The sequence below is a fragment of the Treponema denticola genome (genome assembly GCF_024181605.1).
In the GTDB taxonomy this organism is placed as follows: Bacteria; Spirochaetota; Spirochaetia; order Treponematales; family Treponemataceae; genus Treponema_B; species Treponema_B denticola_B.
In genome coordinates, this window is record NZ_CP054477.1 from 1,614,798 (window position 1) to 2,537,543 (window position 922,746).

A 922,746-nucleotide genomic window follows, 5' to 3' on the forward strand; every position below is an offset into this window, starting at 1 on the left:
CGTGCTTTGCAGAAACATTATCAACTGCATAATCCCAGTTTTTGCTTTGAGCTTCTTCTTCGGCCAAGGGCTTCATAACAAGGGCCTTATTCTTTGCAGGACAAATATTTGCACAGTTTGAACAGCCCGTACAATCCATAACCGAAACCTGCATCCTGTACTCAAGCCCCTCAAGGCCTTTTCCGTTGGCCTTTATAGTTTCAAAGCCTTCAGGTTTAGCAGCCCTTTCTTTTTCATTAAGAAGGAAGGGGCGGATTGTAGCATGAGGACATACAAAAGAACACTGGTTACACTGAATACAATTTTCCTTTATCCAATGCGGAACTTCAACTGCAACACCACGCTTTTCGTATCGGCTGGTACAGTTAGGCATTCGGCCGTCTTCAACACCTTTAAAGGTGCTCACCTTTAGAGCATCGCCTTCCTGTCTGTTAATAGGGATAAGTACATTGCGTACGTATGGCGGAAGATGAGAATTGCAAACCTGTGAATCCTCCGCATTTGCCCAAGCGGCAGGAACGGCAACCTTGTGAAGAGAACTTACGCCTTTTTCAACTGCGGCATAGTTCATATTTACTATGTCTTCACCTTTTTTACCGTAATCCCTGACTATGGATTTTTTTAAACTTTCAACGGCTTCTTCAATGGGAATAATTTCTGCAAGCTTAAAGAAGGCAGACTGCATAATCATATTGATTCTTCCGCCGAGACCGATTTCCTGAGCAATGCCTGTAGCATTGATTGTATAAAATTTTATCTCATTTTTTGCAATAAAACGCTTCATTTCTCCCGGAAGGTTGGCTTCCAATTCTTCGTCAGACCATAGACAGTTAAGCAGGAATGTTCCGCCTTTTTTTAAGCCCTTCAATAAATCATATTGATGAACATAGGACTGCTTTGAACAGGAAATAAAGTCGGCATCGCTTATAAGGTATGTGGATTTTATCGGCTGCTTTCCGAAGCGGAGGTGAGAAATGGTTACGCCTCCCGATTTTTTACTGTCATAAGCAAAATAGGCTTGGGCATACATACCCGTACTGTCGCCGATAATCTTGATAGCACTCTTATTTGCTCCGACGGTTCCGTCAGAGCCGAAGCCCCAGAATTTACATCTGATTGTTCCTGCGGGTTCGGTCTTAATTTCCTCCACAACGGGGAGACTCAAATTGGTTATATCGTCTTCGATTCCTACGGTAAAATTGTTTTTGGGAGCATCGGCTTTAAGATTGTCGAATACTGATTTTACCATTGAGGGAGTCGTATCCTTTGAAGCAAGCCCGTATCTTCCGCCCACTATCAGAGGTTTATTGGGCACATCAATGTATGCACCCAGTATGTCCAAATGGAGAGGTTCGTAAAGGGCGCCCTTCTCTTTTGTCCGGTCAAGAACGGCAATCTTTTTAACCGTCTTGGGCATTACATCAAAGAGGTATTTGGGCGAGAAAGGACGGTAAAGCCTTACCTTTATAAGGCCAACCTTTTCTCCCTTGGAAACAAGATAGTCAACGGTTTCTTCGGCCGTCTCGGTTATAGAACCCATGGCTATAATTACGCGTTCGGCATCGGGTGCTCCATGATAGTCAAAGGGGCGGTAAATTCTTCCCGTCAAGGCCGAAATCCGCTTCATATAATCGGCAACTATTTCTACAACATCGGTATAGAATTTATTGGAGGCTTCTGCCGCCTGAAAATAAACATCCGGGTTTTGGGCTGTTCCTTTGGTAAATGGATGCTCCGGATTCATTGCCGTGGTACGCCAATCGTTTAAGGCCTTCCAATCAAGCATCTTTGCAAAATCTTCATACTCGATAAGCTCGACATTTTGAAGTTCATGGCTGGTTCTAAAGCCGTCAAAGAAGTGGAGGAAGGGGACTCGCCCCTTTATCGCTGCAAGGTGGGCAATACCGCCGAGGTCTATAATTTCCTGTACCGAACCGGAAGCGAGCATACCGAAACCCGTTTGGCAGCAAGCCATAACGTCCTGATGATCGCCGAAAATAGAAAGGGCATGAGCCGAAAGAGCTCTCGCCGATACATGTAAAACACCCGGTAAAAGCTCACCGGACATCTTGTACATGTTGGGTATCATAAGTAAAAGTCCCTGACTGGCCGTAAAGCTTGAAGCTAGGGCACCGGCAGAAAGGGCTCCGTGCATTGATCCGGCAGCCCCCGCCTCGGACTCCAGTTCCGAAACAAGAACGGTTTGACCGAAAATGTTTTTTCTTCCGTTGGCTGCCCATGAGTCAACAAGCTCGGCCATATCTGAAGATGGTGTAATCGGATAAATGGCGGCTACATCGGTAAAGGCATAGGCCACATAAGAAGCCGCATTATTACCGGTCATTGTTTGAGTTTTCTTTTGCATACTCTTTTTTCTCCTTGGTATGTAATATTGTTTCCAGCATTTTTTCTGCCGGGTCTATAATTCTAATTGAAGTATGTTTTTGAAGTTCATTTTTTATATATGGAAAATGGGTGCAGCCTAATATCAGGCTGTCTATTTTATAATCGCTTATCTCAATATTTTCAAGATAGGACAAAAAGCCTTTAAGGTTTAAAAGTCTTACTATTTCAGCAGGATGAAGGTCTTTTTCGATGAGCTGTACTATACTCATATTTCCTATGGGAATGGTATTTTTTTCTCGGTTATATTTTTGAATAATTTTGTCGATTGTATATGCGGCTAATCCGTTTGCAGCCAGGATAGCAATGTTTTTACAATCGTCAGCTAATTTTTTATATGTATCAAGCGGGCTAAAAATTTGAATGTTTAAAAGCTTTTGTATTTTTTCGTAATCTATGGCAGAACTTAAAGAATTGCAATATATAACAATAATATCCGATCCCTTTTTTATAGCCTCATCCGATTTTGCGATAAAAAGGTTTTCAAGGGCTTCTTGCGAAAAATATTGCAATTGTGACTGTTCCTCACAGGTACTCGACATAGGAATTGCAAGAGCTTCTATGCCTCTTCTTTCCAAAAGTTCAACTCCCATTCGGGTGTCCACTGCAGTTCCGGCAAATACGGCTGCTTTCAAAAACAAGATCCTCCATAGTCTTTAAAGAATGAACACCTCCAAAAAGTTTTTAGAGGTGTTCTTAAGATTTATTTAACAAGTTTATCCAAGGCTTGTTTTAAATCGGCAATAATGTCTTCCGCATCTTCAAGACCGACAGAAAGACGAACCAAACCTTCGGCAATATCCGAAGCAGCTCTTTCTTCAGGGGTATATGGAGAGTGGGTCATACTTGCAGGATGCTGAATAAGGGTTTCGGCATCGCCTAAGCTTACTGCAATGGTTGCAAATTTAACCGAGTTTATAAGAGTTTTACCGGCTTCCAATCCGCCCTTAACGGTAAAGGCAATCATAGCTCCGCAAAGCTTCATCTGTTTTTTTGCAAGCTCATATTGCGGGAAAGATTTAAGACCGGGGAAAGCGATGGATTCTACCGCCGGATGTTTTTCCAAGAACTCCGCAACTTTTTGAGCATTGGCGCAGTGCTTTTCCATTCTGATATCGAGGGTCTTCATGCCTCGGCCTATTAGGTAGGCTTCAAAGGGCCCCAATGTAGAACCTGTCATATCCTTAACACCTACAAAGCGTACCTGATCGATGAATTCTTTTTTACCGACAACAAAACCTGCAATAACGTCTCCGTGCCCGTTTAGGTATTTTGTTGCAGAATGAAGAACAACGTCTGCACCTAAATCAAGAGGGCGCTGAAGATAGGGAGTCATATAAGTATTATCTACTATAACCTTACATTCGGGATTATGAGCATGAGCAATCTTACTTATTGCTGCAATGTCGCAAAGATACATGTTCGGGTTGGCCGGTGTTTCCAAATAAACGATTTTTGTATTCGGCTTTAAAGCTTTTTTAACGTTTTCGGGATCTCGCGTATCAACGAAGGTTACATCAACACCGAAGCGTGATAGACCGTGATTTAAAAATGCAAAAGTACAGCCGTAAAGTGTTTTTCCGGCAACGATATGGTCTCCTGCATTTACAATTGACCAAATACATGAGGTAACGGCACCTATACCGGAGCTTGCAGACATACATGCTTCCCCGTTTTCAAGGCAGGCAAGTTTTTCTTCGACAACCGTAGTCGTAGGATTGCCTAAGCGGGTGTAGATATAGCCCTCTTCCTCTAAGGCAAATCTGCGGCCGCCTTGTTCTGCCGAATCAAATACAAATGTTGAAGTTTGATAAATAGGTGTAGCTAAAGCACCATACTTATTCTTAATGCTTCCTGCGTGAATCTGTTTTGAAGCAAATCCCAACTTTTCCAAATCTTTTCTATTCATATCTTCCTCCAAATGAAATATTCACTACTAAGAATATTATAAGGCATTTATTTTATTAACGCAAGCGTAAAAATTGAAAAATTATAAATAAAGTTTAACTATAACACTCATACTTGATTTCATTATTATTTTATTATATCATAGCTTTAGAAAAAAATCCATATTAAAAATTAGGAAGAAATTATGTCCAATAAAATAAAATCATATTTATCGGCTTTTACCGCCATTATTTTTTTTGCTTCTTCTTTTCCGTTTTCACGCTTTGCTTTAACGCATTTCGGCCCGGAAGCCTTAGGTTTTTTAAGATGTTCTTTAGCAAGTATTATTCTTTTAATTATAGGAAAATTTAATAACCTTAGAGCTCCTTTTAAGCTTAAACACATAGGACTATTCTTTTTGTCGGGAGCACTAGGCTTTGCCCTATATCTTATCGTTTTTAACATTGGACTTAGAACCATCACAGCTGCAACCTCAAGCATCATAATCGCTACAACCCCCATAATGACCGCTGCAACAGCTTCAATTCTTTATGGCGAAAAAATAAGTAAGATAGGTATCCTGTCAATTATTTCTGCTTTTTGCGGAGTTTTAATTATCATTTTATGGAAGGGAATTTTTTCGGTCAACATAGGCATTTTGTGGACTATGTCGGCAGCAGTTTTCTTTTGCGGATATAATATTTTAAGCCGAAAACTTGCAAAAATGGGCTATACTTCAATAGAAATCGTAACCTATAGTATGATTTGTTCAGCTATTATTTTATCGCCTTTTTGCATTAAAGGTTATAAAGAGCTTGTTTCTGCCGATTTTAAATATATATGGAGCCTTTTATACTTAGGAATTTTTACAAGCGCATTAGGCTATTTTTTCTTTAATAAGGGAATAGAAATTGCCGAAAAAACAAGCGATGTTACAAATTTTATTTTTGTTAACCCCTTGATTGCAAGTCTTTTAAGTTATCTAGCCCTAGGCGAAACCTTAAATGCAGGAACGGCGATAGGAGGAATCATTATCGTTGTAAGTATTATTTTATTTGCATTGAAAGGCAGTAAATAAAATGAGCTTGACAATATAATATAATATAATATAATATAACAGGAGCTTGCCTATGTTGTATAAAAAATCTTATTTTAAATTACATGCTAAAATTGTCTTACTTTCAATTATTCCGATTGCGTTTTCTGCTGCGATTCCATTGCTTTTAGGGAAAATAATAGATGACTTAAACAAGGGGTTTTCACCCGAAGTATTTAGAATCATAATAATTTGTTTTATCATTATCTTCGTTCAAAAAATTTTTAATTTTGTTTCTAACTATAATTTTAATACGGCAGAAAATATTGTTGCTGCTGCAGAAACCGAAATTCTTCTTGACGAGTTTTTAAGTGCAAAGTCTAATTTAGCCGGTACATTTAATAATGAAAAACTTTTAAACCGTATAGCCAATGAACCTTATAAATTGGGTTCTCTTTATGGGATAAGCCCTGTAATGCTTGTCGATAATATTATGATGTTTGTAGCGGCTGTTTGTGTTCTTTTATATTTAAATTGGCAGCTCTTACTTTTAACTTCTCTTTTTATTCCGCTGATATATCTTATAGGCTGCTTTGTAAGAAAAAACATTATGAAGTATTCGAAAGAAAGTTCTTTAGCCTCCGAAAAATTTCTTTTGCATTTAGGTGAAGCCTTAAAAGGTTTTTCGGATATAAAAATTTTTTCTGCCGAAAAGAAAATAAAAACATCCTTAACAAAGGTAAGAAGAGATATGTTAAAGGTGGAAAAATCGGAAGAATTTTATCAGCGGCTTTATCGGGATATAAACGGATTTTTGTACACCTCTTTACCTCTTGTAAATTTAGTCGCCGGTTTTATACTAATGAAATACGGAAAAACTACATTGGGTGCTATAATTTCATTTTATATGTATGTAGGACATTTTATTGAACCGGTACAAAATCTTGCCGACCTGCGTATGGCAATTTTAAATTCTAACGAAAAAAAGAAACTGGTTGATGAGATAAAAAAAGAATTTGCCGCCGATTTGGCAGGGCATAATAAAGCCGAAAACTTTAATTCCATTTTATTAAAGGATATAAAGCATTCTTTTGAAAGTAAGGACATAAACATTAAAACCGATGTAGATATTTCATCGGCGGGACTTTACGGTATTTCCGCCCCATCAGGTTTAGGTAAAAGTACTGCCTTAAAAATTCTTTCAGGGCTTTTATATTCCGAAACGGCTGCCGCTTATATCGGAGGTAAGGATGTCAAAACCTTAAACCCCGATTCTCTTAACGGAAATATTTTTTACATAAACGATAAGTCTATAATTTTTCAAGGTACGGTTAAAGAAAATGCCGAACTTACCGAAGATGCTCATATTACAAAAGAAGTCTTTGATTCTATTTTTGATGAAAGCGATAATCTTTCGCTTGAAACTAATTTGGAAACTGAAGGAACAAATATTTCATTGGGACAAAAACAAAGGGTGGTGTTGTTAAGGTTTTTTGCCCTTAAAGAAGAACCTAAAATTATAATATTAGATGAAGCTCTTTCGGGACTTGATGAAGTAAGGGAAACACAGTCTATCGAAGCATTGCGTAAGGCTTTCCCTCATTCAATTATCCTTTTTATAACTCACCGCAAAAAATCTTTTGCTCTTTGCGATAAGGTTTTTGAATTTAAAGAAGGATAGTGTTACGATAGCTTCGGATACAAAATTCCGAAGCTATCGCGATATTTTTATTTTGCTTTAACAGCCTTCCATTCTTCAAAATTCCAAGGATGTTTTTTAATATATCCGTCGGCAAAGGGGAAGAATATCGAAAGAATTAAGAACACGGCCAGTAAAAGCTGGTACCACAATAAGGGAATAAGGCCTACAGGATTTACAAGCCCATTTGTAAAGGAACAGGCTATTAAAAGCTGGGCACCGTAAGGAATTAATCCCTGCATTACACAAGAGAAGGCATCAAGAAGAGAGGCAGATCTTCGGGGGTCAACCTTAAATTCTTCACACATTTCTTTTGCGATAGGACCGTCGATAATAATTGCAACGGTATTATTTGCCGTTGCCGCATCGGTAAGAAGGGTTAAAGCACCGATACCAAGCTCTGCGGATTTTTTACCCTTTACCATGCCCTTTATCTTTTGTAAAAGCCATTCCATACCGCCGGCCTGACTTACCATGTAGGCAAGTCCTCCCGTCAACATTGAAAGCAAGAATATTTCGAACATTCCGTTAAAGCCGTCATACATATGATTTGTCCACTGTAGAGCGTCAAAAGCACCGTAAGCCATTCCTATAATACCGGAGAAAAGGATTCCTCCTAAAAGAACTGCAAATACGTTAAGACCTGCGATAGCTGCAACCAATACAAATACATAGGGCAACACTTTTATAATATTAAATTCCAAGGATTCAATTTGAGGCGGAACAGACGGCCTGCCGAAGATTAATAGAAGAATGAGAGTTAAAATTGCAGCAGGTAGGGCTAATGCAATATTAACTCTGAATTTATCCCTCATATCAACATTTTGTGTTCTTGTAGCCGCAATTGTAGTATCCGAAATAATCGAAAGGTTATCGCCGAACATGGCTCCGCCTACCATTGAGGCTATCATAAGCGGCATTGAAATACCTGCTTTTTCCGCAAAACCTACGGCAATAGGACCTACAGCGGCAATAGTACCGACACTTGTTCCTGTTGCAATAGATAAAAAACAGCAGATAATAAATAGACCAGCTGTAACAAAATTCGACGGTATTAGGGTTAAACCTAAATTTACTGTAGAATCAACACCGCCCATCTGCTTTGAAACGACCGAAAAGGCTCCGGCTAAAATATAAATGATACACATAGTAATGATGTTTGCATCTCCGCAGCCTTTGACCAGAGCATCGAATTTTTCGTCGATTGAACCTTTGTGCATCAAAAAGGCTGCTATAATACCTACAATTACGGCAATAGGACCCTTAAAACCGTAAAATCCCATAGGATCGCCTTTTGCTACAAGGATTACACCCATTCCCAGATAAACTACAACAAAGATAAAAAAGGGCAACAGAGCAACACCATTCGGTTTAAACTTAGATTTTTCCATAAAATCTCCTCCATAAAAGTTTTACTTAAAATATATAAGCAGCTTAATAGCCTACATACTTTGTGTTACTAAATTATCGCATAGGTTTTTTGACTTGTCAATAAACATTCGGTTTATATTTATTTTTTTTCAAAAAAGTTGACATATAAAATATTTCATGCTAATATTTTTAAGTTATACTGCAATTTTTATAAATTTAAATTGCATAAAAAACGGAGGTTTATATGTTCAATCCTGTTGTTATTGCCGTCATTGTTATGATGGTATTGTGCTTGCTTAAGATTAACATCTTAATCGCAATTATGATTTCCGGTATTGTAGGAGGGCTTATTGGAGGTTTAGGACTTCAAGACACAATAAGCATTCTTATTTCGGGAATGGGCGGCAATGCCGAAACGGCGTTATCTTATATCTTGCTGGGAACTTTAGCCGCGGCAATTACTTCAACTTCTATAGTTGAACTTTTAGCGGTCAAATTACAAAAATGGCTTAAAAATAAAAAAGCCCTATTCGTGCTTATCATTGCATTTATCGGCTGTTTTTCGCAAAACGCAATTCCTGTTCATATAGCCTACATTCCGATTTTAATTCCGCCTCTTTTGGTTGTAATGAACAAAATGAAACTCGACAGACGTGCCATGGCTTGCGGCTTAACATTCTCGGTTAAGTGGCCCTATGTCGCGTTTCCTGCAGGTTTTGGTCTTATTTTTCACGGAATTATTTCGGATTCTATGACACAAAACGGACTTCAATTCAATAAAATGGATGTATGGAAAGCTATGGCTCTTCCCGGTGCCGGAATGATTTTAGGTCTTTTGATTGCGGTTTTCTTTTCCTACAGAAAAGCCCGTGAATACAAAACGGTAGAAGCAGACATAAAGGCTGAAAATGAAGTTAAAGACATAAAATTTACTTCACGTGAATGGTTTACTCTTTTAGCAATTGCAGCCGCCTTTGTAACACAGGTTTTCTCCGGTTCTATGCCATTAGGCGGGCTTGTCGGTATTTTGATATTGCTTGTTACCCGTGTTATAAAGGTAAAAGATGCGGATCAAACTATGGCGGAAGGTATTAAACTGATGGGATTTATCGCCTTTGTCATGCTCGTTGCCGCAGGCTTCGCAGAAGTAATTAAGGCGACAAAAGCGGTAGACGCTCTTGTTGTTTCCAGCGCCAATCTTATAGGAGGAAGCAAACTCCTCGGGGCTATTATAATGCTCTTAATCGGACTTGGTATTACAATGGGTATAGGAACTTCCTTCGGTACCATTCCTGTAATTGCAACGATATATGTTCCTCTTGGTATGAGACTCGGCTTCAGCCCCATGGCCATAGCCTGTCTTCTCGGCACGGCAGGTGCTTTAGGCGATGCAGGTTCTCCCGCTTCCGATTCTACTTTGGGACCGACAGCCGGCTTGAATGCCGACGGGCAGCATGACCACATTTGGGATACATGTGTTCCGACATTCCTGCATTATAATATTCCTCTTATGATATTAGCTACGATTGCAGCAATGTTCTTGTAAAATTACCCCCCCCGTCTAAACCGACGGGGGCTTTTTTATCAATCTTTTACCCGCCTTGAATACAAAAAGAATCTAAAGTATAATCTTTAAAAAGTTTTTTGCGGGGGGATTATAATGAAACTAAAAGAGCTTGATCTTTATTTTACCGAGCTGTTAAACATAGATGCTTTTGCGGTTCAAGATTTATCGCAAAACGGTGTTCAGGTGCAAAACAGCGGAAAAGAAATAAAAAAGGTTGCTTTCGCGGTGGATGCCTGTCTTCAATCCATAAAAGAAGCCGCCGAGCGGAAAGCCGACATGCTTTTTGTACACCACGGCCTTTTTTGGAGCCGCTCCTTACGGATTATGGGAAATCATTATCATAGAATAAAGGCTCTTTTAGACAATGACATAGTTCTCTATGCCGTTCACCTTCCCCTCGATGCCCATCCCCTTTACGGGAACAACATCGGTCTTGCCCGCCGCCTTGAGCTTGAAAACTTAAAAGAATTCGGCATGTACAGGGGGCTGAACATAGGTTTTTACGGCAGTCTTCCTTTAAAAGAAGGTTCCGAAGAAGGCTTGGAAATAGATGAAATTATAAATAAACTTTTTCCTCAAGGAGAAAAACCTGCAAACATCCTTCCTTTCGGGCCTAAAAAAATTAAAACAATCGGAATCATTTCGGGCGGGGCCGCTTCGGAAATAGATGATGCAATAGCCTTAGGACTTGACCTATACATAACGGGAGAGATTGAACACATTACCTATCACAATGCCCTCGAAAACAGAATAAATGTAATTGCCGGAGGCCATTATCAAACGGAAACTGTAGGCGTTCAGTTGGTTGCAAAAAAGCTTGAACTTGATACAAACCTTGAAACCTGCTTTATAGATATTCCGACAGGCTTTTAAATTTTTAGATTAAGATGAGTTTAACCGGAATATGAAAGAAAATAAAAAGCGTATTTTAATTTTAGGAGCAGGACTCATGCAGGGTCCTGCAATAAGGGCTGCAAAAGAGCTGGGCTGTGAGGTCATTGCCGTAGACGGAAACCCGAATGCGGTTTGTGCAAAAGAAGCCGATAAGTTTTTTCCGATAGATTTAAAGGATATTCCCGCCCTCATAGACCTTGCAAAAAGCTTAAAAGAAAAGGGCCTACACGGAGTCTTTACCGCAGCTACGGACTTTTCCGTATCGGTTGCAGCCATTGCAGAAAGCTGTTCTCTTCCCGGACACAGTTTGGAAGCCGCCCGCCGTGCAAGCGACAAGGTTTTAATGAGGGAGAGCTTTGAAAAGCACGGCGTTCCTTCTCCTAAGTTTACCCATATTTTTAAAAACGAAATAGATAAGGCTCTTCAAATTTTAAAACAAAAAGCCATTCCATTCCCTCTTACGGTAAAGCCTGCCGACAATATGGGAGCGCGGGGCTGCCGCTTGGTCTATTCCCAAGATGAATTAAGACCGTCCCTAGAAGATGCGGTAAACTTTTCGCGGAGCGGAAAAGCTATAGCCGAAGAGTTCATCGATGGTGAAGAGTTTTCGCTTGAAGCCCTAGTTATAAACGGAGAGATTTTTTTAAACGCTCTCGCAGACAGGCACATTTTTTTTCCGCCCTACTTTGTCGAGATGGGACACACGATTCCGTCGATTAAGAGCAAGGAAGAATGTGATGAGCTTATAAGAGTTTTTTTTCTCGGGATAAAGGCCTTGGGGCTTACAAACGGGGCGGCCAAGGGAGACATTTTTTTACGAAAAGCCGATCCCAAAAAAAACGGCAAACGGACTGCCTGTGTGGGAGAAATCGCCGCCCGCCTTTCAGGGGGCTACATGTCGGGCTGGACGGTTCCCTATTCTTCGGGCTTTGATGTAACTAAGGCCGCCGTCAAAATAGCCTTAGGCGAACCCGTAGATGAACTTCCTAATAGCGAGGCCGCTCGTTTTAGCGCCGAAAGAGCCGCTAGCTTTAGTGCTGAAAGAGCCGCTCTTTTTAGTGCCGAACGAGCTTGGATTTCGGTGCCGGGCATCATAAAAAAAATATACGGGCTTGAAGAAGCAAGGAGCACAAAAAACATAAAGGATGTTTTACCCCGCCTTTTTGAAAAAGATGAAGCCGTCTTCCCTAAAAACAATGTAGAGAAATGCGGCAATGTCCTAAGCTCTGCGGAAAGCTATGATGAGGCAGTTAAGGCGAGCATGGAAGCCGTACAAAAAATATTTTTGCGGCTTGAAAGAGCAAACAACAAAACGAATCTTTTTTTTGAAAAGACAAATCCTTCGATAGCCGTGCAAGGCAATTATCCTCCGAACTTTTTTAAATTCCCTGAAGACGACAGCACAAAAGAAATTAAAAACAAAACTTTTGATGAGCTATTAAAAAATTCCATTTTAAAGGAAGAAGATGAAATTCTTTATCCTTCGTTCTTTAAGGATTTTTTGGATAAAGCCTTTGATGTGCACGGCCTTTCCATTCGGGAAGCAATAAAACAAGCCTTCTTCCTTGAACCGAACTTAAAAGAAAAGATGCTCATCCTCCAAACTATAGGAGAACCTTTAAACCAGTCTCTTGTTTTGTGGTGGAAGTATTTTATACGCGGCAGCCGCCAAGGACTCATCTATTATCTTGATACCGAATTAAATGATTAATCGGAAAAAGTTCAAAGAATGGTAGATTTTTAATTACTGCGAAGGGCACGGCGGATTTGCCGGCCGAGAGGCGGCAAATCCTGTAAAGATACCGTTGTACAGAACGTACAACGGTAAACCGAATTACTTAATCGCTTGCGCTCCGAAGCCTTTTACTGCACCGAATAGTTTTACGGCATCATCTTGGGGATATTTGTTTGCAAACATAGACACGTTGGTCTGAACCGTCATCGTTTGGTTCATTCCCATAGCACGCCTGAATTCATTGGCGGGAGAATTCGGATCATAGTCCGTTTTTTCTTTATATGTAGCATTCAAAAAACCTGCCAAATATGCCTTATTTAACACATTTTTAAGAGAAGCAATGTCTTTTAACTCTTCATTGCCTTCTGCACTGTTAAAGCGGTCAAGATCGTCAAAGTCTTTTACCCATACGTACTCGAAGGTTCCTAATCCCGGCAGGGTTACATCCGCCTGTTTATTCATAAAAAAGCGGTTGTTGTCCATAAGCACCTTTCGCCCATTTTCCATTGAAGCGGGACTATCAATACGGCAGCGGTCTACTGCAGAAAGACAAGACAGCCCAATAATATTGTGGTGTATATTTACCTCAACCTTTGTCATAACGCGGAAACCGTAGCCCATGTCTTCAAAGGCATGAGTACGAGGCCAAGTAAACAGTACCGTATTATATGCGAACTCCACCGTTACGGCATTCGGTTTATTTTCTTTTCCCCATATTTCACAAGCGGACATAGCATTTGCAGTAAAGACGTTATTCAAAATTTTAACATTGCCTGTTCCTCCAAACTGAATAGCAAAATTGGAAGCATTGTTGAATACGCAGTTTTGAATAAGTACATCGCACTTCATGATACTTCCGCCGAATATAGCCTTTTCCGTTGTAATGGACTTTTCACCTCCATTCACACCTTGACCCGGCGGTAAAACAAGCATACCGGTTTCCACACCCTGAGGCTTACCCTTTGTAGGATGATACCCGTTTGAAAGACCTTTATCGAAGATGATACCGTCAATTACGAGTTTTTTACCCTCACCGTTTTTAATGTCGAACTCCATAGCTTTGTTTGCTCTGCCTGTTCCGTTTGAGGAAGCCGGCGGCATAACAAGAGTGCGGTATTTTAAAACATCCCGTTTGGAAAAGTCTTTGGAATATCCGCCGTAAATTTCGACTGCTTTTTGTATCATGATAAAACCCTTGTCGCGAACGCCGTAGTAATTGCCTTCGGCAACGTAGATTTTATCTCCAGGCTGAACCTTTTCGGCAGCCTTTTCTATGTTCTTAAACGGGGCATCTTTTGTACCCGCATTTCCGTTCTTACCGGTTTCTTTTGAAACGTAGTATTCCGCAGCTGTTAGGTTTGCTAAAACGAGAGCAGCCAGTAAACAACTTGCAATTCTTTTTTTCATTTTGTAATTTCCTTATTACGGCTCTGTTACATTTCCTTGTGCATCAAGATAGTACACAGGGATAGCAACAACCGGTTCGCGATCGTTTCGCCATTTTGATTGAAGCCCTTTCTGAAGAGGGCTGTAATAATAAGCCTTTGCGCTTGCCTCACACTGGGACGTCCAAAAGTCTTTGCTTGTGAATTGAGCTATTTTTTCGGCCTCATCCCGTGATGGAAGCCATCCTCCTCGCGAAATGCAGTACATAACAGCACTATTTTTTACCGTATGTGTTTTGGAACCGTTCGATTCGAATTCTGTTTTTAAGAAAATACTGTTCTCTTTTCCGTCCCCCATACCTGAGGATAGTTTTTTTACACTTATATGCCGTGAGCTATCAAGATCCCAAGGCATCGGCTCGGACGGAGTTCCCATTGCAAGGAACTTCCATGAACCTGCACCTGTATTTTCCCATACGATAGTCTTGTCCCCCACTCTATCACCTACGGAAAGTGATCTTGACGGTTTATCCGGCGAAACGGTCATCCCCTCCAAAAAAGCACAGCTTGAAAAAAGCAGTACAACCAATACAGCAGTGATGAGCACCGCAACTCTCGTTTTCTTGTTTGTTTTCATTACAATCTCCTTATCAATGTTTTTTTTCATGTGTAACTGAATTATCAATTTACACATCCGTTACTTATATAGTATAGCCCGTTTCCATGCAAATTTCAATCTTTCGAGGGAGTCTTTTCATTTTTTTTTAGTTTTTGGAGTATTTATTTTAAGCGGCGTAAATAGTACCGTTTAAACCGAAATAACGGACACTCCGTCTGAGGCTTGGCAGGCAAAAAATGAAGCGGTAAAGCCGGTGTTTTCCGTGTAGGCCAGCCCTACTCTTTCGGCAAATTCTTCAAAACCGTCCTTGTGTACAATGGCGATCGCACAGCCCGAAAAGCCCGCACCTGTCATTCTGGCACCGATACAGCTTTTTTCTTTTATAGCTGCAAAGAAAAGAGCATCCAGTTCTTTTCCGGTAACTTCATAATCGTCTTTTAGCGAAAGATGGGATTGGTTTAAGTATCCGCCTAAAAGTTTTAAGTCCTTATTTTTTAAGGCCTCGGCACTCAGCCTTACCCTATCCATCTCGGTAACGCAATGCCTCACTCTGCGGAAAATTTTTTCTCCCAAATTGGAAGTTAAATCTTGTTCCTGCTTTTCAAAATCGGAAACGCTTAGATCGCATAAAAAATTTATGTCCGTTTTTTTTTGTAAAAAGGCAAGAGCTTTTTCACATTCTTCCTTTCTTTCATTATATTTTGATTCCGTCAATTTACGGGGTTTATTGGAATTCATGATTACAATTCGGTAGGGCTCGGTTTCGAGAGGAATGTACTCATAGTCCAAGGAAGAAGTGTCCAAAAGAAGGGCTTGATTTTTTTTACCCATAGCTATCGAAAACTGATCCATAATTCCGGATTTAAGACCTAAGAATTCGTTTTCGACCCGCCGGCCTGTCTTTGCAAGCTCAATGCCGTCAAGCTCAAAACCGAAGGCATGAGAAATAATTTTACCGAAACAAAGTTCCAAGGCCGCCGAAGAAGAAATGCCGCTCCCTTGCGGAATGTCGCTTGTAATTAAAAGCTCAAATCCCGTATCAGCCTTTAAACCTTTTTCCTTTAAAAACAAAAACATGCCGTTTAAATAGTTTGCAAAATCATTTTCTTTATCAAAATTCAGATTTCCGTCAAGTTCAAATTCAAAAACTTTTTCCGCCTTCATCGAGCGGTAAAATATTTTTTTATCCTTTCTTTTTCGCAGAGCAATTCTCAGATATAAATTAACGGCGGCGGGCAGCACAAGGCCTCCGTTATAATCTATGTGTTCACCTATTATATTTATCCGTGCAGGAGAGGCTGCAAAAATAATTTTCTCCTCGGAATTTCCGTAAAAGGAAATAAAGTCATCTTTTAAGTCCTCTAAGGCCGTATCTTGTTTTAAGTTCAAAGTCTCCCTCCTCAGGCCCAAAGCCTTTCCAAATAATTAATAATTCTATATTAAAAAAAACGCTTTGTCGATAGGTTTAGATTTTTACTCCTGCATAAATAAGGCTGCTTTGGATGTAGTTTTTTATTTCCAAACCATGGCCCCATTTTTTTGCGTATTCGTCGGAGACTTCTTTAGAACTTATGCTGATATTGATAAAGCCGATTTTTTCAAAGGCTGCTTTTATCTGCTCCGCAGACCAAGCACCTCCCACTCAGGTTTTTACCATATTGGGATCGGAAACCCATTCTTCAGGCAGAGCCTTTTTTAGAGTAATGTCCGAAATAGCAACTCGCCCCCCTTTGCGGAGACAACGATATATTTCGGAGTAAACTCTGTATTTATCTGTCGATAAATTTATCACACAATTACTCATGATAAGATCTATGAACTTATCGGGAAGCGGGATATTTTCAATTTCACCAAGAATAAATTCACAATTTGTAAAGCCGTTTTTTAAAGCTATTTCCGAAGCTCGGCGGATCATAGTTTCAGAGCCGTCAAGACCGAAAACCTTTCCATTGTTACCCACTGCCTTTGATGCTATAAAACAGTCAAGACCTCGTCCGCAGCCTAAATCAAGAACCGTTTCATTTAAGCGTGGTTTGGCAGCTTCTTGCGGATTGCCGCAGCCAAGCCCCATGTCAGCCTCTTTAGGTATTCCGGTTAAATCTTCTGCGGCATAGCCTATTGAGGCAGTTATCTTTTCAGCCTCTCCGTTTACCGAAAGGTTTTCCTTGGCCAAATTTTCATAGTGTTCTTTTACAGCATACTTAATTGCATTTTTATTGTAATTATTTTTATCGTCACTCATTCAAATTACTATAAGCCCTATTTCTTCTTTAGATATTTTACGCTGTCCAAGGCAACGGCGGCAATGATGATAAAGCCCTTAAATACAAATTGCAAGTTGGTGTCTATGCCTAAAAAGGTCAGGCAGTAGGTAAGGCTTGTAAAGATAATAACACCTATTACTGCACCGCTTATTTTTCCTATCCCTCCGTTAAAGGAGATGCCTCCGACTACGCAGGCGGCAATGGCATCAAGTTCATAGCCTTGTCCAGTTCCTGCACTTGCATTAGCCCTAAAGGCTTCGAGGAAGGAACCCACTCCGTAAAATACTCCGGCCATAATAAAAACGCCCATCGTAACCTTAAAAACGCTGATACCGCTGACGGCGGCAGCTTCAGAGTTTCCTCCTACGGCATACATATTTTTTCCGAATACGGTCTTATTCCAAATAAACCATGCTATTACAATCGCAATTAAGGCGGGAATTATGAGCTTAGGAAGAGTAATCATTTCGTTATTCACAATTCCTAAAATCCACCGCCCGCCGAGCAAGTCCTTTACCTCATTATCGATTGAACCAACGGGAGTTCCGCTCGTACCGAAAAATAAAAGACCGTAGATAATTAACTGGGTCGCAAGGGTTGAAATAAAGGGATGAATCTTAAGCCGGGCCGAAAAAACGCCGGCAAAGGCACTAAATAAAACGCAAAGCAATATTGAAAGCCCAAGCGAAAGCATCAAGCGCCAAACCATGGGCATGGCCGTAAAATCCCAAGGGCCGAGGCCGAAAAAGGTTACTATGTTAAGCCCCGGATGTAAAATCAAACCTGTAATAACCGAACCGAGAACAACCATTCTTCCTATACTCAAGTCCGTACCTGCCAAAAGAATGAGCCCTGCAACGCCGAGAGCATAAAACATTCTGGTTGAAGCCTGCTCCAAAATCGTAAAGATATTGGGAAGAGATAGAAGATTTCCGTTTCCCGATAGTGGGGCTACAATTATACAGATAATGAAGAAAACCAAAATTGCAAGGTAAAGACCGTTACTCAATAAGAAACTTGAAAGCTTAAACTTGTAAATATAATCCTTAAAATTTAGCACCATATTTTCTTTAAGATTTGTTCTTCCGTTTCTTAAAGAAATATTTTTTTGAACATGGTCTATGTAGGCTTGATTTTTTGCTTCTTTAGAGGCTGCAACGGCATCTCTGTATTTGTTCTTTGCCTCAGCAAAAGAAGAATTAAGCTGAAACTTTAAAACATTGAGCTTGCGGTTAAGCTCGGCAGAATCCTTTGTTTCGGCAAAATCGTCATAGGCCTCTTTTTTTGCAGCTTTATTTTCCTGCAGAATAGAAATTTTTTGATTTTCATAATCAATCTTGTACTGTTTTTGCTTTTGATTTTCCGATTTTATAAAATCTTTTATATTATCGTTAAAGAGCTTATTGGAATAAGCAACAGCCTCGGCTGCAAATTTCTTTTCAGCATCCTTGTTTTCAAGAGCCGTCTTTTTTGCTTCTTCAATTTCTTTTTTGTATTCTTCAATATAAGAGGCCTTTACTGAATCGTCTATTAAGCGGTTCTTTTTAAGAGCATAAATATGATTTTTTAAAGAAGCTATCTTATCGACCCCGTCCTTACGGAGATCATGAAGGGTTTTACCGTACTCGGCAAGTCTTGCATCTTCGTTAAAAAAACTAAAGTCTACCAAATCTATCTTTTCATTATTTTTATTTTCCATACAACATACTCCTTAAAATAATTCCTACAAATACTTAGCCGAAAGCCTGAGCAGGGTTTCTTGATCGGTTTCCTTGGTGTTTACGATACCTGCGAGGCGGCGGTTGGACATAACGGCTATGCGGTTGGTAATACCTAAGATTTCGGGCATCTCGCTCGAAACAACTATTATGGTTTTTCCCTCTTTAGCCATTTTAATAATAAGCTGATATATTTCGTATTTTGCCCCTACATCGATACCGCGGGTAGGCTCGTCCATCAAAAACACATCGGGTGAACGCTCCAGCCATTTTCCGATTATAACCTTTTGCTGGTTTCCTCCGCTCAAAGCCGAAATACCCTGATCAGCCGAAAGACACCTCGTCTTCATAGTTTCAATTTCTCTGTTTGCGGCCTCCCGTATTTTACGCTTTGACAAAATGCCGAGGGTTTTATAACTATGCAAATTGGTAATCACCGTATTAAATTCGATTGTATCCTTGCCGAACATTCCGTTTAATTTACGCTCTTCGGTCAACAAGGCAAAGCCATGAGCCATAGCTTCTTTACTGCTCTTAAATTTAAGATATTTATCGTTTATACTTATGCTCCCCGATTCTACAGTACGGATACCGAAGAGGGCTTCCAAAAGCTCGCTCCTCCCTGCCCCTACAAGCCCGTAAAGGCCTAAGATTTCTCCCTTCTTTACGGTAAAAGAAATATCTTCGAGCACGGGTGCATACTTTGTTTTTAAGTTTTCTATTTTTAAAAAGTCCTCTCCGGGGACATTATCCACATCGGGGAAACGTTTATCCAGAGAGCGGCCGACCATGGCCGAAATAATTTCGTTCATATCCGTTTCGGCTATGGGCTTTGAAAGAATCATCTTACCGTCCCGTAAAACGGCAACCTCATCGCAAACCTCAAAAACCTCATCCATCTTATGCGAAATATAAATAAATGAAACGCCTTTTTTTTGTAAAGCTCTTACTATCGAAAAAAGTTTTTTTACTTCCCTTTCGGTTAAAGAAGAAGTAGGCTCATCCAATACGATGAGCTTTGCATCGTAAGAAACAGCTTTCGCTATTTCAACCATCTGCCTCTGCGAAACGGACATGGTACGCATTATTGTTTTGGGATTTACATTCATATTGAGTGAAGAAAAAAGAGAGCTTGCAGATTCAAACATTTTTATTTCGTCAACAATTCCAAAGTTGGTCGGATAGCGTCCTAAAAATAAATTATCTGTAACGGTTCTGTCAAGACAAAGATTAAGTTCTTGATGAACCATAGCGACTCCGCTTTCAAGAGCTTCTTTAGGATTTTTAAATTCGATTGATTTGTTTAATAAAGAAATGGAGCCCTCATCCCGGGTATATATACCGAAAAGGCACTTCATCATAGTGGATTTTCCTGCTCCGTTTTCGCCCATGAGTCCCATTACGGAGCCTTGTCTTACAGTCAGATTTATACCGTCCAAAACCTTATTCTTTCCGAAAGATTTTGAAAGGTTCTTTATTTCAAGAACTACATCACTCATCCCAAAGATCACACTCCTTTAAAAGTGCTTTTTAAAAGCCGCTTATTTTAATTCTAAGGCAGGAGAAAAGTTCCCCCGCCTTAAAAACCATTAAAGATTAATGAAGATCTAAAAATTTAAGACTCATTAATACTTTAACTTGTCGGTGTAGTTTGAACCTGAGTTCGTTTTAACCATGTTTACGGCAAAGGCATCAAAGTTGTTTAGGTTTGTAAATTTATCCAAACAGCTTGATTCGTTTTGTCCGTCTCCCTGAACGATTGTCAATTCAATGTTCAATAAAGGAGCATAGTATTTTAATGCAGGCAGATATGAAGAAGAAAGGAAGTTGTCGCCTGAATTATAAATTGTTAAAAGAACCTTCTTTTTGGGAGCATTTGTCTGCTTAACTCCGGCATCCCTTGTTCCGCCGAGGTAGTTCTCGTAGTTGGCCTTTGTAACACCTGAGTTGGCAGCCATAACAGCCTTTACATCAGCCCAGTACTGAACAGGAGCTGAAATTTTATTGCCGTAAGAGTCTTCGGCTGTGATACCCTTGGTGTATACATCTGTTCCGGTTAAACCGTCGAGCAAGTTGCGCAAAACCTGTAAGGTTGCTGTTGCCTGAGCATCAACGTTTTGAGAAACCGTACCGGTAAGAAGACCCTTGCCTACAGCTTCGATAGCATCTGCGTTTGCATCATATCCGAAAATTGGAACACCTGCAGGATAGTTTGAAGCCTGTAAACAGCCCATTGCCATGCCGTCATTGTTTGAAACAACCATGTCGATCTGATCGGCAAACTTTGTTGCCCATCCGCCCATAGCCTCTGTTGCGGCATTGGCATTCCATGTAGAACCGTCGGTTCCTGTCATAGCCTTTCCTTCAAGCTCTATAACATCGAAGGTTTTTCCTGCGATGGTAATTGAGCCCTGCTTTGTTTTACCGGGGTCGGTAGAACCTGCCCAAGTTCCCAAAGCCTTTCGGATACCCTCAGTTCTGGCTTTTGAATCGTTGTGGCCTACGTCACCGATGCAAAGAACATAACCGATAATACCGTCACCGTTTCTGTCAAGAGAAGTTTCTGCCGATGCAAGAAAATCTGTAATAAGTTTTCCCTGAACTGCGCCGCCGCCTGCAGCGTCAAAACCTACATAATAGGTCTTATCGTTCCAGTTCATAGAGGTCATATCGATTTCTCCTGTTGTCGGATCTGAAGGCTGTCTATTAAAGAAGACGAGAGGTTTATCCTTGTTAAGAACTGCATTTCCGCTTCCGCCGCAGCTTACAACAAAAACAGCCGATACAATAAGAAGCCCCAAAAAAAGTATTTGTGCAAATTTAGAAAAAGATCTCATAAATACGCACCTCCTAAAATATAATTGCCGTTGAGTATATTATATTTTATAAAATATGTCTACATAGCCTTAAATCCTTTACCTAGAAACAATTTATAAAAACTGCTATAATCAGCCTATGATTATCGACAATAAATACACTATACGCCATAAGGTGCTTACAGGCAACATAGATGGAAAATGCCGGGCTACACCCATGGAGTTTGCTGTTTTGATGCAGGAATTGGCAGCAGGGCATTACAGCAGTGCAGGGCTTTCCATCCCGCATTTGAAAAAAATGGGCTTAACATGGGTTATCACAAAGCAGCATTTTGAAATTACCGAATACCCTCTTTGGATGGATGAGTTAATAGTCCAAACATGGGCTCAAACACCGAAAGGATTTTTTTGCTTGAGGGACTTTGCGTTCTTTTATGCAAAAAACGGCAAAAAAAATTCAATAGATGAGGCCTTCGCCGAAAACCTCCGCATCGAAGAAGGAAAAGAAAATCTATATTCAATAAGAGAAGAATATAAAGAGCTTAAAAAGCCGATCTTCAGAGCAAGCTCTTGCTGGGTAATATTAAATGCAGAAACAGGCCAGCCTGTAAAGCCGGACACAAAAGTTTTCGGTAACTTAGCCTTTAATGAGGAACACATGGAAGGCAAGGTTTTTGCAAAAATCCCATTGCCTGAAACTTGGGACATAGAAGAGTCTTTCCGGCCGACCCTTTTGGATATCGATATAAACTCTCATGTAAACAATCTAACCTATTTGAGGTGGATTTTGTCCTATATGAGTGCCGATTTTTGTAAAGGAAAACTTCTAAAAACCTTGGATACCAATTTTGTTTCTTCAGCTATGTACGGCGAAGACCTTATATGCAGATCGAGCCGGTCGGAAAATGTTTGCATACACTCCATAATAAGAGCAAAAGACGGAAGCGAGGTCTTTAAAGCCCGCTCGGAATGGGCCGATGAAAGCGGCCTATCCCGAACTCTTAAAGTAAACAGTATCTGAAACCTATTTTACCAACCCGAATCGGGCTCTGGGAAAAAGAATTAGATTTACCGTTCCGAGCATTCTTGAAGAATGAATATAGCGGGGTGCTACATTTGTTACAAACATCATCGACATGGCATCATCCTTGTTAAGGGCTTCCAAGTGGTATTGATATTCATGCCTCATATCCGTGGAATTAAAACGGTTATCGCCCATCATAAAGTAGCAGTTTTCGGGGATGTACTCTTCTTCACCCTTAGGAAATTCGTCCATGTTTCTTTGAGATGATAGGGCTAAATAGTAGAGGTATTCACCTAGCTCGTTTATAATAGCTTGCCGTTCCGTATCCGAAGAAAAAACCGCATCGCTCACATTAGCTTTATAAAGTTCTGCATTCCGTACAAGGAGCTTTCCAAAGCCGAGTTTAATAAGAACATTGAGTTGAGCATTTCTCATCTCATATAAGTTGTAGGAATTTTTTTCGGCAGATTTTTTCCATGAAGTTAAAAAGTTTTCAAACCACATAAGCCCGCCGTCCGTCGTCAAAATCTTCGAGGCTATGGCTTCGTTATCTCTGGCCATCTGTGTAACAAGGTACTGAGCCTTGCTTAAAAAGTCCTTGGCCGAAAAGACCTTATCGGGCTTAGACTTTATTTCTTTCATCTTTTTAATAAGGGCAAGAGCTTCCTTCTCGGCCTCATCAAAATCGACCTTTGCCCGCCAAGCCTCTACCGATTGAAGGCGGTTTAAATCTTCGGTATTCATTTTTATGTCTTTTACATATTTTAAGCTTGACTGGGGCAGCTTGGATAAATCCCAAACGGCATAGGCACTTTCATCGAAGGTCTTAAAATCCTTTTCTCCGGCTTTTTTTATGTAGAGCACTCCGTCTACAAGCATTAACTTTTCTCCGCTTAGGCCCACAATCCTTTTTACCAAGGGGTCTGCCTTGATTCTTCCGTTTTCATCCTTATTGATATTTACCGTAGTGAGAGTCAGGTACTGCACCAGCTGGGAAGTAAAGAATTTAAGCTCGTTATTCGGGTCATCTTCATAATGAGGATTGCGGATTATAACCACATCCCCCCTCTTATAATTATAAATTTGAGGAAACCGGAATGAAGAAAGAGGAAAGGTCGGCCCTGCAGCAACTTTAAAGCCTGCGACTCTGTCCCCTATCATAAACTGCTGAACCATGGATTCCGAAGGAATAACATAGAGCTGTAAAACAAAAACGGTAAAAAGGAGAACTACACAGGCAGCTTGTAAGATAGAATCAGCCCAATCCAAAATTTCCGAAATAACGGAACGTTTTTTCTTAGGTATCGCAGGCAAGTCCGGAAAGTATTTAGGAAGTCTCTTGTCCTTTAATCTAAACAAAATCACTCTATTATAAATAACCAAGACAAACCAATAGACAGCTAAAATTGCATCAAGCGTAGACCTATCCTGCCCGGTTTGAACAGCCCTGGATATAATAAAGCAGGCCATAAAAATATAAGGAATATACTCCATAGTTTTACGCATTACGAGCATGGCCATCACAGTCTTTTTTTTAAAAAAAGAAAATATACAAAAAGCCGTCCAAAGAGAATAAGCCGCCCCTAAGACCAAAGCTATTACGGCAAGACTTGAAGTATTTTTTATAATTAATAAGATAGAAAACAAAAGACTTAAAACCGGTTCTGCATAAAAAAGGATAGACATGAAAACTCCTAATAATTTATAAATAGCCTATAAAAACATCAGTTTTTATAAGAGCCCTATTACTATCTAAACAAGATAAAGGCCCATAAGAAACAGAGTATATCACTTTTTTGTATTTTATGCTAGAGTTTGCAAAACATGCTTTTATAAAGCATCTATTTCTTCTACGCTTAAACCTGTGATTTTGCAGATTTCTGTAAAAGGATATTCAAGCGTTTTCATTAGTTTAGCCATCTCAACTATTTTTTGATATGCGCCGTCAGCAAAACCTTCTTTTTTACCTTGCTGCACGCCTTGCCGCATACCCTGTTCAATACCTTGCTCAAAACCTTCAGCTAAACCTTCCCTTCTAGCATCAGCTCTTTCTGCTTCTAAGAGCATTTGATATTTCTCTCGAGACAGTTCTCTAGCGATTTGTCTTTCCTCTTCAGTTACCCTCAGGAGTGTTTCTTCTGCCATTCTTATACCCTCCTCTAAATTACATAATTTTTCCAACATTCCGCTTTTTTTGTCGTTCTCATAATTAGCCAAAAACCTTATCCAGAAATCTTTTAATGTATATTCTTCTAATCTCTTTTGTATAGTATAACCTATTAGGTCATTTAATTCAATGTAAATATATTGAATAACGGAATTTTCAGACATTTTTGTCAGTTTTGCATTTTTAGGAACATTACATCCAAAAACCGAAATACTTAAAGCATACAAAGGGTCATCTTTTTTAGATTCCAGTTTCAAAAAACGAGAAGCCAGACGTAAAAGATACATTTGGTTACGCCTCGGATAGTTGGTTTTCCAAAACTGCTGCATCTCAAGGTTGATAATGAGATTTGTGTCGGTTTTAATTAAAAAATCAAGATGATAGGATTCTCCATTTGGAGCTTCCCGAATAAGCTCAGTATTTAAAATATCCGCTTTTTTGATTTTACCGTAAGAATCTTCCAAAAAAGCATTTAAAAAACTTATAAGAGCCTTATTGCCCAGTTCTCCTTTTGAGAACATCAACTTAAATACCCAATCCGTTTTTGGATTCAAAATTTCCTGTTTCATATTCATTTATGCCTCCACTATTATTGTATGTTTTTTATACATTAATACGTAAAATTTTAAAAAAATCCGGCCTATAGATTTTTTTAAGCAAAATGGGTAGAATAACTTTCTTAAAAGTTTTTATTGGAGTTTCGATAAACAGCTCGGCACAAATTCTGCCTCACTGTTTATCTTCGAGTTTGCCTTTCAGGCAAACATCGTATTATTGTATGCGGTTTATAAATAAACCGCTTGAAAAAACTTTTTTCGGGATTTAATAATCCCTGCAAAAAGTTTTTATTGGAGAAATAATTATGAAGATGACGCAGATGTATATGCCCACTTTGAGAGAAATCCCGAATGAGGCTGTTGTTGAAAGTCACAAGCTGCTTTTGCGGGCAGGAATGATAAGAAATTTGGCTAACGGGCTGTTTGCCTATTTGCCCCTCGGCTTAAAAGCCTTTAGAAAGGTAGAAAAAATTATCAGGGAAGAAATGGATGCGATAGGCTGTCTGGAATTTAAGCCCCCCGTAATTGTTCCTGGTGAAATTTGGCAGGAATCGGGAAGATGGGACTCGATGGGGCCTGAACTTTTGCGTATTAAAAACCGCTTAAACCAAGAATTGGTTGTAAGCCCCACGGCTGAAGAAGCCTTTACAGCTCTTTTAAAAAACGAATTATCCTCCTATAAAAACTACCCGCTTTTAACCTATCAGATTAACACAAAATACCGGGATGAAATCAGGCCGCGATACGGGCTTATGAGAACCCGCGAATTTACGATGAAGGATGCTTACTCTTTCCATACAAACGATAAAAGTTTAGACGAAGCCTATCTCAGTTTTGAAAAGGCCTATATAAAGATTTTTAAGCGCTGCGGTCTTACGGTAATAGGAGTAAAGGCCGACTCAGGTGCTATGGGAGGAAGCGGTTCTCAGGAGTTTATGGTAGAATCTTCGGTTGGAGACGACACCCTCCTCCTCTGCCCTTCTTGCGGTTATGCAGCAAACGAAGAAAAGGCAGCCTGCGCACCCGATAAGGAACAAGGAAACGGCAATATGGCCCAAGGTTCAGCCTTATCTATAGAAGAGATCGATACACCAGATGTAAAAACAATTGAAGACCTTACAGCCTTTTTAAAGACGGAAAGTTCTTCATTTATAAAAACCTTGATTTACCGGGTAGAAAATTCCGAGGTACTCGGCAATGCTGAAAAGGGTAAAAAAAATGCAAAAAACGGCGATGAAGGCACTCTTTTAATTGCAGTCTGCATAAGGGGAGATTTGGAAGTAAACGAAGCCAAGTTAAAATCCTCCCTTAAAGCCTCGGATGCAATCCTTGCAAGCGATGCCGAAGTCGAAGAAGCTACAGGAACGGTAGTCGGTTTTGCCGGCCCTGTAGGCTTAAAAAATATTCCGGTCATTGCCGATGAAAGCGTTATGCTCATGCACGATGCGGTAACCGGAGGCTTAAAAAAGGACAAACACCTCCTCCATGTGGAGCCTTCAAGGGATTTTACCCCCGCCCACGTTTTTGACCTCCGCACGGTAAGGGCCGGAGATAAGTGTGCAGTTTGCGGTACCGCCCTTTACACCAAAAAAGGAAATGAACTCGGGCACATATTTAAGCTGGGATATAAATATACGAAGGCTATGAATATGACCTATCTCGACGAAAACGGAAAACAACAGCACCCTTCCATGGGCTGCTACGGCATAGGTCTTGACCGGCTCACAGCCTCCATTGTCGAAGAACACCATGATGAGGACGGAATAATCTGGCCAATGAGTATCGCCCCCTTCCAAGTTGCGATAGTTCCCATAAAATACGAGGGAGAAATGCAAAAGGAAGCCGACCGCCTCTACGAAGAATGTAAAAAAAGAGGAATTGAAGTCCTCCTAGATGACCGAAAAGAAAGGACAGGCGTTAAGTTTAAGGATATGGACCTTATAGGCATTCCGATAAGGCTTGTAGTCGGCGAAAAAAATCTTCCCAATATCGAATTTAAGCTTAGAAAGGCGGGAGAAAGCAGCTTAATCGATAAAAACAAGGTTGTAGACTTAGTTGAAAAAACCGTAAAAGAAGAACTTGCAAAATTAAACTAGAGGATTTTTAAATGAAAAAGATTTTAAGTTTTGGTTTTCTACTTTTTTTTCTCTTCACGGCAGAGAGTTTTAAGCTCATAGCCGAAGAAAAGTCGGCATGGGATGGAACGGAATCGGGAGATTACCTTATCTATCAAGACCTTTCGTGGAAGGAACCTACATGGGCCGGCTTTTTATATTACAACGATAATACAATAGGCTGTTTTGTATATACTTCAAACGGAAAAGTCTTTGCAAAAGTTCTATTTAGCGGAGAAATTCTAAACGGAGAATTCGTAATTACAGGCCAAAACAATATTTCGGGTATTAACACCGATCCGGCCTACACCTATGCGGTAAACTATCTTATGGAAATGCTTCCGAAACTCTATGCGTGGAAGTCTCAAAAATTAACTGAAAGCCTTGTAATAAAAACCGGTTCTAAAATAGTAGATGAAGAACAATTCGGAGGGGAAAGCGAGGTAAAATTCCAATCCTACATTCCCCTCTTTCATATAAAAGAAATTTTAGATTCCAATAAGGAAAAAGCTTTTGAGTTGATAGAAATGGGAAGAATAAAAGACGAAAAAACTTTTTTTGATTTTAAACCTCTCGAAGATGTTAAACCTATTGAGTCTAAATTCGTTTTAAACTCCAAGTCGAAAAAAGAAACAAGAACAGTTGACGGGGTTAAACTTTCTTTAGACAGCCAATGGAAACAGATAGCAGACAATACCTTTCTTATGGGAAATGAAGCTTTTTTAAATGTAAATACCCTCGACTTAAAAACGATACCCGATGTCAAAGGCAGGGAAGCGGATTTTTTAATAAAATATTTTTCGTCTTCGGGCAAGGCATCCAAAATTCTTGCAAAAAATACGGATATAAAAGGAACAAAACAAAAATTTAAAATCATAAACAGCGTCTATGATATTGAAACAAAGACCATCAAACACGATATTAAATTGATAATAAAAAAAGAAAAGTCAAAATATACTGTAGTAAGTTTAACAGTCGATAAATCTTCGTATCAAAAATACAAAGACTATTTTGACGGCTTATTTTAAAAATTTATGGAGGTTTAAAATGCAGCAAACTTTAATGGAATATGTAAAAGACATTTTACCTGAAATTGCAAAACACACAATGAAAAATCCGGCTGTTACGCCCGAAAATGTATTACAAAAGGGAAATCCCGCCCTGTCTAAAATTCTTGATGAGATGGTAGACGATCTCGCCCTTGAAAATTCGGAATTCAGGCATCCTGAACACTTGGAAGAATTTTTAGATGAGGTGAAAAAAGGGAAAAAAGGCATAATCCTTGCGGAGCACTACAGCAATATGGATTATCCGGCTTTTATAAATTTAATGAAAAAAACCGGTACTAAAGGAACGGAGCTTGCCGAAAAGTGCATAGCAATGGCCGGACTAAAACTGGGAGAAGACAATCCCTACGTTGCAGCCTTCGCAAGCGCCTATGACCGTATTTATATCTATCCCAGCCGTTCCATCAAATCGATTAAAGACCCTGAAGTTTTGGCAGAAGAATTAAAACGAAGCAAGATGATAAACCTTGCTTCAATGCGGGCACTTGAAAAAGCAAAAGAAGAAGGCCGGGTAATTCTTGTATATCCTGCAGGAACCCGATACCGCCCCGGAAAACCCGAAACAAAAAAAGGTGTAAAAGAAATAGATTCCTATATTAAAATGTCCGATATAATGCTCTTGGTTTCAAGCAATGGAAACTGCCTGCGTATTTCGGATTCAGGAGATATGACTGAGGATACTGTCTGGAAGGATAGGCTCATCTTTGATGCAAGCCCCGTTATAAACTGTGAAGAATATAGAGAAAAAGTAAAGGCAGAGCATGGAGACCTTACAGGCATAGATAAAAAGCAGGCCGTAGTCGATCAGGTAATGGCAGACCTTGAAAAAATGCACGAAGCAAACGAAATCGGAAGGCTATAATAGGAGAAGATTGTGACGCATACGTTTTATGTTGAAGTTCGAAGCTACGAGCTTGACGCTTATAATCATGTAAACAACTCGGTTTACCTAAACTATCTGGAACATGCCAGAATGCAGTTTTTAAAAAAGATAGGTTTTGATTATGTAGGGATGATTGAAGAAGGCTACATGCTTTATGTATCCCACATAGATATTAAATACAAGCACTCTGCCAAACTTTACGATAAACTGGCCATTGAGGTTACTCACATCGATTTGGGTAAAGTTTCCGGAACCTTTTTGCAGGTTATAAAAAATGAAGAAGGTAAAGTCTGTGCTGAAGCAAAAGTAACCTGGGCCTGTGTGGACAGTATGGGACGGCCCGTTAAAATACCCGAAAAATACTTGGTTCCGGGGCTGGAGCCCGAGCTTCAGCCATAAAAAGTTAATTTTAGCTTATTTTTTATTGACTTAATTTCGCCACGGTATTATATTCTATTCCGTCTTAAAAAAATATGGAGTTTATATGAAATCTATTTTAAAAACATGTTTATTTATTGCTCTTCTTTCATCGGTAAATCTCTTTGCGATGGGAGCAAGAGAGATGCCGGATAACGGCAAAAAAAATGTTGCTGTTACTTTCGATGCAATGAAAGAGTTAACTCAGGCAGTTGCAGGGGACAATGTCAATATTTCGGTTATCATTCCGCCGGGAATGGAAGCTCACGACTTTGAGCCCAAGGCCAAAGATCTGGCTTTTTTATCGAAGGCCGATATTTTAATCTATAACGGGTTGGGTATGGAGTTTTGGCTTGATGAAGCCGTAAAAGCGGTCAACAACAAAAAGCTGATTATGGTCGAGGCTAGCAGCGGAATTGAAGCAATTAAAGCGGGACATCACAATCATGATGAACATGGAGAAGACTGTGACTGCGAAGTTTGTGCCGGGCAGCACAAACACGGCAAGGGACATGAACATTGCCATCACGGAGAATTCGATCCTCATACATGGCTCAGTCTCTCTTCTGCAAAAATTATGGTTAAAAATATTGAAAATGCTCTGACTATGGCCGACCCTGCAAATGCAAAGAGCTATAAAGAAAATGCAAATAAATATATTGCCGAACTTGACGGGCTTTTAAAAGAATATATCGAGAAATTTTCTAAGGTAAAAAACAAGCACTTTGTAACGGGACACGCAGCCTTCGGATATCTTTGCAGAGATTTTTCTTTAGAGCAAAATTCCGTAACCGATATCTTTAATGACAACGAACCGAATCCGAAAGAACTTGCAAAACTTGTCGAATATTGCAGGGAGCATAAAGTAAAAGTTATCTTTACAGAAGAAGCGGCAAGCCCCCTTGTTTCAAAAACCCTAGCAACAGAGCTTGGAGCCAAGGTTGAAAAAATTTATACAATCGAAAGTCCTGAAGATAACAAAAGCTATCTTGAACGCATGAAGACAAATTTAATGCGCATATATGAAAATTTAAAATAAAAGAAACGGGCGGTCTTTTGATTTTTTAAAGACAGCCCGGCTCTTTTTTTATGGAGCTGGCTCTTTTTTTTATGGGAGCCTGACTCTTTTTGTTGGAGAATAAATGAGCCATTACTTTAAAAATATATTCCGAATTAAAAGTACCTTTGCCTTGATGTTCTTGTCTTTTTTCTGTATTTTTTTATCGGTATGCAGAATTTTTATAGCAGAAAACTATTTTTTACTTTTTTTGGTCTGGAACTTATTTTTAGCCTTTGTACCATGGCTTATTTCTTCAACGCTATACCTATCAAAAAACAATAACAAAATAATTTTTATTGTTTTTACGGCTATCTGGCTTCTGTTTTTTCCCAATGCCCTTTACATTGTAACCGATTTTATCCATCTAAAAACAGCAGCTTCATCTATGAGGTGGTATGATTTAATACTATTGTTTTCTTACAGCTTTGCAGGTCTTTTTTACGGGTTTGTAAGTTTGGATTTTATCGAAGCCAAGCTTCAAAAGCTTTTTACTATAAAATATCCGCAAATTGTTTCAGGTTTTGTGATATATCTTTCAGCTTTCGGCATCTATTTGGGAAGATTTTTAAGGTGGAATTCATGGGATCTTGTAACGAATTTAAATTCGGTCCTGTCAGACCTTTTTTTGCCGATAAAAAATCCCTTTATACATGCAAGAACGTGGGCCTTTATTCTTTTAGTGGGTACCCTTTTTAACCTGCTTTATATATCGTACAAGAGCTTCGGCGAGAAAAAAAATTAAATTTTTAGTATTATTTTACTTGACAATTACAATAATTATGCTAAAATAAAAGCTAGAGGGAGATGTGAGTATCCGTCTTAGGCGGTTCAAAGCACAACTCCCATAAGGGGCATGACTTCATGCCCCTTTTTAGTTTTTTAATAAGCCCGTCACGGCTTAGCCCCAATTTTTACACCTTGTTTTTAATTCTTTAATTCGGCCAAATAAGCCAGCAAGAACTTCCATACGCGTTCTACAGAGGCAATTTCCATGTGTTCATTCGGTGTATGTACGTCATACAGGTTGGGACCGAAACTTATAGCATCGACTTTAGGAAGAGTCTTCTTTAAAAGGCCGCATTCAAGCCCTGCATGTATCGCTGTGATAAGGGGCTCCTTTTTGTTAAGCTTTTTGTAAACATTGACGGCAGCATCGCGTACAGGAGAATCGGGACTGTACTCCCAAGCGGGATACTCCGAATTTTTTTTGAATTCGGCTCCGCAGCGTTCGGCTTGGATTCTAAGGATATCCACAATTTCATCCAAGGCACTCTTTACGCTGCTTCGTACAGAGGTTGTAAATTTGATTCTTCCATCGATTTCTTCCAAAACCCCGTTATTTAAACTTGTTTGAACAAGGCCGTGAATCTCCATGCTCATATATTGCACACCATTGGGAATACTTGCCATAAAATCAATTAGATTTAAGGTAAGCTCTTTTGTAAACATTTGGCCCGACGGATTTTGAGTTTCATTTGCCGTAACAGTTAAAAGTTTGTCAACGGCTCTGTATTCATTTTTAAAATCGGCAGTCATTTTTTCGACAATCTTCAAAACGGCTTCCGTATTTTCTGCAGCGATTACTGCATGGGCATCCTTTGCAATAGCATTGTGTTTTGAACCGCCTGAAATTTCTACTATATTGATTTTTTCGTTTTGCTTGATGTTATAAAGAATTCTTCCCAAAAGTTTAATTGAGTTGGCTCTCTGCTTATTGATCTCGATACCTGAATGTCCACCAAGGAGACCCCCAACTGTGATTTTTAAGAATTTTCCTTTGGCTGCTTCTTTCTTTATATCGAAAAAGACATGGATATTAGCCCCGCCTGCACAGCTTACCAAAAATACGCCTTCTTCTTCCGAATCTATATTTAAAAGGCGTGTTCCTTGCAGGTGTTCATCGGTAAGAGCCATAGCTCCGCCCATCCCTGTTTCCTCTTCTGTCGTAATTAAAACTTCGAGCGGCGGATGGGGAATATCCTTTGAATCAAGGACGGTAAGAGCGTATGCGACTGCTATACCGTCATCTCCTCCGAGGGTTGTCTTATCGGCATAGAGCATTTCGCCTTTTACAACGAATTTGATAGGATCCTTTAAAAAATCATGGTTTGAGGAAGCATCCTTTTCACAAACCATATCCATGTGGCCCTGAATAATAACTGTAGGAGATTTTTCATAACCGGCAGTTCCGGGCTTCTTTATTATAACATTCATAGCCTTATCTTGATGTACTTCAAGATTTCTATCTTTTGCAAATTTTACAAGAAAATCGCTGATAGCTCTTTCGTTTCCCGAACCTCTCGGTACCTGAGAGATTTCGTAAAACCATTTAAAAACTTCTTTAGGTTCAGTGTTCTGCAACGGATTCATTATTGCCTCCAAATTATTTATTTTATAGGCTGTCAGTATATTATAAAATATAAAAAAAAACAATCAGGATAACCGGCATGACTATGAGTTTAATCGCATTTATATGGGATAGGCTGTGTATATTTCTTGAGGATTTTTTATCATATCATGCAAACGCTTTTCAATATGTTCCCAATTAAATTTTCCGACTATTAAGTTTACCGGCTCATGTATGAAGTCTATATCATTTTGAGTAAATAAGTCCAAATCAATACTTTTCCTGTGCCCAAGCCGTAATGCAATAGAAGTGCCGCCAACTAAAAAGAATTGATCCATTTGACTGTCTTGCATGAGCTTTCTTAACAATTCAAATGCAGTTTTCTCGACAGTGTTCTTTTGCAGCATAAAAAATCTTCCTTTTTTAAATCAAAAAGCAAACAAGACCAATTCAATTCTTTTGGGGAAAGATAAGGAATTTGTACAACAATATTTTTTACCCTTTCAAAGCCGCCGTAAAGTTGAAACATTGCATAATAATCTTCCGGTCTACCGTATTCCAAAACGCGGGCGACAACAATTTTTGACATTATATTCCAATCCCAATCGGGAGCTTTTGTATCATATTCCCAGAGAATTGACTGAGAAATTTGTTCTTTTTTGTGAGTTTCATAATCTGCAAAAAACATATCATACCTCCCAAGCTCTATTATAGCATATTTTTGTACATTTTTCCACACGGTAACGGAGCAACAGAACAGATAACCGCAAAGAAATAAGCTGATAAAAAACAGTTGACAGAAAGATTCCTCTAAGCTAAAAAACTCTAAGCCATAAATTAAAAGAATCTTTCATCCATTCGGCTACATCCATTCCGTAAACGGATTGTAAAATTTCTCCGGTTAAAACCTCTTCTTTTTTTCCTGAGGCTTGTATGGTGCCGTCTTTTAAAAAAATAAGTTTATCTGCAAATTGAAGGGCTAGGTTTATATCGTGGAAGACTCCGATGACGGCTTTAGCTTCTTTTTTGCAAATCTCTTTTAAAAAAAGAATAAGCTCGGTTTGGGCTTTTAAGTCCAGATGATTTGTAGGTTCATCGAGCAGGATAAGTTCGGGTTCTTGGGCAAGAGTGCGGGCCAGATAAACGCGCTGAAGCTGACCGCCTGAAAGTTCATCTATTTTCTTTTCACGCAAATTCCAAATATCTACAGCCCTTAAGCATTTTTCTACATAGACCCTGTTTTTTTTTGAGACTGAAAGAAAAGAGCTGGCTTCTCTGTGGACATATCTTCCCATCATAACGGTATCATAAACGGAATATGAAAAATATATAGAAGAAACTTGACTTAAAACAGCTATTTTTTTTGCTATATCCTTGCGTTTGATATTTTTTAAGTTTTGACCGTTTAAAAGAATTTCACCCGAGTAGCCGATAAGACCGGCAAGAGTTTTTAAAAGAGTCGTTTTTCCACAGCCGTTAGGGCCCAAAACACAAAGACTGTCTCCTTTTAAAACCGAAAAGGAAATATCTTTTAAAACAGGAGTCTTTGAATATCCTGCATAAACCGATTTTACATTTATTAAAGGATAGTCCATAAAAGTTAAGCCCTCCTCCGTCCCTTAAAATAGACATAGCAAAAAAACGGAGCACCTGCGAGGGCTGTGATTGCTCCCACCGGAAGCTCTTGGGGAGACAGAATAGTTCTTGCCGTCATATCGCATAGAACCATCGCAGTGCCTCCTATACAAAAGGACACAGGAATCACTATCTTATGCCTTGCACCGACGAGCTTGCGTACAATGTGCGGAGAAATCAAATCGATAAACCCGATTATGCCTACAAATGAAATTACGGTTCCGGTAAGGGCTGATGCCAAAAACAAAAGAAGCCATTTAATCTTTTTTGTATTTAGGCCCATAGTCTTAGCCTGCTCCTCGCCGAAGGTAAGCAAATCCATTTCATTTGAAAGCCCTGTAAGAATCAAGGTTCCGGCAGCACAGACAGGCAATAATACGTTAAAGTTTTTTATATTTTGGCTTGCAAAGCTCCCCATCTGCCAAAATATCAGTCGGGCCATTCCGTCCCGATTAAGGGCGATTATTATGGTTATAATTCCGTTTATAAAAAGAGAAAAAACTATTCCTGTTAAAATAATCGTCGAGTTTTCAAAATTCCTATCAACCAAGGCCGCAACTTTAACCGAGGCGTAGACTGTAAGAAGACCTGCAATAGTGCCTGCAAGAGGAAGGGTAAAAGCCGGTATTAAAGGAAGAGTGAATCCTGTCAAAATTACCAGAGCAGCTCCCAAGGCGGCGCCGGATGAAACGCCCATGGTGTAAGAAGAAGCCAATGGGTTCTTTAAGATACTTTGCATTACGGCCCCGCTTACGGCAAGGGAACCGCCTGCCAAAAAAGCGACCAGCACCCTAGGCAGCCTCACGTTCCAAACTATTGCAACAAATGTCGATTCAATACCGTAAATTTCTTTTTGGGCTACTTTTGAAAATATGATTTTGATAATATCTTGGGGCGGAACAAAGACCGAACCTATTCCTACCCCCAAGATGAGAACAAGGATGCAGGCTGCAATCGAGCCTGCAAGCTTGAATTGAAGTTTCATTATTTATAGATTTCGGGATAGACGGCTTTAGCCATTTCTTTTAAGGCCTTTATAATGTTATGGTTAGGTCTTGAAGAAGAATTTGTATCAATACCGAAAACCTTTTTGCCCTTTACGGCTTTAAGAGAAGCCCAGCCTGCTCTGGCCATTATTTCATCAATCGGGTTAGGAATATAGCTTACATTGGTCAAAATTACATCGGGATCCTTAGCTAAAACCATTTCATCCGAAACGGCTATCCAACTTTTTTGATCGGCAAGAATATTTTGAGCTCCGATAATTTCGATCATCTCATTTATAAATGTTCCTGTTCCCAAACTGTACATATAAGGAGCGGCCCCTATTTCAAAGTAAACGGTTTTCTTTTTATCTTGAGCAATAGCGGCTCCTTTTTTTCGGACAGCTTCGATTTCTTTTTTCATGTTTGCAATAATTTTTGCGCCCTTTTCTTCATGTTTTACGACGGCAGCTATGTATGCAATATCAAGATAAATGGCCTCGATACTTGAAGATGAGGGGATATTTATAACGCAGATACCTGCATCAATTAAGGGAGAAAAAGGTGTGTTCCCTTTTGCATTCGACATCCCCGAGATAAAAACTACATCCGGTTTTAGGGCGATAAGTTTTTCTGCATCGGGTTTCATCATATTGAAATATGGGATATCCTGTTTTAAAAGCCCATCCTTTTGAGTATTGGTATCGGCGGCAATAATCTTGTCGGCAAGACCCAAATCGATAAGGATTTCCGTGGTAGACGGAGCCATTGAAACAATTTTTTCTACCTTTGCAGGTAAGGTAATCGGGGCTCCTGCCCTGTCCATAGTTAAATCAAGTGAGGGAAGGCTTGCTTCTTTTGCGCCTCCTGCAAAAATCATTGTGCCAGCTGCCAAAAGCAGTGTCAGCACAAAGAAGATTTTCTTAAAATTTTTCATAACTTCCTCCTTAAAAAAGTTTTTGAAGGATTATCAAATCCTGAAAAAAGTTTTTTCGAGTAGTTTTGCAGAATGCAAAACTACATACAATAGCTGAGATTATACACCGATACAAAAAAAATTACAAGTTTACCGGAATGTAAATTAGCTAATCGATTCCACTTCTTCTTGGGTGAGACCGGTAGCTCTTACGATAGCTTCTATGGCAAACCCCATTTCAAGTAAATTTTTTGCCGTTTCAAGAGCTTTTTTGTATGAGCCGTCGGAAAAACCTTGCTCAATTCCTTGCCGAATACCTTGTTGTATGCCTTGTTGTATGCCTTGTTGTATGCCGTCCCTTCGTGCATCCATTTCAAATGATTGTATTAACATGTATTCTTTCCTCCTCTCTTCATTTTCTTTTAGTTCTTTGATATACCGGTCTATCTTGCGGATAAAGGGGCTGTCACTTGTTATGCCGTTCATGTATTCCAAAAAAGCCTTTAGTTCAGGGTCAGGCATCTTATCTGCTGCAGTGCTGTTGATAATGACCTTGGTTATGCCGTCTTGTAATACGATTGTGTTATTTTCACTGCATATCGTTTTGAAGGTGTATACCGGTAAGCCTTTGCTTGGATAGTCGAACGGGCAAAAAAAGATGATGAATGAATTGGGTAAGTCGGTATAATGCCCACCCTTTTCAAGGCTGCTCACGTCGATAACCGATTGATAGTAGCGTAAGCGTTTAGCAAGGTCTTGTTTATTTGTAGTTTGCATCTCAACGTCATACATGCTGCCATCACTGCCGGTAACCCACACATCAAGACGTATGCTTTTTGCATAGCCTACTTGGTCGAATGTTTTTTGATAGCTTATATCGCTAATCGGCCCGATCGAGTCTGCAAGTATCATATTCAAAACCGTTGTACAGATAGACTTATCCTGCATCACCGCACAAAACATATAATCGTCGGTAATCGTTAAATCGTCAAAGCGCTTTTGCATAGGCCTCCTCATTGATTGTATTATACCACAACTTCCTCAATTTTGTAAGAGCGTTTTTTTTAATTTAACCGCAAAGATGCTAAGAGCGCAAAGAAATTTTGATGGTGTTTTGATAGCATATTCTTTCATTTATCCTTGGCGTTCCTTGCGGGCTTCGCGGTTTCATTTTACATCTGCACCGCCTATTTGCAAAAAGGCTATTCAAAAATTTACACAGATGGCAATAAGAAATGCACAAGGATGCACATTTTTTTATTGGCATCTTAGCGGACTTTGAAAGATAGGCATTTGGAAAATTCTTTTAAGATTCGGGCAACTACAGGATATTCAATTATTAAAGGCAAATTAGAATATAAGCAAGGAAGTTTGTATTTCAAAGTTCCTTGCTTATAATTTATCTAAAAAACTTATTTCCTATTGGCTAGGGCAACGATTCTGTTCATCTCGTTATTGATGATCATGTAGCCTTCGTCAACGCCCATACCGGGCTTTGCAAGCTGTTGGGCGGCTCCGGCTGCAACGGAACAGTTTACGATAACCTCAGCCGAGCGGTTGGTTTCGTTACATGTTCCTCCGCAATAGGCACCTACTCCCTTTTCCTTACAGTAAAGGATAGCTTCAATCGTGTTGTTAATTCCGCCAAGGTCGGGGGTCTTAATCTGAATCATGTGGCCTGCACGGTTATCGGCAAAGTACTGAATGTCTTCGAGGGTATTGCACCATTCATCGGCAACAAGCTCTACCTTTACGCCGTTATCGTCAAGGCTCTTTGTGAGAGCTGCAAGTACCTGCATTTGCTTTTCTCTGTCGCCCATATCCATGGGGCCTTCGATTCTAAGTTTAAAGGGAGCGGCAGCAGCTTCCAATGTTTTAAGATAGGCCGTCATCTTGGGAACATCGTTATTTGTAAAGTCTCCGATTGTGCCGTATACGTCAATGTGGAAAATAGGATTATAGTTCTTGCAAGTTCTCATGGTTTCGACCCTGTTTTTAAGCCATTTAACATATTCCAAGAGCTTTTCGCCGTTTTTACCGGTTTTTTCTTCAACATTGTTAAAAAGACCATGGGGAAGAACTTCAGCCTGTTTGATAATCATCTTATCGGCATTTAAGTAGCGGTCATCGCCTGACTGGGTAAAGATCGGGATTCTCTTTATTTGGCATCCTGTCTTGTATTCTTTTACAACAACTTCGGCCATCGTTATGTGCTGGGACTTTGCAACAGCATCAAGAATAGCTTGAGATATGCCGTAGCGTAAAGCCGTGTGCATTCTCTTTCCGTTTACCTTATGCTCCTCAAAGGTTTTAGCCATCTCTCTGAAGTTTGTAATTTCTTTTCCTACAAAGAGGGGCTTTATATCCTTTTCAATTACGGGAATAAAGTCCTTTGCCAAAAAGAGGGGATCGCGTCCGCCTGCTCCGGAATACTGTACGGCAGCACAGTCTCCGTATGCAACCTGTCCGTCTTCGAGAATAAACATAACGGAAATAGCTTCGCCTGCCTGTCTGATTGAGGTAAAGCCCTCGGTTACGGGTTTTCCCGTATAAAAAAATCCGTCATGACCTGCACCCATCTTGATAGCCTTTTGGTCATCAAAATAAAAACCTGTTTTGCCTTCTGCGCAAACAACATCAATAATTTTCATATTTAATACTCCTTAGATAAACATGGAGGCTTGTATTTCAAGCCGGAATGTTTATCGAATCTCCTAGTTCCTAAGATAATTTTAGTGTTTAGCCGGTCTTCCAACGAGAACACCGGAACTTACGGCATAAACATCATCAACCGACATTTGGAAGTCAACTTCCCTCTTATCGGCCTTGGCCCTCTCTTCAAGTTTTCCCCTGTTAAAGTCGAGAATGTCCTTTGTAAATGGCAGATTTCCCGGCATTAGATAGCGGATACATCCGTCATTGTCTCTGGCAGGCATTACTTTTCCGGCATTGTACTGGGAAGGGGCAAATGGAATGTCTATTACGCCGGCTTCAAAGGCCTTGATAGTGCCTTCAACCAAGTCTCCGCCTCCTATCTCATAGACTCTGTCCATAATACATTTTGTTTCTGCCTTGATAAGCTCAATCTCTTGGGCGAGTATTCTTGAATCGGGATAACGCTGTCCCTTCAAAAGGTTTAGAACCATCTTGGTAGCCTTGATACCTCCTGCATTTGCTTCTTTGGTAGGAATACCGAAAGCTTCATGCGGGGTTTTAACGATTACCTTTGTAGCTCCGGAAAGAGCGGCAGTGGTACTTCCCAAGGAGATAAGACCATAAGCTCTGGATTCATCGGCAGGGAAGCCTCCCATCCATTGATGGAAAACCGTGGTGATGCACATATCCTTGTAGCCGAATTTTTTCATATAGTCCTTTGTAATTTCTCTTAAAGAAATAACGGCTGCAACGTCTTGCGTCATGTTTCCGCACATGCCGTAACCTACGGTAATGCTCTTTACACCCTGCTCTGCGGCCAATAGGGCTTCGATAACGCCTACTGCAATAGCAACCGAAGGAGGAACGAGGGTTCCCGTAAGAGGGCCGAAGGGTTCTCTATTAAGGTGAACTCCGTTTTCTTCATAAAATCCTACGAGGCGGTCGGCATATTGCCAACACATTATGCTGTGTTCAATTGAAACAGCCTTTGCATAGGGAACGTTGTAGCTTATTCCTCCGCCTTCATTGGAGGTATAACCTCCGGCATGAATAATCTCTGAAAGAAGACGGGCATCGGGGGTTCCGTGTCTTGCCTGTAAGGGAAGATTTACGGCTTCCAAAACCTGACGGCAGGGGCCCACACCCCAGTTTACGGCAGGGAAACCGTTCATAAGAGAGCGGCCGGCCTTCTTTGAAGCTTCAATACCGGCCTCGCCTTCTTCATATCGGTTTTGACGCGTATAAGCGTCAATGGTGCTGGGCAAAAAGTCGGCACCGCCTTCATCCTGTAAAAACTGCAATAGGTTGATGTGTTCATCCAAAAGGGGAACACCGGCTCGCGGCTGAGCCGTAGTGATACCTTCTTTGTCCGCTTGTTCAAGTTTGATTGCAAAGTTTTTTTCAGGCGGGATCTTCTTTAAATAATCGATAGACTCTTTTAAGTCAACATCCTTTCCCGTGGGCCATGTTTGGAGAATTTCTTCCCGCATCTCCATAAACTCCCCCTCGGGTATTTTTTTATTTTTCCATCTCATACTCTTGCTCCTAAAGTATAATTTAGGATTGTATCACAATGATGATATAGCTTCAAGGGGAGGGAATACGGTTTTTATGGATTACCAATTAATTAATCGCTTCGATTGTTTACACATTACAAGCTTTTTAGAACCTTTGTCATCTCGTCAAGACCGGCAACCTCGATACTGTCCTCAGGCGGATAGAGGGCTCCTCCATAGTAGATTGAAGGATTTGCCTTGGTAGACGGCTCTTCCCTGCGTTTTAGAGCCGCAAAGTGAATCTGATCAACACCTGTGAGCTTGATTATTTTTGAAGCGTTTTTTTCGGTAATGCCGCCGCCGGGTAAAATTTCGATTCGGCCTCTTGCATGCTTTACCATTTTGGCAATTAAGTCGGCACCCTCATAGGCTGTAGGCTCTTGCCCGCTCGTTAAAACTCTGGTGAAGCCTAAAGAAATAAGCTCGTCCAGGGCCTTTAAGGGATCAGGCACCACATCAATGGCTCGATGAAAAACTTTATCCGCTCCCCCTGCAATTTTTATCAAAGCTTCACACCGTTTTGAATCGATGGTTCCGTCTTTTTTTAAAAAACCGAAAACAAGACCGTCAGCTCCGTTATCTATCAAAAGCTTTGCATCTTCAAGCATAGTCTTATACTCATAAGAAGAATAAAAGAAACCGGCAGCTCTGGGCCTTACCATGGTCATAACCTCAAGATGAGTTTCCTTTTTAACCAGCTTTAAGGTTCCAAGAGAAGGAGTCAGGCCTCCCAAAAAAAGAGAAGAATTAAGCTCAATCCTTGAGGCTCCTGCCTTTTCCGCCAAGACGGCATCCTCAAAGGATCCCGCACAAATTTCTATTTTAATATTTTTCATTTAGTACCTCATATTGTAATAAATTACCTCCGGCATTTTAAAAAATGAAGACGAAAATGTCAACATCAGAGGCCAGCTATTGTCAAGAAACAAATAAAAGGTTACAATAGAAAAATGAATAAGAGTAATAAAACAATTCCTGTTCTTTTAAAAGAATTAAAAGACCTTGAATCAAAACTGACGGAAGCCTATAAACAGCTTGGGAACAAACTTATTAAAGATACGGCAGATCCGGCCGCAGAAGCAAATGGGGTTTCTCAAGAAAATTTTCTTCAATGGCAAAAACTGCATGATGAAAGAAAATTTTGTACTGAAAGCGTTTTGGACATAAAAAACAACAGCACCCGCCTTTCGGAACTGGACAGCTTTAAAAAACAGATAAAAGACAGGCTCTCGGATACAAAAAAAGAGATAGAAAAGTTAAAGGGAGATTTTTTACTCAAAATTTACAAAGATTTTTTGCCACAGTGCGGAAGCCTTTTTGATTCTCCATCTGCCGAAATACGCACGGAAGAAGCAAAAATACATGATGCTCAAGAAAAAATAGAAACCTTAAAGACAGAAAAAAAGGAAGCGAACTTTTTTGCTAAGCTCGGCCTCTCAGGCAAGATTTCTTCCCAGGAATTAAAGGTAAAAAATTCCGAAAAAAAGATTAAAAATATTTTAACAAAATCGGATATAGATATTTACAATTCTCAAGAGGTAAAAGCTCTTTATGATGAAAATAAGCTTTCATCCGAACTAAAAAAAACTTACGAAGAAATTTTAAAACTCGGTACCGATTTAAGCGATTCGGAAAGCCGTCTCAAAATGATAGATGAGGAAACAGGCTTTGTTACTCAAAAATTAGCCGATGCCGGTGCAGACAAAAATTCTAAAAAACGGATCGATAACTTTACAAGCAGAATAAAAGAAATAGATGAAAAAATAGACCTTATTTTGGAATCTGCCGGAATAAAATATACAGACAAGTTTTATTCGGCCGAAGGAGATTCAGCTCTTGGGGAAACTCCTTCGGATGACGAACTGGGAAAATATGCATCCTATCTAAAAAAATCGGGTAAATACCGAAAAGAAATAAGCAAAACAAAATACAATATAGAATTCTGCGAAACAATGCAAAAAATTAAGGCGGAAGAAAATCAAATTCAAAATCTTAACCGCACAATCAAAAATTGCGAAAACGCAATTAAGGAAGCCGAAAGGAAAATCAGCAACTCTGAAACTGCCATCAAAAACTCGGAAGCTAAAATAGCCGATTTAAAAGACCTCGCAGTCGAACTTGAAGAGAAATTTGCGGATAAAACCTATGAGCAGGTTACGGAGGAAGAATAATGGCAACAAAAAAAGCAGTTTATGATGAGTCCAAAATAAAAACTTTGAGCTCCCTTGAACATATCCGGTTGAGGACGGGTATGTACATAGGCCGCTTAGGCGACGGCTCAAATCCCGATGACGGTATCTATATCCTCGTAAAAGAGGTCATAGACAATTCAATAGACGAATTTATAATGGGAAACGGTTCCCGCATAGATATTCAACAAGACGGAAACAAGGTAATAGTCCGCGACTTCGGGCGGGGAATTCCTTTAGGAAAATTGGTAGAATGTGTTTCGGTTATAAACACCGGTGCAAAATATAACGATGATGTCTTTCAGTTTTCGGTCGGCTTAAACGGGGTCGGAACAAAGGCTGTAAATGCCCTTTCGGAACATTTTAGGGTTGTAGCCGTGCGGGACGGCAAATATGCCGAAGCAATCTTTGAAAGAGGAAAGCTCGTAAGCGAAAAAAGCGGAAACACAAAACCTGGGATCAAAAACGGAACCCTTGTCGAATTCATTCCCGATACAAAAATTTTTGGGGACTATAAATTCAATTTGGACTTTATCGAAAAACGGATTTGGAACTATGCCTATTTAAACTCCGGCCTTACCTTGAGTTTTAACGGAAAACTTTTTAAATCCGAAAACGGCCTTTTGGACTTGCTTGAATCCAATGTAGGAACTTCAACAATTTATGAAGTCTGCCGATTCAAGGAAAAACAGCTTGAGTTTGCTTTTTCGCACACAAACAATTACGGCGAAACCTACTACTCCTTTGTAAACGGACAATACACTTCCGACGGCGGAACCCACCTTTCAGCCTTTAAGGAAGGCTTATTAAAAGGCATTAACGAGTATTTTAGAAAGAACTATAAGAGCGAAGATGTAAGAGAGGGAACCTGTGCCGCCGTTTCCGTAAAGATTCAAGCTCCGGTATTCGAAAGCCAGACAAAAAACAAGCTTGGCAACACCGAGGTGCGCTCTTGGATAGTCAACGATACAAAGTCGGCAGTTGTAGAATGGCTGCAAAAAAATGCGGACTCTGCCGCAAAACTTGAAAGCAAGATAATTGCCAACGAAAAACTCCGCACCGAGCTTAACACGGTAAAAAAAGAAGCAAAGGCGGCAGCAAAAAAAATTGCCATAAAGATTCCGAAATTAAAGGACTGCAAATTCCATTTAGGAGACGGAAAATTCGGTGAAGACACCATGATCTTTATTACCGAAGGAGACTCTGCTACAGGGGCAATGGTTTCAAGCAGGGATGTTTTAACGCAGGCAATTTTTTCTCTTCGAGGAAAGCCCGAAAACATGTACGGCAAAAAACGGGCTCAGATATACAAAAACGCCGAGCTTTATAATATGATGATGGCCCTGGGCATCGAAAACGATATTGAGGGCTTGCGCTACTCAAAGATTGTAATCGCAACTGATGCGGATAACGACGGCTTTCATATCCGTAACCTGCTTTTAACCTTCTTTTTAAGCTATTTTGAAGAGCTGGTTACCTCAGGACGGGTTCATATCTTGGAAACGCCCCTATTCAGGGTACGCACCAAAAAAGAGACAAACTATTGCTATTCCGAAAAAGAAAGAGATGAGGCCGTAAGCCGCCTTGGGGCTTCTTCCGAAATTACCCGCTTTAAGGGCTTGGGAGAAATAAGCCCAAAGGAATTCGGGCAATTTATCGGGCAGGATATAAAACTCCTCCCCGTAACGGTTCAAACCCTAAAAAAAGTTCCTTCAATTTTGGAATTCTACATGGGCAAGAACACCCCGGAGCGCCGCAAATTTATCATGAAAAATCTTCTGGCCGAGATAGACGCTTAATTACTTCTCCGGCGGGTAAAAAAAGCTTGACTCTTTATTGTGATTACAATATAATTACATAAAGGAGACAAGGAGGCCTTTTATGATTGTATCGCTTGTACCTGTGGGAAATTCACGCGGAATAAGATTACCGAAACTCGTGCTTGATAAGGTTTCAAGTGCAGATAAGTTTGAAGTGGAGGTTTCGGAAAAAGGAATTTTATTAAAACCTATAAAATACGAACCTCGAAAAGGGTGGGAAGAAACCTTTCGTAAGATGCACCAAAATAATGAAGACTTAGCGGAGGATATCCCCGAGCCAAGGGATTTTCAATGGGAATGGTAATTAAGCAATACGAGGTCTATCTTATAAACCTAGATCCCACAATAGGCCATGAAATACAAAAAACAAGGCCTTGCTTGGTAATATCTCCCGATGTTATGAATAACAATATTTCCACCGTTATTATTGCCCCTATGACTACAAAGTCTCATGCTTACCCGACAAGAGTCAGTATAAAATTTGAAGGCAAAAATGGATGGATAGTATTGGATCAAATCAGAACCGTAGACAGGGTAAGATTGGTAAAGCATTTGGGAAAGATAAAACCGGCAGAAGTCCTTGCCGTAAAAAAAATCATTAAAGAAATGCTTGTCGATTAAAATACGAATCGGGCTTACAATGTTTCTTTAAAAGAAGCCGTCTGATACAGGCTTTTAATTACCTCTCCGGCGATTAAAAGGCCGGCGATGGAGGGTACCCAAGCAGCCGAGGCCGGAGGGTTTTGTTTTACGGTACATTCGGTTTTAGAATAAAGTACCTTCAAGTGCTTAACATTCCTTTTTTTAAGCTCGGTACGCATTACCTTACAAAGGGGACAGACACTTGTTTTGTAAATATCTGCAAATTCAAAATCGGCATTTAGGCGGTTTCCGCAGCCCATCGCCGAGATAATGGGGACATCATTTTTTTCGGCCTCGGCTGCAAGAAAAAGTTTTAGGGCTATTGTATCGACGGCATCAACTATAAAATCTACCCTTTTAAAAAAATTTTCACCTAAGATTTTATAAAAACTATCGGGCAAGATAAAGGAATTTACAGTTTTTATTTTACATGCCGGATTTATATCGGCAATACGCTCCATTGCAATTTCTGTCTTAGCTTTTCCGATGGTAGAATAAAGGGCATAAAGCTGTCGGTTGATATTGCTTTCTTCTATCTTGTCGCCGTCAATCAAAATAAGCTGCCCTGCCCCGTTTTGGGCAATCCCGCTTCGGGCAAGAGCCTCGGCAGTATAGCTTCCTACGCCTCCCAAACCGAAAACCGCAATCCGAGCGTTTTCAATTTTCTTTAAATTTTCAGAACCTAAAAGAGGCTCAAACCTCGATAAAAAACTCATTGTCCTAAAAATTATAAGCCTATCTAATCTTAAATAGAATTCCTAAAATCACAATCGTAATTAAAATTTGGAGAATCACAAAGCGGATTAAAACCTGAGTCGGCGACCACTGCAAATTCTTTTTCATGTGGTCATGAAGGGGAAACCTGATATTTTTAAAAATACGGATTTTAAAAAAGCGGAGCATAACCACTTTTAAAATACCCGTTCCTCCGTTTATGAGGATAACGCCGCTCGTCATCAAAAGGATAAAAGGATTCCGCGAAATAATTACAAGAACGCCGATAAAAAATCCCAAAGCACGCGAGCCGGCATCTCCCATAAGAACCTTACTCGGATAGGCATTATGCCAAAGATAACCTGTAAGAACTCCGCAGAGGGTAAAAATCATAACTGCCCATTTTGCTCCCGTATTGATATTGGGAATCAGAAGATAGGCCGCAACTTTTACATGTCCCAAAATAAAATAAAAAACTACACCGAGGGAAACAAGGGCTAGGAGAATAAGAGTCCCCGAAAGGCCGTCAACTCCGTCAGTACAGTTTGTTGTATTAATTGAAATCCACAAAATAATTATGGAAACGGCAAAGAAGACAATAGGATGCACCTCAATAAGGTTCGATGTAAAAGGAAGCCAAAAGGACACCTTTCCTTCAAAATAGATATAAAAAATAACAAGGGCAGTCGCGGCCGATAAAATAAAATCCAAGCCGCCCTTTAAATATTCTCCCCATGACTTTTCAGATCTGTCATCTAAAAATCCCGTCAACATAACGGCAAAGGTTATAATCAAAACAAGGCTCTGCGTAATGGTAGGTGTAATCAATAAAAAAACACAGAGCACGAATATGGAGATAAAAACCACTCCGCCTCCCGTAGGCTTTCCTACGGCAGCTTCGGGATTTACGGTAAACTCCCGTCCTCTGTCTTTCGGCAATTTGGAATAAAATTTAGGCAAGAGTAAAACCGTGATTAAAAAGCCCAAAAACAAGCCTAAAGAAATTAAAACGGCATAGGATTGTAAAAGTCTCATCGGCCCGAAATAGGGACCAAGCAGTTCTGCAATATGGTATAACATTTCCGTATTATACCAAATTTTTATAGATTGTGTCTATTGTATTGTTTATATTGTAAAATTTATGTATATTTAAGAAATGTTAAACTATATAAAGAAGATAATAGCAGGCATCGCCGTAGGTATAGCAAATGTTATACCAGGGGTTTCAGGCGGAACCATAGCCGTCGTTTTCGGAGCTTATTCCGACCTTATAGGGACTGCAAGCCTTGACATCAAGACTATCAAAGCCAATTTTAAAATTTACCTTTGCCTTTTCGGAGGCATTGGCTTAGGAGTCCTCCTATTTGCACGCCTTTTCAAACTTGTTTATGAAAGATTTCCCATACAGACCAATTTCTTTTTTGTAGGCCTCATTGTGGGAAGTATCTTTATAATCTTTGACCTTGTACGTGAAAAAGAAAAAGAGAGCTCTTTTACAAAGGTCTCCAAAATTGTTTGGTTTTTTATAGGTTTAAGCATAATGCTTGCCCTATACTTTTCTAAAGGTGCGGCAGCCTCATCAGCCACTGCCATAGAAACATTGAGCTTCGGCAATTTTATCCTTTTATTCCTTATAGGTTTTGCAGGAGCTGCCGCAATGGTAATTCCGGGTATATCCGGTTCCTTCCTCCTTTTGATACTGGGAGCTTATTATACCGTAATCAAAGCCATTACCGACTTTAATATTCCGGTACTGATTCCTATAGGTTTAGGAGTTCTAGCCGGCTTCATTCTTTCTGCCCGTTTAATAGGTTTTTTAATGGAGAAATTTCCCAAGATAACCTACGCCTTTATTTTAGGGCTGGTTGCCGGTTCAATCCGTCACATGCTCCCCGATGGCTGACTGCTGCCTTCGATGAGGCTGGCTGCAGTCCTCTGTATGCTTGCAGGCTGGGGCCTGATAACGGTATTTGAAAAGATAAAAAAAGATTAAATTGAAATAAGGAAATTAACATGTCACATAAAAGAATTTATCAAGTTGACGAAAAAGTTCCGGCGGGGCTTTTCTTACCTTTAAGTATTCAACATACATTTGCAATGTTCGGAGCTTCGGTTTTAGTTCCGATTATATTCGGAATTGATGCAGGCATCGTATTATTTATGAACGGTGTGGGAACCCTTTTATTTATAGCCATAACAAAGGGAAAATCTCCCGCCTACTTGGGTTCAAGCTTTGCTTTTTTAGGACCTGCCGGCCTGATTATTTCTTCCATAGGATTTCAGTATGCCCAAGGGGCCTTTATAGTAACAGGACTTTTAGGCTGCCTCATAGCCTTTATAATTTATAAGTTCGGAACCTCATGGATAAATGTCATTCTTCCGCCTGCTGCTATGGGAGCCGTCGTTTCCCTGATCGGTTTTGAACTTACGGGACTCACTGTTCGAGGCGGAACTATCGGGGCAAACATCATGACGGAATCGGCCTCACATGGCGACATAATAGTTTTTTTTATTACGATAGGAGCTGCCGTTTTGGGTTCGGTTCTTTTTAAGGGCTTTTTATCTACCATTTCTATTTTAATTGCAAGCATTGCAGGCTACATAGCCGCAGTCTTTTTCGGTATGGTAGATTTTTCGATAATAAGAGAAGCAGGGCTTTTTACCCTTCCCCATTTTCAGCTTCCTAAATTCGATCTCATGGCAATTATCACAATGCTTCCCGTTCTTTTGGTTATCACAAGCGAACATATAAGTCATCAGGTAGTAACTTCCAACATCATCGGAAAAGACCTATTAAAAAATCCGGGACTTCACAGGAGTATCTTTGCCGATAATTTTTCGACAGCTCTTTCAGGCCTTGTCGGAGGAGTGCCCACTACAACCTACGGCGAAAACATAGGAGTTATGGCTGTTACAGGTATTTACAGTGTTTATGTAATTGCAGGAGCTGCAATCATTTCAATTTGTATGGCCTTTATAAGCCCACTAGCTGCCCTAATCCGTACCGTGCCCGGAAACGTCATAGGCGGCATAACATTCTTGCTCTATGGAATGATAGGAGCTTCGGGAATACGCCTTTTAGTAGATTCAAAGGTCGATTATTCAAAATCAAAAAACTTAATCCTAACCTCGATAGTATTCACCACAGGATTGAGCGGCCTCAGCATAAAATTCGGAGAAATCGAATTTAAGGGAATGGTTTTAGCCTCCCTCGTTGCAGTAGCTTTAAGCCTTATCTTTTTTATTTTTGAAAAATTTGGAGTGCTGGAAGAATAGGGAGCTCGTATGAATATGAAAATATCAAAATGGGACGCAGCAGATTATCTTAAAACAAGAAAGGATATTGCAATATATTTAGATGAAATACTAAAAATTGCAAGAGAAGATAATATGCCGGAACTATTTATAGAAGCCCTTGGAGATGTAACCAGAGCTCAAGGAATGGCAGATCTAGCAAAAACAATAGATGTCAGTAGAGAAAGCCTTTATAAATCGCTATCAAAAAAAGGGAATCCCTCTTTTTCAACAATCTTTAAAGTTCTTGAATTTCTTAATTTAGAAATGAGCATCGCTGCCCCAAAAACTTTAAAACAAGTAAGCATATAAAAAAGTAGGCATTCTCAAAAAAAATATTGGATAAGTATTTGACAATGGAAATTTTGATGCGGATACAAAAAAGATTTTTGTTTTTCTTTTTAGTACTCATTCAGCTTGCCGTTTTAATCGCAAGTCTAGGCAGAGTTTTTCCGTCCGTCGGATTAAACACAAAAGAAAACCATAGACAAAAAAATATCTTAGCCATGAGCGATATTTATTACCATCAAACTTTTAATAACTGTGCACCCTATTCTGCAATGGCTGCGATAAATGTAATAACAAAAAAAGAAATAGATCCGGAACTTTTAGCAAGAGAAACAGGATGGCGGATAAAAAATAACTTAACCATGCCGCGAGGCCTTATTCAAGTATTGCACAAACATGGAATAAAAACAAAAGAAAAAGTTTTATCCTGCTACTCCGATGCCGAAAAAATTAATTGGATAAAAAATACAGTCGACGAAGGAAAGCCGATTATTCTTTTAATAAAAATAAAGAAAGTTTTACATTATATAACGGTAATAGGTTACGACGAAAAAGGTTTTATTCTTTACGACTCTCTGCAAGAAAAGACAAAATCAAATCCGCGAAAAACAATAAAAGACAAACCTCAATATTATGGAAACCGTTATTACGAATATTCCGGCCTTATAAAACTTTGGGATAAGGGAGGCTATAAAATATTTTTTAAAAATTGGGCATTGGTTTGCGGATAAAATTATTTCCTTTGCAAATAAAGAATCCCGGGATTCGATTTAGGAAAACCATCAAAACCTTTTTAGTTTTTTCTAAAAATATTTACTAAGTTTACGGTTATGGGAATCGTACAGATTAAACCTATACTTCCTGAGACGGCACGCAATATCTCGGCCGATAAAATTTCCAAATTTATGATTTCGGTAAACCCGTGCGAAAAAATGATAAAGAGTAAAAGTACGGGAATTGACGTACTAACATAGGCTAAAATAAGCGTATTGGACATTGAACCTATAATATCCCGCCCTATATTCATCCCAGATTTGATCAGCTGCTTATTCGGTATCTTAGGACTTACAGATACAATCTCCCACATTGAAGAAGAAATAGACATAGCTACATCCATAACGGCTCCGAGGGAGCCTATCATAATGCCTGCAAATAAAAGTCCCTGATAATCTATTTTACGGTACTGCGGAACAAAGGCTAACATTTGAGCATCCTCATTTCCCAAACCTGAAAGTCTTAGAATTTTTCCTGCAACAAAGGCAAAAAGGCCTGCTATAATAACCCCGCCTATAGTTCCCAAAATAGCCGTATAGGTTTTGTTATTCATTCCCGAAATAATAAAAAGAGTAATAACGGAGGCAAGACTGCAAATTATAATAGCCCAAAAGATAGGATTATAACCTTGAAGGATAAGGGGAAGAAAAATGCCGAATATCAGGCCTATGGTAAGCCCTAGGGAGATAAGAGCCTTTAGACCGTTTTTTTTGCCGACAAAAATTAAAACCGCTGCAAAAATAAAAATAAGAGCATAGACCTTATAGTCCCTTGCCCTCTCATAAATGCGCAAGTTGTTTACCTTCCCTGTTTCATCTTCATCCAGCTGTAAGATGAGCTTTTCGTTTACCTTAAAAATAAGTTTATAAGGAATGGCGAGCTCTATAGTATTCCGGATTGTATAAACCTCACCCCTATGCTTTCCGGTTAAAATTTTTATCTTTAAATGCTGATAACGGAAGTCCGACTCTATCGGAATATCGGGGCGTTTTTCCTTTGTATCGTCATAAACGATTTCGATAACTTTAGCCTTAACGACCTGACTTTCGGGAGCATTTATATATGTACTATAATAACTGCTTAAGCCATCATACTTCTTCTCCATATCTTGAGATAAATTTTCAGAGGAAATTCGCCCTGTGTCTTCTGCATATAAATTAAAAAATAAGAGGCTTACAATAAAAAGGAAAATACGTTTCATGTCCGGTTCCGTTCATCTTTACTTAGAAGCCTCTAAAAACATCAGTTTTTAGAGGCTTCCTTTAATAAAAAGCGGCGAGAAAGTTTTCTACACCGCTTTTATAATCGAATCCTGTTATTTGCTTATATCTTTAATATAATCGACAGGTATGGGTTTAATTGTTTTAGCCTTTTTAATGGCGTCAATGAGAGCATCTCTTATAGATACGCTTTCGGCAGAATTTGTTGCCTTGCTAAAATCATAGGAATCTCCTCCCGTAAACATAAAGCTGTTTACCACAACCTTATATTTTTTATTCATATCAAGGGGTGTTCCGTCCATAAGAGTAATCTTTGTGATTCTGTTTTCAAAAGGCTTTCTACCGTCATATTCTACCCTTAAACCTGCAAATTGACCGTCGGTAATATTAGGATTCATTATACCGTGATCGATTGCCTTTTTAATCTCAGAACCTGGAAGATCGAAAACGACAAGATAATTATCAAAGGGCATAATCTCATAAAGGTCGCCTACGGTGATATTGCCTGCTGCAAGGGTTCGGCGTAAGCCTCCTCCGTTTTGAATGGCTATATCGGCCTTTCCCAATTGGCGCTGAACTTCAGCTGCCCATGCACCCAAAAGGGTATTGCTTCCCTTTTCGCTTCTTTCATGGGTAAACTCGCCCTCAGCAACACCGATTACTTCACCCATAATAGGTTTCAGCTCCGTGTCATATTTTGCAAAGAGAGCCTTGCCTTTTTCATCCTCGATAAGAGAATCTTTGTGCTTGTAGATTTCATCGACTGCGGATTCAATCTTTGCAATCTTGTTCTCGCTTCCGAAGGTGATGCTGAGTTTACCTACAGCCCTGCCGTAACAATAGGCTTGAAGTATGGGAATACCGTTTACATTTCCTGAAACTGTTCGATGGCTGTGAGCCGAAAGAACAGCATCCAAACCCTTAATTTCGGTAAGTTTAACGGCATTGCCGCTGATTTTTCCATCTTCTTGGAATGAATCGATGTGGGTTAAGGCAATAATTGCATCGGGCTTGCCTTCTTTAGCCTTTCCGGCTAATAGATAGTTTACCCATTCTTGGCCTGTTTTTACCGGATCGGTAAATTCCAAACCGCTTACATGTTCAGCACTTGTCAATACGGCCGTATCGGGGTGAGCCAAACCGATAAAGGCAATCTTGTAATTTCCTTTTTTGATGATTGAATAGGGCTTTGCCCATGATACGGGCTTTCCCGTCTTCTTTTCGACAATGTTTGCAGCCAAGAAGGTAAAGTTTCCGTCCTTTTGCCACTTTGTCATGCGGTTTGAACCCCAGTCAAATTCATGGTTACCTACGGCACAGACCTTTACATCCATAGCCCTCATCATAGCCGAAACGGGAGCTCCGTAGGTAAGATTGGATATGGCTGTTCCTTGATAGTTATCGCCTCCTGCAACCACAATGGTGTTAGGATTTTCCATTCCGGCAGTGCGGACATAGCCTATCATCTTAGCCATACCGGCATTCTTTCCCTTTCCGGGACGGGTATCTTCTGCAACGTTTCCGTGAAAGTCGTTAAAAAGAAGAATATCGACCTGGTTTGCAGGGGCATTTGCCTCAATTCCCGCATACTGACCGCTTACATCATGGGATTCGGTTTCACATCCTGTAAAAGCGGCACTCAGGATGAGAACGATCACAACAAAGCCTGCGGCTTTAAAAAATTTGCTGTTCTTCATAAGCATACTCCTATAAAAGCTTCTAATAATTTGATAATAAAATTATACACCAGTATAAGAAAAATTACAAGTTTTCTTTACACCTTACCAAGAATTTTTCGGCTATGGGTTTATCGGTTTTGATGATACAGGGATGACCGTGGCAAACCCAATCCATTTTTTCTTTTGTGTCGGGTTTAAGAAGGGTATAGTCCCTGTCCTCTATAGAACAAATATCGGGGCCGACATATTCGAGCGGAATACAGGAATCTATCTTATTCATCGAAATAAATTCATATTCATTTTCCGAAAGTCTTTTACCGATTTTGCCCGCAAGCATGTAGGGAGACTTTGACTCGCCTGCGGTTGTCTTATTTGCTTCCGCACTCGAAAAATAAAAGCCTGTAGAAAACTCCCGGTGGGCCGTATTGTACAATTCTTCTACAAAGGGAGCCGCTTCATCGGCGCTTATTTTTCCGTTTAAAAAATCTATTTTTTTGCGGTAGGCCCTTGCGGTTAAGGCCGTATAGTAAATGCTTTTCATGCGGCCTTCGATTTTTAAAGAATCGACCCCTGCTTCTTTCATCTTGTCGAGGTAGTCTATCATACACAAATCTTTTGAAGAAAAAAGGGCCGTATAGTTTTCGCCCTCTTCTACGGGAAAAAGCTCGCCCTTCCGCTCTGATTCTTCGACAAAGAAGTGTCCGTCTTTTTCGGAATACATCTTATAATTCCAGCGGCAAGAATGGGTACAGGCACCTGCGTTTGCGCTTCGGTCGGTAAGATAGGCGCTTATCAGGCAGCGTCCAGAATAAGAAATACACATTGCCCCATGCACAAAACATTCAAGCTCTATTTCGGGAACCCTTTGTTTTATTTCGCGCACATCCTCAAGGCTTGCTTCCCTTCCCAAAACCACGCGGGAAAAACCTAAGTCCTTGTACACCCTTACAGCCTCATAGTTTATGCAGTTTGCCTGCGTACTTAAATGAAGCGGAATATCGGGAAAGTTTTCTTTTAAAATTCGGGCGGCTCCCAAATCTTGAACTATAAAGGCATCGAAGGGATATTGCTTAAAATATTTTACCTCTTCTAAAAGTTTTTTTAAGTCCTCATTATGAAAAGAAATATTTATTGCGCAATAAAGTTTTTTTGTTAAGCCGCGTTTTTTGTATTCTTCTTTTAAAAGGGAAATATTTTTATATTCTTCTCCCGAAAAATTATCGGCCTTGGCTCTAAGCGAAAAGTTTTTTAATCCTATATAGGCTGCATCGGCTCCGTACTCCCATGCATAATCCAATTTTTCAAAATTACCCGCAGGCGAAAGAAGCTCCATTATTATTCCCCTATCAAATCGGCCTTATTTTCTATCACCGAGCCCTTATCAAAAAAGCCGGTTATTTTTTTTCCGACAGCTTCAACTTCAAGATGAGCATTGGCAAAGTAATCGGGAACAGCCTGAAACAAATGCGGCATGTTATCCTTTTTATCGAGTATAGCCCTTCCTCCGGCCTTTTCTATTTTTTCGCAAAGCCTGATTGAGTCATCTAAAAGAATCTCATTACTGCCGCATTGAATAAAAACAGGCGGGAAATTTTCAAAGTTTCCAAAAATAGGAGAAACAAGCTCGTTGGTAAGATTTTTTTCTTCCGTGTATAATTGGGCGGCTCCCAATAAAGCTTCTTGAGAAAAAACAAAATCTTTTTTGCGGTTTACGCTTAAGCCCTCGCTTGAACAGCTTAAATCCACCCAAGGCGAAAATAAAATCAGTAAGGCAGGCAGAGGAAGACGCTTATTTTTTAAATAATGGATTAGCGAAAGAATCAAGCCGCCCCCTGCCCCGTCTCCTGCAAGAATCAAATTTGCAGATTCAACCTTATGCGATTCTATAAGCCTTGCATAGACCTTGTAAACATCTTCAAGGGCGGCAGGAAAGAGATGTTCGGGAGCCGTCTTGTACTCCGGTAAGTAAAGATCGGCAGAAGCTTCATGAGCAAGCCCCGCACAAAAGGAGCGGTAAGTTTTTTTTGTTCCGCTGATAAAAGAGCCTCCATGAGCATATAGAATTACCCTGCCGGAAACAGCCATCTCAGGCTTTAAGACATCCGTATCGACTCCCCGCAATTTGATTTCGGATAAGTCTACATTGTTCGGCACATAGGGAGAATAAAGAATATCGTCATAGGCAAGTCTTAACTCATCTATTGTATGTTTTCGAGAAAGAACAGCCTTTTTAAATTTCTTTTTTAATTCGCGTAAATCCTTCAATTCGTTTTGCACCTAAATGTCTCCCATTTAATTGGTTTTTGATTAACTAGTTTTGTGGCATCGATTAAAACTCATCAAGCTTGCGTAAATTTGCATAGATGCCGTTTAAACTTAAAAGCTCCTCGTGAGTGCCGCTTTCCATAATGCCTTCATCGGTAACCACCAAAATCCTATCGGCATTTCTTATTGTAGAAAGACGATGGGCTATAACTATTGTAGTCCTCTCCTCAGAAAGCTCCTCAATCGCCCTTTGAATTAAAATTTCGTTTTCGGTATCGAGAGCTGAAGTCGCTTCGTCCAAAATCAAAATCGGAGGATTTTTTAAAAAGACTCTGGCAATGGAAATCCTTTGCTTTTGACCGCCTGAAAGCATAACGCCACGCTCTCCCACGTAAGAATCATAACCTGCTTCCAAGCTCATAATAAAATCATGGATATGGGCATTTTTAGCGGCTTCAATAATTTCCTCATCGGAAGCCTTAGGTTTTCCGTAGGCTATATTTTCTTTTATGGTTCCGCCGAAAAGATAAACGTCCTGCTGTACAATTCCGATATTTTCTCTCAATGACTTTAAGGTTAAGTCCCGAATATCCTTACCGTCTATGCTTATCTTTCCGTTTATTACATCATAAAAACGGGGAAGAAGGGAGCATATAGTCGTCTTTCCGCCGCCTGAAGGGCCTACGAGAGCAAGGGTTTTTCCTGCAGGAATATCGATGGAAATATTTTTTAAGATTGTTGTAGTTTCATTATAGCTGAAATCTACATTTTCGTATTTTATATTTCCTTTTACATCCTTTAGCTCGACGGCATCTTCTTTTTCGGTAATCTCCGGTGCAGTTTCTACAACCTGTAAAAAGCGTTTAAAACCGGCAGCTCCTTTTTGGAACATCTCGGTAAAATTGATTAGGAGATTTATAGGAGCAATATAGATATTTATGTACAAAACATAGATGGTCAAATCGGGAATTGTCAGCTCATTTCTTGCAACAAAAAAGCTTCCGGCTAAAACCGTTACGATAAAAAACAAGCCCTGCAAAAGACCGTTTACACCGACAAACTGCCCCATCTGCATGTAGTTTAAATATTTTGAATGAACAAAGGCCTCGTTTGCCGCATAGAATTTTTTGCTTTCCAGTTCTTCGTTTGCAAAGGACTGCACCACCCTTATCCCCGAAAGCGTATCCTGCACTTGGGAATTTATTCCGGCTATGGTTTTACGGTTGAGCATAAAGATTTTACGCATCTTTTTGTTTTGAAAAAAAGTAAAGATGAACATAAGGGAGGTAACCGAAGCCAAAATTAGGGTAAGCCTTACATTGATAAAACAAAGGAGTGCAAAAGAACCTATTATTTTTAAAAAGGAAATAAAAAGGTTCTCGGGGCCGTGATGTGCCAGTTCCGATATATCGAAAAGGTCTGAAACAATCCGCGAAATCATGTCTCCCGTTTTATTTTTATCGTAATATGAAAAGGAAAGACGCTGCATGTGGTTAAAAAGGTCATTTCTCATATCCCTTTCCATTCTGGCACCCATAATATGGCCCCATGAGGTTATAAAATACTGGGCAAAATACCTTATTATATAAAGCCCCAAAAGAATTGCTGCAATTATAAGTCCAAGGTATATAATCGCCGAGGCTTGCACATCAAAGCCAAAAATAGTCTTATCCGAAAAGAGCAAAAGCTCACCGCTTCTTATTTTTGGAATTACCCTTGTTAAGTATCTTATCACTTGGGGAAAAACCAAGTCCACCGCAGATACCAAAAGGGCACAAAAAAGATCAAAGAAAAACAAGAATTTATAAGGCTTGTAATAAGCCGCAAATTTTAAAAATGTGCTTTTTTTATGCATATTTTGATAATATATGATAATCAAAAAAAAGTAAATAGGCATTTTAAAAGGCCGTGTTTAATTTAACCGCAGCGAGTGCCAAGTGTTGAGCTCACGCCCAACTTCGCAAAGGAATTTTTTTTCTAATTTACTATTTTTTTTAATTGTAATAAAGCGGGGTTTCCAAAGAGGTATCCCCTTTGGCGGCGCGAAAACTTATGAAAAACAGGTTCCTTTGATTTAACCGCGGATTTCAATGTTTTGGGAAAGATTTTTTAATTTGTAATCGGTAATTATAAATTACTCATTGAACCGGCTGCAGATCCAATTACCGGCACGGCCGTATATCCAGTTACCGGCAAGGCCGTATATCCAGTTACCGGCAAGGCCGTATATCCAATTACCGGCCCTAGAGTTTTTTTTCCTGCCAAGAGCATGATGAGTCGGTCAAAGCCCATGGCAACACCGGAGCATGGCGGCATCTTAGAGCAAATTTTCCCGAAATCTTTTACAGGGGGATGCGGAACTAGAGCATTTTTTTGCTTTAATTCGTTTTCGTTTTTAAAATAAGAATTTATTTTGTTTTCATTTCTTTCTTCGGTATAGCAGTTTGCAAGCTCAACCCCGTTTAAATAAACTTCCCAACGCTCGACGGTCTTCCATTCAATAACTTCATTTTTTTTATTGAAAACCTTTTCGGAATTTTCTGCGGCAAGGCAGGGCACAAAGGCGGGATAATCCAAAAGAGCTATGAGTTTGTTTTTAGGAAGATTGGGCTCGACGGCGTGGACTAAAATAAGCTCGTATAAATCATCCTCTTTCCAATCCGAGTAGTTTTCAGCCTCTCCGAGCCCTAAGTTTTCGGCGTAGTAAGCGAATTCCTCCGGCGAATGTTCCGTACTTAAAGGAACTCCTGCGTATTTTCTAAAGGCCTCGTCCATAGTCAGACACTCAAATCCCTTTGACAAGATTTTTAAGACCTCCCCGTCAACAAGAGGATTTTCTTTTACCCTATCGGAAACATGGCTTAAAAATTCTTCGCTTATCTTTACGGAATCTTTATAGTTTGCGTTTACCGTGTAATATTCCAGCATGGTAAATTCGGGGCTATGTATATTGCCTATCGATTCTGCATTGCGGTAGCATTTTGAAATTTGAAAAACCGAGCGGGAAGTTTGGGCTATTATCGGCTTAATATAAACTTCGGGCGAGGGAACCAAAAAAAGAGCTTTCCCCTGATGGGTATCTTTTGATAAGGACGGACTTAGATATTCCGTTTTGAAAACTTCCAAACAGGTTTCGGGGATTAGCTCTCCCGAAAGAGCCGGCGTATCCAATTCCAAATAATTCTTTTTAATAAAAAATTCTCTTGCGGCCTGAATACTCAGGGCACGCAATTCTAAAGCTTCAATATCCATAAGAAAACCTCATTTATTCTGCAAGGGCTAGGACGGGATCAAGCCTTGCAGCCTTGATTGCGGGATGAAGGCCGAAAAATATTCCCGTACATACGCTGACCGAAAAGGCTATCAGCGAGCCCGAAAAGTTGGGTAAAAAGATTATTTCGGGAGGGAAGAAAACATTTACAATCAGCTTACTGATTAAAAGCCCTAAAACTATACCTATGAGCCCCCCTGTAAGAGTAAGAGAAGCCGACTCTATTAAAAACTGCATTCTTATGGCTCCGCCCGTGGCCCCTAGAGCCTTTCTTATGCCTATCTCCCTTCGGCGTTCGGTAACGGTAACAAGCATTATATTCATAATGCCGATGCCCCCGACAAGGAGGGATATTCCCGCTATGGCCGAAAGCACAAGGCTTACCATTCCGGTAATCTTAGTCATTTGCTCAAATTGCTGGCGGGCAGAGTACACCCAGATTGCAAACCGATTACCGCCCGACAGTTCTTCAGAAAAATCTTGAATCTTTACTTCAACATTGGAGGAGTCCTTAGGGTCCGAAATAGCAACTTCGGCTGACCAAACGGTTTCAGCTATTTTTCCCGGAAGCCTACTCAAAGCAAATTTTCTTGGAACAAAGACGGCATCAGAGGTGCGGAGCACCCAAGTGTTTTTAGGTTTTACAACGCCTATGACCTGAAGACGCATAATAAGGGGAGGAGATTTTTCACTGCTTGACGGAATCTGCAAAGTAATAAATTTACCTACAGCCCTACCCTCGGGAAAAAGCTGAAAAGCTATTCTTTCGCCTATAACAGCTTTTTCCGCTCCCATAGAATAATCGGAAGAAGAAAAAAAACTGCCGTAATCCATAACCACACGGTGAGATTCAAGCATTTCAGCTTCAATTCCTTCTATATCGCTAATTTCAATCCGTAAATCATTCCTTATAATCGAGGCTTGAAAAGTGTTGGAATAAAAAACATGCTTTATTTCCGGTATTCTTTGCATCAGCTTTTTACGGAAAGCTTCATCAAATTTTATGATTTTACCTTCACCTGTGAATTCGGGATTATCCATCTGAGTGCCTATGTTGATTATATCCATACTGAACTCTTCAAACTCTTTTATCATACTGTTTGAAAGAGAACTTGCAAGGCTTGTAACAATTATAACCGAGGTAACGCCTATCACTATACCCAATAAGGAAAGAAGGGTGCGCATCTTGTTTGTTCTAAAATTATGAAGGGCGTTTATAAAATCTTCAAACATTTTTCTCTTACCACTTAGGAGGTTTCACCCTCAAGGTATCGCCTTCCTTTAAGCCGGATAAAACTTTTACCGTTCCTTGAGTATAGGCTTCAACTTCGACATTAACCCTTTCAATCTTGCCGTTTTCAAGAACTCTTTCAACGTATGGTTCGCCCTTATCGTAGGAAAGAGCCATTTGGTCCAAAAGCAAAACTTCTTCATCTTCACCGGCAATAATGTTTCCGCTAAAAGAATAACCGGGTAAAACATTTTCGGGAAGCTTATCGACAACTATCTTTGTTTCTATCACAGTTGCACCCCTTTGGGAGCCGGACTTAGCGATTGAAGAATGATAGGTAACACGGCCTTCCACTTTTTCATCACCGAGAGCTTGAAAGCTGAGTAAAACTTTTTGCCCTACCTTTAACCGCGGAACATCTCCTTCGGAAACATCGACAGTAGACTTAAAAAAGGAGCGGTCTATAATCACCCCGAAATTATCCTTGGGCATAACGTATGAACCTTCGGTAAGATCAAAAGAAACGACTATGCCGTCAAACTTTGCATAAACGCTTCTATCCCGTAAGGCTCTCTTTAAAGATTCAAGCTCCAGTTTCATAAGTTCAAGGTTTTTAGAATAGCCTTGCAATTTTTCTTTTTCAATAGCAAATTCCTGCTTTGCAACTTGAAAAGCCTGATAGGTATTGTCAAGGGCAAAAATAAGGTCTCCTTTTTTTACGGTGTCGCCTTCTTTAACCGCAACCTTTTTTATAAGACCTTCGCCCGGTGAGTGAAGGTTTTGCTGTTGAGCAGGCTGAATATAACCTGAAACTTGAATGACATCCTGTATTACTTCTTTAGTTACCGTAACCGTTTGAGAAATCTCCTCAGTTCCTTTCTTGGGTAAAAAAAGAATCCAAACTATCAAAAGTATAATTATTGCGGCAGCAATAATTAAAATAATCTTTTTATTTTTTTGCTTTGTATCCTGCATTTATTTTTCCTCTATATCAAAAGCTTCTTTTAATTCGGCATTGAAAATATGTACGGCGATATTCGAATCGGCTGAACCTAAAAGAGCGGTAATATATTGCAAAGAAGCCTGCTTATTTTCCAAAGCGTTTATAAGTCCCCTTTGGAACCATTTAGCATGTTCTTCGGCATTTTCTTTATAAATATCCAGTTCTTCGGCATAGCGGATTTGCTGCCATTCAAGCTGCTCCCATTTAAGCTTAAAAGTATTAAACTCTTTAGCAAAATTATTCCTCGTGTTTCCCAGCTTTATCTTTTCGCCCGCTTCTTTTAAGGCAACATTTTTTTTATTAAGATAATAATCATAAATTGCAAGCGGGTTTATCGAAAAAGACACCTGCATGGACGGAACGGAAGCTGAGTCCAGACTTAAGCTAAGGCCCGTATCAAGCCTTACCCCGGGAAACATCAGCTGCAGCCCCGAACTTATATTCTCAAGTTTATTCATGTATGAACCCGTGTAAGAATATCCCAAACTTGCAGAAGCCGAAAAGGGGCTTAAATCCATTTTATTTTTTTCGAGAAGTTTTTTATAATCATTTTCCGCTTTTAAAAGAGGTTTATAGTTTTCGGCCCTTAGGTTTTCCATAGAAATCAGCCTTTGTTTCGGGAGGCTTTTTGCAAGCATTATAAAAAATTCATCTTCGTCTTTTTTTGGAATATCAAGACCGCAGGACTCAAAAAAAAGACGGGCAGAAACCTCAAAAGAAAATTCCGTTTCTTTTTCTGTCCTTTCGGAGCTTATCAAATTAAGCCTTGCCGTTCTTAACTTTGAAGATGTTTCGGAATAGCCTTCTGCAAGAATCTGTTTGTAGTTAATATCGGCCTGAATGCCTGAAAGCCTCTTTGAAAGAAGAGCCGAATATTCGTTTAATATTTTTTGAATATCGGTTAAAAGTTTTTTTTCGGCAAGCTCTTTAACTCTCCGCACTTTTTTTTCGGCCTCTTTAAGAGCCTCCAAAGAGTTTTCAATTTCCTGCTTTTTTCTTTTGCGGGCTTGACTGTAAATATCTCCCGAAAGCCCCAGCGAAAAATCTTGAGAACTTTTTCCCATCTTATAGGAATAAGGAGCGGACAGCTTGAGCCCCAGATTATTATAAAGAGGCATACCTGCCGAAACCGAAGGCTGTACGGAAAATCCCGATTTATCCTTTTCTGAACTAAGATTAAAATTTAAGGTAGAACTAAAATCAAAGGCAAAGAGGGAATTGAGCCTTACGGATTTATAATTATTTAGAGCTATCGCCGCCTCGTTTTCTATCAAGACAATATCGGTATCGTTTTTGCAACGGTACTCCAAAATTCTGTCATAAATATTTTCTTGAGCAAAAAGGACATTTAACGAAATGAAGAGATAAATAAAAAAAGAATTATGTTTAAGCATTTTTAACACTTGTAAGATTACAAAAAAAGAATAAAAAAGTCAAGGAATTATCGACTCTTGAACTAGCTAAGATCTTTTTGCTATAATATAACATATGGAAAATTCACAACTGATTGAGAGCTTTGAAGCTCTTTTTAATGTAATCAAAAGATTAAGGGGGCCGGGAGGCTGTCCATGGGATATAGCCCAAACCCCTATGAGTATGCGCAAGTCCCTTTTGGAAGAAGCCTATGAGGCAGCTGACGCAATAGAAGAACACCATAGTACCGGACAAAAGGCCGAGCATGTAAAAGAAGAACTCGGCGATATTCTTTTAAATGTACTGATGATTTCGTATATGTACGAACAAGAAGGTCTTTTTTCTACTGCCGATATTATGAAAAATCTTACCGAAAAGCTGATAAGAAGGCATCCCCATGTTTTCGGGGAAACGGAAGGCTATGAAGGGCCTGAAAGCGATAAAAAAGCATCGACTCCCGAATCCGTTTTAAACCAATGGGAAAACATAAAAGAAAAAATAGAAAGACCCAAGACCGAATCAATTTTGGATTCCATCCCTAAAAATTTTCCGCCGATGCTAAAGGCCTTAAAGATTTCAAAAAAGGCAGCAAAAGCCGGTTTTGAATGGACTGAAATCGGCGGCCTTATCAAAAAGATGGAAGAAGAAACGGCCGAATTTGCCGAAGCCGTTAAATCCGGCTCGGAAGCAGAGATTGAAGACGAAATAGGAGATATCTTCTTTGTTGCCGTCAATGCCGCCCGTTTTTTAAAAATAGATCCCGAAATGGCTTTGATGCACGCAAATAAAAAATTTGAAAGGCGATTCCGGTTTGTCGAGGCTGAAATGAAAAAAAACGGCCTTGAGCTTTTACCTGAAAATGGTAAAAAGATGGAAGAATTTTGGAATAAGGCAAAGCTTGAAGAAAGGGCTAAAAATTAGCAAGGCATAAAAAAAAGAGTTTTGCATTTAAGCAAAACTCTTTTTTTTCTTTTACCGGGTACTACTTTTTAGGTAAAATATTTACCAGCTCAATATCAAAGATTAAGACAGCATTTCCGGGAATTATAACTGCACTGCCTTGAACAATCCCCTGCTCTCCGTAAGCCAATGCCGGCGGAACATAGAGTCTGTATTTTGCACCGGCACTCATCAACTGTAAGCCTTCTTTCCAACCGGGAATAACCCTTGATAATTGGATCTTTACGCTTGAACCGCTTTTATATGAATCGTCAAAAACAGTTTCGTCTATAAGTTTTCCGATATAATTTACTTCAACCTCATCGTCTTCATTAGGGTGAATATCATCTTTCCCATTTGAAAGAACTTCATATTGCAAACCCGATTCGGTAACCATCACACCCTCTTTAGCCTTGTTTTTTTCTAAAAAGGCATTAGCTTCTTCAAGCGATTTTGCGGCCTTTTCCATCTGAGCCATTTGGAAGGCCTTATTTAAAACCATCTGAGCATCAGAAAGACCGGTTTCCTTAAAGTCTTTGGCCATTGCTTCATTATAGCCCTTTAAAATATGCTTGGGGTTGAGTTTTATACCGTCTTGCTTTACACTTTGTGCGATGATAACGCCGAAGGCATAACCGACCTCTTCCTCGGTTACCGAAATTTTTTCTTTTTCATCGGCAGCACCATTTTCGGAAGAAACTTCAGTTTCCGCTTTTTTGTCCTTACAGGCTGTAAACGCAAAAAACAAGCAAGCACAACATAAAATGAGAGTAAAATTTTTAATAAATTTCATAGAATAAATCCTTATAAATATAAAATATATAGAAGACGTAAGAATATCAGTCTTTTAAAAAACAGTCAATAGCTGGACTTTTATAAAAAATATGGTATAATAAAAGCTGTAATTTAATTTCGAGGAGAGTCTTATGGCTTCATTTAAAATAACTTTTCCTGACGGAACTCAAAAAGAATTTGTTCATCCGGTGTCGGCACGCGAGCTGGTACAATATTTTCCTGCTTGCCCTGCTCCTATTGTAGGTATAAAAGTAAACAATTTGGTAGTACCCTTGAACAAAACCATCGATGTACAATCCAATATAGAGCCGGTAACATTAGCCGACCGTGAAGGCTCTAATTTTTACCGAAGGACTCTCTGTCTGATTTTAGCTGCTGCAGCAAAAGAACTATACCCCGAGTTAAGGCTTTTAATGGGACATAGCTTGGATTACGGCTATTATTACACCCTTGAAGGAAAAAATTCAGGTAAGGTGGACTTTAAGGCTATAAAGGCAAAAATGGATGAAATGGTAGCGCAAGACATGCCTATCGATACCCGTTGGCTTTCCTACGAAGAAGCCTTGGAAAAATTCGAACACTCAAATCAGCCTGAGACCCATAGACTTTTAAACTACACAAGTAAACCCCGAATTTTAATAAACCGTTTAGGCAGCTATGAAGACCTATATTTTCAGCCCCTCATGGATAGAATAGGTGAAGTCAAAGTCTTTGATGTAATGCCCTATGAAGACGGCTTTTTACTCCGTTTTCCAAGGACATCATCTCCTACAAAGCTTTCGGAATTTAAAGACATCCCCCATCTTTTTGAAATTTATAAAGAATATAAACAATGGGGAAAACTGGTCGGTGTTTCTTCTGTCGGACAGTTAAACGACTTAATTACCTCAAGAAAAATAAAAGACTATGTAGAAATTACCGAGATACTTCAAAACAATAAACTTGCCGAAATCGCAAAAAAAATAACGGCTAAAAAAACCGCAAGGGTAATCCTCATAGCAGGCCCTTCAAGTTCAGGAAAGACAACCTCGGCTAAAAAACTTTCAATGCAGCTTAAAGTTCTTGGGTACATACCTAAGGTTATAAGCCTTGACGATTTTTACCTCGGCATAGCCAAAACACCGAAAAAAGAAGACGGAAGGCCCGACTTTGAATGTGTTGAGGCTCTGGACATTGAGCTTTTAAACGATGTCCTTCTCAGGCTATTTAAAGGTGAAACGGTTGAAATGCCTTCCTACGATTTTAAGGTCAGCGGCCGCCGCCCTGAAGGCAAGATGTTCACTCCGGAAAAAAACACAATCTTTATACTTGAAGGAATCCATGCTCTAAACGATAAGCTTACGGCAAAAATAGACGAGTCATTAAAATTTAAGGTCTACCTTTCGGCTCTAACCCAGCTTAATTTGGATGACCATAACCGCATTCCGACCTCGGATAACAGACTTATAAGACGTATAGTCCGAGATGCCCAGTTTAGAGGAAGCCCTGCTTCAAGAACAATTGGAATGTGGGGCGATGTAAGAAGCGGAGAATCAAAATATATTTTCCCCTTCCAAGGAAATGCCGATGCGGTCTTTAACACAGCCCTGGACTATGAGCTTTCAGTCTTAAAGGTTTATGCAGAACCTCTTTTAAAAGCGGTAAAGCCGAACCAAAAAGAATACAACGAAGCGTCGAGGCTATTAACCTTTTTAGGAAACTTTTTACCTCTTCCGGCCAGCTTTGTACACGGACAATCCATATTGCGCGAATTTATCGGAGACAGCGACTTTTCGTACAGCTAAACTCAGCTAAATTCGCCTCGTAGACTAAAAAAGATATTTATGCTATAATGCCCGAACATATGAGTAAGAAATTTGTTTTTTCAGCAAAAGAAGTTGTCGTTTACCCGGGTCAGGGTGTCGGTACTATTACGGATATCACCAAAAAAGAGATAGCCGGAGAAGTTATAGACTATTATGTTATTTATCTAGCCGATTCGGATATGACGGTCTTAGTTCCCATTACAGGAATCGATAATCTGGGAATAAGGCGTATAGTAACAAAGGCAGAAGCTGAAGCCGCCCTCAAATTCCTATCCGAAGATTTTGAACCTATCCCGATAGATTGGAAGGCCCGCTATCAAATGAATATGGATTTATTTAAAAGCGGAAAAATCTTGGACACAGCCTCGGTTGTACGTTCCCTCTACCAGCGCAGCAAAACAAAAGAGCTTCCCATTCAGGAAAGAAAGCTTTACGACTCAGCCTATAGAATTTTTCAAGACGAAATAGCAGCAGCATTAAAGATGACAAAAACCGAAGTAGAGGCAGCTATACACTTGCACCTTGAACCGCTCGGCGGCCCAATCGAAAAATTCAAAGATGAATATGATGATGACGATTTAATCGCAAATGATGATGAAAGACTTGACGATGACGATATGGATGATGATGACATAGAAGATTCGGACTATGAGGACGATTAAAAGTTTAGGATTTGCCGCCGTAGTAACTGCAGCAGGCAAATCCCAACGGATGAATTTAAATACAAAAAAAGAATATTTAAGATTACCTGAATATGGAGAGGGCGTTACGGTTCTCTCCGAATGCCTTTTAAAGTTTTTACAAACCAAATTATTTAATGTATTGGTAATTACCGTACCTGAAAAAGATATTTCTACTGTAAATAATTTAATTTTTAATGATAAAAGAATTGAAGAAGAATTGGCAGGAAGACAAACAAAAATAATCCTCACTTCCGGTGCCGATACAAGACAAGCTTCAGTCTTCAACGCACTTATAAAACTGGAAGAGATTAAAGAAAAATATCAAGAAGATTTTAAATATGTTTTAATCCATGACGGAGCCCGCCCATGGATCAGCCCTGAACTTATAAAAGGCATTTGTTCTTCAGTAAAAAAACATGAAGCGGTAATTCCAGGTTATCAAGCCGTTGATACGCAAAAAATCGCCGACAAATCCGGAAAAATAACCCAACATCTTAAAAGAAGCTCCGTATATTCGGTACAAACCCCTCAAGGCTTTAACTTTGAAAAAATCCTGTCTGCCCACAAAAATGCCGCCGATAACGAAAAAGACTATACCGACGATAGTGAGATTTATGCAGAATTTGCCGGAGATGTTTTTATCTGCACGGGAGAAGTATCCAACAAAAAAATAACCTTTAAGGAAGATATAAAATGAGGACAGGTCTAGGCTACGACTTACACCGCTTAGTTAGGGGAAAAAAACTTATGATAGGAGGCGTTCATATTCCCTTTAAAAAAGGGGAAAAAGCCCACTCCGATGGAGATGTACTCCTTCATGCTATTACAGATGCCCTCCTTGGAGCCTGCGGTATGGGAGACATAGGAGAGTTTTTTCCGCCAAGCGATAAAAAGTGGAAGGATGCAAATTCTGCAGAACTCTTATCAACAGTCTGGAAAAAAATAAGCGAAGCAGGATGGAAAATCCAAAACATTGACTGCGTAATAATAATCGAAGAACCAAAAATCCTCCCCTTCAGAGAAGAAATAAGAAAATCAATTGCAAATATTTTAAAAATAGAAAAAGAGCAAATTTTTATAAAAGCAAAAACCGGAGAAGGCATAGGAATAATAGGAAAAGGCAAGGCCGTTGCCGCCCTTGCCTCATGCCTTATCTTTTGTCGGCATACTCAAGAATAAGATCTACTTCCCCGAGAGATAAATTTAAAGCCTTTGCAATCTCGTTGTTTTTCCAGCCTTGGCGGGACAATTTTAGTACGTTTTCTTGCACATTTAATGACGGACTTCCACTTTCGTTCCTTTCGGGTTTTTCGCCCTTAAAAAGGTCCGCCATCAGCTTTAGCTGAGCTTCCGACTCGTCGGAAATTTCTTTTAATCTGGTTTCGGTAGCGGCAAGCCAGCTTCTGGCCTGTTTTAGGTTATCCATCTTGGAATTCAACTCTTCCAATGTAGAATCTACGCTTTCAATCTTTTCGCAAACGGCTTCTGCCCTGCCCTGATTTGATAAAAGAGTTTCAAGCGTTACCTTTATCTTTTCCATCTCAGGAGGGATTACACTTACCTCAGTCTTAAATTGTTTAATATCCGACTCAAGAGTTTTTAAATTTTCAAAAGCGGAATCAATGCTTTCAAGAGTTTGATTTAATACGGCTTCTTTTTTCTCAAGCCTTTCATAGCGGGTGTTTACATCACCGATACCTTCTTCAAGTTTTCTGATTTGAACTTGGTATTGCTGTAAGTCATCATTTACGGCAGTAAGCTCGATAATTTTTTTGTCCATAGAGTCGGAAAGAGTATTAAGCTTTATAAACTCGCCTTCAAGAAGCTCAATATTTTTGCGCTCATTCATAAAGCGGCTGACTTTTTGTTTTGCTTCCTCTTCCAAATGAGTAACCTTATCATATTGAAGAGACAGATCCTCCATTGCGTTTCTGTAAACTTCAAATTTAGTAACCTCATTTTTAAGAGAAGCAATGTCTTTTTCCAAACCTTCTTTTAATTCATCAGCCCTTTCAAAGACCTTGGTTTGTGTAATAAAGTCATTTTGTTTTTTATCTATTTCTTCTATAAGCGAATTCAGGCGGTCTGCATCGGCTTGAATCTTTTCGCGAACCTTTTCTTGAGTTTCATCAAGGCGGCTTCTTACTTCAAGAATCATATCATTGATACCCTGCACCGACTGCTCTGCCTCAGAAGCGGCATCCTGAATTCTTTTGTTGATAACTTCATTAAGTTTTTCTGCTTCAGCATTAAAGCGGGTTGTAACTTCGGAAGCATGTTCATCAATGGCCTTATTTGCAGATGCAACCTTAGCATCAACCGCATTAAGCTTAGCCTGAATACCGTTAAAGGCATCCCCGCTCTTTGCAATAAAATCCTTGTACTGAGCATTGTACTTGGCATCAAGATTTTTAATGCCATTTTCCGTTAAACCGGCAAAGTTTGTAATCTTCTCATCAAAGAATGAGCGGGCATCCGTAAACTGCTGATCCGTGCGGCTTTTCCAAGTTTCAAAATCCTTTTTAATTGTTTCAAACTTGGCTTCCGATTCTTCTCTGATAGAAAGGAGTCTTTCTTGCAGGCCCTTTGAAGTGTTTTCAAGCTCTGCATTTTGATTGGATACAGCCTCTCGAACCTGCTCCTTATATGAAGCAAGTTCGTTTTCAAGCTGCTGAGAAGCCTTTGCTTTTATCTGATCTACATCTGCACGGAAAGATTCTATATATTGTTCTACAGTGCCGTCCATTGCAGAAACCCGTGAATTTAAACCGGCTTCAACATCTTTGACCTTTTCATCCAGTTTTGCAAAAAGAGCCTTATATTCTTCGGCTGCCTGACCGAGCCTTACACGCAGCTCTGCCTTATATTTTTCTTCCAAATCTTTCCTTGCCGATTCGTTTTCAGAAGCAAGAAGAGTCATGTTGGCAGAAACATCATCTTTCCACTGGTCGAAGCTGAGATTAATAGCCTCGCTCCTCTTTGCAAGATCCGCAAAGAAGTCGTCCTCAAACATTTTTAGTTTTTCCGAAACATTTGCATAGGCCTTTGCTTTTAAATCATCGATACCGGCATCTATAGTCTTTATCCGCTCGCGTATTTTTTCGGAATTAGCAGCAAAGTCGTTAAAAAAGTTTTGCTGATTTTGCTTGGCTGCGTTTACGTAAGAGGAGAATTCTGCCGTCATTTCATTTTTAATAAGGGCTTGAGATTTTTCGATTTCTTCTTTTAAGCTGTCGACGTTTTCAATAGCCTTTTCAAATTTGCTAAACCTTTCTTCAGTTTGAATCTTAAATTCATTCAATTTTTTATCCGTAAATTTAGAAAGAGAATTTACGTTATCTTGAAAATTGGCAGCAAGAGAATTAAATTGAGAACGCATCGTAGCTTCCGTTTGACTTAAATCGGAAGAAAGAGCATCCGAGCGTACCGAAACTGAATCCTCAGCTTCCTTCAATCTTTCGGATATGGAATTTATTCGTAAAGAAATATTTTCTTCGGTCTGTGAAAAATCCGACTGCATTTGAGCAAGATAGTCCTTTGCCTGAGTTTCCCACTCCGTTTTAAATTCGGAGGCCATCTGCCTTGTCCGGTTTAAATTGTCATCCATCTGAGCTTCAATCTCTGCAGCGGTCTCTTCAAATTCTTTGCGGTAGCTTTGAACCCTTTCTGCAGTTTCTTCCTTTAACTTAGCAAAGGCAGCTTCCTGAAGGGCACCTGCCTTGTCTGCTGCAGAATTATAGGCTTCTTTATATAAATCTTGGAGCTTAATTGATGTTACTTCCAAGAGTTCGCCCGTATCCCTTTGAGCCGAGGCAAGGCGGTTCTCAACATCATTGATTACAAGGCCCATTTCATCCAATATTTTGCTTTTATATTCGCTTAATTTAGCATCGGCTTCGGCCGCAAAATTTTGTTTTAATTCCGGAATACTTTCAGTAAGATTATTCAGCTGAGCCCTTGCAGCGTTAATCGATTTTGCAAGAGAATCGACAAAATCCGCTTCCCTTGTAATTTCCATTAGATTTTTTTCTGCCAAGGCCGTCATATCCATAAGTTTTTGAATTGTTTGTCCTGATTCAGTAATATATCTGTCAATATCCTGAATGGCGGAAGCACGCGCTTCTACCGTTTCGGTTTGTTCTAAAAACATGGCACGGAGGTCATCAAGTCGCTTTACTGTAGCAATAGCCTTACTTTGCTGCACTCCCAATTCCGTGGAAAGATCGCTTAAAGTAGAATTTTTTTCATTTACAAAAGCTTCGAGATCTTCCTTTATTTTATCTCCGTATTTTTTTGCTTTTTCGATGGATCGGTTATTTTTATCGCTTTGTCTAAAAGCAATAATAACACCTATACAAATTACCAATGTTATAAGATTGAATAAAATATCATTCATTATAAATTCCCACCCTTTTTTTACGCTTATATACGCTTATATATAATATCAAATTATATCACAAATTTCAATAATTGGCGATAGTTTGAAAAATAAATATCCGGTTTTTCATTATCTTTTTGAGCAAAAACCTTTTTAAGTAAGATAAATAACCTGCTCTTTATGCAGGCAGTATGCATTCCTGCTGCCTTGGCCCCTGCAACATCGTATCTGAGGTTATTTCCTACATAGAGAATCTTATCGCAAGGCAGATCAAGGGCTTCCGCCAACCTTTTAAAGGGGAGAGGAGAAGGTTTTAATGCCCCTATAGCCTCTGTCCCGAAAGCAGCATCACAAAGGGGTAAAATCCCCCATACATCATTTTTTTGTTCCGGTAAAAAGTCCGAAAGAAGGGCTATTTTGAGCCCGCATCTTTTAAATTCCTCTATAGATTCCCTTACAAAAAAGTAAGGTTTTATCCTTGCAAAACGTCTTTTCCAGCCCTCATAAACTTCCGTTTCCAAAAAATTTTTAACATCTTCCTTATTTCTTCCTGCGTGTTTTGCCAAGATTCCGGCTTGAAAATCAAAAAAGTTGCTTAAAACTTTATCGGGATTCTTTTTCTGCCAAAGCCTTATATCTTTTCGGGTCTTGTTAAAAGCAGACATAAAATTAAAGTGCTTTAAAAGAAAAGGAATTATACGTAAATTAAAGCGCCATGAAGGATAAAGCGTACCGTCAATGTCAAATGCTATAGCAGAAATACCGTACTTCATATGATTTTATACTATAAATGTAAGGCTTTGTCTACCTCTTGGAAGTTTACACAAAATTTGATAGATTAAAAAAATGAACATAAGCTTAGAACAAATACAAACTTTTGTTAAAGAAAACTTTACCCTGCCCTCTTTTATATCCATATTGTCCTTTTTGGGGATAATTTTAATAACATACATCTTTTTTAAAATTATAATTAAATCGCTTAAAAAATTTACGGAGAACAAGGTAAGTCCTGCAATTCAAAACCTGATAACAAAAATTCTTCAATACACCTGTCTGGCCGTTATCTTGATGACGATATTCAAAAAGCTCGGTATAAATATAAATGCCTTTGTAGGCGCCGCAGGTATTGCCGGTGTTGCCATAGGTTTTGCAGCCCAAACCTCGGTGTCTAATATAATTTCAGGCTTCTTTGTCCTTGCCGAAAAAGCCTTTAAGGTAGGCGACCGTATCCAGCTTGGAGACATAACGGGAAATGTAGAATCGATTGACTTTATGGCTATCAGGGTAAAAACCCTTGACGGAAACATAGTGCGTATTCCGAATGAGGTAGTCATCAAGGGAAACCTGATAAACTACTCAAGCCTCCCGATAAGGAGAATTGAAACAAAGATAAGCGTTGCATACGGCAGCGATATGGAAAAAGTGGAATCCGTTTTAATGGAAATCCCAAACCGAGTGCCTCAAATTCTAAAAAGCCCGGAACCATTTATTTTCTGGTCGGCTTATGCAGATTCCGGTATTGAAGTTGCTTTTTATGCTTGGGGAAAAAATGAAGATTTTCTTGTTATAAAAAATTCTATTTTTAAACTTATAGCCGAACTCTTTGAAGAAGCCGAAATAAATATTCCCTTCCCGCAGATGGACGTTTATATCAATCCGGAAAGAACAAAGAAACAGCCCTATTGATTTCTACTCCAAGGGAGCAAAGTATCCTATTTCATCTCGTCCTGATCTTTCCAAAAGCTGTACTTCTACTTCTACGGGTAAAAATGACCTACCGAAGTCTGTTGACATAGTAGAAGTATATTTCAGCTGGTACATTCCCAAGGGCTTTTCGATAATATCATCAATAAGAGGTTTTAAGCCTCTTTCGGCATAGATGTATGAGGTTTTGCCGCCCGTCTTTTTTGCAAGATAACTCATTTCGGAAGCAGGAGCTCCCTTTTTTAAACTAATCGGATAAAAACGTATATTGTTATTTTTCATGTATGAAGCAAGGTCATTTAAATTATACTGCTTAAAATTATCCGAATTAGGATCGCTGAAATTCAAAAAAAGAACGGCTCTTTTTTGTTCGGCATTTATCAGATCCCCTACGGCAAGCCTCAAGGCTAAATCGAATTTCCAGTCGGGCGAGGCCGGAGCCTTTATGCGGTTAGGCAGGGTTATCAAATCGGCAGGCGAAAATTTTCCCTCAAGAGAGGGAATAGATGAGGCGGAAATAAGACTTATCTTTCCCCTGCCCTGCATTGCTTCCGCAATTTCCTTTAAGGAAGCCTCTATTAAGGCCTTTTCTTTTATAGAATCGGGAGATCTTTCAACAATGACGGCTATGTCGCAAGTTTTATTAAGATAGGAAGATCCGGTCAGAGAATAATCGGCAACAGGCCTGTTTCCCTCCGTGATTATAAAGTTATCTTGAGTCAAACCTACAATCTGTTTGCCATCGCGGTTTTGTACGCTTACTTCAACCAAAACTTCGGGGAATTTATCTGAATAAACTTTTTTTATCAATACAAAAAGGCCGCCGGCCAATTCATTTATTCTTGAAGTTATTTCTACCGTTTGATTTTTATGGTCTATTAAAAGAAGACTTCCGTTTACATCGGGAACCGCTGCCGTAATCTTTGTAGGGGCATTTCCCAAACTCGTCAACTCGCTTACAGTCGAAAAAGCAATATCTATAAGGTAAGCCTTATTCCCTGCAGAAGCAACCAAATTGCCGTTCCATTCCCTAAGGGATTCTATTTGCTTTAAGCTTTTTTCAGGCAAGAGAGATTGAACAAAGTTACCCGCCGTATCAAAGGTATAGACGGCTCCCTTTACCGCATCGGCAACATAGACAAGCCCGTCAACTACAGCTATCCCCGAAGGAGCGGTAAAGCCCCCGAAAAGACCGCTTTTTTCTCCAAAGGTAAAAAGAGGCTCTCCGGCAGAAGAGAAAACAACGATTCTTGCATTCCCAAAATCGCAAACATAGATATTGCCGTACTCGTCTTCACTTAAAAACTGAGGGCCTATTAACTCTCCGTTTCCGCGGCCCCTCGTTCCGAAAGATTTTATAAAAGAACCGTTTTTATCGAGGAGAGAAAGTCTGTCGGCGGCAAATTCCGAAACCAAGAGATTTCCGTCCGATAGGGCTATAACATCGAAAGGCCTGTCAAAGCCTTGAATAGGCCCCTTTGTTCTATCCAAGATAATACCGTTTACATTAAAATGCAAAAGCTCGTTTGATCCGTAAGCCGTCATCCAAAATGAACCGTCGGAAACAGCCGCTATCGAAAGAGGCTGGCGGAAAAGCTCTACAGTGCCGTTCTTTGAGTTAAAAGAAGAGTTTTCCACATACTTTATATTATCTGAAGAATAGGGAGTAAGGCTCCTCGATTCTTTTAGAATTTCTATCTTGTTTTTTAAAAGCATTCCGCCGTAACCTGCTGCCTCGGCCGATTCCCACTGAGTCAGGGCTGCGCCTTCAACACCGGAGCTGTAATAGGCCTTTCCAAGCCAATCTAAAATTAAGGACTCATCAGGCAGATAAGAAAGAGCTTTTTCGAATAAAAGGATGGCCTCATTAAAGGTTCCTCGGTAATAGGCTTGAACACCCCGTCTAAATTCTTCGGAAGCAACTCTCTTATCCGACGAGGACGGCTTATCGGTAAAATTCCTATCCTGTGAAAAAATAGGAAGAGTAAATAAGATTAAGCTTATAAAAACAAATATGCGACATTTTATACCGAACTTCATCTTAAGCCTCCCGTGCATCAGAACTTATCATTTCAAAGTGTTTGAGTATAATCTTATTATCGGGTAATTTTTCTTTAGCTCGAGTAATACAGGATTCAGCTTCCGAAGGGAGATCCATTTTGTGGTAAATTAGAGCCATCGAATCCAAATAAGCCGGATTTTCAGGCTGTTTTTCTACGGCTTTTTTGCAGAGGAGCAATGAGCGTGTCAAATCCCTATCCGTTTCGGCTAAAATATAGGCCAGGCCGTTTAGGGCCGTGCTGTTTTCGGGAGCGGCTTTTAAGGCTTTTTCGTAATAGTCGATGGCCTTTTCGATTTCCTGATGCTCATAATAAACATAAGCCAATGAAGAAAAGACCTGTACCGACTCATAACCGGCTTCGATAAGTTTTGAAAGCTCAAACTCCGCAAGTCTGGTTCGTCCCGTATTTGCATAGATAAAGGCTAAAATCAATCTGCATTGATAAACCTTTGCAATATCCTTGCTCGCAGTTACTACCTGCTCAAGATATTCAAGAGCCTGTTCATACTCCGACAAGCGGGAATATATTAGACCTATATAATAGTTTATTTCGATTTTTATAAGAGCATCTTCAGTGCTTACACTTAAAAAGAAAACTAAAGCTTCTTGATAGTCTTTTTTGTTATATAGGTTTACACCCTCTTTTAATTCGGAATACATGAAACCCTCCCCTTTTTTCAAATTATACAGAAAAAAAACTTTTTACACAATAGCAGAGAAAGATACTTAAAAATTCACTAATTTTAAAACCCTTATTAAAAGGTTCTTGCAGAACCTGTAGGCTTAGCCCTGTATATCAAAGGTTTAAATCCGAAAATTCTTTCGTAATCTCCAACTTTTTCTATATAAGCCTTTGCATCTGCATCTTTAAGAATAGTATAAGTACAGCCGCCGAAACCCTTTCCCGTCATTCTCGAGCACACGAGATTAGTTACCGAAGGTTCCATAAATTCAAGGGAGCGCTTTACCAGCCAGTCCAATTCTGGACAGGAAATTTCAAAGCGGTCTCTAAGCCCATCATGCGAGCGGTTTAAGATACGTGAAAGCATAATATTATCTTTACGCTTTAAGGCGTCCACAGCTTCATCAACACTTAAAGATTCTCTGATAATATAGGTAACCCGTCTCCTCACCGATTCTGGGATATCGATTTCTTCAAGCATTTTTTCGGTCAAATGCATCATATTTTTCGGCATATCCGGCTGTTTTTTTACCAGCTCATAGGCTTCTACACATTCGTCCAATCTGGCCGTCAACTCTTCGCGGGCAATTATGCGCGGTACACGGGAATCCGTCAATACGATAGAATGCCCTTCGATTGGAAAAGGATAAATATCGGCAGTTTTTTTTCGATGGTCGGTACGCACACAGTGATTCGACTTTGCAAAAAGAGCACATAGAATATCCGCTCTATGAGCATAGGTATTTAAATGTTGAACATTTGCATGTTCAAGAATATCTACCAAATCGCTTTTTGTAAGTTTCGGCGCAAACATCTTTCGCAATATAAGTGCGGTAGCGGTCTTAAGGGCGTTGGGAGTTCCCAAGCCCGCATCCGCAGGTATTTCCGACAAAATAGTAAAATTTAAGCCGGAAATATGATGTCCGAAGTCATTAAATGCCGAAATAACGGCCTTAACCGCATTAGCCCATCGATCTTCTCGCTTATACCTTAGACCGGAATAAGATATTTTTTTCCGCTCATTAAGCGAAATCGAAAACAGCCTAAAGTTATTATCGCTGCGCCTTGATGCACAGACATACAAATAGTGATTAATGCTCATGGAAAGAGTATTTCCTTGTGCAAACCATGTATGTTCACCTAGAAGATGAAACCGCCCCGGAGCGGCAGCACATACTTCAGGTTCATCTCCATATTCGTCAATATGAAATGTAACTATTTTTTGCATAAATATATAATACTCGTTATATTGAAATTTTTCAATAAAAATGATTAAATAGATGTGTAAATATGCGATTTTTTTTATCTTTTTTAACTATTTTTATGTCCTCTGCTCTATTTTCTCTAGGAATCCCCAACGAAATTTTAAATTTCGGCTCCGCTCTTGCAGGTTTTTCAGGATTAGTTTTAGTATACTATGCACTTCTTAACTGCGGCTCACATAAAAGAGCGGCATTTTTGTACGGTTTTTTTGTTTCTTTTGTTCATTTGATGTCAAGTTTTTGGCTTGCATTTTTTGAAGATTTTGCAATATTTACGCTTGGAGCCAGTACCCTTGCATATTTTTTTATGGCTATGCCATTCGGCTTTTTGATGTATCATGGTCTTCAAAAAAAGAAAAATTTACGCCCGTTTTTCTTTGCCTCGGTTTGGATGCTTTGGGAAATTTCCAAATCTACAGGCTTTTTGGCCTATCCTTGGGGAACAGCCCCGATGATCTGCTTTAACCTAAAAGCATTTATTCAGTTTGTAGATATAACGGGAGTTTGGGGCCTTTCTTTTATCGTCCCCCTTATTGCAGCCTGCTTAGGCGAAGCCTTGCAACTATATGCGTACTCGGCAAATTCAAAGGCCTTTTTTAAAGGCTTAACCGAAATTAAAAGCCCCCTGATTTTTACAGCCTTTTTGGTTTTAATTATAAACATTTACGGAATCAAAATGCTGTCGGCAGAAATGAAGCCGGAAGCTTTTTTAAACACCGTAATTGTTCAGCAAAATACCGACCCATGGGATAACACCCAATTTGAAGAAAACATAAAAACTTCCCAACTTTTAAGCCGCAAAGCAATCTTCTCCGCAAACAAAAAGCCTGATCTTATCGTTTGGAGCGAATCTTCAATGCCGGTTCCTTACAAAGACAACGAGGATTTTTACGGATTTATCCCGTACGATGACCCTTTTAGCCGGTTTTTAGCCGATACGGATACTCCCATCATAGTAGGTTCTCCTTACGTAGACGGAAAAAAGCAATATAATGCAGCCTATCTTTTATCTTCTGATGGAAATATCGTAGATATTTATTCAAAAACTCAACTCGTACCCTTTGCCGAGTACATTCCCTTTATAGACAACCCCCTTGTTGTCCGTTTTTTTGATAAACTGGTCGGCTTTTCTTCAGGCTGGAATCCGGGAACCGAATATAAGGTATTCAGTATCAAAAATTCGGAAGGAAAGACGGTCAATTTTACGGTTCCCATATGCTTTGAAGATGCCTTTCCTGCAGTCTGCCTTAATTTACACAATGCGGGAAGCGAAGTGCTTATAAACATAACAAATGACTCTTGGTCTAAAACAAAGAGTGCCGAATATCAGCATTTTGTAGTAGCCCATTTTAGAGCCATAGAGCTTAGAACGACCTTGGTACGCTCAACCAATTCAGGCTACTCTGTAGTTGTAGACCCTAAAGGAAATGTTATTGCAAGCCTACCCCTCTTCAAAGCAGAATCCCTTTATACGGAAGTTCCTGTTTATGAACACAAAAAAACATTTTATGCCTCATATAAGGATTGGTTCCCTATTATGATGTTTTTAATATTGATTTTTAATATCTTTTTGGAAAAAAGGAGGGCTAAAACAGCACGGTTTTAAGTATGCCGCCTTAGCCCAAAAAGGAGGTAAAATTATTTAAAGATTTTATCTTTTAATCTTTGGGGTAACCAAATTGTGACCTTCTCTTATAAAGTCAAACCAAATCTCGCCCTTTGCGTTTGAAAGCTCATCATAAAAGCTCAAAACATCTTTTACGTCTTTTCCGTTGACCTTTACTATAAGGTCGCCGGGTTGTAAGCTCATAACGGCAGCAGGGCTCTTAGCCTGTAAACTTGTTACCAAAACACCGTTTTGACCTTTTTTAAGCTCTAACTGTTTTATAGCTTCATCAGTTAAAGGTGACGGAACAAAGCCGGGCCAAAGTTTTGAAGAATCGGCTACGTTTTTTTCATCTCGTTCTTCGATTTTTACGGTTGCAGAGACTTCTTTTCCTCTTCGTAAAACCTTAAAAAACGAAGATTCTCCGGGCTTTAAGTCGGCAATAATACGCAATATGTCGTCAACATTTTTAACCTTTACCGAATTTACCTCGGTAATATAATCACCGGGTCTTATACCGCCCTTATCCGCAGGCGAGCCTAAAAATACCTGTCCTGCAAAGGCTCCTTCAATATCCTTTAGGTTTAAGTTTTCTCTAAATTTATCGTTTATTTCAACTAACTGCACACCGAGCCAGCCGTATTTGATTTCACCGGAAGTGATAAAATCATCGATAGCCTTTTTGAGGTTGTTTATAGGAATCGAAAAGGCAAGACCTTGAGATCCGCCGCTTGATGAAACAATCCAGTTGTTTATGCCTATAACCTCACCATAGATATTGACCAAGGGGCCGCCTGAGTTGCCTTGATTTATAGCTGCATCGGTTTGGATAAAATCGTTTATATTATTTCTATTAGGTCCGCCAGATCGGCCTACCGCACTTACAATACCACTTGTAACGGTAGATACATAGCCCAAAGGAGCTCCTATTGCGTAGGTAAGGTCTCCTACCTGCACGGTGTTTGAGTCTCCCAAAACGGCAACCCTCAAATCTTTATCATAATCGAAAGAAACAAGGGCAACGTCCTTCCTCTGATCCGAACCGACCAATTTACCTTGAACCTTGTCCCCGTTATAAAGCATAACTGAAATTGTCTTAGCATTGCCCGTAACATGCTGATTTGTTAAAGCATAATAGGTTTTTCCGGTTTTTCTTACGATAACGCCTGAACCCATGCCTTCGGCTTCATATTCTCTTTCCCCCTGCCCGTCTTTTTGATTTTGAGGGCGGTTAAAGAAAAACCAAGGGAAACCGTCTATATTATTCTGAACCTTTCTTGTTTCAATAACATCAAGGGTAACTACCGAAGGTAAAATCATCGAGGTAAGCTCTCGATTTGCTTTTTGAAGAGCTTCAAGAGCCGAAACAGACTCTTTACTCAGCTCAGTCTTTAATCCCGGATCGGCATACACTGTAGAAGCATTTTCGGGATTACTTGAACATCGGGCTGAAAGAAAAACAACCGAAACAAGCATAATCAATAAAATTCCGGCCGTTGCTGAAAGCGGATTTTTTAATTTACGCATATATCTAACCTCACTACATAATTATGATACTAAAACAATAACTTTTAAGTCAAGTTACATAGAAAAAAAACTGAAAATTTATTTATTTGCTTGTTTTTTTTTATATTTGTGATATAATGGAGTTATGACAAAAACAGATAAAAAGAAAGTTGATTGTGCAGTCGCCCTTAGCTATGCTTTAGAAGCAAAAGTGCCGATAATTACAGCATCAGGTAAGGGCCTGACGGCAAAAAAAATCAAAGAGGCGGCAGAACGTAACGGAATTAAAATTGTAAAAAATGACACCTTAGCAAACATTCTTATCCACCATGAAATAGGTTCATGTATTCCGGAATATACATATAAGGCAGTAGCCGCTATCTTTGCCTTTTTGCTGAAAAAGGATTAACTTAAAAGGGGATTTAGAATGTTAAAAAAAATTAAAACTGCTGAGTTAAAGATTGGAGCACGTTTTTCGGCTCCCGTATTTTTTGATGACGGGAAAAATATGTTTCTTTTAAGAGGTATGGCATTAAGCGAAAATGAGTTAGATACCTTAAAAAGGTGGAAAGTTCAATACGTTGTTACTGCCGGAGATCCTGTACCTGAAGGCGAGATCTTAGAAGATGAAATAGCAGAGCTTGATGAACTTGATGAGGTTGAAGATCTTGAGGAACCGGAAGAAATAGAGGAAGCTCAAGAAGACTATCCCATAAACGGAACTAAAATTAAAAGATCCGAAATTGAAGAAATTTCTGCCGACTGCATTCTAAAGCTTACACAAGACCCCCGCTCAATGCAGCTCCATACCGAATATCTGGAAATTATAAAAAACCTTGAAAAAATATTTGAAAATTTCAAAGCCAGAAAACCGGTGGATAATATGCCCGTAAACTATCACGCATCGCAGTTGATAGAACTTGTCAGAAAAAATCCTCCTCTTTGTGTAGGCTTTATATTGGGAACCGAGCTTGAAGAAGATAATCTGGCCCGCTCCTCCGTAAATACGGCTATTCTGGCCATCATTTTAAGCGAAGCTCTTGAACTTCCCAAAAATAGAATTAACGAAATAACTATTGCAGCCCTCTTGCACGATGTCGGTATGATGAAAATACCTCAAAAAATTCTCAATAAAACCGAAAGCCTGACTGATAGTGAAAAGCAGGCTGTTGCCGCTCATACAGCCTATGGCTACAAGACAGCTATGAGTGAACTCATGTACACACGGGAAATAGCCTTAAGCATTATGCAGCACCACGAAAGATGGGACGGCAAGGGCTATCCTAACGGTCTTTCAGGAAAGGACATAGATATAGGAGCCAGAATTATAACCGTAGCCGATGCCTTTGTCGCAATGATAACGCCTAAGTCATACCGAGATTTGATGTTGGGATATCAAGCCATGAAAAATCTTCTCTCTGATAATGCCCGCATTTTCGATCCCGAAATAATAAAGGCCATGATTAGAAGCATAGGTATTTATCCTATCGGCTCCATCGTTTTAATGAATGATGCTTCTCTTGCCAGAGTAGTAAAAAGCTCGCCTGAAGCCCCCATGCGGCCATTCATCCGTATATTAATCGACTCTACGGGAGAGGTTTTGGATGAGAGTTCAGAAATTGTAGATTTAAAGAAAAATAAGAATCTTTTTATAGTTCGGGCTATAGATCCGAGGGCTTATAGAAACAAATAATGGATTCTCTTGGCTCAAAGGGAGAAAACCGTATATCCGAATGGCTTACCGAAAAAGGGTATCTTATCTTAGAAAAAAATTGGAGAACCCGCACAGGTGAGGTAGATATAATTGCTTTAGATAAAACGGAGCAAACCTCATCCGGCGGGGTTTTGGTTTTTGTGGAAGTAAAGACCTTATTAAAAACGGAACTATCCGATTTAGATCTTATTATCAGCAAAAAAAAACAAGATAGGATTATAAAAACCGCTAAACATTTTCTCGCAAACAATCGAAAATATAATAAGATGTATATAAGATTTGATGTGGTCGTATTACGATCAAACCCTTTTTTGGAACAGCCGCTTGAGATATTACATTTAAAAGACGCCTTTGGAGATTGCTATGACTAGTGTGAATTTATTTCCACATAAAAAAAATGCTTCTACCCATAATACCGTACTAACGGATGAGGAAATTCATGCAATGGAATTAAAACTTGAAGACCCCGAGTACATAAATGCCGCTATTTATAGACTGGCTTCAATTATAACGGAAAGAGTCCTGAACGGCGGACTCGATTACGAAAATATGAATTGCAAAAAGAGGATAAGAATATGAGTAAAAGAAGGTTTAAACCTACGAGAAGCCAAAGGACGGAAAAACGGGACGATGATAACCCGCAAAAACGCCCCCTTGACGGACAAATAAAAAAAACTAAAACTTTTCACGGTCAAAACAAAGAACCGGCTTTTAAAAAAATAGAATATCCCGAATACAAATGCACAAAATGCGGCGAAATTATACAGGACTTAAGCTCAGCCATTGCCGATAAGGAAAGCGGCCAGCCTGCACACTTTGATTGCGTTATCGAGTTTTTAAAGAAAGCAGAAGAATTAAAAGAAGGCGAAGAAATCATTTACATAGGAAACGGAAATTTTGCCATTGCCTATTTTGAAAATCCTAAAATTCGTAAAAACTTTAAAATCATAAAACTAATTGAATGGGAAGATAAAAATCAGCTCTACCAATGGAAAAAAGATATTTCGGAGCTTACATCAACAACATAAAAAAAAGCCGGACAATGCGCCGGCCTTTTTTTATATAAACCTAATATCTAAAAACTATCAAAAAGTTTATAAATCGATTTACCCGATCTTATCAAACCCGCAATAGGGAACAAGCACTTCCGGTATCTTAATAGAACCGTCAGCTTGTTGATAATTTTCCAAGACGGCTATCATAGCCCTTGACATTGCCAACGCAGTTCCGTTTAGGGTATGAAGGAATTTGTTTTTACCGTCATCGTCCTTGTAGCGTATATTTAAGCGGCGGGCTTGATAATCGGTACAGTTTGAAGTAGAGGTAACCTCGCCCCATTCGCCTCCGTTTCTTCCGGGCATCCATGCTTCCAAGTCCCATTTTCGGTAGGCAGGAGCTCCAAGGTCACCGGTGCAGGTATCGACAACTCTGAATGGAATTCCCAAACCATCGAAGATTTCTTCTTCAATTAAGCGGAGCTCTTCATGAAGGGCATCCGATTCTTCCGGTGTACAATAAACAAACATTTCAAGTTTTGAAAACTGATGAACCCTGTAAAGGCCCTTTGAAAACTGTCCGGCGGCTCCCGCTTCACGCCTAAAGCAATGAGAAATACCGCAGTATTTTAACGGCAAGCTTTCTTTTTTGATAATCTCATCCGAGTGATAGCCGCCCAGAGTAATCTCGGCAGTTGCAACCAAACAAGTTCCCTCGCCTTCAAGAGAATATACATTCGATTCTTCGCCTCTTGGATTAAAACCGATACCGTATAAAATTTCTTCTTTTGCTACGTCCGGTGTTATAAAGGGCTTAAACCCGTGTTTCCTCAATATGTTAAGGCCGTACATCGTCAGAGCCTGCTCCAAAAATACGGCTTCGTTTTTTAAAAAATAGAATTTAACACCCGAAACCTTTGTGCCGGCTTCAAAGTCGATTAGATCCAAATCTTGACCCAACTGAACATGATCCTTGGGTTCAAAGTCAAACTTAGGCACGGTTCCAGAGCGCTTAACTTCCAAATTGTCCGAATCTTCTTTGCCGATAGGGGCTTCGGGATGGGCCATATTCGGAATTTTGCTTACGGCCTCATGCAGGGCTTTTTCGGCTTCAGCCAGTTCGGCTTCTACTTGGGCGATTTTTTCTTTTATAGCCTTTCCTTGATCGACTAATTTTTGTCTTTCTTCGGGACTTAATTTTTGCTTCATTGACTGGGAATTATCGTTTCGATCTTTTTGCAGGTTCTGCAAAGAAGTAACAAGGGCTGTACGCTTATCATATAGTTCTACGGCCTTATCGGCATCTGCATTCATATGCCGATTTTTTATATTTTGTTTTACGGCTTCAACATTTTCTTTAATAAATTTATAGTCTAACATAGCAAAATTGTACTTTTTATTTTAAATTCTGTCAAGGACTAAAATTTAACGATACATTTAACGGACAGCTTGACAATTTTTGAGAATTATCGGATACTCGAATACAATATAAGTATTTATAATACAATTTTACTCATTTGGAGGAATTTTATGAACAGAAAGCTACTTTTTGTTTGTCTTGTTTTTGCGTTGGTTTTTACAGGTATGCTGACAGCAAAATCGACCGGTATAAATTTGGAAGTCGGAGGGGCTTATAACAACCACCAGCTGCACACTATTGGAAAAGATTATGATGACGACTATTTTAAATACCATAACATAAGCTCACAAAATTTAGGAGGCTTCAATATAGGTATATCCTACCCGCTTCCCAAAAACTGGGCTGTCTTTGCAAACACGACCTTTACCTTTAACAATACATTTGTAAACGATACAATGCTCGGGGTAGGCTATATATTTAAACCCGGAAAAGGTTTTGAGCTTTTATTAGGCGGAGCTTTTGCATTCGGCGGTTTCGCTTTTAACAAAACCAAAAGTAAACCTAAAGTAACATATAGTTACTTTAATATAGGCGGAGGAATAAATTTTACAGCTTCTTTTATGTTCACAGGAAAATTCGGAATGTATGCAGGAGCCTCGGCAATATATTATAAACCGGTAGCAGGAAATATATCAACAAAAATCGGTAACTCCACCAGTTCAGCAGGTATCAAATCCAGCTCACTACCGGATATGGCAAAATCGATAAATATAAAACTTGGATTAAAAATCAAATTATAAAAACCTTTGCCCCAAGGTCTTGACATTCATTCCTGTTTTGCGTATTATGTTCACTCGCATCGGGATGTAGCCTAGGGGCTAAGGCGTCTGGTTTGGGACCAGAAGATCGGGGGTTCAAATCCCTCCATCCCGATCCTTAAAACCTTGGGATCGTAGCTCATCAGGATAGAGCAACTGCCTTCTAAGCAGTAGGTAGGGGGTTCGAGTCCCTCCGGTCCCGCTAAAAGCCGATTAAGTAGTCTTGTACATTAACAAGATAACTTAATCGGCTTTTTTATAATACGAGCCTCTAAAAACATCAGTTTTTAGAGGGTTTCCTTAATCTTACTTGCGATGTTTTTCATAAGTCATTGAATATATAAAGACTTATGAAAAACTCGTCGGGTATCTATAAAAATCCAACAAGGTTTTTATAGATACCCTAATATTTAATTCCCAGTTTTTTCATCTTGCTTTGAAGGGTTCCCGGTTTTAGGTTTAAAAGAGCAGCCGCTCCGTCTTTGCCGTAAATTTTTCCGTTTGAGGCTGAAAGAGCTTTTTGAATAATCTCGGTTTGAGCTTCATCAAAAGGTTTAATATCTTCAGGCAAAATCTTATCTTTTTCGGCCTCCTTATTTACGGCAGGCTTTAGGGGCTTTTTTTTCGCAGCGTTTGAAATGTAGAATTCTCTTGTTCCCGGCACCAAGTGTTCGGCAGGGATTTCTCCGCCCTGCGAAAGAATTGCAGCCCGCTCTACAACGTTTTTAAGCTCGCGGACATTTCCATGCCAAGGCATAGATATAAGTTTTTCGATTGCAGCCATAGAAAGGCTTGTGTTTTCAAAACCCTTCCTTTTGCGTATATCCGAAATAAAATGCTCGGCTAAAAGAGCCGTATCGTCATCGCGTTCTCTCAAGGGCGGGAGCCTTAGCGGGAAAACATCCAGCCTGTAAAGCAGGTCTTCACGGAAGCGCCCCATCGAAACAGCCTCGGCCAAATCGACATTGGTTGCAGCTATTATTCTCACATCCACAGAAACGGGTTTTTCCCCGCCGACTCGCTCGAATTTTCCGTCTTGAAGAACACGCAAAAGTTTTGGCTGTAAATCAAAGGGCAAGTCCCCCACCTCGTCCAAAAAGAGGGTGCCGCCGTCGGCAAGTTCAAACCGCCCCTTCCGCAAGGCCGCAGCCCCCGAAAAGGCACCTTTCTCATGCCCGAAAATTTCACTTTCAGCAAGGCTCTGCACAAGGGCAGAACAGTTTACGGGCACAAAGGGTTTTTCGGCCCTGTTGGAAAGTCTGTGAATGGTGCGGGCTGCCTGTTCTTTTCCCGTTCCCGTTTCTCCCGAAATTAAAACCGGCACATCAGAGGCCGCAACAAGCTTTATCGAATCTAAAACCGTAGTCCAAGCCCGGGAAGAACCGACCATATCCTTAAAAACATTTGTCGAAGCGGTGAGCAAAACATTTCTTTCGAGAAGGAGGCTTTCGGTTCTTTGAATAAGGGATTGGGATGCATCCGTTTGGACCATAGCAATCGAAATAAGTTTTGAAATTGTAGATATAAAACGGACGATTTCAGGCGTAAAGCGGGAACACATACTGTGATCCAAGGTCATCATTCCGATAGCCTTATCCCCTATGTAAAGGGGGGCAACCAAACAAGAATGATTGTCGGGCAGCTTCATTATTTCGTCATAGGTATCGACATGGGGAATGTTTTCATCAAACAAAAAAGCCTTTCTTTCATCTAAAATTCGGGCGATATCTTTGCGCATATTTAAGTTAATTGTAAAATCGTCCAGTAATTTTGAAGAAAGCGGGCCTATGGCCTTTCTTACCTTTAAAACATTTTTATCCTCAAAGCCCATCACAACGGCAAGCTCATAATCGACCAGTTCTCTTAAAGCCTCAAGAATAAGCTCCAATGCCTGCTCGGCAGAGATGGGATTGGTTTTATTTAAAACGGATATAGCCTTGTTCATACCCTGCGATTATACCCGCATTATAAATCTTTGTCAAAAGGAGTTAGGGGGAATATTTTGATTTCAAGCAGGTTTCTTAATTCTGTTATACCACACTTACTGCAATTTTGTAAGGGCAGTTTTTTTATTTAACCGCAGCGAGCGCAAAGCGTTGAGCTCACGCTCAACTTCGCAAATGAATTTTTTTTCTAATTTACTATTTTTTTCAAATAATTCCTACAAATATAATGGGGAGGGAAAATATGAAAAAATTAGGAGAAAATAAATGGTAAAAAGATTTGAAGATTTAACATTTACAAAACTCCCGAAGTAGGAACCACCGCCATCCATGGCGAACTTTTAACATCTTATCCTATAACTTATCTTTGCGTAGACAACCTTTAAATTTCGCTCAGAACTTTTGTTTCCTAACTCAACCAACGGATTGCCAGAAACTTTGTAACAATTCGGGATTCCAAAGGACTGCAAGTCCTTTGGCAGTGCGAGGAAAAGAGATGGGGTCAAAGGGGAAGGGAAAAACCACCGCTCTGAACGGGGGGTGTCCTTTCCCCTTTCAAAGGTTATAATAAACGCAGAGGCCTTTGATAACACTGAAGACAAAGATTTAAAAGAATTTTTAGAATACCTTAAAACAGGTAAAACAAAGAGCGAATTTACAAGGAGGATAGAAGAAGTGATACAAACAATAAAAGAAAACGAACAAGCAAGACAAGAATATAGATTAATGTCAACTTTTGAGATGGATGCTAGGTATAAAGGTTTTACGGAAGGTTTAAAGCAAAAATCAATAGAGACAGCACAACTTATGAAAATGGAAAAATGTGATAATAATTTTATTATGAGAATTACAGGCCTTCCCGAAGAAGAGATTGAGAAACTGTAGATTAGGGGAGGAAAGAAACTTTTTCGGATAAAAGTTTCTTTCCTCCCCTATGACCCCTCCTATCTTCAAAAGAACCGCTTAGGGGCTCCGCCCCTAAGAACCCCTCGTCTTTACAAAGGCGAGGATAATTTAACCGCAAGGGGCAAATGTAAAATCGGCAGTTTCGAGCCTGTAATTCATAAGGACAAAATTGCTCTGATAAACCTATATGATTAAAACAGTACTGTATCTCTATAACTTATTTAATTCATTTAACGGAGCCAGTAAATAATCATTTCTTATTATCATCACATCTTCATTATGAGTATTATTACATTCTTTACGAAGTGGAACTATGTATATGGTTTTACTTTTCAATTTACCATCTTTATCACATTTGTACACATGTGATCCGCATTTATTATCATCATCAAGCTTATTATCGCAATTAGCATTTGAACAATATGCAGGACAGTTTTTTCCTGTATATTGTTCCCATTTTTCAATCATAGATTCTTTCTGTGCTTTACGATTCCAATTTTTAACATAAGTCATTTTAATTTTTCTCCTTTAATCATTTTCTTCTAAACCGCCCTATGGACGGTTTAAAAAGTTAAATAGTTAATGCAGCACCGCCACGGACGGCGGTGGTTCTATTCTTGCGAGTTTTTTGCGAAGCAAAAATACTCGAAGCTTAAAAATGTACACGGATGTACATTTTTAAGCGGCTCAAGGGCCGACAAGCCAAGCGGAAGCCAAGATTGTTGTTCCTGTTGTCAGGACTGTTGTTGTTCCGTTTGCCTACAGTGCAGTTGTTCGCGTTGTTGTTCCAGCTGCCGCCGCGTTTAACACGGTTAGAGCCTGACGCGGCACCTTATAAGGTCCATACCGTTTTTTAGCCAAAAAATTTTCGAGCCGCTAAAGCGGCTGACATAGTGCAGGTTAATCATTATTTTCAAAAATTTACTGCACCACACCACACATTTTGCCTGTTCGGTTTCACCGCTTCGGGCGGCTTACGCTGCGCCCTCAGCTGCTCAACCTCTCCGGCAAAATGTGTGAACTCAAGGCCGACAAGCCAAGCGGAAGCCAAGATAGTTGCCCCTGCCGACAGGACTGCCGATGTTCCGTGAGCCCACAGTGCAGCTGTACGCGCTGCTGCGCCAGCTACCGCCGCGAGTAACACGGATAGAGCCTGACGCGGGCCCTGCATAGTCCGCTCCCGGCGAAGCCGGCAAAGCGTCATACCAATCCCACAACCATTCCCACACATTTCCCGACATGTCATATAAACCGTAACCGTTAGGATCCTTCTTCTTTACCTCATGGGTTTTAGATCCGCTGTTTGAACCGTACCAAGCATAGTTTTTAAGTTCAGCCTCGGTATTTGTTCCTGCCCATTTATCATCAGTCCCTCCCTTGGCTGCCCATTCCCATTCCGCCTCCGTTGGAAGTCTAAAGCCCTTTTTATTTATATCTAGCTCTGCCTTATCCCAATCTGCATTATTACTGTCAGGAATTTGATCAAAGCTAAGAGCAGCAAAATCAACGGGGTTTCCTCCAACATTTACCGTATAGCAGGGTTCAAGATTTAGTTTTATACTGAGTTTATTACAAAAAGCTATTGCTTGATACCAGTTTACATTTTCTACAGGACGCTTTCCCTGTGTTTCGCCTACAGCAGGTTCTCTGCCGGAGCTTCCATCAAAATGGCTGGGATTATTGCCCATCACTGCCTGCCACAGCTCCTGCGTTACTTCTGTCTCCCCTATAAGATAGGCACTTAAACTTACGGTATGCGGCTGGTTAATAGAGTAATCATTATGTCCCAACTGGGCATTCACGGCAGCTATTCCTTTCATGGTAAATTCGACTGAACCTACAGTATATGTCTTATCAACAGGAGTATTAGGAGTTACTTCAGAAGATTCACCTCCGCCGGATTTTCCCTGACCTGTAGGACAACCGGTCAATAAGAGCCCCGCCAACAACAACAATGCAGTAATAGATACTGCCCGATTTAAGACCTTAGTCTTCAGTTTGGAATTAGTGTTTTTCATAGCTAATCCCTCCTTACAAAATAATTTAATTTATACAAAAAACTGCAAAGCCGAATAAATTCAGCCCTGCGGTCTTTAAATTGAGAAAAATAAATATTAGAAGCTTTGATTAGAGATATTTTACTTAATAGAGAAAATGGGGGAAGGTAAACATGGGCTAACATTTTTCAACTCATTCCTATTTTGTAAATATCGGGAAAGAGAAAATTGTAAATCGTTACAAAGTTTCGTTCTCATGGTTTAATTATAGCACAAAATATTGAAAAACTCAAGGTATCGTAATATCAATTTTATTCAATTTACAATATAAAACCTCTAAAAACTTCAGTTTTTAGAGGTTTCATTTGATTTTAATGTGAAATGCTTTTTCTTAAATCTTAAACTTTTTAACCTCATCTGCCAGGTTTTCAATGCTTATCTTATTTTTTTGAGTAATCTCGTTTACTTCCTGTACAGCATTGTTTATCTCGATAACGCCCGCAGCCATTTCGTTCATTCCGTCGGTAATAACCCGTGTAAGGCCGTCCAGCTTTTGCATTTCTTCGGCTGTTTGCTCTCCGCCTTTTAACATTTCGGCAGAACCTTCTTTTACTTCTACCGTTACGGCATTGATGTCGCGGATAGCGGTAAGCACTTCTTTACTGCCGTTTTCCTGTTCCCTCATCGCTTCGGTTAAACTATTACTCATCGTCTTTACTTCTTCGGAAAGCGAGAAGATGATATTAAACTTTTCTTCAACGGTTTTGGAAGAAGACGATAAAACTTCAATTTCGTTGCTAAAAGTTTTTAATACGGCGGTAATGGTCTTACCTTGAGCAGCGGAGTCTTCCGCAAGTTTTCTTATTTCATCGGCGACGACTGCAAAACCTTTTCCGGCTTCACCTGCATGGGCGGCTTCGATTGCGGCATTCATCGCTAGGAGGTTTGTCTGGCTTGCAATGTGCTGAATAACACTTGAAGCTTCCAAAAGGCTGCCCGATTCTTCGGCTATTTTTTGCGTAATCGTATTCGAGTTTAACACTGTATCTTTTCCGTCTGCGGTTGCAGTTGCGAGATTTTTGATGGCATCGTCGCTTTTTTCAAGAGTTTGAGTAATTGAGCCGATGTTTGCAACCATCTCTTCCACCGAAGCAGAAGAACGGGCGACACTTGCTGCCTGAAGTTCTATTCTATCATCAAGTTTTTTTATCGTATTGATAATTTCTTCGACGGTTGCCGATGTCTGACCGACGCTCGCTGCCTGCGTAATAGCTTGCTGCTTAATACCTTCAACATTTGCACTTATTTGGTTTACTGCACTTGCAGTCTCCGTCATGTTGCCTGCAAGCTCTTCACCTATGCTCTGCATTGTTCCGGCATTTAAATCAACGGATTTGATAGACAGACGTATTTTTTCGATTGTTTCGTTAAAATATTCCGAAAGCTGCGTAACCTCATCGTTTCCAATAAGAGGAAGCTGAACGGTTAGGTCTCCTTCGCCTTGAGCAATATCCCTAAGAACATTCACGGCAGTCTTCACAGGACCTACCATTTTTGTAGCAATAATAAACGCAATAATTATTGTTACAAGCAGTATTAAGATAACGGACATTATGATTGCATTGGTCAGCGTATTCAGTGAAATTAAGAATTCGTTTACCGGAGCCCGTATAACAACAGTCCATCCGCTTCTTGCCATTTTTGCATAAGCAGCAATATTTTTTTCTCCGTCAAGCGTATAATAACCGGCTCCCGGATCTTTTTCTTCCAAAGCCTTCTTTTGAAATTCCGCTACGGATCGCAATTCGGCATCATTTTCCGCAAGTTTTTGATAATTGATAAAACCGGAAACAAGCTCGTTATCTCTATGAGCAATAATGGTACCGTCTTTACTCAGCATATAACAGTAACCTGTTTTACCGATAAGAATATCTTTAATATCTTCCGACAAAATAAGTCCTTGAAGCCCCGCACATATAACCCCGGAAATCTCATCGTCTTTGTTATAAAGCGGTAAAGAAAAAACTACGTGAATCTTACCGGTGTCAGGAGAAAGATATGGTTCCGAAATAAAATAGTTTCCTTCAAGAGCCGTCTTATACCAATGTCTGTCTGCAACCGAAACTACTCTGCCGTCCATATAATACGTATTGCCGTTTAAATCGCATATATTTAAAAAAGCACCGTCGCTGTCTGCAGCGAATTCTTCTTGCAGACGTGCGGATTTTTGAGGGTATGACAAACTGTCGTCATTTAAATCGGTAATACGAGCGACGCCTCTTAAATACTCAAAATCTACATCTATTACGCTTTCGACAAGAGCTGCAATATCGGCAGCCTTGTCCGTTAACCTCTCTTCGGCATCTCTAATCATTGCCTTTCTAAAAGTATACCATGATATGGAGCCCTGTATAACTCCGCCCAACATAATCAATAACCCGAAAACAATCAATAATTTTTTCCGTATTGAGAAATGTTTTTTATTTTTCATATTACCTCTATATCTAATCCAATATTTTATATGATTTAAATATATACAAAAATATAAAATATATCAATATGTCCAAAATTTCTTATTAAAAAAATAGTTGTTAAAAACTTTCTATAAATTTTGAAATTGAAAAAAGAGCCCTGCCCCTATGAGAAATGGAATTTTTTTGTTCAGAAGTCAGTTCGGCAAATGTTTTGCCAAACTTTTCTACAAAGAATATGGGATCGTAGCCGAAGCCGCCCGAGCCTGAGGGAGATTCGGTTATATACCCCTCACATGTTTCCTGCACCGAATAAAAACGGTTTTCATCCAAAAGAAAAACCATACAACAAGCAAAACGGGCACTGCGGTCTTTTACCCCTTTTAATTCTGCAAGCACCTTGTTAATACCGGCCTCAGCCGAAACATGTTCTCCGTCAGGGGAACCGTAGCGGGCGGAATGAATACCGGGAGCTCCATTTAAAAAGTCGACACAGAGACCGGAATCATCTGCAAGAACCGGAGCTTCTACAATATCGTAAAGAGCCTTTGCCTTTATCATAGCATTTTCAAAAAAAGTACTTCCCGTTTCTTCAGGATCAAATTCTATGCTCTCATCTTTAGGCAGTACAATTTTATGAGACGGAAGAAGCTCCTGCACTTCCCTTTTTTTGTTTACATTTCCCGATGCCAGATATATTTTCATGCTGCTGAGTATACCAAATTTTTAAACTCTTGGCAATATTTTTGTCGATTGTGCCTTTATATACATTTATATATCTTCCTATATCGGTACTGCTTGGAGCCTTTAGCTGCCTTCTATTTAATCTTTTTGTTTTATCCCACAAATGACGGTTATGTTTTAGTGAAAAACAAATCTTCTTAAACTGACTTCGTGTATTATAAGTATGAAGTAAAAGGTATTTAAAAAGTTGAGCCTTTACATAATACCTGTTTCTATTACCGACACAATAATTTATTTTTTCATAACGGTTAAAACAATTAGACTTTAAATCATGAAGAATAGAACATAGAAACCATGCATCCATTTTAATTTCGGCTGCTATTTTATCGATTAAATCATCATCAAGAAAAAAGCAAGCCTTGCACGCAAGCAAAAAAATTCTTCTATGATTACAAGGCATACTAAAATAAAGCTCTCTCATATGCATCGATTCTTTTGCCGGATTTTTTTTATCCTTTAAACCTAAATCCTCTGTTTTTACATCGCAGTATGCCGGTTCAGACTCAGCTACATAAAAATTAAAATTTTCATCTAAATCATACTCTCCCATAAGATACTCCCATCTTGCTCCTTCTTGATCGGCAAGAACGGTATCATTTATCTCATGTCTTACGGTTTTGCATTTAAAAGTTAAATAATAAAAACGAATATGATTTGTTAAATAAGTATAAAAACTTGACAGTGAAGAATTATAATTTTCCAAAATTCTAGGAAGTTTATAATAAAACTTGAGTAAAAAATCACTGCGTAAATCTTCATCCGCAAAATACACACCAAAGCTTTCCAAATTTACATAAATCATCTCAAAGATAGACATTAAAACTTCTTGTCTGCTTGCCGAATTTGTCTTATTGATATTAAAGACCTTGACAAATTCCTCTCCTTTTTCTAAACTGAAATTCACTTTTTTATCTCCTTTAACTTTAATTATATGTTTAATGGAAGCAAAAAGAGTGCAAAACAACAGTTTTAAAAAGCTTATTAATTTGGATGTTTTTTAGTTTTTATAACCTCCTAAAAATGAGTTTTTCATTTTTTTTATAAGAACTCAAAAAATTATCAATAAAAAAATGAGATTTTCCATAAAAAGACTGATTTTATCGGTCTTCAAAATGCAAAAAATGCCGATAATCAAAAGCGGAGAAGAAAATTATGATAAGAAAACAAGCAGAAAAGGAATCCCGTACAGGAAGTATAACTTTTTACTCAAAAGAACAAATACAGTGCCCCGTGTGTAGTACAAAATTTAAACGAGAAGAATTACATTCCGGCGGCGGGCGTCTGATAGCAGGAGACCTTACCGATGAGTTACGCAGGCTTTATGAACCGTCAGCAAAATACGGAGAAATATTCCCTACAGTATACAATTTAACGGTATGTCACAAATGTCTTTATACGGCCTTTCCGCAAGATTTTTCAATTCCCTCCCGTCCTGTTATCGAAAAGCTTTTTGAAAATACCGAAACAAGATATGAAGCAGTAAAAGGTCTTTTCCATAATGTTGATTTTACAAAATCCCGCGGTTTAAATGAAGGAGCAGCCTCTTATTACCTTGCCATGTTATGTTACGAGCTTTTTGAAGAAAAATTTTCTCCCACAATAAAGCAGGCCATATGTGCCATAAGAGCGGCATGGCTCTTTGACGAGCTGGGGAAAAAATATCCTGAAGAAAACTATAAATATGTTTCAGACCTATTTTATAAAAAGACAACCTTTCTTTACCGCCGAGCCCTTGAGTTGGAATCGACCGGAAAAGAAATAATAGCAGGCTTAAAATCGTTCGGTCCTGATGTAGATAAAAACTACGGCTATGACGGTATAATCTATCTTTCAGCCCTCCTTGAATATAAGTACGGCCAAAAGCTCGATATGGAAATGCGCTTAAAACGCTTGGATTATCACAAATTTGCCCTTGCAAAAATGTTCGGTTTAGGAAAATCAAGTAAAAATAAGCCGGGACCGATTTTGGAAGCGGCAAGAAGCCTTTACGACACTCTCAAGGTAGAACTGAAGGATGTAGAAGATTAATGGAAATCTTCCAGAATCAAAAAAATATCCTCCTTACCCTCTCCTATGACGGTACGAATTTTTGCGGATGGCAAAAACAAACCAAGGAAGGAACTGAAACCTTCCGGACGGTTCAAGGTGAATTGGAAAAAGCCCTAGCCAAAATTCATAAACATCCTATAGAAACAAACGGCTCAGGACGTACGGATTCAGGAGTTCATGCAGCCCGCCAAGCCGTAAACTTTTTTAGCGATATAAAAAGCATGAAGGCCTCAAATTTTTTACCTGCCCTTAACTCAATCCTGCCTAAGGATATAAGGGTTATTGATGCAGCCGAAGTGTCCCCCCTCCTGCATGCGCGCTTTAATGCTCTTTCAAGAACCTACCGCTATAAGATCAAATGCGGCAAAATAATATTTGCACACGAGCAGCCCTATACTTGGCACATAAGAAGATACCCCGACATAGCCGCCTTAAACGAAATGGCCTCCTGCCTTTCAGGAGAATTGGATTGTACCGCTTTTTCTGCAGCCGGAGATCAAAGTATAAGTAAATCACGCTATATCAAAAAGGCAGTCTTTTTTATCGAAAACGATTATCTTATTTTTGAAATTTGTGCAAATGCCTTTTTGTGGAAGATGGTACGCTCAATAGTAGGAACTCTTTTGCATTTAGACGAAATCGGAGCTTCCAAAAAAGATTTTAAAGATATCTTAGAATCAAAGATGAGGGAAAAGGCAGGCCCCACAGCTCCGCCCCAAGGCCTTTTTTTATGGTCTATAGAATATCCTAAAGACCTGCTTAAAACACCGCCGGACAGTTTTTAATAGAAAGCAAAGCTAATTACTCTTAAAGCGGTCATATCTGCTTACCGCATTAGAAATAACAAAAAACACAATAACTATTCCGAAGATTACAAAATAAGAACCTATGGAGAAAAACATATTATAAAGGCCATGTATACCCCAAGTAAAAAGAAAAGGCTTTATAATCTTCCCCGTCTTTTTAACCATACTTATTTCAAGATAATATACACCCAAACATGCATGTAAGATATTTGAAGTAAATGTCCTAAGCCAAATTGCTTCAGGATAGCGTATTGCATAAGCAAGATTTTCAAAAGAGGCAAAAATTAAGCCGTAAAAAACCGATAAAAGCATCAGAATCCTTATGTTCGCCCTTGTTTGGGCCGGAGTAATCTCATCCATATTTTTCATCTTATCCGCCCAAAGCAATTTTACAAAAATAGAAAAAAGCAGGGCCTTAACGGTTTCTTCCGGCAGAGAAGAATGAATAAAACAGTCAAAAAGAATACCGTAAGCATATCCTGTAGTTTTTAAAAAATTCTGAGACAAAAAATATACGATAGTCTGCATTAAAATTGAAATAAGGACTGCAAAAAATGAAAACAAAAAAATATATAATAATGGTTTAAGCGATAAATTTTCTTTTCTTATAATAATAAAAGCCCAAATAATTGAAAGTGCAAAAGAAAGAAACATGAGTGCTGCAATCTGCATATTTGTAAGCATACATTGAAAAAGAATTAAATTCAAGGGGTTTATCGGCAAGGTCTTTATTTTGAGAGAAAAATGCCTTATAATATTTATATGGGGTTAAAACTATGGATAAAGAAAAAAATGATTATGACAAACTTTTTTTGGAAATTACAAAAGCAAAACACCTCGTCGCCTTTACGGGGGCCGGAATAAGCACCTTGGCCGGAATCAAGGACTTTAGGGGAAAGGACGGCCTTTATAAACAGCCGAATACCGAAAAAATGTTCGATATAGACGTCTTTTATAGGGATCCTTCGGTTTATTACGGAATGGCAAAAGAATTTATCTACGGATTGGAAGAAAAGCAGCCGGCAATCGTGCATACCGTTCTTGCCGCCCTTGAAAAAAGAGGCATCTTAAAAGCCGTAATAACCCAAAACATTGATTTACTCCACCAAAAGGCGGGAAGCAAAAATGTAATTGAGGTACACGGTTCCCCATCGGTTCACTATTGTATAAGCTGCTCCTACACCGAAACCTTTGAGGAAACCGCAAAAACAGCTAAAACCGGAGCCGTGCCGCTATGCCCTAAGTGCGGAAGCCCGATAAAACCGGCAATAACTTTTTTTGGAGAAGCCCTTCCTCAAAAAGCCCTGATGCAGGCAGAAACGGAAGCTTCTAAGTCGGATTTTATGCTGGTTCTAGGTACAAGCCTTTTGGTCTATCCTGCAGCGGCTCTTCCGGCCTATACTTTAAGAAACGGAGGTAAAATAGCGATAGTAAACAATCAGCCTACTCAATTTGACTCCTATACGGACCTTTTATTTGAAGATTTGGAAGAAACTTTTGAAAAAATAGAAAAAAAATTACAAAATTTATAATTTTTTTCTAAATTCACTTGACAAAAAAGTAAGAATATGGTAACTTATGTTTAGGCACAAACAGCGAGTAATTATCCTAAATTACCCGCGTAAAGCGTTCATAAAAGTATTTATATGTGAATGGTTTATACTCTATTTTAATCGCCCCGGTCCGCATACTCCCGGGGCGATTTTTTTTATATCTATATTATAAAACAAACATTTAAGATTTAAGGCCTTAATGCCGATAAACAAATCGAGAAAGATTTACAATAAATTGCTAAAGGGGTATTTATTTTTTTTTATTTATGTGTTAGGATGTGTCTCATGGAAAAAGATAAAAGAATAATCGTTGATTCAGAAAAAATTGAAACGGCCATACGTTTGGGTGTTCCTATCGCTATAACTTCGTATACTTTACCCAAGGAAACTGAAGTTTATATCACGGATGTTATTTCAGAATTTTTAAAGCAGCTGCATTGTAGCGATATTACAGACTATATCGTATATTACACAAATGAACTCACAACAAACGCGAAAAAAGCCAATACAAAAAGAGTCTATTTTAAAGAAAGAGGCTTAGATATCTCGAACGCCGAAGACTATGACCAGGGAATGAAGGATTTTAAAGAAGATACAATCTCAAACATGGATCATTATCTGGAACTTCAAAAAAAAGCCGGTCTTTATATCAAAATGGCCCTTCAACTTAAAAATGACAATATAGTCCTTGAAGTAAGCAATAACTCAGCCCTAACCCGCCAAGAATTTAAGAGAATTTTTGACAAAATAGTCAGAGCAAGACAATTTTCATCATTGGATGAGGCCTTTACTCAAGTCTTGGATAATACCGAAGGAGCCGGTTTGGGCCTTGTAATCATGGTTCTAATGCTCAAAAAAATGGGTCTGGATGAAAAGGCCTATACAATCGATGTCTTAGACGGAGTAACGGTAAACCGTGTTGTTATTCCACTTAAATTGGAACTAAAAAAAGAGGCTGTACCTCTTACAAAGGCCATTGTAGAATATATCAACGAAATACCGCAATTCCCCGAAAATATTATGCAGATACAAAGGGCTATTAACGATCCGGAATCAAAGATGCAAAAAATTGCCCAACTTATAAGCAGCGATATAGGATTGGCAACAGACCTTCTAAAACACGTAAACTCCGTGGCTTTCGGTCTTTCAAAACCCTGTATGAACATTGTTGAAGCCGTTAAGTTCGTTGGCTTGAGAGGTATACAAAACCTGCTTTACTCCATGGGAACTATCAAAATATTGGAAACAACGGAAAAAGAGCAAAAGGAAATTTGGGAAAATGCTTACAGGCTGGCCTTTTTCTCCTTAAATGTTGCAAAACTTACCGGCAAACGCACTATAGTTGATGATGCATATATTTGCGGTCTTCTCCATGACCTTGGAAAGATTATCCTTGGTTCAATGTACCCTGAGCTGCTTGTAAAACTGGCAGAAATTCAAGCTGAAAGGAACATACCGCCTCAGGTTATGGACATGATTATGAGCGGAATGGCTCAAGCAGAAATAGGAGCCACCCTTGCAGAAAAGTGGAACTTCCCCGAACCCATAGTAGTAACAATAAGATATCAGGATAATTTTGAAAATGCACCCGAAGAACATCGAGAATTGGTTGAAAGCGTTTGCTTTGCAGACTTTATGCTTAATTTTTCACAAGGGAAAATAGATTACTACCAGGTTCCCGAAGCCTTGCTAAAAAGATTCAAAATAAAGTCGGAAGAACAACTTAAAAAACTCTGTGAACGCTTTGAATTTGCTTTTTCAAAGTAAGAATTGCAAGAATCCCAGTGTTAAATATCCGGAAAAAGCTCTTTTATAATTTCGCGGTAGGTTTTATTGTAATATAAATGCCCGTAGATAATTGCGGCGGCAAGCACATTTCTGCCGTAGCCCCTTGTTTCCGCATAAGCAAGACTTTCTAAAAACAAGTCAGTCGGTAAATCACCGGCCTGCCTTACCCAGCGTTTGACTGCATTGGGACCTGCATTATAAGAAAAAAGAGCATGCATAATTTTTCCGCCATTACGGCGTATCATATCCGAAAGATAGAATGCCCCGAAACGGATATTCGTATCGGGATTGTTAAGGTCATAAGATTCCAGCTTTAGGCGGCGGGCAATGTCGGCAGCAGTAGGCTTCATAAGCTGGGCAAGCCCTATCGCCCCCGCATGGGAAACAACCTCAGGCTTAAAATAACTTTCGCTTCTAAGCAGGGCGTATAAAAGATACTCCGGTAAATTGTATTCTGCCGCATATCTTTTAACCGGCTCAAGCCAAGGCCGAGGATAAATCAACTTTAAGTGTTCATCTCCAAATTCGGCTCCTTCGGAGTTGACCGCAAAGGTCATAATCCTCATGGAGTCGGCATAATAGCCGTTTTCCGATAAAGCTCGCGAAAAAACAGCGGCTTCTTCCGTACTGATCTGAGGATATAAAACGGTAATTTTATTGTACAGTTGGGAATAAAGTTTATATTTTACAAAACCTTTTAGAATCCGAACAGTCTCTTCATCCGAAAAGCCGCTGCCGCTTTTTCTTTTATAATTTTTACCGTATGGGGAAGAGGAAATAGGAAGCCCAAGCTGATAAGCAGCCATGAGCCTGTAATAAAAGGAATTATGATCTTTTTCATAGGCTTCACGGTAAAGCTTTTGAGACTCTGCATCCGATGATTTTTTAGAACGCGCAAGAATATAAGCAAGACGGGCTCGTGCCGTCAGAAGATTTGTTTTTTGAACGGCTTTTTGAAGTTTTTCAAGACTTTTCCAATCTTGAGAAAAAACCAGCTTCATACAAGCATGAGCTGTCAGTTCTTCATAAACCGCAGGATTCTTCCATGAAGGAGCAGATGAGCAAAGCTCATCAAAAAATACCTTAAATGACCTATTTTTTTCTATATCGAGGATGTACCAGAGGGCAACGTCATAATCGTAAGGTTGGGGCGGATAGGTTTTAGCCTTTTTAAAAAGTAAAAGAGCCTTTTCGGTATTTTCCTTTCCGCCCATCTTTAGCCGCAGGCGGGCAGCATAAAAAGCATACATGTATTTTTGTACGGCATAGTCGGAATGGTTTACGGATTTTTTTTCATAAAAGTCAAGCCGATTTTCAAAAAGCAGCACATCGGAAGCGTAATCCATTGAACCTGATAAGGCAGCTCTTCCTGCATCAGAGAGAACCATCCTATATTCAAAGCACGGGTTACCTTCTGCTTCCATTAAACTTTTAAAAATAATCCACGCATCTTTAAACCGAGATTCAAAGTTTAACTTTCTTGCTTTTAGAATATTAAAAAAATCGTCTCCGCAGCCTTTTAATTCATTTTTGTTTTTTTCGATATTTTTTAGACCTTCAATAATTTCCGCATCAAATTTTTGTGCGTTAAGATACTCAGGCAAGGGCTGCTCCATTTTTTTAAAATTCCCCGATAGGAATAGGAGTCTTTGAATTTCTTCTCTTATTGTTTGATTGTCTAATTTATTGTCTAATTGGATAGCTTCGGGTAAAGCAAGTTTTTTTTCAAGACGCGTAAGTTTTTCTTCATTGAATAAAAGAGAATAAAGAGCATCATCGGCCAGTTTTTTATATGGCATTGGAGCATTTTTTATTGCGTACTCAAAATAAGCCCTAGCCGATGTATCATAGATTTTTTTATCCGAAGCCCTTACCTTCGCATTTTGGAGGGCAAAACCTATATAGTACAAGGACGAAGGGTCTGTATTATACAGCTTCTTTAATTCCAAAGGTTGAGGTTTTAAAAAGCGGTAAAAATTTTCCGAATAAAGGTCCTCAATCAGGCGGGCTTCTTCCGTTTTATCATAAGAGCCCGCACAGGAAACACTGCAAAGACAAACGCACAAAAAGAACCATATTAAAGCGATACGGATAAATTTGGAAGTTATAAAGCTATCCTCTTAAAAATTATTTAGGCGGAATATCTATATAAGTTCCTGCTATAATCAGGTTCGGATTTTTGATTTTATTGTAATCCGCTATTTTTTTATAGAGCCAAGGTGTTTTATAATAGGTCTCGGATAGATCCCAAAGGGTATCTCCCCATTTGACTTTGTACCGTACAGCTCCATTGGAATTTACATTCGATTTTTTTTGAGCTTCAGCTTTTTTCTTTGCATCAGCTTTTTGTTTAGCCTCTTCTTCAGCTTTCTTTTTAGCCTCAGCTTCAGCCTTTTGCTTGGCTTCTTCTTCAGCTTTCTTTTGAGCTTCAGCAGCAGCCTTTTGCCTTTCTTCCTCTTCAGCTTTTCTCTTGGCTTCGGCAGCGGCCTTTTCTTCTGCATTTTCTTGAGGAGCATTAGAGGTTGTCGCATTTACATCTTTTTTAGACTCTTGCACCTGTTCAACCTTTTCAGGAGCTGAAGCTATCTTATCCTTATCGGCAAAGGGCATTTTTTTTGTCAAAAGAAGGATTGCAAATACCAAAGCCGTTATACAAAGAATTATTATAAGAATTATCAGCCAAAGAGGCATCTTTTTCTTTTTTTCGGATTTTTCTTCATCATTACCGTAAAGTTGGGAATCGGCCCCAGATTCAAGCGGCTCATCAAAAGAAAGGTCATCGCTTTCTTTTATAAAATAATCATCATCACCGCTTTTAAAATCGGATGAGGAATCAAACGAGGCGAAATCGAAATCCAGACCTTCAAGGCTTGCCTCATCAAGATTTTTTAAGGAAACTTTTAGAGATTGATGCGAGCCTGAGCCCTCATCTACTGCTTCTGCAGAAAGATTTTTTTCTTCATCAAGCTTTATTTTTAAATTTATAGTGGGATCACCTGCAGAGCCTGTTGAAACATCTTCTACGATAAGGGAGCCTATATATTCCGGCTCTGTTCCGTCAACTTGTTTAAATAAATTTATTTGAACACTTTCTTGATCATCCCTAACCGTAGTCAATTCCAAAGACTGCTCGGAAAGAGCATCTTCATCTAAAATCGGGAAAAATGTCCCGTCTGCAAGTTTTATTCCTATTTTTGAAGCCATACCATCCTCCTGCAAAATTTCCAAGTTTAATAATTGCTCATAGCATAATATCTATTTTAACCGCAAAAGAGGTTCTTGTCAATAAATTTAACAAGTTTTAAAAGGGAATTTTAGGGGAGCTTTGTTAAGATATTTAATTTTCCTCTTTGCGAAGTTGAGCGAAGTTCAACGCTTTGCGGCCTTGGCGGTTTCCTTAATGTAACTGCCCCCTGTTCCGCCCGATACGAGAGGCTCGCATAGGGCGGTACGAGCCATTCGTATAACGGCATACGAGAGGCTCGCATAGAGCGGTGCGAAACGCTCGAGTGCGGCGTTAAAGCTCAACCATATTCCAGCCTGCATTATACTTATACATCTTCCACTTCTTTACCGTTTTTACATTATTAAAGGAGTCTGCTAAGTCCGACGGAGCGGTAAAGTCTGTGTGATTGCCTTCGGTAACGCCGTTTTTTTCGGTGTAAAGAATACACTTCGCATCATCACTATCCTGCCGTTGCGGTAAATCGTCAAAGAGCTTTTTAAATGCGTCTGCATTAAGCTGATTGACGCAGCAGGACAGATATCGCAAAGCGGTACAGCCCTGCACGTTAAGAGCTGTGAGCTGATTGTCACCGCAGCTCAGCCCTTGCAAAGCGGGCAAGTCCTGCACGTTAAGGGCGGTAAGCCGATTGCTGTCGCAGACCAGACTTCGCAAAGCGGTTAAGCCCTGCACGTTAAGATCGGTGAGCTGATTGTTCCAGCAGGACAGATATCGCAAAGCGGTACAGCCCTGCACGTTAAGAGCGATTAGTTTATTGTGACGGCTCTCCAGCCCTTGCAAAGCGGTACAGCCCTGCACATTAAGTTCGGTAAGCTGATTGTCCTGGCAGGACAACCCTTGCAAAGCGGTTAAGCCTTGTACATTAAGGGCGGTTAGCTGATTGACGTAGCAGGACAGATATCGCAAAGCGGTACAGCCCTGCACGTTAAGAGCGGTTAGCCGGTTGAGGTAGCGGCAATCAAGATCGGTGATCTTACCTTTGAGGATAACCCTCGTGCCTTTTGCATGCAGTGTTGTAGTTTGGGTACCGCTTTGAAGCTCCGTTTCGGTACAGCCTTCTACCGTTACGGGGGTATCGTCTGAGGTTCTTACCCTAACTTCGATGTCAAGTTTGTCGGGGCTTAAGATGAGAGATGCTCCGCCTTCTATAAAGGGGGCCTGAAATTTCACCTTTATGTCCGCATTTGCCGTTACGGTGTAATTATAGCTTGTATTCGTACTCGCTTCGCCGATGACTGTGCCGGCGTTTGTCCACTGTCCCAGTACATAATCCTGAGCGGGTTCTGCGGTAAAGACAAGGGTTTCACCTTTTTCCACTTGATCGCCTGAATTGAGTTCCTTGCCGTCAACTTGGGCTTTAAGCGTGCCGAGTCCGCTTCCGACACCGAAGGTAATGGTGTACTTAGGCGTCGAAGCGCCGGCGGAATCGCCCGTACCGGGTTGCGCCGCATTCGAGCACGCGGCCATACCGAACAGCGCAATGAGCACCAAAACTGCGGCTGTGATGATTGCCGCGGCTCCCTTCTTTTTGTGAGTTTTAGATTTTGTCATATATTCCTCCTCATCAAAGTTTTTTATTTAGGAAAGGAAGACGCTCCAGGGCACAGGTGGGAACCCGTCCCGCAAAAAGGCTTAGAGTACCGCCAACAATTACCCCGTTCCCCGGTATCTACGGTTTTTTCAGCTTACCGTTGCTGTCTACTATCCACATCTGACCGATCTCCGGCGTTACGGTAAATCTTTCATAATTCTGCGGTGTACCTTCTGTTATATCGCCCGTAAGCACCTGCGCGAAAACGCCGGGAGCAGGCTCGTAGTTTTCAGGCGTAATGCGTGTAACGGGAGCCGTACCGGCCAAGGGGCCGGCAAGGGTTATCATTTTGCCGGCTTTTAAATACACGTCGTTTTCATTGGGATCACTTGTATCAACTTTTGCGCTGCCGCTCATCGTAAATGTACCGCCGGCGGCAAGGTAGACACCTCCGCCTTTACCGCCTGCTTGCACTGCGTTACCAGACAATGAGCCGCCTTTCATGGTAAACGAGGCATTCCTGTCGATATATATACCGCCGCCTTCTTGGGCTTGATTGATTTTAATTTCGCCGCCTGTCATAACTGCCGTTACGGGTTTTCCTGAGCGGCCTTTCATATAAATACCGCCGCCTAAGGAATCACCGGGACTAAGATTTACACTGTTGCTCTCGAATTTAGTGGTCCCTTTTATAGTGAGGGTTACATCGGCATAAGCTGCCTGAACATACAGGCCCCCGCCTTTTTTTTCTACCATGTTGTTTTTAATTACGGTATCTTCTATCGTTAGGTTACTGTCCTCAGCATAGATGCCGCCGCCTTCGTTGGCGGTTATGGTACCTGTAATACCCTCAATAGTACAACCTTCAATAGTTGCCTTTGGCACCTTTCGAAGATAAATGCCGCCGCCCTGCTTTTGGCCGAACTCGTTGCCAGAGCTTTCACCGATGAACCCGCATTGGTTTAGTGTTACGTTTGATAAAGACACCTTTCCGTTTCCGTAAACGGAGATGCCCGCTCCGTGTCCGGTCTTGTCGGCGGCGGGGTGGGAGTCATACTTGATATTGCAGTTTTTGATTTTTGCGTTGTGTATTTTAAGCTCGCCGGGTTTGTCCGGATCCCAATGGCAGTTTATACCGCCGCCTAAGTTGCCTCCTCCGCCCGACGCTATAACCTTATTATCTTCTATTTGTGTTGTAGTACTCATAGTGTCGGGGGCACCGTTTTCATCCGTGTTGATATACAGACTTCCTCGGGTAATATCGATAGCACCGCCTGTGATGTGCCCGGTGTTATCTTTGATGATCCCGCTTTTAATGCGGACAACCGGCTGCTTGTCGTCACTATTGCCGGCATAGATTGCCCCTCCGGCAGCGCCGGTTGCCGTGCAGCCCATAATGGTACAACTTTCAAGTACGGCCTCTACCCTGCCGTTCAAAAATATACCGCCTCCGCTGTACGCTGTACAGTCTTTGATAGTGCAGTATTTAAGCGTCAAGGTTTTTATTCCGGCAGCGTCAATGGCACCGCCAGTCTCATAGGAAGAGGATTTGTTTGCATAACCGTTTTTGAGTGTCAGGTTTTCGAGCGTGAGCTCCGTCTTATCTCCCGTTACGGTAAAGATGCGGTGAGCGTTTAGACCTAACGCATTTTGATTTGCATCGAGTGTTGTTCCGATTTTGCCCTTTATGGTAAGGCTTGTCGTTACATTGATTTCTCCATTATTGCCGGTACCGTTTGTTGCTTTAACATTACCCATGACGGTTATAATGCCGCCAGCCTCTGCACTTTCGACGGCTTGTTTTAACTTTTTCCATGCCTTCGTATTGTCGCTTAAATCAGGGATATAACCTAAAGTCTTCGCTTCTTTTGGTGCCGAAGAAAGGCCTTTCCTGTCAATCAGCCGGACTGTGTATTTTTGGGGGAGCGTGCTTTCCGTAAGGCCCGTATCGGTTTTAACGTATAGCTCCCAATTTCCGGACGTAATCGTATCAATGAGCGGGTCAACACCCGTTGATGGCAAGAGAAAAGGACCCCCATTCGATGTGTCGAATTGGGAAGCCTGTGCGCTAATCGGTATTTTTATGCCCGTGCCGTCTTCTTTTTGTACATTAAGGTATGCGATGTCTTTATGCAAAAGAGTGGTGGAATCGAACGGAACGGCCATACCGCCGGCTTTAAAATGCAGTACGTACATACCGCCGGTTTTTGTTTTTGCTATCGTTATATCACCGATTTCAGGCGGCGGAGTATTCACTTCAATATTCAAACTGAACTTTTTACCGAATTTTCTGCCGTCCGTGGAAATCAGGGTAATTTCGGGGCCTATGCCGCCGTTACTCCACTCATGTTTTTTTAAAAAGGCTGAATTGTACGTGAGTTCGAGCATATCGCCTGTCTGTTTAAAGGTGTAGTCAATGTTGTATCTAGGCTGCTGATCTGAAGGAAACCCGGGGAAATTGATAACTTTCCCCGCATCTAAGACGGATGTCGGCATAATGAGGGTAAATTTTCTCGGATTACGCAGTTTTATCGTAAGCTTTACATCGTCTGCAGAGGGTATGCACAGTGCTCCGTCATTACTCATTTGATAGGGCTTATTGATGCTGAAGTCAATAGGAACAACTTCGCTGGACCAGTAGCTTAAAAAATCTTCAGGGTCATCCCTAAATTGTTTACAAGTTGTAAATACAACGGCGGCTGTCAGCACTGCCGCAATCGTTGTTAAAATCTTTAAAAGTTTTTTCATCACTTATTACTCCTTCTTAGGGGATTTTGTTTTTTGGATTGAATTGTTCCAATCTGAAAACATATTTTTTGTAACTGCTATCGGTGCGTTTGTATGTCATTATGGTACAGTATAGCACTTTTCGCCGTAAATTACAACTTTTTGGGATTTTTTTGTTTAACCGCAGCGAGCGCAAAGCGTTGAGCTTACGCTCAACTTAGCAAAGATGTTTTGATTCTGTCTTAATAATGCATTCTTAAATTTACCCTTTGCGGTCCCTCTCGGCCTTGGCGGTTTTATTTTATATCTTCAAAAATTACCGTACTTTCACTTGGAAAAGGCTGCACAATGTGTTATAATCAGCTATTGTCTATGGAGGAAACTATGTTTGATATGAAAAAATCGTATCTATATATTTTGAACCTGATTATACCATAGACAAATGTGAGGTAATTTATGAAGGACGATATTAAAATAAATTTGGAAGAAGTGCATAGACGGATGGAAGAGGCTTGTAAGGCCTGCGGAAGGGATCCTAAAGAGGTAAGGCTTCTTATGGCGACAAAGACCGTTACACCGGAGAGAATCTTAAAGGCCTTTGAATATGGTGAACTTTTAATAGGCGAAAACAAGGTTCAAGAGCTATGCGAAAAGTATGAGTCTCTTTCATCGGTAAAACACGAGACTCATTTTATAGGGCACCTGCAAACCAATAAGATTAAGGACGTAATAAAATATGCAGACTGCATTGAGTCTGTCGATAGGCTTGACCTAGCTGAAAAGCTTAGCAAAAGACTTGAATCCGAGGGGAAGACCATGGATATTTTAATTCAGGTAAACACCTCTCAAGAAGAAAGCAAATTCGGATGTAAGCCTGAAGAAGCCCTTGCTCTAACCGAAAAAATTGCAAAACTTCCCTGCTTAAAAATAAAAGGCCTTATGACAATAGGACTTTTTTCCGATGATATGGATAAGGTGAGACTTTGTTTTAAGCTCCTGCAAAAAATTCGAAAAGAAATAACCGAAAAAAACATTCCCAATGTTTCGATGGAGGTTGTTTCTATGGGAATGACGGGAGATCTTGAAGTTGCTATCGAAGAAGGCTCAACCCTAATAAGAGTAGGTACGGCAATTTTCGGCAAAAGAAATTATCCCGATTCCTATTATTGGAACGAAAATGCAAAAATTGAAGGTTAGAATTTTTGGTTTATGTTTTTTTTCTCTTTTTCTATTTTACTCCTTTGCCCAAGATTTTGACGCTTTGACAAGGGTTCAAAAGAGGGTTGTAAATATAGAAGCCGCCGTGTCGAAAGTCGATATTTTTATAAGTACCTATGACGGGGACACAATAGCTTATAAAGCGGAGCTCAATGCGGGTACAAAACTTTCGATAGTTGAACATAAAAAGAAATTAAGGTTTACCGAGATAAAACCGGCAAGCGGAAAACTTTTTATCTATGTTCCGAAAGATTTTTTACTTGAATCATGCAGAATTCTTGCAAGTCATTCTTCAATAAAAATTGAAGGCATAAAGGCCGTCCATTTTTCGGTTTCGGGGAATTTTAATCGGGCTGAAATTACAGGCTCACGTTTAAAAAACAGCCTGATTGCACTTTCAAACGGCAGCCTTACCTTTAATAACGGGATTGTAACTGCGGCCGATTTTTGCTTAAACACCTCAACGGCAAAGATTCAAATAGCCGAAGAAAAGGCAGATTGCAACCTTTTTGTAACAAAACAAAAATGTGAAAAATTCTTATACGATGGGGAAGCATATACCGATAAAATTTTAGCCCTTTCGCCGTCCAAACCTAAAAAATTCATCTCTATGAGTGCTTCTTTTTCTGACATAGATTTGGGCTTTTCGGCACCTTTAAAAGAACCGGCAGAAAAATTCGATAAATACGGAGTCAGCGAATTCGGCCCCAAACCCTCTCCCAATTTAGTGAACAACGAAGCAAATTTTTTACCGAAAACCGGCACAAGTTTACCATAAAAAATATACAAGGATGTATATTCATTAACCGCCACGGACGGCGGTGGTTATGTCAAATTCGTACATCCTTGTACTCATTTGACACCGAGTTTTTCAAAGACAAGCTTTGAAAAACATCGCAATAGTTGACAGTAATCGACATCCTGTCGATGTTTTGCCGTTAGGCAAAACTCTAAGATGAAAAATATACACGGACGTATATTTTTCATTGACCGATTGACAAGTTTTAAAGTTTTTGATATACTCAAAACTCTTTTTAAGGGCCCATAGCTCAGTTGGTTAGAGCAGCGGACTCATAATCCGCGGGTCGCCGGTTCAAGTCCAGCTGGGCCCACTTTTCTTTTTACAAACTATAATAAAGCGAAAAAAAGTGCATTATACTCCCGCCGATAACAAAGAGGTGCCAGATACTGTGTGCCCATTTTACCTTCTTCATTGCATAAAAGATACAGCCGGCAGTATAAATAATTCCGCCTATCAGCAAAAACCTAAAGCTTAAAAGCGGGAGCTGTTCTTTTAAAGGTTTTGCTGCAAAGATGATGAGCCAACCCATGGGGATATAGGTAATAACCGATAAAATTCTTACCCGGCTTCCGAATATCGAGTATAAAACTATACCTAGAACAGCCATTCCCCAGATAATGCCGAAGATTGTCCAGCCGACAGCTCCGTGAAGGGCAGAAAGGCAGTAGGCAGTGTAGGTTCCTGCTATCAGTACATAGATTGAACAGTGATCGAAAATACCGAATACTTTTTTTGCCTTTAACGGAAGAGCGTGGTATAGGGTCGAAAAAAGATAGAGAATTATTAAGGAAGCTCCGAAAATGGTAAAGCCTACTACGTAAGCAGCCTTTAAATCCGGCGGAGCATAACGGGCAGCCCTTATAACTAAAAGCACGAGGGCTGCAACCGAAAGACCTGCCCCTATTCCGTGAGTTACGGCATTTGCAATTTCTTCACCTATAGAATATCTGCGTTTAATTTTTTCTTCTTTCATAATTATTTAGACAATTTAAATGATTTAAAGTTGCCTATTACCTTGCATTTTTTTTTGTTTTTTATTATAATTCATCCGAAAAGGGTGAATAAATTCCACTCTTTTGCCGATAATTATATGGAAAAAGTTTTGCAGGTTCAAATGAAAAAAACTAACTATTTGTTTGCAGGTATAATCGTTTTTCTCTTGGTGCTGGGTACAGCCTATTTTGCATTGGATATGTCTACTCCCGTCGGTATTTCCGAAACCGCATTGGATAGCGGAATGGGCGGAGGAGATACAAGATTACCGACTTTTAGGCCTGATAAGGAAATTTCGGAAATAACGCTTCCTCCTCTCGACTACATAGTATATTCGGTAAAAAAAGGCGATATGGTAGGAGAAATTGCCTCCCGCTATGGTGTAAGTCAGGATGCGATTATAAGTTTAAACAAACTTAGAAACACAAGAACCCTACAAATAGGACAGCTGTTAAAAATTCCTTCTATGGACGGAATTGTTTATACCCCGAAAAAAGGCGATACTCCTGAAAAATTGGCCGACACCTATAAAATCTCACTTGAAAAATTAGCCATGGTCAATAACATTTCGGATAACAATGTGCTAAAAGCAGGAGCCGCAATCTTCCTGCCCGATGCAAAACTGGACTGGGTAACCCTTCAAGAAATAAATGGCGACCTTTTTAAGTCTCCCATACACGGAAGATATAGGATAACTTCCCGATACGGCTGGAGGAGGGATCCTTTTACAAAAAAGAGGAGCTTTCATAACGGAATAGATCTTGCGACATACCTCGGTGCCCCCATCTATGCAGCCCTTCCGGGAACCGTGGCCGCAACAGGTTACAGCAATGTATACGGTAACTATGTAATAATAAGGCATCACTCAGGCTATCAAACCCTTTACGGACACATGCATACTATTTTAACTTCCAGAGGAAAATATGTTACCGCTCAAAGTAAGATAGGAACCGTCGGCACAACAGGAAGAAGTACCGGCCCCCATGTTCATTTTACGGTTTACAAAAACGGAGCAACAATAAATCCTACGGCAGTCTGGCACTAAGCCTTCTCTTTTTTTAAATCGAATTTCTTCACAAAAAAATCAAGATTACGGTAAACGAAAATTGCAGAGTAAACACTCACAAATACTGCAAATACAAGGACAAAAGGAATAACAAAACTAAGCTTAAAATTCTCTGCAGCCCATTTACCTATCGCTGTAAAAGGTATGCAGGCAAGACCGACAATCATCAATATTCCTACGACAGCCCAAGGCAAAATACTTACGTTGGTCAGCCGGTATTTTTCTGCCTGAAGACTTAAAAGATCGGGAATTGCAGACTGAATTTTTACCATTGTTTTCTCCGTAAGCGCATCATCTGCCTTGGTCTGAAAAGAAGAAGTATATAGATTAGAAGCCTGTGTAAGAGCACGGACAAGGCTTCGGCATTTTTTACACCGCAAAAGATGAAAGGTAACTGCAAAGGGAACCGCCTCATGCTTATCAAGAATCATATAGCGGTTAATAGCTTCATTACATGTCATAGGCCAAATTCAATTTAAATAAAACGGGATATTCAGGGCTTTCCTCTTGTCCGTAAATTCCTTGATGTTCGAGCTCGGTTTTTAATATTTTTTTTGAGCGGAAAATATGGGACTTAATCGTATTTACGGGTATGCCCGTAACGGATTCTATATCGGCATAGGGCATATCATAAAAAAAATAAAGGTCGATGCATATTCTGTATTTTTCGGGGAGGCCGCTTACTGCCCGCCTGATTGCATTTTTTACACAGTTTTGAATTTGCCTTTCTTCGGGAGTTAAATCATTTGTTTTTATTTCAAAATCGTCAAAGGCGGAAACGAATTCTCTTTTACGCTTAACCGAGTTTATTGCCGAATTATAGGCAATCCTCATAAGCCACGTAGAAAAAGAAGACTCTCCGCGGAATTTAGGCAGGGCCGAAAAAGTTTTAAGCATTATGTCCTGCACAAAATCTTCCGAGTCATCATGGTTTTTAAAAAAGCTCATTCCCAAAGAATAGACACGCTTTTGATACTTTGAAGCAATGAGGCTGAAGGCTTCGGTATTTCCCGCAAGGACGGCCTTACATAAGAGGCGGTCTTGCACGGCTTCAGGAGATTCTTTTCTGAGTAAATTGGGAAATTTAATCATCTTTCAGTTTCTCCTTTCCGGCCTTAGATGAAATAAAATAGTAGAGCAAAAGACCGATACCGCAGCTTAAGGGTACAAGACCGCCCAAAAGTACATAGCTTAGTCCGTCTATGATCGAAAACAAAACGGTCAAAACACCGCCTATCATCAATAAAAGGATACCCGAAATAAGGCAAAATCCCGATAAATTAAATTTTATCGGAGTATATGTTTTAGTTTGAATTTGACAGATTATCTGCTTGTTACGCCAAAACAAGTAGAAAAAAATTAAAACGCCGGCCATAACAATACCGACTATGGGAACAACAGCTATAATAATTTGTGCAGCTGCAACGGGTTGTCCGCTCATTTTAATCCTCCAAAATATGATTCTAGGAACCTCATTCCAAAATAACAAAGTCCTTAAAATATATGCGTTTTATACGGGATAAATTTAGAATAGAATTTATCTCGGCCAATACTTCTTTTTTAACCTCGTTTTCAGGCATGGTATAAAGCTCATATACGGTTTTTTGCGAAAACCAGTCAATAAGGCTGTTTCGGATATCTTCTTTTTTTTGGACAAGTTCTTCCTCAAAGGCCTTATCCTCAGAATTATACTCCAAAACGGGAAAAACGACAAGGGTTCCGGGCGCGGTATCGGCTGTAGGAATCCTAAGCCGCCCCAAGTCGGAATAAAGGGCCTTTTTTCCGCGTATCTCCGAAGGAGTTTCAGACCTTAAACCCTCATCTGTGTTTTTTTTCTTAAAAAGAGAGAAAACGGAACCTGCAATTATAATAAGGATTATTGCAAGAAGTACATATTTAAGGAATTTATATAATTTTAAGCCCTTCCGGTTATTTTTACACATATAAACCTTCTATTTTAAAAACCTAATTTTTTGCCAAAAAACCGCCTACAGGATATTGGAAAATTCTAAGGTCGAATTCGTGGACGGCCGCAAAAAGATGGTCGAAAATATCGGCTTGAATCTTTTCGTATTCTCCCCAGTTGGTTGTTGCGGTAAAAACATAAATCTCCAAGGGGATGCCTGTAGCTCCCGGTTCAAGCTGGCGCACCAAAAAGGTCAAATCCTTTCTTAAAGTATCAAGGCTTTGAAGATAGCGCGTAACATACATTCTAAAGGTGCCGATATTGGTAAGTCTTCTATCGTTTAAGGGATGCTCCGTATCGCTTCCGTATTGGGCACTTATGTCCGAGCTTTCAACTTCGGCAAAGTAGGATTTTAAAAGATCTATCTTCCCTACCCTGCGTCTCAGTTCTTCATCCATAAATTTTACGGAAGAAACATCCAAAAAGATTGAACGCTTGATACGCCTTCCTCCCGTTTCCTGCATACCCCGCCAGTTTTTAAAGCCGCTTTGCATCAGGTCGCTTGTCGGTAAAACGGAAATGGTTTTATCCCAGTTTTGAATTTTTATCGTATGTAAGGCGACCTCGGTAACATCTCCGTCGGCATCATATTTTGGAACCGAAATCCAATCGCCTCTTCTAACCAAATCATAGGAAGAAATCTGGAGGCTTGCCACAAAAGAAAGAATCGTCTCGCGGAAGACCAAAAGAAGAACAGCCGTCATAGCTCCTATTCCGCTTAAAAGAGACCATGGAGACTTTCCGCTGATTGTTCCTGCAGCGATGATAAAGCCTGCAATATAAACAATTAAGATAAAAACCTGAACATAACTGCGGTAAGGCTTTCCCGCAAATCGGGGTTCGTTTTCAGTATAGGCTGTAAGCCCGTCCAAGAGGCCGTGCAAAAGTCTTATTATTATCCATATCGAAATAAGGCTTGCAAGTTTTTGCATAAGCCCCGCTCCGAAACTTAATTTTAGAGACAAAAAATTAAAGGCAAAAATATATATAATCAGCGAAACACGTTCTACATGAATTTTATCAAAAATATAATCATCCAGTTTGCTCTTTGTTTTGGCTGTAATGCGGGACAGTATTTTTTTTACCGTTCCCGACAGTATTTTCTTTAACACTTTATGAAGAATAAAAGAAACAGCCAAAACGGCAATCAGCCAAAAAATATCGCCTCTCACTGAATATTCCGAAAGCCATTTTTGAACATTATCCAATAAATTTTGCATAAAATACGATACCTCTTAAAATATTCTTTAATTCTAATTAAAATGGAACAGTCTGTAAAGAGGATTTGAAAATCCCTGTTCTTGATTCACCAGTAAAACTGTGCTATATTAAACCTATGAGAATAGCTATTATCGACGATGAAAAGCTCATCTGTGAAGGGCTAAAAATTATTTTTCAATCCTATCCCGATATCGAGGTTATTGCAACAGGCAGCAACGGAAACGATGCCCTAAAAATATGCGAAGAAAAAAATCCTGAGCTCCTCCTCATGGATATAAGGATGCCGGAATGTAACGGTGTAGAAGCAACAAAAAAAATAAAAAAAAGTTTCCCCGATATAAAAATATTGATTCTCACAACCTTTAATGATACCGAATATATTCAAAAAGCCCTTCAATACGGAGCATCGGGCTATCTTTTAAAGGACAGTTCTCCGGACGTAATCTATGACGGAATCAAGGCCGCTATTTCAGGGAACATCGTTATAAATCCTGAAGTTGCAAAAAACATGCTTTTTGAAAATCATGAAGAGGAAGAAAGAGTTATAAGGCCCTTGACTGAAATTCAAGACGAGTTCGGCTTGAGCCAAAAGGAAATAGAAATTATAAGACTTGTTTCGGAAGGGCTTTCAAATAAACAGATTGCCTACAAGCAAGGACTTTCGGAAGGCACAATAAAAAACAATATTTCCGTAATATTCGATAAGACCTTTGTCTCCGATAGAACACAGCTGGCCGCCTTTGCCTTTAAAAACGGGATTGTATAAATTCCTAATCTTCAATTTATAATCGTTAATTTATCCCCTGCTTGAAAAAAAACTATAGTTTGAATATAATCCAAAAATAACTTACAAGTTACTTTGGAGTGCTTAAAGGTATGGAAACTAAATCTTTTTTTAAGAAAGAAATTGGGGCAGAAAACTTTATATTTTTAGCTTTGTTTTCTGCTTTCTTTTTTGGGGTCGGCTCGGTTATGGGCGGCGTAAATATGATTAAAACCATGATGGAAACAGGCTTTGATTTGCTTATCAATATCTGTTTGTATTTAATGGCTGTAGCGGTATTGGCCGGAGCTATTTCGGGACTTTTTTCGGAATTCGGCACCATCGCTTTGATTAACAAAATCCTGTCCAAACTGATGAAACCCTTGTACGACTTACCGGGAGCTTCCTCCCTCGGTATCTTAAACTGCTTTTTATCGGATAACCCCGCAATTTTAACACTTGCCGATGACGATAATTTTAGACGCTATTTTAAACAGTACCAGCTTCCTGCTCTTACAAACCTTGGCACAGCCTTCGGTATGGGCTTAATTACCACAACGGCAATGATGGGCTTAAACGTAAAATCGGCAGTTCCTGCAGCTTTGATAGGAAACGTCGGGGCAATAGCCGGAAGTATAGTTTCAGTACGCTTGATGATCTACTTTTCAAAAAAACGCTACGGAACGGAAGCCTTTGTTTCTACAAAAAGAGTTGATCCCATCCCCGAAAAAATGCGCCCAGTCAGAGAAGGCGGAGCCGGAGGAAGGTTTATTCAGGCTATGCTTGACGGAGGCAAATCGGGTGTCAGCATGGGTTTAGCCATTATTCCGGGCGTAGTAATTATCTGCACAATAGTTATAATGCTTACAAACGGCCCTAGTGCCGACGGTACATATACCGGAGGAGCCCGCGAAGGAATCGCCGTTCTTCCATGGATTGGTCAAAAACTAAGTTTTATATTGAACCCTATTTACGGCTTCAGCAGCCCTGAAGCTATCTCCGTTCCGATTACGGCACTCGGTTCTACAGGAGCTGCCCTCGGCATTATAAAAGAAATGTCTTTAGCCGGAAAAATAAATGCAAACGATATAGCAGTCTTTACAGCCATCTGCATGTGCTGGAGCGGTTATATTTCTACCCATATCGCAATGATGGATGCTCTCGACACAAAGGAGATGACGGGCAAGGCTATTTTAAGCCACACTATCGGCGGCCTCTTTGCAGGCTTTGTCGCCCACATTATAGCCTTTGTGCTCTAAACCGATGGCAAGCATAATGATTCAAGGGACTACCTCCTCTGCGGGCAAGTCCCTTTTTTGTACAGGCCTTTGCAGAATCTTTAAAAAGAAGGGCTTAAAAGTTGTTCCCTTTAAATCTCAAAATATGTCCTCGGTTTTTTTTACCACGGCTGACGGAAAAAAGATAAGCAGTGCTCAAGCCCTTCAAGCGCGAGCAGCCGGTATTGAGCCCCGTCCCGAAATGAACCCGATTCTCCTCATACCCAAAACGGATGTAGGCTCTAAGGTTATAATCTTAGGGGAAGAAAAAAAAGAGATGAAGGCGAGGGAATATTTTGAGTATAAAAAGACCTGTAAACCTATGATTTTGGAAACTTTTCAAAAACTTGAAAAGGAAAACGATATTGTTGTCATAGAGGGAGCAGGAAGTCCTGCCGAAATAAACCTAAACCAAAACGACATTGTCAACATGGGCATGGCCGAGATGGCCGATGCTCCCGTTCTCTTGATTGCCGACATCGACAGGGGCGGTGTCTTTGCCCAGCTCTACGGAACCGTAATGCTCCTCCCCGAAAAAGACAGGAAGAGAATTAAGGGCATGATTATAAATAAATTCCGCGGAGATAAGAGCCTTTTAGATCCCGGCATCAAGATGATTGAAGACCTTGTAAATATTCCTGTGATAGCAACTATCCCCTACATGCACTTGGAACTTGCCGATGAGGACAGCCTCATAGACGATGATAAAAAATGCAACACCCAAGCACAAAGCGATGCCGAGCTCGAAAAAGAACTGGATAAACTCGCTGCCCTCATCGAAGAGAACAGCGATATGGATTTTATCTTTAAGACAGCCTTTACAAAAATGTAGCAGTCTGTTTTTAAGCCTAATCTTCTAAAAGACAAGGACTGTGTACCCTCTTACCCCTTCTTAAAGATAAGGCTGTCCTCTCCCTTGTCCACAACTATTGTGCTGCCTTCGGGGAATTTGCCTTCAAGGACTTCGCGGGCGAGTTTATTTTCAAGCTCGGCCTGTATGGCCCTCTTTAGGGGGCGGGCCCCGAACATGGGGTCGTAGCCTATGTCTGCAAGAAAATCCTTAGCCTTATCCGAAACTTTTAAGCCTAGCCTGCGGGCCTGCAAACGTTCTGCAACTGACCTTAGCTGAATATCGACAATCTTTCGGATATGGTCTTTTTCGAGCCTGTTAAATGTTAGGATTTCGTCGATACGGTTTAAAAATTCGGGTCTAAAATTATCGCGGAGGATTTGGTTAATTTCTTCTTTTATGCTTCCCATGTCCTTTGCGGTCAATATATACTCGGAACCTATGTTGCTGGTCATAATTATAATTGTGTTCTTAAAATCGACTACACGGCCTTGTCCGTCGGTAAGACGCCCGTCATCCAAAATCTGCAAAAAGACATTAAAAACATCCTGATGGGCCTTTTCGATTTCGTCAAAGAGGATTACGCTGTAGGGCCTCCGTCTTACGGCCTCGGTAAGCTGGCCTCCCTCATCATAACCCACATATCCGGGGGGTGCTCCTATCAGGCGGCTCACGGAATGTTTTTCCATGTACTCGCTCATATCAATTCGGGTAAGCGCCTTTTCGTCATTGAACAAAAAGTCGGCTAGGGTTCTAGCCAATTCGGTCTTGCCGACACCGGTGGGGCCTATACATAAAAAACTTCCCAAGGGCCGGTTCATATCGGAAAGGCCTGCCTTGTTTCTTCTTATAGCATCCGAAACCACCCTTACGGCTTCATCTTGTCCGACGACGCGGGTTTGTAAAACTTTTTCAAGCTGCAAAAATTTTTGCATTTCGCTTGCAAGCATTTTTGCGACGGGAATACCTGTCCACATTGAAACGATTCGGGCTATATCTTCTTCGCAAACTTCTTCGCGTAAAAGCTGTCCCTGTTGGCCGGCCTTTTTTTCAAGCTCGGCAGTAACGGCTGCTATCTTCTTTTCAAGTTCGGGAATTTTTCCGTATTTTAGCTCGGCGGCCTTGTTTAAGTTTCCTTCACGGCTGTACTTGGTTTCTTCGATACGGAGCTGTTCCAATTCTTCCTTGTATTTGCGGGATTCGTTAATGCGGGACTTTTCGTTTTGCCATTGAGCCTGCATTGCATTCCGTTTTGAAGAAAGCTCCGCCAATTCTTCTTCAAGTTTTAAAAGCCTTTCCTTTGAGGCCGTATCGTTTTCTTTTCCTATAGAAACCTTTTCGATATTCAATTGAAGAATTTTGCGCTCAACCTGATCAAGCTCAACAGGCTGGCTTTCTATTTCCATTTTAAGGCGGCTTGCAGCCTCATCTACAAGGTCGATTGCCTTATCGGGCAAAAAGCGGTTTGTGATATAACGGTTGGAAAGTACGGCTGCCGCTATCAGGGCTTCATCCCTTATGCGTACCCCGTGATGAACTTCATATTTTTCCTGTAAGCCGCGCAGGATTGCTATTGTGTCTTCAACCGTAGGTTCGGGACAGTAAACCTGCTGGAAGCGGCGTTCAAGGGCTGCATCTTTTTCGATGTATTTTCGGTATTCGTTTAAGGTAGTGGCTCCTATCGCCCTGAGCTCTCCGCGGGCAAGGGCAGGCTTTAATAAGTTTGAAGCATCCATCGAGCCTTCGCTTGCTCCGGCACCGACAAGGGTGTGAAGTTCGTCGATAAAGAGAATGACGCTGCCTTCTGACTTTTGCACTTCGGAAATTACGGCCTTTAATCTTTCTTCAAATTCGCCGCGGAATTTTGCTCCTGCAACCAAGGCTCCGAGGTCGAGGGATAAAAGTCTTTTTCCCTTTAAGCTGTCGGGCACGTCGCCTGAAACGATACGCCTTGCAAGACCTTCGACTATGGCTGTTTTTCCGACTCCCGGTTCTCCGATTAAAACGGGATTGTTTTTTGTTCTGCGGGAAAGCACCTGCATTACCCGCCTTATTTCTTCATCCCGCCCGATTACGGGATCTATCTTTTCATTTTTTGCAAGCTGTGTAAGGTCACGGCAAAATTTTTCCAAACTTCTGAATGTAGATTCGGGATTTTCGCTCGTTACCCTGTTGTTTCCGCGTACCTCTTTTAAGGCAGAAAGGAGATTTTTTAGATTGATACCGCGTGAACGCAAGAGTTCTCCCGTTTCGTCCTTAGATTCGCTTAGAGCGAGTAAAAGATGTTCGGTAGAAACATATTCGTCTTTTAATTTATCTGCATAGCCTTCAGCATTTGCAAAAACCTTTGCAAGTAAGGGCGAAATATAAGTTTGAGCGGACTGTCCCGTAACACGTGGCTTTCTGTCAAGCATTTTGTCGAGTTCATCCAAAAGGCTTTCGGGACTTACTCCGATTTTTTCTACTAAAGGCGGAACAATTCCGTCCTCTTGTTCTAAAAGAACATATAAAAGATGTTCACTTTCAACCTGACTGTGGTCGTCTCTTTGGGCAAGCGAAGAAGCCTCTTGAACGGCTTCCGATGCTTTAACTGTATACTTATCTATATTCATGTATAAAAAATAATAAAAATTCGGAAAAAAATCAATATTCTGCAAAAATAATGCTAAAATATTTACTGAATTTAGAAAGGCTAACTTGTCATATTTTACATCATCATATATAATGCTGAAACTGCCTTTTTTACATAGGCAAATACATTTTCTAGGAGTTCTTCATGGATAAAAAAAAGAACAAGGAAGTTTCAGGCTTCCTCAAAGGAGTTGAAAGGATCGGAAACAAGCTGCCGCATCCTGCTATAATTTTCTTAATTTTAAGTATCATTGTAATCATCGTTTCTGCACTCGCAGAAGCCTACGGTACCCCCGTTACCTACTTTGATGCAAAAAAGGGAAAAGAAGTTACTATCGGAGCTGTTTCGCTTTTAAACCTTGACGGTCTTAGGTACATTCTAAACACTGCTACAAAGAATTTTACAGGCTTTGCACCTTTGGGAACAGTTTTGGTTGCCATGCTCGGTGTAGGCGTTGCAGAATGGACAGGTCTTATCAATACCTCTCTTAAAAAGCTTCTTTCAGGTGTTCACCCCAGACTTTTGACTGTTGTTGTTGTTTTTGCAGGTATTATGAGCAATGTAGCTTCGGACGCAGGTTATGTTGTTGTTATCCCCCTCGGAGCCATCGTATTTGCTAATGCAGGCCGCCACCCGATGGCCGGTCTTGCAGCCGCTTTCGCAGGCGTTTCGGGAGGTTTCTCTGCCAACCTCATGCTCGGTACAATCGACCCTCTTTTGACAGGTATTACGGTTGAAGCCTTGCACAATGCCGGAATGGATATAGCTATCGACCCGACTTGTAACTGGTTCTTTATGATTGTTTCGACATTTATACTTACCGTTGTAGGTACATTTGTTACGGAAAAAATTGTTGAAAAAAACTTAGGAACATATAACGGCTCATATAAGCCGGATAATATGCCTATTTCCGATGTTGAAAACAAGGGACTCAAACTTGCAGGTATTTCCGTTTTAATTATGGCTGTTATTTTAATCATCGGACTTTTCGGTCTTCCCAAGCTCCCCGGTCTTGCAGTTTTAAGAGAAATCGATCCTAAAACAGGGGAAAGCTCAATTTCAAACTTTATGCACGGCGGCCTTTTACCGGTCATTCTTTTAATCTTCTTGATTCCCGGTCTTATCTATGGAAAGAAAACAGGAAAGATTAATTCTTCACACGATCTTGTTAAGGGTATGTCGCAGGCTATGAGCTCGATGGGCGGTTATCTCGTATTGAGCTTTTTCGCTGCACAGTTTGTAAACTACTTCGGAAAAACAAACCTCGGAACAATTATTTCGGTAAACGGTGCAAACTTCTTAAAGAGCATCGGCTTTACAGGCTTGCCGCTTATAATCTCCTTTGTTATTATTTCGGCCTTCCTTAACCTCTTCATGGGTTCGGCTTCTGCAAAGTGGGCTATTATGGCTCCTATCTTTGTTCCCATGATGGTAAACCTCGGCCTTTCACCTGCCTTAACACAGGTTGCATACCGAATCGGAGATTCAAGTACAAACCTCATCACGCCCTTGATGAGCTATTTTGCAATGATTGTTGTATTTATGAAAAAATACGATGAAGATTCCGGTCTTGGAACATTGATTTCAACCATGTTGCCATATTCAATCGCATTCTTGCTTTCATGGATAGGCCTCATGATTATTTGGTACATCTTCGGTCTGCCCCTCGGCCCCGGAGCATTTATCCACATCTAATCGATTTTCCGATTATCTGAAAATAACCCCGCCATGCCGTCCTTTGGCCGGCCGTGCGGGGTTATTTTTAAAAATCCCATGAGTCTTTTGCATTTCCAGTTATCGGTATTTTCTTGCCGAGGAATGTAGGCTTCACATTGAACATTACCAAAAAGCATGTAGATGTTTATGCCTGCAATTCCTATTAAAATTAAAGCAAAAAGAAAAATAATGCATAAGGTTATTTTTTTTATGGGTCCAGTCTATAACGGGAGCTGTACAAGGCGAACCATTGCAGCAAGCACAAGCACCGAATGGATCGAAATTGGCCATCCCCTTTGGGCAAATGAGTGAAACGGAGAAATTTCTTTACAAAAACAGTTGGAGTATGTAACATAATAAAATACTCCTTAGCTATTTATATTTCAATCCTGAATTAGTTAAAGCCCCTTGGAAAATAGAAATACTTTGCCCAGAGAATTCCAAGAGTTCTACAGGTAATCCAGAGGAGTTATTTAAGTTGGAAATAAGTTCAGTTTAAGAAAGACTCCTTCCAGGAAAAGCATGTATCTTCCTGGTTGATATTCACCCATTGAAAAGATAATCAACAAATCATCTTCATTTAAGTAATAAACCTGTAATCGCTGCTCTTTTGTCACAATATTGGATATGCCATCTGATTCCAGATGCAATTTATTTATTACATCTTGTTTGACCGGACAGTCTATTAATTTATGTGGAGTAATGTCATCCACAATAAATAACACAGATTTCCCCTCTATATTTAATTGAAAATCTTTATCGAATAGTCCATCCTCAATGCCATCGAACAATTTTGTTCTTTTGAATTCTAAAAGTCTCATCTTCGCTCAATTTTTCCACTATTTAATAATCCGTCGATTCCACCCTCAGAAGCAGGAATCTCATATTGTATACCTCCGCAAACCACATGAATAATTGTAACAGTTAAAGTATCTTCATCAACTGCGTAAAAGATTGAATAATTACCTACACTAAAGAATCTTATCCCACGAGATAACCATGGTTCTTTTGGATATAGATGATACCTATACGGCATAAAATTTAAGTCTTGCATTGCTTCATAAAGACGCTTAAAAACGGCATCGGCATTAATTTTTGATTTTAAATTATTTAATATGTAAGAATAAATACTGCTCAAATCTTCTTTTGCTTGATCTGAAATAACAACTTGGTATTTCATTAAATAAACCTTGACTTTATTTCTTCAAAAGCATCTTTTAAAGGAGTTACATTTCCATTAATCATATCGGTAAAACCTTTATTCATATTGGCTTCAAATTCTTCATCCGATTCTTTTAAAAGAGACATCTTTTCGTGTCCATATTGATACATTAAAAACTGCACATATTTTGAAATATCTTCCAAGTAAACATCCGGTAAGGTTTTTATCTGTTCAACAAGAGTTTCATAAGACATAGATTCCTCCGTCAATATAAATTAATTATGATTATTTTATCGTAAATATCCGTTTTTTTCAAGTTCATTTTTTAGCTTTATTTTTACGCTTTATTTTTAAAAATCCCATGAGTCTTTTGCATTTCCCGTTATAGGTATTTTCTTACCGAGGAATGTAGGCTTCACATTGAACATTACTAAAAAGAAGGTTTTTACCCTTGCTAGAGCTTCTCTTATTTCCCAGCTGATACGGGTTTCCCTGCTGTACCTTAAAACCTCAGGAGCTTCATAGGCTATAACATCGAGGCCTAGTTTTCTTCCTATGTAGACGGCTCTTGCGGTATGGAAGGCCTGTGTTACCACAACGGCATCTTCAATACAAAAGATTTCCCGGGCACGGTACATTGTTTCATAGGTAGAAAAACCTGCATGATCCATAAATATTAGATTTTCGTCAGTGCCGTAAATATCCTGCATAAAAATACGCATTCTGTTTACCTCATCATAGCCCTTTCTTCCGTGGTCGCCTGAAATCAAAACTCTTTCAGCTTTTTTGTTTTTTAAACAATTTACGGCAGCTTCGATCCTATCCCTCACAACGTGTGAAACCGTGTTTTTATATACCTTAGCTCCGGGGACAATCACAACATATTTTTCCGGCAAGGCGGAAATGTTTTTATAAATATAAGGTTTTGAATAGCTAAGCATGTAGATGTTTATGCCTGCAATTCCTATTAAAATTAAAGCAAAGAGAAAAATAAGGCATAAGAATATTTTTTTTATGGATTTGGATTTCATGTAAATGGGAGCTCCTTTTAATTATAAAATTGTACTTCTGAGCTATTAGGCATCAGGCGCTCTCCAGTGCATCAAGATTGCGGAATGCCGTTATAGATTGATAAATCTGTTTAAGATAATTTTTAAAATATTCATTCTTTTCTACATCAAAATTAGAATGGATTGTTTCCCCTTTATTTGTAAGCAAGATAGCTTCGGCTGTTTGAGAATCTTCAAAACATACATCGTTATCAGTATATGTAATTAAAATTCCATCTTTTTCACAAAAAATTTTACGATTCATAATAACCTCCTACGGTTTATATTATACCATAAAGAAGCGAATATGTGTATGGATGCAGGTTTAAAACACCATTGTTTTATTTACGCTAAAATATTAACCTTAACATAATTTATTTCGCTGCTACATTGTACAATCCGTAAAAACGTGGTACAATGCAAAACCTTAACTTAACTGAAAGGTCTTTAATTTTTTTGGAGGATTGTTTTGGCTCAACCGGATTATTTGAATATTCTTAATGAAGAGCAGCTTGCGGCTGTTAAGCATCAGGGTTCTCCTCTTTTGATTCTTGCAGGGGCGGGCTCAGGAAAGACCCGGGTTATTACCACCAAAATTGCATACCTTATTGCCGAGCATAATGTCGAACCTGAACGTATCCTAGCCGTAACTTTTACAAACAAAGCTGCCAAAGAAATGTCCGAAAGAGCATCTTATCTGGATAAAAGAGCAGAGCGGGCAATGATCCGAACCTTTCATTCTTTTGGAGCATGGATTTTACGCATGTATGCGGAATGGGCAGGGCTTTCACATAATTTTACAATCTATGACGACGACGACGCTCTTTCCCTTTTGACGCAAGCCTCCCCTGCCCTTACAAAAAATGCAGCCCGCGGTATCATAAAAAAAATTTCGCGAGCAAAGGATTATTGCCTTCTCCCCGATGATCCGCTTTTGCAGGAAGTTGATCCTAATCCCGAATTTGCAAAAATCTATTCCGACTATCAAAAGAGATTAAAAGAAACCGGAAACGTAGACTTCGGGGATCTTATCATGATTCCTGTTATGCTCTTAAAAGAAAATCCGCAAATCAGAGCCTCTCTTCAAAACCGGTTTTCCGTAATAATGGTTGATGAATATCAGGACTCGAACATAGCCCAATTTGAATTCTTAAAAGTTCTCACAGGAGAAAATACCTATATCTGCGTTGTAGGAGATGATGACCAATCGATCTACCGTTTCCGCGGAGCCGAAGTTCAAAACATACTGACCTTTTCCGATACTTTTAAAAACACGAAGATAATAAGGCTCGAAAAAAATTACCGTTCATACTCTGAAATTCTTGCGGTCGCAGATTCCGTCGTAAAAAAGAATACGGGACGTCTCGGTAAAACTCTTGTTGCCGAAAGAGGAAAGGGACAAAAACCTCATATTTATTTTTTGCCTAATCAGGAAACCGAGGCGGAACTTTGTGCCCGTCTTATATCGCAAGAAGTCGAAAATGGAGGAGCATATTCCGACTGGGCTGTCTTGTACAGAACTAACGCCCAATCCTTAAATTTTGAAACGGATTTTTTACACAAAAAAATTCCCTATCAGGTTATAGGTACTTTAAAATTTTATGAGCGGGAAGAAATAAAAGATGCGCTTGCCGTTCTTGCCCTTATCTCAAACGGAAGGGACGAAGTGGCTCTAAGGCGTATCATAAATAAACCTGCACGAGGTGTAGGAGAAATTACTCAAAAAAAATTAATCGATCTTTCCCGAGAACTTATGTTTTCTCAAAAAAGCGATGAGCTCAGCTTAGATTCTAAGGACGATTATATATCGGCCATGTCTGCCCTCATGAATTCGGTCTCTCTCACAAAAAAAGCAAAAGAAGGCCTAAAGAATTTTTTAAACACCATAAAGGAATTACGCAGTATAATAGAAGCCGGAGACATCTTTTTTAAAAAAGAAGAACCAAAGGGCGAAGGCTTGGCTCCTTTTATATATGAGGTTTTAAAACAATCGGGCTTTGCCGAATATTACGAATCAGTAGACGCAGCTTCCGGTACTCAAAAAACGGCAAACTTAAACGAGCTTGCTAACACTGCCTCGCTTTACGATTTTTCGGTAAAGGGCTTGAGCGAATTTTTAGAACACATAGAATTGGATCGAAGCCTTGCCGGCTCCGAAGAAAAAAAAGATTCCGTAAACCTCATCACCATTCATAACACAAAGGGTTTGGAATTTAAAAACGTAATTATCACGGGACTTGAAACGGGAGTATTCCCACGCGATAACGGAAACTTCGATGAGCTTGAAGAAGAAAGAAGACTTATGTATGTAGCCTGCACCCGCGCAAAGGATGCTCTCTACATGACAAGCTGTGCTTCCCGCCGCCTTTACGGCAGCCTAAGCTTTACCCAGCCAAGCCGCTTTATCTTCGAAATAGATCAAGACCTCGTAAACATCTCGGAGGCCTCATCTTCTTATTCTACTTTTTCAGGCAGCTTCGGGAAACAAATTCCTGCCGATTTTGGAACAAAAAAAGAAACACATCCCCTTCTTTCCAAATGGAAGAAGGGAGAAAAAATTTATCACGACGATTACGGCTATGGGGCAATAATTAAGGCCGATGCTTCAAGCGGAGAACTTGTAGTAAACATCCAATTTGAAACCGGCCTTATAAAACGCTTTATGCCCGAATATCAGGCAAACGATATGACAATAATAAAAGATTAATTCTACACAAAATCGGCACAACTAAAAATCTTTTTTCCGGAAGGAAAGGATGTACTTCAATCCCTACGAGATTCCGATGAAAGCAAGAAAAAAAATAGGAATGAATAATTCGATCATTTATATCGACTTTATGGTAGGCGGCCCCGAACTCTCCGTTATCGGTACTGTCATCGGCACTTGCATTTTTCTCCTCTTTTCTATAGAATGCTTCCCGTCAATTTTGATAGATTCATCAATTTTCTTGGAGTAAAATATGGCTTATCCTTTTAGCACGATAGAACCCAAATGGCAAAAATATTGGGAAGAAAACAAAACCTTTAAAACAGTTGAAGACAAAAATTATCCTAAGGATAAGAGACTCTATATTTTGGATATGTTTCCCTATCCTTCGGGAGACGGCCTCCATGTAGGGCATCCTGAAGGCTATACTGCAACGGATATTTACAGCCGTTTTTTACGCATGAGCGGATACAATGTACTCCACCCGATGGGCTTTGATTCCTTCGGACTGCCTGCAGAAAACTATGCCATAAAGACGGGAGTTCATCCTCTTATAACCACCCGAAAAAATATGGAAACATTTAGAAAGCAGATAAAGTCGATAGGTTTAAGTTATGACTGGGATAGGGAAATCTCTACAAGCGAAGAATCCTATTATAAATGGACCCAGTGGATATTCCTTCAATTATTTAAAAAAGGATTAGCCTACGAAAAAGAAGCCCCCATCAACTGGTGCCCTTCCTGCTTAACAGGCCTTGCCAATGAAGAAGTAAAGGACGGAAAATGCGAAAGATGCGGAGCTCAAATTCAACGCAAAAACTTGAGGCAGTGGATTTTAAAGATAACCGAATATGCCGAACGCCTCTTAGAAGATTTGGATGAACTTGACTGGCCCGAATCCATTAAAATCATGCAAAAAAATTGGATAGGCAAGAGTACGGGGGCCGAGGTAGACTTTTCCCTCGTCGATAAGGACGGAAAAGAAACGGGGCAAAAAATCAAGGTTTATACAACCCGCCCCGACACGATTTTCGGAGCGACCTACATGGTCTTAGCCCCGGAACACGAGCTCGTAAAAAGCATAACTACAAGCAGCCAAGAAAAAGCCGTTGCCGCTTATATCGAAGAGGCCGCAAAAAAAAGCGACCTCGAAAGAACAGACCTCGCAAAAAACAAGACCGGAGTTTTTACGGGAGCCTATGCAATCAATCCATTGACGGAACAAAAAATCCCCGTCTGGATTTCGGACTATATTTTAATCTCCTACGGCACGGGAGCAATTATGGCAGTACCCGCCCATGATGAAAGAGACTTTGAGTTTGCTGCCCAATTCAATCTGCCTAAAATCAAGGTTGTAGCCGGTGCGGAAGAATGGGAAAGCGGAAAAAGAGACTTTTCTGAGGAGCCTGAGGCTTGTACAACCGAGGACGGCTATTCGGTAAACTCAAAACAGTTTGACGGTCTAAAAACGGAAGAAGCAAAAACAAAAATCACGGAACATCTTGAAAACTTAGGCCTTGCAAAAAGAGCCGTAAACTACAAGCTCCGTGACTGGATTTTCAGCCGGCAGCGCTATTGGGGTGAGCCCATACCCTTGGTACACTGCCCCTCTTGCGGCATAGTTCCCCTAGACGAACATGATCTCCCATTAACCCTGCCCCAAGTAGAAAGCTATACTCCCGCAGGTACGGGCGAAAGCCCCTTGGCGGCTATCGGCTCTTGGGTAAATACAAAATGCCCCAAATGCGGAAAGGAAGCAAAACGGGAAACCAATACAATGCCTCAGTGGGCAGGTTCTTGCTGGTACTATCTCCGCTTTATAGACCCTCATAACAACGAAGCCTTTGCCGACAAAGAAAAATGCGATTACTGGATGCCCGTGGACCTCTATGTCGGAGGAACAGAACATGCTGTTCTCCATTTATTGTATGCAAGGTTTTGGCACAAGGTCTTGTATGACCTTGGGCTGGTCTCTACAAAAGAACCCTTTACACGGCTTGTAAATCAGGGAATGATAACCTCCTTTGCCTACATGAGAAAAAACAAGAGCCTTGTTCCGGTCGATAAGGTTAAAAAAATATCTGAAACCGAATTTGAAGATATTGAAACCGGAGAAAAACTTGAGCAGGTAATAGCCAAGATGTCCAAGAGCTTAAAGAATGTTATCAATCCCGACGACATCATAAAAGAATACGGGGCAGACACCCTTCGCCTCTACGAAATGTTCTTAGGCCCCTTAGAGGTTTCAAAACCTTGGAACACAAGCGGCATCATGGGCGTATTTAGGTTTTTGGAAAAAATCTGGAATCTGTCCGACAGGGAAATATATAAAACTCCCGTCAACGATACCTCAACCCCTGAAACCAAGACCTTGACTGTCCTCTTAAATAAGACCATAAAAAAGGTAACCGAGGACACAGCCTCTCTTAACTTTAACACTGCCATAAGCCAGATGATGATTTTTATAAACGAGGTTTCAAAGCACAAAAAAATACCCCACTATGTTTGGTACAATTTTGTAAAACTTTTAAACCCCTATGCTCCTCACTTGGCTGAAGAACTTTGGCAAAAGATGGGTAGTGATGAATCGATAGCCTATTCTCACTGGCCGATGTTTGTCGAAAAATTCTGCGTCGACCAAACCTGCACGGTGGTGGTACAGGTAAACGGAAAACTCCGCGGTAAGTTTGAGGCAGAAGCAGGAACCTCTAAAGAGGAGCTGGAACGCCTTGCTTTATCGAATGAAGGCGCTGTCCGCAACATTGAAGGCAAGGAGATTAAAAAGATAATTACAGTGCCCGATAAGCTCGTAAATATTGTAGTACAATAAAGAAAACCCTACTTAACAAGGCTTATTCTTTTTCGGCATAGCTCTAGCGGCCGGCTTTTTTTAAGGCGTCATTTACCGCCTCTAAAAAAGCCTTACTCGTTAAGGTAGCACCGGCCACAATATCCACATCTGTAGAATCCTTCTCGATAACCCTCTTAGGCAGGTATTCAAAAACGGTATCGCTGTAGCCGGGCGTATCGGCATACTCTAAGATATCTATATTTTTAATTTCGTTTTTTTCTATCACAACCCTTACGCTTATATTTCCCATTAAGCCTTCGGCCTTTCCTTCAAAAACACCCGAAACAATCTTTTCATCATTTTTTACATTACAAGAAAATAAAAAAATACTCAAAGCAAAAACTATAATGGTAAAACAAATCTTTTTCATATTTAAAAACTTACCTTCCTAAAAAATATCCTATATCTCCCCAGAGGGCAAAGAGAAAAACTACGCCGATAAAGGCTATGCCGATAAACTGAACATAGTACAACACCTTCGGATGAATTTGCCTTCTAAAAATAAATTCTATAAAGGCAAAAAGAATTAAACCTCCGTCCAAAATCGGAATCGGCAATAAATTCATTATAAAAAGAGAAATAGAAATTATGCTTACAAAGTTTAAGATATCCGAAAGCCCGATTAAAAAGCCGGCCTTAAAACCTTGGGCGGCAACATCGCCCAACATATGGGTAATGCGTACAGGGCCCGAAACGGCTTGCCTAAAGTCAACACCCTTAAACAAAAGGCCTAAACTTTTAAATGTTAACACAAAACTCTTGTGAGTTAAAACAAAGCCGTTCACTATGCTTTTAAAAAAGCCTGTTCCTGGAATCTCTACCTTGATGTTTTTAATCTTTAGCCCAAGGTCTATTCCGTTTTCGGTTCTGATAAGGTTTACGGTTTTTGTAATCTTGTTTCCGTCCCTTAAAATGCCTAATTCGGCAGTCTTTTCGCTTATACCGCCTAGGGCACGGTTTAAGTCTATCGTATTGGCAACTTCAATTCCGTTCACTTCCGTAATAAGGTCGCCTTTTTTAAGCCCTGCAAGTTCGGCAGATGAAGAAGGCTTTACACTGTCAATTTCAAGGGGAATAAAAGAATAAAAGCCTATTATGCCTGCACCGGTTTTTGGATCGAGTTTTGGCCTAAGTTTTTTTGTGAGGATCTGCCCATCTCTTTCTATTTCCAGCGTCACCTCTTCCTTTGCTTCAGGCACAATGAGGCGCACTATGTCGGCAAATGTTTCAGTCTTTTCGCCGTTAATGCTTAAAATTACATCCCCCATCCTTAAATCAGCCTCGCGGGCAGGAGAATCATCGGCTTCGTTATAATAGTAAACGGGAGCTATCTTATTCGAGCTTGTATAATAGCTTGAACCGATAGCACTTACAATAGCCAGAGCCAGAACCGCACTTATATAGTTTGCAAATGGACCGGCAAAGGCAATTATAATCCGCTTAAAAGGATGCACTCCATAAAGCTCCCCTTCTTTTTTCGGAATTGCAGGGAGCTTTTCTTCGATTGCCTGCTGAAAGGCCTTTTCTCCCTTCATGCCGCAATAACCGCCCATAGGAATTGCAGAAATTCTATATTCCGTGTCTCCCTTCTTTTTTTTAAAAAGAACAGGACCCCAGCCTATCGAAAAACTTTCGACCACAACACCGCAGAGTTTCGCGGCAATAAAATGTCCAAGCTCATGGATAAAGACCATGATACTCAATATAATCAAACCTATTAAAATCTTAACCATAAATTATTCCGTTTTACTTTTATTGCAAGCCGTTTACTCTGTCAAGTATCCTTGCCAAAGCGATCGCTCTTGCTCTGTTTTCATAGTCATAAACTTCTTCATAAGAAGAAGGTTTCATAGTCCAATCCGAATTTAAAACTTCTTGCGTAATACCGGCTAAATCCGTAAAGCCTATTTTCCCTTTGATAAAGGCATCAACGGCTTCTTCATTTGCAACATTAAAGGCTATAGGATAGGCGCCTCCTTTTCCAGCCGCTTCAAAACCCAAAGCCAGCATGGGAAAATCATCGGTTCTGGGAGGCCTAAATTCCAACTTTATAATTTGAGAAAAATCCAAGGGCCTTAAAAAGCTTTCAGGCATCTCAGGAAAACTTAAAGCATTTAAAATAGGATTTTTCATATCGGGAGGAGAAGCTTGAGCAAATATCTCTCCGTTTTTACACTGCACCATCGAATGGATTATACTTTGAGGATGAACCGTAACTTCAATTTTTTCCGGCGGAAAAGAAAAGAGCTTTACAGCCTCAATCACTTCCAAAGCCTTGTTTGCAAGAGAAGCCGAATCTATCGTAATCTTTCCACCCATCTTCCATGTCGGATGCTTTAAGGCATCTTCAAGCTTCATTGTGCTAAGCTTTTCTCTCGGCGTATTTAAAAAGGGGCCGCCTGAGGCGGTAATTATAATCTTTTCTATGTTTTCTTTTTTGTGTGCATTTATAAGCTGAAAAATTGCAGCGTGCTCCGAATCGACGGGAATTATTGTGCTGCCCGACTTTTCGGCATCTTGAAAAATCAGCTCCCCCGCCTCTACTATGGTTTCTTTATTTGCAAGGGCCAAATCCAAGCCGCTTTTTATAACTTCTACCGAAGCCTTTAAGCCTGCCGAACCCGCTATACCGTTTATAACAATGTCGGCCTTTGATTTTTCGAGCAGACGTCTGACAGCTTCCGCATCTATTTCGTGTTTTAAATCGGAATCCTTTTTTTTTGTAGAAACAAATTGTGCACCGGTAAATTCTGTTAGAAGAGTTTTTGCAAAATCCGAATTCGAATGAACCGAAAAACCTGCAAGAACAAACCTATCGGAAAATCTCCTTATTATTTCCAGACTGTTTTTTCCGATTGAGCCTCCGGCACCGAGAACGATAACTCTTTTTTTCGCCATTAAAAGCCGCCTAATAAAAATAGACAAAGGGTGTAGAATACGGGAGCAGCTATAAGCAGAGAATCAATACTGTCAAGAATACCTCCCCGCCCTAAAATTACCTTACCTGAATCTTTTACGTCTGCAGAACGCTTCAAGATAGATTCTATTATGTCGCCGATAATGGCAAAGAGGGCCGTAAAAAGAGCTATGATTATAAGCTCTTTTAATTTTCCGTTAAATTGTTTATTAAAAAAATAAAAGGAACCTACAGCAGCTGTTACAGAACCTATGAAGCCGCCTATAAAACCTGCAATACTTTTTTTGGGGCTGGCCTTAATAAAGCCTCTATTGTTTTTTCCGAAAAGCATCCCGAAAAACCACGCAAAGGAATCGCAACCGAAGGTCATAAGACAAAACATTATGATAAGAGCCCCTGCATTTGGAAGGCTTGCAATTGCAGATAAATAAACGGCCAAACCCCAAGGATAAATCAGCATAAACATTCCTGTTGTTAGGCGTGCAATGCTATTTATAAAATTCCCCGACAATGAAAATATAATTTCCATAAACATCATTCCGGCGGTTACGCATCCGAATACAATAAAGATATATTGAAACGGTACGGCATGTAAGCCCATCAGGTATGATGACAGAACTAAAATTGTACCGAAAAAAGCAAGTATCTTTTTAGGATAAGCCGGAGACCTTTGCGATAAAATATTATAAATCTCATAATTTGCAATAAGGGCTGCAATAAACAATTCGATATGATAAACCAAAAAATTATAATGAGGTAAAAAATAAATTGAAGCTAAAACTAAAGGTGCACCTACAAAAAATATAATCAGCCTTTCAATAATTTTTTTAATCTTCATTTTATTTCTCCCTTTATTAAATTAGGCATTTCCGTAACGCCTGTTTCGTTTTTTATAATCTTCTATTGCTTCATATAAATTTTCTACTGTCCAATCGGGCCACAAGGTATCCGTAAAATAAAGTTCCGCATAAGCACTTTGCCAAAGCAAAAAATTGCTTAAACGCTTTTCTCCTCCGGTTCTGATAAGCAGGTCTACAGGCGGAATTTTTCCCGTGTCCAATTTTAAAGAAAACGACTCTTCATTTATCGAGGCAATTTCTTCGGAATTCAGTTTCTTTATGGCCCTTAAAATTTCATCATGTGCTCCGTAATTTATGCCGAGCACAATTGCAGTTCCCGTATAAGCGGAAGTTTTCTCCCTTACAGAATTAATTTCATCTTGAATGTCTTGAGGTAATCCGCTTAAATTGCCTATGTGCTCAATACGTATATTATTATCGGCATAAAATTTAAGCTCGGCTTTTAAATGCTGTTTAATAAGCCCCATTAAAAAGCCCACCTCCGTTTCGGTTCTTTTCCAGTTTTCGGTAGAAAATATATAAAGCGTTATATAAGGAATTCCTAAATCGGACACGGCCTTTGTTATCCTTTTGACCGTATTAAGCCCTTCCTTATGTCCCATAGAACGGGGCAGTCCTCTTTTTTTTGCCCATCTGCCATTGCCGTCCATGACAATGGCGATATGTTTTAGCTCATCGGACATTTAGTTTTCCATTATTTCCTTTTCTTTTGCTTCAAGTACCTTGTTTATTTCGGCGATGTAGGCATCCGTGGATTTTTGGAAAGCATCTTCAGCTGTTTTTAACTGATCTTCGCTTATTTTTCCGTCCTTTTGTAATTTCTTTGCCTCATCAATTCCGTCACGTCTGATATTGCGTACTGAAACCCGCGAATTTTCGGCAATGGTCTTTGCCTTTTTTGCAAGGTCTTTTCTGCGGTCTTCCGTCAACGGCGGAATTGCAATACGGATAACCTTTCCGTCATTTGTGGGATTAACCGAAAGGTCAGCCTGTAAAACAGCCTTTTCGATTTCGACCAATAAACCCTTATCCCAGGGCTGAATTACTACAAGCCTTGCTTCAGGAATAGAGATATTTGCAAGCTGGTTAAGAGGAGTAGACTCGCCATAGCAACTTACTCTTATCTTATCAAAAAGAGCGGAAGATGCCCGTCCGGTTCTTAGCATGTTGAATTCTTCTTTTAATGCGGCAACCGTTTTTTTCATTTTTTCTTCACAATTTTTTTTAACTTCCTCTATCATAATTTGCCTCCGATTATATTTTATTTTAACACATAAGAATTAATGCTGCAAGGACAACCCCCGCAGCATTAAAAGATTTTAATTTACATTCCAAGTCCTAATTGAAAAATAACCAATTTTGACAAGCTCAAAGAGCCGCCGGCTTCTTTTCCGACCTCGGCCATTTTCTTTGAAACGGAAAGTTTGTCATCTTTGACAAAGGCTTGTTCAAGGAAGCAGATTTCTGATAAGTGTTTTGAAATTTTCCCCTTAACAATTCCTTCTTTTACGTTATCCGGCTTATTCAACTCGGCAACCTGACCTTTAAAGATTTCTTCTTGCTCTTTGATATAAGATGCATCTACATCTTCTTTTTTAACATAGAGGGGCATAAAGGCGGCTGCATGTAAACAGCAGTCATAAGCAAATTCCTGCACCTCAGTCTTTTCAAAGATTTCAGGCTTATCCGACTTTAAAACTACAATAACACCCGTTTTTTTGTCGGAGTGAATGTAGCGTGAAAGGTACTCATCTGCACCGGCCCTTACGCTGATTAAGCGTGTAAGGTTCATGTTTTCACGTACGCGGGTAGCCAAATCCAAGAGCTTATCATTGAGTTCGGGGGTAACTTCAGAAATGTCCTTATCAAAGGCCGTTTTTGCAATGTCTTCTCCGACAGCGATAAAGTCCGCATTTTTTGCAACAAAGTCCGTTTCGCAAGTCATTTCGAGCATAACGGCTTTTTTATTATCATTTTTGATAACGATGATACCTTCGCTGGTTACTCTGTCAGCACGCTTTTCGACAGCGGCCAAACCTTTTTCTTTTAAGTATTTTTCAGCCTCTTTAGCGTCTCCGTTGCAGTGCTGTAAGGCTTTTTTGCACTCCATCATACCCGCACCGGTTTTATCGCGCAATTGTTTTACATCAGATGCTTTAATATCCATAAATTTCTCCTTATTTGTCGTCGTATAAATCCTCATCATTTACGAGAGAATTTTCTTCTTCATCCTCATCATCTCCGGCAGCTTCATCTTTGGGAGTGTAGTTTGAATAATCGGTAATTTCTTCTTCTCTGTCCTGATAGGGATCAACGCCTGAATCACCGGACTCTTCATCTTCTTGAAGGTTTTCGATGATTTTAAGACCGTGCTCGTTATCGGCTTCGATAACGGCATTGGCTATCACGCCCGTAAAAAGCGAAATAGCTCTGATAGCATCATCGTTTCCGGGAATCGGATAGTCGATACCCTCGGGGTTGCAGTTGGTATCTACAACAGCGATGATGGGAATACCTAAGGAGCGGGCCTCTCTGATAGCAATTTCCTCTTTTCGGGTATCGATAATAAAGAGGATTCCGGGCAGGTCCTTCATCTCCTTGATACCGCCTAAGTTTTTTTCGAGCTTTGATTTTTCTTTTTGTAAGGAAGCGATTTCTTTTTTTGTCAGGTTATCGAATGTTCCGTCAACTTCCATTTTTTCGATTTTCTTAAGACGGGCCAAGCTCTTTTTGATTGTTGAAAAGTTTGTGAGCATTCCGCCGAGCCAGCGGTTGTTGATATAGAACATTCCGCATCTTTCAGCTTCTTTTTGAATTGTCTGCTGGGCTTGTTTTTTTGTTCCTACAAACAAAACCGACTTCCCTTCCGAAGTTGTTTTGCGGACAGCTTCATAGGCCTCACGGATTGCAACGATTGTTTTTTGCAAATCGATGATATGAATTCCGTTTCTTTCCGAAAAAATGTATTTTTTCATTCTCGGATCCCAGCGTTTTACTTGATGGCCGAAATGTACGCCTGATTCAAGTAAGTTTTTCATGGTTACTACTGCCATGTGTTTCTCCTTTGGAGCTAAAAAGCTCCTACCTTCTCTATTTCTCGGAACAGACTACAGCCCATAAAGCAGCCTCAATAGCTTAACCTTAGAACCGTGAATCCTTCCGGATATTTACCGTAAAAAACGGCATGGGGCTATTATATAGTTTTTTGAATATTTTGTATAGTACTTGACGGCAAAACATCTACAAGAGGTCAATTACTGCAAGCTATTGCGAAGTCCTGAGGCGGGTTTTGTAAGGGGAACACAAAAAAACCGCCTGCTCGCCGGAGGTTTTCCGGCTTGAGGCGGTTACTCAAGAATGTGCACCGTACAAGATGTACGGAAACTTTACACTTGAGGACAGTTACTCGTCTTTTGCAAACTTATCTGCATCTGTTCCCATCGTGCCGGCATTCGTTTTATATGTTTCAAGCTGAGTCGGCGGAACCTTTATGCCGCCTTTTTCTAAGGCGTAGCAGCTGGCAAAGGCGTTCCAGAACGTATTTTTGTAATCACACTTAAGCACAGCACCTTTGAGATTTAGGCAGTCTTGAAAACAACTACCCATGCTTGTAACAGTTTTGGGTATGGTAGGTGCCATTTCAAGACTTCCACAGCCCCAAAAACATCGATCCATCGTCTTAACACCTTCCGGTATTGCAGGTACTTCCTTAAGGTTTTGACAGAATTGAAAGCACTGAGTCATATTCTTAACGCTTGCAGGTATTGCAGGCGCCTTTTCAAATACGCAGTTTACAAAGCAGGAGGTTATATTTTCAACGCCTTCCGTTAGTACGGGTACCTTCTTAAGACCTGAACAGCCCGTAAAGCAGCCTTCCATATTCTTAACGCTTGCAGGTATTGCAGGTGCCTCTTCAAGGACGTAGCAAGCATCAAAGCAGTGGCTCATATTCGTAACGCCTGCAGGTATTGCAGGTGCCTTTGTAATGCCGCTGGCATTAAAGCAGTTACTCATATTCGTAACGTTTGCAGGTATTTCAGGTGCCTTAACAAGGTTTTGGCAAGTGTAAAAGCAGTAGCTCATATCTGTAAGATCCCTTACCTTTTTGAACTTGAGGGCAACCTTTTTAGTCGGGTTCTCAGACAAGACTTTCCCGAGCGGACTTGGATCGTTATGAGCTATATCTCCTTTTAAGTCAGCCGCTCTTAGACCGGTTACTTCTATGTAGTTTACCTCTGTAGCTGAGGCTTCAGAACTTTTGAGATAGTTATCCAACTCTGTATCAAAGTCAAGACTTTTATAGTCGGTAAAGATCACTTTTACCGTTGTACCGGCAGTAATTTTTACCGTTGCAGTTGTGCCGTCTTCTGTACCGCCCGATACAAACGAACCGCCTGAAATAGTCCACTTTTTTACCACCCAATTTTCATTGGGCACTGCGGTAAAGGTCACGGTTTTACCCTGTTCGACCGTGATGGGACTCATATCCGTTTCCGTTATGCCGTCCGCCTTTGCTTTCAGCGTACCGCCCGAACCTTCCACGCTGAAACTTACGGCGTGCTTAGGTGCAGGAGCCTCCGGTTTTGCCGCATTCGGACAGCCTGTAAACACTGCCAGTGTTATAATTGCGGCTGTGATGAGTGCCGCAACTCTCGTTTTTCCCAAGGTTCTTGTGTTGTTTGTCATAACCAAACTCCTTATTTAAGTATTTTTTGGATTGAATCAGTCCCAATCCGTAAAACCCGGCTTTTTGCAAAAAATAAAAAACGCACAAGGGCGGTACTCCTGTCCTTGTGCGTGTGATTGCTTTGAGTAAATTTGTGTGTGTCCGGCTATTATTTGGGCATGACGAGGCTGCGAGGCTGCGAGGCTGCGAGGCTGCGAGGCTGCGAGGCTGCGAATTTTGCCCTGATGGAGCACTTTATGTCAAGTGCTTTTGCTAAATTTTGAGGAAATATACTGTTTTTACCAGTGTTATTCTCTGTCATTACTATACAATATAACACGGTTTTTTAAATATGTCAACATTTTAAGATTTTTTTGAGATTTTTTATATTTTTAAAAATTCGGTTTTATTTAAGATTTCATACAATTCCCTGACCGGAAGACCGACTATGCCGGTATAGGAGCCTTCAATTTTTTCGATAAAAAAGGAAGCTTTACCTTGAATTTTATAAGCCCCTGCAGCATCCTTCCATTCTTCGGTTTTTAGATAAGCGGAAATTTCTTTATCGGAAAGCTTTTTAAAAAAAACTTTAGAAACACTGTGCTTTTCACTTATTTGACCTGTTTTACAATCGAGCAGGCAGATTGCACTAACCACAAAATGAACCGAGTCGGAATGATTTTTAAGCATCATCTCGGCTTCTTTTTCGTTTTTAGGTTTACCGAAGATTATTTTTTCGTTTGAAAAGGCTGTATTTTCGGCAAAAACGAGGGTATCTGCCGCCAATATCAGTTTTTGCGAGCCCTCATTTTGCGGCAAGGTTTTAAAAAGGCTTTCAGCCTTTCCGCGTGCTGTTAATATACACTTTTTTACAGGGTCTTTTTCGGTTATTAAAGATTCATCAAAATTTGAAATTTTAACGGAAAATAAAACACCCAGCGAATCGAGAATCTCTTTTCGTCTGGGTGATGCAGAGGCTAAAATCAGCTCTTTCATTATTTTTAGTTAAATTTTAGTTCTTATTTTGTCCGATCATTACTGATTTTAAAACTTCCAGAGCTCTGTTTCTGACAGGAGTTACGTAGTTAAAGTTATTGGCAATTCTCATGATATTTTCAGTCATCCCTCTCCTATTCTTTACAGTGGGAGCTAATTTTTCATAAGCATTAAGAACTTCAAGGGCCAAGGAGCTTGTAGGATTGATAATGTCGAATTTGCGGTTGATAAAATTTATCATATCTACAACTTCGTCGTTATTGTTAAAACCCAAATCACCTAAAGATTTAACGGCTTCCATGATTACTACCGGCTCATTCTCGGTGTACATAACCGTCAAAAGAGACTTCTTTGCCTGTTCGTTCTTAACTTTTCCTAAAAGGCGGCAAGCTTCTCTTCTAACATCCGGATAGTTGTTTGCAAGCCTACCGTTTTCACGTACAAGCGTGGTAAGACCTACAGTCGCAAGAGAATCAAGAGCTTCCTGTAATTCCGGCGTTATCCTTCCGCCGTCAATAGCTTCTTCAATTACTTGTAAAGCTACAAACTTAGCATCTCTTCCTTCAGAAAGAACCATCTCTCTAATAATTAGTCCTTCCATCGAATTAAGATAGGCCTCTTCGACAGTCATCATAGAATCGGAGCTCTGGTCCTGTGCAAAGACTAGGGCTGATCCTAAAAACAATATCATCATTATAAAAACTAAAGACTTTCGTCGCATTTCCAATTACCCCCTTAGTTTGGTACATATACCTCTATTTTCAATCATTTTCATTGTAAAGTCAAGTAGTAAAATAGACTTTTTTCACTTTTAGTTCTATTTTTAGATCTTATTAAGGCACTAAAAGCCATCTATCACCTATTTTTTCAAGATTATAAAATATTAAACTTTGTGTAGCCGTTATCTTTAGAACCCTAACCTTTGTCGGGGTCAGATAAACAATGTCATCTACCCTTCCGTTTTGCCTTGATGGTACAAAGACATAATAAAAATAATCTTCGATGCTTTTTAACTGCTTTCCCTTTAAATTTGAAGGAAGGCCCTCACTGGTTTTTTTTAATACTTCAGGCTTTGAAAACTCTTTTTTATATTCCGTTGAAAGCCAGTATCTCCAGCGTCCATAGTCCTTTTTTGCCGTTATCTCGTTTAATTTTTTTACAACCTCTTCAATTTCGGACTTAGCTATTTCTTTGTCCTTTTTGGTAATTGAAACGCCTTCAAATTGGGCTACAACCTCTTCATCTGCCGACTTGGCTGCTTCAGCCTTAGGTTTTGTCTCTTCTACAGGTTTTTCAACAACCGCGGGTTTTTGAGCCTGCTGAGGCTTTTCTTCATTTACCTGAGTTTCTGCAACAGAAACAGGCTTTGTTTCAGGTGCGGATGCACATGAACTTATTAAAATTACAACAAGGCATAAGCCTAAAAAATAAAAATTCTTTTTCATATCATTTATAATACATTTATTTTCGGCTTACGTCAACTGAAAATTTACCCCTTTCATAAATTAAAAAATATCTAATGCTTTTTCTTTATATGCCGATACTGGTTCTGAGGAGTAGATTGCTATGGAAAAACATTCGGTTGCAGCAGACATAAAAAGCATTTTACATGAACAAATCGATTTAATTGATAATATCTATAATTTGCAAAAGGCTATGTACCAAGGCGTTTTGGATAGAGACTGGCAGGAAAGTGAAAAAAATTTGAGTTCCTTAAATGAGGCTTCCGTAAAATTTTCGGATTTGGATAAGAGATTATACGGACTTTTGCAGGCTGATGAGGAAGATTATCAAGAATTCGACTTTTACATGCATACAAAGCAATTTACTTCATCGGATAAAAAAAAGATCGATTCTTTATATGAAAAACTAAAAGAAAAAGTTTTTTATTCAAAGATTGAAAATGATGTCTTCTCAAATTATGTTTCACACGCTCAAGCCTTGGTTAAGGGCGTGGTAGATATTATTTCGGAAGAAAGAAACGGAAAGTGTTATACGGCAGCAGGAAAGCGGGTTAATACGGAAATAACAAGCCTCGTTTTAAATGAGGTCTTATAGAAGGTAGTAAATGGAGGTACGATAAACAGTTCGGCAGAAATTCAGCCTCACTGTTTATCTACCGAGTTTGCCTTTCAGGCAAACATCGTAATTTATTATATGCGGTTTGTAAACAAACCGCTTGAAAAAACTTTTTTCGCAAATTGATATTTGCTGCAAAAAGTTTTTATGGAGGTATAGATGGCGACATTTGATGCAATAGAATTAGGAAAAAGGAGTTTGTTTGCTCACCAGCAGTCGATTCAAACGGCAGGTCACAATATTTCGAATTCTTCGACGAAGGGATATACGAGGCAGAGGGTAAACCTCGAGGCTTTTGAGCCTATTTACAGACCAGATTTAACCAGAGCTGAAACACCCGGGCAAATAGGACAGGGTGTTACCATAAGTTCGATTACCCGATTAAGGGATGAACTTTTAGATCAAAGAATTATAGGGGCTACCGATGACCTTGGTTATTGGGAAACAAGAAACTCTTATATTGCCCTTTTGGAACAGGTTCACAATGAACCCGAAGACATTTCCGTCCGAACCCGAATGGACCAATTTTGGGAGGCTTGGCAGGAATTGTCGCTCTACCCTGAGTCGGATGCTGCCCGTCAGGTTGTCCGCACCCGAACCGAAACCTTAACGGATGCCATTCATCATCAATTCCGAGGTTTACAGGGCATAAGGGACATGGTACACGGCGACATAGAAGCAACCGTAAAGCAGGTTAACGACTTAACAGGCCGGATAGCCAAACTAAACGAAGAAATAGTTAAAGTTAAGGCTATGGGGGACAATCCCAATGACTTGATGGATAAAAGAGACCTTTTAACCGAAAAACTTTCTTCTCTTATTGATATTTCCGTAGATAAAAGAGATGAAGACGAAACTTATGTTATTCATACGGCCGGTTTGGAAATAGTACAGGGAAGAACACACCGAACATTCGATTTTAAGGCCTCAATGGAAAACGATAAATATGCGGATGTTATCTGGGAAGATTCCGGTAATTTAGCTCATTTTGAATCGGGAAAACTAGCCGCTTTGATTGAGCTTAGGGATACGGATATTCGGGACGAAATCAGAAAACTGGATACAATGACAATGAACTTTGTCGATTTGGTAAACGATGTACACAGAAATGCTATGAGTCCCAACGGAAAAACAGGCATCGATTTTTTTAAGGAACAATATTTTATAAACAATACCCTCGGTAATTTTGACAGAAACGGCGATGGAGAATATGATTCTTCCTATATCTTCAGAATTACAGGCACCAACACCCTTGATCCGCGTGAACAAATAGGACTTGAAGGAACTTTAACCCTTTCTTCGGGGAACGGTATTGTGCAGGTACCCTATTATTCGACGGATATGGTTTCAGATCTTGTAGAAAGGATTAACAGATCAGGCTCCGAAGTGGCTGCTTACCTTGACCAAAACAATAAACTTGTTTTAAAAGGTATGACAAGCCTTGATAAAGAAAATCCTGACTTTGTTATCCGTCATATCGAGGATTCGGGAAGATTTTTAGCAGGCTATTCGGGTGTGCTTTCTCAGGCCGGGCCGGAAGGTGCCTATGATTGGGGAAGAGCAAATGCGGTTGATGTATTGGCAGGAGCCCAATATGCGGTTTCTCCTATAGCCCATCCTTCAGGCTGGATGGAAATAAATCCCGTAATCAAAAGCGATATACAAAACATAGCTTCGGGCTATAAGGGTCCCGAAGGTGTCGCCTATCCGGGAGACAACAGAGCCGCTCTTGCAATAGCCGCAATCAGAAATACTCCCGTAATGGTAGGGCACTCAGCCACATTTGACGACTTTTTTGCCGATACGGTAACCGAAATCGGTCTAAAAGGCGAGCAGGCAGAAATGACCTTAAACACACAAATAGCCATTGTGAAGGAATTACACGATATGAGAGATTCCGTATCGGGCGTAAACATAGACGAAGAACTATCGGATATTATCAAATTTCAGCACGGATACAACGCTTCTGCAAGATTTGTTTCGGTAATCAACGAAATGATAGACACGGTTATCAACAGAATGGGTGTCTAGCTTTTAAGTTTTGGAGTAAAATATGATGAAAAGAATTAGTACGAATATTCAGCACACGGACAGCAATTTTTCGATGAGGAATCAGGAGTCGAGGCTTCATAATCTAAATAATCAGATTCAGTCCCAACGAAGGATAAACCAGCTTAGAGACGACCCCGTTTCCGCAGGACACTCGGTAAGATATAAGTCCTACCTTGCCCGCCTCGAAAGGTTTGAAAAGAACACAAAAACCTTGAGAGATCAATATATGTCGGCCGAAACTTATATGAATAATTCGCTCCAAGTTGTTCAGCGTTTAAGAGAGCTTTCAGTACAGGGAGCAAACGGAACCTATACGCCGGACGACTTAAAAGATATGGCAGCCGAGGCCGATGAACTTTTAAAAGAACTTGTTCAAAACGGAAATGCCGTAAACTCGGACGGTGTCAGAGTTTTTTCGGGAACAAAAAGTTTTACCGAGCCCTTTGAAACCGTAATGGGAGATGTGGACGGAGCAGGTTCCGCCCTTATAACTCAGGTAAGATACAACGGCACGGTCGATTCAAAGGAAGTTGAAACCGATGAGCTTTCTTTTATGAGGGCAGATCAGGCCGGTAACAGGGTATTTTGGGCCGAGAGGCAAATTCTTATCTCGGAAACCGATGCCCGAAACTTTGTCATAAAAGAAGACACAAGCATCGAGGTTGACGGGGTTGAGATTCCCTTAATTGCAGGCGACAATGTTTATGCAATTATGTCAAAGATAAACGATTCGGGAGCCGCAGTAAAAGCAAGCCTTGACCCGATAACAAGCGGCTTAAACCTTACAACTACCGATGCCCGCCAGCTTTGGCTAAGAGATGCTGAAGGAAGCACCGTTTTATCCGAATTGGGTTTGATAAAGGCCGAACAAAGACCGCCCTACAATTTAGCAAATTCGGTACGCGTTTCTGGAGGCTCTCTTTTTGATGCAGCCATTGCAGTCCGCGATGCCTTCCTTTCGGGAGATCAAGAAGCCTTGGGCGGAAAGGTTTTGGGTATCATCGATGAGGGCATACATAATCTTACTACAAGAATGGCAGAAACAGGTTCCAAGTATTCAAGAGCCGAAGTTATCTTGGCACGAATTGATACGCAAACATTAAATGTAACGGCAGCAGAGTCGCGCGAAGCCGACTTAGACATTACAAAGGCGATAACCGACCTAAAAATGTTTGAACATACGCATCAAGCTTCTTTAAGCGTATTGGGAAGACTTTACAGGGATTCGCTTTTAAACTACTTAAGATAACAAGTCAGCTCTGAAAAACTTAAGATAAGTCTTTCAGAGCTGACTGACGAGTTTTTCATAAGTCTTTTAATAAATAATGACTTATGAAAAACATCGCATTAAATTTAAGGACAACTTCCAAAAACAATGTTTTTAGAAGTTTCCGATATTTTTAGGATGGAATTTACGATGGAAATTAAGACAAAAGCTATGGGGCTTGTTGAGATTCAGGATAAACAGATAATAGAATTGGTTGACGGATTTTACGGATTTGAAGAATTTCATAAATACGCCTTGTTGGATTCGGGAAAAGAGCCCTTCTTTTGGGTTCAATCCCTTGACGATGAAAATTTAGCCTTTATTGTTATAGATCCCTTTTTGTTCAGACCCGATTATGAACTTGATATAGACGACGAATTATTAAAACCGATAGAGGCAGAATCTCCTAAAGACCTTTTGGTTTTTGCCCTTGTTACCATTCCGCCTGCAGGAAGCCCGATTACCGCAAATTTGCAGGGACCTCTTATCATAAACAAAAAGAATAAGAAGGCTTTTCAGGCTGTCTTAAATGACGGAAAATGGAATACCAAACACGACATTCTTGCCGAATTAAATGCGGCGGGGAGGAACTGATGCTCATACTTTCCCGTAAAACAAACCAAAAAATTCTAATAGGCGATAACATAGAGCTTACTATAATCGATATTCGGGGAGATCAGGTAAAAATAGGTGTAGATGCACCGCCTTCGGTCAAGGTTTTCCGTGAAGAAATCTATCAAGAAATCCAAAATGAAAACAGGGCAGCCTTAGTCCGCGATACCGAACTTAATCTACCCGAACTGCATATTAAAAAGAAATAGGTATAACAAGAATATTCTGCTATGAAAACAAATAAACTTCTTATATACTTCGTATTAGTTGTTTCCTTAACTTTATTCGCCGCAAGCTGTTCAAAAATTAATGATTTTTTTAAACAAGATAAAAAAGACTTGCCTGACCGCACAACACCAGAGGCAGGGCCTCGCGTTATTGCAGGAACCATGTCCATAGTCGAAATCTTAGATGACCTCGGCTATAAAAATGTTTCAGGCGTGCCTTCAAGCCGTCACGCTATGCCTGAGCTTTATGCAAAGACCGAAAAAATAGGAATGCCCATGCAGCCGGATATCGAAACTGTAAAACGGCTGAATGCGGATATCTATTTGGCTTCTTTAGGTTCAAAACCTACATTGGATAAGATATTCCAAAACCAAAACATAAAAACGGAATATGTCGATTTAAATTCCTATGAGGCATGTTTAAATACTATCAGATATCTGGGAGAAATGACTTCAAAACAAAAGGAGGCGGAACATGTCATTCAAACCATTGAAGCTAAAACCCTTGAAGTACGCCGCGCCATTTACGGCAAAAAAAGCCCCAAGGTCTTGATGCTTTTAGGTTCTCCAAAAAAATTGATGATGGGAACAAAAAACTGTTACACAGGAAGCTTGATGGAAGTTTTAAAAATTCACAATATCGCAAACGATATAGGAAACTTCGACAAATCATACGTTCCCATAAATATAGAAGAAATCGTAAAACATCAGCCCGATGTCATCATACGCCTTACCCACACAAATTCCGAAGACACTGCCGAGAGCCTCAGGGCCGAGTTCGCAAAGAATGAAATTTGGCAGAAGGTAAAGGCCGTAAAAGAAGATAAAATCTACGACCTTGACAGTAATTTATACACTGTTTCACGGAATATTAAAATAATGCAGGCCGTCGAGAATTTAAAAGAAATAATCTACGGAGAAACCGAAGACTAAATTCTAAAGGGTAAAAAATGCCGGATAAACGCCGAAGAAAAATGCTCATCTTTCTCTTTATTTCTTGTATTCTTCTAGCCTTATCCGTTTTGGCTGCAATCTATTTCGGAAGCACAAGGATTCCCATCAGTGAGATTATAAAAATTATATTATACCGTGAGAATTCAGATTTTTCCATAATTATTTGGGACATAAGAATTCCCAGAATTATTTTAGCCCTCATGGTCGGAGCAAACCTTGCCGCTTCAGGAGCCCTTCTCCAAGCGGTTGTTCAAAATCCCTTGGCAGAACCAGGAATAATAGGCATTTCGAGCGGAGCAAAGCTGGGACTCTTACTGGCCCTCTTGATTTTTCCGCAATTTGTTACGGCAGCCCCCTTATTCGCATTTATAGGAGCTATGGGGGCGGCAGTCTTGGTTTACCTTTTGGCTTGGAAGGGTGGAGTAAAAACCGTCCGCCTTATTTTGGCAGGTGTTGCAGTAAACGCTTTTTTTGCAGGCGTAAGCTATCTTATCACAATCTTAAACAACGACAAGATTCAAAACATCATGCTTTGGCTAAGCGGAAACCTTTCGGGACGCAGCATGTACGATGTTAAGCTTATCTTGCCCTACTCCCTCATAGGCCTTGCAGCCGCCCTTGCTGCCATACGTCCGAGCAATCTCCTTTTATTCGGAGACGAAAAGGCCGGCAGTTTAGGCTTAAACATTACAAGGAGCCGAATTCTAATTTCGCTCACGGCCTCCTTTTTAGCGGCTATTTCCACCTCCCTCGTCGGAGTCATAAGTTTTGTAGGCCTTGTAATTCCCCACATCGTAAGACTTATTACCGGTCCCAACTATAAATATCTTTTACCCCTTTCGATATTAAACGGAGGGATATTTTTACTGATAGCCGACACCTTTGCACGCACAATAGCAGCCCCCATAGAATTACCCGTCGGTACCCTGATGGCCCTGGTCGGCGGCCCTTTTTTCGTTTACCTTTTAAGGAGGAAGTAAAAAGAGAACAGCGGGCAGCAATACCACTCGCTGTTCAATTAAAATAGGAGGAGGTTTATTTACTATACTTTTCAGCATAGTTCCTTACTTGTTCAAGTCTTTTATATCCGATCTCAGGAGCAATTGTACAATCTGCACCTATAATAACACCCGTAGTTCCCGCTTCTTTTATCAAACTATCAACATAATTTTCAATCTCAATATCGGTACCTACATCGATAAGAGTTCCCCTATTATTATCAAACCCGCCAAGGACACAAGCATTGCCGAAGAATTTTTTTCCTTCTGCTAAAGAAACTTTTTCAGTATTTACAGCCCAGTTATATACCTTAGCTTTATAATCTTTATAAAAGGATAAATCATTAGTATAATCGGCATACCCGCAGATATGAAGAATATTATTGTCCCAAAGAGAATTTATTTTATCAAGAACTTTTTTATCCGAAGGCAAAACATATTTTTGATGGAAATTTAAATCGGCATCTTGTGACTGAACACTTTGAACACTGTAATATATTCCGTCAAGTTTTGTTTTGTTTTTGAGTTTATCCGCAAGTACAAGCAAGTCATTAGCAATTTCTAAAGAAGCCTCCAACATAGCATTCGGGTCTTCAAAAAAAAGTTTAACAAACAAATCAGGCTGTTTTTTATAACACTCCGTATACAACCTTATATAGTTGAGCGGAGCAAAAATATTATAAAATGCAGCAACCTCTCCGTCAAAGTAATCTAAAATACTATTGACCATATCGATTTGCTTATCATACCATGGCGACGAATTTCCTATCGACCTTATTTTTTTAATATCGTCAATGTTATTAATGTCATTTTTCATAATTGACGGATGGCCGAAAAAACCGTCAGACATTATTTTTACCATATCAGGTTTTAAATCGCCATACATTTTTTTTGTGCCGTCAATCGTCGCTTGAATAATTCCGTCATCCAGTAAACCACGGAACTGTCTGTACTCATCGGCAAAATGCCACCAAAAACCTACAGGAACTCTTTGGATCTGCTTATTGCTAAAAGCATCCAAAACCAATTTTCTTTTTTCTCTCATTTTTTTCCTCCATATGTTGTAAAATTATTTAGTGCTTTGAATATCAAATATCCTGCATAGGAACCTCCATCAAGAACGCCGATACTTTTTTCTGCATAATAAGCGGCTCTGCCATGAACAGATTTCATGTTCCGTGTTGAATCAGAACCTTCTTTTGCAATTTTTTCAGACTCTTTTATCAATTCATTATCAGGAATTTTACCCAAATTTTCCCTAACGAATTTTTCAACAGGAATGAATGTATCGACAATGGTCTTTTCTCCGGGCTTTGCACCTCCCTTGTTCATAATCTCTTCATTAAATTTTGAAAAGCCCAATGCAAGTTCTTCCCGAGTCAACTCTTGCTTTCCTTTAAAAGTTTTTCCCATAGCCATTAATCCGAATGATAATATGGTACCTAAACTTGAAGGAGCTTTTTCATTAAAAGCCATTGCAGCTTTGAGAAGACCAAGACCGATGTCTTTTCCACTGTCATCTTTAAATGCATTAACGGCAGCATTGAATCCGGTACTCATAGAAATACCTAAATCGCCGTCCCCGTTTTGTTGGTCAAGCTCAACAAGATAATCTTTTTCGTCTTCCATAGTCTTTGCTATTTCAATTAATACATCTAAAATTATATCCTTCGTAATCATACCGTCATCCTATTTTTTATTTGCATTTGTATAGAAGGGCGTATTTGCATCATGGAGAAGCAAGGTTTTTAATTCATCATCCAATTTCATAATTGTGATAGAAAGCCCTGCCATCTCCATTGATGTTGCGAATTCCCCTACATGAGGGCTTATTACTTTTACACCCAGACCATTTAAAATATTGAATAGATCCCGATAGATAATAAATAACTCTTCCAGAGGAGTGGCGCCAAGACCGTTAATCATTACGGCAACTTCATCGTTTTTCGAAAAAGAAATTTCGGTTGCGATTTTATCAAAAATCATTTTTGCAACCTCGGCTGAAGTTTTCAGTTTTGAAACCTCTATACCTACCTCTCCGTGAATACCCATTCCTATTTCCATTTCATCATCCTTGATTGAAAAAGTCGGTTTGCCGACTTCAGGAACTATACATGGCGATAAAGCTATACCCATCGTGCGTATGTTATCAAGAGCCTTTTCCGTAACAGAAACAAGTTTTTCAAGATCATAACCTCTTTGAGCTGCAGCCCCTGCAACTTTGTAAGCAAAAACCATTCCTGCTACTCCTCGCCGCTTATCCTTCGCCTCAATCGGTGATGAAGCAATATCATCCATCACTCTTATTTCTTTGACCTGTATACCGTCCATTTCAGCCATCGACATTGCCATTTCAAAATTGAGTTTATCTCCTCCGTAATTTCCATACAGACATAATACCCCCTTTCCGAAATTACAGGCTTTAATCATCTCATACATTTTATTGGCAGATGGAGAAGCAAAAACATTACCTACAGCACATCCGTCAAGCATTCCATCACCTACATAACCGAGAAAAACAGGCAGATGACCGCTGCCGCCGGCAGTAACAATACCGACCTTATTGTCTTTTTTTGTTTTATTAAGAATAACCCGCTTATCCCCATTTAACGACATTATTTTATCTGGATAGGCGTATAAAATTCCTTCTACCATTTCATCTACAAAGTTTTCAGGTTTATTTAATATTTTTTTCATAAGAGCTCCTTAATCATCGATCCTAGTAAATTTACCGTTTTTAATAAACATAGGAACAAGAGATCTTACAGCGTCGCCTAATTCATTCATGTTATAAGGTCCGGATAAGGCATTATATCCCTTCATATTAGCTAAAGTTTCTCTTACAACAACAGGGTCGTCACTGCCGGCCATATCTACTGCTGTTGCTAGCTGCTTAACGACATCATAAGTTTGCATTACAAAAGCATCTCCCTGTTTTCCTGTTCTCTTTGTATACTCTCCAATTACACGGATAAATTCAGGCGTATTTATATCGGGAGAATATGCATTCATTATAAAAGCTCCTTCAACTATATCTCCGGCTAAGTCTATCAATTCTTGTTTTAGTGTAGAACTTGAAAGAATCATTTGAACATTAAAGTCCAAATTTTTTGCCTGTCTTACTATATTTGCAGAATCTTGATAATAGGCAACCGGAAAGAAAGCTTCAGGGTTTGTTGTTTTTGCTTTAGATATCATCGGAGTAAAATCTGATGTCTGGTTCGGTATATAAGTTTGAAGATCGGTTATTTTTCCGCCAAGCTTTACAAATTGGTTGGTGAATATTTTTGCAATATTATTTCCCCAGTCGTCATTTACATTAAGAATAGCTACAGTTTTAATTCCAAGTTTTGTGTAAACATAGTCAGCATACTGCTTGGTTTCAATTTCTTGCGTAGGAGTATTTCTAAACATAAATTTACCCAATGATGAAAAATCCGCATGTGATGAAGTGGGTGAATAATTGATAATTTTTGCTTTCTCGTATATGGGAGCGGCAGCCATTGAAGGTGTAGAACCAAAACCTCCTACTACAGCAAGATATTTTTTTTCTGCAACAATCTTATTTGCAATATTAACCGCTTCTTTTGCATCATTTTTATCATCATAAAAATCTACAATGATTTTTCTTCCGCCGAGCACACCATTTCCCACATCATTGATATCCTTTAAAGCAAGCTCTACAGCAATCTTTTCAGTATCACCGTATTGCTTTGCATCTCCGGTCAAAGGACCGTACCAAGCAAAATAGATAGGCTTATTTGCCTTGTCTTCAGTTGCTTTTGCTTCATCCTTTCCTGTACAAGAATTTAATATCAATATAACACTTAATAAACTTAAAATATAGATCCTTATTTTTTTCATTTTTCCGTCTCCTTTATTTTTTCAAATAATAATTCACATACACAGTGACCTTGTGCTATTGTTTTTCCTAGTGTAAATCTCAAATTAGGAAAACAATCTCCTATAGCCTTGTCACCTTCCATTGTTATGTCGCATAACTCAGAAAGTTCATCATCACAGTAACCTTGTTTTGTCCATTCTTCAACATAAGGACAATAGTGAAAATGAATCAAGAACATATCTTCGGTTTTTTTTACGACTTCCATTTCATAAATATCAAAGTGAGGCTGTGAGGCAAACGCTTCAAGAAATTCATCAATACTAAAATCTTTTTTTAAAGACTTTTTCATATTTGCTGCAATGTCTTGCCCGTACTTATAGATTGCATCTCTTGCAAATTGTTTATCAAGCCCGCGTTCAGCTGCACACTTTATCATATTACTGATAGTAGCAGCGCGTCTCTGACATATATTACGTTGTCCATCCAAAGCTGGACTGCTTTTTTGCTTTACATTTGTTATGACCACTATATGCCTCCTAAATATAATTTATGCACTTCTTCGTTGTTTAATAATTCTTCACTCTTACCCTCCAATCTTATTTTTCCAGTTTCAAGTACATAGCCCCTATCGGAAATCGACAAAGCCATTTTTGCATTTTGCTCAACTAATAAAACCGTAATCCCTTCATCTCGAATTTTCCTAATCAGTTTAAATATTTCTTTAACTATTATAGGAGCAAGTCCCAATGAAGGTTCATCAAGAATCAATATCTTAGGCGATGCCATCAAAGCTCTCCCAATTGCAAGCATTTGCTGTTCACCCCCGGACAAAGTTCCGCCAGACTGCCAACTGCGTTCCTTTAAAATAGGAAACAATTCAAAAACATTGTTTTTCCCTTGTTCTAATTCAGCCCTAGTTCTAAAGTAACCTCCTAACTCAAGATTTTCTATTACCGACATTCTAGGAAATATTTGTCTCCCCTCTGGTGACAAAGAAATTCCTTTCTTTACAAGTTCATAAGACTCTAATTTTGTAACATCCTCACCATTGAATAAAACCGTACCGGATGCCGGTTTTATCAACCCTGCTAAACTGTTTAAAGTTGTACTTTTACCGGCCCCATTTGAGCCTATGATAGTTACAATTTCACCTTGATTAATATTAAAATTAATTCCACGGATTGCCTTTATTTCTCCGTAACTGACATGTAAATCTTTAACTTCTAAAAGCACTAAACATCCTCCTCTCCAAGGTATGCATTAATAACGGCTTTATCCTTAACTATTTCTTCAGGAGAATCTTCCGCTATTTTTAGTCCATGGTTTATAACATAAACACTGTCACTGAGGCTCATAACTAATTTCATATCATGTTCAATCAGCATTATAGCCATATCTTTTGATTTTAAACTTTGTATAAATTCAGTCAGCTCTATTGTTTCTTGTTCATTCATACCTGCTGCAGGTTCATCAAGCATAAGTAGTTTAGGATTTGATGCCAGAGCTCGCGCAATCTCTAATTTACGCCGTAGACCATAGGGCAAAGAATCAGGCATTTCATACCTAAGATGAATCAAGCCTACTCTATCTAAAAGACTCAAAGCTTTATTTTTATTCTTTTGTTCTTCAACTTTATGTCTTTTAGTTTTAAATAAAGCATCTAATATATTTTCATTTTCTTCGTTATGACAACCTACCATTACATTATCCAATATTGTCATATTCTTAAATAAGCGTATATTTTGGAATGTACGCACAATCCCTTTTTCGTTTATTCTATGAGGTTTCAAATTCGTTATATCTTCACCGCAAAAATGAATAGACCCCAATGTAGGTTTATATATACCTGATATTAAATTGAAAAGAGTGGTTTTTCCGGCTCCATTAGGACCTATAATTCCTTGAATCTTTCCAAGATATACAGACATGTTTATATTATCAACAGCCGTAATACCGCCAAAACGCTTGGTTACATCCGTTATTTTAAGAATTGGATTCGACATTTAAGTCCTCCTTTTCCATATTTGCTATAGATCGTATCCGTTCAAAATTTATCTTCCCCATAACACCTGAGGGTTTAAATATAACTATCAAAACCAATATAAGACCATATATAATTTGCCGATAATCGGATAAAAATCTGAGGGCCTCAGGTAAAATCGTCAATGCCAAGGCTCCTAAAATACTTCCGGGCAAACTTCCCAATCCTCCAAATATGGCCATCGATAAAATTAAAATTGATTGTTCAAAATTAAAAGCATTAGGATCAATAAAACTCATATAATGAGCGTAATAGGCTCCAGCCATTCCTGCAATACCCGCCGAAATAGAAAAAATAACAACGGTATATTTATAAACATTTACTCCAATGGCTCCGGCAGCTAAATCGTCATCTTTTATTGCGCGTACGGCACGCCCATGTTTTGAATTTAAAATTGAATTAATTATATATAAGGCAAATATTAAAAGAACCAGCCCAACATAGTATTTAAATCTGTATGAGTCAAACTCTTTCCCAAAAATTACTATACCCGGTATCCTTGAAATTCCCTGAGGGCCTCGCGTCATCTCCATCCAGTTAAGCTCTATCATTCGCATGATTTCAGAAAAACCTAGAGTTACAATTGCAAAATATCGACCGCGTATGCGCAAAGTCGGGAGAGCCAGCATTGCTCCAAAAATAGCAGCAAATAAAGAAGCAGCTATACATCCGATAATAAAATCAACTTGAAAACGCGTTCCAAGTATTGCAGCAACATAAGCCCCCAAACCGAAGAAAGCCGCTTGTCCCAAAAGTGTAAATCCAACATAACCCGTAACTAAATTAAGAGATAAGGTCAATATTGAATATATAAAGAACATTATTGCTATGCCAAGATAGTAATTATTGTCAACAAAAATCGGGAAAGATATTGCCAGAACAGCAAGTATAATTAAAACAAATATCTGATTTTTAGCGATTTTTTTAATAATTTTATCTAAGATAATCGACTTTTTTCTCATACAGGCCTCCTATACCTTATCTACGCTTTTTTTACCCATTAAGCCTGAGGGCCGAATAAGAAGAACCAATATCAATATCACAAAGGCAACAATATCCCTATATCCTGAACTTATATAAGCGGCAAAAAGAGTTTCAAGTAAGCCTATCAATAATCCTCCTATAGCCGCTCCGGGGAGAGAGCCCATTCCGCCAAGAACTGCTGCAGCAAATGACTTTAATCCTACAGATGCCCCCATTAAGGTGTCTACTCTCTGATAATACATTGCAACCATCAAACCTGAAATACCGGCAACTGTAGTTCCTATAAAGAATGTAATGGTTATAACTCTATTTATATTTATTCCCATAAGTCTTGCAGCAATTTGATTTTGAGAAATTGCCCGCATTGACTTTCCTAAGCGTGTACGCGTAACAATAAAAGTTAATACAAGCATTATAATTAAAGTCATAATCAATATGAGAATCTGAATCCATTGAACCACAGTTCCGCCATAAATAGTAAATTTACCAAGCTTTAATAAATCAGGAAAGTATAAAGGAACTGTGCCGAAAATTAGAAGAACGGAGTTATTGATTATAGTCTGAACACCGACAGTACTTATTAAAGATGAAATAGGAGCACCTTTTTTTATTCTTATAGGCTCCAAAGCAATTTTATCCATAAGAGCACCTAAAGAGGCTGTTATAATTATGGAGGTTAAAAATGTTATAATTAGAGCAATAGGAACCGATATATTCATAAAAAATTTTAACAAAATGAATTGACCTATATATGCGGCTAACATATAAAAAGAGCTATGAGCGAAATTAGTCAACTCCAACACACCGTACACCATATTAAAGCCTATTGTAACCAGTGCGTAAGTGCTTCCTATAACCAAACCATTAATTAGTTGCTGCAATAACATCAGTACCTCCATTCAAATCATTTTTAATTACTGATATATCACTGATATATTTATATTGTAAATCAGAATTTTCCGGTTGTCAACAAAAAATACAAAAAAAATGTTTTTATTTATTTTTTTTGTTTATACCTCTTACAATTTATAAGCTAAAATAATATAATGAAAAATAATTGTTCTAATACCCTAAATTATGTTATACTGTAGTATACATATTTTAAATTTATAAAACTTTAAGGAAAAAAAACTTGTATAATAAAATTTACTATGACAACCGATAAATTGACAACGAAAAAAAAATCCTTAAAGCAGGATGCTTATATAAAGATATACGACCTCGTAACTGACAATACAATCAAACCCGGAGATATAATAAACCTCTCGGATCTGGAAAAATATTTAAAAATAAGCAGAGCTCCAATAAGAGATGCTTTAATAGAACTTTGCAATGAAAACGTTTTTAAGAGTATCCCCCGCTATGGATATGAACTAATAACGCTCAGACAAGAAGATTTGACAGAAATGCTGAATTACCGATTAGTACTGGAATGCGGTTTTTTGGAGAAAAACTGGAAAGAAGTCGCTAATAGCGATCACGCCATACTAAATGACCTACTGGAGCATACAAGGGAATTTAGCAATACTAATGCGGTAAGTGAATGGCAAAACAATTCCGTATTTCATATAGGCTTATTCAAATTGCATAATAATTCTCATGCTTTACTCAGTTTGGAGCATACAATGAAAAAAATGACCCGTTTTTTTATCCAGAATTATTGGGAAAAATGGGAAGAAATTACAAAAAAAACTTTCAGCTCAGACCATGAAAACATAATTTATGCCATAAAAGAGAATGATAAAGTAAGAGCCTTAAAACACTTGAGTTCCGATATAGGGGGATTTAAAAGGTAAACTTATGGGATTAAAAGAAGCTCGCGACCATTTAAGCTTTTTTTCACTGGAAGACAGGATTATAGAATTCGATACCTCAAGCGCAACCGTAGATCTTGCGGCAGAGGCGGTAGGCTGTAGGCCCGAATTCATCGTAAAAACCCTAGCTTTTATGGTAAAAGAAGAACCTATACTAATCCTTCTTGCAGGCTCGGCCCGCATAGACAATGCAAAATTCAGAAAGACCTTTCACTGCAAAACAAAGATGATGAATGAAGAACAGCTTTTCAATTTTATCGGCCATCCTGCAGGCGGGGTCTGTCCTTTCGGCCTAAAAACTCAAGTTCCTGTTTATATAGACGAATCCATAAGGTCATTGGATTGGGTCTATCCTGCAGCTGGAACCGAAAACACGGCTGTCCGCATGAATGTTCAAGAACTTGAAAAAGCCTCACAAGCCGTAACATGGGTAAGCGTGAGCAAATAAGTTTTTTGCTTGCAAAAACAAAACAAAAAAACATTTCACTTGACGAATTATAACTAAACCTATATACTTAAAAGAGCATTTCAATTATTAGGAGGATTTGCATGAAGAAATTTTACAAAATCTTTATAGCAGCCGTTGTATTTTTGCTTGTTACATCGGCAGCTTTCGCAGGCGGTTCCAAAGAGGCCGGAATTAAGGAACTGACAAAGAAAGAAAAAGAAGCCGGATGGCGTTACTTTAAAGCCATCGGATTTAAGCTGCACCGTCCCGCATTCTTTGATACCTACAAGGACAATGTCAATGCAGACAGCAGTGTCGGGGAAGAAGACAAGAAAACCGATGAGGTCGTATACAAAGTTTATTTGTATGAATTTTCTTCCGATGAATTAAATGAAAAATATGATGCAATTGTAAGCAACAAGCAGTTAAGCAGAGACCAAAAAATTGAAAAGATACGCAAAGAAGTGGATCCCTATCTTAAACCGATTTATAAACTCGTTGTTTTACGTACACCCCTGATAGGTACAAAAACACTTGCCGAACTTACAGGCCTTCCAAATAATGAAGTCATCAGAACGACAAAAGAGTTCACACAAGTTTTAGCTATCGCCGATTTTAATGCCGAAGGCCTAAGTGAAAAGGCTGCTGAAATTTATAAAGATATGATTTCGCAAGTCAAGCCCATCATCCCGACAATTCAGTGTACCGATCCTATTTCTGCTGAAGCTGCAATGATGAAAAACGTAAAAGGCCTAACCTTTGACACTATTGACCTTGAAGGCAACAAAATAACAAGTGATATCCTCGCAAAATACGATGTTACGATGATAAATATCTGGGCAACATGGTGTCCCCCATGCAGAGCCGAATTACCTGAAATTGGCAAACTCTATGAAGCCTTTAAGGACAAGGGTTGTAACATAATAGGTATTACCGGTGATGTAAGCCCTGATGCACAAGATGCCCTTCCCACAGCCAAAGAATTAATTTCCAAAGCCGGCTGTAAGTACACTGTAGTTCAATACAATGACACATTAAAGCCTATATTGGATAATCTTGCGGCTTGGCCTACAACTATATTTGTAGACAAAAAAGGAAATATTATAGCATCTTCCGTTAATGATATCATCATTGGAAGCCGCGATCTTGCAGAATTTACCGAAGCTATGGAAAAAGCTTTAAAAGCTGTAGGAAAATAAATGAAAAAGAAAATAGCGGCAATACTTGTTATTATTTTAGCATTAAGCTTTACCCTTATAGGAATATACCGCGGGGAAACCGCTGTAGTCCTCAAAAAAGCTGTAAATATATGTATGGAGTGTATAGGAATTGGCTAAACAAAATAAACAAAAAACACTGAATAAAAAACGCCATGCAATTCAAGCATTAGGAATGTTGGCAGTAAACGGAAATCTTATAGGCTTTTTAAAGGGGCAAATTTATAAGGGCCCTATGAAAAAAGTCTGTATGCCCGTTTTAAACTGTTATTCATGCCCGGGTGCTTTGTTCGGATGCCCTATCGGTTCAATACAGGCAACCATTGGAAGCAGAAAATTTGACTTTGCTTTTTATGTGGTAGGCCTATTGTCGCTATTTGCAATAGCCGCAGGAAGACTTTTTTGCGGCTATATTTGCCCTTTCGGATTTTTCCAAGACCTATTGGATAAGATTCCCTTAAAAAAAATTAAGGTTCCGCAAAAAGTAAACAAAGTTTTAAAGTATCTAAAATACTTTATCCTTGTCTTTTTTGTCTTTGTTCTTCCCTTTGCCTTGCAGGATAAATACGGACTGAGCGATCCTTATTTTTGTAAATATATTTGCCCGTCAGGCATCCTATTCGGAGCAATTCCGCTTATCTCGATGAATCAAGCTCTCACCAACTCTTTAGGAGCCTTATTCGGCCTAAAATTTACGGTTTTAGCAATCATTTCAATGCTTTCAATGATTTTTTACAGACCCTTTTGCCGCTATTTATGCCCCCTCGGAGCATTTTTAGGAATGTTCAACCCTATAAGTCTATACCGCTTAAAAATAAACGGCAAGTGCATAAAATGCCGAAAATGCGAAAGAACCTGTAAGCTGGATATTCCGACATATAAGACCCCCAACAGCCCTGAATGTATAAGATGCGGAGAATGTATCAAGGCCTGTCCCGTAAAAGCTATTGAGCACAGCTTTCTTTTTACGGAAAACAATCAAACCCAAGCTAAAGCCGAAAAATAATAATAAATTTTCTCAAAACCCTTGATTATTCTGTAAGTAGTAAGTATATTGACTAGGAAATTTTAGAATTATTTTAAACTATAGGAGTTTACAAATGAAGAAGTTACATTTTTATGTACTAACCGCAATCTTTGCGGGTATTTTATTTGCTTCATGCACAAAAACCGAAACACAGGGTAATGCAGAAGCAGAAAAACCTTTAACTGCAAAAGAAGTTGCAGCAGCACCAGAATCAAAAATTTTAAGCGCTAGTGAAAATCGTCTTACATTTTCAACAAAGGATCTTGACGGAAATATGGTTACCAGCGAAATTTTTGAAAACTACGATGCTACATTGGTAAATATTTGGGGAACATTTTGCGGCCCTTGCAAAACCGAATTACCTCATTTGGAAGCCGCTTATAAAGCTTATGCCGATAAAAAAGTAAACGTTATTGGCCTTACAGCCGACCTTCCTGAAGGCGATGCCGAAACTCTGGCATTAGCCAAAGAAATATGGAAAGATGCGGGATGCACCTTTAAAGCACTTGTAACGGTTGACAGCTTTCTGCCCATATACGAACAGGTTGCAGGTTTTCCTACAAGCTTTATGGTAGACAAAAAGGGTCAACTTATCCCCGGAACCATTCACCTTGGAGGTTTAGATAAGGCAGGTTTTGAAAAACTTTTTGATAAAGCCCTAAAAGCCGTAGCCTCAAAGTAAATTATGCCTTTAACGGTCGCCGGGGCAGGGCCCGGAAATATAGAACTTTTAACCCAAGAGGCTATATGTGCAATCAAAGATGCGGATATGGTTGCAGGCTTTGAGCGTATAGCTTCCGATGTCAAACCGATAAGGAATGACGTAAAAACTCTAAAGGGAATCTCCGAAATTCTTGATCTCCCTATAGAGACAAAAAAAGTTTTAGTCCTTGCTTCAGGCGACCCCTGTTTTTTTGGAATTACGGAATTCATCAAAAATAAAAATATAAAAATAAAAAAAGTAATAACCGGCATATCTTCAATGCAGTATTTTATGAGTAAACTTCAAAAACAGTGGCAAGCCCTGCCCTTCTTTTCCTTTCACGGAAGAGAAACAGACTTTACGGAAATGCACAGTAAGGATAGCTTTTTTATTCTTACCGATAAAACAAACAATCCCGACACAATTTCGGCAAGATTAAAAGAAGAAGGTTTTAAAGGAAGACTCTTTGTAGGCTATAACCTTTCATATCCCGATGAATCGATTGAAGAATATACCATAGGCGATAAAATTATAGTAAAATCTTTTTTAAATACGGTATTGGTTCAAAATGAAAAATATTAAAGATTCCGAATTTATCAGAGGCGAAGTGCCGATGACCAAGTTCAACATACGAAGCCTGTCTATCGCTTATCTTCAAATAGAAAAAGGAGATAAGTTTTTAGATATCGGCGGAGGCACGGGTTCCGTTTCGATTGAGGCAGCCTTACAGGGAGCAGAAGTTTCAACAGTTGAATTTGATAAAACGGCTTATGCACTCATAAAAGAAAACGCAAAAAAAATCGGAGTTAAAATAAATCTGATTTTAGGGAAAGCCCCCGAAGCTCTTTTATCGGCCGAATATAAAGACTTACAATTCGATAAGTGTTTTATAGGCGGAAGCGGCGGTGAGTTAAAAAATATTTTTAACTATCTGGAAGGCCATTTAAAAAAAGGCGGAATAATTTGTGCTAATTTTATTCTTATAAAAAATTTAAACGAATTTTTAGAACTCCTCCCAAAATACGGATACACCGAGATTGAGGCCGATCTTGTTCAAACCGCCTCAATGGGAAGGGCAGGCCTTTTTAAGGGAGAAAATCCTGTCTATATTGTAAGGGCTTGCAAAAGCTAAACTTTCAAAAACAAAATCGGAATTAAAAAATCCTTTCCCGCAAAAAAACACAAAAACTCGCAATAAAAAGAGCTATTGGTGCACTTTCAAAAATGAGAGAAAGAAGAGGAAGCCGCCCGATAGTAAAAAATTTGGTATTTACAAAACCGAAATATGTAAGCGTATCGGTTAAAATCGAAATATACATCAAAAACATGCCAAGCACAAAAAGAATCATCGAGGGTCTCTTGGTTTTGCTCCATACTATAATTCCAAAAAAAACGGCAATCGCTCCTAAAAACAATTTCGTAAATAATAAAATAGGATAACCTTCCGATAAAAATTTAACTAAATCATTCATTATTTAATCCTTACATTTTGTGTTTGAGCCTTAAGAAAATTCTCAAGCTCGGTGTACACTCTTATTTTCGGCAATATCGACGGAATAGTAAAATAAGGAGACAAAAGAATATGGAAATCTAAGGCAGCCTTAAAAAAGTCCTCATATTTTTCCTCATCCAATTTTGGGAAAAGATAGGGACCTTCCATATTCCAAAAATGGGAGCATAGTTCCGCTGCCCTTCTATAAGATTTTATGTTTTTTCCAAGCTGCTGCTTTTTCTTTTGTCCTCGGGCCGAATTTATCAATTCTTCATCCGAAAGCCTATCCTCATGTTCCCGCAGTTTAATGATTCTTATCAAGTCAAAAAAAGCCCTAGCTAAAACTTCTTTTTCAGCAGCAGAAACTTCAGAAGACAAAATAGGAAGAGCCTCTTTAGAAACCGCAATTTTTATTGAACTGCAAAACGGAGGATTTACAAAAAAAACTTTTTTTTTCTTTAAATTTTCAGATGAGGGCAAAAAAGGCTTCCAAACATTTTCCATAATGCAAGAGTCAAGACAGGTTTTATTATCTTCCGTTTCTAAAAACGAAGAAACCTTGCTCCATTCCGAAAGAAGATAAAAATGAGGATGTTCCGGAAAAAGGGAATTCAAGGCTTTTTTAAGCCGGTGATCTCCGGAAGAAGGAAGGAAGGCATTTAAGCCCCTATCTATACTTTGCTTAAAAACCAATGGAGCTTGATTTTCTTTTCTACCCAAAATTGACATTCCCCCGTCAAGGTACATATCCAAAAGTCTTACATTTTTTTCGGTATAAAGATAAAAACCCCGTGCCCTTTTTACATTCCCGTATCGGCTTCTTATTTCATCATAAAAATTCATCATGTTCATTTTCGCAGAAAAAAGCCCTTTATACAAGAGCCTATGCCAGAAAAAAATCATTACTATTTTCCCTATAAAAAATGACTTTCGGCACTTTTATTTTAAGCAAAATCGATTAAAATTGAGGCATATCAATCAAAAAACTCTTTTGGAGGTGTTTTATGAAAATATTGGAAGTTAAGGATGTATCAAAAAAATACGGAAAAAAACAGGTCCTTTCCGGTGTTTCTTTTGATATTGAAGAAGGCGATATCTTCGGTTTAATCGGACCTAACGGAGCCGGAAAATCCACCCTGATAAATATAATAACCGGAATATTGGATCCGTTAAACGGAGAGGTACTTATAGGCGGACACAGTATCAAAAAAAAGCCTATAGAAGCAAAGAAACTCATAGGCCTCGTCCCTCAAGAACTAGCCCTATCGGAGGATATATCGGCAATCGACAACCTCAATTTTTTTGCAAGCCTATACGGCCTTTCAGGAAAAAAATTAAAAGAAGCTGTAAACGAGGCCTTGGAAGTGGCCGGCTTAACCGAAAAGAAAAAAGAAAAGGTGAAAAAATTTTCAGGCGGTATGAAAAGAAGACTCAACCTTGCTGCAGCCATTATGCACAAGCCCCGTCTTTTAATTTTAGATGAGCCCACGGTAGGTATTGACCCTCAGTCAAGGAACAATATCTTTGAATATCTGCGCAAGGTAAATTCACAAGATAAAACTACAATTCTTTATACCTCCCACTACATGGAAGAGGTCGAAGAACTTTGTAAAAATATCTTTGTAATCGATGAAGGGAGAGAGATTGCCTACGGCACGCTTAATTCCGTAAAGGAAAAGACCAACGGAACCGTAACCATCGAAATAAAGGCCGACAACATAAATGAAGATATAATAGAAAAAATTAGCCTTTTGGACGGAGCCTTAAATGTAGAAAAAGAAGCAGGCACCTTGAATATCCTTTATGAGCGAGATAAGGTCAACCTTGATGGGCTTATTAAAATTTTGCAAACATCAGGGGCCGTAATAAAGGCCATACAAATAAATGAGCTGAATTTAGGCGAGGTGTTTTTACAGCTCACAGGGAAAAAATTGCGTGAGTAGGGAGAATGATATAGATGAAAGCATTTTTAAAAATTACGCTTATAGCGGTAAAAGATAACTTTATTACCTTTATTTTACTCTACCTCTGTCTTCCGATTTTCTTTGTAGGCTATAACGGTTTTTTACGAAAATCGGATTTTAAAGCTGAAACAAATGAACAGGCTATTTCAGTTTTTTTAGATGATGAAGATAAGACTTTTTTATCGGAACAGCTGGCCGATACTTTAAATTCAAATATCTTAAAAGATTTTATACAAATTGAAGATGAAACAAATGCCAAATATAAAATCAAAATTCCCAAAGGCTATCAAACCGCAGTTGAGGAAAACAAAGAATTTGATATTTTTATTATCGGTAAAGAAAAGTCTTCTGCATCAATTAGTTTTTTATCGAATATAATTAAAAACATAAGCAGTTCCATTAACGGGAATTATAAAATGACTAAGGCGATTACAGCTTCCAATCAATCTACGGAGCTTATGAATCAGTATCTTAATATTCAAAAAGAAGCGGCTAAACCTATAGGCAAAATTCTTATGCACCCGGCTCTTCACAGTATGTCAAGTTATGAAGTCTATGCAATATCCATAAGTATCATTTTATTCTTTATGTTTGTTATGGAAATCCTTACTCCCTCATATAAGAAAAAGACAGCCGGTCTTACCCTGCGCATTAACTCAATACCTAAAAGCTCGACCTATATCTTTAATGCTCAAATAATAAGTATAGCCTTAAAAGTATTTATTGCTATCACAATTTATCTTTTAATCTTTAGATTATTAAGAATTTCTTTTATGGGTAACCCAATTCTTCTTCTTATATATGCTGCAAGTTTTTCCCTTGTAACCGGAACCCTTGCTTGTTCACTGGTAAGCATTAATAAACAAGAAATTGTATATGCAATAACCATGATCATATTTTTTGTTTTCGGTGTTTTGGGATCTGTCCTTTTTTCAATTCCAAATGAAAACAGAATTACGAAACTATTTTTTAAATATAACATTTCCCAAATTATAACAAATCCTCTTAAGAACATTGTTGTGGAAAATTCTTTTGAAGGAATGATAGGCAGTTTGCTTATAATGCTCGCCTTTGGTGCAGTATTTTATATTCTGGGTTTACTAATGGTAAATTTTAGAAAGACAGAAATTTAAGGAGTATGATATGAAGGAATTCGTATGTTTATTTTTAGCACAGCTAAAAAGAATATTAAAAAATATAACAAATGCAAGTATGTTGATTATTTTCCCTTTTGCAATGATAATTCTTATTTTTGTAATAAGATTTGTTCTTGATCCGAAAGATACTGATGATTTGGAAACTAAAAAGACCGATTATACCGTTCAAATGGGTGAGGTAGGGTATTTTGTCGATGATACGGGAGATCTATGGAAAAACTTTTTTGCCGGTTCCGAGTCTACAGTCCGTCCTGAAAATAGAGAAGAAGAATTAGCAAAGGTTAAGGAAAAACTTGCAACCGGAAAAATACCCGGCCTTATAATTATACCTAAAGATTTTTCCGAAAAAATTTCAAAAAATAAAAAGCCTAAACTTGAAATTTTCAAAACGGAAGAAAGCATTATTCTTGACAATAGGCTCCAAGCACTCAATTTAAGTATCAATGCTTGTCTTTTAAATAATTTTATTAAAAATTCGAGCCTAGTCGAAAATGAAGAAAATCTTTTAAACAACAATATAAATATTGTATTTAAAACACCGGATAATAAAAACATTATAAGTCTAGGTTTAAAAATAATGACCTTGCTTGTATTGTATATAATTATTTTCGGCTCTACAGCGATTGTAACCGACTTAATAAAATTTAGAGAAACAAAGATGTTGGCACGCGCAATAATAAGCCCAAACTCAGAATTTAAAATCGTGGGAAGCTTTTTATTAGCCTTTGTATTTATTCAAGTGGTAGTAAATATGATAGTCTTTATTTCTGCGACAATAATATTTAAATTAAAAATTACGGGACTTCCATTGATATTCTTAGCCGTGGTTTCAACAAGTTTTTTTGCTCTATCCATAGCTATTTTAATAGCAAGAATTTTTAAAAAAGAATCTCAACTGGCTCTTGCTTCGAATATAACAAGCCTTCTTACAATAGTTTTATTTTTCCTTGCTATTATTTCTGTAATGCCCTTTGTTTCAATTCCGCCTGTGTTTAAAAATATTTCCATGTTTTCGCCTCTATATTGGCTGATGGAAATGCTGGATAAAGAAAAACTTTTTCCAAACATATTGATAGTTTGGGCGATGACTGCCGCTATTTTTACAGCCGGAAGCTGGAAAATAAAAGAATTTAACAACGAGATAAATTAAAATCAATTTAAAGGAGGCGGCTTCTGCCTCCTTTTTTTAAGTAGCAAGCTTGTAAAAACTTAATTATTATAATATAATCGGCTTTATGAAAAATAAGTTCTTTATTTTTATTCATTATTTTTTAATAGCATCAAGCCTCATTCAAATAAGTGTAACCGGAGATAGGATTACAGGAATTCAGTTTTTATTATATCTTTGTTTTATTATATTATTTAATCTTAGGCTCTTTTATATAAATAATAAAACTCTTTTTTTTATTCTTTGTTTAGCCGATTGGGCTCTTTGTTTTTTTCTACATATTACAGGCCTAGTAATTCCTTTCTTTCTATTTTTAATTCCATTGATAGACGGTTTTTATTATAATTCAAAGCCGTATACCTATATATTGGGAATAATAGGACTTGCAGTCTGTATATTTTCACTAAGAAATTTTGATATGGGAATAATCATAAACTATACGGCTCTTTTTATTTTAAGCGGAGGGGTTTTAGAATATTTTAAACTAAATCAAAATAAAATTATTTTTTCCCAAAATAAAATAGAAGAATTAAGCATTCAAAGAGAAGAGCTTTTAAATTCCATTCATGATTTGGAAATCTACAATGAGTCGATAGAAGATCTTATGACCTTAAAAGAAAGAAACCGCATCTCCAGAGAAATACATGACAGCGTAGGACACGGACTTTCTACAATGATTATTCAGCTAAATGCACTCTATGCCGCTGCAAAGAACAACAACAATGATTTACCTCAAAAAATTTTAGATTTAAATGCCTTTGCTAAAAAGAACTTAGAAGAAGTCAGGTTTGCTCTGAGAGAATTAAAACCGGTAGATTATAATAAATATGAAATAATAATCCTAGTCCACAATCTTATAGGGGAATTTAAAAAAATGACAAATATCAATGTACAGTTTACTTTTTCAAAAGATATTTGGAGTTTAAACGAAAAACAAAGTCATGCAGTATATAAGGCGGCTCAGGAATTTCTATCCAATTCTGCAAAGTACAGCAATGCTTCAAAAATTACGATTCACTTTTCCTATACCGAAACCTCTCTCATAGTTACTATGAAGGACAATGGGATCGGCTGTACCGACATCAAAAAAGGGATAGGCTTAAAAGCTATCGAAGAAAGAGTAAAAGAAACGGACGGAACGGTTTATTATGAAAGTCTTCCTGCCGTAAAAGGCTTTTTTATGCGTTTGGCATTTTTTAAAAATAAGGCTCTTTAAAACCCCTTACGCAGTTTCTTTACCCTCTTACCATTTTCCTTTTTTTTGATATAATTATCTTATGATAACACTTATAACCGGCGGATCGAGGAGCGGAAAATCGGCCTATGCCGAAAAACTTTTAGACGGAATAAATGATGTTGTCTATATAGCAACCGCCGAAATCTATGATGATGAAATGCAGGAAAGAGTAAAAAAGCATATTAAAAGACGCAACCCAAAGTGGCGTACCTATGAGGGCTTTTTAAACTTAGAAAAAGCCGTCAACGGAGAAAAACACTATTTGCTTGACTGCATAACAAATTTAATTTCTCAAATTCTTTTTCAAATAACAGGAGAAAAAGAAAAGCCCTGCGAAGAAGATATTCAAAAGACAATAGAAACTTCATTAACTCAAATTAAGAATCTTATTTTAGAAATAAAAAAAATAAACGGCTCTTTAATTCTTGTAACCAACGAGGTTGGGTCTTCTATTGTACCGATGCATCCCGTGTCAAGAGCTTTTTCGGATATTCAAGGAATAGTAAATGCAAAAATCGCCGAGCTTGCAGATGAGGTTGTTCTCTGCGTTTGCGGTCTACCTATAAAAATAAAAGACGGAGCATCAATATGAAAGGTTTTATTTTAGCCTTGCAGTTTTTTACCCGCATCCCCATCAACATAAACATAGACTTTAACGAAAAAAATATTAAAAGAGCTTTTTATTTTTTACCTCTTATAGGAGGGCTGATTGCGGGAATTGTTCTTCTTCCAATATATTTTCTCCCGCAAAAATATATTGCAATGTCGGGATTTATAAGTTTGCTCCTCTATTTATTTTTAACAGGCAGCATTCACCTTGACGGAGTCGGAGACACTATAGACGGTTTTTTTTCTGCAAGAAAAAAAGAAAAAATATTGGAAATTATGCAGGATCCGAGAATAGGAACATACGGAACAATAGGGCTTAATGTATTTTTGCTTCTTAGGTACATAAACTATTCTAGCATAATGCCTGATGCAGGACTGCTCATATTAGCCGGAATAATTTCGAGGCTTTCAGGTTTGACAGTTGTAGTTTTTTCAAAACCTGCAAAGGATACGGGACTTGGCCTGATCTTCCATAAGTCGGCATCAAAGTTTAGTTTTTTCTTTTGGCTGATCCTCGTATGTTTCCTTTCTCTTTTTACGCCTGAGATAGCAGCTTTTTCAAAAATACAAGGAACTTTTATTTTAGCAGAACGATTAAAATATTTACTCCTTCCTTTAACCGCATTTATTCTAACATTTATCATAATAAGAATTTCATATAAAAAAATAGGCGGCACCACAGGAGATGTAAACGGCCTCATTGTCGAATTAACGGAACTGGCAGTTTTAAGCACAAGTTTTTTTATAAACGTCCATTTATAAAATCCAAGGATAGAATATGAAAATAGTTTTGATAAGACACGGAATCACTGTAACAAACAAAAAAAGAATTTTTAGTTTTGACGACAGTCCCTTGGCGGAAGAAGCCTATCCCATGCTTGACGGTTTAAAGCCCAAACTAAAGGATTTTTCTTCTTTTAAAGTTTATTCAAGCCCATTCAAAAGAGCCTTACAAACAGCCGAGTACTTAGGTCTTAAAAACATTCAAACAGATAAGAGACTCCAAGAATATAACTTCGGTATTTTTAAGGGCTTGACCTTTGAAGAAGCTCAAACAAAATATCCTATTGAAGCAAAAAAGTGGATCGAAAACAATGACAGCTCAGCCCCGCCTGAAGGCGAAACCTCCTTTGAACATTTTAAGAGAACTTCCGACTTTTTAGAAGAAGCAGCCTTAAAAGATGAAAACATAATCATCGTAACTCACTACGGCACAATAACAATGGCTCTCGCATGGGCCTTGGATAATTTTTCTTTAAGAAATAAATTTGCCCCTAAAAATTCTACAATCAGCATCTTAGAAGTTTTTTTATCGGATAATAAAAATGAAATTACTCATAAAAGCATTGAAGTTTTTAATTGCTTTTAACAACCACATCTGATTGAAAATTTTATAAAATAATGGTAGAATGAATTTAAGTTAGTTTATAGAGGTAAGTATGAATATAGCAATCATTTACGGCGGAAAGTCAAGCGAGCATGAGGTTTCCCTAAAGTCGGCATCATCGATTATAAGGACAATAGATAAAAAATACAAACTTCACCTAATCGGTATTTCTAAAAGCGGAGCATGGTATTTACATGGAGATGAAGAAAGAGAGCGAATTATAAAAAACGAAAAGGCCGTTTTAAAAATAAAAAAAGATGAGGCTAAGCGAGTAACAGTCATTCCCGGAGGCGGCACAAAAAAAGGTTTAAAAGCAGGAGACGACTTTTTACCGACTGATGCGGTCTTTGCCGTTTTACACGGAAGATTCGGAGAAGACGGCACAATTCAAGGTCTTTTTGAAATGGCAGACCTTCCCTATGTAGGGGGCGATGTAATGTCCACAAGCATCTCGATGGATAAGGAAAAAACCAAGATGATTTGGGATTATTCGGGCCTTCCCATTGTACCCTATATAGCAATCAAAAAACAGGACTGGGATGATCCTGAAAAGAAAAAAACACTCTTAGCAAGGGCCGAAAAGGATTTGGAATATCCCCTCTTTATAAAACCGTGCAGGGCTGGAAGCTCTGTAGGCGCCGGAATGGTAAAAAACAGAAACGAACTTTTGGAGCAGGCAGAAGAATCTTTTTTATGGGATAATAAAATTTTAGTCGAAGCATGTATTGAAGCCAGAGAGGTAGAATGTTCGGTTACCGGAAACACAAAAACGGTAGCCTACATTCCGGGAGAAATAATTCCCACCCATAAATTTTATGACTATGAAGCAAAATACACCGATCCGAATGGAGCCGAATTAAAGATTCCGGCCGATTTAAATGAAACTCAAAGAAAGACAATCAGAGAAACCGCTATCAAGGCCTACGAGGCATTGGATCTTTCAGGCCTTTCCCGCGTGGATTTTTTTATCGACAAAAGAACCGGCAAGATATACTTAAACGAAGTAAACACGATTCCGGGATTTACCTCGATTTCGATGTTCCCTAAAATGTGCGGAGCTTCAGGTCTTCCATATAACGAGCTTATAATGCACTTAATAGAACTTGCAATAGATAGATTTAAGGCAGACAGAAAGCTCAAAACCTGCCGTCAATCTTAACCAGCATGATGATAAAAAAGAAAAAAGAAATATTTTTTTTAAACATAATCTTTATTTTTCTATTCATTCTATTTATTTTTATGCCGGTAATTTTACCTAAAACTTATTTTACAGCTATTGGCTTCAATATATGTTTTTATATAATCTTTCAGGCAATAAGTTTTGCCTCATATTCTTTTTATTATAAAGAGGATGAGGCAAATATAAAAAGCCTTATAGCCGGTGTAAAAGAAAATTTTATAGAAGCTTTAATTATATCTGCAATAAAATTATCATTTTTATCGGCACTTATTTTTTTATTAAGATATTTTTTAAAGCTAAAAACTATTACGGGATATTTTCTTTCAGTATTCATTCTCTTTATTTTTTTTATTTTTGAGCTTTCTATTTTTTGGTATCCGGCCATAATCACTTTTCAAAAGAAAAATGAAGGAATAATCGGCAACTTAAAAAAATCCTTTTATCTTTTTTTTGAAAATTCTTTTTTTACATATAAGATAGTATTTTTAAGTGCCTTAAAATTATTTATTTCATTCCCTGCCCTATTTATATTTCCGGGAATTACGGGAATTATATTTTACATAGCCGAAAATTATAAACTGATAAATTATAAGCTGCTAAAGGAGGAAAACCCATGAAAAGAAGTTCAGGTATTATTTTACATCCTACCTCATTGCCAAATGATGAAGGCATAGGGACAATCGGTAAAGAGGCTTTTACCTTTATCGATTGGTTAAAAAAAACAAGAACGGGAGTTTGGCAGATGCTTCCGATTGGCCCCACAGGTTATGGAGACTCACCCTACGCTTCTTTTTCGGCCTTTGCAGGAAACCCTTATCTTATAAATCTTCAAGATCTTTGTGAAAAAGGCTTTTTAGAAAAAAAAGATTTTGACGAATACAAAAAAATCGTACAAGAAAACACTGATCCTGAAAGAGCGGATTTCGGTTTAATCCATTACCATAAAACAAAAATATTAAAAAAAGCGGCAGCATTTTTATTGCACAAAACGGAAATAGACTCATCTTTAAAAAAAGAACTTGAAAATTTCTATCAAGAAGAAGATTTTTGGCTGGACGGGTATGCAGCCTTTATGACAATTAAAGAAGACTATGAAGAAAGAGCAAATAAAGAAAATTTAGTGCAAGGAATCTGGAATGAAGTTTGGCCCAAGGAACTTGCCTTAAATAAAGAAAACGCAGTAAAAGCTTTTTTAAGCAAACACTCAGAAGAATATAAAGCTCAAAAGGTTATACAGTTTTTCTTTTTTTCGCAATGGAAAAAATTAAAAGAATACACTGAAAAAAACGGCATACAACTTATAGGAGATATTCCGATATTTGCGGCAATGGATTCAGCCGATGTTTGGCAAAACCAAAGCTTATTTTTACTGGACGAAGAAGCTAAGCCTAAAGCCGTCGCCGGTGTGCCTCCCGATTTTTTTAGTCCTACGGGGCAGCTTTGGGGCAACCCTCTTTATGACTGGGCTAAGATGAAAAAAGACGGCTGCCTCTGGTGGAAGGCACGCATAAGACATACCCTAAAACTATTTGACATAATACGCCTCGACCATTTTAGAGGCTTTGAAGCCTTTTGGTCTATCCCCCAAGGTGCACAAACGGCTCAAGAAGGAAAATGGGTGAAAGGGCCTGACCACCATTTTTTTGAAGAAATACAAAAGGATCTGATTTCATTGGATGAAAAATACAGGGGCGAGCTTCCTATACTAACTGAAGACTTGGGAGTTATAACCCCTGAAGTTGCCCGCTTACGAGATGATTTTAATTTTCCAACGATGAAGATATTGCAATTTGCCTTTGACTTAAACGAATTAAAATCGGAAAGTATGACTAATCCTTACCTGCCTCATAACCACAAAAAAAACTGTGCCGTATATACCGGCTCACACGATAACGACACAATCATGGGATGGCTTGAAAATTCTTCCGATGAGATGCTAAAATTTATTTACACCTATCTTTACGGAAAAAAAGAAAATGAAAGGATTTGTTCCATTTTAAACACTTATAAATTTAAAAAAGAATTAGCCTCCGAAATAATCCGAAAAGCTTTTTCTTCCGTGGCGGATTTTGCAGCCGTGCAGATGCAGGATCTTTTATTTTTAAATTCGGAAGCAAGAATGAATGCACCTTCAACAGTCGGAAGAAACTGGCAATGGAGGACAACCGGCTCTTACGAAAACTGCGAGATGACCGAAAAATTACAACTTTGGAATGTCTTGTACAATAGGGTTTAAAAATTACCCTCTATACAATAGTTTAATTTTTTTGTATATTAGTCTTTGTGAACGAAAAAATTTTAGGAGCTTACATGAACTTTATAAATGAAACTAACGAAGAGAAAAAAAATAAAACAAATGATGACGATGCTTTGATGCAAAAATTTCTTAATACACGCCAAATTATTTTGGCCGGAGAAATCAACAAGGAGCTTTCCGAAAAAATAGTACGCCAGCTTTTACTCATGGAATCCTTGTCGGCAACAAAGCCTATTTATATTTATATAGATTCCCCTGGGGGCGATGCCGATGCAGGTTTTGCAATCTTCGATATGATAAGATTTATCAAGGCACCCGTCTACACAATAGGCATGGGCCTCGTTGCCAGTGCAGCATCCATCATTCTTCTTGCCGCAAGCAAGGAACGCCGTTTCGGTATGCCTAACAGCCACTACCTTATCCATCAGCCATTGTCCGGCATAAAGGGAGTTGCAACCGAAATAGAAATACACGCCAAAGAGCTTGAAAAGATGAGAGTAAAAATAAATAAGCTCATTGCGGAAGAAACAGGCACGGATGAAAAAAAGGTTGCAAAGGATACGGACAGGGATTGCTGGCTCAATGCAGAAGAATCCGTAGAATACGGTCTTATTTCAAAAATAGCTAAAAACCGAAAAGATATTCCCGAAAAATAAAAAAAGCATAAAGCCCAAACATAAAAATCTCGGATGCATACATCAGCTGTATGCATCTTTTTATATCTTCATCTTCAATTTCAAAAATATCATCCCCTATAAAGGGTTTTTCGACAAGCACTCCGCCGTAATAGTTCGGGCCTCCCAGCTTTAAACCTAAAAGACCGGCAGCAGCGCTTTCAGGATGAGCGGAATTGGGGCTTGAATGTTTTCTGCAATCCCGCCGCCAAATCTTAAAACCTCTTTTTATTGCCGCTAGTTTCAGAATTATTTTGTTTGAAATTCTTTTTTGCAAACCTCTTTGTGCCGGTCTTATAAGTTTACAAAAAAAAGAACCTGCAAGAATGAGCAAGGCAGAAAGGCGAGCCGGAACATAGTTTACAATATCATCAATCTTTGCCGGAAAAAATCCCAAGTCGGCATATTTTTCATTTTTATAGCCGAGCATAGAATCCATGGTATTTACAGCCTTATAAGCTATACCGCCTGCAGGGCCTAAAAGCATCATAAAAAACAGTGGTGCTATAACCCCGTCGCTTGTATTTTCGGCTATGGTTTCAACACAGGCACGGCTCACTCCCTTTTTATCTAAAGATTCGGTATCCCTGCCTACAATATTTGCAACCTGCTTTCTTCCCTCTTCAATACTTATCTGTAAGGCCTTAAAAACTTTTATAGATTCTTTTTGAAGACAGCGGGCTGCAAGGCAGGTATAGCTGATCCATACTGAAAAAACAAAGTATAAAACCTTATAAGGATATAATAATTTTAAAAAGAAAAAAACAAGACAAAAGCTGAAAATAATATTGAAAACAACAATTAAAAAACCGGCAAACTTTAAACCTCGCGGAGAACTAAAACAAAACCTAGCAAGGACTTCTTCTTTTTTTATAAGGCTACCGATAAATTTTACGGGATGAGGAAAAGAATAAGGGTCCCCTAAAATAAAATCAAGAATGATTGCAGCCAATAAAATAAAAAAATTAATGTGCAAAAAAACAAAATCGGAAAGACTTAAAAAATTAAAATTCATTTTGACGATAGATATTAGTCTAATATAGAACTAATCTAAAACAAAACCGTCCGGCCTTTTAAAGCCAAGACGGTTTTTGCTAAACAAAAAAACTTATTTTTCTTCAAGATATGAAGCTTGAACCCAACCTTTCTTTTGTTTGTTTTGTACATAATACCATTCGGTTTGAGAACCATCGCCATCAACAATTACAACTTTTTTTGAAGCATGAAGAATGGTATCGGCTTTTACGGATGCCAATACTCTTAGCTCTCCGTCTAAAAACGGAATACTCAAAAGTTCTATATCTTTTTTTGCCGTAAATTTCTTTTCTACTTTTTCGGCTTCAAGTTTCTTTAAAAAAGCAGCCTCAGCATCCATCACATGAGCAAGATTTTGTAAAATTGCTATATCATCACTATATCTCGAATTCATTTCAATAGCGTTTTGAAACAGTTCGGCTCTGCTTGTTTCACTTTGAGTTTCCATTGCAATTTGAGCAAGAACCATTGCTGCTACATTTTCTTTTTGAAATTCTACAGTATCTCTTTTGGCATACTTTTCTTTTATAATCCACGAAGTTACCAGTTCAGGGCAATAAGCTGCAATCTTTACAAATTTCTGATTAGAGCTGTTTAAACTGTCTTTATAAACGGCAACAATAAAATACTGAGGTATGATTTCATCCGTAACTGCCGTTAAAGAATCCGATTTGTATAAAACTGTGTCTGCTGCAGAAATAAATCCTGCAACCGTGTTAGGCTCATAACAATAGTCTTGAATCCAATATTCCTTATCTTTTAAAGAAATATGGAAGAATTTCCGCTTTTGACCGTCAGTTCTCTGTGCTTCTTTTTCTTCGCCAAGGTACATAGCGACGTCTCCCAATGAAGCTTCTGCCGCCCATTTCATTTTACCATCATCAGTTTCGGTATAGAGTCCTGCACGATGTACATAAATAACTCCGTCTGCATTTACTTCTCCCATTGATTCTTTAGGAGTATCTTTCTCCATTGAATCCATAGCCTCAGGCATTGCAGGTTCAGATTTTGAAGTTACGTCTTCCTTTGTACAAGAAGCAAAGGCGAATAACGAAACACACAATAGTAAAACAAATTTTCTAACAAAATTTACTTTCATAAACAACTCCTTATTTTTTATGTTATTTTATATTTAACAATTCAAGTTCAAAAACCAGATAAGCATTCGGAGGAATGACACCGCCTGCACCTGTTTCGCCGTAAGCAAGATGAGGAGGAATAATGATAATTCGTTTTTCACCCAAAGTCATTTTTGCCGATTGAGAGTCAAAACCCGGAATAACCCGGCCTACACCCACAGGGAATTCTAAAGGCTTGTGCATATCGGAGTCATCAAAGACCTTTCCGTTTTCCAAAAGGGAGCCTTTGTATTTCATAGTTAAGGTTTGACCTTGTTTAGGAGTGTCTCCCTTTCCTTGTTTTATAACAAAGAAATATACACCGTCATCATCAAGTTTTGCAGGAGAATATTTCGTTTTAATCAAGCCTTCCATTTTTTTTGCAACAGCCTCTGCTCTGCGCTTTTCACTTTCTTTTGAATCTGAAAGGTATTTATAAAAGGCCTCTTGATCGGTTTTAAAAGCCTTTGCTTCATCTCCGGTTCTGATAATTTTAATACTATTCATTTTATCGCTCTGCTGAATTGCATCTACAACATTTTGACCTTCAACAACCCGCCCGAAAACCGTGTGCTTACCGTCAAGCCAAGGAGTTTCAACATGGGTAATAAAAAATTGAGAACCGTTAGTACCGGGACCTGCATTAGCCATCGACAAAACACCGGGACCGTCATGCTTTAAATTCTCTACAATCTCATCGGGAAATTTATAACCGGGTCCGCCCGAACCTGTGCCGGTAGGATCTCCGCCCTGAATCATAAAATCAGCTATTACCCTGTGAAAGGTGAGTCCGTCATAAAAAGGTTTTCCCTTTGCGGCATCAAGAGTTCCTTCAGCTAATCCTACAAAATTACATACCGTTAAGGGCGTATCTTTGTAAAAAAGCTTTAGAACAATCAATCCTCTATCCGTATCTATAGCAGCATAGAGTCCATTTTCTTTTAACGCTTCTATTTTTGTTAAATCGACTTTGCTCATTTTTTTATCTCCTTTTTCCAAGCCGGAATTTGTTATTATAATAGCAGCAGCCGTTCCTGCAACTAAAATCATAAACGCAATAGCAATAACCATGATCCATAATTTTTTCATTTTATCTTTCCTTAATTATCAGAATTGTTCTTTTTTTTGGCACTATATTCGATACCTTGCTCGGCACATTTATATTCATCCTTAAACCAATTATACACAGCCGTCAAACGTGAAGAAAAAGCTCTTTTTATCCTGCCGCCTATAAACGGTATTGTAGGAAATTTTGCACTACTTAAACAATGGATTAAAATATAATCATCAAGATCATATATAGCCAAAGATAAAGTCATCGCATCAGGCGGAAGAGAAATAAGGCTCATATCAGGATGTGTAATCTTCTGTGTATTTACACATATCATACCAATACCATTATCTTCTTTTAAATATCGGTATTTATAAATAAAATCTCCGAAGGTTGGATCGATTTGGCGGGCAAAAATTTCCAAGCCGTCAAATTCCTCATTTAAAGGGTCGTCTATAGGCTCATAAACAACACCGCCCGGCCTTTTTACTTCTTTTACTGCATGGGATGTTAAATAAAGAGTCCTCATTTCCTGATAAGAGTTTGAAAAGTATTCAATACCTTCAAGACCGGAAATATGACGCAATATTTTAGACACGTCAGGATTATTGGGACCTTCTTTTTTGTACAAAGATATGAACTCACCTAAAAAAGCAGGCTTTTTTTTCGACAATAAAGACAACATTTTTTCTGAAAATGCGGAAACAGGCAGCATTTCGGGTTTCATGTTCGAAGCCCCGTATTTTAACTTAATTATTTCTTTTTTTTGAACAAGCTCGGCAGCTATCTTTGGATCAAGAATATCCGAGAGTCTCTGTTCAATATTGCGTGTATCTACGCCTTTATCTGAAAAAAGCGGAAACAGGCAGACTGCAAAAAATATGAATAGCGTTTTAATTTTTTTCATAAAAATCTCCTAAAATTCATTGTTGCTCTCTGTGAGAGATTGAGTCCGCCTGCTATACTTATATACCTTTATAAAACACACGAACCTGCTTATATAAACCATTTCCCTCACTTTTGGTTTCAATATCGCTTACGTCATTTAAGGTTGTGTGTATAATTCGGCGTTCATAAGGATTAAGAGGCTCTAAAAGCTGAGATTTCTTTGTCATTCTGACCTTATCGGCAACATCATAAGCCATTCGGATAAGCAGCTCCTCTCTTCTCATTCTATAGCTTTCACAATCTACCGATACTCTGGCATAGGCATGACCTATGGCACCGGCATATACATTTGCCAAAAGCTGTATAGAGTCAAGATTTTTACCCTTCTTACCTATAAGCATGGCAGCATCTTTAGAGTTGATTCTATAAGAAAAATGTTTTTTATCGCAAGCGATTAATGCAACAGCACAGTCATAACCTATTTTTTCAACGAGGGTTTGAATAAAGAGCCTTGTTTTTTCCGCTCCATCCGAAATATCTTCAGAGGTTCTTAAATCCTTATCTTCTTCAAGATTTTGATCTTCTTCAGACTGTTCGGAATTATTTCTCATGTTAGACCTTAAAGACTCATCAACATGTACCCGTATCTTTGCATGACCTTTTTTAAACAAAGAATTTTTTTGAATTTCTAAAATTTCAACATCAAACTGATCTTTTTCAAGACCGAGCTTAGCTACCGCAATATCAATAGCCTCCCGCTCCGTCTTTCCTTCAAATTCATATATCATATCTATTCTCCCATAAAAACTTTTTGCAGCAAATATCAGAGCCTTTCGGCTCTGTTTTGTAAGGAAATTTTTCATCGTATCCGCTAAAGCGGATAGCAAATCAACTTCCGAAAAAAGTTTTTTCACGCGGTTTGTAAACAAACCGCATACAATCAAATGATGTTTGCCTGAAAGGCAAACTCGAAGATAAACAGTGAGGCAGAATTCCTGCCGAGCTGTTTATCTCATCTCCTAGTATTAAAATAATTATCCTTCATTCTTCATGGACTTATTGATTATAAGCTGCTGTAAAAGCATCAAAATATTGGAAAAGGTCCAGAACAATAATAGCCCCGAAGGTGCATTATAAAAAAGAAAGAAGAAGAACAAAGGCATAAAATAAATCATCATCTTCATAGAAGGATTTTGCTGAGACTGCCCCGGAGTTTGTGTCAGCTTACCGTGCAAAAGCTGAGATGCCGTATAAATGATGGGAAGCAATCTTAAATCCGTCCAATTTAAAAACGGAATAGTAAAACCGAATTTTAAAATACTGTCACCCACCGAGAGGTCAGGAATCCAGCCGGGAATAAAACTAGCCCCTCGGAATTCAAAATAATTATTGAATAGTCCGAACATCGCAAACAAGAATGGAAGCTGAATAAGAAGAGGCAGACAGCCGGATGCAGGATTATAACCTGCTTCTTTATAGAATTTAACCATCTCAGCATTGAGCTTTTGAGGATTATTTTTGTACTTTTGCTGCAGCTCATTAATCTGAGGCTGAAGCTCCTGCATACGCTTTGTAGCTTTCGAGCTCTTTTGGGTCAGCGGGAAAAAGATGATACGCATTAAAAGAGTAAGTAATAGAAGGGCTACACCCCAGTTAGGAATAATTTTGTAAAAAATTTCCATAACGAATTTTAAGACTCTTTCCAAGGGAGCTAAAAAGCCACTTGAGGCAGCAAGGCTGTCTATTCTTAAATTTTCATAACCGTAATTATTGGCTGCAACGGAATTATAAGAGTTTAATATCTTTTCGGAACTAGGACCTATGTAAACTCTGTATTGGTCATAGGCTGCATTTCCCACAATCGGCTGCCGTGAAATAAAAAACTGGGAATTGTGCAACTTTGCACCTTCTTGTTTTATACCTGAAAAAAACATTTTTTGGATTGGATCTTTGGGTATAATGATAAAGGAAAAATACTTACCTGAAACGCTTACCCATGAAGCTAAATCGTTTACAGCTTTTGTTTTTCCGTCTGTAATACCTCGGTCTTCTTTTTTCTTTTCATTTGCAAAATAAGAAAGGGCTCTGTATTCGTATTTATCGTTTACCTTATCCCATTCAGGGCCGATCTGAGGAGCACTTCGTAAAGTATAAGCGCTGTCCCCGAAAGAAAGCCCCTTCATTCCGTCTTTTCCGTCAATAGTAACCTCAAGGGTAAACATATAATCGCCGGGAATAAATGTATAGCGTTTTGCAAGAGTAAAAACGGTTTCCGAACCGTCCGTATTTTTTAGCTTTATGTCCCGATAAAAGCCTATCTGCTTTCGCCCGTCGGAAAGACTTTCTTCTTTTACATTAAAAAGTAAATCGACAGCCTGAGCTTCAGAGCCGCCGAAGGCCAAAGAAAGAGCTCTGTTCGTTTCGGTAACATTCTCTATCATTTCAACACGCTCATCACTTCCTGCTGAAGCATGTTCCTTTAATTTATAAGAAATAATATCTCCACCCTTGTTTGTAAAAACAGCACGGATAATATCGGTCTCAATAACGTAGGTTTGTTCTCTTGATGGAAAGTCCGAATCTGTAACAGCCTCAATCATCAAATTTGAAATTTGATTTGAAGAAGTTTGAACGGCATTTTCAGATGGAGCCGGATTTTGCCCCTGAACCTTAGCAACAGGTTTTTGGGGAACATTATATTCGGTAGGGAAGTATTTTTGCTGAATATACAGCCACCCTCCGAAAACAAGCATTGACAGCACAACGGCCAAAACAGTATTTTTTTTCAATTGTAACTCCAATAAAAACTTTTTGCAGCAAATATCAATTTGCGAAAAAAGTTTTTTCAAGTAGTTTTGCTTTTGCAAAACTACATACAATAATGCGATGTTTTGTGCTTTGCACAAAACTCGAAGATAAACAGTGAGGTAGTATTTCTGCCGAGCTGTTTATCATAACTCTTATAGGTTAATCATTTTAAGGAACAGGATCGTATCCTCCCTTACAAAAAGGATTACACCTCAAAATCCTAAGTAAAGCCATACCGGTACCTTTAAACGGGCCGTATTTTTTTATGCTTTCGATAGCATATTGCGAGCAAGTAGGTTCATACCTGCAGCTAGGCGGAAAATGAGGAGAAACAGCCTTTTGATAAAAGATTATACAAGCACACAAAAAACTTACTAAAAGTTTTCTCATAAAGCCTCATCATTATACATTTTCGCTTTTAAAAAGAGGGTGGTAAGCTGTTCTAAACGAAGAGAATAAGAATCCTTTTCTGAAAAAACCAGCAGGATAATGTCGTTTCCCGTTTTTAACCTATGTTTTATATGTCTATAGGCTTCTTTCGATATTCTCCGAGACCTGTTCCGCATCACTGCGGAACCGAAACCTCGTCGAAAAGTACATAAGAATCGATTGTACTCCAATCCATTAGGCAGGAGAAACAAACTAACTCCGTTTAAGCTAAGTTTAAGACCTTTTTTAAATACGGCCTTAATACATGACCTATCCCTTAACCGTTCTTCTACGGAAAATGTAAAATTACTCACTCAAGAGAAACTTAGAACGGTTTTTTTTCGTCGGAAGCTGAAAGCTTGCGTCTGCCCTTTGCTCTGCGGCGGCTTAAAATAGCCCTTCCGCCCTTTGTTTTCATAAGTGCACGGAATCCGAAGCGTCGAACCCGTTTTGTTTTACTTGGTTGATATGTCCGTTTCATAAACTAGACTCCTTATATTGTAGAATGGGGTCTCCATTCAAAGATTTCAATATAATCCCGTTAAGGATAATACACATTAAAGATTGAGGATTATATCAATTAAAAGGATAAAAGTCAAGAGTGCTGAATATTCTTAAAACAGTAAAATTCAAGTACGATCTTTATTTTTCTAAATATCAACAGTGTATCTAAAGCCGAAACTTACATTAATCAGTTGAAGGCCTCCCGGGATAATGGACATGGAAAAATCCGTATTTTTGAATATTGGAAAATTAAGCTCAATTTCACCCCCATACCATATAAAGGAATATTCCCAATTTTCGTTTTTTGTTCCGTTAAAAAAATTAGGATACGCCTTATAACCGGACAGTTTATACCAGCTCTGTCTATAGATAAATGTAGGACCGATCCCAAGATTCATAGAGGCATACTTCGTTTGAAACAGTGTTAATCTAAATCCTAAATGAGAATAGCCTAAAAACTGAAGAGCACAATCGGCATAAAAACCTTGTACCAGTTTTAAAGACAGAAAATCGTTTTTTATAAAAAAATCAAAATTTAAAGTCCCGCCCGGATTAAAAACAATCACACCCTTAGGATCAAATTTTAACGGCATCAAATGAGCATTTGGGTCACCTTTAGGATGAGTACTAAAGCTAATAAATTTTATCCCGATTGAAACCTTATCTGCAAACACATAAATATTTGTGCACATAATGAGTAATATGATAAAAAAATATTTTAGTAGTTTCATGATTAATAATACCGTGTTGCTCGATAATTGAGAAAATTATTATATATCATATTTTATGCAATATCAATACTTTTACAGATTAATTTTTAAAATATTGTAAGTATTGACTTTTTCGGGGGGGGGGTATAATAGAAGAAAGTTTTCATATTTTGCAATAAGGCTGTTTTAGACGGATTTATATAAAAAATGAAAGCTCATAAAATCATAATCCTGCAGAATGCAGAACAAGGAGTTTTTATGAAACATAAGAATTTTGTTTCAATGGCCGCACTTTTAATCTTAGCTTTAAGTGCCGTATTTTTAGTTACAGCTTGTCCTACTGGAACAGGACCCTCAAGCGGCAGCAATTCGGGAGGAACGCTAACCCCGCCAGCCGTCAGTGCAGAGGAAACAGAGTTGACAGCTCTTTTAGGAAAAATAAGCTTAAATAAAGCTATTATTACCACAGCCCCTGAAACTATTACAATTTCCGATTTACCCTCAATACCGGAGGCAACGGTTGGAATAGCTTCAAATAACATCGAACTTATCGAATATAAAGCACCTAATCAGTTGAAGGTCAAAGCATTACCTACGGAAACCGCAGATGTAAAAATTACTATTACCCTAACAAAAAACGGTATTTCAAAATCAAGGGATTTTACCGTAAAAGTATTTAAAAGCGGAGATACCCCCACAGAAGATGACTATTTCAATACCTTAACTATTCCCACAACGGTAAGCGACGATTTTGATCTACCTAAAGAATTAAAAAATACAGAGAGCACAGCAATTACTTGGTCAACTGAAAATGAAAATATCATAAAAATTGAAAACTCAGGAACAAATCCAAAGGCCCTAATTGCGTTTGATATTGTAGAACGTAAAGTTAAACTTAAAGCAACAGTAAACAGAAAATCAAAAAAATTTGAAGTTACAGTTTTACCTGTTGTAAAGATTGAAATTAACAATGGTCCGAACGATAAAAAAGTTTATGAGTTTACACAAAACGGTATAACTATAAAAGGATTTCAGGATGATAAGCTTTTACGAGGTACCCTGTACTCATACACATTAGATGATGCAAACAAAAAAATTACCGTAAGGCTGACATCAGTTTTTTCACCGGAATACAATAAATGGACTACCATTGAAGAATACTATAGTCTTATCATAGACATGCAGCTTACTCGTGAAAAGGATTACTTGGAAAGTATTGATGCTCTTTTAAGTAAACCCACTATAAGTATCTCGGATCTAAAAAAAGGTTTAAAAAATTATTCTCCTGCCGATATATCAAAATTAACTGATAAACAAGTTTTTGAAAGAATTCTAAAAAGGCGCCTTGGTATGGAATATAACGACTTTATACTTCTTAACTCTCAAGAACAAACAGAGAAAATAAAAACCGTACTTACAAGATTAAAAAAAGAAATGGCTATACAATATGGTTTACCTGAAGCTTCCTCAATAGAAGATATATTGGCTGAAGTTAAAAAATTATACCAACAAAATTACGCTCAAGAGATAAAAGAAGCCAAAGAACCTTGTACCTATACTTACTCTATAGTAAAAAACTCGGAAGGAAATTTGAGCTTTGAAACAAAGGTAGTTTACAATCCTTCAAAACCTTGGTATGAAAATAGAGGGGATTGGAATTACCATCCGGCATCTCCTGAAACATCTTGGATTTCCAGTATAAATGCAAGGAAATCACCTAATGGAACAATCGAAGGAGGTTTATCAATACAAGAAAATCATAATCACAAAAGCTACCACGGTACAATCACTGGAAACGGTTCAAGCTATACATTTAACGGTTCCACCCATAATACCGGCGAACAAATAACTGCAACAATTACCGATAACAAAGATGGTACTATAAAAGTAAAAGTTACCTCAGGAGGAACAGCCGAGTCAACATTAACTTTTAGAGGGAATCCCTTATAATATTGTATAGTTAAATATTATAAATTAAAGCGCCTGCTTTTAAGTTTTTCTTAAAAGCAGGCTTTTTAACATCTAGCACATAAAATAAAAATATGGTAAAATTAAAAATAGATTTTTTAGCAGGAATACATACTGCAAAAAAAAGGAGATAGTATGACTAAAAGAAAAATTTTGGTTACCGGTTCACTCGGACAGATCGGAAGTGAATTGGTTATGTTTTTAAGAAAAGAGTACGGAAACGACAATGTTATAGCTTCCGATATCGAAAAAAAAGATGTACCCAAGGTTATTGGAAGCGGTCCCTTTGAAAAGCTCGATGTCCTTGACGGCAAAAAAACTCTTGAGGTTTGCAAAAAATATAAGGTCAACACGATCATCCACCTTGCAGCCCTTCTTTCAGCCGTTGCCGAAAAAAATCCTCAATTAGCATATCAGATTAACCTTACAGGTTTACACAATATGTTGGAACTTTCACGAGAACAAAAATATTCTCTTTTTGTACCCAGCTCGATCGCAGCCTTCGGCCCCTCGACCCCTGCCGATAAGACTCCGCAGGATACAATCCAGAGGCCTACCTCAATGTACGGTGTTACAAAGGTTGCCGGAGAACTTTTGTGCGATTACTATCACCAAAAATTCGGCGTAGACACAAGAGGTGTACGCTTCCCCGGCCTTATCTCCTATGAGGCCCTCCCCGGCGGCGGAACAACCGACTACGCTGTTCATATCTACTATGAAGCCTTAAAGCAAGGCGCCTATACTTCCTTTATCAAAAAAGGAACTCTTATGGACATGATGTACATGCCCGATGCCTTAAACGCTATCTTTAAACTTCTTGAAGCAGACCCTGCAAAATTAAAACACAGGAATGCCTTTAATATCACGGCTATGAGCTTTGCTCCCGAAACGATAGCTGAAGAAATCAAAAAACACATTCCCAAATTTAAGATGAGCTATGATGTCGATCCCGTTCGTCAGGCTATAGCAAATTCTTGGCCCAACTCCCTCGATGATTCTTGTGCCAAAAAAGAATGGGGTTGGAAACCCAAGTACAACCTTGAAAGCATGACAAAGGATATGCTCGAAAAATTGAGCGAAAAACTCGGAATCGAGCTTCCGAATGCAAAACCTGCCGCAGTAAAGGTAGGCACAGCTAAGGCTCCTGCCGCTAAAAAACCGGCGAAGCCTGCAAAAAAGGCTCCCAAGGCAGCTGCAAAGAAACCGGCAGCCAAACCTTCAAAGGGAACTGCAAAAAAGAAGTAAACCTTGACTTTTAAAAAAATAGTTTTTTAAAAGAACTTTAGGAGGGCTATGAAAGAAGCGGAATTTTGGAAAAACGAATCTTCTTTTTTAGAAAATGAAGACGATAAAATACGCTGCCTTTTATGCCCTCACAGATGCCTTATAAAAGAAGGACAAAGCTCCCGATGCCTTAGCCGCAAAAACATAGGCGGAAAACTTTACAGCTTAAACTACGGCAAGGTTTTGGGAGCAGCTCTCGACCCAATCGAAAAAAAGCCCCTATACAGGTTTTACCCTTCATCCTATATCTTCTCGGTAGGAACATTCGGCTGTAACTTTGACTGCCTATTTTGTCAAAACCATTCCCTCGTTCATTCCGTTCCAATAGAGGAAAAAACAGAAAAGAAACCTAACAATTATCGGGATGAGGTCAGTCCTGAGGAGCTGATTGGGGCTGTTTTAAAAACGCCCTCTATCGGCATAGCTTTTACTTATAACGAGCCTACGGTTTGGTATGAGTATATAAAGGATGTTCTCCCGCTTGCAAAAGAAAAAGATTTAAAAACAGTGCTTGTAACAAACGGCTTTATCGAAGAAGAACCCTTACATAAAATTCTTCCTATGGTTGACGCTATGAATATCGATCTAAAGTCATTTTCCCCGCAGTTTTATACCAAGGTCTGTAAAGGAAAAATAGAACCTGTAATAAACACTATAAAAAAAGCAGCTTCAGAAATTCATCTTGAAGTTACCTGCTTGGTTATAGAAGGATATAACAGCGGCGATGATGAAATGGAAGCCCTCTCCCAAATGCTTTCAAAAATAAGACCCGACATACCCCTTCATATCTCGGCCTTCTATCCTGCCTACAAAATGAGGGATAAGACTCCCACAAGACCTGAAACAATCAGGCGCCTATGTAAGACGGCTCAAAGAAATTTAAAATATGTTTATCCGGGGAATATTTAAGATTCATCTAAATCTTTTCTATCCAGACCCTTTCAGCACCTATCGAGGTATTGGAACCGTGTCCGGGATAAACGGTAGTTTCATCAGGCAAATTTAAAAGAGATTTTAGTGAAGCCTTCATCTTCTGATCGTCTCCGCCCAAAAGGTCTGTTCTTCCATGAGAGCGGTAAAAAAGGGTATCTCCCGAAAAGAGGACTTTTGCTTCCTCATTCCAAAAGCAAACCGAGCCTTCTGTATGCCCGGGAGTATATAAAACCTTAAAACCGTTTACAATATCTCCGTCTTTTAACAAGGCAGTAGGCTCCGGAAAATCGTATTTCAAAGCTTTTATATATCTTTCTGCACGGATTTGACTAAAACACGCAATATGCTTTTCTTTTCCGTTTTTGCCCAAATAGTCTGCATCTGCATGATGAATCCATAAAGAAGAATCGGGATATTTTAGCATAAGCTCGGGCACGCCGCCCACATGGTCAAAATGTCCGTGGGTAAGCATAATTTCGAGTCTTTCTGCATTCTTGTTTTTTAGGTATTCCATCAATTCCTCATCCGTGCCGCCCGGATCAACGAGGAGAACCGTTTTTTTATCCAAGGGAAGAGCCCAAGTTTTTACAAAAAGCGGGCCGGTATAAATCTCCGTAATTTCCATATCTTTTTTATACGGCAATTTTGTAAAAATGTCAATTGCGATGATAAGAAGAAGGAAGGCCTATTTCTTTGCGGTACTTATTTACAGTTCGCACGGCGATATCGATTCCGCGTTCTTTTAAGATTTGAGAAATACGGGCATCGGTTTTTTTTTCGGTATCCGATTCGATGATTTCTTGTATGGCTTTTTCTACAAAGTCTTTTGAAAGGCCGCCGTTTACTTCCGGCGAAAATAGGTCTTTAATTTCAAAAAGCCCCCACTCACATCTTATATACTTTTGGTTTGAAACTCTCGAAACGGTAGAAGGGCTTAAGCCCACAATTTCTGCAATATCGATTTGTTTTAAGGGCCTTAAATACCCTGCCTGCATTTTTTCACTTTCCCCTTCAGAGGACGGTTTGCAGGGGCGGCCTAAAAAAAAGGCCTCTTGAAAATTTACAAGGGCAGTTAAGACTTTTAGTATAGTCTGATTGCGGTAGGCAAGCACATTCATAAAAAGAGCAGCCTTGTTTAAAAACTCCGAAGCCTCTTTTTTTTCTTCTTTTGAACCCGAATCTTTTATTCTTTCATATTCGGGTGAAATCTCCAAGGCAGGAACTTCTTCATCATTTATTATAATCTTAAGCTCATTTCCTTCCCGTTTTATCTCGGCAATCGGTGTAATAAATTTTTCGCCGTCTCCTTTGCGTGAATAGGCAAGCCCCGGCTTAGGGTTTAAGGCTCTTATCAATTCTGCAAGTTCTTCTGCTGTTTCCAAATCTATAAGGATTTTTTTTTGAGCAAGTTTTTTTATAAAAAGTTTTAAATCGGAAACAAAAACAAGAATTTCATAGTGTTCTTTTATTATTTTTACACAAAGAGAATGTATGATTTTATAAATATCAAGGATTTCATACGTTTTGGGCGACTCGCAAAGGATTCCGGCCTGCACAATAAGCGATTCTTTAAAACCGGAACAGGCGCAGCCTATCGGTTCAAAACGCCTGACAATGTTAAGGGCTTTTTTTATTTCCGCATGGTTTATTTTTTTTTCGGCAAGCAGATCTGCAAAGAGTTCTTCAAGAGGGACCCAATAAAAACCGTTTTGATCCAAATTTTGAATTATGAGCATTGCCGCATCTAAGACATACTCGTCCGCAATCGATTCTCCGGCTTGTTCAATAAGATGAGCTTGAAGGGTTTTGCGGGAATCATCTTCGATGCTCTCCAAAAAGCTTTGATGCTTATCCCCTTCTTCAGCGGAAGCAGCACTCACTCGGGAAGAGGTTTTAAAAATAAGGGCAGGATTCCGCTTTACTTCTTTTATTACCTCTTCCTGAAGTTCTTCGCTCGATAAATTAAGCAGGGCAACAGCATTCAGCATCTGCTGGTTCATCACCATTTTTTGAGATAGAATCTGCTGCTGCCTTTGCTTTAATAACATTTATTTTTACCTTAGAGCGTGCAGTTAAAATCCTTTACCAAGATGCCGGGAAGCGAAGCTCCTCCTGTGCTTCTTCTGCCGTAAGTGCCGGTGTTTGCAAAGATGCGGCTTTCCTTTGTTACGGCCAAAAGGTTTTCCCCGAACATATTGTACAAGGATTCGTCCCAACGCATATCGGCAATGGGGGCAACGATTTTTCCGTCTTCTACCCAAAGGCAGGCAAAGCGGGTCATTCCCGTAACGCGGGCCGATGAGGTATCGCTCCAGTTTAGGTAGTTAAAGTTTGAAATATAAATACCCGTACCCAGCTCTTTTACGGCATCAGCTTCGTTTAAGTTTCCCGTTCCGATAACTATTGAACGCATACTCTCGCTTAAAGGAGCGCCGTTGGATTTTACCCCGTACTGGGTTTCGGTTCTTAAACTGACCAAGGTATTTTTAAGTTTACCTTTTTCGATTATGCTTAATTTTTCGGGAGCCAACTCTCCGTTTGAGTTAAAGGCAGGCTCAAGCCCAAGCGAAAAGTCCTGAGTCAAATTAAACTTATCGGAAAAATGCTCTCTTCCCTCTTTTAAGGCAAGGTAAGCACTTGAGCCTTGCTGCATGCTCCTTTCGCTAAAGCCGTTCCACGAAAAAAAGTCAGTCACATCAAGAAGAGCATCGGCACTTATAAATGCCTTGTATTTTCCCGGAGCTAATTTTTTTTGAGGCGTGTGTAAAACCTCCAAGCCCTTTCGAGCTTGCTCTATCTTTAGCTTATATTGAGCATCACTCCATTCCGTTCCCGAATAAAGAGATTTTATACCGCGGCCGTTTTCGAGCCAAACCGAATAATCCAAAACAAAGGTTTCGGTCTGAAACCAATGGCTTGCCCCTGCGGAAGTTATAACACCCTTACAAATAACGCCCTGAGAATAAAGGCCTGCAAAGTCAAGATCTTTAACGGGAGATAAAATAGTTTCGGGTATCTTATCTTCGGGCAAAAGTTTTCCCGTATATATTGCCGAAGAGGTTTGCGAGGCTTCGGGAATTGACTGGTATTTGTCTTCGGGCAGAAGCATTATAGAGTCTCTAGCTTCTTGAAGAGCATCAGCCGCCATCCTCTTATCCTTTTCCATACTCATCTGAATACCGAAACGGAAATTGTGAGTGCGGTTCTTTTTCCAAAAAGTACAAGAAAAATAACCTTGATCAACCATTCCGTTTTGGCGTACCTTAGCCTTGCTAAAGCGCATAAAATAGCTCTTTTCGCCCGAAAAAGAAATTGAAATCTTTTCTCCCTCAAACAGTTCCGAAAGCATAAAATCGGCAATCGATTCAAAATATTCTTTAAAACTCATTTTCATTTTCCGCCTCCAAAAACTTCTACATCAGAAAATGCACAAACAGGACTTGCGTGTCCTACACTGATAACCTGATTCGGCTCTCCCTTACCGCAGTTAGGCGTTCCGTAAACATGGAATGTGGATTTGTCGCCTACGGCACAGAGATTTCGCCAAAAGTTTTGAGATACACCTCGGTAGTTCGGGTCGCGTACGGTTTTGGTAATTTTTCCGTTTTCGATTAATTGGCCGTATTCGCATCCGAATTGAAATTTATTGCGGTAATCGTCTATCGACCATGAGCGGTTAGATGTCATAATAATTCCTTTTTCAATTGAAGAAATTATTTGATCAAAGCTGCTGGTTCCCGGTTCAAGGTTTAGGTTTGCCATTCTGTCTATCGGCGGCCGGTTCCACGAGGTTGCCCTTTGGTTTGCGACCATCTTGTCCGGCGGAACGGGTTTACCTGCATAGAGGCGGCCTGCACTTTCGAGACTTCCCAAGGCACAGACTAAAATTCCGTCCTTGATTATAAAGGTTTTCTTTGCCTGAGCTCCCGTCTGGTCGGCGGCAAAGGTGGCAAGCTGATATGGAATTGTAGGATCGTAGCAGATATTCATAAGGCGTGAGCCGTATTGGAAGCTTCCTATATCTTCAGGCTTTATAAAACTGCCGCCTGCAAAGTTTCTTTCATCACCTAAAATGCGGTCAATTTCCAAGGGGTGGCCGACGCTTTCGTGAATTTGTAAAAGCATTTGGTCGGGCATAAGAACAAGAGTACGCCTGTCGGAAGGACAGGGCTCGGCTCCCAAGAGCTCTATTACTTCATTCCCAACTCTTTTGGCCTCTACCTTGGATTTGGCAAAGTTTAAAAACTCATAGCCTCCCTGAAAGGTACGGGCACCTGAACCGTTATAAGTCCGTCTTTGAATTATGTCTCCTCGGCGGGCAGCAGCACCGAAACTTGAACCTATTGTGTAAAAATCTTGCAAGATTTTTGCCCCGCCTGAACTTAAAAGCTCTATTACTTCTTCGCCTAAATTTACATAAGCATGAGTGTCAATAACCTCATCAGAGACTTTTAAAATATTGCATATCTCAAAAAGATAATCGAAAATTTCCGTTTTGGAAGGGCGGGTCTTTTTACCCCTGAGAGTTTCGTATTTTAATTCCGTATCCGGCCTGACATTTTTGTCAAAATCGGCAATCTTAAAGGCTGAAGCGGTTTGAGCGGCATTAAAAGCTTGGCAGGCAGCTTCGGCGACCCCTTGAGGCGTCATGTTTTGACTTGCCCCATAAGCAATATGCCCCTTATACAAGACTTCAACCATAAAACCCTGATCAAGCCCATAACCGGAAGATTCAAAAGCTCCATCCTGAGCCGCAAAGAAAGTATCCCTTGTGCGGTGAATGCGTAAAGTTACAAGCTCCGCCTTAGGAACGGCGTTTTTTGCAGCTTCAAGCAGACTTTCCGATGTATAAATCATATTTCCCCCTAAATAATTACTAGGGATATTATATCAAAAAGAGGCAAATTTTGCAATTGAAAAAAAAGAAAAACATATAGCAGGAATCTTTAGCCTTATTATGGAGTTACAATAGGACCTAGAAATACTCTCTACTCAAAGCTGTTCTTATCGGCGGCGCCGCTGACATCGACGGGGTACTTACCGTCAAAGCAGGCACAGCAAAAGCGGGTGTTTGCTCCGGCATCCTTCATCGCTTTGAGCATACTTTCTTGGGATAGATAGACTAAGGAGTCTGCACCGATGTGTTCCCTGATTTCTTCAACCGATTTTTTGTGGGCGATAAGGTTTTCGGGGTCTCCCATATCTACACCCATAAAGCAGGAGTATCGTACCGGAGGAGAAGATATTCTGATGTGTACTTCTTTTGCACCCGCACCCCTAAGCATTTTGATTAAGGGGCCCATGGTACTTCCGCGGACAATACTGTCATCGACCACTACGATGCGTTTTCCTTCGATAGCTTCGGAAAGAACATTGAACTTCATTGCAACGCCTTGGTCACGCAATTTTTGTGTAGGCTGAATAAATGTGCGTCCTATGTAGCGGTTTTTTGAAAAGCCCTCATCATATGGAATACCCGATTCTTGGGAGTAGCCTATGGCTGCCGAACGGGACGAGTCGGGAATGGCTATAACTATATCGGCCTCAACGGGGGAGTTTTTTGCAAGCTCCTTGCCGAAATTTACACGGGATACATGAACCGAGGCATTGTTCCAAACCGAGTCGGGGCGCGCAAAATAGACATACTCAAAAATACATGGGGAAAGAGGCTCCTTAGGCGGAATACACATACAAAGCTCGGCTCCGTTATCGACAAGCTTTAGAATCTCACCGGCTTTTACCTCAGTAACATCTTTACAGCCCAGCGTTAAAAGAGCACAAGATTCGCTTGCCGCAACCGATACCCCTTCCTGAAAACTTCCGGCACAAAGAGGTCTGAAACCCCAAGGGTCTCTGGCTATGTAAATTCCTTCAACCGTTAAAACGGCAATCGAAAAAGCTCCTTCCCATTCTCGCATACATGAAGCTATACGCTCCGCCCAAGAATTGCCCTTGGCAGCGGCAAGCATCATAATCATAACTTCGGTATCCGAGGTAGAAGAAAGACCTACCCCTCTTTCCAAAAGTTTTTGCCTTAAATGCGGGGCGTTTACAAGGTTTCCGTTATGAGCAAGGGCTATAGGCCCGTGCATTGTTTCTATATAAAAGGGCTGGATATTTCCAAAAGAAGAAGAACCTGTAGTCGAGTAGCGGGTGTGGCCTATGGCAGCATAACCTTGAAGGTTCGATATATCGTGTTCGGTAAAAATGTTGGAAACAAGTCCCGGCTTTTTAAAGACTCGGATATGTTTTCCGTTTGAAACAGCCATTCCGGCAGCTTCTTGTCCCCTGTGCTGAAGAGAAAAAAGAGCATAAAAAACCGAGCGGGCAACGTCATCAAGCCTTTCAGGATTTTCTGCCTTATAGGAGTTCGAATCCCAGACAGCTGCAATTCCGCATTCTTCCCCTAAACTCGATTTAAAAATATCATCCTTGTTCATTTTCTCAAATTCTCCTCAAATCTAATCAAAAAAACAACAAAGGGAGACCTTTCATCTTACAGAAAGAGCCTCCCTTTTTCGGCATTTTAAGAACTTTTAAACCTGATCGATTAATGAAAGTCTTTAGGTCGTCGTTCAACTCTTTTACACTTTGAACATTCTGCAATATTTTTAATCTTACCGTTATCGACCATTGTTTTTAATACGATATCTCCGCCGCAGGGACAATTAAATTTTTGAGTAGCAGCAGCAGTTCGTGAGTTTTTACTTGCACCAGCCATACTTGCCTCCTAGTAAAATATTTATAGATTATAGTTATATCAACCGAATAAGTATAAAAAAAAACGGATTTTATGTCAATATGGAACAAGATTAAAACCATGTTATTTTTTAAAATTCAACATCCGACCTTGTTTTTTTTCTTTTTTTACTATATTATTACATTGTGATTTTTACCTAAAATCGGCGGCTTTTTATGGAAATAACGGAACTTGAAAAACAAGTCTTAAAACAAGAGTATCCTCAAGTGAGTTTTTCGGAAGATCTTGATATCGAAAGATATTTTGAACTTAGAAAAACCGGACATCTGAATGAAGCTCTCTTATTATACAATGGAAAGTTAAAGCGGAAGTACCCCGATGACTCTATGCGGTATGAACTGATGTCATCATATAGGCTGAAATCACACAGGTTTCAGGAATTACTGACTGAGAATTTAATCAACCTTGCTCAAAAAACTATCATGCAGATTAAGCAGGTAATAGGTTTTATTACCGAAAAAACAGCCAATCTTGATACAAATGATGTTTATAATGTTATTCAAGAATGTGAAAAAATAGTGTCGTCTATTTCTTCCGATAGGTTTGCTTCTATCTCGTTTACCGAAAAATATGCGCGCTATGCCAATATCATAGGGTTTAAACAGTCTGCTATGAAAAAATCGGCAGAGCTTATACGGCTCTATGTTACCGATACTCTTTCTTCCGTTAAGGCTTATAGGGATGAACAAGATGAAATATTATCCCGTCAAAAAAGAGAACGGGCATCCTATAAACCTCCCACTACCTTTGACTTTTCTAAGATTGTTTTTACAAAAGAACAAGTAGATGCAATAATTATTTCTCCGGATATTAAACGGATTGAAGATCAAGTTATTGCTTACACCTTAAAGTATTGGCCGGTTTATGCTGACGGCGGATTTGAAAATATCGTTTTATTGTACAGCCGAAAATACAGAACCAATAACTTCAATATTTTTCAAGCCGTAAAAATCGGAAGGTTTAGAAGTTGGAGGGATGAAGAAATTCTACAAGCCGTCCTATTGAATTTGGTAAACGGTTATTACTACAGCATAAGCGGAGATCTCTATCTTCAAAGAGAATGGGCTAAGGTAAAAGCTTCGGTAGAACCTGTAAAAAAGAAAGAAGAACTTATTGATAAAGCTTCCGATACAGAGGACGTTTTAGAAAAAAAAGTAAAACCGAAAAAAGAAAAAAAGGCTCCCGGTAAAAAAGCTGAAAAGGTAAGGATAAAAAAATCAACAGATACTAAAACGGAACATGTTCAAAAAGAGATAATTCTTAAAACAAAGAAAGTTAAAAAAGAAGAAGCAAATTTAGAAAACGCATTGCAAAATAAAAAATCTTTACCCGAGAAAAAAAATGATGAACATAAAAGGCATGAACTTGAGATGCGTCCTTCCGGTTCAATCTCGGAAATGATTAAGACCATGAGGGGCGATAAATATCAAATTCATAAAGGACTCTTTTTTGAAGGAATAAGGCCTTCAATCAGAAAAGTACTCGAAAAGTCCGCCGTTCAAAAAATTTCCATGTTCGGCAATGAACAAAACGATGCCGAAAACTATATCTACGATTTTTTTGATCAAAACTATGATAACCCTTACCAAAATTGGGGTATCTCAGAACAGAGAGTTCAAGTATTAAAATTAGGCTTCGATATAAAAACCTTGGAACCTATTATCGCAGATTGGATTAAAGGGCTTAAGTTTTAAAAATCAACTATAAATTATGTACTTCTCCCTCATTTAGGAATCAGAGCAACAGGAATAATTCTTTATGTCAAAATAATCTAAAATCTTATATTCAAAGCAAGCCCTGCTCCCTCAGGACTAATGACAGGAACAGGAGTAAATGAAACCTTAGGTATCTTTTTTATTAACACATCATTTAAGGTTTGGTTGTACCTTTTTACATATAAGCTCGCTGTAATTAATGAAGCAATACGGTTAACAAGCATAATACTTCCGGCTGAATAGGCCACATAACTGAATATCTTCATTCTCCTATCAAAAGCGGCTAGACCTGTATGAAAGTCCGAACTAGTGGTGGAAAATAGATCTACCAAATTAATAAATTGCATAGTAAGCATAGATAATACCGATAAACCGTCGATAGCGGCATGAATGCCTCCGCCCAGCATATCTCCGCAAGCAAAATTACCGCTGCCGAACCCGACAAATCCATTTAACAAAAGAGGCACAGCCAAGTCTTTTTGGTATTTTTTTTGAATCAATAAAATTTGCTCATTATTTAATCTTTGAGAATATTCAGAGATTAAATCTTTGTTTTTAAAAAGGTTTTTACTTATAAGTTGATTCACAGTTAAATAATAAGAAAAACTTTCATCATCTTCCTTAGTTTGTTTTACAGTCTCTTCGGAATACAAATATAAACCTATAAGCAAAAGCACTGTAAACATAAACATCTTTTTCATAACTTTACCTCCGGTTATAGTATAATTCTAAGCCAGCCCTAAGATTTTGTCAAGCCTACGAAAATAAATCTGACAAAAATACGATCAAAAAAGTTATCTCTAGAATAATTTTATATTGACTTTTAATACGTAATAACATATACTTAATACGTATGGAGGTAAATATGTCAAAAAAACTTACTTTAAGTATCGATAATGAACTGATAGATTTTGCCCATCTTTACTCCCTAAAAAGTGGAATATCTATTTCAAGGTTATTTGAACAATATCTTATGAATTTACGGAACACCGATAACCAACACAAGCTTAACCCCAAAACAGCCGCCTTGTATGGAATCTTTGAAAAACGCCCTATACCGGATAAAAAAGAATTGCGGAAAGAATTTTATGAAAAAGGTTCTAATTGATTTAAATATAATTTTAGATTTTCTTAACAAACGTAATTTTCACGAGGAAGCGGCAAACATTATAAATATGTGTGTCGAAAAAAAGCTATACGGTTTCATTGCTGCTCACGAAATAACAACCCTATCTTATTTTTTATTAAAAGAAAAAAAAGATAAAAACAAGGCAGCTGATATTATTTCTGCTCTTCTTGATATGTTTAATATAATCCCTATTGATGAAAAAATTTTAAGAGAAGCTTTATTTTCTCCGGTTAAGGATTACGAAGATGCTGTAATTGAAGTAAGTTCCGTAAAAAATAGTATTGACTACATAATTTCAAGAAATTTAGGCGATTTTAAATCGGCAAGAGTTCACGTCTGTACGCCGGAACAATTCTTTATAAAAGTATCAAACTCTTACATCGACTGAAAGAGGAGGTTCGTATTTTGACGGCTCTCCATAGCGGACAAAAACTGAGGCAGTATCCGAATCGAAAAATCCAGCTTCCGTTAGGCAGGAAGTAAAAAGCTTTTCCAAATCAGTTTTTTCTTTTTGTGAAAGCTCGGAGTCTTCACGCATAAATGTAAACTCTTTATCCTTCAAAGAAAAAATCCAAGATTCGTCTTCGCCGGAATTTTTAAAATTGCAGCGAAGTACCAGAGACTTAAGTTCTTTTAAACTTATATCCAATAGAAGAGCCAACGAGCCTGAGGCCTTGGAAGAATCAAATTCTCTGTCAAAGGGAAGGATTATCCAATGAAGCCCCTCACCTTTTAAGTGATTTATCATCTCCAAAACCTCATCATCATTTTTTTCACTGCCACCGCCGAAAATGGCTTCATAGATTTGCGAAAAAAGCTCATCAGAAAGCTCAATGCCCCTGCTTTCGATAAGAGAGGCGGCAAAGGCGCTTTTTTTCTTTTCGTTTAAAGAAGCTCGGCCTGATGCCTTACCTGCCGTTTTTTTGTGCAAAAAGTTAAAAATGCGGTTTATCGATTTTTCATCAAGGCGGCTTTCTATCGCCGTAAAAAAGGCAAGAATACTTGAAGTCAATTCATTTTGCGGAAGTCCAAGTTTAGAAAAGATGTCCTTTGCAGAAGAGGCATCATCTCCTTTTTCGGGAATGAGAAGAACTCTGTCAGAGTCGATGACAACTCTCATTTTCAGACTGTCGCCTTCCTTTAGGCTTCCTGAAACATTCCCCTCAAAAATATTTCCGTTAAAAAAAATACGGGCTGCCCCATCCGTCTTTAAGCTTAAAATTTTAGCGTTTACAATATCGCCGTTTTTTAAGCTCATCGAACCTGAGGCAGCCCGTCTTGAGGCGGTAAAAAAAACTTTTGTACCGTCCGTATAAATCACAAATTTTTTGCCGATTTAAAAGTTTAAACTCGAAATTTATGAGTTCTTTTTGGTGATAAGGGTCTTAATCTTAGCGGCCTTACCTACCTTATCCCTAATATAGTAAAGTTTAGCTCGGCGTACCTTTCCGGGGCGTACAACTTCAACCTTAGCAATTCGAGGTGAATGAAGGGGGAAAACTCGTTCAACCCCTACACCGTAAGAATTTTTCCGTACGGTAAATGTTCTTCCGATTCCGGAATTTTTAAAACAGATTACCAAGCCCTCATAAACCTGAATTCGCTCGGTCTTTCCTTCAACGATTTTAAAGTGAACTTTAACCGTATCTCCTACACGGAAAACGGGAGGGTTTTCAGCCTTTTGCTGAGCTTCAATTTTCATAATCAGATCACTCATTTTCAAACTCCTTAAGTATTTTTTCTGCTTCCTTTGTCCACATCCCGCAATTTCTTGCCTTTTCGATAAGGTCGGGCCTCGTTTTAAGCGTTTTTTCGATACGCTTTTTTAGCCTCCACTTATGGATATTTAGATGGTGTCCTGAAAGGAGCACTTCGGGAACCTCTCTTCCCTTAAAATTTCTTGGTCTTGTATATTGCGGGTACTCAAGCAAAAAGCCTGAAAAACTTTCTTCTTCAAGCGACTCGCCGGAAATAACTCCGTCTATCAGGCGGTAAACCGCATCGATTATCACTAGGGCTGCAAGCTCGCCTGAGGACATAACATAGTCGCCGACCGAGATTTCATCATCAACATACTCGTCGATTATTCTCTGATCGATTCCTTCATATCTTCCGCAGACAAAGACGAGAGCCTCTTCTGAGGAAAGCTCTTTTGCCAGCTCTTGGTTAAAAGGCTTCCCTGACGGAGTAACATAGATTACTCGTTTTGAAGAAGCATTAACCGAGTCCAATGCGAGGCTCAAAGGTTCCGGCAAAAGTAACATTCCGGCCCCTCCGCCGTAAACGATGTCATCGCATGAGCGGTGCTTGTCGAAAGCAAAGTCTCTGATGTTTACCAAGTTGCAGCTAATAATTCCCTTTTCTACAGCCTTGGCCATAATCGAAGTTTTAAAAAAAGCTTCGGGTATTTCGGGGAATAAGGTCAGCACATCGAATCTCATTCAAGAATCCAGCGGTGCATGAGCTCCACGGTTTTGGCTTTTAAGTCGATTTTTCCGATAAATTCCTTATTAAATGGAACATAAAAGCTCGATTCCGCAGCAGCCTCGGAGGTTTTGCCGGCTATTTCTAAGAGGTAACCGCCTCCGCCTTCTGCTACACTTGTTATTTTTCCAACAAGAGTTCCTTCGCATACAAGATTACAATTACAAAGATCATGGACATAAACTTCGCCCTCATCAAGGGGAGCTGCCTTGTCCCTAGGAATAAACAATTCCGAACCCGTCAAACACTTGGCGGCTTCGGGGTTGTCTATCCCCTTAAATTTTACAAGAGCATCGGCCTTTCTTAAATTAACTTCTTCAATTTCAAACCAGCCGTCTTTATATTTTTGCTCTCTTAATTTTTCCTTAAGAATACTTAAAAAAACTCTGTCAAAACTTAAAAAATGCTCGTATTCCCCGGAAAAACTTTCAACTTTTACAAATCCTTCGACCCCGAAGGTGCCGCGGATTCGTCCTGTTGCAAGCAAATCCATTATTAGTCTACAATTTCAAGCGAATAACGCTTTCCCGACTTTCCTGCACTTGCGCTCAGCAAGGTTCTGATCGACTTTGCGATTCTTCCCTGCTTTCCGATTACTTTGCCGATGTCGCCTGAGGCTACTTTAAGCTCAATGACCGTTCCCTTTTCGTTTTCACTTTCCGATACCGTTACGGCGGAAGGATCGTCAACAAGGGATTTGGCAATGTATTCTATTAAATCTTTTTGCATTTTGTTTTCCTTTTCACCTGTCAAGTGATTTTACACTTATAGCGTGAATTCTTTTTTGTTAAGTAAACGTCTAACCGTGTCGGTGGGCTGTGCGCCTTTTCCCAACCAGTTTCTAACCTTATCGGCATCAAAAGAAATCTGTTTTTCTGCCGTTTCGATCGGATGATAAATGCCGACTTCATCGATGGTTTTGCCGTTTCGGGGTTCTCTTACATCCTGAACAACAATTCGATAATAAGGGCGTTTTTTAGTTCCGAGTCTTTTTAGTCTGATTTTTACCACGTAAACCTCCCGGGATTAACCCAAAATTTCAATATAAAAACCCGTGTTTTAATGAAAATACGAGTAAGAAAGCATAATACTATAAAGAAAAGAATTAGTCAATAGGGAATTTTAAGGATTTGTCTGCTTTCTGATATCCACTAAATCGGCTCCGTCTATCATGGTTTCGGTAAATTTTCCCATATTTTGCATGGTGAAGACCGCCCCTTCAAGCATCTTAAACAATAGAGGGCAGCCGCTTCCCTCGCCTAAACGCATTTTCATATTTAAGACGGGCTCGATTTCAAGCTCAGCGGTGCATATCTTAGCTCCTCTTTCTTCCGACTTATGAGAAGCAAAAAGGTAATCCCTTACAAGAGGATTTAAGTTTACGGCACAGAGGGCTGCAAGACTCGAAATATAGCCGTCGATTACGGCAGGAATTCCACGGGCGGCAAGGCCTATGTAACAGCCGCACATTGCCGCAATATCAAAGCCCCCGACTTTCGAAATACAATCGATTGAATCGCCTTTTTTGGGGGCGTTTATTTCGATAGTTTTTTTTACGCTCTTAATCTTGAGCTCATACATAGCCTCTGTCGTAGAAGCTCCGCGCCCTACGGTCAGCTCAGGCTCTACCCCGCAAAGCCCCGAAAGTACAGCCGCTGTTGTGGTAGTATTACAAATCCCCAGCTCCCCTATTCCTGCAATATCGAAGCCCTCATCGGCGATTTCAAAGGCCGCCTCTATTCCGGTTTCAATCATGCGGATACAGTCTTCCCTGCTCATCGCAGGGCCTTGGGCTATGTTTTCCGTACCGAATTTTATTTTTTTATTGATGACATCTTTCCGAGCACTTGTTTTTATCATCCCGACATCATAAACTCTAACACCGCTTTCTGCCCATTTTGAAATTGTTCCTAGACCTGTTTTTCCCGTGTGCATAATCTCTGCAAGCAAGAAGGTGGTTATCTGGGGCTGGGAGGTAATTTTTTCTGCATAAACTCCGTTATCCGCACAAAAAACAGCCGTTATTTTTTTATCGATTTTTAAATTGTCAAAGCCCTTGATTTTTGCAAGCCTTACCGTCATATCTTCAAGAGCTCCTAAAGAGCCCGGCGGATGAGCAAGGCTGTCCCAAAAAAGCTTGGCCTTTTTTCCTTCTTCTTCCGAAACGGGTTTAATCGAATTCAATGTGTTTTCTAAAATATTCATAAAGGTCTCCCTCGCATAAAAAGTTTTTTAGGCTGTTTTAATTTTTATTGGTAAAAGCCGTTAAAAGAAATCCCCCTTACCCCAACAGCCCTTTAATCTCTTCAGAAGTTAAGGGGCGGTGTTTGCCGGAGGGGAGGTCTGATAAATAAACACAGCCTATTCTGACCCGTGTCAGTTTTTTTATTTTGATATTAAAGAATTTTAAGACTCGGCGGATTTCGCGGTTTTTGCCTTCAATTAAAACTATACGCATTTTGTTTTTAGATATGCGTTCTGCCGAAAGAGCCTTATAAAAAACACCTTCGATACGCACTCCTCTTAAAAATTTTTGGAGAACCTCATCGGGGTATTCAAAAACGGTTATTACCTCATATTCTTTTTCGATTTCGGAAGAAGGATGCTCAACCTTTGCAGAAAAATCTCCGTCATTTGTAAAAAGAATGGCTCCTCCCGAAAGCATATCCAAGCGGCCTATATTGTAAAGCCTTTCGGTATAGGTATCTTTTAAAAGGGATGCGGCGATGGGTCTGTCTTTTTCATCGGCCAATGAACAAACATAGCCTTCGGGTTTATTCAATAGAATATACCGTTTTTCGGCCTCGGGGAAAATTTGTTTTCCGTCAAGACATATTTTTTCTTTACCCGAAACTTTTGTACCGAGTTCGGTTACTATTTTGCCGTCAACGCTTACCCTTCCGTTTAAGATGAGATTTTCAGAGGCTCTCCTTGAAGCAACTCCGCAACGGGCTAAATAAACTTGAAGTCTTATTTCGTCTATCATAAAAATTAAAAGATTCTCTTAATCGAAGGTTCTCTTATCGAGCAAGCTCAAACCTTTCTCTTTCGGTTTCATCGAGTTTAGGCAAGTCGGCAATACTGTTAAGTCTGAAGATTTTTAAAAATTCCTTTGTGGTGCCGAACATTGCAGGCTTCCCGGGGACATCTTTTTTGCCGACTTCTTTTATAAGGTCCTTTTCAATAAGGAGGCGAATCATATTGTCGGCGGAAACGCCGCGGATAGCTTCAATCTCGGCCCTTGTTACCGGCTGGGAATAAGCGATTATAGAAAGGGTTTCCATCGCGGCACGGGAAAGCCGGCCTTCATTTTTTTTGCCGTAGCGGTCTTTTAAATGTTCCCACAAATCTTTTTTCGGCATTATCACCCAGCCGCCCATCATTTTGGCAAGTTCGATTCCGCTTTGGGGAGAAGCATAGGATTCCTGCAAGGCCTTGATGGCATCGCTCACTATTTCGGGCGAAAGCCCTGAAATTTTACAAAGAGCTTCATCGGTTAAAGGGTCGCCTTCCAAATAGAGGATAGCTTCAACCAAGGAGATTTCTTTTTCCAAATTATAATTCTGAACCATTATCCTGCTCCCATGGGCGTATTTTTATATCGCCGAACATTCTGTTTTGCCAGATGCTTGCCATCTTAAATTTAACGGCTTCTAAAATTGCCATAAAGGCACAGACCACATCCATTAAATTCCCTTTGCGCACAATCAAATCGGTAAACATACACTCACCCTTCTTTTCCAAAAACTCGTTCATAAGGGTGATCTTCTCGTTTACCGAAACTTCTTCATAAAGGTCTAAGATGTGTTCGGCCTTATAATTGGACATAAGCTGAGAAAAGGTTTTTAAAAGATCCCAAGTATCGACCCGCTCCCAAAGTTCTTCTTCTCCAAAAGGCAGGGCATGCTGAATCTTTTTTCTTTCAAAAAACCATTCCGCTTCGCTTTCTTTTTCTTCCATCAATTCGGAAAGTTTTTTATACTTTTGATATTCGATGAGCTTATCGACCAGCTCGGAACGCGGGTCTTCGATGTCTTCATCATCAACCGAAACCTCAACCGGCAAAAGCATTCTGCTTTTTATATAAATTAAATTAGCGGCCATCGAATAAAAATCGACAAGGTTATCCAAATCGGGTTCAATTGCATAATCAAGGTATTCCAGATATTGCTCGGTTATTTCTGCAATCGGAATATCGTAGATATTTACCTCGTTTTTATTTATCAAAAAAAGAAGAAGGTCTAAGGGTCCTTCAAAATTATGCACCTTAAATTCCGTATTGGAATAACTTACTTCCTGCGTATCAATCTGACTTAAAGCTTGTGTACTCATTATGCCGCTCCTCTTTTATTGTTCGGCATTTTTTTAAAAAACTTAAAAAAGACTGTCGTCAGCCGGAAGGCCTACAGTTTCAGCTTTTTTAGGCTTTGAAGCATCCGAATTTTCTTGAACGGAATCATCAGCATCTTCTTTTGAGACTTCTTCTTTTTTAAGAGCTTCTACGGCCTTTTCTTGGGCTTCTTTTTGTTCTTTTGTTTTTTCTACAAAACTCGAAACAAATGGCCTGCCCGGGAAGAGCTTTTCTCTCAGTTCTTTTTCAATCTTCTGAGCTATGTCGATGTTTTCTTCTAAGAATTTTACGGCATTGGGCCTGCCTTGCCCGATTTTATCGTCCCCGTAAGAATACCATGATCCGCTCTTGCCTATTATCTCTTGTTTTACGGCAGAATCCAAGAGGCTTCCATAAGGACAAACGCCTTTCCCAAAAAGGATTTCCATTTCAACCTTTCTAAAAGGAGGAGCGACCTTGTTTTTTACAACCTTTACACGAATCTTATTTCCCCATGCTTCATCATCGTCCTTGCCGAGAGTTTCAATTTTCCGTACATCCAGCCGGACGGAGGCGTAAAATTTAAGGGCATTTCCTCCCGTAGTTGTTTCAGGACTTCCGAACATAACGCCTATCTTCATTCGGATTTGGTTGATAAAGATTATCATACAGTTGGACTTGCCTATAATGGCAGTGAGTTTTCTCAAGGCTTGGCTCATCAAGCGGGCCTGTAAGCCCATGTGAGAGTCTCCCATTTCTCCGGCAATTTCTGCCTGAGGCGTTAGGGCTGCAACCGAGTCAATTACTATTATGTCCACTGCTCCGGAGCGTACAAGGCTTTCTGCTATTTCAAGGGCCTGTTCTCCGGTATCGGGTTGTGAAACCCAAAGCTCATCAATGTTTACTCCCAAGGCTTTTGCGTATTGGGGATCCAAGGCATGCTCGGCATCGATAAATGCGGCTATGCCTCCCTGCTTTTGTGCCTCGGCGACGGCATGAAGAGCTATCGTAGTCTTACCCGAAGATTCGGGACCGAATATTTCGATAATTCTGCCGCGAGGATAACCGCCGATTCCCAGAGCTTCATCCAAAAGAATGCTTCCCGAAGGAATAATTTCTATGTTTCCGATAGCGGAATTATTCCCGAGCTTCATCAAAGAGCCTTGCCCGAATTGTTTTTCGATTTGAAGGCGGGCAGCCTCCAGAGCCTTTAACTTATCATCCGGATTTCCAACTGCCGGTACTTCATTTTTTGTTTTTGCCACAATATTCTCCTATAAAAAATTTTCTTGTTCTACTAATATTGTATAAATAAAAAAGATTTTTTCTCCTTTTTTAAAAAAAAATTATTTTTTTTATTATACCCATTCCAGCTTTTTAAATCTAATCTCTGTTTTATAAGCCGAAACAAACATTATGATGGTACAAAATATTAAAATGCCGCCGTTAATTCCCAAATCTTTTAATAAACTTGCTTTTAAGTCGGGTTCTTCAAAAATTAAAGAGCCGAGCTCTTTAAAAGCTTCAGAAAAAGTTACATCAAATTTGACCCGCACCATATCATAAAGACGCCAAGCATATTCCAAATATGTTCCGGCAATCAAACCTGCAGCTAAAATTATAAACATAAAGAAGAGGGCCTTTATTGTTAATTTTCCGGCTAACTTTTTGTATAAATTTGATGCACCAATGGATAATAAAGCCGGAACCAGCCAAACATAATAACCGGCTCGCCCTACCAAAGCATATAAAACTATGCCTACAATGGCAACTCCAATAATACCTAAAATTCCTAATAAGAAATTTTCGCTTTTTTCCTTGTCGGCTTCTTTTTTAAATTTTAAATCCATACTAAGGTCTTGGAATTCGTTTTCGGTTAAAAATAAATATTCGCTTCCGAACTTTGCAAGTTTTACAGAACCGTCATCTTTACCGCTGACAAAACCGCCGCTTTGATAATTATTTTCTTTTAAGATAGGAATAAGAATACCTGTAATCCGGTCAAAGAACTCTTTATTCTTTTCGTTCTCTTTTGATGCCGTCAGGGCACTGAGCATCTTATAATTGATAATAATCCTAGCCTTTTCAACATTGAATTTTACATTCTTTAAAGCGTTAAGAGGTTCCAATAACTGAGCCAAAGCAGCTTCATCACCGTCTTTATAAGCCCCAAAAGAAAGTTTACATTCTCTTGCAGATAAATCTACATCACAGACGCAATAAAATCCTTGGTATCGTCCGGAATATCCTTTTTTATGGCTTTTAAATCCATACACTTCTTCTAAAAAGGAAAAAATTTTCATCTCTATATCTCCAAATCTTTTTAATTTTAGCCTTCCAATTTTTGTTTTGCCTTTTTAGGCCAGCCGGAATCATTTAGAAGAGCCCGTCCTACACCGATTAGATCGGTTTTTCCTTCCTGCAGAATTTTTTCGGCAGCTTCGGGGCTTACAATTCCTCCGGTGAGAATTACAGGTACACCTACTTTTTCTTTTACGGCCTGAGTTATACGGCTGAACCATCCTTCTTCTTCAAGTTCGGGATTGGTATATCCGCAAAAACCTCCCGAAATATCAAGTAAGTCAACTCCGGCTTCTTTAAAAAGAAGGCAAGCTTTTACGGAGTCTTCGAGAGAACTTCCTCCGGAAATATAATCGCAGGCACCCAAACGGACTGCAATTAAAAAACCGGGGCCGGTTATCTTACGAATGGCCTCTATAATTTCTATATGAAGTCTTGTTCTGCCTTCGATAGAAGAGCCGTTGTATTTGTCTGTTCGTTTATTCATAATAGGTGAAAAAAACTGGTTCAATAAATAGCCGTGGGCAGAATGTATTTCCACGCCGTCAAGGCCGGCTTCTTTTGCACGCCTTGCAGCCTGAACAAAATCGTTTATAACCTTATTTATATCATCCTGCGTCATAGCACGGGGCAGCTCATAATCAGGGGCTTTACGCGGAATCATAACTGAACTTGAACTTAACACATCATATCCGGTTATTTTATGTTTTGCAGCAGCTCCTGCATGGGAAATCTGAGCTATTACCTTCGCTCCGTTTTTATGCAAAACGGAAGCCAGTCTTTTAAAACCTTCTATTGTAGAATCATCAGAGATAGATAGCTGTCCTGTACTGGCCTTTCCCTCGGGGCTGACATAAGAGTGTTCTATTATTACAAGCCCCACATAAAAGCCTTTAGTTTTTTCATCATAATAATCGCAAAGGGCTTGGCTCACAATTCCGCCGGCATCGGCCTTTTCGGAAGCCATAGGAGGCATTACCAATTTTGTGTTAAGCTCTATATTTTTAATTTTAAAACTGGAAAATAATAACAACATTTTAAAGCCTCCCTAAAATTATATTTGGTATTCTATCATAGTTTTCAAAGAATTGTAAGGTCTTTTATTCCGAACGCTGATAAAGAAGCATAATAATCAGAAAAATAAGGGCTATGATAGGCACGCTAAAAACTATAAGAGATACATACCGCGGCGTCAAACAAACAAAAAACGCAATTTGCAGTTTAAATACATATCTAAGGGTTTCCATTAAAATATAAGACAAAAACGGACAAAGAGGCGAAAATAAAAATAAGCGTTTATTTAACCGCCTGCCCGGAGAAACTCTAAAGCGCCAAGTCAATATAAGAGCAAGTAAAGAAACTATCAACAATAAAAGAGGTTCAGTCAAGCGGTATAGTACCTCGCTCAAATAGGCTTCCTTTTTTAAACCGTACTTTTCGGCTATCAAACTAAAATAGTACAAATCGGATATCTTCATAGCCGAAGGGCCGCTTATAGACTTTTCAATTAAAAGAAAATCGGTCATGGTCATGGGAAGTAAAATATTATGAGCATTTTCCCTTGGAAGTTCTCCGGACAAAACCTTGGGATAAACGGTATTTTCTTCAGAATATCTATCAACCGAACAAATCTGAAGCATTAACCTGTTTTTTCCTTCATCGTCTACAACTTCTATAAGTTTTGCATAAGGAATAATTATAGACCATTTTTCGGCATTGGATATTCCTAAACGTGTATATGAAACATTCATAAGATATATTTCATTACGTAAAGTGGAACTTCCATGAGAGATTCCATGTATTTTTATTACGGCAGATTCATGGCTATGCTCTCCCACGGTAAAAATTATATCCCCCCTCATTATAAAGTTGGGAATATTTTTAAGCTCATCGGTAAAAAATATATTTTTTTCAAGCTCAACCCTAGATAGCATTAAAAACCGTTCAACCTCAGGATCTTTTTGATCAGGATTTGAAGTCCGCATAGACGAATCAATTTGTAAGAAGGAATAATAAGCCCTTATATAATCGCCTCTCTGTAAAGCTTCATAGGCTGCCTTTTTACTTTTATATAAGGCAATAGAGGGAGCATCTTTATATGAAGCCAAGCCTTTTTCAACTTCGGCCCAAGCCCGCACCGCAAGATTTTCTGCATCAATTTTTAAAGGATTACCATCCTGAAAAGTTTGCATAGCAAGTTTTGCATAATAATGAGCCGTATAAAAATCGAATGCTAAAGCTGCTCTTTCCGCTCTTTTTAAGGCAGCTTCGGCAGTCAGATTGCTAGCATTATCTTCCACCGAAAGGGTTTTCTTTAAAACAGAATCGGTGCTATCAATGGAAAGTTTTTCTTTGGCAATCTTAATCTTTTCATTCAATTTAATCGCCTCTTCCGACTGAGGCCATATGCTTAAAGCCCTTCCGATATGATCTCCGGCTTGACTATAGTCATTCCTGTCATAGGCTTCTTTTGCAAGTTTAGTATATTCTTTATGTGTAAGGGTTTGATAAACGGCTCGCGATTGGTTCTCCATTAAAATAGGTTTAACAACCTCGGCCAAAACCACATAGAAAGATAAAATAACAAGAGAAAAAATAAAAAAATGCTGAATAAAGCGAATCATAGCAGATGACCGCCTCTGCATTTTTGCCGGTCCGAATTTCCCGAAAATAACAGGATAGGCAAAGATTAATGCAGACGTATAGATAAAGGGAAAATAAAAAATAAACAACAATATCGATTCACGAATTTTCCATGAAAATAAAGACACCGGCAGAACGGTTTCTTTTATGGGCATAAAAAAAACATAAACAAAGGAAGCAACCAGACCAAGTAAAAAGTGAACAAAAAGGTAAGGAAAAAATCTTGAAATTTTATGCATCAATATCCGCCTCTCTAAAGTCCCCTAGGGTATCGGGAATGAAGGTATCAAATTCTTCTTTTATTTTCTTGCCTTTTTTAGGCTTAACGGGTTTCGGCATTTTAATTTTGGGAGGCTTAGGTTTCTTCACTTTAGGGACCTTTATTTTTTGTTTTTTAATCTTTTGTTTTTTCGGCATTTTTTTTGCACGCCTTACAAGCAGCAATATCGATGTATAAATAAAAAACACTAAGGCTGAAAGACAAAACAAAATAGGCCTTATCCAAAACCTCGGAATTGTAAAAGGAAGTATATCCTCTATACTCAGCATAAAATCATCGGTTCGTATATAACTATAAGCATAAAGTATTAAGATTAATAAAAGCGGTAAAAGAGTATAATTAACTATTTTCCATTCCGTTACTGTTGTAAATACCCAAAGAGAAAATATCAGCAAAAAAATCGAACCCGAAAAAATAAGATAGGATGTGTAAGAAATTTTATACTGTTCATATATATCATGCACAAATGGGCATACTATGCCGCTTGCGGCCTGCACAAAGCCAGGCTGTTCTATAAAAGTTTCCAGATGCTTATCATCAATTAACACCTTCTCTTTTGAGTTAAAGGCCTGATTTATTTTTTCTCCCTGAGAATATACAAGCGGAATAATTAAAGCAAAAAATACCGCAAATGATATAAACAAGGCTAAAAAAGACAGTCTCCGCTTTTCGTAATGTCTCATCATAAAAACATAGACTGCGAATATCGAAATAATACAGGCTATGGGAAGTATCAGATACAGGCAATATAAAAAGGCAGAGAAAAACATGCCCGATGCATCTCCATACATCAGAGACTGCCAAATTCCCACCGATACGGAAAATGCTAAAACAGTTAAGGCAAAATTCGAGATAAACACTAAAGGTACAAGCAGCCAATTTTTCATACAAAACTCATTTTATCATAAAACAGGCGATATAACAAGGTGCAAGTAACTTAAACATAAAATTACAGAAAAACTTTCCGTTATCTTAGCAGCCTCAGCGGGTCTTCTTTTTTATTACTTTTTTTACCCTTGATTTTTCCCCATCCTTCTTTTCAGTACTTTGTCCCTTGGAAGCACGAGGCTTTACAGGCTTATCGCTTTTTTCGGCAGCCTTTTTTGCATCACTGACCTTCTTCGCCTTAGCCTTCGCTTTTTCTTTTCTGTTTTTTTCGATAAATTCTATGCATTTATCCAGCCCCTGCAAAAAAGGCCTCATTTCATCTTCAAAAACAACAACGGCATGGCGGTCAAAGCCAAGCCCCTCGGAAACCTTGCTTTCGACAACCTGTAAAAAAACATCGCCCTTTGTATTTTCTTTAACATTAAAAAAATAAGTCCGGTTTTCCGCCGAAACCTGAGTCGTAAAAAGTTCACCTCTAATTCCCATAATTTTCTCCAATAAAAACTTTTTGCAGCAAATATTAATTTGCGAAAAAAGTTTTTTCAGGTAGTTTTGCTATGCAAAACTACATACAATAACACGATGTTTTGTGCGCCCAGCACAAAACTCGAAGATAAACATGGAGGCTTGTATTTCAAGCCGTAATGTTTATCGAATCTCCAATAATAATTCTTTCTAAACTATGCGCCTAAATCGGCACGCCTTACCATTTCACCCTGCCATTCAACCAAGTATTTTTCATCTTCAAGCGATAAGCCCTTTATATCGGCCATTATTCTGAATATCGGCTCCGTTCCAGAACCCCTCATCCAGATAAAACCTACAGGTTCATCTTTTGAATTATAAAACTGAATTTTAAGGCCGCCCTTACCCGAAACCGAAAAATCTTTAAGGTCTTCAGTATGTCTTGTTCCGTTATTTGAAAAACTGCGGTACCTTACAATACCGAATCTGCTTTTAAGTTCATCTTTCTTTTTAGCCCATTCTTCTTCAAATATTTTTTGATACTTGCCCTTTAGAATAGCATGATCCTCAGTACGTATTTTTAAAATAGCTCTTTGTTCTCCGGTGGGAGTTGTTGTATATTGAGGTAAGGTTTTTAAAATATCGGTCAAGGTAAAATCGGGTTTATATTTATCCATTTGCTTTGACTTTTCGCACCAAATATGGAATAGCCCTTTTTTTATAAATTCCGTTTTTATTAAAAGGAGCTTTAAAATTGCAAAAATAGTATTTATAGGATCCCTTACCTTGGCAGGGTGGGTAATGTTTCCTCCGTTCGACCCCTCTCCTAAAATTCTAACATTATAATTTTTTTTCCGCAATTCGGCAGCTAAATTAACCACATTAGCCTCACCTACTTCAGCCCTAAAAACTTCGGCACCAAAACAGGCTGCCGTTTCCTCAATCCGCAAAGAAGTAGGACCGTTTACGGCAATAGCGGGCTTTTTATTTTCTCTCTTACAATAGAAAGAATAAGCCGTTTCTGCAATCACCGAAAGAGCAAATACTTCTTGGGCTTCAAGAGGAACAGCCTTATTAAGCTCCTCATTCCAATAGATAATATTTCCGCGGTCGCCATCACAATCGGGCATATAACCTAAAAAGCAATTTTTATCCAACAGGCTTGCATCCGGATCCAAGTGAAGATGTTCTATCTTTTTTGCACAAAAATCCAGATTAGCTCCTTCAGGCAATATCCCGTGTACGATATTTCCGGGTACTTCGTTTATACCGATTAACGCTATTTCATTGTCCGTAAAAAACTGTCTGTCAATGGATGCAGCTCTTGCACTTCCGTTAAAATCGGCAACTATAGAAATAGGATGACCTTCTTTTTTTGCAGCAGTAACCGCCTTTTTTAACTTATCAAAAAATTTGTTTTGTGTTTTGGGATCAGCCGAATTTGTAATTACAGCCTTAGAATAATTATAATAAGCATCCAAGGCTTCTTTTTTTATGTAGACAGTCTGCATTTGTATTTCTTGTAATTTTTTTAGATTAAAATCATGTAAGATTTTTAAAGCAGTATCTTCGGCATCATCTGCTTTAAGCCTTTCTTTAAACATGTTGATTAAAATTTTAGCTTGATCTCCGTCAAGAACGCCCCCGGAGTCCAAACCGAATTTAAGGCCGTTATGTCCTATCGGGTTATGACTGGCGGAAATATAAGCAAAGGCCGCACCTATAGATTTTGAATAAGCCATAATTTCGGGAGCAGCCGTACAGCCTACAACCTTTAAATCATAAGAAGTTGAAATAAGAGTTTTTATAAAAACTTCTTCGATAGCAGAACCTGTAGGGCGGCTGTCCCTGCCGATTACTATGGTTTCGATATTTGGAAAATTTGTCTGTAAAAATTCTGAAAAGGCTAAGGCCGCATGGCATAATAGTATGGAATCTTCATATTTTATATCAGGACTTCCGTCTTCTTCTTTTCCTGAGTCGGCAAAAACCTTCCTCCAGCCTGAGGCGGATAATATCATTTTGGATAATTCGTTATTTATATCGACGTTGTTTGTGTCTTTCAATTAACAATACCTCTTGTTTTACCTTAAGAATTTTTTAAGTTATTTTTTCTCGCAGTACTATTGTATCTATTTCTTCGATTTTTTGAAAGTCTTCGGTCATCTTGGAAATATCCAGCTTTTTAGGAACATTTATAAAAAGAACGACCTTAGAATGTTCCTTGGACGATTTTGATGAGCGGACATTTGTGGACACAATAGATGCAGAGTAATCCGATAAAACATTTATTATCTCCGTCATTGGAGGTTTATTTCCGTGAAAATATATTTCTAAGAATTTATTTTGCCTTACAGGAAAAATTTTAAGTTCAAGTCTGTTTACAAGGGAAAGGGTTAGCAGGGAAATAACCGTCATCACTATTCCGGCAGTATACAGCCCGCTTCCTATAGCCAAGCCTATTCCTGCAATTACCCATATTGAAGCCGCTGTTGTGAGTCCTTTTACATTGGCTCCTATCTTTAAAATAGCTCCGGCACCTAAAAAACCCATACCTGAAACAACCTGAGCAGCTATTCTGGCCGTATCTCCATTACCGCTCATTTTGGGAAGCCAGATGGATATTATCATCATCCCGCAGGCACCTACGCAAATTAAGATATGAGTGCGTAAGCCCGCTACCTGCCTTTTACCGGAACGCTCCATACCTATACAACAACCGGCTAAAAAACTTAAAAGTAAACGAATAATAATTATTTTGTCTGTTAAAGCTCCGGCATCCATAAAAAATCCTTATGACGGTCATTGTAGGTTTTAAAGTTTTGCCCTGAGGGGGACTTGAACCCCCATGCCGTTAAGCACTAGTACCTGAAACTAGCGTGTCTACCAATTCCACCATCGGGGCAAACGAAAGTTCATTATAGCAAAAAAAGAGGAGAGTGTCAATTATATTGAATTTAATTTGAATTTAATAATTTTAAGGTCTAATTTTTTTCTTTTGTTTTAGTTTTCGGACATACTCTTTTTCTCCCTCATTTAAAGCTTCAAATGAATCATAAGCTCGCCCGTCTTTTGCGTATGGAGTTACTGCAACTACATAATTACCGGCAAGGGGTTTATGTTTTATAAGGGGGCCTGAAAGTTTTATCATACGCAAAGGAAGAGTTCTATTCCATACAGCGACAGATTCATCATAATTCAGTTTTACCGTTTCACTATCTTCAAAATCAAGCTCAAAACATACATCAACTATTGCATTATTAGCAAGTTCACCCATATACCTTGTATACAATTTATAGTTATTGTCAGATACTTTTATAATTTTCAATACTTTATATCTATCCCACATTTCCTGTACATATAAAGATTCATCATCATAAACATCAATTTGAATAAGAGTTCTAAATGTATCCGTAATACCCGGACCCCAAGAAAATTCGGTCTCGACCCAAAATAGAAATCCTTTTCGGTCTTTTTCCATATATGTACCAAGAATATTTTCAATATCATGCTCTGAAACATTATAATTATTTGCATATTTTATATATGTCAATTTTTCGCAATATACTTCAAAAACAATAAGACATATAAATACAAAATATAAAATATTTTTTTTCATTTTATCACACCAATAATTATTCTTTTTTGCTCAAACTTCCGTCCGAGAAAGGTAATTAAACCCGGCGAATAAAGGTTAAGTTTTGGTTTTAATCTTTTTCTAATACATCATTAAGCGGTGGAAAGACAATCCGACAGAACAGCTTTGCCTTGAAGCTGCATTGGTTGTAGTCCATTCCCAAAATTTATTATAGTTTCTCTATCTCTTCTTTGCTAAGACCGGTCATTTGTATGATAAAGTCAACTTCACAATTTGCTTTTTTCATAAGATTTGCCGTTTCGAGAGCTTTTTGGTGCGCACCTTTATCAATACCTTGGCGATAACCTTCACTTATACATGATGCTCTATCGTGTTCATATTTCATACGGGAATCATATAGCCATTTATCTCTAGGACTCATTTCCATTACATAAATAGCGGTATTTGCTTTTTTCATTATCTCTGAATTTTCTGCTAACACTTCTCTCACCTCCGGATTATCAGTTTCGATAAATTTCAGCCAGTTTAATAAGCGTTTTGTTTTATTATTTTTATATTGACCTTCCTTTAAGAGCCTTGCCTTTTCAAGGTTCAATATATGAATCTCAAGTTTTGAAACTAAAGGCTCTTTTGTGTCTTGTTCTAAAACAAGATACTTGTTGTGCAAACGCTTATTTTTATCAAAGCCTTTTCCTATCAAGTTTATTGTAATACACTTTGGCAGTTTTGTATAGTCTTGACCTTGTTTTATGGCTTCATTGTACATTTTAGACCAATAATATAAGGTTCTTTCAGGAAAATCAAAATGCCAACTGTTTTGAATTTCAATGTCGACAAAGGTTCCATCTTTTAGCCTTAACTTGATGTCCAAGATACCTAGCTTTTCACTTAAAAGCTCTTTATGAAACTCCTTATCCAAAAGTTCCAAGCCCGCGATTGTTTCAGGCGGAATGTCTAGGATACATTCCAGTAAGTCCTGTAGAACATCTTTGTTTTCCTCTACTCCGAAGACTCGTTTAAAAGCGTAGTCGTTGCGGAGGGTGATTTTAAATAGTTTTTCCATAATTAAGCCTCGTTGATAATTATTTAAAAGAAGAAAAACTTTTCCCCTTTCATAATTATTATAGAAATTGTTTGCAATAAATAGTAAAATTTTAATCCTAATAAATCTGTTGACCTAAGCTAAAAATTATTGTATAGTCAAAACATGAACAAAGCATTAAAAATATTACAGGAGAGGGGCTTTATCCAGCAATGTACCGATTTGCAAGCCCTTTCCGATAGAATGGACAAGGGGCAAATCGCCTTTTACACAGGTATCGACCCGACAGGGCTCAGCTTACACATAGGGCACATGGTTCCGATTTTTGCCTTAAAGCATCTATGCCGTGAGGGACACAAGGGAGTCGTTTTAGTCGGCGGGGGCACTTCGCGAATAGGAGACCCGTCGGGAAAAACAGAAATGCGTAAGATGCTTTCTTATGATGAACTCGATAAAAATGCGGCCTCAATTCAAAACCAGATTGAAAAATTTTTAGCGGAAGATATTAAGAATGTACGCTTTGTCAACAACAAGGATTGGCTTGCCGATTTAAACTACATCGATTTTTTACGAGATATAGGTTCTCATTTTTCGGTCAACAAAATGCTCAGCTTTGAAGCCTACAAAAAAAGAATGGAAACAGGGCTTTCCTTTTTGGAATTCAATTATCAGCTTTTGCAAAGCTATGACTTTTTAATGCTCAATCAAAACTACAATGTCGAACTCCAAATAGGCGGTGATGACCAGTGGGGAAACATGGTTGCAGGAAGCGACCTTATCCGCAGAAAAGGAGGCGGCGAGGTTTTTGCCCTCACCTTCTCGCTGGTTACAAGAGCCGACGGCCAAAAAATGGGAAAGAGCGAAAAGGGAGCTCTCTTCTTGGATCCGTCCCTTGTTTCTCCCTACGATTTTTTCCAATATTGGAGAAACACAGCCGATGCCGATGTCGAAAAGTTTATGCTGCTTTTTACATTCCTTCCTATAGAAGAAATAAAATCGGTTTGTGCAGGGGACATAAACAAGGCTAAGGAAAGGTTAGCCTTTGAAGTTACAGCCCTTATTCACGGAAAAGAAGAAGCGGAAAAAGCCTTGGAAGGAGCAAGGGCGGCTTTTTCAGGCGGAGGAAATAAGGAAGCCATGCCCACGGCAAATTTGAGTCTTTCAAAATTAAATGAGGGCATCGGTGTTCTAGATCTCTTTGCCGAAGCCGGACTAGCCTCCACCAAAAGCGATGCCCGCCGCCTTGTCGAGCAGGGAGGAGCTTTTATAAACGAAGAAAAAATTTCTGAAATCAAGGCTATAATCGGAAAAGAAAAACTCGACAAGGACAAGGAGATGATTTTGCGTGCCGGTAAAAAACGATTTATGAGGATAATTTTCAGCTAAAAGGATTAATCTCTAAAATCTGATGTTTTTAGAGGTTCTATAAAATTCGATGCTTTTAGCGAGACCCTCAATAATCTCTGAGCGAATCTATCTCTTCGGCAGAAAGCTCGCGGTATTCTCCGGTCTTCAAGTTCTCATCTAAAACAATTGAACCGACTGCAATACGGCGCAGGTAACAAAGTTCGTTCCCTGCGCTTAAGCACATTTTTTTTACTTGATGGAATTTTCCCTCGGTTATGTGCATTAAAAATCCGCTTCTAAAAGAACCGGTTTTGTTTTCGCATTTTTCGAATTTTGCAGGAAGGCACTTATAACCGTTTTTTAACACAATTCCTTTTTCAAACTCTTCGCAGTAAGTTCTAAACTCTTCATCGGAGGGCTCTCGGCTTAACTCCAGATAATAAGTCTTTACCGTTCCCGACTTAGGCGAGGTAATCTTGTGGGTAATCTCGCCGTCATCGGTAATAATCAAAAGGCCTTCGGTGTCTATATCCAGCCGGCCGATAGGAAATAGCTTCATCCTGTCAAAGGGAGCTTTTATATAATCCATTACGGTTTTATGCTCGGGATCGCTTGTCGAAGTTACACAGCCTTGAGGCTTATTAAACATAAGATAAACATTTGTCCTCAACACAAGAGGCTCCCCGTCTATAGTTATTTTATTTAGGTCAGTGTCTAAAATAAAGGAAGGGGAAACAATACGCACCCCGTCTACGCAGCAGTTTTTTTTACGTATCATTTTTTTTACATCACTTCGAGAGCCTAAACCGCTGAGGGCCAATATTCTATCCAAACGGGTTTTCAATGTTTTTCAAAGCTCCTTAAAGGGCTGCTCCCTAAGGAGCCGCAAGCTTCTTTATTTAAATCTTTACCTAAAATAGAATCGATACAATTTTTTATTCCATTCTCCTTGTCTCTAAGGAGGGCGGTAATACAGGGGCGGCCTATTAAAATTTCTTCAACTCCCAAGGAAGAAGCTGCCATAAAATCTCCTCTTTTCCGTAAGCCGCCGTCAGCCCAAACTTCGCCTGAATATTTTTTTATCTCTTTTAAATGAGAGTGAGCAAATGCGGCAACGCTCCCCCTATCGGTTTCGATACGGCCGCCGTGATTTGAAATTATGGCAATGTCGGGTTTTAGCTCCTTCACAACTTCAATATCATAGGAGGAAAAAATACCCTTAACGGCAAAGGGGAGCTTTGCATATTTTTTTAAAGCAGCCAAATCTTTTGCAGTCTTTTTTTCAAGGTGAACAAGATTCCGCATAGTTACAATATTATAAGCATCCGTATCTACCCCGATAATTTCCGCCGCCTCCATTGAGGTCTCAATTCTTTCAAAAAGCTTCATCTGAGGATATGGTTTTAAAAAGACTGCACCTTTTTTTTTAACATCCTTTAAGGCTTCTATCCCTGAAAAAAGTTTTAAGTCGGGATAGCCGTCCCCAATGCTTAAAGCTAGGCCGGCCTTAACCGATGCCCTTATAAGGTCAAAATAAAATTGCCTTTCGTCCTCATAGCCGATATTTTCTATGGCCCCCGTCATAGGAGCAAGACGGAGCCTCGGCATAGGATAGGAATCAGATGTATAATAATTTTTCCACTCGGCACAGTTTAAAATAAAATTAGCACTTTCAAAGACTCCGCCCATTCCGGGAAGCTCTCCTATGCAGGCTTTTCCGTTACATACCTTGCATAATCGGCACTTATATTTTTTGTTCACACTCATTTTATTTTCTCATTTTATTTTTGACGATAAAACCAAAAGTTTTTCTTTAATATAAATTTCGGCTTGAACTTTTTTTGCATTTCCGGATTCATTTTGAGAAGAAAACCTAAGCTCTCCTCCCGTATAAATACCGGTCTGCAACGAAGACGATAATTTGTTTCCGTTATCATCCAAAAAAATAAAGTTTACTCTTACCAAAGCTCCGTCTTTTTCTTCACTCTCTTTTAAGCTTTCTAAAAATTTAAGGTTTTCACTCAAACGCAAATTTGCCAAGGCCCTATCTTGATAAATAAAGGACTTTAGCTCAGTTTTTATTCCATAAATACGACCGCTATTTCTGTCGGAACGGGTAATAAAAAAGGCTATGTTAATACTTACAAGAACAACTATAACAAAAAATACAGACCTTAAGCCTCGATTTTCGGTTACACTTTTTATAAAACTTCTTTTTCTTACAAAATCAGGATCGTGTAACTGCCTGACCTTTTCTGAGGCATTTTTAATTCTATCTTCCCTATTATAGCGGGTAAAAACTTCACAGGAAGAAGAATCCCTTGTTTCAAATAAATCATCACTCATTATTTATCCCCGATAATTTTATCGGCACGCCACCATACAATTAAGGCCTTGTCTTCTCGGGCAAGAATGGCCGAAATAATTCCCTTAGAGGAAACATGGAAAGTATTATAAAATGTTTCATCGTTTGAAACAATCAAATCTTTTTTATATTTTTTTTGAGATTTTAAATTCATCATTTCAAGAGCATATCCTTTAGTAGTAGGAGTCAACAAGTAACACCAATTACTTTCCGTAATACCCATCATCTCATAAACCTTTTTAAAGGTAAAAGTTTCGGTTCCAGATGTTTCAATTTCCTCATAAGCATCTATATCCATTTTTTTATCATACTTACCCGTTTTGATATTTAAAAAATATAAACAGCTTTTATCGTAACTTACTCCAAGGTTTGCCCTCGTTGCAGCATCCTTTTCTTCAAGATAGTAATCAATTTTAATATATAAATAAAGCTCATCAAAATCGGGAATTATCTTATCTATCGAAGAAAATATTTTATTAGAACTTTCATATGGATTAGGCACTGCATTAAAAAAGATAGGTATCTTATATAACAAGTCGCCCTTGTTATTATACCAATAAATTTTTAAACTTGTCTGTGTTCGGCAAACGACTATTATATCGTTGGAAGAATTCGTATGAATCCCCTCAATAGACGGAAAAGGCGTTCCGCCAAAACCTTCCTGCCCCAGATAATCTATAAAAGTTCCGTTTTCATCGAAATGCAGGATTATATCCCTTAGGGCCAAATTTTCCTCATGATCGTACTCGATTCTTTCATCCAAAACGGAATCTACAACAAAAAGATGCTTGGAAGAGTTTACGGTTAAAAGAGCAGGATGATTAAAGGGATATTTTACAGCGCCCCTTGTAGTCGCCTTAACATCCTGAGAATCGTTTTGCATAAAAGAAGGCTCCATGTTCGAGTCGGGGTTATAAAAAAAGGTAAGCAAGTCTCCGAATGACGAAAGCTTTAATATTTTTTGTCCGCCCGAATTAACTATGTAGAATATACCTTCTTTCATCAAAATCTGTGTGTCAGGACGTGAATAGGTACTGTTCAAATTAAAAAGATTGAGCTCGTTTTCAAAAAGCCCGTAATTAAGGCTGAACTTTTCTTCTCTCTCAAGCTCTAAAGGAGTTTCGCGTCCGCAGCCGAATAAAAGGCCGATAAAAACTACAAGCAATATTTTTTTTAGATTTTTCATCTTAATTTTAACCTCTAAATTTGTAAACTCATTTTAGAATATTCTCCGATATAACCGCTTCTCATTTTTTTTGCACTCCTGCGGCTGATCGGAAAATAATTTTTAAATTTCCATGAAAGAACAAGGGCCAAAAGATCTTTTTCCAAGATTTCTTTTAAGGCGCTGATATCATTCTTATCGGAAACACAACAAAGAGCACCGCTTTCATTTATCAAAACAGAAGAGCGGTTTTTTAAAGCATCTACAATTTCCGTGCTCATCTCTTCAGCTCGGCTTTCAAAAAAAGGAAACAAAAAAACGTTTTCGCCGGCAATCTGAGCAAAATCATCCAAAAAAGCCGGTATGCAGTTATCTATGTTCATTTTTTTTGAAACAAAAAGAGCCGCAGGAAGAGAACTTTGTTCTATAAAATTAACATCCGGGTAGGTATCGTATATGCACCGATGTAAGTCGGCTTGAAAATCAAAAAGGCCTTCAATTATATTTCCGGATTTTATATCCATCTTGCAAACGGTAATATCGGTACTTTTATCGTAAACAGTGCATGAATCGCCCTCTCGGCAGCTTGCGTAAAAATTAATCAAAGGCTGCAAGGCTTTTCTTTCATATCGCCGGTAAGCAAGGGCCAGACCCGGAACTTCAGCAAAAATCAAATTACGGCAAAGCTCTTCCAGAGCCTCGGCTTGGGCAAAAGCTTCCGCCGCATCAGCACCGAAACAGACGGTCCCATGTTGAGCCATAATTATTGCCCCGGCAGGTTTTTTTAAGCATTTTACAATATGGCGGGCTATTCTTTTTGTTCCGGCAGAAGCATACCTTGCCACAGGAACCGATTCCCCTAAGATGGAACTAAGATCCTCATTTTCAACAGGTATGGAAGAAAAACAGCCCGAAACGGCAGAGGCAAATTTTTGATGTGTATGGATTATAAACTTTATATTTTGATCGGCTTTGTAAAGACTTGCATGAACAAACCTCTCTGAAGAAGGCTTGACAGGCCCGGAAGTTTCAGGCCTATTGATTTTAAGAACAACTATATGCTCAGGTTTTAAATTCTCATAACCATAGCCTGAAGGAGTGATAGCAAAAGTATCGGCATCTATACGCACGCTGACATTTCCCCATGTACGTACCGTCAGACCGGACGTTAAAAGCTTCTTTCCCGTCTCTATTATAATACTTTTTGCTTCATCAAGGGTCATCAGCTCTAGCTCACAACCTCGTTGATCTCTCTTAATATAGCATTAAAATCTATGGGCTTCCTAAAGAAGGAATCAGCACCCAAATCTTTCATCTGCTTTTCTAAAGATTCGTCATCCAGTCCTGTAATAACAATTATATAAGGCTGTCCGAAAAAAGGATCGGTTTTTATTTTTTTGCATATTTCCTTGCCGTTGACTCCGGGAAGGTCTATATCCAAAATCACAAAGCCCGGTTTATGCTTTACAAGTTGAGTTCCTGCATCAAAACCGTCAAGGGATTTGAATACAGTCAAGTTAGGAAGATTTTTGTTTAAAAATGAAGCAATAGCCTCATTTAAAACCGCGTCATCATCTATAACTATGATAGAATTCCAATGAGCATCTTCCACTGAATCCTGTAATTCGGGAGGAACCTTCATTCCTCTTTCTTTTATAAAGAGGAGCAAGTCTTCATAATATACCCTATATTGTCCGCCCGGCGTATTAAACGCTTTTAAATAGCCGTTTCTAATCCAGTTAATGGCTGTCTGATTTACAACTCCGCAGATATTTGCAACTTCAAGAGCGGAGTACATTTTAACTCGTCTTCTACTTTCGCTTTTACCCATAGTATACGAATGAAACAAACCTTAAAAAGAGTCGGTTATGTTTTCAAGTTCCTCCAAACATATATTCACAGTACTAACGGAAAAACCCAGTCTATACATTTTACGCATCAACCGAGGTTTATCCACCCCATTTATCAGCTGTTTTTTCAAAGCTTTTCGGCAAATATCTTCTTCCGAATGCTCCAAAAAAAACTCATCAAGCACATCTTTCACAATTTTAAAGCTTACTCCTCTTATCGTAAGCTCGGAGGCCAATCTATTACGGCCTTCTTTTTTACTTATAGCTCTGGTATTAAGCCAAGCTCTGGCAAACCGTTCATCATCAAGCAATCCTATCCTCACAAGATAGTCGAGTGCCGGATTAATTTCAAAAGCTAAAAAGCCTTTTTTTTTGAGCTTCAATTCCAACTGAAATCTGGAATGTTCAGCTCTGTATAAATAGGCCGCAGCGGTACACTCAGCCTCATAAATTCTTACCGCATTAAGCAGTGCCTCGAGCGATTCATCGCTTATAGGGCAGCCGCATTCAGCAACAAGGCCGTCAAAGTCATCTTCATCAAAATAATCAGGCCGTGTTACAAAAGACACTCCTTCAGAATTGATGATTTTCACCAAATCTGAAGAAGTGCTGCATATATCCGCAATAGAAAAAGGATTAACGCTTGCTGAACTGGAATCTTCGTCTTGCACCGCGCTGACCGAATTTTTTTCGTTCAACCATTCGTGAATCACGTGTAAGCAATCCGTTAGCCTTTAAGGATGCATGATTTGATGCATCTACTTGGGCCAAAGCTCTTGCAATTCCGTGAGAGCACGCACCGGCTTGGCCTGTAAGACCTCCGCCTCGTACAGTGATTATAATATCATACTTAGATTCACCTGCAGTAACCATTAATGGTTCTTTTGCTTTTTGGACTTGTTCCGGAGTGGCAAAATATTCGTTAATGTCTCTATCATTGACCGTTAACTGACCTTTTCCATCCCGAATGTATACTCGCGCCACTGAAGTTTTTCGTCGGCCTGTTCCCATTCCAATATTTTTCACTTTACGCTCCTTATACTTCAACCGCTATGGGGTTTTGTGCTTGGTGAGGATGTTCGGGGCCTGCATAGACCTTAACATTCGTTAAAAGTTTTCTTCCAAGGGGTCCCTTAGGAAGCATACCTTTAATTGCAATCATCAAGGGTTCAGCCGGTTTTTTAGCGATTAAGCCGTTAAAGTTGATAGACTTTAAACCGCCTACATAACCGGAGTGAGTATAGTACATCTTATCTTTAGCCTTATTTCCTGTTACGGCTACTTTTTCGGCATTAATAATAACGACATAATCACCGATTTCCTGATGAGGTGCAAAACTTACCTTGTGTTTTCCTCTCAGCATAGCTGCAGTTTTAGCAGCAACGCGACCAAGCGGCTTCCCGGCGGCATCAATAACGTACCAAGAGCGCGGCGCTTCATGTTCTTTAAAAAAAATAGTTTTCATTTAATGTATACCTTCTACAAACAATATATGCAGATAATGTGGGTTCTGATATTATAACTAAATATAGAATAAGTGTCAATAACTTAAGGCTATAACAATTATTCGGCTTTATTTTCGGCAGCCTTCATAGCTGCTTCTTCTTTTCTTGCATCTTGCTTATCTTTAATATCGGCAATTCCGATAAATACGGAAATAAGGCCGACAAAGGCTGCAAAAATAGGTAAACCGCCTCTTAAGAATAAGAGAATATCCTGTCCCCAAGCCAAGCCCATGGGGAGGGCTGCAATAACCGTAAAAGCGATTAAAACAATACCAATAATAAGTGCTAGCATTTAAAGCCTCCTATTTAAGTGTTCATTATTACATATTTAAACATTTTCGTCAACTGGAGTGTCCGTACTCAATGTGCTCATACTCCAAAAAATAGGCAAAATATTGAAATATCGGCAAAATAGGCCGGATATCTCTATTCCTCAGGGAGCGAAGTAAAATTCGGCAATATTTTTAGAGATTCTCTATAAATCTTTAAAAATTTAAATATAAAATCTTGCATTATTTACAATACTGGTGTAAACTATTTATAGGACATAATATAAAGTGTATTTTTTAGGAGGAAAAAAATGAAAGATAAAGAAATAGTTGTTGCAAAACCTGCTGCAAAAAAAGAATTGGCTACACGAAATAGTGTATCGGAAGATAAGATTTTTTCAATGGGGAAGAAGCTTCTTATTCTTTTTGCGGCAATAGTTATTATTTCCGTATCAACGCAGGGAATAATAGGAGCAGTTATGTCAAAAAGGGCTATTCTTGAAAAGGTAGAAATACATTTAAAGGACAAGGCCTCAGACACTGCCGATCTGATCGATTCAATGGTTAACTCTTTTTTGAATTTTGTTTCGAGTGCTTCCAGAGCATCCGAGTTAAGAGATATAAACGCACCCTACTCAGACAAGATAGCCTATTTAAAAAAAGAAGCGGCTTTTAATCCCAGAATAATAGAGTTTTCAATAACGGATATAAATGGGAAATGTCACGCACTTGACGGACGGATATTTGATGTAAATGATAGAGAATGGTTTAGAAGAGCTTTAGCAGGAGAGCAATTCGTAAGCGAGCCCTACGGTTCAAAAGCCGAAGGAACACTGGTAAATACCATCGCGGTTCCCGTATATGACTATGAAAATAACATAATCGGTGTACTCGCAGCAGATACACCGGGAACAAAGCTTTCAGAAGACATAGACCATATCACTGTCGGAAGAAGCGGATATTGTTTTATTTTGGGAAAAACAGGAAATGCCGTAGCTCACCGCAACAGAGAGCTAGTTCTGAATCAAGATAATTTTCAAGAAAGTGCTAAAACAAATCCTGCATTAATATCAATTGCAAATTTTGCAAAACAGGCAATGCAGTCAAACAAACCATCCATAGGTTATTACACTTTTAATGGAGAAAAAAATATCGGCTCCTATGCTATTATGAAATCTACAGGCTGGATGGTTGTAATAAGGGCTCCTGTCAACGATTTTTTGGACACAGTAGCAAGTTTGCAATACATGATGGTTGTAACAGGGTTTAGTCTTTTGGGTATCGCTCTAATATCGACATTCTTTGTGACACGCAAAATGATCTTGCCTCTGCAAAAAGTTGTTCTGGCTTTAAAAGATATTTCCCAAGGTGAAGGCGATCTAACGGTAAGATTGCCTGTAACAAGCAATGATGAAGTTACTCTACTGTCAAAATATTTTAACCAGACTATTGAGAAAATAGGCAATTCCATTAAATCGGTCGGAACAAATACAAACAGCATGCAGTTTATAGGAGATGAACTAGCAAGTAATATGACTGAAACGGCAAGCGCCGTAGAAGAGATCAACTCAAACATCGACAACATAAAAGATCAGGCCTTAACTCAAGCCGCAAGCGTAACCGAAACGGCAGCAACAGTTGAGGAAATCATACGCACAATAAAACAGCTTAACAATAGCATAGAAACACAGGCAGCAAGCGTCGCCGAATCATCTTCGTCTATTGAACAAATGGTTGCAAATATTGCGTCGATTACACAAACCCTGGGTAAAAGCGATAATATTATAAGGGAATTGGCCGATGCTACAGCGGAGGGAAAAGATAATGTTTCTACGGCAAACAATGTAACCCAAAAAATAGCCGAAGAATCGGGAAGTTTGATGGAAGCTTCCAATGTTATACAGCATATTGCAAGCCAAACAAACCTCTTGGCGATGAATGCGGCAATTGAGGCGGCACATGCAGGGGAAGCCGGAAAAGGCTTTGCAGTAGTAGCTGACGAAATAAGAAAGCTTGCAGAAGAATCAAGTGCCCAAGGAAAAAGCATTACCTCTACCCTTAAAAACCTTTCGGGAGAGATAGAGGTCTTGGCTGAATCGGCTAGAACCGTTGAAGGAAAATTCAACTCAATCTTCACCCTTGCAGAAAATGTAAAAGAGATGAGTAACAGCATCATGGAAGCAATGAGTGAACAGGAAAACGGCAGTAAAGAAGTCTTAAGTGCAATCCGAAACATTAACACTGTAACGCAGGAAGTCAAACAAGGTTCATCAGAGATGTTAAAAGGAGGAGAAGGTATTGCCAAAGAAATGAATAAACTTGACGAATTAACGCGTACAATTACCAACCGCATGAACGAAATGGCATCAGGAGCATTACAAATAAATAATGCAGTTCAAGAAGTTCAAGGTATAACCCAAAAGAATAAAGAAAGTATAGAAGGATTGGCAGATGAGGTAATGAAATTTAAGGTTTAGCATAAAATTAAAAATCATCAAGTAATAAAGTTATGAGTTTTACCCATCTTTAAAAATTAAGGATGGGTATTTTTTTAACCTATTTTCCCGGAAAGGGATTATAACTTACATTGTAGTCATAAACATCTATCTGTTCATGTTTTTTTACAAAGGCAACTATCTTGTAAGTGAAAGGCGTAAATATAACTTCGATAAATGTTTTAAAAAGATAGTTTGAAAAAGCCATTATAATAAGAACATCTATACTGTAAAGGCCTAGAAAAGAAACGGCTACAAAAACGGCACTGTCCAAAAATTCTCCAACCAATGTCGAGCTTATAGTTCTAAGCCATAAGTACTTGCCCTTTGTTATTACTTTTAACTTAGACAAAACGACCGAGTTGGAATACTCTCCAATAAAATAACCGAAAAGGCTGCCGGCGCAAATGCGGGGCATCTGTAAAAGAATATTATCAAAGTCTTTTTGAAATATCCACTCAGCTTCGGCAGGAAGAACACTTATAAGCCAGATATTCAGGCTCATAATAAGAAGCATAAAAAAACCGGCCCAAATAACCTTTCTTGAAGCCCTATAACCATAGACTTCAGCTAAAACATCTCCAAAAATATAAGAAAAAGGAAAAAGAAGAGTGCCTCCGTCAAAAACGAAGGGTCCAAGCTGTACCATCTTTGCCGCAAGAATATTCGACAAAACCAAAACGCCTACAAAGAGTCCGGAAATTACCGGCAAGAAATTCGTTTTCTTAATGGAGTCCGTTTCAAGGACTCCTTGATTTAATTGTGAATTTTCCATGGCAGCGATACTAACACAAAGAGAAAAAAAAGGGAATAAGGTTTCAGCTAATTTATTTTAAGAAGCAAGAGGCGGAGTTTCAGGATCCGTATCAGGTTCAAATTCCGGATTGTTAGAATATCTTTCAAGCATGAGAATTTTAGAAATTGCAGCAGGTAAAGCATTCCTAAGCGGAAGGGTATGAGACGCCTGTTCAGTCATAAAACACAATATCCGCGAAGAAAAATCGCTCATAACCGGAGGCAGTGTACCAAAAGTATTGAGCAAATCTTCTTGTGAGTATTGTTTAATCGTTGAAGAAGAAAGATTCTTATCCATAGAAACTAAATATTTACACGGGCGCCAGCGTACGGATCTGTCTTTGCCGTGATCTCCGGAATAACCGAAAAGGCGGCATATTAAACAACGGCCTTCATATACGGTACAATGATAAGGATTATCGATATCGAATAGGAGGCATCCGTTTTTTTTATCTAAAACATTTTCATTAAAACGGCCTTCCAGTATTTGCAAAGCCCGTTCTCTTTGATGAAAGAGAAGCCAGGAGGCAAGATAAAGAGCCTCAACCTCATAAACATCCGGTTCAAAATGAACACAGCAGGCTCCGCACCCGTCTATACACTTAATAGGACATTTTAACATCCACTCTTTCTCAGCTTCTTCAATTTCTTTATAGACCTTATCCAAAAGCAAAATCATTTCGGCTGTTTTTGTTCCTTTAAAACTTTCGACTTCTTTTTCCATTTTTATCTAAGCCCTGCACTTTTCAAAAAGTTTAAGATAATATTCAGTATCTTTTTTTGATTCAATAATCAGGGCATTATCTTCTACGCTGCCCAAAACAGCATTCCTTTCTTGAGGATTTAGGTAAGTTATATCCCTAAAATGATTATTATAATCCTTATTTTTTGTATAGAATATTTGTTCTTCAATATATTTTCTTATTGCGGCTGCCTTGTCTAAAAGTTTATTCCAAAGGGCCGTATCTATCTTTTTAACATTCATAAGCCTGCAAAGAACAGCATAAGCATTTTCAGCCTTATCAACAACATAAGAACAATTCGCTTTGTCATAGGCAGCATGAATTTTCTCCCATGTGTTAAGTTTTCCTGATTTTATGTCTTCTTTAATTGAATTTAGTTTTTTTTCGGGGATTAACTGACCGCCCATATTTACCCAGTTAAAATCAAACTCCTTTGAAGGTTTAAACTCTTCAATACTCATTCCAATATTATCTACACCCTTATCAAAATACTCGGCTAAAGTTGTAACTCCATACCATATCAGCATATCTTGATAAGCCTCATAAGATTCTACAGCCTTGATTATTTTTACCGTGCGGTTAGACCTTTCAATATTATCACCTTTTACAAAAAGATTCTTTGCCTCATCTTTTTTATCCTTGAGAATTTCATCTATGCTTAAAGGTTTATTCCCGGCCTCAATCCAAGCTGCACATATCCATTTTTCGAGAAGATTACGGGCATTTAAAATTTCGGCAGCTGTATCGGGAGCAAGATAGGCGGTTTCAATGTGCTGGGTCTTTGTTATTCTTTTATCCCGTTTTAAGAATTTTTTATTGTTGCGTTCAAGAGCATACATATTGTACATCCAATAATAGGCCGGCATAATTTCAAGTCTATCCTTGTGGGGATCATTTAAAACCAAACTAAAAGGAAATGGAATATCAAGCTCTGCAGGATAGTTTGCCTTTGCCAAAATAACAAATGAAGCAAAACGGCAATTATGTTTTAGAGTTGAAGAAAGCCCCGGCCAAAATCCGCGTCCTGCGATAATTTCGCCATCGTTTCCTCTTGTGTTGTGATTGGAACCTACAGTAGCCCCTGCAGCCATATTGGACTGCCCTTGAATCATAGCTGCAACCAAAAAAGAGTTATTGTGATGCTGTTCATGGTACGGGAAGATAAGAGCATTGAGAACTTCGCAGCAGGAAATGGTAGAGTTATCGCCGACTATGGAATGAATGAGCCGAGTACCGTATTTTAATTCGCAGTTATTGCCGAGAACAAAACGGACAGCCTTTACTCCATAAAACACTCTGGAACCCAAGCCTATTATACCGTTTACAAGCTCTACTCCCTCCCCTATCTGCGAGGGCTCTTCAGCAGTTGATTTTATAGTCAAGTTTTTAAGTTTATTTGCTCCCTTCACATATACCGAAGAACCGAAATTAACGTCCTTTATGATACGGCAGCTCTTTATTGCGGAATCGGAACCAACCTCACCGTAATAACCTCTTTTTGAGTCTTTAGAATTTTGAGTTATTTCTTCAAACTTTTTTATAAGAGCGGCGTCATCCCTATACCTTGCCCATAAGAAGGCATCCGCCGTAATCATATCATAAAAGGGGTAAACTTCCCTTCCGCCGGCCTCATTGAGTGTATCTATCGTTACCCGAACCTTTTCATCTTCTCCGTCTTTTACAAGACCTTCTCCGAATTTTGAATGGTCGGTCGTACACATTTCATCAATACGGCTCAAAATAACCCTGTCGCCTATGATATAATGTGAAAGATAGGCACAATAATGGATTGCACAATTTTCGCCTATATCGCAGGAAATAATTTTACTGTTTGTAATACCTACAGGAACCGTAAAATCATGATATTTTAAGTAAAAATTTTGAGTTGAAGCAATGCGGACCAAACCGGCAAAAAGACTGTTTGTTATCAAATCGGTATCAAAGGGGTCTTCAACCAAAACCATCGACCAATCCGTACTGGAATTTCCGTTTTTTATCAGACGCTCAATTTCTTCCGAATCCAATTGACGGTACTTATGTTTTTGGTGATTAGTTTGATTAAATCTTATATAATACTCGTCTTTACCGGCCGGTAAATATCTACCATCAATAAAATCATAACCGAAATCTTCGGATTTTATTATCTGCATTTTAGCCATAGGATTCTCCAGATTAAGCGTTTGTAAAAACACAAAGAAAAGTTAACGTTACAAAATAACTATAAGGACATCTATCGGCAAAGCCGGTAAGCATCTCTCACCGGCTCATAAAAATAGGCTTTAAAACCGATTATTTTCCATGTGGTAAAAACGGAATCAAAGATTGAGCAACCGCATGAATAGGCATTGTCTGTACAATTATTTTTCCGGGACCGGTAACTTTCGTGTTAAATAATCCCTCTCCGCCGAAAAGGATATTTTTTACACCTTTTATCATCTCTACTTCCATCTTACAGGTTTCTTCCATTGCTGCAAGATATCCCGTATCTAAAAGCATTGTTTCTCCGGCACCCAAAGTATACTCTACTGCAGAACCGTCAATTTCAAGAAAAACCGTTCCGTTGCCTGAAAGTTTTTGCATTATAAAACCTTCACCGCCGAAAAATCCTGCACCCAGCTTTTTCTGAAAATGAATCGAAAGGTCAACGCCCTCAGTTGAAGCTAAAAAAGCGGTTTTTTGTGCAATCAGAGAAGAACCCGAAGTGATTTCAAATGCTTTTATAGCACCGGGGAACCTTGAAGCAAAAGAGATTTCTCCATCGGTAGTTGCCGTGTATTTATTTAAAAATAAACTTTCTCCCGAAAACATCCTTCCGAGGGCTTTACCGACTCCGCCGGCAGAGGTTTCCATAGAAATCCCTGAACTCATCCATGCCATTCCGCCGGATTGAGTTATCATTTTCTCCCCCGCTCTAAGTTTACAAACAACGGCAGGAAAAGCATCTCCAATAATTTTGTATTCCATAAAAAAACTCCTTAAAAAAAGATTAAGATAAGAATACCTGCAAAAAACTTATCTTTTTTGCAGGCTTTCATAAATCTAAAGCAGCTCCAAGCGGAGCCGCATAAAATTACTTAGATTTTTTTGCAGTCTTCTTCTTGGCAGAAGAAGCCTTTTTAGCAGGCGCAGACTTTGCCTTTACAGGCTTTTTTCCGGTTGCCTTCTTTACAGCAGCTTTAGGCTTTGCTTTTGTAGTCTTTGCAGCTCCTTTTTTTTCGACAGCTTTAGGTGCTGGCGAAGAAGACTTTCGCGAAACAAGAGCTTTAGGTGTTAGCTTTATTCCGGCTTTTTCCGCATTCTCCAGCTCAACTTGTGCAATCGAAAGAAGGGCAATAGGAACGGAATAAGACGAACATGAAACATAGTTCAATCCGGCTTCCATACAGAAGCGTACGTTTTCGGGACGGGCACCGTGTTCACCGCAAAGACCTAAGTGCAAATCGGGGCGGGTAAGTTTTCCGCGCTGAATTGCTATTTCGATTAAGTCCCTTACGCGGCTGTCAAGCACTGCAAAGGGGTTTCCGTCGATAAGGTCATACATGGTGTAGTCAGGCATAAAGCTGTTAAAGTCATCGCGTGAAAGACCTAAGGTAGTCTGTGTCAGGTCATTTGTACCGAAAGAGAAGAACTCTGCATATTTTGCAATTTCATCGGCACTTAAGGCTGAAGCCGGAAGCTCTATCATGGTTCCAACCTTGTAATCAAGGTCTCCGCCTTTTACTGCAGCTTTTACTTCTTCGGCAATAGCATCGATGCCTAAGTAAGCATGGCCTTCAATCTTCTTTCCGTAAATAATTTGCTTTAATTCTCTAAAGTTCATTATAAGAGGAATCATAATTTCAGGTTTTACATCCACTTTTTCTTTTTTTAGCTTATATGCGGCTTCAAAAATAGCTCTTATCTGCATAGCATAAATTTCAGGATAGCTTATGGCAATTCGGCATCCCCTGTGACCAAGCATAGGATTGATTTCCGAAAGTTTTTCTATTTCCGCAGTTAAGTCCTTTTTACTTATTTTCTTCTTTTGAGCCGTCAAGTATTTTACAAAACCGTCAAGTTCAACATCATTATGAGGCAAGAACTCGTGGAGAGGCGCATCCAACAAGCGGATAGTAACCTCTTTGCCGTTCATAGCCTTAAAGATTCCGTAGAAATCTTCCGTTTGTACTTTTTGAAGTTTATCAAGCACCTTTTTTCTTTCGGCTTCGCTTGGAGCTAAAATCATTTCGCGGAAGGTGTTTATTCTCTTTTCATTAAAGAACATGTGCTCGGTTCGGCAGAGGCCTATACCTTCGGCACCGAAATCTAAAGCAAGCTGAGCATCACGGGGACTGTCAGCATTGGCTCTTACATGGAAGCCGGATAAGAAACTCTTTGCAAGGCTTATAAAGTCTAAAAGACCTGATGTTTCGGGATCGGGTTCAATCAGCTTTGCTTCACCGAAATAAACGGTAGAATCACCGTAATAAGGAACATTGAGCGTAATATAATCGCCTTCGTTTATAGTAACGCCCTCAATAACGGCCTTTTTTCCGCTTATCTTCATATCGGGGCGTACAAGAGATATTTTACCGTACTGCCGGGCAACAACGGAAGCATGGGCCGAATAGCCGCCTTCATTCGATATAACACCTGTAGAAACCTCTATGCCCTTTACGTCTCCTGCATAGGTTGCAGGCATACATAGAATACATCTTGTGTCCAGTCCCTGAAGTTTCGCCGCTCTTTGAGCTTCGATAAGGGAGTCGGCAGTAAAATAGACTCTACCCACTGCGGCACCAGGAGCACCGGCTATACCGCCCTTTGATGACTTCATACCTTTTGTACTCATGATATCTATAACAGGATGTAAAATCTCGTTTAACTGACCGGGCTTAACGGCACGCACAACATATTCGGCATCTACTATTTTTCGATTATATAAATCGAGCAAAATCTGAACCATTGAGATGGTGCTCTTAGCTTCAACCGATTTTTGTTCGATAAGCCAAAGTCTTCCTGCTTCAATGGTAAACCGAATATTGCGGATATCCTTTGTATAATCTTCAAGCTGCCATGCAATTTGCTGGAGGTGCTTCAGGTATTCAGGCTTGATGGAGTTTATATCCTTACCGCCTGCATTTAACTCATTGAACTTTTCTGCAAAGAACTGCCCCTGCAATTTTTTCTCGCCGTTTACAATATTGCGGCTAAAGAAAGAACCTGAATATGAATCTTTACCGTAGTTACCGTAAACCATGGGCTGAATCAAAAGAGCCACATCATGGTCCGTATCCTCTTCAAGGGTTAAAAGCTGTCCTATAAGGCGGATTGACTCTTCAAGCTGGACTTTGCAATCATCAAAAAAGTGTTTAGGTAAGAACTTGGAATATTTATCCATGATGGCACCGGGTTTTAAACCGATTTTACCCATCTTCATTGATTCTTTTATATCATGCAAAACTTTTTCCAAATCTTTAACTTTCTGTTCATTTTTCTCTAATTCTGCGATTTTTAGAACAACGGTTAAAATTCCATTAAGCAAAAACAGAACTTCATTTGCAGCAAAGTCCTCGCCTACATTTTCTTGAAATCCTATTACAGTATCCTTGGTAAGACCGAAGTTATGCAGTGTGGGATAGCTTGTAATAAGCATATTGGGCGAAATAACTAATTTTAAAAGTAATGGAGACTCATCATCCCCGTATTTCTTTTTAACATCTGCACCGAATTTTGTTAAATAAGGAGATATTTCCGTATATATATTTGCATCCCCTATATCCTGCATTACGGAAGCATCTATGATGATACCCGGCAAGATGGGAAGTTTTAATTCTGCAAATTCGTTTGCCTGCCTTCCTCGGATACCCAATAAATTCTTGTCAACTTTTTTGCCGACGGTTTCTTTGCTGTTAAAAAAATGGATATTGTTTGAAATTTTCATTTTTTACTCCTTAAAATAGATTTAAAACGGTATCAGGCGAGCCGCGCAAAAAAGCTTCAAACATAGGGCTGGCACCCTGCCTAAAATATTTTGATAACTTTGAAAGGTCGTTAATTTCTGCTGCAGAAATGGCAAATTGAATTGTGCTTCCGTGTTTAACCTTTCCCCATTTAAATAAGGTATTTATATCTACAATACGCTCTCCGTCATAGTAAACCATAACTTCGGCGTCTTGATATTTAGCTGTATAACTTCGTATAATTCTCTTCCATGCTTCAACATTTCCGTTATGGAATAATTCGTTCGAAACAGGAACAGAAACAAGCTGCGACATCTTTTTAGGCCCTGTGGACACGGCAGACGGGCGCTCCAAATGTGATGGGACGGCCGAGCTAGTCTGCACTTTAGCTGCAACAGCAACAGGAGCAGCAGCCTTAACTTTTTTACCCGCTTTTTTTGTAACAGTCTTTTTAACTTTTACGGGAGCAGCTTTTTTAGGTTCAACATATATAAATGGACCTGCTTTTACAGATGCAGGCACCGAACAAGCTTTCTTTTCAAATAATTTATGAATAGCGGAAACAACGGAACCGGCAAGATCGGAATCAACAGAGCCCCTGTCTTGTTTTCCCACAAATATTAAGAGAAGCTCATTTTTTCTAAATCCCTGAATAACTTGGGCAGCTGCAGGATTTTTCGGGTTTATAACGATAAAACCCAAATCCGGATGATCATAGCCGAAAACCAAATCAATACCGGTCCACTTGGCAACCTCTGCAACAAAAGAGGAAGCATCATCCAAAATAAATTTCAAATTTTCAGATACAACTTTATAATTCCATTTATCAAGCAGAGAAACCGAAAGAATAGCCCTAACCTGCTCCGGCTTAATCATCTGTTCTCTTATCATAAGATTTATCTTGTCCGCAATGTTTTCTTTTGGATTACAGTCCTCTAAAATTTCTATAACAGACTGAATATGTTTAACGGAAACATTAAAATCAGCCTTTTTAGCAAGAGGAACAAAAAAATTAGTCATATTAACCATAATTACTCCTTTTTAAGCAAAAGCCCCCGAAACGGGGTTGTTCCAGGGGCTTAAATTTGAATCAGTTAAGCTCTAAAATTCCAAATTAAATTTCTCTAATTCCTGACTTAGCCTTTCGTCGGCCTCGTCCTGAATCAACAGAGCCAGTCTTTCTTGCCTTAGCGGCACCCTTTTTGGGTCCTCGGCGTTTAGCCGGAGAACTTACAGCCTCAGCTGCAGGAGCCGCAATGGCAGGAGTGCTGTTCAGCATATCGATAAACTGAGAGCGACCTGCAGCTCCACTGGCTTTGGGATCATCATCTTCGACGGCAGCAAAGCTCTGTGCAATATCGGCACGAACTGTGGATCGTCGGCGGCTGAACGAAGCAAATGCTGCGTCGGCAAAGCCCTTTGATACACCGTGCAAGAATTCATTGAGCACGTTGGCCATTCCATCCAATGTAGCCTTCTTTCGCTTGATTGATGTAATATCGAGGTCAAGCAAGAGACCGGGCTGAATGTGGAAGGGGTTGATCAAATAATCGAATTTGTTGAATTCGGCTTCTATGAATGAAAGTCTGTCTTCGATAACGCGCCTTTCGATAGGATATTGATAATCGTATAAATCCTTCATTCTTTTGCGCATGATAATGAGCTTCTTGCGGAGCTTATCCTTTTCGTAGACATAGGTTCTGTTCATCTTTTCAACTTCAGTTTCGGGAGGCTTAACGAAGGAGATTTCATCCCAAACCTTAGCGGTATCTTCGTATACGGGTTCACCGGACTGATCCTTGTACTTTCGTTTGATGAATTTCCTGTAGTTGGCAGCCAAATCGCTAAAGTCTGTGATTTTGGTCATAAACTTGGATTTGTCGTATGTAGCGCGTACTACATCCCACAAGTGCTGAATTTCAGTCTCAAAAGAACTCATCATTACTTCATAAGCCTGTCGTTCTGCAAGTAACTGAGCGTTGTCATAGTACTTGAGACGGATTTGATACCTTTCATCAGGAAGATTGGCGATATCCGTATCATCATATTCGCGCAAGATAAGCTCACGGGCATTCTTTAAGTTTTCGATGTACTGATATCCCATCTTTGAGGTGTCAAGGATTGAGGTAATCGAGTTAATAGCCGTGTTAAATCCGCGGTTTCTGATGTTTTCGAGGTCGATAATCTTTTTGATGTTTTCTCTGATGTTGAGCTGATCAAAGGTCTCAGGATCGATTTCAGCTCTTAAGTTGTTGATTCTTTCCATGAGCTTCTTTGATACTACATCATATCTCTTGCTCTTGGGATTTTCAACATCATCATCGGTAATACCATCTACCTTATCGATTTTTGCAAAAAGGATTTCGCCGTCAGACAATTCATCCAATCCCTGATCAATTCTCTTGTCCTTTATCTTCTCAATTTCTTTGTCAATTACATCCATATAATGATTTGACAATAGGTCTTTGATAAGATATTCGACTGTTGATTGATACTGGAAGATCGGGCTGATAAGTTCCGTATCAAGAATGTTTACGGAAAGCTTAACATCGGTTACAGTCTTTGGTTTGTAGAGGTTGTCTTTAAATGCACACTTTACAATTGAGTATGCGTTTTCACCTCGAACGAAGGCACCTACGTCCGTCTTCTGCCTTAACAATGAGTTTGTTAAGGTTTCCAAATCATTAACACCGCGCTGTACGTGGCCCTGTAAGTGTCCGTACATGTTTACAATCGATTTTTCGATTTCGCCTGTGTTAAACTTGTCAGCACCGCCAACTGCATCAAGAAGGTTTGCGATTTCTTTCGGAGTATAGCGGTCTAAAACCTTCATTTCTTCCCGATCGATAAATCCTCGTACCTTTTTGAGCATTTCATCTTCAGCCGTTACCATGTAGCGGTTGAACATGTTCTGGTAGTTCTGGTTAAAGTAGTTATACAGCTTTTCCTTAACACCGCCCATTACGTCCAATCTTTCAAGGACTTCTTTGGGAAGTTTTGTGGTCAAGTGGTGTAACACTTTGTTTGTTTCTTCTTCAATCAGCTGATTAACTTCTTTCTGCTGATCTCGATAGTCTTGAGCCAATGAGTTTCTCGAACCGACAGCACTGGGCTTCTCGGGATGGAATACATTCGGGCTCTGTGGTAGATCTAAATTTGCCATTCCTAACTCTCCTTACTTTTAGCAATTTTGTTTAATTACAATATATATCACTATTATATAATTATAAACATATTTTGCATAATGTAAAGAGTTTTTATTTAAAGTTGATGATTTTTTTTCAAATATGTTGTATAATACTGTATATAAAGCATAAAAAAGGAGTATTTATGAAAATTAAAAAGGTTTTTTTTATATTTTTGCTTTTGGCAGTGGTTTTATTTAATTTAAATGCAGGTGAAAGAACAATGCCTGTCGACATGATTATAATGATTGACAAGTCATTATCCATGCAGGATCCGGGAAAATTTGACAGTATGCAGCAGTGGGTTCTTGACGAATTGATAGGCCAAATTATCATCACCGGCGATTGGATAAGCATTTATCAGTTTTATGAAAGTCCCGAACATTTGCTTTCAATTGAAATAAAAGGCAAAGAAGACACCGACAAAATAATTAAAACGGTAAATAAAATCAGCCCGAACGGAAGATTTACCGATGTAGGAAAGGCACTGGATAAAATACGGGAAGCCGTAAACCAAAGAGGCGAAAACGGAAGGTATAAGGTTCTTTTTATGTTGACGGATCTGGAACAAGATGCTCCTATAACATCCAAATACAGCGGTAAACAAAAAAAGTTTTCAAGTCCTTATTTAGTTGAGTCAAGAATTATAAAACACGATAATTGGTATGAAATTACGGTTGATATGGGGCTTGAAGACAGGGTTATAAAAACAAGCAAGGCTCTTTTTTCGGATTTAACACAAAACGAAGGCAAAGACAGGGTTCAATCCGACGAAAACACAGCCTTAATCAAAAAAGATAATCCGTAACCATAATTACGAATAAGGATTTAAACAAAGAATGTTCAAACGCATAATGTATGTTACCTCGGCTCTTGTTGTTTTGGCTTTGTTAAGCTTTTTAATTTATTTAAAGTTTATACGGTCAAATACAAAAGGTGAAGAAAAAATTGTTACACAAACAATAATTCCCATAGTTTCCTCACAAATAGATAATGAAAATAAAAAAAACGAAAATTATACCCCGAATTCCGAAGCAAAAATATTTTTGGAATTATTCAATGATGAATCATTTGTGGATGCTATTTCGGATGATTTAAATGAAGACGGCGTAGAAGACCAAATTATCGCAGTAAAAAAACTATTGGATCCTTTTTTATACCTGATTATTTCAATTCAAAACCCAATAACGCAAAAATGGGATAGGGTTGAAGAAATAAGAACAACAATCACACAGCCTAAATCTCTTACATTCTACATTATGAATTTGACGCGGGATCCCAAGTCCCTTATTTATTCGGGAATGACATCGGATAACAGGCAGGTCTTATCCATACATACCGTCAAAAAAGAAAGTAATGATAGTGTTCAGCTTGATCAAATAGCCGACCTACATGCGGATATGCAAATCAGGATTAAGGAGATTGAAACTCAGAACGAAAGCGAATTAAGCCTATCTTCATATCGTATATACACTTATGACTCCGACCCATCGGCTCCAAACACTCTAAACCAAATTGAGACCGAATACACATGGAATGCAAAAACAAAAAAATATGAAGAAGGTTTAAAAAAGACAATTCCGGGTGAAAAAATAGAGATTCAGCTTTTAAGAAAACTTCAAAGCGGAAATATGGAATCCTTTATAGACTTTTTATCCGGATTATGGTTTCAAGAAGATGGAAATAAAGAAACAGGCAGGAGTGTTTATTTTGATAAAAACGACAGTCATATTATTTTTAATTTAGACAATGTTGAAGAAATCTATGAAATAAAAACAACCCTGCCTCGAAGATACGGTTTATTTTTTACAACAAACAATAAATCGATTCCAAATATAATAAGAAGGGTCGAAATTGAAATTAAGGGACTTGATGAAATACAGGTGCGTGTAATAGAAGACGTTTTAAGAATTAAATTCGGAACGGCATCTCTTTGGAACGGAAACTATAAAAAAAACACCAATTTACTTTTAAATAACACAAATGAAAAAGAAAATAATGCGGAAAAAGCAAAAAAAATTTTATCAAAATCTTCGAATCAGTGGAAATCGGTAAATAACACTTTTTTAGACCTTTTAGGAAATTCTTATACTCTTCAACAATCTGAAGATATTGAAAAAGGTTATTTTAATATATTTGAAATAAATGAAAAGATAATAATGCAAATGAAATCGGAAAAAGATACAACTAAATTTTATCTGCTTGAAATAAGTGAAAAGAAAAATGTACAGCGGATGGTTTGGAAAAAAATTAAGTTGAGTATAAATGATGTAACACCTACAGGCGATGAGCCCATTGTCTTTGAAAGAGAAATATAAACCTTTTGACAATAAAAATAAAAGTCATTATAATAAATTCAGAGTATTTAAGTTTTTTGGAGATTAAATTATGAAAATAAAGTTTTTGCTCTTTATCGTTTTAATTGTGAATATATCGTTAATTTCATGCGGTATAGAGGTAGAAGTTGAAGATGTTAAAGGCTCAAGACTTGAACACTTAAATTCCGAGTCAAATAAAGATTCTATATTGATAATTGATGTCAGACCCTATGACCAATATAAAAAAGGACATATTATACATGCTATAAACATTCCGGTAAATGAAATCAAATACCGTCTGCAAGAAATAACAGATTGGAAAAACAAGCCGATTTACATATATTCAATAACTAATGATGAAAGCTTTAAAGCAGCCCAAATACTGGTTGAAAATAGGTTTACACAAATTTATAATGCAGACGGAGTTAATCAATATGATTATAACACCATTAATTATACCTCAGTAAGAGGGATTGTTTTTGAAACAATGTTAAAAGAGCCCGATGTTTTAATACTTGATTGCAGAAATAAATCTTCTTATGACAACGGCCACATAGAAGGGGCTATATCCTTTCCTATGGATGAAGTAAAAAATAATCTTAACAAAATACCTGACAAGAATAAAAAGCTGCTTTTATATTGTAATGTAGGTACAGCCTCTTCAAGAACGGCCCAAGAGTTGATAAATCTGGGCTACACGGAAATTTATAACTCTATTGACGGAGTTGCCGAATATTCTTTTAAACTTGAAAAATAAGGAAACGATAAGAATTAATTTTACATAAGGTGCAAAATGTATTGTCCCAAAATGATTTATCCTCTTGAAAGTTTCATTATTTATGTATAAAATAGCCGGTATGGGTATAAAATCATTTAAAGGCGGAGTGCATCCGCCCGAGCGAAAGGCGGTCTTATCAAGCGACAGCGTCGTTAAGGTATTACCGTCAAATAAATCAGTTTGGATTCCCGTTACGCAGGGAGGCATGCCTAATACACCTCTTGTAAGCGTAGGGGATTTGGTTGCCAGAGGGCAAAAGATAGCCGAAACCGATAAATTTATGTCGGCTCCCGTCCATTCTTCCGTTTCAGGAAAGGTAAAAAAGATTGAGCCTCATCTTGTAACCGGAAATACGGAAAATCTTTGTTTTTTAATCGAAATCGATGAAGAAAATAGGGAAGAGTTTATGCCTCCCCTCGATCCTTTTACATGCACCAAGGAAGAAGCTCTTAAAAGAGTAAGAGATGCAGGCATTACGGGCATGGGAGGAGCATCATTCCCTACTCATGTAAAATTAAGCCCTCCTCCCGATGCAAAAATCGACTATGTAATTGCAAACGGAGCGGAATGTGAACCCTATCTTTGCACGGATGCTGCCACAATTTTTAACGATTCGGATAGCATTGTTGACGGTCTTGCCATCACTATGCGTATAGTAGGCGCAAAGCAAGGAATTATAGCCCTTGAAGACAATAAAAAAGATTTGGTTCCGGTTTTGGAAAAGGCTATTTCAAAAATCAAAGCAAATCCGATTGCTGCAGGTGCTTACGATATAAGCATTCAACTTTGTAAAACAAAATATCCGCAGGGCGGAGAAAAAACTCTTACGGATGCAGTCGTAAATAGGGAAATCCCTTCAGGAGGCCTTCCCTTCCAAATAGGCTGCGTTATTCAAAACGTAGGAACCTTAAAAGCTATTTCAGAAGCCTTCCGTTTGGGTAAACCTCTTATCGACAGAGCCTTAACCATAGGCGGAGGTGCCTGCGAAAAGCCCTTAAATGTAATAGCTCCTATAGGAACCTGTGTCGGCGACCTTATTCCAAGCGTAGTTTCCCTTAAACCCGGAGTTGTAAAAATAGTTTCAGGCGGACCGATGATGGGCTTTGCTATGAAAAACGCCGACTTTCCTATTCAAAAAAACACATCAGGAGTGCTTTTTTTAACAAAGGAAGAAGTTTCTTTAGAAGAAGAAAGCCCCTGTATAGGCTGCGGTAAGTGTATTGACGTATGCAGCTGCCGGCTTTCTCCCGTTTTAATCGTTAGAGCCTTAAAAGCAGGAAATACCGAAGAAGCAATCCGCTGCGGTCTTTTGGACTGCGTAGAATGTGGAACCTGTGCTTATACCTGCCCTGCCCGTATCAAACTTGTTCAAAGGTTTAAGGTAGGTAAGCAAATAGCAAGGGAAGAAAAGCAAAAAAGAGAGGCCAAAGCTGCCGCAAAGGCCGCAGCCGCAGAAAAACAAGCAGCTGAAGCTCAAAAACAAGAGTCTGAGGCTAAAAAAACCGAAGAAGGAGGCAAATAATGGCAGAATCAGATAAAAACGAAATATTTATGTCTCCGGCACCCCATGTTGTAACACCGGTTAAGACTCAAACATTAATGCTGGATGTAATTATAGCTCTGCTCCCCCTGACAGCCTATGGAATCTATCTTTTTTCGATACCGGCCTTGGTTAGAATCATAGTTTCGGTTCTTTGCTGTGTAGGTTTTGAAAGCCTATTTAGGCTTATATGTAATCTGGATATAAGAGTAAAAGACCTTTCAGCAGTGATTACAGGTCTTTTGATAGCCCTTGTAATTCCGCCTAATCTTCCGATATGGATGCTTATTTTAGGCTGTCTTTTTGCAATAGTTGTAGGCAAGGAATTTTTCGGAGGGCTTGGAGCAAACGTATTTAACCCAGCCTTGGTAGGAAGAGCCTTTATGTTTGTAAGCTTTTCGGGAGCAATGACAAGCTGGATACAGCCGGGGAATTCTTTTTTTGATGCAATGAGCACTGCGACACCTTTAAAGCTTATAAATGCAAAAGAAGGCATTGCACTGAGTGCATCCGAAATAGCCAAAACTTTAAATTTGGGCTCAAGCACAGACCTTTATACTCAGCTTATTTTGGGAAACCATGCAGGCTGTATAGGCGAAACAAGCATACTCCTGATTCTTTTAGGTTTTGCATATCTCCTCTTTAAAAAGGTTATCGACTGGAGAACGCCCGTTACTATGATGGTAACAGCCGTTGCAATTACCGCAATTGGAGGTATCAATCCTATTTTAACCTTGACTTCGGGAGGTTTAGCCTTCGGAGCCGTCTTTATGGCAACCGATTATGTAACAAGCCCCGTAACGCCAAAAGGCAAACTCCTTTTCGGAGCAGGCTGCGGCCTTATAACCGGCCTTATCCGCTTATTTTCAGGTATGCCCGAAGGCGTTATGTACAGTATTCTTATAATGAATGCCGTAGTTCCGTTTTTAAACAAAATTATACCCGTAAAATACGGCTATGTAAAACCGCCCAAAAAGAACAAGGAGGCTGCAAAATGAAACAGATGATAAAGTTAGCCCTTACCCTTTCAGCCTATGCGGTCATAGCATGTTTAGCCCTTGCGGCAGTTTACAGCTTTACAGCCCCACAAATTGCTGAAGTAAAGGCGGAAAAAACAAACAGAGCATTAAAGGCCGTTTTTCCTGAAGCTGAAGACTTTAAAGAAATAAGTGCGGAAATCCCCGAAGGCTTAAATAAAACCAAGTTTTTAAATGCTTATACGGCAGTAAACGGCGGAAAAACCGTAGGTCTTACCATAACCGCTAAGGGTCCCACCTATGCAAGTGCAACCATATTGATAGCTATGGACCTAAACAAAACAATACGCAAGATAGAATTCTTAGAGCTTACCGATACGCCCAGCTTAGGAAGCAAGGCTGCAGAAGAACCCTTTGCTGGACAGTTTAACGGAAAGGCTCTTGATTCGGCCTTTGAAGTAAATGCCGATATAAACGCAATCGGAGGAGCTACGATAACCTCGAGGGGTGTTGCAGCCATCGTAAAAGATGCTTCCGTTACGGCAATAGAATATATGACCAAAAATAACTTGGAGGAGGGAAAATAAATGAAAAACTTAAACATTTTCACAAACGGGATTATAAAAAGCAACCCTCTTTTGGTACTGATGATAGGTCTTTGTTCGGCCCTTGCCGTTACAACCAATGTATTAAACGGCCTTGGAATGGGTCTTGCAATGACCTTTGTTATCGTTATGAGCGAGTTGATTATAAGTATTTTTAGAAAATTAATTCCTCAGGATATAAGGATTCCGGTTTTTATCATAGTAATAGCTTCTTTTACGACTATTGTAGACCTCTTGATGCAGGCCTATACCCCTGCCCTCTCGGATGCGATGGGGCTTTTTATTAAGCTGATTGTTGTAAACTGTATTATTATGGGAAGAGTCGAGTCCTTTGCTTCAAAAGAAAGCCCCGGAAAATCCGTTTTGGACGCTCTGGGAATGGGAGTCGGTTACACGATAGTGCTTGTGCTTATTTCGGCCATAAGAGAAATTTTAGGCTCGGGAGCCTTGGCAGGAAATGTCTTTATACCCGAAGCCTATCACATACGCTTTTTTGCAAATGCACCCGGCGGTTTTTTTGTATTCGGGATTATGATTTCGATAAACCTATTTGCAAAAATGCTTTTAGAAAGACCTAAAAAGAAGATTCAAAGCCAGCCTGCTCCGCAAGCCGAGCCGGAAGCTAAAAAAGAGGAGGAGTAAAAAAATGCCCGAAACACTTAGTATTTTTCTTTCTGCAATTCTTGTAAAGAATGTAGTTTTAATGCGCTTTTTAGCCCTTTGCCCCTTTATAGGAATGTCCTCCGACGTAAAAAAATCGGTAGGCATGGGCTGGGCCGTACTCTTTGTTACCCTTTTGGCCACAGCCGTAACCTATCCCATATACAATTATGTATTGATAGGAAACCTCGAATTCCTTCAGACCCTTATCTTTATTTTGGTAATTGCAAGTTTGGTTCAGCTGGTAGAATTCTATCTAAAAAAAGCGGCTCCTGCCCTTTACAGCTCGATGGGTGTTTACTTGGCCCTGATTACGACAAACTGTGCAATCCTTGCCGTTACAATCGATGCCATTGATGAAGGCTATACCTTTGTACAAGCCCTTGTTCATGCGGCAGGTTCTGCCTTAGGCTTTATGATTTCGCTCCTGCTTTTGGCAGGCTTAAGGCAAAGAATAGATAATGCCCCTGTTCCGAAATTCTTAAAAGGTACGCCCATTCTTTTTATAGCGGCAGCCCTTCTTTCCATGGCCTTCGGAGGCTTTGCAGGACTGATTTAAACCACCGGCATCCGTGCCGGTTGGAGAATGTACATCCAGAGTACATCAGCAATGTACTCTGGATTCAACTGCCGCGGCACCCTTGATTATTCAGTATTAATGTTAAAAAACTGTACAAGAGCGCGGATGGGAACCCGACCCGTGCCTCTGACTGTTTATCACCCCAAATAAATCCTTTTATCAGTACCGACATGGAAGTCGGTAAAGCTGTAAGTATGCGATGTTTTAGGCATTAGCCTAAAACTCGAGTTGAAAAGCGTACACGGACGTGCACTTTTCAAACCATCTTCCAAATGACGATTTTCACGGACGGCAGACCACACGAAAGGTATCGTCTTCTCCTCTGTGCTTGATGTCGTTGCCCCGATAGGCACAAGCGGTGTATCTCGCAGAAGATCTCCAGCTGCCGCCGCGTATAACGCGGAAAGAGCCTGAAACTGGGCCCGTCGGATTAGTTTGTCCGCCCGCAGGTGTACTCTCACTGTACCAATCCCAGCACCATTCATATACGTTCCCGCTCATGTCGTAGAGCCCGAAAGCGTTCGGCTGCTTTATTTTTACTTGATGTGTCTTGTTACCGCTGTTTGCACTGTACCACGCATAGTTTACAAGTTCGCTTTCTTCATTCGTTCCTGCCCATTTTTGCCGCGCAGTGCCGCCTTGGGCTGCCCATTCCCATTCAGCCTCCGTCGGCAATCGGAAGCCGTTCTTACTCCAGTCGCATACGGCGTTATTCCAGGTTGTATTATCAGATGTCGGTATAGCGCTAAAGCTCAGTGTGTTGAAGTTGACGCCGCTTACCGTGTAACACGGATCAAGGTTACAAGCGATACTCAGCTTATTGCAAAATGCTATTGCATGATACCAGCTTACATTCTCTACAGGGCGTTTTTCCTGCTCTTCACCGCTTGCAGGACTTGTATCATAGGTGTTATGACCGTCCATTTTGTTTCCCGTATTATCAAAAAAACTCGGATTATTGCCCATCACCGCTTGCCACAGCTCCTGCGTTACTTGGGTCTCTCCTATCCGGTAGGCGGAAAGGCTTACCGTGTGCTCTGGATTCTTACCGCCGTAAGGAGGATTACTGTAATCGGAGTGCCCGATGGTGCCGTTTGTTACCGCCGCAATGTCTTTCATTCTAAAGCGTACGCCTCCTACTATGTAGGTTTCCCCGTGCCGGAATGTTACCTTTACGGTGGTGTTTGCTTCGACTTTTACGGTTGCAGTGGTACTTCCTGCGGTGCCGCCTGCTTTCAGTGCATCGCTCGGCATAACCGTCCATGTGCCTACCTCATAGTCCGTGTGCGGCTGTGCCGTAAAGGTAATTTCGGTATCTTCGGGCAGTCGGTTATCGGATGGGATGTCGGGATCGCTCGTTACCGTGCCGTATGCCGGCGGGGTGAGTGTTACGTTGTACTTGGTAATAGCACCCGCATTCTCTACTGCAAAAACGGCTTTTATCTTTACCGCCCCTTGTACCTTGTGCTTGTATTCAGGCTCGGTAACGGTTTTTGCGCCGTCATCAATTACCCACTTTGTAAACTTGTAACCTGCAAGCGGCTGTGCCTTAAAGGTCAGCTCGGTGTTTCCGGCTACCATGCTGTCTTCGGGCAGTGCAGGCTCTACTTTTACATTGCCGCCGACGTTTTTTTTAAGCGTTACCTTAACCTTAGGTCCGAGTGCACTCGCGCCTCCGCTCCCGCCCGCACTGTTGGGGCAGGCGGTAAACATAAGTGCCAGTGTTAAAGTTGCGGCTGTGATGAGCGCCGTTGCCCCCGTCTTTCCTAAGGCAAATGCCTTAGTCTTTGAATTACTTGTTTTCATAAAATAACTCCTTATTTAGTTGATATTTTTTTTGCTCCTTCTTTGTCCGTCTACCAAAGGGTTCCACCCTTTGGAATCCCGGTAGGTTTAAGGTTTTTTTGGATTGACCTATCCCAATCTGTATGACATTCCGATTATTCCTTTGCGAAGTTGAGCGGAGCTCAAGACTCTGCGTTCTTTGCGGTTTTCTTAAACGGTGTAATATAAAAAACGCACGAAGACAGTGCTCCTGTCCTGTGCGTGTTATTAGTTGAGGAAATTTGTGTGTGTTCTGGGTGCATTGTGCAGATTGCGCACTTATGCCGCTTTGTTTCTTGTTGCTTGTTGCTTGTTGCTTGTTGCTTGTTGCTTGTTGCTAAAAATTGTGTCAGGCACTGTTCGGCGCGTCAAGTGCTTTACTTCTCTTTTCGCATTTTTTTCGTGAGAATATTTGTAATTTCTATCGAATCGTTTATCTATCATTACAGTATAGTGTAGTACGTTTTTACAAAGATTTCAACTTTTTTGGAAATTTTTTTAATTTTTTTATTTAACTGCAGGGAGCGCAAAGGGCACAGAGGAATTTTTTAATTTTCGTTAAAATATACTATTTTTTTCAAATAATTCTTATAAATATAATGGGAAGGGGAAAATAAAAATCAAGGAGAAAACAAATGGTAAAAAGATTTGAAGATTTGACATTAAAGGATGACTTTATGTTCTGTAAAGTTATGCAAAATGAAGGCTTATGTAAAGCACTTATTGAAATGATATTATTTGATACAATAGGTAAAATTGCTTATATCTCGGTACAGCATAGTATTAACACATATGAACAAGCAAAGTCTGTAAGATTTGATGTGTTGGTGCAGACAGAAAACGGTAAATTTTATGATGTTGAAATGCAGGTAAGCAATGAGAGGAATATACCTAAAAGGATGAGATTTTACCAGGCGGCATTAGATATTTCTTTTTTGGACAAGGGTAATTTATATAATAACTTAAACGACAGCTTTATAATTTTTATTCGTGCGGAGGTTTTAATACCCCGACGCTCTGCGTCGTAACAAAAGGTATTAAAACCGACTGCAACCACCTTAAGAGAACAACATACCCCGATGCTCTGCATCGGGGTTGTTGATCTGTACCTTTGATGCTATAGGTAAAAAAAGGCCTGTTTATATTTTTGAAAATATCTGTCTTCAAGATAAAAACATATCTTTACAAGATGGAACAAAAAAGGTTATAATAAACGCAGAGGCCTTTAAGGACACTGAAAACAAAGAATTAAAGAAATTTTTAGAATATCTTAAAACAGGTAAGGCAAATAGTGAATTTACAAGGAGGATAGAAGCTATGATACAAACAGTAAAAAATAATGAGCAAGCAAGACAAGAATATAGATTAATGTCTACTTTTGAGATGGATGCTATGGATAGAGGGGCTTATAAAACTAAGAGAGAAACAGCTAAACTTATGAAAATGGAAAAGCTGGATATGTCTTTAATTAAAAAGATAACAGGCCTACCTGAATCTGAAATAGAGAAACTGTAGTTTTTTATCAACCAATACGGCAAATTGATTAACAGTAAGCCTTCAAATCTTTATGCAATAACCGTTTTTATCTCTTTTAAGGTGCCAGCATAATTTTCTTTAAACTTTGTAAGAAAGCCGTCAAGCAATTCAACGTTTGCAGGGCTTTTAATATTTGAAGGTTCAACCAAAAACTTTTCGATATTTTTTGCAGAGTCTCCCAAGATGTTTGCACCGACCGTATAGGAACTTCCCTTTATCTTATGAGCCGTTTTCCGTATATTTTCACGCAAAACATCATCACTTAAAACAGCTTCTGCACTTGCACCTAAGAGAAGGTTCAAACGATCTATCTCTGCATGATCTTTTTCATAGGCTTCGATAAATGTTTCAAGTAAACTTATGTATATTTCCATGTCTCCGTCTACAAGCTCCATCGCCGCCGCTTTATCTAAATACATATCTCCTCCTATAACATAAAGATAAACAGCTCGGCAGAATCCATGCCGAGCCGTCTACTACTTTATCAATAAAATCTATTTTAAGTTTGTCATCAGCCTGTTAAGCCTTTTTACAAAGTCGACCGGGGCCTTTAGCTCTCCGCTTTCGACCAAGAGGGCTTGTTCCAAAAGGAGGTTGGACATATCTTCTACAAATTCTTTATCCTTCGAATCCTTTAATTTTTGAACCAAGGGATGATCGGCGTTTACTTCCAAAATCGGTTTTACGGCACTTGTATTAAACTGCCCCATAGCCCTCATCATTCTTTCCATCTGCAAGCTGGGATCGGTTTCGTCCACAACTATACATGAAGGAGAATCGGAAAGGCGTTTTGAAAAGCGTACCTCTTTTACCTTATCGCCGAGAACCTCTTTAATCTTTTCGAGTACGGGCTTAAAGTCCTTTTCTTTTTTTTCGGCTGCTTTAGTTTCTTCTTCGGTATTAAGTTCCTTGTCGGAGCCGGCTCTGTTTGCCGCCTTTAATTCCCATTCCTTGTATTTTCCCAATGAAGGAATAATTATATCGTCAACCTCATCGGGCATAATTAAAACTTCAAAGCCCTTTTGTTTGTAAACTTCAAGATGAGGAGATTGACGCAAGGTCTTTTCATCTTCACCTGTAATGTAATAGATAGCCTTTTGATCGCTTTTCATTCTTGAAACATAATCGGCAAAACTGGTCCACTCATCTTCTTTTACTTCGGGCGAAGTTGTCTTAAAGCGTACCAAGTCGGCGAGTTCTTCCCTGTGTTCATAGTCGCCGTACAAGCCTTCTTTTAAGGGGCGGTTAAATTCGGCGATGAATTTATTGTATTTTTCTTTATCGTTTTCTGCGAGCTTTTTAAACTCTCCTAAAAGCTTTTTAACCGAAGCGTTTTTAATGCTTGAAAGAATTCTATTTTGCTGTAAAATTTCGCGGCTTACGTTTAGGGGCAAATCTTCACTATCTATTACACCGCGTACAAAGCGGAGGTATGTGGGCAAAAGTTCTTTTTCATCATCGGTAATAAAGACCCTCTTTACAAAGAGCTTAACTCCCGGCTTATAATCTGCATGGAACATATCGAAGGGTGCTTTCGACGGAACATAAAAGAGAGTTGTGTATTCTTGAGTTCCTTCCGCCTTTGTGTGCACATAGAGTAGAGGCTCTTGGGAATCGTGCGAAATGGATTTATAAAAGTTAAAATAATCTTCTTCTTTTAATTCCGATTTAGGTTTTTGCCAAAGAGCTCCGGCATCGTTTATCTGTTCGGTTTTAAAGGCTTCCGATTTTACCTTTCCCTTATCGTCATATTGCTTTTCGGTAAAATGAAGATAGATTGGGAATGCAATGTGATCGGAATATGTTTTAATTATTTCTTCGATACGCCATCGGGTAGCATACTCCGAGTCCTCATTATTTAAGTGAAGAATAACACAGGTTCCGTTTGCTCCTTCGGGAACATCATCTATTATGGGGAAGGCCGTATCGTCAACCTTTTCCAAGTCATAGGCACCCTTTCCGTCCGAAGTCCACTTCCAAACATCGCTCTCTCCGGCTTTTTTGGAAATAACATCGATGGTAGAGGCTGCCATAAAGGCCGAATAAAAACCTACACCGAACTGACCGATAAGGTTGGAATCTTTTTTATCGGCTGCGGCAAGCTGATCTAAAAAAGCCTTTGTTCCGGATCTTGCTATCGTTCCCAAATTATTTTTTAGATCTTCCTCGTTCATACCCAAGCCGGTATCCCGCACGGTAAGTGTATTGGCCGTATCGTCAAAACAGATGTCGATTCTGGGCTCGAATTTAATCTGCTTATAGGCCTCATCGGAAAGGGTTAAATACTTTAACTTGTCTAATGCATCCGAAGCATTGGAGACAAGCTCCCTCAAAAAGATTTCCTTGTTTGAATAAAGCGAATGAATAATGAGCGACAAAAGCTGGTTCACTTCAGTTTCAAACTTGTACTGTGCCATATCAACCTCCAAAAAAAATAAGCTTGAGGGATTTTCAAATCCCGAGCATTGTTTTTTTACGCACTTTCGTAATAAAATGAGAAAGTGCATATTATATCAAAAGTTTTGCCTCGTGCAAAACTTTAAAGTCAACCCAAGCGACGCCAATCTTAGGAGCTTGGGTTGAACAAACCTCCAAAATAAACCGCAAAGACGCAAAGAGCGCAAAGGGATATTTAAAAATGTAATATTAAATCAATATATTTAAGAATAATAAATTATCGGTAAAAAAGCAAGGGGAGGCTTTTAAATTAAAAATCTATCTTCCATATATTTACAGCTTTTTTAGCCATAGTCCCTTGTCGTTTAACGATGTTATCAATTGTCCAATCAGAATAAATATCCGCAATATCCTTTGTAGTTTTAAAGGAAGATGAAGCAAAAACTTCTCTCTTTTTAAAATAAGGAAGATTTTGAATATCCTTATTTTTGTTTTTTTCTAAAAGGGCTAGATTTCCCAATCGGTATATATACCTTTCAGTCAAACCACCCTCTAGCCCCCATGACTCATCAGGATTTTCAGGTAAAATATGTTCGATAGTATTTTGTTCATCTGTAATATCATATTTAGTATTGGTTTCAAAATTTTCTATATTAGTTAAAATATACTTAATTATTTTTCGATTCCTTGATGTATTTTTTAGTTCTATATTAGAAAAGTCAGGCTTAAAAAGCTCATCAGGATGATAAATTTCTTTGAGAACTTGTCTATCGAATTTTTTAGAATCATTTATTTTTATAGCAAGATTATTAAAAACATTTTCTTCATCATTTGGGTTTAACCCGCCTATGATATTATATCGGAAATAAATAACAGCTATACATTCAACAAGTTTTATAAATTCTTTTATAGATAAATTAGAATACCCTGAAATTAAAAGGGACAGAGGCTGCTTGGCTCCAAAAAGAGTTAATTCCGTCAGTGCTTTTACAATTTTATTTTTATATTCTACTCCATCTTTATCCCGAACTACAAGCCAAAATTCGTCATAAGGATTTAAAAGGGCAACATAGACATCCGCTTTTTTAAGAACATCTCTCAAAAAAGAAAAAACTTCTTTTTTTGTTTTTATATTATTTTTCATTGCCTTAAAAAGCTCATTTTTTCTGACTGTCTTATTTTTACTGTTCCAGTAATATCTCAAAAAATCTTGTATTTTTTCAACTCCTAACTTAGATACAATATTGGTCCATAGAGTTTCGAGTTCATTTAATTCCTGATCTTTTTTATTATTTGTATTGGGATCAACAACAGAAAATAAATAGTTTTTAAGTAAATCGGCAGAAGAAAGTTGAACGCCCCTAGCATTAAGAGTTTCAAAAACTTTATAAGCATTTAGCTCATCATTTACGGTAATCACCGTAAAAAAAAGTTTATCGGCTATAGTATCGACAAATTTCGCAATTTCGGATCCATCATTAAAGTTCAATATTTTTTGATAATACCAATCAAAACAGGATTTCATCAATTTTTCGGATGAATTTAAACCGCGTTTAGGAAATTCTTCTAAAGGAATCATATATCTTTTATAGAAGTCATTATTATTGTGATTAAGTGTCAATTTATTTGAAGCTATCAAGGTTACAGGATCAAGATAGCCTATATACATATTTTGAAGCTGTTCCCTTCTCTTTTTATTATTTTCAGGTTCTATATTTTCTTCTTCCAAATCTTTTAAGCGTTTCAGAGCTGTCATAATTAGAATTGAAATAGTGGTTATCCGCTGCTGACCGTCTATTATTGCATAAGCCTTATTGTCGAATGTTTGAAAAACGAGATACCCCATATAATGAGCTTTTTCAATATTTTTATATAAATTTTCAATATCTTGCCAAAAATCATCCCAATTTTCAGTATACCACGAATAATCTCTTTGAAACTTAGGAACTGCATATGTTACACCATTACCCAATATTTTACGCAATGTCAATGTTGCCGTATCGCTGATACCTATCATTTTCTTCTCCCTTGATTTTAGTTTCAAAAATTATATGTTTATTCTAACATATAAGATTTAATTCTGCAAGTAACTGATTATTTTTCAAACATTTTCAAAAAAACTAAAAAAATATTTATTTATGCCGATATTATTAACAGTAAGTGTATTTAGTTTGTACAATAGAGCCTTTCTATCCAAATAATTATGCAAAATCTCCAAGCTTATTAATGTACATAATAAAAAAAGTTGAAGGTCAAGCATGTATAATAAATTTCAATCTAACCAAAGGTCTAGTGTGGATGAAAATATGTATGAAGATAAAACTCCGGAACAAATTTTCATTGAGAAACGGGCAGAATTATTTTTAAACGCAGCAAAGAAAAATCCAAAAACGTTTATATATAGACTAAAAAGGTCTAACCTTAAGTTTAAATATATCAAAACTAATTTTTATAAAAATAAATAAGACTTTCGGTTTACCGCCATGGACGGCGGAGATCGCAGCCGAAAGCGCTTATTAGCTTATTAAAAGAGCATTTTTTTTTCATAATTTTCTTCACAAAAACAGTAACTTTAGTATAAATCGTACATTTTATAGCATAATAACTACCAACCTTTGAGCTTTACACTGAATTTTATTATAAATAAAAACCTTGGATCGGGTTTTTATATGAGGGAGAATAAAATGAAAAATAATGATTCAAGGGCTATAAACAAAAATAGGCCTTATTCGGAAAAACGTAAATTTTCAATCAAAATAAAATTATTGATAAGTGTTTTTGCCTTACTTTTATTACAGTACACGGCTTTAACCTACAAGGATTGGCTTAGTTTAGAAAGATTTTCAAAAACACAAATAGAATCCATAGCCGATATGAAATACTTGGCGTTTATGGATGCAATAAACAGTTATTCATTAACGGGAAATGCAGTCCTCGATAGTTTATCAACGAATGAAGCTGTAATTAAAGCCTTTGAAGAAAGAGACCGCCAAACTCTTTTAAAAGTCATGGATCCAATTTATAAAAATCTAAAAGAAAAATATAATGCAAAACAAGTTCACTTCCATACTCCTGAAAGTATTTCATTCCTAAGACTTCAAAATCCAAAAAAATTCGGAGACGACCTTTCCTCTTTTAGAAAAACGGTTGTAAAGGCAAATACCGAAAAGAAAGTAATATCCGGTCTCGAAACAGGTGTAAGCGATTTGGGATTCCGTGTAATTTTTCCTTTAAAAAATGAAGCCGGGAAACACTTGGGTACGGTAGAATATGGAGGAGCTATAAATAGTGAATTCATCAAAAAATTTATGGAAACTTGTTCTGCTAAGGTTGCAAACTACGGACTCGATATAAGCGTTTATGCCAAAACATTAGACGGCAATTATAAAATAATGGGTTCAAATTTTGAAAAGGACATAACCGAAAATCCGGAAGAAATCTTAAGTAAACTAAATAATGAATTTCTTATAAAAAAATTAAACAACAAAGCAATAGCTTATTATGGGCTTAAAGACTTTTCGGATAATCTCATAGGTTATGTCAAATTCAGTTACAGTATTGAACAACTTATAACCGAGACAAAGATATTTTTTATAAGGACCTTGCTTATCTCAATAAGCATACTCATAATATTTATTATAATGCTTATTATATTTATAAATAAATTTATAAATCATCCCATAAAAAACACGGCACTTATACTTAAAAACATTTCTGAAGGAGATGGAGATTTAACTGCAAGTCTCCCGATAAGGGGGAATGACAAAATTACATCCCTATCGCATTACTTTAATTTAACGATAGAAAAAATTGCAAATTCCGTAAAATCCGTTAGTCAGGATACCGAAACTATGCAGGAAGTCGGAAACGATTTAGCCGTCAATATGAACGAAACAGCAAGTGCGATATACCAAATAAATGAACACATCTCAAGCATAAAAAAACAAATGATGACGCATGCAGGAAGTGTTATCGAAATAGGTTCTTCACTCCAAGCAATGATGCGAACTATTGAAAATCTTGATAACTCAATAGATATTCAAACTTCTACGGTAGATATTTCAAGCGAATCAATCAAACAAATGGTTGAAAATATAAAAGAGATTTTCGGAATTATTGAAGAGAATATTAAAACTCTTGAAGAACTTAAAAATGCAACAGTAAGCGGAAAAACATTGATCACAGAAACGGTTGAATTAAGTAAGGCTGTAGATTCCAGTTCCGATATTCTTTTGGAAACAAGCGCAATCATTCAAAATATTTCGGCTCAAACGAATCTTCTGTCAATGAATGCAGGAATTGAAGCCGCTCATGCAGGAGAAGCGGGAAAGGGTTTTGCAGTGGTTGCAGGCGAAATCAGAAAACTTGCCGAACAATCCAGCAGCCAAGGGAAAAAGATAAACATCATGCTCAAGGACTTAAAAGAAAAGATAGATAAGGTAAATAATTCCGCTCATAGTATAGAAAAACACTTTGATAATATCTTTGATCTTGTAGAAAAAACAAAGCAGCAAGAACATATTATTATGAATGCAATCGATGCACAAAATGAAGGAAATAAAAGTATCTTAAATACAATGAGCACTATTGACGATATAACTCATAAAATAAGAGATGTATCACATGAGATGCTCAAAGGCAGCACATTGGTTTCCAATGAAATGGATACTCTTTCTGCAATGTCGGATCAAATAGCTAATAGTATGAATGAAATGTCGGAAGGAACAACAGAAATAAATAAGGCCGTATATGAGGTAAATGAAATCACTCAAAAAAATAAACAGAGTATTGAAAACCTCTCATCGGAGATAAAAAAATTCAAGGTAGAATAGTCCGCAAAAAAGGAGAAAAACAATGGTCAGACTTGCAGAATTAAAGGACTTATCAAGAGTTGCAGAAATAAATGTTTACGGTTGGAGAAATACTTATAGGGGTATCGTCGACGATAATTTTTTGTTTTGCGAGCTGTCTGTTGAAAAATCTATCGAGCGTTTAAAGGAAAAAGTTAATACTCAAAACAGTACATCAAAATTATATGTTTATGAAGATGACAAATACGGAATAATAAAAGGGATGATGCTTACGGGAATGTGCCGGGACAACGATAAACCCGATAGTTTTGAACTTATGGCTATTTATGTAGAAAAAGCTTTTGAAAGGTCGGGCGTAGGTTCAAAATTAATTACTCATTTTCAAAAAGAAGCAAAAGAAGCCGGCATACATGAATTATGCATCTGGGTGTTTCAAGAAAACCGGATCGCAAGAAGTTTTTATGAGCATCACGGCTTTAAGCCTGATGGCAAAACACAAGTCCAGGAAGCTTTGAAGGCACTCGAAATGAGATATGTAAAAACAGTTTAAGAGCAGACAGTTGACAAATTGTTTGGGTTATATTTCTACGTGAATGAATACGGCATACATAATAAATTTCAATCAAACAAAGGCATATTGCGGACAAAACTAATTTTTATGAAAATAAATAAATATTTTTTTATCTAATCCTCTTGCATATTTTTATATTTTTATATATAATAATATATCGTTATATTATAGGAGGAAAACTATGAAAGGTTTTGCGATGCTTAAATTAGGTGAAACGGGATGGATTGAAAAGGAACGACCCGTTTGCGGCCCGCTCGATGCGATTTGTAAACCGTTAGCCCTTGCTCCATGTACATCCGACGTACACACGGTTTGGGAAGGAGCAATCGGCGACAGGCATAATATGATTTTAGGACACGAAGGATGCGGTGAAGTTGTCGAAGTCGGATCGTTGGTAAAAGATTTTAAACCGGGCGACAAGGTATTGGTTCCCGCGATTACTCCCGATTGGAATTCTTTGGAAGCCCAAGCAGGGTATTCAATGCATTCCGGCGGTATGCTTGCCGGTTGGAAATTTTCAAACTTTAAGGACGGAGTGTTCGGCGAATATTTCCATGTTAACGATGCGGACGGAAACCTTGCCCTCATTCCCGACGGCGTGAAGATTGAACACGCCCCGATGCTGTCCGACATGGTACCTACCGGCTTCCACGGAGCCGAGCTTGCCGACGTTCAGTATGGGGATTCCGTATTGGTAATCGGTATAGGTCCGGTCGGTTTAATGTCCGTTGCCGGATCGGAATTACGCGGTGCTTCAAAGATCTATGCAGTAGGAACACGCCCAGCCTGTATTGCAGCTGCAAAGTTCTACGGTGCAACCGACATTATCAGCTACAAGAACGGTCCTATCGACAAGCAAATACTCGACCTGACACACGGCAAAGGTGTCGATAAGGTCATTATCGCTGGCGGTACCGTCGATACCTTTGATGAAGCAGTCAAGGCATTAAAAGCTGGCGGTAAAATCGGAAACGTCAACTATCTCGGTTCGGGAGTTTCCATTAAAATTCCAAGAGTAGAATGGGGTGTAGGAATGGGACACAAGCAAATCAACGGCGGCTTAATGCCAGGCGGAAGGCTCCGTATGGAAAAATTGAGCAGTCTTGTTTCAGTTGGTAAACTGGATCTATCAAAACTCATCACCCATACTTTTAAAGGGTTTGAGAATGTCGAAAAAGCACTCTATTTGATGAAAGATAAGCCGGCCGACTTAATTAAACCGGTTGTTATCATCTAAACACGGTTCCATCCCTTGCAGGGTACTCATTATAAAAACACCGCTGCTAAATCCTGATTATGGATTAAGCGGCGTTACATACTTTATTCTATGAATATTTTTGTGATTTCCGGCTTTTTAGGAGCAGGTAAAACAACCTTTATCAAAACGCTTTCCGAAAAAACAGGGAAAGAATTTGCTGTTATGGAAAACGAATATGGCGAAACGGGAATTGATGGAGCACTATTAAAACAAGATCGATTAAAGGTGTGGGAGCTTACCGAAGGGTGTATCTGCTGTTCACTCAAATCCGATTTTGCTTCTTCCATATTGACGATAGCCAATACACTAAATCCCGAATATTTGATAGTGGAACCAACCGGCGTTGGTTTACTCAGTGCAGTGTTGCACAATATCGGTAAAATCGAATATAACCGCATACGCCTCCTTGAGCCGGTTACCGTTGTAGATGTACACTGCGTAGACCATTATCTGAAAGAGTTCATGGACATATATACCGACCAGCTTAAAAATACGCAGCGCATTCTTCTTTCTAAAATCGAAAATATTTCTGCTGAAGATTTAAGCCGTGTTAGTGCGCTTATTCGCACGGTGAATCCTGATGCGGAAATCCTAAATACCCCATATCAAAATCAGCCTATGGAATGGTGGGAAAAGCTGCTGCAAACTCCGCTGAATAAACAACAAGCTATCGCTTTACTGCCGCAAGACCTCGCACCCGATTTGGAAAATATCGGAATTACAGACATTACCGTTGATACCGTTAACGATCTGCTGGAATTGCTGGTTTCCCTTTTGCGAGGATACTTCGGCAGAGTCTACCGTGCAAAAGGATTTGTACCTATCGATGGGCAATGGACAAAATTCGATATAGTCGATAGACAGTATACAGTTTCTGTTTGTGATCCTATGCCCGAATCGAAAGCCGTAATAATCGGACAAAAACTGGACAGAGAGAGGCTTCGGACAGCATTTACTGTAGATTCACATTAATCATACCGCCGGAACAAGACAGGAAATCTGCTCATGTCAAAAAAAACAATTTCTTTAAAAGCTGAACTTTGTGCACTCTATGACTCGGTCGTTTCCTGCAAGGTCTTTATGAATTTGAACTTGAGAAAAACCTGCGTTTCTAAAAATCTCGGCAGCTTGGGCGGCGTGGTATTCGCCTACTTCGACAAAAAGTTTTCCGCCGTGGTTTAAGCTTAAATAAGAGTTTTCTGCCAAGGGCGGAATTAAGTCCAGCCCTTCAATACCGCCGTCAAGGGCAAGGCGGGGTTCAGAGCGGCCGTCTTCTAAAAGGCTTTCCGTAAGCCTTGACGGAACGTATGGCGGATTTGCAGTTATCAAATCGTAGTTTTGTTTCGGCTCCGGCACGCAGGGAAAAGAAAAACGCAGATCGGCTCTTACTGCAAGAGCCCTCTTATAAAGAGATTGAGGCAAAAGCGAATCCATATTCTTTTTACAAACTGTTAAAGCCTCCTCCGAAATATCCGCAAGAATCAAAAAAAAACTTTTATCAAAATAACTTTGCGTTCTTTGCGCCCTCTGCAGTTTATCAAATGCGTCAGATGTTTGGCTTAAACTCTCGTAAAGTTCCGCCGCAAGAGATAGACCTATACAGCCCGACCCTGTGCAAATATCCAAAACAAACAGAGGCTCATTTTTTTTTAACTTCTCCATTGCAAAATTTAAGGCGTGCTCTACCAAGGTTTCGGTGTCGGGCTTGGGGATAAGCACATTTTCATTTACATAAAAAGTTCTTCCGAAAAAATCCTTTGTTCCGGTTAAATAGGCAATGGGGATACCTGAACTTCTTTTTTGAACAAAAGCTTCAAACTCATTCTTGTATGGTAAAAAATCAAAATCGGAATGAGACAATAACCATGAGCGCTCTTTTTTTAAGATATGGGCTATCAAAATATCGGCATCAAAGAGAGCCTCATTCCTTCCGTATCCGTTCCTTGTTAAAAGGTGCGAAGAAAGAAAGGAATGAGCAGCAAAAAGACGGGCATCCTTTACGGTAAAAAAAAGCATTGAGCTTTATTTATGCTCCAAGTGATGATCTGCGGCCTTCATCATTTCTTCGCGGGCGGCGATACAGAGGGCATCGATTAACTCGTCGAGAGAACCCTGCATAACCGAATCCAATTTATAAAGGGTTAAGTTAATGCGGTGATCGGTTACGCGGTTTTGCGGAAAGTTATAGGTGCGGATACGCTCGGAGCGGTCGCCGGAACCGACCTGACTTTTTCTGTTTTGAGCCCGTTCTGCCTGCTTTTTACTTTCTTCCAAATCATAAAGGCGGCTTCGCAAAACACGCATAGCCTTTGCCTTATTTTTAATCTGGCTTTTTTCGTCCTGACAAATAACAACAAGGCCGGTAGGTATGTGGGTAATGCGGACTGCCGAGTCCGTGGTATTAACGCACTGACCTCCCGGGCCTCCTGCACGCATAACATCGATACGCAAATCCTCTTGATTGATTTCGATTTCGGTTTCTTCGGCTTCGGGCAAAACCGCAACGGTTACCGCACTTGTGTGAATGCGGCCTGAGCCCTCCGTTTCAGGAACACGCTGAACGCGGTGAACGCCCGATTCGTATCGAAGACTTCCGTAAACATATTTTCCCGAAATGGAAAAGGTAATTTCTTTGTAGCCGCCGAGCTCGGTTTCGTTTAGGGACAAAACCTCGTACTTCCAGTTTTTCATTTCGGCGTAGTGGGTATACATTCTAAAAAGATCGGCCGCAAAGAGGGCAGCTTCATCGCCTCCTGTACCGCCGCGTATTTCCATAATAATATTTTTTTCTTCCAGAGGATCGGGTGGAATTAAAAGCATCTTGAGATCGGCCTCGCTTTTTTCAAAGGCGGCTTCAAGAGAGTGAAGCTCTTCCCTCGCCATCTCTTTAAGTTCGGCATCGCTTTCTTCCTGAATGAGAAGCTTGGAATCTTCTATCTGTTTTTCGATAGAAAGATAGTTATCGTATTCTTCCATCAATTTTGAAAGATAGGAGTGTTCCCTCATGGTTTCTTTATATTTTGCAACATCTTTAATAAGGTTAGGGTTTTCAACTTCTTTTTCGACTTCGACAAGTCTGTTTCTTAAATTATCCAATCGTTCTTTCATAAAAATTCCTTGTATTGAGGAATGAGTATAACAGTTTTTAAGAAAAATGTATACAGGGATTACAAAATCGCTTGTTAATGACACTGTCTTTAATTAAAAAAATAACAGGGCTTCCCGAATCGGAAATTGAAAAGCTGTAATTTTCCATATTTAATATAGTAGATGTTAATTGTATTATATCACACTTACAACATTTTTATAAGGGAACGCATTGCCTTGAATTCCTTATTCTGATATAATCTTCAGTACATCAGAATAAGGAGCTTAGAATATGAAAAAAGCGGAAGCATTGATGAAGTTCATCGACAAGAGCCCATCGGTTTACCATGCAATAAAAAATGCAGGCGAATTTTTAGAAGCAAAGGGTTTTGTTCATTTAAACAGAGAAGACACATTTGAGTTAAAGCCTCAAGGAAGATATTTTGTAACAAATAACGGGAGTGCTTTAATAGCATGGCAAATGCCCAAGTCCGGCAATGCCGAAAACGGTTTTAGGATTGTAGGAAGCCACAGCGATTCTCCTACTTTTCGCATAAAACCCAATCCCGAAATTAAGGTAAACAATCACTATCTAAAACTAAACACCGAAGGTTACGGAGGGGTAATCCTTTCAACATGGTTTGACAGGCCCCTTTCGGCTGCAGGAAGGGTTATCATAAAAACCGGCGATCTTTTAAAACCTGAAGTAAAACTTATCAACTTTGATAAAAACCTTTTGACAATTCCAAGCCTTGCCATTCACATGAATAGGGAGATAAATGACGGCTATAAATTCAACAAGCAAAAAGACACCCTCCCCCTAATCGCTTTAATAAACGAAAAACTTGAAGAAAAGGGCTTTTTGATGAACCTTATCGCAGAAGAAGCCGGAGTAACGGTTGACAAGATTTTGGACTTTGACCTATACCTCTATGACAGACAGCCCGGCTGCTTTATCGGAGCGAACAACGAGTTTTTCTCCGTAGGAAGAATAGACAACCTTGGAATGGCCTGTGCCTCCATTGATGCTCTAGGCGATGCCCTTCCTTCAAATTTTGTGCAGGTTGCAGCTATCTTTGACAATGAAGAAGTCGGCTCAAGGACAGCCCAAGGCGCGGGCAGCCCATTTCTTCACGATACATTGCAAAGAATAATCGTAAGCACCGCAAAGGAAAACGCCTTTGAAGAATTGCAAAAAGCCTTGGCTAAATCCTTTTTAATCTCTGCGGATCAGGCACATGCCCTTCATCCCAACTATACGGAAAAAAACGATATTACAAACTTCCCGCTTATGAACAAGGGGCCCGCAATTAAGGTTGCCGCTTCCATGAGCTATACTACAGACGGTATATCGGCTGCAATCTTTAGGGATATCTGTGCAAGGGCGAAGGTTCCCTGTCAAAACTTCGTAAACCGCTCCGATATGGCCGGCGGCTCGACGATAGGCCCGATTTCCGTTTCTAACCTTAACATAAAGAGCGTCGATATCGGAAACCCCATCTTGGGTATGCATTCGGTGCGGGAATTGGGAGGCACCGAAGATCAGGAATATATTACAAAGGCCTTTGCAGAATTTTACAAATAAGAGTTTTACAAAAAAATGTATAGATTTTCCGATTATGATGTAATCGTCGTAGGTGCAGGACATGCAGGCATTGAAGCCGCCCTAGCTTCCGCCAGAATGGGGGAAACTGTCCTGCTGATTACCCAGACTCTCGACAGCGCGGGCCGCCTTTCGTGTAATCCTTCGATAGGCGGTATCTCCAAGGGAAACATAGTCCGCGAGATAGACGCCCTCGGCGGCGAAATGGGGAAACTCGCAGATGCCTCGATGATTCAGTACAGGCTTTTAAACAAGAGCCGAGGGCCGGCTGTTCAGGCACCGAGGGTTCAAGCCGACAAATTTCTTTATTCTCAACTGGCAAAGCACGCAATAGAGCTTGAAAAGAACCTCCATGTTTTTCAGGACACCGTTATCGATATAGTTTCCTCAAACACAAATGAATCGGGTTATGTAGAAAAGGGATGCGTTCAGTATGTAAAGACGGAAAGAGGTAGGGAATTTTCGGCTAAGGCGGTAGTCCTTGCAACCGGCACCTTTATGGAAGGCAAGATTTACATAGGCGAATACGAATCTCCCGACGGAAGGCTTGGCGAAAGAGCAGCCATAGGCCTCGGCCCCGCCCTTGCAAAGAAGGGCTTTACCGTAGGCAGGCTTAAAACGGGAACGCCCATGCGTATCCTCCGCCGCTCCTTTGATTCTTCCCTTACCGAAGAGCAGGAAGCCGATGAGATTATGCGTCCCTTTTCTTTTTCAAATGCGGAAATACATAGGCCCTATGCAAAATGCTATATAACTCATACCAATCAGGAAACCCATGATATAATAAGGGAAAACCTTCACAGGGCAGCCCTTTTTTCGGGCAAAATCACAGGAACTGGAGCCCGCTACTGCCCCTCCATCGAAGATAAAATTAAAAAATTCCCCGAACGGGATCGCCACCATGTCTACATAGAACCGGAAGGTTTAAACACGGAAGAGCTTTATATAAACGGGCTTTCTTCCTCCCTTCCCGAAGATGTGCAGGACAGAATGATAAGAACCATTCCCTGCTTTAAGGAGGTAATAATTACCCGCCCGGCCTATGCCGTAGACTATGCCTATGTTTCGCCGATCCAGCTTTCATCGGATCTTCAGACACGGCGGATTGAAGGCCTCTTTTTGGCAGGGCAGATAAACGGAACTTCAGGCTATGAAGAAGCCGGAGGTCAGGGCATAATCGCCGGTATAAACGCAGCTCTTTTTTCACGCTCTCTAAAATTTAAGGACGAAAAATATGTTCCCTTTGTACTAAAGAGGGATGAGGCCTACATAGGCGTTATGATAGATGACCTTGTAACTCAGGGAGTGGATGAGCCTTACCGAATGTTTACGGCCCGTGCAGAGTACAGACTGAACCTCAGGCATGACACAGCCGATGAAAGACTTACGGAAAGGGCTTATCAAATAGGGCTTCAAACCAAGGAGGCTTCTGACCGCCTAAAGGAAAAGCTTTTAACCAGAGAAAGAATAATATCGCTATGGAAGGATATAAAGATTACGAGGGAGCTCATTGCAAAAAATCCCGAACTTAAAAACCATATCGGGAAGAGCCTTGCCGATACCCTCCATGACCCTCAAGTTTCCCTTGAATGTATATGCTCAATAGATGAAAATTCCAAGGATTACAGCGCAGAACTTTTAGAATCGGCCGAGCTTGAAATAAGGTATGAACACTATATAGCCGTTCAAAACAGAAAGATAGCCAAAGTGAAACGTATGGAAAACACTAAAATTCCTGCTGACTTTGACTATGATGCAGTTTCCGGCCTTTCTACCGAGTCACGAGCCCGCCTAAAAGAAGTACGCCCCGAAACCATAGGGCAAGCAAGCCGGATTAGGGGGATTAGGCCTTCGGATATTATGTTACTATCTATTCTCTTATAAATCTCTTGTAAATATGCGGACATCTACTGCGTTACTTCACAAAAAACAGTCCTCGACGTGCAAAAAGCACGCCTGCGGGTGTTTTTTGTTCGTGCCTTGTATCTGCCTCGCCTATTTACAAGAGGCTGATTCAAAAACGGACACGGACATCCAATTTTAGGCACCCCTAAAACCCCATACCTTTTTACCTTGAAGCTCTGCCGGTTGTACTCGCGCTGCTTAGGGCTCCGCCCTAAGAACCCAGACTATTGTGCAATGTTTTTAACAATTTTCTTGCCGTGGTTTCTTCATCGTAGGGCATGGTTCTATCTTTAAAGATGATGGAGTTTTCGTGACCTTTTCCTAAAAGGAGGACTGCATCGTTTTTACCTGCAAGACTGAAGGCTTTTTTGATTGCAGAGGGACGGTCTGGTATTATAAAGAGTTCTTCTCCGCGTTTTTTTTCGGGACAGCCTGCGGCTATCATTTCCAAAAGCTCAACGGAATCCTCGCCTCGAGGGTCTTCGTCTGCAAGAATTACAATATCGGAATATAGGGCTGCAATCCTTCCCTGTTCCGGCCTTTTTTTTACGTCTCTTTCTCCGCCTGAACCGAAAAGACTTATAACCTTCCCTCCCGATTTTTTTATGCGCTCTTTTATTGAAGGAAATATTGTCATAAAGGAAGAAGGCGTGTGGGCATAATCAATAAGCACTTCAAAATCCTGTCCCTCATCTATCAGCATCATTCTTCCCTTTACAGGTTTTACAAGAGGAAGTTTTTCGATTATGCACGCGATATCAAGGCCCGTAATTCTTTGTACTGCCAAGACCGAGGCGAGAATATTTTTTACATTAAAGATTCCTGCAAGTTTTAATTCGCATCCGTATTCTTTTTTTGAGGAAAAATCGCAAAGCGTAAATTTAATTCCGGTTGAAGACTCTTCAATATCCTTTGCAAAAAGACCTTTATATTCTTCAATCTTTTTTAGGTCTTTAGGCTCGGTACTAAAAGGGTAGACATTTTTTTGAGTTGTTTCCATAAAATAAGGAGCGGACGGGTCTTCATAGTTTACTATTCCGAATATGGGAAATCCCTTCCCCGGATTTTTATCCAGAGCCCTAAAAAGATTAGCCTTGTCATATCGGTACTGCTCGATAGTTCCGTGAAATTCCAAGTGCTCCTGAGTTACGTTCATAAAAACACCTACATCAAAGATCACATCCTCAAGACGGGCCGTTTTCGGAGAAAGGCCGTGAGAAGAGGATTCCACTACGGCATAGCCGCAGCCTGAATCCCTCATTTGAGCCAGACGCAGCTGAACGATGTTAGATTCGGGAGTGGTCTGATGTTCCGGATTCGGAATTACATTTCCGTCTATGGAGTATTCGACGGTAGAAAAAAAACCGGCCTTTTTTCCGCAAAGGTTTAAAAGCTGAAAGATAAAAGAAACTGTGCTGCTTTTCCCTTCGGTTCCGGTAACGCCTATTAGGCCTAGTGCTCTTGAGGGCTCATCATAAAGAAGGGCAGAAACCTTGGACATAGTTTTGCGTACATCATTCACCTGAACAAAACAAATTTCATCACAAGAATGATTATTTAAATCTCCCTCATAAAAAACACAAACGGCTCCGTTTTCGATTGCAGAATTTATAAATTTTTTTCCGTCGGTATGAATTCCGGGAAGAGCAAAAAAGGCGGCTCCTTTTTTTAAGCCCGTCTTATCATCATAACTGCAAGGCCGAACCTTACGCGAATCATACTCCGTAGAATTTATAAGAGATTTATCGTTTCCAAAACAATTTACAACCTCAATATCTCTGATACATTCCGCAATCGATTTTGTGTATTCCATGTCAAAAAGTATAATTGATAAAATAAAAATTATCAAGTAATATTGATATTAAGCTTCCTTGCCGACAAGGCACATCCATTCGGCTTCGGCGGCAAGGGTTTCTCCTACATAGGCCTTTCCTGCCTGCTTAATCATTCGGGGAGATACACGCAAGTTCGTAACCTCCATTCTAACCTTGTCGCCGGGCTTAACTTGAGAGCGGAATTTAACCTTATCTACTGTAGCCAAGAAAAATAAAGAGCCTTCTTCAAAAATCTTTTGAAAACTCAAAGCAGCTCCTCCGGCCTGTGCCATTGTTTCTACAAGGATAACCCCCGGCACAACAGGGTATTCGGGGAAGTGCCCCTTAAAAAAGAATTCGTCTTGGGTAAAGACGTGTTCACTCACACTCCCGTTTTCGTCGGCACTGATAATCTCGTCCACAAACAAAAAAGGTTTTCTGTGAGGGATTAAGCTTTCAATATCTTTTGTAATACTCATAGATTTCTCCTTATCTTCCATAAAAGTAATATCTTAATATGGCAATCAATATTTGTAATCCCTCAATTTTACACAAAATAATAAGATTAAACAAGGACTACAAAATCACTTGTTAATAACACTATAAAAAAAATGGCCGGACAGCTTACCGTTTATAATCGGCATAATCCCCGAAAAAAAGTTACCGACAGTTGACTAAATTTCTATTTTTTTGTATAATGCTAGCTGTTGATGACGGTGCCGTCACTTTAACCGGCGGCTGTATTTTTCGGTAATAAGAAAATAAGGAGGTTGTTTATGAACAACAAGTTGGCTTTAAAGGATTTAATCAATATCGGCATTTTTTCCGTTATTTATTTTGTAGGACTTTTTGTAATCGGAGCGCCCTTAGGTTTTTTGGTTATAACCTATTTGGCATTCCCCTTTACCGTAAGTTTAATTTTAGGAATTGCGGTAATGTTTTTGCTTGCAAAGGTGCAAAAGCCCTTAGGCCTTTTTATCTTTGCAGCAATTCCCGGATGTCTTATGACCCTCATGGGACACACACCTGTAGTTGCAATCCACAGTCTAATCGTTGCAGCCCTTGCAGAAATCGTACGAAAAGTACTCGGCTATAATACCGCAAAGGGCAGTATCGTAGGATATTCAATAATGTCTCTATGGCTTTGCGGAGCATTTTGGCAAATCTTCCTTTTAAAAGATCAATATTTTGCTCTAACCGAAAAAATGTTTGGAGCCGACTATGCAAGAGAATTAACAAATCTTCCATGGTGGATTATGCCTATACTTTATGTTACAGCATTTTTAGGCGGACTCCTCGGCGGGCTTTTGGGTAAAAAAGTTTTAAAGAAACACTTTGAAAAAGCAGGTCTTCTGTAAAAGAATTGAATGGAAAAACGAGCAATATTGGTCCTTGATCCGCGGACAAAAATATTTTTAGTTCTGGCAATGGGAGCATCTATCACAATTCTTGTTCCCATATATGTAGAGATTTTAAGTGCCGCTCTTTTAGCCTTTTTATTTGTGATGAATAGGCAAGTTAAATCGGCAATAAAATTGATGACGGTCTTTTTATTTCTTGCAGGACTTACCTATCTGCCTCAAGATATTCCCGGCGTTACAAGTATTGTAATGCCTGTAGGTTTTATGATCCGCAGATTTATGATGCCCATTGTTGCCGGAAACTATTTAATTTCTTCAACACCTGTAGGTCTTTTGATGAACGCTCTTGAAAAATTAAAACTGCCGTTTTCAGTTGTGATCACCATTGCGGTTATGTTCAGATTTTTTCCGACACTTAAAGAAGAATACGGGCATATTAAAAATGCAATGAAGATGAGGGGTATCGGTCTTAATGCGGTAAATGTAATCAGTAAACCTATTTTGACACTTGAATATATGATGGTTCCCCTCCTTTCATCCGCTTCAAGAATCGGAGATGAACTTGCTGCGGCGGGACATACCAAGGGCGTAGACGCTCCGGCAAAAAAAGTACGCTATAAAACTTCCCGCTTTACGGCGGCCGATGCTTTTATTTTTCTTTACATAATAGCGGTCTTTATCGCTGCAGGAATAACGAGGATACATGCATAATGGAAACGGCAGTCAATCTTCAAAACCTCTGTTTTAATTATCAAGCTTATGAAAATACGGATCAATCAAACACAAAAAACTTATCCGCACTAAACGATATTTCCATTTCGATAAAAAAAGGAGAATGTATTTTACTTACCGGAATTTCAGGCTGCGGAAAAACAAGTGTGCTGCGCACAATAAACGGTCTGATTCCAAACTATTATGAAGGAAAACTTTTAGGTTCAATTGAAGTTCTAGGAGAATCGATAAAAGAAAAACCTATTTACGATATTTCAAAAAAAGTTTCTACGGTTTTCCAAAACCCCAAATCCCAATTTTTTAATTTGGATACCACTTCGGAAATTCTTTTCTTTCTTGAAAACATGGGAACGCCTTTTGAAAAGATGCATCAAAGGCTCAACTTTATTTCGGAATTTTTGAATATTAAACATCTGCTTGACCGGAATATTTTTAATCTCTCAGGCGGAGAAAAACAGATGATTGCTATAGCCTCAGCTCTTGCTGCCGATACGGATATTATTGTTATGGATGAACCCACATCCAATTTGGACTTATATTATATAGAAAAAATAGCTGAGGTTATTAGTCTTTTAAAAAAGTCGGGTAAAACTTTAATCATAAGTGAACACCGCCTGTATTTTTTAAATGAACTTATAGATCGGGCTTTTTTAATAAAAGAAGGCAAGCTTGAAAAAGAATTTTCTCAACAAGAATTCCTTGCTCTTTCGGAACAAAATAGAAAAGAACTATTGCTTCGTCCCATAACAATGAACAAAAATGTTTTTAACCGTTTGAAAGATTCGGATTATATGCAGGTGCAAAGCTCGGAAACTATCCGTAAAAATAAAGAAGATAAAAATACGGAAGACACAAAATCGGCACATCTGACTGTAGAAAATTTATTCTATCGTTTTAAAAAAGAAAAAGATGATTTTCTCCGTGTGCAAAATTTAAAAATGGAATTCGGCAAGGTTATCGCTCTTACCGGAAAAAACGGTCAAGGCAAAAGCACATTTGCTCAATGTCTTACCGGCTTACTCAAAGCAAAAAAAGATTCCGTTCTATTAAACGGAAAAAAGATTAATACCAAACAACGGCTTGAGCTTTCGTACATGGTATTGCAGGATGTAGGCTATCAGCTTTTTACCGAAAGCGTTGAAGATGAAATAGCTCTCGGAAAAAATAAAAAGATTAAACCTGAACAAAACACTAAAGCTGAAAATAAGGAAGAAAGAGCTCCCGATGTTGAAGCTATTTTAAAGGCGATGAATTTAACAGAGCTAAAAGATAAGCACCCACTAAGTTTGTCGGGAGGGCAAAAACAGCGTGTTTCGATAGGAGCGGCTATCAGTTCAGGTGCGCGTATCATCATCATGGATGAGCCGACCTCAGGAATGGATTACTTTCACATGAAAGAAACAGCCAAGTTAATTAATTCCATACGCTCGAATCAAACTCTTATTTTAATTATCAGTCACGACTTTGAATTTTTAAGTCTGGTTACCGACGAAATAATTTTAATGGAAAAAGGAGCTGTGATTTCTCATTCGGAATTTACAAAAGAAAAAGCCGAAGAGGTCTTTAATTATTTGAAAGATGGAGTACTTAATTAGGAGTTAATTCAATTCCTAATTATGAATTAAAAATTATGAATTAGTTATAGGAGATTCGTTGAAGCTTCAGGAACAAATGGTTCCTTCCGCTTCAACTTCGAGTTTTGCGCACAAGCGCAAAACTCGAATTATAGTATGCCGTTTCTCATTAACATTGCGAAACGGCGGTGTTTAACGCCCTCAAAAATTGATATTTTTTCGGTTGTCAAACAAAGGAGAAATTATGTTAAAGAATTATTTTGCGCTGTCAGACAAGGGAGCGCGGGATCTAAACAAGGCGGTAGCTGTTACTACCTTCGGGAATTTGTTTTTGATTGTTCCGTTGGGACTTTCATTTTATGCACTGCAGGAACTTTTAAAGCCCATTCAAGGCGGTTCCCTTGCAGCTTTTAATCCGTGGATTTATCTAGGGATTTGTCTGCTGATCATTATTGTGCTTTTTTTAATTGAAAAACTCAAGTACCGCAAAACCTATGCAAGCTGTTATGATGAGTCGGCTAATGTGCGTATTTCCCTTGCAGAAAGTATCAGGAAGCTGCCCCTCTCGTATTTCGGAAAAAAAGACTTATCGGATTTGACGGCAACGCTTTTAAACGATGTTGCTACAATGGAACACGCACTAAGCCACACGGCATCCGAGTTATTCGGGGCGGCAATTTCAATTATTGTATCGGCGGCAATGCTTGCTCTTTTTGATTGGCGCATGACGATTGCCCTTTTCAGCTGTTCCGTTTTCGGATTTTTGCTTGTATACTCATCACGCAAACAAGCCCGCCGTTATGCAATTAGAATTAACACAGTACTGCTCGGCGTTTATAATTCCATTCAGCAAATGCTCGACAATATCAAGGTGCTTAAATCCTCCGACAAAAAAGAAAGCTATGTACAAAAGGTAAAAGACAATATTGCACACAGCACAAAGGAAGCGGTTAAAGCCGAATTATTTGTCGGCTCGACTATGATAGGTTCCATCATAATTATCCGCTTCGGATTTCCGTTGGTTATTGCAGTCGGAGCGGTTTTATATGCACAAGGAAGTCTCCCGCTTTTTACTTACCTCGTTTTTTTACTGATTGCCGGAAGAATTTTTGAACCCCTTACCGCCGTTTTTATGCTGCTCGGCGAGTTTTTCCACGCACGCACGGCAGTCGAACGCCAAATGGAAATCATAAACTACCCCAAGCAGAAAGGAAGCGAAACTTTTAACCCCAAGGGCTACGATATTCAATATGACAATGTTTCGTTTTCATACAATGATAATGCAAGCCGCGATACGGTAAGCAATATCAGCTTTACTGCCAAGCAGGGAGAAATCACTGCCCTCGTCGGACATTCAGGCTGCGGCAAGTCAACAATTGCCCGTCTTGCAGCCCGCTTTTGGGATGCATCTTCCGGCACGGTGAGCTTGGGCGGAACGGATGTTTCTACCGTAGACCCTGAAACCCTTTTGACCGCTTTTTCTATCGTCTTTCAAGATGTAGTGCTTTTTAATGACACAGTCTACAACAATATCCTTGTCGGGAATAAAGACGCAGCAAGGGAGCAGGTTCTTGCCGCCGCAAAGGCTGCAAGGTGCACCGACTTTATCGAAAAACTGCCGCAAGGTTATGACACGGTAATCGGCGAGAACGGTTATACCCTTTCAGGCGGAGAAAGACAGAGACTTTCTATTGCCCGTGCTCTTTTAAAAGATGCACCTATAATTCTCCTCGATGAAGCTACGGCAGCCCTCGACCCCGAAAATGAAACCTTAATTCAAGAAGCATTGAGCAAGCTCGTTAAAAACAAGACAGTTATAGTCATTGCTCACCGTTTAAGAACAATCGAGAATGCCGATAAAATCGTTGTTCTCAAAGACGGAGCGATAGAAGAAATAGGTACACATGAAGAGTTGATGAAAGGAAAGTCATCGTATCCGGTGATGTATAAGCTGCAAAAGGAAAGTGAATCATGGTCGGCCTAAATATCGGGGCATCTACGGCGTTGCTTAGCAAAAAACAGTCCTCGACGTATTACAATACGCCTGCGGGTGTTTTTTGCACGCGCCTTGTATCTGCTCCCGCTATTTATGCCGAGCTAAACACTGAGGTAATTTTTATTGGCTCCTAGCATCTGCTCCACCTATTTGCGAGTTAGGAGAAGCCTCTTGTCAGAACCGCCATGGAGGGCGGCGGATAATTCCAATTACGAATTATCCGTTACAAGTTACAAATTATTTTAAAGGAGTAATACTATGAAAAAAAATGAAGAAAAAAAGAAGGCTAAAAAGGAAAAACAGGCTGGGGTTGTAAGCCGCATTCTCTCTTATGCGGGGAAGCATAAGCCCTTTATCTATGTGTCGCTTTTTTTATCGAGCTTGAGTACGGTTGCACTGCTTATTCCGTATGCAGTTGTATTTTATGTTATGCGCGATATTATTTCAGCTTATATGTCGGGTGTGCCGATCGATATAAACCGGATGATTTTTTACGGAGCGGCGGCTCTTATTTCCGCTGCAGCAGGCTTCCTTTTGTACTTCGGTGCTCTTATATGTTCGCATATTACCGCATTCAATTTAATGGGGAATATGAATATGCGCTTGGCGGAAACATTTGCCCGCCTTCCGGTCGGCTGGCACACATCACATGCAAGCGGTTCTGTGCGAAAGGTATTTGAAAAAAATGTCCATTCGCTTGAAGGTCTTATTGCACACATGCTGCCCGATGTCGTACAAAATATAGTTAGTCCGATTGCCGTTTTGTTTTTACTTTTCTTTTTTGATTGGCGGTTCGGCCTTATTTCATTTTTGACACTTGTTATCGCCTTTGTTCTTCAAGGTGTGATGATGGCAAAGGGCAAAAAAATGGGATTTATGGAAAGCTACGAAAACTCACTTGAAAAAATGAACAGTGCCGGTACGGAATATATCCGCGGTATTTCGGTTATTAAAACTTTTAATCAATCGGTACACCGCTTTAAGGATTTTTACAGTTCGATTATAAACTACCGCGATAATGTTTTAAAGTATACCGTTGCTTGGGAAAACGGCTTTGCAGTTTTTCTTGCTCTATTAAAAGCGGGCTTTATCTTTTTGGTTCCCGCCGCATTTATCTTTGCCGGAACGGCAGGAGATGGCGAGCCTTATGCAAAGTTTTTGTACGGTTTTATTTTTTATCTTTCTCTTTCGCCTGTTTTATTTAATATGATGATAAAAATCGTGTACGGTTCAACTTTAAATCTTCAAGGAGGAGATGCCCTAAACCGCATCGAAGCTATCTTAAATGAAAAGCCCGCCCCCGAACCGGAACATTCGGTTATGCCGAAAAAATTCGATATTGAGTTTAAGGATGTTGTATTTTCTTATAAAGAAGGAACACAAGAGACTCAAACCGCCGAACAGTCTTTTAAAAAGGCTATCAGCGGCATATCGCTTAAACTTCCCGAACATTCGTTGACCGCCCTTGTCGGACCTTCGGGCGGCGGAAAAACCACCCTCGTCAATTTACTCGGACGCTTTTGGGAAGCCGATTCCGGAGAAATTACCATCGGCGGCGTAAATATCAAAGATATCAAAACAGATGACCTCATGCACCTTATCAGCTTTGTGTTTCAGGAAAATAAACTTTTTAACGAAAGCATTTTTGAAAATATCCGCTACGGTAAAAAAAATGCAACACGCGAAGAAGTCCTTGCAGTACTGCAAAAAGCAGAGTGCATGGATATTATCGAAAAGCTGCCTGACGGAATAGACACGGTATACGGTACTAAGGGAATATACCTTTCCGGAGGAGAAGCACAGAGGCTTGCAATTGCCCGCTCCCTTTTGCATGATGCTCCGATTATTGTTCTCGATGAGGCCACCAGCTTTGCCGATGCAGAAAACGAACATAAAATCAAAAAAACATTAAGTCAATTACTTAAAGACAAAACGGTAATAATGATTGCTCATCGTCTTTCTTCAATTGTCAATGCAGATCAAATCTGCGTTATCAATGAAGGCAAAATTGAAGAGACCGGAACTCATGCAGAGCTTTTAGCAAAGACCGGCATGTACAACAGCATGTGGAACAACTTCCAATCGGGCATAAGCTGGAAACTGGCTGCGGGAGAATAATTACTAAGCTGAACTGCTGCAGCAATGAGCTTGTCTCGCTTGATGTCCGCGGTTTAACTGATTTGCAGGAACTATACTACCGGGAGAATCGGCTCACTTCATTGAACCGGCAAGGCTTATCCCATTTATGGTTCCTGCACTGCGATGATAATAGTAACCCCCGCTTGACATTTTTAGTTCTTTTTAGTAACATTGTTATTAATTAGTAGAAGAGTTATTATAAATATGGACAAGGATAAGGGAAAAATATTAGCCGATAAGGATGAGCTAAACACACGGGCAAAGATTTTACGCGCTGCAAAACAGGAGTTTTTTACCAACGGCTTTGCAGATACTAACGTGCGTGCCATTGCAGAAAAGGCGGGGGTTACGACAGGGGCACTGTATAACCTTTTTGATAATAAGGACGGTATATTCGAAGCTCTTGTACGCGGCGTGTTCGATGAATTCTTAAACATAATGGCACATCGTGATGTATTTGACGCTGAAAATTTCGGTATGAAAACGAGCGACCTTTCCGCAATTACTGAACTATCGCAACGCCGGTTTTTAAGAATGATAGATTTTTTTTACGGTAATTGGGATGCAATGAAACTGATTGTCTGCTGTTCAAAGGGAAGTTCCTATGAGCGTATTTTCGATAAGGCAATCGATATAACTGAAAAAGATACCTTTCAATTATTAAAACTCGACGGCGTTAAAATGTCGCGCCGTATACGGTTTTTTATTCATGTCATGGTAACGTCCCATTTTGAAAATTTAAAAGAGATCTTTTATCATAATTTGAAAAAATCGGAAGCGGTGAAATATGTGCTCGACTTTAATGTATACCATTGTGCCGGCTGGAAACAATATTGGATGGAACAAGTGAAAGGATGATAAACATAAAAGATTTTTGGAACGCAGTATTAAAAAAGATGCCATACAAAACGATGAATATCAGCGAGTTGTGCAGTTTATACAAGATCGAAAAAGCAGCAGGAGTTCAGTATACGGATAATGGCATTTTCAGAATCGGCATAGAGATCGGTAATAAATGGAATAAACATTTTTGAAAATAGGTGGAGCAGATGCAAGACGCGAGCAAAAATTAACCGGAGCCGTACTTTGTGTACGGTGAGGATTAATTTTTGTAAAGCAACGCAGCAGATGCCCGCATATTTTCAAAAAATATAGGAGGTCTTGAATGGACACATATAAAAGATTGTTGAAATATACTCCTGAAAAAAAACATTGCGTGTATATTTCCATTATTTGCTCCGCTTTAGGCGTTGCTTGCCAAATGGGAGCATTTTGGTATTTATGGAAGTTTTTGTATGCCTTTTTGGTTACAAAAAGCGTTATGGACGGCTCGTTTTATGCAACGGTGATTGTCGCTCTTATGCTCGGTTACTCGTTCGTGTATTTCGCGTCTCTCTGGGCTTCGCATGTCTTGGGTTTCCGTCTTGAATCGAATTTACGAAAAGAGGCGATCAAACATTTGATGAATGCGTCCTTTGCTTTTTTCGATGTAAACAATTCGGGAAAGATTCGCAAAATCATCGATGACAATGCACAGGAAACGCACATGATTGTCGCTCACCTTATTCCCGACAATGTAGCAGCCCTTCTTACTCCGATTTTAATGTTCGTCATTGTTTTTATGGTAGACATAAAACTCGGTATCTTACTCAGCATTATCGCGATAATCGGCGGTGTGCAGATGATGTTTATGATGGGCAATAAGAACTTTATGCAGAAATACATGGCCGCCTTGGAAAGGATGAACAGCGAAGCGGTGGAGTATGTGCGCGGGATGCAGGTAGTAAAAATCTTTAAAAGCACGGTGGAATCATTTAAGGCATTTTATACGGCAATTACCGACTATTCCGATTTGGCATACAAGTACACGCTCAGCTGCCGAAGTCCCTATGTTATGTTTCAAGTGCTGTTCAATTTGTTTGCCGCCTTTACAATCCCTGCAGCAATTTATTTTATGAATAAGGGTGCGGACGGAAATCTCATCATTGCAAAAATCGTATTTTATGTATGCTTTGCAGGAGTTCTCTTTGCTTCTTTTATGCGTGTTATGTATGTCGGCATGTATAACTTTCAGGCAAAGAGCGTCGTAGACAAACTGGAAAATCTTTTTACCGAAATGAGCAAGGATAACATAACCCACGGAACGGAAGAAAAATTTGACAACTTCGGTATTGAATTTAAAAATGTTTCGTTCGGCTATAATGAAGAAAAGATTTTAAAGAATGTAAGCTTTAAACTTGAACCGAATAAAACATACGCCCTTGTCGGCTCATCGGGCGGAGGAAAGAGTACAATAGCAAAACTTATTTCAGGTTTTTATAGAATAAATGAAGGCGAGATTTTAATCGGCGGAAAAAATATTGCTTTATATTCAAGAAATGCTTTGATGAAAAACATCGCCTTTGTGTTTCAAACCTCGAAACTTTTTAAGATGAGCATTTTTGAAAACGTTAAAATGGGAAATAAGGATGCAAGCGATGAAGATGTCATGAATGCCCTTCGGCTTGCCCGCTGCGAAGACATTTTGGCAAAATTCCCCGAACGCGAAAAAACGCTTATCGGCTCTAAAGGCGTGCATTTATCGGGCGGAGAAATCCAGCGTGTTGCAATTGCCCGCGCTATTTTGAAAAATGCCGACATCATCATCTTGGACGAAGCCTCAGCTGCCGCCGACCCCGAAAACGAATACGAAATTCAGCAGGCGTTTTCCAATTTGATGAAAAACAAAACGGTAATCATGATTGCTCATAGATTAAGCTCGATTAAAAATGTCGACGAGGTTCTGGTTGTCGAAGACGGAAACATAATAGAACGAGGCAGCGACAAAGAGCTTATGGAAAAGGGCGGAAAATACAGCAAGCTGCAAAAACTGTATTCTAAGGCAAACGAGTGGCGCTTTTGAAAATATGCGGGCAATTACTGCGTCGCACGTCAAAAATAAATGCTCAACGTATAAAAATACGTTTCCGCTTTATTTTTGCCTAACTCCTTGTACTTACCTCGCCTATTTTCAAAAGGAGAGGCAGTAAAGGAAATCGGAGGATTGAAGTTATGAGTGAACAAAAAAATCATTTGCCGGTTGTCGGTGTGGGGCCTATCTATGTTGTACCGATAATAGCCGTTACGGTTGCAAGTATTATTCTGACTAAGCTCAAAATTATTCCGCCTACAGTAAGCGGATTTGACTTGGTATTCCGTATTGCAGGCATTATGTTAATTGCAACAGGTATATACCTTTGGTGTTCGGCAGTATTTATGTCGCGAATTGACAGTAAAATAAAAACGAACACACTAGTTACTGATGGAATATATGCCCATGTCCGCAATCCCATTTATTCCGCATTTTTGTTTGCTTGTTCAGGTGCGCTTTTACTGGTCTGCAACTTATATCTGCTTATTCTGCCGCCAGTATACTGGCTTTACCTGACCATCTTTATAAAACTTACGGAAGAAAAATGGCTTTTAAACCTATACGGAAAAGAATTCGAAGACTATTGCAAACGAGTAAACCGTTGTATTCCGTCAATATGGAAAAGAAAAAATTAATGTGAAACGGGTAATTAAGTCAAATGATAGGATGCAAAATTCAAATGAACCTTTGCAATTAGTAAATCGGATGTTGAAGTCTGCGGCTAAATAGCACTAAGTACTTCAACCTAAAAACACCCCCAATCCTAGCAATAAAAGACGGGGTTCTTAGGGGCAGAGCCCCTAAGCGGTTCTTTTGAAGATAGGAGGGGTCATAGGGGAGGGAAGAAAACTTTTATCCGAAAAAGTGTCTTCCCTCCCCTAACAATGGAGATCTATATGACACGAAAATTACAAAAATTATTTGCAGTTACCGAGCATGGTGCTCGGGATTTGGTTACAGCATCGGTATGGTCGGTGTTTTCTAACATCGCCTATATCCTGCCGATGTTTTTGATTATGTTTTTTTTGCAGGGCTACTTTGAAGGCTCGCTTAAAACGGCTTACTTTTATACCGGTGTTATTGCGGTTCTTGCTGTGGTAATGTATATTCTTTTACACATAAATTACAACACGCTGTACACGGTAACTTTTAAAGAATGTAAGGAACTGCGTATCGAAATTGCAAACCGCTTAAAAGCATTACCGCTTGCATATTTTTCCAAGCACGATATTTCAGATTTGTCGCAAGCCGTTATGGCGGATGTTGCAACTCTTGAACACGCATTGAGCCACGCCATTCCGCAAACAATAGGACTGGTAATTTATCTTGCAATTATCGGCACAATGATGATTATAGCCCATCCTGCCTTGGGGCTTTGTGTCTTTGCACCGATAGTAGTAAGTTTTATCCTGCTTATTTTATCAAAGAAAATTCAAGTGCGGGAAACCACAAGAGACTTCCACAAACAAAGACAGCGTTCCGAATTTTTTCAGGAAACGATTGAGCTTCAACAGGAAATTAAAAGCTACGGCCGCACAGATACGGTTGCAGAAAAATTAAACCGCAATGTCGATGAGGCTGAAAAACTTCACCTATCGGTTGAAGCCCATCAAGCGATTCCGCTCAATATCGCAATGGCGGCACTCAAGTTTTCGGTCGGGATAACGGTCTTTTTCGGTTTAAAAATGTACTTAGCCGGAACCGCCTCTCTTCTGTATTTTATCGGCTATGTCATTGCAGCCTCGCGCATTATCGACGCAGTTGCAGCTGTCGAAGCAAACCTTGCAGAGATTATGTACATCGATTCACGCGTTAAGCGTATCAATGAGCTGCGCGAAACCGAGGTACAGGAAGGCTCTCCTGCAAACCTACAAAAATACGGCATCGAATTTAAGGATGTTGAGTTTTCGTATAATGATGGGCAAAAAATTATCGACGGCATTTCTTTTACCGCCGAACAAAATCAGGTTACGGCTCTTGTCGGTCCTTCGGGCTGCGGAAAAACTACCGTACTCCGTTTGGCCTCTCGCCTCTATGATTACAACAAGGGACAGATTCTCATCGATGGAAAGGACATTGCAAAAATCGACACCGACAGTCTTTTTGAAAAGATTTCGATTGTATTCCAAGATGTAGGTTTATTCAATACATCGATTATGGAAAATATCCGCGTCGGAAATAAAAATGCTACTGATGAAGAAGTAAAGGAAGCCGCCCGTCTTGCAAACTGTACCGAGTTTATTGAAGCCCTGCCCGAAAGCTGGAATACCTTTGTCGGAGAAAACGGCAGCCGTCTTTCAGGAGGAGAACGTCAGCGTCTTTCGATAGCCCGCGCCTTCTTAAAAAATGCACCCATCATTATCTTGGACGAAATCAGTGCATCCCTCGATGTAGAAAACGAAATGAAGATTCAAGAAAGCTTAAATAAACTTATCAAAGATAAAACAGTTATCATCATTTCGCATAGATTAAAGTCCGTCGAAAATGCAGATAAAATTATCGTCATGAACGAAGGCAAAATAGAAGCTGAAGGCAAACACTCGGACCTTTTGCAAAAATCCGAATTGTACAAAAACATGATTGATAAGTCTACAGCCACAGAAAAATGGGTGTATTAGTTTAATCGGTTAATTTTTAATTCGTAATGGATAATTACAATAAGGCTGTAATTATCCATTACTTCAACCGTCAAGCTCCTATCTTCCAGAGGGAAGCAGCTTTTTCTTTGATCCTCTCGTTAAGCTGATGGGTTACTATAAAAACTTTTTTATCATCTAGACTTAAAATAAGGTCTTCGACTCTTTCTATATTTTGAGCGTCTATATTTGCAAAGGGTTCGTCGAAAATTACTACAGGCGTATCCCTCAAGAGGGTGCGCACAAAGCTTAAACGCTTTAACTCACCGCCTGAAAATTTGTTTTCGATGTGGGTAAAATCCATATTTAAGGCTTCATTATTCGCGAATTTTTCCAAGCCTAATTTTTCCATTAAGCCGAATATTTTTTCTTCTGCAATATCTTCGCCTAATGTTAAATTGTTTTTTAAAGTATCATCAAAGAAAACGGCTTCTTGGGCTAAAAACGAAATAAGGTCTGACCTGTTTTTTATGGAATGAATATTTTTTCCATCCAATACTATGTTTCCGCCTTTAGGCTTTAATAGACCTAAAAGAATTTTCATCGCCGTAGATTTTCCGCTTCCGCTTTCTCCGTAAATGATATGTATTCCCTTATCGGTAAATTTTTTATTTACATTTTGAAGAACAGGCAGCTCGCTATAAGAATAACTTACATCATTAAACGATATATCGCCCGAAGAAATTTCAGCTTCAATCTTTTCTTCTTCCGGTTCCTTAACTATCAAGGTCTTATAACCTTCAAGGGTAACCTTACTCATAATAAAGCGGTTCACATACATAGAGATATAATAAACTTGAGACCTTAGCTGTACAACCAAGCCGTTAGCCATCATAAACTCCGCTATGCTTAATTCATTTTTATTAATCATATAAACGCCGTAAAAAGCAACTGCAATTATACTTAATTGAGATGCAAAAAATGAAAGACTCTGTGATGCATCATTTGCTGCTGAAACCGAAAATTGTTTTTTTGCCAGCTTTTCTACCGATTTATTTAAGAGGTTTTGAAAACGGCCTTCGCTTCCGTAATTTTTTATTACCTCAAAGCCTTTTAACCAATCGGAAAATTCTCCCATGTGCTCATTTACGCTTTCTATGGATTCGGATTGAGTTTTATCCAAGAGCTTTTTAAAAACTTGAGGAATAATCGAAGTAATAAAAATAAAAAAGAGCCCCGCAATAGCTAATTTTATATTAACATATAAAAATAAGGCAGAAGCAAAAACCGTTTCCATAAGAATCTGTCCCATTCCATAGAAGGATTGATAGTATATCCCTTCGAGAGAAGGAAGCTGCTGTTGATAATAAGAAATTTTCTTTCCTTCTTCAATATTATAGAATTCTTCATAGTCGGCTTTTACCCAAGAATGGAAAAGACCTTGCCGTAAAAGTTTCAAACGGTTTGTTTTAAATCTTCCGAAAAAATAAGAGTAAAGCCCGTGAGCTCCTCCCCTCACCAGTATTGCAACAAAATATGCAGATACAAAGATAATTATTTTTTCAATATCCTTGCTTACGGCAGCATCGGCTATTTTTCCGCTTAGCCATGAAAAAGCCGTAACGGCCGCTGCCGAAAAAATTAAAAATAGAAGAGCAAAAAATATAAACGATTTTTCAAGATTAGACAGCTTCTTCATATAATCTCCTTTCGGTTGTATCAAATTTATAAATTCGATCAAACATTTTTTTTGTTTCTGCATCTGCAATGTGCGAAATAATTATTACGGTAGAATCCTTTATACCGAAAATTATTTTTTTTACCCGTTCAATATTTTCATTATCTATATTGGCAAGAGGTTCATCGAATATCATTATCGGGCGTTTATGCAAAACAGCTCTTGCAATACTTATGCGCTTTTTTTCTCCGCCTGAAAAACCGTAAGTTTCCCCTATGACGGTTTCTTTTAAATATTTATCTTGCGTGTACTTATTTAAACCTAAGGAATCAAGAACATCTTTTACTCTTTCTTCGCTTATGTCTTTATCTAAAAATAAATTATCCAAGAGATTCATTTTAAAGATATAGGCTTCTTGCTGCTGAATCGAAATTATATCGGCAATATTTTTTATTTTTTTCGGAGCAGCTCCGCCTATTGTAAGCGAACCGGAATCCGGAGCATACATTCCCAAAAGGAGCCGCATTATCGTAGACTTTCCTGAACCCGATTCTCCTAGGATCAAAATTTTTTCGTTTTGCTTAAATGTAAAATCGGTATTATTTAAAACCTTCTTTTCATTATATGAAAACGATAAGTCTACAGCATCAATGTTAAATCCGTTTAAGTTTCCTATTTCGCCTGTTTCCGTTTTAGCATCTATAAATTCAATCATTGCATCACGGACAGGACGGGAAGAAAAGAAAGTCTTTAATAAATTCGCAGTCCAATACATGGGCCTGGACAGAATCCCGATTAGGCTCATTATGGTATAAAACTCTCCGATAGAAAAAACACCTTTATAAACATAATATGCACAATAAGCCGTCATAAGCAAATTAACGATAGCCGATACAAAAAAACTTACCCCTATCTCAAGACAACTTACATTTATAGCATCCATTTGTTTTTTTCTCAAAAATTCGTTTATCTTATCGTATCTGAAAATTATATACTGCTCACAAGAAAAGACTTTTATAATATCAATTCCTTTTAACCAGGTTCTCACGGCTGAAAAATGTTTTTCGACTGCTTCCATCTTTTCCTTTGAAACCTTAGCCAAAATCTTTTTTAAAACAGTCGGAACAATAAGAGGAATCATTAATAAGAGAACAGTAACAATTGCCGCCTGTATATTTATTGTCAAAAGGGTTATTACCGTTACCGAGAATATCAAGGCATTGTCGGTCAAAGCCGTCCAAACATAAAAATACTGACCGCTTATAACATCTATCTTATCCGTATAATCGGCACTTATTTTTCCTTCAGGGATATTGATATATTCTCCCATCGTTTTTTTAAGAAGAGCATCAAAATAAGTTTTCCGTAAATCTGCCTCGGCAGTTACCACAAGTTTCGATTTTACAAGACTGTAAAGATAAGAAAATAAAGAAGCAAAGACCATCGCTCCTAAACACAAGAGCATCAAGGTATAAAGAGAATAAGCGGTTTTCCCTAAGGCCGTATCAAGAAGCTGCCCCTTCCATAGTTGAAGCTTCATCGTAAAAAACAAATCGATTCCGCTTAAAACAAAAAAAAGCACAAAATATACTTTTCGTTTTATGATAAACCTAAACAATTAAGGCCTCCTTTCGTAAGCATAAGCTAACATTCAGAATTATAACAGCTTACATGATTCTTGTCAAGAATTGATTTGAGAATAGAAAAACTATTGACAAAGACAGCTAAATTCCGCATTATATGATTTAGGAATTTTTACACTATGGAAAATGAAAAACAAAAAGAATTTATTTTAAACGGAAACTTGTGGAAAGTTATTTTTGATCTTTCATGGCCTGCCGTTATTGCAATGATTTTACTGGGAGCAAACAATGTGTTGGACGGAATCTTTGTCGGACATTTTGCCGAAGAAGGTGCCTTTGCGGGTATCTCGGTAGCCCTGCCTCCACTCATAACGATAATAGGTTTAGGCATTCTCATCGGCTCGGGAGCCGGAACTCTTTCAAGTATTGCAATCGGTGCGGAAGATAAAAATATTCAAAAAAAGATTTTAGGCAATGTCAATTTTTTGACACTTATAATAAGTGTAATCGTGATGACTTTAGGCTTTCTTTTTTCGGAGCAAACTCTTTTTTTAATGGGCGGCAGAGGCGATGCCCTAATACATGGAGGCAAATACTACCGCACCATTTTATGGGGCACTCCGATTTGGATATATGCCATTGCTCTTAACAACCTCATCCGTTCCGAAGGAAAAATGAAAACCGCAGCGGCAATTATGGGGATAAGCCTGCTTGTAAATGGATGTGCAAATTATACACTTATGGTAATTTTTAATTTCGGCATAAAAGGTGCTGCCATAGGAACAAATATCGGTATGGCAGTACAGGCTGTCATCGATACAGTTTATTTTGCAAAAAAGAAAATCGATTCTCCTGTTTCCATATTTACAATCAGAATGGACGGCGAAATTATATCTAAGATTATTTCGATGGGATTAGCAGGTTTTATAATGCAGTTTATGGGAACGATCCAAATGCTTTTAGTTTTAAATGTATTAAACCACTACGGCTCACAGGACGACATTGCCTTTTACGGAATCATTACCCGCATTTTTTCATTTATACTACAGCCGATAGGAGGTTTCATGTTTGCCCTCTCCCCCATAATAGGAATAAATTTCGGAGCAGATAAGACGGAACGCCTTATTTCAGCCTTTAAGAGATTTGTATTTGCAGCCATTGTTTTGATAGCTCCATTATGGATTTTAATGCTTATCTTTCCTCAAACAGCGGTTTCCTTGATGATGAAAAATCCTCACTTAAATATTCACAATATTTCCTATTTTAGAATTTACATGGCTCTCCTTCCGGTTATGCCCCTAGTATTTTTTGCCCTAGCTTTTTTTCCTGCCGTCAACAAAGGAAAAATCAGTTCAATATTGGGAATTTTACAGCAAATCGTTTTTTACATTCCGGTAATGTTAATCCTTCCTGTATTTACCGGTATTGCAGGGATCTATTATGGTACATTTCTAATTGAAATGTTAAGTGCAATACCCATATCTATTTTGATAATACGGGAATTCAAGCTTTTGAGATCGGGCATCACCAAATGGCAAAAAAATTAAAAATTTATCTATTTTCAAGTAACTTACTTATTGAAAATTTATTTATATGGTAGCCTAACAAAACTACTGAATCATGCTCTTTTTTCCCAATAAAATTCCGCAATACGCATTTTACAGTAAAATTAAACATCTCAAAAATATAGAAGGAGTATGCTATGCGCAAAAAAAATGTGGACATTTATAGTCCTCCTAGAAAAATATTGATATTTGATTTATTAACCAATTTGGCATGGATTTTATCGACCATTTTAACCAACCGCATCGTAGGAAGCTCAGGAAACATTATGAATATCCTCAGCACTAAGGCTTTCGTAGTTATAATGGTTACTTCAATTTTTAATCCTATCCTAAAGTGGAAGTTTTTAATTCCTGCAATAATCAAGCAGCAGAACAACCCGATAAAAGCTCAAAAATATATTTCTTTATATGTAAAAATTACATTTGCCATACCGGGAATGATTGCTTTTTTCGGGCCGTTTTTTACTTCGCTGGAATCCGGTCTAATTTCTCAAACAAGAACATTCATCTCATATATGAGTATAACTATGGGAAATATGTTCTTAATGGGAACATTTTTCGGTTCTTTTATGATAAGGGCATTGGAAAAATGGGCAGCTTTTTTACCTTTTGAAGAAAAGCATTTAGACCTTTCGATGACACGAAGAACTGCAATCATAAGTATTTTAAGTATTCTATCAACTTCTTTTTTTGCAATAGCGCCTTTAGTTAGGACACAAAGCGATGATATTTATATGCAGCTTTTGACAAAGGTCCTTCCGCTTTTTATCTATGGAATAAGTCTTTCAATAATAAATATAGTTCTTATAACCAAGTCGACCAAAAAGAAAATATCAAACCTACAAGCTGCAATAAAAAATCTATCTTTAGGAAATTATCATCAAGATTTTCTTATGGCAGATTCACGGGACGAAACAGCTCTTTTAATAAAAGATTTTAATATACTTTTAGACTTTAATAAGAATTTTTTTAATGATGTAAAAGCTTCAAGTCAAACCTCACAAGATATTGCCCATAACCTTTTATCGAATATGACAACAGCTTCAAATGTAGTGGATCAAATTACTGGAAATATTTCTTCAATAAACAACAGTATTCAAAACCAATCATCGGGAGTTTTGCAAACTCAATCCACTCTGGAGCAAATTGCAAGAAATCTTGAACAACTTGATAAAAATATTATAAACCAATCTTCGGCTGTAACAGAATCTGTTTCCGCTATTGAAGAGATGACGGCAAATATAAAGTCAATTACCTCAGTTCTAAAAAACAACTTAGGTTCTATGGAAGAATTAAATATCGCAGCCGAAAAGGGAAGAAAATCCATTTCGGAAACAAACGAATTTGTTAAGTCCTTAAGCGAAAAATCCGAAGGCCTTTTAGAAACTACTTCGGTCATACAAAACATAGCCAGTCAAACAAACCTTCTGGCTATGAATGCAGCCATTGAAGCCGCTCACGCAGGAGAAGCGGGAAAGGGTTTTGCCGTTGTTGCCGATGAAATACGAAAACTCGCTGAAGAGTCCGGCACTCAGGGCAAGGTAATTACCACCGTTTTAACGGAATTAAAAAATCAGATAGAAGAAGTAACCAAATCTTCTCTTATGGGCGAAACACAGTTTACGGAAGTAATGCATATTCTTAGCCTTGTCAACAACAGAAACAGTGAAATAATGAATGCTATGAATGAACAAGACACCGGCAGTTCTCAAATTCTTGCAGCAATAAAAAATATTATGCAGATAACCTCTGAAGTCAGAAGCGGTTCGGAAGAAATGCTTATAGGAAACACCGAAGCCGGAAAAGAAATGACAAGGCTTGTAGACATTTCTAAGAGCATAAGCAATAACATGAATGAGATCAATCAAAAATCGGAGCTTATTGCAAGCGAGATAGACAGAGCTATGAACATGACCGAAGAAAACAAGCAGGCCGTTTCTAAAATATTTTCATATCTGGAAAAGCTCGTTATATAAAGTTTTGCCGGTTTGAGGATTAAAAGTATGAATAAACAATTTATTTTAACCAACGAACAAAGAAAATATCTGGGCTTAAATCCGATTGAAGATCACTGGGAAGTAATGAATATAAAAGGCACCCTCTATTACTTTGACGGCGATGTTATCAAAAAAGAAATATCGGCATCGGATTCTGAAGGCGAGGCTTTTTATTATAAAGAAAACGAGCTTAATATTGAAACTGCCGAAAACAGAACTATTGTACTGCCTAAAACGGCAAAAGGAAAACCGAAAAAATTAAACTTTACGGCAACTCAATCATTTAGAGGAATAGGCTTATATTTTTCATTTGGAAGCAGACATGTTTGCATAGGAAACTACACCACACAAAAAACATATTATTCCGAAAGGTTGGAAGAAAGCAAGGCTTCCGCTCTCAATTCTTGGATTGAAAAATGGATAAAGGAAACATCGAAAGAAGATTTAGCCGATTTGGAAAATTTTAAAAATGAAAAAAGAGAGCATCAAAAATATAAGGAAGGGGATATCTTTGCTTTTAAAATAGGAAGACGGCAATACGGCTTCGGTAAAATTTTAATCGATATTGTTAAGTTAAGAAAAACACCCGAATTTAAAAAGAATAAAAACTACGGTCTTAACAATTTGATGGGAACAGCTTTAATTGTAAAGGTCTATCATAAAATAAGCGACAGCATCAACATTGATCTTGATGAATTGGAAAAAAACTTATCCCTCCCTGCACAGCCCCTTATGGATAACAATATCTATTACGGCGAATATAAAATTATCGGAAACAGAAAAGTTACGTATCAAGACTTAAATGATGCTCCGATATCGACAAGCGAGAGTATAAATTATCAGGACAGAGATATTGCCTATCTTCAATACGGCTTGATATATAAAGAAATGTCTTTAAAAGAATATGCTCTATACGAGGATGAAGATTGGTATCATAAAAATTACAGAGCGGAATTAATAGGTTGTTTCTTGGAGATAGACAAATTGGAAGAATGTATAAAAGCAAAATCCAATGCTCCATTTTATCCCGCAGCCGGCGGCAGCTTAAATAATCCGGCAAACAAAAAAGATAAAAATGCAATTTTCAAAGCCTTCGGTTTGGACGGCGATCTGGATTATGAAGGGAATTTAAAGCTGTCACATGAAAACTAATCACCCTACTCCCGACAATATTGAATTTAAAGAGATTACTCCCGATAATTGGAGAATAATCAATTCTCTTTCCGTAAAAAAAGAACAAAAAAATTTTGCAGCCTCAAATGTTACAATCCTTGCAAGAGCCTTTGTTTACAGAAAAGAAAATGCAAAATGATATTGAGAAAGATTTATAAATCAACAACTCTGATGCTCTGCATCGAGGTTGTTGATTTGAAAAATTTGATACTATTTAAAGCCATTGACATTCGGCCGATAGCATTACCGGCATAAAATCCTATTACAATACTTCCTGCACCGACTGATTGCAACGTGCACCACACCACACATTTTGCCTGTTCGGTTTCACCGCTTTACCGCCATGGACGGCGGTGGTTCCATTCTTGCGATGTTTTGCCGTTAGGCAAAACTCGAAACTCAAAATCGGACACGGATGTCCGATTTTGAGTACCTCTCCGCCAAAATGTGTGAACTTAAGGCAGACAAGCCAGCCGAAAGCCAAGAAAGACAAAGCTGTAGTCGGGGTAGCCGTTGTTCCGATTACCGACGACGCAGCTCCCCGCGTAATCGCCCCAGCTACCGCCGCGTATGACGCGGTTATCACCGGATGCAGCACCCTGCGGGTCAACTACAAATCCGCCGGATGTATAAGCAGCATCATTTGCTCTAGGATCATTATCATACCCATCAAAACACCATTCCAATACATTCCCGCTCATATCGTGTAAGCCTAGTGCATTCTTCCGTTTTTCCCCTGCAGGATGGGTCTTACTGTCTGAATTATCACCACACCACGCAACCGCTTTTGTCTCATCCGCATTATTCCAGTCAGCTTTTGCTCCGCTCGCGCTGTTCAGTTTGGTAAGCCATACTTCTCCGTATTTGTCAGCATTGGTGTTGTCGCTTCCCTGCCACCGAGCTGCATACTCCCATTCCGCTTCCGTCGGAAGGCGATACCCTTTCTTCCTCATATCGGCAGATGCATTATCGCAGGCATCTCCGTCCGTTGCGTCTTTTAATACGACGGTATGATCGTCCTTTTTGCGGTAGACGCATTCCCCCTCCCCTTTGATTTTCTGGGTATACGCATTGCACCATACAATACAGTCTCGCCAGCTTACACTCGTTACTGGCTCTTCTTCAGTCCCGCTTCCATCTTTACCTTTTACTCCTGCATTGGCAAACTTGTATCCATTCGCAGGCTGTGTCGCCCAATCGTATACCTCTTTCCACAGTTTATACGGCACTTCCGTTTTGCCAAGCTTATAAGGGCTCAATTTTACCTTCCGCCCTGCGCGGAATACCCCTTTCCAATACTCCTCTCCCATTCCCGGCAATGTATATGTCGGATCTTTACCGGTAATCCCCGCTGCAGGCGGACTTATTTTTATAAAGCCGTCGCCTGTATCTTCAAAACTACCGACATCGCCGGAAGGTGGTGTAGATGGTGTTCCGCCCACCGGCTTAAACGTTACATTCACCGTTGTATCTGCGCTTATCTTTACCACTGCGACGTTGCTACCAGCCTTGCTACCGGACTGTAGTGCACTATGCGGCGTTACCGTCCACGTGTCTACCTTATAACCTGTATTTGCCGTTGCTGTAATCGTCAATTCCTGACCCTTTGCCACCTTCTTATCCGTCGGAACTTCAGGCGCTACCGTTACCTTCCCGTTACTGCCTGCACTAACCGTTACCTCATACTTTTCCTCCCTGCTGCTATTCCCCTGCACCTATTTACAGCCTCCTATCATCATCGCAGCAAGCAGCAGCACTGCTACACCTAAACCTAAGAGCTTTCCGCTCTTTTCCTTCATTTTCATACAAAAACCTCCTCTGTATGTGTAATTATAGGGTATATAATAACAAAAAGCAAGAGCATTGTTTTAAAAACAAAATTCCGGCTAATCCTTTTACAGATTAGCCGGAAAGTTTTAGCAATTAAAAGATTAAGGCAGAACGGCAAACAGCTTTTCCGCCTTAGCCAACCTATACCGCTTTTAGATAAAAATCCGTTTCCGTAGTGCGGAGATCCTTGACGGTTATCTGTCCTTCTTAATTTGATCAAGCCATTTGAGCGTCATCTTTTTGCCGAGTCCCGCTTAAAACCGAGCAGCCCACTCGGCAAGCTCAGTCTTATTCAGCGGCCCATTCAGCAACTTACCTTCGATAATAGTTGCTTTCGGAGCACTCGGCTGTAAGTTGGCTACAGCTTTGCCAAAACCGCTTCCGCCCGATATGGCAAAAAAACGATCTTCTTACCGGCAAAATCATAACGTTCAAGAAAGGTATTGATGATTGTCGGATAAAAAATTACACCACTTGAAAAAAAATACATTATGATTTACATTTTAAGTGAAGTAATCGATAATCAGATAATAAAGAGGTGACATTATGAGTAATAAAAACTCTAGTACATCAGTTAAAAATCTAGAAGATTTAATTGAAAATAATAATAAAACGGGTATATTTAAAGAGATCATAGAACAACATGAAATGTTTTTAAAAGAATTCCCCTTACAACGGCTTGAAAAGCTAGAACTAATAGAATATACGAATTTAAATAAATCAGATTCTTTTTGTTATTGGGTTGAATATAAACTAAATAAGCTTGGAGCAATAGGAGGTTACAATGCCTATAAATTCGGGATATTCAGATCTAATGAATCCAATACACTATCCAGTGATAATCGTTTCAGCCATAATGATAAATATTCATGGAGATCAAAATACGGAGAAACAGTTGATGAAGTATTTAAGAATATAAGAAATAATATAGTTTTAATTGCCAAAGCTGCCCAAAGTGGTGAATATGAAAAAATAGACAACATTGACATAGATAATATGTTCAAATGGAAAGTAGCATTTTTATATTCAAATATGAAGTTATTACATATTTATAAGATAGACACTCTTCGATACCTTGCTGAGAAATATAAAATGGAAAATGCGAAAAGTGCTAAGATATCTGAAATTCAAAGATTCCTTATTAGTAGTTATAATGGTAAAAATTTATATGAATATGGTGAAAAACTTTGGAAAGAATGGGTAAACTTTGACGAAAACAACAAAACTGAAATAGAATTGCATGAACAGAACTCTTATGCACATACTAATATAAAAAAATATGTACAATTACTTAAAACAAAAAAGAACATCATCCTACAAGGTGCACCGGGTACAGGAAAAACATACGCTACAGCTAAAATTGCTCTCTCACTAATAGGAGAAAAAATAGATTATTCCAATCATTATAAAATAATGGAAACATATCAAAAATATGTTGATGAAGGACAAATTGCCTTTGTCACATTCCATCAATCAATGGATTATGAAGATTTTATTGAAGGATTAAAACCTCAAATTTTAAAAGATGAACAAGATAATCTGACTGGTATTAATTATATTGTTGAAGACGGTATATTTAAAAAGATATGTAAGGCAGCAATTGGAAACTATTCTAATAGTAAAAAAACGCTAGAACAGTTAAACAATGATATAATGATTAAAAATATCCACACATATCTTAATGAATTGGATATATTTGAAAGACTTTATGATTCCATAATTAGAGATATCAAAAATGGTAGTATTACAAATTATCAATTTGCCAATAGTAAAAATATCCCCATTAGTTGGGATGAAGATCGAAAAAGAATTGTCTTTAGAGAACAAGCAGCTAGAACAGAAAAAAAAGAAAATATTAAACTTTTGTTTGAATATTTTATTAGTAATAATATTAGCGATGTATCATCATACAATAAAGATCAATGGTTTAAATTAATTTCAAACTTAACTGCTGGAAATACAAAAACCATTGATTATATAGAATACGGATGGATAATAACTGAACTAATTACTCGTTTTAATAAAAACGAATATAAAGATGATTTACAAAATAACCATAATAGAGCAACTGATACAGTCATGAAACAAAATTATATTCTCATCATCGATGAAATTAACCGAGGCAATATCTCAAAAATATTCGGAGAATTGATTAGCTTACTGGAAGCAGATAAAAGATTAGATGCATCACATCCGATAACATTACAGCTTCCATATTCAAAAGAAAAATTTGCCGTCCCTCCTAATGTGTATATTATAGGCACAATGAATACTACTGACCGCAGCACAGGATCAATCGATTATGCTCTCCGTAGACGTTTTGCCTTTATTACCCTCAAATCGGATAAATACGCTATCAAAGATTTTTATGACAATAATATAAGTAATAAAAATAATCTTCTAAAAAATAAAGCACTCGAAATGTTTAATAAAATAGAAACTTTTATTAAAGAGTATAAATCCGAATTGGATTTTGATGATTTAATGCCAGGTCATAGTTATTTTATGGCAAACACGGAAGAAGAATTACAGCAAAAAATAGAATATGAAGTAGAACCGCTATTGCAAGAATACTATAAAGACGGCTTACTTTTAAAATCATTCAGTTCAAATGAAACAAACTAAAGTTTTATATTTTAAAGAACATCAAGCTCCTCATCAAGAATCGGAAGATGAAAAAATATTATTTCAGGAGGTACGAGAGCTTGCTCAAAAAGAAAATTCTGAGATTAAATTTTTAGGAAATCCCAAAATTGATGAAGAACCTGCCTATCTAGGCATTAATTGGAACATAACGGCAAGCTACTATATCGGAACCTGCTGGTTAATAGAGAATAAAATAGCAGTTGCAGTCAGCCCGAAAATTCAGGAGCTTGATTATTTGGCCATGCTTGATGCAGCCTTTTCAATTGAAAGCAGCAATGAAATAGCATATTTTTCAACCTGTTACGGTATTGATTTTAATAAATCTTTAATCAAACTTAATCAAGAAATGTCAAACTATCTTACACCGCTTCTAATTACACAGTTTGTTGCATTAGTTGAAAAAATAGTACACAAGGGCTTAAAAAAAGGATATGTGTACAAAGAAGAAAATCTTACCGGTAAAATAAAAGGGCGAATATCAATTTCAAAAAATATTAAGGGAAATATTTGTAAAAAACGGCTTTATAAGAATATCTGTATCTTCCAGGAATTTACTCATGATATTCCGGAAAATCGGTTATTAAAAAAAGCTATTCTCTTTTGCAAGAAAATACTTGCACATAATAAAAGCCTTCAAGCTCATTCTATAGGAAAGAAATTACAAGAAAGGCTTACACGTATATTAACTAGCTTTGAATCTGTTTCCGATTATATTAACGTTACCGAAATAAAATATTTCCGTACAAACACCTTATTTTTTCATTACAATTCTGCCTTAAAATTAGCCAAAATCATTTTACGCCGTTATGATTATGCTATCAGTAATACAGTAAAATCAGAACAGGAAACACTGCCCTATTGGATTGATATGTCCCGCCTATATGAATTGTATGTATATAAAACGCTTGTTGATAGATATGGATTAGACACTATCTGTTTTCAGGTAAAAGGACACGGAAAAACCGCAGTAGATTTTATCAAAAAAGATGAACAGCTGATTATTGATGCAAAATATAAACCCCGCTATCGTGATTCAAATGCAAACATGCTTGAAGATATACGTCAAATAAGCGGTTATGCCAGAGATAAAAAAATACTTAAAGCACTTGGAGTTAATTTAGACGAAAACACCGAAATAAAATGTCTTATCATCTATCCGGAACCTCAAAAACTTAATTCAGAGATTACTGAAGATAATGAAGAGAATGATGAAGACTGTACAACATTTGAATCTAAAAATAATCAAAGTATAATTGAGCAAGCGGCTAACATTACATGGTTTAGAAATTTTTATAAGATAAGAATTCCATTACCTACCATAAACTCAATTTAACTTTTTACTTTACTTACACTAAAAAAGACCATTTTTTAAACTTGTAATACACAAAGTTTACCTCCGCTCTATATATTGCAGGTTTCTAATTTCATTACACAATTCTTTTCCATATGAGCTGAGAGAGCCGTAGTTAGTAATCAAATTCATAGAACTATTTTCATTCATCAATTCCGGAAAGAATTTTTTATATTGACCTGATTCATATAAAAATCCGGGATTAAAATCTGCAGGTTTTGCTTCAGGCGCACCGCTATAATATCTTGCCGTAAAATTTTTAGACAATTTATTTGTTTCATTGCTAAAATAACGCAGCTCTGTTTTTCGCCATGTTCTAATATCATATAAGAAAAAATCATTTTGAGCATAAACGGTAACAAGCTGATTTTGCTCAGTTATTATACCGTTATATACAACTCCGTTTATAGTCTTTGATACATTTTTGTTTACAGGATATACAGGCCCATATATCTCTTTCACCTTACCATAATTATCGGAAGGAATAAGAACTAAATCGGCATCCCGAATATCGATAAGATTAAATATAGAATTCATACCGCCTCTGATAAAAGTTATTTCTATAATTTCAGGCCCATACTTTGAAGCGCTAAGTTCATACCTTATTGCACTCCTTATTCGATCCTCATCATTGTAATTATTATCCGGTTTCACAATAGCGAGTCTAATTGTAAGCTTACGGTTTACTTCCGCAATTTCTCTTGAAGCTATTCCCGGAATTATTTTTTCCGCTTTTTTAAAAGAGGTTTTTGCCTGGCGGAAAGCGGTATAATCTTTTAGCTTTAAGTTATAAGTACCTTCTTCGATGTAAAGATATGCTGCCTTTTCTTTTGCAAGCCGGCTTTTTTCCAAAGAGCCCTTATATCCCGGAATCCATGAATTTGAAAGCATATAGTATTCGGATGCTTGAAGAAGATTATCCGGCTTATTTGTATAAGCAAGAGCTTCGGCCGCATTATAAGCCGTCTCTGCACCCAGCGAATTTATCTCATTATCCAGATGGCGGGAATATTTTTTTGCACGTTTTAAATTCTCCAATGCCTTAGAAATATTTTTAGGATCGTTCCCCGGCATCTTCACAATGCGTAAAGCTTCATTGTAAAGAGCTTCCGTTGCTCTAGTATAAGCCGTATCTTTTAGGCTGCTATAATCTTTAGCTTCAAAGACCGCAAATTCTTTTTTTCCCTGTAGACCTTCGGGATACATTCTTTGAAGAGTAGAAATACGGCTATAAAGCAGCATCCAATCGGAAATATTATCTGCAATATCGGCATAGTATATATCGTATCTTTCGGCCTTGCTAATCATATCCATAATCGACCGCTCAGCCTTAGAGACCTCAGTGTTATAAACCCTTATGTAATCATCAGATACATTGCCGCCAATAAGGAGGTCGGCAGCGGATATAGCCCTTTGAACAGGAGTCGAACCGTGAATATACATACTAGCGCAGCCTGTCAACAAAGCAAACAGACTCACCAAAATTAAAAATAAAGAAAACAGTTTAATAGATTTCATATATACATTATATTAAAAAAATAATGATTAGTATACTACCGTTGAAAATCGGACATCCGTGTCCGATTTTCAACTTCGAGTTTGCGGCAAGCACAAACTCGCCAAGCATAGAAACACCGGCATCCATGCCGGATTATGAAACGTGCATACTTAGTCTTTTTTTCAATTTTAGGTTTCAAACTAGTTATCAGGGTATTCTAATTACATAAAAAATATGCTATTATATAAAGATAAAGGGGGTAGAATATGAGTTATAGCACATTAGAAAAAGAATTGAAAACGCTGCCGGAAGAATATCTTGAATCTGTGGCGGAATATATTGAACTATTAAAGTATAAGATTTCCTTTTTAAATCAAAATCGCCTTTCAAAAAAAGCTCCTATTATAGGACTTGCAGAGGGAAAATTTCCAATACCTGATGACATAAACGCATATGATGACGAAATAAGTGATATGTTTGGAGGAACATTTGGATAAGCTAAGCCTTAAAGCGAATTTATCTTGCCTGTATATAAAACCAAGTCATGTGATTGCTCTTGGAACACTTACTTATTCTAAAAATGCACCAAAATTGCACAATGATCCTTTTGATCGCATGTTAATTTGCCAAGCAAAAGTAGAAAATATGTTTCTCATGACTCATGATTCATTAATCCCATATTATAATGAAGATTTTATATTAACAGTTTAATAAATTAATGATTGGAAATCAAAAAATATAATAAAACTTGATTACATAATTAAGGAGAAGCAAGATGTTGGACAGTAAAGGCTTTGACCTATGGTCAGATAATTACGACTCACAAGTAGAAATATCAGATGAAGAAAATGTTTATCCCTTTGCCGGCTATAAAAAAGTTCTAAGTACGGTATACGAAAAGGTTCGCAAGCAAAATCCTAAAAATATTTTGGACATAGGATTCGGCACAGGTATTTTAGCAAAAAAACTTTATGACGACGGATATAATATTTACGGAATAGACTTTTCAAATGAGATGCTAAAAAAGGCAAAACAAAAAATGCCTAATGCAGAACTTTTGCAATTTGATTTTACCGATGGTCTCCCTAAGGAATTTGAGCAAAAACAATTCGATGTTATACTCAGTACCTATGCAATTCATCACATAGATGACGAAGCAAAAAAATTATATATTCTGAAGCTGTTAAAATCCTTAAACCCAAAGGGTATTCTTATCTTCGGCGATGTTGCATTTGAAACGGAAAAAGATATGGAAGCTGCAAGAAAAAAAGACTATGAAGAATGGGATGATGAAGAATATTATTTAATTGCCGAAAGATTTAATTTATGGTTTCCGTATCTAAAAACGGATTTTATAAAAATATCTTATTGTTCCGGTGTATGTACAATTTATAAGGAATAGCAATGCAAGACTGGATTAAATATCGAATACCTAAAACACTTTTGGATAATAAAAATAAAAACATTAAAATCGAAGAATTTAATGAATCTGAACACAAAGATATTATTCCTCAAATATATGCCGATGCCTTTTGCGATAAGGCATGGGAAAGTGATTGGTATAAAATAGATCTTTTTAATCCCGCCTCTTGTTTTCTTGCAAAATATAATGAAGAGTACACAGGTTTTATTATTTCTTTTATAAAAGAAAATTCGGCTTACATCAGTGTTATTGCGGTTCTAAAAAAATATCAAAAATGCGGAATCGGAATATCTCTTATAAATAGAGTTATAAATTATTTTAAAAATCAAAATTTGGAAATTTATTTTGATGTCGAATCAAAAAATAAAACGGCAATAAATTGGTACAACAAGCGCGGATTTGTTCAAATTATTTAGGAAAAAAATATGGAGGTATGATAGACAGTTCGGCAGAAATTCAACCTCACTGTTTATCTACCGAGTTTTGTACTCAAAGTACAAAACATCGTACTATTATATATGTGTGCTTTTATAGCACACACTTGAAAAAACTTTTTTCATGATTTGATAATCCTTGCAAAAAGTTTTTATGGAGTAAAAAATGAAAACAAAAGATATTGAAACGGAAAGGCTAATTTTACGCAGTATGACACTTGACGATGCGGATTTTGCAGCAAAGCTTTGGGGTGATCCGGAAAACGGGAAGTATCTTGCAGATGAACCGTATAAAAACGGTGATGAACTTAGAAAGGTAATTTATGATATTGACGAATGGGAAGATGAATATCCTTTTATTGCTGTTTGTAAAAATACGGGAGAACCCGTTGCAACCTGCTGCTTAGGGACGGAAGGGCCAAAAGATCATTGGGGCTTCGGCTATACGGTAAAAAAAGGCTTGTGGGGTCAAGGGCTTGCGACCGAGATGGTAAAAGCTTTGATAAATTTTGCATACTCGTTAGGCGTGCGTAATTTTTATTGCACAGTTGCAAAAGAAAATAAAGCCTCGTGCCGAGTAATGGAAAAATGCGGATTAAAAATAAAAGAGACAAAAGCATTTAAAAAACGCGGTACGGATATGGAGTTTGAATCCAATATTTATACAATGACCATGGAGTAACCTATAAAAATGGAAGTCTTAATCTTGGTTTAAATCCTGAGGGCGATTGGATATAATCCCCGTTACTCCTTTTTTGATAAGGACCTCGGCTTTTTCTTTATCGTCAACAGTCCAACACCAAGATTCTTTATCTTTCTTTTTCGTAAAGCATTTATAAGAAGGCTTTAAAATATCCGGCCTACAAAATAGAAGACCCCTGCCCTTTTTTAAAAAAAAGAGATTATCGGGATGATTATCATAGATTAAGGCCGTAGGAATATCCGAACATATCTTTGAAAAATATCTTATAGCAAAGGGATTAAAAGAAGAAACCAAAAACCTGTGAGGATTTTCAGGCAGAACTTTTAAAATATCCTTTAAAACCTGATAAGTTTTTTCTACAACGCCCTTATATTTTAGGTTATCTATTTTTATTTCTATATCGACATAGATATCGGAGCCTAGAAGTTTTAGGACATCATAAAGTAAAGGAATTTTTTCGCCTTCATATTCTTTTGAAAACCAAATACCGAAGTCATATTTTTGTAATTCTTCCCAAGATAAATCTTCAACTTTTAGATCAGGAGCTTCAATAATCTTTCCGTTTTCATAAATTCTTCCTGTACGCTTAATTGAGGAATCATGAATAACCGCAAGTTCTCCGGTTTTGGTTAAATGCACATCCAGCTCCACTCCGGGGATTCCCAGCTCTACAGCCTTTTTAAATGAGGCAATCGTATTTTCAGGAGCTAAACTTGAAACTCCTCGATGACCAAAAAGAAGAGGCCTTTTTGCATTAGGCAAAATTTTTTTATGCATATTCCTTTTCCTCATAAATTAAACAATTTTTACTATAGCTATTATAGCAAATATAGTTTATACTGTTAAGGTATTAAATAAATATTGGAGAAGCTATGAAACAAAAAGAAGGATTTAGAAAATACCTTCCGATAACTTTTTTAATCGGAGCAGGATTTTTTACAATGGGGCTCATGGATCCATTGTATGACAGTTATGTAACTATTTTTTTAAGCCGTTATATTCCTTTTAAATGGCTTGTCGGAATATTGATGTCGCTCGATAATGTTCTGGCAATATTATTAATTCCCATAGTTTCGGCATGGTCGGATAGAACCCGAACAAAAATAGGAAGACGAATGCCGTGGATTATAATTTTGCTCCCATTGTCGGCAATTACTTTTAGCTTTATTCCATATGCAGCAAAAAATTCTTTGGCGGCATTGATAATTATTCTTGCCCTGCTGAATTTATTTAAGCAATCGGTGCGAGGCCCCGTCATAGCTTTAATGCCGGACATTGTTCCTGCCGAGTTCCGCTCTCAAGGGAACGGAGTTATCAACACTATGGGAAACATTGCCGCAATAGTAGGCACCTTATTTTTAGCCCGTCTAATGGATGTAGATACTGTCCTTCCCATTATAGGGCGTACAAAGGATGTTCTTTCATTTCCGGCAGCGGGTCTTTTGGTTATCCTTGCAACCCTAATGCTATTTTTCTTTGTAAAAGAAAAAAATGTTCCGCCGTCCAATTCTTCTGAAAATGAAGAAGAAAAAAAAGTGCCGTTTATACAGGCAATGAAAACCGTATTGGCAGGCAGAAAAATCGAAGACGAGGAAAAACCCGATAAGAGTGCCCTATTTGTTCTTGTTTCGCTTTTCTTATGGTTCCTAGGCTATCAGGGAATGCTGCCATACATCGCCGAGTACAGTATAAAACATTTCGGTGTATCGACAGGACAGGGAGCCTTTGCTGCAGGAATGGTAGGAATCGCCTCAGCCCTATCAGCCATTCCAATGGGATATGCTGCAAGTAAGTGGGGACGAAAAAGAATGATAAGAATCGCTTTGGTAGTTGTTGCGAGTTTGTGTTTGGCTCAATTTTTCTTAACCGAAATTGCAGGTATTCTAGGCCTTGCCGGAGGACAATTAAAATACCTATTTTGGGGTTTAATGTTTGTGTTCGGTATTTTTTGGATCTGTATAATAGCAAACTCCTTCCCCATGCTTTGGCAGATGGCTGGCTTTTCGCACATAGGACTTTACACAGGCTTATACTATACATTTTCTCAAGGAGCGGCAATAATAGCCCCCTTCCTTGCAGGTCTTATAATCGACTTTGCAGGACACAGAGCTGTCTTTGTATACTGTGCATGTTTTTTTCTACTCGCATGGCTTATGATGGGAAAGGTTACCAGAGGGGAAAAACACGATAAGGTAGAATAATTTTTTAAACTTTATAGGGCAGGTTTAGTTTTGTTATACTTCAATCCGAAAATCTGCATAGCCTCTAAGCCTTACCTCTTCGGAATTAAGGCTTTCAACACGGGCATAAGGATGCTCGTGCTTGAGAGAATAAAGGAATTCTCCCAAAGTATCGGTATCGGCTTCGGCAATAATTTCGACAGAGTAATCGGCAAGGTTGCGGACTCTGCCCTTTACATTGAGGCTCTTTGCAAGAGAACGGGTCCAATACCTGAATCCCACACCTTGAACCCTTCCTTTAACTATAATATGAAGAGCTCTCAAAGCCTCCTTATCCATTGATACTCCGGAAACCTAGGGCTTCGGCAGTATCTATAGGCTTAATCCCCATACTCTCCGCAAAAGCTATTGCATTCCTACAGCCCAAAATAGTATGCTCGGGGAAATGAGCGTCAGAATTACAGATAATCCTTGCCCCCATATCTGAAGCAAGTTCCCAAAATTGCCTAACCGGATAAATAAACTCATCGCGTCCGGCACGCACAATTTTTCTTTTAAAGGTACCGTATCCGTTTATTTCTATCGGCATATCAAGATCAATGGCCGCCTGAATCAATGCCTTTGAGCAAGCCAGATGGTCTGAATCTATATTTGAAACATCAGCTAAAAAAAGATCGGGATGGGCTAAAAAATTATAAAGGCCTGATGCCATTCCTTCAATCGTAAAATCAATATAACCGAAGAGCTCTTTTTTTGTAAGGGTCGGCGCATATTCCAAGCGGCCGTCTACATCATACCAGTGAGAACCCAAAACCAAAAAATCCGACTTCAGTTCCTCCCTCAAAAAATCCTTGTACCAGATCTTATAGCGGGGATGCCACTCGCATTCAAAGCCAAAATATACGGGAAAAGGAGCATCAATGACAGCTTCCTCTACCATGCTCTTATAGAGATTTACCTCATATTCTCCCATACGGCAATAATCCCACGAAGAATCGGGATAGGGACAATGATCCGAAAAACCTAGAGCCGAACAGCCGGCCTTAATCGCTTCTTTTACATAATCGATCGGCTTCCCTTCAGCATGTTTACACAAATAAGTATGGGTGTGAAAATTGCTTATCAAATTATTTTTTTTCATCGGCCTTAATTTTATTTATTATGGAAGCCTTTGTCAATCGGAGAAACTATATACAAAAATATGGAATTTTGTGAAAAAATGCTTGAAAAAAAATGAATCCCATGCTATGGTCAAGATTTAAAGATAAGATTAATGAATGATAATAAAAAAATCAGCCAAAAGCTCTGGGCGCAAAACAAGTATTTGGTTTTAAGCAAGTCTCAAAAAATTTATAAGGATATAAGAGAGCTTTTAAAAAAAGAAGACATAGCCCCTGATGAAGTGCAGCTCCTAATTGATCAAGCCATTAAACTTGAAGAAAACCCAAAAGAAGTAATCAATTCCCTTCAGCACATATGGGGCTATTTTAAAAATTGCGCAGAAAAAAACGCAAAAGAAAATTTTTTAAATATGATTGAGCTATATAAATATGGAAAAATAAATAAAAAAGAAATTTTAATCTATCTTTTAACCTTGCTAAAAAAATATCCTAATAAATATTTAGAAAATTCAAATATTTTTAAGGAAGAGGAAAATTAACATGAGACTATGGCATCAAAACCTGATAAACAGATTACCCGCACAACAGCTATTAGGGCAACATAGGGAATGCTGTGCATTGCGAGGAAACGGCTGGGGCAAAAAGCATTCTGTTGTGGACTATGTATTTTTATACTCACCCTACAAACTTTTTCAATATCACGAACTGGTAATGGAAGAGATGAACAAAAGAGGGTATAAGGTTTCGGAAGAATGGTTAGATAAAAACTATCGAGGCAAAAAATGTCCTCCATACGGCGACCTAAAGAAAATCAAAAAGACAAGTCCTATTTACAAGGAGCATGATGAAAAATATATGCAGGAATGTATTACTAATCTCCGTGAAAAAAATATAGAGATATAAAAAAACGCCCGCATCCAAGGCGGGCGTTGTGCAAAAAAGGCTTAAAAATCTATTCGGCTGAAGCTTCTTCAGCGGGTTTTTCTGCAGGGGCTTCCGCAGCCTTTTTATTCTTAATGTTTGCTCTGCATATTTTGCAGATCTTTGTTTTTGCACCGTTAATCTCTTGTTCGTACAAAACTTTGATTCCGGTTTTGTTACATACGGGGCATACCCCGCGTCCGCGGTTTTGCTCTGCGCGGATTCCTTTACCTCTATGAGCCTTTGACACGGTTGTACCTCCGATTTGATGAACTATCTACTACCTGATCGGTATTCTTTTTGTGTTCGGATTCACTCTTTGACGATTTAAATCCTGCTTCTTTTTTAGAAGTCTTTTTGTCATCGGATTTTTTTGAATCATCTTTTTTCTTTGTATCCTTTTCCTTTTTTTCAAAGTCATAGTCTACAAGTTCCAAGATAGCAACATCAGCTGCATCGCCTTCACGGAAACCGATTTTTAAGATACGGGTGTAACCGCCGTTTCTGTCTTTCATTCTAGGGCCGATATCGCTGAATAGTTTTTTTACAATATCATCATCCCAGATATACTTTGCAGCATGACGCCTGTTGTTGAATGTATCAACCTTTGAGCGTGTAATCAATTTTTCCGCAGTTCGGCGTACTTCCATCGCTTTTTGTTTTGTTGTCGTAATCCGCTCGTACTTAAATAGCGATGTAACCATATTTCGGTGCAAAGCACGGCGATGTGCAGTTGTACGCGAAAGCGGATTAAAGCCGTTCTTATGCTTCATCTGTTTCTTCCTTCTGTCTTGATACTTTTATCGTATTTTTTAGATGACTGTAATCAGTCATACCCAAGCGCAAATTGTATTCCGCCAATTTAGCATGAATTTCATTTAAAGTCATTCTGCCGACATTGCGCATACTTTCGATCTCATCTTCCGACTTCTGAGCCAGTTCGCCGAGAGTTTTAATACCGGCCGAGTCCAAGCAATTTTTAGCCCGAACGGAAAAATCGAGAGTAGTAATTGAAGTTGCTAAAAGCTGTTTAATTACCGTTTCTTCATTATCATCTTCATCTTCACCGAGATAATCATTTTCGTTAAAATTAATAAAGATGGAAAAATGATCTTTTGCAATTTTTGCAGCTTCGCCCAAAACATCTTCAGGTCTGACCGTACTGTCAGTCCAAATTTCAAGAATGAGCTTATCGTAATCGTTTCTTTGTCCTACTCTGCAAGGTTCAATAGCATAGCTTACCTTTAAAACAGGACCGTAGATTGCGTCCATCGGAATAGTTCCGACAATTTCAATGTATTTTTCATTAACTTCTGCCGGTACATAACCTCGGCCGAAATCTACTTGAACATCAAACGAAATATTAGCACCCTTCATCAATTCCATAACATGGAAAGGTTCGCCTAAAATTTCAAGCTGTCCTTCAACGGCAAAATCTTTGCTGGTTATCGACGCAGGCCCCTTAAATTCAAAATGAAAGTCACCTTGTTCCGATTCATCCGATAAACGGAGGCGGATCTGCTTTAGCTTATTCAAAATTTCCAGCGTATCTTCAGAGACGTTCGGAATATTTTCAAACTCACTTGAAATTGTGTGGGGTACGCCGTCGGCATCATGCGATGTTATAAGCACTGCCGATATAGCATAACCTTGAATTGATGATAATAAAATTCTCCTCAAACAATTTCCGATGGTTGTTCCAAAACCGGTCTCAAAAGGGGATGCCGTAAACTTACCATAGCTTTCGGTTGATTCTTGCTGAGCAAATTCCAAGCCTTTCGGCTTCTTAAATCCTTTTAAAAGATTTTTACGGGCCATTCACGTCTCCTTATATTCGGCGCGTCTTCTTGGGACGGCAGCCGTTGTGCGGAATGGGAGTTACATCGCTGATTGAGCGAACCTTTAATCCCATTGTTCCAAGCGTTCTGATAGCCGATTCACGGCCGACTCCGGGACCTTTTACAAAAACATGAACTTCATGCAAGCCGTAGGGCTGGCACTTTTGTACAGCTGTTTCTGCAACGGTCTGAGCCGCAAAGGGTGTCGATTTTTTGGCACCGGCAAAGCCTAAGCCGCCTGAAGATGCCCATGAAAGAACATTTCCCTTTAAGTCGGTTATCGTAATAATTGTGTTATTAAAGGTTGCTTGAATATAAACATTGCCTTCATATATGCTTTTCTTTTCTTTTCTTTTCTTTACAGTAGCCATGTTTTAATTACCTCCAACCACGATTATTTCTTCTTACCGGCAACGGTCTTCTTCTTACCCTTGCGTGTTCTGGCATTTGTCCTAGTTCTCTGTCCGCGTACCGGAAGACCCTTTCTGTGTCTTTGACCGCGGTAGCAGCCGATATCCTGAAGACGCTTGATATTTAAAGCCACTTCGGTTCGAAGGCGGCCTTCTACCTTGTACTCTCTGTCAATCACTTCACGGATTGCAGCTAACTCGGCTTCATCCAAATCATTCATTTTTTTCATCGGATCAACCTTTGTAGCTTCACAAATTTTGTTTGCCGATGAAGTCGAAATTCCATAAATGTACGTTAATGAAACATTAACATGTTTGTTAGGGAGGTCAACTCCCGCAATACGAGCCATTATCCAGTGTCCTCCGTTAACCTTGTCTTTGTTTATGCTTAGGATTTGTACAGATTATCCGTACTATTCCGTTGCGCTTAATAACCTTACATTTATCACAAATAGGTTTTACACTTGTTCTAACCTTCATATTCACTCCTTCAAAGAATGTATTCTATATCATTCTTAAAAAAAATTCTATAGGTTCCTTGATCTAATCTTGCCTTTTTTAAGCAAGCCGTCATGATGGTGCATTTTAAGCAAAGCTTCAACTTGGCTCATTGTATCCAAGTCAACACCAACCAAAATCAGCAATGAAGTTCCGCCCATCAGCATAGAAATATTTCTGGGGAAACTAAATGCCCACTGAATTATAGTAGGAAGTACTGCAATCGCAGCCAAATAAAGCGAACCGGGCAATATCAATCTGTTTAAAATTTTCTGTAAATATTCTTCAGTCTTGTCGGTTCTAATTCCCGGAATCGAGCCGCCGTTTTCCCTTATTTGTTTTGCTATTTCCGTTGGGTTAAGTGCAACCTGTGTGTAAAAGTAAGCAAAGAAAATAATCAAAACAACATACATAATGTTATAACCCCAGCCGTCTGAGCGCAAAAATCTTGCAACTGAAGCCAACCAAGAAACATTCGAGCCCCACATCTGCGAAAGCATGAGGGGAAAGGTTAAAAACGATGAAGCAAAAATGATGGGAATAACACCCGAGGGGTTAATCTTAAACGGAATATAAGTATTCTGTCCGCCATACATTTTTCGGCCGATAACGCGCTTTGCATAATGAACCGGTATTTTGCGCTGGCCCTGTTGTTCGTAAACAACCAAGGCTATAATTCCTACAAACATCGCAAAAGCAATAATTACAAAAACAAGGTTTAATTCGTTATTGCTTACAAGCTTGATCAATTCCCAAACAGCCTGAGGAAGACGGGCAACGATACCTGCAAAAATCAACATCGAAATACCGTTTCCGATACCTCTTGCAGTTATCTGTTCACCCATCCAAACGGTAATCATAGTACCCGTCGTTACCGTAACCATCGTAATAAACAAGTGTAAAACAGGACTTGAAATTACAACAGCACCGGGTATTGCTCTGGCCCATGTACCTACAGCGGAAGATTGAAGAAGAGCAACAAAGACGGTAACGATTCTTGTCCAAACCTGAATCTTTTTGCGTCCTCCGTCTTCTTCCGCTATTTTTTTAAGGCGCGGGAAAATAATCATGGCAAGCTGCATCAATATCTGAGTCGAAATATAGGGCATTACACCGAGCATAAATACCGAAAAGTTCGAAAACGCTCCTCCGACAAAGAAGTCCATGTGATCTGCAAAAGCATTTCCCTGACCTTGTCGAAAGTATGCTGTAAGAGCACTAGGGTCGATACCGGGGATGGTGAGTACCGAACCTAAGCGGAAAACTGCTAAAACTATGATCGTAAAGAAAATACGGCTTCGTAAATCCTTTATTTTGAACATATTTGCAACTACATTATTAGCCATTTTTACCGCCTTTTATGCTTCAGACTGAACTATTGTTCCGCCTGCCTTTTCTATTTTTTCCTTAGCCGATGCAGAAATTTTATCTACATCAACCGTCAATTTTTTTGTTATATCTCCCGTTCCCAAAACTTTAACGTAAAGAGAACCTTTTCGGAGAAGACCTTTTTGCATTAAGGACTCTTTGTTTACAGTCTCGCCGTCGCTGTACTTTGTTTCGAGCATGGCAAGGTTTACAACATAGAATTCCTTTTTAAAAGGATAGTTTGAAAATCCTTTTTTTGCAACACGTCGGTACAAGGGCATCTGTCCGCCTTCAAAGCCGGCATAAACCTTGCCGCCTGAACGGGCTTGCTGACCCTTATGTCCCTTTCCGGAAGTTTTTCCCCAGCCGGAAGAAGAACCGCGTCCTACAATCTTCTTTTTATGAGTTGCTCCTGCAGGAACAGTTAAATTAAATTCGGACATTAGTTTAACTCCTTAACTTCAACTACATGAGCAACGGATTTTACCATACCTAAGATAGCAGGATTTTCCTCATGCTCAACTACAGAGTTGATCTTTTTTAATCCCAAAGAGCGTACCGTCGCGCGGACATGGTGTCTTTGCCCGATTGTGCTTTTTATCAATTTAATACTAATTCTCTTTGCCATTTACTTACCCCCATACATCCAAAAGGGTTTTTCCGCGGCTCTTAGCAATTTTTTTGCCGTCCATCAAAAGACTTGCAGCATCAAAGGTTGCTTTAACTACATTTACTGCGGAGCTTGATCCCAATGACTTTGAAAGCAAGTCGGTTGCACCGGCAGCTTCCATAATAGCACGGATTGTACCGCCTGCGATAATTCCCGTACCGGAACAAGCAGGGCGCAAAAGAACTGACGAGCCCTTGAACTTGCCTTGAACCTCATGAGGAATTGTGCCGTTTTTAAGCGGAAAGGTTACCATATTGGCTTTTGCCTTTTCGATACTCTTTCGAATAGCATCGCTTACGTCATTTGCCTTACCGAAACCGTATCCTACTCGTCCTTTTTGATCGCCGACAACAGTTAGAGCAGAAAAGGAGAACCTGCGTCCGCCCTTTACAACCTTAGCCGTTCGGTTCAATTTAACAAGCTTTTCAACATATTCTTTATCGGTATGCTGGTTATCATGTTTTGATTCTTTTTGATGACTCATAACCTCTCCTAAAACTTAATTCCTGTTTTTCTTGCACCATCGGCAACGGCCTTTACAACACCGTGGTAAAGATATCCGTTCCTGTCAAAAACAACAGTGTCAATATTTTTTTCCTTGAGGCGCTTGCCGATTTCTTCACCGACTTTTGCCCCAGATTCAACATTAACCTTAAGCGATCGAAGAGCTTCTTCCATTGTAGAAACGGCAGCCAATGTCTTGCCCTCTACATCGTCAATAACCTGAACCGAAATGCGTTTGTTGCTTCGGAACACGGTCATGCGCGGGCGTTCTGCAGTACCGAAAATAGACTTTCGAATGTGCATCTTTCGCTTAAATCTTTTTCTATCTTTATCATTACGTTTTTTGTCCATAATACTACCCTTACTTTACACCGGACTTTCCGACTTTTCGTTTGATGATTTCGTCTTCGTAACGAATTCCCTTGCCCTTATAGGGTTCCGGGCCTCTCAACTTTCGTACCTGTGAAGCAAATTGTCCGACAGCTTCTTTTGAAGCTCCTGAAATAATAACCTTCAGCTGGTCAACCTTTACTTCGATTCCTTCGGGAATAAGAACGGAAAAGTCGTTTGAATAACCCAAAGCCATTACAAGGAGTTTGCCTTGAACTTCGGCTCTGTAACCTACACCATTGATTACCAAGGTCTTTGTAAAGCCGGTGCTTACGCCGGTTACCATGTTGTTAAGAAGACTTCGATATAAACCGTGATAAGCCCTTGTTTGAAGCTCATCATTCTTTCTTGTTACAAGAACATGATCGCTTTCAACCTTAAAATCAACAGCCTCTGTGTGATAATCTTGTGAAAGTTTCCCCTTGGGACCTTCAACGGTAAAGATACCGTTTGCAACATTCACTTTTACACCTGCAGGAATAGCAACAGGCAGTTTTCCAACTCTTGACATATTGCTCCTCCTACCAAACCTTGCAAATAAGCTCGCCGCCTACTTGGCTTTCGCCGGCAGCTTTTCCGGTAATGATACCCTTTGAAGTCGATACAATAAGAGTACCGTAGCCGTTAAAAACTCTCGGTAAGCTCTTATAACCTAAATATACTCGGCGGCCGGGTGTGGAAACCCTTTCGATTCCGTGAATAACCGAAGATTCTTTATCATCGTATTTTAAGAACACACGGATATTGCCGGCTCCTTCCTGGGTCATTTTTTTAAAGTTTTTAATATACCCTTCCGATTTAAGAATACTGATAATTTCCCACTTCATCTTTGAAGAAGGAACATCAACCGATTCGTGACCGGCTGAAGCAGCATTTCTAATTTTAGTAAGCATATCTGCTATCGGATCTGAAACACTCATTATCGTTCCTCCTACCAACTCGACTTTGTAACGCCGGGGATTTGCCCTTCGCTTGCCAATTTTCTAAAACAAACACGGCACATTTTGAATTTTCGCAGATAACCTCTAGGGCGTCCGCAAACCTTGCATCTGTTATACTGCCGTGTCGGATACTTTGCTTTTCTGTTAGCTTGATTAATTTTTGCAACTGTAGCCATGAAATCCTCTCTTACTTCCTAAAGGGCATACCAAACTTTGCAAGAAGCGATCTTGCCTCTTGATCAGTCTCGGCAGAAGTTACTACGTTCACATTCAATCCTGAAATGCGTTCGATTTTATCGAAGTCGATTTCGGGGAAGATGATCTGCTCGGTAATACCCACTGAATAGTTTCCGCGACCGTCAAAACCGTTCGGGTTAACTCCGCGGAAATCCTTAACACGCGGCAAAGCAACATTGATAAAGCGGTCTAAGAATTCATACATTCTAGCACCGCGCAAAGTTACCATTGCCCCAATCTCATTTCCCTCACGAAGTTTAAAGTTTGCTATACTCTTTCTTGCCTTTGTTTTCACAGCTTTTTGACCGGTGATTGTTTCAAGGTCAGTTACTGCAGCATCAAGTAGTTTCCTATTCGTGAGAGCTACACCAACGCCCATGCTTACTACGACTTTTTTAAGCCGAGGAATTTGCATAACGGAACTGTAGTTAAATTCCTTTTTAAGCTCGGGCATGATTTGTTCTGTATAGACTTTCTTAAGCCGAGGTACGTAATTACTCATTATAACGCTTCTCCACACTTACGGCAAATTCTTGTTTTTTTGCCGTCCTTTATTTCGTATGCAATACGGGTTTTTCCGCATTTTTTGCATATAATCATAACATTGGATGCAGATATCGGAGCTTCAATTTCTACAATTCCGCCCTGATCCTGCTGGCTTCTTTTGCGCATGGCTTTCTTTATCATATTAAGTCCGCCGACGATAACCTTGTTATCTTCCTGCAAGACCTTTACGACTTCGCCCCGCTTGCCCCTTTCCTTACCTGCAATAATTTCAACATTATCATTGCGGTGAATTTTCATCTTTCCTGCCATAAACTCTCCTTAAAGAACTTCCGGAGCAAGAGAAACTATCTTCATGAAATCATGATCACGAAGCTCTCTGGCTACAGGGCCGAAAATACGTTTTCCCTTAGGGTTTTTATTATCGTCAACGATTACGCAAGCGTTATCGTCAAAACGAATATAAGTTCCATCGGGACGGCGGTATTCTTTTGAAACACGCACAATAACGGCTTTTTCTACCGTACCTTTTTTAATAACCGATGTCGGCAAGGCTTCTTTTACCGCCACAACGATTATATCCCCAATACCTGCGTATCTGCGTTTTGATCCGCCGATAACCTTAATACATTCGACGAGTTTAGCGCCTGAGTTATCGGCAACGTTTAATCTTGTTTCAACCTGTATCATTTACCTTAACTCCTTGCCTTACTTAGCCCGCTCAATAACTTCAGTAAGCATCCAAGCCTTATCCTTACTGATGGGCTTATGCTCTACAATTCTTACGGTATCGCCGATGTGAGCCGTATTCTCTTCATCGTGAGCCTTATATTTTTTACTGCTCGATACGTATTTTTTGTAAAGCTTATGAAGCTTTTTAGTTCGGACTTCAACGACGATGGTTTTATTCATCTTGTCGCTTGTTACGATTCCGACAAACTCGCGCTTCCCGATTTTTTTTGTATTTTCTGTTGTTTCCACGGGTTAAGCTCCTAATTTGCACCTTCGCCGGCCAATTCTTTTTGGCGGATAAAGGTATTTAACATCGCTATTTCACGACGCATACTTCTCTTTTCAAGAGGGTTGTCCAAATGGCCTACCACAGCTTGAAATCTCAAATCCATGTATTTTTGCTTTAGATCATTGCGTTTTGAAACAAGTTCTTTATACGACATTTCTCTGTATTTTGACTTCTTTTTCATTTTAAACGCTCCTTAGTCGGCCTGAATCTGCTCGGCAAACCTTGTCTTAAAGGGAAGTTTGCTTCCTGCCAAGGTCATAGCTTGTTCGGCCAAATTCTTATCAACACCGGCTAATTCAAAAATAATAGTTCCGGGTTTTACAACCGCTACCCAGTATTCGGGGGCGCCTTTTCCGCCGCCCATTCGAACTTCAGCGGGTTTCTTTGAATAGGGTTTATCCGGAAAAACTCGAATCCACAATTTTCCGCCTCGCTTAATCTTACGATTTAAAGCAACACGGGCAGCTTCAATCTGTCTGTTTGTAAGCAAAAAAGGCTCAAGAGAAACTAAGGCGTAATCACCGAAATCGATGTTATTGCATCGAGTAGCTTCGCCCTTGATTCTACCGCGCTGAACCTTTCTATGTTTTACACGTTTGGGACTAAACATAATTATTGCCTCCCTTCTTGAGCGGGCTTTTCAGAGCGAGGCCGTCTTTGTTTTTTGAGCAAGGCACCTGCATCTTCTTTTTGTTCTCCGCCAAACATCATTCCGCTGTAAAGCCATACCTTAACACCTATCTTTCCATAGGTTGTATCCGCTTCAGCAAAACCGTAGTCTATATCTGCCCGAAGTGTGTGAAGAGGAACTCGGCCTTCCTTCATTTCTTCGGTTCGCGACATTTCAGCACCGCCTAAGCGTCCTGAAATTCTAATCTTTATACCTTGAGCACCTGACCTCATCGTATTAAAACAAGCTTGTTTTAATACCTTTCGGAAAGAAGCTCTTCCTGCAAGCTGGCGTGCAACGTTTTGGGCAACTAAAGAAGCTCTCAATTCGGCTCTCTTTACTTCCTTAATCTTGATCTGCACTTTTTTGCCGAGCTTTTTCTGTATAATGGCTCCGATATTTTCGATATTGGCACCTTTTACACCGATTATAACGCCGGGACGAGCCGTGTGAATCATAATCGTAATCCTTTGGGGATGACGGATGATTTCAACTTCGGCAATGTCGGCATTTTTACATTCAGGAATTTCCTGAATCATAGCTCGAATCTTTAAATCCTCAAGCAACAAGTCGGCATAATTTCGGGGGCCTGCATACCAGCGAGACGACCAAGTTTTGTTTATACCAAGTCTTAATCCTGTAGGGTTTACTTTCTGTCCCATATCTACTCTCCTGCTCTCTCGTCAACGACAACTGTGATATGACACATTCGCTTTAAGAGAATGTCTGCACGGCCCTTGCCGCGACACCAAATTCTTTTTAGCCTGGGCCCTTCGTCAATCATAATTTCCTTAACAAAGAGCATATCTTCATCAAGCTGCTTATTTTTGTAAAGAGCATTTGAGGCAGCCGATTTCATAGTCTGAGAAATTAAGACGGCTCCCTTTTGAGGCATATTTTCCAAAATAGCCATTGCTTCCGGATAAGGCTTGTTCTTTACGACGTTTGCCACCGGTCTTACCTTGGTAGGTGATGCAATAAGAAATTTCGTTGTTGCTCGATATCCTGTTCTTTCAGTCATCTTCATTCACCTATTTTCCAACCTTCTTGTCAGAGTTTGCATGTTTGCGGAATGTACGCGTAGGAGCAAACTCTCCAAGTTTATGTCCAACAAGATTCTCGGTTATATAAACCGGAATCCACGTCTTGCCGTTATGTACCGAAATAGTGTTACCGACCATTTCAGGTATAATTGTAGAACAGCGGGAATAAGTCTTAATCGGTTTCTTCTTACCCGATCTGTTCATCTCATTTACATTCTTAAAAAGACTCTTTGCAATAAAAGGTCCTTTTTTAACTGATCTTGACACTTGTGCAGCCCCCTAATTCTTCTTCTTTCGTCTTGAGACAATGAAGCTATCCGAAGGATTGCGCTTCTTGCGGGTCTTATAACCCTTACAAGGCTGACCCCAAGGAGTAACGGGATGTCTTCCCTTTCCTCGTCCTTCACCACCGCCGAGGGGGTGATCAATCGGGTTCATAGCCATACCGCGAACGGTGGGTCTGATTCCAAGCCATCTTGATCGACCGGCTTTGCCAAGACTTGTATTCATGTGATCTTCATTGCCGACTTCGCCTATTGTTGCATAACATTTCTTGTTTACCAAGCGAGTTTCTCCGGAAGGCAATCTTATGGTAACATATTCGCCTTCTTTTGCAGCAACCAATGCGCCGGCACCTGCCGAACGCGCCATTTGTCCGCCTCTTCCGATCGTAAGCTCAATATTATGCACGGTAAAGCCGACGGGAATCGCTTCCAAAGGAAGAGCATTTGCAACATCCAATGTAGCCATTTCGCCGCTCATAATCTTTTGACCGATTTTTAAGCCCTTGGGAGCGATGATGTATCGTTTTTCTCCGTCAGCGTAAAAAATCAATGCAATATTTGCACTGCGGTTAGGATCATACTCGATTGTCCTTACAGTGCCCGGAATACCATATTTGTTTCGCTTAAAATCGATTTGTCGGTATTTCTGTTTATGTCCGCCGCCTTGGCCTCGAACTGAAATGCGTCCTCTTGAATCGCGTCCTGCTCTGTTCTTTTTGCCTGTAGTCAAAGACTTTTCAGGCTTTTGAGCTGTAATTTCATCTTTTCGCAAATCAATTCGTCCGCGCAATCCGGGCGTCATCGGCTTATATTCTTTTAGAGCCATTTTGCTATCCCCTTAGCATAAGCACATTAAGGCTTACGCACCTTCAAAAATCTTAATTGTCTCGCCCTTAGCAAGCTTTACGGTTGCCTTTTTCCAAGATGAAGTTTTACCTTCCTTGTAGCGGAGACGCTTAGTCTTTCCTCGAACATTAACAACAGTACAATCGGTAACTTTTACATTGAACAATCTTCGTACTGCTTCCTTTATCTGAATCTTGGTAGCCTTAGGCGCTACTTTGAAAACATATTTACCCTGCTCGCGAAGTTCTGTGCTTTTTTCCGTAAGAACAGGCGCGATAAGTATATCATTGTATTCCATTATTATTCGGCCTCCTTACATCCGTAAAATTCAGAAAGATTTTTTGCGGCAGATTCAAGCATGATAACTTTTCGGCCGTAGAATAAATCGTGAGCTCGAAGGCGGTTATATGCCAAGAATGAAAGATGCGGAATATTGCGTCCTGCTCTTTTTACCAAAGAATCATCATCCTTTAGAATAATAACAGCGCGCTCGCCCTTTGCAAAGTTATTTAAAATCTTTACAAGGTCGCGGGTTTTTCCGCTTTCTACCGTAAAATCTTCTACAACCACTAACCTGTCGTTTTGAGCTTTAAGGCTCAAAATTGACTTCATAGCCAATCTTTTTGCTTTTTTAGGCATAGAATAGCTGAAATCTCTAGGTTTAGGTCCAAAAATAGTTCCTCCTCCGACTAAAAGAGGGGATTTTTTATCACCGCGTCTTGCACGTCCTGTACCTTTTTGGCTGTAAGGCTTGGAATTTGAACCGTGAACCTCAGCTCTGCCCTTTGTACAAGCCGTTCCGACTCGTTTATTGGCTAGTTCATTATTGATGGCGTAGTAAATAACATCATCATTTACGGGAAGACCGAACACCTTGTCATCAAGATTAATTGTCCTCAATTCTTTACCATCGACTGAATAGACTTTCTTTTCCATGTCTTCTACCGTCCTTATTTAGCCCGCTTTACTGCGGATTTTAAGAATACAGTTGCATCCTTTTTACCCGGAACAGAACCGCGAACCATTATAACACCCAATTCAGGATCAATCTTTACGATTTGCAAATTTTGAACGGTAACCTTGTCAAAACCCATTCTTCCGGGCATTGTCGTATTTTTAAAAGAACGACCCGGAGTTGTACAGTGTCCCGTCGAACCTGCTTCACGGTGGAACTTAGAACCATGGCTTGCTCTACCGCCCCCATAGCCCCATCGCTTCATAACACCCTGAAAACCTTTACCTTTTGAAATTGCCGTAATGTCTAAATACGAAACTTTTTCAAAAGCCTCTACACCGAGCTTATCACCTACTGCGACTTCTTTGTCAAAATCACGGAATTCCTTTAAAAGTTTTAAAGGCTTGATGTCTCCGCTGAACTGTCCTGCATAGGGTTTGCTGGTGTGCTTTTCTTTGAGCTCACCCAAACCGAGCACTACTGAAGAGTATCCGAACTTTTCCTTGTCTTTTAGTGCAACAACGGTATTGGGTTCTACCTGAATAACCGTAACCGGCATAAGGTGACCGACTTCATTGAAGATTTGGGTCATGCCGATTTTTTTTCCAATCAGTCCAATCATTTAAATTCTCCTAAGGTACGCACCCCTGATTAAAGGCCGTCTACCATTGATTTGATTAAATCTTATTGTTTAATTTCTACATCAACACCGGCTGAAAGCTCCAATGCCAATAAAGCATTCATAACTTCTGCCGAAGGTTCGATAATATCGATTAACCTTTTGTGCGTTCGCATTTCAAACTGCTCACGTGACTTTTTATTTACGTGAGGCGAGCGAAGCACTGTAAACTTGTTAATCCGAGTGGGAAGCGGAATAGGACCGCAAACCTTTGCGCCTGCTTTTTGAACAGCCTGTACAATGGCCTTTGAACTCTGATCAACCAACTCTACATCGAATCCGCGAAGCTTTACGCGAATCTTTTCCTTTGTCATCATTTCCTCCGAAGAGATGCAAACGGCACTTACAAAAAGAGCAAGCGCCGTTTTTTGCATCATTTATTCGATAATGTTAGTTACCTGACCCGAAGCAATAGTTCGTCCGCCTTCGCGAATAGCGAGTTTAAGACCTTGATCCATAGCTATGGGGTGAATAAGTTCACCGAGAATCTTTGTATTATCGCCGGGCTTAACCATGTCTGTTCCTTCAGGAAGGTTTACAGTTCCGGTAATGTCGGTAGTTCTGAAATAGAACTGAGGTCTGTAACCTGAGAAGAAAGGACTGTGTCGTCCGCCTTCTTCTTTTGAAAGAACATAAATCTGAGCTTCAAATTTGGTATGAGGATGAATTGAACCGGGTTTGGCAAGAACCTGTCCGCGTTCAACTTCTTTCTTTTCAATACCTCTCAAGAGAAGACCTACGTTGTCTCCCGCTTCACCTTCATCAAGAAGCTTGTTGAACATTTCGATACCGGTAACAACGGTTTTCTTTGTGGGCTTAATACCTACAATTTCAACTTCTTCGTTCATCTTGATAACACCGCGTTCGATTCTTCCCGTAACAACGGTACCGCGTCCCTGAATTGTGAAGATATCTTCAATAGGAAGAAGGAAGGGCTTATCCGAATCGCGGACGGGATCCTTGAAGTAACTGTCCATTGTCTGGAGCAATTCTTCGATGCAAGCCGTATCTTCAGCAGTTGCACCCTCCTGAAGAGCTTTAAAAGCAGAACCTTTGATAATGGGAGTCTCCTCAGGGAAACCGTAAGATGCCAAAGTTTCTCTAACTTCTTCTTCTACCAATTCTATAAGGTCGGGATCATCAACAAGGTCAACCTTATTAAGGAAGACGATGATTGAAGGTACACCTACCTGACGGGCAAGAAGCAAGTGCTCTTTTGTTTGAGGCATAACCGAGTCCGGAGCGGAAACAACGAGAATACCGCCGTCCATCTGGGCAGCACCTGTGATCATGTTTTTAACATAGTCAGCGTGGCCGGGGCAGTCGATGTGTGCATAGTGTCTCTTATCGGACTGATATTCCAAGTGTCGGGTATTGATAGTAATACCGCGCTCTTTTTCTTCCGGAGCATTGTCGATCTCGTCATATTTTAGAAGCTTATCACCATACTTCTTTGCACAATACGTAGTGATCGCTGCCGAAAGAGTGGTCTTACCATGGTCAACGTGACCGATGGTACCAACATTCATGTGAACTTTCGTTCTGTTAAATTTTTCCTTTGCCATGAGATCCTCCTAAAAGACGTAGGCAAGTCTAATATTTCCCGCATTAAAAATGACGAGATTAAAAAGTTAACCGGTCTTTCGTAACCGAAAAACAAGCTTAACAAAGAAATAAACCGGAGAAACATAAGACAGTAATTAAAATCAGATAAGATTTAAGCATTTTCTTTATTTTTTAAAGAAAAACGCTTTTTATCCACCGCCCATAGGTTTTCGGACAGCATTTGGACCCACCTGATCACCTGTAAACCGTAACTCCGATGACTGGTTTGGCATCCTGCGAAGTTTTAAAGATTTCTTTCCTCATTTGCTTAAATAAGGACGGCATCCGCCTGCCAAAAAGGCTTTACGGCAATGCAAAACTTCTAAAGAATACCGATCTAAAGCCCTTTTAGGCCTTAAATCATAATTTCAACACGAGCGTACTTTATACCATAAAGAATAAAAAATGTCAATAGGAAAATTTGTTTTTGTCAAAAAAAGAGCGGCGAACCTAAAAAGTGCGCCGCCCTAATTACCCGTATTAACGTTTAATAAGGATATTCTACATAGAACCAATCCAAGTCAACATTAGCGGGAGGGGTACCGATAGGGTGAGCGACGAGATTGCAGCCCTTTGTCTGCCCCCATGCATTGCCTTTTGACTTTGCATCGGCGGGAGTGTCGTCGTCCTCATGGCTGTCGTTCGTTGCAGCATCGTTGGGACTTCTTGCCGCATCGTCGATATCTACACCGTTAGGACTGAGGGGTGTCCTGCCGATTTTTAAGGCATAGTTGCCGCCTTTGAATACGCCCCCGTCCATAAATCCGGTAATCAGCACATAGTATTTTGCGCCTGTCTCAGCCTCAAAATAGGTGGTATCAAGCTCATATTGGTCATAATTCACAATGGGCGTAGGATTGGAGCCAAGATCCAAATCACCGCTCGCATCCGCTTTAAAAACCATAATTTTAGTATCGGTTTTATCGTTACCGCCGTTATAGTGCTTATTCGGCACGGTCGAAACCCATACGATTTTTTTGTTAAACTGCAAGGTAATAGTTTTATTGGCGTCTATCGCCGTAAAGGTTTCTGTTTTTAAATCACCTAAAAAGGCACCGTAAACGGAATAGCTTCTGCCTTTTATTAGGCCCTTAAAGGTGATAGGAGTATTTCCAAGCCCCGCAACATAGGCTAAGGGAGCGTGTGTTACCTCATCAACGAGAGTAATCTTACAGGGGATATCTTCAGCCCCTCCTCCGTCATCGTTTGTAACCTTAACCTGCACTTCCTTTTCAGTGTAAAGACCGTTTTCGGGAGGAATATTACCGTCCTTTATAGCCTTTGCAGCCTTATATACGTTTACTCGGCCGTGCCCCAATCTGTCGGTAAAGCCTGTTGCCCCATCAACTTTATCCGCAGTTTTTTCAAGCAGAGCCTTAATTTGATATGGAGTCAAATCATGGGCTCCAGTGAAGGAAAGAAGATAGGCGATTGTACCTGTTACAAAGGGGGTTGCCATTGAAGTCCCGCTCATCGTTTCGTAGTCGTCCTCGCCGTATATGCCGCAGGATTTAATACCGTCGCCGGGAGCCGAAACGCTTATCCATGCACCGGAATTGCTGAAATGCACTTTTTTGTCTTTACCGTTGGTAGCTCCAACCGCCAATACGCCCGGGAAAGCTGCAGGATAAGCTGCCGTATAACGGCCTTCGTTACCCATCGCAATTACCGGGAGTATATTGTGTTTTACTGCATTGGTTAAAACCGCAAATGCAAATTCGGTTCCGTAAGAACCGCCCAAGCTCATGTTTACGGGAACCGTTTTTTGTGTAATTTGAAAATCGTCATTCTGCAAGTAAGAGGGCAACTCATTAATCTCTGCCGGAGTTCTGCTTGCCTTAGGCTTGCGCAAAATCGTAACTATTTTCGTAAGGTCAAGCATTGCGCCGTAAACAGACCAATTCCTACCGCTGCCTTCAACTCCCAGCGATTGATATGAAATGAGTTTTGTGTTTTTCCATGCAACGCCTGCAATGCCGGTGTCGTTATTGCCGCGTGCGGCGATAGTGCCCGAACAGTGGGTACCGTGCGCTCCCTTATCCCAGTTTTGTCCGATAGGAATTTCGGTAAAGGAGCTTCCATCACCGATATATGTATTCCCTGTACTATCCGTAGCACAGGACTTTGCATACAGCACTATCGACTTATCGTGTTCATCTTTAAAATCTTTGTGGGCCATATTGATGCCGGTATCGATGATGCCTGCAACAACCGTCTTATCGCCGTAGCCTATTTCCTTGTAGGCGCGCAAAGCATCGGTTATCGAAAGCCCGTAATCGGCATTATTTGCCTCAGGGTCATCCAAATAATTTCCGTCTGTCAGACCGTAAGTTCCTGCATCGAAAGGGTCTACAGGGGCATCGCTTTGATTCGGAGCCTTACTTCCGTCCGGTTCTACAACCTTATAATCGTGTTCGGCTGAAAGAACGCCCTCTATTGAAGCGGCACGCAATAGATTCTTTTTATTATTTCCTTCCTTATTAAGATACCAGTAAGTAAAACCCGTATCTGTAAGGGAAATCTTTCCTTTGACAATAAAACCTTTTTCTTCAAAAAGAGTCTTGTCAAAGCCGTCTTTTGTCTTAACGATAAAATAGCCGTCAACTATATCCTTATCATCGGGCTTATAATTTGCACCATCCGGTAATTCAACCGAAGATGAATTTCCTAATCCTCCCGTATAGCCGTCTAAAACCGTTCCATTATCCTTATTACCGATAACGGCAGTATTCATGCCGAAATTACAGGAAGAAACAATCAAAGCTATTGTAATTAAAAAGAATAATATTTTTTTCTTCATATTAAAGGCCTCCTTATTCAATTACAAAGGTAAATCTGCCGTTTATAGCGTTAGAGCCGCTAGGGCTGTTATTTCCCATTGTGCGAGATTGATTTGAATCATACATTTTAACAATCCTAAGAGCCCGGTCATCGTTCAAACCGTACGCATTATCTCCCCAGTCCTGAATATCCCACTGATAGCTTACGCCCGCTTGATATTTCATCGGGGTACCCGCAACTACGTTAAATTGTGCTATCTTTAGAAATTTATTGGTAATTGTGATAAGACCTGTGGAAGAGTTAACGGTTATAAGGTAGTTAAGGCTGTTAATACCGTAGTCGATTTGCAATGGTGTTGCGAGATGCTGTTTATATGAAAAGCGCCTAGGCTTGTTGCCCGGAGCAAACCCTATAGTATCAATCAGTAAATCGGGGCCGGTAGTAGTATTACCGCCGCCTATATCGACAGTAACACCATCAAAAACATAGCGGAATTTTGAACCGAAAAGAGCCAGACCCTGTCCGTCGAGGATCAATAGGCCTAAGTCGCACCAATCGGCTTCTTCCTTGGTCAGCAGCTTTTTATTGCTTATTGTGCACGAATATGACATGTTTGCAGCAGTAGCAACCGAAATCTTTTTACGGTTTTCGGGAGCTTTGAGGGAATAGGTAAAGGCTTCCATAACTTTGCCCGTCAATACGGGAGACTCAAGTATATCCGTTGCGGTAAACGCTTCAATTTTGTACTCGTACTCTTTACCTTCTTCAAGTTCTGAAGATGTATCAAAGCCTTGATGTCCACCCCAGCCGGGTCTTGTTTCGGTTTTAGGCCTATCGTAGTGAGTTCTGCTTACAGGTTTAAACTCGCCGCTGCCCTTTTCCCTACGTAATAAATTGAAGCCCATAATAGGAACTGGAGCGTTCGGAGGAGCATTGTCTACAACGCTGAAGACGAAGGCTGCCATATATGAAGAATTATGCCCTTCAATGGGGTTTAAAGCCTGCGGCATCACTTCGTGTCCGCTGTCTAACTGCACAAGTCCCTGTCCGGGTTCGGTTGAGAATGTATTGTTTGTAAAGGGAACCCTTTCCATTATCACAAAAGCCCTTCCAAATATAGCATTCGAAAGGGGAGCTGCAGCAGGGGTTTTATTGAAACTTACGGGAATGTGTTTTTCGACTCTGTTGTTTGCAACGTCGTAGCCTACTATTATAAACTCGGTATTGCCGTCAGGCATTGCCGCATGTTCTATATCAAAAACGTATTCCGATGTAAAAACACCGTCACCGGGAGTATTATCGGGACTGTACACCCCGTAAATACCTGCGTAACTCGTCGGCATCATACCGATACCGAGTTTTGCACCGAAACCGTTCCAAGCAACATCTTCCACCGCACCCACTTTGGAAGAAAATTCGACATATATTTTTTTTACCGCGTTATTAATGACATGAGCATCGTTTATAACCGCGCCGGATGCATTTTCAATTGTTACCTTGTCGATATGGGGGGGGGGTAACATCTCTTGTTATTTGCCCGTGTTCAAATTGGAGCATCATAAGGCTCTTATCCCCATTAAGTCCGCCTTCAGGTACATAATAATCCTGCAGCATCGAGCCGGCCCATTTTCCTTTTTCACCTAAAAGAACAAAGTTATACTTCTTTTTGGGGCTCACCATTGCAGTAACTTTCCCATTCCTTACGGAAAGTTGATGAGTAACCTGTTTGCCGCTAGCAGAATCAAAAACTACCAGCTTTGTTCCATCCACTATAGTGCCGCTTACCGAATCCGAAACGGTGATTTCAACACTCACGGCATCAGCCGGAATGGGATACGGATCCTTTTCGGATTCACTTGCCGACTTTTGCTGTGGACAAGAACCGAATAAAAACACCAATAAAAGGATACACCATAACGCCGCAGCGTTCCATCTTTTTTTTGACATATTCGTCCTCCTATATATTTATTTAATTATAGATTTTAAAAATCTAATTTACCGTTTTTAACATCTCCATTGATTTCAACAAAAATTACTGTATCCGGTTCGGCATCTACCGAAACTACCACATAAGGATAGGTAAAAGCCTGCGTAACCATATCCTTAGGCCCGGGACTTTTTACCTCAAAAACTATGTTAATAACCTTCCCTGTCTTTATTGCAGAAACGGGCACAATGGAATATCCGCCCGTATTAAAAGGTCCTGCGGCACCAATAACAACCGCTTTTTTTGAAAAATCTATCACCGGTGCTTTTAAAGAATTTCCATACAGAACGGAATAAAGAGTCTGCAAATCTTCTTGGCTTTTGACAATAGATGGTAAACCGGTTTTAAAATTATTCCCTTGAATCAAAATTTCATAAACATACTGCATAGACTCCGGCAGCGGACTACTCAAAATTTCAGGATTTTTAAAAGAAGAACCGAGATTCCCGCCCGCCTCTTTATCAGGCACAGAAGGAACTTCATCATCAGGTTGTTTATTAAGTGTTTTACACCCTAAAAAATTTACACAACAGATAAATAATAAAATCACACAGCATCTCATACTATTTAAGTATATCATATTAATTGGATTTAGCAAGACTTATTTTTATAAATTTTGTAAATTTTCGAAAAAAAACACTACCTTGACATTAATTTACAAAAGTTTTAGAATTATTTCACAAATTTCAAACCATACAAGCGTCGAAATTCGGCTTAAAGCCGTAAAATCAACACAATATTTTTGGGGGAAGTATGAAAAAGATTTTTTTTCGCTCAATGCTGCTATTATTGGCAGTTTCGGTTTTTTTAGGATGCAGTCCTAAGGAAGATCAATCACAAAATTCGGGCAAAGCAATGTCCAAAATGGAAGGAGACCATTATCCTGTAACAATTACTACATATAACTATGCGGGAGAACCTGTAGACCTTACATTTGAAAAAGCTCCGGAAAAGGTTGCAGCCTTTTACCAAAGCCCTATCGAAACAATGCTCGCTCTCGGTCTTTCCGATAAGCTTATTCTTGCAGTCGGGCTTGATGATCCGGTTAAAGACGAATTTAAAGAAGCTTTCAGCAAGGTGGATTACCGCGACAAGCGTCCTGAGAAAGAAGAAATTATCGACATGGAACCGGATTTTATTTTTGCATGGACATCATTATTCGGTGAAAAGCGTTATGGAGATGTAAAATTCTGGCATGATAGAGGTACAAAAACCTACATTTGGCAAAACTCAGGCTTAAAAAAAGAAGATGCTCTCGAAAACGAATATCAGGATATTCTAAATATAGGTAAAATTTTCAATGTAGAAGACAAGGCTCAAGAAATTGTCGATAAGATGAAAACTGAAATTGCCGCAGCAAAAAAACACGTCGAAGGCAAAACAAAGGTAAAGGCCATAATAATTGAAGTAGAAAAAGAAGGCCAGTACCGTGTTTATGGGGAAAGGACTATCGGCGGGCAAATTGCAATGCAGGTCGGTGCCGATCTTGTAGGTAAGGATAAAAAAGGAATAGGCAAGGAAGAACTAATCGAGCTTAATCCCGATGTTATCTTTACGGTTTACTTCGGCGACTATATTGAAAAAGACCAATCTATAGAAATGCTCACAAAAGATAATGCTTTACAAAGCATAGCAGCACTTCAAAACAAAAAAGTTTTTCCGATTAATTTAAGTGAAGTTTATGCCAGCGGCATAAGAACCTATGACGGAATAAAGACAATTATCTCAGGTTTATATCCTGACCTATAATATGCAAAACAATAAAAACAAGGTGCTGAAAATAGTTTTTCTATCTTCAGCACTTCTTTTTCTTTTGGCGGGACTTTTAATTTCCATAGTTCTATCGGTAGGATTCGGAGCAGTACGCATAGCTCCCGCCGAAATCTTAAAAATCGCTCAATTTAAAATCTTAGGTGCCGGAAGCCTTGAAGGAATTAAAAAGTCGGCTATCGACATAGTTTGGATTGTCCGTATGCCTAGGATACTTTTAGCCTGTCTTACCGGAATGGGCTTAGCCGTAACCGGAGTTGTCATGCAGGCAATAGTACAAAACTCATTGGCAGACCCTTACATATTGGGCATTTCATCGGGAGCTTCTCTCGGGGCAACCCTTGCAATCGCTTTGGGCGTGGGTGCAAAACTGGGGCCTAATTATGTAGGCTTGTGTGCCTGCTTTTCCGCCTTTGGAACAGCCTTAATCGTAATAAATGCCGCCAACATAAAAGGCAGAGCCAATTCCGCAAAATTACTGATGGCAGGTATTGCCATAAGCACGATTTTTTCAGCCTTTTCTTCATTTATAGTTTTTACTACAAAAAACAGGGAAGCTATAAGAAGCATTACCTTTTGGCTTATGGGAGGCTTCGGCGGAGCAAAATGGGAAAACCTCGGACTCCTTGCCGGAGTTATATTTTTAGGAATCTTCTTTTTTATGACGCAATACCGCACCCTTAACCTGATGCTCCTCGGCGACAGCGTATCAATTACATTAGGAAAGGACTTGCATATTTACCGCCAAGTCTATCTTTTGATATGTTCCGCCATTGTAGGTTTTTTAGTATACAACGCAGGCATAATCGGCTTTATAGGCTTAATAATTCCGCATATTTCAAGGATATTTTGGGGAACAAATCATAAAAACATAATTCCGTCATCCGTATTAATAGGAGCCATAATTCTTATATGGGCAGACGTACTGGCACGCTCCGTTTCCAGCCTAGGTGAAATACCCGTAGGGGTTGTAATCTCGCTTATAGGTTCTCCGGTATTTTTATATTTATTGATAAATAAAGAATACGGGTTTGGAGGTAAAGCATAATGGTTCTCGACATCAGCTCTCTTTCATTTAACTTCGGAAGCAAAAATATTTTAGCCGATATAGACCTTTCAATTAAAGATAACGGAATTGTAGGCATAATCGGTCCCAACGGTTCGGGAAAAAGCACCCTGCTTAAATGTATATACCGAGTCCTTAAGCCCAAAACCGGTACCATATTTATTGACGGCAAAAACATAAATGACTACCAGTTTAAAGAAACGGCAAAAAAGATGGCTGTAGTTGCCCAGCATAATGACACTCATTTTGACTTTAACGTACTTGAGATGGTTTTAATCGGCCGCTCGCCTCATAAAAAATTTATGGAGAGGGATTCTGCCGAGGATATTGAACTGGCGTACAAGGCTCTTGAACAAGTGAATATGAAAGATTTTTCCGATCGCAATTTTTCAAGCCTGTCAGGTGGAGAAAAGCAAAGAATTATTTTAGCCCGTGCCTTAGTGCAAAACACGGATTGTTTAATCCTCGACGAGCCTACAAACCATCTGGACATAAAACATCAGCTGCACTTTATGAGCCTTGCAAAAGATTTAAAAATAACCGTTATATCGGCAATCCATGATTTAAATATAGCTGCAATGTATTGCAATAAAATATATGCTTTAAAAGAAGGACAAATTATCGCCGCAGGCAGTGTAAATGAGGTTATCACAGAAGAAGTAATTAAAACCTTATATGATGTGGAGGCTAAAATCATTTATGACGAAGAAAAAAAGCCCCATGTAATATTTAAAAACATTTAACCGGCTTTTATCTTTTAGCCAATCCTATACACTTTTTTTTATGAATATGATAAACTGGCATCCTTATTTCACATAAAAGGAGACTTTATGCGCGCTTTTTTTAAGCTCTCTCCGGTTTTATTGCTTGCAGGCTTGATGATGATTTCAAACATAGAATCATTTTCAACTGCCTTGGGATTTAAGCTGGACATTTTAATCATAGCCCCCATAGCCGTAATCTATGCTTCCATTGTCGCTATGATAACCGAAAAATTCAAATTCAACGATATTTTAAACTCTGCCGTAGACAATGTTAAGGAAATGCAGTTGGTATTTTTTATACTTATGTTTGCCTATGCGATGGCCGATGCCTTTATGTCTACAGGAGTCGGAGCCTCGATTATAACTTTAAGCCTAAACATAGGCATTTCCGCCAGAACAGTAGCCCTTGTTGCCTTTTTGGTTTCCTCAGTATTGTCGGTTGCTACGGGAACCTCCTGGGGAACCTTTGCAGCCTGTGCTCCTATCTTTTTGTGGATGACCCATATTTTAAGCGGAAACATGGTTTTAAGCATTGCGGCTATTGCAGGCGGCTCATGTTTCGGCGATAACCTCGGTCTTATTTCGGACACAACGGTCGTAAGCTCAGGTATTCACAGGGTTGAAGTTACCCACCGTATGAGAAATCAGGGACTTTGGTCTCTAATGTGTTTGGTGCTGGCCGGAGCCTTATTTTTAATTGCAGGCTTGAGCCTCCCGGGAGATGCCGTAAGTCCGCAAAAAGCCATCGAGGCTATTCCCCAAGATGTTTGGGCAAAATTGGCTGAAGAAAAGCCGGTCGCAGTAGACCTCCTCCATCAAGTACAAAACGGAGTTCCGGTTTACATGGTAATTCCGCTCATTCTGGTTATAGGGATTGCCTTAAAAGGCTACTCTACCCTCCTTTGCCTTGGAGCAGGTATAGTTTCATGTTTTATCTTAGGCCGCTTTGCAGGAACGGTTTCAGGCCTTCTTGCCTTTTTTGACATAGTGTATAACGGCTTTGTCGGTGCCGGTTCATGGGTTATCATAATGATGATGTGGGTCGCAGCCTTCGGCGGAATCATGTCGAAAATGGATGCCTTTAGACCTCTATCAAACCTTGCCGTAAAACTTTCCCGAAACGTAAGACAGCTGATGTTCTGGAACGGTATAATCTCACTATTAGGAAATGCAGCCCTCGCCGACGAGATGGCTCAAATAGTTACCGTCGGCCCGATTATAAGAGACATCACGGAAGAAAACGTAGAAGGCGATGAAAAGGATCTTTATTCTTTAAAATTGAGGAACGCAACCTTCTCCTCAGCCCTCGGCATCTTCGGTTCCCAGCTGATTCCTTGGCATGTTTATTTAAGCTTTTTTATAGGCATTGCAGGCACAGTTTATCCTCTTTATCAATTCAGTCAGACACAGATAATAAAGTACAACTTTATGGCCCATATCTCGGTTATAACCATTCTGTTATTTACCCTGTTCGGTATCGACAGAATCTTCCCCAAATTCGGCATCGCAAGCGAACCGAAAGTAAGGTTGAAGAAAAAATAAAAGCAAACAAAAAGCTGCACTGAGGGTAAACAGAGTGCAGCTTTTTAAATTTTAAAAAACTATTTTTTATCAATAGAGGTCATGGCAGCTCGAACGAGTTCCGCATTTTCACCATACCGTTTTTTTATTATGGGTACTACTACATCATAGTTATCATGTTTTTTTACATCAACAATTTCATACTCCATACCGCCCTTCCTCTTATACTCCAAGTGCCCCAAATAATAATACTTAAAATCGGGCTGCACTTTTATCTTTACAGCAAAAGGTAAAAAGAACCTAAAAGCAGTCCCTTTAAAAAAGTTATATGTGCAAAAATTTAAAACTATCTCACCGGACCTGGGAACGGGAACTTTTATTGAAATAATTTCCTCAACATCTGCTACAACAGTAGGTTTATCAAGTTTATCGTCTCCTTCACAATATAAGGATATTGAATCACCGGGATCATTGCTGACAGGTCTGCCGGTCTCATTGATTATTAAATCAGACATGGGCATTGAGGGAATACTCAGATACTCCTTAAAAAACTCTCTGTTAACCGAAGGTCTAATCTCCACCGAAAAAACCAAAACGACCTCATTTCTTCCTGGTTTGGAATAATTTTGTGCAAAAGCAGCACAACTCAACAAAAAAATAAATATTATACTAATTGCTTTTTTCATTTTGAAGCTCCTCAATTCTTTTCTCTATAACGGTTTCCCAAGAAGTACCTTTGTAATATGCTTTAATACCCTCTAAAGCAGAAAGTTCATTTTTAGCAGAATCCTTTTCCATATCTTTTTTATATCCCGATTTTGTGCGGATATAAGAACCTATGTATTGCAGCCCCGGCTTTTTACATGAAAACCACAGAGTACTTGATTCGGGCCAGCCTAAAAACGGCCAAAACTGATAGACTGTTGTGTGGGTATAATTTCCATAAAACCTCATTATAGAATATCTTGAAAACATAAGTCTCAAATTTACTCCGGGCTCCATCGGATAAAAGGACATAACCGAACCTTGAAAATAAATAGGTAAAAAGATTAACGGCTCTTTTTCAGGATTCATCTGAATATACTCCTGATAATCTTTAGCGGTATTATTAACCGGTAAATGCAATGGAGCATCTTCAACATCCATATGACCGAACATCAATGTATGAGTTTCAGGCGGTCCGAATTCTTTTTTGTTCAACGTCTTTCCATTAACATAGCCGCCGATACTGGAGCATGAAGAAAAGAGAACCAAGGATAAAGTTAGCAACAAAAAAATATATTTTTTGTTTAGTTTAAATTTTATCATAAATACCTCCGTAAAATTTAAAATGAATATCCAATACTTACACCAAATCCGTGTAAAAACATCCTATCTTTGTTAAATTTTGCATATCTTCCGACATAAGCAGTCCCAAACATTAGCTTCTTACCACTGATATCGAAAACAAATTTTACACCCGGAGAAATTTTTGCGTGAAAACTAATAAAATTCGAGTTAAAAATCGGAGTTCCTGCTCCCACACCTACTTGTAAATAAGGCATTATAGTAACCTTGCTATTTATAGACATAGGAATGTTAGGTTCAACAAATGCTAAAAATGAACTTGAAACTGAATCAAACAAAAAAAAGCCTGAACCAGTACCGGATCTTTTAGCGAGTTTAGGACGCTGATTTACATTGAACATCATACCGAAACCAAAAAACTTATAATTCAATATCATTCCAATCGTTCCTCCGGAAGAAAAACCATAAGGAGTGAAAAGGCCGTTATATTCAGCAAAATACATATGGTTATACGGCGATGCAAAAAGGATTGCTGAAGAGTATCCCGACTTTTTTTCTCTATTTTTCTTCTTTTCTTGTTTATTTTTGGAAGACTCAACAAGTTTTTCATCGGTAAGCTCATTATTTAGTGAAAAATCGGCTATTTTCCAGTTTTTATTTTCAACTATCCAAAGTGAATATAACTTATCTTCGTTATTATTTTTAAATACTATGTATTTTCCTCCGGCATTTTGTGAATCGGACCTGTTTTCTACCGAAGAAAATGTTTTATAATCGTTTATATCTTTTTCAAGGTTATATGCAACCGCAAATTTTAACGAGTCGATGGGAAAAGAAAATATTATTCTTTCTATAAGAGCATCCCGTACATAGGAAGGACCCCTGAGAAGAGCATCCTTTAGTTTATCCAGTCCATTTTTTTTGGCATAGTCAGTACTTATAAAAGAAGCAATAGTATAGATACGCCTTAGTCTATCTTCAACTTCTTTTTCATCGGAAAGATTTTCCTTGGGATACGAAGCCTGCTCCAAAAAGACAGCTTCAACTTTTTTTAACATTTTTTCGGTTTCAGCAGCATTTAAATTAGAGAAGCCCAATTTAAAAAAAGAATTTACCGTAGAAAAAGGTATTGCAAAGTTTGTAGTTTCCCGTTTGCGGGCTTTTGCTTTATTCACACCGATTACTTCATATCCTTCTACAGCATTTTTGGATGTTACCAAAAGGGGCCCGCCTGAATTTCCTGCATCTATCGGAGCCGAATGCTGTAAAAAAAAGCTGTCTTTCGGATAGAAAGGATCATCAAATTTGATTTTTTTATTGGTTAATGTTCCTTTCCCCAATTGCCATGAGGGCTTACCGCCTAATCCGGGATAGCCTGCAGACCATACATCTATACCTTCACGCAAATTACCTTGATAAAGACCTAAGCCTTTTTTTATATCTGCATCTGCAGGAATTTCGGCAATAGCAAGGTCATCCTCAGCACTGTTTGCAATAATCTTGCAGTTTTCAACTTTTTTTATGGTTTTACCATCCGCATCCATCATTTCTATAGAAACAGAATCGGCATATGCACAAACATGATTGTTTGTAACAACATAACTTTTTCCATTAAAGATATAAATAAAACCGGATCCGAATGAGTTATCTTTTTCAACTCTTAGCTTAAATATTTCTGCGAAATCTGCATAGCCCATATCTTCTAAAATATTTGCAGCTTCGTTTACACAATCAACAACATCTTCTTTGTAGTTAGGCCTTACAATACAAACATAGTCTCGCAAGTCAGCAAAACACAAAAAATTCAAAACAGAAAAACAAAGAAATATAAATATCTTTTTCACACTTAACCTCCTATTTGAACAAAAAAAGCGGTGCAGCGGCAAAAATGCTCCATTTTAAAGAATGGGGTACCATATCGGCCTCTACATGCTTTTTCTGCCTACTATAGTTTTTTTAAGGTTCATAAACATAATTTGTTCTGTATATAAAACCTTAGAGATTTAAGATTATAACCTTTTATCGATAAATTGCCAAGTCAGATGAAGCCGTATTTAAGATAAATTATTTTCCATATCCTATTAACCACCTCCATTTCAAAGAAGAAATTTCCCCTCTCCTTGACTTTCACCTATCGTAATGTTAGTATTCCCTCAGATTTTATTTACATACCAGAGTAAACATCACGGAGATTTTATGACTGAAAAACAGATTTTTCCATTTGTGCAAATTGAAGGACAGGAAGATATAAAGCTTGCAATAATTTTAAATTTAATATGTCCTGCAATTTCGGGTGTTCTAATCCGTGGAGAAAAAGGAACAGGAAAGTCTACAATTGTGAGAGGAATAGGGGAGCTGATGCAAAGACAGGGAGAAAACCTTAAAGTTATAGAGCTTCCTATAAATGCTACTGAAGACAGAGTCGCCGGCTCAATCGATATTGAAAGAGTTTTAAAAACAGGCGAAAAAGTTCTTCAAAAAGGAATCTTAGCAGAAGCTGACGGTAATATTTTGTATGCGGATGAGATAAATCTCTTGGAAGATTATATAGTCGACCTCTTATTGGATGCGGCCGCCATGGGAGTAAACACAATAGAAAGAGACGGAATATCATACAGCCACTCATCCAAATTTATCCTGATAGGAACAATGAATCCTGAAGAAGGGGAACTAAGGCCTCAGCTTTTAGATCGATTCGGTTTATTGGTAGATGTAAAAAGTGAAAAGGATGGACACTTAAGGAAAGAAATTATAAAAAAAAGACTTGCTTTTGAAAATGATCCTGTGGAATTTATAAACTCCTCGCATAAAGAAGAAAAAGATTTAATATCAAAAATAAAAGAAGCTCAAAAAATCTTTCCCGATATTAAAGTAGGAGATGATATTTTAGACTTGGTTGTAGGTCTTTCGGTAGGCTTAAATGTGGACGGCCACAGGGGAGACCTAACCTTAGTTAGAGCTGCCAAGGCCTATGCAGCCTTTCAAGGAAGGAATGAGGTTACAAAAGGAGATATTATCCGTTTAGCACAAATGGTATATTCTCATAGGCTTAGGAAAAAGCCCTTTGAAGAAATAAATCCATTAAACCAAGCAGATATTGAGAACATCTTAAATGAAAGGCTTTGATTATCCTTTTAGCCTCCTTGTTGGTCAAAAAAAATTAATAAGGGCACTCCTTGTTCTTGCCGTCAGCGATAAAATAAACAGCCTGCTTATAGCCGGAGGGAAAGGAACAGGAAAGACCATTGCAGCACGGAGTATGAAAAATATTTCCGATATGTCCATAGTCAATATCCCGCTCAATATTACGGAAGATAATTTATTTGGCGGACTGGATATTAAAGCAAGCCTTGAATCAGGTAAAAGCAAATTTCAGCAAGGAATTCTAGGTAAAGCCGAAAATAAAATTTTATATATTGATGAGATCAACCTCTTTCCTAACGAATATATCAACACAATATTGAATGTAATAGAAACAGGTTTTCTCCAGACAGAGCGTGATGGACATTCCAATAAAAAAATAATAGAGTCTAAGCTCATAGGCACAATGAATCCTGAAGAAGGATTTTTAAATAACTCGATTACCGCCAAATTTTCAATCTATGTAGAAACGGATTCAAATCTAAATAAAGAAGAAAGACTAAAAATATTAAAAAGGAATTTAAGCCTTGATAAAGAAGACAAAATTACAATTGAAGCTCTAAAAAAAGAAGATAAAATTTTATCGAATAAAATTCATGATGCAAAGAAAAGATTAAACGGAATAAAAATATCGGAGTCTATAATTACAAGAGCTGAGGTTCTCATTAAGGAAGCAAACTGCTTCGGCTACAGGGCCGGCATCTGTCTTATACACACGGCAAGGGCTCTAGCAGCTATAGACAATCATCAATATATCACAGACGAAAACTTTCAAGAAGCTGCAGAACTTGTTCTTAAACATAGAAAAAACATCTTATCCGAAACCCAAAATAAAAATCAAATAAAATCGGACAAAGATAACAATGATAAAACAAAATCAGATAAAAATAAAACGGCAGAAAAACCTAATGAAAAAGACAATCAAAAAATAGAATCAAAATCCCGAATTTCGAATAATGAAAACGACGCTACGGAACATAACGGCAATAATACCAATAATCAAAATGGAATAAGCTATAAGAATTTGGATACGGAGCTTGCAGATAAAATTTTTAAGATAAAAAATCTTTTAAGCATTAATGAAGATAATTCTTTTAGAAAGGGTATGGGGAAACGAAATAAAACACGCACCAACGAATTAAAGGGAAAATCCTTCGGCTATACAAGGTCAAGTCAAAATCTTCATAACCTTGCTATTATACCCACAATAAAATCGGCAGCCTTGCATCAAATAAAACCGAAAAAAGGCATTATTAAAATAAACAAGGATGATTATAAATTCAAAAGAAGAAAAACCCGTATAGGAGCCTCTATTATTTTTTTGGTAGATGCAAGCGGTTCTATGGGCGCTATGAAGAGGATGAAAGAAACAAAAAACGCTATTCTATCTTTATTGATGGATTCTTACCAAAAGCATGATGAGGTTTCTATGATCACTTTTGCAGGAACAAGGGCTGAAATAATATTACCCTTTACAAGAAGCGTTTTACTTGCAAAAAGAGAATTGCAGCTTATCCCTACAATCGGGAAAACGCCTCTAGCTCTAGGCTTAAACAAGGCTTTGGAATATTTTAAAATACATAGACTAAAAAATAAGGATATGATTCCCCTGCTCTTTTTAATTACGGACGGAAGGACTAATCACGGTTCCGTTTTTTTTGATGAGCCTATTAAGGATGCTCTTTTTATTTCAAAAAAAATAAAAAATGCAAATATTTACTCTGTTGTTATAGATACCGAATCAGGCTTTGTAAAACTAGCTCTTGCCGAAGAGATTGCAAAAAACTTAAATGCAAGATATTACCAAATAGAAGATATAAAACCTGAGGTCTTAACCGAGATTGTACATCAAAACACAGAATACTCTCTATCCAGAATTGATGTTATGGAGGACAAGCGATGAATTTAACAGGAATATTTTACGGAGACTCCAAAATCTTTGAATTTAAATCAGCTGTAAAACAGTTGAAAGACTCTGAGAAAATAAATTTAAATATTTTTTGCTTTGATGTCATAAAAGTAAACTCCGATAAAAACATCTTTCAAGAAATGTGCAGCAGGTTAAAAGATTCAGATGCGGTAATTATGCATTTTCACGGTTCATCCGCTCATTTACAAAACCTCGAAACGGTAATCCGAATTATAAAAGGTAAAAAGATTTTCTTTGATTGTTCAATCCCTGAAGAAATCAGATCAATTATGTCTTACAGTTCTATTAAACCGGAAGAATATATAAGGCTGCATTGTTATTTTAAGGCAGGCGGAACGGATCAAATTACAGAGTTTATAAAGTTATTTTCAAACATTACAATAGGAACAAATTATATCTTAACTCCTCCAAAAGAAAGAAATGCCATAGGAATATATAAGGACGGACATTTACTTAATGTAGATGAAGAACAAAAAGTATTATCCGATATTGCCAATTCAAACAGAAATATCATAGGCCTTGTTGCACACTATCCTTTTTTGCTCAATCAAAACATGAGACATGTTGATGCTATTATTAAAGAATTAGAAAATCAAGGCGCAGACTACCTTTGTATTATCGGAAGACTAGGCCCGCAAGATAATGATGGTGTGCTGCAAGCAATGGAAAAATATTTTTATTTTAACGGTAAATTAATTATAGACGCAATAATTTTAACAACGGGATATACCATATCTTCATACTATCAAAATGAATTTAAAAATTTTATTCATTCTTGTTTTGAAAATTTTAATCTTCCGGTATTTCAAGCTATTACAAGCTACCTTTCAAAGGAAGAATTTGAAAACTCACCTTCGGGTTTGGATATAGCCTCTGTATCATTAAACATATATCAACCTGAAATTGACGGACAAATTATTACTATTCCGATAGCTACTTCCGAAGAAATAGAAAAAGATGGGATTGTAGGGAGAGTCTTCGTACCAATAACAGAACGGGTCAAGGCCCTATGTGAACTTGTAAACAGGTTTGCCCAACTAAAAAATAAAAAGCCTCAAGAAAGAAAAGTCGCCATTATTTTGCACAACTATCCTCCAAGAAACGACCTAATAGGTTCAGCCCATGGATTGGATACGCCGAACTCTTTATGGAATATACTTCAATTTTTAAAAGAAGAAAACTATAACTTGGATTTTAACTTTTTAAACGGGCAGGAAATTATAGATGAATTAATACGCAGGGGAACAAATGAATGGAAATGGACATCACCTGAAACAATTTGGAAATTTAAAGCCGATAAAGTGAGTTCTAAAACATATGGGGGCTGGTATAAGAATCTTCCGGAATTCAACCGCAGTGACTTAAAACAAAAATGGGGTAATCCTCCCGGCCTTTCAATGATTATGAATGACCATATTGTAATTCCGGGAATTATAAACGGAAATATTTATATCGGGCTTCAACCGGCACGAAGCCCCGAAGATGCAGTTGTAGAAACCTATCACGACACTCACAATCCGCCGCCTCATTCATACTTAGCCTTTTACAAATGGATTGACAAAATTTTTAAGGCAGATGTTATTATCCATGTTGGAACACACGGTACATTAGAATGGCTTCCGGGAAAGGAGATAGCCTTATCAAAAGAAAGCTATCCTGACATAAATATCTATTCTATTCCGCATCTTTATATTTATAATTTAGGTATCTTGGGAGAAGGAATGCAGGCAAGAAGGCGCTCACATGCTGCAATTTTAAGTCATTTGATTCCAAGCTTTACCGATTCGGATACCTATGACTACCTCCATGAAATAGAAGAGGCCTTAGAAAAATATGAGCATGCCAAACAGTCTGCCCCCTCGCAACAAGATACTATAATACAAGATATTTTCAAACTTGCAGATGAACATTCTATTTTAAAGGATCTAAAAATAGAATATGATGATGCCATTAAAAATCCGGAGCAAAATCTTATTTTAATTCATAATTGGATTCACAAAATAAAAAACTCCGTAGTAAGAGATGGGCTTCACATATATGGAAAAGTGCCTGAAAAAAAGCGTCTCTTGCAATTAGTAAGAGGGTTATCCGTAATCGGACAAGAAGATACGGAGGGCTTAGAAGATTCAATTATAATTTCTTTGGGGCATAATCCTAAGGATATCAGAAAAAATTTAAGCGATACCGAAAAAAATAATTTTAATGAATATAAAATTTTAGAAGAAGCAAATAGGATTGCAGAACAATTAATCAATGAAATAAACGAAATAGAATTTAACGAATCATTTATTGATAGGCTGCTTTTTTTTCAAAACAATAAATCTAATAATTCAGAATTAAAGAAAACCCTTAAATTTATTTGCAGAGAAGTATATCCTCGTCTTATACAAACTGATGATGAAAAGCGCTTCCTTATCAAAGGTTTAAACGGAGAATTTATTTTGCCGAGCCTTGGCGGAAATCCAAGCCGAGGTAATATCAAACTTCTTCCCACAGGAAGAAATTTTTATTCGATTAATCCTGAAGAAATTCCAAGCAAGGCTGCATATGAAACAGGAAAAAAATTAGCAGACATTCAATTAAAGACATATTATAAAGAACATAAGGCTTACCCCAAAAATATAGCTATAATTGTATATTCCACAAATACAATGAAAACCTATGGAGAGGATATAGGAGAAATATTTTTTCTTATGGGTATCCGACCCGTATATATTAAAAACACACAAACCGTATGTGGAGTGGAGGTAATTCCTCTTGAAGAGCTAGGGCGGCCCCGAATTGATGTTACAATGCGCATTTCAGGTCTTTTTAGAGACTCCTTCCCAAATTTGATTTTTTTAATGGATGAGGCTGTTAATGCGGTTGCATTTCTTGATGAGGATGATGAGATGAATCCGATTAAAAAAAATATTCAGGAAACAATTAAAAAATTTGTAGATGAAGGGATACATCCGGACAAGGCAAGAGATAGGGCATCGGTAAGAGTTTTTAGTGCTCCTTCAGGAACTTATGGAGCAGGAGTTGCAAATTTAATTGAGTCAAAAAAATGGCAAAACTTTGAAGATCTTGCCGAAGCATATATAACATGGAGCAGCCACGCTTATTCCAAAAAATTTCACGGAGAGAAAGATACAAGAGCCTTTGAAAATCTTTTAAGCAAAACCGATATGACTATCAAAAACGAGGTAAGCTGCGAAATAGATCTTTTGGATTGTGATGATTTTTATAATTATCACGGAGGCCTTATAGCTGCCGTAACAGCAAAGTCTGGAAAAAAGCCCTATGTTTCGGTAGGAAACACTGCCGATATCAATATTCCTGAAACCATGACCTTAGATCAAGAAACCGCCCGTATTATGCGCTCCAGAATTCTTAATCCGAAATGGCTTGAAGGTTTAAAAGAGCACAGCTATAAAGGCGCTCAGGAAATATCCAAGGTTATGGACAACATCTTCGGTTGGGATGCTACAGCAGACAATGTAGAGAACTGGATGTATGAAGATTTTGCAAACACTTTTCTATTTGATGAAGACACATTAAATTGGATAAGATCCGTTAATAAAAATGCAGCCTATCAAATAAGCGAGCGTTTACTTGAAGCAAATCAGCGTAAGATGTGGGCTGCCAAACCTGAAAGTCTTGAAAAATTAAAACGCATATTCCTTGACATGGAAGCAGACTTGGAATCTTACGGAGAATAAAATTATAACCAAACCATATCTATAGACAAATTATTTGATTTTGAGTATCATAAAAAAAATCTTGACAAAAAACAGAGTCCATTTAATTTATTTCAATACAGATTGAAATACCTTATTCAGCCGCAAAGCGTAGTACTCCGACGCTTAAAACGGAGTAAAATAAAATTTCATAAGGAGATTATGATGAAAAAGCGAATTATTGTTTGGTTTGCCGCAATACTGATGCTGTTTTTTACATCGGCATGGGCAAAGGGAAGTCAAGAAACAACAAGTGAAATGGGCCTTAAAAAAATAGGTCAACTGGAATTAAAGTATGCTAAATCTTTTTCTGTGGACTATTATGAACAGGGAATAAAAAAGTATAAGGATGTTGAAGGCCGTGAAGTTTGGTTCGTTCCAAGAGGTAAAACAATAGAGGGAGGAGAAAATCTTAATGTCATTGAAACACCTGTCAAGTCTTTAGTTATCTTATCTACAGTACATGCAACCCTTCTTCGTCCTATCGGAGAGTTGGATAAAGTTACAGGAACATCCGTACAATCCGATACATGGAAAATTCCTGAAATAAAAAAAGGAATGGATGACGGTAAAATAAAATTTGTCGGTAGTAAAAATGCTTTAGACTATGAAATGCTTCATGCATTAAATGCAGACGCCATTTTATTGACTTATGAAAATATGGCAAGAACGCCCGGTATAATTTCCAAGTTTAATGAACTGGGACTTAAATGGATAGGAGTTTCAAATCATCAAGAAGCCGACCCACGAGCCCGTCTTGAATGGATAAAATTTGCCGGAGAAATAACAGGAAAAGAGAAAGAAGCAAATAAGTATTATGAAAGAGAATTGGCAAAAATAAATGCGGTAGAAGAAATGAACAAAAAATCTGCAAATAAGACTACCTTTGCTTCGGCTTTTATGTCTAAGGATATCTTTTATGTTCGAAATGCAGGAGATTACAATGTAAAAATGTTTGAGATACTTGGAATCAAATATATTTTCAAAGACTTAAATCCCGATAAAAACGGAAACACAAAAATGAATGCTGAAGAATTTTATAAAGTAGCTGAGAAAGCAGACTTCTTCTTTTACGACAGCGTAAACGGAAGTGCCATTAAAAGCACCTCAGATTTAATTGCTTTTGCCGAATATTTAAAAGATCTCAAAGCAGTAAAAGAAAATATGGTTTGGGGAGTTAAGCCTAATTACTATCAAAGTGCAGATCATGTTGCAGATATGATTGAAGAATTAAATAAGATAATTCATTCAAAACCGGGCGAGTTAACCGAAACAGAATATTTTTATTTATTCAGTAAACCGCTTCCTATAGAAAAAAAATAACACATGAATACCGAAAAGAAGAGGCGGATTACCATAGTTTTTATAATCCTAATAATTTTATTTATAGTTGCGGTATTTATAAATATTGTTTCAGGTTCCGTATCTTTTAATTTAAAAGATATTTGGGATATCTGTATAGGAGAAAGAACTCCAAGTACCTTAGAATATAATGTTTTATTTAAAATACGTTTTCCGAGGATTCTTGCTGCTATTCTTTTCGGTATTGCCTTATCAATATCGGGATTTTTATTACAAACTTTTTTTAGGAACCCTATAGCAGGGCCTTATGTATTAGGGATTTCCTCAGGTGCACGCCTTTTTGTAGGATTTATAATTTTAACTAATTTTACATTTAACATTGCCCTTAATTTCCTCTTCTTAGTATTTTTAGCCTCTGCCATAGGAAGTCTTTTATCAATGCTTTTGGTATTAGTCTTTGCAAAACGGGTAAGAAATATTTCAATATTAATTGTTGTAGGTATTATGATAGGTTACATAGCCTCTGCAGGAACTAATTTTATGATAGCTTTTGCTTCCGATTATAAAATTGCGGGCCTTACTATGTGGTCGATGGGCAGTTTTTCAGGTATCACATGGAAGATGATTCGGATTTCAAGTATAATTATTATTCCTTCCGTAATCGGAGTATTCTGTTTGTCAAAGCCATTACAAGCTTACCTCCTCGGAGAAAACTATGCAAAAAGCATGGGAGTTAATATTAAAAATTTCAGACTGGTCCTTATTTTTCTATCGAGCATTCTTTCTGCCTGCGTTACAGGCTTTGCAGGACCAATATCCTTTGTAGGTATAGCGGTCCCGCATTTAACACGCCTTACAGTTTCAACATCACAGCCTAAAATACTGATACCGGCAGTTACATTGATGGGTGCAAGTTTTTGTCTTTTAAGCGATTATTTTGCCAGAACCTTATTTGCACCAACAGAGCTGAGCCTAAGTACAATTACATCCATGATAGGAGCTCCCATTGTAATTTGGCTAATGGTAGGAAAAAATAAAAAATATGGATCTATTTAAATTAAAACAGCTTGATGTCGGATACGGTAATTCCGTTATCGTCGGGAATGTTGAGATAGAATTACAGCACGGACAAATACTTTGCCTTATGGGACCTAACGGCTCAGGTAAGTCAACAATAATCAAAACAATTACACAACATATAAAAAAATTAGGCGGAAAAGTTTTTATAGGTGAAGAGGATATTGAAAAACTCAGTAATATAGAACAAGCAAAAAAAATGAGTGTAGTCTTGACCGACAGGATAAATCCTCATCTTATGACTGCCGAAGAAATCGTTGCAACAGGCAGATACCCTCACACAAATAAATTCGGAAAAATGACGGAAGCAGATTACATAGCTGTTGATGATGCAATAAAAATCGTAGACGGAGAGGCATTAAAACACAAAGAATTTCTTTCGTTAAGCGATGGTGAAAAACAGCGAATCATGATTGCAAGAGCGATTTGCCAAGAAGCCGACTTAATAATTCTTGACGAACCGACTTCTTTTTTAGATATCAGATATAAAATTGACCTTTTGGGAATCTTACGAACCTTGGCCCGTAAAAAAAACAAGATTATCATTCTTTCCTTACATGAACTTGATTTGATACCTAAGATTGCAGATAAAATCATTTTAATTTTGGACAAGGATAATTACCTATACGGCACACCGGAAGAAATTATAAGCGATACATCAATTCGTAAGGCCTTTGATATCAAAAACGGTTCATATAATACCCTCTTAGGAAATATAGAACTGGCACGCCGAGATACCTCCTCTAAAATTTTTGTTGTCGGAGGTGAAGGCAAAGGAATTCCTGTATATCGGCTGCTCAATAAGTATGAAATCAATTTTAACTCAGGTATACTCTTTGAAAATGATTTGGATACGCCAATAGCAAAAGCACTAAGTACAAACCATCTGACTCAAAATTCTTTTGAAGCTATAAACGATAAAATATTTGATGAAGCAAAACTCGTGATCGAAAAATCGGAAATCATTATAGATTGCGGTGCATCTTTTAACGGTATAAATAGTAGAAATTTAGATTTAATAAAATATGCAGAAAAACTAAACAAAAAAATTCTCTCCTTAAAAGAAAGACAAGAGTATGCCGATTATACTTATTGTAAGACCTTTTCACAATTATTAAAGACCATTAAATGTTTAAGCAAATAAAAAAAGCGGTACAGCGGCAAAAATGCTCCATTTTAAAGAATGGGGTCATTCTTGTACTACTGCACCGCCGACTAACACGAAAGAAGCTTAGGGTGTAAAACGCATAAGCTCCGAAAGGCATTACAGGAATTTGCAGCCTTTATTTCGGTATTCCGAAATTTCCGCGATAATAGCATTGACGTCCATAACCATTTCCATCATGCTTACCTGCTCTTCATAGACCGCAGGGTCTATTTGGCTCTTAATTTCCGGTTCTGCCACGTGATAGCACAAGAGTCCCAACGAGACTCCAGCCAACGGACCTGCAAAAGTCGGGTCGCCTACTGTAACAGTTTCGCAGGCTAAACCTGAAGATTCGGCTTCTGCACCGCCCAAAAGAACGATTACGTTCTCAGGACCGTATTTTTCAGCTAAATCTTTGACTCGCTTTTGGTTTTCCAAGTCCATTGCTCCTGCGCTTGTTCAGACAAAGCATTCGGTTGCAGCATATACAACCTCAGCACCTGCCGATTCTGCACAGAGCTTAATAGCCTCCCCGGGAACGCCGTCTCGGTCACCGATGATGATGACTTTTTTGGTTTTCAAATCAACCATAGCATCCTCCTAGGATAAATTTTTTAAGGCAGGATAACCTGCCCCACGGTCTATTAAACCGTATCTTTAAAAAGCCGTTAAAAAACTTATCGTCTTTTTCCGGCTTAAAAGATTAAAACTTAAGATTAGATGTATTTTTTTACCATCTCTTCGATTTGATTAATGGTCAAATCGCTTCCGGTAACGCTGTCTTTTCTCTCACCGTCAATATAGATGAGCATTGTGGGAAGACCTAAAACCTGCTCTTTCATAGCAACGCGTCTTGCACCGTCAATATTGAATGAGCAAAACTTTGCCTTTCCGGCATGGCGTTCTGCCATTGCGTGAACATCCGGCATTAATTGTTTACAGGGAACGCATCCGTCCGACCAAAAATCTACAAAGGTTACACCCTTTGACTGATGAACTTCTTGTTCAAAATTTTCTTTTGTCAATTCAATCATTTTCTTCTCCTTATTTTTTCATAGCCATTTTGGCTTTGATATCGTCGATATAGTGGCCTGCCCAAATACCGGCAAGCGCACCGTCGGCAGCTGCCGTAACAACCTGCCGTGATTCTTTTTGAATAACATCGCCTACGCCGTAAATACCGGGTACGTTTGTTTCCATTTTTCCGTTTGTGAGGATGTAGCCGTTTTCATCAAGGTCTACCAAGCCCTGAATAAAGGCGGTTTGAGGATTGTGTCCGATAAATACGAATACGCCTTCGGTATCGAATTTGGAGGTTTCGCCTGTTTTTGTATCTTTTAAGATAACGCTGTCTACAAGGCCGTCTCCGCAAACTTCTTCAACAACTGCATTCCATTTAAAGGCCATTTTGGGGTTGGCAAAAGCCTTTTCCTGAATGGATTTTGCAGCTCTAAGTTCGTCTCTTCGGTGAATAATAGTTACCTTGTCGGCAAATTTTGTAAGATACATAGCTTCTTCAACAGCAGAGTCTCCGCCGCCGATAACTACGATTTCGCACTCTTCAAAGAAGGCACCGTCGCATGTTGCGCAGTATGAAACACCCTTGCCCCAGTGCTCTTTTTCGCCCTTACAGCCGAGCTCTCTGGCACTTGCACCTGTTGCAACAACAACAGCCAAGCATTCATACTTTACGCCGTCACTTCCGTGAACAATGCGTGTAGGTGAATTGGGAACAAGTTCGATTTTTTCGGCTCTTGCTCTTTTGAATTCAACACCGAACTTTTCGGCATGTTTTTTAAAGGCTTCGGTCAGAGCAGGACCTGAAGATTCGGGGAAACCGGGGTAGTTTTCGATTTCTTCAGTGATATAGCACTGTCCGCCTTGATTGGGCTTTTCTTCAAGAATAACCGTCTTTAATTTTGAACGGGCTGCATAAATTCCTGCGGCCATACCGCCGGGACCGCCTCCAATTATAACCAAATCATATTTTTCTGACATAAAGTCCTCCTAAATATCTCCTTAAATATATCAGTTTTTAGCATTTTAATCAAGATGTATATCTAAACCGAGATATTTTCTAAAAAAATCTTAAAAACCTTGAAATAGGTCTAGAAACGGTCTATACTGTATATGATGATAGAAAAATACGCCGAGTGCAGTTACAAAAGTTCTCAGCAAAAAAATGCAAAAAGTTGTGAAAACTACTTGACACAACTGTGTGTATCGGGCAAAATTCGCAGCCTCGCAGCCTCGCAGCCTCGCAGCCTCGCAGCCTCGCAGCCTCGCAGCTTCACAGCTTCACAGCTGAGGCCTTCCCATGCCTAAATAAATTTACAATCAAACACAAACAAATTTACTCACATAAAAAACCGCAACGCCTGCCAAGCCTTGAGCTTCGCTCAACTTTGCAAAGGAATAATCGGAATGTTCTTATGGATTGGGACTTGTCAATCCAAATTAGGGGAGGAACGGCACTTTTTCGGATAAAAGTTCCTTTCCTCCCCTATAACCCCACCTTTCTTCAAAAGAACCGCTTAGGGGCTTGGATTGCTACGCTAGCTTGCAATCGCCTAAGAACCCCGCCTATAAACGGGGATTTCAAAGGGTTCCACCCTTTGGCAGCGCGGCAAACAGGATGTTTGCCCAGGATAGTCGTACGAGTTTGCACCGCAAACTCGAAGCTCAAGAATGTACACGGATGTACATTCTTGAGCGGGGGTCTAAGGGGAACCTTCCCCTTAAAACAAACAATTTTTTGGAGGATTTTATGACAAAGTTTAGAACACACAACAAGAAGAAAAGAGGAGCGGCGCTCATCATAGCCGCAGTTTTAACGCTGGCACTGCTTTTTACAGCCTGCCCGAACAACGCGGGCGGGAGCAAGCCTGAGCCCACACCGCCGCCGGTACCGAAGTACAAGGTAGAGCTTGACCACACTATAGGCGGTAATGTAAAAGTAACGCCTGCACTGCCTGAAGACGGCATGGCAGCCGAAAACACCGAGTTTACCTTTACGGCAACGCCGCTCGGAGGCTACAGGCTTGAAAAGTGGGAACTTAACGGCACAGAAGTAAACGGCACGGAGCTTACCTACACGCTCAAAGTTACGGCAAATGCGCAGGTTAAGGTATTCTTTAAACGGAAGGCCGGGATGTATCCTGTCCTGCACACGGTTACGCTTACCCCGCCGGTACACGGCAGAGTAACGACCGTTCCCGAGCTTCCAAACCCGCCCAATGTGCCCTATGGCAGCGAAATTACCTTTAAGGCAGTACCTGATGCAGGCTATGCGGTAGATAAGTGGACGGTTTCGGCGGGCTCATTTTTACTAGGCGGTACCGACGGAAGCACGAGCGCGACGCTTAAAATCACCGAAGACGTTACCGTAACGGTTACCTTTAAGCAGGTACTATGTAAAATCGATTTCGGCGTAGACGGCGGAAACGGCACGCTCAAGGCGGAAGTTGACGGCAGCGAAATCAATTCGGGCGATACGGTCGAACACGGCAAAACCGTCGTCTTTACGGCAGAGCCTGCCGGTTCAAGCTGTGAAGTGGAACAATGGACGAACAACGGAACGCCCATCGCGGGAGCGGGAACAAACGCAACCTACAACCACACCGTAACGGCAGCGGCAAACATCAAGGTAAAGTTTAAAAGTACCTATACCGGACCTGCGCTCACGGTGGACACAACGGCATTTACCAAAACGGCAGGAGATGAGTTTACACATCGGTTCGTAACGGGAGGTTCGGGTAACTTCATGGCAGAACCTGAAACGGCGGGCATCATCGCGCTGGATACGGCTAACTTGAACAGTCACGGCAATATTACGGTAACGTGCAGCAATGCCGGCTCAACGCGCATAAAGGTAACCGACACGGTAAACGGACAAACCGCCCTTTCAGGTACCATTACCGTAAAACCTGCCGTCGTCATACCCGACTACTTTGAAGAAGGCGGCATACGCTACCACGTAACGGACAAAGATGAGCGAGAGGTGGGCGTAACCGCAAAGACAGATTCTTCAAACTATGCGGCGTACACGGGAACATCGCTTACCATACCCAAAGAAGTTACCCACGGCGGCGTAACCTACACGGTAACGGGCATAGAGCACCCTCAACTTTGGGGAACTACACTGCAAAACGTAACGGTCGCATCCGATAATGCCTACCTTTCTTCCCAAAACGGCGTTATCTTTAATAAAGATAAAACCGTACTCCTCTGGTATCCGAAAGGCAAACCGGGCGCTTCTTACACCGTTCCTTCAGGCGTAACAAAATTGGAAGAGAACTCTTTTAGAAACATTGACGCACTGACTTCCGTTACACTGCCGGACGGCTTAAAGGATATCGCGAGTTATGTGTTTAGATTCTGTCCCAACCTTGCAACGCTTAACCTGCCGTCTTCGCTGGAATTTATCGGCGACTTTTCAATACAGGACTTAAAAGTGAGTTCGATGGTTGTGCCGGAAAACATAAAAATTCTTGACAGCTACTTTCTTGCCGGATGCCCCGAACTGACGTCGGTCGTGCTCCCTTCAACGCTTACCCAAATAAAGTGGTATTCATTTTCGGGCGATCATAAACTGAAGACGGTAACGTGCAAAGCGGCAACTCCGCCGACCATTAAGGCAAGCGACCACGTGTTTAAAAACGTACCCCTCGCATCCGCAACGCTCCGCGTCCCCGCCGGCTCCAAAGCTCTCTACCAAGCCGCAGAAGGCTGGAAAGACTTCGGCACGATTGTGGAGTATTGATGAATTAGGGGAGGAACGGAACTTTTTCGGATAAAAGTTCCGTTCCTCCCCTATGACCCCTCCTTTCTTCAAAAGAACCGCTTAGGGGCTCTGCCCCTAAGAACCCCGCCTCAGAATGGCGGTGGTACAAACTTGAAAGTTTTAGACGAAGACTAAAACTTTAAGCTGAAAAATGTACTCTGGATGTACATTTTTCAGCAGTTTTTTTTGTGCGGGGGTAAGCGCTTTCTACTCTTAAATATTCACATCGCTCCCTTTTAAAGTCATTTAATCTGTGATATAATAAAAACAGGAGGACGGTTGAAGCTCACAGCTCAAATAGTGCCGCTCGCTTCAACTTCGAGTTTCATCAGGCTGTCACCTGATGAAATATCGTTTATTTTAGGAGGAAACTATGCCTACAATGACCATGACAAATAAACTGTATCAAGAATTGGAACAAGCAGCCCGAATGACCGGAGCGGCAAAAGATACCATCTTGGAAAACGCTTTAAGCCGCTACCTTGCCGAATTGAAGGAAGATGCCGAAGACGCAGTGTGTGCCGAAAAAGCGTGGAATGACTTTGAAAAAAGCGGGAAAAAAACATACACCATCGCCGAAATGCGGCACGAGTTGGGTCTATGAAAGTCGTCTTGACGGAAACATTTAAAAAGCAACTAAAAAAGTTGGACGCGGCAATCTCAAAGCGTGTTTTGGATTACCTTGAACAAATTGAGCTTCTTGATAATCCGCGTTCCCGCGGGAAAGCACTCACTTCAAATCTTTCAGGGCTATGGCGGTACCGCGTCGGCGATTACCGCATTTTATGCCGCATCTGTGACGATAAGCTAATTATCACCGTCATCGAAATCGGGCACCGCTCAACGGTGTACCGATGAACAGAGGATAACTATCCCTTTTAAAATCCTGTAAACTTTGGTATAATACAACAAGTGAGGGGTTGGATATGAAAAAAAGCTTTGACGAACTTACCATTGCCGATGATTTTATGTTTTGCAAAGTCATGCAGGACGAAGGTATTTGTAAAGAGTTTCTCGAAATGGTCTTGGCAGATAAAATCGGGAAAATCACCTACCTTTCATCGCAAGATGCCGTCTTTACCGGTTCGGAATCCAAATCGGTGCGCCTCGATCTGCTTGTAAAAGACGAAACCGGTAAATCTTACGATATCGAAATGCAGGTTGTGAACGAACACAATATCCCCAAGCGTATGCGTTATTATCAGGCAGCAATTGACATCGCATTCTTAGACAAAGGAACCCACTACAAAGCCTTGAACGACAGCTATATTATTTTCGTTTGTCTTTTCGACGCTATCGGGAAAGGCAAGCCGCTCTACACATTTGAAAATATGTGCCTTGAAGACCGGCAAACACCCTTACAGGACGGAACAAAAAAGGTTATAATCAATGCGGAAGCATTCGGCAAAGCCAAAGATGCGGAACTCAAAGGCTTTTTGGAATACTTAAAAACAGGTGCGGCGCACACTGACTTTACAGGGAGGATAGAAACGATGATACAGGCAGTAAAACACAACGAACAGGCACGCAAGGAATACCGCTTTATGTCGGGCTTTGAAATGGACGCACGGGAAGAAGGCATACAACAAGGTAAATCCATCGGTCTTGCTGAAGGTTCCCGTCAAGCAAAGCTCGAAACGGCTCGGATTTTAAAACAGCTTGGGGATTCCGTAAAAAAGATAATGCAAGCTACCGGCCTCACCCAAGAAGAAGTCGAATCGATTAGCTAATTGGTAGTCTGGTTTATCCCCTTAAAAGAAATGAATAAAAAACTTTTTTTTGTCATTTTAATCGTATTTTTTTTCTCAAGGCCTTTTTATGCTCAAAAAGTCAGCGAAAAAAAGGATATTGCCGTCTTTGCAACATCCTATTACGGCCGGCATATTTCAAACGATTTCATTGAGATGATTGATGAAGCTATTATGAATGTTTTTTTTAACCTTGAACGTTTTAATATAATAGGCTTGGAATACAGACTTGCCTCAACAGATGTAGACATATTTATTGAGCTTATAAACCGCTCGCGAGAAGAAAACACGGAACTGCCCGAATCCGTTTTAATGGGCTTAGAAGCCTTTACAAAAGAAGACTGGGAAAAAACGGTCAATTCTTATTATGTGGTGATGCCTATAATTAAAGATTATTCAATTTCGATGGAACGATATGATGATTTGTTTTTGGGAGAAACGGACGGATATAGGGTAGAAATTGCTTTGGAATTCTACATATATTCTTCAAAAGAAGATTTAAGAGAAAAAATTGATATAAAAATAAGCTCTATTGACAAAACCTATGAGAAAGCATACAACACGGCACTTAAAAGTCTATCGAAAAAATTGGATCTTGAGCTGCGTAAGATAGAAGCGTTTACCATAAAAACAGGAATAATCAAGGCAGAAAAAGGAACCGTTCACTTTGAACTCGGAAAAAAAATGGGTGTCAAACTTGGAGACGAATATGTTGTTTTGAGCGAGGACGGCAAAAAAGAGCTTGGCTTAATTGTTGTTACAAAAACCGAAAATGACTTTTCTAAAGGCTTAATCCTTTTTTCAAAAAAGCCCTTAAATTTAGGGGATGCGATTAAAGAAGTTCCTCACGGACCCTTTGAATACAGGGTTTACGCTCTGGGAGAATTCGGCTTGTTCTTTACCGAAAGAGGTTTATATGACGGAGGAGGAACCTTCGGCATTAATCTTTCGGGAACGAGAGGCTTTTACCGCTTTAGACCCAGCTTCGGAGCCGAGATGACATTTGACTCTCAAAGTCCTAAAATTCTTTCTATAGGAGCGCCTATAACCATATTCGGGGGTGCTGAAATAGGAAATACATATCTTAGGCGTTTACAAATCTTGCCTACAATTCAATTTTATTATACAATGATTGTAACGGATTCCAAAAAAACTATTCCGATTCCTGCAGGAGTCGGACTTAAAGCCTTTGTACATACAAGTTTTCTTGTAACAAAGAATTTTAAAATAGGAGGCGACGTAGGCGTAAAAACGGGAGCAACCTTTTATAACGGGATAGGAGGAATCTTAAGATTTACCGCCGGAATCGGCTTTACAATTAAATTATAACTTTAGGAGATTTATGATGAAAAAGATTTTACTTTTTTTGTTTTTAACCGCACCTATTTTCTTTTTTTCATGTGCAAGTATTGAAGATGCCTTAGACGTAAAGAAGCCTGCTTATAAGGAAACAAAAGAGTATACTTCAATGGGAGAGGATTCTTCCCTTTTACGGGCTATAAATAATGCAAAAGTGGGAGCGATAAGGCAAGGAGTTATCGACATTATAGGCCTTCAAACTGAGCAGTCTAATTACCAAAAAATTAAAAGTATCATATACGATACCGAATATCCGAATAAATATGTAGTAAACGAAAAAATGGACGTACTGCAAAAATCCAAAAACGGAGAAGTATACATAATTAAAATTAAAATCCCCGTAAAAATGAATGAGGTTTCAGCAGCTCTTTCATCGGCAGGTATAAGCTCCGGTAGTCCCTCAAGCGGAGCTTCAATGGATGATATAGTTTTCGGAAACGGCAAGACTCAAGAAAGTTTTAATGCCGCACAAAAACCTAAGGATGCAGATCTTATTTTAAAAGAAGCCCAAGCTTCTGCCGAAGGCAAAAAAAATCTTCAATTTTTAAATAATTATATCGAAAACATGACCTACATGGTTTTTGATGCCGAAGAATCGGATGCCGATAGATTTTTACTTAAAGCCGCAGTAGAAACAGGAAATGCCTTTCTTTTAAAACAGGGATATAGAGCAATAGACTCAAAAGAGGTCGAAAAGCTAAAAAAAGATAATGCCCTCATTTACCAAGAAAGCACCGATGAAGGAATGTCGGCTATTCAGTTGATAGCCCAAAAGTTAAATGCCGATGTATATATGGAAATTGATGCGGTAACCGAAGGCGGTTATGAAACAAGCGGCTATTACGGTTCGGCAAAGATAACCTTAAAGATATTCAATCCGTCTACAGGAGAGTTACTCGGTTCTGTTCCGTACACAAGCCAAAAAACTTTTAGCCGAGTAAGCAGCTATGATGCTCAATCAAATGCAATTCAATCCGCAGTAAACAAGGCTCTGCCCATGGCTGTAGATCAGGCAAAGATTCTTTTAGCTAAAGCCTATTCCCGCGGAATACGTTATGAAATTATCATAAACGAAACACCTGACAGCAAGAGCATGGCACGTTTTAGAAAAGCTTTAAACGGAAATGTAAACGATATAAAAACCTTATATCAATCCTCGGCACAAACAAAATATGCAGTTTCATTTTTCGGAACTATTGATGACCTTGAAGCTGTCATCTATGATACTGCAGATTCCGTTCCGGGTTTTGAAAACATAAAATTGGTAATGCTAAGAGGCAAGACCTTAACATTTAAATCGGGCTTTTAAATTGGACGTAGATTACGCCTAATTTTAAAAATATATTTGCATTATTTTAGGAGGCAAGATATGAAAAAAGCAATTAAGATTATGTTCCTTGCAGGATTTGCAGTTATAGCCTTAGCAGGCTGTGCAAACAAATTAAAACCGCTTGGAACCGTATCGAGCAAGATTAAAAAACCGGAAATGCTCGATCACAAAAACCTTAAATGGGATAAGCCTGTTCCCGGCTGGGTCGCAGAAGAACCCAATGTCATCGAAAAAACGGCTGACTATAAGGGTAAGGATGTTTATCTTTTTAAATTTGAATCGCCCAGATCAAAGAGCCTGGAAGGAGCCGAACTATGGACAAGAGATTTTTCGGTCCCTTCCGAAATGGCCAGAATGGTTAAGGTAAGAGTAGAAAGCAAGGCAGCTGCTGCCGCTGCAGGCGATAAGGATAAGATTGAAGGCTATCTTGAAGATATAGTCAAAACAATTACCTCCACAAAACTTTCCGGCTTTAAAAAAGAAACCGATTATTGGGTTCAGATGAGATACTTTGATGCCGATGGAAATCCTGATGGAGATGACTATACATATATAGTCTTATACAGCATCTCCAAAAAAACATTGGATAAGCTCATTCAGAATGCAATCAGCGGAGCAGATGAAGATAAACCCAAGAGCGAAGAAGAAAAGGCTGTCCGTCAAAGAGTAAAGGAAGCTCTTTCAGAAGGTCTGTAAATCTTTTTAACCTACGGAAGAAAGAAAGGTCTTTAGTAAAAGCTATAAAATTTTCTTTCTTCCGTTTATCGCTTAAAAATCATCTATAATAAAAAACAAAGACTATGCTGAAAAAAGAACTATTAAAAAAAATACTTTTACTGATTTTAACTTTAACCTTATTCTCATGTGCAAGTTATAAAAATAAACCTGAGGAAGAGCTGCCTGCTTGGATAGAAAAGGTGCCGGCCGGCGATGCAGATTACGAATACTTTACGGCCTCAGGAACAAATAAAAATTTTACTCTTGCAGAGGCGGACGCAAAAAATAATCTTATAAACGAAATCATACGGTATTTAGGAGTTTCAATAAAAACCGAAACGACAACAACCGCTTTAGGCTCCGTAGAAAACCTTGAAAAAATATTAAAATCGGAAATTTCTCAGTCTTCGGCTGCTAATATAAAAAAATTAAAAATCAAAAACCGCTATACCAAAAAAAACAAAGACAGCCTTACCGTCTATCTTTTGGCTGAATACGATAAAAATGAGCTCCGTAAAGAAAGAAACCGCTTATTAAAAATTGCAGAAGAAAAAATTTTATCGGTAAGTGAGCCCCAAAAAAAGGCAGATGAATTTGTTGCAAGTAAAAAATATTATTCTGCTGCCCTTTATTACACTAAGGCCGCCTCTGCCGCATTAAGCTCCGGCATAGAAAACGGGGATATAAAATTTAGGCAAAATATTTCAAATGCAAAAGAAAGTTTAAAAAAGATTAAGCTTAATTTGCAAAAAGACAACCTTGAAAATACATCAAACGATTTTTTAATTCCTATCAATATAGGAACCTTTGAGGAGAGAGTTCCCTTATTAGTCAGCTACAAAACAAAGGTAAAGAATAGTACCACCATCATAATTGAAGGCATTGAAACGGATCAAAACGGAACCGCAAATTTTATTTTACATGATGAAAAAATTGAACCCAAAGCCCGCATAAGAATAGAGTTGGATATTTCCGAAATCAAGCAAATACTCGGCTCTAAAGATTTTGATGAATATCAAGAAGCCGTTAAGGAGCTTCAGCAAATAGTTTTTAAGCAAATAATAAATTTTGAATTTAAAAAGCCGGAAAATAAAATAAAAAAAGAACAAAAAGGGACAGTTTCACTTTTTATTGAACAGGCTGACAGTAAAAACTCAATCATTGAAGAAAAAATTTTGGATATTTTAAAAGATATGAATTTTAAAACCATATCCGCAAAAAACGAAAATCCGGCTGCAGATTTTTTTATTTATGCAAGGATAGAAACAGATGAAGTCTCAAAAGCTGCCGACGGATTTTTAGTGCGGCTTAATGCAGATATAGAAATAAAAAATCCGAACACACAAGAAATTCTTTATAAAAAAAATATAAGCAAAAGAGGAGCCGGTTTTACCGAAAAAGAAGCCCATAGATCGGCCTCAGTTGCTATAGCAAAAGTAATAGCCTTAGTTTTTAACGGAATCATCGACGAATAATAGAGCAGCTGACAAAGTTCCATATTTATTGTATACTGATATTTATAAACATGTTTTTTAAGGAGAAATAATTGGCAAATCCTGTTTGGCTTTTTATGGGGCCTGAAATCGGAGAAAGAAATGCAGCTGTTGATACGGTATTAAAAACTCTTTCAAAACAATACGGTGATATTGAAACGCATACTGTCTATGCAGGAGATACCGGCATGGGAGATATAATTTCTCTCCTGCAAAATGCATCTCTTTTTTCTTCTGCAAAACTCATTATATTAAAATCTGCAGAGCTTATAAAAAAGAAAGAGGACATCGATTTACTTACAGACTGGATTCAATCGGTTTCAAAAAAAGAAAACACAAGCGATTCTTTTTTAATTTTAATTTCAGATGAAACGTCAATTGCAAAAAAAATAAGCGATACCGTTCCTAAAACTCAGCAAAAAATATTTTGGGAGCTTTTTGAAAATAAAAAACAAGAATGGGTGCGTTCATTTCTTTTTAGAGAAGGCATTGAAATTGAAGATGAAGCCGTTGATGAGCTTTTGGAATTAGTTGAAAGCAATACCGATGCTTTAAAAACGGCCTGCTCTCATTTGGTGCTCTATTTTCAAAAAGGTTCACATATCGATCAAGAGAATATCGAAAAACTTTTTGCACACAATAAAGAAGAAACTCCTTTCAGCCTTTTTAATGCCTTAACAATGGGAAACCTTGAAACAGCCTTGTCCATAAGCCAAAAGATAATACTTTCAAAAAATTCTTCGCCGGTTCAAATTATTGCAGGATTAAGCTATTGTTTTAGACGCTTACAAGACTGGCACAAAATACATAGAGATAATGAATACTTGGATGATTTTGCTTTGAAGCGTTTCGGGTTTTCGGGAAAAACCGCATTAGCACAATACAAAAGAGCTGCAAAACTTTGGAATGAGGTTCAGTGCGTAAAAATAATCGCTCTTTTATCGGAAACGGATTTAGAGTTACGGTCTTTAGGCACAAGTCTTCAAAACATAGTTATGGATATGTGCTTATATGAAATAGCTTGCAAATCCGGAAATAAAATAGAGAAATATACCGCAGATAATATTTAAAACGCTTTAAGTCAGATTGTATAAATTATCCTCAAGTAAATTATAAAAACAAGAATTGTGAAACTCCGAAGAAAATTGTTCAGGAGTAAAAATCTGTTTTGCTTTTTGCATAATCACAGGAACTTCAGATTGAGAAAGAGGCAAAGATCTTCCTAAAAGCAAGTTATCGAATTCCTTATTTCTTATAAGTTTATCAGATGCAAAAAACAACCTCATATCGGATAATATATTTTTTTGAATGAGAATTAAAAATAAAAATGAAGCCGTATCACTACCTATATATCCCGAAGTACCAATTCTTGTATAAAAACTCTTTGTCCATGTTTCATTGGGAATTCTAATTCGGCTGATAATATATTTTTCTTCTCTCTTTTCGGCATAGCTTTTATCAATGTATCTTGCAAACGGCACCCATTCAATATTTTCGGCTGTTCTAATTTCCAACTTTGCATCAAGAGCGAGCATCGGCAAAAAAGTTCCTGAAAGCGGATTCGCCGTTGCTATGTTGCCGCCTATCGTTGCAAGAGAACGTATGGCATTGTTCGCTATTTTTTCTACAGCATAATATAAGGAAGGCGGAATATTTTTTTTACCCAAATCCAATATCTCATTTAATGTAACGGCAGCACCGAATTCGAAATAGCGCTCGGTTTTTGAAATAACTTTTAATTCAGGTAAAAAATTTAAATCCAAAATGTGTTCCGGTAAATAGATCATCTCATCGGTCTGATGGTTTAAAAAACCTGTTGCACCGGCAATAGGTTTTATATTTGAAATATTTTTTAAGATGGTCTGCATTTCCTGCATATGACGGACTCTATAAACAATGCTATTTTTAGTTAATTCAGTCATAAGTTCTATTTTCTCCGTTGATTTTTATTTATTTTTTCAATAGCCGAAAATAAATCTTCAAAGCTTGTACACCGGCACATTGTACTCGAATAATATTTTCTTATACTGTCTTCGGCATCAGGAGCATCAATATCTATATTGGAATTTAAAATTGCGTATGTAAAAAATATTTTTCCTGCATCGCAAAAGCCGCACATTTCAACACCGGCTTGATCAAAGCCTGTCGCAATTATTTTATATTCTTCTGTTGTTTTAAAATATTCCAAGGTTATTATGTTTTTTCCTTCAACATTAAAAATGGGAATAAAACATGCTGGTACGGGTTTATCGTCCATTAAAACGGTACAGGCTCCGCACTGACCGCTTAAGCATGAACTTTTTAAGCTTAAAAGATTAAACTCTCGTCTTAGAACCGATAAAAGTCTTTCATTTGCAGGAGCATCAATCTGAACTGCGGTTTTATTTAAATTAAAATTAATCTTCATCTACAGCCTCACTTTTTGTAACGGCATTAAAAATATCTTCGGTAAAAACAGGTAAAAAATCGATTCGCTTGTGGTTAATCATAATTTGATTCAGTGCAGAAATATACGCTGCAGGGACAAGGCTCTCGGCTAACTCTCCCAAACCTCGAGTTTTTAATTCGCTGTCTAAAATAAAATCTCTTATAGGAGGAATCGCTCCTGTTGCAATTATTTTATAATTGGAAGGAAGTAAATTATTTTCTCTAATGTCTTCTACGGAAATATTTGAAACTGCATTTGCAATTGTTTTATGAATATTTCTATGTACCATTTTTTTTGAATATATTTTTCCGGGATCACATGCAAACCAAATACCTCTTACAATAATTTGATAGGTACTAGGATCAAGTTCAAGCTCAATAACACAAGCCCCCGGAGTTTCCGAAATAAAAGGATTACCAGTTAAAGTTTCGTTATCCCAATCTTTAGAGCGGGGCAGCTTGTAGGTTTTGCTTACGGTAATTGGAAGAGGTTTTCTAAACCTTTGGTTTTTTATTCCTGTACAACATTTTTCAATAAGGTCGGACAAGATACTGATACCGCAAGAGGCAGTTGCAGCTCCTGTAGGAATCATTTCATCGGTTGAAGCTCCTAAAAAAACAATTTGGCTGTCTTCAACTTCCAATTCTTTTGCAATCTGTTTTTTTAAAATACGCTTTAAGCCCTCCGAGGTGGGGTCTGCCTTGACCAACACCTTATCGTCTTTTGTTAAAGTTATTTCTGCACTATAATTCATTCCCGATTTTACAAGAATATGTAAACCGTTATATTGGCAGCCTACGGCAACTCCTATGCCCCTCCAATTTCCATCATAACGGTCTTTACGGCCCTTATTCATCAATCTATAAGCATAAAATTTTCTATAAAAATCACTGGTGTTACAAACAGCCTTTAAAATATTTTCAAAAACAAAATCTTCTTCTTTTTTTATTCCCGTAATTGTTTTTTGACCTACTTTCAAATTATTTTGAAGTCTAAATTGAATCGGACATAAATCCAGCTGCTCTACTATCTCACTGATATGTTTTTCTAATGCAGAGCTTACATAAGAATCACCCCAGCCTGAAAATAACCCAGTCAAACCTTTTTCAGTCTTTATTGCAACAGCACTAATCATATAAACAGGCACATGATAAATACCGGCAGCAGTTACGGCCATTTGCTTAAGCATTTGAGTTATAAAAGGATTAAATGAACCTGAATCCACAATTATCGAAACATCCATAGCTGTAATTTTTCCCAATTCGGAAACGGAAGTTTTATGCTGAATCATAACAATGGGAGTCTTTACAGTATATAAAAAATCTTCTTGCCGTGAAAATTCAATTACTATATTTTTTTTTGTTAAAAAAGATGCTATAGAAACTTGTGCAGCAAGTAAAGCAGGAAACCAAATTCTTCCGTCAAGAGACTCGGCTTCTGCATGTGAAACTACATTTATCTTTTCTTTAGGTACATCTAAAACATTACAAACGGAAGTTAAAACCTGATAAGGCCATTGAGTTGCAAGATGAATTTCAAGCCTGTCATCAACCCAGTTTGTTTTAACGCAGGCTGTTTCCGCATGATAATGATATCTTTGCTTAAAAGAAAAAGTAGAATAAACTACTTGTGAACTTTTTTCAAAAACCTCTTCAGCATTTCCCGAACTTAGACTTTCCCTAGAAACTATAGGATAGTCAAAATAATTTTTTTCTTCTTCTTCAAAAGTAAATTGAGCCTTAGGGCGTGAAAGATATTGTGTTTTGATCTGAAAAAGATTTGAAAGCTCTAAAAGCTTTTTTTTATCGGGGCCTGTCAAAATTCCTACAGCTTGACCGGCATATTCTATTTTTTCATCGGCAAAAACAGGGATTTCTGTTTTTAAAAAGCTGATTGAATTTTTCCCCACAATATCCTTTGCAGAAAAAAAAGAAAAACCTTCAGGCAAATCAGGAATTTCTATGTCTATAATATTGGCACCTGCATCATTACAACGAATGAGGCGTGCCCATTCCTGATTTTCAAATTCCAAATCTGAAACAAAAGTTTTATCCATAAATTAACGCCTATTCAATTTTGCAAGTTTAATTACCGTTTCAATAACATAATCTGCATCGCCTTCGCTCATTGAAGGATAGAAGGGCAAACTTAAACTTTGCAAATATTTTTTATTCGATTCCGGAAAATCGGAACTATTTAAACCGTATCTTTCTTTTATATAAGACATTTCAAAATGAGGTATAAAGTGCATCGAAATACCCAAGCCTCTTTCTTGTAAGGCTTGACCAAACTCATCTCTTCCTATTTTTAAAGCTTCAAGATTCAACCGTAAAATATAAAGATGCCAAGCATTCCCTTCTCCATCGGGAGGAAGAATAAAAGAATCATCACCTGCAAATGCGGTATTATATTTTTCTGCAATTTTTTTACGCTGCTCAAAAAAAGTTTGAGCCTTTTTAAGCTGCACCCTTCCTATTGCAGAAAGAATATCGGGCAGGTTACACTTCCAGCCCTCAGCCGTAACGTCGTACTTCCATGAAGCCTTTGTGTCGGTGTACCTGTCCCAGATTGTGCGGTTTATACCGTGAGAACGCATAAGTTTTATACGCTCTGCAATTTTCTCATCGTTGGTACAAATCATTCCGCCCTCGCCTGTCGTAATCGTCTTTGTCGCATAAAAGGAAAAAACACCGCAGGTACCGAGAGTTCCGGCATAACCTTCTTCCGTTTTTGAAGGAAAGGCATGAGCCGCATCTTCTATCACGGCAACGGAATATTTTTTTGCAAGGTCATTTATCGCCTTCATATTACAAACATTTCCCGCAATATGAATCGGAACAATAGCCCGTACACCCTTATCTTTTTTTAATATAGTTTCGATTTTTTCAAGGTCTATACTGTAAGAATCTTTTTCGATATCGGCATAAACCACATCGCCGCCTAAGTGCAGGGCAGAGGTTGCCGTAGAAATAAAGGTATAGGGACTTGTCAAGATTTTAGTTCCGCTCTTTATACCGCAAGCATCCATTGCAAGCATGAGCCCGCTTGAAGCCGAGTTGACGGCAAGGGCTGTCTTACTTCCCGTAAAGGAAGCAAATTCTTTTTCAAACTCAAGGGTTTCCTTCCCCGTAGTAAGCCACCCTGAGCGGAGCACCCTCATCAAGGCTTTTTCTTCTTCTTCAGAAAAGGAAGGAGTAAAAAAAGGAATTGTTTTTTTAGCCTGAACATCTTGCATACATCTTAGTCCTTTGCCGCATAAAATCAACAGCAAAGTATACTAAAATTTTAAGAATTATGCAATAAGACGGATTTTCGTAGTTAAATTAAACGGTACAAACTTTTGCTCCATCAAAAGTTTGTCCTCTCCCCTAATTTTCGTATCTCTTCCAAACATGTCTCTAAGGCATCTTTTCCGGGGAGATTATAAATATCGGGAGCGGTGCCTACTTCATCTTGGCAATAACCTTCAGTGTTTAGTCCGTAAACATAATCAAAAAAGAATATTAATCCGCTATTGGGTAAAACGAAGTGCATGGGGTAAAGCCCATTCATTCCTGCCCCACCTGTATTCTCTCCTACCAACACAGCAAAACCTATTCTTTTACAAGCACTTGCTAATTTATCACTTGCAGAATAACATCCGTTATTTATAAGAAGCCAGAACTTTTTATCTTTACGAAGTTTATATCCCATAATCGGTCTTAAAGCAGCATATTCGGTTATTGCGTAAGCTTTATCATTTTTAATAGTTCCGCAATTTTGAATATTAGGTATATTTGATTTTTCTATAGACTCAATACTCTGATGGCGTGAACACATAAAATCCAAGTAAGGTTTTGTGTATTTGTTTTCATTATATAACACATAACGCTTATAATAAGTATTTTCTTTTAAATGTGGTTCTATAAGAAGTAGAGCATCTTCATAAGCTCCACCGCCATTATCCCTTATATCTATTATTATATGTTTATAACCGGATGTTTCGAGAAAAAATTTATCTATGTCTTTTATATATTGTAATTTTTGTCCAATACCTTTAATTAGAAAAGAGTTTATCTTTATATAAGCTATTTTTTTATCTTCAAGTATTTTTTGTGAAACATAAATTTCAGTCGGAGAATCTTTTGCAGGATACACAGAATGTCTAAGATTTAATCCGGATTGTTTTGCAAAATTAGAATAAAAATTATGTACCAAAGAACGGTACTCATCAAAAAGTTTTGATGAAAAATTGCCGTCAAAATATGTAGAATAAGATACATTATTAGGGTATAAATGTCCAAAATATTTATCTGATGTAATAGCTCTGCAAAGCAGGTTATAAAACTCGTAATAATCTTTTTCGGTATAAACCTTTTCTAAATTAGAAAAGGAAGTTTCTTTTAAGTATTTTAAATCGACACCCTGTCTTTCACACACTTCAGTAAAAGGATAACCTATATAAATAAAATCCCAAAAATATTCATAATCAGTCTTCATTTTTTCAAAAGAAATAAACCGTTTCGGTTCTTCTTTTTTCTTCGATAATATTATAGCCGAAATAAAAAAAGCTGCTAAACAAGAATATAGTAAAAACTTAATAATGAATTTTTTATTAAAAGTTATTTTCATATTCACATCCTTAATGCTTGAGGTAAGAATATATAACCCCAAGCATAAAAATTTTAATTAGCAGTTACCGGCATTTCCATTATTAGTATCACGACCTCCGCCGCCTTTCTTAGGATGGCCGGGACGCTTCGGATATCCCATTATAGGATATTGTCCTGCATCGTCAGGAGCAGGACCGGGTTCAACTCCCGGAGGTGTAGGACTCCCGCCCTCAATCATTACTATTTCTGTTTCAGTTACAGGCTGAAACCCATTGTTCAATCAACAACCCCGACGCAGAGCATCGGGGCATGTTGCTCTCATAAGGTAATTGCAGTCGGCTTTAATACCCTTTGTTATGACGCAAAGCGTCGGGGTATTAAACCCTCCGCACGAATAAATCTTTAATAAAAACGACTCTTTTGTTTAGGACGCTAAACCTAAACTCAAATATTTTTAGTCTTTTAAAAAGACCTTACTTTAAGTGTACCATAGTTTTGCAATATGTCAAGTATTTTTTAAAATATTTCAAAAATCAGGTCTTTAAATTTTTTCAATTTTAAAAGTCTTTGTCGAGAAGGGGTTACAGTGTATTCCAATAAACTAAGATTTGTTATAACTCCATCTTTATTTAGTATTAACATTTCAAAAAAGATGCAAATAACTATGATATATTTTTCATTTTAATTTTCTCCTATATTAGTATTAGTAATTTTTATTAGCTCTTTGACTTAATCCATAAAAGGGGAGTGAAAGTGTTATTCCTGCACTACAAAAAAAAGAGGGTTTAGCCGGATAGTCTAATCTGAAACCTGTCTTAGCTGAAAAAGCCTTAAAAATAAGTGGAAATTTCCAATCGCAAAATGGAGACATTTCCGCCATTATTGAAAATTCAAGACCGGACATAAATCTATATTTATAAGTATTAGATTCTGTAAGCCAATTTATTCTAGCAAATACTGCTAAGCGAAATATTTTATATAGATTATTAAATGTGTTATATGAAAATTCAGCATTTATAAAAAACAGATCGGTTTTCCCTAATTGCTGATTTGATTCTATTTCTAAAGGCGAGAAAGAAAATGCTACCCCTGTATCAGCATCTGATAGGTTTATATCAAATAAAGTTCCAGAACCATATAGGATTTGTGAATCTTTTGAAAAACTTCCTGCAATGTTGATGTGTCCAAAATCCCACGAGGGAGCAAAATCGAAAGCAAAAAGCAAATCAGCAAAGCAAAAAATATGAATCAATACACTCATAGCAAATATTTTTTTTGTGATAATTTTTTTAGATTGAACAACTTTCATTTTCTTTCCTTAATTTAATAGTTTAGTAACTAAAACCTATAGAAAATCTAATAGAATGAACTGAAAAAGAACCTCCTCCGCCTGAAACTTTAACAAATGAGCCGTTTCCAAATTCTAAATCCCAACCATTTCCTTTTCCACTAGAAAAAATTATGCCTGAAGATAAAGTTGTATTTCCAGTTTTATAATTGATATCTGCAGACGTTCCACTTGCAGAAAAACTAAAACCGTCTTTCTCTTGCAGCTACATACAACGGACCGCCGAGTAGTATAAATATGGGAATTGCAAGAGCAAACCACTTCCAGTCATACCAAGAATTTACAAATAAATAATGTATGAACGGAATTAGAACAAGCGTTGGTATCGACCATTTTAAGCCTTTTTTTAGATATAAAAAATATTTTTTCATGATCTCTCCTCAAAATACGTTATAACACTATTTGTATATTATGTTAAGCAAAAAATATTTATTTGTCAAGTATTTTTTATAAATGTGTCAATAATTCTTTTTTATTAATTTTTATAAAAAGAAAAAATTATCCCAGATTTGTTATCAGGAGTAATTTTATAATATTTTCCGCTACACATTATTTCAGCAGGCTGCTCCTCTGCAAAAACTTTAGCTATAATAGAGTCATAAAATACCAATGATTGATCAAACATCTCACCCGCCGTAAAAAACATTATTTTTTTGAATACTAAATCATTATTTACACCTTGCCTATGAATTTTAATTATAGAATCATTTTGATGATGATATACAGAATGTTGACATATAAGTTCTATTCGCACTTTTCCTGATAATATATAAATCGGTAGTTTATTTTTAGCTGCATGCTTACTATTCATTGTTGAGCAAGAAAATACAAATACACACAACAACATTATTAGAAATTTATTTTTCATTTAAACTCCCATTGTCGAATTAAATCAAAATATTTAAAGCGGTATTGTAACTTTTATTCCGGCTCGACCACCTCCAATTCCACCAATATCTAAATCAAAGTTTGAAAAATCAAAATGAACCCCCTTCCCAATCTATTGTTACATTATCCCTTTTAATCTTAAAATTCTTTAACCGTTCAAGTAATTAATTATCATTCGAACTGTCTGTACCAGCGGCTGTACAATCAGTAAAACAAAAAGGATCGGGACAACCTCCCTCAACCATTACCATCTCCGTTTCAGACACAGGCTGAAACCCTCCGAACGAATAAATCTTTAATAAAACAACTCCTTTGTTTAGGTTCCTACACCTAAACTCAAATATTTTTAGTCTTTTAAAAAGGCTCTACTTTGAGTGTACCATACTTTTGCAATATGTCAAGTGCTTTTTACATAAACTTATAATTTTTATTTTTTAATAACCGCAGCGAACACCAAGGGAAAAGATTATTAAGAAAAACCGTAGGTTTGTCTTAATGACAATCCATATCTCTAAATCAGGGGAGATTTTTAAGAGGGGAGCTAAAAAATGTCCCCCTCTTAAATGGCGTTTTGAAAAGATGAGGGGTTATAGGGGAGAAGAAAAACTTTTGCTCCATCAAAAGTTTGTCCTCTCCCCTAAATTTCGTATCTCTTCCAAACATGTTTCTAAAGCATCTTTACCGGGAAGATTATAAATATCAGGAGCGGTACCTACTTCGTCATGACAAGAGCCGTCAGGATTTAACCCATAGGTCATATCGCTTTGTATCAGCATATTACTTTCGGGAAGCTTCAAATATAAGCGGCTTGACAATAGGTTAAGGCCTATGCCGCCGGTATTTTCTCCTACTAAGGTTGCAAAGGGTTCAGCATTTCCTTTTTTTCCTTTTGCAAAATAAGCAAACCGATCTGCTGCCGACTGAGTTTTTTCATTTATTAAAAGCCAAATCCGGCCGGTAAAATTAATTGTGAAATTAGTATCATTATCTCCCGGGTGAATACCGAAACCATAATTTATTATAGAATCAAAGAGGACTTTATCTTCTTTATTTTGTTCGGCAAATTGAAAACTTTCAATATTTCCCGATTGTCCCATTTTGCGTTGCAGAAAATTTGATTCATATTTTTTAAAATATTCATTCTCACTGTCATAAACTATTTTAGCATAAAGCTCACCGCTTTCTTTAATTATAGGAGAAACAAGATATTTAGACCAAATATACTTATCTCCGCCTATATTTTCACGTACATCAATAATTAAATGTTCATATCCTTCAAAAGATTTTAACATATTACAAAGACGATTTATGTACTCGGCCTTGTTATATGGAGAAAAACTTTTTATACCGATATAGGCTATTTTTTTCTCTTTAATAATTTTAGATATGAGCATACTCTCATCAATTTTTTCTCTATCACTATCTTTAATAGGTAAATTAACATTATATTTTTTAAGCAAGGCTTCCAATTTATTTATGTGAATTCCGCTTACATCATTCAAACACATAAAGGCTTTTTCATAAAACTGCCTGACCTCGGCATCATTATCATAAAACCGTGTATTTTGCACATTTTTTGTAACAGGATGTACAGAACTCATATCATATATATTTAAATGCCCCACCTGTTTTTCTTTTGTAATTTTATTAAAAAGCCCAAGATAAAATAAATAATATTCAAATTCATTTTTCGGTTCATGCAAACGATTGGTATACTCTTCCTTAATGTTTTTCAAATCGGCTCCGGCTCTGATACATACATTTTTAAAAGGATAACCGTTTTCCACAAAGTCCCAAACATAATCAAAATCATCTTGCATCTTTTGTTTAGGCATAAAAGTATCTTTATATAAAGCATATTCCTTTTGATATGGAATATAATAAATAAAGATAACGCAAGCTGCAATTCCGGCAAGAACTAAAACTGTGATGAATGTAAACAATGTTCTTTTATTCATATAAGACCCTTTTTTATAGACCGCTAGACCTATAAGCAAATAAATTCAATATTATTTTCTATAAAAAAGTATAGCATACTTTATTTATTTGTCAACTAATGTTTATAAATATGTTTTTATTTATTTTTTTAATAACCGCGGCGAACGCAAAGGAAAAAGATTACTAAGAAAAACAGTAGGTTTGTCTTAATGATAATCCATACCTCTAAATCAGGGGAGAAGAAAAACTTTTGCTCCATCAAAAGTTTGTCCTCTCCCCTAACTTTTTTATTTATCAATTCCTTTTTAGCTGACTTTCAATTAAATGTATTTCAGCTAAGCAAGTCTCTAAAGCATCTTTATCGGGGAGATTTTTTATATGCGGAGATGTTCCCGTCTCACTGTTACATGAACCGTCAGGATTAAATCCGTAGCCCATATCGCTTTGAATTAGCATGTGACTCTGGGGAAGTTTTAAATAAAGGCGATTTGGTAAAAGATTGAGACCCTCTCCTCCAGTGTTGGCACCGACTACTGTAGCAAAATTTATATAGGCATCATTTTTACATTTTGCAAAATATGCAAACTGGTCTCCAGCAGAAATAGTGTCAGGGCCTATCAATATCCATACTCTGCCTTGGAAATTTATTCTTTCTTCAGAAGGCCTTATAGTACGGACATAATCAATACATGAATCAAATTCTTTTCTATCTTCCTTATTTAAATTAGCAAAATCACTATCATCTATATTGTCCTTTGTTCCGAAAGGCTTATCAAAAAAATTATCTTCAAGTATTTTATAAAATTTATTTTTGCTGTTATAAGCAATTCGAATAAAATATTCAATAGGCTCTTTAATAAGAGGCGCAACTATATACTTACGCCATAGATAGGAATGACCGCCTGAATTTTCACGCAAATCTATAATAAGATGTTTATATCCTTCAAAGGCTTTTAATATACCGGTTAAATTTTGGATATAAGCATCATGAGCTCCATAGGGTGAAAAACTTTTTACATTGAGATAAGCTATTGCTTTATCTTCAATTATTCGGCTTTCAAGCATTGCGGCATTTGCCTCGTCAAAGCTGCGTTTATCTACAGGTATCTCGACTTCATATTTTTTTTCTAAGTCTCCGAGCTTATCTTGTTTTAGAGATTGGACCATATTCATTACAGCTTTTTCATAAAAACGGTTTACTTCATCATCCGTATCGTAAATACGTGTGTTTTGAACCTTTCTTGTTTTAGTATCTGTTTGATTAGGATCATAAATGCTTAGATGCCCTATCTGTCTATTGCCTGTTATTCTATTAAACATACCGAGATAAAATAAACAATACTCATATTCATTTCTAGGTTCGTTAAGACGATTCAAATACTCTTCCTTAATGGTTTGTAAATCGGTCCCGGCTCTGATACATACATTTTTAAAAGGATAACCGTTTTCAACGAAGTCCCAAACATAATCAAAATCATCTTGCATCTTTTGTTTAGGCATAAAAGTATCTTTATATAAAGCATATTCCTTTTGATATGGAATATAATAAATAAAGATAACGCAAGCTGCAATTCCGGCAAGAACTAAAATTGTGATGAGTGTAAATAATGTTCTTTTATTCATATAAAACCCTTTTTTATAGACCGCTAGACCTATAAGCAAATAAATTCAATATTATTTTCTATAAAAAAGTATAGCATACTTTATTTATTTGTCAAGTGTTTATTTTAGACAATGTTTATTTTAGAAGTTTGCAATTTTATTTATTTGTTTTTAATAACCGTAGCGAACACAAAGAGAAAAGATTATTAAGAAAAACCGTAGGTTTGTCTTAATGATAATCCATACCTCTAAATCAGGGGAGAAGAAAAACTTTTGCTCCATCAAAAGTTTGTCTTTTCCCCTAATTCGTCTTTTCCCCTAATTTTCTTATTTCTTCCAAGCAGGTTCCAAGGGCACTTTTGCCGGGAAGATTATAAATATCAGGAGCAGTACCTGTTTCATCAGTACAGTATCCGTCTTCGGTTAAGCCGTACATAAAATCAAACTTTATCAGTAAGCCGCTGTTGGGAAGAACGATGTACATAGGCGATTTACCGTTTGTTCCGGAACCTCCCGTATTAGTTCCGACAACTGTTGCAAAGCCGATTTTTTTACAGACATAAGCAAACCGGTCTGCTTCCGAATATACGCCGCTATCTACAAGAAGCCAAAATTTTTTATCTTCACAAGGCTTGTATCCGTTAATAGGACGAGCTTGAATTATCTCTTCCAATCTATAGGCCTTATCGTTTTTTACAGTACTGCAATTTTCTATATAAGGAACTTCATGGTGATTTATTTTTTCTGATTTATAATTTTTAAAAAACATATCCAAATAAGTATTCGTATATTTATTTTCGTTATAAAGTCCGTAAGAAATTATATTCATATCTTGTTTTATATTGGGAGATATTATTGCTTCGTAATTTTCAGAATGTCCGCCTCCGTTATTTTGTATATCTATTATTATGTGTTTATAATTTGCAGTCTCAATAAAAAAATCTTCCAAGGCTTTTAGATACTCTTGTTTTTCTTCTGCTTTCGTTGTAAGAAAAGATTTGATTTCTATATATGCAATATGACCGGCCTCAATAATCTGTATAAACGGCTTTGAATATTTACGAGTTCCTATTAATAAAGAATTTCTATTATTACCGGCATACACCATATAGTTTTTATCACTAATGACCTCTGTTTGATATATATGAAAATAAAAGTTATCTATCAAAGCCCGCTTCTTAATTAATGAAGTCTGAGGGGCACCATTTTTAAATATCTTTTCATAATTAAAATAATAATCAAAATAATCGGAAGGATAAAGATGACCTATATATCTATTTCCCGTAATTTTTCTACATAAATCTTTATAAAAAAAATAATACCCGTATTGCATCATGGGATCCGTTAAATATCTATATCCGGACTGTTTTATTTGTTCTAAATCCGCTCCCTTGCGTTCACATACTTCGGTAAAAGGATAACCGTTATAAATAAAATCCCAAAAATATTCATAGTCGGCCTTCATTTTTTCAGCAGAAATAAAACCTGATATTATATCATTTTTTTTCGATACACTAAGAGCTATTGCAACAAACACGGAAACAAAAACAAATATTATAAGACTGATTATTAATTTTTTCATATTAATTTTTTTAATCGTTTGACGAAATTTTATTTTTATTATCTCATATATGAACAATAAATTATGCACCCTTTATTACTCCTTTCTATAAATTAATAATTTATTTTCTTCCAAAAATTTACGCATTTTTTCTTTATTGCGGAAATCGTCTTTGTATTCTTCACTATAAAAACAAAACGAATAAAGGGTATTTAAAATTTCATTTAAGTTTTTAGAATCGAATTCTTTTTTATCGCACAGGCGCATGATTTTTTCATAATCCGTTTTTTCAAGATATTCGGTTGATGACCAAAGAGGCTCTTCCAAACGCTCCCCCTCCCTAACGCCGATTATTTCTATCTTAATATCCTTCTCAGGTTCAAAACCCATGTAAGTTATCAACTGCTTAGCCGTTTCATAAATATTTACAGGTTCTCCCATGTCGAGAAGATAGGACTCCCCCGATTTTCCGACACCGCCTGTCTGCAATACCAATGAACAAGCCTCGGGAATCGTCATAAAAAAACGAATCATATTTTTATCGGTTACGGTTACGGGGCCTCCGTTTTTTATCTGCTCTACAAATAACGGAAAGATAGACCCTCTCGACCCCAAAACATTTCCGAAACGGACAAACATGTAGGCTGAATCTTTTTTTTCTTTTACGGTTTCGGCAGCCTGCAATACCAATTTCTCGCTTAATAGTTTTGAAGCGCCGTAAACCGAAACAGGCTCAACAGCCTTATCCGTCGAAATTAAAACAAAGCGTTTTACTCCGAATTCGATACAGGCATCTAAAAGATTTTTTGTTCCGAAAACATTGTTTTCGATAACCGCAACAGGATTTTCTTCCATCAAAGGAACATGTTTATATGCCGCCGTATGAAAAACCGCATCGCATTTTAATTGCTTAATGATGTAGCGCATGTACTCGCTGTCTTTTAATTCACCTATAACCGGAACAATTGTCGCCTTGTCGCCGACACCGCCTGCCTGCAATATCTTAAGCTCTTTATAAATTTGATAAATGGAATTCTCTCCGTGTCCGAAAAGATAGAGGCGCTCAGCACCGCCTGATAAAAGCTGCCGGCAAAGCTCGCTTCCGATAGAACCTCCGGCGCCCGTAATTAAAACACGCTTTCCTCGAAGATATGCCAAACTCTTTTTTAAAGAAATTGTAACGGGAGTGCGGGTAAGCAAATCCTGAGGATCTATTTCGCGGGCTTGTACCAAATGGGCTGAACCGTCAATGATTTGCGAAATTGCAGGCAGAAGTTTTATCTTTGAAAAACCTGCCGATTTTAAAAGCTCATATATTTCACGCAAGCGTTCGGAACGTATACTTGGAATTGCAATCAGAGCCTCATCACCTGCATCTATCCTTATCAGATGAACGGTTTCGCTTATAGGCCCGAATACCGGAATTCCGTCAATCTTAGTTCCGATTTTTTTAGGATCATCGTCTAAAAAAGCGGCAACCTTACCGAATATTTTTTTTGCCGAAATTTCATGTGCAATCATAGTTCCGGCAAGACCTGCACCTACTATATATATAGAAGCCTTTTGTTTAATAGGACGGTTCATTTTTTTTCTTCCTTATTTAGTATTTCAAATCCTAAGTCGATAGAAAAAGCCGTTTGACACATATCCAGACAAACGGTAGCTCTTCCCTTCCTTTTGTTTACTCTTACAATATAACCTTCAAGACCGCTTAAAGGTCCTTCGATAACTTTTATTCTATCATTTTCATCAAATACAACCTGCGAAATTTTTGCAAGACCGCCGAAGGAAATAAATTGATTAAGAATTTCCAAATCTCTTCCTTCTAAAAATCTCGGTTCTTGATTATTGGGTAAAAATCTATAAAAACCCTTACATCTTCTAAGATGTTGATACAATTCCTTAGAGATTTCGTCAGTGCCTACAAACAAATATCCTGCAAAAACAGGCAGCTGCTTTTCCGTTACCTTACCGGCCTTTCTTATCTTTAAAATCCTTTGAGGAAAAACTATAGAATAAGAAAGCTCATCAAATTTATTTTTAAATTCCGCATCTTCAATAAAATTCTTTTCTTTGCCTGTACTTACCTGAACTACATAATAATCCATATCTGAACAATTATATCATAAAACCTTCATTGAATCAACTTACCCAGACGCAAGCGTCGGGGTACAGTGCTCAATGTTTCGCACTGTATGTTCTCATAAGGTGGTTGCAGTTGGCTTTAATACCCTTTGTTACGACGCAGAGCGTCGGGGTATTAAACCCTCCGCACGAATAAAGTACTCGCCTTTAATTTATTTTGCCCTAAAATAAAACCATTAAAAGGATTACTTGTTTTTTTAAATCTCCTGTGCTATATTCTTTTTTAGAATTTAAAATCATCCTTAAATGAGGAAAACAATGGAAGAAGAAAAGAACGAAGCAGTAATTTTTAGAATAGCCCTAACGGCTGGAGAGCTTTTAATAAAAAACGGAGCAGAGATGCATAGAACGGAAGAAACTATTTTAAGAATATGCTCTTCACACGGTATTACCGGTCTTGCCGTTTTTATAACACCGACAGTAATATTAATCGGAAACGACAAGAAGGAAGGCTCGACTTATATTAAAAACATAAGAGTCAGAGGCAGCAATATACACAAAATTTCCTTGGTCAACGAATTTTCAAGAAACTTTACTCAAGGTAAAATTTCTGAAAATGAAGCCCTTGAGATTTTAAAAAATATTGATGCAGAAAAAGGTTATCCGTATTGGCTTGTACTAACCACCTCTGGAATAGGCTGCGGACTTTTTTCTGTTTTGCTCGGCGGAACACTAAATGATTTTATAGTTACTTTTATTGCCACCTTTGCAGCCGTTTTTTTAAATGATAGAATCACGCAGTTTTCCAAAACGGTATTTTTAGGAAATTTTATAGCAGGCTTTTTTGTCGGTATAATAACAATTCTTTTTTATCATATAAGCTTTGTAAAAAATCTTGACATGATAATAGTCGGAGCCGTTTTATCGCTTGTACCGGGAGTAGCCTTTACATCAGGTATACGGGATTTTATTTTGGGAGATTTAGTTTCCGGAATTGCCCGGACCAGTGAGGCCGTACTCATAGCCGTTGCAATAGCCTTCGGTATAGGTTCTGTTCTTTTCGGTTATTCTCTTTTGGGAGGAATATAATGCCGCTTTACATACATACAATCGCATCATTTATCGCAAGTTTTTGTTTTTGTTTTTTGTTTTCGGTTCCGAAAAGAAATATCTATTTAAGTGCTCTATGCGGAAGTGTCTCTTGGACAATCCTCATATTTTTTCAGAGCATCGGCATAAATTATATATTTGCAACATTGGCAGGAGCATTGGCCGTAGGCCTCCTGGCAGATTTATTTGCGGTACTCCAAAAAACACCGGTTACATGTTTTATCGTTATAGGCACGATTCCTTTAGTTCCCGGATTTAAGGTTTATAAGACCATGCTTTTTTTTGTTACCGACAAATTGGAAAAAGGGGTGAGCGAGGGTGTTCAAGCCGCTTTTATCGCAATAGCGATATCCGTAGGCTTAATTATTTCTGCATCGGTAACCCGCCTTATCAGAGCCGTCAAGAAAAAAGCAGCAGAGAAAAAAAATAAATAAATTTTATCAAATCCCTTGTTTTTTATAAAAAAAAGAAGTACATTTTTTTGAGAGGAATTAGATATGAAAAATAAAAACATTTTAGTACACTTGAGTTTTTTACTGATGGTAGTTTTATTTCTATCATGTACAAAGGCTCAGGCAGAACAAAAATTACCCATTGGAGGAAACGGAATGATTAAAGAAATATATCTTGCAGGCGGCTGCTTTTGGGGCGTTGAGGGATATTTTCGCCAAATTCCCGGTGTTAAAGAAACGGATACGGGTTATGCAAACGGAAAAAGCGATTCTGCAAACTACAAAGGCTTGCATCATAGCGACCATGCCGAAACTGTGAAAATAGTTTATGACGCTTCCAAAGTAAGTTTACAAGAATTATTGGCCCATTATTTTAGAATAATCGATCCTACATCTTTAAACAAACAGGGAAACGATGCAGGCCGCCAATACAGAACAGGTATTTATTATGTAGACGATTCTATGATTAAAGAAATACAAAGTTTTGTAAAGTTTATGCAAAAAAAATATTCGCGGCCCATTGTTGTTGAGGTTGAAAAACTTAAGCATTTTATTCTTGCAGAAGACTATCATCAAGACTATCTTCAAAAAAATCCGGGAGGATATTGCCACATAGACCTAACCCTTGCTTTAAAACCTCTTTATGATGAAAGTAAATTTAAAGTACCGTCAAAAGAAGAATTAAAAAAATCCTTAAAACCGATACAGTTTTCGGTTACACAAGAAAAGGCAACGGAAAGGCCCTTTACAAGCGAATATGATAAATTCGATGCTGAAGGAATTTATGTTGATATCACCACAGGAAAGCCTCTTTTTTCTTCATTAAATAAATATGATGCAGGCTGCGGATGGCCATCATTTACAAAGGCCATTACAACACAGGCCCTTCAATATTTGGAAGACAAAAGCCACGGCATGACAAGAACTGAAGTCATATCAAAAACAGGCGGAGCCCATCTAGGCCACGTCTTTGATGACGGCCCTGCAGATGCAGGCGGTCTACGCTATTGCATTAACGGAGCATCCTTACGGTTTATCCCCTATGATAAAATGGAAAAAGAAGGTTACGGCGATTATCTCCCCTATGTAAAACCTACGGGAAATTTTTAACATCGCCTATAAAACTTAATTTATAAACTCCACAGGTTCGGTACGGGTTTTAGGTTCTGGGTGTTCTGCAGGATAACCGATAGCCGATATTCCGCAGACCACATGATTTTTAGGAATATTAAAAGAATCTAAAACCCGTCTTATCTCAGGCGAATTGCATTTTTCCCTCAACTGATTTATCCAAACAGAACCCAAACCCAAAGCATGGGCTGCAAGATAGATGTTTTGAATTGCAACAGAAGAATCACAGTAACCGAAACGGTCATCTTCTTCAAAGCTGATGAGTATCAAAGCATCACAATCATAAATTCTATAATTCGGAATGTCGAGTACGGAAGAAACAGCTCTTGCAAGTTCCTGTATCTTTTCCCGATTATGCACAACAGTAAATTTCCTCATCTGTCTGTTTTTTCCTGTCGGAGAAGCCTTAGCACATTCTACAATTGTTTTAAGCTTTTCGTCTTCAACCCTCTCAGCCGTAAACTTACGGACACTCACACGCGTGAGCATGTTCTTAATAATCTCATTCATATCCTGCCTCCTAAGATATATCTCATAAAAATATCTTTTAAATTTCAGCCAACTTAGGTTCCATAAAAATAGATACAGCCCAATAGCATAAGAAAAATCTAAAGGACTTGTTTGTAACCATATCGACATCCATTATAACACTTAAAAGCAAAGCAGAGTTTACTCCTAAAAATTTTTCTGCCAAATCCAAAAACCATTTTATAAATTCGGTATCATTTGAAGCCTCGCTTATAAATGTTAAAATTATCTTTTTAAATTCAAGATCCGATTTTTTTCTTTTTGCAAAAGCTTCATCAAGCATGTCGGTAAAAATCGGCCCCGTATCTCGCGCCTCATTTTTAAATCTATCATAAGCAAAATAAAAACCGCCTTCAACCTTCATCATTGAAGCCAAACTTAAATAGGCCTCATCTTCTACCAAGGAAGGAAGACCTTCCCTGCGAAGTAAATCGATTATAAACGGAATGGAATTTACCGACCTGTAAGTTTCCATCGCTTTAATTCCGGAAAGCAATATTTTAGGATTTTTAGTTTCGGATAAGATTTGCGAAATCTTAAATTGTGAAGCTTCATCTTTAAGATGAGCAAGAGCAATCATCGCCTCCCCCGACAAAAGATAATCTTTACTTTCAAGAGCTTTCCGCAAAGGTTCAACAGCTTGATGCACATTAAAATGAGCAAGAGTTTTTGCAGCAAGAGCGGCCGTAGTAAATTCTCCCTTATTCAATTCTTCTAAAAGAGTTTCTCTATTTTTTGCAGAAAGTTTTTCTAAAGAATTCAAAGCCTCCATTGCAGAGTACCTGATAGAAAAACGCGGAGACCTCATATACTGATTTAACTTATCGGCCGATTCTTGAGAAGCCGTTGCCGTAAGCTCGTGCAAAATTTTTTCTTCGGTCTGGAGACTCTCACTTGAATCGAGTTTATATAAAAGGTTTAAGGCTTTCATATCACGCGGAGAAAAGATAACAGCAAGAGCATCTTTTACAAGCCTGCCTCCAAGATTCAAAAGCCTAATCTGAAAAATCATTCCGAAGAGAATACAGATTATAACGCCCGAAAAAAACAAACGATACATACTTAAGTTGGAAAGCCCTGAATTTTGAAGCATATCCAAAATACTGCCTCCCAAGATTGAACCCAAAGCTCCCGTAATACCCATCACAAAAAAATTGAGCATACTTAAATCCATCAAGGATTTTGACGGCACTATCCCGAAGAAATAAGCTTGCGATGCATCCATTTGCGCGGAAAAGCCCATATTTGTTATCATCGAAAATAAAATCAAAAAAATAAAGGCAATCAAGTACATTTCTCTGGCAGGTGCTATAATTGCAGGGATCAAGGCTGCCGCACTAAGAGCCGTAAAAATAACATACATCGGCTTTGCTCCCATCCGGTCTATCAAGAGGCGCATTAAAAGTCCAACCAAAAGGGAGCCCATAGTTGAAGCAAGAGAAAAGATAATCACCAAATTATCAGGAATAGAATAAACAGCCTTACCGTAAACAATTATAAAGGGGCGGGCTAAACTTATTCCGAATTGAATTATAAAAAACGAAAAAATATAGAGCTTAAAATTTTTATCGCCAAAAGCTTCTTTTGAAGCCGAAAAAAAAGAGCCCTTTTGAATATTTTGATTTCCGCTTTTTAGCTTTCTTATTTCCTTCCGGCTTTTTCCTTCTGCCCTAGCCTCTTTCACTGCTTCCATTCTTCTTTCAAAATCGGGATCCGGAAGTTTAAGCAAAAGAGCAGACGCTGCAAATCCCGTAATAATTCCTATGATTGCAGTTATGTTGTATGTAGAAACTATATCAATTCCAAGCCTTGGAGAAAACCATAAAAAGACGGTTAAAAATATTATGGCTGCAAGTGCGGCCGTATTGTTTGTCAATGATATTTTAACTATATAAGAATTCCGATCCTTGCCTGGAGCCAAAAGACTTATAACAGGATTGTTTGCAACAATACCGGCCCCTCTAAAAAAATTAAAAAGAGCTACAGCAAGTAAAAGCATAAAGATAGCAGCCTCATTTTCGCCCCTAAAATAAAAGAATGGAATAAACAAGATAGGCAAAAGAGAAGCGTTGCGTAAAAACCAAGTATAGGCAAAGGTTTTTACAATAGTAAAACGCCGTGCCATAAGTTTTCCTAACGGGATGGTAAAATAACACATGTACATAAAGGCTGTAAGCAACCCTATGACGGTGCTGTTGGCTTTTAAGGCAAGAGCATAAAGAGTAATTGTGTTTCCGGTAACGAGTGCAAACGAAAACGAATTTATTCCATTGTATGCATTAAAAACACTGCGGCCCTGTTTAATTCTAAAGTTTGATAATTGTTCTTCCATCAATGATATTTTAATCTATTTTTTTAAAACAAACAAGTATTCAGAAACATGAATATTCCTCTTGTTAAGATTTCGACTGCCACGAAAAGTATTATATTTTATTTCGACGGTTTTTAATTCTCCGTATTTTTGTAACATATTTGTCATCTCTTCAAAAGAAATAAAACCTTCCGAGTTATAGGAGATGACGGCATAGCTTGCATCAAGAGAAGAGATAATTTCTTCCATCGATTTTAGAGCAAGATAGGGTTTATTAAAAACAGAGCGTTTCCATCCTTGGGTAATTCCGCTGACATGGCTTATAGGAACATCAAGCCTATTTTTAAGAATTAAATTAAGCATAAAATAATTTGAACCGTAGGGGTGCTGATTATAAGGAGGGTCGATATAAACCATATCAACATTCTTTATTTCTTTTGAAAGAAGAACTGCATCTTTTGTAAAAATCTCAAGCTCGGAATTAAAATTACTAAAGATAGGCTCTTTTAATTCTACCTTGCCTAATATTCTTGTTAAGGCATTTTTTCCGCTGGCACCGAAACAGCCTATCCCCGTATTCTTATCCTTATAAAAGCCCTTAAATACACCGCTCGTATTTACGTGAATTGAAGCTTCGATAATTAATGGAGCTAGAAAAAACTTTTTTAAATTTTCCTCTCTAACAATTTTATCGATAAGATTTCTGTATGTGTCGATTAAAAGAGCATTCTTATGTGTATAAAAAACTCTTTCTCCTTTTTCGATTTTATTGTCATCCTTGGGAGCATAGTTTTCAGTAATTATACCGGGGATTTTTTTATTTAAAGAAGAGGATATAATTTCATCTCTTAATTCATTACAAAGTTTTTTAGGATATTCTTCTTTGTTTGTAAGATAGCAGGAGTTTATCATATAAGAATAATTTTCCAAATCATTAACAATTATTTTTGATGAATATTTTTTTAACATACGGGCCACTATACCGGAACCCGAAAAAAGATCTGCACAAATAAGTTTTTCCTTGTGTAAATATTTTGAAATAAATTTCACCTCTTCTTCTATTTTATCTATCAAAGTCCTTTTATTGCCGAGGTATGTAATTATCTGTGTGGTAAGAAAGTCCTTATTTTCTTCTTGCTCTTGTTTCATAGATTTAATGTTTCCTTAAACTAAAGAAGGCTTATACTACTATAAAGATGAGAAATTTACAAGAAGATAAAAAGCTCAATATAAGCAAATTCATCATGCTAAAACTATAGACAAATCTTACAAAACAAGTTACAATCAATTATCGATTATTAAAATATCAATTTTAATAATCCAAAAATCAAATTAGGAGGTCGCTCTGATGATAGCTTTATATGTTGCTCTAGCTGTAGCGGTTATTATTTTATTTTCGATAGCCGTTGTAGTTCCGGAACAGGAAAGTTATGTTATTGAAAGGCTTGGAAAATATTCGCGGACTCTTACTGCGGGTTTCCATATCTTAACCCCATTTATAGACAGGATTGCTTATAAGCAAAATCTAAAGGAAGAAGCCTTGGACGTAGATCCTCAAGTTTGTATCACAGCTGATAATGTTCAGGTACAGGTTGACGGAATTCTTTATCTAAAGATCTTCGATCCGGTTAAGGCAAGTTACGGAATCGATAATTACCGCTATGCAGTCGCCCAGCTTGCAAAGACAACTATGCGAAGCGAAATAGGAAAGCTGGAACTTGATAGAACCTTTTGCGGAAGAGAAGGCTTAAACGATAATATAGTAAAGGCTCTCGATGAAGCTTCCGACAACTGGGGCATAAAGGTTACCCGCTACGAAATACGGGATATTACACCTACCCGCACAATCCTTGAAGCCATGGAAAGACAGATGAGGGCCGAACGCGAAAAGCGGGCTAATATTCTTTCAAGTGAAGGAAAACAGCAGTCCCGAATAAATATTTCTTTGGGTAAAAAGAAAGAAGCTATAAACAAGGCCATGGGCGAAAAGCAGCGAAGGATAAATCTTGCCGAAGGCCGCTCAAAGGCTATCGAGATAACGAGTAATGCGACAGCCGAAGGTTTGCGTTTGATTGCCGACGCGCTTTCTCAGCCGGGAGGAAGAACGGCTATGGGCATCCGTCTTGCTGAAAACTATATTCAAAGATTCGAGCATATTATTAAAAAATCAAATGTTTCGGTTTACCCCGAAAACATTGCAGGCCTTGCAGCCTTTACCGACATTATTAAAAATGCAGGAAAAGAAGTGAAGATCATACAGGGAGGTCAAAATGCTTAGTTTTATAATCCCGATTGTTATTGCGGCAATCATTGCCATAGTTTTTATTGTTGCTCTTTTTAGAAGCATACGAATTGTTCCGCATAAGGTTGCTCTGATTGTAGAACGCTTAGGCAAGTATCACACAACCTTGGATGCCGGTTTTCATATTCTATTTCCGTTTTTGGATAGAGTAAAGTATAAGCAGAATCTAAAGGAACAGGCCATAGATGTTCCCGCCCAAGACTGTTTTACCAAGGACAACGTTCAGGTACGCATTGACGGAATCCTCTATCTTCAAGTCTTTGATCCGATTAAGGCAAGCTACGGTATACGCGATTACCGCTATGCAACTATTTTGCTTGCACAGACGACCATGCGCTCTGTAGTGGGACAGCTGGATTTGGACGATACCTTTGAAGCACGAGAACAGATAAATGCTCAGGTTGTAAAAGCCGTAGATGAAGCTTCGGATCCTTGGGGCGTAAAAGTTACCCGTTACGAAATTCAAAACATAAGAGTTTCCGATTCTATTATGGATGCCATGGAAAACCAGATGAAGGCCGAAAGAGAAAAGCGTGCAGAAATAGCCCGATCGGTCGGAGAGATGGAAACGGTTATCAACCTTTCAAGAGCTGCTTATGAAGAAGCCGTAAACATAAGCGAAGGTGAAAAAGAAAGAATGATAAACGAGGCGGAAGGTCAGGCCCGCGAAATTGTTGCTGTCGCCGAAGCCACTGCCGACGGTATTAAAAAAATTGCCGCTTCTACCCAAATTCAAGGCGGTATGGAAGCTGCAAAACTCACCGTTTCGCAAGAATGGATAAGCGCTTTAAGCTCTATAGATGAAAATACAAAAATAATTATGTCCGCAGATTTTACAGACATAAAGAAAATGACCATCGACATGGCCGAAGAAATAATCCAATAATTTTTATGCACTGCAAAAGTTTTGCAGTGCATTTTTTTCTTATTCCAGCTTAGCTCCCTTGCCTTTCAAATTCTCGACACACTCAAGATAATAGTTATCATCGTGTTTGGCATAGATGGACTTCCCTACTTTAACAGCCTTCAAATTATCATAGCCGATAGCTTATTGACATGAAAAGTAAATTATCTTATATTATAAATCATACAAATTGTAATTTAAAGATGGATTATCCAAAAGGAAAATATGTTTAACCTAAGAAAAGTTTATTTTATTCTTTTTACATTAATTTTTATATCTTCTTGTTCAAAACAAAATCCCGAATTTACAGGGAAATATTTAACCTACACAAATATGGAAGCAGGTTATGAAATCGATTACCCTTCAGAAATTTTAAAACCTATGGACGGCTCTCCTGCAGAACAAGTATTTACTAGCAATGACGGAGAGGTAAACTTATCCGTTTCAGTTTCGGACTTAAAAGATTTAAGCCCTGAATTTATTTTTAAAACCGCTGACCTTTACGAAAAAAAAGAAGCGGAAAAATTTACGATAAGCGATAAAAATATGGGCCGTGACGGTTTTATTTTAAAAGGCTATTCAAAGGACAAGATGTTTTTTTGCCAGGCTCTTGCTATAAATGAAAAGTTCTATACAATCAGATTTGAATATAACAAAAAAGAGTATGATACATATAGAGATATTTTAACTCATATAGTAGATTCTTTTGAGCTGACTTCGGCGTCAGTTTCTCAAGAAGGAAGTGAAGATGAAAAATCTTATGATGAAGGAAAGCTCATCTCCTTTGCTTTTAGTTTTTTATCGAATGTGTATTGGGAAAATAACTTTAATATCATTTTAAAAAATTCAAGCCCAAAATTAGCCGATTTTGTACACCCTGATTACGGCATAAGGCGTTTCTATAATCCCGGTGCGGCTCCCCTTCTTTTTTCGGCAGAGGATGGCTTCGGCTTTGATGAAAGCGCCGATTTTTCTACCAAACCCTCGGCCAATAAATTCGGAGGCTCAATCCCCTTTTATAATCGAATGCCTGACGGCGGCTTTTGTGAAGAATCTAAAGATAAAGACGGAGTATATTGTGCCATTGTCAAAGAAATCCCCGAGGCCGTTGATCCTTCAAGTCTTGAAAGCGATGAAATAAAGAACTTGAAAATAGATTTACCAAAAAACTATAGGGCAATCTTAAAAATAGTTGTCTTAGACGGCGGCTTTATCAAAAAGACCTTTTACTTTTTCGATATTGCCGATAATTGGTTTTTGCTCTTTGTAGATGACTGTGAGTGTTCGGCTTAAGGGTAGAAAGATTTAAAAAAAGGCTGTAAATTTTTCTTTAAAAATGATATAATGATCATGATATGGAGGGGTAAGTATATGCTGGAAACAGTAAAAGGTTATTACAATGGAACTCAAATAGTTTTAGATTCTCCTGTAAAGCTCCGGCAAGGTCAGGAGGTGGTTATAACTTATAGAGTTTTTAAGTCTAATTTAAGACAAACTTCTAAAATAAATCTTATAAAATCCATAGTTGGTGCAATTCCCGATACAGGGAAATCCCTTGATGATTACAGAAAAGAGAGATTACAAAAATATGAAAGTCCTAATTGATACAAATGTCATACTGGATGTATTATTAAATAGAGCTTCATTTGTACAAGATGCTATTGCTGTATTAGAACTTACATGTGAGAATATTCAGGCATATGTTTCTGCATCAGCGATTACAGATATCTACTATATAGCTTATAAAGAATTGAGGGACAAAATCAGAGTTAAAAACCTTATAAAAACTATTCTACAGATTATAACAGTGGCAGGTATTTCCGATAAGGAAATTATGTCAGCAATCGACTCAGATTGGGCTGATTTTGAAGATTCTCTACAAAATGCAGTAGCTGAATCTCATGATTGTAGTATGATTATTACCAGAAATATATCTGATTTTAATGGTTCTAATTTACAAATAATTTCTCCAAAAAACTTTATACTCCAATTTACTCATTAATCATATCAAAAAACTTTCTTAAACTTCTTGACTTTCACTCAAAAAATTTTTATCTTAGGTTTGTAAGAGCCTTAAAACAATTCATAAAGATATTGGTAAAGGCAGATTACAATTATTTTTTGGAGGCCAAAAATGAATATCATAGTTGAAGATTCTGCTAGAGACAAAATTAGAGCAAAAAACGCGGATACGGTTCACTGTATGCTTAATATGTGTGCTTCGTGAGGAGGGACAACTTTAGATCCGGCCGTGTATGTCGGAACGCCCCGAAACATCGATCACTTCAATAAGCTCGAAAATAATGGAATTACCGTTTACGTTAAAAAGGGAACCCCCTCCGTTAACGGAACCTTAACGATTACAGTCGGAAAATTTTTATGGTTTGAAAAGCTGATGGTTGAAGGAATGATTTAAACAAGAAAGCCGATAAGATAAAAGGAAATTTTTTTTAGATATACCTAAAAATCTTACCGGCTTTTTTTATTGCTGAGCAAATTCTATCTTGCTTTGCGACCTGCCCAATTTTGAAAAGTAGGTACCTACCGTAAAATAGAGGAATAGGAATAAAAATAGCATTCCGATATTTTTCCAATCAATCGATAAATTAACTTGAGTAAATTCGTTTGCCATTATGTAATAATAGGTTGGGAAAAGGCGGGAGATATTTACAATAAAATCCGGAAGTAATTCTTGTTCAACAAAGATACCCGAAATAAAGGCTAATGAAAGAGGGAGAACAGTGCCGACTATACCCATAACAGAGCCTTTTTTTAAAAAAGAATTAAGCATAAAAGTTAAGCTTAAAATAACGGCCGTGTACATTAAGGCATTAAACGTATAGAATAAAAGAGGAATGTTTTCCAATCTCGTTATATTTGTAATAATAGCAAAGCCTATCAATATTGAAAGGATAAGCACTACTATCGTTAATTGAGCCAAAAAGTTTTCACAAACAAAGCGAAAAGTCGATACCGGAGAAACATTATTCCGCATTTTTAAGCGTTCATTATTTACCTCGAACATAGCCCAACCTACAGAATTAAGCACAACAGAAAAAACTATCCAACCTAAAAAGTTAAAAAATATTTTAAACCAAATATTTACCGAAGTATTCTTCTGAAAACTAATCTTATTAACCTTTGTATTTACTTGAAGAGCTTTTTCTATTCTCTGAAAATCGAAATATCCTTGAGCCTTTTTTATGTTTGCAGCAAATGTTAAATACATATTAAGCTGTAAATCCATATAAAAGCCCGACTTTTTTCTGTCATCTTTAAAAGTTATAAGGGCCTTTTTACCGTTCATTACATTTTCTTCCATGTTTTTATTTATAATAATCCCAGCATGTATTCTTTGCAGAGAAATATCCTTTTTTAGCTTGCGTAAAATTTCTTCATCGGCCTTATCTTTTTCGTCTATAATAATAACATCATGTTTTGACCTCAAATAAGAAATTAAATGTTTCGATAGTTCGGAATTGTCCCTATCGATTATATTTACGGTTAATGGTGTTTCTGCAAATTTGCTTACCTGAGAATTCCCAGACTTTAATGTCATAAAACTTATAAACAAAAAAATAATAACATAGATAATAGTGCTTATTACCTTTGTCCAAATTAATCTTAAAAAGTTTTTATAAACTATCATATTGCACCTTCCTTGAGTTAATAAATGAAAGAGATAAAAGAATTACGATGCCTATTGTGTAGACAATAAAAAATACGGGTACTGCGTTATATTCTCCCAAAATATTTATATTGTAAAGATTGGTAGTAAAAAGAGCTATAGGATTTATTGTTCCTAAAATCGGTATTGTTTTTTCAATGGACATTTTTACCTCAGGCCCCATCATACCGGATAAAAAGGCTAAAAAAAGACTTGTAAAAATACATATCATAGTTTTTGCCCGAATATCTCCAATAGGCGTTGAGCCTATAAATAAGCCGAGAGCTGCTCCAAAAAAATTCGCATAGATCAAAAGCAAAAGAGTAATTTTAAAATCGGTAATAAATGGTATCTTTAAAACAAAGAGCACAAAGGAAATATATATGAGATTGGCTGTAAGGTTAAAGATAATGTAAAATATAATTCCTGCAAGATAAGAATAAAAGCGTTTAATAGGAGTTGTACAAATTCTTGCTCCGATTTTTGAAATATTACCCTGTATTTTTACAGCTATATCTATCGAGCCGAACATTGTATAAATCGAAACCATTGCCAAAAGAGAATAGAACAATATAATGCTTAAACTCATTTTTTCGTTTTTACTTTCGACATAATTTTTACCGTATTCAAAAGACTTCATTGGAATATTAAGGGCTTCGATTTGTTTTATTTGATCCAGCACGGTTTTTGTTATTGTCTGAGATAATCCGTCTTCGCTCAACCTCAAAGATTGATCGGCTTCAACAAAGGCTTTTATTTTTTTTGTACGGAGCATCTCATTTGCCGATGTCTCATCTATTATTTTTGTATTGAACATCCCTGTAAATTTAAGCGGATAATAAACAGGATTGTCTTTTTCAATTCCGATTTCTATTTTACCGGTATCGGAATTACCTACGGCCGAAAATATTGTAAAGAACAGCCCAGCCATAAGAATGGGATATAAAAGCGTCCAAAACATTCCGTCTAAAGAATAAAACATGCCGATACTATAATATTTTATTTCGCGTAAAAAGAATTTCATCAGTCTCTTAACTCCTTTCCCGTAAGCTCCAAGAAAATGTCGTTTAAGCTGGGTAATTCCGAATATAATTTGGTATAAGCCAAACTATTATTATTGATAAATAAAATAAGTTCGTTTAAGTTGTTAATCGAATTTTCAAAACTGATTAAAAACTCGTTTCCGTTTTTGGTAACTTCCAGGACATGAGGATTTTTTTTCAGTTCTTCTTGCAGGTCATCCTTAGTTTCGACAAATTCAACAACCATTTTTTCGCTTGTGCGGATCAGCTTGTGCAATTCTTCTAAGGTGCCGTTTGCTATATCTCTTCCCTCATCCATGATAATGATTCTATCGCAAAGCTCTTCCACTTCTTCAAGATAGTGGGTAGTATACACGATGGTACTTCCTCTTTTTGCCAGTTCCTTTATCCCTGAAAGAATGAAGTTTCGGCTTTGGGCATCGACGGCAACTGTGGGCTCATCCAAAAAAATCAGTTCAGGTTTATGTGCTATGCCGCATGCAATATTGAGCCGGCGGAGAAGGCCTCCTGAAAGTTTTTTTGCACGGAATGAAGCATAATTGTTTAAGCCTACAAAATCGATTGCTTCATCTACCAGCTTTTTCCTCTCTTGAGTATTGTTTACATAGAGACCGCAAAAATAATCTATATTTTGTTTTACGGTAAAATCATAGAAAACAGAGACCTCTTGAGGAACAAGGCCTATTCTTTTTTTTATGTGCAGGGCGTTAGGCTTCATTTCTTCACCGAAAATGATGATTTCACCTTTACCGTGTTTTAAAAGGGAAAGCATACAGTTTATGGCTGTAGTTTTTCCGCATCCGTTAGGCCCCAAAAGGCCGAGAATCTCTCCTTCTTTAACTTCCATATTAAAGTGATCAAGTGCCGTTTTTTCATTGTACCGTTTTACAAGATTTTTTACCGTTAAAATCATAAATTCCTCCATAAGCGAATCTTTTATAGATAATTATACATTTTTTTTGAAATTTTAAAACTGAAAAATGTCATATTTTTGCGAGTTTAAATATGACATTTGTCATAGGAAAAAGGTTTAAACTTTTTATAATTTTAAAAAAGGGTTGAAATTTAAAATGGGTAATCAACAACCCCGACGCAAGCGTCGGGGTATTAAACCCTCCTCACGAACAAGCGGTTTATACACTCATTACCCATCAGGAATTACAAATTAATTAAAGCTCTTCCGCCATGCGGCAGGGTTACCGGGGCCGACCCATTTATTAAGTTGGAATCCGTTTTGAAGGCTTAAAGTGATAAACTTTTTTGTTCTTCTTACGGCTTCATAAGGTTCAAGGCCTATGCCTAAACCTGCGGCTATAGCTGCGGCCGTTGTGCAGCCTGCTCCATGTGTCCATCTTGTATCGATAAGCCCGCCTTCCACTTTTAAAAATTGTTCGCCGTCATAAAAAATATCTATAGCCGATTGTTCCCCATTCAACTTGGGCCCGCCCTTTATAAAGACATAGGGAACACCCATTCCGTGAATAATCTTACAGGCTTCTTTTATTTCTTCGATTGTAGAAGGTGTCGGCATTTTTGCAATCTGTCCCGCTTCAAAAAGGTTCGGCGTAATAAGCTTTGCTAAAGGCAAAAGTTTTTTTATAATGAGATTGTTGAGCTCGGGGTTTAAGGCAAGGTCTCCGCCCTTACATACCATTACAGGATCCAATACATAATTTTCTACATTATATTTTTTTAAGTATTCGGCAGAAAGTTCAACTGCATAATTTGTTGCAAGCATTCCCGTTTTTGCAGCGTTAACGCCGATGCCCTTAAAAATTGTTTCAAGCTGAGCTCTTATGGTTTGCTCATCAAGCGGGAAAACTTCATGCCCCCACTCTTTATCGGGATTCATCGTTGCAATTACCGTAACGGCAGCCATTCCGTATACACCGTACTCCTGAAATGTTTTTAAGTCGGCTTCCAAACCGGCCCCTCCGGATGCATCCGATCCGGCAATTGTTGCAAGTTTTATCATAATTAAATCTCCTATAAAAACTTTTTGCAGCAAATATCAGACCCTTGCGGTTCTGTTCTGCAAGGAAATTTTTTATCGTATCCGCTAAAGCGGATAGCGAATCAATTTGCGAAAAAAGTTTTTTCAAGCGGTTTGTTTACAAACCGCATACAATAATACGATGTTTTGTGCAATGCACAAAACTCGATAGATAAACAGTGAGGCTGAATTTCTGCCGAGCTGTTTATCATATCTCCTATCTCCTAGTGATTGGAATTATAACATTTTTTTTGAAGTTTGTCTTGTAGGTTAAGTGAAAATTCCTATGAAATGGGTAATAAAATATTTAGTTGGGAATTTCTACTTTTATAGGTAGTGTCTCTTGGAATTTATAACAGACTGTTGCATACCTTATATCATGCATACCTTATATCTGTTTACACGCTATCTAATTTATGTTAAAATGCCAAGTATGAGGCAATATTATAAAAAAATCGTATTTATAATTTGTATTATTGTAATATTTTCAGGCTGTTCCGATACTGATGCAGCTCTTGAAGGCTTAAAATCGGACCAAAATAAAAAACATATTATAAGTTTAGCCGAATTATATTCATATATTAAAGAATATTCTCCTTTTTTAAATGATGCTATTTTAAATAATCTTAATGAAAAATATTTTGAGTTTTCAAATAAAATTATGTATGAAAGCGATAAATATAAAATTTACACTTATTTTGAAGAGTTGCTAGCTGTAACCAATGACGGACATGCAGCCGTGTTCTATGAACAAGGCTCAAACACTCCTTTTTATTTTTTACCTATCGGCTTGGACTATGCTGACGGCAAATACTATCTTTTATATAAAGAGGACAATATAAAAATACCCTTAGGTTCCGAACTTATAAAAATTAATGATGAAGATGTAAAAAAATATTTATTAAATAATATTGCAAAATATATTCCTGTAAAAACACCTCATGCCTTTGAAAATTCAATGATAAAACGGCTTTTATATTCTTCACAAAATAAAAAAATAAAATTTACATTTGAGATTAATAAAAATGAAGTTAATTTGGAATTGAAATATTCAATTCCGAGTGAAAAAATCGGCAATATAAAATTTAATAAAATCCCCGATTATTATGATAAATTGAATAAGATATATTCAAGCCGTAATTTTTCGATTTATAAGATTAAAGAAAAATATAGCTTGATACAAATACATAATTTTTCAAATTATCATATGATAGATGAATTTATTGAAAAAATTATTCCTTTGATAGAAGATCCCGATCATCTTATTTTAGATATTCGAAAAAATAGCGGCGGTAATTCAAGTATAGGATTTACAATTTTAAAAATACTGACAGGAAAAATCGATATTGAAATATCTTCAATCAATATTAAAGATTTTCAACGCCGATTAAGTCCCGTTCTGATTACTTTAACTGCAATAAAAGATACAAATTTAAAGGTGATAAACCATGATACGCTTACAAAACTAAATTCTTTTATTAACGACGGTAAATTAATGAAAGCTCATGAATTGTTAATGCCGGCAGAAGAAGATAAAATATTACAACAAATAGACAACTTTCTTATGCAAAGTAATGAAATGGAAGAATTAGAAAAAAAAAGTTATCTCTGCAGCAAATAAGTGTAAAATCGAGAATAAAGATATAACCGTTTTTACATCTTACAAAAGCGGTTCCGCTTGCGATGATTTTGCATGTTTTTGTAAAGAACTAAATATAAGACTAATCGGAACAAATACTAAAGGTGCTACAGGAAACATCGGAATATTTAAACTTACAAATAATTTTTCATTTGCCATATCATTGCAAAAAACAATGTACAAGGGTATGGAAATTAACAATAAGGGCATATCGCCTGATGTTTTTATTATGGATACGATTGAAGATATTAAAAATCAAAATGATCCCTGCTTAAATTTCGCTTTGGAGAACCTATGAAGTCTTTGATATTAATGATATAACATTTGCAAGATGTCAAATTTAAGGGCATTTCTGCAATTCATCATACAAGCCTCTCAACCGATTCTATTATGCCGCCGCCGATGATATAATCGCCGGAATAAAAAACTGCGGCTTGTCCTTCGGCGACGGCTTTTTCAGGCTCTATAAATTCTACCTTAAATTTTCCTGTAGGTTTAAACTCCTCATTTTTAAGCGGAATCAATTTTGCCTTTTTCTTTTGTTGGCGATATCGTGTTTTTACCTCAATATCGATTTCTTTGTCTATTGTTTTTTTTGAGATTATATTTACATCTGAGGCGATGAGGCTTTCGGCAAAGAGTTCTTCGTCCCTGCCTACAGTAACCGTGTTCGCCTTTGCATCTTTTTTTACAACATAGACGGGATAACCCATTGCGATTGCAAGGCCTCGTCTTTGACCTATGGTATAATATTGAAGCCCTTTGTGGCGGCCTATTTCATTTCCCCTTGTATCAATAAATTTTCCCTCTTTAAAAGAATCCGCAGCAAGGGCGTTTATTACCCTTGTATAATCGTCACCGGGAACAAAACAGATGTCTTGGCTGTCGGGGCGGTGAGCATTTATAAGGCCTGCATCTTCGGCTATGCATCTCACTTTTTCTTTGGTAAAATCACCTAAAGGAAAAATAGAACGGGAAAGCTGTTCTTGACTAAGAAGGGCTAAAAAATAGCTTTGGTCTTTTTGAGCATCCTCAGCCTGTCTTAATAAAAATCTTTCCCCGCCTTCAATTTCGGTTTTTTCTATTTTTGCATAATGGCCTGTTGCAATTTTATCGAAGCCGTCCTTTAAGGCTTGTTCTAAAAAAAGGCCGAATTTTATTTTGCTGTTACATATAAAGCAGGGATTCGGCGTTCTTCCTTGTTTGTACTCTTCTACAAAATAGTCGATGATTTCAGCCTTAAAAGTTTCCCTCATATCGTATACGATGTGCTTTATACCGAGCTTAGCTGCAACTTTTTTTGCATCTTCAATATCATCGGTCTGGTCCTTATAAATGCCTGACAGTTTCGGTAAAAGCCGCATCGTAACGCCTGTAACATCATAGCCTTGATCTATCAATAGTTTTGCCGCAACAGCGGAATCTACGCCTCCGCTCAAACCCACAAGCACCTTCATCAAGTTTAAAATCCTCTTAAAATTTCTTCGGGGTTTAAAATCATGGCACATCCCAGTTCGGCTAAATCCCTTTCAAGGACAATACGGTTTTCGATTTTTTTTATGCTTGTAATTTCGGCTGTTTTTGCAGAACCGATTATCCTTCTGTTTAACTCGGTACCGCAAAAAGAAACGGCATCAATTTTTATTTTTTCGATGTAGTTGTCAATAAAAATTTCGTTTTGATAAATCGGATTTTTTATATTCTTAACAAGAAAATCTTTTGCAAACACATGGAAGAATTTAAATAGATTGTTTTTTACGTTTTCAAGCCAAGATAAAAAATCAGTTCTTTGCTTTTCCTTATCAACAAAAAGAGTCGAATATTTTGCATAGCCTTGAGCAAAAATAAAATGAGCAAGGACATTCCCAAGGTCATAGGCTATTGGACCGTAAAAGGCGAATTCGGGATCGATTATTTTTATCTTCGTTTCTTCATTTTCATTTTTTACAAAGATAGAACCTGAATGAAGATCCCCGTGAATAAGCCCTTGAGGATAGTTATTGAACTTTTCTTTTAAGACTGCAACCCTTGCAATGAGGTTTGAATCTTCATAAAACTTTTTTTTAAGCCAGTCGGCATTTTCGGGGAGCAAAATATTTCTTTGCCTTACATCCTTATAAGGATGAGTAAAAACCAAGTCTTCTGTAATCTTACAAAGATCGGGATTATAAAATTTGGCTGCTGCTTGAAATTTTTTTTGATAAGCTAAAACCAAATCTGTGGAAGGCAGGCTTGTGTCTACGATAAACCGAGTAATCAGTTCTTCGATTCCGTAAAATATTTTTCCGGCCATTAATTCCATTCTTAAATTAGAATAAGAACCGATGTCTTCCATTATGATTGCAGCCATAACCGGATCGGCATAAATTATTTTCGGAGAAAAACCGGGAGCACATTCGTTATACAGTTTTAAAACTTCGGCTTCACGGGTGCTCCTATCCGGGTTTAGATATCCATCGGGGCGCACTCTTGTTTGAACATCAGCTTGTTTTAAAATAAGGGATTTTTTTGTGCTCTTGTCAAAAATGCGGTAGACATAGTTTATATTTCCGTCACCTATTTCTTTGTAAACTAAATTCTCATTCGAATCAAAAAAATTACTGTGCTCAAAGACATAATCGATTATATCATCGCCTTCCATCTTGTAATGGGAACTAAACCGCATCCTGCCTCCGTTTTAATAATGTAAACCTATTCCGATAAAAATTTCGGAAACAGGTTTACCGTCACGTTTTGCATGATCATCTTTATTGTTTATTTCTCTTAAATCATGTCCGTAACTTATTCGAGCATAAATACTTCTCATTTTGATCGGATACATTATTATTTCTAAACCGCCCGAATACCATCCGTGTTTTGGATTGTAATAGGTATCGGTGTTTTTATCATGGACCAAGGCCATATCGAAAAACGGCGTTATGTGCAGCTCAAAGCCGAAGAAACGAGTCCATTCAACTCCGGTAATTTCTTCCCATTTAAAAACGCCTATTTTTATAGGTACATCAAAATTAAAACTAAAGGCCGTATCCGTTTCAATTCGTTTATTTAAAATACCGCGCAAAATTTTTCCGGTATGTTCGCTTGATGTTTTTCCGAATAGATTATAAAAAAAATCGAACCTGCCGTATAAACCTATTCGGTCTAAAAAAGAATAGAAGCCCTTTGTTTCCAAATTAAAAGAAATATCTACATTACCTTTTCTATAAGTGTTATATTTATAGCTATTATCAAGATTTACCGTAAAGCCTTGTCTAAAATTATTTATCCAATTTACTTTACCCATTCCAAAACTATGTGACCAATTAATGTTTAAGCCTTTTTTATTTTCCTTGGTAATTTTTGTGAATTTCCAATTACCGTCTATACCAAAATAAGGAGTCCATGTGATTGTGCCTAATGTTTGATTTTTATATATATCAAATGCAAGCGATGTATAAAATCCGTTTGTCAGATAATAATCTTTTTCAGACGGAGAAGCAGAGACATCTATACTTTGTGTGATACCTGCAGTTAAGGTAATCCAATCAACACCTAATTTATATGAAGCACTTAGACCTGTGCCGAAATCAAAGCCGAATTTTTTATCTTGATCTATGCTAATTCCCGCATTAGTATTCCAAAGAAGTTTAACCTGATTAATATGGAAAGGTAATGCAAATCCGGCACCTAGCTCGAAAGAAGATTTGCCGGCATTATTCCTATTATATATTAAATCCATTGTAAGCGGTTCAAGCGAACCTAAAAAATTAAAATCTTTTAATTTAAGCTTAAACTGAAGACCTCTGTTTGAATCAAAACTCGGGTAGAGGAGGGCTATAATATTCCATGTATCTTTAACATATATTTTAAGCTTTACCGGAATAATATTGTTTTTCGGTTCTAAAAATTCAAAACTAATTTCATGGCTTTCAATTGTTCTCGTGTTATGGAATTCCGCATTAAGCTCTGAAATATATGCTTCGAATTCTTCAAGTGAAGAAAATATCCGTTTTTTGTCTATAGGTATTTTTGATGATAATAGCCGTTCTTTGGTAAAGCCTTTTATGGTGTATTCAACACTTTCAATCTTATAAGCCGTATTATTAGCCAATAGAAAATCATCAGATTGCTCTTCAGTGTTTTGTGCGTAAAGACCAAGTACAAAAAAACAACATAATAAGACCGTTAAAAAAAATCGTTTGTGCATTTTATTCCGCCATAAATTTTATTTTTTTAATTTGGAATCGTCTTCAATTATTTTTTGAGCATTTGATTCCATATAAGATTTAACTGAAGCCGCTATTTCCTTATCATAAAGAGAAAAGACTCTTGCAGCAAGGAGGGCTGCATTTTTAGGCTCCAACACCAAGGCCGGAGAAATTCCCGAGGGCATTCTAAGAGAAGAATAAATGTCCGCTCCTGCAAAACTATCGGATGGAGGAGGACAAGCTATTGTAGCCCCCTTTACAAAACCGTCCACAAAACCGGAAAGAGCATTGCTTCTTCCTGCAATAGTAATATAAAGTTTCGGCCTATCAAGAGCTTCATATTCTTTTAGCATAGAAATAACATGCTCCGCCGTTTTATGAGCCGAGCCTATTCTTATAGCGTACTCGATTCCAAAGGCCTTTAACTCCAAAGCTATTTTTTCTGCATGGCCCATATCTGAAGATGAACCCATAAGTATTATTACAAGAGGTTTCACATTAAGCCTGCCTTTTTTAAGTTTTTCACTATGCGCTCTTCAGCCGGATATTCTCCCGGAACAAATTTAGATTTTGTCAATTTTTCATAGGCCGTGATATAAAGCTGAATAGCCTCATTCCAGATATTTTCATCGAGTTCGGGGATTTCTCCGTCGCCTCGATAGCCTTTTGCTGCATAGGCCATTCTTACAAATTCTTTATCGAAGTTTTCGGGCTCCTTCCCTTCCTTTAATCTTTGTTCGTAAGTATCGAGTTTCCAATAGCGTGAAGAATCGGGGGTATGAACCTCATCTATTAAAAGAATATCATTATTTTTGTCCACACCGAATTCGTATTTTGTATCTACTAAAATCAAGCCCGCTTCTTTTGCACTTTTTTGGCCGCGTGCAAAAAGGGCAAGGGCCGCTTTTTGTACAAAGTCCCATTGTTCTTTTGACAGATAACCTTGCGAAACAACCTCATCGCAGGTAAGTCTTTCATCATGGCCTGTAGGGCCGCCCTTTGTGGTAGGGGTTATAATCGGCTTGGGTAAGGCCTGATTTTTTTTCAAGCCTTCAGGAAAATCATATCCGTATATATTTCTTTCACCTAAAGAATACCTGTACCAAAGGGCTGTGGACGTTACGCCTGTAATATAGCCCCGTACTATGACCTCTATCGGGAGAGGTTTTACTTCAGTTACGATAATGCAGTTAGGATCCGGACAAGATATTATGTGATTTTTGATTATATCTTTGGTATTTTCAAACCACCAAAGAGAAAGCTGGTTTAAAACCTGTCCCTTGTATGGAAGGGCTGTAAGAACCCTGTCAAAGGCAGAAATCCTGTCTGTAGTTACAATCAAGCGTTTCCCTTCTTCCGGCGAGTACCAATCCCTTACCTTTCCGGTTTGTTTTGAAGGGAGAGGCAAATTAGATTCTCTAAAAGCTGCATTTCGTGAAATCATTTTAAACTCCTCAGGTTAATTTATACCGGTCAAGTATATATGAAGATTTATAAATTTTCAAGTATACTAATATTTAACTTACGCTTGAATTCCCTTAAAAGCTATTGTATAATGACTTTATGTTAAACAAGCAAAAAAAGATGACTTGGCGGACTTACCTCGCCTATGGGGCTGCCGATTTATACGGCGGAGGCTGTTTTTTTATCGTTACTACATTTGCAATGTATTATCTGGTAAATGTAATAGGACTTCATCCTGTTTTAGCAGGGCTTATCCCTGCTATCGGAAAGTTTTGGGATGCCGTATCGGATCCGATGATGGGTTATATAGCCGATAATACTCCGCAAAACCGTTTCGGAAAAAGAAGAGTTTGGTTTTTGGTATCAATTGTTCCAATCGCTCTTTCTTTTATCATAATTTGGTTTCCGACCGGAATAGAAAGTCAGGCCGGAAAATTCATATTTTATACGATCGCCTATATTATATTTTTTACCGTTGCGACCGTTTCCTACATACCCTATGCGGCCCTATCAGCCGAAATAACTAAGGACTTTTCGGAAAGAAATAAACTTAACGGTTCCCGCCTTATGTTTTCTTTTATAGCTACCCTTTTGGGCGGGCTCTTGGCTCAGCCGATTATCGATGCTTTTCACGGCAGCATGATGGGCTACTTTGTGATGAGTATAGTTTTTGCCCTTATCTTTGCCCTTCCATGGATTCCTCTTTATTTTGAAACATGGGAATTGCCGGAAGAAAAGAGCCAAAAAAAATCGGATGCTAAATTTATAAAAAACTTTTTATCCCTTTTTAAAAGTAAATCTTGTAGAATTCATATTGCTATGTATGTCTGCTCCTATGGAGCTTTGGATATAGTTATGTCTTTGGTCTTGTTCTATATTGTGGATTATTTAAACCGCGGAAGTGTTTTTGTAATAGCCCAAGGTGCGCTCTTACTGACCATGATGGCGACCCTTCCAATTCATAACCGCATAATAAACAAGAGAGGGCACAAGCCAGTCTATGTTACAGCCCTAATCATCTTTGCCGTTTCCATAGTTCTTATGTCTTTCCATACGCCTCAAACAAATCCGGTCTTTTTGATATTAAACATGGTGCTTATGGGTGTCGGAATTTCGGCAAACAATTTGATTCCCCATCAGCTTCTTCCTTTTTTGTCTGACATAGACAAACTTATGAGCGGAGAAAATCGAGCCGGAACCTATTCTGCAGCTATGACTCTTACCCGAAAACTTTTTTTAGGTTTGGTGATAATGACTACACTCGGGTTTGTTTTAAGCGGTATAGGTTATAAAAATCCCGTACCCTCGATTTTGACCCAAAAGCAATTTAAAGAAGCTCAAAACTTGGCTGTAAAAAATAATGAAAACTTTGAGAATATAAACAAGTATTATTCTCTGCGGGAAGACGGGAATTTCCACCTAAAATATATGAGCCGAAGCACTGATGAGATTATTACCTCTATGTATAAAACAGTAAAAAAGAACGGAAATGCCAATCCTCTTTTTTCATTCTTTGAAGGACGGAAGAACTTTGACGAAATTCCTCAAGATATTTTTGAAAATTTACTTTCTTCTTTTAATAAAAAAGAGTTTAATGAAATTGATAAGAAATTCTTGGTAGAATCTTCTTATACAAAATCGGGAGAAGTTTATAAAAAAATTGCCCCTCAAGATTTTTATACAAAAGATGACCTTTATGATTTGAAGGAACTTTTGGATAAGATTGATTTTAAATATTCCGGTATAGGGCAGGTTCAAAAGCCGCAGCAAAAGGAGATGACCTTAAAGGGTGTAAAGATTTCTTTTATAATAATGCCTCTTTTTATGATTCTTTTCGGCATCTTCTTCGGTCTTAAATTCAATGTAAGTCCTGAAAATCATACAATAATTCTTGATGAACTGAATAGATTAGAAGCAGGCGGTAAAAAAGAAGATGCGGACGAAAAAACCAAACAGATTTGCGAGCTTTTGATAGGAGAACCTTACGGCAGAACATAAGAGCCGCTAGAAAAAACCTCCGAGTCCTAAGGATTCGGAGGTTTTATTTTAGATTTATAAAAAGCTTAACTCTTGTTAGCCGCCGAAAAACAGCGGAACTAAGAACGAGGCAAGCAGGATTATAAAGGCTCCTCCCAAGCGGGATGAGATTTGAGCAAAGGGCATGAGCTCCATGCGCTTTGAGGCTGTAAGAACGGCAACGTCTCCCGTTCCTCCCATATTAGCCATACAAAGGCCTGCAGTTATAGCAGCTTCAATTGGATAGAATCCTACAAGTTTTCCTATAAGTCCGGCACCTATTACCGCACCGATTACGACCAAGAGTACAAGTACAACATAAGAAATGCTGAATGCTCCGATGATGTCGCCAAGGTTTGTATATGCAATACCTATACCGACCAAGAGGGCTGCGGTAAAGTTTTTTGCGACAAATTTATACCAAAGAGCACAAGCATTTTCAAAGTTCTTGGGCAAAATATTTGCAGCTTTTACAACAGCAACGCTTATAATCATCCAAGCATAAGTGTGAATATTTACACCGATAAGCTTAAATAGATTGGAAACTATATTTCCCCAGGCAAAAAAGGCTGTTGCGATAACGATAGCAATTCCGAAATCCTGCAACGAAAAATGCTTTTGCATTTCCTCATCATTAGGAACTTCAAACGTTCCGCTTGCAAGAAGTTGACCGTTTCCTGTCCAAGAAGGTTTAATTTTGCCGAGTTTATCAAGCAGACCGCCCGCCACTATAGCAAGAGCATTACCAAGGGCTACGGCCGGTACAAGTTTGGAAAGAATTTGCTCTGCAGGGATTTTTAATGCTGAAGCGAAGACTTGAGCAATCGGAACAGCTCCGGCTCCCATTCCTCCGCCCATGATCGGAATCCCGATGTGGGCAATAGCTTCAGTTGCCTTTATTCCAAAAATAGGAGCGCCTAGTGCAACCAAAACCAATGCTGCCGCAACCGAGCCTATAATGCACGGGAAGTAACGTATAGCAGCCTTTATCAAAAGTTTTCTATCCATTCCTAGGATAGACCCCGTAATAAGAGCCGCAATGTAAAAGTCTAAGAAACCTCCGCTTTTCATAAAGGTCGAAATATTTTTTAAAATTCCTTCGGGCAAAACATTATAATAAGCAAGGGCACTGGATGCAAAGATAATTACGATCGGCCCTCCGCCAAAGAATGTTTTTACTATAGGAGTGTTGTCTCCGATAATATTTAGTACTTCACCGAGTACCATCATCAAGAGAAGGGCTCCTATCATTCCGCCCGGCAGCTTATTCCAGCATGTTGCAGCAATTACAACTGCCGAAATAATGCCGAAAAGTGTAAGCGGCATGCCCAAAATCTCATACTTTTTCTTTCCGTTTATCATAAAAATAAACTCCTTATTGTGAGTCTGCTTCAGTGACAACTATGTTGGTTAAATCGGTTAATTTTAATAGCCGAATACTGTTTTTGTTGTCCTGAACCAATAAGCCCTTATCGCCTATCGTTATAGGTGTATAGGGTAGTACATCGACAGCCGACTTAGCTTGAAGTTCAAGCTTATCATTATAGCGTCCGATGAAGTATTTTCCGTTATTATCAATTACTGCATAATAATCGTTTCCGTTTTTGACCAAAACGCTTTCACCTGCAATATTTTCTTGACTTTGTTTAACAATTTCGAGGGATTTTGCATCGATAAGAACTAAAGCTATAACTGCATTACCGGACTTAGTGCCTGCGATTGCCATAAGATTTTTTCCTACAATGTGCAGGTTTCTGCCTCTGATTGTATTAATTCCGGAAGTCCTAAGCTCTTCTTCCGTTTTAAGGTCTAAAAGAACAAGTTCCGACAGCATTTTTGAATCGTCTACAACTTTCAACCCATAGCCGGGAATTGATGAGGCTATTGCTGCATCTCCCTCAGCTTTTTTCTCAGCTTTCTTTTCTTCTATGATTTTCTGTGTATCGGAAGCAATGTCTTTTCTGTCCGTTTGAGCTTCTTCAGTCTTTTTTTCAGCCATCTTTTCTTCTTCTTTTACTTCTTTTTTGGCCTCGTCTGCCTTTTTTTGCTCTTCTTCGGCAACTTCCTTAGCTTTTTTAGCCTCTTCGGTCTTCTTTTCAGACTCTTTTTGAGACTTTTCAGCTTCCTTCTTCTTCTCTTCAGCTGCTTTTTTATCTTCAGGTTTTCCTGTTTTTGCGGCCTTCTCTTCAGCTTTTTTAGCCTCTTTTTGCTTTTGCTCTGTTTCTTTCTTTTGCTTTTCAGCAGCTTTTTGCTTTGTATCGGCTTCCTTCTTTTGCTTGTCAGCTTCTTTTTGTTTTACATTAGCTTCTTTTTTTGCAACCTCTGCACGTTTAGCAGCTTCCTCGCTTTCTCTTTCTTTTAGGTCAACCATTTCCTTGCGTTTTTCAAGGTCCTTACCCTTATCTTCACGCATTTTTTCGACAACCTTTTTATCGGAAATAGAAGTTGTATCTACCGAGCTTATAGTACCTGCATATTTTTGGTCTGTCAGCGGAATAACTATTTGGGTTTGTCCCGGCCATTCATCATAACGCAAAGCTATACCGGCTTTCTCTTTTGTCAAATTCTTTGTAACAACCTGCTTGTACTTTTGATTAAAAAAGTCCATGTTTTTGCGGTAAACGGCATTGTAGATTGTAACAAAGTGTGCAAGAGTTGCCGCATCCTTATCGGAATATCCGTAAGCAGCCTTCAAATATCCTGCAATTATCAACCTGACGTTGTTAATATGATCAACACCGGCATTTTTTCCGATAATGAAAATATCCGCGTCAAGGCCTTCTTTTACTGCAGGGTCGACACAGTGAATAACTGAGTACCTATTCATATCGCCTGCACGGCCTGCTTTTACGGCACCTGCAAGACTTGAACCTATGCCCCGAATTGTGTCAGCACTATCTACTGCATCATGAGGTCCCGTGTAGTTTATAAATTCTATAGTCTTATTTTTTACAGAATCAATTTCAGGCTTATCAACTTCAATTGCAAATCCTGAAAAAACTACCATAATTAAAAAAAACGAAAAAACTAATAGCCTTCTCATAAGTAAATCCTCCGTTCTTCCTATTTTACTATATTTTTGATTTTTTGTCTTGCATAATTTTGAATAATATTGGAATAAGGGCCTTTAATAATATAAAAAATACTTGAAATTGCAGCAGATGCCGTTTCATTTGAGCCGAATCGCATCAAGGCGGTCAAACAATCGCAGGCTGCAGCCATAAGGTTTATATCATCGTATTTTGCCTTTCCCATTACAAGGCGGATGCCTTCCATTGTGCGGTCATCGGGATCGTAGGCAAGATGTTCCAAGCCCCGCAAAATTCCGGCAAGTACATCAGGGTTATCTATTTTGTAGATTCCGCTCAATAAAATGTCCCGATATTCATAGGAGCCTAATCTTCCTAAAAGCTCTGCGGCCCTTGATCTATCAAAGGAATTAAAATCTTGTGAAAAATACGAGGCTTTGCGCTTATTTTCCAAGATAGTTTTTAATTGGAAGGCATAGCGGGGCTCCTTTTCGCCTACGGTTCCGTTTTCTATTTCTTTTTGTATAACATCTAAAAGTTCTGCCGTAGTAGCATATTCAACAAAAAACGGAAAGTCATCCTTGCCCTTGTCATCTTTTTGTACTATAGAATAAAAATTTTCAGGAGCGGTTCGTTTTGTTCCTTTTCGTAAAAGCTTTGTTTCTACTCTGTAGGCATTTAAAATTTCGTTTGTTATTCCGACCAAAAGTCCGTTTTCGGTTATTATAGGGAAGAAATTGGTTTCAGGTATCTTTTTTTCCCATTTTATGCGCCCTGCGTCTGTAATAAGACAGCCGAATCCTTTTGCTGTAATATTGAATTCGTTGCCGATTGCATAGCAATGCACTCCGCTCGAAAAATTGCCCGAAGTCTTTTCTTCCCATATGAGTTCATTTGTTTTTAGATTTTTGAAAACAAGTTTACCGCTTTCAAACATATAAAGGACTTTTCCGCCCTTATAAAAAACATTTTTACAGATTTCGGGTTCGGTAGTTTGCCAAAGAGCTTCCGAACCTCCGCCTGTTTTATAGTATGAAATTGAGCCATCCGTACAAGCGAGTATGTAACCGTCTGGAGCCTCTCCGACAGCAGAAACGGTCTTTTTAAGTCTGTACTGCTCTACAATCGAACCGAAGATAGAAACACGCAAGAAATCTCCCGATTTTAAAATCAAAACTATATCTTTGGAACCGGTTTCTGCAGGTTGAAATACTGGGGCGGAAACAAGGGGCAATTCCCACTTTAGTTTTCCTCCCGAGGTGAGACAAATTATGTTATTATCTTGGATTATAAAAATTCGGCCGTCCCGTGCGGTGTGCACGGGAAAAATCGGCTTTTTCTTTAGAGGATAGGTCCAGAGGGGCATTCCTTGAGAAGAAAATGCCTCGATATTTCCCTTTGCGGTAACCATAAAAACTATTCCGGCTTGAGAAACCGATAAAAACTTGCTTGGGAATTCACTTGTATTTCTTCGCCATAAAAACGTCCCTTGAGAGGTAATGCAGTTTAAGGCCTTATCGTCTCCTGCCGTATAAATGTTTCCATTCCAAAAAACGGGAACCGTTATATTCTTACCGGCAAAAACCAAGGTCCAATGGGCGTCAAGGGTTTGAGCCGATGCTTTAAAAGAAAAAAAGGAAAAAATAATTACAAGAAAACCTAAGCCTTTTTTTTTCATAACTTCGTCCGCATTCCGTTAAAATATAAAAGGAAATACCCTCTTAGGTTTTAACGCTGCAAATTCTTCAGGAAATTCTTCTCTGTATCTTTTATTTATAGTATAGGCCCTAGGAACAAGGTTTGCACAGGTCCAAAATGCAAACAAGAGACCGACAAAGCTCCATGATAGGAGAGCAAAGCCGAACCATTCCAATATTTCACCGAAATAATTGGCGCTGGATACATACCTGTACATTCTTTTATGCGGAAAATAGTGCGCACTATCTCCCGGCTTTCGTAAGGAGCGTATATACTTGTCCGAATCTATGTTTATGGCCATTCCGAGTAAAAAAATAAGAACTCCGATTATAAAACGGGGATTGTAAAGCCATGAGATGGGGTACATTTCCTTGGGGGAAAGGTAAAAAAGCCATGCACCTATTAAAAAGGTGTTTATCGTATTAAATGTGATTCCCATCAAAACTATGAGAATAGGCATATTACTTTTTCCCTTAAGTAAAAAAGGAAATATAAGAACTCTCTGAGCATAGTGCAGTACAAAAAAAAGGCCTATTATAATTCTCACAAAATTTTCAGGTTTAGCCCATACACACATCAGGACAATCATAGTGATAAGTGTAGGAACTTCCATTAAAAACCAGCCGAGTTTATTGTTAAAAGAAAAACCCCATTTTTTATTTATCATTTTACCGTATCCGGCCGGAACAAAAAACAATACTACAAAACAAATCAAGCCTACTCCGAATAAGACGATCTGCGTAATATTAAATATAAATATCAATTTTCCCATAAATATAAGTATAGATTATCTATGTATCAGCGTCAAGAGAGGAAGTATTAAGGCCGGGAAAATTTGGTAATTCTCGATAGTTGCGGATTTTGTCCATAAGGCACAACCGGACTTCAAAATTTTTATCCGCCTTTCTTATTGAATATTACACCTCAAATTGTTATATTATATGGACGATTACAGGAGTTATTGTATGCGGTTTGTAAACAAACCGCTTGAAAAAACTTTTTTCGCAAATTGATATTTGCTGCAAAAAGTTTTTATAGGAGTTATGATGAAACTATTAGATATACAAGGACTTCAAATGTCGGTTGATGAGAAGCAAATTCTTAAAAACCTTAATTTGAGTATAAACAAGGGAGAGGTTCATGTGGTTATGGGTCCGAACGGGGCCGGAAAATCCACATTGGCGGCTGCCATAACGGGAAATCCAAGATATACCATTGACGAAGGTAAAATCTTTTTTGAAGGTGAGCTTATAAATGATGTTCCCGTCTACGAAAGGGCTCGAAAAGGTATATTTCTTTCTTTTCAAATACCTGAAGAGGTGCCGGGCTTAAAAATAGAAGAGTTTTTGCGTGCTTCAAAAGAAGCCGTAACGGGTGAAAAAACACCTGCGATAAAATTTCATAAACTTTTATCTGACACAATGAAGCAGCTTAAAATCAATCCTGCATACGCGAACCGCAGCTTAAATGTCGGTTTTTCGGGCGGAGAAAAAAAGAAAAACGAAATCTTACAGCTTGCTATTTTAAACCCGAAACTTGCGATCCTCGATGAGACGGATTCGGGGCTGGATATTGATGCTACAAAGATAGTCTTTGAAGGCGTTTCCAAAATACGCACCCCCGATATGGGAATTTTAATCATTACCCATCATAATAAAGTTTTAGATTATATAAAGCCCGATTTTGTACACATTCTTGTTGACGGCACTATTGTCAAAACAGGCCGTCTGGAACTGGTAGAATATATTGAAAAGAACGGGTACGAAAACATAAAAGAAAGCCTATGAGTAAAGCCATAAACCAAAACACAGATAAAGCACCGGAGGATGCAGCCCTCTTTCAAGAAAGAAAGCGTACATTTGTTTCGGACATAGAACGCGGAGTCTATGACATAAAGGACAGCATCGATTATAAGTATTCGACGGGGCTCGGTTTAAACGAAGAAGTCGTAAAAAAAATATCCGCACGAAAAAAAGAACCCGATTGGATGCTGGACTTGCGCCTAAAATCCCTCGCATACTTTAATGCCAGACCCATGCCGGACTGGGGAGCCGATATTTCCGATTTGGATATTCAAGAGATAATCCACTACATTGTTTCCGACACAAAACCCTTAGCCGAAACTTGGGATGACGTTCCGGAAGAAATAAAAAAGACCTTTGACAGGCTGGGCATTCCCGAAGCCGAACGAAACTCCCTCGCAGGAGTGGGTGCCCAGTACGATTCGGAAGTCGTTTATCACAGTCTAAAAGAAGACTTGGAAAAACAGGGCGTAGTCTACTTGGATATGGAAACGGCCGTTCACAAGTACGAAGATATAGTAAAAAAGCATTTTATGCAGCTTATAAAGCCGAATGACCATAAATTTGCAGCCCTCCACGGTGCCGTTTGGTCGGGAGGTTCCTTTGTGTATGTTCCCAAGGGCGTAAGGGTCGAGCTTCCGCTTCAATCCTATTTTAGACTGAATGCCCAGCAGTCGGGGCAGTTTGAGCACACCCTTATAATTGTAGAAGAAGGAGCCTACCTCCATTTTATCGAAGGATGCAGTGCTCCCAAATACTATAAAAACGCCCTCCATGCAGGAGCCGTCGAGCTATATGTAGGAAAAAAAGCAACCCTGCGTTATTCGACAATCGAAAACTGGTCGCGCAACCTATATAACTTAAACACCAAAAGGGCTATAGTTGAAGAAGACGGAGCTATTGAATGGGTTTCGGGTTCATTCGGTTCAAGGGTTACCATGCTTTACCCTATGAGCATCTTAAAAGGCGACCGCTCCCGTTCCGAATTTACAGGGGTTACATTCGCTTCGGAAGGGCAGTGCCTTGATACGGGAACAAAGACTGTTCACATCGGAAAAAACACCGTTTCAGAAATGCGCTCCCGCTCCATCGCAAAAAACGGCGGGGAAGCAAACTACCGAGGCCTTTTGTCCATAGGAGCAAATGCAACCGGAGCTAAGGCTGTGGCCGAATGTGAATCCCTAATGCTTGACGATAAATCCCGCTCCGATACGATTCCGATTATAGAATCCCATATCGATGATGTAGACATAGGCCATGAGGCTAAAATCGGAAGGATAAGCGAATCAATGGTGTTCTACCTTATGCAAAGAGGCTTGGATGAGGCTGCCGCAAAATCCCTTATCATCAAGGGCTTTGTCGAACCTATCTCCAAGGAACTGCCTTTGGAATATGCCGTTGAATTGAACAATCTTATTACAATCGAATTGGAAGGAACTATAGGATAGATATGAGTGACAGAACTTATTTTAAACGGCTTGACTACACAAAAACGGATATCCCTTCAAAGCCTTTTTGCAATTTAAACTGTAAGGCTAATGGCCGGCCCTATGGCCGAGACGATGGCTGTACTGAAGCTGAAAATATAGAGCAAATGCCGATAGAGCAATTTTTAAAAACAGCCTCTTCGGAAAATATAGAAAAATTCTTTGATTTTACGAAAACAAAACGCGAAAAAAATTGCGGCCTCGGAGATAATTATATCCAAGAAGTAAAGGATAAAAGGAATTCCGGTATTTATATAAGGGTAAAAAAATGCGAAGATAAGGAAAAGATCGCCAATGTTCTAATCCATTTTACAATGGATCAAGCCAATAATGTTCTTTATGACCAAAATCTTATTGTAATTGAAGAAGGGGCAAGGGCTAAAATCTTTTTTTATCATGATGTAAAAGAATACGATTGCTCGAAGGCAGATATTTTTAGAAACGGACTTTTAAGCATAGTTGCCGAAAAAAACTCTCAAGTAGAATTTATAAAGGTACAAAACTTAAGTCACTGCGGCATCAACTTTGAAACCGTAAAAATTTCTGCAATGGAGAAGGCTCAAGTTACCCTTTATGATATTCAGCTTGGAGCAAAGATAAACGGAGCTTCAACTTCTACCTATATGCCGGAAGAATGGGCTGATGTTCAAATATATCCCCTCTATTTTGCAGATAAGACCAGACGCATCGACTTGGAGCAAAATTTTATCATCAACGGAAAAAATTCTCTAGGTGCAATTACGGCAAAGGGAGCTTTAAAGAACATAGCTCATAAAATGTTCCGGGGCAATATCTTTTTAAACAGGGGCTGCTCAAAGTCTATTGCAAGGTTTTCGGATAACACGATTATGCTCGATAAGACCACTGTGGGTGCGACAATCCCGACAATCTTTTGCGATGAAGATGACGTTATAGGAGAGCACGCAGCGAGCTTTGAGGCGGTAAACAAGGCTAAGCTTTACTACCTCATGACCCGCGGTTTTGACGAGCTGAGTGCCAAAAAGCTTTTAATCGAGGCTGCCTTTAAACCCGTTTTTAACCGCATTGATGATGAAACGATAAGAGAAAAGCTCTTAGAGGAATTCAGGATAAGCTTAGATGAGATAAGGGATTAATTGCCGAATCAACTCATAATAAAAACAAAAACCTCCCCAAAAAATTATATTAATAAATAATTTGTAGAAATTTGATTTTTTTACATATTTGTGCTATATTAGTTATACATAAAACTTTATATTTTGTGAGACATAAGATTAAATACATTCCGGATTTGGAAGGAGAAGACGTTTATGAAAAAGAAAAATAACGTATTAGTTTTTACATTGGTTATATTTACCATTATGATGTTTTTTACCTGTAAACAAAATGTAGGTTTGGGCGGCACTATCGATATTGAACGCCCAAACGGAGAAATTACTTATCCTGATGCAGGAGAAACTCCTATTAGGGGTAGTTTTGTAATGAAAGGTTATGCTCGTGATGATGACGGAATAAAATCAATAACTATATCATTCAAAAATATTGAGACCAAAGAAACTGTCGGCCCTTATAGTGTTGGAGGCTTTACTGAAGGAGATGGAAGTGTTTCATGGTCAATCAATATTGATAACGAATCTAAAGGTGTTGAAGCTCCTTCTCATGAGTTGGTAAAAAAATACCCCATCCCCGATGGTGAGTATACCGCCATTCTTACTGTTACCGATAAGGGCGGCAGAACTTATGAAACAACTAAAAACTATAAAATAGACAATACGCCTCCGGTATTTATCGTACAACGTCCGTCGGCGATTATAAACGAAAATGCCGTACCTTCGCCATCGGATCAGGCCGACGGTTATGGAGCTGTCTTTTCGGTCGTAGGACAAGCCGGCGAAAAAAATACCGTTGAAAAACTGAATGTGCATGTTCCGGGAGCAACGCCGCCGATCGATATGACCAATATGTTTGTTGGCAACAATATAAACGCGCAGGTTGCCGTTTATACTCCCACGGATGCTTTATACAGTTTTCAGGCGCAGGATGCAACGAAGCCTATCAAAGGAGCATTGTATCTGTACGACAATGCCCGCGAATATAAGGGCGGCAACGCTTCCGGCGAAGGCAATAAAGCCGATTGGTACTATCAGTGGGATGCCATTTACACCGACGTCATAGCAAAAGGCTACACCCCCGAAGTCATCAGCGATTATTTTGCCGGCAAGCAAGGTTCCGATAGAAACGATCACGATAAAAAAATAAAGGCTTTGCGCACCGATATAACCGCTTTGACTAAACTTAAAGAAAAAATGGTAAAAATGAGCGAAAAACGCAGCTCCTTTAAACTTGACCCGAGTAAATCTCCGGGATTTAAAGTTATCGGTGTAAAGAATCTCCCTAATACTAGTTCTACACCCTTAGATATTTCTCAAGCAACTTCAATGTTGTTTAAATCCGGAACAGAAACGGCATTTTCGGTAGAGCTTATCCGTAATAAAGACAACACTCCGCTGGTAGGAGGTTCCGATCTTGCAGACTATAACGCAAGCAATATCGAAATTGTTTTGCTCAAATGGGATGGTACCGGTGATGCAGCTAACTGTTTTAAAACCGGCTCAAATCTTGAGGAAAAATCGCTTGTAAAGTTTTCAACCTTGTCGAATACAAGCAATATTACAGTACCAGGCGGAAATTTACGCGTAAAATGTACATTTGATCCTTCTTGGGGTGAAGGCTATTATGCTGTAAAGGTTAAAGGAACGGATACTATCAACGAAGAGTCTCATAAATTTCAAGCATATGACAATTCCAACACGGCAAGCGGCGGATTTTATATTATAAATTTCCTTACTACCGGCTCAGGTCCGAGAATACGGCCTATCCGACCTAAAGGTGTTAAAAATACAACTTTAGATATAGAGGCCGATGTTAAAGGCATAGATTCAACCGGAGTGGTGTATTACAGTATAGACGCACCGGTACCTACCAGTCCTTATCCGACAACAGTGCTTACAAAGGTTAACCCTTCCGACCCGGACGATCTTCGATACAAAGCAGCGAATGTCAATATAAGTGGGCTTGATGACAAAACCCATACAATTTACTTTTTAGTCAAAGCAGGGTCCGGCTCGACCGATTCGGATACGACCGATTTTACTGTCGATAAGACGGCTCCTACAGTTACAATAAGATATCCTACAGCCGATGATCCTCAGGCAGGAGATATTACAATTTCGGGAGCAATTTCTGATGATCCACCGTCAGGATTGACACCTGAGCCTCCGACTGCCGGCGTAAAGGCAACAAGTACCAAATACATACTGGGTAAAAAAACTCCCGCACCGACTGTAAGTACTCCCGATTATGATGCCACAACCGCACCAAATGGCTGGAAAGCAATGGACTCTTCGACAAAGGGGTCGTGGAATGTCCGCGTCAACTTGGATCAAGTTCCCCCAGCCGAATACGGTACCGCCGTAGGTGCATATAACGAAATCCCTTTGTATATTTTTACGGAAGACGAAATAGGGAATAAAGACGTAAAAGAATTAAAAATTCTCTTTAACCCCGACGGCACGAAACCAGTTGTAAAAGTGCTTTCACCGCAGCAGACAACTCCAACCACAACCTTAGGCGGAACCATACAGATTTTCGGCACGGCAAGTGCCGTCATAGGTGGTCCGGGTGCTGTAGGCGAAGTGTATATCCAGTTTTCGCGTGACGGTCATTTTAATAATGCAGCCGACGGAACATTCGGTTCAACCAATTGGTATAATAGCCAGAATGGACAGCCTGTTCCGGGTACGGTTACAGGAGGTGCAGACTGGAGAATCAGCATCAACTCTGACAACTCCTTTAACCATACAACCGCGCAAAATCAGGATATCTATTTTAGAGTTCGTGCAAAAAATAAAACCACTGGCAGATTGGGGGAGTGGACAACACCGATAAAAATAATTGTTGATAAGTCGGCTCCCACTATCGGAAGCCCCAACGCTGTCAAAGTAGACGACGTTTCAAGTCATTCCCCCCAAGGCAGCGCAAATGCAAGGGACTACACACCCAATATGTGGATAGGACGCGGCAAAAAACTGATTGGTTCTCTGCATGATGACTCAGGTATCAAAGCCGTTCAAATTACATCAAGCGGATTGGCGGGCGGCGTGAACCATGACCTTGCTGCAGCTCAAAGTGCAGGCTGGATTACTCCCGCCGCGGGCAGTAACTATGAATTGAATATTCCTCTTGATTTAGATACACTTAGTCAGTCGGCTAAAGATGCGGGAGAATTCAGCATAACTATTTCCATTACTGAAAATACGGTAACGCCCGCTTTGAGTACTCAGCAAACGTTTACGTTCCGCTTTGATACGACTGATCCTATAGGGGACTATGGCACTGATAAATATATGAATATCGGGAACTTTACGTCTTCTTCGATAACGGAGGCACAACTTGCACAAAAAGTTCGCGACTTGGGAGGTACGACTTCTTCAGGCGGCGGCTGCAAAATGGTTGCAGGAAATTCAGTGCTTACGGTAACGAAGGTAACGGGCAATACTGTCGAGTTTACCGCTTCGCCTGCACTTACCGACGGAAATTACAGCTATATCTTATATAAACCGGACCTGCTTATATATGAGGGAAGCGGCGGTGACTGGATTATAAACGGTGTCGCGAATGACAGCGGTTCGGGCGTAAAAGAAGTGAAGGCAAAGGTAGTTGTAAACGGAACCTCTTCGCCCGAAATAACGATGACCGAAACCGATCCGCAAAACAGGATAACCAAACAACTTGGTGGAACGGTTACATGGCAAGGAAAAATCGATTTAGCTCCTACCCCTCCTGTCACTGATGGAAAGGGTAAACTGTACTACACTATAATCGATAACAGCGGTAATACATATAGCCGTAGTGTAGACGTGCATGTAAAAAATAAGCCTATCATGGTAAGTGCGATAACACTTTCTACCGATATAGGCGGTACACCGAGCTCCTTCACCGGAGGTTTGTCCGGAGCGTTAAATGCAAACCGCGATTTTATTGGAAGCGTTACAAGTACGAAATTTGCCTTTAAAAACAAAGATAACTCAAAGATAAAGGTTGAGTTTACCGGCGGTCAGGGTACCGTAAAATATCGGCTTAAAAAAGGCGACGATACGACTGAACTGCAACCCCTTACTACCATTACAAGCGGCAGTGAAATTGATTTAAAAAATCATTTGACTGCAATCGGTAATTCAAATGGTACGCCTACCAAGATAATTCTTGAGCTGTGGGATCAGGCGCATGACTTTATTCAAGGTAATGATACCACTTTTGCAAAAATAACGATTAAAACGCTCTTTGAAGCTATCGATACTAAACCACCGACGGTGGTCATTCTTCCGTTCCACTGGAATAAGGAGGACGACAACTCACTGTATCAAAACAGCCGTGCTAACGGACATGTGGAAATTGATACCTCTTCCGTTTCGGGTAAGGTTACAATCCGCGGGTTTGCGTATGATAATGTTAAACTGGATAAAATTGAAGCAACATTCCAGGATGCAGCGTCGCTGAATGTTACTGCGACAAGAACCGGTAATACATGGGCTTCCAATAAAACTATGGCTGCAAATGATGTGGAATTAAAAGTTACCCGTTTGGGTGCCGATTATTTGGGCTATTATGTTAAGTGGGAGCTCAGCTTTGACAGTTCAAAAATCCCGATGGGAACAGCTAAAGATATTAAAGTAATAGCGAACGATGGCGGAAGAAACTCCGTAGAAAGTGGTGCTCCTATTTCCATGACATTCGAAACGGTTACTAGAGCTGCTGAAAATTCAGCTTCACACGCTAGTTTCGCTTCGGCAAATATCGGGCAGTTTGTTTTATTTGAGACGGAGCAAAAACGATATCTTACCCGTATAAGCAGCAAAAACGGCAATACAATAACATTGGACAATTCTGTACCGACTGATATGAACCAAGCCGCTGTGTATGACTATTCGGCAAATAAAACAAAAACATCGGTAAAGAGTGTACCGTATATTACTTCGCTTGCTCGTGAGTCAAGGTATAATACCAATCGCTCTACTAGCGGTGCGTACAACCTATTAAGAGGTGATAAGTTTACCGTTACCGGATTTAATCTCGGTGGAACAGGCGCAACCGTAAAAGCCATAATTCCTGATGGAACCACAAATGGTTCAGCGATTACTATTTCCAGTGGCGCCTTTACACTTCCTGCAACGGCAAAATCGGGTAAGATTAAAATTACCGTAAAGCCTTCCGGCTCCGCTACTGCGGTAGAAGCTATTAACAATGATAGTAACAACAGCAAGCCCTATAACCGGCAGGATATTGAAAACCGTCCGGAAACTCAATATTGGACTGATGATTTGATAATCGATGTATGGAAAGACGATGAACAGTTTACAGGCAGCAATAATCCGAAGTATCCGAGTATGGCGATGGGTTCAAACGGAGATTTATATGCAGCGTACAGCAATTACTCCGAATCCAAAGTATACTACTCAAAGTTAGGTGGAACCGCTCAAGACGTTTATTTCGGCTATGACCCGCCGGAGGAAGCAGCGATAAGCGTAAAGGATTCAGGTACGGTAAATATTTTATATTCTGCTAACTATCATACAGGTTTTCCAATAAGCTGGAAGGCAAGTATCTACGGAGCCGGAGGTTTATATTGCTATGATACAAATGCGCCGGATTTGAAGTTTTATAATGATAATGGCGGAAAAATATACCGGTTTGAACTTTTTTATCACCAAAAGCAGTTACAGCAGTTTAAGAACTTCCGTATCGCAAGGAAAGATAATAATATACACATAGCGTATTATGATACTTTGGCGGCATCCGTTAAGTATTCAACGGTTCAGTCGGGAACAACGGATGCGGATATTAATTTCCCCAGTATACCATATGATCCGCTAGATACTAACAATAATCGCAGCGAAATAGCGTGGGTCGATTTGGACGGCAGTACCCTCCCAGATGTACTAAACGATTCTAATTTAAAGAGAGTCGGTACTGTTGCGGTACTTTCCAATAGTCAATTCGAAAACGGGCTTCAACGTACCGGCGGTACTACCGAATACTGTGCTCTTGCCTTGGACGGTTCAAATAGACCGGTCGTTGTCTATGCCGACGTCGACAAAGGTACCCTGCGGCTTGCACGGGCTTCTTCAGCAACTCCTACTGCTGCAAGTGATTGGAAAGTACAAAAGGTACTTCCCGCAGGCGATGCCAATACAGGGCGTGCAGCGGATTATTTTGCCGCACAATTCGACTCTACCGGTTATTTGCACATTGTGTTCCGCAATACAAAAGGACAGATTTGCTATGTAAAATCCACAAATGCCAATGCGGGAGCTTCCGCTTATACTTTCGAAAAAAGCGTTGTTATTGCGGAAAACGGTTCACGGGTAGAGCTTACGATAGACGGTACGACCCCCTACGTTGCGTATTTGAGTAAAACAAATGCGTATGACGGCATTCAAATTGCGTATTACGATGTAGGCTTGGTAAAAACATGGAAGCCTGACGGTTCTGCGGATCAAACAGGCGCATGGAATATTATGACTGCCGCAATGAAACATCGTGCCGGCGATGCACGTGCTTGTATTGCCGTTGCCCCGTCTTCTGTAACTGACTGGAAGGCGGCGGTAGGTTATACGCCGGGCAGCGTATACCGTGTCGTAAAATATATAGGTAGGTAGTTGTTTTTGTAAGGTGAAATTTTTAATCCCCCATCAGATTATCCGATGGGGGATTTTTTATTTGCCGTTGGAAACTTCAAAGAGCGTAGAGGCCTTTAATATTTTTACATGAACTCTAAGTTAATCTAGGCGCGTTTAGAGGTTTTAGGTAGATAAGCTCTGCACTTCTTCAATACTTAATCCTGTAGCTTTTGCGATAACTTCCACGGCAAAACCCATTTCAGTTAAGTTTTTAGCTGTTTCAAGTTTGTTTTGGTAAGCCCCATCGGCAAAACCTTGTCGGATACCTTATTGAAAACGATTGACACTTAAATAATCATCTTTTCCGATTGACTTTTTTTTAAATTATTGAGATATTTAAAGAATGAGTGATAAAAAAGAAATTGTTCCGATAGAAAGCTTGTTGCCTCAAAAGTTGAATATTGTTCCTTTGAGCGGCAGGCCGATTTTTCCCGGCATTTTTACGCCGCTTTTAATTAATGCTCCCGAAGACATAAAGTCAATCGAAGATGCCTATGCTGGCGACGGTTTTATAGGGCTTACCCTTCTTAAAAACAATATAGAAAACCCTCAAGCCAAGGACTTGTACAAGGTAGGCTGTGCCGCAAAAATCGTGCGTAAGATAAATCTGCCCGACGGCGGGCTCAATGTTTTTATAGCCACTCAAAAACGCTTTAAAATTCGCAAAACCGTCAACGATACAAATCCGATAGTCGTAGCCGTTCAATATCTGGATGATGAAGAAGAAAAAAACCATGAGGTGGAAGCCCTTACTAGAGCCCTCATAAGCGAAATGAAGCAGCTTTCTGAAAACAATCCCTTATTTTCCGAAGAGATGAGGCTCAATATGATCAATATTGACCATCCCGGAAAAATAGCCGACTTTATCGCAAGTATCTTAAACATTCAAAAAGAAGATCAGCAAAAGATTCTTGAAACTCTAAACGTAAAAAAGAGAATGGAAGAGGTCTTTGTTCATATCAAAAAAGAGCAAGAACTTTTACAGGTTCAGCGGAAGATACAGGATGACCTCAACATGCGTGTCGAAAAAAATCAACGCGACTATTTTTTAAGGGAAGAACTTAAATCCATCAAAGAAGAATTGGGACTGACCACAGATCCTAAGACCAATGAAGAAGAAAATTTTGCAAAGAGGATAGAAGAGTTTCAGTTTACCGGAGAGGTAAAAGAGGTTGTGGACTCAGAGTTTGAAAAATTTAAGATGCTCGACCCCTATTCTTCCGAATACATAGTTACCCGCAATTATTTGGAAACCATTCTTTCCCTTCCGTGGAAAAATTCGGAGCCGGAAGAATACGATATTGCAAAAGCTCAAAAGATTTTAAACAAGGATCACTACGGGCTTGAAGACGTAAAGACCCGAATAATAGAATACCTTTCAGTGCGTAAATTAAAGAAGGACACCAAGGGTTCGATTATTCTTTTGTTGGGCCCGCCCGGTGTAGGTAAAACGAGCGTCGGAATGTCCATAGCCCGTGCTATGTCTAAGCCTTTCTTTAGGTTTTCAGTCGGAGGTATGAGGGATGAGGCCGAAATAAAGGGGCACCGAAGAACCTACATAGGAGCCATGCCCGGCAAAATCCTCCAGGGCTTAAAGATAGTAAAAACCAATTCTCCCGTTTTTATGATAGACGAGGTCGATAAGATGGGGCAAAGCTATCAGGGTGACCCTTCAAGTGCTCTCCTCGAAGTTTTGGATCCGGAGCAAAATATAAACTTTAGGGACCACTATTTGGATTTACCCTTTGACCTTTCCAACATAGTTTTTATTCTCACGGCAAACACCCTCGATTCCATTCCCCGCCCTCTTTTGGACAGGGCCGAGGTAATAAAGCTTTCCGGCTACATCGATTCCGAAAAGGTGCAGATAGCAAAAAAACACCTTATTCCGAAAAGCCTTGAAAAGCACGGCCTTAAAAAGAATCAGGTAGTTTACAGTCAGGATATGCTCCTTTACATTGCCAACTCTTATGCAAGGGAAGCCGGAGTACGCAACTTTGAAAAGAAGCTGGATAAGATTCACCGCAAGGTTGCAACCGAAATTGTAAACGGCAAAAGAAAAGAAGACGAAAAGCTGATCGTAACAAAGGCCGACATTGAAAAGATGCTGGGCAAGGTTATCTTCCGCGATGACGATATTAAAAAGGCCGATGTCCCCGGTACCTCGATAGGTCTTGCATGGACATCTATGGGCGGAGACACTCTTTTGATAGAAACTGCATCGATGGCCGGAAAGGGCGGCTTTAAGCTCACAGGTCAAGCCGGAAACGTTATGAAAGAATCCGCAGGCATAGCCCTTTCATGGACTCGAATGTTTGCCGTAGACCAAAAAATAAAAAAACCGGACTGGTTCGAAAAAAATATAATACACCTTCACTTACCTGAAGGGGCGACTCCCAAGGACGGCCCGTCCGCCGGTATCACTATGGCCACAGCTCTTTTATCTCTATTTTCAGGGAAAACCATCAAGCCTAAACTTGCTATGACCGGAGAGCTTTCGCTAACAGGACAGGTTCTTGCTATAGGCGGCCTAAAAGAAAAAACAATCGCCGCCCGCCGCAACGGGATAAAGGAAGTTATTATTCCTCAGGCTAACACAAGAGACTTGGACGAAATCCCCGAATACATTAAAAAGGGCATCAAGTTCTACCCCGTAAGCCATGTTGAAGAAGTTTTGGATATAGCCTTTAGGGGTGCATTGACTAAGAAAAAAAGATAGACGAGCGGATTTTAAGTATACTCAATCAATTATAGAAAAACTTGACAATTTGTGATATACTAAAAATGTTAAGGGGGCTATGTATGCTGTTAACTACTGTTCAGGAAAAATTGGAATCAATTCCGGATGAATACATGGTTGAAGTGTATAATTATTTAGAACTTTTACAATACAAAATACTCTATAAAAAGCAACATGAAAAATCTGTAAAAAGATTTCCTAATCGTCGGCCGGACATTTTAAAGCAACCGAATTTCTATATGTCGCCGGCTTTTGACGAACCATTGGAAGATTTTAAGGAGTATATGTGAAATATTTTTTAGATACTCATGCACTTCTTTGGTATTTGTTTGATAGTGAAAATCTATCTAAAACGGCTAAAGAAATAATCAATAATGAATTTTGCTACTACAGTAAAGTTTCATTATGGGAAATTGCGATAAAACAGACCCGTAATCTTCTTCAGTATAAAAATTCAATCCAAGATATTATAGATACAAAAATTCCGTTGTATGATGTAAAAACTGTTTGGTAAAACAAAATAAGCCTAGCTCCCTAACTGAGGCGTGTGGAGAAAGTAAAAAATGGGACAATTAGACAAAGGAATAGCTATTTTAACAATAGGCGGAGCAGATGGCCTAACTTCAATCTATGTTTCTAAAATGTATTTATTTCCAGTAATACTAATAGCCGTGATTATTACGGTCTTATTCCTTTTGGCTATATACAGGTTCATAAAAAATATAAAAAGAAAAAATAAAATAAGGTCCATTTTATATGGTATAGTAATTCTATTTTTGTTCATTTTTATTCCAACAGTATCAATTTTAAGTATTAAAGAATATAAATGGCACAAACCTTTATTAAATGCTGTGTTACGATCATCTGATAGGTTAAGCCTGCCAGATGATAATATAAATCTAGGAATATATACCGAAGCAGAAAATTTTGATTATTTCAGAATAAATAATAAAATCATTAATGTACAGATTGGATTTGCAGGTACGGGATTCTTAATAGGCAAGAAAATTGATTCCGAAAGTTATAAGGCTATTGAAGAAATATACAGTAGCGGTGTGTATGCAGTATCTGCTGAAGATTCATATATTGGAACAGTAAAAGGAAATATCTTAAAAATAAATGAAAATGAATATTTTACTTTAGAAAATAATACTCTAAGATATTTTAATAAAAACAAAGAATATCCAATTTATGGAATAGAAGATAATTGGATAAATGATGTAAAATAATCGTATAACAAAGTTTCAAAGCCGACAAACCAGTCAGGCTGATTTGAGGTTTAAACAGTTGTTATGTGGACTGCCCTTCGGGCAGCTTGAGGTAAAAATGAAGAAATATATTCCCAGTTAATAAGTCTATTTATCCTATGTAGTTGCCAAAGTACAGGATTTCTAATCGCTAAAGCAAAGGTTACAGTGATAAATGGAGTATATCCCTTCTGAACAATATATTGAATTGACTTAGATTACTTGTGATAATACAGAAGATAATTGGTGCTGATGGAATAATAATCTTATGAAAATCTGCATTCGGAGAGGAGGGATAATTGGTTATATGTATTATATAGCAGCTGAAGAATATGGCATGAAAATCATAGTTTTCAAATATGAACGATTTAGGCAGTGGAGCAAGCCCGCTTTTTTGAAAAAAATCCTTGACAAAAAACTATACAATGTATATACTAAAAATAATGGAGGTTTATTATGCAGGTTGTAGTTCAGAAATGGGGTAATAGTCTCGGATTTAGAATACCCTCTCTTTGGGCAAAAGATAATAATGTAAAGCATGGAAGCAAAATAGAAGTAATCGCAGAAAAAGGAAAAATCGTAATTCTTCCTCAGGAAAAAAATCTTGATGATATGCTGGCAATGGTTACTTCTGAAAATGTTCATTCGGAAATTTCGACAGGTTATTCAGTAGGTAACGAAGAATGGTGAATTCAAATTATGTTCCCGATAGAGGCGATTTAGTTTGGCTTGATTTTAATCCGCAAGCAGGACATGAGCAGAAAGGTCGTCGTCCTGCAATTTGCATTTCTCAAAAACGATACAATCAAAAAGTCGGACTTGCTTTATTTTGTCCTATTACAAGCCATATAAAAGGCTATCCTTTTGAAATTGTATTGGATAATCATTCGATAAATGGCTGTATTCTTAGCGACCAAGTAAAGAACCTTGATTATAAAAAAAGAAGTTGTGATTTTATAGAAAAAACAACAGAAGAAGAGATAAATGCTGTTGTAGATAATATAAAGTTGTTGATTGAGTAATCACCTAACATCCGCTTCAAGCCGACATTGCGGACAAGCCGCAAATGCAACTTAAGCGTTAGTTATGTGGACTCCCTCACTGGTGTGCTTGGGTGGAAAAAAATGTTAGAAAAAAAAGTAATTACAATAAATAAAAATAAAATAAATATTGATTTCTCTGAATTAGAAAAAGAAATTAATAATTTAAAAATATCACCAAAAGAATTAGTTGAAGTTGTTAATGTGAAAACAACAATGGAACCGGTAAGTAATGAATTAATAATTTTTAAAGATAATAAATGTATAGCAAATTATATAATTGAATCCGGAAATAAAAGTAATTTTTCAAGTCTGAAATTTCTTCATTTATGCATCCGGATCTTAAATAATTTTGGTCTGATGATCGATGGCGAAATTGATGATAGTCCATTTAAAACAGAAAAGAAAATTAATCAGATAGACGGAATAAGATTTCAGCCGGTTTTATTAAATGCATATAATAATGATAATCCGGAAAATAAGGGAATGGGATTATTCAGCAGAGGCTTACATTTTTCGGGATTTATAACTCCTTCAAATTTCAGATTATGCTGCATTTGCGATGAATGTAAAAAAAGTTTTAATATTCATAGTTACCATGCAGGAAATGGTTATTTCCAGTATTTTTATTCAGATGATGGCAGCGAAACTTTAATGGTTCCTTATGATGCAATTAAAGATATGCCTGGTCAGTTATGTAAAAATATTTCAGAAGAATCAGTAAAAAGAATTGATTCTCAATTAGAAAAAAAAGGATATGGAAGATTTAAATTTTACAATCCTTTTAGATGTCCTTATTGTAAAGCTCCATATATTGATTTTCAAAAACATCCGGAAATAAGGGAATATGAATATTATGCAAATGTATTTTTGAATAAAGAAATGATAGAATATAAGTATAAAAAATGAAATCAACTGAAGTATATAAAACTATAAATGTAGTAATTAAGGAAGATTTTAAAGCATTAGGATATAAAAAGACTAAAGGCGGAATGCTTGGTTTTTATAAGCAAATAAACGAATTATACGTAATATTTTGGTTTCAATGTGCTCAAAGTGCTTTTAATTTTTATACAGGATCAAAATTTGTTATCGAATTTCAGCTAAGTGAAACAGATGGAATAGGTGCTAAGGCTATTGAGAGAAATAGAATAAGCCATTATTTAACACAAGAAGAATTAAAATACATTACAAAAAAAGAAAATGAAATAAGAAAAAAAATGAAAAAACCGCCTTCAAATTATCCATTGCTAAATATGTCTGATGATATTAAAAAATGGTTTTTGAAAAATTACGAACTCGTAAAAGATGTATATAATAACGATACGGACATTTGGCTTAGATATATTGAAGAAAAAGATATAAAAGAATGGGCTGAATATTTTAAAAATATAATCAAAAGAATAGTAGGAATTTTGGAGCAAAAAGCAATGAATCAGGAACATTCCACAACCGGTTTAAACTGATATTGCTATACAATATAGGTTAAGCGAATCTTAGGGAGTTTTTAATTGAAAATGAATAAAAATATAATCGCGATTATTTATGCAGTTGCTGCTGCAGCTTTTTATGCATTGAATGTTCCTTGTTCTAAAATACTCCTTCAAAATATTTCACCTGTATTTTTGGCCGGGCTTCTTTATATTGGAGCAGGACTTGGTGTAGGAATTTTGTATTTATTCAATTTTAAAAAAGAGCAAAAATCTGAACGCCTTGGTAAAACTGATTTACCGTATACTTTGGGGATGATTGGTCTTGATATTGTCGCTCCAATTTTGTTAATGCTTGGGGTGAAATACGGAACTTCATCAAATGCATCTTTGCTTGGAAATTTTGAAATAGTAGCTACAGCATTAATTGCATTGATTATATTTAAGGAAAAAGTGACATGGAGGTTATGGCTTGCAATTCTTTTTATTACCGCTTCAAGTATAATTCTTTCGTTTGAAAGTATTGAAGGATTAAATTTTTCCATAGGCTCTTTGTTTGTTCTTGGAGCAACAATTTGCTGGGGATTGGAAAATAATTGTACCCGCAGAATATCAAATAAAAGTACATATCAGATTGTAACAATAAAAGGACTTTGTTCAGGATTTGGTTCGATAATTGTAGCTCTTGTTTCCGGTAAAATCGGTTTTGCTCTTAAATATATTCCTTTCGCATTATTGTTAGGATTTGTAGCCTACGGATTAAGTATTTTTACATACATTCGTGCTCAAAAATATTTGGGTGCAGCTAAAACAAGTGCATATTATTCGCTTGCACCATTCATAGGAACATTTTTGGCATTTATATTATTAAAAGAGAGCATATCAATTAAATATATATCGGCGTTAGTTGTAATGATTATAGGCACTGTTTTTATAGTGTATGATACATTAATTAAAGAACATTTACACGGACATAGGCATACATTTACACATACACATAACGGCATAACGCACACACATACAATATCCCATTCTCATTTACATAATCATTTTATTTCTGATTCAAAACATGGTCATCATCATAGCATTGAGGAATTAGAAAATGAATTAAAAAATGAGGCAGGAAAATAAAAAAAATCAGAAGTTCTATTGACGTTACAAGCGATTTGTTGTATATTATAGCTGTAAGTTAATTAGAACAACAGTTCGAATAACTTACACAGACACCGGGCAAGAGATGCCCGAAAGAAGGTGAATTATGACACAGACAGAGCGGAGGCGTTTTTTGATTGAATATCTTCTCGCAGAAAATTCACAATATAGAGGAGTGCAGATTCCTGAAAGTGAAACAGAGCAAAAATATCTTCTTCGCTCACTTGTGAATGTGCGTCATGCAGTTCCTGCGAGTGAAGAGTTTTTGCATATTGAAGATGAGTATTTGCAGGAAGAAATTAAATTGAGCGGAATTACCGACATCGCGGATTTAGTTCCGGCTTGTGATGATCTTTACATTTGGCGAGGCGACATCACTACACTTAAAGTTGACGCAATCGTAAATGCAGCGAACAGCGGAATGACAGGCTGCTGGCAGCCGTGCCACTCCTGTATCGACAACTGCATACACACATTTGCAGGAATAAGGCTCCGTGCCGCCTGCGATTCGATTATAAAAAAGCAAGGGCATGAAGAGCCGACAGGACAAACAAAAATCACTCCTGCGTTTAATCTGCCGTGTAAGTTTGTGCTTCATACTGTTGGCCCAATTGTGGAAGGGCAGCTTACCCAAACTGATTGCGATTTGCTTTCTTCATGCTATAAATCTTGTCTTGATTTGGCGCATGATAAGGGCCTTAGGTCGATAGCCTTTTGCTGTATTTCAACAGGCGTTTTCGGTTTTCCGCAGGAAGAGGCGGCACGAATCGCGGCCGCTGCCGTCAAAGAATGGAAAGAAAAAAACGAGAAATCCGGTTCAAGCCCCAACATGGCAGGCCATACCGGCGGAATGAAGGTTGTGTTTAATGTGTTCACTGAAAAAGATGAGGAGATTTACAGGGGGCTTATTTTCAGCCGTTAAAAATGGGAGGATTTTGTATGGCAGAGAAGATTGAGAAATTAAAACAGGTTCTTTACGAAGCGGAAACAATTGTCATCGGTGCCGGAAGCGGGCTTTCCACTTCGGCAGGATTTACTTATTCCGGAGAACGGTTTGAAAAATATTTTTCAGATTTCGCGGTAAAATACGGTTTTCATGATATGTATTCCGGAGGGTTCACTCCTTTTGAATCGCTCGAAGAGCATTGGGCATATTGGAGCCGTTATATTATGATAAACCGCTATATGGATCCGCCGAAACCGGTTTATAAAGATTTGTTTTCGCTTGTGAAGGACAAGGATTATTTTGTGATCACGACAAATGTAGACCATTGCTTTCAAAAAGCCGGCTTTGACAAGAACCGGCTATTTTACACGCAGGGCGACTACGGATTGTTTCAATGCAGCGAGCCGTGTCATGAGGAAACTTATGACAATGAAAAACAAATCCGAGCAATGTGGGAATTTCGTGATGAAATGAAAGTTCCGACAGAACTTGTTCCCCGTTGTCCTGTTTGCGGAAAGCCGATGAGCATGAACCTACGGGCAGACCACACTTTTGTAACGGACAAAGGCTGGCACAAGGCATCAAAACAATATGAAAAGTTTTTGCAAACTCGGAATATAATCGGTCCGCAGGGTCAACAAGAGCATCAAGCAAACAGCGGGAAAATACTGTTTCTTGAACTGGGCGTTGGAGGAAATACTCCCGGAATAATAAAGTATCCGTTTTGGCAAATGACTGAAAAAAATCCGAATGCGGGTTATGCCTGCATCAATTTTGGAGAAGCCGTTGTGCCGCTCAAAATAGAAAAGCAATCTATCTGTATCAATGACGATATTGGCGAAGTCTTAAAGAAAATGGTATAATTGGAAATATGAAAATAAGTGTTCGTTTTACGGCAGCAGTACATACTCTTTTGTGTATCCGGTATTTTGAAAAAGATATGCGTGTTACTTCGGATTTTATTTCTGCAAGCACAGGTGTAAATGCCGTTATCATAAGAAAAATTTTGCTTCAGTTACAAAAAGCGGGACTTGTAAAAACTGCCGCAGGGGTCGGCGGGTCGCACTTGGCTCAAGCCTCAGATAAAATAACGCTTCTCGATGTTTACAACGCAATCAATGAGGGAGAGGAAGAGAGGGATATTTTTAATTTTCATCCTAATCCGAATCCTAAATGTCCTGTGGGAAGAAAAATTCATCTTGTGCTTGATGCTAAATTGGATGATGCCCAAAAAGCAATGAAGGATTCGCTTAGCAAAACAACTATTGCCGATTTAAGTAAAGATATCTAATATTCACAAAATAATGTTAATAATTCTCATCATTGACTAATTATAAGCATTTATGATAATATATCTAAAAATTTAATATATTGCGAGGTCTTTATGATAGAAGTAAATGCTATGGGACAGGCTTGTCCTATTCCCGTTATTATGGCAAAAAAGGCTGTCAGGGAAAATACGGGTAAAGAAAATATCTCGGTCAAGGTGGATAATGAGGTGGCAACTCAAAACCTTTCAAAGATGGCGGCTCAGCTCGGCATAGGGGTTGAGGTAAACAAGATTTCGGAAAAGGAGTTTACAGTTCTTTTAAAGGCAAAAGACGGCGTAAATTTAAATCCTGTTGCCGTTCCTCAAACTTCAAGCGGAGAATATGCTGTTGTGATAAACTCGGATCAGATGGGGTCAGGAGATGAAGGCTTCGGCAAAAAGCTTTTAGAAGGTTTTATCTATGCACTCACGGAACAGGATGTGCTTCCCAAGTTTGTTGTCTGCTATAATTCGGGTGTAAAACTTACAACCGAAAACGAAAAAACCGTAAATGACTTAAAGGCTCTTGCCTCTCAAGGCTGCGAAGTTCTGTCTTGCGGCTTGTGTCTTGACTTTTACGGACTTAAAGAAAAGCTCAAGGTAGGAACTCCTACAAATATGTACCGCATTACCGAAATTATGCGCACCCACTTTGTAGTGCGTCCATAGTTTACCAAAGTATAGCAAAAAAGAATAACGGAATAGAAATTTGAAAACCTACGGAGTTTTTTCGTTTTCGTCTTCTCATCATGCGATAGCCGCTGAAGCCATAACTTCTGGCGAAGTTATGGCTTCAGCTGAAGTTTCCGATGCTGAAGCATTGGAAACTTCGGGAGATTTTTCTTCTGCTGCAAGTGCAATTGAGGGCCTGACTGAGGCGAGGCTTATTCCTCTTCCGCCTGAAATTTCTGCGGGCTGCGGTTTGGTTTTACGGGTAAATGAAGAAGGTATAAAAATGACTTCACGCCTTTTAACCGAGGCCGAAATTCCTTATACGGGAACGTATCTTTTAAAAATAGAAACAAATAAAAGGTTTGTGGAAAAATATGATCTATCTTGACAATAGTGCAACCACCCTTCAAAAGCCGGAAACTGTAGCCCAAGAGGTATTTAAGGGGATTGCTTCACATCAATTCGGGAATCCGGGGAGAGGAGCTCATAGTACGGCCCATGCAGCCCTGACAGAGCTTTTTAAAACAAGGCAAACTTTAGCAAAGCTTTTTAATATAAAAAATCCCTTAAATGTTGCTCTTTGTCAAAATGCTACATCTGCTTTAAACCTCGTAATAAAAAGCCTTTTTTCAGGCAAAGAAAATACTCACATCATAACCACCGTTCTTGAACATAACTCGGTTTTACGCCCCCTTTATCAGCTCGAAAAAGATGGAGCTGAGCTTTCAATTATCCCTATTCAAGACGGCTTTTTGTGCTATGATTTTATCGAAAAAGAGGTCAGAGCAAATACCAAAGCAATTATCGTAAACCACTGCTCAAACGTGGTAGGCTCAATCTGTGACTTGGGCTATGTTCATTCTATCTGCAAAAAACACGGTCTAATCTTAATTGTAGATGCTTCGCAAAGTGCGGGTACAATTCCTATAGACGTATCAAAATATGGGCAAAGTATTTTTTGTTTTACCGGCCACAAGGGGCTCTACGGGCCTCAGGGGACGGGCGGTATTATCGTAAACGGAAATTTCGAGTTTGTCCCTGTTTTTTCGGGAGGAAGCGGAGTTCACTCTTTCGATAAAACTCACCCATCCGAGATGCCCGACATCTTTGAAGCGGGCACCATGAATGTTCCGTCCTTTATGGGTTTAAATGCAGGAGCTTCCTACGTTTTAAAAACAGGAATTACTTCCATTCAAAAGAAATTGGCCGATTTAAAATTGCTTTTTATCGAGGAAATAAAAACTATTCCCAATCTTAAAATATACGGAAATCCTTGGAGCGAAAAAACAGGAGCTGTTGTAGGTATAAATATAGGAGATATTCCCTCGGGAGAAGTAAGCCGCCGCCTCGATGAGGAGTTCGGCATCGCAAGCCGGCCGGGAGCTCACTGTGCTCCATTGGTACACAAGGCTCTCGGAACCGAAGAGCAGGGCATAGTCCGTTTTAGTTTTTCTTCTTTTAATACATTTGAAGAAGTCAAACAGGCTGCCGAGGCCTTAAAAAAAATAGCTCAAAACGCATAAAAAAAGCAGCCGATTTTTAAAACCGGCCGCTTGACTTAAAATTCTCTACTGAGATTTATCCTATTTTGTTAGATAACCGCTCCTGAAAGTTCACCCGGGGCTTTTTTGCCTCTGGTAATCATCTCTCCGGCTTTTTTACCCTTGGAGGTAAGAGCGATAAAATAAGACGCAATATAGATTGACGAATAGGTTCCGCTTATAAGACCTACAATTAAGGCTAAGGCAAAATCCTTCATCGAATCGGTGGTAAACAAATAAAGTGCTACAACTGCAACCATCGTTGTAAGGGTTGTAATAATTGTTCGGGTAAACACTTCGCTTAAGGCCTTATCCAAAACCTCGTTACATTCAAGTCTCGGTTCAAGATTAATCTTTTCACGGATACGGTCAAAGATAACGATTGTGTCGTTTATGGAATAACCTATAATCGTAAGAATGGCCGCTATCGTCGTAGAATTAAATTCCATCTGTGTCCATGAGATAAACATAATCATTACGATTGTATCGTGGAGCAGAGCAATAATTGCCGCAAGCGAAAAATTCCATTGAAAGCGGAACATTGCATAAACAAAGATTAAAACCAAGGCACCGCCTACCAGCAATATTGCCTGTTGTGCCAATGAAGAAGAAAAACGGGAACCTACAAAGTCCGTACTTATAACTGCAATGTTTTCAGAGCCGTAGGCTGCATTTAAGGCAGAGTTTATAATCGAACGTAATTCTTTGTTTGCATCTTCATATTTTCCGTCATCGGCAAGTCTTATCTGAAAATACCTGTCTTCCGGTGTTCCCAGTTGCTGAACCAAAACCGAGGGTATTGAAGAAAGCGCATGACGAACTTCATCGGTATTTATCGGTTGAAGCCCTTTTTCCAAATGATGAAGTCGGAACACAGCGGCCGAAAGACGGGAAGAAGATTCCGAGTCGGAAAACAGGTTTTTAAGAAGCACATTTTCCGACGCGGTAACTTTTACCTTTAAACCATCAATAGAGGCAAGGCCGTCAGCAAAGTCTTTAAGAGTCGGATTATCGGTAAAATTGAAGACATAGGACTTACTTTCACCATCTAAAGATGTTGTAGTAATCGAAACATCGGATATACCTTGAGAAAAGGACACCGTTAAAGGCCCCTCATAAGAAAGCTCTATCGCCGTAGGGGCTATTTTTACCTTTTCGATAAAACCGGCTTGAAAGTCAATACCGAAATTTATTCCTTTGGTAAAATAGCCTATAATTCCAAAGGCCATAAGTCCTATACTGAAAATAATGCCCGGAACAAAAAATTTAGAAAAACTTATTATTTTTTTCATTTTATAACTTCCTCCAGCTGATATGAATCTTCTCCAATTTTAATGCTTGAGTTCCGAAATCAAATATTAATCGTGAAACAAACAAAGCGGTAAATACTGAAGAAACAACACCTATGGCTAAGCTGTATGCAAAGCCCTTTATCGGTCCGGTTCCGAGAATTGATAAAAAGAAGGCCGCAATGAAGGTTGTAATGTTTGAGTCCATAATTGCAGAAAAAGCATGTTCAAAGCCTGCGTTTATGGAAGCTTCCCTTGTTTTACCAAGCCTTAGTTCTTCTTTTATTCTTTCAAAAACAACAACGTTAGCATCTACAGCCATACCTATAGTTAAAATCATACCTGCAATACTGGGCAAGGTAAGAGTTAAATTGAAGGCTGAAAGAATACTGAACATTATATAAAGGTTTAAAATTTGAGCAATACAGGCATTGATTCCCGCTTCCTTATAGAATACAAGCATAAAAATCAAGACGGCAATTAAGCCCCACTGCAATGCCTTAATACCTTCGTTAATCTTTTCGTCGCCTAAGCTGGCTCCTACAACCTGCTGAGTTTCAAGCTGGAGCGGAACATTTAGCCATGCAGTCCGTAAAACGGTTTTAAGATTGTTTGCTTCCGTTGCAGACATTCCACTTATGCTTCCCGAACCTCCGGTAATAGGCTCCTTGAGGTTTGGGGCTGATTTTATCTTATTGTCAGAAACTATGGCAAGCCTTTTTCCGACATTGCTTGTAGTTAATTCTGCAAATATCTTTGCTCCTTCAGCATCGAGAGAAAAGTTTACAAGCGGGTTATTGGATCTTTGATCTGTTGAAGTGTCGACACTTACGAGGTGTTTTCCTTCAAGACCTGCTTGTTTTTTTACGACAAGGAAGGGTTCTCTATCGTCTCTTTCATCTATACCGTAGGCATCTTTGTGATATACACCCAGTACCATACAGTCTTCGGGAATAATTTCGGGATTTAAAAGATTATATTCGGCATCAAAGGTTTTTCCCGGATTGTTTCGATAATATTCTCTAAATGCCTGAGTAGCCTCATCATCCACTATATGGAAGGCTAAAATACCTCGGCCCATGATAATGGAGTTTATCTTATCTGCATCGGCTGCTCCCGGCATTTCAATATAAATTCTATCATCCCCTTGGCGTCTAATTACAGGGTCTGTAAGACCGAACTTATCTATTCGGCTTCGGAGGGTATCCATGGCCAAAGTCATTGCAGCCTTCTTCGAGTCGGCTATTGTATCGCTGCTTGCCCCGTCTGCAGAAATGGCAGCATCCAAGTCGGCCTTGATAATAACCAACATACCGCCCGATAAGTCAAGTCCCAGTTTAACGGCATTTGTTTGATAGTTTTTTATACCTAAAATGGAATCCCTATACGCAGTTTCTAAGATAGACTGGGCTATGGGTATAAACTTTTCTTTTGAGGAAAGTTTAAAACTTGCAGCAACATCTTGAGCCGTCCACTGTGAGGGTATCTCCATACCCAAGGCCTTTCGACGAGCTTTAGCTTCTTTAATAATAGGAGCATATTTTTCCGAAAGAGGTTCTGTTGAGTTTGAAGCTGCCATTTCTATGAGCTTATCAATATCAGCTCTTGCCATATTTTCGGAATAATCTTTAATCTTTTCTCTTGATGCCAAAGCTAACGCTTTATCTTCTTGGTTTGTCCAAAAATACCATTTAAGGGTAGGATGTAAGAAAACAAAGCACAAGGCAATGACAAGAAGAACAACGATAAATCTAAATCTTTTTCTCATTATTTATCTCCCTTTGCGGTTTTAAACTTAAAACCGCAAATTGTTTTATTTTGATTAGTTTTCTGAAACTGTGCCGCCGTTTTCGGAATCGGTGGATTTTTTTCCGAATAATGGTTTCTTCTTTTCGCCTTCACCGCCGAAATCGGGCTTAGGAGGCTCATCTTTTAAAACGGCACCTACTGCAGAACGGTTAATTTCAATTTTGCAGTTGTCATCAACTTTTATGATAATGGTTTTTTCTTTTGTGGAGCTTACAACACCGTGAATACCGCCGATGGTGATGATCTTATCTCCCTTTTGAAGCTGAGAAATCATTCTTTCGGTTTTTTGCTGTTCCTTTTTTTGCGGACGAATAAGCAAAAAATAAAAAATAACAAATACCAAGAGCATTGGTACTAAAAAACCGAAGGAGGCAATGCCGCCCTGAGCGGTTCCTTGCAATAAAGGCATAAAATTCATAAAACCCATCCTTTTTAAAGTAATTTAAAATACAAATATAGGGAAATACAATATCATATTTTTATATATTCAGTCAATAAGAGATCAGCTTTTAAAAAAAACTTTTTTTTTTAAAATTTTATAAACTTTTTTTTAAAAATTTTACTAAAAATTGCGTTTATAAGCCTATAATTAGATGAAGGCAAGGGAGCGGCGCCGCCCAATCTTTCGAAATATTATTGAACAAGTGTTCAAATTGACGTTATTTTTGTGATTTTTGGAGGTATAAAATGAAATCATTAAATTCGCTCATTATTGAAGGAAACATGGTTAGGGAACCTGTTTTAAAAACTACGGCAAACGGAACAGACATCTGTACTTTTTCTATTGCTTCAAATAGAAACTACAAAAAAGACGATGCTTTTGTGCAGGAAACTTCTTATTTTGATGTAGAATCATGGGCAAGTCTTGCAAAATTGTGTGAACAAAACGGAGCTAAAGGCAGGGGAGTCCGCGTTGTAGGCAGAATTAAGCAGGATAGGTGGGTCGGTACCGATGGGAAAAATTACAGCAAAGTAAAAGTTGTTGCAGAACATGTAGAGTTTAAGCCCATCTTTAAAAATGCAGGCGAAAAAACACAAGCAAAGGAGGAGGTCCTTATTGAAGAAAAAGTAATGGCATTTTAAATAATTATGCTGTCAAGGCCTAAGACGATTGCTTTAGCTAAAAGCTCCTTTACAAATTATTCACTCATCGGGCCTTGATAGCATCTTTATTCGGCATATAGTTTTTTTACGATAAAAAGAGCGAGGCTGCGGGGTAAAATTCTGTATAAAAGCAGCAAGAAGGAGTAAGTCCGATTATAGGGATAAAGAAATCCGACTTTCCGCTTTTCGGCAAGGGAGGCAACGAATTTTCCTAAGCTTTCAGGTCTCATCCCCTTTTGCTCGTCTTTTTCCATTTTGGAAACACTTTTTGAAATTCTCCCATTATAAACATCATCCCCAAGATTTGACTTATTTCTTGCGGCCGTGAAGGGGGTGGCAACATCTCCGGGCATGATTAGGGTACAGTCCACACCAAAGGGATGAAGTTCCGCTCTAAAAGCTTCTAAGAGTTTGCCAATGGCTGCCTTTGATGCCGAATAAAAGCCCTGAAACGGAATGGCGATTTCTCCGGCTATAGAGCTGATCACAAATATCTTTCCGAAAGACTGGGGTCTCATATACGAGGCGGTAGTCTTTATAAATAAAAAAGCTCCGAAAAAGTTTACATCCATTTGTTTTTTTGCTTCTTCAAGGCTTGTAAATTCCACAGCGCCGGAAATACCGAATCCCGCTGCACAGACGGCTAAATCAATCCGCCCTTCTTTTTCCCAAATATCGGAAAAGGATTTTGTAAGATTTTCTTCATCCGTAATATCAAGGCTAATGTGCTTACTCTTTTCTTGAGGCAAACTTAAAAATTCTCTGCGGCTCATGGTGTAAACAAAATAATCTTTTAGAATCAAGGCCTTTGTAATCTCAAGACCTATACCGCTTGAGCCTCCTGCCACTATCGCTATTTTTTTCATATTTTTCTTCATAGCATAAAAATCCCCCGCCGGATAATCCGACGGGGGATAACTCACTAATGGGTGTGCTTATTTTTTAAGCACTGCCATCTCATAATTCGCATTTGTAAAATATGCGGCGATAACTTTATCCTGATAAATACCGCCCGTAGGTACACCTTGACAAATTGTATACTGCTGAATACCGTTACTTGCCGGCACAGTCATAACCACCCAATTACCGGTAAACTTACCGTTCTCAACGCCATTTTTAACGTCGGCGGCAGAAGCAATACCGTCTTTAAGCCAGGCAATACGAGCTGCATTTGCTGATCCAAAAAAGCCGTTATGATAGTAACTTACATATGGCACTTGCTTGTTGTTTTCTTTGCGCACGCCTATTTTAAGGTAAGAGCCCGGGTTCATATACGTATCAACCGTTGCAATTTTAAAATCGCCGGTGTTCGGCTTACTTGACCCTTTTACCTTTGCGGGTGCAAGGTATGCATAACGAACGCCGTTATTGCTGCCTGAATAGTACCCGATGTGAACACCATCTTGATCATCGACAATGAGATCTACATAAAGCGGAGCTCCACTGTCAATAACAACTGCATGATTCTGCCATTGACTTGTAAACCTATCAGAATCCGTCGGCTCTGTATAACTGCCAATACCCATATCGCGATAGCTATATATCAATTGTGAATGCGACGCGTCGTACCATACAACGACAGCACGGTTTGTAGAAGTAAGTCCTACAGCTGCATATCCGCCGCCCTTATAGTTTGAACCTTTATTTGCAACGACTTCATAACCTTTTGCCGAACCCGAATTATTCGGCTGTGCACCACTGCCATTTGGTTCAATATTATAGCTCAATCCTCCTGTAACATCGGATGGCGATTTTACCGTACCATAACGGAATTTCACAGGAGCATCATTTGCAACATTTTTATCAAAATACACGAGCGCCAACCTTGCAGGATCAGAGGAGGTACCGCGGCCTCTAACCGCCATTTTCGGAATTTGTACACGGTTTACATCATATACTCCCCTAATTGCATTATTAGAATTCTCAAGACGACGTTTTTGCCCATTAGTGGAATAAGCGTATGCTCCTACTTGCGCTTCTTGGAAAAAGAGTGTAAAAGCCGTGCTGTTAGTAGCTCTATCCGTATTTGTTGCACCGAGATAGGGTTTTCCGTTTTCGTCATAAGCAATGACAGTGTTATGGTATTTACTGTAACACTTTTCCCAGTCATTATTTTCCGCTCCATTAATCTTAGTTGACAATCTCATAGCATCGCCATTAGTACCAAAACTTTTTAAATTACCGTACGTCAAATAGTATTTTGAATCTTTATCCATCACAAACTGCGGACTTTCCAATGCGGCATTGTTGATAAGAGTTTTTGTTTCCCATATAAACAACTTACGCTTTACAGTTAATATATTATTGTTTACACCATTTGCTTCAATATTATATGGCTTACTTACATCAATCATATTGTTTATGGATTTTCTGCTGCCAACTTGTACAGAAATTTCATCGCTGGTATGAGATGATGCTATGGCTACGCCATTCAAATTCGTACCAAGCGATGTTGAGCCTAGCATAACCGTACCTGTGTTAAGGTTAAATCCTTTTATTTTAAGGCTTTCACCTGCACGCACAGGATATTCGCCCGTCGAAGCACGAGAGAAAGAACCTTTAAAACCACTATCCGCACTCATTAAGCCGGTTTCTACTTCCGTTATAAAAGGCATAATGTTTACATTTGTTTTTGCTTCGTTTGCATTATAACCATACACAAAAACCTGATTTGCTTCTACAGGAACCATTTCATCCAATGTTACTTTATCGCCGTCGATCTCTTTAATGCGAGTAAGGTATTGAGTCTCGCCGTTTGTAAACACAACAAACTGCCCTGCATTTTTACCTGTAAACACTGTACCTTGTGCAGAATTCTGCCGGTTTCTGATAACAGTTGTTGCAGATGCAGGCATGTGTTCTTTAGTCCCTAAAGAATCGTTTGTTCCGTCGTTTACGGTTATTTTAATTTCCTTTGCAAGATCTACACTTGTTCTTTCCGTATCCCAATCCAAAGTCCACTGTATATAATATCCGAGGTAATCTGCTCCCAGTTTTTCAATGGTTAATACGGCGCCATCGGCTGTCATTGAACCGTTCGTCCAAGCTCCCGAAGTGGGACGTGTAGCCGTCAATGTTGTATGAGGTAACGTTGCCTTAACCGTATTTATCTTAATATTATCGTAGGCAAAACCTCGTAGGGTAACTTTACCCGAAACGGAAGAGTGATCGTTGCCTAAGCTGTTAATCTTTGCAATTTCCACGTGCCCATTTGCACGGCTGTTTTGGTACAGAGAGTTATCTGCTTTGCCGTTCCAATGGAATGGCAGCACAACTACGGTAGGTTTTTGAGTGTCAAGGGCATCGAATATGGCTTTGATCGTTACCTCGGCAAAAGAGCTTTTGGTAAGAGGAGCACTTCCTGTTTTCGTACAGCCTTCTGCACTGTCCCACAGTTCAAGCACTAAATCTTTAGTGTTGCCTCCGGTACTATTGCCTATCGTGTTCAAATCACTTGAAGTCAAAGCTATAGTATCGCCGGAACTGATATTGTTCATATTGTGACCGGTTAATGTGTTGCCATTATATTTGAGTGTATATTTAATTTGCCCTTGCCCACCGGTAAAATCTACTTTGATCTTGGAATCAGTCAAAGATTTAAAGGCAAAGCGTTTACTGGTAAGAGTTAAGAAAGCATCCGAATTCGCATCGATTGTTTCCACCAGCGCGTTGTTTGCATTTGTATTTTCAAAGGTGCTTTGCGTGCCGCCGATATCCGTACTGAGCTTTACCGTGGTTACACGTAAAGCTTTGTTTTTTACCCGCACATCTTCCTGAGCAGTAAAAACGTTGCCGCTGTTGTCGGTTATGGTATAGGTAAGTTTACCTTTACCATCAGGTATGCTTGATAAATCGATCTTCCCTTCCCATTTACACAAACCGTCCAGCTGTCGGTATATTTTATTTGAAGGATCAAGCTCGGTCATAGTTACGCTTTGTGAAGCACTACCTACTTCAAGTTTGGCGGTAACTTCCTTAACACCTGAACCGTTGTCGTTTGCAACACCGCGCACAACCCAATCGTTGCCGCTGACAGCTTTTACCAAAATTTCGGGTCTATATACGGCATAATTGTATCTTCCCGCAGAAGCAAGAGCGGGTATAAAGTTTACCGTATTATGCATAATACCCGAAATGCCGGTTATGTTTACGATTTTATCCCCCACAAGAATCTTTAAACCTGAAGGATTTGCCCGTATAGTGTTTGCAAGAGCTGAATTGGTAATTGATGTTGTACCAAAAGTACCGTTTGCAACGTAAAGCATATTGCCAAAACCGCCTGAAGGATTATCTGTATCAAACCGGAATGTAAATTCTCTTTCAGAATTCAGGTTATTAGCCGTGTCTTCGGTAATAGATATTTTTACGCTGAATTCTCCCTTTGCTTTGGCTTGAGGTTTTAAATCATTTAAAGAAAGAGGTATTTTAAGTTTATAATTTTTTGCATTACCGGATTCACTGGATGTAGGAGTATGAGCAGTATCTATCGTAATCCATCCTGCCGTCTGCGCCTGATTAAGATCGTATTCCGCTCCATTTTTTAGGTCTCCGGAAATAGTAAGTTTTTTTATTCCTGATTCATCGTGTAAAGAACCGGTAAGGTCCATGCCGGAACCAACCCACATGCGCGGAACATAGTCTAGCGAAACAGGAGGAAGCGCTGTAGAATTGACAATTTTAATAGCATCAGGACTTCCGATAGTCGGTGCCGACTTGTCGATTTCGATTTTAACTTTTTCCGACCACTCCCCCAGCCTGTTTACTAAAGGATTCTTATTTTTGGCACGTACCCTAAAGTATACAGTCCATTTTCTCTGACCGGGTGATGGAGGATTAAACGATCCGGTTTGATTGATTATTTGCGTCCATTGAACAGCACCATTTGTATCAGTATTGTCTACAACCCTACCGTCTCCATTGTTATACCAGTTAACACCGCCGAACGTTCCATCGGCTTGGCTTGCAAAATTACCGTCTTTGGAGAATTGAATATACGCTTCACCTATATCCGACGGAGAACCGATAGCGACACTCGCGGTGCCGAAAATCTGTACAGTACCGCCCAATACAGCGTTGTTCACAGGCGATAATATACGTACAACCGGCTTGTTCCCGTCCGGATTTAAGATCATGGTAAGTTTATGTACTTTTTTGTTACCAATATTGTCTTCCGCAAGAATATATATGGGAATATCAAAATAGTTGGGGTTGGATGTACTCGTATCACCATACTCGGAAGGGTTAGCCATAGTACCAAAATCATATTTAAAGTTCCAGCTGCCCGCCGAAGAATTAACCATATTTTGCCAACCGGCAGTGTTTTCATCTACTGTTCCTATGGATTTTTTTGCAATTAAAAACTTTGTTGCAGAAGCTTTAACTCCTGCACCTGCGTCCGAAATCGTTCCCGTAAAGCTTACTTCGCCTGCTTGCGCAACATTAGACTCCGGATAAGTTAATGCAACCGTCGGAGGTGTTTTATCGACTGTAAAAGTTATTTTATCTTTGTCTTGGCTTCCGTTATTTGCTTTGGCCAAAAAGTGGAGTTCGTATTCTCCATCGGTTAAACCGCTTATATCAAGGGTAGCATTGTACCGCGCAGGAGCACCGACAGGATCAGGTCGTTCGAGTTTTCTATTGGAATCTTCCGTCGCATCTGAGCCGATCTTATAGTAAGCTGTGCCCGGTTCCAAATCGGTAATGTCTGCAAGAATATCGAAATTTTGATTTTTAAAGCCTTCGATACGCACAGGTCTTATTCTCGGGCCGCTTCCGCTTGAAATAAAATTACAAATGTATAAACCGTTGTTTACCGAATTCGAATCGTCATATGCTTCAAAGGTATTAGAAGTTTGCTTTGAGCTATCCATACCGATAACTTTTATTGCACGTTTTCCTTCGGTAAAAGAAGTAGGTAAATTGAATTTTACCCGTAAATTGCTTCCTTCTTTTATTATCGCATTATCCAAGTCTGCTTGAGAATTTAAACCGGCAAAATCGAACAGTACCGCTTCTTGTACAAGGTTGTTACCGGTTTTAAAACTGTCGGTTTCGTTAGTCCCTGAAGCCCCGTCCCATTTCATAAGCACTATTTTTATGCCGCTATTTTTATAATCGTCAACCGTAGCAGGACTTACCAAAGGAGTACCATCTTTATTGGGAATAAGTTCTGCTAAAAGCGTGGAGGCATTTCCGCTTTTAAAAACAATCGTGCTGGCTGCGGCAAGATCCAAACCGTCTTTTGCAAGATTTTTTACACCGATAATTTTATAACCGGGCGACTTATTAGGATCCAATTTAAAGGTACTGCGTTTTTCATCGGTACCGTCCATCATTTTACGGTTATTTTTTAATGCAGTTAATGCATCGTTGTCTGCACGCAGCTCTTTTATTTTTTTATCGTGTTTGTTTTTATCGGAACCTTTCTTACCTGCAAAATAATCGCTTATAACTTCTTCGGTATAACCTTTTGCTAAAACGGTATTTTGTATGTCATCTTTTAAATAAAAGAAATCGCTTTTGTTTCCTTCCGTGCCGGGAGCACCGCCGGTAAACTCCTGCGCGTTGTCATACAAAAATAATTGGGCTTTTATGGCTTGATTGTGCAGCTCATTTTTTTGATAGTTGTACCATGCAGCTGCCTCAGCTTCGCCGTGTACAAAAAGCTGTGCATTGATGTTTTTTCCTACAAACATTTCGCTTGCAGCAAGATTTTTTTCCGGTACTTCAACACTCAGTTTGGAAACCGTATTCCGCTCCCCCGCTTGACCGAGTACGGAAAAAACAGCACCGTATTTATCGGCGCTTGTCGGGTTTTCCGACAGAGCGGCAAACGTCGACGGACGTGACACAATAAACACCGGAGCCGTATTATCGATTTTATAGTTTTTTGTAAATGTGGACGTCTTTCCGCCATTATCTATAACGCTAACGATTGCAGTGTATTCACCGTCAGGGATGGGATATACTTTTACCAGCTCATGACCCGGTTCTTCTCCGGTAGATTCATTAGTTACGTTTATTGTCCATAAAACAGAAGAGCTTCCTTTTGTGAAATCTACCGCCTCATATACAATACTACGCTGTTTGGTTTCAATATTTTCAAAAACGACCTGTACCGACTGAACACCGTCATCGTCTTTTGCCGTTCCTTTTAAAACAAAAGACCCTTTGATAGGCGTATCTCCTGCATCAGGGTACAGGATTTGACCACTGGGCGGTAAGACATCTATCGTAGCTCCCAAGGATACAAGAGGTTTACATGTTACCAACATTATAACCGTAAACAAAATTAAAATCAAAAAACTAAAAAAAATTCTGTTCTTCTTCATAAAAGCCCTCTAAAAAGTTTTCTTAAAATATATCAACTCTTATACCTACAGATATATGCGGAACAACCGATTTTATTGCAGATTTTTTACTCTTTGAATCTACATCGGTAGGTATAAACCATAACTGTCCTTCCGTAAATATTGAGAAAGAACTAAAATACTTTTGCTTATGGAATTTCACACGAGGAAATTCAATTTGTGTAAGCAAAGCCGACAAGATTTGAGGACGGCCGCTTTGGGTATGCGTAAAAAGCGAAAACTGTGCACCCAAGGCCACATTTAGATACAACCATTTCCAATCAGGTCCAAAATAGTAACCGAAAGGCAGTTCATATACGTTAGCTAAAAGTTTCAGAGAAACAATATGCCCACCATATCTAATTTGGTGATTGCCGTATAATGCTTTAAACTGACTTTGTAAAAACTGTCCATAATGAAGCTGCAGTTTTACGTTATCATCAAAAAAGCTCAATCCTATACCTAAATTCCACAAAGAAGCGCCCCAAAAGGCCGTTTCAAAATGCAAACCTTGTATAAACTTAGGTAATCCATAGCTCGCCTTATCTCCCTTCCTTAAAAGAGCTTCTACACTTGACAGCTCTACATCATCAGAAGACAAACCGCTAAACTCTATCGCACCATTGTACTTTCCTCCTTCTCCGGGCGATATTAATGTTACTTTTGGAGCAGTCTTATCTATCTTTACTATTGTCCTACAAACCGCTGTTTCTCTATTTTCCATAACAGCCCTTAACAATAAAAAGTGATTTCCTTCTGCCATATCATCTGTCTCAATTCTATACTTCCAATTAGCAGCAGACTTAACGGGAGTAAAGGTTTTTCCGTTATCAAAACTGACTTCTACATATTTAACACGTTTTGCTTTAAAAGCTCTTTTATCTTCAGATGTAGCATCCTTTGAAGATACCAGAGCCTTTTCTTCTTCAGATACCGTATAACCGGCTCTTCCTCTAAGATAAGGTCTTTCTATCGCAAAGTCGCCCATAGCAAAGTTATCAATAGTGATCCAAGGACCTTCTATTTCATAATTTATCTTATGTACTTCAGAATTAAGAGACCCGAAACCTGAACGATTTGCCCTTAACTCAATACTATGCTCTCCATTTAAAAGCTTTTCACTGTTTATCTTAAAACAAACATAGCCGGTTTTAGATACAGAGACCCTTTCAAGTTCTTTTCCGTCTATATATAAAGCGGCTTCTTCTACAGCATTATCTACTATCAGTCTTCCATATATATTGAATTCGCCTCTTACCGTCTCACCGTTTAAAGGATATAACAGCTCTAACCTGTTTCTATCCTTCTTTCTGTAAACATCAAAATTAACAGCAGCCTCATTAGTATTATTTGCCTTATCTACTCCGCTTATCTCAAGATTATACCTTCCTTCAGGCAATGAACTTATATCTATATCTTTTGAAAGAATTATATCTTTTTCGAGTTTCATCTCGGCTAATTTTTGAGGTACAGACTTTCCATCAAGGCTCTTTATTTTTAGCATTACTCCTTCAAGAGAAATGTTATCATATACATGCCCCGACACAAAAAGATTGTTATCTAATTGAGACCCTGCCAGCGGATATTCCAGTTTTAGCACAGGAACCGTATTATCTATGTTAATTGACGTAGAATATAAACATACTTGCTCATAATTATCCGTTGCCTTTACAAAAACTATATGGGTTCCATCATTTATTATATGGGTATTTATACGATACTGCCATTTTTCTCCGCCTTCTGCAAGATTATATGTCAAACCGTTATCAAACGATACTTCAACCTTTTTGATTCCGTTTTTATCCAAGGCACTACCAGATATTACGCTTACCCCTTGTACTGTGTCTGTTATCAAAGGATAAGATACTCCAACCTGAGGTACTTCTAAAGACACTCTTATCTTTCTAGTTACAGGTTGGCTTGTTACTCCGTAAATATCTTCAGCATACATGGTTATTTCATGCTCATTATCAGTAAGCTCGCTTAACAATATGGGTATAGAAAAGCTGTTTTTTATATCCATCGACTTATAAGAGCCCTTATCTATTTTGTAGTAGATTTTAGCAGCTTCATCGTCATCATATACCATACCGGATATTTCAAAATCGCTCGTTATAATCTCATTCTCGTTCGGTAAATGTAAGTCTACCTTTGGAGCATCTTCACTATTGTCTATGTCAAAACTATAACTATTGAAATTTCTCGTATTCCCTGCAAGGTCGGTAAACCTAAACTGCATGTTCTTACTTAAAGGTTCTTTTGCACTGCCTATTATAAGATTCGGTAAGGAGCTATATTCAAAAATTTGCCATTCAGCACCTTTACTTGCACCCTTATATTCTGCTTTTACGCCGGGAAATCTATCAGTTATCCTAAAAGCCGCGTATATTGAACCGTTTACCTTTCCTTCGGTCTCAGGTAATACCATAACGGCCTCAGGAGCTTCGCTGTCCTTATAAAATACTCTATTTTCAAAGCTCTCTTTTCCGGCTAAATCGACGGCTTTTATGGTAAGCAGTATCGGGCCGTCAGGTTGCCCGCTTATATTTATAGTTTCATTAAAAGCAGCAGACAACTTTACATAAGAAGAATCGCTGCCTAGACTGTATTCTACGGTTTTAATGCCGGCTCCATCTGAGGCCTTGCCCTTTAAATTTATAGACTTATTTACAAAAGCTGCACCTTCGCTCATATCAAGGTTTATTGCAGGCGGAGCCATATCTGAAATAATGTCAACAAGAGGGCTTGTATATACAGAGCCTTCACTGTCGGTAATTTTTACACCTACGCCCTTATATAAACCGTCTCCGTTTACGGTTAATTTTATTGAGTTGCCTTCATATTCAGCCTCAATGTTTTTACCGCCTATAACTCCCAAAGATTCTATAACCATTCCTTCTCTGGGCTGGTAAACGCCGAATAAGGATTTTCCTTCAGTTAAAACAACCTGATTATTCTCATTCAAATTGGTTTTAGCCCAGGCAAGATTTTCTTCCGCACCTGCCCCGGACATATTTACAACTCGGATAACTAAGGTTTGTTTGGTAATTCTGTCATTTATGTCGGTGGCCGTAACGGAAACGGTATACAAGCCCGGTTCGGATTTGGTATTTACATTTGTTTTTATTACATATTCCGTCTGTCCGGCCTTTACGGGCAATGAGGCTTCTTCTTCTCCATTAAAACCTGCACTTATATATTTTAAACCTGAAGGAGCCTTTACATGTACCGATGTAGAAGCCTTAGATTGAGCGTTATATACAGGTATTATGGTCTCACCGTTACCAAATGATATAACCGGTTCCTTACCTTCTGCTTTGAAATTTATACTTACCGGAATACCGGATATTCCTTTTTTGTTTACTGCATATATTGTTAATGTATGGTTTCCTGCATTTATTCCTTTTTCTACGGCTCCAAAACCGGCAGTATATGCAGGTATAATTTTTTCTTCACCCTTATCTATTTTGTATCGTACTTCACTAGCTCCATATAGGTCATGCACTACACCTGCTATATAAAGATCTTCAAAAACCTCCGTATCCATAACAGGTCTCAGCATTTCTATTACAGGCTTTCCTTTATTTTGATCTATTGCGATGGTTTTTTTTATCTTTACTACGTTTCCGGCAATATCAGTTGCAGTTATTTCAATAACTGCACTCTTAGCACCGCTTTTGCTTACATCGAATTCTTTTATCCAATAATTATTTCCGGGAGTAAGTTCAAACTCGCCGCTCTCATTGTTGCACTTCCAAGATAAGCTTGATAAACCTACCGAATCCATAGCCTTTCCTGCTACAGAAAATACAGGTTCAGTCGGGCTATCGCCTTCGGGATAGATAAACTCTACTAAAGGAGACGTATTATCTACAAACAATAAAAATGTGTGTATACCGATCTTTCCTTGTTTATCTATTGCCTTAAACCAAATTACTTTAGGCCCATCTTCTATTGTTTTTGTGTTTAGTCTTAATGAAAACTTTGACTGCTTTGTTCTTTTATTATAGGATAGTTTTAGTTCTTCAAAGTTTTCTCCATTATTTAATGAATATAACAGTCTTTCTACACCATTTCCGTCTTCTACTGTTCCGTCAATTGTTATCTTGCCTGAAACAAGCTCTCCTAAACTCTTGTTGCCTATCTGAGTTATTGGAGATAACCGGTTTATGTAAAAGCTGTTTTTGACGGATTTTCCCTTTACGCCGTTAACGTCTACACCCCAAGCCTCTATTGTATGCGTTCCTTCTTCAAAATTTTCAGTGTTGATATAATACGACCAAAATTCTTTACCCTTAGCTCGGTATATATTTTCTCCGTCGTCTATGCGTAACTCTACATAGTCTACTGCATCATCGTCTATACAGGTTCCTATTACGTTTAAGTTGCCCGATACTACGGCCTCGGTTTTAGGATTACTTATGTTTACTATCGGTAAGTCGGAATTAGGATCTATGTACATATTAAAAGGCCCTACATAACCCTCATTACCGGCTATATCTACAGCCTTTATCAATACATTATATTTTCCTTTTTTCTTTCCGGATATATCTATAGATTGATGCCAGCTTTCTTTATTGGTCATCTGTACACTATCTATATCTTTTGACCCTCCTGCATATAGCAGACTAAAGGCACTAAACATAATCAACAAATAAATTGTTATTTTTTTCATAAAATACTCCTAAACTCATTCGGCAATTTAACCGATATATTATCGGTTAAAATAGCTTAAATCTTTAATATATCTAAATCAAAATAAAAAAAATGATAGAAAATGGATATATCTACAATATAATATACATACAAAATGTCAATAATATCAAGTAATTTTTACTATTTTTTATAATTATACATCTTCCCTATTTTTTAATAATAGGATAGAATATCAAGATTATGAAGCTTAAATTTATAGGACAAACCACAGCACAAAGGCGCGAGCTTATTTTGACCGCTTCACCTCTCAAAACCCTAATCATTCTTTCTTTACCGGCTCTAATGATGGCTATGCTTCAGGCTATGATGCCCTTTACTGACGGCCTTTTTATAAACAGGCTTACTGACCATGTAACAGCCAGTGCAGTCAGCTTTTCTCAACCTATTATATTCATTGTCTTAGCCCTTGGACAGGGCTTGAGTGTCGGAGCTACGGCAATTATCGGACAGCTTAACGGACGAGGCAATATTGATGAAAGTAAAAAGGTAGCAACCCAAATTTTTGTATTTTCTTTTTTATTGGGAATAGCCTCAATTCCTCTTTTATTTATAATAGGAACAATAATAAGCTATACCCTAAAAAGCGAAATAGCCCCCTTGGTTTTTAGATACATTTCGCTTTATTGTTTTGTAATGCCTCTCAGCTTCATGGAAGCTATCTACAATGGTATAAAAAATGCAAACGGCAAGCCTGAAGCTCCTTTTTTTAGAATGATTATAATGCTTATAATCAAAATAATAGGCAATTTTATCTTTTTATATATTTTTAGAATGAAAATAGACGGCTGTGTACTAGCTTCCCTTTTAGCCAATATGGTAGTAGCAGCATGGATGTTCTATGATCTTTTTTTAAAAAAGAACCCCGATAAACTTAGTTTAAAAAATTTTAAGTTTTCTTCTCCTACTCTCAAAGAGCTCTTACATGTAGGTTTCCCTGCAATGATAAATTATGCCTTTGTTTATCTCGGCTTTTTCCTTATAAACAGAGAAATGGAACCTTACGGAGCTGTTATTTTAAACGGACAAAGTATTGCAAGCAATATTTCTACAATTTGTTTTAATATCCCCGGCTGTTTTAGCGCTGCCGTTACAACTATGGTCAGCATGAACATAGGTTCCGAAAATCCGAAAAAGGCAAAAAGAGCCTGTCTCTTAGGTTGTATTACAAGTGCTATAAGCGGAGCAGTGCTGATTGCCGTTATTGTGCCTTCCTCCGCCTATCTTGTATCGATGTTTAAGCCGGAAATGCCCGAAATCGGCGATATTGCCGTTAAAGCACTGCATATTTATACCTACTCAGTCATAGGCTTCGGCGTCTGTATGACAATTCAAGGAGCCTTTATAGGCCTCGGTAAAACAAAGATTCCCCTAATGCTCGGCATTTTGCGAATCTGGCTTTTACGCTATATCTTCATTCTCGCAACCGAAAGATATCTCTCCTATTATTCAATATATTGGGGAAACCTTTTCTCAAACCTCACTGCCGGCCTTGTTGCGGTTATCTTGATCTTAAACACCAAGTGGGTTTCGGGAATAAAAAAATAATTTTTTCAAAATTTTACTCTTAAATGAAATAAAATCCTACAATAATAATGATAAGGCATAAAAGAATTTTTTGCTTTATCCTAACCATTGATTTGGTATGCAAATTATTATTAAGGAGAAAAGTTATGTCAAATGAACAAACTATTTTAAACCCCAAAACAGATTGGGTTTTTAAGTTGATGTTTTCAAAAGGCGAAGAAGGAAATAAGGCTCTTATAAGCTTTTTAAACGCTTTTTTGGAAGATTCTTACGGTAAAATCAATAAGGCAGAAATAATAAACACCGAGCTTATCAGGGATAGGCCTTCGGGAGAAACTTACCGCCTCGATTTTTTGATTAGAACCGACAACGGCCTTCTTGTAGACCTTGAAATGCAGCAGTTTTGGAAAACAAACTATCATCGCAGAAGTCAAATGTACCTCATGCGTCTCGCTTCCCGCTTTTTAAAAACGGAGCCCAAAGAGGACGACTTTTTGTACGCCATAAGTCTTTCCGTTTTCGGCTGCGATGTTCCTAAAAATGCAGAGCTTGTAAAGATGCCTGAGAGCTCAATAATTCAATATATGTATGTTGAATTAAACGAGCTAATAGTTTATACTATGAAAAAGAGTTTGGAAGAGTATAGCTTAAAAGATTTTTGGATAAGGTTTTTGGCCAACTATGAAGAAGACAAAAAAAGCGGAATGTTGGAAAAATTGTGTAAATTAGAGGAGGGTATAAAAATGGCAGAAGCAACACTCTTTAGGGTAACTGATGAAGAGAGGCGAATGGCAATAGAACTCTCTGACGAAAAATATCGGATGTATGTGGAAGATGAACGCAGTGCAGCTAGAAGAGAGGGCTTAGCCGAAGGGCGGACTGCTGGCTTAGCCGAAGGCCGTTCTGAAGGAAGAAGTATAGGATTAGCTGAAGGCTTGGCCGAAGGTAAAATAGCCGGTTCACATCAAAAAGCCATTGAAACGGCAAAAATCATGAAAAACATGAATTATCCGCTTGAAGATATTTATACAATCACAGGGCTTTCTAAAGAAGAAGTCGGAAAATTATAGGTCATAACTTTTGTACCAGCTTTTAACTGTTACTCATTGAAAAAAAACAACAATAGGTGTAAACTCTAAGCGGTTAAAAAATATGGAGGTTTCTTTATGAAAAATATAAAGATTGATTTTGACGTTTTGGAAATGATGATTTTCTTTTGGGAAAGCGTAGCCTCAAAGGATAAGATGGGTGACGATTACTTTATGAGTATTGCCGAAAAGCCTCAGATGGAAGTCGTTTACAATGAAGACTTTTCTAAGGATTCCGTCCGCAGGGTTATGTCTGCAATTTCCAATAGAGAAAAACTGAACAACCGCACCTTGAGCGAAAGCCGCTTTTGGAATAACAATATGTGGATTTTGGAAGACTTACAGACTATGCACAATATGATGGCTCCAATTAAAACCTTAAACCTTGCAGAGCTTACGGAAAAGTACAAGGCTTCGACAAAATTCGATGAGATTGAGCTCATCTTTATTCCTGCCCATGCAGAAGAATTTTATATTAAAGGAAATAAAATTTATATTAACTTTTTTAAACTTATTCCGAATTATGAAGACCCGAAAGACATTAAGATTGCGGGTCTCCCCTTAAAAGAATACGTAATTAAAAAGATTGAGGGTTTGTTGCACTAAGACTATGGCAAAAAAGGGTTGCGGCTTGGGCGACATTTAAGCTTTCCACATTGCCGCTTCCCTTTATTTTTACAAGGTGGGCACAAAGCTTTTTAGCCTCCTCGCTGATTCCCCTCTCTTCATTTCCTAAGACAATCACACAAGCCTCATCTTTTTCAATCAATCTTCCAAGGTCGGCTATTTCGTGGTGAGCTCTTAAGTCCGTGCCTATACAGGTAAGCCTTCCTCGGCACTGGCGCAAAAACCAAGCCGTCGATGAAACCTTAAATATTTTTACAAATTCCATTCCGCCCTGCGCGACCCTATAAGCCGAGGTGGTAATCGAAGCCTGTTTATCTTCCTTTGTTAAAACTATATTTTCTATACCGAAAAAAGCGGCACTTCTTATTATTGCTCCCAAGTTGTTTGCATTTCCTATTTCATCGAGCATTAAAACATGCTCTTTATTTTGAGCCCAAAGGTTTATTTCTTCATGCTCTAAAACAGGAATTTCAGGCTCAAAGATCATCGCCGTTACGCCCTGATGATGCACCGATTCCGAGAGCTTTTCCAATTCATCATCGGAAACTATTCTATATAACCTTTTATTGGAAGCCAAATACTTACAAACCTCGCCGAACTGCTTTGCTCTTTTTTCCGAAAAAAACAGACGGGAGATTTTTTCGGGATGATGTTTTGCCAAAGCAAGACAGCTTTCAAAGCCGCAAACCGGCAATTCTTTTTCAAATTTTTTACCCATGGGCTTATCATACACAAAAAGCAGGGTCTATGGAAGTAGCGGTTATTAATTAGTAATGAATCCAATAATCCATTACTCCACGGTAAACCTATCCTTAGCGGAGTCCTGTCACGGACAGCAAAAAAAACGTCATAAGTCTTGCGAGTTTGGCGAAGACAAACTCGGTATGAAAATTGCACACGGAGGTGCAATTCCCATACCGACACGCGATGTTTGCCGTAAGGCAGACATCCTGTCCGCTTTTGGCTTAACCGCACAGGATGTGCGGTGGTTCCACGCGTGCGATGTTTTAGGCGGAAAGCTTAAAACTCATACCTGCACACTATGCGAAAGCCGGTAGTATCCTTGTTCTTGTCGGGTTCTTCAAGGCCGCGATACGCACAACAACACGCAGAGTCGAAGAAAGAATAACCGCCGCCGCAGGTGGTGCGATTAGTGCCCGAAAGCGGCCCGACAGGATCGGTACCGCCCTCAGGCGTAGTCTGGATCCACCAATCCCAGCACCATTCGCTTACGTTGCCCGACATGTCAAAAAGACCGAACGGGTTTGCCTTTTTACGTCCCGCTTGGTGCGTTCTGCCGTATTCGTTCGCATCGTACCACGCGTAGTATGAAAGTTTGTCTTCGTCGTTAGTGCCCGCCCATTTCTGCCATGCAGTGCCGCTTTGGGCAGCCCACTCCCATTCGGCTTGGGTCGGCAAGCGGAAGCCTTTTTTGCTCATATCCATGACGGGCACATTGTGTGCCTGTGCATCTTCTACCGTGTAGGTATGCCCGTTATAGGTATACACGCATTGCGCTTCTCCCAAAGAGTAACAACAGCGCGTAAGCTCGTTGCAAAAAGCTATCGCATCAAACCAGCTTACCTGTTCTACCGGGCGCTTTTCTTGGCTCTCGCCTGATGCAGTCGGATGTGAGCTGCCCTGAAAGTAACTCGGATTGTGTGCCATTACCAGCTCATACAACTCTTGCGTAACTTCCGTTGTGCCTATCCGATAGGCGGTTAAACTGACCTTATGCGGATCGTTGTAGACGTAGTGGTAGGCATCGCCTCCGACATAGCCGTCCGTTACCGCGTCTATCTTCTGCATATTGTAATCTTCATACGAACCGCCAGAGCCTATCGGTGCAAGATACCTCAGTCCGCCGTAATACGTAATTATTCGAGGTCTGACAAACGCATACACCGTGTCCGACGGCACGTTGCCGGCGTCAAACTCATAGGTATCGCTTATAAGCTCTCCGTTTTTATCATTCCAATGCCATTCCACCTCCGTATTTTTGAGAAGAGGATACTTATACTTAAGCCGGTCTTGTACGCCGTACCACAACCCGCGGTGCTTTGCGGTTACGGTGCCGAGCGTTACCGTTGCCCCCGTAATCCTGCCGTATGTAACGGTAAGCTCTATGGGCGGCGACACTCTGGCATACACCGTACGTGCATTCCCGTCGCTCGCTTTAAACGTATAGAAAAAGTCTATAAACTCCCCGCCTGCATTATCCCAATACCAGTGTATGGAATGGTCTTCGGGAACGGTTACCAGTTTTTCAACCTGCTTTTGTACGTTGTGCCACTCATCGCCGTCGTATATGGTGATAATGCCGGCGGTCTCCGGTGTACCCGAGCCTGAACCGTACGTAACGGTAAGCTTAATGCGCCGGTCGCCCGTTTTGGCAAAGACAGTGCGGTTTTGTCCGTCGTCTTTTTTAAACTCGTACTCGTCGGTCAACACGGGATCGCTTTCTCCCCGGTGCCATGCGGTTACGGCAATGTTACTAGGATCGCTGACCTGTACCCTGTTTGCGGCCTGCTCTTTTATGTCCTTCCACTTTCTTCCGCTCAGCACAACAAGCGGCGTGCTGTCCGGTACGCTCACGTTGCCGTCGCCCTTTACGGTGATGTTAATGCGCAGGTCTTCCAGCTCTGCAAAGATGGTTGTGTCGTCGTCGAAGGTATAGGTATCGTTCACCGTATTGCCGTTCTTTTTCCATCCGTTACACTGAAAGCCGTAGTGCACTTTGAGCGCAGCTTTGGCATAGGTTTTAAGAACCGAATTCCAACGGGTTCCCTTGTTGACGCTGATCGACTTCGGCCCCAGTATGGAACCTCCTTCTTCAGGCGTTACCTCGAAAGTTATTTTAACCTGAGGGCCCGAGCCCTGTATACTTGAAAGGTCGGGTAAGTCCGGCCGCGATTTAACAAACACGGTTGCGTTCGTGTAAAAAGTATCCGTGTCTTTCAGTTCCGGTGCGCTTTCGTCAGCACCCAAGTGCCACGAGTCGATCAAAAAGTTCGGCTTGGCGCTGACCCTGCTTTTAACCGTTGACTGCGCTTCCGCCCACTTGGCACCTGCCCGTACTGCAACCGGCTTCGACGGCAGGTTTATGTGCTCATCGCCTGTTACGGTGATGCTGACGGTAGAACCGCCCCCGCCTCCGCCGCCCGCATTGTTGGGGCAGCCGGTAAAGACCAGTGCTGTGGTAAGTACGATGAATGCGGCTGTGATGAGCGCCGCGGCTCTTTTTTTGTTACTGTGTTTCATAAATAACTCCTGTTTTCCAACCTATTACGGTTTCTTTGCCGCTTTAATTTCGGCTACGGTGGGCAAGCTTACCCGCTCAAGCATTGTTACAATGGTCTTACTACCTTCGGTTGTGGTCAGTGCTGCCGTGTTTCCGGTTAAGACAAACGGCAGAGATTCTCCGACTAACTTAAGCATATTGTTTTCAAAGGTATATTCTTCTTCCCACGGATCGCCTTTAAAAAGACCGTTTCCTCCGGGATTTGAATTTCCCTCTATTTTGAATGCGAGATATGCTTTACCTTCCGAAAAACAGTAATACAGCTGTCCAGTACCGCCGCCCGGATTAGGATTGGATATCGGATATGGTACCGGTGTTCCGCCGTTTACTGTTGAGGAAAGAGCTTTCCATACGCCGTCGATGTTGCCGCCTCCCGAACTGCTTCCGCCCGCACTGTTCGGGCAGCCGGTAAAGACCAGTGCTGCGGTAAGTACGATGAATGCGGCTGTGATGAACGCCGCGGCTCCCTTGTTTTTGTTTGTTCTAAACTTCATAGACTCCTCCTGTTAAAGTTGTTTTAATCGGCTTAAGGATTTGCGGACTGACTAAGATGTCTGATATAGTTATTATAACCCGCTTTCCGACGGATTTCAACGTTTTGGGGGAGATTTTTAATGGGTAATTTCTTAAATTATCAATTAATTCAGCGCTTCCACTTCTTCTTTGGAAAGGCCGGTCATTGTACAAATTTCTGCAATCGGGTAATTATGCATACGCATCAGCTTTGCCGTTTCAAGCTTTGTTTGGTATGAACCTTCGGAAAAGCCTTGTTCAATACCTTTTTATCATAAAATTAATTTTTATGCATAACATCTTTTAGCTTGAATAGATTTTTGATTTTTGTTAGAATAGAGGCCTTATGAAAAAAGCATGTATTTTTGATTTGGACGGGACCTTAACCAACTCCCTTTATTCGATAGCTCATTTTTTAAATGCTGAAACGGCTAAATACGGTATACCGCCTGTAGATGCGGAAGAATTTAAAATCTTAACAGGCAACGGTGCGAGAAAACTTGTACAAAGAGTTCTTGAACGTGCAGGAAAAAACGATAAAGATTTGGAAGAAAAAATTCTTACGGAATATAATGCCGCCTATGATGCAGATCCAGTTTATCTATGCGAGGCCTATCCGGGAATTAAAAAGCTTTTAGCGGATTTAATCAAAAACGGGATTTCCGTAAATGTGCTTTCAAACAAGCCTCATCCCACAACAGAAAAGGTTGTTAAAACAATCTTCGGCGAAAACACTTTTTCATGTATCTTAGGAGCCCGGGATTCTGTCGCTTTAAAGCCTGACCCTGCAGGTGTCTATGAAATTTTAAAAATTCTCAAACTTGAAAAAAAAGATTTTCTTTATATAGGAGACACGGCAACGGATGTTCAAACCGGAAAAAATGCAGGGCTTTTTACAATCGGCGTTTTATGGGGTTTTAGAAAACGCCCTGAATTGGAACAAGCCGGAGCTGATGCAATAATCTCAAGCCCTGAAGAAATCCTAAAGATAGCCTTAGGCTAACATTTATATAGCCTCTACCTTAAACAGCCAATATTAAGGCAGCCCCTGCACAGACAAGCGGTATCAGTATATTATCAAAGTCTTTTAAGGGCAGAGCTTCAGTTCCCGTTGCAATAGCTGCTATAAAAAAGCTTTTTATAAAACTCCTGCTTATTGCAATGGTAGAAATAAAAACCGCCGTAAAACAGGCTATACTTCCCGCTATGGTTTTATCCTTGGAAATATTCAGATGCTGTCTTCCCCAAAATTTTCCGACAAGGCTTGCAAGGCCGTCTCCGAGAGCCAAAGCCATAATCCCTATACTTGCTTCCTTAAACGGAAAGATAAGGAGGGTGCTTATAACGCCTATCGAAAGAGTTACAGGCCCCAGCACAAATTTCCCCTTATCCCTCTCTCGTGCAGCAAAACCGGTGATGTTTGAAATCATAAAAATTCGGTAGCCCTTTAATCTTAAAATTTCAAAGATAACATAAAAAAAGGTTATGGCGGACAGGGCTATAACTGTGGGATAGAAAAAGTATCTTGCAAAGAGAGGAACAAGGGCTGCACAAAGATGAATTGTTTTGCGGAAGGTTTCCTTTATCAAATCTTCGACTCTTGCATTTTGAGAAAGTTTTTTATACCGCAGATTTCTTAAAAAACTCATAGGCTTAAAACATTCCTGCACACAAAACTGAAGCTATCTTAAAATAGATAATCAAACTTACGGTATCTACAATAGTTGTAATCAGGGGGCCGGCCATAATCGCAGGATCGAGTTTTAATTTTTTTGCCATAATGGGGAGAAGCCCGCCGGTAATCTTTGCTACAGTTACGGTTGCAACGAGGGTTGCACCCACAGTAAGGGCTATCATAGGATTTCTCCCCCCAAGGAAGACCGATTTTAAAAAACTGAAAAGGCCTAAGGTAAAGCCCACCAACACGGCAATGCCCAGTTCCTTAAAAAAAACCTTTTTCCAATCCTTTAAGTCGATTTCTCCCGTAGCCAAGCCTCGGATAATCAAGGTTGAAGATTGACTGCCGGAATTACCGCCCGTGTCCATCAACATGGGAATAAAGGCGGTCAAAATAGTCATTGAGGCAAGCAAATGGGTGTAGCGTTCGATTATAGTTCCGGTAAATGTTTCGGATACCATTAGTAAAAGAAGCCAGCCTATTCGGTGTTTTGCAAGTTTAAAGATTCCCGTTTCAAGGTAGGTTTCTTCGTTAGGCTGCATAGCGGCCATCCTCTGAAAGTCTTCGGTAGCCTCCTGCTCCATAACATCCATTATGTCGTCGACGGTAATAATACCGATGAGGCGGTTTTCGTTATCGACAACGGGGAGAGCCAAAAAACCGTATTTCTTAAAAGTGAAGGCAACCTTTTCCTGATCATCATGGGTGTTTACACATATATACTCTCTATTAAAAATCTGTTCTATCTTTTTATCCTCATCGGCAAGCACCAATTCTTTAAGAGAAATAAAACCTTCAAGGACTCTATTCTTATCGGTAACATAACACGTGTAAATGGTTTCACTTTCCAAACCTATCTTGCGGATATAGTCAAGGGCCTGCTTTACGGTCATAGTTTTTTTTAAGTCTACGTACTCGATAGTCATAAGACTTCCGGCCGAGTCTTTAGGATACTTTAGGAACTGATTGATGAGCATACGCTCTTCACTGCCGGTATTTTTTAGGATTTTTTTAACAACATTTGCAGGCATTTCTTCAACAATGTCTACCATATCGTCCAAAAAGATTTCGTCCAATATGGAAACCAGTTCCTTATCGGTCGCTGCGGCTATAAAACGGCTTTGCTGTTCCGTGGGTAAAAGAGTAAAAACTTCGGCCGCCATGCTTTTAGGCAGCATTCGGAACATAAGAATGGCATTTTGTGCGGATTCGGTTTCAAGGAATTCGGCTATATCGACTTCGTTTAGCTCGGCCAATGTCCGCTGTACTTCAATATACCGTTTTTCGGATAATAAATATTTTATTTGTTCAAACTTGTTTTCTTTCAATTCCATATGATACCCTCCGAACGATATTTTAGGGAGTATATCATATTTTTAGGAAAAAATATAGGGGCGGAAGATGGCCTTAAGTGAAGTTGAATCTACTAAATTTTACTATCTATTGCAAACAATCTCTATAATAATTATGAAAGGAGAAAAGTTTTTCTCTTTTAAAAAATTATGGGAGTTGAAAAATGAAGCAACTATTTAAAATAACCCTCCGCAACGACTATGCCTTTAAGCGAGTATTCGGAGTTGAAGAAAACAAAGATGTTCTACAGGACTTGCTGGAGTGTGTCTTAGACATTCCGCCTGAAACCATCGCAGGTTTGGAACTTCTGGATAAGGAGTTTCATAAGGAACTTTTAAGTGAAAAACTCGGTGTTTTGGACATCAAGTTAAGGCTAAGAGATGGAACTTTTATAGATATAGAAATTCAAAACAACTGGCATTTTGATTTTCCTGAAAGAACCCTGTATTATTGGTCTAAAATGTACAACGAAAACATAAAACAAGGTCAAGACTATTGTAAAATCTTTAGCCGAATGTTATTATAACAATGGTAATATATTTTAATATAGCGAAAATTAAGAAGGGGTTTCCAAAGGGAACTCCCTTTGGCAGACGGAAAAGATAGGAGGGGTTATAGGGGAGGAAAGAAAACCTGTTCTGTCGGGTTGTCTTTCCTCCCCTAACATTGGGAGGTGCGGGAAATGTTAGAACAAGAATCGCCGATGATGAGAAAGGCAAATACAACGATAGAATTAATGGAAATGAGTCCTAGAGATAAATGGCTTTATGACTCTCGAATGAAATATGAACATGACAGGGCATCATGTATAAGTGAAGGTTATCGACAGGGCATTGAAGAGGGAATACAACAAGGCCTTGAGCGTGGTATTGATAAAGGGGTTTACCAAAAAGCACTCGAAACGGCAAAAAACCTGCTTGCAATGAATTTCCCTATAGAAAATATCGCAAAAGTCACAGGTTTAAGCATTAAAGAAGTAGAAGCTCTATAAAAACAACCCTTTTTGAAAATAGACTTACCATGGGTTATCCCAGCTTATCTATTCCCAAAAGCCGTTGTTTGCAAGAAGAACGGACAGGGCGGAAGTAAGGGCGGTTTCGGTTCGTAAAATGCGTTTTCCCATAGAATAAGGAATAAAGCCTTCGGAAAAAAAAGCTTCCCTTTCGTTTTGAGTCCAACCCCTTTCGCTTCCTATTGCTATAGTCAGTTCTTCTCCTTTTTTCATCTTAAATGTTGAAAGGGAGGGAAAATGTCCTATGTCGAGGAGCACCTTGCTGCCCTTGAACGAGGCGGTCTTTAAATTTTTTAAGGCTTCTTTTACCGAATTGCAAAAAGAAAATTCTGGTAGCATGGTCTGGCCGGCTTGCGAGATACCGTCTAAAAGATATTTTTTTATTTCTTCGGGGCTTGAAAGGTTCGATTTTAAATAGGAACGCTCTCCCAAGTCGGTACCGCATAGTACGATTTCGGCAAAGCCCAAACTTGCCGCATCCCGAAGGATACGCCTCAACTGAATGGGGCGGGGAAAGCCCAGAATTATTTTTATGGGCGGAAGGTGCAGAGGTATCGTCTCAGCTTTATCCGGTGTATTCGGGCAAAAAGAAAAAACGATTTTTTCTTCGGAAAAGTAAGAGATAAGAGCTTCGCCTATTTTTCCGTTTATGATTCCGGCCTTAAAAACATCGCCTTCTTTTAAGTGCAGAATCTTTTTTATGTGAAGATAGCGTTCATCATTTTTGTAAAAGACAAAGCAGTTGTTTATGCTTTTATCGTGTTTATGAAAAACACAGCCATCGTTTATACAATCGGGAGCTGCACAATCATCATCTGAAAACAAAACAATATTCATTTATTTATCCAATTCGGCTTCGGTAAGAATCGAGTAGTCATAGCCCTGCTCGGCTAAAAACTTTTGACGCTTTTCGGCAAAGCCTTCTTCTATAGTTTGGCGGGTTACAATGCTGTAAAAATGGGAATCACATTCTTTAGGCCTCAAGATTCGGCCCAAACGCTGAGCCTCTTCTTGCCGGCTCCCGAAAACGCCCGAAACCTGAATAGCTACCGAAGCATCAGGCAGATCAATCGCAAAATTTGCAACCTTAGAAACTACCAAAACATTTATCTCTCCCTTTCTAAATGAATCATACAAAAGCTCCCGCTCGGCATTTGTATTTTTTCCCGTGATCAGGGGGGCATTTATTTCTTTTGCAATCGTTTCGAGCTGGGACAAGTACTGCCCGATTATAAGGATTTGATTTTCCTTGTGCTTGGTCAAAAGTTTTTTTACTATTTCGAGCTTTGCAGGGTTTTCGCTTGCAATGCGGTGCTTTTCGCGAGTAGTACCTACAGCATACTCTATCTCTTTTGAAGGTGCAATGTTTACCCTGATTTCGGTACAATAAGCTTTTGCTATCCAGCCCTTTTGTTCAAGGTCCTTCCAGGGCACATCGAAGCGCTTAGGCCCGACAAGGCTGAACACATCGCCTTCACAGCCGTCCTCTCTCACAAGGGTCGCAGTAAGTCCGAGCCTTCTTATAACTTGAAGCTCTGCCGTAATTCTAAAAACCGGAGCCGGTAATAGGTGAACCTCATCATAGATGATAAGCCCCCATGCTCTTTCCCTAAAAATCTTAAAATGAGGGAAGGCCGCCTCGGTATTGGGCCTCCAAGTGAGCACCTGATAGGTCGCTATCGTAACAGACCTTATTTCCTTTACCTCGCCCGTATATAAGCCTATATCTTCATCTTTTATGTTTGTCTTATCCAAAAGCTCCCGTCTCCACTGATAAACGGCAGCTACATTGGGGGTTAGAATAAGAGTGCTTGTTTTAAGAAGGCTCATCGTAAGCATTCCGACTATGGTTTTTCCCGATCCGCAGGGCAGAACAATTGTGCCGAAACCTGTTCCTGCCGACTTATCGCCGACAAAGGAAGATGCCGCATCTCGCTGATAATCCCTGATTTCAAATTCGGTACCGCTTGAAGTTTTTTCTTTTAAGGAAATATCCAAGGGCTCTCCGTCGCGGAGGGGCACCTCATCCTGCACGGGCCAGCCCTGCTTTAAAAGAGCCTGCTTTACAGTTCCCCTGTTTAAAAGGGAAATCAAAAAAGAATTTTCCTCATCGGGGTCTTCTATTAAATATTTTAAAAGAATCTTGCTGCTTTTTAATTCTTTAAAGATAAGAGCATTTTCAGGTTTAAGGCGCAAAAATTCCGCTTTTTCTTCAATGGTTTCGGAAGCCCCCTCTTCTTGAGGCTTTTCAAGGGGGAGGAGCTTTATTTTACCGTAACGGCCCATCGTTTCTTTCATCCAAACCAAGATAGAGTCGGGAACCTTAAAGCGGGAAAAACCCGTGAGAGTTTTCATAATAGAATCGGCTGAAAGCCCGACACCTGCCGCATTCCAAAGCGAGAGGGGGGTCAACCTGTAAGTGTGAAGATGTTCAGGCGACTTTTCAAGCTCCGCAAAAGGAATAAGGGCAAAGCGGGCATCGTTAGCTTCCGGGTCATGAATATCCAAAAGAATGGAGCGGTCTCCTTGAATTATAAGCGGTTTAGATTCTTGCATAGCCTGCCATTATACACGTTTAGAGGGGGCAGTTCAAGTTAGGGGAAAGCGAGTTTCCAATTACCAAACAATTACAGAGGCCGCCTCGCTTATCGAGCTATAGGTTTTACGAGAAGTAAAAGTTATCGCGGCATTGCCCAAAAGCTCGGCATCGGCTATCTGAAGTACTTTAAATTCTCTGCCGGTGATTTCGGCTTTTAAGTCCCGCCAAAGTTTATTATTGGCCTGCCCTCCGGAGATTGTATATATGGGACGGAAGCCTGCGGCCTTTTCAAGTAAATCCATACCCGCTTTTACCTTAAAAGCAAGAGCTTCCATTATAGCTCTTCCTTCCGCTTCATTTTGTTTATTTGCGGTTTTAGTATTTATATTATGCACAAAAGCATCAAAGTCCATAAAATTGCCTCCGTGCTTTTTTATATACTCATAAAAAACATTCCCCGAATTTTCTATTAGGTAAGATATGTTCCAAAGGTTCGGAATCGGAGACGGAAGAAGGCGTAAGCCCTTCAACTTGGAGCTTGCCGGAGGAGCTTCAAGACAGATATTTATTCCCTCGCTTGAGCCGGCCCTATCGCAGGCAGTTCCCGGCTTCAATGTGTTTGTGCCGATGAGGGCAGCTATAAAATCGGGAGGCCCTGCAAAAACGGGAATGTCCCGGTATAGGCCGCAATCTTCTCCCAGAGGAACAAAGGGGGCAAGTTTGTTTTTAGGTATGGATAAGGCTTTTAATTCTTCATCAGTCCAATAAGCGGACACATAGCGTTTTTCGGGCAAAACCGTTACCCTCTTTTTTGTAAGTTTATAAATTAAATACTCGGGGCCCGATAAAATATATTTTGCAGATTGAAATATTTCGGGGTAAGAATTTCGGAAAAAATCCAAACGGGGCAAAAAGATGGATTTACCGTAAAGAGGATTTTTTTTCACGGAGTTTTCATTCGAGTTCTCGTTAGAGTTTTTATTCAAGGTGTCGGAAGAAGCCTTGTTCCATAAAAGCAAAAAATCTCTTTCTGCAGAATCTTCGGATACGGCAACCAAGCTGGGTCCGTTTCCCGAAATACAGATTCCGCAAATCTTAATGTTTTTTTGTTTTGCAAAGTCGGAAAACTGCTTAAAAAGATTTTCAAAAGAAACAAGCCATGTTTCGGCTTCAAGGTTTTGAGGAAAAAACAATCGGCCTTGCGTATAAACCTTTCCGTCTTCGGCTATAAGAGCACCCTTTAGGGAAGACGTACCTATGTCGAAGACGGCAGCACAAAAAATCATTTTTTAGGTATTGCAGCGTTTTTTAGCAATTTTTCGATAATATCCCTGTTATCGAGGAGACTCGAAAGGGAGAGGTTTTCGTGAAGGCGCGTGATAACTTGAGCAAAGAGTCCCGATACATCGGTTTCAATATACCACTCTTTTTGCTTTAGCTCGGTATGATAAACGGCATTCGTTCCTATAATGCGGTAAAAAAGCCCCTTGGAATAAGCCTCATCAAATTGCTGAATGGCGTCGCCTGTAAAGAAAGGAAGGCTTACGGCGGCTATAACCTTTTTTGCTCCCTTGCTCTTCAAGAATTCCATAGCCTTTAAAAGAGTTCCGCCCGTCCCCAGCATATCGTCTGCGAGGAAGGCATTTTTTCCTTCAACATCTCCCAAAAGTTTAATGCTTATGATATTCGACTGCTTTGCATTTTGGGTAACAACGGAATAATCTCTTTCTTTATAAATCATGGCGAGGGGTTTTTGCAAGCCCGACGAATAGAATTTATTTCGGTCTACGGCCCCGGAGTCGGGAGAAACAACTACAAATTGTTCTTCCGAATCGGCACTTAAATCGAGTATTCTTGTAAGCTCCCTAATAATCTGATAACTTGCATGAAGATTTTGTAAGCGTGCAGAATGGAAGGAATTTTCAATTTCGCGGGAGTGAATATCGAGGGTTATAATTTGCTCCACATCAAGGTCTTCGTAAATATGCCCAAGCAAGCTAGCAGTCAAGCCTTCTCTTCCCTTTTTTTTGTGCTGGCGGCTGTAAGGATAAACCGGAAGAACTAAGGATATTCTCCCTGCTCCTGCATGACGGACAGCATCTATGGTTACGATGAGGGACATAAGATGATCGTTTACTGAAAAGACCTCCTTGTTTTTTCCCTCATTGATGGTAATTTCCTGCTTGTTTTCAACATCCTGAAAAATATAGACATCTTTTCCGCGGACGGTTTCGAGAAGCTCGGTCTTAAACTCCCCGTTCATAAAATATGTAAAACGGGCATCTACTTTAAATTTGGGTACATGGATTTTATTTGTATCTTTGTTTACCGACATTCTGCCGGCAAACAAATCGCTATAAAAGTTAAACTTTTGAATCATATCCTCAGAGGAGGTATTGTACCTTTTTGCTAACTTTTCGCTTTGCTGGTACAGCTTACGGGCATAAATATGCTTCAAATTCCTAATCGTTAAATTTGCAAACTCTTCTCCTCCCGGACAAGCAATGATTGCGAGGTTATTCGATTCAAGATAATTCATTTTGCCTCCAAAAAGAATATAAAAATCTTACTTGGCTTACTTTATCACTTGTTGAGGAAAATTACAATAGGGGAAGATTCGGCTATTTTAACAATAATCTTAAACCGTGCCTATTTTTGATAAACGGATACCCTGTTTCTGCCGCCCTCTTTGGCAGAATAAAGAGCCGTATCTGAAAATTTTAAAAGTTCAGGTGTCGTCATCTTTTCATCATATAAGGCAAGACCGATTGAGCATGAAACCCGTAATTCAGGATGCTCTTGAAAAGTCAGAGCATTAACTTCGGTACACACTCTTTTGCACTGATGTGCGGCTCTTTCCAACATTCCTCTGATAATAAACGAAAACTCATCGCCGCCGTAACGGATTAAAATATCGTCCGTATCAAAATTACGTTTAAAAACTTCGACAATGGCTAATAGAACCTTATCGCAAAAGACGGCTCCGTAATCTCTGTTAAGCTGACCAAAGTGGTCTATATCCACCATTGCAAAGCTTACCCCGATGTGCTGACGGACACAGCGTTTAAGTAGGCTTTCAAATGATTCATCTAAATACCTTCTATTGTAAAGTCCCGTAAACTCGTCGGTAATCGCTCTTTTTTTTGCATCATCACCCCATTGGATTATCTGCGATAAAAGACCGTCCGTCTTACTTAAACGTCCGCCGGTGATTTTAAGCATATTGTATAAAACCGTTGAAGCGATTTTCGGCTGGTCTATGATAAGAGAAGAAAAATCTTGAGATTTTAAAACAAGGCAAGAGGTGGATTCTACAGCCTTACAGGTTGCCGAGCGGTGCTCTTGTTCGAGCATAGCCATTTCACCGAAAAAATCTCCCGCTCCAAGACGGACAAGTTCAATTTCTTTTCCTTCGGATTTTACCGAAACGGAAATAGTACCTTTTACAATGATAAAAAGTTCATTACCCGATTCACCTTCATAAACGAGAGTCTGCCCCGCTTCAAATTCGGAATAAAACATAGCTTCAGCCAAGACTTCTATTTCTTTTATCGAAAGATGAGCAAAAAGCCGCGCTTTCTGTAAAATCTCAAGCCATCTTTGTTTTGAGCTATTCATTTATATCCTCCTCAAAGAGAATCATTGAGCCTCCGCGGGCCCGTCCGATAAGAGGCATCTCGGCGCATTGTTTTATAAATTCCGTTTTCGCAATCTTCGTATCGGGATGGAGTAAAATACCTAAACTCATACTCAACTTAAAAGAATTGTTTAAGACCGGGGATATATCCAAATTTTCAAGTTCTACCTTTATCTTTTCCGCTAAACTTGCAGCCCCATTCCTGCCCTGATCAGGCGTTAAAACGGCAAATTCGTTTCCCTGATAACGCATTAAAACCGAATCCGTATCTAAAAAATGACTCAGATGATTACCTATAAAGGTAAGACAGGCATCCCCTTTCTCGTGCCCATAGGTGTCGTTTATAGCCTTAAAATTATCGGGCTTCATCATAATAAGAGAAAAAGAACTTTTCATAAAGTCCGCAATATTTTCTTCAAGATAGGCCTTGTTTAAAAGCCCTGTAAGCTTATCTCCATAAACCTGCTTCTGTAATTCCTTCATAATGGGAGAATTTTCTTTTATTAAAGAATTGGCTTTTCGAGTTCTTCTTGAAACCATTACCAAGTAGGACTTTAAAAGTTGAGCGTAAGTTACAGGATTGTTTTTAAAGACCTCTTCCATAGGAACTCCGTCTTTAGGAAACGAAAGAATAATAGAATTTTCATTGGCAGAAGCTATGGCCTTTTGCTCATCCTGGGTAAGCATAGCCGTTTCACCGAACATTTCACCGCTTACAAATTCGGCTAGAACGGAATTATCTTCAGGAGATAAAATGATTACATTTCCTTCTACAAGAATGTAAAAGCGGTCACCTTTTGTGTCCTGCTGAAAGATAATATCTCCTTTTTGATAGCTGTCTATCCCAGCCTTATCGGCTATGTCTTTTAAGTAAACTTCATCCCATCCTGCAAAAAGAGGGGTGTTTCCTAAAGCCTCTATTTTCTGCTTATCAGTAATCATGCATACCACCTAAGAGCATTATAGCACATTTCCAGCAAAAGAAAAGTGCATAGTAAAAAAAACAGGGGAAGAAATCAAAAAACTTATTCATAAAGAAGTTCATCCAAATCTTTTTTAAAGGTTTGTTTTATGTTTTTCTTTTCTTTAAAGCGCCTTTTTGCCGACTTGGATTTTTCTTCCTTCTTTATCAAGAATTTTTCCTGCCGTTTTTCCCGTCTTATTTTTCTTCTATCCTCCTTTAATAATTGCAGGTAAAGTTCATACCTGTTTTTATCCAGTAAGCCCGTTTTAAGAGCCTCTAAAACGGCACAGCCTTTTTCGCATGTATGCGTACAGTCGCTAAAAAGACACTTGGATTTTAGCTCGGTAATATCGGCAAAAGAATTTTCCCCGCTGTCCGAATCCCAAATACCCAGAACCTTCATTCCGGGAGTGTCCATTATAACACCTGCATCTTTTCCTAAAGAAATTATCTGCCTGTTCGTTGTAGTATGAACGCCCTTATCTATTTTTTTATTAATGTCGCTTGTACGTAAAATTTCTTTCCCCGTCAGGCTGTTTATGAGGCTTGACTTTCCGACACCGGAAGAACCGAGCAGTACCGAAGTCTTTCCTTTTTTAAAGTAATGCTTTATATTTTTTAAACTTTCAGGTTCAAAAATACTTATGCAATAGACTTTTAAATGAGGATAAATCTTTTTTATCAAATTTTCGGCATCATCCCTTGTCTCGGATAAGTCCGCCTTAGTTAAAAGTAAAACGCTTTCAACATTTTGCAGAGCAAAAACATATCTAGCCAAACGGTTTAAATTAAAATCCTTATTTAAGGACATACATATAAAAGCCGTATCAATATTGGCCGCAATAATTTGTTCAAGCTCAATGCCTGACCTAGGATCCGTTCGGGAAATCTTATTTTTGCGCTCATATAAAAAATCTATAAGTGCAATCGAAGAATTTTCTTGAGACTCAAAACCTATCCAATCTCCTACAGCGGGATATGTACCTGATATCTCGCATTCTTTTTTAAAAGAGCCTTTTAAGCGGGCTTCTTTTTCGCCATCTTTACATATTATTTTATAGGAAGTCCCGCCAAAAAAAATAATACGCCCAACCTCTTTTTCAATTTTTTTATCTTTAAAAAAATCTTCAAAGCCGAAATTTAAAATTGTTTCCATAATATTTCCTTTAAATTCATCAACCGTAGACTTTATCAAAAGTCGAGGATTGATGAATTTCCGCACTTTTGCAATGAAATGAAAAAGTGCATACGATAAAGCGATGTTTGCCGTAAGGCAAACTCGCAACGTTTTTAGACAATGCCACCTGCATTGTCTAAAATAAGTCTTCCTTTCAATAGAGAATTATTTTCTCCCGGGATATACATCACAAAAAATTCGGATTTAAAAATCTTCAAACTTGAGTACAAATAAAAATCAAGCAAGTGAATTTAAGGTGAGAATCTTATAAATAAAATTGATTTGATAAAATGCGGTCTATAAAGAACTTCCGGGAGTAAGGTCTTTGCCGCTTGTTAAAAATAATAATGTAATCATAGAGCACCTCCCATAAGTTTTAAAATTCAGTAAAAGGACATTAAGCTAAAATAAAAATTTTGTCAAGCAGGCGGCAGGGATTTCTTACAAATAGCAATACCGATTTGCTCAAAAAAGGTCCTACTGTTGTAACTGCAAAAAATAAGCGGCAGCAGATAAATACCCGCCGCCGCTTCTCATGCTGAGAGTTTTAAACTCTTAAGCTCCTATAATTCCTATAGCTCCTAATACGATTAAAAGTTGGGCAAGAATATAGGTTTTCATAATAAGAAATCGCATTCCGGCCTTGCCGCCCAAAAAGTATTTGGTTGCAACCATGGTATCCGATATGAGAAAGAAAATACTTCCTATAGCAGCCAATATAAACCCTAAAGATTGGTTTGCAAAGGCAAAAACTATAAAAAGCCAGCTCATCGATGAGATTATAAGGGCGTAAACTATTATAATAGGTTTAAACCCTTTTAAGTATTTTTTTGTTCTCAGTACGGCATAAACAATTGAAATTAAAAAAATCGCCGCTGTTACAATTCCGGGGATAAGGGGAATATATTCAACATTAGCACCGAGTATTGCAAAAACTATATAAGATATTTGTGTAATTGCAAAAAATAAGATTCCAAGAGCAAAGTTCTGTTTTTCCCAATCAAAAAGAAGAGCTGCATCTCCCAAAAAGCTGAAAATCAAAGCAATTATTATTAAAACATTTAATACCGAAAATGTTTTAATACTTACAAAGCTGAAAGCCAAAAAGAATAAAAGAAAAACCGGCATCAGCATAAATTTTGTCATATCCGCCCATTTTTGTCTTTGTTGAAAGCACTTGATTAAATGAATAATCGAAATAACTAAAAACAAAGCAAGAGCTGCGATACACCAAGGATCTAAACATTCATTATACATATATACCTCCAAAAATATACTTATACAATAATCATATACCGAAATCATCAAAAAAGCAAGATATTTTTAAAATTTAAGTTGACGATTAAGCATTTCTATGCTATTCTGTACAAGACAGTAATGTTACCCTTAATTAATGGGTAAGAATTTATTATATCAATTTTACATGGAAGAATAATATGCAGATTTTTGATACTCATGCTCATGTCGGCTTGATCTATTCCGATCCGATTGAGCAATTACGCGTTGTACAGGAAGCCCGCCAAGGCTCTGTAACAAGAATAGTAAGTATATGTAACAGTCTCCACGACTTTTCCAAGGTGTATGAAACTCTTAGGTTTTCACCGGCGGTGTACCATGCCGTAGGTGTATCTCCGTCTGAAGTTACATCTCCCGGAAAAGACTGGCAAAAAACAATAGAAGAAAGCTTAAAATTACCCAATGTAGTGGCCGTAGGAGAAATAGGCCTTGATTACTGCAAAAAATACGGAGATAAACGCTCCCAGATTGAGCTTTTTATCGCTCAGCTTGACATTGCCTCAAAGGCAGGTTTTCCGGTAATTATTCACAATAGAGAGGCAGGAAAGGATCTTCTTGATATCTTAAAGGAAAGGATTCCCAAAGAAGGAGGCGTTTTACACTGCTACTCCGAAGACGATATTTATGCAAAAGAAGCTTTAAACCTTCCTTTATACTTCTCTTTTGCGGGAAATCTAACTTACCGCAATGCAAGAAATTTGCATGATACTGTATTGGCCCTTCCTCTTGACCGCATCGTTGTCGAATCCGAAAGCCCCTTTATGCCGCCTTCGGTATACCGAGGCCAAAGGAATATGCCGGCCAACACCATCGAAACCGTAAAGTTTATGGCTGAGATGCTTTCGATGGATATTGAAGAACTTGCCGATCAACTTTGGAAAAACAGCTGTAAGCTCTTCCGACTGCCAGAATAAAACATGGAAGAATTACTTTACAAGCCCGTCTCAATAGGCGGGCTTCTTTTATCGGGGAACATCTTTTTAGCCCCTGTTGCAGGCTATTCCGACAAGGCCTTCCGCTCCATCTGCGTGGACTGCGGTGCGGATTTTACATACACCGAAATGGTATCCTCGGAAGCCCTCGTGAGGGATTCCGATAAAACCGAAAGTCTCATCGGAAGAGCTCCTAACGAAAAGGCCTATGCCGTACAGATTTTCGGCTCAAACCCCGAATATATGGCAAAAACAGCCGTCATAATCGCCGAAAAATATTCTCCCGAATGTATCGACATAAATTCCGGCTGCCCTATGGCAAAGATTACCAAAAACGGAGCCGGATCAGCCTTGATGACGGACATTCCTCTTTTGTACAGGATTGTAAAGGCCGTAAACGATGCTATGGCCCCTTATAAGATACCCGTAACCCTTAAAATACGCTCAGGCTTTACCGCCGACAAACTTAACTGGAAAGAAGCAGCCACCGCTGCCATAGATGCGGGAGTCAAAATGCTCACCCTCCATCCCCGTACCCGCTCACAGGTGTATTCGGGCAAGGCCGATTGGAACATCCTTGCTGAGCTGGTTCAATTTGCAAAGCCTTATCAAATTCCGATTTTCGGATCGGGAGATTTGTTTTCACCTGAGGATGCCAAAAAAATGCTTGAAGAAACAGGCTGTGCCGGCATAATGTTTGCCCGCGGCGCTATGGGAAACCCCTTTATTTTTACTCAAACAAGGGAACTGTTGACCAATGGAACATACGGCGAAATAAGCACGAAACAAAAAATATGCACCGGCTTTAAAGAGCTCGTCTTTTTATGCGATGAAAAGGGAGAAGAAAAAGGCTGCCGCGAAATGCGTAAACGCTTTGCCGCCTACACCAAAGGCATACCCGACGGCTCTCGCCTCCGCCAAGAATTGGTACAAGCCTCAACAATAGCGGAGTATAAAGCTATAATTCAAAATGCTTTTAATATTTCTTGCTTTTAAATAAAAATAAACTCAGGAGTCGTTAAGAACACTAACGACAAAGAATTAAAGGAATTTAAACAGGTAAGGCAAAAAGTGAATTTACAAGGAGGATAGAAGAAATGATACAAACCAAGTCCGAAATTGAAAAGCTGTAACCTAGATAGACTCACAAATTTTACCTGCTAAATTGCAGTTCGTATAATTAAATTCAAACCGCCCACTTGCGGATAAGTCAAAAATAAGCTATACTAAAGCACGGTTGGAAGCCTAAAAACGGCTCAGCCGTTTTTTTTTGGTCGGGGGGAAATTATGAAATCTAAGTTTATCTTTATAACAGGCGGAGTTGTTTCATCTTTAGGCAAGGGCCTAACGGCAGCTTCTATAGGAATGCTTTTAAAAAGCCGCGGATATTCCGTAGTCAATCAAAAATTTGATCCTTACTTAAACGTAGATCCGGGTACTATGAACCCCTACCAGCACGGTGAAGTCTTTGTTACGGAAGACGGGGGCGAAACCGACCTCGACCTAGGCCACTACGAAAGATTTACCGATGTTCCCCTGCATAAATTTAACAGCACCTCAGCCGGAAAAGTCTATCTAGCCATCTTGGACAGAGAAAGAGCCGGAGGCTATAACGGCGGCACCGTTCAGGTTGTTCCCCATGTTACCGACGAAATCCAGTCCAGAATTATAGGAACGGCTGAACAAACAAAAGCCGACTTTGTTATTTCCGAAATAGGCGGCACCGTGGGAGATATAGAAGCCCTCCCCTTTATCGAAGCTATCCGCCAAATCCGCTACACTGTCGGAAAAGAAAACTGCATGTTCGTTCACTTAGGTCTTTTACCCTATCTAAAAGAATGCGGCGAAATCAAAACAAAACCGATGCAGCACAGCGTAAAAGAGCTTTTAAGTTTCGGTATACAGCCTGACATTCTAATTTGCCGAAGCGAAAAACGCCTTTCAAAACCGACTCGAGAAAAGCTAAGCCTTTTTTCAAACATTCCTCAAGATGCAATAATCGAAAACTTAACTGCAAAATCTATTTACGAAGTTCCGCTGATGCTGGAAGAAGCAGGTCTTGGAAAGGTTTTGTGTAAGCTTTTCAATATTGAAAATAAAGAGCCTAATCTTGAAGAATGGAAAAAAATGGTTCAAACCTACTACAATCCCGAAAAAGAAATAACCATCGCTCTTGTAGGAAAATATGTAGAGCTTCCCGATGCCTATCTCAGCGTTGCCGAAGCCCTAACGGCAGCCGGTATTTATCATAAAACCTCAATCAAACTTCTTTGGATCGATTCAAAAAAAATAGAAACTAAGGAAGATGCTGCTGCCTTTTTAAAGGATGCAGACGGAATTATCGTGCCGGGAGGTTTCGGCGACAGGGGCATTAACGGAATGCTTTTAACGGCCCAATTTGCCCGCGAAAATAAAATTCCTTATTTCGGCATCTGCTTAGGTATGCAGATTGCGGCCATCGAATATGCCTTAAACGCCCTGCACATCGAAGAAGCCAATTCTTCCGAATTCGATAAAAATGCTAAAAATCCGGTTATCGACCTGATGCCCGACCAAAAAGACGTAAAAATCGGCGGCACCCTCCGTCTAGGTCTATACCGATGTATGATAGCCGAAGGCTCCCTTGCAGAAAAAGCCTATAAATCCCACGAAATCCAAGAAAGGCACCGCCACAGATACGAGTTCAACAACCTGTACAGGGAAAAATTCGATAATTCGGATATGATTTTTTCAGGCCTTAATCCTGAACGCAATTTAGTGGAAATCGTTGAGCTAAAAAGCCATCCTTGGTTTGCCGCCGTTCAATTCCATCCCGAATTTGCCTCAAGGCCCAACAAGCCCCATCCCCTGTTTAGGGATTTTATTGAAGCTGCAATTAAAAATAAATAAAACCGGATACCTTTAACCTCCTTTCTAAAAGATTCCCTTCTAAAGGGGAATTTGATTAAAGCCGATATTAAGGCAGGGAGGCTATACGCTTATGCAAAATATTATTCTCACAACAAAAAAAATATTTATACTCGCATTTATTTTAATTTTAATTACGGCAAATTTTATGTCGTGCAAAACAGCTCCTGCCAAAGAAGAAACTCTAATTGATCTTATAAAGGCAGGAAAATCGGAAGAGCTGCAAGAAAGACTTAACAGCTCTGCCATAAATATGAAGGATGAAGAAGGAAACAGTCTTTTACATATTGCCGCTGTTAAAAACAATCCTATAATCGTACGTCTTTTGATAAACATGGATGCCGATATAGAAGCACAAAATAATGTTGGAGAAACACCTCTCGCAGCAGCTTTAAACAATTCGTCCTATGCTGCCGTTCAGGTTTTAGCTGAATACAATGCAAATATATTTGCTAAAGATAACGAGGGTGTAAAGCCTTTCGATACGGCTTGTAAAAACAATGTCCCGAATTTAATTCTAACTTCTCAAACCATAAAGCAAAAAGATGAAAACCACGACACAGCCCTGCACCTTGCAGTAAAAGCGATTGATAAGCAGCTGACAGAGCAAATTCTGGCTATTGCCCCCCCTGAAACCATGTACAATAAAGAAAACTTAAGCCCGCTTGGTATAGCATACAACCACAATGATGTCGAAGATTCAGCCGAAATTGCATCCATTCTTTTACTTGCAGGCATAGAGCCAATGGGAAAGGATTTTGCTGAATTTGAAACGGCAAGCCTTGCCCGCAACTACTCAATGCGTTTTAGCGATGGAGAAACCTTGCTTCATATTTTTGCAAGAAAGGGTTATACCGGATTTTTAAAATTCTTAATTAAAAACAAGGTTCCAATTGATGTAAAGGATATTTCGAGCTCAACGGCAATGCAGGAAGCCGTTTATAACGGAAATACGGAAGCCGCTATATTGCTATTACAGGCAGGAGCCGATCCAAACAGCCGTAACTCATCAGGCAACACAGCCCTCCATTTGGTTATGCCGGAGGCCTCCCGCTCAAAATTATTTAATGAGCTTATTACTGCAGGAGCTAATCCTAACCTTAAAGATAACTACGGGGAAACCCCTCTTCATATTGCTGCACGAATTGGAATGAATGACGACATTCTTGACCAACTGTTAAAAGCCGGCGCCGATATAAATGAAAGAAATAAAAAGGGACAAACCCCTCTTATTTTGGCTATTGACAGAAATCAGACACAGCAAGTGGATTTTTTGATAAATCACGGAGCCGACATACATGCCGAGGATAAGTCGGGTGAATCAGCTTTTATTCATTCATTAAGTATGGGGCTTCCGATGGTCGAACATGTTGTTACCGAAAAAAACAGCACAGAAAGGGATTCCAACGGATCTACCCCGCTTCATTTAGCAGTCAGCCGCAGGGCAAGTTCCGATATTATTTATTATCTAATCGAAAAAAAGAGTTTAATAAATACGCGTAATAAACTTGGAAACACACCTCTCCACATAGCTGCCGAAAAGAACTACCGCGAAGCAGGAGAAATATTGATAGCAAATAATGCAGATATATTCTATGCTAATCTAAACGGCGACAGTCCGCTAAAATTTGCAATGACCTTACGCGAGGGCAGAGAAGATTGGATGATAAACTCCCACACAATAGGTGCCGGAGACGGAGCAGGAAATACGCCCCTTCATCTTGCTGCCGAATGGCAAATTTTACCGATGATACCTTATTTAATCGATAAGGGAGCGGACATAAATGCAAGAAATGCAAATAATGAAACACCTCTTTTTAACGCAGTCAAAACCGACAGCCCTGAGGCCGTAAAAGCCTTATTAGGTGGAGGCTTATCAAAAAAAGCCGATTTGGATGCAAGGGACTTTTTAGGAAATACGATTTTACATGCAGCCGTAAGATGGTCAGCTTATAAATCCGCCGATTTTATTTTAAGCAAGGACGCGGAAGAATATGTAAGGCTTATAAATGCAAAAAATCTTGCAGGAAAAACGGTTTTACATGAAGCGGCTAAACAAGGCGAAATAAAATTCATCAATATCTTTTTAAAAGCCAAGGTTGATGTAAATTCAGCAGATGAAACAGGGCGATCCCCCTTATCCGAAGCCGTACTTGCAAATCAAACCCAAGCCATCGATCTTTTATTAAAAAATGGAGCATCTCCCGTTCAGCAGGATATGTACGGAAGAACAGCCCTGCATGAAGCTGTAGAAATTTCAGAAGAAAGCCTCATTCTTGTACGCAATGCAGGAGGTAACCCTTTAGCCAAAGATGCCTACGGAAAAACTCCCTTCAGTCTTGCCTTGAATAAAAATATAAGAACTGTAGATCTTGTACTCGGCAATGACAGTCTTTTAACCGACACTGATGGAGACACTCCTCTTCACATAGCAGTAAAGGAAAGAGTGAGCCTTGATTATTTCCAAAGAATTATGAAAAAGAAATATCCCGTAAATAAGCGAAATAAAAACGGAGAAACGGTTCTTTTACTTTCAATTCAAAACAGTCAAAAAGAAATAACACGGGCTCTCTTAGCAGGAGGAGCGGATCCTTTTATAGTCAATAATAAAGGAGTTTCTGCTATGACGGAGATTTTTACACATCATCCTGACTTTACTCCTATAGCAGCAGAGTTCTCATTAAAGCAGACCGATACACTTGGAGACGGAATGCTGCATTATGCCGCCAAATTTGCAGATGTACAAACTTTAAAAGACCTCTTGGCTCTTCCCGGTATAAAGCTTGATGTAAAAAATACTGCAGGAGAAACACCTTATCAAGTCGCCCTAAGATGGAATAGAAGTGAAATAGCAGAGCTTTTAAAAACGGAATAAAGAGCTTTTTAAAACTTAAAAAACTTATAGAAAGTAACTTAAACAAAAAGCCGCAATCTTATCTTAAGATCGCGGCTTTTTTATAATTAGCACAATTTACTTATCATACTTTATCGATGTTAAGATACTGTTTAATTTTTCTGTTGGGTTTTCATACTCCCTAAAGGTAAAATAAACATGATATCCCTTATCCGATACAATGGTAACGGTTTTACCGATACAGTTATTTACAACATTCGACTTCTCATATGGGAAGTACTTAGGCTTAAGAATAGCCAGATGATAATCCTGACCGTCATATCTAACTTGAGCCAGATGGGCAGGAAATGGCACTAAGAAGATTAAAAAGTTATCGGTTTTACCGCCTCCCAATGTCAAACTCGTACCCGGTTTCATAACATGAATATTACGCCTTCCTATATTTCTATTTTGATTTAGAACATAGATTTCGGTCATGCCGGATTTATTACGCTTTATTTCTATTGTTTCAAAGAAATTGGCGGGAGACATATAAGTTCCTCTCGGTTCCTTTGCGGCAAAAGAAGCAGCTAAAACGCGGCGGCGTAAAATTTCATCATCTTGTTTTTGCGCAGCAACTCGATCTAAATTATCTGCAGAATACATAGAACTTCCGTCACCCGCAGTGTATTTGGTTTCAGAATAGATTGACGTATTTGATGAAGCATTAAAGTCATTTAAACGGCTCGCATGGTCATCTTCATCCGAAAGTTTATGGGGATACCTCTTATCTTCTTCCTGATAATTGATCTGACCGCCTGCAGCTGCATAACGGACTTGATTGGAGGACGAGCTTGAACCTCTTCTCCTTGTAAAGAATACAATCAAGAATATAAGGAGAAGAAGCAATATAACGCCAAGAAGGATAAACCAAAGAGCATTGGAATCTTTGAGTCTTTGGAAGCTTGTCGGGAAAACAGCTAAGGAAGTTTCCATAACCTGAGGTAAAACCCTCTTTCCTTCTGCAAATTCAAGCCTCATAATAATATTATAATTACCTTCCTTATATTCATCAGGAAGAATAGCCGAAACCTGAATCAGCACATCCTTTTCGGCTGCTTTTATCTTTGTATTTTGTGAATCAACAGGTATTTTGCTGATATTAACACCGTTATCAATTACAATATGAGTTAAATGAAGCTCAACATCTTCATCGGAGTTATTTGTTACTTCAAATGAAAAAGCAAGTTTATTACCATGGGCTTCAAGTCCTCCATCGGGGAATCGTACCAAGGGTAGGTTTTCTGCATTGTCCGTAATTGTAAACTTGTCATTTTTATCCTTGGAAAGTTCGCTGCCTGCAGCCCCGGAGGCCTCTTTAAAGTCCTTTGAAACATCGGTAAGACCACCCTGTCCTGTTCCGGTATTACCCGAACCGCCCTGAGCAGTACCGGAAGCACCAGCGCTTCCTGCGCCGGCAGTTCCTGAGGTTGAGCTTCCGCCGGCATAACCGCCTCCGCTTGAAGTAGAACCGGAAGTTCCCGAACTTGAACCTCCGCCGGTTGAGCTGCCTGACCCCTGAGAGCCCGAACCGCCGCTTCCCGTTCCTGCATATCCGCTTCCGGGATTATAAAATTCTTGGCCGTCCAGTCCTCGTATTACGGCATCGGCAGGATAAGGCAGTTTAACATAATAGACCTTCCAGCCCTTTTTTCTGATACTTCCTGCAAGAAGCCCTATTTCATTTTTTATCTGATCATCGGTATAATTTTTATAAGGACTCGATTCAGGCGGGTTAAAGATGCCGTCCGAAATTATAATCAGTATTTTTTCTTTTGTTTCGGGTAAATTTGAACCATATTGGCGGGCATATTGAAGTCCCGTTAAAAAGTCCGAACTTTTTCCCAACTGGTATAGAAGCAAAAATCTTGAAACAACCCTGGACATATCCTTTTCGCTGTTAATTTTTTGCGACATTTCATAGCGTGCATCTGCATTAAAGGATAAAACATGAACGGTATCACCCTTTCTTACAAATTTATCGTTGATTTCAGACAAAACACGATTATTAATGTCTTCATAGTAGGGAAGGATAGTTCCTGACGTATCCATTAAGATGACAATTTCAGCATTTGTCTTAGCAGTATTTTGAGCAAAAACAGGCATAAAAATAACAAACAAAAACAAACACAAAGAAACTCTTTTAAACATTTTTTTCCTCCTTTCGGGGTGCAGTTAGAAGACTTGCATGTCTAAATCAAGACCTGCAAGTCTCAATCAAATTATTTCAAATCCGCAATAGAAATATCTATAATCTTATAGCTCCTCTTTTCGTCATTCACTTCAAATTCAACCTCTTCTCCTTTTTTATGGTTAAATAATCCGTTTCCCAAGGGAGACATATAAGAAATTATTCCGTTTGCAGGATCAGATTCCCACGGTCCTAAAATTGTATACTCTTCTTCATTATTTGTCAAATTGTTTAAGATTTTTACTCGGCTTCCAAAGTAAACTTTCTTTGCCGTTGCAGTGGTGGGGTCAAAAATTTGAGCCCTGTCAAGTTCATCCTGTAATCTGGTCAAGGCATTTCCTAGGCGGGTTTGTTCTTCTTTTGCAGCCTTATATTCGGCATTTTCCCGCAAGTCTCCTAGCGAAAGAGCAAAGCCGATGTCCTTTGCATTTTGCGGAATTTTAACATCCCTGATTTCGATAAGCTCTTTGTTTTTAAGATCGAGCATCTTTGCCGTAACAATCAAGCCGTGAACCGTAACACTCTTTTCTTCAATATCAAAGAATTTAAAGTCCTTATGTTTTTCAACAATTTTAGCTCTAATATTCATCTTAATCACAGGATCAAGATCTTTTATATCATCAATAAGAGTATAAAGTCTGGTTATCGTATCTACATCGCTTTCCATTATAAAGTTTTGTAAAAGCTCATCCTTACCGAATAGGATCGTATGTACTTGATGATTGATTTTTCGGTTTTCGGTTGTATTTCTTCTTGATGCAATTTCTCGGTATGTAATATCAAGAATGTGAATAAGCACTATAAGCTGCTGCTCTACGCTGATACCAAGTTCCTTAAACCATTCTTCTTCCTGAATATTTTTAAAGAACCAAATAACGGCACTTCTGTATATGCGGTAGTTTTCAAAGCAATCCTTTACCAAATTCTTTACATCATCGGTAGAGCCGGCCTCTATCAGAGCGTCCAATATTTCGGAAGATAAAACCGTGGGGAAGAGTCTTATATATTCTTTTTCCCAATTGGGAATAAGATTTTTTATGTATTTTAAGAATTTCTGTCGGAGGGTCTGCCCCTTTATTGAAACCTTATCCTTTATTTGAGAATATACCTCCATCGGATCATCAATACGGCTATAAAGCTCTGCAAAATTATATTGCTTTACGGCTGAAATCTGTTGCTTATCTGCAATAAATTCTTTAACGAGGATATAGGCACAAATAACCTGCTCATTTACTTGACTAAAGGCTTTTAGGAAGCCTTCAAAGTAATCAAGCATTTCGCGGAAGGTATCGGATTCATCATCGCAAGCCTCCGAGGTATCATAGGCATTAAGAAGTTCAATTCTGGCAAAAAAGTTCTTTTGAGCTTTAAATTCGTTTGAGAGCTTTTCTTCAGCGGCAATGGGGCGCTCTCTTACGCTGTAAAAGTCTATGTTATCAGGATTGATACCGAACATTGGATTTTCTTTTAAGACCTTTCTAGCCTTTGTATTCCAGCTGGTCCATTCACCTGCCGTCAAAAGAGACGGAACAAGTTCCTGTTTAATCCTTTTCATGTCGCAGTTATTGTCAAAACTCTTTATTATAATCTTCAATGCCCACTCGGGATCACTCTTTATTTTTTTTGTAAGAATTTCCTTGCTGACCGTAGATTTTAATACCCAGATATGTTCTCTGTCCAAGGTTTGGAGGGCAGTAATCCCCATTTTGAGGCTCATGCTGTGACCGCGTTTTTTTGCAAAGTCTATAACCAGATCATCATCTTTAATTGAAGCAATGCGTCCTACACCCCATGTGCGGTGGAAGACAAAGGAGCCTGTATCAAAGGAAATATGTTTTTCAAAGTCGGCAATAGCATCAAATACGGGGCGCCAAGGCTGGCTCAAGTCCGAAACCTTAATACATTCTGCAAGCTGGCTGTGATCTTTATACTTGTTTTTAAAACATTCGGTAATTTCTTCACGAGCCCAGTTGTCTTTTTCATCATAAGAAAGAATAAGCTTTAAAATATCGATACAAATATTCCAGTTTTCATTTTCCCTGTAATATTGGTAAACATCCTGCATCAATATGGAACTGCGGCTATTATCCATAGCACCGGTAATCTTAGCCTGTATACGGAAGAAGAAGTCAATCTCATCGGGGATTAAGGTAACAAGTTTTGACCATATTTCTTTTACACCGTTTATTTGCTTGCGGTTTATAAAGCGGTACAAGGCTTTTTTATAATATTCTATAGATTTTTCCGTATTTCCGTCTTTTTCATATTTTTCGGCTAAAAGTTTGGCAACCTCGGCCTCATCATAATCAACCTTAACCAAGCGCTCCCAAATATCATAAAGGTCTTCACTTCCTGCAGCCTTATAACATTCTGCCAATGTCCGAAGAGCAAATTTAGATTCTCCGTATTCGAGAACCTTTTTACAAAGATATTCAACTATTTGTGTTCTGTGGTTGTCGGTAAATATTCCGATTAGACTTACAACATTTGAATCATCCAAAAGCTGATTTGAAAGAGAAATTATACTTGAAATATAAAGAGCTATTATACTGTTTTTTGTATGTGTTAAATGTTCATCACATATTTGTTTGATTTCGTCCACAACATTTTCTTTCTTTGCTGTAGATACTAATTTATATAGATCTTCAAAATTCTTTGTTGTGTAGTTGCCTATAGCTGCTCTAGTCCATTTTTCTTCATTGAGCATCTCTATCAGTTGTTTTTGTATATCAGCCATAAATCCTCCGAAAATCTGCTATCTCATATAGCAATTATATATATTTTGATCTAATACTTTTATCCGCAAAAGCAGGTCATCTATTTTTGACTTGCTTTCATTTACGCTCACATAATGGTCGATCAGCCAAAAATAATGGTTTATTAAACGCGGAACAAGCTTATGTTTTTGTTCTTGAGAAGCATTTTGAACCTCTCCTTCCATCAAAAAGATATTTTGCTTTAATTGCCCTACTTCAAAGGCCCTGAGCTCACGCTTTACATTGAAAACGCCGTCAATAACGCCGTAAATAGGCACCCAATCAGCAATATCTTCAACCCTGTAACCAAGATTATAAACCCTATTAATAAGCCTGCAAATAATTTCAGACTCAAGAAATTGGAGCTCAATCCCTTCAGGGTCTATAAAAAAAGCTTCCCTAAAAAAAGCTTTTGCAAATTTTATTTCCCCATATAGGGCATAACAATCGGCCAAATCCGCTAAAACCGATCCCGAATTCTTGTCTATCTCGGCGGCATACCTTAAAAAATCAAGAGCTCTTTCATAGTTTCCGAGAACCTTATAACAAAGACCTATTTTACGGTAAGGCTCTGCATCAGGCAGCTCTGACTCTTCATTAAATAGATCTGCGTAGAATTCCAAAGCAATCGTAAAAACAGCACATTTTAAGGAGTATATGATAGATTCTTTTTCTTCTCCCTGACGGTGAATATAAGCTAAAAAGGACTTCCATTGAGAAATCATCATCTCTGCCCTTTCTAGAGGAGTAGAAGCTTTTTTTGCTTTTTCAAGCTTATCTTCCCAAAACCGCACACCCTTTAGAGTATAGTCAATATCCGCATTTTCAAGGTCATTCTTCAATAACCTTTCAAGCTCGGCATAGGAACCTCTTAAGTCTCCCTGCTTGAGGATGTCTAATGCATTATTCAATTTACTCTGTATGGGTCTTTCACTCATAATATCCTCAATTTACTATTGTACACAAAAAAACGATTTTAGTCAATTGAGCGAGGCTTATGTTTTCCGTACTATGGCTCTTGTAGCAAACATAAAAAAAGGATATACTTATTCCCATTGGAAAATAGTTTCCTTAAAATTAAATAACCGAAATCACATTAAGGTTCGGCGTAATTGCCGATTAAAAAGGAAATAGGTGAAAATCCTATGCAGTCCCGCTGCCGTAATTAAAGAGTTCTTTTCAATATGCCACTGATTTTTTTGGGAAGGCGGAAAGAATGACGACTTTTAAGCCGGAAGACTTGCCCTAATGATTTTAGCTTTTGCTCCTTGCGAGAGACGGGGAGGATTGCAGATACTTATCGGCATTGTACGGTGCTTCCTTGTATTTACAAATCCTCTTGCGGGCTTTTCCCGTAAGAGGATTTTTTGCATTAAAGCGGATATCGGTAACATTTTGGAGGAGTTATGAAAAACTCATTTTTTAAAATCTTGTCGGCTGCATTTGCAGCTCTTGTTCTGTTCGCCGCTTGTTCCAAAACCGATTTAGCTCGGCAAGCCCAAAAAGGCGGGCATGTTGAAAATCTTATTATCGGTACCAATTCCGCTCAGCAAAACGATTTCAGTTCGCAAAAGCAAAGAGACGGCTTACAGTACAACGCTTTAACGCAGGCACATTTTGTATACGCCGATAAGAACGGAAAACTACACCCGTATTTTTTTAAATCCTTTAGCATTTCCAAAGATGCAAAACAATTTGTCTTTACTTTTCCTTCGACGGCAGTTTGGCATGACGGAAAGCCTGTTACAAAAGACGATATTCTTTTTACGTTCGATTTTATGAAGAATGTACGAAAGGCAGGCTCTTTGAAAAATTTGGAAAAATGGGAAATTACCGGAGAAAACGAATGTACTCTTACCTTTTCGGAGCCCGATGCTTATTATTGGATTAATAATGCGGTTTTAGGTGGTTTTGTTTTACCTAAACATGTTTGGGAAGGTGTTGAAGATTATCGCCAATATAACGGAAAAGATGCCGCATTAGGCTGCGGTCCTTATCGTCTTGTTTCTCACGATAAAGACTCTCAAACATCCGTTTATGAAGCGGTTCCTCAAAATGCCTTTTTGGGCGAGATTACCGTTGACAAAGTTACCGTACAAACTTATTCGGGTGAAGATACGCTTATGTTTGCAATGGCAAACGGAGAAATCGATGCAATGTTCAATTATGCAAATTCCGTTGATGTTACCGTAATCGATTCTTTTAAAGAAACCGACGGAATAGATTTCGGTAAAAGCGATTATGCCGGAAACTATCAGGTTACATACGGCATGGAAAGAAAACCGTGCACAGATATTGCTTTCCGAAAGGCTTGCAGGCTTGCATTCGATTACGGTAAACTTGCCGCCGTTATTAACGGCTCATACGGTACGGCTCCGGGTGCCGGCATTATACCGCCTTCCTGTAAAGGCTTTGATCCGTCGCTGCCCATTCTTAAGACCGACATAAAAGAAGCGGCACGGCTTTTGGACGAAGCCGGCTACAAAGATATTGACGGGGACGGATTTAGAGAATACCCTGACGGTTCCGAATTAAAAGTTATGGTAACACAGCAATTTTCAACTAGAAATAAGGAACTGTTTAACCGTATGTCCGATGTAATTATGGCCTCGTTAAAAAACATAGGCGTTAAGACTTATGTCGATGAAGAAAGCTTAAGGAACGATGAAGTTTGGGAACAAAATATAATTGACGGAAATTATGATATTTCAATCGGCTACACCACTTCAGGAATGGCCCAATACACAAGTGCCTTTAGGTATTTTTTAGCCGATCCCAGATTTGAAGGCGAAAATACATGGATTTGGGGAACCTTTCATAATGACGAATTTAAAGACACCTTTTTTGCCATGCAGCGCGCCTCCGATGAAGAGACCTACATCAAAAATGTAAGAAAACTTCAAGCTATGGCAAACGATGTAGCTTTTGCTCAGGCCCTTTGTTGGGAAAAATGTTTTTTCCCATATAGAACGGATAAGTATGAGGGCTGGGATAACTATCCTTCTTGGGGTGTCATCCATCCTACAACATGGTTTGAGCTTAGAACAATAAAAAAATAAAGCTTTAAAGAAAAAATGAGATCGACGGGGAAAAAATTTCTGTACGCAATATGTACGGTTTATATGATAATATCGCTCAGCTTTTTGCTCATTCATATTATGCCGGGGAAACCCATTATGTATTTGGTCGGGCAAGAAGAATACTATTATCTTTTGGATCAATACCCCGCCGAACTTGAAGCATTAAAACTGAAATTCGGACTTGATGATTCGTTATGGGTGCAATATAAAAAATATTTAAAATGTATTGCGACGCTCGATTTCGGGCGGGCATATTCGAATCATCAACCCGTTTCACAAAATGTTTTGCGGGCGGCAAAAAGCACTTTACTGCTTTCTATCCCCACGTGGATTTTAGGCGGAATTTTAGGGGCGGTTTTAGGAACCCTTGCAGGGTGGCGGACAAAAGGAATTTTCGACCGCATTACGACTCCGTTTTTTTTGTTTGTAAACACAATTCCATCAAACTGCATAGGCTTGATTTTTCTCATTATATTTTCGTACAAACTTAAAATATTTCCTATAAACGGAATGGTAGGCCCCGGTCTTTCGGGGATGGAACGGTTTTGGAGTTTATTAAACCATATGGCATTACCGCTTATCATTTTAGTTCTTTCGCGTACGGCAGGAAATTTTATGCTTATGAAAAGCTCCGTCTCTCAAATCTGTAACGAAGATTATTTAATAACTGCGGAATCAAAAGGATTGGAAGATAAAAAAGTTTTATTCCGCCACGTTTTATGCAACGCACTGCTTCCATATTCAACATCTCTTTCAATTCAGCTGGGTTGGCTCTTATCGGGAGCGATGATAGTTGAAGTTATTTTCGGCTGGAAAGGAATGGGTTCCCTTATGTTTGACGCGGTAAGCAGGCGCGATTTTCCGACAGCTCAACTGTGTTTTTTAATTTCGGCGGTAAGCGTTGTCGCTGCAAACTGGATCAGCGATATTGTCAATATCATAATAGACCCGCGTGTAAGGGATGAGCAATGACACAATTTTTAAATATAAAAAAAATGCCGTATTCTTTTAAGGCAGGGCTTATGATTGTTTTGACGGCAGCTATTATTGCAATTTTCGCACCCTTTATCGCTCCGTATGATCCGTATGAAATGGGAAATATTTATGAAAAGCCTTGTCTTGATCACCTTTTAGGGACGAATGATGTCGGACAGGATATTTTAAGCGAGCTGGTGTACGGTGCTCGGGTTTCCCTTTTTGTAGGTTTTTTTGCGGCAATTACTATTACCGGTATCGGTGTTGTTTTTGCCCTGCTTTCAGGATATTACGGCGGTATTATCGATAGACTTATAACAGTGCTTACCAATATTGCAATGTCTGTTCCTGGGCTGCCTTTGACGGTCTTGTTGGTGGCGTTTATGAAACCCGGAAAATGGAACTTGATTATCGCTATGAGCATTACTTCTTGGACGGGAACCGCACGAATCCTGCGTGCAAAAACAAAAGAAATTGCGGAACAGCCTTTTATAAAAATAGAAAAAGCCTTGGGAGTCCCCGATTTTGTCATTATGTTTAAACACATCTTGCCGAACCTTAAAGATATAATACTTATACGCGGCGTACTTTCCGTTTCGGCAGCGATGGTAACGGAATCGGGTTTAAGTTTTTTAGGGCTAGGAACCTACGGCGAAAAATCATGGGGAGCAATTTTGCGGTACGCTTTTTTTAGACACAGTATTTTGCGCGGACAAATATGGTGGTACCTGCCTCCTATTATCTGTATCTCGGTTACCGTTTTAGGTTTTATGCTTATAGGATATTACGGCACAAAAAATGAATAATACTGAAATAAACTTAGCTGAGCTTCCTCTTCTCAAAATAGAAAACTTAAGCGTTTCATTCGGTGCAAAGAATGCTCCTCAAGTTCTTCAAGATTTTAATTTAGATATTTTTGAAGGAGACAAAATTGCAGTTATAGGTGAAACAGGGAGCGGAAAAAGCGTTATGCTTTTAGCGGTATTAAAACTTTTACCTAAAAATGCAACGGTACAGGGTTCAGCTTTTTTTAAGAATCGGAATCTGTTAAACCTTGACCGCAGAACTTTAAACTCCATCAGAGGTAAAGAAATATCCTACATTCCTCAAGGCAGCGGAAACTCTTTAAATCCGCTTCTTAAAGTGGGCTATCAAGTCGGAGAGCCTCTTATAATTCACTACGGTTATTCCAAAAAAAATGCGGAAGCAGAAGCCGTAAACCTTTTACATAAATTCAATTTAGGTAATGAAAAAGAACGGGCCGTTCAATATCCTCACACTTACAGCGGCGGAATGAAGCAACGGGCTATGATTGCAATGGGCATTTCCGCAGGAGCTCATTTAATATTTGCCGATGAGCCTACAAAGGGCTTAGACTCAAGGCGGCTTAAAATGGTTGAACAAGCATTTAAACTCTTAAAAGAAGAAACCTATGTTTGCGTTACTCATGACCTTAATTTTGCAAAAAACATAAGCAAAAAACTATGCGTTATGCATTCTTCATATAGTGTAGAAATAGGATTGACCGAAGAAGTATTTGCAAAACCTTATCACCCGTATACCGAAGATATAATAAGGGCGATGCCCGAAAACGGTCTACAATATAAGGCAAAGAGTATGTATCGCCCCGTTTATGAAACAGGATGCAGATATGCACCCAACTGTGAATATGCCTTTGAAAAATGCAAACAAACCCCTCCCATGATAGATATAGAAAAAAACAGGAAAGTAAGGTGCTGGAAATATGCTTGAACTTAAAAACATTTCTAAAACATATAAAAATGCCCGCAAAAAAGATTTTGAAGCAATCAAAAATATCAGTTTTTACATAAATAAAAAAGAAACCGTCGGCTTGATCGGGGACAGCGGAAGCGGTAAAACAACTATCGGACAAATTATAACCGGTTTAATAAAGCCGTCAAAAGGAGAAATGTTTTTTGAAAACCTTCCGCTCAAATATCCCGTTAAACGGGAAACAAGACGCAAAATTCAAATCCTTTTTCAGCATCCAGAAATATCTTTTAACCCCAAACTGCACATCATAGAGAGCCTAAAAGAACCGTACCGTATTTATTTAAAAGAAAAAGGAACGGAGAAAATTATTCGGGATATAAAAGAATTGGGCTTAAGGGAAGAACATCTTTACCGCTACCCGAGGGAATTGAGCGGCGGAGAATTACAGCGTTTGGCTTTAGCAAGGATTCTTTCCATTACACCTCAACTGATTGTCTTAGATGAGCCGACGGGAATGTTGGACAGCGTAAGCCAAGCACAAATTATCCATTTGTTAAAAGAATATCAAAATACACATCAATCAAGCTATCTTTTTATCAGTCACGATAAAATTTTAGCGGAACAATTTTGTGACAGGCTCCTTTATATAAATGAAGGCCGGCTGGACTGTGAATAACCGGCAACGGAGCAGCCGGTAAGTTATTACAATGCGGACACCTTGAAAAAATATTCGTTTTATGATACTCTTTCTTTAAGGACTGTTCATTTCCATTATACGCAGTATGCTTTTTAATCATATTTTCTCTTTGTAATAGACTTGAATAATCCCTAATACTTTTATAAGGACGGTTTTTATGAGCCAAGAAAAAAAACTTGTAATGATCGACGGTAATACTGCTGCCGGTCACGTTGCCCACGCTTTAAGCGAGGTAATTGCCATTTACCCGATCACACCGTCAAGTCCGATGGGTGAGGTCGCTGATGAATATTCAGCCCGCGGAAGAGAAAATATTTGGGGTACTGTCCCCGATGTTGTTGAGCTTCAATCCGAAGGAGGTGCTGCAGGCGCAGTACACGGAGCCTTGACCACAGGAGCTCTCTCTTCAACTTTTACCGCATCTCAGGGCTTGCTCTTAATGATTCCGAATATGTACAAAATAGCCGGCGAGTTGACCAGCACTGTTTTCCACATTGCTGCCCGAGCCGTAGCTTGCAGTGCTCTTTCAATCTTCGGAGATCATCAGGACGTAATGGCCTGCCGCCAGACAGGTTGGGCTATGTTGGCATCCAACTCGGTACAGGAAGTTATGGACCTTGCCATTATTTCTCATGCAGCCACATTGGAAGCAAGAGTTCCCTTCCTCCACTTCTTTGACGGATTTAGAACTTCTCACGAAATTCAAAAAATTGAAGAAGTTTCTTATGACATTATGCGCCAAATGGTAAGCGACGAGCTTGTTCGAGCTCACCGAAAGCGCGGTTTAAGCCCTGAAAATCCCGAACTTCGCGGAACAGCTCAAAACCCCGATATTTACTTCCAAGGCCGAGAAGCCGTAAATAAATACTATCTTGCTACTCCCGAAATTGTTCAAAAACAAATGGATAAGTATGCAAAGCTTACAGGAAGACAATATCACCTTTATGACTACTACGGAGCAAAAGATGCCGAGCAAATTATAATCCTCATGGGTTCAGGTGCTGATACTGTTGAAGAAACGGTAGATGAACTTAATTCTAAGGGCGGAAAATACGGTGTTCTTAAAGTAAGGCTTTACAGGCCATTCAGCGCCGAACATTTTGTAAAGGCTATTCCTACCACAGTAAAAGGAATTGCAGTTCTCGACAGATGTAAGGAAGCCGGCTCTTTAGGTGAACCCCTCTACGAAGATGTAAGAACAGCTATCGGCGAAATGCAGGCTGCAAAAAAATGCCCCTTTACTCATTATCCCGTTATCATCGGCGGACGCTACGGTCTCGGTTCAAAAGAATTTACACCGGCCATGGTTAAGGGTGTATTCGACAACCTTGAAGGCGAAAAGAAGACCAACTTCTCCGTAGGTATCGAAGATGATATTACACACACCAGCATCAAATATGACCCCAACTTTAAACTTGAAGATAAGGACATGCATCAGGCTATGTTCTTCGGTTTGGGTTCAGACGGTACTGTAGGTGCCAATAAAAACTCTATTAAGATTATCGGTGAAGCTACAGACAATAAGGCGCAAGCCTACTTCTCCTATGACAGTAAAAAGTCGGGAGGTTTTACGATTTCTCACTTGAGATTCGGAAAACACGCAATCCGAAAGCCCTACTTAATTACAAATGCGGACTTCGTTGCATGCCATAAGTTCAGCTATCTTGAAACATACGATATGCTCCACAGCCTTAAAAAAGGCGGAACCTTCCTTTTGAACGCTCCTTACGGAAAGAACGAAATATGGGATAATATGCCAGTTGAGGTTCAAAAGCAGATTATCGAAAAAGAAGCTAAATTCTATGTAATCGATGCTATCAAGATTGCAGAAAAAGCCGGAATGGGCAACCGAATTAACGTTGTTATGCAGACCGCCTTTTTCAAAATCTTCGGAATCTTGCCTGAAGCCGAAGCCGTAGACCTAATCAAAAAATTCATTGAAAAGTCCTACGGAAAAAAAGGTCCGGAAATCGTTCAAAAGAATATTACGACAATAGATATGGCTCTTGAGGGAGTTGAAAAGGTTGATTATCCCAAAACAGCAACAAGCAAGCTCAAGATGCACCCTGCAATCACAGGCGATGCTCCCGAATTCGTAAAGAATGTTTTGGGCAAGGTTGCAATCCAAAAAGGTGATGATATAAGAGTTAGCGAAATGCCCGAAGACGGAACCTTCCCGACAGCTACCACTCAATACGAAAAGAGAGCTATCGCAGAACATGTTCCGATTTGGAAGAGCGATATCTGTATTCAGTGCGGTCAGTGTACAATGGTTTGTCCCCATGCCTGTATCCGAATGAAGGCTTATGACGGCTCGCTCTTGGCAAAGGCGCCTCAGGGCTTTAAATCCTGCGATTATAAGGGTAAGGAATTTGAAGGAGCCAAGTTCACAATTCAAGTTTCTTCAGAAGATTGTACAGGCTGCGGTCTTTGCGTTCAGCAGTGTCCTGCAAAGTCCAAGGAAAATCCTGAAATTAAAGCCATCAATATGGAAAGCTTTGTTGAACACAGAAAGCAGGAAGTTGCAAGTTGGAACTTCTTCTTTAACGATATTCCTGATCCTGATGTAAAGAAGCTTAATTTAAGCGTTCCCAAGGGTATCGGTATGAAGAGACCTCTCTTCGAGTTCTCAGGTGCATGTGCAGGCTGCGGTGAAACACCTTATGTAAAGCTTCTTTCACAGCTCTTCGGAGACAGAGCCGTTATTGCAAACGCAACAGGCTGTTCTTCAATCTATGGAGGAAACCTGCCCACAACACCCTATACAAAACGATGTGACGGAAGAGGCCCGGCTTGGTCTAACTCCTTGTTTGAGGACGCAGCGGAATTCGGTTACGGTATGAGGTTGACAAGCGATAAACTCGCAGTTTATGCCCGCGAAGTTGCCGCTAAGGTAAAAGAAAAGGGTATTGCAGCAGGCGTAATCGACAAGATTCTCAATAACGCTCAAGAAGATGATGCAGCTATTGAAGATCAGAGAGCCTTTGTTGCAGAGCTTAAAAAAGAGTTAGCAGGTTCAAAAGATGAATTGGCTAAAGAGCTGGATTCTTTAACCGACCACTTTATCAAGCGCTCCGTTTGGATCCTCGGAGGAGACGGATGGGCCTACGATATCGGATACGGCGGTTTGGACCATGTTCTTGCTTCCGGTAAAAACATCAATGTTCTTGTAATGGATACTGAAGTTTACTCGAATACCGGCGGACAGATGTCAAAAGCTACACCTATCGGTGCAGTTGCAAAATTTGCCGCTTCAGGTAAGGAAGTAAGCAAAAAAGACTTAGGTATGATGGCGATAAGTTACGGCTATGTCTATGTCGCTCATATTTCTATGGGTGCAAACATGAGTCAGGTAATCAAAGCCTTCCGCGAAGCCGAAAGCTATGACGGACCTTCGATTATCATCGCTTACAGTCATTGTATCAACCACGGTATCAACATGACAAAGGGTATGACAAACCAAAAAGAAGCTGTTTCTTGCGGTTTATGGCCCTTGTACAGATACGATCCGAGACTTGTCGAGCAGGGTAAAAACCCCTTCCAGCTTGACAGCAAGGAACCGGACTTTAATCTTGCCGACTTTATGTACAAAGAAGTCCGCTTCAAGACCTTAAAGAACGCCGATCCTGCAAGAGCTCAAATGCTCTTGGATAAGGCTGTTGCTAAGGCTAAGAGGCAGTGGCAGGAATACAAGTATTTGGCTGATAGGCCCTTCTAAAACTTAGGGGGAAAGGAAAACTTTTTCGGATAAAAGTTTTCCTTTCCCCCAAGCCCTCGCTTATCTCCTGATAGATTTACTTCATTTCAAAAATTTTTACTTATCTAAAATAGTTATTTCGACTCTTCTGTTTTTAGCCATATTCTCAGGTGAATTATTGGCGGCAACGGGACGTCGGGCACCAAAACCGCGGGTGTAGACGTGTTCTCTTTTTTGAACGCCCAAGTCAATAAGATAATTGGCTACGGCTGCGGCCCTTTCCTCAGAAAGAGCTTGTCTTTCTTCTTCGGTACCGGCTAAGGCTGTATGCCCTGAAATCAAAAATTCCCTATCGGGAAATTTTGAAAGAATTTCGCCTATTTGTTTTAACTTTTCTTTTTCGCTTTCTCTTAAAATTGCAGAATCGGGCAAAAACTGGATATTTTCTATACTGATTGTCAAGCCCTCATCGGTTTTTTCAATAGTAGTATTTTCAAGATTTAGATCTTCAACACTCTTTTTTATTTCTTCTTCAGTTGCGGTATCAATCTTTTTTATTTCGATAACTTCAGCCTTTGCGTTTCCTATAAAAGAGTATGTATAACCTGAATAAAGGAGCATTTTAATGCTAAATTCTTCATTATAACAAAAGAGGTTTCCTCTTTCTTCATCCCAATATAGATTTTGTCTCGATTTTCCCAAAATTTTGACAGGCACATCTATTTCGCCTTTATAATTTTTAAGAACTTCTTGAGGTACAACATGGTTTAAGTTATAACTTGCGGTTATGTGGCGGTAGATTTGACCGTCTATTTCTGCAATGCCTATGTATTGATACTCAACCTTAAACGGAAAGGTAAAAGGTTTTTCAATCCCGAAGGCATCCCGAAAATCATGGGCCTCGAAGCCTTCTCCTGTCCAAATATCACCGGGTTTAACAGGATGTTTTGGAAATGTCGGCACATTCCGTACCACAGGCATAAAATATTCATCGCCTATAGAGTAAAAGCCGGCTTCATCCCGCCTAAAAACACTCGGGTAATTTCGGGACCAGTCAAATGTTTTGTTGGAATTTTGCTCACTGGTCATAAACATACACGAAAAAAGGGCTGAAGAGGTTTTATCGCCGTCTCCGGTTTCTATATCCGAGACTTCTACCTCAATTCTATTGATAATTTGGGCTTTATGATGAAATTTTCCGTTTACATAGACATTTTCATCTACAACGGAGTGAACTTTATAGGCATCATTGTCAATAAATTTGAATTTAAAGAGAAATTCAGCGTTTTTCTCATTCTCTTGAGCAAAAAGAAGAGAAAAAAGCAAAACAAACACGAACAAAACAAGTTTTTTTAAAATATTATTCTTAAAAATACGGTATTCCACATTTTCTTATCGGTATTTTTAGAATAAACCTTTAGAAACACTTTTTTGCAAAGAAATCCTCTTTTTACATAAAAATTTAAAGATTTTTCTTAAATTTTTAAATTTTAGTGTAACTAAAACCCTCTAAATAGTTTTGTTTAATGTATGTTGAACGACAACAAATAATTCAATATACCTCCTTTGCAGTTTCCCGACAGGTTTTTTCTCCTCCTTTTGCCTGTCGGGTTTTTTATTTTATAAATAGCTGTCATAATCTAAATGCATATATAATGAATTTTGCTTGATTTTTCATGCAATATCTTATATAATATACTTGGAGACATAGTATGGCAATTTTACAAGTCCGTGATATGGATGATCGTTTATATGATAGATTAAAATTCGCAGCAAAACGAGATAACCGCTCAATCAGTCAGCAAGTTATTACAATTTTACAAGATTATTTTACTTCTGCTCCCGTAAAAACAAAAAATGCTACAGAGGAATTTTTAAAACTTGCAGGCTCATGGGAAGATTTGAGAAGCACAGAAGAAATTATCGACGATATAAGAGATTCCCGTATTGTTCTATAAAATTAGATGATTCTCTATTTATATGTAACCGCATTTCGATTAATCCTCGTAATGTCCGCTGCAGGAAAGAATTTCTAAAGTATTTTTGCTCGCTCGGTATACAAGCCTGTTCACTTCATCAAACCATATTTTTTTTCATTCGTCCGTTTCGATCTTTTGTACAGGTTAGCTTGAAACCTAGTGTTTTTTGTGATATGATTAAAGCAAGGAGATATGATAAACAGTTCGGCAGGAATTCAACCTCACTGTTTATCTACCGAGTTTTGTACTTTGAGTACAAAACATCGTATTATTATATGTGTGTGTGCTTTTATAGCACACACTTGAAAAAACTTTTTTCATGATTTGATAATCCTTGCAAAAAGTTTTTATGGGGGATTAATTATGTCTTATGATATATTAATTGAGCAGATACGAACTCTACCGGAACAACTTTTGATGTCTGTTTCTGTATTTATTAAGTTTCTCCAATCGGAGCAAAATAGTGTTTTAACTAGGCATACAGAAGTCAAAAGCAAGCAAGCCTTTTTTGACTTGGCAGGGAAAATTCATTTAGATTGTAATGCCGTTACTGAACTACGGGAAAAAAGTCTTGTATGATTTTGGTAGATACAAATATGGGCCAAGGACAGACATTTTAAGCTTATGCAGGCTGCTATTCCCAAACTAAAATTATATGAAGAAATTCAGGAAGAATGTTAGGCAGGAGGTCATATCTGTAGTGGTTGTTTTCCTGAATTTTTAAGAGTTTACTATGCGCTCGGAAAGACTTTTTGAAATCGTATTTATCCTTCTCAATCGGAAGCAGACAACTGCACAAGAACTTGCAAAAAAATTCGGCGTATCGGTTCGTACTATTTACCGCGACATGGATATTTTAAGCAGTGCAGGAATCCCCGTGTATACGATGCAGGGTACCGGCGGAGGTATTTTTATCGATGAAAGCTACACAATCAATAAATCAATTTTGACAAAAGGAGAGCAGGAGAAAATACTGCTTGCTTTGCAATGCCTTTCACCAATCGATGAGATACACACCGAATCTATCTTAAACCGCTTATCTGCAATCTTTCAAAAAAATGCCGATTGGATCAGGATTGATTATTCCCGCTGGGACAACAAAAACGATCATCACCTTTTTAAAACGCTTAAAGATGCAATTTTAGAAAGAAGAGCCGTCAAGCTGGAATATCTCAGCTCATACGGAGAAAAAACGGAACGAACCGTCTACCCCTTACGTCTTTTGTATAAATCGAAGGCTTGGTATGCCGAATGCTATTGTACAGAAAAAAACGCATGCAGACTTTTTAGATTAACCCGTATACTTTCTATTATAAAGACTTTAAAAACATTTAACCGTGCAGACCTGCTCGGCAAAATACCTGACGATAAAAAAGCGGCACCGCCTCCCCTTACAAACATTAAATTAAAATGCACTGCTAAAACCGCCTACAGACTCTACGATGAATTTCCTCCTGAACTTATCGCAAAAAATTCCGACGGCTCATATACCCTGAATGCAGCTCTCCCCTTTGATTCGTGGGTCTGCGGTTTTATCTTGTCGCTCGGCACCGAAGTAGAAATCCTTGAACCGGAAAACTTAAAAACCGAAATCGCCCAACTTGCAGAAGAAATTATGAAAAAGCATAGAAAAGTTTAAATTCTTTTTAAAACCTGACACATTCTGACAGGTTGATGTGCTATAATGAGTTTACATATTTTTATGGGAGAAACCTATGCCGAGACCTACAACAAAAGAAGATTTGATTTTTGCTTCAAATGAACAGTTTGAAAAACTGTGGAACTTAATTGACGGTATGACCGAAAAAGAAAGAACTGCCGATATAAATCCGAACGAGCGCGATAAAAATGTACGCGATGTGTTGGTTCATCTTTATGAATGGCACTGTCTTTTATTGAATTGGATAAAATCCAACACAAAAGGAAAACCGGCAGCCTTTTTGCCTGAACCTTACAACTGGAAAACTTATCCTGAAATGAATGTTGAGTTTTGGAAAAAACATCAAGGCACCCCTTATGCCGACGCCGAAAAAATGCTTAAAAAAACTCATAAAGAAGTTATGAAACTAATCAAAACTTTTTCCAATGATGAACTTTTTTCAAAAAAATATTTTGACTGGACCGGTACAACCACTCTCGGAAGTTACTGTGTGTCTGCAACTTCCAGTCATTATGACTGGGCAATCAAGGATATAAAAAAAGCATTGAAAAAATATAGAGCACGATAACACAAATGCTGCCGGAGTTTTAGGAATAATACATGCACTTTGTTCAAGCGAAAGGAATTTTATCAGCTAAAAACGGAATGAACTTGTACCGCGGCTGTACGCACGGGTGTATTTACTGCGATTCAAGAAGTGAATGTTACCAAATAAAACATATGTTTGAAGATATTGAAATAAAAGAAAATGCAATAGAATTGCTTGAAAGCACCTTGCGTCGAAAACGAAACAAATGTATGATCGGTACCGGTTCTATGACCGACCCGTACATGCCGCTTGAAGAAAAAATCGGCATGACGCGGAAAGCGATAGAAACAGTTTACCGATACGGCTTCGGGTTTACGGTAATAACGAAATCGTCGTTGATATTGCGCGACCTCGAACTTTTACGGGCGGTAAACAAAAAGGCAAAATGTGTTGTGCAGATGACGCTGACCACATATAACGATAGTCTGTGCAAAATACTTGAACCGAATGTTGCCGTTACGAGCGAAAGGTTTGCCGTACTAAAAAAACTGCGTGATGCGGGTATTCCTACGGTTGTCTGGCTCACGCCGATTCTCCCGTTTATAAATGATACGATAGAAAACATAGAAGGCATTTTACAGTATTGCATCGAGGCAAAAGTGTTCGGTATCATCTGTTTCGGCATGGGCTTAACGCTCAGGGACGGCAGCCGCGAATATTTTTATAAAAATCTCGACGCGGCTTTTCCGGGGCTAAAAGAAAAATATATACAACGCTATGGAAACAATTATTCCGTTATAAGTCCGCACAATGCACGCTTGATGAATTTGTTCCACACACGGTGCAAGGAAAACGGAATAGAATACACCCCCGATACAATATTTTCTTATTTAACCGCTTTTGAGGGGCAGAGAAAAGACGCACAGCCTAAATTGTTTTGATGGATAAACAGAGAACCTATTGTACCTTATTCGTGCGGAGGGTCTAATACCCCGACGCTTGCGTCGTAACGAAGGGTATTAAAGCCGACTGCAACCACCTTATGAGAACAACATACCCCGACGATTGCGTCGGGGTTGTTGATTTTTTAATTGATAATTTTATTATACTTATTTAAAGTAATCTTATAAAAAAGCAAATATAAAATCAGGGTAAAGCCTCCGGTTAAAAGCAGGGCGGCAAAAAAGACTGCCGTGTTAAAAAGGCCGAAGACCAATAGGAGGCGACTGAACAAGGGAGAAGCAAAAAAGCAGTGGACTATAGAAACCAAAACAGGCAGCACAAAGAGCCAGACAAGCTGGGCGTGTGAAGCTTTTTTGATTAAAGAAGAGTCCATTCCTATTTTTAGCATTATTTGATAGCGTTTTCTATCTTCTACACCTTCAGCAATCTGTTTGAAGTACATAATTAGGATGAGCCATATTAAAAACATAAGACTTAAAAAGCCTCCTAAAAATAAAAAGCTTCCGTCAAATTCTCTTCTGTCTTTATAAGACTGAAATTTATTATCATAAAAAAAACCTGCGTCCGAAGACTTTGCCAATTTTTTTATGTCTTGAATGTAGTTTGGAGGGATAGTTTTAAGATTATCGGCGGAAGTATTCCAAAACAATGATTCTTCAAGTGCAAGCAGTTTTTTGTTTTTAAACCGAGCCCTTGCATTTTCTTTTAATGCGTTTAATTCATTTTTAATAAGCTCAAGATTTTCAGAATTTTTAGCTATCAGATTTATATAAGGAAAGGGAGAATACGGAATATAAGGCGAGTTATTCATTATAGAAATAAATTCGCTTTCAAGTTTTTTTAGTTTAAATTCTTTTTGCCCTATTTGTAATGGCTTTTTATAGTCAATCTTCTTATTAGAAAAAATAAAAAACTCATCATCACTCATACTTGCAGCATCCGTCAATAATTTTTTATAGAGTTCATTAGGGAAAATATTTTTAAAATCTTCAAAACTGCACAACATAATCTGAACATTGTTGCGGGAAAAATATGAATCATCATTTTCATAAAGAGCATTATCGTTTATATTTGAAATTCCATAAAAATATCTTACATATAAAAAATCATTTGTTTCCATATTATACTTTAAGCCTATCTCTTTTATGTCTGCAAGTAAGTTCTCTTTATTTTGTAATTCTATATTGTCTTTTTTAAAGAGCCTATTCAATTGATGATTTCGTATAAAAGCCTTTGATATGATTTTCTCGCTTACCATATAAATACTTGTTACTGAAGCTAGAGTAAGTAAGATCATCGTAAGCAAAATACAAATACTTGCCAAACCCTTTGCATGCTGTCCCATCCTATAAATCATTCCAGAAACGGAAATAAATTTTGCAGGCCTGTAATAGGATTTGCGTTTTTTCATTTTATTTAAAATAAAAATAGTAATACTTTCAAAAAAGAAAAAGGTGCCGGCAATCACAAGCAGAACGGCAGGTAAAAATGTTTTTAAGGCAGCTATGGGATTAAGACTTAAAACTGAAAGAGTATAACCGCTTCCGATAAAAAGAATAGCAAGAAATGTCTTTAAGCGTAAATATTTCGATCTTTTTTCCCCGCTCTTTGATTCGGTTAAAAGCTGAATAGAATTTAAAAGGCTTATCTTCTTTAAATTATAAAGATAATTTATTGTAAAAAAACACAAGAATACGATACTCGCAGGTTTTAAAAAGCTAAAAGAAAGACTGTAATTTATTTTTGAAGGAATACCGCTTACCTTAAACAATATTAAAAAGCATAATTTTCCGAAAAGAGCAGAGCCGATTGCTCCGAAGAATAAACTCAAAAAATAACAGGCTAGGAATTCAAAAAATAAAACACCTGCAATATGCTTTTTTTCGAGCCCTAAAACGGTATAAAGTCCTATTTCTTTTACTCTGTTTTTAATCAAAAATTTATTTCCGTAAAAGATAAAAATCATTGAAAAGAAACCTACTATTATCACACCGAAATTCATCAAGGTAATTAAACCGGCTGAATTTTGACTAAAGGCTTCTTTTGAAAGCGTATACATAATCGAGAACATCATTATCGAAAGTGAGCAGGCAAAAATGTAGGGGATATAGGTTTTTGCTCCCGTCAAAATATTTTTTTTGGCAAGCTGAAAATAAAAATTAAGTTTCATAAAGTTTCCTCTCTGTACCTTATTCCTTTTACGAATCCATTCTGTTCATCATAAAAAGGCCTTCGTTGATTCTTTCTCTGAATAGAGCCTGTCCCATATCGCCTTTGTATATTTCGTAATAAATATTTCCGTCACGTAAAAACAAAACACGCTTTGCATAACTAGCCGCCCGTGCACTATGGGTTACCATTATGATAGTCTGCCCGGCCTCATTCATTTGAGAAAAAGTTTCTAAAAGCATATCCGAGGATTTTGAATCAAGGGCGCCTGTAGGTTCATCGGCCAAGATGAGTTGCGGTTTTGTAATAAAGGCCCTTGCAGCAGCGGCCCTTTGACATTGCCCGCCTGAAATCTCATAAGGATATTTTTCGAGAAGGCTTGAAATCCTCAAGACTTCAGCAAGAGGAAGAAGTCTTTTATTCATCTCATCAATGGGATAATTTGAGAGCACGAGAGGAAGCAATATATTATCCTTTACGGAAAACTGATCCAAGAGATTATAATCTTGAAACACAAAGCCTAATTTATTACGCCTAAAAGCCGAAATATCCTTACCCTTTATTTTTGATATGGGTTCTCCTTTTAAAAATATCTCACCGGAAGAAGGTTTATCCAAGGTTGCAAGTAAATTAAGCAAGGTCGTTTTACCCGAACCGGATTCTCCCATAATAGCCGTAAATTCATTTTTCTTTACCGAAAAACTTACATCGCGCAAGGCAACCGTTCCCTGTTTTGAAAATCGGGATCTGTAAATTTTTTGAACATTTTTAACATCAAGCAATGTTTCCATAAAACGCCTCCAACTTAAACAATTTTATCAAAAAATTAAAAGTCCTGCATTGACGGAACCTTACATTTTGATTTTTTGACTTACATTTTTGTAAGGATTGAGGTTTCCGTTCCGAGTTTAACCTCTGCCCTAGTCCATTCACCTTGACGAGAGTTTATTGTAAGAGTGCAGCCGAGTCTTTCGGATATTTCCCGAGCAAGGTAGAGGCCGAGGCCTGTAGCTTTTTCGCTGAGACGGCCGTTTAAACCGGAATATCCCTTATCGAAGATTTTAGGTAGGTCTGAAGGGCTTATTCCGATTCCATTGTCTTCAATTATAAGGACTGAAGGATTTTGATTTTCAATAGAGATGCTTAAAATTCCTCTTTTGCCGTCTATGCCGCAATATTTTAGGCTGTTGGAAATTATCTGTTCAATCATCAATTCAAAAAGAACTTGATCGCTTATAATGTTTAGATCACAAGGTTTATAATTAAGCTCTATATTTTTATAAATAAAAATACTTCTGTATTTACGGAAGATATTTTGCAAAACTTCATTTAAATTAAACTTAATAAAGTCCAAATCCCTATCCGGTCTTTGGAGCTTTAAATAATGTAATGCCATTTGGGTATAATTATCTATACTTAAAAGAGCTCTTTTTATTTCAAATATTTCATCTTTTGAGGAATTCATATTTTGCAATAAAATATTTATAGAAGTAATAGGAGTTTTTATTTGATGAATCCAAAGAGAAAAATAATCGTTTTGATCGGTAAGCATTTTTCGGTTATTATAAATAGAGGCTTCTCTTTCCAAGATTATTTTTTTTATCTTTTTTAATGAAATAATTTGCGATAAAGAAAGGTCAAGCCTGTTTTCAAACTCTTCATTATCAAAAAATGAACTTTCCGAATTTACTTCATATTGTTCTACAAGGTCAAAATAGTTTTTTATTTTACGATAGTAAAAAATAAATTTTAATATAAAGAAGATAATCAAAATGGAAACACTTAATAAGCTTATATAAGATACGAGCCCCATTTCGGCATTGCTTAAATATAAGATAAGCACTTGTAAGAGGATTAAAAGAAACGGAACAAATATAAATAAAAAATTATCTTTAAAAAAACTTTTTATAATTATGCTTAATTTTAACTTACCTGTTTCCGTGATGTTCATTTAGTTTATACCCCAAACCTTTTTTGTTTTCGATAAAATTAAAAAGACCGGCATTTTCCAGCTTTTTGCGTAAGCGGGTTATATTTACCGAAAGAGTATTATCGTCCACAAACTGATTATTTTGCCACAGCACATCCATAATTTTTTCTCTCGAAACAAATTCGCCTTGAGCCAGATAAAGGCATTTTAAAATTTTAATTTCATTTGCAGTCAATAAGGTCGTCTTATTATTATACACAAGAGTGAGCGTGCTCAAATTTAAAACGGTCCCCGCAAAACCGACTTCATTCATTGAAGCGGTAAATTGGTATGTCCGCCTGATAACGGCCTGTATCTTTGCAATGGCTATATCCATATCAAAGGGTTTTTCGATATAATCATCGCCTCCCATTTGCATAGCCATTACAATATCCATCTTATCGTTACGGGAAGATAAAAAGATAATAGGGACTTGAGACTTATTCCTGATTTCGGAACACCAATGATAACCGTTAAATGCCGGAAGCCCTATATCCATTAAGACCAGAGAGGGTTTATAGTCTTCAAACTCCTCTAAGATATTGGTGAAATTTTTTGCACAGCGTACATTAAAGTCCCATTGCTCCAAATTCTTTTTTAAGACCGAGGCTATTGTTTTATCATCTTCTACAATCAAAATTTTTATAAGCTGTTTCATTTTTTTATTCCGAATTATAAAAACCAGTATAACATATTAGGATATTTAATGCAAATATAAAAAGCCGCCCTAAACATCAAAGTTTAAGACCGGCTTTAGGAATTTGATTTTTAATAAATTTATAAACCTTAAGTCGGTCTAAAATTATTTACCAAGTTCCTTCATTACATAAGCTGCAAAGAGCGCTGCTCCTCTGTAAAATTGCGATTCATCTAAGGCAAATTTGGGATTGTGGTGAGGCCAAACTTTTCCTTCAATAGGTGAAGGTGTTGCCAAGAAGATAAATGAACCCGGAACTTTTTCTAAGTACCATGCAAAATCTTCTCCTCCCATAACAGGACGCTGCATAAGCTTAACATCATTCGGGAAAAGTTCTTTGGCAACTTCCATAACCTTATCCGTAACCTTCGAATCGTTTATAAGAGGCGGCGGCTGTCTAAAGAATTGATATTCAATTGAACCCCTAAAAGCCTTTGCAATATTGGAGGCAACTTCTTCAATTCGTTTTGCGATCAATTCCCTCGTTTCATTTGTTACGGCCCGTACTGTTCCCTCAAGATAGGCTTCAGGCGGAATTATATTGAATGCCGAACCTGAATGGAATTGCCCAACCGTTATTACAGCCGGTTCCGTTGGATGTACCTCGCGGCCTAAGATTTCCTGTATGGCGACAACTATATGAGAGCCGATTACAACGGGGTCTACTGAAAGAGAAGGATAAGCTCCGTGAGCTCCTACACCCTTAACCTTAATTGAAAATTTATCCATACAGGCCATCATCGAGCCCTTTGAAAAAAGGAATTCTCCGGACTTTACTTCATCGCTTATACAGCCTACATGGAGTCCCAGGATTTCTTTTACATCATCAAGGATTCCTTTTTCACAAATGTCTACAGAGCCTGTTCCCAGTTCTTCCGCAGGCTGGAAGATAAGCTTAACGGTTCCTTTAAAATTGTCTTTTAAATCGTTTAATACCTTTGCAGTCCCAAGCAATATTGAAGTATGAGCATCATGACCGCAAGCATGCATAAAGGAATTCTTAGAAGCAAACTCAAGCCCCGTAGCTTCACAAACAGGAAGGGCATCCATGTCTGCACGCAGAGCGATAACATCTCCTTTTTCTGCACCGTGAATATAACCTATAACGGCACTTTTTGCCGCATTTCTATCATACTCAATTCCAAACTCATCCAATTTTTTACATACAAAATCTATTGTATTAGGAAGCTCAAAGCCAACCTCAGGATTTTGATGCAAATGGCGGCGCCAAGAAATTATGTCTTTTTCTATCTCTTTTACTTTTTTTAATATATCCACTTTTTCCTCCCTTAAGTTTCTTCTTTAGGCTTAGGTTTTCTATAAGTTAAAAAACCGAAAGCTACCGTTCCGAATACACAGGCCGGAATCATTATATATACCGGTATTTTGATAATGTTTAATAAAGACATGGCCAAGATAAAAGCAAATATGCCGTATTTTATGTTTTTAACGGCAAACATTCCGAACATAGCACCGAAGATTGTAGGTGAAACATAGGCAAAGGCTTCCAACACTTTTTTGGGGAAGATGTTCATTAAGGCAGCTCCTCCTACAGCGGCAATAGTTACAATTATAAGATTGGTAACTATCGAGCCTGCAATTCCTAGAGTAGAAACTATTTCAGCTTTCTTTGTGCCGGGTTCTACACCGACAGCTTCTTGCGTAACGGCCGAAGTAGGCAAGCGTACATTTCCGATATTACCGGAAAGAAAAGACATATAAGTTCCGGGCAAGCCAAGTATGGGGAAATAGCTGACAGGTTCAACAATAGAATAGATTGCATATACGGATGCTGCCAAGCCCCAGCCTGTCAATATATCCTGTGTTGACGGCTTTACTCCATAAACTGTCCAAACAACAATGGAAGGCAGAAAGCAAAGAACCAAGGATAATAGGTTTGTCAATCTCCCATACCTTATAATCGGTTTTGTAAAAGTTTTTTCATATAATTCGTCACTCATTTAGCTTCTCCTTATTTTAAAATTAAGTCTTTAAATACCATTGCAATTACCATTGCAAGAATCATAACTATTCCTAAACTGTATTCTTTTAATTTAGGATATTTGTTACCGAGTTTTTCAAATACAACCATTAGAAGAGCTGCAGATACGGCAGCAGCAACAGCCGGATAATTTTTTCCTTTTACCGATCGAAGTGCTTTTGTTATTTCATTACTGCATAAAAAGCCGAAGGCTCCGCTCATTGCCGTAACCATTAAAATAGCAAGTTTTGCAGGATCACCGCGTGATATTTTATTTGATAAAATATTCATTTTATCGGAGAATAGACCCGTCACAAAAAGCCATGCACTTCCGTTTAGTGCCATGACCCATGTTGCATTTGCAAAATTTATTAAGCCGTAATCCGGACTTGATAAATCAATGCCTTGGGCTTGAGCTGCCATCTGTGCCGCCGCAAGCTCCGTTGATGCCGCGCCTATGATAGAAAGGCGCATCCATGCAAGGGGGCCGCCTATTACCGACATTAAGCCCAGCATTACGATAAAAACGCCCAAAACTGGACCGATAGACGAGGTCATACCGATACGGAAAGACTTCCGCACATCGGCATCACTTAAGCCTACGATTTTAGCCGCATCCTTTGCTTTTTTGCTAAAAATTACAGCTTGAAACAACACCGCAATCAATAACGGAAAAGCTGCAAGCCATAAAACCCAAGAGTTCGCAACATTCAAATAATTGTCCATAGATTCCTCCTAAATTTTGTTTTGTAATAAACCTATAATAAATAGTCTAACATGCTTTCTTAAATTTGTCCAAGCAAAAATGTAAAAAAATAAAATAATTTTAAAATAACCTTGCGCAGCATAAAAACCCATTTTATTAAATAAATTCCACCACTTGAAAAACTCCCAAAAATATGCTAAGTTTAAAGACATTATGACGGAAAAACCGTATAATCTATTTCAAGTTGTACAACACAACAGGAGGAAAAAATGAGTATTTCACTCGCATTGTATGCTGTGCTCGGAGGCGGGATTGTTGCCCTAGCTTATGCACTTGTAAGAACCTTGTGGATCTATAAACAAAAGGTTTCAGATCAGGCTTTAAAAGAAATCGGAGGCCATATAGCCGATGGGGCTATGGCTTTTTTAAGAAGGGAATATATAACTCTTCTTCCTTTCATTGCCATAGTTGCAGTTTTTCTAGCGATAGGAAATAAAGGAGCTTTGAAGTTCCAATCTCTTTCATTCTTGCTTGGTGCTCTTGCTTCAATGTCAGCCGGTTATATAGGTATGCGTGTTGCAACACAGGCCAACTCACGCACAACACAGGCTGCTAAGGATCATGGCCTAAACGGAGCTTTGAAAGTCGCTTTTTCAGGCGGAAGCGTTATGGGAATGAGCGTTGTAGGACTTGCCTTTATAGGTCTTTTTATCGTTCTTATTCTCTCTACTTCAATATTGGGAACTACGGAAAACGTACTCAAAGATATTATTTTACCTCTGGCTACAGCTTTTTCACTGGGAGCATCCTCTATTGCACTATTCTCACGTGTAGGCGGCGGTATTTACACAAAGGCTGCCGACGTAGGAGCCGACCTTGTAGGAAAGGTTGAAGCAGGTATCCCCGAAGATGACCCCCGAAACCCTGCTACTATCGCAGACAACGTAGGAGATAACGTAGGTGACGTTGCAGGAATGGGAGCCGACCTCTTTGAGTCCTTTGTAGGCTCATTGGTAGGAGCCATGATTTTAGGTCTAATCGTAAACACTCCGGATTCTTCTTTAAAATTGAGGATGATGCTTTTACCTCTGCTCATTTCGGTTGTAGGTCTTGCAGCTTCCTTAATCGGAACATTCTTTGTAAAAGCAAAACCGGGTTCAAACCCTCAAAAGGCCCTCAATACTGGAACCTTCGGCGCAGCTATCATTGCAACAATTTTCGTTTTCTTTACCGTAAAATTTGTTATGGGAACCGAAACATTTAACGGAACTCAAGGTTATTTACACGTCTTCGCTTCTACGGTAATAGGTCTTGCCGCAGGCGTTTTAATCGGTATCATTACCGAATTCTACACAGGTACAGGAAAAAAGCCTGTTAAGGGAATCGTAGATGCTTGCGAAACAGGAGCTGCAACCACGATTATTTCAGGTTTAGCCGTAGGTATGAGAAGTGCTTTCCCCGTTATGATTTTAATCGGAGCTTCAATCTTTTCAAGCTTTATGCTTGCAGGCCTTTACGGCGTAGGTATAGCTGCTGTAGGTATGTTGGTAACCTTAGGAATTCAGCTTGCAGTTGACGCTTACGGCCCAATAGCCGACAATGCAGGAGGTCTTGCAGAGATGGCAAACTTCCCCAAAGATGTCCGCAATATTACAGACAGCCTCGATGCTGTAGGAAATACAACAGCCGCTATCGGTAAGGGTTTTGCTATCGGATCAGCTGCCTTAACAGCCATTATCCTCTTTACTTCATTCAAAGAGCAGGCCGGTGTAGCAAGCGTAGATATTACAAATATCAATGTTCTTGTAGGCGTTCTCTTGGGAGGCGTTTTTCCCTTCTTGTTCTCGGCCCTAACAATGTCGGCAGTAGGAAAGGCTGCCCACAAGATGATCGAAGAGGTCCGCAGCCAGTTTAGGCAGCACCCAGGCATCTTGGAAAATACCGAAAAGCCCGATTATAAGAGATGTGTAGACATCAGTACTCAGGCCGCTTTAAAAGAAATGGTCATACCCGGTATTGCTGCAATAGTAACACCTATATTAGTAGGCTTTGCAGGAGGCCCTGCAATGTTAATCGGCCTTTTGACAGGTGTAACTGTATCCGGCGTTGTATTGGCAGTCTTTATGTCCAATGCAGGCGGTGCATGGGATAATGCAAAGAAGATGATTGAAGGCGGAATCGCAGGCGGAAAAGGCTCACTTTCTCACAAGGCCGCTGTTGTAGGCGATACTGTAGGCGACCCCTTCAAAGACACTTCCGGCCCCTCCATCAATATATTGATTAAGCTTATGTCAATGGTTTCATTGGTTATAGCCCCGATGTTAAAAATATACTGGGGATAAGTTATTGAATTTCCGGTAAACGGAAATCCGATAAGTACAAAAAAGACGGCCTTATTTTTTAAGACCGTCTTTTTTTTATCAGTGTTGTTGATTTCTCCCGTAAAATTTATTCTACAAACACGCTTTTAAAGATCCAGCTTTAAATCTCCATCCTTAATCCAATTTATTTTTCTTAAAATAAAGGTAAAAAATAATGCTAAAATAGCCGGCAGGATAAAGTGTAAAAGAAGAATAGCAAAATATGTGTTCACACCTCCCCTCCCTATAGAGTCCATGGCCGTAATAGTTCCTATTTGACCGACAAGGCCGCAGGTTCCCATTCCTGAACCGAGGGGTATGTTTTCCATTTTAAAAATGATAGTAGCCAAGGGGCCTAAAACAGCAGCCGTCAAGGTCGGCGGTATCCATATCTTAGGATTTTTGATAATATTTGGCATGTGGAGCATACTTGTTCCTATGCCTACGGCAAAACTTCCTCCAAGGCCGTTATCCCGATAACTCATAACCGCGAAGCCTATCATTTGAGCGGCACAGCCTACAGTTGCAGCCCCTCCTGCAAGCCCTGCAAGAGAAAGCATCATACAGATGGCGGCACTGCTTATAGGCAGGGTAAGAATGACACCGACCAACACCGAAACCGTAACTCCCATCCAAAACGGCTGGAGGGCAGTAGCTTCCATAATGATTTTTCCGAGCCATGTCATAAATGAGGACATTCCCGGCCCTACCAAGGCCGCAATTATAGTACCGGAAATAATAGTTACCATAGGAGTAACGATAAGATCAATCTTTGTTTCGCGGGAGACGGCCTTTCCCAGCTCGGTACTGATTATCGTTGCGATAAATGCACCTACAGGCCCGCCAAGCTTGTTTCCTGCAAAGCCTACTATCGTTGCCGAAAAAAGCACAAAGGTGTGGGCTTTTAAAGAATGGGCTATGGCTATGCCTATTGCGGCCCCCGTCATATCTCGGCAAATCGGCCAGACTGTTTCGGTCAAAAAAGGAATATTAAGTTTAAGGCCGATACTGTTTAAAATCGTACCTACCAAAAGCGAAGAAAAAAGCCCCATGGCCATCGCACTCATAGCATCAATAAAATAACGCTTAGCTGATATTTCGATATTCTTTTTAGCCAAAAAGTTTTTAAAAGAGTTGTTCATTTAAAATGCTCCCGGAAAATATTTAACGAAAAAAAATAGTGGAGAATATGGGGATCGAACCCACGACCTATTGATTGCGAACCAATCGCTCTACCAACTGAGCTAATTCCCCAAGGCTGTAAATAAGATTCTCACAAACAACGTCCCATGATGTTACATCAAATGAAAAAAAAAAGCAATCAGGTATCTTGCTTTTTTCAAATTTTTTACGTAGAATAATAGTTATGAAAAAAAATCTATATTTTTTATTCCTTATTACGATTTTTCTTATCTTTACCTTATCATGTGAAACATTTAATGCAGCTAATAGCAAAAAAACATTAAAAGAACAAGACAGTATTTCGGTTCCTTTCGATGAATACCTTACAGAAAGAGTTTGGCGCTTGGCAGGCTGCTATTTTGAAAACGGACTTTATGTACAGCTTGATGCAAATTTGACAAGCTCCCGTATTAATTTTTTTTATAACGGAAAGTTTCAAGCCACAACAGGTATAACAAACTATGAAGGAACATGGAAATATAAAAAAGACAGTTCTTTTAAATTTCAAATAACCGGAAAAAAACTTATAGACCCTTCAAATAAAATAGGAAAATCCTTTGATTCCTCTTTTGAAAGAAATTTAATAAATACCGGCAGGATTGAAATAAGTAAAAATGAAATAAAATTTTATTCTAAAGAGGGCGAACTTTTGCTTCGGTTTATAAGACTGTAAGATAGCTTTTAGCTCTGACAAAAAAAACCGTCCTTCCGGACGGTTTTTTTATTAATTTTTAAGCAAATTCCTTTCCGTAACGGTTTATGGCAACAGCCATATTATCAAGGCCTACCTGTTCCATAACTCCGCCCATTTCCCATGCAACCCGAGGCATACCGTATACAACTGAAGAAGCTTCATCTTGTCCTATGGTACGGGAACCTTCGGTGTAAAGCTTTGTGATATTCTCGGCACCATCCTTTCCCATACCGGTCATGATTATTCCGAGGGCATGGTTTTGGTATTCCTTTGCAACAGATCCAAACAGAACATCGACACTGGGCTTATGGCCGCTTTGAGGCTCCGTATCTATAACCTTTGCAACTGCGGCAAGAGATCGTTTTTCTACAACCAGATGTTTTCCGCCGGGAGCGATAAGAATACGGCCGGGCTTTATAAGATCGCCGTCTTCCGCTTCTTTTACTTCAAGAGGACAGATTTTGTCCAAACTGGAAGCAAATTCCTTTGTAAACCCGGGAGGCATGTGCTGAACCACAACTATCGGCTGCGGAAGCTCTTTATCGATGGACGCAAAAACTTGGCGTAAAGCATTCGGTCCTCCGGTCGAAATACCTATAGCAATAATCTGAATATTTCCATGTTCTCTTTGAGGTTTAGGTTTTTCTTCTTTTTGAGGCTCAGCAGCTGTCATAGGGTTGAGGATAGAACTCTTAAATGGCTCAGAGAAAGGTTTCGCCGTATCTGTACTTCTTGTACCTGTCTCAATTTGATGACGGCGTCCGTAAGCAAGCAACATTTTGGAAAGAGTTTCTGAAACCGTATTAAGATTGGCAGATTCCGAACCGGAAGGCTTTGTAATAAAATCGCAAGCTCCAAGTTCTAAACAATCCATAGTAATTTTTGCACCTTCTTTTGCAATACTGGACAAAATTACTACAGGAATCTTTATATTTTGCTTTTTTAACTCTCTTAAAAATTCGATACCGTTCATTTCAGGCATTTCCAAGTCTAAAACGATAACATCCGGAGCCACACGGTCAAGTTTTTGAAGAGCAAAACGGCCGTTCATAGCCTTATCGGCTATTTTTAGACCCGGAGTAGCATCAACAATCTTCCCTATAAGGTTCCTCATCAATGCAGAATCATCCACTATTAAAACACGAATATCTTCCATAAACAACTCCTTTAGAAGAATTATATAAAACCTTTAAAATCAAAAACCCTTTTGATAAAAACAAGCCCAATCCGTTTTTAAAAACTTAAATTGAGTTTCCATACCAAAAAGAGATTCGGAATGACCTATAAATAAAAAAGATTTAGGCGACATAGCACGCCAAAACCTATCAATAACATCTTTTTGAGCAGGTTCATCAAAATATATCAAAACATTTCGGCAAAACACAAGATCAAAATCGGTATGCTTTGAATCATGTTTTAAGTTATGATAGTCAAAGTTTACCATTTGCATTATATCTTTTTTTACCTGATAACCGTCATTCAACTTATCAAAATACAATTTCAAATAATCATCCGGAATTCCGGCAACTCTGGATTCCTGATAAAAGCCGGTTTTTCCTACAAGAAGACATTTTAGTGATAAGTCGGAAGCTGTAATTTCAGCTGAAAATCCTGCGGGAAGGTGTTTTTTCATAACCATAGCTATTGTATAAGGTTCCTCTCCGGTTGAGCAGCCGGCGCTCCATATTTTAATTTTATTTTTACCTGCTGCCCTTTTCACCTTTACAAGCTCAGGAATAACGTAATTTTCCAATGCATCAAAGTGAGGCTGGTTTCTAAAAAACCTTGTAAGGTTTGTTGTAACGGAGTCTAAAAGGCTCTTTTGCTCTTCCGAATCCTTCATAAGCATTGCATAATAATCCGACACTTTTTCAAGTTTCTTGTCTCTAAGTTTTTCTTTTAATCTGCTTTCCAAAATAGATCTATTAGTATCGGAAAAAGTAATACCGCTAGCGGTATATATTAAATCGCTGAACATATGGAATTCTTGATCAGTTAAAAAATCTGCCATACTCTAGGCTCCTGTAATACTTAAATTTATTTTTTAAATCTTTCACATAGTCTATGTCTTATACGATATTATGTCAATCGGCAGTCAAAGGCTTTTGACTAAGATTAAAAAAGATAGTATAATAAACTATGAATTTTAAGGAAGCTCAAACTTTTATTATAGCCTCCATTCTTGCTATTATATCATTTTCTTGCAGTTTAAACTATAGTAAAGAGGCACAAAATTTTGAAAAAAAACCGAATTTTGTATTTAAAAATGCAAATTTGGATCAATATGAGGAAAATTCCTTAAATTTACGTATAAATTTTATGGAATTAGAGATTTACGATTCGGATAGAATATGGGCCGGTAAAAATCTGCGTTTCTTTAAAATCGATAAAAAATCGCTTGAAAACGACAAACCGGAAGCGGAACTCAAAGGAAGAGCCGGAATTATCAAAATAGACGAAAAAACCAATCAGTACTTTTTGGGTCAAAAGGTTTTTTTTGAAGATTTAAAAGAAGGACTTATGATTTCCGGAGATGCATTTTTTTGGAACAAAAATGAAAATCTCCTATATGGAGTAGAGGGCGGTTCGGTAAAGGTAAAAAGGGGCGATGAGCTTTTTATAAACGGCTCAGGTTTTATAGCAAACACTCTTTCTAAAGAATTCGAATTTTTAAATTCCATAGAAGGTAAAATTCAGACTAAAAATAAGGAGAATGAAAATGAAGAAAATTCAAACCGAAATTCGGAATCACAAGAGCCTTAAACTTTTTGCCGTATATTTTCTCATATTCCTTTTTTTAATGAATATTAGTGCTCAAACATCAACAATAAGTTTTAAAGCCGATAAGGTAACAGCCTCGGTATCTGAAAATAAGAAATCGACCAATTTAATAGGAAACGCCGAAGTCAAGGTAGACAGCTTAAGCATATCTGCAGACCGTATCGAAATTTTTGGAAAAGATTATAGATATGTAAATGCAACCGGTTCGGTCAAGGGTGAGGACGACGGAAAGGGGTACAGTTTTAAGGCCGATTTAATCAACTTTGACAGAAAAACGGATACGGTTACAATGTTCGGAAAATTGGAGCTTAAAGATACCAAGAATGATGTAAGTATCAGTTCCGAAAATATTGAATATAAAAAGAAACAAGAAATAATTATCATGCGTTTTAATGTAAAGATAATAAACAAAGATATAAATTGTAATTCAATGTTTGCTTTATACAATAGAAAAGAATCAAAGGTAGAATTAACAGGCAGTCCCGTCGTAAAAAAAGGAAAGGATGAATTTAGGGCCGGAAAGATTTCCGTTAATTTGGATACGGAAGATATAACCCTTGATGGCCGAGTCAGAGGTTCCGTCGAGCAGGGAAAAGACGAAAAAGAACCTGAAGATAATAAAAACTCTCAAGATGAGAAAAAAGACAATACTAATCTTCAAGAAAACGGAGACAAACCGGACCAAAATCAAGAGGAACAACCCAATGTTTGACGAAAAAAGTATTTTAAAGGTTGAAGGATTAAACAAATTTTTTAGGAAAAAACATGCCGTAAAGGATGTCGGTTTTTCGATGAATCAGGGGGAAATTGTAGGTCTGCTGGGCCCTAATGGAGCCGGAAAAACTACAACATTCTATATGATTGTAGGTTTTTATAAACCGAATTCCGGCAACATATATTTGGATGGCAATAGAATAACAAACCTGCCAATGTACAAAAGAGCCCACGCAGGAATTTCATATTTACCGCAAGAAGCTTCCGTTTTTAGAAAGCTCACCGTAGAACAAAATATCTATGCGATTTTAGAAACACGCAAAGACCTCTCCAAAGAGCAAAAAATGGAAAGGCTTGAATTCCTTCTTGAAGAATTTGGAATTAAGGCAAACAGAAAACAACAAGCCTATACCCTTTCGGGAGGAGAAAGAAGGCGAACCGAAATAGCCAGAGCCTTAGCCATTGAACCTAAGTTTTTGCTTTTAGATGAACCCTTCGCCGGAATCGACCCGATTGCAGTACATGACATTAAAAGCATAGTCCGTATTTTAGCCGATCAGGGCATCGGAATTTTGATAACCGACCACAATGTCAGGGACACCTTGGAGATAACCGACAGGGCATACATAATCGGCAGCGGAGAAATTGTAGAACAAGGCTCACGCGATGAAATTCTAAATTCGGAAATTGCCCGAAAAATATATCTTGGCGAAGAATTTAGAATGTAATTGGAGATGAGATGATAGACTTAATCGTTTTTTTAGGCAACTACGGAAAAAAATACGAAAATACAAGGCATAATGCAGCTTGGGTTTTATGCGATTCAATAGAGATAGGCACAAATGCCGTGTGGCAGGGTAAATTTAAGGGGCAATATGCAAAGCTGCCTTCTTCTATGACGCCCGGCAGGACTGTACATCTATTAAAACCCGAAACCTATATGAACCTATCGGGAGAAAGCGTAATAGCTGCAGCCTCCTTTTTTAGATTAAAGCCTGAAAATATTTTAATAGTGCATGATGAGCTGGAATTAAAACCCGGTATTCTCAGCTTCAAGTGGTCGGGAGGTCTCGGCGGACATAACGGATTACGCTCCATAAAATCGGTTTTAAATACGGCAGATTTTTTCCGCCTAAGGATAGGCATAGGCCGGCCTGATTTTTCATCTCAAGGAGGAGATGCTTCCCCCGATATTTCAGGTTATGTGCTTTCCCGCTTTGCACAATCCGAATTGGATGTCCTAAAAAGCCAAGTATCTCAAGCCGACTCTTTTTTTAAAGAATTATTGGAAGCTGATGAGCCTCAATCTCTTATAAAAAAATGGGCTAAGGTACTGCCTCTTCAAAGTTAAAGTCCCGCTTAAGATTTTTTTTATTTTTCCGAAACTAAAATGAGGAACGATAATGAAAAAAATACCGGTTTTATTAATTTTTATTAGTCTTTTTTTGATGACTGCTTTTTCGGAACAGTCTGCTTCTTTAGAAGATTACCAAAAACTCGTAGAGTCTATTGTCCGCGTTGAAGCTCCTAAAATTAAGGATGGGCATATAATTTTTACTTCAACCGCAAGGCGGCATGTAGGTATAGCCTTTTCTCATGAAGATTACAAACATATCCATTCCTTTAAAAAGCTCCCCCAAAATGAACTATATGAAGGCAAGGAGCCCATCTTGTTCTATATTTTTCCGATTCCTGATGAGCTAATGGAAATAAAATACAGACTTGTAATAGACGGGCTTTGGTCATCGGATCCGATAAATAGTAACACAGCCTTTGATAACATACACAGTATGAGCATTTCACGTATTGAAGTCCCTTACAAAAAAGAGTATAAAACAGAGGTAAGCGGTAAAAGTTTGGTAAAATTTACCTACTTAGGTGAGCCTAAAAAAAACATAAGGCTTGCCGGCTCTTTTAATAATTGGGATCCCTTTATGTACGATCTTATCGAGGTTTCTCCGGGACGATATGAGTTGAATTTAAATTTGCCGTCCGGAACTTGGTTATATGCTTACTTTTCAGGCGGAAGCCAGCTGCCGGATAATACAAATAAAAATTATGTATATACGGCCGATGGACGGGTTGCTTCAGTTATAACCGTTCAGTAACCCGATAAACATCGTATTATTTTTATAGGAGATTAAGTATGCACGAATATATTATACAAGGCGGATTTCCCGTAAAGGGAACAATAAAAGCAAGCGGAAATAAAAATGCAGCCCTGCCCTGCATTGCTGCCGCCATCCTTTCGGAAGAACCCATTATCCTTAAAAACATTCCCGAAATTGAGGACGTTTTTGTAATGCTTCAAGTTTTTGAAGCTCTGGGTGGGCACTACGAAAAAATAGAAAAAAACGTATTTAAGCTCCAAATAGAAAAGGTAAAAACAAGCAAGATACCTGAGGATCTTGCGACAAAGATAAGGGCTTCTATTTTATTTGCAGGCCCGCTTTTGGCAAGAACAGGTAAGGCTGTTTTGCCCCCTCCGGGAGGAGACGTTATCGGAAGACGCCGCCTCGATACCCATTTTTTAGCCTTGACGGAATTGGGCGCCAGAGTCGAAACCGACCAAAATTTTTCTTTTATTGCACATAAACTGATGGGAGAAGATATCTTTTTAGATGAAGCCTCCGTTACGGCAACGGAAAATGCTATCATGGCAGCCAGCCTCGCAGAAGGAACTACCATCATATCAAACGCAGCAAGCGAGCCCCATGTTCAAGAGCTTTGTAAGATGTTAAATAAGATGGGAGCAAAAATCAGCGGAGTAGGCTCCAATATACTGACTATCGAAGGTGTCAAAAAATTAAACGGTACGGAACACCGCATCGGCCCTGACTATATGGAAATAGGCTCTTTTATCGGTCTCGCTGCCGTTACCCGCGGCCAGCTTAAAATTACCGATGTAGAACCGAGAGATATGAGACCGCTGCGTGTAGCCTTCGGCAAGTTGGGTATAGGCTGGTCTTTAGAAGGAACAACCCTTACCGTTCCCGATAAGCAAAAGATGCAGGTAAACTGTGACCTCGGAGGAATGATACCCAAGATTGACGATGCCCCATGGCCGGGTTTTCCGCCTGATCTTACGAGTATAATGACTGTAATAGCAACGCAGGTAGAAGGCACGGTTTTAATTCATGAAAAGATGTTTGAATCCAGAATGTTCTTTGTAGATAAGCTAATCGGAATGGGTGCCCGTATTACCTTGTGCGATCCTCACCGAGCAGTCATTTCGGGCCCAAGCTCCCTCCACGGAAGCGAATTGGTTTCTCCCGATGTAAGAGCCGGCATGGCCATGGTAATTGCCGCCTGCTGTGCTCGAGGAGAAAGCATTATCCGGAATGTCTACCAGATAGAAAGAGGTTATGAGCATCTGGTCGAAAGGCTCAAATCCATAGGCGTAAAAATAGAGCTTAAAGAAAAATAGAAAATAGTTTAAAAAAAAATTAAAAAAACTATTGACTAACCTTCATTTTTTTTGTAAACTCCCAATTACTTTCAATATAAATGTGTGCTGATATTGTTTGAATAGTATGTTATTCTTTAAGCATAACAAATCATTCTAATAGAATAAAATACTGACTCTTTAAGGCTCGCAAAGCACATCCCATTATTTAATTCGTTTTTTATATTATATTTTTAAGGATGAGTCTATGAATGACACCAAGGAGAAAATATATCTCAAAGATAGTGGAATAGGCGGATCGTCAATTTTAACAATAAAAAGAAAAATCATGATTGCCTTAATTTCGGTTCTATCTGTTTTTTTGATTCTTACAAGTATAGTTCTTGTAAAAAAACTAAGTGGAACTTCAAAACGAAACGCTGTTGTAAAATTATATGATTCCAGTAAAAACCTCGGCTTCTTTATCGAGACGATTATCAAGAATGTATACGATACAAATAAAACCTTAGCAAAAACATTTGAATCCTTCCAAGATATTCCGCCGGAAAACAGAAGATCTTATTTCAATAGTTTACAAAAAGAAATTTTAAGAGATTCGGAAAAATTTATAGATGTATGGACTGTTTGGGAACCTAATGCTCTCGATAAGCTTGATTACAAATTTAAAAACACTGAAGGTCATGATAATAGCGGGAGATTTATTCCATACTGGACAAAGGTCAACGGTAAAATTTCAATGGTGCCCTTAACCGAATATGTAAGCAGTTTTTGGTATGAAAAACCTAAGACCTCGCAGCATGGTATCTTGATTGAGCCCAATAAATATGAACTCCAAGGAAACATGATTTATGTTGCAGGTACTGCAATCCCAATACGTGACAAAACAGGAAAATCCTTAGGAGTTGTAGGAATTGACTACTCCCTTGATTATATGCAGGAAAAACTTTCACAAGAAGTTTTTTTTAAATCAGGCTATGCAATTCTCATTTCAGCTAAAGGCACCGTTCTTGCACATAAAAATAAAAACCTAATATCAAAAACCCTTCCCGAATTTGAAAACAAAGAAATAGCAGATTACTTTTTTGATGCAAAGAGGTCTCTTACTCCATTTTTAATTGAAACCCAAATAAACGGAAATAAGCATCTTGAAGTATTTACACCTGTAAAGATAGGCCGAACGAATGAAATATGGTTTGTAGGCACTTCAATACCGGAAAAAGAAATCTATGAAGAAAGTACAAACTTAATTAAACTTGTTTCCATAATTTTATTGGCAGGCTTTATTGCATCAATAATCATTCTGACATTTATAATAAACGGAATCACAAAGAGAATTTCAAACGTAGTTAAAGCTCTCAGAAATATTGCTCAAGGAGATGGAGACTTGACAGCCCGCTTAATAGGAAAGGGTAAGGATGAAATTGCAGACCTATCTAATTCCTTTAATCAAACAATAGAAAAAATAGGTTTTACGGTAAGGAATGTTGCAAACAGTACTTTGGATATGCAAAAAACAGGAGAAACTCTTGCAGTAAACGTTTTTGAAACCGCAAGTTCAATAAGCCAAATAAGTAAAAATATTTTAAAGGTAAAAGACCAAGCAGAGTCTCAGTCGGCAAGTGTGAGTGAAGCTACTGCAAATGTCGAACAAATTCTTCAAACAATAAAACAGTTAGACGGCCGTATTGAAAGTCAGGCTGCAAATGTTGTGCAATCTTCTTCAGCGATTGAAGAAATGGTTACTAATATTTCTTCAGTAACAAAAATATTGGACCAAAGCGATTCGGCAATTAAAGAGTTGGCAGATGCAACAGTCTACGGTAAGGACGCCCTCCACCTTTCAAATTCGGTTACACAAAAAATTGCAGAAGAGTCAGGCAGCTTGATTGAAGCTTCAAATGTAATTCAGCATATTGCAAGTCAAACAAACCTTTTAGCAATGAACGCTGCAATTGAAGCTGCCCATGCAGGGGAAGCCGGAAGAGGCTTTGCAGTAGTTGCGGATGAAATCAGAAAATTAGCCGAAGAATCAAGTCTTCAAGGAAAATCAATTTCTTCTGCTCTTAAGAAATTCTCAGAAGAAATTGAAACATTAGCAAAATCTTCAAAAACCGTAGAAGAAAAATTTAATGCAATTTTTAGCCTTGCTGAAAATGTAAAATCAATGAGCAGCAGCGTTATGACTGCAATGAACGAACAAGAAAACGGAAGTAACGAGGTGCTGTCGGCTATACATGATATAAATAATATCACACTGGAAGTTCAATCAGGCTCTGCCGAAATGCTAAAGGCCGGTGAAGATGCCGTAAAAGAAATGAATCGGCTTGAAGGATTAACACAGATTATAAATGACAGCATCCAAGAAATGTCGGCAGGTACAGACCAAATACAAACTTCCTGTTCCGAAGTAAAGGGTATTTCACAAAAAAATAAAATGAATATTGAAGCCCTTGCAGAAGAGGTCGGCAAATTCAAAATATAACGGGACACTTAACCTCTTCCTATTATATAAAATTTATGATATTCTGAGCCTTAAGTTTAACAAAAGGCTCGGTTTACAATATGCTTAACTTTATTTTAAAGAGGATTTTATACGGTATTCTTACAATGTTCATCGTTGCAAGTATTACCTTTTTTTTAGTGCATATTATTCCGGGCAATCCCATTGAAACCATAGCTGAAAATTTACCTGGAGAAAGACGAACCGAGCTTTATTCTCAATACGGATATGACAAATCTCTTTTTACTCAATACATAGTTTTTTGGAAAAATCTTTTAGTTAAGGGCGATTTAGGAACCTCGCTTTATTACCGAGGAAGACTTGTTACCGATGTAATAAAAACCCACGCACCTATTTCGGCAAGACTGGGACTGCAAGCATTATTTTTCGGCGTTTCAGTTGGTTTAAGTTTAGGTATATTATCAGCAGCTAAACGCGGAAAAAAATTCGATTATGCCGTTATCCTAATCGCAGTTATAGGAATATCTGTCCCAAGTTTTGTTATGGGACAAATGCTGCAATATTTTTTCGGCATTAAACATAATCTTCTTCCGATTACAGGTTGGGGAAGTTTTAAATATACAGTCCTGCCTTCTTTAGCCTTGGCCATAGGCCCCATCGCAAAATATTCCCGCTATATGCGATCCAATTATTTGGATATTATAAACCAAGATTATATTTTAACTGCAAGAGCAAAGGGAGCTTCAAAGGTAAGAATTATAAAAAGCCATATTCTAAGGAACGCTTTTTTACCGATCATAACTATGCTCGGCCCTCAAATAGCCTTTACATTCACAGGCACTTTTATAATCGAAAATATTTTTTCGGTTCCAGGACTAGGCTCCTATTTTGTGCGTTCAATTTCAGAAAGAGATTATACGATGGTAATGGGTCAAACTATTTTTATTTCTTTTTTATATGTAGCATCTCTTATTATAGTAGATATAGCTTATAATTTGCTAGACCCGAGAATTAAGGTGCAAGCAAAAAATGAGGTTCTTTAAAAATGGATGAAAAAAAAATTGCAAACTATGATGATCCGAGTAAAGAATTAAATTTAAGTCCATCTGATTTTGAACCCGTTATAAGAACAAAAAAGACGCTTCAAACAACAAGGGTCAGTATAGGCTTTTGGGAAGATGTAAGACGGAGGTTTAAAAAAAGCAAAAGAGCTCTTTTTTCTTGTGCAGTCTTGGGATTAATTATTTTGATATGTTCATTCGGCCCGATTTTAAGCGGACGGTCGGCTGATGACGGAAACTTAAAAGAAAAAAATTTAAGTCCCTCGTTTTCTCATTTTTTTGGGACGGATGAATTGGGGCGTGATATATTTACAAGGGTCTGTAAGGGCGGCAGGGTTTCTCTTATAATTGCAATTATAGGAGCTGCAATCGATATGAGCATAGGTTTAATTTATGGAGGCATTTCAGCATACTCAGGCGGAAGAACCGATACTATAATGATGCGTATAGTCGAAATACTTTCAAGTATTCCTTATTTAATTACCGCTATTTTAATTTCTCTTATTTTCGGCAAGGGAATTTTTTCGATTATCATCGCAATGACAATTACAGGCTGGTGTTTTACTGCACGGCTTGTGCGCGGTCAAGTCTTGCAGATAAAAAATCAGGATTTTATTTTGGCGGCACAGGCTTTGGGCACGGGCTCATTTAAAATCATAATAGAACATTTACTTCCCAACACTGTGAGCATTATGATAATCGCCTTAACATTTGATATTCCTTCATTTATTTTTGGAGAAGCTTTTTTATCTTATATCGGCTTAGGAATTCAGCCGCCATATACCAGCTGGGGAGTGTTGGCATCAGAGGCACAAAAGACAATGCTTTTTTATCCTTACCAATTATTTTTTCCTGCCCTTTTTATAAGTCTGACAATTTTATCCTTGCAGATTATCGGCGATGCTTTACGGGATGCAATGGATCCGCATTTAAGGAAGTACAAATGAGACCTATTTTACAAGTTAAAGATTTGGCTGTTACTTTCAAAAATTACGGCGGGACAATCCATGCCGTAAACGGTATCTCTTTTAATCTATACGAGGATGAAACTCTTGTACTTGTCGGAGAGTCCGGCTGCGGAAAAAGCGTTACGGCTCATTCAATTTTAAAACTCCTCCCCGGAAAAAAAACACGCATACACGAAAAATCTCAAATTATTTTTGAAGATAAAAATATCTTGGAATATTCCGAAGAAGAAATGCAGCACATAAGAGGAAATGAAATATCCATGATTTTTCAAGACCCTCTGACATATTTAAACCCTACAATGCCCATAGGCAAGCAGGTTATGGAAAGTATTTTAATTCATCAAAGGTTGAGCAAAAAAGAAGCCTTAGAGCGAACTATAAAAATTTTAGAGCTGGCTCAAATTCCTGACCCCGAAAAAAGACTCAAGCAATATCCTCACGAATTTTCGGGCGGTATGAGGCAGAGGGTTTTAATCTCGATAGCCCTAGCAAGCAATCCTAAAATTTTAATTGCCGACGAACCTACAACGGCACTGGATGTTACAATTCAAGCCGAGATATTGGAACTTATACAAAAAATTCAAAAAGAAACAAAGACAGCCGTAATGCTCATCACGCATGACCTCGGAATTGCAGCCGAAATTGCAGACCGCATTCAGGTTATGTATGCCGGAAAAATCATTGAGCGCGGAAAGGCCGAAGATATTTTTAAAAATGCACAACACCCGTATACAAGGGCATTGCTTGCAGCCGTTCCCTCAATAGACCAATTAAAAGAAAATAAACTTTATTCACCCGAAGGTAATCATCCCGATATGCTTTCTATTTCAGACGGCTGTGCTTTTGCCGACAGATGCGAAAAGTGTATGAAGGTTTGCCTTAGGCATAAACCTTCCGAAATGCGGGTAAGAGATGAACACTTTACTTCCTGCTGGCTTCAACATGAATTTGCAAAAGGAAAAAACAATGGCTGATACCCTTTTAGAAGTTTGCAATTTAAAAAAATATTTTACTCTGGGCCGTAAAGAAATTTTACATGCAGTGGATGATGTAAGCTTCACGGTAAACCGCGGAGAAACGGTAGGCATTGTAGGTGAATCGGGCTGCGGCAAAACCACTTTAGGTAGAACCGTCCTCGGCCTTTACCGCCCTACTGCCGGAAAAATAATTTTTGATGGAACCGAAATCGACTCGGCTTCAAAAAAAGAACTGCATACTTTTAAAAAGAGGGCGCAAATAATTTTGCAAGATCCTTTTGCTTCTTTTAATCCCCGTATGACAATTTCGCAAATTATTTCGGAAGGAATGGAAGCTCACAATTTATATAAAACAAAAAAAGAAATGGAGAATAGCGTATACTCTCTTCTTGAAACCGTAGGCCTTGTTCCCGAACATGCCAATAGATTTCCGCATGAATTTTCGGGAGGGCAAAGACAAAGAATAGGAATTGCAAGGGCTTTGGCAGTGGAGCCCGACTTTATAGTTTGTGATGAGCCTATTTCTTCCCTCGATGTTTCAATTCAAGCTCAAATAATAAATTTATTGATAAGGCTTCAAAAAGAATTTAAAATGACCTATCTATTTATTGCCCATGATTTATCTATAGTAAAATATATTTCCGATAAGGTCGGCGTTATGTATTCGGGGAAACTTGTAGAATTTGCAAAAAGTGCCGACCTATATAAAAAACCGCTTCATCCTTATTCTCAAGCCTTAATTTCTGCAATCCCAAGTACCGATATAGATTCCCCTATGTCGGCACGGCGTATTCATATCCATGGAGAAATAAGCAGTGCAATCAATCCCCCTCAAGGCTGCCGTTTTTATAAACGCTGCCCAAAGGCTTTTGAAAAGTGCAAATCAATTCCGCCCGAATTAATAGAAACGGAAGAAGGGCACTTTACTGCCTGCCATTTAATCAATCCTCTATTATAAAACCTAAATTTGTTACAACCCTACGCAAACCGAAATTTGAAATTGAAGGGACTTCAACAAAAAATTTATTTTCTTTTTTTATTATTAAAGAGCTGGAACCTCCTCCATCTAAATGTATAGCGTCTTGCGCTCCAAGCTTTTTCATAAAAAAATGCGCTTGGTCATAAGTGATACCTCTGCTCCTTTTTTTATTTTCACCTTCTGCAAAAAAAAGATATAAAGTTTTTCCTCCATCTGCAAGACCTACACAGGTTCTTGAATCTTCTTTTTTACTGATATTTGTTATTATAGGCTTTCCGTCTTTTAAGATTATTCTATTACCGCTTACGGCATATTCAATATCAGCTTTAATGTCTTCCGTATTTTGGGACTCTATTATAAAGGCAGAATTATCGTCTAAAAAGCATAGTGCCCCATATTTAGGGAAAGGCTTAGATAAATTTATTTTTTTATCGATATGAATTCCAAGAGGCTCACCCCTTAAAGAAAACGAAAAAGATATTACATTAAAAAATGCGGCATTCAAGGCTATCACAGTATTATGCCTTCTAGCAAAACTTAAAGTTGTTTCTCTTTTTACCATACCTTTGCCGTTAAAAAGTGCAGGTTCAGTTACAACTATTTTTAATTTAGGATTAGTCAGATCTATTTTTACAGCATGTACAATGAGAGGATATTCTTCATATTTAATATGTGAAAGAAAAATCCCTTCTGTCAATTTTTCCCAAACAAAATTTTTTTCCGAATTTTCTATAAAAGAAAATTCAGGACTGTTTTTTGGGTAAAAAGTTTGGCAAGAACAAAATAAAAAAATAACAAAAATAAAATACATTAAAAATTTATTGCATTTAGAATTTGAATACATAAATACCTCCAGTAAACCCTATTCTACAATTAAAATTTATAATATTCAACTCCTTTTTAAGATTGATTTTATTATTTTATTTTGATATAATAAAAAAATGAATAGCGGTAATATAATAAAACTTGTAAGAATTGCCTCTCTAATTTCTCTTATCGGAAACATAATAATATGCATCGCAAAACTTGTAATAGGAATTTATGCAAACAGTCTTTCAGTAATCGGCGATGGAATTGACTCTGCTACGGATGTCGGCATTTCTATTATGACCCTTGCAGTAAGTTTTATAATAGGAAGACCTTCGGATAAGAAACACCCATGGGGTCATCAAAGAGCTGAAACTATGGCCTCACTCATCTTAGCCTTTATAATTATGATAGCCGGATTTCAATTATTTATCACAGCAACAGGGAAACTCATAAATGTTTATAAAGGAACCGTAACTATTCTGATGCCTCACATATTTGCCGTTATTGTTACGGTATCTTCAATTGCGGTAAAATTACTTTTAGCCCTAAACCAGTATATTATAGGCAAAAAAACCGGCAGCATGATGATTCAAGCCAATGCAAAAAATATGACAAATGACGTAATTCTTTCCGCTTCGGTTTTAGCAGGTCTTGCAATTTCACATTTTTTTAAAGCTCCTATTTTCGATGCAGTTACAGCCCTCCTCGTAAGCCTTTGGATTATGAAATCGGGTATAGAACTTTTTATGGAACTAAATATCGAATTAATGGACGGGAATACAAACGATATTTTATATAAACAATTATTTGAAGCCGTTAATTCCGTTGAAGGAGCTCATAATCCTCACCGTGCAAGAATCAGACGTATGGCCAATCTTCTGGATATAGATTTGGATATTGAGGTCGATGCCGCAATCAGTATTTATGAAGGTCATTGTATAGCGGAAAAAGTAACTTCAGCAATTAAAGAAAAAATAGAAAATGTTTATGATATAATGGTACACATTGAACCGTACGGAATTCATAACAATGAAGAGGAAGGCTTCGGTTTATCCGAAAAAGATATAAACAACTAATTAAGTTTTGCTTTTTCTTTTTTCCAAAGGTCGATAAATTCCAGCATATATTGTTGAATATCGCCGAACCATTCTTTTTGAAATTTACAAGCCTCAACGCCCAAATACCTATAATGCCAGCACTCCCATTTATAGCCTGTAATATGCTCCATACCTTTCGGGTAAGATAAAGACCAGCCATACTTCCACGCATTTTTAAGCATCCATTTCCCTTCAGCAGTATCGGCGTAGGCATCCGTAATTGTACCAAAGTCAATGGCAGTACCAAGTTGATGCTGACTGGCCCCCGGATGAGCAGAAAAAGACTGAGTATTTTTTTTACCATGCACATTTACATATTTTGAAAAAAGTTTTGACTGATAGCTATAAGAACGATAACCTGAACTTACCCTTATTTCTATTCCATTTTTTTTTGCGTCTTCTGCCATTTTTTGCAATGGACGTTCTGCAATTTTTGCAAGATATATATTGGTACGATCCAGAACATACTTTCTATCTTTTATGTCATAGAGTAATATAATATTTTTAGTTTTATAATTTTTATCAAGAAGATTAAGCTTATCTACCAAAATCAAAGCATCTTCTTTTTCATTATTTAATACGTTATTTAAATTCTTAAAAAAAATATTTCGATTGTTATTTATTTTATTAAAAATATCCTTAGGAAACCGTTTTGAAATATACGTATATACTTTTTTATATACATCTTCATCGGAAATTTTATTGTTCGGATAAATAGAAAATATAAAGACAAAAAAGAAAAATAGAAAGAAAATTTTCTTTAGAGTAAAATACATATTTTAAATCTAATAAAAATTATTTATATCTCACCGACGGAATGGATAATATTAAACACATCTGAAAATCCTGTTGAATCCAGAGCCATTTTGACATCCTTGGCCGGATTCAACACATACATCTTGTGTCCGTTATCCTCACTATCATTATGGGCAGACATAAGCACGCCAATTCCCGACGATGATAGTGATGTTACCTTTGATAGATCCAAAATTGTATCGTGATCTTTAATTGCCGAATATACTCTTTTTTCAAAATCGCCGGATGTATATAAATTAACAGAACCTTCTATAGATAATAATAAGCATCCGGATACCTCTGATTCATTAATAATTAAATTTTCCATAAAACTTCCTTATATATGTTTAAATGTCATAATAGTAATATCATCTTCAATTTCATGAGCAATATAATCCAAGAACGTTTTATATATTGCATTAGAAATTTCTTTAGCAGACTTAGTCTTATTCGCTGCAATTAAACGGCTTACCCTCTCATTTCCGAATTTGTCGCCTTTTAAATTCTTGGAATCCAACAAACCGTCAGTCGTAAATACTATAATATCATTACGGTTCATTGTAATTTTTCTGACCTTCAAAAAGGGACGTATATTTTTTACAAAACCTAATACTCTTCCCTCTCCCTGTATTTCGATAACATTTTTATAAGAATCAATATACATAGACATGAGAGGAATACCACAGTTAAGATAGTATATTGTTGAGGTCTTAAAATCCATAATACCGAAAAGCCCCGCAAGGAAAGTTCCTTTAGGAAGATTATTCTTAATAAAAGAATTTATTTTTACTACAAGTTCTTTAAAATCGGGAGTTTCCGAAAGATAAGTATGCATAACAGACTTCAAAATAACCATTGACATGCTTGCACTTAATCCTTTACCGGAAACGTCTCCTATCAAAAATAAATATCTATCTTCAGACAATCGAATAAAGTCGGTAAAATCGCCTCCCAATTGGTGAGCCGAAAAAGCAACAGAATCCACATCAATAACTTTCTTTTCAACAATATCTATATTCTTTTGGATTGAACCGATAATTTGATCGGACATTTCTATTTCTCTATCGAGAATAAGAACTATATCCTGCTTTGCTATATTCCGCAAATAATATACAACTAAAAAGAAGTAAGAATAAAGACTATTTAAGACATCAAAGTCATATGTGGTATAAGCCTCTTTTCTTTTTTTAGAAGAAATGGAAATAACACCTATCAATTTTTGGCCTTCACGTACACAAATTAATATTTCGGCATACGTACTGTTCATAAAACTTATTAATTCACTTCTTACATCGGAAAAAAGAGGGTTTGTCAAAACTTGAGATCGCATTACAACCTGAATATTTTCATTCAATAAAAATTTAAAAATAGGTTGAGCAGCATCAAAGGTAGAAGTTATATCTATGGTCGAATAAACAGGTTCCAATATTTCATTTTCACTTGTAATCAAAATATTGATAGAACCGGCATTTAGTTGTTCCAATAGAATATTAGAAAAATTGTTCATGACTTTTTCACGGCCTTCCGTATAGTCAACCCGTTGCAATTTTTCTTCTATAACTTTTGCGTATTCTGAAGTATCACCCAAAAGCCATTTAAATTTTTGAGAAACAAAATTCCTAATAACAAGAAAAATTAGAGCTCCTACAATCAGCAAAACAATCTGAAGATAAAAATTACGGACATAGGTAAGAACCCACGAAGCCCAATATCCTGTTACGGCAGCAAATACTAAAATAAAAATCAAAAATCTGAATAAGGCAAGGGACAGCTGTTTTCTATCATATACCATTGAGGTTGAAAATCCGAATGAGGTAAAAAATACTAAAAGCAGATATCCAAGAGGTGTTATAGCTATTGCCCATGAAAAAATAGTAGAAAGATAATATACAAAGCTCCAAATAATTACGCTAAAAAAAAGAGCCAGAAAATAAATTATCATCTGCTGTCTGTAAATTCTACGTCCTTCCCTAAAAACTTTATATATAGAAATCAACATTGCCAAAACAGGTACAACCAAAAGGAGTATCCTTTCAAAAATGCCTGAGGCAGGATTTCCAGCTATCATAACTGATGTGAATTTAAAACCTGATAGAGGATTCCAAAAGAAGCCTTTTATAAAGAAAATTGCCAATGCAGCAATACCTAAATGCAAAATACCATTAAGCACTGTAAAAGGAGTATTTTTTTTACGCTCAAAATAAGGCATTTTAACGGTAAACTGCAAGGTAAAAAAGGAAATCAAAACCATCCCTATCATAAAAATTTTAGATATAATAAAAACCACGCCGGAAAAATTGAAATATAATGCTAATATTAAGGTCAAAAAAAGCAAGGTCGTTATTACTGTCATCCCGGCAACCATAAAAAGATCCCGCGCATAAGGCTCTTCTTTGACAATGAGGCTTGCAGCCAATATCGTTAAGACAATAAGAAAAAAGAATTCAAAAACAATCAGCCCCATATGTTACCCCTTAACCTTAGCACACATTATAGTAATATCATCTCGCATGGGCTGACTACCTGTATGAGCATAAGCCATACCGGCAACTTTTTGCACTATATCATCTGCGCTGGATTGAACAAAAGATTTTATAGATTCCATGTACATATCGGTCTCAGCTAATTCAACGCCTTCGCCATTCATGGCCTCAGGAACACCATCAGTCATCATCAAAATTACATCACCTCGATAAAGAGGTCTTTCACGCACTTCTATTTTATCGAAGTCAATGATACCTACAATACTGCAGGTAGATTCAAGAACCTTTACCTTGTAGCCATACGGGGATTCCGTAAGAATCATCGGATCTTCCATTGAGGCATTAACATATTTTATAGACATTTTTTCGGTGTCAACTAAACCTAAAAATAAAACCGTATACTTATCCAAAAGGCCCATTCTTTTTATGGCGCTGTCTACCGCCAACACAAGAGCAGGAAGGTCTTCTTTATTTTTTGCTATTTTAATTGTATTTACAACAATACCCATAACCAATGCAGCTGAAAGGCCCTTACCGGAGACGTCCCCTACAACTAGGAGGGTCTTATGCTCATCAATCTTTATAGCATCATAATAGTCTCCTGATACGTTTACAAGGGGTTTAAAATAAGCCGCCAACTCAAGCATAGGCATCTCAGGGAGCTTTTGAGGTAAGAAAGCCTTTTGTGTGTTGGCAACCATGTTCCATTCTTGGCTTAATTCTGAAAAGTATAAAAGCTTCTCAAGAGTAGTAACCCTGTTTTGATAAGTCAAAAATTCCGAAAACATTGTATTAAAAATCTCAGGTTCAACCTCATTAAAATATCCGCAAATAATAAAAAATTGCATTTTTTCTAAAATTACCGCAGCAATACGGGCATCTTTAAGTTTACAGCCCTGCATATCGGCATTAAAAAAATAAACTCCTGGTTTGTATCCCACTGTGATTTCATGCAAAGAAGCATAAGTTTCCGGAGAAGAAATAAATCTTGAAGCGCTGTTATATAAAACGATATTTTCTATAGAATCTACAAGCATTACCGAACAGTCACCTGAATATTCAAGCTCATTATTTATGGCATCTATTAAATTTTCTATAGTGTAACAAAATCGAGTTTTTTTCAAAAATTCCGCAAAAACCTTAGTTTTAGGCTTATCATATTCTCTACTTTCTATTTTCTTATAAGAGGTACGTATAAGATAGTCTGCAAAGATTGCAACAATGACAAAGACCAAAGCTCCTATGATAAAACGATGAACCTGAGTAATCTCAGGAATTCTAGCCAACCTGCTCAAAGCCAGAGTCATATCATTAGCCGAATAAAATTTACCTAAAAACAAAAATCTCGGGCTGACAAATATCAAGAAGAGAGCAAAAACACTCCCCATCCCAATACTTATCAGAATATTCGAAAGTAATTTACGTAATTTTATCATTATGATCTTCTCCAGCTTTGGAGGTATTATATCATAAAATAAAATAAAAATAAAGTGTAAAGTAAAAATTTTTAAGGTAAATCCTTTAGGGCTATGAGGCTCGGATTTTCGTTTTCTCCTTCAAGTTCTGAAATTTCCTGCAAAAGTTTTCTTGATTTTGATGACAATTTTGAAGGAATTTGCACTTGAATTTGAATATAAAGATCGCCCTTTCGGCCTATTCCTGAAGGAACACCTTCACCTCTGATTCTTAAAAGTTTCCCGTTTTGTGTTCCGGCCGGAATTTTAAGTTTTAAGGTTTTTTCGTCAAGGGATTTGATGTTTATTTCTCCGCCCAAGGCAGCCTGAGTCATTGAGATGGGAACTGCACAGTAAAGATCTATTCCGTTCCGCTCAAAATGAGGATGAGCTTGAACAAAGATAAATACAAAGAGGTCGCCATAATCCCCGCCTGCCTGACCTGCATTTCCTTGACTGGGAATAGTAATCCGTTTTCCGTTTTCGACACCGGCAGGAATGGTAACGATTATACGCTGTTTTTTGCGCTTCAAGCCGTTTCCACCGCACTTTTTACACGGTTTTTCGATTATGGAGCCTTCGCCGCCGCAGGTAGGGCATGGCCTAGATATAGAAAAGAAACCGGTACTCTGACGCACCTGCCCGGTACCCTTACAATCGGGGCACATCCTTTTTGAGCTTCCGCTTTCGCTGCCTGTTCCATGACATTCGGAGCATTTTTCATTGCGGGTATAACTGAGTTCGGCTTTTTTTCCGTAAACGGCATCAACAAAAGAAATTTGAAGATCATAGCGCAAATTGGAACCGCGTATAGGGCCTGCATGACGGCCTCCAAAGCCCGATGAGCGGGCAAAGCCTCCGCCGAATAAATTTTCAAAAATATCCGAAAAGCTTCCGCCGAAAATGTCTTCAAAACCTTGGAAGGCAGAAGGATCATAGCCTCCGCCGCCCGCCATTCCGTCTACACCGGCATGACCGAATTGGTCATACATGCTGCGCTTTTTTTCGTCGATAAGAATTTCATAAGCTTCGGTTGCTTCTTTAAATTTTTCTTCAGCAGCCTTATCCCCTTGGTTTTTATCGGGATGATACTTGATTGCTAATTTTCGATATGCTTTTTTGATGTCATCATTTGAGGCTTTTTTATCTACGCCCAAAACCTCATAATAGTCTCTTTTAGATGCCGGCACTAAAAACTCCCAGTGTAAAAATTTGGGAACCTCTAAAAACATCAGTTTTTAGAGGTTCCTGTTTATTAAGGCTTAAAATTTATTTATCATTATCATCATTTACGACTTCATAGTCAACATCATCGGCAGTGCCGGTTTTGGGACCTGAAGTACCGTAATCGGTTCCCGCTTGGGCACCCTGAGAACTGCCGGCATTAGGATCGGCTCCTGCTTGAGCTCCCTGCTGCTTGTACATTTCTTCTGCAATTTTATAGGCTGCCTGCTGGAGGCTTTCGGTCTTTGCCTTAATGTCAGCCGTATTATCGGAATTAAGAGCCTGTCTTAAATCGGCTATTGCAGCTTCAATTTTTTGCTTATCGGCAGCACCGATCTTATCTCCCATTTCTTTGAGAGTTTTTTCGGTTTGATAAATAAGAGAATCGGCATTATTTTTTGCTTCAACCTTTTCTTTTTCGAGCTTATCGTTTTCGGCATTGGCTTCAGCTTCTTTTACCATTCTATCGATTTCGCTCTCGCTTAAACCGCTTGAGCTTTCGATTCTGATATGCTGTTCTTTTCCGGTTCCGAGGTCTTTTGCCGAAACATGAACAATACCGTTTGCGTCGATATCGAAGGTAACTTCAATCTGAGGAACTCCGCGCGGTGCGGGAGGAATACCTACGAGGTCAAAATTGCCGAGTGTTCTGTTTTGGCTGGCCATACCGCGTTCTCCCTGCAATACATGGATAGAAACGGCAGTCTGTCCGTCAGCAGCCGTCGAGAAAACCTGGCTCTTCCTTGTCGGAATCGTAGTATTTCGGTTGATAAGGGGCGTAAATACGCCTCCCATCGTTTCGATACCCAAAGAAAGAGGAGTAACATCCAAGAGAAGAACATCTTTAACATCTCCGCCCAAGATACCGCCCTGAATAGCGGCACCCATTGCTACGGCTTCATCGGGGTTTACGCTCTTAGAACCTTCTTTGCCGAAAATTTCCTTTATAATCTGTAAAATTTTAGGCATTCGGGTTGAACCGCCAACCAAAAGAATATCATCGATTTTATCGGGAGTTATACCCGCATCTTTTAAGGCTTTTCGGCAAGGCTCCTTTGTTCTTTCAAAGAGGTCTTCCGTCATCTGCTCAAACTTAGCCCTGGACAAGCTCTTTTGTAAGTGCTTAGGTCCGTTTGCATCGGCTGTAATAAAGGGTAAGTTTACCTCCGTATTTGCAACCGAAGAAAGCTCAATCTTTGCCTTTTCAGCGGCTTCGCGCAAACGCTGTAAGGCCATTCTGTCTTTGGACAGGTCAATTCCGGTATCTTTTTTAAACTCGTCAACAAGCCAGTTTACTATTCTGTTATCAAAATCATCACCGCCGAGGTGGGTATCTCCGTTTGTGGATTTTACCTCAAAAACGCCGTCGCCCAATTCAAGAATGGAAATATCGAAGGTTCCTCCTCCAAGGTCATATACGGCGATTGTTTTTTCTTTTTTAGAATCCTTGTTAAAACCGAAGGCCAAGGAAGCGGCTGTCGGCTCGTTTATGATTCGCTTTACTTCCAAACCGGCAATCTTTCCGGCATCCTTTGTTGCCTGCCTTTGAGCATCATTAAAATAAGCAGGAACCGTTATAACGGCCTCGGTTACGCTTTCGCCCAGATAGTCCTCGGCGGTTTTTTTCATTTTTTGCAGAATAAAGGCGGAAATTTCCTGTGTGGAATAAAGTTTTCCGTCAATGTCGATTCGTACATCATCTCCCTGAGGTACGATTTTGTAAGGAACGCGTTTTAATTCGTCTGTGAGTTCATTGTAGCGGTGACCTATAAAGCGCTTTACCGAATAAACGGTTCTTTCAGGGTTGGTAATCATTTGGTTTTTTGCAGGCTGGCCTACAACCCTTTCATCTTTTGAGGTAAAGCCTACAATGGACGGAGTAGTTCTTCCGCCTTCAGAGTTCGGTATAACGACGGGCTCGCCGCCTTCCATTACCGATACGCAAGAGTTTGTTGTTCCCAAGTCAATTCCAATAATCTTTCCCATTTTCAATATCTCCTATAACCTAATTTTCGTTTTTTTTATCGGCGGCTTCGCTTTCTTCCGCCTTTTTTTCATCCTGCTTTTCGGCAGGCATTAGTACCATTACCTTGGAGTGACGAATCACTCTTTCTTTTAGTTTGTAGCCTTTTTGAAGCTCTTCCCCTACAACAGCCTCTTTTACATCGGGAGACTGAATCATTGAAACGGCTTCGTGAAGGTTGGGGTCGAAGGCTTCTCCCTTTGCAGGATAATAGCTAAGTCCGTACTTTGAGCTCAACATAGAAACCATCTGGTTCTTTATCATCACAACACCTTCTACAAAGGCATTGTTTGCAGCCTCTCCGCCTTGAGTTTTGCCGGCATCAATAGCCCTGTCAAAATCATCGAGCACCTGTACGAGATCCAAAAGCAGATTGCTGTTTGCGTAGTCTATAGCTTCCTGCTTTTCCCTAATCATACGCTTGCGGTAGTTTTCAAAATCCGCAGCCTTACGCAAGTACTGATCCTGCCAGTCCCTGCAAATAGCTTCAAGCTCTTCTATCCGCTTTTCAGGACTTAACACATCATCATTTTTTTCACACTTGCCGCCGGTAGAACTGTTTTGCTCTGCTTTGTCTTCTTGAGGTTTTTCTTTTGAAGTTTCGCAACCGCATCCTTGTTCATCTTTCACCGCAGACTCATCTTTCGGCTGAAGGTCTTTTTCAAGTTCCTCCTTAGCAGCCTCTTTTTTGTCGGCATGTTTTTCATGATTCTTCTTCATTTGAACTCCAACTATAACTTTATCTTATAAGAAGATACTAATAGAAAAAAAAAGGGTCAAGGGTTTTTATAAAATCATAGTGGAAAATTTGCAAAATATTGCGGTATTGGAGGCTTCCATATATAAAAAACGCCGATTATTCCCGCATAAGAATAACCGGCATTAAAAAGTTCACTTGTTAGCCTCCCCTACGACCCCCTCGTTTTACAAAGGATGAGATAACTTAACCGCAGGAGGCAAATGTAAAATCGGCAGTTTCGAGCTTGTAATTCATAAGGGCAAAAATTTTAATTTAAAAAATTATATTCTTTCCTTTAGGCGTAAGGCTAATACCACCATATGAAAGGCCTGTATTTTCAGGAAAAAATATAAGTCCCTCCTGGCACATTTTGTCAAGTTCATCTCCAATTTCCTGCCTTGTATACTGACCCAAATATTCATTTATTTTTGAATCAAAACTAGCCATAGGAATAAAACCATTATTACCTATATTATTCTTAAAGTGTTTTATTATTGAAAATATTCCATCGCGTATCTTATTATTTGTCATAAATTTTTCTCCTTAAATTTTCAAAAAGTTAAATTTTTACAACAGACAGCAGAAACTATCTGTTGTGTACCACCTATGGTCGACATGCCAAGCGGAAGCCAATATAGTTAACCATGTAGTCAGGACTGTAGTAGTACCGAGCGCATACAGCGCAGTTCCACGCGTCGCTGACCCAGCCACCGCCGCGAAGAACACGGTAAGACCCTGATGCAGGCCCTGCATAGTCTGCTCCCGGCGAAGCCGGTATAGTGCCATACCTATCCCACAACCATTCCAACACATTTCCTGACATATCATATAAACCGTAGCCGTTAGGAGACTTCTTCTTTACCTCATGAGTTTTATCTCCGCTGTTTGAATAGTACCAAGCATAGTTTGTAAGTGCAGCCTCGGTATTTGTTCCTGCCCATTTATAATCCTTTCCTCCCTTAGCTGCCCATTCCCATTCAGCCTCCGTTGGAAGTCTAAAACCCTTTTTATTCATATCAAGCTCAGCATTATTCCAATCTGCATTATTACCTGTAGGAATTTGATCAAAGCTAAGAGCAGCAAAATCGACCGGAGATCCTCCAACATTTACCGTATAGCAGGGTTCAAGATTTAGTTTTATACTGAGTTTATTACAAAAAGCTATTGCATGATACCAGTTTACACTTTCTACAGGACGCTTTCCCTGTGTTTCGCCTGCAGCAGGTTCTTTGCCGGAGCTTCCATCGAAAAAGCTGGGATTATTGCCCATTACCGCCTGCCATAGCTCCTGCGTTACCTCAGTCTCTCCTATAAGATAGTCACTTAAACTTACTGTATGCGGCTTGTTATCATCGTAATCAACATGTCCCAACTGGGCATTTGTTACGGCGGCTATATCTTTCATGGTAAATTTGACTGAGCCTACAGTATATGTCTTATCAATGGAAGATTCACCTCCGCCGGATTTTCCCTGACCTGTAGGACAACCGGTCAATAAGAGCCCCGCCAACAACAACAATGCAGTAATAGATACTACCCGATTTAAGACCTTAGTCTTCAGTTTGGAATTAGTGTTTTTCATAGCTAATCTCTCCTTTAAAATAATTTAATTTATACAAAAAACCGCAAAGCCGAATAAATTCAACCCTGCGGTTTTTAGATTGAGAAAAATAAATATTAACAGCTTTAATTAGAGATATTTTACTTAATAGAGAAAATGGGGGGGGGTAAACTTAGGCTAACATTTTTCGGCACAGTACCGACACACAAAAAACTAAAATGAGAAAAATTGAATTTTAAGCCTAAGTAAGATTTTAGTTTCATACCTAGTATTATACTACAAAATATATAAAAAACCAAATCGTTTTGGACTTTGTTTAACCGTAAATATACAAAGTGTGCAAAGGTAAGAATCTTAATAATGCCGGAACTCACTACAATCTCCTTTCAGGTATAACAACCGGATAGCCCACAGCGTTAAAGATTTTAGCTTCAATGTTGTAAATGCTCAAAATATTTTGAGGATTCAGTACCTCTTCAGGACTGCCTTGTGCAAAAATTTTACCTTCTTTCATTGCAAAAAGGTAGTTACCGTAACGGGCTGCTTGATTTAAGTCGTGAAGAACCAAAACTACCGTAACCCCCGTTTCCTTGTTTAGACGGTTTACAAGCTCCAAGAATTCTATTTGATGAGCCAGATCCAAATAGGTGGTAGGCTCATCAAACAAAAGGATATCAGGCTCTTGGGCAAGAGCCATAGCGATCCAAGCTCTTTGTCTTTCGCCGCCGGACAGGGTTTCCAAAGTTTTGTCCCGCAAAGCAAATGTATTTGTAAGCTTCATAGCTTCTTCTATTATCTTTTGGTCGGAAGCTTCAAAACCCTCAAACCATTTTTTATGGGGATAACGGCCGAAATAGACCAATTCTTCGATGCTCATATCGTCCGGGTTTTTATTTTGCTGTAATAGGATAGAAACTTTTTGGGCGAGTTTTTTAGAGTCCATTTTTGAGATATCTTTTTCTTCGATAAAGATTTTGCCGGAAACGGGTTTTATAATTCCTGCGATGCTTTTTAAAATAGTGGACTTTCCTGAAGCATTGGGCCCGATTATCGAAACCACCTGCCCTTTTTTTACCCTTAGGTTTAAATTTTGAACAACAGGTTTATCTCCGTAGGAAAGGCTTAAATCCTCTATCCTAAGCATGTCCATATTTTAAAACCTCTTTTTTAAATTCTTCAAATTCGTTAATACCCTCTTCGTTTCCGCGTCCGAGAATTAAGGCTCTTATATTTAGAGCTTCACAGGCGGCGAGCTTTTCCCTTGTGCCTCCGACATCGCCGCTGTCCTTCATCACAATATAGGAGGCTCCGTATTCTTTAAACATAGCTTCATTTAAATTTTGAGAAAAAGGGCCTGTCATGGCAATTATGTCCTGAGTCGCAACTCCTGCATTTTTGCATTTTTCGATACTGTCTGCCGTAGGTAAAATTCTATATACAAAGCGGTTTGAGGAACGGAAGGCTTCAAAGTCCGAAACGGTTTTGGAACCTGTCGTAAAAAAAACCGTAGAAGATTTTAATTCTTTTAAAAATGAGCAAAGGTCTTCCATATCCTCAAAGGTATAAAAGCTATTTTTCTCCAAGTCCGTTGAAGATTGTGAAGTTCCGCGGGTAAAGCGTAAATATTTTATGTTCAAGTTTTGTGCGGTTTTTTTTGCATTTTGAGAAACGATGAGGGCATAAGGATGGCTTAAATCGGCAATTAGGCTTATTTTTTCTTCAATACAAAATTGTTCCATTTGGGACTCATCCATTCTGCCGATTTTAAGTTTATGATTTTTAAAAAAGTCCTTGCTTTCTTCCGTTGCAACGCTCATTATATAGGGCACATTTTTTGCTTTTAAAAAATCTGCAAGGCTTCCGGCTTCGGTGGTTCCGCCTATAATCCAGATCATTTAATCTTATATCCTCGCGGGGTAATTATTTTTCCGTTTTGAATGTAGGTGTTGCTGTTGCCTATTATTATAAGACTGAACATATCGATTTCATCGTAATTTATTTTTTGAAGCTCGGTAACGATAATTTTTTCGTTATTACGGCAAGCATTTTTTACTATGCCTACAGGTGTTTGGGGAGCCCTGAATTTTAAGATTATATTTACGGCTTCTTCGATATAATCGGAACGGGTTTTAGATTTTGGATTGTAGAGGGCAATTACAAAGTCGCCCTCCGCCGCTAAGCCGACTCTTTTTTTTATAACCTCATAATCGGTAAGCCTGTCGGAAAGGCTGATAAGAGCCGTATCGTGCATTAAGGGAGCGCCCAGCCTTGAAGCCGCAGCAAAGGCGGCGGAAATGCCCGGAATTATTTCGACATTTAAATCGGGAGCAAGCTCCAAGATGGGGCCTGCCATTCCGTAAAGGCCGGCATCTCCGGTGCTTATAATGCTTACGGTTTTTCCTTCTTTTACCTTTGAAACTGCATACTTACATCTTTCAATTTCGCCGGTCATTCCCGTTTGAAAAACTTCCTTGCCTTCGATAAAGGGTTTTATATATTCAATGTAGCCTGAATAGCCTACAATTATTTCGGATTGCTTTAAGGCCTCGGCCGCCTGAGCCGACATATATTCCGCCCCGCCGGGGCCTATACCTACAACAAATAGTTTACTCAATTTTATTTCCTCGCTTGTAACTCATTTTTATAAAAGAGTTTCGGTTTTCCAGTCTTTTATGGTACGTTCTTTTTCATCAAAGGATGAACCTATTAGAACAATCTTTTTACCGCTTGATTTAAAAGGAGCTGTATAGCCTTTTTCTTTTATCTGTGCTACCGCATCTTCCGAGCTTCCGTTTCCGTCAAGTTTAAATTCAAAGATATAAATCGTATCTGCCGTGTGAACAATACAATCCGCTCTTCCGGCTGCACAGTGTATTTCAGTTTCGACAAACTGTCCCATCAGCTTAAAAATCAAATAAACTGCCGTCTGATAATTTTGCTCCCTAAGCTTTAACTTTTCTTTGGGAAGATTATCATAAGGAATTCCGGCAATTATGGACTTCATTCTTTCCATAAATCCGTCCACATTTCCTGCCTTTACATCTTCAACAAAACGCCAAACGGAAGAAGCCGTTTGATCGGTACGCAAAGAAGTGTAATCCGGCAAAAGGTTTTTAAGAAAACCGTAACGGACTTCATCATTAGGAAAACCTAACCTATAAAGGGCTGCTTCTCTTATATATTCTTTAATTGTTAAATATCCTGCTTGAAATAAAATTGGAAGAGGGTTTTTTGTGTCGGCCCGGTAATCGGCTAGACCGGCTTCATCAAGCTCAACATTTCCGTCTAAGTCGGGAATATTATAGTAAGCATCTTTTAGGTAGTTTACCAAAAAGGTCGGAGTTCCCGTAGCAAACCAATAACTGCCGGCATTGTTTGCCGAAAAAACATTTAAAACACTGAATGGGTTATAGACACTTTCTCCTACGCCGGCAAACAAGTAGCCGTCATATCGTTTCTTTAAAAGTTCTACACAAGATTCATAGCTTATCTTTTCTTTTTCTGCTAAGACCTCAATTTCAGGCTTAAAAGTAAGGTGCAATTCTTTTTCGGTAATACCGCAAATTGAAGAGAAAGCCTCGTGTAGACTTATATCCTGTAAATTATTTAAATCGCTAAAAATACTTATCTTACTGAATTTTGTTACGCCCGTTAAAAACGAAAAGCGGATATATTGGTCGCAAGTTTTTAAAACAGAATAAAAAGATTTAAGCGTGCTGCGGAATTCTTCGTTTAAGGCTTCATTTACATACATTGTCTGTAAAAGAGGTTTGTCATACTCGTCTACGAGGATAACAACTTTTTTTCCGGTTTTTTCATAAGCCCTATTGATGATACCGGCAAAACGGGCAGTCAAGCCGTTATCCGTTTTATTGCTTCCATATATTTTTTCAAAATCGGTAAGATGATAATCTAGAACCTGCTTTACACCTTCTTTTTCGTTATACTGCCCCATATTAAAATCCAAGTAGAGGACAGGGTATTCAGTCCAAGGCTCCGAGCCTTCCGACCTAGCCCTTTCTTCTTCAGCCTTTTCAATATATAGGCCTTTAAAAAGGTCTTTCTTTCCCAAAAAATAGGCAGCAAGCGTGGAAAGGAAAAGGCTTTTTCCAAACCGGCGCGGGCGGCTTAAAAAATAGGGGGACGAGGTTAAAATAAGCCTAAAAAGATGCTCTGTTTTATCAACATAAAGATATTTATCTGTTCTAAGTTTTTCAAAACTTTGAATGCCGACAGGCAGCTTTCTGTAAAGATTCATTATGAGCCTCCTTAGCCTTTCTTTTTTATCATTATATAACAAAAAGCTCTTATGCACAAGCCGAGATAAAGCTGTGAAGATAAGGGTGATGAAAATATCAAGAAAAAATTCTTATGTTATTACACTGGAGCTTAGATAACAAAATAAAAAATCATAGCTTTTCAATCTCGGATTCGGGAAGACCGGTCATTAACAAAATTTCAGAAATAGGGTAACCTCTGTTTTTCATAAGTCTAGCTGTTTCTATTGATTTTTGCTTTAGGCCTTCAGAAAAACCCTTATATCTAGCGTCCATCTCAAAAGTAGACATTAATCTATATTCTCCCCTATTTTGTAAGTCCAAGTTCTTCTCCAGCCCTTAACCTTGTTCTCATATTTTGAATTTTTGCATCCATAATTTCAAGCTCGGCAAGGATTTCTTTTTCTTTTTTTGAAGTTTCTATAACGGATGCTATTCCTCCGTTTTTGATAACTATCCGCTTATCCGCATAGAGGGCCAGAGCAGGATCATGTGTGGCCATTAAAACAATTTTTTCCTTTGAAACCAAGAGTTCCAAGGCTTTTTTGCGGTCAATGCCTGCGTTTTCTATTTCGTCTATGAGGACGATGGGAGAGGAGCTTAAAATAGCTGTATCCGCAATCATAAGAGCCCTCGACTGTCCTCCGCTCAAGGCCGTTATCGGCGTATCCAAATTAAATTTTTCGCCCGCAAGATTGTTTGCGGCCTCTATGATATTTTTTACCACACCTTCTTTGTCTTGGACAAGCCGGCTTTCCGCATGGAGCTCGATAAATTCTTTGACGGATAAATCCATTACAAAGTTCATATTTTGCGAGAGCTGGGCTACAAGTTTATTGTTTACTGAAAAACGGATTGTCTTATCGGGTGTTTTGCCGTTAATTAAAATGCTGCGGTTTGTAGGAGTATCCTTTTGGGCAGTCCATTCGATGTCGGCAAGGAGCCTTGATTTTCCGGAACCTGTCGGGCCTACAATCGAAATAATTTGAGAGGTATAAAGGGTAAGCTCATCAAAGTTTTCGGTTTCGCCTGACTTGTTTGTTCCGGGAAGAATTGTGAGGCTGTGAACCTCGTTTGCATTTTCCAAATTCAAAAAGGCCTTCATTTGAATTATGTATTCAAAAAATGCAGAGTAGAGTTCTTCTCTGTTTACTGCTTCTTCTTCACAAACTTCATCGGAAAGCGATTGTAAAAAATCTTTTAGAGTCTGCTCCTTGTTTTTTAAAATACCTATTTCAATCAAACGGTTTTCATTTATAAAATCTTCGATAAAAGGGTATTCGCTTAAAAGATTTTGAATCGATTTTTCAGAAAGTTTTTTAACCTCTGTATTTTCATCACTTAAATAAAATTCATTGTTCATTTTTTCTCCCCTGTTCTTCGGCAATTTTCATCTTGCGGATATTTCCCATCTGGAAATTTTCTCCTATTCTTGTTTCACCCAAACAATAAGAACAAAGGGCGGCAGGCATGGGAAAGCGGAGCTCCATTCCTTGTACCGTAGAAATATCCTCGGCCTTATCCGTTAAAAGGGTGCTGAGCTCAAAGGCGCCTTGGCCCGTAAGACCGTTTACATGCATTATGACCGCCCTAGGATTTACGGCATTTACCCTTGCCGCAAAAACTTCGCGTTCAGCCTGAGAAACGATGTCTCCCTTTGTGATAACTACAATGTCGGCAGACTTTAAAAGAGGGCCTATTTTTTTTGGCGTATTTATCCCCGACAGGTTATCGATTACGCAGATACCTAAAATATTTTTTATATAGGGGGAACAGCGGTTACAAAGCCCTGCGGACTCGCTTACCAAAAGGTCAAGCCCTTCCTTGATTCCCCATTGCACGGCCTCCTCTATGTTTGACACAAAGAAGTGGTCGGGACATAGGGAGCCGGAGATTCCTTTTTGAACGGGAACTCCGGCCTTTTGATATAGAAGGTCATCATCAGTATAAAGGCAGTCGAATTTTACTGCCCCCGTTTTTATATTTTGTTTTTTTAAGGCATCTATTGTTTTTAAGATTACGCTTGTTTTACCCGACGACGGCGGGCCTGAAAATATTATTAAGTTCATAAATATAATATAACAAATCTATGTGACGAAGTCTGTAACGGATGTTACACAGACCTTAAATTTTTCCGGCAGCTGTTTCAAAATCGGTTTTGATTTTTTCCAAAAGAGAACCTATATCGTTTTGATAAATAAAGTCCCAACCTACCCAAGAAAATTTTTTATCCTCGCCTAAACGGTTATCGACATCGGGATTCGTTGACGGGAAAAAACCGCTTTCGGAAAACACCCTCCCGGTTTTTTCTGAAAGGAAGAAATCCGCAAAGGCCTTTGTCAAAGCCTCATTTTCTTTTTTTACGAGCATAAAAATCGGAGCCGCTATAGCCCCGTCTTTGGGCCAAACCGTTTTTAATGCCGAATCTTCTTTTATCATCTTTGAAAAAAAGTAGGGGCTTATGTTTACGGCAGGAGGTTCATTGACAACGGATTTAGGATTTTTTAAAACCATAGATGCTTTCCCCTTTACCATTTGTGCCGGATGAAGAGAGGTGCGACAAGCCCTGCCCAATTTTTTTATACCTTCATCTCCGAAACGGCTGTAAATATTTAGGATTACCGAATTAAATAAATCCAAATCGCTGAATGGAATAGCCGCCGAATTTTCAAATTCGGGTAATAGGAGGTCTGCCCAAGTTTCGGGCATTTTTCTTCCTCTTAACAGCTCGGTGTTTACAATCATTACTGCGGGAACTACTCCGATAATTGCATAGTTTTTTTTGCCGTCTCTAAGGTCTATATAATCATTGCAAAAGTCCTTATTCATTTTTTCTATTGAACAATGAAAATCTTTGTTTTCGATAAAGGAGCCCATTAGTTTTTTGTCGAAAAAAAGCTCAAACCCTGCAGAGAGGAGAATATCGGGAAGGTTTTCTTTTTTTCCTGTTTGAGCTTCTTTTATTATCCAGTCGATTCCGAGGTTTGCGGAACGAAGATCATAGCTGATTTTATAGTTTTGTTTTTCAAGCTCATTTTTATTTTCTTCAATATACTCGGAATGAAATTCTTTAAAGGCTTCAAGCAATGGGATTCTTATAGGACATGGAAGCACTCCCTCAATTCTTATATTTTTTTTGCCGTCATCATAACCGGTGTTTTGTGCATCTTTCTTTTCTAAGCTTAAATCTATTTCGGCAAAACCGATATTTTTATTTTGTTCGATAACTTCAATAAGCTCTTTTTCGCACAAACCGATATCGAGGTTTTTCGACAAAAGGGCTTTTTCAAGACTAATCTTTTTCCCCATTATTTTGCGCATAAGGGGATTGGTAAGAGGGGTAAAACCTTTTTCTGCCAAGTATCTTATCGTTTCAGGAAAGCGTTCGGTAATATCAAAAACACTTTCATCCATATTAAAATATTTATTCATTATAATCCTCCGATCTATAATCAAGTTAAAATCAAAATAACCCGAAATTAAAAGTATGAATCCTATTTTTAAAAATATATCCGCTCAAGAAACGGAAAAATATTTAAAAAATACCAAGGCCAAAACCCTCAACTATAAAAAAGATGCCTTTATCTTTTTTGAGGGCGATACTCCCGCTTTTATTTTTGTTTTAAAATCGGGTATCGTTCAAATCGAAAAAAACACTGCCGATGGAAAGCGGCTTATTGTAAACCGCTTTGAAAACCCCGGTACTGTTTTTGCCGAAGTCTATGCTCTTTTGGATTCGGCTATCTACGATTACTCATGCCGTGTAATTAGCGATGCCGAAATTCTCCGTCTCCCCATAGAAGGTGTCTTTGGTGCCGGAGCGTACTCCGAAACTCATTTTAAGGTTCTAAAAAACCTATTAAATATTTTGGCTCATAAGGCTTATTTTTTAAACCAAAAGCTTCTTATCTTTTCTTCATTCAGTCTTCGCCAAAAAATAGCCCTCTATTTATTGCAGCAGGCTGAAGGGAGTTCAAGGGTTGAGCTAAACCTAAACAGGGAGGCTATGGCTGAATACTTAGCCGTTCCTCGCCCATCTCTTTCCCGCGAGCTTATGAGCATGCAAAAAGATGGGCTTTTAAAAATCGAAAAAGATACCATCATTGTCAACCTTGATAAACTCGAAGACTTTAGCTAATGGCCTATGAATAAGAGCCCTTGGCCTGTCATTCCGATTATGTTTCTAACCGAAAAAATGTTTTATATCATCTTCTATTGAAGAGATTCCAGATAATCCGAATTTGCTTATTAAGACCTCCTTTACATTGGGCGAAAGGAAACCCGGAATAGTAGGCCCAAGGTGTATGTTCTTTACGCCTAAGAACAATAGAGCCAAGAGTACTATAACGGCTTTTTGTTCGTACCATGCTATATTAAAAATTATAGGTAAATCATTAATATCGCTTAGGTTAAATATTTCCTTCAATTTAAGAGCTATAAGGGCAAGGGAATAAGAATCATTGCACTGTCCTGCATCCAATACCCTTGGAATGCCGTTTATATCTCCAAGATTTAGTTTATTATACCTGTATTTTGCACAGCCTGCCGTCAGAATGACGGTATTTTTTGGAAGAGCCTCCGCAAAACCCGTATAATAAGATCTTGTTGTGTGTCTGCCGTCGCAGCCGCCCATTACTATGAATTTTCTAATATCCCCGTTTTTGACGCTTTCGACAATTTTGTCGGCAAGAGCAAAAACTTGGGCGTGAGCGAAGCCGCCTATAATCTTTCCGCTTTCAATTTCTTTGGGGGGCGGACAGGATTTTGCCTTTTTTATAATTTCGGAAAAGTCCTTATGACCGTATTCATCGGCTTCGATATGAACACAGCCGGGATGTCCTGCTGCATTTGTCGTGTACATTCTTGATACATAGGAAGCCTTCGTAGGAATTATACAGTTGGTTGTCATAAGGATTGGGCCGTTAAAACTTTCAAATTCGGAAGCCTGTTTTGCCCACGAATTACCGTAATTACCTGCAAGATGCTTATATTTTTTTAGTTTCGGATAATAATTTGCAGGGAGCATTTCGGAGTGAGTATAAACATCAACTCCTGTACCCTCAGTTTGCTCAAGAAGCATTTCGATATCTTTTAGATCATGCCCCGATACAAGGATGCCCGGATTATTTCTTACACCTATCGAAACTTCGGTTATTTCGGGATTACCGTAGCTGCCTGTGTTGGCGCTATCCAGCAGGGCCATTCCCTTAACTCCTGCTTCTCCTGTCTTTAAGGTAAGAGAAATAAGTTCATCAACACTCAAATTTTCATCTATGAGTATTGAAAGCGTTTTTTGAATAAAGGCATCAACATCTTCGTCTTCATAACCTAAGGCGTTAGCATGTTTTACATAGGCACATAGACCCTTTAGACCATAGATAATAAGCTCTTTTAGAGATCTCTTATCGGGGGCTTTTGTCTGCAAAACACCTATTGTCATGGCCTTGCCCAACCTTTTCGGTATATCCGAATCAAGATGAGCTTGTATCTCCGGATCAAGAGGTCTGTTTAAAGAACTATGCAAATCATGGATTGCTTTAAGAGTAATATTTATTCTGTTGTTAATTGCTTTTTCATCAAAATTTGCATTGGTTATTGTAACAAAAAGGTTTGTGCTTACGATGTGGTTAATTTCTTTTTCAACCTTAAGCCCGTTTTCCCTCATATAACTTGTCACCTCGGAAAGCTTTTTTGTTCCCCAGATAAGAAAGTCCTGTAATCCTGCAACTAAGGGGTTTTTCCCGCATACTCCGACCCTTACGCAGCCTGAATTTTTAAATGTCTCCTGACATTGAAAACAAAACATAGTGTCCATAGTATTCTCCTATAAAAACTTTTTGCAGCAAATATCAATTTGCAAAAAAAGTTTTTTCTAGTGTGTGCCGAAAAGCACACACATATAATAATGCGATGTTTTGTGCAAAGCACAAAACTCGGTAGATAAACAGTGAAACAGTATTTCTGTTGAACTGTTTATCATACCTCCTATTTTTCAAAGGTTTGAGTAAATTATAAGCATTTTATGAATAGAAGTCGGTAACGGATGTTACGAGGATGTTAAATTTTTTCGGTTTTCCAGTCTTTTATGGTACGTTTTTTTTCATCAAAGGAGGAACCGATTAAGACAATTTTTTTACCGCTTGATTTAAATGGAACTGCATAGCCTTTTTCTTTTATCTGTGCTATCGCATCTTCCGAGCTTCCGTTTCCGTCAAGTTTAAATTCAAAGATATAAACCGTATCTTTTGTATGAACAAGACAATCGGCTCTTCCGGCTGCACAGTGTATTTCGGTTTCGACAAATTGCCCCATCAGCTTAAAAATCAAATAAACGGCAGTCTGATAATTTTGCTCTCTAAGTTTTAACTTTTCTTTGGGAAGATTATCGTAAGGAATGCCGGCAATTATGGACTGCATTCTTTCCATAAAGTTATCTACATTTCCTGCTCTTACATCTTCAACAAAACGCCAAACGGAAGAAGCAGTTTGATCGGTACGCAAAGAAGTGTAATCCGGCAAAAGGTTTTTAAGAAAACCGTAACGGACTTCATCGTTAGGAAAGCCTAATCTGTAAATGGCCGCTTCTCTTATATATTCTTTAATTGTTAAATATCCTGCCTGGAACAAAATCGGCAGAGGATTTTTTGTGTCGGCTCGGTAATCGGCTAAGCCGGCCTCATCAAGCTCAACATTTCCGTCTAAGTCGGGAATATTATACTCAGCTTCTTTGAGGTAGTTTACCAAAAAGGTCGGAGTTCCCGTAGCAAACCAATAACTTCCCACATCCTTTGCCGAAAAAGCATTTAGAAGGCTGAAAGGATTATAAACGCTTTTTCCTTCTTTTGCAAAAAGATATCCGTCATAGCGTTTTTTAAGAAGGCTTAAACATTCTTCATAGCTTATCTTTTCTTTGTCTGCCAAGACCTGAATTTCGGGAGAAAATACGGCAGTTAATTCTTCTTGGGTTATACCGCAGAGAGCAGAGCAATCTTCGTGAAGGCTTATGTCTTGTAAGTTATTTAGGTCACTGAAAATACTTACCTTACTGAATTTTGTTACTCCCGTTAAAAATGCAAAGCGGATATATTTGTCGCAAGTTTTTATAACGGAATAAAAAGCTTTGAGTGTGCTGCGGAATTCTTCGTTTAGGGTTTCATTTACATACATTGTTTGTAAGAGGGGCTTGTCATACTCGTCTACGAGGATAACTACTTGTTTGCCGGTTTTTTCATAAGCTGTTTGTATTAAAAAAGCAAAGCGTTTACCAAAAGATAAATCGTTCCCCTGTATACCGAAACGCTCCTCCTCGGCTCTTAAAAAGAAGTCAAGGCTTTCATTTAAAGACTCGGGTAAGTCATAGCGTCCCGTATTAAAATCCAAGTAAAGAACGGGATATTGAGTCCATGCTTCAGTTCCTTCGTTTTTAGCCCTGTTTTCTTCGGCTTCTTCAATGTACAGCCCCTTAAACAATTCTTTTTTTCCTAAAAAGTAGGCTTCGAGGGTAGAAAGAAAAAGGCTTTTTCCGAAACGGCGGGGGCGGCTTAAAAAATAAACCTTACCGAAATTAGCAAGCCGGAAAACATATTCCGTTTTATCTGCATATAAAAAATTCTTTTTGCGTAAATCTTCAAAACTTTGTACTCCTATAGGTATCTTCCGTGAAAAATCCATCATTTTTTGCCTCCCCAATTAATCGTTAAGTGCTTATTCTTCATCCCTTTTATTTATTATATATTATAATTTACAGGGATTCAAGTATTGATGAATTTTATGGGCTTGCCTATTTTTGCTCACTTGAAATCTCTTATCCTATCCTATATACTCAATCTTATGAAACCGGATAAAATTACACAGTGGCAAAAATTAGGTTTTGGAATGTTTATTCATTACGGGCTTTATTCTTTATGCGGAGGCGTTTGGAAGGGTGAGCCGGTAAAGCGCGGTTATAGTGAGCAGATTTTAAGTCACGGTAAAATTCCTAAAGAAGAATATAAGGCCTTACAAAATAAATTTACCTGTAAGAATTTTGATGCAGAAAAGATATGTGCTCTTGCAAAAGCTGCGGGAATGAAATATATCATTATCACGGCAAAGCACCATGACGGCTTTTGTCTTTTTGACACAAAGACTACCGATTATAATTCGGTGAAGGCTCCTGCAAAAAGAGACCTTATTGCAGAGCTTTCTCACGCTTGTAAAAGAAACGGTTTAAAGTTCGGGCTTTATTTTTCTTGGATAGATTGGAACTGCGAATATGCTCTTCCTATAAGCGATCATAACAGCGATAAAATTCCGCCCAAGCATCAGAAATTTAATATTGAACAGCTGAAAGAATTGTTTTCAAATTACGGCCCTCTTTATGAGCTTTGGATGGATATGGGTTTCCCGACAAAAAAGCAAAGTGAAGAAGTGAAGACTCTTGCTCAAAGGCTTCAGCCCGATATGATGATAAACGGCCGCATATGGAATGACTGCGGAGATTTTTGTACAATGGGGGATAACAAATTTCCTGATAAAAGTTTAAATGTTCCTTGGCAAACCCCTGCTTCAATTTACCATGAAACATGGGGCTACCGTTCATGGCAAAGACGGGGAGATAAAAATAAAAAGGCCCAAGAGCTTATAGAAAGCCTTATAAGGGTAAGGGCTATGGGAGGTAATTATCTTTTGAATATCGGCCCAAAGGGCGACGGCTACGTGGTAGCTTTTGAAGCTGAAGTCTTAAAGAAAATAGGCAGCTTTTTTAAATCAAAAGCGCCTTCTCAAGGGTGCGCAAAAAAACTTTGTAAAGAATTAAATTTAGATATTCCTCAAGATAGTATTTTAGAACTAAGCGGAGAAAAAAATGAAATCCCTTTTACAAAAAAACTTTACCGCTTTACAGGAAAAGATTATTATTCTTCTCATTTTATTTGCACAGAGCTTGAACTTAATCTAAAAATTTCAAAAGGCTTATACAAAACAAATTTGTGGACAATAAGCCTCGTCAGAAAAAAGCCCCTATCCCAAGATGAGGTTTTGGAAATAAACGGAAAAGAATTTTGCTTCCCTGCAAACAAAAACGAATTGGAAATTTTTAAAAACATAAAAATAGAAAAGCCTCTCACAATTTCAGTATCTACAAGCGGAACACCTTCATTGCGTAAGGCCTTAAAACAGGATAACTTAATTTTAAGAGTAGAAGGAAAATGATGCCGGCCATTCCCTTAAATTTTAAGAAAGTCTATACAGAACGTATTGGTTTAAGGAAACGCCTTCATGTTCTGCATTTAAAGCTAATTCTTTGTGTAAAGATTTAGGAAGTCTTAAAAGAAACTTCCCGCTATAATTATTTTCGTCTTGAGGCATAGGTATTGTGAAACCGTTTTCAAGCTTTGATTCTATCCAACCCTCCATTGCTTCATATATATTTTTATACACTTCTTCTAATGTTTCGCCTGAACTTTGACAACCATCAAGCTCTTTAACTTGTGCATAATAATATACACCGCTCTCATCATGTATTTTTTTTGTAATAATTGAATATGGTAAATTTAAATAATCTTTTATTTGCATAAGCAACTCTGAAGCGACTAGCCATGTTTATATGATACTATATATAATATCATTTGTCAACATATTTTTAAATTTTAATAGTTATTTTTTTTTATTTATAGTAAAATACTAATATGCCATTTGATTATTTAATTTTATATTTCACTATTTACAGTTTTATCGGATGGTTTTGTGAAGTAGTCTATTGCTCGCTTTTACAGAGGAAGTTTGTATTAAACCGAGGAATGCTTTACGGACCTGTATGTCCCATATACGGTTTTGGGGCATTGATTTTAATTTTTTCGCTAAAAAATTTAATCCCTCATCCTATAGTCTTGTTTTTTGCCGCCGTGCTTTTAACAAGTTCTCTTGAATATGCTGCAAGTTTTATTTTGGAATATTTATTCGATACCCTGTGGTGGGATTATTCAAAACACAAACTGAATATTAACAGAAGGGTTTGTGCCCTTAATTCGACGCTTTTTGGAATATTGGGGCTTGCTTTAATGTATATAGTAAATCCTTTTATTTCAAAATATGTAAATCAAATACCCGATCTATTTATCTTGATTATTTCAAAAGCCTTACTTTTTATTTTTATTGCCGATTTTATTTTTACGCTTAAGGCTCTGATCGGTCTCCATGATGCGCTCTTACATATTAAGACTTTGACGGAGAATTTTTATACACACCTTGAATCGCTTGATATACATGAAAAAATAAGCGAAAGCAATATTGCAGAAAGTTTTAATCTTCTGCGTGAAAAGCTAAAACAAGACGGATATTCCGCTTATGAAAAAGTACAGGAACAACTTAAACTTATTGCCGAAAAAAACAAGGGGCATATTTTATCGGCCTTTCCGAATATGAGGCAAAGAAGAAATAATTTACACTTAAAACTTTTAAAATATTTTAAGGAGAAGAGGGGAGAATAAAAAAAGAGGAATAAAATTCAAAATGAGAATTTTATTCGTGCGGAGGGTTTAATACCCCGGCGCAGAGCGTCGGGGTATTAAAAATGTTTAGACTTTAAATCTTTCAACCTCGTTTACGAGATTGCCGATATTTTCTTTATTTTTTTGTGAAATGATATTGACTTCCTGAGTTGCTTCGTTTATTTGGAGTGCACCTGTCCCATTTCATAATTCTCCTTAAAATACTAAAATTTATGTCATTCATTTTGTTAATTCTTTTTTGCTTAAAAATTATCATTGATGATATATCTTAAATAGCTTATAATTTTTTTTGTTATAAAATTGTAAATAATAGATAATTTTCGAAAGTCTTAAACTTGTATATGCCAACTCTGCTTCTTGTAATTCTAGCTTCTGCAAACTACAGTCTACTTCGCTAATATGTACCCAGATGAGTACATAGTTTCTGCTTCTAAATTGCGCAATTTAAGAGCTTCAATTTTACTATTTGCATTTTTTATTTGTTCATCAAGCATTTAAGGTTGTTACGGATTTGTATTGCTTGCAAATTTAATGTTTTATTTAGCTCTTCTTCATTGATTCGTTGAATTTCTTTTAAATTTTTGAACTGTTTATTCAAACTATACTCCTTTGCAAAAGGATCAAGATTTATGGTCATACCTAAATTTACATTCCATGTAACTTGATTTTTTTCTTTAAACGTCCCGCTCATACTTTCAGAAGTTGATTTCGAGCAAGCATTAAAAGTGATTGAAAAATTATGACTACTAAAAAAACAATGCAAAATACGTTAAAGTTTTTTCTAGTCCTCCGGCAAGGACTTCATCAATTAAGAATCGGAAATAAAAAGCTGAAGCAATGCCTAGAACTGCTAACATTAAACTTGCAAAAAAAACTTTAATCCATACATTTTTATATGGTGCCGATAGTTTAAAGAAACGTAGGATATACGAATCGGAATCTCCTATTTCTATAAACTTAGCTTGAACCGATTCAACAGTAACATAATGGTTGCCAACTGACGTAACAACATGTGCAATAAAAGGCAACTTTACATCATTTGGAATTTGTTTTTCTTTAGAGATAACGCCTCTACAGTCAGAACCAAAAGCCTTAGCGGCTTTTGTTATCCCAAGACCAGAAGTACCTTCTTGATCTGTGTGTGCAAACTTTCTTATCCGCTTTACCGCAATGCGCTTTCCATAACGTCTTGCAATTGTGGCAATATAGGCTGCAGCACAATCGGTTTCATCTTTTTGCAATACAACATCTTTCTTCATCAAATACCTTATATTTTTATCTAATTGAGCTTCTTATTGACTAGCACCAATAATCGATTGAATACGTTAGTTATTCTGAAATAAACTAATAATTACTCCACTGTTATTATTTCAATAGTTTTCATAAAATCTTCACTTATTTTATACAATTCCCGTGCAGTTTCACTTTCGATTGTACCGTCAATTATCTTTTTTGCAAATTCATTATGCCCAGTTTCGCCTGAAGGCATTTCTTCTTTCCAGTTTCCATTTTCTTCAAAGTACTGAGGGGCTTCTTGTTTGAATTCATCAGCGCCCCTTGAAAAGGTACATTGTAGCGTATACAAGGGCGTTGTTGTATAATAACTCATTTGAAACATAGAAATATCAGGTGCAAATTGCGAAACCCGAATGTTTCGTGCAAATTTGTGACCATTCACTTCAACAGCCCCTCTAGCAGTTCTCAAATCTTGCGGTAAAGTTGAAACAGACAAAACAGCTTTTGCATATTCTTGAAATGTTTCTGGCAGTTCGAATTTAATGGAATCATCTATATAGTTTTTTTGAATGAGCTGTACATAAAAATTCACCCCATTTTTTAATTCAGCGTTAATATAATAATAACCTTCTTTGTCATTTGGCATTAACCTGTATTCTCCATTGTTAAAAGAAATTTTTGTAATCTCTTTTTCGATAAGAGCAATCCACGTCTCGTCTGTTTTAGTTTCAACACCTGTTGAATTTTGTACAACAGTGCTTGCTTCGTTTTGCACTTCTGTTGCAGTTTCTGTTTCCCTTGTAATGCTTTGGTTTCTGCTTACATTAGTGTTTTTGCTACATCCAATGAGCATTCCTAACAATGCCAATACATAAATCAGCTTTTTCATAAAAATCTCCCAGTACAAATTTATTCCTCTCAATTTTTAGACTTTAAATCTTTCAACTTCGCTTACGAGATTGCCGATATTTTCTTTATTTTTTTGCGAAATGATATTGACTTCTTGAGTCGCTTCATTTATTTGGAATGCTCCAGCCGCCATTTCATTCATGCTTGCAGTGATAACTCTTGTAAGGTCATCAAGTTTTTGCATTTCAACGGCAATGTTTTTTCCTCCCTCAAGCATTTCGGCTGAACCGTCATTTACCTGTGAAGTGATTAAATTGATATTATGAATTGCCGTCAAAACTTCACGGCCGCCGTTTTCTTGCTCTTTCATTGCAAGCATAAGAGTTTCACTCATCTTTTTTACCTGCTCAGATAAAGCGAAGATGCTGTCAAATTTTTCTTCGGCCAATTTTGAAGAAGACGAAAGGTTTTCAATTTCTTTGCTTAAAATCTTTAATGTTGAAGTTATTGTTTTTCCCTGTGAACTTGATTCTTCTGCGAGTTTTCGAATTTCGTCGGCAACAACGGCAAAGCCTTTTCCGGCATGAGCTGCTTCAATCGCTGCGTTCATAGCAAGCAAGTTTGTTTGACTTGCAATATGCTGGATAACGCTTGAAGCTTCTAAAAGACCGCCCGATTCCTCCGAAATTTTTTGAGTTACGGTATTTGATAATGAAAGAGTTTCTTTTCCTTCGGCTGTAGCTCCGGCAAGATTTTTAATTGCGTCATCCGTTCTTGTAAGAGTCTGAGTTATGGAGCTTATGTTACCTACCATTTGCTCTATTGCCGATGATGATTGGGCTACACTGGCAGCTTGAGATTCTATCATACCGTTTAATTGTGCGATGGTTTTAATAATCTGTTCGATGGTAGCTGAGGTCTCGGTAACACTCGCCGCCTGTGTAAGAGCTTGTTGTTTTACTCCTTCTATGTTTGTGCTTATTTGATGGATGGCGCTTGCCGTTTCCGTCATATTACTCGCAAGTTCATTTCCTATCTGTTCCATTTCCTGAGTGCCTGAACCTACCGTTTTGATTGAGTTACCGATTTTTTCAATTGTTTTGTTAAAATATTTTGATAAATCGGCTATTTCATCATTTCGTTTAATAGGTAAGCGTACTCTTAAATCTCCATCGCCATCTGCAATATTTTTAAGAGCTTGAACTGTTGATGTAATTGGTCTTACTATTGAAAGGGCTATAATGGCCGTAAGTATAATAGATATAATCAATATGCTGATACCTATAATTCTGATTGTGATTTTTAAGGGCCGGAGGCTGCCGGTAAGTTCATTAACAGGAGCACTGATTATTACTTTCCAGTTTTTAGTTTTCATAGGAGAATAAGCGCCAATTTCTTTTAGCCCATTATATACAAATCCGGCTAAACCCGGTTCAGAAGATTCTAAAACTTTTTGTTCAAAATCGGCAATGCTTTTAAGTTCAGGGTCGGATATAGCACTTTTAATGCTGTTCTCTTGTTTTTTAACCAGCTCTATGTCCTTATCGGCAATTGTTGTCCCTGAAGCATCAATAATATAGCAGCCGCCTGTTTCTCCTATTACAATGTCGTCAATTATATCATTAAGAGATAAGCCGCTAACGGTGGCACTAAACACGCCTAAAATATTGTGTTCGTCATCATAAATAGGTACCGAAAATATAATTTGTAGTTCACCTGTAGTCCGGCTTATAAGCGGCTCAGAAATAAAATTCTTGCCTTTAATAGCCTCTTTATACCAGTCTCTATCACCGACAAAAATGGAAGTTTCATCGGCATAATGTATCATCCCGTTTTTGTCGGAAATTCCAAAGTACTCTATTGTTTTATTTCGCTCTGCATCTTTTTGTAATGCCATTACTTTTTCATAAAAAGTGAGTTTGGAATCGCGCAGTGCCGGAATACGCGCAAGGCCTTCCAAAAAATATAATAAGGCATTGGCCCTGCCGTCGACAATTTCGGCCGTATCCTTTGCTTTCATTATTAACGCCTCTTCAATTTCTCCAAGTAAAGCATTTCTTGCCACAAATAAAGCAGAGGCTCCCATCGTAAATCCTCCTATCAGGATTAACGTACCAAAAAAGAAAAGCAATTTTCCTAAAATAGAAAACCGTCTTCCCTCCTTCTGATAATTTTTTTCACCTACCATATTTAGAGTTCCTTCCAAGTATTATTTTAAAAACTATTTGTAATTGATTTTTATTGAATGTACATTAAGAATTGCTAAGTGTAATTTTAAACTATTTTTTTTATTTTTACTAGATGTTTATGCAATAAATAGATGGAAAATATTGTAATGGAGAAAATTTATAAAATAGAAATTTAACGTCGATGGTTTTTTTACGAGCCTGTAGATTTGTATTTTGAAACTCCGATAAAATAATACGCTCGGTAATTGCTTCGATATCCTGCATATCGTGGGTTGTTAAAATAATAGTCGTTTTATTTTTTTTGTTCAGTTCCGAAATAAATTTTCTAACCGTCAATTTTGAAAGAGCATCAAGCCCGATTGTCGGTTCATCCAAAAAAAGAATTTTGGGACTATGTAAAAGAGAGGCTGCAATTTCGCAAGTTCCCGAATCGGGAGTAAGGATTCCGCAGAGAACCTTTATGGTAGAACTCTTTCCGGCTCCGTTCGGGCCGATGTAACCTACGGTTTCTCCTTCGTTAATCGTAAAAGAAATTTGGTCAAGAGAAAATTCAAGTACGATGTATTTTCTCCGAAACTATAGCTATGAGAAAGCAGATTTTTTATATCTTTATTTTCGGTTTATCGTTTTTGTTTTTTTCTTGTTTGAGTTTTTTTGTACGGCCTCCTCATTTAATAGAAAGCCGAGGCAGATGCTCGGCTGAGGATTTAACCGTTTTTTTTATGAGCCAAAACCCCAAGGCCGATAGGGAGAAGGTAAAACGGCTGGCTCAATTTTATATAGAAGAAGCTGATGCAGAAGAAATAAATTCGGATATTGCTTTTTCGCAAATGTGTTTGGAAACGGGTTTTTTGCGTTTCGGAGGTCTTGTAAGCGAGGCGATGAATAATTTTTGCGGACTGGGCTCACTCGGGGACGGAAAAAAAGGAGAAAGTTTTCCAAGTGAGAAGACGGGAGTTTTGGCCCATGTTCAGCATTTAAAAGCCTATGCTACGGCTAAGCCCCTTGTCCGTCCGCCGGCTGATCCGCGATACAAATATGTTAATCCTAAGGGGAAGGCTCCTACAATTTACGGGCTTGCCGGAACTTGGGCGGCAGACCCGAATTACGGCAAAAAACTTGAAAACATATTGACAAGATTGTACAAATCGGTTTATTAAGCGAAGCGGTTTTATTCAATGTAGAGACTCTTTTAAACTTATCAAATTCTTTCTATAGAGATGTCTGAAAGTTCGGTTGCCTTTGTAAACATATCCTTGATTATTCTATAAGAACCTAAGCCGGCAAACAAAAAGCCGAGACCTAAGCCGGGAAGAATGGATTTTATAAAGACCGGATCGGCAAAAAATACCGGAGAGCATTTTACAAAGGATACAAAATCTAAGCTGACTTCTTTTTTGACTGCTAAAAATAAGCCTATGTATTCGGCAAAAAGCAGAGCAAAAACTATCGCAATGATATTTATTATAGCACCTGTTTTGGTTGCCTTTCCTTTTCCAAAATTATAACCGTAAAATGCAGAGTAGGCTATAAAATATCCTGCAATGGATGCATAAAAACCGAAATAACCTATTAAGATCCAAGCTAAAGAACCGACTAAGGCCCCTATAATACAGCACAAGGCTCCGATTAAATAATTATTCGGTTCATTGTTTACTTTTTCCATCTTAGTTTTAAAATTATCTACACATTCGGAGCATAAAAATGTTGGAACGTTCTTAATTTTATAAGCATTTGTTTCCCGTATTTTATTACATGAAAAGCAAACATCTTGTGATTCTAACCTTGTTAAAAGATCGGAAAGATCTTTTAAGAAAAATTCAAACTCTGAATCGTTGTTATTGCAAGTATAGGTCAAGGATAACAAATCTTCGTCCATATTAAAGGTTTTTATCTTTCCCATCTTTTTTTGCTCATCTAAAAAATCGAATAGGTCTCCTTTTGCTCCGCTTACGGCACAAGAAGTTTTAAGAACAAGCTCTTGATTGGTTGATTTATCTTGCCGAATAAGAAATTTATTATTGTCTATATTTCCTGTCCAAATACCGTTTACATTTTTAAAAAAGAAACGGTTAAGTATTTTTTCCACATTGTCTGTCATTTAAATAGCTCCAAATATTTTACCGCCCTTATTCTATCAAAAAATAAAATAAAAAACAAGATAAAGTTTTTTTAAGTGCTGGATAGTAAATGTTTCTTTTTTCATTTTAAGCTCTTTAATCAACAACCCTGACGCAGATCGTTGCCGAAAAACGGCGGGTATTAAACTCTCCGTACGAATAAACTAAGCTATCTAACAAAAAGAAAATAATGTTTTTGATTTATAAGGTTCTTCACGTATCGGAAGTGTCAATGAAACCGGATGGTTACTTGCCTTGATATAGGTTTCAGCATAAGAAAAAGAATATCCTTCATCAGTCTCGCTCAGTTTTCCGGCAAAGTTATTATATACATAGACATCCGCAGTTCTGAATATGTTTTTCATTTATATTCCTTAAAATGAAACAGTTGAGAGAATATCAATTCTCGAAAACTGTTGCATTGGTGCGCGTAACGCGCACATTGTAATATGCGATGTTTGCGATCAGCAAACTCGACGGTTAACGAGGCAATCTTATTTGGTTGCCGAAGTTACACCTTCCTTTTTTCCCGGGACTGCCTCCATATCGAACATCGCCAGTGCAACATTCACTTTATCCATGCGTACGGTTTCTTTTCCTTGCTCCAATTTTCACTTTTTTGTAAGCTGACAGTTCCTCTATTGCAATATCCAAAGAAAGCAGCCTTCTTCTCTTTTCTTTTGTTTCTTTTACGGAGCCGACCAAAACTATTCTGTGTCTCGGTATTTTTAATATGTAAGTTTTATACCAATAAGGCTGCGGTTTGGGAATTTTAATATTTAATGCTCCCTTTTTGATGTGTAATTCTTTATTTTTCCAATATAAAACGGCATGATCTTCATATAGTTCAAGCTGTGCTTCTTCCTCCTTGCTGCTCCAACATTTTGCGGCAATCCATGCCGGCAGCGACATAGCAATAGGAATTAAGCCGAATATCAAATAAACAGCATGCATGGGATGTTCTCTGAAATATACCGGTCCATGTTCCGGTCCTTTTTCAATACCGGAAAACACAAGAAATGCATAAAAAGTCAAAAGTCCAAGAGTTACTCCGAATAACACCATAATATACAATACACCGGGTGAATATTTATTGCATTGAAATGTTATTCTTCTCATAATTTACAACTCCTTTTTCAACGCTTTCTTCATATACATTATCTGCTTTTCAGTGATAAAATTCTCTATATATTCAAGCAGCTCTATTGTCTCTTTCTTAGTATTATTCAAGTAATTTCTGCAAAATACTCTTCTAAATGGTAATATATTTTCATGTCTTCATCATCTACATCACGCAGCACTAAAAACTTATTATGTTTTTCTTTATCAGCAAATACGAAGTTATGTTCACCATAATAAAATTGATAGCCTTTATCTTTCAGTGTCCAAAGCTCTCCTGCCTTAAAACTAAAAATATCTTTTTTAACAAGGTAGGTCTTTCCTATTTCCATTTTTAAAACCTCTCTTTCACCTCATCCATCGGCTCCATCATATAAAATCTCAATCAATTTTGTTACTGCTCATACATCTCTTTAAGCGATACTAATATCACTTTTTCATCCTGTAAAGTATCAAACCATTTTGTATAACCTGACAGTGAAAACAAAATATACGTTATTATGTCGAATGTCGGTGATATTACATTTGCCCGTCGTATTAAAGTTTCATATATTCCTTTATCTATTTTCTCATGCTTAAATTTACATTCGCCTATGACGGCCTTTTTTTCCGTTTCCGATAATGCAACCACATCAATATCAGCAGATTGAAATATCTTTTCCTCATTACTATTCAAGATGGTTTCAGTTCCCCACCATGTACCAACAGCTGTAATAAAACAATTAAATTTTCCAAGAATTCCTTGTTTCAAGGTATAATATCTGCACATATCCTCAAATACTGTTCCCATAAAAGAATGTAAAATCGGTTTTACTGCTTTTTTATAATACAGTTCACCCTGTCCCATTTCTATTACGCTGGTTGCCTTTGGAATAAATTCATACCAAAACTTAAACATATGGTCTTTTAAAACGTACTGTGTTTTTTTCTTATTCTTTTCCTCTGTGATACATTTTTTCTTTTCCACCAATCCTACACTTATTAATTTTTCAATAGAATAGAGAATGGTCGGCTCTTTTTCATTTATTTTGTTAGCTATAACATTGACGGTATTTTTACCTGTAGATATGATAATTCTTTTTCTCTTCCAATGAACATATGTATACCCTCATTAATTGTTTTATTCAAATTAATTTTATTCAAATTGATTTGAATAAAATTATATCATATTCCATTCTATTTATCAAGTCAGATCAAACGTCAGAGAGTAGCTCCCGCTCTTATTTTCTTTACATTGCAGTTCATCAAATGCCTTCCTAAATGTTTGAATGTTCGGATTTGAAAAATCCAGCATTGTAGTTTCTTGCAAGTATTGATTCATATCCATATATTTTATCGGCATTATCTTTTCTCCTTTGGGGAGCATTTATCATGATTATTATACTATTATGCTCCCCAAAATTCAATATAGAAAGAGCAACTTATTGTCATTATCTATTTATCACTCTATTTGAAATGTGATGTTGCATTTTGAGTTCTTTAAATTTGGAAAGCCATATTCCTCTAATCGATTTAGAGTTTTTTGAATAGATTCGGTTATATTGTTTTTGCTAATAGGTAAATTGCTTATGATATATATAATACCGCTAAGTTTTGCCGGATAAATAATCCCGCACTTAGCTTCATTATTTATAATACGGAGCAGGTAAACATCATATTTTGTTTTGACATAGAAATCAAACTCTTGATTATCATAAATCTCCTCCGGAATCAGATGGACCGGAGCTATGATACAGTCTTTCATTTGAAAGCTATCACTCCCAAAATGTGCTTTACAATTGTGTTTTCGCTTTATTCTTTCTATCCATTCAGTAATCATTATCATACCCATCATCACTGTCTATAATTTTTACACCGTCTATTGCCATTTATCATCTCTCCGTTCACAATTCTAATACATTCTTTAACAAGTGCTGCTTATTTAATTTTGTTTACTTATAGAAAGGTTAATGTAACCCTTTTAACTTCTTTGTAATATTGATTCATTTCAAATAAAATCTTAATATTTTTATATTGCACACCTTCCATATTCTCTTTTTCTGTTTTTGGAGGAGCAACTCCTAGTATTTCATAAGGTTCTTTCCATTCTCTCCGTTTATCAAAAACAAGATCAATCCATACCGGTTCAATATATATTTCTTTTGCATCATCTATAATTGCTTTGATAATCGTTGCCTCAAGCAAAGAACATGGTGAATCCGATAAGTTTTTAGCTTGTAAAGTTATATTTGTAAACTCATATTGATTATCACTTTTAAAAACATAAGAGTTACTTATTTCCTCCGGTTGCAAAATGATGTTTTTTAATTCTTCAATCGTTCCTTGTTTTACAATAAGATTTTTAAAGAAACAATCTTCAAATGTATCACTGCCTAAAATAAAAGACCTTCCAATATCTGCATGAAATGTAAATCCATTCGGATTATCCGAATGCGTTTTTAATTGCGGTTTCAATTCTTTACAAATATCTTCATAGGATTTTATGTTAAGCCCATCTTTTTTTACTTCAGAAATATCTTGATATATCATGCTATCATCATCAGCTGCACCTTTCAGTTTGATGCCGTCAATATCCATTCGTATGTTTAGTAATCTCTCATCAATAAGCATCGGATGTTTTTTAGAAACGAATGCAATAAATTCCATCGCTCTATCATAAGGAACTTTCAATTCTTCAAGTGAATGTATTTTCGTATAGTATATAAAATTTATAGGGATTTCCCAAAAAATCTCATCATTACCAAGTTCATAATTTTTTTTGTATTCCTCAATGATATACTCGCCGAAAATCTCATCAAAATTCGTTTTTATAGATGGTGATGTCATGGAAAGAGGATCACGGGAAACAGTATAAAAAATGATGAGATCTGGATATTCATTTAATGTCACAAGCCAGCGGCGATAATATTTATCTTTCTTAATGGTATATGCATCCTTACCAAATCTATTATCCAAATATTTGATTATCATTTCACTATCTTCTTTAATATGAGAACAGGCATTTAAAAAAATCACACTGCACACAATACATAATAAAATGACTATTGGTTTAAAAATATTCATATACATTCTCCTTTTATGTTCGCATCAAAGTTATTTTCTTTCTCTTGTTTTTCAATAAGATCTTTTACTTCTCTTCCCAAAGTCAATAATTGGTCCATGTCTGATATATCGCTTATCCCGAAAGGATTGAAGGATGTAGTGCCTGTAATCGTTTTGTATTCTTTTGGTCTTGATATAAATGATATTTTCCGATTATCGATTCCTATATCAACTTTTACCAATTTATCATGATTTGATTTGATTTTACAAAATGAGATTTTCCCGAGCATAATTTCTTTTTCATTTTCTAAAACTCTTATATTAAGTTTATCTATATAAACAATAAATTTCTTTGATACAGTTTTACGAATTTTTTTTATAATAAGATATGCTATAATAAATGCAGGCAAAAACACTAAAAATTTAAATAGCGGATGAACTTTGTAAATAATCATTCCAGAATAAAATAATAGCAGATAGGTTATTAATATAGGAAACATAAAGCCTATCGGAAAGCATAATCCCATAATCATGTCGCTTTTTGGTGTTCCTACCGCAAATTCAAATTTTTTCATCATGTATCCACTTTACCGCAGTGTGAGTAATTCTGTTTTTTCATAACTAATTTTTTTTTCATAAATACTTGTATGAGGTTTTCTCTCTCATTTTGCCGACTCAAAGAACTATTTTTTATAAGTTTATATTCTCAATCATCTGTTATAATTTGTTTTGCCTAAAAGAATAGGAGTAGGATTTAACAATACCCAGAGAACCGAAAGTTCACGCAAACGCTCTGTTATAACTTCTTCATCCTCACCGTTTGCACGTATGCTTGAAATAAGCTCTTTGGTTTCTTCCAGTTCTTTCTTAGAAAGCGGTGTGCCTGAAGCAAAATGATTTGGCAGGGTATTAAGCATATTTCTATAATCTTTATCCCAGTTTACTCCGCCGTTTCTATATAGCTCATCCTGCACCCTGCCTGTTATACGGATAACTTCTCCCTGTACTGTTTTTGCAGCTCCGCTTGAAGGAATCAGCATCTCCCAAAGTTCATCGTATTGTTCTCTCCAAGAACCCGTCTTTACAATAATGGGAGAAACGCCGTCATGTGTCTTGCGTTTTGGAGCAGGCTTTACATCAAACAGTGCATAGAGTTTCTCAAGTCCCGCTTCTGTTTCAGCCAAGTAATCTTTATTAAAGTTTTCTCTGTGAAATTCAAAATCCTTACCGATTATTTCGACTCTTTCCGTCATTTCAGGTACTACCTCAGCACCTGCCTTTATCAGCATTTCTGCAATTTCCGCTGCCTGTACAATATTACTATTTCTGCAAACAGCAAGGGCTTCGGCTAGCGGAGTTCGTCCCATATCATTTTTTGCATTAACAGCTGCGCCTTTTTCAATCAAAAAACTTACTATCTTAGGTCGGAAAAAACCTGCTGCCGTATGCAGAGGTGTACTTCCATATGTATCAGGTTTTTGTATATCTCCTCCTAATTCATACAGCAGTTTTACAGTATCTCTCCCCAGTGTGGCATGTTTATATAATGGCGTACGCCCATAATAATCAGGAGTATTTACATCTAAGCCCTGTTCTACGAGCCAGATCACAAGTTCATCAGGAACACCGCCATAATGAAGCGCCGTATTGAGGCTGTATCTACCGTTATGAGCGGTAAGCTCACATTTATCATAGACGGCTTTAAGTGCTTCAACATCTCCTGCTGTAATCAGTTCATCAAAATTTTTAGGTAAGGTCACTCTTTTCTTTGCCATTTTTCTTCTCCTTTAATTATTATAGAATTAAAATCCGGAAAAGTCAATTATTTCTAAATCCACTTAAGCCCATTAACATCTTTTAGAATCATAGATTTCCCATCATAATTATTTTTTAATTCAACTTTTTTTTCTTTAACCGATATGTTGTTGTACCAGTGTTCCAGACTTGCATATTTTCCCGTATGTATATTGATAAGCATGCTTGTTATGGGATCCCAAGTATCTTTTTTTACCGTTTCCGCCAGTAAATAATACGCATCTAAAAATATAAGATTTCTTCCATATATCCAAAATGGAAGTTTAATATTTAACAGCGGTAATTTTGCAGAAAAAATATCATCTCCATGCGGCGGCACTGTTTCATAATGAAATTCTATCTCACTTCCATAATATGCTATCGTTGCCCCTTCACAGCCTATGCTTTGAGGAACACCCTCTTCAGCTATGATAAATTCCATTGCTTCTCCTTATATTTTCTTACCCTTCCATATCAGCCGACACAACTCCATTCTTTAAGCTTCCGCAGACTGTTATACAATGCCCGAAGAAAAGGTCGTCATCATCAAAATAGGCAGAAAATGAACCGCCTGATATCATACAAATTGAACTGAGGCTAATTCTTTTTGCAAAACTTTCTTCTGTAATTTCAGAAGTTTCATCATCAGATTCTGCCCATTCGCAGGCGAGTTTAGTAAGCTTTTTTGCAGCAAAACTACGCAGGTCTGCATCCCATTTTGCCTGTTCTGACACCATTGTTTTCAGAGCTTTTTTAGCCTTTGTTATTTCCCCCTTATTATCCTTATCTACATCTAATATAATATTTATTTTTCTATCCTGCCAAATAATACTTCCTTGAAAACTTTTAATTTGTTTATCATAAATCAGTTCACCTAATATATCATCTTGTAAAATTATAGGTTTTCTATACTCTGCAAGTATTTCTTCCAATTCTTTACAAGCCGTATTTTTTTCAAGAACTTCCACAACTAAAAAATGTTTTTTTGCCGATAGTGCACCGTTTGGAACTTCCTCAGGAAGCTTTGCACGCACCTTTAATTTGTAAATGGTTTCGTCTTCAAATTGATATGGCAAATTTTCTTTATCTGTGACAGGAAATACTATACGCCCTTCTTCTTTATGCAGTTCACCTGTTTCACAGTCCACATAAGCTAAGAAATAAGCAGCCCAGTCCCAAAAACCGTTTCTCAAACTTCCGCCGCCGCCTTCGTGTCTTAGAACAATAATCTCTCTTTCCTTTTTCTCAAAAGAGTCTTCCCATTCTTTTTGTGTCATTTTATTTCTTAGCCGCATGTATTCAATTAATTCCATTAAGTCCTCCAATCAATCCCAAATAATTTTAAAATATTTATAATTTTGATTTGTGGTTATTAAACACATCTTCTATAACTTTCTCGGTTTGGTTATCATATTGCCTTTTGATTAATAGTATTTCTTTTACTGTCATTAATTTTTCTTTATCCTGCCTCAATTTTTCCAAAGCAAGCTCAATATCTTCTCTTGCATTACAGTATTTTTCATTTTTATTGCAACTGCAATCAAGCTCCCAATAAAACTTTGTTTTCTTTACCTGATAGATTTCAAGAAATTTAATACAACTGATTTTACGGTTAAAACGGATTCTTACATCTTTAGTAAAATACAAGCTATTATTAATCAAATACAACTCTTGTCTTCCATATAATTTTTCAGCCTGTACGCTGATTATTTTAGAAATCAAATATTGAACAGACATTAAAATAAATAATGCAACTACAGCCAAAAATAGCAATAATATCATATTATCTACAACTAACCAACTCACAGTTCCGATAACTGCCGACATTGCCATAACCGCTCCACATATCGGTATTGCATCTCTTAGCAAAAATATAATCATGTCAATAATAAATCTTTTAATCCGGTTATAACCTCTAAGTTTATACTCTTTCATACTATTCAAAAAACTTAAATCATCCTTATATTCATCCATTCTCAGCATCATTTACACACTCATCAAAATCCATCTGATTATTCATTGTAAACTTCTTGAAACATTTTTTTGTCTTATTTTTTAAAAAGCTCTGAATGTGAGCCAAGTCTATAAAGCATAAGTACGAGTACATCATTTCTAATTTCATATACTAAAAGCCAATCCGGTTCTATGTGACATTCTCTTGTTCCCTTATAGTTTCCTGATAAATCATGATCTCTATACTTAGCTTCAAGTTTTTCTCCATTTGAAAGTAAATCAATAACTTTCAATAACTTATCTAAGTTTTTATTCTGTTTTTTTGCAAGTTTAATATCTTTCTTAAATTGGTTTGTAAATTTTATTTCGTATTTCATATTTCCAGTGCTTTCCGCAAATCGTCTATATTTGAATATTTTTTTACGGTATCATCATAAGCAATTTTTCTACCTTCTTCTATTGCCGACGCTGTAATTGCATTGGGAATATCTAATTTCAAAGCAAACGGGATTCCATTTTCTCTAATAGTTGTTCTTAAAAATATATTGATAGCCGTTGTCATATTAAGCCCTAACTCAAAAAAAATAGCTTCTGCTCGCTCCTTCATTTCTTTATCTGTTCTGATATTCAAATTTGTTGTTGCCATAATATCACCCCATTCTTAAGTATATTCATTATTTCGTGCGATGTCAATATATTGTCATTACATATTTATACTTCTTCTTCGCTTAATTCTCTAAAATTTGAAATATGATACCCAAAATAACATCTTCCCGATTGGCCTATAAAAATTCCATGTTCCGACATATTAGCTATCTCGCCTAAGTAAACCATAGGCATGTCATCGGAAAACGGATATTCCAAAGATATTTCATCTTTAAGAGTAACCAAAGTTTTTTCTTTAATTATGTAAGTGCTCAATTTATCACTCCTTAATATATCTCATAAATAAAATTTTATTACAGTATGAATTAACGAACATGGTCATTTTGTGGAATATCTTTAAACTTTTCTGCAAACCTATCATTCCATATTTTGTAGTCATAAGCAGGCATATTAACAGATAGAAATTCTAATTTTTCAAGGTCTAAAACAGGCGAATAATCTCCGTTCAATAGCCTAAATCCTGTTGTATGAAGATTTTTAATATTCTTCAAACTTTTTAAAAAATCAAAAGAATCTACTTTAATTATATTTCCCATAGAACTATGAATTCCCAGTTGTTTAAGATTTTTTAATTTGCCCAACGGCGAATAATCCGTTACGCCGGTGAAGTTAGATAATATAAGCACTTCTAAATTTTGTATTTCGCCTATAGGCTGCAAACTTTTTACTCTTGATGAAGCATATATTGAAAGAGCCTTTAAGTTTTTTAATTTTGCAATACACTGTATGTCCGAGAAATTACCCTGAAATATAACGAGTTCTTCAAGTGATGTTTGATTACATATCGCTTCCAATAACTTCTGATTTACAATACCTGTTACTAAAAGCTTTTTAATGTTTGTTTTTGTATTATTAAAATAATCTATCCAGCTTTTTAAAATGTTGTCTCTGTCTTTTTTTAAGGGATATTTTTCTTCAGATAATCCGTAGCAATATAATTTTAAAATTTCTTCTCCTGTATAATCTTTTAACTCTGTAATAGAATTTACTGCCCATTTTGCATTCCAGTTATAGTAATTCATAATTATTCTCCTATATTCACATAACAGTCAGTTCACTACTTGATTTAAACTCCGATAAAGGACTGTTTTATTTCAGACAGTTCTTTTAACTTTCTTTCCAAAATCACTGCATTCATTCCGTTTTTGATTGCAATTTCATAATACTTATCAAATTCGGGATGATTATTTTGTTTTACAACCGCTAAAAGTTCTGCAAAATATCCCCAAACATTATTATAGCTTTTTGTTGAAGTATAATCTTCTCTTTTCGGCATCCACTTGAGTTTTACAAAGAATTTGTAAAGTATCTTACTCCAAGTTTCTACATCATCATCATAGCAAAAAAACTTGGTCTCAAACAGACTCCCGAAACGCCTGTCCCAAAATTTTACATTGTCTGGCAGATACCAACTATTACGGGTATCGCGGCATATCAATTCTGTTATTATTCTTTCAAGTATTTCGGATGGAAAACCTCCGGTACAACCGTAACTTCCGGCAACTGAAGTTTGTGCCGCTTCCTCTTTAAGTTCTTCATAGGCTGTGCGGCTATCAAGCAACAACAAAGCAATTTGGGCACGGTGACCAAAGGCTTTTCCTGCACTCAATATTCTATATTTCTCAATCTCGTTCATAGTTCCTCCAAAATTCTTACATATCTAATGATTTGTCTGTTAATCGTTTATTGCCTTACCCCTGCCTTTTGTCTGTATTATTTATTCGTGCGGAGGGTTGTTGATTGTAATTTTCAATCTCTTCTCTGCTCATCCCCACAAGCTCCATTGTCCATACTCCTACAATATCCGAAAGTATAGAATCACAAATATACTCTTCTTTACCGTCAAGATATTTACAGGAAAATATCGGTTCTCTTGTTGCTGCTTTGTAAAATTTCATTGTGACATTCTCTAATTTATCAGGAGAAAAAACAAGCGACAGACTGTTTGCAATATCGCTTCTCACCTTGTCCCAATCCTTATTTTGAGCCTTATATCTCTCCCTTATTTTTGATATATATCCATTACAATAAGTTTTTAACAGCTCTTTATTTTTATAAATATGTTTACAACTAAAATCGGAAATACAGCCGGTATGGATTAAAAATGTCAATAACTCATCTAAGCTTTCTGCCGCTCGCCCAACTTCACCTTCACTTCCGATAAAACCTATACTTCCGTCTTCAAGAAAAACATATTCTCCTCCGCTGCCGTCTTGTGCAAATGACTTACATCCAAGAGAGTATTCTTCATTATTTTCCAAAAACTGAGTATCTCCTGTTTCCTTATAAAAATAAATATCACACTCATTCATAAGCAGAATATTTAACTGTTCATTTTCTCTGATATATTGTAGTTTATCCATTTTAATTCTTCTCCATAAAATCTTTTTCTATAATCCGAATTTTTCCCTGTTCATAAGGTTCAGCATATCCATCCACTATTAATATTCCGCTGCATTGGATATGAGCCTTGCTATTCCTTATTTCAAGAATTTTTAATTTGTATGAAGCCATCGGTTCGTGTTCATAAATGTAAAATGAGTCTTCTCTGTCATCGCTTGATATTTACAAGTTTCCAGAATTTCGCTGCCGTTCGGGCATTCCGCATTTTTCTTCCATAAGTAAATGAATCATAAAAACCATGCCCGGACGGTCGGCAGTTTGACTCATATCCTGTTTGAGAATCTTGTCATCTCCATTTGATTTTTTTTCATAGTACTTCAATCCATTACTTTGCCTGTTACATAGTTTATATACTGATAATTCGATGTCATTCCCTTAGTATGCTTCTTTATACAATTTATAATTCTAATTTTAATGAGTTCCCATCCAAAAAAACTGCTTTCGACTCTGTGATTTTGATTTTCTGTTCTTCGGTAAATCCTATGGTTTCTCCGTGTTGCAGTGTTACATCCTGCTGTAGAACATAGTCAAGTACAGGCAGTAGAAAATCGTATAGTTCGCTGCCCTTCATATTTGCATCTATTATTTCTATTTCAGATTTGCCGAACTCCTTCATTCCATAAGTATAAACGCTACTTTTTTCATCGCTATTGATAATACCTATATACACCCAAAGCTGAATTGGCAGTATATCGTCCTCGTCCAACAAGAGATCTGTAAAATCGATATAAAGATTCTTTGGAAGCAGCAGCGTCGAGGCGCCTTGATATATCCCTATCGCAGTTTCACAAGTCCTCAGAATAGAAGCATTCAGTTTGGACAGTAGAGAGTATCTTTCGACTGCCGGTGTATTGCTGCCTAAGCCTAAAAGCGATACGATTGCATGTTGGGTATGCTCTTGTATCTCTTTTTCGGCTTCTTTCCAAAGGTAAGAATAGTTGTATATGGATTCAAATTCCGCAGAAGGTATCGGTGCAGGCATCAATGCAAGAGCTACAAGTTCCTCGGCGATTTTAAATGTGGCAGTATTATCATCTCCCTCTATCTCATCAACCTTAAGTCCCCAATATGATTTTAAATCCTGTATAACCTTATCCAGAGAATACCCTCTATCGCCTTTGAACATCGGCATAGACAGGATATGTTGTCCTTTATTTTCTGGTTTTTCGTTTTTCTTGCCAAATATGTTATTTAGAATTCCCATAATATCAACCTCCGTTATTTAGTATAATTATGCCCATTTTTTATGCAATGTCAACCGTACTGCCATTACATGTTCTTGTGTTTCTGATTTTTACCGTATTATAGTCATCAGCTGTGCCAAGCATAATACATTCCTTGAACTGCCGCACGATTGATATTTTCACTATTCATCCAACAATATTTCTTTTCGATCCACTGCTTGCCTTGATGTTGTAACTCTTTATTCGCCTTTTCGTTTTTGTAATCGTATTTGTCATAAAAAAAGTTCTCGATGGCGTCTCTCGTTTGTCCGATATAATCGGCAATAGAGTTTTTTTCATCATCGGGAATATACGGATAAAGTTCTGCAACAATGTCAATTATCGGTTTGTGGAAATTTTCTCCAAATTCCAGAGATGCACTATAAACCTTATTTAAAATTTCTTCGTTCATTGTCATTACCTCCTCTCGGGAATCGTCTACTCCACCATTCTGCAAAGGGCGATATGGTCTGCCTCGTCGCTGATAAATACGTGATTATCCCAAATATCCATGATCCTGAATTTGGAATAACCTCTTGGGAGTGTAATATCGAGAAGCTCCAGGTCAGACAATCTCAACAGTTTTTGGTTTCCTTTCCATTCATCGGTCTTGAAAATCGGGGATAGGATCAGATATTCTTTTTGGGCGCTGAATTTTCCTCTCAAGCCATGCTTTTGTGCAAGCTTTTCTAATTTTTCCTTTCCCCATATTTTCCTCTTGTAGATACCGTCTTGGGTGAGTTCGAGATACCAATAATACTTGAATTGTGATAAGCGACAAGGATTTATCGTATCCGATTCTACGAAGGCATAAATCGAATTATCTTTTATCATAAGGCTGCCTATCTGGGGATAGGAGTAACTAAAATCCATTTTGTGATGTACACCCTCTGCCCGTTCCAAGGATTGCATAAAATTGCTTCGGACTTTTTCATTTGTAAACACAGGGGTGAGCTGCTTCTCCCAGTGAAGCGTATGTGTCTCATTGTCATAATGTAGAGAGGTAAAACTATTTGCGGCAAAGACCTCTCCGTCTACACGGCAAATAATTGGATAAACCCCCTTTTCGCCAAGTGTGGAAATTTCCGTTATGTTTTCTGCGGCACACAGGTTTTCACTTACTACTTCGCACGGCTTCTGCTCGGGAGACGACACCCACCAGGCTTTTTTGTCTTCTCCGCTAATAATTAAAATGTCGGAACCTGTATCTAACAAAACGGGCTTATTCCAGCTTTTCTTTTGTGCGGGAGACGGAATGAATGACCATCGTCCCGCCTTTATCCAAACGATACCGTAGCTCGTGCCGTCATCGCCACTGCCCCAGATAACGAATTCGTCTTTTCCTCGTGCAAAATGATTTTTTGCATTGATGGGAGCATATTGATAGGCGCCGTTGCTTAGCTCGAATCCTGTCGTCGTCCACTCTGAAATTTTATCTAATTTTACCTGCATAATTTTCTCTCCTACAATAAAGTTCTATCCTTGTCTTCTGCTTGTATTATTATAAAATAATTTAGTCCGTTCTTTGGTCAGCAGCCCCTTGTCTGCAAGCTTGTTTACAAAGTTTTCTTCGTATCTTGTAAAATCTTCGGCACAGCCTATGTTTTCTGCAAGGAGTAATAGAGCATTATCTATCGTTTCGGATTTTGGATTTCTGCCAAGTTCTACCTCGATGTATTCACACAGACTGTCCAGAGTCTCATAATGTTCTTTGTCCGCTTGTTCAAAATTACCGCTCCAGTCTATCGAATCAAGCCTTTGTTTTAGGTGTAATAAATTAATATTATCCATTTTTTCGCTCTCTGTACTGCTTCCTTATAATCCGAATTTTTCCCAGTCCTTAACCGATTCAATCAACATACCCCGACACAAGCGTCGGGGTATGTTGTTCTCATAAGGTGGTTGCAGTCGGATTTAATACCCTTTGTTACGACGCAGAGCGTCGGGGTATTAAACCCTCCGCACGAATAACAGGTATCCAACTGTCGATTTCAAATTTTTCCTGTTCATAGGGTTCAGTATATCCATCCACTATTAATATTCCGCTGCATTGGATATGAGCCTTGCTATTCCTTATTTCAAGAATTTTTAATTTGTATGAAACTATCGGTTCGTGTTCATAAATGTAAAATGAATCTTCTCTGTCATCGCTTTCTTCTATTGTCATTACAGAAAAGGATTCTCCAATTAATTCTGCTGCTGAGTTTTTGTCTGTACTTATTGGATTTATGCAAATAGAAGGTGCTATTGTTTCGCCCCTAAAATTACCTTTAGCAAATCCGACATCCACTGACCATGATGCAGATCCATCTTCTTTAAAATACATCAGACAGCTCTGTCTTCCGTTCCAGTCATCTTCAAACGTATAATTTTTTCCGATCTTTAGCATTTGTTATCTCCTTTTCACTAATAGTATATGTCATTCAATGCTGATTTATTTGAAAATTCCTTGTAACCATTTCACAATATCATCCGTCGTTTTATCACACGATAATACCAATTGATTACAGTCAATCTCATCAAGCAATATCACTTCTTTTTCTCGTTCAAAAAAAGTTCTTAACCATAAGATAAACCTTGCATATTCATAAATTCTTTCATCTGAATTAAAGTACTCGATTGCAAATGTACAACGCTTTCGATCCATTCTTAATTCAAATTGATATTGCTCTGAATAGTTCTCCCAGCAAAGATCATACGATCGTGATGAATTACTTACTTCTAAATTGGTGCCCGGATACTTTATTTCAATATCTTTCTTAAATTTTCTCATGTCAAAATCATTATTTTCCGATTCGTTTAAATGTACAAAGATTGTTACAGACATTTTCAGCTCCTCCTCTCATCTCTCTGAACGATTCGTAAAATACATCTATTCATCCTGCAATCAATTCCGATAATTCAAAATCTGATAAAACGGAATCCGTATATAGTTTTCTCAACAAATTATCATCGAATTTCATAGAGTAATATTCTGTAACAAATTCTCGAAATCTTTCATACGTATCGAAAGCATATCCCAATAGCCAATAACCTCCATCATGTTCATCTGTTTGATTTTGATGAACTGCCCCATCATACCAAATGAAAAATGTTGTTTCCGCCCTTTCGTCTACTGAAAAAAGATTTATCAATTTCTCGTCAAGCCCTTCGTACATCTTGTCTATAATACTTTGATTCCATTCGTCGGCAGCAAATTGGTTCAGACTGTTTTCATGTGCAAAGCCTTTTACCAACACCACTGTTTCCGTAAAGATTACAGATAACGAATCTCCTGCTCCGTTATCAATAACATATTTGAGATTCGAGTCGAATTTCTTCTTTCTTACCAATCGCAAGTCGTCTTCCGACGGGTCCGTCAAAGCATTATCCAAAATATATAGCGCCTCCAATCTTGTATGCATATTATCCCAATCCATATACTTCATATCGTTTCTCTTCCGTATTTCTTTGTTGTATCTCTTTTGTGAAAATAATGCACTGAGAGAACAACCTAATTTTTGAAAATAAGTTTAATCAATTTCTGCAATTATCCCATCAATCAATTCCGTAATACTCGGCGCTGTATAAACCACTTTATCAGGATCATGGATATAGCAGATAATCTGACCTTCTTTTCCCGCTGTATCCGGATCAAAATCCAACATCAAAAAGCAGCTGTCACAGTATTCGGCAAAGGGAATCCATTTTTTATTAAAGAGATAGGGTTTAATCCTGCTGTCCTTCATATTTTCAATATCTTCGTTTGTAAAATAATCCGTAAATTCCGTTAAGAGCGCATCTCTGTTTTGAAAATGTTCTTTTGTTTTTGTTACAGCCTGTAAGCTCATCAGATTAAACGGCATTTCTATTTCATCTATAACGCAGAGAAAAATGCTTAAATATTTGCTTCCATTTTTATATCGGTAAAGTTCTTTGAAGTCTTCCGGAAGGGTTATACTGAACTTCTTCTCAAAGGCTGATATCTCTTCCTCTGAAGCTCCGGAAATTTCCTGATAGTCGTCCAGATATCCTTCTTCGACAGGATCATCCAAATCCCATTCTTCAAAATGCTCACATAGATACTTTTCTATCTGTTTAATCTTATCAATTAGTTGCATAACTTTCTCCTAACTTTTTTGTTCCCAATTTTATTTGCTCGGAAGGATTTAACCACTGATGTTCCTCGTCTATGCTCTGTGCCGGAGTATGTTGATTATCTACGGTTGCGGATATATTCTTTTCGTAGCTTATCGGCAATGCCGCTATTTTGAATGTGATGAATAAGATGTGCATGCGGAAACGGTATAGTTCTAATATCTTTATCATATTCCGTAATTTTTCCTGTTTCATTAAAAAGAGTCCGGTCTTTCATTTTTCCCGTCCTTATAAATTCTATCCAGTCCTTCTGAATTGAAATAACTGCTTTTCTATTTTCATCGGTAATGGGTATATTCATTTTATCTATGGTTCCAAAGAAAAATGCCAGCTCCGCCCCATGATACGAACCTCGCAGTCCGTTATACAAATGAGGGATATAGTTCATTCTATAGCCGTATACAGGGCATTTTTTGCTTAACGTTTCCATAAGAAACAACGCGCTTGAATGAAAGATCAGCAATTCCATTATTTGAATCTGTAAATCTACAATTCCATTTGCTTCCGATTTAAATTCGGATTCGAGCGTTTCTGCAAACTCACTGTATTTTTTTAAAAGAACATCTTTTAAATTTTTCTTTTTCTTTGTAATTCCGAGAGCCTTATAAAACATAGGTAATTCAATCATAGAAAATTCATCTTTGTTAGAGCCTATCAAAACTGGCATACAAGGGAATTCTCCACGCTCTAATAATTTCATTGGGTGCTCTGCAAAGAATATACCGTCAACAATATCATTCTGTCCTCCTTTTAGTTTCATCAATTTTTTTGCTGACAGTTTTTTTAGTTCTTCAAGTCCTTTAAGATGATTTTTTGACAGCATTTTTGCATATTCGTTTTTTGCAAAATCAAATTCCGACAATATCGGGACATTCCCTGCACATAGGATTAATTTATGAAACAGTTTATTACTTACAGGATTTAAATAATGATACAGAGCTGCAACCGCACCGCCGCAATGCCCCATAAGCGTAATATTTGTATTATCTCCGCCGAAAGAACTTATAGTATTATAAATCCAATTTAAAGCTGTTTGCTGATCAAGATAAGCAAGAGCAGCTTTTATTTCTCCCTTATCGAAAACAGGCATATATCCGAAATTTCCTATTCGATAAGTAATTGTAACTGCTACAACACCTTGTTCGGCAATATGTTCCATTGTGTATATTGGAACTGTTCCCGACCCTTCGCCTCCGCCATGTAAAAATACAACTACCGGTTTTCTTTCCGTAAAATTCTCGGGTGCCCATATATTTACTACAAATGCATTTTCCGTTTGAGTATCTTTTAACGGTTGAAATTCCGGTCGTAACATATGGTGCTTCATAAAAATATTAAAAAACAGAGGATATTTCCTTTGTGGAAAACATACTGTTTCTTTACGATTAATTATCATATCCGGTGAATAGTCTTGTTTATCAAGAATTTTAGCATATTCAAATCTTTCTGCTCGTGCATAAGGCACACTCAATATAGAATATACAGGCGTACCTTCTTTCGTTTTTCCGACTACATTCGCATATGCTTTGCCAATCTCTGTCTGTAATATCTTCATTTTGCATCTCCTTTATTCTATGAAATCTCCCTAAATGTTTGCTGATATTATACCATTTTCAATGGTGTTTTTTCTACGGGTTATCAACAATCTTATTTTTTGATATAATAGTACCGGTAAACAAAAGGAGAATTATTATGTACATAAAACCTGAAGATCGGCGTGAAAAATCGAATGCAAAAATAAAGGGAATGGGCATTGCCTGTATGGAAGAACTGCCCTTGCGGGAATCATCAAAAGAGGCGAAGCTTAAAAGCTTTGAGGAAATCTGTGACAGAGCCATCGCATGTCTTTTGTCGATTCAGTTGGCTGAAGATATTCATAATGAGCAAGGGTATGAAGAATCAAAGGATCTTTTTTTAAGTTTGCTTGAAAAATACGAAGTATCGGACTGCCTTTTGGAAAAAGAAAAACGGCTTTTTGATGGAACATACAGCGAACAGGATGTCATCGATGTATGCTGGACTTATGAAGCTTATTGGCCGCTTCTGTGGGCTTTGGGCTTGGTCGAAGATATTTCGTATCCGAATGATATCTGTGATGTGGAACGAGCGATAAAACTGGTCGGCGATGCCGATGGAAAAACTGAGTTTAAAGCACAATGTAAGTTACGCGGAATAGAAGAAATACTGGATATGCTTGATCTTCACTACCGTTACCACTGGGCAACGGAAGAAAAGCGGCTCCGCCCCGAAACGGAAATCAAAGACTTAAATCCCGATGTTTTGATGGAACGAAGGCGCGGACTTGAATGGCTTATTTCCGAAGAAAGCGATTGGTTCGATATTTCGATGGATACGTAGTCCTTTTTACTGCATAGCTATTTTTATCCGACGAAAATATATTCGATGACAAGCTCACAGATGGCATCGTTTTTATCGTAGCCGAAATATACCGGATATTTCCCGTCACCGAAACCGCTTTGTATCATGGGAACGGTCAAGTCCGTTCCTTCTAAAGGATAGTTAATCCAGTCCCCGCCGTCGCGTTGAAAGCGTGGATTTGCAGCATAACTCTTTTCGAATTCTTTTGCAAAATAATCGTCGTATATATTTTTGCCGGGGTTTTCATTTACCCAACGGCTTTCAAAATCGCAATAGGCATCCCGTGCTTTTACATCGACAACCGTTGCAAGTCCTGCATCGACATTAAACCCGAAAAAACTTTCTTCATCGACGTCATCCAAATCTTCATTACCAATCAAGGCTTCACGATACACGGCAGCCTTTTCATCGGAGAACCTTACCCGTGTTGCAACATACCGGTAATGGTCTTCTTCTATTTCGGCAACTAAAGTTTCTAATGGAAAAATTCCTGTAGGTACTTTTTGCAGATACGGCTCCTCGCTTTTGTTAAGGTAGACAAGCGGATCACGCACCAAAATATTTCCCGTAGGAAAATGCACGGTTCCCATCGGCAATATAAATAACTTTTTCCCCTGTACTTCATCTTGAGAAAACAAGTTACCGTAATGCACAGGAGACTTAAGCAGCTCCTTCACTTTTTCATATTTTTCAATCCATTCTTTTGTCGGTATCATATAAACCTCCACATAAAGATTAAATAATATAGTATTTATCAGTACATGTGTCTACAGACAAAAGTCTCATTTTTTGATATACTTATAAAAAGCTTTTATAAGGGGTTAAGCTATGAAAAAAATAGAACATCAATACTTCGGTCAGTTGAATCTTGCGATAACAGACGATGTGGAAGTAATTTGGGAAAAAGAGATTCAGGGGATAGATACCTGTCTTTGGCTCGGCAAAAATGTAGAACTGTCTACCGGCATGCTCGATCTTTATGCACAGTTTCTTGAGAACATAGACGATAAAATAAAAGAAGCAAGAAAAGCACTGATAACATATTTAAAAGATGACAGCTACTATATTGACTTTCATATTGAAGAATGCGGACTGGAAGATTTACCGAGTGATATTACCGAGTTTGTAACGAAAATGATAGTAACGAATGTAGGCTTATGGATTGACAGTGAAAAGCCGCATATCACAATGGATTTTATGATTGCGCCTGATGAAAGCGATGAAATACTCTGCGTAAAATTCGGTGAAGATGCAAAGATCATAGCCATTGATTGGGAAAGTTAAAAGGAGATGTCATGGGAATTTTAAATAACGCATTCAACAAGAAAGATAAAAAAATGGACACTGAAGCACCGCTTATTTTATCTATGCCGATGTTTAAAGGCGATAGCGGGTATTCATTGGAGAAAGTTATCGAGGATTTAAAATCATATTGGGGACTTACGGTTGATAAGATAGAGGGCGATGATAATACCGCTTCATTTGAAATCGGCGAAGAATGTGTAGTCATTGCATTGATGCCTGCACCCATACCCGCTGAAGGATTTGAATCCATGTACAGCTATTCTTACCTTTGGAAAGATGCGGAGAAAGAGGTAAAAATACCCGAAATAAAATTAAGCGAGGAAGAAAGGGCGCGGTATGAAAGTAGTTTTTATCAGCAAAACCCATTTCGACAATGGCAGAGCCGGTATGGTGGAGAAGTAAAGACAGAAGCTCTGAGAATAATAGAGGATATGCATGAGAAACATGTAGTAGGATATAAAAGTAAAAGATAGGTATGGCGAAAATGCATTTTTGGGTTGGATGGTTTCCAACAGAGCAAGAATTCTTGCAATATGTGGGGTTGGGCAATGACCAATCTAACGATAGCTTGGCTGAGTTAAGCTCCTTCGCTAAGGAAGTTGGTGCAGACGAATTTGAGCCAGACTTTTGTATTGCAAAATATCTCAATGAATCCGATGACGTGGTAGAATTTGCTCGGTTTGTTCCTACTTCCACTGAAAACATTCTTGAAAAATGTATGAGTTCTGGGCTAAAAAAGGTGAATAGTCTATTGTGTTACAATTTACGTGCAGGGATTTCTGATGGACAAGCAGAACATGCAGGTCTCCTAAACTATTTAGGTATACACCCATACTCAACTAGAGCAATTGAAAGCCGTTTCTCTACATCTGGAATGGAGTTCTCAACCTTCGTAGGTACAATTTCGCAAAGTGTAGAGGAGTTTATGGAGTATTTCAACCAAGATGATTATCTAAATGCGTTGGAGCAGTATCGGCAAGGCAAGACAAAAAAACGTCCAAACCCGAATCTTCGGTGTCAATTTTGTAAGGACGTGGGATTGGATTTCTATTATCCTCAACTTCTACGCATCGCCTTTTCGCAGGAGTTAAAGTTGGTAGATGCTGAAAGTCTTGTGCAAGAAGTACTAATAGAGCCGATGTTTTATAATGCGCTGCCATATGATCTTAAAGATGCAAATATTAATATGGCTAATTGTGCTTTCTGTTACATTGCCAATGGGTTTAGAGAAAAAAATAAAGATCAACACATCTCTATTTATATGAGGAATTCTCCCCCCCTAATAAAACGAAAGAAAAAAGATATTGATCAACTCGATAACTACAATGGACTCCAGTTTTTAGGAAGTCTCGTTTGGGAATAAGCTCTAAATGTGGTATAGAGAGTCTTTTTCAAACTGCTTATACAGTACGACAGTTTGGGGCTTTGAGTTGGAGCGTATGCTCCCCGGGGGCATCTCGCAGAGTTTTGCCTATGACAACATCGGCAGGCTCGTCGACAGCAAGACACGTCAGTCGTCCAAGGTACGCAGAGAACGCAAGTACCATTGGGGCAAGGCCGACAGACTGCTCAAGATGGAGGACAGTCAGTATGGTACTACCACCTACGAGTACAGTGCCACGGGACATCTGCAAAAGGCGACCTATGCTGACGGCACAGAAGAGTACCGCCTATCGGATAAGGTGGGCAACCTCTTCGACGACCCTGACCGAAAGCTCCGTAAATACCTCCAAGGAGGGAAGATAGAGCAGTCGGGCGAGTGGCGTTTCAAGTACGACAAGGATGGACAACTCATCGAGAAGTACAAAGGCTCGGGCAAATGGTGGGACAGCAAGCGTGAGCGCTGGCAGTATGAGAGGAACCAGAACGGCACGCTCAAAGCTGTTAAGTCGCCCCACAGAAAGCGACCTGTACAGTTTACCTATGATGCCTTGGGGCGTCGTCTCAGCAAGCTCGCCAGTGAATACACCCATTGGGTATGGAACGGCAATGTGCCGCTGCACGAGTGGAACTCTGGCAGGGAATGGAAGGGCGACGGCTGGCAGCACTACGAGCTTGACCTGAGGACGTGGGTCTTTGAGGAGGAGAGCTTCGTGCCGATGGCACTGCTCCTCAATGGCAAGGTGTACAGCATCGTAACCGACCAGCTGGGTACGCCCACCGAAGCGTACAACGCCGAGGGCGAGGAGGTTTGGCATCGCAGGCTCGATATGAACGGTAAGATACTCGAGGAGGTGTACGACAGAAACGCCCCCTACAGCGAGCAGATACGCATACCATTCCTTTTCCAAGGACAGTACTACGACCACGAGACAGAGCTGGCATACAACCGATTCCGATACTACTCGCCAGAATTGGGGAGTAGTATCTCGGAGGACCCGATACGATTGCTAGGTGGAATTACCCTACATGCCTATGTGGAGGATAGGCTTATGGGGCTTGACCCATTAGGACTATCGCTAGGTTCTCGTGCTTTAGATAAGGCTCTAGGAGGTATTAGAGGTGATTGTAAAATGGCACCTCATTAAAGTTGGAATTATAAGCCTGTCCGAAAAGATGTTTAGGTACTGAACTACTATTAACTATTCCAGATTAAATAATATAGTATTTATCAGTACCTGTTTTAGTATACTTACAAAAAGTTTTTATTGGAGGTGAAACTATGAAAAAAAGAAGCATAACTGTTCGCTATAACGAAGAGGGGATCCCGTATATTACACCCAAGTCAGGTTGTTATCTTTCCTTTCAGATCTCACCTATAGGAGGTGAGATTGAAATTTTGGGTAATGAAATCGGATTACAGCTTCTAGCAAGGAGCATCTTAGGTATAGCTAAAATGGAGGAGGTGGATATGACATATCATATCCACCTAGATGAATTGTACTCCTTAAATGAAGAAGGTAAGAGTTTTGTTATTCGTAAAATAGAGAATGACGATCTTAAGTGAAGAAGTATGGAGAGTAGTAAAATTGCGACTTTCTAGAACGACAAGGTGATAATAAAAAAAAAGAGTACTTATGGTAGACTCAAATAACTACTGGGCTCTATTTGAGAAGGAAGGAAGAGGAGCTCCTCTTAGCCTTTCCGAAGGGATTATGCATACAGAATTCCAGAAAAAGAATCCTTTCGCCCCCTTACCTTCAGATTATGGAGACTGGAGGACTTCTGTCAATGCTCCTGTAGAGCTCCCCAAACAGCTTTGGTTTGTAACAAGAGAGAGTGTATAACTTTGATTTACGCTTTAATAGTGCAGGATTTATAGTATCCCATGTTTTTCTTGGGTTATTACAGAGGCATACCTCTACACCGTATGTTTCAACTCCAGTGTATATGGTAAATAAGTTTGGAGATAGTGTCGCTAAAAAAGAGTATTACTACATCCGCTTCTATAATTATACAGACTTAATTGACCATACGTCATCTAATATTGTTTATGACAAGAAAGGCTTTATAAAGAAGCCTATAGAGCTACACTTAAGGACAGATATATCCCAACAGGTATTTATGACAGATAGTAGCTACTTCTTCAACAGGCTATTTTGTACTGATGAGTTTCGAAAAGCTTGCTTGGAAGCTTCTATTTATGGGGTGGAATTTGTGGAAGCGTTAAAAGTTGGAATCTATAAGCCATAATACTCTCAAGATAGTACGACTCGTATTGGGATTGTAGGTAATCCTACTGATTAGAATTATCCGCCGAGTAAGCGAGGCGAAGAAAAGTCATTGGGTTCTTAAATCCTCCCTTAGAGCTATCGCTTGCTCTTGTAGCTTAATGAGGAGCACGGAATACTTCTCGAGCTTGGCGAGCATTCGTTGAGCCGTGGCTACGGAGTGGTAGCTGTTCAGCGTCTTCACGGCTTCGTTGTAGAGGATGCCGATCTGCTGGATAGAGGCGATGATGGAAGACAAAAGGTTCATTTTTTAGTATACTTACAAAAAGTTTTCATTGGAGGTGAAACTATGAAAAAAATGGAACATCAATACTTTGGTCAGTTGAATCTTGAGATAACAGACGATGTGGTGGATGTAATTTGGGAAAAAGAGATTCAGGGGATAGATACCTGTCTTTGGCTCGCCAAAAATGTAGAACTGTCTACCGGCAGACTCGACCTTTATGCACAGTTTCTTGAGAACATAGACGATAAAATAAAAGAAGCAAGAAAAGCACTTATAGCATATTTAAACGATGACAGTTACTATATCGACTTTCATATTGAAGAATGCGAACTCGAAGATTTGCCGAGTGATATTACCGAGTTTGTAAGTAAAATGACGGTAACGAATGTAGACTTATGGATTGACAGTGAACAGCCGCACATCGCAATGGATTTTATGATTGCACCTGATGAAAGCGATGAAATACTCTGCGTAAAATTCGGTGAAGATGCAAAGATCATATCCATTGATTGGGAAAGTTAGCAGTAGGAAATATCAATGTAAAAATTTTTTATTCGTGCGGAGGGTTTAATACCCCGACGCTCGCGTCGGGGTTGTTGATTCGTGCCCCTGCAAAATCAAATATGGAGGTTTATAGTAGAAGTCATTATGGAAACGAATAATATAATAAACGGACTAAAACATTTATCTGAAGGAGTATTCCTACCCGAAGAATGGATTGATTGGTGGAAACAAAATGAAAAATTTGCAAAACAATTTTTGTCGCCGCGGTGGTATTTAAAGATAAAACCTAAGATGTCACAAGGTTTAATGGGTGCCGCACTAATATCTCAAAATGCGGCTCGTGAATACTTAAAATATATAAATCAATCTTATAACGAAAATTCACAAGTCAATTATATGGAAGGATGGAGAAAGCAAATAGATGATATCTCATTGAACTGTGACAAAGTTGATATTATTGATTTTGACTTGAAATTTACCAAATTGAAGCAAAGTTACCCTAACTTGTTTGCCGTAATAAAAAAACACTTATTGAAAAGTGATGTTGTGGAAAATAATTTAACCGAAGAAAAATTAACCTCATCATTCTTTTATAAATTATTGCATAGTGATGTGATTACATTTTTTTATTGTATTTCGCAATTAAAAATGGAAGGTATTCTTATTGATTTTGATATGTTAGAATTACGGGAGGAATATATTAAAATTGGGGAATTGTGGTTGAATAGTGATGGGGATGAGTTATATATCAGACCATATGAAGCTTCTGTATATTGTCATGATATAGGGAGGGATCAAATACATATTATAAATAAATCATTTAACTTATTTATTGAAAATGATTTGAGCCGTTTTGTCTATGAAAATGCATTGCCTAATACTTTTTCAGGTTTTTCAAATCAACAACCCCGATAAAAAATTAAAACATTATTTTTAAGGAAAGAACTAACAGTGATTTATGTTAAATTCTATAGCAAAACTAAAGATTGTTTTTTAGAGGACATCAACAGAAACTCAAGTGCCGAGATTGAAAAACTAATAAGCTGCGATGCTGACATTATCTATCAATCTCCTTATACAAATAAGATTATTTGGGCTGCAAAACGGCTGGACGAAAATTGTGTAAGCATAATAGCATTTGATAAAACTGCAAACAAAATTGCTTCTATAAAAATGGAAGATGAATTGAGCGATTCAGATATAGCTTTTACAAGTTTAAATGAAGAAAATCGCATAGTAGTATCCTTTGCAGCAGGACAGGACGGCTCTCAAGATTATTGCATAGAATTAACTCAAAATGAGCTGAAAATAATATATAAGTTTCCTAAAAATTTATCGTATATGTTTAGCTTCGATAAATATGCTTTGCTTGCTGATTTTTACAGCATGAGCTTTTTTAAAATTTCTTCCTCGGATTTTACGCCGATCGCTGAAAAGGCATATTCTTTGTTTAAAGAAGATTCATTATCCAATGTACAGAAAATCAATGATAGTTTCGGAATATTTTGTACCACTGAAGGGAAGTGCTATGTATTTGATTTATCCGCACTTGAATTAATTGATGAACTGATTATTGATTGTAAAATAGATGGTTTAGAAAAAAGTTGGACTCTGAATGCGTTATTTCAAACAAGGGATGAGATGATATTCCAATATCGCAATTATAAAAATGGGAAAGAAAGCATTGAATGGATCAGCGTAGATAAATTATATTTGAATAGGATTGTCAAAGAACAAATACCATGATATAATTAAAAAAGGATAAATATTATGAAATTAGAAGAAAAATATAAATTTAACACAAGCGATGATGACGAAGAGCCTTTAGAAAATTTTATTGATGATACGGAAGGCATTCTCTCGCATTGCTTAAGCACAAAGCAAATTGAAAATTTTATATCATTCTTTTTTGGTTAAAAACATGAGAGACATAAAAGTGCTGCATAAAATAATGACTGAAGGGGGAAAAATAAATGAAGACAACGCTTTTTCCAAATTGGACATTAGATGACACAGATGACACGGGGGCAATTTCGGAATATTTTAATAATGAAAAAATGCCTTTCACCGAAGAGACAATGATTAAGTGCCTTAAAATGAAGCGTAATAAATACGAAATCTATTGGGCTGTTTTAGCTCTGCGTATGCTAGGAACGCAGAAAGCAATTCAATATTTAAAAGAAGTTAGCACTTATAAAAATTTAGATGTGCAGGGTGCAAGCGTTTTAACGATTGCTTACTTAGCCGAGGGTTCTGAAAATGAATATTTGGCGAGCCTCTTGTTAAATAAGGATTTCAAAGCAAAATGGTATGCCGTTGTTGCCTTCAATCACAAACCCGACGGTAAAGCTATCCCTTATGCAGCTGAGTATGGGGTTAAGACAATCAAAAGTTCGAAAAACAAACCGGAAGCGGGTTCTTTAATAGTTGAGTATCTTGCAAGATTTGCACCGGAAAATGAACTTGCAAAAAAAATATTCGCAAGGATAAATAAAGACTTCGAGAATCTTTCTCCCAAAGAACAGGAAGTGTTCACAGTAAATTTTCCGCATATCTTTAGAAATTAATATGAATAAAATTGTAACTACAACAGTAATGGTAATTTTTACTCTTTTAATTTTTACAGCCGATATAGTGTTAATCACAAGATTTTTCACACTGATAAAACAAAGAAGATATAATGATTCGGCTCCTCTTTGGGGCGGGCTTCCCGATTTATTTCCAAAAATTAAAAATAAATATCTTAAAACTTTTTTGAACTACATCATACTGAATATTGCTGTGTATATTATCGGGTACTATTTCCCAAAGACAGGAGTTTTTAGCAGAACTCTTAAATTTTCTTTTGATATTGTTATCGAGGGGTATAGATTTTTGGTATCGTTTATAATAACGAATTTGTTTTTAGCTATTAGTCAGCTCACAAGAAAAATAAAAAAAATTCAACAAAATACAATTTCGGCTAAACTATACTACATTGAACTTATCATCATTCCCATTATTGTTATTTTTTCTCTTTATTTTTTTGACAGCGTTTTTGATAATCTTGCAATGAAGGTAACAATATAAAAGAATAGTACACTTACAAAATTGCTAAAAGATGATAGAATAAATATGAGGAGACAGCAATATGGAAGTTATTTTGAGTACGGTAATCGGCGGTGAAATTACGGTTGAGGTTGATGGTGGGAAAATTGTTCATTCATTGATAATAAAAATGAGAAACTCCTTGAAAGAGCATTTTAAAAAAATATTTTTTGAAGGGCTAGATAGAATAAAAATCAACGTATATATCAGCGGAGATGTTTCTTCTTATTGCGATAAAACGGGTATTACTGCAACCCGATATTTCCGTGCAAAGACAGAATATACGACAGAGTTTTGTATCGATAAAAACTATTGGCCGTTAGAACCTGTTCTTCCAGTGGATAGAAAGTTTATTCTATTTATGGAAAACTCGTTGATACAGTTAGGCGAAATTATTGAAAAAAAACTTAAAGCAGCCGGATATAGTTTTGACGGCGAGCTGTTTAAAGAAATTGTTCTTAAAAGTTTAAGAGGGATTAGTTAAGAATATGACAAAGTATTCAAAAGAAGCATTAGATGAAGCATTGCTGCAAGCGCAAAGCAGCGATATTAGCATGAAAACAAAAGGGATAAAGTTTTTAAGACAAGCCTCTTGTTTGGAAACGGGTACGAAGAATACCTATCCGATAAGAGATTGGTTTTCTGAAACTACAAATTACACAAAGCTTTTTAAAATAGTAAAATCAGAAAAAGATCCGAAACTGTTATGGGAATATTTATTTTTGATTAAAACATATTGTGAGCGTTATATTGATTTAGCTTATTTGGTAAAAGATTCTCAAAACTTTATCTCAAAAAAAGAAAACACAGAATTCAAAATAAAGGCTTATGAGCTCGGAAAATTGTTTTTAGTGCATCAGGATGCCTCTGTACGGCAAGCTGCAGCAAGCCTGCTTTGGTATTTAAAGAAAACTTCCGAAGTTTGGCCTGTGATCATAGAGCTTATGCAGAAAAAACGGGATTATATAACACTTTCTCATATCGGCATAATGATTCGCAATTGTTATTCACTTTTGAATGATGATAAAATTATTACAGACTCTTTTGAGAATACTGTGACGAAGGAAAATCTTATTTCACTAAAGGATGCAGAAGCTTTAAAAGAAGCCGTATCATTTTCATTGGAAAAAACTCCTAAGGCTGCAAAAAAAGCCGGTTTTAATTCCATATCTGAAATACTGGACAATATAATTACAGCACTTACAAAAACGGTAAAAAAATGATAAAATAAACATTATAGGAGATAAAATATGAATGGAGAATTATATCTAAAAAAGGGTATGCTTCAACTAAATAAAAAATTATATGACGAGGCTTTGGAAACTTTAAATAAGGTAATCGAACTCGATGATGATCTTGCGAGTGTTACATCTGCAAAATGTATTTTAGGTGAATATTATTTTATTCATCAAAACTATGAAAAATCAAAAGAATTTTTATTATGGATTTGTGACAGACAAGATGAGCTTGAAGAAGAGTTTGACGATTTACTTTCAGAAGAAATTGATACCGCGTCTGTGCTGATGGAGCTGATTGAAAAATATAAGCTGTAAAAAGCGGCGGATGCTAAGGAGGACGATATCGTGGATAACGAAGTAAAGTTATTTGAAGATAATAAAATACGCTCCGTTTGGGATAACGAAAAAGAAGAGTGGTATTTTAGTGTTGTGGATGTTGTGGGAGCCTTAACGGACAGCCCTAATCCGAGGGACTATTGGTACCGCGTTAAAAAGCGTATGTCGGAAGAAGAAAAAAGTCAACTGTCGACATTTTGTCGACAGTTGAAATTAAAAGCTCCCGATGGGAAAATGCGTGAAACCGATGCAGCCGATATGCAAGGCATATTTAGAATTATACAATCTATTCCGTCACCTAAGGCAGAACCCTTTAAGATGTGGCTTGCCGAGGTGGGAAAAGAAAGAGTTGATGAAATCATAGATCCGGAATTGACAATTGATAGAGCTTTAGAAACCTATCTTAAAAAAGGCTACACTAGGGAATGGATAAATCAGCGCCTGCAAGCTATTCAGGTAAGAAAAGAACTTACCGATGCATGGCAAGACCATGGTGTAAAAGAAGGCAGAGAATATGCTATTTTGACAAACGAAATATCTAAAGCATGGAGCGGTATGACCGTTAGACAATATAAGGATTTTAAGAACCTCAAAAAAGAAAATCTAAGAGATAATATGTCGACACTTGAGCTTGTTCTTAATATGCTTGCAGAGGCTACCGTTACCGAATTAACCAATACTACTAACCCTAAGGGGCTTGAAGAAAATAAAAAAACGGCACGACGCGGCGGAAGCATCGCAGGAAATACACGAAAAGAAATAGAAAAAGAAACCGGAAAACCCGTAATTAATTCAAAAAATGCAATCGATTTTTCACGCCTTATAGACGGCGTGGTAAAAGATAAAACTAAAAATTAAGTGAATTTAAAGTACCTATTGAATCATGCAAAACCATAATACTAAAAATATGAAAGGGAGTAATATTGTATGAAAAACAATTCTTATATTCATAACTTAAAAATAGAAGATGTACCTTGGCATCGGCTTCCTACAACTTATGGAAGAGCAACATTGTTTCCTCAATACTTTGAAATATTGGAAAACATGCAGGACACGGATAAAATAGAAAATGCATTGTATGAAATAGCAATAAATATTGAACATCAAAGCACTTTGTGGTATGCAACTCCGTTTGCTCTTATATTTCTTACAAGAATTTTTATGAAAGCTTTAACTCAGAGCAGTACAAATAAGAATGCGCACTACATTGTAGAAGAACTACTGGAAGGTTTTGCCGTAATAGCTGAAAGTTTTTGTGAGGGTGATGAATTGGAGCATGCAGCTCCCTTACCTTTTTTTGAAGATATGTTAAAGGAAGAATATTTATGGTCTGAAGTTTATAATGAAGATGATGATTGTCTCCGGTATGAAGATGAAAATGTTTTTCCTGATGATCTTTTTTACAGTTTTTATCATTATTCTTTTGAGGTATTAAAAATATATCGGGAAGAATTTGTTAAATTAAGAGATACGGAATTTGCGGTAAGAGCAAAAATACTTTCTTCATGGTTTTAAAAAAGGAATAGACTAATGCCGAATTCAACGGAAAAAATTTTACAAGAACTTGAAGCGGAACGGTTACGCCGTCAAAATCTTACAAAAGAAGATTTACAAAAAAAGTATGCCGAGTTACAAAGAACCGGTTTTCCTCTTAGCGAATGTATCGGTTTTATAGCCGATTTAGGCGGCAGTAATCAGCTCGCTTATCATTACGAATTGATTTGCGAAGACTGGGAGCGAGATGATCCGTTGCATTTGGATAACAGTTTCGATAAACACGATTTAGCGGGAATTGATTTTCTTTTTGCGGCTATAAACAAAGCTTCAACCGAAAAAATACGGGTGTTCACCGCCTATCTCATTGCCGAAATTCTTGTGAGGTCGAAACATCGCGATTTTTATACGGCTGCATGCAATCGTCTTGTGCCGATACTTGTTTCGCATATAAATACGAAGGACTGTGTCCTGAGGCGCAAAGTGCTGATAGCTGTCGGGTGGATTGGGACAGCACAAGAGATTGGTATTTTTAATGACAGAATGCTCCACGACGAGGATAGTCTTTGCCGTGCATGGTCGGCTTCGGGGCTATGGCAATTATCATGTAACAGACTGCATAGTCAAACAATACTTCCGAAAGTAAAAGATGTTTTTAGACAGGCAATCACTGCGGAAAAAGACCTTTTTGCATGCGGCGTAATGATAGAGTCCGCGCAGAGTTTATTCGGTAAAAAATGGATATCGTCTATAGCTGTTGAAAATAAAGATTCGGTAAAAATAGAAAAGGCTCGCAAATCTGCTGTCAGATTTTTAAGTAAGGATTAAATAAAAGGAGATCTAAAAATGGGCGAAACTATTATCCGTATGGAAAACGTTACAAAATTATATGAAATGGGTGAAAGCGTCGTACATGCCCTGCGAGGCATAAGCTTCAGTATAGATCAGGGAGAATTTATTTCGATAATGGGGCCGTCAGGTTCGGGAAAGTCTACCTGCATGAATATGATAGGCTGTCTTGACCGGCCGACAAGCGGTATATTGGAAATTGGCGGAAAAGAAACGGCAAAGATGACGGAAAAAGAACTTGCCATGCTGCGTAATAAAACGATCGGCTTTGTGTTTCAGCAGTATCATTTGCTTCCAAATATGACGGTTTTAGAAAACGTTATGCTTCCGTTACGCTATCAGGGGCTGGAAAGAGCTAAACGCCTTGCTCTTGCAAAAGAAGCTTTGGAGCATGTCGATATGGGCGATAGACTTTCCCACGGTCCTAATGAACTTTCCGGCGGTCAAAAGCAGCGTGTCGCCATTGCACGTGCAATGGTAACAAAACCGCACATTATCTTAGCCGATGAGCCGACCGGTGCTTTGGACAGCAAAACAGGAGCTCAGGTTCTTAACCTCTTTAAAAAAATAAATGAAAGCGGAACGACAATTGTTATTGTTACCCACGACCCTGGAATCGGAGCAAGTACGGATCGATGTATAAAACTTTTTGACGGAAATATTCAGTCGGATGAACATCAGGTTCCTGTTACTTAATTTCTTTTATCAAATTATACGTTTCAATAAACCTAAGATGCCAGACTTCCTTATCGGCGGTAATTTCTTCATATATATTTTCCAGCGTATCAGCAGGCGACAATGACCACAGAGCATAATCCTCGAAAACCACTTCGCCTATCTTTTCAAGTTTATCTAATAGAAGTCCTAAGTCTTTGTGATTAAACCAGCAATCCGTATCCAGAGCATATTTTGTGTTTTGCTTTTTACAAGCAATTTCGCTGTTCAAAAAATCATCCATAGTCGGTTTATCTTTTTGTAACAAGCGCGTGCAGGCTAAATGATATTCTATTTTTCTTGGGCTCTGATCAACATCTGAAACAAAAACGGCGCCGTACTCATTTTCAAATTTAACTGCAAGTACTTCTCCTACTTTAAAATACGGGTCCCGTTTAATTTTTGCCTTCGGTACCTTAATCGGTTTAGGATTTTCACTTTGTAACTGAACAGCCAGTTTATCAAGCTCTTTCTGCCTTTGCTTCAGAGCTTTGCCGTCAATTTCAAGCCAGAAATCATCAGCACCTTTTGCAATTATTTCTAACGCTTTATTCTTTATCTCTTCCGGTAAATGCCCTACCTTCCATAAAGAATAGGCAAATGCAGTCCAGTAAATTTCCGTGTAAAATGGATCTATGCAGAAGTTTTCCTCGTCATTTAAAATATCTTCAATTATTGTGTCGATATTTTCACCGTCTTTATATCGTTCGACTATGGTATTGTAAATGTCATACCCATCATCACTGTCTATAATTTTTACACCGTCTATTGCCATTTCTCATCTCTCCGTTCACAATTCTCATTTCATTACATATTTGATACCATTATACCCTTTTTAAGGTATTTTTTCTACTGTCAGATTTTCATTTTTCCCCCTTAAAAAGGATAAGGAAAAATGATACAATATGATAAAAATGAGGATTAGTTGATGAAGAATATCGGCTGAAAGGATTAGGTATATTGAAACAAATAAGGAAGATAAAACCATGATAAAACTTACAGAGATAAGAACTATTTTTGAAAAAGCAAAACCCGATAACCTCTTTTTGCAGTATTTCGAATGGGTAAAAACATTAATCCCGTTTTGGAGGCAGGCTGTTACGAGGATTGCAGAGCTAAACGGCACGGCAGAAGAAAAAAGAGACAAGCATTTGCACGTCATCGACAATTCTTTGGAACTGATGTACTCTTGGCGGTTTAAAAAGATAAAGTATGTAAATCTAAGAAGAAAAGAGATAGACAGTGCCATCAGTTTTATACGAAACGGAGCCATAACAACTAAAGTTTCGCACTATGCTTTTGCTCCCGTTTGTAGAAATTTAGCGGGCATTTTGCGCGGCTTTTTATATATTTCCACCTTCGGTTATTCCGACGAGCAGCTGCCTACCGTATTAGCTCAAGATGTTTACGATATTGCACTATGCCATACTCTGTTCCCTTTTGATACAAGCGATTTTGTGTATTATCTTCCGCGAGAGAAATCCATCCATACCGAAGACCCTGCCGATTTGGACAACTGGCATTTGATGATGAGCAAGGCGGGCAAGGCTTTGAAGATTACGGAGCTCATTGAAGAGGTAAATGAGCAGGCTTGTACAATTTGGGAAAATTACAAAACCCCGTTTGAATGGAAATACGATGAATCGATTTGGTCTTTGGAATTCGAGAACCTGTCGAAAAAACTGCATTACGCCGCTGAGAGAGCTTTTCATAAAATGTAAAACGATTATTGCTTAATTAAAACAAATAAGGAGATAAAAATATGAATAACCTAAAATTAAGTTTATTGAAAAAATGGGAATTGGATAGTGAGCTTTCGTTTGTGCATGGCTCTGTTTTGTTGCCGGATGGAACTGCTATAATTCTGACTAAAGGCGAGAAGAGCGATTGGGGTAAATTTTACCTCCTTGTGCTTTCTGTCGATGGCATAAAAAAGATTCCGATTGAATATGCGGAAACATCAGGCAGAGATTATCCTGTGCTTTTTCGATATGGTGCAAGTTTCGGACTCATCATTTCGGCAAAAGAAGTGCGGTATTACTCCGGCATTCATTTCTCTCCGGAAATAATTCCGATAAAAAATAATTCACGGCTAAGAGGAAGCATTGTACCGGAAAAAGCTCAACAGAGGTGTTTTCAAAATATATCCGACAGCAAGACAATTCCCGTTTGCTTTGAAAATGAATTTTATTGCGGGGACGCAAGATATTTTGCTCTTTTGGAATTTGATGTTGCTGCAAAATCTGCCGAATGGAAATGTTTTTCTACAATAGATAAAAAGGCATTTACACATCAAGATGACAGCTGCGTAGACGCACCTAAAATAGACAGCATTAAAATATCGGATAAAGAAATCTATGCCTTTATTCCGGGCGACAGCCAAACATCGGTTAATAAGTGGGGAATGAATTATTATGCCCTTGCAAGTATTTCCGAAGATGGGAAAGTAATCAAAAAATTTATCGAATCAGATGACTTAAAAAAAGACGGTAAAAAAGGAGGTATCAACGGATGCTTTACGGATTCTCAATATGTGATAATGACTCCTCTTTTTAAAACCGATGATTGGAAAGGCAAGCAAAAAGTTTTTTCACTCAACACACGTGAATATTCCGATATTACCTTTCCAAGAGGAATGTCCAAACACAAACTCGAAAACATCTCAGGCGAAATATGCCTTACCTCGTTTTACGATAGAGGACTAAAAGAAATAGCATTATGCAATTGTGCTAACTTATTATATTCAATATAATTAGTTTAGAAAATGAAATCATAAGAGATGTTCATGTACAAAAAGCTGTGCACCGATAATATTAATTAGGAATTACAAGCTATGTAAAAAGGAGATATTTTATATGGAAGATGTTGATTTGATAATCAAAAAAATTGCAAAAATTTCACATGACAATTTACCTATTAAAAAAGGCTGGGAAAGATATGAAATAGATGTTTGCACCTTGTCGAAATACACGGAACTTGAGGCTTCGTATTATTTAAAAGACGGAAAGGCAATTTCGTTTAATCCCGAATATGAAAATTCAGCAGGCATTGAAGATGACTTAACTTTTGTTTTTTTGAAATTGAGGGACGAGATGTATAAACTTTCTCCTGACGAGGGGGCTTGGTTTTCGTGTAAATTTATTTTCTTTTCTTCCGGAGATTTTAAGACTGTATTTAATTACGACGATAAACCTGATTTCGAGTATACACCAAGCAAAGAACAATATATTGAAGAATTGAAAAAATATCCCAGAAAGAATACACCTAATTGGTTAAATAAAATTGTAAATTAAACTATAAGAAGAGAAAAATGAATAGATATTTTTTTAACAAGATTTTCGACAAACAGTCGAATGGAACGCATGATAAAAAAGGCGGAAAAAATATCGGCCGAACTGTGTCGTGGGTGTACTACAAAGACGAAAAACTCATAGGCGGGTCGGCATTTGATATACAACTCTTTCGGCAGATATTGGAAAACAGCACAAAGTTTTCGAGTCAGGCTCAAGAAATGATAGAGACACAAATTAAAGAACAAAATATTTTTGATTGTATTTCACTCAAAAGCTCAAAATACACCAATCGCTTTTACGAAAATAGCGGCCATAAAGCATTTATACCCGAAAGTATCTGTATGGTTGATTATTGTGAAGATGAAATCTTTGCCGTTGTGAGAATCGGAGATTGTTGTGAAATTGTTTCTTATGATTATGACATCACAGGCGAGGCGGGACAAGAGTGGTTCAATTTTATAGGAAAGAACAAGCCTATTTTTGATAAAAAAATCATTGAGAATATAAAAACGGTTTTAACGCAATACGAACAACTACAAATAAAAATACTTGAAGAAGAAGACAGACGTATTTGGGAGAAAAAAGAAAAACTTGCTTGCCGGAACAAAAGCTTACCTGCCGATACGGAACAAACTTTTTTATCACTTTGCAAATTACTCGGCATATCTCCGCAAAAAGCCAAGAAAATATACCATACAGCATTGGAGCAAGAAGATATTTGTGTCTCTTTGATAAACGATTTTATAGATTTGAACTATTTGGCAATGTTCGATTGGAAGGCGGATGTGGGAGATATTGTATACGGTTACAATCTATTAGCAAAAAAGATAAAAGCGAATATGCTTCACTTGGATAAAGATACGGAATTTGAACCGCCGGAAGTTTTCCGTAGGCTTGCTTCGATGAGTGACAAGGTATTATATCTTATCGACACAAATAGCGATTGCTATATTTTAGGTTTGTCAGATAAAGAAAATAGAGAAAAAATCATAAGTGCTTATAAACAACTGTTCAGCCTGCTTCAATCTGAGAATACGATTGAAATTGTGAACATGCTGTAATAAAGGAAAAGGAGATATAAAATGAGTATTATAAAAAGCAGGGAATCAAATAAACAGGATAAACAGCCGGCTATGCCGCAACAGAAACTTCATATCAATTTAACTAAAAACGGTTTGTATATTAATGATGAGCTTATTGAAACCCTATCAATAGATATTCTTGCGGAGAAATTCGGTGAATATAGAAAAGTATTGCGTAAGCCGACTGATGAAACAGTAAGTAAAGATGATTTAGAGGAAATATATATCTGGGATAATATGGGAATAAAGAGTTTTGTTTCCAAAGGATGTATCAGCGAACTAGACATAAGAATATGTGAAGATAGGGAATGGGAGAAAAAAGTAAAATTTTCGTTTTTCGATGTAAATCCCAAGCAGGTGTTTCCCGGCATTTTTACGATAAACGGTAAAACTATTTTGGAAGCTATACCTCAAAAAACATTGAGAGAAGCTTATATATTTTTAGAAATGAAAGTGGAAAATTGGAAAATAAATTGCTCATTGTCTAGTAAATTAAAATCGGTTCTGGATGCAATATCTTTTCAGGAGCGTTTGAGAAAATCAAAAACCGATGAGATAGCCGATTTGGTACGTGCCGAACCTGAACCTATACGGGATATAAGTTTTTGGTATAAACCGCCGAGAGTGTCAAGCGGTAAATGGAAACAGCCAAAGGCAGAAGGTAAAGTACTGACATTTACAAACTTCAATTTTAAACTTGCTGTTATCCAAGAGCTGATGTATGAACAAGAATTGCTTAAACCGAAATTTGATGTATATGATTTTTGTAATGATTATGCAAAAAAAGAAATAGATCCCGATGATTACTGCGATAAAATGATACCTGAAGTAAAAAGCTGGTTTCAGCAATTGGAAATTCCTGCTGAATTGGCCCCAAAGGTAACACAGCTGTTTCTTGATGGCGGAAATGAAATTAATATGCAGCTTATTCCGCAATGGGACGGCGAGGATGATCTATTTGATATTAAATCTATTTCTGATGAGGAGTTGGCACAGTTTCCAAACTTAAAACTTATTGACGGCACCGTTATTTATATTTCCGAAAAAGCAAAGAAAAAACTTATCAAGAAAGGAATTAATATTGCAGAATAAAAGTTTTATATGGAAAGAAAAACTTTAAATTTGTAGGAGTTAAAAAATGAATGGAGAAGAATTTGTAAAACTTTGCTATAAAGAAAAAGAAACTATTTTGAATGAATATTTTAGCGAAAGTTCTTCCACAGCAGTTGCAAAAAAAGTAAAGAATTTAATGCGAGCCGGAGTCGGTAAAGATGATTTATATAAACTCATAGATTCGGTTATGACAGATGCTTATTATACATTACTTCTCGGATTAGATGGAGCGGCTTCTTTGGGCGGTAAACAAATATCATATAAAATCTACGACGAAAAAGGAACCTTGTTAAATAAATACGGCGAAATTGAAGAACATGCATTTACATATTTTATGGAAAGATAAAACTAAAGTTTGTCAAAAAGGATATATTATGCTTCATTTGGAAAAAGTAAACGGGAAAAACATTTGGGATATTTTGAAACTGCAGGTATCGGAAACACAGAAAAGCTTTGTTGCTGCCAACGATATAAGCATCATTGAAGCCTACATTACAATCACCGCAAATGGTTATGCATTTCCATTCGGGATATATGACAATGAAACACCGGTCGGATTTTTGATGATCGGTTTTGATGTTCATGACTATTGGATTGACGCACCTGAAATAGCAAAAGGAAATTATAATCTTTGGCGGCTGATGATTGATAAAGCGTATCAAAACAATGGATTTGGAAAAGAAGCAGTTAAATTGGCTCTAGATTTTGTTAAGACTTTTCCTTGCGGAAAAGCTGAATATTGTTGGTTGTCTTATGAACCTGAAAATCAAGTTGCACGTAAACTTTATAGCTCATTCGGTTTTGTTGAAACAGGAGATATGGATGGAGAAGAACTTATCGCAGCGTTAAAGCTATAATATAAAAAGATAGAAAAGCGAGTATTTATATGAATTAAGCGAAAAAACTTATGGAGGAAAACGTTGATAATAAACTATTGCAGCATATATGGCGACAGTGACGAGCGTAATCTGTATTTCGACATGGGCGATAAAATAAAAATAGACTATTGTGAAGTATGTAAGATGGTATTAAACCGTGATGAAGCAATTTTACAAGCAGCAAAGATAGTTAAAATACGAAAAAAGAAATTTTTCTTTGGTACTTTAGATGGTGTATCTATCGCAAGTCAGCGATTTTATGATATATATCATACATATAATATGCAAGGAATTGAGTTTATTCCGTTTGAAAAATCGCATGGATACTATGTTTGCAAATTTTTGTATACAATGCACTTTGATATTGTACGGTCAAAGTCGGTGCGTATCGAATACCAGGGTAAAGTTTCTTACGGCATCTTGGATAATGGAAATTGCAGTGTTTGCAAAAGAAGTTTCGGGCATCATCACCCATGGCCGTACCGAATGACAGTTGAAGATGAGAAAAAATTAAATTCAAATACATTTTATCGCAGCGATATTGAATTTGGGGAAATGAATTTTCAACACCCTCTTTTGTGGGCAACCGACGGAATTATCCAAGCTTTTACAAAAGAAAAATGCAGAATATTCTACAAAAATGTTGAAGGTAATTTTGGGAAAGGAGACTGTGGTAAAGCAGTATTATAAAACCGAAATATAAATATATTTGGAGGAAAGAAAATTGAATAAAACATTATTTTTAGGAGCGGTGCTTATTGCAATGACAGGCGGCAGTGCCGGTGTAAATGCCGAAAATGCAGGCATGCTGCCTACCGGTAAGACGTATACGGTAAACGGCGTATCGTTTACGATGATAACCATTCCTGCCGTAACGGACGGTACCCTCGGATACGGAGAATACGACGAAAATCCTGCACATACGGTCAGCTTACCGGCCTACCGGATCGGCGAAACGGAGGTAACGCAGGAGTTGTGGCAAGCAGTGATGGGCAATAACCCGAGCGGTTTTAACGGTAATGACGAAGAAACGAAACCTGCCGGCGGCGAAGAACAAAAAAGGCGACCGGTAGAAATGATAAACTGGTATCAGGCAATCGCCTTTTGCAACAAGCTCAGTTTGAAGCTCGGCCTTGAACCCTGTTATACGGTAACGGTTAAAGGAAAACCGATAGACTTTGCCTCACTTCCGTTTGATAAAATTCCTTCTGAGGATGAATATATGCCTCAAAAGGATCGAATTATAAAGGCATGGGATGCCGTAACTGTGGATATAAGCAAAAACGGATTCCGCTTGCCGTCGGAGGCCGAATGGGAATGGGCAGCAAAAGGCGGCGTTGAAAGCCGATGGGCGGGCTCCGATGACGAAGAAGAAGTCGATCGATATATGTGGCATGATGGGAATAGTGAAAACCGAACCCATGAAGTAAAAAAACTGAAACCGAACGGATACGGGCTCTACGATATGAGCGGCAACGTGTGGGAATGGTGCTGGGACCGCTTCAAAGATTTTTTGCCTGACTCGCTTGTAGAAGCAGGTGTCGTTGACATTGACGATATTCCCGATTCCTGCCGTGTCTTTCGGGGCGGCGGTATAGATATCGATATATATAACGCAGCGCTGCCGATCAGGCTCTTTTATACTCCCGATTTTCATGCAGGTAGTCTCGGATTACGTTTGGCATGCAGGTTGTAATTTTTGCATCTTTCGAATCGCTTATCATACCGCAAGAAAAAAATACGGAGCGGCTTGTGAGCGATATTGAATTTGCAGAAACACTGCCGCCGGAACATTATTAAAACAACAGGAGATTTTATATGAAAAGAAAAATAATTAGGCTTTTTCTATTTTTTTTATTATGCAATGCTTATGGAATCAACAATAAGACTCTGGTAAATACTCAACTATTCGAAACGGACGGTCTTCTTGATTATTATGCTTGTGAAATCAAAAAAAATGAAATAGTTAAAATTTTAAAACCGAATATTTATTATGGAGTATCAAATTGGAAATATTCTGTTAAAGTCTCATATCGAAATAAAGAATACCTAATTAATATTGAAAATTTGATACCTGAAAATACTCAATTTTGTTTAGACGATAATATATCTTTGCTATATTCTGATGATATCAAATGGTTACCGGTTCATTGTTTTGATTCTTTGCAAGAAAAAAATCGGGATGTTATTATAAAAAAGCAACCGAAAGGATTTCAAAAATATCAGAAAGAAAAAACAGAATTTGATGATGAGTGGTACGAAAGCTTAAGCAATATTGTACCGACATATTTTTTTAATTCTGTATTCAATATTTCAAACTTATTCAATCGCAGTAGTTTTTTGATAAAAAATATAAAAAAATCCGAAGCAACCTATATAATCGAGGCAGAAGTATATGATTGGTTTATGCCGGATTCAATTTTGAATTATTCAAAAGGTGATTCCGTTTTATTAACAATATCTATTGATGGTGATTATTTGAATTTTTTTTGTAATAATCAACAATTAGGACAATTTGTAAAAACAAATAGTAAAACAAAAAACGAGATAGAATCTTTAATTAGGAATAATACTTGTGATCTTTCAAAAATCACCTGGCCCTGCCACGCCGATGGTACATGCGACTACGAAACGGCGGTACGATTACAATCCGGTAAACGCTACTGTGCTTCCGACAATCTGCGCCTTCGCGCAAGCGGCAGCACGGCCGGCAAGCCCGTCGTAACGATCGGCAATGGTACGCAGGTAAAAGTGCTGAGCATAGGCGCAAAACAAACCATCGACGGCATTACAAGCAACTGGGTGCAAGTGGAAGTGCAGGCGGGCGCAAAAGACAGGGACGGGAAAGCCTATTGTCGCAGGGACGGTCGGGTGGTGCTTCGGAGTGGGTATTTAGAGTAGATGTTTAGTGTTTTGAGTATCATTTGGATAGAGCGGAAGCGGGCAAAAAAATGGAAAGTATGCACTAGATGCGTGGGAGCCTCATTTGCATATCAGTTATTATGATTTAGAATTCAGTAAAAAAATTGTAATAAATACTGAAAACAATATTATTTCTATAACTAATGGAGTTTATAAAGAATTAGTTAATAATAGGAAAAATCCATTTGTGCATAATAGTGAACCTAGAAAACCTAAAATCGATCAGGAAGGACATGTTATACCATGAAAAAAAAATTACTTTATATAGTTTTGATTTGTATAAGTTTAAATACTTTTGCTTCTCCTAAGAAAATTTTATATGATAGGATTCTTGAAAAGAATGATTCTTTCTGGATTTCGGAAAAATGCCTTAAAATACTGCATACTGAAAACAAAGAAAGTATAAAGAAATATTTTGCTAATATTGAAACTTTAACATTTTATCATGAATTAGAAGAAAAAACTATACAATGGGATGCGCAGGACTGTTTTTCTACTTTTTGCATTATAAAAGATTTATATCGTGACCAAGATAATCTATGCGTAACTTGGGGGAAAGAATTAGATTTATTATCATTCTACATGGATGAGATCAACTATGAAAACGGATATTTTTATATAAATGTTGTAAAAACGTTCAACTGCAAAAAAAATGAAAATAAATCACCTTTTTCAAGTTGGCCGATACAGGAAGACGAATGTACGATAATTTTACGGTTTGACGGAGATTATCTTGAAGTTTATCTCAATAATTTAACTGACTATTATGATACCTTTTGCAAAGTGGATAATGAGACATTGAATCAATACAATAATCTAATCCAAACGAATACCTGCGATCTTTCAAAAGTCACCTGGCCCCGCCACGCCGACGGCACTTGCGACTACGACAGTAGTAAAAAATATTAAATTATTTCACTATCAATTCAAAAGGCATATAAACTGTCTTATATAAACCGGCAGACAAAGATCATAATCTATGCCGGATGTACATCCTTCATTATAATGAAGAGTAGTCCTTCACACTTTTCATTCATTCCAATCACGTGCTATTTCGGTTGAAATCTCAAATCCGGTCATATCATTACTTTCATTAAAATGAATATAAGCAAAGTATTCATTCCAAAAGAGATGATCGCTTCCGGTTGACCATTTAATGCCGTAGTGCAGCTGAGTTATGTCTCTCGTATTTCTTGGCGGTACTAACCACAGTTTTTTATCGAATGTTTTTTGCAATGTTTCTTGTTGCAATGGAACGAGCAGCTCAACATCATCAAGACAATAACGAATTGAATTTGCTCTTGCATCGGAAATGCAGTATTCATCAAGTTTTAAATGAATGATTTTACAGTCTTCTAATACCGTATCCTTTTTTTTATGACCGTAAAGACCGATGCTCCCGATTACAAAGCCGTCTTTTACAAGAAGATAATCAGCATAAGGTATAGCAGTATTATTTCTTCGGAATCCCTTTTCAACGAGAATACTTCCATCGGCAGGATATTTTTTAAAAGCACCCGAGGAAAGCAGTTTTTTATAATCTCTGCTGGAAGGGTTATCCTGTTTTACATATATGTCGAATCCGTCCGCAACTATATCGGCAACAGTTGTATATGCCATCTTAATCTTTGTGTTGTTAATCGTAAAAACCGGAGCCTTCACCGGAACGCTGATTATGATATATACCAAAAACATATAAAGTGAAAATATTGCGACAGCCATAAATATAAAAATGCTTCTTCCGGTACGCTTCCGTGCATTAAAAAGAGCCATAACCGGAGGCAAAATAATATATGTTGCCAAATTAGAAAATCCTGAGCCACCCTTTTTTATCACCTGTAAGGCAAATAATACCGCCCCAAGTATGACAGATGCATATACCAAAAACTCACTGAACCTCATTTTTGTAGTATCGGTCTGTTTGTTTACAGGTTCTTCCATTAGTGATTTTCCGCCCGATACGGTTCGTTTCATATAAATATACATTCCGAATATAACCGCTAAAAAAATAAGTCCTGAAACGGAAAGCAGTAAAATAAAAATTAATCTTCCCAATCTATCGTCTCCTTTTAGGTTTTAAGGCAGGTAGTTCATCAAACATAGCTTTGCTGTCTACATCATCACAATATTTGCGCATAATTATTCTTATAGCCTTCCTATTCTCTCAGCTTGTTGATTTCTACTTTATACTCATCTTCAGATACGAATAAATCAAGAAAGTCAGAGAAACGCCCCAATTTTTCAATCTCTCTAAAGAATACTTCGTGATCTGTAGTGTATACTTTGGGATTGCTAATATCTTTATCGCTTAGGCATATAAAGTAATAATTGGGATAAGAGTTGGATTCGCCAATAATTAAAAACTCTAAATCATTACAAGGAATTACTGAGCTTACATATTCTTTATGAATAAACCCGGAGTATTCATCATAGTCGGCTGTTCCTTTTGTGAAAGGAGTAAATTTCTCAGTTTTGTATTGTATCCTTGGATATGGGATTTCCGATTCAGGTAATATCCCTTCTGCCTTTATTCTATCGAGTAAATCATTTTCTAAGTAATCGCTAAAGTCCTGCATAAGATAACTCTTAGGTAAGCTAATGTTTTCCATATTTCGTAGCAAGTTCTCGCTTTCAAAGGCAGATTTGCCGCCCAGTTTAGTGATTCTATCAATTATTCTTTTGTCCATACATTCTCCCTTTCAGATATATTCTTATCAATCTCATTATCAGTTATTATTCCAAAATCCGGTTCCTTAAAATTGAGCAATTAAGGATATGTCAATTTCCGAAAATTGCTCAATTACGCCGTTTTGCAACAACTGTGAAAAACGGCAATCGATATGTGAGTTTTGCCGCCATCCTTTTACTCAAGAGGCAAAACTCACATTAAAGTAAGCGGCGACATTTCAGACGCTTACTTTAAACCTTCATATACTTTGTCATATTCTCTATAAAATCATCAAAGCCTGCCAAATCGATGAGCTCTTCATGTTCCATATCATAGCTTGCAATTTTTTTTGTTTTCGGGTTCCATACAATATAAATATGACTGTAATCTCCGAGAGAGCGGGAAAGTCTTAATAATTTTTGTCGGCCGAATTTAAATGGAATAGTATCAATCAGTTTGAAGAACTCGATATATCCAAAGTCGGAATCCGCTAAATCGAAGTGTAGGTTTTCACCGGTTAAAAATTCAATTATTTTCTTTGGCAATTTATATGGTTTTAATTCATCTAATTTATTTTGTGTTTGATGAAACTCAGGCGGCTCTAATGATTTAAAATATTCTGCCATTTCCTCATCGCCTTTTTCCAAAGCTATGCTATATGGACGCATTCCGTCTTTTTCGGCAATCGTAACATCCGCTCCATGCTTCACTAAAAATTTACACATTTCCAAATCAACATATCTTGCAGCTACACACAATGGAGTCGATTGATTGGAATATACCATGTCGGACTTATTGTAATTAATATCTGCTCCGTGTTCAATTAGAAATTCCAGAATTTTATAATTACGGTCAGAAACCGCGTGACGCAAGAGCTGACCGCCGTATTTAGCTGCGGTATGTCCAAGTTCTTGTATAATCGAAAAATTGTCAAAGCGTTTACCATAGTACGCTTCTAAAAAAGCTTCCGAACCTACGTTGTTCGTTACATCTATCTTTGCACCATGGGAAATAAGAAACCTTATTACCTCTTCATTACAATATCTCACTGCGAGAAGAAAGCCTGGATGCTCCTTTGCATTGAGGTCTGCTCCTTTTTCCGTCAGCCATTTTATAGATTGAAACTTTTCCATTATCAATGCAAAATCCAAAGGAGAGAGCTCGGTGTATTTGCCGACGCTGATTGCTTTATTAAGCTTCCATCCCTTTAATAGATGTTCTTCCAATGCAGAAATATTTTCATTTAGTACATCATTTAAAATTTGCGGTATAGATTCAAATCTTCCGATGTTTCCGATTGTTATCATAATTAAATCCTTGCTTATCTATTTCCCGAAGCGTATTCGCCCGTATTAATGTCTATAACTTCTCTTATCGGCTGTATGAGAGAATCTTCATATTGAACCTTCCATTTTATATCTGAATCCATATTGCCGTCCGTAAGACCCGCAATTGTATTTCCGTCTTCTATCGGATTATCATTATCATAAATGTAGGATAAAACATTATATGCATGGTTTACAACGTCATTCGGGTTCAAGCCATGAAAATGATATTGAACATCAGGTAGAAACAAGGTGCTCATACCGAGTGAATCGACCAGCATATCGTTTGTTCCTTGAATATTAAAAAAACGAATGTTTACTGCATAATGGATGAAGCGCATTTCTTTGGGCAATGTGCAGTTTAGAATATCTTCTCTCGTCAGCATTTTTTTAGATATTTCGAAAACTACTGCTTTGCAAGACGGATATATGTTTACTAATGCTTCAACATAATTTACCAGCATTTCCGCTCTTTCTTTATAATCTAAACCGGCAGCCAACATATCCGTTGCCATTACTTGATATTTACAAGTTTCCAGAATTTCGCCGCCGTTCGGGCAATTCCATAATTGTGTTGCTGAAACATCATCCATAATCGGTTTTTCAATTTCAGAACAGTTCATAATAATGAGCTGCGGAGGTACATTTAGTTTTTCCTTTTCATAGTGCACGGAATATTTTTTGGGAGCAAAACCTGCCATATTACTGTTATAACAAAAGCAATCCGCTTCGCCTAAATGTTCACACATAATTTTATGTATATACTCTTTTTCGGGCATTTCACATTTTTCTTCCATAAGTAAATGAACCATAAAAACCATGCCCGGACGGTCGGCAGTTTGACTCATATCCTGTTTGAGAATTTTGTCTTCTCCATTTGATTTTTTTTCTTTCATAGTATTACCTCTTCTTTAATCTGAAATTGATTCATATATTTTTCTCCTCTTCATAGTATGGGCATCGTGTGTTAAAAATTAATTTTTCAAACATCCTATAGGCACTATAAAAATACCATCCTCTCGTTTATATGAAAACTCTCCTATTCCAATAACTATCATCAAAAAAGAAGGAGCAGGCATTTTTGATGTATCAATTTTATTCGACAACGATTTTAAGTTTTCCGCTGCATCTTCAATAAATTTTTGGCCGCCCAGTTTAATTTCTGCTAAACCATATCTGCCGTTTTTTAGATGAATTACCGTATCACATTCCAAACCTGATTTATCCCTATAATGTAAAACATTACCTCCAATACTTTCTGCATATACTCGAAGATCTCTTACACACAGCGTTTCAAATAGCAGCCCCATTGTGTTTAAATCATTAGTCAAATCTTTCGGTCCAATTCCAAGAGCGGCTATCGCTATTGAAGGATCTACATAGTATCTTGTATCGGAAGTTCTGATTGATGTTTTTGATCTTAAATTAGGATTCCACGCAGGCATATCTTCGACCACAAAAATATTTTTTAGTGCATTAATATAGGATGCAATGGTATCTTCATTTAAAGATTCCGTATCATTTGAAATTATATCATCCCTCAGCATAGTGTTGGAAATTTGTGTTCCTTGATTTCTTGCAAAAGACCTCATCAATCTTTTTACTCTTTCCGGATTTTTACTCACACCATCAGCTCTATTAATATCGGATTTTATGACTGCTTCATAGTAATCTTCAGCTTGGAGTAATGCAGGTTTCTCCTTCATTCCAACGGCATGAGGCCACCCACCTCTGCAAATTAAAAAAGCCAAATTTTCTATGCTTAAATTATTCATACCGTCTATCACACTAGGATTTTCAAAAAGCTGATTTAAACTTACTTCTCCTGTTGAATCTCCTGATTCAAATAAAGACATGGGTCTCATCATTAACCATGTAAAACGGCCTGTTCCCGAATGAGTTATTTCCCTTGATTCTATAGGTACTGCCGAACCTGTAAGTATAAACTGTCCTTCTTCACCTCTTGTATCAACCTCATATCTTGCTGCATCCCATAGCTTTGGTGCTATCTGCCATTCGTCAATAAGTCTTGGGGCCTTACCTTTTAGCAATCTTCCGGGGTCTATTTCAGACATTTGGATATTTGTTTCTCTTTTGCTTGGTTCATCCATTCTCAATATACTGCCTGCGACTTGCATTGCTGTTGTGGTTTTTCCGCACCATTTAGGGCCTTCAATAACAACAGCTCCTTTTGACTCAAGTTTATCTTTTAACATATCGTCTACTATGCGGGCTCTATATTCTTTCATTAAGCTTTACCTCTACATATATTATGTCATTTTTTCGGCGTTTTGGCAATATTTTTTTTGGCATTTTGGTTGAAAATTCTTCGGCGTTTTGGCAGTTATTTTACATTCCATTCAAGTAACAGAGGTGGCTGTTTTAAGTAATTTGAGTGATTTTATTACGTCTACATCTCCCTCGGGATATTAAATTTATAAGTATCGTCTTCATTATCACATTTTGTCAAATTATTATTTACTACATTTTCATTCTTTTTGAACACAAAGGCATAGCCGTAGTTTTTGCTTTCTCTTTCAGTTTTCTCGATTTTTTCCAAGCCGATGAGGTCGAATTCATATTTTCCTTTGGGTATATCAAAACCTAAACGGTAATTATACGGCTCCATAATTTCTTTCGGACCGGTTTTAATATATTCCGTGTGCTCTGTAATATTTTTTTTAATGTTTTCAAAATCATAGTCCAAATCATCGAAGCAGGAAAAACATATCTTATTTAAATCGCCCACTTCAAGATAAAATTTTTCAAATCTGTATACTTCTTTAAATCCTTCAGGTATGACAGCTTCTTCATTTATAGAGGCGAATATATGATATTCAAAAGAATTGATTCGATAAAATGGGACAAGCTTGCCTTTTTCTACAAGCTCCAGAAAAAGATCGAAGTTCTTTTGCAGATAGCTTAAAAGCTTCTTTGCCCTGCATTTTTTTGAAGCGAGATATCCCGTAAGCAAATCAATAGGTATAATAGCCATTCCGTAACCGTCTGTTGTTAATTCTCCGATATAGTGCATTATCATCTCCTTATCTATTTCTTTCTTCGATAAAATCAATTACATCTGACCAACCGTCATCTTTTGCATTATAAGCCCAGCGTTTATCCGCCAAGGATTCAAGAGCATCAATGCTTTTATGTAAAGCCTCGGACATTTCTTTTCTCTTATCTGCGGGAATCGAATTTAAATATGTATCGCTTATTTTGAATCTGACATTTTGAAGAAAATTGACCGTATCTACATAGGTGCTCGAATATTCAAAAACCGTATTTTCAGGGAAACATTTTATTACGGTTTCAAAGGCCGCTTTCATATCGGATAATTTTAATGCTGCCAATGTGTCGGGAACATAACGAATAAGCTGAGGATAATTACAGATAAATTCCCACCAACCATCCCCCTTCCAGTTTCCTATGATGTTAACGGCAATATGAAAAAGAAATAAATCCTCATCTGTTTGATTTTTAATTTCTTCTATTTCTCCAATTTCCCATAGTTTATCCGACACTTCCGCAAAGAAGCTTTCATTAAAATTTTTTTGACTTTTAATCAATTCTTTCAGTGTAAGCATTTTATTTCTCCTGATGATATATAAGATGGCTCTTACTATGCTCGGTAAAATCTTTAGAAAAAACATCGAGCAGGATATAAGGCCGTATGCACTTTTCTGCACTATTTTTTTCTTTATCGGCATGATTGAAAGCACAGTGAACAACCGCTATCTTATCTTTTAGCGGATATATTCCGACTATACAATGACTGACAAAGAGTGTATTTTCCAATATTAACGGATATGCTTTTACCATAAGTTTGACTCTCCTTTTATCTCCCAATGTCCATTGCTGCCTCTTCCTACATATTTTAAATTATCTATTTCTTTTATATATCGTTCTATTGTTTTTTTACTTACACCGGCGGCATCGGCAATGGCTTGCCTTGTTATTTTTTTATCTTTTCTTATTTTTTCTTTTATAAATGCAATAATTTCTCCTTTATCGCGGGCGACACCCTGAGCGACATTGCGGGCGACATTTTCGCTGCCGACTTTTTGTGTTGCAATCTTTTTAAGTGGAATAATTGTTCTAAATATATTTCCTTCTTCAAAAATAGGTTTTTCTTCTGAATAAAGCTGAACATATTTATAGGTGTTACGCATTCCGGAACCAAGCTCGTCGGCAAGTCCTATTTCTCTGAATACTTTGGATATTGAGGGGTTCTTGGGAAAGGGTTCAAATTTTTGTATATCTAAAATTCCTATCCCATGTGCTAAATTGCTATTTTCAATTATAATTTTTTCCTCATCAATAATCATTTTAGCAGGAAATCCGCTCGAATAATCTCTATGGGCTAAAGTATTAGAAATTATTTCTCTTAATATCCTGTCTCTAGCTTTAACGCTAACAATTCCATCTAAGATAAATAAATCATTTAAATGCTTTTGTCCAAAACTCATTAACCTATTATAACTGTCAATCAAATTAGTAATAACAACATCTCTATCATCATATCTATCTTTATTTTCTACTCTAAATATTGCGTCTGTTTTGTGCTGAGAGAGAACTGACATAATGGAATTGTCTTTTCCAAATAGTAAAATTGCAGCTAGGGTAATGCCTTCTTTGTTAGTATCAGGATCAGTCAAAATTAGATTGGCACTTCTAAGAAGCTCTCCATCATTCATATATTTCCATGAATGATTTTGATCTCTTGCAATTGCCATTTTTCTGGCTTTTTCAATTACAAGGGTATCTAAAAAATCTATTCCAAGATTTGGATATACTCTGTTAACAAAATAAGAGTTTTGCTTTCTTGCATACATTTTATATACAAGCTCTGAATTATCTGTGACTCCTAACAATATATGTCCGCCATTTCTATTATTAAATGAGCATACCGAATCATAAATATCTTTAGTTAAGGCGTCTTTTGATTCTTTAAACTCCACATCGAGTTTTTCACCATTTTGAATTAGTTTATTTACTTCTTCTAAATTCATTTTACCTCCTTTTTTAAATCATAGTTTAGTCCTTTTATACCTCTTTTATGGTGATATTTCGAAACATCAAATCCCAGTTTCTTTAAATTGTTCATTTGTTTTTGTTGATGTTCTGCCATACCGGTGCCGGTTAGAACATCGCTGTAAATTTCACTTGCGGGCCAATCATCGTAATAATTATTGAGGAACTGAGGGATTTTTTCATACATAGGTTGAATGATTGAAATAAAGCCTTGTTTAAGGCATTGAATATAAGTTTTTTCATCAAGTATTTCAGTATGGCCGTATTTGTCAAATGAAGTTCGGCGGTTGAGGGCTCCTTCAATGTCCCAAGGTGTAAATACAACTAAATGCAGAGGTCGGCTCCAGCGTTCAATATCCGTTTTATCGGGCGAAAGAAAAAGCTTTTTCCAAAAGCCTCGTTTTACTGCATAGCTGCCGGTAGAAATATACAGGCGGTACGGTGTATTTTCAAACGCTTCTTCTGATATTTCACCGGAAAGGGGGGCGAATACTCCGTATAAATCGCAATTTAAAAGGCGGGCATAATAGGATTTTTCGCCTGCATCTATTTCGTAAATTGCACCAAGTTCGTATCGTGCCATTTCATACCTCCCATAAAAACTTTTTGCAAGGATTAGCAAATCTTGAAAAAAGCTTAACTTTCCCCGAATATTCGGGAAAAGAGTTTTTTCATTTCTCTTGCATATTTGACCGCATCCGGAATACGCAGTCTTTTATAATAATCTGCTAAAATTTCAGGATGATTTTTTAATATATCGAATTCCAGCATATACATGGCTAAACATGACTTTGTATATTTGCCGACTGAAATAAGTTTTGATTTTTCATCTTCATCAAGTTCTTCTTCCGGAGCAAATTCGCCGTCAGGATATTCATCCGGCGTATCATTACTGTACTTCCAAAATTCTTTTGTCCAAAGAACAATATCGCTTTTATTTTCTTTGATTAGATGCAAATACCATTCGGCCAGTTCTTTTTCGGTAGATAATTTACAAGTAAAACCTTCCAATAGAAATTGACGTTGTTTTAATCTATCATGTAATCGGGAAATTTCAATATCCTTGATTTTTTCTTCAATACTTGCCGGGTCCGTAAGCCGAATCAGCTCCGAATAGATTTCGCTGTCTAAAAATTTTTTTAAAGTATTTGTTTCTTTTGCCATGTAAAAGCCCTTCACCAATTAAATATTGTTTATATTATATCATTTTAAAGCTGTTTTTTCTATATATTAGAGTAGTTGTTTTTATATTTTTACTATATAGAAAAATACCGTAAAATCATGTATAATTTGATAAAGTAAAACCGGATATTACTTATGTTCGGATTAGGAGAGAGGAAATAAATGACCACTAAAAAATTTGCTCAATATATGGAAAAACAATGCAAGGGAATAAATAATTTTTCACTGGAGGCCATTTTTGAAGAGTATATTGTACTTGTGTCAGGGAAACGAATCGGAGTGCTGTATCAGGAAAAGTTTTATGTCCTTTATGCACCGACTTTTGAAAAAACGGAAAATATACTGCCTTGTTTTAAACCGATAAATTTATTTAATTGGAAGTATTATCAATTTATTGAAGTTACAAATCTTGAAGATAAGGAGAACCTTGAAAAAATCATACATTATGTCTATCATGAATTATATTTTCTAAAAGAAGTTGTCATTGATATAGGATTTATATTTCAAAGTTATAGAGGCTATCCCGAAACCATTTATACACTATATGAAGAAAATCTTACATTTCTTAATTTTGCCTATGAAAAAAAGCTGATAAAGGAAAATCCTGTAGACAGAGAAGGCAGAATTGTAAAACTCTTATATACGAATCTCGATTTAACCGAAACCGGACAGGAAATTTTATATGACTTATATAATAAATGGCTGACCTATACGGATAAAAATGATGCCGATTCTTTAAAAAGAGCACGGAATATAAAACAATTGGAGAAATATTATCAAAAACTAGGGGTATAAAAATAGATAGATGAACACGATAATGGATAGCTCAAATTTTAATATTCAAGAATGGGTAAATTTGAATTCTTATACCGACAGTAAAGGCTGGAAAGGATATTGCAAAAGAAATAAGTCTTTTACTATTTTCCGCGCAAATAAAATAGTCGATTATTTTATGCATTTTTTTAGAAAACATACAAATAATATAATAATAGTTTCTAATGTTTTCAAAGTAAAAGAATATAATCTAAATAACAGCAACATAAACAATTACATAAAATACATAGAAAAGTATTTAATTGATTTTGGATATATAGAAACAATTAGCGCTTCTATTTACGATAATGATAATTGTTTATCTTTGGGATTCAAAAAATTTCTCACTACGGATTATGATATTATATCTATGTTCTCTTTGTTAATGATGATGGATGAAGGAATTGACGGGCATTGTTTTTTTGTTTTTGATGAATTAGGATTTATTGCTTATCCTCATGATGATACAGGTTTTGGATTTATACGCATCAAAAATACGAAAGTTCACTATGAGGATATGTTTCTTAAAAGTGTATCTCAATTTTCAGATTTTACTAGTGTTGTTAAGGGCAATATCTTGATACCGAAATAGAATTAGTATATAATTACAAGCGTTTCGATGGTGTGGAGTTGATGGAACAGGGTAAACTACCTATAATAAATTAGGCAAGGGAAAAAAATCCCTACTCTTCACGTAAATTTAAAAAATGGGGATGTTTGAGAACCTACTGATGATGAATTTCCAAATAATGAACGATTTAAAAATAGAAATAGTTGTAAAGGATAGGATATGCGCAGTATAGTAGATTGGTTACAAGACTGGACAAAAACTCAAATTGACGGCGACTGGGAACACGAGCAGGGTATTTCTATTGGTATGTTAGATAATCCTGGCTGGATTTTAAGGGCTGATATAAGTAATTATGGCGATTTTTTAAAAGCAAGCGAGCCTTTGGGCAGAGACAATGATGAAGATTGGATAGATTTCGAAATAAGAATAATTGCTAAAACTTATGTCTACATTGAAATTTTTGGGGATATTAACAAGCTGAATCAAATACTTCACTCTTTTAAAGCAATTATCGAAGAATTAGAAGAAATAGAGAAAAGAGGTATTGGAATACTTTCATCTCAAAGAATAAAAGAAATAATAGACTCTGTATCACAATCATTGAAAAAGAAAAGTTGACGAGATTTTCATATCGTTTCTATATCAAGGGCAATATCTTGATACCGAGACGGAATTAGTATACAATAGGTTAGGTACTATGCCCCAAGTACAGGAGCATACATAAGTCAAGACCCGATAAGATTGTTAAGTGGGGAAAGTAATTTTTATGCCTACGTCAAAGATACCAATACGTGGTTTGATATTTTGGATTGTCTGCTACATATTTACATCACACAATTCCAAGAGAAGTATATAATCCAAGAAGTGTAAAAAATGAAAATATATAATATAACGAGCTATGCGGGAAAAGATAGTTTTGCCATTCTTCGACCAAGTAATAAACAAAACATTAAAGAAGTTGATGTTTTGGATGTTTGGTGGGACGATTGGTGTAGCGGTGGAGATAAAATTGGTGATTTTGTTTTTTGCTATGCGATAAATGTCTGTAAGAACTCGATTTTTAAATTGCTAAAAGAAAATTTCAAAGAGCTGAAAAGTGTGGAATTGAGATACAATAAAACAGATAAAGAGTTAAACGCAAAAAACATCAAACGTTTAAAATGGCTACCCAAGGAAGCTATTCCCTTAACCGCTTTTTTTAGTCCGATAAATTTCGACTGTCTTCCTCAAAGTACGATAATAAGGAGTGAACGGGGGATAGAAGAAATAATAGGAGTTGCAGATTTAATAGGCGATGTCATTATTCCAAGAGAGCAAGGAAAAGGATTGTTTTTTAGTTCTGATGTAATCGGTGACTTTGACTTCTTTACCCTTACAAACTCTGGTTTTTTATTGTGTACAGAACGAGTAAAAGAGTTTTGTAAAAACAACAATTATGAAAATGTTGTATTCTTAGAAATGGGTGAAATTATATAATTCACAAGCGCTTCAATCGAGGCGTTTTTTTGTTTTCTTTTTTCCGCCTTTGGCGGAATATTGGCGGGTGGTAATCCTACTTTGTATGGGTATGTATTTGATAGTAATATAGAAATAGACCCATTCGGGTTGGAGTGTAGTCCAGATTGACATTATCTTAATAACGTAGTACAAAAGACAAGAGTATTCACAAGAATGATAATTTAGATAACAGCTAAGGAGAATTTGATATGGGAATGATTGCAAACTATCAACTCATAAGTGATAGGGACTTAAAAAAACTTATGACCGAAAAAGACATTGCGGATTTTACGGAAGAACTGCAAGAAGCCGAAGACTGTATTTTATTCGACATGGATAAAATGTGGGACGTTTTACATTTTGTACTTACCGGTGTTTCAGCAGGAGAGCCGATAGAGGGTAACCCGCTCAGTGAAGCAATTGTCGGAGTAAATTCTTTCGAAGAATGCGAAGATTTTATCGGATATACAAAAAAGGAAACCATACCATTAATCGTGAAAAAATTAAATGAAACCGATATTGATTCTCTTTTGGAAAACTTCAGTATGCAAAAATGTAAGGAAAATAAACTGTATCCGAATATCTGGGGTTATGAAGATGAAAAAGAAGAAATTATAGATGAACTTAAATGTGCATTTGCCGGACTTAAAGATTTTTATAACGAAGCAGCCCAAGCAGGTCAAAATGTTTTGGTTTCCATTTATTAAAATGTGAAGATTTTGAAATATTAGAATTTTGGAAATGAGTTTTTAGGAGGAAGTTATGAAACCAAGAGAACTTTGCGAAAAAGCATGGCAAGAAATAGCAGGCAATTTCCCCGACTTTAAAGTGTTAGGTAAAGGAAAGACTTTACGAAAAATTGCAAATAACAAAGACATTATTTTTGAAATATATTTTCAAGCCAATAGATACAACTATGAATCTAGTGTTGAGTTTATCCCGCATATCAACATTTATTCAAAGGCTATGAAAAAAGCAGGCATAACCGGTGAAGGAATTATTTACGGAGGAGAACTTAGTTCTTTAGCCGGAAGAAAAGCGGGCGATTGGTGGCAGTTGGCCGGAGCAAGCTATAAAGATACCGTAACGCAAATTACGGGATTATTACATAAACACATTATGCCTTTATTTGCAGACTTTGAAGATACAAATAAAAATATTGAAAGAATTTTAAACGGCTCATTAAAAGGGTATGCTTTGCTCTACTATATCTACTATTTTGGCGGTAAAGAGCCGGCTGAAAGATATTTTAATAAAGTCATCAAAGAAGATAAGTTAAAGAAAAAATATATTTCGTTTTATAGCTCATTAAAAGAAATTCCAAAAGAAAATATCGATTTACATTTTGAGGACTTTTACGGTGCAAGTTTAATCAAATTTGCATATTTACATGGTTTAGAAATTATTCAATAATCTTTAGAAAAATGGGATAGGAGAATTAAAAAAACAAATAGATGGATATCAAAACATTTCGTAAGTTATTTGCTGAAAAGGTATTGGAGCAAATTGGTAGTGAAGGCTTTTTATACAAATCAAGCCGAGAGCTGTTTATAAAAACCGAAGGAAATCATCAATTTTTTATCTTTGTGTATATGTATAGGCGAAGTACTTTCATAGAGATACAAACTAAAATATATTATGGGGATAAATCAATGAATGAAAAGTTAAAAGCTCTGGGTATAAAACCCTATAATGAAGAATTATGCGGCGGTAATATCGATTATATTTCGGAAAGCTATTTTGATAAAAAATTTCCTGAAAAATATAATAATCTAATATTTATGCTTAATGAAGATCCTAATTATATTATAAAAAAGCGGCTTGAATATTATGAAAGTATAATAGAGGAAGCGGTGGTTCGAAGACTTTTGAGGATTTGAAGAGTAATGGAAAATATTTTAATATGAAAAAAAATATACGCACAAGACATACGATAGGAACAGCGTTTAAGATTACGGGACTGATTATTTGTATTTTCTCGATTGTGGTTATGTCTTTTTTGGAAATACCAATCATAAAAATATCGGGAACACAGGACGGTATCTTGGCCCTGCAAATGCTCTGTTTCGGACTTGGGTGTATGATATGGGGAGTAGGTGCGCTTACGGATCCTGAAACCCGATTGGGGCGTGTCAATGAAGAGGCCGGCAGAGGGCTCGCCGTACTATTTGGAATCTGCCTTATCCTATTAGGTATTTTCGTAATCGTACTGTTTGTCTTTTTTTTGCGATAAACGTAACAAAACCTTTCGCACCGAAGACTCTCTCATATAAAAAGCGTTTTACCCCCGCTTTAAACATTCTACGAATATGCTTATAATGAGGCGTATTTTTGAAGTGCCGGTTTTTAAACTCTTTTGGGCGGCGTAACCTCCCGAACCCGACGTGATAAGCTGGGACGTGGTACGATACCAAAATACCAAAACGGACAGCACTACGCATCTGTTCTGCGAATAACAATGGGGCATCGGCGGTTGTATGGCGAGGATAATAGACCACCAACACAACGAAACAACAGTTTTTGAGTATAGATGATAGGAAACTATAAGGAGTATCACAATGAAACAATTTCCGGATTTTCTGAAAGAATACAAAACCGCTTTACAAAAATACAGGCAGCGCTCTGTCGAAATTCTTGCGGAACCCCTAAACGACGGTGAAACAACTGATATAAAAAGTTCCAAGTTTTTGGGAACCCCTTATTTGCCTGTCGGTACGGACTATCCGAAAGACAAGGATGGCAAGCCGCTTGTTTTATGGGTGCAATTAAATTTTTCGGAAATTCCTCATTTGGACGATTATCCCGAAAATGGTATTGTGCAGTTTTTCGCTTCGGCAGATAAGTGGTACGATTGCGAAGAAATAAAAGTACTTTTCCACGCGCATACGGACTCGCCGCCTCAAACTGATTTTCCGTTCTTAACCGAAGATTTGTACGAAGACTGCCCGATATGGTGCGGGCACCGTTTGCAGTTTAAAGAAGCTGAAGAGTACGGCGGTACCGAAGATTTCCGGTGCAGCTGTATGTTCAACGGAAAAAGCCCGTGGGAGCTTTATGATACGCTTGAGCCTGCACAAAAAGAAGTATTTGATGATTTATTTTACGGCACGGGGCACAAGATAGGCGGTTATTCATATTTTACACAAACCGATCCGCGCGATTACGGGCAAGAACATAAGAATGATGTTTCGCTTTTGCAAATCGATAGCGATGATAAGATTATGTTCGGGGATACCGGCACGGCTCATTTTTTTATCAATAAAGACGATTTGAAAAACAGAAACTTCAATAAGGTGTGGATGTATTGGGATTGCTGTTAAACAAATGGGCATCTCGTCTTTGGAAGAACTTTGGCGTATACAAAAGCGGTGGTACTTCCAAAGCCAAGATTTAAAAGGAGTGTTAGTAAAGAAGAACAATGTCAAACTTACCGAATAAAAAAGATTATAAGCTGGAAAATGATAGATACTATATTTATGCATTGCAAGCTTTAAAACAATTGTTTACCGAAACGTCCTGTACTTGGCAAAAATGGATTGAAACCGATATTGAAGAATACTTAAGCACAGGCAGCGTTGAGCATCATCTTGGGGCTTACGGAGGAATGGGCAGTATAAATGATATTTGGATTTGCAAGGTAAATAATCATACTATAAACGACGAGGCTGAACCATGGGCAAATGAGTTGATGGAATATCTTAAATGCCTTTCTTACGGAATTGCAAATATAATAAAAGCAGGAAAAAAAATCAATATTGAAAAAATATTCGCAGAAAGCCGGACACGGGAAATCTTAACCGGCATTCAGTGTGACTCTTGCGGTTTTTCACAAATACACAAAAGAGAAACGGATTCGTATTTGGCTTCACTTCTTTTACCTAAAATGGTAAAAGAAGCTGTCTTACAAAACCAAATGGGAGAATTGATTGCAGCTTGCCTCATACCGGATATTCCGAACTTGGTTGAAGAAAGAGAGCGGATTATAAAACTTGCGGAACAAAGCGGAATAGGTTTTTCGGCATCTAAAAATTCTTGCTGCAAAAAATGCGGCAGCGATACAAGAATCAAATATTGGAAATTAGACGGAAAACGGATATGAACGAAATTTATGCAATTAACGACTTATCGGAACTGGAAGATTTTTTACATTCTCAAAACGATATTGAAAAACTGCGTGAAAAACTTTTTGCGGAATTTTTAAAATATGCGGATTATAAAAGCGTATCGGAGTGGAACAAGGCGGTGCGTCTTTGCGAATGTCTTGCCGTAATCGGCTGGGGAAACCATGAACCTTTGGAAGCGTCAAGAGGTGTGTTTTTTAACGGTAATCCACGCACCTTTTTTTGCAACAGATTCGGAGAGTTCCGTTTTGTCGAAGCAATATGGTCAAAAAGAAAAACGGGCTTTACAATGGAGCATGGCAGAACTTCCTATTATCCCAGTCCCGATTGCAAAGACAAAAAACAACCGGTGTGTTGGGATTATCCCGTAACCGAAAATATAGAAGACATAAAAATTGAAAGTCAACGCAATTGGATTCCTAAAAATCCTGTTTGGATTGTGCGTACGATATCCAACTGTTATGAAAATTCCAAGCCGGTTATAGAAAGTATTGAGGAAAAACTTCAGGACGAATTGAATAAAAAAATGCGTCCCGAAAAATACGGCAAAGCCGTAAATTGTATTTTATTTAAATGTGCTTTCAGCTATTATGACCATGCTCATTGTAAAACAAACTATATCATCGATGAATCGGGACGCAAATTATCAAGTCAAGAAGCTGCAAAAGAATTACAGAAATTATACACAAAAGAAGAGATTTCCGAAAACGGATATTACTTGCGTCCCCGATTTCAATACGGGCCTTTTAAAGCAGATACGGGCAAGATAGAGGTAGTCATTCATTTTGAAAAAGAATTCAGCTTATTAACACATCATCAGCAAAAAGAAAAACTGGCAGAGTATTTTTTACTTGCTCTTAAAACCATTTCAGAAAAACAAAAAAAGAAAACACCGAATTATGATTTCAATTTAATGATTTCCGATTTTACCGAAATAATGAAAAAGTGGATGAATTAGGGAGGTGTAAATATGATACCGATTCAAGGTTTAGGACTTCTTTATGTTATGGTAATTTATATTGGGGGAATATCTTTGATATCGAAATTGTCTTTTATCAGCTCGCAAAGCAGTAAGGTGCAAACAATTGTGATATTGATAAGCCACATAATTCTTTCAACTATAAATTATTTTCTTTCGCGATTTTTAAACCGAAACGGAGTAAAGCACAGTGTTGCAGGTGCACGTTTGGAAAACGCCGTTATCGCTTTAAGCCTGATACTTTTGTTTGTGATATGTCTTATGATATACGGAGAATTTTTTAAGGGATAGAAAAAACGAGATACCAATTTATGATGTAATCAATACCCCCGATGCAGAGCATTTCCTAGAAATGGCGAAATTTCTTTTATTCAGAAGATGACCGGTCTCAGCAAAGAAAAAGTCGAAAACGTTTGAAATGCCTGCTATCCTGAGGTAACTTTGAATAGCCTTTTTAAAAATAGGCGGAGCAGATGCCGGGAGTCTATCTGAAATAAAGCGGAGACGTATCGGTACTTTTTAATAAAATTGATTTCTGCGGTAAGCATGTCTTTTATTTATTCCGATTATATGATATTATAGCGCAGGTTGGATCTCAACCTAACTTTAATTTTTCTATAGGAGGTATGATAAACAGTTCGGCAGAAATTCAGCCTCACTGTTTATCTGCCGAGTTTGCCTTTCGGCAAACGTCGCATTATTGTATGCAGTTTGTAAACAAACTGCGTGAAAAAACTTTTTTCGCAAATTGATATTTGCTGCAAAAATTTTTTATAGGAGGTTTATTTATGAAACCAACTCTTTTAGTTCTAGCTGCCGGAATGGGCAGCCGATACGGAGGTGTAAAACAAATCGCCGCTGTCGGAAGGCATGATGAAACCTTATTGGACTATGCTGTTTATGACGCGATGAATAACGGCTTTGGAAAGGTTGTTTTTATAATTAGGGAAGATATTGAAAACGATTTTAGAGAGCGTTTTTTTAATAGAATTGCACGCAATTGCAATGCCGATTATGTATTCCAATCTATGGACGGGTTTTTGACCGATGAGCAAATAAAAAGGGCTGTCAACCGGAAAAAACCTTGGGGAACAGCTCATGCTATTTTGTCTGCGGAGTTAAAAATAAATGAACCATTTGCCGTTATAAATGCCGATGACTACTACGGCCGCTCCGCTTATAAAACGATAGCAACCCATCTTTCAACCCTATCAAATGATTCCACGGAACACGCTATGGTCGGTTATATCTTGGATAAAACCTTGAGCCGCTCCGGTTCCGTTTCGCGAGGGGTCTGCCAAGTAGGAAACGGTTACCTTATCGGAATAACCGAACACAAGGATATTGCATACAAAAAAGAAGGTTCAGTCGAAAAGATTATTTCCGAACATGAGGGAAAGAACATTGAATTTTCAGGTAAGGAAACCGTCTCGATGAACCTATTCGGCTTCTCTCCTAAAATCTTCGACTTTATGAATGAGTATTTTAAAGACTTTATCCATAAATATGCAGAAAGTGAAAAAGCCGAATGTCTTTTGCCTGAAGGTGTAGGCGCAATGATGAAAAAGGGCTTAGGTAAGGTTAAGGTTTATACTACCACTGAAAGATGGTTTGGAATGACCTATCCCGAAGACAGAGAAATTGTTAAAAACGAACTTGAAAATAAGGTAAAAGAAGGCTACTATCCCGAATTCCTGTGGAGATAAAACTTTTATCTTTCGGCCAAGGCTTTTTCGACTTCGGGGGCAAAAAGAGCAAAGTCGTATTTTGTAGGATCTTCGGGACAAAATTCTTTAAGGCGTTCCGTTATTTCTTCTACGGCTTTGCGGTCATTTTGTTTGCGGGTTAAAAGGCCTAGAGCTCTTCCTCTTCGGGCACAGTGAACATCCAAAGGGAGATAGAGCTCAGACGGTTTAACGCTTTTCCATAAACCGAAATCGACCCCCTTATCCTTAGACCTTACCATCCAGCGTAAAAACATGTTCAGTCTTTTTGCTGCAGAACCGCCTTCCATATCGGCTATATGCTTTGTATTATGCGGATCCATGTTTTTGATAAATTCTTTTCTAAATCGGCTCATCCTGCTTATCAAAGGCTCATCTTGATTTTTAGATTTAAATAATTCTTCAAAATTTGAGCCCGATAAATAAATGCGTCTTATAGCCTTTGCTATGGCGAGGCTGTCTCCTCCGTTTAGGGTGCGGTGATAAAAAGTGTTTATTATTTTTAGTTGAGCCGATGTGCTTTGAGTTAAAAATGCGTGAGGCTGATTTTGTAAGAGAGCCATCAGTTTATCCGCACTTTTTAAGATGGCGGTTCTATTTCCCCATGCAAAAATAGAAACAAAAAAGCCTGCAATTTCTATATCTTCTTTTTTAGAAAAACGGTGCGGAATACTTATAGGATCGGCAGGTATAAAGGCCGGTTTTTCGTATTTTACTACGAGACGGTCAAGAGTCGTTTTTAAATTATTAAAATTGTTGCTCATTATATCTTTATTTTAAAATTTGTTTTTAAAAGTTTTATAAGTTCCAGCCATCGGGGATCGTGGGTGTCGGCAAGTCCTAAATCACCTACAAAATCTCCTCTCTCTTTGAAGAACCAGTGAATAAGGTTGAGCCTTATTTCATTTTCATCCAGTTTTGCATTTACGATTTTTAAAATGCTGAAAAGTTCATCGGCATTGATCAGCTTCCATTTTCCGCCGCTTATTATGTGATAAACGGAACCGTCGCTTGCTCTTTCAATCCTAAAATCTTTTTTAGGCTGTGTTTTTTTTACGCTGACGGTTTTGGCTCTTTTTTCTTCTATTGCCTGCAAGTCTTCTTCAAGAGCTTCTACCTGCATATTATATAAGTGAACGCGAGCCTGCTCTATCAAAAACAAGAGGCCTTCAGCATCCATTTGCTTTGTGAGCTCCGCTAATTCGGTAACTAGTTTTTTTTCGGCTGCCGATTGTTTATAGGCGGAAATAGTTTTTTTAGCCGGAGCCTTTGCCGTTTTCTTTGCAGCGGTTTTTGCCGGTGCCTTAGCTTTTTTTGTAGTTTTTGTTTCGCTTGCTTTTTTTGCCATATCATCCTCCAAGTTCCTCGGTTTTACGAGTTTATTTTTTTATATAGCATGTCCAAATCATCTTTTGAAAAGTATGATATTTCGACAACTCCTTTTTTTAAGTTTCCCTTTATTTGAACCTTTGTACCTAAGGAGTTTATAAACTGCTGTTCAATATCTCTTAATTCAAAATCATCGGTAGAAAGTGAAGACGTTTCTTTTTTTTGTTTTTTTGTTATGCGGCCGATTCCAGAATTAAGATCGGCTGCCATTGACTCGGCTTCGCGTACCGATAATTCCGATTCTAAAATTCTCGAAAAAAGAATTTTTTGATCGGCTGGATTTACTATGGACAGTAGAGAACGTGCATGGCCTGCCGAAATTTTATTTACCCGCAAAGCATCTTTCATTTCTTCCGGCAGCTTTAATATTCTTAAACTGTTTGTAATTGCCGACCGGCTTTTGCCGACCCTCTTTGCAAGTTCTTCTTGGTTTATGGCGGCCAGTTCCATAATCTCTTGGTAGGCAAGGGCTTCATCGATTGCATTTAGGTCTTCCCGCTGAATGTTTTCGATAAGGGCTACTTCCAGTTTCTTTTTTTCTTCAAAGCTGCGTAGGATTACCGGAACCGTTTCCAAGCCTAAACTGATGGCTGCTCTTGTGCGCCTTTCTCCGGCTATTATAAAATAACCTTTGTCCTCATGTTTTTCGGCTACAATCGGCTGAATTATTCCGTGTTCTTTTATTGATTCTGCAAGCTCGTTTATTTTTTCTTCATCAAAGGTTTTTCGAGGCTGATACGGATTCGGCTGCAGCAGTTTAGGGTCAATATTGATAATTGAGTCTTCGGAAATATTCAGTGATTCCACTATATGATTTGCCGGTTGTTCTTCCAAGAGGGCATTGAGGCCTCTTCCTAATGCCGATTTTTTAGCCACGGTTCAGTACCTCATTTGCAAGTTTTTCGTAACTTTTTGCTCCCGTACATTTTGCATCATAATTGCAAATCGGAATTCCATGTGAGGGGGCTTCGGATAATCTTACATTCCGCGGAATAATAGTCGAAAAAACCTTATCTTTAAAATATGAGGATACCTGCTGTACAACTTCTTGAGCAAGATTGGTTCTTGAGTCGAACATGGTAAAAAATATTCCACCTATTTCAAGAGAAGGATTAAGGCTTTGCTGTACCCTTTGAACTGTCTGCAAAAGAAGGGTTAAACCTTCAAGAGCAAAGTATTCGCATTGAAGCGGTATGTACACTTGATCGGCTGCTGTGAGTCCGTTTAAGGTTAAGATACCTAAAGACGGGGGGCAGTCGATTAGGATATAATCGTATTCGTTTTTTACGCTTTCGATAATATTTTTAAGATAGAATTCCCTGTCGGCTTCGTCTACAAGCTCTACCGTTGCTCCCGAAAGGTCTATTGAAGCCGGGATTGCCGATAAGTTTTTTACCGTTGTAGGGTAGATGGTATTTTTTATTGAGGTCTTTTGGGCAAGGGCCTCATAAACGGTCGGCCGCTTTTTTTGAATACCGACACCGGAAGACATATTCCCCTGAGGGTCAAAGTCTATTAAAAGAGTCTTTTTTCCTGTCAGTGCGATGTAAGCACCCAAATTAATTACGGAAGTCGTCTTCCCGACCCCGCCCTTTTGGTTTACAAAAACAAATGTTTTTCCCATAATGCTTCATTATACATGATTTTTAATATTTATGTAAGGGGTTTTTAAGCTTAACGATTTTTTAGGTATTAGAAGAAAATGAATTGAAAATTTTATAATATCATGTTAGAATTATCTAAATGGGGAAGTATTATGATAAATAAGGAAATCTTTGAAATTCGAGATAGATTTTTAGAAGCTGTTAAACCTCAAAAAATAATATTATTCGGATCATATGCTAAAGACTCTTTTACTGAAGACAGTGATTACGATTTTTATCTTATAATGCCTGATGATACTAAGAATGTATTACATTCGGCGCAGAAAGCCTATTTATCTCTGATAGATATGGATACAAAGCCTGTTGATATTGTTGTTAATACTGCTGCGGTATTTGAAAAAAGAAGTAAAATGCCCACACTTGAAAGAGTTGTTGCACAGGATGGAGTTGTTATTTATGAATGATGAAGCAGTCAAAGAATGGTTTGATTTTGCAAACATGGATTTTGTTTGTGCAAAACATCTATATGAAAATATGCATCCCAGGCCTTTAACTATTATCTGTTATCATTGTCAGCAAGCTTCAGAAAAATTTTTAAAAGGTTTGCTTATAGGGCTAAATGAAGAAATTCAAAAGACACATGATTTACTTGTACTGGCGAAATTGATAAAAAACAGCATCGATGTTCCGATTGATATTTTGAAAATATGTGCAATTCTCAATCCTTATAGTGTTAGAAGCCGATATCCGCAAGAGGTTTATGTAGACGATAATGATACAAAATATGCTATAGATTCGGCATACAAATTAAAGAAATGGGTAGAAGGTGCTGTTGATGCCCTCTAAAAATCGAGTTTTAGAAATTCTCTTATAAAAACCTTGACACATCCCTTTAAAGAATAGTAGAATACTCTCGATAAAACAATGAAAGGAAGGTTTATTTTATAAGGAATATTATGGTTTATTTTGTAGGGGCAGGTCCGGGGGATCCGGATTTAATTACAATAAAAGGGCGTAAGCTGATTGAAAAAGCCGATATAATTATTTATGCAGGCTCTTTGGTTTCAGCCGAGCATCTCACGTTTGCAAAGCCTAACTGTAAAACTTATAATTCGGCTTCAATGACTCTTGAAGAAGTTATCAAAGTTATGGAGGAAAACCGCAATGCTTTGATTGTGAGGCTTCACACCGGCGACCCTTCAATTTATGGGGCTGTCAGGGAGCAGATGGATGAGCTTGATAAACTCAGGATAGACTATGAGGTTATCCCGGGCGTGAGCTCTTGTACGGCGGCGGCGGCGGCAATCAAAAAAGAGTTCACCCTTCCCGATGTAAGCCAGACAATTATTCTAACCCGCATGGAAGGCCGCACACCCGTTCCTCAGGAGGAAAAGCTGGCAGCTCTTGCAGCACACAAGGCCTCGATGGCGATTTTTTTGTCGGTTCAAAATATGGAAAATGTAGTTGCAGAACTGCTTAAAGGCTATAAGGATGAAGCTACCCCCGCTGCCGTAATTTACAAGGCGACTTGGGAAGATCAAGAAATAATAATAGGTACCCTCGGCGATATTGCTCAAAAAGTAAAGAAGGCCGGTATAAACAAAACGGCACAAATCTTGGTGGGGAATTTTATTGCGGGAGATTATAAAAGGTCCCAGCTTTACAATCCCGAATTTTCTCACGAATTTAGAAAAGCGGAAAAATGAAAAAGATAGCAGTTTATTCCTTTACCGAAAAAGGGAAGCTCTTGGGAGAAAAACTATCAGGCTTGAATTCACAAATCGATCATTTTTATAATGCAAAAACGGCCGGAGGAATCCGATCCTTAATTTCCGATGATTTTAAAAATCGGGATGCCCTTATTTTTATTTCTTCTACAGGTATTGCCGTCCGCATGATAAAGGATTACATAAAGGATAAAACCAAAGACCCTGCGGTTCTTGTAATCGATGATTTAGGCCGTTTTGTAATTTCGCTTTTGTCGGGACATTTGGGCGGAGCCAATGCTCTCACCGAAAAAATTGCAAAGCTGCTAGGGGCTGTGAGTGTAATTACAACGGCTTCCGACAGCCGGAATATAGAAGCCGTCGACTTGTTTGCTCAAAAAAACAATTATGCTATTTTATCTATGGAAGATGCAAAGATAATTACCTCCCTTATGGTAGACGGAAAATCTATAGGCTTTTATTCGTGCGGAGGGTTTAATACCCCGACGCCCTGCGTCGTAACAAAGGGTATTAAAGCCGACTGCAACCACCTTATGAGAACAACATACCCCGACGCAAGCGTCGGGGTTGTTGATTCCGAAGATAAGGCGGCACCGATAAATTATCCCAATCTTTTTATTTTACAAGAAAAAGATTTTAATTCGCATTTAAAGGCCTTAACCGAAGAAAAAAAACTCGAAGGTCTTATCATCGTTTCAAATAAAAAAAGAGAAACCGTATCGGCTTTAAGCCGGCCTTTGCCCATCGTACACTTGGTGCCTAAAAATTTAAACTTAGGGATAGGCTTAAAAAAAGGAGTGGATAAAGAGACCGTTGCCGAGGCAGTAAAAAAAGCCCTCGATTCAATAAACAAGGATCTAATGGCTGTTAAAGCGATAGCTTCGATAGACTTAAAACAAAACGAAAAAGGCTTGCTTGAATTTGCAAAAGAATTAAAAATAAGCCCCGTCTTTGTTCCTAAAAGTCAAATAGAAAAAATAGAAGACAATTTTGAAAAGTCCGAATTTGTAAAAAAGACTGTCGGAGTTTACAATGTTTCGGCCCCTTCCGCCTTCCTCCTAGGAGGCAAAATAATTTTAGATAAGTTTAAACACGAGGGCGTAACCGTTTCGGTCGCTGAAGAGTGATGCACGGAAAAATAAGACAGCTCTTTTCAAAAATATAGATAATCTGATATAATATCCTGCCGATGGAAAAAGATAAATGGAATGCTTTTTGTAAATTTAAAAGCGAGTATAAAAACGAGTGTATTCATTACCTTGATATTTTAGGTTATAAATATAAGGAACCTTCTTTAGAAAACTATGCCGCCCAATCTTTTAAAAAAGAAAATGCTTCATTTTTTAAAGGGAGCTTGGCTGTGCTGCAAGAAGAGGCAGCTCTGGCGGGTAAAACGCCTCCCTATCCTGTAGAAACTCCGATTGTGTATAATCATGCTTGGGATTCGATAACCCAAGATGATGAAATTAAGCTCATCGTTATAGGCGATAATCCGGGGAAAAATGAGCAGCTTCATAAAAATCAAAAATATCTTGTGGGCCTTGCAGGAAAGATTGCAGATAACTTCTTTAAAAAAAATCCTTCGTTCGGAATCGATTTTAGAAAAAATGTTATTATCCTAAACAAAACGCCCATTCATACGGCAAAGACAAAGCAGCTGGATTATATTTTAAAAAAAGATGCGGACGGTTCTTTTAAAAAATTCTATGAAGAGTCTCAAATCTTTACGGCCCAAAAAACGGCTGAGCTTCAAAAAAAACTGGACTGCCCAATTTGGCTTGTGGGCTACAGCGAGCTTAAACCCCGCGGCTTATTTTATGCTTATGCAAATGAGATGAAGAATTTATATACGGATAAAAAAGAACCGCAAATTTTTCTTTATCAGCACTTTTCGATGAACAGATTTTTGATTGACCTAAAAGATAATTATGACCAAAGTATCAGCCTTGAAGAAAACTTATCTCTTTTAGGAATAAAACATCGAAATGAAATTCTACATTTTTAATACGGAGGAGCTTGGAAACTTATGACTGTAAATTCAAAACCGGTTGTAAATCTAAAATCGGTATTTTCAGATAAATCTTTTTTAAAAAACTTATTTATAATTGCCGTGCCTATAATATTGCAAAATTTTATAAGCTCCTTTGTAAATATTTTAGACACAATAATGATAGGCCGTTTAGGCACTGTTGAACTTGCAGCCGTAGGGCTTGGCAATCAATTGTTTTTTTTATTGAACTTGATTTTGTACGGCATAGGTTCGGGCGGCATGGTCTTTACCGCTCAATTTTGGGGCAAAAAAGATTTTAAGGGTTTACAAAAAACTTTTTCCGTTTCTCTCATCGTTGCAGTTTTTTTCAGTGCCATCTTTACACTGGCCTGCACTGTTTTTCCGAAAGAAATTTTATCCCTTTATTCAAAGGATGCGGCCGTAATCGAAAAGGGAGTAGACTACCTAAGCGTTTCGGCATTTTGCTTTTTGCCCTTTGCGGTAAACTTTATTTTTATGATTACCCTTCGTTCTATAGAAAAGGTAAGGGTAGCGGTTGGCGCAACGCTCGTTTCTCTTTTTGTAAACCTTATACTGAATGCCGTTTTGATTTTCGGTTTGTTGGGCTTCCCCGCACTTGGAGTTAAGGGGGCGGCTATTGCAACGGTGGCTTCCAGAGCTGCCGAGCTTATCATTCTTTTTTCCGTAACAAAGAAAAAGAAATATCCCATACTCGGAAAACTCAAAAATCATTTTGACTTTGATCTTAAATTTATAAGACAATACTTTGCGATAGTTATGCCGGTTCTAATAAACGAATCGTTATGGTCTTTAGGCATTACCTTTCATCATAAGATATTTGCAGGAATCGGAACATTTGCCTATGCCGCCTACAATATTACAAATACGGTTTCGATGTTGACATGGGTTATTTTTATAGGCTTCGGAAACGGAGTCAGCGTTTTGATAGGGAAAAAAATCGGAGAGCAAAATTATGATGAGGCAAAAACTTATGCGGCAAAGGTTTCAATCTTTGTGCCCTTTGTTGCCGTGTTTGTCGGTGCTATGCTAATTCCGATTTCGTATTTGACTCCGATTTTCTTTAATGTAGAAACAGTAGTCTTGCAGACCGTAATGAAGCTTTTTATAATTTTAGCCTGTTGTTATCCCTTAAAAGCCTTTAACATGTGTATGCTTGTCGGTATTCTAAGAGCGGGAGGCGATACCCGTTTCGGTATAATCTGCGATACGGCAGTTATGTGGTGTGTTTCCATTCCGCTGGCATATTCTTTGTCGGTTTATACTTCTATTCCGGCATGGGGAATTTATATTTGCCTTTTTAGCGAAGAACCTTTTAAGTCACTTTTAGGTCTTTGGCGTATCAGGTCAGGTAAATGGCTCCGCTCGGTTACGGATTAAGGATTGAGAAAAGAAGAACGATCCTTTCATTATGATACAGTATAACACGGTTTTATGCGGATTTCAATGTTTCTTTTAAAAATATACGGGCATCTGCCGTATTCCCCAACGGTTGACATTACTATCAAAAAAATACTAAAATGTTCTCTAATAAAATTATAAAGCGAGAAAACTATGGCTATTATAATAAAAACAACGGGGAAGGCTATCCCCAAAAAAATAATGCACAACAGCGATTTTCCCGCTTCTTTAGATACTTCGGATGAATGGATCAGAAGCCACACAGGGATAGGAAGCCGCTATATAGCTTCCCAAGAAGACACAAGTGCATCCCTAGGAGCCGAGGCCTGTAAGCAGGTCTTGGCAAATGAAAATCTAAATCCTCAGGATATAGACTTAATTATCTGCGCGACCGCCACGGCAGAATACCAAGGCTTTCCGTCGAATGCCTGTCTTATCCAAAAAGAACTGGGTGCAAAAAATGCGGCATGTTTTGACCTGTCGGCAGCATGTTCAGGCTTTTTATACGCAATAGATACGGCAGCAGCCCTCATGGAAAGGCACGGCCGGCGTTATGCCCTTGTCTGCGGCACCGAGGTTTTAAGCAAAATAATCGATTGGCAAGACCGTTCTACCTGCGTACTATTCGGAGACGGGGCCGGGGCAGCCCTCCTTGAAAACACCTTTGATAATTCAAAGAGGGGCATAGGCTCGGTAATTTTAGGTTCTGACGGAACAGGTTATGAAGCTCTTTATATGGCAGACCATCTAAAAATGAATGGAAGAACCGTCTACAATTTTGCAGTCGGCGTTATAACCGAAACCGTAAAAAGCCTTCTTCAAAAAGAAAACATCAATATGGAAGATGTAGACTTAGTTGTATGCCACCAAGCCAACAAGCGTATTTTAGAAGCCGCCGCAAAAAGACTTAACACCGATATGAGTAAATTCGCATGTAATATGGAAAACTACGGAAACACTTCGGCTGCTTCCATTCCGATAACCCTCGATGATTTGAGGCTTCAAGGAAAATTGACTGAAGGAACAACGATAATTACGGCAGGCTTTGGGGCCGGGCTCACTTGGGGCGGTGCCGTAATAAGGTTCTAGAATAAATATGGTAAAGAGAGGATTATGATGAACAGTATATTTTTATTTTCGGGGCAGGGAGCCCAATTTAAGGGTATGGCTCAAGATATTTTTGACGAATACGGAGCTGCAAAGGACCTAATCAAAAAAATCGGCGATATAACCGGAGAGGATATCGATACCCTTTTACGGCACACCGAAAACGAAGAGCTTTCAAGGAGCGATAAGAGCCAGTTGGCTATAATTGCGGTTGAGACGGCTATTCTTGCCGTTTTAAAAGAAAAAGGAATAAACCCATCAGCCGTTGCAGGTTTCAGTCTGGGTGAGTTTTCAGCCCTCTATGCTTCCGGTATTTTAAGCTTTGAAGATATGATACGCATCGTACAAAAACGAGGGGCTATTATGCAGGCAGCCTGCGATAAGATTGCAGCAAAGGCAACGGAGGGCTCCGGTGCCCTGGGTATGTCGGCTATTTTAAAACTTGAGCCCGAAAAGGTTCTGGAGCTATTAAAGCCCCATTCCGGCCCCAAAAGCGGAATAGTTTTTGCCGCCAATATGAATAGTCCCGTTCAAACCGTTATTTCGGGAACGGCGGAGGGCTTAAGCCTTGCAGAAGACTTGTGCAAGGAAGCCGGAGCAAAAAGATGCGTCCGCCTTGCGGTTGCAGGCCCCTTCCACTCCCCCCTAATGGAAGAAGCGGCAAAAGAATTTGAAGAGGTCTTAAAAAGCTTTGACTTTAAAGCCCCTCAAATCCCTGTATTTTCAAATGTTACGGGCAAGCAAGTAAAATCGGGAGAAGAAGCAAAAGCAAACGCAGTTCTTCACCTTACCCACCCCGTCCTATGGACGAGCGAAGAAAAGGAAATCGCTTCTTTAAGCGGAAGCTTAAACCCCTGCCGCCTCTTGGAAGTAGGCCCGGGAAACACCCTGTGCAATCTTTGGAGAGACAGCGGTTTTGCATCGGATGAACTCGCATGTTCACCGACAGGAACTTTAGAACAGCTAAATAAGATTATCGAATAGAAACGGAATATGCGGTTTATAAACAAACAGCTTGAAAAAATTTAAAGGAGATGTCTATGTCGGAACTTGCTTTTGAACAACTTTCAGCACAAGTTGATATGCTTTCCTATACGGAAAGAATTAGGTTGCTTGATAAAATAGTTAAGACTTTACACAAACCTGTAAAAGCTCATAAAAGGGAAGATTCAGACTTTAATGCTGCCTTTGGATTATGGAAGGACAGAAACATTTCAGTTGAAGAGATAAGAAATAAGGCATGGGGACGTTCTTAATGCTTTACCTTTGTGATACTTGTATTCTGATAGACTATCTTCGAGGGAAACTTGAGGTTCAGCAAAAACTTCAACAAGACAGAGAGCAAGGTTTGGGGCATGTCTTCCATTACTTATATGGAGTTAATGGTTGGGGCTTTGAACAAGCGTGAAGCCGGTATTATAAAAAAGGCTTTTTCGGATTTTGAGATTGTGGAAATTTTCGAAACAATTTCTATAAAGGCAAAGCACCTGATTGAAAAGTATACTAAAAGTCATGGACTTTTGATTCCGGATGCTTTGATTGCCTCTACGGCATTAGAGTTGGGATTGCCGTTGTATACTACAAATATCAAAGACTTTCGGTTTATTACCGATTTAATTTTGGTATAGATTAAAATATAAAACAATTTTATCTATAGAGTTTTGTGAGAAAGAATTTTGTGCTAAAGCACAAAACATCGTAATTAATGGAGGTATGAATGTTATTAAAAGGAAAAAAAGCATTGGTAACAGGCTCTTCGAGAGGAATCGGAAAAGAGGTTGTTAGAAGATTCATTGAAGAAGGAGCCGAAGTTTGGGGCTTATGTACAAAACCTTCTGCAAGCAAGGCAGAAATGGAGGCTTTTGCAAAAGAAAAAGGAAGTGTATTTCATGAAATATACGCCGACTGCGGCAATGCGGAAGGCCTTACCGAAACGGTAAAAAAAGCCCTCGAAGAATCGGGCGGCTTTGACGTACTCGTAAACAACGCAGGTATTACAAGAGACGGCCTTTCATTTAGGATGAAGCTTTCCGACTGGGAAGACGTTTTACGCGTAAACTTAACAGGCGTTTTTGTCGCCTCGCAAATTGTTTCTTCCGACATGATTAGAAAAAGAGCCGGTTCGATTATCAATATGACAAGTATCGTAGGCCTTCACGGTCAGGGTGGACAGGTCAACTATTCCGCAAGCAAGGCAGGCCTCATAGGTTTCACAAAGAGCCTTGCAAAAGAAACGGCAGGAAGAGGAGTACGCGTAAACGCCATCGCCCCCGGCTATATTGAAACAGATATGACCGCCGCCGTAAACGAAGAAATGCGGAAGGCATGGGTCGAGGGTATCCCCTTAAAAAGAGCCGGACAGCCCCTAGACATAGCAAACGCCGCAGTCTTTTTGGCTTCGGACTTATCGCTTTATATAACCGCCCAAGTCCTAGGTGTCGACGGCGGACTGGGAGCATAGGCTGAGTATATATACTTATTGACTTATACGTGCTTATATGTTACAATTATACGTGTGAGGTGATATATGTTGGCAAAACTTACATTAACTATAGATCGTTCTGTAATAGAGCAGGCAAAGGAGTATGCTCAAAAAAAGAACAGGAGCGTTTCTCGAATTGTAGAAGACTATCTTAAAAATATAGCAACCAATCATGAGATGAGTACTTCTTTTTATAAAATGAAATCACCGATAACTGATAGTATTTCCGGAATGTTTCATGATAATGGAAAGTCGTATAAAGATATGCTCAGTGAAGCATTACAGGACAAATATTTATGATAAAAAAGGTTTTTATTGATACAGATATTATCCTTGATGTTGCATTAGCTCGGGAACCGTTTTTTTCTTCCAGTAAAACCATATTAGCAATGGCAGAGAATAATATTATCATAGGAAATATTTCATCTAACTGTGTTGCCAATATCTATTATATATTGAGAAAATCCGGCGGTGATAATAAGGCGAGGAAATTTATACTAAATATAGTCAAGTATATAACCGTAATAGCAATTGATCATCAGAATGTATTAGAAGCACTAAAATCAAAATTTTCCGATTTTGAAGATGCGTTACAACATTCTTCAGCTGTAGAAAACCGATGCGAATATATAATAACCAGAAATATTGAAGACTATAAAAGTTCAAAAATAAAAGTTTTATTACCGGAGGAATTTATAGTAATGTTCCAATAAAGGTAAAAAAGAGTTCGAACATACGCTTCAATCTGACAATTCAGGACAAACCTACTTTACAGGTTAAGCGGATATTATATGAAATTTATGGAGAAACGATAAACAGCTCGGCAGAAACTCAGCCTCACTGTTTATCTTAGAGTTTTGTGCAAAGCACAAAACATCATAATTATTGTATGCGGTTTGTAAACAAACCGCTTGAAAAAACTTTTTTCGGAAGCTGAAACTTCCTGCAAAAAGTTTTTATGGAGGTATGATATGATTGTAAAACCTATGGTTAGGAACAATATTTGTCTAAACGCTCATCCGCAAGGATGTAAAAAAGGCGTTGAGGATCAAATAGAGTACACAAAAAAGAGAATTACCGCTGAGGTAAAAGCCGGAGCAAAGGCGCCTAAAAACGTGCTGGTACTCGGCTGCTCGAACGGTTACGGACTTGCAAGCCGAATAACGGCAGCATTCGGCTATGGGGCCGCCACTATCGGCGTTTCCTTTGAAAAGGCCGGAAGCGAAACAAAGTACGGCACACCCGGCTGGTACAACAACCTTGCCTTTGACGAGGCTGCCAAAAGAGAAGGCCTTTATTCCGTAACTATAGATGGAGACGCCTTTTCCGATGAAATCAAGGCACAAGTAATCGAAGAAGCCAAAAAGAAAGGAATTAAATTCGATCTTATAGTTTACAGTTTGGCAAGTCCTGTAAGAACCGATCCCGACACAGGCATAATGCACAAGTCCGTCTTAAAACCCTTCGGTAAGACGTTTACAGGCAAGACAGTCGATCCCTTTACGGGAGAACTAAAAGAGATCTCAGCCGAACCAGCAAACGATGAAGAAGCCGCTGCAACCGTTAAGGTTATGGGAGGAGAAGACTGGGAACGCTGGATAAACCGGCTTTCAAAAGAAGGTCTTTTAGAAGAAGGCTGCATTACCCTAGCCTATTCCTATATCGGCCCGGAAGCTACACAGGCCCTCTACCGAAAAGGCACCATAGGAAAAGCGAAAGAACACCTTGAAGCAACAGCCCACCGCCTAAACAAAGAAAACCCGTCAATACGGGCCTTCGTTTCGGTAAACAAGGGCTTGGTAACAAGGGCAAGTGCGGTAATTCCCGTAATTCCCCTATATCTCGCTTCCTTGTTTAAGGTTATGAAAGAAAAAGGAAACCACGAGGGCTGTATCGAGCAAATTACCCGCCTTTATGCCGAAAGACTCTACCGTAAAGACAGCACAATTCCCGTCGATGAAGAAAACAGAATCCGTATCGACGACTGGGAGCTTGAAGATGACGTTCAAAAGGCAGTTTCGGCTTTAATGGAAAAGGTAACAAGCGAAAATGCCGAAAGCCTAACCGACCTTGCCGGCTACCGCCACGACTTTTTAGCCTCAAACGGCTTTGATGTCGAAGGCATCAACTACGAAGCCGAAGTAGAAAGGTTTGACAGGATTTAAATTGAGGTAATGGCAAAAAAAGCTAAAACGGATATTCGATCTTCGGCAGCGGAGTATTTGACTTTTGTTGCAGCGGGCGGTAAAAGCGCTGAAAATATCGAAATACGGTATGAAGATGAAAATATTTGGCTGACTCAAAAAATGATGGCTGTTTTGTATGATGTTGATGTAAGAACAGTCAACTATCATATTAAGAAAATTTTTATTGATAGTGAGTTACAAGAAAATTCAGTTATCCGAAATTTTCGGATAACTGCCGCTGACGGAAAAGGCTATGACACAAAACACTACGGACTGCAAATGATTATTGCCGTAGGCTTTAAAGTTAATTCTGAGCGGGCGGTGCAATTTAGAAAATGGGTCAACCGTATTACGAAAGAGTATACAATCAAAGGCTGGGTCATGGATTCGGAGCGGCTGAAAAAAGGCTCTTTTCTTACGGACAAATATTTTGAAGAACAGCTGGAGCGGGTTAGAGAAATCAGGGCAAGCGAACGCAAGTTCTATCAAAAGATTACCGACCTGTATGCAACTGCTTTAGACTACGATAAAACAGCCGCTGCTACCAAAAGGTTTTATGCAACGGTACAAAACAAAATGCATTTTGCCGTCCACGGACATACGGCTGCGGAGCTTATTTATGAGCGTGCCGACAGTACGCAACCGCACATGGGACTGACTACATGGCAGGATGCTCCCGAAGGCAAAATTAAAAAATCCGATGTTATTATTGCAAAAAACTATTTAAGCGAGACAGAACTTTCGCAGTTAAACCGGATGGTAACTTCATATCTCGACTTTGCAGAAAATATGGCGTTGCGGAAGATTCCGCTTACCATGCAAGATTGGGAAACGCGGCTTACCGGTTTTATCGAAATGTTCGAATACGGACTTTTAAAAGATGCAGGAAAGGTATCTGCAGAAATTGCAAAACTGCATGCCGAATCCGAATTTGAAAAATACCGCATCATTCAAGATAAGACCTTTGTTTCCGATTTTGACAAATACTTAGCGGAATTGGAAAATACCATTAGCGGATAATTATAAAATATGGAAGATTATAATAAAGCATTAGACATTTATATATGGGGGATTTTAATAAACACTTATGAAAAAATTTTTAATGATAACGATTACAGTATGTTTATTAGCAGGCGGTGTAAATGCCTTTGCCTATGGAATCAATAGCTTTACGGTTTATGATGCACAAGACAATATTGTACACAAGATAACCGCCAAGAGCGAAGTCAATGCGTTATATCTGCTTTTTCAAGAATCTTTGCATATAGCAGCTGACGAAGCTTTGTTTACGGAATTACCTAAAGACGCACAAGTGTTATACCGTTATGTTCTTTCATATAATTACGGTGATGATGAGCAGTATTTCAGTTTTATAGTATATAAAAATTATCCTCTTTGCCGGATTCCCCAATTACAGGAAAAGGAGGATATCCCAAAAGAATTAACATGGAAACTTTTTAAATACGCATACGAAATCGCAAGCAAGCCTGCTGAGGTGAAAAAACAGCTTTCTTATTCTGCGAAAAATTCTTATATCCGCATATATGATGATAAGAGCTCTCTTTTACTATTTATTACAGGGGAAAAAATTCTGGATATATTTGACACATTGTTTGGAAAAGATATCGCCGAAATCGAAATCGAAGAAAGAAATTTGAAAAGCCTTTTTACCGCCGAAAGCGTTCATAATGGCCGAGAAGTCCTTGTACATTATTCATTTATGGATGATGACAAAATTATGAAGCTGTATCTTTACAAAGACACAAAAGAAATGAATATAACAACCGATACCGGAGTTCTAAAAGTAAACCTTTCAGAAGAAGCGTATAGAATTTTAAGCAACCCTAAAAGCTTTCAAAAAGAATTCGAAGAAAAAAGATGATAAAAAATGAAGTTTATGGATAGTTGGTAATGAATAATGTAATTATACAATGCCAATTAAAGGACTGAACATTTATGAAAAAATTTTTAACGGTATTATTTTTAACAGGATTGTTGACAACGCGTATCGCAGCGGCGGAAAACCCTGCAAAAACCGCAGGCGCAGGAAGAGCAATACTCGGTATAAACGGCGACCAAAAAAGAATAGTCGTGACGGCGGTAACGGCTGATGGTTCCGCAATACAGGTTGAAGGTTGTACGGTTACGGAATTACCGAGCGGCGAAAGAACGGTGCTCACTGCAACGGGAGCAAAGGTCATCCTTAAAGGCGCTATTACCAAGCTGGACTGTGGAGGCAACCGGCTTACAGAGCTTAACGTACAGGGGTTAACATCTTTACAAAAATTATTCTGCGATGACAATCTGCTTACCTCGCTTGATGTCAGCGGTGTAACCGCTTTGCAAAGCTTGAGCTGCGGAGAGAATCTACTGACCTCGCTCGACGTATCGGGTTTAACCGGTTTACGGGAACTGTACTGCAACCGCAATCAGCTGTCTTCGCTTGATGTACAGAGTTTAACCGCTTTGCAGGATTTGTTCTGCAACGCCAATAAACTTATTTCGCTTAACGTACAAGACCTAAAAGTGTTACAGAGACTGCACTGTAACAGTAACCGGCTTACTTCACTCGATATTCGGGATTTAAGCGCTTTACAGGAACTGGACTGCGTAGGTAATGAACTTACCTCGCTTGATGTACATGGCGTAACCGCATTATGGGAACTGGAATGCAGTAAAAACATGCTTACTTTGCTCGATGTACAAAGTTTAACTTCCTTATCGAAGCTGGACTGTTCCGCAAATCAACTTATCTCACTAGACATACGGAACTTAGCAGCTTTACAGGAGCTGGATTGTAGTAACAATAAACTTACCGCACTTTATGTGCAGGGATTGAATGCGTTACAGGAACTGAACTGTTCCGAAAATGAACTCACCTCACTCGAAATACAGGGTTTGACGGCTTTGGAAGTACTGGATTCCGGCCGCAATGACCTTACCTCACTCGATGTACAAGGATTACCGGCTTTAAAGATACTGAGCTGTACCGTCAATGAGCTTACCTCACTCAAAGTACGGGACTTACCGGCCTTGGAGAAACTGGACTGTTCCGTAAATCAACTTACCTCAATCGATATACTGGAGTTAACTGCTTTAAAGGAACTGAACTGTTCCTTAAATCAACTTACCTCAATCAATATACTGAAGTTAACCGCTTTAAAGGAACTGGACTGTTCCGCAAATCAACTTGCCTCACTAGACGTACGGAACTTAGCAGTTTTGGAGAAACTGGATTGCAGGGACAATAAACTTACCTCGCTTAATGTGCGGGGATTGAATACATTACAGAAATTGTACTGTTCCGAAAATGAGCTCACCTCACTCGAAATACAGGGCTTAAAGACTTTGCAGAAACTGAACTGTTACAAAAACAAGCTTACCTCACTCAATGTACAGGGGTTGACCGCTTTACAGTGGCTGAATTGCGGTTATAATGAACTTACAACACTTAACCTAAAAGGCTTACACGCATTGCGTGACCTGGAGTGCTTTAACAATAATCTTGCTGAACTCGACGTACAGGCCATAAACACCTTACAAAGACTGAACTGTTATCATAATAAACTTTCTACTCTTGAACTATCAACATTACACGGTTTACAGGAACTGTGCTGCTATGATAACCTTTTTAACGAAAAAAACCTTATCCGGATACTAACCGCCCTACCCGATAGGAAACAAAAAAAAGAAGGCAGAGCTTTGATATATGGTAAAAAAAATGATCCAAGGGAAGGAACTATAACGGATTTTTCTTCTTCCGCCGAATTAAAAGCCGCTTTTGAAACTGCAAAAGCAAAAAACTGGAGATTCTATAAACGGGATACAGTTGGAAATGAGGAAGAGGTTTAAGATGCTTAAAAATGGATTTTTATAAGGGATAGACACTCTGCCTGTATAAATGATAAAATGTCGGCCTTTACGGTTAAATAAATAAAACTTTAAGGAGATTTTATGAAAGAAGATTTTATTTTGAAAGTTATAGAAAAGTTTGAAAAAGGCGATGCGGTGGTCTTACAGATAAAGCAGGACGACTGTGAGCTTATCTTAAAAAAAGAAGGAGCCTTTCCTAAAAAGGAAGCTGCCATTCAGTCAGGTGCGTGCGGAGGAGTGCAGACCGCCTATCCTATGCCCTATGCAGCGATACCGGCAGGATTTCAATCCGGACTTTCGGCGGGCATCCAGACAGCTCCGGCAGGAACAGCTGGGCAAGCGGCAGCGCCTCAAGCAGCAAGTCCTGCTGCAGAATCTCCTGCTCAAGCATCACCCGCAGCTTCATCGGCTCAAAACCTACTTGAAGTAAAAAGCCCCATTGTAGGAACCTTTTACAGGGCACCATCTCCCGATTCTCCGCCCTATGTTGAAAAAGGCAGCTCGGTAAAAAAAGGACAGCCCCTTTGTGTGCTTGAGGCTATGAAGATGATGAATACCCTCGAATGTGAATATGACGGAGTTATAGAGGAAATCTTAGTTTCAAACGGAGACCTTGTAGAATTCGATCAGGTCTTGTTTAAGATAAAGGCTAAATAGGAAGGTTCCTATGATTAAAAAAATACTTATCGCCAACAGAGGCGAGATAGCCGTGAGGGTTATCCGCTCCTGCCGCGAAATGGGAATAAAAACCGTCGCCGTTTACTCTACGGCGGACAAGGACTGCCTTCATGTGCTTTTAGCTGATGAGGCAGTCTGCATAGGCCCGCCCCCCTCGGCTAAAAGCTATCTTAACAGGGAAGCTCTAATCACGGCAGCCCTTTGCACTTCTTGCGAGGCTGTACATCCGGGGGTAGGCTTTTTATCGGAAAACGCAGGTTTTGCCCGAGAGGTAGAAAATGCAGGGCTTTTTTGGATAGGGCCAAAACCCGGCACAATCGAAATGCTCGGCGATAAGGTCTGTGCCCGCGAAACAGCCGTAAAAAGCGGACTTCCCGTAACCCCCGGCTCGGATGGAGCTATAAAAGAATTGGCCGAAGCTAAAAAAACGGCAGAAAAATGCGGCTATCCTGTTATCATTAAAGCTGCCTCAGGCGGCGGCGGAAAGGGAATGCGCATCGTCTATAAAGAATCGGAATTAGCCGAAAACCTAAAAATCGCTTCCGCCGAAGCCGAAGCCAATTTTGCCGACGGCACCGTTTATATCGAAAAATATCTGGTAGATCCGCGCCATGTAGAGCTTCAAATTCTAGGCAACGGAAAAGGAGCCGTTTCCGTTTTGGGTGAAAGAGACTGCTCGGTTCAAAAAAATCATCAAAAGTTGATAGAAGAAAGCCCCTCTCCGGCCGTAAGCGAGGAAATGCGGGAAGCTATGTGTAAGGGAGCCGTCAGCCTTTTTTCTTCCCTTAAATACCGCGGGGCGGGAACAATCGAGTTCCTCGTATCTGGCAATAATTTCTACTTTATGGAAGTAAACGCCCGAATTCAGGTAGAGCATCCCGTTTCGGAGATGATTACCGGCACCGATATAATTGCAGAACAAATCCGTGTTTGTACAGGGGAAAATATGAAGTTTGCCCAAGGAATTTTGCCTACCAAGGGCTGGGCTATCGAAGCCAGAATAAATGCCCGCTCTCCCGGACTTATAAAGAATTTAAGGATTCCCGGAGGAAACGGAGTGCGTTTTGACAGCTTTTTATATCAAGGCTATTCGGTAGTTCCGTTTTATGACTCGATGACGGCAAAGCTCATCGTTCACGGGGCAGACAGGACTAATGCCATTCAAAAGCTGCTTTGCGCCCTCGATGAGCTTAAAATTGAAGGCATTACCTGCAATATAGAAGAACAAAAGATTATACTTAACTCAAAAAAGTTCAAATCGGGAGTTTTCGGTACAGGGCTCTATGAAGAGCTTTTTGGAAATAAGTAAGGAGAGTTGATAAACAGTTCGGCAGGAATTCCGCCTCACTGTTTATCTGACGAGTTTTGTGCTTTGCACAAAACATCGCATTATTGATTGCCGTTTCTCACAGGTGTTGCGAAACGGCGTAAAAAGTCAAATCGAAAATTGATATTTTCTCATTGACTTTTTATAGGAGACTTAAATGGATTGTCCTAGTTGTAAAGTATCATACGATGAAGAGGTTTTTACAGATAACTTGATGGTTTGTCCTCATTGTAATTGCCATTTACGCATAGAACCGAGGCAAAGGATTACCTATCTGACCGACGAAAATTCGTTTCAAGAACTGTATCCAAACCTCAAAACATGTAACCCCATCGAAATGGAAGGTTATGAAGAAAAGATTTCGGCTGCCGAAGAAAAGGCGGCCTTAAACGAAGCCGTTATTACAGGCTCTTGTAAGATTAAAGGAAGAGATGCCCTCTTAGCCCTCATGTCCTTTCACTTTATGGGAGGTTCTATGGGCTCCGTTGTAGGCGAAAAAATTTCGCGCCTTATGCTAAAGGGAGCTGCCGAAAGGATACCTGTAATTATCTATGCGACTTCAGGCGGAGCACGAATGCAGGAAGGGCTTTTTTCTTTAATGCAGATGGCCAAAACTTCAAGTGCGGCCGCCGAGTTGGATGAAAAAGGAGTTCCTCTTTTTATAATGCTATGCGACCCGACCACCGGAGGTGTTACGGCAAGTTTTGCAATGCTCGGCGATATAACGGCAGCGGAGCCGGGAGCCCTTATCGGCTTTGCGGGCCCCAGAGTTATCGAAGGCACTATCCGCCAGCAGCTGCCCGAAGGCTTTCAGAGGGCGGAATTTCAGTTGGAAAAGGGCTTTGTGGACTGTATAGTGCCGCGCCAAGAGCAAAGGCAGTTTTTTGCCCGCATGATTGACGCTCACAGCCTCGGCCTTAAAGAAGCCCCTAAAAAGAAAAAGACAGCAGGAGCGATAAACATTACGGCTTGAAATACAAGCCTCCATGTTTATCTTCGAGTTTGCCCAAGGGCAAACATCGTGTTATGGAGGAAATACATGAGCAATACGGATCAAACAAACTTGTTAAATAATTTAAAGGATATAGCCCAAAAGGCGGGGCTTGATATAAGCGAAGAGCTTGCAAAAATAAATGCAAAACTTGAAAGCTCAACAGCTCTTTCCAAAACGTGGGAAAGGGTAGAACTCGCCCGCCATAGCGACAGGCCCAGAACCTTGGACTACATCAATTTGATTTTTGATAATTTTACCGAGCTTCACGGCGACCGCTTTTTCGGCGATGACCCCGCCATGATAGGCGGAATAGGCTTTATCGACGGAAGGCCGGTTACGGTAATCGGCACCCAAAAGGGAAGAAACTTGCGCGAAACCATCGACAGGAACGGAGGTATGGCAAACCCTGAAGGCTACCGCAAAGCCATGCGCCTTGCAAAACAGGCCGAAAAGTTTAAAAGACCGATTATCACCTTTATCGACACTCAAGGAGCCTACCCCGGCCTTGGTGCCGAAGAAAGGGGGATAGGAGAGGCCATCGCCTTTAACTTGCGGGAATTCAGCCGTCTAAAAACTCCTGTCATCTGCATAATCATAGGCGAAGGAGGTTCCGGCGGAGCCCTCGGCATAGGAGTCGGAGACAAGATTTACATGCTTGAAAATGCCATCTTCTCGGTTATATCCCCGGAAGGATGCGCTTCAATCCTATTGAGAGATTCAAGCAGGGCAAAGGATGCAGCCGCCATGCTTAAAATTACCAGCCAAGAAGTTCTTGATCTAAAGGTAATCAACGGCATCATCCCCGAACCCGAAAAAGGAGCCCACACCGATCCCAAAAAAACCGCCGATGCTATAAAGGAGCAAATCTTAAAGGATTTAGACGACCTTACAAAACGCGACCCTGCCGTTTTAGTAAAATATCGAAGCAAAAAGATAAGAAGCATAGGAAAATATTCGGAATAAACCCTATAGTTCATTTTTTACATTTTATTAAAAAACCCGTATCGGATATTAGTTTCCAATACGGGTTTTATTGCAAGTAAGCCTATTTACTTGTTAATATAAATTACTTAGCCGCATTTTCAATCATTTCAATGTTTTCATCATTTGAAATAATCTCAAGAGCCTTCATAATGTCGTTATAAAGAATACGGTCTTCGGTAACCTTGGAGATATGCTTTCGAATAAGCTTCATCATCTCTCCTGTTCCCTTGCCGTATTTTTTGATGCCACGTAAATCGCAGGCTTGAGCAGCCGTAAGCCACTCAATAGCAAGAACATGGCGTACGTTTTTAACGATTTCGGTTATTTTTCGGGCAGCGGTTGTTCCCATACTTACGTGGTCCTCTTTGTTCCCCGATGAGGTAATAGAGTCAACGCTGGCAGGATGAGCCAATACCTTGTTTTCTGAAACAAGGGAGGCCGCCGTATATTGAGGAATCATAAAGCCTGAATTTACTCCGCCGTTTTCTATTAAGAAGGCGGGAAGACCTCCGTTTAATTGCGGGTTTACAAGACGCTCGATTCGGCGCTCGCTTATGTTTGCAAGCTCGCTGACGGCAATTCCCAAGAAGTCCATGGTAATAGCAATGGGCTGACCGTGGAAGTTTCCGCCTGAAATAACATCATTATTGTCGGGGAAGACGAGCGGATTATCGGTTACGGCATTGATTTCTACCTCTAAAACCTTGCGCACATAGGCGATAGCATCCGCACTTGCTCCATGAACCTGGGGAACACAGCGAAGGGTATAAGGGTCTTGCACATCGTTTTCTCTTGTATTGATAGAAGAACTGCCCTTTAACATTTTAAGGATAAAAGCTGCGGTATCAATCTGTCCCTTGTGAGGACGGGATTTATGGATTCTTGGGTCGAGGGCTGCGGTAATTCCCCTAAAGGCTTCAAATACCAAGGAGGCTCCCATATTTGCAGCCTTGAGAAGCTGCTCTGCGTCGTGTAGGGCTAAGGCTCCGATACCTGACATTACGGGGGTACCGTTAATTATACCGAGACCATCTTTTCCCGAAAGAACGACAGGCTTTAAACCGGCCTTTGCAAGAGCCGCCTTTCCTTCCATAAGCTTACCTTCATAATAAGCTTTTCCTTCTCCTATCATTACGAGGGCAATGTGAGCGAGGTTTGCCAAGTCGCCGCTTGCACCTAAAGAACCTTTTTCGGGTACATAAGGTGTTACACCCTTATTGAGCATATCTACAAGAATATCCGGTACTGCAGGAGTTACGCCGGAAAAACCGCTCGCATGAGTGTTAAGCCTTAAAAGCATTATAGCTCTAACTATGTCTTCGGGGAAAGGATTTCCGACACCGCAGGCATGGCTCAATATTAAGTTCCTCTGCAAAGCACCGTTTTGATCCTTGGTAATGGTTACAGTGGATAATTCTCCAAAGCCGGTCGAAATGCCGTAAGTAGGTTTACCGCTTTTTACGATATCATCTACAATCTTCTTTGAATCTTTGATTCTTTTTTTTGCATCTGCGGACAGCTTTACTTCAGCTCCATGACGGGCAACAGCTACAACGTCTTCTATTGTTAAACTACTGCCGGTTACTGTTACAGGTTTTACCTTCATTTTTTGCTCCTTATATTTTTATTTTGAATAAATATCATTTTAAAAGTTTAAATTCTGCAATTACAGGATGATGATCCGAAACCTCAAAATTTAAATCTGTAGTTTTTATTCCGACAATTTCAACATTGGGAGAACATATAAACCCATCTATTATCGTAGTGTAATTTTCTCCTTTAATGTAGGGCTTTTCCAAAAGACGAACCGTCGGCACTGAACTATCAAAGCCCCATTTCCATTCCTTGCCTATAAAATCTGCAGGTAAATATTCTATCCATTCAAGAAATTCCTCAGGTGTAGTATAAGGCATAAAGCGATTTTTTTCTATACCCGGAAAAAGAGAATTCCAATCTCCTCCGGCAATTACCCAGTGTCCATCATTATATAATTTTAAAGCAAGGTTTTGTAAAAATTCCATCTCCTGTTTTCTTAATACGCCGGCAGCATCATAGGCCGAAAGATGCAGGTTGATTATATAAAGATTTTTATCCGGAACATCGGTTTTAATTTCAGAAACCAGAAGACAGCGCTTTAAATTGACGGTTTTTAATGGCCATGAAAAGGCTCCGGGAAGCTGAAGCCTCTCCGCTTTTTGTATTCCATACTTACTTAAAGTAAAAACGCCGCTTTTTACTCTTCCCAAGGGGTTTAAAACTGGGGCAGGAACAATGACAGCATCATAGTTTGCTGCAAAAACGGAATCATAATCGGCAAAAAAATCGGATAAGGCTTTTTTTTGGTTTACATAAAAGCTGCGTCTTGATTTTACATCGATTTCTTGTAAAAGGTTAAAACTGCAATCTTCTTTTTTAAGTAAAGCTTTTACTCTTTCGAGATTATTTAATACAGCTTCCTTGCTTCGGGCTGTCACATTTTTTCCGCTGTCATAAAAAAAGTCGTTTTGAGCATCAAGTCCGCAATAACCTATGTTCCAGTTTAAGATCTTTAAAGCCTCATCAGTCTGTAAAATCGGTCTTTTTGCATTTACATTTATATCAGCTTTTTCAACAGCCTTAGGGCGATATTCTGCTATGGTAACAAAAAGGAAAAAAGAGGCTATTAAAAGAAGTAAAATCGCTAAGACCGTCAAAGGAAGAAAAAGAAACAATTTTCGTGCTCTCATTTTGAGTTCCACCTTATATTAAAATTATTCTCCGCATAAAAGATTATACTGTAAAAAACCAAATTATTCAATTACGGAAGTTACACATGCAAAAGGCTTTTCCCAAAGCAAAGGGGAATTTAAAAAATAAAATTTTTTTAAGAATAATAACCTTGAATTCTTGAAAAATATTGTGTATAATATGGGGATGACTATTTATACGGATTTACTACACTTGCTGCGTATGTTTTCTTTACGTAGAAACAGCGCTCTAGTGACATTACAACCTTTTCAAGACTATCTCCACCGCTATGCGCGGCATTTTTTACAGCAAAAACCGGAGTTAGCTGTCCATCTTGAAATTTCTCTCGAAACTCTTTTAAGTGAACTCAAAAAAATACAAGATGACGGGGATATAGAAATAACAACGGATAAGTCCAATACAACCATTATATTTGTTCCATACTACCATGTAGATAATATGTCCCGGCTCTATACTCATCTCGAACAGCATCCGGACATTCCTTTTCCGCTTTTATCCGATCTGCCTAAGAACTTCCCGGGAAAACTTTTAAAGGCAATAAGCGTTTCAGATGATCTGGCGGAGCTAAACCCCGAATCAAAGGAAAATTCTTTTTTATATGCTTTAAACTACAATGGAGATATTCCTGCCCTCATTTTCCCCGGCTCTTACAAGACCGAAAAACTCTTAAATTTAGCCTTAGATAAGATTAAACTTTTTTTATCAAAAGATGAAAGCAGGGATTATATGCAAAAAAGGCTTATGGTGGCCAATCCGGGTAAAGAATTTACGGTTAAGACCTTTATTGCAAAAACTATGGCACATAGTATTAACAGCTTTCAAAATGTTAAAGAATCCGGCGACAACTATATATTATGGGGCCAGTTATGCGCCTTTATAAAACAGGAATTTGCCAAAAAAAATGAAAAGCTGCCTGACGAAATGGCCTTATTACAGGCTGCCGGTATTCTGGAATATTTAAATAACTATTACAGAAATAAGGCTCAAAAAGACATTCAAACGGACACGGCTTTAAAAAATCTCCTTTTGGCTTTTCAGAAAGCGCCTTATTATTTTACAATGAAGCAAATAACACAATTTACCGATTCCAGAGGAGTTCCGTTGCTTGGGCAATACTCTGAGGAAACATTACAGAAGTTTATGAAGGAAAAAGCAAGTTCCTCGGAAAAGTATATAATTCCGGATATTCTTACCTTTGCAAATGCTTCAAATGATAGATTCTATTTGCTTACCGAAAAGGTTGTTCCTCTTTTGATATCCCTCATCAATGAAGCAAGAAAACCTGTTAGAGAACTATGTATAAAAAAATGGCATGAAATGTTAATTAATTTTGAACAAGATGACTCAATGAAAAACGACATGGCTTTCAATGAATTATTAAAAGAAATAACAGCTCATTCGGCACCGAATCTATACGGACTTTTAAATGCTTCGTTTATTTTATCAATCATTGCAGATCCCCGCTTAAATGAAATTCAAGCTATGGAAATAAACAGAATTTTCCCAACAGGTAAGCCCGCTGCATATAGCGAAATTTTAATGCTCAGCCGGCACGAGATTTTAAGCGATACAAAAATTCTTCTTCCTTTTTGGTATACTATTCCTATAATTTCTTCAATCATTGCATTTTTTAAAAGAAAGAAAAAAACACCTCAACCTGCACAGCCTGAAAAAAAAGAAACCGCCTATAAAAAGCCCAAACAAAGATTAAAGGACGCTGCAGAAAAAATAAGCGCTGAATTTATCCCTGAAGGAATGACACTGGATCGGACTTTGGAAAAAGCTTTGGATGAATGGAATCATACTTTAGGGCATCCTGCAAGAGAAAATCTGACAGAGGACGTAAATGCATTGATCAGAGATTATTTAAGAGGAATAAATAGAACTCTTTCCTTTTCCAGCTTTACTGCCGACAGAGTCAGAAGTCTGGCTAAAACTCTGATGGAGTCTCCAGGTCTTTTAAAAATAAAGGAACGAAAGGCCTTGCAAGACTATACAGAGCTATATATCATAAAATTAGTATCGCAGTATTCTTAATTTATGTTGAGTTTTATAACTACAACCAACACGATTTTTTTAAGCATACTCCTTCAAGCCATTCCTTTTATGCTGTTAGGGATAGTTATATCTTCAATCCTGCATGTTTTTATTTCGGGTAATTTTATCGTTAAAGTTTTTCCGAGCAGACACGGTCTTGGATTTTTAACGGCCGTATTCGGCGGACTTGTTTTTCCGGTATGTGAATGTGCCTCGGTGCCTGTTCTTTCAGGACTTATAAAAAAAGGGGTTATCATACCTATTGCGGTAACCTTTATGCTTGCAGCTCCTATTTTAAATCCCATTTCAATAATGGCCACCTTATATGCTTTTCCTGAATATCCGATGATTGCGGTATATAGGATAATCTTAGGTATAGTAACAGCCGCCTCAATCGGGATATTGCTTTTGTTCTATCCTAAAAATGAATATTTGAAGAAAGACATAGAAAACGATAACCATTGTTCTTGCGGCTGCAATTGCGAAGACTCTTGCAGCGCATCTCATAGTTTCGGCCAAAGATCCTTTATTGAAAATCTAAAAGAAATGTTCTTGCACAGCGGAGCGGAATTTTTTAATGTCGGTCCTTATTTTATATTGGGAGCATTATTTACTTCCCTAATAAGAGCCGGAGTGCCGAGTAATTTTTTTATAAAATTTAATGAATCCAATTCTTTGGGCGGAATCTTAATTATGATGCTTTTTGCCTTTATTTTTTCTGCATGTTCAACATCGGATGCCTTTATTGCCCGAAGCTTTTATGGACCTTTTTCACTCTTTTCAATTATGGGCTTCCTCGTATACGGCCCCATGATGGATATAAAAAACATCTCCATGCTTTTATCTATTTTTAAAAAACGGTTTGTAATAGAATTGACTATAATCATCACTATTATGAATATCATTTTTATAAGTACAATGAGTTTTCTAATCAAGATATGAAAAAAATATTTTTAAGTGTTTTTATTGAAAAAATTATACGTTCCTTATTGTTATTGATAGGGTCTTTTATTTTTATCTATGCAGTGGTCTCACAAAAAGCCCTGCTATATGTTCATATACGTCACATAGGTATAATTATTTTTTCGGCTATTGTATTTTTTATAATAAGTATTCTTACAATGAGAGATGCTTTTTATTTTCCATATCACACTCATTCAAAAAGAAAAAGTCCCCTGTACCTAGTAATTTTTTTACTGCCCATTTTGTTTGCGCTCCTTATTCCATACAAAGCGTTAACTTCAGACTCTCTTGCATTTAACGGCGATATTTTTTTATTTCAAAAGCAAAAAGAAGAAGCCGGTAACAATTTCAATTTTAGAGCGGGCAGGCTTTTGGAATTGGAAGACGGTTTTGTAGTTATGGATGATGATACCTTTGGGCGCTGGCTGCCTGAACTTTATCTTAATTTAGACTCATGGGTAAATAAGAAGATAAAAATCGAAGGCAGTGTTTGGAAAAATCCTGAAGTTTTAAGTGAAAACGAATTTGCCATAGGAAGAATGTTGATGGTTTGCTGTGCAGCCGATATGCAGCCGGCAGGTCTCATAGCTCAATGGTTTAAGGCCAATGAGCTGAAAGAAGATGATTGGGTCCGTGTTACAGGAACAATTTCAAAAACAGAATATGAAGGCAGTTTTGAACCTCTAATCATAGTTGATAGTATAGAATTTATTCCGCGCCCTGCCTTAGAATATGTCTATCCTTTTTAAAGAGTTTTCCGATAATCGTTTTATTTAAACCTCTTTAGACCAGTCCGTTTCTTTATCCATTTTGATTAAAACGGATTTTGTAATTTCTGCAACAGATTCTTTTGCATTAGCCTTTCTATTTTTAAAAATACATCTATGGGCAAGAACATAAGGAGCGATTATTTCAATATCCGTATCTTCAACCCAGTTTCGTCCATTAGAAAGAGCAATAGTTTTTGCAAGATGTAAAAATTGTAAAGAAGCTCTAGGAGAAGCGCCTAACTCAATGTCGGAATGTTCCCTTGTTTTATTACAAATATCTATTATAGCTTTTTGTAAGGCCTTGTGGCAGTAAACTCTTTCTTGCTCTTCACGAGATGTAATTATATCACCTATAGTTATAATGGGATAAAGTTTTGAAAGAGCCAGCACGCCGGGATTACCGTTAAGTATTTCAAGAGCAGACGCATCATCGGGATAACCTATAGAAATAGAAAGCATAAAGCGGTCAAGTTGAGCAGGAGGCAATGGATAGGTTCCTAATGTTTCCACAGGGTTTTGAGTGGCAGCCGTAAAAAAAGTATCCGGCAGTTTGTAAGTTTGTCTTCCAACAGTGACCTGTTTTTCTTCCATAACCTCAAGAAGAGCAGCTTGAACCTTGGGGGGAGTTCTATTTAATTCGTCGGCTAAAAAAATGTCACAAAAAACGGGACCCTTTATAAATTCAAAACTTTGAGTTTGAGCATTAAAAACATCAACACCGGTAATATCATATGGAAGTAAGTCCGGAGTACATTGAATCCTTTTAAACTCGGCAGTCTCTCCATAGTCTTTTTTTATTAATTTAGCTAAGGCTTTTACCATTGTTGTTTTTCCGACTCCGGGAACATCATCTATAAGGACATTGCCTCCGGTCAAAAACGCCGCAACAAAAAGACGAATAACATCATCTTTTCCTTTTACCACTAAACCGATATTTCTTATAAGTTCATCTACTATATCTTTTGTATTCATATCAAACAGTATAACCGAAAATATAATTTTGTCTATATCAAAAGGTTCTATAAATTGAAAGTAAAAATATCCTTTACAAAAATATTAACGGAATTTTTAAATCCGTTTTTATCTAACTTTTGAATTGGAAAACTTTTGCTGTAAAGAGTATATCCGTTTTTATCGGATAATTTAAAAGCAAGACTTTTATTGGAATATGTCAACTGAAGAGAGAATTTTGAATCGGCATCTTCTATAAAACGGGATGAGAGTATCAATTTTTTCATTTTTTTTGCACTGATTTTTATATTTTCAGTTTTATCTATCTCCACAGTTATTTTTACAGGTAATTTTATATCATATTCCAAAAAAACGGCAGGATTTAAATCAAAAAGGGATTCTAAATAAATATAATAGAGCTGTGAAGAATATTTTTTTGCAATTTTACTTCCCTGGGCATACAAGTCTGCAAGACTATGTTTTTCCCATTCCAAATCCATTTTTGAAATACCTTCATTGAGTAGTTTTAAATCGCCCTCCAGAATTGCCCGGTCTGCAAGATAGGCGCCGGCACTTTGCGGAATAAACATAGTTTCTATAGATTCGGCTTTTTTAAGATATTTTAAAGCTTTTTTTCCTTTCCCTTTAAAGGCATTATAATAGTAAGTGTTTGTATAAAGGTTATTTGTATTGCTGCTTAAATCTCCTGTACTGTTTTTCTTATATTCTTTTGCAACTTTTAAAGAGTATAATCTAAAAACAGCATCATAATATGTATATTTTAGTTTATAATTTATCTTATTGCTGAAATTTTTTATCCAATCTAAGAAGCCTGATTTTAATCTGGTTTTTTCAAAATTATATTTTCGTATGTATAAGGATTTTTTAATTTTATACAGATTAGTTTTAAATTCGTTTACACTCAGGCCATAATTTGAAATCCAGGCTTCACTGGTGTTTTGAAGTTGGTTTAAAATATATTGTTCGGCCTTTTCAATATGACCCGTTTTCAAATATAGATTTATAATACTTAAGGCCGAAAGGGGAGTGTCATCATCAGCGTAAGCTGAAAGATATACAGATAAAGCCTGTGAAAAATTATTTCTCCTTTCTTCAAGTTCACCCACCATCATATAACCTGAACTACGCTCTCTCATGTCTAAAGAGGCCTTTGCATCCTCTATTGCATTATCAAATTGGTAAAATTGACTTTCTAAAATAGCCTTATTATAATAATAAATGGAGCCCGAATATGTTCTATTAACTTGTTCAGCTCCCTTTATTGCCCTTGTATAAAACTCTTTGGATTTTTCGTAATCAAACATTTCATTGTATAAGGTGCCCAAAGAATTATAAACCGATAAGTCCTCGCCATAGCGCTTTATATTATCCAACAAAAAACGTATTCCTTCCTCAGGCCTATGACATTTAAAACATAGCCAGCCGTAGTTGGAAGCAGCAAAGCGGTCATAAGGGATAAGACGTAAATAATTTTTAATATACATCAAGGCATCTTCATATTTATTTAATGAAGATGCACAACCGGAAATATAAAATAAGATACTACTGTTTTCAGGATTAATTTCCAACCCTTTCTTTAATATTTTATATGCAGGTTTATATAACTCTTTATTATGATAAATTTCTCCTAATTTTAAAAATAAACTGTCATTTTGAGGATATTTCTTTATTCCATCCTGTAAAAGAGTTAGAGCCATCTCCCAATTTTCAGCTTCCACGGCCTTTTCGGCCTCAACAACAATACTTTCCGCATTCTCTGCAAATACAAAACACGAGATTAGACAAAAAGCCAGTAAAACAATTATTTTTTTTGTTTTATTTTTTAAAAGATTTTTGGCAGCCTTTGCATCATCGATTGTACATTCCGGTGCAAATTTCGCTTTTTGAATTAGAGTATTCATTTCTATTTTCTCTTCAGTGCTCCGTTTTCTTTTTTTAAATAACTTACCGGCTGTAATCACAACTCTTCTATTATTCTTAGAAAATTTTAATACAAGATGAGGCCGAGCCTTGTAAATTACAAGTATTATAATTAAAAAAAGAATTATAATAAATCTCAAAAAAGATATGTTATCTTTAAAAAATTGTTTTATATAAGTACTTATGTTTGAAACGTCATCTTCCCTTTCGGTAATTTCCGTAATTTTTATTTCGCTGCGTTTTTCAAGAATCTCACTTAAAAGAGAATTAAATTCCTCTCCTCCAGCATTCATACCAAAGTTAATATTTTCTCCTTCTGCAAGCTGAGAAGTCGTAGGATCGAAACTAACCCAGCCTATGTACGGAAAAAAAACTTCAACCCATGCATGAGCCATGTTTGCCCGTACCGGATAATAATTCATAACTTCAGATTCGGGCTGAACAAAAAATCCTACCGCTACTCGGGATGGAATGCCTATGCTTCTAAGCATAAGAGCATAAGAAAATGCAAAATAAGTGCAATAACCTTTTTTTGTTTCGGTTAGAAAATACTTTAACTGGTTACCGTCAGGAGCTTTGCCCGGTTTTAACGAATAATGGTAATCTCCATCCGTAAAATAAAATTGAAGAGCTAAAATTTTATCCAAATAATCCGGAATATTTTCGGTTATCTTTTCTGCCGCTTGATGCACAAGTTTAAAACTTTCATCATCAATTTTTGTATAAAAATCCAAATCTTCTTTTGACATTCCCTCATCTTCATCTCCTGATGGAAACGTCTCGCCGTAAAGATCCGATGCAAAATCAAATATTGCATCGCTGAAAACCTTATATCCTCCGTTAAATTTTGAACTATCCCAAATCTCATAAGGAATTACCTGCGTTGGATAATCCATAGCTATAAAGGAAGACGGTGATAGATTTACAAAAAAATATTCTTGTGCAACTTTTTCACGCATAGAAAAGGCTCTATGCAAAATATCTTTTTGGCCCTTAGGCAGAGAAGTAATTTGTGCCTTTTCGGATGGAGCTTTTTTTTCATAGAAGCCTTTTGCAGAATCCCAGCCTGAAAGATACATCCTCCTCAACATATTGTGAGAAAAATCATTATCAAAATGAGCAACCAAAATAAGATCATCACTCATTTTAATTTCACTTTGCAATTTTAAATAATCGGAAAAATCAAATCTAAAAAGAGTAGGCTGCAATAAACCTCCATGATTAATCGATGAGGCTTCATTATAGTTTTTTAGTACAAAGGTCATTATAAAAGCAAAAAACGATAAAAAAAGCAGAAAAAATATAAAGACTTTTTTTTCAAAATTAAAAGATAAAAAAAGACGGATTATTTCTATTGTAGAAAAGCTAAGAGAAAATAAAACCGCATATATGGGGTGTTCAAAAACGGACATCGAAAAATTTCCTTGAGTCCAAAACAGAAGAGCAAAAATATTAAAAAAAACTATAGGTTCATAACGGCGGTATTTTTCGTTTTTGTAAAAATAAATAGTAGAAGTAGAAATAAAAACAGTTTGTAATATCAAAAATGGAATGATAATTCCCAAACGTAAATATAAAATATCGAAAAGTTCTACTGAAATAATTTTAAACAAAAATAAAAGCAAAAACAAAAAAATAATCAAACTTAAACATATCAAAATAATAGATGCCGATAGTTTTATCTGTTTTTTTTGGAACCGATAACACAAAAAAATTATAATTACAGCCCAGACAGGAAGAATAAAATGAGGCAAAATTTCAAACAAATATAATGAAGGAATAATACTCAGCATTAACAATGAGAGTATACGTAAAAGAAAATTAAGCTTATATCGAGTAAGCATAAAAACCTCCATTCTTCAATTCGTGTTTTAGAATTTCAATTTTTTCGTTCATTTCTTTTGACAAGCGGTTATATTTTTTTTGAGACGAAGTATAAAATAAAAAAGAATTTAAAATATTTTTAGGTCCGGTAATTATACTTTCCAATCCGGTATAAAAAACACATTCATTTTTATAATCTGAAAAGATTCCAAAAAGTTTATCTTCAATTTTCTTACTCGATTGTATAGGCATAAAAAAATAGAGCAAGCAAGTTTTTTTGTTTTCCTCATCAATAAAAAAATTCTTTTTTAATTTAGGCTCAAGTTTATTCGATTTTTTTAGAATACTAATTTGCGGAATAGAAAAAAATCTTTTTATCAATTCTTCCGCATTTCTATCATCCGAATAAACACTTCCGGTTTCATAAGAGTTTTTTTCGTTATCATAAAAGCGGATATTAAAACTTATTCCTTTTTGATGTAAGTAAAAAGCTATCGACGTACTCAAATTAATAAACTCATCGAATTTCTTTTTGTAAAATGCAATATCTTTCTCTACAATCGGACTTTCAACATATATTGTAAAAAAAATCTTCGGAGGAGGAACAAAATCTCCTTGCTTTATACTAAGTTCTTGAGTGTGAGCATACAGCTTCCAATTAATTTTTCTTATATCATCACCCGGAAAATAAGGACGGGAATCATAAAGCTCATCAGTACGCCTCAAGTTTATAGTATGAGCTGATGTTTCATTTAAAATTTCGGGAAGCTCAAAACTTTTTATTTCGGTCAATATCGGATAAATAAAAAGTTGAGGTATGGATTTCTCATTTTTTAACAATCGAAATGAAAAAAATCCTGCAAGATCGGAAATCTCGATATACTCTTTTTCCAAAAAAAATCTGCCTCGTTCTTCCTTTGGCAGAGGAAAATTTGCAGCGGTTCTTTTAAGTTTAATATTAAATTTTAGACTTCTGCTTTTTTTATTTTTTAAATCCGACAAAAACTCAAAACCGTAAAATACAAGAACTCCGGGCAAAACAATTGGAAAAAGTTTTTTCCCCTTTCGGACTCTTGAGGGTAGAATGGAAATATTTTCATTTTTTAATTCTAGTAATAAATCCGTTTTTTTCCATAACAATACGGAAACACTAACAAGAATTAAGGAAAGCACAACATAAAGGCATAAGCAAACGCCGCAAACAATTGCAAACAATTCGCCTCGAATAGCGGCTCCCGTCAACAAGAGAATTGAAAATATAATATAAATAGTTCCGGAAACCGTAAACTTAAAAACCTTCATCAACGGCATAATATCATTTTTAAAAGAAAGAATCAATCAACAACCCCGACACAAAGCATCGGGGTACAGTGCTCAATGTTTCGCACTGTATGTTCTCATAAGGTGGTTGCAGTCGGCTTTAATACCCTTTGTTACGACGCAGAGCATCGGGGTATTAAAGCCTCCGCACGAATAAAAAAAGCCAGGCAGCATCCTACTTTCCCACTTGATCAGCAGTATCATCGGCGTAAGAGAGCTTGACTTCCGTGTTCGGGATGGGAACGGGTATTACCTCTCCACTATGGCCACCTGGCAATAAAAAACAAATTAAGGACTTAAAACTCTATTTCAAGTTTTAAGTGTACTAAAAAAGAGAATGAAGAAGAAAGTTAATCTTTATTTATGTATAGAAAAAAGAAACAATAATATGGTCAAGCCTCACGACTTATTAGTATTGGTCGGCTGAACACATTACTGTGCTTAAACCTCCAACCTATCAACCTTGTAGTGTGCAAGGAGTCTTTAGGAGGGTTAAACCCTCAGGGATACGTAGTCTTGAGGCGGGCTTCCCACTTAGATGCCTTCAGCGGTTATCCCTTCCGAACTTAGCTACCCGGCAATTACCCTTGGCAGGATAACCGGTACACCAGAGGTTCGTCCATTTCGGTCCTCTCGTACTAAAAACAGCTCCTCTCACGTATCCAACGCCCATAGCAGATAGGGACCGAACTGTCTCGCGACGTTCTGAACCCAGCTCACGTACCGCTTTAATTGGCGAACAGCCAAACCCTTGGGACCTGCTTCAGCCCCAGGATGCGATGAGCCGACATCGAGGTGCCAAACATTCCCGTCGATGTGAACTCTTGGGGAATATCAGCCTGTTATCCCCGGAGTACCTTTTATCCGTTAAGTGACGGCGCTTCCACTCGCTACCGCCAGATCATTAAGACCTACTTTCGTATCTGCTTGAGCTGTCACTCTCGCAGTTAAGCCTCCTTGTGCCTTTACACTCGCTGCGCCGATTTCCAACCGGCGTGAGGAGACCTTCGCGCACCTCCGTTACTCTTTAGGAGGCGACCGCCCCAGTCAAACCGCCTGCCTATCACTGTCCCTATCCCGGTTTCACGGGACAGGTTAGAAACCTGATTTATCAAGGGTGGTATTTCACTTTTCGGCTCCACCCAACCTAACGGTCAAGCTTCATAGCCTCCCACCTATTCTACACATGATAAACCAAGTCCCAATAATAAGTTGCGGTGAAGGTTCACGGGGTCTTTCCGTCTAACTATGGGTAACCGGCTTCTTTACCGGTATATAAATTTCACCGAGTCTCGCGTTGAGACAGTGCCCAGAATCGTTACACCATTCGTGCGGGTCGGAACTTACCCGACAAGGAATTTCGCTACCTTAGGACCGTTATAGTTACGGCCGCCGTTTACCGGGGCTTCAATTCAAAGCTTCACATTGCTGTTAACCTCTCCTCTTAACCTTCCGGCACCGGGCAGGTGTCACCACCTATACGTCCCATTGCTGGTTCGCAGATGGCTGTGTTTTTGATAAACAGTCGCCTGGGCCTGCTTTCTGCCACCCCCTCATCTTTAAAAAAAAGGAGGTCACACTTTTTCCGAAGTTACGTGTGCATTTTGCCGAATTCCTTAACGCGAGTTCTCTCGAGCGCCTTAGATTTCTCATCCCATCTACCTGTGTCGGTTTACGGTACGGTCTTTTATAACCTTAACCTTAGACAGTATTTCCCGGCACCTTGATTACGCCCGCTTCGCTCCACCGTAGTTTCACTCGCTGTCGCAGCTTACCTTGGACGACGGATTTGCCTATCATCCTTTATAACGGCTCGCTTACTTTGACCGGCATCCGTTAGCCGGCCGGGTTTCACCTCATGCGTCCTGCCATCGAAATTATAAAAGGTATCGGAATATGAACCGATTTCCCATCGACTACGACCTTCGTCCTCGCCTTAGGGGCCGACTTACCCTGGGAAGATTACCTTTACCCAGGAAACCTTAGATTTTCGGCGGGGAGGGATCTCACCTCCCTTTTCGTTACTTATACCTGCATTCTCTCTTCCATCTCCTCCAGCACCTCTCGCGAGTATGCCTTCATCAGTTAATGGAATGCTCCCCTACCGCCTTATGCTCAAAAATGCATAAGACCCGTAGCTTCGGTATACTGCTTAGCCCCGTTACATTATCTGCGCATGGACACTCGACCAGTGAGCTGTTACGCACTCTTTAAAGGAATTGCTGCTTCTAAGCCAACCTCCTGGCTGTCTTTGTATCCACACTTCATTTCACACTCAAGCAGTATTTGGGGACCTTAGCTGACGGTCTGGGCTGTTTCCCTTTTGACTTGCGAACCTTAGCGCACGCAGTCTCACTCCCATACGTTGATTATCGGCATTCAGAGTTTAACTGGGTTTGGTAGGCTTTGACGCCCCCTAGTCCAACTAGTGCTTTACCTCCGATAATTTTGTATGAGGCTGTCCCTAAAGGCATTTCGGGGAGAACCAGCTATTTCCGGGTTTGATTAGCCTTTCACTCCTAGTCACAAGTCATCCATACCTTTTTTAACAGATTATAGTTCGGTCCTCCACAAGGTTTTACCCTTGCTTCAACCTGCTCATGACTAGATCACTCCGGCTTCGGGTCTACGACATGCAACTATTCGCCCTATTAAGACTCGGTTTCCCTTAGGCTCCGGAACTTCTATTCCTTAACCTCGCTGCATATCGTAACTCGCAGGCTCATTCTACAAAAGGCACGCTACCACCCTTAAAAGGGCTGTAACATCTTGTTGGTTTACGGTTTCAGGTTCTATTTCACTCCCCTTACTGGGGTTCTTTTCACCTTTCCCTCACGGTACTTGTTCACTATCGGTAGCTAAGTAGTATTTAGCCTTGGATCGTGGTCGACCCGGCTTCCGACAGGGTTTCTCGTGCCCCGCCGTACTCAGGTACTGCATCAACAAGTCCGATTTATTTCGCTTACGGGGGTTTCACCCTCTGCGCCAGGCTTTCCCAAAACCTTTCTGCTATAAATCGAATTTGTAACTTGTCGGTCCTACGCCGATGCAGCCCTTCAACTCCCTTTAAAGGGTTTAGGCTCCTCCAATTTCGCTCGCCGCTACTTTCGGAATCTCACTTGATTTCTTTTCCTTGAGTTACTTAGATGGTTCAGTTCACTCAGTATCGCTTTACCTCTCTATTTTATTCAAGAGCGTAATGTTAGTATCACTACTAACGGGTTACCCCATTCGGCTATTTCCGTATCACAGGATGTGTGCTCCTACACGGAACTTTTCGCAGCTTACCACGGCCTTCTTCGCCTCTTAGCTCCATAGGCATTCGCCATAAACCTATTCTCGCTTGACCATATTATTGTCCCTTCTTTCTTTTATCTTTCGCTAAAATAAAAAGAAGTTTTGTATTTTTAGTTTTCTTTTACACTGTAATGTTTTAACCACTACAGCGTCTTCATTCCCTTCCCTAGTTATGTCAAATATCTGTTCGCCTTTTCTTAGCAATTGGGCGAATAAAAACCTTGTCGTTAAACAAGGTATTTATGGAGATAAGGGGATTCGAACCCCTGACCTACGGCTTGCAAAGCCGCCGCTCTAGCCAGCTGAGCTATATCCCCTCAGTTGCTTTATAAAAAAAGAGTTTCAGGAAAGAACGAAAAGGAAGTATCGATTTGTCTTGTGTACTTCAAGACTAATATACATTGTATATTTTGTAGAAGGTTAAACAACCTTCAAATTACCCTTTCTCTTAGAAAGGAGGTGATCCAGCCGCACCTTCCGGTACGGCTACCTTGTTACGACTTCACCCTCCTTACCAAACGTACCTTCGGCACCGTCCTCCCTTACGGGTTAGACTAGCGACTTCGGGTACCCTCGACTCGGATGGTGTGACGGGCGGTGTGTACAAGGCCCAGGAACGTATTCACCGCACCGTGCTGATGTGCGATTACTAGCGATTCCAACTTCATGAAGTCGAGTTTCAGACTTCAATCCGGACTACGATTGCTTTTTTGCGTTTTGCTTGACCTCGCGGTGTCGCTTCGATTTGTAGCAACCATTGTAGCACGTGTGTAGCCCTGGACGTAAGGGCCATGATGACTTGACGTCATCCCCACCTTCCTCCGATTTGTCATCGGCAGTTCCGCCAGAGTCCTCAGCTTTACCTGTTAGTAACTGGCAGTAGGGGTTGCGCTCGTTGCGGGACTTAACCCAACACCTCACGGCACGAGCTGACGACAGCCATGCAGCACCTGTCAAGAGCCGTATTGCTACGCTGCCATATCTCTATGTCATTGCTCTTGATGTCAAACCCAGGTAAGGTTTCTCGCGTATCATCGAATTAAACCACATGCTCCACCGCTTGTGTGGGCCCCCGTCAATTCCTTTGAGTTTCACCCTTGCGGGCATACTTCCCAGGCGGTACACTTAATGCGTTTGCGTCGGCACCGAAGCTCTTGCCCCGACACCTAGTGTACATCGTTTACTGTGCGGACTACCAGGGTATCTAATCCTGTTTGCTCCCCGCACCTTCGTATATCAGCGTCAATCATCGGCCAGAAACCCGCCTTCGCCACCGGTGTTCTTCCAAATATCTACAGATTCCACCCCTACACTTGGAATTCCGGTTTCCCCTCCGTGATTCAAGTCAAGCAGTACCCAATGCAGTTTACGAGTTGAGCTCGTAGATTTCACACCAGGCTTACCTAACCGCCTACATACCCTTTACGCCCAATAATTCCGAACAACGCTCGCCCCTTACGTGTTACCGCGGCTGCTGGCACGTAATTAGCCGGGGCTTATTCGCATGATTACCGTCATCTCACAGGCATTCCCTCCTATGTTTATTCTTCATCTGCAAAAGAATTTTACAACCTTTCGGCCTTCTTCATTCACACGGCGTCGCTCCGTCAGACTTTCGTCCATTGCGGAAGATTCTTAGCTGCTGCCTCCCGTAGGAGTTTGGGCCGTATCTCAGTCCCAATGTGTCCGTTCACCCTCTCAGGCCGGATACCCATCGTTGCCTTGGTGAGCCTTTACCTCACCAACTAGCTAATGGGACGCGGGCCCATCCTAAAGCGGAGCCGTAGCTCCTTTCCTCATTTACCTTTATGTAAATGAGCACATTCGGTATTATCTAATATTTCTACTAGCTATCCCCATCTTCAGGGCAGGTCACCCACGCGTTACTCACCAGTCCGCCACTCTAGGGGAGAGCAAGCTCTCCCTTACCGTTCGACTTGCATGCTTAAGACGCGCCGCCAGCGTTCGTTCTGAGCCAGGATCAAACTCTCCATCATTATTATTTCAAGCCGCCCTTAAAGAGCGGTTGATTTCTAATTTTAGTTTGTCCCTTATGTTTAAGGAATTTGGTAAAGGTTAATCAGCTTAACCCTTACCGGTTTTTGATACTTTCCTTACCAAAAGCTTTACGCTTTGGCTATTTTTGTTCTTTCCCTTCCCTCTTAATTTCAAATATCATCCGCTAAAAACCAGTAAAAGTTGTATAGCGAGCAAAAGTGAGTATACAGTATTTTCTCACTTTTTGTCAAGTGCTTTTTAAAAGTTTTTTTATTTTTTTTAACATTTTTTGCAGCTTTTAAACTGCCAAACTTAAGAAGCCTTGTCTTCATCAAAACTGCAAGACTTGCAAAACTTTTCTAACGTTTTCTTTGCTTTTCTAGGCACACCGTCTTAGCTGACGGTGAGAGCGAATATACCCCTTTCTCAAACTTTTGTCAAGGGGGTTTTGCAAGGTTATTACAAGTTTTCTGCCGATAAACTCTCCATTTTCCCGACCTTTTTTTGCTGTATTGCTTACCTTCCTTCGCCCTACTTAACATCCTTTTACATTTATGATATTATTCCCTTTACTTATGGAAAAAAATAGCAATAAAATATCAAAAGAAGTTTTTTCGACACTTTTGTATCTTTCCCGCCTTTCTTTAGGTGAACAGGAAGAAGCCCGCTTATCGGGACAGGTAAATAACTTGGTCGGTTATTTTGAAATCTTGGATAAATTTGCGGACAGCAGTTTGGATTCTTCGATGTATGCAAAACACAGTGAAACAGACTTACGCTCCTCTGAAATAAAAGAAGGCCTTGCTCAAAGCGACCTTAAAAAAATGACTTCGGAATATATGGATAATTATTTTAGGGTTCCGAAGGTTTTGGGCTCAGGGGCTTAAGGAGATAAAATTTCATGATAACTGATTTGACATTTACACAGCTGCGTGACAAATTAAAAAATAAAGAATTTTCTTCCCTTCAAATTCTTAAAGCATTTAAAGATGAGTATGAAAAAGATTTAAAGCATCCTCTCCCATTAAACGGATTTATAGAATTTTTTGAAGATGCAGAAGAACATGCAAAAAAGGCGGATGAGCTTATAGCTCAAGGCGTTTCCTTTGATGAAAAGCCTCTTTTGGGCCTGCCCATTGCAGTAAAAGACAATATCTCAATGGCAGGAAAGCTTTGCACATGCTGCAGCCGCTCATTACAAGGCTACTATGCTCCATACAATGCAACGGTAATAGACCGCTTATTGGAAGCGGGAGCCGTTTTAATGGGAAGAATAAATATGGACGAACTCGCTATGGGTTCTTCAACCGAATTTTCATGCTACGGCCCGTCAAGGAATCCCGTTGACAGGGCTAGAACTCCGGGCGGCAGCTCAGGAGGTTCGGCAGCCGTAGTTGCAGGAAATCAAGCTCCCTTTTCTTTAGGAACTGAAACGGGAGGCTCGGTTCGTCTTCCGGCTTCTTATTGCGGAATTTACGGTCTTAAACCGACTTATGGACTTTTTAGCAGGTACGGGGTAGTCGCCTTCAGCTCTTCCCTTGACCAAGTCGGCCTTTTCGGAAAAGAAGCCGCCGATATAGCCCTCGGTCTCGCCGTTATGGCAGGAAAGGACGAAAAGGATGAAACTTCGGAAGAAGCCGATTTTTCTTCATTATTAAAACTATCTGCCTACTCAAAAGAAGAAATAGCCTCATTAAAGATTGCAATCCCCAAAGAATTCTTAAATACCCAAGGCTTAGATCCGGAAGTAAAACAGGTCTTTGACGAACTCTGTGCTTGGCTTACCAAAAACGGAGCAAAACTTGAAGAAGTTTCCATACCTGTTTTGGAGGCATCCATTCCGACATATTATACACTTGCAATCTCGGAAGCAGCAAGCAATCTTTCCCGCATAGACGGAATAAGATTCGGGCTCCGCAAAGATACCGGCAAGGGAAATGACGAGCTTTATATCCAAACAAGAAGCGAAGGCTTCGGCCCCGAAGTTAAAAGACGGATTATAACCGGCAACTATGTTCTTTCAAAAGAATTTTCAGGAGACTGTTACGAAAAAAGCTTGAACGTAAGGGCAAAAATAGCTCAGGGAGTAAATGAGGTTTTACAAAAATACGACTTTATAATCTGCCCTACGGCTCCGGCCCCGGCCTTTAAGCTTAACGAAAAAGTAGACGATCCTATCGCTATGTACCTTTCGGACCTTTTTACAACCTTTGTAAACCTTGCCCGTATTCCGTCCCTTTCGGTTCCGGCAGGAAAAACAAAGGCAGGTCTTCCGGTAGGCATTCAGTTTTGCGGAAAGAAATTTTCTGAAGACCGTATCTTAAAACTTGCAAAGGCCTGGGAGGAACAAAATGCTTAAACACGGCAATTTAGAATACGAAATAATTATAGGCTGCGAAATACACTGCCAGCTTTTAACAAAGACAAAGGCTTTTTGTTCTTGCGAAAACCGTTACGGCGGAATTCCAAACACGAGGGTCTGCCCCTGCTGTCTGGGTCTGCCCGGAGCTCTTCCCAGAGTAAGCAAGGAATATGTAGAATTCGGAATTAAGGCCGGACACGCCCTCGGCTGCCGGATAAATAATTTTTCCAAATTCGACAGAAAGCATTATTTTTATCCCGACCTTGTAAAGGGCTATCAGATAACTCAATTTTACACACCTCTATGCGAAGAAGGTGAAGTCGAGGTGAACCTTGCTTCTCAAAATGAAGAACCGAAATTCAAAAAGATAAGAATTGAGAGAATCCATTTGGAAGAAGATGTAGGCAAAAGTCTTCACATAGAAGGCTCGCACAGTTATATTGACTTTAACCGCTCAGGCGTTCCTCTAATAGAAATTGTTTCAAAGCCGGATATGTCTACGCCCGATGAGGCTGCGAAATATATGCAGACAATCAGAGAGATTTTAAAATTTATCGGCGTTACCGACGGAAACATGGAAGAAGGAGCCCTGCGCTGCGATGCAAATGTCAATCTAAAAATCATCGACAACGGTGTAGAATTTAGAACTCCTATTTCCGAAATAAAAAATATGAACTCCTTTAAGGCTGTAAAGGATGCCTGCACCTATGAGGTTTCCCGTCAACTGGAAGAATACAACAGCAAAGACCGCATCGCTTTTAAGACGGGCTTTAAACGCACCATGGGCTGGGACGAACCTTCGGGGCAGACCGTAGTACAGCGTACAAAAACAATAGCGGAAGATTACCGCTTTATGCCCGAACCGGATTTAAGAGCCTTGGAGTTGAGCGATAAGTTTATCAAAGAGGTAAGTGATTCGGTCGGAGAATTACCGGAAGCAAAACGGCTCCGTTTTAAAAAAGAATATCACTTGTCGGAATTTGATGTTCAAACCCTGACCTCTGAAAGAGAGCTGGCGGAATGGTTTGAAGAGGCGGCTAAAAAATCTTCTTCTCCTAAAAAATGTGCCAACTGGATATTGGCGGAAGTTCTGGCTGTTTTAAACGAAACAAACTCTTCTCTTTCGGATTTAAAATTCGGACCTGAAGCTATAGCCGAGCTTGTAAATGTTATTGAAGAAGGAAAGATAACAAGCAAGCAGGCCAAAGATGTTTTTGCCGAGATGATAGCTTGCGGTAAAAAGCCTTCTGCCGTAATAGCCGAAAAAGGCATGGAACAGGTAAGCGATTCTTCCTTTATCGAAAAAATTGTAGAAGAAGTTTTTGCCGAAAATGCCGAGGCCGTTCAAGATTGGAAAAACGGAAAAACCAATGTTGCAGGCTGGCTTATGGGACAGGTTATGAAAAAATCAGGCGGCAAGGCCAACCCGAAACAAGCAGCTGACCTTGTGAATAAAAGACTGACAGAGTAAGCTTTTCAAACAATTACGGTGTCTTTCCCTCTTTAATTTCTGCTGCGGTGGGCGAGCTTACCTGCATCAACCGTATTACGGTGCTATTGGTACCGCCGCCTATGGTTAGTGTTGCCTTGTTCCCGGTTACGCTAAGGGGAAAAGAAATCCCCGTCTACTGTCAGAATACCGTTTGCAATATTTTCTATGGATAATCCTATATCAAGTAAGTTCTTTGCCGTTTTCAGTTTTGCTTGATGTGAGCCTTCAGTCCCGGCCTTCACATACCATACAGCATGTAATTGTATCTTTACCAAAAAACCGGTATAATCAAGACATAGCGAATTTGTTTAATTTTTCTGGAGGTAAAGATGAGTGTTCATATAGCTGCAAAACAAGGAGAAATTGCCGATAAAATTCTTCTACCGGGAGATCCTTTGAGAGCGGAATTTGTTGCAAACAATTTTTTGGAAAATCCTCAATGTTATAACAAGGTTAGAGGTATGTTGGGCTTTACGGGAACCTACAAGGGCGTAAGGGTTTCGGTTCAGGGAACCGGAATGGGGCAGCCTTCTTTTTCAATCTATGCAAATGAGCTGTTTAACGAGTACGGCGTACAAAGGGCGATCCGTATCGGAACGGCCGGAGCCTTGCAAAAGGATATGGGCCTGCGGGATGTAGTTTTAGCTATGTCGGCCTCTACTGATTCTGGTATCAACACGCACCGCTTTAGGGGCTGCCATTATGCGCCCACCGCAGATTGGAACTTGCTGAAAAATGCCTATGACCATGCTCAAAAAATGGGTATTAAACCCTTAGTAGGCTCGATTGCCAGCTCTGATGTTTTTTATGATGACCTTGAAACATGGAAGATGTGGGCTGCTTACGGAGTTTTGGCTGTCGAGATGGAAGCTGCAGAGCTTTATACTCTGGCTGCAAAGTATAAGCGCCAAGCGCTTGCCGTTCTTACCATTTCGGATAATATAGTCACTCACGAGCAGACTAGTGCCGAAGAGCGGCAAACTACCTTTAAAACCATGATGGAAATTGCCTTAGAGGCAATAATAGCTTAACCGCTCTAAAGTTTTAAACTGCAACCACCTCAGTAACTTCGGGGAACATGTCCTTAAGCTGTTCTTCAACGCCCATTTTAAGAGTGTAGATAGCCATAGGACATGAGCCGCAGGCTCCCTTTAACTTAACATAAACTTTTCCGGCTTCATCAACCGAATCAAGCTCTATATCTCCGCCGTCTGCCTGTAAATAAGGCCTTACCAAGGCTATGCCTTTTTCGACTTCTTCTTTAACCAACATAATGACCTCCGATTATCTTATTAAATATTTTTAGTTACCAAATAGTTAAAACTCATAGCCGATGCTCATTTTTATAAAATGATTGTTTTGGTATCGGCCTAATTTACCGCTTTTTTTGCCGCCGAAAAAGCCGAGGCCTAGATCGAAGTCGATTGTGCCTATCAGCCATGAAAGTTCGGGGTTTATTATAAAATCCGCATCTTCTATTCCTACAAGAGCATTTAGCTTCCATTCAAGGGAGCCTCGTACCAAGGTTTGAGAGATGGAGAAAAGGAGGCGGGTATAGGTTATCGGGCTTCCTTTTTCCGTGTCGAGGCTGAGTTCATCTTGATTTATTCCAGAATTTAAAAGTCTTACGGTTTCGGCAGCTTGAAGTCTTAAGTTTATATTTTTAGGAAGATCGTATAAAAGGCCTAAATTCCATGCAAGGTTCGGGTTGTATATATCGGGATTGTTTCCTTTTAAGTCAGCGGTTATGTTTGCGGCAAGTTCGGCCTGTACTGTAAACTGTCCGAACATTGCCTCATAATCTGCCCCGATTTGATGATAGCGGTTGTATGTAAGTTCTGCCTTATCGAAGACTTGTGTAAATTCCGCTTCGGTGGGAGCGGAAGGTTTATGGGCCGATTTAAAATTAGGCTCATGTAAAAAGCCCGTAAAATACTGAAAGCCTAGATCGTGTTTACCGCCGATTGTCAGGCTATAACGCAAGCCTCCTTGGGAATAGTCAAATGTGTTTGTCTTTTGGTCTTTTAAAAAAAGTTTTTTCTTTGCTTCAAACAAGGCTTTATTTTCAGAAGAAGGTAGAGCTTGCTCAATGTTTGCAAATGTGTTTTTTTCCCATCGCCCGTCGAGCGCAAATTCATCGGCTTCAAAAACCGGAAGATATACAAACTCAAGCTTCATTTCTTTGGGCAGATAGGCCGAAAGAAAAAAAACCGGAGAAGCTTTTTTAATTTTTTCGGGATAGAATTCGTAAGGCTTGCTGTAGTCCTTGGGGTTTACAATATCCAAAACACTTAAAAAATTAGCTCTTCCCCAGTTTATTTTTTTGATTCCTCCGCCAAAAACTACAGGGCCGGTAAGGGCTTGTACATAGGCTTCGTCAATCCATGCAGGAAAAAGAGGATTGGGAAAGAATTCGGCTGTTTCGCCCATTCCTATTGCAAGAGTCTTGGCGTTTAAATTTACCGAGGCATAGGCTTCGGCAAGGGGCGACTTTGCTTCTAAATGGAGATGCCCCCAAAGAGGGAAGGGCGGTTTAAAGTTTTCAGGTTTTTTAAGGGCATCAAAGAAAACCTCCGTGCCCGTATAAAAAGCACCGCCGAAATCTATGCTGAATACACTTGATTCCGTTCCGCTTTCTTCATTATCAAAACCGAAATCTCCTAAGCTGTCATCTTCGCTAAAAATCAATGAACTTATAGAAAGGATAAAAACTAACATAAAGAAAGACTTTTTCATATTGTAAAATACCTTATAGGAGACCTTAAATAAATTTGAATTTAAAGTCTCCCTTAATTTCTAAATAATTTATTTTTTACCGGTTTCCAAGTATTTTTGTGTAAATACATAATCGGGAATCTTCATACCGTATTCTATTTTTTTTATCGTGATTATGGTTGAGGTATTTGTTTTGACGGTGGACAGTTTCGTCTTAAAGGCTGTCATTATTCCGTTTACTTCTTTATAATCGTAAAGCTCAAGAGTCTTTACAAGCTGAGAACCTTGATAAAATTCGGCCTTGAGTAAAAGATTTTTATCCTTTGTGATCCGCATTATGGTTTTTGAATATGTATAATTTTTATCCTTGGGTGTAGATTCTATAAGATAGACAGGCTCTCCGGCATATTCTTCTTCGCCTAAGATTTTAAAATTATCGAGTTTTGTGTCCCTTTCCATAAACGAAATATCGTTATTTGAAAAGTCCGAACCCATGAAGGGCTCATCGGCACTTCCTTGAGCCGATATTTTTTGCACCTTTTTTGTTTGAGCCAAATACATTTTCTGGTCCGTGGTGCCGTCGGCTTTTTCAATCATTAAAAACCTTGAACCCTTATAAGATGGGGGATTTTTTATTTCGACAAACATTCTTTGTAAACCGTTTTTGTCCAAAGAAGAATATTGAATAATATCCAAGGTAGAAAGGGTCTTTCCGGCTGACTGTATATCCAAGCTTGAGGCAGATCCCATTGATGATGCCGTATTTTTTGTCTTTGTTTTAGCTGCAATTTCTTCTGCACTTTGGGCAAAGATTAAACTGCAAAATCCGATAGTAAAAATTAAACTTAAAGTAATTTTTTTCATACTTCCTCCGTATCTTTTTCTTCATTAAAAGGATATTCGTTTTTGATTTCCTTTATGTCTACAGGTAAAAGTTTTCTTATAAACTTTGGTTTCATTAAATTTAATAAAACCGGAAGAATAGTCAAGCTGCCGAGGGAACTGGTTATCATTATCAGGGCAATTAAAAAGCCCAGTTCTGAAAGCATATTAAATTTTGAGAACATTAAAACTGCAAAACCTGCTCCTACGGATACGGCATTGAATAAAATAGCCTTTCCCGAGCCCAAGAAGGTTAGATACAAAAATTGGCCGCTGCCCTTTGTTTTTAAAAAGCATTTATGATAGGCTGCCAAAAGATGAATTGTATAATCAACTCCTATTCCTATTGCAAAACTCGCAACCATTGCAGTTCCTATGTTGAGCTTTATGCCCAATCTGCCCATTATTCCGAAATTAATCAAGATAGAAAGTGCCAGCGGGATAATTCCAAAAAAGCCCGCAAAGACTGATTTATAATAGACGGAAAGAATTATAAAAACTATAAATAAGGAAACTCCAACTGAAATCAACTGGGATTCTACTACGAGTTTGTTCAAGGTCTTTTCAACCAATACAAAGCCGCCTGTTTCGGCTATTACATCCTTGGGGAATTTAAGGTGTACAAATTCGTTAATTTCTTCAAGAACCTTGTCCGTATCTTGCTGTCCGACAGTGCGGAGCTGAATGTTCACTTTTAGTGTTTTGGGCTTTGTATTATTATCTAAAAAGCCTTCAGTATTTTTTCCTAAAAGTATTAGATAGTTTTGCATTATGGCCGAAAGTTCTTCTTGAGAATTCTTGCCGTATTTTTTAGGATCGGAAGGAATCTCATAGTAGGCAAGCCCCTTATAATTTATCTTTTTCCCGAATTCATAAACTAAGTCCTCTGCGGAAAGATTATTTTTTGCTCTTTCTTCCGCAGCTTCGTTCAGCATAGCCATAATTTCTTCTTGGCTGTATTGCTTTTTAGGTTTAGAGGTGCTTTCTGCAATTTGAGTATCATCATCCGATTCTTCTTCAAAATTTCCGAAGTCTCCGAAATCGTCTGAAGGTTCTGCTTCATTTATACCGTCATCGGCTCCTTGACTTTCTGTAGAAACTCCTTCGGGCGCTTCATCGGCATTATATGCCTGATTTAAACGCTTAATTAGGGGAACAATAGAGGTAACCTTGCCTACATCTTCAACTTCTTCTTCCAAAAAAGAAGAAAGATCATCGATAGCCTTTAAAATATCGGGACGTAAAACATCGGAATCGTCTTGGGTTTTTATGACCATTTCAAGAACTTTTGAACCGCCGAAGTGTTTACGCATAAAACTATCGGATTGAATTACCGCGACATCTTTATCAAAATATTCCATCAAAACGTTATCGATAACAAGTTTCTTTACTCCGAATACGGAAAAAATTATTATGAGACCGACAAAAAGAATGACCGAGCGGGAATGTTCTGCAATAAGAACAAAAGTACTTGCAATGCCGCGATCCAAACGGCTGGTGTTATCTTTTTTATCTGCCCAACGCATTGACGGCTTTTTAGGCCCTCTTAGTATCAATATGCAGGGAATTAAGGTTATGGATATTAAAAATGCGGCAACAACGCCGAAGCTCGAAAAGATACCGAATTCAAAGATGGGGACGACGGAGGTAAAACAAAAAGAAACAAAGCCTGCAAATGTTGTGAGAGCTGCCAAAAAAACCGGTCTTATAACCTCGCTTAAGGCTTTGATAACCTGTTCTTTATGCTCCTCTTTTGAGATGGAATCATCTTGTATGACTTCATCATAATAGTGGTTTATAACATGGATGCCGTATGCCGAACCGACTGCAATTAAAATAATCGGCAAAATTGTAGAAAGAATCGATAAGGGAACATTAAAAAGAGCCATCGCTCCCAAAGCCCATATTACGGAGCATATAACCGTCAAAAGCGGTAAAAACACACCGGTAAACCTTCTAAAAGAAAGAAATAAAACGCCTAAAACGACAATGATAACAAGAGGAACTAAAAAGCTTAAATCATGGGCGGTTGCCTCATTTACTATCTCGTTAAAAATAGGAGTTCCCGTCAGGTAAATTTTAGAATCGGGAAAATTCCAAGAGTCTGTCAGTTTCATAATTTTACGGCAGGCCGCAATAGTTTCGGGAGAACCGCTTTCTTCATTCGTTATATTAAGGAAAACGAGGATTTGGGTTGCATGTAAATCCTCCGAAACAAGGCTCCGTTCATACATGTCCCAACTGCGGAGCTTATGTTTAATAGACTTAATTTCTTCTTCCGCACCCGAAAAATCCGGCGGAATAATGAGCTCGCTTACAATCCCTTCTTCGCCAATGTCTATATGGGTTGTATTTGTTATCAAAACCGTGTTTTTTACCAACTCAATTTCTTTTAGTTTTTCATCCAGTTGTTTCACTTCATCTAAAAATTCTTTATCTATGATAGTAGAAAAGCGGCGTTCAATACCTATTAGTATAGGTACATCTTCGCCGAAAATGTCGGCAATTTTTTTTGCACTGATTCTGGAAGGATCGTTTTTAGGAATAAAACGGAAATTATTATTATCAAAATTTAATCTTATTATTTGAAGAGCAAAAAACAAGGTTATGGCAAGAATTGTTATCAGCATTGCTACGGGATGTTTATAAAACTTGTTTATGGAAAATATGCGTTTTTTTTCTTTTTTCATAATGGGGCTCCCTCGACAAGATTTGTTAATTATATAACCGCCTTATATTTTTGTCAATACAATAAGGGGAAGGGACAACCCCCCGTTCAGAGCGGTGGTTTTTCCCTTCCCCTTTGACCCCATCCCTTTTCCTCGCGCTGCCAAAGGGGATTTCCCCTTTGGAAACCCCGACTTTTTTCAAATTTTACTATTTATTGCAAACAATTTCTATAATAATTATGAAAAGGGGGAATTTTTTTTCCTTAGTTAAATAATTTTTACAAGAGGTAAAAAATGAACCCTGTATTATTGGTCTAAGATGTACAATGAAAACATAAAACAAGGTCAAGACTATACAAAATTGCCAAAGTGTATTACAATAAACTTGATAGGAAAAGGCTTTGATAAAAATAAGCGTTTGCACAATAAGTATCTTGTTCTTGAACAAGATACAAAAGAGCCTTTAGTTTCAAAACTTGAGATTCATATACTAAACCTTGAAAAAGCGAGACTCTTAAAGAAATCTCAATACAAGGATAATAAAACAAAACGCTTATTAAATTGGCTGAAATTTATCGAAACTGATAATGTGGAGGTACGTAATATGCTGGCACAAGAATCACAGATGATGAGAAAGGCAAATGAGACTATTACAATAATGGAAATGAGTCCTAGAGATAAATGGCTTTATGATTCCCGTATGAAATATGAACATGATAGAGCTTCATGTATAAGTGAAGGGTATCAACAGGGTATTGAAGTGGGAATATTGCAGGGCGAAATAAAAGGGAGGCAAGAAGGTATTGAACAAGGCTTTGCCGACGGCTCTTATCAAACTAAACTTGAAACGGCAAGATTGATGAAACAAGCAAACTGTGAGCTTGGATTTATCATACAAATGACCGGTCTAAGTAAAGAAGAGATAGAGAAGCTCTAATTAAGGAAGTATCCTCTTTTTTGGAGAAAATTATAGTTTGGTCATAACCATAACCACCTGCAAGTTGGAAAAAACTCCGGCTTGGGGCAGTTTTTCTATTAAAATGGCTTCCTCTAATACAAATATAAATTTGTTTTCCTATCGACTTTTTCTTATTTTTTATGTATTATAGTAAAATAAATTAGAGATATTATTGGAGAATGTATGAGTAAAAATAACGACGATAAAAACCAAAACGATCCCTTTAACTTTTTTAATTTCGGACCGGATTCGGACGGAGACGATAAAAAATCACCCAAGAAGCCGTTTTTTTCTGTATGGCTTTTAGCGCCGCTTGTAGTTGTCATTTTTATTTTGGTTAATCAGTTGATGATTCTCAATAGCTCCGCCCTGATTCCCTTTTCTGAATTTAAAGATAGAATTACATCTGGACAGATAAAAAAGGTTGTTCTAGGCCCTGTTTATTTTAGCGGATATACCAGCATACAGGATGATGATGCTTCAAATACCTCTTTATTTTCATTTTTATCGGTGCAAAAAAATACTAACGAATATGTAACAGTCGGGATATACACCTCGGAATTTTTACAGCTTTTAGATGACCATCATGTAGTTTATCATGTAAAGCCTAAAGAAAGAAGTTATTTTGTTGAACTTCTTTTACAGTGGGTGCTTCCCTTCCTTTTGATATTCCTTGTTTGGCGTGCCATTATGCGGCGTATGACAAAGAGTATGGGCGGCTTGGGCGGAAGCATTTTTTCTCCCGGGCAGGCCAGAAGTGCGGCAATCGACGAGGGAAAGGTTGAAACCCGCTTTAAGGATGTCGCAGGTGTAGATGAAGCTAAAGAAGAATTAATGGAAGTTGTAGACTTCTTAAAATATCCTCAAAAATATACCGAAATAGGCGGAAAGATTCCGCGAGGTGTTCTTTTGGTAGGTCCTCCCGGAACGGGAAAAACCCTCCTTGCACGAGCCGTCGCTGGGGAGGCTGGAGTTCCTTTCTTTAGAATAAGCGGTTCGGACTTTGTCGAAATGTTTGTCGGTGTAGGAGCTTCCCGTGTGCGTGACCTATTCAGGCAGGCCCGTGAAAAAGCTCCCTGTATTATATTTATAGACGAATTGGATGCTATCGGAAAGTCGCGTCATAATTCTTACAGCTCAAATGATGAGCGTGAACAAACTTTGAACCAGCTTTTGGTTGAAATGGACGGCTTTGACAATAAGACGGGCTTGATTCTTTTGGCTGCCACCAACCGCCCCGATGTTTTGGATCCGGCCTTGTTAAGACCCGGCCGCTTTGACAGGCAGGTTGTGGTTGACCGCCCCGATGTAAAGGGAAGAGAGCAGATTCTCAAGCTTCATGCAGAAAATGTAAAACTCGATGCTTCGGCCGATTTGGCTTCGATAGCCCGCATTACAGCAGGCTGTTCAGGTGCCGACCTTGCAAATATTATAAATGAGGCTGCTCTTTTGGCTGTCAGAAGTAAAAGAAAGACCGTCATTATGACTGACTTGGATGAAGCCGTTGAAAAGGCAATGATAGGCTTACAGAAAAAATCCCGCGTAATCCGCGAAGAAGAAAGAAAAGTAATAGCCTACCATGAAACGGGACATGCCATAGTGGGCAGCTTTACCGATGGGGCCGATAAGGTACATAAGGTAACCATAGTTCCCCGCGGAACCTCGACTTTGGGCTATACCTTCCATATTCCCGAAGACGATAAGCACATCGTTACCGAAAAGCAGCTTTTGGCCGAGATAGATGTTCTTTTAGGAGGCCGTGCCGCAGAACAAGTAAAATTCAATATGGTTTCTACCGGAGCTGCAAACGATTTAACCCGTGCCACCGATATTGCCCGAAGCCTTATAACCGATTACGGTATGAGCTCTAAATTTAAAAACGTCGCCTTGAGTAAACGGGGTGCCGGATATCTTGGCGATAATGAACCTAGGTTGGTGCGTGAATATGCCGAAACAACCCAGCAATACATCGATGAAGAAATCGCAAAGATAATCAATACCCGCTATGAGGGTGTTATAAAAATGCTGAACGAAAAAAAGCATCTTTTGGAAAAGATAGCAACAACCCTTTTAGAAAAGGAAACCATAGAAAACGAAGAATTCGATGCGATAATCGCTGAGGAGAAGGCTCCTAAACTTTTTGAAAAAGAGGGTGGATAGACTATGGTGGTTTAAAAAAAGGACTATTTATGAAAAGTATTTTAAAAGTAAAAAAGATTAAAACAAAACTTATTGCATTACTGCTTTTACTTATCGCTTTTACCAGTCTAAGCATCAGCAGTATCTTTATTCGGCATTTTTACATTACAACAAAGCAAAATATTGCTTCCGATTTACAGACCATTGCGGATGATGGGGCGCTTCTGGTAAACGAAAAAATTAACACTACAAAGACTGCATTGGAAATTCTTTCCCGTATGCCGGAATTACGCGATCCAAATCTGCATCCTAGGGAAAAAGCGGCTATTATTGACAGGGAGCTTCAATATAACAAAGCATTTCTTCGGTTTTCTTTTACACCGGCTGATGGTACCGGATTTTGTGCGACGGGGCCGAGTTATAATGCGGCAAATTCCGAATGGTTTAGAACGGCTATGAGCGGTAAATTTTTTATTACGGAACCGTACTTTGCGATGATGGACAAAAAATTTATTTGCTTGCTGGCTGTTCCTGTTTTTGACGGAGAAAAAGTTATCGGTGTACTTGGAATCGATACGTTAGCTGAAAGCTTATCTGTACTGGTGAAAACAACGCCTGTCGGACAAGCCGGTTATTGTTCTATCAACGGGCGGGATGGTACCGTTATTGCCGACCCTGATGAAGGGGCTGTTCGTGATCAAGAAAATCCTATTTTACTCGCTAAAAGCAATCAGGCCTTTAGTCAAATCGGAACATTTATCGAACAGTCGCTGAACGGAAAGCAGGAGCCTTCTATTGTTCAATATAAAGGAACAGACTATATTAGCCTATCAGCGGATGGCTGTTTACTGCACGCTTACCATACCAAGAGTTTAAGGCTCCGATTATCACATCATTGTTCCAAATGCTGGGAATTATTATTCTGATTTTTATAATAGCCGATATTATTGCTATTTTCTTTGCAAGAAGAATTAGTACTCCGTTGCGGAATATTACGACGGCATTGCAAAGTATTTCAGAAGGCGATGGCGATTTAACGGCTTCACTGCCGGTCAATGGAAATGACGAAATTGCTCATATCGCCTATTTTTTTAATAAAACTATTGAAAAAATACGGGCATCAATTCTACTTGTAGGGCAGAATACCGGTATTATGCAACAGATAGGGGATGAGCTTTCCTGCAATATGACCGAAACTGCGTCATCTATTCACCAAATAAATATGAATATTGCAAATGTTAAACAGCAGGTTGTTTCTCAGTCCGAAAATGTTGCCGATGCAGTATCATCAGTTGACGAAATTAAAGAGGCGATAGAAGCGTTAAATGCAAATGTTCAAAAACAGGTAGAAAGTGTTGCAGCGTCCTCCAAATCGATAGAATATATGGTAGAGAATATACAAGAAGTTGCCAAGACACTCGGAGCAAGCGAGGCTTTGATTGAAAATCTGCACCAAGCGACTTCAGACGGAAAAGAAACAATCGGTAACTCAAATACTATTACCCAAAAGATTACCGAAGAATCAGGCAGTTTGCTTGAAGCAAGCAGTGTAATTCAGCATATTGCAAGTCAGACGAACCTATTGGCTATGAATGCGGCAATTGAGGCTGCCCATGCCGGTGAAGCGGGGAAAGGCTTTGCCGTTGTCGCGGACGAAATCCGCAAGCTCGCCGAAGATTCTGCCACCCAAGGAAAGACTATTACCGCAACTCTTAAAAATTTCAGCAATGAGATAGAAAGGCTTTCAGGTATTTCCCATACTGTTGAAGAAACCTTTAACAGTATCTTTACCCTTGCAGATCAGGTAAAAGCTATCAGCAACAAGATTACTAGTGCAATGCAGGAGCAGTCCTCTTGCAGCCGCACTGTACTCGATACGATGAATGAGATGTCGGGTGTAACCGGCGAGGTAAGTACCGGTTCTGCAAACATTTTGCGTAGTGGGGAAAACATTGCAAAAGATATTCACAAACTAAATGATTCGGCAAGCGTTATTACCGACAGTATGAATGAAATGGCCTCCGGAGCGGGACAAATTGATAATGCCGTAACGGAAGCAAATGAGATTACACATAAGAATAAACAAAGTATTGAAAGTTTGGCAGTGGAAGTCGGTAAATTCAAAGTGTAATCTTTTTGAAAATAGGCGGGCAATTACTGCGTCGCACGCCGAAAATAAAGCGGAGGCGTATCAGGTATACGTTGAGCATTTATTTTCGGCGTACATTCTTCAGCGGGGGATACCCCATTAAAACCATCCGGCAGTTATTCTTTCCAGTGCAGTTTTTCTTTTTGATAGTAGTTTTTTACACTTTCTGCAACGGGCTTGCCTTCCAAATCGGTGTAGGGGCACTGCTTTGAACCCGTACCGAGAAAAATAGCTTCATAATCACCGTTTGTGATGACATCGATGGGCAGGTTTTTGTACGCTATGTCGTAGTCAAGCCCTCGTGTGTTTCTTTCGTATAAAAAGCCGATACCGCCGTCGCGTTGTACATCCATAGTCGAATAGGCGCTGTCTTCGTTTTGCACCAAGTAACTGTGGCTGTTCCATGCGGAAGCCGAAATAAAATCGTTTACGCTTATACTACCGTTCGGCAGCTCGCGCCAATGGATGGTAACGTTTTTGCGCTTCCACACGTCAGGTAACGATTGGAATGCAAGGTAGACCGGCTTTTTTGTACCGTCGGTTTTACGAGCTTTTACAATAAGGATTTCACCGTTCGTACCCTGGCCGTGGCTGTAATCCAAAGTTTTTTTCTCGCTCCACTGGCCGCCACCGGAAGCAGCATCATCGTAAGTAAAAATACTAAAAAATCGGCCGTTATTTTTTCGGCTGGAAAGTATAACGCTGCCGTCCGGCAGTTCTTCCACTTTTGCTTCATTTCCGTCAGGGATGGGAGAGTTTGTTGCATCTCCCAATACATGCCACGTAGAACCGAAGTCATCGGAATATACGACGGCATTGCCGTAATCCAGGCTCAACAGCGCCGAATAAATGCGGTAATGGCTGCCTGCTTTAATATAGCGCGACTGCATAATTCTGCCCGAGCCGAAAAACAGGCTTTTCCATGTGGAATTAAACCCGAAAATCGTATCGGAAATATCTTTTTTCCCCGAATCGGGAAAGGTTTTGCCCCCGTCGTCAGATACAAATTGAATGACCTTCAGATGATTGGAATGTGTGCCGTTTGGATAAAAAACATTTCCGTGTACACACAATATGAGTACCTTGTCCGATTCGCGATCGGCAACGATGGCAGCGTCTCCGTAGCCGTTATGATCACCGTCCGGTATCTTTGTGATATTGGTATCGCCCGACCATGTTTTGCCGTTATCTTCCGAACGTTTAATCAATAAATCAATACCATGACCGTACCCCAAATCGGTGTTGTCTGTGTAGCGCAAATCGGTTACGGCAAGCAGGGTTCCATCGTTTGTTACCGCAAGGGCAGGAATTCGGTAAAAATCGTTAGGACGATCGGTTTTACTTTGCCATAAGTCTGTTACAGCAATATTGCTGTTTTTTGTCCATTTGGCATACAGCGTCGTGTTTTCGGTAACCGTATCCGTATCGTTATTCCATTTATTAGTGCATGTATTTTCTTTATACCATCCGCCGAATTTCCAGCCCGAAAATTCGAGGGGCGGGGTTTGAGCGGCAGTCAATAAGCTGCCTTTCGGTATGGTTAAAGCCGCCGGTGTTTTTCCGCGGCCTTGCACATTAAAGGTTACAGCAAAGGCCGGTATTTTTTCATCGTTTATTTTTTGCGGGCAGCCTGGCAATAAAACAAGGGCTGCAACAACAAGTAAAAAAATAAATAAGGTCTTTTTCATTTTGATAACTCCTTAAAGGGTTAATTTATACAATTATCGGCGATAGGTCAAGTTCTTTTTAAAATATGCGCCCTTGTAATGATAATAAAAAAATGATAGAATACGCCCCACGAATATTGGAAGTATGATAAACAGCTCGGCAGAAATTCTGCCTTACTGTTTATCTGACGAGTTTTGTGCAAAGCACAAAACGTCGCATTATTGTATGCACGTTCTCACTTCGTCACGAACGTGCGTAAAAAATCAATCGAAAGTTGATACTTTCTTCTTGATTTTTTATTGGAGGTATATATGACTAAATGGGGAGCATTTGCACTCGGTGTTGTTGCAGGCGGAGCTGCGGTTCTTTTGGCCAGAGATGCCGGTTTTAAAAAAGCTTGTGCCAAAATAATTGGAGCAGGTTTAAAATTAAAAGACGATGCTGCTGCCTTTGTTGAAACGGTAAAAGAAGACGCTCAAGATATAATGGCGGAAGCAGCTTATAACAAAGACGCCGCTTCGGCAGCAAACTAGCTTGATTTTTTTAAATCTTTATGAATTTTTATATTGCTCACCGCCTTCCGGGGCGTTTGCGTTTAAGATATAGCCGGAAAGGTTTAAGCCGCAAACAAGCCGTTCTTGTAGAAACCCTTGTGTCTTTACAAGAAGGCATAAGGTCGATAAGTGTAAATCCTGTTTCAGGAAGTATCTTAATTGAATATTCGGGGATAAGCGAAGCCGAAACTCTTTCTTATATAAAAGCTCTAAATTCTTCTTACCTTGAAAACGAAGAACTATTAGAAAATGTGGATGAACCGGTAGTAAGCGAAAGTTTAACGGTTTCTTTGGGAATGTTGCTTGCGGAATTCTTTATCCGAAGGCTTTTACCTATTCCTGTCCGCAGAATATTGGCTCTCTTTTCAATTATGCCCCGCGTAAAAGGCGGAATGAAAGCCTTGAAAGGAGGCAGGCCCTTTTGTGCCGAAACCTTAGATGCAGCGGCTCTTTCTCTTTCCTATGCAACGGGAGACCTAAACACAGCCGGCACCATCGCAATGATGCTTGAAATGGGCGAAATCTTAGAAGACTATACCCGCCGGAAGTCCTATGAAAATTTAACCCGCAGTTTTTTGAATACAAAGGAAACTGTTCATGTTCTAAAAGACGGAAATGAAACTGAAATTTCCGCCAATCTTCTTCAAGCCGGAGATACGGTTATTCTTAGGATTGGGTCGGTTATTCCTGCAGACGGAACGGTGGTATCGGGCGAGGCTTCCGTTAATCAGGCTTCAATGACGGGAGAAGGCCTTCCCGTGCACAAGGTCTCGGGAGATACTGTTTTTGCTTCTACCATCGTTGAAGAGGGGGAAATCCATGTATGCGTAAAGGCTTGCGGACGGGAAACCAGAGTGAGCAAGATAGCCGATATGATTGACCGCTCTCAATCTTTAAAGGCGGCTTCACAAATCAAATCCGAAAGAACTGCGGATAAACTTGTTTTTTATAACTTTTTACTTGCAGGCTTGACCTACGCCTTTACAGGTAACTTTGCAAAGGCTGCCTCGACTCTTCTTGTCGACTATTCCTGTGCGATGAAGTTATCTGCTCCTGTCTGCGTGCTTTCAGCTATGAAAAATTGTGCCGAACACGGCATCACCGTAAAGGGCGGAAAGTTTTTAGAAGACTTTGCCCGAGCCGATACAATCGTATTCGATAAGACGGGAACTCTTACGGAATCCCAGCCCTCGGTTAAAAAGATAATTACCTTCGGCGGCAGGCCGGAAAAAAATGTATTAAAAATAGCGGCCTGTCTTGAAGAGCATTTTCCTCATTCGCTTGCAAGGGCCGTTGTACGGGAAGCCGAAAACAGGGGAATTAAACACAGAGAAGAACATACGAAGGTTTCCTATATTTTAGCCCATGGCCTTAAATCTACCTTAAAAGGAGATGAGCTGCGTATAGGAAGCGCTCATTTTATATTCGATGATGAGGGTATTCCAAAAACGGAAGAAGCCGAAAAAGCTATTGAAGATTTGTCGAAGAGCGGCTGTTCCCAGTTATATTTATCAATAGGAAAAGAACTTGCCGGTATCATTGCGATAGAAGATCCTGTTCGCCCCGAAGCAAAAGAAGTTGTTTCAGAACTTCACAAACTGGGAATAAAAAACATAATTATGCTTACAGGGGACGGCCCCCAAACCGCACGCAGCATAGCCGAAAAGACGGGGATTGACCGTTATCATGCGCAAGCCCTTCCCGATACAAAGGCCGGTTTTATTAAAGAGTTAAAAGCTGAGGGTAAAAAAATCGTTATGATAGGCGACGGGATAAATGATTCCCCTGCCCTGTCGGAAGCGGATGTAGGAATTGCAATGGGACAGGCTTCTTCGATAGCAGGAGAAACCGCCGACATTCTTTTGCCGGATGACGGGCTAAGAGCCCTACCCGTTTTAAGGCGTATAGCAACGGGCTTGATTAAAAGAATCAATGTAAACAATAGGGCTATTATCGGCATTAATTCAGCCCTTATTGCAGGGGAACTTGCGGGCTCAATTCCTCCGGCTACAGCAGCCTTAGTCCATAACGGTTCGACTGTTGCCATAGGTATGTCTGCAATGAGAAGCTATGAGCGGCTATGAGCCGCCCTTTGCCGAATCTATTTAATCGGAGGTACGATAAACAGTTCGGCTGAAATTCAGCCTCACTGTTTATCTTCGAGTTTTGTGCTTCGCACAAAACATCGTTTATTCTATGTGCTTTTTCACTTCGTTGCAAAAGCACTACTAAAAAATTTTTTCGGAAGCTGAGGCTTCCTGCAAAAAATTTTTATTGGAGAAAGTAATGACTGTTTCAAGTTTTTTTCCCGGGCATATAAGGCTCAGGGGCGAGATGATAAAAGATAAGGATATTTTTGACGCTTTTGAAAAGGCCGCATCTTCTCATAAGGCGGTCAGCAAAATTGAAAGGAATGAGAGGACGGGAAGCCTTTGCATTGAGTATGATGCAAATGCCCTACCCTTGTCAAAGTTTGAAATCTTTAAAGAAGATTTACCCGAGTTAAAAAAACTTTCCGATGCCTATATTTCGGGCAAGGTAGAAAAGGAAATAATCATCGAAAAGATTTCAGAACTTTGGGAAAAATTAAAAACCCTATAAATAGCCTTGTAATTTCGCCTCTAATGCTTTATACTAATTACGGAAAAGCACACTGATAACACCAAATACAACCATTCTCACCAAAAAAATGCAAAAAGTTTAACAAAGTATTTGACACGCAACAACAGGCCTAACACAATTTTTAGCAACAAGCGGCATTTGCGTTACGCCGCGGTAATAATGAGTAATTGCCGGTTTAATTACACATGAAAAATTACCCATTAAAATGGATGGCCGCCCACAAGTTGGAGGAAACTTCGGCTTCGGGGGCGGTTTTTTTTGTGCAACATTAACTATTAAAACTTTATTTCAGTGATTATTATGCAAAAGAGCCGGTAAATATGTTAGAAAACCGCATAATATGCAAAAAAATAGCAGAAAATATAATTTTTTCGTAAAAGTGCTTGACATTTATTTTAAAATTAAGTATATTACCTTCACACACAGAAGATACACACTATTATTCTATTCACAAGCAGCCCTTTCTCCTCCTTTTCGGGCTGCTTTCTTTTTATCGGATAAGGAGAGTATTATGCAAAAAATTAAAGCGTTTTTTCATCAACAAAATCTAAGACGAAGAGCTGCAAGGTTGGCAGGACGAATCGAAATTGTTCTATCTTTTGCAATGCTTATTGGAATTTTAATTCTTTCTATCGAAATTTTCTTTGACATAAAAGAAATGGTTTATGCATTTATTTACAGTAATAAAATTCCTTCATTTTCCGAATTCTTATCATTGATATTTTCTCTTGTAATCGGTCTCGAATTTGTAAACATGCTTATAAAACATACACCGGGAAGTGCTCTTGAAGTTGTGCTTTATACCATCGCACGAAAAATTATTGCCGACCACGGTAGTATGTTTGATGCCCTATTGGGCGTTGTCGCTATAGCAGTTTTGTTTGCCGTAAAAAAATACCTAAACGAAGGCGGCGAATACGGAACAGGAAACGAATGTGATTATATCGTAAACGGCGGTACCAGTATCCACGAGATAAATCACAGGCTGGACTCGGATTTTGATGAAGCTTACGGAAACACGGTTGCAGGTTATTTGTTTAACTATCTTAAACAACAAGGCCGCTCACCTCACCTCGGTCTGGAAGCCGACATAGGAGAATATAAATTCATTATCCATGAAATGGATAATGACCTGATAAGATATATTAAAATTCTTCCTATTAATGAACATAAAAATTGAGTTTTGGTTTGAACCCGGACTATTTATAAGAGCAGGCATCTATTAAACAAAGTAAAAACTGCAAGCTAATTATTCGGACTTAAATAAATTGCTTCAGATTCGTTCAAGTGAGGGAAGGAAACCATTTTGCGGTCATTTGTATGGCCGTTAAACAATATGGTAATACTGTCATTTGCTGTTATAAAAACAACATGCGATTCTTTTGTAAGGCAGATAAAACCGCCCTCACTTACGGCAGAATAATTTGTTGAATAAAATATTTTCTTTTGCTGCATATAGTCGGTTATCCCACTGCTGGTATATCTGGGACTACCGGTCCTGATCCAAATCAGACTTTCAGGATACCAAGCAGCTGTCGGCGAAATTCCGCCTGCATAGATACACTGAGAAACATAGTTTGCACAATCATTATCATAGGTCTTGTATTCGGGATTCCAAACCGAAATATCACTCGACATATTTAAGGGGTTGGACGTGTATTTATTTGCATAGCCGACGGCAGCTGCATTATTGTAATCAACCTTTTTTGAATTTGTATTAACGTGATATTTTATAAAGTCAAACCCGTTTTGCATAAGCACCTCAGGCTCCGGAGGTTTTAAAGAAAAAGCATCTATTTTTGTGTGATAGGTTGCTATTTCAATTTTTATGTTTTCAAAATTATCTTTTTCGGTAAATGTTATTTTAAAAATATTGTTTTCAATTTGCCTTTTACCTATATACTTTTTCAATTCCGTAGTTCTTTTGTTGTATTGATTCAAAGCTTTTTTATTATTTTTAAAATATTCAACAGCCTTTTTCATTCCTGCAACAAAGGGAAGCTGATAAACCGAATTAAACTTTAACTTTTTTTCTATTACAACAAAATAGAATTTTTCATTTGAGCCATAGACTTCATCATCAGGTATATAATCGTAAACTGAAACATCCGGAATATCATAATATTCCGAGTATAAACTATCGGCATATTTTCTAAAAAAAAATTCTTCTTTTGAATTTTCCTGTTTAGGTTTTGATTTTATACTTACATCATGTTTACTTGAACCTGATTTTCCTTCTTTAAATCCCTTTATTATCGGATACAGTTTAAAAATTACAACTATCCAAAGTAAAATTATAAAGAGAACAAAAATAAGTTTCGCTTTTTTTGCTTTTTTTTCCATGAAAGAAAACTAAATTACTCTTCTTCTTTTTTATCAAGCACCTGAAATGTTTTCATAGAGGCATCGAGCATTTCTACAATTTCAGGTTCAATATCATGGGATAGGGTAGCCGCACATACATAAAGAATGCTGTTGTGCTTAAACAAATAAAAATAATGTTTTACAATCCCTTTCTCTTCATGAAGTTCCATAATTATTTTTCGTGATTCCAAATTATAATTATTTTCAAATTTTTCTTGCGTTATTACTGTAGAATCGGGGGACGGGTCATCAGGATTCTTTTGACCGGATAAATACTCACTGACGATTTCCTCCATTGAACCTGAAACTTCTTCGGAAACAAAAATCATATTTTGATTTTGCCCCTTTACCGAATCGCCGTATATTATCTTATATTTCAGCCCGGGATAGGTCACTGTTTCCCAACCGTCAGGCATTTCAAAGGTAAAATCCTTAAAGTCATCCATATAGTAATCTTGAGATGACAGATAAGAAATCAGTATAAAAATAAAAAAAAGTATCGATAATTTTTTTTTCATAAAACGGCTCCTATGATAAAACCCAGCTTAAAAACTATACAAAAGATGAGGAAAAATGTCAAGGTTTATCTTTAGCCGTTAAAATGATACCCTACTTTAACTTATCCCTGCTTTGCGGTATAATTGCACCCGTTCTAAACATTTATGGAGGTTTTTGTGGATATTTTAGATAAACTAAGGGGCGGAGTCATTATGGACGTAACCAACCCCGAACAAGCAAAGATTGCAGAAAATGCAGGAGCCGTTGCAGTCATGGCCCTCGAAAGAATTCCGGCCGATATAAGGGCAGCCGGAGGGGTCTCAAGAATGAGCGATCCTAGGATGATTAAAGAAATCATAAAGGCCGTAAAAATTCCGGTTATGGCAAAGGTCAGAATCGGTCACTTTGTAGAAGCTTCAATTTTGGAAGCTATCGGTATCGATTTTATTGATGAGTCCGAAGTGTTGTCTCCGGCAGATGAGGTTTACCATGTAGATAAAAATAAATTCAAGGTGCCCTTTGTCTGCGGTGCCCGAAATTTGGGAGAAGCGTTAAGAAGAATCCAAGAAGGCGCAAAGATGATACGCACAAAGGGTGAGGCCGGAACCGGAGATGTAATTCAGGCTGTAAAACACATGCGCCAAATCCAAAGTGAAATGAGGCAGCTGACATGCCTTCGCGAAGATGAGCTCTATGTCGCTGCAAAGAATTTTCAAGTACCTTATGCACTTGTAGAATATGTGCATAAGCACGGGAAGCTCCCCGTTCCGAACTTTTCGGCAGGAGGAGTTGCGACCCCCGCAGACGCAGCCTTGATGGTTCACCTCGGTGCTGACGGCGTTTTTGTCGGAAGCGGTATTTTTAAATCGGGCGATCCTGCAAAAAGAGCTGCCGCCATCGTAAAGGCCGTAAAAAATTACGATAATCCTGCAATCTTAGCAGAGGTTTCAGAAAACCTCGGCCCTGCCATGGTTGGAATCAACGAAGAAGAAATAAAAGTTATAATGAGCGAAAGAGGAGTCTAAGCCGCTTTTCTCAATCTTAAACAAAAAAGAAGGTGTTTTAACGAGCTTCTAAACTCATTAAAACACCTCTTTTTGTTTTATATCTATTTTTATAAAATGCGGACTCCTGCAACACTTTTAAATTCAAAAAATTCGGGACTGACTCCTGTTTTTTCAAAATACCTTTTATGTACCTCAAGATAAAATTCGTCAAGAGCATCTTTTTTTACCAAGGCCAGAATATAGCAGCCTTCGGTATTTCCGACTAACTTTGCTCCTCGGCATCCTCTTTGAATAATGGCAGTTTCAAAAAGAACATTTTGTTCGGTACTCATAAGCTCAAAATCATCCCTCATCGAAATATGGGATTCACAAAGGAGCTTTCCCAAAAGATCCATATCTCCTTTCTCTAAAGCCATTACCGCCTTAGATGTTCTTGCGTTTTCGGTAATGCAGTGCTTTACCCTCCGCATAATTGTCTTATCCAAAAAACTAGGCTGATAGTATGTATAATCCGCTTCGGTTATTTCGCAAAGATGATCCAAGTCTAATTTGTTTTGTAAAATACGCAGGCCTTCTTCACATTCCATGTAGCGGATATTGGACGAAGCCCTATAAGCTTCACTGTTTGTGCGGATACCGATTATTACTATTCCATATTCTCTTAAATTTAAGGGCAGACTTAAAAAAGAAAGATCCCTAGAGTCAAACAAATTAAGAGCATCTTGTTTTGCCGAAAAAGAAGATATTTGATTTGACAGCCCTCTCTTTGTGTTTAAGATTTCATGTTTGGCTTCCAAACACAGCGAGGCTATAGCTTTAAAGCTCTCTTTAAGTTTAAATAGAGATAAGAGGCCCATACAAAAGCCAGCTTCAAATGCCGGTAATGAAGTCTGCCCTGTTTTAAAGCGTAACTTATCGAAGACCATTATATCAAAACCGCTTAAAGGATTTTCAAAATGCTTATTAATTTTTTGTATCGTTAAAAGAATAATATTGAATATGGAACTTGCAAAACCTTCTTTCCTGCTGTCCGGATTTTGATTTTTTCCGGCTTGTCCGCTTATAAGGCCTTCAAACTTTTTATTTAAAACCAAATCCGTCAAAGAAATTTTATCCGAGTTATTTTTTCTAATAAAAAAATAAATAGATTTATCGCAGCATAAATTTAAAACATTTCCGCCGTTATAATCCAGCTCTTCGCCCATGAGGGTCAAACTAAGAGGAGAGGCTATTAAAATTCCTTCTTCCGGCGAAGCGTCATAAACCTCATCAAAAAGTTTTTTAAGTTCAACTTTTAATTCACCTTCGCCCATGTTTTCCAAATTCTTTATATCCGCATTAAAACCCATACAACACCTCTATTCATTATCGGCAGGCAGCCCATTAAAACAAAAGCCATTGTCTTTTTTTAAAAAAAATATTATTCTCGTATACATGGCAAACCCCAAACTTTTTAGAACAATCGACAGGGCTGTTTTTGATTATAAAATGATAGAAGAAGGAGACCGAATTTTACTTGCTGCTTCAGGCGGAAAAGATTCTACGGCCTTAGCCGAGTATTTTTCAATGCGCTTAAAACGCCCCTCGCCTAGATTTCAAGTTCATGCTATGCACATCGCAACCGACGTAGCTCCGCCCCTTTCTCCTGATTTAATAAAAATGTTTGAAAACTGGAATATTCCGCTCACAATAAAAACCGTTTCCGTCTTGGGAAGATTAAAACCTAATGAAAAGATGAATTGCTGGTGGTGCTCAACTCAAAGGCGTACCGAGCTAAATAAGTTTGCTATGGAGGAAGGTTTTAATAAGATAGCCTTAGGCCATCACTTGGATGATATTTTGGAAACTCTTTTGATGAATTCCTTAGAAAAGGGAATATTGTCTACAATGCCCCCTGTCTTAAGATTCGAAAAATATCCCGTTACGATGATAAGGCCGCTCTGCCTTGCAGACCTCCCCATGATTATCCGCCATTCGGAGCAGGCCGGTTATATATGTTCTACCTGCACCTGCAACTTTCAAGAAAACTCCGCCCGCAAAACAGCCCGCTCAAGACTCGACCACTTGACAGGCGGCTCCTACAAGCTCAAGATAAACCTTTTTAATTCTCTAAAGAATATCTTGCCTGAATATCTGCCGTGAGCCTTACCTTATATCTTCCCTTAATAGAGGCATGCTCATACAGCGGGGGCCGCCGCGGCCGCGGGAAAGTTCACCGCAGGGCATTTCGAGGACTTTTAAGCCCTTCTTGTTTAAGATTTCGTTTGTAACATCGTTTCTTTCATAAACGACTATTGTGCCCGGGCTTATGCAGAGGGTATTGGAACCGTCATTCCACTGTTCGCGTTCGGCTGCAATCTTGTCGCCTCCGGCACATTGGATAAGCTCAACCTTTCCGGCTCCCGTATATTTTTCAAGAACCTTTTCTAAGGTAGAATCAATCTGCTTTACGTTGAGTTCTCCCTTTTTGGCACCTTGGGTAATTTCAAAGACTCTTAAAGGCCCTAAAATTCCGGGGTGAATGGTAAACTTGTCAAAGTCTATCTGAGTAAAGACCGTGTCCAAGTGCATAAAGGCCCTGATAGCAGGGATTTGAAAAGCTAAGATCGTTTTTATAGGGGAATCCGAGTTATAAAAGATATTATTTGCTATAGAATCGATGGCGTTGGCGGATGTCCTCTGTGAAAGCCCTATCGCCAAAACATCTTTACCGATATTTAAGATGTCTCCGCCTTCAATACTGGGAGCATCATAGCGGTTGTAAAATCTGTTTACCTTTCCGGCATATTCGGGATGATGCTCAAATATGTACTCCCCGTAAATAGTTTCACGGCATCTTGTTACCGAGTACATTTTATTTAAGCTGACTCCGTTTCCTATACATGCAAAGGGGTCGCGGGTAAAGTAGAGGTTGGGCATAGGGTTTATTATCATAGAACCTGAATCCAAAACATAGTGTGAAAGCGAATGTGTATTCTTAAAGGGTATCTCGTTTGCGTTTACGCCTTCCATTGTTTTTAGGATAAGTTCTTTCGGATCCTTGATTCCATTAAGAAAATCATAGATCATTTTTTGATAATATTCGGAATAGATGTCAGCTTCGTTAATATATTGCTTTATAAATTTTTCGCGGATTTCCGCACTTTGAGAAACAGCCTCAGCCGCCAAGTCTTCAAGATATACAACCTCCACTCCGTTTTTAGACAGAATATCGGCAAAAGCATCGTGTTCTTTTTGGGCCATTTTTAAAAACGGAATATCGTCAAACAATAGTTCATCAAGTTTATCGGGGGTAAGATTTAAAAGTTCCTTTCCGGGACGGTGCAGGAGCACCTTTTTTAGTTTTCCTATTTCGCTTGTAACATTTATGACAGCCATGTAATTCTCCTAAAGTTTAATAATCCGGATGATTGTACAGGATAAGGACAAAGAATTCAATACGTATGGAGGAAGACTTTTTCGATAGTTTATGCTATAATATGGAATAGAAAAAGGGGAAAACCTTATGAATTATTTTTACCTATTATTTTTGCTTCTTGTATTTCCCTTAGTTTTGCTGCTAAGGGCTCTCGCATTTAAACCTAAAAAACCGAATAAACTTATCGTAGAAAATGTCGATATGGACTTTGATAAGGCCATAAGCCGGTTTGCAGGGATGATAAAGATTCCTACGGTATCTCACGCCGATGTCAGTCTTGAAGACCCGTCAGTTTTTAAGAAATTCCAAGCCTATCTGAACGAAGCCTACCCTCTTGTTACAAAAACCTGCCCGCGCCGAATCTTAGGGCCTAAAGGGCTACTCTATCATTGGAAGGGCAAGAGCTCCGAAAAAGCCTCGGTTTTTATGGCTCATTATGATGTAGTTCCCGTAAATCGGGAGGGCTGGAGCCGAGATCCCTTCGGGGCTGAAATTATAGATAATGTACTCTGGGGGCGCGGTACTTTGGATACTAAGTGTACCCTTTGCGGCGTAATGGAAGCTGCCGAGTATCTTCTTTCAAAGGGCTTTGTACCCGAACATGATATCTATCTTTCTTTTTCGGGAGATGAAGAACCGCACGGCCCAAGCTGCCCTGCAATAGTCGAAGAGCTTAAAAAAGAAAATATAAATGTGGAGTTCGTTCTTGACGAGGGAGGGGCCGTAGTTGAAGGCGTTTTCCCCGGCATCAAAGAAAGGTTTGCCGTAATAGGTATAGGAGAAAAGGGGCAGATGGATGTGGAGCTTTCGATGGAAAGTAAGGGCGGCCACGCTTCAACTCCTCCTAAGCACACGATTGTAGGTAAATTGGCGCAAGCCGTCTGCAATATCGAAAACAATCCCCTCCCCATGCATGTAACACCTCCGGTTTCGGCTATGTTCAATGTTCTCGGCCGTCATGCAGGCCTTGGAATGAAATTAGTCTTTGCAAACCTAAAAGTTTTTTATCCCCTATTTAACATGCTTACCAAAAAAACAGGCGGAGAATTAAATGCCATGCTCCGCACCACAACGGCCGTAACAAAGATGTCCGGCTCCGATGCCTTTAATGTTATTCCGCCTAAAGCAAGTATAGGAATCAATATCCGCTATTTAGCCGAGGACGGAAGAGAGAACATTATTTCTCATTTTAAAAGAGTAATAAAAAATGAGGATGTAAAAATTGAAGTCAAATACGATGAAGAACCCAGCCGATATTCAAAAATAGATTGCCCCGAATTCGAGCTTTTAAGCAATGCAATCAGACAGACTTGGGAAAAGACATTAGTAACTCCCTATCTGATGATGGCTTGTTCGGATTCCCGCCATTACTCAAAAATATCGGATAAGGTTTATAGGTTTTCTGCAATGCACCTAACAAAAGAGGAGAGAGGCTTAATTCACGGCAATGACGAAAGAATCCGCTTGGACGAGTTTAAACGCACCCTCGCATTTTTTGTACGTATAATGAATAAATTCTAACTTGACTGTAGACAAAAATAATAGTATCTTTAATATATTATACATATATAAGGCGGTAAATATTATGAATGAAAAAATTACAAAGGCTTTAAACGAGCAGATTAACAAGGAAATGGAATCGGCTTATTTATATTTAGGTATGGCTGTACATTTTGAAGCTGAGGCTCTTACAGGTTTTGCCCATTGGATGCAGACTCAAGCTAAAGAAGAAATGGAGCATGCTCTTAAAATATACAAATACTTGTTTGAAATAGGCGCAAAACCTGTTTTAGGAGCCATAGGAGCCCAGAGTACCGAATATGGAAAACCGATAGATGTTATCAAAAAGGTTTTAGAACACGAAAAATTTGTAACTGCTTCTATCACAAGCCTTTACGAGTTGGCCCTAGCCGAAAAAGATTATAAAACTCAAAGCTTCTTAACTTGGTTTATCAATGAGCAGGTTGAAGAAGAAGCCAATGTTACGGCTATCTTGGATAAGTTTAAGTACATCGATAGCAATACAGGTCTTATGATTTTGGATAAAGAACTGGGCGAAAGAGCTTAAATTTAAAGACGTAAAAAAAACGGCCCTTGGAGGCCGTTTTTTTCTAACAATTTACTTGCCGGTAACTATTGCAATACCGCTGCTTGCACCTATCCTTGAACAGCCCAAACCGATATAGGTTTCCGCATCTTCACGAGTGCGCACCCCGCCTGAAGCTTTTATCTTTGTATCTTTTTTTAAGTATTTTTTAAATAGTTTTATATCTTCAACCGAAGCACCTCGGGGGCCGTAGCCTGTTGAGGTCTTTATAAAATCTGCTCCGGCCTTTTCGATAATTGCACAAATATCCGCAATATTTTTTTCTTCAAGATAACAGGTTTCGACAATTACTTTAAGAAGAACATTCTTTTCATGGCAGACCTTTGTTATGGCACTCACTTCATTTTGCGTATATTCCAAATCTCCTTCTAAAAGTTTCCCGACATTTATAACCATGTCTATCTCTTCAGCACCGGCTTCAATTGCTTTTTTAGCCTCTTCTACTTTTACCTCCGTTGAAGATGCCCCAAAGGGAAAAGAAATAACGCTGCACACCTTTACATCGGAACCTTTAAGTTCATTGCTTACCAATGAAACATTGCAAGGGTTTACACAAACGGAAGCAAAATGATACTCCTTTGCTTCATTACAAATTTTAATTATGTCCTTTTCGGAAGCTGTCGGTTTAAGAAGGGTATGATCTATATATTTATTTAATTCCATATTTAAACTCCTAATTTAAAAATAATATATATTTTGCCTTTTGTCCAGCTATCAACACCTTATTCGATTTGTTCTATCAGGCTATTGATCTTTCCTATGCAGGCAGAGGCAAACCCCTTATCCGGCAACTGAGACGCAATTATTCTAAGATAGCCCAACACATCCTTTAAAGTTTTATCCGTAGAAGTTTTAGGCTCTATTGTTTTTTTCAAAGCACCTCTTACATTTAAGAGGATCATTCTTCGTTTTAACCCGACCTCTCCGGACAATTTATTTATAACATATTCCATTTGAATACGCTCATTACTTATAAGAAAATCTTTTAATTCGATGGAGGGAAGATTATCCATTAAGTCGCGCAAATAGACAAAAAGATTAACTATTTCATAACTTTCGATAATATCCAACTCTTCTTCAAATTGAGGAGATTCTTTTAAACTGTGAGGCAGAACTGAAAGATACGGTTTGTCAGAAAATTTATTTACAATTTCATCAACAGAATCGGAAGTATTCAAATCATCATCAAAGGAAGAAGGAATAAGGGAGTCGGGAGCCGTACCGGCAGGATCTAAAAAATCCTCATCATCAAAGCTTGGCCGGTCGGAAGTTTGCGGCGTTTTTTTATCTTCCTGTCTTTCAGGCAGCGGACTAGAAGCATTTTGAAATTCCGGTACTGTTTCCAATTCCGTTCCCATTTCGATTTCTTCACCTTCAGAGCCAAAGCTGTCAACTGCATCAGGCTTTGCCGCAGAAAAGGGAATATCGGCTGTGCCGGGCTTTTCGGATTTTGCAGCAGAGCTAAGATCTTGGGAATAATCCGATTCAGGCACACTTGATTGCTGCTGCGGTTGAGCTTGATAAGGAGCCGGCTCATTTGGAGGAGCTTGATATGGCTGAGATTGAGGAGCGGGAGCCCCAGTTGCGGGCATCTCTTCTCTTGCTGAAGTATCTTGAAGTTGAAACTCTTCTTCAGGTATATCGTTCTTTCGGTTCCTATTGGGTCCTGGCTTAGTCAACTCAAGAGGATCATACTCTACACCTATGTCCGGACTATCATCAATGGGTGCATCAACATAGACCAAATTATCTAACGACTCTTCATCTTCTCCTCTATCAAAAACTTCATCATCAGCCAATTCCATCAGATCATCAAAAGGCATTTCTAAATCGGGCATATCTTCAAAGCTTTCGCTGAGAGTTATTTCATCATCATCTTCAAAATTTACCGCTCCCAAATTTTCTAAATCCGGCTCAGGACTTATATCAAGTTCTTCTTGAGGAGGTTTAAGCTTATCAAGATTTTTATTCAGAATGCCGTCATCGCCGTAAGACTTAACGGCATCTTCATATAACTGAACAGACTTGGACAAACTGCCTATATCGTCATTTTCTATCTTATCCGTTTGAATATCAACAATTTTATTTGCAAGGCGAACAGCCTCAACAGTATTACCTTCATTTTTGTTCAGCTCTAAAATTGCCGCAAGAGCTTCGGTATTCTTTGCATCATTTTTTATTATTTTATTATATTCATGCTTGGCTAAATCATACCTTTTCATTTGTTCATAGGCTTTTCCTAATTTTAACCTTGCAGAAATTTCTTGAGGCTTTTCATTTAGATATTTGATAAGTTCATTTGCTGCTTCTTTATATTTATCATTATGAAAATATAAATCAGCCAATTCGGCCCTCATATTTATTTCACTTGGAGATAACTGAAGTAAGTGTTCAAAAATAAGCTCTGCTTTTTTTGTATCCCCTAATACCGAATAAAGCTTACCTTGCATTTTAAGAACATCTTTATCGCCCTTAATTTCTTTACTCAAATGATTTAAGATTTCTTTTGCCTTTGCATAATCTTCAAGCATCAAACATACTTCTGCCGTGCTCAATAATAATTCTTTATTATCAGGATTTTTCTCTTTGTTATTTATCAAAATATTATAAGCATCAAAATATCTTTTTTGAGCTTTAAGCATATCGGCATATCCAAGCACTGCAGGCAAAAAGTTTCCATTCACAGAAACGGCTTTTTTATAAAAATCTTCGGCATATTTATCTTCATGAACTTTTTCATAAAGTTTGGCTAATTTTGTAAAATTTTCTTCCGATTGACTTATTGACCCTATAATTATTTTATAGGTTTCAATCGCTTTTCTAAGTTCTTCCATTTCCACATAACAATCGGCAATGGCTGTAAGGGCTTCATACCAATTAGGTTTTGTTTTCATAGCAGTTTGATATGAATTAATCGCTTCTTTGTAAAGCTTTTCTTCCTTATATAATTCTGCAAGATTAAAATTCAAAAATGGATGGTTGGGATCCACTTTTAAGCCAATCTTATAAGTTTCAAGAGCTTTAGGGTAATCTTTACATAGAAAATATACGCTTCCTAAATGGTTATATGCAAGGGCATCATCCGGTTTTATATCCAATACATCGGTAAAACATTGTATTGCATGTTTGTAATCCCCATTTTGTTTATATGTATTACCTAGATTATAAAGAGTTGTTTCGTTTTTGCTGTCTATCGCCTTTGCCTTTTCCAAGATAACTATTGATTCATTAAACATGTTAAGGCGGCGGTAGATAACGCCCATATTATTTAAAATATCCAAATTATTGGGATTAAGAGAATTTAGCTCTTTGTATATTTCCAAACCCTTTTTCATATCGCCGGATCGGATATAGAGTTTTCCTAAAAGAATTTTTAACTGATAATACTCCTCAGGTGTATTTTTTTGTTTTTTTAATTGATTTAATAAAATTTTTTCGGCAAAAGCATAGTCACGAGATAAAATAGCTGAATTAGCCTGCTCAATTATAATGTTCAAATTACTCGCCATTCTTTCCTTCCTTTTTACTTTGCAGAGGCCGAGCCCACACCTCTTTTGAGGTCTCACCGGCATGTTCTCCATTTTCTTCATCATAAGCGGCTATTGCAAAAAAATATATTTTGCCGTTTTTTAAATTTTCTATTTTATAATTTATCACATTTCCTACATCAATCGGAGAACCTTCGCTGAAGTATTCACCTTTTTTATTTCCAAAATAAATCAGATATCCCTTTACATCGGTGTCTATAGAGGGAGACCAAGATAATTCAACCGATGAATCCCCGGCCCTTGCAATAAGCTTTGACGGAGGAAGAGGAAGATTATCTTTTTCATACTCCAAAGAAAATGAATGAATAAGTGGAGATTTAAGCCCTTCCGCATCGGGATAAATATTACAGGCAATCTGAAAAAAACGGCCCGAAATATTTTTTATCTTTTCATTAGGTCTGATACTCTTCCATTCAGGATAGCTTCCGTTCCAATTAAAAGGACTATCGGCAGCCCTGATAAAAAATTCCGCATCGGTTTGTTCGGGTTTGTCGTATAAGGCTTTTAAAACAAGAGGCTGTGATTTATTTCCTCCGGTGTCGATTATATTTGTTTCTATACGGCCTCCGTCTTGAGGATATTTTTCAAACAACGAAGATATTTCCCAAGGCATTCCGAATTGAGAAAAAAAGTTTTTTACTTTTAGTTCATCCATTAAGCCGGAATAGTTTAAGCCTATAAGTACGTCCGATGAAGTACCCAGTGCAGAATACAACACCTGATTACTCTCTCTTCCCGTCTCGGTCATATAAACAATGGCTTCGGACTTACCGTTCATCCTATATTCCAAAAGGCCGGTAGTTTCATCATAAGTAATAAGATGATGACTCCAAATTTCGGGGATTATGTTTGACTTTCCTGAAAGTCTGACATCCAGTCCCTTATTGTTTTTGTCCTGCCAAATATTTAAAAAAGACCATTCGAGCTTATTGTTAAAAATACTTGCCGCAATATTTTGATACATTGTTTTTCGGCCCTCGACCAAGGAAGTCCACCAGCGTAAAATCGTACTTCCGCTTTCCGTTGTCTGAGGACACAACCAGAATTCTATTGTAAAAGATTTTAGAATTTTAGCGCCTGCAAAAAAAGAAGTCTTTGAAGGTTTTAATGCCAAACTTTCATTATTTGAATTATAATGAAAAAGAGCCGCTCCTTCTCCGATTTTTGCCTTTTCAGCACCAAGATGGATAATGGACGAATTAGCAACGGTATAATTTCCGGTTTCTTCAATTGTGTCCTTAAAATCGAAGCTAAGGTACATATCCGTAGTTTCAGTAATATTATGAGATGCGGATGTCAATCCCAAAGATTGAAAGCCGAATTTTCCATTTCTTTGTTCTATATTGCGGGAATAGACAAGATTGTTCCAACCCAATTTTCCGCCGAAATTCAGTACCGCCTCTTCAGAAAAAGCGGAAATTAAGAGAAGATTAAAAAATACAAGGCTCACAACAGAGCTTTTTCGCAAATTCAATTTAAATTTACACATAATCTGCACTTATTATCGGCAAAAAAGCTCCATATGTCAATAAAATAACCATGTTTTTATAGATTTAGAATATTTTTCCGGCAATAATTTAATCAACAACCCTCCACACGAATAAAAAACCGGCCTAAATTAAGCTTTAACTGCCTAATCATCCAGCCGGTTTAAAACTAAAAAGACAAAATCTTTTCTACATTAAAAAGTTTAGTTAGTTTTTTTCTGTGTAAGTTTCATTATAACGTAAAAAACCGCTCCGACTACAAGACCGCCTAAACCGAATAAAATCTTGTCCCAGCTTGAATTATATAAAAGCCAAAGGCTTATTCCTACCGCCAAAAGAGAAACAACATAAACGCCGGGAATTCTAAAAGAGCCTTTCATACCGCGCTTTCTGAATACTAAAATTGCAAGACAGGTCGGTATATATTGGGCAAAACGGGAAACAACCGAAATTGCAGCAAGCTTTGAAAAACTGCCTGTTAAGCAAACCAAGGCTGTCAAGGCGGTTGTTAAAATAACCGAAATGTAGGGGACATCTTTTTTATTTCTTTTAGTTACAAACTTGGGTAAAAAACCGTCATCAGCAAGAGCTACGGCACTTCGAGGAGCTAAGAAAGAAGAAGCAACATTTATTCCGCCTATTGAAACCAAGGTTCCGGTTGTAACAACTGCTTTTGCAACGGGACCTAAAAACTTAGCGGCAGCATCTGCAACAGGGGCCTCGCTTGCTGTAAGTCCATCACCCAAAATACCTATGGCAACTACTTGAATAAGTATATAAAAAACGGAAACACCGCTGATTACCAAAACGACAGCAAGAGGAACATTTTTTTCAGGCTTATCCATATCTTCAGCGGCAACGGCAATAGATTCAAACCCCGTAAAGGCATAAAAGATTAAAAGAGCGGCAGCCCCAAAAGACGTTGTAGTTAAGGCACCTACCGACTGCATAGGTTGAAAATTATCGCCTTTTATAAAAAAGATACCTAAAAGAATAAAGAAGATAAGGGGCACCAATTTTCCGATTGTAATAACATTGTTTACGATTTTTGAAATTCGTACTCCAGCAATGTTCATCAATCCTAAAAATAAAAGAATAGCTACGGCTATAACGCTTCGCCAAAAAGGTGTTGCTGCTAAAGGAAATACACTTCCTAAAGCCGTGGGAAACCCTACAGCCATTGCAGCCCAAGCAATAACCATTATTGCCCATTTCATAAAGCCTACTTCAAAACCGACGAATTCGCCGAAGGCTTCTTTTGCATAAACATAAGGACCGCCGTTCTTTTTAAACAAGCCTCCTGCTTCAGCAAAACAAAGTGCAATCAAAATAACCAAAACGGCATCGAATAAAATAACTCCGATACTCGATACACCGACCAATTTGGCGGCCTTTCCCGGAAGCAAAAATATTCCGGTACCGACAATGGCATTTACTCCAAGAAGGCAAATACTTAAAAGTCCTAATTTACCTTTATTTTCCATTTTCAACTCCTTATATTGAAATATGATAGATAGATTAAATAGCCGAAAAATTAACAACGATTTATAAATTCTTTAAATAGATCTAATGAAGCTTTATGTACAGCCGCCGTCATTTCAGGATGAAACTGAACTCCCATCATAAACCCTTCTCCTGTGTATTCGATGGCTTCAACCACGCCGTCAGGAGCATAAGCCGTAATTTTAAAATCTTTTGCGAGGTCTTTTACAGCCATGTGATGATAAGAATTAACCATATCTTCCTTGCCGAAAACTTTTTGCATAATTGAAGCAGCTTCGGTCTTGATAGAATGAGTGCGTTCCTGCGGGCGGGCTTTTTGTACATGCTGTATTTGAATATCTCTTTTTATGAGTGAAAGATCTTGATAAAGTGAGCCGCCGAAAGCAACATTTAAAATCTGCATTCCTCTGCATATTCCCAAAATCGGCTTTTTTAAAGCCTTAGCTGCTTTGATAAGTCTCAGTTCATAAACATCCCTCTTAGGCAGAATTTCTCCAAGACAGGAAAGCGGCTCTTCATTAAAAAAATGAGGCTCTACATCATACCCGCCCATAATGATAATCCCTGAAAGATTTTCAAGCTGTCTTTGAATAGCATCTTCATCATCAATTATAGGGAGCATAAGGGGAACTCCTCCTGCAGCCAGCACCGAATTCACATAGTCGGCATTGGTGTACATTCTTTCATAACCTGCAAAAAGACTTTGCGAGGTTTCATAGAGGCAGCTGCCTGTAATTCCTATAAGCGGTTTTTTCATAATAAACTCCTGTAATAGTTTTTAAAGGATTAAAAAATCCTATTGTATCCTGATTACTTCCACTTTAAAAGCTTTTTTATTTTTTTTCCGTATCGGTCCTTTAAAGAAGAATAGATATAATTTTCGCCTATCTTTGCGGCAATTGCAATTTTCATGATGGATTTTTTAAGATATTTTATTTTTGCAGCCCTGTAAATAAATAAGCTCAAGTTGATTACGGCAATTATTAAACATGCAACAAGAATCCAACAAAAAATATCATCAGGAATGTACCCATTCGAGCTAGCAATACCACCTAAAAAAATTATCACAATAGGAAGAATAATCCATACAAAAAAATGGAAGCCGCCTGCTTTTTTTAGCATTTTATTTAATGATTTCATATCTTCTATATTATATTGAAACAGCAGGTCTATAATCAATTTAACGCCGTAAGCATCTTCTTTTGTTTCGGCAAAAAAGTCTGCATTTTCTTGTTTACCTGAATTACTTCTAAAATCTTCTCGTGAGTTATCATCATATTTTGTTTTTATTATATAGGGTTCAGCCAACTGTAGATATTTTTTTAACCGGTCAATAATTTCTTCGCCGGCATAGGCAAAAGAATTCTTGTTGCAATAAGCATAGAATTCTCTTATAAATTTATTTACATCCATGTTTTTATTACTTGCCGACATTTCAAACATTCTATATAAAAGTTCGCTGTATATCTTTTCATTTACATGCTTAAATCCGGATAAATCCAAAAAAATTGCTTTTTTGTAAAAACCGTAAAAAGTTTTTTCCGAATTTTTAATTTTCTTCAATATTTGAGTATCAAGTTCAATGATGTATTTAACAGGATCATATTTATCCAATATATCCTGCTTTAAGCCTACATTATTCGCAAGCTCAATTTCATACTCTATATGATTATCAATAGATTGCAGCACTTGAACCAATTTAGCAGTATATGAATTTAAAACATTTTCAGAATAATTTTTATTTATACCTGAAAACTTTTCTTTAATATTAGTAAAAAAATTCCACATATCATTCCTCATTTCCGTATCGCCGATTAAATCGCTTTATTTTAACCGGCTTGAGTATAGCATAAAATTATATCTTATTCAATGGAAGCTGTAAAAGGCTTATCGGATAAAATTGATTTCCACGATACACAAACTTGACAAATTGAATAAAATTGAATATATTTGAAGAGGAGAAAAACAAGTGCAAAAGACCATTACCATACGTATAGACAATACTATATACGATATATTTAAAAAAGCAGCCGAAGGACAAAAACGAACTATTTCAAATTATATGGAATATGCAGCATTAAACTATACCATTAATGAATCTATCGTTGATGATGAAGAAATGCAGGAAATACTCGAATTCGAAAAAGACTTAAAAAAAGGCCTGTCGGATATATCTGCAGGAAGGTATAAAGTAATTGACTAACTATAAAATTGCAGAAACAGCGGCTTTTGAGAAAAAAATAAAATCAAAAAAGTACGAATTCCTATATCAAAAAATAAAAAACTATGTATATCCTATATTAAGAAAAAATCCGCATTTTGGACCTAACATAAAAAAATTAAAAGGCATTTACAAAGAGATATACCGCTTTAGATTAGGAGACTTTCGTCTTTTTTATAAAGTGTCAGAAGAAAAAGTCATCGTATTTATTATTGACATAGAAGCTCGAAAAGATGCTTATAAATAAAAAATGGAGCTTGACAAGGCGTACGATATATGGTACGCTTTAATCATAAGGAGGTGTTCAAATGACGATAATGACAGCAACAGCAGCTAGAACAAATTTATATAATCTTATTGACCGGACAAAAGAATTTCACGAACCGATTATTATTTCAGGAAAAAGAAATAATGCAGTATTGATATCGGAAGATGATTGGAATTCAATTCAGGAAACATTATATTTATGTTCTATTCCGGGAATGAGAGAATCTATTCTTGAAGCGAGTGAAGAATCTTTGGAAGAAAGCGTAAAGGAACTGGATTGGTAATGTGGAATGTAGTTTATTCAAAACAAGCTGCAAAAGACAGTAAAAAAATTGAACAATCCAATTTAAAAGAAAGCGTTAAGAGATTGATAGAAGTTTTGAAAAACGATCCATTTCAAAATCCGCCGCCTTATGAAAAATTAATAGGTGATTTAACAGGAAAGTTTTCAAGAAGAATAAATCTTCAGCATCGGCTTGTGTATGAAGTTTTTGAAAAGGAAATGATTGTTCGTGTTCTTCGAATGTGGACTCATTATGAGTAAAATATAACCCCCGCTTCAAAGCTGGGGTGCGAGGCTTTATAAAAAGATATGAATTGTTTTAAGATTATTATCGAATTACAAGATATTCTCTTCCCCAAATTTTATACAGCAATGGATTCTGAAAATAATGAATACATATTTTTAAAAACTCAAGATTCAATGATAAATTCATTGGATAAAGTATCTGATAAAACACAATTAGAGGCATATGAAAATCATATTCATATTTGCGGTAAAGTTAAAAAACGTGCTCAACATATAGCCGTAACTTCTGCAAAATTAATTACGAAAAATTTAATTGAAAATTTAAAAACAAGCTTTCCAAATAAACATTTTTATGTCTATTTGGATTGTGATTTTAACGACCACATTATAGTAAGATTTCATCAATTATGGGAGAATGAAGAACCGTATTATGATGTAAAAGATTTTCCAAATATCGAGGTATTTAAAATTTAAGCTTAAAATCCCAATTAATAGCTTAGGTTCTTTAATTAAAGTAGATGCGATAAATATTTCTGCATATCATTTGGCAAAAGAAATCAATGTTCCTGAAACAGCCTACATCCATCTTTGTAGAAACAAATTTTCTTTTCATGAACGGAAAGATTTTATTTGACAGCGTCACAGATAAATTTAAATGGTTTTTGCAAATGAAAACCCTTGTGTTTTATAGCGGTCTCCACTTTTGTGTAATTCTTGTGTTTTGTTTAAAATAAAAAAATGATTTTTAGTTTTTAAAAGGTATGGAAAATAAAAGCCTGTTTTAGTCTTTCAAGCTAATAAAAAGAATTGTTGAGCAGTAGTGTTAAATTTAAAAATATTTTACAAAATGGCGTTAAGTTTCGTAAAATAAAAATCATTTTTTAAGTATTGGTGTTCAAACTCCCATCACAAAACAACAATTCATCGCCAGGTATAAAAGGATTATTTTGTAACTTTGCACATTCACGAAAAGACTGTAATAGTATACCTGAAGAACCTGTAAACAAATCATTTGAAATTTTATAAAGTTCATCACCAGGAAACCCGGTCAGATTGTCTATTTCAACATAGTGGAAATTCAATAAGTCCAATAAATAATTAATATGTGAATCTAAGTTTTTCATACCAAGAATCAGTTTACAATCTTGCAAAAATGAAATTATGCCAGTACAACCTCTCAAATATCCAGGATATAAAATAAAAGTAGCTCTGCAAGCTTCTATCATTTCAGTAATTAAATTCAAATACTTTGGCAATTTAGTGATTTTATAAAATCTAATCAAAACACATCCTATCCCTGCAATTCCATTATGAATATATGGAGAATACACCGGTGGTTTTACCCCTATAGGTTTGCTATTTATAGATAAGAAACCATTTTCATTAACTAATAAACGACTCAAATCACTTTCTAAAGCTGAAACAGCTAATGAAAGTGTTTCTTTATCTTTTGTTTGCAAATATAACAATAATAAAGAGTAAGCGATACCTGAACAACCTCTTGTAAAACCAGAATAACAATCGCCTTCTGAATCTTTCCAGACAAGCATACCATCTTTTTTTATAGCAGAAGTAATAATTTTTTTAGCATATTCTTCAGCAAATTTCAAATACAAAATATCATCACTTTCTTTATAAAAAATTAAATTAACAATAAGGTTACCCGAAAGACCATAAGCAAAATCATAAATATTATGTGGTCTTTCCAAATTTACCCTTTCCAAAACAATTTTGGCTTCTTTCCTAAATCCGAGCTTTAGCAATACATACGCAATACCTGACAACCCAATATATAATCCATTGGAAAATAAAGTAGGCCTCTTATAAAAATCAGCCATAAATTTTGTAACAATAAAATTATACTGTCCTGAACCTTCACATTTCAACAGTTTTTCATAATAGCTTATAGAATAAACCATACCAAACATGCCATAGCCAAAGCTGTATTCATTTGTATTTATAGATTGCGGATCTGATGCTAATGGACTTTTACCATCTGTAAACAATTGAATATTATTAAGTATTGACTTACATAATAAATCATAATTAATTGATTTTTTTATTTTATTAGTAAAAATTTTATTTTCAATTTTATTTTTGCATTTTAAATCTTTTAAAACATCTTTTGTATTTTTATATTTAAATTTTATTAATTTATATATTAAATTTAACAACTCAACAGGCACATCAGTTTTATCATAACAAATACTTAAAAACTCTAAAATTTTTTCTTCACATAACTCATATAATGAGTTATAAGGAGCTATACAATACATAAGAACTAAAGCAACTTTATACAATTCAATTTCATAAATACTATGATCATTTCTTGAATAATTAAACCCAGGCGTAAACAAACCAACAAAATAATCAGTTTCAGTATTAGAATCTATTTTACATGCAGTTTCTAAATCTATAAATCGTAATTCTCGAGAATCGGCATCAAATATAATATTACCAGGAGAGATATCTCTTAATACTATACCAATAGAATGAATTTTATCAAGATTCTCAAATAAAATGGCCGCTATTTCTAAAACCTCATTGTAATAATTAATTAAATTAACCTGCATTTGCTTTTCATTTTTTATTGGATTGAAATATGGTGATTTTGAATGTGGATAAGACCTTAATGTTACCCCTTTAACATATTCTTGTACAAGATAGACATTTCCAAATTCTTCTATTTTTTCAATTGGATTCGGCGTACATTTCTGATTTTTTAATTCCAAAAGAATTTCGTATTCAGATGATGTCCGTTGAACAGCCGAAATATAACTATTATCCAGCCCGCTGTTTTTTCTAGCTTCTTTTATTATATAAACAAAACCATTTCTTTCTCCTTTATATACTCCTCCTTGTGCAGAAAAATGCAGGCATGATTTTATAAGATATTTTTTTAACAAAATAGAATCTTCATTATTAGAAATAGCATCATATTTTTTATCACTAATCCAATCAGGTACTTTATAATAGGGTAGTCGCTCATCTGTCACTAAATCATTTTTGTTATCAATGATTTTAGTTGCTAGAGTCCCATAATTATCTCGAAAGGTAATAGGATTTATCTCACCATACCGATAAAATAAGATTTTAGAATCTTTATAGCATTTATCTGACAATATATATGGTCCATCATATTCTTTTAACATAACATAAAGTTTTTCAATAATATCATCAAAGTCTTTTTGTTTTGGATACATAACAATATACTTACCACTACTAACCCTATTTATATTTTTTGAATTAATATGCACATAATTATTTAAATTAGAAGCAAATTTAAATGATATTTCATTTTCAAAAGCAAATTTTGATACTTTTTTAAGTACCTCTATATGATTATCTAAAGTTGCAGATATATGAATTTTCCAACCTGATATATTTTGCTCTTCACCAAAGTCAATATATGTCCATGGAAATTTCCCCATAGAAGAATGATGTTTAGTGTATACTATCTCACTAAGAACTGAATAATAATAATCATTTTTATTCAGTTTATGATAAGCTTTTATGTCATAATATAATTTATTTTTCCAAATATAATTTAAATGATTAATTTCTGCTAAATCTCTCATCTCAAATCCTACTTATCTCTCATTTATACCATTGCTGCTGAGTTTTGAATAACTTGCCATACTCTGTATCTTTAAGCATTAAGTCATCATGCTTGCCGCTTTCAATAATTTCGCCATTATCCATTAAAAGGATTTTATCGGCTCTAGTTGCAATCCCGATTCTGTGGCTTATAATAATTTTTATACTATGAGTTTTATTATCAAGCATGCTGTTAAGTAAATCCATTTCAAGCAGCGGATCTATTGCCGAAGTCGGCTCATCAAAAATAATGATACTTGCATTTTTGAAAAGGCCTCTTTCAATAGCAAGTTTTTGCCATTGTCCCATAGACAAGTCAACTCCGCCAAATTCTCTTGAAAGCATTGTATTTTGTTTATCAGGTAAGGTGTCTGAAAGTTGCTCTACCGCTTGCGAAATTTTCTTTACCGATTTAGTTACATCTGCCACATTAATATTTTCTTCCAAGCTCAGATTATAGCGATTAAAATTTTGAAAAACTGCGGAGCTGTTTTTTTGCAACAGCAAATGAGCTTCTTCAGATGCGTTTTTTGATTCATTTATTATAATCTCACCTGAAGCGGGTTGATACAGTCCCAGCAATATTTTTGAAAGCGTTGACTTTCCACTGCCGTTTTTTCCTACGATACAAATAGCTTCACCTGCATTTATTTCAAGGTTCACCGATTTAAGGGCTTTTTTCTCGCTATTAGGATATGAAAAAGAAACATCAGTAAGGCGTATTTTTTTAATTTCCATTTCCCCGGTTTTATTTTTATTAGAAGTTTCTTTAGTCATAACGGCATGAAAAAATTTCATTCCCGTGTAAGAATCTGCAAGACCGGCAATATGATAATTAAACAATTCCTTAAAATGCGAAAACAATAAATTAACACTTGCAATAATCGCAACAATAGTCCCCGCTTTTATTGAACCTGCCTTTGACAAACAATAAACAACAACAAAAATACTTATGAAGCCTAAAAATTGAGATGCATTAGTTATAATCCCAATCCAAGTTAATTTTTTTATTTCCTTCGTTTTATACTTTTTAAATAATTTTGCCGACGAATTAAATTTTCCAATAAAAAAATTAAAAAGTGCCAGATGTCTACTTTCCTTAAAAAAAACTTTATCGGTGATACACGATCCATACTTATTCATTTGCCTTCTGTACATTGCCGACTTATCTTCGCTTTCACTTTTATATTTATTTTTAAAAACATAAGTAAACATGGTTGGGATAAAAGCTCCTAAAACAACAATTAAAAGAAGCGGATTTATCGAAGCCATATAAAATGCTACCAGAAGAACATAAACAACACTTTGTGCAATAATAAGTTCAAGATTAATAAGACCGTCAATTGAACCATCTAAACCGTTTTTTGCTTTATCTAAGGAATCAAGAAAATCCGGCTTTTCAAATTCAAGTACATCAAACGAAGCAACTTTATTAAAAAAGTCAGTTTTTAGTTTTCCTGTAACAAGCATTCTTTGCTTATCAAAATAATAATTTAAAATTGCATTTGAAAATTCTCGCAACAAAATAATTAAAGAAAAAAATCCAAAAGCATACAAAACGGTATTTTTTACTGCTGATGAATTTAACAGAGTTAAACTTTCTGTAAGTTTTCCAATAAAAAATATATATCCAAAAGCTAATAAGGCATCAAAAACACACAAAGTAACGCAAAATAAAAACAAAGCTTTTTTAGCTTTAATCATTCTTGCAATTTCATAAAATAAAATTTTTATAAAAGATTTTTTCATACATACCATCCTTTTTGAGCTTCATACATTTCTTTATATAAACCATCCGCTCTTTCAAGTTCATCATGACTACCCTTTTCAACAATAGTACCATCAGACAATACTAATATTTCATCTGCAAGTTTTGCCGCTCCAAGTCTATGTGTAATTATTATAGAAGATTTTCCCGAAATAAATTTCAAGAAGTTATTATAAACTTTTGACTCTGCATCAGGATCAAGAGACGCTGTTGGCTCATCTAAAATATAATAATTACCCATAGCAAATAAACTTCGCAATAAAGCAATTTTTTGCCACTCACCAATAGACATATTTATATTATTTTCACTCAAGTAACCCAAATCCGTGTCCAATCCTTTTTCAAACTTGGCTATATCAAAAAATAGCTCGTGCATTTGTTTTAAAATTTCTTCATCAAAAACCGAAGCTTTATCAAAAATAATATTCTCTCGTAAAGTTATTTCATATTTTGCAAAATCTTGAAACGCAACCGAAAACAGCTTATTAAAATCTTGTATGTCTTTTATATTTACACCGTTAATTAGAATTTCACCGGAATAATTTTTATAAAGGCCTAAAAGCAATTTCGTTATTGTTGTCTTTCCCGCTCCGTTTTCTCCTACCAATGCATACGATTTTCCTTGTTCAAGTTTAAAGCTTACATTTTTAAGAATCTCTTTTTCCGTTTCAGGATACGTAAAAGAAACATTCTTAAATTCTATATCAATATTTTCAGGAAAATCGGTGTATATTTTTTTTTCACTATTCTTCAATTCAAAATCGGTTTCTTTAATTTCTTCAGATAAATTTTCAAAACCGAAAATCGTTTTAAGGAAAACATTTGTCTTGGCTATTTCATGAATTGATTGCGTTAAGTTCCATGAAATAGCAGAACTCATTATTAAAAGTTCATTTGAAACTGCGGAAAAAGAACCTATCGATAATGCTCCCTTGATAACATTGAGCAACATAAAAAACATCATACCTAAAAATGAAACGGTAATGAGTCCCGAAGTAAGTTTGGTTCCTGCATAACTTTTCCTTTTTACTGACAAGAAAATATCCGTCGCCTCATTGTATGATGTAATCCATCTTTGTGCAAAATACCGTATATAATTAAAAAGCGTTCTTTCTTCAGCATATTCCTTATCGGTAAGAATTTTTTCATAGTCATCCATACGGCGGCTTATTTTTTGAAATTGAGCAAAAGCCTCATAATCGTCTTTTCCTGTTTTTAACGATACCATTACAACCGGTATAAGTAATATGAACATGACTAAAGCCATCATCGGGGAAAACATCATAAGATAAGCGGCTACTGAAAGTATTTTTAAAAGCAATTTTAAGAAAACAAGATAAGAACTAAAACCGGAAACAAGTATACTAGGCACACCGGCCTTGACCTCTTTTATTAAATCGTTCGTAGCGGAATTTTCGATATGTTCATACTTTAATCGTGAAATCTTTTCTATATTTACAGAACGAAGTTTAATTTGCAAATTCAGCAACAACCGGGAAATAAAATTATTTAAAAAATTTTGACTGAAATAACTAAGCAGCGCAACAACAATAAACACAGGAATGATAGATATCAGATTAGTATTTTTTCCGGCAATGCCATCAATAAATTTTGAATATACACTTATATATGCAAAAGGAATAAGACCTAAAGCGATTCTCAATAATATTATCGTTATCGGCAAAATTTTACCTGCACTGGATACATAGCCGTACAGTTTTTTGAAATGAGAAAAATAAGATACATGTTTCATACCGTTTATTTAGATAAACACCTCATTATTAAAAAAACGCTTATTTTTAATAAAAATAAGACCAATCAATTCATCTGAAAATTGAACACTATTATAAAAACTTTTCGTTTTTCTTTTCAGAAATCAAAGAAATAGCTATACAAAATATTAAATTCTGTATAGCTATAAAACATACATTACTTGTCTCCGTCAGGATCCAGGCCACTGTTGCAACTATGATGGTTGCATGAGCCCCAACTGATAGCAAAAATAACTGAATCATCATTTTTTGCATCCAGCTTTTGTAAATCCAATAGCTTATCCATAAAAGTGCCTCCTTAAATATAAATGTCTTTAAATTATACTATATTCCTAAATGAATGTCAAATCTTTTTTGCATTTATATATTTTCAACTTTTGAACAGATAATTGATAATAAGTCTAATACAAAAATATTTGTCCGACATGTATTTTTAAATATTTAAAAAATTGCTATCTTGAAATTTTATGTTTTTCCGGTAAAATAAAATCGTAACCGAAAGAAAAGCAGCTATACTGCCAGTGGTATAACAAGTGCTGCAAGCTGACAACTGGGACAAACCGGCCTTTTCTTTTTCCTTGCGAAGCCTTTTGATAACAAGGTTTTGTTGTTCTCTTAAAAACACACTTATTCATAATATTTTAACTAAATATAGTATTGATACAATTAAAAATAGCATGATATAATTATAAATATAGTTATGTTAACCTATCTAAAGGCAGGTATACAAAACCAATCCGACATTTTGCGCTCCCAAAAAATCCTCTGCGTTCTTTGCGCCCCCTGCGGTTAAATACCGAGTCCCAGCTGTTCGCAATGTCAGGTTGAAACGGGTGTTAGGCTTTAATTTTTTATTATCGCTTATAAATTCTTTAGGTGTTTGTACTATTATTTCCCTTTCTTTATAATCTTTTATATTTCGTGTTAATAATATTTTTATTCCATACCTCATTGCCGTATAATATTGTAAAGCATCTTCGAAATCTGAGAACTTTGAATTCAAAGCTAAATCTACTTCTTTTTCTTCTACCGGTATTACTTTAACAAGCAACCTCAGTTTCCGTAATGCTTCTTTTGATTTTTGTATACCTAATAACTTATATTTTCTAAATCCTGCTCTTTTATAATGCCGCTCAATTCTTTGACCAGCGGAGATATTTCTTCTATCCTTTGATTTATACCCATTGAATTATTAAAAAGATCTTCAACAAATTTTGACATACTTTTTTTATTTTTGACCGCATAATGTCTCATCGATTCAGCAATATTTTTATCTATTTTTAAAATCAATTCAGTTTTCATTTAGTCACCTCTCTGATATTATATCATAAAATCTGCAAATGATATAGTGATTTAGTGATAACATTATTATTTTTACTTCTGTGCGATAGTAAGTCTAACGGGCGGCGGATAAGCTGCATTGCCGCAAAGGCAATGTCAGGTTGAAGCGGGTGTTAGGTATTTTTATGCATACACATAAGTCTTTATTTCTTCAAGCTGGGGAGCAAGTTCCAATTTAGCATTCCGAATATCTATGTCATTCTGTAATGACATAAAATATCCATCGGACACTCCGAAAAATTTTGCAAGACGCAAAGATGTATCTATGGTAATTCTCCTGCGGTTATGAAGAATATCCTGAATACGGGAAGTTGGAACATTTATTTCTCTTGCAACTTTATAGGCTGAAAGACTAAGAGGAATGAAAAATTCTTCACTAAGGATTTCTCCCATTGTAGGTGTTTCAATATAATTAGACATGGTTCGCTCCTAGTGGTAATCCACAATTTCTACATCATAATAATGCCCATTTTTTTCAGTAAAACAGACACGCCACTGATTATTTATACGGATTGAATGCTGACCTTTTCTGTTTCCAACAAGAAGTTCCAGGTGATTGCTAGGCGGCACTCGTAAATCTTCCAGACACTTTGCGTTATCCAGCATCATCAGTTTACGCAAGGCGGCTTTCTGTATTGTAGTAGGAAGCCGTTTAGAAAACTTCTGATCATAGATAAGTTCAGTATCTTTATCCGCAAAACTCTTTATCATAATCACATTATATACCTTTCACATGTATATGTCAAGCAGATAATAGTGTTGAAATCGACATAAAGCCACATACTACCACTAACTTTTTTTCCTGAAAGTTCAATTCTATTTAAGAAAATAGGCTAGACTTGTTTTCTTAAATATTTTTTATTAATCTGTTAATCTGTGAAATATTTTTCTTTTTTATATATATTTTTAAGAATTCGTATTTACATGTCAAGTCGATTATTCCAATAGCATCACATATTATTTTCCAATTAATCTATTTCAGTTCTAGACTTATTTTCAGTTGAACATCACTATAATATTTCAAACAACCACTCAAAAATAGCTCAAGCTATAGAAACAAGCGACAAAGACTGTATGATTACACCCTACATATAGTATAATCATACAGTGATAAATAGACTCATCTATTCATTATCATCGTCATCTTTCTCTTTATCGTTATCATCATAATGGATATGACCGCTTCCGAATGGAGTATCAAAATCGATGTCTAAGATAACTTTATTTGTAATATCAATATCAGACATAAAACACCTCCTATAAATTTATTTTTAGATCGATAAATGTTATAGGTCGGTTCCGAACCTGCCTGCCTTTAGGCAGGTCAACCTAACATAGGTTCGCAACCGATATACGGACAAACCTCGTTGCGGTTAAATACCGAACCTCAGCTGTCCCTGCCGGCAACGTTCCCCTTTAATTGATTTTTTCCCGTCTTTGTGATAAACTTTCAAGCGGTTAAAGGATTGAAGATTTAATGAAAGAAAAAAAAGAAATTTTTACACTTTTACATCAAGATGCGGCTTCACCTGCAAGGACGGGAGTTTTGGAGCTGCCTCATGGAAAGGTGCTTACTCCGGCCTTTATGCCTGTTGGAACAGCGGCTACCGTAAAGGCGATGACAAAGGATGACTTAGACGAAATAGGTTTTGAAATTATTTTGGCCAATACATACCATCTTTTTTTACGGCCGGGAATTGAAGTTATAAAAGCGGCAGGGGGCTTACACGGCTTTTCAGGCTGGAAAAAAAACTTTTTAACCGATTCAGGGGGCTTTCAAGTTTTTTCGCTTTCACAATTAAGAAAAATTACCGAAGAGGGTGTAAAATTTCAAAGCCACATAGACGGAAGCCGTCAATTTTTAAGCCCTGAAATTGCGGTAGAATTGCAGACGGGCTTTAACAGCGACATTCAAATGCAGCTGGACATCTGCTCTTCTTTTGGGATAAGCAAAACCCAAACCCTTGCCGACCTTAAAATAACTATGAACTGGCTCGACAGAGCCTTTGCAGCTTGGCATAATACCCCCGATGAATATGACGGAGCCCTCTTTCCTATCGTGCAAGGCGGGTTCTTTGAAGACCTAAGACTTCAAAGCCTTGAAGCTATCTTAAAGCATGAACCTAGGGGAATTGCCATAGGCGGCCTTTCCATAGGAGAACCTAAAGACCTCTACCAAGAATATTTGAGTTTTACTGCAAAGCATATCCCAAAAAATAAACCTCTCTATGTAATGGGAATAGGAACCCCCGACTACATCCTCGAAGCCGTAAAAAACGGAGTCGATATTTTTGATTGTGTACTGCCTTCCCGAAATGCCCGGAATGGAAACCTTTTTACCCATGAAGGAGCCATTTCAATTAAGCGGAAAGAATACGAGTTCGACTTTAACCCGATCGATTCTCAATGCAAGTGCAAGGTTTGCCGACAATATACAAGGGCCTATTTGCGGCATTTATTTAGAACAAAAGAAATTTTATACTCAATGCTTGCAACTTATCATAACTTGGCTTTTTTATATAGTATGGTACAAGACATAAGAGAGGCCATTCAAAACGATTCTTTTAACGATTATTATAAAAATTTTTTAAAGAAATATGAAAACCGTTTAGAATAAGTATTTTGTAAGCCTTAAAATCGGTAGTGTTTTGTAAGGCAAAAACTTGTATCACGGAGGATAATTTATGAAAACCCTAAAAAAAGAATTAAACTTTTTTTTAAAACCCGGCGTGCTAAGCCTCCTATTTATTTTAAGCTTAGCAGTTCTACTTGGAGCCAAAGAAACCGCCCAGCCTCCTTCAGAAAATCAGGCAACTCAAGCTGATGAAAAAAAGAAAAAAGAAGTTTCGGAATTTGAAGAAAAAAGAGATACGATTCTTTACGGCATTGGCGACGATATCTTGGAACTTATAAAAAAACTAAAAGCCGATGAAGATGACCGCTTTGATGCCGATTTGCAGAAAGTATTTGCCGAGACCAAGATTCCTGCAATCAGAGAAGCCTTATTTGCTTACTTTGCCGAAAAAAAGAACGATTGCTTAAAGACCGATGCCCTCATGCTCTTGGAAAATAAAGATGACGCCCCCCAAGAAACCGTCCGTTCGGCGATTTCCTACATACGGGAACTTGAGATATATGAAGGCATAGATTTTTTAAGGCAAATCTTAAAAGATGAACAAGACGAATACAGGGACCTTTGTATTTCTGCAATAGGAAAGATAGGAAAACCGGAGGATGCAGTTTTTCTTACAGAGCTTTTTGATTCTGAAAGTTCCGATGACGAAAAAAAATCACTAATAATAAAACAAAACATAATGTTTGCCTTGGAAGATTTGCACACCCCCGAAATCAGTGATTTTTTAATTAGAGTCGCTGAAGACTCCGATGAAAATTCCATCATAAGAGGCAGTGCTGCTTCAGCTCTTGGAAAAATAGGCAACGAAGATGCTGTTCCGATTTTGTCGGAACTTTTTGAAGATAAGGATCCGGTTTTAAGAACAGCTGCGATAAAGGGCATTGCAAGCTTTAAGGACGAAAAAGCCAAAAGCATCTTGACCCAAGCCTTTAAGGATTCTTATTATAAAGTAAGACTGCAAGCCGTTCAGTCCGCAAAAGAAGAAAAAGCAGAAGATGCCGTTCCGTTTATTTTATACCGTGCAAAAAAAGATCCTGAAAATGTTGTAAAACTGGCCGCCATAGAAGCCCTCTCCCATTTTAACAATGCGGAAGCAAACGAATGGCTCATAGATTCTTTTAATGAAGAAATGACAGGCTTATCAATCCGCTTAAAAATTGCCGAAAGCCTTTTAAAGAATAATTTTAATGTAATTTTTGATGATGTAAAGAAGGCTGCATTAAAAGCTATTTCAGACAAGAAGCAAAATAAATTTTCCGCAGAGCTGGGCAAGGTTATTTCAAAAGTTGAAAACAGAGGAACAGCCCCCATAGCCGAGGCCTATCTAAATCATAAGGATCCGATTTTTAAGAGTATAGGGCTTGATATGTTTAAACGGAATAGATATCCCGAGCTGGTGTCCCTTGTTTCCTTAATTGCCGAAGACGAAAAAAACGGAGCTTTAAGCCGACGAGCTAAAGGCCTCTTACAATCCGGTAATACAAATAGCTCTCAAAACAATCAAACAGGCACTAAATAAAAATGGCAAACCGCTCTTGGTCTTCCGAAGCCCTTGTTCTTTCATTGAAGACATTCGGGGAGGGGCACAGAAACGCCCTTCTCCTCTTACCAGATACGGAACACTCCTGCAAGCTGGTAGATGCAGCCGTATTCGGCGGGCCTAAAAGCAAACTGCGAAGCATGGTCATTCCTTACCACACGGGAGAAGTTTGGATTTATTCCAACCCCATAAAAAATTCAAACAAGATAAGCGACTTTAAGGTAAGCGACTACCGCATAGGCCTCAGCGATAACCTGACCCGTATTTGGTGTGCCGCCTTTGCAGCCGAATTAGCCGTAAAGCTTAAAGGAAACATCGATTGGCAAATCATAAATTCCTTTTTAACGGGAATTGCCGTTTCTTCCGAAAGCGAATGTAGAAAAGCCCTGCTCCGTTTTTTGTGGAGGGTAATCTCCTTATCGGGTCTTGCCCCGGATATGGAACATTGCTGCCGCTGCGGAATAAGGGTTTCAAGTAAAATGCCGGAAACGGATTGCCTTAATAAAAGTGTTTCAGCCTTTTCTTACACCGAAAAAAACTTTTTTTTCGTTCCGCATGAAGATTCTTGCGTTTGCAGTTCCTGTCTTGATAAACACGAACCGGCCTTTCCCCTTTCAGGCGAAAGCCTTTTATACCTCTTTGCAGTTCAAAATCTTATCCCTAAAATTTCAAGAGAATTAAACCTCTCGGATCAAACCTACGCTGAGTTAAAAGATTTTTTATTCTATCTTATAAGGCTCGCTGCAGGTTCAAATTTTAAAACCCTCGAATCCTGTGATTTTTTGTTGTAATTCAGGCAATTTTAAACTCATTTTGCAAACGCAAATAAAACGCAAAAAAATGCGTTGCATTTACGTTTGTTATGTGGTATACTAATACAATAAACAAATCAGGAGTTTTACTATGAAAGAAAATAGATTTACGGAATTTAAAGAAGACCTTAGTTCCGGCTTTTTAAAAACGGTTTCGGCTTTTGCCAACTTCGGTACCGGAAAAATATTGTTTGGAATTAAAGACGACGGTTCTATAAAAGGAATTCAAAATCCTTATAAGATGTGTTTGGATATTGAAAATAAAATCAATGACAGTATTCACCCAAAGCCTGATTTTTCTTTTTCCATTAACCGCAGCACCGGTGTAATCACATTAGAAGTAAAAGACGGAGCATTTAAACCCTATTTATATAAGGGAAAAGCATACAGGCGAAGCGATACGACTACCGTAGAAGTAGATCAAATTGAATTAAAACGGCTGATTTTGATGGGAGACAACATGTCCTTTGAGGAGCTGCCGTCCCCTGCACAAGATTTGACCTTTGAGTCCTTTTTTCGGATTATTCAACAAAAATTAAAACTGGAAAGCTTAAGTACCGATGTCCTAAAGACTCTCGGCTTTTATACGAAAAAAGGAGAGTTTAATCATGCTGCTGCATTATTTGCAGATAAAAATAACTTCTCCGGTATTGATATGGTTCGGTTCGGAGCCTCAATCAGCGAAATTTTAGATAGGGATATTTTGACAAATAAATCAATCTTAGAAGAATATAATCAGGCAATTTTCTTTTTTGAAAAATATTATCAATATGAAAAAATTGAAGGAATGGAGCGGAATCTAATTGAACGCATACCTATAGAAGCTTTCCGAGAAACTCTTGCTAATGCAATCGTTCATAGGGTTTGGGATATTCCGGCACATATTCGTATTGCTATGTACCCCGATAGAATAGAAATCTATTCCCCCGGCGGATTACCCTCAGGTATCAGCAAGGAAGAATATTTGAAGGGCTATATCTCCAGATTGCGGAACCCGATTATAGCCAATGTTTTTTTTAGATTACACCTAATAGAAATGTTTGGAACAGGTATCAAGCGTATCATGGACTGCTATGAAGAATATGATGTAAAACCGATTTTTGATATTTCAGAAAACAATATTTGTGTAACTCTTCCCGTTGTCGACCGAAAAAAAGAAGTAAATTCGGATGAAATGATTATTCTGGAAATTTTGTCAAAAGGAATACGATTATCCAGCAGTGAACTGGTTTTAAAAAGCGGCTTTGGAAAGAATAAGGTTGTAAGACTTATCGGTTCTTTACTTGAAAAAAACTATGTTCAAAAAGAGGGAAGCGGCAGAGGCATAAAATATCATGTATAGGGAACCTTGAAAAACTTCAGTTTTTTGAGGTTTTTCTTAGATTTCTTTTTAAAAAATTACTATTTATTTCATCTATCTCGTACAATAATATTGAGAGGTGAAAATGAAAAATCAAAATTTAAAAGAAAACGATGAGTTGTACCGATGGGAGGATACGCCGGATGATCTTTATTGTCCCTTTGTCTGCGAGACCGATAATCCCGAATACAGTTTGGAAAAAACCGAAGATGCCGTTGCAGTTTGTGCAAAAAACGTTTTCGGTATTCCGTCGCTCTATCCTTGGCAGAGGCTGGCGATAGCCAACATTCTAGATGCGGTTCATGCAGTGGATGCCCGCATTGAAGCCGAACAAACCGAACTTAAAAATAAAGACGGGGAAGATTCGGACAAAGATGCAAAAACAAAATTTCTGCAAAAAATTACCTTAAACACCGAAGAAGAAAAAATAACGTCCCTTTACGATGAGGATGGAATTATGCGGGGCAGGCAAATTATTCTCCTTCCCACAGGAGCCGGAAAATCTTTGTGCTTTCAAGTTCCGGCCCTCCTGCTGGACGGGCCTACAGTAATCATCTATCCCCTCCTAGCCCTTATGAGCGATCAGTTTAGGCGAATGGCGGAGGGAGGACTTGAGCCTGTTATCTTTAAGGGCGGGCAAACTAAAGAAGAAAGAGAAGCCCAGCTTGCACGCATGGAAGGGAGCGACGGCAAGCCTCCTGCAAAGCTCATAATTGCAAACCCCGAAGTTCTTTCAGGCGGAACTCTTATAGATAGGATTGCAGCATGCAATGTGGTTCACTTGGCAATAGACGAAGCACACTGCGTTACCGAATGGGGAGACAGTTTTAGACCTGCCTATCTTGAGCTTACAAACATAATCAAAAAGCTTCATCCATTCGCCGTTTCAGCTTTTACGGCAACGGCGAGTCCTCCGGTTTTACAGCGTATAGCCGAAATTCTTTTTGAGGGCAGGGCTCATTTGGTTCGAGGCGAATCGGACAGAACAAATATAATTTATTTTGTAAAGCATTGCAGGGTAAAAAATCCTGCCCTTCTGGAAGAGGTGCAAAAAAGAAAAAGACCTATGGTTATTTTTTGTTCCAGCCGAAAGGGAACGGAACAGACGGCCTCATTTTTGCGCCTTCGTTTAAATGATGAAAATATAAGATTTTATCATGCAGGCCTCGAAAGAGAAGAAAAAGCCGAAACAGAAAAATGGTTCCATGAACATAAAAGCGGTATACTGATATGTACATGTGCATGGGGGATGGGTGTTGATAAGAAGGATGTTAAAACTGTAATTCACATGGATCCTTCTCCTACTGCCGAAGCCTATATTCAAGAAGCAGGAAGGGGCGGGCGTGACGGGAGCATTGCCGAAGCAGTTCTGCTATGGTCGCCTTCCGATAAAAAGAGGATAGAGCTTTTGCCCGAAAAACAGCGTCTTAGGGCAGGAGTTCTTAAAGACTTTGCCGAAAGCGGAAAGTGCCGCAGGGCGGTTCTATTAAAGGCCCTCGGTGAAACAAGGGCAGAAGCTTCCAATCCTGATGAAGAAGTAATCGCCTGTTCGGGCTGCGATATTTGTAATAAAACGGCGGTTCAATATCCCGAGGACGAAAAGCTTTTTATAAAGCTTATAAAAGCAAATAAAAGAATTTTTACTCAAAATGAAGCAATCGATTTTTTTTCTTCAAAGAAAACATTTTGGGAAGCCGGGGATGTAAAGCGTTTAAGTGCAGAGCTTCTCGAAGAGGGGCTTATCAAAAAATTGAAAACCCCTCTTTGGAAGGATAAGCTCAGTGTTTAGTTAAGTTTAAAACTTGATAAGTTTAAAAACTTTCTTCCAAACGGGCAAAATAAGCTTTGGGATGAGCACAGGCAGGACATTTTTCGGGAGCGTTTTTACTGACCACGATAAAGCCGCAGTTTAAGCACTTCCATGTTGTCGGACTTTCTTGTACCCACATAGAATTCTCTTCGAGCCTTTTGATAAAGGCCTCATACCTTTCTGCATGGTATTTTTCGGCAACAGCGATGCTGTCCATAACGGCAGCGATTAAAGGAAAACCTTCTTCCCTTGCAATTTTAGCAAATTCGGGATACATGTGCTGCCATTCATGATTTTCGCCGGCGGCAGCCTGCCTTAGATTTTCCAAAGTTGTACCTACCACACCTGCAGGAGCCGTAGCCGAAACGGTAACCTCTCCGCCTTCTAAAAAGTTAAAGAGGCGTTTTGCATGTTCCCTTTCCTGCTCTGCCGTTTCAATAAAAATCCTTGCAATTTGCACAAAGCCTTCCTTTTCGGCCGTGCTTGCCCAAAATGTATACTTATTACGAGCTTGAGACTCTCCGATAAAAGCCGAAAGGATATTCTGTTCGGTCTTTGTTCCTTTTAATGATTGCATACTCTTCTCCTATTAGTATAAAAGTGACTAATGTTCTTAAAAAGGGGCACAGAGTAAAAACTCATTTTTTAAAAACAAAAGCCTATATTTTAGTATAACTCTATTTTTAAAAGAGTAAAAGAGGGCAAGAAAAACAAAGTTTTTAATATTTTAAAACTTCAATAACTTATTTTTAACAACTCTTCATCAGTTAATTTAATAATTTTTTTCATTTCTTAATCCTCCTAATATTTGCTCTTTATATAGAATAAACTCTTTTAAAGTATCATTCCATTGATAATCATCTATCCATTCACCGTTTCCCGACTTATCTTTTATTATAATTATTTTTTTATACCAATCAACAGATACTATATCGTAACGATCACCATATACATAACCGGAAACAAAAGATCCATCATTATATTCAACCATTAATAGCCCGCCGCCTTCTATATTAAAAAAAGCAGCAAGATATATTTCATTTATTCCATTTTGATTAAAGTCGGCTATCCACCCTTGTGAAAATTTAAACCCGAAAGCTTCCACTTCAGAAAGTTTATCATTACTAAGACCTGGATAAAAAAAACCGCCGGAATTACTAATATAGTAGTCACTTATTATCTTGCCTTCAGAAACTACAAAACATCTCACCCTTTCTATAAATTGATCATATATTTCCGGATCAGGATCATCTTCATAAAACATAACAAAGTATTCATCATATCCTGAGTTTGTAAAGTTCCCCTTTACATAATCAAGGATTTTCATATCATATTGTTTATATCCTATAGTTTTGACTCCCGTATCCCAATCTGTATGCACAACTTCCTTAAATAAAGGATATTGTGTGTTTTCGTAATCTTCAAACAGTTTTATCATTTCATCTTTTTTTTCATCGTTTTCCATACTATATACAGAACCGTGTACTTGGTTTTCTATAAGCTCTTCATTTATTCTTCCCATGTTGTTCTCACTTAAAAGATTATAAGAGAGAGGAAGATACATCTGTTCAATGTTGTACCACTTATAGGTAACCTGATAATCAAGAGTTCCTCCGTTTTGAGTAGGCGCTTTATATTTACAATAGCAAAATTCACCATCTTTTTTTATCTCATAAAAATGAATAAACTCAAGGTTATCTGCCGGACTATACAATACCGGAGCCTTTTGCTGTGCCAATTCATCAATAGTAATACCTGTAGGGAATTTATAGTTTAGGATTTTTTCTTTCTTATCTAGTTCGGCTCCAAGCTGTTTAAGTTTCTCTTCGTATGTTTTACTTTTTTTGTATTTTTCTTCTAATTCCTTAATTTGTTCAGGACTCTTCACGTGCGTGTTATATTCAGGCTTTGATAAAAATTCATTTTCTTTCGGTTCAATTTTTGCAGATGATTCAACTTTTGCTTCAACAGGCTTCTGTTCTTTAACCTCTTTAGAACACGAAATGATAAAAGCCGCTAACATTAAGATGAAAATGAGTTTTAATTTGTTACTTTGCATTAAGGCATTCTCCATAGCTCATATGTTTTTTTCAAGAGCACGTATTCTTGTAAATCTTCATCCCAAGAAAATACCGAATCAAATTTATCTGCATCTTTATAGTTATTTGATTTCATATAAATTCTTTTTTGTTCCCAATCTACAGAACTCAGATTATAACTATCCGGGCAAACATAATTGGTTTTAAAACCATCTTTATCAAATTCCACAAATAATAAACAATTATGCTCTTTATATTTATTATTCTCATCATAATAACCATACTCACAGAAAAAATATATATCATTTATTCCGTTTTGGTTAAAGTCGGCAACTCGGCAGCAAGAGCGGGGATGATGTGAGTCAATATCAAATCCGAAATTCTCTGCCTTAAAATCAGGAGAAAAATAAATGTCTTTAACAGGTAAAATATATTCTTTAACTATCTTATGCTTAGGCATTATAAATATTTTTACTGCACTTATAAAAGTGCTAAAAGTCGTACCGTCTCCATCTTCAATATGGAATAGAACCAAATACTCGTCGCTGCCGGAATCCGTAAAATTACCTTCTGCGCAAAATAAGATGGTTGACCACAGATCATCATTTTCTAAGGGATGGTTTTCAGCCTCATATTCTACAAAATAATCGGCTATACCTTTGTAACCATAAAGGCTTGTTAGTTTTCCATTGACTTGTTTTTCTATTATTTCTTTATCTATCTTACCGATATTAACTTGACTTATAAGTTCAATTTCTGAAACATAATAAGCATTATCTGTTTGACTTTCTTTATAAGTTATTTTATACTCAAGTGTTTTTTTATCGTTTTTCTTATAGTATATCTCTCCTTCCTTTTTATCCACATCGAATGTTATATTAACAATCTCATTTTTATCAAAAAATCTATCCACTGTTTTCATGTTAGAAAATATATTATCAGTGCTATAAGGCCAAATTGATTCGCTTTTATTATATATATCTTCTATAAGTTTATCAATTTTTTCTTGATGAATTTTAATTTTGCTTTGTTTTTCTTCTTCGATAATTTGCTCAGGCATTTTCTCAGGCTTAGGCAGTTCAGCTTTTATCTCAGCTATATTTTCTCGATTGCATGAGAATAAAAAAAGTCCGAAAATTAGTATAAAGATTAATTTGTTTGTTTTCAATTTTGTCCTCCGGTTAGTAAATTCAAATTATAATAATATGCAAATAAATTTTCCATTAGTATCTTTTATATTCATATACCCTTTTAAAAAGAACATATTCTTTTAACTCTTCACTCCAAACAAATGTGTCTATCTTCTCTTGCCATCCGTTAAAGCCTTTAACGGCACTCAATACAGCATTCACTGTTATCATTTTTGTATTCCAATCAATAGAGGCTATATCATAGGTATCAATAGATATATAATTAGTTATAAATTCATTTCCATTAAATTCTACAACTAATACATTGCCCGGTTCTATATTAAATAAAACAGAAAAATATATTTCATTTATTCCGTTTTGATTAAAATCGGCAATCCTTCCTTGTGAAAATTGAAAACCAAAATTATCAAATTTTTTAAGATCGAGATGTGTGTAATCACCCCAAAAAAAAGCTCCGCGAGGAAAAGTTATGTAATAGTCATTAATTATCTTACCTTCAGAAACTATAAAACATCTCACTCTTTCTATAAATTGATCATATATTTCCGGATCAGGGTCATCTTCATAAACCATAACAAAATATTCATCATATCCTGAGTTTGTAAAGTTCCCCTTTACATAATCAAGGATTTTCATATCATACTGTTTATATCCCTTAGTTTTGACTCCCGTGTCCCAATCCGTATGGACAACCTCTTTAAATAAAGGATATTGTGTGTTTTCGTAATCTTCAAACAGTTTTATCATTTCATCTTTTTTTTCATCAGTTTTTAAATCGTATATTTCCTCATGTAATTGTTGTTCTATTATTTTTCTGTCTATATTACCTATATCTATAGAACTCATAAGCTCAATTCCTGAAACAGCATAATACTTCCTGAACTTCGGTTTTTTAATTTGTAAATTATAATCCAGTATTCTGCCGTTTTGAGTTTTTACCTTCTGTTTGCAGTGATAACTATCTCCTTCTTTTATTACTTCTTCAAAATTTGTATAATTATAAACCTTTTTTTTATGATCATACAAGCCTGTTATAGCCCTTTTCTGTTCAAGATCAACATCTGTTGCAGCTACAGGAATTTGTGCTATAATAACATCCTCTTTTCTATAAAGCTCTCTTTCAAGCTGATCAAGTTTCTCTTCGTATGTTTTACTTTTTTTGTATTTTTCTTCTAATTCCTTAATTTGTTCAGGACTCTTCACGTGCGTGTTATATTCGGGCTTTGATAAAAATTCATTTTCTTTCGGTTCAATTTTTGTAGATGTTTCAACTTTTGCTTCGACAGGCTTCTGTTCTTTAACCTCTTTAGAACACGAAAATAAAAGAATCGCTAATATTAAGATAAAAATAAGTTTTGATTTATTTTTTTGCATTATATCCTTCATACCTTAAGATTTTAACATCTATATATAAAAATTATTTTGTATCGGCCTTCCAAATGCCCAGCCACTCGCCTTCAGGTTTTTGTGAAATAAGGGTTTTACATTTTTCTGCATAGTGCTTTGAAGGAGGATCGGCTTCTTCCGTTTGAACAAAAATATTTAAGGCTTCTTTAAAGTTTCCGGCATAGAATTCTTTTAAACCTCTACCAAAGGAATCGAGCAAGGCTTTTTTTTCGTTATAAGTTTTTTCGTCCATGACTTCATAAACAACTACGGGTTCGGATTTTCCTACAACGGCGGCACGGGCAAGCTCTCTGAATCTTAGAACTGTACCGCTTTCTTCAGCTTGTTTTTTTGCGGCCTCAGCGCACATTGTGTAAGAACCGAATTGCTTATTTAAACCTTCCAGGCGGGCGGCCAAGTTTACCGAATCACCTAACATTGTATAATCGAAACGGCTTACCGAGCCCATGTTGCCGACAATGGCAAAGCCCGTATTAAGCCCTATTCTCATTTTAAAGGGCCTGCCTTGAGCCCGCTTTTCAAAATCGGCACGCCTTTCTTCAAGTTTTTTTTGACAAGCCCAAGCCGCTTCTACGGCAGAACGGGCATGATGTTCCACTCGTGCAGGAGCATTCCAAAAAGCAATTATAGCATCACCTTCATACTTGTCGATTGTACCGCCCGAATCCAAGATAATTTTACTCATATCCGAAAGATAATCGTTTAAAAGCTCGGTAAGGGCCTCAGGGGTTAAACTCTCCGAGATTGAAGTAAAACCTTGCAAGTCCGAAAAGAAAATCGATATTTCTTTACGCTCCCCGCCGAGCTTTAATTGGGATGGGTCGGCAATCAACTGTTCAATAACGGCAGGGCTTAGATACTGCTTAAAGGCATTTTTTAAATAACGCCTTTGTTTTCCTTCAACCATGTAACTGACTGCGAGGGAGGCAACAAAAGATAAGACCATTCCGGCAAGCACCGAAGCCGCGGGTATCGCAATTCCTAAACGGAATAGATAATATGCGATGAAAAGATAGAGGGCAACAAAAACCAAAAAGCTCACAGCATTTACAATTATCGAAGCAGTTCTGGATTTTATTTTTTCCGAAAAAATTTCGGGCAAACCTGCAAGAATAATACAAATTAAAATAATCAAAGCATTAATCAAAAAGCCGGTGTTTACAATTCTATTACCCGAAAGAATATTATCTAAAAGAGTTATATGAATGCCGACTCCCGGGTATGAAGCGGAAACGGGGGTTTGACAAATATCGAAAAGACCGGGAGCATAGAGACCGAAAAAAACATACATGTCTTCAAAATCTTCAGGATTAAGTTCGCTTTCCCTTCCCGCCCTTATGTCGGCTTGTGCCTTTAAAATATCGCCTGCACTGTAAGGCAAATAATCATCAATACTTTTTGTAAAGCGGAGATTAAGCTCCTCAGGCAAGGCCTCATCTTCATTCCCACCCACAAAATAAGAAGCAATTCCAAGAGTAGGAATCTTATAATTTTTCCACGAATAAAAAAGACGAGCACGCCTGATAGTTCCGTCAGAATCGGGAAGACTGTTTACATTTCCTATAAGTTTGGCGGATGAAGCAATTTCGTCTATAGGGAAAATCCGTTGCCCCCTGTCAAAAAAAACGGTTTGAATAACTATGCCGCTTTCCTTTGACGCATCAGCAAATTTTTTATCATCAACATCCCCATAGGAAGAAGGCTCCGTAAAGAGCATATCAAAGGCTACAGACTTTGCTCCGCCGCCTGAAAAAAAATCGACTATCTCAGCATAGGCTTCACGCGGCCAAGGCCACGTCCAGCCCCTTTCGGAAGCTGCATAGTTTAAGCTTTTTTGATCTACTAAAACTAAAACAATTTCATCGGAGGGAGAAAAATAAGAAGCCGTTCTATTCATTCTATCATCATAAAAAAAATATTCAGCCTGCTTAAAAACTCCCAAATAAATAAAAAAAAGCACAATGAAAAAAACCGGAATGGAAATAAAAAACAGCCTTCGTATTTTCTTCATAAACTTTTTCCTTATTTCAGTTTATTCTTTTGATAGCGGTTAAGCCTCGCAGAACGGTTATAGTCGCCTGCAAGTTTTTTTGATTCCTTTTCTACGGATTTTATACGGGAAACGGCTGATGGGTGAGTTTTGCCGAAGCCTCTACTGTCATGTTTCTGTTTTTCACTCATAATTTTAAGCATTTCGGTCATAGCCTTGGGATCATATCCCGCCTTTGCCATCAGATTGACGGCAAAACGATCTGCATCATATTCTTGGCTTTTAGAATAACCCGAATTTACCAAGGTTGTTACGATTTCTTTTGATGCATCTTCTAAAAATTTAAGTTCCGCTTTTTTCTCGGAACCTACAGCCATTGTTGCCGAACTTTCTACTGCGGCAGCAGTTATTCTATTAGCCTTAATGGCTCCTATACCGTGCTTTAGTTGAATGTGCCCAAGCTCATGGGCTATGACACCGGCAAGAGCATCTTCAGAATCCGTACAAGACAAGAGTCCCTTGGTAACCAGCACATGACCGCCGGGCGTTGCAAAGGCATTTATTTCGTCCGTATCCAATATCGCAACATGATAGCCGTTATAGGATTCAGGTACGTCGGAATTCAAAACCAAGGTCATACAGATCAAGTTAAGATAGTTTTCCAACTGTTTGTTCCTGTAAAGTTTATAATTGCTTAAAATGATGGCAGCAACTTCCCTGCCTATATAATACTCTTTCTCATTTTCAATAGGCTTCGACGCTTCAACAATAGGGGCTGCAGCATCAATAGCATTTTTTGTAAAAGCAAGAGGATCATCTAAACTTCCCAATAGGGCACAAGATAAAACAACTACCGGTATTAAACTTATAATTACAAATAATCCGAATTTTTTCTTCATTATTCACCGTCCTCCAATAGGCCTTCTTTAATAAAAAAATGTAAATCCGACGGGTTTATCTTTATGCCTTCAACGCTGTCAACTGCCGCATAATTTTTTTTACCTGAAGACGAAAACTCCGCGCCCGAGCCTTCCGTTAGACCCTTTCCTGCAAGAGCCAATTCTTTTGCTTCTGCAGAAGTTCTTTTATCAAAAGAGCCGGCTATTTTTTTTCTTGTAAGATTTGCCTTTGGAAGCCAGCCTACAAGGTTCGGGTTTGAAACGGGAGAAACCTTCATCCATTTTCCTTTTTCTTCTAAAAGATATACCTGATCCCCGTACCTTACCTGTACAAGGTCTTTAGCAAAAAAGCCCGAGTCGGATTTTATCCAAGTTTCTTTTATATTCACATACATTTTTTTGGAGGATTTTTCCGCCGTCAGTACTCCCAAAACAGCAAAAAACATAAGCAAACACAATATCTTAGATTTTTTCATAAGCACTTCCTTATTAAAAATAATATCATAAAAAAAAACACTTGTCCAGTTTTTATTATCTGTAGTTTTCAGTAAAATTGATTTCCGTAATAAAACAAATTCCGGTGGGATTTCTCCATTCTTGACCAAGCCTTTTTTTTATGTTAGAATAGCACGAATTTATAGATTTTGGAGTATAATGCGTGGAAGAAATAGAAACTAAGGAAGGCGGAGCCGTAATTCCGATTCCTATCGAAAATGAAGTAAAAAGAGCCTACATAGATTATTCAATGTCAGTTATCGTAAGCCGAGCCCTGCCAGATGTAAGGGACGGCCTAAAGCCCGTTCACAGGCGAATCCTTTATTCAATGGAGGAAAAGGGCTTACGCAGTTCAGGCCCCACCCGAAAGTGTGCTAAGATTGTAGGTGATGTATTAGGAAGTTACCACCCGCACGGCGACGCTTCGGTCTATGATGCCCTCGTCCGCCTTGGACAGGACTTCTCTCTCCGCTATCCGGTTATTTATCCCCAAGGAAACTTCGGAACCATAGGAGGCGACCCGCCCGCAGCTTACCGATACACGGAAGCTAAGATGGCTAAAATAGCCGAAACCATGGTCGAGGACATAAAAAAAGAAACAGTCGATTTTATTCCGAACTTTGACGATTCTACAAAGGAGCCGACTGTTCTTCCGGCTAAATTCCCCTTCTTGCTTGCAAACGGCTCAAGCGGAATTGCTGTCGGTATGGCAACCAACATGCCGCCCCATAACTTACGCGAAATAGCCGATGCGGTTTCGGCCTACATAGACAATCCCGAAATCGAAATAGACGAGCTTTGTAAATATATGAAGGGTCCCGACTTCCCGACAGGCGGAGTTATCTACGGACGAAAGGGAATAAAACAAGCCTTTAAGACAGGCCGCGGAAAAATATTGGTGCGCGGTAAATTTACAATCGAGGTCGATAAAAAAGGAAAAGAAACTATAGTCTTTACCGAAGTACCCTATCAGGTAAACACGACCACCCTTGTATCCCGTATCGGAGAACTGGCCCGCGAAAAAATTATAGACGGAATCGCAAACGTAAACGATGAAACTTCGGATAGAACGGGATTGCGTATTGTTATAGAGCTAAAGAGAGGGGCTATTACAAAGGTTGTTTTAAACCAACTTTTTGCAAAGACAGCTCTTCAGTCTTCTTTCGGCGTTATAAACCTTGCTCTTGTAAACGGAAGACCTGAAACCCTCAACTTAAAACTTCTTGTAAAATACTTTGTCGAGCACAGGGTTGATGTCGTTACCCGCAGAACAAAATTCGATTTGCGCAAGGCGGAAGAAAGAGCTCATATCTTGGAAGCTCTCATCGTCGCCATCGACAACATAGATGAAGTTATCAAAATAATAAGGGCATCCCGCGATCCGCAAACGGCAAAAAACGGCTTGATGGAAAGGTTCGGCTTTGATGATGTTCAAGCTCAGGCCATAGTCGATATGCAGCTAAAGCGCTTGACCAGCTTGGAAATTGAAGACCTCCGAAAAGAATTGCAGGAATTGCAGGTCCTAATCGCTCACTTAAAAGACCTCCTTGCTCATCCCGAAAAGATTTTAGCTCTAATAAAGGAAGAAACTAACGAGATAGCCGAAAAGTTCGGAGATGAACGCAAGACCGATATAGTAGCCGATGAGGTTGAAGAGCTCAATATCGAAGACCTTATCAAAAAAGAAGAGATGGTTATTTTAATTTCTCACCTCGGATATATTAAGCGTATTCCTGCTACAGCCTATAAGAGCCAAAATAGAGGAGGCAAGGGTTCCAATTCCGCAAACCTTGCCGAAGATGACTTTTTGGATCAGATTTTTACGGCCTCAACCCATGACTATATTATGTTTATTACAAATGCGGGAAAGGCTTACTGGTTAAAGGTGCATGAAATACAGGAAGCAAGCAGAACAAGCCGCGGCTCTCACATAAAATCCCTTCTTTCCGTTTCTTCCGATGAAGAAATTACGGCCGTTGTTTCCTTAAAAGAATTTGACGATAAGACCTATCTTTTGATGGCAACAGCAGGCGGTGTTGTAAAAAAAGTAACAACCGATAATTTTGCAAATGCAAAAACCCGCGGAATTATTGCCATAAAACTCGATGAGGGAGATAAGCTGGTAAGTGCAATTCTTACAGGCGGCAAGGACGAAATCATGCTGATTACCCGCCGAGGTCAGGCCCTCCGCACAAGCGAGGAAGACATCCGCTCTCAAGGGCGCTCTTCCCGCGGTGTTACCGGAATAAAGCTTTCTTCCGAGGATGAGCTTACAGGAGCACTCCGAGTGACGGAAAATCAAAAAATGCTTGTTATGACCGAAAACGGCTACGGCAAGCGCGTGGACTTTTCCGAATTTTCAGCTCATGGAAGAGGAACCGGCGGACAGCGTATTTATACCCTCTCGGAAAAAACGGGAGAAGTTGTAGGGCTTCTTACGGTTTTTGATGACGATGAGGTTGTCTGCATAACGGGTCAGGGAAAAACTATCCGCATCAATGTAGACTCTGTCGGCACTATGGGAAGGTCCGCACAGGGTGTAAGAATATTGGATATTGAAAGTCCCGATATGCTTATCGGGCTTGATGTTGTTGCCCGCGATGAAGAATAGGTAAAGTTTATGAAAAAATTTGCGATTATGGGTTTAGGAACATTCGGAGTACGAATGCTGGATGAGCTTATAAAAATAGGGGCTGAGGTTATAATCATCGAGCAAAATAAAGATCTTATCGAAATGTATAAACCAAAGGCTTCTTCTGCAATTGTACTTGAAGAAATAAGTGAGCTTTCAGTACGCAAAATTCTTCCCTCCAAGGTAGATACGGTAATCGTAGACTTCGGCCGCAAGGTGGAGCTTTCAGTAATCAGCACGACAATCTTAAAAAATTTAGGCATTGCAAACATTGTTGTGCGTGCCCAATCCGACGAACACGGAAGACTTTTAAAAACCGTCGGAGCCACTAGTGTAATTTATCCCGACAGTGAAGCAGCTAAAAGAACAACCCCTATTTTAGCTGCCGACCTCCTTCTTAAATTTATGCCTATTTCAAAAAATCTTGCCCTTGCCGAAGTCGGAATAGAAGCAAGATATGTCGGTAAAAGCCTTGCCGAATCCAATATCCGAAAAGATATGAGCGTAAACATCATAGCCCGCCGAAAAAAAGAAAGCGAAGACTTTATCTTTATGGATGACCCTGAGTATAAATTTGAAGAAGATGATGTTCTTTTAGTTGTTGCCTCTGAAGAACACATCTATAATTTTTCCGGCGGAAAGATAAGCCTAAAAAATAATTTAAAAAAAGATGGAGAGATAAAACCGTCAATCTTTAAAAATCTTTTTTCTTCAAAAAAAGTATAATTGATAATTGGGAGATTGCCGATTTAAAAACCTAAAGGAGAGTATGCTATTATGGAGAATCTATCCTGTTCAAAGTGTGTTTGTGATGAAATTGATCTGCAATTAAAACCTAAAAAAATATCTAAAAATTTATGGAGGCTGGCCTATCCTACAATGATTTCAGCAGGCTTGCAAAACTTTTATGATATTGTCGATATGGTTTGGGTAGGGCAGATATCTAAGACGGCTCTTTCAGGTGTTACCCTCTTTTCTTCCATATACCTGCTTTTTACCATTTTAAATGAAGTCGCCGGTGCAAGTTCCGTGTCGATGATTTCTCAAAACTACGGCCGAGGCGATATGGAAAAGACTCAGCGTATTGCCGAACAAACTATCAGCTTTAAGGTTGTGCTTGCAGTAATATCAGGCTCCCTTTTGGCTCTTTTTTTAAAACCGATTTTATGGTTTTTTCTTCCGGATCAAGATGTTTTAAATTCCGCTTTAGAATACGGATGGCTTAGAATCTTTTTTATTCCTATAATGTTTTCTTCATATTCGGTAAATACGATTTTTAGATGTACCGGAGATGCAAAAACACCCTTGCACATTATGATAATATCCACCATTATAAACTTGGTTTTAGATCCTGTTTTTATGTTCGATATAATTCCCGGAACAAATATCCCGGGCTTAGGTATGGGTGTTTTTGGTGCAGCCCTTGCAACAGTAACAGCCCGAACTATAAGTTTCTTATACGGATTTTTGATTCTCTTAAGCGGAAGGCGCAAAGTAAAAATAAGCTTTAAAGGTCTTTTTAGACTTGACAAAAAAATAGATGCCGACCTTTTACTCATAGGTCTTCCTTCAGGTATTAACTCTCTTGTCCGCAGCTTTGCTCAAGTAACGATTATGAAATTCGTAACAGTTTACGGTGCTGATGCAGTTGCTCTTGCAGGTGTCGGCGGAAAGCTTTCACAGTTTGCCTTTATGCCTATTTTCGGATTTAATATGGGAGGCGCAACTCTGGTAGGTCAAAGCCTTGGCCGAGATAATATTAAGGAAGCAAAGCTTACTTCTAAGATAAACGCTTTTATGTCAGCATCTGTAGTAGGAATTTTTGCAGTCATAATTATGGGAACGCCTCAAACTTTTTTGCGGTTTTTCTTCCCAAATGATCCGTCGATGCTTTTGCAGGGAAGTTTAATGCTGCGGATATTTTATCCGTCCTTTATAATTTTATCTATGGGATTGGGACTTGCTGTGGTCTTTTCGGGTTCGGGTCATACAAGGCCAATACTTTACTCTACCTTGGGTTCTCGCTGGTTTGTACAAATCCCGTTTTTATTTTTGGTTGTAAATATTTTACATCTTCCCTTATTTGCCGTTTGGACCTCATATATTTTTTCGGAGACAGCCGAATTTATAGTTATTCTATATCATTACCGCAAAGGGGTTTGGTGTAATAAGAGGGTTTAAAATTTGCTGAGTTATCGACACGGTTTTCATGCGGGAAATCAGGCCGATGTTTTTAAGCATTCGGCTCTCTTTTCTTTTTTAAACCTTTACACCCAAAAGCAAAAACCATTTACGGCCTTCGATTTAAATGCAGGAAGTGCTTCCTATAATCTTTTGAGCGAGTGGAGTTTAAAGACCGGCGAAGCGGAAGAGGGGATAATCCGCTTTTTAGATTTATATAAAAAAGAAAAACTGCCCCTTCCAATACCTGAAGACTTCAAGGCCTATCTGGATTTTTGCCTAAAAAATTATGATGAAAATTCCTCTTATGCCGGTTCTCCCGAAATCATCCGTTCATTTTTACAAAAAGAATCCAATTTAATTTTATGCGATTTACATTCTGCCGAAGCTGAAAATTTAAAAGGACTTTATAAGCGTGTAGAAAATGTTCACGTGCATAAAAGGGATTGCTATGAGGCTGTCAGGGCACTTACGCCGCCTCTTCCTATCCGGGGCTTTGCCTTATTTGATCCCAGCTACGAAGTCGATTCGGACTATACAGCGATTGCAGAGTCTGTTGAAAAGGTCTGTAAAAAATGGCCTATTGGCATCTTTATAATTTGGTATCCTATATTGAATCATAAAACCGAAGAGTGCGGAAATTTAAAAAGCCGAATCAGCAAGGCCATGAACAATAAAATATTAAACATTGAAGTCAAGCATTTTTCAAACAAGATAGACTCTGAAAGTGAGTACGGCCTGCAAGGTTCAGGCCTTTTAATCACAAATCCTCCATGGGGTTTGGAAGAAAAACTGAAAGGAATTTGTGAATATGTTGAGAAAGTGAGTGCCGGGTTAGATTGAAGAACTATAAGTTTTAGGTTTTCACCTATGATTATGTGAAAATTTATAGAGAAATAAAAAAGTATTTACTATAGGCGTAAAGGCATTATTATGGTATAATAAAACCATCAGAAGGTGTTTATGCCGCAAATAGTACCAATTCGCGACTTAAAAAATACGAGTGCGATTTCAAATCTTTGTCATAAAACAAATGAGGGTTTAACTTCGGCAACCAAATAAGGTTGCCTCGTTAACTGATGAGTTTGCCATTCGGCAAACATCACTGATTATATACCGTTTCTCGTTTCACTGCGAAACGGCGAATTGAACAGCTTCCAAAATTGATATTTTGTTCAGCTGTTCAATTTTAAGGCGCCTATTTTTATAACAAAAAATGGCTATGGTGATATGGTTATTATGAGTATGGAAACATATGAAGGACATGCTTTTTTAAGTGATCTTTCTGGAGATAAAAACATGAATTGATTTTTGGATTTGGAAATATGTATATGATTCATCCATAAATAAATTTGTCAGATACAATGGAGGACATTATGAGCGTATCATTTTATATTAACAACAAAAAGACTTTTTTAAAAAGTAAAACACCCATGACCGTAAAAGAATGTTTAGAATTTTCTTCACAAAAGATAGAGCAATTTGCTTTTGATGAAACACAAAATAATTTTGATTTAGAAAAATTCTATAACTCGTCTATTGCCGATTATGAATGTTTGCTATGCGGAGTATATGGGGAAAGTTCTCGTGGATTTGAGCTCTCTTTTGCAAAGGAGTTTAATCAGTATGCTGTGAGAGTTTTTACACCAAGCACAAATGAAGATTGGCAAATTGCTCTCACCTATATTAAAGATTTAGCCCGGAAGTTAGGGAGTGATATTGTCAGTGAAAGAGGGGAACATTTTACAATCGAGAATATTGATCAATTTAATTATACCGAGGATATCTTATTCGGAATAAAATCTTATTTTGAAAATAAAGATACGGATGAGTACATCAGTTTTGGAATTTTCCGCGAAGTAGCTATTAACCATACGATTGTCGAAGGATTTTTAAATTCTGAAAATCCAATAGAAGCATTTAGTAAATTCTTTAAAGATATTCAGTATTTAGATGCTTTTTCAGCAAATCAGATGTTTTTTGAGGATAATGCTACAAAAAAAATTATTGGGCTTTATACTTTAACCCAAGAAGTAGAAACCATTTTGCCCTATAAGCCGAGTGTAGAATACAGGAATATAAACATAGTAAAGGATGAAGATATAAGTTCTTGGAAATTATCCCTAGTTATTGTTAACGGTGATCCGAATGATGAAGAATTTTATCAAGAAGTAGGAGATATTGAATATCCGGATTTTATAGCACGCCTGTCAAAAGACAAATATCGATTTATAGATGCTAAGTATATTTTAGTTGATGCTTTAACACAAGAAGAAATTTTGAGTATACTAAAATAAATATAACTTGACAATATATATATATATATATATATATATATAATAGAATAATAAGTGTAGTAATTATATAAGGAGGTTTTAATGTCAAATAAACCAAAGTTAAAAGTCTTCTCTTTTTATATGAGTTTTATTTTTTTGTTTTTACTCGGGGCTCAATATATTCTTTTAGATTTATATTCTTCCCGCTTATTTGCATTTCAAGAAAATTTATTAAACCTTAAAACAATTCAAGCAAGACCTCTTGTAGAAACTCTTGTTTTGATTGCAGGTCTTTTACTTATCAATATACTTGCGCGTTTTGCAATTATCCGTTTTGGGCGTAGAAAATTGCAGATAAAAAAAGATATGGTAGAAAAATATTTAAGACTTCCCTTTACTTATTATTATGATGTAAACTATGCTCAGGTTTTAGATTCATTACAAAGTTATCCCGAGTTTTTTATAAACGATGTTTTAAAAATATACAGGCTTTTTTTTAATGCTGTAATTTGTGTTTTGTTTTTTATAAAACTTTTTTATGTAAGTGCGATGCTTTCTGTCTTATCTCTGGGATTATTATTTGTATTCTTTTTAATAGATAGATTCTTTTTACGCCTTGTCCGGAACATAGATAAGCTGAGAATAAAAACCGCTCCCTCCTTGTACAAGGAGCTCGGAGATTCGGTTTCCGGACGCTTGGATATCCGCTCGGTAAACTCGCATAAATATTTTGAACAAGGTATCTTTTCAAAAATGGATAAACTTTGTAACGGGTGTTTTAAAAAGAAGGAAGGTATAGCGATAAGCCGCAATAATTTGGAGCGCATTATTCAAAAAGTTTTACCTCTTCTTTCACTTCTGATTGCCTTATTTCTTTTTAAAGATAAGAGTGCAGGGAACACGATAATGCCTTTCTATATGCTTTTTATTTTATTGCCGAATCCTTTGAGCACGATTTCCATATTTGAACATATTAAAAATCTAAAAACAATGATTGAACCCATTGAAGAGCTTTTACAAAAAGAAGAAGCTAAAAGAGGTAGTGCTTTATTTAATTATGATGATATCAATGTTAATTCATTAATCGTGAACTTACGAAACCAATACCTTCTCAATAATGTCAATCTAAATATTAAACGATGTGAAAAAGTTTTAATAATAGGAGACTCCGGCTCGGGAAAATCCGTATTTTTAAATTGTCTTATGGGTGCAGACTATAATCAAAGAGGCCAAGTAAACTACGGCACTACGGAAGTAAAAGAATTCTCTTCTGAAAGTTTTTTGCAAAACACTTCATTCCTTGATCTAAAAGGTTTGGTCTTGCCCGGTACATTAAGATACAACCTCCTTTTAAATAGTCTTGAAAAAATTAGCGACGATGCCTTAAAGTCTCTTATTCGTTCTGTGGGTATTGCGGAATTTATTCCGTTTTTACATGACCTTGATACTATTCTTGATCCCGATACTTTATCTGACGGGGAAAGAGTTACGGTTTCGCTTTTAAGAGAGCTTATTAAAAAGCCTCAAATATTTTTTCTTGATGAAACTTTCAGCTCTCTGGATGTTGCGGTTGAAGACAGCTTTTTAAAATACCTAATGTCAACCGATAGTACAGTAATTATGATTTCTCATAAAAAAGAACATGTTCAATACTTTGAACGGGTGCTTTATTTTCAAGCCGGAAATATTCGTGTAGATATAAAAGCAAAATATGCTTTAACGAATCCGCCGATAAAAGATTTTTACAATTCGGTATATCAGAATATGCAAAAAGGAGAGAACTTATGAAAACCGTTTATACTTTATACAAAAAATTTTATAAGAGTTTAACATTTCTTCTTATTTTTTTACTTGCTCTAAATGTGTGTAATTCCATATTTCTTGTTTTAGGAAGGATGAATCTTAATAAAATATTGGACGGATTTCCCTTTGCTTCTCTTTTAGCTATGTCGATATCCGTTGTAGTGTATGCTATAGTCCAAAGTATTTATGAGCTCATTTTAAATAATTCCATTACTTATCGTGCATTACCGCCTATGATGAAAACTGCCTTTCATCATAGTTTGGTAAACAGTAACCGTAAGGCAGAGGAAGAGGGCTTTTATACAATGTCCTATACTCAAGACATAAATGTTCTTATTCCTTTTTGTTTTCAATTTACGGCTGCTTGTTTTAATATTATTATTCTTAATGCTTTTTTATTGTCAATATCCATATTTCTTCCTGTTATTCTATTGGTAATAATTATATCGGCTAATATTTTTATTACTTATTTGGATAAGCAAATAAACGGAGCTTACGGCTTACTTGATGATGAGGGCATAAGTTATGGCGGTATTGTTAAAACTGCATTTCAATCGATTTTTTTAACATTAAATAATTCGATTAAATCGGAATGCGAAAAATCTATTTTACAAAAAGACGAAGAGCTTTTAAAAATCGGAAATAGGATTCAAAAACTGGAAGCCGTAAAAAATATTTTTTTTGAAGGCCAAAATTATTTTATTCCTATTGTCATAAGTGTTTTCTGCCTTTTTGCATTGCCCAGCGTTAATTTGGCAAATCTTTTATACATAATCTTTATTATTTCGTTGGCTAATCAAAACATGTCAACTATTTTTTTAGCGGCAAGACAAATAAAAAGATCGGTTCCTATAGCAAAAAAATATTTTAATTATATTGAAAAATGTGAAAACAATCACAAGAAAAACATTCATGGCGATGGAGCTCTGATTAACGCAAAGAATGTTTCGCTTGCTAAAAACGATAAACTTATATTTAATAATATCGATTTTAAACTAAATGAAGGGGATAGAATTGCCGTTGTAGGACAAAACGGTTCGGGAAAGACAAGCTTATTACGAATCCTCACTATGAATGAAGCGGAGTTTTCAGGTTCGCTTACATATAATTTAAAAGCCTTAGGCGCAAATACAATTCCTTGTCTTTGGAGTCATCCTCATATTTTTAATATTTCATTGCGGGACAATCTTGTATTCGGCAAGGCTATTCCCGATTCCGATATAATGGAAATATTAAATGCACTTAAATTATCTCATTTTGTAAACTCCTTACCTGAGGGCTTGGATACTGTTATGGATATGAATAACTTAACCGTATCGGATGGAGAGCGTAGTAGAATTGCATTAGCTAGAATTTTGCTTTTGACTTCCGATTGTCCCGTCCTTCTTTTAGATGAGTTCTCCCGTAATGTGAATACGGAAATAGAAGACTTGATGTTTAATTTAATTTTTACTAAAAAGTCTGCAATCGCTGCCGTTACAAATAATATTTCAACTGCAAAACGCTTTCAGAAAATTTTATTTGTTTCAAAACAGGACGGCAGTATCACTGAAATCGATAAAGATGAAATAGAGGAAAGAATAAAGAATTAGCTGATATTAGTAAATATTTAAACCCCAAGGCCTTTTTTAATTTCTACCGCTTAATTTCAAAATGGCTGAAGCTCATGGTAAAGGAAGCCCTTCCTTGAGTGGCTGAACGGAGGTCAGTGGAAAAACCGAACATCTTTGCCATGGGGGCTTGAGCGTGTACAATGTCGGTACTTGCCTTTGAATCCATGCTTGAGATTAGGCCTCCCCTCTGAGTGATTTGGCTCATGGCATCTCCGACGAATTCTTTGGGACTCATAATATCCACAGCCATTACCGGCTCCAAGAGCACGGGGTCTGCTGTACTGCAAGCATCATCAAAACATTTTGCGGCGGCGGCTTCGTAGGCAAAGGGGGTTGCCGTAAGTTCATTGTATTTTACCGAAACAAGTTCTACTTCGATGTCAGTACAAGGATAACCTACCTTGATACCGGAACTAAAACAGCCTTCAATAGAATGTTTAACGGCTTCTAAAAGCTCTTCGGGGAGAGCATTGGTGCCGCCCGAACCGGACTTTTGGAAGGTTTTAACTTTTGAAACAAAGCGGTTTCCGCTTCCTCTTTCAAGGGGTCGGACAGTAAGGGTAAGTTCTGCCTCATTGTCTTTTCCGCCCAGCTGCTTGCTGTATTTTTCGGTTTGAGTTTTTTCGGTAGTGACGGATTCCCTGTAGGTAACCTGCGGGTTTCCGACTCTGGCTTCTACCTTAAAATCATCCAACATTCGGCGGGTTAGAACATCTATATGAAGTTCTCCCATGCCGGAAATTATAAGCTGCCCCGTTTCGCTGTCTTCGCGGCTTGTAAAAGTCGGGTCCTCCTTTGAAAGAATTTCCAAGACCTCTTTTAAGCGGTCGCTTTCCGATAAGCTTTTAGGTTCTACCGAAACGGAAATAACAGGTTCGGGGAATTGCATGGATTCAAGCAAGAGAGGCTGTCCCTCGGAGCCCAGAGTATCTCCTGTCTGAGAAATTTTTAAACCGATAAAAACGGCAATATCTCCGGCTTGAACGGAATCCATTTGTTCCGACTTATTTGAATGCATACGCAGGATTCTGTTTACGCGTTCTCTTTTCTTTTTTCCCGTATTAAAAACTTGATCGCCCGATTTAATTTTACCCGAGTACATTCGGACATAGCAAAGGCTTCCTGCATCCTTATCGTATTGAATTTTAAATACGAGGCCTAGGGGAGCTCCTTCTGCCTTGCAGGGAACAGAAAGCTTTTCTTCCTTTTTTGGATTAAAGGCCTCTGCCGGAAGAACCTCATCGGGGGCGGGCAAAAAGTCGACGACTGCATCGATTAAGGGTTGAACTCCGATATTCTTTCGTGCAGACCCGCACAAAAACGGAATATAGCTTTGATTTAAAACCGCCTTTCTTATTTCTTTTTTGATAAGCTCTTCGGGGACATTTTTTCCTTCAAGGATGAGCTCGGTGATTTCGTCCGAGGCAGAAGAAATAGTATCGAGCATTTTTTCGCGCCATTCTTCCGCCAAGGCAAGGCGGTCTGGAGCTATTGCGGTATATTCGTATTTTTCGCCATCGGTTGCAGCATCCCAGTGAATTTCTTTCATTGCAATAAGATCGATAACTCCTTCAAAGCTGTCGCTTGCGCCAATAGGAATTTGAACGGGCATGACTTCAACGCCGAATTTTTCGTGAACGTCTTTTAAAACTGCAAAAAAGTCGGCCCCGATTCTGTCCATCTTGTTTACAAAGCAAATACGGGGAACTTTGTAACGGTCTGCCTGATGCCAAACGGTTTCGGTCTGGGGCTGAACTCCTCCGACTGCACAGAGGACTGCAACGGCTCCGTCCAAGACGCGTAAAGAGCGTTCTACCTCGGCCGTAAAGTCCACATGCCCGGGAGTGTCGATTATATTTATCTGAAAGTTTTTCCAATAAGTAGTGGTGGCTGCACTTTGGATAGTGATTCCCCTGTCCTGCTCTTGTGCCATCCAGTCCATGGTTGCTTGACCGTCATCTATTTCGCCTATCTTATGAATTTTTCCCGTATAAAACAAAATACGCTCGGTCGTGGTGGTTTTTCCCGCATCTATGTGAGCCATTATTCCTATGTTCCGCATCTTATCAAGCATTTTCACGTTCTCCAAAATCTGATTTAAGCGAAAATAATAGCAAAAAATTCAAAAAAAAACAATCGGGGAGTTGTTGGAAATTCATTGCGATGCTTTACATAATATGTACCAAGCTCTTGAGTGAAGTAAAGTTTATATGTTATAATAAAAAAGTATGCAGGGTTTCTTGCGGTAAATATTTTTAGAGAGGTAAATTATGGATAAAGTAAAACTTGAAAGAATGAAAAACGATAAAGGTTTTATTGCGGCATTGGATCAGAGCGGCGGAAGTACGCCTAAGGCTTTGGCTGCTTACGGAGTTCCCGAAACGGCATATTCCAATGAAGATGAGATGTTTGATCTTGTTCATGCTATGCGTACAAGAATAATCACCGGAAAGGCCTTTAATTCCAATAATATTTTGGGTGCAATTTTATTTGAACAAACAATGGAAAGGGAAATTGAAGGAATGCCCACAGCCGACTTCTTATGGGAAAAAAAGAAGATTCTCCCCTTTTTAAAGGTCGATAAGGGGCTTGCCGACTTAAAGGACGGGGTTCAGCTTATGAAGCCGATACCCAATTTGGACGCTATGTTAAAGCACGCCGTAGAAAAGCACATTTTCGGAACAAAGATGCGCTCCGTTATAAAAGAAGCAAATCCTCAAGGAATAAAGGCTGTCGTGGATCAGCAGTTTGAATTGGGCATTCAAATTGCAAAAGCCGGTCTTGTTCCTATTATTGAACCTGAAGTAGATATTAAATCTCCCGACAAGGCCAAGTGTGAAGAAATTCTCAAAAAAGAATTGGAAGAACACCTTAAAACCTTGCCGAAAGACTTGCTTGTAATGTTTAAACTTTCAATTCCGACAAAAGAAAATCTTTATGAAGAATTCACAAAACATCCTCAGGTAGTTAGAATGGTAGCCTTATCAGGCGGTTATTCCAGAGATGATGCAAACAAACTCTTGGCTAAAAACAGGGGTATGATTGCAAGTTTCTCCAGAGCTCTTGCCGAAGGTCTTTTTGCAAGTCAAAGCGATGATGAGTTTAATGCAACCTTGGAAAAAACAATCAAGGGCGTTTACGAAGCTTCGATAACATAGTTCTTGTCTTTCCTAAGAGCTGCAGCTTTCGCATTCCTCGACTTCGAGGGAGCGGCTTCGCACATAATAGATTGACTTAACGCCTTCTTCCCAAGCCTTTACATAAAGCGAAAGCACCTTGCTGAAGGTAAATTCGTTTGTAATGTAAAGGTTCACGGATTGAGCTTGGTCAATATGGCGTTGCCGTAGGCCTGCGGCTCTTATACTCCAGCCTTGTTCAATATTATGGGCGTTTTTATAAAGCCAATAGGTTTCCGGTGAAAGAGAGGGGGCAACCCTGGGCATTAAAGAACCTTTTTTCTCTTCTAAAAAATATTTATTCATAATCGGGTCTACACCGGCAGTTGTGCCTGCTATAATTGAGGTTGAGCTTGTAGGTGCGACGGCCAAAAGATAGGCATTCCTCATTCCGTTTGATTTTACTTCCTCTGCGAGAGCCTTCCATTTTTCGTCAACATAATTCCGTTTTTTAAAATACTCTCCTGTTTGCCAATCGCTTCCTTCAAAGTAAGAATAGGAGCCTTTTTCTTTTGCAATTTGTGAAGAAGCTTTGATTGCTGCATAATTTATTCTTTCAAAAACTTTATCTGCAAAGTTAAGGTGTTCTTCGCTTTCCCATGCAATGCCGTTTTTGGCAAGAGCATGATGATAGCCCGAAGCTCCCAAACCGATTGACCTGTATCGGCTATTGGTAATTTGTGCATAGGGAATAGGATAAAAATTCAAGTCTATAACATTGTCCAAGGCACGCACTGCCGAAGAAACGGTTTCGTCAATTTCTTTTTCATCGTTTAAATCTATGTTTCCGAGAACAAGGGAAGCCAGATTACATACAACAAAGTCTCCGGGGATAGTAGTTGTTACAACAAGGGTGTCTCCGTCTTCAGTTTTTATTTCGATATTCTTATGTTTTATTTCGCTCATATTTTGAGAAATTTCGGTGCATAGGTTTGAGCAGTAAATCATTCCCTTGTGGGGGTTAGGATTTGTTTTGTTTGCATGGTCGCGGTTAAAAGCAAAGGGGGTCCCCGTTTCGACGGCCGATTTTAAGATTAAACGAACCAATTCTTTTATAGGAATTTCTCTTTTATTGATGCGGGAATCGGCAATGCAGTCTTTATATCTCTTTTCCCATTCTTCTCCGTAAAAATCTTCAAGGGCATAGCCCTTGGTTTTTAAAATTTCATGGGGGCACATTAGGTGCCAAGAAGCATTTATATCATCTCGGACGGTTTTCCAAAAAAGATCGGGATAGCAGACTGCCGGAAAAACATCGTGGGCCTTCATTCTGTCATCTCCGTTATTGGTGCGGAGCTGTAAAAATTCGGGTATGTCCTTGTGCCAAACATCGAGGTAAACGGCGACCGAGCCCTGCCTTACTCCAAGCTGGTCAACGGCAACAGCCGTATCGTTTGCAAGTTTTATCCAGCGGATAATTCCGCCTGCCGCTCCCATAAACCCGCGTATGGGCGAACCGACAGCCCTGACCTTCCCGAAGTAGAGCCCCATACCTCCTCCGAATTTGGAAACCTTGGCAAAGTTATCTATGCTGCGGTAAATACCGTCAAGAGAATCGGGAACCGTGTCTATAAAACATGAAGAAAGCTGATGATAAGGCTTTCGGGCATTTGAAAGGGTTGGGGTGGCCATCGTAACTTTTAAGCTGCTTGTCATATCGTAAAAACGCCTTACCCATTCAAGCCGGTTTGATTTTTCTTTCATTGCCAGGTGTAGGGCAATACCTAAAAACATTTCCTGAGGCGATTCAAGAACGGTGTTTGAATGAGTGCGAATAACGTAGCGGCGTAAAAGAAGATCGAGGGCGCTGTAGGTAAAAAGCTTATTTCTTTCTTCGTTTATAAATGAAGCAGCCTCTTCCAACTCATCACGGCTATAGGCCTCGCAAATATATGTCCCGTAAAGACTTTCGTTTTCAAGGTATTTGATTTTTTCATAAAAAGAATGAATCTGCCTTTTTTCAAGCTCGGTTTTTAGTTTTAATTTAAATTGAAGCATTAAAAGGCGAGCCGCAATAAATTCCCAATCCGGGGCATCTTGGGCGGTAAGTTCGACGGAGGCCTTAATAAGCATAGCAAGGGATTCGGACTCGCTCATATTTTCTTTTCTAAAAGAAAGGAATTTATGTGCAAGCAAGTTAAGGCTGTACTCGTCCGAAGTAAAGTCGTTTTGAATCTCGGTGAGGACGCTCTGAATTTCTATAGTATCAAAAAAGCGGCTTATCATTTGACGGGAATCCCGCCTCTTTGTGCGGCCGACACGGTAGAGTATAAAGTTTTTTACTTCCGCATAGTAGTTATGGTCTATTAAAGTTTTTTCTACCAAGTCCTGAATTGTTTCAACCTGAACAAGGCTTCCGCTTTTGGTAAGCTCCAAGATGTCTTTTTCTATTTCCTTTACCAAGGGCGGAATGATTGTATCTAAATCTTTGTGCGGAGAGTTTTCCACACTTTTAAAAGCGGAGCGGATAGCTCCTTCAATTTTTTCAGGTTCGTAATTTTTAGTTTCACCGTTTCGTTTTATAATTTGCATTTTATTTTTCCTTTAAGCGTTTTAAAATTATGTTTGCTGTTCGATCCTTAGTTATAAGTAAAAGGCCTGCACCAAGCCCTGCAAAAATAATAAAAGAAATAAAAAGCGGAACACCCTGTCCGATAAGTTTTCCAAATGAAGCAAATGGAGAATAAATCTTATTCTTTAAAAAATAAAGGGGAATTGAGGCTGCAATCGAAAAAACGAATATTTTTGCAATAAATAAAAGAGCCGGAAAGATGAGGTTTTTTACATCCAGGGCTTTGTTCCTTTTTAAAAATATTAAGAGAATGATTGTGTTTATAAATGAAGCTATGGTCAAAGCAAGAGCTATGCCGTTTCCTCCCATGGGGCCTGCCAAAATTAAGGCTAGGAGGATATTAACTGCAAAGCAGATTATTCCTGCGATTGTAGGTGACTTTGAATCGCTTTGGGCATAAAAGGCAGGAGCTATAATCCTGTTTACAGCAATTGCAAAAAGTCCGATTATATGAAAGTTAAAAATTCCCAATGTTAATTTTACCGAAGCGGAATCGAATTTATTGCTCTTGTAAATGAGAATGATTAAATTTTCTCCCGACAAAAGAGAGAAAAAGGTTGCGGGTATTGTAATCAAAGCTATTACCTTTATAGCTTGTAAGAGTACCTTTTGAAAGGCCTCCCAATCTTTACGCAAGGCAAGAGCCGACATTTCGGGGAGGATTACGGTTCCTACTGAAACGGCAAAGATGCCTAATAAAAGTTCTTGTAAGCGTAAAGAGTATTGTAAGCTCGAAGCTATTCCAAGGCCTGCCGAGGTTGCAAGCGAGGTAGAAACCAAATCGTTTATCTGATAGGCTGCCATGCCTATTATGGTCGGACCGATAAGGGCAAGGACCTTTTTTGTTCCCGGGTTTGAAAAAGTTTTTGCAAGACTTGTGAGCTTAAAACTAAAACCCGTATTTAGAACAAAGGGCAGCTGAAAAACCGCCTGCACAAGGCCTCCTGCAACAACGCCGTATGACATTGCGACGGCGGGATCGCCAAAAGGTTTTGCAAAAATGTATGTAGAAGAAATGACGATTATGTTGAATAAAATAGGCGTAATGCCTGAAGGGGTAAAAATCTTTACTCCGTTTAAAATACCTTGAAAAAAGGCGGCAAGCGAAATTAAAAATAAATACGGAAACATTATCCGCGTTAAAAAAACGGTAGAATCATAGTCTGCAATGTTTTTAAAAAAAAGTTTTACTATCAGCGGAGAAAGTATTATGCCCAATGTAACTACAATGGCTGTAGAAAAGCTTACAAGAGTAAAAATAGAATTTAAAAATTCGTTTATTTCTTTTTTTGTTTTTTCGGATTCTTGCGAGTCTTTGTGCTTTTGCAGATAGGCATTAAAGGTCGGAATAAAGGCAACGGTTATGCTGTTTTCAGCAAAGAGCCTTCTAAAAAGATTGGGAAGCATAAAGGCTGTGGCAAAGGCGTCCGCCAATGGCCCTGTCCCTAAAAAATGAGACATAGTCATCTGGCGGACAAGACCTAAAATCCTTGACCCCAAAACCAAAAGAGAAAGTTTTGACCCGCTTTTTACGAGAGATTTATTTTTATTTTCAACCTTGCCCATAACAATCAAGGATTATACAGGCTTAGCGTTTATAATGCAAGAGCTTTACATTCTCTTTATTTGTTTTCTGTCTTTTTGTGTTTGATACGGGTTTTAAGCCATCCAACTACTGAAGCAGCTGCATAACCTATCGTATAATTTATGAATATATCTCTATACGCTGAGCTTGCCAGAGGCTCCCTAAGTCCTGTTATCCAAATATATCCGAACACAAGCAAGAGTGTTGGAATATATACGACGGCAGCCTTGAGCCAGTAATTTTTCAGCTTTAAATTTTTAATCAATGTGTATGCAAGAGTGATGATAAATACAATGATTGCTCTGTCCAATTCATGCCAATTTCCGTTAGGGTCTTCGTAAGTTCCATTCAAAAGGTATAGCACGCTATTAAAAATGGTTGCAATTGTGTATAGTGCCGAGTAAAGAAAAACCGCTTGCTTTAACCAATTATTCCATATAGATTTCATAATTTTACCTCCATAAAATTCCAATTTGTTTTAAATCACTACATATTCGATAGTATTATACTTTAAATTTAGAAACCTCATTGGATAAATTTTCAATGCTCGCCTTATTCTTTTGGGTTATTGCATTTACTTCCTGAACTGCTTTGTTTATCTGAACAGCACCTGCTGCCATTTCGTTCATATTGTCGGTTATCATACGGGTTAAATTATCAAGTTTCAGCATTTCTTCTGCGACCCCCTCTCCGCCTTTTAGCATCTCTTCGGAACCGGCTTGCACTTCTACCGTTACCGTATTGATATTTTTAATTGCTCCAAGTACTTCGCGGCTGCCATTCTCCTGTTCTCGCATTGCTTCGGTAAGGCGGTCACTCATCGATTTTACTTGTTCGGATAAATTAAAAATCGTACTGAATTTATCTTCAACGGTTTTAGAAGAAACAGAAAGAGATTCTATTTCACTTGATAAGGTTTTAAGCGTAGACGTTATCGTCTTGCCTTGAGTTGCCGAGTCTTCAGCGAGCTTTCTGATTTCATCGGCGACGACAGCAAAACCTTTGCCTGCTTCGCCTGCGTGGGCAGCTTCTATTGCGGCATTCATTGCAAGCAAATTGGTTTGGCTTGCAATATGTTGAATAACGCTTGAGGCTTCCATGAGCGAGCCGGACTCTTCTGCAATTTTCTGTGTTACGCTGTTTGAGGTTATAATCGTTTCTTTTCCGTCTTCAGTTGCCGATGCAAGATTTTTAACAACATCATAGGTTTTTTCAAGTGTTTGAGTAATGGATGCGATGTTGGCAACCATTTCTTCAATTGAAGCTGAAGACTGGGCTACGCTTGCTGCCTGATTTTCGATACTGTTATTCAGCTGTTTTATAGTGCGTACAATTTGTTCAATTGTAGCTGCAGTTTCTGTTACGCTTGCAGCTTGCGTAAGGGTTTGGCTTTTAACCCCTTCAATATTTGCACTGATTTCATTTATAGCACTTGCCGTTTGAGTCATATTGGAAGCAAGTTCTTCTCCTATGGCTTCCATTGAAACCGAATTCTCGCCGACATTTTTGATTGCGGCGCCTATTTTTTCAATTGTTTGATTGAAGTATTCGGACAAATCGGTGATTTCATCATTTCCGGTAACGGGAAGGCGAACAGTTAAGTCTCCTTCTCCCTGTGCAATATCTTTTAACGCTATAACCGTTTTTTGAATAGGTTGGAGCATATAATGTGCAACGGCATATATAACGGCAAGTGTAATAATCAAAATTATAATACCTAAGATTCTTATACTCATCCTCAAATCGTCTACGGTTTTTGTGAATTCTCTGACCGGTGCTTTAATAATGACCGTCCATCCGGTAATTTTGATCGTTGCATACGAAGCGATATTTGAAATATCGTCATAATCATAATAGCCGACCTCACTGGCATCAGTATCAAGGGCATGCTGCAAAAATGCCGCCAGGGAAGCAAGGTTTTTATTATTCTTACCTTCTTCAATCATATTTTTCCGGTTGGTTACTGCATCAAAATTTTTATGTGCTATGGTGGTACCCTTTAAGCCGAGTATATAGCATTCGCCTGTTTTACCGACTACGATATCGTCAATTTCATCAGAGAGGAGCTTAGCCGGAACTGCTGCATTAAGCACACCGATTATGGCATTATCGTCATCATAAATCGGAACTGCAAAGATGATTTGCATATTGTTTGTTATGCTTGAAATTGCCGGTTCGGTAATAAAGTTTTTACCCTGCGATGCAGATTTGAACCATTCTCTGTCCCTTACGGACATACGAAGCCCGGTTCCATCATATCGGTTACCCTGCATATCACAGATACCGAAATAGTCTATCTTCTTGTTACGTTCGGCTTCTTTTATAAGAAGTTCCGCTTTTTCGGTTAAAGTCATCGAATTGTCGCGTAAAAACGGCATGCGGGCCAAACCTTCAATAAATTGAACGACGGAAGATACTCTTCCATCGATGACTTCCGCTATGTCGGTCGCTTTATCGGTTAGATGTGTTTCTACTTTTTCAAGCACAGCTTTACGTGCATTTCTTATCGTAATTAGAGCTGCAGTTATAAGGGCAGCTGCAATTAAAAAGCCGAAAATTAAAACCAGTTTTTTTCGCAGTGAAAACCGCTTTTTACCCGTTTTCGCAATCTGATTTTTCTCATTATTCCACTTAGAGAAAATACCGCCGTTCTTTGTCATTTTAAGACTCCTTGTTATAGGAAACCTCGAAAAACGAAAAGTTTTTCGAGGTTTCCCTTAATTTATTTACGACGTTTTTTAGATTTACATTTCAGCCGCTTTTAATATACTTATTTTAGCGCATTTAGTCCACTGTTTTTTTTATGATTCTCCTTATACTTTAAATTTAGAAACCTCATTGGATAAATTTTCAATACTTGCTTTATTTTTCTGCGTAATATCGCTTACTTCTGCAATGGCAGCAGTAATTTGATCGGCTCCTGAAGCTATTTCGTTCATACTGTCGGTTGTTTCGAGCGTTATCTCGGCAAGCTTTTGCATTTCCTGCTCAATTTGGGAGCCGCCTGCAAGCATTTCGGCGGAACCTGCCTTAATTTCACTTGTTACGTCATTTATTCTTTTAATGGCATCAAGTACATGTTTTCCGTTTTCTTCTTGTTCGCTCATAACTTCCAAAATAGAATCTTCTTTTTCGGAGATTTGACTGACCAGCTCATATACATCGATAAAGGTCTTTTCCGCTCGAGAGCCGGCTTCGGTAATGTTACGAATAATTTCTGTGGTCTCTTTTATAACCGCCGCAATTTGCTTTCCTTGCAAATTAGAGCCTTCTGCAAGTTTTCTAATCTCGTCGGCGACAACCGCAAAACCTTTACCGGATTCCCCTGCGTGGGCTGCTTCTATTGCGGCATTCATTGCCAAAAGATTGGTCTGGCTTGCAATATTTTGAATGATTTGGCTCGCTTCAAGAAGAGACTCGGACTTTTCGGCGATTTGCTTTACAATCTCATTTGCAGTTCTTGCCCCGTCTTTGCCTTCCTTGGTTTGCCCGTAGACTGTTTTGATAAGTTCGTTATTTTCATTAAGCGTTTTTCCGATTTGAACGGTATTTTCTGCCATGTGCGTAATGACTGCAGAAGATTCGTTGATGCTTTCGGCCTGCATTTCAATACTTGAAACGAGCCTGCTAAGCCGCCCATTGATTTGTTCCACCGTTGCAACGGTTTCGGTAACGCCGGCAGCCTGAGACATAGCTTTTTCTTTTACGCCTTTAACGTTTTCACCTATCTGTTTAATTGCCGCTGCCGTTTCTTCCATAACTGCTGGACAGTCTTGAACCGATGGTGTTCATTTTGTCGGATTCTTCTTTTAAAGTGACTATCATAGTATGACTATGTTCGATTGCAGCATTTAGATTCATCATAATACGCCCGATTTCGTTATTCTTTTTTACTGCAACCCTATCGGTAAGGTCTCCTTCGGCAATTTTGCCGAAAACGGTTTCGAGCCGCTTAAAATAGCGTTTAAGAGTACCTGTAAAAATAAAAGCCAATGTAAAATACAGGACGAACATAAAAAGACCGATAAGAATCATATTTTTTAAAAGCGTATAAAAAAGTGAAAGTATTTCGTTTTGTTCAATTAAAAGTGCTACTTTCCAATCAAGTTCGGGAAGTGAAAAGACCGAGACCTTCCACCTATTTCCGTCAAGCATAATAAAAGCCGACCCCTCTTTCATTTTGTCTATTTCGGCAAAGGCGGGAACACCGGTTTCTTTTAAGGTTTTTAGGTTGTAGTCTTGATGTTTCGGATCGGCTAAAATCAACCCGTCGTTTTGCATAAGCATACAATAGCCCGACTTGCCGATACGGATGCTGGCGATGCGTGAAGCCAAATCCGTAAGGTTTAAGTCAAGACCGATACAGCCTAAAAAAGCTCCATCGGGATTCTTTATCGTCCGAGCCAATGTTACGACGGGGTTGCCGTCTGTCGATATATATACCGGCGTTATTATGACCTTTCCGTTTGCTTCCGCCGCATCCTTATACCAAGTTCTGGTACGCGGGTCATATCCATGCTCCTCTTCTTCAGTCCATGAACTGACGGCTCCGCCCCATTTCGTACCCAGATATATTTCTTTAAATTCTTCATAATTTTTTTCAATACGAACGAAGAGTGCGGTTATATCCTGTTCCGTTTTGCCGTTATGAGTATATACAATGTCTTTTCTTTCGCCTGTATAGTTATACAGCGTTTCATCGGCATTTTTGACGGCGGGGTTCTCAGCAAGCATAGTAACGGCATTTTTTCCGTTCCGGATAAAAAGGGTTATGGATCTTTCAATATTGGAAAATTGCTGTGCAGTAAATTCATCAAATTGGGTAATGTTCTTTTTATATAGCTGAAAGCCCACAACCGCACAAATAACGGCTACGATTGAAATAATTGTTACTGTAATCGCCCGTAAAAGGCGAGCCGTGATAGATGCAGCTTTTTTTCTTACAACACTGTCCTTAGTTTTTTGGAACGAAGGTAATGTAACTTTTTCTTTCATTTTGTCAAATCCTTTTTTCTATTATTTTTTTCTATTATATAGAATACGTTAATTATATCAAGACTTTTATTTTTCTGCAAGCCTCTTAAAGCGGGTTGATATTGAATTTAAGTCAATAGGGGAGGAAAAGAATTATTATGATAATATCAGCCGCCGCATTACATCTATGAATAATCTATAAAATATTCATTGACGTAAAATAAATATTTTGCTATACTAGCAATGAATAAAAGATAGAATATTCATTGCGATATAAAATAAAAACCTACTGGGGAGCGGAGGATGGCAAAAGCATTTACCGAGCAAGAAAGAATCAAAATAAAAGAAAAGATATTGGAAGCGGCGCTTGATCTATTTCACGATAAGGGGACGAAGGCGCTGAGTATAGCTGAATTGACGAAGCGGGCGGGTATTGCGCAGGGAAGCTTTTATAATTTTTGGAAAGATAAAGAGGCTTTGATTATGGAACTCATTGCATATCGATCAAGCCAAAAATTAAATTATATTGAAAAGAAGTTTTCAAATTCTCTCTCCGATCCGGCGGAATTTCTTACTGACATAATATACCGATATTCGGTTGATCTTATGGAAAAAATTCAAAAGCAGCCCATGTATGAAGATGCTTTTAAAATACTTGAAGCAAAAAAACTGAATGAAGTTCATAGAATTGAAATTCTGTATGATGGCTTTTTAACGAGGCTCATAGAATATTGGGAGCAGAACGATTCGATTAAGCGGGCAGATAAAAAAGGCTTATTGAATGCGTTTAGTGGAAGTTTTTTATTATGTTCTCATTATTATCAGTTTGATAAAGAGTATTTTAATGAAATGCTGATGACATTTATATCCGGAATAGTAAATAAGTATATAGAAAAATAAGGGCATAGTTTTGAAAATTTTAAGCATGGAGGAGCAAAAATGATACTTGATTTTGCACAAATACATAAGGATGACATATTAAGGGCCGGCGGCAAGGGTGCTAACCTTGGAGAGATGACTGCTGCGGGAATAAATGTGCCGAAAGGATTTGTCATTACCGCAGAGGCCTATCGGGAATTTTTAAAAGAGAACAAAATAGACGAAATCATCTCACGCACTCTCGTAGAAAAGCAAACGGATGAACAGGCATTGCTATCTGCAGCCGGAGAATTTCGGAAAAAAATCATAGCAGGACATTTTCCCGCTCAATTGGAAAAAGAGATAAGAGAGAAATACGCTGAACTCGGAGAATCGGCGAGAGTTGCGGTGCGCTCATCGGCAACGGCGGAAGATTTACCCGATGCAAGCTTTGCAGGTCAGCAGGAAACTTATTTAAATGTGCAAGGCATAGAGGATGTATTGATTTACATATGTCATTGCTACGCTTCACTGTGGGGTGACAGGGCGGTAAGTTATCGTTTTAATCAGGGATATAATCAAAATACTGTTGCGATTGCAGTTGTCATTCAAGAAATGGTAGAAAGTGAAAAAGCCGGTGTTTTGTTTACGCTTAATCCGGTAACGCAAAACAAAGATGAAATGCAAATCAATGCAAGTTACGGATTGGGTGAGAGTGTTGTAAGCGGACGCGTAACGGCGGATAATTACATTGTAAACAAGTCGGGTGATATTATTGAAATAAATATCGGAAGTAAAGAAACACAAATCGTCTATGGCGATAAGAATACAAAAGAAGAATCGGTAAGCGAAGCAAAAAGAACAGCGCGGGCATTGAATGATACCGAGATTGCCGGTCTTGTAAAAGCCGGATTAAAAATAGAAAAGCATTACGGTATGCCGATGGATATTGAATGGGCAATACGAAAGAACGAAATATATATTTTACAGGCACGCGCAATAACAACCTTAAAAAACAATGATGATAAAAAACTTATTCAAAAATATATTCAAAGCAAGCCATTAACAAAAAGTACAAAAGAAAATATGGCATTTCTGCTTGAAAAGATGCCTTTTGCATATCGGGTGCTGGACTTTGATTATATGATGGCGATTAACGACCAAAAAGCAAGGATATTCGCGGAAGGCGGTCTTGTTTTTAATTCAAATCCTGCAATTGATGACGACGGTATTCAAACGATTTTTAATGTCAAAAAAAGGTTATCGTTGAATATTTTTCATATCTTTAAAATAATACGTATGCTTAAAAACTTCGACTATTGTTCGGAAAAGTGTAAAAAATTTATGGCGCATTATGAAAAAGAGATAGAGCGGATAAAAACCTTAGACTTTCAAAATATGAGCTTGGCGGAATGCAGTAGATTCATGGAACAAAGTTATGAGCTTATTCAACAGCTTGCTTATGACAGATTTAAATACGCCTTGTTCCCGTCTTTTTTTATGAGTAAAAAATTCACAAAAATAATTAAACGAGTAGATAAAAATTATTCTGCATTTGATTTTTATTGGGAACTCAATAATAAAACAGCCGTCATTGCAAACGATATTTCACGCATAGCCGATGAGATAAAGAAAAATGCAGCTCTAACCGAAGCCGTACTATCCGGAGAAAAATTCAAAACCCTGTGTGCCGGCTTTCCCGAATTTAAACGGCTCGCAGATGATTTTATAAAACACAACGGTTTTAAATCGGATTACAATTGCTATTGTATTGAAGCAAAAACATTTATCGAAGATTTCGACAGGCTTGTCAATATTATACGCCCGCTATTAAGTGCCGACGTTCAGGATTCTTATAATGAAAAAGATAAAAAATACTCAAGTTTAATGCGGAACTTACAGCGTCTTTATGGAAACAAATATCCTCGTATAGAAAAGGACATACAGCACTTTCGGTATTTTCATGTTGTCCGCGAAGAATCACAATATTTGTGGGAAGCTGTCTTTTATTATGTCAGGCAATGTGTAAGACGGATAAATATTCTTTTATTAAACAGTGAAGATTATAAACACGGAATTGTAAATCTTTTTCATCGTGAATTAATGGAAGTGCTTAAAACGGGACGGCTAACCGATGTCTATAAAGAAAAGATAAGAATACGGAATGAAAAATTTCCGCTTGCAGAAAAAGTTTGGGAAGCTTCAAAATTACTTGTGTTTGATTCAAGAGGCGATGTGCTGAAAGGAGTAAGCGGAAGTCAGGGGACTGTTGTAGGAAAGGCGTGCCTTATCTGCAAGCCTGAGGAATTTTATAAAATGCAAAAAGGCGATGTACTTGTGTGTCATCTTACGGATCCCGAATGGACTCCGCTTTTTAAACTTGCAAGTGCTGTCGTCGCAGATACCGGTTCCGCGTTAAGTCATGCTGCGATTGTCGCTCGGGAATTTAATATACCGGCAGTATTGGGTGTAGGTTTTGCCACCGCAAAATTTAAAGACGGCGATTTTATAAAAGTTGACGGAAACAAAGGCGAAGTGCGGAACTGTTGAGATGGATTCAAAAGAGCTGAGACGGTTTAACATTTTAACAAAACCGATTTTTCCGCTGTTAGTTAAAACTTCAATTCCGACAATAATCGGAATGTTGATCAGCGTTATATATAATTTGACCGATACTTTTTTTGTCGGCCGCTTAAATAACAGAGCGATGATTGCGGCAATCGGTATTGTGTTTAGTTTTGTCAGCATTATTCAGGCAATCGGTTTTTGGTTCGGCTACGGCAGCGGTAATGCAATGTCAAAAAAAATCGGAGAACAAGACTATGCGGAAGCGGAAACCATTTCGTCGATAGGAATTGTTCTTGCAATTATAACCGGTATTGTGATCGCAATCGGAGCAAGTGTTTTTATTCTACCTCTTTCAAAATTCATCGGCGGAAGTGCATCTCAAGATGTTCTCACATTTACCGTTCAGTATTTAAGGATTATTATCATCAGCATTCCGTTCAGTTTATATGCACTAACGGTTTATAATCAGCTGCGCCTTTGCGGAAATGTACGCGACGGAATGATCGGGCTTCTTTCGGGAATGCTCAGCAATATGGCGCTTGATCCCGTATTGATGTTTGTTTTTAAGCAGGGATTTATCGGCGCAGGCTATGCAACGCTTATCGGTCAGATTATCGGATGTGTTGTGTTGACGCTCTTAGCAAAAAGGCACGAGAGTATTTCGTTCAATCTAAAAAAAGTTCAATACAGTAAAGAACGTATGTATCATATTCTTGCAGGCGGTATGCCCAATTTTTCGCGGCAGGCAATTACCTCCGCCGCATTGGTTTTACTTAATGTTAAAGCGGCACAATACGGAGAAAGCATGATAGCGGCTTTAACGGTAAGTTCAAGAGTTGCCGCTTTGGCCTATATGATTATGATCGGCTGGGGGCAAGGCTTTCAACCGATTTGTGCAATGAATTACGGTGCCAAACAATACTCAAGAGTAAAAAAAGCTTTTATTATTACGGTTTTAATCGGAACAATTTTTTTAACGGCCGCCTCAATAATCTTATTTCTCTTTGCCGAAAAATGTATCGGAGTTATGTCTAAGGATGATGAGGTAATTTTTGCCGGAATTAAGATACTGAGAATGCAATGCTTTTCACTGCCGCTTTTAAGCTTTTTTGCCGTGAGCAGTATGTTCATGCAGAACATCGGTCATTATTTTTCATCCCTCCTCATATCGATTTCACGACAAGGATTTTTTTATTTACCTCTTTTATATATTCTGCCCGCCCTATACGGAAAGACCGGCATTTACCTGCTGCAGCCTTTCTCCGATGTTTTGTCGTTTTTGTTTGCCCTTGCGGTAGTGTATAAGTGGTACTCGTCCGGGGCGTTCAATTCATCTTTAAATGCAGGATGAACAAAACCTTTAAATGCAGAGTAATCGTAATAAACGAAATTCTCGGTAAAAAGTAGTTTGGGTTAATTCATCTCGGTAAAAGCTTCTTTAAGCCGTTTTGCGCTTGCTTCCAATGCTGCCTGTTCATCAGCGGGAAGATCGCTTTCTATAACCCGTTCCGCACCGCTGCGTCCGACAATGCAGGGAACGCTCAAGCATACGTCTTTAAGTCCGAACTCTCCGTCCAGCGTCATCGAAACGGACAAAATGCTGTGCTCGTTGCGCAAAATGGCGCCGGCTATTCTAGTCAGGGCTAAGCCGACGGCAAAATAAGTAGAACCTTTGTAGTCGATAATGTGGTAAGCGGAATTCCGTACTTCTTCCAGAATTTTCGCTTTATTGAAGTGCAGACCTGAGCTGCACACACCGCCTGAACAATATTCGTCGATGCGCCGTCCTGCAATGGATGTCATCGACCAAGCTGCAAATTCGCTGTCACCGTGTTCGCCCAAAATATAACCGTGAATGTTGCGCGCATCGACACCGCACTCTTTGCTAAGAGTGTAGCGGAAACGTGCAGTGTCCAAAACGGTACCGGAACCGATAACTCTTCCGCGCTCCCATCCGGAAGCCTTGAGCGCTGCCCGCGTTAAAATATCGACGGGATTGCTCACAATCAGCATAACGCCGCTGCAGCCGCTTTCCGCGATGTCCTTTGCAATGCCGGTGATAATGGACGCATTGCGTTTTAGCAAATCTATGCGAGTTTCTCCGCTCTGTTGTTTTGCTCCCGCCGTAACCACAACGATGTCGCTGTCGGCATAATCGGCTTTATCGCCTGCGTGTATGTCGACTTGCGGCAAAAAAGGCAGCCCCTGCACAAGGTCGAGAGCTTGTCCTTCGGCAAAATTTTTATTCATATCGGTTATTGCTATTTCGTCCGCATAACCGCTTTGAGCCAATGCGTAGGCAAAGGTTGAACCGACCGCACCTGCTCCCACAACGGTAACTTTGCGTTTCTTTTCATCCATAGGATTACCTCCTTTTAAAAAATACTGAAATGCATATGTTTAGGCAAGGGAATTGCGCAGAAGAATTCACTAACCTTAACAATGGCAAGAAGAACAAAATAAGGCAAAATTATCGCAAAAAGATTGTTATGAAAGGCGGAGAAAGTAAACCGGCTTTTACACTAGACAATTTATAAAAAAACTACTAAAATAATTATGGGTGTTAAAAAAATAGTTTTTTATAAGTGCCCTATATTTTTATATAAAGGGAGTGCGCATATGAAAATCGGATTCGGGAGCGATCATTCGGGAGTCGCATTAAAACATATTTTAATGGAACACGTTCGCAATAAAGGATACGAATGCGTTGATTACGGTGCGGCGGATTCCAAGGTTCCGGCAAACTATGCCGAATTCGGCTTAAAGGTTGCCGAAGCGATTAAATCGCGCGAAGTTGAAAAGGGTGTGATGGTGTGCGGATCGGGCGTCGGCATTTCTCTTGCCGCAAACAAGGTTCCTGGAGTGAGGGCTGCGGCGTGCAGCGAACCGTGTACGGCAAAGCTCGCCGTCGAACACAGCGACATAAACGCTGTCGCCATGGGCGTATGCATCGTCGGACCCGAAGAAGCAAAAATGATTGTCGACGCCTTTCTCGATGCCCGATTTGAAGGCGGCGTTTACACGGAACGGGTCGACACCCTTTCCGCTATAGAAAGAAAATACGGTAATTAAACGCGGCGGGCGAATCGGCGGCTTTTGCGGGCTCTATCGCAATACGGCTTTTTCTATTTCCGCAGCCAAAATCTTTGCCGATGCCGAAACAAATAAGTCTCATTCCACGCTGATTATTGTTCGCTTGCCGTCTCGTTCGGTGCACCAGCCACAGACTACCGCGCAGACGGTGCTGTCGGGTGCAGCGTTGCCGAAGTACTGCGTCCGTTTGAACTGACAGCGAAATACTGCAATGCAGACTATCGCCCGCCGTTTACCTTTCATACGATAGACAGCAACGCGGGATATAGCGAAGCTGCACGGCAAGAGGTAGAGCGGAGCGCAAGGGACTATTTAGCTTGGTTGGATGCGCTGCAACAAACATGAGGCATAATCGACATAAAGCATTCCTCATAGTGATAAAGAAAAGTATGATGCAGAAGCTCTAAATTATCGGCGTAGGAGAAAAAATGTTTTTATTAAAATTGATGGAAAGCGGCAGAGAACACCTCATCGGAGCGTTTGATTCCGAAGCCAACATAAAAGCTTTTTTGGAAAAAATTCCGGGCTTTGAAGTGTATTCCGACGATGAGTATGGTGTTTTAGGCAAATTGCATGTTGCAGCCTTAGGCGGCCTCGTTGAAATAGCTTATGGAAAGAAAAAATTTCCATTATCGAGGTTTTCGTTTGTCGATGACGAAGCCGAAGCTATTGCGATTGAGGTTGAAGCTTTTGATGACGGGAAAGCAAACACCGTTGAAGGATGCACTCTCGTCGATGCCTACTTAATCGGAAACAACGAACTTAAAACTTATATCGAAAAGCGCGAGAGAAACTTTTTGCGTGTGAAAGCCGTGTTGGAAAAAAAAGGCTTTTCCGTCTTTCGCGAGTATCACGGCTCCGAAGACGGCGAAGCGGTTACATATCGGGATGCAAACGGTCAGTACCGGTTTTTAATGCACATGGATCCGGGCTTTGTCGATGACCTCCCCGAAGACGATGCCGAGTTGGAATTATATATCAGCAAAAACGAGAATATATAGAACTCTTTAAACTTATTGAGCGCAGTTGATGAGATTAACCGTTTGCTAAAACTATAAAATTACTTTGTTTGTAAAATACAAATTATAGGAGTTCGCCCTAAGCTGTCGATTGTTAGAGAAAATTTTTACCTACCCTGAGACCTTTTCTCGCCGATTATACTTTGTACAAATTTTACCGCATCTTCCGCTGCTTTTTGCATCATGTCTCCGTAAAAGACATGCTTTGCCCCGTCAAGCTTTATGAGCTTTGCGTTTGGGAATGTCTTAACCGCCCGTTCCGAATATGACAGCGGTACAAGCGAGTCGGCTGTTCCGTGAATGATGAGCGTTTTGCCTGAATACCGGGGCATCAATGTATAAATATCAAAGGACAGTACATCCTCATTATAAATGCGCCCTATGGTTTTTCCCAGCAGCTTCATTGTGTCGGGAATCCGTTCCGGATCGGGAGTGCGCCGCCGAACGTAATCATGCAACACAAAAGCTGGATATAATAAAACCAAGCCCGCTACATCGGCAGGACGCAGTGCGGCAATATAGGTTGAAACAAATCCGCCTTGGCTTTCTCCTAATAAAAAGATTTGTTCAGGCTTAAAACGCGAGTCGGCTTTTAAGTTATCGAGAATGACCGTCAAATCTTCGGCCTCGGTAAGCACCGACATTTCCGTCATTTTTCCGTCACTTTTGATATGATTGCCGCCGCCGATAAAGTCGAAAATGTATGCAGCAATACCCTGTTCCGCAAAAGCCGCTGCATAGCCTTTAACACCGCCGTGGTTTCCGCCGAATCCGTGTGAAAGGATGACTAATGGCACAGGCGATACGCTATTGGGAAGAAAAAGCTTTCCGTATATTTTCATGCCGTTTCTCTGAAAGCTTTGTTCTTCGACTTTAAATGCGGGCGCCGCCTTTGTTTGTGCGGCGGCGATTGTTCCAATAAATAAAATAACTGCCGATAAGAGCATGATTTTTTTCATATTTTATCCTCCGTTTCAATTTTAACAATATTGTCACACTTTTTCAACTATCTGTTTGCCAAGCCCCGCTTTCAGTTAAAGATGAGTTTTTATCTCCTATATTTTTTGCCGTACGACGCAGTAGATGCCCGCACCTCTGCCAGCGCTTTGACAAATAGGTGGAGCAGATGCTAGGAGCGTACAAAAAACACCCGCAGGCGTACTTGTTGTACGTCGAGGACTGTTTTTTGTTAAGCGACAACGCAGATCCCCGCCTCTTCTGTAAACCCTTTTGAAAATAGCGGAGGTAGATACAAGGAGTTAGGTAAAAAAGTACCGCAGGCGTATCTTTGATACGTTGAGGACACTTTTTTGCCGTGCGACGCAGTAGATGCCCGCCTATTTGTCAAAGTCTAAGGCGCCCGTGTAAAGTTGGTAGTACACTCCCTTCTTCTCCAGCAGGGAGGTGTGTGTGCCGCGCTCGATAATTTCACCGTGATCCAAGACCATGATAACATCGGAATTCATAACGGTGGAAAGACGGTGAGCGATGACGAAAACGGTTCGTCCTTCCATCAGGCTATCCATACCTTTTTGGATAAGAGCTTCGGTTCGGGTGTCGATGGAAGATGTCGCTTCGTCCAAAATCATGACGGGCGGGTCGGAGACTGCGGCGCGGGCGATGGACAATAGCTGCCTCTGTCCTTGCGAAAGAGAGTTTTTATTTCCTTCAATAACCGTGTCATAACCATGTGGAAGCATTGTAATAAAATTGTGAGCATTGGCAAGTTTCGCCGCTTCGATACATTGTTCGTCGGTTGCATCCAAATTGCCGAAACGGATATTTTCCATAATGGTGCCTGTAAATAGATTCACCTCTTGCAATACGATACCGAGCGAACGCCGCAGGTCTTCTTTCTTGATCCGGATAATCGGTATTCCGTCATAGGTAATAGGCCCTTTGTTAATATCATAAAAGCGGTTTATCAAATTGGTAATCGTTGTTTTGCCCGCACCTGTTGCCCCGACAAATGCGACCTTCTGTCCCCGCTCTGCAAAGAGGTTTATATCTTTTAAAACTTTTTTATCGGGCGAGTAACCGAAATCGACATGCTCAAAAATCACCTTGCCGGTAAGCCTTGTCAATGTAATGCTGCCGTCCTCGTGCATTTCTTTCCAAGCCCATACTCCGGTGTGCTCCTCAGCTTCGGTCAGAGTACCGTCTTCTTCCCGTGCATTTACGAGAGTAACGGTACCGGCATCTTCCTCCGGTTCTTCGTCCATCAGTGCAAAAATCCGCGAGGCGCCTGCAACGGCATTAATAACCGAATTGAGCTGATTGGAAAGCTGAGAAATAGGATTGGTAAAATTCCTTGACAGTGTTAAAAACGAAGCGATGGTACCGAGCGTCAGCGTATTGATACCTGCGATAGTCGGATTGGGGATTTTTGCAATTGCGAACCATGCACCGACAAGGGCGACAATCACATACTGAAAATAGCCGAGTGCATTCATAAAGGGCATGATGATATTCGCATAGGAATTTGCCTTTGAGGCGCTTTCCTGCCATGCGGCATTCTTTTCATGAAAATCGGCTTTGACCGCTTCTTCCCGGCAGAACACTTTAATTACCTTTTGTCCGTTAATCATTTCTTCAACATAGCCGTTCAGCTGTCCGAGCGTTTCCTGCTGCCGTACAAAATAAAAGCCGCTTTTTTTTGCGACAAACTTAATCACCTTCAAAATAGAAAAGATGGAAGCAACAACAATAATCGTAAGATACACGCTCTGATACAGCATTGCAAAGAACACTGTAACAACCGTACACATGGAAGAAACCAGCTGCGGCATTGACTGCGTAATCATCTGCCGGAGCGTATCGGTATCGTTGGTATAGCGGCTCATAATATCACCGTGAGTGTGCGTGTCAAAATAGCGTAGAGGAAAACGCTGCATCTTGGAGAACATTTCATCTCTAATCCGCTTGAGAGTCCGCTGTGCAACCTTAATCATCAAGCGGTTATAAATCCACGAACAGAGAACACCGGTGCCGTAAATCGCCGCCATAAAGATGAGCACCTGTAAAAGTCCGGTAAACACCGGAGTGCTTTGCGCAAGAAGCGGCATAATATACCGGTCAATTAATACTTGCAGGAACAAAGCTGCTGATGCGGTTGCGCCTGCACTTAATAAAATACAGACCGTAACAACCGCAAGAACGGTTTTATATTGTTTAAGGTAGGAAAGAAGCCGTTTGACGGCCGGCATGGAAAGCTTCATTTCCGGTTTTGCTGTGTTAGTAGGTTTCATATTATTCATGCCCTTTTTGTTGGGTCTCAAAGACTTCTTTATAGATGGCGCTCGTATGCAGCAGTTCGTCATGTGTGCCTACCGCAGTAATTAAACCCTTATCGAATACGAGGATTTTATCTGCATGCTGCACGGAAGAAATCCGCTGCGCAATAATAATCTTTGTTGTTTCCGGAAGGAACTCTTTAAATGATTTTTGAATCAGAGCATCCGTCTTGGTGTCCACCGCACTGGTGGAATCATCAAGGATTAAAATCTTAGGCCTTTTTAAAAGCGCCCGCGCAATACAGAGCCTCTGTTTTTGTCCGCCCGAAACATTTGTTCCGCCCTGCTCGATACGGGAATCATAAGCTTCCGGCATTGCTTCGACAAATTCGGAAGCACAGGCAAGGCGGCAGGCTTTGACGATTTCTTCATCGCTTGCGTGTTCATTGCCCCATTTCAAATTATCTTTCACCGTACCGGAGAATAATTCGTTTTTCTGTAAAACCATGGCAACCGCATCCCGCAGAGTTTTTACATCATAGTCTTTTACATTTATGCCGCCGACGCTGACCGCACCGGAAGTAACGTCGTACAAGCGGGGAATGAGCTGCACAAAAGAAGTCTTGGAAGAACCGGTACCTCCTATAATTCCAACCGTTTCTCCTGAATCGATTGAAATGTTTGCATTGGTAATAACTTTTTTATCCGCATCGGCACTATACATAAAATCGGCATCGGTAAAGCATATACTTCCGTCCTTTACCTCCGTTACAGGATGTTCAGGGTTTTGGATGGTAGAGCGTTCATTTAAAATTTCGGCAATACGTTCCGCAGATGAACGGGAAATCGTAATCATCACAAAGACCATAGAGAACATCATCAAGCTCATCATAATCTGTGTAGCATAAGAAAAAAGAGCCATCAGCGATCCGGTAGTTAAGCCCTGTGCCGCATTGTTTCCGCTTGCAACAATCTCCTTCGCGCCGAACCATGAAATCAAAATCATACATGTATAAATACATAGCTGCGCCATCGGCATCATCAGAGTGATATACCTCTCCCCTTTTGAAAATCCTCGGTAAATTGATTCCGAAATTTTTTCAAACTTTTCAATTTCGTACTGCTGCCGGTTAAAGGACTTTACCGCCCGTACTCCGCGCACATTTTCCTGCACGACATTGTTGAGCTTATCGTAGGTCTTAAAAACATTTCTGAATATCGGATGCACTTTACTGATAATCAAAAAGATGCCGAGTCCCAGCAGCGGAATCATACATAGGAATATCATGGAAATTTTAGGACTGATTCTAAACGATGCAATCATCGCAAAAATCATCATACCGGGAGCACGCACAGCGAGCTTTACCAGCATCTGATAAGAATTGAGCACGTTCGTTACATCGGTGGTGAGCCGCGTTATAATAGAAGAAGTTGAAAATTTGTCGATATTGGAAAAAGAAAAGGTTTGAACATTAGCGTACATATCCTGCCTAAGGTTTGCAGCAAATCCTGCCGAAGCCTTTGCTGCTGTAATCGACGAAAAAACACCTGTCAGCAATTGAATAATTGCAAAGAGCAAAAGTATCGCCCCGTACTTGAATACGGTTCCCATTGCGCCGAGTTCAATTCCAAAATCGATTAAATACGCCATACAGGAGGGGATAATAATTTCAAATACAACCTCCGTGATTGTCAGCAACACTGCGAGCACGGATGTCCGTTTATATTCCCGAAGGCTTTTTGATAAAGTTTTCAGCATAAAGTTATCCTTCAATAGAGCCATATTATACTACTATTTATTCCGAAAAGCAATCGGTTTTTCTAAAGCCTCCGAAGATAAAGATTTTGTATCGATAGATTGACATCTTCATATAAAAAGCCTATACTCACTCTTGCATCCCGAATTGCGTTAGACGCACGCAAAAGGAGAGGAGTTATGGTAATTCATATGAATATGTACCAGTCGCTCGGCTTTGCAATCGCTTGGTTGCTTGTCGGACGATTCATTAAGGCGAAGTTTGAGTTTTTTCAAAAGTATTGTATACCTGCCCCGATAGTGGGCGGCTTTTTGTTTGCGCTGATTTCGTTAGCACTTCACGTAACAAAAGTACTCGACTTCGAATTTGACACAACCCTGCAAACCTATTGGATGGTGATGTTTTTTACTTCTGTGGGTTATAATGCAGGGTTTTCGATTTTAAGAGACGGCGGGAAAAAAGTTTTTGTCTTTTTGGCTGTAGCTATCGTTTTTGCTATTTTGCAAAACGTTGTAGCGCAAGGAGCCGCAAGGCTTATAAACTTTAGTCCGATGCTCGCCGTCATGCTGGGTTCAACATCCTTTACAGGGGGGTTCGGTACAGCGGCCTCCTTTGCACCTATTGTTGATCCGGAAAACACTCTGGGAGCCTTATCCCTCGCAGTAGCCGTTCCCACCTTCGGCTCTTTGATAAGCTCCATCTTAGGCGGTCCCGTCGGAAACCGTCTGATAAAAAAATACGGCTTACAGCCTTCAAATGCCGATGAAAGCGTAAGAATTGATGAATCGGGAAACATAATAAAAACAACAAAAGTTGTTAAGAAAGTAGAAGCGGTTCATCCGAGCTTTATAAAGCGGCTCTTCTTTAATCCCACAAAGGGCAGGGAAGAGGGTCAAGAAGTCGTAACGGTTCAGGAAGAAGTTATTCATGAAGCCTCGGCAAAAGGTGAAGTAGATAACTCGACAACCAGTTCTGAAAAGCATCTTAGCAGTGAAAAGCTTTTAATGTCATTTATGCTTTTAGTTCTGGCCTCAGGTTTTGGTCTTTTTGTTACCAATTATCTTAATTCGTTGTCGCCCAAATTTAAATTCCCCATTTATATCGGGGCGATGATTTGTGCTGCCGTTATAAGGAACATTGCAGATACCTCAAAAAAATTCAAGATAAATATGGATGAAATTGATGCACTCGGAAATATTTCTTTGAATATGTTTTTGGCTTTAGCTCTTGTTTCGCTAAAACTTTGGCAGCTGGTAAGTTTGGCTATCCCTCTGATGATTATTTTAAGCGCTCAAATCCTTCTTTTGTATTTGTATACACGCTTTGTTACCTTTAAGGTTATGGGCGGAGATTATGACGCTGCGGTCATCACGGCCGGACACATCGGGTTCGGTTTTGCCGCAACCCCTAACGCCATGGCTAATATGGGCTCTATATGCGAAAAATACGGCTATTCAAAAATAGCTTTCTTTGTCGTCCCTATAGTCGGCTCCTTATTTATTGATTTTTTCAATATAATGATAATTGGTATTACCATAGGCTTGGTCGGCTAAAATTAGGCCGGCGGCTCGGTCTTTTGTTATAGGTACTATAAAAACCTTATAAACAAAAGGCCGGCCCCAAGCCCTTTATTTTCTCGGCTTATTTATTTTTATCAAGCCATTCTTTCCACTGGGCTTCGCCTTTGTCTAGGGTGGTAAGGCCATCAATATAGATGTTTTCAGGTTTGCTTAACGCATAATTGAACATATATGTTCTGTTTTTTTCAGCTTCCTCATATATATTGCCTTTGTATCTAACGCCGAATGGATAGAGGACAGCTTCTGTTAAGTTTGATTCTGCAATATAGAGACAGATAATATTATTATCTTCGTCATAGGCTGCACCCCAACACGTTACGGCATGTTGGTATGGCCTGTTACCTTTAGAACCCTGCCAGAAAATCCCTATTGCCCGTTTGTTATCAAGGGCTTTGTTCATAAGCTGTTCAAATTCTTTTTTTGTTTCACATCGCTCAATATTAATAGGGCTTGTATCATGTGTGAAAACATCATTGAATAGCCCGGGATAGATTGAACCTAAAGTTTTTTGAGCATCTCTTTTATACAGATACCACGTCAGTCCATCTTCTATGTAACCTCCTCGGGAATTGTTATGGGTATATGCCCTAAAGATATTGGCTATGTTACTTTTTTTGTTTTCTTCTATATCATTCGATAGGTCTTCTTTATTAGCCGGGGGATCTTTTCTTATATACTTATAATCATATAAAGGCCGTTTCCATGCTTCAATGGCGGCTTTTTGTTTATACTGCTCAACATAGTCTTTATTTTGTTCAAACCACCAGTGCAGCATATTGGAAGCGGTTTTAGCCCAGCATTGGCTAAGATCTTTTCCTTGTCTCTGTTCCTTTCTTATACCGTTAACCACGAAATAATCGCTTGGAAATTGCCCTTGCACATACAACTTGTCTAACTTCCGTACATTGTAAAATTTTGTGTTAGTAGTTTCTTTCCATTTGAACACATATGACTGCGGGTACGTATCCCCTGTAGGTATGCCGTTAATGTTTATTCCTACTTTTTCTTTTTCATTTTCAGCGGGGCTGCCTATTCCGTCGACCCATTTGTAATGCACAACAGGATTCTCATTCTTTTTTTGAATAATGTTTACAGTCAAATCCGTTTTACCGTCAGCGCTTTTAATATATTGACCTGTTTTTTTGTCTTTGAATTTAATGTATGCACGCCTGTCCCACACGGTTTTGTTTTTGAGGCAGGTAAATGAAATTACGTCCTTATTGGGATCGGTTCGTGAACTGATTGTCGGCGCTCCTGTAATCCACGGCAGTTTGTTTGAGGTAAATATCGGTTCATAATCCAATTTACCTTCCATTGTTTGCACCTCGAATGTATATGTACCGGCAGCGCTTTCGGGCATAACGGCTTGCATTGATTCATATTTAATTTGCGGCTTCTTTTTGACTGTGAACGTAACCGTTTTGGCGACCGAGGGGTCTGCAGCTGAACGGATAGTAATAGCTGCATTGCCTTCTTTTGTTGCCTTTATCGTACCGAATTCCGTATCGGTAACGGATATCACATCTGATGTCATCGTGGTGTATTCTAGCTTTCTATTCGTCGCTTCATCAGGCTTTGCCTTTGCTTTGAACATATAGACATCACCGATGAACAAAAAGGCTGGCGGATCTTCTTCAAATTCGATATTTGTAACGGGAACCGGTTCTGCTGTTACGGTAACGCTAATCGTTTTTTTTATGCCGTTTGATGCCTCTATTGTAATGACTGTGAGACCTTCTTTATTTGCTGTAATCAAGCCGGTGCTATCTACAGCAGCAACCTTACTGTCCGATGACGAATATAATAGTGTTTTATTCGTTGCATTTTTTGGTATGATTTGTGCAGTTATGGAGTGTGCTGTTCTTTTTACAAGCGAAAGGTTGTTTTCATTTGACGAGAGCCGAATGCTATTAACTGGAATTTCGCCGGAGTTCTCTTTTTCGGATTTTGTTAAAAGGTTGTTTTTACAAGATAGCAGCAAAAAAAACGCTGCAACAGCCGCAAATCCTATTAATTTGTGTCTTTTTATCATAAAATAATCTCCAATATGTTTATAAAATACATTATTTTGCATATATAGTCAAGGGATCCGTGGAATACCAAGATTAAAACTTGACATTTTCATCTTAAATTACACAACTCTCAAACATTACAGTAGATAATAAGGCCTTTGTTAAGGTTTGAGATCCATCTTAAATTACACAACTCTCAAACAAAGTCCTTTAGGAGCAAGAATGTTTCAGTGTTTGAGATCCATCTTAAATTACACAACTCTCAAACTTGCGGGACGCTTTCCCTGATGTCTTGGCAGTTTGAGATCCATCTTAAATTACACAACTCTCAAACACATCTTCGATACAATTACACATTTCATTTGTTTGAGATCCATCTTAAATTACACAACTCTCAAACTTTGAGCTTTTTTTGATGATTGCGGATAGGGTTTGAGATCCATCTTAAATTACACAACTCTCAAACAAAGCCGACCATCTTGCCTCACCGAATTCCGTTTGAGATCCATCTTAAATTACACAACTCTCAAACTAAACTCATTAACTCTTCTTCCAAACCCTCGTTTGAGATCCATCTTAAATTACACAACTCTCAAACGCTTGAAAGGAAACACCGCACTTTTTTGTGGTTTGAGATCCATCTTAAATTACACAACTCTCAAACATAACTCATAACTTAAAACAAACATCTTAGGTTTGAGATCCATCTTAAATTACACAACTCTCAAACCGGCATAGCCTTTTTCTGCCAAGTATTCAAGTTTGAGATCCATCTTAAATTACACAACTCTCAAACAACTCTAGCAAAGGAAGTACTGATGCTAAAGTTTGAGATCCATCTTAAATTACACAACTCTCAAACAGAAGTACGAGCCGTGCGTTCTACCAACTTGTTTGAGATCCATCTTAAATTACACAACTCTCAAACTAAAACCTTAAAAAAAAGCGACCGTGAAGTGTTTGAGATCCATCTTAAATTACACAACTCTCAAACAGAGCCTCCAACATTGGCCGAAAGCTCAGTGTTTGAGATCCATCTTAAATTACACAACTCTCAAACTTATCTTGCCTTTCGGACATAGGTATATAAGTTTGAGATCCATCTTAAATTACACAACTCTCAAACTTTGATTACTAATTAAAACCGTGGGCTTTCGTTTGAGATCCATCTTAAATTACACAACTCTCAAACCCAAAAGAGGAGTTCCGTCCGTGTTCTCTTGTTTGAGATCCATCTTAAATTACACAACTCTCAAACGATAGGGATTTGTATATCAGAGGATTATCGGTTTGAGATCCATCTTAAATTACACAACTCTCAAACAACATCCATATTGCCCAAGCCCGTTTTACGGTTTGAGATCCATCTTAAATTACACAACTCTCAAACCCAAAATAGTAACTTCCTGCCAATCGGCCGGTTTGAGATCCATCTTAAATTACACAACTCTCAAACGATGACGGCAGCCCCTGCGGGGAATTGGTGGTTTGAGATCCATCTTAAATTACACAACTCTCAAACGCCTTTAGTCCCTCGATGAATTTCTTGACTGTTTGAGATCCATCTTAAATTACACAACTCTCAAACCCAAAATAGTAACTTCCTGCCAATCGGCCGGTTTGAGATCCATCTTAAATTACACAACTCTCAAACAAGTTCAATATTTTCAAGTCTAACAGATTCGTTTGAGATCCATCTTAAATTACACAACTCTCAAACTGTCAAGCGTTTTTCAAAAAAAATTAAAGGTTTGAGATCCATCTTAAATTACACAACTCTCAAACCTCGGAGATGTATACCTAGCCTCACTTATTGTTTGAGATCCATCTTAAATTACACAACTCTCAAACCCGCACCTTGCCGCAGAAACCGAGTACTACGTTTGAGATCCATCTTAAATTACACAACTCTCAAACTTTTAATTCGCATCCGTATTCTTTTTTTGAGTTTGAGATCCATCTTAAATTACACAACTCTCAAACCGAAATAAGAGCCCTAAAAGCAACATCGCTGTTTGAGATCCATCTTAAATTACACAACTCTCAAACTGCCCATTCGCTTACCACTTCAGCTATGTTGTTTGAGATCCATCTTAAATTACACAACTCTCAAACCTCGCCGCCGGTCTTGCCGTCAAGTAAATCGTTTGAGATCCATCTTAAATTACACAACTCTCAAACCCTTCCTCGCTTCCTGCGGGGGCTGCAAGGGTTTGAGATCCATCTTAAATTACACAACTCTCAAACAAACTCAAAAGGGGTATAGGGTTAATAATTGTTTGAGATCCATCTTAAATTACACAACTCTCAAACATGAAGTGCTTGTTTATGTCGAATTATTAAGTTTGAGATCCATCTTAAATTACACAACTCTCAAACACTCAAATAGCTTATATAGAAGTTGCCAGAGTTTGAGATCCATCTTAAATTACACAACTCTCAAACACTGCTGATTGCGTCTGTTCGTCTCCCAGTGTTTGAGATCCATCTTAAATTACACAACTCTCAAACTAGATTTTAATCCATTCATTATAGCTTTAGTTTGAGATCCATCTTAAATTACACAACTCTCAAACTAATTATGGGGCTTGTAATTCTTTCGATTTGTTTGAGATCCATCTTAAATTACACAACTCTCAAACGGCGTCTTCGGTCGAAATTTCGCCTTTTTCGTTTGAGATCCATCTTAAATTACACAACTCTCAAACAGAATTCACAGCTCAAGCTGCAAAACTCATGTTTGAGATCCATCTTAAATTACACAACTCTCAAACGGGGTAAATGCCGTTAAAAGAGCTTACCGTGTTTGAGATCCATCTTAAATTACACAACTCTCAAACATCAGATATGGTGTAGGTGGAGAGTCTATCACACTATAGATAGCGGTAACATAAGATGATTACATTTTAATACTAACATGAGAATCGTTTATTGTCAATATATTTCGCAAAGGTCCTTATCAATAATATATGATTTTTCACAATCTTCTTTTGTAGATGTATATGCCCCCTCGATTAAAAATAGATTTGTTTTTATATAGCGGGCAAATTTGTATAACTCGGATAAGTCTTTGAAATTTAAAAATTGTTTTAGGTTTATAAAAACAAAGCATTTTATTTGATTTAATTCCACAGAAGCACTTATATAATCTATAATTTTTTCAAGTAAATTTGTATATTCTGTTTCAAAAGAGATATTAACAGCTTTAAATATGCTGATCAAATCAAGTTCTTCACTCCGTTTGAGAGGTATATCCAAAGAAAGAAGTACATCATCTATATGTTTTAATATCTCACTTTTTATGGTGCATGTTTTTAGGTAATTATATTCATCGGAAATACTTTGTTTTAAGATCGAATAAATTTTGTTCAGATTTTGTTTATTATTTATATCGAGATTTATAGGATTTAATATCAGCTCACATGTTTTTGGAATAGAAAGCTCTTTGTCATCTTCGGATAATATGAATTTGCCCTCATTACCTGAATATTGACTAAAAAGCTCCGATACAAATTCGGTAAAAAAAGTTTTATTTTCTATAGTTAAAACATTAACTTTATTTTCCGAAAATATTATTTGATTTTTAATGTCAGGATGTACCAGTTTCATAGAACAACAAGCCTTTCATCGGTATTTAAATATTCTGTTTTAGATTCTCCAATAATAATTTCCATTTTTGCATATTGCTTTTCAGTAACGGTTAATATTTCAACCAAGCCTTCGGGAGGTTTATTCTTCTCTATACTTTTTACAATAGAGTCTCTATTTGTAAGATTTAAAACCAATTTTGAATAAACCGACTTTTGCTGCATAATAAAGCCTGATTTAATTAGATACTTCCTAAAAACCGAATAATTATGCCTATTTTCGGGTGTTATTACGGGTAAATCAAAAAAAACGATAACTCTCATAAATCTATAACTCATTGCGGTAAAATTTAATTTGTGAAATATCCTTTTCATTTAGCGCATCAAAAATACTGTGTACAAAAATTTCGATAGCTTTATTTAGATAATGCTCTTTATTGTTTATGAGCACCTTTTTATTTATAACACTAATTATTTTTAGCTTTTCTTCATGCTCAAATTTTTGAGGGTTAAGTTTAGAAACTTCTGCATCAACAAGAGGCCTAAAAGGCTCCATAAGGTCTGATCCGAGATTAAAAGGATTAAACATATTGTCATGAAAAATTCCAAGTTGCGTAATATAACCGTTTGCAGTTATTTCACGATTAAATGCAGAAAGTAAGATGCTATATCCGTAATTTAAAGCAGCATTTATAGGAATATCCAAACTTCTGGAAAATCCTGCTCCAAATAACGCTGCAAAATATGCTTTTGCAGCATGGGCTTCTTTATTTGTTTTATCGTTAATATCTATACCTGTAATATACTCAGCCAGTAAACTTGCTTGCGGAAGATTCAGTTTTTCTAAGAGGTGTTTTTGCTGTCTTATTTTTTCTGTTACAACTTCAGTCCATACAAGCTGTTTGATATTCTTATCCCATTTTATTTGAAGCCTGATTTTTTCGCTGGTATCATGGCTGCCGTAATATCCTATCAATTCAGAAGCCGGATTTCTCTTTTCGTCACAAAAAATTACCTTAACCTTTTGTTTTATAAGCTCATTTAATAAGGCTGCGGTTATAGAGACCGCTGTCGTTTCAATGATTAAAACTGAAATTTCTTCAATAAAAACTTTTTGGGTTTTTTCACCACGAACTACGAGATGATTTAAATGTAAATCCAGCTTTGCCCTATTTGAAATAACAACGGTCCTCCAACTCATATCTTTAACAAATCAATCCTTTTTTCAAAAATACCTGTTATTGATTGGCAAATTAAAATGCAGTTATCAAGGTTTGAGATTTTTTTTCCTAATGTTGTGACCCCGGCCGCAGATTTACCTTTGATTAATCCTAAATCTATTGCCTCTCTAGTAGTACAAAACAGTTTTAGAATTTCCAGCATAACTCTAATTTGATCTTCCGGCTTTAAATTTATAAACTCATATCTTCCTTTGATTAACATACCAAGAGTTGTAGAATTCGGCCTTTTACTATAAATAGTATCCTTATGTTTTGTTAAAAGCATATCATAGATTTCCAAATTCTTCTTTTGAAGAAGGTCATAAAACTCCTTTTCTCCTATTTCATCATTTTTTGTCTTTTTGCATAAATTTTCTTTGATATAAGATCTAAAGGATAAGTCTTCATAAGGAGAAATTGTTTTTCCTATCTTTTCTCTTTGACTTCTTATTTCATTGAATCTTATAATTTTTTTAAAATAAAGAACTTCATCATTTGAACAGCAAAACTGAACAGCCGGACGCAGTAAGAAAGAATCATTGGTTTTCCCTGTTATATGACAAGGGAAACCGTTAATTTTTAAGAGGGAGTTGATTTTTATTTTAGGAACCAAAATCTTAAATTCTTTTTTTCCTAGCTGGTCTGTTAAGTAACTCTTTAATTTTTCTTGATCTTTTTGCATATCTTTTACCAAATATAGAGGGATGGTTTCTAAGCTTCGTATTTTATTCCCTTTTTCTTCGTATTCTATAAGAGTATAATATGCAGCAGAGACTTTATTATAGCCCCCATATTTTGAAATATTAGAAAAAGGACATTCTTTTTTTAGAGGATGCTGACCCAATCCTTTTTTCATAATGGTTTGATCAAAAAGACCTCCTTTTTTGCAGGCAGCTTGGCGTGTATAAATAGGGGTATTTCTTTTAAGCATATCCTTCACAGTGATAATTGTTTTTCCTCTTTCCCATGCCGTAATATTATTTCTTTTTACATCATAATCAAAAACTTTATAATAATTATAAGTATCGGTAATCTTTGGATTATCCCGTTTCTCCTTTATAAAGTTCCAAGGATTATTTGTAAATTTTGTATTATATACATTTCCGACAACAATATTTAAATATGCATCATGAGCATGATGAAAATCGTTTATTTCTCTGCATTTTACAATATCGAATTTATTTCTAAACATCGATACAGTTTCAGCTTTAGAGTAAACAATCTTAGTTTCGGGAAACATTTTTTCTAATACTTTTGCAGCTACCTTGGTCGCTTGTCTTGTTTCTACAAGCTGTCTGGCAATGAATTTTGCCGTTTCATCATCCGAGATTGGAATTGTTCTTGTTAACCTATTCAATTTTTCAAGGCTTATAAAGTTATTTCTTTGTAAAAAATTCCAAAAACCCCTTTGTTTCAATTGAATTTCAGACCTCAAAGGATATTTATCTTCCTTATTCTTATTGCAACTGCTGCATACTAAAACCCGATTACTTATACTATCATCTTTAATCTTGGATTGTGGATAAATATGATCTATATCATAGTTGCTTGTGTCAAATACATGTCCTATTTCAATCGGTTTGCCGCAATACATGCACTTTCCAAGCTGCGTATAATAAAGATAAAGTTTGTCGCTTCGAAGCCTTAAATTATCTTCATTTTCTATTTTGCCTGAAAGATCTTTTATCTCGGAGCTAAATACATCCGCATCATTTTTACAGCTATTGTACAAGTCCTGTAAAATTTTTAATCTTGTCTTAGTCCTCGCAGGTTCAAGCTCTGCACCCTTTGCCATTTCTATAAATATTTTTTTAGGAGGAGCTTGGGTAATATGCGATATTTCTCTTACAAGTTTTAAAGTCTGCCATAACATTTTTTTTACCGATGGTGATAAAAACAAAGGCTTAACCAAGCCGTCATATGAAGATAGTTTTTCAGCATCTTCAAATCCCGAATTTATCTTTTTAATATTTTCAGTAAATTTAAATTCGCTGCTAAGCAGCTCCATTAAATTATTTTGAGTTTCCCGCATTGCAGTTATTATATTTACCGGTTCGCTAAAACCCGGCATTTCTGATGTGACGGCTTCAAGGAATTTGCGTGATAATCGGCCCCAACCTGAAAATTTAAGATTTAGAATTTTTTTGATCTGTTCATCAGAACAATATTTTCCATATTCGGCTTTTATTTTTGTTTTAAGTATTGTTTTACCTTCTCCTTCATCATAGATAGCAGCCCATCGTATAATTTCTTCAAGCATATTCTTTGTAGAAATTTCGTCTACTTGCTTTCCGAATATGTTTTTAAGTTCTATATATGATTTTAACGAAGATGTACATTCTTTATCGATACCTAGAATAATTACTTCATCCGTTTTATTGCAAACACCTTCGTGTTTGATAAAATTTGAAATCTGTTTTTGTGTAATCTTTTTATATTTTTTAAATAAATCTTCGTATATTTTTTGTTTTAGTTTAATATCGCAGATATTTTTTCCGTCAATGATAATCTGTAAATTGTTGATTTCATTTAAAACGGTATACTCGGAATATAAAAGAGAACTTTTGGGTAAAACAGATTCTCCTATTAAATATGTGCAAAAATTGGTTCTGCTTGTAATAAATGCTTCAGCTGTTTTTTCTTTATCGATATGATCAAAAAAGTTCCATGGAGTAGTTTTACCGGAAGGCGATTTTTCTTTTTTTACTACCCAGCATCTATCGGGAAAAGATTTTTTATGGTTATCGTTTATAGGTCCAATATAATAAGGAATCTTAAATGTCAAAAGCATTATAATTTTTTCACTGTAAGATAAACCGTTTTCATCTTTTTGTTTTAAAAAAGAAAAATATTTTTCTGCATTTGCTAATATTTTTTCCAATTCCATCTTGCGTAATTGATAAGGAATTTCCGCATTGCTTTTAGATATCTGTTTAGGTAAAAAATTACCTGTTTCAATTTCGGTTAATATATCATTTACTTCCTTTATCTCGGATTTTGCTGAAAGAATAGTTTTTAAAAATTTGTAAAAATCTTCTTGATTTACAGAATTGTTTATAACCAGTTTTTTATTCTTGGTTTTACATACACCTACATATCCGGAATAATTATTTTTAGATTCGTTATCTTGATTATATCCGAATACTTTTTTATAATTGTTTGGAAAATGCTTTTTTATGACAGCTTTTAATTTAGTCAAATCGGTTTTATGCTTTTCATATATTTTTACCTTTGCAAAAGAAAGATACTGTTCATCCCCTATTACCTTGGAAAGAACCGAGCAGTTATATACAGCCTTAGCTTTTAATAAAAGCTCAAAAGAATCTCCTAAAATGGAAGCAAGATCATCGCTTAAAGCATCAAAATCATCTTTAGAAAAAGATATACTATTTTTCTCTGCATCCTTTAAATCGGGATTATCATAAAGATCGGTAAAGTTTATTTTGTTGCCTGATATTAAATTAGTAAGAGCTTTTTTTTGTTTGTCGGATGGCTTCAGTCCTAAAGTCTTATTTAGGCGGCTTTGTTTTTCGGAATTTTTTAAAGAGTTATCCTTTAAAATCTCTTTTATTTTTTGACTATCGGCATCAATATCGACTTCCATATCTTCGCGCAGATATTCAAAAAGAGCTTGTATAGAAGTATCAAACTGATTTTCCGAATCGAAATCGCCTTCAAATAAAAAATGACCTCTTTTTTTTATAATATTATGGCAGGCTAAGTATAATAACCTTGGATCGGGCTTTACCTTGTTTTCAATCCAAGCCTTTATCAGGTGGTTTATGGTAGGATAGACTTTATGGTAAGTCTTATCGGTAAAATCTTTATCATTAAAAAGAGCGTTTTCCTGTAATATGGTCTTGTCTTCTGCATAGAGAGAGCTTTCTTTCATTCTTTGGAAAAAGCTCTCATCTGTTTTTGCAATTTCTTGGGAAAAAAGCTCTTGGAGCAACTTTATTCTTTTTTTTCTTCTCTCAATACGGCGCCTAGCACCCCTGTGAAGCCTTCTCACTTCCGCAGTTTCTGCCGTCTCAAAACACCTCATTCCCCAAAGGTCTTTCCGATTAGCCTTTAATAGCTTATAGTCAGTATCAGTAACTGCCCATCCAACCGATCCGGTTCCTACATCCAATCCGAGAAAATAATCCTTAATTTCCTTTTTCATACCTTGACCATTCCTTTAAAAAGTATTATAATAACAGTATACACAATTTAAGATCCATCTTAAATTACACAACGAGTTCAAATAAGAATTCATCAAAATCGTCCCTTTTGGGACCGCTCATTGTGGAGCATCAAGGCTTAACATGGTTAAGCCTTTTTTGTTAATTACTCAAAATTATAGCTTATTTTTTTCTACCTGTCCACAATTTATATTGAATTATTTGAGTTATCACTTGCTTCCCATAACTTTTCACTAAATGCTTGCTTAATTTGGCGTTTTAGGGTATAATACCATCCATATATGATGCGCGGATCAAAAGGTTCTGACAGTAAAGAAAGACTCCCCTCCCCTGAAGACATTTTAAAACAGGTCTTCGGATATGACGAATTCAGACCATTCCAAAAAGAAATTATAGATGGTGTTCTCCAAAAAAAAGATGTCCTTGCGGTGATGCCTACAGGCGGAGGAAAATCTCTATGCTATCAGGTTCCGGCCCTTATTTTTGAAGGGGTAACCATAGTAGTTTCCCCCCTTATTTCCCTTATGCATGACCAGATTTGCGGTTTGGAAACTATCGGTGTTGAGGCGGTTGCCTTAAACAGCTCCTTGGATTGGGAAAAATATGCCGATAATATCCGCCGTATAAAAAACGGAGAAGTAAAAATCCTCTATGCTGCTCCTGAAACTCTGGTCAGTGACCGATGTAAAGAGCTTCTTTCTTCAATAAAAGTGGATTGTCTTACAATAGATGAAGCTCACTGCATTTCGGAATGGGGCCATGATTTTAGACCGGAATATAGGCAGTTGGCTGAAATACGCAAGCTATTAAAAGAATCGGTCTGTCTTGCCATAACGGCAACAGCAACCGAAAAGGTGCGCTCGGATATAAAAAAAATGCTAAAGCTCAAAACTCCAAAGGAATTTATTGCCGGTTTTAACCGCAAAAATATTTTTTTGGAAGTTAAAGAAAAGCAAAAGCCTTTTGAACAAGCCTCGGAATTTCTAAAAGAACATAGGGGCGAAAGCGGAATTATTTACTGTTTTTCCCGCAAACAGGCGGATACCTTGGCTGTTCAATTATCGGTTTTAGGCTATAATGCAAAACCCTATCACGCGGGACTATCAGACGAGCTTAGGCAAAAAACTCAAAACGATTTTATCAATGACGATATAGAAATAATTGTAGCAACCGTAGCCTTCGGCATGGGAATAAATAAGCCTAATGTAAGGTTCGTTATTCATTTTGATTTGCCCAAAAGCATTGAACAGTATTATCAAGAAATAGGCAGGGCGGGCAGAGACGGAAATCCGGCTTATGCTCTTTTACTTTTTTCGGCGGCCGACATTTTTAAGCTTAAATTCTTGATGCAGGATAAATCTCCCGATGAGGTCAAAAAGGCCGAAGCAATGCTTTCCGCTATTAGTAATTATGCACAAGCAAACAGCTGCCGACGGCGGGCGATTTTAAAATATTTCGGCGAAAATATATCCGAAGGAAAATTAAAAGAAATACAGGGCGAAACACCTTGCTGTGATTTTTGTTCAAGAGAAAAAATAGAAAAAACCGATTTGACCGTTCCTGTGCAGAAATTTTTATCCTGCGTTGTCAGAACCGGATGCCGCTTTGGTGCTAGCTATATAATCGATGTTCTTTTAGGATCAAAGCAAAAACGAATACTTGAAAACAAGCATAATGATCTTTCCGTCTGGGGAATCGGCACGGAATTCAATAGAGAAGGCTGGTTTAATCTTGTCCGTGTCTTATTGGCGGAAGACTATCTTATCAAAGATGAAGACTACTCGGTATTGTCGCTTACTCCAAAAGCAAAAGAAGAACTTCAAGCCCGAACAAGTATTATGCTTCCTTTTAATTATGAAAAAGACAATTCTGCTAAAAAAGAAGTAAAAGAAAAATCAAAACCTCAAACATCTGAAAATACTTTAGATGACCGCGGTAAGGCAATAGTGAACGCTCTAAAACAAAAACGCAGAGAACTTGCCGATGAAGCAAGGGTTCCTGCCTATGTTATTTTTTCGGATAAGACCATCTTTGATTTGGGTGTAAAAAAACCCTCAACAATTGCCGAGTTTGATAATATCTTCGGAATAGGAAAAGCAAAAAAAGACAAATACGGGGATATTATTTTAAAGACAATTTCATCTGCCCGTAAAAATAAAAAGGGATAGGTTTAAGTATTAAAGAAATAATATTAAATCCACTTATTTACAATTTGTACTCACTAGAAATTTTCATGTTTTTACTTTACATGAACAAAGAGTATTTACATAACTTCTGCTTAACCTGCATTTGAGGCTTGTTCGCAATGTCAGGTTGAAGCGGGTGTTAGAAATATTTTTTACTTACTAATAATGTAATAAGCAAAATCAATTGCACTTCTATTTAATTGATATTCCCAGTTTTCAGGTAGATAATCATTTTTAATAATGATCCGCTCTTGCCAATCAAGTAATGAAATATCACTATTCTCCTTTGAATTACTACTTATTGAATTTGAAAAAAATACCCCTGTAATATTATAGTATCGCTTTTTTAGCTCATATATCATTTCACTTATTACTTTATTATCTAAATGTGAAGACAGAATAGATATATCATTTTGAATAAAATACTGTGCGAAATAGTTTTCAACTGATCCATAATCCACATGTTTTTCTTGATAACTACGATTCATTAAAAACAATCGTTTATACCGGTTTAAACTGCTTGTATTATTAATTTCGAGATCTTTATTACAATCTAGTCTTTCGTATTGTTGCCCAGTTAGTATGGAAGAAACATTTTTCTGAAAGGTTGTTTTTCCAGTATTATTATTTCCTATTAGTATATAAGCACATTTTTTTTGCATATTACCCCTTCCGTTGAATATATTCAAATTCTTCCCATGTATTAAAACCAATAGGGCGTTTAGGTTCTTCCGGATTGTCTCTTTTCATTTTAACTAACAGGATGCTTATTTGACTTATATGTTGAATTAATTCAACTGGTAAACCGTCATCAGTAATTCCATAGAATCTTATTAATGATGGATTCCAATACCCTATATTTTTTATGTGAAATGTTACCTTTTGTCCAAAGCTAACAAGTTGTGCTCCAGCTTCATATTCAGCATCAAGTTCTTTATGGAAATTATTAATCATTGTTATCAAGCGATAATGAAATTCACTTGCTAAATTTGGATTTGTTGGAACTGATAATGGAAGATCAAATAAATGTGGTGAAATATTCAATGAATCTAATTCCATGTTTTCTCCTTATTCTCTTTCTGCGACTTGCAGAGTCTTTCCAACACATATTAAACATGTCTTCATAAATATACCCCAAAAAATCATCTTTTTCAAGCCCTTAACCTAATAATTTTAGATATTTTTTTGTAATTAGACATATCATCTTCGCAGTCTTAGCGCCCTTTGCGGTTAAACATTGCAACTTCTCAAATTTCTCCATATCCGACTGGATTTTTCACAAAAAAAGATGTATAATTATCTTATGAAGAAAATACAGAAAACTTTATTTATATTGATATATATTTTTTTAGTGGTAACTGCGGGATTTTCAGTAAACAAAACATGGACAGGAACTGTAAGCGTTGATTGGCACACATCCGGCAACTGGTTGCCTTCGGGAGTACCGATCGCTGGAGACAATGTAACTATAAATACTTTGTCAAATCCTCCTAAAATTAGTGCAAATGCCGTTGCAAATTCACTTACAATTAGTTCAGGTTCTCTTACCATAACGGGAAATACAAGCCTAATCCTTTCCGGCAATTTCACACGTAACGGAGGAACATTTAGTGCAGGGCCTAACACCACCGTAATATTTAACGGCAGCAACTCTACCATAGGAGGGTTCATACCAACAAGCTTTGCTAACCTTACTGTTGCTACAAGCGGGACGGTAAAGCTTGATCAGGCTATAACGGTAGGAGGGACTTTTACAAACAGTGGAAATTTTAATACAAACCAGAAAAATGTAACCTTCAATGGGGCGGTCATAAATAATGGTACTTTTAAAACCTACATACCGATGCAGCCTGCAGCTAATAGTCAATTGACCTTCAAACAAAATTTTGATAATAACGGAAGCTTTACTGCCGATAGTAGAAACACCGCAATCTTTCAAGGACAAAACTCCAAAATAACAGGGACAGGCAGTTCGGAAACGCTGTTTGGGAATCTGACGGTAGCTGCAAATCCTGCAAAGTTAGAACTTGAAAAAAATATTAAGATTGCCGGCACATTTACACAAAACGGTAAGTTTCTAGTAAATGATAATACAACCGTAACTTTTACAGGGCCGAATTCCAAAATAGCAGGTTATTCGGAACCAACATTTTTTAATTTGACAATAGCAAGCGGTACATTGAAACTTGATCGGACAACTGTCAAAATCAAGGGAGCTTTCACAAATGATGGGGCATTCACTCATAATAATAAAACAGTCATATTCAACGGGCTGACTTCCAAAATAGCCGGAAATACGGAAACCAAGTTTTATAATTTGACGGTAGATGCCAATAAAATTTTACATCTTGAGCAACACATTATTATTGCCGCTTTCTTGGAGAACGGAGGGATTTTCAAAGCACAAGGAAAGACAGTAACATTAAATCCGGCGGGAACTGATATAAAGATTAAGGGAAAGAATACAGCAACCGATACGGAATTTGCTGCGATATCGTGTTTGGGAGCCGGCGGAAAAAAGCTCACAATAGACGGAAAAATCATGGTAGCTAACCTGAAGATAGGCGGAGCATCAGAGGTAAATAAATTAACGGTTCAAGGCGGGGCATCCTCCGAAATAACTCTGTCTTCTTCCAATCAAACTCCCGATCCGGGCACAAAAAAAGGCTATTACTTAAATGTAAACACGGATATCCCTATAGCAGACGGGAAAACCTATTATGTTGCTGAGAGCGTCTTGGGAAATCCAAATCCGAAAAACTGGGAACATATGTCTTCCACATGGAAAACTAATGCAACAACCACAAATTGGAATACTGCGTCAAACTGGACGCCCGAAGTAGTTCCGGCTGCCGGGTGGCCGGTCATAATTCCCGCAGGAGGAATTAAGTATCCCAAACTTACAACGAACGTATCTGCAAAATCCGTTAGGCTGAACGGTGAGCTGGATTTAGCAGATTATGTTATAAATGATACATCAAATACTGCTCCTCTCACAAACAACGGTCTACTAAAAATGACTGGTACAGCAGGCAGTCCTACAAACCAAAAAGATTGGCTTGAAAGCTCTAATACCAACGATCTTATTACTCACATTACCGGCTCCAAAATTGAGTATTATAGCAACACGAATAATTCTGTCTGGGATGGTCCTTATAAAAATCTGATCTTGGGAGAAAATAGAGCAATCTTAACAGCCAATGATTTAAAAGTAACAGGGACTTTAACCGTTGCCTCTACTGCAAGTAATCTGGTAGCAATTAATGCAGCTACCCAAACTTATGACGGTCATATAAACTTACAAAAGAATACGACTTTTAGCTCAACCGGCGCAAATGGAACGATGTTTAATGGCTCGGTTTCAACTTCGGGAATCGATATAGGCTTCAGTGGAAACGGTCGTATTCAGACGAAGGATATTACCGCAAAAGATATCATCGTAAACGCCGGAGCTGACACATGGACTTCATCAGGGACAATTACTGCACAAAATATTATCGTTCAGAGGACATGGACTTCTACAGGAAATGTTACCGCAAACGGTTCCATTACGGCAAATGGCTGGACAGCTAAAAACGTAAGTCTTAAAGGCGACCTTACCGTCGCAAGATTTAATCAAACAGACGGAGCTCTTACCTTTAATGGCACGGCTGAGCAGAAGCTTAATTTTATCGGTGCCGGCAATAAAAACATATTCAATCTTACAATCCATACCGGAGCAAAGGTAAAATTACTTTCTCCTGTTACCATTGTAAGAAACATTACCAATGGCGGAACCTTTAATGCCGACACATATACAGTAACACTGGGTAATAATAATAGTCATACAATTACAGGGACTTCATACGGCGATGATACAAAAAAGACAGAATTCCATAACTTGGAATGTACAGGAGCGGCCGGAAAAACTCTTACGATAAACGGAAAAATTACCGTAAAAAATGCACTTAAACTTTCAGGAACAGCAGCAAATAACACCGGCCGCTTAATAGTCAACGGGTCAGGACAAATATCTCTAAAAACAGATCATAACAGTCATACTGATATTTCACGGCAATTTCTAAAAATTGATACTCGAAATCTAGAAGTTTTAGAAAAGCCTTATGTTGTTAACCAAAGTGTAGATCATAACGGTAAGCCCAAAAGTTACAACGGCTGGATATTTTATAAAAATCCTGCTGATATCAGCATTAAAAACTCACTTGCCAAACCTAGACACGAGTATATTTACCTTTTATTTAGCGATACAAGTTATATGAGTCGCGAAGAATTCAAATTTATAGCTAACGATACTAATATTAATCCTAAATTAGAAATCACAGGCGGCAGTACTACTTATACATCAGATTTGCAGGATGTTTCTCCCGCCAACACAGCAGAGACACTATGGAAAATTAAGCTTGATAAAAATATTAAAGCTGATGATATTCTTGATCCCTCTTGTCAGATAGTTTTAAATTATTTCGGTACACCTAAAACCAAACCCCATATCTCTGACATCGGAATCGACATGGTAGAAACATTGACAGCTTCTAACTCGATAGTTTTGCGTCACTTTAATGCTTATGATGAAGAGCCGGCCTTACCTACACTTGATGTTAGAGTCCTCGCCGAAAAAAAAGCACTTTCTTCCAATATAAAATTACACTTTTTCTCCAAAGAGCCTCCTCCAGAGTATAAATTTTGGCATCCCGATACTATACCATCACCACCCGGCTCTTTTGCGAATCCTCAGGTAGGCACAACAAATTATTCTCCTACATTGAATGGAAACCTTATGACCTTTATCATTCCGTCAACCGATCCTCACTTAAAAGAAGGAAAGGTAGGGCAATTTATGTACGTCTATAATAATTGGCTTCCTTGTGCGCGCTTAAAAGATCCAGACGACATCCTTTCCTTTGATGTCTGGAATTTTAACATTGTAGGGGTACAAATGCAAAAGGGCGGCGTGTCAATCTTTGACAATGTTGTAAATCCTCACAAGGGTCAGTCTGCCACAATAGCTGCACACCTAAAAAAACCGGGTATGCTTACAATTCAGATTATGACCTTGGACGGCAACATAGTGCGCACTTTAACCCGTTCTCACCACAATGCAGGTGACCACTTTTATCTATGGGACGGAAGAAACAATGGCGGAAATCCCGTTGCAAGCGGTATGTATTTTGTAAGAATTGCCGGCCCCGAAATTGACGAAGTGAGAAAAATTCTGATTATTAAATAAAAAAAGGCCTAAAGAACGGCAGTTTAGACTGCCGTTTTCTAAGCCCTAAAAAATCAATTTTTAAACTTTTTTAATTATAAAAACAAACAGGATTTATCTGTATTTATTTTGCAAATCTCTCGCCGAATTCTTTACACTTATCTTTTCCGGCGGCAGTGGGTGCATCATAGATAATCAAGCCTTCTTCAAATAAGTCGGCTCCCTTATCCTTAGACCTTGCTTCCCAGTTCCTCATCCATTCGCCGCCCGAACCTTCACCGGCCCATTCATATGAACCGAACAAGGCAATTTTTTTGCCGGACAATTTTCCTTCAATAGAAGCAAAGAAGGGTTCAAATTCATCCGGCTCAAGCTCTTCGGCTCCCATAGCGGGGCATCCGAATGCAATCTTGTCATAATCATCAATGCTTTTTGATCCGAATTCCGAAACGGTAAAAAGAGAAGCGTCTGCTCCGCCGGCCTTTAAACCTTCAAGAACGGATTCAGCCATTGACTGAGTATTTCCCGTTCCGCTCCAATAAATAACAGCAATTTTTGCCATAAAAAACCTCCAATGGTTAAAAATTAATTAAAGATTAAGCACTTAACAAATCGTAAAGCCTTAAGCCCTTTTCTATCTGCAAAGCAAAATGCTTTTTGCATTCATTATATTGCTCAAAGGTTTCGGCTGCTTTTTCAGCATCGGCATAAACCTTCCAATAGCCCGAAAAAATACAACCTTCTCCATTCCGTCTGTAATATTCCAAAACATCGTACACCGGATAACCCAAAAAAAGCCCTATCTCATGCGGAAAAGAGCAGCATCTCTTACAATGCCTGTCTGCCTGCGAGCTGTGCATTCTGGACGCTAAAAGATTTAGCATATCTTCCAAACTCATCCCCGGCTCATACCCGAACATTAATAAAGCAGCTTGTACCCTTTCTTCTTTAATCAAAGCCTCAAGAGCATCTTTTTTATACAGAAGAATCTGTACACCCCGTTCACAGGCACACAACACTTTTAGGAAGAACCCCTTAGCTTCAAGCAAATCCTTATCAAGCAAAAAAAACTGCTTAAAATACTCTGCCGAAATAGAAAATAAATTTGAGGGTTTAATCCCTGCCAAACAGGGGGCGCAAGAATAAGCTAAATTGTACTCGATGTTAGCAATACTCAACATAAACCTATTTAAGCACAGATTTTAAATAATGTCAACTATTGCTTACTAAATATTTATCAAATTATAGACTTAATATTTTAAATTTTACTATTTATTACAAACAATTTCTATAATAATTATGAAAGGGGAAAAATTTTTCTCTTTTAAATAATTTTATTGGAGCAAAAAATGAAAAAATTGTTTAAACTAACCCTCCGCAACGACTACGCTTTTAAGCGCGTATTCGGAGTAGAGGAAAACAAAGATGTACTACAGGATTTATTGGAGTGTATACTGGATATTCCGCCTGAGGATATCGCAGGTTTAGAGCTCTTGGATAAGGAGTTCCATAAAGAGCTTTTAAGTGAAAAGCTGGGAGTCTTGGACATCAAGTTAAGACTAAACGACGGAACCTTTGTTGATATTGAAATTCAAAACAGTTGGCATTTTGATTTTCCTGAAAGGACCCTGTATTATTGGTCTAAAATGTATAACGAAAACATAAAACAAGGTCAAGACTATACAAAACTGCCAAAGTGTATTACAATAAACTTGATAGGAAAAGGCTTTGATAAAAATAAGCGTTTGCACAATAAGTATCTTGTTCTTGAACAAGACACAAAAGAGCCTTTAGCTTCAAAACTTGAAATTCATATATTGAACCTTGAAAAGGCAAGACTCTTAAAAGAAGGTCAATATAAAGATTATAAAGCTAAACGCTTATTAAATTGGCTTAAATTTATCGAAACTGATGACAGGGAGGTGAGGGAAATGTTAGAACAAGAATCGCCGATGATGAGAAAGGCAAATACAACGATAGAAATAATGGAAATGAGTCCTAGAGATAAATGGCTTTATGAGTCCCGTATGAAATATGAACATGACAGGGCTTCATGTATAAGTGAAGGTTATCGGCAGGGTATTGAAAAAGGTCTTCAACAAGGCTTTGCCGATGGTTCTTACCAAAAAGCCCTTGAAACGGCTAAGGCTTTTAAGCAGTTCGGCTTTGATATCAATAAAATAGCCGAAGGAACAGGGCTTCCTGTTGAAGAAATAGAAGCCCTATAAGAATAACCCTTTACCGCAGTTAAATTACAGCTCAACCTTTTTATTAAATAACCAACTTGTAGCTGCAAAAAAACCGGCTGAAATAAGCATGGTCATAATTATTGTAACCAAATGAACCGGCATCGGCTGGATATTTACAAAGGCATCATATTGGGAAGACATAAGTCTTAGGTCTATGTATTGCACAAGATCCCACCTTGTACTTAAATAAGTTCCTAAGGCTATTATTCGTTCAAAAATTAAGATAAAAAGAATTACTGCAATAATTTGAGCTGCCATCTTTTTTCTTATAAAAGAACGCGTCAGAGCCTTAACAAACATAAAAGCCGTTCCCACAAGTAAAAATGATGAAACCAATAATAAAACGCCGTAAAGAAAGGGAAGAAAATTCTGTGCAAATATTTGATAGAATATATCTCCCAAAACCGATATAAGATTTTGTCCGGCAGTTCCATAAAAAACGGCTTGCTGGGCTCCTATTATTATAAAAAATATACATGCAATCAGAGCATATATTAAATATTCCACAAAACCTGCGAGAATCCGGCCTCCCAATATGGCTTCGCTTCTGATAGGGATGGTAAGCATAAGGTAGTTAGTGTCCTTGTACAAAAGCTCATCTATGTGCCCGTTGCTGCATGTAAAAAACATTACGAGTGGTATAAAGGCAAGGGCAAAAAAAGTTAAGCCAAGCCAAAGATTTCCCGTTGTTCCCATTGTCCCAAGAGGAGTTTTAAAAATACCTAATAGAACCATTGAACCGATCGCCAATACGGCCATAGTTCCGCTTAAAATCAAAATAGTATTCAGCCTTCGCCTTATTTCATATTTAAAAATTCTTCCCATTTTATGCTCCAAAAACATCAAGATAGATTTGATAAATAGATTTGCCTCTTGTGGTACGCAAATCTTCAGCATCGCCTTCCAAAACAATCTCGCCATCTTTTAAAAAGGCTACGTCGTTAAACACATGCTCTATATCCGAAACCAGATGAGTTGTTATTAGGATTGCACTTTCTTCGGTCCATGTTTTGATTATAGTTTTAATAATCTGCTCTCTGGCTACAGGGTCGGTGCCGCCCAGCGGTTCATCCAAAATATACAGTTTTGAAGCCCTCGAAAAGGTAAGGCTTAAATTAAGTTTTTCAATCATACCCTTCGACATAGTTTTTACGGTCTGTTTAGGTTCCAGCTTCATAAATTTAAGCATTTCCAAGGCCTTGTTTTTATCAAAATCTTCAAAAAAATCGGCATAGAAATTAATGGCATCTTCCGAAGTCATCCAAGGATACACGACATTTTTATCCGGCAAAAAGGCTACAATCTTTTTTGTATCTATGCCGAATTCTTTTCCGCATACCTTAAAATTGCCGGAGGTCGGTTTTATAAGTCCTGCAATTATTTTTAAAAAGGTTGTTTTTCCCGAACCGTTCGGCCCCAAAAGACCGTAGATTCTTCCGCTTTCTACCTTGAGACTGACATCATAAAGAGCAGTTTTTTTTCCCAAGTATGTTTTTTTTAGGTGTTCCGTTTCAAGTATTGTATTCATTTTTTTCTCCAAAAAAATTATTATAGCTTTGCTTTTATAGACTCAATTATTTGCTCATCAGAAAACTTCAGATTTCTCAAGCCTTCGATAGCCGGCAAGATAATCTGACCTGCCATCTCTTCCGTCAATTTTCCTACCAAATTGGGCTCATTTACAACAAAACTGCCTAGGCCGCGTTTCGATTCAGTGATACCTTCACCTTCAAGCTGTTTGTATACCCTGAATATCGTATTAGGGTTTACATCCATCTCAACGGACATATCGCTCATTGAAGGAATTTTATCCCCCGGTTTAAGCTCGCCATAGACAATCTTACATTTGATTTTTTCAACTATTTGTAAATATATCGGGCGATTTTGATCATATATAACTTTCACAAAAAAGAACCTCCGCAAAGTTTGAGTAAAACGACTCTTCTATCTGTCTATAATACTATAATTGCTAAATTGTGTCAAGGCCTTTTAAAACATCGTCTGTTTTTTGGAAGGTCTGAATCATTCTATCCGAAAAATTCACAACGGTTGTGTAGACCTGATTTGTTTTTATGTTTATATCGTTAAAGGCCTTATCCAGATCCTCGCTGCTCTTTGCCATAAACGAAATATTTTTTACCACCTCAATTACCGTTTTTCCTATGCCGGCAGAGCTTTCAACCGAGGCAGTGGCCAAGCGTCCCAACTCTTCGGCTACAACGGCAAATCCCTTTCCGGCATCTCCTGCATGGGCGGCTTCTATGGCGGCATTCATACTAAGCATCTTTGTCTGCTCGGCAATACCGGCTATTACCTCCGCCATTTCCTGTATATCCGCAATGCTCTGGTTTATATGGACAATTTTTTCGTAAGTAGACTTAAAGAGCTTATGCCCGCCCTGGAATGTATCAACAAGTTCCTGTGCAGCCTGAGCATCTTCTTGGGCTTCGGCAGCTTCCATCTGTATATCGCTCAAAAATAATTTTACCGTTTCGCATTTCTCGCTCTTTTTTTCATCGCCTTGCTTCAAAGACTCTTGCAGCTCCTTATACGATGAACCCAGTTCATTATATTTTGTTTGTAGTTCATTATAAGCGCCGTTTAACTCATCAGACATTTCTTTTAATTCTTTATAATCGTTTTGAAGCTTGAGATAAACCGGTGAACTTTCTATAGAAATATTTGATTCTCCGATGCGGACAGAGGCAGTTTCGGTATAAGAGCTTTGTCCCATAATCGGCTGCCGGATACTTTTGTCGGATATCTCGGCCATTGCATTGCTTATAGTAGCAGAGCTTATCGAATCAGCTTTTAGCGGAGCGGCACTGCCTGAAAAGGTACTTACTGAGGAGACATTTACCGAAGTGTTGCTTATCGAAGAAGTGTTCGGCGAAGCGGTGTTTAGCGCAGCGGTACTTACCGAAGCGGAACTTTGTACAGACAATATCTTATCCGCAGGCCTATCGGAAGAAGACCTCTGTCCCTCGGTTTTAGGCCCGACATGAAGTCGGAGCTTTGCTTTTTTAGCTCTTTCTCTTTCTATATAAAGTTTGTATATAACCGAAGAAACAAACCATGTTAAAAATACGCCTATACCCCAGGCTAAAACAATCAATAAGACGGCAAGAGTTTTGGATTTTTTTTCCTGTTTTGTAAATCCTTCCTTATATTCCTTTTTAAGCCTTTCAAAACTGTTTTGTACGGCATCGAATTCCTTTAACACAGGCAAAAAAGTTTTTGCCGAAGAATCTCCGGTAAGTTCAAATTCCTGCCTCCAAGAGTCTATGCTTTTAAAAAGTTTATCATTCGAGCTCTCATAATCATTGTATGCAAACCTTAAGTTAGAATCGTTTTTGTCGGCAGCTGAAAGTTTTTTTAAATTTTCAAAAGAATTGGCCGTTTCTTTTATCCTTGCTTTAAGGTTTTGAACCGAAAATTCCCCATCCTTGCATGCAGTTCTATACATATCCGCTTTTAAACTCGCAAGATAAAACCTGTACTCAAGCAGATAATCCGTCTTGAGTTGAAAATCCGACGAAGGTTTTGCAGCAATAAAAAAAGCCGCTCCTCCTATCCCTATCGCCAAAGCAATACCGCACAAAGCAAAAACAATTTTTATGTAGTTTTTCATTCCAAGGTCCTTTACATAATCCTTAAATACCCATACATTAGAAGTATGAAAATTTTGCATACCGCCGATCTGCATTTGGGGAAAAGCCTATATGAATCTCCCCAGATAGAAAGACAGAAAAAAATGCTCGATGATATTCATAAAATTCTTCTAAAAGACGATTATGCAGCCCTTATTATTGCAGGCGATATCTACGACCGTTCTATTCCTCCTGCAGAATATGTAGCTCTCTTCGATTCATTTTTATCCGCCGTCCATAAGGATTGTCCCAATACAGCCGTGTTTATCATACCCGGAAACCATGACTCCGCCGAAAGGCTCTCCTTCGGCTCTAAAATCTTAAGTTCGAGTAATATCCACATTGCTGCAGACATCGGCAAATTATGCTCGCCTATCATTATAGCACAAAATGGAGAAAAAGTTCAATTTTTTTTAATGCCTTTTTTACATTTAGGCTCATTTTCCGAAGAAAATTCGGAGTTAAAGTTGACATCTCAGTCCGAGATGGCTCAAGAAGCCTCCCGCCGCTTAAAAGAAGCCGTAGATACCTCAATGCCTTCGGTCTTGGCAGCCCATATTTTTACCCTAAACGGAGAAAGCTCCTCCTCTGAAAGAGCTTTTTTAGGCACTGCGGAATATGTTTCGCCCGCTCTATTCGATTTTTTTACCTATACGGCCTTGGGACACTTACACAAAATGCAGAAAATTACCGACAGAATGTACTATTCCGGAGCCCCCCTTACATACGCCTTTGATGAATGTTCAACCGAAAAGGTTGTGCTATCCGTAGATATAGACTGTAAAACGCAAGGCTTCCCGGTAAGGGTCGAAAAAATTCCGATTAGCCCATTGCGGAAGATGAGCCGTTTAGAGGGCAGCTTTTTCGACTTTTTTAATACGGACAAATTCGATGCATATAAAGACGATTTTTTAGAAATAAATCTTACAGGTTCTGCTGTTATTCAAAGCCCTATGAGCCTTTTGCAGCAAAAATTTCCCTATCTTTTAAACCTGCATCAAGAAGCCGTCGCCGCCGAATTAAAAGACGAGGAGCAAATTCATATATTAAAAAAGAACATTGAAGACGAAGGTGTCATCTTCGAAAACTTTATGCTTTTTGAAAAGGCCATAGATGAAGAGCCCTCCGCAAAAAAACAGGAGCTTTTCAAAAGCCTTTGCAGAGAGCAGTTTACATAAGAAGACATTACCGGAGGAATAAATTTGAAGCCTGAAATTTTAAAACTAACCAATATAGGCCCCTTTCGAGGAACTCACACAATAGATTTTAGCCTCATGGATTCTATTTTTTTGGTCTGCGGAAAAACCGGTGCCGGAAAAACAACCATCTTCGATGCAATCTCTTATGCCTTTTATTCAAAGCCTTTGGGGAGCCGCTCCCAAATTACCCGCAGCCTCAGAAGTCAGTTTGCCCCCGAAACTGAAACGGCTGAGGTAGAGCTTGTATTTACTATGGGACCTGCCAAATACAGGATTTTTAGACGGCTTCCTTTTTTACGCCCGGGAAAGAAAAACGAAACTCCTGAAGAATCGGCCCTAGCCCAATGGGACGGCAAAACTTGGAAAGATTTAAGCTCTACAAATAAGCGGGACACGGATAAAAAGATATTGAACATAATAAACCTAAACGAAAAAGAATTTGCCCGCATTGTCCTCCTCCCTCAAGGCGAATTCGCCGCTTTTTTACGCGAAAACTCAAGCCAAAAAAAAGAAACCCTTGAAGAGCTTTTTCCGATTTCCCGCTACACCAAAATACTGGAAAATCTAAAGGAAAGAGAAAAAGCGGAGTCCTATAAGATAAAAAACACGCAAGATGCCCTTGAAGCCCTCGGCAAAGAATTCGATGCCGATTCCTATCCTTCAAAAAAAGAAAGTTTTGAAAAAGAGATAGAACTTATCAAAAAAAATTATAACAAAATATCAAAAAAAATAGAGGAAAAAATCTCCGAAAAAGAACAGGCAAAGGTTCTCAAAGAAAAAAAAGAAGAACTTATAACAATAAAAACAAGGCTCGAAAATCTTAATGCCCATAAAGAAGAAATAGGCCTGATGGAAGAAGCTGTCGAAAAAGCCCGCAGAGCCTCCTCGCTTGCAGTGCTTGCCGATTCCGTAAGCAAACTGAAAAACAACATAGCCGAATATAAAGACGACATCGAAAAAAAGATAAAGGACTTAAATGCCGTAACCCAAGTTTTGGATTCTCTTAAAGTGCAAGAAAAAGAAATTGAAGCCGAAAAAGAAAACAATACGGCCCTAAAGCAAAGTCTCGACCGCCTCAAAAGGGCTGCCGAGGTATACAAAGAAATAGAAGAACGCTCTTATGAAAAAAAAGGTCTTTCTTTACAAAAAAAAGAAAATACCGAAAAACTTGCTCAAACCGAAAAAAATATTCAAGAACTAAAGGACAAAGTTTCGGAATACCTTGAAATAATCAGCGAACTCGATAACAGAAAAGAAATGGCTGAAACCTCAAGCCAAAAACTTTCTTACCTAAAAAGACTTTTTGATATTGCCGTAAAAAAAGAAAAGACCTCAAAGCTCTACACAACCCATAAGGCGGCCGCCGAAAAAAACTACAACGATTTACAGTTAATTTTAAAGGACATCGAAATAGAAAAAGAGCTTTTTGAAAAACTTAAAAAAGAAAAAAAAGATTTGGAAATAAACGCAGAAGCCTCTGCCCTTGCCGTTCACCTAAAAGACGGAGAGCCATGCCCTGTCTGCGGCTCAATCCATCATCCTTCCCCAGCCGTCGAAAATACGGAAAGTATTTTTTCGCTGGACGAAAAAATACAAAAATGCGAACGCAGCATCGAAAAGTTTAATCATGATAAGGAGAACTTCAGCAACAGCCTCACAGCCCGCAATAAAGATGCGGACTGGCACAAGGAGCAGCTGGCAGAGCTTGACCGATCTTTTTTCAATCTGAATGAAGAATTTAAAAACGCTTCCTTTATTTTTAAAGAGATGCCCTCAGAAAAAACAATAGAAGGCCTCCTTCCGCAAGCCGGAAAGGAAGCCGAAAAAGACTCCCTTCTTTTTAAAGAAGCCCAAACCGCAAATACTTCAAAAATAAATTTGGAGCAAAAGCTTTCTTCTATCCAAACCCAAAAAGAAGCTCTTACAGAGGCTCTTACAAATATCAAGATAAAAGAAAGCGAGTTAAACACAATCCTCCATGAAAAGAAAAAACAATATGATGATGCCTTTAAGGCTATCCCCTCCGATATCCAAAAGGAAAATATAGATGACACTATCGAGGGCTGTAATGAAATGATTTTTGCCTCCGACCGTAAAATAAGCGGTTATGAAGAAAGGCTCAAAGAAAACAATGACCGCCATACAAGCATAAAGGCCGGGCTTATTCAAAGACAGGAACAGTTGGCCAAGTGGGAAAAATCTTTATTGGAAGAAGAAGAAAATTTAAAAGATTCTTTTGAGCGTAAAGGCTTTTCCTCCTTAAAAGAGCTTTTAGATTCTATTTTACTTGAAGAAAAAATCGCCGATTTTGAAGAAACCATAACAAAATTTAAAGAAGAAAAAATTACCTTGGAACATTCCGCTGCCGGCCTCGAAAAAGATATTGAAGGCAAAACTTTTATTCAACCCGAAAAGCTTGAAGACGAAATTATAATCTTGCAAAAAAATCTTGATGAAGAGCAAGACCGACTTGCAGAAATAAAAAGTTCCCTCGACAAACTCAAAGACCTTTTTGAAAGACGACAGAGTCTTTTAAACGAATTAAAACAAAGAGCCGAAGATGCTCAACTTATAACCGAACTTTCTTTAAGTTTAAACGGCAGCAATAAATACAAACTGAAATTCGATATTTGGATGCTCTCGGCCTTTTTGCGCGAAATAATCGTCTATGCCAACACCCGCCTTGAACGCATGAGCGGCGGACGCTATGTCTTAAAGTTGAGCAAGGAGCTTTCGGGCAACAATCTTTCCGGATTGGACATGGAAATTTATGATGCCTATACGGGCGGCATCCGTCCTACAGCCAGCCTTTCGGGAGGAGAAACCTTTATGGTTTCCATAAGCTTGGCCCTCGGTCTTGCCGACTCCATTCAAACAAGAAGCGGAGGCATAAGATTGGATTCAATGTTTATAGATGAGGGCTTCGGCAGCCTTGATGAAGCAAGCCTTGAAAACGCCATAAGTATTCTCGATGAGGTAAGGGGTAACCGCATGGTCGGGATAATTTCCCATGTCAGCGAGCTAAAAAACCGCATCCCCCAAAAAATCGAAATAGAAAAAACCGCCAACGGCTCGGCAATAAAAATAAGAGGTTAAGCATTTCCGGCTGGAATTTTTCTCTTTTTTATGATATAGTACCGCTTTATCGTTTATAAAACCTTTCGGGAGAAATTTATGTCGATTTTTCAAGCTATTATTTTAGGGGCGGTTCAAGGCTTAGCCGAATTTCTGCCTATTTCAAGTTCCGGGCATCTAGCCGTTTTAGAATATTTTTTTAAACAAGAAGATCTTCCTATCCTTTTTGATATACTCCTGCATGTAGCAACCCTTGCAGCTGTCTGCACGGTTTTTGCAAAAAGAATAGCCGGTCTTTTTTGCGTTTTAGGCCGATTTATCATCAGAAAATCCAAACCTGAAGATAAGGACGATCTTATGATGATAGCAGCCATTATAGTTGCAACCGCAGTAACGGGAGTAATAGGTCTTTTATTAAAAGATTGGGTAAAAGCCATTGATATTCGTCTAATACCCCTCTTCTTTATCATAACAGGGCTTCTTTTAATCGCATCGTCCAAGATAAAACACAATAAACCGGCAAAAAACGTAACTCTCCTTACGGCAGCTATTACAGGCCTTGCTCAAGGCATAGGGGTTATCCCCGGTATTTCGCGTTCGGGCAGCACCATTTCAGCCTCTCTTTTTGCAGGACTTGATAGGGAAAAGGCCGGAGAATTTTCCTTTTTATTATCAATACCGGCAATTCTTGCCGCATTTATCCTTGAACTCAAATCTGCCGATAATCTTCTTGCAGGTGTAAGCCCCATAAGCCTAATAGCCGGAATGATAAGTGCCTTTGTTGTAGGTTATTTTTCTCTCCGGTTTTTACTTAAACTTATAAAAAACGGAAAGCTTATGTACTTCGCTTTCTATTTGATTCCGCTGGGAATCGGTCTTAGTATTTATTTTTGGGGTTTTGCCGGATAATTTTTACGCTTTCGGAGTTAAAATTTGATAGAAGAATCAAAATATAGGATCATATCAATTACCTTGGGCATTTTCATTTTTATGATCTCAATCTACATAGCCTTGGCAGTTCTCTTACCTATTTTCGGTTTTAAAGGTTATATATTCCCCTTTGAAACAATAGGTACGGTTCTTTTTTCTACATATAAATTTTCTTCTTTGCTGATACCTATTATTCTTCTTTATTCTTCAATTTTATTGATGATTCCCGGCTGGTCTCTTCATTCAAAATTTTTATTGTCATTTATGCCGGTGTATTTTTTAACCTGTGTTATGGGAGAGCACCTAGTTTATTTTTTACTTCCAAAAATTGCAAATAACACGGTTCAAGAATTTACAAAAATTGCCGTAACTCTTGCAACAGGACTTTTACTCTTGATGGAGGTATTTCTTACCCTTATATTAAGCGAAAGGGTTAATCAAAAAGCCTCTGTTCAGCCCGAAGAAAAAGACGAAATAGAGGATATCATAGGCGACAGCTATTCTTCTTCAGAAACGTCCATGGTTTTCGGAGAAGGAAATAAAATAGACAAAACAGAGTTTCAGCTAAAATCAAATATAAAGACAGCCCCGGAGACCAACAGGCAAACTTTTTCGGATGCCAACAAACAAAATTTGCCGGAGACCGGCCTTACACGAAATCAGTTTATAAAATCTCAGCTAAATAGCAAAACAGAAGAACCAAAAGAAGCCCCCCCTCTTAAAGACATAGATGCAGATATACCGGTAGACATAGGAAGCGCAGCTCCTGAAGAATCCAAAAAAAGCATTATCGAATCTCTTGTCGTAATAGAAGATATGAACATTGAGCAGGACTTAGAAGAGCTTAACGCTATAGATGACGGTAGAGATGAAGTATTTTTATCATCTTCAGAAGAAGAAAGCGATGAAAATCTTACTGAATACGCTGAGTCTGAACAGCCTGAAATTGCCGAATATGGTAACCTTGAGCCGAACGAAATTACCGAAGACGAAGACCTTGAAAATGATGATGATTCTGAAAATACCGATGTTGACGATATCGATACTGATGATGACGATCAAGATGAAGGGGAAACTCCTCTTTCAAAAGAATTGAGCGACGATATAGAAATCAGTGCAGCCCAGCCGTTAAAACCGAAAAAGGACTCCAAGGATAAAAAAAAGGGCTACCACATTCCTTATGACCTATTAACAAAATATCCGGGAAACGAATACTGGATAGTTGACGATTCAACTCGAAAAGCCGCAGTAGCATTAAAAAACACCTTTGAAGAATTTAATATAGCAATTGAAATTACAGGTATAAGGAAGGGGCCTGTAGTTACCATGTTTGAAGTCTTGCCTCCTCCGGGAATAAAACTGGGTAAAATCACAGCTCTTCAAGATAATATTGCCCTCCGCCTTGCTGCTCAAAGCGTCCGAATTGTCGCCCCCATTCCGGGAAAACAAGCTGTCGGTATTGAAGTTCCTAACGAATCAAGGGCAATAGTCGGTTTTAGAGAGCTAATCGAAACTCAAATTCCCGAAACCGAAAAAATGGGCATACCTATCGTTCTTGGAAAAGATGTAACGGGAGAGCCTCAAACCTTAGACCTTTGTCAGACTCCCCACCTTTTGATTGCCGGAGCTACCGGTTCAGGTAAATCCGTTTGTGTAAACTCCATTATTCTTTCAATTCTTTATAATAAGAGCCCCGAAGAGGTAAAGCTCCTATTGGTTGATCCAAAAATAGTAGAACTTAAACTTTATAACGGCATCGGCCATTTATTGACTCCGGTTATTACAGAACCCAAAAGGGCTCTTCAAGGTTTGCAGTACTGTATCTGCGAAATGGAAAGGCGGTATGCTATGCTTGACTCCATGAGCGTTCGCGATATTAAAAGCTACAATAAAAAAATAAAACGAGAAAAGATTGCAGCCGAACCCCTGCCCTACATCGTAATAATAATTGACGAATTCGCCGACCTTATGTCTACGACAGGAAAAGAACTTGAAGCTACCGTTTCAAGGCTTTGTGCCATGAGCCGTGCCGTAGGTATTCACTTAGTGCTTGCAACCCAGAGGCCATCGACCAATGTAATTACAGGTTTAATTAAGGCAAATATTCCGAGCAGGATTGCCTTCATGGTCGCCTCCCGTGTAGACAGCCAAATTATTCTCGATAACATCGGAGCCGAAAAGCTTTTAGGAAAGGGTGACATGCTCTACGTAAGTACAACCAAACCCTTCCCCGCCCGAATCCAAGGCACTTTTGTTTCAGATGATGAGGTAGAGCAAGTCGTAGAATGTGTAAAAACCTTCGGAGAACCCGATTATATAGATGACGAAATATTTGTAGACGATGAAGACTATTCCCAAGGCACCCTCTTCGGAGAAGAAAGCGATCCGCTCTATGATGAAGCTTTAGAGATTGTTTTGGCAGAAGGAAAAGCCTCAGCCTCTTACATTCAAAGACGGCTTAAAATAGGCTATAATCGTGCCGCTCGAATAGTAGAAGAAATGGAAGAACGCGGAGTAGTCGGCCCTGCAAACGGCTCAAAACCGAGGGAAGTTATTACGCATTCTTAAAATATTATATGAGGTAAAATTTATGATTGATAATGCTTTATTTTCAGACTTTTATGAATTGACAATGGCTCAAGGTTTTTGGAAAAAAGGAAATAATACAAAAACCGTTTTTGACATGTTTTTTAGAACCAACCCATTTAAGGGGGGGTATTCCGTCTTTGCAGGACTTGAACCCCTCTTAGAAACCATTCAAAATTTTCACTTTGAAAAAAGCGATATAGACTGGCTTAAGTCTCTCGGAATATTCGAAAAAGATTTTTTAGAATATATTGCCGATTTTAAATTCTCAGGCAATATTTGGGCAATAAAAGAAGGCAGTGTCGTTTTCCCGAATGAGCCCTTAATCCGTATCGAAGCCGATACGGTTGAAGCCTTGCTCTTGGAAGGCCTAATTTTAAACATGATAAATTTCCAAACCCTTATAGCAACCAAAACAGCCCGAATTTGGCTGGCCTCAAAAAAGGGAGCTATAATGGAATTCGGCCTCCGCCGAGCTCAGGGCAATGACGGAGCTATGAGTGCAACACGGGCAGCCTACATAGGCGGAGCCTTCGGCACAAGCAATTCCCTTGCTGCTAAGGAACTCGGCATACCCGCCCTCGGAACAATGGCCCACTCATGGATAATGTCTTTTAAAAACGAAGAGGATGCTTTTCAGGCCTATGCCGACATGTATCCCGACAATTCAATATTTTTAATAGATACTTATGATACCCTCCGTTCGGGTATTGTAAATGCTATCAAAGTAGGAAAACGGTTGCAAGAAAAGGGGAAAAACTTCGGTGTCCGCCTCGATTCGGGCGATATTTATTATTTGAGTAAGGATGTGCGGAAGCGCCTCGATGAAGCCGGTTGTCCTACGGCAAAGATTTCCGTTTCAAACGAACTGACGGAAGAAATTGTAGAATCCCTAGTTCAAAACAATGCACCTATAGATTCTTGGGGAGTAGGTACTCACATGGTCACGGGCGGAAATGAGGCTTCCCTTACAGGCGTATACAAAATGGCAGCACGCAAGAGCTTAGGAGAAACGGAATGGACTCCTGTTATGAAATTTTCAGATAATCCCGCAAAGATGACTAACCCTGCATGTAAACAGGTTTGGCGCCTATACAATCCTGATGGAACCTTTAAGGCAGATGTGTTAACCCTTGAAAACGAAAAACTTGAAGAGGGTGTGGAACAGACCTTTTATCATCCTGCAAACGATTATCAAAATTTTACATTTACACCGACAAAGGTTCAACCTCTTTTAGAAAAGCGTATTGAAAACGGCAAGGCTGTCGGCAAGGCTCCAAGTCTTAAAGAAATCAAAGCCTATGCAGAAAAGCAACTCGACAGTTTGGATTATACTTCAAAACGTCTTTTAAACCCCCACATATACAAGGTTTCTTTAAGCGAAAAGATGAGGGATTTAAAACAGAAACTGATAAAAAATAAACCGGTTTTTAAAAACTGAAATAATTTTGGAGGTGAAAATTATGAAAAAACGTTTTTCGATCCGTAATAAACTGATCGTTATCTTTGGTGCCTTGGTTGCTGCCGCACTTTTTATTTTCGGAATTATAGCCGTAAATATTGCTGAAAAAGCCGTAAAGGAAAAGGCCGAAACTCATTTGATTGATAAAGCAAAGGATACGGCTGAAATTATAGACGGAAGAATAAATGCCTTCTTTCAGCTTTTGGAAGGTATTGCAAGATCTCCTGCCTTAACCGATCTCGAAACAAGCTATTCTCAAAAATCGCTGTATTTACAAAAACAAAGTGCTTTAGATAATAATATTCTAGAACTTAACATAGCAGATTTAAATGGGAACCGATATACAAATACAGGTAAAAAGATATTTGTAGGAGATCTTGAGTGGTATAAAGTCAGTGTATCAGGTAAAAAATTTGCTTCAGAGCCGATAACTTCACGTTCTAGCGGTTCTTTAATCACCGCATTTGCCGTTCCCATTTATAATGAAGACAATAAAATTATAGGAGTATTAGCCGCATCCGTTGACGGCTTTAAGTTATCGAATGACATAAAAGATATAAAGGTAGGAGATTCGGGCGGCTGCTACATCATAGGCTTAAGCGGAATAACAATTGCCGATAAAGATACGGAAATTGTTTCAAAACTTGAGTCCAGTGTAGATAAGGCAAAAAAGGATCCCTCTTTTGAAAGTATAGCAGCTTTTGAACAAATAGCTATAAACGAAAAAACACCTTCTGTAGGTTCTTTCTCTTGGGAAGGAGAAACTGAAATCGCTTCTTTTGCTCATATTAAAGCAACGGATTGGACGGTCATTATTTCGGCGCCCATAGGCGAGTTTATGGGAATAGTCAATATCTTAAAAATATCTCTTTATGTTGTAGGTCTGATTATCTTAATAAGTACCATTGCCGTAATCTTCATTCTAGCTTTACGTATTGTAAAACCGATTAATGGTGTCGTTACAGCTTTAAGAGACATCTCGTTAGGCGGCGGGGATCTAACTGTGAGACTTCCCATTAAAGGAAATGACGAAATTACGGATATGTCTAATTATTTTAATCAAACCATCAAAAAAATAGAAGATTCCATTCAGGCTGTAGGAGTAAACACCGTAACAATGGAAAACATAGCTACCGATCTTGCAGGCAATATGAATGAAACAGCCGGATCAGTGCATCAGATCATGGCAAATATCGAAGATGTAAAACAGCAAGCCATGACTCAAGCCGCAAGTGTAACGGAAACGGCTACCACTATGGAAGAAATAATCCGCACAATAAAACAACTGAATAACAATATAGAAAGTCAAGCTGCGAGTGTAGCCGAATCATCTTCCGCTATTGAAGAAATGGTAGCAAATATAAGCTCTATTACAAGGACTCTCGGAAAAACCGATGAAGTTATTAAGACCCTTGCAGAAGCCACAGCTGACGGCAAAAAAACCGTTACAAATGCAAATACGGTAACACAAGAAATTTCCGAAGAATCGGGAGGCTTATTGGAAGCATCAACAGTTATTCAGCACATTGCGAGTCAGACAAATCTTTTGGCTATGAACGCTGCCATTGAAGCTGCTCATGCAGGAGAGGCAGGAAAAGGGTTTGCCGTTGTTGCCGATGAAATAAGAAAACTTGCCGAAGAATCCAGCACTCAAGGAAAAACAATTACATCTACATTAAAAAACTTATCCGGAGAGATTGAAATATTGTCTGATTCTGCAAAAACGGCTGAATCGAAGTTTAATATTATTTTTACCCTATCCGAGCAGGTAAAACAAATGAGTACAACCTTGATGAACGCCATGGAGGAACAGCAGCACGGCAGTCAAGAAGTACTTACCGCTATCAAAGACATAAACAGAATTACCGCCGAAGTTCAGGCAGGCTCTGAAGAAATGCTAAAAGGAGGTGAAGGTGTTGCAGAAGAAATGAGCAAACTTGACAGCCTCACCCATGTCATAACAAACAATATGAACGAAATGGCTAAAGGAGCAGGGCAAATCTCTACCGCAATGGAGAAAGTTGCCGTAATAACGCAAAATAACAAGCAAAGCATTGATAACCTTGTTAAAGAAGTAGGTAAATTCAAGACAAGCAATCAAATAAAATTCTCAGAAAATAAAAAAGAAGAAGTATCGATTAATCTTGAAGGGGCAATCAAAACCCATGTAAAATGGAAAGTTAAACTCCGCGCCGCTATTTCAGCAAAAGAAACTCTTGATGCAGGAACTATTTCAAAGGATTCGGAATGCGAATTTGGAAAATGGCTTCACGGTGAAGCAAAGACAAAATACGGTAACTTGGCATCATACAAAAACTGTTTGGCCAAACATGCCGCCTTTCATACGGAAGCAGGAAAGGTAGCCTTTGCAATAAATGAAGGAAAATTTACCGAAGCTGAAGCCATGCTTAATACGGGAAGCCCATTCAGCACCTCTTCAAATGAAGTCACTGCGGCCGTTACAGCCCTAAAAAATGAAACAGGCTTGTAAAAATAAAAAGAAGCTGATTATAATTTCAATAGAAAACGCCTATTAAGATATTTAATCCTAATAGGCGTTTTTAAAATTTAAGATAAATTCTTAAAAAACGTATTTTAGCAAATTTTACCGCCCGAAACTTTTATGTCGGAATTATTTTCGACAATAGCCTCGATTGCAAGCTGAATTCCTTTTACAATCATCTCCAAACTCATTGAAGGCGTTAAGGCGGGTTTTCCGATAACCTGTTCGGGCAAAAATGGAATATGAATAAAACCGCTTTTCGTCGGTTTGCCCTGAGCTGTTCTTTCCGCGGCAATATGAGCTACGCCATAGCAGACATGGTTGCAAATAAAAGTTCCTGCCGTATTCGATATTGAAGCAGGTATTTTACCGGCTTTTACCTTTTCGACAATGGCCTTGATGGGCAGAGTAACAAAGTAGGCGGCAGGCCCGTCTTTTACAACGGGTTCATCAATGGGCTGATTACCCTCGTTATCGGGAATTCGGCAGTCATCAATATTTATACCGATTCTTTCAACCGAAATATCGGCCCGGTTTCCGGCTTGACCGATACTTAAAACCACATCAGGGTTTTCTTTTTCGATCATTTCTTTTATCTTTGCTACGGATTTTCCGATAACCGTCGGAATTTCCAGCTTGATAATTTTTGCCCCCAAAATTTCATTGGGAAGAAGTTTAATTGTTTCAAGGGCCGGATTAATCTTTTCGCCGCCGAAAGGATCAAAACCGGTAACTAAAATTTTCATTTATCTCCTCACTAATTTTAAAAAGCAAATATCAACATCAAAATAATATGAACAATAATCAAAGCAAAAGACATAAGGGCTTGAGCCTTAATCAATGTATATTTATTTTTAGTTTCCAAAATTGCTGCAGGAACAATGTTAAAGTTTGCTGCCATAGGTGTTAAAAGCGTACCGCAGTATCCGCAAGTCATACCTAAGGCTCCTACAACAGCAGGATTTCCGCCTTGTGCAATTACAAAGGGAACACCTACACCGATTGTGATAACGGTAAAGGCAGCAAAAGCATTTCCCATAATCATCGTAAAGATTACCATTCCAAGACAATAAGCGATAACACCCAGTACGGGAACACCCTGAGGAACAATACCGCTTGCAAAATGGCCGATTATCTTACCTATTCCGGCTGTTGCAAAAATTGCACCCAAAACGCCGAGGAGCTGAGGAAGTAAACTTGAAGAGCCTACCTGCATCAGCATCTTTGAAGTATCGTTGATTGTATCTTTCATTTTCGGTTTGGTTAAAATTATTGCAAAAATAAGGGCAACTATCGAGGCAAGGCCTACAACTTGTGCAGTAGAAAAACCGAAGATTATTTCTTTTCCGGCAGCATTTGTTCCAAGCGAAATTTTAAAGCTCTTCATTTGAGCCAATAACATCGCAACAACACCAATTAAAACGGCGGGGATAAAAATCTTGTTACCTACTTTTTTTGAATTTTCAGTAATTTCCTCTTTTGTTGCCGACTTAATATCCGCAACTTTTACTTGTTTTGTAAGAGTAAAACCGCCCAAAACAATGAGTAAGCCTCCGATAATGGCACCTCCGTAAGGTACGTTAAGAACGATAACTTTACCGAACATAAACAAAAATCCTAAGATTCCCCAGAACAAGAATGTTCCGATTGGATTCTTTTTATCTTTTAAGGAGATTACGGCCGTGATAATTGAAACAAGACCGCAAAGGCCGTAAACGATTTCATCTATAACCATTGTATTATTATGAATAAAACTAAACATCTGCCTTTTCTCCTTTTCTAAGTGATTTTTCAAAGAGCCAGCACTGTACTAAGGCTATAAGAACCATTGCAACACCTGCCAAGATTGAATATTTAGCAACATCGATATTGCTTATATCCAAACCCTGTTCTTTTAAAGTTCCTGTAATTAAAAGAACTCCTGATGCAACGGGAAAAATATTTTGACCGAAAAAGTTTCCATAGTTTTCGGAAGCTCCTGCCAGCCCCTTAATTTTTTCGATGTCGTCTTCGGTAAGCTTTACATGTTTTTGAGCAGCTCCTTCAGCCATAGGGAGGATTAATGGTCTGATAAACTGAACATGACCGCCCAATCTGATCGAAAATGCCGAAGCAATTGTTCGTATAAGAATGTAGAGCCAAATAACCATACCGGCACTTGCTCCCTTAATCTTTTTAATGAATTCTGCAGCTCTTTCCTTTAATCCGTAACGTTCCATAATAGCGATTACAGGAAAAGAAATAAAAAACAAGCTCATGTAACGGTTGTTTACAAAACCTGTGCCTATTGCATTAAGGACTTCAACAAATCCCATCTTTGCAATCAAGCCTGTTACAAGACCTGAAATCAAAACGACTGCAACTACATCAAGTTTTAAAATAAAACCGGCGATGATAATTACAACACCTATTAAAACCAAATAGTTCATATCCAACTCCTTTTATTGGTTTACAATTTTGTCCGCTCATCTTACTAAAAAAATAAGGCTTTGTCTATTATTGTAAAAAATTGTTATTAACAACAGATAACACAAAAAACCGATAATTTTTTTCACAATTACATACTCCTTATAAAAATATAATTATATTATTAAACACTTTCCACATCCTCTTTTTCCAAGCAGCCCAAAGAAATCAATCTTTGATTAAGGCTTGAAAAGAGCATAATCCTATCGCCTTCAATATCGAATTTTATTTTTTCACCTATCTTGTAGGTTATATTTAAAAATACGACACCCGTTAAAAGGAAGTTCCCCACCTTAATTTTGACGGTAGTTTCCATACCTGTGGGCATCGAGCTGTATATAGAACCTGTTAGTTTTCCGTTTTCGTGTATTTTGATAAACTCAGGTCGGACTCCGATGATAAAATCTTTTTCAGTAGGTGCCGGAGAATTTAAATCAAACTCTGCTTCATCGGCCTTTGCAATGTGATACTTAAAAGGCAAAATCTTATTTTCCTTTTCTGCATTTTTTGTGCGCTCAGCTTCTTCTTCTCTTTGTTTTTTAATTTCAGCCTCTGTTTGCAAAAGCCATTCTTTATAATCTATTTTTTGAGCGGGCTTAAACTTAAATTTCAAGCCTTCTAAACAGCTTAAATTAAAATCTCCTTCTGCAGAAGTTTCGCCCGCAGCTTCTATAAAATTTATCGAAGGATTGCCTATAAAATCTGCGGTAAATAAGTTTACCGGTTTTTCATAGATATCCAATGGTGCATCATATTGCTGCAAAAGACTGTTATCCATCAAGCATATCTTTGTTGCCAGAGTCATAGCTTCCAGCTGATCATGGGTAACATAGATAAATGTTGATTTTGTATCCAAATGAAGGCGCTGCAATTCGCTCCGCATTTCAAGCCGGAGTTTTGCATCAAGGTTTGAAAGGGGCTCATCCATAAAAAGCACTTTGGGCCCGGGAGCTAAGGTTCGGGCAATGGCAACCCTTTGCTGTTGTCCGCCTGAAAGCTCATTGGGATACCGATCCATAAACATTCCGATTTTTACGATGCGGGAAACACGGCGGACTATTAAGTCTATTTCTTCGTTTTCGAGCTTACGTATTTTTTTTATAACTTCGCCTTTTTCATCTACAAGTTCGTAGTTGCCATTTACCGAAAACCCATTTTTCTTGTGTTTCTCTAAAAGAGATGCCCTCTTTTCATCTAAAGAAGCAATTATTGCCTTTACTTTTTCTTCACGATTTTCAGCTTTTTCAAGCCCGTAAGACAAAATCGTTTTTGCCGTATATTCTGAAATAATAAAGTTATCTATTAACTTTATCAAGGCTGTTTTTTCATCAAGTCTATTACCTTTTTTCTTGTCTTTAGTCTGCGAGTCGATAATAATTTCCACAGCTTTTCCACATTCATTTAAAATCTTTTTTAAGTCATCTATTCTTTTAATTTCAAAATCGCAGAGAGGCATGAGCTCTTTGATGTTTTTTAAGCCGAAACTTATGTTTTCATAAACGGTCATATTCGGCCAAAGGGCATAGTTTTGAAACAAAAAACCGACCTTTCTTTTATTTGCAGGAATGTTTATACCTTTCTCGCTGTCAAAAACCGTTTCCCCGTCGATGATTATCTTTCCGCTTGTCGGAGTTTCAAGACCGGCAATCATTCTAAGCGTTGTTGTTTTGCCGCAGCCTGAAGGTCCCAGCAGGGTAATAAACGAATTATTTTCTATGGTTAAATTTAAATTATCAGTTCCGTAAAATTTTCCCCATCTTTTGGTAAGGTTTTGTAAAATTATCTCAGGCATTATCTTCCTCCTAGTCCTGAATCAATTCCGGCCTTTGTAAGCTTGTTTAATCCGAAATTTACGGCCAAAATAAATATAATTAAAATTAAGTTGATTGCACTTGAAAAGGCGTATAAGCCCATTTCGTCATAATAGTCAAGCATGGTTGTGCTTATCTTGGATTGACTGCACAAGAGCATAAATAAGGTTAATTCCCGAACACAGGTTATAAAGGGCAAAAGATAACCGCTTAAAATTGCCGTCTTTTGAATGGGAATTATTATCCTTGTCATACGCTTATGCCAGGGCGTATCCTGTATCAAGGCCGACTCTTCTATTTCATTGCTGATTTGAAGCATCGAGTTAAGAGAGCTTCTCGACGAAAAAGGAATATACTTAATTGTTCCGACTATTATTAAAAGTAAAAATGTATCATATATTCCCAGCATAGACCCGAATATAAAGAAGGCTATACCAACTGCAAGCGAAGGCAAAAGGTAGGGCAAAAAAGCTATGTCGTTTACGTAATTTGCAAACTTGTTTCTTCTATGCTTGCTTACCGAATAGCCTATCAAAAGCCCTATCGTTCCTGCAAGGAAGGCGCAGAAAAAGGCAACAATCATTGTTCCTTTAAAACTCATCCAAAAGGCACGGTTATATAAAATACCGAATTGTCCGTACATACCGACATCTTCTGCCGAGTGATGTGTCCACCATTTTAAGGTTAGGTTTGCAAAATTACCCGTCCTAAAAAAGCTGTAGTCTCCAGGGTTAGGCAAAAAGGTTTCAAAGGCAAAGGAGATAACCGGATATATTCCGGTAAATAAGGTAAAGATAATTAAAATTGCAGGAATTAAATATTGCCCGATTTTTCCCACATTTACTTTGCTGACCTGTCCGCTTTTTCCGGTAATTGTCGTATAATTTTTTCGGGATTTCATGCTGAGCCTGTTTGTAATCAGAATTAAAATTCCGAAGAGCATCATCACTACGCCGATAATACTGGCCTGCCCCGTTCTTACAACCTTTAAGTCTATATATTTGGTGGAAAGGGTTGTCAGTTTTAAATAGTGAGGAACCGGATAGCTACCCATAGCACTTCCGAAAACGAGCAAGATGGTCGATAGGATGGCAGGTCTTAATAATGGAAGGGTTACTTTGCGGAAAATCTTTGATTTTGAGGTATTTAAAATCAAGGCGGCTTCTTCCAAATTGGAATCCATATTTTTAAATATACCGCCGATTAAAATATAGGCAAAGGCTGCATAGTGCAGGGACAAAACAACAATTGCGGGGAATAGGCCCTCAGCCCACCATGCAGGCATTGTAACTCCGAAAAGATCTGCAAGTATTCCGTTAGAGCCTCCCGTAACGGCAGTACTCTTAAAGAGGTTCATCCAAGTAAGAGCCAATGTCCACTGAGGCATTATATACGGAAAAATAAAAACGACATTAAGATATTTTTTGCATTTTATATTTGTGCGTGTAATCAAATATGCAAAAATTCCGCCTATTAAGATAGCCCCTATACAGCTGAATATCGCAAGCAGCAGAGTGTTTGTAAGCGGGTTCCAAAAATTCCTTATGGCAAGAGAGCCGGTAAAAATATCTTTCCAGTTAAAAACGGTAAAACCGTCAGGCCCATGCATAGCATCTATGGTACCGGGATGAACCGTAACCGTGTCCAAAAGAATAGTTACTATCGGAGCTATAGTTGTAACCGAAAGCACGATACCGAATATCAGCAATATCAGGTTTTGAGGTTTTCTAAAAAAATCCTTACTTTGATTTAAAAAAACCGGAATTGTCTTAGCCAAAATCTCCTCCACACATTATCTTCCTTTGATTATACTATAACTAAAGCATTTATGCAATATTCTTCTTTACCATACGGCAGAAGCATACATTTAATAATAAAGCCTCTAAAAACCTGTCATAGTTTTTAGAGGCTTAATAAATTCAGATTAATTTTTTAATAATCTTTTAGTTTCTTAAAGAGCTGATCCATTCACCTACGGTAAAGGTTACACTTGCACAGTATACGGGCTCTTCGACAATTAAGCCGCCTTTTCCTTCACCTGTCCACCAGTCATAACCTCTATCGTTTTTAGCGGGGAATTTATTTATTTTTTTAACTTCGCCGTTTACTTCTTCATCAACATATCCGTCCATGCTGTGATCTTGATTGATAGCAGGATTGGAGCTGTATCCGCCCATATCCTTTCCCCAAGGATGGAAGCCTTCCTTTGTAGTTACCATGTAAGCGATAAAGGCACATGCCGTCCAAGGAAGAGGAGCATTGTTTAGAACCTGCAAATAGTGCTTATATGCATAGCCTCCGAAGCCGATATATCCGTCCTGATAAGCAGCAACGGTAATATTGTTTACGGAAGATTCGTCTGTTTCCTTTATAGAACGTAATTTGGAATAAACCAATAAACCGGTTTGATCTTTAGAAGATTTTTTTACCAAGTCTACGCTGATGGGGCCGTCATCGGTTTTCATGTTAAACTGAGAAACAAATAGTTTGATCCATGCTAGGGCATATTTTCCGTTTTCATTTAAGCCAAGCTCTTTAGCCGTTTTTTCCAAGCCGTCTACAATGGGCTTAAAATAAGCTTTATCGGCTTCAGGCAAAGCATCATAAGCGGCTTTTACAACCTTTGAATACTTTTCATGAGTAAGCATGAGCAAAAAGTTTTTTCCGATAGGTTCGGATTCCAAGCCCATAAACAGCGGACTTTGACCTTCTTTTACAAAATCCCAGACATTTAAAAACTTGTTTGAAGCTTCGACATTATTGTACATAAAAACTTTACTCAAAGTTTGCAAGGCCAAGGGATTTCCGTTTTCTTTCATATCGGTACCCGCAGATTCTTTCCATTCTTTAGGAACAAAATTATGTAAGATGCCCGTATCAATCATCTTAGCCTTAATCTGTGCTCCATCCTGAATAAGAGTCATAGAAAATTCGGGATTAACGTTTTTATTATCGTTTGTAAGCTGGTCAAAAATAGTATTGTTCTTAGGCTGAGACCAATCTATTTTTCCGGTATAGTCAGGATATTTTGCCTTCATTGCCTCAACAAAGGTCTCTCCCGCAGTCTTACCACGGCTTGAGTTACCCAAACCTTTTAGAACCTTTCCGTTTGACTCTTCATAGGCCTTTTCAAAAAGCTGATCAAGGGTCATTCCTTCGGCTTCTTTTATTACTTTAAGAACAGTGCTGTTCTTTTCCGACTTGCCTCCGCAGCTTGATATTGCAAGCAATAGCAGTGCGATTGATAATACTGAAATGATTTTTTTCATTTAAAATCTCCCTATGTTGTATATCTTTCCATAAATATATTACATATTCTTTAAATGCACAAGAGCTATTTGCTTCTATGTATAAAATAAACTGCTCACCTCGTTTGAAAAGGTTAAAAATTTACGGTATAATATCTAGTTTATTTACAAAAAAAGATATATAATGTTAGAGCGTGCTTAGACTTAAAGGAGATTTTACGTGTTTTTTGACAATTATCCTATTAAACTTTCAGATACAACGAAGCCCTTTTTTTTAAAAGGTCTAAAAACCGCTCCGGCTATTTTACTGATTCATGGTTACACGGGCTCTACGCGTGAAATGATTTGGCTGGGTCATCAGCTAAATGAAGCCGGCTACAATGTCTACATACCTCGACTTCCCGGACACGGCACAAATAAGAATGATTTTTTGGCTAGTAACTGGAAGGATTGGCTGCGCAAAGTTTGTGATGAGTACATTGATCTCTGTGCAATGTATGAACGAGTTTTTGTCGGCGGTCTTTCGATGGGGGGGGTACTAACCTCTCTGATTGCAGCACGTTTTAATCCTGAAAAGATATTTTTATGTGCTCCGGCTTTTATTGCAAAAGATAATCGGATAAAACTTACTCCTTTTTTAAAGTTTTTTATCAAAAAGGCATCAACCGTCAAAAAAACTTATGAAAACGATCCCGAATACGGCAGAGCAATAGCGGACTACAATGGTATAGAGTATTTAGAAAAATCTGCTGACCTGTATAAGCTTCAAAAATTAGCAATAAAAAATATGATTTTTATCAAATCCCAAACTCTTACAATTTTATCAAAAGCAGACAATTTAGTGTCATTTAAAGTAAAAGACCTCATGGATAAGAATTTAAGAACTCAAAATGAGTATCTTATACTCGAAAAAAGCAGTCATGTTGTTACAAATGATGTTGAAAAGGAGCTTGTAGCAAAAAAAATAATAGAATTCCTAAAGGATTAAACTTTTTAGTAAAATTTACCGATAATATTGCAGGATTATTGTATATTTGATATGACTTTTTTAAAAAAGAGTGATATACTTATACTGTATAGTACAAGGAAATATTAATGAGAGATTTTGATTACTATAAAAAGCAGCCCAAAGCTGATACTCATAATCATTTAAATTTAAGTATGGAGTATTCCGACTATAAAAAATGGGCTGGTTTTGAAATTCCCAATTTTCCCCGAAAAATGAACGGTCTTGATGAAATGCATGAGATAATCGGAAAATATACCCGTCCTGCATGTACGACATCAAAACACGTTATAGATCTGATAGAAATGTCCATACTAACTGCAATAAAAGACAATGTTGTTTCTATTGAAGGATCCGTTGATATTAGCTTTATCAGACAATTTAACGAAAATTTGGATGCTTTTTTGGAAGGAATAAGCAATATAGTAAAAAAATATAAAAATAAAATCAAAATCATTCCTGAGCTGGGAATATCAAAGACCATAGATCAAAGTTTTTTAAAACAATGGATAGAACCAATGATGTCATCAAAGGTTTTTAAAAATATAGACCTTTACGGCCCTGAAGTTTCCGAGGGTATAGAACAGTGCCTATATATATTTAAATTGGCCGAAAAATACGGCTTAAAAAAGAAAGCTCATATCGGAGAATTCTCGGATGCGGCTTCAGTCAAGAATTTTGTTGAAATGTTTAATTTGGACGAAGTACAGCATGGTATAGGGGCAGCCCAAAACGATAAGGTGCTGCAATTTTTAGCCGACAGAAAAATTCGCTGCAATGTTTGTCCGCAGAGCAATGTAATGCTGGGGGCAGTCAAAGATCTAAAATCCCATCCGTTACGAAAAATGATGGATGCAGGAGTTCCTATAAGCATAGGAACCGATGATATTCTCTTTTTTGGAAAAACAAACAGCGAGCAGTTTTATGACCTTGTCAAGGTAAACCTAATAACCGAAAAAGAAGCCGATAAGCTGATGTCTGTCAGATAATTTAAAATAACCCTAAGATCCTCTCGCCGAATACATCATAAAATAATTTTGCAAACAACAAGATTATAACCACAATCATAAGCGGCCTGATAAATGCAGCACCTTTCTTTAAAGCAAATCCCGCACCTAAGTAATTCCCGATAATACCGCAAACAGCAGCAGGAATTGCAATTGAAAAAATAACCTTATTATTCAAAAGAACGGCCGTCAACGAAGCATAATTTGAAGCGAGGTTTAAAAGCTTGGCATTCCCCGATGCCGTTTTTAGGTCATACCTCATCCATGCAGAATAAGCTATAATCGCAATCGTCCCTGTTCCCGGCCCTATAAGCCCGTCATAAAAACCTACACAAGCACCTATCAAAGCAGCCAAAGCAAAAGCCTTTTTTTGAGGTATTTCCTTTGATTTATTTTCATTGCCGAAGTTCCGTTTTAATAAAAGAATACAAGCTATTGCCGGAAGTATTAAAATCATAGCTTTTTTTAGAAAAACTTGGTCTATTCCCAAGGCAATTTTCATGCCCAGATATGAAGAAATAAAAGAAAATAAGGCAGAAACTAAGGCTATCCGCCACTCAAGAGCTCCATGTTTAAAAAACCGAAAGGCCGAAAAAGTTGTCCCGCATGCTGCCGAAAACTTATTACAGCCTATAGCCGTATGAGCCGGAAGACCTACAAAAAAATAGGCCGGAATAGAAATAAGTCCGCCGCCGCCTGCAGCCGAATCTACAAAACCTGCAAGAAAAACACAAAAACATAAAAAAATCATTGCCTGTAACGATATATACATAAATTATTCTCCTCCATATCAATTTAAATCTACATGAACTTCTGTCTTATCTTCATGGTGTAAGAACATAAAAAGAGCTACTGCAAAAATTATGGCAAAACCCAAAAGGCTCCATCGGTCGGGAAGTTCTCCTAAAAAAGCAAATCCGAAAATTGCAGAAAAAACTATTTGGGTATAATCATAAACCGAAATTGAACCGGCCGGAGCATGGGCATAAGCTGCGGTTACACAAAATTGACCTCCCGTTCCCAAAAGCCCTGCAATTAAGAGCATAATGATTTGATAAAGGCTCATCGGTTGATAAAAAATAATAAAAACCGGAAGCAGCATTAAAATCGAAAAAAATGAAAAGAAAAATACGATGAGAGGACCCTTTTCACCTTTAAGAGAAAGACAGCGGACACAAGTATAGGCGGCTCCTGCCATCATTCCTCCGCAAGCTCCTATAAGAGCTGCAATCACATGGCCTGTATCTGCAAAGGCCGGTTTTATTATAAGAAGGCTTGCCGAAAAAGCCGTGATTACCGCAAGGATTTGATATAGCTTTATTTTTTCCTTTAAAAATAAAAAAGAAAACAGAATGGCAAAAAAAGGAGCCAGTTTTGCAAGAATAGAAGCATCCGCAAGGAGCATGTGCTCTATCGCATAAAAGTTTCCGACAATCCCCATAGTGCCGAAAATTGCCCTCATAAAAAAGAAGGGTAGATTTTTTTTATTCAAATGAAATTTTTCCTTTGAATTTATAAGCACGGCAAAGGACACAACAGCCGCTATTAGATTTCTAAAAAAAGCCTTCTGCATTGAAGGCAAACTACCGGCAAGCTTTGCCGACAAATTCATCGATGCAAAGCAAAGAGCCGACAAAATTAAAAACATAATACCCTTTTGTTTCGATGTTAATTTCATTTTTTCAACTCCTAAATAATTTTACATATCCCCTATATCATACTTGCTCATGCCTTCATATTCATAAGACGCCTGTATACCCCTCATATAAATTTCCCTATTTTGAATATCATCAGTCAGAGCAGATTCCAATAAAACCTTAAGTTCCAGACTGTTTATCGGAGAGCGCTCCATCGCACTTAAATAAGAAAACTTATCTATCTTTGACCAATCAACACAGCGTCCCAGGCGGTATTTTAAAAGAGCATCCAGCCATATCCTCATACTTCTTCCATTGCCTTCCCTAAAAGGATGAGCAACATTTAATTCTACATATTTATCCACAATTTCGTCAAAGGTTTCCGACTTCATCTTATCGATTATTTTAAGGTTTTCAGCCAAAAATAAAATCGGAGCAAAGCGGAAATTCCCCTTTGAAATATTTACCTTTCTAATTTCTCCTGCAAAATCAAAAATATCTTGAAACAGGTACCGATGTATTTCTTGCAAACCCTTAAAGGTTCCAACTTCAATATTATCAATTAAATTTTTATCCCAAAGATCGAGAGCCCGTATCTTTGTCAGCTTTTCTTCATCTTTCATGGCTCATCTCCTTTGTAAGTTTTTTTAACTCCCGATCAAAGTCCGATTCTATTTTTTGTGTTTTATTAAATATATCATATTCCGATTCGGCTTTTTCTTTTGCCTTAGCATGTGAAATTTTTCCTTTATTTTGAAGAATATCATATCGGCGGAAAGCTAAAAATTCGTTTACACTTTGGGCAAATTCCTGCATAGTAAAGGTATTTTCCCTTTCTATTATGTCTTCGATATAATCAAAATATCCGGTAATAGCCCGTTCAAGTCTTTTTATGGATTTTTCATCAAGATAGTTTTTTGCAATACTGACATCAGATTTTAAAATACGCCCCTTAGGAGAATTCTTCCATGTCATAAGCCCCATATTTTCTTTTTTGCTGTCTGCACTTTCATATACAATTTCAGCAGCTGTTTTTCCGCTTATAGCATAATGGAATTTATTTTGCACCATAGCATAAAAATCTTTTGTAATTTGATCGTCTTTATTATAATCTAGGGAACATTCAGCAAAAATATCGGTTATCTGCTGCCATATACGCCTTTCACTTGCACGGATTGAGCGGACACGCTCCAATAACTCTCTAAAATAGTCCTGACCGAAAAGTGTTTTACCCTGTTTTAATCTTTCATCATCAAGGGTAAAGCCTTTTATCATATATTCTTTTAAAACTCCTGTCGCCCAAATACGGAATTTAGTTGCTTTTTGTGAATTTACACGGTAGCCAACCGAGATGATAGCATCTAAATTGAAAAACTCAGTATCTCGTTTTATATTCCGATTCCCTTCTTTTTGAACTATTTCCAAAATGGAAACAGTTGAAAAACGGTCCAGTTCTCCCTCATCAAAGATATTTTTTAAATGTTTGGATATGGCCGGAATTCCCACACCAAAAAGTTCAGCCATGGCTTTTTGGGTAAGCCAAATAGTTTCATCTTTTACAATAACATTAACCGATATGTTTTCCTCTTTTGAGGTGTACATTAAAAACGAAAGTTCTTTTAGTTCATTCATAGCTCACCTCTCTAAAATATTTTTCTAAAATTTTTTTGTTCTTTTTTGCTGGTATATCCCATTGCTTCGTAGAATTTATGGGCCTCGGTACGGCCTACACTTGATACAAGTCTTATACCTGCGGCTCCGGTTTCTCTCGCCCAAGATTCAGCCTGACTAAGAAGGGCTCTGCCTATTCCCTGCTTTCGGTATGAGGGATCAACGGCAATACCTATAATATTTTTTAAGCTGTCACTAAAAGAACATTCATAATCGGAAACATGTACATAGCCGATTAATTTACCGTCAACAAAGGCTCCAAAAATTTTAGCTCCCTTGCCGGTCAAAATTTTTTCCAACTGATTTTTTGTTTTTTCCAAAGGAAAATCATAACCCAGAGCATTCTTATTTAAGTTCCAAATATCTTTATAATCATCTATAGTAACTTCTCGTACTACCAATAACAGCCTCCTCATAAGTTTTCTCCAAGCCATAGAATGGCCTCATCCAGCATTTGAATACTTATATAATGGTTCATTCTTTCAACACTCATTAACTTTAAAAGCTCCTTGTTTTTATAAAGCGGTAAGGTTGAATCGTAAAATTGTTTTTGAATCTTATAAGAAACTAGGGAGTCCTTTATTCCGTGTAGTAAGAAAAGAGGACGGTTTAGGAGCTTACCGATGTTTTGAGCGGGGTCGACTTTTTTTGTTGCCTCATCAAATTCGATATGGGCTTCATCATATTCTTTTTCGATTTGAAGAATTGCATTTTGCCAATCGCAGGCACCGTTAAAAACGACCGCTGTTTTTACGCTTGGATTATGGGTAAAGATTCCTGCCGTAGTAAAGCCTCCCATAGAATGTCCTGAAACGGCAAGGCGGTTTTTATCGGCATTGCAATTTTTAACGGCATAATCTTTTAGTATGGAAAACTCGGCAAGGTTTTGCATAATTGTAGGCAAAAAAAATTCGTTTAAAGCCTTATCATAATCTTCAAATTTATTTCTTTCACCGTGATGGACTGCATCGGGTAAGATTACCTGATAACCCAAAGTCGAAAAAACATAGCCCATCAGCTTTTGCTTATTTTTTTCTGAAGACCAGCCGTGATAATAAAATACGGTAGGAAAAGGCTGAACAAAACCGCTTATTTCTGAAGGATAAAAACGCAGACAAGGTATTCCCTCAATTTCTACACGCTCTTCGATTATATTTTGATTTTTGTATTTGCCCATAGCTTTGCCCCCTTTTATTCCGTCATCCCCTTATTCCGAAAAAATAGAATTTTGAATCAGCTTTATTTTTGAAATATGGGCTATAGAAATTTTCAGCTTGTCATTAAGATTACCGCATGCAAGTATAAGAATAGCATCTTTTTCTTGTTTTAAAATTTCTTCAGGAACCCCGCTTATCTTTTCCTTTCCTTTTTCAGTGTTTAGCTCTATTTCAAGGATGTGCTTTCCTAAGATTGCCTGCTCTGCTATTTTTTGTTTTCCTAAAAAATCAAGACCGGTCGCTTCTTTTTTTGTAAATTTGAAAACACCGTCTTTAAGCTGCTCCTCCGTAATTATAGCTTTACGGTTTATACGGCTGCTTACAGCCTTAGCATCTTCCTTTGTTAAGTGCAAATCTTTTAGTATTGCACTTAATTGAGATAAGGTTTTTGAGTATTTATTTTCCCTTTCTTTTTGCTGCTTTACCCAATCAAGCTTTTTTGTATAATCTTTTTTTTCTTTTTGAGAAAATAAATTCAACTTTTGAAAATTTCTTACGGAAGAGGATTGAGGAGGTTTATTTTTATAAAAGATAAATTCCAAACCGCTTTTATAAACGGCTTGTTCAAAATCTTTTAAATCTTGAACATTTAAAAGATAAACGCCCTCCGCTATTTTTTTACGGACAAGTTTTTTTAAAGGCGTATCAAGTTCAAAAAACTTTTCCTTTTCCTTGTTTACGGAAACGACAAAGCCGCTGTATAATTCCAGTGAAGTAAAATTCTTATACCACTCATTTATAGAAACTCTTATATTTTGCGGAATCTCATGCCCTGCTGCGTCCGATAAGATTTTATATACATTTTCGGAAGTTAATTCCGACTGAAAAATTTTAGAACAAGCTTTTTTTGTGATTTCAAATTTTCCTGTCGTTTGAATTAAAACAGGCTCCATACACTCCGCTGCAGGAAGAAGATTTTTTAGGTTGCTGTCGGGCAAAACCGTAACTTCAAATGAGGGGTCAATTAAAAGAGGCTTTTGAGGTCCTTCCGCATTTTTAAATAATTCGGGATTTAAGTAAATCAAATTTTTCTCTCTGCATAAAATTCCGAACAGCTCTGCGGTTTCGATAAAGCTTGTATGTAAAATATTCTCGTTTCCAATTTCATTTTGTATTGCCGAAGAAAAATTTTGCATACACAAAAGAAGAAAAAATTGCTCTACATCTTCTTCTTCATAATATGCATCGGGATAAAAACTATTTAAAAATTCAAAAAGGATTATAACAAGTTTTTGTAAATTTTCTTTCCTCATTTTAAATAAGGATGCTGCCGTAAAATATACCAAACGCTCAAGGTTGCTTAATTGCGAAAAAGCCCCCCATTTTGCTCTTTGGACTGCAAATCCGTTTTCGGTTCTAAAAACAAGCCCTAAAGATTCGCATGCTAAAAAAATAGAGTCAACATGTTTTGTCTTTTCCGAAAGCCACGGAAAAACTTCTTTGATCAAATCTTCGTATTTTTTTTTAAAAGAACCGTCATTTTTTAAAACGGCTTCGTTATGAATACAAAAGGAATAAAGTCCGGCAAGGGCCGTATCATTTATATTTATTTCTTTAGATTTTACCTGCCCTGTTTTTTCCGGCATAAAAAAAAGATTGGCTGATAAAAAGGGTTCTATAATTTTTTGTAAAATAGGATTTATTTTGTATATCTTATCCCCTGCATTGTTTTGAACTCGGTACAAAAGAAGGCGCTCTTCCGCATTTAAAAGTTTTTCGGATAATGCGGAATAAGATATTTTTTTTGAAAAAAATACAGACAGCATCGTCTGTGTTGGGTTGGGGATTTCGTTTACGGCTTTTAAAATTAATATATCATAAGAATCCAGACCTTCTGCAATTTTTTCTTGTATTGCCGGTTTTCGCAAGAAAGCACTTAGCTGTTCCGCAAGCCGCTGCTTGTTAAAGGGGGTTTTTATTTTTCCCAAATACAGCTGTATTAAATCAAAAAATTGATGATCGGGCAGCTTTACAATGCTTTCCCGCCATTCTACAACATCGTTGGGATTCATCTTTTACCTCCTCTTATCGAAAACTTTTTAGCGAGGTAGTATTTTATCACATAAGATGAAAAAATAAAAGTAGGAGGAAGCTTAATTACCTATCTTAACAATACCTAATACGACAAAGTATGCGGCAATATTATGGGATAAATCTTTACTCCCTTATCTGCAGCAAGTTTATCTACATTTTCTTTTGTTACCTTGCCTCGAGGTTTGGGATGGGGAGGAGCATCTCCTATAAGAATAAGTTTTTTATCCACATCAGCATCTAAGGCACGCCATGACTGCCGAAGCCCTAAAAAGATACCTTCATATACGGCTTCGGGAATATCCCTTCCTCCGAAAACTCTAAAGCCGTATAATGCTTTTTCAAATTTTTTTAAGTTATCGGTAAAAACACAGGCTTCCCGCACTAAAAAGTCTTCGCGGTAATCTTTATATAAAACTAAAGCTATTCTATAAGTTTTATACTGAGGCAGAATCTCGGCAAGCATGGAGCTGATATTTTTACGCACCTCTTCAATATCATCTTTCATGCTTTCAGTGGAATCTAAAGCAAAGAGTAAATCAAGATGGTCCTTTTCTCCCTTTTTTAAAATTTCTTTTATTGTTGGAAGAATATCCTCAGGCCCCTTTGCATAAATCATTTCTCCTTCAGTCGTATCGGCTAAATCCGTAAAAGTTTTTACGGCCTCATCACTGTACGAAAGATCAGGGGGCGGGTCTTTTTCAACAGGTTTTTGGGTTACCCTCAAGGTAAAAGGATTATCTTGAAAATTTCCCGTATAATCTCCGTAAGGTTTTGAGAAAGTGCGTATATTAAAAAAGGTTCCGTCTTTTACTTCGACCTCGCCGTTTCGCGACCAATCATATCCGTATAAAATTATATAGGGAATCCAAATATGATAGGCCTCCCCCAGAGGCGTATTTTTTTCGGGAGTAGAATCTATAAGACTGTAAAGTTTTTTTTCGGGCAACAAAAATTCACTGTTTAAAAGTCTTTTTTCATCTCCGTTTATTTCATTATAATTGGGATCACGGTAGGCATAGTTATCCAATTTTAAATCGGGATCCTTTGTCGTCTCCGTTAAAAGAACGCTTTTTATATCGGGCTTGGCTCTTATATATAAATGATAGCCGCCCTTGGGGTTTTGTATAACAAGCAAATCTTCTTTTGAAAGGCTTAAGTCCTCAGCCTCAAGAAAAACAGAAAGGAACCCGACAATAAGAATCCATAAAAACTTTCTTTTTTGCATATACTAATTATCGGATAAAATTCTTATTTTGTGAATAGAAATTTTTGGTTGTAAATATTTTACACCTTCCCTTATTTATGGTATGGACTTCGTATATTCTATCTGAAATTGCGGAATTTAGCGTTATTTTTTATCATTACCTCTTATGCCGGCTCTCCCGAAATCATCCGGTCATTTTTACAAAAAGAATCCAATTTGATTTTATGCGATTTACATTCTGCCGAAGCCGAAAAATTAAAAGAAATTTATAAGCATGTAGAAAATATTCATGTGCACAAAAGGGATTGCTATGAGGCAGTCAGGGCTCTTACTCCGCCTCTTCCATTTGGGGCTTTGCCTTATTTGATCTCAGCTACGAAGTTGATTCGGACTATACCGGAGATTTGTCGGTATCCGCGAAGAAGCAATCGGCTGGAAGATTGATCGGAGAAATGTATGAAATATAAAAAAGCTGAAGTTCGACAGAAGCGAAACATTAGGAATGGGCGTCAATCAACAACCTCGATGCAGAGCGTCGTGGTATTAAAGCCTCCGCACGAATAAATGCGACTTTTGTTTTCATTCTAAGACAAAATCCGTGAGGAGATTTTAGAATGACTATAATTTACCTATCGCACTAAACCTCTTTTACATCATTTTAGATTGAAAATTATTGGTTTTTATGATATAGTGAGGAAGGGTCGAAGGGATGTTATATGGACGCCTTCGGTACAGGAGAGAAAATGAAAAACAAAGTATGTTTTGTAATTACTTTTGTAACTACTCTAATTTATTCAGCTTATGCTCAGGATAAAATAGATTATCTTGTATTAAACAAAATAAAAATAACTCAAGAAATAATTGTTGAAAATATTAAAACAAAAGTTACCGTAAAATTAGATGAGAATCAAAAAAAAGAGTTTCTTAATAATTTGAGTGTTGTAAAAAGCAGAGATTGGGGTAAGTGTCTGCTCCCATATAAGGTGTCTATCATATATGATGATAAAAATATTTCTTTTCGTACAAATGGAAAGACCCTAGGACAATTTGGAACTATGGCGATATATGATTTTGAATCTGATTTGAAGCTTTTGATAAATTCTTTTTTTATTATGGAAAATGAATTTCCGCTTTACTTAGAAAAAATGGTAAAAGTAAAGAATCAGGATATTCGCTTATATCAGGTAAATTATTCAAGGAAAAACTTAAAATTTATTCAGGGGTTTTCTTCAAGTAAAACATTGGATGAAACGCATTGCATATGGAAAATTGGACAAGAGCTTATTGATATACAAAGCAGCTTTACTGAAAAAGAATTAAAAAAACATATTAAAAAAGAAAACTTAAAAGAAGTTGCTGATTATTATATAAAAGAATTATGTAACCGGGACTTGTTTTTTTCCACATATGAATTACATCCTATTGATGAGGCAAATGAAAAATGGATTATTTATTTTGTATATGTTGAAAAAGAACATAAAGATAAAAAAGAATATTGGGATGAAGTTGTGTTTATGTTACCAGATGGTACAATTGTAATCAGCGAAAATAATTTCGAAGAAATAACATTTTAGATAAAACTGCCTAACCCCCGCTTCAACGCTGACATTGCGGACAAGCCGCAAATGCAGGTTAAGTAGTTGTTATACGGATACGTAGCCGGCATACTAATTTTTAGGAGGAAAAAATGAAAAAAATAATCTTATTTTCATTGTTAATATTTACTTCAATTCCAGGCTTTACTTATGACTATAGAGAAATTCTTTTTGGAAATAATTATGAAAATATTACAGAATGTACGGATGACGAAATATTAAAATATTTTAAAAATCAAAAAAGCATACGAGATGGGGATTATGGAGATAAATATGTACGTCTTTTTGAAGAAAATTATGAAAATGGAACTGTCTATCGGCTTTTAACAAGTTATGAAACTTTAAACGATGAAAATCTTTCAAAAATATATGAAAATAAAATGAGACTTAGACAATGGGTTTATATAAAAGTTAATGGGGTTTTCCATGAAATATCATATGGATATATTTATATACAGAATTCAGGTGATGGCACGGTAACGAGCTGGAATGAAGATAATTACGGCAATGTATCGGTTATAGAACGAAATAATAACATCATAGGAATTCTGGAGTTCAACAGCGCTAAGCGTGTAATATCTCATTCTGCTGATTCGGATGATGGTGAAAGCTGGGAAACAACAGAACGTTCTACTTCCGCAAATTTTAAATATTGGAAAGATTTACAAAATGAATCTTTTTATAAAAACTGGCCGGGAGATGAATGTTTGCATTTAATAAGGAAGGATGTAGAAATTCCTGTAATTAATATCGATTATTCATATCCTCTTATTGATAAAGTTCGTCCGTTTAAATATACAATTCAAAATGCTTTTGATGGTAATCCATCAACAAGTTATGTAGAAGACACGGAGGATAGCACAATAAAAATTTCATTATATTCAAAAAATCTTAATTCAAACTGCATAAAAATGAAAATCATAAATGGATATGCACAAAATGAAATGCTTTATAAAAATAATAATCGGATAAAAGTTATTGATTCATTTAATGAAAAATCTACGGCAATTACCTTAAAAGATAAAAATCTTGAACCACAGATTATAAATTGGATTGATTATAGTTTTTATGTAAAGGAACTTTATAAAGGGAAAAAATATAATGATACATGTATTGCCGAATTAGATTTTCAATCAGAAAATGGAAATTGGATATTTGAAAAATAATCGTCTAACGCCCTTTTAGAGTGGTGATATAAAAGGAATAATTTTCAAAATCTATGATCCGGTCTTTATAAAGCCTTTATGCGTTTATAATATTTTTCTCAAAAAAATCGATTGCGTTTTTAAAATCCTTTTCGTTCGGGCTGTTCTTGTTTAAACCGCCGATGAGTTTTAAAGGGCCGAAGGTATCAAATCCTTTACAGCCGAATATGCCCATACAGATTTTTCCGCTTTGTTCGGTTTTTTTGCGCAAAGTTTTTTCAAAACCGGCATTGACCGCTCCGGCGGTGTAAATAAAAAACAGCTTTTGTACACTGCCCACAAGCGCTTGTTCAAATAACTTATCGACCGGTTTTGCAAATTTAAAGTAAAAAATTCCTGAAGCAAAACCGATTGCTTCATAGCGATTAAAATCATCGGGATTAAAATCGCCGGCCTTTATCAAAACCGTTTCAGGAAACTTTTCCTTTATTTTATTCAGAACCTTTTCGGTATTTCCATGATGTGTTGAACTGTACACAATACATACGTTACTCATAGCAGATCTCCTTTATTATTTATATAGCCGTATTTTTTAGGATATATGGCCGATATATCTTTTTCAAAAACAATATTTCCATCGTTTAATCTTTTTTGTGCAACCGTTCGGTATGCAAAATCGATTGCGTTGCAGCCGCAGTTATAAAAACACTCTCCGCATAATATACAATTTTTTTGATTTTTTATCGATACCCTACCGTCTGTAAATATAAAATTATTAATGGGGCACACTGAAATACATTTTTTGCATGCACTACAGTTTTCCCGTATAATCGATACGGTTTTAAACTTTCCGTGTATTTTTTCCTGCGAAAGGAGTTTCAGTATAAAGCGCATTGGACCTTTGGTATAGGCAAAAGAAGCACTATTGTCTTTTATGTGTTCTTTATGTGAACACAGAGCAAACACTTTATTTACTGCCGTTTCTATTAAACCCTCTTCCATATCGCCGGGTTTGTTCTCCAGTATTTTGGTATGGAAAAATCTGCTAAGTGTATGAAACGAAGCAAGTTTGATTCCTAAAACCGGCACATATTTTTTCTTCTTTAATGCTCTTCCCATTTCTTCCAATGCGATAAACGAATGTGCTCCTCCATAAGTAATAAACGGAACAGCAATTTTTGAACGCTTTTGATCCGGCAAAGGCAGCGATTCGAGAATGCTCAGTATGTGGCTTTCGGCGTGTCCTGCGTATACCGGCGCTCCTACAAAAAGTACATCGAAATCTTGTAAGCATTCTTCTAAGATTTTTTGCCTTTCGGATTTTGAGGCAAACAGCAGACTGTCATCTTTTGTAATATTTATGATATCCGCCGCGCCGCCTTTATCTTTAATTTTTTTCTGAATCATATGTGCAGCAATCAATGTATGTCCTGACGGACTGAATACGATGATAACAGCTTTCATAATAAAACCTCCTTAAAATAAACCCTACTGTGTACTTAAATCGGGAATGTTGTTGTCTACCAATTCCGCCAAACGTGCAATCGCATCGAACTCCTTTTTTGAAAGAGAACTCAAATATGCTGCAAGTTTCTCGTTAAAACCGGCATGGAATTTTTCGTGATTGTTATATGCAACGGTTCCTTCTTTTGTCAACTTAAAATAAACGGTTTTTTTGTTATCCGCTTTTTTATATTTTTCTATCAATTTTTTCTTTAGCAGCTTATCTGCAACTTGTGTTACGGCACCGTTTGTAATGCCGAGTTTTTCCGAAAGCTCAGAAGCGCTGTATCCACCGTCTAAACCTATCGCTTCTATAAAATGAATTTCACTTTGGTACAATTTATGCTGTGTACCGAAAGTTCTGGGTTTTTTATCGTTAGCGTTTACTTTGTACTGAATTTTTGCCGTCCGTCGTATAAGGCTTTCTACATCATTCATTATATCTCCCTTAAAATTCGACAACCGCAGCCTTTATCAAAAGGCGAGGATTGGCGAATTGCCGCACTTTTGCAATGAAATGAAAAAGTGCAATCAATAAAGCGACGTTTGCGTAAGCAAACTCGCAGCGTTTTTAGACAATGCCAACTGCATTGTCTAAAATAAGCCTTCCTTTTTCTTTTAGTTTCTAAAATAAATATACATCAAAACACTTTCTTTGTCAATATGTTTTAGTAACTAAAATATATTGATGTAAGTCTATAATTGCAGAGATATCATTTTCCTTAAATATTAAAAAATAACACCGCTATCTTGACAATCAAAAAGAAATTATATATACTAAAAATAACATTGCTATTTTTTATTAAACCGCGAAATATTGTGTTTTGCCGGAATCCGTAAATAAACAATCAGAGGAAAAGAATGGATATAAAAGATTTAATGAAAAAATGGTCTGAACAGGCAGAAAATATGCGGATGGTTCACATGCAGGAATTAAAAGAAAACGGGAGTGAATGGAAAAAACTGCTTCAGGAAAATCTCAAGGACTGCAAGGGAAAGAAAGTTTTGGATGCAGGGTGCGGTACAGGTTTTTTAGCTATTCTGCTTGCACAAGACGGCTGGGAAGTTACAGCCATAGACAGCAGCGAAGCGATGCTTGAAGAAGGAAAAAAAACAGCGAAAGAATTGGGGCTTTCTGACAAAATCACCTTTTTGCTTAAAGATGCTCATTCAACGGGTTTTCCTGAATGTTTATTTGATGCTGTGGTTTCCAGACATGCTTCATGGCTATTCACCTCACCGGAAACCGTATACAAGGAATGGAAAAGAATACTAAAGCCTGAAGGAATCATGCTGAACATTGACGCTAATTGGCTTAAACCGATATGGAATGCAGATGAGTTTGAAAAATTCAAATCATATGAAGCGGAGCTTGTTAAGCAATACGGCGAATTCAGAGATTATTATCATGATGAACAGATGATAAACATTCTGAAAAAATTTCCGCTTGCCTATATAAATCGTCCTGAATGGGATGAAAAAATGCTGAAAAAAATCGGTTTTAAGGAAATTTCGAGCAGGCTTCTTTCCAAAGAGAAGTATATGGACGCTTTTCAAGCGACAAGGTATAAAACCATACCTATGTTCATGATAAAAGCAAAAAACATAGAATAAATAGCAAAATAGGAGATTCAAATGAATAAAAAGATGAACACAACAGCCAAATGGACGATAAAAGATGTAATAACTACGGTTTTATTAAGTGCTCTTCTTGTCGTTATGCAATTTATTGTAAATATGGTGTGCATGGCAAACCATTTTGTCAGTATGACGCTATCAGTCGGTTTTTCAGTATTTATCTGTGCGCCGGTTTATTTTCTCATGGTACAACGGGTGGGAAAACGGGGTGTGTCTTTTATCTACATGACACTTCTCGGCATCATTTTTCTAATAATGGGAAACTGGTATTTATTGCCGTATTACATCGTTATCGGCTTAATATGCGAAGCCGTTTTATGGAAACATGGAGCCTATCAAAATACGCGCCGGCTTACGGCTGCATGGACGGTTTCCAGCCTGTTATTTAACGGAACAAATTTGCTTCCGATCTGGTTCTTCTGGGATGCTTATTATGCCTTTGCCGTTTCAAGCGGAATGAGCCAAGAATATATCGACTCATATGTTCGGTATTTTACCGTCCCTTATTGGATTATTTTTATCGTTGCGTTTACAACCGTCTGCGGTTTTGCAGGAAGTCTGATTGCTTCAAGGCTGATAAAAAAACATTTTGAAAAAGCGGGCGTATTATAAAAACATTTGCAAAAAGCTCATCAGAGTTTTTAAAAATGCCTTGTTAAAAAATTAAATGAAAAAGGTTTCAAAAGATTTTACGGCTCCGGTAAAATTGTGGACGCTTTTGTGCGTTATTGTAAGCTCATTTTTTATCGCCGATTACAGGATAAACGGTATTCTTTCGCTTATAGGTCTTTTATATCTTGCCGTCCAGTGTAAATGGCGGTTGCTGATATCATTCGGCCTCTTTTATGCGCTGCTAAGGCTTCTCTTAATAGGTATTCGCCGGTATGGCATTAGAACAATCATCATACCGGAATTCTATATTTTTTTATGTTGGAACCTCTTGCCCATTATGCTTATAGGATGGGATGTGATAACAACGCCGCCCGGAGAGATTGCAGCTTTCCTTTCCCGTATCGGAATGCCGGTCTCCGTTATTTTAGGACTACTCGTTATTTTCCGTTTTATACCGGTGATGAAAGCGGAAGTAAAAAAGCTCCGCCTTTCAATGAAAACCAAAGGCCTTTTGGACCCGGCCCGCATCCTAACTCATCCCTTAGAAACGGGAGAATATGTACTGATTCCTCTGCTTTTACGCTGCATTCAAATTGCCGATCAACTCGCAGTCTCGGCAGTTGTGCGGGGTATTCAGTGTCCGGTAAAACGGAGCAGCTATTACGGAAAAAAGATGCGGACTTTCGACTATATCGCTGTCATTGTGTGGAGCACTACTATGGCTGCGGTTATCATAGTAAGGAGTCTTGCTTGATGATACGGATGGAAAATGTAAGTTTTCATTATGAAAACAGTGAAAGAGGTGTATCGGATATAAACCTTACAATTAACGAAGGCGAATGTACGGTTCTAACCGGCCCGTCCGGCGGCGGTAAAACAACAGTATTGCGCCTTTTAAACGGATTAGCACCGGGCTATTACGGCGGAACACTTTCAGGACATATCTTTATCGGCGGAAAAGATATGTCTTCTACTCCATTATGGGAGCGCGGCAAATTTATAGGCAGCGTGTTTCAGGAACCGCAAAGCCAGTTTTTTTCTTCCGAGCTTGCAGGTGAGATTGCTTTTTCATGCGAAAATTACGGACTGGCACAAGAGGAGATCATCGCCCGCACGGAGGAGGCAATCGAAGCATTTCATCTTGCGGCATTACGAGATCATACGCTTGACACATTTTCAAGCGGAGAAAAACAGCGCGCTGCAATCGCTTCGGTCTATGCCCTATCGCCTTCGATATATGTATGTGATGAGCCGACTGCTAATCTCGATGAAGAAAGTGCCGTAAGGCTTTCTCATGTTTTAAAGAAGCTCAAAGAAGAAGGGCGTACTCTGATTATTGCAGAACATAGGTTAAGCTGGCTGTATGGAATTGCCGACCGTTTTATCTATATAGATGGAGGAACAATACAGTGGACGCGTATGGCTGAAGAAATGCAGAAAATGACGTTTGAGCAAAAAAAGTATTTTGGACTGAGGTCTTTTACGCCTGCTATAAAACCGTTTCTTCCCCCTCCTTCATCAAGAGCCTTATCTTCCGCTACGGCAAACGAACCCTTACTGCAAGCAGACGGGATATACCGCAAAGAAAAGGGGAACCTTATTTTGCAAACAGTATCTTTTTCCGTATGGAGCGGACAGATTATTGCGCTTACCGGTAAAAACGGAGTTGGAAAAACAACTCTCGGCCTTATTTTGAGCGGGCTTAATAAAGAGTCGGGCGGCACGGTATTCCTCAACGGAAAAAAATGCGGACTTCTGGCACGCCGCAAAGCGGTATGGTACAGCGCCAACGATACTGGAACGCAATTTTTTACCGAAAACGTTTCCGAAGAAATTCTATTGAGTATGATGAACACCCCTGATAAGCTTGAACGGGCGCGGAATATCTTACAAACTATGGGGCTCTATGACCTCAAAGATGTTCACCCTGCAACGCTTTCCGGAGGACAAAAACAAAGGCTTTCCGTTGCCTGCGCCCTGCTGTCCGGCCGCGATATCCTCATTTTCGATGAGCCGACCAGCGGTTTGGACGGCTATCATGCGGACATCCTTGCAAAAGCTTTTTTGGACGCGGCAGCTCGCGGTAAAACGATTATCGTTATTACGCACGACTTTGAACTTATCGCTGCATGCTGCAGCTTTGAAATCATGCTTGAGGGAGAAGCTCAAACGAAATAAAAGTTATTTTTTGATATGTACCCTTGCAGCAATTACTTTTTGTGCAGCACGGTTTCCTGTACTTGTTTTTTTTTAATTAGTTTTTATTTTTTTCGCTTTCGGTGCCGGTAATTCATCATATATTGCATTAAACAAGCCCGTTATAAATGCTTTGTCATCGACTTCGTCTACTAAAAGCATTTCTTTCGCGCCCTGATACGGCAACTCGTAAGAAGCGTTCGGCATATACGCAATTGCCGACGGAACCGCTTTTACCAGCAAGCGGTCATCGTAGATACCGCCCACAATTTTATTTCGATAATAAATGATAAATTCTCCCATCATTGCGCGATAGCGTATGTCTTGCAATTCCGATAACTGTTCCAAAATGAAGTCTAAATATGTTTTACTTGATGCCATAATTATCCATTCTATTCTCTCTAAAATTTCAATAGACCATCTTCGTCAAATTGAAAATCGGGTCCCCAAGATACTTCCCAGTAATATCCATCTAAATCGGAAAAATATGCATGATATCCGCCCCAAAATACTTCTTGCGGCTCTTTAACAATAGTTCCTCCGGCTTTTCTTACCAAGTCAATAACACTATCTACATCTTCTTTGTTTTTCACATTGTATGTTAATGTAATTCCTGAAAAGCCGGTTCCTGTCGGCGGATTATTTTCATCAATATCTTTTGCCAATGAATCCAAAGGGAAAAGTTCGAATTTTGTTCCCGGTGTATTAAAAAAGCATACCGCTGGATTATCTTCTTTACAGTCTGTCTTATATCCCAACCCGTCTCTGTAAAATTTTAATGCTTTTTCCATATTTCGCACGCCTAAACAAATACATGTTATTTTATTCATTTTTTCTCCAGACATCCTATTTCTTTTTTGATTATACCATAATCCTAAAATTATTTCCAGAATCCTAATATTTCAAAATCTTCACAGTCATATTCATCTATGCTTTTTAATAGTAAAGTTTTAATTTCTTCATCGGAAACATTATTTATCCTAAAAATCCCGTGTTGTATCAAAAATTTCCAAGAGTTTTTCTTTATTGATAGATAGAGAAGGCGGTATTAAATCTAAAAGTTCTGTAAGAGCACAATAGATATCCTCTCTTTCTACTGTTTCAATAAAATATTTGCGTTTGTCCATCTTATTAAAGGCTTCAGTGTATGCCCTCACCAAAGCTTCGGCAGTCCGTGCTGCTTCGAGCGGCGAGCTTTGTTCCAATTTGAGAATTTCGGCTCTTGTTTTTTTATATATATCTGCTGCTTTCTTGGCATTCGCTGCAGAAATATTTTCTTGTCCGTCCCATGAGCGGAACGGATTGTCAAGGTTCTGCGCCAACCATTCCGGTTTTCGCGGCTTTTGTATCCAAAGATTAAGCCCTTCTTCTTTTCTCTTTTTATAAAGCTGTTTAGCTTTTTTGGCTGCATTTTCCGGCAGGCTGCTCATCCAAAACCAAAGTAAGTTCGGTAAACATTCCGGCTCCGGAATATCTTCGGCAGAAAAACCGAATAAATCAACCGTGGTAAAGCCCTCCAATTTTGTAAATTGGGATAGCATAGAAAGGTTAGAAATAATACCGGGTTTGCCCCATAGCCGCAATTCCTTCAGCATCGGGTATGCTTTTAAAATCTCGGCTACATCAAGTTCTGTAATCTCTGAGCAATGCAGTTTGCCCAAGTCTTTTAGCCCCTGTATTTTAGGCACTATTTCAGTTGATGTTAAAAGTAATAAAGCTCCGTTTTCAACAGCATGTATTTTACAGTTATTTGTTACTTCACCTAACAGAATAAGTTCTTCCAATTCGTTATTCAGATACAGTTCTTCCACGCCGTTCATATCAATGGAAAGATTATGTAAATGCGTATTGGAAAAATCCAATTTTTTTTGCTGATGATTTTCAAGTACCAGCTCATCTAAAAACGGACAGGATTGTAAATATTCATATAAACCGGTATGCCATTTTTTACATGCCAAATAGGATAAGCATGGAAAGGCTTTTAATTCCAGCACATTTTCAAAAGGAACATCATCATGTATGCGATGTCTGGAAACCGCCATTTCTTTTCCGGCAAATATAATTTTTTCCTTACTGCTCTCCGCTTTTTTAAAAGCATCTCTTTGCTCTTTAGGAATTTCCTGCCATTTAAGTTGACGATATACTTCGTATCCGTTTCCCCAAGACATTGCATAGGTATTTGTGCTTTCATCGGTTAATGGCTGCATGTTACCGATTAACATATGGTTCGCAGGCACCATGACATCAACATTACAAATATGCAGGCCTCGTTTCCAGTACATAAAGTCCTGATAAAGCGGCTTTAGTAAAGGTAATTCTTCCTCTTTGAGAGGCTGTTCACCCGACCAATCTAACCAGAGCAGCACTGCTTTCGGTTTTTTCTCACCTTCCTCTATCTTGGTTATTTGGCACGCAGTATATTTTTTTAAATGTGAATTATACACACAGTATACATCGCCGGTTTTCGCTTTCATTATCGGAATTCTCCTTGTCATTTTTTATTTTCTATAACTTCGTATCTTTCATATTGGAACTTTTTTGTTCTATAAACATCTGATTGCTTTTTTAAATTTTATAGCGGATTATAATTTTTTTCTGTAAGATAATAAATAAAAATCATTGCCGCACCTTTTAATATCAAAAGTTATAGATAATATATCATATATTTTTTACCTTTACAATAGAATGATAAAAAAAGAAGACCTTGACAGTAGAAAAAAGGCGTGGTAAACTAAGCTTCATAATAACTATAGGAGGCTTTTTAATGAAAAAGTATGTACCGGAACCGTTTAGAATTAAAATGGTTGAGCCCATCAAAATGACAACGCGTGAGGACCGTATCAAATATCTTGAAAAAGCAAAATACAATATGTTTAACTTACGCGGTGAAGATGTCTACATTGACTTATTGACCGACAGCGGAACTAATGCAATGAGCGATAAGCAGTGGGGCGGCGTTATGGTCGGAGATGAGGCCTATGCCGGAGGAAAAAGCTATTTTAAATTGGTTGAAGCAGGACAGGATATCTTCGGATATGAATTCATCCAGCCCGTCCATCAGGGCCGAGCTGCAGAAAAGGTTTTATTCCCCTTGCTGCTCAAAAAAGGCCAAGTTGCTATTTCAAATATGTTCTTTGACACAACCAGAGCTCACGTAACCTTAGCCGGAGGAAGACCTCTCGACTGCGTATGTAAGGAAGCAAAAAAACCTTCCGAATATGCACCTTTTAAGGGAAATATGGATGTCGAAAAACTCGAACAGCTTATTAACGAACACGGAAAAGAAAAAGTTGGAATGATTGTAATGACTATTACAAACAATTCAGCCGGAGGACAAGCCGTTTCAATTCAGAATATCCGTGAGGTTGCTAAAGTTGCAAAAAAATACGGCATTTTGTTCAATATTGATGCAGCACGATTTGCAGAAAATGCCTACTTTGTAAAACAAAGAGAAGAAGAATTTAAGAATAAGCCTATTAAAGAGATTATCCGTGAAATGTTCAGCTATGCCGACACTTTTACAATGAGTGCAAAAAAAGATGCTATCGTTAATATGGGCGGTTTGATAGGTATTAAAAACAATCAAGAAATCTATCAGATGATTAAGGGTAACTGTATTTCTTTTGAAGGATTTATCACATATGGAGGTCTTGCAGGCCGCGACCTTGAAGCCTTGGCTATCGGTTTGTACGAAGGCATTGATGAAGAATATTTAAAATACCGAAACGCTTCTATGGAATACCTAGCCTCTCAGCTTCTTGATGCAGGTGTTGCCATTCAAAATCCGGCAGGCGGACACGGTGTTTATGTTGATGCCAACGCCATGTTCCCGCACATTCCGTACTATCAATTCCCCGGCCACACTCTTTGCGTAGAGTTATATAAAGAAGCCGGAATCCGCACATGCGACATCGGTTCCTTTATGCTCGGAAACGATCCCGAAACCGGAGAACAAATCAAATCCGAATTCGAATTTGCCCGTCTTGCAATTCCAAGAAGAGTATACACCCAATCTCACTTAGATGTTATTGCAGGAGCTTTAATCAATATTAAGGAAAGAGCCTCTCAGGTTAAGGGCTACAAAATTATCTGGGAACCCCCGATTCTTAGACACTTCCAAGCTCATTTGGAACCCATAAAATAACAGCCCCTTTTAAATAAGCAATCATACCGATTAGTCTTGTAGGCTAATCGGTATTTTTTTGTAAAATTTGTTTACCTCTATTGACAAATATTGAATAAAGATTTATTATTAAATTATAATTCAGTATTGGTAGAATAGAAAGGAGAACGTTTTGAGCGTGCGGGCGGTATGCAGGTATTAAAAGAAGAAGTCAAGGATAGAATTCTGACGGCTGCGGAAAAAATATTTTATGAACAAGATTATAGAAGCGCCAAGCTGACGGATATTGCAGCAGCGGCTGATATTCCTGTTGCGCTTATTTACACCTACTTCAAAAACAAAGAAGGATTATTTGATGAAGTAGTCGCAGGCGTGTTGGATAACATCATTAAGATGATGGAAGATGAAGAAAAGATGGAAGCCGGAAGCCCCTATGAAAGATTTAATCGGGGCGGAGCATCTCAACTTCCCAAACTGTTAAAGAGTAGAATAAAACTCATCATCTTGATCGACAAGAGCTCGGGAACGAAACATGAGAATGCAAAAGATATGTGGGTTAAACGATTGGAACAGCATATAAAAGACGGTTTAAAGAGATATTCAAAAACCAAGCACGATCCCATGCTTGCTCATATTTTGGCAAATAATTATGTTGAGGGACTTATGGAAATTGCACGGCACTATAAAAATGAAAAATGGGCAGAAGATATGCTCTTTGTTCTTAATAAGTGTTATTTTAATGGAGTTGAATCATTGTAAGCTGTAATTAGAGTAGCATAGAAGAAAATTTATTTTAGGAGCGTTCAACCGCTCCTCATTTTATCTATCAATATTGAATAAATATTCAATATTATTTAGTTTTGAAGATAAACGAATATACATGCGCATTATAGATGTAGAGAGGAGTAGATATGACTGAAAAGGAATTGAAAAAACAGGTAACGGGTAAAACCTTTTTGTCCAATGTGCTGCTTGCACTTAAAATAGTGTTTGACTTACTACCGCAGGTTTTATTGGTACTGGTGATAAGCAGCTTATTTTCGGGAAAAGCGGAAAGGGAATATTTTAAAATGATTGCCGTAGGTATTTTCATCTCGTTTATGCTGAAGGCGTGTTGTAATTATCTTGCCGTAAAGACAGCTCATGACAGGGCTTTTAGTACATTGACGGAATTACGGCTTGCCATAATTGAACACCTGAAAAAATTGAATTTAGGATTTTTTAAAAAGCATACTACCGGCGAGCTTACAAGCATTGTTGAACACGATGTAGAGCAGATTGAAATATATCTGGCGCACGGTCTTCCGGAAATTATGGCGGCAACTCTCCTTCCGGTTCTGGTTTTTATTGCAATGCTTTTTATAGATTACCGGCTCGCATTAATAATGATTGCAGGGGTACCGCTCATGTTCCTTGTACAACAATTATCTGCAAAGACCATGCAAAAAAGATTTCAAATATATTTTGAACGAGAAATGCAGATGAGGGAAGACATGATGGAATATGTAAAAAACATTGCCGTCATAAAGGCCTTTGCAAAAGAAGAGCGTTTTAGCGGCAGGACTTTGGATTCCGCACGCTCTTATGTGCAAGATGTAAAAAAGAGTATGGGTGCCGTTACGGGGCCGATGGTGCTTATCGATATTTTTATGGAAGCCGGAGCGGTATCGGTTATGATGTTAGGAAGTATACTGCTCTTACATAACAATATTTCTACCGCTCAGTTTATACTGTCCGTTATCTTATCTTCGGTATTTGTGTCGGCAATAAGTAAAACCGCAACGCTCCATCATTTTTCCATCGTGTTTACTGAAAAGCTCAAAAGCATAGCGGTGATTCTCTGTGCTCCTCTTGCAAAAGAAAAGATCAGCGAAAAACTGAAAACGGGGGATATAGAATGTAAGAACGTACATTTTAAATATGAAAAAGACGGCTTTGCGTTAAAAGATATTACTGTACAGTGTAAAGAAAACACTTTAAATGCGCTTGTCGGGCCGAGCGGTTGCGGTAAAAGCACGCTTGCGAATCTTATCATGGGTTTTTGGGATGTTGATTCAGGTGTGCTCACAATTTCGGGTAAAGATATTTCACGCTATGATACGGACAGCATTTCCGCTCTTATCGGAAGTGTTCAGCAGGAAGTAATTCTTTTTAATATGAGCATCTTTGAAAATATCGCGATCGGTAAGGCGGGCGCTTCCCAAGCGGAAGTGATAGAAGCCGCTCAAAAAGCACGATGTCATGATTTTATTTCTGCCCTGCCTCATGGCTACAACACAAGGGTGGGAGAGATGGGCGTAAAACTTTCGGGAGGAGAAAAGCAAAGAATATCCATTGCTCGGATGATTCTTAAAAATGCTCCAATTCTTATTTTAGATGAAGCGATGGCTGCCGTAGACAGCGAAAACGAAAAACTCATAAACGCGGCGATTGAAGAATTAAGAAAAAATAAAACAGTCATCACGATTGCGCATCACCTGAACACCGTACAAAACGCGGACAAAATAATCGTTATGGATAAAGGCCGCATACTGGACTTTGGCACACATGAAGAATTGATTTTGCGATGCACCTTTTATAAAGAAATGGTCGAAGCCCAAAACAAAGTAGACAACTGGCGGGTGGGGTAAAGGAGTTTTTATGTATAAAGAATTATTTGCATTTTTGAGTAAGAGGGGAAAAATCGATGTATGTATTTCTTCTCTGTTTTTTACCTTGTACGGATTGAGCTCCGTGGGGATGTTGCTTACGGTGTTTTCGATTTTGTTTAAGATTGCTGCCGGGACTGATGTGCAGGGACTCTACGGGGCTTTTGCAACGCTGATAGGCTTGGTCGTTTTTAAGGGACTTTGCAATATGATTGCCGACTTAAAAAAGCACGGAGCCGGCTTTGATGTCGTACAGCAAATACGGGAGCGGATGATTGTAAAATTAAAGCTGTTTAGTTTGGGCTTTTATACGAATGAACGGCTGGGAGAATTAAATACGATTCTTCATAAAGATGTGGACAATATGTCCATGGTGGTCGGTCATATGTGGCCGCGGATGTTCGGTGATTTTCTCATTGCTCTTGCGGTATTTATAGGTCTTTGCTTTATCAACCTTAGTGCAGCCCTTGTTATGGCCGCGTCGATTCCGCTTTCGCTTGCCTATCTTTTTTACACAATTAAAGGAGCACAAAAAACGGAACATAACAATAATTCCGCCCTTGCCGATATGGTGAGTTTATTTGTTGAATATGTACGCGGTATTCCGGTGCTCAAAAGTTTTTCGCATAATAAAAGTCTGGATAATGAACTTTTTGAAAAGACAAAAAAATTCGGAGAAACAAGTAAGGCTGCGTCCCGTTTTAAGGCAAGACAGCTTTCGGTCTTTTCGTTTTTAATCGATGCAGGGTATTTTGTTCTTTTTATTTATTCCGGTCTTGCCGCATTACGCGGAAGCATTGATGTGCTCAGCTTTATGATTATCGCAGTCATTTCAAAAGAATTTTATAAACCTTTTGCAGCGATGGAAACGCACTATATGTATTATGTGTCTGCCGTAGACAGCTATCACCGCTTGGGGAAAATTCTTCATGCTGAGGTAATAGCCGATAAAACGGACGGAGTTACTCCTGCGCAAAACGATATTGTTTTTAAAGATGTGAAGTTTTCTTATGAAGAAGATGAGTTCAAAATGAATGGGGTAACTTTTTCCGTTCCGGAAAAAACGATGACCGCGCTTGTAGGAGAATCAGGAAGCGGTAAGACGACGGTTACGAATTTGCTGTTGAGGTTTTACGATGTGCAAGGCGGAAGTATTACACTCGGCGGAATTGATATACGAGATATTCCCTATGATGAACTTTTAGATCGAATCAGCATTGTTATGCAAAATGTTCAGCTTTTCGATAACACCATCGAGGACAATATTCGAGTAGGGAAAAAAGGAGCGACGAAAGAAGAAATCATCGAAGCTGCAAAAAAGGCAAAGATTCATGATTTTATTATGAGCTTGCCGAAAGGCTATGAAACGGATATAGGCGAAAACGGAGGTCTCTTATCCGGCGGACAAAGACAGCGGATTTCCATTGCACGAGCATTTCTAAAAGACGCTCCGATTTTAATCCTTGATGAAATGACCAGTAATGTCGATCCCGTAAACGAGTCTTTAATACAGGATGCCATTACAGAACTTGCAAAAAACAGAACGGTCATAGTGATCGCCCATCATTTAAGGACTATTCAAAAGGCAGATCAAATCCTTGTGTTTCAAAAAGGCTGTCTTATCGAAAAAGGAAAACACGATGAACTTTTGGAAAAGGACGCTTACTATGCTCGGCTTTGGAAAGCACAATACGGGAGCGGAATGTGCTCTCGCTAAAAGATATTTCGTATAAAACAAGGGCAGGTCTTCTCATTCTCGACAATATAAACCTCGAAATAAAAAAAGGAGAATTTGTTGTCATTACCGGAAAAAGCGGAAGCGGGAAGAGCACACTCGGTTCTGTTATCAACGGCCTTATCTCGCATTACTATGACGGAGTATTAACGGGCGAAGCTCATCTAAACGGAAAAGATATACGCACTATGGAGCTTTCACAAATAGGCTGCATGGTGGGCTGTGTATTCCAAGACCCGCGAAGTCAGTTTTTTATGACCGATCCTTTTAGTGAAGCGGCATTCGGCTGCAGCAATATGCTTTTGAACAGGGAAGAAATACTGAAAAGGGTGGACAACAGTTTGAAGCTGCTTGGAATAAATCATCTAAAAGAGAAGAGTATCTTTAAACTTTCAAGCGGTGAAAAACAAAAACTGGCTATCGCGTCATGCTATGCGATGTTGCCTGACATTTTTTTGTTCGATGAACCTACGGCTAATCTGGATATTCATTCCATCTTTGATTTGAAAAACATATTACGGAGCTTAAAAGAAGAAGGGAAAACCATTATCGTCTTGGAGCATCGATTATTTTATCTTTCGGCCTTATGCAGCCGTATGCTCGTTATGGATAAGGGAAGAATTATGGGCGAATACTCAAAAGACGAATTTCTTGAGCTGCAAAAAAACAATAAAAATATTCGACCCATATATTTGGAAAATCTCGATACGGTTCATTCTAAAAGTATTATCGATAAAACCACCCCATTGTTTGAAATAAAAAACATTTCATATTCACATTCAAAACAGGAAAGAACCGATGTACTTAAAGACATATCAATAAGAGCTTATGAAAAAGAAGTTATCGGCATTATCGGTGAAAACGGATCGGGTAAAACAACTCTCGCTAAATTGTGTACAGGCTTATTAAAAGAAAAAAGCGGAAGCGTTTTGATTAAAGGAGAAAAGCGGAGCTATAAGAAAAGGGCGGGAACTATGTATTTTGTCATGCAGGACTCCGACTTTCAACTTTTCGGTAACACCGTAGAGGATGAATTGGATATAGGAAAAAAAGGCGGCGGTTTGAGCGATACGGAAAAAGAAACCGTTTTATCGGACTTTGAAATTCTTGATTTAAAAGAACGGCATCCGCTTGCCCTCTCAAGAGGTCAAAAGCAAAGGCTTACCATTGCAGCGGCTTTTTGCAATAACTGTAAGATACTTTTTTTGGATGAACCGACAAGCGGCTTGGATAAACATTCTATGGATTTGGTTTCTAAAAGTATTCTCACTGCGGCAAATGCAGGTAGGCTTATATTTGTAATATCGCATGATTATGAATTTTTACTGTCTGTCTGTAACAGAATTATTTATTTAAAAAGCGGAATGGTTCACGCTGATTTCAATTTAAATAATGATACCAAGAAAATACTCTGGGAGCTTTTAAGTAAAAAAGAGGAAATGTGAAGTGAATACAAAAAGAAAAGCGGATCCGAGAACGGTACTCGGCATTGTATTTATTTTTATCTCGTTTGGTCTTGCTGTCAATAAGCCTCTCCCCTCACATGTTTTACTTATTATTTGTAATTTCTATTTATGGGATGTACGCGCTTATCGTGAGTCCGTTTTATATAGCGGAATGTATAGTATCATTGCCGTGTCGATGTTTTATATTCATTATATTCCGAATTCGACAATTGCTCTCATGATTGTATCTTTAAGTTATTTTATTCAAAAATTCGTTATTGCGGTTATGATGATTATATTCTTGAAAAAGAAAACTTCCATGCCCTCTATTATATCGGCTATGCAGACAATGAAATTTCCAAACATAATAGCAATTCCCTTAATCGTTGTATTTAGGTATCTCCCGTCCTTAAAAGAAGATTACGGCTGTTTAAAAGACAGTTTAAAAATAAGAGGAATTTCTATTTCGGGCATACGCTTTTTAATGCATCCCATTCGTCCTTTGGAACTTATAATTGTTCCGATTTTATTTAGAAGTCTTCGCATAGCTGAGGAACTTTCCACATCGGTTTTGCTGAGAGGAATTGAAAATTATAAAAACAGAACAAATATCTATCCGCTCAAATTTACGAAAACGGATTTTGTATACGGATTATGTACGGCTATTGCTGTGGGTGCGGTATCGTACTTACAGTTTAGTAATATTTTTTAAGGAGAATGTCATGGAAACAAAGACAAACAAATTGAATGCGCGGGATTTTATTTTTATCGGAATCTTCGCTGCGGTTGCATTATTAATTTTCTTTATTACGGGAGCACTCGCTGCATTAACGCTTTTCGGCACGATAGCCAATATCCCGATTACGCTGTTTTTTGTATCGATAGCATTTATGCTGGCGGTATCAAAGGTAAGAAAAACGGGCGTCTTTTTTATTATGGGGATAATTATCGTTTTACCGGGATTTATGGCGGCAAACGGAATAGGCGTCGGCCTTTCAATTATCGGCTGGTTCATTGCGGAGACTCTTGCGTCAACGATGAAGTACAAAGATAAAAAAGCAATTATTCTGTCCTATGTGCTGGGCTCCACATTGCAGACAGCCTTGTTCACCCTGCCTATGTATCTTTCGCATGGAGAATACTTTGTGCAAAGAAAGGAGATTTTACATTTAACGGATGAAGCTTTACAACAGTATTTGCACGTTGTAGGCTCATGGCAGATGTACGGTTCTATGATTGCATTGACGGTTATAACGAGTTTCGCGGGAGCGTTGATTTCTATGCGGATATTAAAAAAGCATTTTGAAAAAGCGGGGATGGTATAGGAAAAATTGGCAATGGGTAATTATAAATTGAACTTATGAATCCTTTGCGTTTAAATTCTATAATATATACAGGGCAACCGCACCATAAATAAATCAACATACCCCGACGCAAGCGTCGGGGTATTAAACCCGCACGAATAAAGCATTCTGTACATAACTGTTTTTACCATTGCCGTGAACCGTCCATCTAACTACCGCTTAACCTGCATTTGCGGCTTTGCCGAAGCGCCGGTGATTATATCAGGCGTGCGCACATCGACGGTGATGATTATCGGTACGGCAACACTTGCCGCGCTTATCGGAGCGGGCGGGCTTGGCTCGTTTATCCTGCTCGGTATTGACCGGAATAATGCCGCCTTGATTATCATCGGAGCGGTCAGCTCTGCGGCGCTTGCCGGATTTACGCTGGAGTTTAACGACAGGGATGACGGCACGCGCGGCTTAAAACGCCTCTATGGTCTTAATTTGAATGTAAAGACGATGGAACCGGCGCTCCGGTATCAGGCGCTTGAAGCGGGCAAAAAATTATGTTGATAGTATGTTGATAGTATAATACAGGAATTGGAACCAACTACGCAGGCACGTCAAAAATATACGTCTCCTATAAATATATAGCATAATCAGCTATCGAATTCAAAAATTCTTGATCATGTGAAACAATAAATATTATTTTCTCATTGCTCTTACATTCATTGATCAGGCGGGATATATTAATCATATTGTAATAATCCATGCCGCTTGTCGGTTCATCAAAAAATAAAAGTTTGGAATTTTTACATAATACAGATGCTATTGCTACCCTTTGTTTTTGTCCACCTGACAAACTCATCGGATGACAATCTTTCAATTCATACAAATCGAGTTTTTTTAGAATATCTTCAACATAACTGATGTCAACATTTTTTATACCGAGACTTACTTCACTTATAACAGAGTCTGTAAAAAGTTGATGATTAACATCTTGCATTACAAGTGATGATATTTTAATCCTGTCTTTTTTCGAAAGTCTTTTGCCGTCTAAATAGATTTCATCCTTAGATTTTCTTTCGCAACCTATAAGGCATCGTAGCAATGTAGATTTACCAAGTCCATTTGTTCCCACTATGCCATATGTTTTACCCATTTCAAATAAGATATTTTTAAAAATCAATTTGTTATCTACACCATTAAACTTAAATTCAATATTTTTTATTTCAAAACTCCCCTTTTTTTGAATCTCTGGTACTATAAGTTTTGTTTTACTCTTATCTCTTAAACCTAACTCATTAAGTTTTTTAGATGGTATTTTCAGAAAATCTATTTTCGTATATTCCTTTTGTATTATACCATCTTGGATAAAAAAAACTCTATCTACAATATCCATAAGATAAAATATTCTATGCTCTGAAATTATAAGAATTTTTCCCGTATCTTTAAGTTTTATAAGCATTTCTTTTATAATCATAATATTTTCTTCATCAAGATTTGACGAAGGCTCATCTAAAACTATTATTTCCGTTCCCGATATATAACTTGCAGCAATACATAAAATCTGCTTTTCTCCACCTGAAAGCTTGAAAATATCTCTATTTAAAAGGTGGTTTATCGGAAATACCCCCAACATATCATTTAGTCTTTCATCCATTTGTTTTTTTGAAAGCCCTATGTTCTCTAAATAAAAAAGTAATTCAAGGGTAGTATTTATATTGAAAAAGTGTGTCTTTGGATTTTGAAATACGCTTGATACTAACATAGATATTTCATACAATTTAAGATTTTTAATATCTTTATTACCTATCCTGATGGATCCCTCCGTAGAAGCCCCATCATATCGTACAGCTAATCCATTGATAGAATTTATAATTGAAGATTTTCCGCTGCCGCTTTTCCCGGTAAATAATACACATTCGCCCTTCTTTACATTTAAAGAAATGTTTTTTAATACTTTGGAGGAATTTCCATAAGAAAAAGATAAATTTTTGATTTCTACCATAAAATTCCGCCGATAATCATAATCAGTATCAAAAGCACATAAACAAAATCGACTGTTTTCATTTTAACAGATATATACCTTGTTTTTTTAGTAGGATTTTCAATACATTTTGTTTCTGCTGCCTTTGCAATATCATCAGAAATATTAGACGATATAATAAGTAAAGGTACCATTACATACTCAATGTATGAAATCGGATTTTTAAATGTAATTCCTCTTATCCTCATAGCAAGTTTTATATTCCGGCTTTCTTCTTTAAATGATGGGAAAAACCTAAACATTACAGCAATTGGTATGGAAACAGTGCGAGGTAATTTAATTTTATCCATCGAAGATATTACACTTCCTACATCTGATGTTTTTACAAAAAAACTACCTGCACTAAATGGAAGATAAAACATCCTGCATACGGCAAATAACATAAAAAACATCATCAAAATTGCATTCATGTTTCTAATTACATCAAGATTAGGTATTATTGAAGAAAAAACACCAAAAAACAATATATTTTTCAAGGATTCTTTCTTCAATCCATTCTTATAAAAAAGAAACGAAATGAGAAGTATAATACCCCATTCAAAATAAATATTTACCTTCTGGAATACAGCAAACCCAAGTAAAAAAGTTACCAAAATCTTACTAATAGGATTGGGGTTATATGGGTTGTCCAAAAAAATGGGCATTATACAATACCTGCTTTTTCAAAATGCTTTTTCAAAAAAACTTTACCGATATATGCACCGACTATTCCACCGACAATTGCACCGATATATACTAAAATCATGCTTCGATAATTCACAAGTGCGATAAGTTTCATTATATAATCATGTCCCATTCCTCTTGTTTCAGCCAGTCCAATAACCTTATCTTTAGCCAACAATATTTGCATAAGGAAACCGCAAATCCAAGTATTGAACACGGCAAAGGAAAGCATATTACATTTGAAAGATTTATATTCTCCTTTTTTTCTTAACAGTTCGGCAATCGCCATGCTTATTACAACATGTATCAATATTACATAAGTGTTTCCCATTGCAATAACAATAAAACCGCAAATCAGACCAAGTATAAACAATCCCCACGGCTTTTGAACTTTTGCCATAAAAAGCATAATGACTATACCTGTTATAATTCCCGCCAGTGTAGGATATGCCAAGTATAAAATCGGCACCATACCAACCATTCCCGAAAGGAACATAAGCACAAAATATATTACTGTAAACACGCCTATTGTAACTAAATCCTTAATTACTAATTTTTCCATTTTCATAATATCCTCCTAAATCAACACCTCCGACGCAAGCGTCGGGGTATGTTGTTCTCATAAGGTGGTTGCAGTCGGCTTTAATACCCTTTGTTACGACGCAAGCGTCGGGGTATTAAACCCTCCGCACGAATAAACTTTTACCGAACGTTTGATTTTTCAAGCATCGCTTTGTAAAATTCCGATGTTTTGCAAAGTTCATCGTCTGTACCGACCGCCTCTATTTTTCCGGCATGTAATAAAACAATTTTATTTGCATTTCTTATTGTTCTTAGTCTATGAGCAATAACTATGACTGTTTTTTCTTTGATAAGTTCGGATAAAGCTTCTTGAATAAGACTTTCATTTTCAACATCAAGAGATGCCGTCGCTTCATCAAGCAGTATAATCGGTGCGTCTTTCAAGATAGCCCTTGCTATTGATATTCTTTGTCTTTCGCCGCCTGAAAGTCTTTGTCCGTTCTCCCCTATTAGCGTATCTATCCCTTCCGGCATTTTATTGATAAATTCATAGCATTTTGCTATTTTAGCCGCTCTCATAATTTCTTCATCTGTAGCATCCTTTTTGCCGATTTTAATGTTATCTTTTATGCTTGAATTAAAGAGGGTAACATCTTGAAATACTATAGAAAAATTTTTGAGGAGCGTTTCCGGATCAACCTTACCGATATCCTCTCCGCCTATCAAAATCTTCCCTCTATCTATATCCCAAAATCTTGCGGCGAGCTTGGTAAGAGTTGTTTTTCCGCTTCCGCTTGAACCGATGAGCGCAGTGATTTCACCTTGCTTTGCGGTAAAACTCACACCATTTATTACGGAATAATCATCATACCCAAAATAAACATCTTTAAATTCGATATCATAATTTTTAATTTCCATACTCTTTTTGCCTTCTTGAATAGGCATGGTTTTTATTTCTTTTATTCTTCCAACCACGGCATCAAGCATAACTATCATGGACATAAAAGAGATTATCCCCTCTATAGGAAGATATATGCTTGTCGTCAGCATTAAAAAAGCTATATAAACCAGCACGCTTACTTCACCGGTCATAAGCATGTTTACACCGATAACGGCAACACTTATAATACCAAGCTTTAAAATTGCAGTCGCTATTCCGATAAGTATTCCCGCAACAATTTCACCCTTCGTTTTCTGTTTTGTAGACATATTTAATTTTTTAAAAAAATCATTGAGCATCCGCTCTTCTAAATTGTAAGATTTTATTTGTTCTATCTGCTCGATCTTTTCCTGCAAATCATCAAATACCTTGCGATTATCATCTATCCACTTTTGTACTATTTTTTTCTGACTTTCCCTTGATAAGAATATTATTAGGAGTGAAATCGGAATGACCCACAATGCTGCAAGAGCTAATTTCCAATTATAGATAATGAGCATTAAAGCGATAACACTTGTGGAGATAGCAGTTGCGTATATATGAGGGACGGCATGAGAAAAAATTGTTTCATATAAGTTCATGTCATTCATCATCGTTTCTGCAAGGTCTGCCAAATCTCTTTTACCAAAATAAGAAAGAGGCAATTTCTTTAATCTTTCCGCCAAATCGATCCTTGAATCCGCACTCTCGTTATACACATTGGTATATAGTCTTACATAATCCCATCTTGCGATGAAAAACATCACAATCATCATTACTACAATGAGCGCAATGTAATGGATAGGAGTAAAATGATAACTTTCAATACCTTTTAAGATTCCGATATACTGGAACAAAAACATAAAGGCAATCATCGGTGCAAATAATTTTGTGATATTAACAAAGGTATGCGACAAGATTGCTTTTTTTAAATTAATTGCACCTTTCTCCGACATAGCATATCTTTTCATAAAATAAGAAACCATGTTTTAACCCCCTATCTTCCAATTTACGGATTTTTGATATTCTTCCCAAAGCTTTTTATAATGCCCATTCATATTTATTAAATCCGCATGTTTGCCTTCTTCTATAATTTTACCTTTATCAATAACGAGAATCTTGTCCGCATCTATTACTGTAGATAGTCTGTGAGCAATCATTAGTGTTGTCTTGTTTTTTGACAACTTCTTAAAAGACTCCTGAATTAAATGTTCATTTTCGGGATCTGCAAAAGCGGTTGCTTCATCTAAAATGATAATATCCGCATCTTTAAGAAAAGCTCTTGCGATAGAAAGCCTTTGAGCTTCTCCGCCCGAAAAATATGTACCCTTTGTTCCGTAAACGGTATCAAGACCGTTTTCTAATCTTTCGATTATCTCTTTAGATCCTGAATTTATCAAAGCGCTCTCTATTTCTTCATCTGTTGCATCAGGCTTTCCAATGAGAAGATTTTCTCTTAAACTCATTTTAAATAGCTTTGAGTTTTGAAAAACAAAAGCGATTTTTTTCATTAAAGATTCTTTTTCGAAATCTTTTATGTTAATCCCCCCAATAAAAATTTCACCTGACTTAGTATCATAAAATCTGGCGGCAAGCCTTGCTACAGTAGTTTTACCGCTGCCTGATGAGCCGACTAAAGCAACTCTTTCTCCCTTGTTTACTTTAAATGAAATACTATCTAAAACATTTTCACCGCCATAAGAAAAACTTACATTTTTAAATTCGATTCCAACATCAGAGCTTGTCTTATCTCCATACATGAAATCATCAAATTCAAGTATATTTTCAATTTTGTTTAAAGCAAGCTCTGCAAAATAGCTGAATTGTGTAATCGTCGCCGATCTCATAATAAAAACGGCAAATGTCGGCCCTATCAGAAAATAAATCACAGAATCCGCAACCACATTAGATAAGTTGCCGTTACATTTTATTAACAATAAAGCTACGGGCACTAAGAAAAATGCTGTCGATGTGGAAACAGTTTCAAACCATGACATTTTATTCGTATAGCTCATTGTAAGCTTTAGTACGCCGTCTTTTATTTTTATGATTAATGAATATAGCTTATTAAAACTTTCGACACTTTGTGCAAATGTTTTTACAACAGGAATTCCCCGAACATATTCCACAGTCTGAGAAGACAATTCGGAAAGTTCTGCATAATATTCATCTTTCATTTTCTTGGTTTCGGATGTCATCATCGCTGACATTAATATCATGCCGATAATCATCGGTATCATACTTGCAAGTCCTAATTTCCAATTAAACATAAAGAAAAACACAAGCAGAACTATCGGCGATATAATCGTCATCGCCATATCCGGAAGCTGATGCGCTAAAAAAGAATGGGTTTCAGAAGCTCCGGAGACAATGACATTTCTTATCCTTCCGCTTTCTTTGTCGTCAAAATATCCGAGCGGCTTATGTATCAACTTTTTTACCGAAGTCTTAATGATAGTGTCTTCCACTTCAAATGCGAAAATATGGGATAAAACAAGACCGATAAGATATATACATAAACCCAACCCCGCGAATGCCGCTGCGTAAATTGAATTTTCCCTTACATAAGAAAAATCTACCGTTTCATTTAAAATTAAAGTATTTACAATCCTATGAATAAAAACCATAGGCATTAAAACCATAATACCTGAAACAGCAGACATAACCATGGCGATATAAAGCAAGACACTTTTTTTACCGGCATAAGGCATCAGTCTTTTTAGTATTGATTTTTTCTTATTCTTCAATGAATAATTCCTCCTTTCCTTTAAATCAGTAAGCTATATAAATATCCCGTTTAGACTAATCGGAAGAGCTGTCCTTTAAAACGTTTTAATATCATGTAGCTTTTTACTTGTTTTTATCTTTTATTTATTATATAATTAACAAAGAGTTCAGTCAATTAGCTATAGCTAACTATGTCTATTCAGGATAATGTCTATTCGGGATAAAAATATAAAACGGAGGTAGGCATGAGTGATTTTTACACCTTTGTTAAAAACTTTTTTTCTACAAATGAATGCACTGAGCATACGAAATACTCCTGTGCAGGACATACATTCTATTTTAATACGGATGATGCGGAAGGCATATATTGGTTTTATGAAGGTAAAAATTTTATAATTGATATTCATGATGTTTTCATAAAACAAGAGATTATCCACACAAGTTTTTCCGGTTTGGAGAATTTCTATTCCTTTTATTCATCTTATTTAGTTACGGCAAACGGAGAATGTTTTAATCCTTATCAAAATCTTTCTTCAAATTCACTCTATGTTGTAAATACAAAAAATTCTAAAAACTATCGGTTTATATTACACAAAAATTCTCCCTATTTAGGAATAGGTATAAATTTCGAACAATCTATGATAGACGAATGTTTCGCCTCTTACAAAGACAAAGTTTGTAACTATGAAAATTTATTTTTTAATACCAGCACTATTATAAACAAGCCCCTCGAAAGAATTGCAAAAGATATACTAAATTGTAAGATGGTGTCTCCTGCTGCTGAAATCTTTTTTGAGTCAAAGGCAAAAGAATGGTTGAGTATAACGATAGACGCATTTTTACATAAGTACAATAATCCAATATTCATCGCCGATGATAAAGCTTTGGAAATTGTCGCTAATTATATAGACGATCATTATGCAACCTCAATTCCGCAAAAAACTTTGGAAAAAATAGCGGCCATGAGCGGTACAAAGCTTAAAAAATTATTTAGACAAAAATATCAATGCACAATTACCGAATATACTCAAAGACGGCGAATGAATATGGCAGAAATTCTTCTATTAAATTCCTCTCTTAAAATTCAGGATATAGCTGAAGCTGTCGGTTATTCTTCTCATAGCAAATTCAGCACTTGCTTCAAAAAATACAAAGGAATGTATCCCAAAGATATAAAAAAACATAGCGTTAAGAATGCTTCTGTTTCCGATTGTACCTGTTCGAAAAAAAATACAATTTAACAAGAGGACAACCGTATTGGGAACCTCTAAAAACTTCAGTTTTGAGAGGTTTTCCTTAGATTTAATTTGCGATGTTGTGATGAAAAATGTACTTCCTTGTACATTTTTCATCAGCGAGTTTCGGCACCGCCGAAACATCGCTACTGCCTAGAACCACCGCCATCCGTGGCGGGGCTGTTCCGCAGGAATGGAGCGATAGCGGAACCCCGAAAAGCCTGTTTTTTGCGATGTGTCGCAAAAAGTCGCCCTAAAAATACAGTATGATAAAACAAAATATTCAAAGCAAATATAAATATAAGGAGAATGTCATGGAAACAAAGACAAACAAATTGAATGCGCGGGATTTTATTTTTATCGGAATCTTCGCTGCGGTTGCACTATTAATTTTCTTTATTCGTGCGGAGGCTTTAATACCCCCGATGCTCTGCGTCGTAATAAAGGGTATTAAAGCTGACTGCAACCACCTTATAAGAACAACATACCCCGATGCCCTGCGTCGGGGTTGTTGATTACGGGAGCACTCGCTGCATTAACGCTTTTCGGCACGATAGCCAATATCCCGATTACGCTGTTTTTTGTATCGATAGCATTTATGCTGGCGGTATCAAAGGTAAGAAAAACGGGCGTCTTTTTTATTATGGGGATAATTATCGTTTTACCGGGATTTATGGCAGCAAACGGAATAGGCGTCGGCCTTTCAATTATCGGCTGGTTCATTGCGGAGACTCTTGCGTCAACGATGAAGTACAAAGATAAAAAAGCAATTATTCTGTCCTATGTGCTGGGCTCCACATTGCAGACAGCCTTGTTCACCCTGCCTATGTATCTTTCGCATGGAGAATACTTTGTGCAAAGAAAGGAGATTTTACATTTAACGGATGAAGCTTTACAACAGTATTTGCAAGTTGTGGGTTCATGGCAGATGTACGGTTCAATGATTGCATTAACAGTTATAACAAGTTTCGTGGGAGCGTGGCTTTCTATGCGGATATTGAAAAAACATTTTGAAAAAGCGGGGATGGTATAGGAAAAATTGGCAATGGGTAATTATAAATTGAACTTATGAATCCTTTGCGTTTAAATTCTATAATATATAGACCCTTGAATAATAGAAGACGATGAGTTCAAAATAGAAAATATAAGTTTTGACATTGCTGAGAACACGATGACCGCGCTTGTAGGAGAATCGGGAAGCAGTAAGACGACGGTTACGAATTTGCTGTTGCGGTTTTACGATGTGCAAGGCGGAAGTATTACACTCCGCGATACGCTTGAGTTATTGGCTTAAGAAAAACACTTAATCACTATTGTAGTGAAAAATATTTTGCTTCATTCTTTTTTATTTAAGAATTTGAGCGAAAGCAGGTAATAGTGAGAAGTTATGAAAAAATAACCGACTTGTATGAAAGACTGACTCGATATGATGAACTACAAGGTGAGAGCAATTCTATCATTAATGTGTCTGATTTATGAGGATATGATACTGGAGAAAAATTATTAGAAATCTTGTTGACAAATATTGTAAAATAATTTATAATAAGTACACGTACAATAAAAGGAGAAAGTACAATGGAATTTAGTTTTAGTTTGAAAATCAAAACAGTAAAAGAAGATGTGTGGGAGTATTATGCAAATATTGAAAAATGGTATGACTGGGAAAAAGACCTAAAAAATATTACATTAAAAGATGGGTTTAAGACAGGTTCATATGGAACTATGGAACTTGAAGGAATGCCCCCTATGGAATATCAGCTTACTCTTGTAAGACCTTTTGAAGAATTTTGGGATAAAACAGAAACTCCGTTTGGAGATATTCTTTTCGGTCATCAAATAATTGATAACAATGATGGGAGCGTCACTATAAAACATACTGTAACTTTAGATAGTGAAGACCAACAACATTTGGAATTTTTAAGCCAAGTTTTTTCAGATGTTCCTCACTCTATATTTATTCTAAAAAATTGCTTGGAAAGATAAGGTGATTGCTGTTTGTTTACATCAAAATATAAAGATAATTCAGAAAAATCAACAGGATTGTTGTTCATGAGGGTATACAATAAATGGCATTTTATAATAAAAAAAGAGTTAAAGAAAATGAATTTAACTCACCCTCAATTTGTTGTTTTAGCTTCTCTTGCTTATCTATCACAAAATGGCAACGAAGTTACACAGATTATGATTTCAAAACTCTCAGGGATAGATGTTATGACGGTATCTCAAATATTGAGTTTATTGGAAAAACATGATTTTGTGAAAAGAAAGGAACATTCAAGAGATACAAGAGCAAAAGCTGTTACGTTGAACAAAAAAGGAGAAGAAGTATTACAAAAAACGGTTCCGTTAATTGAGCAAATTGATGAATTTTTCTTCGGAAAGTTGGATAACGATGAAGAACAATTTAAACATTTTCTTGTTAGATTAAATAAGGGATAATAACCGATTTTACCGTAATGAAGTTTGGAAAAATCAATAATAGTGCAGACCCTAAATTCCCTAAAATCTGTGTCAAAGAAGAGTCATTTTTAAAATCAGTTAGTAGTTATTAAAAAATATGATTTTGAGAATCAGGCAATTGAAGAATATTTTAATCAAGTATCAGGCATACCTTGATCTGAGTAGAGCTTTCCAGCTCAAACTCGAAGTCCGGAAAGCTCTACAAAGCGATATTCCGCATTTTATTTTAGCTTGGCGGGTAAAAATCGTTTTTTAAGGTAAGCATATGTTGAACCTTTGGGAACATTAGTCCCTGCTTTTGTGTCAACAATCCTAAATTTAAAAACTTTTAACGCCTTATTATAAGTTTCCAGTTTTTCTTCTATGTCCACGGCAGACATTTCTTCACGCTGTACTTCTCCGGTTAATTCCACAATAAAGCTACTATAAATTAATTGCTGTTCTTTATCTAAGACAATCCAACCGGGCTGGGTACATGAACTAAAAAGCACTAGCATACTTATTGCTAAAAAGGCACCCATTAAAACATTGATATTCCGTTTCATAATATCACTCCTTTTTTTGTAAATTGAATTTACAAAAGTATAATTTTTTAAGTTTCACATATGCAAAACTTTCTTCTATTATATCCCCCCCCCCCGAAAATGTCAAGAACAAAATTTTGAATAACCATAAAAATATCAATATTTTACACATACTTATTATAGAAATACCCCTAGTGTAAAATTTCTCTCTTCACCAAACACCTTGAATAATAAATGAATTTAATATAGAATAAAAAAGCCATCATTATTAATTGGCAAAGCATTTTAAATTTTATATAAATTTTTTGGAGGCATTATGGCAAAAGTCGCTATAAAAGGAGCAAGCTACATCTTAGTTCATGCTCCCGATCTTCTTTTTCACAACGGTTCAACTCAAACAGGCACAAGGCTTGCAAACCCTGAGGATGAATATTTAAAGGCAATACCCTCTCACTTGCGCAGCTTTGAAGAGGCAGTAAACTATCCGCCTAACCAAGTTTATATCGGAAACATGGCTCCCGAAGACTTGGAAAAAATCCCCGAACCTTGGTACAAGGATGCAAAAAAGGCCGAAAAAAAGGGTAAATTCGGAGAAATTATGACTCAGGCCGAGTTCTATATTTTGATGAAACATGCCGACGTTTTTGAGCTCGTTTACTTCTCAAAAGAATTCACAGCTCAAGCTGCAAAACTCATCGAAAATCACCCGATTATGAAAACCCAAGACATTAAGCTCGGTGAAGGTCATGACATGGCAGAAATCCAAAAAATGGTTGATGCTCACACAGCAGAAGGTCTCTATGAACAGGGAAAACTCATCGGTTGTGTAAAACAGGCTCACGATACGGACGAAAACTTGAGCGCCCACACCATGCTTGAAAACCTAGCCACAAAGGCTTCCGGTATTCTTTCCGCATGGCACATGGGAAAACTCGAAGGCATCGATATGAAAGATGTCGAATACATCATCGAATGTTCTGAAGAAGCCGCAGGCGATATTAACCAGAGAGGCGGCGGAAACATTGCAAAGGCAGTCGGAGAAAAATCAGGCTGTGTAAACGCAACAGGTTCAGACGTTCGAGGCTTCTGTGCAGCTCCCGTTCACGCAATTATCCACGGAGCAGCCCTTGTAGCAGCCGGTATCTTTAAAAACGTAATGGTCGTTTCGGGAGGCTCGGTACCCAAGCTCGGTATGAACGGAAAAGACCATGTAAAAAAAGACCTTCCCCTCTTTGAAGATATGATCGGAGGCTTTGCCGTTATGCTCAGTGCAGACGACGGAGTAAACCCCGTTATCAATACCGAAGTTGTAGGAAAGCACGTAATTTCTTCCGGTTCCGCCCCTCAGGCCGTTATGAGCGTATTGGTTTACGATCCTCTTAATGCCGCCGGTTTAAAGATGACCGACATCGAAAAATACTCGGCAGAGCTTCAAAACCACGAAATCACCGCTCCAGCAGGTGCCGGTAACGTACCCGAAGCAAACGTAAAGATGATTGCCGCTTTAAGTGTTATGAAAGGCCAGCTTGAAAAAACTCAAATTGCCGAATTCGTAAAAAAACACGGAGTTGTCGGCTTTGCTCCCACTCAGGGACATATCCCTTCAGGTGTTCCCTTTATCGGACATGCACGCCGCGATATGATGGCAGGAAAACTCAAAAATACAATGATAATCGGAAAGGGAAGTTTATTCCTCGGCCGTCTTACAAACCTCTTCGACGGCTTAAGCTTCTTAATTGAAGCCAATGACGGAAAAGGCTCCGCATCTGCCGGACAGGACACAGCCGGAATAAAGAAGATTGTTGCCGAAGCAATGAGAAACGTAGCCGAAAATATTCTCAAATCCCAAAACTAAGGAGATAAGAATATGGCAGATAAAAAACAAATTGCTGATTTATTTTTAGGACTTGCCGAAGGGCTTGAGGGCGGCTCCTTTGCCGGTCGATTCCCCGTCGGTTTAACAATTCCGGGAAGCGAGCACGGCGAAGCGGAACTTGTTTATGCCGCAGAGCTTGCCGCAAAAAGAAATCCCGATCTGGATGTAATCCTCATCGGAGGACCGGAAGCAAAAGGCTTAAAACATTTCCCCGCAGCAACTCTCGAAGATGCTCATAAAGAAATGGAACGCCTTTTTAAAGAAGGAACAATTAAGGCTTGTGTAACCATGCACTATAACTTCCCCTTGGGCGTAAGCACCGTAGGAAAGGTTGTAACCCCCGGAAAGGGCCGCGAGATGATTCTTGCCACCACTACGGGAACAACCGATGCAAACCGCTACAAGGCCATGCTTTTAAATGCTATCGGCGGTATTGCCGTTGCCAAGGCTTCTGGAATAGCCGAACCCACCGTAGGTCTTTTAAACATTGACGGTATCGCCGTTATTGAAAAGGCTCTAAACAAAATGAAGGAAAAGGGTTACAAGGTAAACTACACCGAATCGAACCGTGCAGACGGAGGTGTCCGCATGAGAGGAAACGACCTTTTGCAGGGAACTCCCGATGTAATGGTTTGCGATACCCTTACAGGAAACTTGCTGATTAAGCTCTTTTCTTCCTTTGTAACGGGCGGAAGCTATGAAGGCTCAGGATTCGGTTACGGCCCCTGTATCGGTTCGGGCTATGATGATGTTGTAGGAATTATTTCGAGGGCATCGGGAGCTCCGGCCATAGCCAATGCCTTAAAATTCGTCGCCGACTGTGCAAAGAACAATGTTCACGGTATCTATGCAGAAGAACTCAAGGCCGCCAAAAAGGCCGGCTTGGATGAGCTTTTGGAAGATATGCCCGGAGCAAAGCCCGTTGCAGCAGCCGCTGCCGAAGAAGTAAAGGCTCCGCCTAAGAAAACTGTTGATGCCGGTATTCCCGGAATTGACGTTATCGAAATCGAAGATGCCTGCAAGGCTCTTTGGAAGGAAGGTATCTATGCCGAAACGGGAATGGGTTGTACCGGCCCCGTAATCATGGTAAGCGAAGAAGACTTACCCAAGGCAAGGGATGTACTCCATAAGGCCGACTATATTTAAAAATATCCGGTTTTAGAGATACTCTTTAAAACAGTTAAAAACAAAAAAGGCGGGAGCTTTAAAAGCTTCCCGCCTTTTCTTTTAGATATGCTTTGAAACAAAGTCTACAAGGTCTTTTTTCGGCATATAGCCTGTGTGCCTATCCACCTCTTTTCCGTCTTTTAAAACGATGAGGGTAGGTATTGACATAAACTTAAATTTTACTGCCAATTCGCGTGCATTATCCACATTAGACTGTGCAATCACAGCCTTGTCGCCGAGTTCCGCCTCGGCAGCCTGCAGCTCAGGACTGAGCTGTACGCATCCCGGTCACCACGGTGCCCAAAAGTCAATTAAAACGGGCTTGGCGGTCTTTACTGTTTCATCAAAATTAGCATTTGTAATATCCAATACTGCCATAATCATCTCCTTATAATTTAGATTAGAAAAAATCATTTTTCCCGATTAGTTACAATATACAAAATTCTAAAATATAGGGCAAGCCGGAAAATCGATTTATTTTTTCTAATAAAAGCGATAAAAATTTTTTATAAATTATTTTCAAAATTTTTATTGACTTTTTTTTCAATTGCCTGTATTATGAGACTGGACAGTAGTACACTTTTTAGGAGCATACCGATGAATTGGATTTTGTATGTCATCCTTCCTGCTGTCTGTATAATTCTTGGATGGACGATTCGCTGGCTTTATGCCAGATTTCAACTATCTGCTTCTGAACAACGTGCAGAACGGATTTTACAGGAGGCAATTAAAGATGCCGAAGCTCAGAAGAAGGAATTTCTTCTTGAAGCAAAAGAGCAGCTGATTCGGGAACAAAAACAGCAGGAACGGGAAAATAGAGAACGCAGGAGTGATCTCCAGCGTTTCGAACGCAGATTGGCACAAAAAGAGGAAATCCTCGATAAACGTGTCGAAACTGTAGAAAAACAAGAAAAAGAACTTATCAAGAGAGAAGCCGCACTTGATGAGAAGACTGAATTTTTAAGCGGCGAAGAAGAAAGATATAGGGAGGAATTGGAAAGGATTTCCGGTTTAACCCAGCAGCAGGCAAAGGATTTGATTATCCGTGACTTGGAAACTGAAGCAAAGCATGATGCGGTTACTATTATAAATAAGATAGAACAAGAAGCTCAGCTGACAGCAGAAAAAAAAGCACAGGATATTCTGATTACGACGATTCAACGTCTTGCAACGGAAACGGCCAGCGACATTACTGTCTCAACGGTCAGCTTGCCCAGCGATGAGATGAAAGGAAGGATTATCGGCCGAGAGGGCCGCAATATCCGAGCCTTGGAAACTCTTACCGGTGTGGACATAATCATCGATGATACCCCTGAGGCTGTTGTAGTATCTTGTTTCGACCCTGTGCGCAAAGAAATTGCGAGGGTTGCCTTGGAAAGATTGATTCTTGACGGCCGAATTCACCCGGCTCGTATTGAAGAGATTGTGCAAAAGGTAACCAGAGAAATTTCGCAAAAGGTTTATGAAGAAGGAGAAAGGGTTCTATTCGACCTCGGCATCCATAATATGAACCAAGAAGGCGTAAGGGCCTTGGGAAGGCTTTATTTTAGAACAAGCTATGGGCAAAATGTGCTTCAGCATTCTAAAGAAGTAGCCATAATCGCAGGAATGATCGCAAGCGAAATCGGTGCAAATGTCGAAATTGCAAAACGCGGTGCCTTACTGCATGATGTCGGAAAGGGAGCAGAAACCGATTCCGATAAAAACCATGCCGAAATAGGAATGGAGCTTGCAAAGAGGATCAATGAAGATCCGAGGGTTATCAATGCCGTAGGTGCTCACCACAATGATATAGAGCCTACCTGTGTTGAATCGGTAATCGTACAGATTGCAGATGCAATTTCGGCTGCAAGACCTGGAGCAAGACGCGAAACTATGGATAATTATGTTAAGCGGCTTGAAAACCTTGAACAGCTGGCTGAAGGCTTTAGCGGAGTTGAAAAAGCTTACGCAATCCAGGCTGGAAGGGAATTGCGGGTTGTTATCAACAACGAGAAGATTTCCGATGCCGATACCAAGATTTTGGCCCGGGACATTGCAAAAAAAATCGAAAACGATTTGCAGTACCCCGGAAGAATCCGCGTAACCCTTATACGCGAAACACGTATCGTAGAATACGCCCGCTAAAAAAAATCAATCAAAAAAAGCCCTCGAAATCGAGGGCTTTTTTATTTATAAGCTCTTTAAAAACTCGGAAGGTGTATAAACCGGTATTTTTGAAGAGAAAAAATCTTTTTTATTCCGTGTAATTATACAGTCAACAAATTCTTCTAAGGCACATTGATATTGCAATCCGTCTTCAAAATCAGTAAATTCCGTATTTTTCAAGGCCTCCAAAACGGAATTCTTATCGGCTCTTCCAATTTCAATAATTTCAAATAAATTATAAAAAATATCTCTCAAGGTTTCCGGTGAAACATATTTTTTTAATAAATAAAACAGAGTAGAAACTGTATGAACTGCCACTATGCCTATTATTTCTCCATCTCTACATTTACTTATTATTTTTTCAGCCTCATTAAAAAACACGGGCCGTTTTGATAGAAAATCGACTATTATGTTCGTATCAAGTAATACTTTCATATTTTTTTAAAGCTGCTTCCTTATATTCCTTTTTATAATCAATATCGGAAGGTATGCATCCTGTATAGTTTAATAAATTTTCATATGCAACAATTTTTTCTTTGCGGCCATTTTTTTCAGAGCAGCCTTTATTATTTCTTTTTGATTTTAAGAACAAGTATTCAATATAATTTTGAACCTCACTCTGAAATTCTTTTGGAAGTAAATTATATCGTTTCAATAACAAATCACTCATAAATGCCTCCACTAATAATATACTTTATGCCCTCATATCTGTCAATATCTCAATTTATCAGCCATACCGGGCACTTTGTTTTTTAAACATTTCGGCATAGCGGCCGTTTTTGTTTATAAGCTCGGTGTGAGTGCCGGTTTCCGCGATTGAGCCGTCTTCAACTACGATTATTCTATCGACACTGCGGCAAAGAGCTAACCTGTGTGTAACGACTATCGCCGTTTTTCCTTTCATAAGTTCAATCATAGCGTCAAGGACATCATGCTCGGAATCGGGATCAAGAGCCGAGGTAGGTTCGTCCAAAAGAATTATTTCCCTATCCGCCCAAGCACAACGCATTAGGGCAAGTCTCTGCCATTGGCCTCCCGATAAATCAAGCCCTCCTTCAAACTGCCTTGTAAGCAGGGTCTTAGGTTCTAACATTGAATTTGCTATCGGAAAACACTTATAAAGCTCTTCAAATTTAAAGGCATCTATCTTAAAATCTTTTTTTTCAGCTTTAAAAGAATCCGGCTCATCATTAAACTGCTCGGCAATCTCGGAAATTGCTGCATTTTCTTCAAATGTCATAGGAAAACGGGCAAAGTCTTGGTAAACGGCCGCAAAAGACCTTCTTAAATCATTAACCGCAATCTCTTTTGAATTTTTCCCATTAAAAAAATAGGCTCCTTCAAAATCGGGATACATTCCGCTTATGATTTTAATCAAAGTAGATTTACCGGAACCGTTTGCCCCGACAAAGGCTATTTTTTCTCCTTTTTTAATTTCAAGGTTTATATCTTTAAGAGCCTTTTCTTCACATTTAGGATAAGAAAATGAAAGAGATTTTAAAACTATAACATTTTGTGCTGTCTGAGGAGGATTTATTTTCTCATCATAGGGCTGGCTCTTTTCGATGATTGTTTCATCGTAGTTTATAACATCAAAATAAGGCTTTAACCTGTTAAAATCGCTTTTAAGATCGACACCGAATAAAAGTACGGTAAAGGCATTTTGCCGCAGCTGAATAACCGCCGTAACCGCAAAAACGAAGGCACCGGTTGTTAAGGCGTTTCGGCTCACAAGCATATATAAGTATGCAATCACAGTACAATCCACAAGCCCCTCAAAAATATGGGCTAAAAGGGTCATTCCCATGCTTTTATTTCTAAGCTGGGAAGTTTCCCTTAAAAGATTATATCTATTTTTCTTCCATCTTTTTAGAATAAATGAAGCGGCATTCCACAGACGTATTTCTTTTGCAAAGGCAGAATCCAAAAGAATGTGCTCATGAACGGAGGCCTCCTTGTAGGACTCTCCGTTTTGAATTTCCAAGGCCCATAGCCTTTCTTCAAGATTCCATTTTATAATTAAACTCGGTAAAAAACCCGCTATCAGAGCAAGGGGCACCCACCAAGCCGTCGTAATTCCAATCCATAAAAAAGGCAAAGAACCCAGCACTCCCGAAAAAAGCATAGCAAGAGAATTAAAAAAGCTGTTAAATTTGGGAATGAGTTGATCGGCCAGTCTTAACTTATTTAAAAAATCCGGATTTTCAAATATGTCTATGTACGCATATTTTGAAACCTTTTCCAAAAGTCTTTCTTTCATTTCCAAAAAGATTTTACCTTCCATATAGGTAGAATAGGTCCAGCGGATAGCTTCAAAACTGTCGTTTGTAACTAAAAATGCCCCTATAAAGATTATGTATAGAATAACATTTTGAACTTGGGAAAGGTTTGAAAGAGCATCGATTGTTTTTGAAAGAGCCCAAAAGCTCACAAAGGGAGCCAAGGCTGACACAAGGGCTAAAAAGAACAAGACCGAAAGCTGTTTAAAAGGCAATATCGAAAAAAAATTATTTTTAAAATTTAAAGTCTTGGGAGTCATTTAAATTTACCTAAATTGAGTACATTATAAATAAAGAAATTGTATTGTCAATGCTTGGAAACTAAAAAAATAATAACAAAATACACAATAAATACACTAGTTGGAACTCTCTCAAATTTATTGTATAATAGCGAATAAATTTTATTAAAAAATTTAAAATGAACGTATAAAAAGGCAGCGAGAATGTCCGATTACTCAAAAGCAAATAATGGAATAATACAAAGAACAGAGCTACACAGAAAAATTTGGTCTATTGCAGATAATGTAAGGGGAGCGGTAGACGGTTGGGATTTTAAGCAATATATATTGGGAATTCTTTTTTACCGATTTATATCGGAAAACATGACCGAATTTTTTAACTCTGCAGAACATGAAGCAGGTGACACTGATTTTGACTATGCAAAGATTTCCGATAAAGAAGCTGAGACAGATTTTAGACCGAATACCGTAGAAGACAAGGGCTTTTTCATCCTGCCGAGTCAGCTATTTAAAAATGTTGCAGCAAAAGCAAAAGATAACGAAAATTTAAATACCGATTTAGCTAATATCTTTAAAGCAATTGAAGGAAGTGCCGTCGGCTTTGCCTCAGAAGACGATATAAAGGGTTTATTTGAAGATGTGGACACAACAAGTAATCGCCTAGGCGGAACAGTGGCCGAAAAGAACAAGCGGTTAACAGATATATTGACGGGAATTGCAGAAATCAATTTCGGAGATTTTAAAAACAACGATATAGATGCATTCGGCGATGCCTATGAATATTTGATTTCCAATTATGCAAGCAATGCGGGAAAATCGGGAGGAGAATTTTTTACTCCGCAAACGGTATCAAAACTTTTAGCTCGGCTTGTCATGGACGGAAAAACAAGTATTAACAAGGTATATGACCCGACCTGCGGGAGCGGCTCCTTGCTTTTGCAAATGAAAAAACAGTTTGACGAACATATTATAGACGAAGGTTTTTTCGGACAGGAAATAAACATGACCAATTTTAACCTTGCCCGTATGAATATGTTTTTACACAATGTCAACTACAACAATTTTTCTATTAAGCGGGGCGACACCCTTTTAAATCCTCTTCACAAAAATGAAAAACCCTTTGATGCTATCGTCTCAAACCCGCCCTACTCAATCAAATGGGTAGGCGATGATGACCCGACTCTTATAAACGATGAGCGGTACGCCCCGGCGGGAAAACTGGCACCGAAATCTTACGCCGACTACGCCTTTATTATGCACTCCTTGAGTTATCTTTCCAGCCAAGGACGGGCAGCCATTGTATGCTTTCCGGGGATTTTTTACCGCAAAGGAGCGGAAAGAATAATCCGTAAATATATGGTGGATAATAACTTCATAGACTGTATAATTCAGCTTCCTGAAAATTTATTTTTCGGAACCTCGATAGCAACCTGTGTCTTGGTAATGGCAAAGAATAAAACAGAAAATAAAATTTTATTTATTGATGCAAGTAAAGAATTTAAAAAAGAGACAAACAACAATATTTTAGAAGAAAAAAACATAGATACGATAGTTGAAGAATTTAGAAATAGAAGCGGCAAAGAATATTTTTCGCGATATGTAGAAAGAGACGAAATCGAAGAAAATGACTATAATCTTTCCGTTTCAACCTATGTCGAAAAAGAAGATACGAGAGAAATCATAGACATTAAAGTGCTGAATAGGGAAATCGCGAAAACCGTCAGCAGGATAGATAAACTAAGAGCTGCCATAAACGAAATCGTCAAGGAGCTTGAAGATGAATAAAGAAATAAAAAATGATAATGGTGAAATTCTAATTTATAATACGGAAGATGGTTTAACAAAAATAGACGTTCATTTTGTTGATGAAACGGTTTGGTTATCACAACAACAAATGTCCGACTTATTTCAAACATCAAGAACTAATGTGGTTGAACATATTAAAAATATATATGAAGAAGAGTTGGATGAAAATTCAACCTGTCGGAAATTCCGACAGGTTCGTACAGAGGGCAATCGCACTGTTACAAGAGAAATACCGTTTTATAATCTGGATATGATAATTTCGCTCGGCTATAGAGTGAAATCAAGAATTGCAACCAATTTTAGAAAGTGGGCTACAGAAAGGCTAAAAGAGTATATCATCAAAGGTTTTGCGATAGACGATGATAGACTCAAAAACCTTGGAGGCAGCAATTACTTTAAAGAACTTTTAGACAGAATCAGGGATATCCGTTCAAGCGAAAAGGTTTTTTACCGGCAACTTTTGGATTTATTTGCCACTAGCATCGACTACAACGCGAATACCGAAGAAGCCAAATTATTTTTTGCAACCGTACAAAACAAGATGCATTATGCGATACACAATCACACGGCAGCCGAATTGATTTACGGCCGAGTAGACAGCGAAAAAGAGTTTATGGGACTTACCATATTTAAAGGAGAACTTCCCACCTTAAAAAAAGCTAAAACGGCAAAAAACTATCTTACGGAAAAAAACGATCTAAATGAATTAAAACACCTCGAAACCCTTGCTAAAAAAGGCGGCACAAAAAAATGAATAAGATAGATGAAATGTTGAAAAATGAAAAAGTAGAATGGAAGAGATTGGGAGAGGTTTGTTATATTCAACGAGGTCGTATAATCTCCAAAACATATTTAGAGCAAAATAAAGGAAATTATCCTGTTTATTCATCTCAAACGAAAAATAATGGAGAAATAGGAAGTATAGACACTTATGATTTTGATGGAGAATATGTCACATGGACAACTGATGGAGCATATGCAGGTACAGTATTCTATAGAAATGAAAAATTTTCAATTACTAATATTTGCGGATTAATATCACCTAAAAATTCTGAATATCTATCGACAAAATTTATTACTTATTGGTTACAAATAGAAGCAAAAAAATATGTAAAAGGAGGCTCTGGAAATCCTAAATTAATGAGCAACGTTGTATCAGATATATTTATTCCTATCCCTTCTTTACAAACCCAAGAAAAAATCGTAAAAATACTTGATACCTTTACAGAATTACAAACAGAATTACAAACAGAATTACAAACAAGAATCAAACAATATTCTTATTATCGAGATATGCTGTTAAGTGAAAAGTATTTAAATAAGATTTCTGAAAATTTTTTTGTACAATCAAATAATATAATCAATAAAATAAAATTAAGTGCAATAGTCGAATTAACTCGAGGCAAAAGATTAGTAAGAAGTGAACTATACAAAAAAGGTAAATACCCTGTATTTCAAAACAGCTTAACACCTTTAGGCTATTATAATGAGAAGAATTTTTGTAGAAATAAAACCTGTATTATAGGAGCAGGAGCAGCCGGAGAAATTTTTTATCAAGATAAAGATTTTTGGGCAGCTGATGATGTCTTTGTTCTGACAACAAACAAAGCTTCCAACAAATATTTATATTATTTCCTGTTAAATAAACAAAATTTTATAAAATCAAAAGTCAGAAAAGCGAGTATACCGAGATTATCACGAGATACACTTGAAAATATAGAAATTTTACTGCCTCCGTTAGAACTCCAAAACAAAGTAGTACAAATATTAGATAAATTCCAATCATTGGTTGAAGACACAAAAGGCTTACTCCCTCAAGAAATTGAACAAAGGAAAAAACAATATGAATATTATCGTGACACCCTCTTGACATCTTTTGTAAAATGTGATGCTGACGACAGCAGACAGCAGACAGCAGACAGCAGACAGCAGACAGCAGACAGCAGACAGCAGACAGCAGACAGCAGACAGCAGACAGCAGACAGCAGACAGCAGACAGTCAGTTGATATCAAATGATTATTTTGTTTTATTAAAAGAGGCTGCGGATATTGTGGGTATAAAAATTTTTGGTGTAGAATGGAAAACACTTGGTAATATCGGAAGTTTTGAAAATGGTATAGGAATGCCGAAAGTTTTATTTAATGAAAACGGAACTGTAGGAGCAATTCACTATGGACATATCTATACAAAGTATAATATATTTGTGAATAATCCAATTGTAAAAGTAACTAAGCAAGCTGCTGAAACACTTAAAAAAGTAAAAAAAGGAGATTTGGTAATCGCAAAAACATCTGAAAATGTAGATGATGTTATGAAAACTATAGCATATTTAGGTGATAAAGACGCTGTAACAGGCGGACATGCGGCCGTTTTTAGACATAAAGAAAATCCCAAATATTTATCATATGTTTTTAACGGGGCAAACTATATGATAAAGCAAAAGAATAAATTGGCAAGGGGAGTTAAAGTGATAGAGCTGTCAATCACGGGCATGGAAAAAATAATAATCCCCCTCCCCTCTCTCGCTGTTCAAGAATACATCGTATCCATCCTTGATAAATTCGATACATTAATACATAATATCTCGGAAGGACTGCCAAAAGAAATTGAACAAAGAAAAAAACAATATGAATATTATCGGGGGGAATTGCTGAATTTCCCAAAAGCAAATTAAATATATAGAGAGATATAAAGCATGGAAGAATACAATTCTTTAACAGAAATAGCTCAAAGAATAAAAGATTCAAGTAAAAAGATTACTTTACTATATGCGTTTAACGGTACAGGAAAAACCAGATTATCTATGGACTTCAAAAACTTGGTCAATGAGGTAAAAGATGATGATGCAATTAAACATGTAATATATTATAATGCATTTACAGAAGATTTATTTTTTTGGGATAATGATTTAGAGAATGATAATGAAAGAAAATTAAAAATTAATAAAAACTCCGAATTCATTGACCTGATAGAAAGGCAGGGAAAAGAAACCGAAATAGCAAAAAGATTTAAAGAATTTACCTTTTCAAAAATTGAACCGGATATAAATATAAATACCGGAGAGATTACCTTTAGTTTACCGACAGGAGATAAAAAAGCTATCCCAAATATAAAGATTTCTAAAGGCGAAGAAAGTATTTTTATTTGGACTGTATTTTTTGTCCTAATGGAAACGATTATATCTGAACTAAATATTGACGAAATCAGTGATAGAAGTACAGATGAATTCAATTCTATTCAGTATATTTTTATAGATGATCCTGTATCTTCTTTAGATGATAATAATCTAATACATCTGGCTATTTCTCTGAGTAAGGTAATAGCTGATTCAAAAAATGATGAATTAAGGTTTATAATCACAACACATCATGCATTATTTTACAATGTATTGTTTAATGAATTTAAGAGCGAAAGAAATATATCAGGTAATAAAAAAGAATATTGTTTATTACAAAAAAATGATAATAATAGGTATTTGCTTAATAAGCAAAATGATGCACCATTTGGATATCACTTATTTATCAAAACAATAATTCAAGAAGCAATTGATAATAATAAAATTGAGCGATATCATTTTATGCTGTTCAGAAATTTATTAGAGAAAACCGCAACTTTTCTCGGTTATAATAGTTGGGGTGATTTGATTGCGATTGAAAAGATGTCTGAAGAAGATAAAAAAGCATATATAAGATTTATTAATTTATTTTCACATAACAAAATATCAGATTTAGAAGCAAAAGAACTAAAGCAATATGAAAAAAAATTATTGGACGTTTTATTCAATAATTTTAAAAAAACGTATAAATGGAAGGAGTAATTTAAATGCCTGAAGACAGTATAAAATACGGTACATCTACCATAGCCGAAATGACCAATGGAATTATCTTAGCCCATTTTGAAAAAGGCTTATATGCAGAAGAGACATCATATCAAAGCGAGTCAGAACTTGAACAAACTATGATTGATAATTTGGTTTCGCAAGGCTATGAAAGACTTGCAATAAGATCAAATGAAGACTTATATGCAAATTTAAAAATCCAAATTGAAAAATTAAATGGTATTACATTTTCATTGGAAGAATGGAATCGTTTTTTACAGGAATATTTGGATGCTCCAAACGATGGTATGATCGAAAAAACCCGCAAAGTCCAAGAAAATCATGTTTATGATTTTATCTTTGATGATGGGCATGTAAAAAATATAAAAATCATCGACAAAAAAAATATTCATAATAATTTTTTACAGGTAATAAATCAGGTTGTTGGAGAAGGAACTAAACGCAACCGTTACGATGTAACGGTATTAGTAAACGGCTTACCTCTTGTGCATATTGAATTAAAAAAACGCGGCGTAAATCTCCACGAAGCCTTTAATCAAATCCACCGATACAGTAAAGAAAGCTTTAACAGCAACAATTCCCTATATAAATATGTACAAATTTTTGTTATTTCCAACGGAACATACACCAGATATTTTGCAAATACCACAGCCCAAAATAAAAATAATTATGAATTTACCTGTGAATGGGCGGATGCAAAAAACAGGATTATTCGGGATTTGGAAGATTTTACAAAAACCTTTTTTGAAAAACGGGTTATCCTTGAAGTTCTTACAAAGTATTGCGTATTTGATGTTAATAACACCCTCCTCATTATGAGGCCTTATCAAATTGCAGCAGCCGAACGGATTTTATGGAAAATAAAATCAAGCTATGAAGCAAAAAAAGCAGGAAAGCAAGGAGCAGGCGGTTTTATTTGGCATACAACAGGTTCAGGCAAAACGCTTACCTCTTTTAAAGCTGCACGGCTTGCAACTGAACTGAATTTTATCGGCAAGATATTTTTTGTAGTAGACAGAAAAGATTTGGATTACCAAACCATGAAGGAGTATCAAAGATTTCAACCTGACAGTGTAAACGGAAGCAAGGATACAAAAAAGCTCAAAGAATCAATTGAAAAAGATGACAACCGAATCGTAGTTACCACAATTCAAAAATTGAATGAATTTGTCAAAAAAAATCCTTCTCATGAAATTTATGATAAGCATTGTGTTCTTATATTTGATGAATGTCATCGCTCTCAATTCGGAGAGGCTCAGAAAAATATAAGAAAATCTTTTAAAAAGCATTATCAATTCGGCTTTACGGGAACTCCTATATTCCCCGAAAATTCTTTTGGAGGCGATACTACATCGGGAATATTCGGAGCGCAGCTCCACAGTTATGTTATTACGGATGCAATTCGTGACGGAAAAGTTTTAAAATTTAAGGTTGACTATAATAACATTACGCCAAAATTTAAAACTGCAGAGAAAGAAGAAGACGAAAAAAAATTAGCTGCGTTGGAAAAAAAGATGCTGCTTCATCCTGAGCGGATAGCAGAAATAACAAAACATATTTTAAAAGTATTCGATACAAAGACACATAGAAACGAGTATTATGATTTAAAGCATAGAAGATTAAACGGCTTTAATGCTATGTTTGCTGTACAAAGCATTGAAGCAGCAAAATTATATTATGAAGAATTTCAAAAACAACAAGAAAATTTACCCGAAGAAAAAAAATTAAAAATCGCAACTATTTACAGTTTTGCAGCCAATGAAGAGCAAGCAGCCATCGGCGAAATATCTGAAGAAAATTTTGATGTATCCGCGATGGATTCTACTTCAAAAGAATTTTTAGACAAGGTTATTGCGGATTATAACGGATATTTCAAAACAAACTTTTCGACAAACGGCTATGAGTTTCAAAACTATTACAAAGATTTATCGCTGAAAGTAAAAGATAAAGAAGTCGATCTGCTTATTGTTGTCGGAATGTTTTTAACCGGCTTTGATGCCCCGACATTAAATACATTATTTGTAGACAAAAATCTTAAATTTCACGGACTCATTCAAGCTTTTTCAAGAACAAACCGTATACTAAATAAAGTAAAAACCTTTGGAAATATCGTTTGTTTTAGAGACTTGGAAAAAGCAACTCAAGATGCCATCAAAACTTTTGGCGATGAAAACAGTGTAAATATTATTTTGGAAAAAAGCTATGAAGAATATATACATGGTTTTACTGATGAAGAGACAGGAGCAGTTATAAAAGGCTATATAGAAATATGCAATGAACTTACAACCAAATTTCCCGATCCTGCCGAAATTGTACGCGAATCGGAGAAAAAAGAATTTGTAAGGCTCTTTGGAGAACTATTGCAAGCTGAAAATATTCTAAGAAACTTTGACGAATTTGAAAACTTTGAAAGAATCATCTCCGAAAGACAAATGCAGGATATGAAAAGTGTCTATGTTGATATCAGAGAAGCCGTTTTCAATTCGCAGCGGCACGATAAAATCGGCGGAGAATATATTGATTTTTCAGACATAGAATTCCAAATTGATTTACTTAAAACGGATGAAATAAATTTGGATTATATTTTGGCTTTGATTTTTGAAAAATCAAAAGGTAATGATGATATTGAAAATTTAAAATCAGAAGTTCGCAGGGTTATAAGATCAAGTCTAGGCACTAGAGCAAAAGAAGAATTGATTATGGACTTTATAAACAAAACTAAATTATCCGAATTAAAAAATACCGATGACATACTTGAAAACTTTTACAGTTTTGCAAAAAAGGAAAAAGAAAATAAGATTAAAAATTTAGTCGAAGAAGAAAAATTAAAAGAAGAATCGAGGCGGTTTATAGAAAAAGCCATAGGAAGGGGTTATGTAGAATATGCAGGAGATGAGCTAGATCGCATTATACCGCCTACATCACGCCGTCACGGAGCAAGAGAAAAGAAAAAAGAATCTGTTTTGGATAAAATAAGAAATATCGTTGAAGTATTCGTCGGCATTTAAATAAATTTCCTTAAATAGGTTTCCATAAAATAAAGAAATTTTATTGTCAAGCATGAAAATACATCAAAAATCGTAATTAAAGTAAATTATAAATTCTCATAATTTACTTTAAGCCTTTAAAGTAAATTATAACTTGCTATTTTGCTAAATTTATGTTAAAATAAGTCCATTAGGAGAAAAAATGGATATAAAAGACTTTAAATCCGGCAGCTTAAAACAAGGATATAAATATCAATATTTTATGCCTGAAAAGATCAATCATGATTTTTCATGGGAAGATCCCTCTATTAACACTCTTTTAGAAAAAGCTTCTTTTCATTTAGGTGCGTTAAATTCTTTTTCATCTCTGGTTCCCGATGCAGATATGTTTATCATAATGCATATTTTTAAAGAAGCCGTTATATCAAACCGTATTGAAGGAACTCGAACAAATATTGAAGAAGCATTAAATGAACAAGACAATTTAGACCCCGAAAAAAGAAACGATTGGCAGGAAGTTCATAATTATGTAAAAGCCATGAATAACGCAATACAGGAGCTTGAAAATTTACCCCTTTCAAATCGTCTGATTAAAAATACTCATAAAATATTGCTTTCAACCGGAAGAGGAGAACATAAAAGTCCGGGAGAATTCCGGATTTCTCAAAATTGGATAGGTGGGACAACTCTTTCGGATGCAGTTTTTATTCCTCCTGCACATGAAGAACTTCCCGAGCTTTTATCGGACTTGGAGCTTTTTTTAAATAATACCAATATCAACATTCCGCACTTAATACGTATTGCAATAGCCCACTACCAATTTGAAACGATACATCCATTTTTAGACGGAAATGGACGAATTGGCAGACTTTTGATAAGTCTTTATTTGGTACACAGTAAGGTCTTACAAAAACCGCTTTTATATCTTTCCGATTTTTTTGAAAAAAATAAAACCCTTTATTATGATAACCTCACCTTTGTGCGGACAAAAAATGATATGTCTCAATGGATAAAGTACTTTTTAGAGGGAGTAAGTCAAACTGCCGAAAATTCGGCACAAACCTTAAAGAAAATAATTGAGCTAAAAACCGATTTGGAAAAAAACAAGCTGCTTTCTCTTGGTAAACGTACCAAAACGGCAAATGAATTTTTATATTTCCTTTTTCATAGTCCCGTTATTACAAGTACTGCCCTCCAAAAAGAAATGAAAATTACAGCCAAAACAGCCAATAGCTTAATAGATGCCTTTATCGGACTGAATATACTAAAAGAACGTACAGGATATTCACGAAATAGAATATTTGTTTTTGATAAATACGTCGAGCTTTTTATGTAGTATAATTTTTTCTCATTATTTTCTTATAAATCTCCTCATTTTCCTTTCCAAAGCATACGATAAAAACCTTCATACAATCCTTATGTTCTTTTAAAAACGAGGAAATCTCATTTAAGGCTATTTTTGCAGCTTCTTCTTTAGGATAACCATAAACTCCGGTACTTATACAAGGAAAAGCTATGGATTTACAGCCGTATTCAAAAGCTAAATTCAAACAAGACCTATAAGAATTCGCTAAAAGTTCCGCCTCTCCGTTTTTTCCGTTCTCATAAACAGGACCGGGAGTATGAATCACATATTTTGAAGGAAGTTTATAAGCTCCCGTTATCTTAGCTTCCCCTGTTTTACAGCCCTTTAAGGTTCTACATTCTTCCAATAATTCAGGGCCTGCAGCGGCATGAATAGCCCCGTCAACACCGCTTCCGCCTAAAAGAGTAGTATTTGCAGCGTTTACGATAGCATCTACTTTTAATTTTGTAATATCGGCATTTATTATTTCTATTAAAGTACTTGTATTTTCCATAATTATAGATTATAACATAAAAATCAAAATAAAACACCATATTTTGACTGTATAACCTCTGTATTTTTTTTAGAATATATGTTAATATATGATTAAGTTTTGTGGATAACTTTTTTATTGCTGTATAATCAGTAATAAGGTGTTTATAATTTTACGGACTTATAAATATTTTAATTCCATATCCAATATAGAATTAAGTAACTTATCAACAAATTCACAGGGCTTACTACTATAACTACTAATTATTATAAAAGATATAAGGAGAAAAAAATGAAAATAAGTTTTGACAGAGACACTCTTTTAAAAGAAATATCCATCGCTCAGGAAATTATCGCTACAAAAACGGCTTTAACGATTCTCTCAAATGTATTGCTATCGGTTAAAGACGGAAGCCTTACGATAAAGGCCACCGATATAAAGGTCAGCTTTGAAACAAAAATACCCGTAAACATAATCGAAGAAGGCTCAACAACTGTTTTTTGCGATAAATTTGCAGGTATTCTTTCATCTCTGCCATCAGGTGAAGTAGAAATAGAACAAAAAGACCAAAAAATCACGATAAAATCGGTAGTAAAAAAGGCAAAATTCCAACTTAAAACAATACCTGAAAACGACTTCCCAGCCTTTACGGAACCTACAAATGTAAACTTCTTTAATATTCCCACAAAGGAATTTAAAGAAATGATTCATCAAACTATTTTTTCGGTTTCGGATGATGAAACACGCTATTTTATGAACGGTGTTTATATCGAAAACAAAGAAGATACCTTATATTTTGTTGCAACTGACGGAAGGCGTCTTGCTCATATCAAGAAAAATTTCGGAATACCTATTCCCGAATTTAAAGGAGTAATTGTTCCTCCTAAAATTTTAAACATCATCAACAAAAGAGCATCTGACGAAGGAAATATAGAAGTAGGAATCGGTGAAAAAAACATATTCTTTAATTTTAATTCTTATAAATTTTCTTCTGTTTTGATTGACGGTCAATTCCCCAATTATGAAAGAGTAATCCCTGAAAATCAGAACCTTTCTTTTGAAGTTTCAAGAATGGAATTTATAGAAGCCTTAAAACGCGTTTCTCTTTTGGTAGAATTAAAAACAAGAAGAATATTTTTAAATATTCTTCCCGGTTCTCTTATTATTTCTTCTCAAGAAAATGAAATAGGAAGCGCACGCGAAGAAATTCCTTGTAAATATGACGGTCAAGAAGTTATGCTGGCCTTAAACTATGTTTACATAGAAGATCCTTTAAAGACCATCACTTCAGACAGAATAAAGGTAGAATTTACCGAAGCTATGAAGGCTATAACCTTAAAACCTGAACCTGAAGAAGACTTTTTCCATATAATAATGCCTATGCAGACGGAGTAAGGTTATAAGTGCCCTTTCTTTCCGCCTCTTTCTATAATTTTAGAAATCTGGAAAATGCCACAGTAGATATTTCTTCCCCTGAAGTTTTTTTAGTAGGAAAAAACGGACAGGGGAAAACTAATTTTTTAGAAGCTCTATATGTTTCTTCTTATGGGACTTCTTTTAGAACCCGCTCTTTAGCTCAAATATGTACAAAAGATGAAAAAGAATTCAGTATAAGGGCTCTTTACAAAGAAAGCGATAATATAAGTCATACTATTTCGATAATAATTCAAGATAAAAAAAAAGACATTCAAAAGAATTTTAAAAAAATTAAAAACTCTAAGGAATTGATAAGCACTATTCCCTGTATTTTGTTTCATGGTGATGATATAGAATTTGCCGTCGGAACTCCTTCAAGGAAGAGGTTTTTTATAGATCAATCGGTTTCGCTGTGTAATTCCGACTTTATAGAAGCCTTAGTAAAATATTCAAAGGCTCTAAAATCAAGAAATATAATTTTAGAACAAAAAAAGGCTTCTCTTTTAGATTCTATAGATGAAATTTTTGCTTCCCTTGCTCTTTTAATCACAAACGAAAGAAAAAACATTGTAGAAGAGTATGCAAAGTATTTTTCTTTAATCTATGAAGAGATAAGCGGCGTTTCCGGTGTAGAAATGGTTTACCGTCCCTCGATTAAGGTAGAAAGTGAAGAAGATTTGCTTATCTTGCTTGCAGAAAAACGCCAAAACGATTTGATTGATAGAACAAGCTCTATAGGCCCCCACCGCGATCGCATTCATTTTATAAAGGATAAAAAGCCCTTTACCGAAAGAGCCTCAAACGGCCAAAGGCGGCTTATCTCCCTTGTTTTAAGAATGATTCAAGCCAAAATCTATTCCGAAAAAACCGGCCGAAAACCTATTTTTTTGATGGACGATATTCTTCTAGAACTCGACCCCGAAAAACGCCAAAAATTCATGGAACTCCTCCCCCCCTACGAACAACTCTTTTGCACCTTCCTCCCCGGTGAACCCTACAAAAACTATCAAAAAGAAAACACTAAAATATTTTTTGTTGAAGATGGAAAGTTTAGTGTGGAGAGGGAGTAGAAATTTTCTTTGCTCAGGTTAGGTTGTAAATTATTGATTTTTATGGTATAGTGAGGAAGGGTCGAAAGAATGTTATACGCACAGCTTACTGAGCTGGTTTTAAATATTTAATAAACAAAAGGATTAAGCATGGCAAATTTAGTTGTAGTCTGCGGACCTCAGGCCGTTGGTAAAATGACTGTTGCAGAAAGTTTGAGAGATAAGCTTAAATATAACATGATGATGAATCATGACAGCATTGAAGTTTCAGACAAGATTTTTGGGTTTAATACACCTGCACAAAGAGAATTCAATTCCATCTTCAGGATAAATGCCTTTGATCTTGCTGTAAAGTATAATCTTGATTTGATTTTCACTTATGTTGCAGCTTTTGAAATGAAAGAAGAAATTGATTATCTTAAAAGTCTGGAGATGCAATTTACGACTTCAGGAGGTAACTTTTATTTTATTGAACTCAGTGCAGATTTAGATACCCGTCTTAAAAGAAATCTGACTCCTCATCGCATGGAAAGAAAAGCATCAAAAAAGGATACTAAATGGAGCGAAGAAAATCTTTTAAAGGATATGCAGTGCCACAAGTTAAATACGGAAGATGGAGAAATTCTTTTCAAAAATCATCTGAAAATAGACAACACAAATTTTTATCCAGATGAAGTTGCAGATATCGTAATAGAAAAATATAAACTCACTGCAAACCAAAAGGAAGAAAAAGAATATCGATATGGAGTGTAATAAGCCTGTATTTCGATGAAGATGAATATGTTTCAATGGACGCCTTATGGCACGATAAACTGTAACTTTGAAAAATAGTATATATTTTTATAAATTGAAGCTTAAAACCCAAATTAATAACTTGGTTTTTTGGATAAAGTTATGTTTTATTATAATAGCTACTTGAGTAAGAAAAAATAAACTTTTATCTAAGTGTTTTTTAACTTGTTAAGGAAATCAACGAACTAAAAGTCCTTCAACAATTCAAAATGTTGCGAGAAGAAAACTTCGAATGATTAAAGCTGCAAAAGTTGTAGAAGATTTAAGAATCCCTCCTGGTAATCGCTTAGAAAAACTTGTTGGGAATTTAGACGGATTTTATTCAATCAGAATAAATGATCAATGGAGAATTGTATTTAAGTTTGAAAATGGAGGTGCGGAAAATGTCAGAATCACAGATTATCACTGATGAAAGATTGCCAAATATTCATCCTGGAGAAATTCTTAAAGAAGATTTTTTAGATGCGATGAATATTTCTGCATATCATCTGGCAAAAGAAATCAATGTTCCTGAAACAAGAATCTCAGAAATAATTCACGGAAAGCGTTCAATTACTGCGGATACAGCAATCAGATTTTCAAAATTCTTTGGGACTACAGCAGAATTCTGGCTCAATCTTCAGAATCTTTATGATCTAGAAGAAGAAACCAATAATCATTCCCTAGAATTTGAAACAATAATTCCAATAAACATTGACGACCATAAATTAATTTACAGATAGAAAAAAAATCTTATAGACTTTGCTTCTGCAGATATAAGCTAATAGTATTTATATATAATTTGTTCAAAAATAAACTTGATTCTGAATATGTTGAAAATATTTATTCTTTACATTATAATTTAAATATAATTTAAAGAAAAAGAGGTTTTTTAATATGAAAAAATTTGTATCTATTTTGCTTGTTTTAATTGTTTTATTATCAATCTTGTCTAGTTGTGTTACAAAAACAAAAGTTACATTTGATACCGATGTTCCTGGGGCTGATGTATATCTTGACGGAGAATATATAGGAAAAACTCCGGTTACGAAAAAATTAAGTAATGCTGTATGGAAAGATCCTCATGTTACTATAAAAAAAGATGGTTATCAAGATATACATACAAATATTAAAAAAGAAGTTAAAATGATAAACCTTATTTTTGGCTGGCTATTGTGGTTACCGTCATTGTTATGGGTGCATGGACCTAAACAATATCAGTATTATATTATAAATACTGCAAATTGAAACAAACCTTTTCAGGCCTAAAAATAGGAAGGGCATGAATCAAAGATAATTATTTTACAGGGCTTAAAAGAAATTAATAAACTTAAAAGTCGGCCTTTCTCCATTGATTAATCATACAAAATGATGTATATTGTATGCAAGGAGGTGCGATATGCCGCTATTGCAAGTAAGAGAATGTCCTGAAGATATTTATAGAAAAATTACTTATGCCGCAAAGAGTGAAAATAGAACTATTGCACAGCAAATCATTGTTTTACTTGAAAAAGCCTTGGGGCAAGAAGAATCAAATATTTTGCGTCGGAAAAATATTCTAAAAAAAATTCAAAGCCGAGATTTTTCGCATGAAATAAAAGCTGTAAATCCCGTAGATCTTATCAGAGAGGATAGAGACAGGTGATTATAGTTCTTGATGTAAGCGCTGCAATAGAAATACTTTTTCAAAGGGAAAAAAGCAGCTTATTCTCCGAGATTTATTCCAAGGCCGGTTGGATTATAGCCCCTGATTTATTTGTTGCCGAGATGACAAATGTTTTATGGAAGTATTATAGAGCCGGACTTATAACACATGAAGATTGTATTCAATATGTACAAGATGGGCTTTATATGGTGGATGATTTTATCGATGCAAGGACATTATGGAAAGAATCTTTATCGGAAGGAATTAAAAATAATTATTCAATTTATGATATGTACTATTTGGTTTTAACTAGAAGAAATGACGGTACATTAATTACTAATGATACTGCCTTAGCCGATATTTGTAAAAAAATGAATATAAAAGTTTGTAATTAAAAATAGGATTTATTATTTGATAGAGGAAAAACACATGAATTTAATCGAATTTTTCGGAACTACGGTAAAGCCTAAAATTACAAAAGGCAAAAATATGCTGAATCCCATACCTACAGGTAAGATCACAGAAGGCGTTTTTTGTATAAGGGATAAAGATGTAAATGTCTTTTTAATCAAAACAAAAAACTACTATATAGCAATAGATTCGGGCTATAAAAACAGTGAAAATCTGATAAATGGCTTAAAAGAGCTGGATATAGACAGAAACGATGTAAAATACCTTTTTTTAACCCACTTGGATTTGGATCATGCGGGCGGTATTGACGGGAGATGTGATAATATTTTCCCGAATGCAAAAATCTTTTTGGGAAAAGAAGAAGAAAAATATCTTAAATCGATTTATTTCCGCAAAAAAGTGCTCTTTTTTAACCTAAAAACCCCTATCAAAATCTTTAAAGATTATACCTGCCTTGAAGATAGAGAAACCGTTAATTTGGATGAAAACAGCATAGAAGCCGTTCTTACCCCCGGCCATACCCTTGGACATCTGACTTATATCTTGAACGATAAAATCATTTTTTCCGGAGATTGCCTTATAATGAACAGTGAGGGCGGCTACAGTATGTATGACCTATGGAACATTGATACGGCACAAAATATCCGTTCTCTATTTAAACTAAAAGAAATAGCTCTTCAAAAAAAATGTGAAATGCTCATAAGCTCCCATACAGGTTTTACTGCCGATATCGAAAAGGCCTTTAAACATATAGATGAAGCTCCTGACTGGAAGGCCAAAGGATTCAAGTTTATCGAAAATGCCGTAGAAAATCTTTATGAGTAAAAAATATGAAACTTTTTAAAACATCAAAAGAGATAGTAGATAATTTTTCTCAGAAATTTAATGAAATGGCGGAAATTTCCTCGAACCTTAATAACGAGCAAGCCCTATCTGTCTTTGAAGGATGGGAAAAAGTCATAGGCGATAAAAAATTGGCAGCATATTGCGAGCTTTATGATATAAAAAATGATACGGCAATCATAAAAACCGAACATACAGGCTGGAGTCAACAGCTTTTAATGCGCAAGAAGAAGATTCTATATAATTTTAAAAAATTTTATCCGGCGTTGGAGGTAAAAAATATTTCGATTTTTGTTGAGCCCGAATTTGAACTAAAGAGAAATTCTGATGTATCTGAAAATCTTAATCAGAACTTAAGTATAGATATTGAAGAAGATAATCCAAAAACAACTGACGAACCCGATAAACCCCTTCCGCCCGAATTAGCAAAAGCTTTAAAATCCCTAAAAAAATCCATATTAAAAAAGAATAAGTGAAAGGCAACATATTCACAGTTATTCAAATTTAATAAACAAGTTATCCACAAGCAAAAATTAGAATATTTTATAAAATCTTTTTATATCGATATCTTTTTTTTGAAAAAGAAAGAAAAAAGGCGGTAAAACTCTAAAAAGTCCATCAAAAGGGTTGTTTTAGTCTTATTTTTGCTCATCCTATAAATAAAAATGTTTCACGTGAAACATAGTGCTTATACTTAATTTTAAGCTAAGTTTATCACAAGTTATCCACAAGAGGAATTAACTCAATTTGACACTCTTTTTGCTCAAGGTGTAAAAGAAATCTTTTGCGATCCAAACCTGCGGAAAAACCGCCTAATTTTCCGCCTGTGCAAATTACTCTGTGACATGGAATTATAATTGGGATAGGATTTTTCCCGTTAGCATTCCCTACGGCTCGGCAGGATTTGGGATTGTTTAAATTTTCTGCTATCTGTTTATAGGATAGAGTTTTTCCATAGGGAATTTTACAAAGCTCTTTCCACACGGATTTTTGAAAATCCGTACCTTCAGGAGAAAGCTGTACCGTAAATTGTTTTAAACTTCCTTCAAAGTATTTTTGTAATTCTTCTTTGGCTTGTTGGCATATTTTTACGCCCTTTGTAAAATTATCTTGAGTTTGTTCAGGTAGATTTGTAATGGAATCTTTTTTTATAAATCTTAATTCTTTTAGACCGGAGTTATCTGCAATAATTAGTATCTTTCCAATCGGACTGTCAAAATATTCATATACCATAAAGACCTCATATTTGGTTTTCACTTAAAAGTTTTTCTAAACAAGGTTCAATTAAAAAAGCTTGTTTTATCTCTTTAAATTCTTCTTTGGCTTTTTAAATAAGTGCTGTTTTACTTTTTGCTTTATCATCAAGCTTTACTGCCTTGATTAAAATATTTTTAGGAGTATGTTCCGTTTCAATAAATTCTTCAACGCTTACCTTATACCCTTCCGATTCCAGTAATTTTCCTCTAATTGTATCAGTAAGCAAGGAAGCAAATTTTTCTGTAATAATACCGTAATCAAGCATTGGGGATAGAGGCTTTATAACTTTATCCCTGTTTTTACGAATTTGAGTGTTAAGCTCGTGCTGGCAGCATGGAACTGCGAATATTATTTTTGCATTGCTTTTGACAGCCTTGGCTATAGCTAAATCCGTTGCCGTATCGCAGGCATGGAGGCTTATCACCATATCCGGCGGACTATCAAACTTAAATCGGCCTATATCTCCGACTTCAAAGGTAAGATTGGCAAAACGGCATTCCCGGCTTAATTTATTACAAAAATCTATTACATCTTCTTTTAGATCCAAGCCGCATATTCTAACGGGTAAATTTTCAATTTCATTTAAATAATAATAAAGGGCAAAACTTAAATAGGCCTTACCGCAGCCAAAATCCGCAATCTGCAGCTCTTTTTTTTCTTTTAAAATATCTTTTAGTTCAGGAAGAACGGATTTTATAAATTCCAGATATTTATTTATCTGCCGGAATTTATGGTATTTGCTTTGAATAATCTTTCCGTCATCGGTAAAAAAGTTAAGTTTTTTTAAAAAGAGCGGCATCTTGGAAGTGCTTAAAATATATTCTTTTTGCTTATTGTGTTCAAAACTTTCGTTTATCGATGCATTCTTTTTACTTAAAAGTTTTTCTTTTTTTATAGGTTTTGTCTTAAAATGAATGACCCCTTTATTGTTTTGCAAAAAAATAAGTTGATTATTTGAAGATTTAAATTCTGCAATCTTAAATTCAAAAAAAAGGTCTTCCAGCTCTTTTTGCAAACTTTGATGTAAAAGATTTTTATGAAAAACCTTTGCATCTTCAAAGATTTCTAATTGATATTGTTCTTGATTTTTCAATATTATTTTTCTCAATTTTATTTTTTGAATTGATGAATCTTTTTTTACAGGCTTTGAAAAAAAGCCTGAAATAATATTATGCTCAATACAAAGTTCCGCTGCTTTTTCTGCTGATACTGTATTCATAAAATGCTCCATTAACATCTTATCATAAACCCTTATGTGATACAAGACTGCAAAATGTTTCACGTGAAACATTTATGTTTTAATTATATAGATAAGTATATAACCAATATAGTTATACTACTTTGAAAATAGGTAATTTGGAAAATACTGGCTTGCAACTAAAAAAAGGATTATCTAAAAAAGAGTGATGCTGGTGTCATAAACCTATTGACAAAAACCCTGTTTTTAGGGTAATATGAACCCTACATTTTGGAGCGATGGCCGAGCGGTTGAAGGCGGCGGTCTTGAAAACCGTTGTGCCGAGAGGTACCGGGGGTTCGAATCCCTCTCGCTCCGCTATTGTTTGTGATTGTGCAAACTCTGGAGTGGTGCGAGAGCGGTCGAATCGGGCTCCCTGCTAAGGAGTTGTACCCTTACGGGTACCGGGGGTTCGAATCCCCCCTACTCCGAATAGTTTTTGAGGCTATAGCTCAGCTGGATAGAGCGTCAGATTGCGGATCTGAAGGTCGGCAGTTCGAACCCGCCTAGCCTCGTTAAAAGCCGGCTGAAGATTTCAACCGGCTTTTTTATTTTTGGAGAGATGCGAGAGCGGTCGAATCGGGCGGTCTCGAAAACCGTTGTACCGCAAGGTACCGGGGGTTCAAATCCCCCTCTCTCCGTTTTATAACGGAGAAAAGATTTAACTGTAAACGCATTCCTTATTTTGGAGAGATGTCCGAGTGGTCGAAGGTACACGATTGGAAGTCGTGTGTGCCAGAGATGGTACCGAGGGTTCGAATCCCTCTCTCTCCGTCCCGGGGCCTATGCAAAAAAGGTTTTTCGAACCCCGTCAGATCCGGAAGGAAGCAGCGGTAGATTAATTCTTTTTGTGCCGTAGTGTTCCCGGGTTTTTTATTTTAGCCTTATTGACCTTTTAGCAAATAACTATTATCATATACCTATGGCCTTTGCAGCAAGTCAGCAGATAAACAGATATTACAATCTATATAAAAATATTGATGTAACTTTCTCAAGAGAAGTTGTTTCTACCCTTAATTTTGAGCCTAAGCAGGTTTTTGTGCGTTGTTCCGGTGGACAATGGCCATGCATTATCAATTCGGCTTCTATGACAAAGGCTAAAATAATTTGCGGCAAAAAAAGCGGTTTTCTAGATAAATTGAGGAGCGGCATAACATCCGTAAATATAAGATTTGCTTTTTTTGATGCTGAAGGAAAAGATCCTCTTTCTTTTTTTGTTGCAGCTAAGTTGATCGGTATTTCTTCTTATGAAGCCGGAAACCAAGATCTTGTCTTGATAACCTTTGAATATACCCAGAGAGCTCCGGATGATTTAATAGAAAAATTAGGTGTTTTACTTGAAGCCAATATCAATTCACAAAAACGACAAAATGAGAGAGTTGTTATTACTCCCGAGATAAGCAGGAAAATAGGTCTTGTAGAAAAAGGAACGGTTGTGTATATAGATGCTGTTCCTAGGCGCTGTATTATTAGAGACCTCTCTTTTTCTGGGGCAAAAATCCTTCTTGTCGGTATTGCAAACTTTTTAGTTAATAAAGAAGTTATCCTTCGTTTTGCTTTTGATGATCCGCAGTCTGTTTTCGGAATAAAGGGAAGAGCTATAAGGACAGAACCTGTTGAAGGCAGAAAAGACTTGGTCGCTCTTGCTATTCAGTATTATCCGAAGAATATTCCAATGATGTATAAGATGTACTTGAATAAGTATTTTTCGGTTATGCGTAAACCGGCTTCGGATGGTTTTGGAGATGACTTTTTGGAAGATGTGGCTCCTCCTTCATCTTTTGAGCCTGTTTCGTCTCCTATCAATGCCAATACGCCTCCTCTAACGCCGCCCCCGGCTGATCCTGCTCCGGAACAAATTTCTTAGCAATGACCTGCTGAAATTTCAAATTAGCATATTTAGGAGAAAAAATGCAAAATCCTATCGATTCGCTTTTATACGTACAAATATCGGCTGAACAAGCCGGCAAGATTTTTGAAGCTCTTGACTCTTCTATTCCTCTTCCTATTCAATTATCCGAACCTAACCAAAAAGAAGATTTTAAGGCTGAAGATATGGAACCGGAAATGATTTTAGCCGGAATGCTTACCGTTTTTGCGTATGACCGGGAAAATCCCAATATTGCATATTATCGAAAAATATTTAATTTACTCCGTCCCGATATCCGTAAAGAAATGACTCAGGCTGCAATCATCAAAATCAAAAATAATGATTTTGATATGGCTGAAGAGATTTTACTTTCTCTTGAAGGCTTAAATCCCGATGACGGTATAACTAAATTAAATCTTGCTCTTTTGATGGAGGAGCGTGCTCAATATTGTCAGATGAGAAATCTTTTCGATGATGCTTTGAGCTTTAACAAAAAAGCCGAAGACCTTTATTCCGAACTTATCCTTTTTGAGCCTCCTTTGCCGGCCGCTTTTTTTAATGCTGCATATTTTTTTATAAAGCAGAAAAATTATATAAAAGCCAAATCCCTTTTAAAAACATATTTGGAAATAGAAAATGACTCTTCAGAAACAGGCGAATTCCGAAAAGCTAAGGCTTCCGAGATGCTTAAAACTATTTCGGAACAAGCCCTTGACGATGAGTTTTTCCAAAAGGCCTATAAATATATTGATTTAGGCGAAGAAGAAAAAGCCGCCGAAAGTATAAAGCTTTTTTTGAGAAAGAATCCCAAGGTTTGGAATGCTTGGTTTTTGTTGGGCTGGGCTTTAAGACGGATGAGCCGTTGGGAAGATGCCCGATCTTCTTTTTTAAAAGCCATTGAACTTTTAGAAAATTCCGAAATTTCAGACAAAGAACCTCTTTGTGATGTTTACAATGAGCTTGCAATTTGTTTGATGGAGTTAAAACTTTTTGATGAAGCTGAAAAATATCTTATAAATGCCCTGAGTTTAGATTCCGAGAATATAAAAATTATTTCCAATCTCGGCACCCTCGCCCTAAAACAGGGAAAACAAGAAGAAGCCGAAGCCTTTTTTAGAACCGTTTTAGAAATAAATCCTGACGATAAAATAGCTTTGAGTGTTTTGGGTAAATATCAGGCTTAAGTTAAACGGTAAGTTAAGCCAAGGTTTATTTTAATCGGCGTTGTTACACCGCTTAAAAACACTGCCGAGTTTGCTAATCGCAAACATCGCTTATTATATGCCGTTTCTCATTTTATTGCGAAACGGCATAATTCAACAGTTTCCAAAATTGATATTTTGTTCAACTGTTGAATTTTAAGGAACTTAATCTCTTGACCTAAAAAGATTATTTATAGTATTCTTATCCGGCTGGGAAATCGATATTTGGAGGTATGATAAACAGTTCGGCAGAAATTCAGCCTCACTGTTTATCTGCCGAGTTTTATACCTTTGGTATAAAACTTCGCATTATTATATGTGTGTGCTTTCCGGCACACACTTGAAAAAACTTTTTTCGCAAATTTATATTTGCTACAAAAAGTTTTTATGGAGGAAAGTATGAAAAAAATATATTCGAGCTTCTTTTTTTTGTTTGTTGGCCTTAGCTTACTATTTGCAGGCGGAACCAAGGAAAAATCTGCAAATGACAGCTTTAAAGTTAAGGTTGTGTTACCCGCAGGAGCACCTGCTGCAGCTCTCTCAAAGCTTGTGTATGAAAAAACGCAGTTTGATAATTCTGAAACCGAATATGAGATTGTTTCAGGTCCGGAGCTCTTACAGGCGAGGTTTTTATCGGGGGAGGCCGATATTGCTGTCGTTCCTACCAATCTTGCATCAGTTTTATATTCAAAACAGAAAAATATAAAATTGTTGGCACCCATCGTTTGGGGAAATCTTTATTTTATAAGTTCGGAGCCTGTTTCTTCGATAGCGGATTTAAAAGGCAAAACTATTTATTCTTTCGGAAGAAATAATACGCCCGATTTGACTGCACGCGAAGTGCTGAAGAAGAACGGCCTTGACCCCGATAAGGATGTGCATTTTGAGTATTTAAGCGCTGCCGGAGATATTCCGCCTGCTTTTATAAGCGGCAAGGCGAAATATGCTCTTGCGGCAGAACCTTCTCTCAGTATGATTATGACAAAAAAGCCCGGTACTAAGGTTGTTGTTGATATTCAAGAAGAATGGAAAAAAGCCTTTGCAGGAGCTTCTTATCCTCAAGCTTCTCTAATTGTAAATGCCGAATTTTTAAGAAAGCATCCCGAATATGTAAAGGCCTTTTTAGACAAAGTTAAAGAGTCTTCCGAATGGATAAAGGAAAACCCTCAAAAGGCGGCCGAGTATGCTTCCCAAATTGCTGCATTGCCTCCGCCTCCCATTTTATCTAAGGCTATTCCTAAGCTGAACATAGCCTTTGTTGAGGCTGAAAAAGCAAGGCCGGCTGTAGAAGCTTATTTGAAGGTTTTGGCTGAAACCGATCCTAAATTTATAGGCGGAAGTTTGCCTGATGATGCTTTTTACTATAAAGCAAAATAAGTTTAAAATAGGCGGGGCTTTTTTTTGCCTTATTCTTTGGGAAATATTTGCCCAAGGCTTAAAAGCTCCGCTTATTATCCCTTCTATAAAAGAAATAGTATCAGCGCTTTTCGTTATTATAAAAACTCCGGAAACTTATGTTTTTATTTTAAGCAGCCTTATCAGGATTTTTATAACATTGTCTATAGATTCCTTTATTGCATTTCTTTTAGGTATAGCTTCCGGTTTAAATAAAAATGTTGAAGATTTTTTATCGACTCCCGAAAATATTTTAAAATCCAGCCCTACAATATCCGTTTTGCTTTTAGCCTTAATTTGGTTTAAATCGAATATGACGCCCATCTTTGTAACAAGCTTGATAGTTCTTCCTCTTCTGTATAGAAACATTGTAGACGGAGTAAAAAACATAGATAAAGGTCTGATAGAAATGTCTTACGATTTTAATGTTCCTTTCGGTAAAAGATTAAAAAGTTTATACCTTCCCTGCATAAGACCCTTTTTGAAGAACGGTTATATTTTAAGTACGGGCTTTGCTGTGAAGGTTGTTATAATGGCAGAGGTCTTAAGCCAGCCGAAATACGGCATAGGCTCTGCTTTTCAAACAGCTAAGATTCAGATTGAGACCGCTTCTATCTTTGCATGGACGGGAATAGCCGTCTTACTTGCCTCTCTCTTGCAAAAGGGAGTAAGAAGGGTTTTTTAGGATTATTAAAAGAAAACAGTATTTTTTGGCAAATCTCTTGAAGCTGTTCAGCCCATTTTTAAAAACTGATTTCTATAGAGCCTTTATTTCTTCAACGGAAAGCCCTGTGACCTTTGAAATTAAGTCAATACCAAGATTTTCATATCTCATCAGCTTTGCCGTTTCAAGTTTTGTTTGGTATGAGCCGTCAGAAAAGCCTTGTTCAATTCCTTGTTGTATGCCAATCCTTAGGCTTTCTTCTCTCTGTACTGCGATATCTGTATCATAATCGTATTCGGCTACTAACATGTTGATTACCTCCCGTGATTTTCGCTGTAAGTATTCTTTTAAGATTCCTTTTTCTATACATATCTTTACCGCATTGGTAAAGCCGTTTTCGCTGTCGAGTTGGGTTTGTTTTCTTACCTCTTCTACAAAGAGGCTGTATTCTTCAAGCGGTTTGCAGGCTGCTAAGACTTTATTTGCTTTGTCTGTGTTGATATTGAGCACTTGTATCGTCAACTCCAGCGGGACTTGTTCAGGTTTTGTGATAAAGGCATCGGAAAGCTTTAATGTTGTAGTTTCAGGGTAGTCTTCCTTGCCGTTATAGAAAACGTAGAATTCAGGCGTAGGTATTTTTGACAGCTTTCTTAAATAGCGGTCAGTCGGTGCTTGCAGTTTTTCATAGAGCCTTGCTATGTATTCCAAAAAGCGTAGAGGCATATTCTCGTTTATGGTGGATTGATGTTCTGCAAGAACAATGATTTTACCATCTACAAGGCAGGAAACATCATTGATTATGTTCATGTACATAACATTATCGAGCCTTATATTTTCTACCGGCGACGAAAGCGGAAGGTTCGTACCATGTAAAGCATTGTAGAGAGATAAAAAGTTTTCTTTTGCCTTTTCATCTTCACTGAAAAGGTCTACAAATACTGAATCTTTATATTTTCTATTTGAAGTACTCATAGCTGTTTCCCCTTCTCTTGTATTATAACATAGATTAGCGAATTTTAAAAGAGTCAGGCTGCTTGTACGGAAATTGATTTCCATGTTAGTAAAAATCTTAGTATTGACTTTTTCATATAAATTTAATATAAATATAGTAATCTATTTATAGCTTGGGGATGTTCCGGTTTCGACCGGAAAGACGGAGGCTTAAGCTGCAGGCGGAGTGCCGATCTCCTGATTCGGCAAACACTATAACTGCCGAAAATAACGACAGTTTCGATTACGCCTTAGCTGCATAATCGCGGAATCTGCTTTGCACTGCTCCGAGCGGGGCATGATTCCGACGCCAATCGGGGCTTGCTTTTTAGCGGTGTGTAAACGTTAAAAGGGACTTTTTTTACACTAAGGATTCGACGCTTTCGGTGCTGCTACCGGATCCCTACAACTACCTCGCACCGATAAGCCTGTAGACGCTTCTGATTCCCTTTTCGGGACGGGGGTTCAATTCCCCCCATCTCCATCAGCTTTTTAAGATTCTATACCCCGCCTTGCCTGTACACCGTCATTAAAATAGTGCTTTATCATCTTCATTTCGGTTACAAGATCTGCAGCTTCAATTATTTTTTTATTTGCATAGCGGCCGGTTAAGACGAGTTCTACGGATTCGGGTTTGTTTTTGATAATATTCAGAATGCGTTCAATATCAAAAAGGCCGTATAAAAGGGCAACATTTACTTCTTCCATGATGACAACATCGTACTCGCCCGACATAATTATTTTTTCAATCTTATCCAAACCTTCATTTGCCCTTTGAATATCCTTTTCCGTAGGATCATTATGAACAAAGTGAGCTTCTCCGTATTGTTCTATTGTGAGATTGGGAAGGTACTCAGGGGCTTTTAGCTCGCTGTAATTCATTCCCTTTAAGAATTGGCCTATATAAACCTTGTATCCGGCACACACGGCTCTAAGAGCAAGCCCGAAGGCCGCTGTCGTTTTTCCCTTACCGTCTCCGGTATAAACTTGAACATAACCTTTTTTCATATTTCCCTCCAGAAAAATTAAGCAAATTCGCTATGTCTTGATTATACCGTTTTTTTGGTAAAGATACAATTACACGCCGTAACAAAGCCAAATAAGAATATAACCTATTACAACCGCAGTAAGGGTGTAGGGAACGCTCATCTTCATAAATTCGCTGTTTTTTACCTGATGGCCTTCGTTTCTTAAAATAGCGAGAGAAGTAATATTTGCAGAAGCCCCGATGGGAGTAATGTTTCCGCCGAGGGTTGCGCCTGAAAGAAGTCCGAAAAACAAAATGGGCGAAGCTATATTAAGTCCCTGCGAAAGAATTTGTATAATGGGCAGCATTGCAGCGACATAAGGAATATTATCTACAAATGCCGAAATTAAAACCGAACCCCAAACTATTATTGTGTAAATTAAAAATACATTTGAACCGAGGGTTAAAAAGAGGTCGGCAATGGCCTGTATAACGCCTGCTCTTGTAACGGCTGCAATAATGGTAAAAAGCCCCATCAGTAAAAAGAGGGTTTCAAAGCTTAGCTCTTTTTTTACGACTTTTAAAATATCAAGTTTTTTTGTTTTTATGATATTATAGATAATACCTGCTACCATAAGGCCTGTACAAATTAAACCGTTTATTGTTTGAGGCTTTTTGTCTTCCGGTAAAAATGAGGCACCAATCATAAGCACAATCATTACAAGAAGCAAAATTGAAGGGAAATAATCCGTTACCTTGGTAAGTTCAACCTTATCCGGTTTTTGGACGGCCTTGCGGAAAATAAAATAGATAATTCCGGTGGCGGCAACTGCTGCGATTTCAACGGCAAAGAAAAGAGAGGGTTTTCCCAAGTACCAAAAAAAGTCGAAGAAGGTCATGTTTAAATGGCTTCCTAAAAGAATTGAAGTTGTGTCGCCTACCAAGGTTGCTGCTCCTTGAAGGTTTGCTGAAATCGAAATAGCAATTATGGGTTTTACAGGTGACATGTTTAGCTTTTTTGATAGTACAATTGCAATAGGTGCCAGCATTAAGACTGTGGCAACATTATCCATAAAGGCTGAAATAAAACCTGCAAAGAGTGATAGACATACTATAATCCATTTTACATTCGGAACATCGTTGATGATCTTATCTGCAATGCGTTGCGGCATCTTAGATTCGGTAAAGAGGGCAACCAAACCCATTGTTCCTGCAATCATTAAAATAACATTCCAGTCAATGGCAAAAAAGACTTCATTATAAGGGAGTATCCCTAAAAGCACAAAGATTATGGCCGATGAACAAGCAACTATGGGTCTGTGGTTTGTCAGGGTAATCATCAAAATATATGTCAGCCCGAATAAAACGGCCGCTAAAACGAGAGGGTCTGTAACCATGGTAATCTCCTAAAGGGTAAATTCTTACACTAAATGCTAAAATTTGTCAACATATAGAAAAAATCCTGATTAGCCGCAAGACATCCTTCATTGTTGCGGTTAAATCCGACTCGGCTGTTTTTTTTGCTTGGCTGAAAGGTACGGCAAGACGGTTTATGCTGAATACGGCGGAAACTCCCATTTTATAAATATCGTCTATACCCTCTTCTGCATCGCCTACGACAGCTATCACAGGTACATTTTTCTTTTTGGCTCTTTGGGCAACGCCTGCAATAACCTTTCCTCTTAAACTTTGACTATCCAATTTGCCTTCTCCCGTAAAAACAAAATCGGTATTATCCAGTTTTTTCTCAAAGCCAACCGTATCAAGAACAATTTCAATACCCATTTTTAACTCGGAACCTAAAAAGACAAGAGTTCCGTAGCCCATGCCTCCGGCAGCCCCTGCCCCGGGGATTTCTGCCGTTTCAGAACCGGAATTGAGGGTTTCGGTTTTTCCTGCAACCAAGGCTAGATGTTTTAGGCCTTGGTCGAGTTCTTCAACCATGCCGGGGTCTGCCCCTTTTTGCGGACCAAAGATGTAGGCTGCTCCGGTTTTTCCGAAAAGGGGATTATCTATATCGCACATAGTCGTAAACTTTGCTTTTTTTACAAGGGGGTTTAGGCCTGTCATATCTATGCGTTCAATATTTTTTAAGGTTCCGCCTGCCGGAATAAAACTTTTTCCGTCCTTATCAAAAAACTTGACTCCCAATGCTGCTGCAGCTCCGCAGCCGCCGTCATTTGTCGCACTTCCGCCCAAACCGGTTATAATATTTGTACATCCGTTTTTAAGGGCATCGGCTATGAGTTCACCTACTCCATAGGTCGTGGTAAGCGATGGGTTAAGTCTTCCTACTGCAAGAGGGAGACCGGCACAGGCGGCCATTTCAATTACGGCAGTCTTTTCGGCATTCGGATCTTCATTTTTTAAAATACCGTAAAAGCCTTCCATTTCTTCAAAAAAAGGATTTTTGACTTTAACCGTTTTTCTTATTCCGCCTACAGCTTCCAAAAAGGCATCGACACTGCCCTCCCCGCCATCCGCTACAGGGATTGAAAGGGTTTGAGCTTCAGGGAAAATTTCTTTTATCTCATTTTTCATCAAAGTGCATATTCGAACCGAGCTCATTGTTCCCTTAAAGGAATCGGGGATAAGCAGTATCTTTTTCATAGCATTAACCTCTTTTAAATTGTTCTATAAAAATAAGGATATGATAAATATGCCTATAATTGCAGCAATACCGATTACAAGAGTCATAAGGGTTTGAGTTTTGTATCCGTCCTCAGCCTTTAGACCGCCGAAGGTTGTGACTACCCAGAAATAACTGTCATTTGCATGAGAAACGGTCATTGCTCCGGCTCCGATTGCCATAACGGTTAAGGCCGATAGGGGAACGGTAGCAAGGCCCAGGGGAGCCATAAGAGGAGCAAGGATTCCTGCCGTAGTTGTAATTGCAACCGTCGATGAACCTTGTGCAGATTTTAAAATAGCAGCCAAAAGGAATGGGAAGAAAATGCCGACGGTTTTTAAAACGGCAGCATGTTCTGTAATATAACCTACTAAGCTTGATGAAGCTATAACCTTGCCTAAAACACCGCCTGCGGCAGTTACAAAGAGAATGGGGCCTACAACCTTTAAGGTTTCATTTGTGAGAATATAAAAGTCTTCTGCTTTTTTTTGACTTGCAAAAAGTATGATACCGAAAAGGAGACCTACCGCTAAGGCCATAATCGGAGCTCCGAGGAATTTTAAGATATCGGCACCTACACCGCTCATCTTTGCCATAGAAGCAACTGAAGAAAGAGCCATAAGAAGAATCGGCACAACAATAGGGGCTATGGCACTAAAACCGTTCGGAAGAGTTCCATAACTTGCAACCAGTTCTTCATAGGATTGTGAAACTTCATTTGTAGAGCTGTCATCTGAAGCCTTTACCTTAGTTCCTATATATCTTGCAAAAAAATAACCTGCTATGAGGGGGAAGATAGAAGCTAGGGCTCCCATACCGATTACTAAAAGCAGGTTGTTTCCTATGCCGAGTGTGCTTGCAGCTGCAATAGGGCCGGGTGTAGGCGGAATAAATACGTGTGAAATATACAAACCGGCCGATAGGGCTACAGTCATTGCAACGCTCGAAATTCTTGTTCTTTGAACAAGAGCCTTGCGTATCGGGTTTAGAATAACAAAACCGCTGTCACAAAATACGGGAATTGAAACTATCCAGCCCATAATCAGCATAGCAAGTTCAGGATGCTTTTTACCTACAACCTTGATAACCATATCGGAGAGCTTTAGAGCTGCTCCCGTTTTTTCAAGGATTGTTCCGATTAGGGCACCAAGAATAATAACAATACCGATACTTGTAAAAGTTCCGCTAAAACCGGCTCCTATTGTGCCGGGAATCTTTATCAACGGTATTCCTGCGGCCAGAGCCAACAGAAGCGAAACTCCCATAATCGATAAAAAGGGATGAATTTTCAGCTTTGAAATAGCGAAAATCATAAGAGCAATAGCAATAACAAATGTAATAATAAGTGCTATACCTTGCATATAAGCCTCCGGACATTTAATAAATGTAAGAAGAATTATATCATATAAATGTTTATAATGCAAATTTAAATATGGTAAAGGCTTACGGTTTCCTGTTTCAAGTTGATAAAGTCTTGACATCATTTTGAAAAAACGGCATCATAGCCTTATCATGCTTAATTATTTTAATGAGAGGTTTTGTTTTATGGGTATAAAAAAACTAAAGAAAACTATAATTTTTATGAGCTTTATTTTTCTTGCTGCGGCTTGTTCGGATAATAAGCCGGAGAAAGAACAAGATATAAAAACTGTTGACAGCAAAAACGATGTTAAAGAAGAAGAACCCATAAATTTGCCGAATACTGAATCTATAAGCTTGACCACGGCAAAGTCAAAGGGTGAAAAAATAAAGCTTAGGGTTGAAAGATTTGTTTCCAACCGTGAGCCTATCTGGATAGATTTAAATTCAAATAAAAAAATGGATGAAAATGAAGATATAACGCCTTTTGTTGTACCGGGTATGTCCGCTTATCGTGATTATACTATTGATAGTGAGGTTATAACTATATACGGTAAAATAAATAGGTTTTTTTGTGAGGAAAACCGTATAACAAGTATTGATTTAGCTAATAATCCCTCATTAACACATCTTTCTTGTTCCGATAATAACCTTCAAGACTTATCTCTTATAAATAACAGGAATCTGGTATATTTATCTTGCGGTAAAAATAATTTGACTTCTATAGATTTTAGCCAAAATTTCGATTTAAAAGAAATTTTTTGTGATGAAAATCTAATCAGAGAACTCGATGTTTCTCATATTAGGGGGTTAACAACTTTAGAAGCTCAAAAAAACAAATTGAAATTTCTCGATATGTCGAAAAATACATCTCTTATAACTTTATATTGCTATGAAAATGAGCTGACATATTTAAATACGGATAATTGTAAAGATTTAAAGTTTCTTGCTTGTTCCGAAAATGCTCTTACATCCATAGATATAAGTTCAAATCCTATTTTACGTAAATTATGGTGTGCAAATAATAAACTTAAAAATATCGATTTATCTAAAAATGTGAACCTCACATTTCTTGTGCTGAATAATAACTTATTATCGGAGGTGGACATAAGCAATAATCCCGGCTTAAAAGAGTTTTGGTGCTATAAAAATAATCTATCCAATTTATCTTTAGATGGTCATGAGAATCTTGAAATATTATCTTGTTATGATAATCAACTGAATTCGCTTGATATTTCTCATCTTCCGGAATTACAAGAATGCTATTGCTACAATACAAATATAAGCGAGCTGGATGTATCTAAAAATACTAAGTTGATAAGATTGTCTTGCGGCAAAAATAATCTTTCTCAAATAAACTGTTCTAATCTTAAAGATCTTGAGTTTCTTTATGTATCGGAAAACAACCTTACAGCTTTGGATATAAGGCAAAATTTAAATCTTACGGAGCTTAATTGTGGAGGAAATATGTTGACAGAATTGAATATAAACAGTAATAGAAAACTAAAAGAATTATATTGCAGAAATAATAAACTAAAGGCTCTTAATACATCTAATAATGTAAAATTAATTTATCTATACTGTAAACAAAATGAAATTACAGATATCGATCTTACAAAAAATACGGAATTGCAGTTTTTGTCTGTAAGCGAAAACCGTTTGAAATTTTTGAATTTACGAAATAATGTAAAATTGGAAAAGCTATGGTGTGACGATAACTTACTCATGGGGCTTAGTGTTTTAAATAATAAGAATATAAAACTTATATCTTGTTATAATAACCAAATAAAAGAAAAAGAGATGGATAGGCTCATAAAGTCTTTGCCAACCCATTCAAGCGAAGAAAATGGAAGATTCTACGTAGTCGATAGACGGGAAAATAGTACAGATAATAATATCTGTACTATTCAGCAGGTTAATGATGCAAAGAAAAAACATTGGAATGTTCTAAAATCCGATAGCGGCGAATTTACGGGCCATTAAAAATTTTATAGGCTATTCTTTAACCATTATGTGGTAAATCGTCGATTCTTCTTTTATTCCCTTAAAAGTAATACGTTGCCGCTGAACTTTGTTTGTAATTGCAGCTATGGATTTTTGTATTTCGTGATTGTTAAAAAGTTCTTCTGAAATTACTACCTCATTCGGCTGAGCTGCATTTTGGATGCGGGCTGCCGTGTTGACGCTTGTGCCGAAATAGTCTAAGCGGTTGTTTAAGGTAACAACCAGGGCGGGGCCTGCATGAATTCCGATTTTAACTTCAATTTTTTCAATTTCGGGGTTGTTTTTATAGTGCTCGTGTAATTCTTTTTGAGCCTCAATGCTTGCATCTACGGCATTTTTAGAATTCATAAAAACTCCCATAATTGCGTCTCCTATGGTTTTTACCGGTACACCTCCGAACTTTTTTATTACATCAAATAGAATTATAAAATGATCCCTGACAAGGGCAAAGGCCTTTGCATCTCCTAACTCAGAATACATAAGGGTTGAGCCTTTAATATCCGTAAACAGAATTGCAGCTTTCATTACTTGGAGGGATTGCCCCGGTATTAAAACATCCGATCCCATGAGGTCCCTGTAAAGGTTGTTTTGAATTAAATCGATTCCCTTTATGGAATTAGGTGTTTTCCATGTAAGATAGTTTCCTGCATTTACATCAGTTTCTATTTTTGCAAGATAGTTTTCCTTTAATGAAGGTTCCAAGGGTAGTATATTCGGGTGAATGGAGAAGAAAACTTCAATATTGTCGTCTAATGTATTGTTAAAGTTCTTTTGACAAGCCGGACAATAGTTTTCTGAAACGGCTTCATGTATTGAAAGGGTTTCATGAGCTACACTTCCGCAGGTCGGGCAATGATATATCCAGTCGATTATAAAAAAACCGTCATATACGCCTTGGATAAAAATATTTAAGGCTGTTTCCCTGCTTAGATTTAATTCTTCTGCAAGACCGTACACGTCTATGTGAAATAATTTTTCTTCTTGCAGTGCCGATAAGGATGCAGCAATTTTATCTGCTGCTTCTTGATTTTGATTGTATTGTAAATTTAAATTCATAAAATAACTCCGAAGATTTAACCCGGAGTTATTATAAAAGTTACAAATTCGATATTTAAAACCTTTCTGCTATAGCTTTTTCGATGCGTTTAATAGCTTTTTCTATCCCTAAAATTTGGATTGAACCTACAAGGGGCGGGCTTATTCTGCTGCCGGTAACAGTCATTCTGACAGGCATCATAAAGTCTCCCATCTTAATACCCATAGCATCGGCTTCCGCCCTAAAAACTTCTCCGCCTGCATGGTCGTCAAGACCTGCAATTTTGGGCATTACTTCGATTGCCATTTGGAGAACGGTTTTTGTAGTTTCGGCATCAAGTTTTTTCGGTATTATTTCTTCTGCCTGAGGAACTGCCGGTTCTTCAAAGAGAAAGCGTACCATTTCGGTTATTTCGCTTAAAAGGTGAAGTCTCTCTTTTACCAAAGGCATCACCTTCATTAAAACTTCTTTTTGTTCTTGGGTCGGCTTTAAATAGGTCTGATTTTCAAAACGGCATCCGGCTTTTTTCAGCTCTTCTTCATTTATCTTTCCGAAAAGGCCTGAATTTGCAATATAGGGCCATGTAAGAGCAAAGAGTTCTTCATCGGTTTTTTCCCGCATATACTGACCGTTAAACCACTCCAGCTTTTTATAGTCGAATACGGCCGGGGCCTTGTTTAAATGCTTAATGTCAAAGAGTTTTTCCAAGTCTGAAAGACTGTACATATCACGGCCGTCTTCATAAGAACAGCCAAGCATAGCAACATAATTGATAATAGCTTCTTTTAGGTAGCCCTTATTTCTGAATTCGTTGCAGCTGGTGGCTCCGTGCCGTTTTGAAAGCTTTTGTCCGTCATTTCCCATAACCATGGGAAGGTGGCAAAATTGGGGCGGCTCCCAGCCGAAGGCCTTGTACATTATAACATGCATGGGGGTGGAAGGAAGCCATTCTTGGGCACGCATAACATGGGTTATGCCCATGAGGTGGTCATCTACGATGTTTGCCAAGTGATATGTCGGGAACCCGTCGCTTTTTAAAAGGATCTGGTCGGGGTTTATATCTTCATTTTTCCATTCAATATCGCCTAAAAGGGCATCTGTAAATTTGGTGCTGCCTTCAAGAGGAACTTTTAAGCGGATAACATAGGGAACGCCTTCGTCCATTTTAGCCTTAATCTCTTCATCGGTTAAATTGCGGCAAGCCCTGTCATAGCCCGGAGGCATCTTGTTCATTGTTTGAATTTTTCGGATTCTGTCGAGCCTTTCCGAATCGCAAAAGCAATAGTAAGCAAAGCCCTTATCAACAAGCTCTTGGGCGTATTTTCGGTAAATATCGAACCTTTGAGACTGAATATAGGGTGTACAGGGGCCGCCCTTCGGTCCGCCTTCATCCCATTCAAGGCCGAGCCATTCAAGGGTATCATAAAGGTTCTGTTCATATTCTTCGCTGTACCTTGTTCTGTCGGTATCTTCAATACGCAAAACGAATTTTCCGCTTTTTGAGCGGGCAAAAAGATAATTAAACAAGGCTGTACGGACTCCGCCTATGTGCTGAAAGCCGGTGGGAGAGGGAGCATATCTGACTTTAACTTGCATAGTTACAAAACCTCCTAACTGTTATAGATAATGTCAAGTTTATTAAGGGGCTTATTATACATTTTTTTAGCCTTAGGTGCAAGGCTAAATTAAAGCTTATTTTTTTTAAGCCGATACAGGTACTAATGAAGACTTCTCTTATTAAATTTGCCGTTAGGTTAGTGTTTTTTTTATTTTGTGTTTCAGCCGTTTTTTCCGAGTCTGGAGATATAAAGCAAAATATTCCGGTTGCTTCGATGTCTCCTAAGTGGGAGCCCTTGTTTCCGTCAGCTTTGTGGGTAAAAAATATCCCAATCAAACAAGAAGTTCTGATACATACCGTAAAAACAAAAGAAGAAATGGATGCTTCTCTTAAATTTGATGAATCAAAGCTGCAATCCGTTTTATTAAATAATGATATTTTTGCTCTTTATGGAAAACCGGGGGCCTATACTATGGGCATTTTAGGAAGATATTCTCCTGAAGAAATCGAACCGATTATGAATGAGTTTGCAGCAACTTATGATGAAGCAAATAAGGAAAGAGGAATTATATCGGCTTTTTATTTAATTTACGGAACATGTTGGCCGGGAGGAGATATAGGTCTTCTCCGTATGTCTACTGTAAAAAAATATATAGAATTTGCTGCCGAAAGGGGTTGGTATGTATTTATTGACCATCAAATCGGAAAATATACGGTAGAACAGGCTATGAACGCAATTTTGCCTTTTTTGAAGTACTCAAACGTGCATTTGGCTTTGGATCCCGAATGGCGTACAACCGAACCGATGAAGGTAATCGGCTCCGTCACGGGTGATGAGATAAACAAAGCTCAGGCAATGATGGATAAATATATAAAAGAAAATAATATTACAGGCAGAAGAATGCTTGTAATTCATCAGTTTAATGCTATAATGATTAAAAAAAGAGCTAATGTAAGAAGCGATTATGAAAGAGTGCAGCTTATTCATTGTGCGGACGGCTTCGGTTCTCCTCAATTAAAGAAAGATTCTTATGCTTATAATGCTCTCGCACAAAATATTCCGCTTAAGTCTTTTAAGCTTTTTTCAAAACCGACTGTTGCAGGTGCAGGTTATGACCAGCCCATGATGACCCCGGAAGAGGTTTTTAGCTTAAACCCGCGCCCTTATCTCATAATGTATCAATAAAAACCAGTAAAGATGTATAAAACCCAATCAACAACCCCGGCGCACAAATAAAAAAGGCTGTAAGCTCATAAAGAGATACAGCCTTTATTGTTTGAAAGATGATATTGAAACCATGATGCCGATTCGGCACGGCTTATCCGTACCTTCATCAATAAATTATTCTAATTAAAATCCTAAAGAGTCTAAAATTTTATCTGCTGTTTGATCCAGAATACTGTCTACATATGAAGGATCTTGAAGTTTTCTTGCAACTTCTTCTATTTTTTCTCGGCGGATATCCGGAGCAGCCTTTACTGCATCCATCGCAAAATAAATTTCCGATAATTTTTGAGCTTCAGGAGATACTTGCACTGAATCGGAAACTTCTACCTTTTCCATTCTTCTTGGTTTTTGAGTGTTTTGTAAATTTTTGATCGGATCAATTCCGCCCAATTTTTCTATCATCATATTTTCCTGCCTTCCTAACCGATTATCGGTTAGTTTTAGTCAAAAGTTAAGGTTTTATTTTTACAAAAGTCTATTTTCCTGTAACAAAAACCGAAAACTCCCCTTTTATCGAGGGTCTTTTTTCAAAATTTTGCAAAACTTCAGCTGCCGGACCCTTGATAATCTCTTCATGGAGTTTTGTAAGCTCCCTTCCTACAATAAGTTCTCGGTTACTATCTATTTCGGCAATATCGGCTAATAGCTTTACAATTCTATAGGGAGATTCGTATAAAACAAAACCTGCCCCGAAATCAAACAGCTCTTGAAGCCTTCGTTTGCGTTTTCCGGCCTTAGGCGACAAAAAACCCTCAAAAACTACCGTTTTGTCGTAGGTTCCTGCTATACTCATTATAGCACCAAAGGCTGAAGCACCCGGAATAGGAATTATTGTATGCCCTGCTTCCCTTGCCATCCTTACTAAAATAGAACCCGGATCGCTGATTGCCGGTGTTCCCGCATCGCTTGCATAGGCTACTTTTTTCCCTTCATCTAAAAGTTTTACAATTTTTTCGGAGGCAGAGGCTTCATTTACAGCCCTGCACGAAATTAAAGGCTTTGAGATCTCATAATGAGTTAAAAGGCCTAAAGTGTGCCTCGTATCCTCGCAGGCGATAAAATCGGCTTCTTGAAAAGTCTCTAAAGCTCTAAAACTGATATCTTTTAGATTGCCTATAGGAGTGGCAACCACAAATAAAATTCCCACTTATTCATTATATCATAGTTTTAGTATTGAATCAATAGAAAAAAAAGTGTATGATGTATTTATGACGGATTTACAGCCTTTATCATGGATGATATTAGTTTTTATAGGCCTCTTTTTAATTGTATTCGCTTATGTTCTTTTTAATGCATCTGCGAAACATGCAAGCGGCAAAAAAATCAGGCAAACGGGAAAAAAAGGGTCCCCAGGAGTTTGCCCTGTTTGCGGTACACTTTTGGCTAGAGATGAACAGGTAAAATCGGCTGTGTATCCGGGATCGGATGATAGATTATGCTATATATACGGCTGTCCGCATTGTTATCCCGGTTGTGAAAACGGTGTGCAGCGTCAATGTCCTGTTTGTCATAAGACTGTTCCAAATGAAGCTCATCTAATTGCAAGATACTTTGACCGAAAAAAAGGAAAAAAGCGGGTTCACATTCTAGGTTGTTCAAACTGCCGTTTTATGAGTTGAGGATGGGGAAAAATTCTTTTACACTAAAATATCTTTTTAAAAATAAAGTATCTATTTTTTTTGTAATTTTTTTGACCATTGCAGCTTCTTTCTTTAATGTCGGTACGGCTTTTTTACTAAAACTCATTGCCGACTCGGTTCTCAATTACGAATTGAATAAAATGATTCTTCTTGGAGGCTGTACTGTAGTTTATATTTTTGTTGCCGTTTTATCCGATTTTTTGGCTCATTATTCCCGTATTAAATTTTGCAAGAATATTTCATACTTATTAAAAAACGATATTGTTTTTAATCTTTTGAATAAAAGCGTTCTTCATAAAGAAAAAAAATCTTATTCCGATTATCAATCCTTATTATTAAATGATATTTTAAGTTTGGAGCAAAACTATTTTGAGGCTATTTTATCGTGCCTATATCAAGCTCTTAACTTGGTTTTTTCATTTTTGGCAATTTTATACATTCAGCCGTTTTTTTTACCTGTTATTTTGGTTATATGTATTCTGCCGATTTTATTTCCTAAATTGACACAAAATAAACTTGAAATCTTGCAAAAAAATAAATCCGAAACCCGTTCGTTTTTTATAAAAAAATTAAGCGATGTATTGAACGGTTTTAGACCAATTAAAATGTATGGAGCTGAAGCGGCCGGTGTAAAATATTCCGATGATTCAAATTATGATTATACCCAAGCCGAAATAAAACTTGCAAAGCGTGAAAATCTTATTATGTCATCAGCTTTCGGCCTAGGGCTTTTAATTATTCTTTTGACATGGGTTTCAGGGGCGTTTTTTATCAGAGCCGGGCTTTTGACTTTTTCCGGTTTGATAGCTCTTACCAAAATTGCCGAATCGATTGCCGGGCCTTTTCAAATTATAGGTGAAAGATATGCCGGTATAATGTCTTCTAAAGCTATCAAAAAAACTATAAAATCAGTTTTACAAGAAAAAGAAGATATTTATAAAATAAAAGATTTTAAAGAAATACGGATTAAAGATTGTGTAATTGTTAAAGAAGAAAAGAAATGTCTGCAGATAGAAAATTTATCCTTAAAAGCAGGGGATAGAATTCTTGTAACAGGAGTAAGCGGTTCCGGAAAAAGTACCTTACTTAATGTTTTAGCAGGATTTGAAAAAAATATGGGCAAGCTTTATATTGATGAAGTTTTACAAGAAGCCGATATTAATCTTTCAAACCATATTTTTATGCTGGAGCAAAAAACTCATATTTTTGATGCCGGCTTAATCGATAATATTACATTGTTTGATACGGCAAATAATGCGGCCGCCGAAGATGCAATAAAAAAACTTAATATAGCCTATTTAAGTACAAAGATGGAAAATCAAAAGCAATTTTCAGGCGGGGAAGAGCGGCGTATAGATTTTGCAAGATTGCTTATAAGAAATTTAAGCGAAAAAATAGTTTTACTTGATGAACCGTTTTCAGGACTGGATCTGCAAAATACCGAAAATATGATAAGAATAATAAATGAACTAAATCCTAAAATTTTAATTTTAACAGCTCATGAGGCGGACCAATTAGGCGGTCTAAATTACAACCGCCTTTTAAGAATAGAAAATACCGAATTAAAAGAAATTTAAAACTGAGGGACAACCTCTCCCGCTATTTCACCTCTGTGATTTTTGATGTTTTTATCGGCAATGCTATCAAAATATTCGTAATCGGCTTTATCGATTACGCCAAGTTTTTTTAACAAGTGAACCAAAACGATATCTCTGGTTTTTGAAATTCCGTCATAGGTTTTGACGGCAATACCGTATTTTTTATCGGGTAAAAGGCCGCCGAAATATCCGTTTGCTCCCGATTTTACAACAAGTTTTCCGGGATATTTTTTGACCAAAAGATGGTCTATTCTATCAGTACCGGAAGTGTATTCGGAACAGGCTGTTATGGAATCTATTATGTCTTTTGCATGAGTAGATACATTTTGAGGCAAATTTTCATAGTCGGCCATTCTTGCCATTCCGAATGCAAAATTGTAAAGGGGCAGAGAGTGGACGGGAACTCCGCAGCCGTCAACCGAGATATTATCATCGGGAATCTTGCAATCGCAAATCAGCTCTATCATTTCCCGTATTTTTTGCTGAACGGGGTGCTGAGGCTTGTAATAATCGTCAGTAGAAGCTTTCATCAATACGGCTGCCGCCAGCATACCGGAATGCTTTCCGCTGCAATTATTGTGAATATCGCGAGGTTTTTCGTTATTTACCTTCATTCTCAATTCTACTTCCGGTTTAAACGGATAGTGAGGGCCGCACTTTAAAGCTCCTTCGTCAAGCCCGATTTTTTTTAATATTCCCGTTACGGTTTTTATATGAAAATCTTCGCCTGAATGGGAGGCACAGATTTGAGCTATTTCTTCATGGCTTAGATTGAACTTTTTCTTGGCACCCAATGAAAGAGGCACCATAGCCTGAATAAGTTTTGCACTTGAGCGCGGAAAGGAAACTTCCTTTGGGTCTCCTGCCGAGTATACAATCTTGCCGTCCTTATCGACTACGGCGATTGAACCGAATGTATAAAGGTCTTCAATTTTGCCCCTATAAGATTTTAAAAGTATTTCCATTTTGGTCTCCTATTGGTGTATAAGGTTTATGAATTCTATTATAGTTTATGCATATAGTCAATAGCAATTATATGCAAAATTCTATTGTTGATAATATAAAATTGATGGTTGAATAAAGCCTTACTCCCTATAAGCCTCTGTAAAGTTTTTTATAATATGCATTGGTTTTCATTAAAACCTCATGGGGAGCAAAGCCGTAGATTTGGAATTCGACTTTTGCATCTATATCAGTGATTGAAACTATTGGAATATTGTTTATCTTTATGCTTGTACTTGTATTAAGGAATCTGTCCGGTTGCTGTGATGCTTTTGTATGTAAATTCAAAATGATATTCTGCCAAATCTCTTCTTCTAAAAATATTTAATGTCAGGTTGAAGCGGGTGTTAGATTTTTATTAAACTATATTTTGTTTTAATTGCTTCAAGAAAATCATCATAAAGAATTACCTGAACATTCTTTAACGCACTAGAAAGAAGTCTAAAACTTTTAATACTTTTTGGATTTGTTAATAAAGTTCTCCGGCTAATTAGGACAAAACCTCTTGGTCTTATAATTTTAAGATCTAATCCCTCTTCCTTAAAATTAGCAATCAATGCATTTGCGTTGTTTTCCATTTCATAAATATATTTTTCAACCTGTGCTATTGCTTTAGATGCATCTTCTGACCAATAATAATTATCATGACTTTTGTCATATTTAATACATTCAAAATCCGGTCTTTTAATTTCAAATATATCTACAAATTGAAATTGATCGATCAATAAAAAATCAGGTAATGTGATTTTAGTTGATATGTTACTTTTTTCTATAAGTTGAATATATGAAGAATTAAAAAACAACATATTTTCTTTTAGAAAAGTTTGCCAATCACTTTCTTTTTGTGTTTTTTTTGCTAATAAGTTTTCATACTGTTTAATTATTGATGTCAATTTTATTTTCGTTGCTTTATTCTTTATGTCTGTAAATAAAAGTTTATCAAGTACGGTTCTATTAATTGTTGTAGATTTATCCATTAGGGACGGTATAATCTTTGCTATTTCTTGAATATCTTGGATAGAGAGATTGCTGATAATATCTTTTGTTTGTAATGCTTTACTAATTGTATTTTTAATATATTGTGATTTATTATTGACGGGGAATATTTTAGGGAATAATCGACTTAATCCTTGTGAGCTTATTTCTTTTAATCGAAAAGAGTTTTCACGATAAATTTCATTACAGGAGGCAAGATATTCTTCATAATCATTCTTTGCAATCGAAATACTAGTACGCTTTGTTTTTTTTGTTATTTTTGTTTCAACTGAATCTGACACCGTAATTGATTCTATTTCTCCAAAGGTTTCTGCTAATGTATAATAAAAAGGCTTCATTGCTCGAGCAAAACCAAATCCATTCGAATTCAACGATGTTGGTTTTTTTGTATATCCTGAAAAAATAAGTTTTTTGATTACTTTTCCCTGTGCGCCTTTTGGATTAAAAACATATTCATAGTATTTATTATCACGATCTACTTTCCAAACAATAATACCTTCTTTTGTTTTTTTCTCAACCGTCATTTTTTCTCCTTTGCACTACGAATGTGGTGTTAATCTAACATTCGTTTAACCTGCATTTGCGGCTCGTCCGCAATGTCAGCTTGAAGCGGGTATTAGGACAATCTACCAATCTCTCACTAAATTTTTTTCAGAATCCTTCATTCTTCCAAAAACTGCAAGAATGAAATCTATGCTGTTTACAAGCACTGATATACTTACAAAACAGATTAATAATATAATAAATACGCTTCTATCTATAAGAAGAAGTGAATACCAATAGCGAAAAATCAAAAAAAATTCAGTAACAATAATCAATCCAAGTAATAATTTTCCAATACCTATTACCGTTCGTCCTATATAGAATCTATCAATTCCTAAAAAACCTAAAAATGCAGAATAAAGTATTAAAGAAGTTCTGCTTTTTGGTGAAATTCTTTTATCATTTTTTATTTCCAAATATCGGCTTTCGCTCTTTACAATCATACTACCTGCTGATAAAATAAAAGAAATATTTCTTATCAGAATAAATATATATAAAATGGAATTCTGTGCAGAATTAAATGCAGAAAAAAATGTAAGGTAATTTACTCCTTTCTGTGACATAGCGATAAATAAGGCGGAAACAGAAAAAGGATTATCAAATATTATTGTTATGAGAATATAAAAATAAAGTGTTAGAATTCCATACTCCCTTTCATTTGAATTACTTTTTAAACAGAAAATTCCCAGTAAAAAGAAAAAAATAAAGTTCTTAATAATTTCTTGCCATGGAATAATAAATATATCTTTATACTCATCTAATGATGACAAATATATTCCTACAATACTTTTTTGAAAAAAAATTAAAAGAATTATTGCAATAATTAAACTTAGTTCTGTCCAAAATGCAATTAATCCTGTAACTTTTGAAAACTTATTCATTAATTCTCCTGAATTTTGCACGCGTTAGGCATGTCGTCCTAACTTCCGCTTCAGCTATTCTTTATTATATAGCAAAAAATAACTTATTGCAACATAAAAATAATAGAAATTTATAAATCATATCCTGTCTATATCGCATTGAATGTCTAGACCGCCCCGGTTTAGGCCATGAGTTTAAAACCCCTTCACGGTCTTTGTCTTAGAATGAAAACAAAAGTCGCATTTTTTACCGCCCATCCCTAATGTTTCGCTCCTATCGAATTGCAATTTTTTGATATTTCCGAATACGATATGATCGCATAAACAAAATATCTCACAGATTTCCGGACAGTTAAAATAAGTACAGGTATCAAACCAAAGACACTTTAAAACATCCGTAGAATACTCTTTCACATTGTCGGCTAATGTTTTACTTATCCAAATTTCTTCACCGGTCATTCCCTTTCTCATAAAAAAACGGAACAGTTTAAAAAAGCCGGGAATAAGAAACAATGTATTCAAAATACGGTGAGCTTTTCCTGCAATATAAAAAGAATATTCTTTTACCAATTCCTTTGCCTCTTGCGCAGGAATTCCTTTGTCGATAAAAGTTTTATAGAGAGCTATGTTTGATATGATACTGCTCTTTTGCCGCTTCTTTTGTTTTTTTGTCCATGCTCCGCGATCGAGTTCCTGAATAAGAAGTTGCATTTTTTCTTTATAGGTTGTGTCTATATGATCTAATATGTGCGGCGTTAATTTTCCTGAATCAACAAAGCCTCTGCGCGAATAAAATCTTTTATATTTCATGCTTCTCTCCGATCAATCTTCCAGCCGATTGCTTCTTCACGGATACCGACAAATCTCCGGTATAGTCCGTCCTGCTGCATAAGTTCGGTATGAGTACCCTGCTGCACAATACGCCCCTCATCAAGCACAATAATTTGATCCGCTTTGCGTACTGTATTCAATCGATGTGCAATCATCAAGAGTGTTTTATTTTTAGTCAGCTCCTCTATGGCTTTTTGTAGCTCGTGTTCATTTTCAGGATCGACACTGGCAGTCACTTCGTCTAAAATAACAACAGGCGCATCCTTGAGAATTGCCCGCGCGATGGAGATACGCTGCTTTTCTCCCCCCGACAGTGTTGCTCCGTTTTCGCCGATTCTAGTTTGATACCCATCCGGCAGTGCAGAGATAAAATCATGACAGCAGGCTTTTTTTGCTGCGGCAATCACTTCGTCCATCGTTGCATCCGGCTTACCGAAACGGATATTGTTTTCTATCGTATCTTCAAATAGGTATACGTGCTGAAATACAATAGAAAAATTTTTCAAAAGACTGTCGCATGTGTAATCCTTAACATTGATACCGCCAAGTAAAATTTCACCATCGTCGACATCCCAAAAGCGAGCAATTAAATTACACAGTGTTGTTTTTCCCGAACCGGATGGACCGATAATCGCGCAGCTTGTTTTTTGCGGCACCGTAAAATTGACATTCCGTATCACTTCTTTTGTGTCATCCCTATCGTAAGAAAAAGAAATATTCCGAACCGTAATGTCATAATTATTCGGAATATGCTCCGTTCCGTTCTCGTCCAATAACGGCATATCCGATATTTCTTCCAACCGGTCAAGGGAGGCATCAACTACCCGTGCAACAGCCGCCGTACTTCCGGCAAGTTCCACAGTTGCATAAATCATAAAACTTGCGACAGTCAGCAACAAACACTTTTCCGGTGTTATGTTTTCATGCATTAAAAGATATGGAACCGTAATCAACATCGCAGCTCTAACCACTTTGAATACTGTTTGAAAAGCAGCTGCGAGTTCGGAGAAAATCTTTTCCAAAATGATATTTGCCGCTGCGCTTTCACTGATTGCTGCATCAACCGTTTTACCGGATTGCTCGCCGAGTCCGAATGCTTTTACCACTGTCATTCCTTGAATGTATTCCAAAATACCGGTTACCAGTTGTGCTTGCGCCGCCTGCCTGCGCGGTGAATATTTTTCTCCCGCAGCTTGTGTTTTTGCATAAATTAAAAACGAGATTAAAAGACCTGCGAGCATCAGCAATCCGATTCTCCATTCATAAACAAACAACCATACATTGATAACAAAGGCGTGAATAAATCCGCCTGCAACCGCTTCCAGCACCGTTACCGCACTTGTTTCGAGATCGCCGAGCGTGGTGGTAACCGCAGCGGTAATGTCTCCTAATCGATGCTCACTAAAATACCCCATCGGTGCGCGCTTTAATTTTTCACCGAGGTTCATCCGCCACTCGCTGCACATGGCAAAACTTCCCAATGTTCTATTTATGGAAGCTATATTGATAAAAACAATTTTGCCTACAACACTGAGCAGCATAATTCCGAGAGATACCCAAATCGTTTTGTACGGCATCCCATTTCCTGAAATGGCGGAAAGAATTCCGGAGAGAACCGTCAGAATTGCCATAATGGGCAGCATTTCAAAAAATGAATTACCGATGTGAAAAATAAAAGAGAGTATCAATCTTCTTTTTTCCGCACCTGAAAAATGCAACAATCGTTTAAACATATTAATCATACAATTTCTCCTAAAGCAGCGGTTGAAGTTAAACTGTTCTCCTTTTTGTCGCTTACGCTGATGTGAGCATTCCAAAGCGTGCGATACAATTCGCACGATTCCAAAAGCGATTGATGAGACCCCTCCGCTTCAATGCGTCCATGATTCATAACGATAATTTTATCCGCCATCGTGATAGTCGAAAGCCGATGCGCAATGACTATCAATGTTTTTCCTGCGACCAGTTCGCCAATAGAACGCTGAATGACAGCTTCGTTTTCGGGGTCGGTAAAAGCGGTCGCTTCATCCAGTACAATGATGGGGCTGTCTTTTAGTATTGCGCGTGCGATTGCAATGCGCTGCTTCTCTCCGCCGGAAAGATTATTCCCTCCGTCTCCTGCGACCGTATCATACCCTTGAGGAAGTGCGCTGATAAAATCGTGACAGCTTGCTTTCTTTGCAGCCTGTTCTATCTCGGCATCCGTAGCGTCCGGTTTTCCAATCCGTATATTTTCCCGAATGGATAAATGGAATAAATAATTATCCTGTGAAACATAGCCAACCCGCTCCATCACTTGCGAAAGCGGAATGTTCCGTACATCGCAGCCGCCTATCATAACCGAACCATTGCTCGCTTCCCAAAACGAGGCGATTAAGCGGGCAATGGTAGATTTTCCCGAACCGGACGGACCGACAAATGCAGTCATCCCATTCGGAACCGCTTGAAATGAAATGTCATGCAGAACTTCCGTATCGCTATATGAAAAAGACACATGCGAAAATGCAATAGTATTTTCTTTAATGGGCACAGCATTCTTCGGACGGTTCATTTCTTCCGCTTCCAACAGTTTCGCAATTTCTTTTACGGTAGAATCTACCATTGCAAGACTGTCCGTGTAACGCAGCGCCTGAATGAGCGGTGCAATAAGACCGAGCGACAAGATGATACAGGATATAAAACTTCCGGCTGATATGCTCCCATGTATGAAAAACCAACAGCCGAGCGGCAGCACACCTAATAAACTGGAAGGAGCAATTGCAATTCCTGCGGCGTAGTAGGGGTTGGTTTTTTTAAACCATTCCGCATTCGAATTCTCTCTTTCCGCTATCGCCTCAGTATATTTCCGATATGATACGGTGCTTTGATTAAAGGCTTTTATCACTTCAATGCCGCCGATGTATTCAACCGTTGCGGCATCCATATTTTTACTTGCTGTAAGAACTTTTGCATACCGTTTTTCGTAGTCCTTTATCATCCCCATATAACAAATAAGACCGAGTGGAAAAGTTGCAAAAGCGGTAAGCGCTAAGCGCCAATCAAGATAAAAGAAATAGACTAACATTAAAAAAGGAATCAGCAGATTTGCCGTCAGTTCCGGTATGATATGAGCAAGCGGTAATTCCAGTTTTTCTACCGTATCAACCAGCATTGTTTTGAATTTACCGGAGGGAGTATCCAATATAAAACCCATCGGAACGCGGGAGAGCTTTGCCGTCAGCTGCATACGGATATTTTTCAGCACGGTAAAGGCCGCACGGTGAGAACGTATCGTAGAAAGTGTCGATAGACAGAGCTGCCCAAGATACCCGGCAAGTGCAATAAGTGCCGTTACAAAAATTGCCTGTAGGGTATAATCCCGTGCGCATATCCGAATGATAAGGCGGGACACGGCAAGGTATGGAACAATTCCAGACGCAGCTCCCAAAACCGCAAAAATCACGGAACTTATTAGAAGACCCTTGCACGGTTTTGCAAGCTCCAATAAATACTGCAAAGCATTTTTTTGATTTGTATGTTCAGAGTTTTTCATTATTGTCTCCTACTAAATAAAATAGCACTGCTATTTTATTTAGTATACATAATTCTTTTTTGACTGTCAAGATAGCAACGCTATTTTTTAATTAAATATCCTTTTTCAACGGCTTTTTCCAATAATTGCAGGACAAAATTCCATATTTTTTCCGAGCCGTCTTTAATATGCATATTCTTATTTATTACCATATCATACGTTATGTTATTTTTCTTCCAAGAATAACCTTCAGACATATAATTTTGAATTATCGGTTCCAATCTATCAAAGACGGAAGCAAATTTTGCTTCATTCGTTTTTCTTTCTTCAAATTCTTCCCATAGGCTTAAAAAATATTTTTTTTGATCCGGTTCCAATAAACCGAAGATTCTATCTGCCGCTTTTTTTTCATCATTATAAGATTCATCTCTTTGTGAAGAATATAAAAAGGTATCTCCTGCATCTATTTCAACGATATCATGGATTAATAGCATTGAAATAACTTTTTCAATATTAACTTCAAAATCGGCATATTCTTTTAACAAAATACACATGATTGAAATTGTCCAAGAGTGTTCGGCATCATTTTCCAATCTTTCGGAATTAAATAATTTTGATTGCCGGAAAATATGTTTAACTTTATCTATTTCTATAATAAAATTAAGTTGATTAACTAATTTATCATTTTGATTAAAATCAATAGTGTTCATCTGTCTAAAGCTCTACAACTTCTGTTTTTGCAATTCTATCGTCTATTCTTTTTGAATCCATTTTTTTCTCCTTTCGTTTTTTATAACATTCGCTTAGCCTGCATTTGCTGCTTGCTCGTTTTGTCGATTTTGAAAACGGTATTAGACGATTATTTTATGATATACCGGCGGGAATCGGTTCTTCATAAATATAACAAAAACCTTCCAGAGGAATTGTTGTACCATCGGAGAATTCAATTTCGCAGCGGAGTTTTATCCAATAATCACCGCACTCATTTATGATAGTGTAATAATCGTTAGTTTCAGAAATGAAGAAATTTGCTGCAGGATATTTTTTTATTGTAATCGTTTTCTTACCTTTCTTCACTTCAATTTCTATGTCACCGGCGCTTTCGTTTTTGTTATGGGCATCATAAAAATGTAAGACGGCTTTTTGATTTTCCCCAGGCTTTTTATTTAGATAAATTTCCATGTCAACTGTGTCAAACGCTCTATGATAATCAGCTTTTGAAAACCGAATAATACCGTATTTTTCTTTAGAATCATTTTCTTTCGGAAGAAAAACTGCATCGTCTTCAAGTATTTTTGCATCATTCCATTTATTCCAAATGTAAGACCATTTTGTCTTATGCGGATTATTAAATATCTTTATGTATTGCAAATTTTCTATATCACCGAATGCAAGCGCACCTACATACTGAACCGATTCCGGAATTTCTATAGATTTCAGCTTAGTTCTGAAAAATGCTTGTTTTTCGATTCGCTCAAGCCCGTCGGGAAGAGTTATATTCTCCATATCTGAGGCAAGACAGAAGGTGATGGTTTTTGTAATTTTCGGCAGTACCAGAGACCTGACATTTTTTAGATTTGTAATGAAAATATTACATTCTTTATTTTTAAATGTACAATTACTCAAATCCAAATCAATAGGACCGATTTTACCTTTTTCATCACTATTACAGGCCAACATCAGATTGTGAATTTTTTCCGACGAAAGTTCATCTTGAATTTTTACGCTTATTTCCTTATTGAGATTAAGGGAGCAAAACTCTGTTACAGTTATTGCCTCATTTGTCTGAATATTCTTAGAATTTTGTGCAAATACTATTTCTCCAAAAATTATAATCAGAAAAATTAGTGTTATAAATTTTCTTTTCATTTTTTATCCTCTGTGCTGTAGGCATCAACTTAATATTCACTTGACCTGCATTTGCGGCTTGTCCTGTTTGTCAGCGTTGAAGCGGATGTTAGGCGGATTTATCTACACGGCCAGCTTTAACTCCGTAATAATTTTAGCTATTTTTACAAAATCATCATCATCGTGTAGAAGCGGAATATTATTTTCAATCGCTGTTTCTGCAATCAGCAAATCTACCGTACTACGAATTGTAAAACCTTTTCTACGGCAACGGAAATTCAACAGAGCTGCATTTTCAAATGATTGAATACCTAATCTTAACGAATACAATGGTACATCAATTAAATAAGATTTCAAAATAGCAAATTCTTTTTCGTCCTTTGCACCTTGCAGAATTTCTTGATAAATAAATTCATTGATACAAAAATGTTTTTCTTCCTCAATCAATTTTTCAAAATATGTGGTACCGACAGTTTTCCTGCCGCGAAAAAAATTGATCAACACGGAAGTATCTACTAAAATCATTGAGAACTCCGCATTGCTTTATAATCATATCCATCAGCAAACTGAATTTTACCTTTTAGATCGGCAATACTATGCTGTCTTTTTTCAGCGGGAAATTCAATTGTTTCCATGTATGAAATAACCATTCGTGCTTGTTCATTATCAAGCATTGCAAAATAATCCATCGCTTTTTTTTTAAGAGCCGTTTCTACCATCAAAAACCTCCTTATAAAAAACACGCCAATAACGTGTGAGCATAACGCATATTAGACCTACTAATATGATATACCAAGATATCAGTTTTTTCAAGCAATAAAAAACATTTTATCTCACCCTTCCGGATGCATATACTGTATTTCAATCCATCATTTTCGTGTTGTTAAAATGTCTCCAGCTGCATTTCAAGTTCATTCTTTTTTTCACCGCACAGTTCTTTGACAATCTTTCCGCCGGATAAAATCAGTACACGCGAACAGATTGTTTTGATAAACTCAATATCATGGGTGATAACGATAACAGTCTTTTTATCGTCCGCCAGCCGCTTGATTATGCGTCCTGCCTCTTGCATGCTTTTAAGATCAAGCCCGCTGGTGGGTTCATCAAAGATAAGGATGTTCTTTCCGCACAGTACACTGACCGCTACTGCAAGCCGCTGCTTTTGTCCGCCGGAAAGGGAAAGCGGATGCCTCCCTTTTAGCCGGTTAAGCGAGAGTTCCGTTAACACTTCATCGATAGCGGGATCCGGAAAATCTTTGATACCTAATCGGCATTCAGCATATACGCTGTCCGTAAAAAGCTGATGACCGACATCCTGCATCACCATATATGAACGCTCTCTCCGCATTTTTCTCGATAGGGGGTTGCCGTCAAAAGATATGCTTCCCGCTGCTTCTTGTGTAAGACCGCATAGCGTACGCGCCAATGTCGTTTTCCCCGCTCCATTTTCTCCCGTTATTGCAATAATCTCTCCTCCTGTTGTAGAAAACGAAATATCTTGTAGGACGGATGTATGCCCTAATTTGACGGTAATATCTTTTACTGCAAAGGTATGCCCGCCGAAAGATACGCTTAAATCGGGAGATACATTTACAGTCTCAGCTTTAACATCAGCAAGATTTCTACAGCGCAATTTCATACTTTTTATCTGTACTTCAGGAAGATCAACAAATGTTTTAATATCCATATCATTAGCAATCTTTCCATTTTCCATAAAAATCACCCTATCAGCTATATCCATCAAATACCATATCCGATGTTCGGCAATGACAATAGTCTTTCCCTGTAATTTGATTTTTTTAATCAGTTCGCTCAGTTCTTTGATAGAATGATAATCCATATTAGACGAAGGTTCATCCAACACAAATATTTCAGGCTCGGCAGCATACACTGAAGCAAATGCGATCTTTTGTTTTTCTCCTCCGGAAAGTTCAAAGATACTGCGTTCGCGCAAGTTTTGTATCTGTAAATCCTCGGTAACTTTTTCAAGACGGCTCAGTAATTGCTCCGGAGGAAGTCCTCGGTTTTCCAAACCGAATACGATTTCACTATCAGTATCGGTATTAAAAAACTGTGTTCTTGGATTTTGAAAGACCGTACCGACGCTATCGGAAAGCTGCGCAATATCCGCTTCCTTGCTGTTCATTCCATTTATAATTGCTTCTCCGGAAAATTCACCTTCAAAAAAATGGGGAATTAAACCGTTAATTAACCGAGTCAATGTTGTTTTACCGCAGCCTGAACCGCCGCAGAGCAGCACGCATTGCCCTTTCGGGATATGCAGAGATATATCATACAAATTATTTTCTTTTGTTCCCTTATAAGAAAAAGAAATATTCCGTAAAGTAATCAAGGAAGAACCGCTCCTTTTACAGTATTAAAAATGATAAGCACAACAAGACTCGAGTAAAGAATGAGCAGCAGTGCATCCCTCATCCGGAAACTTATGTTTTCAAGACAGCTCCTCCGTTCAAGATGATCTATTCCCCGAGTAATAGCAGCCTGTGTTATCTCGTCGGATATTTTTGACGCTGACACAAGCATCGGTACATACACATATTCCATTGTCCGTACCGGATGAAAAAGCAATCCTGCAGGAGACGCCGATATGCCCCGCAAGGACATCGCATCCTTGATAAAACCCCATTCTTCCGTCATTGTCGGAAAATAGCGCAGCGTGATCGACAATGCAATGGTAAAACCTTTCGGCAGGTGTAAGCGGCTGATTGCCGCCAAGAAAGTACTTACCTTGGTTGTCCGGATGAGAAGACTGCCGAGCATAAAACACGGAATGAGTTTGCGTATGTATACGGCAAACATATAGAGAATGCCGCCTGCCGTTACCGGGAGGTGCGGCACTAGCAGCATCGGCAGTGTCAGCAAAATGATAAAGGCCGCACCGCTTTTAAATGCAAGCCGAATATGTTTTGCCTGTAAGAGCAGCAAAAAGGGGATAAATATAAAAGCACCTTCTATCAGCATACTCTCATTCAAAAAAATCGATACACTCGTAATTGCAAGAATGAGTAATTTGGTGCGCGGATCCAAACACATTTACACAATTCCCGCCTTTTCAAAATGTTTTTTCAGCAATTTTTTTCCGATCATTCCGCCTATTATCGCACACACAACCGTTCCCGCTATCATTGCCGGAACCACCCATCGGTTAGCACCGATTGCATTAATGACTTCGGCAAAAGATGAAAAGTCTCCTTTTTTGCGCATAAACGCATCAAACTGAGCGGGCATTACTGCCATCGGTATATACGCCCCCATCGGTGCAAGTGCAAAAATACAATACGCCGTAAGGTTTTTCTTAAAAGATTTAAACTCCCCGAAAGATGCAATACCGTCTGCAATAAAACCGAAGATGATAAAAAAGACCGACATCATCCAAAACATTCCGGTAATAAAGAGCAACAATCCTGCTAAAATCCCCAAAATCGAAATTGCACCCCGTTTTGGAATTTTTGCGGTATATAGCATAAAAATACTGCCCGCAAACAATGCGACAATCATCGGCATAAACGGAAATGTAACCGGTGTCATCTGCGCAACACCGCCGATGATAAAAGCAGCCGCAAAATAAACAAGCGAGAAAACGCCGATAGAAATAAAATCCTTGGTCTGTAATGTGTTAATTTTTTTGTTTTTCATATCCTTCTCATACCAGCTTTAAAAGCCCCTCCCATCCTGAATTAAAGAAAACTGCGATTTCTTCTACATATCCCATCGCCTGTTCTCTTGGCATGTCATGTACGACGGTTTCAAATACTGCGGTAAAATAGGCACTTGTAATCATGTGATGAAGTTCATGGCTGATGCTCCCTTTGATTTTTCCCTTTTCCCGCAAGAGCCGATAATATGTTTCGGTACGCTCCACATCAAGTTCCACCAGATCATGGATATAATTTGCGTATTTTGTGCCTTCCGCGCCGCAAAGTACCAGCTTGAATTCATCAAAACGGTCATACACATAATTTACAAAGTGCCGTAAATACTCTGTCGATAAATCTCGACTTTCCGCCGTCCGCTCTTGAGGAATCAACTCAAAGTGCGCCTCTTGGGCCGCCTTAAATTGCTTGACCAGCCCGTCTGCCGCTTCGGAGACAAGGGCTTCAAACAAAGCGGCCTTATCCGCGTAATACCGAAAAATCGCACCGGTCGTTAAACCGGCTTTCTTTGCAATCGTGCGGACAGAGGCAGCGTTATAGCCTTTTTCCAAAAACTCACGCTTAGCCGTATCCAAAATCAGTTGTTTGGTATCTTCACTTTTGCTCATAAACGAACCGCCTTTGTAAATAAAATAGCAATGCTATTTTATTTAGTATACACAATTTCTTTTTGGCTGTCAAGGATAAGTTTTTTTAATTCTCCGTTATTTCAGTGATGCTTTCTGCTTGTGCAAGAGTCTGTATCTGATTGATTGTACTTGCCGTTTCCTTAATGTCGGACACAAGTTTGTTACCCATTTGTTGCACCGCGGCGGTGTTCGTATCGAATAGCTTTACAGCATCGCCTATTTTGAGGATGGTGTTATTAAATTGAGTAGATAAATTAGACAATTTATTTTTTCTTTTTATCGGCTTTACTATTGTGCGGGTTAGTACAATAGTAATAATGATTGACACTACAACCATCAAAAACCATAAAATTCTCATAGCATTTTTTAATGTCTGTATGCTGTCTGCTAATTCATGGACGGATGCTTTTGCAATATAGAATGCTTCAGCTCCCAGTATAAAACCTGCAATCAAAACCAATATACCGAAAAAAATAACAAGTTTATTCAAAATAGAAAAACTCGCCTCGCTTCGGTGATTTTCTAAGTTTACCATAATAGGCTCCCTGTCTTATTTAGAGTATTCTGATTACGATTTATAAATAGTATGCTTATAAAATATACAGTTAAGATATGATTGTATAAGATATCATATTTCTGAATTTTTTTCAAGTTGTTAAGATAAAAAAAATAAAATTTTATCAATAATGAATGATTGCTTCAGGTAAAAAGCCTATGGTTATAATCTCTGAAAAAGGTATTTGCCTAAAATACGGAAGCAAAGCTAATCCCAAACAAGTCGCTGAGCTCGTAAATAAGAGGTTTACCCTTTGATTTTATTCGTGCGGAGGGTTTAATACCCTGACGTTTGCGTCTGGGTATGTTGATTTTTAGTTCTGTGGGGAATCCTGAATGACGCTCCTAGTACTACATCAAAAATATTAAGAAAATAAATATTTCTTGTGTTAAAAAATATGTCGGGGATAATGATAAATTTATTGCTTACTGCAAAATAAAGTCCGCAGACTTCTGTAAAAAATTTTGACAGGCTAAATTGGGTAATAATTTGAGGCATAATCATCATAACGCCTCCAAAGCCTCCCGCGAGCGTCATTTCCAAATCGTTTTTTAAAGCAAATGTGTAACCGGATAAGAAACCGAAATTCCATAGAGGACCTGTAGGAGGTTCTATTTTCTTTTTTGTGTTATCATATAAGAAGGGAAAATTCAATTCATTTGTAATTAAAAAAGAGAATCCGGATTTAAATAAAAACTGTGTATCAAATTTTAAGCTGGGACCGAAAAAGACTGTATAATCGGCTTTATTTGAAGGGGAAAGATCTACACATATGCCCATACCCCCTGCAGCAGCAAAGACAAAGCGGTCAAAACCCCATTTTTTTTCATTGCGACTTGTTTTTTCTTGAATGGAATATTTTTCCTTATATGGACATTCTTCTGAAAAAAGCAAAGAAGGCTTTATAAAATATATAATAAATATTAATATAAAATATTTCTTTTTTTTCATGTATTGGATTGTGTCATATTATATATATAAATTCAAGATATAAATAAAATCCGGTTTTATGATTTTTTTCAATAATCTATTTGAAGTAAGAATTTATCTTCATTTATTTACTAAATTTCGCTTTTTTTGTATTATATAGTTCTTAGGTCATAGACCTAATAGGGAGACTCTATGAGACTTATCATCAAAAATAATTATGAAGATTGTTCAAAATGGACTGCCGATTATATCTGCAATAAAATTATCGAATTTAAACCTACAAAAGAAAAGCCCTTTGTTTTAGGGCTCCCGACAGGTTCTACTCCCTTAGGGGTTTATAAGGAACTTATAAAAAAGCACAAAGAAGGTCTTTTATCCTTTAAGCATATAGTTACCTTTAATATGGATGAATATGTAGGCTTGGAAGCCTCCCATCCTCAAAGCTATCATTATTTTATGATGGATAATTTTTTTAATCATATCGACATTGAGCCTAAAAACATTCACATCTTAAACGGAATGGCCAAAGATAAGAAAAAGGAATGTGAGGACTATGAAAAGGTTATCCTCTCTTACGGGAAAATCCATTTATTTTTAGGCGGAATAGGGGCAGACGGACACATAGCTTTTAATGAGCCCTATTCCTCATTGACTTCCCGCACAAGAGAAAAAACCTTAACGCGGGATACCATCATAATGAATTCCCGCTTTTTTGAGGGAAATGAAGACCTTGTTCCAAAGACAGCCTTGACCGTAGGCATCGGCACGATTATGGATGCCGAAGAAGTTCTTATAATGGCAACAGGGCACGCTAAGGCTGAGGCTGTTCATCAAGCCGTCGAAGGGGGGGTAAGCCATGTATGGACTGTAAGCGCTTTACAACTTCATCCTAAATCCATTATAATCTGTGATGATGCTGCAACAGATGAACTTAAAGTAAAAACCGTAAAATACTTTTTGGATATCGAAAAAGGAAAATAGGAACTAATGTATCAAGAAAACAAACACAGGCTTCAAACTATTTCGTTCTTTGTATTACTTGCAGGAATGTTGATTCTTGTGGGTAAATTATTTTTGCCATATGCAAGCGTTTTATTATGGTCGGCAGTAATTTATGTTTTGGTAAGGCCCTTATATAATAAGATACTATCCAGGATGAATAAAGAGAAAAAAACTTTCCCGATAAAAAAAAGATTGCTTGCAGGCAGTTTTGCAATAATAACGGTTCTAGTTGTGGCAGGTGTTTTGTTTTTTGTGGTGATAAAAATATTCGGGCAAGGAAAAATCCTTGTTCAAAATATTCAAAGCTTTTTAGAAAACATAAATAATTCGGAATCGGGTTTTTCAAAAAACGATATAGCCGCAGCCGTAAACCGTTTATCTATGGGAACGGTAGATATTTCCAACCTTGATTTGCAAAAAGAATTTTTAAGTCTTTTATCTTCTTCTTCGGATAAAATATTGCGGTATGCAACAAGCCTTGTAAAAAATGCCGGTTCGTTTTTTTTATCCCTTGTTTTTTTTGCCTTTGCTCTTTACTTTTTTTATGTAGACGGAGCTTATCTTTTCAGTTTGTTAAAACATGCCATTCCTATAGAGAATGAAACATCAAATAAACTTTTTTCTAAAATAGGCGAAATTACAACCAATCTTTTTAAGGGACTTTTTTTGGTTTCGTTTTATCAAGGTCTTGCATCTTTTATAGTTTATCTTATATTCGGTGTGCAAAGTGCATTATTGCTTGCAATTCTAACCTTTTTTAGTACATTTTTACCCCTTGTCGGCTGCGGTTTAATTTGGTTTCCTGTAGGAGTAGGACTATGCTTTACGGACGGGCTTGTAAAGGGCCTTATCTTTTTGATTGTTGCAGGGTCGATAATCAGCTTTATGGATAACTTTCTACGCCCCTTCTTTTTGAAGGATAGAATAAAGATACATCCTCTTTTAATCTTTTTTTCAATGCTGGGCGGAGTGAGTATGTTTTCATTTGACGGTATTATTTTAGGACCGATGATTGTAATCTTGTTCTTTACGATTTTAGATATGGCTTTGGATATAGAAGAAAAAAAAGAAAATGAAGAAGACAGTTTTGAGCATTTAGTATAAGGAGAAAATTTATGATAACGGAAAAAACTATTTTGCCTCATAAGGCCTTGTTTAATGAAAACGGAGATATAGAAACTCACAAGCGTAAAATGATTGGAGGAAACACCACCAACCTAAACGATTTTAACAATATGAAGTATTCATGGGCCAGCGATTGGTACCGTCAGGCTATGAATAATTTTTGGATACCCGAAGAAATAAATATGACAACCGACGTACAGGACTACCGAAAATTATCTGTTCCCGAAAAAACAGCCTACGATAAAATTCTTTCTTTTTTAATTTTTTTGGACAGTATTCAGACTGCAAATCTTCCTAATGTCGGCCAATATGTAACAGCCAACGAGGTGAACCTATGCCTTACCATTCAAGCCTTTCAAGAAGCCGTTCACTCGCAAAGTTACAGTTATATGCTCGACACAATTTGTTCTCCCGAAGAACGAACTGAAATCTTATATCAATGGAAAGATGATGAACATCTTTTACGCAGAAACAAATTTATCGGCGATTTATACAACGAATTTCAAACTGACAAGAGTGCTCTTGCCTTTTTAAAAGTCTGCGTTGCAAACTATATTTTGGAAGGAGTCTATTTTTATTCAGGTTTTATGTTCTTTTATAATTTGGGAAGAAACAATAAGATGCCAGGTTCGGTTCAAGAAATCCGTTATATCAACCGAGATGAAAATACACATCTCTGGCTTTTCCGCTCGATGATACAGGAACTTCAAAAAGAAGAGCCGCAACTATTTACTCCGCAAAATGTAGAGCTTTTTAGAGCCATGATAAAGGAAGGCTGTGAACAAGAAATAGCTTGGGGAAATTATGTTATAGGAAACGATATTCCCGGGCTTAACAGTCAGATGATTACCGACTATATTCAATATTTGGGAAACCTCAGATGCGAAAACCTAGGCTTTGCACCCATTTATGAAGGGCACATGGAAGAACCCCAATCTATGAGCTGGGTCAGCCAGTACAGCAATGCGAACCTGATTAAGACCGACTTCTTTGAAGCCAAGTCCACCGCCTACGCAAAATCATCGGCGATGGTAGATGACTTATAAATTAAGAATAATATTTTATAAGATTACAAGTCCGGCTGTATAAATTAAAATAAGTTCGAACCTTTTGCTCTTTTGTGACGATATTAGTATGAAGTCTTTGGTTAAGGATTTGAAATATGGGAAATAAAATCGATTTAGAGCTTTTGATTAATCAAGCAGGCGATTCTCTTTGGCGCTTTTGTTTACGGCTTGAAAAGACAAGGCTTGATGCTGAAGACCTATATCAAGAGGCAATATTGAAAACAATTAAGCTGCAAGACAAAATAGAGCTTAACAAGAACCCTAAGGCTTTTTTATTTTCGATTGCTGTCGGAATACATAAAAATAAATTTCGTAAGTTTTTTAGAAGAATTAAACTTGCTCCTCCTTCAGACAAGGAGCTTGAATCTGTTTCTTCCCCTTATGAAATTTTACCGGAAATTGAATTAGAAAAAAAAGAATTGAAAGGAGAAATTGAAAAAGCAATTTTTTCTTTACCCGAAAAAATTAAGATAAGTGTTTTAATGTTTTATTCTGCAAATATGAGTATTGCAGATATTTCAAAACACTTAAATATACCGGAAGGTACAGTAAAGAGCAGGCTTAACAGAGGCCGCAGCATTTTAAAAACCATAATAAAGGAGAGCGGATATGGAATCAAATAATAAAACTGATATTTTTATAAGGGAAATTTTAAATACAGGCGAAAAAGCTCCTTTGCATATAAATAAAAGAATTTATACCCGCATAAATGTGCAAAACAATAACCGTTTGGATATTCCTATATTTATTATTTTAATAAATATAATTAGCTCAATTTTTTCGGGTATCATTTTTATAAACATAGGTTTAATTTTTCCTTTTTTTATATTTAAACCTTTTTTTATATTTTTAGGAATCGGAATTATAAATACCACTCTTTTTTTAAGCATTCTTTTAAAATTAAAATATAGTACAAAAGCGGTTCAATATGGATTTTAAAAGTATTGAATAATTTTATTTATGATATGGAGGAAAAAATGTTTTTTGTTTCACTTGTTACTGTTATTATTACAGTATCTACTTTTGCGCTTGTTGCCCGCATCCTTATTGCATATTGGATTTATAAAGATGCACAAGAAAGAAATGACGAACCATTGATTTGGGTTTTAATTATATTTTTTCTATCGGCAGTGCTTGGACTTGTTCTTTATCTTGTAGCGGCCCGAAAAAGTAAGAGGATAAAATGCACCTCATGCGGATTTATTCAAGCTGCCGGAATACCGTTTTGCGGCAGCTGCGGTAAACAGATGCCTCATATTTCGGATGCTGTAAATAAAAGAAACAAGGCAAATCTCCGGCCTCTTATTGCCGCCGCGGTTTTAACTCTTTTGAGTTTGATCTTTTCGATTATCTTATCTATTTATATTTTTAAATCGGCCATAGACGGTGAAATCGAAAATTTCTTTCCTGATACAAATATAGCCATTATGCAGACCCAAACTAATTTTAATAATCTATGGAAGGCTAAATTTAAATATAAAACTTCTGAGAATATCACTACCTTTACAATAAAGGAAGGTAAAAAGTTAAAATGTTTATGGAATATAGATTCAGGTAATATTTCAGTAGAAATAAGTTTAGGTGATAAGTTAATCACATTTTTTGATAATAATAAAGACGGAAATATATTAAATACCGAAATTGATATGTCTGCTTACACCGATAAAAAAATTAAAATCAAAATAAAATGCAGCAAAGCATCCGGTTCTTTTGAATTTAATGCGCGCTAGAAAATAAAAAATTCTAAGGAGTTATAAAATGAAAAGAAATATTTTGATTGTTATTTTTAGTTTGTTCTTTTTTTTAAGCTTTGCTAGCGGCTCGGAAGAAAAGAATGAGTATACGGAAAAAGATTATTATGAGGCCTTAAAGGATAATACATTTTATATAAATTTTGAAGATAAAAAATACTTGGATAGAATTTTTGAAAAGGAAGATTTAAATAATTATAATATTATCCTGATAGGAGAGAATCATGCTGTTTCAGTCAACTATATTTTAAAATTCGAATTTTTAAAATATTTCCATGAAAATTATAATTTCAATCATCTGCTTGAAGAAATTCCAATAAGTCAGGCTTTTTTAATTAATCTATATCTGGATTCCGGGAATGAAAATATTTTAAACCAAATAAAAAAGCACACATATAAAACTTATTTTTGTACCCAAGACCATTTTGATTTTTATAGAAAGTTATATAAATACAATCAAAATCAGCAACAAGAAAAACGCATAAGTATAGTTGGGGCAGATGTAGAACATCAACCGATTCTTGCTTATGCAGCTATGTATTCTATAATTAGAGAGAAAGAAGATTTAAACAGTCTTTCAGATATAAAAATTCTGTTGGAAAAACTTGTATTAAAAGGTGAAATGGATAAAGACATTTATTCCATTGCACAACAATGTGATAAATTGCTTTTTGATGAAGAAATGGGAGAAAGTCTTTTGGGTAAAAAAGACTTTCAATTATTAAAATTAATTAATGATAATATTTTAAATTGTAAAACGCTTTACGGCAGCCCGCAAAATGAATTCAATAAAAAAAGAGATAAGATGATGTATGATAATTTCCGTATCTTGGATAACGATAAAAATAAGTATTTCGGCATTTGGGGGAATTTTCATGTTTGGCAATTTCAAGTAAACGGTCTTTTACCTTTTGCATCATACATAAAAGCTAATAAATCTTACAGCGATAAAATATTATCTATTATGATTCAATATATAAACTGTATGTATGCTAATCCTCAAAGAGACTATGAACCGGAAAAAATCGAAAATAAGATGTTTTACCTTCAAGCATCTTATCAGGATAAATTGGAAAAAAATAAGGGGAATTTATATATCTATAAGCTGAATTATAAAAACTCCATCTTTAACAAAATGAATATCAATGGAAAAAAAGCAAAGCCGGGAGAAACTTTTATAACCGATCTATATCAATATTTGATAACGGTAAAAGATTCTCCCGCTTGCAAAAAGATAGATTTCACAAAACACTCAAAATAGCTGGCAGCCTTGTGAGATGGAAACAACTTATGCGCTCAATGGTTTATCTTTAGGGCTTAAATCTTTTTTAAAAAGTTTAATCACTATAAATGCGGATATAACCGTAACCAGTGTGTCTATTATTGGGGTTGAAATCCAAACTCCCCGTGTTCCAAAAAATACGGGGAGAATTAATACGGCCGGAATATAAAGTAAAAATTGGCGGGCAATTACCAGTATGCCTGCATATTTCGCTTTACCCAAAGCTTGAAAGAGGGTTAAATTGATAATCATAATTGCCGACAAAGGAAATAAAGACATAGCAAGCATTGCATTCGTTCTTCCTAAAGATATAAGCTCTTTATTTTTCAAAAAGAGACCCAAAACCTGTTCAGGTATAATTAAAAATACCAGCCAAAATATCAGTGATAAAAATAATCCGAAGCCGTAAAAAAGAAATGTTCCTTTTTTTACCCTTTCAAATTTTTGTGCTCCGAAATTGGTTCCTGCAAAGGGCTGATAGCCTTGACTTATTCCCCAAAGAGGAATAAAGGATAACATCATATATCTAAAAAAAGCACCCATCAAAATTACCTGATCTTCTCCGCCGTATCTTTTTAATGTAGAATACATAACTGCCTGCTGTAAAAGAGCAAAGACTTGCATCAACATTGCAGAAAAGCCGATTGAAAGAGTTTCTTTTACGATACTTTTTTGAAGCTTAAAGTGTTTGAATTTAACGTTTTTACTGAAGAATACGAAGTAACAAAAATTACAGATTGCAAGAACCACTTGAGATATTACGGTTGCTATAGCGGTGCCTTCAAGTCCCTTTTTTAAAACAATTACAAAGACCGCATCCAAAATAATATTTAGTACGGCACTTATACCCATCAAAAGCATGGCAAGCCCCATTCGGCCTTCTCCTCTCATAACCATGTTGGCTGCTTGACCGAAGTTTACAAAGAGAGAACCGATATATACAATTCTTAAATAGCTCACTCCCAATCGGAGCATTTCTCCTTCAGCTCCTATGAGAGCCAAAAGTTGAGGTGCAAAAATTAACCCGACTGTCATAGTTCCCAGTGAAAAAAGAAGCGTCAACAAAAGGACGTTTCCCATAATGGAATCAACAGTTTCTTGGTCGCTTCTTCCTACCGCCCGCGAAAGAACCGAAGCGGATCCTATACCTACTAAAACGGCAATGCCGTTATTTATCAGTGTAAATGTATAGGCTAAACTGACTGCTCCTAAAGCTACGCTGCTTACATATCTTCCTACGAATATTGCATCCACAAAGCTGTATAAGCTGATTACAAACATTCCGATAATGCCCGGAATGCTGAGCTCAAGCATCAACTTGAACATATTACCTGAAATTAAATGTTCTCTTTTATCCGTCATAAAAACCTCCATAACTGACGAAGTCGTCAGTTATATTATATAAAAAGAGAAAATAAAGTCAATAGCGGCTAACTAATTTTTTTATTCGATTGTAAAGCTTTTTTTTACACAAGAATAGAGAAAGTCGTGGAGCTCTCTTTTTCCCTCATCAAAAACGGTTTTGTCTTCAAAGAGTTCATAGATTATAAGGATTCCGTTAAAAAGACGGGAGTAGAGCCGTCCTGTTTTGTTTGTTTTATACTTTATTTTTTTACCGGCAAAAGCTCCTTCTTTAAACAAATGTTCCAGATTTTCGCTTATAAACTTATGAGCTTGATTTTCAAGTTTCCAAAAAAGAGTCTCATATTCTTTGTCATAGAGAATTTCGGCAAGAAACATTAGATAAAGCCGTTTTTCGGGAACATTATCAAATAGTTTTGCTTCTAAGGCTTGGGTTACAATTTCGTAAGGGTCATTAATTTTTTTTGCAGAATTAAAGATTTCTTCGTTGCGTCTGTATCGAAAATAGATTCCTTCCTGCATTATGGCAAACATTATAGCCTTCGTACTTTTAAAGTACTGATAAACCCCTCCTTTTGAAAGGCTTGTAGCGGCAACAATATCTTCCATCGTAGTATTATGAAAACCCTTTTTTAAAAACACCTTTTTTGCAGCTTCTATTATCTCATACGTCCGCTCTTCTCTTGTTTTTCGTTTAAATTTAGCCATATCTATATTATAAGGAAAAATAAAGAGGTAGACAAGAGTAGAAAGTAAAACATTCATTGACCGAAATACCTACAGTAGGAATATGTTGTGAATGCATCTTGTAACATTTGATATGTGTGATGATGAGTTTAGAGGTAAAATTCTTTTTATGCTGATGTCATGGATAAAAGATAAACATATCTTCCCTTTTTATTAAAAAAAATATAATATATTAAGAAAACTGGAGGTTTATTATGAAAGAAAAATTAATCTTTTTTTTGCTTATTGTGTTAAATTTTAGCTTAAACTCTCAAGAAATTTACGATAATTTTTATAAATTCAAAGCCGAACTGTATAACACGCCTTCGGAAAAAACGGCGGCTGCCATCGATGAACATAGGAATAAAATTGAAAAAATGCAAATTTCCGAAGAAGAAAAACTGACTCTTCAAAATTTTTTAGTTTTGGAAGAAATAAATCTTTTAAATCGAGATAAAAACAACAAAAAGAAAATATACCTTATGCTTAAAAAACAAAATGAAGAATCCGCCGCCTTTATGCAGAGCAAAAAGAATTCCAAAGCCGATAAATGGTTTTTGTTAAGTTGGGCGGATATAAAATCCAGATATATAGCTTTTTTATCGGGACAAGATATACAGAAGGAAGCTAATGATACAAAAATGCTTTATCTTGCTGCCTTAAAAAAAGATAAAAAATTTGCTCCGGCAAGTATCTCATTTGGGTTATGGCTATTCTTTGCTCCTCCTATAGTAGGCGGCGGTTATGAAAATTCTTTAAATGAAATATCAAAGGCCGTATCGAATGCAAAAAATAATTATGAAAAATACTTAGCCCTTATTTTCAGAGCTCAAGTCAACTTTGCACTTGAAAATTTCGAGCTGTCCCAAAAGGATTTAAAAGATGCTTCCATCTTAATACCTGATGAAACTTTTACACTGTTTATTGAGGAGTTAAATAAAAATGGAAAAATATTCTTTTCAAAATAGAACGCATAAATTGATAGCGGGAATTTTTCTTTTTATCGGGATCTCATCATTTTGTTTTGCCCAAGAAATTCCTGTAAAATCATCAGATTCGGATAAGATAAAAATCTTTAGTTTGGATGAGTGCGATTCTATTTTTACCGAATATTATAGAAATAATACTATCGGCGATGGAGATTTGAAAATCTTAATAGATGGAATAAAGACACTCACAGATTCTCTGGAAAAAATTCTTTTAGAGAATAAAAAAAACAGGAATATAAAAAAACAAAATGAACTTTTAATTTTATATCTCAAACATGCTGAGATTATTTCTACCATTTATAATTACGGTGGTATGAATCATCAAGCTAAGATAATAAAAAAAACAGATAAAGATTTAAAAAGATTTTTAAAATTATCCGATTTGGAAGGTGAGGTATATTTAAAATATGCAGATTACCTTTATACAAAACTTCCGCTTCCCGAAACAAAGCGCTTCAATACAATTTTAACGCTTCCGGTTTTATACAGAATGGCTCTTTTAAAAGATAAAACTAATAAGGCTGCTTTTGTAAAATTGTCATGCTGGCATGTTTCTTCAGCTGATGAGACTACATCTAATTTTAATTCTCAAATTAAAGCAACGGAAAAATATATTGAAGAATTAAATGAGGTTGATAAATTTAATGCCTATATGTGGTATTCCATATTTTACATGAAAATATATGATACAAAAAAAGGTTGGGAATGCTTTTACAAAGCAAAAAATATTTTCCCCAATCACCCGATTGTTTCCTTGCTTTATGAAAATTACAAAAAAGGAATTCTAAAGTTATGATAAATCCTGAACTTAAAGTTAAAAACTTATATAAAACTTACAGCGTTAATAGTAAAAAAATTGAAGTTACAAAAAACATTTCATTTACTGCCGAACAGGGAAGTCTGATTTGGATTTACGGCAATTCCGGAGCGGGAAAATCCACATTTTTAAATCTTATAACAGGAATAGATTATCCCGATTCGGGAGAAATAGAATGGGGAGATAAGAATATAAATAAAATGAGTAACGGTGAAAGAGCTAAATTCAGGCTTGAAAACTGCGGTCTTATTTTTCAATTTTTTGAATTAATAAAATCTCAAACTATTTTTGATAATGCTTCCATACCTTTAAAAATTCAAAAAAAATCCAAAAAAGAAATACGAGAAGCGCTTACGCCTTTGTTTGAATATTTTGATTTAAAGGATTTGATTTATAAAAAACCTAATGAGCTTTCAGGCGGAGAAAAACAAAGAGTTTCAATCGTCAGAGCTCTTTCCTGTAATCCTAAATACATTCTTGCAGATGAAATAACTTCCTCACTTGATTCGGACCGTTCAAATCAAGTTTATAAATATTTGCGCAAATACTTAAAAGAAAAAAACGGAGTAGGAATTTTTGTTTCGCATGATCCTATTATAAAAAATTATGCGGATAAAATTTATAAAATGGCCGGCGGTTCATTGAATGAAACTGACGGGGAATAAAAAAGTTTTGGAGAAAAAATGTTTTTATTAAAAAGTGCATGGGATAATATTAAATTTCACAAAAAAAGAAGTATTCTTTCCATATTGTTAATTACAATTGCATCTGCGGCAATCCTATTATATAGAGGATTTGTAGAATATTCGGAACAAGGAATGGCTATAGGTTTTATACAAGAATCAGGCCATCTTCAAGTTGCGCTTAAAGATTTTTGGAATAAAAAAAATACGGCAGATATGATACTTACAGCACACGATATGAATAAACTTAAAGATCTTTTTGATAAAACACCGGAAATAGTAAGCTCCGATGCGGTACTTAATTTTCAAGGGATAATACGAACGCAAAATTCTTCTTCAATATTTTGCGGGGCAGGGTACGATGAACCTCACTCTCTGGGATCAACCGAAGGATGTCCTGTTTTTGAGGGAGATAACAGCCTTGTTCTCGATAAAGCTTTATTTAATTCCCTCGGTTTGGATTTGGAAAATAATAATTATGTAAATATAATGTCGGCGATTGGAGAAAAGAAAATTGCGGCCGGTTCTTTTGAGGTTTCGGGAACTATAGATATCGGCACGCCTCAAAATGCCGCCGGCTTTTTAATTGCTTCTCGAAAAGATATTCTTGATTTTTTTGGAATGGAAGATGCCGCTTCATATATAAGGTTATATTTAAAAAATAATCAGGATATTGAAAAAATCGAAAATAAATTAAATTCTGTTTTTAAAGAAAATAATTTAAATTTTGATGTTAAAAACTGGAAAACTCTTAATCCCTCGTGGCAACAGGTGAGCGACTTATTTAATGCACAATTCATTGTAATAAGCGGCATCTTGTATGTTTTAATATTTACAGCACTGACACAAAGTCTTTCAGCAAGCTTTATGGAAAGAATCGGCGAATTCGGTACAATGGAAGCTATAGGCTTAAAAAAATCTATGCTTATTTCGATTTTAATTTTGGAAGTGTGTATTTTATCTTTTGCAGGTATTATCGGAGGCATTTTATTATCACAAGCAGGAAATATTATTACGCAAATGTTTGATATAAAGATGAATCCCCCGGGCTCAACTTCTTATTACTTATTAAACTTTTTTATTACGGCAGAAGCGGTAATCAAAACCCAATTTTTTATATTTTTTACGGCTCTTATTTCGGTTATATATCCGATTTATACCATTAAAAAATATAGCAGTATAAAACTTATAAATTATAATATAAGTTAATCAAAGGACTTTTAAAATGAAAAAGATTTTATGTTTGATTTTTTGTTTTATGATGACGGCAGGATTTTCTCAAAATAAAGAGGAACTTAAAAACAACAATGAAGAAGAGTCTTTAAACATTTCCAAATTTAATATTCTTCCGCATTATTTCGGATTTCCTCTTTCAGTAAAATTCGGATGGCTTTACAGACAAGATAATTTCAGTGTTTTCCCGAATACGGGAATCTTCTTTTCGGCAGACAACGGACCCGCTATAAGTTCTTCCATAGGAATGTTTGTTCAAAAAGATTTTTTTAAATGGGATATAAACGCTTTTTATGATTTTGTTCCGTTTACAATGCATAAAAAAGTTTCCGACCAAATTGTTTATGCAAGAAATAATTTTATCTTTGTTATAAACAGACTGAAAATTTCTCTCCCTGCCCGTGTGGGAAGAAGACTTGTTAATGAAATAAAATTTAAGGGAGCACAAAAGGATTTGCTGCCGAAAACAATTACCGAAATATCGCAGGGAATCAGGTTTGATGTTTATCTTGCAGATTTAGGCTATCTTAAAGCAGCAACTTCTTTTTCTTTTTTTACCGATTGGATTCCGGAAAGCCGTTTTGTTAATTACAGACTTAAATTCGATTTGCCGATAACATTTAAACTGTATTATGTTGACATAGGTTTTGTCTATACTTTTTATAATACCGATAGGATAAATTCTAAAAATATAAATGCCGCCGCCGATTACCAAATAGAAAAATCTCAAGAAGCTATGACGCGGCGCTTTTCGTTTAAAGATGTTCAAAAATATTCTTCGATGCATATTTGGGGAACTGAAATTAGATGGTACGCAGCCCGGACGGGTGTTAATTCAAACGGATTTTTTATTTCAGCCTTTGCAGATGCCGGCTTCGGCTCTAACGAAGTAAAAAAAATAAACCTTATCGCCGAGTGCGGTTTAGGCGCAGGCTATACATTATTTGATAATGTTCCTTTTACATTCCAAGCCGGGTTTAATCAAGATTTTAAACCGATCTTTTTCTTAGGAGTTGTATCCAGAATTATTCAGGGGGGTTGATGGTATTATAAAAATATTATGGAGAAAATATGAAATTAAAATGCGCTGTTTTTATTAATTTAATTATTTTATTAGTTATTCTAACTTTGAGTATTTCTTGTAGTAAGGAAGAAAAACTTCAGCCTATAAATGGAATACAAGAAGGTTCAGCTAAAAAGAGTGATGAGGCTATTGAGCTCGATTTAAAATCTTATAATCCGTTTATCTATGAGATAAACATAAGAAAGTTGAAATATACTAATATTAACAGCAATTATTATGTATTGCCTGAAACCATGAAAAAATGCAAGCAGATACATATTTTTGAAAGTTGGACTAACGAATATATATCATATTTATCCGACTTGGTTATGCAATATGATATGCCCTGTCAAGTTTATTTACCTGAAAATCAAAAGACCTTAAAGAGTTTTGCTTTATTTAATAAAAACGGTCAGGTAGTAAAATATGTATATAAATTAGGCTGCATTCCGATAGACTCATATCCTCATGATGAAGTATACACTTATTATTATAATGATAAAAATTTTATTAGCAAAGATGTTTATAAGATGGAGAATACGGATAGTGAAGTCAGGCAGCTTGTAAATGAATATGAAAAAAAACGTAAAGATAAAAAGATATTATACAATGGAAAAGAAAATAAATATACATTCGATGATATGGAACTTATTTTCAATGAAAGCGGTAAATATAAAGAAATTAAGATTTATTATCATGAAAGATCTTTTGATAAATATGAATTTATTTATGAAAATGCTATGATAAAAAAAATTAAAAAATATGATAATGATAAATTAGAATATGAGATAATTAGTGAGTATGACAACTCAGGCAAAATAAGGAAATATACAACCTCATTGGGAGGAACGGTTGAAATTTTACAATATGATGAGTACGGTAACTGGATTGAAGAAAAGTTTTTTTCTGATGGAGTTTTATTTTCTACCACATATCGAGAGATTGAGTATTGGGAGTAAGCTATGAAACAAAAACAAGTTATAATTATATTTTATATTATTGTATTAGTAATGATAATTCTTCCTGTAGGAATTTTGATTCACTGGCTGTTTTTTAAATCAGGAATAAAATCACATTTTAACGTCCAAAATCAGCAAGAAGTTACAAACGAGTATATTTATGATTTTGATAAATCGGAATATATATTTGCATCTACACAAAATGAATGGTTTGAAGTATCCAAAAATGGAAAATGGTATGATGTAAGGTTTAATGGAGGAGACGTAGATACAGATGTTATCCAACAATTTATTGAAGCCGGAAAATGTAATGAAGGCGGTAAAGAAATGACTTTATCCGCAGGTTCGATCACTATTACTGATGATGGTCTTGTTGTGATATCAGGGGATAGGTGTATCTGCTATCTTGATGTTGTAAATAAAAAAATAATTAAAATACTTCCATTAGAACATAGAGATACTGTTGCGGTAAATATAGGAGGCCGTGATATTCTTTTTTTTGACGGAGGTAATTTATATAAATACGAATTTGATTCGGATAATAAAATATTGTTATATGAAACAAAGCTTTATAAGTTTGAAATATCCGGTAAGGATCTATATAAAGATTATCCTTATGATTACGGTAAAGAAGATGGCGGCAATTATATTTTTATATCTAATTCAACGGCGTAATACCCTTATCCGTATGCTAGACCTGTTCACATCGCATATTCAAAAAAATATAATAGTATATATTATAAAACCAGAATTTCATTGAGTGATGGATTAAAAACAGCCGTCGTTTCCATGTCATTAGATGATTTTACAATTTATGTAGTCTGTTTGGATGGAGAATTTAATACTGATCTTGACGGCAATGTTTTTTATACACAAAAAAACGCATTATTCCGCCATGATGGGAATACAAGAAAATCCGAAAAAGTTTTTGAACATGATGAAACAATCAGCTGGTTTAAACTTTTTAATGACGCAATCTTTTTTATGCAAAAAAGCTCGCCAAATATAAAAGGCGTAAAGTTTCCTGAATTTAGAGTATATCATCAAAACAAGGTAAAATATGTAAAAATAAACGCAAATATTTATAGGAACTGTTGGGATATAATAAAAAACTAAACAATTAATCTCTAGCACATTTTCACAATTTATGCTATCATCTTCCTATGGCACATTGTATAGCTCCGGAAGCGGAAAAAATTTTGGATAAGGAATTTAAGGTTCTTGATAAGGGCTTTATCAGATTGGTAGACTACATGGGAACTGATGCCCGCATAGTGCAGTCAGCCCGTGTTTCTTATGGGGAAGGCACTAAAACTGTCCGTGAAGATGCCGGCTTAATAGATTATCTTTTGCGGAACAAGCACACATCTCCTTTTGAGCAAGTGGTTTTTACCTTTCATGTAAAGCTGCCCATTTTTGTAGCCCGTCAGTGGATCAGGCATAGGACTGCCCGCTTAAACGAAATTTCGGGACGGTATTCTATCTTAAAGGCCGAGTTTTATGTACCCGCCGGAAAGGATATAGCTTTGCAAAGCAGCGACAATAAGCAGGGCAGAATGAATGAGGCTGTTCCTCAAGACCTTCAAAATGAAGTTATAAATTCTTTACAAAAACAACAAGAAGAAATTTATGCAGGCTACTCTAAATTGCTTGATAAAAATATCGCGAGAGAGCTTGCCAGAATAAACCTCCCCCTTTCCACTTATACCGAATGGTATTGGCAAATAGACTTGCATAATCTTTTTCACTTTTTGCGGCTGCGTATGGATGCTCATGCGCAAAAAGAAATCAGAGACTATGCCGAAGTAATGTTTGAGATTTGTAAAACCGTAACCCCCCTCGCTTGTGTTTCTTTTGAGCGGCATGAAAAAAACGGCGTAAACTTTTCGGCAGAAGAACTTGAAGCTATCCGTAATTTGATAGCCGGAAAAGACAGCGGTTTACACGGAAAAGAGCTTGAACGTTTTAACGAAAAACTTAAAAGCGGAAGACAAGTATAAGGCACAGCAAAATGAGAAAGCGTGATAATTTTGTCTTTGCGGCTTTCGCTTTAAGCCTTATACTTTTATTTTTACAGCAATTTTATTTTAAAAACACGCCTGCAAGTATTATCCATGCAATAGATATTTTGATTCTTCTATTCGTTATTTCAGAAACTTTTTTTGCCGTCCGTCAGGAAAAGTATATACGCAAATACTTTCAAAATAATCTTGTAGATTTTTTAGCCGTACTTATTTTTGCCTTAACTTTTATTATATTTAAAATACAAATAGGTTTTAAAAATATTTCTGAAGAGCTAAGTATTGTTTTTGATATTTTTAAAAATATCTTTTTGTTTGGAAAAATAATTAGATTGATAAGCAAACGAGCAGGATTAACTGCAAAAATTATTTCAAACCCTGCCCGTACTTTGATTATTTCATTTTTTATGGTAATAATCATCGGCAGTTTTTTACTTATGCTTCCTGCAGCATCTGCAAAAGAGTCTCCCTTAAATTTTTTAACGGCACTTTTTACATCTGCTTCTGCCGTATGCGTTACGGGTTTAAGTGTTATAGATGTTTCTTCCGAACTTACCATAGCAGGAAAATTTATTCTGATTGTTTTAATTCAAGTAGGCGGTTTAGGCATAATGGTTTTTTCATTTTTCGGAATGCTTGCCTTCCGAAAAAAAATGACGGTCAGTGAAAAGCTCACAATTTCTTATATGGTCAGTGAAGATGACATGTCAAACCTTTTTAAAACATTAAGAGTTATCGTTTTATCTACATTCTTTATAGAAGCCCTAAGTGCAGTATTTTTATTTATAGGATTTTCACGCATTTTAGGATTCAATCTTAAAACCTTGGGCTTTGCATTATTTCATGCAATATCCGCATTTTGTAATGCGGGTTTTGCTCTTTTTTCAAACAACTTGGAATCTTTTACCTCCGATATTATTATCAGTTTAACAATAGGCTTTACCATAATTTTAGGCGGAATAAGTTTTGCAGTTATTTATGATGTTTTAGCTAAGGTCAAGACAGATATAAAAAATAAATTTTTAAAGAAAAAAAAGACCGATTATTTAATTTCGGTAAATACAAAAATGATTTTAAGCCTTACGGTTTTTATTCTTTTTATTTCTTTTGCTCTTTTTTATTTACTTGAACATCGAAATACTATGAAAGAGATGTCTTTGGGAACTCAATACCTTGCAAGTTTTTTTCAAGCTATAACATTGCGTACCGCAGGTTTTTCTACGGTTTCCTTCCTTAATTTAACAAATGCAAGCTTGCTTTTTATGATATTCATAATGTTCATGGGAGGAGCTGCAGGAAGTACAGCCGGAGGGATAAAGCTGAACACAATTGCAGTAGTCTTTGCTTTTTTTAAATCTTTTTTAAAAAATCAAAAAACGGTTGTAATTAAAAATGTTTCGGTGCCTGAAGAACAAGTAAAAAAAGCTTTTTTAATTTTCGGTTTTGGGCTTGCGGCAATTTCAGTTGGAATTTTTTTATTAACAATTACCGAAAGCCTTCCTTTTTTAGTATTATTGTTTGAAACCGTTTCGGCCTTTGCAACAGTAGGTCTTTCTACAGGAATAACGGCAGCTCTTTCACCGGCAGGTAAAATAGTAATAATAATCTTAATGTTTATCGGAAGGGTCGGCCCCTTAACTTTTTTAACTGCGGCCGGTAAAAAACAAAAAAATGATGATATAGAATATCCTTATGGAAATATAGCAATAGGATAATGGGAGAAAAATATATGGAAACAAATAAAAACTTTGCAGTCATAGGTTTGGGAGAATTCGGTTCAAGAATTTGTGAAGTTCTTGTAGACGGAGGTGCTTCAGTAGTCGCTTTTGATCATGACATTCAAGCCGTCGAAAGAATAAAAAAAATCGTTCCGGCAGCAATGCTTGTAGAAACTACAAATGAAGAAGCTCTTTTAAAAGCCCCCTTAGATGATGTGGAAGTCGCCATAGTCGCCATCGGCAATAATATAGAAGCAAGCGTTTTAACTACAACTCTTTTAAAACAAAGAGATATTCCCTATGTTTTAGCGCGTGCCGTTTCACCTCTCCATGCAACCGTTCTAAGAAGGGTCGGAGCAAACGAAGTTTTAAATATCGAAATATCGGCTGCAACAAGAATTGCGAGACGGCTTATTTCTCCCGATGTAATGGATTCAATTACGGTTACAAAAGATTTTTCGATAAGAGAAATTATTGTACCGAAATTTTTTATAGGAAAAACCGTCGGGGCTCTTGCTCTAAAAGAAAAATTCAATATTACTTTGATTGCTCTTGTTAGAATGGATTTGGATATAGATTCTGTCGGCAACCCTGTCAAACAGGAAGCTATGCACTATCCTGAAGACGATTTTGAGTTGAGAGAGGGCGATAAACTTTTTTTGATAGGCTCAAATATAAAGCTTGAAGAATTTAGAAATATGTAACGGAGCAAATATGATTTTTATTGAAAAAAAACTATTGTTTATAAGTTTAGCTGTCTCATTTGTTTTTATGATAATAACATCTTTTTGGGCATATAGTGTAGGTATGAAAATCCCTCTTAAAGGCGATTCCGAACTTGTCTTATTTTTGGGCTTTATATTTTCAGGTTTGCAGCTAATTATAATTATCAATATCATAATAGGTGCAATAAAAAAGAAAAAAGATTTTTTTACTTTAATGGAAACCATAAAAGCCGGAGGAATCTTATCTGAAAAAAAAGTTGCAAGATTAGGTTCTGCAGGATTTTTTTTACAAGACGCTCTTAGCGTATCCAATACAATCACTGCACAAAAGAGCTTAAAAATTGCAAGTCTTAACGGTTTGATTAAAAGTTTAGTTGACATGATAGATATTCCTGTAGCAATAGTCAACCTCAATGGAGAAATCGTAGAAGCCTCCCAAAAAATTAAAGCCGAAATAGATTACAACAAAGATTTAAATATTGCAGATATTATTCCGCAAATAGATATTCGAGAGGCCTTTAAGGAAGCCTCCATTAGTCATCTTCCCGTAGAGCAAGGCGGCAATGTTTTAATACCCGTTTTTTCAACTATAGGCGATATAACATATTTTTTAGTTGACACATCTAAGCATGGGGCTTTAACTAAATTTATCAATAACTTTATACCGCCTAAAAAAGAAGATTCTTCAAAACAAACAAAAAAAGGATTTTTTAAAATTTTAGGAAACCCTAAAAAAGTTTAAATTTACAATTTATAAATCCCGTCTAATTTTGCTTGTAGGCAAAACTCAATCATTTAATTTGTAGAAATAAGCGAGTAAAAATTATTTCCAATCTTCTATGGTTAAGTTTTTTATACGGCAGAATTCTTTTGTATTGTCGGTAACAAGAATTAGATTTTTCGCTAGTGCCTGTGCTGCTATCAACATATCATAGGCTCCTATAATTTTCCCTTCATTTTTTAGGGTAGTCCTTATTTTTCCGAATTCCTCGGCATCTCTATCATCAAAATTTAAAACAGAAAAAGGTGTTAAAAATTTTATTAATGATATTCTATTTCTTTCTATATATCTACTATTGTATACGCCGAACTGTAACTCTGCTACGGTAATACTTGAAATGTAAATTCCCAAGTGTTTATTCTCTTTGATTTTTTGAAGTACATTAGGACTTTTTTTATTTTTAAGAAATATACAGATATTTGTATCCAATAGGTACATTATAAACCTTTCCGATCCTGTAATTCAGGCTGGTTTCTTCCTTCCTCCATAAAATCGTCGGTAAAACCGTTTAAGCCTTCTAAAAATGTTTCCCATTCCTTGTTTTTGGGGAATAAAATAACGGACTCTCCGGCTCTGCGGATAAAAACCTCGGTTCCCGAAAAATTATATTTTTTAGGCAGCCTAACTGCTTGACTCCTGCCGTTTTGGAATAATTTTGCCGTTTCCATACTACACCCCCTTAAAATAAGTATATATCATAGTATATATTATGTCAAGAAAAGCATAATAGAAATTTTGTCATTAATATAAATCCTAATTTATAAAATTTTGGAAAATATCGTTTCGGCATCGGGCTTAAAAGAAGTTACCGATAAATTGGATAAAGGCTTAGAAACTTTGGTGTACCGAGACTTTGACGATGCAGGTTTTACCCCCTCAGGCGGAGAAGGTCAAAAAATTGCAATAGCCAGAGCCGCATACAAAAATGCCCCGATAGTTATTTTAGACGAACCGACAGCCGCTCTAGACCCGAAAGCCGAAAATAAAATCTATGAGCAGTTCGATTCTTTTTTTGCGGATAAGTGTTCTCTTTATATTTCGCATAGAATGGCGGTTACAAAATTTTCGGATAGGACTCTTGTATTCGACAATGCACACATAGTCCAAGATGGAAACCATGAAACTCTTATGAATCAAGAAGGAAAATACAAGGAGCTCTACAGCTTGCAGGCTAAGTATTATACGGATGAGGTCAATAGTCAATGATAAAAAATATTCTTTAGGCAGTCTCACTGTCCGACTTAATTTTTAAATAAATCTGAATGACTGCCTGCAAAAAGTCTTATACATCATCGTAAAAATTTACAATTTATAAACCCCGTCTAATTTTTCTTTTATTTGCGGGTCAAAGTTATGACTTATCATTATCACGGTTAAATCGGGATTTTCTATCAGCCTCTTTTCAATCTCCAAAGCGTTTTCTTTATCGAGAGAAGAAGTGCCTTCGTCGATTAAAAGAATTTTTCTGCCGTGAATGAGTGCACGGGCTATTGCTATACGCTGTCTTTGCCCGCCCGAAAAGTTTTTACCGTTTTCACTTGCGGGAGTATTAATTCCATTTTCCAAATTTTGAATCATCGGTAAAAGAGCGGATTCTTTTATAGAATTGTCTATTTTTTCATCCGGATAATTTTTGCCTAGACAAATATTTTCTTTTATAGTATCGTTAAAGATATAAACATTTTGATCAATGTACGCTACATTTTCCCGTATTTTTTCTTTATCCAGATTTAAAAGGCTAATACCGTCATATTCGATTTTACCTTCATAATCTTCCAACATTCCGTTAAGCAATTTAAAAAAAGTAGTTTTTCCGCTTCCCGATTCTCCGATTATGCCGTATTTTTTTCCGATTTCAAATTCCATATTAACATTTTTTAAAATAGGTTTTTCCGGTGTATATGCAAAATTAAGATTTGTTATTTTTATTTTATTTTTAAAAGACGGCTGTAAAAGATTTTTTGATTCGGAATTTATTTCTATGTTTTCGAATTTTTTTAAAATAGGAAAAACCGTTTTTATATTCATTCCCCTTGTGGCAATATTAGTTAAGGAGGAAAAAAGCGTGTTTGCAAGGCTATTGATTGCTATCATGGCACTTATATTTACAAGTTTATACCCGGCAAGAATACCGGTATAAATTAAGATAATCAAGCCTGCGACCATCGAAAAAAAAGCAAGCATAATTGCCGGCGTTATAACTTTTTTAGTTTGATATACGTTTTTATCTGCAAGTGCATTAGATGCTTTTTCAACTTCATTCGTAATACGATTTCTGAGGTTAAAACTGAAAAGTACATCAAAACCGCTTAAAGCATCTTTTACCTTACTTACAAAAATTTGTTTTTGAATGCTAAATTGAACTATTGCATCTGTCATTTTCTTTTGAAATAATTTCGGAACAAAAATTACGATGAAAGATAAAATTACACTTGCAGCCGCAATGCTCCAATGGATAAAAAAAAGCGGAATAAAAGCGAATAGAGCCATTGCTCCTAAATCAAGCACATCGTAAACAGCCGAAAATCCGCTCGTATTTATCGTTTGTACATCATTATTCAACCATGAAAGATAGGTTCCCGAATTTTCTTTGTTGTATACGGAATACGAACAATTTTCTAATTTTTTTGTTATGTCCTGTCTTAAAGCTGTCTGCATTTTTGATGTAACTTTTGCTTTTTCAACATTACGGGAATAATTCATAAGCAAAAGGATAATAGCCAAACCAACCTTAATTCCCATTAGTTGTAAAAAGCCGTTCATATTATTTTGAAGTAGTTTATCAAATGCAGTCATCGTAAGAAGCGGCGATATATTTGTCAAGACGGCAAATATCAAATAAATAGACATAACTGCGGCATTATGCCTCATAAATTGTTTAAAATATTTTTTCATTTTTTTCCTCCAAATTATCAGAATTGAATGTTTACAAGCTTGTAATTTCAATTTATGGTATTACAAAACAAAAGTCAAGCTAAATTTTAAAATATTTAATAAAATATTTGAAAATTCTTATATTTTTGCTTAAAATTATTATATTTTTTAATTTTTAATGTATATATTTTAATATTTTTGATGAATTCTCTTGACACCAGAAAGAATTTTTATTATCATAGAATTAAAGTTTTTATGGGGGATAGCATGATAGAGGTTATTGGAATCTGTCCCGTGTGCGGGGATAGTTTTACCGTTTCGGAGCTGCATTGCTCAAAATGCAACAGTTCGCTAAAGGGCGAGTTTGAGCTATGCGAGTTTTGCCGCCTAACAAAGGAGCAAAAATATTTTGTAAAGATGTTTTTAAAAAACCGAGGCAGCATACGCGATATGGAAAAAGAATTGGGCATTTCTTATCCGACTGTTCGGAATAAGATAGAAGAAATCAATGCGGCTCTGGGCTTATCGGATGGAAGCCTTCCGTCCGTTAATGTTTCTGAAGTCTTACAAAAAATAAAGAACGGAGAGTTATCGGTTGATTCTGCAGTTTCATTTTTAACGGGAGAGCCCGGAGAAGAAAAAATTTAGAAGAACAGCGACAACAGTTCGGTTTGAACTACAAGGAGATATTTTATGGAAAACGAAAAACTTGAAATTTTAAACATGATTAGAGACAAGGCGATTACACCCGAAGAAGGCTTAAAACTTTTGGAAGCTATCCAAAAAGAAAATGTTAAATTTGTTTTTGAAGAGCCTAAACAAAAAAAAGATAGTGAAACTATAGTAATAAGTACAAAGATTCCCTCTAAAAGTGATCCGGCGGATTTTTTAGAAAAAGCCGCCGATTCGGAAAATACGGTAAATGAAACCTTTGAAAACAAAAAGAAAAATAACATCGATATAACAATTCAGACTTCTGACGGCAAAACTCAATCATTTAATTTGTAGGAATAAGCAGCTCACTCAAATCTTTCAGCCTCTTGCAAAATTTTAGCATAAGGCGTAAAATGATACTATGATCGATACAAGCTATAAAACGATAGTAGAAAATTTTAAAGCAAAGATGGCAGAACGGATTGTGGGCCAGCAAGAACTCATAGAAGGAATTTTAACTGCGTATATCGCAGGCGGCCATGTGCTCCTTGAAGGTGTGCCCGGCCTTGCAAAAACTCTCATAGTAAAAACATTTGCAGAGCTGTCCAGCGCAAGCTTTAAGCGTATTCAATTTACGCCGGACCTTCTTCCTGCCGATTTAATAGGAACCCTGATTTATCAGCAAAGTATCGGTAAGTTCTCCGTAAGGAGGGGTCCCGTTTTTGCGAATATTGTTTTAGCCGATGAAATAAACAGAGCTCCTGCAAAGGTGCAGTCTGCACTTTTGGAAGCCATGGCCGAAGGGCAGGTTACAATAGGAGAAAATTCTTTTTCTTTACCAGCGCCTTTTTTTGTACTAGCGACACAAAACCCCATTGAACAAGAAGGTACCTATCCCCTGCCCGAAGCCGAACTTGACCGCTTTTTGTTAAAACTATTCGTTCCATATCCTTCTATCGAAGAAGAAATAAATATAGTGAATAAATTTTCAAGCCTAGGGCCGAGTCAAAACGTGGGGCAAAACCTCGGTCAAAGCTCAAATATCAATCCGGCCGAAGCCGTTTTGACACTCGAAAACTTAAAAACTCTCCGCAATGCTGTAGAACAAGTCAAGTGTTCGCCGGAAATTACAAGCTATATAGTTTCAATAATTGCAGCAACACGGCCTCTAAAAAATGTAAAGCAGGATGACTATATTCATGGGAATTACCTAAGCTATATTCTTTACGGGGCATCTCCAAGGGCCGGAATAGCTATTCAAAAATGTGCAAAGATAAAGGCTCTATTTAATGGAAGAGATTATGTAATTCCTGAAGATGTAAAAGCCGTCGCATATGCGGCTCTTAGGCATAGGCTTAAACTTTCTTATGAAGCTGCCGCAGATAATTTAACCGCTGACGATATTATTGAAAAGCTTTTGGGAATTGTGCCCCAGCCGTAAGTTTAGACACATCTGCAATAAGAGAAATAATTTTACTTGTTTCAACCTTTTCTACTTTGAAGTCGACTTCGCCTATAGTAATCAGTTCGCCTTCCTTGGGAAGGTATTCTGCCGTTTCAAGAATAAGTCCGCCTATAGTATCATTATAATCCGAGTGAAAATCGGTATTTAAAATACTATTAAGTTGAATTATAGGGACAGCTCCGGGAATTAAAATATGCGTACCGTCAACAATCTTCATTCCGCTTAAAGGATTGGTTTTTGTTTTAGAATACTCATCTTGAATAGAACCGAAGATAGCAGTACTTATATCATCAATTGTGATAAGCCCCGCAGTGGAACCGTATTCATCTATAACAAAGGCCATATTTCTTTTATTTTTGCTCATCGTTTTTATAGCCGAAAAAATATTTGCTGTTTTCGGAATAAACAGAGCCCGTCTTATAATTTTATTTATATCCATTTCCGTATTATGGCTTCTATAAAATAAAATATCTTTATAATGCACACTGCCTATTATTTTATCTTTTTCTCCCTTATAAACGGGAAGACGAGAAAACATAGTTTTACGAAAAATGCTTACCATATTTTCGAGAGATGAATTTATATCGAGGCTGACAATATCTTCTTTTTTTGTCATTATGCTTTGCAGTTTTAATTCATGGAGCCTTACAGCGCGTTTAATTAATTCATGCTCGCCCGTTTGAAAAGTCCCGTCTGCCAAACTTATATTTATAAGAGTTTCCAAATAATCTTCGGAAAGTTCGGAGTTTTGATTGTTCTGTTTTTTTGAAACAAGTTTAATAATAAAATTAGACATGAGCGAAAAAATAAAAATAAAGGGTTTTAAAAGAAGCCTTACAACCGATAAGGGTACTAAAAATGTTTTTGTAATTTCTACGGCATTATAAGCGGCTGCAGCCTTGGGTAAAATTTCAGCAAAGATAATTATAAGAACCGTTGTAATCGCAGTAGCCGCCGGAATATGCTGCTGTCCATATGTATCTATAACAAAGGCCGTTATCAAAGCCGAAGAAAGGGTGTTTACAAAATTGGTCCCTATCAGGGTTGCACTTACAATTTCGTCTTTTCTTTCAATAAGAAAAGCAAGTCTTCGGCTTTTTTTTGTCCGGCTTTTTCTTATTGCCTTATATTCGGTTCTTGTAATTGCCGTAATTGCCGTTTCGGTTGCAGAAAAAAAGAATGCGCAAAAAAGAAGAGCTATAAATTCTACTATCATTAAGGCTAATTCAAATTTCATTCTTCATCTCCCGCAATATTTACTTGCAGTTCGCTTATTCTGTTTCCTTCGGTTTTTATAACCGTGAAATTATAGTTTTCTATTTTTATTGTAGAACCTATTTGCGGAACCTCTCCGCATTTTTCCATAATAAGACCGCCTATTGTGTCATAATACTCGGAAGAAAATGAAGTTCCCAGATTTTCATTTAAATCGCTCAGCCTCATGCTGCCTAAAATAGTTTGACTAAGATTCTGAGTTGTTTCATCATTTATATTATCAAGATTGGGATCCTCTGCAGCTGCATCATCGGTATCGTATTCATCTGCTATGTTTCCGAATATCTCTTCATTTAAGTCTTCAAGAGTTGCAATACCTAAAGTTCCGCCGTATTCGTCGATAACCACAACCATATTCTGTTTTTCTTTTCTGAATATTTCCTGCAACTTTGAAAGCTCGGTATTTTCAAAAACAAGAACAGGTTTGCGTAAATATTTTTTTATATCGAATTTTTCTTTTGACTCCTGTAAGAAATCTTTTGCAGCCGCTTCCGAAAACAAAAAATCTTTAATATAAAAAATACCGATAATTTCATCTATGTCTTCTTCATAAACCGGAAACCTTGAAAATCGTGAAGAGTGAGAAAGCCCTATAATTTCTTCCGGGTTTACATCAGCTGTAAGGCCTATTATATCGGGTCTGGGCGTCATAATATTTTTTACGGTTATATCGCCGTAGCTTAATATTTTTTCGAGGACGGCTTTTTCTTCCGAGCGAAGATCTCCATGTTCTTGGCGTACATCAAAAAAATCTTTTAAGTCTGCATCGGTTAAGGCCTCATTCGATTGCAGATTTTTTACACCTAAAAATTTTAATAAGAATTTTGTAAAACCCGAAAAGAGCCATTCAAGAGGGGTAAGCACTTTAATTAAAAACAAAATAAAGCCTGAAAATTTTAAGGCGATCGGTTCGGAAAAAACCAAAGCAATTGATTTAGGAAGTATCTCTCCGAAAATTAAAATTGCAATAGTTGCAGCCGTTACTGCAATGCTTAACCCTTTAGCCCCAACAAGCTCTACCATTAAAGCCGTTAATATTACCGATATTAAAATATTTACCAGACTGTTTCCTATCAGAGAAGTTGTTAAAAACTTTTGTTTATTTTTTAAAATTTTTTCAACTCTTGCAGCCTTTTTATTTTTCTTTTCGCGTAAATATTTTATTTTCAATTTATTTACGGATAAAAAGGCTGTTTCCCCCGATGAAAACATCATCGATAAAAAAAGAAGAGTAATTAAGAGCAGAATATAAAGCCATTGCGGAGGAGGTTCGTTCATTCTATAAACACCTATTTTATACCGTAAGCCTTGCTTACCGGAATAACAAAAAGAATTCCATGCCCTTCTTTTTCTACATCGGATTTTTTTCTGATTGCTTCAACAACATTTTCAAGTTGATCGTCATCAACGATAGTTAAAACAATTTCTTTTTCGGGTTCAATCTCCATATCAAAGATAAGTTTTGTTTGATTAAGCCCAGAACCTCGTGCATGGATTATTGTTCCTCCTCTTGCTCCTGCTTCTAAAGAAGCATCAACGACTTCACTTGCTTTTCCTCTATTAACAACAGTAAATATTGCAGATTTCATAGTTTTTACCTCCTCCCGTTTAAATACGGGTTTTTCATCATCCAGGGTATTTTTAATATTAATAAAACTTAAAGGCATACGGAATGCTATACCGAAATTCTTCCGTGTAAGATTGAATTTGTTATTTAGATTATCCATAAGACCGTCCAAAACATCTCCATGTCCGGCCGTTAAAATCAATTCTTTTCTTGTTTCTTGAATTCCTAAAAAATCAAGAAGCTTACTTTTTACCGTACCGAAAGCAATCATTATTGTAGCTCCGGTAAGGCCCTTATCTTTAGCGTACTTTACGATTTTACGTGCACGCCCAAAAGGTACTAAAATAATCAGAAGGGAAAAATCTTTCATTTTTGTTCTCCTGCGCTTTTAATCTTAAATATCAATCCTAAAATTTGTAACGAAATAATAGGAGCCAATGCGACGGCAGCTATAATACCGAATCCGTCTATCAATACATTTGCCGTCGGCGTATAATCGGCAAGCCCCTGTGCAAGGGATAAAACAAAGGTTGCAGTCATGGGGCCTGAAGCAACACCTCCTGCATCAAAGGCTATACTTACAAAAAGATCCGGAACAATGATTGATAATAAAAGTGAAACTATATATCCGGGAAGTAAAATATGCCATAACTGAAATGCGGGCTCTATAATTCTAAGTAACGAAAGCATTACCGCAAAGCTGACGCCTATACATAAAAATATTAAAACTATCTTGCGGGGAATATGTCCGCTCGTTACGTTTTCTATTTGTACCGTCAAAACATAAACGGCAGGTTCGGCTAAAATAGAAACAATACCTATCAGGGCACCGATAAAAAGAATTAGAGGGCGGGTTCCTATTTCGCCGAGCCGGCTTCCCATCGCTATTCCTACATCCAAGAAGCCCGATTTTGCTCCCCACATAAATAGAAATAAACCTATCAATGTAATTATAAGACCTTTAATAATGGGAATTAAATCTTTGGCCCTCAACTTTATACTTACAAAGTTTGTAATTAAAAATATTAACGTTAAGGGTAAAAGGGATAAAAGACACTCATAAAGTACCGGCAAAAAATGTTTAGCAAAGGGATAAAATATTTGTGAGTTTATGTCTACATTGAAGACAAAATTGTCAGCGGATATTTCTTTTGTTTTCCCGAATACGCTCAAAGCCAATACCGCTAAGATTGCTCCGGCAGATGCCATACCTACAAGCCCGAATGCGTCTCTTTCGGAAGCGGCCGAGTCTTTTTTCATCTCGGAAACACCGGCTGCTAAGGCCAGAATAAAAGGCACGGTTATTGCGCCTGTAGTTGTTCCCGAAGAATCAAAGGCTATCGAAATAAATTCGGAAGACGAAAAAAGAGAGAGCAAAAATATTACGCCGTAAGAAAGAGCAAAAATGATTTTTTGAGAAATATTAAATACGGTTCTCAAAATACCGAAAACCACAAAGGCTGCAACACCGACAGAAACAACTACTATGAGTCTTAATGCCGGAATTCCGCTTTTTGTTACTGTATTTACCTGACTTGCTAAAATCTGTAAATCGGGTTCTGCGATTGAAATTAAAAAGCCGAGAGTGAAACCTCCTATAATTAAAATCAGGGCATTGTTCCTTTTTGTGATTTCTTTTCCCATTTGTAAACCGATTTTTGTAACACTCATTTCGATTCCAAACAGGAAAAAAGCCAGCCCTAATATTATGCATACACTCCCGATTAAAAATCTAATAAAGACACTGTAATCGATATGAATAAATGCAAAATTCAAGATAGTAGTCAAAATAACAATCGGTAAAACTGACATTAAGACTTCTTTAAATTTATCAATTAGAATATTCATAGCTGAATAATATTATTGACTAAATTTTGATTTTGGTCAATAGGAAGAATTATTCATAACTAAGCAGCAAAAACACGGCTTTAGATAAAAATTAATTTCTTAAGATGATGATAACCCCTTCCCTTACCGCTGAACCCTTCCTGAAGCATCTCCCTGGGCAAGAGTTAAAACTTCATCAAAAGAAACTTGGTTAAAGTCGCCGTTTATGGAGTGTTTTAAGCAAGAGGCGGCTGAAGCAAAGTCGATTTGTTTTTGAGGTTTAAAGCCTTTTAATTCTGCACAGATTAAGGCTGCAGCAAAACTGTCGCCGCCTCCCAGTCTGTCAATAACTTGCATTGTGTATTTTTTGCTAAAATAGGCTTTGCCTTTTGTATAAAGCATGGCCGACCAGTTATTTTCGCTGGCTGAGGTGGATTCTCTCAGGGTTATTCCTACTTTTTGAAAACCGAATTTTTTGCACAATTTTGCAGCAACCTCTTTATAGCCTTTTTCATTCAGCTTGCCGGAACTTACATCCGTATTTTTTGAGGTTATGCCGAAAACCTTTTCAGCGTCTTCTTCATTTGAAATACAGATATCGACAAATTCGCAGATACTGCTCATTGTTTCTTTTGCTTCATCGGGAGTCCAAAGTTTTTTGCGGTAGTTAAGGTCGCATGAAACCGTTATACCCATTGACCTTGCCGTCTTGCAGGCTTCGAGGCAAATTTCGGCAGCATTTTTACTTAAAGCGGGAGTGATCCCTGTAAAATGGAACCATGAGGCTCCTTTAAAAATTTCTTTCCAGTTAAAGTCGCTCGGAGAGGCTTCGGCAATGGCAGAATTAGCCCTATCATATATTACCTTGGAGGCACGCTGAGAAGCTCCTTTTTCTAAAAAATAGATACCTACACGCTTCCCTCCGCGGACTATGCCTGAAACATCTACCCCGTACCGGCGCAAGGAATTTACTGCCGCTTGGCCTATTTCATGGGCCGGCAGTTTTGTTATGTATGAGGGCCGCATTCCGAAGTTGGCTAAAGAAACTGCGACGTTTGCCTCCGCTCCGCCGAAAACCAATTCCAGGGCGTCGGCTTGAACAAAACGGTTAAAACCTGTGGGGGAAAGGCGAAGCATAATTTCGCCCATGGTTATAACTTTAGGTGCTTGGTTTGTTTCAGTTGAGGGTTTTGAATTGGAAGATAAGGCCGTTAAAGCCCCCGGACTTTTTTTAGGATTTCTAGCTTCTTTTACTATTTGTAATGCAATGGCAGACTCTTCTTCTATTTTTTTAAAGTCTTTTGAAGATATAAGCTCTTTTGAAACCATCCAGCTTCCGCCGCAGGCTATTACCTTTGAAAAAGCCGCATATTCCGCAATATTTTGGGCGTTTATTCCTCCGGTCGGCATAAATTTTATGTTCGGGTAAGGGGCGGAAATGGCTTTTATAAATTTTAAGCCTCCTGCAGCCTCAGCCGGAAAAAACTTGACTGTTTCAAGGCCGAAACTCATAGCTTGCTCGATTTCTCCCGCGGTGGAAACTCCCGGAATTATCGGGTAGCCTGACTTAATGCAATGCTCTACAACCTTGGGATTGAGTCCGGGGCTGACGATAAACTTGGCTCCTGCAGCGATAGCTTTGTCGGCTTGTTCCGGGGAGAGAACCGTGCCTGCTCCTACAAGAAAATCCGGAAAGTTTTTTGCAAAAACTTTAATAGCTTTTTCAGCTGCTTCCGTTCTAAATGTGATTTCGGCACAAAAAAGTCCGGCGGCAGAGAGGGCTTTCCCCAATGGAAGAGCATCTTTTTCATTGTCTAAAACAATGACAGGTACAATGCCTATTTTTTCTATTTGTTTAAAGATTTTATTCATAAAAGCCCCTTATTAAGTTTATTTTGTATTTAATATTTATATCGGGATATTTTAGCATAATTCTTATTGTTTGTCACTTAAACTACAAAAAACGATATTTTTTTTAAAAAATATGTAATAATGAGAGAGCCCTATGTTGACATAAATAAAAAAAAATGCTAAGCCTATATGTATACTAATAATTTAAGGAGTTACTAATGAAAAAAATTGCTTTAGTTTTGTTTGTTGTACTTGCTGCTATTTTAATTGCATCATGTTCAACAGTAGTACCTGTTGCAGGTGCTTCAGGCGTTGTAGGACGAAAGACCGGTGAAGCTTCTCAAGCTTTTGTTTTCGCATTCCCTTTAAAAGGTGAAGGCGGAATTGCTCAAGCTGCAAAAAATGGCGGTATCACAAAAGTAGGAACAGTTGATGTTAAAGTAAACTGGCCAGCAAGCCCTGTTATTCCCTATGTTGTCATAACTACAGTTGTTACAGGGGAATAAGCTATTATAGCTTCTACAACCTCACTAGTTTGATAGTGGGGTTGTTTTTTAATTCTATGAAAAAGTATTTTTTTGTTTTAATATCATTTTTGTTTTTGTTTTCTTCATGTATAAGTACCCTTCCTTCAGGGAAAGAAAAAGTTATTACGGCTTATATGGAATCAGGTAATATGAAATACTATATCCGTCCCGAAAAAATGGTGCTAAAGGGTGAAAAAGACACTTCAAGCCATGTAATGGCCGATTTTACCTATCAAATGAAGCAAAGAGAATATGTTTCAGATGCATATTTTAATTTTACCTTACATAATAAAGCCGATGCCTTTATTTTAAAAGCCTATTTTATTTTAGATTCTAAAGAAATTGTAGAACTTTTTGACCTTAATACTCTTGATAGAAATCTTTCTTTAGGGTATGTGCGAGTTTCCACAATCATAAAAGAAGAAAAAGTTAAAGACGTGTTGCTGGGAATTCATAAAGGGACAGCTGTATTAAAGGTGGAGCTTGATAACAATACTGAAATGGAATTTATAGCCTCGGAAAATTTAATAAGCCGTATTGAAGAAGCTTTTCATAAATAATCATAACCTATTGACAATATCCGCTATTGAGTATATGCTTTTACCTACAAGATCCTCACTTGTGGAGTAAGTGTGTGAAAAAGTTTACTCTGATTTTTATCTGTTCCCTGTTTTTAGCTTCGTGTATAAAGTCTGCCGAGCCTCTTTTAGATACTGTTGTAAAGGGTGTTTTTGATGCTGAAAATATATCTGTAGGTGATATACAAGTCCTCGAAGGTGAGTGGATTTTTATTCCAAACAAATTTGTTGACCCTCTGGAAGATTTCGGTAAATACTCCCGTTATGAGAATATAAATACATCGTGGCATAAGTATGGAGACGGGTTGTCCGTTTACGGATATGGAACCTATGCCCTAAGAATAAAAAATCTTTCTTCAGATGGTGTATACGCAATAAAAACAACAACAGTTTCTTCAGCATTTATTGCATACCTTGAAGGAAAGGAAATTTATAGAAGTGGTATTGTAGGTAATTCCCGTAAATTTGAAAAACTTGATTGGGATGCCCCGTTTATTACTCTCCCGACTTTTGGAAAGGAAGAGGTAACATTAGTTTTTCATGTTTCTAATTTTAGTGATAATAAGGCCGGCTTTTTAAAGCCCATAGAATTCGGTTTTTACTCTGACCTGTTAAATGCAAAAAATGCAAGCGTTTTAACTCTAACTATACTGGCCGGCATTCTTTTGTTGGCTGCCGCTTTTTTTATCTCTTTATTTATTTTTTATCCTAAAGAAAAGCAGTCCCTTTATTTCGGTTTGTTAGCCGCTAATTTTTGTTTAAGGATCTGCTGTTACGACGAATTTTTACTTACAACAATAATACCCGGCATTAGCGGGGAGTCGCTTTTTAGAATAGGTTATATCACTCTTCCATTGGGCATTATGTTTGCAGCATTGTTTATAAACAATCTTTTTAGCAAAATAAAAAAAAGATATTGGTTTGTTATGCTTGCTCCCGGAATATTGTACATTATCATAAATATTTTTGCTCCTATCAGACTTTCGGCCGCACTGCTTCAACATGCTCAAATTTATGTTTTATTGTTTGCCGTATATAATATAATAGTCGTCATCAGGGCTGCTTTAAAAAAAGATGCATCAGCAATCCTTTTTTTGACTGGTTTTTCAATCTTTTTAATTTTAGGTGTAAGAGATGTTTTAATTGCAAATAGGATTATACAGGGCTTTTTCCTATCACATATAGGTGTTTTGGTCTTATTGATTCCAATGGCCATTGTTGTTTTGCGTAATTTTAGAGACAGCTCTGATAGGGTTATCGGAATTACGAAGCAGATAGAAGCGACAAACGAAGCTCTTGCAAAATTTGTTCCTAACGAATTTATGAATTTTTTAAGAAAAAAACATGTCGATATTAAGTTAGGAGATAATATTTTAAAAGACATGTATATAGCCTTCATTCATTTAGGTGTTTATACAGACTTAGAAACAGAAAAAGACAGACTTGGCCTTCTTAAAATTTATAATTATACTTTGGCAAATATCAATCCTATTATTCAGGCTCATAACGGATTTATCGATAAATATTTAACTGAAGGTTTAATGGTGCTTTTTCACGGCTCGGCGGATGATGTTATAAAGTGTATGCTTGAAATTAAATCCGTAGTTCAATTTGAAAATATGGAGAGGGAAATAAGTAAATTGCCTAAAATAGACCTTGCTGTAGGTATTCATTACGGAAGGCTTATGCTTGGTACGATTGGAGAAGAAGAAAGAATGGATAGTACCGTTATATCCGATGTTGTTAATGTTGCTTCCAGACTTCATTTTTATGCTCTAAAAAAAAGAGTAAATATTTTTATCAGCGAAGTTGTTAAAAAGAATATAACAAATCTCTCTATAAATAAGGTTAAATTTGAATATAACGGCTTGGTAAGATTTAGAGGAAAAGATGAACCGGTTAGAATATATGAGGTAAAAAAATTATGACGGTAGAAAAGAAACGGTTATTTTTAGGATCTATTCCTTTTTGTTTTCTATTGATTCTTTTGTGTCTAACTAATTTGTTTAAACCTATTTATGAGCAAAAAGTCATAAATTTGGAAGTAAAAAACGGTAAAGTGAGTCTTCCTGCTAAGACCTTATCAGGGACGGCCCTTTTTTCTTTAAGCGGAGATTTCCATTATACGCCTAATCAATTTTATTCTTTAAGAAACAGCACTGAAGAATCTTATGCTAAGGTCCCCGGTGATTTTTCAAGTAAAGATTTAGGGAATGTGTTTGGTTACGGATCTTACGGTTTAGAATTATATGGTATGGATCCGGAAACTATTTATGCAATTCAAGTCCCCCTTATTTTTAGCAGCTGCAGTATTGTAATAAATGGAATGGATCTTGAAAGGCAGGGGCAGCCCGGTATAGATCGGGAAACGGAAAGACCGGGAACCAGATCTTCTCAAATAGCTTTTAGGCCCTTAAAAGATGGAACCTCCAATATAGTTATTAATGTTTCCAATTTTTTTAATAATAAAGGTTATATTTCAGGCCCGATTATTTTGGGGGAGTCCACTCAAATAGGAACAATGTTTAAAGAAGACCTGATTTTTTCCGGTATGATATTTGCCGTAACTTTTTCGGTTGCTTTATTTTTCTTTATGCTGTCATTTTTTCATAAAGATTCATCCTTTGTAATTTGGTTTGCTTTGACCTGTATGGTGCTGGCTTTGCGAGGGATTTTCTTTTATCCTTATATTTTTGATATTTTATTTCTCAATACTCCATGGTTATTTAATTTTATTATGAGGTGTGTTACCGTTCCTCTGCCTATAATTTTATTTACGATTTTTATAACTAAGGCTTTAAAATTACGATTTAAGATTCCTTATATCATTATATTATCCGTATCAATTTTATATGCAATTTCCACTATAATTCTTCCGCCTGAAGTTTCAACATTTTTATTGGGTTACTACCAAGTTTTTGCTTTGTTTTGTGTAAGTTATATTATCAGTATTGCAATAATAGGTTTGAAAAAAAAGAAAGAATTTTCCGTATGGATATTTATTGCGACATCCGTATTGTTTTTATTCGGTGTTTATGACTTATTGGTTTCTTTAAGTATTATACCGGGAGAATTTTTTATTCAGATAGGAACGGTTTTTGCAGTTATCATATTGTCGATAATGGTTTTGGATGACTATTCCGGTTCAATAAATAAAATAGAAGATCTAAGTGTAGAAATGAAGCTTATAAATAGCTCTCTTATTCGGTTTGTGCCGGATCAAATTGTAGAACTTTTAAATAAAAAATCCATAACGGATGTCAAACTGGGAGATAGTGTTGAGCTTACAATGCCCATCCTTTCGATAGATATCCGTTCCTTTACCCGTACTTCAGAAAAACTTGCCCCGAATCAAGTTTTTGAATTATTGAATGAGTATTTTGCATTGGTAGCCCCAATTGTCCGGAAACATAATGGTGTAATAACAAAATATTTGGGGGATGGTTTTTTTGCATTATTTCCTGATGGAGCAAATGCAGCTCTTTCGTGCGGAATCGCTATACAAAAGGCTATTCGCGATAATAGCATTGCAGCTCCTAACTCATCCCCTATAAAAGTGGGTATAGGAATTGATATGGGGGATATTCTTTTAGGTATCATAGGTAATTCAACACGAATGGATAGTATTATTATTTCCAATTCCTACCACATCGCAGAAGTTTTGCAGGAGTCTACAAAAAAATATTGTTCCTATATGATTATTTCCGATAAAATTTATGAGGCTCTTAATGATGTTTCCGAACATTATATTAGGCCTATACGAATGGTTAAAAACTCATCGAACAAAGAAACATTTTTATATGAAGTTTATGATTGTGATGATAGTTTTATTCGTGATTTAAAGTACAGCTCTCAGGGCTGCATGGAAAATGCTTTAAAGGCTTTATCGAATGAAGGAGCTGTATCTGCAGCTAAATATTTTGATAAAGTTTTGGGCATATTTCCGGATGATCCCGTTGCTTTATATTATAAAAAAATGTTTGAAAAAATCAATGAAGAATAAATTTTATTTTAAGGAGAAATTTATGGCAAAAAAGGTTGTGATTGTAGGAGGCGTGGCAGGCGGAGCTTCTGTAGCTGCAAGAGTTAGACGCTTGGATGAAAATGCTGAAGTCATTATGTTTGAAAAAGGTCCCAATGTATCTTTTTCAAATTGTGCCTTACCCTTTTTTTTGAGCAGGATTGTTCCCGAAAGCGAGAATCTTGTTTTGATG

854 protein-coding genes, 11 tRNA genes, 3 rRNA genes, 2 other RNA genes, 29 pseudogenes, 1 CRISPR repeat array and 1 riboswitch (2 of these 901 running past the window's edge) are annotated in these 922,746 nt (G+C 37.9%); of the genes and pseudogenes, 425 read left to right on the forward strand and 474 right to left on the reverse strand.

Annotated elements, in window-relative coordinates:
• The 3 genes from nifJ (E4N80_RS07500) to megL all read right to left on the reverse strand — a co-directional run.
• Positions 1-2,365: the 5' portion of a pyruvate:ferredoxin (flavodoxin) oxidoreductase gene (gene nifJ, locus E4N80_RS07500; RefSeq protein WP_253698554.1), read on the reverse strand. 1,241 nt of this gene lie to the left of the window's left edge; only the first 2,365 of its 3,606 coding nucleotides appear in the window; the start codon lies at positions 2,363-2,365; the stop codon falls past the left edge of the window.
• A complete protein-coding gene (locus E4N80_RS07505; protein ID WP_253698555.1) occupies positions 2,334-3,038 on the reverse strand; it encodes an aspartate/glutamate racemase family protein in 705 nt (234 codons plus the stop codon). The genes nifJ (E4N80_RS07500) and E4N80_RS07505 overlap by 32 nt, the downstream gene beginning before the upstream one ends.
• A gap of 68 nt (positions 3,039-3,106) precedes the next feature.
• On the reverse strand, positions 3,107-4,312 hold the full coding sequence (megL, locus tag E4N80_RS07510; RefSeq protein ID WP_253698556.1) for a methionine gamma-lyase: 1,206 nt from the start codon (positions 4,310-4,312) through the stop codon (positions 3,107-3,109).
• Between the two features lie 183 nt (positions 4,313-4,495).
• On the opposite strand from megL, the gene E4N80_RS07515 reads away from it, so the two are divergent.
• Both E4N80_RS07515 and E4N80_RS07520 read left to right on the forward strand, forming a co-directional pair.
• Positions 4,496-5,368, forward strand: a complete 873-nt coding sequence (locus E4N80_RS07515) for a DMT family transporter (protein WP_253698557.1) — start codon at positions 4,496-4,498, stop codon at positions 5,366-5,368.
• 52 nt (positions 5,369-5,420) lie between these two features.
• Positions 5,421-7,007, forward strand: coding sequence for an ABC transporter transmembrane domain-containing protein (locus E4N80_RS07520; RefSeq protein WP_253698558.1), 1,587 nt, complete (start codon positions 5,421-5,423; stop codon positions 7,005-7,007).
• A 47-nt stretch (positions 7,008-7,054) separates the two neighbouring features.
• Here the strand turns inward: E4N80_RS07520 and E4N80_RS07525 are convergent, their stop codons facing one another.
• Complete coding sequence (locus tag E4N80_RS07525) at positions 7,055-8,416, reverse strand: Na+/H+ antiporter NhaC family protein (protein ID WP_253698560.1); 1,362 nt, start codon at positions 8,414-8,416, stop codon at positions 7,055-7,057.
• A 224-nt stretch (positions 8,417-8,640) separates the two neighbouring features.
• On the opposite strand from E4N80_RS07525, the gene E4N80_RS07530 reads away from it, so the two are divergent.
• The 3 genes from E4N80_RS07530 to E4N80_RS07540 all read left to right on the forward strand — a co-directional run bounded on the left by E4N80_RS07530 (position 8,641) and on the right by E4N80_RS07540 (position 12,568).
• On the forward strand, positions 8,641-9,942 hold the full coding sequence (locus E4N80_RS07530; protein WP_253698562.1) for a Na+/H+ antiporter family protein: 1,302 nt from the start codon (positions 8,641-8,643) through the stop codon (positions 9,940-9,942).
• A gap of 114 nt (positions 9,943-10,056) precedes the next feature.
• Complete coding sequence (locus tag E4N80_RS07535; RefSeq protein WP_253698563.1) at positions 10,057-10,836, forward strand: Nif3-like dinuclear metal center hexameric protein; 780 nt, start codon at positions 10,057-10,059, stop codon at positions 10,834-10,836.
• A gap of 31 nt (positions 10,837-10,867) precedes the next feature.
• The gene (locus E4N80_RS07540) at positions 10,868-12,568 is read left to right on the forward strand and encodes an ATP-grasp domain-containing protein (protein ID WP_253698565.1); all 1,701 of its coding nucleotides are present in this window, start codon (positions 10,868-10,870) and stop codon (positions 12,566-12,568) included.
• Between the two features lie 123 nt (positions 12,569-12,691).
• Here the strand turns inward: E4N80_RS07540 and E4N80_RS07545 are convergent, their stop codons facing one another.
• The 8 genes from E4N80_RS07545 to E4N80_RS07580 form a co-directional block, all read right to left on the reverse strand.
• Entirely contained in the window at positions 12,692-13,999 is a 1,308-nt protein-coding gene (locus tag E4N80_RS07545; RefSeq protein ID WP_253698567.1) for a right-handed parallel beta-helix repeat-containing protein, read from the reverse strand.
• 15 nt (positions 14,000-14,014) lie between these two features.
• The gene (locus E4N80_RS07550) at positions 14,015-14,614 is read right to left on the reverse strand and encodes a hypothetical protein (protein ID WP_253698568.1); all 600 of its coding nucleotides are present in this window, start codon (positions 14,612-14,614) and stop codon (positions 14,015-14,017) included.
• A 171-nt stretch (positions 14,615-14,785) separates the two neighbouring features.
• Positions 14,786-15,985 (reverse strand): galactokinase, encoded by a 1,200-nt coding sequence (locus tag E4N80_RS07555; RefSeq protein ID WP_253698569.1) that lies wholly within the window; start codon positions 15,983-15,985, stop codon positions 14,786-14,788.
• A gap of 76 nt (positions 15,986-16,061) precedes the next feature.
• A complete protein-coding gene (locus E4N80_RS07560) occupies positions 16,062-16,238 on the reverse strand; it encodes a hypothetical protein (protein WP_044981810.1) in 177 nt (58 codons plus the stop codon).
• Complete coding sequence (locus tag E4N80_RS07565) at positions 16,239-16,838, reverse strand: methyltransferase domain-containing protein (RefSeq protein ID WP_253698570.1); 600 nt, start codon at positions 16,836-16,838, stop codon at positions 16,239-16,241. It abuts the gene before it with no gap.
• 17 nt (positions 16,839-16,855) lie between these two features.
• Positions 16,856-18,559 (reverse strand): galactose/methyl galactoside ABC transporter permease MglC, encoded by a 1,704-nt coding sequence (locus tag E4N80_RS07570; RefSeq protein WP_253698572.1) that lies wholly within the window; start codon positions 18,557-18,559, stop codon positions 16,856-16,858.
• A gap of 24 nt (positions 18,560-18,583) precedes the next feature.
• Complete coding sequence (locus tag E4N80_RS07575; RefSeq protein WP_253698574.1) at positions 18,584-20,077, reverse strand: sugar ABC transporter ATP-binding protein; 1,494 nt, start codon at positions 20,075-20,077, stop codon at positions 18,584-18,586.
• Positions 20,078-20,203: 126 nt separating this feature from the next.
• Complete coding sequence (locus E4N80_RS07580) at positions 20,204-21,415, reverse strand: substrate-binding domain-containing protein (protein ID WP_253698576.1); 1,212 nt, start codon at positions 21,413-21,415, stop codon at positions 20,204-20,206.
• Positions 21,416-21,533: 118 nt separating this feature from the next.
• Here E4N80_RS07580 and E4N80_RS07585 point away from each other — a divergent pair, with 118 nt between their 5' ends.
• Entirely contained in the window at positions 21,534-22,415 is an 882-nt protein-coding gene (locus E4N80_RS07585; protein WP_253698578.1) for an acyl-[acyl-carrier-protein] thioesterase, read from the forward strand.
• Positions 22,416-22,418: 3 nt separating this feature from the next.
• On the opposite strand, the gene lepB is transcribed toward E4N80_RS07585, so the two are convergent.
• Complete coding sequence (lepB, locus tag E4N80_RS07590; protein ID WP_253698580.1) at positions 22,419-24,104, reverse strand: signal peptidase I; 1,686 nt, start codon at positions 24,102-24,104, stop codon at positions 22,419-22,421.
• A 144-nt stretch (positions 24,105-24,248) separates the two neighbouring features.
• On the reverse strand, positions 24,249-25,160 hold the full coding sequence (locus E4N80_RS07595) for a PD-(D/E)XK nuclease family transposase (RefSeq protein WP_253698582.1): 912 nt from the start codon (positions 25,158-25,160) through the stop codon (positions 24,249-24,251).
• Positions 25,161-25,447: 287 nt separating this feature from the next.
• On the opposite strand from E4N80_RS07595, the gene E4N80_RS07600 reads away from it, so the two are divergent.
• The 6 genes from E4N80_RS07600 to E4N80_RS07625 all read left to right on the forward strand — a co-directional run bounded on the left by E4N80_RS07600 (position 25,448) and on the right by E4N80_RS07625 (position 31,425).
• Positions 25,448-27,238 (forward strand): proline--tRNA ligase, encoded by a 1,791-nt coding sequence (locus E4N80_RS07600; protein ID WP_253698583.1) that lies wholly within the window; start codon positions 25,448-25,450, stop codon positions 27,236-27,238.
• 11 nt (positions 27,239-27,249) lie between these two features.
• Complete coding sequence (locus tag E4N80_RS07605) at positions 27,250-28,284, forward strand: DUF7954 domain-containing protein (RefSeq protein WP_253698585.1); 1,035 nt, start codon at positions 27,250-27,252, stop codon at positions 28,282-28,284.
• A gap of 19 nt (positions 28,285-28,303) precedes the next feature.
• The gene (locus E4N80_RS07610; protein ID WP_253698587.1) at positions 28,304-29,185 is read left to right on the forward strand and encodes a 1-acyl-sn-glycerol-3-phosphate acyltransferase; all 882 of its coding nucleotides are present in this window, start codon (positions 28,304-28,306) and stop codon (positions 29,183-29,185) included.
• Between the two features lie 12 nt (positions 29,186-29,197).
• Positions 29,198-29,605 (forward strand): acyl-CoA thioesterase, encoded by a 408-nt coding sequence (locus E4N80_RS07615; protein ID WP_253698589.1) that lies wholly within the window; start codon positions 29,198-29,200, stop codon positions 29,603-29,605.
• Positions 29,606-29,690: 85 nt separating this feature from the next.
• Positions 29,691-30,662 (forward strand): metal ABC transporter substrate-binding protein, encoded by a 972-nt coding sequence (locus E4N80_RS07620; RefSeq protein ID WP_253698590.1) that lies wholly within the window; start codon positions 29,691-29,693, stop codon positions 30,660-30,662.
• Between the two features lie 103 nt (positions 30,663-30,765).
• Positions 30,766-31,425: a DUF1361 domain-containing protein gene (locus tag E4N80_RS07625; protein WP_253698592.1), complete on the forward strand. Its 660-nt coding sequence runs from the start codon at positions 30,766-30,768 to the stop codon at positions 31,423-31,425.
• Between the two features lie 182 nt (positions 31,426-31,607).
• On the opposite strand, the gene E4N80_RS07630 is transcribed toward E4N80_RS07625, so the two are convergent.
• The 10 genes from E4N80_RS07630 to E4N80_RS07675 form a co-directional block, all read right to left on the reverse strand.
• Complete coding sequence (locus E4N80_RS07630; RefSeq protein WP_253698594.1) at positions 31,608-33,053, reverse strand: aminoacyl-histidine dipeptidase; 1,446 nt, start codon at positions 33,051-33,053, stop codon at positions 31,608-31,610.
• A 99-nt stretch (positions 33,054-33,152) separates the two neighbouring features.
• Entirely contained in the window at positions 33,153-33,437 is a 285-nt protein-coding gene (locus tag E4N80_RS07635) for a nucleotidyl transferase AbiEii/AbiGii toxin family protein (protein ID WP_253698596.1), read from the reverse strand.
• Positions 33,392-33,718 carry a DUF6922 domain-containing protein gene (locus E4N80_RS07640; RefSeq protein WP_253698597.1) on the reverse strand — a complete coding sequence of 109 codons (327 nt, stop codon included), beginning with the start codon at positions 33,716-33,718 and terminating at the stop codon, positions 33,392-33,394. Before E4N80_RS07640 ends, E4N80_RS07635 begins: the two co-directional genes overlap by 46 nt.
• Before the next feature lie 127 nt (positions 33,719-33,845).
• Entirely contained in the window at positions 33,846-34,625 is a 780-nt protein-coding gene (locus E4N80_RS07645) for an ABC transporter ATP-binding protein (RefSeq protein WP_253698598.1), read from the reverse strand.
• Positions 34,626-34,630: 5 nt separating this feature from the next.
• Positions 34,631-35,650, reverse strand: a complete 1,020-nt coding sequence (locus E4N80_RS07650) for a FecCD family ABC transporter permease (RefSeq protein WP_253698599.1) — start codon at positions 35,648-35,650, stop codon at positions 34,631-34,633.
• Positions 35,650-36,585 carry an ABC transporter substrate-binding protein gene (locus E4N80_RS07655; protein WP_253698600.1) on the reverse strand — a complete coding sequence of 312 codons (936 nt, stop codon included), beginning with the start codon at positions 36,583-36,585 and terminating at the stop codon, positions 35,650-35,652. The genes E4N80_RS07650 and E4N80_RS07655 overlap by 1 nt, the downstream gene beginning before the upstream one ends.
• Positions 36,586-36,729: 144 nt before the next feature.
• A complete protein-coding gene (locus E4N80_RS07660) occupies positions 36,730-37,569 on the reverse strand; it encodes an Rpn family recombination-promoting nuclease/putative transposase (protein ID WP_253698602.1) in 840 nt (279 codons plus the stop codon).
• Between the two features lie 407 nt (positions 37,570-37,976).
• A complete protein-coding gene (locus tag E4N80_RS07665; protein WP_002688486.1) occupies positions 37,977-39,215 on the reverse strand; it encodes a methylaspartate ammonia-lyase in 1,239 nt (412 codons plus the stop codon).
• Positions 39,216-39,296: 81 nt separating this feature from the next.
• Positions 39,297-40,754 (reverse strand): methylaspartate mutase subunit E, encoded by a 1,458-nt coding sequence (locus E4N80_RS07670; RefSeq protein WP_253682473.1) that lies wholly within the window; start codon positions 40,752-40,754, stop codon positions 39,297-39,299.
• 116 nt (positions 40,755-40,870) lie between these two features.
• Positions 40,871-41,611, reverse strand: coding sequence for a copper homeostasis protein CutC (locus tag E4N80_RS07675; protein ID WP_253698604.1), 741 nt, complete (start codon positions 41,609-41,611; stop codon positions 40,871-40,873).
• A gap of 114 nt (positions 41,612-41,725) precedes the next feature.
• Between E4N80_RS07675 and E4N80_RS07680 the strand changes: the two genes are divergently transcribed.
• The 4 genes from E4N80_RS07680 to E4N80_RS07695 all read left to right on the forward strand — a co-directional run bounded on the left by E4N80_RS07680 (position 41,726) and on the right by E4N80_RS07695 (position 45,405).
• Positions 41,726-42,946 (forward strand): hypothetical protein, encoded by a 1,221-nt coding sequence (locus E4N80_RS07680; RefSeq protein WP_253698606.1) that lies wholly within the window; start codon positions 41,726-41,728, stop codon positions 42,944-42,946.
• Positions 42,946-44,763 (forward strand): DNA topoisomerase IV subunit B, encoded by a 1,818-nt coding sequence (locus E4N80_RS07685; protein ID WP_253698608.1) that lies wholly within the window; start codon positions 42,946-42,948, stop codon positions 44,761-44,763. The genes E4N80_RS07680 and E4N80_RS07685 overlap by 1 nt, the downstream gene beginning before the upstream one ends.
• An 82-nt stretch (positions 44,764-44,845) precedes the next feature.
• Positions 44,846-45,088, forward strand: a complete 243-nt coding sequence (locus tag E4N80_RS07690) for an AbrB/MazE/SpoVT family DNA-binding domain-containing protein (protein WP_253698610.1) — start codon at positions 44,846-44,848, stop codon at positions 45,086-45,088.
• Positions 45,076-45,405, forward strand: coding sequence for a type II toxin-antitoxin system PemK/MazF family toxin (locus tag E4N80_RS07695; protein WP_002683860.1), 330 nt, complete (start codon positions 45,076-45,078; stop codon positions 45,403-45,405). The genes E4N80_RS07690 and E4N80_RS07695 overlap by 13 nt, the downstream gene beginning before the upstream one ends.
• Positions 45,406-45,419: 14 nt before the next feature.
• Here E4N80_RS07695 and E4N80_RS07700 read toward each other — a convergent pair whose 3' ends face one another.
• Together E4N80_RS07700 and E4N80_RS07705 are read right to left on the reverse strand one after the other, a co-directional pair.
• Entirely contained in the window at positions 45,420-46,142 is a 723-nt protein-coding gene (locus E4N80_RS07700; protein WP_253698612.1) for a tRNA threonylcarbamoyladenosine dehydratase, read from the reverse strand.
• 19 nt (positions 46,143-46,161) lie between these two features.
• Positions 46,162-47,220, reverse strand: a complete 1,059-nt coding sequence (locus E4N80_RS07705) for a phospho-N-acetylmuramoyl-pentapeptide-transferase (RefSeq protein WP_253698614.1) — start codon at positions 47,218-47,220, stop codon at positions 46,162-46,164.
• Positions 47,221-47,296: 76 nt separating this feature from the next.
• On the opposite strand from E4N80_RS07705, the gene E4N80_RS07710 reads away from it, so the two are divergent.
• The 4 genes from E4N80_RS07710 (at position 47,297) to E4N80_RS07725 (ending at position 50,453) form a co-directional block, all read left to right on the forward strand.
• On the forward strand, positions 47,297-48,043 hold the full coding sequence (locus tag E4N80_RS07710) for a DUF368 domain-containing protein (RefSeq protein ID WP_253698616.1): 747 nt from the start codon (positions 47,297-47,299) through the stop codon (positions 48,041-48,043).
• Between the two features lie 110 nt (positions 48,044-48,153).
• Entirely contained in the window at positions 48,154-49,416 is a 1,263-nt protein-coding gene (uraA, locus tag E4N80_RS07715; protein ID WP_253698618.1) for a uracil permease, read from the forward strand.
• 15 nt (positions 49,417-49,431) lie between these two features.
• The gene (locus E4N80_RS07720; protein ID WP_253698620.1) at positions 49,432-49,746 is read left to right on the forward strand and encodes an addiction module antidote protein; all 315 of its coding nucleotides are present in this window, start codon (positions 49,432-49,434) and stop codon (positions 49,744-49,746) included.
• Between the two features lie 44 nt (positions 49,747-49,790).
• Positions 49,791-50,453 (forward strand): C39 family peptidase, encoded by a 663-nt coding sequence (locus E4N80_RS07725; protein ID WP_253698622.1) that lies wholly within the window; start codon positions 49,791-49,793, stop codon positions 50,451-50,453.
• A gap of 62 nt (positions 50,454-50,515) precedes the next feature.
• Here E4N80_RS07725 and E4N80_RS07730 read toward each other — a convergent pair whose 3' ends face one another.
• The 9 genes and pseudogenes from E4N80_RS07730 to E4N80_RS07770 all read right to left on the reverse strand — a co-directional run bounded on the left by E4N80_RS07730 (position 50,516) and on the right by E4N80_RS07770 (position 62,559).
• Positions 50,516-51,697, reverse strand: coding sequence for a YibE/F family protein (locus E4N80_RS07730; protein ID WP_253698624.1), 1,182 nt, complete (start codon positions 51,695-51,697; stop codon positions 50,516-50,518).
• Between the two features lie 114 nt (positions 51,698-51,811).
• Positions 51,812-53,413, reverse strand: coding sequence for a 5'-nucleotidase C-terminal domain-containing protein (locus tag E4N80_RS07735; protein WP_253698626.1), 1,602 nt, complete (start codon positions 53,411-53,413; stop codon positions 51,812-51,814).
• 64 nt (positions 53,414-53,477) lie between these two features.
• The gene (locus tag E4N80_RS07740; RefSeq protein ID WP_253698627.1) at positions 53,478-54,728 is read right to left on the reverse strand and encodes a peptidase U32 family protein; all 1,251 of its coding nucleotides are present in this window, start codon (positions 54,726-54,728) and stop codon (positions 53,478-53,480) included.
• A gap of 2 nt (positions 54,729-54,730) precedes the next feature.
• Entirely contained in the window at positions 54,731-55,672 is a 942-nt protein-coding gene (locus tag E4N80_RS07745) for an alpha/beta hydrolase fold domain-containing protein (RefSeq protein WP_253698629.1), read from the reverse strand.
• 52 nt (positions 55,673-55,724) lie between these two features.
• Positions 55,725-57,515: an ABC transporter ATP-binding protein gene (locus tag E4N80_RS07750; protein ID WP_253698631.1), complete on the reverse strand. Its 1,791-nt coding sequence runs from the start codon at positions 57,513-57,515 to the stop codon at positions 55,725-55,727.
• Positions 57,516-57,892: 377 nt separating this feature from the next.
• Positions 57,893-58,912 (reverse strand): annotated as a pseudogene (locus E4N80_RS07755) (EF-P lysine aminoacylase GenX); the annotation flags it as partial.
• Between the two features lie 13 nt (positions 58,913-58,925).
• Positions 58,926-60,164 (reverse strand): ABC transporter permease, encoded by a 1,239-nt coding sequence (locus E4N80_RS07760; protein WP_253698633.1) that lies wholly within the window; start codon positions 60,162-60,164, stop codon positions 58,926-58,928.
• Positions 60,165-60,171: 7 nt separating this feature from the next.
• Positions 60,172-61,137 carry an efflux RND transporter periplasmic adaptor subunit gene (locus E4N80_RS07765; RefSeq protein WP_253698634.1) on the reverse strand — a complete coding sequence of 322 codons (966 nt, stop codon included), beginning with the start codon at positions 61,135-61,137 and terminating at the stop codon, positions 60,172-60,174.
• Positions 61,138-62,559, reverse strand: a complete 1,422-nt coding sequence (locus E4N80_RS07770; protein ID WP_253701053.1) for a hypothetical protein — start codon at positions 62,557-62,559, stop codon at positions 61,138-61,140. It abuts the gene before it with no gap.
• A gap of 94 nt (positions 62,560-62,653) precedes the next feature.
• On the opposite strand from E4N80_RS07770, the gene mazG reads away from it, so the two are divergent.
• Positions 62,654-63,499, forward strand: coding sequence for a nucleoside triphosphate pyrophosphohydrolase (mazG, locus tag E4N80_RS07775; RefSeq protein ID WP_253698635.1), 846 nt, complete (start codon positions 62,654-62,656; stop codon positions 63,497-63,499).
• 61 nt (positions 63,500-63,560) lie between these two features.
• Here mazG and E4N80_RS07780 read toward each other — a convergent pair whose 3' ends face one another.
• Positions 63,561-64,310, reverse strand: a complete 750-nt coding sequence (locus tag E4N80_RS07780; RefSeq protein ID WP_253698637.1) for an FKBP-type peptidyl-prolyl cis-trans isomerase — start codon at positions 64,308-64,310, stop codon at positions 63,561-63,563.
• Between the two features lie 133 nt (positions 64,311-64,443).
• Here E4N80_RS07780 and E4N80_RS07785 point away from each other — a divergent pair, with 133 nt between their 5' ends.
• The 4 genes from E4N80_RS07785 to ispF are packed head-to-tail and all read left to right on the forward strand — an operon-like array spanning position 64,444 to position 67,979.
• Entirely contained in the window at positions 64,444-66,096 is a 1,653-nt protein-coding gene (locus E4N80_RS07785) for a nucleoside kinase (RefSeq protein ID WP_253698639.1), read from the forward strand.
• A gap of 59 nt (positions 66,097-66,155) precedes the next feature.
• Positions 66,156-66,779, forward strand: a complete 624-nt coding sequence (locus tag E4N80_RS07790; protein ID WP_253698641.1) for a CarD family transcriptional regulator — start codon at positions 66,156-66,158, stop codon at positions 66,777-66,779.
• On the forward strand, positions 66,766-67,497 hold the full coding sequence (locus E4N80_RS07795; protein ID WP_253698643.1) for an IspD/TarI family cytidylyltransferase: 732 nt from the start codon (positions 66,766-66,768) through the stop codon (positions 67,495-67,497). The genes E4N80_RS07790 and E4N80_RS07795 overlap by 14 nt, the downstream gene beginning before the upstream one ends.
• On the forward strand, positions 67,494-67,979 hold the full coding sequence (ispF, locus tag E4N80_RS07800) for a 2-C-methyl-D-erythritol 2,4-cyclodiphosphate synthase (protein WP_253698645.1): 486 nt from the start codon (positions 67,494-67,496) through the stop codon (positions 67,977-67,979). The genes E4N80_RS07795 and ispF overlap by 4 nt, the downstream gene beginning before the upstream one ends.
• On the opposite strand, the gene E4N80_RS07805 is transcribed toward ispF, so the two are convergent.
• Both E4N80_RS07805 and E4N80_RS07810 read right to left on the reverse strand, forming a co-directional pair.
• Entirely contained in the window at positions 67,951-71,196 is a 3,246-nt protein-coding gene (locus E4N80_RS07805; protein WP_253698646.1) for a SpiroCoCo family coiled-coil protein, read from the reverse strand. The genes ispF and E4N80_RS07805 overlap by 29 nt on opposite strands.
• Before the next feature lie 53 nt (positions 71,197-71,249).
• Positions 71,250-71,951: an HAD family hydrolase gene (locus tag E4N80_RS07810; RefSeq protein WP_253698648.1), complete on the reverse strand. Its 702-nt coding sequence runs from the start codon at positions 71,949-71,951 to the stop codon at positions 71,250-71,252.
• A 73-nt stretch (positions 71,952-72,024) separates the two neighbouring features.
• On the opposite strand from E4N80_RS07810, the gene E4N80_RS07815 reads away from it, so the two are divergent.
• Positions 72,025-72,864: a mechanosensitive ion channel family protein gene (locus E4N80_RS07815; RefSeq protein WP_253698650.1), complete on the forward strand. Its 840-nt coding sequence runs from the start codon at positions 72,025-72,027 to the stop codon at positions 72,862-72,864.
• 3 nt (positions 72,865-72,867) lie between these two features.
• On the opposite strand, the gene E4N80_RS07820 is transcribed toward E4N80_RS07815, so the two are convergent.
• From E4N80_RS07820 to E4N80_RS07830, 3 genes are all read right to left on the reverse strand, one after another.
• Positions 72,868-74,922: a hypothetical protein gene (locus tag E4N80_RS07820; protein WP_253698652.1), complete on the reverse strand. Its 2,055-nt coding sequence runs from the start codon at positions 74,920-74,922 to the stop codon at positions 72,868-72,870.
• Position 74,923: 1 nt separating this feature from the next.
• Entirely contained in the window at positions 74,924-75,604 is a 681-nt protein-coding gene (locus E4N80_RS07825) for a tetratricopeptide repeat protein (RefSeq protein WP_253698653.1), read from the reverse strand.
• Between the two features lie 95 nt (positions 75,605-75,699).
• Positions 75,700-76,854, reverse strand: coding sequence for a galactokinase (locus E4N80_RS07830; RefSeq protein ID WP_253698655.1), 1,155 nt, complete (start codon positions 76,852-76,854; stop codon positions 75,700-75,702).
• Positions 76,855-76,916: 62 nt separating this feature from the next.
• Between E4N80_RS07830 and lnt the strand changes: the two genes are divergently transcribed.
• Positions 76,917-78,494 carry an apolipoprotein N-acyltransferase gene (gene lnt, locus E4N80_RS07835; protein WP_253698656.1) on the forward strand — a complete coding sequence of 526 codons (1,578 nt, stop codon included), beginning with the start codon at positions 76,917-76,919 and terminating at the stop codon, positions 78,492-78,494.
• Between the two features lie 45 nt (positions 78,495-78,539).
• On the opposite strand, the gene E4N80_RS07840 is transcribed toward lnt, so the two are convergent.
• A complete protein-coding gene (locus E4N80_RS07840) occupies positions 78,540-80,021 on the reverse strand; it encodes a Do family serine endopeptidase (protein ID WP_253698657.1) in 1,482 nt (493 codons plus the stop codon).
• 124 nt (positions 80,022-80,145) lie between these two features.
• On the opposite strand from E4N80_RS07840, the gene E4N80_RS07845 reads away from it, so the two are divergent.
• Genes E4N80_RS07845 through E4N80_RS07865 form a run of 5 tightly spaced genes read left to right on the forward strand, consistent with a single transcriptional unit; the run spans position 80,146 to position 82,742 of the window.
• Positions 80,146-80,409: an EscU/YscU/HrcU family type III secretion system export apparatus switch protein gene (locus E4N80_RS07845; RefSeq protein WP_253698658.1), complete on the forward strand. Its 264-nt coding sequence runs from the start codon at positions 80,146-80,148 to the stop codon at positions 80,407-80,409.
• An 18-nt stretch (positions 80,410-80,427) separates the two neighbouring features.
• Entirely contained in the window at positions 80,428-81,693 is a 1,266-nt protein-coding gene (locus tag E4N80_RS07850; protein WP_253698659.1) for a cyclic di-GMP phosphodiesterase, read from the forward strand.
• Positions 81,693-82,085 (forward strand): YraN family protein, encoded by a 393-nt coding sequence (locus E4N80_RS07855; protein ID WP_253698660.1) that lies wholly within the window; start codon positions 81,693-81,695, stop codon positions 82,083-82,085. The genes E4N80_RS07850 and E4N80_RS07855 overlap by 1 nt, the downstream gene beginning before the upstream one ends.
• Complete coding sequence (locus tag E4N80_RS07860; RefSeq protein ID WP_253698662.1) at positions 82,078-82,293, forward strand: hypothetical protein; 216 nt, start codon at positions 82,078-82,080, stop codon at positions 82,291-82,293. The genes E4N80_RS07855 and E4N80_RS07860 overlap by 8 nt, the downstream gene beginning before the upstream one ends.
• On the forward strand, positions 82,290-82,742 hold the full coding sequence (locus E4N80_RS07865; RefSeq protein WP_253698663.1) for a hypothetical protein: 453 nt from the start codon (positions 82,290-82,292) through the stop codon (positions 82,740-82,742). Before E4N80_RS07860 ends, E4N80_RS07865 begins: the two co-directional genes overlap by 4 nt.
• 78 nt (positions 82,743-82,820) lie before the next feature.
• On the opposite strand, the gene serS is transcribed toward E4N80_RS07865, so the two are convergent.
• On the reverse strand, positions 82,821-84,089 hold the full coding sequence (gene serS / locus E4N80_RS07870; protein WP_253698664.1) for a serine--tRNA ligase: 1,269 nt from the start codon (positions 84,087-84,089) through the stop codon (positions 82,821-82,823).
• Positions 84,090-84,239: 150 nt separating this feature from the next.
• On the opposite strand from serS, the gene E4N80_RS07875 reads away from it, so the two are divergent.
• From E4N80_RS07875 to E4N80_RS07885, 3 genes are all read left to right on the forward strand, one after another.
• Entirely contained in the window at positions 84,240-84,869 is a 630-nt protein-coding gene (locus tag E4N80_RS07875; RefSeq protein WP_253698665.1) for a hypothetical protein, read from the forward strand.
• Between the two features lie 60 nt (positions 84,870-84,929).
• A tRNA-Pro gene (locus E4N80_RS07880) sits at positions 84,930-85,002 on the forward strand.
• A 13-nt stretch (positions 85,003-85,015) separates the two neighbouring features.
• Positions 85,016-85,089 (forward strand) — tRNA-Arg (locus E4N80_RS07885).
• 201 nt (positions 85,090-85,290) lie between these two features.
• Here E4N80_RS07885 and E4N80_RS07890 read toward each other — a convergent pair.
• Complete coding sequence (locus E4N80_RS07890; RefSeq protein WP_253698667.1) at positions 85,291-86,832, reverse strand: sigma-54-dependent Fis family transcriptional regulator; 1,542 nt, start codon at positions 86,830-86,832, stop codon at positions 85,291-85,293.
• Between the two features lie 494 nt (positions 86,833-87,326).
• Here E4N80_RS07890 and E4N80_RS07895 point away from each other — a divergent pair.
• Positions 87,327-87,715 (forward strand): annotated as a pseudogene (locus E4N80_RS07895) (nuclease/transposase family protein).
• Positions 87,716-87,946: 231 nt separating this feature from the next.
• Here E4N80_RS07895 and E4N80_RS07900 read toward each other — a convergent pair.
• From E4N80_RS07900 to E4N80_RS07925, 6 genes and pseudogenes are all read right to left on the reverse strand, one after another.
• Positions 87,947-88,249: a hypothetical protein gene (locus tag E4N80_RS07900; RefSeq protein ID WP_253698670.1), complete on the reverse strand. Its 303-nt coding sequence runs from the start codon at positions 88,247-88,249 to the stop codon at positions 87,947-87,949.
• Positions 88,250-88,388: 139 nt separating this feature from the next.
• Positions 88,389-88,568: pseudogene (locus E4N80_RS07905) on the reverse strand (SUMF1/EgtB/PvdO family nonheme iron enzyme); the annotation flags it as partial.
• A gap of 190 nt (positions 88,569-88,758) precedes the next feature.
• Positions 88,759-89,754 carry a formylglycine-generating enzyme family protein gene (locus E4N80_RS07910; RefSeq protein ID WP_253698671.1) on the reverse strand — a complete coding sequence of 332 codons (996 nt, stop codon included), beginning with the start codon at positions 89,752-89,754 and terminating at the stop codon, positions 88,759-88,761.
• A 370-nt stretch (positions 89,755-90,124) separates the two neighbouring features.
• Positions 90,125-92,224 (reverse strand): methyl-accepting chemotaxis protein, encoded by a 2,100-nt coding sequence (locus E4N80_RS07915; protein WP_253698672.1) that lies wholly within the window; start codon positions 92,222-92,224, stop codon positions 90,125-90,127.
• Positions 92,225-92,324: 100 nt separating this feature from the next.
• On the reverse strand, positions 92,325-92,909 hold the full coding sequence (rdgB, locus tag E4N80_RS07920) for an RdgB/HAM1 family non-canonical purine NTP pyrophosphatase (RefSeq protein WP_253698674.1): 585 nt from the start codon (positions 92,907-92,909) through the stop codon (positions 92,325-92,327).
• The gene (locus tag E4N80_RS07925; protein WP_253698676.1) at positions 92,839-93,852 is read right to left on the reverse strand and encodes a nucleoside-triphosphatase; all 1,014 of its coding nucleotides are present in this window, start codon (positions 93,850-93,852) and stop codon (positions 92,839-92,841) included. The genes rdgB and E4N80_RS07925 overlap by 71 nt, the downstream gene beginning before the upstream one ends.
• 248 nt (positions 93,853-94,100) lie before the next feature.
• Between E4N80_RS07925 and E4N80_RS07930 the strand changes: the two genes are divergently transcribed.
• Both E4N80_RS07930 and truA read left to right on the forward strand, forming a co-directional pair.
• Positions 94,101-94,976, forward strand: a complete 876-nt coding sequence (locus E4N80_RS07930) for a DUF2225 domain-containing protein (RefSeq protein WP_253698678.1) — start codon at positions 94,101-94,103, stop codon at positions 94,974-94,976.
• Entirely contained in the window at positions 94,976-95,782 is an 807-nt protein-coding gene (gene truA, locus E4N80_RS07935) for a tRNA pseudouridine(38-40) synthase TruA (protein ID WP_253698680.1), read from the forward strand. Before E4N80_RS07930 ends, truA begins: the two co-directional genes overlap by 1 nt.
• Before the next feature lie 12 nt (positions 95,783-95,794).
• On the opposite strand, the gene E4N80_RS07940 is transcribed toward truA, so the two are convergent.
• Entirely contained in the window at positions 95,795-96,487 is a 693-nt protein-coding gene (locus E4N80_RS07940) for a PrsW family intramembrane metalloprotease (RefSeq protein WP_253698681.1), read from the reverse strand.
• 92 nt (positions 96,488-96,579) lie between these two features.
• Between E4N80_RS07940 and E4N80_RS07945 the strand changes: the two genes are divergently transcribed.
• Both E4N80_RS07945 and E4N80_RS07950 read left to right on the forward strand, forming a co-directional pair.
• Entirely contained in the window at positions 96,580-97,335 is a 756-nt protein-coding gene (locus E4N80_RS07945; protein WP_253698682.1) for an SIR2 family NAD-dependent protein deacylase, read from the forward strand.
• Positions 97,336-97,641: 306 nt separating this feature from the next.
• Positions 97,642-99,123 (forward strand): HDOD domain-containing protein, encoded by a 1,482-nt coding sequence (locus E4N80_RS07950; protein WP_253698683.1) that lies wholly within the window; start codon positions 97,642-97,644, stop codon positions 99,121-99,123.
• Between the two features lie 20 nt (positions 99,124-99,143).
• On the opposite strand, the gene E4N80_RS07955 is transcribed toward E4N80_RS07950, so the two are convergent.
• From E4N80_RS07955 to E4N80_RS07970, 4 genes are all read right to left on the reverse strand, one after another.
• Positions 99,144-101,210, reverse strand: a complete 2,067-nt coding sequence (locus E4N80_RS07955; protein WP_253698685.1) for a flagellar assembly lytic transglycosylase — start codon at positions 101,208-101,210, stop codon at positions 99,144-99,146.
• A 61-nt stretch (positions 101,211-101,271) separates the two neighbouring features.
• Positions 101,272-102,348, reverse strand: coding sequence for a LysM peptidoglycan-binding domain-containing protein (locus E4N80_RS07960; protein ID WP_253698687.1), 1,077 nt, complete (start codon positions 102,346-102,348; stop codon positions 101,272-101,274).
• Positions 102,349-102,661: 313 nt separating this feature from the next.
• Positions 102,662-103,939, reverse strand: coding sequence for a leucine-rich repeat domain-containing protein (locus E4N80_RS07965; protein ID WP_253718052.1), 1,278 nt, complete (start codon positions 103,937-103,939; stop codon positions 102,662-102,664).
• Positions 103,940-104,057: 118 nt separating this feature from the next.
• Entirely contained in the window at positions 104,058-106,667 is a 2,610-nt protein-coding gene (locus E4N80_RS07970) for a right-handed parallel beta-helix repeat-containing protein (protein WP_253698689.1), read from the reverse strand.
• A gap of 435 nt (positions 106,668-107,102) precedes the next feature.
• Here E4N80_RS07970 and E4N80_RS07975 point away from each other — a divergent pair, with 435 nt between their 5' ends.
• The 3 genes from E4N80_RS07975 to E4N80_RS07985 all read left to right on the forward strand — a co-directional run bounded on the left by E4N80_RS07975 (position 107,103) and on the right by E4N80_RS07985 (position 108,976).
• Positions 107,103-107,843, forward strand: coding sequence for a YggS family pyridoxal phosphate-dependent enzyme (locus E4N80_RS07975; RefSeq protein WP_253698690.1), 741 nt, complete (start codon positions 107,103-107,105; stop codon positions 107,841-107,843).
• Complete coding sequence (locus E4N80_RS07980; protein WP_253698692.1) at positions 107,824-108,642, forward strand: DUF4097 domain-containing protein; 819 nt, start codon at positions 107,824-107,826, stop codon at positions 108,640-108,642. Before E4N80_RS07975 ends, E4N80_RS07980 begins: the two co-directional genes overlap by 20 nt.
• Positions 108,643-108,902: 260 nt before the next feature.
• Positions 108,903-108,976, forward strand: a tRNA-Ile gene (locus tag E4N80_RS07985).
• A gap of 9 nt (positions 108,977-108,985) precedes the next feature.
• Here the strand turns inward: E4N80_RS07985 and trhA are convergent.
• Positions 108,986-109,639 (reverse strand): PAQR family membrane homeostasis protein TrhA, encoded by a 654-nt coding sequence (gene trhA / locus E4N80_RS07990; protein ID WP_253698693.1) that lies wholly within the window; start codon positions 109,637-109,639, stop codon positions 108,986-108,988.
• A 141-nt stretch (positions 109,640-109,780) separates the two neighbouring features.
• On the opposite strand from trhA, the gene E4N80_RS07995 reads away from it, so the two are divergent.
• Positions 109,781-110,704 carry a M23 family metallopeptidase gene (locus tag E4N80_RS07995; RefSeq protein ID WP_253698695.1) on the forward strand — a complete coding sequence of 308 codons (924 nt, stop codon included), beginning with the start codon at positions 109,781-109,783 and terminating at the stop codon, positions 110,702-110,704.
• Here the strand turns inward: E4N80_RS07995 and E4N80_RS08000 are convergent.
• From E4N80_RS08000 to E4N80_RS08020, 5 genes are read right to left on the reverse strand one after another with little or no spacing between them, the layout of a single operon-like run.
• A complete protein-coding gene (locus E4N80_RS08000) occupies positions 110,701-111,186 on the reverse strand; it encodes a hypothetical protein (protein WP_253698697.1) in 486 nt (161 codons plus the stop codon). The genes E4N80_RS07995 and E4N80_RS08000 overlap by 4 nt on opposite strands.
• Positions 111,176-111,817, reverse strand: a complete 642-nt coding sequence (locus E4N80_RS08005) for an RNA polymerase sigma factor (protein WP_253698698.1) — start codon at positions 111,815-111,817, stop codon at positions 111,176-111,178. Before E4N80_RS08005 ends, E4N80_RS08000 begins: the two co-directional genes overlap by 11 nt.
• Positions 111,810-112,166, reverse strand: coding sequence for a hypothetical protein (locus tag E4N80_RS08010; RefSeq protein ID WP_253698699.1), 357 nt, complete (start codon positions 112,164-112,166; stop codon positions 111,810-111,812). Before E4N80_RS08010 ends, E4N80_RS08005 begins: the two co-directional genes overlap by 8 nt.
• Before the next feature lie 31 nt (positions 112,167-112,197).
• The gene (locus E4N80_RS08015; protein ID WP_253698700.1) at positions 112,198-112,668 is read right to left on the reverse strand and encodes a flagellar basal body-associated FliL family protein; all 471 of its coding nucleotides are present in this window, start codon (positions 112,666-112,668) and stop codon (positions 112,198-112,200) included.
• 22 nt (positions 112,669-112,690) lie between these two features.
• Positions 112,691-113,911, reverse strand: coding sequence for a mechanosensitive ion channel family protein (locus E4N80_RS08020; protein ID WP_253698702.1), 1,221 nt, complete (start codon positions 113,909-113,911; stop codon positions 112,691-112,693).
• 116 nt (positions 113,912-114,027) lie between these two features.
• On the opposite strand from E4N80_RS08020, the gene E4N80_RS08025 reads away from it, so the two are divergent.
• From E4N80_RS08025 to E4N80_RS08035, 3 genes are all read left to right on the forward strand, one after another.
• On the forward strand, positions 114,028-114,678 hold the full coding sequence (locus tag E4N80_RS08025) for a response regulator transcription factor (protein ID WP_253698704.1): 651 nt from the start codon (positions 114,028-114,030) through the stop codon (positions 114,676-114,678).
• 110 nt (positions 114,679-114,788) lie between these two features.
• The gene (locus tag E4N80_RS08030) at positions 114,789-115,934 is read left to right on the forward strand and encodes a CD0519/CD1768 family membrane protein (protein ID WP_253698706.1); all 1,146 of its coding nucleotides are present in this window, start codon (positions 114,789-114,791) and stop codon (positions 115,932-115,934) included.
• Positions 115,935-115,938: 4 nt separating this feature from the next.
• The gene (locus E4N80_RS08035) at positions 115,939-116,784 is read left to right on the forward strand and encodes a cobyric acid synthase (protein ID WP_253698708.1); all 846 of its coding nucleotides are present in this window, start codon (positions 115,939-115,941) and stop codon (positions 116,782-116,784) included.
• A 50-nt stretch (positions 116,785-116,834) separates the two neighbouring features.
• On the opposite strand, the gene clpB is transcribed toward E4N80_RS08035, so the two are convergent.
• The gene (gene clpB / locus E4N80_RS08040) at positions 116,835-119,414 is read right to left on the reverse strand and encodes an ATP-dependent chaperone ClpB (protein WP_253698709.1); all 2,580 of its coding nucleotides are present in this window, start codon (positions 119,412-119,414) and stop codon (positions 116,835-116,837) included.
• A gap of 164 nt (positions 119,415-119,578) precedes the next feature.
• On the opposite strand from clpB, the gene E4N80_RS08045 reads away from it, so the two are divergent.
• The gene (locus E4N80_RS08045) at positions 119,579-121,129 is read left to right on the forward strand and encodes an AbgT family transporter (RefSeq protein ID WP_253698710.1); all 1,551 of its coding nucleotides are present in this window, start codon (positions 119,579-119,581) and stop codon (positions 121,127-121,129) included.
• 67 nt (positions 121,130-121,196) lie between these two features.
• Here E4N80_RS08045 and E4N80_RS12970 read toward each other — a convergent pair.
• From E4N80_RS12970 to E4N80_RS08070, 6 genes and pseudogenes are all read right to left on the reverse strand, one after another.
• Positions 121,197-121,289, reverse strand: a pseudogene (locus tag E4N80_RS12970) (SanA/YdcF family protein); the annotation flags it as partial.
• A 334-nt stretch (positions 121,290-121,623) separates the two neighbouring features.
• Positions 121,624-121,971 (reverse strand): hypothetical protein, encoded by a 348-nt coding sequence (locus tag E4N80_RS08050; RefSeq protein WP_002674291.1) that lies wholly within the window; start codon positions 121,969-121,971, stop codon positions 121,624-121,626.
• Complete coding sequence (locus E4N80_RS08055; RefSeq protein WP_002667766.1) at positions 121,968-122,330, reverse strand: type II toxin-antitoxin system RelE/ParE family toxin; 363 nt, start codon at positions 122,328-122,330, stop codon at positions 121,968-121,970. Before E4N80_RS08055 ends, E4N80_RS08050 begins: the two co-directional genes overlap by 4 nt.
• On the reverse strand, positions 122,330-122,566 hold the full coding sequence (locus E4N80_RS08060; RefSeq protein WP_253698712.1) for a hypothetical protein: 237 nt from the start codon (positions 122,564-122,566) through the stop codon (positions 122,330-122,332). The genes E4N80_RS08055 and E4N80_RS08060 overlap by 1 nt, the downstream gene beginning before the upstream one ends.
• A 96-nt stretch (positions 122,567-122,662) precedes the next feature.
• Positions 122,663-123,343: a SanA/YdcF family protein gene (locus tag E4N80_RS08065; protein WP_253698714.1), complete on the reverse strand. Its 681-nt coding sequence runs from the start codon at positions 123,341-123,343 to the stop codon at positions 122,663-122,665.
• Between the two features lie 52 nt (positions 123,344-123,395).
• Positions 123,396-123,626 carry a hypothetical protein gene (locus E4N80_RS08070; protein ID WP_253698716.1) on the reverse strand — a complete coding sequence of 77 codons (231 nt, stop codon included), beginning with the start codon at positions 123,624-123,626 and terminating at the stop codon, positions 123,396-123,398.
• A 204-nt stretch (positions 123,627-123,830) separates the two neighbouring features.
• Here E4N80_RS08070 and E4N80_RS08075 point away from each other — a divergent pair, with 204 nt between their 5' ends.
• From E4N80_RS08075 to leuS, 3 genes are all read left to right on the forward strand, one after another.
• Complete coding sequence (locus tag E4N80_RS08075) at positions 123,831-126,068, forward strand: ATP-dependent helicase (RefSeq protein ID WP_253698718.1); 2,238 nt, start codon at positions 123,831-123,833, stop codon at positions 126,066-126,068.
• 76 nt (positions 126,069-126,144) lie between these two features.
• Complete coding sequence (locus E4N80_RS08080) at positions 126,145-126,318, forward strand: aminopeptidase (RefSeq protein WP_253698720.1); 174 nt, start codon at positions 126,145-126,147, stop codon at positions 126,316-126,318.
• Positions 126,319-126,321: 3 nt separating this feature from the next.
• Complete coding sequence (gene leuS / locus E4N80_RS08085) at positions 126,322-128,898, forward strand: leucine--tRNA ligase (protein ID WP_253698722.1); 2,577 nt, start codon at positions 126,322-126,324, stop codon at positions 128,896-128,898.
• 43 nt (positions 128,899-128,941) lie between these two features.
• Here leuS and E4N80_RS08090 read toward each other — a convergent pair whose 3' ends face one another.
• From E4N80_RS08090 to E4N80_RS08145, 12 genes are all read right to left on the reverse strand, one after another.
• Positions 128,942-129,289, reverse strand: a complete 348-nt coding sequence (locus tag E4N80_RS08090; protein WP_253698724.1) for an FMN-binding protein — start codon at positions 129,287-129,289, stop codon at positions 128,942-128,944.
• A gap of 10 nt (positions 129,290-129,299) precedes the next feature.
• Positions 129,300-130,652, reverse strand: coding sequence for an RIP metalloprotease RseP (gene rseP, locus E4N80_RS08095; RefSeq protein ID WP_253698726.1), 1,353 nt, complete (start codon positions 130,650-130,652; stop codon positions 129,300-129,302).
• A gap of 19 nt (positions 130,653-130,671) precedes the next feature.
• The gene (gene dxr / locus E4N80_RS08100) at positions 130,672-131,817 is read right to left on the reverse strand and encodes a 1-deoxy-D-xylulose-5-phosphate reductoisomerase (RefSeq protein ID WP_253698728.1); all 1,146 of its coding nucleotides are present in this window, start codon (positions 131,815-131,817) and stop codon (positions 130,672-130,674) included.
• Positions 131,817-132,674, reverse strand: coding sequence for a phosphatidate cytidylyltransferase (locus E4N80_RS08105; RefSeq protein ID WP_253698730.1), 858 nt, complete (start codon positions 132,672-132,674; stop codon positions 131,817-131,819). Before E4N80_RS08105 ends, dxr begins: the two co-directional genes overlap by 1 nt.
• A 21-nt stretch (positions 132,675-132,695) precedes the next feature.
• On the reverse strand, positions 132,696-133,379 hold the full coding sequence (locus tag E4N80_RS08110) for a di-trans,poly-cis-decaprenylcistransferase (protein ID WP_253698731.1): 684 nt from the start codon (positions 133,377-133,379) through the stop codon (positions 132,696-132,698).
• On the reverse strand, positions 133,380-133,937 hold the full coding sequence (gene frr / locus E4N80_RS08115) for a ribosome recycling factor (RefSeq protein WP_253698733.1): 558 nt from the start codon (positions 133,935-133,937) through the stop codon (positions 133,380-133,382).
• A gap of 83 nt (positions 133,938-134,020) precedes the next feature.
• Positions 134,021-134,863: a translation elongation factor Ts gene (tsf, locus tag E4N80_RS08120; RefSeq protein ID WP_253698735.1), complete on the reverse strand. Its 843-nt coding sequence runs from the start codon at positions 134,861-134,863 to the stop codon at positions 134,021-134,023.
• A gap of 10 nt (positions 134,864-134,873) precedes the next feature.
• Positions 134,874-135,749, reverse strand: a complete 876-nt coding sequence (rpsB, locus tag E4N80_RS08125; RefSeq protein WP_253698737.1) for a 30S ribosomal protein S2 — start codon at positions 135,747-135,749, stop codon at positions 134,874-134,876.
• Between the two features lie 349 nt (positions 135,750-136,098).
• Complete coding sequence (locus tag E4N80_RS08130; protein ID WP_253698739.1) at positions 136,099-137,382, reverse strand: leucine-rich repeat domain-containing protein; 1,284 nt, start codon at positions 137,380-137,382, stop codon at positions 136,099-136,101.
• Positions 137,383-137,746: 364 nt separating this feature from the next.
• The gene (locus E4N80_RS08135; RefSeq protein WP_253698741.1) at positions 137,747-138,358 is read right to left on the reverse strand and encodes a Maf family protein; all 612 of its coding nucleotides are present in this window, start codon (positions 138,356-138,358) and stop codon (positions 137,747-137,749) included.
• Between the two features lie 16 nt (positions 138,359-138,374).
• Positions 138,375-139,079 (reverse strand): HEAT repeat domain-containing protein, encoded by a 705-nt coding sequence (locus tag E4N80_RS08140; RefSeq protein WP_253698743.1) that lies wholly within the window; start codon positions 139,077-139,079, stop codon positions 138,375-138,377.
• A gap of 112 nt (positions 139,080-139,191) precedes the next feature.
• Entirely contained in the window at positions 139,192-139,803 is a 612-nt protein-coding gene (locus tag E4N80_RS08145) for a hypothetical protein (RefSeq protein WP_253698745.1), read from the reverse strand.
• 121 nt (positions 139,804-139,924) lie between these two features.
• Between E4N80_RS08145 and E4N80_RS08150 the strand changes: the two genes are divergently transcribed.
• The 7 genes from E4N80_RS08150 to E4N80_RS08180 all read left to right on the forward strand — a co-directional run bounded on the left by E4N80_RS08150 (position 139,925) and on the right by E4N80_RS08180 (position 146,529).
• The gene (locus tag E4N80_RS08150) at positions 139,925-140,416 is read left to right on the forward strand and encodes a hypothetical protein (protein ID WP_253698747.1); all 492 of its coding nucleotides are present in this window, start codon (positions 139,925-139,927) and stop codon (positions 140,414-140,416) included.
• Between the two features lie 180 nt (positions 140,417-140,596).
• Entirely contained in the window at positions 140,597-142,468 is a 1,872-nt protein-coding gene (gene flgK / locus E4N80_RS08155; protein WP_253698749.1) for a flagellar hook-associated protein FlgK, read from the forward strand.
• Between the two features lie 22 nt (positions 142,469-142,490).
• The gene (locus E4N80_RS08160) at positions 142,491-143,738 is read left to right on the forward strand and encodes a flagellar hook-associated protein 3 (protein ID WP_253698751.1); all 1,248 of its coding nucleotides are present in this window, start codon (positions 142,491-142,493) and stop codon (positions 143,736-143,738) included.
• Positions 143,739-143,906: 168 nt separating this feature from the next.
• The gene (locus E4N80_RS08165) at positions 143,907-144,350 is read left to right on the forward strand and encodes a flagellar assembly protein FliW (RefSeq protein ID WP_253682145.1); all 444 of its coding nucleotides are present in this window, start codon (positions 143,907-143,909) and stop codon (positions 144,348-144,350) included.
• A complete protein-coding gene (gene csrA / locus E4N80_RS08170; RefSeq protein WP_010697926.1) occupies positions 144,350-144,577 on the forward strand; it encodes a carbon storage regulator CsrA in 228 nt (75 codons plus the stop codon). The genes E4N80_RS08165 and csrA overlap by 1 nt, the downstream gene beginning before the upstream one ends.
• Positions 144,578-144,598: 21 nt before the next feature.
• Positions 144,599-145,528 carry an ABC transporter substrate-binding protein gene (locus tag E4N80_RS08175; RefSeq protein WP_253698753.1) on the forward strand — a complete coding sequence of 310 codons (930 nt, stop codon included), beginning with the start codon at positions 144,599-144,601 and terminating at the stop codon, positions 145,526-145,528.
• A gap of 17 nt (positions 145,529-145,545) precedes the next feature.
• Positions 145,546-146,529, forward strand: coding sequence for a FecCD family ABC transporter permease (locus E4N80_RS08180; RefSeq protein WP_253698755.1), 984 nt, complete (start codon positions 145,546-145,548; stop codon positions 146,527-146,529).
• A 55-nt stretch (positions 146,530-146,584) separates the two neighbouring features.
• On the opposite strand, the gene E4N80_RS08185 is transcribed toward E4N80_RS08180, so the two are convergent.
• Genes E4N80_RS08185 through E4N80_RS08225 form a run of 9 tightly spaced genes read right to left on the reverse strand, consistent with a single transcriptional unit; the run spans position 146,585 to position 154,303 of the window.
• Positions 146,585-147,592, reverse strand: coding sequence for a uroporphyrinogen decarboxylase family protein (locus E4N80_RS08185; protein WP_253698756.1), 1,008 nt, complete (start codon positions 147,590-147,592; stop codon positions 146,585-146,587).
• Positions 147,589-148,227 (reverse strand): dihydroxyacetone kinase subunit L, encoded by a 639-nt coding sequence (locus tag E4N80_RS08190; protein ID WP_253698758.1) that lies wholly within the window; start codon positions 148,225-148,227, stop codon positions 147,589-147,591. Before E4N80_RS08190 ends, E4N80_RS08185 begins: the two co-directional genes overlap by 4 nt.
• Before the next feature lie 9 nt (positions 148,228-148,236).
• Positions 148,237-149,244 (reverse strand): dihydroxyacetone kinase subunit DhaK, encoded by a 1,008-nt coding sequence (locus E4N80_RS08195; RefSeq protein WP_253698760.1) that lies wholly within the window; start codon positions 149,242-149,244, stop codon positions 148,237-148,239.
• A gap of 9 nt (positions 149,245-149,253) precedes the next feature.
• Positions 149,254-150,411, reverse strand: a complete 1,158-nt coding sequence (locus E4N80_RS08200) for an ABC transporter substrate-binding protein (RefSeq protein ID WP_253681578.1) — start codon at positions 150,409-150,411, stop codon at positions 149,254-149,256.
• On the reverse strand, positions 150,408-150,917 hold the full coding sequence (locus tag E4N80_RS08205; protein WP_253698761.1) for an L-2-amino-thiazoline-4-carboxylic acid hydrolase: 510 nt from the start codon (positions 150,915-150,917) through the stop codon (positions 150,408-150,410). Before E4N80_RS08205 ends, E4N80_RS08200 begins: the two co-directional genes overlap by 4 nt.
• Positions 150,917-151,624, reverse strand: coding sequence for an ABC transporter ATP-binding protein (locus tag E4N80_RS08210; RefSeq protein WP_253681576.1), 708 nt, complete (start codon positions 151,622-151,624; stop codon positions 150,917-150,919). The genes E4N80_RS08205 and E4N80_RS08210 overlap by 1 nt, the downstream gene beginning before the upstream one ends.
• Positions 151,624-152,394, reverse strand: a complete 771-nt coding sequence (locus tag E4N80_RS08215; protein WP_253698762.1) for an ABC transporter ATP-binding protein — start codon at positions 152,392-152,394, stop codon at positions 151,624-151,626. Before E4N80_RS08215 ends, E4N80_RS08210 begins: the two co-directional genes overlap by 1 nt.
• Positions 152,375-153,394: a branched-chain amino acid ABC transporter permease gene (locus tag E4N80_RS08220; RefSeq protein WP_253698763.1), complete on the reverse strand. Its 1,020-nt coding sequence runs from the start codon at positions 153,392-153,394 to the stop codon at positions 152,375-152,377. The genes E4N80_RS08215 and E4N80_RS08220 overlap by 20 nt, the downstream gene beginning before the upstream one ends.
• 9 nt (positions 153,395-153,403) lie before the next feature.
• Positions 153,404-154,303 carry a branched-chain amino acid ABC transporter permease gene (locus E4N80_RS08225; RefSeq protein ID WP_253698765.1) on the reverse strand — a complete coding sequence of 300 codons (900 nt, stop codon included), beginning with the start codon at positions 154,301-154,303 and terminating at the stop codon, positions 153,404-153,406.
• 264 nt (positions 154,304-154,567) lie between these two features.
• On the opposite strand from E4N80_RS08225, the gene E4N80_RS08230 reads away from it, so the two are divergent.
• The 8 genes from E4N80_RS08230 (at position 154,568) to cbiT (ending at position 159,757) form a co-directional block, all read left to right on the forward strand.
• Positions 154,568-155,212 carry a GntR family transcriptional regulator gene (locus E4N80_RS08230; RefSeq protein WP_253698766.1) on the forward strand — a complete coding sequence of 215 codons (645 nt, stop codon included), beginning with the start codon at positions 154,568-154,570 and terminating at the stop codon, positions 155,210-155,212.
• 4 nt (positions 155,213-155,216) lie between these two features.
• Entirely contained in the window at positions 155,217-155,678 is a 462-nt protein-coding gene (locus tag E4N80_RS08235) for a YbaK/EbsC family protein (RefSeq protein WP_253698767.1), read from the forward strand.
• A gap of 101 nt (positions 155,679-155,779) precedes the next feature.
• Positions 155,780-156,877 (forward strand): TlpA disulfide reductase family protein, encoded by a 1,098-nt coding sequence (locus tag E4N80_RS08240; RefSeq protein ID WP_253698769.1) that lies wholly within the window; start codon positions 155,780-155,782, stop codon positions 156,875-156,877.
• On the forward strand, positions 156,878-157,015 hold the full coding sequence (locus tag E4N80_RS08245) for a CD1871A family CXXC motif-containing protein (protein ID WP_253698771.1): 138 nt from the start codon (positions 156,878-156,880) through the stop codon (positions 157,013-157,015).
• Complete coding sequence (locus tag E4N80_RS08250; protein WP_253698773.1) at positions 157,008-157,901, forward strand: 4Fe-4S binding protein; 894 nt, start codon at positions 157,008-157,010, stop codon at positions 157,899-157,901. The genes E4N80_RS08245 and E4N80_RS08250 overlap by 8 nt, the downstream gene beginning before the upstream one ends.
• A 94-nt stretch (positions 157,902-157,995) precedes the next feature.
• Complete coding sequence (locus tag E4N80_RS08255) at positions 157,996-158,604, forward strand: TlpA family protein disulfide reductase (protein ID WP_253698774.1); 609 nt, start codon at positions 157,996-157,998, stop codon at positions 158,602-158,604.
• A 3-nt stretch (positions 158,605-158,607) separates the two neighbouring features.
• Complete coding sequence (gene cbiE / locus E4N80_RS08260) at positions 158,608-159,207, forward strand: precorrin-6y C5,15-methyltransferase (decarboxylating) subunit CbiE (protein ID WP_253698776.1); 600 nt, start codon at positions 158,608-158,610, stop codon at positions 159,205-159,207.
• A complete protein-coding gene (gene cbiT / locus E4N80_RS08265) occupies positions 159,194-159,757 on the forward strand; it encodes a precorrin-6Y C5,15-methyltransferase (decarboxylating) subunit CbiT (RefSeq protein ID WP_253698777.1) in 564 nt (187 codons plus the stop codon). The genes cbiE and cbiT overlap by 14 nt, the downstream gene beginning before the upstream one ends.
• 22 nt (positions 159,758-159,779) lie before the next feature.
• Here cbiT and E4N80_RS08270 read toward each other — a convergent pair whose 3' ends face one another.
• Together E4N80_RS08270 and E4N80_RS08275 are read right to left on the reverse strand one after the other, a co-directional pair.
• Complete coding sequence (locus E4N80_RS08270; protein ID WP_253698779.1) at positions 159,780-160,097, reverse strand: hypothetical protein; 318 nt, start codon at positions 160,095-160,097, stop codon at positions 159,780-159,782.
• Positions 160,097-160,969: a hypothetical protein gene (locus E4N80_RS08275; RefSeq protein ID WP_366797294.1), complete on the reverse strand. Its 873-nt coding sequence runs from the start codon at positions 160,967-160,969 to the stop codon at positions 160,097-160,099. The genes E4N80_RS08270 and E4N80_RS08275 overlap by 1 nt, the downstream gene beginning before the upstream one ends.
• 152 nt (positions 160,970-161,121) lie before the next feature.
• Here E4N80_RS08275 and E4N80_RS08280 point away from each other — a divergent pair, with 152 nt between their 5' ends.
• From E4N80_RS08280 to E4N80_RS08330, 11 genes are all read left to right on the forward strand, one after another.
• Complete coding sequence (locus E4N80_RS08280) at positions 161,122-162,060, forward strand: ABC transporter ATP-binding protein (protein WP_253698783.1); 939 nt, start codon at positions 161,122-161,124, stop codon at positions 162,058-162,060.
• A gap of 14 nt (positions 162,061-162,074) precedes the next feature.
• On the forward strand, positions 162,075-163,214 hold the full coding sequence (locus E4N80_RS08285) for an ABC transporter permease (protein ID WP_253698785.1): 1,140 nt from the start codon (positions 162,075-162,077) through the stop codon (positions 163,212-163,214).
• 10 nt (positions 163,215-163,224) lie between these two features.
• Positions 163,225-164,388 carry an ABC transporter permease gene (locus E4N80_RS08290; protein WP_253698786.1) on the forward strand — a complete coding sequence of 388 codons (1,164 nt, stop codon included), beginning with the start codon at positions 163,225-163,227 and terminating at the stop codon, positions 164,386-164,388.
• A gap of 85 nt (positions 164,389-164,473) precedes the next feature.
• Complete coding sequence (locus E4N80_RS08295; protein WP_253698787.1) at positions 164,474-165,622, forward strand: sensor histidine kinase; 1,149 nt, start codon at positions 164,474-164,476, stop codon at positions 165,620-165,622.
• A 61-nt stretch (positions 165,623-165,683) separates the two neighbouring features.
• Positions 165,684-166,235 (forward strand): bifunctional adenosylcobinamide kinase/adenosylcobinamide-phosphate guanylyltransferase, encoded by a 552-nt coding sequence (cobU, locus tag E4N80_RS08300; protein WP_253698788.1) that lies wholly within the window; start codon positions 165,684-165,686, stop codon positions 166,233-166,235.
• A complete protein-coding gene (gene cobS / locus E4N80_RS08305) occupies positions 166,232-167,014 on the forward strand; it encodes an adenosylcobinamide-GDP ribazoletransferase (protein ID WP_253698789.1) in 783 nt (260 codons plus the stop codon). Before cobU ends, cobS begins: the two co-directional genes overlap by 4 nt.
• 16 nt (positions 167,015-167,030) lie before the next feature.
• Positions 167,031-167,621 (forward strand): histidine phosphatase family protein, encoded by a 591-nt coding sequence (locus E4N80_RS08310; protein WP_253698791.1) that lies wholly within the window; start codon positions 167,031-167,033, stop codon positions 167,619-167,621.
• 70 nt (positions 167,622-167,691) lie between these two features.
• Entirely contained in the window at positions 167,692-168,798 is a 1,107-nt protein-coding gene (locus E4N80_RS08315) for a D-alanine--D-alanine ligase family protein (RefSeq protein ID WP_253698792.1), read from the forward strand.
• 5 nt (positions 168,799-168,803) lie between these two features.
• On the forward strand, positions 168,804-169,436 hold the full coding sequence (locus E4N80_RS08320; RefSeq protein ID WP_253698794.1) for a hypothetical protein: 633 nt from the start codon (positions 168,804-168,806) through the stop codon (positions 169,434-169,436).
• Entirely contained in the window at positions 169,433-171,055 is a 1,623-nt protein-coding gene (malQ, locus tag E4N80_RS08325) for a 4-alpha-glucanotransferase (RefSeq protein WP_253698795.1), read from the forward strand. The genes E4N80_RS08320 and malQ overlap by 4 nt, the downstream gene beginning before the upstream one ends.
• A 74-nt stretch (positions 171,056-171,129) precedes the next feature.
• Entirely contained in the window at positions 171,130-171,732 is a 603-nt protein-coding gene (locus E4N80_RS08330) for an ATP-dependent Clp protease proteolytic subunit (RefSeq protein ID WP_002675859.1), read from the forward strand.
• Here the strand turns inward: E4N80_RS08330 and cbiB are convergent.
• The 10 genes from cbiB to E4N80_RS08380 all read right to left on the reverse strand — a co-directional run bounded on the left by cbiB (position 171,701) and on the right by E4N80_RS08380 (position 180,275).
• Positions 171,701-172,765, reverse strand: coding sequence for an adenosylcobinamide-phosphate synthase CbiB (gene cbiB / locus E4N80_RS08335; protein WP_253698796.1), 1,065 nt, complete (start codon positions 172,763-172,765; stop codon positions 171,701-171,703). The two genes, E4N80_RS08330 and cbiB, sit on opposite strands and share 32 nt — an antisense overlap.
• A 93-nt stretch (positions 172,766-172,858) precedes the next feature.
• On the reverse strand, positions 172,859-173,884 hold the full coding sequence (locus E4N80_RS08340; RefSeq protein WP_253698797.1) for an SH3 domain-containing protein: 1,026 nt from the start codon (positions 173,882-173,884) through the stop codon (positions 172,859-172,861).
• Between the two features lie 22 nt (positions 173,885-173,906).
• A complete protein-coding gene (locus E4N80_RS08345; protein ID WP_253698798.1) occupies positions 173,907-174,992 on the reverse strand; it encodes a peptidylprolyl isomerase in 1,086 nt (361 codons plus the stop codon).
• A gap of 11 nt (positions 174,993-175,003) precedes the next feature.
• Positions 175,004-175,861 carry a DUF6675 family protein gene (locus tag E4N80_RS08350; protein WP_253698800.1) on the reverse strand — a complete coding sequence of 286 codons (858 nt, stop codon included), beginning with the start codon at positions 175,859-175,861 and terminating at the stop codon, positions 175,004-175,006.
• A gap of 58 nt (positions 175,862-175,919) precedes the next feature.
• Positions 175,920-176,630, reverse strand: a complete 711-nt coding sequence (gene jag / locus E4N80_RS08355) for an RNA-binding cell elongation regulator Jag/EloR (RefSeq protein WP_253698801.1) — start codon at positions 176,628-176,630, stop codon at positions 175,920-175,922.
• A 246-nt stretch (positions 176,631-176,876) separates the two neighbouring features.
• Entirely contained in the window at positions 176,877-178,631 is a 1,755-nt protein-coding gene (gene yidC, locus E4N80_RS08360) for a membrane protein insertase YidC (RefSeq protein WP_253698802.1), read from the reverse strand.
• Between the two features lie 187 nt (positions 178,632-178,818).
• On the reverse strand, positions 178,819-179,040 hold the full coding sequence (gene yidD, locus E4N80_RS08365; RefSeq protein ID WP_253698804.1) for a membrane protein insertion efficiency factor YidD: 222 nt from the start codon (positions 179,038-179,040) through the stop codon (positions 178,819-178,821).
• Positions 179,037-179,393, reverse strand: coding sequence for a ribonuclease P protein component (gene rnpA, locus E4N80_RS08370; RefSeq protein ID WP_253698805.1), 357 nt, complete (start codon positions 179,391-179,393; stop codon positions 179,037-179,039). The genes yidD and rnpA overlap by 4 nt, the downstream gene beginning before the upstream one ends.
• Before the next feature lie 11 nt (positions 179,394-179,404).
• Positions 179,405-179,560: a 50S ribosomal protein L34 gene (gene rpmH, locus E4N80_RS08375; protein WP_044979600.1), complete on the reverse strand. Its 156-nt coding sequence runs from the start codon at positions 179,558-179,560 to the stop codon at positions 179,405-179,407.
• Positions 179,561-179,729: 169 nt separating this feature from the next.
• Positions 179,730-180,275, reverse strand: a complete 546-nt coding sequence (locus tag E4N80_RS08380) for a hypothetical protein (RefSeq protein WP_253698806.1) — start codon at positions 180,273-180,275, stop codon at positions 179,730-179,732.
• 276 nt (positions 180,276-180,551) lie between these two features.
• Between E4N80_RS08380 and E4N80_RS08385 the strand changes: the two genes are divergently transcribed.
• From E4N80_RS08385 to amrS, 3 genes are all read left to right on the forward strand, one after another.
• Positions 180,552-182,243: a hypothetical protein gene (locus tag E4N80_RS08385; RefSeq protein ID WP_253698807.1), complete on the forward strand. Its 1,692-nt coding sequence runs from the start codon at positions 180,552-180,554 to the stop codon at positions 182,241-182,243.
• A 153-nt stretch (positions 182,244-182,396) separates the two neighbouring features.
• Complete coding sequence (locus tag E4N80_RS08390) at positions 182,397-183,506, forward strand: L-threonine 3-dehydrogenase (RefSeq protein WP_253698808.1); 1,110 nt, start codon at positions 182,397-182,399, stop codon at positions 183,504-183,506.
• Positions 183,507-183,554: 48 nt separating this feature from the next.
• Entirely contained in the window at positions 183,555-184,454 is a 900-nt protein-coding gene (gene amrS / locus E4N80_RS08395; RefSeq protein ID WP_253698809.1) for an AmmeMemoRadiSam system radical SAM enzyme, read from the forward strand.
• Between the two features lie 7 nt (positions 184,455-184,461).
• Here amrS and E4N80_RS08400 read toward each other — a convergent pair whose 3' ends face one another.
• The 6 genes from E4N80_RS08400 to E4N80_RS08425 all read right to left on the reverse strand — a co-directional run bounded on the left by E4N80_RS08400 (position 184,462) and on the right by E4N80_RS08425 (position 191,199).
• Positions 184,462-185,103 (reverse strand): MBL fold metallo-hydrolase, encoded by a 642-nt coding sequence (locus E4N80_RS08400; RefSeq protein WP_253698811.1) that lies wholly within the window; start codon positions 185,101-185,103, stop codon positions 184,462-184,464.
• A gap of 31 nt (positions 185,104-185,134) precedes the next feature.
• Complete coding sequence (gene rpoN, locus E4N80_RS08405) at positions 185,135-186,526, reverse strand: RNA polymerase factor sigma-54 (RefSeq protein ID WP_253698813.1); 1,392 nt, start codon at positions 186,524-186,526, stop codon at positions 185,135-185,137.
• Positions 186,527-186,537: 11 nt separating this feature from the next.
• A complete protein-coding gene (locus E4N80_RS08410) occupies positions 186,538-187,872 on the reverse strand; it encodes a TldD/PmbA family protein (RefSeq protein WP_253698814.1) in 1,335 nt (444 codons plus the stop codon).
• Positions 187,869-189,335 carry a TldD/PmbA family protein gene (locus tag E4N80_RS08415; protein ID WP_253698816.1) on the reverse strand — a complete coding sequence of 489 codons (1,467 nt, stop codon included), beginning with the start codon at positions 189,333-189,335 and terminating at the stop codon, positions 187,869-187,871. Before E4N80_RS08415 ends, E4N80_RS08410 begins: the two co-directional genes overlap by 4 nt.
• 131 nt (positions 189,336-189,466) lie before the next feature.
• Complete coding sequence (purF, locus tag E4N80_RS08420; protein ID WP_253698818.1) at positions 189,467-190,918, reverse strand: amidophosphoribosyltransferase; 1,452 nt, start codon at positions 190,916-190,918, stop codon at positions 189,467-189,469.
• 110 nt (positions 190,919-191,028) lie between these two features.
• Complete coding sequence (locus E4N80_RS08425; protein ID WP_002667639.1) at positions 191,029-191,199, reverse strand: hypothetical protein; 171 nt, start codon at positions 191,197-191,199, stop codon at positions 191,029-191,031.
• A gap of 194 nt (positions 191,200-191,393) precedes the next feature.
• On the opposite strand from E4N80_RS08425, the gene E4N80_RS08430 reads away from it, so the two are divergent.
• Positions 191,394-192,932, forward strand: coding sequence for a hypothetical protein (locus tag E4N80_RS08430; RefSeq protein ID WP_253698819.1), 1,539 nt, complete (start codon positions 191,394-191,396; stop codon positions 192,930-192,932).
• A 77-nt stretch (positions 192,933-193,009) separates the two neighbouring features.
• Here the strand turns inward: E4N80_RS08430 and E4N80_RS08435 are convergent, their stop codons facing one another.
• On the reverse strand, positions 193,010-193,654 hold the full coding sequence (locus E4N80_RS08435; RefSeq protein WP_253698820.1) for a P13 family porin: 645 nt from the start codon (positions 193,652-193,654) through the stop codon (positions 193,010-193,012).
• 164 nt (positions 193,655-193,818) lie between these two features.
• Between E4N80_RS08435 and E4N80_RS08440 the strand changes: the two genes are divergently transcribed.
• Positions 193,819-194,061, forward strand: coding sequence for a DUF6364 family protein (locus tag E4N80_RS08440; RefSeq protein ID WP_253698822.1), 243 nt, complete (start codon positions 193,819-193,821; stop codon positions 194,059-194,061).
• Positions 194,042-194,470, forward strand: coding sequence for a PIN domain-containing protein (locus tag E4N80_RS08445; RefSeq protein ID WP_253698824.1), 429 nt, complete (start codon positions 194,042-194,044; stop codon positions 194,468-194,470). Before E4N80_RS08440 ends, E4N80_RS08445 begins: the two co-directional genes overlap by 20 nt.
• Here the strand turns inward: E4N80_RS08445 and E4N80_RS08450 are convergent.
• The 21 genes from E4N80_RS08450 to E4N80_RS08550 all read right to left on the reverse strand — a co-directional run bounded on the left by E4N80_RS08450 (position 194,450) and on the right by E4N80_RS08550 (position 212,134).
• On the reverse strand, positions 194,450-195,403 hold the full coding sequence (locus E4N80_RS08450) for a TP0910 N-terminal domain-containing protein (RefSeq protein ID WP_253698825.1): 954 nt from the start codon (positions 195,401-195,403) through the stop codon (positions 194,450-194,452). The two genes, E4N80_RS08445 and E4N80_RS08450, sit on opposite strands and share 21 nt — an antisense overlap.
• Positions 195,404-195,439: 36 nt before the next feature.
• Positions 195,440-195,799, reverse strand: coding sequence for a 50S ribosomal protein L19 (rplS, locus tag E4N80_RS08455; RefSeq protein WP_002670222.1), 360 nt, complete (start codon positions 195,797-195,799; stop codon positions 195,440-195,442).
• Positions 195,792-196,523 carry a tRNA (guanosine(37)-N1)-methyltransferase TrmD gene (gene trmD / locus E4N80_RS08460; RefSeq protein WP_147624008.1) on the reverse strand — a complete coding sequence of 244 codons (732 nt, stop codon included), beginning with the start codon at positions 196,521-196,523 and terminating at the stop codon, positions 195,792-195,794. Before trmD ends, rplS begins: the two co-directional genes overlap by 8 nt.
• Positions 196,520-197,059: a ribosome maturation factor RimM gene (gene rimM / locus E4N80_RS08465; RefSeq protein ID WP_253698827.1), complete on the reverse strand. Its 540-nt coding sequence runs from the start codon at positions 197,057-197,059 to the stop codon at positions 196,520-196,522. The genes trmD and rimM overlap by 4 nt, the downstream gene beginning before the upstream one ends.
• Before the next feature lie 2 nt (positions 197,060-197,061).
• A complete protein-coding gene (locus E4N80_RS08470) occupies positions 197,062-197,295 on the reverse strand; it encodes a KH domain-containing protein (RefSeq protein ID WP_002670215.1) in 234 nt (77 codons plus the stop codon).
• A gap of 36 nt (positions 197,296-197,331) precedes the next feature.
• Complete coding sequence (gene rpsP / locus E4N80_RS08475) at positions 197,332-197,577, reverse strand: 30S ribosomal protein S16 (protein ID WP_002670213.1); 246 nt, start codon at positions 197,575-197,577, stop codon at positions 197,332-197,334.
• A gap of 111 nt (positions 197,578-197,688) precedes the next feature.
• Positions 197,689-198,771, reverse strand: coding sequence for a nicotinate-nucleotide--dimethylbenzimidazole phosphoribosyltransferase (gene cobT, locus E4N80_RS08480; RefSeq protein WP_253698828.1), 1,083 nt, complete (start codon positions 198,769-198,771; stop codon positions 197,689-197,691).
• A gap of 76 nt (positions 198,772-198,847) precedes the next feature.
• A complete protein-coding gene (locus E4N80_RS08485; RefSeq protein WP_253698830.1) occupies positions 198,848-199,552 on the reverse strand; it encodes a pseudouridine synthase in 705 nt (234 codons plus the stop codon).
• Between the two features lie 34 nt (positions 199,553-199,586).
• On the reverse strand, positions 199,587-200,138 hold the full coding sequence (gene scpB, locus E4N80_RS08490) for an SMC-Scp complex subunit ScpB (RefSeq protein WP_002672067.1): 552 nt from the start codon (positions 200,136-200,138) through the stop codon (positions 199,587-199,589).
• Positions 200,122-200,898 (reverse strand): segregation and condensation protein A, encoded by a 777-nt coding sequence (locus E4N80_RS08495; protein WP_002692957.1) that lies wholly within the window; start codon positions 200,896-200,898, stop codon positions 200,122-200,124. Before E4N80_RS08495 ends, scpB begins: the two co-directional genes overlap by 17 nt.
• Before the next feature lie 42 nt (positions 200,899-200,940).
• The gene (recA, locus tag E4N80_RS08500; RefSeq protein WP_253698831.1) at positions 200,941-202,161 is read right to left on the reverse strand and encodes a recombinase RecA; all 1,221 of its coding nucleotides are present in this window, start codon (positions 202,159-202,161) and stop codon (positions 200,941-200,943) included.
• 93 nt (positions 202,162-202,254) lie between these two features.
• Positions 202,255-203,199, reverse strand: coding sequence for a hypothetical protein (locus E4N80_RS08505; protein WP_253698833.1), 945 nt, complete (start codon positions 203,197-203,199; stop codon positions 202,255-202,257).
• Positions 203,200-203,225: 26 nt separating this feature from the next.
• Positions 203,226-204,233, reverse strand: coding sequence for an NADH:flavin oxidoreductase (locus tag E4N80_RS08510; RefSeq protein WP_253698834.1), 1,008 nt, complete (start codon positions 204,231-204,233; stop codon positions 203,226-203,228).
• Between the two features lie 64 nt (positions 204,234-204,297).
• The gene (locus tag E4N80_RS08515; protein ID WP_253698836.1) at positions 204,298-206,079 is read right to left on the reverse strand and encodes a hypothetical protein; all 1,782 of its coding nucleotides are present in this window, start codon (positions 206,077-206,079) and stop codon (positions 204,298-204,300) included.
• Positions 206,072-207,007 (reverse strand): hypothetical protein, encoded by a 936-nt coding sequence (locus tag E4N80_RS08520; RefSeq protein ID WP_253698837.1) that lies wholly within the window; start codon positions 207,005-207,007, stop codon positions 206,072-206,074. Before E4N80_RS08520 ends, E4N80_RS08515 begins: the two co-directional genes overlap by 8 nt.
• Positions 207,008-207,101: 94 nt before the next feature.
• Complete coding sequence (locus tag E4N80_RS08525; protein WP_253698839.1) at positions 207,102-207,494, reverse strand: PUR family DNA/RNA-binding protein; 393 nt, start codon at positions 207,492-207,494, stop codon at positions 207,102-207,104.
• Positions 207,495-207,688: 194 nt separating this feature from the next.
• Positions 207,689-209,539, reverse strand: a complete 1,851-nt coding sequence (locus tag E4N80_RS08530; RefSeq protein ID WP_253698840.1) for a phosphoglucomutase — start codon at positions 209,537-209,539, stop codon at positions 207,689-207,691.
• A 34-nt stretch (positions 209,540-209,573) separates the two neighbouring features.
• A complete protein-coding gene (locus E4N80_RS08535; protein WP_253698842.1) occupies positions 209,574-210,257 on the reverse strand; it encodes an MgtC/SapB family protein in 684 nt (227 codons plus the stop codon).
• 39 nt (positions 210,258-210,296) lie between these two features.
• Positions 210,297-210,378: transfer RNA gene (locus E4N80_RS08540), tRNA-Leu, on the reverse strand.
• Between the two features lie 72 nt (positions 210,379-210,450).
• Complete coding sequence (locus tag E4N80_RS08545; protein ID WP_253698843.1) at positions 210,451-211,092, reverse strand: hypothetical protein; 642 nt, start codon at positions 211,090-211,092, stop codon at positions 210,451-210,453.
• Positions 211,093-211,279: 187 nt separating this feature from the next.
• Positions 211,280-212,134: an Rpn family recombination-promoting nuclease/putative transposase gene (locus E4N80_RS08550; RefSeq protein WP_253698845.1), complete on the reverse strand. Its 855-nt coding sequence runs from the start codon at positions 212,132-212,134 to the stop codon at positions 211,280-211,282.
• A 144-nt stretch (positions 212,135-212,278) separates the two neighbouring features.
• Between E4N80_RS08550 and tyrS the strand changes: the two genes are divergently transcribed.
• On the forward strand, positions 212,279-213,499 hold the full coding sequence (tyrS, locus tag E4N80_RS08555) for a tyrosine--tRNA ligase (RefSeq protein WP_253698846.1): 1,221 nt from the start codon (positions 212,279-212,281) through the stop codon (positions 213,497-213,499).
• Between the two features lie 67 nt (positions 213,500-213,566).
• Here the strand turns inward: tyrS and E4N80_RS08560 are convergent, their stop codons facing one another.
• The 10 genes from E4N80_RS08560 to E4N80_RS08605 form a co-directional block, all read right to left on the reverse strand.
• On the reverse strand, positions 213,567-214,304 hold the full coding sequence (locus tag E4N80_RS08560; protein ID WP_253698848.1) for a 16S rRNA pseudouridine(516) synthase: 738 nt from the start codon (positions 214,302-214,304) through the stop codon (positions 213,567-213,569).
• Positions 214,301-215,227 carry an alpha-hydroxy-acid oxidizing protein gene (locus E4N80_RS08565; RefSeq protein WP_253698850.1) on the reverse strand — a complete coding sequence of 309 codons (927 nt, stop codon included), beginning with the start codon at positions 215,225-215,227 and terminating at the stop codon, positions 214,301-214,303. Before E4N80_RS08565 ends, E4N80_RS08560 begins: the two co-directional genes overlap by 4 nt.
• A gap of 9 nt (positions 215,228-215,236) precedes the next feature.
• Complete coding sequence (locus E4N80_RS08570; protein WP_366797295.1) at positions 215,237-215,809, reverse strand: hypothetical protein; 573 nt, start codon at positions 215,807-215,809, stop codon at positions 215,237-215,239.
• Positions 215,806-217,011 (reverse strand): LIC_12708 family protein, encoded by a 1,206-nt coding sequence (locus E4N80_RS08575; protein ID WP_253698852.1) that lies wholly within the window; start codon positions 217,009-217,011, stop codon positions 215,806-215,808. The genes E4N80_RS08570 and E4N80_RS08575 overlap by 4 nt, the downstream gene beginning before the upstream one ends.
• 14 nt (positions 217,012-217,025) lie before the next feature.
• Entirely contained in the window at positions 217,026-218,213 is a 1,188-nt protein-coding gene (locus E4N80_RS08580) for a class II aldolase/adducin family protein (protein ID WP_253698854.1), read from the reverse strand.
• Between the two features lie 5 nt (positions 218,214-218,218).
• Entirely contained in the window at positions 218,219-218,788 is a 570-nt protein-coding gene (locus E4N80_RS08585) for a response regulator (RefSeq protein WP_253698856.1), read from the reverse strand.
• 54 nt (positions 218,789-218,842) lie between these two features.
• A complete protein-coding gene (recX, locus tag E4N80_RS08590; protein ID WP_366797296.1) occupies positions 218,843-219,511 on the reverse strand; it encodes a recombination regulator RecX in 669 nt (222 codons plus the stop codon).
• Positions 219,477-219,866, reverse strand: a complete 390-nt coding sequence (gene rpsI / locus E4N80_RS08595) for a 30S ribosomal protein S9 (protein WP_253698859.1) — start codon at positions 219,864-219,866, stop codon at positions 219,477-219,479. The genes recX and rpsI overlap by 35 nt, the downstream gene beginning before the upstream one ends.
• A 10-nt stretch (positions 219,867-219,876) precedes the next feature.
• Positions 219,877-220,305, reverse strand: a complete 429-nt coding sequence (gene rplM / locus E4N80_RS08600; protein WP_253698861.1) for a 50S ribosomal protein L13 — start codon at positions 220,303-220,305, stop codon at positions 219,877-219,879.
• A gap of 98 nt (positions 220,306-220,403) precedes the next feature.
• The gene (locus E4N80_RS08605; RefSeq protein WP_002670146.1) at positions 220,404-220,637 is read right to left on the reverse strand and encodes a hypothetical protein; all 234 of its coding nucleotides are present in this window, start codon (positions 220,635-220,637) and stop codon (positions 220,404-220,406) included.
• A 288-nt stretch (positions 220,638-220,925) separates the two neighbouring features.
• Here E4N80_RS08605 and E4N80_RS08610 point away from each other — a divergent pair, with 288 nt between their 5' ends.
• A complete protein-coding gene (locus tag E4N80_RS08610; protein ID WP_253698863.1) occupies positions 220,926-223,091 on the forward strand; it encodes a methyl-accepting chemotaxis protein in 2,166 nt (721 codons plus the stop codon).
• A 79-nt stretch (positions 223,092-223,170) separates the two neighbouring features.
• Here E4N80_RS08610 and E4N80_RS08615 read toward each other — a convergent pair whose 3' ends face one another.
• The 7 genes from E4N80_RS08615 to cfpA all read right to left on the reverse strand — a co-directional run bounded on the left by E4N80_RS08615 (position 223,171) and on the right by cfpA (position 233,752).
• Complete coding sequence (locus E4N80_RS08615) at positions 223,171-223,884, reverse strand: queuosine precursor transporter (RefSeq protein WP_253698864.1); 714 nt, start codon at positions 223,882-223,884, stop codon at positions 223,171-223,173.
• A 57-nt stretch (positions 223,885-223,941) separates the two neighbouring features.
• The gene (locus E4N80_RS08620) at positions 223,942-224,628 is read right to left on the reverse strand and encodes a YkgJ family cysteine cluster protein (protein WP_253698866.1); all 687 of its coding nucleotides are present in this window, start codon (positions 224,626-224,628) and stop codon (positions 223,942-223,944) included.
• A gap of 6 nt (positions 224,629-224,634) precedes the next feature.
• Entirely contained in the window at positions 224,635-226,806 is a 2,172-nt protein-coding gene (locus E4N80_RS08625) for a DUF4954 family protein (RefSeq protein WP_253698868.1), read from the reverse strand.
• A 130-nt stretch (positions 226,807-226,936) separates the two neighbouring features.
• On the reverse strand, positions 226,937-227,611 hold the full coding sequence (locus E4N80_RS08630) for a TIGR00266 family protein (protein ID WP_253698870.1): 675 nt from the start codon (positions 227,609-227,611) through the stop codon (positions 226,937-226,939).
• A 106-nt stretch (positions 227,612-227,717) separates the two neighbouring features.
• Positions 227,718-230,570: a putative PEP-binding protein gene (locus tag E4N80_RS08635; RefSeq protein WP_253698871.1), complete on the reverse strand. Its 2,853-nt coding sequence runs from the start codon at positions 230,568-230,570 to the stop codon at positions 227,718-227,720.
• A 10-nt stretch (positions 230,571-230,580) separates the two neighbouring features.
• On the reverse strand, positions 230,581-231,618 hold the full coding sequence (locus E4N80_RS08640) for a hypothetical protein (RefSeq protein ID WP_253698873.1): 1,038 nt from the start codon (positions 231,616-231,618) through the stop codon (positions 230,581-230,583).
• Between the two features lie 85 nt (positions 231,619-231,703).
• Entirely contained in the window at positions 231,704-233,752 is a 2,049-nt protein-coding gene (cfpA, locus tag E4N80_RS08645) for a cytoplasmic filament protein CfpA (RefSeq protein WP_253698874.1), read from the reverse strand.
• A gap of 167 nt (positions 233,753-233,919) precedes the next feature.
• On the opposite strand from cfpA, the gene E4N80_RS08650 reads away from it, so the two are divergent.
• The 8 genes from E4N80_RS08650 to E4N80_RS08685 all read left to right on the forward strand — a co-directional run bounded on the left by E4N80_RS08650 (position 233,920) and on the right by E4N80_RS08685 (position 241,211).
• A complete protein-coding gene (locus E4N80_RS08650) occupies positions 233,920-234,582 on the forward strand; it encodes a vWA domain-containing protein (RefSeq protein WP_253698876.1) in 663 nt (220 codons plus the stop codon).
• Between the two features lie 31 nt (positions 234,583-234,613).
• On the forward strand, positions 234,614-236,092 hold the full coding sequence (locus E4N80_RS08655; protein WP_253698878.1) for a pallilysin-related adhesin: 1,479 nt from the start codon (positions 234,614-234,616) through the stop codon (positions 236,090-236,092).
• Between the two features lie 70 nt (positions 236,093-236,162).
• Complete coding sequence (locus E4N80_RS08660; protein WP_253698880.1) at positions 236,163-236,849, forward strand: rhodanese-like domain-containing protein; 687 nt, start codon at positions 236,163-236,165, stop codon at positions 236,847-236,849.
• Between the two features lie 100 nt (positions 236,850-236,949).
• On the forward strand, positions 236,950-238,392 hold the full coding sequence (gene rsxC / locus E4N80_RS08665) for an electron transport complex subunit RsxC (RefSeq protein WP_253698881.1): 1,443 nt from the start codon (positions 236,950-236,952) through the stop codon (positions 238,390-238,392).
• The gene (locus E4N80_RS08670) at positions 238,392-239,408 is read left to right on the forward strand and encodes an RnfABCDGE type electron transport complex subunit D (RefSeq protein WP_010694860.1); all 1,017 of its coding nucleotides are present in this window, start codon (positions 238,392-238,394) and stop codon (positions 239,406-239,408) included. The genes rsxC and E4N80_RS08670 overlap by 1 nt, the downstream gene beginning before the upstream one ends.
• The gene (locus tag E4N80_RS08675) at positions 239,405-239,974 is read left to right on the forward strand and encodes an RnfABCDGE type electron transport complex subunit G (RefSeq protein ID WP_253698882.1); all 570 of its coding nucleotides are present in this window, start codon (positions 239,405-239,407) and stop codon (positions 239,972-239,974) included. The genes E4N80_RS08670 and E4N80_RS08675 overlap by 4 nt, the downstream gene beginning before the upstream one ends.
• Positions 239,975-240,634, forward strand: coding sequence for an electron transport complex subunit RsxE (gene rsxE / locus E4N80_RS08680; protein WP_010694856.1), 660 nt, complete (start codon positions 239,975-239,977; stop codon positions 240,632-240,634). It begins immediately after the preceding gene.
• 4 nt (positions 240,635-240,638) lie between these two features.
• Positions 240,639-241,211, forward strand: a complete 573-nt coding sequence (locus E4N80_RS08685) for an electron transport complex protein RnfA (protein ID WP_253683461.1) — start codon at positions 240,639-240,641, stop codon at positions 241,209-241,211.
• Between the two features lie 303 nt (positions 241,212-241,514).
• Here the strand turns inward: E4N80_RS08685 and E4N80_RS08690 are convergent, their stop codons facing one another.
• Entirely contained in the window at positions 241,515-243,038 is a 1,524-nt protein-coding gene (locus E4N80_RS08690; protein ID WP_253698883.1) for an SUMF1/EgtB/PvdO family nonheme iron enzyme, read from the reverse strand.
• 297 nt (positions 243,039-243,335) lie between these two features.
• On the reverse strand, positions 243,336-243,500 hold the full coding sequence (locus E4N80_RS08695) for a hypothetical protein (RefSeq protein ID WP_253698884.1): 165 nt from the start codon (positions 243,498-243,500) through the stop codon (positions 243,336-243,338).
• Positions 243,501-243,691: 191 nt separating this feature from the next.
• On the opposite strand from E4N80_RS08695, the pseudogene E4N80_RS08700 reads away from it, so the two are divergent.
• Positions 243,692-244,042: pseudogene (locus E4N80_RS08700) on the forward strand (Rpn family recombination-promoting nuclease/putative transposase); the annotation flags it as partial.
• 115 nt (positions 244,043-244,157) lie between these two features.
• Positions 244,158-244,571: pseudogene (locus tag E4N80_RS08705) on the forward strand (nuclease/transposase family protein); the annotation flags it as partial.
• Positions 244,572-244,621: 50 nt separating this feature from the next.
• Here the strand turns inward: E4N80_RS08705 and E4N80_RS08710 are convergent.
• The 3 genes from E4N80_RS08710 to E4N80_RS08720 all read right to left on the reverse strand — a co-directional run bounded on the left by E4N80_RS08710 (position 244,622) and on the right by E4N80_RS08720 (position 249,006).
• The gene (locus tag E4N80_RS08710) at positions 244,622-245,011 is read right to left on the reverse strand and encodes an Hpt domain-containing protein (RefSeq protein WP_253698885.1); all 390 of its coding nucleotides are present in this window, start codon (positions 245,009-245,011) and stop codon (positions 244,622-244,624) included.
• A 75-nt stretch (positions 245,012-245,086) separates the two neighbouring features.
• Positions 245,087-247,009, reverse strand: coding sequence for a molecular chaperone HtpG (gene htpG / locus E4N80_RS08715; RefSeq protein ID WP_253698886.1), 1,923 nt, complete (start codon positions 247,007-247,009; stop codon positions 245,087-245,089).
• Positions 247,010-247,299: 290 nt separating this feature from the next.
• Complete coding sequence (locus tag E4N80_RS08720; RefSeq protein WP_253698887.1) at positions 247,300-249,006, reverse strand: DUF262 domain-containing protein; 1,707 nt, start codon at positions 249,004-249,006, stop codon at positions 247,300-247,302.
• Between the two features lie 289 nt (positions 249,007-249,295).
• Here E4N80_RS08720 and E4N80_RS08725 point away from each other — a divergent pair, with 289 nt between their 5' ends.
• The 5 genes from E4N80_RS08725 to E4N80_RS08745 all read left to right on the forward strand — a co-directional run bounded on the left by E4N80_RS08725 (position 249,296) and on the right by E4N80_RS08745 (position 254,601).
• Positions 249,296-249,454, forward strand: coding sequence for a hypothetical protein (locus E4N80_RS08725; RefSeq protein ID WP_253698888.1), 159 nt, complete (start codon positions 249,296-249,298; stop codon positions 249,452-249,454).
• Positions 249,455-249,673: 219 nt separating this feature from the next.
• On the forward strand, positions 249,674-251,821 hold the full coding sequence (locus E4N80_RS08730) for a methyl-accepting chemotaxis protein (protein ID WP_253698889.1): 2,148 nt from the start codon (positions 249,674-249,676) through the stop codon (positions 251,819-251,821).
• Between the two features lie 22 nt (positions 251,822-251,843).
• Positions 251,844-252,350, forward strand: a complete 507-nt coding sequence (locus E4N80_RS08735) for a GNAT family N-acetyltransferase (protein WP_253698890.1) — start codon at positions 251,844-251,846, stop codon at positions 252,348-252,350.
• A 202-nt stretch (positions 252,351-252,552) separates the two neighbouring features.
• Positions 252,553-253,608 carry an NAD(P)-dependent alcohol dehydrogenase gene (locus E4N80_RS08740; RefSeq protein ID WP_253698891.1) on the forward strand — a complete coding sequence of 352 codons (1,056 nt, stop codon included), beginning with the start codon at positions 252,553-252,555 and terminating at the stop codon, positions 253,606-253,608.
• A gap of 90 nt (positions 253,609-253,698) precedes the next feature.
• Positions 253,699-254,601, forward strand: coding sequence for a CobW family GTP-binding protein (locus tag E4N80_RS08745; protein WP_253698892.1), 903 nt, complete (start codon positions 253,699-253,701; stop codon positions 254,599-254,601).
• Positions 254,602-254,655: 54 nt separating this feature from the next.
• Here E4N80_RS08745 and prmC read toward each other — a convergent pair whose 3' ends face one another.
• Positions 254,656-255,645 carry a peptide chain release factor N(5)-glutamine methyltransferase gene (gene prmC / locus E4N80_RS08750; protein WP_253698893.1) on the reverse strand — a complete coding sequence of 330 codons (990 nt, stop codon included), beginning with the start codon at positions 255,643-255,645 and terminating at the stop codon, positions 254,656-254,658.
• Between the two features lie 6 nt (positions 255,646-255,651).
• The gene (gene prfA, locus E4N80_RS08755) at positions 255,652-256,737 is read right to left on the reverse strand and encodes a peptide chain release factor 1 (RefSeq protein ID WP_253698894.1); all 1,086 of its coding nucleotides are present in this window, start codon (positions 256,735-256,737) and stop codon (positions 255,652-255,654) included.
• Between the two features lie 271 nt (positions 256,738-257,008).
• On the opposite strand from prfA, the gene E4N80_RS08760 reads away from it, so the two are divergent.
• Both E4N80_RS08760 and mnmG read left to right on the forward strand, forming a co-directional pair.
• Positions 257,009-258,301, forward strand: coding sequence for a M18 family aminopeptidase (locus E4N80_RS08760; protein WP_253698895.1), 1,293 nt, complete (start codon positions 257,009-257,011; stop codon positions 258,299-258,301).
• A 15-nt stretch (positions 258,302-258,316) separates the two neighbouring features.
• A complete protein-coding gene (gene mnmG / locus E4N80_RS08765; RefSeq protein ID WP_253698896.1) occupies positions 258,317-260,203 on the forward strand; it encodes a tRNA uridine-5-carboxymethylaminomethyl(34) synthesis enzyme MnmG in 1,887 nt (628 codons plus the stop codon).
• A 232-nt stretch (positions 260,204-260,435) separates the two neighbouring features.
• Here mnmG and E4N80_RS08770 read toward each other — a convergent pair whose 3' ends face one another.
• Positions 260,436-262,037, reverse strand: coding sequence for a UDP-N-acetylmuramoyl-L-alanyl-D-glutamate--2,6-diaminopimelate ligase (locus E4N80_RS08770; RefSeq protein ID WP_253698897.1), 1,602 nt, complete (start codon positions 262,035-262,037; stop codon positions 260,436-260,438).
• Between the two features lie 48 nt (positions 262,038-262,085).
• Complete coding sequence (gene fabZ, locus E4N80_RS08775; protein WP_010694846.1) at positions 262,086-262,517, reverse strand: 3-hydroxyacyl-ACP dehydratase FabZ; 432 nt, start codon at positions 262,515-262,517, stop codon at positions 262,086-262,088.
• Positions 262,518-262,814: 297 nt separating this feature from the next.
• Here fabZ and E4N80_RS08780 point away from each other — a divergent pair, with 297 nt between their 5' ends.
• The 10 genes from E4N80_RS08780 (at position 262,815) to E4N80_RS08825 (ending at position 275,369) form a co-directional block, all read left to right on the forward strand.
• Entirely contained in the window at positions 262,815-263,396 is a 582-nt protein-coding gene (locus tag E4N80_RS08780) for an MptD family putative ECF transporter S component (protein ID WP_253698898.1), read from the forward strand.
• A gap of 9 nt (positions 263,397-263,405) precedes the next feature.
• Positions 263,406-264,110, forward strand: coding sequence for an energy-coupling factor transporter transmembrane component T (locus E4N80_RS08785; RefSeq protein WP_253698899.1), 705 nt, complete (start codon positions 263,406-263,408; stop codon positions 264,108-264,110).
• The gene (locus E4N80_RS08790) at positions 264,110-265,726 is read left to right on the forward strand and encodes an ABC transporter ATP-binding protein (protein WP_253698900.1); all 1,617 of its coding nucleotides are present in this window, start codon (positions 264,110-264,112) and stop codon (positions 265,724-265,726) included. Before E4N80_RS08785 ends, E4N80_RS08790 begins: the two co-directional genes overlap by 1 nt.
• A gap of 223 nt (positions 265,727-265,949) precedes the next feature.
• The gene (locus E4N80_RS08795; RefSeq protein ID WP_253698901.1) at positions 265,950-267,689 is read left to right on the forward strand and encodes an ABC transporter ATP-binding protein; all 1,740 of its coding nucleotides are present in this window, start codon (positions 265,950-265,952) and stop codon (positions 267,687-267,689) included.
• Positions 267,690-267,959: 270 nt separating this feature from the next.
• Entirely contained in the window at positions 267,960-269,819 is a 1,860-nt protein-coding gene (locus E4N80_RS08800; protein WP_253698902.1) for an ABC transporter ATP-binding protein, read from the forward strand.
• A gap of 225 nt (positions 269,820-270,044) precedes the next feature.
• Positions 270,045-270,698: a TetR/AcrR family transcriptional regulator gene (locus E4N80_RS08805; RefSeq protein WP_253698903.1), complete on the forward strand. Its 654-nt coding sequence runs from the start codon at positions 270,045-270,047 to the stop codon at positions 270,696-270,698.
• The gene (locus E4N80_RS08810; RefSeq protein ID WP_253698904.1) at positions 270,695-270,874 is read left to right on the forward strand and encodes a hypothetical protein; all 180 of its coding nucleotides are present in this window, start codon (positions 270,695-270,697) and stop codon (positions 270,872-270,874) included. The genes E4N80_RS08805 and E4N80_RS08810 overlap by 4 nt, the downstream gene beginning before the upstream one ends.
• A 131-nt stretch (positions 270,875-271,005) precedes the next feature.
• The gene (locus tag E4N80_RS08815; RefSeq protein ID WP_253698905.1) at positions 271,006-272,742 is read left to right on the forward strand and encodes an ABC transporter ATP-binding protein; all 1,737 of its coding nucleotides are present in this window, start codon (positions 271,006-271,008) and stop codon (positions 272,740-272,742) included.
• A 149-nt stretch (positions 272,743-272,891) separates the two neighbouring features.
• Positions 272,892-273,386 carry a methyltransferase family protein gene (locus E4N80_RS08820; protein WP_253698906.1) on the forward strand — a complete coding sequence of 165 codons (495 nt, stop codon included), beginning with the start codon at positions 272,892-272,894 and terminating at the stop codon, positions 273,384-273,386.
• A 261-nt stretch (positions 273,387-273,647) separates the two neighbouring features.
• Positions 273,648-275,369: an ABC transporter ATP-binding protein gene (locus E4N80_RS08825; protein ID WP_253698907.1), complete on the forward strand. Its 1,722-nt coding sequence runs from the start codon at positions 273,648-273,650 to the stop codon at positions 275,367-275,369.
• A gap of 70 nt (positions 275,370-275,439) precedes the next feature.
• Here the strand turns inward: E4N80_RS08825 and E4N80_RS08830 are convergent, their stop codons facing one another.
• Together E4N80_RS08830 and E4N80_RS08835 are read right to left on the reverse strand one after the other, a co-directional pair.
• Positions 275,440-277,026, reverse strand: coding sequence for an ABC transporter transmembrane domain-containing protein (locus tag E4N80_RS08830; RefSeq protein ID WP_253698908.1), 1,587 nt, complete (start codon positions 277,024-277,026; stop codon positions 275,440-275,442).
• On the reverse strand, positions 277,010-278,623 hold the full coding sequence (locus E4N80_RS08835) for an ABC transporter transmembrane domain-containing protein (protein ID WP_253698909.1): 1,614 nt from the start codon (positions 278,621-278,623) through the stop codon (positions 277,010-277,012). Before E4N80_RS08835 ends, E4N80_RS08830 begins: the two co-directional genes overlap by 17 nt.
• Before the next feature lie 144 nt (positions 278,624-278,767).
• Between E4N80_RS08835 and E4N80_RS08840 the strand changes: the two genes are divergently transcribed.
• From E4N80_RS08840 to E4N80_RS08855, 4 genes and pseudogenes are all read left to right on the forward strand, one after another.
• A complete protein-coding gene (locus tag E4N80_RS08840) occupies positions 278,768-280,135 on the forward strand; it encodes an MATE family efflux transporter (protein ID WP_253698910.1) in 1,368 nt (455 codons plus the stop codon).
• Positions 280,136-280,290: 155 nt separating this feature from the next.
• The gene (locus E4N80_RS08845; protein WP_253698911.1) at positions 280,291-282,129 is read left to right on the forward strand and encodes a methyl-accepting chemotaxis protein; all 1,839 of its coding nucleotides are present in this window, start codon (positions 280,291-280,293) and stop codon (positions 282,127-282,129) included.
• Positions 282,130-282,156: 27 nt separating this feature from the next.
• Complete coding sequence (locus E4N80_RS08850; RefSeq protein ID WP_253698912.1) at positions 282,157-283,302, forward strand: immunity 26/phosphotriesterase HocA family protein; 1,146 nt, start codon at positions 282,157-282,159, stop codon at positions 283,300-283,302.
• A pseudogene (locus tag E4N80_RS08855) lies at positions 283,292-283,459 on the forward strand (GNAT family N-acetyltransferase); the annotation flags it as partial. The gene E4N80_RS08850 and the pseudogene E4N80_RS08855, both read left to right, overlap by 11 nt.
• Positions 283,460-283,778: 319 nt before the next feature.
• On the opposite strand, the gene E4N80_RS08860 reads toward E4N80_RS08855, so the two are convergent.
• Both E4N80_RS08860 and E4N80_RS08865 read right to left on the reverse strand, forming a co-directional pair.
• Entirely contained in the window at positions 283,779-285,038 is a 1,260-nt protein-coding gene (locus E4N80_RS08860) for an SUMF1/EgtB/PvdO family nonheme iron enzyme (RefSeq protein ID WP_253698914.1), read from the reverse strand.
• A gap of 369 nt (positions 285,039-285,407) precedes the next feature.
• A pseudogene (locus E4N80_RS08865) lies at positions 285,408-285,610 on the reverse strand (flavodoxin); the annotation flags it as partial.
• A gap of 89 nt (positions 285,611-285,699) precedes the next feature.
• Here E4N80_RS08865 and E4N80_RS08870 point away from each other — a divergent pair.
• Positions 285,700-287,778: an McrB family protein gene (locus E4N80_RS08870; RefSeq protein ID WP_253698915.1), complete on the forward strand. Its 2,079-nt coding sequence runs from the start codon at positions 285,700-285,702 to the stop codon at positions 287,776-287,778.
• Positions 287,765-289,132: an McrC family protein gene (locus tag E4N80_RS08875; protein ID WP_253698916.1), complete on the forward strand. Its 1,368-nt coding sequence runs from the start codon at positions 287,765-287,767 to the stop codon at positions 289,130-289,132. The genes E4N80_RS08870 and E4N80_RS08875 overlap by 14 nt, the downstream gene beginning before the upstream one ends.
• A gap of 57 nt (positions 289,133-289,189) precedes the next feature.
• Here E4N80_RS08875 and E4N80_RS08880 read toward each other — a convergent pair whose 3' ends face one another.
• Positions 289,190-290,668: a hypothetical protein gene (locus E4N80_RS08880; RefSeq protein WP_253698917.1), complete on the reverse strand. Its 1,479-nt coding sequence runs from the start codon at positions 290,666-290,668 to the stop codon at positions 289,190-289,192.
• A gap of 246 nt (positions 290,669-290,914) precedes the next feature.
• Here E4N80_RS08880 and E4N80_RS08885 point away from each other — a divergent pair, with 246 nt between their 5' ends.
• The 5 genes from E4N80_RS08885 to E4N80_RS08905 all read left to right on the forward strand — a co-directional run bounded on the left by E4N80_RS08885 (position 290,915) and on the right by E4N80_RS08905 (position 293,187).
• Positions 290,915-291,145: a DUF2281 domain-containing protein gene (locus E4N80_RS08885; protein WP_253698918.1), complete on the forward strand. Its 231-nt coding sequence runs from the start codon at positions 290,915-290,917 to the stop codon at positions 291,143-291,145.
• The gene (locus E4N80_RS08890; RefSeq protein WP_253698919.1) at positions 291,138-291,359 is read left to right on the forward strand and encodes a PIN domain-containing protein; all 222 of its coding nucleotides are present in this window, start codon (positions 291,138-291,140) and stop codon (positions 291,357-291,359) included. The genes E4N80_RS08885 and E4N80_RS08890 overlap by 8 nt, the downstream gene beginning before the upstream one ends.
• 64 nt (positions 291,360-291,423) lie before the next feature.
• Positions 291,424-292,050, forward strand: a complete 627-nt coding sequence (locus E4N80_RS08895) for a class I SAM-dependent methyltransferase (RefSeq protein ID WP_253698920.1) — start codon at positions 291,424-291,426, stop codon at positions 292,048-292,050.
• A gap of 2 nt (positions 292,051-292,052) precedes the next feature.
• Positions 292,053-292,487 carry a GNAT family N-acetyltransferase gene (locus E4N80_RS08900; protein WP_253698921.1) on the forward strand — a complete coding sequence of 145 codons (435 nt, stop codon included), beginning with the start codon at positions 292,053-292,055 and terminating at the stop codon, positions 292,485-292,487.
• A gap of 184 nt (positions 292,488-292,671) precedes the next feature.
• A complete protein-coding gene (locus tag E4N80_RS08905; protein WP_253698922.1) occupies positions 292,672-293,187 on the forward strand; it encodes a GNAT family N-acetyltransferase in 516 nt (171 codons plus the stop codon).
• Positions 293,188-293,205: 18 nt separating this feature from the next.
• Here E4N80_RS08905 and E4N80_RS08910 read toward each other — a convergent pair whose 3' ends face one another.
• A complete protein-coding gene (locus E4N80_RS08910; protein WP_253698923.1) occupies positions 293,206-293,985 on the reverse strand; it encodes a glycerophosphodiester phosphodiesterase in 780 nt (259 codons plus the stop codon).
• 95 nt (positions 293,986-294,080) lie between these two features.
• On the opposite strand from E4N80_RS08910, the gene E4N80_RS08915 reads away from it, so the two are divergent.
• Positions 294,081-295,409 (forward strand): MFS transporter, encoded by a 1,329-nt coding sequence (locus E4N80_RS08915; protein ID WP_253698924.1) that lies wholly within the window; start codon positions 294,081-294,083, stop codon positions 295,407-295,409.
• Positions 295,410-295,442: 33 nt separating this feature from the next.
• On the opposite strand, the gene E4N80_RS08920 is transcribed toward E4N80_RS08915, so the two are convergent.
• Positions 295,443-295,727, reverse strand: coding sequence for an acylphosphatase (locus E4N80_RS08920; protein ID WP_253698925.1), 285 nt, complete (start codon positions 295,725-295,727; stop codon positions 295,443-295,445).
• Entirely contained in the window at positions 295,720-296,529 is an 810-nt protein-coding gene (locus tag E4N80_RS08925; RefSeq protein ID WP_253698926.1) for a PHP domain-containing protein, read from the reverse strand. The genes E4N80_RS08920 and E4N80_RS08925 overlap by 8 nt, the downstream gene beginning before the upstream one ends.
• Positions 296,530-296,661: 132 nt before the next feature.
• Between E4N80_RS08925 and E4N80_RS08930 the strand changes: the two genes are divergently transcribed.
• Positions 296,662-297,048: a YbgA family protein gene (locus tag E4N80_RS08930; protein ID WP_253698927.1), complete on the forward strand. Its 387-nt coding sequence runs from the start codon at positions 296,662-296,664 to the stop codon at positions 297,046-297,048.
• Between the two features lies 1 nt (position 297,049).
• On the forward strand, positions 297,050-297,412 hold the full coding sequence (locus tag E4N80_RS08935; protein WP_002689867.1) for a TIGR02328 family protein: 363 nt from the start codon (positions 297,050-297,052) through the stop codon (positions 297,410-297,412).
• A gap of 49 nt (positions 297,413-297,461) precedes the next feature.
• Here the strand turns inward: E4N80_RS08935 and E4N80_RS08940 are convergent, their stop codons facing one another.
• The 29 genes from E4N80_RS08940 to tuf all read right to left on the reverse strand — a co-directional run bounded on the left by E4N80_RS08940 (position 297,462) and on the right by tuf (position 311,853).
• The gene (locus E4N80_RS08940; RefSeq protein WP_002670045.1) at positions 297,462-297,680 is read right to left on the reverse strand and encodes a hypothetical protein; all 219 of its coding nucleotides are present in this window, start codon (positions 297,678-297,680) and stop codon (positions 297,462-297,464) included.
• Positions 297,664-298,203 (reverse strand): 50S ribosomal protein L17, encoded by a 540-nt coding sequence (gene rplQ / locus E4N80_RS08945; RefSeq protein ID WP_253698928.1) that lies wholly within the window; start codon positions 298,201-298,203, stop codon positions 297,664-297,666. The genes E4N80_RS08940 and rplQ overlap by 17 nt, the downstream gene beginning before the upstream one ends.
• Positions 298,193-299,248 carry a DNA-directed RNA polymerase subunit alpha gene (locus tag E4N80_RS08950; protein ID WP_253698929.1) on the reverse strand — a complete coding sequence of 352 codons (1,056 nt, stop codon included), beginning with the start codon at positions 299,246-299,248 and terminating at the stop codon, positions 298,193-298,195. The genes rplQ and E4N80_RS08950 overlap by 11 nt, the downstream gene beginning before the upstream one ends.
• 10 nt (positions 299,249-299,258) lie before the next feature.
• Entirely contained in the window at positions 299,259-299,639 is a 381-nt protein-coding gene (gene rpsK, locus E4N80_RS08955; protein ID WP_002670039.1) for a 30S ribosomal protein S11, read from the reverse strand.
• Positions 299,640-299,662: 23 nt separating this feature from the next.
• Entirely contained in the window at positions 299,663-300,028 is a 366-nt protein-coding gene (gene rpsM, locus E4N80_RS08960) for a 30S ribosomal protein S13 (protein ID WP_002670034.1), read from the reverse strand.
• Between the two features lie 16 nt (positions 300,029-300,044).
• A complete protein-coding gene (rpmJ, locus tag E4N80_RS08965) occupies positions 300,045-300,158 on the reverse strand; it encodes a 50S ribosomal protein L36 (protein WP_002672206.1) in 114 nt (37 codons plus the stop codon).
• 47 nt (positions 300,159-300,205) lie between these two features.
• A complete protein-coding gene (secY, locus tag E4N80_RS08970; RefSeq protein WP_253698930.1) occupies positions 300,206-301,522 on the reverse strand; it encodes a preprotein translocase subunit SecY in 1,317 nt (438 codons plus the stop codon).
• 12 nt (positions 301,523-301,534) lie between these two features.
• Positions 301,535-301,987, reverse strand: coding sequence for a 50S ribosomal protein L15 (gene rplO / locus E4N80_RS08975; protein WP_010694748.1), 453 nt, complete (start codon positions 301,985-301,987; stop codon positions 301,535-301,537).
• Positions 301,987-302,172 (reverse strand): 50S ribosomal protein L30, encoded by a 186-nt coding sequence (gene rpmD, locus E4N80_RS08980; protein WP_010694747.1) that lies wholly within the window; start codon positions 302,170-302,172, stop codon positions 301,987-301,989. Before rpmD ends, rplO begins: the two co-directional genes overlap by 1 nt.
• Before the next feature lie 4 nt (positions 302,173-302,176).
• Positions 302,177-302,698, reverse strand: a complete 522-nt coding sequence (gene rpsE / locus E4N80_RS08985) for a 30S ribosomal protein S5 (RefSeq protein ID WP_010694746.1) — start codon at positions 302,696-302,698, stop codon at positions 302,177-302,179.
• A gap of 8 nt (positions 302,699-302,706) precedes the next feature.
• Positions 302,707-303,069 carry a 50S ribosomal protein L18 gene (rplR, locus tag E4N80_RS08990; RefSeq protein ID WP_002670026.1) on the reverse strand — a complete coding sequence of 121 codons (363 nt, stop codon included), beginning with the start codon at positions 303,067-303,069 and terminating at the stop codon, positions 302,707-302,709.
• 10 nt (positions 303,070-303,079) lie between these two features.
• The gene (gene rplF / locus E4N80_RS08995; protein WP_253688539.1) at positions 303,080-303,619 is read right to left on the reverse strand and encodes a 50S ribosomal protein L6; all 540 of its coding nucleotides are present in this window, start codon (positions 303,617-303,619) and stop codon (positions 303,080-303,082) included.
• A 10-nt stretch (positions 303,620-303,629) separates the two neighbouring features.
• A complete protein-coding gene (gene rpsH, locus E4N80_RS09000) occupies positions 303,630-304,028 on the reverse strand; it encodes a 30S ribosomal protein S8 (protein ID WP_002670022.1) in 399 nt (132 codons plus the stop codon).
• 11 nt (positions 304,029-304,039) lie between these two features.
• A complete protein-coding gene (locus E4N80_RS09005; RefSeq protein ID WP_002670020.1) occupies positions 304,040-304,225 on the reverse strand; it encodes a type Z 30S ribosomal protein S14 in 186 nt (61 codons plus the stop codon).
• Between the two features lie 11 nt (positions 304,226-304,236).
• On the reverse strand, positions 304,237-304,788 hold the full coding sequence (gene rplE, locus E4N80_RS09010; protein WP_002670018.1) for a 50S ribosomal protein L5: 552 nt from the start codon (positions 304,786-304,788) through the stop codon (positions 304,237-304,239).
• A complete protein-coding gene (gene rplX, locus E4N80_RS09015; protein WP_010694743.1) occupies positions 304,788-305,102 on the reverse strand; it encodes a 50S ribosomal protein L24 in 315 nt (104 codons plus the stop codon). Before rplX ends, rplE begins: the two co-directional genes overlap by 1 nt.
• A gap of 9 nt (positions 305,103-305,111) precedes the next feature.
• Positions 305,112-305,480 (reverse strand): 50S ribosomal protein L14, encoded by a 369-nt coding sequence (gene rplN / locus E4N80_RS09020; protein WP_002670011.1) that lies wholly within the window; start codon positions 305,478-305,480, stop codon positions 305,112-305,114.
• Between the two features lie 18 nt (positions 305,481-305,498).
• Positions 305,499-305,771: a 30S ribosomal protein S17 gene (gene rpsQ / locus E4N80_RS09025; protein ID WP_002670009.1), complete on the reverse strand. Its 273-nt coding sequence runs from the start codon at positions 305,769-305,771 to the stop codon at positions 305,499-305,501.
• 11 nt (positions 305,772-305,782) lie between these two features.
• Positions 305,783-305,992: a 50S ribosomal protein L29 gene (gene rpmC / locus E4N80_RS09030; RefSeq protein WP_010694742.1), complete on the reverse strand. Its 210-nt coding sequence runs from the start codon at positions 305,990-305,992 to the stop codon at positions 305,783-305,785.
• A gap of 12 nt (positions 305,993-306,004) precedes the next feature.
• Entirely contained in the window at positions 306,005-306,424 is a 420-nt protein-coding gene (gene rplP, locus E4N80_RS09035; RefSeq protein ID WP_080612536.1) for a 50S ribosomal protein L16, read from the reverse strand.
• Positions 306,424-307,143: a 30S ribosomal protein S3 gene (gene rpsC / locus E4N80_RS09040; protein WP_253688540.1), complete on the reverse strand. Its 720-nt coding sequence runs from the start codon at positions 307,141-307,143 to the stop codon at positions 306,424-306,426. The genes rplP and rpsC overlap by 1 nt, the downstream gene beginning before the upstream one ends.
• Before the next feature lie 2 nt (positions 307,144-307,145).
• A complete protein-coding gene (gene rplV, locus E4N80_RS09045) occupies positions 307,146-307,508 on the reverse strand; it encodes a 50S ribosomal protein L22 (protein WP_002670000.1) in 363 nt (120 codons plus the stop codon).
• A gap of 4 nt (positions 307,509-307,512) precedes the next feature.
• A complete protein-coding gene (rpsS, locus tag E4N80_RS09050) occupies positions 307,513-307,791 on the reverse strand; it encodes a 30S ribosomal protein S19 (RefSeq protein WP_002669999.1) in 279 nt (92 codons plus the stop codon).
• Between the two features lie 12 nt (positions 307,792-307,803).
• Positions 307,804-308,634, reverse strand: coding sequence for a 50S ribosomal protein L2 (gene rplB / locus E4N80_RS09055; RefSeq protein ID WP_002669998.1), 831 nt, complete (start codon positions 308,632-308,634; stop codon positions 307,804-307,806).
• 33 nt (positions 308,635-308,667) lie between these two features.
• The gene (locus E4N80_RS09060) at positions 308,668-308,952 is read right to left on the reverse strand and encodes a 50S ribosomal protein L23 (RefSeq protein ID WP_002672216.1); all 285 of its coding nucleotides are present in this window, start codon (positions 308,950-308,952) and stop codon (positions 308,668-308,670) included.
• Positions 308,953-308,954: 2 nt separating this feature from the next.
• Positions 308,955-309,590, reverse strand: coding sequence for a 50S ribosomal protein L4 (gene rplD / locus E4N80_RS09065; RefSeq protein WP_002677140.1), 636 nt, complete (start codon positions 309,588-309,590; stop codon positions 308,955-308,957).
• A 14-nt stretch (positions 309,591-309,604) separates the two neighbouring features.
• Positions 309,605-310,231, reverse strand: a complete 627-nt coding sequence (gene rplC, locus E4N80_RS09070; RefSeq protein WP_002669995.1) for a 50S ribosomal protein L3 — start codon at positions 310,229-310,231, stop codon at positions 309,605-309,607.
• Between the two features lie 62 nt (positions 310,232-310,293).
• Positions 310,294-310,602, reverse strand: a complete 309-nt coding sequence (rpsJ, locus tag E4N80_RS09075) for a 30S ribosomal protein S10 (RefSeq protein ID WP_002669994.1) — start codon at positions 310,600-310,602, stop codon at positions 310,294-310,296.
• A 63-nt stretch (positions 310,603-310,665) separates the two neighbouring features.
• Positions 310,666-311,853: an elongation factor Tu gene (gene tuf / locus E4N80_RS09080; RefSeq protein ID WP_253688542.1), complete on the reverse strand. Its 1,188-nt coding sequence runs from the start codon at positions 311,851-311,853 to the stop codon at positions 310,666-310,668.
• A 257-nt stretch (positions 311,854-312,110) separates the two neighbouring features.
• Between tuf and E4N80_RS12920 the strand changes: the two genes are divergently transcribed.
• The gene (locus E4N80_RS12920; RefSeq protein WP_301338662.1) at positions 312,111-312,245 is read left to right on the forward strand and encodes a hypothetical protein; all 135 of its coding nucleotides are present in this window, start codon (positions 312,111-312,113) and stop codon (positions 312,243-312,245) included.
• 135 nt (positions 312,246-312,380) lie between these two features.
• Here E4N80_RS12920 and prtP read toward each other — a convergent pair whose 3' ends face one another.
• The 3 genes and pseudogenes from prtP to prcB form a co-directional block, all read right to left on the reverse strand.
• Positions 312,381-314,693 carry a dentilisin complex serine proteinase subunit PrtP gene (gene prtP, locus E4N80_RS09085; protein WP_253698931.1) on the reverse strand — a complete coding sequence of 771 codons (2,313 nt, stop codon included), beginning with the start codon at positions 314,691-314,693 and terminating at the stop codon, positions 312,381-312,383.
• Between the two features lie 13 nt (positions 314,694-314,706).
• A pseudogene (gene prcA / locus E4N80_RS09090) lies at positions 314,707-316,621 on the reverse strand (dentilisin complex subunit PrcA).
• A gap of 35 nt (positions 316,622-316,656) precedes the next feature.
• Complete coding sequence (prcB, locus tag E4N80_RS09095; protein ID WP_253698932.1) at positions 316,657-317,211, reverse strand: dentilisin complex subunit PrcB; 555 nt, start codon at positions 317,209-317,211, stop codon at positions 316,657-316,659.
• 203 nt (positions 317,212-317,414) lie between these two features.
• Between prcB and E4N80_RS09100 the strand changes: the two genes are divergently transcribed.
• From E4N80_RS09100 to E4N80_RS09115, 4 genes are all read left to right on the forward strand, one after another.
• The gene (locus tag E4N80_RS09100; protein ID WP_253698933.1) at positions 317,415-318,410 is read left to right on the forward strand and encodes an ABC transporter substrate-binding protein; all 996 of its coding nucleotides are present in this window, start codon (positions 317,415-317,417) and stop codon (positions 318,408-318,410) included.
• A gap of 1 nt (position 318,411) precedes the next feature.
• Positions 318,412-319,479, forward strand: coding sequence for a FecCD family ABC transporter permease (locus E4N80_RS09105; protein WP_002669987.1), 1,068 nt, complete (start codon positions 318,412-318,414; stop codon positions 319,477-319,479).
• Positions 319,479-320,240 (forward strand): ABC transporter ATP-binding protein, encoded by a 762-nt coding sequence (locus E4N80_RS09110; RefSeq protein ID WP_253698934.1) that lies wholly within the window; start codon positions 319,479-319,481, stop codon positions 320,238-320,240. Before E4N80_RS09105 ends, E4N80_RS09110 begins: the two co-directional genes overlap by 1 nt.
• 87 nt (positions 320,241-320,327) lie before the next feature.
• Entirely contained in the window at positions 320,328-321,803 is a 1,476-nt protein-coding gene (locus E4N80_RS09115; protein WP_253698935.1) for a Na+/H+ antiporter NhaC family protein, read from the forward strand.
• 59 nt (positions 321,804-321,862) lie between these two features.
• On the opposite strand, the gene E4N80_RS09120 is transcribed toward E4N80_RS09115, so the two are convergent.
• The 3 genes from E4N80_RS09120 to E4N80_RS09130 are packed head-to-tail and all read right to left on the reverse strand — an operon-like array spanning position 321,863 to position 324,913.
• Positions 321,863-322,468: a hypothetical protein gene (locus tag E4N80_RS09120; RefSeq protein WP_253698936.1), complete on the reverse strand. Its 606-nt coding sequence runs from the start codon at positions 322,466-322,468 to the stop codon at positions 321,863-321,865.
• Complete coding sequence (locus tag E4N80_RS09125) at positions 322,452-323,090, reverse strand: hypothetical protein (protein WP_010694733.1); 639 nt, start codon at positions 323,088-323,090, stop codon at positions 322,452-322,454. Before E4N80_RS09125 ends, E4N80_RS09120 begins: the two co-directional genes overlap by 17 nt.
• A 17-nt stretch (positions 323,091-323,107) precedes the next feature.
• On the reverse strand, positions 323,108-324,913 hold the full coding sequence (locus E4N80_RS09130; RefSeq protein ID WP_253698937.1) for a S1 family peptidase: 1,806 nt from the start codon (positions 324,911-324,913) through the stop codon (positions 323,108-323,110).
• 352 nt (positions 324,914-325,265) lie between these two features.
• On the opposite strand from E4N80_RS09130, the gene E4N80_RS09135 reads away from it, so the two are divergent.
• The 6 genes from E4N80_RS09135 (at position 325,266) to E4N80_RS09160 (ending at position 335,385) form a co-directional block, all read left to right on the forward strand.
• Positions 325,266-326,195, forward strand: a complete 930-nt coding sequence (locus E4N80_RS09135; RefSeq protein WP_253698938.1) for a magnesium chelatase ATPase subunit I — start codon at positions 325,266-325,268, stop codon at positions 326,193-326,195.
• Positions 326,182-328,113, forward strand: coding sequence for a magnesium chelatase subunit D family protein (locus tag E4N80_RS09140; protein WP_253698939.1), 1,932 nt, complete (start codon positions 326,182-326,184; stop codon positions 328,111-328,113). The genes E4N80_RS09135 and E4N80_RS09140 overlap by 14 nt, the downstream gene beginning before the upstream one ends.
• Positions 328,110-331,844 (forward strand): cobaltochelatase subunit CobN, encoded by a 3,735-nt coding sequence (gene cobN / locus E4N80_RS09145; protein WP_253698940.1) that lies wholly within the window; start codon positions 328,110-328,112, stop codon positions 331,842-331,844. Before E4N80_RS09140 ends, cobN begins: the two co-directional genes overlap by 4 nt.
• Positions 331,845-332,027: 183 nt before the next feature.
• On the forward strand, positions 332,028-333,185 hold the full coding sequence (locus E4N80_RS09150) for an ABC transporter substrate-binding protein (RefSeq protein ID WP_253698941.1): 1,158 nt from the start codon (positions 332,028-332,030) through the stop codon (positions 333,183-333,185).
• Positions 333,186-333,188: 3 nt separating this feature from the next.
• Positions 333,189-334,220 carry a FecCD family ABC transporter permease gene (locus E4N80_RS09155; protein WP_253698942.1) on the forward strand — a complete coding sequence of 344 codons (1,032 nt, stop codon included), beginning with the start codon at positions 333,189-333,191 and terminating at the stop codon, positions 334,218-334,220.
• Positions 334,207-335,385 (forward strand): ABC transporter ATP-binding protein, encoded by a 1,179-nt coding sequence (locus E4N80_RS09160; protein WP_253698943.1) that lies wholly within the window; start codon positions 334,207-334,209, stop codon positions 335,383-335,385. The genes E4N80_RS09155 and E4N80_RS09160 overlap by 14 nt, the downstream gene beginning before the upstream one ends.
• Positions 335,386-335,505: 120 nt before the next feature.
• Here E4N80_RS09160 and grdA read toward each other — a convergent pair whose 3' ends face one another.
• From grdA to trxB, 3 genes are all read right to left on the reverse strand, one after another.
• Positions 335,506-335,979, reverse strand: coding sequence for a glycine/sarcosine/betaine reductase complex selenoprotein A (gene grdA / locus E4N80_RS09165; protein ID WP_010956809.1), 474 nt, complete (start codon positions 335,977-335,979; stop codon positions 335,506-335,508).
• Between the two features lie 125 nt (positions 335,980-336,104).
• Positions 336,105-336,422: a thioredoxin TrxA gene (gene trxA, locus E4N80_RS09170; protein WP_002682000.1), complete on the reverse strand. Its 318-nt coding sequence runs from the start codon at positions 336,420-336,422 to the stop codon at positions 336,105-336,107.
• Between the two features lie 10 nt (positions 336,423-336,432).
• Positions 336,433-337,386, reverse strand: a complete 954-nt coding sequence (gene trxB / locus E4N80_RS09175) for a thioredoxin-disulfide reductase (protein ID WP_253698944.1) — start codon at positions 337,384-337,386, stop codon at positions 336,433-336,435.
• 135 nt (positions 337,387-337,521) lie between these two features.
• Between trxB and E4N80_RS09180 the strand changes: the two genes are divergently transcribed.
• From E4N80_RS09180 to holA, 10 genes are all read left to right on the forward strand, one after another.
• Entirely contained in the window at positions 337,522-337,713 is a 192-nt protein-coding gene (locus tag E4N80_RS09180; protein ID WP_253698945.1) for a hypothetical protein, read from the forward strand.
• A 442-nt stretch (positions 337,714-338,155) separates the two neighbouring features.
• Positions 338,156-340,150 (forward strand): leucine-rich repeat protein, encoded by a 1,995-nt coding sequence (locus tag E4N80_RS09185; protein ID WP_253698946.1) that lies wholly within the window; start codon positions 338,156-338,158, stop codon positions 340,148-340,150.
• 394 nt (positions 340,151-340,544) lie between these two features.
• Positions 340,545-340,775, forward strand: a complete 231-nt coding sequence (locus tag E4N80_RS09190) for a hypothetical protein (RefSeq protein WP_253698947.1) — start codon at positions 340,545-340,547, stop codon at positions 340,773-340,775.
• Entirely contained in the window at positions 340,772-341,029 is a 258-nt protein-coding gene (locus E4N80_RS09195; RefSeq protein ID WP_253698948.1) for a type II toxin-antitoxin system RelE family toxin, read from the forward strand. Before E4N80_RS09190 ends, E4N80_RS09195 begins: the two co-directional genes overlap by 4 nt.
• Before the next feature lie 68 nt (positions 341,030-341,097).
• Positions 341,098-341,901 carry an Rpn family recombination-promoting nuclease/putative transposase gene (locus tag E4N80_RS09200; protein WP_253698949.1) on the forward strand — a complete coding sequence of 268 codons (804 nt, stop codon included), beginning with the start codon at positions 341,098-341,100 and terminating at the stop codon, positions 341,899-341,901.
• 30 nt (positions 341,902-341,931) lie between these two features.
• Complete coding sequence (locus tag E4N80_RS09205; RefSeq protein WP_253698950.1) at positions 341,932-343,248, forward strand: hypothetical protein; 1,317 nt, start codon at positions 341,932-341,934, stop codon at positions 343,246-343,248.
• Between the two features lie 16 nt (positions 343,249-343,264).
• Positions 343,265-344,587 carry an aldehyde dehydrogenase family protein gene (locus E4N80_RS09210; RefSeq protein WP_253698951.1) on the forward strand — a complete coding sequence of 441 codons (1,323 nt, stop codon included), beginning with the start codon at positions 343,265-343,267 and terminating at the stop codon, positions 344,585-344,587.
• 60 nt (positions 344,588-344,647) lie between these two features.
• Positions 344,648-345,304: a hypothetical protein gene (locus E4N80_RS09215; protein WP_253698952.1), complete on the forward strand. Its 657-nt coding sequence runs from the start codon at positions 344,648-344,650 to the stop codon at positions 345,302-345,304.
• Positions 345,305-345,408: 104 nt separating this feature from the next.
• Positions 345,409-346,800 (forward strand): LPP20 family lipoprotein, encoded by a 1,392-nt coding sequence (locus tag E4N80_RS09220; protein ID WP_253698953.1) that lies wholly within the window; start codon positions 345,409-345,411, stop codon positions 346,798-346,800.
• Positions 346,801-346,871: 71 nt separating this feature from the next.
• Entirely contained in the window at positions 346,872-347,888 is a 1,017-nt protein-coding gene (holA, locus tag E4N80_RS09225) for a DNA polymerase III subunit delta (RefSeq protein WP_253698954.1), read from the forward strand.
• A 6-nt stretch (positions 347,889-347,894) separates the two neighbouring features.
• Here the strand turns inward: holA and E4N80_RS09230 are convergent, their stop codons facing one another.
• The 14 genes from E4N80_RS09230 to loaP all read right to left on the reverse strand — a co-directional run bounded on the left by E4N80_RS09230 (position 347,895) and on the right by loaP (position 363,283).
• A complete protein-coding gene (locus tag E4N80_RS09230; protein WP_253698955.1) occupies positions 347,895-348,740 on the reverse strand; it encodes an FAD binding domain-containing protein in 846 nt (281 codons plus the stop codon).
• Positions 348,741-348,745: 5 nt separating this feature from the next.
• Positions 348,746-349,225, reverse strand: coding sequence for a (2Fe-2S)-binding protein (locus E4N80_RS09235; protein ID WP_253698956.1), 480 nt, complete (start codon positions 349,223-349,225; stop codon positions 348,746-348,748).
• Positions 349,215-351,302: a xanthine dehydrogenase family protein molybdopterin-binding subunit gene (locus E4N80_RS09240; protein WP_253698957.1), complete on the reverse strand. Its 2,088-nt coding sequence runs from the start codon at positions 351,300-351,302 to the stop codon at positions 349,215-349,217. Before E4N80_RS09240 ends, E4N80_RS09235 begins: the two co-directional genes overlap by 11 nt.
• A 3-nt stretch (positions 351,303-351,305) precedes the next feature.
• Positions 351,306-352,481 carry a DegT/DnrJ/EryC1/StrS family aminotransferase gene (locus E4N80_RS09245; RefSeq protein ID WP_253698958.1) on the reverse strand — a complete coding sequence of 392 codons (1,176 nt, stop codon included), beginning with the start codon at positions 352,479-352,481 and terminating at the stop codon, positions 351,306-351,308.
• Positions 352,482-352,594: 113 nt separating this feature from the next.
• Positions 352,595-353,857, reverse strand: a complete 1,263-nt coding sequence (locus tag E4N80_RS09250; protein ID WP_253698959.1) for a S41 family peptidase — start codon at positions 353,855-353,857, stop codon at positions 352,595-352,597.
• A gap of 57 nt (positions 353,858-353,914) precedes the next feature.
• Positions 353,915-354,118 carry a hypothetical protein gene (locus tag E4N80_RS09255; RefSeq protein ID WP_253698960.1) on the reverse strand — a complete coding sequence of 68 codons (204 nt, stop codon included), beginning with the start codon at positions 354,116-354,118 and terminating at the stop codon, positions 353,915-353,917.
• A gap of 423 nt (positions 354,119-354,541) precedes the next feature.
• Positions 354,542-355,147, reverse strand: coding sequence for a hypothetical protein (locus E4N80_RS09260; RefSeq protein ID WP_253698961.1), 606 nt, complete (start codon positions 355,145-355,147; stop codon positions 354,542-354,544).
• 221 nt (positions 355,148-355,368) lie between these two features.
• Positions 355,369-355,557 carry a hypothetical protein gene (locus tag E4N80_RS09265; protein ID WP_253698962.1) on the reverse strand — a complete coding sequence of 63 codons (189 nt, stop codon included), beginning with the start codon at positions 355,555-355,557 and terminating at the stop codon, positions 355,369-355,371.
• A 104-nt stretch (positions 355,558-355,661) separates the two neighbouring features.
• Complete coding sequence (locus E4N80_RS09270) at positions 355,662-356,054, reverse strand: hypothetical protein (protein WP_253698963.1); 393 nt, start codon at positions 356,052-356,054, stop codon at positions 355,662-355,664.
• Positions 356,055-356,691: 637 nt separating this feature from the next.
• A complete protein-coding gene (locus E4N80_RS09275) occupies positions 356,692-358,032 on the reverse strand; it encodes a S41 family peptidase (RefSeq protein WP_253698964.1) in 1,341 nt (446 codons plus the stop codon).
• Between the two features lie 274 nt (positions 358,033-358,306).
• Positions 358,307-359,635, reverse strand: a complete 1,329-nt coding sequence (locus E4N80_RS09280; RefSeq protein ID WP_253698965.1) for a S41 family peptidase — start codon at positions 359,633-359,635, stop codon at positions 358,307-358,309.
• Between the two features lie 280 nt (positions 359,636-359,915).
• Positions 359,916-361,265, reverse strand: a complete 1,350-nt coding sequence (locus E4N80_RS09285; RefSeq protein WP_253698966.1) for a S41 family peptidase — start codon at positions 361,263-361,265, stop codon at positions 359,916-359,918.
• Positions 361,266-361,271: 6 nt separating this feature from the next.
• The gene (locus tag E4N80_RS09290) at positions 361,272-362,759 is read right to left on the reverse strand and encodes a polysaccharide biosynthesis protein (protein ID WP_253698967.1); all 1,488 of its coding nucleotides are present in this window, start codon (positions 362,757-362,759) and stop codon (positions 361,272-361,274) included.
• On the reverse strand, positions 362,756-363,283 hold the full coding sequence (gene loaP / locus E4N80_RS09295) for an antiterminator LoaP (RefSeq protein WP_253698968.1): 528 nt from the start codon (positions 363,281-363,283) through the stop codon (positions 362,756-362,758). Before loaP ends, E4N80_RS09290 begins: the two co-directional genes overlap by 4 nt.
• A gap of 295 nt (positions 363,284-363,578) precedes the next feature.
• Between loaP and E4N80_RS09300 the strand changes: the two genes are divergently transcribed.
• The 3 genes from E4N80_RS09300 (at position 363,579) to msrB (ending at position 365,932) form a co-directional block, all read left to right on the forward strand.
• Positions 363,579-364,349 (forward strand): threonine/serine exporter family protein, encoded by a 771-nt coding sequence (locus E4N80_RS09300; RefSeq protein ID WP_253698969.1) that lies wholly within the window; start codon positions 363,579-363,581, stop codon positions 364,347-364,349.
• Positions 364,349-364,804, forward strand: coding sequence for a threonine/serine exporter family protein (locus tag E4N80_RS09305; RefSeq protein WP_253698970.1), 456 nt, complete (start codon positions 364,349-364,351; stop codon positions 364,802-364,804). The genes E4N80_RS09300 and E4N80_RS09305 overlap by 1 nt, the downstream gene beginning before the upstream one ends.
• 63 nt (positions 364,805-364,867) lie before the next feature.
• Positions 364,868-365,932, forward strand: coding sequence for a peptide-methionine (R)-S-oxide reductase MsrB (gene msrB / locus E4N80_RS09310; protein ID WP_253698971.1), 1,065 nt, complete (start codon positions 364,868-364,870; stop codon positions 365,930-365,932).
• 15 nt (positions 365,933-365,947) lie between these two features.
• On the opposite strand, the gene E4N80_RS09315 is transcribed toward msrB, so the two are convergent.
• From E4N80_RS09315 to E4N80_RS09325, 3 genes are read right to left on the reverse strand one after another with little or no spacing between them, the layout of a single operon-like run.
• Positions 365,948-366,463, reverse strand: a complete 516-nt coding sequence (locus tag E4N80_RS09315) for a nitroreductase family protein (protein WP_002685544.1) — start codon at positions 366,461-366,463, stop codon at positions 365,948-365,950.
• A 37-nt stretch (positions 366,464-366,500) separates the two neighbouring features.
• Positions 366,501-368,813 (reverse strand): MFS transporter, encoded by a 2,313-nt coding sequence (locus E4N80_RS09320; RefSeq protein WP_253698972.1) that lies wholly within the window; start codon positions 368,811-368,813, stop codon positions 366,501-366,503.
• Between the two features lie 15 nt (positions 368,814-368,828).
• Positions 368,829-369,941, reverse strand: coding sequence for a DNA adenine methylase (locus tag E4N80_RS09325; RefSeq protein ID WP_253698973.1), 1,113 nt, complete (start codon positions 369,939-369,941; stop codon positions 368,829-368,831).
• 199 nt (positions 369,942-370,140) lie between these two features.
• Between E4N80_RS09325 and E4N80_RS09330 the strand changes: the two genes are divergently transcribed.
• The 6 genes from E4N80_RS09330 to E4N80_RS12925 all read left to right on the forward strand — a co-directional run bounded on the left by E4N80_RS09330 (position 370,141) and on the right by E4N80_RS12925 (position 374,414).
• Entirely contained in the window at positions 370,141-371,070 is a 930-nt protein-coding gene (locus tag E4N80_RS09330) for an SPFH domain-containing protein (protein WP_253698974.1), read from the forward strand.
• Positions 371,063-371,980, forward strand: a complete 918-nt coding sequence (locus E4N80_RS09335; RefSeq protein ID WP_253698975.1) for an SPFH domain-containing protein — start codon at positions 371,063-371,065, stop codon at positions 371,978-371,980. Before E4N80_RS09330 ends, E4N80_RS09335 begins: the two co-directional genes overlap by 8 nt.
• A 243-nt stretch (positions 371,981-372,223) precedes the next feature.
• Positions 372,224-373,291, forward strand: a complete 1,068-nt coding sequence (locus E4N80_RS09340; protein WP_253698976.1) for a hypothetical protein — start codon at positions 372,224-372,226, stop codon at positions 373,289-373,291.
• Between the two features lie 78 nt (positions 373,292-373,369).
• Positions 373,370-373,603 (forward strand): hypothetical protein, encoded by a 234-nt coding sequence (locus tag E4N80_RS09345; protein ID WP_253698977.1) that lies wholly within the window; start codon positions 373,370-373,372, stop codon positions 373,601-373,603.
• Positions 373,587-374,000: a PIN domain-containing protein gene (locus E4N80_RS09350; protein WP_366797298.1), complete on the forward strand. Its 414-nt coding sequence runs from the start codon at positions 373,587-373,589 to the stop codon at positions 373,998-374,000. The genes E4N80_RS09345 and E4N80_RS09350 overlap by 17 nt, the downstream gene beginning before the upstream one ends.
• Positions 374,001-374,132: 132 nt before the next feature.
• Complete coding sequence (locus tag E4N80_RS12925; RefSeq protein ID WP_301338663.1) at positions 374,133-374,414, forward strand: CC/Se motif family (seleno)protein; 282 nt, start codon at positions 374,133-374,135, stop codon at positions 374,412-374,414.
• A gap of 66 nt (positions 374,415-374,480) precedes the next feature.
• Here E4N80_RS12925 and E4N80_RS09360 read toward each other — a convergent pair whose 3' ends face one another.
• The 4 genes from E4N80_RS09360 to thiD all read right to left on the reverse strand — a co-directional run bounded on the left by E4N80_RS09360 (position 374,481) and on the right by thiD (position 378,683).
• Positions 374,481-375,647, reverse strand: a complete 1,167-nt coding sequence (locus E4N80_RS09360) for an ABC transporter permease (RefSeq protein ID WP_253698980.1) — start codon at positions 375,645-375,647, stop codon at positions 374,481-374,483.
• Positions 375,634-376,689 (reverse strand): ABC transporter permease, encoded by a 1,056-nt coding sequence (locus E4N80_RS09365; RefSeq protein ID WP_253698981.1) that lies wholly within the window; start codon positions 376,687-376,689, stop codon positions 375,634-375,636. Before E4N80_RS09365 ends, E4N80_RS09360 begins: the two co-directional genes overlap by 14 nt.
• Positions 376,689-377,621, reverse strand: coding sequence for an ABC transporter ATP-binding protein (locus E4N80_RS09370; protein WP_253698982.1), 933 nt, complete (start codon positions 377,619-377,621; stop codon positions 376,689-376,691). Before E4N80_RS09370 ends, E4N80_RS09365 begins: the two co-directional genes overlap by 1 nt.
• A 252-nt stretch (positions 377,622-377,873) precedes the next feature.
• Positions 377,874-378,683: a bifunctional hydroxymethylpyrimidine kinase/phosphomethylpyrimidine kinase gene (thiD, locus tag E4N80_RS09375; protein WP_253698983.1), complete on the reverse strand. Its 810-nt coding sequence runs from the start codon at positions 378,681-378,683 to the stop codon at positions 377,874-377,876.
• 499 nt (positions 378,684-379,182) lie between these two features.
• On the opposite strand from thiD, the pseudogene E4N80_RS09380 reads away from it, so the two are divergent.
• Positions 379,183-380,638 (forward strand): annotated as a pseudogene (locus tag E4N80_RS09380) (S41 family peptidase).
• A gap of 64 nt (positions 380,639-380,702) precedes the next feature.
• Here E4N80_RS09380 and mnmA read toward each other — a convergent pair.
• The 5 genes from mnmA to E4N80_RS09410 are packed head-to-tail and all read right to left on the reverse strand — an operon-like array spanning position 380,703 to position 385,971.
• The gene (gene mnmA, locus E4N80_RS09390; RefSeq protein WP_253698985.1) at positions 380,703-381,797 is read right to left on the reverse strand and encodes a tRNA 2-thiouridine(34) synthase MnmA; all 1,095 of its coding nucleotides are present in this window, start codon (positions 381,795-381,797) and stop codon (positions 380,703-380,705) included.
• A 5-nt stretch (positions 381,798-381,802) separates the two neighbouring features.
• Positions 381,803-383,005, reverse strand: coding sequence for an S-methyl-5-thioribose kinase (gene mtnK / locus E4N80_RS09395; RefSeq protein ID WP_253698986.1), 1,203 nt, complete (start codon positions 383,003-383,005; stop codon positions 381,803-381,805).
• Positions 383,006-383,017: 12 nt separating this feature from the next.
• On the reverse strand, positions 383,018-384,526 hold the full coding sequence (locus E4N80_RS09400; protein WP_253698987.1) for a hypothetical protein: 1,509 nt from the start codon (positions 384,524-384,526) through the stop codon (positions 383,018-383,020).
• A gap of 18 nt (positions 384,527-384,544) precedes the next feature.
• Entirely contained in the window at positions 384,545-385,024 is a 480-nt protein-coding gene (gene purE, locus E4N80_RS09405; RefSeq protein WP_253698988.1) for a phosphoribosylaminoimidazole carboxylase, read from the reverse strand.
• Positions 385,021-385,971 (reverse strand): phosphoribosylaminoimidazolesuccinocarboxamide synthase, encoded by a 951-nt coding sequence (locus E4N80_RS09410; protein WP_253698989.1) that lies wholly within the window; start codon positions 385,969-385,971, stop codon positions 385,021-385,023. The genes purE and E4N80_RS09410 overlap by 4 nt, the downstream gene beginning before the upstream one ends.
• A gap of 119 nt (positions 385,972-386,090) precedes the next feature.
• On the opposite strand from E4N80_RS09410, the gene E4N80_RS09415 reads away from it, so the two are divergent.
• Entirely contained in the window at positions 386,091-387,989 is a 1,899-nt protein-coding gene (locus E4N80_RS09415) for an MFS transporter (RefSeq protein ID WP_253698990.1), read from the forward strand.
• 75 nt (positions 387,990-388,064) lie between these two features.
• On the opposite strand, the gene E4N80_RS09420 is transcribed toward E4N80_RS09415, so the two are convergent.
• From E4N80_RS09420 to E4N80_RS09435, 4 genes are read right to left on the reverse strand one after another with little or no spacing between them, the layout of a single operon-like run.
• The gene (locus E4N80_RS09420) at positions 388,065-389,369 is read right to left on the reverse strand and encodes a 2-hydroxycarboxylate transporter family protein (RefSeq protein WP_253698991.1); all 1,305 of its coding nucleotides are present in this window, start codon (positions 389,367-389,369) and stop codon (positions 388,065-388,067) included.
• Between the two features lie 13 nt (positions 389,370-389,382).
• The gene (locus E4N80_RS09425) at positions 389,383-391,050 is read right to left on the reverse strand and encodes a P83/100 family protein (protein ID WP_253698992.1); all 1,668 of its coding nucleotides are present in this window, start codon (positions 391,048-391,050) and stop codon (positions 389,383-389,385) included.
• A gap of 20 nt (positions 391,051-391,070) precedes the next feature.
• Positions 391,071-392,714 carry an outer membrane protein assembly factor BamB family protein gene (locus E4N80_RS09430; protein ID WP_253698993.1) on the reverse strand — a complete coding sequence of 548 codons (1,644 nt, stop codon included), beginning with the start codon at positions 392,712-392,714 and terminating at the stop codon, positions 391,071-391,073.
• An 18-nt stretch (positions 392,715-392,732) separates the two neighbouring features.
• Positions 392,733-393,506, reverse strand: coding sequence for a DUF1295 domain-containing protein (locus tag E4N80_RS09435; RefSeq protein WP_253698994.1), 774 nt, complete (start codon positions 393,504-393,506; stop codon positions 392,733-392,735).
• Positions 393,507-393,780: 274 nt separating this feature from the next.
• On the opposite strand from E4N80_RS09435, the gene sufC reads away from it, so the two are divergent.
• The 4 genes from sufC (at position 393,781) to E4N80_RS09455 (ending at position 403,720) form a co-directional block, all read left to right on the forward strand.
• Positions 393,781-394,521, forward strand: a complete 741-nt coding sequence (gene sufC, locus E4N80_RS09440; protein ID WP_010694574.1) for a Fe-S cluster assembly ATPase SufC — start codon at positions 393,781-393,783, stop codon at positions 394,519-394,521.
• Positions 394,518-395,984, forward strand: a complete 1,467-nt coding sequence (sufB, locus tag E4N80_RS09445) for a Fe-S cluster assembly protein SufB (RefSeq protein ID WP_253698995.1) — start codon at positions 394,518-394,520, stop codon at positions 395,982-395,984. Before sufC ends, sufB begins: the two co-directional genes overlap by 4 nt.
• A 2-nt stretch (positions 395,985-395,986) precedes the next feature.
• Entirely contained in the window at positions 395,987-397,138 is a 1,152-nt protein-coding gene (gene sufD / locus E4N80_RS09450; protein ID WP_253698996.1) for a Fe-S cluster assembly protein SufD, read from the forward strand.
• A gap of 174 nt (positions 397,139-397,312) precedes the next feature.
• Positions 397,313-403,720 carry a hypothetical protein gene (locus E4N80_RS09455; protein ID WP_253698997.1) on the forward strand — a complete coding sequence of 2,136 codons (6,408 nt, stop codon included), beginning with the start codon at positions 397,313-397,315 and terminating at the stop codon, positions 403,718-403,720.
• Between the two features lie 144 nt (positions 403,721-403,864).
• Here E4N80_RS09455 and E4N80_RS13080 read toward each other — a convergent pair.
• Positions 403,865-404,008 (reverse strand): annotated as a pseudogene (locus E4N80_RS13080) (Rpn family recombination-promoting nuclease/putative transposase); the annotation flags it as partial.
• 76 nt (positions 404,009-404,084) lie between these two features.
• Between E4N80_RS13080 and lon the strand changes: the two are divergent.
• The 15 genes from lon (at position 404,085) to E4N80_RS09530 (ending at position 415,800) form a co-directional block, all read left to right on the forward strand.
• Positions 404,085-406,460 (forward strand): endopeptidase La, encoded by a 2,376-nt coding sequence (gene lon / locus E4N80_RS09460; protein WP_253698998.1) that lies wholly within the window; start codon positions 404,085-404,087, stop codon positions 406,458-406,460.
• An 83-nt stretch (positions 406,461-406,543) separates the two neighbouring features.
• Positions 406,544-406,771 carry a DUF2281 domain-containing protein gene (locus E4N80_RS09465; RefSeq protein ID WP_253698999.1) on the forward strand — a complete coding sequence of 76 codons (228 nt, stop codon included), beginning with the start codon at positions 406,544-406,546 and terminating at the stop codon, positions 406,769-406,771.
• Positions 406,768-406,995, forward strand: coding sequence for a type II toxin-antitoxin system VapC family toxin (locus E4N80_RS09470; RefSeq protein WP_253699000.1), 228 nt, complete (start codon positions 406,768-406,770; stop codon positions 406,993-406,995). The genes E4N80_RS09465 and E4N80_RS09470 overlap by 4 nt, the downstream gene beginning before the upstream one ends.
• 49 nt (positions 406,996-407,044) lie before the next feature.
• The gene (locus E4N80_RS09475; protein WP_253699001.1) at positions 407,045-407,710 is read left to right on the forward strand and encodes a hypothetical protein; all 666 of its coding nucleotides are present in this window, start codon (positions 407,045-407,047) and stop codon (positions 407,708-407,710) included.
• Positions 407,711-408,184: 474 nt separating this feature from the next.
• Complete coding sequence (locus tag E4N80_RS09480) at positions 408,185-408,418, forward strand: AbrB/MazE/SpoVT family DNA-binding domain-containing protein (protein ID WP_253699002.1); 234 nt, start codon at positions 408,185-408,187, stop codon at positions 408,416-408,418.
• Positions 408,412-408,750, forward strand: a complete 339-nt coding sequence (gene mazF, locus E4N80_RS09485) for an endoribonuclease MazF (RefSeq protein ID WP_010694033.1) — start codon at positions 408,412-408,414, stop codon at positions 408,748-408,750. Before E4N80_RS09480 ends, mazF begins: the two co-directional genes overlap by 7 nt.
• A 102-nt stretch (positions 408,751-408,852) precedes the next feature.
• Positions 408,853-409,677: a hypothetical protein gene (locus E4N80_RS09490; protein ID WP_253699003.1), complete on the forward strand. Its 825-nt coding sequence runs from the start codon at positions 408,853-408,855 to the stop codon at positions 409,675-409,677.
• Complete coding sequence (locus E4N80_RS09495) at positions 409,674-410,234, forward strand: hypothetical protein (RefSeq protein ID WP_253699004.1); 561 nt, start codon at positions 409,674-409,676, stop codon at positions 410,232-410,234. The genes E4N80_RS09490 and E4N80_RS09495 overlap by 4 nt, the downstream gene beginning before the upstream one ends.
• A 51-nt stretch (positions 410,235-410,285) precedes the next feature.
• Positions 410,286-411,329, forward strand: a complete 1,044-nt coding sequence (locus tag E4N80_RS09500; protein WP_253699005.1) for a DMT family transporter — start codon at positions 410,286-410,288, stop codon at positions 411,327-411,329.
• A gap of 127 nt (positions 411,330-411,456) precedes the next feature.
• A complete protein-coding gene (locus tag E4N80_RS09505; protein WP_253699006.1) occupies positions 411,457-412,272 on the forward strand; it encodes a protein-ADP-ribose hydrolase in 816 nt (271 codons plus the stop codon).
• A 17-nt stretch (positions 412,273-412,289) separates the two neighbouring features.
• Positions 412,290-413,159 (forward strand): SIR2 family NAD-dependent protein deacylase, encoded by an 870-nt coding sequence (locus tag E4N80_RS09510; protein ID WP_253699007.1) that lies wholly within the window; start codon positions 412,290-412,292, stop codon positions 413,157-413,159.
• A gap of 8 nt (positions 413,160-413,167) precedes the next feature.
• Positions 413,168-413,587: an Rrf2 family transcriptional regulator gene (locus tag E4N80_RS09515; protein ID WP_253699008.1), complete on the forward strand. Its 420-nt coding sequence runs from the start codon at positions 413,168-413,170 to the stop codon at positions 413,585-413,587.
• Between the two features lie 93 nt (positions 413,588-413,680).
• A complete protein-coding gene (gene yedF, locus E4N80_RS09520) occupies positions 413,681-414,274 on the forward strand; it encodes a sulfurtransferase-like selenium metabolism protein YedF (RefSeq protein ID WP_002681889.1) in 594 nt (197 codons plus the stop codon).
• Between the two features lie 40 nt (positions 414,275-414,314).
• The gene (locus tag E4N80_RS09525) at positions 414,315-414,665 is read left to right on the forward strand and encodes a putative Se/S carrier protein (protein WP_253699009.1); all 351 of its coding nucleotides are present in this window, start codon (positions 414,315-414,317) and stop codon (positions 414,663-414,665) included.
• The gene (locus E4N80_RS09530) at positions 414,652-415,800 is read left to right on the forward strand and encodes an aminotransferase class V-fold PLP-dependent enzyme (protein ID WP_253699010.1); all 1,149 of its coding nucleotides are present in this window, start codon (positions 414,652-414,654) and stop codon (positions 415,798-415,800) included. The genes E4N80_RS09525 and E4N80_RS09530 overlap by 14 nt, the downstream gene beginning before the upstream one ends.
• Positions 415,801-415,868: 68 nt before the next feature.
• On the opposite strand, the gene secF is transcribed toward E4N80_RS09530, so the two are convergent.
• The 3 genes from secF to yajC are packed head-to-tail and all read right to left on the reverse strand — an operon-like array spanning position 415,869 to position 419,334.
• Positions 415,869-417,110, reverse strand: a complete 1,242-nt coding sequence (gene secF / locus E4N80_RS09535) for a protein translocase subunit SecF (RefSeq protein WP_253699011.1) — start codon at positions 417,108-417,110, stop codon at positions 415,869-415,871.
• 1 nt (position 417,111) lies between these two features.
• On the reverse strand, positions 417,112-418,875 hold the full coding sequence (gene secD, locus E4N80_RS09540) for a protein translocase subunit SecD (protein ID WP_253699012.1): 1,764 nt from the start codon (positions 418,873-418,875) through the stop codon (positions 417,112-417,114).
• A 54-nt stretch (positions 418,876-418,929) separates the two neighbouring features.
• Entirely contained in the window at positions 418,930-419,334 is a 405-nt protein-coding gene (yajC, locus tag E4N80_RS09545; protein WP_253699013.1) for a preprotein translocase subunit YajC, read from the reverse strand.
• Positions 419,335-419,603: 269 nt separating this feature from the next.
• Between yajC and E4N80_RS09550 the strand changes: the two genes are divergently transcribed.
• On the forward strand, positions 419,604-419,999 hold the full coding sequence (locus E4N80_RS09550; protein ID WP_253697088.1) for a single-stranded DNA-binding protein: 396 nt from the start codon (positions 419,604-419,606) through the stop codon (positions 419,997-419,999).
• An 86-nt stretch (positions 420,000-420,085) separates the two neighbouring features.
• Here the strand turns inward: E4N80_RS09550 and E4N80_RS09555 are convergent, their stop codons facing one another.
• The 3 genes from E4N80_RS09555 to E4N80_RS09565 all read right to left on the reverse strand — a co-directional run bounded on the left by E4N80_RS09555 (position 420,086) and on the right by E4N80_RS09565 (position 432,044).
• Complete coding sequence (locus E4N80_RS09555) at positions 420,086-420,886, reverse strand: SDR family NAD(P)-dependent oxidoreductase (RefSeq protein WP_253701055.1); 801 nt, start codon at positions 420,884-420,886, stop codon at positions 420,086-420,088.
• Between the two features lie 69 nt (positions 420,887-420,955).
• Positions 420,956-427,351, reverse strand: a complete 6,396-nt coding sequence (locus E4N80_RS09560) for a hypothetical protein (protein WP_253699014.1) — start codon at positions 427,349-427,351, stop codon at positions 420,956-420,958.
• Positions 427,352-427,373: 22 nt separating this feature from the next.
• Positions 427,374-432,044, reverse strand: coding sequence for an Ig-like domain-containing protein (locus E4N80_RS09565; RefSeq protein ID WP_253699015.1), 4,671 nt, complete (start codon positions 432,042-432,044; stop codon positions 427,374-427,376).
• 221 nt (positions 432,045-432,265) lie between these two features.
• Between E4N80_RS09565 and E4N80_RS09570 the strand changes: the two genes are divergently transcribed.
• From E4N80_RS09570 to E4N80_RS09580, 3 genes are all read left to right on the forward strand, one after another.
• On the forward strand, positions 432,266-433,630 hold the full coding sequence (locus tag E4N80_RS09570; protein WP_253699016.1) for an MATE family efflux transporter: 1,365 nt from the start codon (positions 432,266-432,268) through the stop codon (positions 433,628-433,630).
• Between the two features lie 125 nt (positions 433,631-433,755).
• Positions 433,756-434,679 (forward strand): PD-(D/E)XK nuclease family transposase, encoded by a 924-nt coding sequence (locus E4N80_RS09575; RefSeq protein ID WP_253699017.1) that lies wholly within the window; start codon positions 433,756-433,758, stop codon positions 434,677-434,679.
• 96 nt (positions 434,680-434,775) lie between these two features.
• A complete protein-coding gene (locus E4N80_RS09580; protein ID WP_002667070.1) occupies positions 434,776-435,303 on the forward strand; it encodes a TDE2712 family protein in 528 nt (175 codons plus the stop codon).
• On the opposite strand, the gene E4N80_RS09585 is transcribed toward E4N80_RS09580, so the two are convergent.
• Entirely contained in the window at positions 435,275-436,042 is a 768-nt protein-coding gene (locus E4N80_RS09585) for a TrmH family RNA methyltransferase (RefSeq protein ID WP_253699018.1), read from the reverse strand. The genes E4N80_RS09580 and E4N80_RS09585 overlap by 29 nt on opposite strands.
• Positions 436,043-436,097: 55 nt before the next feature.
• Here E4N80_RS09585 and E4N80_RS09590 point away from each other — a divergent pair, with 55 nt between their 5' ends.
• Positions 436,098-436,382: a hypothetical protein gene (locus E4N80_RS09590; protein WP_253689048.1), complete on the forward strand. Its 285-nt coding sequence runs from the start codon at positions 436,098-436,100 to the stop codon at positions 436,380-436,382.
• Here the strand turns inward: E4N80_RS09590 and E4N80_RS09595 are convergent.
• Entirely contained in the window at positions 436,345-438,585 is a 2,241-nt protein-coding gene (locus tag E4N80_RS09595; protein WP_253699019.1) for a formylglycine-generating enzyme family protein, read from the reverse strand. The genes E4N80_RS09590 and E4N80_RS09595 overlap by 38 nt on opposite strands.
• Positions 438,586-438,609: 24 nt before the next feature.
• On the reverse strand, positions 438,610-439,119 hold the full coding sequence (locus E4N80_RS09600) for a hypothetical protein (protein ID WP_002667067.1): 510 nt from the start codon (positions 439,117-439,119) through the stop codon (positions 438,610-438,612).
• A 365-nt stretch (positions 439,120-439,484) separates the two neighbouring features.
• On the opposite strand from E4N80_RS09600, the gene E4N80_RS09605 reads away from it, so the two are divergent.
• Positions 439,485-440,141, forward strand: a complete 657-nt coding sequence (locus tag E4N80_RS09605; RefSeq protein WP_253699020.1) for an HAD family hydrolase — start codon at positions 439,485-439,487, stop codon at positions 440,139-440,141.
• Positions 440,142-440,160: 19 nt separating this feature from the next.
• Here E4N80_RS09605 and E4N80_RS09610 read toward each other — a convergent pair whose 3' ends face one another.
• Both E4N80_RS09610 and mgtE read right to left on the reverse strand, forming a co-directional pair.
• Positions 440,161-440,787, reverse strand: a complete 627-nt coding sequence (locus E4N80_RS09610) for a diacylglycerol/polyprenol kinase family protein (protein ID WP_002676194.1) — start codon at positions 440,785-440,787, stop codon at positions 440,161-440,163.
• 4 nt (positions 440,788-440,791) lie between these two features.
• Positions 440,792-442,150, reverse strand: coding sequence for a magnesium transporter (mgtE, locus tag E4N80_RS09615; RefSeq protein ID WP_002676195.1), 1,359 nt, complete (start codon positions 442,148-442,150; stop codon positions 440,792-440,794).
• 182 nt (positions 442,151-442,332) lie between these two features.
• Here mgtE and E4N80_RS13045 point away from each other — a divergent pair.
• Together E4N80_RS13045 and E4N80_RS13050 are read left to right on the forward strand one after the other, a co-directional pair.
• A pseudogene (locus E4N80_RS13045) lies at positions 442,333-442,672 on the forward strand (Rpn family recombination-promoting nuclease/putative transposase); the annotation flags it as partial.
• 167 nt (positions 442,673-442,839) lie between these two features.
• Positions 442,840-443,160: pseudogene (locus E4N80_RS13050) on the forward strand (Rpn family recombination-promoting nuclease/putative transposase); the annotation flags it as partial.
• Between the two features lie 48 nt (positions 443,161-443,208).
• On the opposite strand, the gene E4N80_RS09625 reads toward E4N80_RS13050, so the two are convergent.
• The 8 genes from E4N80_RS09625 to E4N80_RS09660 all read right to left on the reverse strand — a co-directional run bounded on the left by E4N80_RS09625 (position 443,209) and on the right by E4N80_RS09660 (position 452,755).
• On the reverse strand, positions 443,209-444,018 hold the full coding sequence (locus tag E4N80_RS09625) for a 16S rRNA (uracil(1498)-N(3))-methyltransferase (protein WP_253699021.1): 810 nt from the start codon (positions 444,016-444,018) through the stop codon (positions 443,209-443,211).
• On the reverse strand, positions 444,019-445,737 hold the full coding sequence (locus tag E4N80_RS09630) for a DNA repair helicase XPB (RefSeq protein ID WP_253699022.1): 1,719 nt from the start codon (positions 445,735-445,737) through the stop codon (positions 444,019-444,021).
• Between the two features lie 60 nt (positions 445,738-445,797).
• Positions 445,798-447,006 carry an FGGY-family carbohydrate kinase gene (locus E4N80_RS09635; protein WP_253699023.1) on the reverse strand — a complete coding sequence of 403 codons (1,209 nt, stop codon included), beginning with the start codon at positions 447,004-447,006 and terminating at the stop codon, positions 445,798-445,800.
• A complete protein-coding gene (locus E4N80_RS09640; protein WP_253699024.1) occupies positions 447,003-448,259 on the reverse strand; it encodes a ribose-phosphate pyrophosphokinase in 1,257 nt (418 codons plus the stop codon). The genes E4N80_RS09635 and E4N80_RS09640 overlap by 4 nt, the downstream gene beginning before the upstream one ends.
• A gap of 110 nt (positions 448,260-448,369) precedes the next feature.
• A complete protein-coding gene (locus E4N80_RS09645; RefSeq protein WP_253699025.1) occupies positions 448,370-449,338 on the reverse strand; it encodes a GGDEF domain-containing protein in 969 nt (322 codons plus the stop codon).
• A complete protein-coding gene (locus tag E4N80_RS09650) occupies positions 449,331-450,299 on the reverse strand; it encodes a GGDEF domain-containing protein (protein ID WP_253699026.1) in 969 nt (322 codons plus the stop codon). The genes E4N80_RS09645 and E4N80_RS09650 overlap by 8 nt, the downstream gene beginning before the upstream one ends.
• Positions 450,300-450,382: 83 nt before the next feature.
• Complete coding sequence (gene rsgA, locus E4N80_RS09655) at positions 450,383-451,477, reverse strand: ribosome small subunit-dependent GTPase A (RefSeq protein ID WP_253699027.1); 1,095 nt, start codon at positions 451,475-451,477, stop codon at positions 450,383-450,385.
• A gap of 576 nt (positions 451,478-452,053) precedes the next feature.
• Positions 452,054-452,755 carry a lysoplasmalogenase gene (locus E4N80_RS09660; protein WP_253699028.1) on the reverse strand — a complete coding sequence of 234 codons (702 nt, stop codon included), beginning with the start codon at positions 452,753-452,755 and terminating at the stop codon, positions 452,054-452,056.
• A gap of 179 nt (positions 452,756-452,934) precedes the next feature.
• Between E4N80_RS09660 and E4N80_RS09665 the strand changes: the two genes are divergently transcribed.
• The 4 genes from E4N80_RS09665 (at position 452,935) to E4N80_RS09680 (ending at position 459,508) form a co-directional block, all read left to right on the forward strand.
• Positions 452,935-453,708 carry a TatD family hydrolase gene (locus E4N80_RS09665; RefSeq protein WP_002667034.1) on the forward strand — a complete coding sequence of 258 codons (774 nt, stop codon included), beginning with the start codon at positions 452,935-452,937 and terminating at the stop codon, positions 453,706-453,708.
• Between the two features lie 3 nt (positions 453,709-453,711).
• The gene (dusB, locus tag E4N80_RS09670; protein WP_253699029.1) at positions 453,712-454,722 is read left to right on the forward strand and encodes a tRNA dihydrouridine synthase DusB; all 1,011 of its coding nucleotides are present in this window, start codon (positions 453,712-453,714) and stop codon (positions 454,720-454,722) included.
• A gap of 291 nt (positions 454,723-455,013) precedes the next feature.
• Complete coding sequence (gene pyrG / locus E4N80_RS09675; protein ID WP_253699030.1) at positions 455,014-456,615, forward strand: CTP synthase; 1,602 nt, start codon at positions 455,014-455,016, stop codon at positions 456,613-456,615.
• A gap of 91 nt (positions 456,616-456,706) precedes the next feature.
• A complete protein-coding gene (locus E4N80_RS09680; protein ID WP_253699031.1) occupies positions 456,707-459,508 on the forward strand; it encodes an ankyrin repeat domain-containing protein in 2,802 nt (933 codons plus the stop codon).
• Positions 459,509-459,604: 96 nt separating this feature from the next.
• Here E4N80_RS09680 and E4N80_RS09685 read toward each other — a convergent pair whose 3' ends face one another.
• The 3 genes from E4N80_RS09685 to E4N80_RS09695 all read right to left on the reverse strand — a co-directional run bounded on the left by E4N80_RS09685 (position 459,605) and on the right by E4N80_RS09695 (position 465,411).
• Complete coding sequence (locus E4N80_RS09685) at positions 459,605-461,677, reverse strand: vWA domain-containing protein (RefSeq protein WP_253699032.1); 2,073 nt, start codon at positions 461,675-461,677, stop codon at positions 459,605-459,607.
• 71 nt (positions 461,678-461,748) lie between these two features.
• Positions 461,749-464,454: a transcription elongation factor GreA gene (greA, locus tag E4N80_RS09690; protein WP_253699033.1), complete on the reverse strand. Its 2,706-nt coding sequence runs from the start codon at positions 464,452-464,454 to the stop codon at positions 461,749-461,751.
• Positions 464,455-464,472: 18 nt separating this feature from the next.
• Positions 464,473-465,411 carry a tetratricopeptide repeat protein gene (locus tag E4N80_RS09695; RefSeq protein WP_253699034.1) on the reverse strand — a complete coding sequence of 313 codons (939 nt, stop codon included), beginning with the start codon at positions 465,409-465,411 and terminating at the stop codon, positions 464,473-464,475.
• 144 nt (positions 465,412-465,555) lie between these two features.
• Positions 465,556-465,735, forward strand: a riboswitch (cobalamin riboswitch).
• A gap of 144 nt (positions 465,736-465,879) precedes the next feature.
• Here E4N80_RS09695 and E4N80_RS09700 point away from each other — a divergent pair.
• The 6 genes from E4N80_RS09700 to nifJ (E4N80_RS09725) all read left to right on the forward strand — a co-directional run bounded on the left by E4N80_RS09700 (position 465,880) and on the right by nifJ (E4N80_RS09725) (position 474,677).
• Positions 465,880-467,532, forward strand: a complete 1,653-nt coding sequence (locus E4N80_RS09700) for an ABC transporter substrate-binding protein (protein WP_253699035.1) — start codon at positions 465,880-465,882, stop codon at positions 467,530-467,532.
• Between the two features lie 117 nt (positions 467,533-467,649).
• Positions 467,650-468,525, forward strand: coding sequence for an ABC transporter permease (locus E4N80_RS09705; protein ID WP_253699036.1), 876 nt, complete (start codon positions 467,650-467,652; stop codon positions 468,523-468,525).
• The gene (locus E4N80_RS09710; protein ID WP_253699037.1) at positions 468,522-469,334 is read left to right on the forward strand and encodes an ABC transporter permease; all 813 of its coding nucleotides are present in this window, start codon (positions 468,522-468,524) and stop codon (positions 469,332-469,334) included. The genes E4N80_RS09705 and E4N80_RS09710 overlap by 4 nt, the downstream gene beginning before the upstream one ends.
• Positions 469,327-470,280: an ABC transporter ATP-binding protein gene (locus E4N80_RS09715; RefSeq protein WP_253699038.1), complete on the forward strand. Its 954-nt coding sequence runs from the start codon at positions 469,327-469,329 to the stop codon at positions 470,278-470,280. The genes E4N80_RS09710 and E4N80_RS09715 overlap by 8 nt, the downstream gene beginning before the upstream one ends.
• Positions 470,273-470,938: an ABC transporter ATP-binding protein gene (locus E4N80_RS09720; RefSeq protein WP_253699039.1), complete on the forward strand. Its 666-nt coding sequence runs from the start codon at positions 470,273-470,275 to the stop codon at positions 470,936-470,938. Before E4N80_RS09715 ends, E4N80_RS09720 begins: the two co-directional genes overlap by 8 nt.
• Before the next feature lie 178 nt (positions 470,939-471,116).
• Complete coding sequence (gene nifJ / locus E4N80_RS09725) at positions 471,117-474,677, forward strand: pyruvate:ferredoxin (flavodoxin) oxidoreductase (RefSeq protein ID WP_253699040.1); 3,561 nt, start codon at positions 471,117-471,119, stop codon at positions 474,675-474,677.
• Between the two features lie 96 nt (positions 474,678-474,773).
• Here the strand turns inward: nifJ (E4N80_RS09725) and E4N80_RS09730 are convergent, their stop codons facing one another.
• Positions 474,774-476,042 carry an OmpA family protein gene (locus E4N80_RS09730; RefSeq protein ID WP_253699041.1) on the reverse strand — a complete coding sequence of 423 codons (1,269 nt, stop codon included), beginning with the start codon at positions 476,040-476,042 and terminating at the stop codon, positions 474,774-474,776.
• Between the two features lie 326 nt (positions 476,043-476,368).
• Here E4N80_RS09730 and E4N80_RS09735 point away from each other — a divergent pair, with 326 nt between their 5' ends.
• From E4N80_RS09735 to E4N80_RS09755, 5 genes are all read left to right on the forward strand, one after another.
• Positions 476,369-476,614 carry a FitA-like ribbon-helix-helix domain-containing protein gene (locus tag E4N80_RS09735; protein WP_253699042.1) on the forward strand — a complete coding sequence of 82 codons (246 nt, stop codon included), beginning with the start codon at positions 476,369-476,371 and terminating at the stop codon, positions 476,612-476,614.
• A 384-nt stretch (positions 476,615-476,998) separates the two neighbouring features.
• The gene (locus E4N80_RS09740; protein ID WP_253699043.1) at positions 476,999-477,214 is read left to right on the forward strand and encodes a hypothetical protein; all 216 of its coding nucleotides are present in this window, start codon (positions 476,999-477,001) and stop codon (positions 477,212-477,214) included.
• A 154-nt stretch (positions 477,215-477,368) separates the two neighbouring features.
• Positions 477,369-478,274, forward strand: coding sequence for a helix-turn-helix transcriptional regulator (locus E4N80_RS09745; RefSeq protein WP_002669905.1), 906 nt, complete (start codon positions 477,369-477,371; stop codon positions 478,272-478,274).
• A 76-nt stretch (positions 478,275-478,350) separates the two neighbouring features.
• Positions 478,351-478,863, forward strand: coding sequence for a ClbS/DfsB family four-helix bundle protein (locus tag E4N80_RS09750; protein WP_253699044.1), 513 nt, complete (start codon positions 478,351-478,353; stop codon positions 478,861-478,863).
• 32 nt (positions 478,864-478,895) lie between these two features.
• Positions 478,896-479,765, forward strand: a complete 870-nt coding sequence (locus E4N80_RS09755) for an SPL family radical SAM protein (protein ID WP_253699045.1) — start codon at positions 478,896-478,898, stop codon at positions 479,763-479,765.
• Between the two features lie 146 nt (positions 479,766-479,911).
• Here the strand turns inward: E4N80_RS09755 and E4N80_RS09760 are convergent, their stop codons facing one another.
• The 7 genes from E4N80_RS09760 to E4N80_RS09790 form a co-directional block, all read right to left on the reverse strand.
• Positions 479,912-481,957 carry an FtsX-like permease family protein gene (locus E4N80_RS09760; RefSeq protein WP_253699046.1) on the reverse strand — a complete coding sequence of 682 codons (2,046 nt, stop codon included), beginning with the start codon at positions 481,955-481,957 and terminating at the stop codon, positions 479,912-479,914.
• Positions 481,958-481,985: 28 nt separating this feature from the next.
• Positions 481,986-482,747 carry an ABC transporter ATP-binding protein gene (locus tag E4N80_RS09765; RefSeq protein ID WP_253699047.1) on the reverse strand — a complete coding sequence of 254 codons (762 nt, stop codon included), beginning with the start codon at positions 482,745-482,747 and terminating at the stop codon, positions 481,986-481,988.
• Positions 482,748-482,827: 80 nt separating this feature from the next.
• Entirely contained in the window at positions 482,828-483,907 is a 1,080-nt protein-coding gene (locus tag E4N80_RS09770) for a sensor histidine kinase (RefSeq protein WP_253699048.1), read from the reverse strand.
• Positions 483,885-484,583 (reverse strand): response regulator transcription factor, encoded by a 699-nt coding sequence (locus E4N80_RS09775; RefSeq protein ID WP_253699049.1) that lies wholly within the window; start codon positions 484,581-484,583, stop codon positions 483,885-483,887. Before E4N80_RS09775 ends, E4N80_RS09770 begins: the two co-directional genes overlap by 23 nt.
• A 144-nt stretch (positions 484,584-484,727) precedes the next feature.
• A complete protein-coding gene (locus E4N80_RS09780; protein ID WP_253699050.1) occupies positions 484,728-485,900 on the reverse strand; it encodes a M20 metallopeptidase family protein in 1,173 nt (390 codons plus the stop codon).
• Positions 485,901-485,911: 11 nt separating this feature from the next.
• Positions 485,912-486,583: a hypothetical protein gene (locus tag E4N80_RS09785; protein ID WP_253699051.1), complete on the reverse strand. Its 672-nt coding sequence runs from the start codon at positions 486,581-486,583 to the stop codon at positions 485,912-485,914.
• An 11-nt stretch (positions 486,584-486,594) separates the two neighbouring features.
• Positions 486,595-487,329, reverse strand: coding sequence for a DUF5058 family protein (locus tag E4N80_RS09790; protein ID WP_253699052.1), 735 nt, complete (start codon positions 487,327-487,329; stop codon positions 486,595-486,597).
• Between the two features lie 249 nt (positions 487,330-487,578).
• Between E4N80_RS09790 and E4N80_RS09795 the strand changes: the two genes are divergently transcribed.
• Positions 487,579-489,651, forward strand: a complete 2,073-nt coding sequence (locus E4N80_RS09795) for a sodium-translocating pyrophosphatase (protein ID WP_253699053.1) — start codon at positions 487,579-487,581, stop codon at positions 489,649-489,651.
• A gap of 125 nt (positions 489,652-489,776) precedes the next feature.
• Here the strand turns inward: E4N80_RS09795 and E4N80_RS09800 are convergent, their stop codons facing one another.
• Complete coding sequence (locus E4N80_RS09800; RefSeq protein WP_253699054.1) at positions 489,777-490,811, reverse strand: PTS sugar transporter subunit IIC; 1,035 nt, start codon at positions 490,809-490,811, stop codon at positions 489,777-489,779.
• Between the two features lie 39 nt (positions 490,812-490,850).
• Positions 490,851-490,923, reverse strand: a tRNA-Ala gene (locus tag E4N80_RS09805).
• A 112-nt stretch (positions 490,924-491,035) separates the two neighbouring features.
• Here E4N80_RS09805 and E4N80_RS09810 point away from each other — a divergent pair.
• Positions 491,036-491,524 (forward strand): hypothetical protein, encoded by a 489-nt coding sequence (locus E4N80_RS09810; RefSeq protein WP_253699055.1) that lies wholly within the window; start codon positions 491,036-491,038, stop codon positions 491,522-491,524.
• A gap of 58 nt (positions 491,525-491,582) precedes the next feature.
• Here E4N80_RS09810 and E4N80_RS09815 read toward each other — a convergent pair whose 3' ends face one another.
• Together E4N80_RS09815 and E4N80_RS09820 are read right to left on the reverse strand one after the other, a co-directional pair.
• Positions 491,583-492,701, reverse strand: a complete 1,119-nt coding sequence (locus E4N80_RS09815) for a protein-glutamate methylesterase/protein-glutamine glutaminase (protein WP_253699056.1) — start codon at positions 492,699-492,701, stop codon at positions 491,583-491,585.
• Positions 492,702-492,740: 39 nt separating this feature from the next.
• Complete coding sequence (locus tag E4N80_RS09820; protein WP_253699057.1) at positions 492,741-493,556, reverse strand: CheR family methyltransferase; 816 nt, start codon at positions 493,554-493,556, stop codon at positions 492,741-492,743.
• Between the two features lie 128 nt (positions 493,557-493,684).
• Here E4N80_RS09820 and E4N80_RS09825 point away from each other — a divergent pair, with 128 nt between their 5' ends.
• The 11 genes from E4N80_RS09825 to E4N80_RS09875 all read left to right on the forward strand — a co-directional run bounded on the left by E4N80_RS09825 (position 493,685) and on the right by E4N80_RS09875 (position 504,871).
• Positions 493,685-494,308 carry a hypothetical protein gene (locus E4N80_RS09825; RefSeq protein ID WP_253699058.1) on the forward strand — a complete coding sequence of 208 codons (624 nt, stop codon included), beginning with the start codon at positions 493,685-493,687 and terminating at the stop codon, positions 494,306-494,308.
• Positions 494,265-495,038, forward strand: a complete 774-nt coding sequence (locus tag E4N80_RS09830) for an LptA/OstA family protein (RefSeq protein ID WP_253699059.1) — start codon at positions 494,265-494,267, stop codon at positions 495,036-495,038. Before E4N80_RS09825 ends, E4N80_RS09830 begins: the two co-directional genes overlap by 44 nt.
• A complete protein-coding gene (gene lptB, locus E4N80_RS09835; RefSeq protein ID WP_253699060.1) occupies positions 495,031-495,768 on the forward strand; it encodes an LPS export ABC transporter ATP-binding protein in 738 nt (245 codons plus the stop codon). The genes E4N80_RS09830 and lptB overlap by 8 nt, the downstream gene beginning before the upstream one ends.
• Positions 495,769-495,779: 11 nt before the next feature.
• Entirely contained in the window at positions 495,780-496,391 is a 612-nt protein-coding gene (pth, locus tag E4N80_RS09840; protein WP_253699061.1) for an aminoacyl-tRNA hydrolase, read from the forward strand.
• Between the two features lie 52 nt (positions 496,392-496,443).
• Positions 496,444-497,148 carry an early set domain-containing protein gene (locus E4N80_RS09845; RefSeq protein WP_253699062.1) on the forward strand — a complete coding sequence of 235 codons (705 nt, stop codon included), beginning with the start codon at positions 496,444-496,446 and terminating at the stop codon, positions 497,146-497,148.
• A 38-nt stretch (positions 497,149-497,186) separates the two neighbouring features.
• The gene (gene murA / locus E4N80_RS09850; RefSeq protein WP_002672373.1) at positions 497,187-498,467 is read left to right on the forward strand and encodes a UDP-N-acetylglucosamine 1-carboxyvinyltransferase; all 1,281 of its coding nucleotides are present in this window, start codon (positions 497,187-497,189) and stop codon (positions 498,465-498,467) included.
• A gap of 226 nt (positions 498,468-498,693) precedes the next feature.
• On the forward strand, positions 498,694-500,928 hold the full coding sequence (locus tag E4N80_RS09855; RefSeq protein WP_253699063.1) for a methyl-accepting chemotaxis protein: 2,235 nt from the start codon (positions 498,694-498,696) through the stop codon (positions 500,926-500,928).
• A gap of 80 nt (positions 500,929-501,008) precedes the next feature.
• Positions 501,009-501,950 carry an ABC transporter permease gene (locus E4N80_RS09860; protein WP_253699064.1) on the forward strand — a complete coding sequence of 314 codons (942 nt, stop codon included), beginning with the start codon at positions 501,009-501,011 and terminating at the stop codon, positions 501,948-501,950.
• Positions 501,951-501,952: 2 nt separating this feature from the next.
• Positions 501,953-502,915 (forward strand): ABC transporter permease, encoded by a 963-nt coding sequence (locus E4N80_RS09865; protein WP_253699065.1) that lies wholly within the window; start codon positions 501,953-501,955, stop codon positions 502,913-502,915.
• Positions 502,912-503,910 carry an ABC transporter ATP-binding protein gene (locus tag E4N80_RS09870; RefSeq protein WP_253699066.1) on the forward strand — a complete coding sequence of 333 codons (999 nt, stop codon included), beginning with the start codon at positions 502,912-502,914 and terminating at the stop codon, positions 503,908-503,910. The genes E4N80_RS09865 and E4N80_RS09870 overlap by 4 nt, the downstream gene beginning before the upstream one ends.
• Positions 503,903-504,871: an ABC transporter ATP-binding protein gene (locus E4N80_RS09875; RefSeq protein ID WP_253699067.1), complete on the forward strand. Its 969-nt coding sequence runs from the start codon at positions 503,903-503,905 to the stop codon at positions 504,869-504,871. Before E4N80_RS09870 ends, E4N80_RS09875 begins: the two co-directional genes overlap by 8 nt.
• Here E4N80_RS09875 and E4N80_RS09880 read toward each other — a convergent pair.
• Positions 504,855-505,736 carry a phosphodiester glycosidase family protein gene (locus E4N80_RS09880; RefSeq protein ID WP_253699068.1) on the reverse strand — a complete coding sequence of 294 codons (882 nt, stop codon included), beginning with the start codon at positions 505,734-505,736 and terminating at the stop codon, positions 504,855-504,857. The genes E4N80_RS09875 and E4N80_RS09880 overlap by 17 nt on opposite strands.
• 97 nt (positions 505,737-505,833) lie before the next feature.
• Here E4N80_RS09880 and E4N80_RS09885 point away from each other — a divergent pair, with 97 nt between their 5' ends.
• Positions 505,834-506,778: a cation diffusion facilitator family transporter gene (locus E4N80_RS09885; RefSeq protein ID WP_253699069.1), complete on the forward strand. Its 945-nt coding sequence runs from the start codon at positions 505,834-505,836 to the stop codon at positions 506,776-506,778.
• Here the strand turns inward: E4N80_RS09885 and E4N80_RS09890 are convergent.
• From E4N80_RS09890 to E4N80_RS09970, 17 genes are all read right to left on the reverse strand, one after another.
• Positions 506,775-507,575, reverse strand: coding sequence for a M15 family metallopeptidase (locus tag E4N80_RS09890; RefSeq protein ID WP_253699070.1), 801 nt, complete (start codon positions 507,573-507,575; stop codon positions 506,775-506,777). The two genes, E4N80_RS09885 and E4N80_RS09890, sit on opposite strands and share 4 nt — an antisense overlap.
• A 23-nt stretch (positions 507,576-507,598) precedes the next feature.
• Positions 507,599-507,922: an STAS domain-containing protein gene (locus E4N80_RS09895; RefSeq protein WP_253699071.1), complete on the reverse strand. Its 324-nt coding sequence runs from the start codon at positions 507,920-507,922 to the stop codon at positions 507,599-507,601.
• A 9-nt stretch (positions 507,923-507,931) separates the two neighbouring features.
• Positions 507,932-510,058, reverse strand: coding sequence for a PP2C family protein-serine/threonine phosphatase (locus tag E4N80_RS09900; protein ID WP_253699072.1), 2,127 nt, complete (start codon positions 510,056-510,058; stop codon positions 507,932-507,934).
• A 3-nt stretch (positions 510,059-510,061) separates the two neighbouring features.
• Positions 510,062-511,513 (reverse strand): PP2C family protein-serine/threonine phosphatase, encoded by a 1,452-nt coding sequence (locus E4N80_RS09905; protein ID WP_253699073.1) that lies wholly within the window; start codon positions 511,511-511,513, stop codon positions 510,062-510,064.
• Positions 511,514-511,584: 71 nt separating this feature from the next.
• The gene (gene dnaJ, locus E4N80_RS09910; protein ID WP_253699074.1) at positions 511,585-512,763 is read right to left on the reverse strand and encodes a molecular chaperone DnaJ; all 1,179 of its coding nucleotides are present in this window, start codon (positions 512,761-512,763) and stop codon (positions 511,585-511,587) included.
• Between the two features lie 37 nt (positions 512,764-512,800).
• Positions 512,801-514,741 carry a molecular chaperone DnaK gene (gene dnaK / locus E4N80_RS09915; RefSeq protein WP_253699075.1) on the reverse strand — a complete coding sequence of 647 codons (1,941 nt, stop codon included), beginning with the start codon at positions 514,739-514,741 and terminating at the stop codon, positions 512,801-512,803.
• Positions 514,742-514,760: 19 nt separating this feature from the next.
• The gene (locus E4N80_RS09920; RefSeq protein ID WP_253699076.1) at positions 514,761-515,498 is read right to left on the reverse strand and encodes a nucleotide exchange factor GrpE; all 738 of its coding nucleotides are present in this window, start codon (positions 515,496-515,498) and stop codon (positions 514,761-514,763) included.
• 292 nt (positions 515,499-515,790) lie between these two features.
• Positions 515,791-516,048, reverse strand: a complete 258-nt coding sequence (locus E4N80_RS09925) for a hypothetical protein (protein WP_253699077.1) — start codon at positions 516,046-516,048, stop codon at positions 515,791-515,793.
• Positions 516,049-516,121: 73 nt separating this feature from the next.
• A complete protein-coding gene (locus E4N80_RS09930) occupies positions 516,122-517,099 on the reverse strand; it encodes a formylglycine-generating enzyme family protein (RefSeq protein ID WP_253699078.1) in 978 nt (325 codons plus the stop codon).
• Positions 517,100-517,451: 352 nt separating this feature from the next.
• Positions 517,452-518,228, reverse strand: a complete 777-nt coding sequence (locus tag E4N80_RS09935; RefSeq protein ID WP_366796915.1) for an ABC transporter ATP-binding protein — start codon at positions 518,226-518,228, stop codon at positions 517,452-517,454.
• Positions 518,215-518,973, reverse strand: coding sequence for a precorrin-6A reductase (cobK, locus tag E4N80_RS09940; RefSeq protein ID WP_253699080.1), 759 nt, complete (start codon positions 518,971-518,973; stop codon positions 518,215-518,217). The genes E4N80_RS09935 and cobK overlap by 14 nt, the downstream gene beginning before the upstream one ends.
• A complete protein-coding gene (cobJ, locus tag E4N80_RS09945) occupies positions 518,970-519,692 on the reverse strand; it encodes a precorrin-3B C(17)-methyltransferase (RefSeq protein ID WP_253699081.1) in 723 nt (240 codons plus the stop codon). Before cobJ ends, cobK begins: the two co-directional genes overlap by 4 nt.
• Before the next feature lie 27 nt (positions 519,693-519,719).
• Complete coding sequence (locus E4N80_RS09950; protein ID WP_253699082.1) at positions 519,720-521,336, reverse strand: ATP-binding protein; 1,617 nt, start codon at positions 521,334-521,336, stop codon at positions 519,720-519,722.
• Between the two features lie 151 nt (positions 521,337-521,487).
• A complete protein-coding gene (locus E4N80_RS09955) occupies positions 521,488-521,646 on the reverse strand; it encodes a hypothetical protein (protein ID WP_253699083.1) in 159 nt (52 codons plus the stop codon).
• Positions 521,647-521,662: 16 nt separating this feature from the next.
• Positions 521,663-522,718, reverse strand: a complete 1,056-nt coding sequence (locus E4N80_RS09960) for an ATP-binding cassette domain-containing protein (protein WP_253699084.1) — start codon at positions 522,716-522,718, stop codon at positions 521,663-521,665.
• Positions 522,708-523,424 carry a GTP-binding protein gene (locus E4N80_RS09965; RefSeq protein ID WP_002672626.1) on the reverse strand — a complete coding sequence of 239 codons (717 nt, stop codon included), beginning with the start codon at positions 523,422-523,424 and terminating at the stop codon, positions 522,708-522,710. The genes E4N80_RS09960 and E4N80_RS09965 overlap by 11 nt, the downstream gene beginning before the upstream one ends.
• A gap of 55 nt (positions 523,425-523,479) precedes the next feature.
• A complete protein-coding gene (locus E4N80_RS09970) occupies positions 523,480-524,787 on the reverse strand; it encodes an ABC transporter substrate-binding protein (RefSeq protein ID WP_253699085.1) in 1,308 nt (435 codons plus the stop codon).
• A gap of 55 nt (positions 524,788-524,842) precedes the next feature.
• On the opposite strand from E4N80_RS09970, the gene E4N80_RS09975 reads away from it, so the two are divergent.
• On the forward strand, positions 524,843-525,493 hold the full coding sequence (locus E4N80_RS09975) for a Crp/Fnr family transcriptional regulator (RefSeq protein ID WP_253682871.1): 651 nt from the start codon (positions 524,843-524,845) through the stop codon (positions 525,491-525,493).
• A gap of 45 nt (positions 525,494-525,538) precedes the next feature.
• On the opposite strand, the gene hcp is transcribed toward E4N80_RS09975, so the two are convergent.
• Both hcp and E4N80_RS09985 read right to left on the reverse strand, forming a co-directional pair.
• On the reverse strand, positions 525,539-527,170 hold the full coding sequence (gene hcp, locus E4N80_RS09980; protein ID WP_253699086.1) for a hydroxylamine reductase: 1,632 nt from the start codon (positions 527,168-527,170) through the stop codon (positions 525,539-525,541).
• Positions 527,171-527,412: 242 nt separating this feature from the next.
• Positions 527,413-529,026, reverse strand: coding sequence for an ATP-binding protein (locus tag E4N80_RS09985; protein ID WP_253701056.1), 1,614 nt, complete (start codon positions 529,024-529,026; stop codon positions 527,413-527,415).
• Positions 529,027-529,116: 90 nt separating this feature from the next.
• On the opposite strand from E4N80_RS09985, the gene E4N80_RS09990 reads away from it, so the two are divergent.
• A complete protein-coding gene (locus E4N80_RS09990; RefSeq protein WP_436411321.1) occupies positions 529,117-530,547 on the forward strand; it encodes an alpha-L-fucosidase in 1,431 nt (476 codons plus the stop codon).
• Between the two features lie 21 nt (positions 530,548-530,568).
• Here E4N80_RS09990 and E4N80_RS09995 read toward each other — a convergent pair whose 3' ends face one another.
• Positions 530,569-530,910: a type II toxin-antitoxin system HicB family antitoxin gene (locus E4N80_RS09995; RefSeq protein ID WP_253699088.1), complete on the reverse strand. Its 342-nt coding sequence runs from the start codon at positions 530,908-530,910 to the stop codon at positions 530,569-530,571.
• Positions 530,911-531,023: 113 nt separating this feature from the next.
• On the opposite strand from E4N80_RS09995, the gene E4N80_RS10000 reads away from it, so the two are divergent.
• Positions 531,024-531,824, forward strand: coding sequence for a putative ABC transporter permease (locus E4N80_RS10000; RefSeq protein ID WP_253699089.1), 801 nt, complete (start codon positions 531,024-531,026; stop codon positions 531,822-531,824).
• A 496-nt stretch (positions 531,825-532,320) separates the two neighbouring features.
• On the opposite strand, the gene E4N80_RS10005 is transcribed toward E4N80_RS10000, so the two are convergent.
• From E4N80_RS10005 to E4N80_RS12975, 5 genes and pseudogenes are all read right to left on the reverse strand, one after another.
• Positions 532,321-532,536: a hypothetical protein gene (locus tag E4N80_RS10005; RefSeq protein WP_253699090.1), complete on the reverse strand. Its 216-nt coding sequence runs from the start codon at positions 532,534-532,536 to the stop codon at positions 532,321-532,323.
• Between the two features lie 55 nt (positions 532,537-532,591).
• A complete protein-coding gene (locus E4N80_RS10010; RefSeq protein WP_049992342.1) occupies positions 532,592-533,104 on the reverse strand; it encodes a cysteine peptidase family C39 domain-containing protein in 513 nt (170 codons plus the stop codon).
• 92 nt (positions 533,105-533,196) lie between these two features.
• Positions 533,197-533,970, reverse strand: a complete 774-nt coding sequence (locus E4N80_RS10015; RefSeq protein ID WP_253699091.1) for a hypothetical protein — start codon at positions 533,968-533,970, stop codon at positions 533,197-533,199.
• A gap of 36 nt (positions 533,971-534,006) precedes the next feature.
• On the reverse strand, positions 534,007-536,118 hold the full coding sequence (locus E4N80_RS10020) for a methyl-accepting chemotaxis protein (RefSeq protein ID WP_253699092.1): 2,112 nt from the start codon (positions 536,116-536,118) through the stop codon (positions 534,007-534,009).
• A 226-nt stretch (positions 536,119-536,344) separates the two neighbouring features.
• Positions 536,345-536,695 (reverse strand): annotated as a pseudogene (locus E4N80_RS12975) (ATP-binding cassette domain-containing protein); the annotation flags it as partial.
• An 8-nt stretch (positions 536,696-536,703) separates the two neighbouring features.
• On the opposite strand from E4N80_RS12975, the gene E4N80_RS10035 reads away from it, so the two are divergent.
• Positions 536,704-537,279 carry a glucosaminidase domain-containing protein gene (locus E4N80_RS10035; protein WP_253699094.1) on the forward strand — a complete coding sequence of 192 codons (576 nt, stop codon included), beginning with the start codon at positions 536,704-536,706 and terminating at the stop codon, positions 537,277-537,279.
• A 41-nt stretch (positions 537,280-537,320) separates the two neighbouring features.
• On the opposite strand, the gene E4N80_RS10040 is transcribed toward E4N80_RS10035, so the two are convergent.
• From E4N80_RS10040 to E4N80_RS10180, 30 genes and pseudogenes are all read right to left on the reverse strand, one after another.
• A complete protein-coding gene (locus E4N80_RS10040; protein WP_253699095.1) occupies positions 537,321-538,220 on the reverse strand; it encodes an MFS transporter in 900 nt (299 codons plus the stop codon).
• A 192-nt stretch (positions 538,221-538,412) separates the two neighbouring features.
• Positions 538,413-538,604, reverse strand: coding sequence for a HipA N-terminal domain-containing protein (locus tag E4N80_RS10045; RefSeq protein ID WP_253699096.1), 192 nt, complete (start codon positions 538,602-538,604; stop codon positions 538,413-538,415).
• A 129-nt stretch (positions 538,605-538,733) separates the two neighbouring features.
• A pseudogene (locus E4N80_RS13055) lies at positions 538,734-538,850 on the reverse strand (transcriptional regulator); the annotation flags it as partial.
• Positions 538,813-539,358, reverse strand: coding sequence for a hypothetical protein (locus E4N80_RS10050; RefSeq protein ID WP_253699097.1), 546 nt, complete (start codon positions 539,356-539,358; stop codon positions 538,813-538,815). The pseudogene E4N80_RS13055 and the gene E4N80_RS10050, both read right to left, overlap by 38 nt.
• 107 nt (positions 539,359-539,465) lie before the next feature.
• A complete protein-coding gene (locus tag E4N80_RS10055) occupies positions 539,466-539,690 on the reverse strand; it encodes a hypothetical protein (RefSeq protein WP_044977844.1) in 225 nt (74 codons plus the stop codon).
• A gap of 62 nt (positions 539,691-539,752) precedes the next feature.
• Positions 539,753-540,325, reverse strand: a complete 573-nt coding sequence (locus E4N80_RS10060; RefSeq protein ID WP_253699098.1) for a DUF234 domain-containing protein — start codon at positions 540,323-540,325, stop codon at positions 539,753-539,755.
• A 474-nt stretch (positions 540,326-540,799) separates the two neighbouring features.
• The gene (locus E4N80_RS10065) at positions 540,800-541,189 is read right to left on the reverse strand and encodes a hypothetical protein (protein WP_366797299.1); all 390 of its coding nucleotides are present in this window, start codon (positions 541,187-541,189) and stop codon (positions 540,800-540,802) included.
• Between the two features lie 104 nt (positions 541,190-541,293).
• On the reverse strand, positions 541,294-542,421 hold the full coding sequence (locus E4N80_RS10070; protein ID WP_253699100.1) for a hypothetical protein: 1,128 nt from the start codon (positions 542,419-542,421) through the stop codon (positions 541,294-541,296).
• Positions 542,418-542,978 carry a hypothetical protein gene (locus E4N80_RS10075; protein ID WP_253699101.1) on the reverse strand — a complete coding sequence of 187 codons (561 nt, stop codon included), beginning with the start codon at positions 542,976-542,978 and terminating at the stop codon, positions 542,418-542,420. The genes E4N80_RS10070 and E4N80_RS10075 overlap by 4 nt, the downstream gene beginning before the upstream one ends.
• A 132-nt stretch (positions 542,979-543,110) precedes the next feature.
• On the reverse strand, positions 543,111-544,175 hold the full coding sequence (locus tag E4N80_RS10080; protein ID WP_253699102.1) for an ankyrin repeat domain-containing protein: 1,065 nt from the start codon (positions 544,173-544,175) through the stop codon (positions 543,111-543,113).
• A 53-nt stretch (positions 544,176-544,228) separates the two neighbouring features.
• Positions 544,229-544,636: a hypothetical protein gene (locus tag E4N80_RS10085; protein ID WP_253699103.1), complete on the reverse strand. Its 408-nt coding sequence runs from the start codon at positions 544,634-544,636 to the stop codon at positions 544,229-544,231.
• A gap of 19 nt (positions 544,637-544,655) precedes the next feature.
• A complete protein-coding gene (locus E4N80_RS10090; RefSeq protein ID WP_253699104.1) occupies positions 544,656-545,507 on the reverse strand; it encodes a DUF2262 domain-containing protein in 852 nt (283 codons plus the stop codon).
• 37 nt (positions 545,508-545,544) lie between these two features.
• On the reverse strand, positions 545,545-546,180 hold the full coding sequence (locus E4N80_RS10095; protein WP_366796924.1) for a hypothetical protein: 636 nt from the start codon (positions 546,178-546,180) through the stop codon (positions 545,545-545,547).
• Between the two features lie 62 nt (positions 546,181-546,242).
• Positions 546,243-546,524 (reverse strand): type II toxin-antitoxin system YafQ family toxin, encoded by a 282-nt coding sequence (locus E4N80_RS10100; RefSeq protein ID WP_002665928.1) that lies wholly within the window; start codon positions 546,522-546,524, stop codon positions 546,243-546,245.
• Positions 546,521-546,793 carry a type II toxin-antitoxin system RelB/DinJ family antitoxin gene (locus E4N80_RS10105; protein WP_002665927.1) on the reverse strand — a complete coding sequence of 91 codons (273 nt, stop codon included), beginning with the start codon at positions 546,791-546,793 and terminating at the stop codon, positions 546,521-546,523. Before E4N80_RS10105 ends, E4N80_RS10100 begins: the two co-directional genes overlap by 4 nt.
• Positions 546,794-546,858: 65 nt before the next feature.
• Positions 546,859-547,068, reverse strand: a complete 210-nt coding sequence (locus E4N80_RS10110) for a hypothetical protein (RefSeq protein ID WP_253699106.1) — start codon at positions 547,066-547,068, stop codon at positions 546,859-546,861.
• Between the two features lie 50 nt (positions 547,069-547,118).
• A complete protein-coding gene (locus tag E4N80_RS10115) occupies positions 547,119-547,835 on the reverse strand; it encodes a leucine-rich repeat domain-containing protein (protein ID WP_253682847.1) in 717 nt (238 codons plus the stop codon).
• 44 nt (positions 547,836-547,879) lie between these two features.
• Positions 547,880-548,449 carry a hypothetical protein gene (locus E4N80_RS10120; RefSeq protein WP_002672563.1) on the reverse strand — a complete coding sequence of 190 codons (570 nt, stop codon included), beginning with the start codon at positions 548,447-548,449 and terminating at the stop codon, positions 547,880-547,882.
• Between the two features lie 55 nt (positions 548,450-548,504).
• Positions 548,505-549,176, reverse strand: a complete 672-nt coding sequence (locus tag E4N80_RS10125; RefSeq protein WP_147625250.1) for a hypothetical protein — start codon at positions 549,174-549,176, stop codon at positions 548,505-548,507.
• Position 549,177: 1 nt separating this feature from the next.
• On the reverse strand, positions 549,178-549,327 hold the full coding sequence (locus tag E4N80_RS10130) for a hypothetical protein (protein ID WP_253688683.1): 150 nt from the start codon (positions 549,325-549,327) through the stop codon (positions 549,178-549,180).
• Between the two features lie 51 nt (positions 549,328-549,378).
• Positions 549,379-549,537, reverse strand: coding sequence for a hypothetical protein (locus E4N80_RS10135; RefSeq protein ID WP_010956759.1), 159 nt, complete (start codon positions 549,535-549,537; stop codon positions 549,379-549,381).
• A 76-nt stretch (positions 549,538-549,613) separates the two neighbouring features.
• On the reverse strand, positions 549,614-550,420 hold the full coding sequence (locus tag E4N80_RS10140; RefSeq protein ID WP_253699107.1) for a DUF4261 domain-containing protein: 807 nt from the start codon (positions 550,418-550,420) through the stop codon (positions 549,614-549,616).
• Between the two features lie 107 nt (positions 550,421-550,527).
• Positions 550,528-550,851, reverse strand: a complete 324-nt coding sequence (locus tag E4N80_RS10145; RefSeq protein ID WP_002685254.1) for a hypothetical protein — start codon at positions 550,849-550,851, stop codon at positions 550,528-550,530.
• A 26-nt stretch (positions 550,852-550,877) separates the two neighbouring features.
• A complete protein-coding gene (locus E4N80_RS10150) occupies positions 550,878-551,891 on the reverse strand; it encodes a hypothetical protein (protein WP_253699108.1) in 1,014 nt (337 codons plus the stop codon).
• Positions 551,892-551,915: 24 nt separating this feature from the next.
• Complete coding sequence (locus E4N80_RS10155) at positions 551,916-552,230, reverse strand: hypothetical protein (protein ID WP_002665898.1); 315 nt, start codon at positions 552,228-552,230, stop codon at positions 551,916-551,918.
• A 136-nt stretch (positions 552,231-552,366) separates the two neighbouring features.
• Positions 552,367-552,828 carry a hypothetical protein gene (locus E4N80_RS10160; protein ID WP_253699109.1) on the reverse strand — a complete coding sequence of 154 codons (462 nt, stop codon included), beginning with the start codon at positions 552,826-552,828 and terminating at the stop codon, positions 552,367-552,369.
• A gap of 45 nt (positions 552,829-552,873) precedes the next feature.
• On the reverse strand, positions 552,874-553,266 hold the full coding sequence (locus E4N80_RS10165) for a hypothetical protein (RefSeq protein ID WP_253699110.1): 393 nt from the start codon (positions 553,264-553,266) through the stop codon (positions 552,874-552,876).
• Between the two features lie 49 nt (positions 553,267-553,315).
• The gene (locus E4N80_RS10170) at positions 553,316-553,867 is read right to left on the reverse strand and encodes a hypothetical protein (protein WP_253699111.1); all 552 of its coding nucleotides are present in this window, start codon (positions 553,865-553,867) and stop codon (positions 553,316-553,318) included.
• An 84-nt stretch (positions 553,868-553,951) separates the two neighbouring features.
• A complete protein-coding gene (locus tag E4N80_RS10175; protein ID WP_253699112.1) occupies positions 553,952-554,539 on the reverse strand; it encodes an SMI1/KNR4 family protein in 588 nt (195 codons plus the stop codon).
• 95 nt (positions 554,540-554,634) lie between these two features.
• Positions 554,635-556,131, reverse strand: a complete 1,497-nt coding sequence (locus E4N80_RS10180; RefSeq protein ID WP_002685265.1) for a carboxylesterase family protein — start codon at positions 556,129-556,131, stop codon at positions 554,635-554,637.
• Between the two features lie 137 nt (positions 556,132-556,268).
• Between E4N80_RS10180 and E4N80_RS10185 the strand changes: the two genes are divergently transcribed.
• On the forward strand, positions 556,269-556,934 hold the full coding sequence (locus E4N80_RS10185) for a DUF4272 domain-containing protein (RefSeq protein ID WP_253699113.1): 666 nt from the start codon (positions 556,269-556,271) through the stop codon (positions 556,932-556,934).
• A 23-nt stretch (positions 556,935-556,957) separates the two neighbouring features.
• On the opposite strand, the gene E4N80_RS10190 is transcribed toward E4N80_RS10185, so the two are convergent.
• A complete protein-coding gene (locus tag E4N80_RS10190) occupies positions 556,958-557,671 on the reverse strand; it encodes a DUF4241 domain-containing protein (RefSeq protein WP_253699114.1) in 714 nt (237 codons plus the stop codon).
• Positions 557,672-557,783: 112 nt separating this feature from the next.
• On the opposite strand from E4N80_RS10190, the gene E4N80_RS10195 reads away from it, so the two are divergent.
• From E4N80_RS10195 to E4N80_RS10225, 7 genes and pseudogenes are all read left to right on the forward strand, one after another.
• Positions 557,784-558,239, forward strand: a complete 456-nt coding sequence (locus E4N80_RS10195) for a DUF2004 domain-containing protein (RefSeq protein WP_253699115.1) — start codon at positions 557,784-557,786, stop codon at positions 558,237-558,239.
• Positions 558,240-558,250: 11 nt separating this feature from the next.
• Positions 558,251-558,556: pseudogene (locus tag E4N80_RS12980) on the forward strand (DUF4261 domain-containing protein); the annotation flags it as partial.
• 179 nt (positions 558,557-558,735) lie between these two features.
• Complete coding sequence (locus tag E4N80_RS10205) at positions 558,736-559,623, forward strand: immunity 22 family protein (RefSeq protein ID WP_253699117.1); 888 nt, start codon at positions 558,736-558,738, stop codon at positions 559,621-559,623.
• Positions 559,624-559,630: 7 nt separating this feature from the next.
• Positions 559,631-560,788, forward strand: coding sequence for an RHS repeat domain-containing protein (locus tag E4N80_RS10210; RefSeq protein WP_253699118.1), 1,158 nt, complete (start codon positions 559,631-559,633; stop codon positions 560,786-560,788).
• Between the two features lie 134 nt (positions 560,789-560,922).
• Complete coding sequence (locus tag E4N80_RS10215; RefSeq protein ID WP_253683246.1) at positions 560,923-561,207, forward strand: Imm32 family immunity protein; 285 nt, start codon at positions 560,923-560,925, stop codon at positions 561,205-561,207.
• 70 nt (positions 561,208-561,277) lie between these two features.
• Positions 561,278-561,487 (forward strand): hypothetical protein, encoded by a 210-nt coding sequence (locus tag E4N80_RS10220; protein WP_253699119.1) that lies wholly within the window; start codon positions 561,278-561,280, stop codon positions 561,485-561,487.
• Positions 561,480-561,893, forward strand: a complete 414-nt coding sequence (locus E4N80_RS10225; protein WP_253699120.1) for an Imm43 family immunity protein — start codon at positions 561,480-561,482, stop codon at positions 561,891-561,893. The genes E4N80_RS10220 and E4N80_RS10225 overlap by 8 nt, the downstream gene beginning before the upstream one ends.
• A gap of 87 nt (positions 561,894-561,980) precedes the next feature.
• Here E4N80_RS10225 and E4N80_RS10230 read toward each other — a convergent pair whose 3' ends face one another.
• Positions 561,981-562,178: a plasmid mobilization protein gene (locus E4N80_RS10230; protein WP_253699121.1), complete on the reverse strand. Its 198-nt coding sequence runs from the start codon at positions 562,176-562,178 to the stop codon at positions 561,981-561,983.
• Between the two features lie 42 nt (positions 562,179-562,220).
• Between E4N80_RS10230 and E4N80_RS10235 the strand changes: the two genes are divergently transcribed.
• From E4N80_RS10235 to E4N80_RS10295, 13 genes are all read left to right on the forward strand, one after another.
• Complete coding sequence (locus tag E4N80_RS10235; RefSeq protein WP_253699122.1) at positions 562,221-562,679, forward strand: DUF2004 domain-containing protein; 459 nt, start codon at positions 562,221-562,223, stop codon at positions 562,677-562,679.
• A 126-nt stretch (positions 562,680-562,805) separates the two neighbouring features.
• Complete coding sequence (locus E4N80_RS10240; protein ID WP_253699123.1) at positions 562,806-563,576, forward strand: hypothetical protein; 771 nt, start codon at positions 562,806-562,808, stop codon at positions 563,574-563,576.
• Positions 563,577-563,612: 36 nt separating this feature from the next.
• Positions 563,613-564,407, forward strand: a complete 795-nt coding sequence (locus E4N80_RS10245; RefSeq protein WP_253699124.1) for a hypothetical protein — start codon at positions 563,613-563,615, stop codon at positions 564,405-564,407.
• Between the two features lie 24 nt (positions 564,408-564,431).
• The gene (locus E4N80_RS10250) at positions 564,432-564,578 is read left to right on the forward strand and encodes a hypothetical protein (protein ID WP_253699125.1); all 147 of its coding nucleotides are present in this window, start codon (positions 564,432-564,434) and stop codon (positions 564,576-564,578) included.
• A gap of 56 nt (positions 564,579-564,634) precedes the next feature.
• The gene (locus tag E4N80_RS10255) at positions 564,635-565,228 is read left to right on the forward strand and encodes a HEAT repeat domain-containing protein (RefSeq protein ID WP_253699126.1); all 594 of its coding nucleotides are present in this window, start codon (positions 564,635-564,637) and stop codon (positions 565,226-565,228) included.
• 1 nt (position 565,229) lies between these two features.
• Positions 565,230-565,730: a hypothetical protein gene (locus E4N80_RS10260; protein WP_253699127.1), complete on the forward strand. Its 501-nt coding sequence runs from the start codon at positions 565,230-565,232 to the stop codon at positions 565,728-565,730.
• Positions 565,731-565,791: 61 nt separating this feature from the next.
• Positions 565,792-566,232, forward strand: a complete 441-nt coding sequence (locus E4N80_RS10265; protein WP_253699128.1) for an Imm12 family immunity protein — start codon at positions 565,792-565,794, stop codon at positions 566,230-566,232.
• 4 nt (positions 566,233-566,236) lie between these two features.
• Entirely contained in the window at positions 566,237-566,971 is a 735-nt protein-coding gene (locus E4N80_RS10270) for a hypothetical protein (protein ID WP_253699129.1), read from the forward strand.
• Positions 566,972-566,998: 27 nt separating this feature from the next.
• Positions 566,999-567,301 carry a tetratricopeptide repeat protein gene (locus E4N80_RS10275; protein ID WP_253699130.1) on the forward strand — a complete coding sequence of 101 codons (303 nt, stop codon included), beginning with the start codon at positions 566,999-567,001 and terminating at the stop codon, positions 567,299-567,301.
• Positions 567,302-567,331: 30 nt separating this feature from the next.
• Positions 567,332-568,180, forward strand: coding sequence for a BRO family protein (locus tag E4N80_RS10280; RefSeq protein ID WP_253699131.1), 849 nt, complete (start codon positions 567,332-567,334; stop codon positions 568,178-568,180).
• 69 nt (positions 568,181-568,249) lie between these two features.
• The gene (locus E4N80_RS10285) at positions 568,250-568,837 is read left to right on the forward strand and encodes a hypothetical protein (RefSeq protein ID WP_253699132.1); all 588 of its coding nucleotides are present in this window, start codon (positions 568,250-568,252) and stop codon (positions 568,835-568,837) included.
• 15 nt (positions 568,838-568,852) lie between these two features.
• The gene (locus E4N80_RS10290; protein ID WP_253699133.1) at positions 568,853-569,644 is read left to right on the forward strand and encodes a HEAT repeat domain-containing protein; all 792 of its coding nucleotides are present in this window, start codon (positions 568,853-568,855) and stop codon (positions 569,642-569,644) included.
• An 18-nt stretch (positions 569,645-569,662) separates the two neighbouring features.
• Positions 569,663-570,361: an ABC transporter ATP-binding protein gene (locus tag E4N80_RS10295; protein ID WP_253699134.1), complete on the forward strand. Its 699-nt coding sequence runs from the start codon at positions 569,663-569,665 to the stop codon at positions 570,359-570,361.
• Here E4N80_RS10295 and E4N80_RS10300 read toward each other — a convergent pair.
• Positions 570,354-571,154 carry a hypothetical protein gene (locus E4N80_RS10300; RefSeq protein ID WP_253699135.1) on the reverse strand — a complete coding sequence of 267 codons (801 nt, stop codon included), beginning with the start codon at positions 571,152-571,154 and terminating at the stop codon, positions 570,354-570,356. The genes E4N80_RS10295 and E4N80_RS10300 overlap by 8 nt on opposite strands.
• A gap of 211 nt (positions 571,155-571,365) precedes the next feature.
• Between E4N80_RS10300 and E4N80_RS10305 the strand changes: the two genes are divergently transcribed.
• The 11 genes from E4N80_RS10305 (at position 571,366) to E4N80_RS10355 (ending at position 580,576) form a co-directional block, all read left to right on the forward strand.
• The gene (locus E4N80_RS10305; RefSeq protein ID WP_253699136.1) at positions 571,366-572,100 is read left to right on the forward strand and encodes a hypothetical protein; all 735 of its coding nucleotides are present in this window, start codon (positions 571,366-571,368) and stop codon (positions 572,098-572,100) included.
• A 41-nt stretch (positions 572,101-572,141) separates the two neighbouring features.
• Positions 572,142-573,131, forward strand: a complete 990-nt coding sequence (locus tag E4N80_RS10310; protein WP_253699137.1) for a hypothetical protein — start codon at positions 572,142-572,144, stop codon at positions 573,129-573,131.
• A 103-nt stretch (positions 573,132-573,234) separates the two neighbouring features.
• Complete coding sequence (locus E4N80_RS10315; RefSeq protein ID WP_010693345.1) at positions 573,235-573,672, forward strand: immunity protein YezG family protein; 438 nt, start codon at positions 573,235-573,237, stop codon at positions 573,670-573,672.
• Between the two features lie 17 nt (positions 573,673-573,689).
• Positions 573,690-574,733 (forward strand): DUF6630 family protein, encoded by a 1,044-nt coding sequence (locus tag E4N80_RS10320; RefSeq protein ID WP_253699138.1) that lies wholly within the window; start codon positions 573,690-573,692, stop codon positions 574,731-574,733.
• A 21-nt stretch (positions 574,734-574,754) separates the two neighbouring features.
• A complete protein-coding gene (locus tag E4N80_RS10325) occupies positions 574,755-575,846 on the forward strand; it encodes a DUF6892 domain-containing protein (RefSeq protein ID WP_253699139.1) in 1,092 nt (363 codons plus the stop codon).
• A gap of 46 nt (positions 575,847-575,892) precedes the next feature.
• On the forward strand, positions 575,893-576,213 hold the full coding sequence (locus E4N80_RS10330) for a hypothetical protein (protein WP_253699140.1): 321 nt from the start codon (positions 575,893-575,895) through the stop codon (positions 576,211-576,213).
• A 28-nt stretch (positions 576,214-576,241) separates the two neighbouring features.
• Positions 576,242-576,724, forward strand: coding sequence for a GNAT family N-acetyltransferase (locus E4N80_RS10335; protein WP_039887628.1), 483 nt, complete (start codon positions 576,242-576,244; stop codon positions 576,722-576,724).
• A 63-nt stretch (positions 576,725-576,787) separates the two neighbouring features.
• On the forward strand, positions 576,788-577,435 hold the full coding sequence (locus E4N80_RS10340) for a hypothetical protein (protein ID WP_002685301.1): 648 nt from the start codon (positions 576,788-576,790) through the stop codon (positions 577,433-577,435).
• 34 nt (positions 577,436-577,469) lie between these two features.
• On the forward strand, positions 577,470-578,441 hold the full coding sequence (locus E4N80_RS10345; protein WP_253699141.1) for a formylglycine-generating enzyme family protein: 972 nt from the start codon (positions 577,470-577,472) through the stop codon (positions 578,439-578,441).
• 122 nt (positions 578,442-578,563) lie between these two features.
• Positions 578,564-579,646, forward strand: coding sequence for a hypothetical protein (locus E4N80_RS10350; RefSeq protein ID WP_253699142.1), 1,083 nt, complete (start codon positions 578,564-578,566; stop codon positions 579,644-579,646).
• Positions 579,647-579,910: 264 nt separating this feature from the next.
• Complete coding sequence (locus E4N80_RS10355; RefSeq protein ID WP_253699143.1) at positions 579,911-580,576, forward strand: hypothetical protein; 666 nt, start codon at positions 579,911-579,913, stop codon at positions 580,574-580,576.
• 120 nt (positions 580,577-580,696) lie between these two features.
• On the opposite strand, the gene E4N80_RS10360 is transcribed toward E4N80_RS10355, so the two are convergent.
• The 11 genes from E4N80_RS10360 to E4N80_RS10410 form a co-directional block, all read right to left on the reverse strand.
• On the reverse strand, positions 580,697-581,722 hold the full coding sequence (locus E4N80_RS10360) for a hypothetical protein (RefSeq protein ID WP_253699144.1): 1,026 nt from the start codon (positions 581,720-581,722) through the stop codon (positions 580,697-580,699).
• Between the two features lie 101 nt (positions 581,723-581,823).
• Positions 581,824-582,354 (reverse strand): hypothetical protein, encoded by a 531-nt coding sequence (locus E4N80_RS10365; RefSeq protein WP_253699145.1) that lies wholly within the window; start codon positions 582,352-582,354, stop codon positions 581,824-581,826.
• 232 nt (positions 582,355-582,586) lie between these two features.
• On the reverse strand, positions 582,587-583,642 hold the full coding sequence (locus E4N80_RS10370; RefSeq protein WP_253699146.1) for an ankyrin repeat domain-containing protein: 1,056 nt from the start codon (positions 583,640-583,642) through the stop codon (positions 582,587-582,589).
• 14 nt (positions 583,643-583,656) lie between these two features.
• Positions 583,657-584,556: a DUF4261 domain-containing protein gene (locus E4N80_RS10375; protein ID WP_253699147.1), complete on the reverse strand. Its 900-nt coding sequence runs from the start codon at positions 584,554-584,556 to the stop codon at positions 583,657-583,659.
• 78 nt (positions 584,557-584,634) lie between these two features.
• The gene (locus E4N80_RS10380) at positions 584,635-585,909 is read right to left on the reverse strand and encodes an ATP-binding protein (RefSeq protein ID WP_253699148.1); all 1,275 of its coding nucleotides are present in this window, start codon (positions 585,907-585,909) and stop codon (positions 584,635-584,637) included.
• A gap of 161 nt (positions 585,910-586,070) precedes the next feature.
• On the reverse strand, positions 586,071-586,694 hold the full coding sequence (locus E4N80_RS10385) for a hypothetical protein (RefSeq protein ID WP_253699149.1): 624 nt from the start codon (positions 586,692-586,694) through the stop codon (positions 586,071-586,073).
• Positions 586,695-586,704: 10 nt separating this feature from the next.
• A complete protein-coding gene (locus E4N80_RS10390; RefSeq protein ID WP_253699150.1) occupies positions 586,705-587,247 on the reverse strand; it encodes a hypothetical protein in 543 nt (180 codons plus the stop codon).
• A gap of 1 nt (position 587,248) precedes the next feature.
• Positions 587,249-587,482 (reverse strand): hypothetical protein, encoded by a 234-nt coding sequence (locus E4N80_RS10395; protein ID WP_253699151.1) that lies wholly within the window; start codon positions 587,480-587,482, stop codon positions 587,249-587,251.
• Positions 587,476-588,672, reverse strand: coding sequence for an RNA/DNA-binding domain-containing protein (locus tag E4N80_RS10400; protein WP_253699152.1), 1,197 nt, complete (start codon positions 588,670-588,672; stop codon positions 587,476-587,478). The genes E4N80_RS10395 and E4N80_RS10400 overlap by 7 nt, the downstream gene beginning before the upstream one ends.
• Positions 588,669-589,277, reverse strand: a complete 609-nt coding sequence (locus E4N80_RS10405) for a hypothetical protein (RefSeq protein WP_253699153.1) — start codon at positions 589,275-589,277, stop codon at positions 588,669-588,671. The genes E4N80_RS10400 and E4N80_RS10405 overlap by 4 nt, the downstream gene beginning before the upstream one ends.
• 53 nt (positions 589,278-589,330) lie before the next feature.
• Positions 589,331-589,858: a hypothetical protein gene (locus E4N80_RS10410; protein ID WP_002681727.1), complete on the reverse strand. Its 528-nt coding sequence runs from the start codon at positions 589,856-589,858 to the stop codon at positions 589,331-589,333.
• 180 nt (positions 589,859-590,038) lie between these two features.
• Between E4N80_RS10410 and E4N80_RS10415 the strand changes: the two genes are divergently transcribed.
• The 14 genes and pseudogenes from E4N80_RS10415 to E4N80_RS10475 all read left to right on the forward strand — a co-directional run bounded on the left by E4N80_RS10415 (position 590,039) and on the right by E4N80_RS10475 (position 599,563).
• On the forward strand, positions 590,039-590,671 hold the full coding sequence (locus tag E4N80_RS10415; protein ID WP_253699154.1) for a hypothetical protein: 633 nt from the start codon (positions 590,039-590,041) through the stop codon (positions 590,669-590,671).
• A 10-nt stretch (positions 590,672-590,681) separates the two neighbouring features.
• Entirely contained in the window at positions 590,682-591,281 is a 600-nt protein-coding gene (locus E4N80_RS10420; RefSeq protein WP_253699155.1) for a hypothetical protein, read from the forward strand.
• Between the two features lie 198 nt (positions 591,282-591,479).
• Positions 591,480-591,878 (forward strand): immunity 53 family protein, encoded by a 399-nt coding sequence (locus E4N80_RS10425; RefSeq protein ID WP_002672474.1) that lies wholly within the window; start codon positions 591,480-591,482, stop codon positions 591,876-591,878.
• A gap of 84 nt (positions 591,879-591,962) precedes the next feature.
• A pseudogene (locus E4N80_RS12985) lies at positions 591,963-592,130 on the forward strand (hypothetical protein); the annotation flags it as partial.
• Positions 592,131-592,133: 3 nt separating this feature from the next.
• Positions 592,134-592,736 carry a hypothetical protein gene (locus tag E4N80_RS10430; protein ID WP_253699156.1) on the forward strand — a complete coding sequence of 201 codons (603 nt, stop codon included), beginning with the start codon at positions 592,134-592,136 and terminating at the stop codon, positions 592,734-592,736.
• A gap of 230 nt (positions 592,737-592,966) precedes the next feature.
• The gene (locus E4N80_RS10435) at positions 592,967-593,464 is read left to right on the forward strand and encodes a YfbM family protein (RefSeq protein ID WP_253699157.1); all 498 of its coding nucleotides are present in this window, start codon (positions 592,967-592,969) and stop codon (positions 593,462-593,464) included.
• Positions 593,465-593,519: 55 nt separating this feature from the next.
• Positions 593,520-594,170, forward strand: a complete 651-nt coding sequence (locus E4N80_RS10440) for a DUF4304 domain-containing protein (RefSeq protein ID WP_253699158.1) — start codon at positions 593,520-593,522, stop codon at positions 594,168-594,170.
• A 239-nt stretch (positions 594,171-594,409) separates the two neighbouring features.
• Positions 594,410-594,637 (forward strand): hypothetical protein, encoded by a 228-nt coding sequence (locus E4N80_RS10445; RefSeq protein WP_253699159.1) that lies wholly within the window; start codon positions 594,410-594,412, stop codon positions 594,635-594,637.
• A 23-nt stretch (positions 594,638-594,660) separates the two neighbouring features.
• Complete coding sequence (locus E4N80_RS10450; protein ID WP_253699160.1) at positions 594,661-594,990, forward strand: hypothetical protein; 330 nt, start codon at positions 594,661-594,663, stop codon at positions 594,988-594,990.
• A 325-nt stretch (positions 594,991-595,315) separates the two neighbouring features.
• Positions 595,316-596,077 carry a YwqG family protein gene (locus tag E4N80_RS10455; RefSeq protein WP_253699161.1) on the forward strand — a complete coding sequence of 254 codons (762 nt, stop codon included), beginning with the start codon at positions 595,316-595,318 and terminating at the stop codon, positions 596,075-596,077.
• Between the two features lie 98 nt (positions 596,078-596,175).
• Entirely contained in the window at positions 596,176-596,856 is a 681-nt protein-coding gene (locus tag E4N80_RS10460) for a DUF6966 domain-containing protein (RefSeq protein WP_253699162.1), read from the forward strand.
• Entirely contained in the window at positions 596,853-597,836 is a 984-nt protein-coding gene (locus E4N80_RS10465) for a hypothetical protein (protein ID WP_253699163.1), read from the forward strand. Before E4N80_RS10460 ends, E4N80_RS10465 begins: the two co-directional genes overlap by 4 nt.
• A gap of 12 nt (positions 597,837-597,848) precedes the next feature.
• Entirely contained in the window at positions 597,849-598,148 is a 300-nt protein-coding gene (locus E4N80_RS10470) for a hypothetical protein (RefSeq protein WP_002686970.1), read from the forward strand.
• Between the two features lie 497 nt (positions 598,149-598,645).
• Positions 598,646-599,563, forward strand: coding sequence for a nucleotidyltransferase family protein (locus E4N80_RS10475; protein WP_253699164.1), 918 nt, complete (start codon positions 598,646-598,648; stop codon positions 599,561-599,563).
• Positions 599,564-599,568: 5 nt separating this feature from the next.
• On the opposite strand, the gene E4N80_RS10480 is transcribed toward E4N80_RS10475, so the two are convergent.
• The 4 genes from E4N80_RS10480 to E4N80_RS10495 are packed head-to-tail and all read right to left on the reverse strand — an operon-like array spanning position 599,569 to position 602,594.
• Positions 599,569-600,345 carry a TIGR02757 family protein gene (locus E4N80_RS10480; protein WP_253699165.1) on the reverse strand — a complete coding sequence of 259 codons (777 nt, stop codon included), beginning with the start codon at positions 600,343-600,345 and terminating at the stop codon, positions 599,569-599,571.
• Complete coding sequence (locus E4N80_RS10485; protein ID WP_253699166.1) at positions 600,345-600,929, reverse strand: hypothetical protein; 585 nt, start codon at positions 600,927-600,929, stop codon at positions 600,345-600,347. The genes E4N80_RS10480 and E4N80_RS10485 overlap by 1 nt, the downstream gene beginning before the upstream one ends.
• A gap of 23 nt (positions 600,930-600,952) precedes the next feature.
• Positions 600,953-601,846, reverse strand: a complete 894-nt coding sequence (locus E4N80_RS10490; RefSeq protein ID WP_253699167.1) for a ParB/RepB/Spo0J family partition protein — start codon at positions 601,844-601,846, stop codon at positions 600,953-600,955.
• Positions 601,839-602,594 (reverse strand): ParA family protein, encoded by a 756-nt coding sequence (locus tag E4N80_RS10495; RefSeq protein WP_253699168.1) that lies wholly within the window; start codon positions 602,592-602,594, stop codon positions 601,839-601,841. The genes E4N80_RS10490 and E4N80_RS10495 overlap by 8 nt, the downstream gene beginning before the upstream one ends.
• 132 nt (positions 602,595-602,726) lie before the next feature.
• On the opposite strand from E4N80_RS10495, the gene E4N80_RS10500 reads away from it, so the two are divergent.
• The 21 genes from E4N80_RS10500 (at position 602,727) to E4N80_RS10600 (ending at position 621,341) form a co-directional block, all read left to right on the forward strand.
• Positions 602,727-603,038, forward strand: coding sequence for a nucleotidyltransferase family protein (locus tag E4N80_RS10500; RefSeq protein ID WP_038133843.1), 312 nt, complete (start codon positions 602,727-602,729; stop codon positions 603,036-603,038).
• Complete coding sequence (locus E4N80_RS10505) at positions 603,031-603,420, forward strand: HEPN domain-containing protein (RefSeq protein WP_253699169.1); 390 nt, start codon at positions 603,031-603,033, stop codon at positions 603,418-603,420. Before E4N80_RS10500 ends, E4N80_RS10505 begins: the two co-directional genes overlap by 8 nt.
• Positions 603,421-603,530: 110 nt before the next feature.
• Positions 603,531-604,280: a precorrin-4 C(11)-methyltransferase gene (gene cobM, locus E4N80_RS10510; RefSeq protein WP_253699170.1), complete on the forward strand. Its 750-nt coding sequence runs from the start codon at positions 603,531-603,533 to the stop codon at positions 604,278-604,280.
• Positions 604,277-605,428 carry a cobalt-precorrin 5A hydrolase gene (gene cbiG, locus E4N80_RS10515; protein ID WP_253699171.1) on the forward strand — a complete coding sequence of 384 codons (1,152 nt, stop codon included), beginning with the start codon at positions 604,277-604,279 and terminating at the stop codon, positions 605,426-605,428. Before cobM ends, cbiG begins: the two co-directional genes overlap by 4 nt.
• Positions 605,429-605,490: 62 nt before the next feature.
• Positions 605,491-606,306: a hypothetical protein gene (locus E4N80_RS10520; RefSeq protein WP_253699172.1), complete on the forward strand. Its 816-nt coding sequence runs from the start codon at positions 605,491-605,493 to the stop codon at positions 606,304-606,306.
• A 21-nt stretch (positions 606,307-606,327) separates the two neighbouring features.
• Positions 606,328-607,710: an MATE family efflux transporter gene (locus tag E4N80_RS10525; protein WP_253699173.1), complete on the forward strand. Its 1,383-nt coding sequence runs from the start codon at positions 606,328-606,330 to the stop codon at positions 607,708-607,710.
• A gap of 174 nt (positions 607,711-607,884) precedes the next feature.
• Positions 607,885-608,820: a beta-ketoacyl-ACP synthase III gene (locus tag E4N80_RS10530; RefSeq protein WP_002686930.1), complete on the forward strand. Its 936-nt coding sequence runs from the start codon at positions 607,885-607,887 to the stop codon at positions 608,818-608,820.
• Positions 608,821-608,847: 27 nt separating this feature from the next.
• A complete protein-coding gene (locus E4N80_RS10535) occupies positions 608,848-609,822 on the forward strand; it encodes an ACP S-malonyltransferase (RefSeq protein WP_253701057.1) in 975 nt (324 codons plus the stop codon).
• A gap of 56 nt (positions 609,823-609,878) precedes the next feature.
• A complete protein-coding gene (locus tag E4N80_RS10540; RefSeq protein ID WP_253699174.1) occupies positions 609,879-610,094 on the forward strand; it encodes a hypothetical protein in 216 nt (71 codons plus the stop codon).
• Positions 610,095-610,232: 138 nt separating this feature from the next.
• Positions 610,233-610,466: a PIN domain-containing protein gene (locus tag E4N80_RS10545; protein ID WP_253699175.1), complete on the forward strand. Its 234-nt coding sequence runs from the start codon at positions 610,233-610,235 to the stop codon at positions 610,464-610,466.
• A gap of 89 nt (positions 610,467-610,555) precedes the next feature.
• Positions 610,556-611,299: a 3-oxoacyl-[acyl-carrier-protein] reductase gene (gene fabG, locus E4N80_RS10550; RefSeq protein ID WP_147623895.1), complete on the forward strand. Its 744-nt coding sequence runs from the start codon at positions 610,556-610,558 to the stop codon at positions 611,297-611,299.
• A 66-nt stretch (positions 611,300-611,365) separates the two neighbouring features.
• A complete protein-coding gene (locus E4N80_RS10555; RefSeq protein WP_253699176.1) occupies positions 611,366-611,620 on the forward strand; it encodes a DUF6364 family protein in 255 nt (84 codons plus the stop codon).
• On the forward strand, positions 611,617-612,033 hold the full coding sequence (locus E4N80_RS10560; protein WP_253699177.1) for a PIN domain-containing protein: 417 nt from the start codon (positions 611,617-611,619) through the stop codon (positions 612,031-612,033). The genes E4N80_RS10555 and E4N80_RS10560 overlap by 4 nt, the downstream gene beginning before the upstream one ends.
• A gap of 258 nt (positions 612,034-612,291) precedes the next feature.
• On the forward strand, positions 612,292-613,485 hold the full coding sequence (gene fabV / locus E4N80_RS10565) for an enoyl-ACP reductase FabV (RefSeq protein ID WP_253699178.1): 1,194 nt from the start codon (positions 612,292-612,294) through the stop codon (positions 613,483-613,485).
• 9 nt (positions 613,486-613,494) lie between these two features.
• Positions 613,495-614,526: a virulence RhuM family protein gene (locus E4N80_RS10570; protein ID WP_253699179.1), complete on the forward strand. Its 1,032-nt coding sequence runs from the start codon at positions 613,495-613,497 to the stop codon at positions 614,524-614,526.
• 67 nt (positions 614,527-614,593) lie between these two features.
• Positions 614,594-615,388, forward strand: a complete 795-nt coding sequence (locus E4N80_RS10575; protein ID WP_253699180.1) for a cysteine protease — start codon at positions 614,594-614,596, stop codon at positions 615,386-615,388.
• Positions 615,389-615,462: 74 nt separating this feature from the next.
• Positions 615,463-617,358 (forward strand): leucine-rich repeat domain-containing protein, encoded by a 1,896-nt coding sequence (locus E4N80_RS10580; RefSeq protein WP_253699181.1) that lies wholly within the window; start codon positions 615,463-615,465, stop codon positions 617,356-617,358.
• Between the two features lie 102 nt (positions 617,359-617,460).
• Positions 617,461-618,036, forward strand: coding sequence for an acetyl-CoA carboxylase biotin carboxyl carrier protein (gene accB / locus E4N80_RS10585; protein WP_253699182.1), 576 nt, complete (start codon positions 617,461-617,463; stop codon positions 618,034-618,036).
• Between the two features lie 10 nt (positions 618,037-618,046).
• Positions 618,047-619,366, forward strand: coding sequence for an acetyl-CoA carboxylase biotin carboxylase subunit (locus E4N80_RS10590; RefSeq protein ID WP_253699183.1), 1,320 nt, complete (start codon positions 618,047-618,049; stop codon positions 619,364-619,366).
• Between the two features lie 175 nt (positions 619,367-619,541).
• The gene (gene accD / locus E4N80_RS10595; protein WP_253699184.1) at positions 619,542-620,357 is read left to right on the forward strand and encodes an acetyl-CoA carboxylase, carboxyltransferase subunit beta; all 816 of its coding nucleotides are present in this window, start codon (positions 619,542-619,544) and stop codon (positions 620,355-620,357) included.
• 66 nt (positions 620,358-620,423) lie between these two features.
• Entirely contained in the window at positions 620,424-621,341 is a 918-nt protein-coding gene (locus E4N80_RS10600; protein ID WP_253699185.1) for an acetyl-CoA carboxylase carboxyltransferase subunit alpha, read from the forward strand.
• Between the two features lie 103 nt (positions 621,342-621,444).
• Here the strand turns inward: E4N80_RS10600 and hutH are convergent, their stop codons facing one another.
• Positions 621,445-622,968, reverse strand: a complete 1,524-nt coding sequence (gene hutH / locus E4N80_RS10605) for a histidine ammonia-lyase (RefSeq protein WP_253699186.1) — start codon at positions 622,966-622,968, stop codon at positions 621,445-621,447.
• A gap of 34 nt (positions 622,969-623,002) precedes the next feature.
• A complete protein-coding gene (locus E4N80_RS10610) occupies positions 623,003-624,088 on the reverse strand; it encodes an endonuclease/exonuclease/phosphatase family protein (RefSeq protein WP_253699187.1) in 1,086 nt (361 codons plus the stop codon).
• A 181-nt stretch (positions 624,089-624,269) separates the two neighbouring features.
• Here E4N80_RS10610 and E4N80_RS10615 point away from each other — a divergent pair, with 181 nt between their 5' ends.
• The 3 genes from E4N80_RS10615 to E4N80_RS10625 are packed head-to-tail and all read left to right on the forward strand — an operon-like array spanning position 624,270 to position 627,859.
• Positions 624,270-626,147 carry a hypothetical protein gene (locus E4N80_RS10615; protein WP_366797302.1) on the forward strand — a complete coding sequence of 626 codons (1,878 nt, stop codon included), beginning with the start codon at positions 624,270-624,272 and terminating at the stop codon, positions 626,145-626,147.
• A gap of 3 nt (positions 626,148-626,150) precedes the next feature.
• Positions 626,151-627,089: a permease gene (locus E4N80_RS10620; RefSeq protein WP_253699189.1), complete on the forward strand. Its 939-nt coding sequence runs from the start codon at positions 626,151-626,153 to the stop codon at positions 627,087-627,089.
• Complete coding sequence (locus E4N80_RS10625) at positions 627,086-627,859, forward strand: TIGR03943 family putative permease subunit (protein ID WP_253699190.1); 774 nt, start codon at positions 627,086-627,088, stop codon at positions 627,857-627,859. The genes E4N80_RS10620 and E4N80_RS10625 overlap by 4 nt, the downstream gene beginning before the upstream one ends.
• 24 nt (positions 627,860-627,883) lie before the next feature.
• Here the strand turns inward: E4N80_RS10625 and E4N80_RS10630 are convergent, their stop codons facing one another.
• The 7 genes from E4N80_RS10630 to E4N80_RS10660 form a co-directional block, all read right to left on the reverse strand.
• Positions 627,884-628,852 carry an AAA family ATPase gene (locus E4N80_RS10630; RefSeq protein WP_253699191.1) on the reverse strand — a complete coding sequence of 323 codons (969 nt, stop codon included), beginning with the start codon at positions 628,850-628,852 and terminating at the stop codon, positions 627,884-627,886.
• 47 nt (positions 628,853-628,899) lie between these two features.
• On the reverse strand, positions 628,900-632,616 hold the full coding sequence (locus tag E4N80_RS10635) for a transglutaminase domain-containing protein (protein WP_366796944.1): 3,717 nt from the start codon (positions 632,614-632,616) through the stop codon (positions 628,900-628,902).
• Positions 632,600-633,898 (reverse strand): DUF58 domain-containing protein, encoded by a 1,299-nt coding sequence (locus E4N80_RS10640; protein ID WP_253699193.1) that lies wholly within the window; start codon positions 633,896-633,898, stop codon positions 632,600-632,602. Before E4N80_RS10640 ends, E4N80_RS10635 begins: the two co-directional genes overlap by 17 nt.
• A 180-nt stretch (positions 633,899-634,078) precedes the next feature.
• Positions 634,079-634,190 (reverse strand): 5S ribosomal RNA (gene rrf, locus E4N80_RS10645).
• Between the two features lie 114 nt (positions 634,191-634,304).
• A 23S ribosomal RNA gene (locus E4N80_RS10650) occupies positions 634,305-637,265 on the reverse strand.
• Positions 637,266-637,456: 191 nt separating this feature from the next.
• Positions 637,457-637,530 (reverse strand) — tRNA-Ala (locus E4N80_RS10655).
• A gap of 135 nt (positions 637,531-637,665) precedes the next feature.
• A 16S ribosomal RNA gene (locus tag E4N80_RS10660) occupies positions 637,666-639,210 on the reverse strand.
• The 16S, 23S and 5S rRNA genes sit together here with 1 tRNA gene alongside, the layout of an rRNA operon.
• Before the next feature lie 576 nt (positions 639,211-639,786).
• Between E4N80_RS10660 and gatC the strand changes: the two genes are divergently transcribed.
• Genes gatC through gatB form a run of 3 tightly spaced genes read left to right on the forward strand, consistent with a single transcriptional unit; the run spans position 639,787 to position 643,044 of the window.
• Entirely contained in the window at positions 639,787-640,098 is a 312-nt protein-coding gene (gatC, locus tag E4N80_RS10665) for an Asp-tRNA(Asn)/Glu-tRNA(Gln) amidotransferase subunit GatC (RefSeq protein ID WP_002685350.1), read from the forward strand.
• A 14-nt stretch (positions 640,099-640,112) separates the two neighbouring features.
• Positions 640,113-641,570: an Asp-tRNA(Asn)/Glu-tRNA(Gln) amidotransferase subunit GatA gene (gene gatA / locus E4N80_RS10670; protein WP_253699194.1), complete on the forward strand. Its 1,458-nt coding sequence runs from the start codon at positions 640,113-640,115 to the stop codon at positions 641,568-641,570.
• A complete protein-coding gene (gene gatB, locus E4N80_RS10675; protein ID WP_253699195.1) occupies positions 641,563-643,044 on the forward strand; it encodes an Asp-tRNA(Asn)/Glu-tRNA(Gln) amidotransferase subunit GatB in 1,482 nt (493 codons plus the stop codon). Before gatA ends, gatB begins: the two co-directional genes overlap by 8 nt.
• 131 nt (positions 643,045-643,175) lie before the next feature.
• On the opposite strand, the gene E4N80_RS10680 is transcribed toward gatB, so the two are convergent.
• Entirely contained in the window at positions 643,176-643,340 is a 165-nt protein-coding gene (locus E4N80_RS10680) for a hypothetical protein (protein WP_253699196.1), read from the reverse strand.
• 54 nt (positions 643,341-643,394) lie between these two features.
• Here E4N80_RS10680 and deoD point away from each other — a divergent pair, with 54 nt between their 5' ends.
• Positions 643,395-644,096, forward strand: a complete 702-nt coding sequence (gene deoD, locus E4N80_RS10685; protein ID WP_253699197.1) for a purine-nucleoside phosphorylase — start codon at positions 643,395-643,397, stop codon at positions 644,094-644,096.
• 13 nt (positions 644,097-644,109) lie between these two features.
• Here deoD and E4N80_RS10690 read toward each other — a convergent pair whose 3' ends face one another.
• The 4 genes from E4N80_RS10690 to E4N80_RS10705 form a co-directional block, all read right to left on the reverse strand.
• A complete protein-coding gene (locus E4N80_RS10690; RefSeq protein ID WP_253699198.1) occupies positions 644,110-644,337 on the reverse strand; it encodes a NifU family protein in 228 nt (75 codons plus the stop codon).
• A 45-nt stretch (positions 644,338-644,382) separates the two neighbouring features.
• Positions 644,383-645,801, reverse strand: coding sequence for a hypothetical protein (locus tag E4N80_RS10695; RefSeq protein WP_366796947.1), 1,419 nt, complete (start codon positions 645,799-645,801; stop codon positions 644,383-644,385).
• 69 nt (positions 645,802-645,870) lie between these two features.
• Positions 645,871-646,644 (reverse strand): outer membrane lipoprotein-sorting protein, encoded by a 774-nt coding sequence (locus E4N80_RS10700; RefSeq protein WP_253699200.1) that lies wholly within the window; start codon positions 646,642-646,644, stop codon positions 645,871-645,873.
• A complete protein-coding gene (locus tag E4N80_RS10705) occupies positions 646,641-649,355 on the reverse strand; it encodes an efflux RND transporter permease subunit (RefSeq protein WP_253701058.1) in 2,715 nt (904 codons plus the stop codon). Before E4N80_RS10705 ends, E4N80_RS10700 begins: the two co-directional genes overlap by 4 nt.
• A gap of 274 nt (positions 649,356-649,629) precedes the next feature.
• Between E4N80_RS10705 and E4N80_RS10710 the strand changes: the two are divergent.
• The 4 genes and pseudogenes from E4N80_RS10710 to E4N80_RS10725 form a co-directional block, all read left to right on the forward strand.
• A pseudogene (locus E4N80_RS10710) lies at positions 649,630-650,268 on the forward strand (Rpn family recombination-promoting nuclease/putative transposase); the annotation flags it as partial.
• Positions 650,269-650,472: 204 nt separating this feature from the next.
• Entirely contained in the window at positions 650,473-652,449 is a 1,977-nt protein-coding gene (ftsH, locus tag E4N80_RS10715; protein WP_253699201.1) for an ATP-dependent zinc metalloprotease FtsH, read from the forward strand.
• Between the two features lie 29 nt (positions 652,450-652,478).
• Positions 652,479-653,354: a cache domain-containing protein gene (locus tag E4N80_RS10720; RefSeq protein WP_253699202.1), complete on the forward strand. Its 876-nt coding sequence runs from the start codon at positions 652,479-652,481 to the stop codon at positions 653,352-653,354.
• A complete protein-coding gene (locus E4N80_RS10725) occupies positions 653,333-654,559 on the forward strand; it encodes a methyl-accepting chemotaxis protein (RefSeq protein ID WP_253699203.1) in 1,227 nt (408 codons plus the stop codon). The genes E4N80_RS10720 and E4N80_RS10725 overlap by 22 nt, the downstream gene beginning before the upstream one ends.
• A 134-nt stretch (positions 654,560-654,693) precedes the next feature.
• On the opposite strand, the gene E4N80_RS10730 is transcribed toward E4N80_RS10725, so the two are convergent.
• Positions 654,694-656,265 (reverse strand): neuraminidase, encoded by a 1,572-nt coding sequence (locus E4N80_RS10730; protein WP_253699204.1) that lies wholly within the window; start codon positions 656,263-656,265, stop codon positions 654,694-654,696.
• Positions 656,266-656,556: 291 nt separating this feature from the next.
• Between E4N80_RS10730 and E4N80_RS10735 the strand changes: the two genes are divergently transcribed.
• The 4 genes from E4N80_RS10735 to E4N80_RS10750 all read left to right on the forward strand — a co-directional run bounded on the left by E4N80_RS10735 (position 656,557) and on the right by E4N80_RS10750 (position 660,601).
• Positions 656,557-656,778 carry a DUF6110 family protein gene (locus E4N80_RS10735; RefSeq protein ID WP_010694386.1) on the forward strand — a complete coding sequence of 74 codons (222 nt, stop codon included), beginning with the start codon at positions 656,557-656,559 and terminating at the stop codon, positions 656,776-656,778.
• A gap of 20 nt (positions 656,779-656,798) precedes the next feature.
• Entirely contained in the window at positions 656,799-658,883 is a 2,085-nt protein-coding gene (locus E4N80_RS10740) for a heavy metal translocating P-type ATPase (protein WP_253699205.1), read from the forward strand.
• Positions 658,884-659,085: 202 nt separating this feature from the next.
• Positions 659,086-659,400: a hypothetical protein gene (locus E4N80_RS10745; protein ID WP_253699206.1), complete on the forward strand. Its 315-nt coding sequence runs from the start codon at positions 659,086-659,088 to the stop codon at positions 659,398-659,400.
• Between the two features lie 532 nt (positions 659,401-659,932).
• Positions 659,933-660,601 carry an HlyC/CorC family transporter associated domain-containing protein gene (locus E4N80_RS10750; RefSeq protein WP_010693534.1) on the forward strand — a complete coding sequence of 223 codons (669 nt, stop codon included), beginning with the start codon at positions 659,933-659,935 and terminating at the stop codon, positions 660,599-660,601.
• Positions 660,602-660,666: 65 nt separating this feature from the next.
• Here the strand turns inward: E4N80_RS10750 and E4N80_RS10755 are convergent, their stop codons facing one another.
• Both E4N80_RS10755 and E4N80_RS10760 read right to left on the reverse strand, forming a co-directional pair.
• Positions 660,667-661,764, reverse strand: coding sequence for an amidase domain-containing protein (locus tag E4N80_RS10755; protein ID WP_253699207.1), 1,098 nt, complete (start codon positions 661,762-661,764; stop codon positions 660,667-660,669).
• A 14-nt stretch (positions 661,765-661,778) separates the two neighbouring features.
• Positions 661,779-662,303 carry a hypothetical protein gene (locus E4N80_RS10760; protein ID WP_253699208.1) on the reverse strand — a complete coding sequence of 175 codons (525 nt, stop codon included), beginning with the start codon at positions 662,301-662,303 and terminating at the stop codon, positions 661,779-661,781.
• A gap of 156 nt (positions 662,304-662,459) precedes the next feature.
• Between E4N80_RS10760 and pdxS the strand changes: the two genes are divergently transcribed.
• On the forward strand, positions 662,460-663,308 hold the full coding sequence (gene pdxS, locus E4N80_RS10765; protein WP_436411312.1) for a pyridoxal 5'-phosphate synthase lyase subunit PdxS: 849 nt from the start codon (positions 662,460-662,462) through the stop codon (positions 663,306-663,308).
• Positions 663,309-663,397: 89 nt separating this feature from the next.
• On the opposite strand, the gene E4N80_RS10770 is transcribed toward pdxS, so the two are convergent.
• Positions 663,398-664,639, reverse strand: a complete 1,242-nt coding sequence (locus tag E4N80_RS10770) for a galactokinase (RefSeq protein ID WP_253699210.1) — start codon at positions 664,637-664,639, stop codon at positions 663,398-663,400.
• An 85-nt stretch (positions 664,640-664,724) separates the two neighbouring features.
• Here E4N80_RS10770 and E4N80_RS10775 point away from each other — a divergent pair, with 85 nt between their 5' ends.
• A complete protein-coding gene (locus E4N80_RS10775) occupies positions 664,725-665,432 on the forward strand; it encodes a tRNA 2-thiocytidine biosynthesis TtcA family protein (protein WP_253699211.1) in 708 nt (235 codons plus the stop codon).
• 3 nt (positions 665,433-665,435) lie between these two features.
• Here the strand turns inward: E4N80_RS10775 and arcA are convergent, their stop codons facing one another.
• Positions 665,436-666,668: an arginine deiminase gene (arcA, locus tag E4N80_RS10780; RefSeq protein WP_253699212.1), complete on the reverse strand. Its 1,233-nt coding sequence runs from the start codon at positions 666,666-666,668 to the stop codon at positions 665,436-665,438.
• Positions 666,669-666,795: 127 nt separating this feature from the next.
• Between arcA and E4N80_RS10785 the strand changes: the two genes are divergently transcribed.
• Positions 666,796-668,229 (forward strand): M20 family peptidase, encoded by a 1,434-nt coding sequence (locus E4N80_RS10785; RefSeq protein ID WP_253699213.1) that lies wholly within the window; start codon positions 666,796-666,798, stop codon positions 668,227-668,229.
• 64 nt (positions 668,230-668,293) lie between these two features.
• Positions 668,294-668,776 (forward strand): ferritin, encoded by a 483-nt coding sequence (locus E4N80_RS10790; RefSeq protein WP_253699214.1) that lies wholly within the window; start codon positions 668,294-668,296, stop codon positions 668,774-668,776.
• Between the two features lie 51 nt (positions 668,777-668,827).
• Here the strand turns inward: E4N80_RS10790 and deoC are convergent, their stop codons facing one another.
• The 6 genes from deoC to E4N80_RS10820 form a co-directional block, all read right to left on the reverse strand.
• Positions 668,828-669,478 carry a deoxyribose-phosphate aldolase gene (deoC, locus tag E4N80_RS10795; protein ID WP_253699215.1) on the reverse strand — a complete coding sequence of 217 codons (651 nt, stop codon included), beginning with the start codon at positions 669,476-669,478 and terminating at the stop codon, positions 668,828-668,830.
• Between the two features lie 59 nt (positions 669,479-669,537).
• Positions 669,538-672,324, reverse strand: coding sequence for a tetratricopeptide repeat protein (locus tag E4N80_RS10800; RefSeq protein ID WP_253699216.1), 2,787 nt, complete (start codon positions 672,322-672,324; stop codon positions 669,538-669,540).
• Complete coding sequence (locus E4N80_RS10805; protein ID WP_253699217.1) at positions 672,314-673,861, reverse strand: fibronectin type III domain-containing protein; 1,548 nt, start codon at positions 673,859-673,861, stop codon at positions 672,314-672,316. The genes E4N80_RS10800 and E4N80_RS10805 overlap by 11 nt, the downstream gene beginning before the upstream one ends.
• 192 nt (positions 673,862-674,053) lie before the next feature.
• A complete protein-coding gene (locus E4N80_RS10810) occupies positions 674,054-675,334 on the reverse strand; it encodes an APC family permease (RefSeq protein ID WP_253699218.1) in 1,281 nt (426 codons plus the stop codon).
• Between the two features lie 50 nt (positions 675,335-675,384).
• The gene (locus E4N80_RS10815; protein WP_253699219.1) at positions 675,385-676,110 is read right to left on the reverse strand and encodes a gamma-glutamyl-gamma-aminobutyrate hydrolase family protein; all 726 of its coding nucleotides are present in this window, start codon (positions 676,108-676,110) and stop codon (positions 675,385-675,387) included.
• Between the two features lie 53 nt (positions 676,111-676,163).
• Positions 676,164-677,141, reverse strand: a complete 978-nt coding sequence (locus E4N80_RS10820) for a hypothetical protein (RefSeq protein ID WP_253699220.1) — start codon at positions 677,139-677,141, stop codon at positions 676,164-676,166.
• A gap of 181 nt (positions 677,142-677,322) precedes the next feature.
• Between E4N80_RS10820 and E4N80_RS10825 the strand changes: the two genes are divergently transcribed.
• The 5 genes from E4N80_RS10825 (at position 677,323) to E4N80_RS10845 (ending at position 678,844) form a co-directional block, all read left to right on the forward strand.
• A complete protein-coding gene (locus E4N80_RS10825) occupies positions 677,323-677,556 on the forward strand; it encodes a hypothetical protein (protein WP_002692434.1) in 234 nt (77 codons plus the stop codon).
• Positions 677,549-677,821 (forward strand): type II toxin-antitoxin system RelE family toxin, encoded by a 273-nt coding sequence (locus E4N80_RS10830; protein ID WP_002692432.1) that lies wholly within the window; start codon positions 677,549-677,551, stop codon positions 677,819-677,821. Before E4N80_RS10825 ends, E4N80_RS10830 begins: the two co-directional genes overlap by 8 nt.
• Positions 677,822-677,882: 61 nt before the next feature.
• Positions 677,883-678,125 (forward strand): type II toxin-antitoxin system Phd/YefM family antitoxin, encoded by a 243-nt coding sequence (locus E4N80_RS10835; RefSeq protein WP_002672677.1) that lies wholly within the window; start codon positions 677,883-677,885, stop codon positions 678,123-678,125.
• Entirely contained in the window at positions 678,125-678,385 is a 261-nt protein-coding gene (locus tag E4N80_RS10840; RefSeq protein ID WP_002672679.1) for a Txe/YoeB family addiction module toxin, read from the forward strand. Before E4N80_RS10835 ends, E4N80_RS10840 begins: the two co-directional genes overlap by 1 nt.
• A gap of 48 nt (positions 678,386-678,433) precedes the next feature.
• Positions 678,434-678,844 (forward strand): PM0498 family protein, encoded by a 411-nt coding sequence (locus E4N80_RS10845; protein ID WP_253699221.1) that lies wholly within the window; start codon positions 678,434-678,436, stop codon positions 678,842-678,844.
• A gap of 407 nt (positions 678,845-679,251) precedes the next feature.
• Here E4N80_RS10845 and E4N80_RS10850 read toward each other — a convergent pair whose 3' ends face one another.
• The 10 genes and pseudogenes from E4N80_RS10850 to E4N80_RS12935 all read right to left on the reverse strand — a co-directional run bounded on the left by E4N80_RS10850 (position 679,252) and on the right by E4N80_RS12935 (position 688,095).
• On the reverse strand, positions 679,252-681,948 hold the full coding sequence (locus tag E4N80_RS10850; RefSeq protein ID WP_253696361.1) for a class III lanthionine synthetase LanKC N-terminal domain-containing protein: 2,697 nt from the start codon (positions 681,946-681,948) through the stop codon (positions 679,252-679,254).
• Between the two features lie 19 nt (positions 681,949-681,967).
• Complete coding sequence (locus tag E4N80_RS10855) at positions 681,968-683,716, reverse strand: ATP-binding cassette domain-containing protein (RefSeq protein ID WP_253699222.1); 1,749 nt, start codon at positions 683,714-683,716, stop codon at positions 681,968-681,970.
• On the reverse strand, positions 683,713-685,488 hold the full coding sequence (locus tag E4N80_RS10860; RefSeq protein ID WP_253699223.1) for an ABC transporter ATP-binding protein: 1,776 nt from the start codon (positions 685,486-685,488) through the stop codon (positions 683,713-683,715). Before E4N80_RS10860 ends, E4N80_RS10855 begins: the two co-directional genes overlap by 4 nt.
• A gap of 176 nt (positions 685,489-685,664) precedes the next feature.
• Positions 685,665-685,793 carry a hypothetical protein gene (locus E4N80_RS12930; protein ID WP_264306798.1) on the reverse strand — a complete coding sequence of 43 codons (129 nt, stop codon included), beginning with the start codon at positions 685,791-685,793 and terminating at the stop codon, positions 685,665-685,667.
• Positions 685,794-686,054: 261 nt separating this feature from the next.
• Positions 686,055-686,138: pseudogene (locus tag E4N80_RS12990) on the reverse strand (helix-turn-helix domain-containing protein); the annotation flags it as partial.
• An 81-nt stretch (positions 686,139-686,219) separates the two neighbouring features.
• The gene (locus tag E4N80_RS10865) at positions 686,220-686,558 is read right to left on the reverse strand and encodes a hypothetical protein (protein WP_253699224.1); all 339 of its coding nucleotides are present in this window, start codon (positions 686,556-686,558) and stop codon (positions 686,220-686,222) included.
• A gap of 38 nt (positions 686,559-686,596) precedes the next feature.
• Positions 686,597-686,809: a DUF6364 family protein gene (locus E4N80_RS10870; protein ID WP_253699225.1), complete on the reverse strand. Its 213-nt coding sequence runs from the start codon at positions 686,807-686,809 to the stop codon at positions 686,597-686,599.
• Positions 686,810-686,971: 162 nt separating this feature from the next.
• The gene (locus E4N80_RS10875) at positions 686,972-687,268 is read right to left on the reverse strand and encodes a HigA family addiction module antitoxin (protein ID WP_253682921.1); all 297 of its coding nucleotides are present in this window, start codon (positions 687,266-687,268) and stop codon (positions 686,972-686,974) included.
• Positions 687,269-687,277: 9 nt separating this feature from the next.
• The gene (locus tag E4N80_RS10880; RefSeq protein WP_253682922.1) at positions 687,278-687,559 is read right to left on the reverse strand and encodes a type II toxin-antitoxin system RelE/ParE family toxin; all 282 of its coding nucleotides are present in this window, start codon (positions 687,557-687,559) and stop codon (positions 687,278-687,280) included.
• A 413-nt stretch (positions 687,560-687,972) separates the two neighbouring features.
• The gene (locus E4N80_RS12935; RefSeq protein ID WP_301338664.1) at positions 687,973-688,095 is read right to left on the reverse strand and encodes a hypothetical protein; all 123 of its coding nucleotides are present in this window, start codon (positions 688,093-688,095) and stop codon (positions 687,973-687,975) included.
• Positions 688,096-688,325: 230 nt separating this feature from the next.
• Here E4N80_RS12935 and tgt point away from each other — a divergent pair, with 230 nt between their 5' ends.
• The 5 genes from tgt to E4N80_RS10905 all read left to right on the forward strand — a co-directional run bounded on the left by tgt (position 688,326) and on the right by E4N80_RS10905 (position 694,984).
• A complete protein-coding gene (tgt, locus tag E4N80_RS10885) occupies positions 688,326-689,465 on the forward strand; it encodes a tRNA guanosine(34) transglycosylase Tgt (RefSeq protein WP_002692428.1) in 1,140 nt (379 codons plus the stop codon).
• A 67-nt stretch (positions 689,466-689,532) separates the two neighbouring features.
• Entirely contained in the window at positions 689,533-691,002 is a 1,470-nt protein-coding gene (locus E4N80_RS10890) for a HEAT repeat domain-containing protein (RefSeq protein ID WP_253699226.1), read from the forward strand.
• A gap of 2 nt (positions 691,003-691,004) precedes the next feature.
• Positions 691,005-691,814: a DNA repair protein RecO gene (recO, locus tag E4N80_RS10895; RefSeq protein ID WP_253699227.1), complete on the forward strand. Its 810-nt coding sequence runs from the start codon at positions 691,005-691,007 to the stop codon at positions 691,812-691,814.
• 112 nt (positions 691,815-691,926) lie between these two features.
• Positions 691,927-693,177 (forward strand): ATP-binding protein, encoded by a 1,251-nt coding sequence (locus tag E4N80_RS10900; RefSeq protein WP_253699228.1) that lies wholly within the window; start codon positions 691,927-691,929, stop codon positions 693,175-693,177.
• A 103-nt stretch (positions 693,178-693,280) separates the two neighbouring features.
• Entirely contained in the window at positions 693,281-694,984 is a 1,704-nt protein-coding gene (locus tag E4N80_RS10905) for a RecQ family ATP-dependent DNA helicase (RefSeq protein ID WP_253699229.1), read from the forward strand.
• Positions 694,985-695,006: 22 nt separating this feature from the next.
• Here the strand turns inward: E4N80_RS10905 and rbr are convergent, their stop codons facing one another.
• From rbr to E4N80_RS10940, 7 genes are all read right to left on the reverse strand, one after another.
• Complete coding sequence (gene rbr, locus E4N80_RS10910; RefSeq protein WP_253699230.1) at positions 695,007-695,582, reverse strand: rubrerythrin; 576 nt, start codon at positions 695,580-695,582, stop codon at positions 695,007-695,009.
• A gap of 195 nt (positions 695,583-695,777) precedes the next feature.
• Positions 695,778-697,064 (reverse strand): clustered-type lipoprotein, encoded by a 1,287-nt coding sequence (locus tag E4N80_RS10915; RefSeq protein ID WP_253699231.1) that lies wholly within the window; start codon positions 697,062-697,064, stop codon positions 695,778-695,780.
• Positions 697,064-698,212 carry a hypothetical protein gene (locus E4N80_RS10920; protein ID WP_253699232.1) on the reverse strand — a complete coding sequence of 383 codons (1,149 nt, stop codon included), beginning with the start codon at positions 698,210-698,212 and terminating at the stop codon, positions 697,064-697,066. The genes E4N80_RS10915 and E4N80_RS10920 overlap by 1 nt, the downstream gene beginning before the upstream one ends.
• A gap of 55 nt (positions 698,213-698,267) precedes the next feature.
• Positions 698,268-699,569, reverse strand: coding sequence for a clustered-type lipoprotein (locus E4N80_RS10925; protein WP_253701059.1), 1,302 nt, complete (start codon positions 699,567-699,569; stop codon positions 698,268-698,270).
• Between the two features lie 43 nt (positions 699,570-699,612).
• Positions 699,613-701,613: a CHASE2 domain-containing protein gene (locus E4N80_RS10930; RefSeq protein WP_253699233.1), complete on the reverse strand. Its 2,001-nt coding sequence runs from the start codon at positions 701,611-701,613 to the stop codon at positions 699,613-699,615.
• A gap of 11 nt (positions 701,614-701,624) precedes the next feature.
• Positions 701,625-702,491: a M48 family metalloprotease gene (locus E4N80_RS10935; RefSeq protein ID WP_253699234.1), complete on the reverse strand. Its 867-nt coding sequence runs from the start codon at positions 702,489-702,491 to the stop codon at positions 701,625-701,627.
• Positions 702,491-702,967 carry a hypothetical protein gene (locus E4N80_RS10940; RefSeq protein WP_253699235.1) on the reverse strand — a complete coding sequence of 159 codons (477 nt, stop codon included), beginning with the start codon at positions 702,965-702,967 and terminating at the stop codon, positions 702,491-702,493. Before E4N80_RS10940 ends, E4N80_RS10935 begins: the two co-directional genes overlap by 1 nt.
• A gap of 182 nt (positions 702,968-703,149) precedes the next feature.
• Here E4N80_RS10940 and gyrA point away from each other — a divergent pair, with 182 nt between their 5' ends.
• The 7 genes from gyrA to E4N80_RS10975 all read left to right on the forward strand — a co-directional run bounded on the left by gyrA (position 703,150) and on the right by E4N80_RS10975 (position 713,470).
• Entirely contained in the window at positions 703,150-705,597 is a 2,448-nt protein-coding gene (gene gyrA, locus E4N80_RS10945; protein ID WP_253699236.1) for a DNA topoisomerase (ATP-hydrolyzing) subunit A, read from the forward strand.
• A gap of 9 nt (positions 705,598-705,606) precedes the next feature.
• Positions 705,607-706,344, forward strand: coding sequence for a potassium channel family protein (locus E4N80_RS10950; RefSeq protein ID WP_010694164.1), 738 nt, complete (start codon positions 705,607-705,609; stop codon positions 706,342-706,344).
• Between the two features lie 51 nt (positions 706,345-706,395).
• A complete protein-coding gene (locus tag E4N80_RS10955; protein ID WP_253699237.1) occupies positions 706,396-707,799 on the forward strand; it encodes an MATE family efflux transporter in 1,404 nt (467 codons plus the stop codon).
• Positions 707,800-707,802: 3 nt separating this feature from the next.
• Positions 707,803-708,642: a 23S rRNA (adenine(2030)-N(6))-methyltransferase RlmJ gene (gene rlmJ, locus E4N80_RS10960; RefSeq protein WP_253699238.1), complete on the forward strand. Its 840-nt coding sequence runs from the start codon at positions 707,803-707,805 to the stop codon at positions 708,640-708,642.
• 533 nt (positions 708,643-709,175) lie between these two features.
• Positions 709,176-710,096, forward strand: coding sequence for a DUF4299 domain-containing protein (locus tag E4N80_RS10965; RefSeq protein WP_253699239.1), 921 nt, complete (start codon positions 709,176-709,178; stop codon positions 710,094-710,096).
• 81 nt (positions 710,097-710,177) lie between these two features.
• On the forward strand, positions 710,178-711,863 hold the full coding sequence (locus E4N80_RS10970; protein ID WP_253699240.1) for an ATP-binding cassette domain-containing protein: 1,686 nt from the start codon (positions 710,178-710,180) through the stop codon (positions 711,861-711,863).
• A complete protein-coding gene (locus E4N80_RS10975; protein WP_253699241.1) occupies positions 711,860-713,470 on the forward strand; it encodes an ATP-binding cassette domain-containing protein in 1,611 nt (536 codons plus the stop codon). The genes E4N80_RS10970 and E4N80_RS10975 overlap by 4 nt, the downstream gene beginning before the upstream one ends.
• A 43-nt stretch (positions 713,471-713,513) precedes the next feature.
• Here E4N80_RS10975 and fusA read toward each other — a convergent pair whose 3' ends face one another.
• Complete coding sequence (gene fusA / locus E4N80_RS10980; protein WP_253699242.1) at positions 713,514-715,565, reverse strand: elongation factor G; 2,052 nt, start codon at positions 715,563-715,565, stop codon at positions 713,514-713,516.
• A 196-nt stretch (positions 715,566-715,761) separates the two neighbouring features.
• On the opposite strand from fusA, the gene E4N80_RS10985 reads away from it, so the two are divergent.
• The gene (locus E4N80_RS10985; protein ID WP_253699243.1) at positions 715,762-716,649 is read left to right on the forward strand and encodes a fructose bisphosphate aldolase; all 888 of its coding nucleotides are present in this window, start codon (positions 715,762-715,764) and stop codon (positions 716,647-716,649) included.
• A gap of 12 nt (positions 716,650-716,661) precedes the next feature.
• Here E4N80_RS10985 and E4N80_RS10990 read toward each other — a convergent pair whose 3' ends face one another.
• The 5 genes and pseudogenes from E4N80_RS10990 to E4N80_RS12995 all read right to left on the reverse strand — a co-directional run bounded on the left by E4N80_RS10990 (position 716,662) and on the right by E4N80_RS12995 (position 725,819).
• Entirely contained in the window at positions 716,662-719,199 is a 2,538-nt protein-coding gene (locus E4N80_RS10990) for a ribonucleoside-diphosphate reductase subunit alpha (protein WP_253699244.1), read from the reverse strand.
• A gap of 1 nt (position 719,200) precedes the next feature.
• Positions 719,201-720,805, reverse strand: coding sequence for a murein biosynthesis integral membrane protein MurJ (murJ, locus tag E4N80_RS10995; protein ID WP_253699245.1), 1,605 nt, complete (start codon positions 720,803-720,805; stop codon positions 719,201-719,203).
• A gap of 56 nt (positions 720,806-720,861) precedes the next feature.
• Positions 720,862-721,272, reverse strand: coding sequence for a DUF6608 family protein (locus E4N80_RS11000; RefSeq protein ID WP_253699246.1), 411 nt, complete (start codon positions 721,270-721,272; stop codon positions 720,862-720,864).
• Between the two features lie 55 nt (positions 721,273-721,327).
• Positions 721,328-723,484: a methyl-accepting chemotaxis protein gene (locus E4N80_RS11005; protein ID WP_253699247.1), complete on the reverse strand. Its 2,157-nt coding sequence runs from the start codon at positions 723,482-723,484 to the stop codon at positions 721,328-721,330.
• A 153-nt stretch (positions 723,485-723,637) separates the two neighbouring features.
• A pseudogene (locus E4N80_RS12995) lies at positions 723,638-725,819 on the reverse strand (methyl-accepting chemotaxis protein).
• Between the two features lie 282 nt (positions 725,820-726,101).
• Here E4N80_RS12995 and E4N80_RS11020 point away from each other — a divergent pair.
• The 3 genes from E4N80_RS11020 to E4N80_RS11030 are packed head-to-tail and all read left to right on the forward strand — an operon-like array spanning position 726,102 to position 730,575.
• Positions 726,102-726,698 carry a TetR/AcrR family transcriptional regulator gene (locus E4N80_RS11020; RefSeq protein ID WP_253699250.1) on the forward strand — a complete coding sequence of 199 codons (597 nt, stop codon included), beginning with the start codon at positions 726,102-726,104 and terminating at the stop codon, positions 726,696-726,698.
• Positions 726,699-726,737: 39 nt separating this feature from the next.
• Positions 726,738-729,206, forward strand: a complete 2,469-nt coding sequence (locus tag E4N80_RS11025; protein ID WP_253699251.1) for a PEP/pyruvate-binding domain-containing protein — start codon at positions 726,738-726,740, stop codon at positions 729,204-729,206.
• A gap of 1 nt (position 729,207) precedes the next feature.
• Positions 729,208-730,575, forward strand: coding sequence for an MATE family efflux transporter (locus E4N80_RS11030; RefSeq protein ID WP_253701060.1), 1,368 nt, complete (start codon positions 729,208-729,210; stop codon positions 730,573-730,575).
• 62 nt (positions 730,576-730,637) lie between these two features.
• On the opposite strand, the gene E4N80_RS11035 is transcribed toward E4N80_RS11030, so the two are convergent.
• The gene (locus tag E4N80_RS11035; RefSeq protein ID WP_253699252.1) at positions 730,638-731,585 is read right to left on the reverse strand and encodes an L-lactate dehydrogenase; all 948 of its coding nucleotides are present in this window, start codon (positions 731,583-731,585) and stop codon (positions 730,638-730,640) included.
• 258 nt (positions 731,586-731,843) lie between these two features.
• Here E4N80_RS11035 and E4N80_RS11040 point away from each other — a divergent pair, with 258 nt between their 5' ends.
• From E4N80_RS11040 to E4N80_RS11050, 3 genes and pseudogenes are all read left to right on the forward strand, one after another.
• Positions 731,844-732,296, forward strand: coding sequence for an RpiB/LacA/LacB family sugar-phosphate isomerase (locus E4N80_RS11040; protein WP_253701061.1), 453 nt, complete (start codon positions 731,844-731,846; stop codon positions 732,294-732,296).
• 120 nt (positions 732,297-732,416) lie between these two features.
• Positions 732,417-732,662, forward strand: a pseudogene (locus E4N80_RS11045) (NAD(P)H-dependent oxidoreductase); the annotation flags it as partial.
• Positions 732,663-732,745: 83 nt separating this feature from the next.
• A complete protein-coding gene (locus E4N80_RS11050; RefSeq protein WP_253699253.1) occupies positions 732,746-733,318 on the forward strand; it encodes a hypothetical protein in 573 nt (190 codons plus the stop codon).
• A gap of 125 nt (positions 733,319-733,443) precedes the next feature.
• Here the strand turns inward: E4N80_RS11050 and E4N80_RS11055 are convergent, their stop codons facing one another.
• The 3 genes from E4N80_RS11055 to E4N80_RS11065 all read right to left on the reverse strand — a co-directional run bounded on the left by E4N80_RS11055 (position 733,444) and on the right by E4N80_RS11065 (position 738,328).
• Entirely contained in the window at positions 733,444-734,295 is an 852-nt protein-coding gene (locus E4N80_RS11055) for an alpha/beta hydrolase (RefSeq protein WP_253699254.1), read from the reverse strand.
• A gap of 378 nt (positions 734,296-734,673) precedes the next feature.
• Positions 734,674-736,584: an ABC transporter ATP-binding protein gene (locus tag E4N80_RS11060; RefSeq protein WP_253699255.1), complete on the reverse strand. Its 1,911-nt coding sequence runs from the start codon at positions 736,582-736,584 to the stop codon at positions 734,674-734,676.
• 1 nt (position 736,585) lies between these two features.
• Complete coding sequence (locus E4N80_RS11065; protein WP_253699256.1) at positions 736,586-738,328, reverse strand: ABC transporter ATP-binding protein; 1,743 nt, start codon at positions 738,326-738,328, stop codon at positions 736,586-736,588.
• 177 nt (positions 738,329-738,505) lie between these two features.
• Between E4N80_RS11065 and E4N80_RS11070 the strand changes: the two genes are divergently transcribed.
• Entirely contained in the window at positions 738,506-739,879 is a 1,374-nt protein-coding gene (locus E4N80_RS11070; protein WP_253699257.1) for a sodium/glutamate symporter, read from the forward strand.
• A gap of 88 nt (positions 739,880-739,967) precedes the next feature.
• On the opposite strand, the gene E4N80_RS11075 is transcribed toward E4N80_RS11070, so the two are convergent.
• The 5 genes from E4N80_RS11075 to cas9 all read right to left on the reverse strand — a co-directional run bounded on the left by E4N80_RS11075 (position 739,968) and on the right by cas9 (position 750,890).
• Positions 739,968-741,938: an IdeS/Mac family cysteine endopeptidase gene (locus E4N80_RS11075; RefSeq protein WP_253699258.1), complete on the reverse strand. Its 1,971-nt coding sequence runs from the start codon at positions 741,936-741,938 to the stop codon at positions 739,968-739,970.
• Between the two features lie 80 nt (positions 741,939-742,018).
• Positions 742,019-744,758: a CRISPR direct-repeat array (repeat unit 36 nt; unit sequence GTTTGAGATCCATCTTAAATTACACAACTCTCAAAC).
• 94 nt (positions 744,759-744,852) lie between these two features.
• The gene (csn2, locus tag E4N80_RS11080) at positions 744,853-745,527 is read right to left on the reverse strand and encodes a type II-A CRISPR-associated protein Csn2 (protein WP_253699259.1); all 675 of its coding nucleotides are present in this window, start codon (positions 745,525-745,527) and stop codon (positions 744,853-744,855) included.
• Entirely contained in the window at positions 745,524-745,829 is a 306-nt protein-coding gene (cas2, locus tag E4N80_RS11085) for a CRISPR-associated endonuclease Cas2 (RefSeq protein ID WP_002676672.1), read from the reverse strand. Before cas2 ends, csn2 begins: the two co-directional genes overlap by 4 nt.
• A gap of 4 nt (positions 745,830-745,833) precedes the next feature.
• The gene (gene cas1 / locus E4N80_RS11090; protein ID WP_253699260.1) at positions 745,834-746,706 is read right to left on the reverse strand and encodes a type II CRISPR-associated endonuclease Cas1; all 873 of its coding nucleotides are present in this window, start codon (positions 746,704-746,706) and stop codon (positions 745,834-745,836) included.
• Positions 746,703-750,890, reverse strand: coding sequence for a type II CRISPR RNA-guided endonuclease Cas9 (gene cas9, locus E4N80_RS11095; RefSeq protein ID WP_253699261.1), 4,188 nt, complete (start codon positions 750,888-750,890; stop codon positions 746,703-746,705). The genes cas1 and cas9 overlap by 4 nt, the downstream gene beginning before the upstream one ends.
• Before the next feature lie 300 nt (positions 750,891-751,190).
• Between cas9 and recQ the strand changes: the two genes are divergently transcribed.
• Complete coding sequence (gene recQ, locus E4N80_RS11100; RefSeq protein ID WP_253699262.1) at positions 751,191-753,077, forward strand: DNA helicase RecQ; 1,887 nt, start codon at positions 751,191-751,193, stop codon at positions 753,075-753,077.
• A 170-nt stretch (positions 753,078-753,247) separates the two neighbouring features.
• Here recQ and E4N80_RS11105 read toward each other — a convergent pair whose 3' ends face one another.
• Positions 753,248-753,757 (reverse strand): hypothetical protein, encoded by a 510-nt coding sequence (locus E4N80_RS11105; protein WP_253699263.1) that lies wholly within the window; start codon positions 753,755-753,757, stop codon positions 753,248-753,250.
• A 1-nt stretch (position 753,758) separates the two neighbouring features.
• Positions 753,759-754,154: a DUF6173 family protein gene (locus E4N80_RS11110; protein ID WP_253699264.1), complete on the reverse strand. Its 396-nt coding sequence runs from the start codon at positions 754,152-754,154 to the stop codon at positions 753,759-753,761.
• Positions 754,155-754,398: 244 nt separating this feature from the next.
• On the opposite strand from E4N80_RS11110, the gene E4N80_RS11115 reads away from it, so the two are divergent.
• Positions 754,399-758,322: a DUF8693 domain-containing protein gene (locus E4N80_RS11115; RefSeq protein WP_253699265.1), complete on the forward strand. Its 3,924-nt coding sequence runs from the start codon at positions 754,399-754,401 to the stop codon at positions 758,320-758,322.
• Positions 758,323-758,425: 103 nt separating this feature from the next.
• Here E4N80_RS11115 and E4N80_RS11120 read toward each other — a convergent pair whose 3' ends face one another.
• Positions 758,426-758,863, reverse strand: coding sequence for a flavodoxin (locus E4N80_RS11120; protein WP_253683009.1), 438 nt, complete (start codon positions 758,861-758,863; stop codon positions 758,426-758,428).
• Between the two features lie 34 nt (positions 758,864-758,897).
• Positions 758,898-759,482 (reverse strand): DUF3793 family protein, encoded by a 585-nt coding sequence (locus E4N80_RS11125; protein WP_253699266.1) that lies wholly within the window; start codon positions 759,480-759,482, stop codon positions 758,898-758,900.
• 168 nt (positions 759,483-759,650) lie between these two features.
• On the opposite strand from E4N80_RS11125, the gene E4N80_RS11130 reads away from it, so the two are divergent.
• On the forward strand, positions 759,651-760,529 hold the full coding sequence (locus E4N80_RS11130; protein WP_253699267.1) for an Rpn family recombination-promoting nuclease/putative transposase: 879 nt from the start codon (positions 759,651-759,653) through the stop codon (positions 760,527-760,529).
• Between the two features lie 24 nt (positions 760,530-760,553).
• Here E4N80_RS11130 and E4N80_RS11135 read toward each other — a convergent pair whose 3' ends face one another.
• The 4 genes from E4N80_RS11135 to E4N80_RS11150 form a co-directional block, all read right to left on the reverse strand.
• On the reverse strand, positions 760,554-761,375 hold the full coding sequence (locus E4N80_RS11135) for a hypothetical protein (RefSeq protein ID WP_253699268.1): 822 nt from the start codon (positions 761,373-761,375) through the stop codon (positions 760,554-760,556).
• 1 nt (position 761,376) lies between these two features.
• A complete protein-coding gene (locus E4N80_RS11140; protein WP_253699269.1) occupies positions 761,377-762,078 on the reverse strand; it encodes an ABC transporter ATP-binding protein in 702 nt (233 codons plus the stop codon).
• Between the two features lie 20 nt (positions 762,079-762,098).
• On the reverse strand, positions 762,099-762,455 hold the full coding sequence (locus E4N80_RS11145) for a GntR family transcriptional regulator (RefSeq protein WP_010693897.1): 357 nt from the start codon (positions 762,453-762,455) through the stop codon (positions 762,099-762,101).
• Between the two features lie 64 nt (positions 762,456-762,519).
• Positions 762,520-764,181, reverse strand: a complete 1,662-nt coding sequence (locus E4N80_RS11150) for a methyl-accepting chemotaxis protein (protein ID WP_366797304.1) — start codon at positions 764,179-764,181, stop codon at positions 762,520-762,522.
• 45 nt (positions 764,182-764,226) lie between these two features.
• Here E4N80_RS11150 and sbcD point away from each other — a divergent pair, with 45 nt between their 5' ends.
• The 7 genes and pseudogenes from sbcD to E4N80_RS11185 form a co-directional block, all read left to right on the forward strand.
• Complete coding sequence (sbcD, locus tag E4N80_RS11155) at positions 764,227-765,378, forward strand: exonuclease subunit SbcD (protein WP_253699271.1); 1,152 nt, start codon at positions 764,227-764,229, stop codon at positions 765,376-765,378.
• 24 nt (positions 765,379-765,402) lie between these two features.
• Complete coding sequence (locus tag E4N80_RS11160; RefSeq protein ID WP_253699272.1) at positions 765,403-768,495, forward strand: AAA family ATPase; 3,093 nt, start codon at positions 765,403-765,405, stop codon at positions 768,493-768,495.
• A gap of 78 nt (positions 768,496-768,573) precedes the next feature.
• Positions 768,574-769,383: an undecaprenyl-diphosphatase UppP gene (gene uppP / locus E4N80_RS11165; RefSeq protein ID WP_253699273.1), complete on the forward strand. Its 810-nt coding sequence runs from the start codon at positions 768,574-768,576 to the stop codon at positions 769,381-769,383.
• Between the two features lie 24 nt (positions 769,384-769,407).
• Positions 769,408-771,972: a DNA translocase FtsK gene (locus tag E4N80_RS11170; protein ID WP_253699274.1), complete on the forward strand. Its 2,565-nt coding sequence runs from the start codon at positions 769,408-769,410 to the stop codon at positions 771,970-771,972.
• A gap of 22 nt (positions 771,973-771,994) precedes the next feature.
• Entirely contained in the window at positions 771,995-773,431 is a 1,437-nt protein-coding gene (locus tag E4N80_RS11175) for a nicotinate phosphoribosyltransferase (RefSeq protein ID WP_253699275.1), read from the forward strand.
• 22 nt (positions 773,432-773,453) lie between these two features.
• Positions 773,454-775,541 (forward strand): annotated as a pseudogene (locus E4N80_RS11180) (methyl-accepting chemotaxis protein); the annotation flags it as partial.
• 87 nt (positions 775,542-775,628) lie between these two features.
• Positions 775,629-775,943: pseudogene (locus tag E4N80_RS11185) on the forward strand (CZB domain-containing protein); the annotation flags it as partial.
• Positions 775,944-776,047: 104 nt separating this feature from the next.
• Here E4N80_RS11185 and pcp read toward each other — a convergent pair.
• From pcp to E4N80_RS11215, 6 genes are all read right to left on the reverse strand, one after another.
• Positions 776,048-776,701 carry a pyroglutamyl-peptidase I gene (gene pcp, locus E4N80_RS11190; protein WP_253699276.1) on the reverse strand — a complete coding sequence of 218 codons (654 nt, stop codon included), beginning with the start codon at positions 776,699-776,701 and terminating at the stop codon, positions 776,048-776,050.
• Between the two features lie 17 nt (positions 776,702-776,718).
• A complete protein-coding gene (locus E4N80_RS11195; RefSeq protein ID WP_253699277.1) occupies positions 776,719-777,717 on the reverse strand; it encodes a DUF979 domain-containing protein in 999 nt (332 codons plus the stop codon).
• A complete protein-coding gene (locus E4N80_RS11200; protein WP_253683024.1) occupies positions 777,710-778,384 on the reverse strand; it encodes a DUF969 domain-containing protein in 675 nt (224 codons plus the stop codon). Before E4N80_RS11200 ends, E4N80_RS11195 begins: the two co-directional genes overlap by 8 nt.
• 161 nt (positions 778,385-778,545) lie before the next feature.
• Positions 778,546-780,213, reverse strand: coding sequence for an ABC transporter ATP-binding protein (locus tag E4N80_RS11205; RefSeq protein ID WP_253699278.1), 1,668 nt, complete (start codon positions 780,211-780,213; stop codon positions 778,546-778,548).
• Positions 780,213-782,021 (reverse strand): ABC transporter permease, encoded by a 1,809-nt coding sequence (locus tag E4N80_RS11210; RefSeq protein WP_366796967.1) that lies wholly within the window; start codon positions 782,019-782,021, stop codon positions 780,213-780,215. The genes E4N80_RS11205 and E4N80_RS11210 overlap by 1 nt, the downstream gene beginning before the upstream one ends.
• A 154-nt stretch (positions 782,022-782,175) precedes the next feature.
• A complete protein-coding gene (locus tag E4N80_RS11215) occupies positions 782,176-783,501 on the reverse strand; it encodes a hypothetical protein (RefSeq protein WP_253699280.1) in 1,326 nt (441 codons plus the stop codon).
• Between the two features lie 199 nt (positions 783,502-783,700).
• On the opposite strand from E4N80_RS11215, the gene E4N80_RS11220 reads away from it, so the two are divergent.
• Together E4N80_RS11220 and E4N80_RS11225 are read left to right on the forward strand one after the other, a co-directional pair.
• Positions 783,701-784,468: an alpha/beta hydrolase gene (locus E4N80_RS11220; protein WP_253699281.1), complete on the forward strand. Its 768-nt coding sequence runs from the start codon at positions 783,701-783,703 to the stop codon at positions 784,466-784,468.
• A gap of 107 nt (positions 784,469-784,575) precedes the next feature.
• Complete coding sequence (locus E4N80_RS11225) at positions 784,576-785,475, forward strand: adenosine deaminase (RefSeq protein WP_253699282.1); 900 nt, start codon at positions 784,576-784,578, stop codon at positions 785,473-785,475.
• Between the two features lies 1 nt (position 785,476).
• Here the strand turns inward: E4N80_RS11225 and E4N80_RS11230 are convergent, their stop codons facing one another.
• From E4N80_RS11230 to E4N80_RS11265, 8 genes are all read right to left on the reverse strand, one after another.
• Positions 785,477-786,265 carry a sulfite exporter TauE/SafE family protein gene (locus tag E4N80_RS11230; RefSeq protein ID WP_253699283.1) on the reverse strand — a complete coding sequence of 263 codons (789 nt, stop codon included), beginning with the start codon at positions 786,263-786,265 and terminating at the stop codon, positions 785,477-785,479.
• A gap of 18 nt (positions 786,266-786,283) precedes the next feature.
• The gene (locus E4N80_RS11235; RefSeq protein ID WP_253699284.1) at positions 786,284-787,171 is read right to left on the reverse strand and encodes a DMT family transporter; all 888 of its coding nucleotides are present in this window, start codon (positions 787,169-787,171) and stop codon (positions 786,284-786,286) included.
• Positions 787,172-787,192: 21 nt separating this feature from the next.
• The gene (fic, locus tag E4N80_RS11240; protein ID WP_253699285.1) at positions 787,193-787,753 is read right to left on the reverse strand and encodes a protein adenylyltransferase Fic; all 561 of its coding nucleotides are present in this window, start codon (positions 787,751-787,753) and stop codon (positions 787,193-787,195) included.
• The gene (locus E4N80_RS11245; protein ID WP_253699286.1) at positions 787,743-788,762 is read right to left on the reverse strand and encodes a virulence RhuM family protein; all 1,020 of its coding nucleotides are present in this window, start codon (positions 788,760-788,762) and stop codon (positions 787,743-787,745) included. The genes fic and E4N80_RS11245 overlap by 11 nt, the downstream gene beginning before the upstream one ends.
• An 11-nt stretch (positions 788,763-788,773) precedes the next feature.
• Positions 788,774-789,202 carry a GNAT family N-acetyltransferase gene (locus tag E4N80_RS11250; RefSeq protein WP_366796970.1) on the reverse strand — a complete coding sequence of 143 codons (429 nt, stop codon included), beginning with the start codon at positions 789,200-789,202 and terminating at the stop codon, positions 788,774-788,776.
• Between the two features lie 11 nt (positions 789,203-789,213).
• Complete coding sequence (locus E4N80_RS11255) at positions 789,214-789,978, reverse strand: prolyl oligopeptidase family serine peptidase (RefSeq protein WP_253699288.1); 765 nt, start codon at positions 789,976-789,978, stop codon at positions 789,214-789,216.
• 30 nt (positions 789,979-790,008) lie between these two features.
• Positions 790,009-792,030, reverse strand: coding sequence for a helicase (locus E4N80_RS11260; RefSeq protein ID WP_253699289.1), 2,022 nt, complete (start codon positions 792,028-792,030; stop codon positions 790,009-790,011).
• 104 nt (positions 792,031-792,134) lie between these two features.
• Positions 792,135-793,277, reverse strand: a complete 1,143-nt coding sequence (locus tag E4N80_RS11265) for a vWA domain-containing protein (RefSeq protein WP_253699290.1) — start codon at positions 793,275-793,277, stop codon at positions 792,135-792,137.
• 138 nt (positions 793,278-793,415) lie between these two features.
• Between E4N80_RS11265 and rlmJ (E4N80_RS11270) the strand changes: the two are divergent.
• From rlmJ (E4N80_RS11270) to E4N80_RS11280, 3 genes and pseudogenes are all read left to right on the forward strand, one after another.
• A pseudogene (gene rlmJ, locus E4N80_RS11270) lies at positions 793,416-793,654 on the forward strand (23S rRNA (adenine(2030)-N(6))-methyltransferase RlmJ); the annotation flags it as partial.
• 345 nt (positions 793,655-793,999) lie between these two features.
• Positions 794,000-794,830 carry a hypothetical protein gene (locus E4N80_RS11275; protein ID WP_253699291.1) on the forward strand — a complete coding sequence of 277 codons (831 nt, stop codon included), beginning with the start codon at positions 794,000-794,002 and terminating at the stop codon, positions 794,828-794,830.
• A 113-nt stretch (positions 794,831-794,943) separates the two neighbouring features.
• Complete coding sequence (locus E4N80_RS11280; RefSeq protein WP_253699292.1) at positions 794,944-796,017, forward strand: NADase-type glycan-binding domain-containing protein; 1,074 nt, start codon at positions 794,944-794,946, stop codon at positions 796,015-796,017.
• Positions 796,018-796,093: 76 nt separating this feature from the next.
• Here the strand turns inward: E4N80_RS11280 and E4N80_RS11285 are convergent, their stop codons facing one another.
• From E4N80_RS11285 to E4N80_RS11295, 3 genes are read right to left on the reverse strand one after another with little or no spacing between them, the layout of a single operon-like run.
• Positions 796,094-796,552: a flavodoxin family protein gene (locus tag E4N80_RS11285; protein WP_002681191.1), complete on the reverse strand. Its 459-nt coding sequence runs from the start codon at positions 796,550-796,552 to the stop codon at positions 796,094-796,096.
• Positions 796,549-797,460: a 4Fe-4S dicluster domain-containing protein gene (locus tag E4N80_RS11290; protein WP_253699293.1), complete on the reverse strand. Its 912-nt coding sequence runs from the start codon at positions 797,458-797,460 to the stop codon at positions 796,549-796,551. The genes E4N80_RS11285 and E4N80_RS11290 overlap by 4 nt, the downstream gene beginning before the upstream one ends.
• Before the next feature lie 24 nt (positions 797,461-797,484).
• On the reverse strand, positions 797,485-797,937 hold the full coding sequence (locus E4N80_RS11295) for a MarR family transcriptional regulator (RefSeq protein WP_002681187.1): 453 nt from the start codon (positions 797,935-797,937) through the stop codon (positions 797,485-797,487).
• Between the two features lie 423 nt (positions 797,938-798,360).
• Between E4N80_RS11295 and E4N80_RS11300 the strand changes: the two genes are divergently transcribed.
• The 4 genes from E4N80_RS11300 to E4N80_RS11315 are packed head-to-tail and all read left to right on the forward strand — an operon-like array spanning position 798,361 to position 801,927.
• Positions 798,361-799,113 carry a class I SAM-dependent methyltransferase gene (locus E4N80_RS11300; RefSeq protein ID WP_253699294.1) on the forward strand — a complete coding sequence of 251 codons (753 nt, stop codon included), beginning with the start codon at positions 798,361-798,363 and terminating at the stop codon, positions 799,111-799,113.
• 21 nt (positions 799,114-799,134) lie between these two features.
• Positions 799,135-799,749, forward strand: a complete 615-nt coding sequence (locus tag E4N80_RS11305; protein ID WP_253699295.1) for an MptD family putative ECF transporter S component — start codon at positions 799,135-799,137, stop codon at positions 799,747-799,749.
• A gap of 55 nt (positions 799,750-799,804) precedes the next feature.
• Positions 799,805-800,503: an energy-coupling factor transporter transmembrane component T gene (locus E4N80_RS11310; protein ID WP_253699296.1), complete on the forward strand. Its 699-nt coding sequence runs from the start codon at positions 799,805-799,807 to the stop codon at positions 800,501-800,503.
• Positions 800,503-801,927 carry an ABC transporter ATP-binding protein gene (locus E4N80_RS11315; RefSeq protein WP_253699297.1) on the forward strand — a complete coding sequence of 475 codons (1,425 nt, stop codon included), beginning with the start codon at positions 800,503-800,505 and terminating at the stop codon, positions 801,925-801,927. The genes E4N80_RS11310 and E4N80_RS11315 overlap by 1 nt, the downstream gene beginning before the upstream one ends.
• A gap of 72 nt (positions 801,928-801,999) precedes the next feature.
• On the opposite strand, the gene E4N80_RS11320 is transcribed toward E4N80_RS11315, so the two are convergent.
• The 3 genes from E4N80_RS11320 to E4N80_RS11330 all read right to left on the reverse strand — a co-directional run bounded on the left by E4N80_RS11320 (position 802,000) and on the right by E4N80_RS11330 (position 804,419).
• A complete protein-coding gene (locus tag E4N80_RS11320; RefSeq protein WP_010694130.1) occupies positions 802,000-802,326 on the reverse strand; it encodes a TfoX/Sxy family protein in 327 nt (108 codons plus the stop codon).
• 20 nt (positions 802,327-802,346) lie between these two features.
• Entirely contained in the window at positions 802,347-802,790 is a 444-nt protein-coding gene (locus E4N80_RS11325; protein ID WP_433072533.1) for a VOC family protein, read from the reverse strand.
• 135 nt (positions 802,791-802,925) lie between these two features.
• Positions 802,926-804,419 carry a gliding motility protein gene (locus E4N80_RS11330; protein ID WP_253699298.1) on the reverse strand — a complete coding sequence of 498 codons (1,494 nt, stop codon included), beginning with the start codon at positions 804,417-804,419 and terminating at the stop codon, positions 802,926-802,928.
• Between the two features lie 290 nt (positions 804,420-804,709).
• Between E4N80_RS11330 and E4N80_RS11335 the strand changes: the two genes are divergently transcribed.
• The 8 genes and pseudogenes from E4N80_RS11335 to E4N80_RS11370 all read left to right on the forward strand — a co-directional run.
• Entirely contained in the window at positions 804,710-806,089 is a 1,380-nt protein-coding gene (locus tag E4N80_RS11335) for a tryptophanase (RefSeq protein ID WP_253699299.1), read from the forward strand.
• Positions 806,090-806,257: 168 nt separating this feature from the next.
• Positions 806,258-806,827, forward strand: a complete 570-nt coding sequence (locus tag E4N80_RS11340; protein ID WP_253699300.1) for a TetR/AcrR family transcriptional regulator — start codon at positions 806,258-806,260, stop codon at positions 806,825-806,827.
• Between the two features lie 152 nt (positions 806,828-806,979).
• Complete coding sequence (locus E4N80_RS11345) at positions 806,980-808,698, forward strand: ABC transporter ATP-binding protein (RefSeq protein ID WP_253699301.1); 1,719 nt, start codon at positions 806,980-806,982, stop codon at positions 808,696-808,698.
• A gap of 10 nt (positions 808,699-808,708) precedes the next feature.
• The gene (locus E4N80_RS11350) at positions 808,709-810,433 is read left to right on the forward strand and encodes an ABC transporter ATP-binding protein (protein WP_253699302.1); all 1,725 of its coding nucleotides are present in this window, start codon (positions 808,709-808,711) and stop codon (positions 810,431-810,433) included.
• Positions 810,421-811,896, forward strand: a complete 1,476-nt coding sequence (locus E4N80_RS11355; protein WP_253699303.1) for an ABC transporter ATP-binding protein — start codon at positions 810,421-810,423, stop codon at positions 811,894-811,896. Before E4N80_RS11350 ends, E4N80_RS11355 begins: the two co-directional genes overlap by 13 nt.
• 1 nt (position 811,897) lies before the next feature.
• On the forward strand, positions 811,898-812,608 hold the full coding sequence (locus tag E4N80_RS11360) for an energy-coupling factor transporter transmembrane component T family protein (protein WP_253699304.1): 711 nt from the start codon (positions 811,898-811,900) through the stop codon (positions 812,606-812,608).
• A 10-nt stretch (positions 812,609-812,618) separates the two neighbouring features.
• Complete coding sequence (locus E4N80_RS11365) at positions 812,619-813,221, forward strand: MptD family putative ECF transporter S component (RefSeq protein ID WP_253699305.1); 603 nt, start codon at positions 812,619-812,621, stop codon at positions 813,219-813,221.
• A gap of 228 nt (positions 813,222-813,449) precedes the next feature.
• Positions 813,450-813,617: pseudogene (locus tag E4N80_RS11370) on the forward strand (glycine/betaine ABC transporter permease); the annotation flags it as partial.
• A gap of 205 nt (positions 813,618-813,822) precedes the next feature.
• On the opposite strand, the gene E4N80_RS11375 reads toward E4N80_RS11370, so the two are convergent.
• The 5 genes from E4N80_RS11375 to E4N80_RS11395 all read right to left on the reverse strand — a co-directional run bounded on the left by E4N80_RS11375 (position 813,823) and on the right by E4N80_RS11395 (position 820,083).
• Entirely contained in the window at positions 813,823-815,193 is a 1,371-nt protein-coding gene (locus E4N80_RS11375; RefSeq protein ID WP_253699306.1) for an ABC transporter ATP-binding protein, read from the reverse strand.
• Positions 815,187-815,876, reverse strand: a complete 690-nt coding sequence (locus E4N80_RS11380; protein ID WP_253699307.1) for an energy-coupling factor transporter transmembrane component T — start codon at positions 815,874-815,876, stop codon at positions 815,187-815,189. Before E4N80_RS11380 ends, E4N80_RS11375 begins: the two co-directional genes overlap by 7 nt.
• Entirely contained in the window at positions 815,876-816,463 is a 588-nt protein-coding gene (locus E4N80_RS11385) for an MptD family putative ECF transporter S component (protein ID WP_002666444.1), read from the reverse strand. The genes E4N80_RS11380 and E4N80_RS11385 overlap by 1 nt, the downstream gene beginning before the upstream one ends.
• Positions 816,464-816,597: 134 nt before the next feature.
• The gene (locus E4N80_RS11390) at positions 816,598-818,322 is read right to left on the reverse strand and encodes an ABC transporter ATP-binding protein (RefSeq protein WP_253699308.1); all 1,725 of its coding nucleotides are present in this window, start codon (positions 818,320-818,322) and stop codon (positions 816,598-816,600) included.
• A 3-nt stretch (positions 818,323-818,325) separates the two neighbouring features.
• On the reverse strand, positions 818,326-820,083 hold the full coding sequence (locus E4N80_RS11395; RefSeq protein WP_002676591.1) for an ABC transporter ATP-binding protein: 1,758 nt from the start codon (positions 820,081-820,083) through the stop codon (positions 818,326-818,328).
• Between the two features lie 225 nt (positions 820,084-820,308).
• Here E4N80_RS11395 and E4N80_RS11400 point away from each other — a divergent pair, with 225 nt between their 5' ends.
• The 6 genes and pseudogenes from E4N80_RS11400 to E4N80_RS11425 all read left to right on the forward strand — a co-directional run bounded on the left by E4N80_RS11400 (position 820,309) and on the right by E4N80_RS11425 (position 823,737).
• Positions 820,309-821,304 carry a helix-turn-helix domain-containing protein gene (locus tag E4N80_RS11400; protein ID WP_253699309.1) on the forward strand — a complete coding sequence of 332 codons (996 nt, stop codon included), beginning with the start codon at positions 820,309-820,311 and terminating at the stop codon, positions 821,302-821,304.
• 260 nt (positions 821,305-821,564) lie between these two features.
• Positions 821,565-821,696 (forward strand): annotated as a pseudogene (locus E4N80_RS13060) (MptD family putative ECF transporter S component); the annotation flags it as partial.
• A 116-nt stretch (positions 821,697-821,812) separates the two neighbouring features.
• Positions 821,813-822,331 (forward strand): annotated as a pseudogene (locus E4N80_RS11410) (MptD family putative ECF transporter S component); the annotation flags it as partial.
• A gap of 84 nt (positions 822,332-822,415) precedes the next feature.
• Positions 822,416-822,574, forward strand: a pseudogene (locus tag E4N80_RS11415) (ATP-binding cassette domain-containing protein); the annotation flags it as partial.
• A gap of 299 nt (positions 822,575-822,873) precedes the next feature.
• A complete protein-coding gene (locus E4N80_RS11420; RefSeq protein WP_253699310.1) occupies positions 822,874-823,281 on the forward strand; it encodes an SRPBCC family protein in 408 nt (135 codons plus the stop codon).
• A 12-nt stretch (positions 823,282-823,293) separates the two neighbouring features.
• A complete protein-coding gene (locus tag E4N80_RS11425) occupies positions 823,294-823,737 on the forward strand; it encodes a MarR family winged helix-turn-helix transcriptional regulator (RefSeq protein ID WP_253699311.1) in 444 nt (147 codons plus the stop codon).
• 242 nt (positions 823,738-823,979) lie between these two features.
• Here E4N80_RS11425 and E4N80_RS11430 read toward each other — a convergent pair whose 3' ends face one another.
• Positions 823,980-824,303, reverse strand: a complete 324-nt coding sequence (locus tag E4N80_RS11430; RefSeq protein WP_253699312.1) for a hypothetical protein — start codon at positions 824,301-824,303, stop codon at positions 823,980-823,982.
• 295 nt (positions 824,304-824,598) lie between these two features.
• Between E4N80_RS11430 and grdC the strand changes: the two genes are divergently transcribed.
• Both grdC and grdD read left to right on the forward strand, forming a co-directional pair.
• Positions 824,599-826,137 (forward strand): glycine/sarcosine/betaine reductase complex component C subunit beta, encoded by a 1,539-nt coding sequence (gene grdC / locus E4N80_RS11435; RefSeq protein ID WP_253699313.1) that lies wholly within the window; start codon positions 824,599-824,601, stop codon positions 826,135-826,137.
• A 12-nt stretch (positions 826,138-826,149) separates the two neighbouring features.
• On the forward strand, positions 826,150-827,304 hold the full coding sequence (grdD, locus tag E4N80_RS11440) for a glycine/sarcosine/betaine reductase complex component C subunit alpha (RefSeq protein ID WP_002673026.1): 1,155 nt from the start codon (positions 826,150-826,152) through the stop codon (positions 827,302-827,304).
• An 81-nt stretch (positions 827,305-827,385) separates the two neighbouring features.
• Here the strand turns inward: grdD and trxA (E4N80_RS11445) are convergent, their stop codons facing one another.
• The gene (trxA, locus tag E4N80_RS11445) at positions 827,386-827,709 is read right to left on the reverse strand and encodes a thioredoxin (protein WP_253701064.1); all 324 of its coding nucleotides are present in this window, start codon (positions 827,707-827,709) and stop codon (positions 827,386-827,388) included.
• A 213-nt stretch (positions 827,710-827,922) separates the two neighbouring features.
• On the opposite strand from trxA (E4N80_RS11445), the gene rny reads away from it, so the two are divergent.
• The gene (gene rny / locus E4N80_RS11450; RefSeq protein ID WP_253699314.1) at positions 827,923-829,452 is read left to right on the forward strand and encodes a ribonuclease Y; all 1,530 of its coding nucleotides are present in this window, start codon (positions 827,923-827,925) and stop codon (positions 829,450-829,452) included.
• A 45-nt stretch (positions 829,453-829,497) separates the two neighbouring features.
• On the opposite strand, the gene E4N80_RS11455 is transcribed toward rny, so the two are convergent.
• From E4N80_RS11455 to E4N80_RS11465, 3 genes are read right to left on the reverse strand one after another with little or no spacing between them, the layout of a single operon-like run.
• Positions 829,498-829,908: a type II toxin-antitoxin system VapC family toxin gene (locus tag E4N80_RS11455; protein ID WP_002666459.1), complete on the reverse strand. Its 411-nt coding sequence runs from the start codon at positions 829,906-829,908 to the stop codon at positions 829,498-829,500.
• Positions 829,892-830,143, reverse strand: a complete 252-nt coding sequence (locus E4N80_RS11460; protein ID WP_253699315.1) for a hypothetical protein — start codon at positions 830,141-830,143, stop codon at positions 829,892-829,894. The genes E4N80_RS11455 and E4N80_RS11460 overlap by 17 nt, the downstream gene beginning before the upstream one ends.
• Before the next feature lie 57 nt (positions 830,144-830,200).
• A complete protein-coding gene (locus tag E4N80_RS11465; protein WP_253699316.1) occupies positions 830,201-832,012 on the reverse strand; it encodes an ABC transporter ATP-binding protein in 1,812 nt (603 codons plus the stop codon).
• A 183-nt stretch (positions 832,013-832,195) separates the two neighbouring features.
• Between E4N80_RS11465 and E4N80_RS11470 the strand changes: the two genes are divergently transcribed.
• The 7 genes from E4N80_RS11470 to E4N80_RS11500 all read left to right on the forward strand — a co-directional run bounded on the left by E4N80_RS11470 (position 832,196) and on the right by E4N80_RS11500 (position 841,959).
• The gene (locus E4N80_RS11470) at positions 832,196-833,776 is read left to right on the forward strand and encodes a type I restriction-modification system subunit M (RefSeq protein WP_002684826.1); all 1,581 of its coding nucleotides are present in this window, start codon (positions 832,196-832,198) and stop codon (positions 833,774-833,776) included.
• Positions 833,769-834,551 (forward strand): RhuM family protein, encoded by a 783-nt coding sequence (gene rhuM / locus E4N80_RS11475; protein ID WP_253699317.1) that lies wholly within the window; start codon positions 833,769-833,771, stop codon positions 834,549-834,551. Before E4N80_RS11470 ends, rhuM begins: the two co-directional genes overlap by 8 nt.
• The gene (locus E4N80_RS11480) at positions 834,548-835,804 is read left to right on the forward strand and encodes a restriction endonuclease subunit S (RefSeq protein WP_253699318.1); all 1,257 of its coding nucleotides are present in this window, start codon (positions 834,548-834,550) and stop codon (positions 835,802-835,804) included. The genes rhuM and E4N80_RS11480 overlap by 4 nt, the downstream gene beginning before the upstream one ends.
• On the forward strand, positions 835,801-836,472 hold the full coding sequence (locus tag E4N80_RS11485) for a restriction endonuclease subunit S (protein WP_253699319.1): 672 nt from the start codon (positions 835,801-835,803) through the stop codon (positions 836,470-836,472). The genes E4N80_RS11480 and E4N80_RS11485 overlap by 4 nt, the downstream gene beginning before the upstream one ends.
• A 21-nt stretch (positions 836,473-836,493) precedes the next feature.
• Complete coding sequence (locus tag E4N80_RS11490) at positions 836,494-837,615, forward strand: AAA family ATPase (protein WP_253699320.1); 1,122 nt, start codon at positions 836,494-836,496, stop codon at positions 837,613-837,615.
• 5 nt (positions 837,616-837,620) lie between these two features.
• Positions 837,621-840,644 (forward strand): type I restriction endonuclease subunit R, encoded by a 3,024-nt coding sequence (locus E4N80_RS11495; protein ID WP_002684821.1) that lies wholly within the window; start codon positions 837,621-837,623, stop codon positions 840,642-840,644.
• Between the two features lie 181 nt (positions 840,645-840,825).
• A complete protein-coding gene (locus tag E4N80_RS11500; RefSeq protein WP_010688933.1) occupies positions 840,826-841,959 on the forward strand; it encodes a Fic family protein in 1,134 nt (377 codons plus the stop codon).
• Here the strand turns inward: E4N80_RS11500 and E4N80_RS11505 are convergent.
• A complete protein-coding gene (locus E4N80_RS11505) occupies positions 841,952-842,482 on the reverse strand; it encodes an O-acetyl-ADP-ribose deacetylase (RefSeq protein ID WP_253699321.1) in 531 nt (176 codons plus the stop codon). The genes E4N80_RS11500 and E4N80_RS11505 overlap by 8 nt on opposite strands.
• 270 nt (positions 842,483-842,752) lie before the next feature.
• Between E4N80_RS11505 and dnaN the strand changes: the two genes are divergently transcribed.
• The 10 genes from dnaN (at position 842,753) to E4N80_RS11555 (ending at position 849,072) form a co-directional block, all read left to right on the forward strand.
• Complete coding sequence (gene dnaN, locus E4N80_RS11510; protein ID WP_253699322.1) at positions 842,753-843,856, forward strand: DNA polymerase III subunit beta; 1,104 nt, start codon at positions 842,753-842,755, stop codon at positions 843,854-843,856.
• Positions 843,857-843,864: 8 nt separating this feature from the next.
• Complete coding sequence (recF, locus tag E4N80_RS11515; RefSeq protein WP_253699323.1) at positions 843,865-844,947, forward strand: DNA replication/repair protein RecF; 1,083 nt, start codon at positions 843,865-843,867, stop codon at positions 844,945-844,947.
• A 129-nt stretch (positions 844,948-845,076) separates the two neighbouring features.
• On the forward strand, positions 845,077-845,679 hold the full coding sequence (locus E4N80_RS11520) for an ATP-binding protein (RefSeq protein WP_253699324.1): 603 nt from the start codon (positions 845,077-845,079) through the stop codon (positions 845,677-845,679).
• Positions 845,680-845,950: 271 nt separating this feature from the next.
• Positions 845,951-846,127 carry a type II toxin-antitoxin system RelE/ParE family toxin gene (locus E4N80_RS11525; RefSeq protein ID WP_002684794.1) on the forward strand — a complete coding sequence of 59 codons (177 nt, stop codon included), beginning with the start codon at positions 845,951-845,953 and terminating at the stop codon, positions 846,125-846,127.
• Positions 846,102-846,440 carry a HigA family addiction module antitoxin gene (locus E4N80_RS11530; protein ID WP_253699325.1) on the forward strand — a complete coding sequence of 113 codons (339 nt, stop codon included), beginning with the start codon at positions 846,102-846,104 and terminating at the stop codon, positions 846,438-846,440. Before E4N80_RS11525 ends, E4N80_RS11530 begins: the two co-directional genes overlap by 26 nt.
• 154 nt (positions 846,441-846,594) lie before the next feature.
• Complete coding sequence (locus tag E4N80_RS11535) at positions 846,595-846,945, forward strand: PEGA domain-containing protein (protein ID WP_002684791.1); 351 nt, start codon at positions 846,595-846,597, stop codon at positions 846,943-846,945.
• 151 nt (positions 846,946-847,096) lie between these two features.
• Positions 847,097-847,342, forward strand: coding sequence for a hypothetical protein (locus E4N80_RS11540; RefSeq protein ID WP_253699326.1), 246 nt, complete (start codon positions 847,097-847,099; stop codon positions 847,340-847,342).
• Positions 847,339-847,737 carry a type II toxin-antitoxin system VapC family toxin gene (locus E4N80_RS11545; protein WP_253699327.1) on the forward strand — a complete coding sequence of 133 codons (399 nt, stop codon included), beginning with the start codon at positions 847,339-847,341 and terminating at the stop codon, positions 847,735-847,737. Before E4N80_RS11540 ends, E4N80_RS11545 begins: the two co-directional genes overlap by 4 nt.
• A gap of 34 nt (positions 847,738-847,771) precedes the next feature.
• Complete coding sequence (locus E4N80_RS11550) at positions 847,772-848,578, forward strand: MBL fold metallo-hydrolase (protein WP_253699328.1); 807 nt, start codon at positions 847,772-847,774, stop codon at positions 848,576-848,578.
• A 5-nt stretch (positions 848,579-848,583) separates the two neighbouring features.
• On the forward strand, positions 848,584-849,072 hold the full coding sequence (locus E4N80_RS11555; RefSeq protein WP_253699329.1) for a DciA family protein: 489 nt from the start codon (positions 848,584-848,586) through the stop codon (positions 849,070-849,072).
• 238 nt (positions 849,073-849,310) lie between these two features.
• Here the strand turns inward: E4N80_RS11555 and E4N80_RS11560 are convergent, their stop codons facing one another.
• Complete coding sequence (locus E4N80_RS11560; RefSeq protein WP_253699330.1) at positions 849,311-849,829, reverse strand: methylated-DNA--[protein]-cysteine S-methyltransferase; 519 nt, start codon at positions 849,827-849,829, stop codon at positions 849,311-849,313.
• Between the two features lie 94 nt (positions 849,830-849,923).
• Entirely contained in the window at positions 849,924-851,072 is a 1,149-nt protein-coding gene (locus tag E4N80_RS11565) for a class I SAM-dependent methyltransferase (RefSeq protein ID WP_253699331.1), read from the reverse strand.
• 251 nt (positions 851,073-851,323) lie between these two features.
• Between E4N80_RS11565 and E4N80_RS11570 the strand changes: the two genes are divergently transcribed.
• From E4N80_RS11570 to E4N80_RS11615, 10 genes are all read left to right on the forward strand, one after another.
• Positions 851,324-851,408 (forward strand) — tRNA-Ser (locus E4N80_RS11570).
• A gap of 26 nt (positions 851,409-851,434) precedes the next feature.
• Positions 851,435-851,521: transfer RNA gene (locus E4N80_RS11575), tRNA-Ser, on the forward strand.
• Positions 851,522-851,531: 10 nt separating this feature from the next.
• Positions 851,532-851,605 (forward strand) — tRNA-Arg (locus tag E4N80_RS11580).
• A gap of 41 nt (positions 851,606-851,646) precedes the next feature.
• Positions 851,647-851,731, forward strand: a tRNA-Ser gene (locus E4N80_RS11585).
• A gap of 46 nt (positions 851,732-851,777) precedes the next feature.
• A tRNA-Ser gene (locus E4N80_RS11590) sits at positions 851,778-851,864 on the forward strand.
• An RNA gene (gene ffs, locus E4N80_RS11595) (signal recognition particle sRNA small type) lies at positions 851,865-851,963 on the forward strand. It begins immediately after the preceding tRNA gene.
• Positions 851,964-852,012: 49 nt separating this feature from the next.
• Positions 852,013-852,957: a cyclic di-GMP binding protein gene (locus E4N80_RS11600; protein ID WP_253699332.1), complete on the forward strand. Its 945-nt coding sequence runs from the start codon at positions 852,013-852,015 to the stop codon at positions 852,955-852,957.
• Between the two features lie 44 nt (positions 852,958-853,001).
• Positions 853,002-854,144 (forward strand): tetratricopeptide repeat protein, encoded by a 1,143-nt coding sequence (locus E4N80_RS11605; protein WP_253699333.1) that lies wholly within the window; start codon positions 853,002-853,004, stop codon positions 854,142-854,144.
• Between the two features lie 417 nt (positions 854,145-854,561).
• A complete protein-coding gene (locus E4N80_RS11610; protein ID WP_253699334.1) occupies positions 854,562-855,539 on the forward strand; it encodes an ABC transporter substrate-binding protein in 978 nt (325 codons plus the stop codon).
• Positions 855,511-856,242 carry an ABC transporter permease gene (locus E4N80_RS11615; RefSeq protein ID WP_253699335.1) on the forward strand — a complete coding sequence of 244 codons (732 nt, stop codon included), beginning with the start codon at positions 855,511-855,513 and terminating at the stop codon, positions 856,240-856,242. Before E4N80_RS11610 ends, E4N80_RS11615 begins: the two co-directional genes overlap by 29 nt.
• A gap of 72 nt (positions 856,243-856,314) precedes the next feature.
• On the opposite strand, the gene E4N80_RS11620 is transcribed toward E4N80_RS11615, so the two are convergent.
• On the reverse strand, positions 856,315-857,193 hold the full coding sequence (locus E4N80_RS11620) for an Rpn family recombination-promoting nuclease/putative transposase (RefSeq protein ID WP_253699336.1): 879 nt from the start codon (positions 857,191-857,193) through the stop codon (positions 856,315-856,317).
• A gap of 154 nt (positions 857,194-857,347) precedes the next feature.
• Here E4N80_RS11620 and ssrA point away from each other — a divergent pair.
• Positions 857,348-857,698: a transfer-messenger RNA gene (gene ssrA, locus E4N80_RS11625) on the forward strand.
• Between the two features lie 5 nt (positions 857,699-857,703).
• On the opposite strand, the gene cobO is transcribed toward ssrA, so the two are convergent.
• The 4 genes from cobO to E4N80_RS11645 form a co-directional block, all read right to left on the reverse strand.
• Positions 857,704-858,219 carry a cob(I)yrinic acid a,c-diamide adenosyltransferase gene (gene cobO / locus E4N80_RS11630; protein ID WP_253699337.1) on the reverse strand — a complete coding sequence of 172 codons (516 nt, stop codon included), beginning with the start codon at positions 858,217-858,219 and terminating at the stop codon, positions 857,704-857,706.
• 69 nt (positions 858,220-858,288) lie between these two features.
• Positions 858,289-859,575 carry an ArsB/NhaD family transporter gene (locus E4N80_RS11635; RefSeq protein WP_253699338.1) on the reverse strand — a complete coding sequence of 429 codons (1,287 nt, stop codon included), beginning with the start codon at positions 859,573-859,575 and terminating at the stop codon, positions 858,289-858,291.
• A 46-nt stretch (positions 859,576-859,621) separates the two neighbouring features.
• Positions 859,622-860,788: a glycerate kinase family protein gene (locus tag E4N80_RS11640; protein WP_253699339.1), complete on the reverse strand. Its 1,167-nt coding sequence runs from the start codon at positions 860,786-860,788 to the stop codon at positions 859,622-859,624.
• A gap of 24 nt (positions 860,789-860,812) precedes the next feature.
• Positions 860,813-862,168, reverse strand: a complete 1,356-nt coding sequence (locus tag E4N80_RS11645; protein ID WP_253699340.1) for a GntP family permease — start codon at positions 862,166-862,168, stop codon at positions 860,813-860,815.
• Positions 862,169-862,352: 184 nt separating this feature from the next.
• Here E4N80_RS11645 and E4N80_RS11650 point away from each other — a divergent pair, with 184 nt between their 5' ends.
• Complete coding sequence (locus E4N80_RS11650) at positions 862,353-864,149, forward strand: leucine-rich repeat domain-containing protein (protein WP_366796981.1); 1,797 nt, start codon at positions 862,353-862,355, stop codon at positions 864,147-864,149.
• 12 nt (positions 864,150-864,161) lie between these two features.
• Here the strand turns inward: E4N80_RS11650 and E4N80_RS11655 are convergent, their stop codons facing one another.
• Together E4N80_RS11655 and gltX are read right to left on the reverse strand one after the other, a co-directional pair.
• Positions 864,162-865,226 (reverse strand): adenylate/guanylate cyclase domain-containing protein, encoded by a 1,065-nt coding sequence (locus tag E4N80_RS11655; protein ID WP_253699342.1) that lies wholly within the window; start codon positions 865,224-865,226, stop codon positions 864,162-864,164.
• 55 nt (positions 865,227-865,281) lie between these two features.
• Entirely contained in the window at positions 865,282-866,802 is a 1,521-nt protein-coding gene (gene gltX, locus E4N80_RS11660; RefSeq protein WP_253699343.1) for a glutamate--tRNA ligase, read from the reverse strand.
• Positions 866,803-866,927: 125 nt separating this feature from the next.
• On the opposite strand from gltX, the gene E4N80_RS11665 reads away from it, so the two are divergent.
• Positions 866,928-867,950 carry a hypothetical protein gene (locus E4N80_RS11665; RefSeq protein ID WP_253699344.1) on the forward strand — a complete coding sequence of 341 codons (1,023 nt, stop codon included), beginning with the start codon at positions 866,928-866,930 and terminating at the stop codon, positions 867,948-867,950.
• A 165-nt stretch (positions 867,951-868,115) separates the two neighbouring features.
• Here the strand turns inward: E4N80_RS11665 and E4N80_RS11670 are convergent, their stop codons facing one another.
• Positions 868,116-868,394 carry a flagellar biosynthesis anti-sigma factor FlgM gene (locus tag E4N80_RS11670; protein ID WP_366797305.1) on the reverse strand — a complete coding sequence of 93 codons (279 nt, stop codon included), beginning with the start codon at positions 868,392-868,394 and terminating at the stop codon, positions 868,116-868,118.
• 73 nt (positions 868,395-868,467) lie between these two features.
• Positions 868,468-869,124 carry a 16S rRNA (cytidine(1402)-2'-O)-methyltransferase gene (rsmI, locus tag E4N80_RS11675; RefSeq protein ID WP_253701066.1) on the reverse strand — a complete coding sequence of 219 codons (657 nt, stop codon included), beginning with the start codon at positions 869,122-869,124 and terminating at the stop codon, positions 868,468-868,470.
• A 76-nt stretch (positions 869,125-869,200) separates the two neighbouring features.
• Between rsmI and E4N80_RS11680 the strand changes: the two genes are divergently transcribed.
• Positions 869,201-869,611, forward strand: a complete 411-nt coding sequence (locus E4N80_RS11680; protein ID WP_253699346.1) for a hypothetical protein — start codon at positions 869,201-869,203, stop codon at positions 869,609-869,611.
• A 2-nt stretch (positions 869,612-869,613) separates the two neighbouring features.
• Positions 869,614-871,209: an ATP-binding cassette domain-containing protein gene (locus E4N80_RS11685; protein WP_253699347.1), complete on the forward strand. Its 1,596-nt coding sequence runs from the start codon at positions 869,614-869,616 to the stop codon at positions 871,207-871,209.
• Here the strand turns inward: E4N80_RS11685 and E4N80_RS11690 are convergent.
• From E4N80_RS11690 to E4N80_RS11770, 17 genes are all read right to left on the reverse strand, one after another.
• Complete coding sequence (locus E4N80_RS11690; RefSeq protein WP_253699348.1) at positions 871,206-872,195, reverse strand: asparaginase; 990 nt, start codon at positions 872,193-872,195, stop codon at positions 871,206-871,208. The genes E4N80_RS11685 and E4N80_RS11690 overlap by 4 nt on opposite strands.
• A 127-nt stretch (positions 872,196-872,322) precedes the next feature.
• Entirely contained in the window at positions 872,323-872,520 is a 198-nt protein-coding gene (locus E4N80_RS11695; RefSeq protein WP_253699349.1) for a hypothetical protein, read from the reverse strand.
• 59 nt (positions 872,521-872,579) lie between these two features.
• A complete protein-coding gene (locus E4N80_RS11700) occupies positions 872,580-873,752 on the reverse strand; it encodes a Shedu immune nuclease family protein (RefSeq protein ID WP_253699350.1) in 1,173 nt (390 codons plus the stop codon).
• Between the two features lie 102 nt (positions 873,753-873,854).
• Positions 873,855-874,652, reverse strand: a complete 798-nt coding sequence (locus E4N80_RS11705) for a TM2 domain-containing protein (protein WP_253699351.1) — start codon at positions 874,650-874,652, stop codon at positions 873,855-873,857.
• 174 nt (positions 874,653-874,826) lie between these two features.
• A complete protein-coding gene (locus E4N80_RS11710) occupies positions 874,827-875,441 on the reverse strand; it encodes an L-2-amino-thiazoline-4-carboxylic acid hydrolase (protein WP_253699352.1) in 615 nt (204 codons plus the stop codon).
• Positions 875,438-877,204: an ABC transporter ATP-binding protein gene (locus E4N80_RS11715; RefSeq protein ID WP_253699353.1), complete on the reverse strand. Its 1,767-nt coding sequence runs from the start codon at positions 877,202-877,204 to the stop codon at positions 875,438-875,440. The genes E4N80_RS11710 and E4N80_RS11715 overlap by 4 nt, the downstream gene beginning before the upstream one ends.
• Positions 877,201-878,994 (reverse strand): ABC transporter ATP-binding protein, encoded by a 1,794-nt coding sequence (locus E4N80_RS11720; protein ID WP_253699354.1) that lies wholly within the window; start codon positions 878,992-878,994, stop codon positions 877,201-877,203. The genes E4N80_RS11715 and E4N80_RS11720 overlap by 4 nt, the downstream gene beginning before the upstream one ends.
• 80 nt (positions 878,995-879,074) lie before the next feature.
• A complete protein-coding gene (locus E4N80_RS11725) occupies positions 879,075-879,683 on the reverse strand; it encodes an HD domain-containing protein (RefSeq protein WP_253699355.1) in 609 nt (202 codons plus the stop codon).
• A 154-nt stretch (positions 879,684-879,837) separates the two neighbouring features.
• On the reverse strand, positions 879,838-880,842 hold the full coding sequence (locus E4N80_RS11730; protein ID WP_253699356.1) for a leucine-rich repeat protein: 1,005 nt from the start codon (positions 880,840-880,842) through the stop codon (positions 879,838-879,840).
• Between the two features lie 102 nt (positions 880,843-880,944).
• Positions 880,945-881,346: a type II toxin-antitoxin system VapC family toxin gene (gene vapC / locus E4N80_RS11735; protein ID WP_002681217.1), complete on the reverse strand. Its 402-nt coding sequence runs from the start codon at positions 881,344-881,346 to the stop codon at positions 880,945-880,947.
• Positions 881,343-881,540: a hypothetical protein gene (locus E4N80_RS11740; RefSeq protein WP_002676626.1), complete on the reverse strand. Its 198-nt coding sequence runs from the start codon at positions 881,538-881,540 to the stop codon at positions 881,343-881,345. The genes vapC (E4N80_RS11735) and E4N80_RS11740 overlap by 4 nt, the downstream gene beginning before the upstream one ends.
• Before the next feature lie 164 nt (positions 881,541-881,704).
• The gene (locus E4N80_RS11745; protein WP_253699357.1) at positions 881,705-883,174 is read right to left on the reverse strand and encodes an ABC transporter ATP-binding protein; all 1,470 of its coding nucleotides are present in this window, start codon (positions 883,172-883,174) and stop codon (positions 881,705-881,707) included.
• On the reverse strand, positions 883,171-883,875 hold the full coding sequence (locus E4N80_RS11750; protein WP_253699358.1) for an energy-coupling factor transporter transmembrane component T family protein: 705 nt from the start codon (positions 883,873-883,875) through the stop codon (positions 883,171-883,173). The genes E4N80_RS11745 and E4N80_RS11750 overlap by 4 nt, the downstream gene beginning before the upstream one ends.
• Positions 883,876-884,478: an MptD family putative ECF transporter S component gene (locus E4N80_RS11755; protein ID WP_253699359.1), complete on the reverse strand. Its 603-nt coding sequence runs from the start codon at positions 884,476-884,478 to the stop codon at positions 883,876-883,878.
• 7 nt (positions 884,479-884,485) lie between these two features.
• On the reverse strand, positions 884,486-885,103 hold the full coding sequence (locus E4N80_RS11760) for a TetR/AcrR family transcriptional regulator (RefSeq protein WP_253699360.1): 618 nt from the start codon (positions 885,101-885,103) through the stop codon (positions 884,486-884,488).
• 85 nt (positions 885,104-885,188) lie between these two features.
• On the reverse strand, positions 885,189-885,659 hold the full coding sequence (locus E4N80_RS11765) for a chemotaxis protein (RefSeq protein WP_253699361.1): 471 nt from the start codon (positions 885,657-885,659) through the stop codon (positions 885,189-885,191).
• A 297-nt stretch (positions 885,660-885,956) separates the two neighbouring features.
• Positions 885,957-886,631 carry a DUF2715 domain-containing protein gene (locus tag E4N80_RS11770; protein WP_253699362.1) on the reverse strand — a complete coding sequence of 225 codons (675 nt, stop codon included), beginning with the start codon at positions 886,629-886,631 and terminating at the stop codon, positions 885,957-885,959.
• A 171-nt stretch (positions 886,632-886,802) separates the two neighbouring features.
• Between E4N80_RS11770 and nagB the strand changes: the two genes are divergently transcribed.
• The 7 genes from nagB (at position 886,803) to E4N80_RS11805 (ending at position 892,816) form a co-directional block, all read left to right on the forward strand.
• Entirely contained in the window at positions 886,803-887,591 is a 789-nt protein-coding gene (nagB, locus tag E4N80_RS11775) for a glucosamine-6-phosphate deaminase (RefSeq protein WP_253699363.1), read from the forward strand.
• Positions 887,592-887,597: 6 nt separating this feature from the next.
• Complete coding sequence (locus E4N80_RS11780; protein ID WP_253699364.1) at positions 887,598-888,716, forward strand: AI-2E family transporter; 1,119 nt, start codon at positions 887,598-887,600, stop codon at positions 888,714-888,716.
• An 11-nt stretch (positions 888,717-888,727) separates the two neighbouring features.
• Positions 888,728-889,783: a ribonucleotide-diphosphate reductase subunit beta gene (locus tag E4N80_RS11785; RefSeq protein WP_253699365.1), complete on the forward strand. Its 1,056-nt coding sequence runs from the start codon at positions 888,728-888,730 to the stop codon at positions 889,781-889,783.
• Positions 889,784-889,899: 116 nt separating this feature from the next.
• A complete protein-coding gene (locus tag E4N80_RS11790; protein WP_253699366.1) occupies positions 889,900-890,427 on the forward strand; it encodes an RNA polymerase sigma factor in 528 nt (175 codons plus the stop codon).
• Positions 890,414-890,743 (forward strand): hypothetical protein, encoded by a 330-nt coding sequence (locus E4N80_RS11795; RefSeq protein WP_010694097.1) that lies wholly within the window; start codon positions 890,414-890,416, stop codon positions 890,741-890,743. Before E4N80_RS11790 ends, E4N80_RS11795 begins: the two co-directional genes overlap by 14 nt.
• Before the next feature lie 38 nt (positions 890,744-890,781).
• Positions 890,782-891,534 (forward strand): hypothetical protein, encoded by a 753-nt coding sequence (locus E4N80_RS11800; RefSeq protein ID WP_253699367.1) that lies wholly within the window; start codon positions 890,782-890,784, stop codon positions 891,532-891,534.
• A gap of 28 nt (positions 891,535-891,562) precedes the next feature.
• Complete coding sequence (locus E4N80_RS11805; RefSeq protein ID WP_253699368.1) at positions 891,563-892,816, forward strand: TraB/GumN family protein; 1,254 nt, start codon at positions 891,563-891,565, stop codon at positions 892,814-892,816.
• Between the two features lie 27 nt (positions 892,817-892,843).
• Here the strand turns inward: E4N80_RS11805 and E4N80_RS11810 are convergent, their stop codons facing one another.
• Positions 892,844-894,199, reverse strand: a complete 1,356-nt coding sequence (locus E4N80_RS11810; protein ID WP_253699369.1) for an MATE family efflux transporter — start codon at positions 894,197-894,199, stop codon at positions 892,844-892,846.
• Positions 894,200-894,280: 81 nt separating this feature from the next.
• Positions 894,281-894,907 carry a TetR/AcrR family transcriptional regulator gene (locus E4N80_RS11815; protein ID WP_253699370.1) on the reverse strand — a complete coding sequence of 209 codons (627 nt, stop codon included), beginning with the start codon at positions 894,905-894,907 and terminating at the stop codon, positions 894,281-894,283.
• A 233-nt stretch (positions 894,908-895,140) separates the two neighbouring features.
• Between E4N80_RS11815 and E4N80_RS11820 the strand changes: the two genes are divergently transcribed.
• The 12 genes from E4N80_RS11820 to E4N80_RS11875 all read left to right on the forward strand — a co-directional run bounded on the left by E4N80_RS11820 (position 895,141) and on the right by E4N80_RS11875 (position 905,875).
• Entirely contained in the window at positions 895,141-895,893 is a 753-nt protein-coding gene (locus tag E4N80_RS11820; RefSeq protein ID WP_253699371.1) for a hypothetical protein, read from the forward strand.
• Positions 895,868-896,710 (forward strand): hypothetical protein, encoded by an 843-nt coding sequence (locus E4N80_RS11825; protein ID WP_253699372.1) that lies wholly within the window; start codon positions 895,868-895,870, stop codon positions 896,708-896,710. The genes E4N80_RS11820 and E4N80_RS11825 overlap by 26 nt, the downstream gene beginning before the upstream one ends.
• The gene (locus E4N80_RS11830; RefSeq protein ID WP_253699373.1) at positions 896,707-897,396 is read left to right on the forward strand and encodes an ABC transporter ATP-binding protein; all 690 of its coding nucleotides are present in this window, start codon (positions 896,707-896,709) and stop codon (positions 897,394-897,396) included. The genes E4N80_RS11825 and E4N80_RS11830 overlap by 4 nt, the downstream gene beginning before the upstream one ends.
• Before the next feature lie 18 nt (positions 897,397-897,414).
• A complete protein-coding gene (locus E4N80_RS11835; RefSeq protein WP_253699374.1) occupies positions 897,415-898,623 on the forward strand; it encodes an ABC transporter permease in 1,209 nt (402 codons plus the stop codon).
• Between the two features lie 16 nt (positions 898,624-898,639).
• Positions 898,640-899,689 carry a hypothetical protein gene (locus E4N80_RS11840; protein ID WP_253699375.1) on the forward strand — a complete coding sequence of 350 codons (1,050 nt, stop codon included), beginning with the start codon at positions 898,640-898,642 and terminating at the stop codon, positions 899,687-899,689.
• A gap of 29 nt (positions 899,690-899,718) precedes the next feature.
• The gene (locus E4N80_RS11845) at positions 899,719-900,669 is read left to right on the forward strand and encodes a hypothetical protein (protein WP_253699376.1); all 951 of its coding nucleotides are present in this window, start codon (positions 899,719-899,721) and stop codon (positions 900,667-900,669) included.
• A gap of 3 nt (positions 900,670-900,672) precedes the next feature.
• Positions 900,673-901,344, forward strand: a complete 672-nt coding sequence (locus tag E4N80_RS11850; RefSeq protein ID WP_253699377.1) for a hypothetical protein — start codon at positions 900,673-900,675, stop codon at positions 901,342-901,344.
• Between the two features lie 81 nt (positions 901,345-901,425).
• Positions 901,426-901,785 (forward strand): hypothetical protein, encoded by a 360-nt coding sequence (locus tag E4N80_RS11855; RefSeq protein WP_253699378.1) that lies wholly within the window; start codon positions 901,426-901,428, stop codon positions 901,783-901,785.
• 47 nt (positions 901,786-901,832) lie between these two features.
• The gene (thyX, locus tag E4N80_RS11860) at positions 901,833-902,669 is read left to right on the forward strand and encodes an FAD-dependent thymidylate synthase (protein WP_253699379.1); all 837 of its coding nucleotides are present in this window, start codon (positions 901,833-901,835) and stop codon (positions 902,667-902,669) included.
• 11 nt (positions 902,670-902,680) lie between these two features.
• Entirely contained in the window at positions 902,681-904,405 is a 1,725-nt protein-coding gene (locus E4N80_RS11865; RefSeq protein ID WP_253699380.1) for a TrkH family potassium uptake protein, read from the forward strand.
• Positions 904,406-904,419: 14 nt separating this feature from the next.
• Positions 904,420-905,112 carry a potassium channel family protein gene (locus E4N80_RS11870; RefSeq protein WP_253699381.1) on the forward strand — a complete coding sequence of 231 codons (693 nt, stop codon included), beginning with the start codon at positions 904,420-904,422 and terminating at the stop codon, positions 905,110-905,112.
• A 10-nt stretch (positions 905,113-905,122) separates the two neighbouring features.
• Positions 905,123-905,875, forward strand: a complete 753-nt coding sequence (locus tag E4N80_RS11875; protein WP_253699382.1) for a hypothetical protein — start codon at positions 905,123-905,125, stop codon at positions 905,873-905,875.
• Between the two features lie 81 nt (positions 905,876-905,956).
• On the opposite strand, the gene vapC (E4N80_RS11880) is transcribed toward E4N80_RS11875, so the two are convergent.
• Both vapC (E4N80_RS11880) and vapB read right to left on the reverse strand, forming a co-directional pair.
• The gene (gene vapC, locus E4N80_RS11880) at positions 905,957-906,352 is read right to left on the reverse strand and encodes a type II toxin-antitoxin system tRNA(fMet)-specific endonuclease VapC (protein WP_253699383.1); all 396 of its coding nucleotides are present in this window, start codon (positions 906,350-906,352) and stop codon (positions 905,957-905,959) included.
• Positions 906,352-906,582: a type II toxin-antitoxin system antitoxin VapB gene (gene vapB, locus E4N80_RS11885; protein ID WP_253699384.1), complete on the reverse strand. Its 231-nt coding sequence runs from the start codon at positions 906,580-906,582 to the stop codon at positions 906,352-906,354. Before vapB ends, vapC (E4N80_RS11880) begins: the two co-directional genes overlap by 1 nt.
• Positions 906,583-906,676: 94 nt before the next feature.
• Between vapB and E4N80_RS11890 the strand changes: the two are divergent.
• Positions 906,677-907,120 (forward strand): annotated as a pseudogene (locus E4N80_RS11890) (ATP-binding cassette domain-containing protein); the annotation flags it as partial.
• A 96-nt stretch (positions 907,121-907,216) separates the two neighbouring features.
• On the opposite strand, the gene E4N80_RS11895 reads toward E4N80_RS11890, so the two are convergent.
• Positions 907,217-908,809 (reverse strand): ABC transporter ATP-binding protein, encoded by a 1,593-nt coding sequence (locus E4N80_RS11895; RefSeq protein ID WP_253683101.1) that lies wholly within the window; start codon positions 908,807-908,809, stop codon positions 907,217-907,219.
• A gap of 246 nt (positions 908,810-909,055) precedes the next feature.
• Here E4N80_RS11895 and E4N80_RS11900 point away from each other — a divergent pair, with 246 nt between their 5' ends.
• The 3 genes from E4N80_RS11900 (at position 909,056) to E4N80_RS11910 (ending at position 910,883) form a co-directional block, all read left to right on the forward strand.
• Complete coding sequence (locus E4N80_RS11900; protein ID WP_253681125.1) at positions 909,056-909,436, forward strand: DUF2089 domain-containing protein; 381 nt, start codon at positions 909,056-909,058, stop codon at positions 909,434-909,436.
• A 45-nt stretch (positions 909,437-909,481) separates the two neighbouring features.
• Positions 909,482-909,796: an SHOCT-like domain-containing protein gene (locus tag E4N80_RS11905; protein WP_253699386.1), complete on the forward strand. Its 315-nt coding sequence runs from the start codon at positions 909,482-909,484 to the stop codon at positions 909,794-909,796.
• A gap of 67 nt (positions 909,797-909,863) precedes the next feature.
• Positions 909,864-910,883, forward strand: a complete 1,020-nt coding sequence (locus tag E4N80_RS11910) for an AAA family ATPase (protein WP_253699387.1) — start codon at positions 909,864-909,866, stop codon at positions 910,881-910,883.
• Here E4N80_RS11910 and E4N80_RS11915 read toward each other — a convergent pair.
• The 5 genes from E4N80_RS11915 to E4N80_RS12940 form a co-directional block, all read right to left on the reverse strand.
• On the reverse strand, positions 910,846-912,144 hold the full coding sequence (locus E4N80_RS11915; RefSeq protein ID WP_253699388.1) for a hemolysin family protein: 1,299 nt from the start codon (positions 912,142-912,144) through the stop codon (positions 910,846-910,848). The genes E4N80_RS11910 and E4N80_RS11915 overlap by 38 nt on opposite strands.
• The gene (locus E4N80_RS11920) at positions 912,141-913,460 is read right to left on the reverse strand and encodes a hemolysin family protein (protein ID WP_253699389.1); all 1,320 of its coding nucleotides are present in this window, start codon (positions 913,458-913,460) and stop codon (positions 912,141-912,143) included. The genes E4N80_RS11915 and E4N80_RS11920 overlap by 4 nt, the downstream gene beginning before the upstream one ends.
• Before the next feature lie 11 nt (positions 913,461-913,471).
• Positions 913,472-914,119, reverse strand: coding sequence for a P-II family nitrogen regulator (locus tag E4N80_RS11925; RefSeq protein WP_253699390.1), 648 nt, complete (start codon positions 914,117-914,119; stop codon positions 913,472-913,474).
• Complete coding sequence (locus E4N80_RS11930; RefSeq protein WP_253699391.1) at positions 914,116-915,597, reverse strand: DUF1538 domain-containing protein; 1,482 nt, start codon at positions 915,595-915,597, stop codon at positions 914,116-914,118. The genes E4N80_RS11925 and E4N80_RS11930 overlap by 4 nt, the downstream gene beginning before the upstream one ends.
• A 123-nt stretch (positions 915,598-915,720) precedes the next feature.
• The gene (locus E4N80_RS12940; RefSeq protein WP_301338665.1) at positions 915,721-917,448 is read right to left on the reverse strand and encodes a KHG/KDPG aldolase/sugar kinase fusion protein; all 1,728 of its coding nucleotides are present in this window, start codon (positions 917,446-917,448) and stop codon (positions 915,721-915,723) included.
• A gap of 197 nt (positions 917,449-917,645) precedes the next feature.
• Here E4N80_RS12940 and E4N80_RS11945 point away from each other — a divergent pair, with 197 nt between their 5' ends.
• The 5 genes from E4N80_RS11945 to E4N80_RS11965 form a co-directional block, all read left to right on the forward strand.
• Complete coding sequence (locus E4N80_RS11945; protein ID WP_253699392.1) at positions 917,646-917,933, forward strand: TRL-like family protein; 288 nt, start codon at positions 917,646-917,648, stop codon at positions 917,931-917,933.
• A 56-nt stretch (positions 917,934-917,989) separates the two neighbouring features.
• On the forward strand, positions 917,990-918,514 hold the full coding sequence (locus E4N80_RS11950) for a hypothetical protein (protein WP_253699393.1): 525 nt from the start codon (positions 917,990-917,992) through the stop codon (positions 918,512-918,514).
• A 74-nt stretch (positions 918,515-918,588) separates the two neighbouring features.
• Complete coding sequence (locus E4N80_RS11955; RefSeq protein WP_253699394.1) at positions 918,589-920,460, forward strand: adenylate/guanylate cyclase domain-containing protein; 1,872 nt, start codon at positions 918,589-918,591, stop codon at positions 920,458-920,460.
• Positions 920,457-922,535: an adenylate/guanylate cyclase domain-containing protein gene (locus E4N80_RS11960; protein ID WP_253699395.1), complete on the forward strand. Its 2,079-nt coding sequence runs from the start codon at positions 920,457-920,459 to the stop codon at positions 922,533-922,535. The genes E4N80_RS11955 and E4N80_RS11960 overlap by 4 nt, the downstream gene beginning before the upstream one ends.
• Before the next feature lie 22 nt (positions 922,536-922,557).
• On the forward strand, positions 922,558-922,746 hold the 5' portion of the coding sequence (locus E4N80_RS11965) for an FAD-dependent oxidoreductase (RefSeq protein WP_253699396.1). 1,509 nt of this gene lie beyond the right edge of the window; 189 of the gene's 1,698 nt are visible here — the first part of the coding sequence; the start codon lies at positions 922,558-922,560; its stop codon lies off the right edge, out of view.

Coding starts and splice junctions, on each gene's coding strand:
- E4N80_RS08640 (WP_253698873.1), bottom strand. CDS start 231,618: ATGGTTAATATGACTAATTTTTTTGTTCCTCTTGCTAAAAAGGCTGAT.
- E4N80_RS07700 (WP_253698612.1), bottom strand. CDS start 46,142: ATGAGTTTTTTATCGAGGTTTGAGCCTCTTTTAGGTTCTGAAAATTTA.
- cobK (WP_253699080.1), bottom strand. CDS start 518,973: ATGATCTGGATTATAGGCGGAACCACCGAAGCCGGAAGCCTTGCAGAT.
- cas2 (WP_002676672.1), bottom strand. CDS start 745,829: ATGAGAGTTATCGTTTTTTTTGATTTACCCGTAATAACACCCGAAAAT.
- E4N80_RS09480 (WP_253699002.1), top strand. CDS start 408,185: ATGCAGGTTGTAGTTCAGAAATGGGGTAATAGTCTCGGATTTAGAATA.
- E4N80_RS08710 (WP_253698885.1), bottom strand. CDS start 245,011: ATGTATTTAGATAAAGCGGCGGCGATGGAGCTTGTAGACGGAGACATG.
- E4N80_RS09935 (WP_366796915.1), bottom strand. CDS start 518,228: ATGGACATGCTTAGGATAGAGGATTTAAGCCTTTCCTACGGAGATAAA.
- E4N80_RS10440 (WP_253699158.1), top strand. CDS start 593,520: ATGAAACCAAGAGAACTTTGCGAAAAAGCATGGCAAGAAATAGCAGGC.
- E4N80_RS10615 (WP_366797302.1), top strand. CDS start 624,270: ATGGGGATGACTATTTATACGGATTTACTACACTTGCTGCGTATGTTT.
- E4N80_RS09220 (WP_253698953.1), top strand. CDS start 345,409: ATGCTGAAAAAAGAACTATTAAAAAAAATACTTTTACTGATTTTAACT.
- E4N80_RS10985 (WP_253699243.1), top strand. CDS start 715,762: ATGGATAAAGTAAAACTTGAAAGAATGAAAAACGATAAAGGTTTTATT.
- E4N80_RS08275 (WP_366797294.1), bottom strand. CDS start 160,969: ATGAACATGATGAATTTTTATGATGAAATAAGAAGCCGATACGGGAAT.
- prmC (WP_253698893.1), bottom strand. CDS start 255,645: ATGCTTTTTTTTACCGTAAAGGATGCCCGTCTTTTTGCTGCTCATTCC.
- thiD (WP_253698983.1), bottom strand. CDS start 378,683: ATGATAAAACTTGCAACAATTGCCGGATCGGATGCATCCGGAGGGGCC.
- rplN (WP_002670011.1), bottom strand. CDS start 305,480: ATGATACAGGTTGAAACAAGATTAAACGTTGCCGATAACTCAGGCGCT.
- E4N80_RS09995 (WP_253699088.1), bottom strand. CDS start 530,910: ATGCAAATAAAAGATTATTTAAATTTACCATATTCAATTATTACAAAA.
- E4N80_RS09775 (WP_253699049.1), bottom strand. CDS start 484,583: ATGAAACAGCTTATAAAAATTTTGATTGTAGAAGATGATAAAACAATA.
- E4N80_RS07705 (WP_253698614.1), bottom strand. CDS start 47,220: ATGTTATACCATATTGCAGAACTGCTTGGTCCCTATTTCGGGCCGATG.
- csn2 (WP_253699259.1), bottom strand. CDS start 745,527: ATGAAACTGGTACATCCTGACATTAAAAATCAAATAATATTTTCGGAA.
- E4N80_RS08840 (WP_253698910.1), top strand. CDS start 278,768: ATGGAAAATGAAAAACAAAAAGAATTTATTTTAAACGGAAACTTGTGG.
- E4N80_RS09185 (WP_253698946.1), top strand. CDS start 338,156: ATGACAAAGTTTAGAACACACAACAAGAAGAAAAGAGGAGCGGCGCTC.
- E4N80_RS07875 (WP_253698665.1), top strand. CDS start 84,240: ATGAACAGAAAGCTACTTTTTGTTTGTCTTGTTTTTGCGTTGGTTTTT.
- E4N80_RS10375 (WP_253699147.1), bottom strand. CDS start 584,556: ATGAAAGAAAAAAAATCAAATGGAGAAGACAAAATTCTCAAACAGGAT.
- E4N80_RS07545 (WP_253698567.1), bottom strand. CDS start 13,999: ATGAAAAAAAGAATTGCAAGTTGTTTACTGGCTGCTCTCGTTTTAGCA.
- E4N80_RS11195 (WP_253699277.1), bottom strand. CDS start 777,717: ATGTTTAGTTTTATTCATAATAATACAATGGTTATAGATGAAATCGTT.
- cobM (WP_253699170.1), top strand. CDS start 603,531: ATGGTTTATTTTGTAGGGGCAGGTCCGGGGGATCCGGATTTAATTACA.
- E4N80_RS08080 (WP_253698720.1), top strand. CDS start 126,145: ATGAAAGCAAGAAAAAAAATAGGAATGAATAATTCGATCATTTATATC.
- E4N80_RS11455 (WP_002666459.1), bottom strand. CDS start 829,908: ATGAAAGTATTACTTGATACGAACATAATAGTCGATTTTCTATCAAAA.
- dnaK (WP_253699075.1), bottom strand. CDS start 514,741: ATGGGAAAGATTATTGGAATTGACTTGGGAACAACAAACTCTTGCGTA.
- E4N80_RS08925 (WP_253698926.1), bottom strand. CDS start 296,529: ATGAAAAAAAATAATTTGATAAGCAATTTTCACACCCATACTTATTTG.
- E4N80_RS10170 (WP_253699111.1), bottom strand. CDS start 553,867: ATGAAGTATATGGATTGGGATAATATGCATACAAGATTGGAGGCGCTA.
- E4N80_RS07980 (WP_253698692.1), top strand. CDS start 107,824: ATGCAAAAATTGAAGGTTAGAATTTTTGGTTTATGTTTTTTTTCTCTT.
- E4N80_RS10555 (WP_253699176.1), top strand. CDS start 611,366: ATGTTGGCAAAACTTACATTAACTATAGATCGTTCTGTAATAGAGCAG.
- E4N80_RS09230 (WP_253698955.1), bottom strand. CDS start 348,740: ATGACTGAATTAACTAAAAATAGCATTGTTTATAGAGTCCGTCATATG.
- E4N80_RS11620 (WP_253699336.1), bottom strand. CDS start 857,193: ATGAGTACTTCAAATAGAAAATATAAAGATTCAGTATTTGTAGACCTT.
- E4N80_RS10210 (WP_253699118.1), top strand. CDS start 559,631: ATGTGGTATAGAGAGTCTTTTTCAAACTGCTTATACAGTACGACAGTT.
- E4N80_RS11805 (WP_253699368.1), top strand. CDS start 891,563: ATGAAAAGAAATATTTTGATTGTTATTTTTAGTTTGTTCTTTTTTTTA.
- E4N80_RS10800 (WP_253699216.1), bottom strand. CDS start 672,324: ATGGCGAGTAATTTGAACATTATAATTGAGCAGGCTAATTCAGCTATT.
- E4N80_RS08315 (WP_253698792.1), top strand. CDS start 167,692: ATGAATATAGCAATCATTTACGGCGGAAAGTCAAGCGAGCATGAGGTT.
- E4N80_RS07735 (WP_253698626.1), bottom strand. CDS start 53,413: ATGAAGAACAGCAAATTTTTTAAAGCCGCAGGCTTTGTTGTGATCGTT.
- E4N80_RS10205 (WP_253699117.1), top strand. CDS start 558,736: ATGGCGAAAATGCATTTTTGGGTTGGATGGTTTCCAACAGAGCAAGAA.
- E4N80_RS07565 (WP_253698570.1), bottom strand. CDS start 16,838: ATGAGTGACGATAAAAATAATTACAATAAAAATGCAATTAAGTATGCT.
- E4N80_RS10470 (WP_002686970.1), top strand. CDS start 597,849: ATGATACCGATTCAAGGTTTAGGACTTCTTTATGTTATGGTAATTTAT.
- E4N80_RS08875 (WP_253698916.1), top strand. CDS start 287,765: ATGAAACAAACTAAAGTTTTATATTTTAAAGAACATCAAGCTCCTCAT.
- E4N80_RS11825 (WP_253699372.1), top strand. CDS start 895,868: ATGGAAAAATATTCTTTTCAAAATAGAACGCATAAATTGATAGCGGGA.
- E4N80_RS08440 (WP_253698822.1), top strand. CDS start 193,819: ATGTCAAAAAAACTTACTTTAAGTATCGATAATGAACTGATAGATTTT.
- E4N80_RS08790 (WP_253698900.1), top strand. CDS start 264,110: ATGGAAACGGCAGTCAATCTTCAAAACCTCTGTTTTAATTATCAAGCT.
- E4N80_RS11465 (WP_253699316.1), bottom strand. CDS start 832,012: ATGACTCCCAAGACTTTAAATTTTAAAAATAATTTTTTTTCGATATTG.
- E4N80_RS11815 (WP_253699370.1), bottom strand. CDS start 894,907: ATGGCTAAATTTAAACGAAAAACAAGAGAAGAGCGGACGTATGAGATA.
- E4N80_RS09845 (WP_253699062.1), top strand. CDS start 496,444: ATGAAAAAAATACCGGTTTTATTAATTTTTATTAGTCTTTTTTTGATG.
- E4N80_RS07600 (WP_253698583.1), top strand. CDS start 25,448: ATGAAGATGACGCAGATGTATATGCCCACTTTGAGAGAAATCCCGAAT.
- E4N80_RS09760 (WP_253699046.1), bottom strand. CDS start 481,957: ATGAAACTTAATTTTTATTTTCAGCTTGCCAAAAAAAATATTTTGACG.
- E4N80_RS10610 (WP_253699187.1), bottom strand. CDS start 624,088: ATGAGAGCACGAAAATTGTTTCTTTTTCTTCCTTTGACGGTCTTAGCG.
- E4N80_RS09715 (WP_253699038.1), top strand. CDS start 469,327: ATGAATAATACTGAAATAAACTTAGCTGAGCTTCCTCTTCTCAAAATA.
- E4N80_RS08730 (WP_253698889.1), top strand. CDS start 249,674: ATGAAAAATAATGATTCAAGGGCTATAAACAAAAATAGGCCTTATTCG.
- E4N80_RS11175 (WP_253699275.1), top strand. CDS start 771,995: ATGATTGATAATGCTTTATTTTCAGACTTTTATGAATTGACAATGGCT.
- E4N80_RS09905 (WP_253699073.1), bottom strand. CDS start 511,513: ATGATAAAATTACGTAAATTACTTTCGAATATTCTGATAAGTATTGGG.
- E4N80_RS09365 (WP_253698981.1), bottom strand. CDS start 376,689: ATGAAATTCTTTTTACGCGAAATAAAATATTATAGTATCGGCATGTTT.
- E4N80_RS11135 (WP_253699268.1), bottom strand. CDS start 761,375: ATGGGAAGAATTTTTAAATATGAAATAAGGCGAAGGCTGAATACTATT.
- E4N80_RS10335 (WP_039887628.1), top strand. CDS start 576,242: ATGCTTCATTTGGAAAAAGTAAACGGGAAAAACATTTGGGATATTTTG.
- E4N80_RS08140 (WP_253698743.1), bottom strand. CDS start 139,079: ATGCGACGAAAGTCTTTAGTTTTTATAATGATGATATTGTTTTTAGGA.
- E4N80_RS11680 (WP_253699346.1), top strand. CDS start 869,201: ATGACGGATTTACAGCCTTTATCATGGATGATATTAGTTTTTATAGGC.
- nagB (WP_253699363.1), top strand. CDS start 886,803: ATGAGACTTATCATCAAAAATAATTATGAAGATTGTTCAAAATGGACT.
- E4N80_RS08805 (WP_253698903.1), top strand. CDS start 270,045: ATGGACAAGGATAAGGGAAAAATATTAGCCGATAAGGATGAGCTAAAC.
- E4N80_RS11110 (WP_253699264.1), bottom strand. CDS start 754,154: ATGGAATTAGATTCATTGAATATTTCACCACATTTATTTGATCTTCCA.
- E4N80_RS08060 (WP_253698712.1), bottom strand. CDS start 122,566: ATGTCTTATGAAACTCTTGTTGAACAGATAAAAACCTTACCGGATGTT.
- E4N80_RS07605 (WP_253698585.1), top strand. CDS start 27,250: ATGAAAAAGATTTTAAGTTTTGGTTTTCTACTTTTTTTTCTCTTCACG.
- E4N80_RS10630 (WP_253699191.1), bottom strand. CDS start 628,852: ATGAATACAAAAGATATAGTAGATGAACTTATAAGAAATATCGGTTTA.
- E4N80_RS10255 (WP_253699126.1), top strand. CDS start 564,635: ATGAAGACAACGCTTTTTCCAAATTGGACATTAGATGACACAGATGAC.
- rplC (WP_002669995.1), bottom strand. CDS start 310,231: ATGATTGGACTGATTGGAAAAAAAATCGGCATGACCCAAATCTTCAAT.
- rpsH (WP_002670022.1), bottom strand. CDS start 304,028: ATGAGTGTTTCAGATCCGATAGCAGATATGCTTACTAAAATTAGAAAT.
- E4N80_RS10165 (WP_253699110.1), bottom strand. CDS start 553,266: ATGTCTGTAACAATCTTTGTACATTTAAACGAATCGGAAAATAATGAT.
- E4N80_RS09590 (WP_253689048.1), top strand. CDS start 436,098: ATGAATCCAATAATCCATTACTCCACGGTAAACCTATCCTTAGCGGAG.
- mgtE (WP_002676195.1), bottom strand. CDS start 442,150: ATGGAATTGAAAGAAAACAAGTTTGAACAAATAAAATATTTATTATCC.
- E4N80_RS10720 (WP_253699202.1), top strand. CDS start 652,479: ATGAAAAGTATTTTAAAAGTAAAAAAGATTAAAACAAAACTTATTGCA.
- E4N80_RS08070 (WP_253698716.1), bottom strand. CDS start 123,626: ATGAATCGTAAAATTTTTTGTGAAAAAGATGGAATTTTAATTACATAT.
- E4N80_RS09630 (WP_253699022.1), bottom strand. CDS start 445,737: ATGCAAGAATCTAAACCGCTTATAATTCAAGGAGACCGCTCCATTCTT.
- E4N80_RS08090 (WP_253698724.1), bottom strand. CDS start 129,289: ATGAAAAAGATTTGTTTTACCATTATAGTTTTTGCTTTGAGTATTTTT.
- gltX (WP_253699343.1), bottom strand. CDS start 866,802: ATGCAAGTTAAAGTCAGATATGCTCCCTCTCCCACCGGCTTTCAGCAC.
- serS (WP_253698664.1), bottom strand. CDS start 84,089: ATGTTAGACTATAAATTTATTAAAGAAAATGTTGAAGCCGTAAAACAA.
- E4N80_RS07860 (WP_253698662.1), top strand. CDS start 82,078: ATGACTAGTGTGAATTTATTTCCACATAAAAAAAATGCTTCTACCCAT.
- E4N80_RS08510 (WP_253698834.1), bottom strand. CDS start 204,233: ATGTTGTTATTATTTTCCAGTTTTAAAATTAAAAATATAGAGCTTAAC.
- E4N80_RS10580 (WP_253699181.1), top strand. CDS start 615,463: ATGAAAAAATTTTTAACGGTATTATTTTTAACAGGATTGTTGACAACG.
- rsxC (WP_253698881.1), top strand. CDS start 236,950: ATGGGTATAAAATCATTTAAAGGCGGAGTGCATCCGCCCGAGCGAAAG.
- E4N80_RS10625 (WP_253699190.1), top strand. CDS start 627,086: ATGAAAAAAATATTTTTAAGTGTTTTTATTGAAAAAATTATACGTTCC.
- tsf (WP_253698735.1), bottom strand. CDS start 134,863: ATGGATATTAAAGCATCTGATGTAAAACAATTGCGCGATAAAACCGGT.
- hcp (WP_253699086.1), bottom strand. CDS start 527,170: ATGGACACTATGTTTTGTTTTCAATGTCAGGAGACATTTAAAAATTCA.
- E4N80_RS08695 (WP_253698884.1), bottom strand. CDS start 243,500: ATGATAGATAAACGATTCGATAGAAATTACAAATATTCTCACGAAAAA.
- E4N80_RS11245 (WP_253699286.1), bottom strand. CDS start 788,762: ATGAATGAACTAAAAGAACTTTCGTTTTTAATGTACACCTCAAAAGAG.
- E4N80_RS10140 (WP_253699107.1), bottom strand. CDS start 550,420: ATGGGAATTCTAAATAACATATTTGGCAAGAAAAACGAAAAACCAGAA.
- E4N80_RS07945 (WP_253698682.1), top strand. CDS start 96,580: ATGGATAAAGAAAAAAATGATTATGACAAACTTTTTTTGGAAATTACA.
- E4N80_RS10695 (WP_366796947.1), bottom strand. CDS start 645,801: ATGAAAAAGTCTTTCTTTATGTTAGTTTTTATCCTTTCTATAAGTTCA.
- E4N80_RS10305 (WP_253699136.1), top strand. CDS start 571,366: ATGATAAAACTTACAGAGATAAGAACTATTTTTGAAAAAGCAAAACCC.
- E4N80_RS08910 (WP_253698923.1), bottom strand. CDS start 293,985: ATGCATAAAAAAATTTTGCCTAATGCAAAAAGGCCTCTTCTTTTTGGT.
- E4N80_RS11725 (WP_253699355.1), bottom strand. CDS start 879,683: ATGAACACTATTGATTTTAATCAAAATGATAAATTAGTTAATCAACTT.
- E4N80_RS07995 (WP_253698695.1), top strand. CDS start 109,781: ATGAAAAAAACTAACTATTTGTTTGCAGGTATAATCGTTTTTCTCTTG.
- E4N80_RS10740 (WP_253699205.1), top strand. CDS start 656,799: ATGAATTTTTATATTGCTCACCGCCTTCCGGGGCGTTTGCGTTTAAGA.
- E4N80_RS11230 (WP_253699283.1), bottom strand. CDS start 786,265: ATGTATATATCGTTACAGGCAATGATTTTTTTATGTTTTTGTGTTTTT.
- E4N80_RS08320 (WP_253698794.1), top strand. CDS start 168,804: ATGATGATAAAAAAGAAAAAAGAAATATTTTTTTTAAACATAATCTTT.
- murJ (WP_253699245.1), bottom strand. CDS start 720,805: ATGGGCAAGGTTGAAAATAAAAATAAATCTCTCGTAAAAAGCGGGTCA.
- trxB (WP_253698944.1), bottom strand. CDS start 337,386: ATGTCAGAAAAATATGATTTGGTTATAATTGGAGGCGGTCCCGGCGGT.
- E4N80_RS08000 (WP_253698697.1), bottom strand. CDS start 111,186: ATGACATGTAATGAAGCTATTAACCGCTATATGATTCTTGATAAGCAT.
- E4N80_RS11505 (WP_253699321.1), bottom strand. CDS start 842,482: ATGGAAAATACAAGTACTTTAATAGAAATAATAAATGCCGATATTACA.
- rpmD (WP_010694747.1), bottom strand. CDS start 302,172: ATGGCAAAGAGAATTAGTATTAAATTGATAAAAAGCACAATCGGGCAA.
- lptB (WP_253699060.1), top strand. CDS start 495,031: ATGTTTGACGAAAAAAGTATTTTAAAGGTTGAAGGATTAAACAAATTT.
- E4N80_RS12930 (WP_264306798.1), bottom strand. CDS start 685,793: ATGGATAAGCTATTGGATTTACAAAAGCTGGATGCAAAAAATGATGAT.
- E4N80_RS09060 (WP_002672216.1), bottom strand. CDS start 308,952: ATGGAATACAATGATATACTTATCGCGCCTGTTCTTACGGAAAAAAGC.
- E4N80_RS09855 (WP_253699063.1), top strand. CDS start 498,694: ATGAATGACACCAAGGAGAAAATATATCTCAAAGATAGTGGAATAGGC.
- E4N80_RS10325 (WP_253699139.1), top strand. CDS start 574,755: ATGAGTATTATAAAAAGCAGGGAATCAAATAAACAGGATAAACAGCCG.
- E4N80_RS07620 (WP_253698590.1), top strand. CDS start 29,691: ATGAAATCTATTTTAAAAACATGTTTATTTATTGCTCTTCTTTCATCG.
- pth (WP_253699061.1), top strand. CDS start 495,780: ATGATAGACTTAATCGTTTTTTTAGGCAACTACGGAAAAAAATACGAA.
- E4N80_RS08720 (WP_253698887.1), bottom strand. CDS start 249,006: ATGATAGGTATCAGCGATACGGCAACATTGACATTGCGTAAAATATTG.
- E4N80_RS08905 (WP_253698922.1), top strand. CDS start 292,672: ATGAAAACAAAAGATATTGAAACGGAAAGGCTAATTTTACGCAGTATG.
- E4N80_RS08045 (WP_253698710.1), top strand. CDS start 119,579: ATGGATAAAAAAAAGAACAAGGAAGTTTCAGGCTTCCTCAAAGGAGTT.
- E4N80_RS11385 (WP_002666444.1), bottom strand. CDS start 816,463: ATGAAAATGGAAAAATTAGTAATTAAGGATTTAGTTACAATAGGCGTG.
- rplE (WP_002670018.1), bottom strand. CDS start 304,788: ATGAGTAATTACGTACCTCGGCTTAAGAAAGTCTATACAGAACAAATC.
- E4N80_RS10240 (WP_253699123.1), top strand. CDS start 562,806: ATGGAAACGAATAATATAATAAACGGACTAAAACATTTATCTGAAGGA.
- E4N80_RS07815 (WP_253698650.1), top strand. CDS start 72,025: ATGAACATAAGCTTAGAACAAATACAAACTTTTGTTAAAGAAAACTTT.
- E4N80_RS11105 (WP_253699263.1), bottom strand. CDS start 753,757: ATGCAAAAAAAATGTGCTTATATACTAATAGGAAATAATAATACTGGA.
- E4N80_RS07830 (WP_253698655.1), bottom strand. CDS start 76,854: ATGCAAAAAATAGTTACATTTCATATTGACGAATATGGAGATGAACCT.
- E4N80_RS09315 (WP_002685544.1), bottom strand. CDS start 366,463: ATGAATGAGATTATTAAGAACATGCTCACGCGTGTGAGTGTCCGTAAG.
- E4N80_RS09340 (WP_253698976.1), top strand. CDS start 372,224: ATGTTTAACCTAAGAAAAGTTTATTTTATTCTTTTTACATTAATTTTT.
- E4N80_RS07610 (WP_253698587.1), top strand. CDS start 28,304: ATGCAGCAAACTTTAATGGAATATGTAAAAGACATTTTACCTGAAATT.
- E4N80_RS07670 (WP_253682473.1), bottom strand. CDS start 40,754: ATGAGATGGAAAAATAAAAAAATACCCGAGGGGGAGTTTATGGAGATG.
- E4N80_RS11840 (WP_253699375.1), top strand. CDS start 898,640: ATGAAAAAGATTTTATGTTTGATTTTTTGTTTTATGATGACGGCAGGA.
- E4N80_RS07970 (WP_253698689.1), bottom strand. CDS start 106,667: ATGAAAAAACTTTTAAAGATTTTAACAACGATTGCGGCAGTGCTGACA.
- rplO (WP_010694748.1), bottom strand. CDS start 301,987: ATGTCCGAATTTAATTTAACTGTTCCTGCAGGAGCAACTCATAAAAAG.
- E4N80_RS11700 (WP_253699350.1), bottom strand. CDS start 873,752: ATGACGGTTGAGAAAAAAACAAAAGAAGGTATTATTGTTTGGAAAGTA.
- cobS (WP_253698789.1), top strand. CDS start 166,232: ATGAAAGGTTTTATTTTAGCCTTGCAGTTTTTTACCCGCATCCCCATC.
- E4N80_RS08015 (WP_253698700.1), bottom strand. CDS start 112,668: ATGTGTAAAAATAACCGGAAGGGCTTAAAATTATATAAATTCCTTAAA.
- E4N80_RS09635 (WP_253699023.1), bottom strand. CDS start 447,006: ATGATTTTTTGTGCTGCCGTCTTCGACATAGGTACGTCTTCCCTAAAG.
- rseP (WP_253698726.1), bottom strand. CDS start 130,652: ATGGTTAAGATTTTAATAGGTTTGATTATATTGAGTATCATGGTCTTT.
- E4N80_RS11785 (WP_253699365.1), top strand. CDS start 888,728: ATGATAACGGAAAAAACTATTTTGCCTCATAAGGCCTTGTTTAATGAA.
- E4N80_RS08425 (WP_002667639.1), bottom strand. CDS start 191,199: ATGGCTGGTGCAAGTAAAAACTCACGAACTGCTGCTGCTACTCAAAAA.
- E4N80_RS10385 (WP_253699149.1), bottom strand. CDS start 586,694: ATGCACTATATCGGAGAATTAACAACAGACGGTTACGGAATGGCTATT.
- fabG (WP_147623895.1), top strand. CDS start 610,556: ATGTTATTAAAAGGAAAAAAAGCATTGGTAACAGGCTCTTCGAGAGGA.
- E4N80_RS10355 (WP_253699143.1), top strand. CDS start 579,911: ATGAAAAAAAAATTACTTTATATAGTTTTGATTTGTATAAGTTTAAAT.
- E4N80_RS08415 (WP_253698816.1), bottom strand. CDS start 189,335: ATGATTTATACATCGGAAAGTCTGCTTGAAGCTGCAAAAAACGCCGTT.
- E4N80_RS08350 (WP_253698800.1), bottom strand. CDS start 175,861: ATGAAAAAAATTAAAACGCTATTCATATTTTTTGCAGTCTGCCTGTTT.
- E4N80_RS07890 (WP_253698667.1), bottom strand. CDS start 86,832: ATGAACAAGGCTATATCCGTTTTAAATAAAACCAATCCCATCTCTGCC.
- E4N80_RS07845 (WP_253698658.1), top strand. CDS start 80,146: ATGACAAAAACAGATAAAAAGAAAGTTGATTGTGCAGTCGCCCTTAGC.
- E4N80_RS08630 (WP_253698870.1), bottom strand. CDS start 227,611: ATGGAATACAAAATTATTGGAGATGCTTTTCCTGCCGTTGTTTGTAAA.
- loaP (WP_253698968.1), bottom strand. CDS start 363,283: ATGGATTATTATGTAGTTCAGGTAAGTACAGGCAAAGAAAAGAATTTT.
- E4N80_RS09770 (WP_253699048.1), bottom strand. CDS start 483,907: ATGAACATCACGGAAACAGGTAAGTTAAAATTAAGCATAATTATAAAA.
- E4N80_RS09250 (WP_253698959.1), bottom strand. CDS start 353,857: ATGAAAATAACTTTTAATAAAAAATTCATTATTAAGTTTTTACTATAT.
- E4N80_RS10290 (WP_253699133.1), top strand. CDS start 568,853: ATGCCGAATTCAACGGAAAAAATTTTACAAGAACTTGAAGCGGAACGG.
- E4N80_RS09370 (WP_253698982.1), bottom strand. CDS start 377,621: ATGATTTTAACGGTAAAAAATCTTGTAAAACGGTACAATGAAAAAACG.
- E4N80_RS08785 (WP_253698899.1), top strand. CDS start 263,406: ATGGAAAAACGAGCAATATTGGTCCTTGATCCGCGGACAAAAATATTT.
- E4N80_RS08760 (WP_253698895.1), top strand. CDS start 257,009: ATGAAAAAAGCGGAAGCATTGATGAAGTTCATCGACAAGAGCCCATCG.
- E4N80_RS11800 (WP_253699367.1), top strand. CDS start 890,782: ATGTTTTTTGTTTCACTTGTTACTGTTATTATTACAGTATCTACTTTT.
- E4N80_RS09640 (WP_253699024.1), bottom strand. CDS start 448,259: ATGAATTATCTTGAATCGAATAACCTCGCAATCATTGCTTGTCCGGGA.
- csrA (WP_010697926.1), top strand. CDS start 144,350: ATGCTCATACTTTCCCGTAAAACAAACCAAAAAATTCTAATAGGCGAT.
- E4N80_RS11685 (WP_253699347.1), top strand. CDS start 869,614: ATGGGGAAAAATTCTTTTACACTAAAATATCTTTTTAAAAATAAAGTA.
- E4N80_RS11835 (WP_253699374.1), top strand. CDS start 897,415: ATGTTTTTATTAAAAAGTGCATGGGATAATATTAAATTTCACAAAAAA.
- E4N80_RS07625 (WP_253698592.1), top strand. CDS start 30,766: ATGAGCCATTACTTTAAAAATATATTCCGAATTAAAAGTACCTTTGCC.
- E4N80_RS09740 (WP_253699043.1), top strand. CDS start 476,999: ATGTCTTATGATATATTAATTGAGCAGATACGAACTCTACCGGAACAA.
- clpB (WP_253698709.1), bottom strand. CDS start 119,414: ATGAATATAGATAAGTATACAGTTAAAGCATCGGAAGCCGTTCAAGAG.
- rplM (WP_253698861.1), bottom strand. CDS start 220,305: ATGAAAACTATTTTTTTTAAAGAACATGAAGCGCCGCGCTCTTGGTAC.
- E4N80_RS07650 (WP_253698599.1), bottom strand. CDS start 35,650: ATGAAACTTCAATTCAAGCTTGCAGGCTCGATTGCAGCCTGCATCCTT.
- E4N80_RS07820 (WP_253698652.1), bottom strand. CDS start 74,922: ATGAAGTTCGGTATAAAATGTCGCATATTTGTTTTTATAAGCTTAATC.
- secY (WP_253698930.1), bottom strand. CDS start 301,522: ATGGCTAATAATGTAGTTGCAAATATGTTCAAAATAAAGGATTTACGA.
- E4N80_RS08745 (WP_253698892.1), top strand. CDS start 253,699: ATGAATATTTTTGTGATTTCCGGCTTTTTAGGAGCAGGTAAAACAACC.
- E4N80_RS09820 (WP_253699057.1), bottom strand. CDS start 493,556: ATGGCAGATTTTTTAACTGATCAAGAATTCCATATGTTCAGCGATTTA.
- E4N80_RS10925 (WP_253701059.1), bottom strand. CDS start 699,569: ATGCAAAAAAATAAATCAAAACTTATTTTTATCTTAATATTAGCGATT.
- E4N80_RS09810 (WP_253699055.1), top strand. CDS start 491,036: ATGAAAAAAAATCTATATTTTTTATTCCTTATTACGATTTTTCTTATC.
- E4N80_RS07540 (WP_253698565.1), top strand. CDS start 10,868: ATGAAAGAAAATAAAAAGCGTATTTTAATTTTAGGAGCAGGACTCATG.
- sbcD (WP_253699271.1), top strand. CDS start 764,227: ATGAAAATTTTGCATACCGCCGATCTGCATTTGGGGAAAAGCCTATAT.
- E4N80_RS07750 (WP_253698631.1), bottom strand. CDS start 57,515: ATGCATAAAAAAAGCACATTTTTAAAATTTGCGGCTTATTACAAGCCT.
- E4N80_RS09335 (WP_253698975.1), top strand. CDS start 371,063: ATGCTTAGTTTTATAATCCCGATTGTTATTGCGGCAATCATTGCCATA.
- E4N80_RS11215 (WP_253699280.1), bottom strand. CDS start 783,501: ATGAAAAAAATCATTTCAGTATTATCAATCGCACTGCTATTGCTTGCA.
- vapB (WP_253699384.1), bottom strand. CDS start 906,582: ATGGAAACGGCAAAATTATTCCAAAACGGCAGGAGTCAAGCAGTTAGG.
- E4N80_RS10365 (WP_253699145.1), bottom strand. CDS start 582,354: ATGGACAAAAGAATAATTGATAGAATCACTAAACTGGGCGGCAAATCT.
- E4N80_RS08185 (WP_253698756.1), bottom strand. CDS start 147,592: ATGAGAGAAAAAAGAAAATTGGTTTTGGATGCTTTTAGCAATAAGCAG.
- E4N80_RS09930 (WP_253699078.1), bottom strand. CDS start 517,099: ATGAAAAACACTAATTCCAAACTGAAGACTAAGGTCTTAAATCGGGTA.
- E4N80_RS07645 (WP_253698598.1), bottom strand. CDS start 34,625: ATGGACTATCCTTTAATAAATGTAAAATCGGTTTATGCAGGATATTCA.
- ispF (WP_253698645.1), top strand. CDS start 67,494: ATGAGGACAGGTCTAGGCTACGACTTACACCGCTTAGTTAGGGGAAAA.
- rpsC (WP_253688540.1), bottom strand. CDS start 307,143: ATGGGACAGAAAGTAAACCCTACAGGATTAAGACTTGGTATAAACAAA.
- E4N80_RS07760 (WP_253698633.1), bottom strand. CDS start 60,164: ATGTTTGAAGATTTTATAAACGCCCTTCATAATTTTAGAACAAACAAG.
- E4N80_RS11040 (WP_253701061.1), top strand. CDS start 731,844: ATGAAAATCGGATTCGGGAGCGATCATTCGGGAGTCGCATTAAAACAT.
- E4N80_RS08055 (WP_002667766.1), bottom strand. CDS start 122,330: ATGAAATACCAAGTTGTTATTTCAGATCAAGCAAAAGAAGATTTGAGC.
- E4N80_RS11730 (WP_253699356.1), bottom strand. CDS start 880,842: ATGAAAAGAAAATTTATAACACTAATTTTTCTGATTATAATTTTTGGA.
- E4N80_RS11290 (WP_253699293.1), bottom strand. CDS start 797,460: ATGAAAGCTGTTATCATCGTATTCAGTCCGTCAGGACATACATTGATT.
- mnmG (WP_253698896.1), top strand. CDS start 258,317: ATGTATAGATTTTCCGATTATGATGTAATCGTCGTAGGTGCAGGACAT.
- E4N80_RS10150 (WP_253699108.1), bottom strand. CDS start 551,891: ATGCAGGTAAAATTAGATAAAATTTCAGAGTGGACGACGACAGGATTC.
- E4N80_RS11600 (WP_253699332.1), top strand. CDS start 852,013: ATGGCCTTTGCAGCAAGTCAGCAGATAAACAGATATTACAATCTATAT.
- E4N80_RS10230 (WP_253699121.1), bottom strand. CDS start 562,178: ATGAACCTTTTGTCTTCCATCATCGCCTCTATCCAGCAGATCGGCATC.
- E4N80_RS07680 (WP_253698606.1), top strand. CDS start 41,726: ATGAATAAGAGTAATAAAACAATTCCTGTTCTTTTAAAAGAATTAAAA.
- E4N80_RS07535 (WP_253698563.1), top strand. CDS start 10,057: ATGAAACTAAAAGAGCTTGATCTTTATTTTACCGAGCTGTTAAACATA.
- E4N80_RS09530 (WP_253699010.1), top strand. CDS start 414,652: ATGATCTATCTTGACAATAGTGCAACCACCCTTCAAAAGCCGGAAACT.
- E4N80_RS11540 (WP_253699326.1), top strand. CDS start 847,097: ATGCCGCTATTGCAAGTAAGAGAATGTCCTGAAGATATTTATAGAAAA.
- murA (WP_002672373.1), top strand. CDS start 497,187: ATGCACGAATATATTATACAAGGCGGATTTCCCGTAAAGGGAACAATA.
- dusB (WP_253699029.1), top strand. CDS start 453,712: ATGGAAGAATTACTTTACAAGCCCGTCTCAATAGGCGGGCTTCTTTTA.
- E4N80_RS11950 (WP_253699393.1), top strand. CDS start 917,990: ATGAAAAAGTATTTTTTTGTTTTAATATCATTTTTGTTTTTGTTTTCT.
- E4N80_RS11330 (WP_253699298.1), bottom strand. CDS start 804,419: ATGAAAGCGAAAACCGGCGATGTATACTGTGTGTATAATTCACATTTA.
- E4N80_RS09490 (WP_253699003.1), top strand. CDS start 408,853: ATGTTAGAAAAAAAAGTAATTACAATAAATAAAAATAAAATAAATATT.
- E4N80_RS10850 (WP_253696361.1), bottom strand. CDS start 681,948: ATGAGAGATTTAGCAGAAATTAATCATTTAAATTATATTTGGAAAAAT.
- thyX (WP_253699379.1), top strand. CDS start 901,833: ATGGCACATTGTATAGCTCCGGAAGCGGAAAAAATTTTGGATAAGGAA.
- E4N80_RS11305 (WP_253699295.1), top strand. CDS start 799,135: ATGAATAAAAAGATGAACACAACAGCCAAATGGACGATAAAAGATGTA.
- E4N80_RS12940 (WP_301338665.1), bottom strand. CDS start 917,448: ATGAATAAAATCTTTAAACAAATAGAAAAAATAGGCATTGTACCTGTC.
- tgt (WP_002692428.1), top strand. CDS start 688,326: ATGAAAGAAAAAAAAGAAATTTTTACACTTTTACATCAAGATGCGGCT.
- E4N80_RS09235 (WP_253698956.1), bottom strand. CDS start 349,225: ATGAAGATTAATTTTAATTTAAATAAAACCGCAGTTCAGATTGATGCT.
- E4N80_RS11525 (WP_002684794.1), top strand. CDS start 845,951: ATGATTAAAGCTGCAAAAGTTGTAGAAGATTTAAGAATCCCTCCTGGT.
- E4N80_RS11765 (WP_253699361.1), bottom strand. CDS start 885,659: ATGGTAAACTTAGAAAATCACCGAAGCGAGGCGAGTTTTTCTATTTTG.
- E4N80_RS09570 (WP_253699016.1), top strand. CDS start 432,266: ATGAAGCTTAAATTTATAGGACAAACCACAGCACAAAGGCGCGAGCTT.
- E4N80_RS10525 (WP_253699173.1), top strand. CDS start 606,328: ATGACTGTAAATTCAAAACCGGTTGTAAATCTAAAATCGGTATTTTCA.
- E4N80_RS11640 (WP_253699339.1), bottom strand. CDS start 860,788: ATGAAAAAGATACTGCTTATCCCCGATTCCTTTAAGGGAACAATGAGC.
- E4N80_RS10940 (WP_253699235.1), bottom strand. CDS start 702,967: ATGAAAAAATCTAAGATATTGTGTTTGCTTATGTTTTTTGCTGTTTTG.
- E4N80_RS11430 (WP_253699312.1), bottom strand. CDS start 824,303: ATGAAACGGAATATCAATGTTTTAATGGGTGCCTTTTTAGCAATAAGT.
- E4N80_RS10700 (WP_253699200.1), bottom strand. CDS start 646,644: ATGAAAAAAATTACTTTAAGTTTAATTTTTACTATCGGATTTTGCAGT.
- E4N80_RS10775 (WP_253699211.1), top strand. CDS start 664,725: ATGGCAAACCCCAAACTTTTTAGAACAATCGACAGGGCTGTTTTTGAT.
- E4N80_RS07685 (WP_253698608.1), top strand. CDS start 42,946: ATGGCAACAAAAAAAGCAGTTTATGATGAGTCCAAAATAAAAACTTTG.
- E4N80_RS09975 (WP_253682871.1), top strand. CDS start 524,843: ATGAATCCTATTTTTAAAAATATATCCGCTCAAGAAACGGAAAAATAT.
- rplX (WP_010694743.1), bottom strand. CDS start 305,102: ATGGCAGGAAAGATGAAAATTCACCGCAATGATAATGTTGAAATTATT.
- E4N80_RS07730 (WP_253698624.1), bottom strand. CDS start 51,697: ATGAAACGTATTTTCCTTTTTATTGTAAGCCTCTTATTTTTTAATTTA.
- cas1 (WP_253699260.1), bottom strand. CDS start 746,706: ATGAGTTGGAGGACCGTTGTTATTTCAAATAGGGCAAAGCTGGATTTA.
- E4N80_RS10125 (WP_147625250.1), bottom strand. CDS start 549,176: ATGGATAAACTACAATATATCAGAGAAAATGAACAGTTAAATATTCTG.
- E4N80_RS08030 (WP_253698706.1), top strand. CDS start 114,789: ATGGAAACTAAATCTTTTTTTAAGAAAGAAATTGGGGCAGAAAACTTT.
- trhA (WP_253698693.1), bottom strand. CDS start 109,639: ATGAAAGAAGAAAAAATTAAACGCAGATATTCTATAGGTGAAGAAATT.
- E4N80_RS10080 (WP_253699102.1), bottom strand. CDS start 544,175: ATGGCAAAGAAAAGAGTGACCTTACCTAAAAATTTTGATGAACTGATT.
- E4N80_RS10990 (WP_253699244.1), bottom strand. CDS start 719,199: ATGCAAATTATAAAACGAAACGGTGAAACTAAAAATTACGAACCTGAA.
- hutH (WP_253699186.1), bottom strand. CDS start 622,968: ATGAAGGTAAAACCTGTAACAGTAACCGGCAGTAGTTTAACAATAGAA.
- E4N80_RS09890 (WP_253699070.1), bottom strand. CDS start 507,575: ATGTATTTTACTCTAAAGAAAATTTTCTTTCTATTTTTCTTTTTTGTC.
- E4N80_RS10855 (WP_253699222.1), bottom strand. CDS start 683,716: ATGAAAAAATCTTTTATAAAAATTTTATTTTATGAAATTGCAAGAATG.
- E4N80_RS07525 (WP_253698560.1), bottom strand. CDS start 8,416: ATGGAAAAATCTAAGTTTAAACCGAATGGTGTTGCTCTGTTGCCCTTT.
- E4N80_RS08200 (WP_253681578.1), bottom strand. CDS start 150,411: ATGAAAAAAATAAGGATCTATATTTTAAGTTTATTAAGTGTTATATTG.
- E4N80_RS08255 (WP_253698774.1), top strand. CDS start 157,996: ATGAAGAAGTTACATTTTTATGTACTAACCGCAATCTTTGCGGGTATT.
- E4N80_RS11565 (WP_253699331.1), bottom strand. CDS start 851,072: ATGAATACAGTATCAGCAGAAAAAGCAGCGGAACTTTGTATTGAGCAT.
- rpmJ (WP_002672206.1), bottom strand. CDS start 300,158: ATGAAGGTTAGAACAAGTGTAAAACCTATTTGTGATAAATGTAAGGTT.
- E4N80_RS11870 (WP_253699381.1), top strand. CDS start 904,420: ATGGAAACAAATAAAAACTTTGCAGTCATAGGTTTGGGAGAATTCGGT.
- E4N80_RS11075 (WP_253699258.1), bottom strand. CDS start 741,938: ATGATAAAAAGACACAAATTAATAGGATTTGCGGCTGTTGCAGCGTTT.
- prtP (WP_253698931.1), bottom strand. CDS start 314,693: ATGAAGAAAAAAATATTATTCTTTTTAATTACAATAGCTTTGATTGTT.
- E4N80_RS11655 (WP_253699342.1), bottom strand. CDS start 865,226: ATGAATTTAAATTTACAATACAATCAAAATCAAGAAGCAGCAGATAAA.
- E4N80_RS08880 (WP_253698917.1), bottom strand. CDS start 290,668: ATGAAATCTATTAAACTGTTTTCTTTATTTTTAATTTTGGTGAGTCTG.
- E4N80_RS07910 (WP_253698671.1), bottom strand. CDS start 89,754: ATGAAAAACACTAATTCCAAACTGAAGACTAAGGTCTTAAATCGGGCA.
- E4N80_RS08290 (WP_253698786.1), top strand. CDS start 163,225: ATGAAGGAATTCGTATGTTTATTTTTAGCACAGCTAAAAAGAATATTA.
- rimM (WP_253698827.1), bottom strand. CDS start 197,059: ATGGATTTGCTTGCAACAGGACGAATCCGCGGCACCTTCGGGGTCGAA.
- E4N80_RS09140 (WP_253698939.1), top strand. CDS start 326,182: ATGAAAGGCTTTGATTATCCTTTTAGCCTCCTTGTTGGTCAAAAAAAA.
- E4N80_RS11535 (WP_002684791.1), top strand. CDS start 846,595: ATGAAAAAATTTGTATCTATTTTGCTTGTTTTAATTGTTTTATTATCA.
- dnaN (WP_253699322.1), top strand. CDS start 842,753: ATGAAAATAAGTTTTGACAGAGACACTCTTTTAAAAGAAATATCCATC.
- cbiG (WP_253699171.1), top strand. CDS start 604,277: ATGAAAAAGATAGCAGTTTATTCCTTTACCGAAAAAGGGAAGCTCTTG.
- E4N80_RS11390 (WP_253699308.1), bottom strand. CDS start 818,322: ATGGTTTCTTATTTTATGAAAAGATATGCTATGTCGGAGAAAGGTGCA.
- dxr (WP_253698728.1), bottom strand. CDS start 131,817: ATGGCGAAAAAAAGAGTTATCGTTCTCGGTGCCGGAGGCTCAATCGGA.
- E4N80_RS09710 (WP_253699037.1), top strand. CDS start 468,522: ATGACACAATTTTTAAATATAAAAAAAATGCCGTATTCTTTTAAGGCA.
- E4N80_RS09800 (WP_253699054.1), bottom strand. CDS start 490,811: ATGAACAACTCTTTTAAAAACTTTTTGGCTAAAAAGAATATCGAAATA.
- E4N80_RS08215 (WP_253698762.1), bottom strand. CDS start 152,394: ATGTCGAATCCAATTCTTAAAATAACGGATGTAACCAAGCGTTTTGGC.
- E4N80_RS10755 (WP_253699207.1), bottom strand. CDS start 661,764: ATGGAAAAAAAAGCAAAAAAAGCGAAACTTATTTTTGTTCTCTTTATA.
- rpsJ (WP_002669994.1), bottom strand. CDS start 310,602: ATGACAAAGGAAAAGATTCGCGTAAAGCTTCGCGGATTCGATGTAGAG.
- E4N80_RS08025 (WP_253698704.1), top strand. CDS start 114,028: ATGAGAATAGCTATTATCGACGATGAAAAGCTCATCTGTGAAGGGCTA.
- E4N80_RS10265 (WP_253699128.1), top strand. CDS start 565,792: ATGGAAGTTATTTTGAGTACGGTAATCGGCGGTGAAATTACGGTTGAG.
- E4N80_RS11865 (WP_253699380.1), top strand. CDS start 902,681: ATGAGAAAGCGTGATAATTTTGTCTTTGCGGCTTTCGCTTTAAGCCTT.
- E4N80_RS10350 (WP_253699142.1), top strand. CDS start 578,564: ATGAAAAGAAAAATAATTAGGCTTTTTCTATTTTTTTTATTATGCAAT.
- E4N80_RS10155 (WP_002665898.1), bottom strand. CDS start 552,230: ATGGATAATATTAATTTATTACACCTAAAACAAAGGCTTGATTCGATA.
- E4N80_RS10820 (WP_253699220.1), bottom strand. CDS start 677,141: ATGTGGAATTTTTTTACTAATATTAAAGAAAAGTTTTCAGGTATAAAT.
- E4N80_RS08065 (WP_253698714.1), bottom strand. CDS start 123,343: ATGAAATCCAAATCCATAAAAAAAATATTCTTATGCCTTATTTTTCTC.
- E4N80_RS07550 (WP_253698568.1), bottom strand. CDS start 14,614: ATGAAAACAAACAAGAAAACGAGAGTTGCGGTGCTCATCACTGCTGTA.
- E4N80_RS09705 (WP_253699036.1), top strand. CDS start 467,650: ATGTATTTGGTCGGGCAAGAAGAATACTATTATCTTTTGGATCAATAC.
- E4N80_RS09600 (WP_002667067.1), bottom strand. CDS start 439,119: ATGAAGTTTAGAACAAACAAAAACAAGGGAGCCGCGGCGTTCATCACA.
- E4N80_RS09695 (WP_253699034.1), bottom strand. CDS start 465,411: ATGAGTGAAAGACCCATACAGAGTAAATTGAATAATGCATTAGACATC.
- E4N80_RS10105 (WP_002665927.1), bottom strand. CDS start 546,793: ATGGCAACAACAAATTTGAATATCAGAACAGATAAAGAAATGAAGGAG.
- E4N80_RS10185 (WP_253699113.1), top strand. CDS start 556,269: ATGTACATAAAACCTGAAGATCGGCGTGAAAAATCGAATGCAAAAATA.
- rpsB (WP_253698737.1), bottom strand. CDS start 135,749: ATGGCAGTAGTAACCATGAAAAACTTACTTGAATCAGGCGTACATTTC.
- E4N80_RS10930 (WP_253699233.1), bottom strand. CDS start 701,613: ATGAAGAAAATACGAAGGCTGTTTTTTATTTCCATTCCGGTTTTTTTC.
- E4N80_RS10145 (WP_002685254.1), bottom strand. CDS start 550,851: ATGAACGAAGAAATTTTAAATAAGGTTTATAGTGCATCTCTGGAATTT.
- rpmC (WP_010694742.1), bottom strand. CDS start 305,992: ATGAAAAAGAAGTCAAAATACAGAGAAATGTCGTATAAAGAACTTGTT.
- E4N80_RS11520 (WP_253699324.1), top strand. CDS start 845,077: ATGGCAAATTTAGTTGTAGTCTGCGGACCTCAGGCCGTTGGTAAAATG.
- yedF (WP_002681889.1), top strand. CDS start 413,681: ATGATAGAAGTAAATGCTATGGGACAGGCTTGTCCTATTCCCGTTATT.
- E4N80_RS11740 (WP_002676626.1), bottom strand. CDS start 881,540: ATGGTAGAAACGGCTCTTAAAAAAAAAGCGATGGATTATTTTGCAATG.
- frr (WP_253698733.1), bottom strand. CDS start 133,937: ATGATAGAGGAAGTTAAAAAAAATTGTGAAGAAAAAATGAAAAAAACG.
- E4N80_RS11705 (WP_253699351.1), bottom strand. CDS start 874,652: ATGAATAAGTTTTCAAAAGTTACAGGATTAATTGCATTTTGGACAGAA.
- E4N80_RS11530 (WP_253699325.1), top strand. CDS start 846,102: ATGTCAGAATCACAGATTATCACTGATGAAAGATTGCCAAATATTCAT.
- E4N80_RS08135 (WP_253698741.1), bottom strand. CDS start 138,358: ATGAAAGAGCTGATTTTAGCCTCTGCATCACCCAGACGAAAAGAGATT.
- E4N80_RS08005 (WP_253698698.1), bottom strand. CDS start 111,817: ATGATTAAATTTCCCAATTTACTCAGAAAAGAATCTCCTGAAGCCGTG.
- E4N80_RS11205 (WP_253699278.1), bottom strand. CDS start 780,213: ATGCCTGAGATAATTTTACAAAACCTTACCAAAAGATGGGGAAAATTT.
- E4N80_RS07850 (WP_253698659.1), top strand. CDS start 80,428: ATGTTAAAAAAAATTAAAACTGCTGAGTTAAAGATTGGAGCACGTTTT.
- rplD (WP_002677140.1), bottom strand. CDS start 309,590: ATGGAAAAGAAAGTCTATTCAGTCGATGGTAAAGAATTGAGGACAATT.
- vapC (WP_253699383.1), bottom strand. CDS start 906,352: ATGTACCTATTGGATACAAATATCTGTATATTTCTTAAAAATAAAAAA.
- E4N80_RS08295 (WP_253698787.1), top strand. CDS start 164,474: ATGAAAAATAAGTTCTTTATTTTTATTCATTATTTTTTAATAGCATCA.
- gatB (WP_253699195.1), top strand. CDS start 641,563: ATGCTTAAACACGGCAATTTAGAATACGAAATAATTATAGGCTGCGAA.
- rpmH (WP_044979600.1), bottom strand. CDS start 179,560: ATGAAACGGACATATCAACCAAGTAAAACAAAACGGGTTCGACGCTTC.
- E4N80_RS11690 (WP_253699348.1), bottom strand. CDS start 872,195: ATGGAAATACTTTTAAAATCTTATAGGGGCAAAATTGAAGACCTTTAT.
- accB (WP_253699182.1), top strand. CDS start 617,461: ATGAAAGAAGATTTTATTTTGAAAGTTATAGAAAAGTTTGAAAAAGGC.
- E4N80_RS08130 (WP_253698739.1), bottom strand. CDS start 137,382: ATGACAAACAACACAAGAACCTTGGGAAAAACGAGAGTTGCGGCACTC.
- E4N80_RS10730 (WP_253699204.1), bottom strand. CDS start 656,265: ATGAAAAAGACCTTATTTATTTTTTTACTTGTTGTTGCAGCCCTTGTT.
- cfpA (WP_253698874.1), bottom strand. CDS start 233,752: ATGGCAAATTTAGATCTACCACAGAGCCCGAATGTATTCCATCCCGAG.
- E4N80_RS10295 (WP_253699134.1), top strand. CDS start 569,663: ATGGGCGAAACTATTATCCGTATGGAAAACGTTACAAAATTATATGAA.
- E4N80_RS09750 (WP_253699044.1), top strand. CDS start 478,351: ATGCCGAGACCTACAACAAAAGAAGATTTGATTTTTGCTTCAAATGAA.
- E4N80_RS10955 (WP_253699237.1), top strand. CDS start 706,396: ATGGAGAATCTATCCTGTTCAAAGTGTGTTTGTGATGAAATTGATCTG.
- E4N80_RS09260 (WP_253698961.1), bottom strand. CDS start 355,147: ATGAAAGTTGTTCAATCTAAAAAAATTATCACAAAAAAAATATTTGCT.
- yidD (WP_253698804.1), bottom strand. CDS start 179,040: ATGAGAAAACTTTTAGTAAGTTTTTTGTGTGCTTGTATAATCTTTTAT.
- E4N80_RS11615 (WP_253699335.1), top strand. CDS start 855,511: ATGATGCTTTTTACTATAAAGCAAAATAAGTTTAAAATAGGCGGGGCT.
- E4N80_RS10785 (WP_253699213.1), top strand. CDS start 666,796: ATGAATTATTTTTACCTATTATTTTTGCTTCTTGTATTTCCCTTAGTT.
- E4N80_RS11025 (WP_253699251.1), top strand. CDS start 726,738: ATGATACTTGATTTTGCACAAATACATAAGGATGACATATTAAGGGCC.
- E4N80_RS07785 (WP_253698639.1), top strand. CDS start 64,444: ATGGCTTCATTTAAAATAACTTTTCCTGACGGAACTCAAAAAGAATTT.
- E4N80_RS08655 (WP_253698878.1), top strand. CDS start 234,614: ATGTTCAAACGCATAATGTATGTTACCTCGGCTCTTGTTGTTTTGGCT.
- E4N80_RS09665 (WP_002667034.1), top strand. CDS start 452,935: ATGCAGATTTTTGATACTCATGCTCATGTCGGCTTGATCTATTCCGAT.
- E4N80_RS10400 (WP_253699152.1), bottom strand. CDS start 588,672: ATGAATTTAGAAGAAGTAAATAAACTAATTCAAAATGGTGAAAAACTC.
- E4N80_RS07595 (WP_253698582.1), bottom strand. CDS start 25,160: ATGAATATGAAACAGGAAATTTTGAATCCAAAAACGGATTGGGTATTT.
- E4N80_RS07840 (WP_253698657.1), bottom strand. CDS start 80,021: ATGCGTAAATTAAAAAATCCGCTTTCAGCAACGGCCGGAATTTTATTG.
- cobN (WP_253698940.1), top strand. CDS start 328,110: ATGAATTTAACAGGAATATTTTACGGAGACTCCAAAATCTTTGAATTT.
- E4N80_RS10455 (WP_253699161.1), top strand. CDS start 595,316: ATGAAACAATTTCCGGATTTTCTGAAAGAATACAAAACCGCTTTACAA.
- E4N80_RS10040 (WP_253699095.1), bottom strand. CDS start 538,220: ATGACAGACAATGTGGAAAAAATACTTAACCGTTTCTTTTTTAAAAAT.
- ftsH (WP_253699201.1), top strand. CDS start 650,473: ATGAGTAAAAATAACGACGATAAAAACCAAAACGATCCCTTTAACTTT.
- E4N80_RS09685 (WP_253699032.1), bottom strand. CDS start 461,677: ATGTTTAAAAGAGTTTCTTTGTGTTTGTTTTTGTTTGTTATTTTTATG.
- E4N80_RS11555 (WP_253699329.1), top strand. CDS start 848,584: ATGAAACTTTTTAAAACATCAAAAGAGATAGTAGATAATTTTTCTCAG.
- E4N80_RS11645 (WP_253699340.1), bottom strand. CDS start 862,168: ATGCAAGGTATAGCACTTATTATTACATTTGTTATTGCTATTGCTCTT.
- E4N80_RS08845 (WP_253698911.1), top strand. CDS start 280,291: ATGCGCAAAAAAAATGTGGACATTTATAGTCCTCCTAGAAAAATATTG.
- E4N80_RS10310 (WP_253699137.1), top strand. CDS start 572,142: ATGAATAACCTAAAATTAAGTTTATTGAAAAAATGGGAATTGGATAGT.
- E4N80_RS08895 (WP_253698920.1), top strand. CDS start 291,424: ATGTTGGACAGTAAAGGCTTTGACCTATGGTCAGATAATTACGACTCA.
- yajC (WP_253699013.1), bottom strand. CDS start 419,334: ATGAATTTTATGCCTTTATTGCAAGGAACCGCTCAGGGCGGCATTGCC.
- E4N80_RS10425 (WP_002672474.1), top strand. CDS start 591,480: ATGCGCAGTATAGTAGATTGGTTACAAGACTGGACAAAAACTCAAATT.
- E4N80_RS10190 (WP_253699114.1), bottom strand. CDS start 557,671: ATGATACCGACAAAAGAATGGATTGAAAAATATGAAAAAGTGAAGGAG.
- E4N80_RS08585 (WP_253698856.1), bottom strand. CDS start 218,788: ATGTACTCCGCTCTTGAAGTTGCAAATATCTGCGGAGTTGTAAATCAG.
- E4N80_RS10250 (WP_253699125.1), top strand. CDS start 564,432: ATGAAATTAGAAGAAAAATATAAATTTAACACAAGCGATGATGACGAA.
- E4N80_RS09825 (WP_253699058.1), top strand. CDS start 493,685: ATGAATTTTAAGGAAGCTCAAACTTTTATTATAGCCTCCATTCTTGCT.
- E4N80_RS08690 (WP_253698883.1), bottom strand. CDS start 243,038: ATGAAAACAAGTAATTCAAAGACTAAGGCATTTGCCTTAGGAAAGACG.
- E4N80_RS09645 (WP_253699025.1), bottom strand. CDS start 449,338: ATGAATAGCTCAAAACAAAGATGGCTTGAGATTTTACAGAAAGCGCGG.
- E4N80_RS11030 (WP_253701060.1), top strand. CDS start 729,208: ATGGATTCAAAAGAGCTGAGACGGTTTAACATTTTAACAAAACCGATT.
- purF (WP_253698818.1), bottom strand. CDS start 190,918: ATGAACAAGGATGATATTTTTAAATCGAGTTTAGGGGAAGAATGCGGA.
- E4N80_RS11790 (WP_253699366.1), top strand. CDS start 889,900: ATGGGAAATAAAATCGATTTAGAGCTTTTGATTAATCAAGCAGGCGAT.
- E4N80_RS09325 (WP_253698973.1), bottom strand. CDS start 369,941: ATGAAACAAGAGCAAGAAGAAAATAAGGACTTTCTTACCACACAGATA.
- cobU (WP_253698788.1), top strand. CDS start 165,684: ATGATAACACTTATAACCGGCGGATCGAGGAGCGGAAAATCGGCCTAT.
- E4N80_RS11850 (WP_253699377.1), top strand. CDS start 900,673: ATGAAACAAAAACAAGTTATAATTATATTTTATATTATTGTATTAGTA.
- E4N80_RS10900 (WP_253699228.1), top strand. CDS start 691,927: ATGAAAGAAAATAGATTTACGGAATTTAAAGAAGACCTTAGTTCCGGC.
- scpB (WP_002672067.1), bottom strand. CDS start 200,138: ATGGTTCAGAATTATAATTTGGAAAAAGAAATCTCCTTGGTTGAAGCT.
- E4N80_RS09305 (WP_253698970.1), top strand. CDS start 364,349: ATGCCGCTTTACATACATACAATCGCATCATTTATCGCAAGTTTTTGT.
- rplB (WP_002669998.1), bottom strand. CDS start 308,634: ATGGCTCTAAAAGAATATAAGCCGATGACGCCCGGATTGCGCGGACGA.
- deoC (WP_253699215.1), bottom strand. CDS start 669,478: ATGGAATTAAATAAATATATAGATCATACCCTTCTTAAACCGACAGCT.
- E4N80_RS11115 (WP_253699265.1), top strand. CDS start 754,399: ATGAAGAAAATACAGAAAACTTTATTTATATTGATATATATTTTTTTA.
- E4N80_RS08815 (WP_253698905.1), top strand. CDS start 271,006: ATGGACACATATAAAAGATTGTTGAAATATACTCCTGAAAAAAAACAT.
- E4N80_RS11900 (WP_253681125.1), top strand. CDS start 909,056: ATGATAGAGGTTATTGGAATCTGTCCCGTGTGCGGGGATAGTTTTACC.
- E4N80_RS10410 (WP_002681727.1), bottom strand. CDS start 589,858: ATGGCAAAAGAAACAAATACTTTAAAAAAATTTTTAGACAGCGAAATC.
- E4N80_RS07655 (WP_253698600.1), bottom strand. CDS start 36,585: ATGAAAAATTTTAAGAAAATCTTCTTTGTGCTGACACTGCTTTTGGCA.
- E4N80_RS11275 (WP_253699291.1), top strand. CDS start 794,000: ATGAAAAACAAAGTATGTTTTGTAATTACTTTTGTAACTACTCTAATT.
- E4N80_RS08670 (WP_010694860.1), top strand. CDS start 238,392: ATGGCAGAATCAGATAAAAACGAAATATTTATGTCTCCGGCACCCCAT.
- E4N80_RS09180 (WP_253698945.1), top strand. CDS start 337,522: ATGATAGAAAAATACGCCGAGTGCAGTTACAAAAGTTCTCAGCAAAAA.
- E4N80_RS07740 (WP_253698627.1), bottom strand. CDS start 54,728: ATGGAGCTTCTTTCGCCTGCGGGTAATTTTGAAAAATTGGATTATGCA.
- E4N80_RS09465 (WP_253698999.1), top strand. CDS start 406,544: ATGCTGTTAACTACTGTTCAGGAAAAATTGGAATCAATTCCGGATGAA.
- E4N80_RS10130 (WP_253688683.1), bottom strand. CDS start 549,327: ATGGCTTCATACAAATTAAAAATTCTTGAAATAAGGAATAGCAAGGCT.
- E4N80_RS10015 (WP_253699091.1), bottom strand. CDS start 533,970: ATGAAAAAGCTGATTTATGTATTGGCATTGTTAGGAATGCTCATTGGA.
- E4N80_RS08605 (WP_002670146.1), bottom strand. CDS start 220,637: ATGCTAGCACTTATTATTGGTATTGTTTTAATCGCTTTTACGGTTATT.
- rdgB (WP_253698674.1), bottom strand. CDS start 92,909: ATGAAAATATATCTGGCATCGGGAAATGTAAACAAAAAAAGGGAAGTG.
- E4N80_RS11325 (WP_433072533.1), bottom strand. CDS start 802,790: ATGTCTGGAGAAAAAATGAATAAAATAACATGTATTTGTTTAGGCGTG.
- E4N80_RS07795 (WP_253698643.1), top strand. CDS start 66,766: ATGAGGACGATTAAAAGTTTAGGATTTGCCGCCGTAGTAACTGCAGCA.
- E4N80_RS09360 (WP_253698980.1), bottom strand. CDS start 375,647: ATGATAGTTTATAAAAACTTTTTAAGATTAATTTGGACAAAGGTAATA.
- E4N80_RS09865 (WP_253699065.1), top strand. CDS start 501,953: ATGGATGAAAAAAAAATTGCAAACTATGATGATCCGAGTAAAGAATTA.
- E4N80_RS09765 (WP_253699047.1), bottom strand. CDS start 482,747: ATGGAAACATTGCTTGATGTTAAAAATGTTCAAAAAATTTACAGATCC.
- truA (WP_253698680.1), top strand. CDS start 94,976: ATGGAAATCTTCCAGAATCAAAAAAATATCCTCCTTACCCTCTCCTAT.
- E4N80_RS10270 (WP_253699129.1), top strand. CDS start 566,237: ATGACAAAGTATTCAAAAGAAGCATTAGATGAAGCATTGCTGCAAGCG.
- E4N80_RS10075 (WP_253699101.1), bottom strand. CDS start 542,978: ATGATGAAAAAATTTGAATTTGCGGTAGGAACACCAAAAAGCGACATG.
- E4N80_RS08620 (WP_253698866.1), bottom strand. CDS start 224,628: ATGGAAAAAGAAGTCGAAAGTTTTAAAGGAACAAAAACAGCCGAAATG.
- recQ (WP_253699262.1), top strand. CDS start 751,191: ATGATGCGCGGATCAAAAGGTTCTGACAGTAAAGAAAGACTCCCCTCC.
- E4N80_RS09830 (WP_253699059.1), top strand. CDS start 494,265: ATGAAGAAAATTCAAACCGAAATTCGGAATCACAAGAGCCTTAAACTT.
- E4N80_RS09400 (WP_253698987.1), bottom strand. CDS start 384,526: ATGCACAAACGATTTTTTTTAACGGTCTTATTATGTTGTTTTTTTGTA.
- E4N80_RS07665 (WP_002688486.1), bottom strand. CDS start 39,215: ATGAAAATTATTGATGTTGTTTGCGCAGAAGGCAAAACAGGTTTTTAT.
- rpsM (WP_002670034.1), bottom strand. CDS start 300,028: ATGGCTCGTATTGCGGGAGTTGACCTCCCTAACAAACATGTTAATGTT.
- E4N80_RS09425 (WP_253698992.1), bottom strand. CDS start 391,050: ATGAGAAGGCTATTAGTTTTTTCGTTTTTTTTAATTATGGTAGTTTTT.
- E4N80_RS10475 (WP_253699164.1), top strand. CDS start 598,646: ATGAAACCAACTCTTTTAGTTCTAGCTGCCGGAATGGGCAGCCGATAC.
- E4N80_RS10575 (WP_253699180.1), top strand. CDS start 614,594: ATGAAAAAATTTTTAATGATAACGATTACAGTATGTTTATTAGCAGGC.
- E4N80_RS08340 (WP_253698797.1), bottom strand. CDS start 173,884: ATGAAAGTAAATTTTGTTAGAAAATTTGTTTTACTATTGTGTGTTTCG.
- E4N80_RS11285 (WP_002681191.1), bottom strand. CDS start 796,552: ATGAGTAACGTATGTATTGTGTACAGTTCAACACATCATGGAAATACC.
- E4N80_RS08110 (WP_253698731.1), bottom strand. CDS start 133,379: ATGTCCGATGAGCTAAAACATATCGCCATTGTCATGGACGGCAATGGC.
- E4N80_RS08380 (WP_253698806.1), bottom strand. CDS start 180,275: ATGTGCACAAATATTTATGTGTTTGCAGATAAGGTTTCAATCGGGATA.
- E4N80_RS07855 (WP_253698660.1), top strand. CDS start 81,693: ATGGATTCTCTTGGCTCAAAGGGAGAAAACCGTATATCCGAATGGCTT.
- E4N80_RS11605 (WP_253699333.1), top strand. CDS start 853,002: ATGCAAAATCCTATCGATTCGCTTTTATACGTACAAATATCGGCTGAA.
- E4N80_RS10915 (WP_253699231.1), bottom strand. CDS start 697,064: ATGCAAAGTAACAAATTAAAACTCATTTTCATCTTAATGTTAGCGGCT.
- E4N80_RS11260 (WP_253699289.1), bottom strand. CDS start 792,030: ATGAATCCCAACGATGTTGTAGAATGGCGGGAAAGCATTGTAAAGCTG.
- E4N80_RS08435 (WP_253698820.1), bottom strand. CDS start 193,654: ATGAAAAAGATGTTTATGTTTACAGTGCTTTTGCTTATAGGTTTATAT.
- E4N80_RS08470 (WP_002670215.1), bottom strand. CDS start 197,295: ATGCAAAAAGATTTAATAGAATACATTGCCAAATCCCTTGTTGACGAT.
- E4N80_RS10520 (WP_253699172.1), top strand. CDS start 605,491: ATGGAAAAAGATAAATGGAATGCTTTTTGTAAATTTAAAAGCGAGTAT.
- E4N80_RS09190 (WP_253698947.1), top strand. CDS start 340,545: ATGCCTACAATGACCATGACAAATAAACTGTATCAAGAATTGGAACAA.
- E4N80_RS08930 (WP_253698927.1), top strand. CDS start 296,662: ATGAATGATAATAAAAAAATCAGCCAAAAGCTCTGGGCGCAAAACAAG.
- E4N80_RS08935 (WP_002689867.1), top strand. CDS start 297,050: ATGAGACTATGGCATCAAAACCTGATAAACAGATTACCCGCACAACAG.
- E4N80_RS08915 (WP_253698924.1), top strand. CDS start 294,081: ATGAAACAAAAAGAAGGATTTAGAAAATACCTTCCGATAACTTTTTTA.
- E4N80_RS10020 (WP_253699092.1), bottom strand. CDS start 536,118: ATGGTAGGTGAAAAAAATTATCAGAAGGAGGGAAGACGGTTTTCTATT.
- E4N80_RS10050 (WP_253699097.1), bottom strand. CDS start 539,358: ATGAGAAGAATAACATTTCAATGCAATAAATATTCACCCGGTGTATTG.
- E4N80_RS11830 (WP_253699373.1), top strand. CDS start 896,707: ATGATAAATCCTGAACTTAAAGTTAAAAACTTATATAAAACTTACAGC.
- E4N80_RS11915 (WP_253699388.1), bottom strand. CDS start 912,144: ATGAAATTTGAATTAGCCTTAATGATAGTAGAATTTATAGCTCTTCTT.
- E4N80_RS10275 (WP_253699130.1), top strand. CDS start 566,999: ATGAATGGAGAATTATATCTAAAAAAGGGTATGCTTCAACTAAATAAA.
- E4N80_RS10505 (WP_253699169.1), top strand. CDS start 603,031: ATGAATGATGAAGCAGTCAAAGAATGGTTTGATTTTGCAAACATGGAT.
- cobT (WP_253698828.1), bottom strand. CDS start 198,771: ATGAATATTTTAGAAAACACATTGAATTCGATTAAACCCGTTTCGGAA.
- E4N80_RS08010 (WP_253698699.1), bottom strand. CDS start 112,166: ATGAGCGGACAACCCGTTGCAGCTGCACAAATTATTATAGCTGTTGTT.
- secF (WP_253699011.1), bottom strand. CDS start 417,110: ATGAAAAAAATAATAAGTTTTTCTAAATTTTTTGTTCCGGGCATTATT.
- E4N80_RS11795 (WP_010694097.1), top strand. CDS start 890,414: ATGGAATCAAATAATAAAACTGATATTTTTATAAGGGAAATTTTAAAT.
- E4N80_RS09265 (WP_253698962.1), bottom strand. CDS start 355,557: ATGAAAAAATATTTTTTATATCTAAAAAAAGGCTTAAAATGGTCGATA.
- E4N80_RS07675 (WP_253698604.1), bottom strand. CDS start 41,611: ATGAAAAATATTAAAATAGAAATTTGTGCGGGATCCTTTGAGGATGCC.
- E4N80_RS10485 (WP_253699166.1), bottom strand. CDS start 600,929: ATGGCAAAAAAAGCAAGCGAAACAAAAACTACAAAAAAAGCTAAGGCA.
- E4N80_RS08850 (WP_253698912.1), top strand. CDS start 282,157: ATGAATAAACAATTTATTTTAACCAACGAACAAAGAAAATATCTGGGC.
- E4N80_RS08400 (WP_253698811.1), bottom strand. CDS start 185,103: ATGGAAATTACGGAGATTTATACCGGCCCGCTTTTTGTAAAAACTTGG.
- E4N80_RS10035 (WP_253699094.1), top strand. CDS start 536,704: ATGAGAAAGCAGATTTTTTATATCTTTATTTTCGGTTTATCGTTTTTG.
- E4N80_RS12935 (WP_301338664.1), bottom strand. CDS start 688,095: ATGTCTGATATTGATATTACAAATAAAGTTATCTTAGACATCGATTTT.
- E4N80_RS09990 (WP_436411321.1), top strand. CDS start 529,117: ATGAATTTTATGGGCTTGCCTATTTTTGCTCACTTGAAATCTCTTATC.
- E4N80_RS08520 (WP_253698837.1), bottom strand. CDS start 207,007: ATGAAAAATTGGCTGCTTGTACCTTTAGTGTTTATCTCGAATTTTGCC.
- rplV (WP_002670000.1), bottom strand. CDS start 307,508: ATGAAGATGACTGAAAGAACAGGATATCGAGCAACAACGAAATTTCTT.
- E4N80_RS09795 (WP_253699053.1), top strand. CDS start 487,579: ATGAGTATTTCACTCGCATTGTATGCTGTGCTCGGAGGCGGGATTGTT.
- E4N80_RS09435 (WP_253698994.1), bottom strand. CDS start 393,506: ATGGGAAAATTGATATTTATATTTAATATTACGCAGATCGTCTTATTC.
- E4N80_RS11665 (WP_253699344.1), top strand. CDS start 866,928: ATGAAGACTTCTCTTATTAAATTTGCCGTTAGGTTAGTGTTTTTTTTA.
- cbiT (WP_253698777.1), top strand. CDS start 159,194: ATGAAAAATATTAAAGATTCCGAATTTATCAGAGGCGAAGTGCCGATG.
- accD (WP_253699184.1), top strand. CDS start 619,542: ATGGATTGTCCTAGTTGTAAAGTATCATACGATGAAGAGGTTTTTACA.
- E4N80_RS10320 (WP_253699138.1), top strand. CDS start 573,690: ATGAATAGATATTTTTTTAACAAGATTTTCGACAAACAGTCGAATGGA.
- E4N80_RS11380 (WP_253699307.1), bottom strand. CDS start 815,876: ATGCCCATTTTTTTGGACAACCCATATAACCCCAATCCTATTAGTAAG.
- rpoN (WP_253698813.1), bottom strand. CDS start 186,526: ATGTTATTAAAGCAAAGGCAGCAGCAGATTCTATCTCAAAAAATGGTG.
- E4N80_RS11120 (WP_253683009.1), bottom strand. CDS start 758,863: ATGGCAAAAATTGCTGTTATTTATTGGAGCGGAACGGGAAATACTCAG.
- E4N80_RS11225 (WP_253699282.1), top strand. CDS start 784,576: ATGAGAGATTTTGATTACTATAAAAAGCAGCCCAAAGCTGATACTCAT.
- E4N80_RS09125 (WP_010694733.1), bottom strand. CDS start 323,090: ATGATAAAATTTAAACTAAACAAAAAATATATTTTTTTGTTGCTAACT.
- E4N80_RS09330 (WP_253698974.1), top strand. CDS start 370,141: ATGATAGCTTTATATGTTGCTCTAGCTGTAGCGGTTATTATTTTATTT.
- E4N80_RS11345 (WP_253699301.1), top strand. CDS start 806,980: ATGACTGAAAAGGAATTGAAAAAACAGGTAACGGGTAAAACCTTTTTG.
- gatC (WP_002685350.1), top strand. CDS start 639,787: ATGGAAAAAAATAGCAATAAAATATCAAAAGAAGTTTTTTCGACACTT.
- tyrS (WP_253698846.1), top strand. CDS start 212,279: ATGAACAAAGCATTAAAAATATTACAGGAGAGGGGCTTTATCCAGCAA.
- jag (WP_253698801.1), bottom strand. CDS start 176,630: ATGATATATGAATTTGAAGGAAAGACGGAGCGGGAGGCTATTGATATT.
- E4N80_RS10195 (WP_253699115.1), top strand. CDS start 557,784: ATGAAAAAAATAGAACATCAATACTTCGGTCAGTTGAATCTTGCGATA.
- arcA (WP_253699212.1), bottom strand. CDS start 666,668: ATGGCTGTCATAAATGTTACAAGCGAAATAGGAAAACTAAAAAAGGTG.
- E4N80_RS09345 (WP_253698977.1), top strand. CDS start 373,370: ATGCTGGAAACAGTAAAAGGTTATTACAATGGAACTCAAATAGTTTTA.
- E4N80_RS09495 (WP_253699004.1), top strand. CDS start 409,674: ATGAAATCAACTGAAGTATATAAAACTATAAATGTAGTAATTAAGGAA.
- E4N80_RS11280 (WP_253699292.1), top strand. CDS start 794,944: ATGAAAAAAATAATCTTATTTTCATTGTTAATATTTACTTCAATTCCA.
- E4N80_RS08310 (WP_253698791.1), top strand. CDS start 167,031: ATGAAAATAGTTTTGATAAGACACGGAATCACTGTAACAAACAAAAAA.
- rplR (WP_002670026.1), bottom strand. CDS start 303,069: ATGGACAAAAAACGTAATGATAAAGATAGAAAAAGATTTAAGCGAAAG.
- E4N80_RS08580 (WP_253698854.1), bottom strand. CDS start 218,213: ATGACCCTTGATGAAGCAAAAAGTATTATAATAGAGACGGGAAAGAAG.
- E4N80_RS08740 (WP_253698891.1), top strand. CDS start 252,553: ATGAAAGGTTTTGCGATGCTTAAATTAGGTGAAACGGGATGGATTGAA.
- E4N80_RS08235 (WP_253698767.1), top strand. CDS start 155,217: ATGGGATTAAAAGAAGCTCGCGACCATTTAAGCTTTTTTTCACTGGAA.
- E4N80_RS11845 (WP_253699376.1), top strand. CDS start 899,719: ATGAAATTAAAATGCGCTGTTTTTATTAATTTAATTATTTTATTAGTT.
- rpsE (WP_010694746.1), bottom strand. CDS start 302,698: ATGAGTCATCAAAAAGAATCAAAACATGATAACCAGCATACCGATAAA.
- E4N80_RS10315 (WP_010693345.1), top strand. CDS start 573,235: ATGGAAGATGTTGATTTGATAATCAAAAAAATTGCAAAAATTTCACAT.
- E4N80_RS11495 (WP_002684821.1), top strand. CDS start 837,621: ATGCCTGAAGACAGTATAAAATACGGTACATCTACCATAGCCGAAATG.
- E4N80_RS10810 (WP_253699218.1), bottom strand. CDS start 675,334: ATGGAAAATAAAGGTAAATTAGGACTTTTAAGTATTTGCCTTCTTGGA.
- E4N80_RS08195 (WP_253698760.1), bottom strand. CDS start 149,244: ATGAAAAAAATATTAAATAAACCTGAAAACTTTGTAGATGAAATGGTA.
- E4N80_RS09895 (WP_253699071.1), bottom strand. CDS start 507,922: ATGGAAAATTTAATTATTAATGAATCAGAGGTATCCGGATGCTTATTA.
- E4N80_RS10070 (WP_253699100.1), bottom strand. CDS start 542,421: ATGAATATTTTTAAACCAATAGTCATTTTATTATGTATTGTGTGCAGT.
- E4N80_RS09270 (WP_253698963.1), bottom strand. CDS start 356,054: ATGAAAAATAAATTTCTAATAATGTTGTTGTGTGTATTTGTATTTTCT.
- E4N80_RS08190 (WP_253698758.1), bottom strand. CDS start 148,227: ATGATTACGAAGGATATAATTTTAGATGTATTAATTGAAATAGCAAAG.
- E4N80_RS09550 (WP_253697088.1), top strand. CDS start 419,604: ATGAAATCATTAAATTCGCTCATTATTGAAGGAAACATGGTTAGGGAA.
- E4N80_RS08525 (WP_253698839.1), bottom strand. CDS start 207,494: ATGGGAATTAGAGGTGAACTTTTTACGACTCAGGTTTCGGCGGAAAAC.
- E4N80_RS09110 (WP_253698934.1), top strand. CDS start 319,479: ATGGTTCTCGACATCAGCTCTCTTTCATTTAACTTCGGAAGCAAAAAT.
- E4N80_RS10540 (WP_253699174.1), top strand. CDS start 609,879: ATGTCGGAACTTGCTTTTGAACAACTTTCAGCACAAGTTGATATGCTT.
- E4N80_RS10395 (WP_253699151.1), bottom strand. CDS start 587,482: ATGGTAAAAGCATATCCGTTAATATTGGAAAATACACTCTTTGTCAGT.
- sufD (WP_253698996.1), top strand. CDS start 395,987: ATGAGTGACAGAACTTATTTTAAACGGCTTGACTACACAAAAACGGAT.
- E4N80_RS10965 (WP_253699239.1), top strand. CDS start 709,176: ATGAGCGTATCATTTTATATTAACAACAAAAAGACTTTTTTAAAAAGT.
- E4N80_RS07695 (WP_002683860.1), top strand. CDS start 45,076: ATGGGAATGGTAATTAAGCAATACGAGGTCTATCTTATAAACCTAGAT.
- E4N80_RS07865 (WP_253698663.1), top strand. CDS start 82,290: ATGAGTAAAAGAAGGTTTAAACCTACGAGAAGCCAAAGGACGGAAAAA.
- E4N80_RS07640 (WP_253698597.1), bottom strand. CDS start 33,718: ATGTTTTTTGCAGATTATGAAACTCACAAAAAAGAACAAATTTCTCAG.
- cobO (WP_253699337.1), bottom strand. CDS start 858,219: ATGAAAAAAGGTTATGTTCAAGTTTATACCGGAGACGGTAAGGGAAAA.
- E4N80_RS08820 (WP_253698906.1), top strand. CDS start 272,892: ATGAGTGAACAAAAAAATCATTTGCCGGTTGTCGGTGTGGGGCCTATC.
- E4N80_RS09515 (WP_253699008.1), top strand. CDS start 413,168: ATGAAAATAAGTGTTCGTTTTACGGCAGCAGTACATACTCTTTTGTGT.
- E4N80_RS10760 (WP_253699208.1), bottom strand. CDS start 662,303: ATGAAAAAAAAATTATCGATACTTTTTTTTATTTTTATACTGATTTCT.
- E4N80_RS10010 (WP_049992342.1), bottom strand. CDS start 533,104: ATGAAGAAAGATGTTGTATTGCAAAAAGATGAAACCGATTGTGCTGCA.
- E4N80_RS07825 (WP_253698653.1), bottom strand. CDS start 75,604: ATGTATTCCGAATTAAAAGAGGGTGTAAACCTATATAACAAAAAAGAC.
- E4N80_RS07635 (WP_253698596.1), bottom strand. CDS start 33,437: ATGCTGCAAAAGAACACTGTCGAGAAAACTGCATTTGAATTGTTAAGA.
- E4N80_RS09160 (WP_253698943.1), top strand. CDS start 334,207: ATGGATCTATTTAAATTAAAACAGCTTGATGTCGGATACGGTAATTCC.
- E4N80_RS10300 (WP_253699135.1), bottom strand. CDS start 571,154: ATGGCAATAGACGGTGTAAAAATTATAGACAGTGATGATGGGTATGAC.
- E4N80_RS10880 (WP_253682922.1), bottom strand. CDS start 687,559: ATGATAAAGAGTTTTGCGGATAAAGATACTGAACTTATCTATGATCAG.
- E4N80_RS08825 (WP_253698907.1), top strand. CDS start 273,648: ATGACACGAAAATTACAAAAATTATTTGCAGTTACCGAGCATGGTGCT.
- E4N80_RS10535 (WP_253701057.1), top strand. CDS start 608,848: ATGAACAGTATATTTTTATTTTCGGGGCAGGGAGCCCAATTTAAGGGT.
- vapC (WP_002681217.1), bottom strand. CDS start 881,346: ATGATTTTAGTAGATACTTCCGTGTTGATCAATTTTTTTCGCGGCAGG.
- E4N80_RS09505 (WP_253699006.1), top strand. CDS start 411,457: ATGACACAGACAGAGCGGAGGCGTTTTTTGATTGAATATCTTCTCGCA.
- E4N80_RS11000 (WP_253699246.1), bottom strand. CDS start 721,272: ATGAAATCTATATGGAATAATTGGTTAAAGCAAGCGGTTTTTCTTTAC.
- E4N80_RS10815 (WP_253699219.1), bottom strand. CDS start 676,110: ATGAAAAAACCGCTTATAGGAATTACAGGCAGCTGCCTCTATGAAACC.
- E4N80_RS07765 (WP_253698634.1), bottom strand. CDS start 61,137: ATGCAGGATACAAAGCAAAAAAATAAAAAGATTATTTTAATTATTGCT.
- E4N80_RS07805 (WP_253698646.1), bottom strand. CDS start 71,196: ATGAATGATATTTTATTCAATCTTATAACATTGGTAATTTGTATAGGT.
- mtnK (WP_253698986.1), bottom strand. CDS start 383,005: ATGCGGTTTAGTTCCCATTACAAGATGGAAGGCGATGATATAATCGAT.
- E4N80_RS10770 (WP_253699210.1), bottom strand. CDS start 664,639: ATGGGTTTTAATGCGGATATAAAGAATTTGGAAAACATGGGCGAAGGT.
- E4N80_RS08535 (WP_253698842.1), bottom strand. CDS start 210,257: ATGGATGCCGGAGCTTTAACAGACAAAATAATTATTATTCGTTTACTT.
- E4N80_RS11755 (WP_253699359.1), bottom strand. CDS start 884,478: ATGAAAAACAAAAAAATTAACACATTACAGACCAAGGATTTTATTTCT.
- greA (WP_253699033.1), bottom strand. CDS start 464,454: ATGGCTGATATACAAAAACAACTGATAGAGATGCTCAATGAAGAAAAA.
- E4N80_RS07780 (WP_253698637.1), bottom strand. CDS start 64,310: ATGAAATTTATTAAAAATTTTACTCTCATTTTATGTTGTGCTTGCTTG.
- E4N80_RS08920 (WP_253698925.1), bottom strand. CDS start 295,727: ATGGATAAGGAGGCTTTGAGAGCTCTTCATATTATAGTTAAAGGAAGG.
- E4N80_RS10970 (WP_253699240.1), top strand. CDS start 710,178: ATGTCAAATAAACCAAAGTTAAAAGTCTTCTCTTTTTATATGAGTTTT.
- E4N80_RS11910 (WP_253699387.1), top strand. CDS start 909,864: ATGATCGATACAAGCTATAAAACGATAGTAGAAAATTTTAAAGCAAAG.
- E4N80_RS09790 (WP_253699052.1), bottom strand. CDS start 487,329: ATGGACAATTATTTGAATGTTGCGAACTCTTGGGTTTTATGGCTTGCA.
- rplQ (WP_253698928.1), bottom strand. CDS start 298,203: ATGAAGCATAAGAACGGCTTTAATCCGCTTTCGCGTACAACTGCACAT.
- E4N80_RS10330 (WP_253699140.1), top strand. CDS start 575,893: ATGAATGGAGAAGAATTTGTAAAACTTTGCTATAAAGAAAAAGAAACT.
- E4N80_RS07570 (WP_253698572.1), bottom strand. CDS start 18,559: ATGGAAAATAAAAATAATGAAAAGATAGATTTGGTAGACTTTAGTTTT.
- E4N80_RS11930 (WP_253699391.1), bottom strand. CDS start 915,597: ATGAATATTCTAATTGATAAATTTAAAGAAGTCTTAATGTCAGTTTTA.
- E4N80_RS08230 (WP_253698766.1), top strand. CDS start 154,568: ATGACAACCGATAAATTGACAACGAAAAAAAAATCCTTAAAGCAGGAT.
- E4N80_RS09150 (WP_253698941.1), top strand. CDS start 332,028: ATGAAAAAGCGAATTATTGTTTGGTTTGCCGCAATACTGATGCTGTTT.
- E4N80_RS10890 (WP_253699226.1), top strand. CDS start 689,533: ATGAAAACCCTAAAAAAAGAATTAAACTTTTTTTTAAAACCCGGCGTG.
- E4N80_RS08445 (WP_253698824.1), top strand. CDS start 194,042: ATGAAAAAGGTTCTAATTGATTTAAATATAATTTTAGATTTTCTTAAC.
- E4N80_RS08725 (WP_253698888.1), top strand. CDS start 249,296: ATGTATGAAGATAAAACTCCGGAACAAATTTTCATTGAGAAACGGGCA.
- E4N80_RS11420 (WP_253699310.1), top strand. CDS start 822,874: ATGGAATTTAGTTTTAGTTTGAAAATCAAAACAGTAAAAGAAGATGTG.
- E4N80_RS07930 (WP_253698678.1), top strand. CDS start 94,101: ATGATAAGAAAACAAGCAGAAAAGGAATCCCGTACAGGAAGTATAACT.
- E4N80_RS07915 (WP_253698672.1), bottom strand. CDS start 92,224: ATGAAAAATAAAAAACATTTCTCAATACGGAAAAAATTATTGATTGTT.
- E4N80_RS09585 (WP_253699018.1), bottom strand. CDS start 436,042: ATGGGTAAAAAATTTGAAAAAGAATTGCCGGTTTGCGGCTTTGAAAGC.
- E4N80_RS11340 (WP_253699300.1), top strand. CDS start 806,258: ATGCAGGTATTAAAAGAAGAAGTCAAGGATAGAATTCTGACGGCTGCG.
- E4N80_RS09200 (WP_253698949.1), top strand. CDS start 341,098: ATGAAAAAAAGCTTTGACGAACTTACCATTGCCGATGATTTTATGTTT.
- E4N80_RS11140 (WP_253699269.1), bottom strand. CDS start 762,078: ATGAATACAATACTTGAAACGGAACACCTAAAAAAAACATACTTGGGA.
- cbiE (WP_253698776.1), top strand. CDS start 158,608: ATGCCTTTAACGGTCGCCGGGGCAGGGCCCGGAAATATAGAACTTTTA.
- sufB (WP_253698995.1), top strand. CDS start 394,518: ATGAGTAAAGCCATAAACCAAAACACAGATAAAGCACCGGAGGATGCA.
- E4N80_RS11315 (WP_253699297.1), top strand. CDS start 800,503: ATGATACGGATGGAAAATGTAAGTTTTCATTATGAAAACAGTGAAAGA.
- E4N80_RS09320 (WP_253698972.1), bottom strand. CDS start 368,813: ATGGAAGAACAATTATCAAACTTTAGAATTAAACAGGGCCGCAGTGTT.
- E4N80_RS10735 (WP_010694386.1), top strand. CDS start 656,557: ATGACTAAATGGGGAGCATTTGCACTCGGTGTTGTTGCAGGCGGAGCT.
- E4N80_RS11610 (WP_253699334.1), top strand. CDS start 854,562: ATGAAAAAAATATATTCGAGCTTCTTTTTTTTGTTTGTTGGCCTTAGC.
- E4N80_RS10690 (WP_253699198.1), bottom strand. CDS start 644,337: ATGTTGGTTAAAGAAGAAGTCGAAAAAGGCATAGCCTTGGTAAGGCCT.
- E4N80_RS09885 (WP_253699069.1), top strand. CDS start 505,834: ATGAATAGCGGTAATATAATAAAACTTGTAAGAATTGCCTCTCTAATT.
- E4N80_RS09420 (WP_253698991.1), bottom strand. CDS start 389,369: ATGATAAACGGAAAGAAAAAGTATGAGATTTTGGGCATGCCGCTTACA.
- E4N80_RS10640 (WP_253699193.1), bottom strand. CDS start 633,898: ATGAAGGTTTTTAAGTTTACGGTTTCCGGAACTATTTATATTATATTT.
- E4N80_RS11760 (WP_253699360.1), bottom strand. CDS start 885,103: ATGAGCAAAAGTGAAGATACCAAACAACTGATTTTGGATACGGCTAAG.
- E4N80_RS09875 (WP_253699067.1), top strand. CDS start 503,903: ATGGCTGATACCCTTTTAGAAGTTTGCAATTTAAAAAAATATTTTACT.
- rplS (WP_002670222.1), bottom strand. CDS start 195,799: ATGAGTGATCTGATTATGAAAATTGAAGCTCAGCAAAAGGCTGAAAAC.
- E4N80_RS08795 (WP_253698901.1), top strand. CDS start 265,950: ATGTTAAAGAATTATTTTGCGCTGTCAGACAAGGGAGCGCGGGATCTA.
- E4N80_RS11490 (WP_253699320.1), top strand. CDS start 836,494: ATGGAAGAATACAATTCTTTAACAGAAATAGCTCAAAGAATAAAAGAT.
- E4N80_RS10530 (WP_002686930.1), top strand. CDS start 607,885: ATGGCTATTATAATAAAAACAACGGGGAAGGCTATCCCCAAAAAAATA.
- E4N80_RS07630 (WP_253698594.1), bottom strand. CDS start 33,053: ATGAATCCGTTGCAGAACACTGAACCTAAAGAAGTTTTTAAATGGTTT.
- E4N80_RS08330 (WP_002675859.1), top strand. CDS start 171,130: ATGAACTTTATAAATGAAACTAACGAAGAGAAAAAAAATAAAACAAAT.
- E4N80_RS10380 (WP_253699148.1), bottom strand. CDS start 585,909: ATGAAAGAATATAGAGCCCGCATAGTAGACGATATGTTAAAAGATAAA.
- E4N80_RS09500 (WP_253699005.1), top strand. CDS start 410,286: ATGAATAAAAATATAATCGCGATTATTTATGCAGTTGCTGCTGCAGCT.
- E4N80_RS10235 (WP_253699122.1), top strand. CDS start 562,221: ATGAAAAAAATGGAACATCAATACTTTGGTCAGTTGAATCTTGAGATA.
- E4N80_RS09955 (WP_253699083.1), bottom strand. CDS start 521,646: ATGTCTACTTTTGAGATGGACGCTAGATATAAGGGTTTTTCTGAAGGC.
- prfA (WP_253698894.1), bottom strand. CDS start 256,737: ATGAAAGAACGATTGGATAATTTAAGAAACAGACTTGTCGAAGTCGAA.
- E4N80_RS07515 (WP_253698557.1), top strand. CDS start 4,496: ATGTCCAATAAAATAAAATCATATTTATCGGCTTTTACCGCCATTATT.
- E4N80_RS08245 (WP_253698771.1), top strand. CDS start 156,878: ATGAAAAAGAAAATAGCGGCAATACTTGTTATTATTTTAGCATTAAGC.
- amrS (WP_253698809.1), top strand. CDS start 183,555: ATGAAAGAAGCGGAATTTTGGAAAAACGAATCTTCTTTTTTAGAAAAT.
- E4N80_RS08035 (WP_253698708.1), top strand. CDS start 115,939: ATGGCAAGCATAATGATTCAAGGGACTACCTCCTCTGCGGGCAAGTCC.
- E4N80_RS12920 (WP_301338662.1), top strand. CDS start 312,111: ATGACTGGTTTGGCATCCTGCGAAGTTTTAAAGATTTCTTTCCTCATT.
- E4N80_RS08735 (WP_253698890.1), top strand. CDS start 251,844: ATGGTCAGACTTGCAGAATTAAAGGACTTATCAAGAGTTGCAGAAATA.
- E4N80_RS07690 (WP_253698610.1), top strand. CDS start 44,846: ATGATTGTATCGCTTGTACCTGTGGGAAATTCACGCGGAATAAGATTA.
- megL (WP_253698556.1), bottom strand. CDS start 4,312: ATGAATAGAAAAGATTTGGAAAAGTTGGGATTTGCTTCAAAACAGATT.
- E4N80_RS11770 (WP_253699362.1), bottom strand. CDS start 886,631: ATGAAAAAAAAGAAATATTTTATATTAATATTTATTATATATTTTATA.
- E4N80_RS08050 (WP_002674291.1), bottom strand. CDS start 121,971: ATGAGACTTTTAGAATTCAAAAGAACAAAATTGTTCGATGGCATTGAG.
- E4N80_RS09510 (WP_253699007.1), top strand. CDS start 412,290: ATGGCAGAGAAGATTGAGAAATTAAAACAGGTTCTTTACGAAGCGGAA.
- E4N80_RS11480 (WP_253699318.1), top strand. CDS start 834,548: ATGAATAAGATAGATGAAATGTTGAAAAATGAAAAAGTAGAATGGAAG.
- E4N80_RS08385 (WP_253698807.1), top strand. CDS start 180,552: ATGAAACATAAGAATTTTGTTTCAATGGCCGCACTTTTAATCTTAGCT.
- E4N80_RS08285 (WP_253698785.1), top strand. CDS start 162,075: ATGAAAGCATTTTTAAAAATTACGCTTATAGCGGTAAAAGATAACTTT.
- E4N80_RS07720 (WP_253698620.1), top strand. CDS start 49,432: ATGAAAATATCAAAATGGGACGCAGCAGATTATCTTAAAACAAGAAAG.
- E4N80_RS10870 (WP_253699225.1), bottom strand. CDS start 686,809: ATGAAAACTGAATTGATTTTAAAAATAGATAAAAATATTGCTGAATCG.
- E4N80_RS10215 (WP_253683246.1), top strand. CDS start 560,923: ATGAAAAAAAGAAGCATAACTGTTCGCTATAACGAAGAGGGGATCCCG.
- E4N80_RS11650 (WP_366796981.1), top strand. CDS start 862,353: ATGGGTATAAAAAAACTAAAGAAAACTATAATTTTTATGAGCTTTATT.
- E4N80_RS08780 (WP_253698898.1), top strand. CDS start 262,815: ATGAACAACAAGTTGGCTTTAAAGGATTTAATCAATATCGGCATTTTT.
- E4N80_RS08950 (WP_253698929.1), bottom strand. CDS start 299,248: ATGGCCCGTAAAAATCTTTTAAAAGGATTTAAGAAGCCGAAAGGCTTG.
- E4N80_RS11375 (WP_253699306.1), bottom strand. CDS start 815,193: ATGGTAGAAATCAAAAATTTATCTTTTTCTTATGGAAATTCCTCCAAA.
- fabV (WP_253699178.1), top strand. CDS start 612,292: ATGATTGTAAAACCTATGGTTAGGAACAATATTTGTCTAAACGCTCAT.
- sufC (WP_010694574.1), top strand. CDS start 393,781: ATGAAACTATTAGATATACAAGGACTTCAAATGTCGGTTGATGAGAAG.
- E4N80_RS08145 (WP_253698745.1), bottom strand. CDS start 139,803: ATGAAAAAGAATTTTTATTTTTTAGGCTTATGCCTTGTTGTAATTTTA.
- E4N80_RS11720 (WP_253699354.1), bottom strand. CDS start 878,994: ATGAAAAACTCTGAACATACAAATCAAAAAAATGCTTTGCAGTATTTA.
- E4N80_RS09100 (WP_253698933.1), top strand. CDS start 317,415: ATGAAAAAGATTTTTTTTCGCTCAATGCTGCTATTATTGGCAGTTTCG.
- tuf (WP_253688542.1), bottom strand. CDS start 311,853: ATGGCAAAGGAAAAATTTAACAGAACGAAAGTTCACATGAATGTTGGT.
- E4N80_RS09960 (WP_253699084.1), bottom strand. CDS start 522,718: ATGAACAATGAATTTTATTTAAGTGATGAAAATACAGAGGTTAAAAAA.
- E4N80_RS10260 (WP_253699127.1), top strand. CDS start 565,230: ATGAATAAAATTGTAACTACAACAGTAATGGTAATTTTTACTCTTTTA.
- E4N80_RS09815 (WP_253699056.1), bottom strand. CDS start 492,701: ATGGAAGATATTCGTGTTTTAATAGTGGATGATTCTGCATTGATGAGG.
- rny (WP_253699314.1), top strand. CDS start 827,923: ATGAATTGGATTTTGTATGTCATCCTTCCTGCTGTCTGTATAATTCTT.
- E4N80_RS11035 (WP_253699252.1), bottom strand. CDS start 731,585: ATGGATGAAAAGAAACGCAAAGTTACCGTTGTGGGAGCAGGTGCGGTC.
- E4N80_RS09300 (WP_253698969.1), top strand. CDS start 363,579: ATGGAAGAAGAAAAGAACGAAGCAGTAATTTTTAGAATAGCCCTAACG.
- E4N80_RS09860 (WP_253699064.1), top strand. CDS start 501,009: ATGCTTAACTTTATTTTAAAGAGGATTTTATACGGTATTCTTACAATG.
- E4N80_RS09580 (WP_002667070.1), top strand. CDS start 434,776: ATGAAAAATATAAAGATTGATTTTGACGTTTTGGAAATGATGATTTTC.
- E4N80_RS08625 (WP_253698868.1), bottom strand. CDS start 226,806: ATGGCTAAAATGCAGATAATAAAATCCGAAGATTTCGGTTATGATTTT.
- E4N80_RS09410 (WP_253698989.1), bottom strand. CDS start 385,971: ATGATTTCACGAAATGCAGCTTTTAGAGAATCTAATTTGCCTCTCCCT.
- E4N80_RS08165 (WP_253682145.1), top strand. CDS start 143,907: ATGGAAATTAAGACAAAAGCTATGGGGCTTGTTGAGATTCAGGATAAA.
- E4N80_RS10065 (WP_366797299.1), bottom strand. CDS start 541,189: ATGGGTATGATAATGATTACTGAATGGATAGAAAGAATAAAGCGAAAA.
- E4N80_RS10435 (WP_253699157.1), top strand. CDS start 592,967: ATGGGAATGATTGCAAACTATCAACTCATAAGTGATAGGGACTTAAAA.
- E4N80_RS09275 (WP_253698964.1), bottom strand. CDS start 358,032: ATGAATAAAAGAACATTGTTTACATTCATCACAGTTTTAGTTCTTGCC.
- E4N80_RS08660 (WP_253698880.1), top strand. CDS start 236,163: ATGAAAATAAAGTTTTTGCTCTTTATCGTTTTAATTGTGAATATATCG.
- lepB (WP_253698580.1), bottom strand. CDS start 24,104: ATGTCTATCCTTTTTTATGCAGAACCGGTTTTAAGTCTTTTGTTTTCT.
- E4N80_RS11715 (WP_253699353.1), bottom strand. CDS start 877,204: ATGATTAATATGTTTAAACGATTGTTGCATTTTTCAGGTGCGGAAAAA.
- fusA (WP_253699242.1), bottom strand. CDS start 715,565: ATGCTTGATAAGATGCGGAACATAGGAATAATGGCTCACATAGATGCG.
- E4N80_RS09005 (WP_002670020.1), bottom strand. CDS start 304,225: ATGGCTACAGTTGCAAAAATTAATCAAGCTAACAGAAAAGCAAAGTAT.
- E4N80_RS08770 (WP_253698897.1), bottom strand. CDS start 262,037: ATGGAATACACAAAATCGATTGCGGAATGTATCAGAGATATTGAGGTT.
- E4N80_RS10845 (WP_253699221.1), top strand. CDS start 678,434: ATGAATTGTTTTAAGATTATTATCGAATTACAAGATATTCTCTTCCCC.
- E4N80_RS08675 (WP_253698882.1), top strand. CDS start 239,405: ATGAAACAGATGATAAAGTTAGCCCTTACCCTTTCAGCCTATGCGGTC.
- E4N80_RS10095 (WP_366796924.1), bottom strand. CDS start 546,180: ATGATGCTGAGAATGGATGAATATAAGGATGATTTAAGTTTTTTGAAT.
- E4N80_RS09565 (WP_253699015.1), bottom strand. CDS start 432,044: ATGAAAAAAATAACAATTTATTTGTTGATTATGTTTAGTGCCTTTAGT.
- E4N80_RS08550 (WP_253698845.1), bottom strand. CDS start 212,134: ATGGAAAAACTATTTAAAATCACCCTCCGCAACGACTACGCTTTTAAA.
- E4N80_RS07790 (WP_253698641.1), top strand. CDS start 66,156: ATGAGTAAGAAATTTGTTTTTTCAGCAAAAGAAGTTGTCGTTTACCCG.
- E4N80_RS08685 (WP_253683461.1), top strand. CDS start 240,639: ATGCCCGAAACACTTAGTATTTTTCTTTCTGCAATTCTTGTAAAGAAT.
- fic (WP_253699285.1), bottom strand. CDS start 787,753: ATGAAAGATGAAGAAAAGCTGACAAAGATACGGGCTCTCGATCTTTGG.
- rsgA (WP_253699027.1), bottom strand. CDS start 451,477: ATGGAAACAATTTTAAATTTCGGCTTTGAAGATTTTTTTAAAGATAAA.
- E4N80_RS11780 (WP_253699364.1), top strand. CDS start 887,598: ATGTATCAAGAAAACAAACACAGGCTTCAAACTATTTCGTTCTTTGTA.
- E4N80_RS11920 (WP_253699389.1), bottom strand. CDS start 913,460: ATGAACGAACCTCCTCCGCAATGGCTTTATATTCTGCTCTTAATTACT.
- E4N80_RS10620 (WP_253699189.1), top strand. CDS start 626,151: ATGTTGAGTTTTATAACTACAACCAACACGATTTTTTTAAGCATACTC.
- E4N80_RS11310 (WP_253699296.1), top strand. CDS start 799,805: ATGAAAAAGGTTTCAAAAGATTTTACGGCTCCGGTAAAATTGTGGACG.
- E4N80_RS11065 (WP_253699256.1), bottom strand. CDS start 738,328: ATGCTGAAAACTTTATCAAAAAGCCTTCGGGAATATAAACGGACATCC.
- E4N80_RS10560 (WP_253699177.1), top strand. CDS start 611,617: ATGATAAAAAAGGTTTTTATTGATACAGATATTATCCTTGATGTTGCA.
- E4N80_RS07960 (WP_253698687.1), bottom strand. CDS start 102,348: ATGGCTTCAAAAATAGGAATAAAACTTGCAGACGGGACATTTTTCCCG.
- E4N80_RS09155 (WP_253698942.1), top strand. CDS start 333,189: ATGAATACCGAAAAGAAGAGGCGGATTACCATAGTTTTTATAATCCTA.
- E4N80_RS07900 (WP_253698670.1), bottom strand. CDS start 88,249: ATGACTTATGTTAAAAATTGGAATCGTAAAGCACAGAAAGAATCTATG.
- E4N80_RS11295 (WP_002681187.1), bottom strand. CDS start 797,937: ATGAATGATGTAGAAAGCCTTATACGACGGACGGCAAAAATTCAGTAC.
- E4N80_RS09215 (WP_253698952.1), top strand. CDS start 344,648: ATGAAAAAAGCAATTAAGATTATGTTCCTTGCAGGATTTGCAGTTATA.
- E4N80_RS09880 (WP_253699068.1), bottom strand. CDS start 505,736: ATGTATTCAAATTCTAAATGCAATAAATTTTTAATGTATTTTATTTTT.
- uppP (WP_253699273.1), top strand. CDS start 768,574: ATGTCGATTTTTCAAGCTATTATTTTAGGGGCGGTTCAAGGCTTAGCC.
- rpsK (WP_002670039.1), bottom strand. CDS start 299,639: ATGGCTACTGTAAAGAAAAGAAAAGAAAAGAAAAGCATATATGAAGGC.
- E4N80_RS09745 (WP_002669905.1), top strand. CDS start 477,369: ATGCGCTCGGAAAGACTTTTTGAAATCGTATTTATCCTTCTCAATCGG.
- E4N80_RS10860 (WP_253699223.1), bottom strand. CDS start 685,488: ATGAAACATGTATCTTATTTTTCTCATTTCAAAAAACTGTACGGCTAT.
- E4N80_RS11255 (WP_253699288.1), bottom strand. CDS start 789,978: ATGGGCAAATACAAAAATCAAAATATAATCGAAGAGCGTGTAGAAATT.
- E4N80_RS07580 (WP_253698576.1), bottom strand. CDS start 21,415: ATGAGATCTTTTTCTAAATTTGCACAAATACTTTTTTTGGGGCTTCTT.
- E4N80_RS08175 (WP_253698753.1), top strand. CDS start 144,599: ATGAAAACAAATAAACTTCTTATATACTTCGTATTAGTTGTTTCCTTA.
- htpG (WP_253698886.1), bottom strand. CDS start 247,009: ATGGCACAGTACAAGTTTGAAACTGAAGTGAACCAGCTTTTGTCGCTC.
- pcp (WP_253699276.1), bottom strand. CDS start 776,701: ATGAAAATTTTAGTTACCGGTTTTGATCCTTTCGGCGGCGAAAAGATT.
- E4N80_RS10090 (WP_253699104.1), bottom strand. CDS start 545,507: ATGGAATTAATTGAATACATGCGGCTAAGAAATAAAATGACACAAAAA.
- E4N80_RS08650 (WP_253698876.1), top strand. CDS start 233,920: ATGAAAATTAAAAAGGTTTTTTTTATATTTTTGCTTTTGGCAGTGGTT.
- E4N80_RS10120 (WP_002672563.1), bottom strand. CDS start 548,449: ATGAACGAGATTGAGAAATATAGAATATTGAGTGCAGGAAAAGCCTTT.
- E4N80_RS08545 (WP_253698843.1), bottom strand. CDS start 211,092: ATGAAAAAAAATATTTTATATTTTGTATTTATATGTCTTATTGTTTTT.
- gatA (WP_253699194.1), top strand. CDS start 640,113: ATGATAACTGATTTGACATTTACACAGCTGCGTGACAAATTAAAAAAT.
- E4N80_RS10000 (WP_253699089.1), top strand. CDS start 531,024: ATGCCATTTGATTATTTAATTTTATATTTCACTATTTACAGTTTTATC.
- E4N80_RS08150 (WP_253698747.1), top strand. CDS start 139,925: ATGGAAAAACATTCGGTTGCAGCAGACATAAAAAGCATTTTACATGAA.
- E4N80_RS10085 (WP_253699103.1), bottom strand. CDS start 544,636: ATGGAATTTATCATAGCTGAAGAGGGTGTTCCTCAAAGCATAGGCTGT.
- E4N80_RS09350 (WP_366797298.1), top strand. CDS start 373,587: ATGAAAGTCCTAATTGATACAAATGTCATACTGGATGTATTATTAAAT.
- trmD (WP_147624008.1), bottom strand. CDS start 196,523: ATGAGATTCGATGTGCTGACCTTATTCCCCGAAATACCCGAAGCTTTT.
- E4N80_RS08515 (WP_253698836.1), bottom strand. CDS start 206,079: ATGCATAAAATTTCAAGATTTTTTCCTTACCTTTTTGTTCACTTTTTA.
- E4N80_RS10725 (WP_253699203.1), top strand. CDS start 653,333: ATGCTGGGAATTATTATTCTGATTTTTATAATAGCCGATATTATTGCT.
- E4N80_RS11750 (WP_253699358.1), bottom strand. CDS start 883,875: ATGTGTTTGGATCCGCGCACCAAATTACTCATTCTTGCAATTACGAGT.
- E4N80_RS08345 (WP_253698798.1), bottom strand. CDS start 174,992: ATGAAAAAATTATGGATCATGGTTATTGCTATTGCGTTTATGATTTTA.
- E4N80_RS11365 (WP_253699305.1), top strand. CDS start 812,619: ATGGAAACAAAGACAAACAAATTGAATGCGCGGGATTTTATTTTTATC.
- trxA (WP_002682000.1), bottom strand. CDS start 336,422: ATGATTGAATTGACAAAAGAAAATTTTGAACAAGAAGTTCATCAGTCA.
- E4N80_RS11060 (WP_253699255.1), bottom strand. CDS start 736,584: ATGAAACCTACTAACACAGCAAAACCGGAAATGAAGCTTTCCATGCCG.
- E4N80_RS08270 (WP_253698779.1), bottom strand. CDS start 160,097: ATGAATGATTTAGTTAAATTTTTATCGGAAGGTTATCCTATTTTATTA.
- E4N80_RS09290 (WP_253698967.1), bottom strand. CDS start 362,759: ATGAACCGTCCTATTAAACAAAAGGCTTCTATATATATAGTAGGTGCA.
- E4N80_RS09680 (WP_253699031.1), top strand. CDS start 456,707: ATGCAAAATATTATTCTCACAACAAAAAAAATATTTATACTCGCATTT.
- E4N80_RS09970 (WP_253699085.1), bottom strand. CDS start 524,787: ATGAATAAATATTTTAATATGGATGAAAGTGTTTTTGATATTACCGAA.
- E4N80_RS09920 (WP_253699076.1), bottom strand. CDS start 515,498: ATGAAGAAGAATCATGAAAAACATGCCGACAAAAAAGAGGCTGCTAAG.
- uraA (WP_253698618.1), top strand. CDS start 48,154: ATGTCACATAAAAGAATTTATCAAGTTGACGAAAAAGTTCCGGCGGGG.
- E4N80_RS10500 (WP_038133843.1), top strand. CDS start 602,727: ATGATAAATAAGGAAATCTTTGAAATTCGAGATAGATTTTTAGAAGCT.
- E4N80_RS10635 (WP_366796944.1), bottom strand. CDS start 632,616: ATGCTTACTCGATATAAGCTTAATTTTCTTTTACGTATACTCTCATTG.
- E4N80_RS09650 (WP_253699026.1), bottom strand. CDS start 450,299: ATGATTACTGATAAGCAGAAAATAGAGGCTTTAGGAAACACCCCTCTT.
- E4N80_RS07710 (WP_253698616.1), top strand. CDS start 47,297: ATGTTAAACTATATAAAGAAGATAATAGCAGGCATCGCCGTAGGTATA.
- E4N80_RS11875 (WP_253699382.1), top strand. CDS start 905,123: ATGATTTTTATTGAAAAAAAACTATTGTTTATAAGTTTAGCTGTCTCA.
- E4N80_RS10390 (WP_253699150.1), bottom strand. CDS start 587,247: ATGCTTACACTGAAAGAATTGATTAAAAGTCAAAAAAATTTTAATGAA.
- E4N80_RS10370 (WP_253699146.1), bottom strand. CDS start 583,642: ATGATAACAATCGGAAACATCGGAAGATTTGAATCTATACCGCAAATT.
- fabZ (WP_010694846.1), bottom strand. CDS start 262,517: ATGAGTATTACAAAAGATATTGAAAGCTTAATCCCTCACAGAAAACCT.
- E4N80_RS07575 (WP_253698574.1), bottom strand. CDS start 20,077: ATGAGTGATGTAGTTCTTGAAATAAAGAACCTTTCAAAATCTTTCGGA.
- E4N80_RS11200 (WP_253683024.1), bottom strand. CDS start 778,384: ATGAACTATTTGGTTTTAATAGGTGTTGTAATTATCATCGCCGGTTTT.
- E4N80_RS10220 (WP_253699119.1), top strand. CDS start 561,278: ATGGTAGACTCAAATAACTACTGGGCTCTATTTGAGAAGGAAGGAAGA.
- E4N80_RS08505 (WP_253698833.1), bottom strand. CDS start 203,199: ATGAAAATTTTTTCCTTTTTAGAAGAAGTGTATGGATTTAAAAGCCAT.
- E4N80_RS09475 (WP_253699001.1), top strand. CDS start 407,045: ATGGGACAATTAGACAAAGGAATAGCTATTTTAACAATAGGCGGAGCA.
- E4N80_RS08430 (WP_253698819.1), top strand. CDS start 191,394: ATGGAAATAACGGAACTTGAAAAACAAGTCTTAAAACAAGAGTATCCT.
- E4N80_RS07770 (WP_253701053.1), bottom strand. CDS start 62,559: ATGCTTAAACATAATTCTTTTTTTATTTATCTCTTCATTTCGTTAAAT.
- E4N80_RS08900 (WP_253698921.1), top strand. CDS start 292,053: ATGCAAGACTGGATTAAATATCGAATACCTAAAACACTTTTGGATAAT.
- E4N80_RS10405 (WP_253699153.1), bottom strand. CDS start 589,277: ATGGCACGATACGAACTTGGTGCAATTTACGAAATAGATGCAGGCGAA.
- recO (WP_253699227.1), top strand. CDS start 691,005: ATGGCAAACCGCTCTTGGTCTTCCGAAGCCCTTGTTCTTTCATTGAAG.
- E4N80_RS10570 (WP_253699179.1), top strand. CDS start 613,495: ATGGCAAAAAAAGCTAAAACGGATATTCGATCTTCGGCAGCGGAGTAT.
- E4N80_RS11810 (WP_253699369.1), bottom strand. CDS start 894,199: ATGACGGATAAAAGAGAACATTTAATTTCAGGTAATATGTTCAAGTTG.
- E4N80_RS09415 (WP_253698990.1), top strand. CDS start 386,091: ATGTTAAACAAGCAAAAAAAGATGACTTGGCGGACTTACCTCGCCTAT.
- rplF (WP_253688539.1), bottom strand. CDS start 303,619: ATGTCAAGAGTTGGAAAACTGCCTGTTGCTATTCCTGCAGGTGTAAAA.
- E4N80_RS11300 (WP_253699294.1), top strand. CDS start 798,361: ATGGATATAAAAGATTTAATGAAAAAATGGTCTGAACAGGCAGAAAAT.
- E4N80_RS09195 (WP_253698948.1), top strand. CDS start 340,772: ATGAAAGTCGTCTTGACGGAAACATTTAAAAAGCAACTAAAAAAGTTG.
- E4N80_RS09210 (WP_253698951.1), top strand. CDS start 343,265: ATGAAAAAGATTTTACTTTTTTTGTTTTTAACCGCACCTATTTTCTTT.
- E4N80_RS08105 (WP_253698730.1), bottom strand. CDS start 132,674: ATGAAGATTAAAAAAATTATTGAAAGGCTGATTATATTTTTTGTAGGT.
- E4N80_RS07965 (WP_253718052.1), bottom strand. CDS start 103,939: ATGACAAAATCTAAAACTCACAAAAAGAAGGGAGCCGCGGCAATCATC.
- grdD (WP_002673026.1), top strand. CDS start 826,150: ATGGCAGATAAAAAACAAATTGCTGATTTATTTTTAGGACTTGCCGAA.
- E4N80_RS09135 (WP_253698938.1), top strand. CDS start 325,266: ATGACTGAAAAACAGATTTTTCCATTTGTGCAAATTGAAGGACAGGAA.
- rsxE (WP_010694856.1), top strand. CDS start 239,975: ATGAAAAACTTAAACATTTTCACAAACGGGATTATAAAAAGCAACCCT.
- E4N80_RS11945 (WP_253699392.1), top strand. CDS start 917,646: ATGAAAAAAATTGCTTTAGTTTTGTTTGTTGTACTTGCTGCTATTTTA.
- E4N80_RS10480 (WP_253699165.1), bottom strand. CDS start 600,345: ATGAGCAACAATTTTAATAATTTAAAAACGACTCTTGACCGTCTCGTA.
- E4N80_RS09785 (WP_253699051.1), bottom strand. CDS start 486,583: ATGAGTGACGAATTATATGAAAAAACTTTTACAAAACCGATTATAAGG.
- E4N80_RS08280 (WP_253698783.1), top strand. CDS start 161,122: ATGAAAATATTGGAAGTTAAGGATGTATCAAAAAAATACGGAAAAAAA.
- E4N80_RS08240 (WP_253698769.1), top strand. CDS start 155,780: ATGAAGAAATTTTACAAAATCTTTATAGCAGCCGTTGTATTTTTGCTT.
- grdC (WP_253699313.1), top strand. CDS start 824,599: ATGGCAAAAGTCGCTATAAAAGGAGCAAGCTACATCTTAGTTCATGCT.
- E4N80_RS08180 (WP_253698755.1), top strand. CDS start 145,546: ATGCCGGATAAACGCCGAAGAAAAATGCTCATCTTTCTCTTTATTTCT.
- E4N80_RS10415 (WP_253699154.1), top strand. CDS start 590,039: ATGACCACTAAAAAATTTGCTCAATATATGGAAAAACAATGCAAGGGA.
- E4N80_RS08800 (WP_253698902.1), top strand. CDS start 267,960: ATGAAAAAAAATGAAGAAAAAAAGAAGGCTAAAAAGGAAAAACAGGCT.
- flgK (WP_253698749.1), top strand. CDS start 140,597: ATGGCGACATTTGATGCAATAGAATTAGGAAAAAGGAGTTTGTTTGCT.
- E4N80_RS10420 (WP_253699155.1), top strand. CDS start 590,682: ATGAACACGATAATGGATAGCTCAAATTTTAATATTCAAGAATGGGTA.
- deoD (WP_253699197.1), top strand. CDS start 643,395: ATGAGTGTTCATATAGCTGCAAAACAAGGAGAAATTGCCGATAAAATT.
- E4N80_RS11400 (WP_253699309.1), top strand. CDS start 820,309: ATGAGTGATTTTTACACCTTTGTTAAAAACTTTTTTTCTACAAATGAA.
- nifJ (WP_253699040.1), top strand. CDS start 471,117: ATGAGCCAAGAAAAAAAACTTGTAATGATCGACGGTAATACTGCTGCC.
- E4N80_RS11670 (WP_366797305.1), bottom strand. CDS start 868,394: ATGATAGAAAAATTGGGCGGAATTGATCCGATCAAAAATTTACAAAAC.
- E4N80_RS08830 (WP_253698908.1), bottom strand. CDS start 277,026: ATGAAGAAGCTGTCTAATCTTGAAAAATCGTTTATATTTTTTGCTCTT.
- E4N80_RS08575 (WP_253698852.1), bottom strand. CDS start 217,011: ATGAAAAATCTAAAAAAAATATTGCTTGTAGTTTTTATCGGCCTTTTA.
- E4N80_RS11550 (WP_253699328.1), top strand. CDS start 847,772: ATGAATTTAATCGAATTTTTCGGAACTACGGTAAAGCCTAAAATTACA.
- E4N80_RS10840 (WP_002672679.1), top strand. CDS start 678,125: ATGTGGAATGTAGTTTATTCAAAACAAGCTGCAAAAGACAGTAAAAAA.
- E4N80_RS10835 (WP_002672677.1), top strand. CDS start 677,883: ATGACGATAATGACAGCAACAGCAGCTAGAACAAATTTATATAATCTT.
- E4N80_RS09720 (WP_253699039.1), top strand. CDS start 470,273: ATGCTTGAACTTAAAAACATTTCTAAAACATATAAAAATGCCCGCAAA.
- E4N80_RS08410 (WP_253698814.1), bottom strand. CDS start 187,872: ATGAAAATGAGTTTTAAAGAATATTTTGAATCGATTGCCGATTTTATG.
- E4N80_RS09105 (WP_002669987.1), top strand. CDS start 318,412: ATGCAAAACAATAAAAACAAGGTGCTGAAAATAGTTTTTCTATCTTCA.
- E4N80_RS10975 (WP_253699241.1), top strand. CDS start 711,860: ATGAAAACCGTTTATACTTTATACAAAAAATTTTATAAGAGTTTAACA.
- E4N80_RS11820 (WP_253699371.1), top strand. CDS start 895,141: ATGAAAGAAAAATTAATCTTTTTTTTGCTTATTGTGTTAAATTTTAGC.
- E4N80_RS11350 (WP_253699302.1), top strand. CDS start 808,709: ATGTATAAAGAATTATTTGCATTTTTGAGTAAGAGGGGAAAAATCGAT.
- rbr (WP_253699230.1), bottom strand. CDS start 695,582: ATGCAATCATTAAAAGGAACAAAGACCGAACAGAATATCCTTTCGGCT.
- E4N80_RS08635 (WP_253698871.1), bottom strand. CDS start 230,570: ATGAAAATTTCAAACAATATCCATTTTTTTAACAGCAAAGAAACCGTC.
- E4N80_RS07725 (WP_253698622.1), top strand. CDS start 49,791: ATGGAAATTTTGATGCGGATACAAAAAAGATTTTTGTTTTTCTTTTTA.
- E4N80_RS10445 (WP_253699159.1), top strand. CDS start 594,410: ATGAATGAAAAGTTAAAAGCTCTGGGTATAAAACCCTATAATGAAGAA.
- E4N80_RS07585 (WP_253698578.1), top strand. CDS start 21,534: ATGATTATCGACAATAAATACACTATACGCCATAAGGTGCTTACAGGC.
- E4N80_RS10465 (WP_253699163.1), top strand. CDS start 596,853: ATGAACGAAATTTATGCAATTAACGACTTATCGGAACTGGAAGATTTT.
- E4N80_RS08870 (WP_253698915.1), top strand. CDS start 285,700: ATGAGTAATAAAAACTCTAGTACATCAGTTAAAAATCTAGAAGATTTA.
- E4N80_RS11895 (WP_253683101.1), bottom strand. CDS start 908,809: ATGAAAAAATATTTTAAACAATTTATGAGGCATAATGCCGCAGTTATG.
- E4N80_RS10600 (WP_253699185.1), top strand. CDS start 620,424: ATGAGCAATACGGATCAAACAAACTTGTTAAATAATTTAAAGGATATA.
- E4N80_RS11320 (WP_010694130.1), bottom strand. CDS start 802,326: ATGGCATCAAGTAAAACATATTTAGACTTCATTTTGGAACAGTTATCG.
- E4N80_RS08225 (WP_253698765.1), bottom strand. CDS start 154,303: ATGTTATTGCAGCAACTAATTAATGGTTTGGTTATAGGAAGCACTTAC.
- E4N80_RS07530 (WP_253698562.1), top strand. CDS start 8,641: ATGTTCAATCCTGTTGTTATTGCCGTCATTGTTATGATGGTATTGTGC.
- E4N80_RS09575 (WP_253699017.1), top strand. CDS start 433,756: ATGTCAAATGAACAAACTATTTTAAACCCCAAAACAGATTGGGTTTTT.
- msrB (WP_253698971.1), top strand. CDS start 364,868: ATGAAAAATAAAAACATTTTAGTACACTTGAGTTTTTTACTGATGGTA.
- E4N80_RS10285 (WP_253699132.1), top strand. CDS start 568,250: ATGAAAAACAATTCTTATATTCATAACTTAAAAATAGAAGATGTACCT.
- E4N80_RS11130 (WP_253699267.1), top strand. CDS start 759,651: ATGAAAAAATTGTTTAAACTAACCCTCCGCAACGACTACGCTTTTAAG.
- E4N80_RS09625 (WP_253699021.1), bottom strand. CDS start 444,018: ATGAATATTGTTTTGTTTTCAGATGATGATTGTGCAGCTCCCGATTGT.
- E4N80_RS09605 (WP_253699020.1), top strand. CDS start 439,485: ATGAAAAAAGCATGTATTTTTGATTTGGACGGGACCTTAACCAACTCC.
- E4N80_RS10495 (WP_253699168.1), bottom strand. CDS start 602,594: ATGGGAAAAACATTTGTTTTTGTAAACCAAAAGGGCGGGGTCGGGAAG.
- E4N80_RS10045 (WP_253699096.1), bottom strand. CDS start 538,604: ATGAAAAACATATTCAGAACTGCGGATGTCTATGTATATAATAACTTT.
- E4N80_RS09985 (WP_253701056.1), bottom strand. CDS start 529,026: ATGGATTTTTCACGGAAGATACCTATAGGAGTACAAAGTTTTGAAGAT.
- E4N80_RS07940 (WP_253698681.1), bottom strand. CDS start 96,487: ATGCTTACAAATATGCAGATTGCAGCACTCATGTTTCTTTCTTTTGCA.
- E4N80_RS09660 (WP_253699028.1), bottom strand. CDS start 452,755: ATGTATAATGAATGTTTAGATCCTTGGTGTATCGCAGCTCTTGCTTTG.
- E4N80_RS10750 (WP_010693534.1), top strand. CDS start 659,933: ATGCAAAAAATTAAAGCGTTTTTTCATCAACAAAATCTAAGACGAAGA.
- E4N80_RS11055 (WP_253699254.1), bottom strand. CDS start 734,295: ATGAAAAAAATCATGCTCTTATCGGCAGTTATTTTATTTATTGGAACA.
- E4N80_RS08565 (WP_253698850.1), bottom strand. CDS start 215,227: ATGAGTGTGAACAAAAAATATAAGTGCCGATTATGCAAGGTATGTAAC.
- E4N80_RS11560 (WP_253699330.1), bottom strand. CDS start 849,829: ATGGTATATGAATATTTTGACAGTCCGATTGGAAAGATACTAATTATT.
- E4N80_RS11470 (WP_002684826.1), top strand. CDS start 832,196: ATGTCCGATTACTCAAAAGCAAATAATGGAATAATACAAAGAACAGAG.
- E4N80_RS10430 (WP_253699156.1), top strand. CDS start 592,134: ATGAAAATATATAATATAACGAGCTATGCGGGAAAAGATAGTTTTGCC.
- E4N80_RS08485 (WP_253698830.1), bottom strand. CDS start 199,552: ATGATAGACGAAATAAGACTTCAAGTTTATTTAGCCCGTTGCGGAGTT.
- E4N80_RS10950 (WP_010694164.1), top strand. CDS start 705,607: ATGAAAAAATTTGCGATTATGGGTTTAGGAACATTCGGAGTACGAATG.
- E4N80_RS10180 (WP_002685265.1), bottom strand. CDS start 556,131: ATGAAGATATTACAGACAGAGATTGGCAAAGCATATGCGAATGTAGTC.
- leuS (WP_253698722.1), top strand. CDS start 126,322: ATGGCTTATCCTTTTAGCACGATAGAACCCAAATGGCAAAAATATTGG.
- E4N80_RS07950 (WP_253698683.1), top strand. CDS start 97,642: ATGGAAAAAGATAAAAGAATAATCGTTGATTCAGAAAAAATTGAAACG.
- E4N80_RS11005 (WP_253699247.1), bottom strand. CDS start 723,484: ATGACAAAGAACGGCGGTATTTTCTCTAAGTGGAATAATGAGAAAAAT.
- E4N80_RS11635 (WP_253699338.1), bottom strand. CDS start 859,575: ATGGTTACAGACCCTCTCGTTTTAGCGGCCGTTTTATTCGGGCTGACA.
- E4N80_RS10450 (WP_253699160.1), top strand. CDS start 594,661: ATGAAAAAAAATATACGCACAAGACATACGATAGGAACAGCGTTTAAG.
- E4N80_RS10875 (WP_253682921.1), bottom strand. CDS start 687,268: ATGTCTAATTATATTGAAACACCTACAATGGGAGAAATCCTTAGTGAA.
- E4N80_RS09115 (WP_253698935.1), top strand. CDS start 320,328: ATGCGCGCTTTTTTTAAGCTCTCTCCGGTTTTATTGCTTGCAGGCTTG.
- E4N80_RS10055 (WP_044977844.1), bottom strand. CDS start 539,690: ATGGAAATAGGAAAGACCTACCTTGTTAAAAAAGATATTTTTAGTTTT.
- E4N80_RS11335 (WP_253699299.1), top strand. CDS start 804,710: ATGAAAAAGTATGTACCGGAACCGTTTAGAATTAAAATGGTTGAGCCC.
- E4N80_RS07810 (WP_253698648.1), bottom strand. CDS start 71,951: ATGAAGTACGGTATTTCTGCTATAGCATTTGACATTGACGGTACGCTT.
- E4N80_RS11265 (WP_253699290.1), bottom strand. CDS start 793,277: ATGCAAAAAAGAAAGTTTTTATGGATTCTTATTGTCGGGTTCCTTTCT.
- mnmA (WP_253698985.1), bottom strand. CDS start 381,797: ATGAAGGTGCTTGTGGGTTTGAGCGGAGGCGTAGATTCCGCTGTTGCG.
- E4N80_RS09595 (WP_253699019.1), bottom strand. CDS start 438,585: ATGAAACACAGTAACAAAAAAAGAGCCGCGGCGCTCATCACAGCCGCA.
- E4N80_RS08615 (WP_253698864.1), bottom strand. CDS start 223,884: ATGGAAAATTCACAATTAAATCAAGGAGTCCTTGAAACGGACTCCATT.
- E4N80_RS10790 (WP_253699214.1), top strand. CDS start 668,294: ATGAATGAAAAAATTACAAAGGCTTTAAACGAGCAGATTAACAAGGAA.
- E4N80_RS09205 (WP_253698950.1), top strand. CDS start 341,932: ATGAATAAAAAACTTTTTTTTGTCATTTTAATCGTATTTTTTTTCTCA.
- E4N80_RS09430 (WP_253698993.1), bottom strand. CDS start 392,714: ATGAAAAAAAAAGGCTTAGGTTTTCTTGTAATTATTTTTTCCTTTTTT.
- E4N80_RS08020 (WP_253698702.1), bottom strand. CDS start 113,911: ATGCAAAATTTATTGGATAATGTTCAAAAATGGCTTTCGGAATATTCA.
- malQ (WP_253698795.1), top strand. CDS start 169,433: ATGAAAAGAAGTTCAGGTATTATTTTACATCCTACCTCATTGCCAAAT.
- E4N80_RS10115 (WP_253682847.1), bottom strand. CDS start 547,835: ATGAATTACTATAACTGGAATGCAAAATGGGCAGTAAATTCTATTACA.
- E4N80_RS10160 (WP_253699109.1), bottom strand. CDS start 552,828: ATGCTAAAGATCGGAAAAAATTATACGTTTGAAGATGACTGGAACGGA.
- E4N80_RS11125 (WP_253699266.1), bottom strand. CDS start 759,482: ATGTTGAGTATTGCTAACATCGAGTACAATTTAGCTTATTCTTGCGCC.
- E4N80_RS10590 (WP_253699183.1), top strand. CDS start 618,047: ATGATTAAAAAAATACTTATCGCCAACAGAGGCGAGATAGCCGTGAGG.
- E4N80_RS10745 (WP_253699206.1), top strand. CDS start 659,086: ATGACTGTTTCAAGTTTTTTTCCCGGGCATATAAGGCTCAGGGGCGAG.
- E4N80_RS08495 (WP_002692957.1), bottom strand. CDS start 200,898: ATGAGTACACAAGCTTTAAGTCAGATTGATACGCAGGAAGTAAGTTAT.
- E4N80_RS09755 (WP_253699045.1), top strand. CDS start 478,896: ATGCACTTTGTTCAAGCGAAAGGAATTTTATCAGCTAAAAACGGAATG.
- E4N80_RS09950 (WP_253699082.1), bottom strand. CDS start 521,336: ATGAATCTTTACAGAAAGCTGCCTGTCGGCATTCAAAGTTTTGAAAAA.
- mazF (WP_010694033.1), top strand. CDS start 408,412: ATGGTGAATTCAAATTATGTTCCCGATAGAGGCGATTTAGTTTGGCTT.
- E4N80_RS11960 (WP_253699395.1), top strand. CDS start 920,457: ATGACGGTAGAAAAGAAACGGTTATTTTTAGGATCTATTCCTTTTTGT.
- E4N80_RS10175 (WP_253699112.1), bottom strand. CDS start 554,539: ATGCAACTAATTGATAAGATTAAACAGATAGAAAAGTATCTATGTGAG.
- E4N80_RS08220 (WP_253698763.1), bottom strand. CDS start 153,394: ATGAGAAAAAAGTCGATTATCTTAGATAAAATTATTAAAAAAATCGCT.
- E4N80_RS09900 (WP_253699072.1), bottom strand. CDS start 510,058: ATGGGGCTGATTGTTTTTGAATTCTTTTTTCTTATTGTCTTAACGATA.
- dnaJ (WP_253699074.1), bottom strand. CDS start 512,763: ATGTTTTTAGAGGTTCCCAAATTTTTACACTGGGAGTTTTTAGTGCCG.
- E4N80_RS09700 (WP_253699035.1), top strand. CDS start 465,880: ATGAAAAACTCATTTTTTAAAATCTTGTCGGCTGCATTTGCAGCTCTT.
- E4N80_RS11460 (WP_253699315.1), bottom strand. CDS start 830,143: ATGAGTGATTTGTTATTGAAACGATATAATTTACTTCCAAAAGAATTT.
- E4N80_RS10005 (WP_253699090.1), bottom strand. CDS start 532,536: ATGAGCGGGACGTTTAAAGAAAAAAATCAAGTTACATGGAATGTAAAT.
- E4N80_RS11150 (WP_366797304.1), bottom strand. CDS start 764,181: ATGAAAAACTACATAAAAATTGTTTTTGCTTTGTGCGGTATTGCTTTG.
- E4N80_RS08160 (WP_253698751.1), top strand. CDS start 142,491: ATGATGAAAAGAATTAGTACGAATATTCAGCACACGGACAGCAATTTT.
- E4N80_RS09555 (WP_253701055.1), bottom strand. CDS start 420,886: ATGAAAAAAATAGCGATAGTGGCAGGAGGCTCAAGCGGTATAGGTCTT.
- E4N80_RS09245 (WP_253698958.1), bottom strand. CDS start 352,481: ATGCAAGATGTTCAGGCTAAAAAAACAATTCCTTTTTTTACTCCTTCC.
- cbiB (WP_253698796.1), bottom strand. CDS start 172,765: ATGAATTTTAATTTTTTAAGTCTTTCCGATTTTGTTTTTTTGCACATT.
- E4N80_RS07660 (WP_253698602.1), bottom strand. CDS start 37,569: ATGCAAAAGCGCTTTGACGATTTAACGATTACCGACGATTATATGTTT.
- mazG (WP_253698635.1), top strand. CDS start 62,654: ATGGAAAATTCACAACTGATTGAGAGCTTTGAAGCTCTTTTTAATGTA.
- E4N80_RS11235 (WP_253699284.1), bottom strand. CDS start 787,171: ATGAAATTAACATCGAAACAAAAGGGTATTATGTTTTTAATTTTGTCG.
- E4N80_RS09240 (WP_253698957.1), bottom strand. CDS start 351,302: ATGGATAAAACTTTTGTTTCAGATTTGGAATTTGAAAATCAGGAATGG.
- E4N80_RS07520 (WP_253698558.1), top strand. CDS start 5,421: ATGTTGTATAAAAAATCTTATTTTAAATTACATGCTAAAATTGTCTTA.
- E4N80_RS08810 (WP_253698904.1), top strand. CDS start 270,695: ATGATAAACATAAAAGATTTTTGGAACGCAGTATTAAAAAAGATGCCA.
- cas9 (WP_253699261.1), bottom strand. CDS start 750,890: ATGAAAAAGGAAATTAAGGATTATTTTCTCGGATTGGATGTAGGAACC.
- E4N80_RS10905 (WP_253699229.1), top strand. CDS start 693,281: ATGAAAAATCAAAATTTAAAAGAAAACGATGAGTTGTACCGATGGGAG.
- E4N80_RS09120 (WP_253698936.1), bottom strand. CDS start 322,468: ATGAAAAAAGCAATTAGTATAATATTTATTTTTTTGTTGAGTTGTGCT.
- lnt (WP_253698656.1), top strand. CDS start 76,917: ATGCGATTTTTTTTATCTTTTTTAACTATTTTTATGTCCTCTGCTCTA.
- E4N80_RS11050 (WP_253699253.1), top strand. CDS start 732,746: ATGTTTTTATTAAAATTGATGGAAAGCGGCAGAGAACACCTCATCGGA.
- E4N80_RS09870 (WP_253699066.1), top strand. CDS start 502,912: ATGAGACCTATTTTACAAGTTAAAGATTTGGCTGTTACTTTCAAAAAT.
- E4N80_RS08390 (WP_253698808.1), top strand. CDS start 182,397: ATGACTAAAAGAAAAATTTTGGTTACCGGTTCACTCGGACAGATCGGA.
- E4N80_RS11905 (WP_253699386.1), top strand. CDS start 909,482: ATGGAAAACGAAAAACTTGAAATTTTAAACATGATTAGAGACAAGGCG.
- E4N80_RS11500 (WP_010688933.1), top strand. CDS start 840,826: ATGGATATAAAAGACTTTAAATCCGGCAGCTTAAAACAAGGATATAAA.
- pyrG (WP_253699030.1), top strand. CDS start 455,014: ATGAAATCTAAGTTTATCTTTATAACAGGCGGAGTTGTTTCATCTTTA.
- E4N80_RS09925 (WP_253699077.1), bottom strand. CDS start 516,048: ATGACAAATAATAAGATACGCGATGGAATATTTTCAATAATAAAACAC.
- E4N80_RS10100 (WP_002665928.1), bottom strand. CDS start 546,524: ATGAAATACGAAATAAAATTTACAAACCAATTTAAGAAAGATATTAAA.
- rhuM (WP_253699317.1), top strand. CDS start 833,769: ATGAATAAAGAAATAAAAAATGATAATGGTGAAATTCTAATTTATAAT.
- secD (WP_253699012.1), bottom strand. CDS start 418,875: ATGAGAAAAAGATTTAGATTTATCGTTGTTCTTCTTGTCATTGCCTTG.
- E4N80_RS09455 (WP_253698997.1), top strand. CDS start 397,313: ATGAAAAAGAAAAATAACGTATTAGTTTTTACATTGGTTATATTTACC.
- E4N80_RS09610 (WP_002676194.1), bottom strand. CDS start 440,787: ATGAGTTTTTTAAGAAATCTGCGGTATAAAAAACTTTCTCAAAATGCA.
- E4N80_RS09280 (WP_253698965.1), bottom strand. CDS start 359,635: ATGAATAAAAGAACATTATTTACACTCATCACAATTTTAGTTCTTGCC.
- E4N80_RS09965 (WP_002672626.1), bottom strand. CDS start 523,424: ATGAACTTAATAATATTTTCAGGCCCGCCGTCGTCGGGTAAAACAAGC.
- E4N80_RS09560 (WP_253699014.1), bottom strand. CDS start 427,351: ATGAAGAAGAACAGAATTTTTTTTAGTTTTTTGATTTTAATTTTGTTT.
- lon (WP_253698998.1), top strand. CDS start 404,085: ATGAGTGATAAAAAAGAAATTGTTCCGATAGAAAGCTTGTTGCCTCAA.
- E4N80_RS08610 (WP_253698863.1), top strand. CDS start 220,926: ATGAAAGATAAAGAAATAGTTGTTGCAAAACCTGCTGCAAAAAAAGAA.
- E4N80_RS08885 (WP_253698918.1), top strand. CDS start 290,915: ATGAGTTATAGCACATTAGAAAAAGAATTGAAAACGCTGCCGGAAGAA.
- E4N80_RS10460 (WP_253699162.1), top strand. CDS start 596,176: ATGTCAAACTTACCGAATAAAAAAGATTATAAGCTGGAAAATGATAGA.
- E4N80_RS07975 (WP_253698690.1), top strand. CDS start 107,103: ATGAAGGACGATATTAAAATAAATTTGGAAGAAGTGCATAGACGGATG.
- E4N80_RS10935 (WP_253699234.1), bottom strand. CDS start 702,491: ATGAAGAAAAAATTCGGATTATTTGTAATTATAAGTTTAATACCGGTA.
- E4N80_RS11070 (WP_253699257.1), top strand. CDS start 738,506: ATGGTAATTCATATGAATATGTACCAGTCGCTCGGCTTTGCAATCGCT.
- E4N80_RS11020 (WP_253699250.1), top strand. CDS start 726,102: ATGGCAAAAGCATTTACCGAGCAAGAAAGAATCAAAATAAAAGAAAAG.
- E4N80_RS09735 (WP_253699042.1), top strand. CDS start 476,369: ATGGCAATTTTACAAGTCCGTGATATGGATGATCGTTTATATGATAGA.
- E4N80_RS11710 (WP_253699352.1), bottom strand. CDS start 875,441: ATGAAATATAAAAGATTTTATTCGCGCAGAGGCTTTGTTGATTCAGGA.
- E4N80_RS11925 (WP_253699390.1), bottom strand. CDS start 914,119: ATGAAAGATTTTTCCCTTCTGATTATTTTAGTACCTTTTGGGCGTGCA.